The sequence below is a fragment of the Sphingobium subterraneum genome, from assembly GCF_014199435.1.
Lineage (GTDB): Bacteria > Pseudomonadota > Alphaproteobacteria > Sphingomonadales > Sphingomonadaceae > Sphingobium > Sphingobium subterraneum.
Genome location: NZ_JACIJP010000001.1, coordinates 227,122 through 1,149,867, shown reverse-complemented (window position 1 = coordinate 1,149,867; position 922,746 = coordinate 227,122). Strand labels below are relative to the sequence as shown.

The 922,746-nt window shown below is 62.2% G+C and carries 833 protein-coding genes, 14 tRNA genes, 1 other RNA gene, 2 pseudogenes and 3 riboswitches (2 of these 853 cut by a window edge); of the genes and pseudogenes, 517 read left to right on the top strand and 333 right to left on the bottom strand.

Going from position 1 to position 922,746, the window contains the following annotated elements; genetic code table 11:
* The 6 genes from FHS92_RS05555 to FHS92_RS05530 form a co-directional block, all read left to right on the top strand.
* A protein-coding gene (locus FHS92_RS05555; RefSeq protein ID WP_184078225.1) for an aldolase/citrate lyase family protein crosses the window boundary here: on the top strand, positions 1–326 show its 3' end. The gene continues 664 nt to the left of window position 1, outside the view; 326 of the gene's 990 nt are visible here — the last part of the coding sequence; its start codon lies off the left edge, out of view; its stop codon occupies positions 324–326.
* Positions 327–377: 51 nt separating this feature from the next.
* Positions 378–1,391 carry an aromatic ring-hydroxylating oxygenase subunit alpha gene (locus FHS92_RS05550; protein WP_184078223.1) on the top strand — a complete coding sequence of 338 codons (1,014 nt, stop codon included), beginning with the start codon at positions 378–380 and terminating at the stop codon, positions 1,389–1,391.
* Between the two features lie 114 nt (positions 1,392–1,505).
* Positions 1,506–3,194 (top strand): N-acyl-D-amino-acid deacylase family protein, encoded by a 1,689-nt coding sequence (locus tag FHS92_RS05545; protein ID WP_184078850.1) that lies wholly within the window; start codon positions 1,506–1,508, stop codon positions 3,192–3,194.
* Positions 3,195–3,238: 44 nt separating this feature from the next.
* Positions 3,239–4,030 carry an SDR family NAD(P)-dependent oxidoreductase gene (locus FHS92_RS05540; RefSeq protein ID WP_184078222.1) on the top strand — a complete coding sequence of 264 codons (792 nt, stop codon included), beginning with the start codon at positions 3,239–3,241 and terminating at the stop codon, positions 4,028–4,030.
* Positions 4,027–5,514, top strand: coding sequence for an aldehyde dehydrogenase family protein (locus tag FHS92_RS05535; RefSeq protein ID WP_184078220.1), 1,488 nt, complete (start codon positions 4,027–4,029; stop codon positions 5,512–5,514). Before FHS92_RS05540 ends, FHS92_RS05535 begins: the two co-directional genes overlap by 4 nt.
* 74 nt (positions 5,515–5,588) lie before the next feature.
* A complete protein-coding gene (locus tag FHS92_RS05530; protein ID WP_246351767.1) occupies positions 5,589–6,386 on the top strand; it encodes an enoyl-CoA hydratase-related protein in 798 nt (265 codons plus the stop codon).
* An 8-nt stretch (positions 6,387–6,394) separates the two neighbouring features.
* On the opposite strand, the gene FHS92_RS05525 is transcribed toward FHS92_RS05530, so the two are convergent.
* The 3 genes from FHS92_RS05525 to FHS92_RS05515 all read right to left on the bottom strand — a co-directional run bounded on the left by FHS92_RS05525 (position 6,395) and on the right by FHS92_RS05515 (position 9,334).
* Positions 6,395–7,294: a LysR family transcriptional regulator gene (locus FHS92_RS05525; protein WP_184078216.1), complete on the bottom strand. Its 900-nt coding sequence runs from the start codon at positions 7,292–7,294 to the stop codon at positions 6,395–6,397.
* A 202-nt stretch (positions 7,295–7,496) separates the two neighbouring features.
* Positions 7,497–8,183 (bottom strand): TetR/AcrR family transcriptional regulator, encoded by a 687-nt coding sequence (locus FHS92_RS05520; RefSeq protein WP_184078214.1) that lies wholly within the window; start codon positions 8,181–8,183, stop codon positions 7,497–7,499.
* A 221-nt stretch (positions 8,184–8,404) separates the two neighbouring features.
* Positions 8,405–9,334 (bottom strand): ketopantoate reductase family protein, encoded by a 930-nt coding sequence (locus tag FHS92_RS05515; protein ID WP_184078212.1) that lies wholly within the window; start codon positions 9,332–9,334, stop codon positions 8,405–8,407.
* 361 nt (positions 9,335–9,695) lie between these two features.
* Between FHS92_RS05515 and FHS92_RS05510 the strand changes: the two genes are divergently transcribed.
* The 3 genes from FHS92_RS05510 (at position 9,696) to FHS92_RS05500 (ending at position 13,251) form a co-directional block, all read left to right on the top strand.
* The gene (locus FHS92_RS05510) at positions 9,696–10,157 is read left to right on the top strand and encodes a (2Fe-2S)-binding protein (protein ID WP_184078210.1); all 462 of its coding nucleotides are present in this window, start codon (positions 9,696–9,698) and stop codon (positions 10,155–10,157) included.
* A 2-nt stretch (positions 10,158–10,159) separates the two neighbouring features.
* Complete coding sequence (locus FHS92_RS05505) at positions 10,160–12,442, top strand: xanthine dehydrogenase family protein molybdopterin-binding subunit (protein ID WP_184078208.1); 2,283 nt, start codon at positions 10,160–10,162, stop codon at positions 12,440–12,442.
* 137 nt (positions 12,443–12,579) lie between these two features.
* Entirely contained in the window at positions 12,580–13,251 is a 672-nt protein-coding gene (locus FHS92_RS05500; RefSeq protein ID WP_184078206.1) for an SDR family NAD(P)-dependent oxidoreductase, read from the top strand.
* A gap of 45 nt (positions 13,252–13,296) precedes the next feature.
* Here FHS92_RS05500 and FHS92_RS05495 read toward each other — a convergent pair whose 3' ends face one another.
* Together FHS92_RS05495 and FHS92_RS05490 are read right to left on the bottom strand one after the other, a co-directional pair.
* Positions 13,297–14,511 (bottom strand): acetyl-CoA C-acetyltransferase, encoded by a 1,215-nt coding sequence (locus FHS92_RS05495; RefSeq protein WP_184078204.1) that lies wholly within the window; start codon positions 14,509–14,511, stop codon positions 13,297–13,299.
* An 87-nt stretch (positions 14,512–14,598) separates the two neighbouring features.
* Complete coding sequence (locus FHS92_RS05490) at positions 14,599–15,753, bottom strand: acyl-CoA dehydrogenase family protein (protein WP_184078202.1); 1,155 nt, start codon at positions 15,751–15,753, stop codon at positions 14,599–14,601.
* 63 nt (positions 15,754–15,816) lie between these two features.
* On the opposite strand from FHS92_RS05490, the gene FHS92_RS05485 reads away from it, so the two are divergent.
* The 6 genes from FHS92_RS05485 (at position 15,817) to FHS92_RS05460 (ending at position 22,999) form a co-directional block, all read left to right on the top strand.
* Positions 15,817–16,800 (top strand): IclR family transcriptional regulator, encoded by a 984-nt coding sequence (locus FHS92_RS05485; protein ID WP_221230887.1) that lies wholly within the window; start codon positions 15,817–15,819, stop codon positions 16,798–16,800.
* Positions 16,801–16,937: 137 nt separating this feature from the next.
* A complete protein-coding gene (locus tag FHS92_RS05480) occupies positions 16,938–17,738 on the top strand; it encodes an enoyl-CoA hydratase-related protein (protein ID WP_184078200.1) in 801 nt (266 codons plus the stop codon).
* A complete protein-coding gene (locus FHS92_RS05475; RefSeq protein ID WP_184078198.1) occupies positions 17,735–19,219 on the top strand; it encodes a 3-hydroxyacyl-CoA dehydrogenase in 1,485 nt (494 codons plus the stop codon). The genes FHS92_RS05480 and FHS92_RS05475 overlap by 4 nt, the downstream gene beginning before the upstream one ends.
* Positions 19,220–19,234: 15 nt before the next feature.
* The gene (locus tag FHS92_RS05470) at positions 19,235–20,461 is read left to right on the top strand and encodes a CoA transferase (RefSeq protein WP_184078196.1); all 1,227 of its coding nucleotides are present in this window, start codon (positions 19,235–19,237) and stop codon (positions 20,459–20,461) included.
* On the top strand, positions 20,461–22,122 hold the full coding sequence (locus FHS92_RS05465; protein ID WP_246351766.1) for an acyl-CoA dehydrogenase family protein: 1,662 nt from the start codon (positions 20,461–20,463) through the stop codon (positions 22,120–22,122). Before FHS92_RS05470 ends, FHS92_RS05465 begins: the two co-directional genes overlap by 1 nt.
* A 7-nt stretch (positions 22,123–22,129) precedes the next feature.
* The gene (locus FHS92_RS05460; protein WP_184078192.1) at positions 22,130–22,999 is read left to right on the top strand and encodes an HTD2 family dehydratase; all 870 of its coding nucleotides are present in this window, start codon (positions 22,130–22,132) and stop codon (positions 22,997–22,999) included.
* 141 nt (positions 23,000–23,140) lie between these two features.
* On the opposite strand, the gene FHS92_RS05455 is transcribed toward FHS92_RS05460, so the two are convergent.
* The 5 genes from FHS92_RS05455 to FHS92_RS05435 all read right to left on the bottom strand — a co-directional run bounded on the left by FHS92_RS05455 (position 23,141) and on the right by FHS92_RS05435 (position 31,659).
* On the bottom strand, positions 23,141–24,022 hold the full coding sequence (locus FHS92_RS05455) for an OmpA family protein (protein ID WP_184078190.1): 882 nt from the start codon (positions 24,020–24,022) through the stop codon (positions 23,141–23,143).
* A 181-nt stretch (positions 24,023–24,203) separates the two neighbouring features.
* Positions 24,204–25,127 (bottom strand): NAD(P)/FAD-dependent oxidoreductase, encoded by a 924-nt coding sequence (locus FHS92_RS05450; protein ID WP_246351765.1) that lies wholly within the window; start codon positions 25,125–25,127, stop codon positions 24,204–24,206.
* Positions 25,128–25,173: 46 nt separating this feature from the next.
* Positions 25,174–25,617, bottom strand: coding sequence for a hypothetical protein (locus FHS92_RS05445; protein WP_184078186.1), 444 nt, complete (start codon positions 25,615–25,617; stop codon positions 25,174–25,176).
* Positions 25,618–25,684: 67 nt separating this feature from the next.
* On the bottom strand, positions 25,685–27,784 hold the full coding sequence (locus tag FHS92_RS05440; RefSeq protein WP_425506227.1) for a catalase: 2,100 nt from the start codon (positions 27,782–27,784) through the stop codon (positions 25,685–25,687).
* Between the two features lie 227 nt (positions 27,785–28,011).
* Positions 28,012–31,659, bottom strand: a complete 3,648-nt coding sequence (locus FHS92_RS05435) for a PAS domain S-box protein (RefSeq protein ID WP_184078184.1) — start codon at positions 31,657–31,659, stop codon at positions 28,012–28,014.
* 273 nt (positions 31,660–31,932) lie between these two features.
* On the opposite strand from FHS92_RS05435, the gene FHS92_RS05430 reads away from it, so the two are divergent.
* Positions 31,933–32,367 (top strand): hypothetical protein, encoded by a 435-nt coding sequence (locus tag FHS92_RS05430; RefSeq protein ID WP_184078182.1) that lies wholly within the window; start codon positions 31,933–31,935, stop codon positions 32,365–32,367.
* Positions 32,368–32,375: 8 nt separating this feature from the next.
* Here the strand turns inward: FHS92_RS05430 and FHS92_RS05425 are convergent, their stop codons facing one another.
* Both FHS92_RS05425 and FHS92_RS05420 read right to left on the bottom strand, forming a co-directional pair.
* Positions 32,376–33,266, bottom strand: a complete 891-nt coding sequence (locus FHS92_RS05425; protein WP_184078180.1) for an NAD(P)H-hydrate dehydratase — start codon at positions 33,264–33,266, stop codon at positions 32,376–32,378.
* Positions 33,267–33,269: 3 nt separating this feature from the next.
* Positions 33,270–34,085 carry a histidine phosphatase family protein gene (locus FHS92_RS05420; RefSeq protein ID WP_184078178.1) on the bottom strand — a complete coding sequence of 272 codons (816 nt, stop codon included), beginning with the start codon at positions 34,083–34,085 and terminating at the stop codon, positions 33,270–33,272.
* A 282-nt stretch (positions 34,086–34,367) separates the two neighbouring features.
* Between FHS92_RS05420 and paoA the strand changes: the two genes are divergently transcribed.
* From paoA to paoC, 3 genes are read left to right on the top strand one after another with little or no spacing between them, the layout of a single operon-like run.
* A complete protein-coding gene (gene paoA / locus FHS92_RS05415) occupies positions 34,368–35,009 on the top strand; it encodes an aldehyde dehydrogenase iron-sulfur subunit PaoA (protein ID WP_184078176.1) in 642 nt (213 codons plus the stop codon).
* Positions 35,006–35,962 (top strand): FAD binding domain-containing protein, encoded by a 957-nt coding sequence (locus FHS92_RS05410; protein ID WP_184078174.1) that lies wholly within the window; start codon positions 35,006–35,008, stop codon positions 35,960–35,962. Before paoA ends, FHS92_RS05410 begins: the two co-directional genes overlap by 4 nt.
* Complete coding sequence (paoC, locus tag FHS92_RS05405) at positions 35,959–38,178, top strand: aldehyde oxidoreductase molybdenum-binding subunit PaoC (RefSeq protein ID WP_184078172.1); 2,220 nt, start codon at positions 35,959–35,961, stop codon at positions 38,176–38,178. The genes FHS92_RS05410 and paoC overlap by 4 nt, the downstream gene beginning before the upstream one ends.
* Positions 38,179–38,189: 11 nt before the next feature.
* Here paoC and trhO read toward each other — a convergent pair whose 3' ends face one another.
* Positions 38,190–39,146: an oxygen-dependent tRNA uridine(34) hydroxylase TrhO gene (gene trhO, locus FHS92_RS05400; RefSeq protein WP_184078170.1), complete on the bottom strand. Its 957-nt coding sequence runs from the start codon at positions 39,144–39,146 to the stop codon at positions 38,190–38,192.
* A gap of 159 nt (positions 39,147–39,305) precedes the next feature.
* Here trhO and FHS92_RS05395 point away from each other — a divergent pair, with 159 nt between their 5' ends.
* Positions 39,306–39,506 (top strand): hypothetical protein, encoded by a 201-nt coding sequence (locus tag FHS92_RS05395; protein WP_184078168.1) that lies wholly within the window; start codon positions 39,306–39,308, stop codon positions 39,504–39,506.
* Positions 39,507–39,530: 24 nt separating this feature from the next.
* Here FHS92_RS05395 and FHS92_RS05390 read toward each other — a convergent pair whose 3' ends face one another.
* The 3 genes from FHS92_RS05390 to FHS92_RS05380 all read right to left on the bottom strand — a co-directional run bounded on the left by FHS92_RS05390 (position 39,531) and on the right by FHS92_RS05380 (position 43,341).
* Positions 39,531–41,741, bottom strand: coding sequence for a bifunctional diguanylate cyclase/phosphodiesterase (locus FHS92_RS05390; protein WP_221230885.1), 2,211 nt, complete (start codon positions 41,739–41,741; stop codon positions 39,531–39,533).
* A gap of 84 nt (positions 41,742–41,825) precedes the next feature.
* Positions 41,826–43,187: a putative O-glycosylation ligase, exosortase A system-associated gene (locus FHS92_RS05385; protein ID WP_184078164.1), complete on the bottom strand. Its 1,362-nt coding sequence runs from the start codon at positions 43,185–43,187 to the stop codon at positions 41,826–41,828.
* Positions 43,180–43,341 carry a hypothetical protein gene (locus FHS92_RS05380; protein ID WP_184078162.1) on the bottom strand — a complete coding sequence of 54 codons (162 nt, stop codon included), beginning with the start codon at positions 43,339–43,341 and terminating at the stop codon, positions 43,180–43,182. The genes FHS92_RS05385 and FHS92_RS05380 overlap by 8 nt, the downstream gene beginning before the upstream one ends.
* 123 nt (positions 43,342–43,464) lie before the next feature.
* On the opposite strand from FHS92_RS05380, the gene FHS92_RS05375 reads away from it, so the two are divergent.
* Both FHS92_RS05375 and FHS92_RS05370 read left to right on the top strand, forming a co-directional pair.
* Positions 43,465–44,688: a TIGR04063 family PEP-CTERM/XrtA system glycosyltransferase gene (locus FHS92_RS05375; RefSeq protein ID WP_184078160.1), complete on the top strand. Its 1,224-nt coding sequence runs from the start codon at positions 43,465–43,467 to the stop codon at positions 44,686–44,688.
* Positions 44,689–44,703: 15 nt separating this feature from the next.
* Positions 44,704–45,606 (top strand): hypothetical protein, encoded by a 903-nt coding sequence (locus tag FHS92_RS05370; protein WP_184078158.1) that lies wholly within the window; start codon positions 44,704–44,706, stop codon positions 45,604–45,606.
* Positions 45,607–45,609: 3 nt separating this feature from the next.
* Here FHS92_RS05370 and FHS92_RS05365 read toward each other — a convergent pair whose 3' ends face one another.
* Both FHS92_RS05365 and FHS92_RS05360 read right to left on the bottom strand, forming a co-directional pair.
* Positions 45,610–46,086, bottom strand: a complete 477-nt coding sequence (locus tag FHS92_RS05365) for a hypothetical protein (RefSeq protein WP_184078156.1) — start codon at positions 46,084–46,086, stop codon at positions 45,610–45,612.
* A complete protein-coding gene (locus FHS92_RS05360) occupies positions 46,083–46,268 on the bottom strand; it encodes a hypothetical protein (RefSeq protein ID WP_184078844.1) in 186 nt (61 codons plus the stop codon). The genes FHS92_RS05365 and FHS92_RS05360 overlap by 4 nt, the downstream gene beginning before the upstream one ends.
* 130 nt (positions 46,269–46,398) lie before the next feature.
* On the opposite strand from FHS92_RS05360, the gene FHS92_RS05355 reads away from it, so the two are divergent.
* From FHS92_RS05355 to FHS92_RS05325, 7 genes are all read left to right on the top strand, one after another.
* Positions 46,399–47,076 (top strand): S24 family peptidase, encoded by a 678-nt coding sequence (locus FHS92_RS05355; RefSeq protein WP_184078154.1) that lies wholly within the window; start codon positions 46,399–46,401, stop codon positions 47,074–47,076.
* A 45-nt stretch (positions 47,077–47,121) separates the two neighbouring features.
* The gene (locus FHS92_RS05350) at positions 47,122–47,811 is read left to right on the top strand and encodes an MBL fold metallo-hydrolase (RefSeq protein ID WP_184078153.1); all 690 of its coding nucleotides are present in this window, start codon (positions 47,122–47,124) and stop codon (positions 47,809–47,811) included.
* Positions 47,812–48,046: 235 nt separating this feature from the next.
* On the top strand, positions 48,047–48,226 hold the full coding sequence (gene rpmF, locus FHS92_RS05345; protein ID WP_184078151.1) for a 50S ribosomal protein L32: 180 nt from the start codon (positions 48,047–48,049) through the stop codon (positions 48,224–48,226).
* Between the two features lie 28 nt (positions 48,227–48,254).
* Positions 48,255–49,304 carry a phosphate acyltransferase PlsX gene (gene plsX / locus FHS92_RS05340; RefSeq protein WP_184078149.1) on the top strand — a complete coding sequence of 350 codons (1,050 nt, stop codon included), beginning with the start codon at positions 48,255–48,257 and terminating at the stop codon, positions 49,302–49,304.
* Positions 49,301–50,275 carry a beta-ketoacyl-ACP synthase III gene (locus tag FHS92_RS05335; protein WP_184078147.1) on the top strand — a complete coding sequence of 325 codons (975 nt, stop codon included), beginning with the start codon at positions 49,301–49,303 and terminating at the stop codon, positions 50,273–50,275. Before plsX ends, FHS92_RS05335 begins: the two co-directional genes overlap by 4 nt.
* 179 nt (positions 50,276–50,454) lie before the next feature.
* Positions 50,455–50,748 carry an integration host factor subunit alpha gene (locus tag FHS92_RS05330; RefSeq protein ID WP_184078145.1) on the top strand — a complete coding sequence of 98 codons (294 nt, stop codon included), beginning with the start codon at positions 50,455–50,457 and terminating at the stop codon, positions 50,746–50,748.
* Positions 50,749–50,798: 50 nt separating this feature from the next.
* Positions 50,799–51,170: a MerR family transcriptional regulator gene (locus FHS92_RS05325; RefSeq protein ID WP_184078143.1), complete on the top strand. Its 372-nt coding sequence runs from the start codon at positions 50,799–50,801 to the stop codon at positions 51,168–51,170.
* A gap of 23 nt (positions 51,171–51,193) precedes the next feature.
* Here the strand turns inward: FHS92_RS05325 and FHS92_RS05320 are convergent, their stop codons facing one another.
* From FHS92_RS05320 to FHS92_RS05310, 3 genes are all read right to left on the bottom strand, one after another.
* A complete protein-coding gene (locus tag FHS92_RS05320; RefSeq protein ID WP_184078141.1) occupies positions 51,194–51,739 on the bottom strand; it encodes a SixA phosphatase family protein in 546 nt (181 codons plus the stop codon).
* Positions 51,736–54,462 (bottom strand): ATP-dependent DNA helicase, encoded by a 2,727-nt coding sequence (locus tag FHS92_RS05315; protein ID WP_184078842.1) that lies wholly within the window; start codon positions 54,460–54,462, stop codon positions 51,736–51,738. The genes FHS92_RS05320 and FHS92_RS05315 overlap by 4 nt, the downstream gene beginning before the upstream one ends.
* Before the next feature lie 105 nt (positions 54,463–54,567).
* On the bottom strand, positions 54,568–54,954 hold the full coding sequence (locus FHS92_RS05310) for a PilZ domain-containing protein (RefSeq protein ID WP_184078139.1): 387 nt from the start codon (positions 54,952–54,954) through the stop codon (positions 54,568–54,570).
* 144 nt (positions 54,955–55,098) lie between these two features.
* Here FHS92_RS05310 and FHS92_RS05305 point away from each other — a divergent pair, with 144 nt between their 5' ends.
* The gene (locus FHS92_RS05305; protein WP_184078137.1) at positions 55,099–56,697 is read left to right on the top strand and encodes a lysine--tRNA ligase; all 1,599 of its coding nucleotides are present in this window, start codon (positions 55,099–55,101) and stop codon (positions 56,695–56,697) included.
* Between the two features lie 59 nt (positions 56,698–56,756).
* Here FHS92_RS05305 and FHS92_RS05300 read toward each other — a convergent pair whose 3' ends face one another.
* The 4 genes from FHS92_RS05300 to FHS92_RS05285 all read right to left on the bottom strand — a co-directional run bounded on the left by FHS92_RS05300 (position 56,757) and on the right by FHS92_RS05285 (position 59,819).
* On the bottom strand, positions 56,757–57,227 hold the full coding sequence (locus FHS92_RS05300; protein ID WP_184078134.1) for an RcnB family protein: 471 nt from the start codon (positions 57,225–57,227) through the stop codon (positions 56,757–56,759).
* 144 nt (positions 57,228–57,371) lie between these two features.
* Positions 57,372–58,058 (bottom strand): prolyl hydroxylase family protein, encoded by a 687-nt coding sequence (locus FHS92_RS05295; RefSeq protein WP_184078132.1) that lies wholly within the window; start codon positions 58,056–58,058, stop codon positions 57,372–57,374.
* A 100-nt stretch (positions 58,059–58,158) separates the two neighbouring features.
* Positions 58,159–59,109 carry an RcnB family protein gene (locus FHS92_RS05290; RefSeq protein ID WP_184078130.1) on the bottom strand — a complete coding sequence of 317 codons (951 nt, stop codon included), beginning with the start codon at positions 59,107–59,109 and terminating at the stop codon, positions 58,159–58,161.
* A gap of 113 nt (positions 59,110–59,222) precedes the next feature.
* Complete coding sequence (locus FHS92_RS05285) at positions 59,223–59,819, bottom strand: (2Fe-2S)-binding protein (RefSeq protein WP_184078128.1); 597 nt, start codon at positions 59,817–59,819, stop codon at positions 59,223–59,225.
* 253 nt (positions 59,820–60,072) lie between these two features.
* Here FHS92_RS05285 and rpsU point away from each other — a divergent pair, with 253 nt between their 5' ends.
* Both rpsU and FHS92_RS05275 read left to right on the top strand, forming a co-directional pair.
* Positions 60,073–60,279: a 30S ribosomal protein S21 gene (gene rpsU / locus FHS92_RS05280; protein WP_184078126.1), complete on the top strand. Its 207-nt coding sequence runs from the start codon at positions 60,073–60,075 to the stop codon at positions 60,277–60,279.
* Between the two features lie 105 nt (positions 60,280–60,384).
* The gene (locus tag FHS92_RS05275; protein WP_184078124.1) at positions 60,385–60,900 is read left to right on the top strand and encodes an FKBP-type peptidyl-prolyl cis-trans isomerase; all 516 of its coding nucleotides are present in this window, start codon (positions 60,385–60,387) and stop codon (positions 60,898–60,900) included.
* 125 nt (positions 60,901–61,025) lie between these two features.
* Here the strand turns inward: FHS92_RS05275 and FHS92_RS05270 are convergent, their stop codons facing one another.
* The 5 genes from FHS92_RS05270 to pyrE are packed head-to-tail and all read right to left on the bottom strand — an operon-like array spanning position 61,026 to position 64,758.
* Positions 61,026–62,096: an AI-2E family transporter gene (locus tag FHS92_RS05270; RefSeq protein WP_184078122.1), complete on the bottom strand. Its 1,071-nt coding sequence runs from the start codon at positions 62,094–62,096 to the stop codon at positions 61,026–61,028.
* Positions 62,093–63,007, bottom strand: a complete 915-nt coding sequence (lepB, locus tag FHS92_RS05265; protein WP_246351764.1) for a signal peptidase I — start codon at positions 63,005–63,007, stop codon at positions 62,093–62,095. The genes FHS92_RS05270 and lepB (FHS92_RS05265) overlap by 4 nt, the downstream gene beginning before the upstream one ends.
* Before the next feature lie 31 nt (positions 63,008–63,038).
* Positions 63,039–63,440 carry a holo-ACP synthase gene (gene acpS, locus FHS92_RS05260; protein WP_184078120.1) on the bottom strand — a complete coding sequence of 134 codons (402 nt, stop codon included), beginning with the start codon at positions 63,438–63,440 and terminating at the stop codon, positions 63,039–63,041.
* Complete coding sequence (locus FHS92_RS05255) at positions 63,437–64,180, bottom strand: pyridoxine 5'-phosphate synthase (RefSeq protein ID WP_184078839.1); 744 nt, start codon at positions 64,178–64,180, stop codon at positions 63,437–63,439. The genes acpS and FHS92_RS05255 overlap by 4 nt, the downstream gene beginning before the upstream one ends.
* The gene (gene pyrE / locus FHS92_RS05250) at positions 64,177–64,758 is read right to left on the bottom strand and encodes an orotate phosphoribosyltransferase (protein WP_184078118.1); all 582 of its coding nucleotides are present in this window, start codon (positions 64,756–64,758) and stop codon (positions 64,177–64,179) included. The genes FHS92_RS05255 and pyrE overlap by 4 nt, the downstream gene beginning before the upstream one ends.
* 228 nt (positions 64,759–64,986) lie before the next feature.
* Between pyrE and coxB the strand changes: the two genes are divergently transcribed.
* The 10 genes from coxB (at position 64,987) to FHS92_RS05200 (ending at position 73,752) form a co-directional block, all read left to right on the top strand.
* On the top strand, positions 64,987–65,982 hold the full coding sequence (coxB, locus tag FHS92_RS05245; protein WP_184078116.1) for a cytochrome c oxidase subunit II: 996 nt from the start codon (positions 64,987–64,989) through the stop codon (positions 65,980–65,982).
* Positions 65,983–66,013: 31 nt separating this feature from the next.
* Entirely contained in the window at positions 66,014–67,684 is a 1,671-nt protein-coding gene (gene ctaD / locus FHS92_RS05240; protein ID WP_184078114.1) for a cytochrome c oxidase subunit I, read from the top strand.
* A 94-nt stretch (positions 67,685–67,778) separates the two neighbouring features.
* Positions 67,779–68,696 carry a heme o synthase gene (locus FHS92_RS05235; RefSeq protein WP_343056680.1) on the top strand — a complete coding sequence of 306 codons (918 nt, stop codon included), beginning with the start codon at positions 67,779–67,781 and terminating at the stop codon, positions 68,694–68,696.
* Positions 68,693–68,833, top strand: coding sequence for a hypothetical protein (locus FHS92_RS05230; protein ID WP_184078112.1), 141 nt, complete (start codon positions 68,693–68,695; stop codon positions 68,831–68,833). Before FHS92_RS05235 ends, FHS92_RS05230 begins: the two co-directional genes overlap by 4 nt.
* Positions 68,830–69,405: a cytochrome c oxidase assembly protein gene (locus tag FHS92_RS05225; RefSeq protein WP_184078110.1), complete on the top strand. Its 576-nt coding sequence runs from the start codon at positions 68,830–68,832 to the stop codon at positions 69,403–69,405. Before FHS92_RS05230 ends, FHS92_RS05225 begins: the two co-directional genes overlap by 4 nt.
* Before the next feature lie 53 nt (positions 69,406–69,458).
* Complete coding sequence (locus FHS92_RS05220) at positions 69,459–70,280, top strand: cytochrome c oxidase subunit 3 (RefSeq protein ID WP_184078108.1); 822 nt, start codon at positions 69,459–69,461, stop codon at positions 70,278–70,280.
* 22 nt (positions 70,281–70,302) lie between these two features.
* Complete coding sequence (locus FHS92_RS05215) at positions 70,303–70,746, top strand: DUF983 domain-containing protein (RefSeq protein ID WP_184078106.1); 444 nt, start codon at positions 70,303–70,305, stop codon at positions 70,744–70,746.
* Positions 70,743–71,369 carry an SURF1 family protein gene (locus FHS92_RS05210; RefSeq protein WP_184078104.1) on the top strand — a complete coding sequence of 209 codons (627 nt, stop codon included), beginning with the start codon at positions 70,743–70,745 and terminating at the stop codon, positions 71,367–71,369. Before FHS92_RS05215 ends, FHS92_RS05210 begins: the two co-directional genes overlap by 4 nt.
* A 69-nt stretch (positions 71,370–71,438) precedes the next feature.
* Positions 71,439–72,863, top strand: coding sequence for a threonine synthase (gene thrC, locus FHS92_RS05205; RefSeq protein WP_184078102.1), 1,425 nt, complete (start codon positions 71,439–71,441; stop codon positions 72,861–72,863).
* Positions 72,856–73,752 (top strand): class I SAM-dependent methyltransferase, encoded by an 897-nt coding sequence (locus FHS92_RS05200; protein WP_184078099.1) that lies wholly within the window; start codon positions 72,856–72,858, stop codon positions 73,750–73,752. Before thrC ends, FHS92_RS05200 begins: the two co-directional genes overlap by 8 nt.
* Here the strand turns inward: FHS92_RS05200 and FHS92_RS05195 are convergent, their stop codons facing one another.
* Together FHS92_RS05195 and ccmA are read right to left on the bottom strand one after the other, a co-directional pair.
* Positions 73,753–74,403, bottom strand: coding sequence for a heme exporter protein CcmB (locus FHS92_RS05195; protein WP_184078097.1), 651 nt, complete (start codon positions 74,401–74,403; stop codon positions 73,753–73,755).
* A complete protein-coding gene (gene ccmA / locus FHS92_RS05190) occupies positions 74,400–75,071 on the bottom strand; it encodes a heme ABC exporter ATP-binding protein CcmA (protein WP_246351763.1) in 672 nt (223 codons plus the stop codon). Before ccmA ends, FHS92_RS05195 begins: the two co-directional genes overlap by 4 nt.
* A gap of 41 nt (positions 75,072–75,112) precedes the next feature.
* Between ccmA and FHS92_RS05185 the strand changes: the two genes are divergently transcribed.
* On the top strand, positions 75,113–75,403 hold the full coding sequence (locus FHS92_RS05185) for a 4a-hydroxytetrahydrobiopterin dehydratase (protein WP_184078095.1): 291 nt from the start codon (positions 75,113–75,115) through the stop codon (positions 75,401–75,403).
* 6 nt (positions 75,404–75,409) lie between these two features.
* On the opposite strand, the gene FHS92_RS05180 is transcribed toward FHS92_RS05185, so the two are convergent.
* Complete coding sequence (locus tag FHS92_RS05180) at positions 75,410–76,027, bottom strand: DNA-3-methyladenine glycosylase family protein (RefSeq protein ID WP_184078092.1); 618 nt, start codon at positions 76,025–76,027, stop codon at positions 75,410–75,412.
* Between the two features lie 107 nt (positions 76,028–76,134).
* Here FHS92_RS05180 and FHS92_RS05175 point away from each other — a divergent pair, with 107 nt between their 5' ends.
* Entirely contained in the window at positions 76,135–76,452 is a 318-nt protein-coding gene (locus FHS92_RS05175) for a 2Fe-2S iron-sulfur cluster-binding protein (RefSeq protein ID WP_184078090.1), read from the top strand.
* 28 nt (positions 76,453–76,480) lie between these two features.
* Here FHS92_RS05175 and FHS92_RS05170 read toward each other — a convergent pair whose 3' ends face one another.
* Together FHS92_RS05170 and FHS92_RS05165 are read right to left on the bottom strand one after the other, a co-directional pair.
* On the bottom strand, positions 76,481–77,311 hold the full coding sequence (locus tag FHS92_RS05170) for a hypothetical protein (protein WP_184078087.1): 831 nt from the start codon (positions 77,309–77,311) through the stop codon (positions 76,481–76,483).
* 23 nt (positions 77,312–77,334) lie between these two features.
* A complete protein-coding gene (locus FHS92_RS05165) occupies positions 77,335–78,075 on the bottom strand; it encodes a TrmH family RNA methyltransferase (RefSeq protein ID WP_184078085.1) in 741 nt (246 codons plus the stop codon).
* 99 nt (positions 78,076–78,174) lie between these two features.
* On the opposite strand from FHS92_RS05165, the gene FHS92_RS05160 reads away from it, so the two are divergent.
* A tRNA-Tyr gene (locus tag FHS92_RS05160) sits at positions 78,175–78,261 on the top strand.
* 447 nt (positions 78,262–78,708) lie between these two features.
* Here FHS92_RS05160 and FHS92_RS05155 read toward each other — a convergent pair.
* Both FHS92_RS05155 and FHS92_RS05150 read right to left on the bottom strand, forming a co-directional pair.
* Entirely contained in the window at positions 78,709–79,905 is a 1,197-nt protein-coding gene (locus FHS92_RS05155; protein WP_184078083.1) for an acyl-CoA dehydrogenase family protein, read from the bottom strand.
* A 73-nt stretch (positions 79,906–79,978) separates the two neighbouring features.
* Entirely contained in the window at positions 79,979–81,196 is a 1,218-nt protein-coding gene (locus FHS92_RS05150; RefSeq protein WP_221230884.1) for an amidohydrolase family protein, read from the bottom strand.
* A 186-nt stretch (positions 81,197–81,382) separates the two neighbouring features.
* Here FHS92_RS05150 and FHS92_RS05145 point away from each other — a divergent pair, with 186 nt between their 5' ends.
* A complete protein-coding gene (locus FHS92_RS05145; RefSeq protein WP_221230883.1) occupies positions 81,383–82,099 on the top strand; it encodes a TetR/AcrR family transcriptional regulator in 717 nt (238 codons plus the stop codon).
* 85 nt (positions 82,100–82,184) lie between these two features.
* Here the strand turns inward: FHS92_RS05145 and FHS92_RS05140 are convergent, their stop codons facing one another.
* Both FHS92_RS05140 and FHS92_RS05135 read right to left on the bottom strand, forming a co-directional pair.
* A complete protein-coding gene (locus FHS92_RS05140; RefSeq protein WP_184078079.1) occupies positions 82,185–84,380 on the bottom strand; it encodes a TonB-dependent receptor in 2,196 nt (731 codons plus the stop codon).
* A 676-nt stretch (positions 84,381–85,056) separates the two neighbouring features.
* Complete coding sequence (locus FHS92_RS05135) at positions 85,057–85,800, bottom strand: TetR/AcrR family transcriptional regulator (RefSeq protein WP_221230882.1); 744 nt, start codon at positions 85,798–85,800, stop codon at positions 85,057–85,059.
* Positions 85,801–86,051: 251 nt separating this feature from the next.
* Between FHS92_RS05135 and mhpA (FHS92_RS05130) the strand changes: the two genes are divergently transcribed.
* The 7 genes from mhpA (FHS92_RS05130) (at position 86,052) to FHS92_RS05100 (ending at position 94,685) form a co-directional block, all read left to right on the top strand.
* The gene (gene mhpA, locus FHS92_RS05130; RefSeq protein WP_184078075.1) at positions 86,052–87,707 is read left to right on the top strand and encodes a bifunctional 3-(3-hydroxy-phenyl)propionate/3-hydroxycinnamic acid hydroxylase MhpA; all 1,656 of its coding nucleotides are present in this window, start codon (positions 86,052–86,054) and stop codon (positions 87,705–87,707) included.
* 38 nt (positions 87,708–87,745) lie between these two features.
* Entirely contained in the window at positions 87,746–88,603 is an 858-nt protein-coding gene (locus FHS92_RS05125) for a fumarylacetoacetate hydrolase family protein (protein WP_184078073.1), read from the top strand.
* A 17-nt stretch (positions 88,604–88,620) separates the two neighbouring features.
* A complete protein-coding gene (locus FHS92_RS05120) occupies positions 88,621–89,589 on the top strand; it encodes a VOC family protein (RefSeq protein WP_184078071.1) in 969 nt (322 codons plus the stop codon).
* A gap of 122 nt (positions 89,590–89,711) precedes the next feature.
* Positions 89,712–90,356, top strand: coding sequence for a glycerol-3-phosphate 1-O-acyltransferase PlsY (gene plsY / locus FHS92_RS05115; RefSeq protein WP_184078069.1), 645 nt, complete (start codon positions 89,712–89,714; stop codon positions 90,354–90,356).
* A 17-nt stretch (positions 90,357–90,373) separates the two neighbouring features.
* Entirely contained in the window at positions 90,374–91,456 is a 1,083-nt protein-coding gene (dprA, locus tag FHS92_RS05110) for a DNA-processing protein DprA (RefSeq protein WP_343056678.1), read from the top strand.
* A gap of 100 nt (positions 91,457–91,556) precedes the next feature.
* Complete coding sequence (topA, locus tag FHS92_RS05105; RefSeq protein WP_184078067.1) at positions 91,557–94,106, top strand: type I DNA topoisomerase; 2,550 nt, start codon at positions 91,557–91,559, stop codon at positions 94,104–94,106.
* Positions 94,107–94,160: 54 nt separating this feature from the next.
* Complete coding sequence (locus FHS92_RS05100) at positions 94,161–94,685, top strand: hypothetical protein (RefSeq protein WP_184078065.1); 525 nt, start codon at positions 94,161–94,163, stop codon at positions 94,683–94,685.
* Positions 94,686–94,696: 11 nt separating this feature from the next.
* On the opposite strand, the gene era is transcribed toward FHS92_RS05100, so the two are convergent.
* Genes era through lepB (FHS92_RS05085) form a run of 3 tightly spaced genes read right to left on the bottom strand, consistent with a single transcriptional unit; the run spans position 94,697 to position 97,114 of the window.
* Positions 94,697–95,614, bottom strand: coding sequence for a GTPase Era (era, locus tag FHS92_RS05095; RefSeq protein ID WP_184078063.1), 918 nt, complete (start codon positions 95,612–95,614; stop codon positions 94,697–94,699).
* Entirely contained in the window at positions 95,611–96,279 is a 669-nt protein-coding gene (gene rnc, locus FHS92_RS05090) for a ribonuclease III (protein WP_184078061.1), read from the bottom strand. Before rnc ends, era begins: the two co-directional genes overlap by 4 nt.
* A gap of 13 nt (positions 96,280–96,292) precedes the next feature.
* Entirely contained in the window at positions 96,293–97,114 is an 822-nt protein-coding gene (gene lepB, locus FHS92_RS05085; RefSeq protein WP_184078059.1) for a signal peptidase I, read from the bottom strand.
* A 132-nt stretch (positions 97,115–97,246) separates the two neighbouring features.
* On the opposite strand from lepB (FHS92_RS05085), the gene pgi reads away from it, so the two are divergent.
* The 3 genes from pgi to FHS92_RS05070 are packed head-to-tail and all read left to right on the top strand — an operon-like array spanning position 97,247 to position 100,957.
* On the top strand, positions 97,247–98,758 hold the full coding sequence (gene pgi / locus FHS92_RS05080) for a glucose-6-phosphate isomerase (RefSeq protein ID WP_184078057.1): 1,512 nt from the start codon (positions 97,247–97,249) through the stop codon (positions 98,756–98,758).
* Positions 98,755–100,101, top strand: a complete 1,347-nt coding sequence (gene gorA / locus FHS92_RS05075; RefSeq protein WP_184078055.1) for a glutathione-disulfide reductase — start codon at positions 98,755–98,757, stop codon at positions 100,099–100,101. Before pgi ends, gorA begins: the two co-directional genes overlap by 4 nt.
* 10 nt (positions 100,102–100,111) lie before the next feature.
* Complete coding sequence (locus FHS92_RS05070; protein ID WP_221230881.1) at positions 100,112–100,957, top strand: sulfite exporter TauE/SafE family protein; 846 nt, start codon at positions 100,112–100,114, stop codon at positions 100,955–100,957.
* 1 nt (position 100,958) lies between these two features.
* Here the strand turns inward: FHS92_RS05070 and FHS92_RS05065 are convergent, their stop codons facing one another.
* On the bottom strand, positions 100,959–102,374 hold the full coding sequence (locus tag FHS92_RS05065; protein WP_184078053.1) for a helix-turn-helix domain-containing protein: 1,416 nt from the start codon (positions 102,372–102,374) through the stop codon (positions 100,959–100,961).
* A gap of 122 nt (positions 102,375–102,496) precedes the next feature.
* Between FHS92_RS05065 and FHS92_RS05060 the strand changes: the two genes are divergently transcribed.
* The 13 genes from FHS92_RS05060 to FHS92_RS18635 all read left to right on the top strand — a co-directional run bounded on the left by FHS92_RS05060 (position 102,497) and on the right by FHS92_RS18635 (position 117,574).
* Complete coding sequence (locus FHS92_RS05060) at positions 102,497–104,029, top strand: acyl-CoA carboxylase subunit beta (protein WP_184078051.1); 1,533 nt, start codon at positions 102,497–102,499, stop codon at positions 104,027–104,029.
* 26 nt (positions 104,030–104,055) lie between these two features.
* A complete protein-coding gene (locus tag FHS92_RS05055) occupies positions 104,056–105,240 on the top strand; it encodes an acetyl-CoA C-acyltransferase family protein (RefSeq protein ID WP_184078049.1) in 1,185 nt (394 codons plus the stop codon).
* The gene (gene mce, locus FHS92_RS05050) at positions 105,240–105,683 is read left to right on the top strand and encodes a methylmalonyl-CoA epimerase (protein ID WP_184078047.1); all 444 of its coding nucleotides are present in this window, start codon (positions 105,240–105,242) and stop codon (positions 105,681–105,683) included. The genes FHS92_RS05055 and mce overlap by 1 nt, the downstream gene beginning before the upstream one ends.
* Entirely contained in the window at positions 105,680–106,459 is a 780-nt protein-coding gene (locus tag FHS92_RS05045; RefSeq protein WP_246351762.1) for an enoyl-CoA hydratase-related protein, read from the top strand. The genes mce and FHS92_RS05045 overlap by 4 nt, the downstream gene beginning before the upstream one ends.
* Positions 106,460–108,586 carry a methylmalonyl-CoA mutase gene (gene scpA / locus FHS92_RS05040; RefSeq protein ID WP_184078045.1) on the top strand — a complete coding sequence of 709 codons (2,127 nt, stop codon included), beginning with the start codon at positions 106,460–106,462 and terminating at the stop codon, positions 108,584–108,586.
* Positions 108,587–108,591: 5 nt separating this feature from the next.
* Positions 108,592–109,587, top strand: a complete 996-nt coding sequence (gene bioB, locus FHS92_RS05035) for a biotin synthase BioB (RefSeq protein WP_184078825.1) — start codon at positions 108,592–108,594, stop codon at positions 109,585–109,587.
* Positions 109,584–109,976 carry a lysozyme inhibitor LprI family protein gene (locus tag FHS92_RS05030; RefSeq protein ID WP_184078043.1) on the top strand — a complete coding sequence of 131 codons (393 nt, stop codon included), beginning with the start codon at positions 109,584–109,586 and terminating at the stop codon, positions 109,974–109,976. The genes bioB and FHS92_RS05030 overlap by 4 nt, the downstream gene beginning before the upstream one ends.
* Complete coding sequence (locus FHS92_RS05025; RefSeq protein WP_184078023.1) at positions 109,976–111,961, top strand: acetyl-CoA carboxylase biotin carboxylase subunit; 1,986 nt, start codon at positions 109,976–109,978, stop codon at positions 111,959–111,961. The genes FHS92_RS05030 and FHS92_RS05025 overlap by 1 nt, the downstream gene beginning before the upstream one ends.
* A 137-nt stretch (positions 111,962–112,098) precedes the next feature.
* On the top strand, positions 112,099–113,682 hold the full coding sequence (locus FHS92_RS05020) for an MFS transporter (RefSeq protein WP_184078021.1): 1,584 nt from the start codon (positions 112,099–112,101) through the stop codon (positions 113,680–113,682).
* A 9-nt stretch (positions 113,683–113,691) separates the two neighbouring features.
* Complete coding sequence (gene alr, locus FHS92_RS05015) at positions 113,692–114,747, top strand: alanine racemase (protein ID WP_184078019.1); 1,056 nt, start codon at positions 113,692–113,694, stop codon at positions 114,745–114,747.
* 141 nt (positions 114,748–114,888) lie between these two features.
* A complete protein-coding gene (locus FHS92_RS05010) occupies positions 114,889–115,653 on the top strand; it encodes a metallophosphoesterase family protein (protein ID WP_184078017.1) in 765 nt (254 codons plus the stop codon).
* A gap of 97 nt (positions 115,654–115,750) precedes the next feature.
* Positions 115,751–116,884 carry a glycosyltransferase gene (locus FHS92_RS05005; protein ID WP_184078015.1) on the top strand — a complete coding sequence of 378 codons (1,134 nt, stop codon included), beginning with the start codon at positions 115,751–115,753 and terminating at the stop codon, positions 116,882–116,884.
* Positions 116,885–117,574, top strand: coding sequence for a PEP-CTERM sorting domain-containing protein (locus FHS92_RS18635; protein WP_184078013.1), 690 nt, complete (start codon positions 116,885–116,887; stop codon positions 117,572–117,574).
* A gap of 35 nt (positions 117,575–117,609) precedes the next feature.
* On the opposite strand, the gene FHS92_RS04995 is transcribed toward FHS92_RS18635, so the two are convergent.
* Together FHS92_RS04995 and FHS92_RS04990 are read right to left on the bottom strand one after the other, a co-directional pair.
* A complete protein-coding gene (locus FHS92_RS04995; protein ID WP_184078011.1) occupies positions 117,610–118,140 on the bottom strand; it encodes a retropepsin-like aspartic protease family protein in 531 nt (176 codons plus the stop codon).
* Between the two features lie 47 nt (positions 118,141–118,187).
* Positions 118,188–119,228: a hypothetical protein gene (locus FHS92_RS04990; RefSeq protein WP_184078009.1), complete on the bottom strand. Its 1,041-nt coding sequence runs from the start codon at positions 119,226–119,228 to the stop codon at positions 118,188–118,190.
* Between the two features lie 205 nt (positions 119,229–119,433).
* Between FHS92_RS04990 and FHS92_RS04985 the strand changes: the two genes are divergently transcribed.
* From FHS92_RS04985 to xrtV, 3 genes are all read left to right on the top strand, one after another.
* Positions 119,434–119,703 (top strand): spike base protein, RCAP_Rcc01079 family, encoded by a 270-nt coding sequence (locus FHS92_RS04985; protein WP_184078007.1) that lies wholly within the window; start codon positions 119,434–119,436, stop codon positions 119,701–119,703.
* Entirely contained in the window at positions 119,703–121,808 is a 2,106-nt protein-coding gene (locus FHS92_RS04980; RefSeq protein ID WP_184078005.1) for a LamG-like jellyroll fold domain-containing protein, read from the top strand. Before FHS92_RS04985 ends, FHS92_RS04980 begins: the two co-directional genes overlap by 1 nt.
* Before the next feature lie 188 nt (positions 121,809–121,996).
* A complete protein-coding gene (gene xrtV / locus FHS92_RS04975) occupies positions 121,997–122,980 on the top strand; it encodes an exosortase V (protein ID WP_246351761.1) in 984 nt (327 codons plus the stop codon).
* A gap of 75 nt (positions 122,981–123,055) precedes the next feature.
* Here xrtV and FHS92_RS04970 read toward each other — a convergent pair whose 3' ends face one another.
* Entirely contained in the window at positions 123,056–123,298 is a 243-nt protein-coding gene (locus tag FHS92_RS04970; RefSeq protein WP_184078003.1) for an XrtV sorting system accessory protein, read from the bottom strand.
* 120 nt (positions 123,299–123,418) lie between these two features.
* On the opposite strand from FHS92_RS04970, the gene FHS92_RS04965 reads away from it, so the two are divergent.
* The 9 genes from FHS92_RS04965 (at position 123,419) to FHS92_RS04930 (ending at position 131,827) form a co-directional block, all read left to right on the top strand.
* Positions 123,419–124,252 (top strand): EpsD family peptidyl-prolyl cis-trans isomerase, encoded by an 834-nt coding sequence (locus FHS92_RS04965; protein ID WP_184078002.1) that lies wholly within the window; start codon positions 123,419–123,421, stop codon positions 124,250–124,252.
* Between the two features lie 115 nt (positions 124,253–124,367).
* Entirely contained in the window at positions 124,368–125,420 is a 1,053-nt protein-coding gene (locus tag FHS92_RS04960; RefSeq protein ID WP_184078000.1) for a glycosyltransferase, read from the top strand.
* A gap of 562 nt (positions 125,421–125,982) precedes the next feature.
* Positions 125,983–127,155, top strand: a complete 1,173-nt coding sequence (locus tag FHS92_RS18630) for a tyrosine-type recombinase/integrase (RefSeq protein WP_221230880.1) — start codon at positions 125,983–125,985, stop codon at positions 127,153–127,155.
* 194 nt (positions 127,156–127,349) lie between these two features.
* Positions 127,350–127,847, top strand: a complete 498-nt coding sequence (locus FHS92_RS04950; protein ID WP_184077996.1) for an antA/AntB antirepressor family protein — start codon at positions 127,350–127,352, stop codon at positions 127,845–127,847.
* A 370-nt stretch (positions 127,848–128,217) separates the two neighbouring features.
* Positions 128,218–128,910: a hypothetical protein gene (locus tag FHS92_RS04945; RefSeq protein WP_184077994.1), complete on the top strand. Its 693-nt coding sequence runs from the start codon at positions 128,218–128,220 to the stop codon at positions 128,908–128,910.
* A 9-nt stretch (positions 128,911–128,919) separates the two neighbouring features.
* Complete coding sequence (locus FHS92_RS18525; protein WP_281377747.1) at positions 128,920–129,045, top strand: hypothetical protein; 126 nt, start codon at positions 128,920–128,922, stop codon at positions 129,043–129,045.
* A complete protein-coding gene (locus tag FHS92_RS04940) occupies positions 129,042–129,359 on the top strand; it encodes a hypothetical protein (protein WP_184077992.1) in 318 nt (105 codons plus the stop codon). The genes FHS92_RS18525 and FHS92_RS04940 overlap by 4 nt, the downstream gene beginning before the upstream one ends.
* 81 nt (positions 129,360–129,440) lie before the next feature.
* Positions 129,441–129,872 carry a hypothetical protein gene (locus FHS92_RS04935; RefSeq protein WP_184077990.1) on the top strand — a complete coding sequence of 144 codons (432 nt, stop codon included), beginning with the start codon at positions 129,441–129,443 and terminating at the stop codon, positions 129,870–129,872.
* A 1,373-nt stretch (positions 129,873–131,245) separates the two neighbouring features.
* Entirely contained in the window at positions 131,246–131,827 is a 582-nt protein-coding gene (locus FHS92_RS04930) for a recombinase family protein (protein ID WP_184077988.1), read from the top strand.
* Between the two features lie 48 nt (positions 131,828–131,875).
* Here the strand turns inward: FHS92_RS04930 and FHS92_RS04925 are convergent, their stop codons facing one another.
* From FHS92_RS04925 to FHS92_RS04905, 5 genes are all read right to left on the bottom strand, one after another.
* Positions 131,876–132,823 carry a hypothetical protein gene (locus FHS92_RS04925; RefSeq protein WP_184077986.1) on the bottom strand — a complete coding sequence of 316 codons (948 nt, stop codon included), beginning with the start codon at positions 132,821–132,823 and terminating at the stop codon, positions 131,876–131,878.
* A 190-nt stretch (positions 132,824–133,013) separates the two neighbouring features.
* Positions 133,014–133,090: transfer RNA gene (locus FHS92_RS04920), tRNA-Pro, on the bottom strand.
* Positions 133,091–133,124: 34 nt separating this feature from the next.
* Positions 133,125–133,201, bottom strand: a tRNA-Ile gene (locus FHS92_RS04915).
* Between the two features lie 65 nt (positions 133,202–133,266).
* Complete coding sequence (locus FHS92_RS04910; protein WP_184077984.1) at positions 133,267–134,301, bottom strand: polysaccharide deacetylase family protein; 1,035 nt, start codon at positions 134,299–134,301, stop codon at positions 133,267–133,269.
* A 52-nt stretch (positions 134,302–134,353) separates the two neighbouring features.
* Complete coding sequence (locus FHS92_RS04905) at positions 134,354–136,081, bottom strand: histidine kinase dimerization/phospho-acceptor domain-containing protein (RefSeq protein ID WP_184077982.1); 1,728 nt, start codon at positions 136,079–136,081, stop codon at positions 134,354–134,356.
* 168 nt (positions 136,082–136,249) lie between these two features.
* Between FHS92_RS04905 and FHS92_RS04900 the strand changes: the two genes are divergently transcribed.
* Positions 136,250–136,741 (top strand): Lrp/AsnC family transcriptional regulator, encoded by a 492-nt coding sequence (locus FHS92_RS04900; protein WP_184077980.1) that lies wholly within the window; start codon positions 136,250–136,252, stop codon positions 136,739–136,741.
* Positions 136,742–136,748: 7 nt separating this feature from the next.
* Here the strand turns inward: FHS92_RS04900 and FHS92_RS04895 are convergent, their stop codons facing one another.
* Positions 136,749–138,008 (bottom strand): tetratricopeptide repeat protein, encoded by a 1,260-nt coding sequence (locus tag FHS92_RS04895; RefSeq protein ID WP_184077978.1) that lies wholly within the window; start codon positions 138,006–138,008, stop codon positions 136,749–136,751.
* 42 nt (positions 138,009–138,050) lie between these two features.
* On the bottom strand, positions 138,051–139,331 hold the full coding sequence (locus tag FHS92_RS04890; protein WP_184077976.1) for a hypothetical protein: 1,281 nt from the start codon (positions 139,329–139,331) through the stop codon (positions 138,051–138,053).
* 258 nt (positions 139,332–139,589) lie between these two features.
* Between FHS92_RS04890 and FHS92_RS04885 the strand changes: the two genes are divergently transcribed.
* The 4 genes from FHS92_RS04885 to FHS92_RS04870 all read left to right on the top strand — a co-directional run bounded on the left by FHS92_RS04885 (position 139,590) and on the right by FHS92_RS04870 (position 143,945).
* Positions 139,590–140,285 (top strand): SDR family NAD(P)-dependent oxidoreductase, encoded by a 696-nt coding sequence (locus FHS92_RS04885; protein WP_343056656.1) that lies wholly within the window; start codon positions 139,590–139,592, stop codon positions 140,283–140,285.
* On the top strand, positions 140,282–140,776 hold the full coding sequence (locus FHS92_RS04880; RefSeq protein ID WP_343056655.1) for a DUF2306 domain-containing protein: 495 nt from the start codon (positions 140,282–140,284) through the stop codon (positions 140,774–140,776). Before FHS92_RS04885 ends, FHS92_RS04880 begins: the two co-directional genes overlap by 4 nt.
* Before the next feature lie 107 nt (positions 140,777–140,883).
* A complete protein-coding gene (gene gyrA / locus FHS92_RS04875; protein WP_184077972.1) occupies positions 140,884–143,601 on the top strand; it encodes a DNA gyrase subunit A in 2,718 nt (905 codons plus the stop codon).
* Positions 143,598–143,945 carry a DUF952 domain-containing protein gene (locus FHS92_RS04870; protein ID WP_184077970.1) on the top strand — a complete coding sequence of 116 codons (348 nt, stop codon included), beginning with the start codon at positions 143,598–143,600 and terminating at the stop codon, positions 143,943–143,945. The genes gyrA and FHS92_RS04870 overlap by 4 nt, the downstream gene beginning before the upstream one ends.
* Before the next feature lie 3 nt (positions 143,946–143,948).
* Here the strand turns inward: FHS92_RS04870 and rsmA are convergent, their stop codons facing one another.
* The 4 genes from rsmA to FHS92_RS04850 all read right to left on the bottom strand — a co-directional run bounded on the left by rsmA (position 143,949) and on the right by FHS92_RS04850 (position 149,550).
* Positions 143,949–144,776, bottom strand: a complete 828-nt coding sequence (gene rsmA / locus FHS92_RS04865; protein WP_184077968.1) for a 16S rRNA (adenine(1518)-N(6)/adenine(1519)-N(6))-dimethyltransferase RsmA — start codon at positions 144,774–144,776, stop codon at positions 143,949–143,951.
* A gap of 5 nt (positions 144,777–144,781) precedes the next feature.
* Complete coding sequence (gene pdxA / locus FHS92_RS04860; protein WP_184077966.1) at positions 144,782–145,795, bottom strand: 4-hydroxythreonine-4-phosphate dehydrogenase PdxA; 1,014 nt, start codon at positions 145,793–145,795, stop codon at positions 144,782–144,784.
* A 10-nt stretch (positions 145,796–145,805) separates the two neighbouring features.
* Positions 145,806–147,212, bottom strand: coding sequence for a peptidylprolyl isomerase (locus FHS92_RS04855; protein ID WP_184078816.1), 1,407 nt, complete (start codon positions 147,210–147,212; stop codon positions 145,806–145,808).
* 139 nt (positions 147,213–147,351) lie between these two features.
* Positions 147,352–149,550 carry an LPS-assembly protein LptD gene (locus tag FHS92_RS04850; RefSeq protein ID WP_184078814.1) on the bottom strand — a complete coding sequence of 733 codons (2,199 nt, stop codon included), beginning with the start codon at positions 149,548–149,550 and terminating at the stop codon, positions 147,352–147,354.
* Between the two features lie 282 nt (positions 149,551–149,832).
* On the opposite strand from FHS92_RS04850, the gene FHS92_RS04845 reads away from it, so the two are divergent.
* The 4 genes from FHS92_RS04845 (at position 149,833) to FHS92_RS04830 (ending at position 153,170) form a co-directional block, all read left to right on the top strand.
* The gene (locus FHS92_RS04845; protein WP_184077964.1) at positions 149,833–151,293 is read left to right on the top strand and encodes a leucyl aminopeptidase; all 1,461 of its coding nucleotides are present in this window, start codon (positions 149,833–149,835) and stop codon (positions 151,291–151,293) included.
* Between the two features lie 11 nt (positions 151,294–151,304).
* On the top strand, positions 151,305–151,742 hold the full coding sequence (locus FHS92_RS04840; protein WP_184077962.1) for a DNA polymerase III subunit chi: 438 nt from the start codon (positions 151,305–151,307) through the stop codon (positions 151,740–151,742).
* A 101-nt stretch (positions 151,743–151,843) separates the two neighbouring features.
* Positions 151,844–152,266 carry a nucleoside-diphosphate kinase gene (ndk, locus tag FHS92_RS04835; protein WP_184077960.1) on the top strand — a complete coding sequence of 141 codons (423 nt, stop codon included), beginning with the start codon at positions 151,844–151,846 and terminating at the stop codon, positions 152,264–152,266.
* 112 nt (positions 152,267–152,378) lie between these two features.
* On the top strand, positions 152,379–153,170 hold the full coding sequence (locus FHS92_RS04830) for a transglutaminase-like domain-containing protein (protein ID WP_184077958.1): 792 nt from the start codon (positions 152,379–152,381) through the stop codon (positions 153,168–153,170).
* 3 nt (positions 153,171–153,173) lie between these two features.
* Here the strand turns inward: FHS92_RS04830 and FHS92_RS04825 are convergent, their stop codons facing one another.
* Positions 153,174–153,461: an HNH endonuclease gene (locus FHS92_RS04825; protein WP_184077956.1), complete on the bottom strand. Its 288-nt coding sequence runs from the start codon at positions 153,459–153,461 to the stop codon at positions 153,174–153,176.
* A 135-nt stretch (positions 153,462–153,596) separates the two neighbouring features.
* Between FHS92_RS04825 and FHS92_RS04820 the strand changes: the two genes are divergently transcribed.
* Genes FHS92_RS04820 through FHS92_RS04800 form a run of 5 tightly spaced genes read left to right on the top strand, consistent with a single transcriptional unit; the run spans position 153,597 to position 158,522 of the window.
* Positions 153,597–154,775: a glycosyltransferase family 4 protein gene (locus tag FHS92_RS04820; RefSeq protein ID WP_184077953.1), complete on the top strand. Its 1,179-nt coding sequence runs from the start codon at positions 153,597–153,599 to the stop codon at positions 154,773–154,775.
* A 6-nt stretch (positions 154,776–154,781) separates the two neighbouring features.
* Positions 154,782–156,107 carry a replication-associated recombination protein A gene (locus tag FHS92_RS04815; RefSeq protein ID WP_184077951.1) on the top strand — a complete coding sequence of 442 codons (1,326 nt, stop codon included), beginning with the start codon at positions 154,782–154,784 and terminating at the stop codon, positions 156,105–156,107.
* A 45-nt stretch (positions 156,108–156,152) separates the two neighbouring features.
* Positions 156,153–156,731 (top strand): DUF1285 domain-containing protein, encoded by a 579-nt coding sequence (locus FHS92_RS04810; RefSeq protein ID WP_184077949.1) that lies wholly within the window; start codon positions 156,153–156,155, stop codon positions 156,729–156,731.
* A gap of 2 nt (positions 156,732–156,733) precedes the next feature.
* Positions 156,734–157,330, top strand: a complete 597-nt coding sequence (locus tag FHS92_RS04805) for a CoA pyrophosphatase (RefSeq protein WP_184077947.1) — start codon at positions 156,734–156,736, stop codon at positions 157,328–157,330.
* The gene (locus FHS92_RS04800; RefSeq protein ID WP_184077945.1) at positions 157,311–158,522 is read left to right on the top strand and encodes a CCA tRNA nucleotidyltransferase; all 1,212 of its coding nucleotides are present in this window, start codon (positions 157,311–157,313) and stop codon (positions 158,520–158,522) included. The genes FHS92_RS04805 and FHS92_RS04800 overlap by 20 nt, the downstream gene beginning before the upstream one ends.
* On the opposite strand, the gene FHS92_RS04795 is transcribed toward FHS92_RS04800, so the two are convergent.
* The 12 genes from FHS92_RS04795 to FHS92_RS04740 form a co-directional block, all read right to left on the bottom strand.
* Entirely contained in the window at positions 158,486–160,228 is a 1,743-nt protein-coding gene (locus FHS92_RS04795) for a putative bifunctional diguanylate cyclase/phosphodiesterase (RefSeq protein WP_246351760.1), read from the bottom strand. The genes FHS92_RS04800 and FHS92_RS04795 overlap by 37 nt on opposite strands.
* A gap of 120 nt (positions 160,229–160,348) precedes the next feature.
* Entirely contained in the window at positions 160,349–162,640 is a 2,292-nt protein-coding gene (parC, locus tag FHS92_RS04790; protein ID WP_184077941.1) for a DNA topoisomerase IV subunit A, read from the bottom strand.
* A 186-nt stretch (positions 162,641–162,826) separates the two neighbouring features.
* Complete coding sequence (locus FHS92_RS04785) at positions 162,827–163,756, bottom strand: hemolysin family protein (protein ID WP_184077939.1); 930 nt, start codon at positions 163,754–163,756, stop codon at positions 162,827–162,829.
* Positions 163,757–163,764: 8 nt separating this feature from the next.
* Positions 163,765–164,277, bottom strand: a complete 513-nt coding sequence (ybeY, locus tag FHS92_RS04780; protein WP_184077937.1) for an rRNA maturation RNase YbeY — start codon at positions 164,275–164,277, stop codon at positions 163,765–163,767.
* Positions 164,270–165,265, bottom strand: a complete 996-nt coding sequence (locus FHS92_RS04775; RefSeq protein ID WP_184077935.1) for a PhoH family protein — start codon at positions 165,263–165,265, stop codon at positions 164,270–164,272. The genes ybeY and FHS92_RS04775 overlap by 8 nt, the downstream gene beginning before the upstream one ends.
* 88 nt (positions 165,266–165,353) lie before the next feature.
* Positions 165,354–166,700, bottom strand: a complete 1,347-nt coding sequence (miaB, locus tag FHS92_RS04770) for a tRNA (N6-isopentenyl adenosine(37)-C2)-methylthiotransferase MiaB (RefSeq protein ID WP_184077933.1) — start codon at positions 166,698–166,700, stop codon at positions 165,354–165,356.
* An 8-nt stretch (positions 166,701–166,708) separates the two neighbouring features.
* Complete coding sequence (locus tag FHS92_RS04765; protein ID WP_425506226.1) at positions 166,709–167,302, bottom strand: lysophospholipid acyltransferase family protein; 594 nt, start codon at positions 167,300–167,302, stop codon at positions 166,709–166,711.
* 159 nt (positions 167,303–167,461) lie between these two features.
* Positions 167,462–167,884 carry a Fur family transcriptional regulator gene (locus FHS92_RS04760; protein ID WP_184077931.1) on the bottom strand — a complete coding sequence of 141 codons (423 nt, stop codon included), beginning with the start codon at positions 167,882–167,884 and terminating at the stop codon, positions 167,462–167,464.
* A gap of 113 nt (positions 167,885–167,997) precedes the next feature.
* Positions 167,998–168,414 (bottom strand): Ros/MucR family transcriptional regulator, encoded by a 417-nt coding sequence (locus FHS92_RS04755; RefSeq protein WP_184077929.1) that lies wholly within the window; start codon positions 168,412–168,414, stop codon positions 167,998–168,000.
* A gap of 102 nt (positions 168,415–168,516) precedes the next feature.
* A complete protein-coding gene (locus FHS92_RS04750) occupies positions 168,517–168,927 on the bottom strand; it encodes a GNAT family N-acetyltransferase (protein WP_343056654.1) in 411 nt (136 codons plus the stop codon).
* A gap of 55 nt (positions 168,928–168,982) precedes the next feature.
* Positions 168,983–169,639 carry a tRNA (adenosine(37)-N6)-threonylcarbamoyltransferase complex dimerization subunit type 1 TsaB gene (gene tsaB, locus FHS92_RS04745; RefSeq protein WP_184077925.1) on the bottom strand — a complete coding sequence of 219 codons (657 nt, stop codon included), beginning with the start codon at positions 169,637–169,639 and terminating at the stop codon, positions 168,983–168,985.
* 79 nt (positions 169,640–169,718) lie between these two features.
* Positions 169,719–170,294: a NifU family protein gene (locus FHS92_RS04740; RefSeq protein ID WP_184078810.1), complete on the bottom strand. Its 576-nt coding sequence runs from the start codon at positions 170,292–170,294 to the stop codon at positions 169,719–169,721.
* Positions 170,295–170,588: 294 nt separating this feature from the next.
* Between FHS92_RS04740 and FHS92_RS04735 the strand changes: the two genes are divergently transcribed.
* Together FHS92_RS04735 and FHS92_RS04730 are read left to right on the top strand one after the other, a co-directional pair.
* Positions 170,589–172,055 (top strand): DEAD/DEAH box helicase, encoded by a 1,467-nt coding sequence (locus FHS92_RS04735; RefSeq protein WP_184077923.1) that lies wholly within the window; start codon positions 170,589–170,591, stop codon positions 172,053–172,055.
* Between the two features lie 118 nt (positions 172,056–172,173).
* Positions 172,174–175,131, top strand: coding sequence for a M16 family metallopeptidase (locus tag FHS92_RS04730; protein ID WP_184077921.1), 2,958 nt, complete (start codon positions 172,174–172,176; stop codon positions 175,129–175,131).
* A 171-nt stretch (positions 175,132–175,302) separates the two neighbouring features.
* Here FHS92_RS04730 and acnA read toward each other — a convergent pair whose 3' ends face one another.
* Positions 175,303–177,975, bottom strand: a complete 2,673-nt coding sequence (gene acnA / locus FHS92_RS04725; protein WP_184077919.1) for an aconitate hydratase AcnA — start codon at positions 177,973–177,975, stop codon at positions 175,303–175,305.
* Between the two features lie 556 nt (positions 177,976–178,531).
* Between acnA and FHS92_RS04720 the strand changes: the two genes are divergently transcribed.
* Both FHS92_RS04720 and FHS92_RS04715 read left to right on the top strand, forming a co-directional pair.
* The gene (locus tag FHS92_RS04720; protein ID WP_184077917.1) at positions 178,532–179,599 is read left to right on the top strand and encodes a helix-turn-helix domain-containing protein; all 1,068 of its coding nucleotides are present in this window, start codon (positions 178,532–178,534) and stop codon (positions 179,597–179,599) included.
* Between the two features lie 117 nt (positions 179,600–179,716).
* Positions 179,717–179,792, top strand: a tRNA-Val gene (locus tag FHS92_RS04715).
* A gap of 1,465 nt (positions 179,793–181,257) precedes the next feature.
* Here the strand turns inward: FHS92_RS04715 and FHS92_RS04710 are convergent.
* A complete protein-coding gene (locus tag FHS92_RS04710; RefSeq protein WP_425506225.1) occupies positions 181,258–182,898 on the bottom strand; it encodes a GNAT family N-acetyltransferase in 1,641 nt (546 codons plus the stop codon).
* A gap of 15 nt (positions 182,899–182,913) precedes the next feature.
* Here FHS92_RS04710 and FHS92_RS04705 point away from each other — a divergent pair, with 15 nt between their 5' ends.
* Entirely contained in the window at positions 182,914–183,108 is a 195-nt protein-coding gene (locus FHS92_RS04705; protein ID WP_184077915.1) for a hypothetical protein, read from the top strand.
* 102 nt (positions 183,109–183,210) lie between these two features.
* Positions 183,211–183,393 (top strand): annotated as a pseudogene (locus FHS92_RS18720) (hypothetical protein); the annotation flags it as partial.
* Between the two features lie 5 nt (positions 183,394–183,398).
* Here the strand turns inward: FHS92_RS18720 and FHS92_RS04695 are convergent.
* The 3 genes from FHS92_RS04695 to FHS92_RS04685 all read right to left on the bottom strand — a co-directional run bounded on the left by FHS92_RS04695 (position 183,399) and on the right by FHS92_RS04685 (position 188,092).
* A complete protein-coding gene (locus tag FHS92_RS04695) occupies positions 183,399–184,619 on the bottom strand; it encodes a dipeptidase (RefSeq protein WP_184078806.1) in 1,221 nt (406 codons plus the stop codon).
* A 14-nt stretch (positions 184,620–184,633) separates the two neighbouring features.
* Positions 184,634–187,027 (bottom strand): TonB-dependent receptor, encoded by a 2,394-nt coding sequence (locus FHS92_RS04690; protein ID WP_184078804.1) that lies wholly within the window; start codon positions 187,025–187,027, stop codon positions 184,634–184,636.
* Between the two features lie 612 nt (positions 187,028–187,639).
* A complete protein-coding gene (locus FHS92_RS04685; protein ID WP_184077911.1) occupies positions 187,640–188,092 on the bottom strand; it encodes a pyridoxamine 5'-phosphate oxidase family protein in 453 nt (150 codons plus the stop codon).
* A 587-nt stretch (positions 188,093–188,679) separates the two neighbouring features.
* Here FHS92_RS04685 and FHS92_RS04680 point away from each other — a divergent pair.
* Entirely contained in the window at positions 188,680–189,510 is an 831-nt protein-coding gene (locus tag FHS92_RS04680; protein WP_184077909.1) for a 23S rRNA (adenine(2030)-N(6))-methyltransferase RlmJ, read from the top strand.
* A 45-nt stretch (positions 189,511–189,555) separates the two neighbouring features.
* Here the strand turns inward: FHS92_RS04680 and FHS92_RS04675 are convergent, their stop codons facing one another.
* Positions 189,556–189,876 carry a hypothetical protein gene (locus tag FHS92_RS04675; protein WP_184077907.1) on the bottom strand — a complete coding sequence of 107 codons (321 nt, stop codon included), beginning with the start codon at positions 189,874–189,876 and terminating at the stop codon, positions 189,556–189,558.
* A 198-nt stretch (positions 189,877–190,074) separates the two neighbouring features.
* On the opposite strand from FHS92_RS04675, the gene FHS92_RS04670 reads away from it, so the two are divergent.
* Positions 190,075–190,812: an esterase-like activity of phytase family protein gene (locus tag FHS92_RS04670; protein WP_343056675.1), complete on the top strand. Its 738-nt coding sequence runs from the start codon at positions 190,075–190,077 to the stop codon at positions 190,810–190,812.
* A gap of 86 nt (positions 190,813–190,898) precedes the next feature.
* Here FHS92_RS04670 and FHS92_RS04665 read toward each other — a convergent pair whose 3' ends face one another.
* Entirely contained in the window at positions 190,899–192,905 is a 2,007-nt protein-coding gene (locus tag FHS92_RS04665; protein WP_184077903.1) for a methyl-accepting chemotaxis protein, read from the bottom strand.
* Between the two features lie 154 nt (positions 192,906–193,059).
* On the bottom strand, positions 193,060–193,674 hold the full coding sequence (gene rpsD, locus FHS92_RS04660; protein ID WP_184077901.1) for a 30S ribosomal protein S4: 615 nt from the start codon (positions 193,672–193,674) through the stop codon (positions 193,060–193,062).
* A gap of 250 nt (positions 193,675–193,924) precedes the next feature.
* Between rpsD and FHS92_RS04655 the strand changes: the two genes are divergently transcribed.
* Positions 193,925–194,251: a chorismate mutase gene (locus FHS92_RS04655; protein ID WP_184077899.1), complete on the top strand. Its 327-nt coding sequence runs from the start codon at positions 193,925–193,927 to the stop codon at positions 194,249–194,251.
* On the opposite strand, the gene FHS92_RS04650 is transcribed toward FHS92_RS04655, so the two are convergent.
* Positions 194,227–194,826 carry a TMEM175 family protein gene (locus FHS92_RS04650; RefSeq protein ID WP_184077897.1) on the bottom strand — a complete coding sequence of 200 codons (600 nt, stop codon included), beginning with the start codon at positions 194,824–194,826 and terminating at the stop codon, positions 194,227–194,229. The genes FHS92_RS04655 and FHS92_RS04650 overlap by 25 nt on opposite strands.
* A gap of 17 nt (positions 194,827–194,843) precedes the next feature.
* Entirely contained in the window at positions 194,844–195,299 is a 456-nt protein-coding gene (locus FHS92_RS04645; RefSeq protein WP_184077895.1) for a universal stress protein, read from the bottom strand.
* A 143-nt stretch (positions 195,300–195,442) separates the two neighbouring features.
* Here FHS92_RS04645 and FHS92_RS04640 point away from each other — a divergent pair, with 143 nt between their 5' ends.
* The 7 genes from FHS92_RS04640 (at position 195,443) to FHS92_RS04610 (ending at position 201,254) form a co-directional block, all read left to right on the top strand.
* Positions 195,443–196,735: a pyruvate dehydrogenase complex dihydrolipoamide acetyltransferase gene (locus FHS92_RS04640; RefSeq protein WP_184077893.1), complete on the top strand. Its 1,293-nt coding sequence runs from the start codon at positions 195,443–195,445 to the stop codon at positions 196,733–196,735.
* A gap of 51 nt (positions 196,736–196,786) precedes the next feature.
* On the top strand, positions 196,787–198,181 hold the full coding sequence (lpdA, locus tag FHS92_RS04635) for a dihydrolipoyl dehydrogenase (RefSeq protein ID WP_184077891.1): 1,395 nt from the start codon (positions 196,787–196,789) through the stop codon (positions 198,179–198,181).
* Positions 198,182–198,214: 33 nt separating this feature from the next.
* A complete protein-coding gene (locus FHS92_RS04630; protein ID WP_184077889.1) occupies positions 198,215–198,640 on the top strand; it encodes an MAPEG family protein in 426 nt (141 codons plus the stop codon).
* A gap of 93 nt (positions 198,641–198,733) precedes the next feature.
* Entirely contained in the window at positions 198,734–199,759 is a 1,026-nt protein-coding gene (locus tag FHS92_RS04625) for an aspartate-semialdehyde dehydrogenase (RefSeq protein WP_184077887.1), read from the top strand.
* Between the two features lie 60 nt (positions 199,760–199,819).
* Entirely contained in the window at positions 199,820–200,059 is a 240-nt protein-coding gene (locus tag FHS92_RS04620) for a FitA-like ribbon-helix-helix domain-containing protein (protein WP_221230956.1), read from the top strand.
* Entirely contained in the window at positions 200,059–200,493 is a 435-nt protein-coding gene (locus tag FHS92_RS04615) for a type II toxin-antitoxin system VapC family toxin (RefSeq protein ID WP_184077885.1), read from the top strand. The genes FHS92_RS04620 and FHS92_RS04615 overlap by 1 nt, the downstream gene beginning before the upstream one ends.
* On the top strand, positions 200,490–201,254 hold the full coding sequence (locus tag FHS92_RS04610; RefSeq protein ID WP_246351758.1) for an alpha/beta fold hydrolase: 765 nt from the start codon (positions 200,490–200,492) through the stop codon (positions 201,252–201,254). The genes FHS92_RS04615 and FHS92_RS04610 overlap by 4 nt, the downstream gene beginning before the upstream one ends.
* Here the strand turns inward: FHS92_RS04610 and FHS92_RS04605 are convergent.
* On the bottom strand, positions 201,251–201,733 hold the full coding sequence (locus tag FHS92_RS04605; protein WP_184077883.1) for a peroxiredoxin: 483 nt from the start codon (positions 201,731–201,733) through the stop codon (positions 201,251–201,253). The genes FHS92_RS04610 and FHS92_RS04605 overlap by 4 nt on opposite strands.
* Positions 201,734–201,926: 193 nt before the next feature.
* On the opposite strand from FHS92_RS04605, the gene FHS92_RS04600 reads away from it, so the two are divergent.
* The 10 genes from FHS92_RS04600 to trxA (FHS92_RS04555) all read left to right on the top strand — a co-directional run bounded on the left by FHS92_RS04600 (position 201,927) and on the right by trxA (FHS92_RS04555) (position 216,320).
* Positions 201,927–202,505 carry a YqgE/AlgH family protein gene (locus FHS92_RS04600; RefSeq protein ID WP_184077881.1) on the top strand — a complete coding sequence of 193 codons (579 nt, stop codon included), beginning with the start codon at positions 201,927–201,929 and terminating at the stop codon, positions 202,503–202,505.
* Positions 202,506–202,648: 143 nt separating this feature from the next.
* Positions 202,649–203,152, top strand: a complete 504-nt coding sequence (locus FHS92_RS04595) for a hypothetical protein (protein WP_184077879.1) — start codon at positions 202,649–202,651, stop codon at positions 203,150–203,152.
* A 149-nt stretch (positions 203,153–203,301) separates the two neighbouring features.
* Positions 203,302–204,717, top strand: coding sequence for an adenosylhomocysteinase (gene ahcY / locus FHS92_RS04590; protein WP_184077877.1), 1,416 nt, complete (start codon positions 203,302–203,304; stop codon positions 204,715–204,717).
* 252 nt (positions 204,718–204,969) lie between these two features.
* Positions 204,970–207,363: a PAS-domain containing protein gene (locus FHS92_RS04585; RefSeq protein ID WP_184078800.1), complete on the top strand. Its 2,394-nt coding sequence runs from the start codon at positions 204,970–204,972 to the stop codon at positions 207,361–207,363.
* Positions 207,356–207,808 carry a tRNA (adenosine(37)-N6)-threonylcarbamoyltransferase complex ATPase subunit type 1 TsaE gene (gene tsaE / locus FHS92_RS04580; protein ID WP_343056651.1) on the top strand — a complete coding sequence of 151 codons (453 nt, stop codon included), beginning with the start codon at positions 207,356–207,358 and terminating at the stop codon, positions 207,806–207,808. The genes FHS92_RS04585 and tsaE overlap by 8 nt, the downstream gene beginning before the upstream one ends.
* Complete coding sequence (locus tag FHS92_RS04575) at positions 207,805–208,794, top strand: aminoglycoside phosphotransferase family protein (RefSeq protein ID WP_184078798.1); 990 nt, start codon at positions 207,805–207,807, stop codon at positions 208,792–208,794. The genes tsaE and FHS92_RS04575 overlap by 4 nt, the downstream gene beginning before the upstream one ends.
* Positions 208,791–209,510: a nucleotidyltransferase family protein gene (locus FHS92_RS04570; RefSeq protein ID WP_246351757.1), complete on the top strand. Its 720-nt coding sequence runs from the start codon at positions 208,791–208,793 to the stop codon at positions 209,508–209,510. Before FHS92_RS04575 ends, FHS92_RS04570 begins: the two co-directional genes overlap by 4 nt.
* Positions 209,503–212,499, top strand: a complete 2,997-nt coding sequence (gene addB, locus FHS92_RS04565) for a double-strand break repair protein AddB (protein WP_184077875.1) — start codon at positions 209,503–209,505, stop codon at positions 212,497–212,499. Before FHS92_RS04570 ends, addB begins: the two co-directional genes overlap by 8 nt.
* Positions 212,492–215,917 carry a double-strand break repair helicase AddA gene (addA, locus tag FHS92_RS04560; protein WP_184077873.1) on the top strand — a complete coding sequence of 1,142 codons (3,426 nt, stop codon included), beginning with the start codon at positions 212,492–212,494 and terminating at the stop codon, positions 215,915–215,917. The genes addB and addA overlap by 8 nt, the downstream gene beginning before the upstream one ends.
* A gap of 82 nt (positions 215,918–215,999) precedes the next feature.
* Positions 216,000–216,320 carry a thioredoxin gene (gene trxA / locus FHS92_RS04555; RefSeq protein WP_184077871.1) on the top strand — a complete coding sequence of 107 codons (321 nt, stop codon included), beginning with the start codon at positions 216,000–216,002 and terminating at the stop codon, positions 216,318–216,320.
* A gap of 9 nt (positions 216,321–216,329) precedes the next feature.
* Here trxA (FHS92_RS04555) and FHS92_RS04550 read toward each other — a convergent pair whose 3' ends face one another.
* From FHS92_RS04550 to argJ, 3 genes are read right to left on the bottom strand one after another with little or no spacing between them, the layout of a single operon-like run.
* Positions 216,330–217,136, bottom strand: a complete 807-nt coding sequence (locus FHS92_RS04550) for an inositol monophosphatase family protein (protein WP_184077869.1) — start codon at positions 217,134–217,136, stop codon at positions 216,330–216,332.
* Entirely contained in the window at positions 217,133–217,759 is a 627-nt protein-coding gene (locus FHS92_RS04545) for a LysE family translocator (RefSeq protein ID WP_184077867.1), read from the bottom strand. Before FHS92_RS04545 ends, FHS92_RS04550 begins: the two co-directional genes overlap by 4 nt.
* A 6-nt stretch (positions 217,760–217,765) precedes the next feature.
* On the bottom strand, positions 217,766–218,989 hold the full coding sequence (gene argJ / locus FHS92_RS04540) for a bifunctional glutamate N-acetyltransferase/amino-acid acetyltransferase ArgJ (RefSeq protein WP_184077864.1): 1,224 nt from the start codon (positions 218,987–218,989) through the stop codon (positions 217,766–217,768).
* Between the two features lie 466 nt (positions 218,990–219,455).
* On the opposite strand from argJ, the gene FHS92_RS04535 reads away from it, so the two are divergent.
* Together FHS92_RS04535 and secA are read left to right on the top strand one after the other, a co-directional pair.
* Positions 219,456–219,866, top strand: coding sequence for a helix-turn-helix domain-containing protein (locus tag FHS92_RS04535; protein ID WP_184077862.1), 411 nt, complete (start codon positions 219,456–219,458; stop codon positions 219,864–219,866).
* 185 nt (positions 219,867–220,051) lie between these two features.
* The gene (secA, locus tag FHS92_RS04530; RefSeq protein WP_184077860.1) at positions 220,052–222,775 is read left to right on the top strand and encodes a preprotein translocase subunit SecA; all 2,724 of its coding nucleotides are present in this window, start codon (positions 220,052–220,054) and stop codon (positions 222,773–222,775) included.
* Between the two features lie 2 nt (positions 222,776–222,777).
* On the opposite strand, the gene FHS92_RS04525 is transcribed toward secA, so the two are convergent.
* A complete protein-coding gene (locus FHS92_RS04525; RefSeq protein WP_184077858.1) occupies positions 222,778–223,302 on the bottom strand; it encodes a GNAT family N-acetyltransferase in 525 nt (174 codons plus the stop codon).
* A gap of 113 nt (positions 223,303–223,415) precedes the next feature.
* Here FHS92_RS04525 and FHS92_RS04520 point away from each other — a divergent pair, with 113 nt between their 5' ends.
* The gene (locus tag FHS92_RS04520; protein ID WP_184077856.1) at positions 223,416–223,799 is read left to right on the top strand and encodes a dihydroneopterin aldolase; all 384 of its coding nucleotides are present in this window, start codon (positions 223,416–223,418) and stop codon (positions 223,797–223,799) included.
* Positions 223,800–223,844: 45 nt separating this feature from the next.
* Here FHS92_RS04520 and FHS92_RS04515 read toward each other — a convergent pair whose 3' ends face one another.
* Both FHS92_RS04515 and FHS92_RS04510 read right to left on the bottom strand, forming a co-directional pair.
* Entirely contained in the window at positions 223,845–224,036 is a 192-nt protein-coding gene (locus tag FHS92_RS04515) for a hypothetical protein (RefSeq protein WP_184077854.1), read from the bottom strand.
* Between the two features lie 87 nt (positions 224,037–224,123).
* Positions 224,124–224,336 (bottom strand): circumsporozoite protein, encoded by a 213-nt coding sequence (locus FHS92_RS04510; RefSeq protein WP_184077852.1) that lies wholly within the window; start codon positions 224,334–224,336, stop codon positions 224,124–224,126.
* Between the two features lie 248 nt (positions 224,337–224,584).
* On the opposite strand from FHS92_RS04510, the gene FHS92_RS04505 reads away from it, so the two are divergent.
* From FHS92_RS04505 to FHS92_RS04455, 11 genes are all read left to right on the top strand, one after another.
* Entirely contained in the window at positions 224,585–225,550 is a 966-nt protein-coding gene (locus FHS92_RS04505; RefSeq protein WP_184077850.1) for an ArsR/SmtB family transcription factor, read from the top strand.
* The gene (metF, locus tag FHS92_RS04500; RefSeq protein WP_343056650.1) at positions 225,547–226,482 is read left to right on the top strand and encodes a methylenetetrahydrofolate reductase; all 936 of its coding nucleotides are present in this window, start codon (positions 225,547–225,549) and stop codon (positions 226,480–226,482) included. Before FHS92_RS04505 ends, metF begins: the two co-directional genes overlap by 4 nt.
* Complete coding sequence (locus FHS92_RS04495) at positions 226,479–227,525, top strand: homocysteine S-methyltransferase family protein (RefSeq protein ID WP_184077846.1); 1,047 nt, start codon at positions 226,479–226,481, stop codon at positions 227,523–227,525. Before metF ends, FHS92_RS04495 begins: the two co-directional genes overlap by 4 nt.
* A 114-nt stretch (positions 227,526–227,639) precedes the next feature.
* Positions 227,640–230,255, top strand: a complete 2,616-nt coding sequence (gene metH, locus FHS92_RS04490) for a methionine synthase (protein WP_184077844.1) — start codon at positions 227,640–227,642, stop codon at positions 230,253–230,255.
* Positions 230,256–230,329: 74 nt separating this feature from the next.
* Entirely contained in the window at positions 230,330–231,268 is a 939-nt protein-coding gene (locus FHS92_RS04485) for a right-handed parallel beta-helix repeat-containing protein (RefSeq protein WP_184077842.1), read from the top strand.
* Positions 231,269–231,318: 50 nt separating this feature from the next.
* Positions 231,319–233,364 (top strand): protein-disulfide reductase DsbD family protein, encoded by a 2,046-nt coding sequence (locus FHS92_RS04480; protein ID WP_184077840.1) that lies wholly within the window; start codon positions 231,319–231,321, stop codon positions 233,362–233,364.
* Entirely contained in the window at positions 233,364–234,098 is a 735-nt protein-coding gene (locus FHS92_RS04475) for a TlyA family RNA methyltransferase (protein ID WP_184077838.1), read from the top strand. Before FHS92_RS04480 ends, FHS92_RS04475 begins: the two co-directional genes overlap by 1 nt.
* Positions 234,099–234,260: 162 nt before the next feature.
* Positions 234,261–234,821 (top strand): TspO/MBR family protein, encoded by a 561-nt coding sequence (locus FHS92_RS04470; RefSeq protein ID WP_184077836.1) that lies wholly within the window; start codon positions 234,261–234,263, stop codon positions 234,819–234,821.
* A gap of 19 nt (positions 234,822–234,840) precedes the next feature.
* Positions 234,841–235,143 carry an accessory factor UbiK family protein gene (locus tag FHS92_RS04465; protein ID WP_184077834.1) on the top strand — a complete coding sequence of 101 codons (303 nt, stop codon included), beginning with the start codon at positions 234,841–234,843 and terminating at the stop codon, positions 235,141–235,143.
* Positions 235,144–235,266: 123 nt separating this feature from the next.
* Positions 235,267–235,773: a type III secretion system chaperone family protein gene (locus FHS92_RS04460; protein ID WP_184077832.1), complete on the top strand. Its 507-nt coding sequence runs from the start codon at positions 235,267–235,269 to the stop codon at positions 235,771–235,773.
* Positions 235,774–235,889: 116 nt separating this feature from the next.
* A complete protein-coding gene (locus tag FHS92_RS04455) occupies positions 235,890–236,717 on the top strand; it encodes a pyrroline-5-carboxylate reductase family protein (RefSeq protein WP_425506224.1) in 828 nt (275 codons plus the stop codon).
* Here FHS92_RS04455 and FHS92_RS04450 read toward each other — a convergent pair.
* Positions 236,714–237,202 (bottom strand): MarR family winged helix-turn-helix transcriptional regulator, encoded by a 489-nt coding sequence (locus FHS92_RS04450; RefSeq protein WP_184077830.1) that lies wholly within the window; start codon positions 237,200–237,202, stop codon positions 236,714–236,716. The two genes, FHS92_RS04455 and FHS92_RS04450, sit on opposite strands and share 4 nt — an antisense overlap.
* A gap of 210 nt (positions 237,203–237,412) precedes the next feature.
* Between FHS92_RS04450 and FHS92_RS04445 the strand changes: the two genes are divergently transcribed.
* The 15 genes from FHS92_RS04445 (at position 237,413) to ligA (ending at position 254,698) form a co-directional block, all read left to right on the top strand.
* A tRNA-Gln gene (locus FHS92_RS04445) sits at positions 237,413–237,487 on the top strand.
* A 94-nt stretch (positions 237,488–237,581) separates the two neighbouring features.
* The gene (locus FHS92_RS04440; protein ID WP_184077828.1) at positions 237,582–238,352 is read left to right on the top strand and encodes an NUDIX hydrolase; all 771 of its coding nucleotides are present in this window, start codon (positions 237,582–237,584) and stop codon (positions 238,350–238,352) included.
* 155 nt (positions 238,353–238,507) lie between these two features.
* On the top strand, positions 238,508–239,032 hold the full coding sequence (gene rimP / locus FHS92_RS04435; protein WP_184077826.1) for a ribosome maturation protein RimP: 525 nt from the start codon (positions 238,508–238,510) through the stop codon (positions 239,030–239,032).
* Positions 239,033–239,041: 9 nt separating this feature from the next.
* A complete protein-coding gene (gene nusA, locus FHS92_RS04430; protein ID WP_184077825.1) occupies positions 239,042–240,655 on the top strand; it encodes a transcription termination factor NusA in 1,614 nt (537 codons plus the stop codon).
* Between the two features lie 63 nt (positions 240,656–240,718).
* Positions 240,719–241,384, top strand: coding sequence for a DUF448 domain-containing protein (locus FHS92_RS04425; RefSeq protein ID WP_184077823.1), 666 nt, complete (start codon positions 240,719–240,721; stop codon positions 241,382–241,384).
* 65 nt (positions 241,385–241,449) lie between these two features.
* Positions 241,450–243,981, top strand: a complete 2,532-nt coding sequence (gene infB / locus FHS92_RS04420) for a translation initiation factor IF-2 (RefSeq protein WP_184077821.1) — start codon at positions 241,450–241,452, stop codon at positions 243,979–243,981.
* 26 nt (positions 243,982–244,007) lie between these two features.
* On the top strand, positions 244,008–244,409 hold the full coding sequence (gene rbfA, locus FHS92_RS04415; protein WP_184077819.1) for a 30S ribosome-binding factor RbfA: 402 nt from the start codon (positions 244,008–244,010) through the stop codon (positions 244,407–244,409).
* Positions 244,402–245,340 (top strand): tRNA pseudouridine(55) synthase TruB, encoded by a 939-nt coding sequence (gene truB, locus FHS92_RS04410; RefSeq protein WP_184077817.1) that lies wholly within the window; start codon positions 244,402–244,404, stop codon positions 245,338–245,340. Before rbfA ends, truB begins: the two co-directional genes overlap by 8 nt.
* A gap of 16 nt (positions 245,341–245,356) precedes the next feature.
* The gene (rpsO, locus tag FHS92_RS04405) at positions 245,357–245,626 is read left to right on the top strand and encodes a 30S ribosomal protein S15 (RefSeq protein WP_184077815.1); all 270 of its coding nucleotides are present in this window, start codon (positions 245,357–245,359) and stop codon (positions 245,624–245,626) included.
* Between the two features lie 196 nt (positions 245,627–245,822).
* Positions 245,823–248,126 (top strand): polyribonucleotide nucleotidyltransferase, encoded by a 2,304-nt coding sequence (gene pnp / locus FHS92_RS04400; protein ID WP_184077813.1) that lies wholly within the window; start codon positions 245,823–245,825, stop codon positions 248,124–248,126.
* 342 nt (positions 248,127–248,468) lie between these two features.
* Positions 248,469–248,861, top strand: coding sequence for a hypothetical protein (locus tag FHS92_RS04395; RefSeq protein WP_184077811.1), 393 nt, complete (start codon positions 248,469–248,471; stop codon positions 248,859–248,861).
* Between the two features lie 90 nt (positions 248,862–248,951).
* On the top strand, positions 248,952–249,965 hold the full coding sequence (locus FHS92_RS04390; RefSeq protein WP_184077809.1) for a histidine kinase dimerization/phosphoacceptor domain -containing protein: 1,014 nt from the start codon (positions 248,952–248,954) through the stop codon (positions 249,963–249,965).
* Between the two features lie 109 nt (positions 249,966–250,074).
* Positions 250,075–250,860, top strand: coding sequence for an outer membrane protein assembly factor BamD (locus tag FHS92_RS04385; protein WP_425506223.1), 786 nt, complete (start codon positions 250,075–250,077; stop codon positions 250,858–250,860).
* 12 nt (positions 250,861–250,872) lie between these two features.
* Positions 250,873–252,537: a DNA repair protein RecN gene (gene recN, locus FHS92_RS04380; RefSeq protein WP_184077805.1), complete on the top strand. Its 1,665-nt coding sequence runs from the start codon at positions 250,873–250,875 to the stop codon at positions 252,535–252,537.
* 61 nt (positions 252,538–252,598) lie between these two features.
* Positions 252,599–254,698 (top strand): NAD-dependent DNA ligase LigA, encoded by a 2,100-nt coding sequence (gene ligA, locus FHS92_RS04375; RefSeq protein WP_184077803.1) that lies wholly within the window; start codon positions 252,599–252,601, stop codon positions 254,696–254,698.
* A gap of 6 nt (positions 254,699–254,704) precedes the next feature.
* Here ligA and FHS92_RS04370 read toward each other — a convergent pair whose 3' ends face one another.
* Together FHS92_RS04370 and FHS92_RS04365 are read right to left on the bottom strand one after the other, a co-directional pair.
* Entirely contained in the window at positions 254,705–256,030 is a 1,326-nt protein-coding gene (locus FHS92_RS04370; protein ID WP_184077801.1) for a PQQ-dependent sugar dehydrogenase, read from the bottom strand.
* Between the two features lie 37 nt (positions 256,031–256,067).
* On the bottom strand, positions 256,068–256,268 hold the full coding sequence (locus FHS92_RS04365) for a hypothetical protein (RefSeq protein WP_246351756.1): 201 nt from the start codon (positions 256,266–256,268) through the stop codon (positions 256,068–256,070).
* 184 nt (positions 256,269–256,452) lie between these two features.
* On the opposite strand from FHS92_RS04365, the gene FHS92_RS04360 reads away from it, so the two are divergent.
* Complete coding sequence (locus FHS92_RS04360) at positions 256,453–256,662, top strand: hypothetical protein (protein WP_184077799.1); 210 nt, start codon at positions 256,453–256,455, stop codon at positions 256,660–256,662.
* 148 nt (positions 256,663–256,810) lie between these two features.
* On the opposite strand, the gene argC is transcribed toward FHS92_RS04360, so the two are convergent.
* From argC to FHS92_RS04345, 3 genes are all read right to left on the bottom strand, one after another.
* Entirely contained in the window at positions 256,811–257,737 is a 927-nt protein-coding gene (gene argC / locus FHS92_RS04355) for an N-acetyl-gamma-glutamyl-phosphate reductase (protein WP_184077797.1), read from the bottom strand.
* Positions 257,734–258,645 carry a C40 family peptidase gene (locus tag FHS92_RS04350; protein ID WP_184077795.1) on the bottom strand — a complete coding sequence of 304 codons (912 nt, stop codon included), beginning with the start codon at positions 258,643–258,645 and terminating at the stop codon, positions 257,734–257,736. The genes argC and FHS92_RS04350 overlap by 4 nt, the downstream gene beginning before the upstream one ends.
* Before the next feature lie 61 nt (positions 258,646–258,706).
* Positions 258,707–260,104: a leucyl aminopeptidase family protein gene (locus tag FHS92_RS04345; protein ID WP_184077793.1), complete on the bottom strand. Its 1,398-nt coding sequence runs from the start codon at positions 260,102–260,104 to the stop codon at positions 258,707–258,709.
* 23 nt (positions 260,105–260,127) lie between these two features.
* Here FHS92_RS04345 and FHS92_RS04340 point away from each other — a divergent pair, with 23 nt between their 5' ends.
* Positions 260,128–260,994, top strand: coding sequence for a DUF4163 domain-containing protein (locus FHS92_RS04340; protein WP_184077791.1), 867 nt, complete (start codon positions 260,128–260,130; stop codon positions 260,992–260,994).
* A 3-nt stretch (positions 260,995–260,997) separates the two neighbouring features.
* Here the strand turns inward: FHS92_RS04340 and rimO are convergent, their stop codons facing one another.
* The 4 genes from rimO to serS are packed head-to-tail and all read right to left on the bottom strand — an operon-like array spanning position 260,998 to position 265,521.
* Positions 260,998–262,377, bottom strand: coding sequence for a 30S ribosomal protein S12 methylthiotransferase RimO (rimO, locus tag FHS92_RS04335; RefSeq protein ID WP_184077789.1), 1,380 nt, complete (start codon positions 262,375–262,377; stop codon positions 260,998–261,000).
* A gap of 40 nt (positions 262,378–262,417) precedes the next feature.
* Entirely contained in the window at positions 262,418–263,443 is a 1,026-nt protein-coding gene (locus FHS92_RS04330) for a M23 family metallopeptidase (protein ID WP_184077787.1), read from the bottom strand.
* 33 nt (positions 263,444–263,476) lie between these two features.
* Positions 263,477–264,238 carry a 5'/3'-nucleotidase SurE gene (surE, locus tag FHS92_RS04325; protein ID WP_184077785.1) on the bottom strand — a complete coding sequence of 254 codons (762 nt, stop codon included), beginning with the start codon at positions 264,236–264,238 and terminating at the stop codon, positions 263,477–263,479.
* On the bottom strand, positions 264,238–265,521 hold the full coding sequence (serS, locus tag FHS92_RS04320) for a serine--tRNA ligase (RefSeq protein WP_184077783.1): 1,284 nt from the start codon (positions 265,519–265,521) through the stop codon (positions 264,238–264,240). The genes surE and serS overlap by 1 nt, the downstream gene beginning before the upstream one ends.
* A gap of 216 nt (positions 265,522–265,737) precedes the next feature.
* Between serS and FHS92_RS04315 the strand changes: the two genes are divergently transcribed.
* The 3 genes from FHS92_RS04315 to FHS92_RS04305 all read left to right on the top strand — a co-directional run bounded on the left by FHS92_RS04315 (position 265,738) and on the right by FHS92_RS04305 (position 267,910).
* Positions 265,738–266,376 carry a hypothetical protein gene (locus FHS92_RS04315; RefSeq protein WP_343056649.1) on the top strand — a complete coding sequence of 213 codons (639 nt, stop codon included), beginning with the start codon at positions 265,738–265,740 and terminating at the stop codon, positions 266,374–266,376.
* A 603-nt stretch (positions 266,377–266,979) separates the two neighbouring features.
* The gene (dksA, locus tag FHS92_RS04310; protein WP_246351830.1) at positions 266,980–267,426 is read left to right on the top strand and encodes an RNA polymerase-binding protein DksA; all 447 of its coding nucleotides are present in this window, start codon (positions 266,980–266,982) and stop codon (positions 267,424–267,426) included.
* Between the two features lie 109 nt (positions 267,427–267,535).
* Positions 267,536–267,910 (top strand): PilZ domain-containing protein, encoded by a 375-nt coding sequence (locus FHS92_RS04305; protein ID WP_246351755.1) that lies wholly within the window; start codon positions 267,536–267,538, stop codon positions 267,908–267,910.
* A 52-nt stretch (positions 267,911–267,962) separates the two neighbouring features.
* Here the strand turns inward: FHS92_RS04305 and FHS92_RS04300 are convergent, their stop codons facing one another.
* Complete coding sequence (locus FHS92_RS04300) at positions 267,963–268,121, bottom strand: DUF465 domain-containing protein (RefSeq protein ID WP_184078775.1); 159 nt, start codon at positions 268,119–268,121, stop codon at positions 267,963–267,965.
* Between the two features lie 243 nt (positions 268,122–268,364).
* Between FHS92_RS04300 and FHS92_RS04295 the strand changes: the two genes are divergently transcribed.
* The 5 genes from FHS92_RS04295 to FHS92_RS04275 all read left to right on the top strand — a co-directional run bounded on the left by FHS92_RS04295 (position 268,365) and on the right by FHS92_RS04275 (position 277,510).
* Positions 268,365–268,562 carry a YdcH family protein gene (locus FHS92_RS04295; RefSeq protein ID WP_184077781.1) on the top strand — a complete coding sequence of 66 codons (198 nt, stop codon included), beginning with the start codon at positions 268,365–268,367 and terminating at the stop codon, positions 268,560–268,562.
* A 103-nt stretch (positions 268,563–268,665) separates the two neighbouring features.
* The gene (locus FHS92_RS04290) at positions 268,666–269,145 is read left to right on the top strand and encodes a DUF1465 family protein (protein WP_184077779.1); all 480 of its coding nucleotides are present in this window, start codon (positions 268,666–268,668) and stop codon (positions 269,143–269,145) included.
* A gap of 176 nt (positions 269,146–269,321) precedes the next feature.
* Positions 269,322–271,442 carry an autotransporter assembly complex protein TamA gene (locus FHS92_RS04285; protein ID WP_246351754.1) on the top strand — a complete coding sequence of 707 codons (2,121 nt, stop codon included), beginning with the start codon at positions 269,322–269,324 and terminating at the stop codon, positions 271,440–271,442.
* Positions 271,442–275,635, top strand: a complete 4,194-nt coding sequence (locus FHS92_RS04280) for a translocation/assembly module TamB domain-containing protein (protein WP_184077775.1) — start codon at positions 271,442–271,444, stop codon at positions 275,633–275,635. Before FHS92_RS04285 ends, FHS92_RS04280 begins: the two co-directional genes overlap by 1 nt.
* A gap of 117 nt (positions 275,636–275,752) precedes the next feature.
* Complete coding sequence (locus FHS92_RS04275) at positions 275,753–277,510, top strand: methyl-accepting chemotaxis protein (RefSeq protein ID WP_184077773.1); 1,758 nt, start codon at positions 275,753–275,755, stop codon at positions 277,508–277,510.
* 83 nt (positions 277,511–277,593) lie between these two features.
* Here FHS92_RS04275 and glnA read toward each other — a convergent pair whose 3' ends face one another.
* The 5 genes from glnA to FHS92_RS04250 all read right to left on the bottom strand — a co-directional run bounded on the left by glnA (position 277,594) and on the right by FHS92_RS04250 (position 284,169).
* Positions 277,594–279,006 (bottom strand): type I glutamate--ammonia ligase, encoded by a 1,413-nt coding sequence (gene glnA, locus FHS92_RS04270; RefSeq protein ID WP_184077771.1) that lies wholly within the window; start codon positions 279,004–279,006, stop codon positions 277,594–277,596.
* 99 nt (positions 279,007–279,105) lie between these two features.
* Positions 279,106–279,444 (bottom strand): P-II family nitrogen regulator, encoded by a 339-nt coding sequence (locus FHS92_RS04265; RefSeq protein WP_184077769.1) that lies wholly within the window; start codon positions 279,442–279,444, stop codon positions 279,106–279,108.
* A 220-nt stretch (positions 279,445–279,664) separates the two neighbouring features.
* The gene (gene galE / locus FHS92_RS04260; RefSeq protein WP_184077767.1) at positions 279,665–280,669 is read right to left on the bottom strand and encodes a UDP-glucose 4-epimerase GalE; all 1,005 of its coding nucleotides are present in this window, start codon (positions 280,667–280,669) and stop codon (positions 279,665–279,667) included.
* A gap of 87 nt (positions 280,670–280,756) precedes the next feature.
* Positions 280,757–282,940, bottom strand: a complete 2,184-nt coding sequence (locus FHS92_RS04255; protein ID WP_184077765.1) for a 3-hydroxyacyl-CoA dehydrogenase NAD-binding domain-containing protein — start codon at positions 282,938–282,940, stop codon at positions 280,757–280,759.
* Between the two features lie 20 nt (positions 282,941–282,960).
* Entirely contained in the window at positions 282,961–284,169 is a 1,209-nt protein-coding gene (locus FHS92_RS04250) for an acetyl-CoA C-acetyltransferase (protein ID WP_184077763.1), read from the bottom strand.
* Positions 284,170–284,470: 301 nt separating this feature from the next.
* Between FHS92_RS04250 and folE the strand changes: the two genes are divergently transcribed.
* Together folE and FHS92_RS04240 are read left to right on the top strand one after the other, a co-directional pair.
* Positions 284,471–285,073 (top strand): GTP cyclohydrolase I FolE, encoded by a 603-nt coding sequence (gene folE / locus FHS92_RS04245; RefSeq protein ID WP_184077761.1) that lies wholly within the window; start codon positions 284,471–284,473, stop codon positions 285,071–285,073.
* Between the two features lie 2 nt (positions 285,074–285,075).
* Positions 285,076–285,831: an SDR family oxidoreductase gene (locus FHS92_RS04240; protein ID WP_184077759.1), complete on the top strand. Its 756-nt coding sequence runs from the start codon at positions 285,076–285,078 to the stop codon at positions 285,829–285,831.
* A gap of 85 nt (positions 285,832–285,916) precedes the next feature.
* Here the strand turns inward: FHS92_RS04240 and rplI are convergent, their stop codons facing one another.
* From rplI to rpsF, 3 genes are read right to left on the bottom strand one after another with little or no spacing between them, the layout of a single operon-like run.
* Positions 285,917–286,525 (bottom strand): 50S ribosomal protein L9, encoded by a 609-nt coding sequence (rplI, locus tag FHS92_RS04235; protein WP_184077757.1) that lies wholly within the window; start codon positions 286,523–286,525, stop codon positions 285,917–285,919.
* An 11-nt stretch (positions 286,526–286,536) separates the two neighbouring features.
* The gene (gene rpsR / locus FHS92_RS04230) at positions 286,537–286,761 is read right to left on the bottom strand and encodes a 30S ribosomal protein S18 (protein ID WP_004212076.1); all 225 of its coding nucleotides are present in this window, start codon (positions 286,759–286,761) and stop codon (positions 286,537–286,539) included.
* A 13-nt stretch (positions 286,762–286,774) separates the two neighbouring features.
* Positions 286,775–287,224 carry a 30S ribosomal protein S6 gene (rpsF, locus tag FHS92_RS04225; RefSeq protein ID WP_184077755.1) on the bottom strand — a complete coding sequence of 150 codons (450 nt, stop codon included), beginning with the start codon at positions 287,222–287,224 and terminating at the stop codon, positions 286,775–286,777.
* A gap of 221 nt (positions 287,225–287,445) precedes the next feature.
* Here rpsF and fabD point away from each other — a divergent pair, with 221 nt between their 5' ends.
* From fabD to mltG, 6 genes are all read left to right on the top strand, one after another.
* Positions 287,446–288,381, top strand: a complete 936-nt coding sequence (fabD, locus tag FHS92_RS04220; RefSeq protein WP_184077753.1) for an ACP S-malonyltransferase — start codon at positions 287,446–287,448, stop codon at positions 288,379–288,381.
* Positions 288,378–289,190: a crotonase/enoyl-CoA hydratase family protein gene (locus FHS92_RS04215; RefSeq protein WP_184077751.1), complete on the top strand. Its 813-nt coding sequence runs from the start codon at positions 288,378–288,380 to the stop codon at positions 289,188–289,190. The genes fabD and FHS92_RS04215 overlap by 4 nt, the downstream gene beginning before the upstream one ends.
* 37 nt (positions 289,191–289,227) lie before the next feature.
* Positions 289,228–289,968, top strand: coding sequence for a 3-oxoacyl-[acyl-carrier-protein] reductase (fabG, locus tag FHS92_RS04210; RefSeq protein WP_184077749.1), 741 nt, complete (start codon positions 289,228–289,230; stop codon positions 289,966–289,968).
* A 138-nt stretch (positions 289,969–290,106) separates the two neighbouring features.
* A complete protein-coding gene (locus tag FHS92_RS04205) occupies positions 290,107–290,340 on the top strand; it encodes an acyl carrier protein (protein WP_184077747.1) in 234 nt (77 codons plus the stop codon).
* Positions 290,341–290,545: 205 nt separating this feature from the next.
* Positions 290,546–291,805: a beta-ketoacyl-ACP synthase II gene (gene fabF, locus FHS92_RS04200; protein ID WP_184077746.1), complete on the top strand. Its 1,260-nt coding sequence runs from the start codon at positions 290,546–290,548 to the stop codon at positions 291,803–291,805.
* Positions 291,806–291,812: 7 nt separating this feature from the next.
* Positions 291,813–292,784, top strand: coding sequence for an endolytic transglycosylase MltG (mltG, locus tag FHS92_RS04195; protein ID WP_184077743.1), 972 nt, complete (start codon positions 291,813–291,815; stop codon positions 292,782–292,784).
* A gap of 9 nt (positions 292,785–292,793) precedes the next feature.
* Here the strand turns inward: mltG and FHS92_RS04190 are convergent, their stop codons facing one another.
* Together FHS92_RS04190 and FHS92_RS04185 are read right to left on the bottom strand one after the other, a co-directional pair.
* Complete coding sequence (locus FHS92_RS04190; protein WP_184077741.1) at positions 292,794–293,213, bottom strand: sugar transporter; 420 nt, start codon at positions 293,211–293,213, stop codon at positions 292,794–292,796.
* Positions 293,214–293,274: 61 nt separating this feature from the next.
* Positions 293,275–294,504, bottom strand: a complete 1,230-nt coding sequence (locus FHS92_RS04185; protein ID WP_184077739.1) for an NAD(P)/FAD-dependent oxidoreductase — start codon at positions 294,502–294,504, stop codon at positions 293,275–293,277.
* Positions 294,505–294,699: 195 nt separating this feature from the next.
* Between FHS92_RS04185 and FHS92_RS04180 the strand changes: the two genes are divergently transcribed.
* Positions 294,700–294,776, top strand: a tRNA-Met gene (locus FHS92_RS04180).
* A gap of 126 nt (positions 294,777–294,902) precedes the next feature.
* Here FHS92_RS04180 and FHS92_RS04175 read toward each other — a convergent pair.
* From FHS92_RS04175 to FHS92_RS04155, 5 genes are all read right to left on the bottom strand, one after another.
* A complete protein-coding gene (locus FHS92_RS04175; protein ID WP_184077737.1) occupies positions 294,903–295,481 on the bottom strand; it encodes a cupin domain-containing protein in 579 nt (192 codons plus the stop codon).
* The gene (locus FHS92_RS04170; protein ID WP_221230878.1) at positions 295,478–296,134 is read right to left on the bottom strand and encodes a cupin domain-containing protein; all 657 of its coding nucleotides are present in this window, start codon (positions 296,132–296,134) and stop codon (positions 295,478–295,480) included. Before FHS92_RS04170 ends, FHS92_RS04175 begins: the two co-directional genes overlap by 4 nt.
* A 306-nt stretch (positions 296,135–296,440) precedes the next feature.
* Entirely contained in the window at positions 296,441–298,843 is a 2,403-nt protein-coding gene (locus tag FHS92_RS04165; RefSeq protein ID WP_184077733.1) for a TonB-dependent receptor, read from the bottom strand.
* Positions 298,844–299,180: 337 nt separating this feature from the next.
* Entirely contained in the window at positions 299,181–300,155 is a 975-nt protein-coding gene (locus FHS92_RS04160) for a TAXI family TRAP transporter solute-binding subunit (RefSeq protein ID WP_184077731.1), read from the bottom strand.
* Between the two features lie 292 nt (positions 300,156–300,447).
* Positions 300,448–300,909: a MarR family winged helix-turn-helix transcriptional regulator gene (locus tag FHS92_RS04155; protein WP_184077729.1), complete on the bottom strand. Its 462-nt coding sequence runs from the start codon at positions 300,907–300,909 to the stop codon at positions 300,448–300,450.
* Between FHS92_RS04155 and FHS92_RS18515 the strand changes: the two genes are divergently transcribed.
* The 5 genes from FHS92_RS18515 to FHS92_RS04130 all read left to right on the top strand — a co-directional run bounded on the left by FHS92_RS18515 (position 300,869) and on the right by FHS92_RS04130 (position 305,693).
* Positions 300,869–302,392: an NAD(P)/FAD-dependent oxidoreductase gene (locus FHS92_RS18515; RefSeq protein WP_343056647.1), complete on the top strand. Its 1,524-nt coding sequence runs from the start codon at positions 300,869–300,871 to the stop codon at positions 302,390–302,392. The genes FHS92_RS04155 and FHS92_RS18515 overlap by 41 nt on opposite strands.
* 3 nt (positions 302,393–302,395) lie before the next feature.
* Positions 302,396–302,857: a flavodoxin domain-containing protein gene (locus tag FHS92_RS04145; RefSeq protein WP_184077725.1), complete on the top strand. Its 462-nt coding sequence runs from the start codon at positions 302,396–302,398 to the stop codon at positions 302,855–302,857.
* A 26-nt stretch (positions 302,858–302,883) separates the two neighbouring features.
* Positions 302,884–303,597: a dienelactone hydrolase family protein gene (locus FHS92_RS04140; RefSeq protein WP_184077723.1), complete on the top strand. Its 714-nt coding sequence runs from the start codon at positions 302,884–302,886 to the stop codon at positions 303,595–303,597.
* 125 nt (positions 303,598–303,722) lie between these two features.
* Complete coding sequence (locus FHS92_RS04135; RefSeq protein ID WP_184077721.1) at positions 303,723–304,799, top strand: maleylacetate reductase; 1,077 nt, start codon at positions 303,723–303,725, stop codon at positions 304,797–304,799.
* A complete protein-coding gene (locus FHS92_RS04130; protein ID WP_184077719.1) occupies positions 304,800–305,693 on the top strand; it encodes an intradiol ring-cleavage dioxygenase in 894 nt (297 codons plus the stop codon).
* Positions 305,694–305,716: 23 nt separating this feature from the next.
* On the opposite strand, the gene FHS92_RS04125 is transcribed toward FHS92_RS04130, so the two are convergent.
* A complete protein-coding gene (locus tag FHS92_RS04125) occupies positions 305,717–306,355 on the bottom strand; it encodes a TetR/AcrR family transcriptional regulator (RefSeq protein ID WP_221230877.1) in 639 nt (212 codons plus the stop codon).
* Between the two features lie 119 nt (positions 306,356–306,474).
* Between FHS92_RS04125 and FHS92_RS04120 the strand changes: the two genes are divergently transcribed.
* The gene (locus FHS92_RS04120; protein ID WP_184077717.1) at positions 306,475–307,686 is read left to right on the top strand and encodes an acyl-CoA dehydrogenase family protein; all 1,212 of its coding nucleotides are present in this window, start codon (positions 306,475–306,477) and stop codon (positions 307,684–307,686) included.
* A gap of 149 nt (positions 307,687–307,835) precedes the next feature.
* On the opposite strand, the gene FHS92_RS04115 is transcribed toward FHS92_RS04120, so the two are convergent.
* Positions 307,836–308,750 carry a LysR substrate-binding domain-containing protein gene (locus tag FHS92_RS04115; protein WP_184077715.1) on the bottom strand — a complete coding sequence of 305 codons (915 nt, stop codon included), beginning with the start codon at positions 308,748–308,750 and terminating at the stop codon, positions 307,836–307,838.
* Positions 308,751–308,842: 92 nt separating this feature from the next.
* Here FHS92_RS04115 and FHS92_RS04110 point away from each other — a divergent pair, with 92 nt between their 5' ends.
* The 6 genes from FHS92_RS04110 to FHS92_RS04085 are packed head-to-tail and all read left to right on the top strand — an operon-like array spanning position 308,843 to position 314,597.
* Positions 308,843–309,400, top strand: a complete 558-nt coding sequence (locus FHS92_RS04110) for a carboxymuconolactone decarboxylase family protein (protein ID WP_184077713.1) — start codon at positions 308,843–308,845, stop codon at positions 309,398–309,400.
* Positions 309,397–310,389, top strand: a complete 993-nt coding sequence (locus FHS92_RS04105) for an ornithine cyclodeaminase family protein (protein ID WP_184077711.1) — start codon at positions 309,397–309,399, stop codon at positions 310,387–310,389. The genes FHS92_RS04110 and FHS92_RS04105 overlap by 4 nt, the downstream gene beginning before the upstream one ends.
* Before the next feature lie 28 nt (positions 310,390–310,417).
* Positions 310,418–311,530, top strand: coding sequence for a cupin domain-containing protein (locus FHS92_RS04100; RefSeq protein WP_184077709.1), 1,113 nt, complete (start codon positions 310,418–310,420; stop codon positions 311,528–311,530).
* Positions 311,530–312,375: an FAA hydrolase family protein gene (locus FHS92_RS04095; RefSeq protein WP_184077707.1), complete on the top strand. Its 846-nt coding sequence runs from the start codon at positions 311,530–311,532 to the stop codon at positions 312,373–312,375. Before FHS92_RS04100 ends, FHS92_RS04095 begins: the two co-directional genes overlap by 1 nt.
* Before the next feature lie 19 nt (positions 312,376–312,394).
* Positions 312,395–313,192, top strand: coding sequence for a 4-hydroxy-2-oxoheptanedioate aldolase (gene hpaI, locus FHS92_RS04090; RefSeq protein WP_184077705.1), 798 nt, complete (start codon positions 312,395–312,397; stop codon positions 313,190–313,192).
* Positions 313,182–314,597, top strand: coding sequence for an aldehyde dehydrogenase family protein (locus FHS92_RS04085; RefSeq protein WP_221230876.1), 1,416 nt, complete (start codon positions 313,182–313,184; stop codon positions 314,595–314,597). Before hpaI ends, FHS92_RS04085 begins: the two co-directional genes overlap by 11 nt.
* A 75-nt stretch (positions 314,598–314,672) precedes the next feature.
* On the opposite strand, the gene dmpG is transcribed toward FHS92_RS04085, so the two are convergent.
* The 5 genes from dmpG to FHS92_RS04060 are packed head-to-tail and all read right to left on the bottom strand — an operon-like array spanning position 314,673 to position 318,442.
* The gene (gene dmpG / locus FHS92_RS04080) at positions 314,673–315,695 is read right to left on the bottom strand and encodes a 4-hydroxy-2-oxovalerate aldolase (RefSeq protein WP_184077703.1); all 1,023 of its coding nucleotides are present in this window, start codon (positions 315,693–315,695) and stop codon (positions 314,673–314,675) included.
* A complete protein-coding gene (locus FHS92_RS04075) occupies positions 315,692–316,633 on the bottom strand; it encodes an acetaldehyde dehydrogenase (acetylating) (RefSeq protein ID WP_184077701.1) in 942 nt (313 codons plus the stop codon). Before FHS92_RS04075 ends, dmpG begins: the two co-directional genes overlap by 4 nt.
* 3 nt (positions 316,634–316,636) lie before the next feature.
* Positions 316,637–317,419, bottom strand: coding sequence for a 2-keto-4-pentenoate hydratase (locus tag FHS92_RS04070; RefSeq protein ID WP_184077699.1), 783 nt, complete (start codon positions 317,417–317,419; stop codon positions 316,637–316,639).
* A 47-nt stretch (positions 317,420–317,466) separates the two neighbouring features.
* Complete coding sequence (locus FHS92_RS04065; protein WP_184077697.1) at positions 317,467–318,249, bottom strand: fumarylacetoacetate hydrolase family protein; 783 nt, start codon at positions 318,247–318,249, stop codon at positions 317,467–317,469.
* A 13-nt stretch (positions 318,250–318,262) separates the two neighbouring features.
* A complete protein-coding gene (locus FHS92_RS04060) occupies positions 318,263–318,442 on the bottom strand; it encodes a 2-hydroxymuconate tautomerase (RefSeq protein WP_184077695.1) in 180 nt (59 codons plus the stop codon).
* Between the two features lie 241 nt (positions 318,443–318,683).
* On the opposite strand from FHS92_RS04060, the gene FHS92_RS04055 reads away from it, so the two are divergent.
* The 8 genes from FHS92_RS04055 (at position 318,684) to FHS92_RS04020 (ending at position 325,878) form a co-directional block, all read left to right on the top strand.
* A complete protein-coding gene (locus FHS92_RS04055; protein WP_184077693.1) occupies positions 318,684–319,643 on the top strand; it encodes a LysR family transcriptional regulator in 960 nt (319 codons plus the stop codon).
* A gap of 238 nt (positions 319,644–319,881) precedes the next feature.
* Entirely contained in the window at positions 319,882–320,244 is a 363-nt protein-coding gene (locus FHS92_RS04050; protein ID WP_184077691.1) for a 2Fe-2S iron-sulfur cluster binding domain-containing protein, read from the top strand.
* Between the two features lie 15 nt (positions 320,245–320,259).
* Positions 320,260–321,183 (top strand): catechol 2,3-dioxygenase, encoded by a 924-nt coding sequence (locus FHS92_RS04045; protein ID WP_184077689.1) that lies wholly within the window; start codon positions 320,260–320,262, stop codon positions 321,181–321,183.
* A 110-nt stretch (positions 321,184–321,293) separates the two neighbouring features.
* Positions 321,294–322,415, top strand: a complete 1,122-nt coding sequence (locus tag FHS92_RS04040) for a Rieske 2Fe-2S domain-containing protein (RefSeq protein WP_184077687.1) — start codon at positions 321,294–321,296, stop codon at positions 322,413–322,415.
* A gap of 233 nt (positions 322,416–322,648) precedes the next feature.
* Complete coding sequence (locus FHS92_RS04035; protein WP_343056645.1) at positions 322,649–323,494, top strand: MFS transporter; 846 nt, start codon at positions 322,649–322,651, stop codon at positions 323,492–323,494.
* A 262-nt stretch (positions 323,495–323,756) separates the two neighbouring features.
* Positions 323,757–324,212: a VOC family protein gene (locus FHS92_RS04030; RefSeq protein ID WP_184077683.1), complete on the top strand. Its 456-nt coding sequence runs from the start codon at positions 323,757–323,759 to the stop codon at positions 324,210–324,212.
* 2 nt (positions 324,213–324,214) lie between these two features.
* Entirely contained in the window at positions 324,215–325,411 is a 1,197-nt protein-coding gene (locus FHS92_RS04025) for an FAD binding domain-containing protein (RefSeq protein ID WP_184077681.1), read from the top strand.
* Between the two features lie 44 nt (positions 325,412–325,455).
* Positions 325,456–325,878, top strand: coding sequence for a VOC family protein (locus FHS92_RS04020; RefSeq protein ID WP_184077679.1), 423 nt, complete (start codon positions 325,456–325,458; stop codon positions 325,876–325,878).
* A 118-nt stretch (positions 325,879–325,996) separates the two neighbouring features.
* On the opposite strand, the gene FHS92_RS04015 is transcribed toward FHS92_RS04020, so the two are convergent.
* A complete protein-coding gene (locus FHS92_RS04015) occupies positions 325,997–326,794 on the bottom strand; it encodes an alpha/beta fold hydrolase (protein WP_184077677.1) in 798 nt (265 codons plus the stop codon).
* Between the two features lie 126 nt (positions 326,795–326,920).
* Between FHS92_RS04015 and FHS92_RS04010 the strand changes: the two genes are divergently transcribed.
* From FHS92_RS04010 to FHS92_RS03995, 4 genes are all read left to right on the top strand, one after another.
* Positions 326,921–327,238: a winged helix-turn-helix transcriptional regulator gene (locus FHS92_RS04010; protein WP_184077675.1), complete on the top strand. Its 318-nt coding sequence runs from the start codon at positions 326,921–326,923 to the stop codon at positions 327,236–327,238.
* A 325-nt stretch (positions 327,239–327,563) separates the two neighbouring features.
* Entirely contained in the window at positions 327,564–328,385 is an 822-nt protein-coding gene (locus FHS92_RS04005; RefSeq protein WP_184077673.1) for an SDR family NAD(P)-dependent oxidoreductase, read from the top strand.
* A 52-nt stretch (positions 328,386–328,437) separates the two neighbouring features.
* The gene (locus FHS92_RS04000) at positions 328,438–330,579 is read left to right on the top strand and encodes a hydantoinase/oxoprolinase family protein (RefSeq protein ID WP_184077671.1); all 2,142 of its coding nucleotides are present in this window, start codon (positions 328,438–328,440) and stop codon (positions 330,577–330,579) included.
* 12 nt (positions 330,580–330,591) lie between these two features.
* Positions 330,592–332,847: a hydantoinase B/oxoprolinase family protein gene (locus FHS92_RS03995; RefSeq protein ID WP_184077669.1), complete on the top strand. Its 2,256-nt coding sequence runs from the start codon at positions 330,592–330,594 to the stop codon at positions 332,845–332,847.
* A 236-nt stretch (positions 332,848–333,083) separates the two neighbouring features.
* Here FHS92_RS03995 and pcaF read toward each other — a convergent pair whose 3' ends face one another.
* From pcaF to FHS92_RS03965, 6 genes are all read right to left on the bottom strand, one after another.
* Entirely contained in the window at positions 333,084–334,286 is a 1,203-nt protein-coding gene (pcaF, locus tag FHS92_RS03990) for a 3-oxoadipyl-CoA thiolase (protein WP_184077667.1), read from the bottom strand.
* Positions 334,287–334,290: 4 nt separating this feature from the next.
* Positions 334,291–334,932: a 3-oxoacid CoA-transferase subunit B gene (locus FHS92_RS03985; protein ID WP_184077665.1), complete on the bottom strand. Its 642-nt coding sequence runs from the start codon at positions 334,930–334,932 to the stop codon at positions 334,291–334,293.
* On the bottom strand, positions 334,932–335,642 hold the full coding sequence (locus FHS92_RS03980; RefSeq protein WP_184077663.1) for a CoA transferase subunit A: 711 nt from the start codon (positions 335,640–335,642) through the stop codon (positions 334,932–334,934). The genes FHS92_RS03985 and FHS92_RS03980 overlap by 1 nt, the downstream gene beginning before the upstream one ends.
* 57 nt (positions 335,643–335,699) lie before the next feature.
* Positions 335,700–337,262 carry a bifunctional 3-(3-hydroxy-phenyl)propionate/3-hydroxycinnamic acid hydroxylase gene (mhpA, locus tag FHS92_RS03975; RefSeq protein ID WP_184077661.1) on the bottom strand — a complete coding sequence of 521 codons (1,563 nt, stop codon included), beginning with the start codon at positions 337,260–337,262 and terminating at the stop codon, positions 335,700–335,702.
* Positions 337,263–337,438: 176 nt separating this feature from the next.
* Positions 337,439–338,356 carry an intradiol ring-cleavage dioxygenase gene (locus tag FHS92_RS03970; RefSeq protein ID WP_184077659.1) on the bottom strand — a complete coding sequence of 306 codons (918 nt, stop codon included), beginning with the start codon at positions 338,354–338,356 and terminating at the stop codon, positions 337,439–337,441.
* Between the two features lies 1 nt (position 338,357).
* Positions 338,358–339,425, bottom strand: coding sequence for an iron-containing alcohol dehydrogenase (locus FHS92_RS03965; protein ID WP_184077657.1), 1,068 nt, complete (start codon positions 339,423–339,425; stop codon positions 338,358–338,360).
* A 113-nt stretch (positions 339,426–339,538) separates the two neighbouring features.
* On the opposite strand from FHS92_RS03965, the gene FHS92_RS03960 reads away from it, so the two are divergent.
* Positions 339,539–339,994: a MarR family transcriptional regulator gene (locus FHS92_RS03960; protein ID WP_184077655.1), complete on the top strand. Its 456-nt coding sequence runs from the start codon at positions 339,539–339,541 to the stop codon at positions 339,992–339,994.
* On the opposite strand, the gene FHS92_RS03955 is transcribed toward FHS92_RS03960, so the two are convergent.
* Positions 339,988–340,983: an amidohydrolase family protein gene (locus tag FHS92_RS03955; protein WP_184077653.1), complete on the bottom strand. Its 996-nt coding sequence runs from the start codon at positions 340,981–340,983 to the stop codon at positions 339,988–339,990. The two genes, FHS92_RS03960 and FHS92_RS03955, sit on opposite strands and share 7 nt — an antisense overlap.
* A gap of 306 nt (positions 340,984–341,289) precedes the next feature.
* Here FHS92_RS03955 and FHS92_RS03950 point away from each other — a divergent pair, with 306 nt between their 5' ends.
* The 3 genes from FHS92_RS03950 to FHS92_RS03940 all read left to right on the top strand — a co-directional run bounded on the left by FHS92_RS03950 (position 341,290) and on the right by FHS92_RS03940 (position 346,679).
* A complete protein-coding gene (locus tag FHS92_RS03950) occupies positions 341,290–343,404 on the top strand; it encodes a TonB-dependent receptor (protein ID WP_184077651.1) in 2,115 nt (704 codons plus the stop codon).
* Positions 343,405–343,619: 215 nt separating this feature from the next.
* On the top strand, positions 343,620–344,792 hold the full coding sequence (locus FHS92_RS03945; protein WP_184077649.1) for a M24 family metallopeptidase: 1,173 nt from the start codon (positions 343,620–343,622) through the stop codon (positions 344,790–344,792).
* Positions 344,793–344,915: 123 nt separating this feature from the next.
* Positions 344,916–346,679: a virginiamycin B lyase family protein gene (locus FHS92_RS03940; protein ID WP_184077647.1), complete on the top strand. Its 1,764-nt coding sequence runs from the start codon at positions 344,916–344,918 to the stop codon at positions 346,677–346,679.
* 350 nt (positions 346,680–347,029) lie between these two features.
* Here FHS92_RS03940 and FHS92_RS03935 read toward each other — a convergent pair.
* Positions 347,030–347,104 (bottom strand) — tRNA-Gly (locus FHS92_RS03935).
* Positions 347,105–347,323: 219 nt separating this feature from the next.
* Here FHS92_RS03935 and trxA (FHS92_RS03930) point away from each other — a divergent pair.
* Positions 347,324–348,235, top strand: coding sequence for a thioredoxin (gene trxA / locus FHS92_RS03930; protein ID WP_184077645.1), 912 nt, complete (start codon positions 347,324–347,326; stop codon positions 348,233–348,235).
* Positions 348,232–348,858 (top strand): LON peptidase substrate-binding domain-containing protein, encoded by a 627-nt coding sequence (locus FHS92_RS03925; RefSeq protein ID WP_425506222.1) that lies wholly within the window; start codon positions 348,232–348,234, stop codon positions 348,856–348,858. The genes trxA (FHS92_RS03930) and FHS92_RS03925 overlap by 4 nt, the downstream gene beginning before the upstream one ends.
* Before the next feature lie 6 nt (positions 348,859–348,864).
* Here the strand turns inward: FHS92_RS03925 and FHS92_RS03920 are convergent, their stop codons facing one another.
* From FHS92_RS03920 to FHS92_RS03895, 6 genes are all read right to left on the bottom strand, one after another.
* Entirely contained in the window at positions 348,865–349,311 is a 447-nt protein-coding gene (locus FHS92_RS03920; protein ID WP_184077643.1) for an MAPEG family protein, read from the bottom strand.
* A gap of 160 nt (positions 349,312–349,471) precedes the next feature.
* Positions 349,472–350,680: a type III PLP-dependent enzyme gene (locus FHS92_RS03915; protein ID WP_184077641.1), complete on the bottom strand. Its 1,209-nt coding sequence runs from the start codon at positions 350,678–350,680 to the stop codon at positions 349,472–349,474.
* Positions 350,681–350,817: 137 nt separating this feature from the next.
* On the bottom strand, positions 350,818–351,990 hold the full coding sequence (locus tag FHS92_RS03910) for a carboxynorspermidine decarboxylase (protein WP_184077639.1): 1,173 nt from the start codon (positions 351,988–351,990) through the stop codon (positions 350,818–350,820).
* Between the two features lie 12 nt (positions 351,991–352,002).
* Positions 352,003–352,386 (bottom strand): hypothetical protein, encoded by a 384-nt coding sequence (locus FHS92_RS03905; RefSeq protein WP_184077637.1) that lies wholly within the window; start codon positions 352,384–352,386, stop codon positions 352,003–352,005.
* The gene (locus FHS92_RS03900; protein WP_184077635.1) at positions 352,386–353,594 is read right to left on the bottom strand and encodes a saccharopine dehydrogenase family protein; all 1,209 of its coding nucleotides are present in this window, start codon (positions 353,592–353,594) and stop codon (positions 352,386–352,388) included. The genes FHS92_RS03905 and FHS92_RS03900 overlap by 1 nt, the downstream gene beginning before the upstream one ends.
* Positions 353,595–353,736: 142 nt before the next feature.
* Positions 353,737–354,390, bottom strand: coding sequence for a hypothetical protein (locus FHS92_RS03895; protein ID WP_246351752.1), 654 nt, complete (start codon positions 354,388–354,390; stop codon positions 353,737–353,739).
* Between the two features lie 319 nt (positions 354,391–354,709).
* Between FHS92_RS03895 and FHS92_RS03890 the strand changes: the two genes are divergently transcribed.
* Positions 354,710–355,153 (top strand): thermonuclease family protein, encoded by a 444-nt coding sequence (locus FHS92_RS03890; RefSeq protein ID WP_343056644.1) that lies wholly within the window; start codon positions 354,710–354,712, stop codon positions 355,151–355,153.
* Positions 355,154–355,158: 5 nt separating this feature from the next.
* On the opposite strand, the gene hemA is transcribed toward FHS92_RS03890, so the two are convergent.
* The 3 genes from hemA to FHS92_RS03875 form a co-directional block, all read right to left on the bottom strand.
* On the bottom strand, positions 355,159–356,382 hold the full coding sequence (hemA, locus tag FHS92_RS03885) for a 5-aminolevulinate synthase (protein ID WP_184077631.1): 1,224 nt from the start codon (positions 356,380–356,382) through the stop codon (positions 355,159–355,161).
* A gap of 207 nt (positions 356,383–356,589) precedes the next feature.
* Positions 356,590–357,393, bottom strand: coding sequence for a glutamate racemase (gene murI, locus FHS92_RS03880; protein ID WP_184077629.1), 804 nt, complete (start codon positions 357,391–357,393; stop codon positions 356,590–356,592).
* Between the two features lie 47 nt (positions 357,394–357,440).
* Positions 357,441–358,847, bottom strand: coding sequence for an HlyD family type I secretion periplasmic adaptor subunit (locus FHS92_RS03875; protein WP_184077627.1), 1,407 nt, complete (start codon positions 358,845–358,847; stop codon positions 357,441–357,443).
* A gap of 115 nt (positions 358,848–358,962) precedes the next feature.
* On the opposite strand from FHS92_RS03875, the gene FHS92_RS03870 reads away from it, so the two are divergent.
* The 7 genes from FHS92_RS03870 to FHS92_RS18510 all read left to right on the top strand — a co-directional run bounded on the left by FHS92_RS03870 (position 358,963) and on the right by FHS92_RS18510 (position 387,661).
* Entirely contained in the window at positions 358,963–361,188 is a 2,226-nt protein-coding gene (locus tag FHS92_RS03870) for an ATP-binding cassette domain-containing protein (protein ID WP_184077625.1), read from the top strand.
* Positions 361,189–361,309: 121 nt separating this feature from the next.
* Positions 361,310–362,044, top strand: a complete 735-nt coding sequence (locus FHS92_RS03865) for a hypothetical protein (protein WP_184077623.1) — start codon at positions 361,310–361,312, stop codon at positions 362,042–362,044.
* 31 nt (positions 362,045–362,075) lie between these two features.
* Positions 362,076–363,758, top strand: coding sequence for a hypothetical protein (locus FHS92_RS03860; RefSeq protein ID WP_184077621.1), 1,683 nt, complete (start codon positions 362,076–362,078; stop codon positions 363,756–363,758).
* 15 nt (positions 363,759–363,773) lie between these two features.
* A complete protein-coding gene (locus FHS92_RS03855; RefSeq protein ID WP_184077619.1) occupies positions 363,774–364,172 on the top strand; it encodes a PilZ domain-containing protein in 399 nt (132 codons plus the stop codon).
* On the top strand, positions 364,172–364,873 hold the full coding sequence (locus FHS92_RS03850; RefSeq protein WP_221230874.1) for a PilZ domain-containing protein: 702 nt from the start codon (positions 364,172–364,174) through the stop codon (positions 364,871–364,873). Before FHS92_RS03855 ends, FHS92_RS03850 begins: the two co-directional genes overlap by 1 nt.
* 101 nt (positions 364,874–364,974) lie before the next feature.
* A complete protein-coding gene (locus FHS92_RS03845) occupies positions 364,975–366,624 on the top strand; it encodes a TolC family outer membrane protein (protein ID WP_184077615.1) in 1,650 nt (549 codons plus the stop codon).
* 130 nt (positions 366,625–366,754) lie between these two features.
* Positions 366,755–387,661, top strand: a complete 20,907-nt coding sequence (locus FHS92_RS18510) for a hypothetical protein (protein ID WP_343056643.1) — start codon at positions 366,755–366,757, stop codon at positions 387,659–387,661.
* Between the two features lie 31 nt (positions 387,662–387,692).
* On the opposite strand, the gene FHS92_RS03635 is transcribed toward FHS92_RS18510, so the two are convergent.
* Positions 387,693–388,562: a LysR family transcriptional regulator gene (locus FHS92_RS03635; RefSeq protein WP_184077613.1), complete on the bottom strand. Its 870-nt coding sequence runs from the start codon at positions 388,560–388,562 to the stop codon at positions 387,693–387,695.
* Positions 388,563–388,653: 91 nt separating this feature from the next.
* On the opposite strand from FHS92_RS03635, the gene FHS92_RS03630 reads away from it, so the two are divergent.
* Positions 388,654–389,364: a CoA transferase subunit A gene (locus FHS92_RS03630; RefSeq protein ID WP_184077611.1), complete on the top strand. Its 711-nt coding sequence runs from the start codon at positions 388,654–388,656 to the stop codon at positions 389,362–389,364.
* Positions 389,364–390,023, top strand: coding sequence for a CoA transferase subunit B (locus FHS92_RS03625; protein WP_246351751.1), 660 nt, complete (start codon positions 389,364–389,366; stop codon positions 390,021–390,023). The genes FHS92_RS03630 and FHS92_RS03625 overlap by 1 nt, the downstream gene beginning before the upstream one ends.
* Positions 390,024–390,098: 75 nt before the next feature.
* Here FHS92_RS03625 and FHS92_RS03620 read toward each other — a convergent pair whose 3' ends face one another.
* The 4 genes from FHS92_RS03620 to FHS92_RS03605 all read right to left on the bottom strand — a co-directional run bounded on the left by FHS92_RS03620 (position 390,099) and on the right by FHS92_RS03605 (position 393,814).
* Positions 390,099–390,584 carry a GAF domain-containing protein gene (locus FHS92_RS03620; protein WP_184077609.1) on the bottom strand — a complete coding sequence of 162 codons (486 nt, stop codon included), beginning with the start codon at positions 390,582–390,584 and terminating at the stop codon, positions 390,099–390,101.
* 80 nt (positions 390,585–390,664) lie between these two features.
* Positions 390,665–391,429, bottom strand: coding sequence for an SDR family NAD(P)-dependent oxidoreductase (locus FHS92_RS03615; protein WP_184077607.1), 765 nt, complete (start codon positions 391,427–391,429; stop codon positions 390,665–390,667).
* 1 nt (position 391,430) lies between these two features.
* Positions 391,431–392,759: a histidinol dehydrogenase gene (gene hisD / locus FHS92_RS03610; RefSeq protein WP_184077605.1), complete on the bottom strand. Its 1,329-nt coding sequence runs from the start codon at positions 392,757–392,759 to the stop codon at positions 391,431–391,433.
* Positions 392,760–392,812: 53 nt separating this feature from the next.
* Positions 392,813–393,814: a LacI family DNA-binding transcriptional regulator gene (locus FHS92_RS03605; RefSeq protein ID WP_184077603.1), complete on the bottom strand. Its 1,002-nt coding sequence runs from the start codon at positions 393,812–393,814 to the stop codon at positions 392,813–392,815.
* Positions 393,815–394,143: 329 nt separating this feature from the next.
* Between FHS92_RS03605 and FHS92_RS03600 the strand changes: the two genes are divergently transcribed.
* The 4 genes from FHS92_RS03600 to FHS92_RS03585 all read left to right on the top strand — a co-directional run bounded on the left by FHS92_RS03600 (position 394,144) and on the right by FHS92_RS03585 (position 399,996).
* On the top strand, positions 394,144–396,438 hold the full coding sequence (locus FHS92_RS03600) for a TonB-dependent receptor (protein WP_184077601.1): 2,295 nt from the start codon (positions 394,144–394,146) through the stop codon (positions 396,436–396,438).
* Between the two features lie 92 nt (positions 396,439–396,530).
* Positions 396,531–397,895 carry an LLM class flavin-dependent oxidoreductase gene (locus FHS92_RS03595; RefSeq protein ID WP_184077599.1) on the top strand — a complete coding sequence of 455 codons (1,365 nt, stop codon included), beginning with the start codon at positions 396,531–396,533 and terminating at the stop codon, positions 397,893–397,895.
* A 26-nt stretch (positions 397,896–397,921) separates the two neighbouring features.
* Positions 397,922–398,806, top strand: coding sequence for an MBL fold metallo-hydrolase (locus FHS92_RS03590; protein WP_184077597.1), 885 nt, complete (start codon positions 397,922–397,924; stop codon positions 398,804–398,806).
* A 68-nt stretch (positions 398,807–398,874) separates the two neighbouring features.
* Positions 398,875–399,996: an LLM class flavin-dependent oxidoreductase gene (locus FHS92_RS03585; protein WP_184077595.1), complete on the top strand. Its 1,122-nt coding sequence runs from the start codon at positions 398,875–398,877 to the stop codon at positions 399,994–399,996.
* Between the two features lie 15 nt (positions 399,997–400,011).
* Here the strand turns inward: FHS92_RS03585 and FHS92_RS03580 are convergent, their stop codons facing one another.
* A complete protein-coding gene (locus tag FHS92_RS03580) occupies positions 400,012–400,989 on the bottom strand; it encodes a LysR substrate-binding domain-containing protein (protein ID WP_184077593.1) in 978 nt (325 codons plus the stop codon).
* Between the two features lie 237 nt (positions 400,990–401,226).
* On the opposite strand from FHS92_RS03580, the gene FHS92_RS03575 reads away from it, so the two are divergent.
* From FHS92_RS03575 to FHS92_RS03520, 12 genes are all read left to right on the top strand, one after another.
* Positions 401,227–402,033 (top strand): SDR family NAD(P)-dependent oxidoreductase, encoded by an 807-nt coding sequence (locus FHS92_RS03575; protein ID WP_184077591.1) that lies wholly within the window; start codon positions 401,227–401,229, stop codon positions 402,031–402,033.
* 26 nt (positions 402,034–402,059) lie between these two features.
* Complete coding sequence (locus FHS92_RS03570) at positions 402,060–402,821, top strand: alpha/beta hydrolase family protein (RefSeq protein WP_184077589.1); 762 nt, start codon at positions 402,060–402,062, stop codon at positions 402,819–402,821.
* Positions 402,822–402,881: 60 nt separating this feature from the next.
* A complete protein-coding gene (locus tag FHS92_RS03565) occupies positions 402,882–404,564 on the top strand; it encodes a dihydroxy-acid dehydratase domain-containing protein (RefSeq protein ID WP_221230873.1) in 1,683 nt (560 codons plus the stop codon).
* Between the two features lie 70 nt (positions 404,565–404,634).
* Positions 404,635–405,477: an acetoacetate decarboxylase family protein gene (locus FHS92_RS03560; RefSeq protein ID WP_184077587.1), complete on the top strand. Its 843-nt coding sequence runs from the start codon at positions 404,635–404,637 to the stop codon at positions 405,475–405,477.
* A gap of 26 nt (positions 405,478–405,503) precedes the next feature.
* Positions 405,504–405,836, top strand: coding sequence for a hypothetical protein (locus tag FHS92_RS03555; RefSeq protein ID WP_184077585.1), 333 nt, complete (start codon positions 405,504–405,506; stop codon positions 405,834–405,836).
* A gap of 48 nt (positions 405,837–405,884) precedes the next feature.
* Positions 405,885–407,303 (top strand): aldehyde dehydrogenase family protein, encoded by a 1,419-nt coding sequence (locus tag FHS92_RS03550; protein ID WP_184077583.1) that lies wholly within the window; start codon positions 405,885–405,887, stop codon positions 407,301–407,303.
* Between the two features lie 172 nt (positions 407,304–407,475).
* Positions 407,476–409,098: a long-chain fatty acid--CoA ligase gene (locus FHS92_RS03545; RefSeq protein ID WP_184077580.1), complete on the top strand. Its 1,623-nt coding sequence runs from the start codon at positions 407,476–407,478 to the stop codon at positions 409,096–409,098.
* Positions 409,099–409,518: 420 nt separating this feature from the next.
* Positions 409,519–410,538, top strand: a complete 1,020-nt coding sequence (locus FHS92_RS03540) for an NADP-dependent oxidoreductase (protein ID WP_184077578.1) — start codon at positions 409,519–409,521, stop codon at positions 410,536–410,538.
* Positions 410,539–410,669: 131 nt separating this feature from the next.
* Complete coding sequence (locus FHS92_RS03535; protein WP_184077576.1) at positions 410,670–411,449, top strand: SDR family NAD(P)-dependent oxidoreductase; 780 nt, start codon at positions 410,670–410,672, stop codon at positions 411,447–411,449.
* Between the two features lie 48 nt (positions 411,450–411,497).
* Positions 411,498–412,703: an acyl-CoA dehydrogenase family protein gene (locus FHS92_RS03530; RefSeq protein ID WP_184077574.1), complete on the top strand. Its 1,206-nt coding sequence runs from the start codon at positions 411,498–411,500 to the stop codon at positions 412,701–412,703.
* A gap of 81 nt (positions 412,704–412,784) precedes the next feature.
* The gene (locus tag FHS92_RS03525) at positions 412,785–413,810 is read left to right on the top strand and encodes a dihydrodipicolinate synthase family protein (RefSeq protein ID WP_184077572.1); all 1,026 of its coding nucleotides are present in this window, start codon (positions 412,785–412,787) and stop codon (positions 413,808–413,810) included.
* A gap of 79 nt (positions 413,811–413,889) precedes the next feature.
* The gene (locus FHS92_RS03520; protein WP_343056642.1) at positions 413,890–415,374 is read left to right on the top strand and encodes an aldehyde dehydrogenase family protein; all 1,485 of its coding nucleotides are present in this window, start codon (positions 413,890–413,892) and stop codon (positions 415,372–415,374) included.
* Positions 415,375–415,440: 66 nt separating this feature from the next.
* On the opposite strand, the gene FHS92_RS03515 is transcribed toward FHS92_RS03520, so the two are convergent.
* Complete coding sequence (locus FHS92_RS03515; RefSeq protein WP_184077570.1) at positions 415,441–416,706, bottom strand: MFS transporter; 1,266 nt, start codon at positions 416,704–416,706, stop codon at positions 415,441–415,443.
* Positions 416,707–416,924: 218 nt separating this feature from the next.
* Between FHS92_RS03515 and FHS92_RS03510 the strand changes: the two genes are divergently transcribed.
* The 6 genes from FHS92_RS03510 to FHS92_RS03485 all read left to right on the top strand — a co-directional run bounded on the left by FHS92_RS03510 (position 416,925) and on the right by FHS92_RS03485 (position 424,707).
* Positions 416,925–417,833, top strand: a complete 909-nt coding sequence (locus FHS92_RS03510) for a LysR family transcriptional regulator (RefSeq protein WP_246351819.1) — start codon at positions 416,925–416,927, stop codon at positions 417,831–417,833.
* Between the two features lie 314 nt (positions 417,834–418,147).
* Positions 418,148–420,520: a TonB-dependent receptor gene (locus FHS92_RS03505; RefSeq protein ID WP_184077566.1), complete on the top strand. Its 2,373-nt coding sequence runs from the start codon at positions 418,148–418,150 to the stop codon at positions 420,518–420,520.
* 380 nt (positions 420,521–420,900) lie between these two features.
* The gene (locus tag FHS92_RS03500) at positions 420,901–422,724 is read left to right on the top strand and encodes a flavin-containing monooxygenase (protein ID WP_184077564.1); all 1,824 of its coding nucleotides are present in this window, start codon (positions 420,901–420,903) and stop codon (positions 422,722–422,724) included.
* Between the two features lie 104 nt (positions 422,725–422,828).
* Positions 422,829–423,251 carry a hypothetical protein gene (locus FHS92_RS03495; protein WP_184077562.1) on the top strand — a complete coding sequence of 141 codons (423 nt, stop codon included), beginning with the start codon at positions 422,829–422,831 and terminating at the stop codon, positions 423,249–423,251.
* 139 nt (positions 423,252–423,390) lie between these two features.
* Positions 423,391–424,230, top strand: coding sequence for an alpha/beta hydrolase (locus FHS92_RS03490; protein WP_184077560.1), 840 nt, complete (start codon positions 423,391–423,393; stop codon positions 424,228–424,230).
* A gap of 48 nt (positions 424,231–424,278) precedes the next feature.
* Positions 424,279–424,707, top strand: coding sequence for a GlcG/HbpS family heme-binding protein (locus tag FHS92_RS03485; protein WP_184077558.1), 429 nt, complete (start codon positions 424,279–424,281; stop codon positions 424,705–424,707).
* 19 nt (positions 424,708–424,726) lie between these two features.
* Here the strand turns inward: FHS92_RS03485 and dld are convergent, their stop codons facing one another.
* Positions 424,727–426,451, bottom strand: a complete 1,725-nt coding sequence (gene dld, locus FHS92_RS03480) for a D-lactate dehydrogenase (RefSeq protein WP_184077556.1) — start codon at positions 426,449–426,451, stop codon at positions 424,727–424,729.
* A 254-nt stretch (positions 426,452–426,705) separates the two neighbouring features.
* Between dld and FHS92_RS03475 the strand changes: the two genes are divergently transcribed.
* On the top strand, positions 426,706–427,287 hold the full coding sequence (locus FHS92_RS03475) for a TetR/AcrR family transcriptional regulator (protein WP_221230872.1): 582 nt from the start codon (positions 426,706–426,708) through the stop codon (positions 427,285–427,287).
* Positions 427,288–427,636: 349 nt separating this feature from the next.
* Entirely contained in the window at positions 427,637–427,843 is a 207-nt protein-coding gene (locus tag FHS92_RS03470; protein WP_221230871.1) for a hypothetical protein, read from the top strand.
* Between the two features lie 197 nt (positions 427,844–428,040).
* On the opposite strand, the gene FHS92_RS03465 is transcribed toward FHS92_RS03470, so the two are convergent.
* The gene (locus FHS92_RS03465) at positions 428,041–428,238 is read right to left on the bottom strand and encodes a hypothetical protein (protein ID WP_184077552.1); all 198 of its coding nucleotides are present in this window, start codon (positions 428,236–428,238) and stop codon (positions 428,041–428,043) included.
* On the opposite strand from FHS92_RS03465, the gene FHS92_RS03460 reads away from it, so the two are divergent.
* The 3 genes from FHS92_RS03460 to FHS92_RS03450 all read left to right on the top strand — a co-directional run bounded on the left by FHS92_RS03460 (position 428,237) and on the right by FHS92_RS03450 (position 431,452).
* Positions 428,237–429,238, top strand: a complete 1,002-nt coding sequence (locus FHS92_RS03460; RefSeq protein WP_221230870.1) for a cyclase family protein — start codon at positions 428,237–428,239, stop codon at positions 429,236–429,238. The two genes, FHS92_RS03465 and FHS92_RS03460, sit on opposite strands and share 2 nt — an antisense overlap.
* 13 nt (positions 429,239–429,251) lie before the next feature.
* The gene (gene kce / locus FHS92_RS03455; protein WP_184077550.1) at positions 429,252–430,190 is read left to right on the top strand and encodes a 3,5-dioxohexanoate:acetyl-CoA acetone transferase; all 939 of its coding nucleotides are present in this window, start codon (positions 429,252–429,254) and stop codon (positions 430,188–430,190) included.
* A gap of 110 nt (positions 430,191–430,300) precedes the next feature.
* Positions 430,301–431,452, top strand: a complete 1,152-nt coding sequence (locus tag FHS92_RS03450) for an L-lactate dehydrogenase (protein ID WP_246351750.1) — start codon at positions 430,301–430,303, stop codon at positions 431,450–431,452.
* A 33-nt stretch (positions 431,453–431,485) separates the two neighbouring features.
* Here the strand turns inward: FHS92_RS03450 and FHS92_RS03445 are convergent, their stop codons facing one another.
* Positions 431,486–432,367 carry a LysR family transcriptional regulator gene (locus tag FHS92_RS03445; RefSeq protein ID WP_184077548.1) on the bottom strand — a complete coding sequence of 294 codons (882 nt, stop codon included), beginning with the start codon at positions 432,365–432,367 and terminating at the stop codon, positions 431,486–431,488.
* Positions 432,368–432,468: 101 nt separating this feature from the next.
* Here FHS92_RS03445 and FHS92_RS03440 point away from each other — a divergent pair, with 101 nt between their 5' ends.
* Positions 432,469–433,581, top strand: coding sequence for an S-(hydroxymethyl)glutathione dehydrogenase/class III alcohol dehydrogenase (locus FHS92_RS03440; protein WP_184078751.1), 1,113 nt, complete (start codon positions 432,469–432,471; stop codon positions 433,579–433,581).
* Positions 433,582–433,835: 254 nt separating this feature from the next.
* On the opposite strand, the gene FHS92_RS03435 is transcribed toward FHS92_RS03440, so the two are convergent.
* The 5 genes from FHS92_RS03435 to FHS92_RS03415 form a co-directional block, all read right to left on the bottom strand.
* Entirely contained in the window at positions 433,836–434,627 is a 792-nt protein-coding gene (locus tag FHS92_RS03435) for an HpcH/HpaI aldolase/citrate lyase family protein (protein WP_184077546.1), read from the bottom strand.
* Positions 434,624–435,472, bottom strand: coding sequence for an HTD2 family dehydratase (locus FHS92_RS03430; protein ID WP_184077544.1), 849 nt, complete (start codon positions 435,470–435,472; stop codon positions 434,624–434,626). Before FHS92_RS03430 ends, FHS92_RS03435 begins: the two co-directional genes overlap by 4 nt.
* Positions 435,469–436,572: a CaiB/BaiF CoA transferase family protein gene (locus FHS92_RS03425; protein WP_184077542.1), complete on the bottom strand. Its 1,104-nt coding sequence runs from the start codon at positions 436,570–436,572 to the stop codon at positions 435,469–435,471. The genes FHS92_RS03430 and FHS92_RS03425 overlap by 4 nt, the downstream gene beginning before the upstream one ends.
* Positions 436,572–437,744 carry an acyl-CoA dehydrogenase family protein gene (locus FHS92_RS03420; RefSeq protein WP_184077540.1) on the bottom strand — a complete coding sequence of 391 codons (1,173 nt, stop codon included), beginning with the start codon at positions 437,742–437,744 and terminating at the stop codon, positions 436,572–436,574. The genes FHS92_RS03425 and FHS92_RS03420 overlap by 1 nt, the downstream gene beginning before the upstream one ends.
* A gap of 144 nt (positions 437,745–437,888) precedes the next feature.
* Positions 437,889–438,836: a LysR family transcriptional regulator gene (locus FHS92_RS03415; protein ID WP_184077538.1), complete on the bottom strand. Its 948-nt coding sequence runs from the start codon at positions 438,834–438,836 to the stop codon at positions 437,889–437,891.
* A 402-nt stretch (positions 438,837–439,238) separates the two neighbouring features.
* Here FHS92_RS03415 and FHS92_RS03410 point away from each other — a divergent pair, with 402 nt between their 5' ends.
* Positions 439,239–441,548: a TonB-dependent receptor gene (locus FHS92_RS03410; RefSeq protein WP_184077536.1), complete on the top strand. Its 2,310-nt coding sequence runs from the start codon at positions 439,239–439,241 to the stop codon at positions 441,546–441,548.
* An 82-nt stretch (positions 441,549–441,630) separates the two neighbouring features.
* Here FHS92_RS03410 and FHS92_RS03405 read toward each other — a convergent pair whose 3' ends face one another.
* Positions 441,631–443,679 (bottom strand): PQQ-dependent dehydrogenase, methanol/ethanol family, encoded by a 2,049-nt coding sequence (locus FHS92_RS03405; RefSeq protein ID WP_184077534.1) that lies wholly within the window; start codon positions 443,677–443,679, stop codon positions 441,631–441,633.
* Positions 443,680–443,930: 251 nt separating this feature from the next.
* Between FHS92_RS03405 and FHS92_RS03400 the strand changes: the two genes are divergently transcribed.
* Positions 443,931–444,962, top strand: a complete 1,032-nt coding sequence (locus FHS92_RS03400) for a nuclear transport factor 2 family protein (protein ID WP_184077532.1) — start codon at positions 443,931–443,933, stop codon at positions 444,960–444,962.
* Between the two features lie 116 nt (positions 444,963–445,078).
* Here FHS92_RS03400 and FHS92_RS03395 read toward each other — a convergent pair whose 3' ends face one another.
* Genes FHS92_RS03395 through FHS92_RS03380 form a run of 4 tightly spaced genes read right to left on the bottom strand, consistent with a single transcriptional unit; the run spans position 445,079 to position 449,877 of the window.
* Complete coding sequence (locus FHS92_RS03395; RefSeq protein WP_184077530.1) at positions 445,079–445,888, bottom strand: enoyl-CoA hydratase/isomerase family protein; 810 nt, start codon at positions 445,886–445,888, stop codon at positions 445,079–445,081.
* Positions 445,889–445,898: 10 nt separating this feature from the next.
* Positions 445,899–446,681 carry an SDR family oxidoreductase gene (locus FHS92_RS03390; protein ID WP_184077528.1) on the bottom strand — a complete coding sequence of 261 codons (783 nt, stop codon included), beginning with the start codon at positions 446,679–446,681 and terminating at the stop codon, positions 445,899–445,901.
* A 28-nt stretch (positions 446,682–446,709) separates the two neighbouring features.
* Positions 446,710–448,653, bottom strand: a complete 1,944-nt coding sequence (locus FHS92_RS03385; RefSeq protein ID WP_184077525.1) for an AMP-binding protein — start codon at positions 448,651–448,653, stop codon at positions 446,710–446,712.
* A 12-nt stretch (positions 448,654–448,665) separates the two neighbouring features.
* Positions 448,666–449,877: a CaiB/BaiF CoA transferase family protein gene (locus FHS92_RS03380; protein WP_184077523.1), complete on the bottom strand. Its 1,212-nt coding sequence runs from the start codon at positions 449,875–449,877 to the stop codon at positions 448,666–448,668.
* A gap of 271 nt (positions 449,878–450,148) precedes the next feature.
* Here FHS92_RS03380 and FHS92_RS03375 point away from each other — a divergent pair, with 271 nt between their 5' ends.
* Positions 450,149–451,126, top strand: a complete 978-nt coding sequence (locus tag FHS92_RS03375) for a LysR family transcriptional regulator (protein WP_184077521.1) — start codon at positions 450,149–450,151, stop codon at positions 451,124–451,126.
* Between the two features lie 232 nt (positions 451,127–451,358).
* Positions 451,359–451,709: a nuclear transport factor 2 family protein gene (locus FHS92_RS03370; protein ID WP_184077519.1), complete on the top strand. Its 351-nt coding sequence runs from the start codon at positions 451,359–451,361 to the stop codon at positions 451,707–451,709.
* 62 nt (positions 451,710–451,771) lie between these two features.
* Here the strand turns inward: FHS92_RS03370 and FHS92_RS03365 are convergent, their stop codons facing one another.
* The 7 genes from FHS92_RS03365 to FHS92_RS03335 all read right to left on the bottom strand — a co-directional run bounded on the left by FHS92_RS03365 (position 451,772) and on the right by FHS92_RS03335 (position 459,793).
* Positions 451,772–453,055: an acetyl-CoA hydrolase/transferase family protein gene (locus FHS92_RS03365; protein ID WP_184077517.1), complete on the bottom strand. Its 1,284-nt coding sequence runs from the start codon at positions 453,053–453,055 to the stop codon at positions 451,772–451,774.
* Complete coding sequence (locus FHS92_RS03360; protein ID WP_184077515.1) at positions 453,055–454,251, bottom strand: acetyl-CoA C-acetyltransferase; 1,197 nt, start codon at positions 454,249–454,251, stop codon at positions 453,055–453,057. The genes FHS92_RS03365 and FHS92_RS03360 overlap by 1 nt, the downstream gene beginning before the upstream one ends.
* A gap of 87 nt (positions 454,252–454,338) precedes the next feature.
* The gene (locus FHS92_RS03355) at positions 454,339–455,247 is read right to left on the bottom strand and encodes an SDR family NAD(P)-dependent oxidoreductase (protein ID WP_184077513.1); all 909 of its coding nucleotides are present in this window, start codon (positions 455,245–455,247) and stop codon (positions 454,339–454,341) included.
* A 31-nt stretch (positions 455,248–455,278) separates the two neighbouring features.
* Positions 455,279–456,442 (bottom strand): acyl-CoA dehydrogenase family protein, encoded by a 1,164-nt coding sequence (locus FHS92_RS03350; protein ID WP_184077511.1) that lies wholly within the window; start codon positions 456,440–456,442, stop codon positions 455,279–455,281.
* On the bottom strand, positions 456,439–457,503 hold the full coding sequence (locus FHS92_RS03345; protein WP_184077509.1) for an acyl-CoA dehydrogenase family protein: 1,065 nt from the start codon (positions 457,501–457,503) through the stop codon (positions 456,439–456,441). Before FHS92_RS03345 ends, FHS92_RS03350 begins: the two co-directional genes overlap by 4 nt.
* A gap of 243 nt (positions 457,504–457,746) precedes the next feature.
* The gene (locus FHS92_RS03340; RefSeq protein WP_184077507.1) at positions 457,747–458,604 is read right to left on the bottom strand and encodes a MaoC/PaaZ C-terminal domain-containing protein; all 858 of its coding nucleotides are present in this window, start codon (positions 458,602–458,604) and stop codon (positions 457,747–457,749) included.
* A gap of 49 nt (positions 458,605–458,653) precedes the next feature.
* Positions 458,654–459,793 carry a CoA transferase gene (locus tag FHS92_RS03335; RefSeq protein ID WP_184077505.1) on the bottom strand — a complete coding sequence of 380 codons (1,140 nt, stop codon included), beginning with the start codon at positions 459,791–459,793 and terminating at the stop codon, positions 458,654–458,656.
* Between the two features lie 602 nt (positions 459,794–460,395).
* Here FHS92_RS03335 and FHS92_RS03330 point away from each other — a divergent pair.
* The 6 genes from FHS92_RS03330 (at position 460,396) to FHS92_RS03305 (ending at position 467,058) form a co-directional block, all read left to right on the top strand.
* Entirely contained in the window at positions 460,396–461,802 is a 1,407-nt protein-coding gene (locus tag FHS92_RS03330; protein ID WP_184077503.1) for an aldehyde dehydrogenase family protein, read from the top strand.
* 380 nt (positions 461,803–462,182) lie between these two features.
* Positions 462,183–463,142: an amidohydrolase family protein gene (locus tag FHS92_RS03325; RefSeq protein WP_184077501.1), complete on the top strand. Its 960-nt coding sequence runs from the start codon at positions 462,183–462,185 to the stop codon at positions 463,140–463,142.
* A gap of 1 nt (position 463,143) precedes the next feature.
* Positions 463,144–464,052, top strand: a complete 909-nt coding sequence (locus FHS92_RS03320) for a CoA transferase subunit A (RefSeq protein ID WP_184077499.1) — start codon at positions 463,144–463,146, stop codon at positions 464,050–464,052.
* Positions 464,053–464,102: 50 nt separating this feature from the next.
* Positions 464,103–464,837 (top strand): CoA-transferase, encoded by a 735-nt coding sequence (locus FHS92_RS03315; protein WP_184077497.1) that lies wholly within the window; start codon positions 464,103–464,105, stop codon positions 464,835–464,837.
* Positions 464,838–464,839: 2 nt separating this feature from the next.
* Positions 464,840–466,087, top strand: a complete 1,248-nt coding sequence (locus FHS92_RS03310; RefSeq protein WP_184077496.1) for a CaiB/BaiF CoA transferase family protein — start codon at positions 464,840–464,842, stop codon at positions 466,085–466,087.
* Between the two features lie 8 nt (positions 466,088–466,095).
* Entirely contained in the window at positions 466,096–467,058 is a 963-nt protein-coding gene (locus tag FHS92_RS03305; RefSeq protein WP_184077494.1) for a GTP-binding protein, read from the top strand.
* 386 nt (positions 467,059–467,444) lie between these two features.
* On the opposite strand, the gene FHS92_RS03295 is transcribed toward FHS92_RS03305, so the two are convergent.
* The gene (locus FHS92_RS03295; RefSeq protein ID WP_221230869.1) at positions 467,445–468,851 is read right to left on the bottom strand and encodes an amidohydrolase family protein; all 1,407 of its coding nucleotides are present in this window, start codon (positions 468,849–468,851) and stop codon (positions 467,445–467,447) included.
* Positions 468,852–468,886: 35 nt separating this feature from the next.
* Positions 468,887–469,927 (bottom strand): MmgE/PrpD family protein, encoded by a 1,041-nt coding sequence (locus FHS92_RS03290; protein WP_184077488.1) that lies wholly within the window; start codon positions 469,925–469,927, stop codon positions 468,887–468,889.
* Positions 469,928–470,141: 214 nt separating this feature from the next.
* Between FHS92_RS03290 and FHS92_RS03285 the strand changes: the two genes are divergently transcribed.
* Together FHS92_RS03285 and FHS92_RS03280 are read left to right on the top strand one after the other, a co-directional pair.
* On the top strand, positions 470,142–470,951 hold the full coding sequence (locus FHS92_RS03285; RefSeq protein ID WP_184077487.1) for an SDR family NAD(P)-dependent oxidoreductase: 810 nt from the start codon (positions 470,142–470,144) through the stop codon (positions 470,949–470,951).
* 107 nt (positions 470,952–471,058) lie between these two features.
* Positions 471,059–471,982: a LysR substrate-binding domain-containing protein gene (locus FHS92_RS03280; RefSeq protein WP_184077485.1), complete on the top strand. Its 924-nt coding sequence runs from the start codon at positions 471,059–471,061 to the stop codon at positions 471,980–471,982.
* Between the two features lie 28 nt (positions 471,983–472,010).
* Here the strand turns inward: FHS92_RS03280 and FHS92_RS03275 are convergent, their stop codons facing one another.
* The 6 genes from FHS92_RS03275 to FHS92_RS03250 all read right to left on the bottom strand — a co-directional run bounded on the left by FHS92_RS03275 (position 472,011) and on the right by FHS92_RS03250 (position 479,719).
* Complete coding sequence (locus FHS92_RS03275) at positions 472,011–473,348, bottom strand: MFS transporter (RefSeq protein WP_184077483.1); 1,338 nt, start codon at positions 473,346–473,348, stop codon at positions 472,011–472,013.
* Positions 473,349–473,489: 141 nt separating this feature from the next.
* The gene (locus tag FHS92_RS03270) at positions 473,490–475,763 is read right to left on the bottom strand and encodes a TonB-dependent receptor (RefSeq protein ID WP_184077481.1); all 2,274 of its coding nucleotides are present in this window, start codon (positions 475,761–475,763) and stop codon (positions 473,490–473,492) included.
* A gap of 530 nt (positions 475,764–476,293) precedes the next feature.
* Complete coding sequence (locus FHS92_RS03265; RefSeq protein ID WP_184077479.1) at positions 476,294–476,959, bottom strand: 5'-methylthioadenosine/S-adenosylhomocysteine nucleosidase family protein; 666 nt, start codon at positions 476,957–476,959, stop codon at positions 476,294–476,296.
* Positions 476,960–476,963: 4 nt separating this feature from the next.
* Positions 476,964–477,521, bottom strand: coding sequence for an adenine phosphoribosyltransferase (locus FHS92_RS03260; RefSeq protein ID WP_184078749.1), 558 nt, complete (start codon positions 477,519–477,521; stop codon positions 476,964–476,966).
* A gap of 1,014 nt (positions 477,522–478,535) precedes the next feature.
* Complete coding sequence (locus FHS92_RS03255; RefSeq protein WP_184077477.1) at positions 478,536–479,237, bottom strand: hypothetical protein; 702 nt, start codon at positions 479,235–479,237, stop codon at positions 478,536–478,538.
* Positions 479,238–479,239: 2 nt separating this feature from the next.
* On the bottom strand, positions 479,240–479,719 hold the full coding sequence (locus FHS92_RS03250) for a hypothetical protein (protein ID WP_184077475.1): 480 nt from the start codon (positions 479,717–479,719) through the stop codon (positions 479,240–479,242).
* A 248-nt stretch (positions 479,720–479,967) separates the two neighbouring features.
* On the opposite strand from FHS92_RS03250, the gene FHS92_RS03245 reads away from it, so the two are divergent.
* The 4 genes from FHS92_RS03245 to FHS92_RS03230 all read left to right on the top strand — a co-directional run bounded on the left by FHS92_RS03245 (position 479,968) and on the right by FHS92_RS03230 (position 483,040).
* On the top strand, positions 479,968–480,300 hold the full coding sequence (locus tag FHS92_RS03245; RefSeq protein ID WP_184077473.1) for a system killer suppression protein: 333 nt from the start codon (positions 479,968–479,970) through the stop codon (positions 480,298–480,300).
* 11 nt (positions 480,301–480,311) lie between these two features.
* Positions 480,312–481,406, top strand: a complete 1,095-nt coding sequence (locus FHS92_RS03240; RefSeq protein ID WP_343056639.1) for a HigA family addiction module antitoxin — start codon at positions 480,312–480,314, stop codon at positions 481,404–481,406.
* A gap of 105 nt (positions 481,407–481,511) precedes the next feature.
* Entirely contained in the window at positions 481,512–481,811 is a 300-nt protein-coding gene (locus tag FHS92_RS03235; protein ID WP_184077469.1) for a hypothetical protein, read from the top strand.
* Positions 481,812–481,813: 2 nt separating this feature from the next.
* The gene (locus FHS92_RS03230) at positions 481,814–483,040 is read left to right on the top strand and encodes a hypothetical protein (protein ID WP_184077467.1); all 1,227 of its coding nucleotides are present in this window, start codon (positions 481,814–481,816) and stop codon (positions 483,038–483,040) included.
* Positions 483,041–483,645: 605 nt separating this feature from the next.
* Here FHS92_RS03230 and FHS92_RS03225 read toward each other — a convergent pair.
* From FHS92_RS03225 to FHS92_RS03195, 7 genes are all read right to left on the bottom strand, one after another.
* Entirely contained in the window at positions 483,646–485,331 is a 1,686-nt protein-coding gene (locus FHS92_RS03225; RefSeq protein WP_221230868.1) for a hypothetical protein, read from the bottom strand.
* Positions 485,328–485,801 carry a hypothetical protein gene (locus FHS92_RS03220; protein WP_184077463.1) on the bottom strand — a complete coding sequence of 158 codons (474 nt, stop codon included), beginning with the start codon at positions 485,799–485,801 and terminating at the stop codon, positions 485,328–485,330. The genes FHS92_RS03225 and FHS92_RS03220 overlap by 4 nt, the downstream gene beginning before the upstream one ends.
* A gap of 11 nt (positions 485,802–485,812) precedes the next feature.
* Positions 485,813–486,307 (bottom strand): hypothetical protein, encoded by a 495-nt coding sequence (locus tag FHS92_RS03215; RefSeq protein WP_184077461.1) that lies wholly within the window; start codon positions 486,305–486,307, stop codon positions 485,813–485,815.
* Positions 486,308–486,315: 8 nt separating this feature from the next.
* Positions 486,316–487,878 carry a hypothetical protein gene (locus tag FHS92_RS03210; protein ID WP_221230867.1) on the bottom strand — a complete coding sequence of 521 codons (1,563 nt, stop codon included), beginning with the start codon at positions 487,876–487,878 and terminating at the stop codon, positions 486,316–486,318.
* A 325-nt stretch (positions 487,879–488,203) separates the two neighbouring features.
* Positions 488,204–488,488, bottom strand: coding sequence for a hypothetical protein (locus FHS92_RS03205; protein ID WP_184077457.1), 285 nt, complete (start codon positions 488,486–488,488; stop codon positions 488,204–488,206).
* A 12-nt stretch (positions 488,489–488,500) separates the two neighbouring features.
* Positions 488,501–489,802, bottom strand: coding sequence for a S8 family peptidase (locus FHS92_RS03200; RefSeq protein WP_184077455.1), 1,302 nt, complete (start codon positions 489,800–489,802; stop codon positions 488,501–488,503).
* Positions 489,803–490,551: 749 nt separating this feature from the next.
* Positions 490,552–491,148, bottom strand: a complete 597-nt coding sequence (locus FHS92_RS03195) for a hypothetical protein (RefSeq protein ID WP_184077453.1) — start codon at positions 491,146–491,148, stop codon at positions 490,552–490,554.
* Positions 491,149–491,968: 820 nt separating this feature from the next.
* Between FHS92_RS03195 and FHS92_RS18505 the strand changes: the two genes are divergently transcribed.
* Positions 491,969–492,379, top strand: coding sequence for a hypothetical protein (locus tag FHS92_RS18505; RefSeq protein ID WP_184078916.1), 411 nt, complete (start codon positions 491,969–491,971; stop codon positions 492,377–492,379).
* A gap of 294 nt (positions 492,380–492,673) precedes the next feature.
* Here the strand turns inward: FHS92_RS18505 and FHS92_RS03185 are convergent, their stop codons facing one another.
* On the bottom strand, positions 492,674–493,255 hold the full coding sequence (locus tag FHS92_RS03185; protein WP_184077451.1) for a 3'-5' exonuclease: 582 nt from the start codon (positions 493,253–493,255) through the stop codon (positions 492,674–492,676).
* Positions 493,256–493,397: 142 nt separating this feature from the next.
* Here FHS92_RS03185 and FHS92_RS03180 point away from each other — a divergent pair.
* Positions 493,398–494,524 (top strand): IS3 family transposase gene (locus FHS92_RS03180; RefSeq protein ID WP_184077449.1). Its coding sequence is split into 2 segments (ribosomal slippage): positions 493,398–493,629 and positions 493,629–494,524, totalling 1,128 coding nucleotides; the frame shifts between segments, so codons are not numbered across the junction.
* A gap of 79 nt (positions 494,525–494,603) precedes the next feature.
* Here FHS92_RS03180 and FHS92_RS03175 read toward each other — a convergent pair.
* The 5 genes from FHS92_RS03175 to FHS92_RS03155 all read right to left on the bottom strand — a co-directional run bounded on the left by FHS92_RS03175 (position 494,604) and on the right by FHS92_RS03155 (position 503,681).
* Positions 494,604–497,768 carry a UvrD-helicase domain-containing protein gene (locus tag FHS92_RS03175; RefSeq protein WP_184077447.1) on the bottom strand — a complete coding sequence of 1,055 codons (3,165 nt, stop codon included), beginning with the start codon at positions 497,766–497,768 and terminating at the stop codon, positions 494,604–494,606.
* A 2-nt stretch (positions 497,769–497,770) separates the two neighbouring features.
* Positions 497,771–500,467 carry a PD-(D/E)XK nuclease family protein gene (locus FHS92_RS03170; protein ID WP_184077445.1) on the bottom strand — a complete coding sequence of 899 codons (2,697 nt, stop codon included), beginning with the start codon at positions 500,465–500,467 and terminating at the stop codon, positions 497,771–497,773.
* Positions 500,468–500,596: 129 nt separating this feature from the next.
* Positions 500,597–501,787 (bottom strand): SAVED domain-containing protein, encoded by a 1,191-nt coding sequence (locus tag FHS92_RS03165; RefSeq protein ID WP_184077443.1) that lies wholly within the window; start codon positions 501,785–501,787, stop codon positions 500,597–500,599.
* Complete coding sequence (locus FHS92_RS03160) at positions 501,784–502,461, bottom strand: type II CBASS E2 protein (RefSeq protein ID WP_184077441.1); 678 nt, start codon at positions 502,459–502,461, stop codon at positions 501,784–501,786. Before FHS92_RS03160 ends, FHS92_RS03165 begins: the two co-directional genes overlap by 4 nt.
* On the bottom strand, positions 502,458–503,681 hold the full coding sequence (locus tag FHS92_RS03155) for a nucleotidyltransferase domain-containing protein (protein WP_184077439.1): 1,224 nt from the start codon (positions 503,679–503,681) through the stop codon (positions 502,458–502,460). Before FHS92_RS03155 ends, FHS92_RS03160 begins: the two co-directional genes overlap by 4 nt.
* A gap of 121 nt (positions 503,682–503,802) precedes the next feature.
* On the opposite strand from FHS92_RS03155, the gene FHS92_RS03150 reads away from it, so the two are divergent.
* The 6 genes from FHS92_RS03150 (at position 503,803) to FHS92_RS03125 (ending at position 511,876) form a co-directional block, all read left to right on the top strand.
* Entirely contained in the window at positions 503,803–504,894 is a 1,092-nt protein-coding gene (locus tag FHS92_RS03150) for an XRE family transcriptional regulator (RefSeq protein WP_246351749.1), read from the top strand.
* On the top strand, positions 504,891–505,385 hold the full coding sequence (locus FHS92_RS03145; RefSeq protein WP_184077437.1) for a PIN domain-containing protein: 495 nt from the start codon (positions 504,891–504,893) through the stop codon (positions 505,383–505,385). The genes FHS92_RS03150 and FHS92_RS03145 overlap by 4 nt, the downstream gene beginning before the upstream one ends.
* A gap of 78 nt (positions 505,386–505,463) precedes the next feature.
* A complete protein-coding gene (locus tag FHS92_RS03140) occupies positions 505,464–506,645 on the top strand; it encodes a DUF2235 domain-containing protein (protein ID WP_184077435.1) in 1,182 nt (393 codons plus the stop codon).
* A 120-nt stretch (positions 506,646–506,765) separates the two neighbouring features.
* Entirely contained in the window at positions 506,766–508,502 is a 1,737-nt protein-coding gene (locus FHS92_RS03135) for a gluzincin family metallopeptidase (protein WP_184077433.1), read from the top strand.
* A gap of 2 nt (positions 508,503–508,504) precedes the next feature.
* The gene (locus FHS92_RS03130) at positions 508,505–509,803 is read left to right on the top strand and encodes an MBL fold metallo-hydrolase (RefSeq protein ID WP_184077431.1); all 1,299 of its coding nucleotides are present in this window, start codon (positions 508,505–508,507) and stop codon (positions 509,801–509,803) included.
* A gap of 681 nt (positions 509,804–510,484) precedes the next feature.
* Positions 510,485–511,876, top strand: coding sequence for a tyrosine-type recombinase/integrase (locus FHS92_RS03125; RefSeq protein WP_221230866.1), 1,392 nt, complete (start codon positions 510,485–510,487; stop codon positions 511,874–511,876).
* Here the strand turns inward: FHS92_RS03125 and FHS92_RS03120 are convergent.
* A complete protein-coding gene (locus tag FHS92_RS03120; RefSeq protein ID WP_184077427.1) occupies positions 511,836–512,057 on the bottom strand; it encodes a helix-turn-helix transcriptional regulator in 222 nt (73 codons plus the stop codon). The genes FHS92_RS03125 and FHS92_RS03120 overlap by 41 nt on opposite strands.
* 175 nt (positions 512,058–512,232) lie before the next feature.
* On the opposite strand from FHS92_RS03120, the gene FHS92_RS03115 reads away from it, so the two are divergent.
* The 6 genes from FHS92_RS03115 to FHS92_RS03090 all read left to right on the top strand — a co-directional run bounded on the left by FHS92_RS03115 (position 512,233) and on the right by FHS92_RS03090 (position 520,906).
* Positions 512,233–512,457: a hypothetical protein gene (locus tag FHS92_RS03115; protein ID WP_246351748.1), complete on the top strand. Its 225-nt coding sequence runs from the start codon at positions 512,233–512,235 to the stop codon at positions 512,455–512,457.
* A 210-nt stretch (positions 512,458–512,667) separates the two neighbouring features.
* Positions 512,668–513,591, top strand: a complete 924-nt coding sequence (locus tag FHS92_RS03110) for a DUF7146 domain-containing protein (RefSeq protein WP_184077425.1) — start codon at positions 512,668–512,670, stop codon at positions 513,589–513,591.
* Positions 513,592–513,623: 32 nt separating this feature from the next.
* Positions 513,624–515,699, top strand: coding sequence for a ParB/RepB/Spo0J family partition protein (locus tag FHS92_RS03105; RefSeq protein ID WP_184077423.1), 2,076 nt, complete (start codon positions 513,624–513,626; stop codon positions 515,697–515,699).
* 138 nt (positions 515,700–515,837) lie between these two features.
* A complete protein-coding gene (locus FHS92_RS03100) occupies positions 515,838–520,148 on the top strand; it encodes a strawberry notch family protein (protein WP_184077421.1) in 4,311 nt (1,436 codons plus the stop codon).
* A 96-nt stretch (positions 520,149–520,244) separates the two neighbouring features.
* Positions 520,245–520,499: a type II toxin-antitoxin system Phd/YefM family antitoxin gene (locus FHS92_RS03095; protein WP_184077419.1), complete on the top strand. Its 255-nt coding sequence runs from the start codon at positions 520,245–520,247 to the stop codon at positions 520,497–520,499.
* The gene (locus tag FHS92_RS03090) at positions 520,499–520,906 is read left to right on the top strand and encodes a type II toxin-antitoxin system VapC family toxin (RefSeq protein ID WP_184077417.1); all 408 of its coding nucleotides are present in this window, start codon (positions 520,499–520,501) and stop codon (positions 520,904–520,906) included. Before FHS92_RS03095 ends, FHS92_RS03090 begins: the two co-directional genes overlap by 1 nt.
* Before the next feature lie 14 nt (positions 520,907–520,920).
* On the opposite strand, the gene FHS92_RS03085 is transcribed toward FHS92_RS03090, so the two are convergent.
* Positions 520,921–521,196 carry an HU family DNA-binding protein gene (locus FHS92_RS03085; RefSeq protein WP_184077415.1) on the bottom strand — a complete coding sequence of 92 codons (276 nt, stop codon included), beginning with the start codon at positions 521,194–521,196 and terminating at the stop codon, positions 520,921–520,923.
* A 173-nt stretch (positions 521,197–521,369) separates the two neighbouring features.
* Between FHS92_RS03085 and FHS92_RS03080 the strand changes: the two genes are divergently transcribed.
* The 19 genes from FHS92_RS03080 (at position 521,370) to FHS92_RS02990 (ending at position 535,475) form a co-directional block, all read left to right on the top strand.
* Positions 521,370–521,672, top strand: a complete 303-nt coding sequence (locus tag FHS92_RS03080; protein ID WP_184077413.1) for a hypothetical protein — start codon at positions 521,370–521,372, stop codon at positions 521,670–521,672.
* Positions 521,673–521,710: 38 nt separating this feature from the next.
* Positions 521,711–522,196 (top strand): hypothetical protein, encoded by a 486-nt coding sequence (locus tag FHS92_RS03075; RefSeq protein ID WP_184077411.1) that lies wholly within the window; start codon positions 521,711–521,713, stop codon positions 522,194–522,196.
* The gene (locus FHS92_RS03070; protein ID WP_184077409.1) at positions 522,189–522,821 is read left to right on the top strand and encodes a hypothetical protein; all 633 of its coding nucleotides are present in this window, start codon (positions 522,189–522,191) and stop codon (positions 522,819–522,821) included. Before FHS92_RS03075 ends, FHS92_RS03070 begins: the two co-directional genes overlap by 8 nt.
* A gap of 25 nt (positions 522,822–522,846) precedes the next feature.
* Positions 522,847–523,551 carry a hypothetical protein gene (locus tag FHS92_RS03065; RefSeq protein ID WP_184077407.1) on the top strand — a complete coding sequence of 235 codons (705 nt, stop codon included), beginning with the start codon at positions 522,847–522,849 and terminating at the stop codon, positions 523,549–523,551.
* Between the two features lie 90 nt (positions 523,552–523,641).
* Positions 523,642–524,880 carry a DUF932 domain-containing protein gene (locus tag FHS92_RS03060; protein WP_343056637.1) on the top strand — a complete coding sequence of 413 codons (1,239 nt, stop codon included), beginning with the start codon at positions 523,642–523,644 and terminating at the stop codon, positions 524,878–524,880.
* A 47-nt stretch (positions 524,881–524,927) separates the two neighbouring features.
* A complete protein-coding gene (locus FHS92_RS03055; RefSeq protein WP_221230865.1) occupies positions 524,928–525,248 on the top strand; it encodes a DUF5983 family protein in 321 nt (106 codons plus the stop codon).
* Positions 525,249–525,501: 253 nt separating this feature from the next.
* Positions 525,502–526,002 carry a hypothetical protein gene (locus FHS92_RS03050; RefSeq protein ID WP_184077405.1) on the top strand — a complete coding sequence of 167 codons (501 nt, stop codon included), beginning with the start codon at positions 525,502–525,504 and terminating at the stop codon, positions 526,000–526,002.
* Positions 525,999–527,789 (top strand): PcfJ domain-containing protein, encoded by a 1,791-nt coding sequence (locus tag FHS92_RS03045; protein ID WP_184077403.1) that lies wholly within the window; start codon positions 525,999–526,001, stop codon positions 527,787–527,789. The genes FHS92_RS03050 and FHS92_RS03045 overlap by 4 nt, the downstream gene beginning before the upstream one ends.
* Positions 527,786–528,445, top strand: coding sequence for a DUF6915 family protein (locus FHS92_RS03040; protein ID WP_184077401.1), 660 nt, complete (start codon positions 527,786–527,788; stop codon positions 528,443–528,445). The genes FHS92_RS03045 and FHS92_RS03040 overlap by 4 nt, the downstream gene beginning before the upstream one ends.
* Before the next feature lie 60 nt (positions 528,446–528,505).
* Positions 528,506–528,820, top strand: a complete 315-nt coding sequence (locus FHS92_RS03035) for a DUF5983 family protein (RefSeq protein ID WP_184077399.1) — start codon at positions 528,506–528,508, stop codon at positions 528,818–528,820.
* Positions 528,821–529,278: 458 nt separating this feature from the next.
* Positions 529,279–529,524, top strand: a complete 246-nt coding sequence (locus FHS92_RS03030) for an AbrB/MazE/SpoVT family DNA-binding domain-containing protein (protein WP_184077397.1) — start codon at positions 529,279–529,281, stop codon at positions 529,522–529,524.
* Positions 529,521–529,910, top strand: a complete 390-nt coding sequence (locus FHS92_RS03025) for a PIN domain-containing protein (protein WP_184077395.1) — start codon at positions 529,521–529,523, stop codon at positions 529,908–529,910. The genes FHS92_RS03030 and FHS92_RS03025 overlap by 4 nt, the downstream gene beginning before the upstream one ends.
* Positions 529,911–530,005: 95 nt before the next feature.
* A complete protein-coding gene (locus FHS92_RS03020; RefSeq protein ID WP_184077393.1) occupies positions 530,006–530,614 on the top strand; it encodes a DNA-3-methyladenine glycosylase I in 609 nt (202 codons plus the stop codon).
* Complete coding sequence (locus FHS92_RS03015) at positions 530,611–530,985, top strand: MmcQ/YjbR family DNA-binding protein (RefSeq protein ID WP_184077391.1); 375 nt, start codon at positions 530,611–530,613, stop codon at positions 530,983–530,985. Before FHS92_RS03020 ends, FHS92_RS03015 begins: the two co-directional genes overlap by 4 nt.
* Before the next feature lie 754 nt (positions 530,986–531,739).
* Complete coding sequence (locus tag FHS92_RS03010) at positions 531,740–532,201, top strand: DUF736 domain-containing protein (RefSeq protein ID WP_184077389.1); 462 nt, start codon at positions 531,740–531,742, stop codon at positions 532,199–532,201.
* A gap of 97 nt (positions 532,202–532,298) precedes the next feature.
* Positions 532,299–533,297 carry a DUF2493 domain-containing protein gene (locus FHS92_RS03005; RefSeq protein ID WP_184077387.1) on the top strand — a complete coding sequence of 333 codons (999 nt, stop codon included), beginning with the start codon at positions 532,299–532,301 and terminating at the stop codon, positions 533,295–533,297.
* A gap of 131 nt (positions 533,298–533,428) precedes the next feature.
* Positions 533,429–533,686 carry a type II toxin-antitoxin system Phd/YefM family antitoxin gene (locus FHS92_RS03000; protein WP_184077385.1) on the top strand — a complete coding sequence of 86 codons (258 nt, stop codon included), beginning with the start codon at positions 533,429–533,431 and terminating at the stop codon, positions 533,684–533,686.
* Positions 533,683–534,066 (top strand): type II toxin-antitoxin system VapC family toxin, encoded by a 384-nt coding sequence (locus tag FHS92_RS02995; RefSeq protein WP_184077383.1) that lies wholly within the window; start codon positions 533,683–533,685, stop codon positions 534,064–534,066. The genes FHS92_RS03000 and FHS92_RS02995 overlap by 4 nt, the downstream gene beginning before the upstream one ends.
* A gap of 425 nt (positions 534,067–534,491) precedes the next feature.
* Entirely contained in the window at positions 534,492–535,475 is a 984-nt protein-coding gene (locus tag FHS92_RS02990) for a DUF2493 domain-containing protein (RefSeq protein WP_184077381.1), read from the top strand.
* A gap of 153 nt (positions 535,476–535,628) precedes the next feature.
* On the opposite strand, the gene FHS92_RS02985 is transcribed toward FHS92_RS02990, so the two are convergent.
* Positions 535,629–535,937 carry a hypothetical protein gene (locus tag FHS92_RS02985; protein WP_184077379.1) on the bottom strand — a complete coding sequence of 103 codons (309 nt, stop codon included), beginning with the start codon at positions 535,935–535,937 and terminating at the stop codon, positions 535,629–535,631.
* Positions 535,938–536,449: 512 nt separating this feature from the next.
* On the opposite strand from FHS92_RS02985, the gene FHS92_RS02980 reads away from it, so the two are divergent.
* From FHS92_RS02980 to FHS92_RS02960, 5 genes are all read left to right on the top strand, one after another.
* A complete protein-coding gene (locus tag FHS92_RS02980; RefSeq protein ID WP_246351747.1) occupies positions 536,450–536,749 on the top strand; it encodes a CopG family transcriptional regulator in 300 nt (99 codons plus the stop codon).
* 85 nt (positions 536,750–536,834) lie between these two features.
* Positions 536,835–538,913 (top strand): type IV secretion system DNA-binding domain-containing protein, encoded by a 2,079-nt coding sequence (locus FHS92_RS02975; protein ID WP_184077375.1) that lies wholly within the window; start codon positions 536,835–536,837, stop codon positions 538,911–538,913.
* On the top strand, positions 538,910–541,897 hold the full coding sequence (gene mobF / locus FHS92_RS02970; protein WP_184077371.1) for a MobF family relaxase: 2,988 nt from the start codon (positions 538,910–538,912) through the stop codon (positions 541,895–541,897). The genes FHS92_RS02975 and mobF overlap by 4 nt, the downstream gene beginning before the upstream one ends.
* Positions 541,898–541,926: 29 nt before the next feature.
* Positions 541,927–542,493 (top strand): lytic transglycosylase domain-containing protein, encoded by a 567-nt coding sequence (locus FHS92_RS02965; protein ID WP_246351746.1) that lies wholly within the window; start codon positions 541,927–541,929, stop codon positions 542,491–542,493.
* 429 nt (positions 542,494–542,922) lie between these two features.
* Positions 542,923–543,683, top strand: a protein-coding gene (locus FHS92_RS02960; RefSeq protein WP_221230864.1) for an IS5 family transposase whose coding sequence is annotated in 2 segments (ribosomal slippage) — positions 542,923–543,259 and positions 543,259–543,683 — 762 coding nt in all. Because the reading frame shifts where the segments join, the coding sequence is not laid out codon by codon here.
* Between the two features lie 169 nt (positions 543,684–543,852).
* Here FHS92_RS02960 and FHS92_RS02955 read toward each other — a convergent pair.
* Positions 543,853–544,584, bottom strand: a complete 732-nt coding sequence (locus FHS92_RS02955) for a sterol desaturase family protein (RefSeq protein ID WP_184077369.1) — start codon at positions 544,582–544,584, stop codon at positions 543,853–543,855.
* Positions 544,585–545,000: 416 nt separating this feature from the next.
* Here FHS92_RS02955 and FHS92_RS02950 point away from each other — a divergent pair, with 416 nt between their 5' ends.
* The 17 genes from FHS92_RS02950 (at position 545,001) to FHS92_RS02870 (ending at position 568,859) form a co-directional block, all read left to right on the top strand.
* Positions 545,001–545,891 (top strand): metal-dependent hydrolase, encoded by an 891-nt coding sequence (locus tag FHS92_RS02950; RefSeq protein WP_184077367.1) that lies wholly within the window; start codon positions 545,001–545,003, stop codon positions 545,889–545,891.
* Positions 545,892–546,056: 165 nt separating this feature from the next.
* Positions 546,057–546,890 carry an SDR family oxidoreductase gene (locus tag FHS92_RS02945; RefSeq protein WP_184077365.1) on the top strand — a complete coding sequence of 278 codons (834 nt, stop codon included), beginning with the start codon at positions 546,057–546,059 and terminating at the stop codon, positions 546,888–546,890.
* A gap of 102 nt (positions 546,891–546,992) precedes the next feature.
* Positions 546,993–550,073 (top strand): AMP-binding protein, encoded by a 3,081-nt coding sequence (locus tag FHS92_RS02940; RefSeq protein ID WP_184077363.1) that lies wholly within the window; start codon positions 546,993–546,995, stop codon positions 550,071–550,073.
* Positions 550,066–552,069, top strand: coding sequence for a 3-oxoacyl-[acyl-carrier-protein] synthase III C-terminal domain-containing protein (locus FHS92_RS02935; RefSeq protein WP_184077361.1), 2,004 nt, complete (start codon positions 550,066–550,068; stop codon positions 552,067–552,069). Before FHS92_RS02940 ends, FHS92_RS02935 begins: the two co-directional genes overlap by 8 nt.
* Before the next feature lie 17 nt (positions 552,070–552,086).
* On the top strand, positions 552,087–553,718 hold the full coding sequence (locus tag FHS92_RS02930; RefSeq protein ID WP_184077359.1) for an AMP-binding protein: 1,632 nt from the start codon (positions 552,087–552,089) through the stop codon (positions 553,716–553,718).
* Entirely contained in the window at positions 553,718–554,605 is an 888-nt protein-coding gene (locus FHS92_RS02925) for an SDR family NAD(P)-dependent oxidoreductase (protein ID WP_281377742.1), read from the top strand. Before FHS92_RS02930 ends, FHS92_RS02925 begins: the two co-directional genes overlap by 1 nt.
* A 130-nt stretch (positions 554,606–554,735) precedes the next feature.
* A complete protein-coding gene (locus tag FHS92_RS02920) occupies positions 554,736–555,476 on the top strand; it encodes a 4'-phosphopantetheinyl transferase family protein (protein ID WP_184077355.1) in 741 nt (246 codons plus the stop codon).
* Positions 555,477–555,544: 68 nt separating this feature from the next.
* The gene (locus FHS92_RS02915) at positions 555,545–556,396 is read left to right on the top strand and encodes an SAM-dependent methyltransferase (RefSeq protein ID WP_184077353.1); all 852 of its coding nucleotides are present in this window, start codon (positions 555,545–555,547) and stop codon (positions 556,394–556,396) included.
* 266 nt (positions 556,397–556,662) lie between these two features.
* Positions 556,663–556,911 carry a phosphopantetheine-binding protein gene (locus tag FHS92_RS02910; protein ID WP_184077351.1) on the top strand — a complete coding sequence of 83 codons (249 nt, stop codon included), beginning with the start codon at positions 556,663–556,665 and terminating at the stop codon, positions 556,909–556,911.
* Between the two features lie 7 nt (positions 556,912–556,918).
* Positions 556,919–557,716 carry an acyl-ACP desaturase gene (locus tag FHS92_RS02905; RefSeq protein WP_184077349.1) on the top strand — a complete coding sequence of 266 codons (798 nt, stop codon included), beginning with the start codon at positions 556,919–556,921 and terminating at the stop codon, positions 557,714–557,716.
* 1 nt (position 557,717) lies between these two features.
* Positions 557,718–561,563, top strand: coding sequence for a beta-ketoacyl synthase N-terminal-like domain-containing protein (locus FHS92_RS02900; RefSeq protein WP_184077347.1), 3,846 nt, complete (start codon positions 557,718–557,720; stop codon positions 561,561–561,563).
* A gap of 124 nt (positions 561,564–561,687) precedes the next feature.
* Positions 561,688–563,532: an acyl-CoA dehydrogenase family protein gene (locus tag FHS92_RS02895; protein WP_184077345.1), complete on the top strand. Its 1,845-nt coding sequence runs from the start codon at positions 561,688–561,690 to the stop codon at positions 563,530–563,532.
* Positions 563,533–563,658: 126 nt separating this feature from the next.
* A complete protein-coding gene (locus FHS92_RS02890; RefSeq protein WP_184077343.1) occupies positions 563,659–564,576 on the top strand; it encodes an HlyD family secretion protein in 918 nt (305 codons plus the stop codon).
* Positions 564,573–565,505, top strand: coding sequence for an ATP-binding cassette domain-containing protein (locus tag FHS92_RS02885; RefSeq protein WP_184077341.1), 933 nt, complete (start codon positions 564,573–564,575; stop codon positions 565,503–565,505). Before FHS92_RS02890 ends, FHS92_RS02885 begins: the two co-directional genes overlap by 4 nt.
* A complete protein-coding gene (locus tag FHS92_RS02880) occupies positions 565,502–566,638 on the top strand; it encodes an ABC transporter permease (RefSeq protein ID WP_184077339.1) in 1,137 nt (378 codons plus the stop codon). Before FHS92_RS02885 ends, FHS92_RS02880 begins: the two co-directional genes overlap by 4 nt.
* A 204-nt stretch (positions 566,639–566,842) precedes the next feature.
* A complete protein-coding gene (locus tag FHS92_RS02875) occupies positions 566,843–568,249 on the top strand; it encodes an IS4 family transposase (protein WP_184077337.1) in 1,407 nt (468 codons plus the stop codon).
* Between the two features lie 190 nt (positions 568,250–568,439).
* Complete coding sequence (locus FHS92_RS02870) at positions 568,440–568,859, top strand: hypothetical protein (protein ID WP_184077335.1); 420 nt, start codon at positions 568,440–568,442, stop codon at positions 568,857–568,859.
* Between the two features lie 5 nt (positions 568,860–568,864).
* Here the strand turns inward: FHS92_RS02870 and FHS92_RS02865 are convergent, their stop codons facing one another.
* From FHS92_RS02865 to FHS92_RS02855, 3 genes are all read right to left on the bottom strand, one after another.
* A complete protein-coding gene (locus FHS92_RS02865) occupies positions 568,865–572,608 on the bottom strand; it encodes a conjugal transfer protein TraG N-terminal domain-containing protein (RefSeq protein ID WP_184077333.1) in 3,744 nt (1,247 codons plus the stop codon).
* Between the two features lie 15 nt (positions 572,609–572,623).
* Positions 572,624–574,045 carry a conjugal transfer protein TraH gene (locus FHS92_RS02860; protein ID WP_184077330.1) on the bottom strand — a complete coding sequence of 474 codons (1,422 nt, stop codon included), beginning with the start codon at positions 574,043–574,045 and terminating at the stop codon, positions 572,624–572,626.
* Positions 574,046–574,106: 61 nt separating this feature from the next.
* A complete protein-coding gene (locus tag FHS92_RS02855; protein ID WP_184077328.1) occupies positions 574,107–574,688 on the bottom strand; it encodes a hypothetical protein in 582 nt (193 codons plus the stop codon).
* Positions 574,689–574,757: 69 nt separating this feature from the next.
* Here FHS92_RS02855 and FHS92_RS02850 point away from each other — a divergent pair, with 69 nt between their 5' ends.
* Positions 574,758–575,030 carry an AbrB/MazE/SpoVT family DNA-binding domain-containing protein gene (locus FHS92_RS02850; RefSeq protein ID WP_221230863.1) on the top strand — a complete coding sequence of 91 codons (273 nt, stop codon included), beginning with the start codon at positions 574,758–574,760 and terminating at the stop codon, positions 575,028–575,030.
* A complete protein-coding gene (locus FHS92_RS02845; protein ID WP_184077326.1) occupies positions 575,027–575,425 on the top strand; it encodes a PIN domain-containing protein in 399 nt (132 codons plus the stop codon). Before FHS92_RS02850 ends, FHS92_RS02845 begins: the two co-directional genes overlap by 4 nt.
* Positions 575,426–575,466: 41 nt before the next feature.
* Here the strand turns inward: FHS92_RS02845 and FHS92_RS02840 are convergent, their stop codons facing one another.
* The 18 genes from FHS92_RS02840 to FHS92_RS02755 form a co-directional block, all read right to left on the bottom strand.
* Entirely contained in the window at positions 575,467–576,333 is an 867-nt protein-coding gene (locus tag FHS92_RS02840) for a conjugal transfer protein TraF (RefSeq protein WP_184078733.1), read from the bottom strand.
* 29 nt (positions 576,334–576,362) lie between these two features.
* A complete protein-coding gene (locus tag FHS92_RS02835; protein ID WP_184077324.1) occupies positions 576,363–576,971 on the bottom strand; it encodes a S26 family signal peptidase in 609 nt (202 codons plus the stop codon).
* Entirely contained in the window at positions 576,943–577,674 is a 732-nt protein-coding gene (locus FHS92_RS02830; RefSeq protein ID WP_184077322.1) for a type-F conjugative transfer system pilin assembly protein TrbC, read from the bottom strand. The genes FHS92_RS02835 and FHS92_RS02830 overlap by 29 nt, the downstream gene beginning before the upstream one ends.
* Before the next feature lie 283 nt (positions 577,675–577,957).
* Positions 577,958–579,043 (bottom strand): conjugal transfer protein TraN, encoded by a 1,086-nt coding sequence (traN, locus tag FHS92_RS02825; protein WP_184077320.1) that lies wholly within the window; start codon positions 579,041–579,043, stop codon positions 577,958–577,960.
* A complete protein-coding gene (locus tag FHS92_RS02820) occupies positions 579,040–580,935 on the bottom strand; it encodes a hypothetical protein (protein WP_184077318.1) in 1,896 nt (631 codons plus the stop codon). Before FHS92_RS02820 ends, traN begins: the two co-directional genes overlap by 4 nt.
* Positions 580,936–581,314: 379 nt before the next feature.
* Positions 581,315–582,331, bottom strand: a complete 1,017-nt coding sequence (locus tag FHS92_RS02815) for a TraU family protein (protein ID WP_184077316.1) — start codon at positions 582,329–582,331, stop codon at positions 581,315–581,317.
* Positions 582,328–583,044, bottom strand: coding sequence for a conjugal transfer protein TraW (locus FHS92_RS02810; RefSeq protein WP_184077314.1), 717 nt, complete (start codon positions 583,042–583,044; stop codon positions 582,328–582,330). The genes FHS92_RS02815 and FHS92_RS02810 overlap by 4 nt, the downstream gene beginning before the upstream one ends.
* On the bottom strand, positions 583,034–583,438 hold the full coding sequence (locus tag FHS92_RS02805) for a hypothetical protein (RefSeq protein WP_184077312.1): 405 nt from the start codon (positions 583,436–583,438) through the stop codon (positions 583,034–583,036). Before FHS92_RS02805 ends, FHS92_RS02810 begins: the two co-directional genes overlap by 11 nt.
* Positions 583,435–583,761, bottom strand: coding sequence for a hypothetical protein (locus FHS92_RS02800; protein WP_184077310.1), 327 nt, complete (start codon positions 583,759–583,761; stop codon positions 583,435–583,437). The genes FHS92_RS02805 and FHS92_RS02800 overlap by 4 nt, the downstream gene beginning before the upstream one ends.
* Complete coding sequence (locus FHS92_RS02795) at positions 583,761–586,301, bottom strand: TraC family protein (RefSeq protein WP_184077308.1); 2,541 nt, start codon at positions 586,299–586,301, stop codon at positions 583,761–583,763. Before FHS92_RS02795 ends, FHS92_RS02800 begins: the two co-directional genes overlap by 1 nt.
* Positions 586,298–586,951 (bottom strand): TraV family lipoprotein, encoded by a 654-nt coding sequence (locus FHS92_RS02790; RefSeq protein ID WP_184077306.1) that lies wholly within the window; start codon positions 586,949–586,951, stop codon positions 586,298–586,300. Before FHS92_RS02790 ends, FHS92_RS02795 begins: the two co-directional genes overlap by 4 nt.
* A gap of 35 nt (positions 586,952–586,986) precedes the next feature.
* Entirely contained in the window at positions 586,987–588,342 is a 1,356-nt protein-coding gene (locus FHS92_RS02785) for a TraB/VirB10 family protein (protein WP_184077304.1), read from the bottom strand.
* On the bottom strand, positions 588,339–589,124 hold the full coding sequence (locus FHS92_RS02780; protein WP_184077302.1) for a type-F conjugative transfer system secretin TraK: 786 nt from the start codon (positions 589,122–589,124) through the stop codon (positions 588,339–588,341). Before FHS92_RS02780 ends, FHS92_RS02785 begins: the two co-directional genes overlap by 4 nt.
* Positions 589,108–589,746, bottom strand: coding sequence for a TraE/TraK family type IV conjugative transfer system protein (locus FHS92_RS02775; protein ID WP_184077300.1), 639 nt, complete (start codon positions 589,744–589,746; stop codon positions 589,108–589,110). The genes FHS92_RS02780 and FHS92_RS02775 overlap by 17 nt, the downstream gene beginning before the upstream one ends.
* An 8-nt stretch (positions 589,747–589,754) precedes the next feature.
* A complete protein-coding gene (locus FHS92_RS02770; RefSeq protein WP_184077298.1) occupies positions 589,755–590,021 on the bottom strand; it encodes a type IV conjugative transfer system protein TraL in 267 nt (88 codons plus the stop codon).
* Positions 590,022–590,153: 132 nt separating this feature from the next.
* A complete protein-coding gene (locus FHS92_RS02765; protein ID WP_184077296.1) occupies positions 590,154–590,468 on the bottom strand; it encodes a hypothetical protein in 315 nt (104 codons plus the stop codon).
* Between the two features lie 207 nt (positions 590,469–590,675).
* Complete coding sequence (locus tag FHS92_RS02760; RefSeq protein ID WP_184077294.1) at positions 590,676–591,494, bottom strand: DsbC family protein; 819 nt, start codon at positions 591,492–591,494, stop codon at positions 590,676–590,678.
* Entirely contained in the window at positions 591,478–591,768 is a 291-nt protein-coding gene (locus tag FHS92_RS02755) for a hypothetical protein (protein ID WP_221230862.1), read from the bottom strand. The genes FHS92_RS02760 and FHS92_RS02755 overlap by 17 nt, the downstream gene beginning before the upstream one ends.
* Positions 591,769–592,066: 298 nt before the next feature.
* Between FHS92_RS02755 and FHS92_RS02750 the strand changes: the two genes are divergently transcribed.
* From FHS92_RS02750 to FHS92_RS02740, 3 genes are all read left to right on the top strand, one after another.
* Positions 592,067–592,498: a hypothetical protein gene (locus FHS92_RS02750; protein WP_184077290.1), complete on the top strand. Its 432-nt coding sequence runs from the start codon at positions 592,067–592,069 to the stop codon at positions 592,496–592,498.
* A gap of 142 nt (positions 592,499–592,640) precedes the next feature.
* Complete coding sequence (locus FHS92_RS02745; RefSeq protein ID WP_184077288.1) at positions 592,641–593,024, top strand: helix-turn-helix domain-containing protein; 384 nt, start codon at positions 592,641–592,643, stop codon at positions 593,022–593,024.
* A gap of 225 nt (positions 593,025–593,249) precedes the next feature.
* On the top strand, positions 593,250–593,591 hold the full coding sequence (locus tag FHS92_RS02740) for a hypothetical protein (RefSeq protein WP_184077286.1): 342 nt from the start codon (positions 593,250–593,252) through the stop codon (positions 593,589–593,591).
* A gap of 62 nt (positions 593,592–593,653) precedes the next feature.
* Here FHS92_RS02740 and FHS92_RS02735 read toward each other — a convergent pair whose 3' ends face one another.
* From FHS92_RS02735 to FHS92_RS02725, 3 genes are all read right to left on the bottom strand, one after another.
* Complete coding sequence (locus tag FHS92_RS02735; RefSeq protein WP_184077284.1) at positions 593,654–594,946, bottom strand: cobyrinic acid a,c-diamide synthase CobB; 1,293 nt, start codon at positions 594,944–594,946, stop codon at positions 593,654–593,656.
* The gene (gene cobO, locus FHS92_RS02730; protein WP_184077282.1) at positions 594,943–595,545 is read right to left on the bottom strand and encodes a cob(I)yrinic acid a,c-diamide adenosyltransferase; all 603 of its coding nucleotides are present in this window, start codon (positions 595,543–595,545) and stop codon (positions 594,943–594,945) included. Before cobO ends, FHS92_RS02735 begins: the two co-directional genes overlap by 4 nt.
* Entirely contained in the window at positions 595,542–596,312 is a 771-nt protein-coding gene (locus FHS92_RS02725; RefSeq protein ID WP_184077280.1) for a hypothetical protein, read from the bottom strand. Before FHS92_RS02725 ends, cobO begins: the two co-directional genes overlap by 4 nt.
* A riboswitch (cobalamin riboswitch) is annotated at positions 596,298–596,494 on the bottom strand. (Overlaps the previous gene by 15 nt.)
* Before the next feature lie 58 nt (positions 596,495–596,552).
* A riboswitch (cobalamin riboswitch) is annotated at positions 596,553–596,742 on the top strand.
* A gap of 171 nt (positions 596,743–596,913) precedes the next feature.
* On the opposite strand from FHS92_RS02725, the gene FHS92_RS02720 reads away from it, so the two are divergent.
* The 9 genes from FHS92_RS02720 to cobU are packed head-to-tail and all read left to right on the top strand — an operon-like array spanning position 596,914 to position 605,403.
* Positions 596,914–598,845 (top strand): TonB-dependent receptor plug domain-containing protein, encoded by a 1,932-nt coding sequence (locus FHS92_RS02720; RefSeq protein WP_184077278.1) that lies wholly within the window; start codon positions 596,914–596,916, stop codon positions 598,843–598,845.
* The gene (locus FHS92_RS02715; RefSeq protein WP_184077276.1) at positions 598,845–599,252 is read left to right on the top strand and encodes a DUF1636 domain-containing protein; all 408 of its coding nucleotides are present in this window, start codon (positions 598,845–598,847) and stop codon (positions 599,250–599,252) included. Before FHS92_RS02720 ends, FHS92_RS02715 begins: the two co-directional genes overlap by 1 nt.
* Entirely contained in the window at positions 599,249–600,265 is a 1,017-nt protein-coding gene (gene cobT / locus FHS92_RS02710) for a nicotinate-nucleotide--dimethylbenzimidazole phosphoribosyltransferase (RefSeq protein WP_184077274.1), read from the top strand. The genes FHS92_RS02715 and cobT overlap by 4 nt, the downstream gene beginning before the upstream one ends.
* Positions 600,262–600,828 carry a histidine phosphatase family protein gene (locus tag FHS92_RS02705; protein WP_184077272.1) on the top strand — a complete coding sequence of 189 codons (567 nt, stop codon included), beginning with the start codon at positions 600,262–600,264 and terminating at the stop codon, positions 600,826–600,828. The genes cobT and FHS92_RS02705 overlap by 4 nt, the downstream gene beginning before the upstream one ends.
* On the top strand, positions 600,825–601,535 hold the full coding sequence (cobS, locus tag FHS92_RS02700; protein ID WP_184077270.1) for an adenosylcobinamide-GDP ribazoletransferase: 711 nt from the start codon (positions 600,825–600,827) through the stop codon (positions 601,533–601,535). The genes FHS92_RS02705 and cobS overlap by 4 nt, the downstream gene beginning before the upstream one ends.
* Positions 601,532–602,518 (top strand): threonine-phosphate decarboxylase CobD, encoded by a 987-nt coding sequence (cobD, locus tag FHS92_RS02695; protein ID WP_184077268.1) that lies wholly within the window; start codon positions 601,532–601,534, stop codon positions 602,516–602,518. The genes cobS and cobD overlap by 4 nt, the downstream gene beginning before the upstream one ends.
* Complete coding sequence (gene cbiB, locus FHS92_RS02690; RefSeq protein WP_184077266.1) at positions 602,511–603,446, top strand: adenosylcobinamide-phosphate synthase CbiB; 936 nt, start codon at positions 602,511–602,513, stop codon at positions 603,444–603,446. Before cobD ends, cbiB begins: the two co-directional genes overlap by 8 nt.
* On the top strand, positions 603,434–604,894 hold the full coding sequence (locus FHS92_RS02685) for a cobyric acid synthase (protein WP_184077264.1): 1,461 nt from the start codon (positions 603,434–603,436) through the stop codon (positions 604,892–604,894). The genes cbiB and FHS92_RS02685 overlap by 13 nt, the downstream gene beginning before the upstream one ends.
* On the top strand, positions 604,891–605,403 hold the full coding sequence (cobU, locus tag FHS92_RS02680) for a bifunctional adenosylcobinamide kinase/adenosylcobinamide-phosphate guanylyltransferase (protein WP_184077262.1): 513 nt from the start codon (positions 604,891–604,893) through the stop codon (positions 605,401–605,403). The genes FHS92_RS02685 and cobU overlap by 4 nt, the downstream gene beginning before the upstream one ends.
* 300 nt (positions 605,404–605,703) lie before the next feature.
* On the opposite strand, the gene FHS92_RS02675 is transcribed toward cobU, so the two are convergent.
* The 4 genes from FHS92_RS02675 to FHS92_RS02660 form a co-directional block, all read right to left on the bottom strand.
* On the bottom strand, positions 605,704–606,084 hold the full coding sequence (locus FHS92_RS02675; RefSeq protein ID WP_184077260.1) for a MarR family winged helix-turn-helix transcriptional regulator: 381 nt from the start codon (positions 606,082–606,084) through the stop codon (positions 605,704–605,706).
* Between the two features lie 6 nt (positions 606,085–606,090).
* Positions 606,091–607,056: a phytanoyl-CoA dioxygenase family protein gene (locus FHS92_RS02670; protein WP_184077258.1), complete on the bottom strand. Its 966-nt coding sequence runs from the start codon at positions 607,054–607,056 to the stop codon at positions 606,091–606,093.
* Complete coding sequence (locus FHS92_RS02665) at positions 607,053–607,685, bottom strand: acyl-homoserine-lactone synthase (protein ID WP_184077256.1); 633 nt, start codon at positions 607,683–607,685, stop codon at positions 607,053–607,055. Before FHS92_RS02665 ends, FHS92_RS02670 begins: the two co-directional genes overlap by 4 nt.
* A 77-nt stretch (positions 607,686–607,762) precedes the next feature.
* Positions 607,763–608,512, bottom strand: a complete 750-nt coding sequence (locus tag FHS92_RS02660; protein WP_221230861.1) for an autoinducer binding domain-containing protein — start codon at positions 608,510–608,512, stop codon at positions 607,763–607,765.
* Between the two features lie 264 nt (positions 608,513–608,776).
* Between FHS92_RS02660 and FHS92_RS02655 the strand changes: the two genes are divergently transcribed.
* Together FHS92_RS02655 and FHS92_RS02650 are read left to right on the top strand one after the other, a co-directional pair.
* Entirely contained in the window at positions 608,777–609,073 is a 297-nt protein-coding gene (locus tag FHS92_RS02655) for a type II toxin-antitoxin system TacA family antitoxin (RefSeq protein ID WP_184077252.1), read from the top strand.
* An 8-nt stretch (positions 609,074–609,081) separates the two neighbouring features.
* Positions 609,082–609,612, top strand: coding sequence for a GNAT family N-acetyltransferase (locus tag FHS92_RS02650; protein WP_184077250.1), 531 nt, complete (start codon positions 609,082–609,084; stop codon positions 609,610–609,612).
* A 25-nt stretch (positions 609,613–609,637) separates the two neighbouring features.
* Here FHS92_RS02650 and FHS92_RS02645 read toward each other — a convergent pair whose 3' ends face one another.
* Genes FHS92_RS02645 through FHS92_RS02625 form a run of 5 tightly spaced genes read right to left on the bottom strand, consistent with a single transcriptional unit; the run spans position 609,638 to position 616,684 of the window.
* Positions 609,638–609,982, bottom strand: a complete 345-nt coding sequence (locus FHS92_RS02645; protein ID WP_184077248.1) for an autoinducer binding domain-containing protein — start codon at positions 609,980–609,982, stop codon at positions 609,638–609,640.
* Between the two features lie 24 nt (positions 609,983–610,006).
* Entirely contained in the window at positions 610,007–612,598 is a 2,592-nt protein-coding gene (locus FHS92_RS02640; protein ID WP_184077246.1) for a molybdopterin-dependent oxidoreductase, read from the bottom strand.
* A 26-nt stretch (positions 612,599–612,624) separates the two neighbouring features.
* Entirely contained in the window at positions 612,625–612,966 is a 342-nt protein-coding gene (nirD, locus tag FHS92_RS02635; protein WP_184077244.1) for a nitrite reductase small subunit NirD, read from the bottom strand.
* The gene (gene nirB / locus FHS92_RS02630; RefSeq protein ID WP_184077242.1) at positions 612,966–615,461 is read right to left on the bottom strand and encodes a nitrite reductase large subunit NirB; all 2,496 of its coding nucleotides are present in this window, start codon (positions 615,459–615,461) and stop codon (positions 612,966–612,968) included. Before nirB ends, nirD begins: the two co-directional genes overlap by 1 nt.
* Positions 615,461–616,684, bottom strand: a complete 1,224-nt coding sequence (locus FHS92_RS02625) for a nitrate/nitrite transporter (protein ID WP_184077240.1) — start codon at positions 616,682–616,684, stop codon at positions 615,461–615,463. Before FHS92_RS02625 ends, nirB begins: the two co-directional genes overlap by 1 nt.
* A gap of 121 nt (positions 616,685–616,805) precedes the next feature.
* On the opposite strand from FHS92_RS02625, the gene FHS92_RS02620 reads away from it, so the two are divergent.
* Positions 616,806–618,509: a bifunctional protein-serine/threonine kinase/phosphatase gene (locus FHS92_RS02620; RefSeq protein ID WP_343056634.1), complete on the top strand. Its 1,704-nt coding sequence runs from the start codon at positions 616,806–616,808 to the stop codon at positions 618,507–618,509.
* 967 nt (positions 618,510–619,476) lie between these two features.
* Here the strand turns inward: FHS92_RS02620 and FHS92_RS02615 are convergent.
* Complete coding sequence (locus tag FHS92_RS02615) at positions 619,477–619,719, bottom strand: hypothetical protein (protein ID WP_184077238.1); 243 nt, start codon at positions 619,717–619,719, stop codon at positions 619,477–619,479.
* 111 nt (positions 619,720–619,830) lie between these two features.
* Between FHS92_RS02615 and FHS92_RS02610 the strand changes: the two genes are divergently transcribed.
* Positions 619,831–620,697 carry a helix-turn-helix domain-containing protein gene (locus FHS92_RS02610; RefSeq protein WP_184077236.1) on the top strand — a complete coding sequence of 289 codons (867 nt, stop codon included), beginning with the start codon at positions 619,831–619,833 and terminating at the stop codon, positions 620,695–620,697.
* A gap of 221 nt (positions 620,698–620,918) precedes the next feature.
* Here FHS92_RS02610 and FHS92_RS02605 read toward each other — a convergent pair.
* Positions 620,919–620,994: transfer RNA gene (locus FHS92_RS02605), tRNA-Thr, on the bottom strand.
* 71 nt (positions 620,995–621,065) lie between these two features.
* Complete coding sequence (locus tag FHS92_RS02600) at positions 621,066–621,383, bottom strand: glycine zipper 2TM domain-containing protein (RefSeq protein WP_184077234.1); 318 nt, start codon at positions 621,381–621,383, stop codon at positions 621,066–621,068.
* 200 nt (positions 621,384–621,583) lie between these two features.
* Here FHS92_RS02600 and ahpC point away from each other — a divergent pair, with 200 nt between their 5' ends.
* The gene (ahpC, locus tag FHS92_RS02595) at positions 621,584–622,147 is read left to right on the top strand and encodes an alkyl hydroperoxide reductase subunit C (protein ID WP_184077232.1); all 564 of its coding nucleotides are present in this window, start codon (positions 621,584–621,586) and stop codon (positions 622,145–622,147) included.
* A 150-nt stretch (positions 622,148–622,297) separates the two neighbouring features.
* On the top strand, positions 622,298–623,905 hold the full coding sequence (gene ahpF / locus FHS92_RS02590) for an alkyl hydroperoxide reductase subunit F (RefSeq protein ID WP_184077230.1): 1,608 nt from the start codon (positions 622,298–622,300) through the stop codon (positions 623,903–623,905).
* Here the strand turns inward: ahpF and FHS92_RS02585 are convergent.
* The 6 genes from FHS92_RS02585 to FHS92_RS02560 form a co-directional block, all read right to left on the bottom strand.
* Positions 623,845–625,158 carry a capsule biosynthesis protein gene (locus FHS92_RS02585; RefSeq protein WP_184077228.1) on the bottom strand — a complete coding sequence of 438 codons (1,314 nt, stop codon included), beginning with the start codon at positions 625,156–625,158 and terminating at the stop codon, positions 623,845–623,847. The genes ahpF and FHS92_RS02585 overlap by 61 nt on opposite strands.
* Positions 625,155–626,834 (bottom strand): capsular polysaccharide export protein, LipB/KpsS family, encoded by a 1,680-nt coding sequence (locus FHS92_RS02580; RefSeq protein ID WP_246351744.1) that lies wholly within the window; start codon positions 626,832–626,834, stop codon positions 625,155–625,157. Before FHS92_RS02580 ends, FHS92_RS02585 begins: the two co-directional genes overlap by 4 nt.
* Positions 626,831–627,664, bottom strand: coding sequence for a 3-deoxy-8-phosphooctulonate synthase (gene kdsA, locus FHS92_RS02575; protein WP_184077226.1), 834 nt, complete (start codon positions 627,662–627,664; stop codon positions 626,831–626,833). The genes FHS92_RS02580 and kdsA overlap by 4 nt, the downstream gene beginning before the upstream one ends.
* Positions 627,665–627,667: 3 nt before the next feature.
* On the bottom strand, positions 627,668–628,468 hold the full coding sequence (locus tag FHS92_RS02570; protein ID WP_184077224.1) for a 3-deoxy-manno-octulosonate cytidylyltransferase: 801 nt from the start codon (positions 628,466–628,468) through the stop codon (positions 627,668–627,670).
* A gap of 24 nt (positions 628,469–628,492) precedes the next feature.
* Entirely contained in the window at positions 628,493–629,500 is a 1,008-nt protein-coding gene (locus tag FHS92_RS02565) for a KpsF/GutQ family sugar-phosphate isomerase (RefSeq protein WP_184077222.1), read from the bottom strand.
* A 121-nt stretch (positions 629,501–629,621) separates the two neighbouring features.
* Positions 629,622–630,662, bottom strand: a complete 1,041-nt coding sequence (locus FHS92_RS02560) for a phytanoyl-CoA dioxygenase family protein (protein ID WP_184077220.1) — start codon at positions 630,660–630,662, stop codon at positions 629,622–629,624.
* 145 nt (positions 630,663–630,807) lie between these two features.
* Between FHS92_RS02560 and FHS92_RS02555 the strand changes: the two genes are divergently transcribed.
* Genes FHS92_RS02555 through FHS92_RS02530 form a run of 6 tightly spaced genes read left to right on the top strand, consistent with a single transcriptional unit; the run spans position 630,808 to position 637,923 of the window.
* Positions 630,808–632,202 carry an exopolysaccharide biosynthesis polyprenyl glycosylphosphotransferase gene (locus FHS92_RS02555; protein WP_184077218.1) on the top strand — a complete coding sequence of 465 codons (1,395 nt, stop codon included), beginning with the start codon at positions 630,808–630,810 and terminating at the stop codon, positions 632,200–632,202.
* A 45-nt stretch (positions 632,203–632,247) separates the two neighbouring features.
* Positions 632,248–632,997, top strand: a complete 750-nt coding sequence (locus FHS92_RS02550; RefSeq protein WP_184077209.1) for a class I SAM-dependent methyltransferase — start codon at positions 632,248–632,250, stop codon at positions 632,995–632,997.
* Positions 632,998–633,027: 30 nt separating this feature from the next.
* Entirely contained in the window at positions 633,028–634,323 is a 1,296-nt protein-coding gene (locus tag FHS92_RS02545) for a hypothetical protein (RefSeq protein ID WP_246351808.1), read from the top strand.
* Positions 634,320–635,483: a glycosyltransferase family 4 protein gene (locus FHS92_RS02540; RefSeq protein WP_184077205.1), complete on the top strand. Its 1,164-nt coding sequence runs from the start codon at positions 634,320–634,322 to the stop codon at positions 635,481–635,483. Before FHS92_RS02545 ends, FHS92_RS02540 begins: the two co-directional genes overlap by 4 nt.
* Entirely contained in the window at positions 635,480–636,238 is a 759-nt protein-coding gene (locus tag FHS92_RS02535; protein ID WP_184077203.1) for an FkbM family methyltransferase, read from the top strand. The genes FHS92_RS02540 and FHS92_RS02535 overlap by 4 nt, the downstream gene beginning before the upstream one ends.
* A complete protein-coding gene (locus FHS92_RS02530; RefSeq protein WP_184077201.1) occupies positions 636,238–637,923 on the top strand; it encodes an MFS transporter in 1,686 nt (561 codons plus the stop codon). Before FHS92_RS02535 ends, FHS92_RS02530 begins: the two co-directional genes overlap by 1 nt.
* Here the strand turns inward: FHS92_RS02530 and FHS92_RS02525 are convergent.
* Complete coding sequence (locus FHS92_RS02525) at positions 637,913–639,376, bottom strand: amidohydrolase family protein (protein WP_343056633.1); 1,464 nt, start codon at positions 639,374–639,376, stop codon at positions 637,913–637,915. The two genes, FHS92_RS02530 and FHS92_RS02525, sit on opposite strands and share 11 nt — an antisense overlap.
* Positions 639,373–640,242 (bottom strand): NAD(P)-dependent oxidoreductase, encoded by an 870-nt coding sequence (locus FHS92_RS02520; RefSeq protein ID WP_184077199.1) that lies wholly within the window; start codon positions 640,240–640,242, stop codon positions 639,373–639,375. Before FHS92_RS02520 ends, FHS92_RS02525 begins: the two co-directional genes overlap by 4 nt.
* A gap of 78 nt (positions 640,243–640,320) precedes the next feature.
* On the opposite strand from FHS92_RS02520, the gene FHS92_RS02515 reads away from it, so the two are divergent.
* The gene (locus FHS92_RS02515; RefSeq protein ID WP_184077197.1) at positions 640,321–641,568 is read left to right on the top strand and encodes a threonine ammonia-lyase; all 1,248 of its coding nucleotides are present in this window, start codon (positions 640,321–640,323) and stop codon (positions 641,566–641,568) included.
* A 117-nt stretch (positions 641,569–641,685) separates the two neighbouring features.
* A complete protein-coding gene (locus FHS92_RS02510; protein WP_184077195.1) occupies positions 641,686–642,504 on the top strand; it encodes an arginyltransferase in 819 nt (272 codons plus the stop codon).
* 14 nt (positions 642,505–642,518) lie between these two features.
* Here the strand turns inward: FHS92_RS02510 and FHS92_RS02505 are convergent, their stop codons facing one another.
* The 3 genes from FHS92_RS02505 to ychF all read right to left on the bottom strand — a co-directional run bounded on the left by FHS92_RS02505 (position 642,519) and on the right by ychF (position 646,130).
* The gene (locus FHS92_RS02505; RefSeq protein WP_184077193.1) at positions 642,519–644,411 is read right to left on the bottom strand and encodes a methyl-accepting chemotaxis protein; all 1,893 of its coding nucleotides are present in this window, start codon (positions 644,409–644,411) and stop codon (positions 642,519–642,521) included.
* Between the two features lie 98 nt (positions 644,412–644,509).
* A complete protein-coding gene (locus FHS92_RS02500) occupies positions 644,510–644,974 on the bottom strand; it encodes a MaoC family dehydratase (RefSeq protein WP_184077191.1) in 465 nt (154 codons plus the stop codon).
* A gap of 58 nt (positions 644,975–645,032) precedes the next feature.
* A complete protein-coding gene (gene ychF / locus FHS92_RS02495) occupies positions 645,033–646,130 on the bottom strand; it encodes a redox-regulated ATPase YchF (protein ID WP_184077189.1) in 1,098 nt (365 codons plus the stop codon).
* 69 nt (positions 646,131–646,199) lie between these two features.
* Here ychF and FHS92_RS02490 point away from each other — a divergent pair, with 69 nt between their 5' ends.
* Positions 646,200–646,571 (top strand): Rap1a/Tai family immunity protein, encoded by a 372-nt coding sequence (locus FHS92_RS02490; RefSeq protein ID WP_184077187.1) that lies wholly within the window; start codon positions 646,200–646,202, stop codon positions 646,569–646,571.
* A gap of 6 nt (positions 646,572–646,577) precedes the next feature.
* Here the strand turns inward: FHS92_RS02490 and pth are convergent, their stop codons facing one another.
* From pth to FHS92_RS02475, 3 genes are all read right to left on the bottom strand, one after another.
* The gene (gene pth / locus FHS92_RS02485; protein ID WP_184077185.1) at positions 646,578–647,147 is read right to left on the bottom strand and encodes an aminoacyl-tRNA hydrolase; all 570 of its coding nucleotides are present in this window, start codon (positions 647,145–647,147) and stop codon (positions 646,578–646,580) included.
* 74 nt (positions 647,148–647,221) lie between these two features.
* A complete protein-coding gene (locus FHS92_RS02480) occupies positions 647,222–647,836 on the bottom strand; it encodes a 50S ribosomal protein L25/general stress protein Ctc (protein WP_184077183.1) in 615 nt (204 codons plus the stop codon).
* 185 nt (positions 647,837–648,021) lie between these two features.
* A complete protein-coding gene (locus FHS92_RS02475) occupies positions 648,022–648,933 on the bottom strand; it encodes a TraB/GumN family protein (RefSeq protein ID WP_184077181.1) in 912 nt (303 codons plus the stop codon).
* 147 nt (positions 648,934–649,080) lie between these two features.
* Between FHS92_RS02475 and FHS92_RS02470 the strand changes: the two genes are divergently transcribed.
* The 4 genes from FHS92_RS02470 to FHS92_RS02455 all read left to right on the top strand — a co-directional run bounded on the left by FHS92_RS02470 (position 649,081) and on the right by FHS92_RS02455 (position 654,931).
* The gene (locus tag FHS92_RS02470) at positions 649,081–649,998 is read left to right on the top strand and encodes a glycine--tRNA ligase subunit alpha (protein WP_184077179.1); all 918 of its coding nucleotides are present in this window, start codon (positions 649,081–649,083) and stop codon (positions 649,996–649,998) included.
* A complete protein-coding gene (gene glyS, locus FHS92_RS02465; RefSeq protein WP_184077176.1) occupies positions 649,998–652,022 on the top strand; it encodes a glycine--tRNA ligase subunit beta in 2,025 nt (674 codons plus the stop codon). The genes FHS92_RS02470 and glyS overlap by 1 nt, the downstream gene beginning before the upstream one ends.
* Before the next feature lie 65 nt (positions 652,023–652,087).
* A complete protein-coding gene (ppdK, locus tag FHS92_RS02460; protein ID WP_184077174.1) occupies positions 652,088–654,754 on the top strand; it encodes a pyruvate, phosphate dikinase in 2,667 nt (888 codons plus the stop codon).
* Positions 654,755–654,854: 100 nt separating this feature from the next.
* Positions 654,855–654,931 (top strand) — tRNA-Arg (locus tag FHS92_RS02455).
* Between the two features lie 88 nt (positions 654,932–655,019).
* On the opposite strand, the gene FHS92_RS02450 is transcribed toward FHS92_RS02455, so the two are convergent.
* The gene (locus FHS92_RS02450) at positions 655,020–655,886 is read right to left on the bottom strand and encodes an N-acyl homoserine lactonase family protein (RefSeq protein ID WP_184077172.1); all 867 of its coding nucleotides are present in this window, start codon (positions 655,884–655,886) and stop codon (positions 655,020–655,022) included.
* A gap of 71 nt (positions 655,887–655,957) precedes the next feature.
* Positions 655,958–656,461, bottom strand: coding sequence for a hypothetical protein (locus tag FHS92_RS02445; protein WP_221230860.1), 504 nt, complete (start codon positions 656,459–656,461; stop codon positions 655,958–655,960).
* Positions 656,462–656,721: 260 nt separating this feature from the next.
* Here FHS92_RS02445 and FHS92_RS02440 point away from each other — a divergent pair, with 260 nt between their 5' ends.
* The 5 genes from FHS92_RS02440 (at position 656,722) to trxB (ending at position 661,831) form a co-directional block, all read left to right on the top strand.
* Positions 656,722–658,131: a circularly permuted type 2 ATP-grasp protein gene (locus FHS92_RS02440; RefSeq protein WP_221230859.1), complete on the top strand. Its 1,410-nt coding sequence runs from the start codon at positions 656,722–656,724 to the stop codon at positions 658,129–658,131.
* A gap of 10 nt (positions 658,132–658,141) precedes the next feature.
* On the top strand, positions 658,142–659,074 hold the full coding sequence (locus tag FHS92_RS02435) for an alpha-E domain-containing protein (RefSeq protein ID WP_184077168.1): 933 nt from the start codon (positions 658,142–658,144) through the stop codon (positions 659,072–659,074).
* 19 nt (positions 659,075–659,093) lie between these two features.
* Positions 659,094–659,951: a transglutaminase domain-containing protein gene (locus FHS92_RS02430; RefSeq protein WP_184077166.1), complete on the top strand. Its 858-nt coding sequence runs from the start codon at positions 659,094–659,096 to the stop codon at positions 659,949–659,951.
* Between the two features lie 63 nt (positions 659,952–660,014).
* Positions 660,015–660,752: a proteasome-type protease gene (locus tag FHS92_RS02425; RefSeq protein WP_184078723.1), complete on the top strand. Its 738-nt coding sequence runs from the start codon at positions 660,015–660,017 to the stop codon at positions 660,750–660,752.
* Between the two features lie 113 nt (positions 660,753–660,865).
* A complete protein-coding gene (gene trxB, locus FHS92_RS02420) occupies positions 660,866–661,831 on the top strand; it encodes a thioredoxin-disulfide reductase (RefSeq protein ID WP_425506220.1) in 966 nt (321 codons plus the stop codon).
* A 3-nt stretch (positions 661,832–661,834) separates the two neighbouring features.
* On the opposite strand, the gene FHS92_RS02415 is transcribed toward trxB, so the two are convergent.
* Both FHS92_RS02415 and FHS92_RS02410 read right to left on the bottom strand, forming a co-directional pair.
* Complete coding sequence (locus tag FHS92_RS02415) at positions 661,835–663,625, bottom strand: hypothetical protein (RefSeq protein WP_221230858.1); 1,791 nt, start codon at positions 663,623–663,625, stop codon at positions 661,835–661,837.
* Between the two features lie 10 nt (positions 663,626–663,635).
* Positions 663,636–663,866, bottom strand: a complete 231-nt coding sequence (locus FHS92_RS02410; RefSeq protein ID WP_184077162.1) for a hypothetical protein — start codon at positions 663,864–663,866, stop codon at positions 663,636–663,638.
* A 41-nt stretch (positions 663,867–663,907) separates the two neighbouring features.
* Here FHS92_RS02410 and FHS92_RS02405 point away from each other — a divergent pair, with 41 nt between their 5' ends.
* Positions 663,908–664,366, top strand: coding sequence for a hypothetical protein (locus FHS92_RS02405; protein WP_184077161.1), 459 nt, complete (start codon positions 663,908–663,910; stop codon positions 664,364–664,366).
* Here the strand turns inward: FHS92_RS02405 and FHS92_RS02400 are convergent.
* The 4 genes from FHS92_RS02400 to FHS92_RS02385 are packed head-to-tail and all read right to left on the bottom strand — an operon-like array spanning position 664,341 to position 666,940.
* A complete protein-coding gene (locus FHS92_RS02400) occupies positions 664,341–664,919 on the bottom strand; it encodes a MotE family protein (protein WP_184077160.1) in 579 nt (192 codons plus the stop codon). The genes FHS92_RS02405 and FHS92_RS02400 overlap by 26 nt on opposite strands.
* Positions 664,916–665,335 carry a DUF6468 domain-containing protein gene (locus FHS92_RS02395; RefSeq protein ID WP_184077159.1) on the bottom strand — a complete coding sequence of 140 codons (420 nt, stop codon included), beginning with the start codon at positions 665,333–665,335 and terminating at the stop codon, positions 664,916–664,918. The genes FHS92_RS02400 and FHS92_RS02395 overlap by 4 nt, the downstream gene beginning before the upstream one ends.
* Entirely contained in the window at positions 665,335–666,348 is a 1,014-nt protein-coding gene (gene fliM / locus FHS92_RS02390; RefSeq protein ID WP_184077157.1) for a flagellar motor switch protein FliM, read from the bottom strand. The genes FHS92_RS02395 and fliM overlap by 1 nt, the downstream gene beginning before the upstream one ends.
* A 10-nt stretch (positions 666,349–666,358) precedes the next feature.
* Positions 666,359–666,940 carry a flagellar basal body-associated FliL family protein gene (locus tag FHS92_RS02385; protein ID WP_184077155.1) on the bottom strand — a complete coding sequence of 194 codons (582 nt, stop codon included), beginning with the start codon at positions 666,938–666,940 and terminating at the stop codon, positions 666,359–666,361.
* A 132-nt stretch (positions 666,941–667,072) separates the two neighbouring features.
* Between FHS92_RS02385 and FHS92_RS02380 the strand changes: the two genes are divergently transcribed.
* From FHS92_RS02380 to flgH, 4 genes are read left to right on the top strand one after another with little or no spacing between them, the layout of a single operon-like run.
* A complete protein-coding gene (locus FHS92_RS02380; protein WP_184078721.1) occupies positions 667,073–667,816 on the top strand; it encodes a flagellar hook basal-body protein in 744 nt (247 codons plus the stop codon).
* A 38-nt stretch (positions 667,817–667,854) separates the two neighbouring features.
* Positions 667,855–668,640, top strand: coding sequence for a flagellar basal-body rod protein FlgG (gene flgG, locus FHS92_RS02375; protein ID WP_184077153.1), 786 nt, complete (start codon positions 667,855–667,857; stop codon positions 668,638–668,640).
* Positions 668,637–669,095, top strand: a complete 459-nt coding sequence (flgA, locus tag FHS92_RS02370; protein ID WP_246351743.1) for a flagellar basal body P-ring formation chaperone FlgA — start codon at positions 668,637–668,639, stop codon at positions 669,093–669,095. The genes flgG and flgA overlap by 4 nt, the downstream gene beginning before the upstream one ends.
* A complete protein-coding gene (flgH, locus tag FHS92_RS02365) occupies positions 669,092–669,853 on the top strand; it encodes a flagellar basal body L-ring protein FlgH (RefSeq protein ID WP_184077149.1) in 762 nt (253 codons plus the stop codon). The genes flgA and flgH overlap by 4 nt, the downstream gene beginning before the upstream one ends.
* 67 nt (positions 669,854–669,920) lie before the next feature.
* Here flgH and FHS92_RS02360 read toward each other — a convergent pair whose 3' ends face one another.
* The gene (locus tag FHS92_RS02360; protein ID WP_221230857.1) at positions 669,921–670,793 is read right to left on the bottom strand and encodes an alpha/beta hydrolase; all 873 of its coding nucleotides are present in this window, start codon (positions 670,791–670,793) and stop codon (positions 669,921–669,923) included.
* 245 nt (positions 670,794–671,038) lie between these two features.
* Between FHS92_RS02360 and FHS92_RS02355 the strand changes: the two genes are divergently transcribed.
* The 5 genes from FHS92_RS02355 (at position 671,039) to FHS92_RS02335 (ending at position 675,347) form a co-directional block, all read left to right on the top strand.
* On the top strand, positions 671,039–671,893 hold the full coding sequence (locus FHS92_RS02355) for a flagellin (RefSeq protein WP_184077146.1): 855 nt from the start codon (positions 671,039–671,041) through the stop codon (positions 671,891–671,893).
* A 185-nt stretch (positions 671,894–672,078) separates the two neighbouring features.
* Positions 672,079–672,429, top strand: a complete 351-nt coding sequence (locus FHS92_RS02350; RefSeq protein ID WP_343056631.1) for a hypothetical protein — start codon at positions 672,079–672,081, stop codon at positions 672,427–672,429.
* Positions 672,430–672,565: 136 nt separating this feature from the next.
* Complete coding sequence (locus FHS92_RS18500) at positions 672,566–673,576, top strand: flagellar hook-length control protein FliK (protein ID WP_184077144.1); 1,011 nt, start codon at positions 672,566–672,568, stop codon at positions 673,574–673,576.
* A 20-nt stretch (positions 673,577–673,596) separates the two neighbouring features.
* Positions 673,597–674,928, top strand: a complete 1,332-nt coding sequence (locus tag FHS92_RS02340; RefSeq protein ID WP_184077143.1) for a flagellar hook assembly protein FlgD — start codon at positions 673,597–673,599, stop codon at positions 674,926–674,928.
* A gap of 2 nt (positions 674,929–674,930) precedes the next feature.
* On the top strand, positions 674,931–675,347 hold the full coding sequence (locus FHS92_RS02335; protein WP_184077142.1) for a flagellar basal body protein: 417 nt from the start codon (positions 674,931–674,933) through the stop codon (positions 675,345–675,347).
* On the opposite strand, the gene FHS92_RS02330 is transcribed toward FHS92_RS02335, so the two are convergent.
* Together FHS92_RS02330 and FHS92_RS02325 are read right to left on the bottom strand one after the other, a co-directional pair.
* Positions 675,344–675,640, bottom strand: coding sequence for an acyl carrier protein (locus tag FHS92_RS02330; protein WP_184077141.1), 297 nt, complete (start codon positions 675,638–675,640; stop codon positions 675,344–675,346). The two genes, FHS92_RS02335 and FHS92_RS02330, sit on opposite strands and share 4 nt — an antisense overlap.
* A 12-nt stretch (positions 675,641–675,652) precedes the next feature.
* Positions 675,653–676,744 carry a GNAT family N-acetyltransferase gene (locus FHS92_RS02325; RefSeq protein WP_221230856.1) on the bottom strand — a complete coding sequence of 364 codons (1,092 nt, stop codon included), beginning with the start codon at positions 676,742–676,744 and terminating at the stop codon, positions 675,653–675,655.
* On the opposite strand from FHS92_RS02325, the gene FHS92_RS02320 reads away from it, so the two are divergent.
* The 13 genes and pseudogenes from FHS92_RS02320 to FHS92_RS18210 all read left to right on the top strand — a co-directional run.
* A complete protein-coding gene (locus FHS92_RS02320) occupies positions 676,728–678,275 on the top strand; it encodes an acyl-CoA ligase (AMP-forming), exosortase A system-associated (RefSeq protein ID WP_184077139.1) in 1,548 nt (515 codons plus the stop codon). The genes FHS92_RS02325 and FHS92_RS02320 overlap by 17 nt on opposite strands.
* Positions 678,272–679,504: a pyridoxal-dependent decarboxylase, exosortase A system-associated gene (locus tag FHS92_RS02315; RefSeq protein WP_184077137.1), complete on the top strand. Its 1,233-nt coding sequence runs from the start codon at positions 678,272–678,274 to the stop codon at positions 679,502–679,504. The genes FHS92_RS02320 and FHS92_RS02315 overlap by 4 nt, the downstream gene beginning before the upstream one ends.
* Positions 679,505–679,689: 185 nt before the next feature.
* Positions 679,690–680,334: an XrtA/PEP-CTERM system exopolysaccharide export protein gene (locus FHS92_RS02310; protein WP_184077135.1), complete on the top strand. Its 645-nt coding sequence runs from the start codon at positions 679,690–679,692 to the stop codon at positions 680,332–680,334.
* Between the two features lie 28 nt (positions 680,335–680,362).
* Positions 680,363–681,868, top strand: coding sequence for an XrtA system polysaccharide chain length determinant (locus FHS92_RS02305; RefSeq protein ID WP_184077133.1), 1,506 nt, complete (start codon positions 680,363–680,365; stop codon positions 681,866–681,868).
* Between the two features lie 10 nt (positions 681,869–681,878).
* Positions 681,879–682,814 (top strand): P-loop NTPase, encoded by a 936-nt coding sequence (locus FHS92_RS02300; RefSeq protein ID WP_184077131.1) that lies wholly within the window; start codon positions 681,879–681,881, stop codon positions 682,812–682,814.
* 2 nt (positions 682,815–682,816) lie between these two features.
* Positions 682,817–684,412: a hypothetical protein gene (locus tag FHS92_RS02295; RefSeq protein WP_184077129.1), complete on the top strand. Its 1,596-nt coding sequence runs from the start codon at positions 682,817–682,819 to the stop codon at positions 684,410–684,412.
* Positions 684,413–684,423: 11 nt separating this feature from the next.
* Entirely contained in the window at positions 684,424–685,623 is a 1,200-nt protein-coding gene (locus tag FHS92_RS02290; protein ID WP_184077127.1) for an XrtA/PEP-CTERM system-associated ATPase, read from the top strand.
* Between the two features lie 24 nt (positions 685,624–685,647).
* Positions 685,648–686,493 carry an XrtA system polysaccharide deacetylase gene (locus FHS92_RS02285; protein WP_184077125.1) on the top strand — a complete coding sequence of 282 codons (846 nt, stop codon included), beginning with the start codon at positions 685,648–685,650 and terminating at the stop codon, positions 686,491–686,493.
* A complete protein-coding gene (locus FHS92_RS02280; RefSeq protein ID WP_184077123.1) occupies positions 686,490–687,545 on the top strand; it encodes a FemAB family XrtA/PEP-CTERM system-associated protein in 1,056 nt (351 codons plus the stop codon). Before FHS92_RS02285 ends, FHS92_RS02280 begins: the two co-directional genes overlap by 4 nt.
* 11 nt (positions 687,546–687,556) lie before the next feature.
* Positions 687,557–688,783 (top strand): TIGR03087 family PEP-CTERM/XrtA system glycosyltransferase, encoded by a 1,227-nt coding sequence (locus FHS92_RS02275; protein ID WP_184077121.1) that lies wholly within the window; start codon positions 687,557–687,559, stop codon positions 688,781–688,783.
* 20 nt (positions 688,784–688,803) lie between these two features.
* Positions 688,804–690,318 (top strand): exosortase A, encoded by a 1,515-nt coding sequence (gene xrtA, locus FHS92_RS02270; protein ID WP_184078717.1) that lies wholly within the window; start codon positions 688,804–688,806, stop codon positions 690,316–690,318.
* A gap of 10 nt (positions 690,319–690,328) precedes the next feature.
* On the top strand, positions 690,329–692,221 hold the full coding sequence (locus FHS92_RS02265; RefSeq protein WP_184077119.1) for an XrtA/PEP-CTERM system amidotransferase: 1,893 nt from the start codon (positions 690,329–690,331) through the stop codon (positions 692,219–692,221).
* Between the two features lie 65 nt (positions 692,222–692,286).
* Positions 692,287–693,105: pseudogene (locus FHS92_RS18210) on the top strand (acyltransferase family protein); the annotation flags it as partial.
* 83 nt (positions 693,106–693,188) lie between these two features.
* On the opposite strand, the gene truA reads toward FHS92_RS18210, so the two are convergent.
* Positions 693,189–693,929, bottom strand: coding sequence for a tRNA pseudouridine(38-40) synthase TruA (gene truA, locus FHS92_RS02260; RefSeq protein WP_184077117.1), 741 nt, complete (start codon positions 693,927–693,929; stop codon positions 693,189–693,191).
* Positions 693,926–694,831, bottom strand: a complete 906-nt coding sequence (gene fmt, locus FHS92_RS02255; RefSeq protein ID WP_184077115.1) for a methionyl-tRNA formyltransferase — start codon at positions 694,829–694,831, stop codon at positions 693,926–693,928. Before fmt ends, truA begins: the two co-directional genes overlap by 4 nt.
* A 53-nt stretch (positions 694,832–694,884) precedes the next feature.
* Between fmt and recR the strand changes: the two genes are divergently transcribed.
* The 3 genes from recR (at position 694,885) to FHS92_RS02240 (ending at position 697,636) form a co-directional block, all read left to right on the top strand.
* Entirely contained in the window at positions 694,885–695,481 is a 597-nt protein-coding gene (gene recR, locus FHS92_RS02250) for a recombination mediator RecR (RefSeq protein WP_184077112.1), read from the top strand.
* Between the two features lie 60 nt (positions 695,482–695,541).
* The gene (gene def, locus FHS92_RS02245; RefSeq protein ID WP_184077110.1) at positions 695,542–696,072 is read left to right on the top strand and encodes a peptide deformylase; all 531 of its coding nucleotides are present in this window, start codon (positions 695,542–695,544) and stop codon (positions 696,070–696,072) included.
* Positions 696,073–696,166: 94 nt separating this feature from the next.
* Positions 696,167–697,636 carry a DNA recombination protein RmuC gene (locus FHS92_RS02240; RefSeq protein WP_184077108.1) on the top strand — a complete coding sequence of 490 codons (1,470 nt, stop codon included), beginning with the start codon at positions 696,167–696,169 and terminating at the stop codon, positions 697,634–697,636.
* An 80-nt stretch (positions 697,637–697,716) separates the two neighbouring features.
* Here FHS92_RS02240 and FHS92_RS02235 read toward each other — a convergent pair whose 3' ends face one another.
* Positions 697,717–698,130 (bottom strand): holin family protein, encoded by a 414-nt coding sequence (locus FHS92_RS02235; RefSeq protein ID WP_184077106.1) that lies wholly within the window; start codon positions 698,128–698,130, stop codon positions 697,717–697,719.
* Between the two features lie 29 nt (positions 698,131–698,159).
* Positions 698,160–698,720 carry a glycoside hydrolase family 108 protein gene (locus FHS92_RS02230; protein WP_184077104.1) on the bottom strand — a complete coding sequence of 187 codons (561 nt, stop codon included), beginning with the start codon at positions 698,718–698,720 and terminating at the stop codon, positions 698,160–698,162.
* 287 nt (positions 698,721–699,007) lie between these two features.
* Here FHS92_RS02230 and FHS92_RS02225 point away from each other — a divergent pair, with 287 nt between their 5' ends.
* The 4 genes from FHS92_RS02225 to FHS92_RS02210 all read left to right on the top strand — a co-directional run bounded on the left by FHS92_RS02225 (position 699,008) and on the right by FHS92_RS02210 (position 702,702).
* Positions 699,008–699,613 (top strand): TetR/AcrR family transcriptional regulator, encoded by a 606-nt coding sequence (locus FHS92_RS02225; RefSeq protein ID WP_184077102.1) that lies wholly within the window; start codon positions 699,008–699,010, stop codon positions 699,611–699,613.
* A 436-nt stretch (positions 699,614–700,049) separates the two neighbouring features.
* Positions 700,050–700,916, top strand: coding sequence for an NmrA family NAD(P)-binding protein (locus tag FHS92_RS02220; RefSeq protein ID WP_184077100.1), 867 nt, complete (start codon positions 700,050–700,052; stop codon positions 700,914–700,916).
* A gap of 39 nt (positions 700,917–700,955) precedes the next feature.
* Entirely contained in the window at positions 700,956–701,249 is a 294-nt protein-coding gene (locus FHS92_RS02215; RefSeq protein WP_184077098.1) for an antibiotic biosynthesis monooxygenase family protein, read from the top strand.
* 214 nt (positions 701,250–701,463) lie between these two features.
* Complete coding sequence (locus FHS92_RS02210; protein ID WP_184077096.1) at positions 701,464–702,702, top strand: MFS transporter; 1,239 nt, start codon at positions 701,464–701,466, stop codon at positions 702,700–702,702.
* Positions 702,703–702,777: 75 nt separating this feature from the next.
* Here FHS92_RS02210 and FHS92_RS02205 read toward each other — a convergent pair whose 3' ends face one another.
* Genes FHS92_RS02205 through FHS92_RS02195 form a run of 3 tightly spaced genes read right to left on the bottom strand, consistent with a single transcriptional unit; the run spans position 702,778 to position 705,652 of the window.
* Positions 702,778–704,004 carry an amidohydrolase family protein gene (locus FHS92_RS02205; RefSeq protein ID WP_184077094.1) on the bottom strand — a complete coding sequence of 409 codons (1,227 nt, stop codon included), beginning with the start codon at positions 704,002–704,004 and terminating at the stop codon, positions 702,778–702,780.
* Between the two features lie 37 nt (positions 704,005–704,041).
* Positions 704,042–704,686, bottom strand: coding sequence for an NAD(P)H-binding protein (locus FHS92_RS02200; protein WP_184077092.1), 645 nt, complete (start codon positions 704,684–704,686; stop codon positions 704,042–704,044).
* A gap of 24 nt (positions 704,687–704,710) precedes the next feature.
* Complete coding sequence (locus FHS92_RS02195; RefSeq protein WP_184077090.1) at positions 704,711–705,652, bottom strand: ketopantoate reductase family protein; 942 nt, start codon at positions 705,650–705,652, stop codon at positions 704,711–704,713.
* A 219-nt stretch (positions 705,653–705,871) separates the two neighbouring features.
* Here FHS92_RS02195 and FHS92_RS02190 point away from each other — a divergent pair, with 219 nt between their 5' ends.
* The 5 genes from FHS92_RS02190 (at position 705,872) to FHS92_RS02170 (ending at position 713,828) form a co-directional block, all read left to right on the top strand.
* Positions 705,872–707,983, top strand: a complete 2,112-nt coding sequence (locus FHS92_RS02190; RefSeq protein ID WP_246351742.1) for a PQQ-dependent dehydrogenase, methanol/ethanol family — start codon at positions 705,872–705,874, stop codon at positions 707,981–707,983.
* Between the two features lie 190 nt (positions 707,984–708,173).
* Positions 708,174–710,519, top strand: coding sequence for a TonB-dependent receptor (locus FHS92_RS02185; protein ID WP_184077088.1), 2,346 nt, complete (start codon positions 708,174–708,176; stop codon positions 710,517–710,519).
* Positions 710,520–710,666: 147 nt separating this feature from the next.
* Positions 710,667–711,128, top strand: coding sequence for a (2Fe-2S)-binding protein (locus FHS92_RS02180; RefSeq protein ID WP_184077086.1), 462 nt, complete (start codon positions 710,667–710,669; stop codon positions 711,126–711,128).
* Position 711,129: 1 nt separating this feature from the next.
* Positions 711,130–713,409 (top strand): xanthine dehydrogenase family protein molybdopterin-binding subunit, encoded by a 2,280-nt coding sequence (locus tag FHS92_RS02175; RefSeq protein WP_184077084.1) that lies wholly within the window; start codon positions 711,130–711,132, stop codon positions 713,407–713,409.
* A 170-nt stretch (positions 713,410–713,579) separates the two neighbouring features.
* Positions 713,580–713,828: a hypothetical protein gene (locus tag FHS92_RS02170; RefSeq protein ID WP_184077082.1), complete on the top strand. Its 249-nt coding sequence runs from the start codon at positions 713,580–713,582 to the stop codon at positions 713,826–713,828.
* A gap of 94 nt (positions 713,829–713,922) precedes the next feature.
* Here FHS92_RS02170 and FHS92_RS02165 read toward each other — a convergent pair.
* A tRNA-Pro gene (locus FHS92_RS02165) sits at positions 713,923–713,999 on the bottom strand.
* Positions 714,000–714,232: 233 nt separating this feature from the next.
* On the opposite strand from FHS92_RS02165, the gene yajC reads away from it, so the two are divergent.
* Genes yajC through FHS92_RS02145 form a run of 4 tightly spaced genes read left to right on the top strand, consistent with a single transcriptional unit; the run spans position 714,233 to position 717,625 of the window.
* Positions 714,233–714,571 (top strand): preprotein translocase subunit YajC, encoded by a 339-nt coding sequence (gene yajC, locus FHS92_RS02160; RefSeq protein WP_184077080.1) that lies wholly within the window; start codon positions 714,233–714,235, stop codon positions 714,569–714,571.
* A gap of 4 nt (positions 714,572–714,575) precedes the next feature.
* Complete coding sequence (gene secD, locus FHS92_RS02155; protein ID WP_184077078.1) at positions 714,576–716,180, top strand: protein translocase subunit SecD; 1,605 nt, start codon at positions 714,576–714,578, stop codon at positions 716,178–716,180.
* Positions 716,181–716,197: 17 nt separating this feature from the next.
* Positions 716,198–717,184: a protein translocase subunit SecF gene (secF, locus tag FHS92_RS02150; RefSeq protein WP_184077076.1), complete on the top strand. Its 987-nt coding sequence runs from the start codon at positions 716,198–716,200 to the stop codon at positions 717,182–717,184.
* 33 nt (positions 717,185–717,217) lie between these two features.
* On the top strand, positions 717,218–717,625 hold the full coding sequence (locus FHS92_RS02145) for an MTH938/NDUFAF3 family protein (protein ID WP_184077074.1): 408 nt from the start codon (positions 717,218–717,220) through the stop codon (positions 717,623–717,625).
* Position 717,626: 1 nt separating this feature from the next.
* On the opposite strand, the gene FHS92_RS02140 is transcribed toward FHS92_RS02145, so the two are convergent.
* Together FHS92_RS02140 and FHS92_RS02135 are read right to left on the bottom strand one after the other, a co-directional pair.
* Positions 717,627–718,802 carry a glycosyltransferase gene (locus tag FHS92_RS02140; protein WP_184077072.1) on the bottom strand — a complete coding sequence of 392 codons (1,176 nt, stop codon included), beginning with the start codon at positions 718,800–718,802 and terminating at the stop codon, positions 717,627–717,629.
* A gap of 49 nt (positions 718,803–718,851) precedes the next feature.
* Positions 718,852–719,415 carry a helix-turn-helix domain-containing protein gene (locus FHS92_RS02135; protein WP_184077070.1) on the bottom strand — a complete coding sequence of 188 codons (564 nt, stop codon included), beginning with the start codon at positions 719,413–719,415 and terminating at the stop codon, positions 718,852–718,854.
* Between the two features lie 91 nt (positions 719,416–719,506).
* Between FHS92_RS02135 and FHS92_RS02130 the strand changes: the two genes are divergently transcribed.
* A complete protein-coding gene (locus FHS92_RS02130) occupies positions 719,507–720,025 on the top strand; it encodes a DUF6456 domain-containing protein (protein ID WP_221230854.1) in 519 nt (172 codons plus the stop codon).
* Positions 720,026–720,088: 63 nt separating this feature from the next.
* On the opposite strand, the gene FHS92_RS02125 is transcribed toward FHS92_RS02130, so the two are convergent.
* Positions 720,089–721,885, bottom strand: coding sequence for an ABC-F family ATP-binding cassette domain-containing protein (locus FHS92_RS02125; RefSeq protein ID WP_184077068.1), 1,797 nt, complete (start codon positions 721,883–721,885; stop codon positions 720,089–720,091).
* A 79-nt stretch (positions 721,886–721,964) separates the two neighbouring features.
* On the opposite strand from FHS92_RS02125, the gene FHS92_RS02120 reads away from it, so the two are divergent.
* The 3 genes from FHS92_RS02120 to FHS92_RS02110 all read left to right on the top strand — a co-directional run bounded on the left by FHS92_RS02120 (position 721,965) and on the right by FHS92_RS02110 (position 724,383).
* A complete protein-coding gene (locus FHS92_RS02120; RefSeq protein ID WP_184078711.1) occupies positions 721,965–722,306 on the top strand; it encodes a hypothetical protein in 342 nt (113 codons plus the stop codon).
* Between the two features lie 17 nt (positions 722,307–722,323).
* Positions 722,324–722,989, top strand: coding sequence for a response regulator (locus tag FHS92_RS02115; protein ID WP_184077066.1), 666 nt, complete (start codon positions 722,324–722,326; stop codon positions 722,987–722,989).
* 86 nt (positions 722,990–723,075) lie between these two features.
* A complete protein-coding gene (locus tag FHS92_RS02110; RefSeq protein WP_184078709.1) occupies positions 723,076–724,383 on the top strand; it encodes an ATP-binding protein in 1,308 nt (435 codons plus the stop codon).
* A 78-nt stretch (positions 724,384–724,461) separates the two neighbouring features.
* On the opposite strand, the gene FHS92_RS18715 is transcribed toward FHS92_RS02110, so the two are convergent.
* A complete protein-coding gene (locus tag FHS92_RS18715) occupies positions 724,462–725,010 on the bottom strand; it encodes an RES domain-containing protein (RefSeq protein WP_184077064.1) in 549 nt (182 codons plus the stop codon).
* A 38-nt stretch (positions 725,011–725,048) separates the two neighbouring features.
* Complete coding sequence (locus tag FHS92_RS02100; RefSeq protein ID WP_184077062.1) at positions 725,049–725,327, bottom strand: chorismate mutase; 279 nt, start codon at positions 725,325–725,327, stop codon at positions 725,049–725,051.
* 104 nt (positions 725,328–725,431) lie between these two features.
* Between FHS92_RS02100 and FHS92_RS02095 the strand changes: the two genes are divergently transcribed.
* The 3 genes from FHS92_RS02095 (at position 725,432) to FHS92_RS02085 (ending at position 729,281) form a co-directional block, all read left to right on the top strand.
* Positions 725,432–726,445, top strand: coding sequence for a polyprenyl synthetase family protein (locus FHS92_RS02095; RefSeq protein ID WP_184077060.1), 1,014 nt, complete (start codon positions 725,432–725,434; stop codon positions 726,443–726,445).
* A 30-nt stretch (positions 726,446–726,475) separates the two neighbouring features.
* The gene (gene hrpB / locus FHS92_RS02090) at positions 726,476–728,920 is read left to right on the top strand and encodes an ATP-dependent helicase HrpB (protein WP_184077058.1); all 2,445 of its coding nucleotides are present in this window, start codon (positions 726,476–726,478) and stop codon (positions 728,918–728,920) included.
* Between the two features lie 82 nt (positions 728,921–729,002).
* Positions 729,003–729,281: an ETC complex I subunit gene (locus FHS92_RS02085; protein ID WP_184077056.1), complete on the top strand. Its 279-nt coding sequence runs from the start codon at positions 729,003–729,005 to the stop codon at positions 729,279–729,281.
* Positions 729,282–729,303: 22 nt separating this feature from the next.
* Here the strand turns inward: FHS92_RS02085 and FHS92_RS02080 are convergent, their stop codons facing one another.
* The 4 genes from FHS92_RS02080 to FHS92_RS02065 are packed head-to-tail and all read right to left on the bottom strand — an operon-like array spanning position 729,304 to position 731,961.
* A complete protein-coding gene (locus FHS92_RS02080) occupies positions 729,304–729,846 on the bottom strand; it encodes an NUDIX hydrolase (protein ID WP_184077054.1) in 543 nt (180 codons plus the stop codon).
* 10 nt (positions 729,847–729,856) lie between these two features.
* A complete protein-coding gene (locus tag FHS92_RS02075; protein ID WP_184077052.1) occupies positions 729,857–730,546 on the bottom strand; it encodes a TPM domain-containing protein in 690 nt (229 codons plus the stop codon).
* A 1-nt stretch (position 730,547) separates the two neighbouring features.
* The gene (locus FHS92_RS02070; protein WP_184077050.1) at positions 730,548–731,345 is read right to left on the bottom strand and encodes a TPM domain-containing protein; all 798 of its coding nucleotides are present in this window, start codon (positions 731,343–731,345) and stop codon (positions 730,548–730,550) included.
* 7 nt (positions 731,346–731,352) lie between these two features.
* Entirely contained in the window at positions 731,353–731,961 is a 609-nt protein-coding gene (locus FHS92_RS02065) for a LemA family protein (protein ID WP_184077048.1), read from the bottom strand.
* A 126-nt stretch (positions 731,962–732,087) separates the two neighbouring features.
* Here FHS92_RS02065 and mscL point away from each other — a divergent pair, with 126 nt between their 5' ends.
* The 17 genes from mscL (at position 732,088) to FHS92_RS01980 (ending at position 747,287) form a co-directional block, all read left to right on the top strand.
* On the top strand, positions 732,088–732,516 hold the full coding sequence (gene mscL / locus FHS92_RS02060) for a large conductance mechanosensitive channel protein MscL (protein WP_221230852.1): 429 nt from the start codon (positions 732,088–732,090) through the stop codon (positions 732,514–732,516).
* Positions 732,517–732,678: 162 nt separating this feature from the next.
* A complete protein-coding gene (locus FHS92_RS02055) occupies positions 732,679–732,939 on the top strand; it encodes a hypothetical protein (protein ID WP_184077046.1) in 261 nt (86 codons plus the stop codon).
* A gap of 66 nt (positions 732,940–733,005) precedes the next feature.
* Positions 733,006–733,357, top strand: a transfer-messenger RNA (tmRNA) gene (gene ssrA, locus FHS92_RS02050).
* Between the two features lie 263 nt (positions 733,358–733,620).
* Positions 733,621–734,103: a type II secretion system major pseudopilin GspG gene (gspG, locus tag FHS92_RS02045; protein WP_281377763.1), complete on the top strand. Its 483-nt coding sequence runs from the start codon at positions 733,621–733,623 to the stop codon at positions 734,101–734,103.
* Positions 734,069–734,713: a GspH/FimT family pseudopilin gene (locus tag FHS92_RS02040; RefSeq protein WP_281377736.1), complete on the top strand. Its 645-nt coding sequence runs from the start codon at positions 734,069–734,071 to the stop codon at positions 734,711–734,713. The genes gspG and FHS92_RS02040 overlap by 35 nt, the downstream gene beginning before the upstream one ends.
* Positions 734,706–735,086 carry a type II secretion system minor pseudopilin GspI gene (gspI, locus tag FHS92_RS02035; RefSeq protein ID WP_343056628.1) on the top strand — a complete coding sequence of 127 codons (381 nt, stop codon included), beginning with the start codon at positions 734,706–734,708 and terminating at the stop codon, positions 735,084–735,086. The genes FHS92_RS02040 and gspI overlap by 8 nt, the downstream gene beginning before the upstream one ends.
* Positions 735,083–735,841 (top strand): type II secretion system minor pseudopilin GspJ, encoded by a 759-nt coding sequence (gene gspJ, locus FHS92_RS02030; RefSeq protein ID WP_184077044.1) that lies wholly within the window; start codon positions 735,083–735,085, stop codon positions 735,839–735,841. The genes gspI and gspJ overlap by 4 nt, the downstream gene beginning before the upstream one ends.
* A complete protein-coding gene (gspK, locus tag FHS92_RS02025) occupies positions 735,834–736,829 on the top strand; it encodes a type II secretion system minor pseudopilin GspK (RefSeq protein ID WP_343056627.1) in 996 nt (331 codons plus the stop codon). The genes gspJ and gspK overlap by 8 nt, the downstream gene beginning before the upstream one ends.
* Positions 736,830–736,831: 2 nt before the next feature.
* Complete coding sequence (gspL, locus tag FHS92_RS02020) at positions 736,832–737,944, top strand: type II secretion system protein GspL (RefSeq protein WP_184077040.1); 1,113 nt, start codon at positions 736,832–736,834, stop codon at positions 737,942–737,944.
* Positions 737,941–738,441: a type II secretion system protein GspM gene (gene gspM, locus FHS92_RS02015; RefSeq protein ID WP_184077038.1), complete on the top strand. Its 501-nt coding sequence runs from the start codon at positions 737,941–737,943 to the stop codon at positions 738,439–738,441. The genes gspL and gspM overlap by 4 nt, the downstream gene beginning before the upstream one ends.
* Positions 738,438–739,172 (top strand): type II secretion system protein N, encoded by a 735-nt coding sequence (gene gspN / locus FHS92_RS02010; RefSeq protein ID WP_246351740.1) that lies wholly within the window; start codon positions 738,438–738,440, stop codon positions 739,170–739,172. Before gspM ends, gspN begins: the two co-directional genes overlap by 4 nt.
* The gene (locus FHS92_RS02005; protein WP_425506219.1) at positions 739,169–739,930 is read left to right on the top strand and encodes a prepilin peptidase; all 762 of its coding nucleotides are present in this window, start codon (positions 739,169–739,171) and stop codon (positions 739,928–739,930) included. The genes gspN and FHS92_RS02005 overlap by 4 nt, the downstream gene beginning before the upstream one ends.
* Before the next feature lie 222 nt (positions 739,931–740,152).
* The gene (locus tag FHS92_RS02000; RefSeq protein ID WP_246351738.1) at positions 740,153–741,073 is read left to right on the top strand and encodes a type II secretion system protein N; all 921 of its coding nucleotides are present in this window, start codon (positions 740,153–740,155) and stop codon (positions 741,071–741,073) included.
* A gap of 8 nt (positions 741,074–741,081) precedes the next feature.
* Positions 741,082–743,265: a type II secretion system secretin GspD gene (gspD, locus tag FHS92_RS01995; RefSeq protein ID WP_425506217.1), complete on the top strand. Its 2,184-nt coding sequence runs from the start codon at positions 741,082–741,084 to the stop codon at positions 743,263–743,265.
* Positions 743,262–745,034 (top strand): type II secretion system ATPase GspE, encoded by a 1,773-nt coding sequence (gene gspE / locus FHS92_RS01990; RefSeq protein WP_246351736.1) that lies wholly within the window; start codon positions 743,262–743,264, stop codon positions 745,032–745,034. Before gspD ends, gspE begins: the two co-directional genes overlap by 4 nt.
* Positions 745,027–746,259: a type II secretion system inner membrane protein GspF gene (gene gspF, locus FHS92_RS01985; protein ID WP_184077034.1), complete on the top strand. Its 1,233-nt coding sequence runs from the start codon at positions 745,027–745,029 to the stop codon at positions 746,257–746,259. The genes gspE and gspF overlap by 8 nt, the downstream gene beginning before the upstream one ends.
* A gap of 134 nt (positions 746,260–746,393) precedes the next feature.
* Positions 746,394–747,287 carry a hypothetical protein gene (locus FHS92_RS01980; RefSeq protein WP_184077032.1) on the top strand — a complete coding sequence of 298 codons (894 nt, stop codon included), beginning with the start codon at positions 746,394–746,396 and terminating at the stop codon, positions 747,285–747,287.
* Between the two features lie 23 nt (positions 747,288–747,310).
* On the opposite strand, the gene rfbB is transcribed toward FHS92_RS01980, so the two are convergent.
* From rfbB to rfbA, 4 genes are read right to left on the bottom strand one after another with little or no spacing between them, the layout of a single operon-like run.
* A complete protein-coding gene (rfbB, locus tag FHS92_RS01975; RefSeq protein WP_184077030.1) occupies positions 747,311–748,381 on the bottom strand; it encodes a dTDP-glucose 4,6-dehydratase in 1,071 nt (356 codons plus the stop codon).
* Entirely contained in the window at positions 748,374–749,231 is an 858-nt protein-coding gene (gene rfbD, locus FHS92_RS01970) for a dTDP-4-dehydrorhamnose reductase (RefSeq protein WP_184077028.1), read from the bottom strand. The genes rfbB and rfbD overlap by 8 nt, the downstream gene beginning before the upstream one ends.
* Positions 749,228–749,773, bottom strand: coding sequence for a dTDP-4-dehydrorhamnose 3,5-epimerase (gene rfbC, locus FHS92_RS01965; RefSeq protein WP_184077026.1), 546 nt, complete (start codon positions 749,771–749,773; stop codon positions 749,228–749,230). Before rfbC ends, rfbD begins: the two co-directional genes overlap by 4 nt.
* Positions 749,770–750,648, bottom strand: coding sequence for a glucose-1-phosphate thymidylyltransferase RfbA (gene rfbA / locus FHS92_RS01960; protein WP_184077024.1), 879 nt, complete (start codon positions 750,646–750,648; stop codon positions 749,770–749,772). Before rfbA ends, rfbC begins: the two co-directional genes overlap by 4 nt.
* A 248-nt stretch (positions 750,649–750,896) precedes the next feature.
* Here rfbA and FHS92_RS01955 point away from each other — a divergent pair, with 248 nt between their 5' ends.
* Complete coding sequence (locus tag FHS92_RS01955) at positions 750,897–751,982, top strand: mannose-1-phosphate guanylyltransferase/mannose-6-phosphate isomerase (protein ID WP_184077022.1); 1,086 nt, start codon at positions 750,897–750,899, stop codon at positions 751,980–751,982.
* Between the two features lie 4 nt (positions 751,983–751,986).
* Here FHS92_RS01955 and FHS92_RS01950 read toward each other — a convergent pair whose 3' ends face one another.
* Positions 751,987–752,940, bottom strand: coding sequence for an L-threonylcarbamoyladenylate synthase (locus tag FHS92_RS01950; RefSeq protein ID WP_184077020.1), 954 nt, complete (start codon positions 752,938–752,940; stop codon positions 751,987–751,989).
* A gap of 75 nt (positions 752,941–753,015) precedes the next feature.
* Between FHS92_RS01950 and FHS92_RS01945 the strand changes: the two genes are divergently transcribed.
* Positions 753,016–754,758: an acyl-CoA dehydrogenase gene (locus tag FHS92_RS01945; protein ID WP_184077018.1), complete on the top strand. Its 1,743-nt coding sequence runs from the start codon at positions 753,016–753,018 to the stop codon at positions 754,756–754,758.
* Positions 754,759–754,799: 41 nt separating this feature from the next.
* Positions 754,800–755,615 (top strand): ATP-binding protein, encoded by an 816-nt coding sequence (locus FHS92_RS01940; protein ID WP_184077016.1) that lies wholly within the window; start codon positions 754,800–754,802, stop codon positions 755,613–755,615.
* 24 nt (positions 755,616–755,639) lie between these two features.
* On the opposite strand, the gene FHS92_RS01935 is transcribed toward FHS92_RS01940, so the two are convergent.
* A complete protein-coding gene (locus tag FHS92_RS01935) occupies positions 755,640–756,098 on the bottom strand; it encodes a hypothetical protein (protein ID WP_184077013.1) in 459 nt (152 codons plus the stop codon).
* A gap of 162 nt (positions 756,099–756,260) precedes the next feature.
* Between FHS92_RS01935 and FHS92_RS01930 the strand changes: the two genes are divergently transcribed.
* Together FHS92_RS01930 and FHS92_RS01925 are read left to right on the top strand one after the other, a co-directional pair.
* Positions 756,261–757,427, top strand: a complete 1,167-nt coding sequence (locus tag FHS92_RS01930; RefSeq protein ID WP_184077011.1) for an AI-2E family transporter — start codon at positions 756,261–756,263, stop codon at positions 757,425–757,427.
* A gap of 43 nt (positions 757,428–757,470) precedes the next feature.
* Positions 757,471–757,547: transfer RNA gene (locus FHS92_RS01925), tRNA-Asp, on the top strand.
* 72 nt (positions 757,548–757,619) lie between these two features.
* Here the strand turns inward: FHS92_RS01925 and FHS92_RS01920 are convergent.
* The 4 genes from FHS92_RS01920 to FHS92_RS01905 all read right to left on the bottom strand — a co-directional run bounded on the left by FHS92_RS01920 (position 757,620) and on the right by FHS92_RS01905 (position 759,220).
* The gene (locus FHS92_RS01920; protein ID WP_184077009.1) at positions 757,620–757,838 is read right to left on the bottom strand and encodes a DUF2842 domain-containing protein; all 219 of its coding nucleotides are present in this window, start codon (positions 757,836–757,838) and stop codon (positions 757,620–757,622) included.
* Positions 757,835–758,413, bottom strand: coding sequence for a 5-formyltetrahydrofolate cyclo-ligase (locus FHS92_RS01915; protein WP_184078694.1), 579 nt, complete (start codon positions 758,411–758,413; stop codon positions 757,835–757,837). The genes FHS92_RS01920 and FHS92_RS01915 overlap by 4 nt, the downstream gene beginning before the upstream one ends.
* 281 nt (positions 758,414–758,694) lie before the next feature.
* A complete protein-coding gene (locus FHS92_RS01910; protein ID WP_184077007.1) occupies positions 758,695–759,027 on the bottom strand; it encodes a cell division protein ZapA in 333 nt (110 codons plus the stop codon).
* Positions 759,020–759,220: a hypothetical protein gene (locus FHS92_RS01905; RefSeq protein WP_221230851.1), complete on the bottom strand. Its 201-nt coding sequence runs from the start codon at positions 759,218–759,220 to the stop codon at positions 759,020–759,022. Before FHS92_RS01905 ends, FHS92_RS01910 begins: the two co-directional genes overlap by 8 nt.
* A 208-nt stretch (positions 759,221–759,428) precedes the next feature.
* Here FHS92_RS01905 and tkt point away from each other — a divergent pair, with 208 nt between their 5' ends.
* The 5 genes from tkt (at position 759,429) to thiE (ending at position 765,577) form a co-directional block, all read left to right on the top strand.
* Complete coding sequence (gene tkt / locus FHS92_RS01900; RefSeq protein WP_184077003.1) at positions 759,429–761,396, top strand: transketolase; 1,968 nt, start codon at positions 759,429–759,431, stop codon at positions 761,394–761,396.
* Between the two features lie 37 nt (positions 761,397–761,433).
* Positions 761,434–762,444: a type I glyceraldehyde-3-phosphate dehydrogenase gene (gap, locus tag FHS92_RS01895; protein ID WP_184077001.1), complete on the top strand. Its 1,011-nt coding sequence runs from the start codon at positions 761,434–761,436 to the stop codon at positions 762,442–762,444.
* Between the two features lie 129 nt (positions 762,445–762,573).
* Positions 762,574–763,770, top strand: a complete 1,197-nt coding sequence (locus tag FHS92_RS01890; RefSeq protein WP_184076999.1) for a phosphoglycerate kinase — start codon at positions 762,574–762,576, stop codon at positions 763,768–763,770.
* Positions 763,771–763,877: 107 nt separating this feature from the next.
* Positions 763,878–764,771 carry a fructose bisphosphate aldolase gene (locus tag FHS92_RS01885; RefSeq protein ID WP_184076997.1) on the top strand — a complete coding sequence of 298 codons (894 nt, stop codon included), beginning with the start codon at positions 763,878–763,880 and terminating at the stop codon, positions 764,769–764,771.
* Between the two features lie 89 nt (positions 764,772–764,860).
* Entirely contained in the window at positions 764,861–765,577 is a 717-nt protein-coding gene (gene thiE, locus FHS92_RS01880; RefSeq protein WP_184076995.1) for a thiamine phosphate synthase, read from the top strand.
* 42 nt (positions 765,578–765,619) lie between these two features.
* On the opposite strand, the gene FHS92_RS01875 is transcribed toward thiE, so the two are convergent.
* Positions 765,620–765,943, bottom strand: coding sequence for a hypothetical protein (locus tag FHS92_RS01875; protein ID WP_184076993.1), 324 nt, complete (start codon positions 765,941–765,943; stop codon positions 765,620–765,622).
* 160 nt (positions 765,944–766,103) lie between these two features.
* Between FHS92_RS01875 and efp the strand changes: the two genes are divergently transcribed.
* From efp to FHS92_RS01770, 21 genes are all read left to right on the top strand, one after another.
* Positions 766,104–766,670, top strand: coding sequence for an elongation factor P (gene efp, locus FHS92_RS01870; RefSeq protein WP_184076991.1), 567 nt, complete (start codon positions 766,104–766,106; stop codon positions 766,668–766,670).
* A 108-nt stretch (positions 766,671–766,778) separates the two neighbouring features.
* A complete protein-coding gene (locus FHS92_RS01865) occupies positions 766,779–767,591 on the top strand; it encodes an inositol monophosphatase family protein (protein ID WP_184076989.1) in 813 nt (270 codons plus the stop codon).
* Positions 767,592–767,725: 134 nt separating this feature from the next.
* On the top strand, positions 767,726–768,100 hold the full coding sequence (locus FHS92_RS01860; protein ID WP_184076987.1) for an NADH-quinone oxidoreductase subunit A: 375 nt from the start codon (positions 767,726–767,728) through the stop codon (positions 768,098–768,100).
* Positions 768,101–768,117: 17 nt separating this feature from the next.
* A complete protein-coding gene (locus FHS92_RS01855; RefSeq protein WP_184078692.1) occupies positions 768,118–768,633 on the top strand; it encodes a NuoB/complex I 20 kDa subunit family protein in 516 nt (171 codons plus the stop codon).
* Positions 768,634–768,643: 10 nt separating this feature from the next.
* Positions 768,644–769,534: an NADH-quinone oxidoreductase subunit C gene (locus tag FHS92_RS01850; RefSeq protein ID WP_184076985.1), complete on the top strand. Its 891-nt coding sequence runs from the start codon at positions 768,644–768,646 to the stop codon at positions 769,532–769,534.
* Complete coding sequence (locus tag FHS92_RS01845) at positions 769,531–770,748, top strand: NADH-quinone oxidoreductase subunit D (protein WP_184076983.1); 1,218 nt, start codon at positions 769,531–769,533, stop codon at positions 770,746–770,748. The genes FHS92_RS01850 and FHS92_RS01845 overlap by 4 nt, the downstream gene beginning before the upstream one ends.
* 170 nt (positions 770,749–770,918) lie before the next feature.
* Complete coding sequence (gene nuoE / locus FHS92_RS01840; RefSeq protein WP_184076981.1) at positions 770,919–771,584, top strand: NADH-quinone oxidoreductase subunit NuoE; 666 nt, start codon at positions 770,919–770,921, stop codon at positions 771,582–771,584.
* Positions 771,585–771,740: 156 nt separating this feature from the next.
* Positions 771,741–773,087, top strand: coding sequence for an NADH-quinone oxidoreductase subunit NuoF (gene nuoF / locus FHS92_RS01835; RefSeq protein WP_184076979.1), 1,347 nt, complete (start codon positions 771,741–771,743; stop codon positions 773,085–773,087).
* A 154-nt stretch (positions 773,088–773,241) separates the two neighbouring features.
* The gene (locus FHS92_RS01830; RefSeq protein WP_184076978.1) at positions 773,242–773,784 is read left to right on the top strand and encodes a hypothetical protein; all 543 of its coding nucleotides are present in this window, start codon (positions 773,242–773,244) and stop codon (positions 773,782–773,784) included.
* The gene (gene nuoG / locus FHS92_RS01825) at positions 773,784–775,796 is read left to right on the top strand and encodes an NADH-quinone oxidoreductase subunit NuoG (protein ID WP_184076977.1); all 2,013 of its coding nucleotides are present in this window, start codon (positions 773,784–773,786) and stop codon (positions 775,794–775,796) included. Before FHS92_RS01830 ends, nuoG begins: the two co-directional genes overlap by 1 nt.
* A complete protein-coding gene (gene nuoH / locus FHS92_RS01820) occupies positions 775,793–776,845 on the top strand; it encodes an NADH-quinone oxidoreductase subunit NuoH (RefSeq protein WP_184076976.1) in 1,053 nt (350 codons plus the stop codon). Before nuoG ends, nuoH begins: the two co-directional genes overlap by 4 nt.
* A complete protein-coding gene (gene nuoI, locus FHS92_RS01815; RefSeq protein WP_184076975.1) occupies positions 776,842–777,327 on the top strand; it encodes an NADH-quinone oxidoreductase subunit NuoI in 486 nt (161 codons plus the stop codon). The genes nuoH and nuoI overlap by 4 nt, the downstream gene beginning before the upstream one ends.
* 178 nt (positions 777,328–777,505) lie before the next feature.
* Complete coding sequence (locus FHS92_RS01810) at positions 777,506–778,117, top strand: NADH-quinone oxidoreductase subunit J (RefSeq protein WP_184076974.1); 612 nt, start codon at positions 777,506–777,508, stop codon at positions 778,115–778,117.
* Entirely contained in the window at positions 778,114–778,419 is a 306-nt protein-coding gene (gene nuoK, locus FHS92_RS01805) for an NADH-quinone oxidoreductase subunit NuoK (protein WP_184076973.1), read from the top strand. The genes FHS92_RS01810 and nuoK overlap by 4 nt, the downstream gene beginning before the upstream one ends.
* A gap of 8 nt (positions 778,420–778,427) precedes the next feature.
* Positions 778,428–780,497 (top strand): NADH-quinone oxidoreductase subunit L, encoded by a 2,070-nt coding sequence (gene nuoL, locus FHS92_RS01800; protein ID WP_184076971.1) that lies wholly within the window; start codon positions 778,428–778,430, stop codon positions 780,495–780,497.
* On the top strand, positions 780,497–782,053 hold the full coding sequence (locus FHS92_RS01795) for an NADH-quinone oxidoreductase subunit M (RefSeq protein WP_184076969.1): 1,557 nt from the start codon (positions 780,497–780,499) through the stop codon (positions 782,051–782,053). The genes nuoL and FHS92_RS01795 overlap by 1 nt, the downstream gene beginning before the upstream one ends.
* Positions 782,053–783,489, top strand: a complete 1,437-nt coding sequence (nuoN, locus tag FHS92_RS01790; RefSeq protein ID WP_184078690.1) for an NADH-quinone oxidoreductase subunit NuoN — start codon at positions 782,053–782,055, stop codon at positions 783,487–783,489. Before FHS92_RS01795 ends, nuoN begins: the two co-directional genes overlap by 1 nt.
* Positions 783,490–783,514: 25 nt before the next feature.
* Positions 783,515–784,222 carry a biotin--[acetyl-CoA-carboxylase] ligase gene (locus FHS92_RS01785; protein ID WP_184078688.1) on the top strand — a complete coding sequence of 236 codons (708 nt, stop codon included), beginning with the start codon at positions 783,515–783,517 and terminating at the stop codon, positions 784,220–784,222.
* 39 nt (positions 784,223–784,261) lie between these two features.
* On the top strand, positions 784,262–785,035 hold the full coding sequence (locus tag FHS92_RS01780) for a type III pantothenate kinase (RefSeq protein WP_184076966.1): 774 nt from the start codon (positions 784,262–784,264) through the stop codon (positions 785,033–785,035).
* A complete protein-coding gene (locus tag FHS92_RS01775) occupies positions 785,035–786,672 on the top strand; it encodes a ribonuclease J (RefSeq protein WP_184076964.1) in 1,638 nt (545 codons plus the stop codon). Before FHS92_RS01780 ends, FHS92_RS01775 begins: the two co-directional genes overlap by 1 nt.
* Positions 786,673–786,678: 6 nt before the next feature.
* Positions 786,679–786,966: a DUF1467 family protein gene (locus FHS92_RS01770; protein WP_184076962.1), complete on the top strand. Its 288-nt coding sequence runs from the start codon at positions 786,679–786,681 to the stop codon at positions 786,964–786,966.
* On the opposite strand, the gene FHS92_RS01765 is transcribed toward FHS92_RS01770, so the two are convergent.
* Complete coding sequence (locus FHS92_RS01765) at positions 786,963–788,477, bottom strand: replicative DNA helicase (RefSeq protein ID WP_184076960.1); 1,515 nt, start codon at positions 788,475–788,477, stop codon at positions 786,963–786,965. The genes FHS92_RS01770 and FHS92_RS01765 overlap by 4 nt on opposite strands.
* A 137-nt stretch (positions 788,478–788,614) precedes the next feature.
* Between FHS92_RS01765 and FHS92_RS01760 the strand changes: the two genes are divergently transcribed.
* The 4 genes from FHS92_RS01760 to dcd are packed head-to-tail and all read left to right on the top strand — an operon-like array spanning position 788,615 to position 790,816.
* Positions 788,615–789,097, top strand: coding sequence for a UPF0262 family protein (locus tag FHS92_RS01760; protein WP_184078686.1), 483 nt, complete (start codon positions 788,615–788,617; stop codon positions 789,095–789,097).
* Positions 789,098–789,106: 9 nt separating this feature from the next.
* The gene (locus tag FHS92_RS01755) at positions 789,107–789,799 is read left to right on the top strand and encodes a GH25 family lysozyme (RefSeq protein ID WP_184076959.1); all 693 of its coding nucleotides are present in this window, start codon (positions 789,107–789,109) and stop codon (positions 789,797–789,799) included.
* Positions 789,796–790,257 (top strand): cytidine deaminase, encoded by a 462-nt coding sequence (locus FHS92_RS01750; protein WP_184076957.1) that lies wholly within the window; start codon positions 789,796–789,798, stop codon positions 790,255–790,257. Before FHS92_RS01755 ends, FHS92_RS01750 begins: the two co-directional genes overlap by 4 nt.
* Positions 790,258–790,261: 4 nt before the next feature.
* Positions 790,262–790,816 (top strand): dCTP deaminase, encoded by a 555-nt coding sequence (gene dcd, locus FHS92_RS01745; protein WP_184076955.1) that lies wholly within the window; start codon positions 790,262–790,264, stop codon positions 790,814–790,816.
* A 67-nt stretch (positions 790,817–790,883) separates the two neighbouring features.
* Here dcd and FHS92_RS01740 read toward each other — a convergent pair whose 3' ends face one another.
* The gene (locus tag FHS92_RS01740) at positions 790,884–793,184 is read right to left on the bottom strand and encodes a coiled-coil domain-containing protein (RefSeq protein WP_246351733.1); all 2,301 of its coding nucleotides are present in this window, start codon (positions 793,182–793,184) and stop codon (positions 790,884–790,886) included.
* A 112-nt stretch (positions 793,185–793,296) separates the two neighbouring features.
* Between FHS92_RS01740 and FHS92_RS01735 the strand changes: the two genes are divergently transcribed.
* The 4 genes from FHS92_RS01735 (at position 793,297) to FHS92_RS01720 (ending at position 797,408) form a co-directional block, all read left to right on the top strand.
* Positions 793,297–793,596, top strand: a complete 300-nt coding sequence (locus FHS92_RS01735) for an Hpt domain-containing protein (protein ID WP_184078684.1) — start codon at positions 793,297–793,299, stop codon at positions 793,594–793,596.
* A 211-nt stretch (positions 793,597–793,807) separates the two neighbouring features.
* Positions 793,808–794,899 (top strand): hypothetical protein, encoded by a 1,092-nt coding sequence (locus FHS92_RS01730; RefSeq protein ID WP_184076951.1) that lies wholly within the window; start codon positions 793,808–793,810, stop codon positions 794,897–794,899.
* Positions 794,900–794,961: 62 nt separating this feature from the next.
* Positions 794,962–796,035: a DUF2336 domain-containing protein gene (locus tag FHS92_RS01725; RefSeq protein WP_184076949.1), complete on the top strand. Its 1,074-nt coding sequence runs from the start codon at positions 794,962–794,964 to the stop codon at positions 796,033–796,035.
* Positions 796,032–797,408, top strand: coding sequence for a sensor histidine kinase (locus FHS92_RS01720; RefSeq protein ID WP_184076947.1), 1,377 nt, complete (start codon positions 796,032–796,034; stop codon positions 797,406–797,408). Before FHS92_RS01725 ends, FHS92_RS01720 begins: the two co-directional genes overlap by 4 nt.
* A gap of 3 nt (positions 797,409–797,411) precedes the next feature.
* On the opposite strand, the gene FHS92_RS01715 is transcribed toward FHS92_RS01720, so the two are convergent.
* From FHS92_RS01715 to gltX, 3 genes are all read right to left on the bottom strand, one after another.
* Positions 797,412–797,807, bottom strand: coding sequence for an MAPEG family protein (locus FHS92_RS01715; protein ID WP_184076945.1), 396 nt, complete (start codon positions 797,805–797,807; stop codon positions 797,412–797,414).
* Positions 797,808–797,933: 126 nt separating this feature from the next.
* Positions 797,934–799,220 (bottom strand): citrate synthase, encoded by a 1,287-nt coding sequence (locus FHS92_RS01710; protein WP_184076943.1) that lies wholly within the window; start codon positions 799,218–799,220, stop codon positions 797,934–797,936.
* Between the two features lie 2 nt (positions 799,221–799,222).
* Positions 799,223–800,680, bottom strand: coding sequence for a glutamate--tRNA ligase (gene gltX, locus FHS92_RS01705; protein ID WP_184076941.1), 1,458 nt, complete (start codon positions 800,678–800,680; stop codon positions 799,223–799,225).
* Between the two features lie 122 nt (positions 800,681–800,802).
* Between gltX and FHS92_RS01700 the strand changes: the two genes are divergently transcribed.
* Entirely contained in the window at positions 800,803–802,944 is a 2,142-nt protein-coding gene (locus FHS92_RS01700) for a ComEC/Rec2 family competence protein (RefSeq protein WP_343056624.1), read from the top strand.
* 92 nt (positions 802,945–803,036) lie between these two features.
* On the opposite strand, the gene lexA is transcribed toward FHS92_RS01700, so the two are convergent.
* From lexA to FHS92_RS01660, 8 genes are all read right to left on the bottom strand, one after another.
* Positions 803,037–803,717 carry a transcriptional repressor LexA gene (lexA, locus tag FHS92_RS01695; RefSeq protein ID WP_184076937.1) on the bottom strand — a complete coding sequence of 227 codons (681 nt, stop codon included), beginning with the start codon at positions 803,715–803,717 and terminating at the stop codon, positions 803,037–803,039.
* 70 nt (positions 803,718–803,787) lie between these two features.
* The gene (locus tag FHS92_RS01690; protein ID WP_184076935.1) at positions 803,788–804,969 is read right to left on the bottom strand and encodes a molybdopterin molybdotransferase MoeA; all 1,182 of its coding nucleotides are present in this window, start codon (positions 804,967–804,969) and stop codon (positions 803,788–803,790) included.
* Complete coding sequence (gene moaC / locus FHS92_RS01685; RefSeq protein WP_184076933.1) at positions 804,966–805,454, bottom strand: cyclic pyranopterin monophosphate synthase MoaC; 489 nt, start codon at positions 805,452–805,454, stop codon at positions 804,966–804,968. Before moaC ends, FHS92_RS01690 begins: the two co-directional genes overlap by 4 nt.
* Positions 805,451–806,242, bottom strand: coding sequence for an indole-3-glycerol phosphate synthase TrpC (trpC, locus tag FHS92_RS01680; RefSeq protein ID WP_184076931.1), 792 nt, complete (start codon positions 806,240–806,242; stop codon positions 805,451–805,453). The genes moaC and trpC overlap by 4 nt, the downstream gene beginning before the upstream one ends.
* Complete coding sequence (gene trpD, locus FHS92_RS01675; protein ID WP_184076929.1) at positions 806,239–807,231, bottom strand: anthranilate phosphoribosyltransferase; 993 nt, start codon at positions 807,229–807,231, stop codon at positions 806,239–806,241. The genes trpC and trpD overlap by 4 nt, the downstream gene beginning before the upstream one ends.
* A gap of 61 nt (positions 807,232–807,292) precedes the next feature.
* Positions 807,293–807,877, bottom strand: a complete 585-nt coding sequence (locus FHS92_RS01670; protein ID WP_184076927.1) for an anthranilate synthase component II — start codon at positions 807,875–807,877, stop codon at positions 807,293–807,295.
* A 6-nt stretch (positions 807,878–807,883) separates the two neighbouring features.
* Entirely contained in the window at positions 807,884–809,401 is a 1,518-nt protein-coding gene (gene trpE, locus FHS92_RS01665; protein WP_184076926.1) for an anthranilate synthase component I, read from the bottom strand.
* Positions 809,402–809,403: 2 nt separating this feature from the next.
* Entirely contained in the window at positions 809,404–811,359 is a 1,956-nt protein-coding gene (locus tag FHS92_RS01660) for a peptidyl-prolyl cis-trans isomerase (RefSeq protein ID WP_184076923.1), read from the bottom strand.
* Positions 811,360–811,505: 146 nt separating this feature from the next.
* Between FHS92_RS01660 and tpiA the strand changes: the two genes are divergently transcribed.
* The 3 genes from tpiA (at position 811,506) to pyrG (ending at position 814,486) form a co-directional block, all read left to right on the top strand.
* The gene (gene tpiA / locus FHS92_RS01655; RefSeq protein WP_184076921.1) at positions 811,506–812,258 is read left to right on the top strand and encodes a triose-phosphate isomerase; all 753 of its coding nucleotides are present in this window, start codon (positions 811,506–811,508) and stop codon (positions 812,256–812,258) included.
* 83 nt (positions 812,259–812,341) lie between these two features.
* Positions 812,342–812,746: a preprotein translocase subunit SecG gene (gene secG / locus FHS92_RS01650; protein ID WP_184076919.1), complete on the top strand. Its 405-nt coding sequence runs from the start codon at positions 812,342–812,344 to the stop codon at positions 812,744–812,746.
* Between the two features lie 105 nt (positions 812,747–812,851).
* On the top strand, positions 812,852–814,486 hold the full coding sequence (gene pyrG / locus FHS92_RS01645; RefSeq protein ID WP_184076917.1) for a CTP synthase: 1,635 nt from the start codon (positions 812,852–812,854) through the stop codon (positions 814,484–814,486).
* Between the two features lie 724 nt (positions 814,487–815,210).
* Here the strand turns inward: pyrG and FHS92_RS01640 are convergent.
* Positions 815,211–815,861 carry a PEPxxWA-CTERM sorting domain-containing protein gene (locus FHS92_RS01640; protein WP_184076915.1) on the bottom strand — a complete coding sequence of 217 codons (651 nt, stop codon included), beginning with the start codon at positions 815,859–815,861 and terminating at the stop codon, positions 815,211–815,213.
* 403 nt (positions 815,862–816,264) lie between these two features.
* Between FHS92_RS01640 and FHS92_RS01635 the strand changes: the two genes are divergently transcribed.
* Positions 816,265–816,948: a Crp/Fnr family transcriptional regulator gene (locus tag FHS92_RS01635; protein WP_184076913.1), complete on the top strand. Its 684-nt coding sequence runs from the start codon at positions 816,265–816,267 to the stop codon at positions 816,946–816,948.
* 132 nt (positions 816,949–817,080) lie between these two features.
* On the opposite strand, the gene FHS92_RS01630 is transcribed toward FHS92_RS01635, so the two are convergent.
* The 9 genes from FHS92_RS01630 to FHS92_RS01590 form a co-directional block, all read right to left on the bottom strand.
* Positions 817,081–817,157, bottom strand: a tRNA-Arg gene (locus FHS92_RS01630).
* Between the two features lie 34 nt (positions 817,158–817,191).
* Positions 817,192–818,484, bottom strand: a complete 1,293-nt coding sequence (locus tag FHS92_RS01625; protein ID WP_221230849.1) for an MFS transporter — start codon at positions 818,482–818,484, stop codon at positions 817,192–817,194.
* Positions 818,481–819,287 (bottom strand): TrmH family RNA methyltransferase, encoded by an 807-nt coding sequence (locus tag FHS92_RS01620; RefSeq protein ID WP_184076910.1) that lies wholly within the window; start codon positions 819,285–819,287, stop codon positions 818,481–818,483. The genes FHS92_RS01625 and FHS92_RS01620 overlap by 4 nt, the downstream gene beginning before the upstream one ends.
* A gap of 66 nt (positions 819,288–819,353) precedes the next feature.
* Positions 819,354–819,626: an HPr family phosphocarrier protein gene (locus tag FHS92_RS01615; RefSeq protein WP_184076908.1), complete on the bottom strand. Its 273-nt coding sequence runs from the start codon at positions 819,624–819,626 to the stop codon at positions 819,354–819,356.
* Positions 819,623–820,027, bottom strand: coding sequence for a PTS sugar transporter subunit IIA (locus tag FHS92_RS01610; protein ID WP_184076906.1), 405 nt, complete (start codon positions 820,025–820,027; stop codon positions 819,623–819,625). The genes FHS92_RS01615 and FHS92_RS01610 overlap by 4 nt, the downstream gene beginning before the upstream one ends.
* Positions 820,028–820,048: 21 nt before the next feature.
* Entirely contained in the window at positions 820,049–820,987 is a 939-nt protein-coding gene (gene rapZ / locus FHS92_RS01605) for an RNase adapter RapZ (protein ID WP_343056623.1), read from the bottom strand.
* Entirely contained in the window at positions 820,980–821,435 is a 456-nt protein-coding gene (locus FHS92_RS01600; protein WP_184076904.1) for an HPr kinase/phosphorylase, read from the bottom strand. The genes rapZ and FHS92_RS01600 overlap by 8 nt, the downstream gene beginning before the upstream one ends.
* Positions 821,432–823,021, bottom strand: coding sequence for a sensor histidine kinase (locus FHS92_RS01595; RefSeq protein ID WP_184076902.1), 1,590 nt, complete (start codon positions 823,019–823,021; stop codon positions 821,432–821,434). Before FHS92_RS01595 ends, FHS92_RS01600 begins: the two co-directional genes overlap by 4 nt.
* A complete protein-coding gene (locus FHS92_RS01590; protein ID WP_184076900.1) occupies positions 822,990–823,694 on the bottom strand; it encodes a response regulator transcription factor in 705 nt (234 codons plus the stop codon). Before FHS92_RS01590 ends, FHS92_RS01595 begins: the two co-directional genes overlap by 32 nt.
* Positions 823,695–824,013: 319 nt before the next feature.
* On the opposite strand from FHS92_RS01590, the gene FHS92_RS01585 reads away from it, so the two are divergent.
* Both FHS92_RS01585 and FHS92_RS01580 read left to right on the top strand, forming a co-directional pair.
* Positions 824,014–825,609 carry a phosphoenolpyruvate carboxykinase gene (locus FHS92_RS01585; RefSeq protein ID WP_184076898.1) on the top strand — a complete coding sequence of 532 codons (1,596 nt, stop codon included), beginning with the start codon at positions 824,014–824,016 and terminating at the stop codon, positions 825,607–825,609.
* 118 nt (positions 825,610–825,727) lie between these two features.
* Positions 825,728–826,030 (top strand): hypothetical protein, encoded by a 303-nt coding sequence (locus tag FHS92_RS01580; protein WP_184076896.1) that lies wholly within the window; start codon positions 825,728–825,730, stop codon positions 826,028–826,030.
* 52 nt (positions 826,031–826,082) lie between these two features.
* Here the strand turns inward: FHS92_RS01580 and FHS92_RS01575 are convergent, their stop codons facing one another.
* The 3 genes from FHS92_RS01575 to FHS92_RS01565 form a co-directional block, all read right to left on the bottom strand.
* Positions 826,083–827,516, bottom strand: coding sequence for a succinylglutamate-semialdehyde dehydrogenase (locus FHS92_RS01575; protein ID WP_184076894.1), 1,434 nt, complete (start codon positions 827,514–827,516; stop codon positions 826,083–826,085).
* Positions 827,517–827,560: 44 nt separating this feature from the next.
* A complete protein-coding gene (locus FHS92_RS01570) occupies positions 827,561–827,908 on the bottom strand; it encodes a GFA family protein (protein WP_221230847.1) in 348 nt (115 codons plus the stop codon).
* A gap of 67 nt (positions 827,909–827,975) precedes the next feature.
* Positions 827,976–829,382, bottom strand: coding sequence for a protein adenylyltransferase SelO family protein (locus tag FHS92_RS01565; protein WP_184076892.1), 1,407 nt, complete (start codon positions 829,380–829,382; stop codon positions 827,976–827,978).
* A 37-nt stretch (positions 829,383–829,419) separates the two neighbouring features.
* Between FHS92_RS01565 and FHS92_RS01560 the strand changes: the two genes are divergently transcribed.
* The 3 genes from FHS92_RS01560 to FHS92_RS01550 all read left to right on the top strand — a co-directional run bounded on the left by FHS92_RS01560 (position 829,420) and on the right by FHS92_RS01550 (position 832,970).
* Positions 829,420–830,298 (top strand): alpha/beta fold hydrolase, encoded by an 879-nt coding sequence (locus FHS92_RS01560; RefSeq protein ID WP_184076890.1) that lies wholly within the window; start codon positions 829,420–829,422, stop codon positions 830,296–830,298.
* A complete protein-coding gene (locus tag FHS92_RS01555; RefSeq protein WP_184076888.1) occupies positions 830,291–831,451 on the top strand; it encodes a glycosyltransferase family 4 protein in 1,161 nt (386 codons plus the stop codon). The genes FHS92_RS01560 and FHS92_RS01555 overlap by 8 nt, the downstream gene beginning before the upstream one ends.
* Before the next feature lie 115 nt (positions 831,452–831,566).
* On the top strand, positions 831,567–832,970 hold the full coding sequence (locus tag FHS92_RS01550) for a nitronate monooxygenase (RefSeq protein WP_184076886.1): 1,404 nt from the start codon (positions 831,567–831,569) through the stop codon (positions 832,968–832,970).
* A gap of 3 nt (positions 832,971–832,973) precedes the next feature.
* Here FHS92_RS01550 and FHS92_RS01545 read toward each other — a convergent pair whose 3' ends face one another.
* The gene (locus FHS92_RS01545) at positions 832,974–833,678 is read right to left on the bottom strand and encodes an endonuclease/exonuclease/phosphatase family protein (protein WP_184076884.1); all 705 of its coding nucleotides are present in this window, start codon (positions 833,676–833,678) and stop codon (positions 832,974–832,976) included.
* A gap of 113 nt (positions 833,679–833,791) precedes the next feature.
* On the opposite strand from FHS92_RS01545, the gene radA reads away from it, so the two are divergent.
* Genes radA through FHS92_RS01520 form a run of 5 tightly spaced genes read left to right on the top strand, consistent with a single transcriptional unit; the run spans position 833,792 to position 838,317 of the window.
* Positions 833,792–835,165, top strand: coding sequence for a DNA repair protein RadA (gene radA / locus FHS92_RS01540; RefSeq protein ID WP_184076882.1), 1,374 nt, complete (start codon positions 833,792–833,794; stop codon positions 835,163–835,165).
* Between the two features lie 11 nt (positions 835,166–835,176).
* Positions 835,177–835,704, top strand: a complete 528-nt coding sequence (locus FHS92_RS01535) for a CvpA family protein (RefSeq protein ID WP_184076880.1) — start codon at positions 835,177–835,179, stop codon at positions 835,702–835,704.
* Positions 835,705–835,757: 53 nt separating this feature from the next.
* On the top strand, positions 835,758–836,198 hold the full coding sequence (locus FHS92_RS01530; protein ID WP_184076878.1) for an iron-sulfur cluster assembly scaffold protein: 441 nt from the start codon (positions 835,758–835,760) through the stop codon (positions 836,196–836,198).
* Entirely contained in the window at positions 836,198–837,991 is a 1,794-nt protein-coding gene (locus tag FHS92_RS01525; protein ID WP_184076876.1) for a cation:proton antiporter domain-containing protein, read from the top strand. Before FHS92_RS01530 ends, FHS92_RS01525 begins: the two co-directional genes overlap by 1 nt.
* A complete protein-coding gene (locus FHS92_RS01520) occupies positions 837,991–838,317 on the top strand; it encodes a DUF423 domain-containing protein (protein WP_184076874.1) in 327 nt (108 codons plus the stop codon). The genes FHS92_RS01525 and FHS92_RS01520 overlap by 1 nt, the downstream gene beginning before the upstream one ends.
* A gap of 4 nt (positions 838,318–838,321) precedes the next feature.
* Here the strand turns inward: FHS92_RS01520 and aroB are convergent, their stop codons facing one another.
* Both aroB and FHS92_RS01510 read right to left on the bottom strand, forming a co-directional pair.
* Complete coding sequence (aroB, locus tag FHS92_RS01515) at positions 838,322–839,434, bottom strand: 3-dehydroquinate synthase (RefSeq protein WP_184076872.1); 1,113 nt, start codon at positions 839,432–839,434, stop codon at positions 838,322–838,324.
* A complete protein-coding gene (locus FHS92_RS01510; protein ID WP_184078676.1) occupies positions 839,431–840,000 on the bottom strand; it encodes a shikimate kinase in 570 nt (189 codons plus the stop codon). Before FHS92_RS01510 ends, aroB begins: the two co-directional genes overlap by 4 nt.
* A 106-nt stretch (positions 840,001–840,106) precedes the next feature.
* Here FHS92_RS01510 and FHS92_RS01505 point away from each other — a divergent pair, with 106 nt between their 5' ends.
* The 5 genes from FHS92_RS01505 (at position 840,107) to FHS92_RS01485 (ending at position 845,562) form a co-directional block, all read left to right on the top strand.
* Positions 840,107–840,295 (top strand): hypothetical protein, encoded by a 189-nt coding sequence (locus tag FHS92_RS01505; RefSeq protein WP_184076870.1) that lies wholly within the window; start codon positions 840,107–840,109, stop codon positions 840,293–840,295.
* Between the two features lie 9 nt (positions 840,296–840,304).
* A complete protein-coding gene (locus tag FHS92_RS01500; RefSeq protein WP_184076868.1) occupies positions 840,305–842,134 on the top strand; it encodes a hypothetical protein in 1,830 nt (609 codons plus the stop codon).
* 3 nt (positions 842,135–842,137) lie between these two features.
* Positions 842,138–843,061: a tyrosine recombinase gene (locus FHS92_RS01495; RefSeq protein ID WP_184076866.1), complete on the top strand. Its 924-nt coding sequence runs from the start codon at positions 842,138–842,140 to the stop codon at positions 843,059–843,061.
* Positions 843,062–843,070: 9 nt separating this feature from the next.
* Positions 843,071–844,015, top strand: a complete 945-nt coding sequence (locus tag FHS92_RS01490; RefSeq protein ID WP_184076864.1) for an acetyl-CoA carboxylase carboxyltransferase subunit alpha — start codon at positions 843,071–843,073, stop codon at positions 844,013–844,015.
* 74 nt (positions 844,016–844,089) lie between these two features.
* Positions 844,090–845,562 carry a M48 family metalloprotease gene (locus tag FHS92_RS01485; protein ID WP_425506216.1) on the top strand — a complete coding sequence of 491 codons (1,473 nt, stop codon included), beginning with the start codon at positions 844,090–844,092 and terminating at the stop codon, positions 845,560–845,562.
* Positions 845,563–845,625: 63 nt separating this feature from the next.
* Here FHS92_RS01485 and FHS92_RS01480 read toward each other — a convergent pair whose 3' ends face one another.
* Positions 845,626–845,784: a Flp family type IVb pilin gene (locus FHS92_RS01480; RefSeq protein WP_184076862.1), complete on the bottom strand. Its 159-nt coding sequence runs from the start codon at positions 845,782–845,784 to the stop codon at positions 845,626–845,628.
* Positions 845,785–845,906: 122 nt separating this feature from the next.
* A complete protein-coding gene (locus FHS92_RS01475) occupies positions 845,907–846,098 on the bottom strand; it encodes a Flp family type IVb pilin (protein ID WP_425506215.1) in 192 nt (63 codons plus the stop codon).
* Between the two features lie 60 nt (positions 846,099–846,158).
* Here FHS92_RS01475 and FHS92_RS01470 point away from each other — a divergent pair, with 60 nt between their 5' ends.
* Positions 846,159–846,575, top strand: a complete 417-nt coding sequence (locus FHS92_RS01470) for a (deoxy)nucleoside triphosphate pyrophosphohydrolase (protein WP_184076858.1) — start codon at positions 846,159–846,161, stop codon at positions 846,573–846,575.
* Here the strand turns inward: FHS92_RS01470 and FHS92_RS01465 are convergent.
* On the bottom strand, positions 846,572–847,435 hold the full coding sequence (locus tag FHS92_RS01465) for a class I SAM-dependent methyltransferase (protein ID WP_184076856.1): 864 nt from the start codon (positions 847,433–847,435) through the stop codon (positions 846,572–846,574). The two genes, FHS92_RS01470 and FHS92_RS01465, sit on opposite strands and share 4 nt — an antisense overlap.
* A 43-nt stretch (positions 847,436–847,478) precedes the next feature.
* On the opposite strand from FHS92_RS01465, the gene FHS92_RS01460 reads away from it, so the two are divergent.
* From FHS92_RS01460 to FHS92_RS01425, 9 genes are all read left to right on the top strand, one after another.
* Positions 847,479–848,249 (top strand): ComF family protein, encoded by a 771-nt coding sequence (locus FHS92_RS01460; RefSeq protein ID WP_184078672.1) that lies wholly within the window; start codon positions 847,479–847,481, stop codon positions 848,247–848,249.
* A gap of 50 nt (positions 848,250–848,299) precedes the next feature.
* On the top strand, positions 848,300–848,557 hold the full coding sequence (grxC, locus tag FHS92_RS01455; protein ID WP_184076854.1) for a glutaredoxin 3: 258 nt from the start codon (positions 848,300–848,302) through the stop codon (positions 848,555–848,557).
* Positions 848,558–848,567: 10 nt separating this feature from the next.
* Positions 848,568–849,398 carry a carbon-nitrogen hydrolase family protein gene (locus FHS92_RS01450; RefSeq protein ID WP_184076852.1) on the top strand — a complete coding sequence of 277 codons (831 nt, stop codon included), beginning with the start codon at positions 848,568–848,570 and terminating at the stop codon, positions 849,396–849,398.
* Positions 849,395–849,886: a DUF1178 family protein gene (locus tag FHS92_RS01445; RefSeq protein ID WP_184076850.1), complete on the top strand. Its 492-nt coding sequence runs from the start codon at positions 849,395–849,397 to the stop codon at positions 849,884–849,886. Before FHS92_RS01450 ends, FHS92_RS01445 begins: the two co-directional genes overlap by 4 nt.
* A 90-nt stretch (positions 849,887–849,976) precedes the next feature.
* Positions 849,977–850,053 (top strand) — tRNA-Arg (locus FHS92_RS01440).
* A 230-nt stretch (positions 850,054–850,283) separates the two neighbouring features.
* The gene (locus FHS92_RS18625; RefSeq protein ID WP_343056620.1) at positions 850,284–850,919 is read left to right on the top strand and encodes an ImuA family protein; all 636 of its coding nucleotides are present in this window, start codon (positions 850,284–850,286) and stop codon (positions 850,917–850,919) included.
* A complete protein-coding gene (locus FHS92_RS01435) occupies positions 850,819–852,378 on the top strand; it encodes a Y-family DNA polymerase (protein WP_343056619.1) in 1,560 nt (519 codons plus the stop codon). Before FHS92_RS18625 ends, FHS92_RS01435 begins: the two co-directional genes overlap by 101 nt.
* Positions 852,375–855,608, top strand: a complete 3,234-nt coding sequence (locus tag FHS92_RS01430) for an error-prone DNA polymerase (protein WP_184076846.1) — start codon at positions 852,375–852,377, stop codon at positions 855,606–855,608. The genes FHS92_RS01435 and FHS92_RS01430 overlap by 4 nt, the downstream gene beginning before the upstream one ends.
* A 153-nt stretch (positions 855,609–855,761) precedes the next feature.
* Entirely contained in the window at positions 855,762–857,414 is a 1,653-nt protein-coding gene (locus FHS92_RS01425) for a cation:proton antiporter domain-containing protein (protein WP_184076844.1), read from the top strand.
* A gap of 5 nt (positions 857,415–857,419) precedes the next feature.
* Here the strand turns inward: FHS92_RS01425 and FHS92_RS01420 are convergent.
* Positions 857,420–857,509 (bottom strand) — tRNA-Ser (locus tag FHS92_RS01420).
* A 195-nt stretch (positions 857,510–857,704) separates the two neighbouring features.
* Between FHS92_RS01420 and FHS92_RS01415 the strand changes: the two genes are divergently transcribed.
* The 17 genes from FHS92_RS01415 (at position 857,705) to mazG (ending at position 874,655) form a co-directional block, all read left to right on the top strand.
* Entirely contained in the window at positions 857,705–858,748 is a 1,044-nt protein-coding gene (locus tag FHS92_RS01415) for a lytic murein transglycosylase (RefSeq protein ID WP_184078670.1), read from the top strand.
* On the top strand, positions 858,732–859,655 hold the full coding sequence (locus tag FHS92_RS01410) for a septal ring lytic transglycosylase RlpA family protein (RefSeq protein WP_184076842.1): 924 nt from the start codon (positions 858,732–858,734) through the stop codon (positions 859,653–859,655). The genes FHS92_RS01415 and FHS92_RS01410 overlap by 17 nt, the downstream gene beginning before the upstream one ends.
* A gap of 71 nt (positions 859,656–859,726) precedes the next feature.
* Positions 859,727–860,890 (top strand): D-alanyl-D-alanine carboxypeptidase family protein, encoded by a 1,164-nt coding sequence (locus FHS92_RS01405; RefSeq protein WP_184076840.1) that lies wholly within the window; start codon positions 859,727–859,729, stop codon positions 860,888–860,890.
* Complete coding sequence (gene tmk / locus FHS92_RS01400; protein WP_184076838.1) at positions 860,887–861,516, top strand: dTMP kinase; 630 nt, start codon at positions 860,887–860,889, stop codon at positions 861,514–861,516. The genes FHS92_RS01405 and tmk overlap by 4 nt, the downstream gene beginning before the upstream one ends.
* Positions 861,513–862,478 carry an AAA family ATPase gene (locus FHS92_RS01395; protein ID WP_184076836.1) on the top strand — a complete coding sequence of 322 codons (966 nt, stop codon included), beginning with the start codon at positions 861,513–861,515 and terminating at the stop codon, positions 862,476–862,478. Before tmk ends, FHS92_RS01395 begins: the two co-directional genes overlap by 4 nt.
* 86 nt (positions 862,479–862,564) lie before the next feature.
* Positions 862,565–864,145 (top strand): methionine--tRNA ligase, encoded by a 1,581-nt coding sequence (gene metG, locus FHS92_RS01390; RefSeq protein WP_184076834.1) that lies wholly within the window; start codon positions 862,565–862,567, stop codon positions 864,143–864,145.
* Entirely contained in the window at positions 864,142–864,912 is a 771-nt protein-coding gene (locus FHS92_RS01385) for a TatD family hydrolase (RefSeq protein ID WP_184076832.1), read from the top strand. The genes metG and FHS92_RS01385 overlap by 4 nt, the downstream gene beginning before the upstream one ends.
* Positions 864,909–865,679 carry an MBL fold metallo-hydrolase gene (locus FHS92_RS01380; RefSeq protein WP_184076830.1) on the top strand — a complete coding sequence of 257 codons (771 nt, stop codon included), beginning with the start codon at positions 864,909–864,911 and terminating at the stop codon, positions 865,677–865,679. The genes FHS92_RS01385 and FHS92_RS01380 overlap by 4 nt, the downstream gene beginning before the upstream one ends.
* Positions 865,676–866,275 (top strand): retropepsin-like aspartic protease family protein, encoded by a 600-nt coding sequence (locus tag FHS92_RS01375; RefSeq protein ID WP_184076828.1) that lies wholly within the window; start codon positions 865,676–865,678, stop codon positions 866,273–866,275. The genes FHS92_RS01380 and FHS92_RS01375 overlap by 4 nt, the downstream gene beginning before the upstream one ends.
* A gap of 148 nt (positions 866,276–866,423) precedes the next feature.
* Complete coding sequence (locus FHS92_RS01370; protein WP_184078668.1) at positions 866,424–867,464, top strand: substrate-binding domain-containing protein; 1,041 nt, start codon at positions 866,424–866,426, stop codon at positions 867,462–867,464.
* 133 nt (positions 867,465–867,597) lie between these two features.
* Positions 867,598–869,175, top strand: coding sequence for an OprO/OprP family phosphate-selective porin (locus FHS92_RS01365; protein WP_184076826.1), 1,578 nt, complete (start codon positions 867,598–867,600; stop codon positions 869,173–869,175).
* A gap of 115 nt (positions 869,176–869,290) precedes the next feature.
* Positions 869,291–870,670 (top strand): phosphate ABC transporter permease subunit PstC, encoded by a 1,380-nt coding sequence (gene pstC / locus FHS92_RS01360; RefSeq protein ID WP_184076824.1) that lies wholly within the window; start codon positions 869,291–869,293, stop codon positions 870,668–870,670.
* Positions 870,670–871,605: a phosphate ABC transporter permease PstA gene (gene pstA / locus FHS92_RS01355; RefSeq protein WP_246351729.1), complete on the top strand. Its 936-nt coding sequence runs from the start codon at positions 870,670–870,672 to the stop codon at positions 871,603–871,605. The genes pstC and pstA overlap by 1 nt, the downstream gene beginning before the upstream one ends.
* Positions 871,606–871,613: 8 nt before the next feature.
* Positions 871,614–872,408, top strand: coding sequence for a phosphate ABC transporter ATP-binding protein PstB (pstB, locus tag FHS92_RS01350; protein ID WP_184076822.1), 795 nt, complete (start codon positions 871,614–871,616; stop codon positions 872,406–872,408).
* A gap of 23 nt (positions 872,409–872,431) precedes the next feature.
* Positions 872,432–873,121 carry a phosphate signaling complex protein PhoU gene (phoU, locus tag FHS92_RS01345; RefSeq protein ID WP_184076821.1) on the top strand — a complete coding sequence of 230 codons (690 nt, stop codon included), beginning with the start codon at positions 872,432–872,434 and terminating at the stop codon, positions 873,119–873,121.
* A gap of 65 nt (positions 873,122–873,186) precedes the next feature.
* On the top strand, positions 873,187–873,852 hold the full coding sequence (locus FHS92_RS01340; RefSeq protein WP_184076819.1) for a YoaK family protein: 666 nt from the start codon (positions 873,187–873,189) through the stop codon (positions 873,850–873,852).
* Between the two features lie 32 nt (positions 873,853–873,884).
* Positions 873,885–874,655, top strand: coding sequence for a nucleoside triphosphate pyrophosphohydrolase (gene mazG / locus FHS92_RS01335; protein ID WP_425506214.1), 771 nt, complete (start codon positions 873,885–873,887; stop codon positions 874,653–874,655).
* A gap of 6 nt (positions 874,656–874,661) precedes the next feature.
* Here the strand turns inward: mazG and hflX are convergent, their stop codons facing one another.
* The 7 genes from hflX to dusB all read right to left on the bottom strand — a co-directional run bounded on the left by hflX (position 874,662) and on the right by dusB (position 883,917).
* Positions 874,662–875,972 (bottom strand): GTPase HflX, encoded by a 1,311-nt coding sequence (hflX, locus tag FHS92_RS01330; RefSeq protein WP_184076815.1) that lies wholly within the window; start codon positions 875,970–875,972, stop codon positions 874,662–874,664.
* 50 nt (positions 875,973–876,022) lie between these two features.
* A complete protein-coding gene (hfq, locus tag FHS92_RS01325; protein ID WP_281377761.1) occupies positions 876,023–876,520 on the bottom strand; it encodes an RNA chaperone Hfq in 498 nt (165 codons plus the stop codon).
* A 162-nt stretch (positions 876,521–876,682) separates the two neighbouring features.
* Positions 876,683–878,053: a nitrogen assimilation response regulator NtrX gene (ntrX, locus tag FHS92_RS01320; RefSeq protein ID WP_184076811.1), complete on the bottom strand. Its 1,371-nt coding sequence runs from the start codon at positions 878,051–878,053 to the stop codon at positions 876,683–876,685.
* A complete protein-coding gene (locus FHS92_RS01315) occupies positions 878,043–880,241 on the bottom strand; it encodes a sensor histidine kinase (RefSeq protein ID WP_425506230.1) in 2,199 nt (732 codons plus the stop codon). The genes ntrX and FHS92_RS01315 overlap by 11 nt, the downstream gene beginning before the upstream one ends.
* A gap of 99 nt (positions 880,242–880,340) precedes the next feature.
* Positions 880,341–881,813 carry a nitrogen regulation protein NR(I) gene (ntrC, locus tag FHS92_RS01310; protein ID WP_184076807.1) on the bottom strand — a complete coding sequence of 491 codons (1,473 nt, stop codon included), beginning with the start codon at positions 881,811–881,813 and terminating at the stop codon, positions 880,341–880,343.
* Positions 881,810–882,922 carry a two-component system sensor histidine kinase NtrB gene (locus FHS92_RS01305; protein ID WP_184076805.1) on the bottom strand — a complete coding sequence of 371 codons (1,113 nt, stop codon included), beginning with the start codon at positions 882,920–882,922 and terminating at the stop codon, positions 881,810–881,812. The genes ntrC and FHS92_RS01305 overlap by 4 nt, the downstream gene beginning before the upstream one ends.
* Entirely contained in the window at positions 882,919–883,917 is a 999-nt protein-coding gene (dusB, locus tag FHS92_RS01300) for a tRNA dihydrouridine synthase DusB (RefSeq protein WP_184076804.1), read from the bottom strand. Before dusB ends, FHS92_RS01305 begins: the two co-directional genes overlap by 4 nt.
* 128 nt (positions 883,918–884,045) lie before the next feature.
* Here dusB and FHS92_RS01295 point away from each other — a divergent pair, with 128 nt between their 5' ends.
* Both FHS92_RS01295 and FHS92_RS01290 read left to right on the top strand, forming a co-directional pair.
* Positions 884,046–885,209 (top strand): bifunctional 2-C-methyl-D-erythritol 4-phosphate cytidylyltransferase/2-C-methyl-D-erythritol 2,4-cyclodiphosphate synthase, encoded by a 1,164-nt coding sequence (locus FHS92_RS01295; RefSeq protein WP_184076802.1) that lies wholly within the window; start codon positions 884,046–884,048, stop codon positions 885,207–885,209.
* A 10-nt stretch (positions 885,210–885,219) separates the two neighbouring features.
* Positions 885,220–885,738: a CinA family protein gene (locus FHS92_RS01290; RefSeq protein WP_184076800.1), complete on the top strand. Its 519-nt coding sequence runs from the start codon at positions 885,220–885,222 to the stop codon at positions 885,736–885,738.
* Here FHS92_RS01290 and FHS92_RS01285 read toward each other — a convergent pair.
* Together FHS92_RS01285 and lipA are read right to left on the bottom strand one after the other, a co-directional pair.
* On the bottom strand, positions 885,684–886,160 hold the full coding sequence (locus FHS92_RS01285) for a type II toxin-antitoxin system RatA family toxin (protein WP_184076797.1): 477 nt from the start codon (positions 886,158–886,160) through the stop codon (positions 885,684–885,686). The genes FHS92_RS01290 and FHS92_RS01285 overlap by 55 nt on opposite strands.
* A complete protein-coding gene (lipA, locus tag FHS92_RS01280) occupies positions 886,147–887,154 on the bottom strand; it encodes a lipoyl synthase (protein WP_184076795.1) in 1,008 nt (335 codons plus the stop codon). Before lipA ends, FHS92_RS01285 begins: the two co-directional genes overlap by 14 nt.
* A gap of 14 nt (positions 887,155–887,168) precedes the next feature.
* Here lipA and FHS92_RS01275 point away from each other — a divergent pair, with 14 nt between their 5' ends.
* Both FHS92_RS01275 and FHS92_RS01270 read left to right on the top strand, forming a co-directional pair.
* Positions 887,169–887,807 (top strand): carbonic anhydrase, encoded by a 639-nt coding sequence (locus FHS92_RS01275; RefSeq protein WP_184076793.1) that lies wholly within the window; start codon positions 887,169–887,171, stop codon positions 887,805–887,807.
* 66 nt (positions 887,808–887,873) lie between these two features.
* Positions 887,874–888,629, top strand: a complete 756-nt coding sequence (locus FHS92_RS01270; RefSeq protein ID WP_184076791.1) for an SDR family oxidoreductase — start codon at positions 887,874–887,876, stop codon at positions 888,627–888,629.
* Between the two features lie 19 nt (positions 888,630–888,648).
* On the opposite strand, the gene ettA is transcribed toward FHS92_RS01270, so the two are convergent.
* Positions 888,649–890,328: an energy-dependent translational throttle protein EttA gene (ettA, locus tag FHS92_RS01265; protein WP_184076789.1), complete on the bottom strand. Its 1,680-nt coding sequence runs from the start codon at positions 890,326–890,328 to the stop codon at positions 888,649–888,651.
* A 98-nt stretch (positions 890,329–890,426) separates the two neighbouring features.
* On the opposite strand from ettA, the gene FHS92_RS01260 reads away from it, so the two are divergent.
* Both FHS92_RS01260 and FHS92_RS01255 read left to right on the top strand, forming a co-directional pair.
* Positions 890,427–891,806: a M20/M25/M40 family metallo-hydrolase gene (locus FHS92_RS01260; RefSeq protein ID WP_184076787.1), complete on the top strand. Its 1,380-nt coding sequence runs from the start codon at positions 890,427–890,429 to the stop codon at positions 891,804–891,806.
* A gap of 160 nt (positions 891,807–891,966) precedes the next feature.
* A complete protein-coding gene (locus FHS92_RS01255; RefSeq protein WP_184076785.1) occupies positions 891,967–892,167 on the top strand; it encodes a hypothetical protein in 201 nt (66 codons plus the stop codon).
* Between the two features lie 87 nt (positions 892,168–892,254).
* Here FHS92_RS01255 and FHS92_RS01250 read toward each other — a convergent pair whose 3' ends face one another.
* Positions 892,255–894,423 carry a S9 family peptidase gene (locus tag FHS92_RS01250; RefSeq protein ID WP_184078664.1) on the bottom strand — a complete coding sequence of 723 codons (2,169 nt, stop codon included), beginning with the start codon at positions 894,421–894,423 and terminating at the stop codon, positions 892,255–892,257.
* Between the two features lie 230 nt (positions 894,424–894,653).
* On the opposite strand from FHS92_RS01250, the gene FHS92_RS01245 reads away from it, so the two are divergent.
* Positions 894,654–895,592: a DUF808 domain-containing protein gene (locus FHS92_RS01245; RefSeq protein ID WP_184076783.1), complete on the top strand. Its 939-nt coding sequence runs from the start codon at positions 894,654–894,656 to the stop codon at positions 895,590–895,592.
* An 11-nt stretch (positions 895,593–895,603) separates the two neighbouring features.
* On the opposite strand, the gene FHS92_RS01240 is transcribed toward FHS92_RS01245, so the two are convergent.
* The 4 genes from FHS92_RS01240 to phaR form a co-directional block, all read right to left on the bottom strand.
* Positions 895,604–897,940 carry a ribonuclease R family protein gene (locus FHS92_RS01240; protein ID WP_184076781.1) on the bottom strand — a complete coding sequence of 779 codons (2,337 nt, stop codon included), beginning with the start codon at positions 897,938–897,940 and terminating at the stop codon, positions 895,604–895,606.
* A 69-nt stretch (positions 897,941–898,009) separates the two neighbouring features.
* The gene (locus FHS92_RS01235) at positions 898,010–899,023 is read right to left on the bottom strand and encodes a methyl-accepting chemotaxis protein (protein ID WP_184076779.1); all 1,014 of its coding nucleotides are present in this window, start codon (positions 899,021–899,023) and stop codon (positions 898,010–898,012) included.
* A 175-nt stretch (positions 899,024–899,198) separates the two neighbouring features.
* The gene (locus tag FHS92_RS01230; RefSeq protein WP_425506213.1) at positions 899,199–900,725 is read right to left on the bottom strand and encodes an aminoacyl--tRNA ligase-related protein; all 1,527 of its coding nucleotides are present in this window, start codon (positions 900,723–900,725) and stop codon (positions 899,199–899,201) included.
* Positions 900,726–900,929: 204 nt separating this feature from the next.
* The gene (gene phaR / locus FHS92_RS01225) at positions 900,930–901,493 is read right to left on the bottom strand and encodes a polyhydroxyalkanoate synthesis repressor PhaR (RefSeq protein WP_184076775.1); all 564 of its coding nucleotides are present in this window, start codon (positions 901,491–901,493) and stop codon (positions 900,930–900,932) included.
* On the opposite strand from phaR, the gene FHS92_RS01220 reads away from it, so the two are divergent.
* The 3 genes from FHS92_RS01220 to FHS92_RS01210 all read left to right on the top strand — a co-directional run bounded on the left by FHS92_RS01220 (position 901,492) and on the right by FHS92_RS01210 (position 905,017).
* A complete protein-coding gene (locus tag FHS92_RS01220) occupies positions 901,492–902,595 on the top strand; it encodes an alpha/beta fold hydrolase (protein ID WP_425506212.1) in 1,104 nt (367 codons plus the stop codon). The two genes, phaR and FHS92_RS01220, sit on opposite strands and share 2 nt — an antisense overlap.
* Positions 902,596–902,643: 48 nt before the next feature.
* Entirely contained in the window at positions 902,644–903,816 is a 1,173-nt protein-coding gene (locus FHS92_RS01215; RefSeq protein WP_184076771.1) for an acetyl-CoA C-acetyltransferase, read from the top strand.
* Between the two features lie 223 nt (positions 903,817–904,039).
* On the top strand, positions 904,040–905,017 hold the full coding sequence (locus FHS92_RS01210) for a phosphatase PAP2 family protein (RefSeq protein ID WP_184076769.1): 978 nt from the start codon (positions 904,040–904,042) through the stop codon (positions 905,015–905,017).
* On the opposite strand, the gene FHS92_RS01205 is transcribed toward FHS92_RS01210, so the two are convergent.
* The 4 genes from FHS92_RS01205 to FHS92_RS01190 form a co-directional block, all read right to left on the bottom strand.
* Positions 904,977–905,498, bottom strand: a complete 522-nt coding sequence (locus FHS92_RS01205) for a tetratricopeptide repeat protein (RefSeq protein WP_184076767.1) — start codon at positions 905,496–905,498, stop codon at positions 904,977–904,979. The two genes, FHS92_RS01210 and FHS92_RS01205, sit on opposite strands and share 41 nt — an antisense overlap.
* A 56-nt stretch (positions 905,499–905,554) precedes the next feature.
* Entirely contained in the window at positions 905,555–906,736 is a 1,182-nt protein-coding gene (locus FHS92_RS01200; RefSeq protein ID WP_184076765.1) for an RsmB/NOP family class I SAM-dependent RNA methyltransferase, read from the bottom strand.
* 9 nt (positions 906,737–906,745) lie between these two features.
* Positions 906,746–908,203 (bottom strand): IMP dehydrogenase, encoded by a 1,458-nt coding sequence (guaB, locus tag FHS92_RS01195; protein ID WP_184076762.1) that lies wholly within the window; start codon positions 908,201–908,203, stop codon positions 906,746–906,748.
* Positions 908,204–908,306: 103 nt separating this feature from the next.
* Positions 908,307–909,128, bottom strand: a complete 822-nt coding sequence (locus FHS92_RS01190) for an HpcH/HpaI aldolase/citrate lyase family protein (protein ID WP_184076760.1) — start codon at positions 909,126–909,128, stop codon at positions 908,307–908,309.
* 92 nt (positions 909,129–909,220) lie between these two features.
* Here FHS92_RS01190 and FHS92_RS01185 point away from each other — a divergent pair, with 92 nt between their 5' ends.
* The 11 genes from FHS92_RS01185 (at position 909,221) to FHS92_RS01135 (ending at position 919,746) form a co-directional block, all read left to right on the top strand.
* The gene (locus FHS92_RS01185; protein ID WP_184076758.1) at positions 909,221–910,207 is read left to right on the top strand and encodes an SPFH domain-containing protein; all 987 of its coding nucleotides are present in this window, start codon (positions 909,221–909,223) and stop codon (positions 910,205–910,207) included.
* 2 nt (positions 910,208–910,209) lie between these two features.
* Positions 910,210–910,659 carry an NfeD family protein gene (locus FHS92_RS01180; protein ID WP_184076756.1) on the top strand — a complete coding sequence of 150 codons (450 nt, stop codon included), beginning with the start codon at positions 910,210–910,212 and terminating at the stop codon, positions 910,657–910,659.
* 87 nt (positions 910,660–910,746) lie between these two features.
* Entirely contained in the window at positions 910,747–911,532 is a 786-nt protein-coding gene (gene cobA, locus FHS92_RS01175) for a uroporphyrinogen-III C-methyltransferase (protein WP_184076754.1), read from the top strand.
* Positions 911,529–911,816: a DUF2849 domain-containing protein gene (locus FHS92_RS01170; RefSeq protein ID WP_184076752.1), complete on the top strand. Its 288-nt coding sequence runs from the start codon at positions 911,529–911,531 to the stop codon at positions 911,814–911,816. The genes cobA and FHS92_RS01170 overlap by 4 nt, the downstream gene beginning before the upstream one ends.
* A 2-nt stretch (positions 911,817–911,818) precedes the next feature.
* Positions 911,819–913,450, top strand: coding sequence for a nitrite/sulfite reductase (locus FHS92_RS01165; RefSeq protein WP_184076750.1), 1,632 nt, complete (start codon positions 911,819–911,821; stop codon positions 913,448–913,450).
* Positions 913,443–913,883: a DUF934 domain-containing protein gene (locus tag FHS92_RS01160; RefSeq protein ID WP_184076748.1), complete on the top strand. Its 441-nt coding sequence runs from the start codon at positions 913,443–913,445 to the stop codon at positions 913,881–913,883. Before FHS92_RS01165 ends, FHS92_RS01160 begins: the two co-directional genes overlap by 8 nt.
* Positions 913,876–914,655 (top strand): phosphoadenylyl-sulfate reductase, encoded by a 780-nt coding sequence (locus FHS92_RS01155; protein ID WP_184076746.1) that lies wholly within the window; start codon positions 913,876–913,878, stop codon positions 914,653–914,655. The genes FHS92_RS01160 and FHS92_RS01155 overlap by 8 nt, the downstream gene beginning before the upstream one ends.
* Before the next feature lie 153 nt (positions 914,656–914,808).
* Positions 914,809–915,006: riboswitch (cobalamin riboswitch) on the top strand.
* 135 nt (positions 915,007–915,141) lie between these two features.
* On the top strand, positions 915,142–917,073 hold the full coding sequence (locus tag FHS92_RS01150; RefSeq protein ID WP_184076744.1) for a TonB-dependent receptor plug domain-containing protein: 1,932 nt from the start codon (positions 915,142–915,144) through the stop codon (positions 917,071–917,073).
* Positions 917,074–917,138: 65 nt separating this feature from the next.
* On the top strand, positions 917,139–918,005 hold the full coding sequence (locus FHS92_RS01145; RefSeq protein ID WP_184076742.1) for an ABC transporter substrate-binding protein: 867 nt from the start codon (positions 917,139–917,141) through the stop codon (positions 918,003–918,005).
* Positions 918,002–918,973, top strand: coding sequence for a FecCD family ABC transporter permease (locus tag FHS92_RS01140; RefSeq protein WP_184076740.1), 972 nt, complete (start codon positions 918,002–918,004; stop codon positions 918,971–918,973). The genes FHS92_RS01145 and FHS92_RS01140 overlap by 4 nt, the downstream gene beginning before the upstream one ends.
* Positions 918,973–919,746, top strand: coding sequence for an ABC transporter ATP-binding protein (locus tag FHS92_RS01135; RefSeq protein WP_184076738.1), 774 nt, complete (start codon positions 918,973–918,975; stop codon positions 919,744–919,746). The genes FHS92_RS01140 and FHS92_RS01135 overlap by 1 nt, the downstream gene beginning before the upstream one ends.
* 6 nt (positions 919,747–919,752) lie before the next feature.
* Here the strand turns inward: FHS92_RS01135 and FHS92_RS01130 are convergent, their stop codons facing one another.
* On the bottom strand, positions 919,753–920,676 hold the full coding sequence (locus FHS92_RS01130; RefSeq protein ID WP_184076736.1) for a class I SAM-dependent methyltransferase: 924 nt from the start codon (positions 920,674–920,676) through the stop codon (positions 919,753–919,755).
* Positions 920,677–920,799: 123 nt separating this feature from the next.
* Here FHS92_RS01130 and chrA point away from each other — a divergent pair, with 123 nt between their 5' ends.
* Positions 920,800–922,119 (top strand): chromate efflux transporter, encoded by a 1,320-nt coding sequence (gene chrA, locus FHS92_RS01125; protein ID WP_184076734.1) that lies wholly within the window; start codon positions 920,800–920,802, stop codon positions 922,117–922,119.
* 12 nt (positions 922,120–922,131) lie between these two features.
* Here the strand turns inward: chrA and FHS92_RS01120 are convergent, their stop codons facing one another.
* A protein-coding gene (locus tag FHS92_RS01120; protein WP_184076732.1) for a valine--tRNA ligase crosses the window boundary here: on the bottom strand, positions 922,132–922,746 show its 3' portion. The gene runs 2,145 nt beyond the window's last position; only the last 615 of its 2,760 coding nucleotides appear in the window; its start codon lies off the right edge, out of view; its stop codon occupies positions 922,132–922,134.

Genomic DNA, 922,746 nt, shown 5'->3' with positions numbered 1-922,746 from the left:
AGATCGGCTATTTCGGCAGTATTTGCAGCCCCGAGCCGAGCTACATTGATACCGTCAACCGGATCTTCACGCCGCCCCAGGATGAAATCGATTCCTGGGGAGAAATCGTCGCGCTGCAGGAGCAATATGACGACGATGTCAAGATCGACGGCAAGTGGTATGCCCGCAACAGGTCAAAATGGGGGCGTCTTCGTCTGGATCTTGCTGCGGCTTACGGTGTCTACCCCCGTCCGGATCGCCCGAAGATGAAGGTCGAACAGGTGGGAGGCATCATGAAGGCGGCCGAGGCAGAGGCGATCGGCAATGCGGGAATGACTGGCGATTAATGGCAAAACCGTCAAATCAGGAAGTGTGTCTGAGAATAAGGCTGTAACGATATGGATAGTGTGCAAACTCTGACCCCCGAAGCGCGCAAACGCGAGCAAATCTCTGATCTTGGTCCGGGCGCTCATCAATGTTGGTATCCTGTCGCCCTTTCGGCAAACCTTGCCAAAGGGCAGGTGATCGGCACGGACCTGGCGGACGGGCGGATCGTGATCTACCGGGGCGAGGATGGCGCCGCGCGTGCCATGTCGGCTTTTTGCAAACATATGGGCGCTGACCTGAGCGCGGGTGGTGATGTGGTCGGGAACGACATCCGGTGTCCATATCACCATTGGGCCTATACCGATGGAGGGCGTTGCAGCAACATTCCGTCGGGTGATGCAATTCCGCGCGGGTCAAACCTGGTAGACCTTCCGTTGCGGGAAGAACTGGGGCTGATCTGGGTATTCTTCGGCGAGACGCCTCTTTACGATTTGCCCGGGTTCGACGAATTCGATGACGAAAAGCACGTATACCGCGCTTTCGAAATCGAGCTGAAGAGCAAGCTCCTCGTCGATCCCTGGATCTTTACCACCAATGTTTTCGACGTTGTCCATAACCGCGTGGTTCATGGGTTGAACATTGCCGACCCAACGATTGAGGATGTCAATCCTTTCCTCCGGCGGATGACATGGGACGCGGCTCACACGGGCGAAAAGGCAACCGGAGACTGGCGTCCGGACATTGAGGTGTTTGGTACCAACAGCATCCGGACCAGGAGCGTCATGGATGGCCGACTGAAATGGTACATCGCCGCCATGACGCCCTGTGGCCGTCAGGGCACGCGGGAGTTCTTTACGATTATCACGACCAAGGACGAGGAAAGCGAAGAACGTCTCGACAAGTGGCAGGCCATGCACAACCGCTTCGTGAACGAAGATCTTCCGATCCTCAACAACATGCGAACCGGCGATCTCCGTCTGGTTGCGGCGGACCGGGCAATGGGCCGCTTCATTCAGGCGGCGCGCGAATATCCGCGCACGTCACTGGACGCGATGGAGACCGCCGCGAACCGCAAGCGATCCTGATCTCCTATCTGCCTCGATTGAGCTTAGCCCGACCCGGCAAAGATGCCGACGGGCGGATCGAAATCGAGACAGGCAGCCGTCCACAGTTTTCCTTATGTTTATGGGTTGCCCGAAATGTATGATCTTATAATACGCAACGGTGTGGTGATCGACGGCTCCGGAGCGAGCGGATACCGCGCCGACGTGGCGATACAGGATGGTCGTATCGCGGCCATTGGACAGATTTCGGGTACGGCCAGCCGCTATCTCGACGCGGATGGGCAGGTCGTGACGCCGGGCTTTATCGACGGTCATACCCATCTCGATGCACAGATGTTCTGGGATCCGCTCGGTTCGTCCTCCTGCTGGCAAGGCATCACGACGGCGGTCATGGGCAATTGCGGCTTCACGCTCGCGCCAAGCTCGAAGTCGCGGCGCGGGCTTGTGGTGCGAAACCTCGAGCGCGCCGAAGACATCTCCGGTGCCGCAATGGAAGCGGGCATCGACTGGCGCTGGACAACATTTCGGGAATATCTGGACGTCGTGGATTCACTTCCCAAAGGCATCAACTACGCGTCAAATATCGGCCATTCGGCGCTGCGTACCTTTGTCATGGGCGAGGCAGCCTTCGAGCGTGAGTCGAACGAGGATGAGTTCACGCTGATGCGGCGGGAACTCGACGATGCGCTCTCGGCTGGCGCGATCGGTTTCACGACGTCACGCGGAGAGGGGCACAATACGTCCGACGATCGTCCGGTCGCGTCGCGGCTGGCGAACTGGGACGAAGTGCGCGGTCTTGTTATGGCGGCGGGGCAGCATAAGGAGCGCATTTTCGAGTTCGCACCACCGAGCGTCTCGCGCTTTGGCGATCTGGAGACGCGCCGCCGGTTTCACAACGAGATTTTGAACCTGTCCGCCGCGAGCGGCGTGACGATCACCTGGGGCCTCATTCCCCTTCCGGAAGTGACGGCCGAGGAACTTCCGCTTCTCGACCGCGCGGCGGCGTCGGGAGCGAAGCTGATCGGCCAGTCGCACAGCCGTGGGATCTATCTGCTCTATTCCTTCCTGACCGACACGCCCTATGACTGGTTGCCGGAATGGAAAGAAATCCGGTCCTTGCCGCTCGCGCAGCAGCGCGAGATGTTGCAGAAACCCGATGTCCGGAGCCGGTTGGTGGCCGCAGCAAAAAATGCGGTGTTCCCCAAGGCAATCTCGTCCGATAGCCCGCGTCCACCGGATTTCTCGAAGCTCGTGATATGGCAGAGCCCGTTGCCGCCCAATCCGGTGGTCCAGGACGTTGCGGCGGAGCGCGGTGTACACCCCATCGAGTTGATGATCGACCTTGCCGTCGAAACGAACATGCAGCAATTCTTCTATCAGCCGGGAATGGACTGGTCGATGGACTCCATCGTGGAGGCCATGCGCCACGAGCACTGCGTGATGACCTTCTCCGACGCCGGGGCGCACGTGACGCAGCAGGAATGCTCGCTGCAGACCTATCTGCTCGCCCATTGGGTGCGGCAGCGGCAGGAATTCACGTTGGAGGAAGCCGTCCGCATGATCACGCTGGCGCCTGCAAAGGCCTGGGGTTTTCACGATCGCGGTTTGCTCCGCGAAGGTATGGCGGCCGATATCAACGTGTTCGATCCGGCGTTGATTACGCCCACCCTTCCCAACCTGCTGCACGATCTGCCCACGGGCGCGCCGCGGCTCGAATCCAGGGCGACGGGGATCCTTGCCACGATCGTCGGAGGCGAAATCACGATTCAGAACGGTGAACACACCGGCGCGTTGCCGGGACGTCTGCTGCGCCGCCTGAACTAGCCGGTATACGCCTTGAAAAGAACAACTGCCCGGGAGAAGCATCGGTGAAAGAGTTGGCGGGAAAAATTGCCGTAATCACGGGTGCCGGAAGCGGCATCGGGCTGGGGATGGCGCGGGCGTTCGCTGGCGCAGGCATGCATGTCGTCATCGCCGACATCGAGCTGGAGGCTGCCGAAAAGGCGGCACGAGAACTGAACGGCACCGCGCTCAGGGTGGATGTCACCAAGCCTGAGGACGTCGCCGCGCTGGCCGATGAGGTTTATCGGCGGTTCGGCGCCGTGCACCTGCTGTGCAACAACGCAGGCGTGGCCGTCGGCGGGTTGATGTCGGACATGACCTATGATGACTGGCGCTGGGTGGTGTCGGTCAATGTTCTCGGCGTCTCCAACTGCCTCACCGCTTTTCTGCCCCGGATGAAAGCCCAGGATGGCGAAGCGCATATCGTTAATACCGGATCGGTCGCCGGGCTGGTTTCGGTCCCGAAAATGGGGATCTATGCAGCCACGAAATACGCCGTGGTGGCGATGTCCGAAGCGCTCCGTGTCGAGCTGGAACCGGACAATATCGGTGTAACGGTCGTCTGCCCGGGGTCGGTCCGCACCCGCATTCTCGAGGCGCACCGAAATCGGCCGGCAGACCTCAAGGACACCAACGTTGCGCCCCCGGCCACGTTTTCCGATCCGGTGGGGACGATCGATCCGGACCAGATGGGGCTGCAGATCCGCGATGCGGTCATCGCCAATCAAATGTATCTCGTGCCGCTGACGGAGGACAACAAGGTCTTCATTCCCATGATCAAGAACCGTTTCGATGCGATCCTGGAGGCGTTGCCGTGAGCCGCTATCGCGGCTTCGAGCGCTTCCTGATCGGCTCGCAGTGGGTCGAGCCAAGCGGAACCGATGTGCATGTCGTGGTCAGCCCCGGCAGCGGACAGGAAATCGGCACCGTCCGGCTGGCCGGCCAGACCGACATCGACAAGGCCGTGGATGCAGCCTATCGCGCCCATGAGAGCCGGATCTGGGTCGATCTGCCGATCGAACAGAAGGCCGAAAAAATCCGCGCCGCCCGGGCATATTGCGAAGGCCAGATCGATCGGCTGGTGGAACTGAGCGCGAACGAGCTGGGTATGCCGGTGCGGCAGAGCAGGGGGCGGCATCAGGCCGCGTTGACGTTCTTCGATCAGGCGATCGAACATGCGCGCGCATTCGCACAACCCGAGCTCAGGCTCGATCCCCTCACGCAGCGGTCCGGCCTGATCAGCCGCGAGCCGGTGGGCGTGGTAGCGGCGATTACCCCGTTCAATGGTCCTTTCTCGATGGGCATCAACAAGGCTGCAAATGCGTTGATGGCGGGTTGTCCGGTGATTCTGAAGCCTTCGCCGGAAGGCGCGCTCCACACCGAAGTGCTTGCGGAGGCGTTTGCTGCGGCGGATTTCCCTGCTGGCGTCATCAGTGTTTTGCCCGGCGGTCGCGATGCCGGTAGTCGGCTGGTGGCGCATCCCCATGTCGGCATGGTCACCTTCACCGGTTCGACGGTGGGCGGCCGCGCGATTGCGAAAAGTTGCGCGGAAAACTTCACGCGGTCGAGCCTTGAGCTGGGCGGCAAATCGGCTGCGATCATTTGCGCCGACGCCGATCTCGACACGGTGATGACCTATCTGCCGATCGGCAGCTTCGGTAATGCCGGCCAGGTCTGTGTCACCCTTTCGCGCATCTACGTGCACCGGTCCTTGTTCGACACGCTTGTCGAGCGTCTCCGGCTGGCGGTCGAGCAGCTTGTCGCTGGCGACCCCGCCGATCAGGACACCACCCATGGGCCGATCATCTCGCGTTCTCAACTCGACCGGATCAACGGCATGGTGCAGGCGGCCATCAAGGATGGGGCAAAGGTCGTGACGGGCGGGTCGATCCTCGATCGACCGGGCTTCTATTTCGCGCCGACCATCCTGACAAACGTGACCAATTCCATGCCGATCGTTCAGGAAGAGGTTTTCGGGCCGGTTGCCGTGATGTTGCCGTTTGACGATGATGACGAGGCGGTTCGGCTCGCCAACGACAGCCATTTCGGATTGCATGGCGCCATTTTCACGCGCGACATCGAGCGCGGAATCGATCTCGCCAAGCGCGTCAAGACCGGTACGCTCGCGCTCAATGGCTATGGCATGACCAGTAATGGACCGTTCGGCGGCACGAAATGGTCCGGATGGGGCCGGGAATTCGGTCCGGAGGGCATGGATGATTTCTTCGAACTGAAAAACACCTCTCTCGATGCAGCGGCCGCGGCGTGGTGGGAGTCTCGACGGTCGGTGACCGCCGCATAGGGGGGTACGCCTGCGCCGTCGATCCGCGACCTCTCGGTATGCAGTGGCCGAACAGTTTCGCCAAGGAGTGTGCGTTGACCAAACTGGTACTCGAAAGCCGCGTCGCCGATATCGCCACGATAACGTTCAATCGCCCTGAGGCGCGCAATGCGTTGAATGAGGAAATGCTGTGCGCGCTGCCTGACATCGCACGACGCCTCGCGGCGGATCGCGACATTCGGGCGGTCATCGTGACGGGCGCCGGGGGCGCTTTTTGCGCAGGCGGCGACGTGAAAGACATGGTGGAAGACGAGCGCGCGCATGCGGGCGAAGACTTCGAGAAGCGCGTCGACGCGATACGCGAGCAGATGGAGTTCAGCCGGTTGCTCCATGAGATGCCAAAACCTACCCTGGCGGTCATCTCGGGTTCGGCTGCCGGTGCCGGTCTTTCGATCGCTCTTGCCTGCGACTATCGAATCGCGGCGAGCGACGCCAAACTGACCACCGCTTTTTCCAAGGTTGCGTTAAGTGGCGATTTTGGCGGAAGCTTTTTTCTGCCCCGCATCGTCGGATCGGCCAAGGCCCGGGAGCTGTATTTCACCGCCGATGTGCTCAGCGGTGACGAGGCGGCGGAGCTCGGTATCGTCAACCGGTCAGTGCCCGCCGAGAAGCTCGCGGAGGAGGCTGACCGACTTGCGCGAAGCCTGGCGGATCTTCCCACGGTGGCTGTGGGGCATATGAAGAGAAACCTCAATCTCGGGGAGCATGGGACGCTTGCCCAGGTGATGGATAGCGAAGCCCTGTACCTGATCCGGAGCATGATGACGGACGACCACAAGGTCGCCTCGCGCGCCTTCGTGGAGAAACGAACGGGAAAATTCAGCGGAACGTGACGTCGCCGTCAGGACGCATCACGCCGAGCGAAGAATCGTTTTACATGCTCAATAAGGCCAAGCGCCGTCTCGTCCATATAGCCGCCTTTCCGGCTCAGGATCGTGACCGGTTCCTCGACGGAAATGTCGCCGACCGGCAGAATGGCAAGGCGTCCGGCGCGAATTTCCTTCTCCACATTGTCTCTGGGGTTGAGGCCGATACCGAAACCGCCCTCGATCAGATTCTTTTGCGCCGTAATGTCGCTGACCGGCATGACGGACATGGACCGCAGCCCGAGTCTGGACACCGTCTTTCGCAGACCGCCGTCGGCCTCGTTAAGGGCCGTGGGAGAACCAATCCAGGTTTCTTCCTCAAGATCCTCCGGTGTGATACGCGAAACGCCGAGCAGGCGGTGGGTTGGCGAACAGATCACAACCATCGTTTGAACGCCGATGGGTGTCGAGATCAGGTGAGGATAGGACACGTCCCCGTAACGCAGTCCCAGCGTTGCTTCGCGCCGTTGGACCAGTTCGCTGATCACGCTACTGCTTCCGGCGCGTAACGAGAGCCGGAAGTTGCGATCCCGGCCATATTGATACAAGGCGCCCAGCAGCCGCGGCTGGCACATGGCACCGGATATGGCGAGCGTGAGGGCGAGAGTGCTGCCTTGTTTGATGGCGTGGACCGCCGCCAGGATATCCTGCAAATTAGAGAGTGCGGCCTCGCTGAGCGGAAGAATTGCCCGCCCCGCTTCGGTCAGGACCGCACGACCCCGGCGGCGCTCGACAACCGGCGTTCCAATCTCTTCCTCGAATGCGGAAATGCGTCGGCTGAACCCTGGTTGTGACAGGTTCAGCAGGCGTGCAGCCTGCGTGAAGCTGCCGGTTCGTTCGAGGGCGATAAACGCCTCGAGCGCGGCCTGATCCATGATGCGCATCCTGCATGAAGAAACTACGCATCATATATAAAGCGTATGTACGCAAAGCAATGATTTACCGACATTCCTCTGCCGCGTGCGGCAGAGGCGAGGCTTCTGATCCGATGATCTCAGTGGAGCGATGAGGTTCACCATCACACGCGAGGCTCGACGGGCAGTCGGCGGAGAGGAGTTCGCTGACCGGCGTAGACCGTCAGGCCGGGACTATCGCGAGAGCAACCTTCGCGTTGTATTTGCCTTTGCTCCCGGCGGCCGACCGGGGGGCTTTCACAGCCTCATCCGCTGGGCGCGCCCGCGTCATGGCGCGGTCGATCCAATCGCCGAACTTCCCGTTCGCACCCGCCGCGAGCCAGGATTGTTGCGCGGCCACCAGGCATCCGAATGCGGCAGCGATGAGCGCCCGGAGGACCGGATCGTCACCGGAGCGCGGCAACCGCGATGCGCCTGCCTGTTCGATCGCAGCCATGACGATCGCCTGCTGGATCTGCTGAAGCTTCTGCAGATAGCTGGCGAAAAGGGCCGGAGTGGAAAATATGATGCCGAGAATCGCCTTGGCGACGTCATGCTCCTGGGGGTTGTCCTCGAGGGGGACGAGTAGATCGAACATGCGCCTCAGAGAATCCCACACCGGTTCATGAGCCGGGCGGGTACGGAAGATTTCCAGCATCTCCTCGGCAACAAACTCGAACTTCCCGATGATGAGTTCTTCCTTGCTGGGGAAGTACCGGAATACGCTGCGCTGCGACAAGCCAACAGCCGACGCGATGTCCTCAATCGTCGTCTGCTCATATCCGCGCGCCAGAAACAGCGCGTTGGCCGCCTCAGTTATCTCTTTTTGTACCGCGCGACGGGTGCGCTCCCTCAGGCCGACTTGGCTCATTTTCACAGCAGATCCCTAACACTAATTGTTCTTTTTGGCAGTAAGCACAAAGCTGCCAAACAATGTCACAATCAGCATAGCGTGTCGTGTTATAAAAAGAAACAATATATGACGCAGTGCGGCGTACAGGCGCTCTCACGATGCATCGTCCGCATAATGTCCGCTGCCGAATGGCATCCGCGCGCCGGACGCGCAGACAGGTTCAGGGTCGTGTCAGATGGCTATGTCCGCGCCCTCGCGGCTTCCAGCCTTGGCAACGACACGCCAAAGGTGTTCGCCATGAAGTCATCGTAAAACTGCACGATTTCCTGCGGCTTTGTATGCCCTGCCGCCATAGCCTGGAGACTGGGATTGGACCGGAAGGCAAGGGGTAGCAACGATGAGAGCAGCCAGGCGGGCATAATTCGAAAGGGTGTAAGCTCGGCCTGCTTGCGAATGTCGACACCGCGTGCGGTCAGAACCTTCGAGGCCTCACGCACATTGTAGATCGCCTGCTTGGCATGATGCGAATTGGTCATGACCTCTGTCATCGACCCGGCTCGCAGAACTTGTGCCGACAGGCCCGCGTGGTTTGCGAAATGCGTCCACAGGAATCCACGGAAATCCCGATTTTCCTGCACAACGAACCCAGCGTCGCTGAAGAGTTTTCGAACGTCGCGCTCGCGCGGGCTAGGCTCTGTGCCGAATGTGCCGAACGTCATGTTCTTCAGGAAGCCGCCGCGAAGGACACCCTGATCGCTGACGCCGCCGCCAGCCGAGGGGAAACCCCAGGCAAGCTGGTCCTGCGGCAGGCTCGCGGCGGCCTTCTGCGGATCGCCCCAGAAGTTCGTGCAGATGAGGATGGTGGCTTGGCTGGCGCGTGTCGCAAGGAAAGTCGCCACCGATTCGAACTGCTGCTCATGCACGCTCACGAAGATGAGGCCGTAATCGTGGTCAGCGGGCAAATCTTCCCGCAGGCTCGGCCGCCACGATCCCGTAACATGGCGATCAGCCTTCTTTTGGCGGGGATCGTAAATGTCCAGAGTCAGCTCTGCCGGAAGCTGCGCAATCCGACCGGGCCGGACATAGAAATCGACGGTGTGACCTGCCTTTTCCAGCGCCCAGCCATAAAGCGATGAGACCGCGCCGCGTCCAAACATCAAAATTTTCATGGGCCAACCTCGCTGATGCGTCACATCCGTGGTCGGCAATTCGATCCCACGTGACATTCTATGACAAAGAAGTCAGCCTCTAACTGATGGGCGTAAGGGGGTCAAGATCAGGAGCGCGCGCACGGGGTCGCGAGCGCGCCAATCGCCTTTTCCCGTTGCCCCAAATCGGGGTGCCCCGCGACTAACCACGATGGTTGCTCCGAGCGCAACGGGTCGGCGAATTACACGTCTGGCCGCATCGTCTCTAATTGACCAGAGTGACATTGAATGCCATGTATGGCACATAAAGTCGGCTCGACGGCATATGTCGCCCCTGGGTGGGGAGCCTGCGGACCTTCCACTCGGTAAACGGAGACCGGATATGGAACTCAATGTAGACGGCACAATCCACGTGGTGGATGTGGAGGCAGACATGCCTCTGCTCTGGGTGCTGCGCGACGAGCTGAAACTCAAGGGCACCAAGTACGGATGTGGCGCGGGCCTGTGTGGCGCATGCACCGTCCATATCAAGGGCGAGGCGGTTCGTTCCTGTTCGATCAGCGCCGGTGACGCGCAAAATGCGCCGATCACGACGATCAATGGCCTTGGAACCCCGGCCGCGCGCCACGCGGTGCAAGCGGCGTGGATCGAGCATCAGGTCGCTCAATGCGGCTATTGCCAGTCGGGACAAATCATGACGGCGGCGGCGTTCCTTGCGAAAACACCCAATCCTACGGATGCGGAAATCGACGACGCGATGTCGGGTAATCTCTGCCGGTGCGGAACGTACCCGCGGATCCGCGCGGCCGTTAAGGCTGCGGCGACAACCCTCTCAGGGAACTGAAGATGGACACGGCAACCACACCGGAACCGTCGAGCCCAAAGACGCGCAGCAAGGCCAGAACGATTGGGCGCCGCGCGTTCCTGGTAAGTTCGGTTGTCATCGCGGGCGGCGTGGCGTTTGGCTATTACACGGTCAAGAAACCGCACCTCAATCCATTGCGGGATCAGCTTGGCCCTGATGAAGCGACGTTCAATCCCTGGGTCAAAATATCGCCCAAGGGAATCACACTTATCACGCCACATGCCGATATCGGCCAGGGGGTTGCGTCCATGCAGGCCGCGCTGATCGCGGAAGAGATGGACCTGGATTTCGGCCAGTTTGAAATTTCGCAGGGCACGCCCAGCGCCGCCTATTACAACACTGCACTTGCTGGCGAAACGGTCCCATTCCTCAGAAATGATCATGGTATCGTGGCGGAATCGGTGCGCACCATTGCTGATGCGATGGTGAAGGTCATGGGGATGCAATCGACCGGCGGATCCAGCTCCACGATTGACAGTTTCGTGAAGCTTCGCACCGCAGGCGCGGTGGCACGCGAAACGTTGAAGGAGGCGGCGTTTAAGCGCACCGGTATTCCCGTCAGGGATTTGCGGACCGCGAGCGGGGCAGTCATTCTCCCTGACGCGACCAAAATACCCTATACGCAGCTCGCGGGGGATGCCGCCAAGCTGTCTCCCGTCACCGATGTTGTTCTGCGCGATCCCTCGCAATGGCGGCTGATCGGCAAGAAGATGGAGCGCCTCGACATCGTTCCCAAATCGACGGGTACCCTGACGTACGGGATCGATCTCGATTTCAAGGGAATGCTCTACGCGGCAGTCAAGGTAAGCCCGCGTATCGGCGCGGCCCGGCTCGGCTATGATGCCAGCAAGGCAAAGGCGATGCGTGGCGTGAAAGCGATCCTCGAAATCCCGAACGGCGTGGCGGTCATTGCGGACAATACCTGGCGCGCATTTCAAGCCGCCGACGCGATTACGTTCACATGGGGCAAGGCCCCCTATCCGCCGGATCAGGACGCGCATTGGGCCGAAGTCGGGCGGTCCTTCACGAAAGAACGACTCGACAAGGAATGGCGTCACGAGGGTGATGTCGATCGCGCGCTCAGCGGAGCCAAGGTGATCGAGGCCGAATATCGCGCGCCTTATGTCGCGCATCAGCCGCTCGAACCCCTGTCCGCGGTTATCAAGGTGACGGATGGCCGCGCTGATCTCTGGACAGCCAGCCAGGCACCTGGCATCGCGCAGCAAAAGGCGGCTGAGGTTACAGGTCTGCCGCTTGAGAACGTCCATGTGTACAATCAGTACGCCGGCGGCAGCTTCGGCCACCGCCTTGAATTCGATCACGTCAAGCTCGCAGCAGAAATCGGTCGTCAGATGAAGGGGCAGGTCATAAAAATGACCTTCTCCCGCGAAGAGGACTTCACCCACGATTATCCGCGCCAGATTGCAATGGCCCGTCCGCGCGGCACGGTAAAGAACGGGCGTGTGGAGACGTGTGACCTGCACATCGCCGCTGTTTCGGCCGCGCGCTCCTATATGTCACGCCTGGGAACGAGCATCCCGGGCGCCGATCTGATGTTGGCAGCGGGCGCCTGGGATCTGCCTTACAAGATCCCCAATTTCCGTGTCACCACCTACGCTGTGCCGGAACTTGCGCCGGTCAGTTCCTGGCGGTCGGTTGGTCCGTCGACATCAGCGTTTTTCGCGGATTGTTTTCTGGACGAACTGATCCATGCCGCGGGTGCCGACCCGATGGAAGAACGGCTGCGGCTTACCGACGATCCCGAAGCGCGCAGGGTGTTGGAAACGGTCGCGCGCATGTCGAACTGGGGTTCCTCTCTGGGGCCAAATCGGGGCCGAGGTGTTGCCTTCGCGACGACGCTCGGGACGCCCGTGGCCGAAGTGGTGGAAGTATGGAACACGCCCGACGGGATACAGATCGAGAAGGTTTACGTTGCGGCGGAAGTCGGCCGCATCGTCGATCCCGTCAATTTCGAGAATCATGTGCAGGGTGGTGTCGTGTGGGGCCTGGGACATGCCATGAACTGTGAGATCACGTACGCGGATGGGATGATCCAGCAGCCCAATTATCATGTCCATGAGGCTATGCGGCTCCGGCAGTGTCCCGAAATCATCGTGAAGGGGATCGAAACCAGTGCGGAAATCCGCGGCATCGGGGAACCCCCGGTTCCGCCTGCGGCCCCCGCGCTGGCCAATGCGATCTTTGCCGCGACCGGCAAGCGCATTCGCGAGATGCCATTCAATAAACACATAAATTTTGTCTGATTTCTAGAGGTGGAAAGAGTGGGGTGCCGATCGGTCGCTTCCGCCTGTTGTCCACGAATGATGGGAACTGACCGTTGGCGCGGCAGCGTGCGAGCATTTCGCAGCGGGTATTGCGGACGGCATAAGGGAGGGACGTTATGACGAAGCATGTGGCGGTAACAGGGGCCGCCGGGGTGTTGGGTAAGGCCGTGGTGGAAGCGCTGGCGAACGAAGGCTGGACCGTCGCAGCGATCGATCTCGCGCCGCTTTCGGGGGGAGCGGCGACGCTCAATCTGGGCGGTGTGGACCTGACGCATGAGGCTGCGATGCGGGATGCCTGCGCGGCAGTGGAGGCCGCGTTCGGGTCGCTGGAGGGACTTGTTAATGTGGCAGGCGGTTTTCGCTGGGAACCCGTTGGCGGGGGAGACTTGGCGACGTGGGACAAGCTGTACGCCATGAACCTGCGCACCGCGCTTATCGCATCCAGCGCGGCGCTGCCGCTCCTTCAGAAAGCGGGTGGAGCGATCGTCAACATCGGTGCGGCCGCTTCCCAGAAGGCGGCTATGGGTATGGGCGCTTACGCCGCTTCCAAGGCGGGCGTTTCGCGGTTGACCGAGGCTCTGGCCGACGAGATGAAGGACAAGGGCGTTCGCGTGAACGCTGTCTTGCCCAGTATCATCGATACGCCCGCCAACCGTGCTGACATGCCGGATGCCGATTTCGATCGCTGGGTGACGCCAGCGGCGCTGGCGAATGTCATCGCCTTTCTGCTTTCCGACGCCGCCGCTGCGGTAACCGGTGCGCTGGTGCCGGTGACGGGCAGGGTCTGATCCTGTCCCGTTCCGGCTCAACGATGGGGCAGGTGCCGTTCGTTGTCAGGCACCGACGCGTTCGAATATGGCGGTGATGCCCTGACCACCGCCAATGCACATTGTCTCGATCCCGTAGCGCGCTTCGCGCCGGTTCATCTCGCGCAACAATGTCGCCAGAATCCGTCCACCGGTCGCGCCGACGGGATGCCCCAGCGAGATGCCCGACCCGTTGACGTTCATGCGCTCGAAATCCGATGTGTCGAAGCGCCATTCCCGCGTGCACGCGAGCACCTGCGCGGCGAAGGCTTCGTTCAGTTCGATCAGGTCGATGTCACGCATGCTCAATTGCGCCCTGGCGAGGGCCTTCTCGGTCGAGGGGACCGGTCCAATGCCCATCCGGCTGGGCTCGACACCGGCGACGGCCCAGGAAACAAGCCGGGCGAACGGTTGAAGCCCGTGACGTTCCGCCATTGCGCGGCTGCAGACAATCGATGCGGAGGCGCCATCGTTTTGCCCGCTGGCATTGCCCGCGGTCACGGTCGCGTCGGGATCTACGCCGCCGCGGATAGGCTTCAGCGCAGCGAGCGTCTCGAGTGTCGTGTCGGCGCGGGGATGCTCATCCGTGTCGATCCTTGTCGAGCCGCGCCGGGTGCGCACGTCGATAGGGATGATTTCGTCGGCAAAGCGACCGGCCTGCTGTGCCCGCGTCGCTCGCATCTGCGATTCCAGTGCGAAGGCGTCCTGCTCCTCGCGCGTGATCGAGTATTCACGACGGAGATTTTCGGCCGTTTCCAGCATGCCGCCTGGCACCGGGTAGCGCTCGCCGCCTGCCGTTACGCGGCCGCGCGCCAGCGCATCGACGAAAGTGATCCCGTCGCCCTTAACGCCCCAGCGCGAACCGGTGTTGTAGAAGGGCGCGTTACTCATCGATTCCGCGCCACCGGCGATCACCAGATCCGAGGCGCCGGTCGCAACCTGCATCACCGCATAAATGACCGCCTGAAGGCCGGAGCCGCAGCGCCTGTCGATTTGCAGACCGCCCACGCCGATCGGCAGGCCTGCATTCAACGCAACGACGCGACCCACCGCAGGAGCATCCATGGTGGGATAGCATTGGGCGAAAAGAACGTCGTCGACCGTCGCGCCGGGCAGCCCTGTTCGCTCCAGCAGGCCGGATAGGACGGCGCTACCAAGATCTGCGGCCGAGAGATCCTTGAATACGCCGCCGAAGCGTCCGACAGCTGTTCTTACCGGTTCACAAATCCAGACTTCTGTCACGTATCGTCTCCTCATGCGTGTTCGGTCGAGGTCCATTCGTCCGCTACCGTGTCGAGGGGGCGTACGAATGCGATCACACGTTGCCGTTTACATCCCGGCGGTGAAGGCGCGCACCATTTTGCGCGCGATCAGCAGTTGCTGGATTTGCGACGTCCCCTCGTAGATGCGCAGCAGCCGGACATCCCGGTAGAAGCGCTCCACCTTGAAATCCGCCATATAGCCGGCGCCACCGTGGATCTGCACCGCACGATCGGCAATTCGGCCGACCGCTTCGCTGGCAAAATATTTGCAGCAGGCCGCTTCCAGCGACACGTCCTCCCGTAGATCATAACGCGCCGCAGTCTGGGTCGTCATGGCCCAGCCGACGGAAGCATCCACGCGGCTGTCCGCGAGCATTGCCTGCACCAGCTGGAAGTCGGAAATCGGCTGACCGAATTGCTTGCGCTGCGTCGCGTAGCCGAGTGCTTCCGAGATCAGCCGCTCGCTCATGCCGCAGGCCAACGCCGCCAGGTGGATACGCCCGCGGTCGAGCACCTTCATCGCCGTCCTAAACCCCATTCCGGCGACACCGCCGATAATGTTGCTGGCCGGTACCCGGCAGTCATCGAAGATCACATCACAGGTTTTTGTGCCGCGCTGCCCCATCTTCCGGTCCGGTTGACCAAGCGTAATTCCCGGCAGGTTCGCGGGTACGATGAACGCCGAGATGCCGTTGGCGCCCGGCGTGTCGGGATCGGTTCGCGCCATCACGGTAAAGACCCCGGCGCGCGGAGCATTGGTGATGAAGCGCTTCGTACCGGTCAGCAGATAATCGGAGCCGTCCTTTTTGGCGACGGTGCGCAGGGACGCGGCGTCGGAACCGGCTTCCGGTTCGGTCAGAGCGAAGGACGCAACCACTTCGCCGCTGGCGAGGCGGGGCAGCCACTCTGCCTTTTGCTCGGGCGTCCCGTCGATAACGATGCCTTGCGAGCCTATGCCCACCGTGGTCCCGATCACCGATCGGAACGCCAGGGCGGTGTGGCCCAGTTCGTAAATGACCTGCGCCTCTTCGGACATGGACAGGCCAATCCCGCCAAATTCCTCGGGAACTGTCAGGCCGAAAAGTCCGAGGTCCCGCATTTCCTGAATAATGGCTTCCGGAACTTCGTCGGTCGATTCGACGATGTCCTCGGACGGAATGAGTCGCTCGATGACAAACCGCCTGACAGCGTCGCGCAGGGCAGCAAATGTGTCGTTATCCATCGGTCTGTGCCTTGTCATGGGCGATGCGGCATCGCCGGTCGGTTATCGGTGCGTCGAAACGCGATGCCGGAAATCCAGCTGCCGTTTCCTACCAAGGAGCCCCTGTTGCGTCAATGGAATGAAATTCTGCAATGCAGAATTGTGTATAGGATGGGTGGAATGACATTACGCTGCAGATGTTCTAGGCTGCGGCGTGATCGGATCGGGAGGAGGGGACGTTTGAGCAAAGTCTTCGAAAAGTTAATCGAGTTGCCGACGGATCGGGAGGCGCATGGCGACCGCCAATTCGTTACGGCGCTCGCTCGCGGCCTTGAGGTTTTGCGCGCTTTTGAACCCGGAGATGGTCTGCTGGGCAATCAGGAACTGGCGGAACGGACGAGGCTGCCAAAGCCGACAATATCGCGTCTGACGCACACGCTGACGATGCTCGGCTATCTCGAATACAGCAGTCGGCATGAGAAATACGCGCTGGGTACGCCGGTTCTCGCGCTTGGATATGCGTTCCTGAACAATATCGGAATCCGCAAAACGGCAAAACCCCATATGCAGGAACTGGCCGACATCGCCGGTGCTTCCGTTGCCCTTGGGAACCGCGACCGTTTGCAAATGACGTATCTCGAACTTGCCCATGGCAGCGCGACCGTCTCCCTGCGTCTGGATGTCGGCGCCCGTATCCCGATCCAGAAGTCGGCGCTCGGGATGGCGTTCCTGTTTGGATTGCCGGAAAAAGAGCGCGACTTCCTGCTGTCGGGGATCCAGCGGGCGGAGGGAGCGAACTGGCAGAACGTCAAGAAGCAGATCAACATCGCGTTCAAAGAGCTGGAAAAGAACGGATTTTGTGTTTCGCTCGGTACCTTTGAGCGCACCATCAATGGGGTTGGTGCCCCGCTTGTCTCCGGCAACGGCGCGACGGTTTATGCCCTCAACTGCTCGGGGCCAGCGTTCCAGCTGACCGAGGAACGGATCCGTGAGGAGATCGGGCCGCGTTTGGTCCATACGGTCGCAAACATCACCGCCGAACTACTGCATCACCCGGCCAGCTATTGAGAGAAGTACCAACACGAATTACTGCGAACGGAAATTCTGCATTGCGGAATATCATTTTTTGAATTAGGGTCTGGTCGAAATCGGGCAGATTGCGGACCTGTCGTTCGTCTCTGCAAAGGACAATCCAGGATAACGCCGTGTCCCAGCAAGATGTGCACTCCGAGGTTTCCGACGTCGTCTTGCGCAGCACGCCGTGCGAGGGGGTCGCCCTGTTGCGCCTCAATCGGCCCGAAAAGCTCAATGCACTCAGTCTGGAACTTCGGCGCACGCTTGCCCACCATCTTGATGCGGCTGAGGCCGATCCTCGTATCGCCGCGATCGTAATTGCCGGGGATGAGCGCGCCTTTGCCGCGGGAGCCGATCTTGCCGAACTGGTCGATCTGGAACCCGGCGACCGGCGGTTCGACGATTTGCGTGTCGCGTGGGATGCGATGGCGCTCTGCACCAAACCGATTATCGCTGCGGTCCGTGGCTTCGCGCTGGGCGGTGGATTTGAACTCGCGTTGCAATGCGATCTGATCGTGGCGGGGGAGGGCGCCCGTTTCGGACTTCCCGAGCCGAAAGTCGGTATCGTCCCCGGAGCTGGGGGTATGCAGCGTCTTGCGCGCATTGTCGGTCGGCAGCAGGCCATGCTCTGGTTGCTGACCGGAGACATGATCGATGCCGCTACGGCAGCCGCACGGGGTATCGTTTCGCACGTCGTCGCGGATGATGGTGTCGAGGCCCGTGCGCTCGAACTCGCCACGCGCGCAGTCACGATGGCTCCTGGTGTCATGACCATCGTCAAGAAGGCGTTACGCTTGAGCGAGAACAGTTTTGTGGGAGATGCTGTCGCGGCGGAGCGGCCCTGGTTCGAGGATCTGTTCGGGAAGCCGCACCAGCGCGATGCGATGATGAAAATCCTATCGCGCAGCGGCAACCCGAAGGCGGCACGATGAAAGCGGCGGCCGTGATCGGCGTGGTCGGGGCCGGGGCAATGGGGTCCGGCATTGCGCAAACGGCGCTCGCCGCTGGGTTGGACGTCGCCCTGTTCGATCAGCAACCGGGGGCAGTCGAGGCGGCCGCTGAACGGATTTTTGCGCGGCTCACATCGGAAGGGGAGAAGGGGCGGCTGGCGCCCGATGTCGTCGACCGTGCACCCGAAAAGCTGACCAAGGCGTCCTCGCTGGCCGATCTACACGCGGCCGATCTGGTCGTGGAGGCGATCATCGAAAGGCTGGATGCAAAGCAGGCGCTTTTTGTCGCTCTGGAAGCCATCGTGTCATCCGCCTGCGTGCTCGCGACGAACACGTCCTCCCTGTCGATCGCCGCGATCGCGCGCGGTTGTGCGCGACCGGAGCGTGTGTGTGGCATGCATTTTTTCAATCCGGTGCCGGTCATGCGATTGGTCGAGATCGTCCGTGGGCCGGCAACGAACCCTGAAACCCTGCAGATCGCCCATGCGGCGGCGAAGCGTTTCGGCAAGGTCGCCATCGATGTCGCCGATGCGCCTGGTTTCCTCGTCAATCTCGGCGGCCGCGCATATTATACCGAGGCGCTGCATCTGTTGCAGGAAAGTGCGGCGGATGCACCGACCATCGACGCGATCATGCGGAATGCCTGCGGGTTTCGGATGGGACCGTTCGAGCTGATGGATCTTACCGGCATCGACGTGAACTTCCCGGTCACGAAACTGATCTTCGAAGGGTATCAGGGCGAACCACGCCTCAAGACCACCTATCTGCATCAACTGATGGTCGAGGCGGGCCGATATGGTCGAAAGACCGGACGCGGATTTTATGCTTATGGCGACGGCGACCAGCGGTCGGTATCCGCACCGCAGGCCGACGATCTTCGATCCGTTTCGTTTACGGCCGACGACAGGCTTGGGGCGGGGCTGGGTTCGATATTGCAGGGTTACGGTCTCACGCCGACGCGCGATCCGGACCGGCCGATCCTCATTGAAGTGTTCGGGGAGGACGCAGCGACAGTCGCCATACGCGACGGCCTGGACCCTGACCGCGTTGTCGCGATGGATGCAACCGGGGTGGATCGCGGCACGCTGACCATCATGGCGCCTCTTGGTGCGGCCGACGTTTTGGAGGAGACACGCGCGTGGCTGGCCACGATCGGCTATACGGTGCATGTCATCGCGGATACGCCCGGCTTCGTGGCGCCACGGATGCTCGCCATGATCGCCAATCTGGGGTGCGAGATCGCGCAAATGAGTCTCGCATCGCCGGATGACATCGACCGGGCGATGGAACTGGGCCTCAATTACCCGGCTGGGCCGCTGGCCATCGCCGACCGGATGGGGCTTCCCACCGTGCACCGGATATTGACCAACCTGCAGGACATAACCGGCGCCGATCGCTACCGCCCGAGCCTTTGGCTCAGGCAGCGCGCGATGCTCGGCATGTCGGCAAAAGTCGCACGCTAGGAGCCGGGAGCCGCCATGTATCGCATCCTTGAAGGCCTCAGGATCATCGAAGGCGCCTCGTTCATTGCCGCGCCATCGTGCGGGTTGCATCTGCTCCAGATGGGGGCGCAAGTGATCCGCTTCGACGACATTGGCGGCGGCCCCGACTTCGATCGCTGGCCGATCGCGCCCAATGGTCGCAGCCTTTATTGGGAGGGGCTGAACAAGGGCAAAAAGTCGATTGCGATCGATCTGCGCAGGCCCGAAGGTCGGGAGCTTGCGGTTCGTCTCGTGACCGCTCCGGGCAAGCAATCCGGCATATTTCTGACCAATTTTCCGGAGGGCGGGTTCCTCGCTCACGAAAAGCTGGCGGCGCAGCGGCAGGATCTCATCACAGTGCGCGTGATGGGATGGGCCGATGGGACACCGGCAGTGGACTACACCGTCAACAGCGCGGTCGGTGTCCCCGCCATGACCGGCCCGGTTGGGTCGAGCGTCCCCGTCAATCATGTCTTGCCAGCCTGGGATCTGATGGCAGGGGCATATGCGGCCTTCGCGTTACTGGCCATGGAGCGGCAACGCGCGGCGACCGGGCAGGGGGGAGAGCTGAAGGTCCCGCTGTCCGACCTGGCGATCGCCAGCCTCGGGCATCTTGGGCAGATCGCGGAAGTAACGATTTCCGGGCAGGACCGGCCGCGGATGGGAAATGACCTGAACGGTGCCTTCGGTCGGGATTTCGAAACAGCCGATGGCGCACGCGTAATGATTGTCGCACTCACACCGCGCCAGTGGACCGGCCTTGTTGCAGCGCTGGGCATCGGCGCTGCTGTGGCGGCGATCGAGCAGGAACTGGGCGTGTCCTTCGATCATGACGCCGGTATGCGGTTCGTGCACCGTGACAGGCTGTTCCCGCTGGTCGAGGCGGCGGTCCGATTGCGAAAGCTGCCGGATCTCCCTGCGCTGTTCAATCCGGCCGGGGTTTGCTGGGGTCCCTATCAGACGCTTGGCGAAGCGCTTGCGGGGGACCCGCGGTTCGGTCCGGGCAATCCTGTGCTGCATCCCGTCGATCACGCTTCGGGATATCGTTACCTCACGCCGGGTGCCGCCGGGTCGTTGACCGGACGTGCGCGCGGTGTGCCGACCCGCGCACCCATGCTCGGCGAACACACGGATGAGGTGCTCGCCGACATTCTCGGCCTTTCGGCTTCGGAGATCGGAGCCCTGCACGACCATGGTGTCGTTGCCAACCGAATGGAACCATGATGACACGTTCACCCGTCCGATCCGACCAATCCTGCACCTTGCGAGGGACAATCGCCGCTGCGGTAGTCAGCCTGGATGAAATACTCGGGGCCGCGCGACGGTTTGCGCGCAACTCGGTTTCGCCGCGAGAGGAGACCGACACGCAGCAACACGCCCTGCACGGTCTCGCGTGGCTCGCGACGTACATCGAAACGGTAAAGGCGATGGCCGACTATATCGATGCGCTCGATCGCGAGGACCGGTTCGGCGCTTTGGAGCGACTGCTCGTTCAAGTTGGCGTTGGCGAGACTCTCGACCAGATCTTCGGTGGTATCGCGATGAGCCAGGGCGAAACGATCCGGCTGCGCGAGCTTGGCATTGATGCGGCAGACGCCGCCCGGCTTCGGGCGGGTGCCGTGAACGATCTCATCGAAGGCGGAAACACTGCGTCGAACCGTGCGCAACTGGCGGAATGGCTTGTGAAGGGCGGCGCGACGAGCACGTTCGGCGATGACGGGCTGGATGAGACGCTTGCGGCGATCCGCGACCAGATGCAGTCCTTCGTCGCCGCGAAGGTCACGCCCCACGCCCAAAGCTGGCATTTGCGGAACGACTATATCCCGTTGAGCCTGATCGCAGAAATGTCCGAGATGGGGGTCTTCGGGCTGACTATTCCCGAAGCGTTTGGCGGCCTCGGCCTGTCAAAGGTTTCGATGTGCGTCGTGTCGGAAGAACTGTCGCGCGGCTATATCGGCGTCGGTTCGCTCGGCACGCGATCGGAAATCGCCGCTGAACTCATTATAAGCGGGGGGACGGACGCGCAAAAGGCGCATTTCCTGCCCCGGATTAGCGCAGGTGAGATTATTCCCACCGCCGTCTTTACCGAGCCGGACAACGGATCGGACCTCGCCGCGCTGCGTACACGCGCGGTACGGGAGGGCGAGGCGTACGTTGTTACGGGCAACAAGACGTGGATAACACACGGCGCCCGTGCCAATGTGATGACGATCCTTGCGAGGACCGGTTCGCCGGACTCCGGGCATCGCGGCCTGTCCATCCTTCTCGCTGAGAAGCCGCCCGCGACCGAGCAGAACGACTTTCCGGTCGAAGGCCTGACCGGCGGCGAAATCGAAGTGCTGGGCTACCGCGGCATGAAGGAATATGAACTGGCTTTCGATGGCTTCCAGGTGCCCGCCGAAGGGTTGCTCGGGGGCGTCGAAGGGCAGGGCTTCCGCCAGTTGATGCAGACGTTCGAGTCAGCGCGTATCCAGACCGCTGCCCGCGCCATCGGTGTGGCCCAGTCCGCCCTCGATCTCGGGTTGAGTTATGCGCTTGACCGCAAGCAGTTCGGCAAGCCGCTGATCGCTTTTCCCCGAGTGGCCGATAAACTGGTCGCCATGGCGGTTGAAATCCATCTTGTCAGGCAGCTCACCTATCGAGCGGCGCGAGCCAAGGATGAGGGCCGCCGTTGCGATCTGGAGGCCGGCATGGCGAAGCTGCTCGCCGCGCGGACGGCTTGGGCAGCGGCCGACAATGCCGTGCAAATTCATGGCGGCAATGGTTTCGCGCTGGAATTTCCGATTTCCCGGGTCTTGTGCGATGCGCGCATTCTGTCGATCTTCGAGGGTGCAGCGGAAATTCAGGCGCAGGTCATTTCTCGCCGATTGCTCGAAAGCGAGTAGGCGCAGCATGACATCCAAGGTAGCCATCGATCTCGATTTCCTCCGATCATGGATCGGCAGGGAACAGACCCTGGAAGACGTGGTGACACTCGACCTTGCGCGCAAATTTCACGCCACGCTAGAGCTTCCCGGCCCACCACCGGAGCGCGGGCAGCCCGCGGCTCCGCTCATCCATTTCTGCCTCGCGCAGCCAGCGGTGCCCACGGCCGAACTGGCGGAAGACGGACACCCGGCGAAGGGCGGCTTCCTGCCCCCGGTGCCACTGCCGCGCCGGATGTGGGCGGGCGGCGATGTCACATTCCACGGCCCTATCGTCATCGGGGAGGCCGTCCGCAGGGTGTCACGCGTTGTGGATCTGCGCTCCAAGTCGGGACGGAGCGGCCACTTGGTGTTCGTTACGGTAGAGCACCGCCTGGAAAGCGGTTCCCGGCTGCTGGTGCAAGAGCGGCAGGATATCGTTTATCGGGATGCGGTCACCGGGGAGACGGCGCCGCAACCTGTGGCCGATCCTGCGGGCGTCGGTCAGGAGCATCAGGACGTCGCAATCTCGCCGCCGCTGCTCTTTCGCTATTCCGCACTGACCTTCAACAGCCACCGGATCCATTACGACCGGGATTACGCAGTCGGGGTCGAAGGGTACCGCGATCTTGTGGTGCACGGACCGTTGCAGGCAACCTTGCTCTGCAACCTTGCGGCGCGGATAAAAGGAAAGCCTGCGACACATTTTTCCTTTCGCGCGCAATCGCCGGTTTTCGCTGACGACATCCTGACCCTTAACGCGAGCGCTGACGGTGCCGAGTGGAGGCTGTGGACCTGCCGGCCGGATGGACCCGTTGCCATGTCGGCAACCGCACGCTGGGCCGACGACGCAGAATAAGATTTTGCTGGTCGGGCGTGGCGCTCGATGAGTTAGATCATCCAGCGCCATGTCTCATAAATCGTTGCCAATACATCGCCAAGCACCAGCGGGAACCGGCCGTCATCGCCGATCGGCCCCCGCCGGTGCAGGCCGGGAGCGTCACAAGCCGTCGAGACCCTTACTGACCAGGACGTTTACCGCCACGCGGCGGTTCTGCGCGCGGCCCTCGGGGGTGTCATTATCCGTGAAAGGCTGCGCCTCTGACATGCCGGTCGGGGTCAGCATGCGATAGGGCTTCCAGCCGCAGTTCTGCTGCAGATAATTGACGACGCGGGCGGCGCGCTTTTCGCTCAGCCGCTGGTTGAACTCACTGTCGCCGGTGGAATCGGTGTAGCCAACGACCAGAAGGAGGGCGTTCTTCATCCCCTCGGCCGCCGATGCGGTCGCGCACAGGTCGTTTTCGGCCTGCGGAGACAACGCGGCTTTGCCGGTATCGAAGTTGACGTTGGTCGTGGTCTTTACATTATACTGGCCGATGTCGGCCACCCGACTGCGCAGCGCTCCGGTCGCCGCTGTCTGCTCGGCAAAGCCCTGCGACGTGCCGTTGCGGATCATTGATGCCGTCTTGAGATCCTGATTCTTGAGGTCGATCTGGCTTGCCAGCAGGCCGTTGGCTGACTGCAAGGTTCGCACCGTGACGGGCAGGCCGTTCATCAGCGAGTCCGCCGCCAGCTTGCTGCGGTTGAGGCCCAGAAAACCGCCCTTTGCGCGGATCTGCGTAGCGCTGTTGACCGTGACAATCGTGCTCGTTCCGTCAGCGGCCGTGACGCGCACCCTTTCCTCGTCGCGCCCGGAGATGATGCCCTCAAGCTGCGGACCACGGGTCGACGGCGTTGCTTCGGGCGGGGACGTGTCGGTAACATTCACAGACAACGGAGCGTCGGTCGACTCCTGCGCCTGTGCGGCGGCGCTGACGGACGCCGTGCTGGCAAGCATGGCGAGCATTAAAAGGGTTTTGGGGGTACGGGAAACGACATTCATCAGGCTACTCCTTCAATTATACCACCCTACTTGCCTGTTCAGGCCAGCCTTTCGCTCAGATGAATGGATCAGTTAATGGCCCGGTCATCTCGATGCTTCGGGCCTGCTGTGCGACGAACCGAAAGCTCCGCAGCTTGGCAGAAGGAGGATGAGCGGGGGCAGTGGGTGTTTGGCGCTGCCGTCAGCGCCAGAGCGTCAGTCGTTCGTCGAGATCATTGCGGATCGTGGTCGCCGCAACGCCTCCGTCACCCATAGCGTGGCTGATCTGATCCAGTCCCAGTACGACGTCGCCAGCGGCATAAAGACCAGCTATATCCGTCCTTTGATGCGCATCGACAATCATGCAGCCCTCTTCGGACATATGCGGTTTGAGAGCCCGAATGACATCCGAGCGCACCTTCGATCCCAGCGCAGGGTAGAGCGCATCGAAGGATAGCGTCCGTCCGCCCACATCGAGCTGGATGCTGTCATCACGGATCGAAATTCCCGTGCATGGCCCGTCGACCATGACAATTCCCGCCTGTGTGACGCGGGCATCGCTGTCCGAGCAGGCGTGAGGTCCATCGGGGCAGATGAGGGTCACATCCTTGGTGTAGGACCGCAAAAACAAGGCCTCCTTGGCACCATGCTCGCCGCTGCCGAGAACAGCAACGCGGCGATCCTTCACCTCGTAACCGTCGCAGATCGGGCAATAGCGCAACAAGCCGCGTCGCAAGGCGTCATCGTGGACGTCATCTGCCATATCCGGGCGATGATTGTGTACCCCGGCCGCGAGCAGTACGGAATGCGCCACCAGTTCGGATTGCTGGTATCGGACCCGAAAATCCGCACCGTCTTTTGCCACGCCCTCCACCCTGGCCTGAACGATCTGGACGCCATATTTGATGGCCTGGTCGCGCATGCGTTGAAGCAGCGCCTCGCCGGAAATGCCTTCCGGAAATCCCGCATGGTTTCGGGTCAGCGGAATGAGCGCCGCGCGGCTGTCACCGGCGTCGATGACCATCGTGCGCAGATTGAACCGGGCAAGATAGATGGCGGCCGTCAGCCCCGCCGGGCCCCCGCCGATGATCGCGCAATGCCAAGGGTCTCCCGCCGAAGCGTTCAAGCCGTTGATCCGTCTGGGGGGTGGGGCATCATCGGGCGATCCAACGTCATTTCTGCCCCAGCCGCTTGGCATTGGCGCTGACCTTCGTGCTGATCGGTTTCAGCACGGCCGTGGGCAAAGCGGCCAGCGCCGTCATGGCGGCGAGATTGCGTTGGTACATCTCCAGCATATCGCCAAAAGTGACCGTCCCGCCACCGCGCGCCTTCGCCATGACGCCCTGCTGCTTCTCGGCGGCGTGCTCAACGCTGCGTCCGGCGCTTTCCATCGCGCTGGATGACTGGTCGAACGCCTTTGTCTTTTCGGACCACATGAGGCCGATTTCGGTATAATCGGCCTCGAAGGGGAAGAAGAACGCCTTCCACAGGGTCGGCATCCGTGCGGTGACCACCTCCTGAGCCTCGCGCATCATTGTCAGCCAGTCCCCATTGTTCTTCGTCTGGGTCCACGGCCACATCATCAGCGTTTGGACATTGGAAAGATCGCTTGGCATTCTTGGTTCCTCGTTCGAGGCCTGTAAGGGACAGAAGCGCGCCGGGCCCGGCGCGCTTCCCGGTGCGTCAGGCGAGCATGCGGACCTTGGGTTCGCGCGCCCAGTATCGCTTGGTAGCTGCATCCGCAAAGTCGGCTGGTGCCACGACGCCTTCGTCGGGTTTGACACCGGCTTTTTCCAGCAGAGGCTTGGCAGCGTCGCTATGCGCGATCGCCTTGAGATGACCGAATGCGTCCATCACGAACTGCACAGCGGCGGATTCGGTCATCAAAGTTTGACAGCCTTCGTCCGACACCAGCACCGCCACCGCGTCGAACAGCACCGAAGGCGATCCCGCGAGCTGTCCGTCCGCCTTGAGGGGACTACCGTCCGACAGGGTGACGCCGCCAATCTTGGGCGCGATGACGAGGGCGGAACCGCCCGCATCTTCGATGGCGGAAAGCAGGGCATTGACCTCATCCGCATCGGAACCATCGGCGACCAGTACGCCGAACTTGCCGCCCTCGATCGTGGCCCGTTCGCGTGGCCCGCTGATGATGCGCAGCGCGGGAGAGGGATCCATATCCTGGATGGGCGCAGCCGTCGCTGAGGCTTCCGGCACCTCCATCGCCAGCCCGTTGGCAACGCGCGCCGCGAGATCTGCGTCAACGTTGACGATGTTGGACAATACGCGCTTGCGGATATGCTCCAGCGCCACCTTCGACAGCTCGAACACCAACGCGGACGCGAGATGCGCCTGCTCCGCGTCATCGAGGGAACGGAAAAACATCCGGGCCTGGCTGTAATGGTCGGCAAAGCTTTCTGGGCGGATGCGCAGCTTGTCCCCCTGTTCGTCCTCCTCAGCACGGCCGGGGGAGGTGGAGAAGCCGGTCATCGGACATTCGCGCGGTCCGCCGTCTTCGCCAGCCTCGCTCAGGCTGTTCGGCTCGTAATTGGCGCGCCCCTTGGGTACTTGCATCTGCATATGCCCGTCGCGCTGGAAGTTCATCACCGGGCATTTGGGCGCATTGATCGGGATCTGGTGGAAATTGGTAGAGCCAAGGCGCTTGAGCTGCGTGTCGAGATAGGAGAACAGGCGGCCCTGCAGCAGGGGATCGTTGCTGAAATCGATGCCAGGCACAATATTCGCCGGGCAGTAGGCAACCTGTTCCGTCTCCGCGAAGAAATTGTCCGGGTTCCTGTCGAGCACCATGCGCCCGATCATCCGCACGGGAAGCATTTCTTCCGGAATGATCTTCGTGGAATCGAGCACGTCGAACGGGAGGCTGTCGGCAAATTCCTGGTCGAACGCCTGAATGCCCAGCTCCCACTCGGGGAAATCGCCCCGCTCGATCGCCTCGAACAGATCGCGGCGCTGGAAGTCTGGGTCGGCACCCGCAATCTTGACGGTTTCGTCCCAGATCGTCGACGCCAGCCCCTGCTTGGGCTTCCAGTGGAACTTGACGAAGGTCGTTTTGCCTTCGGCGTTGACCAGCAGGAAGGTGTGGATGCCAAAGCCTTCCATTGTGCGCAGCGTGCGCGGCAAGGTCCGGTCCGACATCGCCCACATGATCATATGGGTCGATTCCGGCATCAGCGAGATGAAATCCCAGAAGGTGTCATGCGCACTGGCGGCCTGTGGGTAGCCGCGATCGGCCTCCATCTTCACCGAGTGGATAAGATCCGGGAACTTGATGGCATCCTGGATGAAGAAGACCGGGATATTGTTGCCCACAAGATCCCAGTTACCTTCCTTGGTGTAGAACTTGACCGCGAAACCGCGCACGTCGCGCGGCGTATCAACCGAGCCGGACCCACCCGCAACTGTCGAGAAGCGCGTGAACAGGGGAGTTTTTTCACCCGCACGCTGGAAAATGTCGGCCTTGCTGATGTCGGACAGGCTTTCATACAGCTCAAAATAGCCATGCGCCGCTGAACCGCGGGCGTGAACGATCCGCTCCGGGATCCGCTCGTGGTCAAAGTGAAAGATCTTCTCGCGCAACACGAAATCTTCGAGCAGCACCGGGCCGCGCGCCCCGGCCTTCAGCTGGTTCTGATTGTCGGAAACACGGATCCCCTGATTGGTGGTGAGGTGCGCTTCACCGTCAGAATGATCACTTTTCACGCCTACCTGCTGGTGCGTCTCGCCACCCGTTCCCGTCGTCGTATCGATTGCACGTGTACTCACCGGCCGTCTCCTGAATGTGATATCAAGATAACTCGGCGGGGCGTAAGGAAGTTCAGGGCCTTACGAAATAAACGCACGCAGCTCTCCCATCGCAGGTGATCCAACCATCCGCGTGCGCGAGGTGAGAAAATTATGGTATCCCGGCGCCGGACGGTGAGGGAAATCGGTTCCGGACATTCATAAAACGGTGTGTCTCTTGCCGACCACGAGCCGCTGGAGCGAAGCGTTCACCGGGTTTCGATGATCTCCCTTACCCGGCTGGCGAGGGCGTCCATCGGGAATGGCTTGGTGATCATCGCCATGCCGGGTTCCAGAAAGCCGGACGCGACGGCCGCGTTTTGGGCATAGCCTGTCATGAACAGCACTTTGAGGTTGGGGCGCTTCACCCGCGCGGCGTCCGCGACTTGCCGCCCGTTAAGGCCGGGCAGGCCGATATCCGTGATCAGCAGGTCGATGCGGCGGCGCGACTGGAGGATGTCGAGGCCCTTCGGGCCATCATCGGCTTCAAGTGCGCGATAGCCCAGTTCGCCAAGCACTTCGAGGATGAGGCCGCGCACGACTGGTTCGTCCTCCACCACCAGTACGACTTCTCCGGCGTCGGACCCCGGGGCGTCGGCGAGTGTGGTGCTGGCTTCGGGCTGCTCCTCCTCACCAAAATCGCGGGGGAGATAGATCTTGATCGACGTGCCTTGCCCCACTTCGGAGTAGATGCGGGCATAGCCTTCCGACTGGCGGGCGAAGCCATAGACCATCGAGAGGCCCAGGCCGGTACCCTGGCCGATGGGCTTGGTGGTAAAGAATGGCTCAAACGCGCGCTCAATAATGTCGCGGCTCATGCCTTCGCCGGTATCTGTTACGGAGATGCAAATATACTGGCCGGGTTTCACGTCGCGCTGTTGGGCGACGTACAGGCGGTCGAGATGGGCATTGCACGTTTCAATGGTCAGCTTGCCGCCGTCGGGCATGGCGTCGCGGGCATTGATCGCGAGATTGAGGATGGCACTTTCGAGCTGGTTGGGATCGCAGCGTGTCGGCCATAATCCGCCCGCGAGGACCAGTTCCAGCTGTACCTGCTCGCCCAGCGTCCGGCGCAGCAGATCTTCGATCGAGGTCACGAGAGGGTTGGCGCGCACCGGCTTGGGATCGAGCGGCTGGCGGCGTGAGAAGGCGAGCAATCGATGGGTGAGCGCGGCAGCGCGTTCGGCCGAAGTGCGCGCGCCTTTGAGCCAGCGGTCGAGGTCGTCCGTGCGGCCCTGCAGCAGGCGGCTCTGCATGATGTCGAGTCCGCCGGTGATCCCCTGCAGCAAATTATTGAAATCATGCGCGATGCCGCCGGTAAGCTGGCCCACGGCTTCCATTTTCTGGCTTTGCCGGAGTGCGTCTTCGACAGCGCGTTGTTCGGTGATGTCCCGTCCAACGCCATGAATGCGCATTCCGTCCGGAACCGCAGTCCAGGCGAACAGGCGGTAGCGGTCGTCTTTGGTGCGGTATCGGTTTTCATAGGCCAGGGTCGAGACCCCGGCCGCCAGTCGCGACAGCTCGTTGGCAGTCGTGTCCCGGTCCTCGGGATGGACAAAATCGGTAATGCGCTGACCGACCAGTTCCTGCGGACTCCAGCCCAGCAGCCGCTCGGCAGAGGGATTGATCGCCGTTATGCGGCCATCATAGTCGCAAACGAGGAGCAGGTCCTGGCTGATCGTCCAGAGCCGTTCCCGTTCCTGCGCATAAGCTTCTTCGGCGCGCTTCTGCGCATCGATCTCCGTGTTGGTGCCAACCCAAGCCGTCACGCCACCCCAGGCATCGTTCAGAGGCACCGCGCGTGAGAGATGCCAGCGATATTCACCGGCGGCATTGCGAAGTCGGAACTCGGTTTCATAGGTTTTGCCGGTGGCAATGGCCGTGGCCCATCTGTCCTCGGCCTGGGGCAAATCTTCGGGATGGACAATCCGCGTCCAGTTGCCGCCGTCCAGCGTTCCGCGCTCCACGCCACTATAGGCAAAAACTTGATCGTTGAACCAATCGACCAGCCCGTCCGCGCGTGCGGTCCAGACCTGATTGGGCATTTTCTGGGCGAGTGCGCTGAACTGCGCCTCGCTCTTCTCCAGGGCGGCCAGGATGCGCCGGCGTTCGGTCACGTCCTGGACCGCACCGACGAGGCGCAGGGGTTCGCCCGCATCGTCGCGCTCGAACTCGGCGCGGCGCGCTATGGTGCGTTCTTCGCCGGTATCGGGGCGACGAATGCGGTATTCGACATCCAGCGGGGCGCTTCCTGTGCGGCGGCGGGCTTCGTCCGAGACGATCTCACGATCCTGGGCGATGACCATATTCTCGATCACAGCGGTGGGGATCTGTGCACAGGGTTCCAGACCAAAGATGCGGTAGAACTCCTCGGTGCCGCTTACCGTATTGGCGCGCACGTCGATCGCAAACAGTCCCACGCCCCCCGCTGCCTGGGCAAGCCGGAGACTCTCTTCGCTGCGCCTCAATGCCTCCTGTGCCTCATGTTCCTGCGTGCGATCGCGCATCAGCTTGACGAAGCCGATGGGTGCGCCGCGCTCGTCGCGCAGCGGACTCATTTCGCTCAGGCCCCAGAAGCGGTCGCCCGATTTGCGCAGATGCCAGCGCGCATCGTGCGCACGCCCGAAGTCCAGCGCTTCCTGGCGCTTGGCGAGGGGGCGGTCGAGCGCGCGATCCTCGGGCGTAAAGAAGGTCGCCATCGTGCGGCCGAGCATTTCGGCTTCGGTCCAGCCGAGCATGTACTGCGCGCCCCGGTTCCAGAGCGTGACCCGCCCGTCCATGTCGGTGGCGACGATACCATAGTCGATCGCGCTTTCGAGGATCTGGCGATTATAGGTTTCCCGTTCGTGGAGGGTTCCTTCCGCGCTGACGCGCTGGATATGGGCCCATGAGCGTTCCGTTACCTCACGGATCAGGGCGAGGTCATAATCCGACCAGCACCGCGGCGCCTTGTCATGGATCGCCATCAGCGCCGTTAATCGACCTGCCTTGATGAGCGGCATGCAGATGGTTGCGGCTATCCCGATGTCCTGGAACGTCTTCGCCTCGGCCGGTTCGAGCTCTTCTGCATTGTCATTGATGATGAGCGGGCGACCGGCGGACAGTTCCCGCACCGCACGTGTGCCGAAATCGGCCAGGCTGTAATGGCCGACAATGGACGGAGAACCCGGCGCCGACCAGTCGCCCCGAATGGTAAAGCCGTTTTCGTCCTCATCCATGTCGGCATAGGCGCAACAGGAAATATCAAGGTGTTGTGCTGTTTTCCGGGTGGTAATGGAGAGGACCTCATCGGCGTCGCGGCAGTCGGTTATGTCCCGGCCCAACGCATCGAGGAAACGGAGCCGGTTCTCGCTCTCTTCGAGGGCGGTGCGGGTGCGGACGGCTTCGGTCGTTTCGACCACGACCGCAAGAACTCCGCCCGGCTGCCCGTCATCGCCCATGACCGGCGAATAATCGAGGTTCATCGTGACGCGTTCGGCGCGCCCATTTCGGTGGAGGGTCAGTTCATGGTCACGATAGCTCAGAATGCCGCCACCGAGGCCCACACGCATGACATTGTCGTTAAAGTCGGCCACCTCGTCCCAGCCTTCGCGGACGCAGGATCCCAGCAATCGGCTGTCGCGCCCGCCCGCGAACACGGAATAGGCGTCGTTGTAGATCATCACCCCTTGCTCGCCCCACAGCAGAACGAGGGGGACAGGGCTTGGCAACATAAGCCCGACCGTGTGACAGAGGCTTTGTGGCCAGCCTTCTATCGCGCCGATTGGAGTAGCACTCCAGTCGTGGGCCGCGATGCGGCGGGCCATTTCTCCGCCGTTGGACAAAAAGGAAAATCTGTCGGTCGCGATCGTCACCATGACTCCATGAGTAGTATCGAGAGTCGGATCCGAACCTGCCGCAATGTCCATCTCGCAGGAGCCCCCCAAACCAGCACCAGGAGCTGAACACGGCGGGGGTGGAGAAGTTCCCGACGTGTGGCAGCGGCTAAGACGCTCGCTTGGCGGGAAGCTCTGCCCGCCATCCAACGGAGGTTAAATCCGTGCGACAGGATGGTTGCGACGGACAGACCGGTCGATCGCAGCGCGTTGAACCGGCGTGTACGCCGGGCGTTAGGCAGACGGAGGTGCCCGATGCCCAGACAGGACCGTGAATGGACCGACCGCGATATGGATCGCCTTCGGCAAATGGATGAACGAGGGGTGCCTGCCACCCAGATCGCCGAAGCGCTGATCCGTACTCCGGATGACATTGAAGAGCGGCTCCGTATCGTGCGTGTCCGCGCGCCCGGGCCGGGCGGCGCGGAAACGGGGGCGACGACCGCAACCCCGCTCGATATCGGGACACCGCTGGAGGAGGGGCAACCGGAAATTGCCACCCGGGAACTGCGTCCGTCGGACGCGTCCGTCCAGCAGGCGAGCCGCCCCCCAGGCCTAGGGCCGAAGGATGTCGATCCGACCGAGGGCCAGCAGGACTATATGCGACAGGCCGAGCGCAACGCCGCGCGGACGAGCGACGCCATGCGTCAGGCGGGCTTCGGTGATGACAAGGGAACCGAGGGCACCTGACATTCCGCTCATTCAGGCAGACGGGCTCCATGCTGCATCAGGCGCGGAAACTCACCCGGCAGTTCGCGGGCAAGAAAGCCAAGCGCGCCGATGCGCTCTGCAAGGATGCGACCGGCCTCGCCGTGCATCCAGACGCCCCAGGCTGCGGCCGTTAGCGGGTCCGCCCCCCGGGACAGCAAGCCGCCGATCGCCCCCGCCAGCACGTCGCCCGAGCCTCCGGTGGCGAGGCCGATACAGTCGCTGCCATAATGGATCATCTCACCAGCAGGCGTGGCGATCACGGTCTCGTGAGACTTCAGCACCACCAGCGCATTGAACTCGGCCGCGACCCGCAACGCCGTTTCTTCTGGTGCATCGGCCACGGCGGTTTCACTCATGCCGGTCAGGCGCGCCATTTCGCCATGATGGGGGGTAAGGATCGTGCGCCCTCCATGGCCAGCGATCACTCGCGCCAGTCGGCCCGCGCCGCTCACTCCGGCGGCGTCCAGCACCAGCGACAGGTCGGGGCGGGGCGTTTTCAACACGCCCTGAATAAGGGTTCCGGTGCCGTCCTGCGTACTCATGCCAGGGCCGAAGACGAGTGTATCGCACTGGCTTATCGGACCGCGCAGGTTATTCGCGGCGTCGTTCGCAATCTCGCCATTTTGATCCTGGGGAAGCGCGGTAACCGCAATTTCGGGCATCGTCACGCCGAGCGAAATGGCGGCGGCAGCAATGGTCGCTGCCCGCACTTTGCCTGCCCCGGTGCGCAGGGCGGCTTCGGCGGTCAGGCGCAGCGCCCCGGGCACCAGGGCCGAACCGCCGACGATAACCACCCGACCGCGGCCGTTTTTGTCGGTGCCCGGTTCGTGGACGGGAAGGGGATGGGCTGCCAGCCAGGCGGAATCAATCACGACCATGGGTCATCCCCGCGCCGCGACGACGGGATCGGGTGCCCGCGTCACGGGCGCGCGCTCTTGCTCGATCGGCGCGGTGACGTTGTAGCGCACAAGAACCAGATTCCCCGACCGACCAGCCTGCGGATCAAAGCGATATTCGGTGATCGAGCAGTTCGCGACGTCGGCTTGCCGGTCGATCTCAAGGATCTCCTTTTCATTCAGTTTTTCGATGATGTAGCGCAGGCACAGCACCACGACCTGGTGCCCAAAGATCATGACGCGTCGCCCGGCATAATGAAGCGAGACTGTGTCCATCAGCGAGCGCAGTCGCAGAATCACATCGCACCAGCTCTCCCCGCCGGGTGAACGATGATAGAATTTGCCGAGAATATCGCGAAACGCTGCCTGTTCGGGAAAATGGGTGCGGATGCCCGTCGTTGTCAGTCCATCGAGAATCCCGAATTCCTTCTCCCGCAGCCGCTCGTCGCTGCAGATTGGCTCGTCGGGCTCCGCGCCGCCGCTTGCCCGGAACAGATGGGCGGTCTCGATCGCACGAGCATAGGGTGAGGAGATGAGGACGTCGGGACGGGCATCGGGCTGCTCCTTGGCAAACCAGTGGCCTAGCGCGCGGGCCTGTTGCTCGCCGAGCGGGCTCAGGGGTACATCGACATCCCGGCCGTGAAGGTCGATCCGGTCGAGTGCGGCTGCGTCTGCGGCATCACGCGCCACGTTGCCCGCGCTCTGTCCATGGCGGACGATCCAGAGCGTCGTTGGCCATTGTTGGGCGCGGGAAGGTTGCAGAGTTTCGTCACGGGCGGAAAAAGGATGGGCGTCAGTCATTATGGGCTCCAGTTGCCCATCACAACGTACCAATACGCCGGAGGTTCTCCGCAAATGCGACCGGCGGATTGCGCAACGGCCTCAGCGGCGCTATTCCTAGGGAAAGCCCTCCGTACGATTGGGCAGGGGGCAGACGGAAAAAGTGCCGGTGTGCTGCAACCAACCGGTTCGTTGAGCGTAACTCGTTGAGGTGCCCCAACCGGTGTTCCGGCCAAAGCATCGGGTTCCTCCCTAAGAAATGAAGTTGATGGTCCTTTCCACCCGGTTCGTTATGGAAGTTTTATGGCAACGTTCCCTGAACTTGAATTGTCCCGGCGCGGAATATTGGCCAGCGGTGCGGCCACGGTGGCGGTGAGCGGATTGCCTCAGGATGATGCTCAGGCGGCGCCATCCCAGACGGTGAAGCCGGTATCGACCGCACGGGTGTCGTTCACCGTCAATGGCACCCCGCAGAAGCTGGAACTCGATACACGCACGACCCTCCTCGATGCGTTGCGTGAGCATCTGCAGTTGACCGGAACGAAGAAAGGCTGTGACCAAGGCCAGTGCGGAGCATGCACGGTGATCGTCGACGGACGGCGGATCAACAGTTGCCTGTCGCTCGCCGTAATGCACGAGGGCGATTCGATCACGACCGTAGAGGGCTTGGGAACGCCTGATAAGCTTCACCCGATGCAGGCCGCGTTCATTCGGCATGACGGTTATCAATGCGGTTATTGTACGCCGGGGCAGATCTGCTCGGCAGTCGCGGTACTGGACGAGATTAAGGCAAACATCCCCAGTCATGTGAGCGCAGACCTTAACACGCCCGCCCGGCTGAGCGGGGACGAACTGCGTGAACGGATGAGCGGCAATATCTGCCGCTGTGGGGCCTATTCGAACATCATTGAGGCGATTTCCGACGTGGCGGGGGGCGCGGCATGAAGCCTTTCAGCTACGAACGGGTGACATCGCCCGCCGAGGCCGCAGCTGCGGTCGCGCGGACCCCCGGCGCGCGCTTTATCGCTGGCGGCACCAATCTTCTCGACCTGATGAAGCTGGAGATCGAAACTCCCGCGCATCTGGTTGATGTGAACGGCATCGGCCTTGACCGGATTGAGCCGACGCCGGAGGGCGGCCTGCGCATTGGTGCGCTGGTCCGCAACACCGATCTGGCCGCCGATGCGACCGTGCGCCGGGACTATGGCGTTTTGTCGCGAGCGTTACTTGCGGGCGCGAGCGGGCAGTTGCGTAACAAGGCGACGACAGCTGGGAATCTGCTGCAGCGCACGCGCTGCCCCTATTTCTACGACACGAACCAGCCCTGCAACAAGCGCAAGCCAGGGTCCGGATGCAGCGCCATCGGAGGGTACAGTCGTCCGCTCGCGATCATCGGATCCAGCGACGCGTGCATCGCCACCAACCCAAGCGATATGGCGGTCGCCCTGCGGGCGCTGGATGCCACGGTGGAGACCGTGCAGGCTGACGGTACGACCCGCACCATTGCCATTGCCGACTTTCATGTGCTGCCGGGGAAGACGCCCCATATCGAAACGGCGCTGAAAGCCGGTGAGCTGATCACCGCAGTAACATTGCCCAAGCCGCTGGGCGGAACGCATATCTATCATAAGGTGCGCGACCGTGCGTCCTATGCCTTTGCGATCGTGTCCGTTGCAGGGGTGATCCAGCCTGCCGGCCAAGGCCGTATCGCGTTGGGCGGCGTCGCGCCCCGGCCCTGGCGCGTAGAGGCGGCCGAGGGAGACTTGCCCAAAGGAGCCAAGGCGGTCAGCGCACGGTTGCTCGCGGGAGCCAAGCCAACAGCGGACAACGCATTCAAGGTCTCGCTCGTCGAACGCACGATCGGTGCGGTCCTGGCCGAGGTGAAGGGCAAAGCATGAAATTCGACACGCCCGCGGGCACCAACCCCATCGACCAGATGAAAGTCGTCGGCAAGCCCGTCGACCGCATCGATGGAAAGCTTAAGACCACCGGCACCGCGCCTTACGCTTATGAACGGCACGACGTGGTCAAGAATGCCGCATATGGCTATATCGTGGGCTCGGCGATCGCGAAGGGACGGATCAACAGCATGAACGTAGTAGACGCCAAGTCTGCTCCGGGTGTGCTGGCGGTCATCACGGCGCTTGATGGGCCGAAGCTCGGCAAAGGCAACAGCAATACCGCCAATCTGTTTGGCGGACCGGATGTCGAGCATTATCATCAGGCGATTGCACTGGTTGTTGCCGAAACGTTCGAGCAGGCGCGTGCTGCCGCCCATTTGATCCGGGTGGATTATACGCGGACAGACGGCAAGTACGATCTGGCGGTCCAGGCGAAGTCGGCTCCCCTTAAGGGCGACGGTTCGGACGAGGGCAGCGGTGCACCGCCGGTGCATCGCGTGGGTGATTTCGAAGCGGCGTTCGCGGCCGCGCCGGTACAGATCGACCAGACCTACACCACACCCGACGAAACGCATGCGATGATGGAGCCCCATGCCACCATCGCCCGGTGGGATGGCGACAAGCTGACTCTATGGACATCGAACCAGATGATCGACTGGAGCCGTCGGGACGTGGCCAAGATCCTGGGGATCCCGAAGGATAATGTTCGCCTCGTTTCACCCTATATCGGCGGCGGTTTCGGGGGAAAACTGTTTGTTCGCGCGGATGCGGCTTTGGCAGCGGTCGGCGCAAAGGCGGTCGGGCGGCCTGTCAAGGTGACTTTGCAGCGCGCGCTGATCATGAACAACACGACCCATCGGCCCGCGACGATCCAGCGCGTCCGTATCGGTACGGACCGGTCCGGAAAGATTACCGCCATCGCGCATGAGAGCACATCGGGTAACCTGCCAAACGGTGATCTGGAGACGGCGGTTTCGCAAACGCGGCTGCTCTATGCCGGGGCCAATCGCCTTGTCTCGATGCGGCTGGCGCTGCTGGACTTGCCGGAGGGCAACGCCATGCGCGCGCCTGGCGAAGCGCCGGGTATGATGGCGCTGGAAGTCGCAATGGACGAGGCGGCCGAAAAGCTGGGAATGGACCCTATCGAGTTTCGCGTCCGTAACGATACGCAGGAAGACCCGGAAAAGCCGGGGCGGCGGTTTTCCCACCGTAATCTCACGGAATGCTTGCGCCGTGGGGCCGACATGTTCGGCTGGGACAAGCGCATGGCCAAGCCGGGACAGCGTCGCGACGGGCGCTGGCTGGTCGGAATGGGCATGGCGGCAGGGTTCCGCAATAACATTGTGACAAAGTCCGCAGCGCGCGTGAGCATCGATGCCAAAGGCGTGGTGACCGTGCGGACGGACATGACGGATATCGGAACGGGCAGCTACACCATTATCGCGCAGACCGCGGCAGAGGTCATGGGCGTCCCGCTGGAGCAGGTCGTTGTGCTGCTGGGCGATTCGGACTTTCCTGTAGCGGCGGGATCGGGTGGGCAGTGGGGCGCCAACAACTCCACCGCCGGGGTTTATGCAGCCTGCATGAAGCTGCGTGCGGCGATCGTCCAGAAGCTCGGCTATGATCAGGCGCGCGCCGAGTTCACCAACGGCACCGTCCGCGCGGGCAATCGCAGCGTATCGCTGGGCGAAGCCGTCGGTCAAGCGGGGCTGACGGTCGAGGACGGCATTGAATATGGCGATCTCGACAAACAGTATCAGCAATCGACCTTTGCCGGGCATTTCGTCGAGGCCGGGGTCGATGCCGCCACGGGCGAGGTGCGCTTGCGCCGGATGCTGGCGGTGTGCTCAGCCGGGCGTATCCTCAACCCGAAATCCGCACGTAGCCAAGTGATCGGCGCGATGACCATGGGCGCGGGTGCCGCGCTGATGGAGGAGGCGGTGGTCGACAAGCGTTTCGGATTCTTCGTGAACCACGACCTCGCGTCCTATGAAGTGCCGGTTCATGCGGATATCCCGCATCAGGATGTCATTTTCCTGGATGAAACGGATGACAAATCCTCACCCATGAAGGCAAAGGGTGTGGGCGAGCTCGGCATCTGTGGAGTCGGGGCGGCGATCGCCAACGCAATCTACAACGCGACTGGTGTACGGGTGCGCGAATATCCGATCACCTTGGACAAATATCTGGACCGGTTGCCGCAGGTCGTCTGAACGGATCGGCGTCAAACGTCGACGGGATCGCCGGCTATGGCGCCGATATGACTCTGGCCACGCTGTGCGGCGAGCTGTTCCTGGCGGTGTCGTTCCCGATAGCGCGCACGTTGTTCCTCGGTGCGTTCATCGTGACACGCGGGGCAACTCACACCCTCTTCGTAGAGGGCTGACTGCATATCCGCCTGTGTCATCGGACGACGGCAGGCGTGGCAAAGCGCGTGCGTGCCCGGCGCGAGGCCGTGCCCAACAGCCACCCGCTGGTCGAACACGAAGCATTCGCCGTCCCATAGGCTCTGTTCCGGCGGCACGGTCTCCAGATACTTTAGGATGCCGCCCTGAAGATGGTACACTTCATCCAGACCCTCCGACTTCAGGAAAGCAGTGGATTTCTCGCAACGGATACCGCCCGTGCAGAACATCGCGACCTTGGGTGGCGGTCCGTCGCCCAGCAGACGGTCGCGCTCGCCCCGAAACCAGGCGGGGAAATCGCGGAAGCTCTTCGTGCGCGGGTTGATCGCGCCCGCGAAGGTGCCGACATCCACTTCATAATCATTGCGGGTGTCGATCACGATTGTACCGGGATCGGATATGAGCGCGTTCCAGTCCCGCGGCGCGATATAATGGCCGACATCGACCAACGGATCGATATCCGGCTCGCCCATCGTCACGATCTCCTTCTTGATCCGCACTTTCATGCGGTGGAAGGGTAGGGTGGCGGCGCGCGAGCATTTTACATCAAGGTCGGCGCATCCGGGCAATTGCCGAATGGCGTCCAGCACCGCATCAATGGCCTCGTCCGTGCCCGCGATGGTGCCGTTGATACCTTCGCGCGCCACGAGCAGGGAACCCCTGGTGCCCTGGCTACGGCAAAGGGGGCTGAGAAAAGCCCGGACAGCTTCACAATCGGTGAAGCGTGTGAATTTGTAGAGCGCGGCAACGCAGATAGGCAGATCGGGACTGGTCATGCCCGCCTCATATCCGCTAGCCGGGCTCCGACACAATAACGAGGTTGGCGCAGGGGAACGAATGACTGTCGCGGGGCGTCCAGTTCACCCGGTCGTGCGGCGCCTTGCCACGAAGTGTGCTGCGCCGTATTGGCCAAATATTATTGAACAGGACGAACTATGCCCAAGACCTTTGACCTCACCTTCACAGACGATGAAGTGGAAATCCTCGTGGACGCACTGGAAGCGGACCATGAAGGCTATGTCGAATCCGCGAAGGAAGCGCGCGGCAATAACAACCGTGCGGACGTGGCCACGTTTACCGAAGCCGCTCAGCGGATCGAGGGCCTGCTAAAGAGGCTGCGTCCGCTGGTAGAGTGACCCGGCGGGTTTTGCGCCAGCGCCTCAGGCGCTGACCGTCTGATGCACCATGGCGTGATGGCGATCGCGGTACAGGTCGTCGATCTCGTTTGCGATCACGGGCTTGCTGAACAGATAGCCCTGCACGTCGGAGCAGCCCAGAGCGCTGAGGTGCGTCAGCTGGTCGTCGGTTTCCACGCCCTCGGCAATGACGGACAGCTTCATGGCGCGCGCGAGCTTGACGATGGCGCTGACCAACGCACCGGCTTCATCCTCGACCCCCAGGTTGGATATGAAGGAGCGGTCAATCTTGATCTTGTCGATCGGATAGCGCTGGAGGTAGCTCAGCGAGGAATAGCCCGTCCCGAAATCATCCAGTGCGAGCGAGAATCCCATCGTGCGTAACGCCGCCAGCCGGTTCTGCGTGTCGATGTCGTCTCCGAGCAGGATACCTTCGGTGATTTCCAACTCGAACTGGTGCGGATTTACGCCGAGTTCCTTGACCAGCGCCGTCACTTCCTCGACGAAGGTCTTGAGGCGGATCTGGGTGGCTGACACGTTGATCGCAACCTTGAGATCCTTCCAGCGCTTGCTGTCCTCGAACGCGCGGCGGAGCGCGAACAGGCCAATCTGCATGATGAGGCCACTTTGTTCGGCGATCGGGATGAAGAAATTCGGCGCGATAAGGCCGCGTGTGGGATGCTGCCACCGGATGAGCGCCTCGACGCCCGTCATGGCGCCGGAGCGACCGACCTGCGGCTGATACGCAAGGAACAACTCGTTGCGCGTCAAGGCTTCGCGCAGATCGTCCTCCAGTTCGCGGCGGACGCGGACAGCGTTGTCCATCTCCGTTTCGAAGAAGCAGAACTGGCCCTTTCCGGCATCTTTCGCGCGGTAGAGGGCAAGGTCCGCCTGACGAAGAGCTTCGCCCGGTTCGATCTGTCCGTCGCCGACAAGCGTTACGCCGATCGAGCAGCCCGCATAGACCCTGCCGGACCCGAGATCAAAGGGCTGGGACATGGCATCACACAGGCGCTGTGCCAGACGGGCGGCCCCCGCGACGTCGGCGTTCGTCTGCACGATAGCGAACTCGTCGCCCGACAGGCGGGCGAAGGTTTCGGTTACGCGGCAGGTTCCCGCCAGACGCTTGGCCGCCTGAAAGATGAGCTCATCGCCGACATGGTGACCGAAGGTGTCGTTGATCTCCTTGAACCGGTCGAGGTCGATCGCGTGGACGGCCACCATGTTTTCGTTGCGACGGATCTGGTTGAGCGCCTGACCTAGGCGATCGAAGAACAGCACGCGGTTGGGGTGTCCCGTGAGCGCGTCATAATAGGCAAGATGCGCTGCACGCGCCTCGCTGGCGATCAATCCCTCCGCCATATTGCGCCCGCGCCGGAGCAGAGTGAGCGCCGCCGCGGCCAGCAGGACCAGCATCGTCATGGTGGGCGGGCCGAGCTGTTGCAGCATGTCCATGCCGGGCGTTTGCGGCTGCCATGCGATAACGGCGAGCGGTTCGTTGCGTTCATCGCCGATAACGACGTAGGCGTGACCGCTTTCCAGATTATCCTCGGGCCCGCCGAGCTTCACGCCGGTGAGAAGGTAGCGCGCGGCAAAGGACTTCAGGAACGTGAGGTCGATCGGCATCGTCGTAACCACGATGGGAGCGCGAGAATGCCGAAGGACCGAAGTTCCAAAATCCGGTTGCACCAACGTCGCCGTCACGATGAACAGGTTGCCGTCAAGCCGGGCGATGGCGCTGTGCTGGATCGGATCGGATAGGGTCTTTCCGCTTTTCCGGGTCTCCCGCGCGCGGGCAGTCTCCAACTTGCGCACTTCGCTGACCACATGGGATGCAGGCTTGGACAGCCTGTCATAGTCGCTCGTCGTAATTGGTTGCGCTTTCTTGGCTGCAAATACGGTGTGGTTGTTGGCGTCCAGGACAAACGTGGACTCGAAGCCCGACGTCTGGTGCAGGAAAACACCGATATTCTGTTTTGCCCATTCAGGATCGAAGCGGTTGTCGAGATTTTTGACGGCATCGTCCCATATGGCTTGCGGGACTACCATTTGTGCGACTTCGGTGACCCGGCTACGCAGTCCATTCTGGACCACATTTTCTTCGCGCGTGGCGGAGAGCGTGTCAAAATGCTTCACCAGAGTAATGCCGGCTATGATGCTCAAGATCAGCGCACCAATGACCAGTGAGGTCAAAAGCCAGAAGTAATTGGCCTTCAGTTTACCCGATTTTGCCATTGCACCCATCCCACATTGCACCCTTCTCCATAGGGCATGGATGGATAAGAAACGGTTAAATGGCCATGAAATCGTTTGTATTTTTTAGGTGCGGGGCAATGTGGCTGTATGGGGCGCGAAGATCGGGAGCGTGGCGGCTTCCCGTTTCTTGCGCCGCATATAGGTCGAAAGACCGATCTCGAGCGCCAGCATCATGAAGATGAACGGTTGATAGGCAATGCCGACGAACATCGATCCCAGAAGGCAAATCAGATGTCCCTGGAGCAAAGCGAGGGCAAGCGGCGCCACCCAGCGTTCGCGTTCGTTCGTCGTGGTCCGCATGGAGCGATAGAGCCGGAATATGCTGCCAAGCGACAAAATATGGACCGTGATCCAGAGCGCAAAACCCAGATAGCCCTGTTCCCCCAGAACTTCGAAATAGCTGTTGTGATAGGCACGGGATTTTTCCGTGATGCGGACGCGGGTCAGCCGCTCGCTGCCCGGTGCACCATCCTTCTGCACGGTGTCGTATGTGAAGCTGTTCGAGCGATAGGCGTCGAAGCCCCCACCACCGGGATGGACCTTGGCGTAGTCCCAGGTCCATTTCCAGACCTGCAGTCGGGTCGATGCGCTCTGGTCGCCCTGATAGTTCTGGATGGTGTTCATCCGGTTCGTGAAATTGCTGGGAAGCAGGGGAATGGCCGCAAGCGCGGCGAGCGCCACCAGACTCCCGTAGAGCATCCGTCGTTTGGCATGGAGCCACAGCAGCCCCCCGAGCATACCGATGCACAACAGACCGGTCCGCGCCTCTGTCCCCACCGGAATGAGCAGACAGGCAAAGATCAGTGCGCCCGCATATAAGGTCACCAACCGGGACGGACGAATGATTGTCCCATGGCGGGCGAGCCAGACAATCAACGGAATGATGGCGATCGCAACCGTCGAGATGATCGAGCCTTCGTATAGCCCGCTGTTATTGTCGACCATCAGGTTGAGCGAGCCATAGCCGCCGCCGGACAAGGCTGTCTTGATCCCGCCGGTGACGATGATCGAACTGGCGCTGAGGATCATCGTCAGGGCAAGCGCTTCGATCCGCAGCCGGGTGCGCAAGGTAAGGGGCAGGAAAACCGCGAAGACGAGCGACTTCCACACCCAACTCCATTTCGATGCCGCCTCGACCGGGAAATCGGCGTGGCTGGTCGTGTATCCGCACCAGACCAGCAGCGCGAGGATCAGGATCTGGCGGACCGAAATACGCGAATCCCGCTTGTCGTCGATGAACGCCCAGCCGAGGAATGCCAACCCGAAGGCGATGGCGGAGATCGGTACGCTGTTGAGGAGGAAATAGCTCAGCCGCTGGGGCGAGACGATGTCGATATAGGTGTAGACCAGAAAGAACAGGAACGGCCGCTTGAACGCCAGCGCGAAATAGGCGGCGAGGAACGCGACCAGAAAAAGGTCACGCATAGTCGAACGGCCTCGTCGCGCTGGGCTGATCTGTCGGTTCCGTCGCCTCAGGCGGCACAGCCGCGTCATCATCCAGATCGTCGCGCTTTGTCAGACGCCACAACACGAGCAGCAGCAGGCCATGGCTGAGTAGCAGGGAGAAAATGTCGATCATCGGCCTGTGGGACGCCTGCTGTTGACTTCGCGCGGAAGGACGCCCTTCGCCCCTCATCTAAGCATGCCCTAAACAGTTGTGGTTGACGCTCCGTTAACACTTTTGCGGCACAGAAGTGGTGTCATGACCCGCATCCTGCATGTTCTCGACCACAGTCTGCCGCTGCACAGCGGATATACGTTCCGCACGCGTGCGATCCTGCGGGCCCAGATGGCGCGGGGCTGGGACGTGCGGGGGATTACCGGGTTCCGCCACAGCGCCGCAGGGCCGAAAGCCGAAACGGTCGACGGCCTGATGTTCTATCGCACTACGGGTAAGCGCCCCACGGGCAACGCTTTGATCCGCGAGTGGCGGGAAATCGGCGCGCATGCCGATGCGATCGAGGCTCTGGTGCAGCAGTGGCGGCCAGACGTCATCCATGGCCATTCGCCGGTGCTCAACGCTCTGGCGGCTCAACGCGTGGCGCGGCGGCACGGCATCCCGACGATTTACGAAATTCGGGCGTTCTGGGAGGATGCGGCGGTCGGCAACGGCACCGGCGCCGAAGGAAGCGCGCGCTACTGGTTGACGCGCCAGCTCGAAACGCACGCCGTGCGCACCGCCGACGCGGTCGCGGTGATTTGTGAAGGGCTTCGTAACGAACTGATCGGACGGGGTATCGACCCGGCGAAGATCATCGTTTCGCCCAACGGCGTAGACATGGACATGTTCGGTGCGCCGGTGCCGCCCGACGCCGCACTGCGCGCGCAGCTCGGGCTCGATGGCGCGGAGGTGCTGGGATTTATCGGCAGCTTTTACGATTATGAGGGGCTGGACGATCTGATCGCGGCGATGCCGATGATCGTCGCGCGTCGTCCGCTTGCCAAACTGCTGCTGGTGGGCGGCGGACCAAAGGAAGCCGCACTGCGTGCACAGGCGGACGCCTCGTCCGTGGCCGGCGCGATCCGCTTCGTCGGGCGTGTGCCGCATGACGAGGTCGAGCGCTATTACAGTCTGATCGATATTCTGGCCTATCCCCGCAAGGCGATGCGCCTCACCGAGCTGGTGACGCCGCTCAAGCCGCTGGAAGCCATGGCGCAGGGCCGTCTTGTTGCAGCGTCCAGCGTGGGCGGCCACCGTGAACTGATCACCGACGGCGTGACGGGCACATTGTTCGCACCGGATGATCCGCAGGCGATGGCGGATGCGCTGGTCGGCCTGCTTACCGACCGTGCGATCTGGGACGAGCGGCGGGCTGCAGCACGCGCCTTCGTCGAGGCCGAACGTAACTGGTCGGCAAATATTTTACGCTATCAGCCGGTGTACGAACAGCTCTTGAACGGAGCGCAGCGGTCAAAGGCCGCGTGAAACGGGATGCAGGACGTGAACGGAAAACCAACAGGAATTTTGGTGGCTCTGGCCGGGGCGGGGGCGGGGGTCGCGGCTTTCACGGTGCCCGTGCCCATGCTCGAAATGCTTTTGGCGAGCAGCGGCGTTTCGGAATGGATTCCGGCTGCCGCGCCACCGCTCGGAATGACCGCGCGGCTGTTGGTCGCAGGCAGCGCAGCGGTGTTCGCTGCCGGTGTGGTGGCAACGCTGGGTGCGCGGTCGTCGCGCGTTGATGAAGCAAAGAGTGAGAAGAGGGGACTATCCATGGCATCGGCATTTTCCAGACTGACCGCGTTCGCGCGCAGGGGTGACTCCGGGGCGGAGAGCCGGGAGAGTGACCGCAACGCGCCCGTGGCACGCCGGGCCGATGCGCATCCGGATGCGCCGGCGCGCTCGCCTATCTTTGCCAGCCGCGATCTGGCGCAGGCCCCCTCCGTCGATGTGGAGCCCTCGACTTCCATCATGCATGGCGAAGATGATGTCATGCCGGACGGCGTCGTTGTCGACGCCGAGGGACTCGACATGCCGCGTACGCCCGAACCAATGCCCTGGGAGGCCATCAAGGCGGAAATGGAGCGCATCGGGGCGACGATGGGTGCTGGCACGCCCCGGGCTGAACCGCGGGACGGTACGGAAGTGGGCGACCGTCTGCCGACCATCAGCGAACTGGCCGAGCGGCTGGAGCGCGGCATTGCGCGGCAACGCGCGGCGGCTCAGCAGAACGCCGTTCCCTTCGATAGCGCGACGCTGCGGACGATCGCCGATCAGGTGTCGGGTTCAATATCTGCTCCTGCTCCGGTCATTCCGGACTTGGAGGCCGCCGCCCCGGTGGTACAGGACAACGACCTCCAGGCAGCCCTTGCCACCCTGCGGGGCATCACCGCAAAAGCGGGCTAAGCCTTACCAGTCCTCGATCGTCAGGGCGGTAATCCGGAACTGGACCGACGCCGGAGAGCGCTCGTCCATCCGGCGCCGTTCGTCGATGACAATGTCCGCAACGATATGACCGGGGATCCGGAAGTCCGCTTCCGGTAGAGCATGGGCGAAGCGGTCCGCCACTTGTTCAAGCGTATGTTCGTGCGAATTTTCGGCTGAACCGATGCACAGTGTCAGGACATGCTGCGCGCCCACGAAGGTGGCGCTGGCCCATGGGCGACTAGTACTTTCGGCCATATATGCATCCGGTCCAGCCAGCTGGACAAGCTGCGAGATAAGGCGGCCCAGCGGATCTCGGCGTGTGACGCCGGACTGCGGCGGGGAGACTTCCCGCGTCGCAGCGGTTTCCGGTACGACATGGGGGCGGGGCTTTACGCGGGGGACCGTTATGCTGCCGGAATACCCTGGGGCTGCCCGCCGTGACTGAGGAAATGCGGTCATCGCGCGGCCTCCTCACGCCAAATGTTCATGAAATGTTCTACTCTTTTCGTCATCCGTGCGGACGGTTCGCGGCCATTGCGCAAATCGAATACCAGGCGCGGATCGCGCACCGCATCCCGGCCGAAGCGCGTCGGCGCCATCCCCGATTCGCGTAAAAAGGTCTCAATTTTCCTGATCAGCATCGCCGCATTCTCCTTCGCTGGTGGTCGATCTTCCGCCATTGCCTTCTGACGGGCAGGCGGATAGGATGATTCCTATATTTCCTGCAAAATCCTACTTGTCTAGGAAATTTCCTTCGAGTATGAAGCCATTATGGATGATCGTACCCCCCGGCAGGTCCTTGAAAGGCTGATTTCCGCCAAGGGCGACAGCTATGGCGCCATATCCAAAATGATCGGGCGCAATCCCGCGTATATTCAACAGTTTATCAAGCGTGGGACTCCTCGAAAGCTGGACGAGGCGGACCGCCATATTCTGGCGCGCTATTTCGGTGTAGACGAGGCGTCGCTGATGGAGGGTTTTAAGGAAAAATCCTATAACAATCCTGTAAAACGGCCACCACCAACTGCGCTCGCGGTCGTCCAGCGCTTGTCGATTGGCGCGTCGGCGGGTGGAGGCGCGCTCAATGTCGATGAACACTCGTCCGGCGCGATCGCATTTGATCCAAAATGGTTGAGATCCTTCGGCGTCAGCGCCGACAATCTTTCGATCATTCAGGTTTCGGGCGAATCCATGGCGCCCACGCTCACCGATGGCGACGACATCATGGTCAATCGCGCAGATGGAACGGATCGGTTGCGCGACGGCATTTATGTGCTGCGTCTTGATGGCGCGTTGATGGTAAAGCGCGTCGCTGTGATGCCGCGGCAAAAGGGGCGGGCACTATCGATTTCGAGCGACAATCCGCATTATCCCAATTGGCCGGATATCGATCCGGCGCTGATCGATATCGTCGGGCGCGTGGTGTGGGCCGGACGGCGGATGAACTGACGACGGGCGGTTGCAACGATCGCGCCTTTTGCCCACATGTGGGCAATGGACACGACCAACACCTTGCCGCCGCTTCGCGCTGCCATTGTTCCGGTGACACCGCTCGAGCAGAACTGCACCCTGTTATGGTGCACGAAGACCATGCGCGGGGCCTTCGTCGATCCGGGCGGCGATCTGGACCGCTTGAAGGCCGCCGCCGCGCAGCACGGTGTGACGATCGAGAAGATCCTCGTTACCCATGGCCATATCGACCATTGCGGGCAGGCGGGAACATTGGCGCAGGAACTGGGCGTGCCGATTGAGGGGCCGCATGAGGCGGACCGTTTCTGGATTGCGCGCTTGGAAGATGATGGCCGTTCCTATGGCATCGACGGGAAAGTGTTCGAACCCGACCGGTGGCTGGTGCAGGGGGACACGGTGCAGGTGGGCGAGCTCACGCTTGATGTCCTCCATTGCCCCGGCCACACCCCCGGACATGTCGTGTTCTACCATGCGCCCTCGCACCTCGCGATTGTAGGAGACGTATTGTTTCAGGGATCGATCGGCCGGACGGATTTCCCGATGGGCAATCATCAGGATCTGATCGATGCGATCACCGGGCGGTTATGGCCGCTGGGTAATGATACGGCGTTCGTGCCTGGGCATGGCCCGATGAGCACCTTTGGCCATGAGCGGGCAACCAATGGATTTGTGGCGGACCGTGTCCTGGGCCGCAGGGATGGAGCGGTTCTCTGACCCGCTTCTCCATGAGCGGATAGGCGTCCGGCGAGAAACCGCCGAGCGCAACCGATGGCTGGCCGTGGTGCAAGGAATGGCTTGCGCCTCCGCGAAAAACAGCTATAGGCGCAGGACTTCGCGATAATCCGGTCCAAACGGGTTGCAGCTTTTGCTGTAATCCCGCTGTCATCGACAGGTCATTTGGCTCAGAGATTCGTCTGGATATTGACACTTACGGAAAACAGGTGCCGACATGGCTGTCCCAAAGCGGAAAACTTCTCCTTCCAAGCGCGGCATGCGCCGTAGCCACGATTCGCTGACGGTCGAGTCGTTTCAGGAATGCTCGAACTGCGGCGAACTGAAGCGTCCGCATCACATGTGCAACAGCTGTGGCCATTATAATGGTCGTGAAGTAATTGCCGTCGGAGCATAACGGTAACTTACTCCGCGGGGGGGAATAAGTGACAGGCAGGCCGCATATCGCCATAGACGCGATGGGCGGCGACGAGGGCGTGCGCATCATGATGGCGGGCGTCGCACAGGCTCGTCGTCGGCATGATGGTCTGCGCTTCAGCCTGTTTGGCGACGAAGCCCGTATCCGGGCGGCGCTGGAAAATCATCCCAATCTGAAAGCGGCGTCGACGATCATCCATTGCGATGGGATCGTCGATGGCAGCGACAAGCCAAGCGCCGCGTTGCGCAAAGCGAACAGCACGTCCATGGGACTGGCCATCCGGGCCGTTAAGTCGGGCGAGGCGGGCGCTGCGGTGTCCGCCGGCAATACCGGCGCGCTAATGGCAATGGCGAAGGTTGCGCTGCGCACCATGCCGGGGATCGACCGGCCCGCATTGGCAGCCTTATTACCGACATTGGGCGCGAACGATGTCGTGATGCTCGATCTGGGCGCGAACACCGAATGCGACAGCCGCAATCTGGTGCAGTTCGCGGTGATGGGTGCGGCCTATGCGCGCGCGCTCATGGATCTGGATCGACCCCGTGTGCGCCTGCTCAACATCGGCACGGAAGAGCTTAAGGGCACGGATGAGATTCGCGACGCCGCCGCCATCCTCCGCGCGGCAACCACGCTCAAGATGCAGTTTGATGGCTTCACCGAGGGCGACAAGATCGGATCGGGTGAAACCGATGTGATCGTCAGCGACGGGTTTTCCGGAAATGTGGCGCTCAAGACAGCCGAGGGCACCGCGCGGTTTGTCACCGACCTGTTACGGCGCGCGTTCACCAGCTCGGTGCGTTCGAAGATCGGCTTTCTGATCTCAAAACCGGCGATGCATCTGCTCAAGCATCATCTCGACCCCAATGTGCATAATGGTGCCGTGTTCCTTGGTCTCAACGGCGTGGTGGTAAAAAGCCATGGCAGCGCGGACGCAACGGGCGTCGCCAACGCGGTTCATGTGGCGGCGCGGTTGCTGGAGGCGGACATCACGCGCAGGATTACGGACGATATGGCCAATGTTTCTGCCGGGGTCCAAGCGGAGTCGCTCACCCAATGACACGTCGCTCGATATTGCTGGGCACTGGATCGGCCCTACCCGCCGACGCCGTAAGCAACGCGCAATTGGCCGAACGCGTCGACACGAGCGACGAATGGATCGTGGAACGCACCGGCATTCGGACGCGCCACATTGCGGCGCCGGGCGAGACAACCGCTACGCTGGCGGCCGACGCCGCGCGCCGGGCGATTGCGGCGGCGGGAATCGACGCGAGTGAAATCGGTCTGATCGTGCTGGCGACGGCGACTCCAGACCAGACATTTCCCGCCAGTGCGACGCTGGTTCAGGCCGCACTCGGTATCGACGACTGCATCGCGTTCGACGTGGCGGCGGTGTGTTCGGGCTTCCTGTATGCGCTGACCGTTGCGGACAGCATGATCCGCTCAGGCGCGGCGCAAAAGGCGCTGGTGATCGGGTCGGAAACGTTCAGTCGGATCCTGGACTGGGAAGACCGGACGACCTGCGTGCTGTTTGGCGACGGCGCGGGTGCGGTTGTGCTCGGCTCGGAGGATGGTGAGGGTTCCAGCGAAGACCGGGGTATCCTGGCATCGCGGCTCCACGCGGACGGGCGGCACAACCAGTTGCTGTTTGTCGATGGTGGTCCTTCCACGACAGGCACCGTCGGCAAGCTGCGCATGCGCGGTCAGGAAGTATTTCGGCATGCGGTAACGAACCTGGCCTCTGTCATGCGGGAAGTTCTGGAGGATGCCGGACTGACCGTCGATCAGATCGATTGGGTGGTTCCACATCAGGCGAACGCCCGCATTCTGGATGCCACGGCACGCAAGCTGGGGCTGGCCCCTGAGCGGGTGATCGTCACCGTCGATCAGCACGCCAACACGTCGGCTGCGTCGGTCCCGCTGGCGCTCGATGTCGCGGTGCGCGACGGGCGAATCAAGAGCGGCGATTTGGTCGTGCTCGAAGCGATGGGCGGGGGCTTTACTTGGGGCGCGTGCGTACTGCGTGTCTAGTTTATACAAAATCGATGAAATCGTTTCGACTTACATCTGAATCGCCCCAAAACGGACCGACATCCGACCTTAGTCCGGCTTGTCTAGCCTTGCAAATTAGCGGCATATCGTGGAATGAACGCGTTGGCCTGTCGCTTGGGCGGCTGGCAAGTGGGGAAATCGGGGTTTGTGGGGACAGCATGACAGATATCAGCACATTGACAAGAGCGGATTTAGCCGAGCGGTTAAATGTCCAAATCGGACTATCCCGGGCGGAATCTGCCACGATCGTTGAAGCGATTCTCGACCTGATATGCAACGCGCTTGTGGATGGCAATAACGTGAAAATTTCCGGTTTCGGGACATTCGTCTTGCGCGACAAGACGGAACGCGTGGGGCGTAATCCGAAAACCGGTGTCGTTGTTCCGATTGCGCCGCGTCGCGTTCTGACGTTTCGCGCTAGCCAGACCTTGCGCGACCGGATCGCCCGCTGAATGATGCGCCAGGCTTGACCGACAACGGCGTGCCGGTGCAACATCGAACCATGGCAAAGCAGGCGGGCGCATTTTTGACAATCGGTGAATTGTCGGCGGAACTGGGGGTGCCGCAACATGTGCTGCGCTATTGGGAAGGGCGCTTTCCCCAGCTCCGTCCGCTCCAGCGCGCGGGCAATCGCCGTTATTATCGCCCGGAAGATGTCGAGCTTGTCCGGGAAATCCATCGGCTGCTGCAGATCGAGGGGCGTACCGTGAAAGGCGCCCAGCTCGCGCTGGCGGCAAGGGACCAGGCGGAAGTGGCACCTGTCCTCCTCGCGAAAACGGTCCAGGGCAGCGCACAGCAGACATCCGTTGATCTGCTCCAACGCCTTCAGGCGGTCCGCGCCGTGCTGGCCGAAGCGCTGTCCGACACCGATTAACGGCTGCGCATCCAGCCTCTGCTTTAATCGCTGGCGTCTGGACCCAAGGTGGGGTCGAGGTCACGCGGCCGCTTGAAAAGGGTCAGCCGTGCCGGGCTCTTTCCCAGACTGTTCCAGTCGTCGCCGTCCCATTCCATCACGGCTATACTCGCGGTTGGGAACTTGGCCTCCACCGCGTCGCGCAGGGAGGACGATCCGTCATCGGGCACCAGGTCGAGGATCAGATCTTCAAGCCCGGGATTATGGCCGACCATGATGACGCGGTCGATATCGGCTGGCGTATCGTGCAGCACATCGAGCAGCGTGGAGGAGGAGGCCAGATAGATGCGCCGGTCCCAGTGCGGATCGATAGCGTCGCCATATCCCAGGAAAAACGCGTCCAGCGTATCGCCGCAGCGCACGGCGGGGGAAGAGAGCATAAGGTCGAACTGCATGCCCTGCTCGCGGGCATAGCGGCCCATCATTTCCGCTGCTTTCTTGCCTTTTTCGTTCACTGGGCGGTCGAAATCCCGCGCAACGGGATCATCCCACCCGGATTTGGCGTGGCGTAGCAGCGTCAGGCTTTTCATAATTGGCTCATCCCCGATTCCTCCGCCTGATGCACCAAAGGCATTTCAAATCCAAGTCGTTCGCTTACCGATAGGATTGCTTCGTCCAGTGTAAGACGGTGGATGGGGACCGTAGGCGGGAAGGCGGATAGCAATCGGCTGGGCATGGCCGCAGACAGGATGACGAAGGTCCCTATGTCGTCTGCGCGGCGGATGAGGCGACCGAAGGCCTGGGCGAGGCGCGCGCGGATGATTTCGTCGTCATAACGGCTTCCGCCATGCGCGAGACGGCGCGCGGCATGCAGGACGGTCGGCTTGGGCCAGGGTACCCCCTCCATCACCAGCAGGCGCAGCGAGTGGCCGGGCACGTCCACCCCATCCCGCAAAGCATCAGTGCCGAGCAGGGACGCGCGTGGATCGTCGCGAAAGATGTCGACAAGCGTGCCGGTGTCCATCGGGTCGACATGCTGGGCGTAGAGGGGCAACCCCGCGCGTGCCAGACGGTCGGCAATGCGGGCATGCACGGCGCGCAGCCTTCGGATCGCGGTAAACAGACCGAGAGTCCCGCCCTGCGCGGCTTCGATCAGTCGCGCATAGGCGCCCGCCATTGCGCCGACGTCTCCGCGCTTGATGTCGGTAACGATCAGCACCTGCGCCTGCCGCCCATAATCGAACGGGCTGGGCGCTTCGAACCGGGCAGGCTCCTGTTCCATATGGAGCGCGCCGCTGCGGGCTTGTGCGCTGTTCCAGTCGCCGCCGCCGCGTAGCGTGGCCGAGGTCACAATGACGCCTGACGCGGGTTTGAGGACGGTCTCCGCGAAGGGACGGGTCGGATCGAGCCAGTGGCGGTGGATGCCGATGTCGTACTCGCGCCCCTCGAACCGGTCGACAGCCAACCAGTCGACAAAATCCGGGTCGGCCGGACCGCCGATGCGCGCGAGCAGGGCCAGCCAGCCCGACACAAGATCCGCTCGCCACACCAGCGAGGCGATCGCCCCCTCGATACGCGCCCTTGCGGGGGCATCCATCCAGTCGGGCGCGTCCTCGATGACCGCCTCCAGCCGCTTGCCCAGCGTGTTGAGAGGACGCAGCAGGGCGTCGAGGCTGGCGGCGGCCGCCATCGCGGCATCGACCAGCGCGCCATCGGGATCGGCCAGTTCGGTTTCCAGTCCATAGCCCGCGTCGGCGTCCCGGCCGTCTTCGCTGCGAGCGTAGACTTCGCCCCGGACGGCGGCGAGAAGGGCTTCCACGGGACCATAAGGTTCCCCTGCGACCACGCGCTTCAGCCAGTCGTCCGAGGGCAGCGCCATCGCGGCGGCGCGCGCCTGCTCGATCGCGATCGCACCTTCCGCGTCGTAGCTGGCGAGGTCGGACAATCGCGCGGCCAGGCCCCGCCTGCGCCCGCGCGCTGTGCCTTCCGGTCCAATGATCCAGCGGCGCAGTTCGATGCTTTCCTGCCCGGACAGCGCCAGCGCGAAGGTCGAGTCGGCCGCGTCGAAGATATGATGGCCTTCATCGAAAATCATGCGCGTGGGCCGAGCGGCAGCGTCGCGTCCGCGCGCGGCGTTGACCATCATCAATGCGTGATTGGCGACAACGATATCGGCCTGAGCCGACGCACGTACCCCATGCTCGATGAAACATTTCCGGTAATGTGGGCACCCGGCATAGATGCACTCGCCGCGCCGGTCGCTAAGGGCGGTGGTGCCGTTGCGGCGAAATAGCGTGGGCAGCCAGCCGGGCAGGTCGCCGCCCACCATGTCGCCGTCCTTGCTGTAGCCCGCCCAGCGCGCCACGAGCTGCGCGAGGATCGCCGCGCGGCCGGAAAACCCACCCTGCAGCGCATCTTCGAGATTGAGGAGGCAGAGATAATTCTCGCGTCCCTTGCGCACCACGACCCTGCCGCGCCGGTGGGTTTCGTCGCCGGGGGCGAGGCGCAGCGTTTCCTTGTCCAGCTGCCGTTGCAGGGCCTTGGTGAAGGTCGATATCCACACCGTTCCGCCCGCCTGCTCCGCCCAGAGGGATGCCGGCGCGAGATAGCCGAGGGTCTTGCCGATGCCCGTACCCGCTTCGGCGAGCAACAGGTTGGGCCGGTCGCGCGCCATGCGGGGAGAGAATGTGCGGGCCGCTGCTTCGGCGTAGTCGCGCTGGCCGGGTCGGGGTTCGGCCTGCTTTCCGGCAAGTTGGGCGAGCCGCTCCTGCACGGCATCCGGATCGAGGCTAAGCGGCCGGGGCGAGGGGCGGGGGGCCTGCTCTTCCCATTCGGGAAGGCGTGAAAACAGCCAGCGTTCCGCCTGTTGCGGGCGGGCAATGTGCGGTCCGACCAGCGGGGCCCATGGCCAGCGCAGCCTGTGAAGCGCCTGCGCGGCGGTCCATGCGCCTTCCCGTTCCGTCCAGTCGGCGCGGGCCGTGGCGGCGATCATCGCCTGCGCAGCGCTGTGGAGAAAAGCCGGTACGTCCATTTCGCGCGCCGGGACAGGCACATCGAGCGCTTCCGCCAGACCCTTGGGTGTGGGCACAACGAAGCGGGCGGGGAACAGGAAAGCCCAGAGTTCCAGAAGGTCGAGACCGGACAGGTCGGAATAGCCCAAACGCTGCCCGATCAGCGGCGCGTTGAGAAGGATGACGGGTGTTTCGGCGGCGCGGCCGACGGCTTCCCCGCGCGAGATAGCCACGGGCGCGGCGCCCGGCTCGCACAGCCAGATGCCCGCATGGCTGGCATGCAGCGCGGGAACAGGCAGCAGGAGCGGAGAAGCGGGGACCGACACCCCTTTGCTTTACCGGAGCAGCAGACGGCGGCAACCGCTAATCGATGGAAAGCCGCGCAGGCCAGAGCCCGCGTCGATGGTTCAGTGGGTACGGCGACCAAAGCCCGGAATGCGCGGCATCATCGCCGGAGACCAGGAGCCGGTTGCGAGCCCGTCGGTCGCCTTGTGCCCGATGCGGGCCTGTTCCAGTCGCCGATAGAGCGGACCGTCGTGCAGGTTGAACGGGAAGCGCGCGCCGAAGCGATCGATTTCCGCCCAGATCACGAAGCCGAACAGCGTCTGACCTTCATAGTCGATCTGGAATTGCGTTCCCTTGCGCGGGGCAGGACCGGCGATCAGCGCGCCATATTCGGTAAGGTCGATGATATTCGCCGGAAACGAGTCGAGCACGGTCGTGATCGTGACCGGAATATCGACCGCGATGCGCGCCTTCTTGCGCGTTTCGGGATGGGAAGCGGAATACGTCATGCTGCCATTGTACCGGAATCATGGTTAACGGAATGCTAAAAGCCAATAGGGTGGGACCAGAAAAAGCCGCCATCGCGAAAAAGGCTTAAACTGCCGCCGCCGCGGGGCTAAGGGGCGTCAACCACAACAGAAGTTGACCCGAACATGACAGCAGCTCCCTCCGTTCCGTCCGCCGCCCTGCGCGAGGCCGCCTTGGTCTCCAAGGCCTGGCCCTTCGAGGAAGCTCGCCGGGTGCTCAAACGGCTGCGCGACCGTGCGCCCGAAAAGGGCTATGCGCTGTTCGAGACCGGCTATGGTCCGTCCGGCCTGCCGCACATCGGCACGTTCAACGAAGTGCTGCGCACGACAATGGTGCGCAACGCCTTTCACGCGCTGTCAGACATTCCAACCAAGCTGATCGCTTTTTCCGACGACATGGACGGGTTGCGCAAGGTGCCGGACAATGTCCCGAATGCCGCGATGCTGACCGAATATCTCGGCAAGCCGCTGACGGCGATCCCCGACCCGTTTGGAAAGTTCGAGAGCTTCGCGGCGCACAACAACGCGATGCTGCGCGAGTTTCTCGACCGGTTCGGGTTCGATTATGATTTCCGCTCATCCACCGAACAGTACCGGTCGGGGGCATTCGACGATGCACTGCGCAACGTTCTGCGCAACTACGGCGCGATCATGGATATCATGCTGCCGACATTGCGGGCGGAGCGGGCGGCGACCTATTCCCCCGTGCTGCCGATCAGCCCGAAGTCGGGCATCGTGTTGCAGGTGCCGGTCGAGGTTGTCGATGCCGATGCCGGAACGATCCGCTTTACCGACGCGGATGGTGAGACCATCGAGCATTGCATATTGGGCGGCGGCGCGAAGCTGCAGTGGAAAGTCGACTGGGCGATGCGCTGGGTCGCGCTCGATGTCGATTACGAGATGTACGGCAAGGATCTGACCGACAGCGGGGTGCAGTCAGGACGGATTGCCAAGGTGCTGGGGGGCAGCAAGCCCGAGGGTCTGATCTACGAGATGTTCCTTGATGAAAAAGGCGAAAAGATCAGTAAATCAAAGGGTAATGGGCTTTCCCTCGAAGAATGGCTAGCCTATGGTTCCGAGGAGAGCCTTGCTTTTTACGCCTATCGTGAGCCCAAGAGCGCCAAGCAATTGCACATCGGCGTAATCCCCCGCGCGGTGGACGAGTATGAGCAGTTCCGGGGCAATTATGCCGAACAGCCGCTCGACAAGCAGCTCGGCAACCCGGTCCATCATATTCATGACGGCGATGTGCCGACGCAGGCCATGCCGGTCAGCTTTGGGCTGCTTCTCAACCTCGTCAGCCTGCCGGGGCTGGATGACCGCAAGATCGTCTGGGATTACCTATCCCGCTATGCGCCCGACGCGACGCCCGAGCAATTCCCGCGCCTCGACGCGCTGATCGGCAATGCGGTGAATTATGCGCGGGATTTCGTGGCGCCGACCCTCCATCGCCGCGCGCCGGACGCCAACGAGGCTCTGGCTTTGCGGGAGCTCGATGCGCAGCTCGCCGCGTTGCCCGATGATGCCACGGCGGAGGATATTCAGAACATCGTCTATGCGATCGGCAAGGATCCGCATTATGGGTTCGAGCAACTGCGCGACTGGTTCAAGACGCTGTACCAGACCTTGCTGGGTGCCGACCAGGGGCCACGCATGGGGAGCTTCATCGCACTCTACGGCATTGCCAACAGCCGCCGGTTGATTGCGCAAGCGCTGACGGAGTAAGTCGCATAAAGGAAAAGGGCGCCCCGGTTTCCCGAAGCGCCCTTTTTTAAATAAGAGTGTTACCAGAAGAAGTTCCGGTGAACCTCGACCACTCGGCCGGTCCGAACGTTGACAAGCAGCACGTCGTCATAGTTGCGAACCCAGCGCAGGTTGCGGCCCGGTGCGGCAAGGCGGTAGCGGTTCCAGTCGTTCACATAGTAGCGTGACGAATAGTAATTCGGCCTCAGCTGCGCACCGGCATTCCACTGGCGATACTGCCACGGCGCGCGCCAGTTGCCACGGGCATAGACATTGCGATTCCGCTCGCGGTAATCGCGCCAGTCCTCACGGACTTCGCGGCGTGCGTCGCGCACGTCACGGCGTTCCTCGCGAACATCACGGCGGTCGCCGTAGCGCTGCGCATCACGCAATTCGCGCTGCTCTTCGCGCAGATCCTGTCGGCTTTCGCGCACTTCCTGGCGGGACTGTGCAGAGGCAACGCTCGGAACGGCGGTTGCGGCCATGAGGGCAAGAATGATAGTCTTTCGCATGTTGTTTCTCCCATGCTTGTTGGACAGTGAGCCATCAACGGGGGAGCCGCTGATGAGTTCCTTATGCATGAGTCGTTCTGAACCTTGCGGGAATGAAGAATTCATCCAAATGAAAGACTTGAGAAGTTCTGTTAAAATTCTTTGTTAACTTCCGGGCGTCCATGGCCGTTCGCGAAACCATTTGGTGAGGACATATTTCGTTCCTTTCACGACCGGCAGGGCCGCATGCAGGCTGTCCGGATTGGGCGACCCGTCGGGACGCAGATTATTCCAGATCAGGATCATCCCCTCGCGCGGCGGGATCATGAAACCGCACTGCGCGAACTGGGTCTCGCCGCCCTCCTCAACATCCGACAGGTACATCATCGCCGTCCAGCAGCGCTGACCACCCTGCGCGCGCATGCGCGGCCAGTAGGATGCAGTGATCCCGAAATAGTCGCAATGCAGGCGATATTCCTGTCCTTGCGTATAGCGCTGCCCCTGAATGGTTTCGCCGGTGGTAGGGTCGAGGCCTGTCAGGGCGACAATGCGATTGGTGAGGCCGATGACGAGCGGGTCGTGGGCGTCGAGGTGGCAGCTATAGCTGGACCGGTATTCCGAACCGCTGCTGCCGGAAAACAATGCCGACGGCTCGGCGCCCGCATCGATCATCGCGCGCATGGCCGCGCACTCCTGGGGGGTGGCGAAATGGGCGCGGCCGAATATTTCGAGCTTCGGATTGGCGATTCGCGTGACCATGGGATTGCGGGAAAGCTTTGCCCGCACTTTCGCGCCGAGTTTCGCCCGGGCGGGTGAGGCGGACGCGCCGTCATCGTAAATCGTGTTGGTCATCATCCAGAGATGCCATCAGGGTGCGGGGGTTGCAAGACGACTTGAACGCGAAAACGCCCGGAACATCGCGGTTCCGGGCGTCCTTCAGGCTATGGGAGCCTTACCAGAAAAAATCGCGGATCACGTCTACGATATAGCCGTCGCGTATATCGACCAACAGGGCGTCGTCATAATAGCGGACCCAGCGGAGCGACCCGTATGCGGGCGGCAGGCGATAGCGATAGGGATCGTCGATCCAGTAGCTGTCGTTGAACAGCCCGCTATAGAGCGTCACGCCTATGCTGAAGGGACGGTATCCATAGTTCCAACCGCGCGGAGCATAATAGGCTGGCGCCCGATACACGCTGCGATACTGGTTGCGATAACCGCGCCAGTCATAGCGGCGGTCATTGCGCCACTGGCGGTCCCACCGGTCACGATCATGGCCGTTGCGGTCCCAATTGCCGCGGTCCCAGTTGCCGTAGGCCGGATTGCGACGATCGTTGCCACGCCAGTCCCGCCGGTCATCACGACGGTCGTCGCGCCAGCCCTGACGATCGTCTCGGCGATCGTTCCGCCAGTCCTGCCGGTTGTCGCGGCGATCGCTGCGGCCTTCCTGCCGATCATCGCGACGATCATCCCGACGATCGTTGCGGAAGTCCGGGCGGTTGTCACGGCGGGGGTCGTTCTGGGCCTGCTGCTGGCGTTCGCGAACCGCTTGCCAACCGTCGGCCCGGTTGGGCGTGCGGTCAGGGCGCTGCGCATCCGCACCACGCTGGTCGTTGCCGCGCCATGCGCCGCGATCACCGCCTTGCCACCGTTGCCCGCGGTCCGCCTGTGGGGCAGGAGCTGCCTGTCGGGCGGGTGCAGGAGCGGGCGCGGCCTGAGGAGCAGGATTGTCACCACCACGGCGCCAGCCGCGGTTGCCGGCGTCGCCGCCTTGCGGTCCATTACCAGGTCCACCGCGCGCTTCGCCACCACGGCGGCCTTCCCATTGCTGCGCCGAGGCAGGTGCAACGCCCGTGAGCGCCGTCGCTGCCAACATCCCCGCGATCAAAATCTTTCTCATCATGATCAGTTCCTCTCGAGAGGGCCGGATCGGTCCTCCATGATCAAGGGGATTATCAGCCTGTCCATGAGCCGGTTCTGAACCGCCTTGTCAGCGAATTGAAAGATTTCGGTAACCTATTGTTCCGCTGGAGGGCGGGTAGCCAGCGGCGCGACTCCATCTGCTGCCGGTTTTGTCGCGACGGCGCGCAGGGCGGGCACGGCGCGCGCCGCGTCTTCGGGCGTGATACCCGGCGGCGGGGCGGCGGCGACCTTTTCCTCCCCGGCCTGGATCTTCTCGGCGCGGCGGATGGCAGCACGCCAGCGCGGCTGGGTGCCGCAACGGCAAAGGTTCGTGAGAGCACCGTCGATCTGCTCGTCGGTTGGATGCGGATTGCGCTTCAGAAGGACGGCGGCGGCCATGATAAGCCCCGACTGGCAATAACCGCACTGGGGGAGGTTCTCCGCAACCCAGGCCTGCTGTACCGGGTGGCTGCGATCGGTCGAAAGCGCCTCGATCGTGGTGACAAAGCGGCCTTCGCAGGCAGCGATGCTGATTCGGCAGCTGCGCACCGACTGCCCGTCGATGTCCACGATGCACGCCCCGCAATCCCCCGTGCCGCATCCGTACTTCGTCCCTGTAAGGTTGGACGCATCGCGTAGTGCCCATAGCAAGGGCGTTTCCGGGTCCATGCGGTATTGGATCGGGCGATCATTGACAGTGAACTTGGTCATGGCGGGCGGGATATCACGGGCGTGGGATATTGGCCAAGGGGCTATGGACAACAGCTTGGAGGGACGCAAATCATGGAGGGAGAGCTGCGGCAACTTGCCTGCCTTTTGCCTTGAATTTTGGCGATCATGTTGGTAGGGGCGTGCCATCACGGCGCGGAAACGGGTTCCGCGACGAAGTTTTTCTGTTGCTTATTGGCCGGTTGCGGAGGTTTTCCGCGAGTCTGGCTGCACTGGATTGGAGAACGACGGCCTTATGCAAATCATCGTCCGCGACAATAATGTCGACCAAGCGCTGCGCGCGCTCAAGAAGAAGCTGCAGCGCGAGGGCGTGTATCGGGAGATGAAGCTGCGCCGTCATTACGAGAAGCCGTCCGAAAAGCGCGCCCGTGAAAAGGCTGCCGCGGTGCGCCGCGCGCGCAAGATGGACCGCAAGCGCATGGAACGCGACGGCGTTCGGTAAGAACGGTGCTGTGCCACCGGCGCAGCGCGTCGGTGGTTTGTTTCTACCGCATCGTTGATCCGGGGCATCGGCCCCTCTGCTGATTTTCAGGGTAAAGGCACCTTCATGTCCGTAACCGCCGTTCCGCTTCGCCCGATCGCCAAGGGATCGTTGACGAAACTCTGGGTCGGCGTTGCCGCGCTGGTGCTGGCCGCCGGTGGCCTGGCCTATGCCGGGAGCGCAAGCGTCGGCGCGCTGGAGTTTGAGGTGGTGCAGGAAGGCACGGGCCCGAGCCCGACGGCGTCCGACGTGGTGCTGGTGTCCTATGTCGGCAAGCTCGACGACGGCAAGGTTTTCGACGAGAACCCGCAGGCAGCGTTCCCCGTGGACGGCGTCGTCCCCGGCTTCTCGCAGGCACTCCAGAAAATGAAGAAGGGCGGCCGCTACAAGGTCGTTATTCCGCCGAGCCTGGGCTATGGCGCGAAGGCGGCGGGGCCGATCCCCGCCAACTCCACATTGCATTTCGATGTGCACCTGCTCGATTTTAAATCACAGGAAGAGATCCAGCGGATGCAGCAGCAAATGCAGATGATGCAGGGCGGCGCGCATCCCGGCGGAATTCCCGGCCAGCCGGGTCAGTAACCGGAAAGGGCTGGCAACAGCTTCTTGAGCAAAAAATCAGGCCGTGGTCCTTCGGGATGGCGGCCTTTTTGCTGTTTGAGGTATAGGCGCCGCAAGAGCGTGCGTCTGATGGACCGAGCGACTCTCTAGTTGGCCGGGTCATCCGCCAGTGCCGCGCCATTCTCCCGCGAACGCTCTTCCAGATAGACCTTGATCATCGCGAGGATCGGGTCGGCGAGAGCAAGACCCAATATACCGAATAGCGCGCCAAACAGGATTTGCGCACCCAGGACGAGGGCGGGTGCCAGATCCACGGCGCGCCGCGCGACCATCGGCACGATCAGATAGCCGTCAATCATCTGCACAGCGAGATAGACGCCCACCGCATAAAGTCCCGTGTCCACACCGGACGAAAAGCCGACGATAATGATGAGCACGCCGGAAATGATCGATCCGATGTTGGGGAGGAACGCCAATATGCCGGTCAGGACGCCCAGCAGCGCCGCCATCGGTACGCCCCCGAGCATCAGCAGGATCCACGTGCCGAAGCCCTCGACCGCCATCCCGACCAGCCGCCCGGCCATCAACCGGCGCAAGGTCCAGCCAATTTTCGTGGACACACGGTAAAAGGTCTCGCGCTTGTTCATCGGCAGCATCCACGCCATGCCGCGTTCGTAATTGGCCGGTTCCGCCGCAATGAAGATGGCGAGGATCAGCATCATGACGGCGCTGGTAACGACGCCCACCGCCGTCGAGACCGCAGCAGTGACGCGGCCGAGCGACGAAAAAATCTGCTGTCCGACCGATTTGAGATCTTCGGGCGTGGCGGTGATCCCGAATTGCGACGCAAGGCCACCCACTCGGGCAATCTGCGCCTCGACCAGCGCGCGCAATGCCTGCGCCTGCCCGGCTAGTTCTGAACCGGTGAGATAAACCGTCCATCCCATAAAGCCGAGCACGCAGAGAATGACGATCGCAAGCCGCCAGCCGCGCGGAATGGGCAGGACACGGCCCAGCAGGCGCGCGCCGCCGTCGATCATCGTCATCAGGACGATGGCACCGATGATCAGGAGAATGGGCTGGATGAGCAGGACGAACAACCCGGCGGCGGTGACTACGCCAAGCCAGACCATCGCGCGCTGAAATTCCTTATGGACCAGTTCGCTGCGCGGTTCGGAGGGACCGGGTTGTTCCAGAGCGGGATTGCGCTTGGTCATCGCCCTTGTTCCCGTGGCGTGCGCAGGGTTGTGCCGGCCCGGCCGCTGCGCAGTGATCCGATCCACGTCATCGGGTTCCACGTCGTGTTGCCGTTCAGCGAGAAAGTGATGAATTCGGCCCGGCCACCGATCGATTCGAATGGCACCGGCCCCCCCAGCCCACGTTCGGCGAGCGGCGCGCGGCTGTCGGCGCTGTTGTCGCGGTTGTCGCCCATCAGGAAGAGATGTCCCGACGGCACGCGCACCGGGCCGTACCAGTCAAGCGCGCTCGGCCCGACATCGATGATCTGATAGGTTTTTCCGTTGGGCAGAACTTCCCGTCGGACGGGCAGCTCACACACATCCTTGCCATCCTGGCCATGGACCAGCGCTCCGGGAAACTGGAAGGCCGGGCAGGGGGCATCCGCATCCACCGGGATGCGCAGCGGCGGCAGCGTATATTGGGGTACGGGTATATTGTTGATCATCACCTGTCCCGCGCGCACCTCGATAACGTCGCCGGGCAGGCCGATGACGCGCTTGATGTAATCTTCGGTGGTGTTGCGGGGAGTGACGATCACGATGTCGCCGCGTTCCGGCAACGTGCCGAACAGACGCCCTTTGAGAAACGGTAGCGGGTGAAAGCTGGGCGAGACATAGGACCAGCCATAGGGATATTTGCTGACGACCAGCCGATCTCCTTTCAGCAGCACGGGCATCATCGATTCGGAAGGGATATAAAACGGCTTGGCGACAAAGCTGTGGAACGCGAGAACGGCAAGCAGCAACAGGGCAATGCTGCGGATTTCCCCGACCCAGTCGACATGATGGTGCGCGGCTGCAGGAGAAACGCTCGCTGTGGCATGCTCGTCGGGCGCCGAAGCTTGGCCTTGCGGGAATTGCTCGTTTTCCATCACGCTGTCGGCCGCCATGTCCATTCCGTCCTGTTGTGCATTGCGCGGGCTATTCGGGCAAGGCTTCTAATATGACAAACGCTTGAGCCCATGGATGATCATCTGTGAGCGAGATGTGAATGGCGAGCCGATGCCCGGGGGGGACGAGGGCCTGCGCCCGTTCCAGTGCACCACCGGACAGAGCGAGCGTCGGTGCCCCCGACCGGGCATTGACAACGCCAATGTCTTTCATGAACACTCCCGCGCGAAATCCGGTTCCAACTGCCTTGGAAAACGCCTCCTTGGCGGCGAAACGCTTGGCCAGCGTTCCCGCCTTGGTGAACGGGCGGCGGTTCGCCTTGGCGCGTTCGACCTCGGTGAAAACCCGCTGCTCGAATCGTTCGCCGAAGCGGTCGAGCGATTGCTGGATCCGCTCGATATTGCAGAGGTCGGAGCCCAGCCCGATGATCATCCGCGCGCCGCGTCCATCAGCTCGCGCATCTTGCGTACCGCTGGATCAAGGCCAGAAAAGATCGCCTCGCCGATCAGATAATGGCCAATATTGAGCTCGGCGAGCTGTGGGATCGCGGCGATAGGCTGCACATTGTCATACGTCAGGCCATGGCCTGCATGGGGCTCCACGCCGTTTTTCGCGGCGAGCGCCGCCATGTCAGCGATGCGCTTCAGTTCGGTGGCGCGTGCTTCGCCCTCGGCATGAGCATATTCGCCGGTGTGGAGTTCGATCACCGGCGCGCGCAGGCGCAGCGCGGCCTCAACCTGGCGTTCATCGGGCGCGATGAACAGGCTGACGCGGATGCCTGCATCGCTCAGGCGGGCGACGATCGGCGCCAGACGGTTATGCTGCCCGGCGGCGTCCAGCCCGCCCTCCGTCGTCCGCTCCTCGCGCCGCTCGGGTACGATGCACGCGGCATGGGGCCGGTGGCGCAAGGCGATCTCCAGCATCTCCTCCGTTGCCGCCATCTCCAGGTTCAAGGGCAGGTCGGTGGAGGCCTGGATGCGCGCCAGGTCGTCGTCGCGAATGTGACGACGGTCCTCGCGCAGATGAGCTGTGATGCCGTCTCCCCCGCAGGCTGCGACGATTTGCGCCGCCCGCACCGGATCGGGATGATCGCCGCCGCGCGCGTTGCGGATCGTGGCAACGTGATCGATGTTGACACCGAGGCGGAGACGGGTGCTGGCCACCGCCGTCAGATCTTCCGGCTGCCGGGCTTGACGGCGGGGATCGCGGCCAGCTCGGGCGGCACGTCGGCAGGGTCGTACACCGGGAAGTTCAGCGACACGAGGGGATAGAAGGGCACGCCCAGATCAGCCTCACCGGCCGACCGGTCGACCAGTGCGGCTTCTGCCAGCACGACGCCACCCGCGTCGCGCACCGCATCCATCGCCTGACGCGAGGACAGCCCGGTCGTCACGACATCCTCGACCAGCAGAACCTTTTGTCCTTCCGCGATGTCAAATCCGCGGCGCAGTTCGAACGTGCCTTCGGGGCGCTCCAGAAAGATTGCATCGACGTCGAGAGCGCGGCCCATTTCATGGCCGATGATGATGCCACCCATGGCGGGCGATACCACCAGATCGATTTCAGCGCGCAGTTCCCGAGGAAGCTTCTGAGCAAGAGCGCGGGCCAGCTTTCCGGCGCGCTCAGCGTTCATCAGCACGCGGGCGCATTGCAGATAGTTTGCGCTCCTGCGTCCGGAGGAGAGGATGAAATGACCCTCCAGAAGAGCCTCTGCCGCCCGGAATTCCGCCAGTACTTCCTCATCTGTCATCGCGACTGCTATTCCCCGTTGTGTTCCCGCGCGCGCGGGTCGCACGCGCACCGGCAGATAGGGGTGTTGGCGCGCCGTTGCAACCGCGAAGGAAATCCGTGTTTTGGCGCTTGAGGCGGCGCGAAACCATGCCTATAAGCCCGCCTGTTCGACCGTTCGCAGTCCTGCCTTCTCCGGGTTGCAGGCAAAGGGATCGGCGCCAAGGGGTTACGGGGTATCGAGACGCTTATGAAAATGGTGAAATCTCTTATTCTTGCGGGTTTGCTGGCGTTTGCGCCAGCGGTTGCGATGTCGCAGGACGCGTTCGCGCAGGATAATGCGGCGGCCGCTGCCAATGCGACGGCGCCTGTTGCCGACTCGGCTGCCGCACCGGCCGCTGCCGCGCCCGCAGAGAAGGTTGCTGCTCCCGCCCGTATGCGTCCGACCGAAGGCATCGGCATGCCGCGCCCCGGCGAAATCACGCTGCAGGAACAGTTTTCGCCCACCGGTCGCCAGGGTCGCTGGATCCATGACAGCCTGCTGCTGCCGATTATTACGGTCATCTCGCTGTTTGTTCTGGGCCTGATGCTCTATGCGATGGTCCGTTTCCGCCGCGCCGCTAATCCGGTGCCGTCTAAAACCTCGCACAATACGGTGATCGAAATTATCTGGACGGTGGTGCCGGTGATCATCCTGCTGGTGATTGCGGTTCCCTCGATCAGCCTGATTGCGGAGCAGTACAAGCCCGCGCCCAAGAACGCACTGACCGTCAAGGTCACGGGTTACCAGTGGTACTGGGGTTATGAGTATCCCGACCAGGGCATCCCTGAGTTCGTGTCCAACATGCAGACCCCCGAAAAGGCGTTGGCCAATGGCGAACCCTATCTGCTTTCTCCGGACAATCGTCTGGTTCTGCCGGTCGGACGTCCGGTGAAGCTGATCATTACCGGTGCTGACGTGATCCACAGTTTCGCTGTGCCCTCGCTCTGGGTGAAGATGGATGCCGTTCCCGGCCGCCTGAACGAGAAGAGCTTCACGATCGAGAAGCCGGGCGTCTATTACGGCCAGTGTTCGGAATTGTGCGGCGCGCGTCACGGCTTCATGCCGATCGCAATCGAGGCACTGCCGCCTGCACAGTTCGACCAGTGGGTGCGTTCGCAGGGCGGCGATCCGGCTGGTAAGGGTGGCGCTGCGGCGACCGCCGCCGCCGCGGCCGACAGCGCAGCCGCGCCCGCCAAGATTTGACGCCAAGTTTCGACGTAAGGGCCAGATAGCCATGACAACCATAGTAGCCGATGCACACGGAGCGCATGACGCTCACGATCATCATGACGCCGATCACAAGCCTGCGTTCTTCCAGCGCTGGTTCATGTCGACCAACCACAAGGACATCGGGACGCTCTACCTGATCTTCGCGATCATCGCGGGGATCATCGGTGGTGCGATTTCGGGCCTGATGCGTGCGGAATTGGCCCAGCCGGGTATCCAGTACCTGCATACCTGGGCCATGATGTCGGACGGCCCCGACGCGACGATGGATCAGGCGTACCATCTCTGGAACGTGCTCATTACCGCGCACGGCCTGATCATGGTGTTCTTCATGGTGATGCCCGCGATGATCGGCGGCTTCGGCAACTGGTTCGTGCCGATCATGATCGGCGCGCCGGACATGGCGTTCCCGCGCATGAACAATATCAGCTTCTGGCTGCTTATCCCCGCATTTGCGCTGCTGCTCGGATCGACCTTCGTTCCCGGTGGCACGGGAAATGGTGCGGGTACGGGCTGGACCGTCTACGCGCCGCTGTCGACCAGCGGATCGGCAGGCCCGGCGGTCGACCTTGCGATCCTGTCGCTGCACATTGCGGGCGCCAGCTCGATCCTGGGTGCGGTCAACTTCATCACGACGATCTTCAACATGCGCGCACCGGGCATGACCCTGCACAAGATGCCGCTGTTCGTCTGGTCGGTGCTGGTGACGGCCTTCCTGCTGCTGCTCGCGCTGCCGGTCCTGGCCGCCGCGATCACGATGCTGCTGACCGACCGTAACTTCGGCACCACCTTCTACGATGCGGCTGGCGGCGGTGACCCCGAGCTGTACCAGCACCTGTTCTGGTTCTTCGGTCACCCCGAAGTGTACATCATGATCCTGCCGGGCTTCGGCATCGTCAGCCAGATCATCTCGACCTTCAGCCGCAAGCCGATCTTCGGTTATCTCGGCATGGCTTACGCCATGGTCGCGATCGGTGTCGTCGGTTTCGTCGTGTGGGCGCACCACATGTTCACCACCGGCATGAGCGTCAACGTGAAGATGTACTTCACCGCCGCTACCATGGTGATCGCGGTGCCGACCGGCATCAAGATCTTCAGCTGGATCGCCACCATGTGGGGCGGTTCGATGACGTACAAGACGCCGATGGTCTGGGCGCTGGGCTTCATCTTCATGTTCACCGTCGGTGGCGTGACCGGTGTGGTGCTGGCCAACGGCGGCGTCGACGACGTGATGCACGACACCTATTATGTGGTGGCGCATTTCCACTATGTGCTTTCGCTGGGTGCGGTGTTCGGCCTCTTCGCCGGTTTCTATTACTGGTTCCCGAAGATGTCCGGCAAAATGTACAACGAGTTCCTTGGCCAGCTGCATTTCTGGGTGTTCTTCATCGGCGTGAACGTGCTGTTCTTCCCGATGCACTTCCTGGGCCTTTCGGGCATGCCGCGTCGCTATCCGGACTATCCGGAAGCGTTCGCCTACTGGAACGCGGTTGCGAGCCATGGCTATGAAATCATGGCGGCGGGCATGGGTGTGTTCTTCATCAACCTGATCTGGTCGCTGATCGCCGGCAAGAAGGCGGACGCCAACCCGTGGGGCGAAGGTGCCACGACGCTGGAATGGACGCTGTCCAGCCCGCCGCCGTTCCACCAGTTCGAGACCTTGCCGCAGATCGACTGAACTCCTGGTGACCGGACACAGCGTCAGCCGCGCCCGGTCGCCGATACAAGGCGGTATCCCACGGATAGCCCCGAGGACCATTGAAGTGACCGGTGTGATAGTGAACCAGACAAGCCAGACCGCCTCCGGGGCGGTCTGTGCGCATTGGCGGGATTTCCTTGCGCTGACCAAGCCGCGGGTGATGACGCTGGTTGTGTTCACGGGGCTGTGCGGTCTGCTCGCAGCGCCGGGGCACATCCATCCCGTGCTGGCGTTTACCGCGATCCTGTGCATCGCGCTGGGTGCCGGTGCCGCCGGAGCGCTCAACCAGTGGCATGAGGCGGAAATCGACGCGCTGATGAAGCGCACCGCGAACCGACCGCTTCCCGCGGGCCGTATGGACCGGCAGGCCGCGCTGCATTTCGGCGTGGGGCTCGGCGTGTTCTCCGTGCTCTTGCTCGGCCTTGCGGCAAACTGGCTGGCTGCGGCGATTCTGGCGGTTTCCATTCTTTTCTACGTGCTGGTCTACACGGTCTGGTTGAAGCCTCGTACGGCCCAGAACATCGTCATTGGCGGTGCCGCCGGAGCGTTTCCGCCATTGATCGGTTGGGCGGCCGTGACAGGCGATGTCTCCGCTCTGCCCATTGCGCTCTTCTGCCTCATCTTTTTCTGGACGCCGCCGCATTTCTGGTCGCTCGCACTGTTTGTGAAGACGGATTATGCGAATGCCGGCATTCCCATGCTTCCCGTGGTTGCCGGGGAGGTAACAACGCGACGGCAGATTTGGGGCTACACGGCGATCATGGCGGCGGCGGCGATGGCGCCGGTGCTGCTGCGGCTGACCGGACCGATTTATGGCACGACGGCGCTGTTGCTGACGGCGCTGTTCGCGGTCCTTGCCTTTCGGGTGAGCGTGAACCGCGAGCGCGATCCGGAGCGAATGCTTGCGGAACGGCGGCTGTTCAAATTTTCGATCCTTTACCTGTTTATCATTTTTGGGGCGGTCGTCGTCGACCGTTGGGTGTATGCATGAACGCACTGCCGCCTCGTGACCAGGATCAGATCCGCGCTCGACAACGGGGGCGGGCGATCGTCACCGGCCTGATCCTCGGCGCGCTGGTCATCCTGTTTTACGCCATCACCATTGTGAAGCTGAGGAACGGCGGATGACCCTTGCCATCGACCCGCGCGCTGAGCTGTCGCGTAAGCACCGCAAGGTTGCGCGCTTTGCCACCGTGGCCGCGCTCGCCAGCCTCGGCATGGGCTTCGCAGCGGTTCCGCTCTATCGCATGTTCTGTCAGGCGACAGGCTATGGTGGCACGACGATGCGCGTATCCGCTGATACCAAGACGGTGCCGGTTGCGGGCAAGCTGATGTCGATCCGGTTCGATTCCAATGTCACTCCGGGAATGCCCTGGGATTTCTATCCGGAGCATAAGACCGATACGGTGACTGTGGGTGCGCGCGACATGGCGATCTTCATCGCGCGCAACATGTCCGACAAGCCGATTACCGGTACCGCGACCTTTAACGTCACGCCGGAGGAGGCAGGTGCCTATTTCTCCAAGATCCAGTGTTTCTGCTTCACGCAGCAGACGCTGAAGCCGGGTGAGGAAATCCGCATGCCGGTACTCTATTTCGTCGATCCCAAGATCCTCAATGATCCGGATGCGAAGAAAATACAGGAAATAACCCTGAGCTACACTTTCTATCCGGTTGAGCAGGATGCAAAGCAGCGCTAAGGGTTAGCGGTCCCACGTGTGTGAACAATTTCGTGAACAGGGAAGACAAGACAATGGCAGGCGCCAAGAACCACGATTACCATATTCTCCCGCCCAGCATCTGGCCCTTGATGGGCTCCATGTCGGCACTCGCACTTGCTGTAGGCGCGGTGATGTGGATGCATGAATATGCGGGCGGCGGCGGCCTGTTTTTCCTGGGCGTCGCGGGCGTTCTCGCCACGATGTTCTTCTGGTGGTCGGATGTTATCCGTGAAGCGCATGCGGGCGATCACACGCCGGTCGTGCAGCTGCACCTGCGCTACGGCATGATCCTGTTCATCGCCTCGGAAGTGATGTTCTTCGTCGGCTGGTTCTGGGCGTTCTTCGATTTCTCGCTGTTCCCTAGCGCTCTAGCTCCGATCAAGGGTCTGTTCCCGTCCGAAGGCATTGAGGTGATGAACGCGTTCGAGCTGCCTTTGCTCAACACGCTGATCCTGCTGTGCTCGGGCACGACCGTGACCTGGGCGCATCATGCGCTGATCCACGGCGACCGGGATGGTTTGAAGAAAGGTCTGCTCGCGACGATCATCCTCGGGGCGCTGTTCAGCGCCATCCAGGCCTATGAATATGCCCATGCACCCTTTGAGTTTGGTGGCACGCCCTATAGCTCGGGCTTCTACATGGCGACCGGCTTTCACGGGTTCCACGTGCTTGTCGGCACGATCTTCCTGATCGTCTGCTACATCCGCGCCGTGCGGGGCGATTTCACGCCGCGCCAGCATTTCGGCTTCGAGGCGGCGGCCTGGTACTGGCATTTCGTCGACGTGGTGTGGCTGTTCCTCTTCGTTGCCGTCTATGTATGGGGCGGCTGGGGCGCGCCGGTCCACGGCGGCTGATGCCGCGCGGGGCCACAGGCATATGACCGAAGAGGCCCCGCAGGATACCCCGCTCGCGCCGGTGAAAATCGGCCCGCTGATCACAGCATCCGCACAAGGTCTGTGTCCCCGTTGCGGGGCGCGGACCTTGTTTGCGTCGGTGGTCGCGTTCTCGGATCGTTGCCGCCAATGCGGACTGGATTTCACGCAGTTCAACGTGGGTGATGGACCGGCGGCGTTTCTGACAATGATTATCGGCGCCGTCATGCTGGGGCTGGCGCTTGCGCTCGAATTTTCGGTCCATCCGCCGCTTTGGCTGCATGTCATCCTGTGGGCGCCGCTCACGATTGCGAGTGTGATCGGTTCGCTCCGGATCGCCAAGGGCGCATTGCTGGCGCTGGAATATCGCAACCGCGCCCGCGAGGGCGTGCTGGTGGTGGCTCTGCCGGAAAGCGCGGAACCACCCGCCGGGAATCTGCCGCAATGATCCGTCGCCTGCCGGTGTTGCCCACCATCATTGTGCTGCTGGCCGTGGCCGCGATGATCGGTCTGGGTCTATGGCAATTGCAGCGGCGCGATCAGAAGGACGCGGCGATTGCGACGCTCTCCGCCAATCTGACGCGTCCGCCGACGAGTTTTCCGCGGATGGGACCTGTGAGCGGAGATGTGCTTTTCCGACGCTCGTCGTTCCACTGTTTGCGGGTGACGGGTTGGCAGACCCAGGCAGGGCGTACGGCCGACGGACAGAGCGGCTTTGCCTATATCGCGCAATGTGCCACCGGAGCGGAAGGGCCGGGGGCGTTCGTGCTGCTGGGTATCGGCAATCGTCCCGACATGAAACTCCGCTGGACGGGCGGGACCGTCTCGGGGTGGATCACGCAGGAGCCCGACCATCGATCGCTGATTGCGCGCCTGGTCGGCCCGCATGTGGTGCTGCGCCCGATGCTGATCGCCGCGCAGGGGCAGGGCGGGTTAACCGCTTCCGCGCCGCCCAAGGTCGATGACGTGCCGAATAACCACCTCGCCTATGCGGTGCAGTGGTTCCTGTTCGCGGCAGTGGCGCTGGGCGTATACGGCATCGCGGTGTGGCGGCGCTTGCAGCCCAAGTGAACCCGCCGCAGGGTTCCGCCATGCGCTTATTGCTTGCCCGTATCAGCGACCCGCGCTACCGCCCCACGCATGAAATATGTCAGCACCAGAGGCAGCGCGCCCGCGCTCGGTTTTGAGGATGTGACGCTTGCCGGGCTGGCGTCGGACGGCGGATTGTACCTGCCGGAAACTTGGCCTTCCTTCACGCCCGATCAGATCTGCGCGATGGCGGGCATGAGCTACGTGGACACAGCGGTTGCCGTCATGGCGCCGTTCGTCGCCGGTTCACTGAGTGAGGATGAACTGCGTGAACTGTGCACGGCGGCTTATGGACGGTTCAGCCACAAGGCGGTGACGCCGCTGGTGCAGCTCGACCATCAGCATTGGCTGCTGGAGCTGTTCCACGGTCCGACGTTGGCATTCAAGGATGTGGCGTTGCAGCTGCTCGGCCTGCTGTTCGAGAAGTTTCTGTCGCGGCGGGACGATCATCTCACCATCGTCGGTGCGACGTCGGGGGACACGGGATCGGCGGCGATCGATGCGGTGGCGGGACGGGAGAAAATCGACATCTTCATGCTGCATCCAGCGGGTCGTGTCTCCGATGTGCAGCGGCGGCAGATGACGACGGTGCTTGCGCCCAATGTCTACAACATCGCCATCGACGGCAGCTTCGACGATGCGCAGGCGCTGGTGAAGGCGATGTTTAACGACCCGGGCTTCTCCGGGCGGTTTAACCTGTCGGCGGTCAACAGCATCAATTGGGCGCGGTTGATGGCGCAGGTCGTCTATTATTTCTACGCCGCCGTACGGCTCGGCGCTCCCGACCGCGCGATTGCCTTCTCGGTTCCGACCGGCAATTTCGGGGATGTGTTTGCGGGCTATGTCGCGGCAAAAATGGGCCTGCCGGTGGCGAAGCTGGTGGTGGCGACCAACGTCAACGACATCCTGCACCGGGCGCTGTCGAGCGGGGACTATAGCCAGGGCACGGTCGTCGCAACCGCCACGCCGAGCATGGACATTCAGGTCAGCAGCAATTTCGAGCGGTTGCTCTTCGACGTGGGTGGCCGCGATGGACTCGCGCTCGCCGCGCAGATGAAGGGCTTCGAAGCCGACCGGGCCATGCGCCTCACCAATGCGCAGCAACAAGGGGCAGCGCAGATGCTTTCGTCCGTCCGGATCGATGCCAACGCGATGAACCTAGCAATGCGCTGGGCGCATGATGGGGCGGGCCAAGTGATTGATCCGCATACGGCGGTCGGTCTGGCTGCGGCGCTCGAAACGCAGGTCGACAAGGATGTGCCGATCGTGACGCTGGCGACGGCCCATGCCGCCAAGTTCCGCGATGCGGTCGAACGTGCGATTGGTGTGCGACCAGCGATGCCGACGCGGATTGGCTCGCTGTTTGACCGGGAAGAAGCCTGTGCGCATCTGCCTGCCTCGTTCGATGCGATTACCGCCTATGTTGCCGAGCGGTCGACCGAGAGCGCATCGCGCAAAGTCGGGATAAATGGCTGACACGCCCGGTGGCCTACCGCCGCTCGGGACACTCGTCGGTGAACCCTGGGCGGACTATGGCCTGATCGACAGTGGCAACGGCCGCAAGCTCGAACGCTACGGACCGCTGTGCTTCATCCGCCCCGAACCGCAGGCGATGTGGGCCCCTGCACTCGACGATTGGCAGGCGGACGGCGAATTCATTCCTGGGTCGGACGAGGATGGAGGCGGCCGCTGGTTCCTGGAAAAGGACCGGGTGCCGCTGAGCTGGCCACTGGGCTGGGACGATGTCCGCTTTCACGCATCCTGCACCCCGTTCCGGCATCTGGGCTTCTTCCCGGACATGGCGCCGGTGTGGACGTGGATGCGGGGATGTGTGGCGGGGATGGATGCGCCGACTTGCCTGAATTTATTCGGCTACACGGGCGTCGGCACTCTGGCAATGGCGGGGCGGGGCGTACAGATGGTGCATGTCGATGCCTCAAAAAAATCCGTCGCGGCCGCACGAGCGAATGCGGAACTGTCCGGCATGCAGGATCGACCCGTGCGCTGGATTGTGGACGACGCCGCCAAGTTCGTCGCGCGCGAAGTGCGCCGGGGCAAGCGCTATGACGGGATCCTGCTCGACCCCCCCAAATATGGGCGCGGGCCGGATGGCGAAGTGTGGCGGCTGGAAGAGGATCTGCCCGGACTGATCTCCCATTGCCGGGCGCTGCTGGATACAGATAGCCGCTTTCTGTTTTTGACGGTCTATGCCGTGCGCATGTCGGCGCTGGCGATTGGCGAGTTATTGCGGCAAGCGTTTTCCGATCTGCCGGGCACCGTAGAGGCCGGAGAGCTTGTCGTGCGCGAAGAAAGCCGGGGATTACTGCTCCCTACCGCCATTTGGGCGCGCTGGTCACGCGACTGATTACTCGCGCCCCGCGCGCAGCGCTGCCCCGGCGGCTATCGGCGTCAATGCAGTCAGGAGCAAGGCGATGGCAGCAAGGAACTTGATGGCCGCGCCGCTCCCTTCGCTCAGCGACCCCGCGCCGAAGATCAACAGCGGGATGGCAAGCGGCAGGGCCAGCAGACCTGCCAGTGCGCCGGAACTGCGCAACCCGGCGGTGAGCGACGCGACCAGCACTCCCAGCGCCGCAAGCGCGGGTGTGCCGACCGCCAAACCGATTTCGAGCCTCAGGATCGTGTCGGCGCTGAGCTTCAGAAGAGCTGCGGCGGGCAGGGCGGTGATCATCAGCGGCGGTCCGAAACCGATCCAATGCGCGATCAGCTTCGCGAGCGCGATCATCTCGTCCGGGATGCCACGCACTGCCAGTTGATCGAGCACGCCGGCATCGCGATCGGGCGTGACAAGCCGGTCGACAGGCAGAAGAGCGGCGAGCAAAGCGGCGATCCACAGCATGCCACCACCCGTAGCGCCGAGCAGATTTGCATCCGGTCCGACGGCAAAGGGAAAGAGGCTCGCGACGAGCAGCAGAAACGCGACCGGCATGCCAATTCCCCCACCGCGCCACGCCTGAACCACATCCCGCCAGACCAGCGGCCAGAACCAGCGGGTCATGCGTTTGCCCCGTCGAGCGACAGAGTCGAGGTGAATGCCAGCGGAAGGGGAAAGTGCGACGCGGCAATAATGGCGCCGCCCTGTGCGAGATGTTGAGTCATGGCCCCGCCCAGCCGATCCAGCGAAGCGCCGTCCAGTCCGTTCCCGGGCTCGTCGAGCAACCACAGCGGAGCACCGCTTGCCAGAACGCGCACCAGCATCGCGCGCTTGCGTTGACCGGTCGAGAGCATCCGGACGGGAATGTCGGCAAGGGGCATCAAGTCGAGCGCCTCGAGCGCCGCGCGAAGCCGCAGGTCGCTTGCGCCATCGATCCGGGTCCAGAAGCCAAGGGCATCGCGCAGGGGGAGCCCGGTATCGAGCGCGAGGTTCTCGTCACTGAGCGCCACGGGCACGTTGACATTCAGCGTACCGGAAGCGACCGGCAACAGTCCCGCAATCAGCCGGATGAGCGACGATTTGCCGACGCCGTTGGGTCCGCTGAACAGCAGGCTCTCACCGGGGTGGAGAGCGAAGGCGACACCCCGCACCACCAACCGTCCGGCGCGCTCACACCCAAGCGCGTGTGCCTCCACCAGTGGGGTGCTCGCCCCGCGCAACGCTCCGGCCGCCGCTCCTGCGTCCGCAGAAGCATTGTCAGAGGGGCGGGGCGGGGTCATATCTGTGGCCATAGGGCAAGCCTTGCGCCAACTCCACCCTTGAGAGACACGACATGACCGAGAAACTGATGGACGAGGCACGGGCGATGATCCTGCGCGACCTGCACGAATGGACGGTATTGCATGACCCCGATGCGATCACGCGCAGCTTTTCCTTCGCCAATTTCGCCGAAGCGTTCAGTTTCATGACGCGGGTCGCGTTTCACGCCGAGGCCCTCGACCACCATCCGGACTGGAGCAACAGCTACAACCGCGTCGTGATCACGCTCACCACGCACGATGCCGGTGGGCTGACAGAGAAGGACATCGAGCTGGCAAAGTTGATCGACATGCTGGCGGTTTAGCCGCTGTTAGAGCACGCCGCTGTTATAATGATGCCACGCAAGGATTGCAGCGGCTCCGCGATGGGGGCGCCATTTTTCGGCGAGGGCGCGGGTGGTGCGCTCGTCGGGGCGCTCGGGAAGGCCGAGCAGGCGGCCGACCTCGATCTGCACGGCAAGATCGCCCGCTGGCCAGATGTCACAGCGGCCCTCCGCAAACAGCAGGTAGATTTCCGCAGACCAGCGGCCGATACCCTTGATGCGGACCAGCTCGGCGATGGCCTCCTCGTCGTCGCTAGGCAGCGCGTGCAGGTCGATTTCGCCCGAGAGAACCAGCTCGGCGAGGCTGCGCGCATAGCTCTGCTTCTGGCGCGAAAGGCCGCACGCGCGCAGTGCATCGGCATCCTGCGCCAGTAGGGCATCGGGCGGGCAGCCGGCGCCGATCAGCGCTTCGAGCTTGTTCCAGACGGACGCAGCGGCTGCGACGCTCACCTGTTGTCCGACAATGGTGCGCAGCATTGTGTCATAGCCGGTGGCGCGCACGCGCGGTTCAGGATAGCCCACCCGTTCGAGCGCGCGAGCAAAGCCGGGTTCGAGAGCAGCAAGGGCATCGAGCGAGGCATTCAGGCGGTTGGCGTCGTGAACCATGCGATTGTGTAGCGCGCGACATTGCCCATCGCTACCGCAAACACACCTTTGCTTGAAATCCCGCAACAAATGAGTAAGGCCGGGTCGACTGAGACAGGAGTGAATTGATGCCGAAACTGGTAGTCGTGAATCGTGCGGGCGAAGAAAAGACGGTGGATGCCGACAACGGCCTTTCGGTCATGGAAGCGATCCGCGACAATGGGTTTGACGAGCTGCTGGCGCTGTGCGGCGGCTGCTGCTCGTGCGCGACCTGCCATGTGTATGTCGATCCGGCCTTTGCCGACAAGACGCCCGCGATCAGCGAGGACGAGAATGACCTGCTCGACAGCTCGGATCATCGCAACGAAACCAGCCGTCTGTCCTGCCAGCTGACGATGAGCGATGCGCTCGACGGCCTGCGGGTGACGATCGCTCCGGAAGATTGAGGGGTGGGGGCGGTGTCTGTACCGCCCCTTACTTCAGCTGGATCAGGGCCTCGGGGGGCGTCTTGCTGTCCGGCCCGATCTGCCAGACCAGTTTGTGGCCGCCGACGATATCCGCGGGACCATCCTCCGTATTGTTCGTGCGGATCACGCCATCTGTGGTCAGCGTGAAGCTGCCCTTTGTGCGTGACGATGCCATCGTGGGACCGCCAGTGGCTCCGCCCAGACCCTGCATCTTTTCCGCGAAGAGATTGCCGAAGCTCGCGACCAGCGCAGGGGCGGAGACGCGCGCGCTGTCCGGCGCTTGCTTGCGGGTCATGACAAACGGGAGGATCATGTTGCTCTGGGGCATGATCGGGAACACGAAGTCGTGGTCCAGCTTGCCCGCCATGCGATAATCGACGTCGAACACGCCATTGCCCTTATACACGACCGATTTCCAGCCGTCGTAGCGCATCATGCTGGCGGCAAGCTTTCGGTTCGCGTCGTCATTGCCGGGGGTGTAGCCGAACATGGCACCGAACTGTTCGGCTTCCTTGCGATTCTTTTCGGCGGCGGTGGCGCGTTCGGCCTGCCACGCCTTGCGTTGCTCGGCGACTTCGGCGCGAGAGCAGGGGCGGGGTTCGCTGCTGTCGTCCGCCTTGGTGCAGGACGCCATGTCGTCCTTCCAGATCTCGTTCGCGGGCTTCAATCCGCCCATCGTGTCCGGGTTGAGGAAAATGATTTCGCCCTTGTAGGCGAATGCAAAGCTGCCGTCCTTGCGCAGATCGAGTGTGGAGGTAAACGCGCCGGGGCCATAGAAGCACGCTGCGAGCGCGAGCGTCGCCACCAGCGCCGCGATGATCCGCCCGATCCTTTCCATGCCCTGTCCCCTTTGTAGCCCGCCTAGCGGCTGGCGGCGGCGTAGAGCGCAATCGCTGCCGCGTTGGAGACGTTGAGGCTCTCCATGCGCGGGCTGATCGGCAGTTTCGCCAGGATGTCGCAATGTGCCATGCTGTTGTGGCGCAGTCCATCGCCTTCCGCGCCCAGGACGAGGGCGACACGCGATTCGCCGATGGCGTCGCCAAGCACCATGTCGGCTTCCCCGGCGAGTCCGATGCGCCAGTATCCCGCATCCGCGATTTCATCCAGCGCCCGGGCGAGGTTGACCACCCGCACCCACGGCACGACTTCCAGCGCGCCGCTCGCCGCACGGGCGAGCACGCCCGACTCGGGTGGCGCATGCCGGTCCTGTGTGACGATGCATAACGCATCGAACGCGGCGGCCGAGCGGAAGATCGCCCCGACATTGTGCGGATCGGTGACCTGATCGAGCACCAATATGGGGCGCTTGTCGTCCTGGCCCTCTTCCAACGCGTCGCCCAGCCAGACATCGTCCAGGGCCTCGACCTCCGCGACAATGCCCTGATGCGGCGCGTCGGACGGAACCATGCGGCCCAGGTCCGCCACGTCCGCGTACACGATCGGCAGAACCGGTGGCAGTTCGAGCGCCGCCAGCGCCTCACGCGTGCCCCAGATCTTGCGCACTACGCGATCCGGATTGGCAAGCGCGGCGATGACCGCGTGGCGGCCGTAAAAACGGGGGAAGCCTGCTTTGGGCTTTCCGGTGCGATGTCCTCTTTTCATACGCTGTCCAATTCCACGGGAAGCATTGACAGGCAAGCCTCCATTCGCCATGGAGCGCCCTCCAAGCACGAAATCGCCCGACGATGGCGACTTTCCGATGGACAGGTGGCCGAGTGGTTAAAGGCAGCAGACTGTAAATCTGCCCGGGTTTCCCGTACGCTGGTTCGAATCCAGCCCTGTCCACCACGACCCTTTTTGGGATGATCGTGGAATGCGTTAGAAAACCTCTTAACTCGGATCGAAATTCCTGCGCAGATCGCCTGCGTCCGCGGCGTGTCGTCTGCAACCAGCATGGAATGCGGGGAAGGGGACAGATAGGGAATTGTACATCGATTCTCACCGCGCCAAGCTGCCGGCGCTGCAGGAGGCTGCAGAAGGCACGACGCTCATCGCAGCGGGACGCAATACCCCGGGCGCAGGTGATCTCTCCGGCACGGAGGTGTGTCGACTACGTGAATAGACCTGCTCATTGCGCGTGGCCCCAGCCATGTCTGTTGGGACATGGCTGGGGCATCGTCGTGCAGACGATCTGTGTTGTGCCGGGACCACAGGGAAGCCACGCAATGAAGCTTCAGCGTTGACGCACCCCAGGACGAATCTTGTACTGCATCGCTGAGGCAAGGCGCTAATGCATCAAATCAGCATGAGTGGCGGTTCGACACCCGCCATCATCCGTCCGTACATCTCGTAGTTGCTCGGCGCCGACACCAGCGGGTGGAGACTGCCTACCTTTACGTCCTGCCACAGCCGGTTGCCGATGTTGCTCAGCCACGAGAAGGAGCCGCCGCTGACCGTGCCGAGCTGGTCCACGCCCTCCCACATCAGGCGTTCGGCAAACGCTGTGTCGCGACGGATCTTCGCACGGAGCTCGATCGGCATATAATCCGGTCTGGCTGCCCAGTCGTCCATCTCTCGCACCCCATCTTCGATCAGCAGGCGCGCGGCTTCGATTTTGGCGGTGGCTTCGCCGATCTGGAGGTGGGTCACGGGAGCTTCCGCAGCGTTGGTGTAGGGCGTGAGCTTGATGTCGCGTCTGGGCAGCGTTTCCATGAAATATTCCACCATATGCTGGCTCGCGCCGATCAGCGGGTATGTCAGGATGCTGGCCATCAAAGGCATGAACGCAACGCGGGAAGCAGCGCCCGAGTGTGTCCGCGGATAGGTTCCTTCCGCGATGGGTACGAGGGGCACGATCCGCTCGTTGGGAATGAAGACGTCCTCCATCGCGACGTTGGTGCTGCCGCTTCCCCTGATTCCGCTGGTGTTCCAATCGTTAAGCAGCTTCACGTCGCTCATCGGGACCAGAGCGATTCCGGGACCGATCTCATTTCCCTTGTCATCAAACATCGGCACGCCGAGCATGTCCCACGTCGCCTCGTAGACCCCGGAATTGAAGAACCATGTACCCTTTTCGACGTGAATGCCGCCCTCGACCGGCTTGATTTTGACGGCCCGTCCGGTGAAGATCCCCGCCAGCGTTGCATTGGGGTCCGCAAACACTTCATCGACGATGTGCTCAGGGAAATAGCTCGAGAAAGCCCAGTTGCACGATGTAACCAAAGTGACCGCCCAGGCAACGCCGGCGTCGCCGCGACCAATTTCGACGACGGTATCCATCCATGTTTTCATGTTCGCTTCGAGGCCGCCATAACGTGCGGGCACGGTCAGTTTATAGGCGCCTGCCTCGCGCAGCTTTTCGACGATATGGGCTGGCGGTCTGGCGAGCCGGTCGGATTCCGATTGCGCGGCGCGCAGATCGGGAACGAGTGCGCGCACTTTGTCGACGACGCTCAGAGCGGGCGTATGGGTAAGAGGGGTGACCGTTGCCATTCGCTTGATCCTCAAAATAGATGATTTGTCTATTTTGTTTATCAGCCGATCATAGGGACGTCAAGCGGTGCGCTTAGGAACCTGCCGTGTTCACCTTCACGCCGAGCAGCTTGCTCGCGTTACGCCATGCGAATGCTTCCTTTTCGTGATCGGCTATCGGCAGCTTTTCCAGCCACGCGCGTGCCCCGCTCATCGTCAGGTAGGGGTAATCAATGGAGAAGACGACCCGATCGATCCCCATGATCTCGCGTATGAACAGAAAGTGCGGGAGATCGAGCATTCCGCTCGGTCCGACCCATACCTGATCGCGGTAGGTCTGGCTGATGGTCCGCGAAAGTCCGGTCACTTCGCGCGGCATGGTATCGTCCAGGCGCTGCAAGTAAAACGGCACCATTTCGCCCCAGTGCCCACTGATGATCTTGAGATTGCGATGACGGTCGAGAGCGCCGGACAGGATCAGGCGGATGACCTGAATCCCCGCCTCATGATGCCAGCCCCACCCGAAAAGCGGAAAACGCGCGTCCACTTCCGTATTGAAACCACCGTAATAGGGCTTTCGCACCGCTTCCAGTGGGGGACCGGGATGAATGTAGATCGGTGCATCGAGCCGCGCGAGCTGCGCGAGAACGGCGTCGAAGCGTTCGTCGTCGATGAATTTTTCGTCATGGGGACGCCCGCTCAGCAAAGTCGCGGGCAGCCTCAGTTCCTTCACGCATCGCTCTGCCTCGCGCGCGGCGGCGTCCGGATCCTGCCAGGGCAGGGTAAAAAATGCGGAAAGGCGCCCAGGGTGGTCCTTTGCAGCCGAGGCCAGACGGTCGTTCGCTGCTTTGATCAGGTCGACCCCGTGCTCTGCCGGTGCGAGCTGAGGAGTATTGCTGAGCGACATAACCTGCATGTCGATCCCGGCCGCATCCATCGCCGCAAGACGGACCGAAAGGGGTGCCGCAGCGATCTTGATCGAATCCGGAACAAACGTCAGGCTTGGTCGATCAGTAGGAAAACGCGCCGGATCCTCGCGAAAGCGGCTACCCAACCCGCTGAAATAGGGAATCTGTGCGGCAAAGGCCGTCATCGTTGCCTGAGCGACAGCGACGTCGTTGACATGTTCTTCAAGGCAGATGATCGGCATCTTTGCTGATCCGTCCTGTTCCTTAGTCTCGACCTCGGCCTTGGCCGTTGGGTTTGCGGCAGTTGAAGTACTGCCAGCCGAGGCTGAGCCAATCGACAGTCCCATGCCGATGGCCGCCGTGCCGACCAGTGCCTCGCGGCGTGTGGTGGTGAGTCCCGTCATCATCCCTCCTCGCAGGCCACCTGTCTGGCCTTCACGCCGCACCATTTACAAAAAACACATAATGATCAATATGAAATCGTATCAGCCCAGCGATTGGGAGGTGGCGTCGGCGATTCCGGATGTTTCTGTCCGCGCGGGGAGGGGCATGCGGTATCATTTGCGGAACAGAGAATTAATGCTAGCCGGGTGGCTATGAAACCGATCGAGACACTGGATAATCAGGACCACCGCGTCCGCGTGGCGAAGATACGTCGAGAGCGCATGACCGAGCGGTTGTTGCGAGCCACGATGGAATGCTACGCCGAGCATATACTAACCGGCCCCCCCTCGGTTGATGAGGTCATTGCGCGCGCGGATGTCTCCCGCGCGACGTTCTACAAATATTTTGTCTCGGTGGATGAAGCGATAGAGCGGCGGGCTGGCGACCTTGTCGATGAGATGATCGAAAGTCTCAAGCATCTCGTGGTTGACCAGAAACGACCCATCATGCTGTTCACCATTTCGCTGCAGCTGTTTTTGATGCGTAGCGTGCTCGACAGGACGTGGGCCGCCTTCGTCGCTCACAGCGATATGTTGCGCACCGACGGCGCTCTGTTTGACGGCATCACCCAGCATCTTGCGGAGGCCTCCGCGCAGGGCGAGGTCCATTTCATGGACGCCGTCGCGGCCCGCACGCTGGCCATCGGAGCGATGCGGGAAACCATCCGATCCAACGCGCGATCCACAGAGGTCCGGCGCGAATTCGTGGACAACATCATGTCGATCATTCTTATCAGCCTTGGCGTGCAGAGAGAGGAAGCTCGCGCTCTGGTCGGGGAGGCAACCATCTTCATCCGCGGCGCCGCGCCCGATCGGCTCAGCTGGTGGCGCGATCCCTGGCTGCAATGGCGCGAACACGCCTGACTCAAGGGCGGGGCGGCCAATGCAGGACGTCCCTATGCTATTAATTCCCCGGCGAGGTTAAACTCGCCGGGGGGAGTTCAATCCATCAGAACGTGGTCTTGGCCCGAATGCCGAAGGTCAGCGGATTGCCCGGCCGCCCCCAATGACCGGCGGGTGTCACGCCGGAGAAACTGAACACAGGTTCGTCTTCCAGGTTGTTCGCATAAAGCTGAACCTCAATCCCGGAATCCGGCGATTGATAGGTCACCCAGATGTCCGTCGACATGGTGCCGTCCACCCGGCTACCGATCACACCTGTCGTGTTCAATGTCTGGGCACTGCGGATGCGCGTGCGAATGCCCGGGGTTATGACGCCGCCGTTCGAGGTTTTCAGCGCGTGCGTGTAAGACAGGTTGGCTGCCCATCGCGGCGCAAAGGGGGTGTCCGCGCCACTCAGGTTGCTCGCCGGTATGTTGAAAGGGCCGAACACAAATCCAGGTAAAGCAAAGTCTTTCCAGGTGGAATGCGTGTATGTCAGGTTTCCGCTGAACGTGCCACCATCGCCGATCCGGACGGAGCCATCGATTTCCGCGCCATAGCTCTCCTGCTTGGCTGCATTGTAGGTTACCAGAGCAAAGGCGGGACGCGGATTCACAAAGCCGAACTGCACCTGCTGGACATCGCGATAATCCCAGTACCAAGCCTCCAGGTTGAGCCGCACGCGATTATTCGCAAAGACGTTCTTCGACCCGATCGTATAAGCTGTCATGCTTTCGGGGTCGAAGCTGTTGGGCAGATCTCCCGGATTTACAGGCGGCAGCCCGACGTTGAACCCGCCCGCCTTGTATCCGGTGGCGACGGAAGCATAGAGCAGGCTATCGGGTGATACGTCATATTCCAGACCCACGCGGTAGCTGATGTCTTCGAAATTGCGATGGGCAATGGACGGCAGCACCGGCTGGCCGGGGAGGGGGTTCTGGTTCAGGTCGAGATTTCGAACAAACCCATCCAGATCCTTGGTCTCATTGGAATAGCGCGCTCCGCCCGTGATCCGGAACTGATCCGTGAGATTGACGGTGACCTGACCAAAGGCGGCAAAGGATTTGAGGCCCAGGTCGTTGGTCTGTTCGCGCTGAAGAACGCCCGGGCGCGACCCGAGATCGGTGTAGCCGTCCTGCGTGTCATCCAGATAAAGTCCACCAATGATCCAGCTTATCGTCTGCTTCCCCGGAGAGGCCAAACGCACCTCGACACTTTTCTGTTTGTCGCTGTTGTCGATGCGCTGTTCGAACCCACCCGTGTACGTGAGCGCGCGATAGCTCGTGTCCAGATAGGCGGGAATGACTGTGAGGGTCGCAAAGTTCAGATTGGCTTGAAATTCCGCGCTCAGGATCAGGCTTTTGAGGTTCTGATGGCCGTTGGTCGGGACCCGATCGAAAAAGTTGGGCGGCCCCTCCTTCACGAACCATGCATCATTTGTGAAGGTGGAGCCGGTCGGCGAATTCAGCGACACGTCCCCTGAACCCTTGCCATGATCGCGATAATAGCTGGCGGTCAGAAGAAGGGATATATCGCTCGACGGTTGATAGAGCGCACGCAACCGACCGGAGTAATTGTCCGCATCATTATATCCGTTCGACAGATAGCCGTCGCGCTTAGTTGCCTGCACCGCGCCGCGCAGGGCAAAGGTGTCGGACAGCGGCACATTCACCATCGCCTCGCCACGGAAGAGGTCGTAGTTGCCCGCTTCGACCTCTACGCTCCCTTCGAGATTGAAACTCGGCCGGTTGGTAATGATGTTGATGGCGCCCACCGTTGAATTGCGGCCGTAGAGCGTGCCCTGCGGCCCCTTGACGACTTCAACCCGCGCGAGGTCATAATACGCGCCGTTCACCGACACCGGCCGGGCGATGGCAATGCCATCGATCGAATACGCCGCCGCCGGATCGGCCCTGACGTTCGCCACGGGCGCACCAGCACCCCGTACGAAGAGCGCCAGTTGCTGGCCAACGGTCGAGAGTTGTACGCCCGTGGTGACATTGGTCAGCTTCGTGGGATCGTTAATCTGAGCCGACGCCATCTGACTGCCAGACAGAACGGCGATGGCCAACGGCGTATCCTGCACCGTGCCTTCGCGGCGCTGGGCGGTGATGATGATCTCGTCTTCATACGCCGCCGCCTGCTCGGTTGTCGGTGCCGGGCTTGCAGCTGCCCCGGCGGTGTTCGCGTCCTGCGCAAAAGCTGTGGCCGAAAGCAGCAGGCACGGCAGAAGCGAGACCGATGCGTAAAGTTTACCTGTCATATTCATTTCTCTCTCCCCGAATTATGTGTCTGTCGAAAAACTGTGGATACGTCCGGTGCGGCCTTTGGATCACGAACCAGTCAGCCCTTCTTCCGCGCATGACTGGCGACTTCTCGCCGAATGCGTGCCAATCGCGCCAAGCGGCGGTGACCTGTCCATCGATAGGGTGACGTGTTCACGCAGGAAACCCGCAGGTATCTCGCTTGGCCGGATGCATGCATGCGCAAAGTGATCGACCGCAGGCGTAGCCCGGCGCGCAGGCAACTGCGAACGCAGCGCTGCCCTATCGATCCCGATTGCGCCTCTTCGGTCAACGCCCAAAGCCATCTCTCCCGTCTCGAAACTCTTCCGCGGTTGACGTGCTCAGGCAACCTTGAGTTTCATTAATGTCATAATGACATTAATGCTTTTATGATGTCAATCGAAAAGATTTCTTGCCGCAGCCTATGTCTTTAAACGTCCCTGCGGGCCCGGCATTCCTCGGTTTCATGAGCGCAGGATGTCACTGTGCAGGGCGGGTGGGCGATCGGAAAGGAGGTTTCAGAGCGATTTTTGCTCCGGTTGAGTGCTGTCAACGGCTTATTCTTATGATTACGCAGCGATTCTTGATCGTCACATGTCCTTGGCCTGCCTGGAACTCTCTTCCAGCAAGTGTTCTGTGCGCCCCGCGCAATGGCTAGGGAGCGGATCGAAACTGTGCAGCCGGGCCATCGGTTTTCCACCAGCTCAATTTGGCGGGAGCAAGCTTGCACAGTCGTTCGAAGCTGTGGACGACGGATTTTTCCGCCTTGTGATGGGATACTCCGAAGCTCTTGAGCACCATCGCCGCCATATCCTGTATATAGCTTACATCATGCTCTCCGGCGATAATCCGCCGAATCGCTTCATGCTTTGCTCCCATCAACAGATCGGCGGCCGTATCGACGGACTTAACAAAATAATCGCCGGTCTGGATGCCCAACCGAATATCGCCTTTGACCTTGCTGGCGATCTGGTTCTGCTCTCCGTTCAACAAATCCAGGTGTATGATGAACGCACCCCAATTTGGATCAATCAAAGAGCGCGAAAGAAACGTCTGAAAGCCGGTGGCCGTGCGCAGAATGGGGTCATCGAGAACGTCGTATACCGACGATATGCCAACCGTCATCTCCTCGGCCAGCTCGGAAGCGATTTCGATTACGGCTTCATCAAGTGTTTCAAAATACTTGTAAAATGTTCCTCGCGACACCTCGGCGTGGCGCACGACATCTTCGATCACGGTGGAGCCGGTCAGCTTGCGCCCCGAGCATACCGCAATGATCGATTGCATCAGGTGCGCACGCATTCGCTTGCGCTTCTCTCGCGCTACACGAACCCGATGATCCTCTTGCGGTTTCGTATCGGCTGTCCCGGGAAGCGATGCATTCCGCAGCGGCGCCATGATTTCTCGCCCTGTCTCAATCGTCATTTCCACAGTGACGTAGCAGCATTTTCCCACCGGTCAACGCCCGCTTCAGTGCAGCGGGGAGGTCATCCGCAGGTCCCTTGGCCGATGTCGACGGATGCTCTTCCGCAAGAATGACCCGAGTGGCGTCGTAAAATCCCGCCGAAACGGCCTTGACTTGGTAATATCAAAACTGTCATTATGACACATAGGACATTATAAGTTTGGGCTAGGGGAGTAGGACTGACATGAGCATCGACGTTTATGACGTTATCCAGGTGGGCTACGGCCCCGTCAGTGAATCGTTGGCGTTGATGTTGGGCCGCCAGGGCCGCCAGGTTGCCGTGGTCGAGCGCTGGACCACGCGCTATCCTCTCCCCCGTGCCGTTTGCGTCGATCACGAACTCTATCGGGTGCTGGCGGCCAACGGTATGGGAGAAATCCTGCCCTCGGTCACACAACCCGGACCGTTATACCAGTGGTTCAACGCCGACTGGAAAGAGCTTCTGGTGATCGACTGGTCTTCGCCATCGATCTCGGGTGGACCAGAGGTGAATTTCGTCCATCAGCCGACGCTGGAGCAGGCTCTTGAAGACGCCGTGCTTCAGCAGCCGACGGTCGATCTGCATCTCGGCTGGGAAATGACTGGGGCGACGCAGGATCGGGACCTCGTCCATGTTCGCCTCCGCCATTGCGAAACCGGCGAGGAGAAGACCCTTTCTGCGCGATACCTGGTGGGTTGCGACGGGGCCAATTCGCTGGTGCGCGAAACAGTCGGTGGCGAACGCGAGGATCGCGGATTTGAAGCGGACTGGCTGGTGATCGACGTCATGCTCAAGGACGGGGCGACGATCGAAAAGCTGGGGCTTCCCGCAGCAGGCCAATATTGCAACCCCACCCGTCCGACTACCATCGTACCGGCCGGCATCCGCGGCGACCGGGTGTTTCGGCGCTGGGAATTCATGCGGCTTCCCGGAGAGCGCATCGAGGATCTGGAGAGCGAGGAGAAGGTATGGAGCCTGCTCGAACGCTGGGCCGGGCCAGAGGACATCGAAATCGTGCGCCACAAGGTGTACAACTTCCGCTCATTGATGGCCAGCAAGTGGCGAGCGGGGCGGATCATGGTCGCGGGCGACGCTGCGCATGTGATGCCGCCCTTTATGGGGCAAGGCATGTGTGCGGGCATGCGCGACGCCTGGAATCTGCAATGGAAACTGGGCTTCATTCTTGACGGCAAGGCGGACGACCGCCTGCTTGATACCTATGAGATGGAACGGCGGCCCCACGTTAGCCAGGTTACCGACATTTCGATCTATCTCGGGAAGATAATCTGCATCCCTGACAGTCAGGCCGCGGCGGAGCGCGACAAGGCGTTTCTCGATGGTTCGGCGGAACCTCCTCCGCCATTTCCCTCCCTTACCTCGGGGATAGTGCAACGGGCAGCAGACGGTTCCCTGGCCAAAGGTGCCGGATTGCTTTCGCCCCATGTGACGATCGAACGGGGCGAAGACCGCATGCGCCTGGACGCGTTCGTCGGGGCCAATTTCGCGCTCTACTGTGGCGGGGTCGATCCCTACGCATTCCTGAACCCCGACGTCATCCAGACGCTGGCGGCGCTCGATGTGCGCATCGTGTCCTTCGATCGGGACGCTCCGGACGGCTTCGTCGATCTCGACGGCAGGATGAACGTCTTCTTCGCAGCGAATGGCTGGAGCGCCATGTTAGTTCGCCCCGACTTTTATGTTTATGGCGGGGCCGTCACGCCCGACGACCTCCCATCGCTGGTCGATGACTTTCTGTCGGATCTAAAATCAGCCGGCTTTATAATACCGGTGCCGCCGTCGACATCCGCGACCGCGGCCCAAACATCCAGCACCGCGATGTTGGCAAGCCAGCCAGACTGAGACGGAACCGCACTCCACTCTTGCAGGAAACCCATAATATGAAGCTTATTCGTTACAGCCATGACGGTGAAACCCGCATCGGCGCACTCAAGGAAAATGGTGTCGTTGATCTGGCTGCGGCTGGCGCGCCCTGGCGGTCGATCCGTGAAATCGCGGAAGGTGGCGAGAAAGCGCTTGCCGATCTGAAGGACATCGTCGCGAACGCGGAGCCTGTGTTGACCCTCGACGCGGTCAAACTGCTTCCGCCGATAGAGCGTCCCGGCAAATATCTCGCGATTGGCATGAACTATGCCAAGCACTTGGAAGAGGCGGACAAACTCGGCGTTGCGCGCAGCAAGAACCAGGTTTGGTTCAACAAGCAGACGACATGTATTTCCGGGCCCTATGACGAAATCGACCCCGGAGTGACCGAAAAGCTCGACTATGAGGTCGAGCTGGTCGCAGTCATCGGCAAACCGGCCAAGGGTGTCACGGAAGACGAAGCACCCGCCCATGTGTTCGGCTATTGCGTCGGCAACGACGTGTCGGCGCGTGACTGGCAATTTCACTCGGCCACGTTCACCATGGGCAAGTCGTTCGATACGCATGGGCCGATCGGGCCCTGGATCGTGACCGCCGATGAAGTCCCCGATCCCCACGCGTTGAGATTGCGTTGCTGGGTCAATGGTGAACTGCGGCAGGACAATAATACCGCCAACATGATCCACAATCTGTGGGCGCAGATTGCCTACCTGTCGACGGCCTTCACATTGGAAAGCGGAGATCTGATCGCCACAGGCACGCCGGAAGGTGTGGGCGTCGGCAGGGAGCCGCAAGTCTTTCTGCAGCCGGGAGATCTGATCCGGTGCGAGGTCGAATCCATCGGCGCCATCGAAAACAGGGTCGCAACGATCTGACCAGAGGAGAGGATGTCATGGCAGTATTGGGACTCTTATCGCTGACGCTCGAAATTCCGGACTTGGAAGTGGGGGTGCGCTTCTATTCCGATGCGGGCCTCGTCGCTATGGTGGAGGGAAACCGCGCCCATATGCGCTGCAAGGAGCAGGATCGCGCGTCGATCACCCTTATCGGCGGAGCGGCTCGGAAGCGGCTCCACCACATTCAGCTCTGCGCAGAACGCCTCGATGAAATTGCCCTGGACGTCCAGCGGCTCGGAGGGCGGGTTACCGAAGCACCTGCAGGCTTCGATCCGGAAGGGTTATGGGTGCTCGATCCCCACGGCATGCTGTTTCACCTTTGCGAACATCCGGCCGATAACGAGTTAGCCGTTCCATCCACCCCCTTCGAGATCAACGGACCGGGCCGCATTGTGCGCAAGCGCCGTTCCGCGATCCTGCCGCAGCGGAACTACGCCCCCGTCAGGCCATTACGGTTGGGCCATGTCCTTGTCTTCACGCCGGACGTCATGGCGAGCGTGGAGTTTGTGACGCAAGCTTTCGGAATGGGGTTGGCTGACCGGGCACAGGATATCATTGCCTTCACCTGCGTGCGCAGGGACAGCGACCACCATGTCATAGCGTTCGCCAAATCAGGCGGTGTTGGATTCCATCACGCCAGCTTTCAGGTTGCCGATCCGGATGAAGTCGGTCGGGGTGGACGCGCATTGCTGGCAAAGTCGCGTCGCGGCGACTGGGGCTTCGGGCGACACACGATCGGATCGAACTTCTTTCATTATATACAGGATCCATGGGGGTCCTGGTTCGAATATTATTCCGATATGGACCACATAGACGATTATGTCGCATGGACACCGACAAACTACGGCATGGAGGACTCTCTCGCAAGTTGGGGACCCGAGGTGCCACATGATTTCGTTCATAACTACGAACTGGATGGCGAACCCTTTTCGCGCGAGGTGGTGATCCCCACGGAAGCCGTTTGAACCTGCGCGCTTGGGCGGCGCTTCTCCCTCATCAAGGTCCGAAATGGCGACAGATGCCACGGCCGCGCTTGCGCTTGGACGCGTGGGGCCTATGATCGCGTGGGACAGAAGAGGAACGCGATATGGTGCTGTGGCAGACGCCGGCCCTTGTGATGATAATCGGCTATCTGCTGGGTTCGATCCCATTCGGCATCATCCTGACGCGGATCGCCGGGGTTGGGGATTTGCGGCAGATCGGATCAGGGAATATCGGTGCGACCAACGTGCTGCGGACAGGTCGCAAGGGGCTGGCGGCGGCGACATTGTTGCTCGATGGGGCGAAGGGTGCCGTGGCGGTCTTCCTCGGCTGGCGGTTGATGGGCGGCGATGCGCTCGCCAATGGCGGAGCGATGGCCGGCTTGATGGCGTTTCTGGGTCATTGCTATCCGGTGTGGCTCCGCTTTGCCGGGGGCAAGGGCGTGGCGACAATGCTCGGCGTGGTGGCCGCGCTCCACTGGCCGGTCGGGCTGGTGTTCGCGGGAACATGGGTCGGGATGCTAGCCCTTACGCGGATCTCTTCGGTTGGCGGCATGGCGGCGGCCGCGAGCGCGCCGGTGGCGGCGGTGGCGCTGGGACGGCTGGATCTGTTCGCCCCAATGCTGGCGATGGCCCTGGTGGTCCTATGGCGACACCGGGCGAATATGGGGCGGCTGGTCAAAGGCATCGAGCCCAGGGTTGGAGCGAAAACATCGCGTGAGCCAGAATCTTCCGGCGCTGAAACTGCCTGACCTTGGCGGGCGGGGGGCTGGATCAGAACGGGTTTGACCGGCTACGGCTGGCCCGTTCGCCGCGCATCGGCCCTGTCACCTGGGCTTCGCTGATCGCGCGATTCGGCTCCGCGTCAGAGGCCTTGCGCATGTTGCCAGACCTCGCGAAGCGCGGGGGCGCCAACGGCGCGCAGGTGGCGGATGAAGGAACGGTCGCGCGGGAGGCCGAGCGGGTATCGGCGCTAGGTGCCTCCTATCTGTTTCTCGATGATCGTGACTATCCGCCGCTCCTCGGGCAGATTGACACCGCGCCGCCGGTGCTGATCGTGCGGGGAGACATGGCCCTGCTCGAACGGCGTTGCGTCGGCATGGTGGGTGCGCGCAATGCTTCCGCCGCCGCGTGCCGCTTTGCCCGGATGCTGGCGCAGGACCTGACGCGCGAAGAGGTGGTGGTCGTGTCCGGCCTGGCGCGGGGAATCGATACGGCGGCGCATGTCGGATCGCTGATGAAGGGCACGATCGGCGTCATCGCGAGCGGGATTGACATCGCATTTCCACCCGAAAATGCGCAGCTGCAGGAGGATGTGGCGACGCACGGCCTGCTGATCGCCGAGCAGCCGCCTGGCGCGGAACCCCGCGCGCGCAACTTCCCTTATCGCAACCGGATCATTGCGGGCTTGTCGCTGGGAACGGTGGTGGTGGAGGCCGCGCCGAAGTCCGGCTCCCTCATCACAGCGCGGCTGGCGGCGGAGGCGGGGCGGGAGGTAATGGCTGTGCCCGGTTCTCCCCTTGATCCGCGTGCGCAGGGGTGCAACCTGCTGATCCGCGAAGGCGCAACGCTGGTACAGAGCGCCGCCGACGTGATCGAGGCGATAAGCCATCTGGACGATCGCATGGTGCGATCGCCGACGCCCCACTGGTCCGCTGGACCGATCGACAGTGACGTGGCGGATGGCGACCGCAAGCGACTGCACGCGCTTCTCGGCCCGGTGCCTGTGCAGGTCGACGAACTGGTGCGGCAGGCGGGACTTGCCCCCGCGATCGTGCAGACGGTGCTGCTCGAACTGGAGCTGGCCGGAAGGCTGGAGCGCCATGCGGGGGGGCGGGTGAGCCTTGCGTAATGCGGACAGCCCCCTAGATGGACGAGATCAATGATGCTTGACGCCGGGTCGGATTCCCCTCCACCCTCGCGCGTACACGTGAAGAGGTTCCTTTTACTCCATGCAGCTTGTCATTGTTGAATCGCCGGCCAAGGCGAAAACCATCGAGAAATATCTGGGTTCGGATTATCATGTGCTCGCATCCTACGGGCACATCCGCGACCTGCCGGCAAAGGACGGATCGGTTGATCCCGATGACGGGTTTGCGATGTCGTGGGAGAATTACGGGGACAAGGGCCGCCAGTTAAAGGCTATCGCCGACGAGGCCAAGAAGGCCGACCGTCTGATCCTCGCGACCGACCCTGACCGTGAGGGCGAGGCGATCAGCTGGCATGTGCTGGAGGTCCTGAAGGCCAAGAAGGTCGTGCCGCAGGCGGTGGAGCGCGTGACGTTCAACGCCATCACCAAGCAGGCGGTGACCGAAGCGATGGCGCGGCCGCGCGAGCTCGACCATGACCTGATCGATGCCTATCGCGCACGCCGTGCGCTCGATTATCTGGTGGGCTTCACATTGTCCCCTGTGCTGTGGCGCAAGCTGCCCGGCGCCAAGTCGGCAGGGCGCGTGCAGTCGGTCGCGCTGCGGCTGGTGGTGGAGCGCGAGCGTGAGATCGAAACCTTCGTAGCGCAGGAATATTGGTCGGTCGCCGCCGAGATGGAGCAGGACGGACGCGCGTTCACGGCGCGGCTGGTCCGCTGGAAGGGTGAGAAGATCGACCGGCTGACCATCGGCAAGGAGGGCGATGCGCTCGCCGCCAAGGCCGATGTGGAGGCAGGGCGCTTTACGGTCGAGACGGTCGAGACCAAGCCCGTCACGCGCAACCCCCCGCCGCCGTTCACCACCTCGACTTTGCAGCAGGAAGCGGCGCGCAAACTCGGCTTCTCGGCCAGCCACACGATGCGGATCGCGCAGCAGCTCTACGAGGATGGTGCAATCACCTATATGCGGACCGACGGCGTACAGATGGACCACAGCGCCATTTCCGCCGCGCGCAAGGCGATTACCGATCGCTATGACGGGGGCTATCTCCCCGAAAAGCCGCGCCAGTATCAGACCAAGGCGAAGAACGCACAGGAAGCGCACGAAGCGATCCGGCCGACGGATTTCGCTCGCGACAAGGTGGGTAGCGGCGACCACGCGCGGCTTTACGATCTGGTGTTCAAGCGCGCGCTGGCGAGCCAGATGGCGTCTGCCCGCATGGAACGCACGACCGTTGAGCTGGTCGACGGCACGGGCAGCCATGCCCTGCGCGCGACGGGGCAGGTGGTGATTTTCCCCGGCTTCCTGTCGCTGTACGAGGAGGGCACCGACGACAGCGATGATGACGAGGGCAAGCTGTTGCCCCGTCTCACCGCAGGGGATTGCCCCGCCAAGAAAGCTGTCAACGCCGAGCAGCATTTCACCCAGCCGCCGCCGCGCTATTCCGAGGCGTCGCTGGTTAAGCGGCTGGAGGAGCTGGGTATCGGGCGCCCGTCGACCTATGCCTCGACGCTCCAGACCCTCAAGGACCGCGACTATGTGCGGATCGAGAAGAACCGCTTTTACGCCGAGGAGAGCGGGCGGCTGGTGACGGCGTTTCTGGAGCGCTTCTTCGAGCGCTATGTCTCCTACGATTTCACCGCCGGGCTGGAAGACGAGCTGGACGAGATTTCCGGTGGCCGTGCGCAGTGGCAGGCGGTGCTCGACGCGTTCTGGAAGGATTTCAAGCCCAAGACCGCCGAGGTGATGGAGCAGAAGCCGTCCGAAGTGACGGCGGCGCTCGATACCTTCCTCGCGCCGATGCTGTTCCCCGACAAGGGCGATGGCACCGACCCGCGCGCCTGCCCGCTGTGCGCGGACGGCAAGCTGGCGCTGCGCGGTGGGCGCTTTGGCGCGTTCATCGCCTGCTCCAATTATCCCGAGTGCAAGTTCACGCGCAAATTCGGCCAGCCCGGCGGATCGGGCGAGGCGGACGCGGGGCCGCAGATCGTCGGCCAGCATCCCGAAACGGGCGCGGATATCGTCCGCAAGGCGGGGCGCTTTGGTCCCTATATCGAGATGGGCAGCGGCGCAGAGGCGAAGCGCGCGTCGATCCCCAAGGATCTGGGCGATGGGCTGGATATCGACTGGGCGGTGAAGCTGCTGAGCCTGCCGCGCGAAGTGGGCAACCACCCGGAGACGGGGAAGCCCATCGTCGCCAACCTGGGGCGCTATGGACCCTATTTGCAGCATGAGGGCAAATATGCGCGGCTGGCGTCAACGGCCGAGATTTTCGAGACGGGCATGAACGCCGCCGTCGCGAAGCTCGCCGATGCCGCCAACAAAGGCCCACGCGCGGGTGCGGCATCCCGCGAGCCGCTGAAGGTGCTGGGGGCGCACCCGCGCACCGAGGCGGAGATCAAGCTGATGGAGGGCCGCTATGGCCCCTATGTCACCGACGGCACCACCAACGCGACCCTGCCCAAGACGATCGACAAGGACGCCCTGACGCTGGAAGAAGCCGCGCAGCTGATTGATGCCCGCGCGGCGGCCGCTCCGGCGAAGAAGGGGAAAAAGAAGGCCGCGCCGAAGAAGGCTGCGGGTGGCGCGAAGAAGGCGGCGGGGAAGAAGGCCGCGTCCAAAGCGAAGTCGTAAGGAATTGTTAATACCCCTGAAGGATAAAATTGCCTTATCTTTCGGAGTGTTATCATGGATTACGGTAAAAATTTGGGCGTTTCACTCGCGGGAGCGATATTGTCACTCGCGAGTGTAAGCCACGCATGGGCGCAAATGTCACCTGCTCCCACACCTCCTGCGATCTCTATTCCGCCGTCTTTCCCTCGATCTGTCAGAGAAGAGCCTCGGCCCGTTGAAACATTAAGGCTCATCATAATCCAGCGAGGTCAGACAATGGTGAACCAAGTTTTACGTATTGGCGGCTGGGGGAACGCCAACCTGTCGATTTCTCAACCGTTGAGTGGTGCCGTTATCCAATGTCCTCCAGGCCGAAGCCGGTCCAGCCAGGAGCAAATCTCCATTTCCATTACGGCCGTTCGCTATGATGCCGGAAAAAACCTCTACGACATCAACATTCGGTATTCGAAAGCGGAAGAAAACAGCGATTGTCCGAACAAAGCGGAGAGGTCAATCACGTTGCGACAGACGTTCGAGTGGCTTGGCAAACCAATCGACTTCAGGATGGATGACGACTTTCAGGTGAAGCTGGTGCCGTAAGGCTGACGAAACTATTCCACCCAATCCAGGCCGATATCGCGATAGACGCCTCGGTCGTCTTCCCAGTCGGCCTTCACCTTGACGTGGAGATAGAGGTGCACCCGGCATCCCAACAAAACGGCCAGTTCTGCCCGCGCTTTTGAACCGATTTCCTTCAGCCGCGCGCCGCCCTTGCCCAGGATGATGGCGCGCTGGGTGGGGCGGGCGGTGAGGATCTGCTGGTGGATCTCGACGCTGCCATCGTCGCGCTCGGTATATTTCTCTGTCTCCACCGCGCAGGCATAGGGCAGTTCGGCGTGGAGCTGGTGGTAGAGCTGCTCGCGCGTGATTTCGGCGGCGAGCATGCGGTCGGTCGCGCTCGATACCTGATCGGCGGGGAAGTGCCATGGTCCCTCCGGCACGGACGCGGCGAGGGCGGTCTTGAGTTCGGGAAGGCCGTCGCCGGTCGCGGCGCTGACGAAGTAGATGTCGCGGAAGGTCAGCAGTTCGTTCATCCGCTGCGCGTGGATGAGGAGCTTGCCCTTGTCGGCAATGTCCACCTTGTTGAGGATGAGGATCTTCGGCTCGCTGCGGTGCTTCAGCCCCTCGACGATTGCTTCCAGCTTGCCGCCCAGCCCGCCCTTGGCATCGACGACCAGCGCGATGAGGTCGGCGTCCTGCGTGCCGCCCCACGCCGCCTGCACCATTGCCCGGTCGAGGCGGCGCTTGGGCGCGAAGATACCGGGGGTGTCGACGAGGACGAGCTGCGTGTTCCCCTCCAGCGCGACGCCGAGTACGCGGGTGCGGGTGGTTTGCGCCTTGGGGCTGGTGATCGCCACTTTCTGACCGACCAGCGCGTTAACGAGGGTGGACTTGCCCGCGTTGGGCGCCCCGACGACGGCGATGACGCCGCAGCGTTCAGCGCCGGAATCGAGCGAAGGGGAATTCATGCAATTTGCTCCAATAGGGTACGCGCGGCGGCAGTTTCTGCCTCCTGCTTCGATGCGCCAGTCGCGCTGGCCTCACCCACGTTCGGGATCGAGACGGTGACGGTAAAGCGCAGATTATGGTGGGGCCCGCTGCGGTCCGTCAGGACGTAGACGGGCGACTTGCGACGATTGGCGGCGGCCCATTCCTGCAGTTCGGATTTGGGATGCTTGGGGGCGTGCGCCGCACCCTCGACCTTGGTGGCCCACAGACGGCGGATGAGCGTGCGGGCATCCTCCAGCCCGCCGTCGAGGAAGAGCGCGCCGATGAGCGCCTCCATCATATCGCCGAGCACATTGGTGCTGTCGTTCGCGCCATCGTCGCGCGCCTGCTTGCCGAGGATCATTTGCGCGCCGATGCCGAGGTCGCGGGCAATGTCGGCGCAGCTCTCGCCCGAAACGAGCATGTTGAGGCGGCTCGACAATTTGCCTTCGGGTTCGTGCGGATAGAGATCGAACAGCCATTCGCCGATGACAAGGCCGAGAACCCGGTCGCCGAGAAATTCCAACCGCTCATAATGGTCGGCCGATGCGCTGCCGTGGGTCAGGGCCTGTTCGAACAGGGCGGGCAGGCGGAGCGGGCGCCCGATCAGCGCCCGGATCCAGTCGCTGCGCGCTTCTGCGGTCAAAGGCCAGCCCTCATCAGAAGGCTTCCCCGACACGATCCCAGCGGGCGGCGGTGAACCATGTCCACGGCAGGAGCCAGCTGGCGCTGCCGTCGGTCGAGAACACGGACACGAGCGCCTTACCGACGAGATTCTCTTCGGGCACAAGGCCGATCCCGCCGCCCTGTTCCGCAGGAAAGCGGCTGTCGGCGCTTCGGTCGCGATTGTCGCCCATCAGGAACAGTTTTCCTTCGGGCACGACAATACTCGTCCGGTTATCGGCCGCCCCGTCCTGAACGAGGTCGAGCACGTTGTAGCTTTTGCCGTTGGGCAAGGTTTCGCGGTATTGCGGGTAATGGCAAGTGGATTTGCCCGCGACGGTCTTTTCAAATTCCGCGCGGAAGCAGGGGCTGTCCCCGCCCTCGCGCGCAGTCGCCTCGATCATGTTTTGCGTCACGGGAATGACGAGATCGTCGATCCGGCGTTTGGGGATGGCGACGCCGTTGAGGATGACCGTCCCGTTCTGCACCTGGATGATATCCCCGGGCAGGCCGATGACCCGCTTGATGTAGTCGTCGCGCTGGGTCGGTGGTGCCTTGAAGACCACCACGTCGCCGCGCTCGGGTGCCTTCGCAAAAATGCGCCCGGGGATAAGCGGGATGCTGAACGGCAGCGAGTATCGCGAGTAGCCATAAGGCCATTTCGCCACCAGCAGATAATCGCCGATCAGCAAGCGAGGCTGCATCGATTCAGACGGAATATTGAACGGTGCCACGATGAAGCTGCGCAACACAAACACGAACAGGCCGAGCTTTACGAGAAAGGTCAGAAAGTCGCGGGTCTCCGATTTTTGGCTCATATGGTCCTTGCCTGCGTGCGAACTATCTTGCGGGCTTTGCGTCGCGCCTGTGTTCAGGTCAAGCATATGCGTGTAATTGCACCCCGATTCGGTCCTTATCGGACCAGTCGCGCCCCGTACAGGAGTTCTCCTATGACCAGTGCCGCATGGGCCGAGATTGCCGCTTTTCCGACACCTGACCTGCGCACGGTTTTCGATGACGACGCCGGACGGCTTGACCGGATGACCATGGCGGTGGGGCCGATCCGCTTCGACTGGTCGAAGACCCATTTGACCCCGGAGGTGACCGGCGCGTTTCTGAAGCTCGCGGAGGAGAAGGACTTCACCATCCGTCGCGACGCGCTGTTTGCCGGGGCGCTGGTCAACAATACCGAAGGCCGCGCCGCCGAGCACACGGCGGAACGCGGCGAGGGCGCGGCTGACAGCGTGGCGCGGGCGCGGACATTTCACAACCGGATGCGCGCGCTGATCGACGCGATCGAGGCCGACGCGCTGGGACCGATCCGGCACATATTGCATGTCGGCATCGGAGGGTCGGCGCTCGGGCCGGACCTGATCGTCGACGCACTGGGCCGCGACAGTGACCGCTACGACGTGGCGATCGTGTCCAACGTCGATGGATGCGCGCTGGAAGAGGCGATCAAGGATTTCGATCCCGCTGCAACGATCCTCGCAGTGGCGTCCAAGACGTTCACCACCACCGAAACCATGCTGAACGCCACGAGCGCAATCAACTGGATGACCGAAAGTGGCGTCGAAGACCCTTATGGCCGCGTGATCGCCCTGACGGCGGCGCCGGACAAGGCGATCGAATGGGGCGTCGACGAGACGCGCATCCTGCCGTTCAGCGAAAGCGTCGGCGGGCGCTATTCTCTGTGGTCTTCAATCGGTTTTCCGGCGGCGCTGGGGCTGGGATGGGACGCGTTCGAGAGCCTGCTCGAAGGGGCGGCGGCGATGGACCGGCATTTCCGGCTAAGCGCGCCGGAAGCCAATGCACCGTTGATCGCGGCGTTCGTGGACCAATATTACGCGCGTGTTATGAAGTGCCAGACGCGCGCCGTTTTTGCCTATGACGAGCGGCTGCGGCTGCTGCCCTCCTACCTCCAGCAGCTGGAGATGGAGAGCAACGGAAAGAGCGTAACGGCGCAGGGCGAACCGGTCGATGGTCCCACCGCTGCGATCACCTGGGGCGGGGTTGGCACCGATGCGCAGCATGCGGTATTCCAGCTTTTGCATCAGGGCACCCACATCGTGCCGGTCGAGTTCATTGCGGCACGGGAGCCAGGGCATACGCTCGATCTGGCGCATCATCAGGTGTTGCTGACCAACTGTTTCGCGCAGGGCGCGGCGCTCATGCAAGGGCGTCCCAATCCGGACGATCCGGCACGCGCCTATCCCGGCGGGCGGCCATCGACCACCATCCTGCTCGACGACGTAACGCCGGAAGTGCTCGGCGCGCTGATCGCGTTCTACGAGCATCGCACCTTTGCCAATGCGGTGTTGATGGGGATCAATCCGTTCGACCAATTCGGTGTCGAATTGGGCAAGGAAATCGCCAAGAGCATCGACCAGAAGGGGCCGTCGGGTTTCGACCCGTCGACCATGGCACTGATAGAACTGGCCCTGGGGGTAAGCGCGGCATGAGTGCATTTGATTTCGACCTCTTCGTCATTGGCGCCGGTTCAGGCGGCGTGCGTGCGTCGCGGGTCGCGGCGGGGCATGGCGCGCGGGTCGCGGTGGCCGAGGAGTATCGGGTTGGCGGCACCTGCGTCATCCGGGGTTGTGTGCCCAAGAAGATGCTCGTCTATGGTGCGCATTTTGCGGAGGATCTCCACGATGCCCGCCGCTTCGGCTGGGATGTGCCGCATTGCGCGTTAGACTGGGCGGCGCTGCGCGACACGGTGCTGGCCGAGGTCGATCGGCTCAATGGACTCTATCAGCAGACGTTGGACAACAACAAGGTCACGACCTTTCATGAACGTGCCACGGTGACCGGACCGCAGGAAGTGACGCTGGCAAGCGGGCGGAAGGTCAGCGCGGAACGCATTCTGGTCGCGACCGGCGCTTGGCCCATGGTGCCGGAGTTCGAAGGAGCCGAGCACGGGATCACGTCGAACGAGGTGTTTCATCTCGATGCGCTTCCCAAGCGCGTGGTGATTGCCGGCGGGGGCTACATCGCCAATGAATTTGCCGGGATCTTTAACGAGTTCGGATCGACGGTCACGATCGTCAACCGGTCCGACCAGATCCTGCGTGGCTATGACGAACAGATCCGGGACCGTTTGCTCCAGATCAGCATGACAAAGGGTATCCAGTTCCGTTTCAACGCCCCCTTCCAGCGCATCGACAAGACGGAAAGCGGAGCGCTGACCGTGCATCTGGGCAGCGGCGACCCGATCGAATGCGATCTGGTGCTTTACGCAATCGGCCGGAAGCCCAAGAGTTTCGACATCGGACTGGAGACTGTCGGGGTCGAAGTCGACGCGATCGGTGCGATCAAGGTGGACGAACAGAACCGCACCAATGTGGCGAGCGTCTATGCAGTTGGCGATGTCACCAACCGGGTGCAGCTGACGCCGGTCGCGATCCGCGAGGGGCAGGCGTTTGCCGACACAGTGTTTGGCAACACGCCGCGCACGGTCGATTACAGTTGCATTCCCTCGGCCGTGTTCAGCCATCCGCCGATGGCCGGTGTCGGCCTGACGGAAAGTCAGGCGCGCAATGCACTGGGGACAATCAAGGTCTACACGTCTGATTTCCGGCCGATGAAGAACGTGCTCGCCGGGCGGAATGAGCGGGGCCTTTACAAGATGATCTGCGATGCGACCACCGACAAGGTCGTCGGGCTGCACATGATCGGCCCGGACGCGCCGGAAATCCTGCAGGCGGCGGCGATCGCGGTGAAGGCTGGTCTGACCAAGCAGGATTTCGACGACACGGTCGCGCTGCATCCGAGTATGGCGGAAGAACTGGTGCTCATGAAATGAGCGGCAGGGCTTGACTGCCTTGGCGGTTGCGGGTGTTCCGATAAGCGAGCTGTTATTGCTGCTCGTCTCGCTCGTTGCGGCGGGGGCCGTGAGCGGGTTGCTGGCAGGGGTTTTCGGCGTGGGGGGCGGTACGGTCATCGTGCCGGTACTTTATGAGGTATTCCGTCTTATGGGCGTACCAGAAGAGGTGCGGATGCAGCTGTGCGTCGGCACCTCGCTCGCGATCATCATACCCACATCGATCCGTTCGTTTCGTGCGCATCATGCCCGAAACGCGGTAGATATAGCGGTGCTGAGGACCTGGGCGATACCGGTGATCATCGGCGTGGCGCTGGGCGGGGCGATCGCGGCGGACGCCCCCGCATGGCTTTTTAAGGGTGTGTTCGTGGTCGTCGCGACAATCCTGGCGGTCAAGCTGCTGTTCGGGCGGGCTGACTGGCGATTGTCGAACGACATGCCGGGCCGGGCGGTGATGTGGCTGTACGGGCTGGTGATCGGGAGCGCGTCGGCGTTGATTGGCATTGGCGGCGGATCGATTTCCAACCTGTTGATGAGCGTGCACGGGCGGCCCATTCGCCAGTCGGTCGCCACGTCATCCGGCCTCGGGGTCATCATATCGATCCCCGGCGTAATTGCGTACATTATTGGTGGTTGGCCAAAGATGGCGATGCTGCCGCCGCTGTCGATCGGTTACGTATCGCTGACAGGGGTGCTTTTGATGGTGCCGACGTCGATGCTCGCCGCACCCTATGGCGTACGGATCGCGCACGCGCTGTCGCAGCGACGGCTGGAACTGATACTGGGTCTGTATCTGCTGTTCGTGGCGGGGCGGTTTTTGTTCGCGATGCTGAACTAAGCTACTCGATCGAATAGGGCACGACGTCGCGCATATTGGGATCGACCCGGATCGGCCGGTCGGTTGGCGGGAAAGCGCGCTGGTCGCATCCCTGACGCGGGCACAGACGGCATGTAATGCCGATCGGTGCGGCGGCCGCCTCGTCGTGAAGCTGCATGCCGTCCGCATAAATGAAGTTGGCGGCATGCTCGACCTCGCACCCCAAAGCGACCGCATAGCGGCGGGGCGGGCGGGAATAGGTGCCCGAGGGCTTCACGAGGCCCTTGGCCATCGAGACATAGCGCACGCCATCCGGGGTTTCTCCCAATTGGGTGAGGATACGGTCGGGGACGCCGACGGCTTCATGGACAATCCAGAGCGGGCAGGCGCCACCGAAGCGGGCAAATTGCAGGCGCGTGGCGCTGTGACGCTTGGTGATATTGCCAGCCATGTCGACGCGGCAGAAGAACAACGGAATGCCGCGCATGCCGGGGCGTTGTAGCGTCGAAAGGCGGTGGCAGGCCTGCTCGAAGCTGACCCCGAAAGCGCGGGCGAGCCGGTCGATGTCGTGTCGCAGTGTGCGGGCGCTGGTGCGGAACTGACGATAGGGCATCATCAGCGCGCCTGCCGCGTAATTGGCGAGCCCCACGGCGAGCAGCCGGTCCGCTCCGGGCGCGGGGATCGCGGCCGCGCTTACCAGTGCTGCGATCAGGTCTGCGGCCTCGCCCTGCATCAGGCGATGCGCCATCAGGAATTTGCGGCTTTCCTCTGGTGCTGCGGCGTTGACGAACAGGCGTCGTTCGGCCGGATCAAATGCACGCAAGAGTGACCCATGGGCCTCCCCGACGTGGACGGTGGTGTCCTGCATGCTGGCAAGCGCATCAACCAGCGCTGTCTCGCTCACGCGATCGGGCGAACCCAGGCGGCCGTGGACATCCTCTGCCATGCAGTCGAGCTCATGTACATAATTGCCCGCGTCGTGAAACCAGTCGCGGACCGCTTCCCAGGGCAGGCGGGCATGCGCGGTCATGTCGTTGGCGATGGCTTCCTCGACCATGTTAAGGCGCTCGTGCGTCTGGCGGAAAGCACGATGCAGGTCGACATAACGGGCGGCGAATTCGGGATATTGCAGATGGAGCTTCTCGATCCGCTCCGGTTCCAGAGTGGGTCCGGCGACATCGGGCTGCGCGAGGGCATGAACGAACGCGCCCAGGAGCTGCTCGCCTTCCCGATCGTCGAAGGCGGCCCAGTCGACGGGATAGGCCTGCGCGAGCGCAGCCTTGACCTTGGCGGTCAGCGGGCGGTCATCGGTTTCAAGCTGGCTGAGATAGGAGACCGAGATGCCGAGGATCGCTGCCATCGCTGCCTGATCCATGCGCTGGTCCAGCCGGAGCTGGCGGAGTTGCGCCCCTGCGAAAAGTCTGTTGCCCCGTGCCATCCCCGCGTCATAATTTGCAAAATGGCTTTTTGCAATTTGGCAAATTCACATTTGCGCTTGGCCGCAAACACTGAAAGAGCGCATGGTCTGGCTAGCGCGAAGGGGCGCAGGGAGAGGATTGCATGTCGAAGATCGCCATCGTCGAACGTCTGGAGCAGAAGCGCGAGGCCGCGCGCATGGGCGGAGGCGAGAAGCGCATCGCTGCGCAACACGCCAAGGGCCGCCTGACCGCGCGCGAGCGGCTCGACGTGTTGCTGGACGAAGGCAGCTTTGAGGAACTCGACATGTATGTTGAGCATAACTGCACCGATTTCGGTATGGATCAGCAGCATATTCCCGGCGATGGCGTCGTCACCGGATCGGGCACGGTCAACGGGCGGCTGGTGTTCGTGTTCAGTCAGGATTTTACCGTGTTCGGTGGATCGCTGTCGGAACGGCACGCGCAGAAGATCTGCAAGATCATGGACATGGCGATGAAGGTTGGGGCACCGGTCATTGGCCTCAACGACAGCGGCGGCGCGCGCATTCAGGAAGGCGTGGCGTCACTGGGCGGCTATGCCGAAGTGTTCCAGCGCAACGTGCTGGCGTCCGGCGTGGTGCCGCAGATTTCGCTCATCATGGGGCCGTGCGCGGGCGGGGCGGTCTATTCCCCCGCAATGACCGACTTCATCCTGATGGTGAAGGATTCGTCCTACATGTTCGTGACCGGCCCGGATGTGGTGAAGACGGTGACGAACGAAATCGTCACACAGGAAGAACTAGGGGGCGCGGTGACGCACTCGACGAAATCAGGCGTTGCCGACGTGGCGTTCGAGAATGATATCGAGGCGCTGCTCGCCGCGCGCGATCTGGTCGACATGCTGCCCGCGAACAACCGCGAAGGTGTACCCGAGCGGCCGACCGCCGACGACTGGGAGCGCAAGGAAGACAGCCTCGACACGCTGATCCCCGCGAGTGCCAACCAGCCCTATGACATGCACGAGCTCATCCGCAAGGTTGTGGACGAGGGCGAATTCTTCGAGATGCAGCCGACCCATGCGGGCAACATCATCACCGGTTTCGGGCGGATCGAGGGGCGCACGGTGGGCATCGTTGCGAACCAGCCGATGGTGCTGGCCGGGTGTCTCGACATCAACTCATCGAAGAAGGGCGCGCGGTTCGTGCGCTTCTGCGACGCGTTCGAGATCCCGATCGTGACATTCGTCGACGTTCCCGGTTTCTTGCCCGGTGTGGCGCAGGAGCATAACGGCATCATCAAGCATGGCGCGAAGCTGCTCTTTGCCTACGCCGAGGCGACCGTGCCGAAGATCACCGTCATTACCCGCAAGGCCTATGGCGGCGCGTATGACGTGATGGCGTCGAAGCATCTGCGCGGTGATCTGAACTACGCTTGGCCGACGGCGGAAATCGCAGTGATGGGCGCGAAGGGCGCGGTGGAGATCATCTTCCGTGGCAAGACGCTGGAGGAAATCGCCGAGCGCACCGCCGAATATGAAGCGCGCTTCGCAAACCCCTTTGTGGCGGCAAGCAAGGGCTTCATCGACGAAGTAATCATGCCCCATTCGACCCGCCGCCGCGTGGCGCTGGGCCTGCGCAAGCTGCGCAACAAGACGCTCGAAAATCCGTGGAAGAAACACGATAATATTCCACTTTGACGCCTTCATTTAACTGAGGACATTTGATGACTGCTGCACCTGTCTACATTGTTTCCGGTACTCGTACGGCCATCGGCGATTTCGGTGGATCGCTGAAAGACGTTCCTGTGACGACCCTTGGGCGCACGGTCATCGCCGAGGCGATCCGTCGCGCTGGCATCACGCCGGACAAGGTTCAGCATGTGGTGATGGGCAACGTCATCCCCAACGAACCGCGCGACGCCTATCTGGCACGCGTGTGTGCGGTCGAAGCGGGCGTGCCGGTGGCGGCTCCCGCAATGACACTCAATCGTCTGTGCGGATCGGGTGCGCAGGCGATCATTTCGGTCGCTCAGATGCTGCAACTGGGGGAATGCGATATCGGCGTCGCAGCAGGCGCAGAGAGCATGAGCCGCACACCCTATTGGATGACCGGCGTGCGCTGGGGCACCAAGATGGGCAATACCGGCATGATCGACGCGATGCTGACCGCGCTGCATGACCCGTTCGAGAACATCCACATGGGCATCACGGCGGAAAACGTCGCAAAGAAATATCAGATCACGCGTGAGGACCAAGACGCGCTGGCGGTGGAAAGCCACAAGCGGGCGGGCCGAGCGATAAGCGAAGGCCGGTTCAAGGAGCAGATCGTCCCGGTAGAGGTCAAGACCCGCAAGGGCGTTGTCGCGTTCGATACCGACGAGCACGTCCGGGCTGATGCCAATCTCGAGGATCTCGGCAAGCTTCGGCCCGCGTTCGACAAGCAGGGGTCGGTTACGGCTGGTAACGCGTCCGGCCTCAACGATGGCGCCGCGGCTGTCGTGCTTGCGTCGCAGAAGGCGGTGGATGAGCAGGGGTTGAAGCCGCTCGCGAAAGTCCTCGCCTGGGGCCATGCCGGGGTCGAACCAAGCCTGATGGGCATTGGTCCGGTCAAGGCGGTGCCGATCGCTCTGGAGCGGGCGGGCCTGACGCTGGATCAGATCGATGTGATCGAAAGCAACGAGGCCTTTGCCGCGCAGGCCTGCGGCGTGGCGCAGGAGCTGGGTTTCGATCCCGCCAAGGTCAATCCCAACGGCAGCGGCATTTCTCTGGGCCATCCCGTGGGCGCAACCGGCGTGATCATCACCGTAAAGTGCCTGTACGAGCTGGAGCGTATCGGAGGCCGTTATGGTCTGATCACGATGTGCATCGGCGGCGGGCAGGGTATCGCCATTGTGATCGAGAAGCTGTGATGAAACTTGGGCGCCTCAACCATATCGGCATCGCCACCCCCTCCATTCAGGACAGCATCGCCTATTATCGCGATGTCATGGGTGCGACCGAGATCCATGAGCCTTTCGACATGCCCTCCAACGGCGTGAAGGTGTGCTTTGTCGACACACCGGGTGAAAACGGAACGACCGGCACCCAGATCGAGCTGATCGAGCCATTGGGCGCCGATAGTCCGATCCACGGTTTTCTCGCCAAGAACCCATCGGGCGGACAGCATCATATGTGCTATGAAGTGCCGGATATTCATGTGGCGCGTGCCGAATTCGAGGCAATGGGCAAACGCGTGCTGGGCGACACGCGCATCGGCGCGCACGGCACGCTGGTCTTCTTCCTGCTTCCCAGGGACATGAATGGCATCCTGACGGAAATCATGGAGACGCCCAAGGCAGGAGCAGGTCATTGACATACCGGAACATCCGTTACGAGCACAACGACATGATCGCGACGATCACGCTCAACCGCCCCGAGCGGATGAACGCACTGACGCCCAAGCTGTTTGTCGAATTTGCCGACGCACTGAAAACAGTGCGATCCGATGGCGCGCGGGTGCTGATCCTGACCGGTGAGGGCAACGCTTTCTGTTCCGGCGCCGACCTGATCGGCGATGACGAGGGGATGCCTGACGATCTGGGCAAGATGCTGGACGACTATTACCATCCGGTGGTGGAAGCGATTGCGTCGCTCGATATTCCCGTGGTGAGCGCTCTTAATGGTCCGGCCGTGGGCGCGGGGCTATCGCTCGGACTGGCCGGCGATATCGTGGTGATGGCTCGTTCGGCCTATCTGTTGCTGGCCTTCGCGAATGTGGGGCTGGTCCCCGACGCTGGCGCGACCTGGCTGGTCGCGAAGTCGGCCGGGCGTGCGAAAGCGCTCGAAATGGCGCTTTTGTGCGAGAAGGTCTTTGCGGATCAGGCATTGGACTTGGGGCTGGTTACGCGGGTCGTGGACGACGAAGCGGTGCGGGACGAAGCGCGCGCCATTGCGCGCAAGCTCGCCAACGGTCCTTCGGTCGCGCTAGGCATGATCCGCAAGCAGGTGGCGACCGCACTCAACAGCACGTTCAGCGAGACGCTGTCCATCGAAAAGGCGAACCAGACGCGCGCCGGGCATACTGCCGATTTCCGCGAGGCGTTGGCGGCGTTCGCGGAAAAGCGCAAACCCGTGTTCAAGGGCGAATAAATGACCGATCTCGAAAAATGGCAGGCCGCTTCCGCAAAAGAGGTGAAGGGGAAGGATCTCGACTGGCACACGCCGGAAGGGATTGTCGTCAAGTCGCTGTATACTGCCGAGGATGCGAACGTTGACCCCGGCCTGCCCGGTTTCGCGCCGTTCACCCGCGGCGTGCGTGCCTCAATGTACGCGGGGCGCCCTTGGACGATCCGTCAATATGCCGGCTTTTCCACCGCCGAAGAATCCAACGCTTTTTATCGCCGCAATTTGGCGGCCGGGCAGAAAGGCCTGTCGGTCGCTTTCGACCTCGCGACGCATCGCGGTTATGACAGCGATCATTCGCGCGTGGTCGGCGATGTCGGCAAGGCGGGTGTCGCGATCGACAGCGTAGAGGACATGAAAATTCTGTTCGACGGGATCCCGCTCGACAAGATGTCGGTGTCGATGACGATGAACGGAGCGGTCATTCCGATCCTCGCCTTCTTCATAGTCGCGGGCGAGGAGCAGGGCGTCGATCGCAAATTGCTCGACGGGACGATCCAGAACGACATCCTCAAAGAGTTCATGGTGCGGAACACCTATATCTATCCGCCTGAACCCTCGATGCGGATCATTTCCGACATTTTCGGCTACACCAGCCGCGAGATGCCGAAGTTCAATTCCATCTCCATTTCCGGCTATCACATGCAGGAAGCCGGGGCGACGCAGGTTCAGGAGCTGGCCTTCACCATCGCAGACGGTATGGAATATGTGAAATATGGCGTGGCGTCGGGCCTCGACATCGACAAGTTTGCCGGGCGGCTCAGCTTCTTTTTCGCGATCGGCATGAACTTCTTCATGGAAGTGGCGAAGCTGCGCGCGGCCCGTGTCCTCTGGCATCGGGTGATGACCAATCTGGGCGCGCAGGACGAACGGTCGAAGATGCTGCGCACCCATTGCCAGACGTCGGGCGTATCGCTGACCGAGCAGGATCCCTATAACAACGTTATTCGCACCACGATCGAGGCGATGGCGGCAATGCTGGGCGGCACCCAGTCGCTCCACACCAACGCGCTCGATGAGGCGATCGCGCTGCCCACCGATTTTTCGGCGCGCATTGCCCGCAATACCCAGATCGTCATCCAGGAAGAGACTGGCATGTGCAATGTCGTCGATCCGCTGGGGGGCAGCTATTATATCGAGAGCCTGACGCAGGAGCTGGTCGACAAGGCTTGGGAAATCATCGAGCGGGTCGAGGCCGAGGGCGGCATGGCGAAGGCCGTGGCGGCGGGCTGGCCCAAGGCAATGATCGAGGAAGCCGCGGCCGCGCGGCAGGCGCGCGTCGACCGGGCCGAGGACGTGATCGTCGGCGTCAACAAATATCGCCTCGCCGAAGAAGACCGGATCGAGACGCTGGAAGTCGACAACGCAAAAGTGCGCGAAGGGCAGGTTGCCCGTATCGCTGCGGTAAAGGCCAGCCGTGACGAATCCGCGTGCCGGGCCGCGCTGGATGCGCTGCGCGAAGGAGCGAAGGGCCAGGGCAACCTGCTCGCGCTTGCTGTCGATGCGGCGCGCGCGCGGGCGACGCTGGGCGAGATCTCGCAGGCGATGGAGGATGTGTTTGGTCGGCATGCAACCGTGCCGACCCCGGTCAAGGGCGTCTACGCTGCCCCCTACAAGGAGGACAAGCGCTGGCGTCAGGTGCTCGACGGTGTGCAGGCCGTCGAGCACCGCCTTGGCCGCAAGCCCAAGCTGCTGGTCGCCAAGATGGGGCAGGACGGCCATGATCGCGGGGCGAACATCATTTCCTCGGCCTTCGGAGACATGGGTTTCGACGTCGTGGCGGGGCCGCTGTTTCAGACGCCGGAGGAAACCGTGGTTCTTGCGCTCGATAGCGGGGTCGACGTGGTGGGCGCATCCAGCCTCGCGGCGGGCCACAAGACGTTGATCCCCGAATTGATCCGCCTGCTCAAGGATAAGGGACGTGGGGATATCAAGGTGATAGCGGGCGGCGTCATTCCTCCGCAGGATTATGATTTCCTCCGTGACGCGGGCGTGCAGGGTATTTATGGTCCCGGCTCGAATGTGGTCGAGTGCGCGGCGGACGTGCTGCGTCTCCTCGGCCACAACATGCCCCCGCTGGAGGATGCCGCTTGACCGATATGACGCCCCGCACCGACTGGACCCGGGAAGAGATTTCCGCGCTGTTCGATCTGCCCTTCGCCGACCTGATGTTTGAGGCGCAGACCGTGCATCGCGCGAACCACCCGCGCAACGAGGTGCAGCTTTCGACGCTGCTTTCCATCAAAACGGGCGGATGTCCGGAAGATTGCGGCTATTGCTCGCAGTCGGCGTCCGCGGACAGCGGCTTGAAGGCCGAAAAGCTGATGGATGTGCGTACGGTGCTGCAAGCGGCAGCGCAGGCGAAGGACAATGGCTCTGGCCGGTTCTGCATGGGTGCGGCGTGGCGCAGCCCCAAGGATCGCGACATGCCCGCCATCATCGAAATGGTGAAGGGCGTGCGGCAGATGGGCATGGAAACCTGCATGACGCTGGGGATGCTGAGCGAGGGGCAGGCCAAGCAGCTCGCCGAGGCAGGGCTGGATTATTACAACCACAATATCGATACCTCGCCGGAAAATTACGCCAACGTCATCACGACCCGCACGTTCGAGGACCGGATCGAGACGCTGGAACATGTCCGCTCGGCGGGCATCAACGTGTGCTGCGGCGGAATCGTAGGCATGGGGGAGACGCGCGAGGACCGCATCGGCTTCCTCCATGCGCTGGGCACCATGCCGCACCCGGAAAGCGTGCCAATCAACGCGCTGGTGCCGGTGAAGGGCACGGTGCTGGGCGATATGCTGGCGGATACGCCGCTCGCGAAGATCGACGAGATCGAGTTCGTCCGCACGGTCGCGGTGGCGCGGATCGTGATGCCGCAGAGCATGGTGCGGCTGTCGGCGGGGCGGGAGTCGATGTCGGAGGCGTGTCAGGCTCTGTGCTTCATGGCGGGCGCGAACAGCATCTTCACCGGCGACCGCTTGCTCACCGCGCCGAATGCAGGGGATGACAAAGACAGCGCGCTGTTCGCGAAGTTGGGTGTGGTGGCGATGCAGGCCGCGCCGCATGGGCATCTGGAAGAGGCGGCGGAGTGATCGCACTCATGTTCACTGCGGCGGCTCTTGGTCAGCCGGCGTGTTACGATCGTGGTGGCGATCTTGAAATAGCGCTGTGTTGGAAAGACGAAGATGAGGCGGTTGATAAACAACTGTCCGCGTTTTGGCCTGACGTTCTTGATGCGGCTCGGGATTCCGATCGACGATTTTCGGCCACTCAGCACAAGGGTAAAGCATCGGCGGAATCTGATTTACAGACTGCCCAAAAAAATTGGCTGAAATGGCGAGAAAGTGAATGTTTCGCTCGCGCTGATTGGGCGCAGGGTGGATCTCAAGAAAATATTGAGTTTGGGCAGTGCTACTTCGATCTTACACAGCAAAGGCTGATCGACCTCAAAAATCTACTTGGCTTCTTTAGGGACCACTAATGACTATAAAAAAAATCCTCATCGCCAATCGTGGCGAGATTGCGTGTCGCGTTATTCGCACGGCGAAAAAAATGGGCATCGCGACGGTCGCGGTCTATTCCGATGCGGATGCGCGCGCGCCGCATGTCTTGATGGCGGATGAAGCCGTGCATATCGGCCCGTCGCCCGCCGCGCAGTCCTATCTGATTGCGGAGAAGATCATTCAGGCGTGCAAGGATACCGGCGCGGACGCGGTGCATCCCGGCTATGGTTTCCTTTCGGAGCGCGAGAGCTTCCGCAAGGCGCTGGACGCGGAAGGCATTGTCTTCATCGGCCCCCCCGCGAACGCGATTGCCGCGATGGGTGACAAGATCGAGTCCAAGAAGCTTGCGCTGGAAGCGGGCGTCAACGTCGTGCCCGGTTTTGTGGGCGAGATTGCCGATACCGAACATGCGGTGCGGATCGCCAACGACATCGGCTATCCGGTGATGATGAAGGCGTCCGCGGGCGGCGGCGGCAAGGGCATGCGCCTTGCCTATTCGGAGCAGGACGTGCGCGAGGGCTTTGAGGCGACCAAGCGTGAAGGGCTGGCGTCGTTCGGCGATGACCGGGTGTTTATCGAAAAGTTCATTGAAAGCCCGCGCCATATCGAGATCCAGGTGCTGGGCGATCAGCACGGCAATATCGTTTACCTCAACGAGCGTGAATGTTCGATCCAGCGTCGCCATCAGAAGGTCGTAGAGGAAGCGCCGTCGCCGTTCGTCACGCCCAAGATGCGCAAGGCGATGGGCGAGCAGTGCGTCGCACTGGCGCGTGCAGTTGGCTATTTCAGCGCGGGCACGGTGGAGCTGATCGTCTCCGGGGCGGACACCACCGGCGAGGGTTTCTACTTCCTCGAAATGAACACCCGGCTTCAGGTCGAACATCCGGTAACGGAGCAGATCACCGGCCTCGATCTCGTCGAGCAGATGATCCGCGTGGCCAATGGCGAGAGGCTCGCCTTCACGCAGGATGATGTGAAGATCAACGGCTGGTCGGTCGAAAACCGCGTCTATGCCGAAGACCCTTATCGCGGGTTCCTGCCCTCGACCGGACGGCTGGTGCGCTACAATCCACCGGTTGCGGAGGATGGCGTGCGCGTCGATGACGGCGTGTTCGAGGGCGGCGAGGTCAGCATGTTCTATGACCCGATGATCGCCAAGCTCATCACCTACGCCCCCACGCGGCTGGAGGCGATCGACCTGCAGATCGATGCCCTCGACCGCTTCGAGATCGAAGGGCTGGGACACAACATCGATTTCCTGTCGGCGATTATGCAGCATGATCGGTTCCGGTCGGGCAACATCACGACGGGTTTCATCGCGGAGGAATATCCAGAAGGCTTCGTGGGCGCGCCCGCCAATGACGGGTTGCGGCGGCGGCTTGCAGCCGTGGCGGCGTTTGCCGGTATGGCCCATGCCGACCGTGCGCGGCGCGTAGACGGGCAGCTGGGCAAGCGCCTGAAGCCGCCAACGGACTGGGCGGTGAAAATCGACGGTGTCGATCATCAGGTGGCGATCCGGATGGACGATGTGACGGTCGATGGCGATCCGATCGAAATCGCGCTGGAATATACGCCGGGGGACCGCATTATCGAGGCGGAGTTTGGCGATGAGCGGCTGTCGGTCCGGATTGCACCGACACGGACCGGGTTCAAGCTGACCTGCCGGGGGGCGGCTCATGTCGCTCGCGTTCTCCCCGCCCACGTCGCGCCGATGGCGCAGCACATGATCGAGAAGGTGCCGCCGGATCTGTCGCGCTTCCTGATCTGCCCGATGCCGGGCTTGCTGGTCTCGCTGCATGTGGGCGAGGGCGACCAGGTGGAAGCGGGGCAGCCGCTGGCGGTGATTGAGGCAATGAAGATGGAAAACATCCTGCGCGCGCAGAAAGCGGGCATGGTGAAGAGCGTGTCCGCCAAGGCCGGGGAGAGCCTTGCGGTGGACACGGTTATCCTTGAGATGGCCTGATATTGTTCTGATCCGTTCGCGCCAATCAGGCGCTCGATCGCTCGCGCCGCGAACGGATATGGTCACACAATCGTTAACTCCGCTTGCCCGATTCTTCGAAACATCCCAAAGAATGGTCATAAGAATCGGAGAGCTGAATGGTGGGGGATAAAGCCGTAGCCGCGAAGGACATGCGCCTGATTATTGGCGCGTCGACCGCAGGCACGATTTTCGAGTGGTATGATTTCTTCATCTACGCGACGCTCGCCACGATTATCGGCAAGACCTTTTTCCCGAGTGGTAGTGAGACCTTGCAGATGCTGCTCGTTTGGGCAGGGTTCGCGGTAGGCTTCGGGTTTCGACCGCTTGGTGCCATCCTTTTCGGCTATCTGGGTGACAAGCTCGGGCGGAAATATACGTTTCTCGCAACCGTGATGTTGATGGGCATTGCGACAGCAGGCGTCGGCCTGGTGCCGTCTGCCGCGTCCATTGGCTTTGTTGCGCCGGTCCTCATATTACTCTTGCGCGTGTCACAGGGGCTGGCGCTCGGCGGCGAATATGGCGGCGCGGCGATTTATGTGTGCGAGCATGCGGCGGACTCGAAGCGAGGATTTTTCACCAGTTTCATTCAGGCGGGCGTGGTCGGAGGGTTTGTCCTCAGCCTGGCGGTTGTGCTGGCTTGTAAATGGATCATTCCCGTGGATATATGGGAAGACTGGGGCTGGCGGGTGCCGTTCCTGCTGTCTCTGCTGCTTCTTGCATTTTCCCTGTGGATGCGGCTCAAATTGTCGGAAAGTCCGGTCTTTCAGGAGATGAAGGAACAGGGGGAACTCGCGGGTAACCCCTTTGTCGAGAGTTTCACTTACCCTGGTAACAAGAAGCGGATTTTCGTTGCACTGTTCGGTGTGGCGGCCGGGCTGACAGTGGTGTGGTACACCGCGACGTTTTCAGCGCTCAACTTTCTTGTCGGGCCGATGCGGATGGATGAAACGCTCGCGCAGGTCATCGTGGGCCTTTCCTGCCTTGTCGGCATGGGTTTCTACATCCTGTTCGGGTATCTGTCTGACAGGATCGGCCGCCGCAAGCCGATCGTGATCGGTTATGTGCTGGTCTTGCTCGTCTTGTTTCCCAGTTTCTGGATCATGGGGCATTACGCCAATCCCGGGCTGGCGCAGGCGGCCGAGCGCGCGCCTGTTGTCGTGTTTGGCCCAAATTGTGCGATCAATCCGCTAGCTACCGTTCAGGAAAGCGCGTGCGGCAAGTTGCTGGCGAAGATGACCGCCAATGGTGCGCCCTATACGGTGGAACCCGGGCCAGTGGTGCAGGTAAGTGTTGGTGGGCAGGTTCTGGCTGACGTATCCCCTGAAACGATTATCCCTGCGCTGGAATCGCGCGGATATGATTTTGCGCGGGTTAAACCTTCCGTCGGTGGGATAGCCATGGTCGTTATCATATTGCTGGTGCTGCTTGCGCTGTCTGGCGCGACCTATGGCCCGGTGGCCGTGCTGCTGACCGAGCTGTTCCCGGCGCGCATCCGTTACAGTTCGATGTCGATTCCCTATCATATCGGTACCGGCTATTTTGGCGGCGTCCTGCCGTTGGTCAGTCAGTATATCATTGCGCGGACGGGCGATGCCTATTCCGGCCTCTGGTACACGATGGCGGTGGTGGCGATGTCGCTGCTGGTCTGTCTGTGGGGACTGCCCGAAACGCGCGGTGACCATCCATTGAATAAAGAGTAAGGGGCCAGAATGACGGGGGATTATCGCGCGCCTTTACGCTTGCGGCTGGATACCGCTGCGCTGGTGCATAACTGGAACTGGTTGCGGGACACCGGAGGTGCGGCGGCCTGCGGGGCAGCCGTGAAGGCGGATGGCTATGGCCTGGGCGCTGCAGGGGTCGTCAAGGCGCTGAGCGGCGCGGGGTGCCGCGATTTCTTCGTCGCTACCTGGGGGGAGGCACTGGAAATCCTGCCCTTGCTGGACGACGGCGTTTCGCTGAGCGTATTGCACGGCGTACGGGACGAGGATATGGCGATGGTCCGGCAATGCGCGGGCCGTGTTCGTCCGGTGCTGAACAGCGCAGGGCAGATTCGCCGCTGGAAGGATGCGGGAGGCGGCACCTGCGACGTGATGATCGACACCGGCATGAACCGGCTCGGCCTGTCGCTCGACGGGCTGGACAAGAGCCTGCTGGAAGGGCTCGAAATCGACACGTTGATGAGCCACCTCGCCTGCGCGGACGAGGATCATCACCTGAACGGTATTCAGCTCATGCTGTTCGGCGAGGCACGCAAAATGTTTCCGGCGCGACGGGCGAGTATTGCCAACAGCGCGGGGATCTGCCTCGGGCCCGATTATGGGCTCGACCTGACGCGGCCAGGGTTGGCGCTCTATGGTGGCATTGCCCGGGGCGAGTGCGAGGGAAATATCCAGCCGGTCGTCACGCCGCAGGCCCAGATCCTGCAGCGCCGCCGGATCGCCGGGGGTGACTCCATCGGCTACGGGGCGACCTATGTGGCAGACCGCACGATGGAGTCGGCAACTCTCCATTTGGGTTATGCCGACGGATACGGGCGGGTTTTTTCGGACATGGGCAATGCCAGGGTGGGAGACGTTCAGCTCCCGGTGCTAGGACGGGTGTCCATGGACCTGATCTCCGTCGACGTGTCGGCCATGCCTGAGTTGGAGGAGGGCGACTGGGTCGATATCGACTTCGACCTGTCGTTCGCATCGATGCTTACCGGCATGTCGCAATATGAACTTCTGACGGGGCTGGGGAAGCGGCTCGAGCGGTCTTGGTTGTGAGCGTTATCGCCTGCTAAGTGCTTCATTAATGGAAGGGATACATGTTCCGTTCATCGCGTTAAGCTATAATGCTGCACGTGCGAGATGCGGCATACGGGGTTGCGTTTGTCAGCCCAAAGACGCGATGGAGTGCAGCTTTTCATGCCTTTCGGCGGATTGTTCAAACGGCGGAAGCACCATACCACCGACGGCAAGCGCGTATACGCGATCGGCGATGTGCATGGATGCTACGATCTTTTGGTCGATCTGCTTCAGAGGGTGGAGGAGGATCATGCAGAGCGTCCGCCCTGTGACACCCATTTGGTGATGTTGGGCGATTATGTGGATCGCGCTTGGCAATCGCGCGAGGTTTGCGAATTGCTCTACAGCATGCGCGACCTTGACAAGGTTCATTGTCTCAAGGGGAACCATGAGGCGATGATGCTCGATGCGCTGGATGGCGATGTGCGGGCGTTGCGTTTCTGGATGGATTATGGTGGCGAAGCGACCTTGCGCAGCTGGGGGATGACGTCCGGGATGATTGACGCCGCTCACGTAGATGCCGGGGCAGCCGTGGAGCTCATCGAGGCGGCCCGTGAGGCTATTCCGCAAGAGATCCTGAACTGGATGCGGGCGTTGCCGGTGTCCGTCAGCTTTGGGTCGTACCTGTTCGTGCACGCCGGGATCCGTCCCGGCATGCCCATTGATGCGCAACGCGAGCGGGACATGATGTGGATCCGCACGACATTCCTCAAGCATCGTGGCGACCATCCCATGATGATCGTGCACGGCCACGCCGAGGGGAAGGAACCCGCGCTGCTGTCCAACCGCATTGGTATCGATACGGCCGCGCACAGCAGCGGAATACTGACTGCCGTAGGGGTTGAGGAAGACCGGCAATGGATCATCCAGTCCGGGCAGCAATAGTCGCCGCACGGCGCGCGCTTTTTGAATAGGCGACGCGGTTATATGGCAGTATGGCCCCTGGGCTTGGAAGTGAACCAGCGAGGGGCGCCGTTCGATAATGACCACGATGTTCTGGGTGCTGTTTGTGGTGGCGGTACTGCTGTTTCTGCACCCCTACGTCACTTATCCGCTCAGCCTGCGGTTGATGCCGGAACGGACGATCCGTATGGATCCCGCGCTGCCCCGACCGAGCGCCACGCTGCTGTTCAGCGCCTATAACGAGGAAAAAGCTCTTCCCGCCAAGCTGCGCAACATCGAAGAGATCAAAGCTTTGTATCCGGATCTGGACGTGATCGCCTATTGCGACAAAAGCCGCGATCGCACGCTGGAAATTCTGCAGAGCCGGCCCGATCTGCTGCGCGTCATGACCAGCCCTGAGCGGACCGGTAAAGCAACCGGCATGCGCATGATGGTGGCTGCCGCCGATACGGACATCTGCATTTTTACCGATGCGAATGTGCGGCTCGATCCCGCTTCGGTGGCCCCGCTGCTCGACTGCTTTCGGGACCCGGCAGTCGGAGGTGTTTCGGGCAAGCTGCGCTATACCAACGAGGATGACGGCACGACCGCGAGCGTCGGCGCGCTTTATTGGCGGCTGGAGGAGCATATCAAGGCCCTGGAATCGCGCTGCGGTTCGATGATGGGGGCGGACGGATCGATCTTTGCGACGCGACGGTCGACCTATCCGGACGTGCCTGCGCATCTGCTGGACGACATGATCGCATCGATGAGCGTCGTATTCGCCGGATACCGGCTGATCAGCGGCGCGAACGTCATCGCCTATGAAAAGAGCGCGACGGATGGGCGTGAGGAATTCCGGCGCAAGCGGCGGATCGCATGCCGCGCCTATAACAGCCATCGTCATATTCGGGGCCAGGTGAAAGCGCGTTTTGGATTTGTCGACCGGTACAAATATGTTTCCCACAAGCTGTTGCGCTGGTTTGGTGCACCGCTGCTGGCGATCGCGGCAGGGAGCCTGACAGGCGCATTGCTGATGGGTGGTCATGCCGCTGTGGTGCTCGCGCTCTGGCTTGTTGGCGCTGGAATGGCGCTGCTGGGCTGGGCCGGAATGCGTCCTTTCGCCAGCCTGTGGGGGATTTTCCTGTCGATCGTCGCGACGTTCACGGGTATTGTCGATGCGTTGCACGGCAACACCTACCAGACTTGGGAACCCGCACAGTCCAGGAATTAGGTGAAGTTACCTGTCACAATTATGCATCAATCGGGCTTTCTGCGCCCAGTCGTGATCTGTTTACCCTTTTCCCTATGGTTCTGCCGTGGTTTAGACGGTAAATGGCGACACATGGCAGAGGGATTAGCAGATATTGTCGGTGGCGACCTGCGGCGCAGGAGGACGATCATCGGCCTCTTTTCGCTGACGCTGGCGCTTGCGGCTTTTCTTCCACAAAATCAGCGTGCGCTGTTCGGTGATCGGGATATGATGGCCGTTGCGCTGGGAGTGACCCCGGGCGACGCGTTAAGGGCGCTATTGGGCACGCGCGTGGTTTTGCGTTTGCCGCTGAATATCCGGCCCGCAGGTTTCGTCCCTGGCAATCTCGGTTCGGAAAATCCGGGATTGGAAGAGCCGTCCGCTTTTGGTGTGTTGACCGACCCTGTCGTTGACCCTGAACCGTTTGTCGACGCACCTCGGTTCGATGGAGTGCCGACCGGCGATCCTGCGCTGTTCAATGAGGTGCCGAACTTTGCTCCTCCGCGGTTCAGTGATTTTGCGCGTTTGCCATCCGCTTCGGATGCGCAAAGTCCGACGGTCGCTGTGCCTGAACCGACAAGCTGGTTGCTGATGCTGACAGGGTTCTTGGGGATCGGCTGGGTCATGCGCCGGTTCGGCCGCAAGACGCGGACCTCACTCGCAGAAGTATAAGCGGCAGGGCGGCGAGCGCTTCTCCTGCCCCGGATTTAACTGATGGTGAGGACGTTTCCGCGCAGGGTCACAGTGCCGAACTGTGACAGGGCGTTCTGGCCCAGCAGCGAGACACCGATGCCGGTTTCCACGACGGCGGCCTTGACGCCCGCCAGTTCCTTACCCGCCATCGTCAACGTATCGATCTGTGCCCAGCGCATCGCCGACGGGCCGCCGACGGTCTTGATGCGGGCCGCGGTGTTGTTGTCCGAAAAGCGTACGTTCAGTCGCTCCGCATCGTCGCGGTTGAGAACGACGACGCTGGCGCCCGTGTCCACGACGAAGCGCGTGAGATGCCCGTTTACATGTGCGTTGACGTAGAACAGTCCATCGGGAGCGCGCACATATTCGGTTCGCTCGGAAGAGAGGGTGGCGTGATCGCTGCTTGGCGCGGTGGGCACGCCCTGCACCGCCGCCAGCGAGGACGGCATGGACGCGACATCCGCAGGAGCGGACGTGCTCAGTCCCATGGCCGCGAAACAGGTAGCGGCACCAGCCGGAAGAACAGAGAGAGCGAGCTTGAGCATGCTGGCGTTGTGCCAGCTCCGTCTCAAAGGGCTGTTGATGGGGCTGGTTAAGGGGCGGCTAACCGCGTTTCCTCTCCCGCCAGCTGTTGTGCGAAAACGCGCGCCCTGCGACGCAGGATCAACGTGACGATCCCGAGCAATACACCGCCGATGCCAAATTCCGCCGCCAGTACGTAATAGCGCCAGCGCAACTGGTAGCCGGACCGATAGAGCAGATAGTTGTCGTCGGCCACAGGGAAGCGTGCGCCGCGATAGAGCGATGCGATTTCTCCCGGCAGGCCGCGATGACGCAGTACCCCGGTCATGATGGGGTAGAAGCGTTGAGGCCCATCCGGGCTGTAATGCACCTCGACAAAATAGCGCGCGATGCTGCGGTCGTCCGACGACGCGCGGACCGGCGCGAAATAGAGCGTGCGCCCAGTGATCAGCAGGTCTTCATCATAACGGGCTACAGACCTGAGGTCGACATAACCCAACAGCGTGCGCGGACCTTCGCCCGGATCGATCGATCCTGCGCCCCCCACAGCGACCGGCAGCGGACGGCCCTCGGTCGGGGGCAGCGTCAGCAGCAGGATGATGCACAGGATTGCGGCCGCGGTAGAAATGAGGGTGAGCGTCGCGAACGCCTGCTTCAGGTGGCGGGCGGTGTTCAGCACGATCTGCGCGTGGGTTGCCAGCTCTTCCCCCTTGCGGCGGCGGTGCACCAGCAATGTGATGATGATTATCGGCAGGCTGAAGAACGCCGCAAGCCCCAGAACGGTCAGCGATGGCCAGTAATTGTCGAACCGGCCAAACTGCCATTCGGCGAGCCGGGCGACGAGGCCGCGGTAATTGATCGCCTGCCACAAGAAGAACAGGAAGGCGAGCGTGACCCAGACGCACAGAACCCAGATGACACCGCGCCGTTCGATCGCGATCCTACGGGTGGGATCAGGGCGCCGTGAACGTCGGCGGCGGGACCGCTGGTCCGCAAGAAAAGCCGCAGCGGCGCCATTTGCGGGAGGGTTGTCACCGTCGACGGCAAAAGGCGCGCCCGATGCGGTGACCTCTTCCGCACCATCGCGATCCATATGATATTCTCTGTTCACGACGGAGCCTCCCACATGGCACCATGCCTTCATGGTCTACCGGCTATAGACGCTGGCGTCATTATGAAAAGCATAACCTACTCGAATCACAATGAATTTATAGTTAACAGCTGAAGATTTATCCAAATAGGATAAAAATTGCTGTCCTACATCGCATTTCGATGTCTTCTCCTGAGGTTCATCTTCGCATCTAGGGAGAACAGCCATGACCACGGATTATTTTGACGGACAATCGGATGCCGCCTTTCAGCCTGCGCGGCGCGCCTTCGCTGTCGTCCCTCATCCTACAAATGAAGTCGATCCGCTGCCCAAGGCGCTCTATATCGGCACAGGGGGCAATGTAACACTACGTTCCATCGACGGTTCGGCCGACGTTGTGTTCAAGAACCTCGCCTCCGGGCAGATCCTCGATGTCCGCGCGCAATTTGTGCGGGTGTCAGGCACCACAGCGACCGACATCATCGGGCTTGCTTAATGGCTCGCGGGGCATTGGGAGTAAGCCGGGCGGCACGCAGGCGGCGCGGGGGGGGCTTCGTACCGCCGCCGGTCGGTGCGACCTTCGCCATGACGCAGTTGGCCGCCGCCAACCGGATCTATCAGCGCACGACATCGACCGGCGGCGGGCAGGGCAAGGGGCAGGGGGCAATCCCGGTCACGCTCAATGTAACCGCTGCCGGGACAATCTTTGCGCGGTGCCGGTCGGCGGCGGACGGCACGACCATCGTGCAGGCGCCCTGGCTGGCGGTCGCGAGCGCGCCGGTGGCGAATGGATCTGTCACCATCCCCGGCGTCGATGCGCGGCTGGGTTGGTTCTATCTCGACCTGTCGGGCGATGGGGTGACATGGACCAACGGCACGGTCGCGGTCGGCATGGGCCGCCTGATCGCCATGAGCGGGCAATCGCTGATGGTGCGTATGTTCGCGAAAGTCAGCGACGGTGCCACGTCACTGGCGGGACTTGGTATCTCGGTTCCCGCAAACGGTCGAATACTGGCGTCATGGACAGAGGCAGCCCCCAGCACGAACATTGCGTCCACCTGGCTTCCTGTCACGGATGCGGGGATCAGTGCGGGCGTCGTGAACTCGGCGGGCGCGGCAGAACTGCTCAACCTTCAGATTGCGGCGTCCGGCGTCAATTGCGGTTTGATCGGGCACTCTGTTGGTGCCTCGGCCATCGCGTCCTGGCAGTCGGGACAGGCAAACGGCAATGAACTGCTGCGCGTTCTCGGCTTGGCGGGAGGCGCATTCGAGAGCTTTTTCTGGTTTCAGGGGCATTCCGATACGGGGTCGAGTTATACGACATATCGCTCGCAACTCGACACGCTGTTCACCACGCTGACGGCTGCCTCGTCGCGTTCGTTCACAAAATATCTGACCGCCATCCCCAATGTCAATTCGGTCGCATGGGGCAACACCGCCACCCGCTCGATGGTACGCAAGGCGCAGCAGGACTGGTGCGCTGAAAACGGAGGGACCTATCTGGGGTTCTCCGATATCGAACTCTACACTGATATCGTTCACCAGATCCAGACGGGCGCGCGGCGGGTCGCGCGTCATCTCCACCGGGCCATGCGGTCGGAGTTCGGCTTGCCGGGCAATGATCGTGGGCCGCTGGTCACCGGAGTGACGCGGTCGGGCCTCGACCTGACGCTGGCGGTCAACATGCCCGCCAACGCATCGTCGCTAGCGAGCGTGGGAAGCCCCGGTACGCGTTTCCTTGTCACAAAGGCAGGAGATCCGGCGACCGCGCCGCTCGCGCTTGATGGTGCCACGCCTATCACTGTCGGCGCGACCAGCATAGCGCTGAAGCTCGCCGCCGATCCGGGTAACATTCCCTTGGAAGTGTGGCCCATGGGCAATCATCCGGGAGTCGCGGACGGTTCACTGGATGGCGTGTACGACAACGCCAACGCGGACGGCGACGGCATCAGTGTTGGACGGCAGATGTTCGCCAGCCCGGCACCCGTGCGACTGAAGGTCAACACTCCGCTGACGTCGGTGAGCGCCGTTTATGGCGCGGCGAAGTTCGGCAACGGGCGGACAGGCGGACGGCTCGACAGCCCCTATTCGGGCATATTGGGGGCGGCCTTTAACGGGATGACGGTTGATTTCTGGGTACGGATCAACAGCCTGCCGGGGGGCAATCAGGTTTTTCTCGGCCAGAACGATGCCTATTTTATCGGGATCAATAGCGGCGGCGGCTTGATCCACCAGATCGGTACCGCTGCCATGCGCACCCTTGCGGGCGTATTCGCTGGGGGCAACACCTACCACATCCGGGTCATCCTGCTTCCGGGCGGACAGGCGGACATGGTGTTCGTGAACGGCGTGCTGGTCGATACCTATACCGGCGGCGGGGGCACGTCGAATACGAGCGTCTTTGCAATCGGTGACCGGGGCGGCGGTACAGGTTTTTCATTCACGGCTGGGTGGGTCGATGAGGTCGCGATCTTCAATACCATTTTGGGCACGTCCACATTCACCCCGCCCGTTGCGGAGTGGACCGGCAGCGAGAGCAATCTGCTGCACCTTTGGCATCTTAATGAGAGCAGCGGTAACGCAACCGACAGCACGGTGTGATAGGGCCCGGACTGCGCGTACTGGCAGGGGCGGAGCGCACCACAGGCGACGCTCCGCCCTTTGAGGGGCACGGTCCGGATCTGGCACAATCTCTATGATATCGGACCATTAGACGACTTGTCGGACCCCTCACGATCCGGTAACAGCGCGATAATGAATATTAAACGGCCTTACCTTCCCGCCCAGTCATGCCCAGTGCAAACCGCGCGGCCATCGGGAGCCGTGCTGGCGGCGACAATGTCTGGTCGCGTGTTTTGAGCCGCATGGTTATCCCGGTGTCGGTCGTCGACTGGCTGAAGCATAATCTTGTGTTGGTCGCCGGGATGCTCGTGATTTGCGTGCCGACCATGATTTTTGTCGCGCAAACCAGCTGGTCGAGTGAACAGGGTGGGCATGGCCCGATCGTGCTGGCAACCGGCATCTGGTTATTGCTGCGCCATTTTTCCGACATCCGGCCCTTTGTTTGTCCGCCTCGGCCCCTGTATGTGGCATTGTGGTTCGTGCCGTTGCTCGTTGCCTATTTCGTCGCGCGGGTGGCGCAGATTGTCGAGCTGGAGGCGTATTTCATGTACGCGCTGCTCATCATTGTGCTGTACAGCTTCGTGGGGTGGAAAGCGCTGAAAACCATCTGGTTTCCGCTGTTCTACATACTGTTCGTGTTTTCGCTGCCGCAATCCGTGATCGATGCGCTGACGAACCCCATGAAGATTCTGCTGTCCAAAGTCGCAGTGAGCCTGCTCTACCATGTGGGCTATCCGGTTGCCGGAGCCGGCGTCACGATCCAGGTCGGGCAATATGAGTTGCTGGTTGCGGCGGCCTGCGCGGGCCTGAACTCGATCATCTCGCTTTCGGCGCTGTCGCTTTTTTACGTTTATGTGCGGCATCAGGCCAACTGGCGCTATGCACTACTCCTTTTCTTCCTCATCGTGCCGGTCGCGATGTTCGCCAATCTGGTGCGCATCATCATCCTCATCCTTTTGACCTACCATTTCGGAGAAGCGGCCGCGCAGGGCTTCCTGCACAATTTCGCAGGACTGGTGATGTTCTCGACCGCGCTGCTGACGATCTTCGCGCTGGATTCCGTGATTGAGCCGATCTGGAATCGGGTTGGCCGGACAAAAGAGGACTCGGACAGAGACGGGATGTCCGGGGCTACCGCGTCCTCCGGATGATAGCGAGAGAACGTACGCCGAAGGTGGGAGCGGTCAGCGGAAGATTTTACCTAATATTTACCGAATAAGGTAAGGTCATTTCTGAGCGGCGAATGGCCGCAGGACGATCAGGACAAATGCCACGATCGCGCCGATGATGGCGACAGCAAGAAATTCATGGCCTTCGTTGCCGACATAATTGGCCAGGCCGCACCCCGAAGCGGGAAGCAGATATTGCCACAGACTGTCGCGTGGCTGCTCTTCACTTGATCGTTGCAGAAACAGCACAATCAATCCCGCAAAAAGAGCGAGGGTGACCCAATCAAAGACAGTTTCCATCGTTCCGCTCCCATTGCATTGCGCGCATATCACCTGTATATCCGCGTCCTGTTATTGAAATGACGTTCCTGTGCCGGATCGGCAAGTATAATAACCATTTATTTTTGGAGTATGGTGTCGATGGGGCATTTTTGGAGCAAAGGCGTTGTCGCATTGCTGTTGGCGTCGGCATGCGTGTCGGGCTGCTCGAAGCAGGCTACAGGCCAGGTGGTGGCCGTGGTCAATGGTGAGGAAATCACTCTTCAGGAACTCAACGCCGAGCTGTCCCAGCTGAACCTGCCCGCGAATGTCGACAAGAAAGCGGTTCAGAGCCGCGTTCTGCAGCAGATGGTGGATCGTCGGCTGCTGGCCCAAGCCGCCAAGGAAGCCGGTCTGGATCGCGATGCGGAATATCTGATCCAGCAGCGCCGCATGAACGAGCAACTGCTGGTGAGCATGTACGGCAAAAAGGCGTTTGACACTGTCCGTGTGCCGGACACAGCAACCGTCGACAAATATATTGCCGAGAATCCGATGTTCTTCTCTGGCCGCACGAAATATATGCTGGATCAGCTGGTGTTCCCGATGCCGTCTGACCTGAGCGTCCTCAAGGGACTGCAGGGCACCAAGACGCTGGGCCAGGTTCAGGATCAGTTGAAAAGCCGCAACATCGCCTTCGATATGAAGAAGGCCGAGATGGATTCCGCGCAGGTTCCGTCAGCGGCGATGAAGCAGATTCTGGCCCTGCCTCCCGGCGAGCCGTTCATTGTGCCAGCCGGTAACGTCGTGACCGTCAGCGTCATCACGGGGAGTACCCCGATTGCCGTGCCAACCGAGGAAGCCCGCGCGGCGGCGGCCCGCATGATCCGCAGCAACAGCCTCGACAAGATCGGAATGGACCGGCTGAAGGAAGCCAAGGCGAAGGCGAAAATCGAGTATCAGCCCGGCTATAGCGCCGCGCCCGAGAAGAAATAATTGTATCAGAATGCAACAACCGCACACGCCGCGATTCCGGTTGTTGCGGGGTCCGGCCAGTAGGCGTCTTGCTGGTCTTTGATGCTGATACAATGCGGATGCGGGCGGTGTTGACATGAAAATGACGGTCATGAGCAAGGGCCGTGCCGATCCGCACCAGGGATGGGCTGCGATCGAGGAATTCGCCGAACTTTTGGTCCAGATATTTGACGCCCAATGGGTGTCTCCCACGAACCAGCCACGCGGATGGATGGGCAGGTCGCCCTTCGTGTCCCGTCGACCCCGGTTTTCTCCGCTGCCCAACGCGGCGGAGATCGGAGGAGATGTGCTGTTTGTCGTGGCGGGTTCGCCCGCCGATCTGGCCATGGTCGGCTCGATTCCCGACGCCCGGAAACGCTTTGCGCGCATCCATGCGTTCGTCACCGACTCCTATTTCGAACACGGATTTGTTCGGGAAACGGCGTTATTTGATTCGATTACCGTCACGGCGAAAGAGGATGTGGCCTATCCCCGTGACCGTTTCGGCATAGCCGTTCATCATCTGCATCAGGGGGCAGACGTGCTTCGCTGGGCACCGCGCTCTCTCGATACGCCGCGCGCGATCGACCTAATTGCCTATGGCCGGACTCCGGCGAGCTACCACGAAGTCCTGTGCGACCGTTATCATCGGATGGATAGCGACGCATTGTACCTCCATTCCCCGCTGGGAAACCTGACAGGACCAACGGTCGCGCGCGAACGGTCCATGCTGTTCAAGCTGCTGCACCGGACGCATATCTCGCTGGCGTTTCATCTTTTGGTGGAAGTGCTTCCCCATCGTCCGGTATCGATGATGGTGACAAGCCGCTGGCTGGAGTCGCTGGCGTCGGGGTGCATCGTGGCAGGGCGCAGGCCGGTATCGACGATGGCGGACGACATGCTGTGTTGGGACGGCGCGACCATCGAGCTGTCCGAAGATCCCCGCATTGCCGCGGATGAGATCGACGACCTTATCGCGCGTAAATCGGAATTCACCGATCAGCGGCGCTGCAACATCGCCAATATGTTCCGGCATCACGACTGGCGCTGGCGGATCTCGGAGCTGTGCGCCCTCCACGGCTGGGCAAGGCCAGAGCGGCTGGAATCAGAACTGGCCGCGGTCGTGAAACTGTCACAGGACTGGGCGTGATCGCGAACGCGACGGTTCGTTTACATGCGATCGCAGAGAGGCCAGCGCTTCAAATCGCTTTGCGCAGTGGCCCGACCGCTCTTTTTTCGGGCCTAGCCGCGTCGGCGGTGGCAGACGGCCCTCTTGGTCGGGGAGACAGGAGACGGAGACTGGCACACGTCTAACCCGCAGAAAACCTAGAAACCTTGACTTTTCCGTACCTTATGGCCCACAAAGCTGGCACACAAAACGGGCACACAGAGAGTTTCAATCGTTGGTTTTCCTTCGCAAAAAGCACCACCGTTACCAAGCGAAAGTGCGAGTCCCATTGATGATTCGCGCAGCGAATGGTGGAAAAGAGTTTTTATACCTCACGCTCGCCACCTCAGACGGCAGAGCCGCAAAGGCACAGGCAGAGGCGTGGGAGGCAGGATTGCGGCTGCAGTGGCTGGAGCTGCCTCCAGTGTCCCCACAGTCACCCTCAGATGACCTCGATCCGACACAGCTGCGGACCCTGTACCATGACCTCCGACAAAGGGCTGAGGCGGGCGAGTTCATAGTTCAGACGCCCGGAGAGGACCCTGTGGAAGCCGGGATTGAGTGGGAAATCGGCAAGATTGCCGAGGAGTACGAAGGCCAAGATGACCTGCCGGATGTCGAAGAATATCGCCTAGCTGCCCTTCACGATGCCCGCAGCACGGTTCAGGGGCTCCCTGTGCCCATCCGCAAATCCATGCAAGCGCCATTTCGCGAGCTTGCGGACGACTACATGGTGACGTGGCGAACCAAGCACGGCCTCAAAGCGACCAACACAGAGCAGCAGATGCTCGCCACCTTTGACCTATTCGCCGGTTTCTTCGGCAAAAAGCCGATACGTGATGTCCGCGACCCCGATGCCGCTCATTTTGTCGACGCACTTCGCCAGTTGCACCCGAATTGGGCGCGCAAGCCGAAGGCTCGCGAGATGCCATGGCGGGAGTTGATGAAGGCCTACGGAGGGCAGCCGAAGGGTCTTGCGGACGCTACGGTCAACCGGCACATGGCGACCCTGAAAACGTTCTGGAAATGGGCAAAGCGGCGTGGCCATTGCGATGGTGAGAACCCGTTTGAGGGTCATCATCGGACATTGAAAGAGGGCATAAACGCTCAGGGCTATGTGGCTTGGACCGAGGACGAGTTGACGAAACTGTTTTCGCCGCCGCCTAAGCGTGCCGACCTGACAGAGCTGATGCTGGTCGCCCTTTACTCGGGAATGCGGCTTGATGAAATCGCCTCCCTTACCGTTGCGGACATTCAGCGAAAGCCTGTGCCCTTTATCCGCGTAACCGATGCAAAGACGCGCGCTGGAAATCGGGACGTTCCTATTCATCCGGCGCTCTGGTGGCTCGTGGATAAGGCGACGGGCGAGGGGGGCAATCGCTTGTGGCCGAGCTTTCGCGATGAAGGACCGGGAGGAAAGCCGGGCGGGGATGCCGGGAAAGAATTCTCCCGGCACAAGGCAGGGAAGGGCTACCGGGATAGGGTGAAGGCCTTCCACTCTTTCCGCAAGAATTTCGTTGGACAGTTGGAGCGGCGGCGAGTGCCAGAACAGGAAGTGGCGCAGATCGTCGGCCACGAGAAAGCAGGCTTCACGTTCGGCACCTATGGCGGCGAAGCGGAATTGCGACGCAAGGCTAAGGTGGTCTCTCTCATTGCGTATCCAAATCTCCCAATCCCTGATGAGTATCGGATCAAGGAACCTTGCAAACCTACTTAGTGCCCAATGCGTTTGGCGGCCGAGCCCGGTTACTCAAAAACGCGCCTCCCTTGCGCGGGGTGGCGTCGCCACAGGGGCAATTTTCGTGTTTGGAACAGTCATTTATTCGGCGGATGAAACGTCGAGAGGGGTATCGGGGCATTGAAATCTCCTATCCAATGCCATGACTTAGCGAGGCGAAAGAAGCGGCTTTAGTGCCATCAGTGGTCTTCGAAGCCGTCGTGATCCCGCAATACCGTGAGGGCACCCTGATGATTAACGCCCGGCAGCTGCACCCATGGTTGGTAGTGCATGATAGCTTTCCGCAATATATGCGCCGCTGCACAGCTGAGCACAGGTTCGACAATGCGAAGGGCTTTTTCACGGCCACGGTAAAAACTCGGGGCCGTCCCCGCATCGATCACCTCCTCACCTTCGAAGCCGCAGTGATCCCGCAGGACCGTGAGGGGGAGACCATGATCGACGCCCGCCAGCTCTACGATTGGCTCCGTATCAAGGACCGTTTCCACCAGTGGATGCGACGTCGCGTTGCAGAGTATGGGTTCGAGGAAGGCCCCGACTTTTGCACGAGCGTGTGCAAAACTCGCGGTCGCCCCCGTACGGACTATCTCCTCACCCTCGACACCGCGAAGGAACTCGCGATGGTCGAACGCACAGAGCCGGGGGAGGGCGACCCGCCGGTACTTCATTGAGATGGAGAAGGCCGCGCGGGAGATGGCGGGGACGTTGATGGCCCAAGGGCAGTCCGCAGAAATCTGCGCCTTTCACATTAGTACTCACCCTCGGAGGAGGGAACATACTTAGGTGTACCTAAGGCACCCTCGCCACACCCGCTATCGGCCTTCCATCTCATTGCAGCTCGGTCGACCTCCCCGCCGGGGTTGAGGTCCCGTACCGGTGCGTCCCGCTTGCGCTCAGCGGGTCAGGCGGGACGTACCACCCTTTTTAGTTTCCTGCCTCGGCAGCGAAAGACCCCGCAGTGCGCCCGCTGGCCCTGCGGTTCCCTTCTGGCACCCGCCAGCATCTCAACGGAGCCCGCTGCTCCCTCATCGAAAGCATCTTATGACCGACACCCCCCACACCGACCCCGCCGCCGAACCAACAGCTGAGGAGCTGGCTGCCGCATCATATATTCGTCCTTTGGAGGAGTTGCCGTCCAACTGGACCGTGAAAGGCGACCCCAAGATTCTGACCCCTTCAATCTCAGCCCTTTCACCCGACGATCAAAAGGTCGTGATGGAGCGTGCGGGTAGCGCCGATCCGGAGGCTGTCCATGCGGCTCTCATCACAGTGCTGCGGGAAAAGAGCGTTGATGCCCGTCTCCTGTGCGGTGCAGGTGAAGGCACGACCGCACTAGAGCGCACCGCTTTGGAGCAGATGTCCAACCTGCGTCAGCTCGCCAAGGAAGCCGACCGGATCGACGCCGAGCTTGCCGACGTGGTCGAGCATCGCACCGAGTATGTTGATGGCAGGCCCGTTGCTGTTCCGGTCTATCGCTATAACCGCGACGCCCGCACGGCTCGCGAAGCCCGCCTTGATGAAATCCGCCACAACATGGTGCTGATCGCGGGCATCGAAGGCCAGAAAGACTTGGACGACGCGGCCCGCGCCGACGTGCGTCATGCCCGTAACGTCCGACAGCAGCTGGCCGAACGTGAAGAAGCAAAGGCCCTTGGCGAGAAGATACTGCGCGATGAGCGCATCAAGGCACAAGCCGAGACCTACGCCAAGCACCATCGCCAGACGATCAATTAAGGACGCGCTATGACCACTCCTGCAGATACCCCTGCTGAAACCGTCGTCGACCTTGGCGGTGGCTTTCTCCAGATCACGCGCATGGACGTCGAAGAGCGAGACGACCTGAGCGAGGCTGAGCCTGACGACCAATGATGCGAGGCACACGCTACAGCTCCCGCGAGGGCCGTTGGTATGGCGAGCGCCGCAACAACACCCCGCTGCCCGAGACCGTCCGTGACGAACGTGAGTTCCTGACAGACTTTGGCAATGGTGTTGTGCGTATCGACATTGGTGCACCCATCCATCGGCTCCCCGATGAACCCCAGCCGGTCGCGGTAAGCATGCCGCTTCCGCTCCGTCGCGCTGCTCCCGAGCTGCCCGCAGTTACCTCCGACATCCCTCCGGCGCATCATCGCAAGGTCCCCAAGGACCACCGCGAGTTCAAGCCGGGGATTGGCCGGGGCTGACCCTCTACCTCCTCCCCCTGTCTGCTTCTCCGGGGGGAGGAGGACCCTTTTCCTGAGAAGCACCCCAGAGAAGCAAAACTCATGTCTATTTCTGCCGCGCAAGCGGTGACCGCTCCCTCTCGCCCCATGGGCAGGCAGAGCGTCTGTGCGCCCTGTGGCGCAACCTATCACGCCCGTCGTTCCACCTCCCGCTATTGCTCGGCAGGCTGCCGCAAGCGGGCGAGCCGTGGCAATGATTGCTACGCCTTCAACCTTGGAGCACTACGCAACGCCCTGCACCTGTTGGGCTTCGCGGGTCCGATCCGGCAGGGCTCCAGCCAATGGGGTCTGACCGTGCCGCGTTCGCACGCGCTGGCCGAAGTCAATCGCCGCTGGCCACCGGCCCTGAGCGATGAGGATTTTGTCGCCTGTCTGAAAGCACTCGATATCGTTGGCTATGACGAGAGTGGCAGTGCCTGCATGGCCCGCAATACGACCGTCAAACAGGCTCGATCCAAACGCCGCTTAGCGTGACATGGGAGGACTTGGCTAGGCTGATACCCTACCCCCCGATTTTGTCACGCTAAGCACCCTTCAAACCCCCAGAAACCCGTGCGCCCTTCGGTCCCCTTTCGCTGACCTCAGGTTTGCGGAAAGTGTCCTGCGGGGCATCCTATGGAGCAACCCGCAATGACCGACTTCCAAACCTGCAAAGCCTGCAAGGAGACCAAGCCCGTCTCTGCCTTTGAGAGACTGGCCAGCGGCAGTCATCGTGGCTCCTGTATGGTCTGCCGCGCCGCTGCTGCGACAACGAGGGTGACCGCTGCTGCTCAAAAGCGTGATGCTCACGCCACCGTGGTAAGTGACGCACGGTACAGGCTTCGGCAGGAAATCAAGGATGACCTGTGGACCGCGCTGCACACCGGGCGATCCCGCAGGGCACCTTTGGTTATCCGCGAGAAGTCTGAGGGCAGCCATCGTATAAGATTGAGAGATGGAACCGGCTATATCTCCGTTGCCGAGCTGTCCTGCCGATGCCTGGAACGGGAAGCTCTGTTCCGGGCGACCAAGGCCTGCAAGTCACACGCGGATACACCTCGGTTTACTCGCGTACTGGAACAGGGAAACGCAGGCCTCGAACGCACGCGCACGATGCACGCTCTGGGACGACAGGCCGAGTCCACTCTGACATGTATCACAGAGGTAGAGCCAATCGAGCTTGACCCCTTTGCAGATGCCTTTGCGGACTGGTCCCCGGGATACACGACCGATCCAGCGTCGTCCCTTGCATACGCATGAGAGGGCCATGCTGCGCCGTTAGTTTTACTGCAAAAATCCGAGGTGGGATAACGCACAGCGCAACGTGGCCCTACCCCCCCATGGGGCATGTCGATCCTTCCGTTAGCCCGATAGTTGGGCTAATGGATGTTTAATATCAATGACTTAGTTCTAGTTACAGGCTAAGGGGGTGCTCCAAAAGAAAGGGGCACTCATGAACATCACCTATCGCACGACCGCTGATCTCGTCGCGGCTCACCCGACGCTGCACACGACTGCTATCCGTTTTAGGATCACACGGCTGCTCGAGGGCAACGCCGCCGCTATGAGAGAGGCCGGACCCTTGGCCAAACTCATCCCGCTATGGACGCGACTCCAAAATGAGGAGCTAAGAGCACTGCACGCGATCCGCAGGGCAGAGGACCGCCGTGTCTCTGTTCACCGCAGGGTGCTACGTTCGGCTCGACGTCGGGCGGCTGCCGCCTGTCCATTGCCTTTGGATTTGCACGCCTATGCCATGGCTCTAAAGGTCTAACCTGCGAGCTAGGCTCACAAGATATATTGACACGCTCATTGAGCCGGGTATATGAGCCGGGCAATCAGCACTCCTAACTTGTGAGCCTAGCACCATGTCCCATCGCATCGCCTATTACCGCGTATCGACCACCGACCAATCCATAGAGGCTCAACGGGCTGCCATGGGCGGGGGATTCGATCAGGAGTTCTCTGACGAGGGCGTGAGCGGGGGCGTGCTGGCTGCTCAGCGTCCCGGCTTCGCTGCCATGCTGGCAACCCTGCGCAGCGGAGACACGCTGCATGTCTATGCCGTCGACCGGCTGGGCCGCGATGCCATCGACGTGCAATCAACCGTTCGCGACATGCTCATCAAGGGCATCACCCTGCACGTCCACGGCATCGGGCCTATCGGGGAAGGCGTTGGGGAAATCATCATAGCCGTGCTGGCACAGATGGCCACCATGGAACGCCGCAGGATCGCCGAGCGTACCGCAGCGGGCCGTATAGCCGCCCGCAAGGCTCTTGCGGAAACCGGCAGGACACATCGGGGCAAGGAGAGCCTTGGGCGTCCCTATGCAGCTGATAAGGACACTGTGAGGGACTGGAGGAAAACTGAGGGCGCGAGCATCACCGTTACGGCCCGCCACTTCGGCCTGAGCCTTGCTACCGTGAAGCGGTATTGTGCGGTGGGGTAGCGAGTAGCCGGTTCGTGCTTAGTCCCGTGCTGCCCTGCTTTTTTGATTTTAATTTTCTTCCTGAAGTCCATCAGGTCGCTTGGGCAACGTCGGATGAGTAAGACCCGGGCAAATAGATGATGCGGGATGCACCTCGGTTGCCAAAGCCAAACAGACGCATTCCTGCGCGCTCTCCGAGGCATATCTCCGCAAATCTATATTGTATGTCACCGCTGCCGTATTGAACGTGCTGACCTCGCCATAGATGCGGGAATGCTCGTCCTCCGCTTTTCCCCATTCGTCCTGCTCAGTTCGTGTCATCATTCGGACACCTGGTTGGCCCGCAACTTTCCTGCCAGGCGGTTCGGGACTTTTAGGGTACGGTTTCTGCTTAAGCAGATCAGGAGCAAACGATTTCAACGGTCCGCAAGTGAATGTGGCCGAATGTCTTAACTGATCGAAATACGGGATCAGGTCATTTTCGTCGCGGCCTGCCGCGCTAGTGGTTATCAATGTATACGCCGCTTGACCCAATAGAGATTGGGACTCGTCAGACATCAGATGAAAAATTAGCCTCAAGCTTACATCCTGGAGTACGCGGCGGCGGCTGAGCAGATCAAGTTGCCCTGCCTGTAAAGACGACCGTTTATCTAAGTCGGAAAGTCTTTGCTGGGATGCACCTAGCTGTGCCTGAACATCTCCTAACCTGTCCTTGGCTTGCTCGAGACGAGCTTGGGTAGCTGCAAAAGAACCTGCTAGTTCATCTGCCGAGAATTGGAGGCGGCTAAGGGATTCCGCACGCCTTTCGGCAAGAAGTTGCGCCCTTTCGCTCCGGGACGACAATGCGTTAAGTTCGGTATTTCGTCGACCAATTTCAGAGCGCAGATAATCTTCCAGCCCAGAAATTCTTGCGGTGGTCCAAAACGACACAACGCCTACCAACAACGCTCCTACTGCCGCGATTACGTTCAACCACTCGCGAACAGCCTGACCATTGACTCTTTTCTTCTTCCGCAAACAGGCCTCCGACGAGAATATGCGATATCATACTAGTGGGACTTTACGAGTCTCAGCGCGGCTGCAGCGTATCACGCTGATTTAACGGTGCCAGCCATTCTATTAGGCACCCAAAACGGGCACACAAAGCTGGCACACACGAGAGTGTGAAATCTCTCTAACACACTGAAAACTAACGAAAATTAGGAAATGGTCGGGGAGACAGGATTCGAACCTGCGACATCCTGCTCCCAAAGCAGGCGCGCTACCAGACTGCGCTACTCCCCGACGTAGAAGACCATTCCGCTGGTGCCGGAATGGCTGGTGGGCCCGGCAGGACTCGAACCCGCGACCTAGCCGTTATGAGCGGCCAGCTCTAACCAACTGAGCTACAGGCCCCACCGGACTGCGCGGATAGCGCACGGACGCCATGCTTGGCAAGCAACTTGCGTCGGGGAGCGCATCTATCCGCGCGAAGCCGCCGAAAGAACATCGTGCAGACCGGCGGGCGTGACGCCGCGCACAGCGAGGTGATCGAGAACGCCATCCCACCAGCGATAAAAATCAATAAGTTGCGATTCATTTTTTACATAAAGTCCACAACCCGGCTCCAGCGTCGGCGAATGGAAACTGAACATCAGCAACCGGGCGTCCTCGGCGATCAGCGCGTCGATGGCGCGAAGGGCGGCGCTCAGGGGGACGTCTTCCGGGGTAAGAGGGATACGTTCCAGCAGCCGGAGACGGGACAGGGCGCCAGCCGCCAGTCCCTTCCGCTCGAGCAGGGGGGTCAGCCGATCGCCGATGGGCGCGAGCGGGCCGCAATGGGCGGTGGATAATGGCAGTTCGAGAAGGGCACGTTCCGGCCCGGCCCGCCAGGGTCGGATCGGCATGGCGGAAAAATCCGGCCCGTGCTGGGCCCTGTAATCGAAACGGCTGCGCACCGATGTGTCGACGCGGAAGCCCAGATCGTGGAGAATGCGTCCGCTGTTGGGGCCTATGCCATAACGACCCGCGCGATAGGCGATCGGCGCGACGCCGGTTACTTCCGCGATCCTGTCGCGCAGCAGGGTCAGCTTCTGCCGCTCCCATTCTTCCGGCAGCGACCCTGCGAAGCTGTTCGCAGCGTTGACGGCTTCGAGATCGGGCGGATTGACCCACGGATGAAGATGCGCACCCACATCCGCCACGCCGTCGGCGACCCACTGCGCCATCATCGCGCCAGCCTGAGGATGATCGGCCACCGGCCAGTCCGTCACCCACAGCGGTCGTACGCCCGCCTGCGTGAAATAGGCCTGCCCACGGGCCATCCCGCCCAGCGCGGTGACGCTGCGGTTGGCGCGCGAGAAAGGGGCGAGCCAGTCAAACTCCTCTTCGGTATCCACCACTAGCAGGAAGCGCCTGCCAAAATCGGGAGCGAGCTGCGCGAAATCATCCCGGTCAGGGCGAGCCAGCAAGCTGTCCCTGTCGGGCGATCGGGCAAGATCCGGCGGGCGTGTCATGCCCCGGCCTTAACGCCCAAAGGTTGCGATTGCGTTTTCCGTCAGCGTGAATTCAATGACTTCCCGCTTCATCCTCGGCGTGCGCGAACGCGACCGGCAAGGCGAGCAGGATACGGTTTCCCTCCACATGGAGCGACCCGCCATGGGCATGGGCGAGCGAGCGCACCAGCCGGAGTGAAAAGCCCAGGCCGAGCAAGGGCGCATCCGGCCAACTGCCGTCGGCGCCATAGCCGGGGTCCATAATCTGTGCTTCGTCCGCATCGGCCAGGCGGGACGGGCGATCAAAGGCGAGCAGCACCTGGCCGCCATCGCCATCGGGCTGGAACCAAGTGGACCCCTGCAGCATCTCTCCGTGCCGCAACACGGAAATCAGGGTGCGGAGAAGATGCTGGATCATCCGCTCTCCCTGCACCGGATCGACCAGCACATGCGGCAGACCCACGGCCGCCGTGACCTTTACGGATGGATGCCGATCCGTCCCGCTCCACTGATCGAACAGGCCACAGGCGCTGTCGATCAACGCTTCCAGATCCACCGCGCGGGCAGCCTTGGCGGCTTGACGCTCATGACCGGGTGACACGCTGCGGGCAGCGAGATCCAGATCGTCGAACGCCGTCAGCAGCCGCCGGGCGTCGCCCAGAATATTGCCGGCCATTTCCCGGTAATGGACGTCGGCGGGTCCGAACAATTGCTGTTCGATAATCTCGGCAAAGCCCAGGATCGCGTTAAGGGGCGTCCGCAGCTCATGGATAAGCTGCCGCATCGAATCGAGCGAGATCGCCTCGCGTCGCTCCTGCTCCGCGCGCGGAGCATGGGGCACTTCGTGCAGATGAGGGCGGCGAGCCTGCCCACGATAGCCCTGGAAGCGTCCCGACGCCGGATCGAAAAACGGGATGGCCGACAACCGCCATTCGCCTTCATAAGGACCGTCGCTGATCCATAAGCGACCGTGCTGGAAGCTGCTGCGACGGATAAATGCGCCGACAATGTGCCCGTCCGCTCCGGTCATTCCGGGCAGCGCGGTTTCGCCAAGCATCAGGCCGATGAGGGCGGCGCGCGACCCGCCATCCACCCATACGATCGCGCCGGCGGAGTCGGTTTCGAACGCGAAGTGTCGTGCCGTGGCGAGGTCCGCATCCTCGTGCGGGACGGGCGTGGGTGGCGTGGGGCTCGGACGCGCACGACCGAGGCTGGTGAAGCGCTCGATCCGGTCGACGAGCTGGCGGATCTGACTTGCGGATTCGGCTTCATCGGCAGCGGTCGGGGCTTCCGCCGGGGCCACCGCCATCGCAGGCGTCAGGTCCATCACGGAGGCAGCTTCGCCCGCCGTGCCAGCCAGAACGAGATCGGTCGCGCCAAACGCTTCAAGCGCGCGGCGGGTCAGGTCGCCGACGTCCCGCCGCCCGCGAAGAACCCCGCGTGCCGTCGGCCCGAGCCGGGGCAGGAGGGCTGGCCAAAGCGGATCGGGCAGGTTCGCGCGGGACATTGCAGCCGCGCACACAGCGGGGCGATCATGCGCGAACAGTTCTATCAGTGCGGGAGAGCGCAGCCGGCTGCCCAGCTCTACGACGCTTGAAATACGCTGCGTCTCGGTGATTTGCGTGCGCAGGCCGGTGAGCCGCTGGATCAGCACCGCACGATCCGACTGCGCGAGCTGCGGGTTATCGGCGCTGTCATATTGCGCAAGCATATCAACGCATTGACGCCACTGCGTCACTGCGCCAAGGCCGGTGCGTTCCGGCGCCGCAAGCACGGTCTGTAACAGGTCGTTAAAACGCACAATGGTCCCCTAGCGGCACAACAGCCTCGTCCGGTTCGTGTACGGGTTTCGGCACGAAAGCGAAAGGGGTTGAACATCCCTAACGAACGAGCGTTGCATTGTGGGACGGTTGAACAGTGTGAAATTTTATTATAGATTTGCTTCGAAGTTCGTAAGGATATTATTTGAATGGCACGTCTCACAGTGGACGAAATTGACTGGGCGATTTTGGCCGAACTTCAGGCCAATGGACGCATCACCAATATCGAATTGGCGGGCAAGGTCGGCCTGACGGCGCCCCCGTGCCTACGGCGGGTTCGGGCTTTGGAAGAGGCAGGTCTGATCGAGGCCTATCATGCATCGATCAATGGCCCTGCGCTCGGTTTCACCATTACCGTATTTGCGATGGTCAGCCTGAAGAGCCAGGCAGAGGCCGATCTCTCGGCGTTTGAGTCTTATGTCGCCACGCTTCCCGAAGTGCGGGAGTGCCATATGCTGAATGGAGAAATTGACTTTATTCTCAAAGTGATGGCGCGTGATCTTCAGAGTTTTCAGCAATTTCTTACCACGAAGCTGACGCCGACGCCGAACGTCGCCAGCGTCAAAACGTCCCTGATCATCCGCACGGCGAAAAACGAACCGGGCATCCCGATGGAGGCGCGCCTGCCCGAGCGGGCATGACCAGGACTCAGCGTTTGGCGGGAACCTGGTTGACGACCCAGGCATTCCAATAGGCAGCAACATCGGCCCACGGCCCTTTGGCCTGCGCGAACGCCGCTTGGGCTCCCTGCAGGTCGCCCGAGCGGGCCAATGCGATCCCGAGGCGCGTGTTCACCCGGCTGGCGTCAACGCCGCCCTTGGTCAAAGCCGCGCGATAAAAGGGTACGGCTTCCGCATATTGGGCGTTGGCGAGGAGCGCGTCCCCGCTGTCTGCCGCCGCCTGACCGCCTGTCGCGAGGGCGGATCGCCCCGGGAGCGTCTTGAGCGCCGCCAGGTTTTTCACCGCCTTGGGGGCAAGACTGGCGAGCAGCGGTTTGGTCACAGGATCAACGGCGGATAGTTCGCCATTGCTGCGTCCCGCCTCGATAACCGTCTTGGCTTCGGCGGAATAGCCTTGCCCGGCGGCAAGGGTCGCATAATTCTGCACATCGCGCTCGCTGGCAAGCGCTCCCGTAGCCGCCTGCAGACGGATGAGGTCAAGCTGCGCTTCCTTGTCCGGTGCCGCCCCGAAAATATAGCTGGACGTCGCCGTCCGCCAGTCGCCGGGCGTCGGCTTCTCGGTCAGCCTGCCGGCATAAAATCGCGCGAGCTGGGGCCAGTTCTTGCGGTTGAAAGCAAGCGATGCCCCGCGATCATACCAGGTAACCGGGACGGCTTGTCCGGCGGCGCGCTGTTTGTCGATCGTTTCCTGCAGGAGGCTAATGGCATCGTCCGGCCGCTTGCGGCGCAGATAAGCGTCAACGAGCAGCAGGGACACATGCGGATCGGTCTGGCCCAAAGCGCGCGCACGCTGCAACTGGTCGATCCCCTCGTCACTCGCTCCGGCCTGCAATGCGGCGTAGCCTGCCAGATACCGCAGATAGCCTTCCTGCCCTGCGGGCATGGCGCCGCTGCCCAGCATGTCGGCTAACGCCTTTCGCTGGCTCGCGGTGTCGTTGCTACGGACGGCCAGGTCCATCCGGAGCGAGGCTGCCAGATAGGTTTCCAGCGCGGACGCAGGCGCCAGACCGGATATCGCCGTGCGCGCACCGGCAAGATCGTTGGCGGCCAGGCTCGTATGCGCTGCCGCAGCTGCCGTCCGGAACGCTGCCGAGGCGGACGCCGCAGACGACGCGGCCTCCTTGGGCTTGGCGTGCGCTCCCTGGGAGGACAGCGTGGCAAGCCCGAGGGCGGCGGTTACAATGAAGGCAGAAGGAAGCCTGCGGTTGATACCCCGGTTACGCTTCATCCTGCCCTCATCCTTGTCATTGTAAGAAAACCGCGGTTTCGATCAGGCCGCAGGCTTCTGGTCCAGCCACATCACCCAGTAACGGGCGATGTCGCCACGCGTTCCACCGGTGACCTTGGCAAAATTTTCCTTGGCGCCAGCGGTGTCACCCGAAAGAGCAAGTGCGATGGCGAGGCGGGTGGTGACCTCGGGAACATCGACCGACCCCTTCTGCAGACCAACGCGATACAGCGCAGCCGCCTTCGCATAGTCCCCATAGCCCAGATAGGCATCGGCAGTGTTGACCGCGACTTTGCCGGTGGCGGCCTTGCTGGCGTCAGCCTCGCTGGCGGGGAGAGAAGCCTTGTCCTTGGCGATGCCCGTATCGGCCATCTGATAGAGTTCGGTCAGGCGATTGGGCGCAACCTTGCCCGAAGCGCGTCCGGCATCAATCGTCGATTTCACTTCGCCCAGCAGACCCGCTTTCTGCGCGAGATCGGCATATTCGCCATAGTCATATTCGGCGAGCAACCCCTTGGTCTGTTTCAGCAGGCGCAGGACATCCAGGTTTTCGCCGCGTGTCATCTGACGGTTGGCGTCCTGGTAGGAGCGCAGCATCGAACGCCAGTTGTTGGGCGAAGGATCGGCTGCAGTGTTCCACTCGCCCCACTGACGGGAGTCGGGCGAACCGCTGGCATAGGCCATGGAGAAACCCCGGTTGTACCAGCTCGCGGGAATGGCGGTCCCAGCGGCCTTCTCGATCTCGATCGCGCGCTTCAGCAATGGCAGGCCAGCTGCGGCAAAGGGCTTGCCCGCCGGGCTGATCTGGTTGTTGGACGAGAGCGAGACGGCCTTCTGGAAATTGGCTTCCGCGCCCAGCAGCCACGGCGCGCTGCCCGGATAACCGCCATCGGCCGCGGTTTTGAAATGCGCGATAGCCGCATCATAATCCTTCGCCTTCATCGCGAAATCGCCAGCGAAAAATTCGTACTTCGGCAGTTCCGCGGCCGGTGCGCCGCCGCTGGCGATCATGCCCTCAATCGACGTGCGCTGCACGGCGGCGTCACTGGTCGCAAGACCAAGGTTCAGCCGGATGCTGTGAACGAAATATTTGTCGGCTGGTGTCTTGGCAACCGCATCGGCCTGGTCCAGCGCGGTCTTGGCGGCCTCGAAATTCTTCGCTTTCAAGGCTTCCTGCGCCGCTACGAGCGGCTTCGTGACTTCCGCGCTCAGCTTGGGCGCGGGAGGAGCCTTTTCCTTCGCAACGGCAACCGTAGGCGCGCTCATGGAAACGCTGGCGAGTCCCAGCATCAAACCTAACGCAACAGGCGAAACAAAACGCATATGCAGTCTCCTAAGCGACCAAAGCGGCCGGGGGAATGTGAATGTCACGACGCTTCACTTGGAACGATGAACTAAGGTTCCTCGCGTGAACGAGCGTTGAACGCGCGGTATAGGGGGAGATGTTCCGCTTGTCATGGCTGTATCTGCAGCAAAAGCATGACAGGGGGCAAGGAACAAGGCACGACGCCATACGGTATGTTTGACACGCGCCGGCTGGAGCACGATTTGCGGCCGGGCGTGAGAGCAGGGAGCGTCAGCGTGAAGGATATAGCCGTCGTTATCGGAGCAACCGGCGGGATCGGGGCGGCCCTTGCGGATGCGCTTGAGGAAGAGGGCGCTTTTGCCAACGTCCACCGCTTCGGGCGCCACGGCGACCTCCACAGTCTCGATTTGACCGAGGAAGCGACGATTGCCGCGGCTGCCGCGTCGCTGCCGGATGACCAAAAATTGTCGCTGGTCATCGTCGCCACCGGCATGCTTCATGATAGGGATCGTCGGCCAGAAAAGACCATGGCGGCGCTGGATGCGCAGTGGATGGTGGACAATTACCGCCTCAACTGCGTCGGTCCCGCGCTGGTCGCCAAACATTTCCTGCCGCGTATGCCGAGAGACAGCCGGGCCGTCTTCGCGGTGCTGGGCGCGCGGGTCGGGAGCATCGCCGACAATCGTGCAGGCGGATGGTACAGCTATCGGGCGAGCAAGGCCGCGCTTGTCATGACGGTCCGCAACCTTGCGATCGAACATGCGCGGACGCACAAGCGGGGGATTGTTGTCGCGCTTCATCCGGGGACGGTGGATACGCGCCTGTCTGAGCCATTTCAGGGCAATGTCGCGCCGGGGAGCCTGTTCACGCCAGACCGCGCTGCGATGCAATTGCTGGACGTGATTGACGGCCTTAATGTGGGGCAAAGCGGCAAGCATATCGCCTGGGATGGCACGGAGATATCGGGGTGACGGCAACCGGTTTGCCCGATGCGGCGATCGATCGATTCGAGCGGGCGCTGGCTTGGCTGAGCGCACTTCTGCTGGTGGTGGTTTTAGTGGCGCTTGGCCGGGGATGGGCGCATTGGGGCGAGGTGTCGCCGATGATCTGGCTTCATCTGGGCGCGGTCCTGCTGGCCCTGGGGCTGACGCCGGTGTTGATGCTCAACCCGCGCGGCACGCGACGGCACCGGCAATTGGGCTGGGTGTGGTGTATCGCGATGTTTTTGACCGCGGCCGCGAGCCTCTTCGTTCAGGCGATACGCCCCGGCCACTGGAGCCCGATCCATCTTCTGTCGCTGTATACGATCGCGGCAGTCCCGATGATCATCCTGCTCGCGCGTCGCCACAGCGTCGCACAACACCGCCGGAAGGTGCGGGGTATGATCGTGGGGGCGCTGTTGATCGCGGGCTTTTTCACCTTTCCCTTTGGCCGCATGCTCGGCCGCTGGCTGCTCGGCTAGCCCCTCGCGCGTGCGCGTGCGTACGCGCGAGGGGTGACATTGCCCCGTTAAGGGGCTAGGACAGATCAGACATCTTCCATCAACGATAATTCGAAAAGAGAATCGCATTGACCGACGAGACCGCGCTCGCCGACCCTTCGGACATCAGCCCCATCAATATCGTCGACGAGATGAAGTCGAGCTATCTCGACTATGCCATGTCCGTCATCGTAAGCCGCGCTCTTCCCGATGTCCGCGACGGTCTCAAGCCGGTCCACCGCCGTATCCTTTTCGGCGCGCATGAGCAGGGTTTCGTTTACAACAAGCAGTATCGCAAGTCGGCGCGCATCGTCGGCGACGTCATGGGTAAATATCACCCGCATGGCGACAGCTCGATCTACGACGCGCTCGCCCGCATGACGCAGGACTGGTCGATGAGCGTGCCGCTGATCGACGGGCAGGGCAACTTCGGATCGATGGACCCGGACAGCCCGGCGGCCATGCGTTATACCGAGGCGCGGCTGGCCAAGGTCGCCAATGCGTTGCTCGATGACCTCGACAAGGACACCGTCGATTTCACCCCGAATTATGACGCGTCGGAAAGCGAGCCGCAGGTTTTGCCCGCGCGTTTTCCGAATCTGCTTGTCAATGGCGCGGGGGGCATCGCGGTCGGCATGGCGACCAACATTCCGCCGCACAATCTGGGCGAGGTGCTGCGTGCCTGCATCGCCTATATCGAAAATCCGCTTATCACTGTGGATGAACTGATCGAGATCGTTCCCGGCCCGGACTTCCCGACTGCGCCGCTGATCCTCGGGCAGTCGGGCGCGCGCAGCGCCTATCACACGGGGCGTGGGTCGATCATCATGCGGTCCCGGCACGAGGTGGAGGAAGGCCGCGGGGATCGCCGTTCGATCGTCCTCACCGCCATTCCCTATCAGACCGGCAAGAACGGGCTGGTCGAAAAAATCGCCGAGGCAGCCAAGGACAAGCGTATCGAGGGCGTCAGCGATATTCGCGACGAATCGAGCCGCGAAGGCGTGCGCATCGTCATTGACCTGAAGCGCGACGCAACGCCGGAGGTGGTGCTCAATCAATTGTGGCGGCACACGCCTGCGCAGTCGAGCTTCCCGGCCAATATGCTCGCCATTCGCGGCGGGCGGCCCGAGCTGCTCGGCCTCAAGGATATCATCGAGGCCTTCGTCAGGTTTCGTGAGGAGGTCATCACCCGCCGTACCAAGTTCGAGCTGAACAAGGCGCGCGAGCGGGCGCACCTGTTGCTGGGCCTGGTCATTGCGGTTACCAATCTGGATGAAGTCGTGAAGATCATCCGCGGATCATCCAGCCCCGCGGATGCGCGCGAGAAGCTGCTGGCGCGGGACTGGCCGGTGGCGGAAATCGCGCCCTACATCCGTCTGGTCGAGGCGATCGAGACGGAGATCGAGGGCGAAACCTACCGCATGTCGGAGCTTCAGGTCCGGGCCATCCTCGATTTGCGTCTGCACCGCCTCACGGCCCTGGGCCGCGACGAGATCGGCAACGAGCTGGAAGGGCTGGCCTCCGCCATTGCCGGGTATCTCGACATATTGGCCGACCGGGTAAAGCTCTACGCCGTGATGCGCGAGGAGTTCGAAGCGATCGAGGCGGAGTTCGCCAAGCCGCGCCGCTGCACCATCGCGCCTGCTGCCGACGGCATCGACGACGAAGACCTGATCGAGCGCGAGGACATGGTCGTCACCGTGACGATGCAGGGCTATATCAAGCGCACGCCGCTCGACAGCTTCCGCGCGCAGGGGCGCGGCGGCAAGGGCCGCGCAGGCATGGCGACGAAGGATGAAGACGCCATCACCGAAATGTTCGTGACGAGCACGCACACGCCGGTGCTGTTCTTCTCGACCCACGGCAAGGTCTATCGCCTGAAAGTCTGGCGCCTGCCCGAAGGTGGCCCGGCGACGCGCGGGCGTCCGATGGTCAACCTGCTGCCGCTCGCCGTGGGCGAGACGATCCAGACAGTCCTGCCGTTGCCCGAGGACGAGGAGAGCTGGAAGGACCTGCATGTCATGTTCGCGACAGCCAACGGAACGGTCCGCCGCAACTCGATGGATGCGTTCGCCAACATCCCCGGCAATGGCAAAATCGCCATGCGCTTCGATGAGGGCAGCGACGATTGCCTGATCGGCGTGCGCCTGCTGACCGAGGACGACGACGTGCTGCTCGCCACGCGACAGGGCAAGGCGATCCGCTTCGCTGCGACCGATGTGCGCGAATTTCAGAGCCGCACGTCGACCGGCGTGCGCGGCATGACCCTGCGCGAAGATGACGAGGTGATCTCGCTCTCGATCCTGCACCGCGTCGGCACGAACCAGGAAGAGCGCGAAGACTATCTGCGTTACGCCCCGTGGAAGCCGGAGAAGGAGGGCGTTCCCGCTACTTCCGCTGAGCGCCTCGCCGAACTCTCCGAGCGAGAGCAGTTCATCCTCACGGTCTGCGCCAACGGCTATGGCAAGCTGTCCTCGGCCTATGAATATCGCCGCACGAACCGGGGTGGGCAGGGGATCAGCAATATCGACAATATCGCCCGCAACGGCCCGGTAGTTGCGAGCTTTGCCGCCGCGAAGGACGACCATTTGATGCTCGTGACGGATCAGGCCAAGCTGATCCGCATGGGCCTCTCCGACATGCGCGTCATCGGGCGCAACTCGGCAGGTGTGCGCCTGTTCAACGTGGCTGATGAAGAGCATGTTGTCTCCGCCGCGCGGATCGAGGATGCCAGCGACGATGAGCAGGCGGACGACAGCGGCTCTCCGGTGGAAGACGCGCCTGCCGCCGATCCGTCCGGCGAATGAGCGAACTGTTCGCGTTCAAGATCCTGACCCGCGTGCAGTGGGAGCAGTTTCGCGCGGACGGCGCCTTCGCGGGCGCTCCGGTGGATGTGGCGGACGGTTATATCCACCTTTCCGCGCGGGATCAGGTGGCAGGCACGCTGGCGAAGCATTTCGCGGGGCAGGATGACCTCATCCTCGCCATGGTCGACCTGTCGGCACTGGGGGCCAGCGTGAAGTGGGAAGAGTCGCGCGGCGGCGCATTGTTTCCGCATGTGTATGGTGATCTGCCGATGGCGGCCGTGACGACAAAGGCGAAAATTCGCCTGGGCGAGGACGGTGCGCATATCCTTCCCGCCGGGTTTTAGCGGTTAGCGCCGCGACAAGGCCCGCGCCACCGCGACGAATTCCGCGACGCTGAGCGTTTCCGCGCGGCGCTGCGGGTCAATGCCCAAATCGGCCATCGCATCGAGCGCGCCGCTGATGCCCTTGACACTCTGACGCAGCATCTTGCGGCGCTGTCCGAAAGCAGCGGCGGTCAGCCTTTCGAGCACACGGAAATCGACGCCCTGCGGTTCGTCTTCGGGGACGATATGGACCACAGCGGACATGACCTTTGGCGGCGGGGTGAAGGCGCTGCGATGCACTTTCTGCGCAATCCGTGCGGATGATCGCCACTGTGCGAGAACCGCCAGCCGTCCGTAATGATCGCTGTTGACGGGGGCAACGATGCGCTCTGCCACTTCCTGCTGAAACATCAGGGTGAGCGACGCCCACCAGGGCCGCCACGAACAGGACAGCCAGTTCACGAGCAGGGCAGTGCCGACATTATAGGGCAGATTGGCGACGATATGCGCGCCGTCCCCGGCCAATATCCGGGCGTCGACGGCCATCGCATCGCCCTCCGTGACATGCAGGTGACCGGGGAACGCATGTCCCAGTTCCGCAAGCGCTGGGATGCAGCGGGCGTCCCGCTCCACCGCGACGACGTCCGCGCCAGCCCGGAGCAGCGCACGGGTCAACCCGCCCGGCCCGGGGCCGACCTCGAACACCCGCTGCCCCTCCAAAGGGCCGGGTATCGCGGCGATCCGGTCGAGCAACTGCTCGTCGAGCAGGAAATTCTGGCCGAGCGCCTTGCTGGCGTTCAGGCCGTGGGCGGCGATGACATCGCGCAGCGGAGGGAGGGGCGGAGACGCCAAGGCGGCTAGGCCGCGTGCGCCAGGCGATTGCGCGCCGATTGCTCCGCCATACGGATTGCTGCGATCATTGCGCCGGGGCTCGCGATATTCTTACCGGCTATACCAAACGCGGTGCCGTGATCGGGCGACGTCCGCACAATGGGCAGGCCCAGTGTCATGTTGACGCCCTCGTCGAAATAAAGAGTCTTGAGTGGAATCAACGCCTGGTCATGATACATGCAGAGGATGGCGTCGTAACTCTCCCGCGCCGCCGGATGGAACATGCCATCGGGCGAAAAGGGGCCATGTGCATTGATGCCATCGGCCCGCAGCAATTCGACCGCAGGCGCGATGATCTCGATTTCCTCTCGACCCAGATTGCCGTTTTCCCCCGCATGAGGGTTAAGCCCGGCGACAACGAGGCGTGGATTGTCGATACCGAACTGGCGCTGCAATCCGCGGGCCGTGATCTGGCCACGCACGCGGATCAGCTCCGTGGAAAGCGCCGAGGGAACCTGCGCCAGCGGGATGTGGATGGTCACCGGCACAACCCGCAGCGACGGCCCGGCCAGCATCATGACCGCATGATCAGGCGATATGCCGCAGCGCTCGGCGATGAACTCGGTCTGGCCGGGATGGGTGAAACCGACCTCGTAGAGCTGCGCCTTACCGACCGGACCGGTCACGATAGCAGAAGCCGATCCCGTCTTCGTAAGGCCGATGCCGACTTCCAGCGCATGCAATGCGCCGCGTGCACCGTCCGCATTTGGCAGTCCGGGCACCGGCTCCGCTCCCCCGTCGAGATGCAGGCAGGGAAGGGCATTGTCGAAAAACTGGACGGCCTCGTCCGGCGTGTCGATGGCGGCGATGGGGCCGCTCCACACCTGCCGGATCGCGCGGACGTCGCCGATCGCGAAGAACGGCGATAGCCCTTGTGCTTCCCGGACGGCCCAGCTCTTCGCGACGACTTCCGGCCCAATGCCCGCCGGGTCGCCCAGCGTCACGGCAAACGGGGCGAGCGGGCTGTTGCGATCGGACATGGTTTACTCGTCAGTTATAATCGATCACCGCATCACGGCGAAGATCGCGCAGATAGATCCGGGCGCGTTTGTTGACACGCTCGTCCTCGATCTGGCTCATGATCTGGTCAAACGATGGAGCGCCCGCATCGGGTGCATCGTCCCGTCCGCAAAGCACCAGCGCGCGCACACCGTTCTCGACGGACCCGAAAGGAGGCGTCGCCTGACCGATCTGCAGCTTGATCAGCATCTCCTGCAATTGCGGCGGGAGATCGCGGATGCGCACATTGTCGTTGTCCACGACGTCCGCACCCAGCGCCTTGCCGGTGTCGGCCGCAGCGCCGCAGCCCTGGTTCTTGGCAAGTGCATTCGCAAAGGCGGTAACGCGCCCGGTTGCCTGCTCCTTGGTGGTGCCCGCCGGGAACGCAATCGAAAGCTGCTTCAGGCTGAGCACCGCGTCACGCGGGTCGGCGGTCAGTACCTTGCGCTTGTCCATCAGCGCGAGAATCGAAAAACCACCCGCGACAGGGATCGGGCCGCCGATCTGGCCTACCGACATTTCCGTGGCGGCCTTAGCCAGCTCGTCCGGCAACTGCGCGGGACGGACCCAGCCAAGATCGCCGCCGACTGCCGCCGTGGATGCTTCGGAAAACTGTCGTGCATAGGCCGCAAAGGATCCGCCCTGCCTAATCTGATCAATAATGTTCTGCGCGTTGGCGGCGATCTGCTCCCGGTTTTCAGGCGTAGCAGACAGATAGATTTCGCCGACACGCACTTCGTCGGCGCCCTTGGATGCGTTCAGGCGCTCGATGACTGCCTTAACCTCGTCCTCGCTCACATTCACGAACGGCTGGACTTTGCGGCGGAGCAGGCGGCTCCACGCCAGTTCGCCCTCGATCTGGCGGTGAATGCTCGCCGGTGAGCTACCCTTGGTACGGAGGAAAGCGGTGAATTGCTCTGGCGTCTGGCGGAAATTGGAGGCCACCCGCGCAAAGCTCTCGGCGATTTCCGCCTTGTCGATGATAATGTCGTTCGCGGCAGCTTCTTGAATCTGCAATGTTTCGTCGATCAGGTTGCGGAGCACCTGGACGCGCAGCCGCTCTTGCTCCGCCTCGGGGATTTCCCCGCCATTGGCGACCTTGATAAGGGCGAAGCGCTGTTCCACGTCGGTCTGGGTGATGATCTGCCCATTGATGATCGCGGTCGCCTTGTGCAAATTCGGATCGCCCTTGCCGAAGAACGTGACGTTCTTGGGAAGGTCAAGGCCGCTTTGCGGGGCCGACATGTCCTCCTCGGCCACGCTCTGCGCCATCGCGCCATCAAGCGTCGTGGGGACCAGCGCGGTGGCGGCAAGGATCGCGATGAGCGAGGGTGCGGTCACACGGGACGTGCGCGAAAACGAAGACAATCGCCGCGCGGTGGCGAACACTATCTGCATGGGCATCAAGTCAAATACTCTCCGTCAAAGGGGACTGTTGTCCCGATCGCATGGCCGTGGTCGCCGTTTTGTGCACGAGAGCGGATGAACCCTCGCTGAGCAAAGTGATTAAGCCCCCGCCACCCTTATCCGGTCATCCTTATATGCCCAGATTGCGAAAAGCCAGTCGAAGCTGAAACGTGTTCGTGGGTCGCGCGTCGCCCACGAACTGGAAGTCGCGCCGCCACGTTAGGCTCAGGTCCAGACAGTCGTTCTGATAGGCGATCCCGGCGCGGTGCCGCACAGGATCGAACCCGTCAGCCGTGGTAAGCGGATCTTCCCGCTTACCGGTAAGGTCGATGATGGTCGAGCCGAACACCGACCAGTAACGCGCGATCTTCACCCGCGCGCCAAGCCGTACTTCTTCCCGGTCCGAAAGATCTTCGAGGCGCCCCGTCACGTTGCGGTTGAACCGGAGATAGCCGATCGTCGCATAGGTCTGGTGGCTGCCGACGGCCGCGTCGATTTCGTTCCGGCGGATGGCCAGGCTGTCCTTGTCGAGACGGTAACGATGGGTCACCTTCACGAAATCGCGGTAGCGCACCGTGGTACGCCCGACGATATCGGAGACCCGGTCCGAAAGCCCGGTGCCGTCGGGAAGGATCGTGGCGCGGCGGTTGATGCGGTAGCTTTGCCCGACCACGCTTTCCAATGTAAAGTCGTTCAGATCGAGCGCATATTCCACCCCGAAGGTGATGCGGCTCGAATCCTCGAACCGGTCATATCCCGCGAAACGGTTGAGCGCGAAGAGGTTGCTGTCTTCCAGATCGACGGAACGCGAATCCTCGTTCGGTACGCTGAGATTGGCGAGGCGGGGCGCCGCCACGATCTGCACGCGCGGCGTAATCCGCTGCACGCCACCCAGGAACGACCCGATGAACGGCCAGCGCGCGTCCGCAGCCGCCGCGACGATCCCGCGGCTCTGCCAGCCCGACTGGCCGCGATAATCGGCGACCGCGGTCAGCAAATTGTCCGAACTGTGATACACATCCCCGCGGGCAAAGCCGGTAAAGGTAATTTCCTGGCCAAGGCCGGTCAGCCTACGCAGGTTCCACTCCGCCGACACAAAAGCGCGCTGTGTGTCCTGCCCGGAGGCGCGCGTGATCGCGAGCGTGTTGAGCTGGAGCTGGACGTTGCCCCCAAGCAGCGGGTCAACCAGACGTCGGCGGTAGTCGATGACCGGAAGGGCGATCGGCATCTGCCCCGGCCGGTCGCCCGCGCGCAGCGACTGGATCGACCATCCCGCGATCGAGAGATAGCTGTCGGTGTCGATCCGTTCCGCATTGATCGTGGAGCGCAGACGGTCATCATTGGTGATGCTGTAACGGCGCAGGAACGTGGTGTCCGTCGAGCGGCGGAGCGCGCCGGTAATGCTCCATTGCGGGTTCAGCTGAAACTTGCCGCTCGCCTCGATATAGCCGCGCACGTCGCGCTGGGGCTGCGCCGTCGCGCCGGATCCGATGCGCGATCCGTATGTCAGATAACCCGTGACCCGATAGGCGCCCTTGCTCGTCAGGCTGCGATAGCTGGCCTCCATCATCGGTAGCACGCGGGTGTAGACATGTGGCGTGATCGTGAGGTCGCGATTGGGCGCGAGCTTGATGTAATAGGGCGCGGTCGCTTCCAGGCCGTTGACCCCGTTGATCCGCAGGTCCGGCATCAGGAAACCGGTGCCGCCGCCTCCACCCACCGGATGGGAAAATACGGGGAGGACAGCGATCGGGATGCCGAAGAGCTCCAGCCGCGCGCCCTGATAATAGACCCGCTGCCGGTCGGGGCGGTAGATGACCTTGACCGCCTTGATCTGCCAGCTCGGTTCCTTCGGGCAACCGTCCTCGTCCACCACGGGGCAGGGGCTATAGGCCGCATGCGTCAGGGTATAGACATTGTTGACCCGCTGACCCCTGGTCGCCGCGAGCCGTCCTCCTTTGTCGAGGACGAGCAACATGTTGGTGACCACGCCGTCTTTCAGGCTGTCGGTTACGTCGATCTGGTCGCCATAGCCGATGTTGCCGTCCGGGTCGGTGACCGACACATTGCCCCGTGCGACGACCGATCCGGTGGAGCGGTTCCACACGACCGTGTCGGCGCGCAGCCGGTTGCCCTGACGCAGGAGCTGGACATTGCCCGAAGCGGTAACCGTCTGCGTGTCAGTGTCATAGTTGAGCGCGTCGGCCGAAAAGGCGATTTCCTCATCACTCTGCGGCAAGGGCGTATCGGGTGCGGAGACGGCAGGCTTGGTGAGATCCTGCAAGACCGGCTCCTGCGCCGCCGCCATGGAGGCATGGGCGAACAGCATGAACGCAACCGAACCCGCCAGACCGGAGAGCCGCAATCTGGTCCCTGTGGGACGGAAATGTTCGCTCGGCGGGGAGGGAAGAAGCATGCTGTCGATCATCAACTATCGTCTCGGGTCCGGCGTGCCCGGGCCTGTCCTATGCGCTGCCTATTGCATTGCCAAGCGTTGCTCGCAATCCTAATGCGTAACTCTGACATGCTTTCTGCCTCATCCAGGTGCAGACTCTGGCTTCATGATCGGTGGGCGGGTGCTGCTTCGCCGGTTCAAAGATAAGGACATTTGATGGATATTCGTTTCCTTGACGCCCGCTCTCCCGAGACCGACACGCTTATTTTTGTCGTCGGGAAGGATCAGGTCGCAGGGCTACCGCTCGCCGGTGCCGATCTGCTGGCCGCGGGTGCGCAGGCTGCGCGGTTCAAGGGCGAGACCGGCAGCAGCTTCGAGAGTTTCGTGCAGGAGGGGGATGCTGTCCTGCGGGTCGTTCTGGCCGGCGCGGGGGGCGGAGACGAGGCGGAGTTGGAAAAGGCGGGCGCGGCTGTCGTGGCGCGGCTGGCGACGTCCGGAGCGCGGAAGGCTGCGGTGTCCTTCGCGGCGCTCAACAATGCCTCTGCAAGCACGGCCGCCCGTTTCGCTTATGGCGCATCGCTCCGCGCATGGCGTTTGGACCGCTATCGCACGCGGATGCCGGAGAAAAGCCGCCCGACGCTGGAACGCATCGACCTGGTCGGCGCGCCGGAGGGCAGCGCGGATCAGTGGCAACGACTCTCGGCCGTGGCGCAGGGCGTGTTCTTCACGCGCGAATTGGTCGCGGAACCGGCGAACGTCATTTACCCCGAAAGCTTCGTGGAGCGGTGCCGGTCGCTCGAGGAACTGGGCGTCAAGCTCACCGTGCTCAACGAAGTGCAGATGGCGGATCTCGGCATGGGTGCGCTGCTCGGCGTGGCGCAGGGTTCGCCCCGCAAGCCGCGCATTCTCGCGATGGAATGGGATGGCACCGGCGGCACGCAGGACAAGCCGCTCGTCCTGATCGGCAAGGGCGTGACCTTCGACACCGGCGGCATATCGATCAAGCCTGCAGCGGGCATGGAAGACATGAAGTGGGATATGGGCGGCGCAGGTGCGGTCGCGGGGACGATCAAGGCTCTGGCCGGACGCAAGGCAAAGGCGCGGGTGGTCGGCATCTGCGGGCTGGTCGAAAATATGCCCGATGGCAACGCGCAACGTCCTGGGGACGTGGTGACGTCGATGTCGGGCCAGACGATCGAGGTCATCAACACCGATGCGGAAGGACGCCTTGTCCTGTGCGATGTGCTGACCTGGGCACAGCATATTTACCACCCTGAAGTCGTCGTCGATCTTGCTACCCTCACGGGCGCGATGATCGTGGCGCTGGGGGACCAGCATGGCGGCCTGTTCAGCAACGACGACGGGCTTGCTGATGATCTGCTCGCTGCGGGCAAGGCGGCGGGCGACCCGCTGTGGCGCTTCCCGCTGGGCGATGCCTATGACAAGATGATCGACAGCCCGATCGCTGACATGAAGAATATTGGCGGGCGGTTTGCCGGTTCGATCACCGCCGCGCAATTCATCAAGCGTTTCGTCGAGGATGGCGTCAAATGGGCGCATCTCGACATTGCAGGGATGGTCTGGGCGGACAAGCCCGGCGCGGTGTGGGACAAGGGCGCTACCGGCTACGGCGTGCGCCTGCTCGACCGCTTCGTTGCCGATCAGTTCGAATCCTGAAGGCCGCCCGGGTGCAGGTCGACTTTTACCAGTTGAGCCGTGACCCGGTGGAGCAGGTGGTTCCGGCGATCGCCCGGCGTGTCCTCGACCAGGGCGGACGATTGCTGCTGGTCGATGGCCGCGAGGGCGGTCTCGACCGGCTGTCGCGTGCGCTGTGGGAAGTCGAACCGGCGAGTTTCCTCGCCCATGGGCGTGAAGATGATCCGCGCAAGGCCATCCAGCCGATCCTGTTGTCCACGCGGTGCAATGCCGACAATGGCGCGCGCTTTATCGCTTTGGCCGATGGGGTCTGGCGGGACGAGGCGACGGGGTTCGAGCGGGCCTTCTATTTCTTCGACGATGCGGCCATTGAGGGCGCACGCGCCAGTTGGCGGGCGCTCACGGGGCGGGAGGACGTGACGCCGCGCTTCTGGCGGCAGGAGGGGCGACGCTGGGTTCAGGGCCCCTGAAGCGCCCCGCGCCCACCCGATAATCCGCTTGCCGCGACGCACCAACACGGCTACAGGCGCCGCCAACCTGAACATCCACGTATTTCCGGAGTATCGCCATCATGGCCGCAACGCGTACATTTTCCATCATCAAGCCCGACGCCACGCGCCGCAACCTGACCGGCGCGATCACCGCCAAGCTGGAAGAGGGCGGCCTTCGCGTCGTCGCATCGAAGCGTATCCGCATGTCGCGCGAACAGGCCGAAGGCTTTTACGGCGTCCACAAGGAGCGCCCCTTCTTCGCCGATCTCGTCGCTTTCATGATCTCCGGTCCCGTTGTCGTGCAGGTTCTGGAAGGCGAGAATGCCGTGAAGCGCAACCGCGACATCATGGGCGCCACCAACCCTGAAAACGCCGATGCCGGAACGATCCGCAAGGAGTTCGCCGAATCGATCGAGGCAAACTCGGTCCACGGTTCGGACAGCGAGGAGAATGCGGCGGTCGAGATCGCGTTCTTCTTCAAGCCGGAAGAGATCGTAGGCTGATCCTACCGGACATCATCGCAATCGGGAAAGCCGTCGGAGCGTTCCGGCGGCTTTTTTCTTGCACTGCCGCCGCCCCAGGGCACGGACAGCCAGGCCGGGAGTTATCGGTTCCATGACAATCGAAATTACCGTGGCGCTGGAATACAGCTTCGAGCAATCGACGGATATCATGCTGCAGATCGAAGCGGCGGCCATCCCCGAGCAATATCTCGAGCGCGCGCATATCGACGTCGGCAATGTCGAACATTTCGCACGCACGGCCGGGCATGACATGATCGGCGACCGGCTGTGGCTGCGCACCAGTGGGTTGCTGCGTGTCGATTATACCGCCCGGGTGCGGGTCGAGCGCATCCTCACCGATATTGGCACGCTGCCGATGCTCCGCCCCGCCAATCTGCCCGGGGAGGCGGTCCAGTATCTGCTCGATTCCACCTATTGCCCGGCGACCGAGTTTCAATATTTCGTGCAGGCGGAATTTGGTCATCTGGAAGGCGGTGCGCGTGTTGCGGCGATGCGCGACTGGATCGCGGAGAAATTCACCTATGTCGCCGGGTCGAGCGGTCCGCAGACTACCGCGCTGGACAGCTTCGTGATGCGGCGGGGCGTGTGCCGCGACTATACCCACGTCCTCGTCAGCCTGTGCCGCGCGTCGACCATCCCTGCGCGCTTCGTCAGCGTGTACGCACCGGGGGTCGAGCCACAGGATTTCCATGCCGTCGCCGAAGTATTCCTGGGGGGCGAATGGCATCTGGTCGATGCCACCGGCATGGCCAAGGAAGGGGAAATGGCGAAGGTCGGCGTGGGGCGTGACGCTGCAGACGTCAGCTTTCTAACAGCTTATGGTCCCTGCGCGATGCTGTCGCAGTCGGTTGACGTCCGAACGATCGGCTCCGACGCGCGCTGATGTTCAGCGCCGCCTGGCTGCGCTTCGCGTGGGCGCATAGAAGTCCGCTGGCTTGTTGGCCACCCAAATCAAAAACGTCGCGATCTCGGCATGTTGACGCAGAGCGAGGGGTTCCGGTCCCAACCGTGCGAGTTCGGCATTGGTGAAATGCCGGTGGATGGCGCGGTGGCAGATCGGGTGGACTGCTACGGTGTCCCGGCCGCCCCGGCTTTTGGGCACGGGATGATGCCATTCGACGACCGCCCCCAAAGGGCGTTCGCACAGCCAGCAAAGCGAGGGCACGTCACGCATCACCCCTCCTAGCATATACGGAGCCTTGTTCGGATAACGGCGTTTCCGCCGCATGGCCGTTTCCGCCCCCGACCTTACCGACGCGCGCGAAGCACCGCACTTGGCCTTTACGCCCGGCTCGTCTACAGCGCCCGAATGGATGCTCCATCACTTCGGGTCGCCCTTTTCAGCGGCAATTATAATTATGTGCGGGATGGCGCCAATCAGGCGCTCAACCGGCTGGTGGGCTATGTCCTCGCGCAAGGCGGAGCGGTACGGGTCTACTCTCCGACCGTCCCCGAACCCGCATTTCCGCCGACCGGTGATCTGGTGAGCGCGCCGTCCTGGCCGTTTCCCGGCCGCGCTGAATACCGCATTCCGCTGCGTCTGTCGGGCCGCTTGCGCAAGGATCTCAAGGCGTTCGCGCCCAACATCGTGCATGTCGCGAGTCCCGACCCGGTGGGGCATGGCGCGGTGACATGGGCGCGCAGGCAGGGGTTGCCCGCTGTCGCTTCGGTGCATACGCGCTTCGAAACCTATCCGCGCTATTACGGCCTCGCGTTTCTTGAACCGGTGCTGGAGGCCATGCTGCGACGGTTCTACCGGCGGTGCGACGCGATCGTCGCTCCATCGGAATCGATGGCGCAACTGCTGCGTGAGCAGCGCATGAACTATGATGTGGGCATCTGGACCCGTGGCATCGACCGGAGCATCTTCGATCCCGCCAAGCGCGATCTGGAATGGCGCCGTTCGCTGGGGATTGCCGACGACGTGCCGGTTATCGGTTTCGTCGGGAGGCTTGTGATGGAAAAGGGGCTCGACGTCTTCTCCGATACCATCGCCATGCTGGAACGGCAGCAGGTCCGCCATCGCGTGCTGGTCGTGGGCGACGGGCCGGCGCGGGAATGGTTCGCCCATCGTTTGCCCAATGCGGTATTCGCAGGCTTTCAGACAGGCTCCGACCTCGGCCGGGCCGTGGCCAGCATGGACATGCTGTTCAATCCGTCGATCACGGAAACGTTCGGCAATGTGACGCTGGAAGCGATGGCGTGCGCGCTTCCCACCGTCGCCGCCCGCGCAACGGGCAGCGAAAGTCTGGTGCGCGACGGCGAGACCGGGCGGCTGGTACGCCCCGGCGCGATCGCCGAGTTTGCCGAAGCGCTGACCCGCTATTGCACGGACGCTGAATTGCGGGAGCGGTCCGGCCAGAATGCTCGCGTCATTGCCGAATCCTTCGGCTGGGATCAAGTCAATCAGGCACTGGTCGACACCTGGACCCGCATCATTGAGCAGCGCCGGACGGGCGCAACCCCGCAACGCAGCCCGGTGCCCTGACCGGCGATGGGAGACCTGTTCGGCCCGGATGATGCGTCCCCGTCGCCCGCGCCACCGGGCGAGAACGCACCGCTTGCCGACCGGCTTCGCCCCACGCGTCTGGACGATGTGGTGGGGCAGGATCACCTGACCGGCCCGGACGGTGCGATCGGTCGTATGGTTGCGGCGGGGCGGCTGTCGTCGATCATCTTCTGGGGTCCGCCGGGCACGGGGAAGACTACCATTTCCCGCCTGTTGGCCGATGCGGTTGGCATGCGGTTTGAGCCGGTATCGGCGGTATTCACGGGCGTTGCCGATCTGAAGAAGCTCTTCGCCGCCGCGCGCGAGCATGCGAAGCTCGGCCGCAAGACCCTGTTGTTCGTGGACGAGATCCACCGCTTCAATCGCGCGCAGCAGGATGGGTTTCTGCCCTATGTCGAGGATGGCACGATCACCCTGGTCGGCGCGACGACCGAGAACCCGAGCTTCGAACTGAACGCCGCTTTGTTGTCCCGCGCGCAGGTGCTGATCCTGCGCCGTCTCGATGCCGCCGCGCTGGAAAAGCTGCTTGCACGGGCGGAAGAGGTGATGGGCCGCGCTCTACCGCTCGATGCCGCCGCGCGCGAGGCGCTGATCGCCAGCGCCGATGGGGACGGGCGCTTTCTGCTCAACCAGGCGGAAACGCTGTTTTCGGTGCAAATCGATGCGCCGTTGGACCCGGCGGGCCTGTCGGCGCTGCTCCACCGACGAGTCGCGGTCTATGACAAGGATCGCGAGGGGCATTACAACCTGATTTCCGCCCTGCACAAGGCCTTGCGCGGGTCCGATGCGCAGGCTGCTCTCTATTATCTGGCACGAATGCTGGTTGCGGGCGAGGAGCCACTCTACGTGCTGCGGCGGCTGGTGCGGTTCGCCAGCGAGGATATCGGCCTCGCCGATCCGCAGGCGCTGGTGCAGTGCCTCGCCGCAAAGGACGCCTATGATTTCCTTGGCAGTCCGGAGGGGGAGTTGGCGATTGTCCAGTGCTGCCTCTATTGCGCGACCGCGCCCAAATCCAATGCCGCCTACAAGGCGCAGAAGGCGGCATGGAAATCGGCTCGGGACACCGGGTCGCTGATGCCGCCCGCCAACATCCTCAACGCGCCGACCAAGCTGATGAAGGACATCGGCTATGGGGCAGGGTACGCCTATGATCATGATCGGCCGGATGGCTTTTCGGGCGACAATTACTGGCCGGATGAGATGAGCCCCGCGCACTTCTACACGCCGACCGACCGCGGCTTCGAAAAGCGGATTGCGGAGCGGCTCGCTTATTGGGACGATCTGCGCACGCGCGCCCGTGCCGGGGAATGACGGTCGGCATTTGCCATTTGGTGCAACGCTGCCTATCTGCAACTCATGCCCATGGACCCACTGCCTGATCTTGCTTCCCTGAGCCTTGCGGAGATCGCAAAGCTTGTGGAGGAACGTAAACTTCCACCCGTAAAGAACTGGAATCCCACACATTGTGGGCACAGCGACATGCGGATCGCTGCGGACGGGACATGGTTCCACCAAGGATCGCCCATTGGCCGGGCAGAGATGGTACGGCTTTTCTCGACAATATTGCGGCGGGAGCCGGACGGCAGTTTCGTGCTGGTCACGCCGGTGGAGAAACTGACCATCGATGTCGAGGATGCCCCCTTCGTCGCGGCGGAAGTGCGCAGCGAAGGAGTGGAGCGGGGCAGGGCGCTGGTGTTCCGCCTCAATACCGGAGAGCTGGTCCCAGCCGACGGTGAACATGGTATCACTGTGCGGGAAGGGGACGATGGCCCGCGTCCCTATCTTCATGTGCGTGACGGTCTGGAGGCGCTCATCGCCCGCCCGGTCTATTATGAACTCGCCAACATCGCGCTCGATGACGCGGTGGGTCCGGACGGACGGCCTGGCGTGTGGAGCAACGGCATCTTCTTTCCGCTGGGCAGCACGAGCGAGTGAGCATGACGCTCGCCGACCAACTGCGGGAACAATTGACCCATGGCCATAGCATCGACCATGCGGTGCTGGCGGACGAGCGCTGGACCGACGAACCGCTGCATCCCGCCGCCGTCCTGATTGCGGTAACCGACCGGGAAAATCCCGGCGTGATCCTGACACGGCGCGCGTCGCATCTGCGCAAGCATGCGGGGCAGGTTGCCTTCCCCGGCGGGCGTGTCGACCCCGACGACGCTGATGTCGTCGCCGCGGCGCTGCGGGAAGCGCAGGAGGAAATCGCGCTCGACCCCCGGCAGGTCCGGATTGTCGGCACGTCTGACCGGTATAAAACGTTTACCGGCTTCGACATCATTCCGGTGTTGGCCGTCATTCCCCCAGACCTGCCGCTCACGCCCCATGAGCATGAGGTCGAAGCACTGTTCGAGGTACCGCTCGATTTCCTGCTCTCGCCCGCCAACCGGGAACGCAAGGCGATCGACTTTGCGGGCGGGATCCGGCATTATTACGAGATCATATGGGGGGACCATCGGATATGGGGCGTGACGGCCGCGATCATCGCGAACCTGTCGAAGCGGCTGGGTTATGACGACCTTCCTGCCTGACGCCCCGTGGCGGCATCGGCCGGGGCTGGACGAATTGTTCGCGGTGCTGGAAGCGGAGACGGATACCGTCCGCTATGTCGGCGGAGCCGTGCGGGACGGGTTGTTGGGCGATCCGGTGTCTGACATCGATCTGGCGACGACCTACCCTCCCGACGAAACGATGGCGCGTCTGCACGGCGCCGGAATAAAGGTCGTGCCCACCGGCATCGCCCACGGCACCGTGACCGCCATCATCGACCACCGGCCGGTGGAAATCACCACCCTGCGTCATGATGTGGAGACGGACGGACGCAGGGCGACCGTCGCGTACACCGACGATTGGCAGGCGGATGCCGCGCGGCGCGATTTCACGATCAACGCGCTCTACGCCAGCCCGATCGACGGACGGATCAGCGATTATTTCAGCGGACTGGACGATCTGGCGGCAGGTCGGGTGCGCTTCATTGGCGATCCTGGCGCGCGCATATCCGAGGACCATCTACGAATTCTGCGCTTTTTCCGCTTCTTCGCCCGCTTCGGACAGGGCGCGCCGGATGCGGCGGCGTATGAGGCCTGCCGTGCGCACGCCAACAGCCTGATGGCGCTGTCGCGCGAGCGTATCGCGGATGAATTGCTGAAACTGCTCGCTCTGCCACACCCCGTTCCGGCAGTCCGGCTGATGGTGGAAGGCGACATATTGGCGCCGGTGCTCCCCGAGATTACGTCTGAAGGGCTGGCGCATCTTGCAACCCTGGTCGATCGGGAAGCCGCCGCCGGGGTGCAGCCCTGCGCTGTGCTTCGGCTCGCCGCTCTGTTGCCGCGCGACGGCCGGATCGGCGAACAGGCTGCGGCCCGGCTGAAACTTTCCAATAAGGCACGTAAGCGGATCGCAACGGCGCTTTCCGGACCCCCGGCGCATGGGTCGGCGCGGGAACTGGCGTTTCGTGTCGGGCAGGAAAGCGCGATCGACATGATCCTGCTGGATCCCGCAAAAGACCCTAGGGATGTAAGCGTGCTGCGCGCGTGGCACGTGCCGGCCCTGCCGGTGGGCGGCGCGGACTTGCTGGCGTTGGGGATGGCGCCCGGACCGGATATCGCGCGAACGCTGACGCAAATACGGGAGCAGTGGATTGCAGAAGGTTTTCCTTCCGCCGAACGCGCCCGCGCGATCGCGGCTCAGATCGCCTCGAACTCCCATCGCGAAAGCCAGTAGGCGAAGGCGTCGTCTGCCGTCATCGGCCGGGCATAGTAGAAGCCTTGCCCCACGGTGCATCCCATGTCGCGCAGGGCTTCGGCGACGGCATGGCTCTCGATGCCCTCCGCCGTGGTCTTGAGCTTGAGCGCCTGAGCAAGCGAGAGGATGGCACGGATGATTGCGTGCTTGTCGCTGTCGACCAGCATGTCCGACACGAAGCTGCGGTCGATTTTGAGGGCATCCAGCGGCAGGCTCTGCAGGCTGGCCATGTTGGAATAGCCCGTCCCGAAATCGTCCATGGCGATCGAAACGTTAAAGCCTTTGAGTGCATTAAGCAGCGTACGGCAAGCATCGGGATCACCGACCAAAGCGCTTTCCGTCATTTCGATGGTGAGGCGGCGGCCATCCACACCGTTCATCCGCAATGCGTCGCTGATCGCGGAGATCACGTCATCGCGCACCATCTGGATCGGCGACAGGTTGACGTTCATCCGCAGCGGAACAATGCTTCCCTGCGCCTTGTCCCAGCGGCTCAATTGCCGCATCGATTCGTTGAGCGCCCAGCGACCCAGTTGTACAATGAGCCCGGATTCCTCGGCGACCGGAATGAAGTCGTTGGGCGAGACCGGACCCAGCTCGTCATCATGCCAGCGGGCCAGCGCCTCGAAACCCGTGATCTCGTTGCTGGCCAGGTCGACCAGCGGTTGGAACATCAGGTGCAGGCCGCCCGTCGACAAGGCGTTGCGAAGGCGACTCTCGATGAGAAAGCGGCGCCGCGCCGCGCTCAGCACGCCCGGACGATAGACTTCGAGCCGGTCGGTTCGCTTGGCAGTGCGTACCGCGGTTTGCGCTTGGCGAATCAACTCGTCGGCTTCAGCCTCATCGACCCGGGCGATGGCGCAGCCCACGGCGCAATCAATCGAAAGCTGGAAGTTTGCCAGACGGACCGGCGCGACGACCGCGGCCTTGATTTGCGCCGCCAGCGACATGGCGTCGGTCAATCCGTTGGGGAGGAGGCGGCAGATGGCGAATTCATCGCCCCCCAGCCGGGCCAGAATGAGGTCGGGCGTGATCAACGCCTTCAACCGCTTCGCAACGGACAAAATCAGTTCGTCGCCCGCCAGTGAACCCAGCGATTCATTGATACGACTGAAGCGGACGAGATCGACCATAATGACAGAGATCTCGCTGCTCGGCGTATCCTTGGCACTGCTGATCATATGCTCGAGCGCTTCGCCGAAGCCGATGCGGTTGGGCAGTGACGTCAGCGTGTCGGACACCAGTTCGCGGCGAAGGCTTTCCTCGATCCGGCGGTCGGATGTGCGGTCAAGCGCGCTCAGTAGGATGTGATCGCCCGAGCCGCCCAGGTCGCGTATCCAGCCGAGCGTGCAGGCGAAGGTTTCCGCCCCTATCGGCGTCTCGCGCAAAATCTCGAAATGGCAGATCGCCTGCTTGCCTATAACGAATCCCGTAACGGCGCGGCGAATTTCGCCCGCCATCGGATCGTCAGCAGAAGCGAAGCCGTTCCTCAAATTGGGAAACGTGCGCAGAAAATTCTCGGTACAATGATCGATCTGCGGATCTGAGCCGGCCAAGCGAATGAGGGCCGCAGGATAGGGGATGGCGGCCAGCCAGTTGGGTGCGCCGACCGCGGTTTTTGCGGGCAGCGGAACGACGGTATCGTCCGAGCAATCATTGTCGGCGATCCATGGGCGTGGCGACATTCCGTCCATGGATAGGATAAACGTCCATTCACAAAGAATATTAAGCGCTTAAACCCATTTTAGACGCGAATTTCCGTTTCCGGTCTGAGACCCGGATCATTTTGCGCGGGCGAGCGCCGTTCACCCAAACCGGTTGTTCCGGGGAAAGCCCGTTGGTGGCATCCGCCCAGCTGCCCCTCGCGCCGCGCGCCAAGGGGAAAGGTCGGCCTCCGTGCGGGTGCGACCGCTCTCGCCACCCATGGTCCAACTCAGCCCGTCGGCGAGCGCGAAGGCGGTGATGTCCGACAATCCCCCGTCGCGATAGCGCTGGAGTTGAACCCCTTGGCCGCGCGCCATTTCGGGCAGCTCGGCGAGTGGAAAGACGAGCAGCTTGCGGTTCTCACCAATAACGGCGACGCTGTCTGTTCCCGCCGCGATCGGTCGGACCGCGACAAGCCGCGCGCCCGGCCGGACGTTGACGACCTGCTTGCCCTTGCGCGTTTCCGCGACCACGTCAGCCATGGCGGCGACAAATCCGCGCCCGTCACTCGCGGCGAGCAGCATCTTGCCTTCGCTCCGGGCTGGAAGCAGGGCAATAATCTCCGTTTCGTTATCGAGATCGACCATCAGGCGCACCGGTTCGCCAAAACCGCGTCCGCCGGGCAGTTTGTCCGACGCCAGCGTATAGAAGCGGCCATTGGCGCAAGCGAGCAGCAGCTTGTCGGTGGTCTGCGCGTGGAAGGCAAAGGCGGGGCCGTCGCCTTCCTTGAACTTGAGTGCATCGGCCGCTGCCGTGTCGACATGGCCCTTCATCGCGCGAATCCAGCCACGTTGGGACAGGATGACGGTAATCGGTTCCCGCTCGATCATCGCTTCCAGGGGGATTTCACGGGCTGGTGCAGCCTCTTCGACCGCGGTGCGACGGCGGCCAAGGTCACTCTCCGGGCTGTAGCGCTTGCGCAGGTCGGCGAGATTGCGCTTGAGCTTCGTCCGCTGTCGTGCAGGGCTCTCGACCAGCTTCTGCAGCTCGTCGCGCTCTTTCAGCAATTCCGCATGTTCGCGGCGCAGCTCCATCTCCTCCAGCTTGCGCAGGGAGCGCAACCGCATGTTGAGGATGGCTTCGGCCTGCCGGTCGTTGAGTTGAAATTCTTCCATCATGACGGCCTTGGGCTCGTCCTCGGTGCGGATGATCTCGATCACCCGGTCGAGATTGAGATAGGCGATGATGTATCCGTCGAGCAGTTCGACACGCGCGGCGATCTTGTCCAGCCGATGCTGCGCGCGCCGGACCAGCACGTCGATCTGATGAGTAAGCCATTGAACAAGAACGTCTTTAAGACAGAGAACGCGCGGCGTATGAGTGGCGTCGAGTACATTCATGTTGAGGCTAAAGCGCACCTCCAGATCGGTCAGGCGGAAGAGGCTGTCCATCAGCACGCCCGGGTCAACCGTGCGGCTGCGCGGTTCGAGAATGATACGGATTTCGGCATCGGACTCGTCGCGAATGTCGGCGAGGATCGGCAGCTTTTTTTCGGTGATCAGAGCGGCGATCTGCTCGATCAACTTGGATTTGCCGACCTGGTAGGGGATTTCCGTGATGATGATGTTCCAGACGCCGCGCGCTTCGTCTTCCTTGTGCCAGCGGGCGCGGATGCGCATCGCGCCACGCCCGACGGCATAGGCATCGGAAATGACGGACGGCGCGTCGACCAGAACGCCGCCCGTTGGCATGTCTGGCCCGCGCACGATCTGCATCAGCGCGGGGTGATCGGTCTCCGGTTGGTCGATGAGCAGCGTGGCGGCGTCGATGATCTCCGCGACATTGTGCGGCGGGATGCTGGTCGCCATGCCCACCGCGATGCCGCTGGCGCCGTTGGCGAGCAAGTTCGGGAACAGGCCGGGAAACACCTCCGGCTCCTCTTCCTCGCCGTTGTACGTGGGCCGGAATTCAACCGTGCCTTCATCCAGCCCATCCATCAGATCTGCGGCCGCCTGCGTCAGGCGCGCTTCTGTGTAGCGCATTGCCGCCGCGTTATCGCCGTCGATATTGCCGAAGTTCCCCTGGCCATCGACCAGCGGCGTGCGCAGCGAGAAGTCCTGCGCCAGGCGGACCATGGCGTCATAGACGCTGGCGTCGCCGTGCGGATGGTATTTGCCGATGACGTCGCCCACGACGCGCGCGCACTTTTTGTAGCTTGTGGCGTTGCGCGCTGGATTGGCCATCAGCGTATCGGGCGTCGCGCCCGAGGGTTCAAGCCGCAGAAGCCGCATCGCCCAGAGCAGGCGGCGATGCACCGGCTTCAGTCCGTCGCGCAGGTCCGGGAGCGAGCGCGCGGTAATGGTCGACAGGGCATAGACAAGATAGCGTTCGGACAGCGCGGTATCGAAAGGGTGGTCCTTGATGCTGTCGAACGGGTCGCGGAAATCGGTCATACCCCTGCGATAGCAAGCGCCGCCCGGGTTGGCGAGGGGGTGTAAAGATCAGACCATCAAGCTGACGTGCTCCGTTCGTGCTGAGGTGCCATTGAGCCTGACGAAATGGCATATCGAAGCACCCTTCGATGCGGGGACTTCGACAAGCTCAGTCCCTACTCAGGGTGAACGGGCGAGGAAGTTGTCTTACTCGCCCTTTTCCTCATCCCCACCCGGCGGGTGCAGCCGAAGCCTTTTGACGCGGCGCGGGTCGGCGGCAACAATTTCCAGCCGCCAGCCGCTGTTGACGTGGAGCAGGATCTCGCCCGCTTGCGGCACATGGCCCGCGATGACGAAGGCGAGGCCGCCCAGCGTGTCGACGTCTTCCTCGACATCGGCAAGTTTGGGATCGATGGTGTCGGCCACATCGTCCAGTTCGGCGCGGGCGTCCGCTTCCCAAAGGCCATCGTCCAGTGCGACGAGCATGTCCTCTGGCGCGTCGTCATGCTCGTCCTCGACGTCGCCGACAATTTCCTCGACCAGGTCCTCGAACGTCACGAGACCTTCGGTGCCCGAATATTCGTCGAGCACGATCGCGAGGTGGGTCCGTTTGGCGCGCATTTCAGCGAGCAGATCGAGCACGCCCATGCTTTCGGGGACGTAAAGTGGCTGGCGAATCAGGGCGGCGAGCGCCTTGGGCGGCGGTTCCTTGCCGACCAGCACAGCGAATGCATCGCGGATGTGGATCATGCCGACAATGGTGTCGAGCGTGTCGCGATAGACAGGAATGCGGCTGTGCCCGGCTTCAGCGAACAGGGCGGTCAGTTCGGCAAAGCTCGCCTTTTCCTCGATGGCGATAATGTCCGCGCGGGGAACGGCGATGTCGTCGACCGTATGTTCGCTGAAATGCAGGAGGTTGCGCAGCATCTGCCGTTCGAGCGGGCCAAGGTCGCCCTTTGCCGCATCGGTCGACGGGGCAGTGTCCTCCTCGTCATATTCGTCGATCGCTTCTTCGATCTCGCGGCGCAGCGTCTGGTCGCTGTCATTGCCGAACAGCAGGGACTTGATGCCCTGCCATAAATTACCGCCTTCGCTACTGTCTGCTTCTTTCGCGGGCGTCGGGCTGTCGTCAGCCATGATAGTGGTTATTCCCCTGTTGCAGCGGCGTAAGGATCGGCGATGTTGAGGGACGCGAGCGCGGCCACCTCCATCGCTTCCATCGCTTCGGCTTCGTGATCCATCATATGGTCATAGCCGAGCAGATGCAAAGTCCCATGTACGATAAGATGAGATGCATGATCGGCCATGGTGACGTTTTTGTCTGCTGCCTCCCGGGTGCAGACGCCGGACGCGAGCACGATATCACCCAAGAGGGCCTCGCCATCGTCGGTGTTGGCGAGTGCCTCGATCAGATCGGGCTGCACTTGCGGGAAGGACAGGACGTTGGTCGGCGCGTCCTTATGGCGATAGTCGCGGTTGAGCGTGCGCACTTCCTCGTCATCGGTCAGCTTGACCGAAATCTCCACCAGCGCGGTGATCGTCGCCAGCTCGCCATAGGGCGAGATCGCGATGGCGGCGCGCACCGCATCGGCGGCCAGGGCAGGCCAGTCCGTCCCGGCGGGCCAGCCCTCCTCGCCCTGAACTGCGATATCAAGCATCCGGCCCCTCATAGGCCTGCACGATACGCCCTACGACGGGGTGACGCACCACATCGGCAATGCCGAAGGATACGACGCCGATGCCCTCTACGCCTTCCAGGCGCCCCACCGCGTCGGCAAGGCCGGACACGCCCGGCTGCGGTAGGTCGACCTGCTTGGGATCACCGCAGATCACCATCCGACTGCCTTCGCCAAAGCGGGTGAGGAACATCTTCATCTGTGCAATGGTGGTGTTCTGCGCCTCGTCAAGGATGATGAAGGCATTGGCGAGCGTGCGTCCGCGCATGAAGGCCAAAGGCGCAATCTCGATCTCGCCGCTCGCGATGCGGCGCTCCACCTGCTCGGCGGGCAGGGTGTCGTAGAGCGCATCATAAAGCGGCCGCAGATAGGGGTCGACCTTCTCCTTCATGTCGCCGGGCAGGAAACCGAGCCGCTCACCCGCTTCCACGGCGGGGCGGGAGAGGATGAGGCGGTCGACGCTACCGGTGATCAGCTGGCTGACCGCCTGTGCGACGGCGAGGTAAGTCTTGCCGGTACCTGCCGGACCCAGCGCGAAGATCACGTCCTGCCGGATCAGTTCTTCCATATAGGTGACCTGCGTCGCGGAGCGCGGGACGATCGTTTTCTTGCGGGTGCGAATCATGATCTTGGGCGGTTCTGACACGTCATGCCGGATGATACCGTCAAGCGTCGGTTCGGATGACATCGCGATTACGGCGTCGACCGCGCCCGCGTCGATATCCTGCCCCATGTTTACGCGATTATAGAGCCCCGTAATGACATCGCGCGCCCGTGCGGCGGCTTCGGCCTGGCCTTCGATCTGCAGCTTGTTGCCGCGCGCCGCGATATAGACGCCCAGCCGGTTCTCGATCGCCACGAGATTTTGGTCGAACTGGCCAAAGACGGTACCGAGCAGGTGCGGCTTATCGAAACTGACTTCGATCCGGGCACGGTCGCCGGGTTCGGCGCGGGTCTGCTTTTTCGCCATCAGGAAGTCCGCCTTTCCATCGCGCTCGTCGTTCCATCGGGTTCCTCTGCCGAGTGCGGCAGATGCAAGTGAACGGCGGTGCTGTGGATCAAGCGGCTTTCCTCCTTACCAGTTCCCCGGCGAGGCTGTTCGGCCCCGCGCTGACAATATCGACATCGATCATATCGCCGATCTGTGCATCGGTGATGACATGGACCGACTGCAGCCACGGCGACTTGCCGATGACCTGACCCGGCTTGCGCCCTGGCTTTTCCACAAGGATGCGCGTGCGCTTGCCGACGGTCGCGGTGTTGAACGCCTGTTGGTGCGCAATGATCCGTGCCTGAAGTTGCTGCAGGCGCTCGTCCATCACTTCGGTCGCGATCTGGTGGTCCATGTCGGCTGCCGGTGTACCGGGACGAGAGCTGTATTTGAACGAGAAGGCGTAGGCGTAGCGCACTTCCTCGACGATTCTGAGGGTTGCGGCAAAGTCCGCATCGCTCTCCCCCGGAAAGCCGACGATGAAGTCACCGGACAACGCGATGTCCGGGCGCGCCTGGCGGACCCGCTCGATCAGACGGAGATAGCTTTCGGTGGTGTGGCTGCGGTTCATCGCCTTGAGGATGGGGTCGGATCCCGCCTGCACGGGCAGATGGAGGAACGGCATCAGCTTTTCGACATCGCCGTGCGCGGCGATCAGGCCCTCGGTCATGTCGTTGGGGTGGCTGGTGGTGTAGCGGATGCGTTCCAGCCCCGGCATCCGGTCCAGCACGCGGATCAGCCCGTCGAGGCCTTGCACCACGCCCTTGTCGTCTTCCCCGGTCCAGGCGTTGACGTTCTGGCCGAGCAGGGTGATCTCCCGTGTGCCGCCATCGACCAGCGCCTTGGCCTCGTCGACAATCGCAGACCAGGGTCGGCTGATTTCCGCGCCGCGCGTATAGGGAACGACGCAATAGGTGCAGAACTTGTCGCAGCCTTCCTGCACGGTGAGGAAGGCCGTGGGGCGGGACTGGCGGGTACGGGCGGGCAGGGCGCCGAATTTCGATTCGACCGGCATATCGGTGTCGAGCGCCTCTTCGCCCTGGGCTGCGCGCACGATCAGGTCGGGCAGGCGGTGATAGGCCTGCGGGCCGACGACGATATCGACCATCGACGTCCGACGGCTGATCTCCGCGCCTTCGGCCTGTGCGACGCAGCCAGCCACCGCGATCATCGGGCGGCTGCCGTCTTCCCGGCGCATCCGGCCGATGTCGGAATAGACCTTTGCCACCGCTTTCTCGCGGATATGGCAGGTGTTGAGCACCACCATATCGGCGTCTGCGCCGTCTTCCGCCGCAACCATGCCCTGCGCGCCGAGCATCTCGCTCATGCGTTCTCCGTCATAGACGTTCATCTGACAGCCGAAGGATTTGACCTGAAATGTCTTGGGGAGGGCTTGCGGGGTTTTGCGAGTCATTGACACCGCTATACAGGGCGGGGGGCGCGCACGGAAGCCGCGAGCGCGGCTTCGATACGATTTCGCACTTCGGCGGCTATCGCCTTGCGATCGGGATGATCGCCGGGGTCGAAAGGTTCGAGAAAATGGAGCGTTACCGGTGCCGTTCCAGGCCGTTCGAGAATGCGCTTCGCATTGCTGCCTGCGCCTTCTTGTCCATGCCAGGCGATGTCGTCGGTTGCCTCACCATAATCGATAAACACGGGCTGGATGCGGATGGCGCGCGGCGGGGGGAACAGCACGGCCAGTAAGGTCGGCTTGAACGGCAGCAGCTCATGGCCGTTGCCTGTTGTCCCTTCCGGGAAGAGTGCGATGGGCTGATGCGCCGCGATGGCGGCCCGCACGGTCTCGATTTGCTGGCCTACCGACGCACGATTGCTTCGATCAATGAGGATCGTGTTGTTCTGCGCGGCGAGCCATCCCACGATCGGCCACCGCCCGACATCATCTTTGGATACGAAGGCGCATCCCGTCGCACCGCCCATCGCCAATATGTCGATCCAGCTCACATGATTGGAGATGTAGAACACGTCGTGAAGAACGGGTCGGCCGGAGCGGGTCACGCGGGCACCAACGCTCCGCGCCGCCAGCCCCAGGAATCGTTGCGGCCATGGCGAGTGAAGGTGCAACATTTTGCAGAACAGATGTGGGAAAAGACAGATCAGCAGGCTTCCGATGAGGGCCGCGATCCTGCGCCACCGCCGCATCATCACGCCCAAGGATCAGCCCTTGCGATCGAGAGATACGCCATAGAGTTCCATGCGATGATCCACGAGCCGGAAGCCGAGTTTCTCCGCGATTTGCTTTTGCAGTTGTTCCAGCTCCGGGTCGACAAACTCGATTACCTTGCCGGTTTCCACGTCGATAAGATGGTCGTGATGCGCTTCCGGGGCCGCCTCATAGCGGGAACGGCCATCGCCGAAATCATGGCGCTCCAGGATGCCCGCCTCTTCGAACAGGCGTACAGTACGGTATACAGTGGCGATCGAGATGCCCGGATCGATGGCTGAAACGCGCTGGTGCAGCATTTCGACGTCCGGATGATCTTCCGCTTCAGATAGCACCTGGGCAATGATTCGGCGCTGATCGGTGATTCGCAGACCTTTTTCAGCGCACAAGGCTTCAACATCAATTTTCCGGGGCATGCGCTACTCGATTCCTCGACTATTTTGATTAATCTAAACGCATCGCCGGAAATGGGAAAGGGAAGGCGGCCGATTTCTCTGCGCGCCCTCCCTTTTATGCGAATCCCAAAGCTTTATTTGCGGCGACCGCGTTGCGTGCCGAGGCCAATCTTCTTGGCCAGCGACCGGCGCTGCTCGGCGTAATTGGGCGCGACCATGGGGTAATCGGCGGGCAGGCCCCATTTCGTCCGGTAATCGTCCGGTGTCATCTGGTAATGCGTCATCAGGTGGCGCTTGAGCATTTTGAGCTTTTTGCCATCCTCCAGGCAGACGATATAGTCGGGCTTGATAGAAGATCGCACCGATACAGCTGGTTCCTGCCGAACCTCGGCAGCTGCTTGCGGCGTATTCAGCCCCGAAAGAGCATTGTGCACATTCTGGATGAGGACAGGCAGGTCCGAAACCGCGACGCTGTTGTTGGAAACATGAGCGGCGACGATGTCCGCCGTCAGTGTAATCAGCATTTCAGTTTGTGCGGTATCGTCGGTCATCACAATGCTCCTGTTTTAATGTTTAGCGGCCCAAGTAATTCGCTTTCTTGTCCTCGACAATATAGCTCCATTTTGGAGCGAGATACAATGGTTAAATTAAAGTTACAGTTTCAATCTGAAACTGAGAGCATCATAGGATGTTCCATCTCGACCGCGATAATAACGTGGCCGAAAATGAACCTGCTCGAAGCCAATGCTTCTGTAAAAATGAACGGCAGGATTATTTTCCCTTACTTCCAGATGCAAGGTTTCAATACCCGACAGTCGTGTCATTGCAAGACAGTCGTTTAGCAAAGCTTTACCAACGCCCCGCCCGCGCCACTGTCGGCCTACAGCCAGCAGTAAAAGTTCCGCTTCGTCGGCAATCATGCGTACAAGACTAAAACCGAGCCATGCTCCGTTTATTTGTGCAATAGTAAGAGTAACACCGGGAAGAGTGACAAAACTGCTGAGTTGCGCGGCATTCCATGCTTCGCCATAAGCCGGATCGAATGCTTCGGACATGATCGCCATGGCGGCGGCCTCCGCACGGACACTTGGCCGGTCGTGGCGGACTAGGCGCAAGCCCTCACTCATCGCGCTGTCCGACCACCGCGAGGGTCTGGCGCTGTGCAACGGTCATGGCGTCGGCGCCCCGACCATATACGGCGCCCGCCTCTTCCTGAAAAAGGGCAGGGGGAAGGGCAACGGCATCGGCCGCCTCGGGATGCAGGGGGACAGCGCGTCCTTTGTACCCTGCCGCGACGAGCGCCGTGGCGCCCGACCCATAAACCAACGGACTATCGAGTTGTCCGGCCAGGACCGAGATCGGCGTCGATACCGGGGGAGCCAGCGGGGCGAGATCCTGCACCGCAAATTGCTGCCAGAACAGCTCTCCGTGCCCCCCTGTCATCACGACGGTGATGGGTTCGGCGCTGTTATGCGTTCGCCGGGCGGCCAAGGCGACGAGCGCGAGCGCGCTGTAACCCACGACCGGAACATTCCACGCATACCCAAGCGCCCGCGCGGCCGCGAGGCCAACCCGCACGCCGGTGAAGCTTCCCGGCCCGGTGTCGACAAGGATGCGCTCGGCCCGCCCCCCTTCCGGCAGCGCGGCGACACGGGGCATCAACTGCTCGGCGTGACCACGTCCGACGATTTCGTGAAAGGCGGCAATGCAGCGGTCGTCGTCACATAACGCGACCGACAGGGCTTCTGTCGCTGTGTCAATAACAAGCGTTCGCAATGATCCGACCCGCCTCCGCGCAATACTGACGTCGCGCTTAGGGGATTATTCGATAATTGCAAATGCGCATAAAGCCCGCTTAAACGGAAAGGACTTCGGTCACTTCCGGCACATAATGTTTCAACAGGGACTCAATGCCGTTCTTGAGCGTGGCAGTCGATGACGGACATCCCGCGCACGCGCCCTGCATCCGCAGATAGACCTTGCCCTTGTCGAACCCGCGGTAGATAATGTCGCCGCCGTCATTCGCCACTGCGGGGCGCACGCGCGTATCGATTAATTCGCGGATCTGTGCGACGATTTCCGCGTCGGCGGGATCATCCGTCGCTTCGACATCATCGGTGGGCACGTGAATGTCGCTGGCGGTACCCACACGGAAAAGCGGCATTCCGGCGGAGAAATGATCGAGCAAGGTGCCGATGACGTCGGCCTTCACCTGCACCCAATCGTCCGGAGAGGCCACGGTCACCGAGATAAAGTCCCGGCCGAAGAACACGCCGGTGACGTCGCCCAGCCCGAAAAGCGCATCGGCGAGCGGAGAGGCTTCGGCTTCTTCCGGGGTTGCAAAGTCGCGCGTGCCTGCATCCATCACGGTTTGGCCGGGGATGAACTTGAGTGTTGCCGGATTCGGCGTCTTTTCGGTCTCTATCAGCATGGCCGCGATGTGGGCCTTTTCGATCCAATGTTCAAGCACGACGGAGGTCACTCGAAGTTTCGCTTGCATTTTCGCGCCTTTTCGTTCAGAGGCTCCCGCAGCGCAGCAACCGGGCATCGTGCCCGTATCGCGATTGGTAGCGTGATCGTCTCCACCCCGAAGGGCGAGGAGACCGGCCAATGACTTGCGCTGTAGCTTAGAGGCTTCCCTTTTCACGCGGGTCGTTTCGGAACCCGCCTCGTGTCCGGGCCGCATTGCGGTGGCTGGACGCGACGCTCATTGATGTGAGAATTTATGCAATTTCAAGATCTCGGCCTTGCCGAACCCATTATCCGGGCGCTGGCCGCCAAGAATTACGACACCCCTACGCCGATTCAGGCGCAGGCCATTCCGCCGCTTCTCGAAGGGCGCGATCTGTGTGGCGTCGCTCAGACCGGCACCGGCAAGACCGCGGCCTTCGCGCTGCCCTCGCTCGATTATTTCCACCGCAACCCCAAGCATACGCCGCTGCACAGCACGCGCATGCTGATCCTTTCGCCCACCCGTGAGCTCGCCGCGCAGATCGCCGACAGCTTCCGCGATTATGCGCGCTTCATGCGCCTCACCATCGCGACCGTGTTCGGCGGCGTGCCGATCAACAAGCAGATCCGTGGCCTGCAAGCGGGCGTCGATATCCTTGTCGCCACGCCGGGCCGTCTGATCGACCTGATCGAGCAGCGCGCCTTCCATTTGGGCGGCGTCGAAATCTTCGTCCTCGATGAAGCCGATCAGATGATGGACATGGGCTTCATCCAACCCCTCAAGCGGCTCGTGAAGATGCTGCCCAAGGAACGGCAGAACCTGTTCTTCTCGGCAACCATGCCGAAGGAAATCGCGGAGCTGGGCAGCCAGTTCCTCAACGATCCTGTCCGTGTCTCGGTCGCGCCGCAGAGCACGACCGCCGAGCGGGTCCAGCAATATGCGACCTTCGTCAACCAGGCGGAGAAGCAGGCGCTGCTGACCCATACGGTGAAGACCGAGGAAATCGACCGCGCGTTGATCTTCACGCGCACCAAGCATGGCGCGGACCGCGTCGTGCGCTATCTGGAGGGGGCGGGCATTGCCGCCGTCGCCATTCACGGGAACAAGAGCCAGGCGCAGCGCACTGCGGCCCTGCAGGCGTTTCGTCACGGCCATGTCAAATTGCTGGTCGCGACCGATATCGCGGCGCGGGGCATCGACGTATCGGGCGTCAGCCACGTCATCAACTTCGAGCTGCCCAATGTGGCCGAGCAATATGTTCACCGCATTGGCCGCACGGCGCGCGCAGGTGCGGACGGCATCGCGGTCAGTTTCGTGGCGGACGACGAGCGTCCCTTCCTGCGTGCGATCGAGCGGATTACGCGCGTGAAGTGCGAAGTCGTGCCGCTGCCGGAGAATTTCGCTGAGATCCAGCGCAACCTGCCCAAGCCAGCGCCCGATCGTCGTGGAGCCCGTCCGGGTCCGCGCGGCGACGGACGGCGTGCCGATCAGGGCCGGGGCGCACGCCCCGAGCGCGGATCGCCCGACCGCGCCCATCGGCCCGACCGGCCGCAGGGTGAACGTCCGCAGGGGGACCGCGTTCACGCAGAGCGTCCGCGTGGGGAACGTCCCGCTCGCGCTGCGGGTCAGGGCGCACCTGGCGCCGGAGCCGGGGAGGGCGCACGTCGTCCGTTCCGTCCGCGCGGCAAGGGTGGCGTCGGCCAGCATCAAGGTGCGGTCCGGAAATTCGAGGGGCGGTAGGGATATATCCTTTCGGGCTCAGCCCGAACGGTACGGATAATAGCTGGGCGGCCCTAAATCCCACCACCCGCCGATTGTCAGTGGTCATTCAGAAAAAGGGCGTTAGGGTCGGCGCCCTATGACCCATCGTTCCGCGCGTGCGCTGCTTTCCCTGAGTTTTGTTGCCTTGATCTGGAGCGGTGTTGCGGCGCCGCTTCAGGCGAAATCGGTGGTCCGGCCCGCCGCGCCGGTGGTCCGCAAGGTGCCGCCGCTACCGGTGCGCAAGCCTGCGGTTGCGGCGCCCGTTGTCGCGAAGGCGCTTGCTCCGGTAGCTGCGCCGCGTCCATGGCTTTACGAAAACAGCGATGTTCCGATCGACACGCAGTGGCTGTTCGGCACGCTCCCCAACGGGCTGCGCTACGCGATCCGCAACAACGGCGTGCCGCCAGGGCAGGTGTCGGTCCGTCTGCGGATCGACGCCGGATCGCTGATGGAGCGAGACAACGAGCTGGGTTTCGCGCATTTCATGGAGCATCTGACCTTTCGTGGGTCGAAATATGTGCCTGATGGCGAGTCCAAACGCATCTGGCAGCGTCTGGGCGTCAGTTTTGGCAGCGACAGCAACGCGCAGACAACGCCGACCGGCACGACCTATGCGCTCGACCTTCCGCAGGCGGTTCCCGACAGTCTGAACGAAAGCCTCAAGATTCTCGCGGGTATGATGACCGACCCCAATATCGTACCGGCGGCGGTCGATGCGGAGCGCGCCGTCGTGCTTGCGGAAATGCGCGAGGGCATGGGGCCAGGAACCAAGGTCGCTGACGCCACGCGGGAGCTATACTTCGCGGGGCAACTGCTCGCCAAACGGTCACCAATCGGCACGCCCGAGACTCTCACCGCAGCTCGGGCAGATGCTTTGCAGGCTTTTCATGACCGCTGGTATCGTCCCGAGAATGCGGTAATTTCCATTTCCGGGGATATTGATCGCAAGCAGGCCGAAGCCCTCATTATCCAGAACTTTGGCGCATGGAAGCGCAGTGGGACGGCGGCACCGCAGCCCGATTTCGGCGCACCAGATCCCAAGGCTCCGACATCGGCCGTAGTGGTGCAGCCAGGAGTGCCGATCACCCTGTCCTTGGCGTGGTTACGGCCATGGCGGCCCAAGGCCGACACCATCGTCTACAATCAGGGCAAGCTCTCCGACATGGTGGCGCTGCAACTCATCAACCGGCGGCTGGAACAGGCCGCCCGGGGCACGGCAAGCTTCCTGTCCGCAAGTGTCGACGTGCAGGATGTCAGCCGCTCGGTCGACGGAACGTTTGTGTCGATCGTGCCGATCGGCAAGGACTGGCAGAAGGCGCTGAACGACGTGCGCGCCGTCATCGAGGACGCCAAGGCGACGCCCCCGACGGAGCAGGACATCGCCCGCGAATACGCGCAGTTTGATACGTCTCTCGCGGTACTGGTGGAAAATCAGGATACAGAGGCCAGCGCCAAGCAGGCCAGCGATATCGCGAGCGCCGTGGACATCCGCGAGACGACCGTTTCGCCGGAGACTGCCCTCGGCATCTTGCGCAGCGCCCGTCCGCAGATGACGCCTGCCGCGATGCTCGCCGCGACGCGGCGCATGTTCACCAGCGACGCCATGCGCGCTATGCTGGTGCTGCCGACAGCGGAGCAGGGGGCGGAGCAGAAGCTTGCCACCACGCTGGCGACACCCGTCGCGGCGGCGAGCAATATCCGCCTGTCCTCCGATGCGGTGACGATGGACGACCTTCCCAAGCTGGGTCCGCCGGGCAAGGTCGTGGCGACCGAGACGCAGCCGCTGGGTATGCAGATCATCACCTTCGCCAACGGGGTCAAGCTGACGCTGTTCGCCAACACGGCTGAATCGGGCAAGGTTCGCATCAATGTCCGCTTTGGCCATGGGCAGCAGGACCTGTCGCCCCGGCAGACCGTACCGAGCGGCCCGGCGGGCTATATCCTTGCGGCCAATGGCATCGGCAAGCTGGGGCAGCGTGACCTCGACGAGTTGACTAATGGCCGACGGCTGGGTTTCGATTTCGGGATCGACGATGACGCGTTCGAGATGGCGGCGCTCACGCGGCCGGCCGACTATCGCGATCAATTGAAGCTCTTTGCGACCAAGCTCGCCGCTCCAGCGTGGGATCCCGCACCCATTGAGCGGACCAAAGCCGCGCTGACCGCCGCACAGGACAGCATGTCCGGTTCGCCAGACGCTGTGCTGGGTCGCGACCTGATGTGGCTGTTGCGTGACCGCGACGCGCGGTTCTTGACACCCGGCGCCAAGGAAGTGGCCGCGCTGACCCCGGCTGCGTTTCGCGCGCAGTGGGAGCCAATCCTTGCTGCTGGTCCCATTGAGGTGCAGGTGTTCGGCGACGTGAAGGCGGATGAAGCGGTGGCCGCTGTCGCCGCGACATTCGGCGCTCTTCCCCCGCGAGCGGAAACGAAGCCGTCGCGCGAGGGGCGGACGCTTAAATTCCCGAAGCATAACAAGACGCCGCTCGTGCTCTTTCACGATGGCGACCCGGATCAGGCCGCGGCGACCATCGCCTGGCCCACGGGATCGGGCTTTGCACAGACCAAGGACGCGCGGCGGCTGGATATTCTCGCGCAGATCATCAGCGACCGGTTGTTTGAGAAGCTGCGTTCGATTGACGGCGCGAGCTACAGCCCGCAGGCGCAATCGAACTGGCCGTTCGCCTATGAAAAGAGCAAGGGCTATCTCGTCGTGAGCAGCCAGTTGAAGCCCGAGCGGATCGACTATTTCTACGCGCTGATCGGCGATATCGTGACCGACCTTGCCAGCAAGCCGGTGAGCGCGGACGAGCTTCAGCGGACCACCGCGCCGATGCGGCAATTGCTCTCACGTGCCAGCACGGGCAATGCGTTCTGGATGAACCAGATGGAGGGCGCGACGCGCGATCCCCGATACATCGCGGTCATGAAATCGCTGGGCAGTGATTTGCTGGAGGTGACTGCGGCGGATCTTCAGGTGCTGGCCCGCAAATATCTGGTGCCGAAGAAGAGCTATTCGGTGGTTGTCCTGCCAAGGCAGGCGGCCGCCAAGCGGTGATCGTAATCGGTATGATCGGGATTATTCGATAAACAACCCATCCCGTTCACCCTGAGCCTGTCGAAGGGCCGCCCTTAATGTTGCAACAGGGTGGGGTTCGACAGGCTCAGTCCGGACGGGACTATGGCGGCAGGCTTGGCAGACACTGTCCGCCAAGCCCAGCGTGTCTACCTACGCCGCCAGCTTGCGCAGCACGTAGGGCAGGATGCCGCCGTTGAGGAAATATTCCAGCTCATTGATCGTGTCGATGCGGCACAGCGCCTCGAACGAGAAGGCCGATCCGTCCGCGCGCTTGGCGTTGACCGTCACGGTCTGGCGCGGCTTCAGGCCCGCAACATTGCTGATCGAGAAGGTTTCGTCGCCGGTCAGGCCCAGGCTTTCGCGCCCTTCGCCATCCTTGAACTGGAGCGGCAGCACGCCCATGCCGACGAGGTTGGAGCGGTGGATACGCTCGAAGCTCTCGGCAATGACGAGGCGGACGCCCAGCAGGTTCGTGCCCTTTGCCGCCCAGTCGCGCGAACTGCCGGTGCCATATTCCTTACCTGCGATGACGACGAGCGCGGTGCCGTCTGCCTTGTGGCGCATGGCTGCGTCATAGATCGCCATAACTTCGCCGTTGTAGCGGGTCATGCCTCCCTCGACGCCATCGAGCATCAGGTTCTTGATGCGGATGTTGGCGAAGGTGCCGCGCATCATCACTTCATGATGGCCACGGCGCGCGCCATAGCTGTTGAAGTCGGCCTGAGCGACCTGATGCTCTTGCAGATAGATGCCGGCGGGCGAGGATGCCTTGATCGAACCGGCGGGCGAGATGTGGTCGGTCGTGATCGAGTCGCCGAAGATCGCCAGCGGCTTGGCATCGGTGATGTCGGCCACAGCCTTGGGGGTCATGCCCATGCCCTCGAAATATGGCGGGTTGGCGACATAGGTCGATCCCGCGCGCCATGTGTAGGTATCCGACCCCGCAACATCGATCGCCTGCCACTTCTCGTCGCCCTTGAACACGGCGGCGTAGCGGCTCTGGAACATGTCGCGGCTGATCGCGCCGTCCATGACGGTGCGGACTTCCTCGTTCGAGGGCCAGATGTCCTTCAGATAGACGTCCGCGCCGTCGCTGCCCTGACCGATCGGCGTTTCGACAAAATCGGTCGTGACCGTGCCCTTCAGCGCATAAGCGACAACCAGCGGCGGGCTGGCGAGGAAGTTGGCGCGCACGTCGGGGGACACGCGGCCTTCGAAGTTGCGGTTGCCCGACAGCACTGACGCGGCGACGATGTTGTTGCTGTTGATCGAAGCGCTGATCGCCGGGGCGAGCGGGCCGGAGTTGCCGATACAGGTGGTGCAGCCATAGCCGACGAGGTTGAAGCCCACCGCGTCGAGATAGGGCGTGAGGCCCGCCTTGTTCAGATAATCAGTCACAACCTGCGATCCCGGTGCAAGCGAGGTCTTCACCCATGGCTTGGGCTTCAGGCCTTTCTCGAACGCCTTTTTCGCGACCAGACCGGCGGCGACCAGCACGCTGGGGTTGGAGGTGTTGGTGCAGCTCGTGATTGCGGCGATCACTACGTCGCCGTCGCCAATATCATGGTCTGCGCCTTCGACTGCCGCGCGGGCAGGGGCGGTCTTGCCATAAACCTTGGCAAGGTCGGCGTTGAACACGTCGTCGACATGGCTGAGGACGACCTTGTCCTGCGGGCGCTTGGGACCGGCGAGCGAGGGAACGACCGTGCCCATGTCCAGTTCCAGCGTGTCGGTGAACACGGGGTCGGCGGCAGCGGTGTCGAGCCAGAAGCCCTGCTCCTTGGCATAGGCTTCGACCAATGCGATCTGGCTTTCTTCGCGGCCTGTGAGGCGCAGATAGTCGAGCGTCTTGCCGTCAACCGGGAAGAAGCCGCAGGTCGCGCCGTATTCCGGGGCCATGTTGGCGATGGTCGCGCGGTCGGCCAGCGAGAGTTCCGACACGCCGGGGCCGTAGAACTCGACGAAACGGCCAACAACGCCCTTGGCGCGCAGCATCTGCGTCACAGTGAGCACCAGGTCGGTGGCGGTGATGCCTTCGCGGAGCGAGCCGTTGAGCTTGAAGCCGACCACTTCGGGGATGAGCATCGAAACCGGCTGGCCGAGCATCGCGGCTTCCGCCTCGATCCCGCCGACGCCCCAGCCAAGCACGCCCAGGCCGTTGATCATCGTCGTGTGGCTGTCCGTGCCGACGCAGGTGTCAGGGTAGGCGATGGTCGCGCCGTCGGGCGCGGTGCTGGTCCACACGGTCTGCGCGATATGCTCCAGGTTCACCTGATGGCAGATGCCAGTGCCGGGGGGGACGACCTTGAAATTGTCGAGCGCCTTGCTGCCCCACTTCAGGAACTCGTAACGCTCTGAGTTGCGCTGATATTCCAGTTCCACGTTGTCCGCGAACGCCTTGGGCGTGCCGAACTCGTCGACCATGACGGAGTGGTCGATGACGAGATGGACGGGGACCAGCGGGTTGATCTTCGTGGCGTCGGCGCCCAGCGCGTTCATCGCGTCACGCATCGCGGCCAGGTCGACCACGCAGGGAACGCCGGTGAAATCCTGCATGAGGACACGGGCGGGGCGGTACTGGATTTCCCGGTCAGACTTGCGCGTTTCCTGCCAGTCGACGATTGCCTTGATATCGTCGGTCGTGACAGTCACGCCATCTTCGAAGCGGAGCAGGTTTTCGAGCAGCACCTTCATCGAGAACGGCAGGCGGGAAACGTCACCCAGCTTTTCGGACGCCTTCTTGAGCGAGAAGATCGCCACGTCCTTGCCTTCGACCGTCAAGGTCTGGCGCGTGCCCAAAGTGTCCTGTCCGATGGCTGTCATATCTGTGCGTCTCCGTCGCAAAAGCGCCTGACGAAGCCGGATGGGGAAGGATGGAGGGCGGTAAGCGCTGTGAGCCCGGAGTTCCGGTCGGTGCCCCCAACCCCTATATGCCGCGCCGCCCATCAACCGGCGGTCAAAGCGGGTTAATCCCGATGCCGCTGCGCAATAGCGGATGAGAGGCAGGAGTCAACGCCTTTGGGCCGCGCGGGGCGCAAGAAAGCGTGCGGGTGCGAATACGTGCAAGTTGAGAACGGAACAGGAACTTTCTGCTCGACATCCTCTATTATGGAACATAATAAGAACAGGGCGGTGACACGTCATCGGGTAAGGGGGGTTAAAAATGCTGGGCACGAGAACGATTAATTGTCTCCATTTTGGAGAATGTTGTCTGCTGATTTTGGCCGTGTTCGGTTTGCAAGCCTTTGCTTTGGTTATGGCGGCCCCGACCCTGCATCTGTGAACCGCCATTTCCCCGCCGTTTTGGAGGATTGTGCCCGGGTTTTTCCGTGGTTTTTGTTCATAGTGGATTGGTTAACAGCCGAAATGGAGCAGCATAATGCAGGATAGACCGGTGGCGTTCGGGGCGGAAAGCACGGCGCCTTTTCCCTTTTCCCGCCTGACCGATACCGTTCCCGGTGGCATATGGAGCGGGCATTTTCAGCGCTCTGTGCTCGTCATCGGCGCCGAAAACACGCCGTGGGACGGGCTGATCCCGGCGACCGGGTGCCGCTTGCTCGACGTGGTTCCGGTGAACCAGGGGGCGGCCCGCCTCGCGATGACAGTGGATGTCGATGTCATCATCTTGTCCTGCCGGGGCGATGAGCCGGGATTGGAATCGCTGGTCGCGCGCATGGATGCCATGGCGCTGAACGGCGGTACGGACGTCATCATTCTCGTGGGTCTCGCGGGACTGGATATGGTCTACGCGTCCGTACGCACGCCCGGCGCCATCATTCTCTGCGATGCGGACGCGCAGGATATTGCCGCCGCGTTTTGTGCCGTGCTGCGACGTCGCGGCAATGGTCAATGGCTGCATGATATCAGCCGGGAGAACGAAGGCGAACGGTTGGAGCGGTTGACCGACGAACTGGCTCGGCTGGCGCGAACGATCGAGGATCTGGTACAGGACCGCACGCCGGTCGAGGGGATGGTAGGGAAGGGCAACTCTGGACGGGCGAGGGGAGACACCGCTCTCTTCCGGTCTCCCGCCAATGATTTTTCGGCTTTTCCACTCCCTGATTTCAATGAGAATGCGCCCGAACCCATCGATGCGCAACAGGTCCGGGCGCTTCTGCGGGCCCGGCGGTTGCGCGACCATATCTTTTCGTCCGAACTCTTTGCCGATCCCGCATGGGACATCATGCTTGATCTGATGGCCGCGCAACTGGAAGGCACTCAGGTCTCGGTGTCGAGCCTGTGCATCGCCGCCGCCGTTCCGCCGACCACGGCGCTGCGCTGGATTCGGCAACTGACCGACCGTGGTCTGCTGGTGCGCCAAGCCGATCCCGGCGATGGACGCAGGGTGTTCATCACTCTGTCCGAGGAAGGGACGAAGGCGGTGCATCACTGGTTCGCGGCCAGCCGGACCCACCTGCTCAGCGCATCAGGAGAAGGCACCGCATGAGGTCGGGCCACCGGCACGCTCCCATGCGATGAATCCCCATTGCGGCCGAAAACGGCTTGACCCGGCCGCCAGATGGCATAGATAGCGCGCCACACAGCGCCGTTATCAGCAGCGCGTGGGCGATTAGCTCAGTTGGTAGAGCGTCTCGTTTACACCGAGAATGTCGGCGGTTCGAGCCCGTCATCGCCCACCACTCTTTAATTTTCTTTTCAAAATCAATGATTTATAGCGATATCGGCATGCGATTTTGTGCCGACATTTCGGGGCCATACGCTCAAGATCAGCAACTTAGTCGACCACACAGAGACACTTTTAGTGCGCATATGAGGAAGCTTGAATAGCGCAGATTCTCAGGTGTCGGATTTGGCGGTCGCAGGATGCGATGGCGTTCTGATGGTCCGTTGGCCTTTGGATCAGGCAAATCCCAGAGCCTCACGTTGATGCGCCCAATTAACCGGCAGATTGGTGACACGCGCCCAATACTGGCGATTGAGATGTGCCGACTGCCGCCCTCAGGATTGCTTTAGTAATATCAGGGGCGAGGTAGTTTAAGCGCAGAAGGCCACAGAAGTATTGCTTGGAAACGCCCAGACTGCGGGCCGCCGAATCCAGAGAGCCGGTAGATGGATTGGATAATGTCTTTGATGGGCCCGGACGATCAGCTTGATCAGCGCTGGATCTTGTTTGGGATCCGGGCTGTTATCGGCGCCGGTCGCGATGCGTGATTCGCCGCTCCGCCGTATCAAGGACACTTCGATGACAACTGGTTCTTCTTTCTTAAGAAATCGAAGTTCCAAGGAACGAGTATAGAGCGTGACCCTCTCTATGTGCTTTAGTATGATCTCGCGAGAAGGAAGAGCGGATTGCCATCGAGCGCCAGTGTGACGGCGTAGCTGGTGCGCGACGAGCGTCTCTAGCTCGCCTGCCGGAACGCGATAGATGGGGAACGGCGAGACTTCCGACCGTTCGAAGGCCTTGTAGCAGCGCAACCCTTCCGTGCGCTCTGTGCGCTACGCTTCGCGCTACGAGATGGAGAGATTCCTACAGGATTTTGGAAAGCTTTGCTTTCCAACTGGCCCGATGGAACCTCACTGAAATTGCGCTGGCTTTTAGCGGATACGGTCGCACGGCTCTCGGCGGATGCCCTCGAAGCGCTGCAGCATTATGTCAAGGTGGTTTCAGAAGCATCTAGGCGCATTGGCAGCAGCGGATCGGCAATGCGCGCTGGCTGGCTTTGATAGGGTGATAGCGGTTTACGTTGCGGCAGCTCCCGACGTGACCAAGAGCGGCATTGGTCATGCGACCGTCGGGGGCGTGGCGCAGGATAACCTATCGTCTTTCTAAAGAGCCGGAAGAAGGTACCAACGACTTTGCTCACAGGTTCGCGGCAGATACACTGCAACTGCTTGATGCGTTGGTCGCGGACGACAGGTCACAAATGCCGTATGAATTGGGCAAGGCCATGGATGTCATAGCAGAAGCTGACCCTGCGTTGCGACGCACAAGGGAATGGCGACGCGTTTATGATCTGACTGTTTAAACGCAGCCCTGAGACGGAGAAGTTAATGTATTGGTAGAGAACCTAAACAAACGGCAGCCATTAAGGAAACGGTTTTCCTATAGACGGCCGCTGAGTCAGCGATCCAAGCCAGAGCAACTCACCCATAGGTTGATCCGCCTCCGCCGCCAGTGCCACCTCCCGCGGCAGCAGGGCGCGATCCGGGAGCGCGCTCTGTCCATTCGACGCGGTAGAGATCAAAACGGCGATCGCGAAGATTCTGCACTGCCCCGGATTGGCGGCTGGTAAGCAGATCATCGATGGATAGGTCGGCAATGGCTATTGTTTCTGTGTTTGCTGCCGTATCGGCAGCAACACCATCGCGTGCGAATGGAAAATCGGACGGCGTGAGGATCGCGCTTTCGGCATAGTGCACGTCCATATTTTCCACGTTCGGAAGATTCCCGACAACGCCCGACATCACGACATAGCACTGATTCTCGACGGCGCGTGCCTGACAGCAGTAGCGCACCCGCAGATAGCCGCGCCGTTCGTCGGTGCAGAACGGCACGAAAAGCAGCAGCGCGCCCTGGTTGACGAGATGGCGGGCCAGTTCCGGAAATTCGCTGTCATAGCAGATCATCACTCCAATTGGGCCGCAATCGGTGGGTATCACACTGGCGCCATAGCCGCCCCGGATATTCCACCAGCGCCGCTCGGATGGCGTAGGATGAAGCTTCTCCTGCATGTGCGTAGAACCGTCACGCAGGAAGATATAGCTGACATTACGAATCTCGCCCTTGGCGAAGCGGGTGGGGTGTGATCCCCCGACGATGTTGATATTGTAGCTGACGGCCATCCTTTCCATGAACCGGCAGAAACGATCGGTGTAGCTGGCAACCTTGTTGATAGCCTCGACCGGGCCTAGCTTTCTTTCCTCGATTGACAGCAGTTCAAGGGTGAAGAGCTCCGGAAAGAGCACGAAGTCGGCGTTGTAATCGGCGGCCACATCGATCCAATATTCAACTTGTTCTTCAAACTCGTCGATGTTGGAGATGCGGCGCATCTGGAATTGCACCGTCGCGACGCGCACTGAGGAAGGCAGGCGTTCCTTGAAGCCTGGCAGCTTCTTTCCGGTATCTTGCGGGGCGAGCGGGTTGGTCCAGTACATCAGCACGGCATTGCCGCCGCTTTCCTTGTCTGCGGGAAGGTAGTCGGAAAGTATGCAACGAGGCTCGTACCCTTCGCTCAACTGGAAGGTGATTACAGCATCGCGCAGCTTGTGCTCCAACACGGCCTGCAAATAGGCTTCAGGAGTTGGGAAGCTGCGCTGGCGCCGGACATATCCCGGCATACGCCCCGCAAAAGCGATGCCCTTCAGTTCCAGATCTTGGCACAGCTCCTTGCGTTTGCGATATAAACGCTGGCCGATACGCAGGCGGCGATAATCGGGATCTACGCAGACTTCAAAGCCGTAAAGCACCTCGCCATCTTCGGCTGGCGGTCGGCCATAGCCGCCGGCGCTGATCTCTTCCCAGTCATGCGGTGCAAATGCCTGTTCGGCGCTCAGCACCATTGTCGCGCAGTGACCGACGACTGTGCCCTCATATTCGGCGATGAACTGCCCTTCGGGAAAGTTGTTGATCTGGCCCCGGACTTCGGCACGGGTAAAAGCGTCGCGCCTCCCATAGACCTTGACAGAAAGCCGGGCGATGGCCGGAACGTCGCTGGCCCTTGCCTGCCGAATCAACAGCTTTGCTTTGGTAGCCGGCGTCTTGCTTGGAAGGGATTGGGTCATCATATCGGTTTAGATTAAGTGGTCGCGAAGTCCAACGCTCAACGTCAAGAGCTGCCAAACCCGGCGATTTTGCGTGCTGACCTGTCGGAACAGCGAAACGCCATGCCAAAGGCCGATTATCAGCTCAACCCCGGTCATTTTGCCGGTGAACGAACGGCAGTTTCTGATGAGGTCCCAATGGGCAAGGAACGAACCTATCGTCAGCGGATTTGACCGCATGACCCGTCCCCTGCTGATTGGCGGGTCCTATGCAGATCTTGATTGTGCTGGCAGGTGAATTTCCAAAGCTCTGGATAGTTTGCTCGTTTCCACGTTGCCAACCGCAGCGGAAGCGTGATCCGCGTATTACGCGCAGCGAGTGAGGTGAGAATAGGAACGGTTGCGATTTATGCGGAGTGGCAAAAGCTTTCGTTGCATCGGTCCGAAGCGAGACGCAACCAATCGACCAGAGCATCTGGAGGCCGCTTTGGTCGGTTATCCAGGGCAATCGGGCAGTAGCACGTCTACTTTCCAGAGGCGGCGGCCGCCTCGGCTGCGGCTAGCACGCGCAGCACATTGCCCGACCATATTTTCTGGAGGTCCGCCTCCGAATATCCTGCGGCAACGAGCGCAGCAGTGATTCGGGGGACGGCAGTGACATCTTCCATGCCGGAAACGCCGCCGCCGCCATCCCAGTCGAGCCCGATACCCACATGATCGGGGCCCGCCACTTTCAGCGCATGAAGCATATGTGCCATGAAGTCGTCAAAGCTGGGGCGATCAGTATCGGGATAGAGCCGGTCGATTTCCTGTCGCCGGGCCAGTAACCGTTCGCGTGCCGCCTCGCTTAGCTTGGCATCTTCGCGCATTTCCGCAAACAGCGCGGCCAGGGCCTTCTGCCTTTCAGGGTTGGGGCGACTGGCGCGCAGGTAGGTGCCATAGGCGTTCATCTGGATCACTCCACCCTTGGCAGCGAGTGCGCGCAGATGGTCGTCATCAATGTTGCGCGGATGCTCATAAACAGCCTTACAACCCGAATGAGTCAGCAGCACCGGAGTGGAGGACAAGGCGAGCAGGTCGTCGAGTACCTGGTCCGAACTGTGTGAGGCATCCGGCACGATGCCCAGACGGTTCATCTCGCCCAGCAATGCGCGCCCCAGTGGACTTAGCCCCCCGTAGCGGGGCTTTTTTGACGGATCGGTCGAACTGTCGGCGAACTGATTGTGTGCGAAATGGGCAAAGCCGACCACCCGCACGCCCATGTTGTAGAACGTCTTGAGCAGCGAAACGTCTTCGCCCAACGGATAGGCGTTTTCGATCGACATGTAGACGATACGCCGACCCGAAGCCGCAATCGGAGCCGCATCCTCGGCCTTCAGCGCCAGAGCGAAGTTTACGGGGTCTGCGGCGACCATCTGCCGGATCGAAAGGCCGCGCATGATCGCGAAGTCGCGCGCATTTCGAAACCCCTCGACCGTCAGCGGCCCCTGAGCGGTGTAGATCGCGAAAAATCCGCCATCAAGCCCGCCCTGTTTCATACGCGGCAAATCAACCTGCGTGTAGTCGGTTTTGACGTTGTGCCCCTCCTCGATCGACCAGCCGGGTAGGTCGAGGGATGCCGGAGTGTCGAGATGCGTATCGAGCGTCAGCAGCCGCTCATGCAGCGCGCGATCCTTGCGCGACACAACCGGGTCCTTAGCCTGGGCGTAGCTGGGCTGCGACGCAACCAACGCCGCCGCGACCATCAAAGCGCGCACGATCAGAATTCGCCGGAGATCGTGAACTGGAAGGTCCGTGGCGAAAGCGGTCGAAAGGCGCCGTCACCGGTAACCGCCGTCGAGATGAACGACAGCGTGTCCTTGTCGAACAGGTTATCCACGTTCAGCCGCGCCTTGATCGCCTTGATGGGCCCCAGGCTGAAGCCATCGCCGATGTCAACATAGGCACTGAACACTGTATAGCCGGGGACACTGGATCCGGGCGTGTTGGTAAAGGTGGACCAGCGCTTGCTCGTATATTTTCCCGAAATATTGGCCACCAGCCATGATGCCGGCTCGACTGTCACTCCGCCGCTCACGATCCACTTGGCGCTGTCCGGTACATATTTGTCCGCGATCAGGATTGGCGTGGACGCAGGAATATTGTCTCGAAATTTGGCGATGTTGTAGGTAGCGTTCAGCGAGCCATAGACAAGGCCGTGGAGATAAGCGGGCTTGTATGTCCCGCTGAACTCGAGGCCGTAGGACTTTACCCGGCCGACATTCTGGAAGAATGTTTCGGTCGAGGCACCGCCGCCGGGCACGAACGTGGTTATGGACTGGATGCGGTTTTTGAACCGGGTCAGGTAGGCGGCGAGCGATCCATAGACTTGCCCCTGGTTGGTGCGGACGCCTACCTCCATATTTTGCGCGCGCTCGGGTGCCGGTTGGGGGACCAGGGCAGAGGTACCCGGACGCGTCACTGCATAGATGTCGTCCATGCCCTTGGGCAGTGCCATCGTCTCGGCATAGGAAGCGAACAATTGGGTGCGGCCATCCAGCTTGAACAACACGCCAGCCATCGGCAGGAACAGATCGCGGTATTTGGCGCGATTGGTCTGCGGCCCCCAGCCAGGAATGCCCGTGGTGACGCCCGCGACGGTTCGCGTGCGGTAATAGTCGTCAAAGTCGCGGTAACCGCGCTGGACATAGGACAGATCCAGCCCCTTGAAGCCAACATCAAGCACCAACCGGTCGTCGGCCAGGCTCAGCCGGTCCTTGACGAACACCTGCAGCGTGTCCCGTTTCGAACGGTAATCGCGGCGCAGATAGACGAGTTCGGCAAGATTGGGCGCGGAATCGGGCGCCCCGTCGATGGTATTGTATCGCGCCTGCGTGCGGTGATATTTGTCGACCTCGGCCCAGACGCCGGTTTCCAGGCTATTGTTCCCCATCTCCCAATGGAGCTTGGTGGTGATGCCGTAGCGGTCACCGCCAACGCCTGAGCGCCCAAACTGGATGCCTTTGGGCGCCGTTACCGGCAACCCGGCCTGCACCTGGCGCTGATAACGGCCCAGCGAGTTGGCATAGCCATCCGGCGAGACGCCATAGCCGCCCTTGTCCTCCCAATAGAGTGTCGATTCAGCAAAGACACCATCTGCGATGCCGACATGGACGGTCCCGCCGTAAAGCATGTCCTTCCGCACGTTGATCGCGAGGTTGTAAACGCTCGTGTAATTGGCATTCGAATAAGGGACGCCCGGTGTGGTCGGCGCGAAGCCCGGCGTCGTGTTGGGTACGTTGCGGATATAGGCGAAATCGCGGCCGCAGCGCCCGGCCAGATCCCGGCTCACGCAGTTGTACTGCCCCCGCGTGATCGTCGGCGAGTCATAATCGAAGAAATCGTTCGACACGAACTTGAACCGTGCCCAGCTGTCACCGCCCAGATCGACGCGGATTTGCGCCTCCCAATGCTCGCGGTCGATCGAGCCGGGGCCGCGCCACAGGTCGCTGTCAAGCTTGGTGCGGCTCACATAGGCGCGGAACGGTCCGACCTGGCCCGTGCTGACGCGAATGAAGGTGCGCTTCAGATTGTCGTCGCCAAAGCTCTGGGCGACGAACAGGCCCAAATCCTCCTGCGGCGTAACCGAATTATAGCGGATCACCGGTCCGAGTGAGGAATAGGATGGGATCGATACGTCGCCTGCGCCGACCGAAGCTTCCACCACGCCCAGGTTCTCGTTATCGACATAACGGAACACCGGGCTTCCGCCGAAAGCGTCGCTGCGGCCAGTCGGAATATCATCGACCACGAAGCCGATCTGGTCGAGGTTAAAGGCGCGGGTCTGTACGCTGTTGCCGAATTCATAAAGGCCGAGCGCCCCGTCGGTCTGCACGTTGAAGCCGGGCAGTTGTTCGAGCATCTTGAGTCCGGAAATGCCCGATGGCGCAGACAGCAGAGCTTCGCGCGTAATGGCGACAACATTGCTGACTTTTTCCTCGCCGATGGCTTCGGCTGATTGCGATATCCGACGGCCGGTGACGGTGATCGCGTCGCTGTGTTCTGGATCCGCGTCGGCCGTCTGCGCATAAGCGGGAAGGGATAATGCGCTTAGACTGCAACCAAGAAAGCACACGGCTTGAAACGTGCGAACGAAAGAACTCGAAGAACACATGTTCTGCATCGAAAGGCCCCTTATAAATCGCCGCTACCGCGACATGCGAGCCCTTCAGGCAGTACGCCATCATCGATGCACTGCTTTTTCTCCGACGATGGTCAGCCCTATCCCCGGCCGTAGCCCCTGTTTAAAAACAGGTGTTGGTCCTGACCTAACTTTTACCAGCACCGGGCAGGTATACGTAGTCTGACGTATAGCCGCACGATAATGCCGCCTAATGCCTCGACACAGCTCTCGACGTGCGCGGGGTGCTTGTTGGCGGGGCAGATCTTGGCGATGGCATTTGCATGCTTACCGAGCATCCGACACAAGTCGCTGTGATCGTCGAGAAGATCAGCCGTACGATCACGTACGGCGTCATAAGACGAGCTAGTCCGGCTGAGATGTGCCGGCAAAATAGTATTGCGTGGTGTAATATCGGTGATGTCGGTCGGGCTGGGGGATATGACTGGGCGTCATAGCATACCCCTTACCATCATAGACCGAGGTGAACGAATGGCTGAAACTGAAGTGAGACTTCAGCTTAAGAACGTCTGAATGTTGGCGGTTACGTTCAACTCACTCGTGGTCAGGACAATCTTGAGCCCGTCCATTGAATACAAATGCTATTCAGCATTCCACCAAGTCGGTGTGTGCGAAGCCCTTGGAGTAATCGAGCACGGATATCACAATGGGAGTAACCCGAAACAAGCGCACCGCGTCCGGTGGTGGCATGACCATGCCGACGTTGACCTTCGCATCATATTTCTTGGCGAGAAGCTGGATAATGCGCTCACCTTCCCTATGATCAGTGACCGGCTCTGCATAGGCTGCCATGGACAGACCGCTGATCTGCATGACATTTTCTGTACCGTGATCGACAGTGAAGGAAAGACGGTTATCGAGAGCCAGGTTTTTCGCCTTCTGGCTATTCAGCCCGCAGAGGAAATAAAGGGTCAACCCCTCGCTGGCATAACCGACCGTCGTCGCCTGAGGCCAACCGTCGGGCCGCACAGTTGCCACCGTCATAATACGGTGCTGCTCCAGCAGCGTGAGAATCTTGGCTTTGAGAGCTTGATCCATAGCAACTGCTTACAATCCCCCCACATGCTTGGCCTTGATGGAGATCAATGCGAAGAGACGGAAAAACCGGCCCGCCTTCCGTGATTGGGGTGCACGGGACCGAGGGCCAAAAGTTGCGCGCCGCGCTGTTCGAGACCGACCACAACGTACCTGAGCAGCGAGAATGGTCGTATATCTGAACATTCCCGCTACTCGAGCTGCCTTCAAGAGGAAAGGTGAACGGACGGCAGGTATCGACGGGTCGTTCTGAGGCTGTTAACGACCGCAATTGAGCGAAGCTCACCGCAGTGATCGGGCATTTGGAGCACGCCCTTCCCAACCAATCCAAGTCATCCTGCATTGAGCAGGTGCAAGTGTGTTACTGACCAAGAAGACACGGACGTGAACATTTCCATGCTCACTGAACCTTGTTTCTCCGCCTCTGGTGACGATCGCTAACGGGGGCTTGAGGCCTCGTGTAAAAGTACTTTAAAGGTTGCCGCCCAGCTCTATATGCGCACCGGATTAGTACCTTCAATCGCGTCGCGCTTGGCTTCCGCGCCTAGCAGCTCGTATACAGAGAGATCGTTCAGGATTTTTGAATCACGATGAACTATCGTCATTCCTTCCATGCTGGCAATAGCGCCGATGTCGTGAAACACAGCCTGCTAATCGCCCTTGTGCGGGCCTTGCAGCACAAAGAGAGCGCGCTGACCCTGATCGACACTCATGCCGGCCGCGGGCTGTACGACCTTAACGGCGAGGAGGCCCAACGCACCGGCGAGTGCACGCAGGGCGTGCTGCGGGCCTTTGCCGACCCGAACCCCTTGCTGAACGACTACCGCGCCGTGGTAGAGGCGGAGAATGTCGGGGCCGAGCTGCACCTCTATCCCGGCTCGCCGCGGATTCTGGCGCAGCTTCTGCGCCCGCAGGATTTCCTGATCCTGAACGAAAAACATGTCCAAGACGTTTATGCCCTGCGCGGGGTGATGCGCGGCACATCCGCTGCCGTGCATGAGCGTGACGCCTACGAGCTTTGGCTGGCGATGCTGCCGCCTCGCACTGGGCGCGGCGTGGTCGTGGTCGATCCACCTTATGAGCAGCCGGACGAACGCGCACGTATCAACGCCACCCTCGCCGCCGCTCACCGCAAATGGGCGCATGGCGTGACGGTGATCTGGTATCCGCTGAAAGACCGTGCCACGCATTGGCGGTGGAAGGAGCAGTTGCGCAAGCTCGGCATCCCGAAATTTCTGTGCGTGGAGCATTGGCTGTACGATAGCGATCAGCCTGGCATCTATAACGGCGCGGGCCTTTATATCGTCAACCCGCCCTACGCCTTCACGCAGGCGCTGCCGCCTCTGCTGGAAGCCCTGCGCGCTGCGCTGGCGCCCGAGGGGCACAAGGGCGAGATCACAACCGATTGGTTAGGCCACTAAAAAAATACTCGTTTTGCATTCGGGCCGCCCTACAGCGGCCTGTGGCTAGTTGCCATCAACATCGACCACGAAAACCATCGGCTTCCCCCGAGACCCAGGCTCCCAGCCTGCGAATAAAGCTGCCTGAATGCCCCTGATTACAAGCGCGTCGCTGATCTGGAGGCGGCCTCGCTGCATACCTTTCAGCAAGCGTTTCGGCGGGGGGAACTCCAGCAAAGCTCCGCGCTGGGTGTGCTTGCGCAGTAACGCGACAGTCATGCCTTTCCAGCCTTCAGATTCGCTCCACTGCGGCTCGCTCCGCAGCTCCCACTCATATTGAAACCCGCCGACCTCGACGATACCGGAAAGCTTGTGGATGTTGGTCATGCAGCGATGCCTAGCAGGTCTACGACCACAAACCACTGGCCAGTTGCGGATTGGCAAGTACCTGAACGACCGTCCGCTTCCGGGCTCGTCAAATTAGCTCTCAACGACTGGCTTTGAAGGATCCCTGCGCATCTTTGATGCGGTGCATACGACACGACCCCTGAGTTAAGGCATGCAACCCCGGTCGGCGCGACCGAAATCAGCGGCAACACGTCCGGTCGTGTCGCCAACAAGGGTATGGAGGGTCTTGCCATTACCCCGGACGGCAAAACGCTCGTCGGCATCATGCAGGCTCCGCTGATCCAGGATGCGGCCGTGAAATCGACGGCGAACATGGTGCGGATCGTCACCATCGACATCGCGACCGGAGCGACTCATGAATATGGGTACAAGCTCACCACCGGGTCGGGAGTGAGCGAGATCGTTGCGATCAACGACCACCAGTTTCTGGTGGATGAGCGCGACGGCAAGGGACTGGGCGACGGTTCCAATGCCAAGGTGAAGCAGATCTTCCAGATCGATATTGCCGGTGCGGCCGACATCACGAACCTCAACGGCGACGCGGCGGCGGCGGCCATGGTCGGCAAATCCGCCACGCCCTTCCTCGATCTGGTTGCAGCGCTGAAGGCGCACGGCATCGATGCCGCGCAGATCCCCGCGAAGATCGAGGGGCTGGCGTTCGGACAGGACGTCCTCACCAACGGGCAACTCTATCACACCCTGTATGTCGCAAACGACAACGACTTCGACGCCAAGACGGCCGGGTCGAACCAGTTCTATGTGTTCGGATTTCAGGACGGCGATTTGCCGGGCTTCGTCTCGCAGTTCTCCGCTGTGCCGGAACCGTCCACCTGGGCGATGATGCTAAGCGGCTTCGGCCTGATCGGGTCTTTGCTGCGACGGAGCAAGCGGTCTGTGACGGTCCGGTTCGCCTGACCGGTCCGCGGAAACGCCAAATTCAGAGGCGCGAAGGCGATGGTTCAGGCAATGCCCAACGACCGCCTTCGCGTCCTTGGTAAGGCTCACGCGGCGATACTGTCGACGCTCTGGGCTTCCTTCATCCCACGGGTGAACGTCGCGAAGGTCTGGTCAAGCGTCGCGAGCTGATCGACGACGCCGCCGACATCCGCTGCGATCTGGCGTGAGGCGCGCGATGCGTCGGCCGCCGAATGATCTGCCTGGGCGATACTGTCGCACAGGCCCGACACGGTTCCGCTGGCGGCGTGGATCGCCTGTTCGACCACAGTGATACGGTCGGTCTGTTCATCAATCCCGTGCGAGATGGAGCGCGAGGCAAGCGAAAGATGCCGGATCGCGTCGAAGATGCTCTGGAACGCGGCCACCACGGCAGCGTGGGCGTGCCGCATGCCGGCCATCTGGTCGGCAATGTCCTGGGTCGCCTTGCGGGTGGATTGGGCGAGGGACTTTACTTCGTCGGCGACCACCATGAAGCCTTTGCCGGCCTCACCGACGCGCGCGGCCTCGATGGAGGCGTTGAGGGCGAGCAGATTGGTCTGGTTCGCTACATTGGCAATCAGCATCTGCATGGCTTCGACCCGGTCGGCCGCCTCCTCGAAATCGGCGATGCGCGCGGTGGCGCGGTCGACGCTTTCGATCGTGGAATCGGCCATGGTTCGGCCTTCCTCCGACTGTTCACGCAACGCTTTAAGCTGCGTTGATATCGCGACGATGCTCACCGCCACGCCATCGACCGTGTCGCGGATCTGGCGCGCGGCCAAGGCTGCGGCTTCGGCCTGGTGTTGGGTCGTGGCGGTCTCGTCCGTCATCGCGTTGACGCTCTGGTCGAGCCGCGTGGCTGCATCGCGTGCGGCGCTGACCAGAACAGAGACATGCGCCTCGAGATCGGCAGCGAGCGAGGTAAGGGCCCGGCGCTCGTTGGCGCGGCTTTCCTTCTGCTGCTCGACGACCTTGTCGAGCAGGGTCCGGTTCTCCGCGTTGACGCGGGTGATCGTCGCTTCAAGCTCGACGCGGCTTTGCTCACGCTCGCGCAGCAAGGTGGCCTCCAGCGTCTGGCGTTCGTTGGTAAGGGAGACGAAATCTTCGAGAGCGCGGGCAATGATGCCCACGTCATTATGGAGGTCCGTTCCTGGGACAGGCGAGGCATAATCGCCTTCCGACAACCGGGCGACACGATGTGAGATGCGGTTGAGACTGCCCGACAGCGCACGGATGACGAGAAACGCCAGAACCAGCACCACCAGCAGAACCGTCCCTGAAACCCCCAGATTAAAGCGAAGGCGGTCCTGTAATTTCGTGATGCGGACATCGAGCAGGCGGTTCATTTCGTGGGCCGTTACCGACCAGAGTTGATCGTTCTCCTTGGCGAAGGCCTCTGCCGTGGTTCGGCTTGGATGATTGAGATAGGTGCGGGCTGCGGTCGCCAGTTGCTGAGACTGCGCTTTTAATGGACTGCGGCCGACGGATCCGTCAAGATTCCCCTCGGTCGCGCGCTTCACGGATTCCTTCAGGCTCAGGACGGCGCGCAGGATGTCCCGTCGCGCTGTATTATCCGGCACATCGTCGGTTCCGCGTTCGGCAAGAGCATCCATTACTCCTCGTGATCGCAGGAGAACGATGTCCATCAGATAATAGGTGTCGAGATCGGGGTCGAGCACCAGATGCGAATGATCGCCGATCTCCTCCATCAGCGTCTCGGTCGCCTCAATGGATGCTGACGCGTCATTTTCGGGGTTTTCCTCGAGCAGTTCGACCAGTCTGCGCGATTCGTCGGATGTGTCGAACTGGCGGTCGTACTGGAGACCCGCCTTCTTCAGTGCGGCGATATCCGCCGCGGTAACCGTTCCGGCCTGCTGATGCATGTAGATGCGCCATACCGGGCGAAGATAATCGAGGCCGCTCTTTTCCTGTTGTGCGAATTTGACGTCCGTCAAGCTCTGCTGGATGAACAGGTTGCCGAGCAGGACAGCGGGGATGAGGCCCAGAATAAGGACGAGCGAAAGCATCGCGGCAAACGGCAGCCGCCCGAAAATATTTCCTCTCCTCACCATTATTCTTTTTTCCATCTCTCCCAGCATAGCTGTTGATGGATAATGTTTGATTAATCTGCATGCAAATGCGGTGAGCTGAGCGTTGACCCTTGATCGCACCCAACAAAAAAGGCGGCCCGATCAGGCCGCCCTTGATGCTGGTTAAACCGCTGGATCAGCGCGAATAGAATTCGACGACCAGATTGGGTTCCATCTTCACCGGATAGGGCACTTCGTCCAGCGTCGGGACGCGGATATAAGTAACCTTGGCGTTGCCGTCGGGGGCGACATATTCGGGAATGTCGCGCTCGGCGAGGCTCTGCGCTTCCATGACCAGTGCCATCTCGCGGGCCTTCTTGCCCAGCGTGATTTCGTCGCCGGGCTTCACCAGACGCGACGCGATGTTGCACTTTACGCCGTTCACATAGATGTGCCCGTGCGAAACGATCTGGCGCGCGGACCAGATGGTCGGGGCGAACTTGGCGCGGTAAACGACTGCGTCGAGACGGCGCTCCAGCAGGCCGATCAGGTTCTGGCCGGTATCGCCCTTCATCCGGGCGGCTTCGGTATAGGCCTTCTTGAACTGCTTCTCGGTCACGTCGCCGTAATAGCCCTTGAGCTTCTGCTTGGCGCGCAGCTGGATGCCGTAATCCGACACCTTGCCCTTGCGGCGCTGGCCGTGCTGACCGGGGCCATATTCGCGCTTGTTGACCGGAGACTTGGGACGACCCCAGATGTTTTCACCCATCCGGCGATCAAGTTTGTACTTTGCGCTGGTACGCTTCGTCATGAATAGTCCTTACAATTGCTACAACGTCGTCCGCCCTCCCGGATGCCAAAGGGCGGGGAGGGTGGATGTTTTCCCGGTCCTCGCTCTGGCCGGGCACTGTTGCCAGCACCGGACAGGGCCACCGCTTCACCGGGGTGCGGGGCCAATTGCGAAGCGGGGCCTATGGCGGGGCGGGGGTGTAAAGTCAAGCCCATGCCTGTGTGGACTTCCGCTCTCGACAGCGGTTCCCGCTTTGCTTTAGGGGGAGCGCATGAGCGATACCCTGCCTCCCGAGGAATGCCAGACGATGGTGGACGTACGCGCGGGCGTCGACACGCTGGACCGTGCGCTTGTGACCCTGCTGGCCCGACGCTTCGCCTATATGCGCGCTGCGGCGCGGATCAAGCCCGACCGCGACACGGTGCGCGACGAGCCCCGCAAGCACGAGGTCATCGACAATGTCCGGCGCGAGGCCGAGCGGCTGGGCGCTCCGGCGGATGTGATTGCCGCGCTGTGGGACAGCCTGGTTGAAGCCTCCATCGCGTATGAACTGGCGGAATACGACCATATCCGTCAGGGCGAGGGCAGTTCGTCCTGATCATTGAGTTCGCGTTCGATGCGGGGATCCGGGATCATCCACATCAGGGCGGCGCCCACGAAAAAAATCATTCCCGCCCAGGGTGCGACCCACCACGCGCTGGCAATGCCGCCGAGGTAGATGACCGGTGATAGCCTGCCTTTCAGGTCGCTGCCCAATGCGCGCGCCAGCACGCCATCATTCCCCTCCACAGAGATAATCACGCGTTCCAGAATGAAATAGGCAACCGCGCACAGCAGCAGATCGACACCATAAAGGATGGTCGGCCAGCGCTCGAAATGATTCTCGCCCATCCAGCCGGTCGTGAAGGGGAGGAGCGACAACCAGAAGAGCAGCAGGAGGTTCGCCCATAATATCTTGCCCGTAATGGAGCGGGTGGCCTGAAACAGGTGATGGTGGTTGTTCCAGTAGATACCGACATAGGCAAAGCTGAGCACATAGCTCACGAACACGGGCCACAGCGCGGAGAGCGCGCCCAGTCCGGAGGTGTGTGGGATCTTCAGTTCCAGAACCATGATGGTCAGGATGATGGCGAGAACGCCGTCGCTAAACGCTTCTACGCGGTTCGTTTCCATCTGTTGCCGTCCGACGTCTAGCTCAACCGGTCGATGGCTTCGCGCGTGAGCGATCCCGGAATGATCATGATGGGGCAGGGCATCTTCCCCGCTTCGGGTCCGGTGAAATACGCCACCAACGGCCCAGGCGGGCCATGCGCAGCCGCGCCCAGGACGAGTGCGGCGACATCGTCGTTGGTATCCAGTATCTCCCGCACCACCGTCACCGGCTCGCCGGATTTGACAGTGATGCTGGGACGAATCCCCGATTCCTCCACCAAAGTGCCTGCCGATCCTGCGACGAGGGCTTCGGCGCGCAGCCGCGCTTCATCCTCCATTGTGGCCTGCACGCCGCCCCACTGGACGAACTCCGCTGGCGGGACAAGCGCGACGATGCGCACATCGCCTCCGGTCTTGGCGGCGCGACGGGCAGCGAACCGGATAGCGATCTCCGCCTCCGGATTCTCATCTACAATAACCAAATAGGTTCTCATTGCGCGTTTGCCCCGTTCCTTGATAGCGTGGAAGCAACTTTGTGCGTTCTATAGCACTTCGCGGCCTTGACCCAACACTCTAAACCGTCAAGGTGGAGATCTCCTCCCTAGGTAACAAGACAGCTAAAGAGGGATATCCCCGAATGTCGATAGAAATACGTATGCCAGCCCTGTCGCCGACAATGGAAGAAGGCACGCTGGCCAAGTGGCTGGTGAAGCCGGGCGATGCCGTGTCCTCCGGCGACCTGCTCGCAGAAATCGAAACCGACAAGGCGACCATGGAATTCGAGGCCATTGACGACGGTGTCGTCGCGCAGATCCTGGTGTCCGAAGGAACCGAAGGGGTGAAGGTCGGCACGCCGATCTGCATCCTGGCGGAAGAAGGCGAAGACGCGAATGCCGCGCCGCCTGCCGCCGAGCCCGCGAAGCCTGCGGCTCCGGCCGCGAAGGCAGCAGCACCCAAGCCAGATCCCGTTCCGGCCAAGGCGGCGCCTGCACCGGCTGGTGCGGTACCGGCTGCGGCCGCGCCCGCCGGTGACAACCGGGTCAAGGCCAGTCCCCTCGCGCGCCGTCTGGCCGCTGCGCAGGGCGTCGATCTCGCCACCGTAAAGGGAAGCGGGCCGAATGGCCGCGTCATCAAGGCGGATCTCGGCAGCGCACAGCCGTCGGCAGGCACCCCCGCTGCCGCCCCTGAACAAGCCGCACCGCCGAAAGCGCCCGCGCCCGTTGCTGCACAGGATGTCGGCATTCCGCACGAAGCGGTCAAGCTCTCCAACATGCGCAAAGTCATTGCGCGTCGCCTGACCGAATCGAAGCAAACGGTGCCGCATATCTATCTGACGGTGGATGTGCGCCTCGACGCGCTGCTCAAGCTGCGTGGGGAACTCAATGCCTCGCTCGAAGCGCGCGGCGTGAAGCTGTCGGTCAACGATCTGCTCATCAAGGCGCTGGCTGTCTCGCTGATGCAGGTGCCCGAATGCAATGTGCAGTTTGCGGGCGACACGTTGCTCAAGTTCAGCCGGGCCGATATCTCGGTGGCGGTCTCGCTGCCTGCCGGCCTTATCACGCCGATTGTCGTCGATGCATCGGCCAAGGGTGTCGCCGCGATCTCGACCGAGATGAAGGATCTGGCCGAGCGCGCCAAGGCGGGCAAGCTTGCGCCGGAGGAATATCAGGGCGGAACCGCGTCCCTTTCCAACATGGGCATGATGGGCATCAAGCAGTTCGAAGCGGTCATCAATCCGCCCCAGGCGATGATCATGGCGATCGGCGCGGGGGAGAAGCGGCCGTTCGTCATCGACGACAGCCTGCAGATCGCCACGGTGATGAGCGCCACGGGCAGCTTCGATCACCGCGCCATCGACGGGGCGGATGGTGCGCGCCTGATGAGCGCATTCCGCGACCTTGTTGAAAAGCCGCTGGGAATGCTGGCGTAACCTCATCTTTTTTACAGGCAGCGTACGCTATCGTGCGTTGTAGGAGTTGTCATGGCTGACCAATTTGACCTTATCGTTCTGGGCTCCGGCCCTGGCGGCTACGTCGCCGCGATCCGCGCTTCGCAACTTGGCCTCAAGACGGCCATCGTGGAACGCGAAAATCTGGGCGGCATCTGCCTCAACTGGGGCTGCATCCCGACCAAGGCGCTGCTGCGGACGAGCGAAATCTACCATTATATGAAGCAGGCTGACAAATATGGCCTGTCCGTGGAAAAGCCCGCTTTCGATCTTGAAAAGGTCATCGCGCGTTCGCGCGGCGTCGCGAAGCAGCTTAACCAGGGCGTCACGGGCCTGATGAAGAAGAACAAGGTCACGGTGTATTTCGGCGATGGCAAGATCACGGGGAAGGGTGCTCTGAGCGTCGCCAAGGATGGCAAGACGACGGAACTCGCCGCGAAAAACATCATCATCGCCACCGGCGCGCGGGCGCGCGACCTGCCCTTCGCCAAGGCGGACGGCAAGCGCATCTGGACGTACCGCACGGCCATGACACCGCCCGAGATGCCCACCAACTTGCTCGTCATCGGATCGGGCGCGATCGGCATCGAGTTTGCGAGTTTCTACAACGATATGGGCGCGAAGGTGACCGTGGTCGAAATGCTCGACCGCATCCTCCCGGTCGAGGATGTCGAGGTGAGCGATTTCATGCTCAAGGCGCTCACCAAGCAGGGCATGGACATCCGCCCCTCGACCGGCGTGCAGAAGATCACCGACACCGGCAAGGGCATCAGCGCCGAAATCAAGGGCGCGGACGGCAAGGTCGCCACCGAGGAATTCTCCCACGTTATCGTCGCGGTCGGGATCGTACCCAATACCGAGGATATCGGGCTGGAGGCTCTGGGCGTAAAGACGGAGCGCGGGCATATCGTTACCGATCCGACCTGCAAGACCAATGTCGAGGGCATTTATGCTATTGGCGACGTCACCGGCGCGCCCTGGCTGGCGCACAAGGCGTCGCATGAGGGCATCATCGCGGTCGAGGCGATCGCGGGCCAGCATCCCCATGCGATGAACAAACTCAACATCCCCGGCTGCACCTATTGCCATCCGCAGGTCGCCAGCGTCGGCCTGACCGAGGCAAAGGCGAAGGAAGCGGGGCACAGCGTCAAGGTTGGCAAGTTCCCGTTCATCGGCAACGGCAAGGCAATCGCGCTGGGTGAGGCGGAAGGCTTCATCAAGACCGTGTTCGACGAGAAGACGGGCGAGCTGCTCGGAGCGCATATGGTCGGCGCGGAAGTGACCGAGCTGATCCAGGGCTATACCATCGGGAAAACGCTGGAAACGACCGAAGCGGAACTGATCGAAACCGTCTTCCCGCATCCTACGCTGAGCGAAATGATGCATGAAAGCGTGTTGAGCGCCTATGGACGGACCATTCATTTCTGATGGCATGACGGTTTGAACAGGGGGGTGGGCAGGATGCAGACGGCAATTTTTTGGCCAGCGTTTGCGCTGGTCTCGCTCACCTACGGCGTGTGGCTGGTCATGTATGTGGGGCGCATCGCCCTGATAAAACGCCAGCCGCCGACGGACACCACGTTCGCCACGCAGGAATCCTCCTTACGCTATTTTCAGCCGGTGGAGATGCCCGCAAACAATCTCGCCAACCTTTTTGAAATGCCGGTGCTGTTTTTTGCCGTCGTGATCCTGCTGATGGTCACCGGGCAGGCCAATGGCCTACAGGTCGCGTTGGCGTGGACCTATGTCGCGTTGCGTGCGGTGCACAGTGCCATCCACATTCGCAAAGGACCGATTCCGGCCCGGTTTTTGGTGTATGTCGCATCGTGCGCGGTGTTGCTCGCCATGTGGGTCGGACTGGCAGTGGATATCGCGCGGGCGGGCTGACCGCAAAGCGCGTCAAACTCTCCTCTTTCCGTAGCGGCGACAATCCGCTATCGGCGCGGACCTGTTACCTCTGCGCCAAATGGGAGCAATACATTGGGTTATCGTGTCGTCGTCGTCGGAGCCACCGGAAATGTGGGCCGCGAAATGTTGAATATCCTCGCCGAACGGGAATTCCCGGCGGACGAGATCGCCGCTGTCGCATCTTCGCGTTCGACGGGCATGGATATTGAATATGGCGAGACGGGCAAGATCCTGAAATGCAAGAATCTGGAGCATTTCGACTTCGTCGGATGGGATATTGCGCTGTTCGCGGTGGGTTCTGCCGCGACGGAAATCTATGCGCCCAAGGCGGCCGCGGCCGGTTGCGTCGTGATCGACAACAGCTCGCTCTATCGCATGGATCCCGATGTGCCGTTGATCGTGCCGGAAGTGAACCCGGACGCAATCGACGGCTATGTGAAGAAGAACATCATCGCCAACCCCAATTGCTCGACCGCGCAGATGGTTGTGGCCCTGAAGCCGCTGCACGACGCCGCGACGATCAAGCGCGTGGTCGTCTCGACCTACCAGTCGGTGTCAGGCGCCGGCAAGGCGGGCATGGACGAACTGTTCGAGCAGTCGCGTAATATCTTCGTCGGTGATCCGGCCGTGGCGAACAAGTTCACCAAGCAGATCGCGTTCAACGTGATCCCGCACATCGACAGCTTCCTGGATGACGGCTTCACCAAGGAAGAGTGGAAGATGGTCGTCGAGACCAAGAAGATCCTTGACCCCAAGATCAAGGTGGTCGCGACCTGCGTGCGCGTGCCTGTGTTCGTCGGCCACTCCGAAGCAATCAATATCGAGTTCGAGGATGAGATCAGCGCGAAGAAGGCGCAGTCCATCCTGCGTGAAGCGCCGGGCGTGATGCTGATCGACAAGCGTGAGGACGGTGGATACGTCACCCCGGTGGAGTGCGTCGGCGATTATGCGACGTTCGTCAGCCGCGTGCGTGAAGACCCGACCGTCGACAGCGGCCTTGTGATCTGGTGTGTCAGCGACAACCTGCGCAAGGGCGCCGCGCTCAACGCCGTACAGATCGCGGAACTTTTGGGCCGACGGCACCTCAAGAAGGGGTGATGCTCTCGACCGATGACAGATATGATAGCATTATGCTATCATATCTGCATGGGACAAGCATTGATTCGTAATCTTGATGAACAACTGCTCGCGGATTATCGTGAGGCGGCGAAGCGTAATGCCCGCTCGCTGGAAGCGGAATTGCGGGAGGCGTTAAAGCTGGCGCGCCCAATGAGCGAGACCCGGCGGCAGGAAGTGTTGGATCAGTTCGCGCGTATTCGAGCTATGACGCCCGCTGGTGTCGCTCAGACGCCTGCCGAGATCCTGGTGCGCGAGGACCGGGACGGCCATCGCGAGTGATGCTGGTCATTGATACCAGCGTGGCCATCAAATGGGTTGTTCCTGAAAATGGAATCGGAATGGAACACGACACCGCAGCAGCACTGACGTTGCTGTCTCGGGGGTTACTTGCTCCCGATTTGTTGCTCGCCGAATTCGGTAACGTTTTGTGGAAAAAAGCGCGCAAGGGAGAGATAACGGACATGCAGGCGCGAGAGGCTATGCGCACATTGCCTGAAGTTGTTACTGTGTTCCCAACCCGCCCTTATGTCGTTAGGGCACTGGAAATAAGTCTCACGCTCGATCATCCGATGTATGATTGTGTGTTTGTTGCGCTTGCGGAAAGCCGGGACACGAAACTGGTAACGGCCGATCGTCGCTTGATAACGCGGTGCGAAAAGACGGAATTTGCGTCTTTGATAACCGGCTTGGAAACAGAGGCATCGCAGCATTGACGGACACCCGCATCACTATGGTTCCCGGCTTCGACGGAGCCGCCTTGGCCGTGCACGAAGTTGGGGATGCCGACGCACGACCGGTGCTGCTGCTTCACGGGCTGTTTTCGAGCGCCGAGGTCAACTGGATCAAATATGGCCATGCCGCGACGCTGGCCCACGCCGGATTCCGGGTCATCATGCCCGATCTGCGCGCACACGGTCTGAGCGCCGCGCCGCATGATCCCGCCGCCTATCCGCCGCAGGTGCTGATCCGCGATGCGCGCGCTGTCATCGCAGCGCTGGAGCTTGATGATTTCGATCTTGGGGGGTTTTCCTTGGGCGCACGCACGACCGCCGCGCTGTTGGCGGAAGGCGTTCGGCCCCGTCGGGCAATTCTTGCCGGGATGGGGCTGGAGGGCCTTGCCGGGTGGGCGAGGCGCAGACAATTCTTTCTGGATGCCATCGCAAAGCGCGACACCGTAAAACGCGACGATCCGCATTTCATGGCGGTGATGTTCATGAAAACGATGAAAATCGATCCGGTCGCGGCACAGCTCTTGCTCGAAAGTCCGGGGGACGTGGATCTGGACGCTCTAAGGCAGGTCGATCTGCCCATTCAGGTGGTGTGTGGAACGGAGGATGAGGACAATGGCTCCGCGCCCGCGCTCGCCCGCGCATTGCACAACGCGGTCTACGCACCCATTCCCGGCACGCATATGAGCTGCATCACCCGCCCCGAGCTGGGGCGGGTGATGTCAGAGTTTTTGCAGGGCGATTAAAGCTGTTCGAGCAGATATTCTGCCGAAGATACCTTGAACTCGCCGGGGGCTTCGACGTTCAGTTCCTCAACCACGCCGTCGTTGACGATCATCGAGAAGCGCTGGCCGCGCGTTCCCATGCCGAACTTGCTGCCGTCCATCTCAAGACCCACCGCCTTGGCGAAATCGCCATTGCCATCCGCAAGCAGCGTGATCTTGCCATCGGCTCCGGCCGCCTTGCCCCAGGCTCCCATCACGAATGCGTCATTGACGGCGGTCCCCGCAATCACATCGACGCCCTTGGCCTTCAGTTCGTCAGCCTTGTCGATGAAGCCGGGAAGATGCTTGGCGGAGCACGTCGGGGTGAACGCGCCAGGAACCGAGAAAAGTGCCACTTTCTTGCCCTTGAAGAACTCGTCACTCGACACCTGATCGGGACCGTTTTCGGTCATTGTGACGAAGGTGGTGCTGGGGATCTTGTCGCCCTTGGCAATGGTCATGGTCTGTCTCCTCGAAGAGTGAAAAATCGGAACTGTCCGCCGGTGCATGCCTGTGGATCAGTGGACGGGAAGTCGGGTTTTCCTATCGCCAATTCAACCGGTCGCACAAGTTTTATGTCGTGATGATGCATCCGTGGGGTAGGGCGTCGTTCCCTTGGTTGCCGGGCGCGCTGCGGGGGCGTATCGTGGTCGCATGGGCCAATTCGCCGAAAACCTTTCGCCTCGCTTTTTCGCCGGACGGATGCTGCTCGCGATGCCGGGCATCGGCTCGCCGGAATTCGACCAGGCGGCGATCGCGCTGTGCGTGCATGACGAGCATGGCGCGCTAGGCATCGATATCGGCAAGGTCATCGCCGGACTGAGCCTGCGCGACCTGCTGGCCAATCTCGATATCGACGGGGAAGGTCTGGAGTCGGTGCCGGTGCTGCGCGGCGGACCCGTCGATCCGCAGCGGGGCTTTGTCCTCCACAGCCTTGATTGGGGCGGGCAGGACGCCATGCAGGTTAACGCGCATTGGGGTCTCTCCGGATCGCTGGATGTGCTGCGCGCCATCGCCGAGCGGCGCGGACCGGAACGCTATCTCGTGTCGCTGGGCTATGCCGGGTGGGATGCCGGGCAATTGGAATCGGAGATGAAGCGCCACGGCTGGTTCCTGGGTGATGCCTTCACACCCGATGTGCTGGCGATACCCGCGCAGTCCCGCTGGGCGGAGGCATTCGCGGCGAGCGGCGTCGACGCAAGATTGCTGGCGGGAACGAGCGGCATGGCCTGACTTTGGGATCCTCACGCACGGAAAACTGCGACAAAATGCGTCGTGAACAGTCCACCCTAAATTTCGCTTTACGATATTCAATCACCCCGGTTTAATTCCACTCGGGCACTTCTGCTTTCAGTGGAATTGCTGAGGGGTTTACCATGAAATGGATTGCGAAGAGCGCCGCCACCGTTGCGGCGTTGGTGGGGATGATGTCGGCGGCTCCGGCCATGGCGGCGAGTTGCTGGACGGACGCGGCGTACCGGGCAGCACAGATCCGTGATTTCGAAACGATGATGATGGTGTCGACCCTGCGGTGCCGGATCACCGGCGTCGATTTCAGCGAGCCGTATAACCAGTTCATCCGCGGCAAGCGCCAATTGCTGATCGCTGCCAACGAAACCCTGCGCGGCCAGTTCGCGCAGACGGTGGGCGCGGCGCGGGCGCTGGGGGCCTATGACGACTATATGACGAAAATCGCCAACAGCTATGGCGGCGGTATGGCGGGCATGAATTGCCGTGACTTCGCCTCTGTGGTCGACGCGGCAGTGGCGTCCCCCGCGACGACCGAGGCGGTGGCGCAGCTTGCCGCGATGGCAGGGTCCGCCCCGCGCGTTCCGGGTGACCGTTGTGGCGTGACCGTGGCAATGCAGGCGGGGAAGTGATGACCTGCGGCAGGGTGCAGCCGAATCTATTTAAAGAAAACTTTATATTGCCTTGATCGACAGACCATCGATTGCTATGGGCGAGCCATCATGCCGCCCGTGTTCCCGGAGACGGGGCGCGGTCGGCCCGGTTCATCCAAAGCAGGAGAATGCGCGTGGCCACTGCCCCCGCTGTCGATACCAAAGATTATGTCATCGCCGACATCGGCCTTGCCGATTATGGCCGCGCCGAGATCGCGATTGCCGAAACCGAAATGCCGGGCCTCATGGCGCTGCGTCAGGAATTCGGGGCTTCGCAGCCGCTAAAGGGCGCGCGCATTACCGGATCGCTGCACATGACGATCCAGACCGCCGTGTTGATCGAGACGCTGGTCGCGCTGGGTGCCGATGTGCGCTGGGCGACCTGCAACATCTTCTCGACGCAGGACCACGCCGCCGCCGCCATTGCCGCGTCGGGCGTGCCGGTGTTCGCGATCAAGGGTGAGAGCCTGGCGGATTATTGGGACTATGTCGGCCGCATCTTCGATTGGGGCGACGAAACCTGCAACATCATCCTCGACGATGGCGGCGACGCGACCATGTTCGCACTGTGGGGCGCGAAGATCGAGGCGGGCGCCACCCTGCCCGAACCGGGCAATGAGGAAGAGCATGAGTTCCAGCGCGCGCTGAAGGCGTTCGTTGCCACGCGTCCCGGTTATCTCACCAAGAGCGTGCAAAACATCAAGGGCGTTTCGGAAGAGACGACCACGGGCGTGCACCGCCTCTATGAAATTGCCAAGAAGGGCGAACTGCCGTTCCCGGCGATCAACGTCAACGACAGTGTGACGAAGAGCAAGTTCGACAATCTCTATGGCTGCAAGGAATCGCTGGTCGACGCGATCCGCCGCGCGACCGACGTGATGCTGGCCGGCAAGGTAGCGTGCGTTGCGGGCTTCGGCGACGTCGGCAAGGGTTCGGCGGCTTCGCTGCGCCAGGGCGGCGCACGCGTCATGGTAACAGAGGTTGACCCCATCTGTGCGCTGCAGGCGGCAATGGAAGGCTATGAAGTCGTAACGATGGAAGAAGCCGTCACCCGCTGCGACATCTTCGTGACAGCGACGGGCAATGAGGACGTCATTACCGCCGAGCATATGAAGGCGATGAAGCCGATGGCGATCGTCAGCAACATCGGGCACTTCGACAGCGAGATCCAGATCTCGGCGCTCAGCAACTACAAGTGGACGGAAGTAAAGCCGGGCACCGATCTGGTTGAATTTCCGGATGGAAAGCAGATTATCGTGCTCGCCAAGGGCCGCCTCGTGAATCTGGGCTGCGCGACTGGCCACCCGAGCTTCGTCATGTCATCGAGCTTCACCAATCAGGTGCTGGCGCAGATCGAATTGTGGACCAAGTCCAGCGATTATGAGAACCGCGTCTATGTGCTGCCCAAGCACCTGGACGAAAAAGTCGCGGCGCTGCATCTCGAAAAGCTGGGCGTGAAGCTCTCGAAGCTGAGCCCGAAGCAAGCGGCCTATATCGGCGTCAGCGAGAGTGGCCCGTTCAAGCCCGATCATTATCGGTATTAAGATCACGCAAAGTCTCAATTCCGTTCGCCCTGAGCTTGTCGAAGGGCCATTCTTCTGGAAGGGCAGAACAGGGCTTCGACAGGCTCAGCCCGAACGGACTGATGTGAGGGCCATCGAAAAGGGGCGGGTGCTGGTCATCTGCCCCTTTTTCACGTCGGTTCAGACGCAGATGCTTTGCGCCGGTCCGACTTTGGTTTAGTCGGCAGTCATGAACGATCAAATTCTGGGCATGACGGGGTGGATGCGGCGGTGATTGCTCTGTCTCCCATAGCCATGGTTCTGCTGGGGGCGCTTGCCGCGATCTGGCTGGGTGCGGGTGTCTGGGCAGTACAGAGCGGCCTTGCCATGCGCCGGGCCGCGCAGCATGCAAAGGGGCAGGGGGACCGGCTGGCGAATCTGCTCCAGTCGGCGCCTGCCATCCCCGTGCTGATTCGTCCCGACGGCCGGATCGAGGCGCCCGCCCGACTGGCGAGCTGGCTGGGGCGCGAAACCTCGCCGCAATATATTTCGGAACTGACGGCCATTGATGGTGGACTGCGCCCGTCGGATGGCGAGGCGCTGGCCGCAGATATCGCCGCTGCGCAGCGCGCGTCGCGCGGGTTCGTGCGCGCCGTGCAGGCGGTAGGGTCGAGCCGATCGTTGCTGGTACGAGGAGCACCCGCCGGTCCTGAACTCGCCAACGCAGGGGGTGTCATTGTCTGGATTTTCGATGCGACGGAAACCCAGGCCCGCATCGAGCAGCTCGAACAGCAATGCGCCAATTACCACGATGCGCTGGAGGCGCTGTCGGGTCTGATCGAGGTGGCCCCGTTGCCGATGTGGCACCGTACGCGCGACGCACGCCTCTCGCTCGTCAATAGTGCCTATGTGCGGGCCGTAGAAGCGGAGGACGCCGCACAGGTGATCAACGACGCGATTGAGCTGGTCGAACCGATTGACGGCATCACTCCGCAGCAGGCTGCGCTGTCGATCATGGCGGAGGGCCGTCCCCGTACCCGTGTCGGTCCCGCCACGCTGCACGGCGAGCGGCGCATGCTGGAAGTGTTCGAGGTGCCCTTGCCCGGAGAAAGTGGCGTCGCGGGATTCGCCATCGACCGGCAGGAACTGGAGAGTGCCCGCGCCGAGCAGACGCGGATCATGGCGACGCAGCGTGACATGCTGGACCGCCTGTCCGCCGGTGTCGCGCAGTTCGGCCGCGACCGCTCGCTGACCTTTTGGAATCAACCATTCATCAGCCTGTTCGCGCTTGATCCCGATCATCTGGTGGGCGAGCCGCCGTTCGAGCGGGTGCTCGACCGGATGCGGGAAGCCGGACGCATCCCCGAGCATCGGGATTTCCCGGCCTGGCGCGCGGAGCGGCGGGACTGGTTCCTTTCGTCCGATCCCCGCGAGGAAAACTGGCTGCTGGCCGACGGGACGCATCTGCGTGTCTTTGCGCAGCCTTTGCCCGATGGCGGACTGCTGATGATCTTCGAGGATCGCACCGAGCAGGTCCAGCTGTCCAGTGCGCGCGACACGCTGCTGCGCGTGCGCACCGCAACCTTTGATAGCTTGTTCGAGGGGATTGGTGTGTTCGCGGCGGACGGGCGTCTGCATTTGTGGAACAACCGTTTTCGCAAGATATGGGATCTGGACGAAGCGGCGCTTGCCGCGCATCCGCGCATCGACGAGTTCATGAATAGCAACGCCGCCCGCCTCGCCAAGCCGCCGCAGGCGAGCGTGGTGCGCGAACTTGTCCGCTCCGCTACGGTCGAACGCAAGCAGCGCAACGGCCGCGTGATTTTCGCGGACGGGCGTACGTTCGATTTCGCCGCCATCCCGCTGCCTGATGGCAATGCCCTCTTCACGATGCTCGACGTCACCGACAGCCGCCGTATCGAGAGCGTCCTGCGTGAGCAGAATGAGGCGCTGGAGCAGGCCGACAAGGTCAAGACCGCGTTCCTTGCCAATATGAGCTATGATCTGCGCACGCCGCTAACCTCGATTGCCGGTTTCGCAGAGATGATGAAGGCCGGCTATGCGGGCAAGCTGCCGACAACAGCGCGCGAATATGTCGACGCGATCATGACGAGCACTGAGAAGCTTTCGCAGATGATCGATACGGTGCTCGACCTGACCCAGGGCGAGGCGGGAACATTGCCGCTCGAGCGCGCGCCGGTCGATCTCGCGGCGGTGGCGCGGGACTGCGCCGGGCGTTGCGTGGCGGCGGCCGCTGAGAAGAAGATCGAGGTCGTGGTCGACATCAAGCAGTCGATCGGCCGGGTGATGGGCGACGCGCGCCGCATCGGGCAGGCGATCGACCGCCTGCTCGACAATGCGGTCGAATATCTGCCCGCAGGGGGGCGCATCCTTATCCATGGTGACGGGCAGGTGCAGTCGGCCCGCCTCATCGTTTCGGATAACGGCCCCGGCATGGATGCGCGGGCGCAGGCACGGGCATTCGACCGGTTCAGCCATATCGCGGAGAGGAAGCGGAGCGAGACGATCGGTCTCGGCCTGCCGCTCGCAAAGCAACTTGTTGAAGCGCATGGCGGCAAGCTCACTCTCGTGTCGGAAGTGGGGCAGGGGACGATGCTGACCATGGAGCTTCCCCGTGGTGATTTGCCCCGCGCGGAGTTGCCCACGGGAGGCGCTGCGCGTGGATGAACGCTCCGGGGTGGGGGAGGCGGAGTTGATCGGCATCGGCGCATCGCTTGCCGCCGTTCTCGCGGCTGGCGACATCATAGCCCTGCGCGGCGGATTGGGGGCGGGCAAGACGACGCTCACGCGCGGACTGCTGAGCGCTTTGGGGTTGGAGGAAGAAGCCCCCAGCCCGACATTTGCCATTGTCCAGCCCTATGCGCCGCCTGAGGTCCGTCTTTCACTCACCCATGTCGATCTGTATCGGCTCGACGGGCCGGATCAGGCGGAGGAACTGGGCCTCGACGATTATTTGTCGGACGGCGCGCTGGTCATCGAATGGCCGGACCGTCTGGGGGAGCGGCTGTGGCCCGATGCCCTGCTGATCGACATTGCGGTGGACGAGGATGGATCGCGACGCTTGACAGCCCATGTTCCGCCAGCTTGGAAGGGCAGATGGTCACTGACATGATTCCGCCCGCAGCGGCACAGCCTTTCCTCGCGCGACTGGGCTGGGGAGACGCCATGGTCGTACCGCTGGCGGGCGATGCGTCCTTCCGGCGCTATTTCCGGGTCATCGACGGCGCGCGCCGCGCGGTTTTGATGGACGCCCCCCCGCCGCACGAAGATCCGCGCCCGTTCCTTTCCATCGCCGAGCATCTGGGCGCGCAGGGTTTTGCCGCCCCCGCGATCATCGGTCGGGATCTGGAGCATGGGCTGGTGCTGCTGGAGGACTTCGGCGATGCCCGCGTGCGTGAGCACTGTGAGGCTGCCCCCGAGGAGGAACATGCCGTCTACACCCGCGCGGTGAGCCTGCTTGCCCGTTTGCACAAACTGCCGCCGGTTGACGCGCCGCCCTATGACCGGGCTGTATATCAGCGGGAAGCGGGGTTGCTGACCGAATGGTACTGTCCGGCGATCGGTCTGCCGGTGGATGAGCTGGGCTATGGCGCGGCATGGGACGCCGTGCTGCCGGTGGTCGAGCGGGATGATGCCCCGCGTGTAACCGTGCTGCGCGATTATCATGCCGAGAACATCATGCTGATCGACGGGCGCGATGATGCGCTCAACCTTGGTCTGCTCGATTTTCAGGACGCGCTGGTCGGGCATCCGGCCTATGATCTCGTTTCGCTGTTGCAGGACGCGCGCCGCGATGTTTCGCCCGAGCTGGAGGCGGAGATGCTCGCGCTTTACAAGCAGCTCGCTGCGCCCCGCGGGCAGTTCGACGCCGCCTACGCGGTGCTCGGCGCCCAGCGCAACGCCAAGATCATCGGTATCTTTACTCGGCTGTGGAAGCGGGACGGCAAGCCGCGCTACCTCTCCTTTCTGCCGCGCATGTGGGATCTGCTGGAACGCGATCTGGCGCACCCCGCGCTTGGCCCTGTCGCAGACTGGTTTGACGCCAATATCAACGCGGAACATCGTCACCAGGCGCTCGCCGCCTTCGTCCCTGCATGAGCACCACACTCGACACAGCCATGCTGATGGCGGCGGGGCTGGGAAAGCGTATGCGCCCGCTCACCGCCACTCGCCCCAAGCCGCTCGTCAGGGTGGCGGGTCAGCCGTTGATGGATCATGCGCTGGACCGCTTGGAAGCGGCCGGCATCCGGCGGACGATCGTCAACGTCCATTATCTGGCGGACACGGTGATCGCGCACGTCAAAGCTCGGCGGTCGGCAATGGAGATCATCATTTCGGACGAGCGGGACGCGTTGCTCGAAACCGGTGGAGGATTGATGAAAGCTGCGCCGCTGCTGGGCGACGCACCCTTCCTGTGCGCCAACAGCGACAATCTCTGGATCGATGGCCCGCGCGACACGATCGCGATGTTGGCGGAGCTGTGGGATGACCAAAGGATGGACGCGCTGCTGCTGGTGGTACCCAATGCCCGCGCGACCTGCCACAGCGGTCCGGGCGATTTCCACATGGATCCGCAGGGACGACTGAGCCGACGCAAGCCCTCGCATATTGCGCCTTTCGTGTTCACCGGCGTCCAAATCATGTCGCCGCGCCTGTTGCGCGATCCGCCGGGGGACGTGTTCTCAACCAACGTCTTCTGGAACCGCGCGATCGAGGCGGGGCGGCTGTTCGGCGCATCGCATCAGGGGCTGTGGTTCGATGTGGGGACGCCGCAAGCCATTCCGGTCGTGGAATCGATGATCGCCCATGGCTGACCGGGGCGGTCCGGCGGTCTACACGATCCCGGCCCACCGGGCTTTTGCAGACGCGCTGGCCATCGGCCTGATCGCCCAACACGGCAAGGATCCGCTCGCCTTGGCGCGTGGCATCATCCTGTTGCCTAACAACCGCGCCGTCCGGGCGATCAGCGACGCGTTCGTGCGCCATTCCGGCGGCGGGCTGCTCATGCCCCGCCTCGTCCCGGTCGGCGATGTCGAGCTGGACGAGCGACTGGGCAATGCGCTCGACCGAATAGGCGACGGGACGGACATTCCGCCTGCCATTGCGCCGATCGAGCGCCAGATGATCCTTGCCCGGCTCGTCCAGCAGGCGCGTCAGAAGGTCGGGCGACCTGTCGATGCGGGGGAAGCGATGCGGCTGGCGCAGGCGCTGGGCAGCACGCTCGACGAAATGCTGGTGGAGCAGGTCGACCCCGGCGCGCTGCGCAAAATTGATCTGTCCGGCGAACTGTCGATCCACTGGCAGGCGTCGCTGGAATTGCTCGACATCGTGCTCGACCAGTGGCCGCAGGAGTTGGCGGCGCGCGGACGGATCGACCTTGCCGATCGTCGAAACCGGTTGTTGGGCCATGTTGCCCGCCGCTGGAGCGATGCTCCGCCGTCCGGTTTTGTCGTGGCGGCGGGTATGTCCACAACCGCGCCCGCCGTTTGCGCTATCATGGCGACGGTCGCGCGCATGCCGAAGGGGCAGGTTGTGCTGGCGGAACTGGACCAGCACATGACATCCGAAGAGTGGGACGCCATCGGACCATTCGATCCCCATCCCGACACCGGACGCGCGCCGCGCAGCCACGAAAGCCATCCACAATTCACGCTCAAGATCCTGCTCGATCGGATCGGCGTGGCGCGCGATGAAGTGGCTCTCTGGCGGTGGGGCGGGGGGCATGATGCGCGGGCGGAACGCAGCCGCAACATCTCGAACGCCATGCTGGTGCCCAGCCAGACGGGCAAATGGCGTACCCTTGCAGCGGCCGAGCGGACCCTGCGGGGCGTCCGGGCACTGGAAGCGGCCACCCCCGCCGAGGAAGCGCAGGCCATCGCGATCATCCTGCGTGAGGCGATCGAGACGCCCGGTCGTACCGCCGCGCTTGTCACGCCGGATCGCGCGCTTGCCACCCGGGTATCGGCCCATCTGCGGCGCTGGGGAATTGATGCGGATGACAGCGCTGGCCAGCCACTGTCCCTGCTGCCGCCCGGCACGTTGCTGCTGGCGCTGGCGCGGGTCATGGCGGAACGGTTCGCGCCGGTCGCCTTGCTCAACCTCCTCAAGCATCCGCTTGTCATGGCGGGCGAGCCGAGGGTCGCGTGGCTGGAACAAGTGCGCGGTCTCGACCTGCTGCTGCGCGGGCCGCGCCCTGCACCCGATCTGGCGGGGATCGATGCGCTGCTTGCGCCACAGATCGATGGGGATTTTGACCGGCGGAAGGATCTACGCGCCCGAGTGGCGACCTGGTGGCCGGAGGCGCGCGCTCTGCTCGCCCCACTCGAAGCGCTGGGGCATGATGGGCAGCAGCCAGAAGCGGTGTTCGCGGTCCTGCGCGAGGTAAGTGGTGCGCTCACCAACCAGCGTATCTGGGCAGGGCATCAGGGCCACGCCGCCGCAGACCTGTTTGCGGACATCGAGGCGGCGGTACATCTTGGTCCGCGGATCTTTACGATCGATGCGCTGCCGGATCTGCTCGACCGGCTGCTCTGTCATGTGGCGGTGCGCCCTCCGCAGGGCGGCCACCCGCGCGTTGCCATCTACGGCCTGATCGAGGCACGGTTGCAACAGGCAGACGTAATGATCCTCGCCGGATTGAACGAGGGCACATGGCCCGGGCTGCCCGCCCCCGACCCGTGGCTCGCGCCGCGTATCCGGCAGGAAATCGGTCTGCCGGGGCTGGAACGGCGCATCGGCCTTGCCGCGCATGATTTTGCCAGCGGGCTGGGCGCGCCGCGCGTTACCATCACCCGCTCGCGCCGCAGCGGAAATGCGCCTGCGGTGGCGTCGCGCTTCTGGTTGCGGTTGCAGGCGATTGCCGGGGACCAGTTCCGCATGGCGACCGAAAGTCTTTCTCTCGCCAGCGAGATCGACCGTAGGGGAGAGCCACGACCTGCTGAGCGACCGGCGCCCCGGCCCCCTGTCGCGCTGCGACCGCGTGTGGTCGCGGTGACGGATGTCGATCGCCTCGCGGCGGACCCCTATTCCTTCTATGCGCGCAAGGTGTTGGGGCTTTCGCCGCTCGATGCGGTGGACGCCGATCCCAGCGCGGCGTGGCGCGGTACGGCGGTCCATCGCATTCTCGAACTGTGGTTTCGGGAGGACGGTTGCGATCCCGAACGGCTGAAGGCGCGGGCGCTCGCCCTTCTGGCGCAGGGTACAGCGCATCCGCTGTTGCGCGCCTTGTGGCAACCCCGCCTGCTCGCCGCGATCGAGTGGATTGCTGGGGAGGTGGCGAAGGACCAAGCGGAGGGCCGTCGCATCGCATTGGTGGAAGCGGATGGCAGGATAGACATCGCGGGGGTTACGCTGAAGGGCAAGGCGGACCGGATCGATGTCTTTCCGGACGGCAGTGTCGGGATCGTCGATTACAAGACCGGCAAGCCGCCTGCGGCGCGGCAGGTGAAGGCGGGCTATGCTCTGCAACTCGGTCTTCTTGGGCTGATCGCGGAACAGGGCGGCTTCCCCGATCTCCATGGCGCGCGCCGTGCCGGCGGGTTCGAATATTGGTCGATGGGCAAGAAAGGCGACAGCTTCGGTTATCGGGAACTGCCGACAGCCGAAGCGGGCACGGACCGCAAGGTCGCTACCGCCGATCTCACCCGTCATGCCGCTGCGCATTTCGCTGCGGCGGCGGAAAGCTGGCTGACCGGCGACGCACCCTTTACGGCGGTATTGAACCCGGAACTTCCCAGCTATGGCGAATATGACCAGTTGATGCGGCTGGAAGAATGGTACGGCCGGGGACAGGGCAATGGCTAGGGCGGTATCCGCCCTTCAGGCGCTGCGCGGGGCGCAGGCCCGGGCCGCTGGGCCGGACGCGCATGTCTGGCTGTCGGCCTCCGCAGGCACTGGCAAGACGCATGTGCTGACCGCGCGTGTCTATCGGCTGTTGCTCGGCGGCGTAAGTCCGGAAAACATCCTGTGCCTGACCTTCACCAAGGCGGGCGCATCCGAAATGGCGGAGCGGATCCACAGCCGCCTCGCCGCGTGGGTGCAGATGGATGGTCCGGAACTGGCCAGCGACCTGATGGCGCTGGGTGAGGATCATGGCCCCGACGCCCAGGCGCAGGCGCGGCTGCTGTTTGCGCGCGTGCTGGAAGCGACCGGCGGCGGGCTGCGCATCCAGACGATCCACGGCTTCTGCCAGCAACTGCTCGCGTCGTTCCCGATGGAGGCCGGGCTCATTCCCGGTTTCCGGGCGCTGGAGGAGCGGGAGCAGCGCGACCTCGCGCGCCGCACGCTGACCAATGTGGTGCTCCAGGCGGAAAGCGCGAAGGACGAAGTGCTGATCACCGCCTTGCAGGCGATGGCGCTGCGCATGGGCGAGGAGAAAGCGGAACGCTATCTGTTGCGCTGTGGGGCGGCGCACGACGCGTTGCAGGCGCTCGATCCCGACATCCGCCATGCGCTGTTCGCCGCGTTCGAATTGCCGGAAGGCGATGTGAACGACGTCATCGCGCTGGCTTGCAGCGACGATCTGTTTGACATGGCCGCCATCTCTCGCCTGGTGGCCGCCAATGAAGCCTGGGGTACCAAGACCGGTCTGGAAACGGCGGCAAAGCTGCGGGCATGGCGTGGCTTTCCCGAGGAGCAGCGGGCCGAGGGGCTGGCGGTGCTCAAATCCTGCGTGTTCACGACCAAGGACGAGCCGAAGGCTGTCCAGAAGAAGCTGGTGGAAGCCGAACCGGATTATGAGGCGCTGGCGCTGCGTGTCGGGGAGCGGTGCAAGCAACTTGTCGAGCTCCGCGACTGGGTGGCCTATGCCGATCTGCTGGCGCAGGCGCTCCATGCCGGGCGTGCCTTTGCCCGCGCTTATGAGGCGGCGAAGCGCTCGGCTGCGGCGGTGGATTATGATGATCTGATCGCTCGGGCTGCCACATTGCTCCACCAGCCCGGCATCTCGGAGTGGATCCGTTTCAAGCTCGACCAGCGCACCGATCATATTCTGGTGGATGAGGCGCAGGACACCAACGATCGCCAATGGCGGATCATCGGCGCGTTGGCAGATGAGTTTTTCGCTGGGCTGGGCGCGCAGGGCGAACGGATGCGCACGCTCTTTACGGTAGGCGATTTCAAACAGGCGATCTTTGGCTTTCAGGGCACCAGCCCGCGCGCCTTTTCCGACGCGCGGGACCGTTTCCGAAGTCTCGCGCTGGCCGCAGACCATGATTTCCACGATCTTTCGCTGGACGAGAGCTTTCGCTCTGTTCCCGCCGTGCTGGAGATCGTCGATGCGACGGTGGCCGAAGTGGGGCCAGAAAATCTGGGTCTGGCGAGTGATGCCGTGCGCCACAGCAGCGCGCGGCCGTTCCCCGGCGAGGTTACCCTGTGGAGGCCCATAGCCGCGGGCATGGCCGAGGACGCAGGGGCCGACGACACGCCGGAGGGTGAGGAAGACTGGCTGGCCGATCATCAGCGGCTGCTCGCGCAGAAGATCGCCGAGCAGATCCGGGAATGGCTGTCGGACGGGTTGATGCTGCAAAGCCGGGGCAGACCCCTCCGGCCCGGTGACGTCATGATCCTGCTGCGCAAGCGGGGGGATCTTGCGCGTCTGATCGTCGCGCGCCTGTACGAGGCGGGCGTGCCGGTGGCGGGGATCGACCGGTTGCGGTTGCAGGCGCCGCTGGCCGTGCGCGACCTGATGGCGGCGCTGCGCTTCGCCGCGCAGCCCGAGGATGACCTCAACCTCGCCAACCTGCTCGTGTCGCCGCTTATCGGCTGGAGTCAGGAGGATCTTCTCTCTGCAGCCATTCCCCGCCGGGATGGGCTGTGGCGCCACCTGCGTGCGCAGGCGGCGGCGGGTGGCCCGGATATCGCCGCTCTGTCCGATATTCTTGCGCAAGCCGATTTCGTGACGCCGTACCGTTTGCTGGAGCGCATCCTGTCCGGCCCGATGCTGGGCCGCCGTCGCCTTGTCGAACGGCTGGGCGAAGAGGCGCGCGACGCCATCGACGAGCTGCTGCAGGCGGCGCTGGATTTCGAGCAGGACGACACGCCGGGTCTTCAGCCGTTTATCGATTGGTTCGACCGCGCGGAGGGCGACATCAAGCGCGAGGATGACGGACAAAGCGACGCCGTCCGCCTGCTGACGGTCCATGGCGCGAAGGGGTTGCAGGCCCCGGTGGTCATCCTTGCCGATGCGGCTGCCGATCCCGAGCGGGTCGGCGGGCGCGATGGGCTCGACTGGACGGCGGGTGAGGGCATCGTCCTGCCCCTCATCCCGCCGCGCAAGGGGGAACAGATCCCCATGATCGCCACCGCCCGGCAGGCCGCCGAGCAGGCGGAGCGTGAGGAGCATTGGCGGTTGATGTACGTCGCCATGACGCGTGCGGAGGAACGACTGGTGTTGACCGGAACGCTGGGAAAACGCGCGAAGGGAGAAATCCCGGCGCAAAGCTGGTTCGGCGCGGCCTCTCGCGCGCTGGCGGCGCTGGGTGGCGTGTGGAAGGAGGATCCCCGCTGGGGCGCTGCGGGCCGTTGGACGGGGCTTGAACGCCTGAAGCCCGCGCGTGCCGAACCGGCCGCGGCGCGGGATGCGGGATCGGCACATACGGTGCCCGACTGGCTCACGCGCAATGCTCCAGACGAGGCACGACCACCGCGTCCCTTGGCGCCGACCGGCGCGATCGAGGATGACACGCCCGACCCTCCGCCTGGTCCCGCCCTGCGCGCTGCGGCTGAGCGAGGAAAGCTGCTGCATGCCCTGTTCGAGCGCCTGCCGGATGTTGAGCCGAGCGAGCGGCGGGACTGCGCCGACCGCTGGCTGGAACGATCGGCCGGAATAGCGGACGCGGGCGCACGGCAGGTGCTAATCGATCACGCGCTGGCGATCATCGACCAACCCCGCTTTGCCGAGATTTTCGGCCCCGACGCCCTTGCCGAGGCGCCGATCGCCGCCATTGTGGGGGAGGCTGTCGTCGCCGGGACGGTTGACCGCCTTCTGGTCACGGACGAGCGCGTGCATATCGTCGATTTCAAGACCGGGCGCTTCATCCCCAATAGCATTGCGGACATACCCGCAGCCCATGTCCGGCAAATGGCCGCCTATGTGGCGGCGCTGGAAGTGGTCTTCCCCACGCGCAGCGTGGAGGCGTCGCTGCTTTACACCAGCGGGCCGACAATGATCGGGCTGCCGTCTGTGCTTCTCGATCCCCACAAGCCGGGCTTTGAACTCTGACAGCAAAGATTGACCATTCCGACATTGAGCACAGCCCGGTCAGCGCCTACATGGACATGAACACGAATAAGGAGACATCATCATGGCGACCAAATCCGTTTCCGACAGCAGTTTTCAGGCCGACGTCATTGACGCCGGAGTGCCCGTACTGGTGGACTTCTGGGCGGAATGGTGCGGACCGTGTAAGATGATCGGCCCTGCGCTGGAAGAAATCGCTGACGAACTGGCGGGCAAAGTCGTGATCGCGAAGCACAATATCGACGATTATCCCGACATGCCCGGCAAGCTCGGCGTTCGGGGCATCCCGACGATGATCCTGTTCAAGGATGGCCAGGCTGTCGCCACCAAGGTCGGTGCCGCGCCCAAGAGCCAGCTCAAGAGCTGGATTGAACAGCAGCTTTAATTCGCGGCGTCAGTCGAACAATATTTCCGCCGCTGCGTCCCACAAACGGGGCGTGGCGGCGGCAAGCATTCCGGCGCGGTTGTCGCCCACCCTATAGGGGCTGCCGTCGTTGCGGCAGACCCGTCCTCCTGCTTCGTTGAGGAACAGCACGCCCGCCGCATGATCCCACGGCAAAGTGCGCTCAAACACCGAGATATCGTTTATTCCCAAGACCAGCCGAGGATATTGTTCCGCGGCACAGCGGGGAATGTCGACCAGCGTGAGCGCATCTTTCGCCCGCGTGAGCAGCGTGTCGCGGCGGCCTCCTTCCAGGAACAGCGTCGAGATTCCCGCAATCGGTCGTTCGGCGCCCGTGGGGCGGGCAGCAACCGGCTCCTCGTTGATGAATGCTCCCTTGTTGCGGATTGCATGGCAGAGCCGCCCCGAAAGTGGATCGTAAATCCACCCGGCCTCCGTCACGCCGTCGTTTGCCAGGGCCACCATTATGCCGAAGGGCGCCCGACCGGCTGCGAAATTTCCAGTGCCGTCGATAGGGTCGATGATCCAGCATAGACCGGTTCCAGCACTTGCGAGGATGGACGGGTCGGCGGCGCAGGCCTCTTCTCCGACCAGCCCCGCTTCGGGTAGCAGGCGGACAAGGCCTTCGTTTAGCGCAATCTCGCTTTCCTTGTCCGCGATCGTCACCAGATCGTCGGCTGCCTTCTCCTGAATTTCGTGCTGGGCCAGGTTCTGGAAGCGCGGCAGGACAATATCGACCGCTACCCGCTGCATCAGATCGCTAACGCCCCGGTGCAGCGTGGGGGAAATATCGGTCATCGCGTTCCTTTCAAGGCAATCGCGGCGGCGGCCCCGATCAACATGCCGCCGCTCGCCCGACCAATCCAGTGCGCGCGGTCCGCGCCGATCGTAAGACGGCCGAGGCGATAAGCGATGGCGGCGTATCCGGCGAGCACCGTGACCTCGGTGATGACGCCGATCAGCGCCAGCACGGCGATCTGGCGCATCATCGGCGCATGGGGATCAAGAAAGGGCGGGAGGAGCACCGTGAAAAACAGCAGCGCCTTCGGATTGGAAAGCTGGATGGCGATCGCGGAAAACAATCCCTGCAACGCTCCCGACCGCCGGGTATCCCGGCGGAAGGTGATCGCATGGGTGCCCCGCCACATGCTGATACCCAAATACAGCAGATAGGAAATCCCCACCCACCGCAGAACGAGAAACACAATCGGCGCAATCGTGGTGATCGTCGCAAGGCCCAAACCGGCAAGGGTGAACCACAGGACATTGCCGAGGTTAATCCCGGCAATCGCTCCCGCCGCCCCGCGCAACGATCCGCCCAGCGCATGGCTCGTCACCGCCAGCACAGCCGGGCCGGGCGTCAGGCATGCCATCAGGTCGGTCAGGAAATAAAGCAGCAGCAAATGGTGGTTGGCCGCCATGCCGCGTCAGCTGCGGTAATCGGCGTTGATCGAAATATAGCCGTGGGTCAGGTCGCAGGTCCACACCGTCGCGCGGCCGTTTCCCAGTCCCAGATCGACACCGATGTCGATCTCCTTGCCCTTCAGATGCTCCGCGACCGGTGCCTCGTCATAGCCTTCCAGTGCATAGCCACCCGCCGCGACCTGGGTTGCGCCAAACCGGATCGAGAGGAGATCGCGTTCGGCAGGTTCTCCCGCCTTGCCAACGGCCATGACGATGCGCCCCCAGTTTGCGTCTTCCCCGGCGATCGCGGTCTTGACCAGCGGCGAATTGGCGATGGAGAGCGCGACCCTGTGTGCGCTGGCATCATCCTCGGCCCCGGTGACTGCGATGGTGATGAACTTGCTTGCCCCTTCGCCATCACGCACCACCAGATGCGCAAGTTCGCGGCAGACATCTTCCAGAGCGGCGGCGAATGCGTCCGCCCCCGGGTCGTCCATCTGCGAAAGGACCGGATTGCCCGCTCGCCCCGTTGCAAAGGCGAGCACGGTGTCGGATGTCGAGGTGTCGCTGTCGACCGTAATGCAGGAAAAGGTACGGCGATTGGCGGCCGACATCAACTGTTGCAGCAGGGCGGGATCGATCGCGGCGTCCGTAAAAACATAGCCCAGCATGGTGGCCATATCCGGCGCGATCATGCCGGACCCCTTGATGATCCCGACGATGTTCACGGCGGTGCCGCCGACGATCGCTTGCGCACTCGCCCCCTTCGCGAATGTGTCGGTGGTCATGATCGTCTCGGCGGCCTGCTCCCAGGTGCACGGTTCGGCACCAAAGGCGGCATCAAGCCCGGCTTCCGCCTTGTCGATGGGCAAGGGAACGCCGATCACGCCGGTGGAAGAGACGAACACGTCTGAGGGCTGGCAATCGAGATGCCGTGCGACCCGCGCGGCGATCGCTTCCACGGCGGCGCGACCGCGGCTACCGGTAAACGCGTTGCTGTTGCCCGCGTTCACGACCAGCGCCCGTGCCCGGCCGAGTGGGAGCGCGTCGCGGCACCACTCCACTTCGGGCGAGGGGCATTTGCTTTGCGTGGTGACGCCCGCCACGATGGTCCCCTCGTCCATCTCGACATAGGTGAGATCGCACCGATCCCACGCCTTGTACCGGGCCTTGGCGACGCGCGGCGTTACGCCCTGGATGGCAGCGAGCGCCGGAAAGGCGGGGGGAGCAAGAGGTGAACGAGTCATGATTGGGCCATAGCGCAATCCCGCGCCCGGTCAATTGGACCGAGAAACCGATGTTATTGCACCGATAACTCCACAATCGAGAGAACTATATTCATTTTGGATGTTTCTCTTCGATTATGTTGGAAATCTGTCTCTCGATGCGTAATAAAACCCGGCACGGGACAGCAGTGGGCAACAGTGTATTTTCACCATTGGTATACGGGATTATGGAGTTTATTTAGATTGAGCTTTGTGAAGTAGAATATCGAAAAAATTTTAAATCGTTTTCGGTTCATAAGAAGATGTTGTACTTGGCAGTGAATATTTGCGGATCCCAGAAAACTTGGACAGACATTTTGCTTAAAAAAACCATAATGAGACATTGCTGGCGTCCCCTGGCTTCGTTTTCGGAGCATGAAGTTTTTTTCATAACGGAAATTTTGCCGTGATATCTGATCTACCGGAAGGCAATCAACTTGCCGATGGTATGGATAGCCTCGACGAGGACGAAGTGCGCGACGACTGGACCGTCGCCGGGAACCGGTCAAGTCGTGATATTAGCATGATGCAGGTTGCGCGCGAAATGTTGACGGCGCGTCGACGACGGTCTGATTATTTGCCGGCGGATTTTTTTGGCGAACCTGCCTGGGACATGCTGCTTGATCTCTACATTGCGCATCATGAAGGCAAACTCATTTCCGTATCCAGCGCATGCATCGCTTCTGGAGGATCGGCAACCACGGCATTGCGCTGGCTGGCGCGTCTCGAGACCTTGCAGTGGGTCACGCGGATTAGCGACGATAATGATCGCCGCAGGATTTATGTCCGCATTACCGACCTGGCGGAGCAGGCGATTTCCAGCTGGATTGCACATCTCATAGGCCTGCGAGGCGATTGAGCGTCCGGCAAGGCCGTTTCACAGCTTATCCTCATGTGACTGCCTGAGCGAGAAAGTGGGACGGGCGCTTGCGTTTGCCGTCGACCGGTCAATTGACTTCGCGTCCCCTCAACCTTACATCGCGGCGCATATGCGCGGAGGATATGCCATCATGCCGCGCACTCTGAAACAGTCAGGATTCTTGCATGCTCGGCGGTTTAGCCAAATCCATTTTCGGGTCGTCCAACGACCGCTACGTGAAATCGCTGGGCAAGATCGTCGACAGCATCAATGCGTTTGAACCCACCATATCGGCCTTGACCGACGCGGAGCTCGCCGCCCAGACCGTCAAATTTCGCGCGCGTCTGGTCCAGGGTGCGACATTGGATGACCTGCTGCCTGAAGCGTTCGCGACGGTGCGGGAAGCGGCGAAGCGTACGCTGGGGCAGCGCCATTACGACGTGCAGCTGATCGGCGGGATCGTGCTCCACCGTGGCGAAATCGCGGAAATGCGCACGGGTGAGGGCAAGACGCTGGTAGCGACCGCCGCGACCTACCTCAACGCGCTTGAAGGCAAGGGTGTGCATGTCGTCACCGTCAACGACTATCTGGCACGGCGCGACTGCGACTGGATGGGTCAGGTCTATCGGTTCCTGGGTCTTACGACCGGCGTCATCGTGCCCCAACTGCGCGAGGATGAACGGCGCGAGGCGTATGAGGCCGACGTTACCTATGCGACGAACAACGAGCTGGGCTTCGATTATTTGCGCGACAATATGAAGTACGACCGCAGCCAGATGGTGCAGCGACCGTTCAACTTTGCGATCGTCGATGAAGTCGATTCCATCCTGATCGACGAAGCGCGCACGCCGCTGATCATTTCCGGGCCGACCGACGACAAGTCCGAGCTGTATTTGCAGGTCGACACGATCGTCAAGCAGCTGGTCGAGAGCGATTACGAGAAGGACGAGAAGCAGCGCAGCATTACGCTGACTGAAGAGGGAACGGAGAATATCGAGCGGCTGCTGGAAACAGCCGGGCTGTTGGAAGGATCCAATCTGTACGACTTCGAGAACACGCAGGTTGTCCATCACGTCAACCAGGCGTTGCGTGCCAACAAGATGTTCCGTCGGGACATCGATTATATCGTGAAGGACGACAAGGTCGTCATCATCGACGAGTTCACCGGCCGCATGATGGATGGACGTCGCTGGTCCGATGGCTTGCACCAAGCGGTCGAGGCAAAGGAACGGGTCCAGATCGAGCCAGAGAACCAGACGCTCGCCTCGATCACGTTCCAGAATTATTTCCGCATGTATCCCAAGCTGTCGGGCATGACGGGCACGGCCGCGACCGAAGCGACCGAGTTTTACGAAATCTACAAGATGAACGTCGTCACCATCCCCACCAACGTGCCGGTGCAGCGGATCGACGAGGAAGATGAGTTTTACAAGAACACGCAGGACAAGTTCCGGGCGATTGCGAAGGCGATCGCGGAGAAGGCGCTGACCGGGCAGCCGGTGCTGGTCGGCACGGTGTCGATCGAAAAGTCGGAGATGCTGTCGGAGTTCCTGAACGAGGAAGGCGTAAAGCATGCCGTGCTGAACGCGCGCTTCCACGAGCAGGAAGCGCATATCGTGGCGCAGGCGGGCCGGATGGGTGCGGTGACCATCGCGACCAATATGGCTGGACGCGGGACCGACATTCAGCTCGGCGGCAACCTGGAGTTCCGGATCGAGGACGAGTTGAAGGACGTGCCGGAAGGCGCCGACCGCGACGCTGCAATCGAGCGCATGCGGCAGGAAATCGCTGAGGAAAAGGCCCGTGTTCTGGCCGCTGGCGGGCTGTTCGTGCTGGGGACGGAGCGGCACGAAAGCCGCCGCATCGACAACCAGTTGCGCGGACGCTCGGGGCGTCAGGGCGACCCCGGCCTATCGCGCTTCTATCTCAGCCTCGACGACGATCTGCTGCGCATCTTTGGCCCGGATACGCTGTTCTCACGCATGATGAACGCCAATATGGCCGATGGCGAGGCGATCGGGTCCAAATGGCTGTCCAAGGCGATCGAGACCGCGCAGAAGAAGGTCGAGGCGCGTAACTACGACATCCGCAAGCAGGTCGTCGAATATGATGACGTGATGAACGACCAGCGCAAGGTCATCTACGAACAGCGCGGTGACATCATGGACGCCGACACGGTCGATGACGTGGTCGTCGACATGCGGCACGAGACGGTGAACGACATCGTCGGTGCGTCGTGCCCGCCGGGCACCTATCCCGAGCAATGGGATGTCGAGACGCTCAAGCGGCGGACCGCCGAGGTGCTCAACCTCGATGCGGATATCGATGCCTGGTTGCAGGAAGACGCTGTCGACCCCGAAATGATCGAGGAACGACTGAGCGCCGCTGCTGACGATGCCGTGGCGAAGAAGATCGAAGCGATCGATACGGCCGACTGGCACTCTATCGAAAAAAGCATCCTGCTCCAGAACCTCGATCATCACTGGAAAGAGCATCTCTCTACGCTGGATGCGCTGCGCCAGGTCGTGCATCTGCGCGCCTACGCCCAGAAGACGCCGATCAATGAGTATAAGGCGGAAGCCTTTGCATTGTTCGAGCGGATGCTGGGGAATATCCGCGAAGACGTGACGCAAACGATCGCGCGGGTCGAATTCCGCATGGACGCGCCGCCGCCGCTGCCCGATCTGCCGACCTTGCCGGATTTCATTACCAGCTATGGCGCGGGTGAAAGCGGAGGCGGAGTCATCGGCACGGATGGCCTGATCACCACCAAATTACCGCCGCTGGCCATGCGTGAGCCTGACGATATGTCCGGTGATCCCTATGCGGAGCTCGGCATCAGTCGTAACGCCGAATGCCCTTGCGGGTCTGGCAAGCGGTACAAGCATTGCCACGGGGCGCTGGCCTGACCCTAGGGGTTTGAGGCTAACGCCAAGCGCGGTGCCAGCATTCCCGCTTGGGGAAGGGGCAGGTTCGCCTTGTTGCGGACCAGTAGGCGCCGTTGCTCGACGGGGCCGGGAACGCGCCAGCCGGATGTTCCATCCGCAGCGAAGCCCCAGAAGCGGCCATAATATTCCGGATCGCCGATCATTACGAGCGGAGGGGTCGGAGAGGCGTCGACCTGCTCGATCAGGTGGTCCATCATGGCGCGGCCCGCGCCTGCGCGTTGCAGTTCGGGCAGCACCGCGACCGGGCCGACCATGATGAGCGGAGCGGTTGCGCCGTCATCCGCCACAATCTGCACCGGCCAGCTTTGCAGTAGGCCAATAAGGATGCCTGCATCGTCCAGGGCGGCCAGACTCAGCTCCGGCAGCCAGTGCGTGCCGCGCCGGATCGCATAAGCGGTGCGGCCGTGCCGGTCGGTGCCAAAAGCAGCATCGAGCAGCGCCTCAATGGCGTCGGCTTTCTGGGTGTCGAGAGGTTTGAGTGTCGTCACGTCTTGCTGTTCTGCGTTCCAGCGGGCATGAGCGCCCGGAGCGGGGGCATTTAACGGCCCTGTCGCAAATGAAAAGCCAAAACAGTGCGCGATGCGCCAAAGCGGACGATGCGATGACCCACCCCAGACAGGATGACTATCTCGCGCTCGAAGTCGAGGACCTGCAGGTCGACGTGCTGACGGGGATCTATTCCGAGGAGACGCACCTGCCGCAACCGTTGCGGATTTCCGTGCGCGCGCTGCTCGATATCGAGGATCATTACGCGCCCGACACACCGCTCGGTCGGTCAAAGAATTATATGGATCTGAAACATGCGGCGACCGGCGCGCTGGGCGAGCAGCATTTCACGCTGATCGAGGCGGTGGCCGATCATATCATCGGCACGGTTTTCCTGCAGGACGACAAGGTCCGCCATGTCGAGGTCAAGATCGTGAAGCTGGCTCTGTCCGAGCAAGGCGAGAAAATCGGCATCACGATGGCGCGCTGGCGGAAATAGTCGGCCGCTCGGCACATTCCGTCGGCTTCGGCCGTTTACCGGGTGTCAGCGGCTCTCGTTCGTGGCACTGGCCTGATTGGTCGTGTCGACGCGGCTGTCGAGCATTTCCGCCGCTTCGTTGAGGGCGCGGGCCTCGCCCTGCGTCACGCCGCCGACGCCATCATCCTCGCCCGATGAGCCGCAGCCGGTCAGCGCCGCGGAGGCCAGAGCGATGAGCACAAGATGACGCCGTTTCATGCGCTGGATAATCCTGATCTGCGTTTCGTGGACAAACAAAAAGGGGGCATTCCCGCAGGAATACCCCCTTCGTCCCCATCGGGGTGATTACATCGCGTTGGTCGCGTTTTCCGTGGTGTTGGCAACGGCGTTGGCAGCGTTGTCCGAAGCGTTCATCGCGGTGTTCATCGCGTTTTCCGCGACGTTCATGGCGTTGTCCGCGGTGTTGGTGGCGTTGGCAGCATTTTCTTCGCTCTTGGAGCAAGCGGCGAGGCCAAGCGAAGCGGCAAGAACGAGCGAAAGAGCAATAGTCTTAGTCATGGGTAAACCCCTCTCAGAGAAAAAACCGAAGCAGGCGTCTCTCGGAGAAAAGCTCACCCCCTTTTGAGCCTGCGAGTACGATTCCTAATGCTTTGCAAAGGGCAACGCAAGACACTCGTTACGATTCCGTTACGTCGATCCGCGCAGGAACCCGTTTTCGATCGATATCCGGGACCTCTACAACCATCGGCAACAGCGCTTAGTCCCGGCGCTTGACGCATATAAAGATTTCTTTATATAGCATCGCCATGACCCCGCTTGTCGACATTTTTCGGGCACTTGCTGATCCGACGCGTGTACGGATCGTCCACCTGCTGCGCGCTATGGAACTGTCGGTGGGAGAGATTGCACAGGTCGTGGCGCAAAGCCAGCCGCGCGTGTCCCGTCATGTGCGCATATTGGTCGAAGCCGGGCTCGTGGAGCGGCGTAAGGAAGGAAACTGGGTGTTTCTGCGCATCGGTCAGGCGCCGATCTGCGCATCGCTGATGGCGCTGTTCGACGAGGTTCCGGGCGAGGACAGCGAAGCCTTGTGGCTCGCGGCCGATCTGGCGCGACTGGCGGCGGTGCGCGCCGACCGTGTCCGCGCGGCCGATGCCTATTTCGCGCATCATGCCGAGGAATGGGACGCGATCCGATCGCTCTATGTGCCGGAAGGGCAGGTGGAGGCCGCGATGCAGGCGATGGTGCGGGGCGAGCCGCTGGGGCGCCTGCTCGACGTCGGCACCGGCACGGGCCGCATGATCGAGCTGTTCGGCGCGCAGGCCGACCATGTCACGGCGCTTGACCGAAGCCCGGAAATGTTGCGGCTGGCGCGCGCGAAGCTGCCAGAAGAGGGCGTGGACCGCTATGACCTGCTGCTCGGGGATTTTTCCGACCTGCCGCTGGCCGACGCAAGCATCGACACGGTGACGGTGCATCAGGTGCTTCATTACGCACAGAGCCCCGAAACCGTGATCGCGCAGGCGGCGCGCGTCCTTTCGGTCGGCGGGCGGCTGCTGATCGCCGACTTCGCGCCGCACGACCGGGAAGAGCTGCGCACGCAGGATCAGCACGCGCGCCTGGGCTTTTCGGACGAGCAGATCGGGGCATGGTTCGGCGCAGTCGGACTGACGCTCGATGCTATCGACACGCTGCCCGGCAGTGAGTTGACGGTAAAGATATGGCTGGGCAGGCGTGTCGGCGCGCGGCCCGCTCTCAAGGAACAGAAACAGTGAATACGGATCCGATTTCCTCTCTCCCGCCGGTGACCCATGCTCTGGGCCAAACCCCGCTCTATGCGGATCTGGGCGGTGACGCGCAGGTGAGTTTCGAATTTTTCCCGCCCAAGACGGAGAAGATGGAGCAGCAGCTCTGGGCCAGCATTTCCGCGCTGGCTCCGATGGGGCCGCGTTTCGTGTCGGTCACCTATGGTGCGGGCGGGTCGACGCGCGAACGCACCCACGCGACGGTGGAGCGGATCGCGCGGGAGACCGATATTCCCGCCGCGGCGCATTTGACCTGCGTGGGCGCGAGCAAGGCGGAGATTGCCGAAGTCGCCGATGCCTATTGGCAGGCGGGCGTGCGGCATATCGTCGCGTTGAGGGGCGATCCGCCGGTGCAGGGCAAAGCGTTCATGCCGCATCCGGAGGGCTATGCGAGCGCTGCCGATTTGGTGACAGGGCTGCGCGCGCTGCACCCGTTCGAGATTTCGGTTGCGGCCTATCCCGAGAGCCACCCCGAGGCGGTGAGCGCGCAGAGCGATATCGAAAACCTGAAGCGCAAGATCGATGCCGGGGCGACCCGCGCGATCACGCAGTTCTTCTTCTCCGCCGACACCTTCTTCCGCTTCCGCGATGCGGCCGCTGCTGCGGGGATCGACGCAGAGATCGTGCCGGGCATCCTGCCTGTGTCGAACGTCGCGCAGACCCGCCAGTTCGCGGCGATGTGCGGTGCGGAAATCCCGGCGTGGATGGACCGGCTGTTCGACGGGTTGGACGATCACCCCGGCGCGCGGCAACTGGTGGCAGCGACGATCGCGGCGGAAATGTGTCGTAACCTCTACACCGGAGGCGTACGGAACTTTCACTTCTACACCTTGAACCGCGCAGAGTTGAGCTTCGCCATCTGTCATCTGCTGGGCCTGCGGGCCAAGGGAGTATCGTCATGACCGCCGAACAGCTTTTCCGTGAGCGCGCCGCGCGCCAGATCCTGGTGTTCGACGGCGGCTATGGCACGTCGATCCAGAAATACGGCTTGCAGGAAGCAGACTATCGCGGCGACCTTCCGCTCGAGAAGGACCAGAAGGGGAATAACGACCTTCTGTGCCTCACCCGCCCGGACATCGTGGAGGCGATCCACACCGCCTATCTCGACAATGGCGCGGACATGATCGAGACGAATACCTTTTCGAGCACGGGGATTGCCATGGCCGATTATGGCTGTGAGCATCTGGTGCGCGAACTGAACCTTGCCGCCGCCCGGATTGCGCGGGAGGCCTGCAACAAGGCCGAAGCGAAGAACGGCGTGAAGCGCTTTGTCGCCGGGTCTATTGGTCCTACGAACAAGACGCTGTCGATCAGCCCGCAGGTCAATGACCCGGCGTTCCGTGAGGTCGATTTCGATACGCTGAAAGGCCAGTACCGCGAGCAATGCGACGCGCTGATCGAGGGCGGGGTGGATTTCCTGCTGGTCGAGACCTGCTTCGATACGCTGAACGCCAAAGCGGCGGGCATGGCCGCGCGGGAAGCCGAAGCGGCGGCGGGGCGCTCCGTACCGCTGATGATGAGCTTTACGATTACCGACATGTCCGGTCGCAATCTGTCGGGGCACACGATCGCCGCGTTCTGGTATTCGCTGCGGCATCTGAAGCCGATCACCATTGGCGTCAATTGCGCGTTCGGGGCGGATCTGCTGCGGCCCTATCTTAGCGAGCTTTCCAAGATATCCGACACGCTGATCCTGGCCTATCCGAATGCGGGCCTGCCCAATGAACTGGGGCAATATGACGAGCTGCCTGCGCGCACGGCGGAGCTGATCGCCGAATGGACGCGCGAGGGGCTGGTCAACATGGTGGGCGGATGCTGCGGCACGACGCCCGACCATATCGGCGCGATCGCCAGGGCCATTGCGTCGGCACCGCCGCGCGTGGTGCCGGAGCTGCCGGTATTTACGCGCCTTGCGGGGCTGGAACCGATGCATATTGCGGCGTGAGTTTCGCAGTAGCGGTTCCCTGCTCCGTTCGCCCTGATCTTGTCGAAGGGCCGTATTTACTTTTGAAAAGAAAGGCTGGGCTTCGACAGGCTCAGCCCGAACGGGTTTAGAAAAATGAACACACAAGCCTCCACCAACTTCGTCAACGTCGGCGAGCGCACCAATGTCACCGGCTCGGCCGCATTCAAGAAGCTGATCATGGCGGGCGATTATGCGCGCGCGGTGGAAGTCGCGCGGCAGCAGGTGGAGAACGGCGCGCAGATCATCGACGTCAACATGGACGAAGGGCTGCTCGACAGTCAGGCGGCGATGGAGACCTTCCTGAAGCTCATCACCGCCGAGCCGGACATCAGCCGGGTGCCGGTGATGATCGACAGTTCCAAATGGAGCGTGATCGAGGCGGGGCTGAAATGCGTTTCGGGCAAGCCCATCGTCAATTCCATCAGCATGAAGGAAGGCGAAGCGCAGTTTCTGGAGCATGCGCGCAAATGCATGGCCTATGGCGCGGCGGTCGTGGTGATGGCGTTCGATGAAGTGGGGCAGGCGGACACCAAGGAGCGCAAAGTCGAGATCTGTTCGCGCGCCTATGAACTGCTGATGGGCATCGGCTTCCCGCCCGAGGACATTATCTTCGATCCCAATATCTTCGCTGTGGCGACGGGAATCGAGGAGCACAACAACTACGCCGTTGATTTCATCGAGGCATGCCGGGAGATCAAGCAGCGCTGCCCGCATGTGCACATCTCCGGCGGCCTGTCGAACCTGTCGTTCAGTTTCCGCGGCAACGAGACCGTGCGCCGCGCGATGCACAGCGTGTTCCTGTACCACGCGATTCCGGCGGGCCTCGACATGGCGATCGTCAATGCCGGGCAGCTCGACGTCTACGACACCATCGACCCGGAACTGCGCACGGCGTGCGAGGATGTCGTGCTCAACCGCGATGCGGACGCGGGCGAGCGGCTCGTCGATCTGGCCGAGAAGTATAAGGGCACCGATGCGGTAGCCGAAAAGGCGGCGGAGGAGTGGCGCGGCTGGCCTGTCAATAAGCGGCTCGAACATGCGCTGGTCAAGGGCATCGACCTCTATGTCGTGGACGATACCGAGGAAGCGCGGCTGGAAGCGCTCCACAGTGGCGGTCGCCCGATCCATGTGATCGAAGGGCCGCTGATGGATGGCATGAACGTCGTTGGCGACCTGTTCGGGTCGGGCAAGATGTTCTTGCCGCAGGTCGTGAAATCGGCCCGCGTGATGAAGAAGGCCGTCGCGCATCTCCTCCCCTATATCGAGGCCGAGAAGGATGAAGGCGCGAAGGGCAAGGGCAAGATCATCATGGCGACCGTGAAGGGCGACGTGCATGACATCGGCAAGAACATCGTCGGCGTGGTGATGCAGTGCAACGGGTTCGACGTCGTCGACCTGGGCGTCATGGTGCCGTGGACGACGATTTTGCAGGCGGCGAAGGACAATGACGCCGATATGATCGGCCTGTCCGGCCTCATCACACCGTCGCTCGACGAGATGGTAACAGTGGCCCACGAGATGCAGCGGGCGGGTATGACGATGCCGCTGCTGATCGGCGGGGCGACGACATCGAAGGTGCATACCGCGCTCAAGATTGAGCCGGGCTATGACGGACCGGTGGTCCATGTGCTCGACGCGAGCCGCGCGGTTGGTGTGGCGACGGCGCTGGTTTCGGAAACGCAGAAGGACGGCTTCGTCGCGCAGACGGCGGCGGAATATGCGCATATCCGCGACGCACGGGCGGGCAAGGGGCAGAGCGCGCTCGTGCCGATCGAGGACGCGCGGGCGAATGGGTTTGTCATCGACGAGGCGCTGAAGCCCGGCGCGCCGTTGCAGCCGGGTCTGCATGCTTTCCCCGACTGGGATCTCGCCGACCTGCGCGAGACGATCGACTGGACGCCGTTCTTCCGGGCGTGGGAACTTGCCGGCAACTATCCCGCCATCCTGACGGACCCGGTGGTGGGCGAAAGCGCGTCGAGCCTGTTTGCCGATGCACAGGCGATGCTGGACAGGATCGTTGCGGAAAAGTGGATCCTCGCCAAGGGTGTGGTCGGTCTATGGCCGTGCCGCCGCGAGGGCGATGACATCATCGTCCATGTGGAGGACGAGAAGCATGTCCGCGTGCCGATGCTGCGCCAGCAGATCGCCAAGCGGGAAGGGCGGGCAAATATGTGTCTTGCCGATTTCATCAGCCACGACGGTGACTGGATCGGCGGCTTTGCGGTAACGGCGGGCCATGGCATCGAGAGCCACCTTGCCCAGTTCAAGGCGCGGCATGACGACTACAACGACATCCTGCTGAAAGCGCTGGCGGACCGGCTCGCCGAATCCTTCGCCGAGCGGTTGCATCAATATGTCCGTACGACCTTATGGGGCTACGCCCCCGACGAGCAATTGACCAACGAAGCGCTGATCAAGGAGCAGTATCGCGGTATTCGCCCCGCGCCGGGATATCCGGCCTGCCCGGAACATAGCCTGAAGCCGATCCTGTTCGAGATGCTCGATGCGCCGCATCACACCGGCATTACGCTTACCGAGAGTTTCGCGATGTGGCCGACGGCGGCGGTGAGCGGTTTTTACTTCGGGCACCCCCAGAGCGAATATTTCGGCGTGGCGCGGGTCGGGCGTGACCAGCTCGAAGACTATGCGGAGCGGCGAGGCATCGATCTGGAGACAGCCGAGCGCTATTTGCGTCCCAATCTCGACTGAGGAATCAAGGTTAATCGGTTCGCAGCGGTTGACCAGACGCGGTATGGCGGCAGTCCGTTCCAAGGATACCCGTTATGCGTTTCGTTTCGATTTTTTTGCTTTCGGCGGGTGCGCTGGGAGCTGCAGCACTTGCCCAGACGGGGCCTGAGCCGTTTGTGGTCGTCGAACAGGGCCGTAGCTTTGTGCAGTTGGCCGATGCCGTGGCGGCGATCGGAGCAGGGCAGGGCACGATCAGCATCGCGCCCGGTAGCTACCGGCAGTGTGCCGTGCAGGCGGCGGGCGCGATTGCCTATCGCGCGGCGCAGTCCGGTACAGTGATCTTTGACGGTGCGATCTGCGAAGGCAAGGCCACACTTGTGCTGCGCGGCCGGGCAGCGCAAGTAGAAGGCATCGTGTTCCAGAACCTGCGCGTACCCGACGGAAATGGGGCGGGAATTCGCCTGGAGAAAGGCGATCTGACGGTCTCCAATGCGCTGTTCCGCAACAGCGAGGAAGGGATATTGACGGCGGATGACCCGTCGGGGCGCATCGTCATCGATCGCTCCACCTTCCAGCATCTGGGCCGCTGCGACCGCGACCTGTCCTGCGCGCACAGCATCTATATCGGCCATTATGGATCACTGACCGTCACGCGCTCCCGCTTCGAGAAGGGCAATGGTGGCCATTACGTCAAGGCACGTACGCCGCGCGTGGAGATCAGCGACAACAGCTTTGACGACAGCGCCGGGCATCTCACCAACTATATGATCGACCTGCCCAACGGCGCATCCGGTTCGATAGTGGGCAATGAAATGGTGCAGGGGCGGGACAAGGACAATTACAGCGTGTTCATCACCGTCGCGGCGGAAGGACGGGAGCATGACTCGTCCGGCCTGGTCGTCCGGGGCAACAGCGCGCGGTTCGTGCCCGGGCTGGAGCGCGCAAGCACCTTCGTCGCCAACTGGACCGATGATGTCGTGGTACAAGCCGACAACCGCCTTGCGCCCGGCATTCGACCGGCCGACCGGCGATAACGCCGCGCGCCGCTTGACGCCCCGGCCGCTTTGGTCCTAGCGCCGGAGCCATGCGGTATTTCTTCCTTTTTCTGGCGCTGATCCTGCTGCCGTCCTCGGTTCGCGCGCAGACGGGCGCGTTCGGCGGAGACGGTCCGCACATCTCTGCCCGCCTTGTGGCCGAGACAGCCCATCCAGCGGCCGGGCGAACCGTGACGCTGGCGATCGCGATGACGCCGGAAAAGGGCTGGCACGGCTATTGGGCAAATCCGGGCGATGCTGGGTTGGGAATGACCGTCGATTGGGCGCTGCCGACGGGTGCACGGGTAGGGGCACTGCGCTACCCTGTGCCCGATACCCTGGTGCTCGCCGGGCTTATGAACCATGTGTTCGAGGGTCCCTACGCGGTGCTGGTGGATGTGACGCTGCCTGCGGGTCTGGCCGCAGGGCAGGCTGTTCCGGTGCGGGCAAAGGCGAACTGGCTGGCTTGCACGGACAAGATTTGCGTGCCGGAAAGCGGCGATCTATCCATTGATCTGACGGTGGGTGCGGGCGGGGCCGAGCCGGAGAACCGCGCGCAGTTCGACCAGTGGCGCGCACGCCTTCCCCGGCCGCTGGGCGGGCAGGCGCATTTCGCGCTGGGCGACGGCATGTTGCGCATCGGAGTGCCGTTTCCGGCGGAGGCAAAGATCAATGATCCGTGGTTCTTCCGCCTGACCGAAGGCGCGGCGCGCTACGCCGAGCCCCAGAGCATCACGCGCAACGGCGACCTGCTGGTTATCGCGATCCCGAGCCGCGAGCAGGGTCTGAAGTCTCTCTCGGGCGTTCTGCGCATTGGCCCGCATCAGGGCCTGTCGATCGATGCCGTACCCGGCACCGTCCCCGACACGAAGGGCAGCGAGAGCGGCCTGCGGGCCACGGATTGGGCGACCATCCTGCTGGCCCTCGGGGGGGCGTTGCTGGGTGGGCTGATCCTCAATGTCATGCCCTGCGTGTTCCCGATCCTGAGCCTGAAGGCGATGAGCCTTGCGCGGGCCGGGGGCGATGCGGCGGAGGCGCGGCGAGAGGCTGTGGCCTACACGCTGGGCGTGGTCCTCACCTGTCTGGCGCTGGGCGGAACGTTGCTCGCGTTGCGCGCGGGGGGCATGGCGGTCGGCTGGGCGTTCCAGTTGCAGAACCCGATTGTCATACTGGTGCTGTTCGCGCTGGTGTGCGGCATTACGCTCAATCTTGCCGGAGTGTTCAGTCTCAACGCTATCGGTGCGGGGGGCGGTCTGGCGCAGCGGGGCGGGGCCGTGGGTGCGTTCTGGACCGGCGCGCTGGTGGCGTTTGTCGCGACCCCCTGCACCGGTCCCTTTATGGCAGCGGCGCTCGGCGCGGCGCTCGTGCTCCCGGTCGCGGCGGCGCTGGCTGTGTTCGCGGGGCTGGGGCTAGGTCTTGCGCTGCCGTTCCTGTTGATTGGTTACAGTTCGCGGTTGCGCGCCCGGCTCCCCCGGCCCGGCGCGTGGATGGAGCGGTTCCAGCGCTGGCTGGCGGTACCAATGGCGCTGACCGGGGTTGCACTGCTTTGGTTGCTTGAGCGGCAGACGGGCACGCGCGGGCTAGCGCTCGCGTTAGGCCTCTCCGTCGTTCTGGGGGCGATATTGTGGGGCATCGGGCAGCGACAACGCGCGGGCAAAGCGGTTCTTGTGCCGGTAGTGGCTCTTGCGCTCGCCGTGATCGTGGGCGCCACGATGCTGCCGCCTGCGACGGACAAGGGCCCGGCGAAAGCAGGAAGCGACATTGCCTTTACGGAAGGCGCGCTTGCCAGCGCGCGGGCGAGCGGCAAGCCTGTGTTCGTCTATTTCACCGCCGACTGGTGCCTGTCCTGCAAGGTCAACGAAGCCTCGACCATCGACCGGGCCGAGGTGCGCGAGGCGCTCGAACGGTCAGGGACAAAAGTGCTGATCGGCGATTGGACGAATGGCGACGCCGTGATCGGGCGGTTCCTGGAAACCCAGGGGCGATCGGGCGTGCCCCTGTACCTCTGGTACGGTCCGGGCGCGCCGACGCCGGAAGTGCTGCCCCAGGTTCTGACGCCGGACATGCTGATGGCTCGCGCGCGGGTACCGAAATAATGCCGAAAATGCGCGTCGACCAGATGCTGGTGGACCGCGGGCTCGTGGAAAGCCGGGCACGTGCGCAGGCGCTTATCATGGCCGGGCTGGTGTTCAGCGGCGATCGCAAGATCGACAAGCCCGGTCAGCAGTTGCCGGACGACACGCAACTCGATGTGCGGGGACGGGACCATCCGTGGGTGTCGCGTGGAGGGATCAAGCTGGCGCACGGCCTCGATCATTTCGGATGGGATGTGACAGGCGCTGTGGCCATGGACGTGGGGAGTTCGACCGGCGGGTTTACCGACGTGCTTCTTCACCATGGGGCAGCGCGGGTCTATGCCGTGGACAGCGGGACCAACCAGCTCGCGTGGAAGCTGCGCAACGATGCGCGTGTGGTCGTGCACGAACAGACCAGCGCCCGCATCCTGACCGCCGCCCACATTCCCGAGCCCATTGATGTCATCGTCTGCGATGCCAGCTTCATCGGACTGGCGAAGGTGCTGGATCGGCCCTTGTCCTTTGCCGCGCCGGACGCCCGTCTGCTCGCGCTGATCAAACCGCAGTTCGAGGCGGGGCGGGACGAAGTCGGCAAGGGCGGAGTGGTGCGCGATCCGGCGGTGCACGACCGCGTCTGCGCCGATGTCAGTCACTGGCTGATGCAGGCCGGATGGCGGGTCGAGGGGATTGTGCCCAGTCCCATTACGGGACCAGAAGGCAATATCGAGTTCCTGGTAGGCGCCCTAAAGCTCTGATCTGTGGCCTGCGCCCCGGCCAATTGCCCTTTTAGGCCGACAAGCAGCTTGCAGCGCAGCAAGAATCTCCGCAAACCTGTCGTCAAGAGTGATTCCGGCGGTTCGGATTCGAGCCATCGGAATGCGCAATCTGTCGATGGTCACCGTGGGAAGTCAATTTCGATGAATGAAATCGCCTCCAGAGGGCAATTGCGGATGTCTTATCTGCGGTGGGCGTTGTTCACCGTACCGACGATCGTATTTCTCGGGTTCCTGTCGGGACGGGTCGCCAACAGCGGATACGAAAACCGCTGGTTTGCCGCGCTGGATAAGCCGTCGTTCATGCCGCCCGGCTGGGCTTTCCCGGTGGCCTGGACGATCCTGTACATTCTGTTGGGTCTGGCCATTGCGATCATCCTGCATGCGCGTGGCGCGCGCCTGCGCGGTCTCGCCATCACGCTGTTCGTCGTGCAGATGGTGATGAACCTGATCTGGTCGCCGCTGTTTTTCCGGGCGCATATGGTCGAGGAAGCCTTTCTCCTGATCGTGGCGATGATCCTCGTTACGCTCGGGGTTATCTGGCTGTTTTCCCGCATTCGCATGACTGCAGCGTTGTTGATGATACCCTATGTGGCATGGCTGGTTTTTGCCGCGACGCTCAATCATTCGATCGACACGCTCAATCCCAATGCGTCGACCCTTGTTGTGCCCGCCGCGAAGTCCCAGATAAGGACGACGTTCTAATCCCAATCACAGGTGTGGCATGCAAAGCGAGAACCGTATTTTTGAAGACTTCAGCAAGATCGTCAACGGCGCGGCCGGGACGATCGCCGGGATCGGTCGCGAGGTCGAATCGAACATGCGGGAGAAAGCCCGTGAATGGATGGGGGGACTCGATTTCGTCAGCCGCGAGGAATTCGATGCCGTGAAGGCCATGGCCGCCGCTGCGCGCGAGGAGGTTGAAGTGCTCAAGGCGCGGCTCGATGCGCTGGACGGCGCGGGCGGGGCGGCGACCAAGGCGAAACCTCGCAAGGCGGCCACTCCAATCGCCGATGCCGCGGATTGAAACGATCCCCAGACTTATCCACAGCCTGTCCACAGGTTGATCCCCAGAACGGCCCTGTTAATCGCGCGCCACCGGTGTTAATGCCTTGTGGTGACGGCTTTGCGGCGCAAATGAAATAAAGCGATGATGGGCAACGACGAATACGAGCAGGACAACCAGGACGCCGAGCCGCTGGACATGCTGGCCAGCTATTTCGAGGCGAACGGCTGGGCGTTTCAGCAGAGTGGCGACGACGAGATTGCCGCGACCACGCAGGGAAGCTGGACCCAGTACGAGCTTCGCGCGATCTGGCGCGAGGATGATCAGGTGCTGCAACTGCTCGCCATGCCGGACATCCGGGTGCCGGACGAGCAGCGCGCGGCGATCTATGAGACGATTGGGTTGATCAACGAGCAGCTCTGGCTCGGCCATTTCGAATTATGGTCAAGCAGCGGCATCGTGCTTTTTCGCCACGGCGCGCTTCTGGGGGACGGTGAGACGCTGTCCCTCGATCAGGCGCAATTGCTGGTCGAGGCCGCGCTTGACGAGTGCGAGCGCTTCTACCCGGTGTTCCAGTTCGTCCTCTGGGGCGGCAAGAGCCCGGCCGAGGCCATCGCCGCGAGCATGATCGAAACCCGCGGCGAAGCCTAGGGCGGTCCGACTTGCCTTACGGTCGTCTTCGACTCCAGCCCTGATGGCCTGCAAATGTTGACACGCTCTTGTTCAAGCTCGGAGATAGGGTCGTAATGCAAGGTGATGGGGGTTCCATGCTGCCGGGCGATTTTCCTCGACACCTCTTCATGGTCGGCTGCGGCAATATGGGCGGGGCGATGCTCTCGCGCTGGCTCTCGCAAGGGCTGGACGCGGACCGGGTCACCGTATTGCGGCCGAGTGGTGCGTCAGTCGGCCCCGGCGTGATGGTGGTCACCGAAGCGCCCACGGAGCTGCCCGCCGGTTCGATTGTGATACTCGCGATGAAGCCGCAGCAATGGAGCACGGTCGCTCCCGCAGTAGGGCCGCTTGTCCGGCAATCGGTCGCGACCCTGTCCTTGCTGGCCGGCGTCCCGCTTGCGGTCTTGCAGGATGGCGTTCCGGGCTTTGGCGGGTTCGTGCGGGCCATGCCGAATACGCCTGTGGCCATCGGGCAGGGCGTGACCGCACTCTACGCGGATTCGGACTTCCCTGCCGATCAGCGCAGCGGGATCGACGCGTTGATCGCGCCGCTCGGTTCGGCCGAGTGGCTGGCCGATGAGGACCAGTTCAATCTGTTCACCGCGCTGGGCGGGTGTGGGCCGGCTTATGTGTTCCGCTTTATCGATGCCCTGGCCCGCGCCGCCGAATCGCTGGGGATGGACGAGACGCAGGCGCGTCGCGTCGCCCTGGCAACGGTGCGGGGTGCCTCTTCGCTCGCGGCGGCGTCCGATGAAACGCCGGGAGCTTTGGCCGATCGGGTGGCGAGTCCTGGTGGCATGACGCGGGAAGGCCTAGATGTTCTCGACGCGGATAGCGCGTTGGCCGGTCTGCTCACCGATACGCTGCGCGCGGCGCGCGACCGGGGAGAAGAACTGGCGCGCCTTGCGGCGAACGCGGGTTAGGCCTCGCGCAGGCTCGCGACCATCAAGCGGTCGCGTTCCGGGATCAGGCCTTCGAGGACGTGCCAGAAGCCCGTGACGGACGCCTGTCCGGCCTGCACGTAAGCGGCGGCCATGCAGGACCGCAACCCATCAAACAGACGGCCTTCAAGAGCCGCCCCTTCCTCGGTCAGCCTCAGCAGCTTTTGCCGACGGTCCACCGATCCGGCCCGGCTTTCGACGAAGCCGCGCTCGATCAGGTCGTTGAGGACGCGGCCCAGCGACTGCTTTGTAATGGCGAGGATGGCGAGCAGTTCGCCGACGGTCAGGTTCGGCTGACGGGAAATGAAGTAAAGGGCGCGATGGTGGGCGCGACCCAGATTCTGTCGCGACAGTTCCTCATCAATCGACCGGGCAAGATTGGCGTAGCCGAAATAGAGCAGTTCGATACCGCGACGTATTTCGTCTTCGCGCAAAAACAGCGGAGATGCGGAGGCGCTGGAAATCATCGGGGAGACTGGTGGCGTGAATTGGCGGAATTGGCAAGTGCCTCAGGGCACGCCGCCATGGCTTTTTGCGTTTCGGGCGAGGGGCGCGAGCCTATGGGCTGCCCGGGACCATCGGAACAAAATCACGGTTCCCTTTCCCGTTTCACCCGTTATATGCCTGCCCAGCCGACGGCTCTCCGCGCAAGGGGAGGCACAACAGATCGGCCATGCTGGGGCGTCGCCAAGCGGTAAGGCAGCGGCTTTTGATGCCGCCATGCGCAGGTTCGAATCCTGCCGCCCCAGCCAGTTCTCTGTTCACCCGTTGTTTGTTATGCGGCGTAGGTCCGATCGTCAGCGTCGTTTGTTGACCGCATGAAGCAATGGGATCACAGGAATGTCCATGTCCGATACTGCCGTTTCGCCACCTGTCCGGTCGGCCGCGACTCTGATCATCCTGCGCGACGTTGGACGCGGGCCTGAAGTGCTGATGGTCGAGCGGCATGAGCAGCTCGCTTTTGCGGGCGGAGCTCTGGTCTTCCCGGGCGGGGCGGTGGACCCGGCGGATTTCGCGCATGTGCAGGTCATTGGGCCCGCGCTGGAACGGGAAGATGGCGCGGGGCGGATCGCCGCTATTCGTGAGACATTGGAAGAAAGCGGACTGGCGGTCGGTTTTGATCAGGCGGGAGATGTCGATGCTGTTCGCGCGCTGCGCGCTGCGCTGGAGGCATCGACCCCGTTTGCCGATGCTCTCGCTGCGGCCGGGCTGGCGCTTGATCTCGATGCGCTGTTGCCGTTTGCGCGGTGGCGGCCTCCACCCCATATCCACCGCGTGTTCGACACGCGCTTTTATCTGGCCATGGTGGATGCCGATCATCATGAAGCGGTGGCGGATGGGCGAGAAACGGCCCGGACACTTTGGGCGCGCCCGGCGGAGTTATTGGACGCTGCCGCGCGGCAAGAAGCGAAAGTGATCTTTCCAACCCGGTGCAATCTGGAACGGCTGGCGCAATTCGATTCGATCACCGCCATTTTCGCCCATGCCCGGGCGCAGCCGGTAGAGCTGGTCGTCCCCCGGACCGAGGTGCGCGACGGCGAAAAATATCTCACTATTCCCGAGGGAATAGGCTATCCGCGCACGGCCGAGCTGCTCATTAATGCGATGCGGGGGTAGGCGTTCAGGGCGCGAGCAAAGATGTTGCGTTCGCGCAGGTGAGCTTCTATAGGGCTCTTGCTTTCCTGACATCGTCACACAATGTCGGGCCGGAACCGAAAGGGTCCGGCGGCACTTTCGCGTAACCGGCTTCGGCCGAAACTTCTGGAACCGGATTGAGCGACCACGCTGCTCTTGTTGAACTGATTGAGCCGGAGGTAAAAGCCCTCGGCTTCGATCTTGTGCGCGTGAAACTGTTCGGTTCCGGGGAAGATCGCACGTTGCAGGTGATGGCCGAGCGCCCTGACACGCGGCAGCTGGTGATCGAGGATTGCGCCGCGATTTCACGTCGCCTGTCGGATGTTCTGGACGAGGCCGACCCGATCGAGGAGGCCTATCGGCTGGAGGTCAGCTCGCCGGGGATCGACCGCCCGCTGACGCGGCTCCACGACTTTGCCGACTGGGCGGGGCACGAAGTGCGTATCACCGTCGATGAAGCGGTCGAGGGGCGCAAGACATTGAAGGGCATTTTGGGCGGCCTAGATGGCGAGGCAATCCTGCTGTCCGACGCAAAGACAGGCGATGTGCGTATCGCCTTCGAAAATATCAACGGCGCCAAGCTGGTGCTGACGGATGCACTGATACGTGCTACCATGCCGCTCTCGACGACGGGTGCGGACGAGATCGAAACGGAAGAGTAAGGGACTGCCATGGCCACCGCCATTTCCGCAAACAGGGCTGAACTGATCGCTATCGCCAACTCGGTCGCAACCGAGAAGATGATCGATCGCGCGATTGTGATCGAGGCGATGGAGGACGCAATCCAGCGTGCCGCCCGCGCCCGTTACGGCGCCGAGAACGACATCCGTGCCAAGCTCGATCCCGATACCGGCGATCTGCGCTTGTGGCGCGTGGTCGAAGTCGTGGAAGTGGTCGAGGATTATTTTCGCCAGGTGGATCTGAAATCCGCGCAAAAGCTCCAGCCTGACGCGGCGATTGGCGATTTCATCGTCGATCCGCTGCCTCCGATCGATCTGGGCCGCATTGACGCGCAGTCGGCCAAGCAGGTGATCTTCCAGAAGGTCCGCGATGCCGAGCGCGAGCGTCAGCACGAAGAGTTCAAGGATCGCGTGGGTGAAATCATCACCGGCGTCGTCAAGTCGGTTGAGTTCGGTCATGTCGTCGTCAATCTGGGCCGGGCCGAGGGCGTCATCCGCCGCGATCAGCAGATCCCGCGCGAAGTAGTCCGCGTCGGCGACCGTGTCCGTTCGGTGATCCTCAATGTCCGTCGCGAAAATCGCGGACCGCAAATCTTCCTGAGCCGTGCCCACCCCGAATTCATGAAGAAGCTGTTCGCGCAGGAAGTGCCCGAGATTTACGATGGCATCATCGAGATCAAGGCCGCCGCGCGCGATCCGGGCAGCCGCGCAAAGATTGGCGTCATCAGCCGCGACGGGTCGATCGATCCCGTTGGCGCGTGCGTCGGCATGAAGGGCAGCCGCGTTCAGGCGGTCGTGCAGGAAATGCAGGGCGAGAAGATCGACATCATCCCCTGGAGCGAGGACACGGCGACCTTCGTCGTCAACGCGCTGCAGCCTGCAACCGTCAGCCGCGTCGTCATCGACGAGGACGAGGGCAGGATCGAGGTCGTTGTGCCTGACGATCAGCTGTCGCTCGCCATCGGCCGTCGCGGCCAGAATGTCCGCCTCGCCAGCCAATTGACCGGCAAGGCTATCGACATCATGACCGAAGCCGACGCCAGCGAGAAGCGTCAGAAGGAATTCGTCGAGCGCTCCGAGTTGTTCCAGAACGAGCTGGATGTCGACGAGACGCTGTCGCAGCTGCTGGTTGCTGAGGGCTTCGGCGAACTGGAAGAAGTCGCCTATGTTTCTATCGACGAGCTGGCCTCGATCGAAGGGTTCGACGACGAACTGGCGCAGGAACTGCAGAGCCGCGCGCAGGAAGCGCTCGACCGCCGCGAAGCAAGCGCACGCGAAGAGCGGCGCGGCATGGGCGTCGAGGATGCACTGGCTGAACTGCCGCATCTTACCGAAGCGATGCTGGTCACGCTGGGCAAGGCGGGCATCAAGACGCTCGACGATCTGGCCGATCTGGCGACGGACGAACTGATCGCCAAGAAGCGGGTCGACCAGCGCCGCCAGCGCAAGGAACAGTCCGAAGACAAGGGCGGTGTTCTGGCAGAATATGGTCTGTCCGAAGAACAGGGCAACGAGATCATCATGGCCGCCCGCGCGCACTGGTTCGCTGACGAAGAGACCGGAGACAATGGGGAGGACGCACATGCTGCGGAAACTTCCCAATGACACTCTAGGGTTTAGCTGCTCTGCCAGGCTTCGCGTGCGGCCCTCCTGCCAAGGAGGTATCGCATGACCGAGCGTCGCTGCATCCTTTCGTCCGTCACGACCGATCCGGACACGCTGATCCGCCTTGCGCTCTCGCAAGATGGTGACGTGGCGCCCGACGTGCGCGCCAAGGCGCCGGGGCGCGGCGCATGGATCGGCGTGTCGCGCGCGGAGCTGGAAAAGGCGCTAGCCAAGGGCAAACTCAAGGCTGCCCTCGCACGGGCGTTCAAGACCGGAGAGATCCGCATTCCCGACGATCTGGCCGACCGGATCGAGGCGGCGCTGAAAGCGCAGGCGATGGAGCGGCTGGGGCTGGAGGCGCGGGCATCCAATCTTCTCACCGGATCGGAAAAGATCGATGTCGCAGCGCGTCGGGGTCAGGTCCGTCTGATGCTGCACACCGCCGATGCCGCACCGGATGGTCGGCGCAAGCTCGACCAGGCATGGCGCGTCGGCGAAGAAGAAGAGGGCAGCGAAATGTCCGGTCTGGTCTTGCCGGTCGATCGCGAGTCCCTATCTATGGCGGTAGGGCGGCAGAATGTCGTGCACATCGCCGTCACTAATGCGGGAGCCGCCGGGCGGCTCCGCGCCATTCTTACCCGCTGGCAAAGCTTCACCGGATGCGCTAACGAGGCGCATTCCTGCGGCTCGCCGGTGGTCGATGCGGGTGACATGTCCATCGGGCAGTGAATTCAGGCGGTTTTCCGACGCGGAAGGCCTGCCACAGTTTGAAACGAGAAGGTACGATTTAGTCGATGAGTGATAGCACCGAAGACAAGCCGACACTGGGCCGCAAGCCGCTTGGCATCAAGCGGACCGTGGAGTCGGGTCAGGTCCAGCAGAGCTTCAGCCACGGGCGGAAGAACACCGTCGTGGTCGAGGTGAAGCGGCGGCGTATCATCGGCAAGCCGGGGGACGCGCCTGCCGCTCCCGAACCCGTGGCGGTGGCCGAAGTGGCCGCGCCCCCTCCGCCGCCGGTTGCGCCACGCCCCGCGCCTGCGCCGACGCAGGCTCCCCGGAGCGATCTGATGTCGCGCCAGGAACTGCAGTCGAAGCTGCTGCGGGAGGCCGAGGAAGCGCGCATGACGGCGCTCGAGGATGCACGTCGCCGCGAAGAAGCGCAGCGTCTTGCCGCGAGCGAGGAAGAAAAGCGCCGCGCGGAAGACAATCGCAAGGCGGATGCCGAAGCGCCCGCGCCTGTCGTGGAAGAAGCTCCGCAGCCTGCTATCCAGGAAGAGGCTCCTGCCACCTCGCCGGATGCTACCGAAGAGGAAGCACCCCGCAGCGATCGTGCCGCCCCGCCGCCGCCGCGTCGCTTCACCCCTGTTGCGCCGGTCAAGCGTCCCGAGCCGGTCAAGCCGGATCGTACCAAGCGCGGCGGGGATGACCGTCGCCAGTCGGGCAAGCTTACGGTCACGCGTGCCTTGTCGGATGATGACAGCGCACGCGCTCGCAGCCTGGCCGCGCTGAAGCGCGCGCGGGAGAAGGAACATCGCCGGACCCATTTGGGCGGATCGCAGCAGAATCGCGACAAGCAAGTACGCGACGTGGTCGTACCGGAAGCGATTACCGTGCAGGAGCTCGCCAACCGCATGGCCGAAAAGGGCGCGGATCTGGTGAAGGCCCTGTTCAAGATGGGTAACCCCGTCACGGTCAACCAGACGATCGACCAGGACACCGCGGAACTTCTCGTCACCGAATTCGGGCACAATATTCTGCGTGTGTCGGATTCCGACGTCGAAATCGATACGGCCTCGGATGTGGACGCGCCCGAGACACTGCAGGCGCGTGCTCCTGTCGTCACGATCATGGGCCATGTCGACCACGGCAAGACCTCGCTGCTCGACGCGTTGCGCGGTACGGACGTGGTGTCCGGGGAGTCGGGGGGTATTACGCAGCATATCGGCGCGTATCAGGTGAAAACCAAGGGCGGTGAGATCATCACCTTCCTCGATACGCCGGGTCACGAAGCGTTTTCGGAGATGCGCGCGCGTGGCGCCAATATTACCGACATCGTCATCCTCGTGGTGGCGGCCGACGATGGCCTGATGCCGCAGACGATCGAGGCGATCAACCACACCAAGGCGGCCGGCGTGCCGATGATCGTGGCGATCAACAAGGTCGACAAGGATAGCGCCAATCCGCAGCGGGTACGGGAACGCTTGCTTGAGCACGAAGTCGTTGTCGAGGGCATGGGCGGCGACGTTCAAGACGTCGAAGTGTCGGCCCTCAAGAAGATCGGTCTCGATGACCTGATCGAAAAGATCCTGCTTCAGGCCGAACTGCTCGAACTGACGGCCAACCCGGATCGCGCCGCCGAGGGCACCGTGATCGAGGCGAAGCTCGACAAGGGCCGGGGGCCGGTTGCAACCGTGCTCGTCGGGCGCGGTACGCTGCGCGTCGGCGATACGTTCGTTGTGGGCGCGGAAAGCGGCAAGGTCCGGGCGATGGTCAACGACAAGGGCCAGAACATCAAGGAGGCCGGGCCTTCCAGTCCGGTCGAAGTGCTGGGTCTGTCCGGTGTTCCAGGCGCTGGTGACCAGATGTCGGTCGTCGAGAACGAAGCGCGCGCACGCGAAGTCGCCGCCTATCGCGCCGAACAGGCCACGAAGAAGCGGACCACTGCGGCTCCCACCAACTTCGAGAGCATGTTCTCGGCTTTGTCCGACAAGATCATCGAATATGCCGTCGTCGTGAAGGGCGATGTGCAGGGGTCGGTCGAAGCGATCGTCACGGCGCTCAACCGTATTTCGACGGATGAGATTAAGGTGCGGGTGCTGCACAGCGGCGTGGGTGCGATCACCGAAAGCGACGTTACGCTAGCGGCGGCCAGCCGCGCGCCGTTGATCGGGTTCAACGTACGCCCCAACGCCAAGGCCCGTGCGCTTGCCGAGCGGGACAAGGTGTCGCTGCGCTATTACGACGTGATCTACGACCTGCTCGAAGAAGTGAAGGCGGAGATGGCAGGTCAGCTCGCTCCCGAACGGATCGAAACGATCATCGGCCGGGCCGAGGTTCGCGAAGTCTTCCCGGCGGGCAAGAAGGACAAGGCGGCCGGTCTGCTCGTGGTCGATGGACTTATCCGGAAGGGCGTCAATGCGCGCCTTACCCGCGACGATGTCATCGTTTCGCGCACGGTCATCGCGTCGCTGCGGCGCTTCAAGGACGATGTCGCCGAAGTGCGCGCGGGTCTGGAGTGCGGTACGGTGCTGGCCGACACGAACGACATCAAGCCGGGCGATATCCTCGAACTCTTCGATGTCGAGGAACGCGCACGGACGCTGTGAGGCTGGTCCTTGGGAAGGTCTGACTGATGGCTGCACCTGTCAAAGCCGGGGGCGAAGGCCCCTCCGTCCGCGTATTGCGCGTCGGGGAACAGGTGCGTCATGTTTTGTCTGATATATTGATGCGCGGCGATGTGCACGATGACACGCTGGCGAAGCATCTCGTCAGTGTGACGGAAGTGCGGATGTCGCCGGACCTGCGCCACGCCACGGCGTTCATCAAGCCGCTGCTGGGCAAGGACGAAGAGGCCGTGTTGAAGGCGCTGCGCACCAACACGGCGTTCTTCCAGCGCGAGGTCGCCAAGCGCATCAAGCTTAAATACGCCGCGAAAATCAAGTTCATCGCCGACGAAAGCTTTGACGAGGGCAGCCACATCGACAAGCTGCTGCGTGATCCGAAGGTGGCGCAGGACATCATCAAGGATGAATGACGGGGGCGAGCAGGGGGCTCCGCTCCATGGCTGGCTGATCCTCGACAAACCCCATGGGCTGGGATCGACCCAGGGGGTGAGTGCGGTCAAGCGCGCTATCCGCGAGGCGGGGTTGCCCAAGACGAAAGTGGGGCATGGCGGCACGCTCGATCCGCTGGCGACCGGCGTGCTCCCGATCGCGCTCGGCGAAGCAACGAAACTGGCCGGGCGGATGCTCGACAGCGACAAGATCTATGACTTCACCATCGCCTTTGGAGCGCAGACCGACACGCTCGATCTGGAAGGCGCGGTTATCGCGACGAGTGATGTCCGCCCGACACAGGGCGCGGTGGAGGCGGTTCTGTCGCGCTTCACAGGGCCGATCGAACAGGCTCCACCCGCCTATAGCGCGATCCTGATCGACGGGCAGCGTGCCTATGATCTGGCGCGCGCAGGGCAGCAGCCCGAGATGAAGACGCGCGCGGTGACGGTGCATGCGCTCGCCATCTGCGATCCTGCTAGGGGAGATCCAGGGGAGGACAATGGGGTGGATGCCATCACCCTGACTGCCCACGTCTCCAAAGGCACCTATATCCGTAGCTTGGCACGGGACGTCGCCCTGGCGTTGGGGACAGTGGGGCATGTCACGCTATTGCGGCGGGTCAAGGCGGGGCCATTTAGGCTGGATCAGGCGATTTCGCTGGACAAATTGGCGCAAGCGGCTAAGGAGCGCTCCATCGCGCAGCTGTTGCTGCCGTTGACGGCTGGGCTGGACGACATACCGGCTCTCCCCGTCACCCCGGATCAGGCGGTGGCCCTCAAACAGGGCCGCATACTCCCCGGGGACCCCTGCAAAGAGGGACTGATGCTGGCCATGCTGGGCGACACGCCCATTGCGCTGGTTTCAGGAGATCAGGCCGAGATATCGGTCGTGCGGGGCTTCAATCTCTAGTGTCGAAAGGAAGTCTATGTCGATCACTGTTGAGCGCAAGGAAGCGCTAATTAAAGAACATGCCCGCGCCGAGGGCGACACCGGTTCGCCGGAAGTACAGGTGGCGATCCTCTCTGAGCGGATCTCGAACCTGACCGAACATTTCAAGGGACATCACAAGGATAATCATAGCCGCCGTGGCCTGCTGATGATGGTCAACAAGCGCCGCAGCCTGCTGGATTACCTTAAAAAGAAAGATCAGGGACGCTATACCGACCTGATCGCGAAGCTGGGTCTTCGCAAGTAACGCACTGGCTCGGCCCGCTTCGGCGGGCCGTTTGCTTTTGTGCTCCATCTCGCTCCGGCGGGATGACGATGGGGAAGGGCAATTCGGTTCTTCCTCGCCTTGGGGCCAGAACGCGCCCCTGAACCGCCGCGGGCCGGTTAGCCCGCTTTTGCAAGCCCCGCCGTGCAATAGGGCGCAGCGGGTGGAAGGAAATCTCATGTTTGACGTAAAGAAAGTAGAAATCGAGTGGGGCGGAAAGACCCTGACACTCGAAACGGGTCGTATTGCCCGTCAGGCCGATGGCGCCGTGTTGGCGACCTATGGCGAAACCGTGGTGCTGTGCGCTGTCACCGCCGCCAAATCCGTGAAGGAAGGGCAGGATTTCTTCCCGCTCACCGTTCACTATCAGGAAAAATTCTCCGCAGCAGGCCGCATCCCCGGTGGCTTCTTCAAGCGTGAACGCGGCGCGACCGAAAAGGAAACGCTGACCAGCCGCCTGATCGACCGTCCGGTCCGTCCGCTGTTCCCCGAAGGTTTCTACAACGAAATCAACGTCATCTGCCAGGTTCTGTCGTTCGACGGCGAAACTGAGGCAGACATCGTGGCCATGGTCGCCGCTTCGGCAGCGCTCACCATTTCGGGCGTGCCCTTCATGGGCCCGATCGGCGCAGCGCGCGTCGGCTACAAGGATGGCGAGTATCAGCTCAACCCGTCGATGGACGAAGTGAAGGCCGGTGAACTCGATCTGGTCGTTGCGGCGACGCAGGACGCGGTGATGATGGTCGAATCCGAAGCCAAGGAGTTGTCGGAAGACGTCATGCTCGGCGCGGTGCTGTTCGCGCACAAGGCGTGCCGCGAAGTTGTCGGCGCGATCATCAAGCTGGCCGAGAAAGCCGCCAAGGACCCTTGGGAAATGGCGGAACAGGCCGATCTGTCGGCCGCGAAGCAGAAGCTGCGCGACCTGATCGGTGCGGACATTGCCGCCGCATACAAGGTGACGGACAAGTCTGCCCGCTCCAACCTGCTGAACGAAGCCCGTGCGAAGGCGAAGGCGGCATTCGCCGACGCCGCTCCGCAGGACCAGATGGCTGCGGGCAAGCTGATGAAGAAGCTGGAAGCGGAAATCGTTCGTGGCGCGATCCTGAAGGACGGCAGCCGCATCGACGGCCGCACGACCACGCAGATCCGTCCGATCGAGGCGATCGTCGGCTTCCTGCCGCGCACGCATGGTTCGGCGCTGTTCACGCGCGGCGAAACGCAGTCGATCTGCACCACCACGCTGGGCACCAAGGACAGCGAGCAGATGATCGACGGCCTCACTGGCCTGTCGTACGAAAGCTTCATGCTGCACTATAACTTCCCGCCCTATTCGGTCGGTGAAGTGGGCCGCTTTGGCGCTCCGGGTCGTCGTGAAGTCGGCCATGGCAAGCTGGCATGGCGTGCGCTGCACCCCGTGCTGCCGAGCAAGGACGAGTTCCCCTACACGATCCGCGTTCTGTCCGACATCACCGAATCCAACGGCTCTTCGTCGATGGCAACGGTGTGCGGCGGTTCGCTCTCGATGATGGACGCGGGCGTTCCGCTCAAGCGTCCGGTATCGGGCATCGCCATGGGCCTGATTCTCGAAGGGTCGGAATTCGCTGTGTTGAGCGATATTTTGGGCGACGAAGATCATCTCGGCGATATGGATTTCAAGGTGGCGGGCACATCCGAAGGCATCACCACGATGCAGATGGACATCAAGATCGCAGGTATCACCGAGGAAATCTTCAAGGCTGCGCTCAATCAGGCCAAGGAAGGCCGTGCGCATATCCTGGGCGAGATGAGCAAGGCGCTGGGCGAAGTGCGGACCGAGCTGTCGGCCCATGCTCCGCGCATCGAGACGCTGCAGATCGACAAGTCGAAGATCCGCGAAGTCATCGGCACCGGCGGCAAGGTCATCCGTGAAATCGTTGCGGAAACCGGCGCGAAGGTCGACATCGACGACGAGGGCCTGATCAAGATCAGCTCGTCCGACATCAAGCAGATCGAAGCGGCGAAGAACTGGATCCTCGGCATTGTCGAGGAAGCGGAAGTCGGCAAGGTCTACAACGGCAAGGTCGTCAACCTCGTCGATTTCGGCGCGTTCGTGAACTTCATGGGCGGCAAGGACGGTCTCGTCCATGTGTCCGAAATCCGCAACGAGCGGGTTGAGAAGGTCGCGGATGTTCTGTCCGAAGGGCAGGAAGTCAAGGTCAAGGTGCTGGAGATCGATCCGCGCGGCAAGGTTCGCCTGTCGATGCGCGTCGTCGACCAGGAAACCGGGGAGGAACTGGAAGACACCCGTCCGGCTCGCGAACCGCGCGAGGACCGTGGTCCCCGTGGTGACCGTGGTCCGCGTCGGGATGGCGGCGGAGATCGCGGCGGTGACCGTCGTCGTGGCCGTGGTGGCGACCGTGATCGCGGCCCGCGCGAACCGCGCAGCGAAGGTGGAAATGACGATGCGCCGGGCGGTCTGCCTGATTTCCTGACGCAGGATTGATCGACACTCACGCGAATTTCGGCTGACGAACGATTGTCTGCCGGTTCGACTAGGGAGAGGGCCGCCGGGAAACCGCGCGGCCCTTTTCGTTATTCTAGCGCGTTTCGTGCGGAGCAGCCGGGAGGCTTTCCGCTACGGAAGCGGTTGGCATGAGCACTTAAGACCCTTCACTGTCCCGCAGGTACGGGACAGGACAAACGATTGAATCGCTCCTATCTGCCCATCATCCCGTAAGCATCCTCCCCCCACGAGGTAACGCAGCGTGGGTCATTGGTAGGCGCTGCGTTTTCGGCTGTCGGGTCGCTGCCAATGGCCACTTTCACCGTTGGTTGGAGAACCGGCATGACGCACGACACGCGCGCCGGCGACGGTGCCTTCACCCCTTTGGAAGAATGGCCGATCGCCGTCACGCGATCCTCCGCCGTGGAGGAGAAGGCGGCACGCCTGCACCAGCTCAATCGCCGCCGGGCGCTGCATTTCAACACGCTGGTCATGACGGACAGCGCCATGGACGTGATGCTGACCCTGCTGGTGGGACATGAGCAGGGACGGGCGATTAGCCGGAACGCGCTCGCAATGGCGAACCTGATGACGTCGGGCGATGCGGACGCCGTGCTCGCGGCGCTGGACGAGGCGGATTATATTATCGCGAGCGACGGCGGGATCCGGTTGAGCGAACGCGGCGTCTCATTGATGCGCGGCTATGTGGTGATCGCGCCGGACCGGGCGGCCTGAACCGCGACGCACCACCCTGATGGGGCACCGAACGATAAACATTGGATTTCTTCCCCGACGCCGATAGACCACGGGAAAGAGGGGAATGTCGTGAATCGGGAAAGTTATCGTTTCATCGAACGGCTGCCTTTGTTCTCCGATCATCGCTGGATGGGATATCTTGTCGCGATCGTGGTGAGCTTCCTCGCGTTGCTGACCCGGATTGCGGTGGACCATATTCTGCCGATCGGCTTCCCGTTCGTTACCTTCTTTCCGGGCATCATCCTGACGTCATTTCTGTTCGGGGTGCGGCCGGGTATCGTGGCTGCGACGGTGAGCGGCGGCCTGTCCTATTTCTTCTTCGTCGATCCTGCGCACACGGCTGCCTTCTCCCGCTCGACCGCAGTGGCGATGAGTTTTTACCTGTTTGTCGTCGCCACCGATATTCTCCTCATCCATCTGATGCAGAGGGCGAATGCGTTCCTGGCGCAAGAGCGGGAGCGCAACCGGGAACTGGCGGAAACACGCCAGATCCTGTTCGGCGAGTTGCAGCATCGCGTGTCCAACAATCTTCAGGTCGTGAGCGCTTTGCTGACGTTGCAGCGGGCGCGGATCTCGGATGAGGAGGCGGGCCGGTCGCTCGATGACGCATCGGTGCGGATCGCGCTCATCGGCAAGATCAGCCGGGGGCTCTACAGCGCTGAACAGACGGTACAGCCGATCGATGATTTCGTCAGCAGGCTGGTGCCGGACATTCTGCTGGCGGCCGGGCGCAGCGACGTCCGCTTTACGATGGACGCGCAGCCGGGGTTGATGCTGCGCGCTGACGCCGTGGTGCCGTTCGCGCTGGTCGTGGCGGAAGCGGTCAACAATGCGGTGGAGCATGCGTTTGCGGACCGGCACGCTCCGCAGCTCAATGTGCATATCGGGAGCGATGCCGAGGCTATGGTCAGCGTGTCGATCGCCGACGACGGACCAGGGCTTTCGGCCGACTTTGCGATGGATCAGGAGCGCAACCTCGGTCTCCGGATCGCCAAGACGCTCGCGCGGCAGCTGAAGGGCGTGTTCCGCATCGAAACCCGCGCAGAAGGCGGCGCGGAAGCACGGTTGACCTTCCCTCTATAATCGCACGTTCGAGGATGACTTTTCGGGTGCGCGCCGTTCGTTCGGGCAATGCCTCTGCCCGCCAAAGTCCCGCTTGGCGAAGGGGCAATGCTTCGCTATGAACCATGCCATGCGAACAACCATCACCAAGCCGCTGGGCCTTCTCGCCGTTGCCCTGATCGCCACGACGGCCCTGTCGGGCTGTGCGAAGAACCGCAGCAAGAGCGACACGCAATATGTCGCGCGCGATGTCAGCACGCTGTATAACAGCGCGAAATACCGGCTGGACCGTGGGCAGTTCAAGATGGCGGCGGCGCTGTTCGATGAGGTCGAGCGGCAGCATCCTTATTCGCCCTGGGCGCGCCGCGCTCAATTGATGAGCGCGTTCAGCTATTACATGAACCGCGATTATACCGAAGCCGTGCAGGGCGCGCAGCGCTTCCTGTCGATCCATCCGGGCAACAAGGATGCGCCCTACGCCTTCTACCTCATCTCGCTGTGCTATTATGAGCAGATCGCGGACGTGACGCGCGACCAGAAGGTGACGCAGCAGGCGCTGGACTCGCTTGGGGAACTCATCCGCCGCTATCCGCAGACAAAATATGCGGCCGATGCGCGCCTGAAACTTGACCTCGTCAACGACCATCTCGCGGGCAAGGAAATGGAGATCGGGCGTTTCCACGAGCGCAGGGGGCAGTGGCTGGCGGCAACGCTGCGGTTCCGCAACGTGGTCGACAAATATCAGACGACCACGCATGCGCCCGAAGCGCTGGAGCGGCTGGTCGAGGGCTATCTTGCGCTCGGCATTCCCGAGGAGGCGAAGAAGGCGGCGGCCGTGCTTGGTGCCAACTATCCGGGTTCCAAATGGTACAACGAGGCTTACAAGCTCATCCAGGAACATGCGAAGGGCGCATAAGGCGGCGGGGAGATGCTGACTGCACTCTCCATCCGCAACATCGTTCTGATCGAGGAACTTGATCTGGAATTTGACGCCGGGCTGGGCGTGCTCACCGGCGAGACCGGAGCGGGCAAGTCGATCCTGCTGGATTCGCTGGGGCTGACGCTGGGCGCGCGGGCGGACAGCGGGCTGGTACGCCATGGCGAGGCGCAGGCGAGCGTCGCCGCAACATTCGACACCGCCGCCTGTCGCGACCGGATCGACGCGCTGATCGGCGAACAGGGGATCGAGGCCGAGCCGGGCGAACCGCTGCTGATCCGGCGCACCCTCAAGAGCGATGGCGGAAGCCGTGCCTTCATTAACGGTCAGCCGGTCTCCGCCGCTACGCTCCGCGATGTCGGTGCGCTGCTGGTCGAGATCCATGGGCAGCATGACGACCGGGGCTTGCTGAACCCGGCGGGGCACCGCACCCTGTTGGACAGTTTCGGGCAGTGCGATGTTGCGGCGGTGAGCGCAGCTTATGGCGCATGGAAGCGCGCGCGTGAGGCACTGGATGCCGCGCGAACGGATGTGACGAATGCCGAGCGGGACCGCGATTATCTCGCTCATGCCATCGGCGAACTCACGACCTTCGCACCAGAGCCGGGGGAAGAGGAGACGCTCGCTGATGCGCGTGCGGCGATGCAGAAGGGCGCGCGCCTGACCGACGATTTGACCAGCGTGACGGACCTGCTCGACGGGTCGGACGGGGGCATTGCGCAATTGCGGCAGGCGGCACGGCGGCTGGACCGGATCGCGCCGGACCATGAATTGTTGGCCGAGGCCCTGTCTGCGCTGGACCGGGCGGTCATAGAGGCGAGCGAGGCGCAGGACCATCTGGCACGTGCCACCGAGGCACTGGTCTATGATCCCGACCGGCTGGAGAGCATCGAGACGCGGTTGTTCGAGCTGCGCGCGCTCGCCCGCAAGCATCAGGTGCAGCCCGATGCGTTGGCTGATCTGTTGGCCGAGATGCAGGAGAAGCTGGGGCGGATCGAAGCCGGGGCCGAAGGTCTGGTGGAGCTGGAACGCGCAGCGCAGGCGGCGCAGGCGGCTTATGGTGCGGCGGCGCAGGCGCTGAGTGAGCAGCGGAGCGCAGCGGCCGCACGGCTGGATGCGGCGGTGGCGGCCGAACTGGCGCCGTTGAAGCTTGACGCCGCGCGGTTCCGTACCTTGGTCGAGCCGCTTACCGAGGGGCAATGGAGCGAGCGCGGCATGGACCGGGTGGAGTTCCTGATTTCCACCAACCCGGGCGCGCCGTTTGCGCCGCTGACCAAAATTGCGAGCGGCGGCGAACTGTCGCGCTTCATCCTCGCGCTGAAAGTGGCACTGGCGGAAGAGGGTGGGGCGCAGACAATCATCTTCGACGAAATCGACCGGGGCGTGGGCGGCGCGGTGGCGTCGGCTATTGGGGAGCGGCTCGCGCGTCTGGCGCAGAGCACGCAGTTGCTGGTGGTGACGCACTCACCCCAAGTCGCGGCGCGGGGCGGGCAACATCTTCTTATCGCGAAATCCTCGGTCGGCACCGTGACGCGTACCGATGTGCGGCCGCTGGACGAGAGCGGACGGCGCGAAGAGATCGCGCGGATGCTCTCCGGCGCGGACATCACCGCCGAGGCGCGTGCGCAGGCGGACCGGCTGCTGGAGCGGGTGTGATGGAGATAGTTGTGTGTGTTTCCGCCACCCCCAATCCCTCCTCTGAAGAGGAGGGGCTCATATGACCGATCTCTCCGAAGCCGAGGCTGCCAACCGCCTGATGCGGCTCGCCAAGCTCATCGCACATCATAACCGGCGCTATCATGCGGAGGATGCGCCGGAGATCAGCGACGCGGACTATGACGCGCTGGTGAGGGAGAATAATGCGCTGGAGGCGGCGTTCCCGCATCTGGTGCGTGCGGATAGCCCCAACGCGCAGGTGGGCGCTTCGGTCGAGGCGTCGCCGCTTGCCAAGGTGCCGCACGAGAAGCGCATGATGTCGCTCGACAACGCGTTCGCGGATGAGGATGTCGCGGAGTTTGTCGCCCGGGTGCGACGCTACCTTAACATCGCCGAGGATGCGCCAGTCGTGATGACGGCGGAGGACAAGATCGACGGGCTGTCGCTCTCGATCCGCTATGAAGACCGGCAGCTTGTCCGTGCGGCCACCCGCGGCGACGGGCAGGTGGGGGAGGATGTGACCCCCAATGTGCGTCACATATCCGACATTCCCCAGACCCTGCCCGCCGATGCGCCCGATGTGTTCGAGGTACGCGGCGAGGTCTATATGGCCAAGGCCGACTTTGTCGCGCTCAATGCCCGGTTGATGCAGGAGGGAGAAGCGAACGCGGCCGCGAAAGGTGAAACGTTCGACCCCGAAAGCGTGCGGCAGTTTGCCAATCCGCGTAACGCAGCGGCGGGATCACTGCGGCAGAAGGACGCGAACGTCACCGCCAGCCGCCCGCTGCGCTTTCTGGCCCATGGCTGGGGCGTGGCAAGCGCGCTGCCGGGTGAGAGCCAGATGGATGTGATGCAGGCCATCGGCCGCTGGGGTTTTCCGCTGTCGGAGCATCTGCTGCGGCTCGACACAGTCGCGGAGCTGCTGGCGCATTATCGCGCGATCGAGCGGCTGCGCGCGGACATGCCCTATGACATCGACGGGGTCGTGTACAAGGTTGACCGGCTCGACTGGCAGGAGCGGCTGGGCTTCGTCGCCAAGGCGCCGCGCTGGGCGATCGCGCACAAATTCCCGGCGGAGCAGGCGCAGACCGACCTGATCGCCATCGATATACAGGTCGGGCGGACGGGCAAGCTCACCCCTGTGGGGCGTTTGACCCCGGTGACGGTGGGTGGCGTCGTCGTGTCCAATGTGACGCTGCACAATCGCGACGAGATCGGGCGGCTGGGCGTGCGGCCGGGCGACCGGGTGCTGGTGCAGCGCGCGGGCGATGTCATCCCGCAGATCGTCGATAATCTGACGCGTGAAGTGGAGCGCGCTTCCTACGTCTTTCCCGATCACTGCCCGGCGTGCGGATCGGAAGCGGTGGCGGAAGAAGGCGAGGTCGATGTGCGTTGTACCGCGGGCCTTATTTGCCCGGCGCAGCGGATCGAGCGGCTGCGGCATTTCGTGTCGCGCGGGGCGCTCGATATCGACGGGCTGGGCGAGAAGTCGATTCAGGAATTCTTCGAACTGGGCTGGCTGCACAGCCCCGCCGATATCTTCCGCCTGAAGGAGCATCGGCAGGAACTGCTGGGCCGCGAGGGGTGGAAGGAGAAGTCCGTCGACAATCTGCTCGCCGCTATCGAGGACCGGCGCTCGCCCGATGCCGCTCGGCTGCTGTTCGCGCTCGGTATCCGCCATGTCGGCGCGGTGACGGCGCGCGACTTGATGAAAGCCTTCGTGACGCTGCCCGCCCTGCGGGAGGTGGCGGAGAGTGCGCCGGAAGACCCGGCGGCACGAGAACGGCTCGTGGCGATTGACGGCATCGGTCCGGCAGTGGTCGAGGCGCTGGGTGACTTCTTCCATGAAACGCACAACCGGGAAGTATGGGATGACCTGCTGGGGCAGGTGTCACCGCCACCCTATGTGGTCGAAGTGCGGGCGAGCGCGGTGTCGGGCAAAACCATCGTCTTTACAGGCAAGCTCGAAACGATGAGCCGCGAGGAAGCGAAGGCGCAGGCCGAAGCGCTGGGTGCGCGTGCTGCGGGATCGGTGTCGGCCGCGACCGGTTTGGTCGTCGCCGGGCCGGGGGCGGGGTCCAAGCTCAAGAAAGCGGCGGAACTCGGCATCGAGGTCATCGACGAGGCCGCCTGGGCGGAGATCGTGAAGAGTGCGGGGTAGGGCGGGTTACCGCGCCCGCACGCGCCAGATCACGCCACCGACGTCATCGCTCACCAACAGTGATCCATCCCCGTTCACCACGACGTCGACCGGGCGCCCACGGGCCTGCTGCTGAGCGTCGACAAAGCCGGTGAGAACATCGAGTGGCTTGCCGGTCGGACGACCGGTCGCGTCGAACGGCACGAACACGACCTTGTATCCCGACAGGGGCGAGCGGTTCCAGCTGCCGTGCAACCCGACGAATGCGCCGTTGGCAAAGGTGTTGCCGAGCTTGGCACCGGTCGAAAAGGTGAGACCCAGGGGCGCCACGTGGTTGCCGAGCGAGAAATCGGGCCGCTTGGTATATTCGCGCACTTCCGGGCGGGCGGGCTGGACCCGCTTGTCTTCATAGCCGCCCCAGTAATTCCATGGCCAGCCGTAGAACGCCCCGAATTCGACGCGGGTCAGATAATCAGGGACCAGGTCGGATCCGAGCATGTCGCGCTCGTTTACCACGGCCCAGAGCGTTCCGTTCTTCGGCTCCCACGCCATACCAACGGGATTGCGAAGGCCGGACGCAAAGACGCGGTTATCGCCATTGGCGGGGTTGATTTCTATGATGGCGGCGCGATTAATCTCGGCATCCAGACCATTTTCCGCCACGTTGCTGTTGGCGCCCACCGCAACATAGAGCAGCTTGCCGTCCGGGCTGGCGATGAGGTTACGCGTCCAGTGCATATTCGGCGCATCGGCGGGAAGGCGCACAATCTTGCGCCCCTTTCCGTCGATCTTCGTGGCGCCCTCTGTATAAGGGAATGCCATCAGCGCATCGGTGTTGGCGACGTAGAGCGTCTTGCCTACCAACGCCATTCCATAGGGCGAGTTGAGGCCCGAAAGGAATGTCGTCTTCACATCAGCCTTGCCATCACCATTGGTGTCGCGCAGCAGGATGATGCGGTTGGGGGAGGGGTCGCCCGCTCCGACGCGCTTCATCAGGGCGTTCTGAATACGATCGGTGATGCCATTGGTGGGGCGCGGGGGGCTGTTCGTTTCCGCCACCAACAGGTCGCCATTGGGCAGACGAAGCATTGATCGGGGATGGCTGAGAGCGTCGGCGAAGCGCTCAACAGTCAGTCCGGCGGCAGGGCGGGGCGCCTCTCCCCCCTTCCAGCCGACCGCCTTGGCCGTCTCGACGGTGGGAAAGGTCTCCTGCCGCTGAGGCGTGAACACCGGCTCGCGGCCGACGGACTGGGCATCGGTCAACTGGGCGATATCGTCGCGGGTCGCAAAGAACCAACCGACGCCCGCAAGGACGAGCAACATGACGAGCAGGATCAGGAGGTTCTTTTTCATGGCTCTTTACATAGGTGCAGGAGCCCGATGCGGCAAGTCAGCGAGCGCGTTCACGCCACCACAGGACAAGGGCGATCAGAACGCCCCCTCCGAGACCAACCAGGAGGCCGATGCTGGGCTGATTGAGCAAGCCGCCACCAATCACCCCAGCGAGCGCCAGCAGAGCAATGATCGCACCCCCGCCCGTCGGGTTGCGGGGGGGAGTGTCGTGCGGTCGGGGCATGGGATCGTCGGACATGGCTTACCTCTGGATTGCGCCATATCGGGACTGGGACCGTCCCGCCAGTGCACAATTGTCCCGATATGGCATTTGCCTAACCAATCGTTGACCACTGAGTTGCGCGGGCAGCGGTGATCACCCGGAAATGGCACAGCTATTGTACCTGTGAAGCGAGACTGGCCAATTTCCAATGTGGGGAAACATGCACCTGCCATATTTAGCGGACCGCACGAGCTACGAAGATGCGGCCGAACTGATTGCGCGCTTTGGGGACAATGCGGGCTATGAAGCGGCGACCCGCGCGGACAAGAGCCGCGATCTGGGAAACCACATCCATTTCTGTCGCTGGCGCCAGATCGAGCGGTTCATCGTGCTGATGTCCGTGAACGCGCCGGTGGGGACGGTGCATTAGTCGTCCTAGGGCCAATCGACATTCAGATGATGACGTGACGAAAATGGTGGTTTTGCGTGACCCGGAGCGCAGCGTACTCAAGTACGTGAGCACCGGAAGCACGGAAAATCGCGATTTGCAGGCCGTCAGAGCTGAATGTCGATCGGCCCTAGAGGTTGAGCCCGGCCGCTTCGTCCAGTCCGGCGAGGATGTTGAGGTTCTGCACCGCCGCGCCCGACGCGCCCTTGCCAAGGTTGTCGAACGCGGCCACGAGCCGTGCCTGCGATCCGTCCGACCTGGCAAAGACGTAAAGCTCGATCCGGTCCGTGCCGGATACCTGCTCTATCGTGAGCAGTGTCTCGTCGCCGTTCGGTATCACCTTGACGATCCGCGAACCCGCATAGGCTTGCGCCAGCGCATCATGGATCGCCTGTGGCGACGGTTTGCCGGGGATCACCGCCAGCGGCAGCGGGACATCGACAATCATGCCCCGGTTGAGATTGGCAACGGACGGTGCGAAAATAGGCGCGTGGACGAGGCCGCAATGCACCTGCATCTCCGGCACATGCTTGTGCGCGAGGGTGAGCGCGTAGGTCCGCCACGCGGTCGGGGCGGGGCCATCCTCAAACTCGGCGATCATCGCTTTGCCACCGCCGGAATACCCCGAGACGGCATTGGCTGACAGCGGCCAGTCCGCCGGGATCAGGCCTGCCCTCACAAGCGGCGCGACGAGCGCGATGAAGCCGGTCGAATAGCACCCCGGGTTGCTGACGCGCGAGGATGCAGCGACCGCATCACGGCCGACGACTTCGGGAAAACCATAGGTCCAGCCCGGCGCCGTGCGGTGCGCGGTGGACGCGTCGATCACCTTCGTACGGTCGTTGTCGATCAGCGCCACGGCCTCCCGAGCGGCATCGTCGGGCAGGCAGAGGATGACAACATCGGCGGCGTTGAGCGCATCGCGCCGTGCGGAGGGATCCTTGCGGTGCGCTTCGTCGAGGGTGATGAGCGCGAACTCGCTCCGTCCGTCGAGCCGATCGCGAATTTCGAGGCCGGTGGTGCCGACAGCTCCGTCGATAAAAACCTGTGTGGTCATAGGGTAATCCGTCGCCGGGCGAGGACCGGCTGTTCGTGGTCGGGCGCGAGGCGTGCGATGACGTCCGCTAGGGGTTCGATCATCGTGCGCATCCAGAACGCATTGGCGTGCAGCAGGTTCTCTCCATCGGTCATAATGCCGACATGCCCGGGAAAGAAAACGAAATCGCCGCGCTGCAGCGGGGAGTCATCCGCGAGCGGCGCGCCGATGCTCTCGCGCTGGAGATCGCTGTCGCGCGGCGCTGCGATGCCGCATCGGCCAAGCGCAACCTGAACCAGACCCGAGCAGTCGATGCCGCCATGGCCGCGTCCACCCCAGACATAAGGCTGGCCGATATAATCCTGCGCGACGGCGACCCAGTCGTTCGCGGTTTCGGTGGTTGGCGCCAGATGGCGCAGGTGCGCCGCGCCTTCGTCGGTCATCAGGAAGGCGCCTTCTACCGATCCGGCGAGGAGCGAACCGGCGGGCAGTATATCCCGGACTGGCGTCTTGATGTCGGGGTCCGTGAAGAGCGGCGCGGACGGTGCGATAACGCGGTGCGTCGCCGCAAGCGCGCCTGTGTCGAGCGCGTCGCGTTCGACATAACCGACATAACCGTCATGTCCGCAAAAGCCCCAGGCCCATGCGCCTGTCACGTCGAGGAGGTGAAAGGCCTCGCCCGACAGCAGTTGTGTAACCGCTACAGCGTCCGGATGGCCCGAACTGCGCAGAAATGCGCCTGCCACGCAGCAGTGCATGGTCTGCGCCTTGGCGTAATGCGGTGCGAAAAGCACGCCTGCGAGGCTGAAATCCGCAAGGTCGCCGCGCACGGCATGGATGCGCCCGTCAAGCTTGACCGAGCGTCCCGAGAGGTGAAACTGGACCCGCGCGGGCGACGCTCCGGCGGCGAGATTTTTTTCGTTCTTCATCGCGAGGCTCCTGCGATGAAAGGAGTATGCCGGTCAAGAAATGATTGCCTTTCGCCCCGTATCATGCCGGGGCATAGCGCTCGCGTAACAGGCCATAGGCCGCGCGCAAGCCGAGCGCGTCTCCGCCCTTGGGACGGCCGGGCTTGGCGGCGGGTCGCCAGGCGAAGGTGTCGAAATGCGCCCAGGGCGTACCCTCGTCGACGAACCTCTGAAGAAACAAGGCAGCGGTGATCGCTCCGGCAAAGCCGCCTTCTCCCGAGTTGGAAAGGTCGGCGATGTCGGATTTCAGCATGTCGCCATAGCCAGACCAGAGCGGCAGCCGCCATGCCGGGTCGTCCTGCTCGGTTCCCGCGCGCAGCAGCGCATCAGCCAACGCATCGTCATTGGCGAACAGGGCGGGCAGCTCGGGCCCCAGAGCCACGCGCGCAGCGCCGGTGAGGGTCGCGAAATCGATGACAAGTTCCGGCTTGTCTTCCATCGCTTTGGTAAGCGCATCGGCAAGGACGAGCCGACCTTCGGCGTCGGTGTTACCGATTTCCACGAACAGGCCCTTGCGGCTGGTAAGGACATCGCCGGGGCGAAAGGCGTTGCCGCTGATCGCGTTTTCGACGGCGGGTATTAGAAGATGGAGGCGCACTGGCAGGCGGCTTTCCATGACGAGCCGGGCGAGAGCCAGCGCGTGGGCCGCGCCGCCCATGTCCTTCTTCATCAGGCGCATGGCGGAGGACGGCTTGATGTCCAGCCCGCCGCTGTCGAAGCAGACTCCCTTGCCGATAATGGCGACGCGGGGGTGGGCGGGGTTACCCCATATGATCTCGATCAAACGGGGCGCGAAGGCGCGGTCCGCTGCGCGACCCACGGCGTGGATCATCGGGTAGCCGCGTTCCAGATCGTCTCCGCGCGTGACAGTAAGCGCGGCGTCCTGCGCCTTGGCGATGGTTGTGGCCATCGCCTCGATATCCGGCGGTCCCATGTTGGCCGTCGGTGTATTCACCATGTCGCGGACGAGCGCGACCGCCTGGGCAACGCGCACCGCTTCGTCGATCCGTGCGACATTGCGGGTCAGGAGCACGCGCGGACCCATGGGCTCGTCCTTGGGTGCGCGGTAGCGGTCGAAGCGATATTGCCCGGTCATCCAGCCATGGGCGGCCGCGCCAATGTCCCGGTCCGCGACGCGATAGATTCCAGCTGGGAGCACCTGAGCAAGCTTGGCAAGGCACCAGCTCGACAGGTTCCCGACATCCGCGACGGATGTGACGACCGACCAGTCATCGGCCGCCTCGCCCGGCAGGATCGCATGTTCATGACCTTTCGCCTTGAAATTGCGGGCGGCCAGCGCGGTCCGGTGGCGCTCCGGTTGCACTTTCAGCCAGTCTTCATAGGTCTTGGGATCGACCAGGTGAATATCGCGGGCGGGCTGGCCGGTGTCGGCCTTGAGCAAAAGGGAATAATCGGTCATTCCGCCTGTGTAGGGCGGGCGGCATGAAGGAACAAGCGGGCAAGGACGAAGGACAGGCAATGCAGAGTTGGATGAAATGGGCGGTGCTGCTGCTGGCCTTGCCAGGATGCCGAAAGCAAGACGGGGCCGAGAACCGGCAAGCGCCGGCCGTTGTTGCGGTCGATGCCGCTACGCCGGTAAACGGCAGCGCGCCTTCAACGCCCGCGGCTGCAACCGTCAGTCCGGTCGCGCTGGCGTCCGATGATGGCACGCTCGACTTCACATATGCCTGGCCGGGGGAAGCGGCGGCCATTCCGAAGCTCGACAGCTGGCTGCGCGGCAATGCCGACACGCTCAAGGCGGATGCTCTGCGCGCGGCAAAGGACGATCGCAAGAGTGCGGAGAAAGACGGCTTTCCCTATCGCCAGCACAGTTACGAGGAAAAATGGGCGGTCGTTGCGGACACGCCGCGCCTGCTCATAATGCAGAGCGAAGACTATGTTTACACCGGCGGCGCGCATGGCATGCCGATTTCCACGGCCATCTTGTGGGATCGCCAGACGGAAAAGCGGCTGGCGATCGGCGCGCTGATGGATGTGAAAAAGATGGCGGCGATCACCCGCAATGCATTCTGCAAGGCGCTGGACGGGGAGCGGGCCAAGAAGCGCGGCGGCGATCCGCAAAGCGGCGCTACGCCCGACGATCCCTTCAACGGATGCCCGGATATGGCCGCACAGCTGGTGCTGCCAATTTCCTCCGAAGCGGGCGCACCACTTGACCGGCTGCGGGTGTATATCGGCCCTTATGAGGCCGGACCCTATGCGGAGGGGATCTACCAGATGGACCTGCCGTTCAGCCGGGCGATGCTCGTGGCTGTACGACCGAAGTGGCGGGACGCGTTCCGGGTCTAGGCGCTAGGCGCTCGTGGACGGGACGCCATAAAGGTCGTGTTCGTCGGCATCCTCGATCGCGACAGGGATGATGTCTCCGGCCTTGAGTGCAGGATGCGCGACCTGCACATCGCGCAGGAAGACATTGCCATCGATTTCCGGCGCGTCGGCCTGACTGCGGGCGGTGGCGCCAACGCTGCCGTCTTCGTCCGGTTCGCCGACTTCATCGATGATGACGGGCAGCACGCGTCCGATCTTCGCCTGGAGCTTGGCGGCGGAGATCGCGGCGGTCTTTTCCATGATCCGGGCGTAGCGCTCTTCCTTGACCGCTTCCGGCACCGGATCGGGCAGGGCATTGGCCGCGGCGCCCTCCACCGGCTCAAACCGGAACGCTCCGACGCGGTCGAGCTGCGCTTCATCGAGCCAGTCGAGCAGATACTGGAAATCCGCTTCGGTCTCGCCGGGGAAGCCGACGACGAAGGACGAGCGGATCGCGATGTCCGGACAGATGGAGCGCCAGTTGCGGATGCGCTCGAGAACCTTGGCTTCGTTCGCCGGGCGCTTCATCGCTTTCAGAACATTGGGAGAAGCGTGCTGAAATGGGATGTCGAGATAGGGCGTCAACTTGCCCTGCGCCATCAAGGGGATGACCTGATCGACATGAGGATAAGGATAGACATAGTGCAGGCGCACCCAGACCGGATCGGCAGCGCTGCCCAGATCTCCCAGTGCGGCGGCAAGGTCCGTCATATGCGTGCGAACGGGGTGGCCTTTCCACATCCGCTCCTCATGCCGGACATCGACGCCATAGGCCGAGGTATCCTGGCTGATCACCAACAGTTCGCGCGTGCCCGCCGAGACGAGCTTTTCCGCCTCGCGCAGCACAGCATCGATCCGGCGTGAGGCAAGGTCGCCGCGCAGCGAAGGGATGATGCAGAAGGCGCAACGGTGGTTGCAGCCCTCGGAAATCTTCAGATAGCTGTAGTGACGGGGTGTGAGCTTCAGCCCGCCTTCCGGCACCAGATCGACAAAGGCGTTGGGGACGGGCGGCGCGGCATCATGCACCGCGTTGACGACATCCTCATATTGGTGGGCGCCGGTAACAGCCAGCACATCGGGGAAGCGGGCGCGGATGACGTCCGCTTCATTCCCCATGCAGCCGGTAACGATCACACGGCCGTTTTCCGCCATGGCTTCGCCGATTGCTTCGAGACTCTCTTCCTTCGCGCTGTCGAGAAAGCCGCAGGTGTTGACGAGCACGACATCCGCACCCGCATAGTCCGCCGACATCTGATAGCCGTCCGAGCGCAGCTTCGTGAGGATGCGCTCGCTGTCGACCAGAGCCTTGGGACAGCCGAGCGACACCATGCCGACTTTGGGCGCGGGAGGAAAAGACGTTGCCATGCGCGCGCAGATAGGGACTTATGCGCGCAATGTCACGCGATCAGCGCTTGGACATGCGCGCGACGGGATTGATCGGCTTCCGGTCCTTGCGGATCTCGAAATGGAGACGCGGCTGGCTGCCGGTGCCGCTGTCCCCGGTGAGGGCGATGGATGTCCCGCGCGCGACCTTGTCCCCGACGCCGACATTGAGATCGCGCACATAGCCATAGGCGCTGATCCAGCCCGCCCCATGATCGATGAGCACAAGGCCACCGAACACGCTGACCGAGGTGCTCGCGAAGGTCACGGTGCCCGTGGCCGCCGCACGAACCGGCGTGCCCGATGGGGCGGCAATGTCGATGCCGTTGTTCCGCACACCGTTCTTAGCCGGACCGAAGGGCAGGATGATGCGCCCGTTGAGCGGCCAGCCGAAGCTGCCCGAAAAGGCCGGGGAGGCGGGCTTCGAGCGGGGCGGCGGTGGAGCGGGACGGTCGGCGGGGTCGGCCGCCGCCTCGCTCGACCCGCTGAGCGCGTCATCAATGTCGAGCCGGAAGGCGGCGGCGCGCTGTTCGAGTGTGAGTGACGGCGATGCAGTCGAAAGGGACGGAAGGAGCAGGCGCTGGCCCTTGCGCAGGACGAACGGCTCCGACATGGCGTTGAGCGCCGTGATCGTTTTCCACGGCACACCATAAGCCTGCGCAATGGCAAGGCCAGTCTGCCCATCCTCGACCAGATGATAGCGCCCGCCGGGAATGACGAGCTTTTGCCCCGGTTTGATGACGAACGGCGGTGCCAGATGATTGGCCTTGGCGATGATTTCCGATCCCGCTCCAGTGCGGTTGCCCACACCACGCAGCGTATCGCCGGGTTGGACGACATAGACCTGTGCGCGGACGGTGACCGCGTTGGGAATCACGCCCCCGGGCACCGGTGCCGCAGCCTTGGGCTGCGCAGGCGGCATAGCCGGTTCAGGCGGATCGCGAAGGGCTTCGGGATCGGCGGGGATCTGCGCAACGGGCCGGTGCTGCTGGCCGCCTGGAATGCAGGCAGTGAGCAGGACGGTGGTGACTAGAACAGTGGCCCGCATCCTTTTCGCTTCCCCCTGCCGCGATGCGTAGCGCTAAACGAAGGCGTCCGCCAGACCGGCGAGCGACGCATCATGCGTCAGGTCGTAATGCAAAGGCGTGACGGTGATATATCCGTCGCGGATCGCCTCCAGATCGGTTCCCTCGGGAGCGGCACCGCTGGAGCCGAGACCGAACCAGTAATAGCGGTAGCCGCGCGGGTCGGTGCTCTCGATGATCTGGGTGCGGTCGACGTCATGAAAGCCCTGTCGCACCACGCGAATGCCCTTGACGGCGGCGGGGTCGATCGCCGGGAAATTGACGTTGATCAGCATCCGCGCGTTGGCGGGCTGGGCGATGAGCGGGCGCAGCACCTTCTCGCCCCAGGCCTCGGCGCAGGCGAAGGGCACGGTGTCGCCCATGCCTTCCTTCGAATAGACCTGGCTCAATGCGATCGAGCGGATGCCCGAGATCGCCCCTTCCATGGCGGCGGATACCGTGCCGGAGTAGGTAACGTCCTCGGCCAGATTGGCGCCACGATTGACGCCGGAGAGGACGAGATCGGGCTTGCAGTCCTTCATTAGATGGCCGACCGCCATCATCACCGCGTCGGTCGGCGTGCCGGTCACGCTGTAATGCTTTTCGCCATGTTTGCGGATGCGCAAGGGGCGGGTAAGGGTGAGGCTGTGGCCCGCGCCCGATTGTTCCTCCGATGGCGCGACGATCCAGATGTCGTCGGACAGGGTGCGGGCGATCGCCTCCAGTACCTTGAGGCCGGGTGCGTGGACGCCATCGTCGTTGGTCAGCAGGATGCGCATTATTTGGGGTCCAACCGGGTGAGGCCGCCGGTGTAGCGGTGCAGAATTTCGGGGATGATGACGCTTCCGTCCGCCTGCTGGTAATTTTCCAGCACAGCGACCAGCGTGCGGCCGACTGCGAGGCCGGAGCCGTTCAGCGTATGGACGAACTGGTTGCCGCCGCCCTTGGCGATGGGGCGATAACGGGTGTTCATCCGCCGCGCCTGAAAATCCCCGCAGTTGGAAATGGAGCTGATCTCGCGATAGGTGTTCTGGCTGGGCAGCCAGACTTCGAGGTCATAGGTTTTGCGCGCACCAAAGCCCATGTCGCCCGTGCACAGCAGCATCGTACGATAGGGCAGGCCCAATGCTTCCAATATGCCCTGCGCCGCGCGGACCATGTTCTGGTGCTCGGCCTCGGAATCCTCCGGACGGCAGATCGCGACCAGCTCGACCTTTTCGAACTGGTGCTGCCGGATGAACCCGCGCGTGTCGCGCCCCGCCGACCCGGCCTCGGAGCGGAAGCAGGGGGTGAGCGCGGTGAAGCGCAGGGGCTGCAGGATGTCGGTCTCGGCCAGGATCTGTTCGCGCACGAGGTTGGTGAGGGACACCTCGGCGGTGGGGATGAGCCAGCGGCCATCTGTCGTGTGGAACAAGTCCTCGGCAAATTTGGGGAGCTGCCCCGTGCCGTAGAGGGTGGCATCGCGCACGAGGAGCGGCGGGTTTACTTCCTCATAGCCGTTCTGGCTCGTCTGCGTGTCGAGCATGAACTGGGCCAGCGCGCGGTGGAGGCGGGCCATGCCCCCGCGCAGGGCGGTAAAGCGCGCGCCGGACATCGCGGCCGCCGCCTCGAAATCCATACCCAGGACGGGGCCGAAATCGGCATGATCCTGTGGTGCGAAAGCGAACGTTGCGGGTGTTCCCCAACGCGAAACTTCAACATTGGCGCTTTCATCCGGGCCTTCTGGCACATCGTCGGCAGGGAGATTGGGGATGGCGGCGAGGAGGGCGTCGAGCGCCTGCCCGGCCTGCTGCTCGTCGGCTTCACCCTGGGGGAGTTGGGCCTTGAGCGCTTCGAGCTCGGCAACAACCTCGGCCGCCGGGTCCAGCCCCTTGGCTTTGGCCTGCCCGAAGGCGGCCGACAGTTCCTTGCGGCGCGCCTGTCCGGCTTGCACCGCAGTCATCGCGGCGCGGCGCTGTTCGTCGAACGCAAGGATGTACGGGCTCTGCGGCTCCAGCCCCCGGCGGGCAAGGGCGGCGTCGAAGGCGGCGGGGTTTTCCCGGATGGCTTTGATGTCGTGCATAGCGTTTCGCCTATGCAGCGCCCGCCTTTTCCGCGCAAGCAAAAGGGCGCGGATCGCAAGACCCGCGCCCTGCGCATCCTGCTATGGAATTAGGCCTCGGCCTGTGCCTTCTTCGCGAAGCGGTGACGGGCGACGAGCGCCGCGGCCGCCGCGCCGAACAGCAGTACCATCGGGGGAGCGGGAACGTCCGTACCGCCGCTGCTGCCACCGCTCGATGTGGATGAGCTGGTCGAGGAACTGGTGCTCGACGAGGTCGAGGAGGATGTCGAAGAACTGGTTGACGACGAAGTGCTGGTCGATCCGCCGAAGCTCGACGAGCTGACGTTGCCGGACGACGTCGAGACATTGCCCGAGGAGGTGGAGACGTTGCCGGATGAGGTGCTGACTCCGCCGGTGGAGGTGGAGACACCGCCGGTCGATGTGCTGACACCTCCGGTCGACGTCGATACGCCACCCGTGGACGTCGATACGCCGCCGCTGGTCGAGCTGGTCGATGATCCGCCTGTTGAAGACGTGGACGAAACGCCGCCCGTGGAGCTGGTCGAGCTGACACCGCCGGTCGATGTCGAGACGCCGCCCGTCGATGTGGACGAGGACGACCCGCCCGAGCCGCCCGAAGACGTGCTGCTCGATCCGCCGCTGGTGGACGTGGAGCCGCCGCTGGACGTAGAGGACACGACAATGCTGCCGCCGCCCGATCCGCCGCTGCCGCCGAAGAAGCCACCGAAGAATCCGCCGCCGCCCACAAAGCCGCCGCCACCGCCGCCAATGACAACCGGCATGCCGCCACCGCCGCCGCCCGACATCTCCGCCATTTGCGGCATCGGCATCGGAATGGGTGCGGGCTGGGTATAGGTGGTGATCTTGGTCGGTGCGCAGCTTGTCGTGGTCGTCACGACGCGGCGCTTGACCTTGTGAACGGTCTTTGCGTGCCGGGGAGCGGCAGCGACCGAGCCCTTCTTCACGTTCTTGACGACGGCCGCGCGCGGCTGGGACGCCATATGAACGGCACCACCTCCCACGACTGCCCCACCGCACGCGCAAGCGCATAATTTCGCCACAGCCATCCGAACCGACATATGCTTCACTCTTCGCAGTTGTGAGCGCCGGCACGAAAAGACCGGCAATTTGCTATCGCCAAAAACGCAAAATAAACTCTTAACCGCAATGTAATTAACCCTGATCCGATGTCCCCGAGCGGGAAATTCTTCAAAAAATTATTGCCGGGCATGGTTAATGTCCCGCTCTGAAACAGGCCGCGTCAGCTTGGTTTACGCGCAATGCTATGCCCGGTGATGCCGAGCCCCGATACCGACAGAAAAAGGCCGCGTCATTTTCACGTCGGATGAACCGCGACGGCGCTTGTGTGCGATCCCGGCCGTGGCTATAGGCGCTTTCAGTTTTGCGGTTGGCCGGCCGCACCGGTACAGCCCTCGATTGGAGAGCGGAATGGCGAATATGTCAGGCGAAAATGCCGATCGAAATGTCGGTATCGCGAATTTGCCGGAAGGGTACCGGCCCTCGGCCGACGAAGAATTCATGAACCCCATGCAACTGGAATATTTCCGTCGGCGCTTGGTCGACTGGAAAAAGGAAATTCTGGCTGAAGCGGAAGGCACGCTGGCGGTGTTGCAGGCCGAGCCGTTACGCGAGCCGGATATGAACGATCGTGCGTCGAGCGAGACCGACTGGTCGATCGAGCTGCGTACCCGGGATCGGCAGCGCAAGCTGATCGCGAAGATCGACGCCGCGCTGCGCCGCATCGACGAAGGCGAATATGGCTATTGCGAAGTGACGGGCGAGCCGATTTCACTGGGCCGTCTCGACGCCCGGCCGATCGCGACGATGACGCTGGAAGCGCAGGAGCGCCACGAGCGGCAGGAAAAAATCTCACGCGACGACTGATATGTCACGTGTAGGCATAATAAGTTGAAAAATAACAATTTTGCCGGAAATGATTTTTAACTGAATATCTACCAAATCGGACTAATCGGTCTCCCACAACAACCGAATTATGGGTCGCGCCATGGCTGATTTATACGATGATAAAGGCAACCCGCTGAGTTCCAGAAAGGCACCGCGGGACAGCTTGTTGCTAATGACGACGCTGCACTCGTCGGACGGGCGCGACCATGGCCCTGCGCGCGTGCGCAACCTGTCCGCGACAGGCCTGATGATGGAATGTCGATCAAAACTGCCCATCGGCGCACCGGTCTCGCTGAACTTGCGCGGTATCGGTCAAGTGACCGGGACCGTTAGACGCTGCGACGGTGCGAGGATCGGCGTGGCATTTGATGAAAAGATCAATCCGCAACTTGCCCGCAAGACAGTTGGCGTGGCCGAAAAGCCGATTACGAAACAATATTTGCGGTCGCCCTACCGGAACTGACGCGGATCATTATCCTCGTCACGTCCCGGTTCGGGCTCTCACCGTACGGTGATTAGACAAGGCCGTGCATTTCCTCTTTCAGCCGTAATTTCTGCTTCTTGAGCAGTGCGAGAAGGTTCATGTCAGGCAGGGGCCGACTCAGTTCCGATCTGATGGTGGCCTTCAACGCATCATGTTTCGCACGCAGGGCAGAAATGTGGCTGTTTTCCATGACATTCTCCGGTGTTGGGTGTGTCGGGACGAAGGAGTAAAACATGATTCGCGTGGCTTGTCTCGCCCTCATTTCGGGATCTGCGGCGGCTGATGGGCAGGCTGCGGCGATCCGTGAAAGATGATGCTCTGTTGCGGTAAACAGAGTGTTGCAATGTCCCATTTTTTTACGCACTTTTTACCGGCGTGATGACACATTGGAACAGTGGTGGACCCGGAAAGCCCGCTCGGTTAGAGACATGCCATGAACCCCGAAGATGTGATGCGCCGTCTGGAACTTCTGCGACAGGAACATCGCGACCTGGACAGCGCTATTTCGGCCTTTGCGGAGAGCAGGCCGCTGGACCAGTTGCAGCTTGCACGGCTGAAGAAGCGGAAGCTGTTGCTCCGTGACGAGATGGCGATGCTCGAAGATTCCCTGATCCCTGACATAATCGCTTGATTCAGGCTGGACTTCGGCCCGATTTGGGACAGGTCAGATATACGTGCTTAATGCACAACCGACTCGGGCTGACAACGCCGCGCCATTATGGCAATCGGGACATATGCATTCCGCCGAGTCCCTTCCCGTTACCCTGCATCACCGGCTGGTCGACAGCCTGTATGTCGAAGCGATGGTCATGGCGGATGAAGCGCGCGCCTACTTCGATCGGAAGAGCGATACCCTGCAGCAGGGTGGGGATGTCATGGCGCGCCTGTCCTTCACATGCGAGTCGCTGAAGGTCACGACACGGCTGATGCACATCATCGCCTGGCTGCTGACACAGCGGGCCTGGCAACGCGGCGAAATCACCCGGGAAGCGCTGGCGGATCCCAAATACCGGTTGGGGGAGGCGGCGGCGACCGATCCGGCTGTGTTGGCCGACTTGCCCGCCCATGCGCGCGCGCTCGTTACGGGCAGCCAGGACCTGTACGCGCGGGTGCTTCGCCTCCAGACCAGCGGTTCGGGGTCAGGCCAGGACGACGATAACGCGCCCGCTGGAGCGGCGCGCGGATTGCTGGATCGCCTTCACCAGGCATTTTGAGACTCGCGCCACTCCCTTTAGCCCTCTACCGTGGAACAGCCTTCCTTGCCATGGGTTAACCGGAGCGTGACGAAGCCTTGCCGTTTTCCCCAATGATATTATCGCCGGTCAACGGACGATCGATAGGTCCGGCCAGGGTTAGGGGCTTTTTCATCCGTTGCATGGCCGCAGCGCTGATGAGCGGGAGTGCGGTGGTCTGCGCACAGCAACCGGCACAGTTGCCCCCTGATGTCGGCACAACAGCGGGCGGGAGCGGCGTCGCAACGTCCGATCCTGTCCCGGTGGCGCAGGAGCCTGTGCCTGAAACCGCGATGGACCCGATGCCCGATATCGGCATTGCGTGGCCTGACGCGGACGGAGGCGTTGATACAAATCTCTTTGCGTCGCCCGCGCCCGTTCTGGAGGATGCCCAGTCGGTGGGGGCCGAAGCGTCCGGCGCCGAAGCTGTCGCGGGCGGCAACGCCGCGCCGGGACCGACACCCCCGGCGCCAGATGGCGTCATTCTCGTCGATCCCTCCCAGTCTGAAGAGCGCGTAACCGAATATGCCGACGACGGGTCCGCCCGCCGTTACGAAGTCATTATCAACGGCGTCGACGACATTGCTGATGATCAGTTCCGGACACGGTTTGCCGACCTGTCGGTGCTGAACGAGTTTCGCGGCAAGGCCGCCAATCTGGCGCAAATCAACCGCCGGATGAAGCAGGACGCCGAAGTGCTCGACCGGCTGTTGCGGGCAAAAGGTTATTATGATGCGCGAATCCGCCCCGCCGTGATGCCGCCCGATGACGGCAGCAAGGGACGGTTGCGCGTGACGTTCGATGCCGTTCCAGGCGGGCTCTATACGCTCTCGCACGTCAATGTGAACGGGCTGGACGCGGCGGGCATCCGCGCGCCGGTTCTGCGCACGGCCTTTCCGGTGAATGTCGGAGATCCGATCGACGCCGACCGGATCCTCGACGCGCAGCGCGAGCTCGCCCTGGCGCTGAGCGAGACCGGCTTCCCCTTTTCGAAGGTGGACGAGCCGGTCGTGCAAATCGACCACGAAACCCAGAAGGGCGATCTCGACATCGTCGTCAGTCCCGGCGCGTTCCGGACGTTCGGGGCGATCATCGTGGAGCCGGGGCCAAAGCGGATCTTCTCTGCCCGCCACGCGCAGGACATCGCCCGGTTTAACACCGGTGACAGCTATGCGGCATCGAGCGTTGAGGATCTGCGCGCCGCGATCGTCGCAACCGGGCTGGTATCGTCGGTCACGCTGACACCGCGCGATGCGGGCGACAACGAGCATGTCGATATCGTCATCAACATGACGCGTGCCCCGATGCGCACGATCGCCGGAGAAATCGGCTATGGCACAGGCGAAGGCTATCGTGCCGAAGTAAGCTGGCAACACCGCAACTTCTTCCCGCCGGAAGGAGCCATCACCCTGCGTGGCCTCATCGGTACCAAGGAACAGCTGGCGGGCGTTGCCTATCGCCGCAACAATTTCAAGGCGCGCGATCGGGTTCTGACGGCTGCGTTCACGGCGCGGCACCAGAGGCTGGATGCCTATTCGGCGCGCACCATTTCCCTGACGGCGGGGTTGGAGCGGCAGACCAACATCCTGTTCCAGAAGAAGTGGACCTGGAGCGTTGGCACCGAATTGCTGGGGTCGAAAGAACGTAACGTTGTCGGCCGACAAACGAGCCGGACGGAACGGACCTATTTCATTGCCGCGCTTCCTACAGGACTGACTTATGACGGCAGTAACGATCTGCTCGATCCGACCGAGGGTTTCCGTCTGGGCGGCAAGTTGAGCCCCGAGCTGTCGTTGCAGGGCGGCGCGTTCGGCTATGTTCGCGCGCAGGTCGATGCGAGTGGCTATATGCCGGTGGCGGACAAGGTCGTCGTTGCAGGGCGCGTGCGGCTGGGGACAATATTGGGGTCGGACGCCGAACGGATCGCGCCGTCGCGGCGCTTTTACGCGGGCGGTGGCGCCTCGGTGCGCGGCTATGCCTATCAGTCGATTGGCCCGCGCGATGCGAACAACGACCCGCGTGGGGGCAAGAGCCTCGCGGAGTTCTCGCTGGAGGCGCGTGTGCGGCTGGGCGTGTTCGGACTGGTGCCGTTCATCGATGCGGGCAATATTTCCACCGACCCGCTGCCGAGCCTGTCCGACATGCGTTACGGGGCGGGCATCGGCTTGCGCTATTACAGCAATTTCGGGCCGATCCGCATCGATGTGGGGACGCCACTCAACCGGCAAAAGGGCGACGGCCGCATCGCTGTCTATGTGTCCCTCGGGCAGGCGTTCTGATGACCACAGAGAACGACATTCCCGAAGTCAAACCGCGCCGCCGGGGTCAGCGCTGGCAGGCGGTGGTGCTGGCCGCATTGCTGCTGGTTCTGGCGCTTGTGGCAGGCGCGGGCGTGTGGCTGGACAGCCAATCCGGCCATCGTTTTATCGTCGGCCGGATTGCGGGGATGGCTCCCCAGTCCGGACTGCGCATTGGCATCGGGTCGATCGAAGGCAGCATCTATCGCCGGGCGGAACTCCGCGATGTGCGGCTGTCCGATCCCGGGGGGGTGTTCTTGTCGGCGCCGCGCGTCCGTCTGGAATGGTGGCCGCTGTCGTGGCTGTCCAACCGGCTCGATATCGATGAACTGACGATTCCCGACGCACGGCTGCACAAGATGCCGCGCTTTAATCCGTCCAAGGTTCGAGGGCCGTTGCTGCCCGATTTCGACATTCGCCTGATGGCTCTGCGCGTCGACCGTCTGCGGATAGACCCGGGTATCGCCGGGCCGGGCGAAGTGCTGGCCATTTCCGGCGATGCGGATGTGCGGTCCGGACGGGCCGTGCTGGACCTGAACGCACGGGCGCTGAAGGGAGATGACCGGCTGGTTCTGGCGCTCGACAGCCGCCCGGACGATAACCGCTTCGATATTGATCTGACCATTAATGCGCCAGCGGGAGGTGTGCTGGCGGCGATGGCCGGATTGAAGCAGGACGCGAACCTCCGCGTACGCGGCGATGGCGACTGGCGCAACTGGAACGGATCGCTGGTCGCGACTCTCGACCGGCAACCCGCGGCCGGGTTCGCCCTGGGCGCACGATCGGGTGTGTATATGGTGCGCGGTACGGTTGAGGGCAGCGCTATTGCAGGGACGGGAATGCTCGCGCGCATGACCGCGCCGCAGATGGCAATCGACGCACAGGGTACTTTCGCCGATCGCCTGCTCTTCGGACGGCTGGAGGCGCGGTCCCGCGCCGTATCCCTGCATCTCGACGGCGGAATTGATTTGCGCCGCAGCCGTTATGACAATCTGACCGCAGATGTCCGGCTGGCCCAGCCGTCTGCGCTTTTCCGCAACATGGCCGCACGCAATCTGCTGGGTCGCGCCCGTCTGGACGGGGCATTTTCGGATGCGAGTTTCGAATATCTGTTTCGCGCGGACCAGCTCGCCTTCGGACGGACTGTGTTGCATGGCGTCAAGGCGAAAGGCGCGGGCCGTCTGGCGGGGGCAGATGCGCAGGACCGGCCACGTGCAACGATCATCCCGGTCGATCTGGTCGCTGCACGGGTCGATGGGCAGGGCGAGCTGGTAGGGTCGATCCTGCGTAACTTTCATTTGACCGGCACGCTTCAGAAGCTCGGTAACGTCATCACCAGCGGGCCGCTGAAGCTGCGGTCGGATAAGCTCAACGGCCAGCTTGTCGCCCTCTTCGACTTGAAGAGCGGGCGTTATGATCTTGCGCTCGGCGGCGATATTCGTGGCCTCACTATTCCCGGCCTGGGGGTGGTGGACGTGACGTCGCGGATCAAGGCAGTGCCGGGCGCGCGGGGTGCCTTTGGGCTGACCGGCGCGGTCGAGGCCAAGATGCGGCGGTTGGATAACGGCTTTCTGCGCACGCTGGGCGGCGGATTGCCGGTCGCCCGGTCCAGTATCGCGCTCGGCCCGAACGGGCAACTGGTCATGCGAGGCCTGTCGGTTCGTGCGCCTCTGCTGGTGCTGAACGGCGAAGGTGTGCGGTTTCCTGACGGCACGGTACGGTTGAGCGGCAGCGGGCGGCATGCGCGCTATGGCGCTCTGCGGCTGCTTCTTACCGGAAAGCTGGACCGGCCCAAGGTCGATTTGCTGCTCGCGCGCCCGATGGACGCGGCCGGACTGCGGGACGTGCATGTCCTGCTCGACCCTGACGCGCAAGGCTATCGCTACACGGCGCAAGGGGGGTCGACGCTCGGACCGTTTACGTCGCAGGGCCGTATCCTGCTGCCTACGGGCGGGCAGACCGTCATCGCCGTTGATCAACTGGCGGTGGGGGGCGTAACCGGACAGGGCCGCATCGTTCCGGTCGCCGACGGACTTCAGGGGCAGATCGATGTAGCGGGCCAGGTGGCGGGTTCGATCCAGCTCCAGCCGATCGACCATATCCAGGTAATCACCGCTAATTTGACGGCGCGTGACGCGCAGTTTGCAGGACCTGCGGTCATTGCTGTGCGGCGCGGCACGCTGCAGGCAACGCTGAAGCTCGATCCTGCAGGCACGTATGTCGACGCCACAGTGCGGGCCAATGGTGTTCAGGTCGGCGGGTTTCGGGTCAACCGTCTCGCCGCGAACGCGCGTCTGGTCGACGGTGCTGGGCAGGTGCGCGCGAGCGTTTCGGGTCAGCGCGGTCGGCTGTTTGATCTGCAGATCCTGGCGGACGTGACGCCGGACAGGGTCAATCTGCAAGCCAGCGGAACGCTCGACCGGCAGGCGATCCGGCTGACGCGCGCCGCGCGGTTTCACAAGGAAGCCGACGGCGGCTGGCGTCTCGATCCGGCCACCATTCTCTATCGTGGCGGCAGCATGGTGGTCGGCGGTCGCCTGGGCGGAGGTGCCACGACAATCGATCTGGTCGTCGACAAGATGCCGCTTTCGGTGCTCGATCTCTCCAACAGCGATCTGGGTCTGGGGGGACTCGCGACCGGCCGACTCGCCTTTACGTGGGAAACGGGAGCCGCGCCGACTGGCGCCGTCAGCGTGCGGATCCGGGGGCTGACGCGATCCGGCACGGCCGTCACGTCGACGCCGGTCGACATCGGCCTCAATGCGCAACTAACGCACCAACGGATGGCGCTGCGGGCCGTGGCGGAGACCGGCGGCAAGACGATTGGCCGTGCGCAGGCGTTGCTGAGCCCGCTGGGCGATGGTGGCCTTCTGGAACGGCTGCGGAACGCACCCCTGCGTGCACAGCTTCGCTATAACGGACCGGCTGACATGCTGTGGCGGTTATCGGGTGTGGAGATCATCGATCTGGGCGGTCCGGTGACCATTGTTGCCAATGTGCAGGGCACCGGCGCCAATCCGCTGATCCAGGGCGCGGTGGCGACGAATGCGGCGACCCTCGACAGTCCCGTTACCGGGATGCGCCTTACCGGCATCCGCACGCAGGGAAGGTTCGATGGGTCGAAGCTGGTGCTGTCGTCCTTCACTGGAACCACACGCGGGGGTGGCAGCGTCAGCGGGCAGGGGACGCTGGATTTCTCGCTCGGGCAGGGCGTCGGCATCGATCTTGCCTTGCAGGCGAACGGGGCGGAACTCCTCAACCGCGATGATATCGGCGCGACAGTGACGGGGCCGATCACCATCCGCTCCGATGGCAACGGAGGAACGATCGGCGGCACGCTTGATGTGGTGCGCAGCCGGTTCACGCTGGGACGCGCTGCCGCGGTCGCGCAGATCCCCGAATTGCGCATCATCGAACGGAACGGGCGGCGTGACGACTTCGATCCGGTGCGGCGCGCGGAGCCGTGGCGGCTCGATATCAAGGCGCGCGCACGCAATCGCCTGATGGTCGACGGCATGGGCCTGTCGAGCGAATGGCGCATGAACCTCGACATTGGAGGGGACGTTGCCAATCCCCGCCTCATCGGCAGTGCGGAGATGGTGCGCGGCAGTTATGACTTTGCCGGGCGACGGTTCGACCTGACGGCAGGCACGATCCGCTTCGACGGGAGCGTGCCGACCAACCCGACGCTCGACATCACCGCCGAAGCCACGGTGTCGGACCTGTCCGCCACCATCCGGGTCACCGGTACCAGCGCACAACCGGTCATCGCTTTCTCCAGCGTCCCTTCGCTGCCGGAAGACGAGGTGCTTTCCCGCATCCTGTTTGGGTCTTCGATCACGCAATTGTCTGCGCCCGAAGCGCTACAACTCGCGGCGGCTGTGGGATCGTTGCGCGGGTCGGGCGGTGGGCTGGACCCGATCAACACCGTGCGCAAGGCGGCGGGACTCGACCGGCTGCGCATTCTGCCCGCTGACGCGACCACGGGACAAGGCACGTCGGTGGCCGTCGGCAAATATATTACCCGCAAGACCTATGTCGAACTGATTACCGATGCGCAGGGTTATTCGGCCACGCGGATCGAATATCAGGTCACCCGCTGGCTGTCGCTGCTGGGAAGTATTTCCACTTTGGGCCGACAGAGTGCGACGGTGCGCGTATCGAAAGATTACTAGGGCGCACAACCACCTGAATCTTATCCTATAATAGCTAGGAAGAAATTAACTAATCCCACATAGCCTGTGCCATCTGCAAAGTCGGCGTATGATCGGCAGGCGGAGAGGAGAGACGATATGTCGATCAGAACCCTCGTTGCATATGGCGCGTCTGTGATGATGGCGTTGCTCGTGCTTATTGCCTTGCTCGGCTACAGCCGGATTGACGAAATCCGCATGGGCGGGCCGCTCCAGACCAAGTCGCAGCAGGCATCCGACCTAGTGGCCGATATTCTGCCCCCGCCCGAATATGTGATCGAACCCTATCTGGAAGCCGCAATGCTGGCGCGCAATCCTTCGGAGCTCGCCAGCCGTGGTGATCGCCTGCGGAAATTGCGAAGCGATTACGACCTTCGTCACGATTATTGGCTGAAATCCGATCTGGACCCTGCCTTGCGGAAGAAGGTGACGCACGGCACCCATGAGCCTGCGACGCAGTTCTGGGCGATATTGAACGATGCGTTTCTGCCTGCCGTCGCCGCGAACGACCGCGCTGCCATCGATGACGCGTTCCTGCGGCTGAGTGCTGCCTATGATGCCCATCGTGCCCAGGTGGACGAGACTGTGGCAGCGGCCACCGCTTACCAGTCCGAGCTAAACCGGCACGCAAGCGCCAGCCTTCATGCATCCATGATCATGCTTGGTGTGCTCGCGGCGGGGCTACTGGCGCTCGTCGGCGGATTTTGCATGCTGATATTATGGCGCGTGGTTCGCCCGATCCGCAAAGTTGCGGCGCACATGCGCGAGATGGCGGCAGGATCAGAGGTGATTGACGCGAGCGATGCCGAACGGAGCGATGAAATCGGCGAAGTGGCGCGCGCGTTGCAAGGTATCGTGGTCTACGTCGCGGAACGATCCCGTGCGGAGGGTGAAAGGCAGCTTGCCATCCAGAAGCAGGTCGTTTCTGCACTCGGCGTCGGGCTTTCCCGTCTGAAGAAGGGTGTGCTCCACCACCGGATCGCCGAGGATTTCCCGGCTGACTATGCCGTGCTGCGGGATGATTTCAATGAAGCGACCGCGGCGATGGAACAGGCCATCCAGCAGGTACGCAAATCGGTCGACAGCCTCAATTGCAGTGCGAACGAGATCAGTGACGCAACCGACGACCTGTCAATGCGCACCGAAAACCAGGCGACCAGTCTCGCGCAGACCGCGACCGCCATGCACCAGATTACCGAAAAGGTGAACGAGACCGCCGATGCGTCCAATGCGGCGTCTGTGACGATGCGTGACGCTGAGCAATCCGCGATCGACAATGCCGATGTGGTGCATAACGCCGTGGCTGCCATGGGCGACATCGAGCGCAGCGCGCAAGGTATCGCCCAGATCATCAAGGTGATCGAGGATCTGGCGTTCCAGACCAATCTGCTTGCCCTTAATGCCAGCGTTGAGGCAGCACGGGCCGGGGAGGCGGGCAAGTCTTTCGCGGTCGTCGCCGAAGAGGTGCGCGCGCTCGCCCAGAGATCGGCGTCGGCGGCGTGCGACATCAAGGCGTTGATTACATCAAGCGTTGCGCAGGTCGAAAGCGGCGCGGTGCTGGTGGGCAAGACCGGCGCGGCGCTGGAAGAAATCATGGGCAGGGTCAAGGATGTGTCGCACCTGATCGTGCGCATCGCCGAGGCGGCGGGGGAGCAGGCTCAGGGCCTCAACCAGATCAACACCGCCGTCGGCAATATGGATCATATGACGCAGCAGAACGCGGCGATGGGCGAGGAATGCAACGCCGCAGCCAGGCTGCTAAGCGAGGAAGCGGACCGGCTGTCCGATCTGGTGGGTAACTTCGAGTTGGGCGACGCGTCGGTCCGCATGCGCGGTGGGATGCGGCACGCAGCCTGAAGCTGTTGTCAAAGTCACACAGGTAAAAAAAAGCGGCCCGGGTTGATCCTGGGCCGCCCTTTTCTGAGTCGCTGATCGGTTGATCAGGCGCTGTAGTACATGTCGTATTCGACCGGCGAGGGGGTCATTTCCCAACGCGCCACTTCCGGCCACTTCAGTTCGATATAGGCTTCGATCTGATCCTTCGTGAATACGTCGCCCTTGAGCAGATAGTCGTGGTCCGCCGAAAGCGCATCGAGCGCTTCGCGCAAGGAGGCGCACACGGTCGGCACCTGGCTCAGTTCTTCGGGCGGCAGGTCGTAGAGGTTCTTGTCCATCGGGTCGCCCGGATGGATCTTGTTCGTGATGCCGTCCAGACCCGCCATCAGCAGCGCCGAATAGCAGAGGTAGGGGTTGGCCATCGCGTCCGGGAAACGGAACTCGACGCGCTTCGCCTTGCTGCCTGAACCATAAGGAATACGGCAGGAAGCGGAACGGTTGCGCGAGGAGTAAGCGAGCAGCACCGGCGCCTCGTAGCCTGGCACCAGGCGCTTGTAGCTGTTGGTGGTCGGGTTGGTGAACGCGTTCAGCGACTTGGCGTGCTTAATGACGCCGCCGATGAAGTACAGGCACATTTCCGAGAGACCGGCATAGCCATCGCCCGCGAACAGGGGGTTGCCCTTGTCCCAGATCGAAATGTGGGTGTGCATGCCCGAGCCGTTGTCTTCCTTGATCGGCTTCGGCATGAACGTCGCGGTCTTGCCATAAGCCTGCGCGACCATCCACACGACGTACTTGTAGATCTGCATGCGGTCGGCGGTCTGAACCAGCGTACCGAAGGTCAGGCCCAGTTCGTGCTGCGCGGCGGCAACTTCGTGGTGGTGCTTGTCGCAGGGCAGACCCATTTCGAGCATGGTCGAAACCATCTCGGCGCGGATGTCGGTGCAGGGATCGACCGGCGCGACCGGGAAGTAACCACCCTTGGCGCGCGGACGGTGGCCCAGGTTGCCGCCTTCGTACTCGCGGCCGGTGTTGGTCGGCAGCTCGATGTCGTCGATCTTGAAGAAGCTGCCGTCATAGCCGCCGCCAAAGCGCACGTCGTCGAACATGAAGAATTCGGCTTCCGGGCCGACATAGACCGTATCACCGAAGCCGGCAGCCTTTACATAGGCTTCCGCACGCTTGGCGGTCGAGCGCGGATCGCGGCTGTACAGCTCGCCGGTGCCCGGCTCCACGATGTCGCAGAACAGGATCAGCATCGGCGTGGCGCTGAACGGATCGATATAGGCGGCGTCGAGATCAGGACGCAGGATCATGTCCGACTCGTTGATCGCCTTCCAGCCCTCGATCGAGCTGCCGTCGAACATCAGGCCGTCGGTCAGCTCATCTTCGCCAATGACACCGGCGCACATGGTGAGGTGCTGCCACTTGCCCTTGGGATCGGTGAAGCGGACGTCGACCCACTCGATTTCCTTTTCTTCGATCAGCTTCAGAATGTCTTTGGGCGTGTTCGCCATCGCTTACCCTTTCTTCGTGTATCCGCCACCGGGCAAGGCCCGGAAACGATTGTTTGAATTGTTGAAAAATAAACGGCGTTGCCGCCGATTGCCCCGTAATCAGATTGCGTCGTTGTCTCGCTCGCCGGTGCGGATGCGCAGCGCGGATTCGATGGCGGTGACGAAGATCTTGCCATCGCCGATGCGTCCGGTCTGCGCGGCCCCGGCAATCGCCTCGACCACGCGCTCGGCCAACGCGTCCTCCACGACCACTTCCAGCTTCACCTTGGGCAGGAAGTCGACGACATATTCCGCACCGCGGTAAAGCTCGGTATGGCCCTTCTGTCGGCCAAAGCCCTTCGCTTCGGTCACGGTGATACCGGAAACACCCACTTCATGCAGGGCTTCCTTGACCTCATCCAGCTTGAACGGCTTGATGATCGCTTCAATCTTTTTCATGCGTACTGCCACCCAATCCTTGTTCGCGACACACGCTGTCGGCCCGATTGCTCATGTGCCTGCGTGCCTGCATAGCGCCCCCATCTCGTTTGAGTGAGGGACACGCACAAACCCGCTTGGTCGCGACTCGCTTATCTTGTTTCGGCCATGGCGGGGCGTTTGTCCATAATGCCCGGATTTTGGGCGGTCTGGACCCAGTTTGCACAAATTTTGGGCAGATTCAGGCGGGGCGCAATTCGGTCAATTTGCGTTCCCATGCAAGGGCATGATCCACGATGACATCAAGGTCCGCATAAGCGGGCTTCCAAGGAAAGCGCGCCAGGATTTCGCGGTTGTCGGAGATGAGGGACGGGGGGTCGCCCGCGCGTCGACCTTCTACCCGGCGGTCGATTTTCTCGTTGGTGACGCGGTCCACCGCATCGAGCACCTCGGCCACCGAAAAACCCCGGCCATAGCCGCAATTGAGGATATGGTTTCGGTCCGGGTCGGCCATCAGCGCTTCGAGCGCCAGCACATGTGCGGCGGCCAGATCGGACACATGGATATAGTCGCGCACGCCGGTGCCGTCCGGGGTGTCAAAATCAGTGCCGAAAATACTGACGTGGCTGCGTTTGCCCAGCGCCGCTTCGACCGCAACCTTGATCAGGTGGGTGGCCCCTGCAGTGGACTGGCCCGTGCGTGTCTGCGGGTCTGCGCCCGCAACGTTGAAATAGCGCAAAGCGCAAAAGTTGATCGGGTGAGCGGCGGCGACATCGGTCAGCATGATCTCGGTCATCAGCTTGGACATGCCATAGGGGTTGATAGGCAGTTTCGGACTGTCTTCCCGCACCGGGCTGACTTCAGGCACGCCGTAAGTGGCTGCGGTGGACGAGAAGATGAAATGCTTCACCCCACACCGCACCGCGCTCTCGATCAGGCTGCGGCTCTTGGCGGTATTGTTATGGTAGTATTTGAGGGGGTTTTCGACCGATTCCGGCACGATGATCGAACCGGCGAAATGGAGGATGCCCGCGACCTTGTGTTCGCGCAGGGCCGCCTCGATCACAGGCTGGTCGGCGATGTCCGCCTCGACAAGGGTGACGTCATCGGGAACGGCGAAGCGGAAACCCGTGGTCAGATTGTCGACGACAACGACCGGCCAACCCGCATCCCGCAGCGCGAGCACCGCGTGGCTACCGATATAGCCCGCGCCGCCCGTCACCAGAATCGTCGGCTTGTCGGTCATCCTTCACACTCCCATTGGCGCTCTCGCCGATTCTCTCTGGCGGGGAGAGTGCGGGAGCGCAAGCGGGTGCGCGACCTGAACCGAGATTTACGCGGCCGCCTTCGCCTTGGCCGGGTAGAAGGTCGCGCCGCTGGTCGCCATGTCGCGCAGCTGCCGGGTGGGGGAGAAGCGTTCGCCCTGCTCCTGAGCCAGGCGGTCGAGCGTCTCGACGATCTTCGCCGCGCCCAGCGTATCCATGTGGCTGAACGGACCCCCGGTCCACGGCGCGAAGCCCCAGCCGAAGATCGCGCCGATGTCGCCATCTTCGGGCGCTGCGAGCACGCCCTCGGCATAGCAGCGGGCGCATTCGATCAGCTGGCGGAAGAGCAGGCGTTCGCGCACCTGTTCGGGCGTAGGCTGGTGGGCGGCGCGGGGGAAATGTTCGGTAAGGCCGGGCCAGAGCGCCTTCTTGCCACCTTCGGGATAGTCATAGAATCCCTTGCCGTTTTTGCGACCAAGCCGGCCCAGCTCGACCACCATCTGCTCGATCACGTCGTCGGCGCGGGTACCCTTATAGGCACTGCCCAGCTCCCTCTTCGTGGCGGCGAGGATCTTGTGGCCCAGCTCGATCGACACCTCGTCCGACACGGCAAGCGGGCCGACCGGCATGCCAAGCTGGCGCCCGACATTTTCGATGAGGGCAGGGTTGACCCCTTCGGCCACCATCTGGGTCCCCTCCTGCACATAGGTGCTGAAGCAGCGCGAGGTGTAGAAGCCGCGGCTGTCACTGACGACAATGGGCGTCTTCTTGATTTGCGCTACGAAATCCAGAGCTTTTGCAATGGCTTCCGGACCGGTCTTTTCCCCGGTTATAATCTCAACCAAAGGCATTTTCTCAACCGGCGAGAAAAAGTGGATGCCGATGAAGTTTTCCGGCTTGCTCCACGCCTTGGCAAGGCCGGTGATCGGCAGGGTCGAGGTATTCGATCCGAAGATCGTGTCCGCCCCCAGTACTGCCTCCACCCGCTTGGTGATGTCGGCCTTGATTGCCGGGTCTTCAAACACCGCCTCGATCACGAAGTCGCAGCCAGTGAGATCCGCGACATCCGTGACAGGCGTGATGCGGGCGAGGATGTCCGCCATCTTTTCCGGTGTCATGCCCTTGCCGAGGCGCTTGGAGAGCACCTCCTGTGCGTGCGCCTTGCCCTTTTCCGCCGCCGCCATGTCGCGGTCGAGCAGAACCACCTCGATCCCGGCTTGCGCCGCGACGGTCGCGATGCCCGCACCCATCATCCCCGCTCCGAGCATGGCGAGCTTCTTCGTGGGACTGGGCGCGATATCCTTCGGACGGCGCGCGCCGCGTTCGGCCGCCTGCTTGTTGACGAAGAGCGAGCGGACCATGTTGCGCGCCTGCGGCTGGGCGAGCACCTTGGCGAAATATTTGCTCTCGATGCGGATCGCACGGTCCATCGGCAGTTGCGCGCCTTCATAGACGGCCGAAAGCAGCGCGATGGGCGCGTTCATATTGCGCTGGGCTTCCTTCGCCATCATCGGGACTGCGCCCATGAAGGTCTGCGCAAAGGCGGGATTCATGCTGCCGACGCCGCCGGGGAACTTGAAGCCCTTCTGATCCCAGGGCTGCACGCTCGCCGCAGGATTGGCGAGGAGCCATGCCTTGGCGGCTTCAATCGTGGTGCCCGCTGGTACGACGGCGTCGACCACTTTGATCGCGGCGGCTTCGGCGGGGCGGAACAGCTTCCCCTGCAGCATGTACATCAGGGCGACCTGCGTTCCGGCTATGCGCGGAAAGCGCTGGCTGCCGCCGCCGCCCGGGAACAGGCCGACAAGGATTTCGGGCAGGCCAAGCTGCACCTTGCTGCTGTCGCTGACGACCCGATAATGGCAGGCGAGTGCGAGTTCGAACCCGCCGCCCACGCAGATGCCCTCGATTGCGCATGCCACCGGTTTGCCGCAAGTCTCGAGACGGCGCAGGATGGCGTTCAGCGTGAAGACCCGGTCGAACAGCGTCGCCATGGCGAGTTTGCCGCCGCCTTCCTGCGGCAACAGCATCTCTTCCATGCCTTTCAAATCCATACCCGCCATGAAGCCGCTGGCCTTGCCGGACGCGATGACCGCGCCCTTGACCGCCGCGTCGGAAGACAGCCGGTCGATAGCAGCGGAAAAATCGGTGAGGAACTCGGCGCCAATAACATTCATCGACTGGCCGGGGACGTCAATCGTCAGGGTGGCGATGCCGTCGGCGTCGACGTCAAAACGGATGGTGTTGCTCATGGTCTTGTCCTCTCCGTCGATCACAGGCGTTCGATGATGGTGCCGGTGCCCATCCCTGCGCCCACGCACAGGTTGATGAGTGCGGTGCCCTTGCCGGTGCGTTCCAGCTCGTCGAGCGCGGTGCCGAGCACCATCGCACCGGTCGCGCCTAGCGGATGGCCCATGGCGATGGCGCCGCCGTTGACGTTGATCCGATCATGGTCGAGATCCAGTGCCTGCATGTAGCGCAGCACGACGCTGGCGAAGGCCTCGTTAAGCTCCCACAGGTCGATATCGTTCTTGCCCATACCCGCACGCTTCAGGAGCTTGTGCGCGATGCTCTCGGGGCCGGTGAGCATGATCATAGGTTCCGACCCGATTGACCCCATGGCGCGGATACGGGCCCGCGGTTTTAACCCGTATTTCTCGCCCATCGCCTTGGATCCGACCAGCACGCCCGCCGCTCCGTCGACGATGCCGGAACTGTTGCCCGCGTGGTGGACATGGTCGATGCGTTCGACCTCGGGATAGCGTTGCAGGGCGATCGCGTCGAAACCGGGCATGTCCTCGCCCATCGCCTTGAAGCTGGGTTTGAGCGCGCCGAGCGACTGCATGTCGGCATCCGGGCGCATATGCTCGTCATGGTCGAGCACGACTTCGCCGATCACGTCGCGGATCGGCAAGACGGATCGGACGAAGCGGCCTTCGTCCCACGCCCTCTTGGCGCGTTTTTGGCTCTCGATGGCATAGGCATCGACATCGGTGCGGGAGAAGCCGAACTTGGTGGCGATGAGGTCCGCGCCAATGCCTTGGGGCGCGAAATAGGTCTTGTAGGCGACGGCCGGATCGGTCGCCCATGCGCCGCCGTCCGAAGCCATCGGGATACGGCTCATGGATTCGACACCGCCGCCGATGGCGAAGTCCGCTTCCCCGGACATGACCTTCGCGGCCGCCATATTGACCGCCTCGAGCCCGGAGGCACAGAAGCGGTTGATCTGCACGCCTGCAGTGGTCTCGGCGTAATCGGCGTTGAGAACCGCGACGCGCGCAATGTCCGCGCCCTGTTCGCCGACCGGGGTGACGCAGCCGAGGATGACATCGTCCACATCGGCGGTATCGATGCCAGTGCGGTCGCGCAATGCGGCGAGCACCTGGCTGACGAGCGCGATCGGCGTGATCTCATGCAACGCACCGTCATTTTTCCCGCGCCCGCGCGGGCTGCGAACGGCGTCGTAAATATAGGCTTCCATGATGGACCGCTCCTGCAAGACGAGATTGCGCCCCTGTTTATTGCAGGCGACCCGTCGTTTCTCTGCGCGCAATGTGCGCCACTTTGCGGGAAGTGCAAGATGGTAAAAGTGCGACCGGAAGGTCCGACACGTTATGGTGACAGCATTTTCATCGCACGCCGTAACGGCAGAAGTCGTCGAATTTTTTTTATTCTTCTTCGATCCTATTCGGGAATGAAATGGCTCCGGACTGGCATTTGCGCGTGCGGCTTGCCATATGCGGGCGAACCGCTGCGGCGAAGGTGACATAAGAGGACCCCGAATGAGTGAGATTCAGCAGGCGACGGCGCGTCCCGAAAAGCTCGTCGTACCCGATGAAGTGCAGGACGCCATCCGGACCCTGCTGCGCTGGGCGGGCGAAGATCCCGAACGCGAGGGCCTGCGCGAGACGCCCGCACGGGTCGGCCGTGCGTGGCGGGAATATTGCGAGGGTTATAACGAGGATCCCGCCTATCATCTCTCCCGCATCTTCCATGAAGTGGGCGGCTATGATGAGATCGTGCTGCTGAAAGACATCCCGTTTCAGTCGCATTGCGAGCATCATATGGCGCCCATCGTGGGCAAGGCGCATATCGCCTATCTGCCCGGCAATTATGTGGTCGGTATATCGAAATTGGCGCGCGTGCTGGAAGCCTTTGCACGCCGGTTGCAGGTGCAGGAGCGGCTGACCGCGCAGGTGGCCGATTGCATCTGGGAACATCTGCATCCGCGCGGCGTGGCCGTGGTAATCGAGGCGGCGCACGGCTGCATGTCCGGCCGGGGTGTGCGTACCCATGGCGTCATCACCAAGACCAGCCGGATGATGGGTGTGTTTCGCGACGACGAGAAGAGCCGCAAGGAAGTGCTCGGCATGATGGGCCTGTGAGGGTGAAGCTCGCGCTCGTCACCGGCGGGCATCGGCGGCTGGGCGCAGCGATCGCGGCGGCGCTGGCGCGGGCGGGGTACAGCCTTGCGATCCATGGCAGCCACGATGTGGAACTCGACCCGGTATTGGAGGAGGCGCTACGGGAGACGGGCACGCGCTGGCACGGCTTTGTGGCGGATTTCGCCGATCCCGCGATCTCCCCCAGCCTGATGGCGGAGGTCCGCGCGCATTTCGGGGCGCTGCCCACCCTGCTGGTCAACAGTGCGGCGATGTTCGGCCAAGACCTGATCGAAACCGTCTCGGCCGACGACCTGCTGCGGCATTATACGGTAAACTGTGTTGCGCCGGTCCTCCTCACCCGCGCATTTGCCGACATGAGCGGGGGCGGTGGCGATGGGCGGTCCATTGTCAATATTCTCGACCAGCGACTGGCCCAGCCGCATGGCGACCAGCTCGCCTATACGCTGAGCAAGCAGGCGCTGGCGGGTTTTACACAGATCGCCGCCCGGGAATTGGCGCCGCGCGGCATTCGCGTGAACGCTGTCGCGCCCGGGCTGACGATTGCGACGCCAGACTATGATGCGGCGAAGATGCAGCGACTGGCGGGCATGATGCCGCTTCAGGCGCTGCCACAACCAGAAGAGATCGCACAGGCGGTGCTCTATCTGGCGGATGCGGCGAGCGTTACGGGTCAGGTGATCGCGGTGGACCGGGGCGCGCATCTCGAAAGCTACTCCCGCGATTTCATGCATTTATAGGGCGGATCGAAGCCGGTTCGATACGCGCACAAAAAACCGCCCGGAGTTGCCCCCGGACGGTTTGATATCTGCGATCGGGAAACGATCAGGCTTCGGCGGTGTCTTCGCCAGCCGGCTCGTCCAGCATCTCCGGAGCGATTTCGCCCGGTTCCGCATTGGGATCGTAATCCTCGGTAAAGCCAGCCTCGTCCTTTTCGAACATCGAAGCCATGACGTCCACGCCATCCTTCTGAAGCTCGGCTTCTTCGGGCGAGCGGGCAACGTTGACCTTGATGTTGACCGTGACTTCGGGGTGCAGCGCGACCTTGACGTCGAACAGCCCCAGCGTCTTGATCGGACGTTCGAGCACGATCATCGCCTTGGTCACGGCGGTGACGCCATCGGCGTGCAGCGCTTCGGCGATATCACGCACCGAAACCGAGCCGTAGAGCGCGCCCGCGTTGGACGACTGGCGAATCAGAACGATCTGATGACCATCAACCGACGAGGCCGAACCCTGCGCCGTTGCGCGACGTTCGGCGTTCTCCGCCTCGATCCGCGCACGGTTGGCTTCGAAGACCTTGCGGTTGGCGTTGTTGGAACGCAGCGCCTTCTTGTTGGGCAACAGGAAGTTGCGGGCGTAGCCATCCTTCACGGTGACGACATCACCAATGGCTCCGAGTTTCTCGATCCGTTCGAGCAGAATGATTTCCATGTCTTAGCTCCTCACTTCACGATGTAGGGCAGCAGGCCGAGATGCCGGGCGCGCTTGATCGCCTGGGCCAGCTCACGCTGCTTCTTTGCGGATACCGCGGTAATGCGGCTGGGGACGATCTTGCCGCGTTCGGACACAAAGCCCTGAAGCAGACGGACGTCCTTGTAATCGATCTTCGGCGCATCCTTGGCGGCGAAGGGGCAGCTCTTGCGGCGGCGGAAAAATGGGCGTGCCATGATCTAAATCTCCTTATTCGCCATCGGTGCCAGCGAAGTCGCGACGGGGAGCGCGATCGCCCCGGTCACCACGATCTCCGCGGTCGCCACGATCACCCCGGTCGGGACGATCGCCGCGCTCGCCACGACGGTCGCTGCGTTCGCTCTTGCGCATCATCACGGACGGGCCACCTTCCAGCTCGTCGACCTTCACGGTCATGTAGCGGATGATGTCTTCGTTGATCTGGGTCTGGCGCTCCAGCTCGGCAACGACGCCAGCGGGGGCGTCGATGTTCAGCATCACATAATGCGCCTTGCGGTTCTTCGCGATGCGATAAGCAATTGTGCGCAGGCCCCAGTTTTCGACCTTGGTGACCTTGCCCTGATTGGTTTCGATAATCTGTGTGGCGTTTTCCGCCAGCGCGTCCACCTGGGCCTGGGCCAGGTCCTGACGCGCAAGAAATACATGCTCGTAAAGCGGCATGGTCTTGCTCTTTCTCTTTGGCCGATCGCTGACGCCGCCCCATGCGGACGCCCCTCCGGCTTTCTTCTCAAGGTTCGCGGCGGAAAAGCGTGAGCCGTGCCGGAGCGAAGGCGGGCCTATGACGGAAAAGCGCGCGGAATGCAAGGCCGCTCTGTACCCTCTTCCAACTGTCGCGCAATCGGCTATGGAGCCTTGCATTAACGACCATTGAGGGAGCCGAGATGCGCGCATTACTCTTTCCGGGGCAGGGCAGCCAGTCCGTAGGCATGGGCAAGGCGCTGGCCGACGCCAGTCCGGTGGCGCGGGAGCTGTTTCAGGAGGTGGACGACGCGCTGTCGCAGCATCTCTACCGGATCATGTGCGAAGGGCCGGAAAGCGATCTGACGCTGACCGAGAACGCGCAGCCCGCGATCATGGCGAATGCGATTGCCACGCTGCGCGTCATGGAGCGGGAAGGCGGCTTTCGTGTGGGTGACAAGGCCGATTATGTCGCGGGGCACTCGCTGGGCGAATACAGCGCTCTTTGTGCGGCGCAGGCGTTCGATGTGCCGACGACTGCGCGGCTGCTGAAGCTGCGCGGGCAGGCGATGCAGGCGGCGGTGCCGGTGGGCGAGGGGGCCATGGCGGCGCTGCTGGGCGCAGATATCGAGAAAGCGCAGGCGCTCGCCGATGCCGCCGCAGAGGGGGAAGTCTGCACCGTCGCCAACGACAATGATCCGACCCAGGTCGTCATTTCCGGCCATCGCGGCGCGGTCGAACGGGCAGTTGGTCTGGTCAAGGATTTCGGCATCAAGCGCGGCGTGCTGCTGCCCGTGTCGGCGCCGTTCCATTGCCCGCTGATGCAACCCGCCGCTGACGCCATGGCCGACGCGCTGGGCAAGGTAAGCATCAACGCGCCGCTGCTGCCCGTCTATGCCAATGTGCTCGCCGCGCCGATCGCCGCGCCGGATGATATTCGCGCGCGGCTGGTCGAGCAGGTCACGGGCCGCGTCCGCTGGCGCGAGAGCATCGCCGCCATGTGGGAAGCGGGCGTTACGGACTTCGTAGAACTGGGTGGCAAGGTGCTTGGCCCGATGGTCAAGCGCATCGCGCCCGACGCAAAGGTCATAAGCGTCGTCACGATGGACGACATCGAAGCGGCGCTGGGCGCGCTGTGACCGACGCATCCCCCCTGTTGCAGGAGCGGGACGGTGCGGTCCTTACGGTCACGCTGAACTGGCCGGAGAAACGCAACCCGGTGTCCGATCCGGCGATGGTCGATGCCCTTTGCGCGGCCATGGAGGCGGCGGACCGCGATCTGGGCGTGCACGTCGTCATTCTGACGGGGGCGGGCAAGGCGTTTTCGTCGGGCGGCGATCTGAAGGCGATGCAGGTGCCCGATACGGGTGGGCTGCGTTCGGCCCGACCGGCCGAGACGCGGCGTAATTACCGTTATGGCATCCAGCGCCTGCCGATGATGTTCCAGTCGCTCGAAGTGCCCGTGATCGCGGCGGTCAATGGCCCCGCGATCGGCGCTGGATGCGATCTGGCCTGCATGTGCGACATCCGCATCGCGAGCGAGAGTGCGCGCTTCGCGTCGAGCTTCGTCAAGCTGGGTATCGTGCCTGGCGACGGCGGGGCGTGGCTGCTTCAGCGCGTCGTCGGCTTTGCCAAGGCGAGCGAGCTGGCCCTCACCGGCCGGATGATAGAGCCAGAGGAAGCGCTGGCTATCGGGCTGGTCAGCCAGGTCGTGCCGGACGGCGATCTGATGAGCGCGGCGCGCGCGGTGGCGGACATGGTCGCCGCCAACCCCGCCTACGCCACACGCATGACCAAACGCCTGCTGCGTGAGGCTCAGGACGCGAGCCTCGCCAACATCCTGGAGATTTCCGCCGGGATGCAGGCGCTTGCCCATGCGACCGCGGACAATCAGGAAGCCATCGACGCCTTCGTCGAACGCCGGGAGCCGGTGTTCAGGGGGGAATGAGGTCGCGCCTCCGCGTAAATCAACTTGGAGAATGACGATGTTTGATCTGACAGGCATGACAGCGCTGGTGACCGGCGCATCCGGAGGCATTGGGTCCGCCATCGCGCGCGGGCTGGCGGCGCAGGGCGCGCGGTTGGCGCTTTCGGGGAGCAATGTCGACAAGCTCAATTCCTTTGCGACGGAACTGGGCGGCGATCACGTTGCGTTGCCCTGCAACCTGTCGGACGGCGCGGCGGTCGATGCGCTGGTGCCGCAGGCGGTCGAGGCGCTGGGCGGAAAGCTCGATATCCTTGTCAATAATGCCGGCGTGACGCGCGACAACCTCGCCATGCGGATGAAGGACGAGGAATGGTCGGACGTCATCAGCGTCAACCTGGAAGCCGCGTTCCGTCTCGCCCGCGCAGCCGCCAAACCCATGATGAAGGCGCGTTTCGGGCGGATCATCTCGATCACTTCGATCGTCGGTGTGACCGGTAATCCGGGGCAGGCGAATTATGCCGCATCGAAGGCGGGGCTGATCGGCATGTCAAAGGCGTTGGCACAGGAACTCGCCAGCCGGGGCATCACCGTAAACTGCGTCGCACCGGGCTTCATCCGCTCGGCGATGACTGACGCGCTGAATGACGCACAGAAAGACGCGATCAACGTCAAGATCCCGGCGGGCAAGCTGGGTGAGGGCGAGGATATCGGTGCGGCGGTTGTCTATCTCGCCAGCCGGGAGGCAGGCTATGTGACGGGACAAACACTTCACGTCAACGGCGGCATGGCGATGATCTGAGGCAGGCCGAAGGACAAAGCTGTTTTGCCCCACATGGTCGAGTATGCCTCTTGCCTCTTGGTCGCCTTGGCACTAGGGCAGGGGGTGAAACAGGACGATTAACGCTTGTTCATATAGGCTAAAGAAGAAGGACCACTCATGAGTGAGACTGCGGATCGCGTAAAGAAAATCGTTGTGGAGCATCTGGGCGTGGAAGCCGAAAAGGTGACCGAAGATGCCAGCTTCATCGACGATCTGGGCGCAGACAGCCTCGACATCGTTGAGCTCGTCATGGCGTTCGAAGAAGAATTCGGTGTCGAGATTCCCGACGACGCGGCTGAGAAGATCGGCACCGTCAAGGATGCGATCGACTATATCGAAAGCAAGCAATAAGGGCTGTCCAGCCGGCGACGTGCGGGTTTCGAACGGAACCCGTCGCGCTGCGGTGCCTGATGATGGCGGCTCTCCGGCCGGGATGCTCCCGTGCATGAGGGTCGCCATTCCAGTTTATAGAGTCCCGCGGGGCGGACCAGCGCAGCGGGCGGTATTGGAACAAGGCCGGGGAGCGAGGCCAGTTTCCGGTTGAGGGAGCAACGTTATGCGTCGAGTGGTCGTAACCGGTCTTGGCATGGTCAGCCCGCTAGGGGGCGATGTCGAAACGACCTGGAAGAATATTCTCGCGTCGCGCAGCGGCGCAGGGCCGATCACGCATTTCGACGCGACGGACTATGTGTGCCGCATCGCGTGCGAGGTAAAGCCCGCAGACCATGAGTACGGCTTCGATCCCAATTTGCGCGTGGACCACAAGGTGCAGCGGCAGGTCGATCCGTTCATCATTTTCGGTATCGATGCCGCCGGACAGGCGCTCGAAGATGCAGGCCTCACCGATATGTCGGAGCAGGAGCGCTTTCGTGCAGGCTGCTCCATCGGCTCGGGCATCGGCGGTCTGCCGGGCATCGAGAGCGAATCGCTGGTGCTGCATGAAAAGGGACCCCGCCGGGTTTCCCCGCACTTCGTGCATGGCCGCCTCATCAACCTGATCTCCGGGCAGGTCAGCATCAAATACGGTCTGATGGGCCCTAATCATGCGGTCGTGACGGCCTGCTCGACCGGTGCGCACAGCATTGGGGACGCCGCGCGGATGATCGCGATGGACGACGCCGATGTGATGCTGGCAGGCGGTGCGGAAAGCACCATCTGCCCCATTGGCATCGCCGGGTTCAGCCAGGCGCGTGCGCTCTCCACCAGCTTTAACGACACGCCGGAAAAGGCGTCGCGGCCCTATGACGTCGCGCGCGATGGTTTCGTCATGGGCGAGGGCGCGGGCGTGGTCGTGCTCGAGGAATATGAGCATGCCAAGGCGCGTGGAGCCAAGATCTACGCCGAGGTTGTCGGCTACGGCCTGTCAGGCGACGCCTATCATGTGACGGCTCCGCATCCGGAAGGGTCGGGTGCATACCGCTCGATGGAAATGGCGATGCGCAAGTCGGGCCTGAGCCTCGCGGACATCGATTATGTCAACGCGCATGGTACATCGACCCCGCTGGGCGACGAGCTGGAGCTAGGCGCGGTGCGCCGCTTGTTCGGCGACGCGATCGGCACGATGTCGATGTCGTCCACCAAATCGGCGATCGGTCATCTTCTGGGCGGCGCAGGCGCGGTGGAGAGCATTTTCTGCATCCTTGCCATGCGCGATCAGATCGTGCCGCCGACGCTCAACCTCGATAATCCGTCGGAAGGTTGTGCAGGCGTCGATCTCGTCCCGCATGTGGCGAAGGAGCGCAAGGTCAAGGCGGTGCTCAACAACAGCTTCGGCTTCGGCGGCACCAACGCCAGCCTCGTCATGAAGGCGATCTGACACCATCATGCGTCGCGCCGGCTGCATCATCCTGTTGATCGGCCTGCTGCTGTTCGGCGTGGTGGCCGTGAACTTCGTGTCCGGCTGGACCGAGCGTGGACCCGCGCCACAGGACAGCAGCTTCGTCGTGCCCGATGGGGCGTCCCTCACGCGCACAGCCGTCGAGCTTCGCAAGGCGGGGCTGATCCGCTCCGCCGATGCTTTCGTGCTGCGCGCCAAAATCTTTGCGCGGGGCAGCACGGTCAAGGCGGGCGAATATCTGATTCCAAAGGGCGCGAGCAACCGCGAAATTCTGGCGATCATCCAGGGTGGAATTGGCGTCAACCGCTTCGTCACGGTGCCCGAAGGCATGCCATCGATCATGGTCTACGACCGGCTGATGGCGGCCGAGGAGTTGACCGGCCCGGTGTCCATACCGGCAGAGGGCAGCGTGCTTCCCGACACCTATGCCTATGACAAGGGTGAGACGCGCAAGGCCGTGCTCGCCCGCATGCAGGGTGCGATGCGCAAGGCGCTGGATGAGGCGTGGGCGAAGCGCGCACCGACCACCGTCGCGAAGACGAAGGACCAGGCGGTGACTTTGGCCAGCATCGTCGAGAAGGAAACCGCCATAGCGGCCGAACGACCCCTGGTGGCGGGTGTCTATTCCAACCGGCTGCGCACCGGGATGATGCTGCAGGCGGACCCCACGATCATCTACCCGATCACCAAAGGCAAACCGCTGGGGCGCCGCATCCGCCGGTCGGAGATCGAGGACGTCAACGACTATAACACCTACGCGATGACGGGTCTGCCCAAGGGACCGATCGCCAATCCGAGCAAGGCGTCGATCGAGGCGGTGCTGAACCCGGCCAAGACCAAAGCGCTGTACTTCGTCGCAGACGGCAGGGGCGGCCATATCTTCGCCGACACCCTGCAGCAGCATAATGAGAATGTGCGCAAGTGGTTCGAGATCCGCCGCGCACGCGGAGAGATGTAGGCCGCGGCTCTACCGGAACAATCCCTTCGCTCCCGCCGCGTGGGCGAACAGCCATTGGGCCAGCCCGATGACGATGATCACCACTGGGAAAACCGCCGCGCCCAGACCCTTGACCGCGATCAGGTCCGTCAGGACGAACGCGTAGCTAAACTGGATGAGCACCGCGACCAGCGAGATCAGGTACAGCGGCGTCGCCCATGCGCGCCGGGCCAACAGAGCGAACGACCCGGCGAGTTCGCTCCACACGGCGATAGCGTACGCCGCCCAGGCCCAGTGGGGCATCTGTTCGAACATATGGGCCTGATACGGGTCCGACCGCGCCAGTTCCGCCGTATCCATCGTCACCTGCGTGAGATAGGCGGCAATGCCCATCAGGCTCCAGATCAGAAAAGCGATCGCGACCGGCCGGAATGTTTTTTCGATTGTCATGGCATGCATCCTCCCCTCGTCCGGAACGATCGGAAGGCTGCCGCCGCCGTGCCCATTGTGGTCAGGCGGGCTGCGCTTCCTTCAGCGGCACCGCAGGATCGGCCAGCTGCGCCTGGTTCAGGACGGCCCCGGATAGCACATGCGCGCGCGCCTGCACATAATCCTTCACCGCGTTGACCGCGTCGATGGCGATAAACTTGCCCGCCTTCAGGTAAATGACCGAAAAGCTGCGGTTGGCGGGGTCGCCGCGCACGATCGTCTTGTCATGGCCGCCTGACAGCCCGACGGTCTGGAGCTTCAGGTCATACTGGTTGGACCAGAACCATGGAACCGCATTATATTCGGTAGGCTCGCCGACGATGTGCTGGACCGCGACCTTCGCCTGGTCATTGGCGTTCTGGACCGATTCCAGCCGCATCTGCGCGCCGCCCGCAAAGCGGTTGGCATGGGCTGCGCAATCGCCGATTGCATAGATGTCCGGCAGGCTGGTGCGGCAATAGGCGTCGACATCGATGCCGTTGCCGCCGCTTGCGCCGGCCGCGATCAGCGGGGCGGTTTCCGGGATGATCCCGATGCCGACAATGATCATGTCCGCATCGATCCGCGTGCCGTCGCTCAGGATGACGCCCTTGGCCGCTCCATGCTCCACGGCGATTTCGCTCACCATCGTGCCGGTGCGCAGGTCTACGCCATGCGCGCGGTGTTCCGCCTCATAAAAGCGGGAGAGTTCCTCACCCGCAACGCGCGCCAGCACCCGATCCAATGCTTCGAGCAGCGTGACCTTCTTGCCCAGCTTCGTGAGGACGGCAGCCGCTTCCAGCCCGATATAGCCGCCGCCGATGACGACGACATGCTCGACACTCGGCAGATCCGCCATGATCGCGTCGACATCGCTGCGGCGGCGTACCCCATGAATGCCGCGCGCGTCGCCGCCCGGGCAGGAAAGGGGGCGGGGGCTGCCGCCGGTTGCCCAGATGAGCGTGCCATAGCCGATTTCGCTGTCGTCGCCGACTGTCACCATCTTCGCCGCCGGATCGACGCGCTTTACCCGCTGCCCCAGCAGCATGTCGACAGTGCGTTCTTCCCAGAAGGCGGCGGGGCGGATCAGGATACGCTCGAACGTCTTTTCGCCCGCCATATACTCCTTGGACAGCGGAGGACGCTCATAGGGCAGCTCGGGCTCGTCTCCCAGCATCGCGACCGATCCTTCAAAGCCGAGCTGGCGCAGCATCAGCGCCGCCTGCGCCCCACCATGGCCAGCTCCGACGATCAGGACATCATAATGGGCCATCGATACCATTCCCCTGTTTGATTCATTGGGCGCTCGTGTGCGGCGCGTTGTGGACACGGCGTATACAAGACGCAATTCCCGTGTCAAAGTGATGTTGACCCGGGCCGGAAGGCTTCGTATAGCGCGCCGACCGCGGCGGCACTATGCTGTGGTGCTTCAGTCTCGAACGGGCGTTTATGCCGGTTTTGGCAACGTGGCGGAGTAGCTCAGCTGGTTAGAGCAGCGGAATCATAATCCGCGTGTCGGGGGTTCAAGTCCCTCCTCCGCTACCATTCGCGAATTTTGGGGTTAGTCCCCCATTGTATCCGGTTTGGAGGCGAGCGCGCTGCGCGCGGCAGGACGCAATCGGGCATGGAGCGTGTTTTGAGCGCGATAAGGTCAGCTCGACAGAAGGGAATTCAATCCCCTTCCACGATCTTCTCTGAAATCGCCTGCCAACGGAATGGCGACAGATCAATCGGATCGTGATCGCGCCCGCAGGAAGGGCAACGCCGTTTGCTGGCATCGCTGTTGAACCGTTCACAGCCGGTTTGATATTGTTCTTGCGGGGTTTCGGCGGCGTTGTCCCACTCGTGCCGAGCCAGCTGCTCGCCGCAGCCTTCGCACAACCAGATCGCAGCCTCCCCGCCAGAATCCTTCGCCTTATAACGCAACACCAGCCCTGGTTCGACTGTCCGTATGCGATGAACGGCGCGTCCGGGTACATAAACCAAATCGCCAGGTACCGCATCGAAGAAGCGGGTCGGGCCATCCTTGAACTCAATTCGCGATCGTCCGCTCATCTGCGCGACAACGGTGTCCTTCTCGCATTCGAGATGGAAAGGCTGATCCACCGAATTCATGCTGGCATGGAGCTGCGGATCAACTTCCGGGCGCAACATGGGGAACTCGTCGAATGACGCGAGGCGTTGCCCTTCGCGCAGGATGTTGAACGTATTTTTGCGGCGGATGCGTACGGGTGGAAGCGGTGCGTTCACGATGCGATGGCCCCTTCGAATTCTTCAACGGCCTTACGCGCCACATTGGTGCGGAACGCATAGTCGTACCAACCCCAAATATGCAAAGGGAACGGGCGGCTGACATGGCCGCAGGATTTGCACGTGCGCAGATCCTCGTTCGCATTGACATTAAGGGCGAAGCTGTTCGATCCGAATATGGTCGGAAGCGCGGAAAGCCCCGCGATTTCGCCAACATTGCCCTCGGTCTCGTCGTAGCGGTAGCGGTAGACCTCGGTCCCACAGTTCTCACAATTGAACGCCATGGCTTCAGATTGCTCGCCTTCTTCGAGCTGACGCTGCGTAATAACCTGCACCGCGAAGTAGGCTTCGTCGGAGTCTCCGCCCACGCCGTGCTCCTTCGGCCCGACATATACGTCGCCCGTACGCATCCGGCCGGTATTGGCGTAGTTAATCACGATCTCGTCAACGACATTTTCATGTACGAAATAGCCGATGTGAGTGCCCTTTCCGTCGCTCTCAAATGCCGCAGCGCATGGAACAATCGCACCCGGATCGGTATAAGGAAACATGGGGGCAAGCTGGGCATTGGCGGTCTGGACGAACTGGAACACATTTATCTTGAGCGGCACCTTGCCCGTACTGGTATCGCTGACGGTCGCCTTCATCATCATGCTTTCCCTCGGAACTCGGCAGCCGGGTTCCTTTGCCAATAGAAAAGACAATTTTTGTCATAACGACAGAAATATGTCAATATTGTCGCGCGTCTGGATCGAAATTACTTGGCATCAAACCTACACGGACCGCGACGGGGCATCGAACGCGGGGTCTACGTCGGGTATGCTGAAGAGCACACACGATCCGGAGCCGGACGCAGCCGAGCCAGTTGTTCCCTTCGATAGTGGGATGGTGCCTTTGGCGCGGCAGTCAAAAGATCTGCCGCGCCTTCGCTGAGAGCAAAAACCACCCCGGCCTGATGCCTAAAAATTGACCCGTGCCCGAATTCCGTAGGTCCGTGGTGGGCGTAGTGTTGCCGAAACGAACGGGATGATAGGGTGCGAGCTGTTCAGGAATACATTGGACGGAACGTCATCATTCTCGATGTTGTTGACGTACGCTGCAATGCTCCAATGATCGCCTGGCGCGTTGTAGGTTAGCGACGCGTCCGTGCGGGTATTGCTGCCAACATGCGTTTCGGGAAGGAACGAATCCGATAGCCAGCGCGCACTTTCGTAGCGTGACTGCACGGCAGGCACCAGTGATCCCCCAGAACCAAGATCGATGGTATAGGATGCACGACCGCTGATAACCCACTCCGGTGACTGGAACATCTGCCGTCCGCTGCAATTGATTGTGTAGGTCGCTCCTGACAGGCTGAATGCGCAGCCCGTGCTCGGCAGCAATGTGCCGGAAGGCAGGCCCAGCGCGGGCAGGAGTGAAATGTCCGGCACGGTGTATTTGAACTCGTCGTAGCGCGAATGCGTGTAATTGACGTCGACGCCCAGCAGCAACTTACGGACGGGTTTGAACTCTACAGACGCCTCGAAGCCGTAGATTGTCGAGCTGCCCACATTCTCTGTCGGGAAACCGGTGACCGGACGCGTGGGGTCGAGCCCCTGTACGAATGCGAGGTGCGCCAACTGTTGATTGCGATATTTGAGGTAATAGGCTTCCAGGTTGAACTGCAGCCGGTTGTTGAGGAAGCGGTTCTTTGTGCCGAGCACATAGGACGTCACTTTCTCGGGATCGTAGGAATTGTTGGACTGGGCGAAGAAGAAACCCCCAGCCTTGAAACCCGTACCCACGTTGGCATAGACCAGCGACTGAGGACCGGCGTCCCATTCCACGCCGGCTTTCCAGGTTGCCGATTTAAAGGTCCGGGTGGTGTCGATGATGATTTCTGGCGCCGCAGGCACCACAATCAGCGGATTGAGGTTGGGACCACTGGTGAAGGAAGCGGGGATCCCGATGCCGTGCGTTCCATCAATGCCTTTCTTTTCCCAGGTGTAACGCAGCCCACCCGTCAGGCGCAGCGTGTCGTTAAGCGCGTAGGTAAGTTGGCCGAAGGCCGCTGCGGTCTTGGTTGAGACATTGCCTTGTTCCTGCACAACGCCGACGAACTGGTTGTCGGGTTCGATCAGGAAGTCTGCGCTTTCGTTGAAGTAATAGGCCCCCAGGACGTAGCGGAGCGGCTGCGCGTCGTCGGATGCCAGGCGCAGCTCGAGAGAAGTCTGCTTTTGGTCGGTCCGATCGACAAGCCAATGACTGATCATCGTCATGAAATTGTCGGTGTGGAGTTCGCGATAGGCAGGAATGAACGTCACGGTGCCCAAAGAGGTCTTCAGATTGAATTCCGCCATCACTCCACCCGCCTGGGTATCCATCTTCGAGAGATATTGGGGAAGCGGAGCCACCAGACCCGGTGTAATGAAGTTGAGAAAGTGTCCATTGTACAACGCGGTGTAAGCCGGATTGCCCAGGCCGACGCGCGTCGGTGGGATCACCGCACCGTTGAGGTTGCCAAAGGCGATGCGGTTACCGCCGCCCACATTGAGGAAGTTATCAAACACCTTGCCATTGATGCCCAGGAACGAGCCGCCGCCGCCCTTGCCACCGATGTCCGCATAGTCGCCCACAACGTTGACGGTCAGGTCCGGTGTCAGTTGCGCTCCCAGCGACACGCGGAATGCGCGATCCTTCGCATCGTCGGTCCCGTCTTTGAAGTAGCCGTCATGATCCTCGGTCTGGAACGCCACGCGCAAGGCGCCGTTTTCGCCCACAGGCACATTGAGCGCGCCATTGAGCAGCACTTCATCATAATTCCCGTAGGTCGCGCCAAATGTTCCATTGAACTGCCCATAGTCCGGCTTGCGGAAAATGAGATTGACCGCGCCGCCGGTCGCATTTCGTCCGTAGAGCGTGCCCTGCGGTCCCTTGAGCACTTCAACGCGCTGAACGTCGAAGAACTGGCCATTCACTGCGGTTGGGCGGGAGATGTAAACGCCGTTCATATTGAAGGCGACGGCAGGTTCGGTATACGGATTATAGGCGGCGGCGCCGATCCCGCGAATATAGAATGTCGTGGCACCCGCCTGGTTTGAGGCCTGAAGCGCAGGTACGGCTACCGTCAGGGCCGCAGCAGACGTTATTGCCTGCCGTTCGAGCGACTCCGCGTTGAGTGCGGTCACTGCAACCGCCGCACGCTGCAAGCTCTCGCTGCGCCGCTGGGCGGTGACGACAATTTCCTCCAGTCCGTCTGACGAACCGGCCTGCGGGGTGGCAGCGGAGCCAGTTGCTTCGTTCTGCGCGGCTGCCGGATTTGTATGGAACGAAAGTGCCAGGACAAAGGCACTTGCCGAAATCAACATTGTCTTGCGAGACATGCTATAACCTCCCCATTTACGAGAAGAGTGCATCCATGAGCCGAAGGATGGCGATCCTTTGCAGGCTCCGAAGCCAATTCTCTTTTTTACCCTTCGGTCTCTGCCGAAGGCGATCTCCTCTCACGACAGTTTACGTCTGCTCTTGAGCAGCTGCTATCGCGATGACAGAGCATCGTCAATTTGACAGTGTTCTGTCAATAGTTATCTTCAATTATGAGTGTCGTTCATTTTTCCGTTGGTCGCACAGGCGTCCCGATAACCGGCAACAGGCGTCTCCGAAGCGCCGGCACACCAGCGCAACTTAGACAATAAGGGTCACGCGCCTTGCCGGTGGAGATCAGATTACGCCTGTCTCGCGATAATATTGCTCGGCTCCGGCGTGCAGCGGGATGGGCGCCTTGCACATGTTGGCAGGGACAAGCGGATAGGTAATCGGGCTGCGTTCGGGTGGAATGTGCCGGTATTGCGCCTCGATCACCGAGCGCGTCTCTACAAGACACCAGGTCAAAAGATGTGCGATGTCTGCGGGCATGTCGTTGCGGACGACGATGACGAAATCCGAGAAGTCCACAGCAGGCAGATCGCGATCAAAATTGGACCAGAATCCTGCTGGGAGTGCATTCCGTCGGTAGCCGAATGTTTCCACCAGTCGATCGATTGCGGCGGGCTCGGCTGGTAGCGGGATTGCCTTGCCGGCTTCTACCACATCGCGCCACCATGGGGTCATGATGGCTTCTTGCAGCACGGCGTCGACCTCTCCGTCCTGCATCCGGAACAGCGATTGCTCAGGCCGGTGAGCTACCACGTAGCTTCCGCCCCACGAGCGTAGAACCGCTTCGTCGATGCCGTGCGCTGCCATGAAATGACGGGCGACCCGGCCTATGAAGTTGCTGCCGTCATCGGTGGAGGTGGCAATGCGCAGCGCGGGTTTCCGCGCGCGCAATTCCTCAAACGAGGAGATTTCGAAGCGGGGATCGATCGCCAGGACCATACGGTCATTCTGGGGGATGACTCCCAGAGCACGCAGGTCGGGCATGGCCTGGCCTTCGAACAGGCCGTTCCCCGAGATTGCATCGCCGATCATCATGGCCGGTGTTGCTATGCAAAGATCCAGTTCACCGTCCTGCACCGCCTGAAGCGGCTCCATCCCACCGCCCCGGATGTTCCAGATACCGACCCGCGTGCGTGGCCCAGCCCGATCGCAGAATTCCTGCGTGAGCCACGAACAGATCCGATGAAAATTTGCCTGCCCCCAATCACCGTTGAACTGCAACGTGACTGAGCGCGCAATCGAGGGTTCGCTAATCGCCAAGATGGTTCCTCCCATTACCGACCGCCCGAATGCGTGCGTTTGCCCAGCGAGAGGCCTACAGCACGAGCTGATCATTATGACAAAATACTGTCATATGGACTATAACTTGTCAATTGGCGTGGCTGCGCGACGATTGGCTGGAGCCGAGGCGGCCTTCGACGGTATGTGGTGGAGGTATAGGTGCGTAGACGCTCACTCGAGTGCCGGTGATCGATTTCCAGGACTGCATTCCAAGATCTGACGCTCGTCGGCGCGCGAAAAAGCGGCAGGTCAGGCCGCACGGAAAATGGGTTCAGTCCTCCGGCATCGCGAGTTCGCCGAGACGTTCGACGAGCTGGAGGGCCTTCTCGATGTCGCCGGGTTCAAACCCTTCGGCAAGCCGATTGGCCCACTGGCGCTGGCGCTGCGACACCAAGTCGAACAGTTCCCGGCCCTTCTCAGTGAAATCAACGAGCTTTGCCCTTTGATGATCGGGATTGTTGAGGAGCTGGACCAGTCCCTCCTTCAGCATCGCCTGAACGACCCACAAAACCCCCTGGCGTGTCAGTTCGTAGTTCCGCGCGATTTGGGCAACCGTCTTGGGATTATGTTCGATCGCACCAAATATTTGCCAGCGTGCCGATGTCAGATTGACATCTTTGGTGAGCCTATCACCGGCGCGAAGCAGACGGCCGTTGGTGCGAAAAACCGCCAGAATAAGCTCGGTAATCACAATGCCCCGCTGTGAGTGCGCAATGTTGTCGGCGTCCGCCATCCGATCTCCGTTATCCCCGTTTCTAGACCATGTTCCGGAAGTCCGGACCGGCGCAAGCGCCTCCTGCGCAAACCTTGCCATCGCAGGTCCGATACTCGTCGGCAAGCACTCTGCTCGTCAAGACCTGATCTGCCTCGACCTGATACGCTGCTGCGCGCGATTGCACCAAAGGCAGGATATATTGACTAGTTCTTGTCGTTATGACAGATATATGTCAATAATCAAAACTGGCCATTTGGTGCGCGGGAGGGAAGGGATGGGAAACGTGCGCGCGGGAGCGCTCGTGATTGGTGCAGGGCAGGCAGGCGCCCGCGCCGCTAGGGCGATGCGCATGGCCGACTTTGATGGTCCTATCCGCATTATCGGTGCGGAACCCCATTTTCCTTATGAGCGGCCGCTTCTTTCCAAGGCGCTTCTCCAAGATCCGGATGGCCCGCTTCCCTGGGTGCTCGCCGAAGACCAATATCGTGAGCTCGCCATCGAGCTGATAGTCGGCGTACCGGTCACCGAAATCGATAGGAGCCAACGCACGTTGCGTCTCGCGAATGAGACCCTGCTTCCCTACGATACTCTCCTCATCGCCACGGGTAGTGTGCTGCGCCCTATCGAGCTGGGCCATTTCCCCACCGAACGCATATTTTCTTTGCGGACGTTGGAAGACAGCCGAGCCATCGCTGCCCGGCTTGGGAATGGCATACGGGTCGCGGTTGTCGGCGGCGGGTTCGTTGGACTGGAAACCGCCGCTACGATGCGCAAACGGGGCTGCGAGGTTGTCGTCGTAGAGCTGGCTGACCGGCTTCTTCCCCGTCTTGCCTGCACCGAGGCGAGCGAGCTGGTGCTGCGACATCATCGTACCAGCGGGATCGATGTCCGTCTTGGCACTCGGGTCGTCGGGGGAGGGGAGGGTTTCCTCGAGCTAGACAATGGCGACCGCATAGCCGCTGACATGGTGGTCGCAGGAGTGGGGGTCAGGCCGAACACAGATCTTGCCGAGGCGGCAGGCCTTGTCGTTGACGACGGAATCGTCGTTGATGCTCATTGCCGCACGTCCGATCCAGCGATCTACGCGGCCGGCGACGTTACGCGCCAATACAACCCGTTGCTTGGCCGCGCGGTCCGCCTGGAATCGTGGCACAATGCGAACGTTCAGGCAGAAATTGCCGGTCGGGCGATGGCGGGACTGTTCGATACTCCGGCGGAAGTGCCGTGGGTGTGGTCCGACCAGGGATCGCTTAACCTCCAAATGGCCGGGTTCCCTGATCAGGTTGACCAGGTGGTGATCCGGGGCGATCCGCTGGGTGAGGATGGAATATCGGTGTTCCAGCTTAACCGCGGTCAGCTGGTCGGAGGCCTGACCGCAAACAGGGGCAAGGACATGGCGATCATTCGCCGCCTGCTTGCTGCGGGCGGCGCGCTTGATCAGGACGCACGGATGCTCGCCGACGAGTCCGTTCCCCTACGCAAGTTCCAGCAGGGCAGGTGAAAGTTGACGTTAGAAATCACAATCCTTGTGGCGACCATGGGCGGCACCGCCGAACTCGCCGCAGAAGAAATTGCCAATTACATCGAGGACAGCGGCGGATCGGCAAAGATCGTCCGGATGGAGAACGCCACTCCTGCGACGCTTGCGCAGGGGGGGCTGTTCGTCATCTGCTCCTCCACCTACGGGACCGGGGAGGTGCCAGACAACGGCAAGCCGTTCTACGCTGCCCTCACCCATGAGCGGCCCGATCTTTCTGAGGTCCGCTACGGGGTGATGGCCTTGGGCGACAGTATCTATCCCAACACCTTCGCGTTTGGCGGCAAGAAATTCGACGCGCTGTTCAGCGAGCTTGGTGCGACCCGCATTGGCGACATCTGCATCCATGATGCGCGGGGCAAAATATATCCCGAGGATGCGGCGATCGAATGGGCTGAAGCATGGCTCGAAGCCGTCGGGGCGCACTGACCGCCCCATCATAAAGGAGCCAAGATATGAACAGTTCCACAGTGACTCTCACGGCCCGGGACGGCGGCACGTTCACCGCCTTTCTTGCTATGCCCGCCCGGCCAAATGGTGGTTCGGTTGTCGTTTTGCAGGAAATTTTTGGGATCAATGCCAATATTCGCAGCATCGCCGAGCGCTTCGCCGAGGTGGGCTATTACGCAATTGCGCCGGACCTGTTCTGGAGGCAGGAGCCCGGTGTAGAGCTCGATCCCGGTAATCCCGCCCACTATGAAACAGCAATGCAACTCATGAAGGGAATGGATCAGCAGCGGGCGGTTCAGGACTCTCTGGTGGCGGCCGAGCACGTGCGCGCGCTGCCTGGCAGCAACGGCAGGATAGCGGCGGTAGGATATTGCCTTGGCGGCAAGCTGGCCTACCTGTTGGCGATGCAGAGTGGGATCGCTGCGGCGGTATCCTATTACGGGGTGATGATCCAGAATGCTCTCGAAGCCGCGCCGGCGATCCGCGCCCGTCTGCTGCTCCATATCGCACAGGACGATCATCTCTGCCCACCCGAAGCGCAGGACGCGATCAGGACTGCAATGGCGCCTCTGGCTGACCGTGTCGAAGTCATCACCTATCCAGGGGTCGGTCATGCTTTCGCCCGGCGGGGCGGTCAGACCTTCCGTGGCGACGCCGCCGAACACGCCGACAGCCTCACATTGGCGCTGCTGACGAAGGTTGTTGCCAATCCGGAGTGACGATGCTCGCGGCGCCATCGGCTCGTGAGGCTTGGCTTGTGCTACCCGATATCCTGCCCATGGTCCAGAAGATGACGTGTAATCAAACTTGAATAATATTCATATTTTTCCTAGTCGGTGCCAAGATGGAATCGTTTTGCATCACCATGAATCCGGGCCGCGTTTTGTTCGGGTCCGGTGCCCGTCTGCATCTTGCGGAAGAAGCGGGCCGCCTGAACATGCAGCGTGTGGTAGTTATCGCCGCGGGTCGGCGTGCCGACCAGCCCGGCGAAATCGAGCGACTTCTCGGTCCGATATGGGTGGGAACGTTCGACGAGGCGCAGATGCATACGCCTGTCGCAGTCACCGATAAAGCCTTGCATTTCCTGCGCGCGCGCGGCGCTGACGGACTGGTGACGATCGGCGGCGGTTCGGCGATCGGCCTATCAAAGGCGCTCGCGCTGCGTACGGATCTTCCGCAAATTGTGCTCCCGACGACCTATGCGGGTTCGGAGGTCACGCCTGTTGTCGGGGAGACGCGCGATGGGCAAAAGCAGATATTCTCGGATCCGCGCATCCTTCCCGAGAGCGTGATCTACGATGTGGATTTGACGCTTGCTGTCCGCCCTGGCGCTGCGGTGCTGAGTGGATTGAACGCCATCGCCCATGCGGTGGAGGCGCTGTACGCAAGGGACCGAAATCCGCTGGTCTCCTCGATTGCAATAGCGGGGATTGAACTGCTGGCGAGCGCGCTGCCGGTGATCGCCCGCGACGGCTCAGATATCCCGGCCCGGGCGCGCGCGCTTCAAGGCGCTTGGCTGTGCGGTACGTGTCTCGCGCTGGTCGGCATGTCCTTGCACCACAAGCTGTGCCACACCTTGGGGGGTATGTTCGACTTGCCGCATGCGGCCCTGCACGCAGCGGTCCTGCCTCATGCAGCCGCGTTCAACGAAAGCGCGGTGCGCGAGCATCTCAAGCCGGTCGCCCGGATTTTTGGTGCGGCCGATGCCGCGACGGGGCTTTACCGCTTCGCCTGCGAGCTGGGCGTGGAGATGGCGCTGGGAGCGATCGGGATGCCCGAAAGCGGCGTCGCAACGGCTGTCGAAGCCACGCTGGAGAACCCTTATTGGAACCCGCGCGCACTCACTGCCGAAGGTCTGCGCGCGCTGCTCGAAGACGCCTTCGCGGGCCGCCCGCCTTATATCCAAACGAGGAGAGAATGAATGAACGACACGTTGGAAGCTGAGCCTGCCGTCTATTTCACAGAGGAAAACTCGGAAGAGGCGGTCATCGCCCGCATGAGGTCCGACTGCGATCCCCGGCTTCGCACCGTGATGAGTGCCGCAATCCGGCACTTGCATGCCTTCGTCAAGGAAATCGAGCCGACCGACGCCGAGTGGGGCGCCACGATCGAATTCCTCACCCGCACTGGACAGATTTCCACCGACTGGCGGCAGGAGTATATCCTTTTGTCCGACATCCTTGGCGTTTCGATGCTGGTCGACGCCATTAACAACCGCAAGCCTTCAGGAGCGACCGAAACGACGGTGCTCGGACCGTTTCACGTCGCCGACGTCCCACGTCTAGAGCTGGGCGCCAACCTCTGCCTGGATGGCAAGGGAGAGCCGATCTTTATCGAGGGGCGCATCACATCGGCGAACGGCACACCGATTGCCGGAGCGCTCATCGACGTCTGGCAATGCAATGACGAAGGCTTCTACGATGTGCAGCAAGCCGACGTCCAGCCACCGATGAACCTTCGCGGCATGTTCGAGACTGACGAGGATGGCAACTTCTGGTTCCGCTCGGTCAAGCCGCGCTATTATCCCATCCCCACCGACGGGCCGGTTGGCAAGTTGCTTCAGGCCATGGGTCGGCATCCCTACCGCCCGGCGCATGTTCACTTCATCGTCAGCGCACCGGGGTACCGGTCCGTTACGACCCATCTGTTCGTGCCGGATTGCCCCTATCTCGGCAGCGACGCCGTGTTCGGGGTCAAGGAGAGTCTGATCGCGCAGATCAACATGACGGAGCCGAGCGCACGTTCGCTGGCGGCTGGGTTGGATTCCGCTCACTGGCACCTGAAATATGATTTCGTGCTGGTCCCGCAGGAGTAATACCGCCTTGGGGAGGCGGGGGATCATTCGGGCGGCAAGCGCGGCCAGTCCCGCTGCACGATCTCCCGCGCTGCCTCTGGCGAGACACCCACCATTCCCAGCAGCGCGGCGACGCTGTCGTCCAGCGCGGCCAGGCCCAGTGCGCCGTGGCTGACCTCAAGCCCGAAGCCCATGATCGCGTGGGTCGTCATCCGCCAGACGAGCTCGGCGTTGCTGACAGCGTAGCGACCGGCGGCGCGGGCGGCTTCAATGTCACGAATCGCATAAGGCCCCATCACGCGAAACATGGCATCGGCCATGACTTCGGAACGGTTCAGCAGCTTGCGCCAGCGCGTGTCCTCAACCGTCGCCAACATCACGTTGCGAATACCATAAGCGTAAATCAGACCCGGGTCATCGAACGTGTCCGTGACCGCTTCGATTCGTTCCGCAAGGCGATGCATGACCCGTTCCATCACGGCCACGGCCAGTTCGTCCTTGGACGAGAAGTAATTGTAGACCGTCCCCGAGCCGACATCCGCAATTTCAGCGATCTCGCTCATCGTCGCGGCGTCGATGCCCTTTTCCGACATGACCTGATAACCGGCGGTGATCATCGCCTCCCGGTTGCGCACGCGGCGCCGTTCCATCCGGCTGATTTTTAGGGTCGTATCTGCGCTCAAAACACCTTCCTCTCAAACATGCGCCTTACGGCCGATAAAAGAAAGAAACAAGATTGACTATCACTCATATATGAGCAATCCTCATTATAAATCATAAATAATCTTGAGAGGTTTATCTAATGGTCACTCTTACGGAATCTCGCCCTCGCGAAGCAGGTGTCGATGCGGCTGTGGTCGCCCAACGTGCGCGGGGGCTTATCGATCAACTCCGGGTCCATGCTGCGAAAGCGGAGGATCTGCGTCGAGTGCCGGACGAGAATATGCAGCTTGTCCGAGATGCGCAGCTGCTCCGCGTCGTGCAGGCAGAATCGCTCGGTGGATTTGGGCTCGGTTACCGTTCGCATCTGGATGTCGTATCGGCGATTGCGGAAGGCTGCACGGCAACCGGGTGGGTCGTCGGCGTTGGACATGTGCATAGCTGGATGGTGTGCCACATGGATGAAAGGGCGCGGCAGGAGGTCTATGGCGAAAACCCCGACGCGCTCGTCGCTGCGGTTATCGCACCGCGCGGGAAAGCGGTGGAACAGTCTGATGGATCCTGGCTGCTCAACGGCGTATGGCCGTTCGCCTCTGGCTGCCAGCACGCGCAGTGGCTGATGCTGGGCGCCGAACTGACTAACAAGGATGGGGTTGCTGCCGGGGACGGCGATATTCTGGTCCGCACGTCGGACGTCGAGATCAAGGACGACTGGTTTGTCGCAGGCTTGCAGGGCACCGGCAGCAATTCGGTTGCCGTCAAGGATTTGCGCGTGCCGGCACACCGCAAGCTTCAGCTCGATGCATGGCTTGATCGGCGCTCGGCCGCCTATGATTCACCCGAGGCACCAGCCATGCTAAAGGGGCAGTCCGGTCCGGTCCTGGCAATCGGCATCTGCGGCGCTGCCCTCGGAGCGGCCCGCGCCGCGCTTGCGGAATTTCGCCGGACCGCGGTTGGCAAGAAGGTGGTTTACACGCCGCACATCTCCGACGAATGGGTGGTGAACCAGGTCGCTCTGGGCCTTGCCGCAGGCCGGATCCATGCCGCAGAGTTGATGCTCTACAGCGTGGCTGACGAGATCGACGCCTACGCCGACCGCGACGAAGATATGCCGATCGAGTTGCGGGGGCGCATTCGCGTCGACTGTTCGCTCGCCGTGCGCTTCCTGCTCGAAGCGGTCGACAGCCTGTTCATGAATGGCGGTGCATCAGGACTGTCGACCCGTAGCCCAATCCAACGGGCCGCGCGCGACATTCGGGCCATGAACATGCATGGTCTCATGCTTCTCGAAACCAGCGCAGAAACCTATGGCCGCATCCTGCTGGGCCATGCTCCGCTTACCCCGATTTATTGACGGACCGGTGGGCGGAGGCGATGGCATCGCCTCCGCCCACCGGGGATGCTCCGGGGTACGTTCCGGTCCATCTCAGCTTCCGAAAAAATGTACCAGGATGAAAGCAGGGACAAGCGGATCGCCTAGAGCTGACCCTGGGCCAACGGCGGTCAATCGCCTCCGGATGCCGTCTTTGCGACATGTTCCAGAAACCGTAGGGTCACCGCGGATTCCTGACCCTTGCGCCAGGCAACGCCAAACCGCACCTGGCTCAGGTGTACCGGCACGTTTTTCACGTTCAGTGGTCGAAACGAACAGCCGCGCATGCGCAGCCGTTCGGCTGAGGCCGGAAGTATGGCGACACCTTCGCCGCATGCAACGATGCCCACGACGGCCTCGGTCGTTGGCGCAAGATGCACGATGTCGGGGGCAAAGCTCGCCAGGCTGCAGAGCGCCAGCAAATCAGAATGGAAATTGAAGCCGCGGGTCGGTTCGTAAGCCACGAACGGGGAGGGCGCGAGCTGGTCGACGGCGACCGCCCCGCTGTCCGCCAGCAGCGGATGCCCGCCAGGCAACGCCACGACCAACGGTTCGGCGTAGACAAATCGCGTCGCTATCAATTCGTCGAAGACGGGTAGGCGAAGGATGCCGATGTCGATGGTCCCGTCGCGCAAAGCCTCAATCTGGTTGAGCACCGGCATTGCCTGGAAGGCGACCAATACGTCTGGCGCAACCGTACGAAAGCTGCTCACGAGGGACGGGAGCAGGGAATAGACGTTGGATCCCCCAAAGCCGAACGTCAGGGTCCCACTGAACCCTGCGGCGGTGCGCTGGGCGCGGCGGGTTCCCTCATGGAGAATGGCGAGCGACTTGCGCGCGTCCTCCACCATGCTGGCGCCCGCCGATGTCAGCGTAACATGGTGCTTGTCCCGCTCGAACAGCCGTACCCCGAGTTCCGTTTCAAGATCGCGGATCGCCCGGCTGAAGGGCGGCTGAGAAACATGACATCGTGCCGCCGCCCGCGTGAAATTCAGTTCTTCTGACAAAGCAATAAGATAACGAAGCTGGCGCAGGTCCATGGTCATACCTCAGGAGTATCACAAATGGACTTATAATGTATTTCCGATCTTGCCAACAACAGACAATAAGCTTCCGTGACAGGCTGCGGAGGCAGGATATGAGTGAAAAAATGGTGCGCCTGGAGTTCGATCAGTTGGCTCCGCGCTTACAGGATCTGCTTCAGGCGCGGGTTGCGCGGCTGGGCTATCTAGGCGAGTTCTTCAAATGCACAGGGGTGCAGCCGGACATCTTGGCGCCGTTCATGGAAATGACCGAGGCGCTGAAAAAGGCTTTGCCTGATCGCCTGACTGAAACCGGCGCGCTTACTGTGGCGATGCTCATGGGCAATAGCTACGAACTGCACCAACATGAGCGACTTTCCCGCAAGCTGGGCTTCGGTGAAGCCTGGGTTGCGGCTGTCGAGGAACTGTCTCCGGACACGGCTCCCGATCTTTCCGACGCCGAACGGGCCGTCCAGCGCCTCGTTATGGCCATGATCGATCGACGGGGAAAGACGGTTCAGGCCGAAATCAATGCCAGCATCGATCAGATTGGCGCGGATGCCACGATCGCGGTGATGTTCCTGGTGGGCCGATACATCACGCACGCTCTGATCGTGAACGGCCTTGAGCTCGCTCCGCCGGTCCCGTCCATCTTTGCCGAGCAGCAGGCATGAGCCAGCCGATCTGGATCTCCGAGGCGGAAGTCGTATCGCTGATGTCGCTGCCCGAGGCGATCACCGCTTTGCGGGACGGGCTTCGCGAGGAAGCCGCTGGGCGCGCGTCCAACATGGTCAAGACGCACGCGACCTGGGACAATGGTTCGACGCTTCATGCCATCGGAGCGGTGTTCGAAGGCTGGGGGGTCGTCGGCACCAAAACCTGGGCGCACACGGCCGGGGGGGCCATGCCGTTGCTGGTCCTGATCGATGCCGCCAATGGGGCGGTGCTCGCGATCATCGAAGCCTTCGCCCTGGGCCAGATGCGAACCGGAGGGATCAGCGGCGTCGCGACGGATCTGATGGCGCGTGGCGACGCGACACGTATGGCGATCATCGGTGCCGGGAAACAGAGTCTGGCCCAGGTTGCCGCCGTCGCTGCTGTTCGTCCGCTCGACCGCGTCACGGTCTGGAGCCCCACGCCAGCCAATCGTGAAGCCCTTGCGGCCAAGATCGAAGCAAGCCTGCACATCGAGGCCATTGCCACTGCGACGCTCGACGAAGCGCTGGACAGCGCCGACATCGTCACGCTGGCCACGCGTGCCCGGGTGCCATTTCTCGCCAGCAATTCCTTGCCTGCCGGGGTCCATATAAATGCGGTGGGGGCAATCACCCCGGAGCGCGCAGAGTTCGCGCCGGATCTGCTCGCGCGCTCCGACCTCCTTGCCGCGGACAGCGTTCCGCAGGTCCGCAAGCTCAGCCGTGAGTTCGTGGAGGCGTTTGGCGAGGATGAGGCTGCTTGGTCGCGCTTGAAACCGCTGAGCGCGTTGGTCGCGGCCAGCGCATCGCGGTCCGACCGGACTGACCTTTCCGTTTTCAAGGCCATGGGAATGGGCATTTCTGACCTCTCTCTCGGGATAGCACTGCTGAATCGGGCGCGCGCCGCTGGCCTTGGGCGTCCGCTCCCCGACATCATCCGAAAGGCCCCGCGCCTGACGGCCGATTGAATATCACCCTCGATCAAGGAGGAACATCATGAACGATTTCCGTACCGACTTTGCCGACACAATCGGACGTTTCGTCGATATCAGCGGCGCAAACTATCCAATCAACGATCCCTGGGCTCCCGCGATCGTCACGAAGGAACAGATTGATGAGGAAATCGAGCGCCTTGCCTCAATTCCTCTTCCATCCAACGGTCGCCGCAGCTCGCTGATTGTGCATCCGCGCGCCGATTCCGCCACGCCGGGCCTTGCTACGTCCGTACAGGTGACGCTCAATGTCCTGAAACCGGGCGAACGTACGGCGCCGTTCCGGCATAATGCCACCGAGGTGAATTTCTGCATCTGTGGCGAGGGCGTCGCCACCATCGGCGACCGGCGCATTCCCTTTCGCAAGTACGACGTCTACAACACGCCTTCCTTCGTGCCCTATTGGCGCGAGAATAACGGCAGTGATTTGCAGGTATTTCTCACCTACACCAATGTTCCGCTGCTGCAGTTCATGCAGGTCCATCACTGGGAGGAAAATCCGCCGTTGTTGGCAGCCGTTCCGCACGAGGAGGACGCCATCAATCCGCGCCGCAACAGCCCCTATGGCACGTTCCAGATCAGCGACGACGGCGCCATGCTGATGCCCTATGAAAAGCTCATCAACCCGCCCACGGTTGAATCCAACGCGCTGCACTGGCCCTGGGAAAAGGTCGAGGCCGAGCTCAAGAAGCTGCAGGATCTGGGGCAGGACTATATCGGGCGCCGACTGTACCTGTTGTATAATCCGGTCACGGGTCGCACCAACGGCACCACGCCCAACTTTTTCGCTACGATTACCATTCGTCCGCCGAAGATTGTCGATCGTCCGCACCGCCATGTGTCGGAATCGATCAACTATTATTTTGCGGGCAGCGGTCGGAGCACGGTGGCCGGCAACGTCTATGAATGGAAGGCGGGCGATCTGATGCTGTCCGCGCCAGGCTGGGCGGTGCATAACCATGCGTCCTATGACGAGCCCGTCTACGAACTCACGATCCAGAACCAACCGCTCACAATCGCCATGGAATCGCTGCTGTGGCAAGAAAACCTGAAGGAGCCGCCCGCGCTGCTCGGCGCCCAGATGGGCTTCGACACCAACCGCAAGTCGGCCGCTTGATGGCGACCCCGGCGATTTCGGTTCTGGGAGGGTCGGTCGGCACCACGCTTTCGCGTGACGCCGTGCAGGCGGCCGCTGACGCGCTCGACAGCGCCGAGCGGTCGCGGACACAGATCAGGCTGCTGACCGACACCCATCCGGACATGACCATGGACGACGCCTACGCCGTGCAGGAGGCGTGGGTGCAAAAGAAGGTGGCTGGCGGCGACCCCGTGGTCGGATGGAAGATCGGCCTGACATCAAAAGCCATGCAGGCCGCCCTTTCGATCGACATACCCGATTCCGGAGTTTTGTTGGACAGTATGAAGTTTGCGAACGGGGCCGATATCGCCCGCGAGCGTTTCATCCAGCCACGCATAGAGGCGGAAATTGCCTTCGTCATGCGCGATGCGGTCCCGGCCGACGCGTCCCCCGCCCAGATTCTCGCTGCGACCGACTATGTAGCGCCCGCCCTGGAAATTCTCGATACGCGGATCTTCCGCAAGGATCCGGTGTCGGGCCGTCTGCGCACGGTTCTTGATACGATTTCCGACAATGCCGCCAACGGTGGTATCGTGATGGGAGACGCTATTCGCGATTTTGCCAATAGGGATTTGGGGTGGGTCGGGGCCATCGTTTCGCGGAATGACGAGGTCGAGGAAACCGGTCTTGGCGCTGGCGTGCTTGGTGATCCGCTGGTTTCGGTGGCTTGGCTGGCGCAACGGCTCGGTGCATATGGTCAGCACATCGAGGCGGGCCAGATTGTCTTATCCGGTTCCTTCATCCGCCCGGTCGAGGCTCCGCCGGGTAGCCGAATTGTCGGAGACTTCGGACCGTGGGGCAAGGTCACCTGTTCGTTTCTCTGATGATCCGGAGCCAACTTCCATGAATTCCTTCAAGCAGGCCATCGGGCAGGGCAGAACCCAGATCGGCCTTTGGCAGGCGCTCGCCTCGCCTTACACTTGCGAAATCTGCGCAGGGGCCGGTTTTGACTGGCTGCTCATTGACGCCGAACATGCGCCGAACACCATTCCGCTCGTGTTGGCGCAGTTGCAGGCGTCGTCGTCCTATCCGGTTGAGCCAGTCGTACGCTTGCCGACGGGCGATTCCGTTCTGGTCAAGCAGTATCTGGATATAGGCGCGCGGACGTTGCTGATACCGATGGTCGATAGTGCCGAACAGGCTGCCAGCCTGGTGCGGGCTACCCGCTATCCGCCAGACGGATTTCGCGGCGTAGGCTCTGCTATCGGCCGTGCCAGTCGCTGGAACCGTACCCCGCAATATCTCGCCCGGGCCGCCGAGGAAATCTGCCTTCTGGTGCAGGTGGAAACCTGCCAGGGCATGGACGCGATAGGCGAGATTGCTCAGGTGCCGGGCGTGGATGGCGTATTTATCGGACCATCGGATCTTGCGGCCGCCATGGGACATCTCGGCGATGCAACCCACCCCGAGGTCCAGGCTGCCATCGAACATGGCATTGCCGAAGTGCGGGGTAAGGGAAAGCCTGTCGGCATGCTGATCGCGGATGAGACACTGGCCCGACGTTACCTTGAACTGGGCGCCAGTTTCGTGGCAGTGGGCACCGACGTGACCATTCTGGCGCGTGGCGCGGAGGCTCTGGCGCAGCGATTTGCGGGGGCCTCGGCACAGCTCCCAGCAGGAGCAAAGAAAGATGTCTACTGACATGCTGCGATCCACCGTGGGCGGCGAAGAGGCCGGTGAATCCCATTCGATCAATCCCGTTACCGGCGAGGTGGTGGCGCGCTATCCTTGGCTCAGCGCCCCACAAGTCACTGCGAAAGTGGAGGAAGCCGCCAAGGCCTATGCCGCGTGGAGCGCATCCGGTCTTGATCGTCGCTGTCACGCGCTCCGGCAGTTGGGCGAGGTTCTCGGGGATCGTCAGGATACCCTTTCGGAGCTGATCGCGCTGGAAATGGGCAAGCCGGTCGCGCGCGCCCGGGCAGAAGTGTTAAAGTGCGCCAACCTCTGCTTTTGGTATGCCGACCATTCAGAGCGGCTGCTGGCGGACGAACTGGTCGATCTTGGCGGTGATGGCGCCGCGCGGATCAGTTACCGGCCACTTGGCATCGTACTCGGCGTCATGCCCTGGAACTTCCCCTTGTGGCAGGTGCTGAGGGCCGCCGTTCCTGTCATCGCGTCAGGAAATGGGTTCCTTTTGAAGCACGCGGACAATGTCCAGGGAGCCGCCTTTGCGCTTGAAGCGGCGTTCGCCCAGACCGACATGCCCAAGGGGCTGTTCGCGAACCTGAATGTGCATCGGTCGGTGTTGCCGAGGCTGTTGTCGGATCCACGGATAGCCGGTGTTTCCGTCACGGCCGGGGTCGCCGCGGGCTCGGCGATTGCGGCCGAGGCGGGGAGGAACCTCAAGAAGTCGGTCCTGGAACTCGGGGGTTCTGATCCCTTCATCGTTCTGGCCGACGCGGATCTCGATCGAGCGGTTCCAGCCGCCATAGAGGCACGGTTTCAGAATTCCGGCCAGGTCTGTATTGCGGGCAAGCGGATCATCGTGGAGAAGCCGATCGCCGCAGCGTTTACAGCACGGTTTATGGATGCCGTCGGACAACTGCGGATGGGTGATCCCTTCGATGCGGATGTTGACCTTGGTCCATTGGCGCGGGTCCGGCTGCGAAATGAACTGGCCGATCAGGTCGAGCGCAGTGTCGCAATGGGTGCGAAGCTCCTTGCGGGGGGCATTGTGCCCAGCGGCCCCGGGGCCTTCTACCCACCGACCGTGCTGACGGACGTCACCCCGGACATGCCCGTGTTTGCCGAAGAAACCTTTGGTCCGGTCGCAGCGCTGATGACGGTTGACGATGCAAAGGCGGCGGTCGAGCTTGCCAACAACTCGGATTTCGGGCTGTGCGGTTCGATCTGGACCGGGAACATCGCGCTGGGGCAACAGCTGGCCGACTGCATCGAGAGCGGTGGCATGTTCATCAACAAGGTCGCCATTTCCGATCCCCGCGTGCCAATAGGTGGCATCAAGCAGAGTGGTTATGGCCGGGAGCTGTCGCATTTCGGCATCCGCGAGTTCTGCAATGCGAAGATGGTCTGGAACGGTGCATGACCTTCGCCGCACGCGCCGCACGCGAAAGGGGGCCGCTGCGCACGGCCCCCCCAAAGTATAGACCTGCTGAATTGTTCAACCTTTAGCGAGGTCCAGCGCGATATCGACGATCATGTCCTCTTGCCCGCCGACCATCTTGCGGCGGCCCACTTCGGCGAGGATCGAGCGGGTATCCACGCCGTAGTCCTCGCTCGCTTTTTCGGCATGGCGCAGGAAGCTGGAATACACCCCGGCATAGCCTAGCGTCAGCGTTTCGCGGTCAACCCGCACGGGACGGTCCTGCAGGGGACGGACCAGATCCTCGGCCGCGTCCATCAGCGCATAGAGATCGCAGCCGTGGTTCCAACCCATTCGGTCGGCAGCGGCGATGAACACCTCCAAGGGCGCATTGCCTGCCCCCGCGCCCATGCCCGCAAGTGAAGCATCGACCCGGACCGCACCGTTCTGCACGGCGACGATCGAATTGGCGACGCCCAGCGAGAGATTGTGATGGGCATGGACGCCGCGCTGGGTTTCCGGCTTGAGCACGCGGTCATAGGCGGCGACGCGCGCGGCGTAGTCATCCATGCTCATCGCCCCGCCACTGTCCGTCACATAGACGCAGTGCGCACCATAGCTTTCCATCAGCAGAGCCTGCCCGGCGAGCGATTCCGGAGTGGTCATGTGGCTCATCATCAGAAATCCGGAGACGTCCATCCCGAGCGCCCGCGCGGCCTCGATATGCTGTTTGGAAACGTCCGCCTCGGTGCAGTGGGTCGCGATGCGGACCGAGCGGACGCCCATCTCGTAGGCGTGCTTCAGGTCATGCACCGTGCCGATGCCGGGAAGAAGCAGGGTGGTCAGCACCGAGTGCTCCAGCACCTCCGCCACCGCGCCGATCCAGTCCCAGTCCGTATGAGCGCCAAAGCCATAGTTGAAACTGGAGCCCTGGAGTCCGTCACCATGGGCCACCTCGATCGCATCCACCTTCGCCCGGTCCAGCGCACGAGCGATGGCCCTGACGTGGTCGAGGCCGTACTGGTGGCGGATCGCGTGCATCCCGTCACGCAGGGTGACGTCCTGAATGTAGAGCTTTTGCGTGTGCGGATCGAATGTCATGCGTCCGCTCCCTCGTGTATACGGGCGGCCATTTTCTCGGCGGTTTTCAGTGCGGCGGATGTCATGATGTCCAGATTTCCGGCATAGGCTGGCAGGTAATGCGCGGCCCCTTCGACCTCGAGAAAAACCGTCACCTTTAACCCGGTGAATTTTCCGTCCATCTCGGGAATGTGCAGGGGGCGGTTCGATCCGATATGCTCGAACTGCACCGCCTGTTTGAGGCGATAGCCCGGAACATAGGTCTGTACCTCGGCCACCATGTCCGCGACGCTTGCGCGAATGGCGTCCTGATCGGCATCCTCGCACAGGCAATAGACTGTATCGCGCATGATGAGGGGAGGGTCCGCGGGGTTGAGGATGATGATCGCCTTGCCCCGGCTGGCCCCGCCCACATCCATGATTGCCTGACTGGTCGTCTCGGTAAATTCGTCGATGTTGGCGCGCGTGCCCGGCCCGGCGCTGAGCGAGGCGATAGAGGCCACGATCTCTCCATAATGCACCTTGGCGACCCGGTTCACGGCCGCGACGATGGGGATCGTTGCCTGCCCCCCGCAGGTCACCATGTTGACATTGCGGGCGTCGAGGAACGCCTCGCCATTGACAGGCGGGACGACATAGGGGCCGATAGCGGCTGGGGTCAGGTCGACGATCCGTTTTCCCGCCGCCAAAACCAGATCACTGTTGCGCCTGTGCGCACCCGCGCTGGTCGCGTCGAACACGATTTCCACGTCGGCGAATTCCGGCATCGCCATTAACCCGTCGATCCCTTCGTGTGTGGTAGCAACGCCCAGCCGGGTGGCACGCGCGAGACCGTCGGATTGCGCATCGATACCGACCATTACGGCCATTTCCAGTACGCTCGACAGGCGCATCACCTTGATCATCAGGTCCGTGCCAATATTGCCCGAACCGATGATCGCGACCCTGGTTTTCTTCATGTCTCAGCCCTCATAGCGGAAGGAACACGCACCGATACCGGCCACTTCGGCCCGAACCGCGTCACCCGGTGTCAGGGCGACCATGGGACCGAGCGCTCCGGCCAGCAGTATATTGCCCGCACGCAGGGGCTCGCCGCGCGCGGCAAGGGTATTGGCCAGCCATGCGGCTGCGTTCAACGGATTGCCAAGCGCTGCCGCACCCACTCCGGTCGATGCAACGGTGCCGTTGACGATCATTTCCATTGCAGCGCCGACAAGGTCCAGTCCGGGCAGCGGCTTGCCTTCGTCGGCCAGTACGAAAAAGGCGGACGAGCCATTGTCGGCCACAGTGTCGGCGAACGTGATTTTCCAGTCGGCAATGCGGCTGTCGACAATTTCAATGGCGGCGTGGACCGATGCTACGGCGTCGGCCACTTGCGCTGCGGTCGTGTCCAGCAAGGGCAGGTCGGCCGCCAAAACAAAAGCGATTTCCGCTTCTGCCTTGGGCTGGATGCAAAGCGCGGGATCGAGCTGGCCGCCGTCGGCCACACGCATGTCTGCGAACAGCGCGCCGAAATCAGGCTGGTCTACGCCAAGCTGCGTCTGCACGGCCTTGGCCGTCAGCCCGGCCTTTCGCCCTACGATGCGGCGGCCCTGCGCTTGCCAATAGCGGGTGTTGATTTCCTGCACGGCATAGGCACCGGCTGCATCGAGCGGATCAAGGCCGTCGCGGAGCGGGGGCACCGGCCCTGCCGTATAGGCATCGCGAATACGTACAGCAATTTCGTCGTGAGTGACCTGGGGCATCTGTTTCCAACCCTTGAAATATATGCGTGCAATATAATCCGGAAGGCTTAGCTGGACGTCGACGCTGTCTCACCGTCCACGCTAAATTCCGCTTTGCCGAGCCGATCCACCCTGACGCACACGTGCATCCCGGGGCTCAGCGCTTCCGCCCCGGTGGCGCCGCCCGCCATCACGATGTCGCCTGCTTGCAGAGGTTCATCGGCGGCGGCCGCAAGGCGCGCGGCAGCGACCAGCGAACGGACCGGGTGCCCCAGAATGGCCGCGCTTGAACCCACCTGTCGGATCTGCCCGTTGATCTCCAGAACGATCCCCAGATTTGACAGATCCTGGCGGGGGCTATTCCAGTTGCCTATCACCAGCCCCGAAGACGAGCTGTTGTCAGCAATGACGTCGGTTAAGGAAAAGCGGAAATCCTTATACCGGCTGTCGATAATTTCCAGGGCGGGCGCAACGGCTTCCACCGCAGCCATCGCTTCCATCGGGCTAACCTTGGCAGGCAAGGGTGCCTTGAGAAGAAACGCAATTTCCGGTTCTACCCGGGGGTGCACATAACGGGTGAATTTCACCACGCCGCCCTCTTCCTGAAGCATTCCGTCGGTAAGGCGGCCCCAAATCATTTCGTCTATGCCCATCTGCGCCATCTTGGCGCGGCTGGTGAATCCCATCTTGATTCCGATCCGCCGCTCGCCACGTTCATAGCGCAGGCGCATCAGGGCGGCCTGAATCGCGTACGCCTCATCCAGGCTCAGCGGCTCGGCCAATTGCGGGGTGGGTGTGGCGTTGCGGGCTGCGGCATCGAGCCTGCCTGCAATGTCTTCGATCCGGTTCACGCGGTTTCTCCGTTCAGGCTTTCGGTATTCCGCCGACCGACCAGTTCGTCGGTGGGACCTCCTGGAGAATGACACGGATGGTGTCGATCGGCACGCCTATGGTGCGATGGATGGCTTCGGCGACTTCCTTTTGCATGGCGCGCCTGCTCTCGTCCGGGCGGCCTTCCACCATCATGACAGTTACGATTGGCATACGGAACTATCTCTCCTTATGTGCAAACAATGTAGGCGGCGGCCGGGTGTCGACGCTTCGAAAGTCATCGGAACCTAGCCCTGTCGCGGAGAAGGGGCCAATACCATTTGCCTTTCATATTATGCATAGAAGTTATACTGTCTGAGGGTGCAATCCCCATGGGCATTGATTGACCGTTCAAAAATGTCTGTGTGTTGCGGCGTGCGGGCAGGGTTGGATCATGATCATCAAGGACGTTTGAATGGATTTGCGCCAGCTGAGATATTTCGCCGCCGTCGGGCAGGTCCTAAACGTCAGCCGGGCGGCGGTAATCTTGAATGTGTCGCAACCGGCTTTGTCGCGCCAGGTGCAAGCCCTGGAAGAAGAGCTGGGCGTTGTCCTCGTGGATCGTTCGGAACGGCCGCTGAAACTCACCAGCGCGGGAGCCTATCTCCTCGATCAAGCGCTGCTGCTGCTGGAAAAAGCTGATCAGGTCGCGGCTGCAACCCGACGCCTCGGTCAAGGCCAGCGGCATTGGATGGGCATCGGTTTTGTGCCTTCGCTGCTTTACAGCTTCCTTCCGGAGATGTTGCGCCGCTTCGGCAGCGCGCGAAGCGACATCGAGCTTTCGTTGTCGGAGATGACTTCGCTCCAACAGACAGCGGCTCTTAAAGCCGGCCGGATTGATGTTGGCTTCGGGCGCGTAGAGATTAATGATCCGCAAATCGCTACCGCAAATGTGGCGCGTGAGAGGCTCATGGTGGCGATGCCTGCGGGTCTCCACGCTCAACCAGATGATGCCATAGCCCTCGCCGACATAGTGAAGGAGACGGTCATTCTTTATCCCGCGGAGCCGCGACCGAGCTTCGCCGACCATGTCATTGGCCAACTTGTGGCGGAGGGGCACCCCATCCGGCAATATATCGAGACCAACAATATGCACACCGCGCTGGGTCTGGTTGCTGCGGGCAGCGGTTGTACCCTGCTCCCCGCCTCGACGGCATTGCTGCATCGGCCGGATGTCGTTTACCGACCAATAGCGGGCGCGTCGCTCTCGACCGTGATCTATATGGCTGTGCGTGCCAATGATCATCGCGAGCAGCTTGTAGCGTTCACAGAAATGGCGCGTGAATGCCTGGCGGATTTCGACCCTGAAAGCGCGAGCGATCCTTTACCGATCGCTTCCGTCGCGCAGGGGTCGCACCCCTTGCCGCGGCCCTGACTTCAGGCGGTATGTCGCGCCCTTTGGGCCCCTTTCTAAAACCGCTTGAGCTGTCCGTGACATACCCGTTCCCACGGGGGCAATCTGCCGCTTGATTAGTCATGATTATGGCAACGCTCCAGAACCGATTTCCGTGCTCGCTTCCGGACTGATAATATCTCGGGGTTCCGACGCTTCCTCATCGCGCCAAATCGGCGGTGGGACGCGGAACGGAAGTCAATGGCCGGATGCGTATTCGATGCAAGCAGTTCAGGGGAGCGATCAGGATAGCGTGATGGCGGAAGTCGCCGCCACGCCGATTGTAGCAACCGACGCTGAGCGTGGCTCAGAGATAATCGTAACCGCCGACCAAAGCCTGCTGAACGCGATCGAGCGCTTCGAACCAAGTTCGGTCGCGGTTGGATGCCGCAACGGGGGATGCGGGCTATGCCGGGTTCAGTTGCTCGCCGGAAGCGTCCGGTTGGGTAAAATGAGCCGCCGGTTTGTCTCGATCGAAATGGAGCGTGAGCGGTTTGCGCTCGCCTGCCGTGTCTACCCTCAGACGAATATCACCTACCGGCTTTCGCCGATTGAACCGCGCATTCCCGGAAACGCTTACTAGACAAGGATAAAAACGATGCGGAGAGGAGTTTTACGACCTGGCCATGTGCAGATCAGGGTTCTGGACCTTGAACCTGCCGTTCAACATTATACCGAGTTGGTTGGCTTGATCGAAACCCACAGGGACGGCGAGGGGCGCGTATATCTTAAAGGGTGGACCGAACCCGAACTGTTCTCCGTTGTCCTGCGGGAAGCGGATGAGGCCGGCATGGATTTCCAGGGCTTCAAAGTACGCGACGAGGATACCCTAACCCAGCTCAGCCGTGATCTTCGGGCATGGGGTGTCGACGTCCAGGAGATCCCTGCCGGGGATCTCGACCACTGCGGTCGCCGGATGCAGTTTTCCACGCCGACGGGGCACCGTTTTGAACTCTACGCGACAAAGACCTACACGGGCCCCTGGGGAATCTCCGAAGTGGAGCCGGAGGCCTGGCCCCGCGGCCTGCGCGGAATCCGGGTTCAGCGGTTCGACCACTGTCAGATTCACGGCCGCGACATCGAGGCGATGCGCGACCTGCTGAGTGAAGTCCTCGGCTTTTACGTGACCGAGCATGTCATTGACGATACGGGCAAGAACCTCGCAATTTTCATGTCTTTGGCAATGAAGGCGCATGACGTTGCGCTGATACTCGACGACCGTCATGGCACGTTTCACCACGCCGCTTTCTATGTCGAAACATGGGAGAACCTGCTGCGCGCGGGCGACCTGATATCCATGACCGGAACGTCGCTGGACACCGCGCCGACGCGGCACGGCATCACTCGCGGCCAGACAACCTATTTCTTCGATCCATCGGGCAATCGTAACGAAGTCTTTGCCGGCGGAAGCACGCATTACCCGGATCAGCGGCCCTATGTATGGCACGATCGCAATATCGGCAAAGCGATCTTCTATCACCACCAGAAATTGTCCGAAAAATTTATGACGGCGCTTACCTGAGTTGGTCGGCGTGAGATAATTACAGATTATCCACCGCAATTTTTTTAGATTTTTCGAAATTTGTCAGGTGTCTTACTTGGCGGTTTTTAGATGAAAATGGATTGAATTCTATGACACAAAATTCACTTCCCGATTTTGCTCGCGTCGAAGGCGGCGCCATCGCGGGGCGGTATATGGCGCAGTTCTGGCAGCCGATAGCGATGGGTTCCGATTATCCGGTCGGAAAGGCGCGCCGCATAAAGATGCTCGGCAATTTCTATACCCTCTATCGGGGGGAGGACGAACGTCTTCGGTTGACCCAGGATCGCTGCCCGCATCGGGGGACGAGCCTCGCTTATGGATGGGTTGAAGGAAACAGCATCCGTTGCCGCTACCATGGTTGGAAGTTCGACGGAGAAGGAAAGGGGCAGCACTTCCCCGCGGAAACCGCAACCTATGCCAGCAAAATCTGTTTGAAGACCTATCCGGTCCGGGAATATCTCGGCCTTGTATTTGCGTTCCTCGGGCAAGGCGAAGCACCGGAGTTTCAGACCTTTCCAGAAGCGGACGATGAATCCTTCGGCGAATTGATCGTGCGGGCGGTCGAACTGCCGTATAATTTCTTCCAGCGTATCGAGAACGATCACGACGAGGTTCATGCTCATTACACCCATCCGCAGATGGAGTCCTACGGGTTTAAGGAACTGCCCTGGATCACCGCTCGTGAGACGGACTATGGCTTGTTGAGTGTGGCCAAGCGGAAGGAAGGTCCGACCTTCGAGACGCATTGTTTCATGCCGAACGTTCAGCTCCGCGAGGTGCCGCTGCAGCAGGACAAGACGCAGGTATCGTTGCACCTCGCGTGGCGGGTGCCGATCGACGACAGCACCACCTACAGCGTTATGGTCAACCGCGTCGCCACCTATGACGAAAGCATGCGTGGCCGTGAAGCCAACATGGAAGATCCCGGCGAGATCGCGGCTCGGGTGATGTCGTGTGAAATCAGTCTCGATGAAGTCGATCCGGATTATCCGCTGTTGCCGATTGTCCAGGATACGGTGTCAATCGGCGGACAGGGCGTCATTGCGGACCGCAGTTCTGAAAACCTTGGGCAGTCGGACCGCGCCATCGCGCTGTTGCGGCAGCTCTGGGCGCGGGAAATGGCCCTTCTCGAGCGTGGCGAGCCGTTGAAGCGCTGGCACCGGCCCAAGGATTTCGTCTTCAAATCCGAGGATGCGTTGTCCACCGTTTGATCGTCGTCTTAAACGATGCGATCCCGTTTCGAGGAACGGTCGGCTGACGTGTGGCGGGGTGGTCCGTACCAATTCCACAACTTGGTCTGTTCGGCCTCCCCGGACGTGCATCAAAGCGGATCGAGGCTGGGACTAAACTGTCAGCACGACCTCCGATCGGATCGAGACACCCGACCACAGAGAAATCGCGGCGGAATATCGAGAATGAGCTGCGAGTGAACAAGGAACATGCGATGGCCTCTTCGACTGTAACCCTGCATGCGGATGGGGCGAAATTTGGTGCGTATTTGGCGCAGCCAACAGCGCCGAACGGGGCGGGTGTCACACCGCACTTCGGTTGGCGGTCGATGTTTGTCATTGGAGGTCTGGCGCCGATCGCAATCATACCGCTGTTGCTTGCTATTATTCCTGCTGATCGACGGCCGGGCCACGTGCGTTCACATCAACCTGCGGTTGGCCTTGCGCGGGGAAGGGCATTGTTTGGCGGAGGGGCGTGGCGTTTGACCATGTTGCTGTGGACAGGCATGTTTTTAAGTGCCGCTCCCGTCTTTGTCGCTGTGGGATGGCTGCCTACCTTGATCGAGACTGCAGGCGCCTCCGTTGCGACAGCCGCGCTGACCGCGTCGCTGTTTTCCGTTGGTGGCGCGGTGGGAGGTGTCGCTGCCGGAAGCCTCGCCGACCGCTTCGGAATAAAGGTCATGTTACCGTTTGCGATGGCGGGTGTGGTCGCCGTCATCAGCTTGGGCTTGACGATTGGCAGCATCGCTATTGTGCCCGTTGCCGGTGTGGCGGGCTTTTTCGCGATTGGCTTGTTGACGCTGATGAGCGCCGTCGTGGGACAATTTTATCCGGAAGAGATCCGCGCATTGAGCGTAGGCGCGAGCTTGGCTGTGATGCGGATCGGTGCGGCTGCGGCGCCGTGGGCTGCGGGACATCTGCTTGACCTGGGCCTGTCGCCGGGCGGGCTGTTCGCGGGCTGCGCCGCTATCGGTATGGCGAGTGGACTCGCATTTTCAGGCGCGGCTCGCCAGCGTGGCGCAGCGGTCGAAAAGGGCGCGCACAGCGGGATCGCCCATTAGTAACCGTCGCGCGGTTTCACACTCCCAAAATGCCATCCTAACAACACTTGCAAATGCGACAGTTGCTTTTACAATAACGAATCAGGCGCACAAGCGGCCGGGGAGGATGCTGTGACGAGAATTGTTTCGCTATGGTCGCTCATCTGCGTTCGGCATTCCGGGCGTCGTATAGGGCCAGAGGACCGCTTGGGCGCATGCCATTGGGAAGATGGTTCTCGGCTCGACCAGCAATGTTCGCGGTAAGATAAAGAGGGAGGCAAGAGTGGCCATTCAGCGGCTGGGACATTATTCAATCCGAACGGCGGATCTGGCTTCATCGCTGTCCTTCTACACGGAGGTTCTGGGCTTCCGGCAGGGATATAGACCGGATTTTCCCTTTGGCGGTGCCTGGCTTTATCTGGCGCATTCCGATGCCGATTACGGCGTGGTTCACCTTATCGAGGCCGATCCGAATTCGGCTGGGCTGAGCCACTATCTGGGGCAGCGTGAGGGTGAGCAGACCATGGGATCGGCTGCCGTTGATCATATCGCGTTTCTCGCCGCCGATGTCGATGGCGTCCGCGAGCGGCTGAACAGCCGGGGCATTGATTTCCGGGAGCGGGTCGTGCCCAATCTCGGCCTCATCCAGATCTTCATCACGGACCCCTCCGGCCTGACCCTCGAACTCAATTTCGAAACCTCCGACGCGGTCGGCGGCTCCGATAAGGCGGGTGCTTGAACATGCGCGCGATTATCGTAGGCGGTTCGATCGCCGGGCTGTTCACAGCCAACATGCTGGAACGCGCTGGATGGGATGTAGTGGTCGTCGAGCGTACGGGGGAGGCGCTTTCTTCGCGCGGGGCCGGGGTTGTGACACATCCGGAACTCTTTGCCGGGCTCGAAGCTGCGGGCCTCACACCGGACGACATCGAAACAGTGGCAGTCGACGGCCGCATCCTGTTTGGCGCCGACGGTAGCAGGGAACAGACACTGCACCTGCCCCAACGCCTGGTCGCTTGGGGTGAGCTTCATGGACGTCTGGAGAGCGTGTGGGGAACTTCTCGCGTCATGCGCGGCGCTTCTGTCGTCGGGTATGAGGAGAGCGAAAATTCCGTTTCGGTTCAGTTGACCGATGGTCGGTCGCTGACGGCCGATGTGCTGATTGGAGCCGATGGTCTCCGCTCGACGGTGAGAAGGCTGATGCTTCCGGATGAGGCTCCCATTTACGCGGGTTACGTCGCGTGGCGAGGGCTGGTGGCAGAAGAAGATCTTTCGCCGGACGTGGCAGCGGACCTTATGAATTGCTTCTCGTTCGGGTTCCCAGCAGGGGAACAGATCCTCGGTTACCCGGTGGGTCGGCCGGGCGGAGCGTCGGCCGATCTCGGGCGACAGCTCAATTATGTCTGGTATCGACCGGTGGAGGATCCTGATCAGCTCCAGGCGATGTTTACGGACGCCAATGGTAAAGTGCATCGCGATGGCATACCCCCGGCGCTCTTGCTGCCGACGATCCTGGCCGACATGCGCCGTGAGGCAGTTCGCGTTTTGCCCCCGCAGCTTGCTGCCGCCGTACAGGCAACCCGCCAGCCGCTCCTGCAACCGATCTACGATTATGCGGCGTCGCGAATGGCGTCCGGGCGTGTTGCGCTGGTTGGCGACGCCGCTGCCGTCGCCCGCCCGCATTGTGGCATGGGCGTTACGAAGGCCGGCAGCGATGCCGTCGCTCTATCCCGTGCCTTAGCGGCATCGCCAGACGATGTCCCGGCGGCGCTTCAGCACTATGATGCGCAGAGAAGGCCAACCGATCTCGCACTGATGCACCATGCCCAGGAGCTTGGCGCGTCGATCGGATCGGGCAAGCCCGCGGTGTCGGCCATGGAGGGACAACGATTGATGCGCGCGGTTGCGGTGGCACCGGAACTGGGCCTTACAGGCTGAACACAGGGGCAATAGGGCACTGATTTTTACATTGGAGATCGCTCATGGCTCTTCGCCCGTTCCATCTCGCGTTTCCGGTCCACGATCTTGCTGCAGCCCGCGCTTTTTGGGGTGGCACGATGGGATGTCCGGAAGGCCGCAGCGCCGACGACTGGGTGGACTTCGATTTCTTCGGCCACCAGATTGTCGCGCATCTTTTTGCAGACAGGCAAGCGCCAGATGCAGGCGGCAATCCGGTCGACGGTTTCGATGTTCCCATTCCCCATTTCGGCATTGTGCTCGATATGGCCGACTGGCAGCAATTGGCCGACCGCCTCATCGCAGCCGGAACGCATTTTGAGATCGAGCCCTATGTCCGCTTCAAGGGGCAGGCCGGCGAACAGGCAACCATGTTCTTCCGTGATCCAAGCGGTAATGCGATCGAAATGAAGGCTTTCGCCGACCTCGGTCAGCTTTTCGCCAAGTAAGGCACCGGCGCGCTTTCGGTCCATCAGGGGCTTGGAATTGTAACGGCTTTGCGCCCGTCTCCTGCTGGGAGTTCTTTCCTCTCAACGGACCTGCGCAAAACCGTTACTCATGGGGTCTTTACGGCAGGCGACGGATGAATGTTTCGATCATGTCGTTGAACTTTGTCGGGTTGTCGACAAAGAGAGCGTGACCTTCGTTAGCGAACCGCTCAAGCTGGATCTTGTCGCCAAGCTGCGACTTCAGATATTCCGCACCGCCCTGAAGGAGGTCCTGATAGGCAAATATGACCGGTCGGGTGAGCCTCGCGAACGCGCCAGTCAGGTCGTTGTTTGAAACCATGTTGTGCATCAGGGCGACCGCCGAATTGGTGGGGACCTTTTCCGTGGTGCCCTTCACGAAATCCAGATAGGATTCTGACTGCTCGGTTTTATACCAGAACGGTATGAATTCATCGATCGCCTGCTGCCGGTTCTTCTGCAACAGGTTCGTAAAGTACGCGAGTATGGGAATGACATCGGGGTTCTTGTCAGGCGGAAGCAGGCCATCGACCAGTACGATCCCGCCGAGCTCATCGTCTCCGAATTGCTCCACGTAGCTCATGAGTTCGCCGCAAGCCATAGACCAACCGACCATGACGGGCTGTTTGAGGCCAAGCGCATCGACGACGTCCTTATAATCGCGGGCGCGGTCCTCCGGGAGGTGGCCGGTCGAAGGCTTGTCGCTTTCGCCTTGTGAACGTGGATCGATCGCGATTACGCGGTATCTTTTGGAGAGCTCGGTGATCTGGTGCTCCCAGATGGTCGCTTCACTCAACCAGCCGGGGATCAGAACGATCGCTCTCCCTTCTCCGGTATCCGTGTAGTGGATCGAGATCCCGTCAGAGGTTTTGACGTTGCCGTGCTGTGTTGTCGTCATGGGAGAATTCTCTCTCGCTCGTGATTTTGCAGGAAGTGGGTCGATATCTTCGGCGCTGGCAAATTGGAATTACGCACCTTAAAGTGGTATGCGCACCAAAAGGTAAGTATGATTAGATCGCACCCCATGCCCAGCGACGCCGACGAACGGGACCTCTGCGCGGAACGCCTGCGCGAGGCGCTCAGTCGCATCGATGGACGCTGGAAGCTGGCAATCCTTGCTCATTTGTTTGAGAGTGGCAGCCAGCGGTTTTCCAAGCTGGAGCGCGCCATACCGCAAGCCTCGCAAAAAATGCTGACGCAGCATCTGCGTGAACTGGAACGCGATGGTCTTGTGAGTCGAACGGTCTACCCGCAAGTACCGCCCAGAGTGGAATACAGGTTGACGGAGCGCGGCAATGCCCTGAAGTCTGTCTTCGCCGCATTGGACCAATGGAACGCGTGAATTTGGACTGAGAGGGCGGGCGACATCGCAAGGCGGCGTTTGGCGTCTTCCGCTCCGTTTGGCGCTTGACGTCAAAACATGTGAAGGCCGAGCAGAACGGCGATGATATCTGTGTCGAACGCCCGTCTTGTGGCGCGCGTTAGGCGATAATTTCCCCGGTCTGATGTCAGCGCCGTTATATCGGGCAGAGCGTCTCCCGATAGCCATAAATTTCTGTGTCAAATGCAACGGTTGTGAATGCAAGACTTGTTGACACAACAAAATAAACCTCATAACACCACCGAAAGCCAAAATAGAAAATGCCATCGAGAGCACGGAGAGCAGCTTGCAAACGGTTCGTAACACCGGTGACGCGAACGATAGAGGAGACGCGTCCGAGTTCTGGCCCGGGCGGTACGCGGGGCAATCGGCCCTTATCGTAGGGGGTACAGGCGGGATCGGTGCAGCGGCCGCTCGGCGACTGGCGGCAGAGGGCGCGAGCGTCGGTATCCTTGATCTGAACGGCGACGCGGCGCAGACGCTTGCACAAGAACTGAGTGATCGCGGCTACACAGCCCTTGGCTATGCGCTCGACGCCACCGATCCGGCTCAGGTCGCGAGAGTCTTCGATGATTTCGAAACCCGCATGGGTAAGATCGACGTCCTCGTCAACATGGCCGGATTGTACTCGCACATCGAGTTCAGCGCGATGACGCTGGATGTGTGGCGCAAATATATTGCCATCAACCTCGACATCACCTTCGTCACGACGCACGATGTCCTGCCCCGCATGATTGCGCGAGGCTACGGCCGCATCAGCACGGTGTCGTCGGCTAGTATTGCGCTCGGGCTCACGGAATATGCGGGTTACATTGCGGGCAAGTCGGGAGTCATTGGTTTGACGCGCGTGCTCGCACGGCTCGGCGGCGGTCACAACGTCACCGCGAACACCATCATGCCGGGCTTGATCGAAACATCGGTCAGCAAGGCCAGCTATGGCAGTCATTGGGCGTCGGTCGCCGAGCAGACCGCCGCCATGCAGAGCGTCCCGCGGATCGGCGGTCCGGAGGACATTGCCGATGGCATCGCCTGGATCTGCAGCAGGCAGGCGCGCCATATTACTGGACAGGTACTCAATATCGACGGCGGTCTCCACTTTACCGACTAGAGCTGCCAGCAAGCTGCCGATTAACGTGCAATATGGAAGAGGAATGACTGCGATGACGACTGGCCCCTACACGATCGGCGTGGATACGGGAGGCACCTTCACGGATACGGTGGTCGTCGATGCGGAGGGCGTCGTGACCATCGGCAAACAGCTTTCAACGCCGCCAGAGTTTGTTGGTGGGGTCGAGGCAAGCGTGGCGGCAGCGGCAGACGCGTTGGGATTGTCTCTGGACTCTCTCCTGGAAGACACCAAGCAGTTCCTGCACGGCACCACGATTGTCGTCAACGCGCTCGTGACGGGACGCGGCGCGAAGATCGGACTGATCGCGACGCGAGGCTTCGGCGACACGGTATTCATCGCCCGGACCACGAGCCGGTCTGCCGGACTGCGTAGCGACCAACTTCACCGCTATGCCCATCTTTCGCGACCCAAGCCCACGATCCCGGTCAGCAAATCGCTGGTGCGTGAGGTGATTGAGCGGGTCGATCGCGACGGTCGCGTCCTCATGCCACTCGACGAGGCAAGCGTCCGGGACGCGATCAAGGAGATGCTCGATGAGGGCGCCGAAGCGATCGCTGTATGCCTGCTATGGTCATTCCGCCATCCCGCGCATGAAGAGCGTGTCGCGGCGATCGCGCGGGAAATTGCGCCCGATGTGCCGGTCACGATCTCGTCCGAGCTCGTGCGGCAGATCGGCGAATATGAGCGGACAACCACGACAGGCTACAATGCCGCCATGTCCGGGATTGCTGCTGACTATGTCGATCGACTGTCGAGCCGGTTGGCCGGCAACGGGCTGAAGCAGCCGCCGCTCATCATGCAGGGTAACGGGGGCGTCGCATCTGTCGCCAAGATCCGGCAGGCACCGGTCAACCTCGTCGGCTCCGGTCCGGCAGGTGGGGTTCTGGCGTCACGCGCGCTTGCCGCCAAGCTGGGCATCGAGAACGTGATCTGCACCGACGTAGGCGGCACCACTTTCGATGTGGGCCTGATCGTTGACGGCGACCTCGAACTGACTCCGACGACCACCTTGCACCAGCACAGGCTGTTTCTACCCCTGGTGGATGTCGTCTCCATCGGTGCGGGAGGTGGCAGCCTTGCGCGAGCCGAGATCGTTGGTGGTACCGGACGTCTGCGCGTCGGGCCGGAGAGCGCCTACTCGGTACCGGGCCCGGTCTGCTATGGACGAGGCGGAACAATCCCGACGGTTACGGACGCCGATCTTATCCTGGGTATGCTCGATCCCGAATTCTTTCTGGGTGGTCAGATCAAGCTCGATGTCGAAGCGGCCCGCGAGGCGATCCGCATTCATGTCGCCGATCCCCTCGGGATGTCGATTGACGAGGCGGCGTCCGGGATTGTCGAGATCGCGGACAGCCACATGGCCGATCTGATGCGCCAGGTGACCGTGCAGCGCGGGCACGATCCCCGCAAGTTTACGGCCTTTCTGTTCGGCGGCGGCGGTCCGCTGCATGGCTCCGCTTACGCTGCGAAGCTGGGTGTCAGAAATATGGTGGTGCCGGGCGGGGCGCTTGCGTCCGTTTTTTCCGCCTGGGGGATCGCATCGGCGGATATCAACCATTCTTTCCAGCAATCGGTCGCGATGACGGTGCCGGGTGACCCCGCCATCCTCAACGAAACGTTTGAGGCGCTCGAGCGGGCAGCCCAGGAGCAGCTCAGCTCAGACGGTGTTAGCAAAAGTGAGCAGGTGCTCCAGCGCCGCGTTGACATGCGTTACACGATGCAGACCAATGAGGTCACGGTGTCGTTGAATTCCGACGTGGTGAACGATGCTACCCTGGCCGACCTGGCCGAACGGTTCAGCGTCGAATATCAGCGGCTCTATGGTAAGGGCACCGGCTTCAAGGACGCGGGCATAGAGATCACAGCCTGTCGCGTGCAGGCGCTCGGCATGCTGTCCCGCCCTGAACTCAAGAGCAGCATTTCCGGACGAGGTTCGTCGTCGGCGGCATCGCAGCCGCCGGTTTATCGTGAGCGGTCCGTGTACTGGCCGGAGCTGCACGCGCGGGTCTCCACGCCGGTTTATCGCCAGGAAAGCCTCGAGGTCGGTTCGACCATCACCGGTCCCGCAATTATCGAGTTGCCGACAACCACCGCGACCGTCCGTCATGGGCAGACGCTCGTTGTCGACGAGATGTCCAACTATTTCATCACCCAGAATTCCGCGGCGTAGGAGGCACGAGCTATGGCAAGTCAGTTGAAGGTTCCCGCGCACGACGTTCATAATGCGAGCGACGCGACGTCCGCAGCACTGATGTTCGAGCCCAGCGCAGGCGGCACGCTCGACCCCGTTACGTTCGAGGTCATCTCGCACAAGCTCGCCCAGTTGACAGGTGAGCAGGCGACCACGTTGCAGCGCACATCGGGATCAGTCGTGGTCAACGAGGGGCAGGACTTTTGCGTGACGATCGCCGATGCACGCGGAAATGTATTCGGGCTCGGAGACTTCGCGATCGTCCATGCGACCGCGCTGCAGCACGCATTCCGCTGGACCATTGAGAACCGGGCTGAGGACGGCGGAATTCAAGAAGGCGACATGTTTCTCCTGTCCGATCCCTGGATCGGAATCGCTCATCAGGCTGACGTCGGCCTGTTGGCGCCGGTGTTCGTGGAAGGCCGACTGTTCGCGTGGGTGGGCAACACCATGCACATGCTCGACACGGGCGGTCCGGTCGCGGGCGGGCTGAACACTGCAGCCAAAGATGTTTTCTCCGAGCCCGCGCCGATGCCGCCCATCAGGCTTGTGCGGGGCGGCGTTCTCCAGCGCGAAGTCGAGGAGATGATGACGCGCAGATCGCGTCTGCCGCATCTGCTCTCCCTTGATCTGCGCGCGATGATCGCAGCAAACCTCGTCGGCGTGAAGCGCATTCAGGAAATTGCCGCGGCGTACTCTGCCACGACGTTGCATCTGGCGATCAACCGGATCCAGGACAATGCCGAGATGGAATTTCGCGATCGGCTCCGCGAACTGCCCGACGGGCGCTGGTCTGACGTCCAGCTTTGCGAGGTGTCGGGCGACGGCGATCGCGGCATGTACGGGATCCGCGGCACGATGACCAAGAGAGGGGATCAACTCGAGTTCGACGTATCCGAAACCGATGATCAGCGGGGCTTTTTCAACAGCACATGGCCGACCGCCGAGGGCGGTCTCGTGGCAGCCGTCCTGCCCCTGCTGTGCCCGGATCTTACCTGGGCACCTAGTGGGGTCCAGCGCGCGATTACGTTTAAATATCGGCCGGGGACGATCATCGCGGCGACTTTCCCGGCGGCGGTTTCGGCCGGGCCGATCGCGGGGGGTTTGCTCGTGACGTCGCTTGGCACCGCCCTGGTCTCGAAGATGCTGTCGTGCGCCAGCGATGCCTTGAAGGAAAATCTCTTCGCGGTCACCTCGGCTTGCATCCCCGCGAATTTCTTCCGCGGCGTTGCGCCTGATGGCAGACCGATCATGACATTGAACGTGGATACCATTCCCGGAGGCACCGGCGCGCGCAGCTGGCGCGATGGTGACGAATATGCCGGCATCAGCTTCGCACCGTCCAGCCGTATCCCGAACATCGAACATCAGGAGCACGCCTCGCCATTCTTGTATCTCTATCGACGCGAACTCCCCGACAGCGGCGGCGCCGGACGATTTCGCGGCGGCGTGAGCGGCGAGTGCGCCTTCATCCCCTATGGGCTGGATCAGCCGATGGAGATGATGCTCGGTGTCCACGGCGCGGCGATGCCGTCCAGTACCGGTCTCAATGGCGGACTACCCGCTAAGGCGGTGAGTTACAGGATTTATCGCGACGTCGATGTCCTTGGCGAATATGCCAAGGGGCAGATGCCCGCGCACGCGAGCGAGTTCGGTGTGGACATCGAATGGGCACATCCCAAGATTTCTTCGGTCCCCTTCGGTCTCAAGGACGTGTTCGTGTCGGCGGGATCTGGTGGCGGTGGCTATGGCGATCCCCTCGAGCGCGATCCGTCGCGTGTGGCCAATGATGTCAAGGAGGGATATGTGTCCGTGGAGCGCGCGCGGGACATCTATGGCGTCGCGATCCTCGGGGACACTGTCGATCACGATCGCACCGAAAGCTTGCGAGCGGACATTCGTCACGCGCGGATCGGCCATAGGCCGGATTCTTCACCACACGCTCCCCCGCCCGCAGGGCACAGGATGCTGTCGGAACATGTCGGGGTGACGGATGCCGGTAGCGCGGTTTGCACCAAATGCGGGACCGATCTGTCGCGCGGGACGCAGGACTTCAAGGCAGGCGCGACCATGCATACGGTCGATATGCTTGATGCGGGCCTTGTGTGGGTACACCCGAGCCACTTCATCGACGAAGAGCTCGCCCTCCGGCAATATAGCTGTCCGGGATGCGGCACGTTGCTGGAGACCGAACTGGCGATCGCACGGGAACCGATCAAGAGCGACCGGGAGCTCTTCACCGCATAGAGAGACTTCTTGTCCGAAATCGCAAAAGACCAATAAGCTAGAGCGGTTGAACTGATTTAGTCAGAGCACAAACCGCTCTAGCCGGGCGACCGCAACAGGAGTGGTTGCCCGATAGCATAGCGCTTATATCGCTTACGATGTGGATCAGGTTTTTCGTGCGTCTGACCCGCTGCGACAAACGGGCTTCACAGAGTTGGTTGCGTAAAAAGCGTCGTCCTGCTTCTGCAAATGGCGAGCTACACGCGCTCCAGCGCGAGGGCCAAACCTTGGCCCACTCCGACACACAGCGTCGCAAGTCCTGTCTTGCCGCCGGTGGTTTCCAATTGATGCACGAGCGTCTGAACCAGCCGTGCTCCCGACATTCCCAGCGGATGACCGAGCGCAATCGCGCCGCCATTGGCATTAACGCGCGGATCTTCATCCGCGATACCAAGGCCGCGTAACACTGCCAGAGCTTGTGAGGCAAAGGCCTCGTTGAGTTCGATCGCGTCGATTTGGTCGACGCGCCATCCCAACCGGTCGAGCAGGCGTTGCGTCGCTGGAACTGGTCCGATACCCATGACGCGAGGCGGAACCCCGGCGCTCGCCATGCCCAAAATGCGCGCACGCGGCCGCAGGCCGTGCCGGGCCGCCGCCGCTTCGCTGGCAATGAACATTGCTGCGGCGCCGTCATTGACGCCCGAGGCATTTCCGGCAGTCACGGTCCCGTCACTGCGCACGACCGGTTTCAGCGCCGAGAGCGCTTCCAGCGACGTTTCGGGACGGGGGTGTTCGTCGGTATCGACGCGAATCTCGCGCCCTTTACCTGTGGTCTGGACGACGGCGGTGATCTCGTCATCGAACCAGCCTTTGGCTTGGGCAGCCGCCGCACGTTGCTGACTGCGATATGCGAACGCGTCCTGATCGTGCCGGGAAATGCCATAGTCGCCCGCCACGTTCTCACCCGTTTCCGGCATGGAGTCGACACCGTAAAGCGCGCGCATCCGCGGGTTGACGAACCGCCAGCCGATCGTGGTATCGGCAATGGCGGCGTTGCGCGAAAAGGCTGTCTCGGATTTCGGCAGGACGAACGGCGCGCGGCTCATACTCTCGACCCCGCCAGCGATCATCAAGTCCGCGTCACCGGCGCGGATAGCGCGCGCGGCGCTGCCCACCGCATCGAGGCCAGACGCGCAGAGTCTGTTGATCGTTGAACCTCCCACGCTCTCGGGTAGGCCAGCAAGCAGCGCGGCCATGCGCGCGACGTTGCGGTTGTCCTCGCCCGCCTGATTGGCGCAACCCAGCACGACGTCATCGATCGCAGCCGGATCAATTCCCGAGCGAGCGACGAGAGCCATCAGTGGAATGGCAGCGAGGTCGTCGGCGCGAACCGACGCGAGGGCTCCGCCATAGCGGCCGATGGGCGTGCGGATCGCATCGCAAATGAAGGCGTCGCTCATGCTTCTACTTTCGAACATAGGACTGGAGCGGCGCTCCCGTCTTGAACAGGACTTCGTCAACGCTAACGCCCGGGGCCGTTTCCAGCAGCCTCAGACCCGGTCGATCACACGCGATAACCGCCAGATCGGTGATAGCCAAGCTGACAACGGCCTTGCCGGTCAGGGGCATGGAGCAATGAGGCAGGATTTTCGGGCTACCGTCCTTGGAGACATGCTTCATCAGAACGATAACGCGTTCGACGCCCGCGACAAGGTCCATCGCGCCGCCCATCCCCTTCACGGATTTGCCCGGAATAGTCCAGTTGGCAAGGTCGCCCTCAGCGGAAATCTCCATAGCGCCCAGCACCGCCATGTCGATGTGCCCACCGCGGATCATGGCAAAGCTATCCGCCGACGAGAAGAAGCTTGACGTCGGGAGGGTCGTTATCGTTTGCTTGCCTGCATTGATCAGATCGGGATCGACCTCATCGGGGAAGGGGAAGGGCCCCATCCCCAGTATCCCGTTTTCCGACTGCAGTGTCACGTCCAGTCCATCGGGAATGTAGTTGGCGACCAGGGTAGGAATGCCAATACCCAGATTGACGTAATAGCCGTCCTTGAGTTCCTTGGCAGCGCGCTGGGCCATTTCCTCCAGCGTCCACGCCATCAGCCCTCGTCCCGTGTGCGCGTGGTCAACTTTTCGATACGTTTCTCATTGATCGTGCTGAGCACAATGCGATCGACATAAATACCGGGTGTGTGGATGCAGTCGGGATCGAAGCTGCCAGCCGGTACGATCTCTTCAACTTCGACCACCGTGACTTTGCCTGCGGTCGCCATGTTGGGATTAAAATTGCGCGCTGTCTTGCGGAACATCAGGTTGCCGGCCGGGTCGGCGCGCCACGCCTTGACGAGGGAGACGTCGGAACGGAGCCAGGTCTCCCGAACATAAAGCTGGCCTTCGAACATCTCGGTCGGCTTTCCCTCAGCCACCATGGTGCCGACCCCGGTCTTTGTGTAGAACGCCGGGATGCCCGCGCCGCCGGCGCGTATTCTCTCGGCAAGCGTACCCTGGGGATTGAGCTCCAGATCGAGTTCGCCGGAGAGATATTGTTGTTCGAACAGCTTATTCTCTCCGACGTAGGACGAGATCATCTTGCGGACCTGTCGACTCTCCAGGAGCATCCACAGGCCAAAGCCATCCGCACCGGCATTGTTCGAGATGATCGTGAGGTTTTTCACTCCACTGGCGCGGACTTCCGGGATCAAGCTTTCTGGATTGCCGCTCAGTCCGAACCCGCCGGACATGATCGTCATGCCATCGAACAGCAGTCCCTCGAGAGCGTCACGCGGGCTGGTAAAAATCTTAGTCGTCATCAGGATTGCCTTGCGGTGGTCAATGATGCGTGCCGAACGGCCGATCCGCAATCTGCGTCAGGCGCTTTGCTCGCCTGCTGCAAGGACAGTGGGGCGTTCGGTACTGTTAAGCCGTCGTGCGAGCTCCAGCAAATGATGGGAGATCTCACTGCCCGACGAGCCGGTGGCCAACACATACCAGTCCGGTCGGACGATTGCAGCCGTGCAATCATTTTCTTCGAACCACTGTGTGTATACGCCGTCCGTGTCGGCGAGCATATCCGGCGAGCGTGATCCGCCGATCGTGAGGGAGCGTCCGCCGAGGTCTTTCCAGATTGCCAGTGCGTCACTGTCAACCGTTGCCAGCAGATCCGCGTCGCGGGTTACGAGTATCCAGCCCGACCCGACGATGTCATCGAAGAGAGACGTCGTCGAAGCGTCCGCCACCCGCGCTTGCGGGAACAGCTTGCCACAGTTGATGATGAGGCCGCCAGACAGCGCCGGGAATGCCAGCTTCGCCGGAGCCTTGTGCGCCCGACGCTCATTCAGCAGACGTTCGTCCCGCTCTTTTGCCTGTTGAGGATCGCGGATCGTCTGTACGCGGCCGAGTTCGATAGCCTTCTCGGTGATGAAGCGAACATGGGGCTCTCGTTCGACCTGATAGCTGTCCAGGACGCTGTCCTCCGCCCGGCCTTTAAGAAGAAGGTCCAGCTTCCAGGCCAGGTTATGCGCGTCCCGCATTCCGGAACACATGCCCTGACCAAGAAATGGCGGCATCTCGTGCGCGGCATCTCCGGCAAGCATAACGCGACCGTGACGCCATGTGTCGCCGATCCGAGACCGAAAGACGTAATTCACGGCGCGGATCAACGTCGCATCATCCGGGGTGATATATCCTGAGACGCGTTGCCACACGCGCTCGGGTTGTGTGGCTTCTTCCGGGCTCTCGTCGCGGTTGAGCATGAAGGAGAACCGGTGGTGCCGCGGGCCGATCGTGACGATCGAAATGGGCTGTGCCGGATCGCAGACCTGTTGAAAGGTGGGAAGGCCGGGGACGGGGCGAAGCATCTCGAAATCGCAGACGAGCCAGTTCTCTTCAAACCCGTAGTCGGCAACCCGCCGCCGGAATGCGCGTTGCGTAAATCCGTTGCCTCCATCTGCGCCCACCACATACCGCGCCCGAACGCTGCCTTTTTGACCCTGCTGGTCCGTCTCGATGGTGACGCCATCAGCGTCTTGCTCGAGTCCGTTGACGGCCACGCCCTGTCTGACTTCCACGGTCGGCAGCGTTTTGTCCAGGCTATCAAGAACGTCTTCGATATGCGGCTGAAACATCATGTAAAGCGCCGCCCATCCGTTGAGCGCGGGATTCGGGTAGTCGATCTGGACCAGCACCTCCCCATCGGCATTGATCCAGTCATATCCGCGCTGGACCACGGCGCCTTCAGCAACATCGCCGGCCACGCCGAGCTTCTGGAACATGCGCATGATCTCGTCGTCGAAACATGCTGCGCGCGGGAAATTGTATAACCCTGCATAGCGCTCGAGCACGACCACGCGATGGCCCAGTCGACCCATCAGGGCAGCCAGCATCATTCCGGTCGGCCCGTAGCCGATAATTGCTAGATCATATGCGTTCACAGTTTCTCCCCCGGCACGCTGCGGCGCGCCTCTCGTTTTTCGCGGCTCTGATCGGCCGTCGATGATTGACTAACAGAATATTTGCGTACGGTAGTATTGTCAACGCAACACTTTAATCTGGTAGTGTGTTTTCCGCGAAGTCGGCGGGGCGCGGGATACCCCGGGCGCACGGTCCACTAACATTCGCTAGGGTTGCCTGACGCTACGAGGACGAAGTCGCACTCGACTTTCCAGAAAGGCCCGGTGAATCCGTAACGTTCCTGTTCGGCGGCGTCCTCAATGTGTTGAAAGTCCGCGATAAGGCTTCGCTTAACTCCGAACACGGCATCCTCGCGGAGATAGGGGCAATCCGGAGTGAAGATATGAGTGACAACGGTCTCATAGCCCGGAGCGTCGACTATAAAGTGGAGGTGCGCCGGACGATTGGGGTGACGACCCAGCTTGGCCAGCATTTTCCCGACCGGACCGTCATCGGGGATCGGATAATATCGCGGCTTGACCGACTTGAACCAGTACTGCCCATCATTATCGGTCTCGAAAATGCCACGTAGATTCCATTTCGGCTGAACGTCAGGCTGCTGCACATCGTAGAAGCCGTCGTCATTGGCCTGCCAAACGTCGAGACTGGCGCCTACAACCGGACGTCCCGCAGTATCGGTGACTTTGCCGAGGACCAAAGTCGGCTCGCCCTTCGCATCAAGGCTGATGGTGTCCCCGTGCTGGAGACGGGGGGCGTCTGCTATATGGAACGGTCCCAGCACGGTATTCTCGGAAGCGCCAATGGGCCGCTGATGGTTCAGACCGTCTACCAGCATGGAAATGCCTAGGACATCCGAGAGCAGGATGAACTCCTGACGCCACGCTGTCGACATGTGACCGGTTTCGGTAAGGAACTGAATTGCCGTCATCCACTCGTCGGATGTCAGGGCAGCCTCTTTCACCGCCGCATGAGCGTGGCGCGTGACAATTCGCATCACTTCGGCAAGACGGGGTGACACCCGATCGTCGATGCGTGCATTCACGACATCGGCTGAATGCTCGACGTCGAACAGGCCATCATCGCTTCCCGCGTAAGGGCTAAGGCTATCTTGCATATCATTCCTCCGTTAAAGGCGGCTCTCCCGCCCAGGCGCGTCCGATCAGTGCGCGGATCGCTCCTTCTTCCAAGGGTCGTGGATTGGGGTAGGGCTTTGCCAGCGCGAGCTTCGCTGCCTGGTCGATGCCCGACTGCGGCATGCCGAGCTCGCGGAGCGTGGTTGGGGCGCCCAGACTTTTCGAGAATGTGTGCAGACCGAGCGCGACGTCCGGTCCGAACGCGCCCTTCAGGCCGTCAAGCGTGTCACCCAACCGTGACTGATTATAGGCGAGCGCATGGGGAAGCAGAACAGCGTGCGTCTCCGCATGGGGCAGATTGAACGTGCCGCCCAGGGTATGGCAAAGCTTATGGTGCAGGCCCATCGCGACGCTCCCCAGACACATCCCGCACAGCCATGCGCCGTAGAGCGCGGAGGAACGCGACTCTTCGTCTCTCTGATCACGAACCACGCCGGGGAGACCGTGCGCCAGGGCCCGAATGCCTTCGACCGCCATGAGGGAGATGATGGGATTACCGTCGTGGGCATAAAGCGCCTCCACGGCATGAGCGATGGCGTTGAGGCCGCTCGAGATCGACATCGCAACGGGCAGGTCAAGGGTCAGATCAACGTCATAGATGACAACTTCGGGCCGGATGCGCTGATCCGACCGCGTGGTTTTGAGGCCCTCGTTGGTCTCTCCCAGGATCGGAGTCATTTCCGAGCCGGCGTATGTCGTGGGCAGGACGATCTGATCCAGATCGGTGCGGATCGCGATAGCCTTGCCCAGCCCGATCGTTGAGCCTCCGCCGACCGACAGAATTCCGTCGACGGTCAGCGCATTCACCAAGGACATGGCCTTCTCGGTTACATCGACCGGCGTGTGCATGGCCGCTTCCGGGAAATGACCCACAACGCGGCTGCCCAGGACGGACGCGATCTCTTGTGCCTGCGCGCTCTGTTCTGCGGTCGACAACAGAAGCAGGCGGTGCTTGCCCAAGCTCTCCACTTCTTTCGCCAGATCGTGACGAGTGCCGCTTCCGAACACGACTCGGGCGGGAGCGGGGCTGTAGGAGAAGTGCCGCATCATCGACGGTCTCCCACGCCCTTCTGCAATCCTTCTCGACACTGGGCGAAAACTATTGCAATTGGGATAGTTGTGTCCAATGACGCGCCGCGCATATAACCAAGGGGCTCTCCATCGTGTACGAACTCACCAAATCCATTCCGTACCTGCTCAACCGCGCCGGCGTCAGAATGGGAGCGCTCTTCTCGCGACGCATCGAACAGTTCAACCTGACACTGCCGATGTACCGCGTTCTGGCTTCGCTTCGGGAACAGCCGGGGCAGAAGCTCAGCGACCTGGCCGAGACGACCGTGGTTGAGCTGTCCACCATGTCGCGCATGATCGGGACTTTGGTCACCAACGGGTTGGTGACGCGCGAACGGCTTCCCAACAATGAGCGGACCGTCTCGATCAACCTCACGAAGGAGGGGATAAGAATCGCCGATCTTTTGATCAAAGAAGCGATGCATTATGAAGAGGTCGCCGTCCGGAATCTTGCGACAGCGGACATCGAGAAGTTGAGATTTCTGCTGAACGAAATTCATGATCTGCTTGATGTCCTTGAGTCGGAACAAGAATCACTGCTTCAGTGAAGTTCAGTCGTCGACAGGTTCAGCTTGAACAGCCGGTCGGCATTCGATCGGCCGATCTTGTGGCGATCGCTCTCGCTGATGCTGGCGTCGTCGAACCAGCGAGCGGCATGATCAACATTCTCGAACGGCCAATCGGCACTGAACAGGATCCGGTCTGATCCGATTTCGAGCATGGCGTCGATCAAGGACTGCGTTCGGAAGTTGCCGGACGTGGTGATATAGAAATTTTCGTGAAAATAATCGCCGATGGGGCGTTTCGCGGCGTGTAGCTTGGGCGTTGTTACCCATGCATTGCGGTTGTCGACCCGCCACATGGAGATCGGCAAGCCTTCGCCCATATGACCGAGCACGATCGTCAGACCCGGGTGTTCGTCGAACAAGCCAGAACCCATGAGCCGGAGAGCATGGACTGCGGTCTCCTGTCCGAACGCCCAGGTCGGCCCGAGTAGCCAGGGATGACCCGCATAAATCTGCGCGTGCTGCGGCAACGGATTGCGCGGATGCAGATAAAAAGGAACGTCGAGCTGTTCCACCGTAGCCCAGAAGGGCCGGTACATAGGAAGATCATAATAGAGCATCTCGGCCTCGTCCGATTCGGAAAAGCCGTTTACGAGCGCGCCGCGGAATCCGAGCTCGCGCACGCACCGTTCGAGTTCGCGCGCAGCCGCTTCGGGATCCTGCATGGGGAGGGCGGCAAAGCCCTGGAATCGATCGGGACGCTTTGCGACCTCCTCCGCAAGATAATCATTGGCGCGGATCGCCAGCTCGACGGCTTTCCCGGTATGGCGGACGGCCTGTACGGCCGGAGCATTCAAGGAGAGAAGCATCATTTCGATGCCATTCTCGTCCATTTCACGCAGCCTGCGCTCTTGAATGTCGAGCAATCGGGCGGAAAGCTCGGTCCAATAGTCCCCGGGAACGAAGCCTGCCGAATCCTGCAAGGTCTCCGGAATTGCGAAATGCTCTTCCAACGCAATTTTGCCATCCATTTATCGCTCTCCTCAACTGTTCTCGGCAGGGCGCATCACTTATATTGCATATGCAAGAATTGCAATGGTAACTTTCTGACTGACAGATCGGTGGCTGGAGCTCCTATGTGTTGAACGCGGCCGCATCGGCGCCCCGGGCTGTTTGTCTGAGAAACCTGATGTTACGGTCGCCCACGTACGGCCGCTCACGAGAACGCCAGACAGCCATCGAAAAATATATTATCAACAACACTTGCAAATGTGATTATTGCGAATACAATCGCGACAACCCGGCAATCGAATGACCGGTGGAGGGGAGACGACACTATGAAAAGTTATCTTAGCGCCACGGCTTGCATCTTTGCTTTGGCGATCTCAGGCACAGCCTCGGCGCAGACAGAACCCAATGCAGCTTCGTCGGGCGCCGATAGTGCGTCCACGGGCGACGCGAATCGCGGTGTCGGTCTTGAAGAAATCATCGTGACTGCGCGCAAGCGGGAGGAAAACCTTCAGAAGGCTCCCGCCACAATTCTTGCGATTAGCGGCGACGCGCTGCAAAGCCGTGGGATTACCGGGCCGCTGGAATTGACGAAGGTGCTGCCGAATGCTTCGCTCAAGGAGCAGGGCGCCGTATCGCAGCTGTTTATTCGTGGCGTCGGAAGTCGGGTGGATTTCCCGAGCGTTTCTCCGGCGGCCGCGTTCACCTATAACGGGATCATCATCCCTCGATACGGCACGTCTGGTGTCCTGTTCGATCTAAGCAGCGTCCAGTCAATTGCAGGACCCCAGGGCACGCTCTACGGCGGGTCTGCGGCGGGTGGCGCGGTCAACGTGCTCACGGCCAAGCCCTCGGATGACAATTCCGGAAAGGCGCTGGTGGGTTTTGGCGATTACAGCACGATCCAGTTCAATGCCGACCAAAATTTCAAGGCATCCGACAAGATCGCGTTGCGACTGGCGGGCAGCTACAATGAACATGGCGCTTATCAGGATCGTGGTCTTGACGATCTGAAGAGAATTCAGGGACGTGTCTCTCTTCTCGCGCGTCCGACTGAAGACCTGACGGCCTTGTTTTTCGCGAGCGGATCTCGGACCACCGGAGATCCGGGATCGGTTGCTACGGTCTATCTCCGTCCCATTCAGTCGGATCCCTGGGCTGTTCCGGCAGTGGGACCGACCGGGCTCACGATTACCGACAGGGATACCTATCAGGATTACCGGACATATGTGGTGGGCGCAAACATCGATTTGCGCGTGGGCGATGGCACGATCACCTATATTCCGGGCTATGTTCGGGTGAACAGCAAGTATAATTTCTATATTGCCGGTTACAACTTGCTCCTGGTGCATGATCGGGAAAAGCAACTCTCGCAGGAGCTTCGTTACAACCAGGATATTGGCAATCTGAAACTCAGCGCCGGTCTGTTCTGGCTGCGCAACAAAACAAATTACCTGGTTGATTTTGAAGCTGCCACGCCTGGGGGCTACCTAACTTTCCCGGCAAACAGAACGTCTCAGGTGAATGTGAGCTACAGTGCATTCGCACAGGGGATCTATTCTCTGACTGACCAGCTGCGATTTACAGCGGGCGGCCGGATTTCCGTGGACAAGATATCGGCAACGGGCCTGGGCGGTAAGGGTGCGTTCGCCTTTCACGAGAAGCAGACCCGGCCTGACTGGAAGGTTGGACTGGATTATGATCTGACCTCGAGGATTATGCTCTACGCTGCTGTTCAGACGGGCTACATTCCTTTTGGCTATGACTCGAACAGTGGAACCCCGACGGTCAAGATCAGGCAATCGAAACTCATGTCCTATACCGGCGGGTTTAAATCCCGATTGTTCGACAACCGGTTGGAAATCAACAACGAGTTCTTTTATTACGACTACACTGCGTTTCAGGCGTTCAGCTTCAATTCGTCGACTGGCACATCCACGGTGTTCAACGCCCGGAAGTCCCGGATTTACGGCACCGATCTCACCGTCCGTCTGCATCTGAATGAGCATACCTCGATCAATGCCGGGGTCGTCGCGGAGAGCGCGATCCACAAGGAGTTCCGCGGGCCGGGCTATAATTATTCTGGCAACAGGATGGCGAATGCGCCGAAGATCAATATCCAGGGCGGCATCCAGCAGGGCTTCGATATTGGCGACAGTGGCGTCCTTCTCGCAGAGGTTTCAGGCAATTATAACAGTGGCTATTGGGGTGATTACACCAACACCTTCGGCACATTTCAGCGTCCCTTTTTCAAAGGAGATGCGTCTTTAACCTATACCCCGGCGAGCAAGGCCTGGAGCATTCAGGCGTATGTCAACAATGTGGCGAATACCGGTGTTTTCGGGACGCTTACGCCCAACCCCAATCCCGCGTTGAGAGGGACGGGCAAGTCTGAGTTGCCTCGGACGTTCGGCGTGCGTTTCACGGCTTCGTGGGGGGAATAACCACGTAAGGCCTCCCTGGGCGATGGGCGGGGCGGCGTGAAAGCTGCTCCGCCTCATCAACTGGACTCGGATGCTATATCGGGATCGTGATACGTACCACTGTCGCGCCATGATGCCGTCGAGCAGGAATTGATATGACACGAGCGCAAACGCCATCTTTCCCCCGCCTGTCTTCTGTGGAGCGAGACAGGAGGTGGGCGGCAACGCGCGCTTTCATGCTTCAGCAGAATATCGATGGGTTGATTGCTTTTGGAGAGCGGGATGCGAGCGGCACTCCGCAGTTTTCTCCTGACGTCTATCTGACCGGCGAGCGCGCTGGTGCGACCGTGATTTTTCCTCTTGATGGCAATCCGATCTCCCATGTTTGGGGGCCAAACTCTGTCACGGACCATATGGAAGCGGTGCGGCGCGGAGAGGAAAGCTGGCTAAACCCCGACCAGTTCAGATTGGGTCTACATTCGGCCCGGCTGGCTGAAACAATAAGGGAACTTGGTCTGGCGGGCGCGAAGATCGGGGTTTTTGGACTGGAGCCATCGGGTCCATTCTACCCGGTGGGCTGGGTGCCCTACGGCATATATGCCGGTTTGCAAGCTGAGTTGCCGGATACGACATTCGTTCCCGTCTGGGAGCCGTTCCTCAAAATCATGCTCTCTATGAGCGATGAGGAGCTTCAATTCGTTGAGCATTCCGCGCGTGCTGGCGAGGATATGTGTGCTGCCGCGATCGACGTGGTACGCCCCGGAGCTACCGAGGCCGATATTTATGCGGCAGTTGTGGCCGCATGTATGGCGCACGGGGCTCACAACTGGTGGAACATCATCGTATCCGGCAAGGATTCGATCGGATGGGGGCCTCCACGCCATCAATATCGGCCGGGACCACCCCGCACGATTGAGAGCGGCGACATGGTCATGCTCGAATTGTTTCCGTCTTATGGTCACTACGAAACACAGCAGCAGCTGACCATAGCGGTGGGCGATGTTCGGCCCGACACGCTGAAAGCGGCGGCCGTTGCAATCCAGTCGTACGAGGCCGGGCTTACGCTGCTCCGGCCCGGTGTGAAGTTCGGTGACGTTGTGGAAGCGATCAATCGTCCGCAGCAGGATGCGGGGGGCTGGAACCTGACCCCAAATGTGCACACGCTGCCTAACGTCGCGATCGGCGAATATGGACCGGCGGTCAGAATTGATGACCTGGCTGAATATCCGGGAATCGCGCGAAACCCGAGTGTCCGGCCTCAATTGGAGGTCGGCGAGGGAATGGTGTTTGCTCTTCAGCCCAATTGCGTGATCGGTCGGCAGAGGGTGAATGTGGGCGGCACTGTCGTCGTGACGAAGGCAGGCTGCCGGGAACTGAATTTTCTCGCAAAGGAGCTGCACCATGTCTGATGCAGGGCCAGCTCAAGGCGTTTCCGGGGCATTCGGATCTTACGATTTTTGAGACTTTTCCACGCAGTGCGCCGAGTGGTTCGGTCAGGCGCCATCTACGCGAAATAAACGGTGGAGATAGATATGTTTCAGCGCGCAGTGCTTCTTCGTTCCGTAGGCTTAGCCTCACTCATTCTGCTAAACGCATGCGGGCAGCCAGGCGGCCCCGATACGGCGGCAGCGCTCGAAGGCACCGTTCGGTCGGCGGATGAAGGCGTTATGGAAGGCGTGGTGGTCAGCGCCAAGAAGGACGGATCCACAATAGCCGTATCCGTTGTTAGTAACGACAAGGGCGTATATTCTTTCCCGGCTGATCGACTTTCCCCCGGACACTATACGTTGACGATCCGCGCGGGCGGTTATGATCTGCCCTCCGCTTCCGGGACGGAGATCGTCAGTGGCAAGTCCGTCAAGGTCGATCTCAACCCGACACGAATGGCGGACCCTTCTGCCCGCATGTCCGCCGCCGACTGGCTGATCAGCGTGCCGGGGACGCAGGAACAGAAATCCCTGCTGTTGAATTGCTCGGTTTGCCACTCACTCGATTTGCCGCTCATGTCGATGCATTCCCAGGCGGAGTTCGAGCCGCTCATTACACGCATGCTGGGTAGCTACACCCATCAGAGCCAGCCGGGAGACCCACAGCCGCTGGTAAAACCTCGCCCTGTCGATCCCGCGCGCGTTGCGGAAATCGCCAAATATGTAAGCAGCATCAACCTGAGCAGCAGCAAAGACGGCAAATGGTCATTTCCGCTCAAGACCTTACCGCGCATCAAGGGAGCCGGCACCCGCGTCATCATCACCCAATATGATCTGCCCCGGCCCATGTCTCAGCCCCATGATGTGGTCACCGATCCCGACGGTATTGCGTGGTACGCCGACTTTGGAAGGCAGTTCCTCGGCAGGCTGGATCCCAAGACCGGCGCTGTGAAAGAATATCCTATTCCGGTTGTTCATCCGGAACAGCCCAAGGGCAATTTGGGAGTAGAGGCGGACTCGGAGGGGACGATCTGGGTCGCTATGCATCATCAGGCCGCAATCGGGATGTTCAATCCCAAGACGGAGAAGTTCAAGATCTTTGCCTTGCCCAAGAATCTGCATACGCCATCCACACAATTGTCCCAATTTTCCACGCTGAACCATGCTGTTGATGGCAAGATTTGGACGATGACGGGCGGTAATACGGTGGCGCGTCTCGACCTTAAAACGGAACGATGGGAAACTTTCTACCCGTTCAAAAATACCCAGGCGCGACCAGATGAACTCGCGGCGTTCAAATTCATGCCAGGAGCGGGAGAAAGCTCCGGGCCCCCGGTGGCGGGCACAGGCGTTCCCTCGGTTAAGTCAAATGGCGCATCGCATCTTGTGTATGGCCTGATATCGGACTCGAAAAACAACTGTTACATCCTTGATTTCTTTGGGCGCAGTGTGTTTCGGATCGATGCCAAAACCGGCAATATTACGGAATACCCCACCAAGCTTCCGTTTTCGATGCCGCGTCGCGGCTCGATGGACAGTCAGGACCGGCTGTGGTTTGCGCAATTCAACGCCGATCGCATCGCTATGCTCGACACCAGGACCGGCAAGATGTCGGAATGGAAAATGCCCCGGCCCTTCACCAATCCCTATGATGTTGCGCTCGATAAAAACGGATATGCCTGGACGGCCGGGTATCAGGCGGATCGCGTGATTAGACTGGATCCCAAGACAGGTTCGTTCACCGAATATCAGTTACCGCTCACAACAAACGTCCGGCGTGTATTTGTGGACAACCATGGCCCCCGCCCGGTGTTTTGGGTGGGCAGTAATCACGGTGCATCGGTTATAAAGGTGGAGCCGCTGGATTGAAGTGACACTCATCCATCGTCAAAGATAGAGCCTGTATTTCCTTTGGGTGGATATGACCCGCAGGGGAGTTCATCGAACCTGAAGAAGGATCGATGGTTGCGTCGATGCCTATAGGCGCATGTTAGGGGATGGGTTCAGCAGTGCCTGGCTCGGCCGCGGCGACCCGGTTGGAGCGCCCATAGATCTCGTAATTTTTTCACCAGGCCAGGACAGCATTGGCAGTAAATCGGTCCATTATGGCCGTCGATCCGGCTGTACGGCGGAGAAACCAAATAAGACCCTATGAAGTGAAGATGTAGTAGAGGCGTCTTCCATAGGGTTCGCCAGAAGACCTAAACCCTTGAAAAACTTGGAGCGGGCGAAGGGATTCGAACCCTCGACCCCAACCTTGGCAAGGTTGTGCTCTACCCCTGAGCTACGCCCGCTCTGGCGGCCGGTTACGGGGCTTTTTGCTCCCTTATCGGCGGGTGAGGCGCGCAACTAGCATCGGTTGGCGAGATCGACAAGCCCTTTCGTGAGCCTTCGCAAACTTAATCGCGCCCGTCTTGCTTCCGCACGCTTTCGCCCCACATTGCGTAAGGACAGTCTATGCCTCGCCGCGCCTATCGACTATTCTGCGCGGCATCAGAATTGGGAGAAAGACCTTGGCAACCCTGGGCCTGAGTGAAGCCGATCGCAAGGCGGTGGAGGATTTTCGGCAGGATGTAGTGGACCCGTCCCGCAATGCGCTGGTGATCGTCGATTTTTGGGCCGAATGGTGCGGCCCGTGCAAGCAGCTTGCTCCCGTGCTGGAGCAGGTTGCGGCCGAATATGAGCCGAAGGGCGTCAAGCTCGTCAAGGTGAACGTCGACGAAAACCGGTTTATTGCGTCGCAGTTTCGCGTGCAGTCTATCCCGACCGTATATGCCGTGTTTCAGGGCCAGCCGGTTGCCGATCTCAGCCAGGCACGCACGGCGAGCCAGTTGAAGCAGATGCTTGACCAGATCCTCGCGCAATTGCCCATCGAATCGGAAGAGAAGATGCAGGCTGCGGAGATCGCGCCGCTGATTGCCATGGCCGAAGAGATACTGGAGGGTGGCGACGCGGAGCGGGCTCTGTCCGTCTATGCGCAGATTGCCGAGATGGCACCGGACAACGTTGAGGTGCGGGCAGGGCAGGCGCGCGCATTCGTGGCGCTGGGGCAGCTCGATGAGGCACAGGCGGTGCTGGATGCCGTGCCGGAGGGGGCGGGCCATGACGCGCTGCTGGAGCGCGCTCGGGCGGCGCTGTCGCTGGCGCGCGATGCGAAGCCCGTTGCGGACTTGTCGGCGGTCCAGGCGCGCGTGGCGGCCAATCCCGACGATCACGCCGCCCGGTTCGAACTGGCCAATGGATTTATGGCCAATGGCGACCGTCAGGCGGCTGCGGACGCATTGCTGGAAATCATCGCGCGTGAGCGGGACTGGAACGACAATGCGGCGCGTACGCAGCTGCTGAAGCTGTTTGAGGCGGTGGGACTGGAAGATCCGTGGGTGTCGGCCCAGCGCCGTCGCCTCTCGGCGATCCTGTTCGGGTGACCGCGACGACCGTGACAGGGCAGCGCATCTCGATTTTTCCGCTCGGTGGGGCGCTGCTGTTCCCTGACATGCAGTTGCCGCTGCATATTTTCGAGCCGCGTTACCGTGCGCTGGTGAGCGATGCGCTGGCGCGGGATCGGCTGATCGGCATGGTGCAGCCGCGTGACGACAAGGGTCAGCTCTATTCGGTCGGCTGTCTGGGCAGGATCAGCGAGTTCGAGGCTCTGCCCGACGGACGTTACAATATCATCCTGAGCGGCGTGGCGCGGTTCCGCGTTTTGCGCGAGCTTGATGTCACCACGCCGTTCCGGCAGATTGAGGGCGACCTGGAGGGCGCTGATGCGGCGGCGGGGGATCCGCTGGCGTCGGTCGTGCGCGCCTCGCTGGAGCGAGAGGCGCGGCGCTTTGCCGAGCGGCTAGGCTATGTGGTCGACTGGACGGCGGTGTCGCGGCTCGACGACGCATCGCTGGTCAACGGCATTGCGCAGGTCGCTCCCTTCGACATTGCATCCAAGCAGGCGCTGCTGGAGGCGCTGACGCTCGCGGACAGGGCCGAACAGACCATCCAGCTGATGCAGTTTTACGGTCTGACCGACAATGACGGCGAAGCGACGCTTCAGTAGGAAGAACTACGCCGCCGCGATGGCAGCCCGCAGGGCGTTGACCGCGAGGACGACCAGCACCAGTGACGAGACTAGGAACAGCCGTGCGCGGACGGGTACAGCGTTGACTTTCACCTGCCAGACACTGTGCACGATGCGGATCGCGACGTAGGCCCAGGCCAGCACCAGGTTGAGCGTGCTGCCTTGTCCCAACACCGCGAGGACGAGAATGGTGGGGTAGAAGATTGTCGGCTGTTCCATCAGGTGCGCGTAGTTGTGCGCGGGCCAGTTGGCGGCGGGCGGTAACAGCTTTTCGAGGTCTTGTCCGCGACCGCCGATCGCCTTGGCGAGATTGATGTTCGCGGCCTTCATGGCGGGAAAGCGGACGACCACCATCCAGATGAGCATCGTCAGCGACCACAGCACCAAAGCAATGGCTGGTACGAGCAGATTAGCGGATAGATTGAGCGACATGTTGTCCCCCTCCTTATGATTGGGAGGGGAGGATGCGGCGGTGCCGGTTGGTTGTCAATCAAACGGGAAGGCGGACGGGATAGGTGCAGCATCACGAAAAAATCCCCGCCGGGCGAGGGCGGGGATCTGATGATAGGATGATGGGTGTGGATCGAAGGGGTTACTGACCCAGCTTCACTACGTTGCCGCGCTTTTCGGCGACGCGGCGGGGTTCTTCGACCCCGTCATCATACATGCTGGCCATGGGTTCGTTGTCCACCGCCACCAGCGTTTCCGACGAGAAGCCGTTAAAACCGGTCCGCATGGCGCAGCCATAGGCGCCGAGCATGCCGATCTCGATATAATCGCCCGCCTTCACATCCGCCGGGAGCATGAAGGGGCCAACCATATGGTCCATGTCGTCGCAGGTCGGGCCATAAAAGCTGAACGCATGATTTTCGGCCGTGCTGACTTCCGCGCGGAGCAACTCGACCGGGAAGCGCCAGCCGACATGCGCGGCATCGAACAGAGCGCCATAGGCACCGTCGTTGATGTACAGCTCGTCGCCCCGCCGGCGTTCGACGCGGACGATCAGCGAGCTGTATTCGGCGCACAGCGCGCGGCCCGGCTCGCACCATAGTTCCGACGAATAGCTGACCGGCAGGCTTTCGAACCCGCGATGGATCGCGTCGAAATAGAGCTCCAGCGCGGGCGGCTCCATGTCGGGATAAATCGACGGAAAGCCACCGCCGACATCGATGATGTCGACCGTCACCGCCGCCTCGACGATCGCGGCGCGGACGCGCTCGATCGCCTGCGTATAGGCGTGCGGGCTCATTGCCTGGCTGCCGACGTGGAAACAGATGCCGAGCGCATCGGCCGCCTGGCGGGTTGCCATCAGCAGTTCGCGCACTTCGTCCGGTTCCGCACCGAATTTCGCGGCGAGGCTGAGCTTGGCCAGGTCCGACGAGACGCGGATGCGCACGCACAGTTCCAGATCGGTCGCATCGCCCGTGGCGCGCATGATCTTCTCCAGCTCGTCCATCGTATCGAGCGAGAAGGTGCGTACCCCATGCACGTGATAGGCCTCTGCGATCGCTTCCTCGGCCTTCACCGGGTGCATGAAGCAGAGCTTCGCATAGGGAAGCGTTTCCGCGACGAGTCGTACCTCAACGATCGACGCAACGTCATAATGCGTCACGCCTTCCTGCCACAAAATGCGGAGCAGGTCGGGAGAGGGGTTCGCCTTTACGGCATACAGCGAGCGCCCCGGAAACTTCTCAACGAAGAACCGGGCGGCGCGGGCTGCGGCCTGCGGACGAATAAGCGTTACCGGTGCTGCCGGTTTGAGGGCGGTTGCTACCCCCAGCGCGCTATGATGCTCGTACAACTCAAGGGACCTCCAGTGTCGTTCAGCCAAAGAAAGCTGCCTTGCGGTGGAAGTCCCATGGGGCAGCGGAACGTGGATATATGGCGTGGAGGGGGGTCTGTAAAGCGTTGGACTTAATAAATTGTATGAAGCGGTACTCAGGAGAGACGGGACTTGAAATCGGCGTAATCAAACCCACGGATCTGCCGTAAGTCGTTGGTTTTGCTATTCCAGAGCCAGATGGAGGGGAGGGGCACGCCGTTAAAGGTGTTGGTCTTCACCATGGAATAATGTCCCTGATCGAGAAAGGCGAAGCGCTGGCCGATGCCGGGAAGGCCGCCGAATCGATAATCGCCAATGACATCCCCGGCGAGGCAGGAGGGGCCGCCCAGCCGCGTGGCGGGGCCATTGTCGGCCTCGTGGAGCATTGCAGGACGATAGGGCGCCTCAATCACGTCGGGCATATGGCAGGTCGCGCTGATATCGGTGATCGCGACGGGCATGCCGTTGTCAATAAGGTCAAGAATCTCTCCCACCAATATGCCCGCATCAAGCGCGACGGCCTCGCCCGGTTCGAGGTAGACGGTGAGGCCGGTCTCTGCGCGGATCGCCTGAAGGAAGGCGACGAGATCGTCGCGCTGATAGTCGGCACGGGTGATGTGGTGCCCGCCGCCAAAATTGAGCCATTTCAGGCGCGTGAAGTGCGGCGCAAGGTAAGGCTGAAGGGCCGTCCAGGTGCGCTGGAGCGGCAGGAAGTCCTGCTCGCACAGGCTGTGGAAATGCAGGCCATCCACGCCCTCGAGATGCTCGGCACGGAGCTGGTCGACCGGAAAGCCAAGGCGACTGTGCGGCTGGCAGGGGTCGTACTTCGCGACTTCGCCTTCCGCATGCATCGGGTTGATCCGCAGGCCCACGTCGAATGTCGCACCGTTCTGGCGCGCTTCCTCAAGGATGGGAAGGAAACGCGCATGCTGTCCGGGAGAGTTGAAAATGATGTGATCGGACAGGGCGCAGATTTCGGGCAGGTCTTCGGCCTTGTACCCGGCGCAATAGGTTGCGACTTCACCCCGATATTCCTCTCTGCCCAGCCGCGCTTCGTACAGGCCGGAAGCGCACACGCCATCGAGATATTCGCCGACGACCCCGCCGAGTGACCACATCGAAAAGGCCTTCAGCGCGGAGAGCAGTTTGATTCCTGCCCGATCCCGCACATCAGCGAGAATAGCAAGATTGCGCCGCACCGCCGCCTCGTCCACCACGAAAGCAGGCGAGGGAACGCGGCTTAGGTCAAAAGTCGCGAATGCACCGGGATCGCCTGCTCTTGTTTCCATAATGAGGTTCCGTCAGTCTTTGCAGATGCCGTATTTGACAACACCGGCTTCGACCTCGGCATAGCAACCGAACAGGGCGTCGTCAGCCTGGCACTGGCCCTTTGCGGGTTGACCGGTTTCCGGCAGCCCACCCGTTTCGCCGGGTGTGGCGATACACTTGCCCTGGCAATCAGCGTCACCGGAGCAACTCTTGCCTGCGTCCGCAAAGGGATGGACACACAGCTGCGACTGTAGGCGGCCGCGCCGGTCGAGAAATCCGCCCTCCGCAGTGCAAGAAGCTGCGGTCGTGGTCTGCAACGGCGGTGTTTCGGTAGCGGGCTGGGGCGCAGGAGCACATCCGCTCATGAGCAGCGCAAGAGCGGCGGGTGCGAGCCAGAGCAGCCGGTTGCGGGCCATCAGAACGCCAACGGCCCGGGCAACTCTTTCACCTGCCACGGCAGACCATGCTTGTTGAGCATGTCCATGTAGGGATCGGGATCCATCTGCTCCATGTTGAACACGCCCGCGCCCGACCACTGGCCGGTCAGGATCATCGCCGCGCCGATCATCGCGGGGACGCCGGTGGTGTAGCTGACCGCCTGATTGCCCGTTTCGGCAAAGGCGTCCTCATGATCGCAGATGTTGTAGATGTAGAATGTCTTTTCGGAGCCGTCCTTGGCAATACCGGTCGCGATGTCGCCGATGTTGGTCTTGCCCTTGGTCGTCGCGCCGAGTGTTGACGGCTCAGGCAGCACGGCCTTCAGGAACTGCAGCGGGATGATCTCCTGCCCATTGTAGATCACCGGATCGATGCGCGTCATGCCGACATTCTGGAGCACCTCCAGATGCTTCAGATAGGCGTCTCCGAAGGTCATCCAGAAGCGGATGCGCTTGATTTCCGGCAGATGCCTGGCGAGGCTCTCCAGCTCCTCATGATACATGAGGTACATGTTCTTCGGCCCAACCTGTTCGAAATCGAACGCCTGCTTGGTGGAGAGGGCGGGAGTTGTTACCCATTCCCCATTCTCGAAGTGACGCGCGGGCGCGGTCACTTCGCGGATGTTGATTTCCGGGTTGAAGTTGGTCGCGAAATGCTGACCGTGGTCACCGCCATTGCAATCGAGGATGTCGAGCGTATCGATCCGATCAAGATAATGTTTCTTGAGATAGGTAGCGAACACGCTCGTGACGCCGGGGTCGAAGCCGGACCCGAGCAGGGCCATGAGGCCCGCCTTCTCGAACCGTTCCTGATAGGCCCATTGCCAGCTATATTCGAAATGGGCCTCGTCGCGCGGTTCGTAGTTGGCAGTGTCCATATAATGCACGCCCGCGGCCAGGCAGGCATCCATGATGGCGAGATCCTGATAAGGCAGCGCGAGGTTGACGACGAGCGTGGGCGCGACCTGTTTGATAAGCGCTGTCGTCGCGGCGACATCGTCCGCGTCGATCTGGGCCGTAGAGATGGTGACGCCCGTACGCTCCCTGACCGAGGCCGCTATGGCATCGCACTTGGCGAGCGTGCGGCTGGCGAGCGTGATGTCGGAAAAGATGTCGGTGTTCATCGCCATCTTGTGAACCGCCACAGACCCGACGCCGCCCGCGCCGATAACCAGAACCTTGCTCAAATCATGCTCCTGCCAGGAAAACTGCCGAAGCGTCCATATAGGCCCGCCGGGCGGCTGTGCAATAACGAGCGTATGTGACGGTTGTGGGAAAGCGGCCGGGGGCAGCGCAAAAAGAGCGAGCTGCCCCCGGCCTATGCCATGATTATTGGGCCGGTGTCGTGGTGACCGTGGTGGTGGTCCGTTCCGCCACGGCGGCACGCGGCGCGGCGCGGGCGGTCGACCGCTTCACGACCTTGCGGACCGTGCGCGGCTTGGCCGTCGTGGCGGAAGCGTTCTTGACGGTTTCCGTCGTGACGGTGGTCGTTGTCGGCGCGGGCGCTGCCATCAGAGCGACCGGCGGAGCAGCCCGCGCGGCGGCGGCATCGGCAGCCGCAGAGGCGGCGGCCTGCTGCGCGGAATCGGCACGGGCGTTGGCGGCGGCGGCTTCAGCTTGCGCGTTTGCGGCAGCGGCCTGCGCTTCCTCGCGGCGAACGCGTTCGGCCTCGGCGGTCATCTTCTGACCTTCGCCGATGGCGACGTCGGCGAGTTCAGAGGCGCGGTGCGCTTGCGCGATGGCATCTTCCTTGTGGCCGCGGGCGAGATCTTCCTGCGCGGTACGAAGCGCTGCGGCGGCCTCCGCCTGCAGGCGGGGCAGGTTGCCGCTGGTGCCGAGTTTGTTCGCGGCGTCGATCTTGCCACGCGCCTCGGCGATTGCCTGGCGGGCCCGGTCGGCCTTGCCCGCGATCGCGGGCGTCGCGGTGGTCAGCATCAGGCCCGATATGATGATGGCGTTTATAGCTTTTCCGAAATGACGCATGTCCTGTTCCTCTTCATCACCCCAACCGCAGCGTCGAACGATCCGCCGCTGGAAACTGTTCCTGACGCGGTGAGTGGAGGGGACGGGTGGGAAGGGTTTGCCCGATGAGCTTGGTGGCCACACGGCTCCAATTCGATATGCAAATCAGAGGGTTGATATCGAGGTAAGGTTCTTGCGACGGAACTTTTTTATTCCCCGTTTCCTATAAGGGATAGGACAACACGACATTGGCGGGCGGAACATGCGCAAGCGGCAACGGCGATTTTCCCGACGTGGGAGGCGGCAGAAGTCATACTCCTCGAGAAGCTGGTCTGCGCTGGTGCCGATTGTGGTGGGCGCATTGTTTCTGGGGGTAGCCAGCAACTTTCCATCGTCCACCGGAGCGCGCCCGTGGGAGCAGGGCGCCGATCAGACGCTATCGGGTTGCCGGGCGATTGACGGCGACACCCTCAACTGCGCGGGCGAACGGATCCGCCTGCTGGGCATCGATGCCCCGGAAATGCCCGGTCACTGCGCCACTGGCCGACAGTGCGCGCCGGGCGATCCCTACGCTTCCACCGATAATCTGGAGAATATGATCGAAGGTTCGATGCGGATCGAACGTGCCGGAACCGACCATTATGGTCGTACCCTTGGCTCTGTAAGATCGGACAAGGGTAATCTGTCGTGCGGGCAGCTTGAAGGCGGCTTTGCCATTTACAAGCCGCGCTGGGACGATGGGCTGGTGATTGCGCGGACATGTCCTGCCGCACTCGCCGGTTGATACGGTCAGGCTGCCTTCGCCAGTTCCAGTTCCATCCGGCTCCAGATCTCCACCAGCGCCGCCACAAGATCCACCATCATCTCTTCGGTGTGGGCCGGGCCAGGGGTGAAGCGCAACCGTTCCGTGCCGCGCGGGACGGTCGGGTAATTGATGGGCTGCACATAGACGCCATATTCGGCGAGCAGGATGTCGCTGATTTTCTTCGCACGAACGGGATCGCCGACCATCAGCGGCACGATATGCGTGGTCGACGGCATGACGGGGAGGCCCGCCTCAGCCATCAGGCGCTTGAGGTTGGCCGCTGCGGCCTGCTGTCCCTCGCGCTCTGCGCTCGATGCCTTCAGGTGGCGTACGCTGGCGAGGGCCCCCGCGACCAGAACCGGCGAAAGCGAGGTCGTGAAGATGAAGCCGGGGGCGTAGCTCCGGATCACGTCGACGATCATCTGATCGGCGGTGATATAGCCACCCATCACGCCGAACGCCTTGCCAAGTGTGCCCTCAATGATGGTGAGGCGGTTGGCGACGGCATCGCGATCGGAAATGCCACCGCCGCGTGGGCCGTACATCCCCACGGCGTGGACCTCATCCAAATAGGTGAGTGCATTGAACTCATCCGCCAGATCGCAAAATTCGGCGATTGGTGCGACATCCCCGTCCATGGAATAGACGCTTTCAAACGCGATCAGCTTGGGCGCTTCGGGGTCGGCCGCCTCGAGCAGCTCGCGCAGATGTTCCACGTCATTATGGCGGAACACCACCTTTTCGCAGCCGGAATTGCGGATGCCGGCGATCATGCTGGCGTGATTGAGCTCATCGGAAAAGATGATGCAGCCCGGCAGCAACTTCGCGAGCGTCGCCAGCGTAGCCTCGTTGGAGACATAGCCGGACGTAAACAACAATGCGGCTTCCTTGCCATGCAGATCGGCCAGTTCCGCTTCCAGATTAATATGATAATGGGTGTTTCCACCAATGTTACGCGTGCCGCCCGAACCCGCGCCGACATCGTGCAGCGCTTCTTCCATTGCGGCGATGACATCGGGATGCTGGCCCATGGCCAGATAGTCGTTCGAGCACCAGACGGTGATCGGCTTTGGCCCATTATGCCCGTGAAAGCAGCGCGCATTGGGATATGCACCCTTGTTGCGCAAGATATCGATGAAAACCCGATAGCGGCCTTCGCTGTGCAGACGCTCAATGGCCTGACTGAAGATATGCTTGTAATTCGTCATGTTACGCCGCCGACCCCGATTGCTCTGCCGCTATCGCTCCAATGTGCCGCCTGTAATGCCGATCCGTCCACATTTCCAGCGATAACGGTTCGCATTTAGGACTTTATATTACATCGGGTCGTTGATCTGGGACAAAAATTGCCGTGGTGCTCGACGATCTTGGGAGCGCTGCGCCAACATAGTTGTCTGGAACCCATCAGCGATCTGTCAGAGCGATCGCGATTGCACCAGTCCAAACTGCCTGAGCGCGGGCTTCAGCGCAGCGACATCCGGGTCCATGCGGGTGAACACGGCAATGCCGGGTTGCGGCTCTTCCGGCCAGGGCGCGTCTGCATTGAGATAGGCGATGCGACGGGCGATGCCTTCGCCGCCATGAAGGAAGTTCAGCGGACGCGGAGAGGCGGCGCGCAGCTCCTGTTCCACCAGCGGGAAATGCGTGCAGGCGAGAACGACCGTGTCCATTCGATCGCCGCCAGGCTGGTCGAGCAGCCCGGCAAGCGCATCCCGGGCAATGGCGGGATCCACCGGCTGGCCGCGCAGCTTGGCCTCCGCGAGTGCGACGAGATCGGCCGAACCGTGGCGCAGGACGATGCAATCCGCGCCATGCTCTGCCGCAAGCCGGTCGACATAAGGCTGGCGTACCGTCGCTTCCGTGCCCAGCACGCCGATGACGCGGGTCTTGGAGGAAAGCGCTGCGGGCTTGATGGCGGGGACGGTGCCAACGACCGGTATGTCGAGCGCGGCGCGCACGGCTGACAGGGCGATGGTCGATGCCGTATTGCACGCAATGACCGCGATACGGGGACGGAACCGCTCCACCAGGCGTCCGAGCAGCGCAGGCACGCGCGCAGCGATCTCCGCCTCGGTCTTCGTGCCATAGGGATAGCCTGCGCGGTCGGCGGCATAGACAACTGGCATGTGAGGCAGCAACGCGCGCGCCGGGGCGAGGATCGAGAGGCCCCCCACGCCGGAATCGAAAAACAGCACAGGGGCGGCAACAGGCAAGCTCATGCTGTGCTGTGTCGGTATTTGTGGAGCCGGTGTCAACTCGGGCGCGCTTACTCCCGCAGAGCGCCGTCGCGGATGCGGATGAGGGGCCCGAGAATATAATCCATGATCGACTGTTTGCCCGAGCGGATGTTGACCTCCGCTGTCATGCCAGGGATCACCGGCTTGCCCTTACCGAAATTGCTGGCATCGGCGCGCAAACGGACGCGGTAATAGATTTCTCCCTTTGGATCCTGAATCACATCCGGTGAAACATCGAGCACCTTGGCCTCCAGCCCGCCATAAACGGCAGAGTCATAGGCAGAGATCTTGATCGTGGCTGGCAAGCCTGCCCAGATATTGCCGCGATCCTTGGGCGATATGCGCGCCTCGACCATCACCGTCTTGTCGACGGGCACGATTTCCACCAGCGGATCGCCGCCGCGGATAACGCCGCCGACGGTCTGGACGTAAAGTTTATTGACGATACCATCCATCGGCGCGCGAATTTCCTCGCGCGATTGCTTGTCTGTGTAGGCGCCGAGGGATTCGCCCGCCTTCGAGAGTTCCAGGCGAAGCTGATTGGCCTTTTCCTTGGTTTCCTCGACCGAGCGCGTCCAGATCTCGCCACGCCGGGCGGAGACTTCGCCCAGCTGTGCCTGGGTTGAGGGGATCTGGTTCTGTACGTCGGCGATGCGAGTGCGCAGCGAAAGCAGGGAGGCGCGCTTGTCGAGCACTTCGCGCTCCGAAATGGCTTCGGCCTCATAGGCCCGCTCGAGCTTATCGAGCTGCACCATCATCAGCTTTTCTTCGGAGCGCAGATTGCCGAGGCGCGCATTGAGCGAGGAAAGCTCGGCGCGGCGGGCGCTGGCCTGTTCGTTCATGATGCCCGATTCCTGGCCGCGCTGATTGACGCGCGAATAGAACAGCGCTTCCTCCGACGCCGCGATGTCCGGGGCAGCCTTGGCGAGATCGGCCGGAACAGTGAAGGAGCGCGCGCCGGCGACCTCTGCATCCATCCGCGCCAGCGCGATCCGCTTCGCGACCACATCGGTGCGGGCGTTTTCGTAATCGGCGCTGGTGAACTGGTTCGTGACGTTCATCAGGATCTGGCCCTTGCGCACGCGCTCGCCCTCCGTGACGAGCAGGCGCTGGACGATGCCGCCTTCGAGATGCTGGACCACCTGGTTCTGCACGGACGGCAGAACGCGGCCGGGGCCGCGTGTGACCTTGTCGATCTGGAAAAAGATCGCCCAGGCAAGGAAGGTGACGACCAACAGTCCCAGGACTTTGAGCATCTTCGTCGGCCTGTCGGTGCGCAACCGCGCGCTCCAGGGCACAATGCCCTCGATAGGGGCACTGTCGATCTTGACTTGTCCGGCGAAGGCCGCCGCCATTTCGCGGCTGCTGACGCCTTCAAACAAGCTGGCGCCGCCAAAGGCGCGGATGATCCGGTCGCGCAATTGCGGGAAACGCATAGGGTCTGGTCCTTCAATGTCCGGGCGATGCCGGCAAAAATCTGACCCGCGTTTACCAATCATTATCCTTAAAAATGTTTAATGCCTGCGATCGATCGACAGGATTTTGGACGATATGACAGATTTCGACATGGCGACACGCACGAGCCTACTGGGGCGGCTGGTGGGCGGGTTACGCGGAAAACGCGCGCCCGCAGACCCGCAATGGCATGGCGTGATCGACCCGCTGAGCGTTGTTGGCGCGCTGGAATTGCTGGCCACACGCTGCGGTCGCCCGACTCCGCGTGATCGGCTGACGGCCGCACTGCCGGTGGCGGACGGCGATCTCGACCCACGCCTTACCCCGATCGCCATGGCGCGCGCGGGTTTTGAGGCGCGTTGGGACAAGGTTCGTCTTTCCGAGCTTTCCATGCAAGACGTGCCGCTGCTCGCCCCGATGCTCGATGGTGGCGCGGTCCTGATCGTCCGGATCGAGAGCCAGGACATATTTGTCGTCGTGGATGCGACCGGTGAAAAGCAGATTCCGCGTGACGCGCTCGCACCCATGTTGGGTGAAGAAATGCTGATGTGCGGCCATGTCGACCCGGAAAACGGGCTCGGCTATGAAGAAGAGCGCAGCTTCGTGCGGCGCAATCCCCGGCTGTGGCTCATCGGCACGTTCCTGAGCGAACGGCGGCGGCTGACGCAACTGCTGGTGGCGGCTGCGTTCCTCAACCTCTGCGCACTCGCTATCCCGCTCTATATGCGCGCGATCTACGATCGTGTGGTCCCCAATCTTGCTACCGAGTCGCTCTGGGCGCTGTCGGTTGGCGTCATGATCGTCCTTTCGTTTGAGTTCATGTTCAAGCATGTGCGCGGCAGCTACATTGATGCCGTCGGCGTACGTGTCGGCCAGGCGGTGCAGCACCGCGCGATGACGTCATTCCTTCACGCCCGCACCGGCAAGCGCGACAATAATGTCGGCACACTGATGACGGCGCTTCGCGATGTCGAGGGGCTGGCGCTGCTTGTGCCGCAGATGATTGTGACGTTCATTGTCGATGTGCCGTTTTTCTTCGCCTATCTCGCGCTCATCATGATGATTGGCGGGTGGACTGTTATGGGCCCGGTGTTGGGCGCGTGCGGCATGATGTTCGTCGGCGCTGTCGCGAGCTATGCGACCAAGCTGTCGTCGAAGCGCGCTGCCAAGCTGATGCAGGCACGCAATAATCTGGTCGTCGACGTCGCCGAGGGGCTGACGACGATCAAGGCAAACCAGGCCGAGGGGCGTTTCATGCGCCAGTGGGACATCGTGTCCGATCATATCGGCATGAGCACGAAAACCGCCCGCAAGTGGAACGAACTGCCTGGATCGATGTCCGGCCTGCTGGTGCAGATGGTGACGGTGATGGTGATCATCATCGGCGTGTACCAGATCAAGGCGGGCATCATGACGACCGGCGCGATGATCGCCGTGACGATGCTGACGGGCCGCGCGATGGTGCCGGTGTCGACGGCCATTTCGATGGTATCGAAGGGCTATCAGAGCCTTAGCCAGTTTGCTGGCCTCGCCAACCTGCTGTCGATGGAGGCGGAGCGCGATGTGTCCGACCCGTCGATCCAGCGCAGTGCCATAAAGGGGGAGATGAAGCTCGCTCATATCGACTTCACCTATGAACAGGCGAGCGAGGCGAGCCTGCGCGACGTCGGTATCACGATTACGCCGGGTGAGAAGATCGCGCTGATTGGCCGGTCGGGATCGGGCAAATCCACGCTGCTCCAGATCCTCGCCGGGATACTGGAACCGAGCGCGGGGACGATTAGCCTCGACGGGCATGCGCTCGAGCAATATGCGTCGGCGCATCTGCGCAAGGATATCGTATATTGCGGGCAGGATGCGGCGCTGTTCGACACGTCGATCTGGGACAATATCCTGTTGGGCATGAACGAACCGGACCCGGCATTGGTGGAGCGCGCGATCGCGGCATCCGGCCTCGACCGCTTCGTCAGCCGCAGCGCCGAGGGTTATGGTCGAAAAATCGGTCAGCATGGCCGCAAGCTCTCCGGTGGGCAGCGGCAGTCGCTGGTGCTGGCGCGGGCGCTGATCCGTGACCCGAAGATCCTGCTGCTCGACGAGCCGACGGCCTCGATGGACATCAACAGCGAACAGGCGGTGATCACCGGCCTGCGCGAGGCGACCAAGGGTTGCACGCTCATTGTGGCTACGCACCGCATGGCGCTGCTCGATCTGGTCGACCGCATAATTTGGCTGGATGACGGCAAGGTGGTCGCCGATCGCCCGCGCACGGAAATCCTGACGATGCTGCGCAATCAGCAGAATGGGGCCGCAAAGGCTGCGTGAGGCGGCAGCACGAACAAAAACAACGCTCCGCCGGGCCGTTAGGGGTTGGTTAGGAGAATTGGTTTAAGCCCTATTTACCAGAGTATTGAGGCGGAGCATCCTCCGCGACAGGGAGAACAAAGTGGCTGGCGCTTCATCGGATGGCGAAGTCAATCACTGGCCGGCGTTTGTCGACGTGCTCACCACCGTCATCATGGTGGTGACGTTCCTGCTCGTCATCATGAGCGCGGCGGTGATGGTGCTGTCGCAAAAAGCCATGGAGCGCTTCAAGGTCCAGTATGAAGCAAAGCACGCCGCAGCTTCTCCGGCCGATGGTGGCCGTGTGGGGCAGGGCGGAGCCGAAGGCCAGCAGACCAACCCGATCCGGTCCCCTGCCGACGCCGAAACCGGGACGTCCATCGCGGAACTCGGATCGATCCTCAAGTCCGAAACGATCGTCAACGGCACCGACCGGCTGACCATCCGCACACGCGAAACCGCCGACACCCTGAAGCTCAAGGTCAAGGCGATGGAAGAAGCGGATGACAGCAAGGGCGTCGAGGTGAAGACCGCCGACGTGCTAATGCGCGTCGATTTCGACGCCACTGCGGTGCGCTACAACGAAGAAAACTCGCAGCAGGTCACCAATTTCCTGAAGTCGCGGCGTCAACCGGGCATGAAGTACGAGATCTGGTCCTTCGCCCCGCAGGAAAGCTCGGTTTCCGAGGCTCAGCGGCTCGCTTTCTATCGCGCGGCAATGACGCGCAACATCCTTATTCGGGCCGGTATCAGCCCTGCGGACATCCTGACGCAGGTGCGCGTAACCGACCCCACATCGAAAGACGGGCACAATGTGCGCGTCGTCCTGAAACCCTGATGGCAAGACGCCAGCGAGAGTAGCCCGCGCGATGGAAAAGAAGATCCGTACCGAGCTGATGAAGATGTCGGCGATGATGCTCGTCCTGATGGGACTGGGCATTTACGCGCATGACTTCGTGATCGCCGGTATCCAGGCCAAGGCCGCCCTCAACCTCACCATCTTCGCGACCTTCGGGTTGGCGGCTTGGCTGGCGTTCCGCCATGTGCTGAACCTCAAGAACGAGGTGCTGGCGCTCAAGGCGCTGCAGGTCGATTACGGCACCAAGACGCGGCGGCCGCTCGACCCGTACAAACATCCGGCCATCGTATTCCAGGAACCCGAGCTGTTGGGCCAGGGATACCGCATGATTGCGGAGGAACTGAGCAAACAGAACTCGTTCCAGATTTCCAATGCCACGGTCCAGACATTGCTGCACGACGTCGACCAGCGCATCAACGACCGCAAATCGACGATCATGTACTTCTCGGGCCTCATGGTGTTCCTCGGTCTGCTCGGCGCCTTCATGGGCCTGATGAAGACCGTCCACTCGGTGGGTGATCTCATCGGCGGCATGGACATTTCGGGCGCTGGCGGCACGGACAGCTTCGGCAAGCTGATCGAGGGCATGAAGGGGCCGCTCAACGGTATGTCCGTGGGCTTCAGCTCTTCGCTGTTCGGCCTCATGACATCCATGGTACTGGGTGCGCTCGAACGCTGCATGACCAGCGCGATGAAGACACTGCGCAACGAGTTCGAGCATTGGCTGTCGAACGTCGCGGCGCTGGAGAACCCGCATAGCGACGCTCACCAGCAGGCCGAAGTCGACCTGTCCGGCGTCATCCGCGCGCTGGAACTGGGTGGCAAGCATCTGCGCGACCTGCGCGAAACGGTGCTCGATCAGGCTCTCGCGCAGCAGGAGAGCCAACAGGCCATCACAAAGGTCACGAACGCATTGTCGGATCTCAGTCGATCGGTTGAGCGGGTCGCGGACCCTGGCCCGATGCTGCAGCCGATCGCCGATTGCGTCGCCGAACTGGCGCGCAACCAGGCCGTGATGGTGAGCCAGTTCCACGGACTGTTTACGCTCGCCGAGCGCGACCGCGCGACGATCCGCGAAATGCTCGATAGCATGCAGGCGAGTGCCGGGCAGCGCGTGGCGCTTGACGGGCCGCAGCTCCATGCGCAGCTTGACCGGCTGGTGTCGCTCCAGACATCGCTGGTCGATCAGGGGCCGCCGGTGGTTAACGTCACCAGCATCGCCAATCGCCCGCGCGGATGGTTTGGCGGGCTGTTTAGCCGAACGGAACATAGCGACGCTGCCGCTCTGCCGCCACGCAAGGAGCGCAGGCAACTGCGCACCGAAATGCGCCGCATGTTGGTCGGGCAGCGCAGGATGATGCGCGATATCAAGCATGTGCTTGGCGAGACAGTCGGTTCGGTGCAAGCCGGACGTAAGCGGGATCAGGATCTGCTTTCCCGCATGTTGAGCCAGAACGACGTCAACCAGGCGCGGCTGTCCGTGCTGATGGAACGTCTGCGGATGCTCGATGAGGGGGACGCGGACGAGGACGAGGGCAAGAATGCGCAATTGCTGTCGGGCTTGCACGGTGCACGCCTCGAAATGGATGTGCTGCGCCGCCGGATGAACCTGATGCAGGAGCAAGGTGATGAAGGCACGTCGGTCGCTCCGCGTGACATGCGCGCCAATCAAGCCGATGGCACCAACGGGTAACGGGGAAGCACAGGCATGAAACTCGGAAAAATCTTCAAGCGCCGCCCGGCTTTCAGCCGCGCTGCTACGCGCTATACCTGCCAGCTTGACGGGGCGTTGATGATGATCGACCGCATGGCGACGTTCGATGGCCGCATGATCGACTTTTCGGCGGGTGGGGCGATGTTCCGGCCTCGTCTCGCCTATCTGATGGACCGGCGGGACGTGCCAGTCTGCCTCGACGTTGCGGGTGTCGAGGTGTTCGGGCGCATTATGAGCACTAGCCCGGGTGGTTTTGGCATACGCTTTGACGAACCGCTTGAAGAGGCAGAAGTGCTCCAGATTCTGGAGGCGGACCGTCGCGCGAGCCAGGTGCGCGAAGGGAAACCTGCAAACGCCAAAGTTACTGAAGCCGCCGACGCCGAGATCTGGTGATGGCAGAGTTTCGTGTTCCCTCCGCAGCGAAAGCGGCCATGTCCGAGGATCGGCGGGCCGACGACCGTCAGCCGATTTCGGTCCTCATCAACGCTGGGTTGTTCACGCGTGGGGTGGGAGGGCTTTGCCGGATCCGAAATATGTCGGAAAACGGGCTCATGCTCGAATGCCGCATGGCGCTGGACGAAGGGCAGGAGGTTGAGATCGTGCTGCGATCCGGCATGCGCCTCGCCGGTATCGTCCGTTGGGCGCTCAACGGGCGCGCAGGGATCGCCCTGCACGAGCCGGTGGGCCTCGCGACGCTCAACCAGCCGATGCTGCCTCAGGAAATCGCGAAAAAAGGCCTCAGCCCGAGTTTCCCCTGTGTGGCGCGCGCACTGATCGCGATCGATCACCGACGGCTGCGCTGTGAGATCAACGAAATTTCTCTGGGCCATGTGCGCCTGGCCACTGTCGAATCGATCCGCGACGATCAGCTGGCGACGGTGACGGTCGATGGTTTGGGACCGCAGCTTTCGAAGATCCGTATCATTGGGGGCCATCCCGTGACCGGCGAGGGCGCCGAAAGCGTGATTGCGCTGTTTACGCAGCCGCTCCATTTTCGGCTGCTCGATGAATGGCTGAGCGGACGCGGCGATCTCCCTACCACTTTGCCGCACCCGGCGACTACGGCTCCGTCGACCTCCCGCCCCTCGCTTTAACGCAAAACTGTAAAGCGAACCGACAGGCTTTACGGGATTTTAACCATAAAAGCGCACTCCGGCTGCATAGCACCATGTCGCAACGACAAGGGGAGAACGAAGTGCGGACCAGCAAATACACCACCACGGGCGGAATGACCCTGCGGACGGCTGTGCGGGGTGCGGCGGCAATCATTGCCATCACGCTTCCGGTGGCGCCGGGGCTGGGTGCTCGATCTGCCCATGTGGCAGGACCGTCGCTCGATGGCACGCCCGTCGCCGCCGCGGGCAGCGGTTCGCCAGCGCGGGTCACGTTCCGCGACCCTTATGCTGACGACATGCCGACAGCCTATGCCGCTCCGATCATTCTGATGACCGATGCGGCGCAGAATGAAGTGGCAGCGCCAGCACCGACTCCTGTTCCCCCGTCGATTGAGTCTGCGCCGACGGCCGACGTGGTCGCGCCGACCCGTGACGCGGCCGAGCCGCCCGCCGGGGCGACCGAGAGCCTGCGTAACGCCATTGTTGCCTCGCTCAAGGGAAACCCTGATATTCAGATTGCGCTCGCGCGGCAGGACGACGCCCGCTATGGCGTGCACGAGGCTTGGGCCGGTTATTTGCCCAATGTCAGCGCGACGATCGCGACCGGTCGCGAATATAATGACCCCTACAACAGGTCGGGCACACCCAGCAATCACACCACCTTGCAGCGGAGCGAGGGCGTTGTGACGCTCAACCAGAATATCTGGGATTTCGGTACGACCATCAACGACATCAAGCGCGCCCGCGCCGCCTATCGCAGCGCGCAGTGGAGCACGCGCGAGCGGATTGAGTCGATTTCGTTCGATATCACTGCCGCTTATTTGAGCGTGCTCGAACGGCAGAAACTGCTCGATCTCACCCGCGCGGAAATCGCCGCGCATGAAAAGATCCTCAAGGTCGTTACGATCCAGAACGATCTGGGCCTCATCACCCCGGCCGATATCAGCCGCGCCAAGGCACGTCTGGAAAATGTGAAAGCCGAAGTGCTCGACCGGCAGAGCTCGTTGCAGCAGGCGCGCGAGGACTACCGTCGCCTGACCGAGCATCTTCCCGCCACGGCGATTGATCTGCCGTCGCCCGCTGCTGCGCTGCCTCCCAGCGCGGAAGCAGCGGTGGCTATGATCGACGATCACAGCCCGCGCATGGCGCAGGCCGTGGAAGATCGCCGTTCGCTCGAACGGCAGCGCGCCAGCCAAACCGGCACCTTCTTCCCCCGCGTCGCCTTGCAGGCACAGGGCAACTGGAAGAACGACGTGCAGGGACCGACCAATCGCAACAGCGACGCCCGCGCGATGGTGACCGTCACCTACAACTTCTTCAACGGCGGTGCGGACATTGCTATCCGCAATCGGATTTCGGCGCGCCTGCGTGAGGCGGACTACGAACTCGAACGCCGCCGCCGCGAGGTAGAGCAGGATATCCGCATCGACTTCAATGCGCTGGAAGCTGCGCGGAACAAGATCGCTACGATCGACTCCGAAATTCAGTCGGCCGAGCGCGTGGTGGACCTGTATCGCCAGCAATTCCGCGAAGGGAAACGGTCGGTCTTCGATCTCCTCGACAGCCAGCAGTTGCTATTCCAGGCGCGGCAGAGCCAGCTGACGAACGGCACCGCCAAGATGTTGAGCGAATTCCGCGTTCTCCAGAAGCTGGGCGGCCTGTTCGACCTCGTGAGCAACGGCGAACCGCTGCCTCCGCTTGTGATGCCCGCGCCGGGTAGCAAGAACTGAGCATCCTGGGGTCATGGACGCGCGTGAACCCCACAAAATCCGTGCAATTCGCCGCAGGGTAAAGGCCGTGTTTACCATAAGGTAAGACTGTTCAGCGATACTTGATGGGCTAGCACAGAAGGAATTCCGGGTGGCCAAATTCAAGGGCATCTTTTCAGGGAAGAATAAAGCTCCGGTCATCAAGGATCAGCATGCCAATGCTGCGCCGGATGGCGCGAGCGCGGTCTTAGGCGGAGACGTCGCATTGGTGGCGCAGGGCGCTGCCAATTATGGCGCAGCCAAGGTCATCAACCTTGATCCGGAAGACAAGGCAAAGCTCGGCATCAAATTCGCGCCGTTCAAGGTCGAAATCGTCGATATTGACGTTGTCCTGATCTTTCAGGACGGCAGCAAGATCATCATCCCCGGTATGGCTCTCGCCGCCTTTTCCGGCCGCAAGCCGCTGCTGGTCTTCGACGACAAGGAAATTTCCGCGGATCAGGCCGTCAGCACGGTGGGCGAGATCAAGGAACAGAATGTTCCGGTGAAACTGGCCTTGTCGTCGATGCCGTCGGATCAGGCGACGGACAGCAAGGATGTTGGTGAGAAGACGAACGGTCATGGAGCGATCCAGCCGACCGATGCCGCCGCCGCCCAAGCCCAGAACGCAGCGCAGCAGGAACAGCAGCACAAATCTGACAGCGAGGCCAAGGCGCTGATCGAGAAGATCAGCAATACGCCTCCCGCATCCTCCGCCCCGGCAGGCGTCATATCCGCCCGCGCGGTGGAGCCAAGTCCGGACGACGCCATCGGGCCGGCCGGTATCGGCAAGCTGGTGCCCAAGCTGGTCTTTACGCTCTACAACAAGGAGGGCGTCACTACCGGCACCGAAAACGGCCTGACCGTGGTCAAGGGCTCGACCGGCGGGCCGACGTCGTCGACGGACGCGAAATATGCCGCGCAGTCCGCCAAGGAAACCATCACAGGTACAGCGGCAGACGACATTATCTATGCGGACAATCCCGTGCAGGCACCGTCCGGTGCGACGCTGCGCACGCTGCATGTCGAGGCGATGGTGCCCGCCAAGGGGCTGACCTTGACATCGTTCCTGATCCCGTCGCTGCCCGACGGCTATGCGGTGCAGAATGGCACGCTGACCGACAAGGGCTGGCTGATCAATGTCGATCAGGGCAACATCGCCAAGGTTACGACAACGGTCGACCCGGCAACGGGCAAGACCATTACCTATCCGGCGAACCAGTCGCATTTCGTTTTCGACGTCCAGCTCATCTACACGCTGCCCGCCGAGGGCAAGGCGGCGGCGTCGAGCGGATTTCAGGACGAATTCTTCCTGCCGGTGCAACTGTCGCTGTCGTCTAACAACGGCGTCACCAGCACGAACAGCGTCGAGGTGTCGACCCATTTCGGCATCAAGATCGTCAACAGCGCCAGCGACATGGTCGTGACCGATCCGGTCAGCGGCGATCCGGTGTATGTGCTTTACTCTAACCCGCCGGGAAACATCGTCAACGCGGGCGACGGGAATGACCGGATTATCGCAGGCGCCGGCGAGGACCAGATCGACGGCGCGGCAGGGTTCGACACCGTCAGCTATGCGGCATCGAACGTGGCGGTCAACGCCAATCTGGGCACCGGTACAGGCACCGGCGGCTACGCGCGTGGCGACACCTATACCCGTGTCGAAGGCCTGATCGGATCGGCTTACAACGATACGCTGACGGGTGACGCGGGCGACAACCGCTTCGACGGCGGCGCGGGCGCGGACCGGATTGACGGCGGCGCGGGTACGGACACGGTCGATTACAGCAATGCCATTGCGGCCAACGCCCAAGGAACCACGGGTGTAGAGATTTTTCTCGACGGATCGGTCTCGCATGGTGGCCAGGCGGAGGGTGATCGGCTTACCAGCATCGAGCGTGTGATAGGATCGGGCCGGGACGACATATTGCACGGCGGCGGGGCCGACGAAACGCTGGAAGGCGGGGCGGGGAACGACCGGCTGACCGGGAGTGCGGGCGCCGATGTGCTGGACGGCGGGACCGGCACTGACACAGCCGACTATTCCACGTCAGTGCAAGGGGTTACAGCCTATCTTGACGGACGTGTGGGAACAGGCGGCGACGCCGACGGAGACGTTATCCGCAACGTCGAGAACCTGATCGGTTCCGCACACGATGATACGCTGGTCGGCGACGCAAAAGACAACATCATTCGCGGTGGCGCGGGCGCGGACCATATCGATGGCGGCGCGGGCAATGATACGATCGATTTCAGCGACAGCGGCGTCGGGGTCGAGGTGTTCCTCGACGGCCGGGTCAGCCATGGCGGCGACGCCGAAAGCGACACTTACGCCAATATCGAAACCGTGGTCGGATCGACCGGTGCCGATCATATCGTCGGTGACGCCGGGGCCAACACGTTACGCGGTGGGATCGGCGACGACATTCTGGAGGGCGGCGCGGGCGCCGACGTTCTGGACGGCGGCGACGGGATCGACATCGCGAGCTATGCGGGCGCGGCGAATGGCGTACGCGTGGCGATCGACGGATCGACGCTCGACGGCGGAGACCCGGTCGGCGACGTGTTCGTCAGCATCGAGGGCCTCGAAGGCTCGAAATTCGACGATACGCTAATCGGCGGATCGAAGGGCGACATCCTGCTCGGCAATGACGGCGACGATACGCTGATCGGCCTGGGCGGCGCGGACACGCTGGATGGCGGCGCGGGGTACGACACGGCGGACTACACCGCGTCCGTTGCTGGTGTGAACGTGCGGCTTGATGGCGGCATTTCGCAAGGCGGCGACGCGGAAAACGACACGCTGCGCAATATCGAGCGCGTGATCGGATCGGCCTATGACGACCGGCTGACCGGCGGCGCGGGCGACGACCGGCTCGAAGGTCGGGCGGGGGACGATATCCTCGCCGGTGGCGCGGGCGCGGACATCCTGCAGGGCGGCGAAGGCGCGGACACGGCGGATTACAGCGCGTCATCGGCGGGCGTGACCGTTGCGCTGGACGGCAGTGTCGGCGTGGGCGGCGACGCGCAGGGCGACCAGCTTTCCGGGATCGAGCGGCTCCTGGGTTCGGCGTTCAACGATCGCCTCACCGGCGACGCGGGTGACAATATTCTGGCGGGCGGCGCGGGCGACGATACCCTCGTCGGCGGCATCGGCGCGGACCAGTTGCAGGGGGGCGACGGCTTCGACACGGCGGACTATTCGGCGGCGCAGGGCGCGGTCACGGTCCGCATGGACGGCAATGCGTCGAGCGGCGATACGGCCGAAGGCGATCGCCTGTCCGGCATCGAAAAGGTGATCGGCAGCGCCTATGCGGATACGCTGATCGGTGACAGCGGCGACAATATGCTCGACGGCGGCGCGGGCGACGACACGTTGCGCGGCGGGCTGGGCGCGGATCAGCTGGTCGGCGGCGCGGGCAGCGATACGGCGGATTACAGCGATTCCACGATTGGCGTCACGGTCGATCTGGGCGCTGGCACGGGCAGCGGCGGAACGGCGCAGGGCGATACGTTCGCTGGCATCGAGAACCTGTCCGGATCGAACTATGACGACGTGCTGCGCGGAGACGCTGGGGGCAATCGCCTGTCTGGCGGGGCAGGTAACGACACGCTAGCGGGTGGCGCGGGCGCGGACATATTGGAAGGCGGCACGGGCTTCGACGTGGCCGACTATTCGGGATCGAGCACTGCTGTTCAGGTGGCGCTCGACGGCAGCGCAGGCAGTGGCGGTGACGCGCAGGGCGATACGCTGATCGACATCGAAGGCATGACCGGATCGGCGTTCGACGACATTTTGACCGGCAATGATAGCGCCAATCGTCTCTCCGGCGGTGCGGGCGACGATACGCTGCGCGGCGGGCAGGGGTCGGACGAGCTGATCGGCGGCGCGGGCTTCGACACGGCGGATTATTCGCTCTCGGCATCGGGCGTGATCGTCGCGAATGACGGATCGCTGGGTCTGGGCGGCGACGCGCAGGGCGACCGGCTGGCCGGGATCGAGCGCATCGTGGGATCGGGCTTCGACGACCGGCTTTCCGGGAGCGCAGGCGCGGATACGCTGGTCGGTGGTCTGGGCAATGACGTGTTGCAGGGCAAGGGCGGCGCGGATGCGCTGGACGGCGGCGCGGGTACCGATATTGCCGATTACAGCAATTCGACGGCGGGAATCGTCGCGGGTCTGGACGGTCGCGCCAATACGGGCGGCGACGCGGCGGGTGATACTTACACCGACATCGAAGGAATTGCGGGTTCGGCCTTTGCCGATACGCTTTACGGATCGGATCACGACGACATCCTGCGCGGGCAGGGCGGCAACGACACCATAGTTGGCTCGCTGGGCGCGGACGATATCGAGGGCGGCGCAGGATCGGATACGATTGATTACAGCGGATCGAACGCTGCGGTTGCGGTCAATCTGACGACCGGCGGGGCATCGGGCGGCTTTGCCGAGGGTGATACGCTGACCGGGATCGAGCAGGTCATCGGCACGGATTTTGACGACCAGCTGATCGGCGGCGAGAACGCCGACACGCTGATCGGCGGCGCGGGCAACGATACGCTCGCGGGCCGGGCGGGTGCAGACAATCTCGACGGTGGCGCGGGCACCGACACGGCGGATTATTCGGCGAGCGCCAACGGCATCACGCTGACGCTTGACGGCAGCGTCGGCATCGGCGGCGACGCGGCGGGCGACCATGTGCTCAATATCGAGCATATCCTGGGTTCGGAATATGGCGACGTCATCACCGGCGTGGGCGCGGACGAATTTCTCGAAGGCGGCGGCGGCGACGATTTGCTTACCGGCAATGGCGGCGATGACCGGCTGGTCGGCGGATCGGGGCAGGACCATCTGCTCGGCGGGGACGGAGCGGATCTGCTTCAGGGCGGCGAAGGCGATGACCTGATCGAGGGCGGCGCAGGCGCGGATGACATACAGGGCGGATCGGGCTTCGATACGGCGGATTACACCGGGTCGTCGGCGGCGATCACCATTGGCCTCGACGGGTCGGCGGGCATCGGCGGTGATGCGCAGGGCGATACGCTGAGCGGCATCGAGGCGATCGTCGGTTCGGCGTTCAACGACACGTTGCTGGGCGGCAATGCGGCCGACACGCTGTCGGGCGGCGCGGGCGACGACACCATCGCGGGCGGCGCGGGCGCGGACACTCTGAGCGGCGGCAGCGGCAACGACATGATCGACGGCGGTGCCGGTGGCGACCTGATCGACGGCGGCGATGGGCGCGATACGGTCGACTATAGCGCATCGGCTTCGGGCGTGACGGTTTCGCTCGACGGATCGGTGGGGCTGGGCGGCTATGCGACCGGCGACACGCTGATTTCCATCGAGCGCGTGATCGGTACCGGCGCAGCGGATATCATCATCGGCGCGGCGGCGGACGAGGATCTGATCGGCGGCGGTGGCGACGATGTGTTGCAGGGCCGGGGCGGCGCGGATCTTTTGGATGGCGGCGCGGGCACCGATACGGCGGATTATTCCGCCTCGGCGCAGGGCGTCACGGTCGACTTGCTGACCGGCACCGGCACGGGCGGCGATGCGCAGGGCGACACGTTGGTGTCGATCGAGCGGCTGGTCGGTTCGTCGGGGGCGGACGTGCTGCGTGGCGCAGCGACTGATGACGAGATTGACGGCGGTGCGGGCGACGATTTGCTCGTCGGGCGTGACGGTCAGGATCATCTGGTAGGCGGCGCGGGCAACGATACGCTCGACGGCGGCGCGGGCGCGGACCTTCTGGAAGGCGGCGCGGGTTTCGACACGGTCGATTATTCCAGCTCGACCGTGGCGATCTCGGCGGGCCTTGATGGCAGCACCGGCACCGGCGGCGATGCGCAGGGCGACGTGCTGACCGGCATCGAACGGCTGGTCGGTTCCGACTTCAACGACGTGCTGACCGGCGGTGTGCAGAGCGACGTGCTGGAAGGCGGCGCGGGCGATGACAATATCTCCGGCGGCGCGGGCAACGACACGCTGCGCGGTGGGGTGGGCAATGATTTCCTCGCTGGCGGTGCCGGTGCGGACGTGCTCGACGGCGGCGCGGGAATCGATACGGTCGATTATTCCGGATCGATTGCGGCGGTGACGATCAACCTCGACGGCACGGCGAGCTTCGGCGGTGACGCGACGGGCGACCAGCTCGTTAACATCGAGAACCTGACCGGATCGAGCTTTGACGACGTATTGACCGGCAGCACGGCCGACGAAAACATCAAGGGCGGCGCGGGCGACGACATCATCCGCGGCGGCGCGGGCGTGGACATCCTCGAAGGCGGCAGCGGCGACGACCTGTTGATGGGCGGCGCGGGCGCGGACCAGCTGATCGGCGGCAGCGGGAGCGATACGGCAAGCTATGCCGACGCGACCGCGGGCGTAGCGGTCTCGCTCGACGGCAGCACCGGCACGGTCGGCGATGCGCTGGGTGATACGCTGATCGGCATCGAGAAGCTCGAAGGCTCCGCCTATGCGGACGTGCTGGGCGGCGGTGTCGGCACGGAGACGATTACCGGTGGCGCGGGCGACGATCGTCTGCTCGGCAGCCAGGGTGCGGATGTGCTCGACGGCGGCACCGGTTTCGACATGGTGGATTACACCGCGTCGGCGGGCGCGGTCACGGTCCATCTCGACGGGTCGACGGGAACCGGCGGGGACGCAGCGGGTGACCAGTATATCAGCATCGAAGGCGTGATCGGTTCGACCCTCGACGATACGCTCGGTGGCGGCACGGCGGCTGATCGGCTCGACGGCGGCGCGGGCAACGACACGATTACCGGCGGGGGCGGCGACGACACGCTGCTCGGTGGCGCGGGCAACGACCTGCTCGACGGCGGGGCAGGCGCGGACCTGCTCGACGGCGGCACAGGCGTCGATACGGTCGACTATTCCAGCTCGACATCGGGCGTGCATGTGTCGGTCGATGGATCGAGTTCGACCGGCGGCGCGGCGGAGGGCGACCAGCTCCTCAATGTCGAGAATCTGATCGGTTCGAGCTATGACGACGTGCTGCTCGGCACGGGCGCGGCCGATACGCTGACGGGTGGCGCGGGCAATGACGTGCTCGGCGGGCGCGGCGGGGCCGATACCCTGTTGGGTGGGACGGGCTTCGACACAGCGGATTATTCCGACGCGGGATCGGCCATCGCCGTTTCGCTGGCGACCGGCACCGGCAGCCTGGGCGATGCGACGGGCGACACGCTCGATTCGATCGAGCGGATCGTCGGTTCGGCCTATGACGACACGATCACGGGGTCTTCGGCGGTCGATGTGCTTGAGGGCGGCGCGGGCAACGATACGCTGCGCGGCGGTGGCGGGGACGATTCGATCCTCGGCGGCGCGGGCGATGACACGATCGACGGCGGCACCGGCGCGGACAGTATCGACGGCGGGGCAGGCAGCGACACGATTGATTATTCCGCATCCGGCGTGAGCGTGCAGGTCAACCTCAACGGCACGGCGAGCTTCGGCGGCTTGGCGGAAGGCGACCTGCTGACCAGCATCGAACAGGTGCAGGGCTCGGCCTTCGACGACATCATTAACGGCAGCGGCGCGAACGAGCAGCTGCGCGGTGGCGCGGGGGATGATATCCTGCGCGGCGCGGGTGGCGCCGACGTGCTCGACGGCGGCGCGGGTACGGACATCGCGGATTATTCGCAGGCGTCGGCGGGCGTCACGCTCAACATGACCACGGGCGGCACGGGCGGCGACGCGGCGGGCGACAGCTTCGTCAGCATCGAAATCGTGCAGGGTTCGGATTTTGCGGACTCGATCACCGGCACAGCGGGCGCGGATGAACTGCGCGGCCGGGCGGGCGATGATTTCCTCGACGGTGGCGCGGGTGTCGATACGCTCGACGGCGGCAGCGGCGATGATGTGCTGCGCGGCGGCGCGGGCGCGGATGTCCTTTTGGGCGGCGCGGGCTTCGACACGGCCGACTATGCGACATCGGCCAGCGCGATATCGATCAACCTCGACGGTTCGCTGTCGGCGGGCGGCGACGCGCAGGGCGACACGCTGACCTCGATCGAGAGCGTCGTGGGTTCGGCCTTCGACGACAGCATCATCGGCACGGCGCAGAACGAAACGCTCGACGGCGGCGCGGGCAACGACACGCTGCGCGGCAATGGCGGGTCCGACACGCTGATCGGCGGCACGGGCGACGACCTGCTGCTGGGCGGCGCGGGTGCCGACGTATTACAGGGTGGCACCGGCTTCGACACCGCGAGCTATGCGGAATCGGTGGCGGGCGTCAACGTGCGCCTCGACGGCGGCCCGAGCACCGGCGGCGATGCGGAAGGCGATACGCTGACCGGTATCGAAGGCATCATCGGGTCGGGTCAGGCCGATACCATCACTGGCGGTACGGCCAACGATGTCCTCGACGGCGGGGCGGGCGACGACCTTATCTCCGGCGGCGCGGGCAATGATCAACTGATCGGCGGCAGCGGTGACGATGTGCTGGTCGGCGGCGCGGGCGCGGATGCTCTCGACGGCGGCACAGGCAACGATAGCGCGAGCTATGCGGGCGCGAGTGCCGGTGTGTCGGTCGACCTGTCGGGCGCGGCCGGGACGGGCGGCGAGGCGCTGGGCGATACGCTGACCAGCATCGAAAACCTGATCGGCTCGGGCTATGCCGATACGCTGGGCGGCGGCGCGGGCGCGGAAACGATCCTCGGCGGCACGGGTGACGACACGCTGCTCGGAAGTGCGGGCGCGGACACGCTCGACGGCGAGAGCGGGACCGATACGGTAAGCTACGCGGCATCCGGGACAGGCGTTACCGCCTATCTCGATGGGACGGCGGGCAGCGGCGGTGATGCGGCGGGCGACCAACTGCTGAATATCGAGCGGCTGATCGGTTCGACTCACGGCGATACTCTCAACGGCAGCGGCGCGGCCGACAGCATCGACGGCGGTGCGGGCAATGACCTGATCTCGGGTTTCGGCGGCAACGACACGCTGGCGGGCGGCGCGGGTGACGACACCATATTGGGCGGCGACGGCGCGGACGCGATCGACGGCGGCACGGGCATCGACACCGCAAGCTATGCGGACAGCAGCAGCGCCGTCACCATTGGTCTCGATGGCAGCACCGGATCGGGCGGCACGGCGCAGGGCGACGTGCTGACGAACGTAGAGCGCATCCTCGGGTCGTCCTATGACGACACGCTGATCGGCGGCACGGGCGCGGACACGCTGTCGGGCGGCGACGGCAACGACACGCTGCGCGGCGGCGCGGGCGCGGACGTGCTGGTCGGCGGCAATGATTTCGATACCGCGGACTACTCCACATCGGCGAGCGCGGTGACCGTGGGCCTTGATGGCTCGGCGGGCGTCGGCGGTGATGCTGCGGGCGACACGCTTTCGCAGATCGAGCGGATCGTTGGATCGGGCTTCGGCGATACGCTGTCGGGCGGCACCGGCAACGAGACGCTGGACGGCGGCGCGGGCGACGATGTGCTCAAGGGCAGCGTTGGCAGTGACACGCTGATCGGCGGCACCGGCATCGATACGGCGGACTATTCGGCTTCGTCGGCGGGCGTCGCCGTTGCGCTCGACGGCAGCTTTGGATCGAGCGGTGACGCATCGGGCGACACGCTTTCGCAGATCGAGCGGATCGTGGGATCGGCCTTTGCCGACACGCTCGGCGGATCGACCGGCAATGATACGCTGGATGGCGGTGCGGGGAACGACACGCTGACCGGCGGCGCGGGCAATGACACGCTGATCGGCGGCAGCGGCGATGACCTGCTGATCGGCGGTTCGGGTGCCGATGCGATCGACGGCGGCACAGGCATCGACACGGTGACCTACGCTGCGGCGGGCGCTGCAGTCACCATCAACCTCACGACCGGCACCGGTACGGGCAGCGATGCACAGGGTGACACGTTCACGGGCGTCGAGCATGTCATCGGATCGGACTTCAACGATAGCCTGACCGGCAGCGCTGCCGACGAAATCCTCGAAGGCGGGCTGGGCGACGATACGCTCAGCGGCGGCGCGGGCGCGGATAGCCTGATCGGCGGCGCGGGCGACGATACGTTGACCGGTGGCGCAGGCGCGGACGATCTCGACGGCGGGGCAGGTTTCGATACGGCGGACTATTCCGCATCGGGCGCGGCCATTCAGGTCACACTCGACGGGTCGAGCGCATCGGGCGGCGATGCGCAGGGTGACACGCTGACGCGGATCGAGCGGGTGATCGGATCGGGTTTTGACGATTTCATCACGGGCGGATCGGCGGGCGAAACGCTGGAAGGCGGCGCGGGCGCCGACACGCTTTCGGGCGGCGGTGGCGGCGACACATTGCTCGGCGGTACGGGCAACGACACGCTGCGCGGCGGCGCGGGCGCGGATGTGCTCGACGGCGGATCGGGCACCGACACGGCCGACTACAGCGCGTCCGATGCGGGCGTCACCGTCACGCTGGACGGGTCGACCGGCATCGGCGGCGATGCGCAGGGCGACAGCTATATCAGCATCGAGCGCGTGGTGGGTTCAGGCGACGCGGACGTCCTGACCGGCGGTACGGGCAACGACATTCTGGTTGGCGGCGGCGGTGGCGACACCCTGTCGGGCGGCGCGGGCGCTGACAATCTTTCGGGCGGATCGGGCGACGATTTCCTGACCGGTGGTGCGGGCGCTGACGTGCTCGACGGCGGTACGGGTATCGACACGATCAGCTATGCGACATCCTCGGCGGGCGTCACGGCTTCGCTGGGTGGAACGGCCGGTGTCGGCGGGGACGCGCAGGGCGACGTCATCAGCAACGCCGAAATCCTCGAAGGGTCGGCTTTTGCCGATACGCTGTCGGGGCGGGTCGGCGCGGATACGCTGCTCGGCGGTGGCGGCAACGACACCTTGATGGGCAGCAGCGGCGCGGACGATCTGGACGGTGGCGCGGGGACCGATACGGCCGATTATTCGGCATCGGTCGCGGGCGTCACGGTCAATCTCGATGGGTCGATCTCGCTGGGCGGAGACGCGGCGGGTGACACGCTGACCAATATTGAGCGGGTGGTCGGATCGCTGACCAGCGACACGCTCAACGGTTCGGACAGCGCCGATACGCTGGAGGGCAATGCGGGCGACGATACGCTTTCGGGTGGGCTGGGCGACGATACGCTTCTGGGTGGAACCGGCAATGATACGCTGATCGGTGGCGGCGGGGCGGATAGCCTCGACGGCGGCAGCGGCACCGACACGGTGAGCTATGCGACGTCGGCGAGCGCCGTCAACGCGGGGCTGGACGGCGGGGCGCAGACCGGCGGTGACGCCGCGGGCGATACCATTACCAATGTCGAGCGGCTGGTGGGTTCGGCCTTTGCCGATACGCTGCGCGGCGGAGCGGCGGCCGAAACGATCGTTGGTGGTGACGGCGATGACACGATCCTGGGATCGGCGGGCGCGGACGTGCTCGACGGTGGGCTTGGCACGGACACAGTCGATTATTCGGCATCGGGTGCGGGCGTGACCATCGGTCTGGGTGGCGCGGCGGGCGTCGGTGGCGATGCGGCGGGCGATCAGCTGACGGGCATCGAGCGCATCGTCGGATCGGGCTTTGCCGATACGCTGACGGGCGGCACGGGCAACGATATTCTGGTCGGCGGCGCGGGCGACGACAGCATTGATGGCGGTTTCGGCAGCGATACGCTGCAGGGCGGCAGCGGCAATGATACGCTCGTCGGCGGCGCGGGGTCCGACATCATCGACGGTGGCAGCGGTACCGATACGGCGGATTACAGCACATCGGTCGCGGCGGTGATCGTCAACCTCAACGGTTTGGCGAGCAGCGGCGGCGATGCCGACGGCGACATGCTGTCCAACGTCGAGCGCGTGCTGGGTTCGGCGCAGGCGGACATCCTGACCGGCGGCGCGGCGGACGAGCAGCTCTACGGCAATGCGGGCGACGATACGCTGATCGGCGGCGGCGGCGCGGATATGCTGGTCGGCGGCGCGGGCACGGATACGGCGGACTATTCCGGCGCGACCGGGGCGGTCACGATTTCGCTCGACGGGACAGCGGGTTCCGGTGCGGAAGCGGCGGGCGACACGCTCAGCACCATCGAGCGGCTGATCGGTTCGACCTTCGACGATACGCTCTCCGGATCGACCGGCGACGACACGATCATCGGCGGCGCGGGGGCGGACACGATCTCCGGCGCGGCGGGCGATGATACGCTGCAGGGCGGCGCCGGTGACGACACACTGATCGGCGGCGCGGGCGCGGACCTGTTCGACGGCGGTACCGGATTCGACACGGCAAGCTATGCGGGCGCGCTTCAGGCGGTCACCGTCTATATGGACGGCACGACCGGCAGCCGAGGCGATGCGGCGGGCGACATCCTGACCAATATCGAGCAACTGGTCGGTTCAGCTTATGACGACAGGCTGTTCGGCGGCAATGGCGCGGAAACCATCCATGGTGGTCTCGGCATCGACCTGATCCAGGGCGGTGGCGGCGACGATGCGCTTTATGGCGACGATGGCGACGATACGCTGATCGGCGGCGGTGGATCGGACATCCTCGACGGCGGCGCGGGCACCGATATTGCGAGCTATGCGACATCGCTGAGCGGCGTGACGATCCACATGGACGGCACAGCATCGGTCGGTGGTGACGCCGATGGCGACATTCTGACGTCCATCGAAACCGTGGTCGGATCGAGCCTTGCCGACGTCATCTACGGATCGTCGAGCGGCGATACCATGGATGGCAGCGCGGGCGACGATATCCTCTACTCCAGTGGTGGTGCGGATGTCCTGATCGGCGGGGCCGGGTTTGATATCGCGGATTATTCGAACAACAACGTGTCCGTCACCGTCTATATGGACGGCACGGTATCGAGCGGCGGCTATGCGGCGGGCGACACCCTCTCCGGCATCGAAGAGGTGATCGGCACCGCTCAGGGCGACGTGATCAGCGGTTCGGCCAACGCCGACACGATTCTGGGCGGCGCGGGCGACGACATGATCTCCGGCGCGGCGGGCAATGACACCTTGTCGGGCGGGTCGGGCGACGACACGCTGGTCGGCGGGCTGGGCAGCGATGCGCTGGACGGCGGCACCGGCTTTGACACGGCGGATTATTCGGCGGCGGCAACCGGCATCGACGTGCGGATGGATGGCGTCGGCAGCTCCGGCGGCGAAGCCTTGGGCGATGTGCTGACGTCGATCGAGCGGGTGGTCGGATCGGCTTTCGCCGACACCATCTCCGGCTCACTTGCCGCAGACACGATCGAGGGCGGCGCGGGCAACGACAGCATCAGCGGCGGTGCGGGTGACGATGCGCTCTACGGCGATGCGGGCGACGACACGATCGCGAGTGGCCTGGGTGCCGATACGATCGACGGCGGCACGGGCACTGACACGGCGGACTATTCGGCTTCGAGCGTCGGCGTCACCGCCTATCTCGATGGAACGTCGGGCGTCGGCGGCGACGCGGCGGGCGATGTCCTCTCCAACATCGAAACGCTCAAGGGTTCGGCCTTTGCGGATACGCTGATCGGCAGCGGCGGGAACGACACGCTGCTCGGCCAGTCGGGCGATGACATCCTGATTGGCGGCGCGGGTGCAGACACGCTGACGGGCGGCGAAGGCTTCGACACGGCGGACTATTCCGGCTCGGGGAGCGCAGTCGCCGTCAACCTCGCCACCGGCCTCGGCAGCGCAGGCGACGCGGCGGGCGATGTCCTTGCGACCATCGAGCAGGTCATCGGGTCGAGCTTTGCCGATACTCTGATCGGTTCGGCCAACAGCGACACGCTCTCGGGCGGCGCGGGGGACGACAGCCTCGACGGCGGGGCAGGGTCCGACACGCTGCTGGGCGGCGATGGCAACGACACGCTGGTCGGTGGTGCAGGCTCTGATATCCTCGACGGTGGCACGGGTTTCGACACCGCCGACTATTCGGCTTCGACGGCCGCCGTGACCGTCTATACCAATGGCATCGACACCGGCGCGGGCGGCACGGCGACGGGCGACACGCTGACCAATATCGAGCGCGTGCTCGGCTCGGCCTTCGGCGATACGCTGGTCGGCAGCGCGGCGGATGAAACGCTGGTCGGTAACGACGGCAACGACGTGATCGAGGGCGGCGCGGGCGCCGACATCATCAGCGGCGGCGTCGGTTTCGACACGGCGTCCTATGAGCATGCGACGGCGGCGGTCAGCGTCAGCCTCGCGACCAACACCGGTACGGCGGGCGACGCCAATGGCGACACGCTGACCAGCATCGAGCGGCTGCTCGGATCGGATTATAACGACACGCTGGCGGGCGGATCCGGCGCGGAAACGCTGGATGGCGGCGCGGGCGACGACATGCTGATCGCGAGCGCGGGTGCGGATACGCTGACCGGCGGAGCGGGCTTCGACACGGCCGATTATTCGGCGGCGGCGAGCGGCGTCACGGTCAACCTCGATGGATCGTCGAGCAGTGGCGACATTGCGGCGGGCGACCGGCTGACCGGCGTGGAATCCGTTATCGGTTCGGATTTCGCAGACACGATCACCGGCACTTTCTCCGACGATACGCTGTCGGGCGGCGCAGGGGACGATAATCTTTCGGGCGGCACGGGCAGCGATATCCTGCTGGGTGGGACCGGCGACGATACGCTCAACGGCGGCGGCGGCGCGGACCAGATGGACGGCGGCGCGGGCACCGACACGGTGAGCTACACCACGTCGAGCGCGGGCGTGACCATCGACCTTGGGCTCGGCACGGCGAGCGGCGGCGACGCGACCGGCGATACCTTCGTCAACGTCGAGCACTTCGTCGGATCGCGCCTCACCGACACGCTGATCGGCGGATCGGGCAACGACTATCTGGACGGTTTCGACGGGGACGACACCGTGCGCGGCGGCGCGGGCGACGACACGCTGTTCGGCGGCATCGGCGATGACCTTCTCGTTGGCGGGGCGGGTGCGGATGCGCTCGACGGCGGCGCGGGCAGCGACACGGCGGACTATTCCGCATCGGCGAGCGCGGTCACGATCCGCACCGGCGGCACGTCGAGCGGCGGCGACGCGGCGGGCGATACGATGACCGGGATCGAGAAGATCATCGGCTCCGCCTTTGCCGACCGGTTCGAGGGCAATGCCAGCGACGAGGACTTCACCGGCGGTGCGGGCGACGACACCTTCGTGTCCAGTGGCGGCGCGGACGTTTTCCGCGGCGACGCGGGCGTGGACGTGGCCGATTATTCGGCTTCCGCGTCGAGCAACATGAAGATCTACATGGACGGCAGCTTCGGCACCGGCGGCGATGCCGCGGGCGACCGGATGTTCAACATCGAAACCGTCATCGGATCGGCTCAGGGTGATGACATCACGGCATCGTCGACGGGATCGACGATCCAGGCGGGCGCGGGGAACGACACGCTGCGCGGCGGGATCGGCAACGACATCCTTGACGGCGGCACCGGCGACGACGTGATTTCCAGCGATCTGGGCGCGGACCAGATCATCGGCGGCAGCGGCATCGACACCGCAGATTACAAGAACAGCGACGCGGCGGTGACCATCGCCAACGACGGCACGGCCGGATCGGGTGGATGGGCGCTGGGCGACACACTCTCGGGCATCGAGAAGATCGAAGGCTCGCTCAATTATGGCGACACGCTGCGCGGCAGCACCGCGATCGCGACGATCCTGTGGGGCTGGGGCGGCAACGATACGTTCGTCAGCTACACTCAGGCCGACAGCATCGACGGTGGCACTGGCACCGACACGATCGACTATAGCGGATCGAGCGCGGGCGTGACTGTGCGCCTCGACGGCACGGCGTCCTCGGGCGGCGATGCGGCGGGCGACACGATCATCAACGTAGAGCATGTGATCGGATCGGGCTTTGCCGACACGATCATCGGCACCGGCGTCAACGAAACGCTGGAAGGCGGCATCGGCGACGATGTGCTGGTCGGCGGATCGGGCGCGGACACGCTGGACGGCGGCGCGGGCTTCGACACCGCGGACTATTCGTCCTCCGGCGGTATCTCGGTGCGCATGGATGGCCTTGCGGGAACGGCAGGCGATGCCAATGGCGATATCCTGATCAGCATCGAAAAGGTCATCGGTTCCTCGCTCGCCGATATCATCATCGGCTCGGCCAATGCCGATACCATCATGGGCGGCAGCGGCGACGATGTGATCAGCCCCGGCCTGGGTGCGGACACGATCGACGGTGGCGCGGGTACGGACACGGTTGACTACAGCAGCTCGGCGAGCGGGATCACGCTCAACCTCACCAATGCGGCGCTCTCGACCGGGCAGGCGCAGGGCGACACCTTCACCAATGTCGAGGTCTACACGCTCACCGGGCTGGCGGACAATTTCGTCGGATCGGCGGGTGCGGAAACGGTCGTCGGCGGGGCGGGGGACGATACCCTCAATGCCGGTGCGGGCGACGACAATCTTCAGGGCGGCACCGGTAACGACACGCTGATCGGCGGCGCGGGCATGGATGTGATCGACGGCGGCGCCGGTACCGACGTGGTCGACTACAGCGCGAGCGCGGCGGGGATCTCGATCAACCTTGGCACCGGCACGGGCAACACCGGCGGCGATGCGGACGGCGACGTGTTCGTCGTCAACAGCATCGAGAACGCGATCGGTTCGGCCTTCGCCGACGTCATGGTCGGTTCGACCGCGGCGAACGTGCTCACCGGCGGCGCGGGCGACGACGAGCTGCAGGGCGGCGCGGGTGCGGACAGGCTGGATGGCGGCACGGGCAGCGATACCGCGAGCTATTCGGCATCGCTTCTGGGCGTCACGGTTTCGCTGGCGACCGGCACCGGCACGACCGGCGATGCCACGGGCGACACGCTCATCAGCATCGAGAACCTGACCGGGTCGATCAACGCGGACAGCCTGACGGGCGATGCCAACGCCAACGTCATTCACGGCGGCGCGGGTGGCGACACGATCCTGGGTGGTGGCGGCATCGACACCCTCTACGGTGAGGACGGCGACGATACGATCGAAGGCGGCGCCGGCGCGGACGTCATGGATGGCGGGCAGGGCCTCAACACCCTGAGCTATAACGCGGCGGGGGCGGCGGTCACTGTCTCCCTGGCGACCGGCACCGGCACGGTCGGCGATGCCAATGGCGACAGCTTCGTCAACTTCATCAACCTGACCGGTTCGGGCTTCAATGACACGCTGACCGGCGACGCAAACGCCAACGTCATCATCGGCGGCGCGGGCGACGACATCATCGACGGTGGCGCGGGCGTGGACACCCTGTGGGGTGGCCTGGGCAACGACACGCTGCTCGGCGGCGCGGGTGCGGACGTGTATCAGGGCGACGGCGGCACGGACACGGTCGATTATTCGCTGTCGGCGTCCGGCGTGCAGGCGAACTTCAACAGCAATACGGGCGTGGGCGGCGATGCGCAGGGCGACACCTATTTCAACATGGAGAACATCACCGGATCGGCATCCGGCGATACGCTGACCGGCAACGCGAGCGCAAACGTCCTCAATGGCGGCGACGGAAACGATAACCTGTCCGGCCTCGGCGGCAATGATACGATCAACGGCGGCAACGGCGACGATATCATCGCGGGCGGCGCGGGTGCGGATGCGATCGACGGTGGTACGGGCACCAACACGCTGTTCTTCGGCACGAACTTCGGTAACCTTGGCAGCGTGTCGGCCACGGCGGGCGTCACCATCAACCTGGACGGCACGACGCTGGGCATCGGCTGGGATGCGGCGGGCGACACGTACAAGAACATCCAGAACGTGTACCTCACCAATCTGGCCGACACCGCGACAGGTACGAACGCCGATGAGTGGTTCCGGGGTCTGGGCGGCGCGGATACGATCAACGGCGGCGGCGGCACCGACACCGCATCCTATTATGGCAGCGGTCAGGTCTCGATCGGTCTCGACGGCACGGCGGGTACGCTCAACGAAGCGGCGGGCGACCGGTTGACCAACATCGAAATCCTGCAGGGGTCGCAGTTTGACGACGTGCTCTGGGGCAATACCGGCGCGAATACGATCTACGGCATGGACGGCGCGGACACGATCCGGGGCGATCTGGGGGCGGACGTGATCGACGGCGGCATCGGCATCGACACTGTCGATTATACCAATTCGAGTGCGGCCGTGACCGTCAATCTGGCGACGGGTGCCGGGTCCGGCGGCGATGCGGCGGGCGACACCTACACCAGCATCGAAAATGTCACGGGCAGCGCGAACGCCGATTTCATCTACGGCGACGCGGGCAACAACGTGCTGAACGGCGGTGCGGGCAATGATTTCATCCGGGGTGGCGCGGGATCGGATACGATCAACGGCGGCGCGGGTACGGATACGGCGGATTATTCGGACTCGACCGCAGGCGTGACGCTCTATCTCGACGGAACGCTCTCCACTGGCGGTTACGCGCAGGGCGACATCCTGCTGTCGATCGAAACGGCGCAGGGTTCGGCCTTTGCCGACACCATCGTGGGTTCGAACGCGGATGAAACGCTGAACGGCAATGACGGCGATGACATCATCACCGGCGGCGCGGGCAACGACGCCATCAACGGCGGGCTGGGTGACGACACGATCAACGGCGGATCGGGCGCAGACACGATCGACGGCGGCGCGGGCACGGACTCGGTGAGCTATGCGACCTCAAGCGCGGGCATCACCATATATATGGACGGCGTGACGGTTGGTGTGGGTGGCGAAGCGACCGGCGACCGGATTTCCAATGTCGAGACGCTGACGGGATCGGGCTTTGATGACGTCATCTATGGCACGGCCGGAACGCAGACGCTGTTCGGCGGCGCGGGCAATGATATCCTCATCGGCGGCGCGGGCGCGGACAATCTCGACGGTGGAACGGGGACGGACAGCGTATCCTATGTGACCGCCGGTTCGGGCATTACGGCAAGCTTCGCGAGCGGATCGCTGGTCGTGACGGGCAGCGATGCCACGGGCGATGTGTTCACGTCGATCGAAGGTGTGATCGGTACGAACTTCGCGGACTCGCTAACCGGTGGCACGAGCGCGGAAACGCTCGACGGCGGGGCGGGCAACGACACGATTTACGGCAGCCTGGGTTCCGATACCCTGACGGGCGGTTCGGGAACGGACACAATCGACTATTCGGCTTCAGCCTCGGGTGTGACGATCAACCTCAGCGGCGCGGCCGGTGTCGGGGGCGATGCGGCAGGCGATATTCTCAACGGCTTTGAAATTGCCGTCGGAAGTGCCTTTGCCGATACACTCAACGGCACGGCGGCGGACGAAACGCTGAACGGCGGCGGCGGCAATGATCTGTTGACGGGCGGCGGCGGCGCGGACGCGCTCGACGGTGGCGCGGGCGTCGATACGGCGAACTATGCCGCGTCGACCTCGGCGGTTACAGTGTCACTTGCAAGCGGAACGGGTGCAGGCGGCGACGCGCAGGGCGATGCGCTCGCCAACATCGAAAATCTCATCGGTTCGGCGCTCGGCGATACGCTGACGGGCGATGGCAACGCCAACTCGCTCGATGGCGGATCGGGCAACGATATCCTGATCGGCGGGGCGGGTGGTGACACGCTGATCGGCGGCCTTGGCACCGATACGGCGAGCTATGCCAATGCGCTGGCGGCTGTGGTGGCGAACCTCGCGAACACGGCGGTCAACACCGGCGATGCATCGGGCGACAGCTATAGCGGCATCGAAAACCTGACCGGATCGGGCTTCGACGACACTCTGACCGGCGACGGCAGCGCAAACGCCATCGATGGCGGTTCGGGCGATGACATAATCGTGGGCGGCGCGGGTGCGGACGCGATCTCGGGTGGAGCGGGCAACGACACCGCCGACTATTCGAGTGCGGGCGGCGCAGTGACGGTCTATATGAACGGCACGGCGGGATCGGGCAGCGATGCGCAGGGCGACACGCTGTCGAGCATTGAAGTGCTGATCGGTTCGGCGTTCGGCGACAGCCTGTTCGGAGACAGCGGTGCGAACACGCTGAACGGCGGCGATGGCAACGACATCCTGACCGGCGGGCTGGGTGCGGACCAGCTCATCGGCGGCAATGGATCCGACACGGCGAGCTATGCGGCGGCGGTGTCTGCGGTGACGGCGAACCTGTCCAACAGCCTGCTCAACACCGGCGAGGCATCGGGCGACAGCTACAACAGCATCGAGAATCTGACCGGGTCAAATGGCAATGACACGCTGAACGGCGACGGCAACGCCAACATCCTCGATGGCGGATCGGGCAACGACACGCTCATCGGCGGGGCGGGCGGTGACACGCTGATCGGCGGCATCGGCACCGATACGGCGAGCTATTCCACCGCCGGATCGGGTGTGGTGGCAAGCCTGGCCAATGCCGGTTCCAATACCGGCGACGCGGCAGGCGACAGCTACAGCGGCATCGAGAACCTGACCGGATCGGGGTCAGCCGATACGCTGACGGGCGACGGCAACGCGAACGTGCTGGACGGCGGCGCCGGTAACGACACGCTCATCGGCGGGGCAGGGAGCGATACCTTGACCGGCGGCAGCGGCACGGACACAGCGGATTATTCCGGCTCGGCGCTCGGCGTGACGTTGAACCTCACCAGCACGACGGGCACCGGCTCGACCGGCGACGCGGCGGGAGATACCCTGTCCGGCATCGAACAAATCCTCGGCAGCACGCACAATGACAGCTTTACGCTCGACCTAGCGGGTGGCTGGCATATCGATGGCGGGGCCGGGACGGACACGGTCACAATGGCGAACGGCAGTGGGACGGTGACCGCAGGCAGCCTCTTGGGCGTGTTGACGAACAACGAGCAGATCAACTTTAACGGCACCGGTGTGGCAGCCGATCTGACCGTCGATTCCAGCTTCATCCAGTCGATCGTCGGCGCGGGCAACGCGTCGCATCTGACCGTGGACTTCGATGGCAATGACAGCCTGACGGTCGCTGCGGGATCGCATGTCACGCAGGTCGGGGGTGAGTACACCTTCTATTCGGACAGCTCGATGACGACCGAGGTGGCGAAGCTTAGCGTGATCTGATGCGTTCACAGGCCAAGAGGCCAGCGGACGATCAGCCGATCCAGAGGCTTCCTGCCCGGCGGAACATTTCCTGGATCAGCGGGTCGTTTTCGCTCGCCCTTATCGCCACCTCGAACTCGATCTGGCGCGCCGGGCGGGGCAGGATCTCCACCAGTGCCCCGCTGGCAAGTTCCGCCCGCACCATGGTTTCCGGCAGCACGGCGGCGCCTCCTCCATGGGCGATGATCTGGATCATGGTCCGGACGTTGTTGCATGTGCTGAGCGCGCGATGGGGAAGATGCCCGTCCGCAAGCGCGTCCCGCGTCACGCGGTAAAGGGGCGAGTGGCTGGCCAGCGACCAGACGGGCAGGGGGCGTGCAAACCCGCCTTTCGCCGCCGTTTCCGGGCTGGCGGCCCAGATCAGGGCGACAGAACCGATCGGCGCGGTGCGAATGCCCGGGCTTGCCACCGGACCGGCCAGGAACACGATGTCGTCGATGCCGGTCAGCACCCGTTCCAGCAGACGCGCGGTCAGATCGAGTTCGACTTCAAGCGTGACGGCAGGCAATTCGCGCTCAATCGCCTGAACGAAGCCGGGCAGGCAACTTGCGGCGGCAATCTCGCCCGCGCCGATCCGCACCAACCCGGCGGCACCTGCAAAATCGCTTGCCCCGAGCAGCGCCCGTTCCAGCCCCGCCCAGTGGGCCTCGCAATCCTGCACGAGGCGACGGCCCCGCGCGGTCAGGATCATGGTGCGCCCGTGGCGGCGGAACAGTTCGACGCCCAGCTGCTGCTCAATTTCACGCACGCGGGCCGATATGGCGGGCTGTGAGGTATTAAGCCGCGTTGCCGCGGCGCCGAATGTTCCGAGCTTTGCAATCCACAGCAACGTTTCGAGATGGTATAAAGCGATTCGTTTCATTCGGCTTATTTATCAATTTTCATAAAGATGAATTGCTATTTTTTATGAATGAAACTCGCTACGGCGAACGCGAGTAGGGAGTGAGAGGTTTATGGCGAACAAGATATATCCTGATGTGGAGTCGGCGCTGTCCGGCCTGTTGTTCGACGGCATGTTGATCGCCAGCGGTGGCTTCGGCCTGTGCGGCGTTCCCGAGCGCCTGATCGATGCGATCGAGGCATCCGGGGTCAAGGGCCTGACGATTGCCAGCAATAATGCGGGCGTCGACGGGCAGGGCCTCGGCAAGCTGCTGCGGGCACGGCAGGTCAAGAAGATGATCTCGTCCTATGTCGGGGAAAACAAGGAGTTCGAGCGTCAGTATCTCGCGGGCGAACTGGAAGTGGAATTCACGCCGCAGGGCACGCTGGCCGAGCGGATGCGCGCGGGCGGCGCTGGCATTCCCGGCTTCTACACCAAAACCGGCGTCGGGACGCTGGTCGCCGAGGGCAAGCCGACGATGGAATTCGACGGGCAGGAGTACATCCTTGAGCGGGGCATCGTCGCCGATCTGGCCGTGGTCAAGGGCTGGAAGGCCGACACATCCGGCAATGTCGTGTTCCGCAAGACCGCGCGCAATTTCAATGTGCCGGTTGCCCAGTGTGGCCGGGTAACGGTGGTCGAGGTGGAAGAGATTGTGCAGCCGGGCACGCTCGACCCCGATGCGATCCACCTTCCCGGCGTGTATGTGCAGCGCCTTATCCTGGGTGCGCCCTATGACAAGAAGATCGAATTCCGCACTGTGCGCGAAAGGGAGGCGGCATAATGACAACGCATGATGGTATCGCCAAGGGCTGGACCCGCGACCAGATGGCCGCTCGCGCCGCGCAGGAATTGCAGGACGGCTATTACGTCAATCTGGGCATCGGCATCCCGACGCTCGTGGCGAACCATGTTCCCGCAGGAATGGAAGTGACGCTCCAGAGCGAGAACGGCATGCTCGGTATCGGTCCCTTCCCCTATGCGGGCGAGGAAGATGCCGACCTGATCAACGCGGGCAAGCAGACGATCAGCGAACTGCCGACGTCCAGCTATTTCAGCTCGGCCGACAGCTTCGCGATGATCCGGGGCGGGCATATCGACCTTACCGTGCTGGGCGCGATGGAAGTGTCGGAAACCGGCGACATCGCCAACTGGATGATCCCGGGCAAGATGATCAAGGGCATGGGCGGCGCGATGGATCTCGTCGCGGGTGTCAAGAAGATCATCGTGGTGATGGAGCATACATCGAAGAACGGCGATCCGAAGTTCATTCCGGCCTGCACGTTGCCGCTGACCGGCAAGAATGTGGTCGATATGATCATCACCGACCTCGCCGTGTTCCGTCGCCCGGACCATGATAGCCCGTTCAAGCTGCTGGAAACGGCGCCCAGCGTCACGCCGGAGGAAGTGGCCGCCAAGACGACCGCGCATTATATCGTCTGATCCCTCGGGCGGAGGGCAGAAGTGGCGGCGCGCACCAGAAGGTGGGCGCCGCTGTTTTTGCGGGTGGGTCGCAGGTTAACCGATGCGGGCGGCAATGGCCTGCGCGAGGGCTTCCAGTCCTTCCGCATCGTCTGGCGTAAAGCGCGCCGGTTCCGGGCTGTCGAGGTCGATCACGGCAATCACCTGCCCGTCATGCAGCACCGGGACGACCAGTTCCGAACGGCTGTCGGCGTCGCAGGCGATATGGCCGGGAAACGCATGGACGTCCGCCACGAGCTGGGTTTCGCCACTGGCCGCCGCCGTCCCGCACACGCCCCGCCCCAAGGGAATGCGAATGCAGGCGGGCTTGCCGATGAACGGGCCGAGCACCAGTTCCCCGTCCACCATGCGATAGAAACCCGCCCAATTGAGACCGGGCAGGTACTGCCAGATCAGCGCGGCGACATTCGCCATGTTGGCGATGCTGTCCGCTTCGCCGTCTGTGATCGCCAGTGCTGCCACGCGCAACTCCGCGTGGCGCTCGCGCGGGGACAGGTCGGCGTCGGGAGAGAAGGCGTACATGGACCACCATGGGCAAGGGGAGGGCGAACGCACGGACTGCGTCCGCTGTCCCTATCAGCTGCGGGCGGCGCCGTCCAACGTCAGTCGGCTGTCCAGCCGCCATCGACGACGATACTGGTACCCGTCACCAGTGCGCTTGCCTCCGAGGCGAGGAACAGGGCGGCGCCCATCAGATCCTCGACATTACCCAGCCGCCCGAGCTTGATCTTGGCAAGCACGCTCGCCTTGAACTCGGCGTTCTCGAAGAAGGGCTTTGTCATCGGCGTTTCGATGAACGTCGGCGCGATGGTATTGGACCGGATGCCATGGCTGGCAAGGTCAAGCGCGAAGGCCTTGTTCATGCCCTCCAGCGCCCATTTCGACGTACAGTAAAGCGAGCGGTTCGGCCCGCCGACATGCCCCATCTGCGAGCCGATGTGGATGAGGCTGCCCGAGACCTTCTCCTCCACCATGCGCTTGACGCAGCTCTGTGCGACGAAGAAGGCGGACTTGACATTGAGGTTGACGACCGCGTCATAATCTTCTTCGCTGACGTCCCACATCGGCTTGGGCCGGTTGGTTCCTGCGTTGTTGACGAGGATATGATAGGCGGGGCGCGCGCCGAAGAAGGCGCGAATGGCCGCGATGTCGGACACGTCGAGGATCGCGGCTTCGGCGGTGCCGCCAGCGGCGCGGATCGCGTCTGCGGCTTCCTCGATCTCGCTGCCCGTACGGGCGACGAGCGTGACCGCTGCCCCCGCTTCGGCGAGCGCGGCGGCAAGCGCCAGCCCGATGCCACGCCCCGCCCCGGTCACGAGCGCGCGGCGACCGTCAAGCCGGAAGCTGGGGGTTCTGGGCAGCTCCATCCTACTCGGCCGCGACCAGGGGTTCGGCGCGCCCAGCATAGGGGACATCGCGATGGCCAAAGCGGCGTACCCGGATGTTGGCCTGCTCGCCATGTCCGGCGAAGCCCTCCAAAGCGCACAGGCGGCTGCAATATTCGCCGATCATCGCGGACGCCTCATCGGTCAGCACCCGCTGATAGGTGCAGGTCTTGAGAAACTTGCCGACCCACAGGCCGCCGGTGTAGCGCGCGGCCTTTTTCGTGGGGAGCGTGTGGTTTGTGCCGATCACCTTGTCACCATAGCTGACGTTGGTGCGGTTGCCCAGAAACAGTGCGCCATAGTTCGTCATGTTGTTCAGGAAATAATCGGGGTCGCGGGTCATCACCTGCACATGCTCGGATGCGATCTCGTCGGCGATGCGCACCATTTCCTCGTCATTTTCCGCAACGATCACTTCGCCATAGGCGTCCCACGCCTTGCGCGCGATTTCGGCGGTGGGGAGGATCTGAAGCAGCCGATCGATCTCGGCCATCGTCTCGCGGGCGAGCTTTTCCGAGGTAGTGAGAAGGATGGCGGGGCTGTCGGGGCCATGCTCTGCCTGACCCAGAAGGTCAGTGGCGGCGAGTTCGCCGTCGCAGCCGATCTCGTCCGCAATGACGAGCGTTTCGGTGGGGCCGGCGAACAGGTCGATGCCGACGCGGCCGAAAAGCTGGCGCTTGGCTTCCGCGACGAAGGCGTTGCCCGGACCGACGAGAATGTCGACGGGTGCGATCGACTGCGTGCCGATGCCCATGGCCGCGACCGCTTGGATCCCGCCAAGGCAATAGATTTCGTCCGCGCCGGCCATGGCCTGCGCCGCGACGATCGCCGGGGCGGGCTTGCCGTTGAACGGCGGCGCGCAGGTCACGACGCGCGGGACGCCCGCAACCTTGGCGGTGATCACGCTCATATGCGCGGAGGCGAGCAGCGGATATTTGCCGCCCGGCACGTAGCATCCCGCTGCGTTGAGTGGCAGGTTCTTGTGACCGAGCACGACGCCGGGGAGAGTTTCGACCTCCACATCCTTCATCGAATCGCGCTGGATCTGCGCGAAGTTGCGCACCTGGGTCTGGGCGAATTCGATGTCCTTGAGATCCTGACCGGACAGCTGGTCTATGCAGTCCTGGATCTCTGTCGGGGTCAGGCGGTAGCTGTCGCGATCCCACTTGTCGAACTTGATGGACAGGTCGCGCACCGCGTCGTCGCCGCGTGTTTCGATATCGGCGAGGATGCCCTCGACCGTGTCGCGCACGGAGCGGTCCCGATCCGCCTTCGCCTGCGCCGTTGCTCCTCGTTTCAGGTAGATCGCCATCGCTATTCCTTTTGCATACGTATGCAAATAAAATAGCGCGATGCGGTTCGAGGTCAAGCGGAATTGCGGACGATCAATTTTCCCGGGACCACGACCGCCTGCTCTTCGCCGGTTTCCCCCGCGATAAATGCGACGGCCCGCGCCACCATGTCGGCGACCGGTTGCGAGTAGGTTGTCAGGGAAAAGCTGGGCCAGGACGCCATCGGGATGTCGTCGAAACCGGCTACCGCGCATTGCGCACCCGGTTCGATCCCGAACTCGGCGCGCAGCGTTTCGATCGCGGCGATCGCCATCAGGTCGTTGGCGCAGAACAGGGCGTCGGGCTGATCCGAAGCGGAGGCAAAGAGCGCGCGAGTCGCTTCGATCGCGCCGTGGCGGCTGTAATGGCCGATGGCGCGACGCGGTGGTGGCAGTCCGCTGTCCGCGAGCGCCGCGAAGAAGGCCGCCTCGCGCTGGCGGCTGGTCGAGCTGTCATCATAGCCCGCCATGTACGCGATCCGTTTTCGGCCGGTCGCCAGAAAATGGCGGGCGATCGCAGTTGCTCCTGCCGCGTTGTCGCCGGTAACGGTGAACGCGGCGTGGTCTTCCTCGGTCGTGCGGTTGAACATGACAACGGGGATGTTGGACCGTGCGCATTCGGCGGCGAGTTTGGAGGACAGGTTCACGGCCATCAGGATGACGGCGCTCACCTTGTAACTCAGCAGTTCGGCGACCTGTTCATCGACGGTGGCGTTGGTCTTGGCCGTGAACAGCAGGATGCGCAGCCCGCGCGCGGCAAATTCCTCGGCGAAGCGGTCGAGGGCGTGGGCGAAGAAAGGATTTTCAAACTGGCCGAATACGACGCCCACCACCTTGGATGTGCCTTGAATGAGCGAGCGGGCAAGGATGTTGGGTCGATAGCCAAGCTGGTCCGCGGCCGCGATGATCTTCTCGCGCTTGTCGGGGGATATGCTGGCCCCGGCCGTGAAGGCCCGCGACACGGCGGACTGGGATACGCCAGCCAGACGCGCCACATCGTGCGCTGTGGGATTGCGAAAGGAGGGGGCGTCGGACATGAACAGGCTTCTATCTGTTTCGAGCATAACAACAACCCGAAGTTGCATATTTGTCTCAGTTATCGCTCCGGCCCCCACAGATCGAGTTTGGAAATCTCCGGTCTTTCCAGTTGGTTATAAATCCGTGCGCCAATTCCATAGGATATTACCTATGGTTCGTATAAATTTTATCGCGCTAGACCACGGGTTTGGGCGGGCGTAGTTCCCATAACTGGAAATGAGGTTGAGTGCCCGGAACGCCCGGGCAGTTGCCGATGATTTCACGTGCGGCTGACACAGCTGCGATCGACGCAGATGCCAGCTGACTTCAGAAACGGAAAGGGGAGGTTATGAATAACCACAACGAAACACTACGGCATTTGACGGGCGGGGCCTTTGCCCGCAAGCTGTCCTGCGCGCTGCTGGTCTGCACTGGCATGACGCCGCTGACGGCGATTGCCCAGGACGCCACCACACCCGCCGCAGCCGCGGCTCCGGCCGACGAAGCGTCGGGGGAAACGCAGCTTCAGGATATCGTCGTCACCGCGCAGCGCCGCGAGCAGAAGCTTCAGGACGTTCCGGTCGCGGTCACCGCTTTTGGCGCTGCCGCGCTTCAGGCCAGCGGCGTTTCGAGCGTCAAGGATCTGGCGCACGTCGATCCTTCGCTGAACATCCCGCAGGTCGTCGGCGTGTATTTGCCGTTCCTGCGCGGTATCGGCAACCCGGCCGCGGGCAATCTGGGCAACGAGTCCAGCGTCCCGGTCTATATTGACGACATGTATTACACCCGCCTCTCGACGGCGTTTCTCGCGATCAACAGCATCGAGCGCGTCGAAGTGCTTAAGGGACCGCAGGGTACCCTGTTCGGCCGCAACTCGTCGGGTGGCGCAATCCAGATGTTCACCAAGGATCCGGGCAGCAAGACGGAAGTCAGCGGAACGCTGGGCTATGCCAATTATCAGCGGCTGAGCGGGCAGCTCTATGTCTCCGCACCACTGACCGATACGCTGGGCTGGAACCTGTCGGTCGCCGGGACGGATCAGAGCAAGGGCTGGGGCAAGAGCCTCGCCGACGGGCATGAGATCTTCAAGGAGAAGGTGGCGTCGGTGCGGTCCAAATTGCTCTGGGAACCGAGCGATGCGACCCGCGTGAAGCTGACCGGCTTCTACGCCTATTCCAAGGGCGATATCGGCATGGTGAACGACCGCCACAGCGGCACCTATGCGTCGAGTGCGATGTTCCCTTCGGCGGTTCCGGGCTATCCCTTCCCGGCGGTCAAGCTGCCGTCGCTGGCCGACGTGCCGGGCGCGAACTTCTATGACACGCGCTCCAACACGCCGCAGTTCGCGCGGGCGGAAGGCTATGGCGCGACGCTGCGCATCGACCAGGATCTGGGCTTTGCCGATGGCGTGTCCATCACCGGATTCCGCAATACCAAGGAACTGATCCGGCTCGACGCGGACATCACTGCGCAGAACCTCATCAACGGCGATCTCAACAGCAAGGACCGTCAGTTCACGCAGGAATTCCAGCTCAAGTCGAAGCGTGGCAGCGACATCAGCTGGATTTTGGGCGCCTATTATCTCAACAGCAATGTGAAATACAATCCGATCATCCTTTATGGCGATGCGTTCGGTGGCGGCACGGCGGAGATCCGTTCGCAGCAGATCGTCAACAGCTACTCGCTGTTCGGACAGGCGACGGTGCCGATCGGCGCGCAGACCAATTTCACCGGCGGCTTGCGCTACAACATCGATGACCTCAAGGGACGCGAGCCGGGCCGCGAGGACTCCGAGGCGTTCAAGAAGCTGACGTGGAAAGCGGTGCTCGATCACCACTTTACCGACGATATCATGGCCTATGCGTCGGTCAGCCGGGGATACAAGTCAGCGGCGTACAAGACCTTCCCGCTGGGCAAGTCGCCGGTTCTGCCGGAAATCATCGATGCCTATGAGCTCGGCCTCAAGACCGAATTGTTCGACCGTCATGTCCGCCTGAACGGCTCGCTGTTCTGGAACGACATCAAGAACCCGCAGGTTCTGTCGGTCATCTCGGTCGGCGGCATTCCGCAGATCGACCTGTCCAACGCCCAGAAGGCGCGGGTCAAGGGCGGTGAAATCAGCATCGATGTGGCGGCGGCGCGTGGCCTCACCCTGCGCGGTGCGCTCACCTACCTCGACGGCAAATATCTCAGCTTCACCAATGCGCCCTTCTACTGCCTGAACGGCACGACGGCGGTGGGCCTGCCGGAAGGTGTGACCTGCCCCGCGCAGACTGCCCGAGGTGCGAGCGGCAATCGCCTGCCGAACGTCGCCAAGGTCAGCTTCGACCTGGGCGCGAACTACACGGTCGATACGGGCGTGGGCAAATGGGTGGCGGACGCCAGCCTGTCGCACACCGGCCGGTTCGCGTGGAACCCGGACAATTATGTGTTCGAGAAGGCTGTGACGCTGATCAACGCCTCGCTCAGCCTGACGCCGGACACGCTGGACTGGTTGACCATCGGCATCTGGGGCAAGAACCTGGGCGGCGTGGAATATTACTCGATCAGCCAGGAATCGACCGGGCTTCTGGGCACGGCCGGGTTCCAGGCCGGTGCGGCCGCACCGCGCACCTATGGCGGTACGGTATCGTTCAAGTTCTGATAACGACGGGCGCCGGGGGCAACCTTGGCGCCCGCCCGTTTACGGCATTGGGGGGCATCGTTTCGGGGCATCCGCTCCACCAAGGGTGATCAATGGGCAAGCAGATCCTCATCAATGCTTTCTATATGGCGTCGCCCGCGCAGGCATGGACCGGGCTGTGGGCGCACCCGCGAGCGCAGGGCGAGCGTTATAACGACCTTGCCACCTGGATCGAACTGGCTCGCACCGCCGAACAGGGTCTGATCGACGGCATTTTCCTGGCCGATACCCTAGGCGTGACCGATGTGTATCAGGGCAAGCCCGACGCGATCATGCGGTCGGGCGGGATGTTTCCCTCGAACGATCCGATGATGCTGATCCCCGCGATGGCAACGGTTACCGAGCATCTCTGCTTTGGGGTGACGGCGAACACCACCTACGAGCCGCCTTATCTGCTGGCGCGTCGCCTTTCCACGCTCGATCACCTGACAAAGGGTCGTTTGAGCTGGAATGTGGTGACGGGGATCCTCGCGTCGACCGCGCGGGCGATGGGGGTCGAGCCGGTGCCGCACGACCAGCGCTACGACCGTGCCGACGATTATATGGATCTCGTCTACAAGCTGTGGGAGCAGAGCTGGGCCGATGACGCCGCCGTGCGTGACAAGGCCGCCCGGGTGTTTACAGACCCCGCGCGGGTGCGCAAGATCAGGCATGACGGCCATTATCGCAGCGAGGGCTATCATCTGTGCGAACCCTCGCCGCAGCGCACGCCCTTGATCTATGCCGCCGGTTCGTCGGGGCGGGGTTCGGTTTTCGCGGGCAAGCATGCCGAGGCGGCCTTCACCGCCGCCAATGACAAGGCGGCCGCCAAGCGGATCGTTGCGGCGTATCGCAAGGCCGCCGAGCAGGCGGGGCGTGGCCCTGATGACGTCAAGGTGTTCAACGCCACCACGGTGATCGTCGCGCCCACGGAAGCGGAAGCGCGCGACCGCAAGCGGGTGTATGCGGAATACAGCAGCGAGGAAGGCAATCTCGCGATGATGTCGTCCTTCCTTGGCATCGATCTTTCCCGCTACGATCCCGACGATCCGATCGAATATGTCGAAAGCAACGCAATGCAGACGGCGGTCGAGGCGATGACCAAATATAATGGCGGCCGGAAGGTGCGGGTGCGCGATATTGCCGCGTTCGAGGACTTGCCAGGCCGCGAGCCGTTCATCGTCGGCTCGCCCGCGCAGGTGGCCGAGACGATGATCGATTGGGTGGACGAAACCGGTCTGGATGGCTTCAACCTCGTCCGTACGGTAGAGCCGGAGGGAATGAAGTCGTTCATTGATCTCGTTGTTCCGGAATTGCAGACGCGCGGACGTTACAAGACCGAATATGCGCCGGGGACCATGCGGGAAAAGATGTTCCCTGAGGGGAATGGACGCCTGCCCGCCAATCATTATGGCGCAGGCTTTCGGCGGCCCTTTTAGAGAATTCAGAAAACAGGACGTGTGACATGCAGGAACTCCCGATGGATCTGGAGACGTTCAAGCGCTGGAATATCGGCGACATCCGCGTAACGCGGGTGCTCGAACTGCCGCCGACGGCGTTTGACCCGGCGATCTTCATTCAGGCGACGCGGGACGATGTGCTGGCGCATAATGACTGGCTGTGCCCGTCCTTCACGACGGAAGAGGGGGACATAATCCTCCATTTTCAGTCGTTTATCATCGAAGCGGGCGGCAAGCGGATCATGGTCGACCCATGCATTGGCAACGACAAGCCGCGTGGCCATCCGCTGCTCGACCGGCTCGACAATCCGTTTCTCGAACGCATCGAGCGCGCCGGTTTTCCTCGCGAGAGTATCGACTATGTGCTGTGCACGCATCTGCATGTCGACCATTGCGGGTGGAACACGATGCTGGTGGACGGCGAGTGGGTGCCGACTTTCCCCAACGCCCGCTATCTGTTTGCGCGCGGCGAGGTCGATTTCGCACAGGCCGAGACGGACGGGGACGCTCCCGCCATTTTTGCGGACTCGGTCAAGCCGATCCTCGATGCGGGGCTCGCCGACACGGTGGACCCCGGTGATGCGATTGTCGAGGGCGTGACGCTCAAGGCGACGCCTGGCCATACGCCGCACCATTGCTCGATCGTGCTGACCTCGCGGGGCGAGGAAGCGATCATCACCGGCGACGTGATCCATCATCCGCTGCAGGCCGCGTTGCCGCACATATCAAGCAATTTCTGCTGGGACGATGCGACATCGATCGCCACGCGGCGCGGCATTCTGGAGCATGCGGCCAGTCACGACATCCTGTTGCTGGTCGCCCATTTCGCAGGATCGTCCGGCGTGACGGTTAAGGCCGATGGCGATGTGTGGACGGTCGAGGAAACCTGAGGACGGGTCCGGCGGACGAACAATAAGATGCGGACGGCCATCGTACCGCCCGACAGGAGAAGCATGGCATGAGCAATAATCCCGTTTTCAGCGACAACAGGCTCAAGCTCGGCACGTTCTGCACCAACGGACGCGGCACGACGCACTCGCTGGCGCCCGAGGCGAACCAGTTGACCTGGGCGCAGGCGGTCGAGGTCGCGCAGGAGGTCGACCGGGCGGGGTTCGAGGCGATCGTCCCCTTTGCGCGCTGGAAAGGCTATATCAAGGACAAGCCCGGCCATGTGTCCGGTGAGGTGCTCGATCCGTTCACCTGGGCCGCCGCGATTGCGCAGGCGACCAAGCACGCGGGTGTATTCGTGACATCGCACGCCCCGACCATCCACCCCATCGTCGCCGCCAAGCAGACCGCGACAATCGACATCATCTCCAACGGTCGGCTGGCCCTCAACGTCGTGGGCGGATGGAACCGGCCGGAGCTGGAGATGTTCGGCGCGCCGCTGCGCGAGCATGACGCGCGCTACGACTATCTCGCCGAATGGCTGGGCGTGCTGCAGCGCCTGTGGACGTCCGGCGAGGAGTTCGACCATCATGGCGAATTCTTCGACATCATCGCGGGCTATTCCAACCCCAAGCCGGTGCAGCGGCCGCATCCGCCGATCATGAACGCGGGGCATTCGGATCGTGGGATGCGCTTTGCGTGCGAGCATGCCGATCTGTGCTTCATCGGCATCCGATCGGAAGATCCCGAAAGCGTGCGGGCCGAGGTCGATAAATACAAGCGGACCGCCCGCGAGCAATTTGGCCGCGAGGTGCAGGTGTGGGCCCATACCTATGTCGTTCAGCGCGACACGCAGAAGGAATCGGACGACTACGTCCATTATTATGCTGTCGAGCATCAGGACCGGGAAAGCATCGACGGGCTGATCAGCCTGTCCGTGCCGGAGGTGAAGGACATGCCGCGTGAGGCATGGGAAGCAGTGCGGACGCGCTATGCGGCGGGCTATGGCGGGTTTCCGCTGGTCGGCACGCCGGAACGGATCGTCGAAAAGCTCAGCATGCTTTCCGGTGCAGGGCTCGACGGTGTGCTGCTGACATGGATCGACTTTGTCGAAGGCACAAAAACGTTCGTCCGGGATGTGCTGCCCCTGATGGAGCAGGCGGGCCTGCGCAAACCATTCGCGCATGCCTGACGTCTCCGGTTCCGTCTACAGCCGCAGTTTGGCGATGCCGTTCGCCTCGTCTTCGTCTGCTATGCCGCCCGTCACGGTGCGCATCTTGGCGGTTCGCCAGCGGCCGGACGAGACGACATCCATCACCTGTTCCGTCAGATAGCGCTCGAACATCGATACGGCGGCTGTTTTGGGCCGACTCTTCGGTGTCGCGATCGCCCAGGTCATCGAGGCGTCGGTCAGCGGAATGGCCTCGAACGCCGTGTCGAACCCGGTGGCGGGCAGTGCGCACGCGGACAGGATCGTATAGCCCAGCCCGCGCGCGACAAGCGGAAGGATGTTGGTCGAGGGCGTTTCCATGATCGCGTTCAGCGTGCCGCCCGACGCGACCATCGCGCGGTCGATCCGCCGCATCACCATGGTCAGGTTGAGCGGGAGGATCATCGGATAATGGGCAATGTCCTTCAGGCTGACCGCACCCAGCTTGTTGAGATCCGACCCGGCGGGGCCGAGCAGAAACACGTCGTCTTCGACAAGGTCCTTGGACCAGAAGCTGTCCTGTTCGTCGGTTTCGACCAGGACCGCGAGCTGGAGCTCGTTGGCGCTCATCGCCTCCGCCAGGGCTTCGCTCGCGTTGACCGTAAGCTTGATATAGACATCCGGAAAATCCCGGCGGAACCGCTCTATAACGGGGTAGGTGACGAGTTCCGACCAGGAGATCGGCATGCCGATGGAAAGGGTGCCATGCGGCCGGGTCTGGCTGGTTTCGAGCTGGCTTTGCAGGCCGTCGATCTGGTCGATGAGGATTTCCGCTTTCAGGCGCAGAGTCTTGCCCGCCTCGGTCAGGATAACGCCCCGGCCGTGGCGCATGAACAGCGGTAGTCCGAAATGCTCCTCCAGATGCCGGAGATGCTGCGTGAGCGAGGGCTGCGTAATATGGAGGCCCAGCGCCGCGCGGGTAATGCTGCCATATTCGGCGACCTTCAGGAAATAGCGTAGGCTGCGCAGGTTCACGGGCAACTCCCATCGCGAAAAGGATGGCGCCTATGCGCTCCTTCTCCTTGTCGTTATCGCGCAGTCTCTGCCCCGTCCATAGGTTATTACCTATAGCTTGCATAATTTTTATCGCGCTAGTCCCGCAAGTCGCTCCGGCATATCCTCCATCCATACTGCCGCTTTGCGCGGATCACGGATCGGGACGACAATCAGGCGCCGGGTGGAATCAACGGCGGCCGATTGAGAGGAGAACACATGGCAGGGTTTGAGGGAAAAGCGGCGTTCGTCACGGGAGCCGGCAGCGGCATCGGCCGGGCCACCAGCCTCGCGCTGGCGTCACGCGGCGCGTTCGTGTGGGTGACCGACTTCGACAAGGCGGGAGCCGACGGCACGGTCGACCTGATCCGCAAGGCGGGTGGCAGCGCATCGGCCATCGCGCTCGACGTCCGGCACGAGGCCGAATGGGAAGCCGCGCTCGCAGAGGTCGACGCGCATGGCGTGCCGCTCGGTGTGCTCGTCAACTGCGCGGGCAAGAACATCATCACCGATACCTTCACGATGCCGCTTGAGGATTTCCGGTTCCTGCTCTCCGTCAATGTGGAAAGCGCGTTTCTCGGCATGAAACTGGGCATCCCCCGGATCGCCAAGTCCGGCGGCGGGGCCGTGGTCAACATCTCGTCAATCATGGGGCTGAAGGGCCAGGCGCGCATGGCGGGCTATTGCGGCGCAAAGGGCGCGGTGCGGATGATGACCAAGGCGATCGCGCTGGAATGTGCGGAACTGCGCAACAATGTGCGCGTCAATTCGCTTCATCCCGGTATCGTCGACACCCCGGCCTGGCACAAGCACAGCAGTGACGAGGCGGGCATGCTCGGTGGGGCAACCGGAGCCGGCGCCGCGCCGAAGCTCGACGCGCATGAAGTCGCCAAGACGATGGTGCCGATCGGCGTTGCCGCTTCTGCCGAGGAAATAGCGGAAACCGTGTGCTTCCTCGCATCCGACGCTGCGCGCCACATTACCGGCGCGGAAATCGTCATCGATGGCGGCATGACGGCGGACTGAATGAGCGAAGGCAAGCGAGAGCAACGATGACCAGAGAAATTACGCTCGAAGGCAAGTCTTCCGACCCGTGCTTCGATTTTACGATCCATCAGGACGGGCGCGTGGTTCCGGCGACGTTCTGGAACGCGTGGGGCGGGGCAGATGGTCCTGCGCCGGTCGTCCTTCTTCAGCATGGCGGCCCGTTCCACAAGCGTCACGAACGCTCGGACGCGCTTGCGCAGACGGTGGTGGAGAGCACGGGCGCCGCTGTCCTCCTGATCGATGGGCCGATCCACGGCCACCGCCGGTCGGACGAGCTCGGCATCATGGAGATGCTCGCGGAATTCGAAAATCACTGGCGGACGAACCCCGGCATCGATGGGATGGTCACCGACTGGCAGATCGCGCTCGACGCCGTGATCGGCGAGGGCTGGGCCGATCCGGATCGGGTGGCGTGGTTCGGCACGTCGATGGGCACGGCCTACGGCATTCCGCTTTGCGCCGTCGAGCCGCGTATCAGGGCGGCGGCGATCGGTATGTGGGGCACCGACTGGGGTCAGGAAGACAGCTTGCTGGGCAGCGCCCGCGCGATGCAGACCCCCGCACTGTTCCAGATCAAGGCTGAGGACGAGATCTTCTCGACCGCCGGGCAACGCGCGCTGTTCGAGGCGCTAGGATCCCCGAACAAGTGCCTTCATACCTTCCCGGGCGGCCATTCGCTGACCGCGCCGGGCCAGATGGACGAACTGATGGCCTTCCTTGTCGATGCCCTCACCGAAAAACCGAAGGTGGCCGTCGATGCGGATTGACCGGACCGAGCCACGCTCCCCCTTTTCTTCACGTCTCATGCGTGCGCTCAGGAGAACACAATGACGAACCCTGCCGAGCGCTCCCGATCCGCGCTGCAAGGTCCGATGCGCGTCGCGAACCGGATGCATCTGCGCGCGACCGGTCTTGACGATGAGGCGATCGACAAGCCGTTCGTCGGGGTGGTGCATACCCATTCGGAAGTGAGCCCCTGCGTCATGTCGCTCGCGCCACAGGCCGCGGCGGCCAAGGTCGGCGTGGAGGTCGCAGGGGCAACGGCGCGCGAATGCTCGACGGTGTCGATCTCCGACGTGTGGACGATGGTGCATGAGACAGGGCCGCAATTCAGCCTGATCTCCCGCGAGGTCATCGCCGACTCCGTCGAACTGGTTCTCCAGGGACAGCGTTATGATGCGGCGGTAACTCTGGGTGCGTGCGACAAGACTGTGCCCGGCATGCTGATGGCGCTGACCCGCGTGAACATTCCCGGCGTCTACGTCCATGGCGGCGCGGCCCTGCGCGGCTGGAGCAAGGGCGAGCCGATCAACTTCTACCGCGTGTTTGGTGACATGGACCGGACGCTTGCGGGCGACATGAGCGAAGACGAGCTGGAGGCGCTCAACCGGGATGCGATGGTGTCCGTCGGCACCTGCCCCGGCCTCAACACCGCGAGCACCGGGGCGGCGTGTGCCGAAGTCATGGGCTTTTCCGCCCTCGGCACGGCGTCGATCCCGGCGGTCTATTCGCAGCGTATCGCGCTGGCGCGGAAGGCGGGCGAGCATGCGGTGCGTCTGCTGATGGAAGGCGGACCGCGCCCACGCGACTGGGTCACGCGCGAAAGTCTGGAAAATGCGGTGACCGTCGTCGCCGCGATGCGCGGATCATCGAACATGCTGCTGCACCTTCCGGCGATCGCCAATGAAGCGGGCGTGCGGTTCGAGCTGAAGGACATGATCGACATTCTGCGGCGGACCCCGCGCATCACCAGCCTGATCCCGAACGGTCCGCATGCGTTGATCGATCTGGACCGGATCGGTGGGTTGCCGGTGGTGTTCAAGGCGCTGCTCGACGGTGGCCTGCTCCATCCGCACACGCCCACCAATGACGGACGGACGCTCGCCGAAGCGCTGGCCGATGCTCCGGCACCGGACGGAAAGATCGTTCGCTCCTGCGATGATCCGTTTCAGCCGGACAGTGGCCTCGTCGTTCTTCAGGGCAATCTCGCGCCCGATGGTTGCATCGTGAAGACTGCCGATATTCCGGTGCTGGTCTTCGAAGGCCCCGCGCGGGTGTTTGATGGCGACGCGGCGGCCCGCAAGGGTATTGCGGCGGGCGAATTCAGCGCGGGCGAGGTCATCATCGTGCGGGGTGAAGGGCCGCGTGGCAGCCCGGGCATGCGCGAGATGCTCGATGCGCCGATCCCGATCCGCCAGCGTGGTATGGGCCGGGATGTGGCGCTCGTCACCGACGGACGCTGGCCGGCGGGGACCGGAGGGCTGTGCGTCGCTCACGTCTCGCCCGAGGCGCATGCGGGCGGACCGCTGGCGCTGGTCGAGAATGGCGACATCGTGCGGATCGACGCGCAGCAGGGCACCATCGATTTCAAGGTGTTGGACGAGGAAATCGCGCGTCGCCGTGCCAATCTCCCACCCCCGCAGTTCTGGAGCGGCGGCGGTGTGGGCGAGAAATACGCGCGCGTTGTCGGCCCGACCCATTTGGGTGCGCCGACCCACTCGTACCGATGACGGTCTGAATTTTTTGCGAATTGCGGACCGGCGCGACGACAGCCGGTCCATCAACCTGATGGGACATGATATGACTTCACCTTCCAGCACGACCATCGGTATCATGCCGACGACCTTCGGGGTTGCGGGCGGGCCACGCCAGGCGCCGGAGCATCCCGATTTCCGTTCCGGTCCCATCCGGTTCAGCCGTCATATCGTGCGGTTCCTGACCCGCGCCGACCAGCTGGGCGCTCTGCTGCCCAAGGATGTCACCCTGCGCGGGGAACCTATGGCGCAGTTCCACTTCTTCTGCCTGCGCGACATCCCCTGGCTGGCGGGGCGCGGGTATAATATTCTTTCTCTGATGATCCCGGTTACGCACGCCGGTTCGGGCGCAGAGACCGATGGCGTGTTCTGCGCGGTGATGTGGGAGAATATGGGCGACCCGATCATCACCGGGCGCGAGCAATTGGGCCATCCCAAGCTCGCCGCGCAACTGCCCGACCCGCGCCGCTGGAAAGACGAGACGCATATCCGCGCAAGCTGGGAACATTTCACCTTCGCGGAGATGGATCTGGCCTGCAACGAGACCGCCGCGGCGGACGTGGTCGCCGATTTCTCTTCGAGCGTGGCGGCGGGGATCATCGCCCACAAATATATTCCGCGCAGCGGGCAGTGGGACGTCGCAGACGCCGATTATCTGACGCTGTCGCCCGTCCCCGGCCTGTCGAACACCCGTGACCCGCAGCCCGCCCCGACGGTCAAGCAGGGCACCGGCAGCATCCGGTTCAATATCCCGCAGTGGCAGGACATGCCCACCCAGTATCACATCGTCCAGAAGCTCGCCGCGCTGGAACAGCTTTCCACGCTCGACGCCCTGGCGATGGAAGGGACAACCTATCTCGACTTCACCGAACAGAAAATACTGACCTGAAACCAGACATACTAGGAGATCATGCCGTGCCTGCACTCACACTTCCGACCCTTGCGTCGTTCGCGTTCGTCATCGTTGGTCAGGCACTGGGCCTGTCGCTGCTGCCCGCCACGCGCGGGTTTACGGCGCTGTGGCCGACGGTGATCTGCATTGTGAGCTTTGTGTTGAGCTTCGCGGTATTCGCCCGGCTGATCAACAATGGCGTTGAGCTAAGCATGCTCACGCCCATCGTTACGATCACGCTCCAGCTGGTCGTGCTCGTCATTGGCATCACCGTGTACCACGAGACAGCCTCGATGACGAAAATCGGCCTGCTCGTGGGTGCGGCGGCGATGATTGGCGCGGCGACCCAGCTTTGATATCCCTACGCATATGCGCTGTGACGGCGCCCTGAAAGGAGAGCACAGATGTTTGAGGATCTGAAACTTTTAATCGGCGGCGAACTCGTCGACGGCGATGCCACCATGGACGTGATCGATCCGGCGGCGGGTGCGCCGTTCATGACCGTTCCGCGCGGGTCCGTGCGGCAGGCGAACGATGCAGTCGCGGCGGCAAAGGCAGCGCAACGGGGCTGGGCGGCGCTGTCGCTGAACGAGCGCCGTGCGTATATGACGGCCTTCGCCGACGCGATCCACGCCAATGCCGATGCGCTTACCCGGATGCTGGTGCGCGAACAGGGCAAGCCGCTGACCGAGGCAGCGGCCGAAATCGCCTTTACCGAGGTGTTCATCCGCCATTTCAACACGATCGACGTGCCCGTCGAAATCCTGCAGGATGACGAGACAAAGCGGGTGGAGCTGCATCGCAAGGCGGTCGGCGTCGTCGTTGCGATCATGCCGTGGAACTTCCCGGTCTTGCTCGCCGCGTTCAAATTTCCCGCCGCGCTGTTGATGGGCAACACGTTCGTTCTGAAACCCGCGCCGACGACGCCGGTGACGTCCCTGATGCTGGGCCATCTGGCAAAGGATATCTTCCCGGCGGGCGTGTTCAACGTGGTGACGGACCTCAACGATCTGGGCCCCACGCTGACTGACCATGCCGATGTCGCCAAGGTCTCGTTCACGGGATCCGGCGCAACCGGCAAGAAGGTGATGGCGGCGGCCGCCTCGACGCTCAAGCGCATCTCTCTGGAGCTGGGCGGCAACGATGCCAGCATCGTGCTGGACGATGTTGATGTATCGGTCGCGGCTCCGCGCATCTTTTCGGGCGCGTTTCTCAACGCCGGTCAGGTGTGCATCGCGATCAAGCGCGTCTATGCTCACAGCTCAATCTACGACGCGCTGTGCGAGGAGCTGGCGAAGCTGGCCAATGCCGCCATCGTCGGCGACGGCTTGCAGCAGGGCACGCAGATCGGCCCGGTCCAGAACGCCGCCCAATATGAAAAGGCCAAGAGCTTCCTTGCCGCCGCCCATCGCGAGGGCCGTGTCATCGCCGGGGGCGAGCCAGTGGAGGGCGATGGCTATTTCATCCGGCCGACGATCGTCCGCGATATCGATGATGGGGCGATGCTGGTCGATCAGGAACAGTTCGCGCCGATCCTGCCGATCATCAAGTTCGACGATGTGAACGAGGCGCTCGCGCGCACCAACAGCTCGGAATATGGCCTGGGCGGATCGGTCTGGTCGAGCGATGTCGATCGTGCCTATGATGTTGCGCGCCAGATCGACAGCGGCATGGTGTGGATCAACCAGCACCTCGATTTCGGGCCGCATATTCCCTTTGGCGGGGCCAAGCAGTCGGGCATCGGGATGGAACTCGGGCATGACGGCATGCTTGAATTTTCGCAGACGGCCGTCATTAATATCTCGAAGGAACCTGTCGCCTGACAGGCTTCGGGTCGCAGAAGGGTTTCGGCGGCACGGTGTCCGCCGAAACCCTCGACGGCCAGTCAGCTCCATGCGGCGGCCGGGATGCAGCAGCGCCCTGCATCTGTTAGAAGCATAGGGCGTGGCGCCCCGCCGGGTCGTGCGCGGGCGCGGTTCGAAAGGGAGGATTACGATGCTCGGTTTGATGCAGAAGGGGCAGCTCACCGTTGACGGGCTGTTGTGCCACGCGGCGCGCTGGTACGCGCATACGGACGTTGTCTGGAACGACAGCGATGCAGTCCGCCATCGCACCACATATGCGGAAAGTCTGGCACGCGCCAAGCAGGTCTCCAATGCGCTGCTCAGCGTCGGCGTCGGGTTGGGCGACCGGATCGGCACGCTGGGCTGGAACAGCGCGCAGCATTTCGAGGCATGGTACGGCATCGTCGGCATTGGGGCCGTGTGCCACACGCTCAATCCGCGCCTTCTGGCCGATCAGCTTGCCTATCTCGTCGGCCATGCCGGCAACCGGGTGATCTTTGCCGATCGTGCGTGCCTGCCGATTTTGGAGGCGATCCTGCCCCGATGCCCGTCGGTCGAGCATGTGGTGATTTTCGACGCCGAGGATGTCGTCGCGATCCCCGGTTCATCCGTCCCGGTACACGGGTTCGCGTCGTGGATCGCGCCGTTCGATACCGAATGCCTCTGGGGCGATTTCGATGAACAGACGGCGGCGGGCCTCTGCTATACCTCCGGCACCACGGGCGATCCCAAGGGGGTGCTCTATTCGCACCGGTCGAACTATCTGCACTCGCTGATCACCTGTCAGGCTGATGGGCTCGACCTGTCGGCGCGCGACACGGTGCTGCTGCTGGTGCCGATGTATCACGCCAACGCCTGGGGTCTGGTCTATTCCGCGCCGATGGTCGGGGCAAAGCTCGTATTGCCGGGCCAGCGCGTCGATGGCGCGACGCTTTATGACCTGATCGAAAGTGAAGGGGTCACCTTTGCGGCGGGCGTGCCGACTGTGTGGCAGGGGCTGCTCAATTACTGCCGCGAGACCGGCAAAAAGATCACGACGCTCAAACGCGCGATGGTCGCGGGTTCGGTGTGCCCTGAAATCATCATCCGCCAGTTCCTGGAGCATGGGGTCGAGGTGCTGCATGCATGGGGCATGACGGAGGCTTCGCCGCTCGCGACGATTTCCGCGCCCGATACGGTTGTCGCCGCGCTGCCGCTCGACGAGCGCATTCGCTACACGCTGAAGCAGGGGCGGACCCTGCCGGGCATCGACATCAAGCTGACCGACGAAGACGGTGGCCGCGTCCCCCATGACGGAACGTCGCCGGGTCGCCTGCACATCAAGGGCGAGACGATCGTCGGCCGCTATTTCGGGCGGGAGGACATCAATATCCTCGACGACGAGGGCTATTTTGACACGGGCGACATCGCGACCATCGATGAGCGTGGCTATATGCAGGTCACCGACCGCGCGAAGGACGTGATCAAGTCCGGCGGCGAGTGGATCAGTTCCGCCGAACTGGAGAATATCGCGCTGGGACATCCCAAGGCCGCACTGTGCGCGGTTATCGGTATTCCCCATCCCAAATGGGATGAGCGACCGCTGCTGCTCATCAAGCTGCGCGAGGGGCATGACGCCACGCCCGACGAGATCCTTGCCTATCTCGACGGGAAAATCGCCAAGTGGTGGACTCCCGATGAAGTCCGCTTCATCGACGATATTCCGCTGGGCGCGACCGGGAAGATCGACAAGAAAGTGTTGCGGGAGCGGTATTCCTCGCTCCGGTTCGCCTAGGGCGGGTCGTTTTGGCCGAGCCGGCGCGTTCCGTTCTTACGGCGGCCGGAATGCACTCGACCGATCTCACCTTGGCATAGGTCCCATCTTGGCTCTGCAATTGACCATATTGGAGATTGGCCGATAACTATCCGGGTCTGAGAAATATTTCTGCGCGCTGGCCAGGGTCGCGGTTTGTGGCGACCGGCCTAAGTGTCTGGTTCGAAACAGATGTTGGCACGGCGGTCCGGGCGCGGTGCTAAACAGCGGCGCGTGGATGCAAAAGAGACGGTTCGGTCACGGGAACCAGTATGTGGGCATGCGAGATTATAGGGGCAGGCGCCCTATCGGCCTGCTCTGGTTTGACAAACGGAGCAGTGCTCCATATATCGCGCCTACGTTCTGATCGAGAGCAGTCTCACGAGTTATGGAGAAATGATTATGCCCGCAAAATTGATGAAGGCAGCGTTGCAGAACGCGTTTGGTGGCCCTGAAGTCATTGGCTATGGCGACGTTCCGGTGCCCGAGCTGGGCGCGGGTGAGGTGCTTGTGCGCGTCCACGCTGTGGGTATCAATCCGCCCGATTGGTATCTGCGCGACGGGTTCAAGTCGCTTCCCCCCGAATGGCGTCCGGAAGGCAATTTTCCGCTCATTCTTGGCACGGACGTGTCCGGCGTGATCGAAGCGGTTGCGGATGACGTCACGGATTTCGCGGTGGGTGACGAAGTCTATTCGATGGTCCGCTTTCCCGAGGGCGTATTCGGCGACAGCCGCGCTTCCGCCCAATATGTGAACGTGCCCGTCGCGCATCTCGCCCGCAAGCCGTCCGGCATCGACCATGTGCATGCCGCCGGCGCGCCGATGTCGCTGCTCACTGCATGGCAGTTCCTGGTGGCGCTGGGCCATAATGAGCCCAACCCGCTGCAGCCGCACACGCACGAGCCGGTTCCGCTCGCGGGCAAGACGGTGCTTGTCAATGGCGCAGCCGGTGGTGTGGGCCATTTCGTGGTCCAGGTCGCCAAGCTGAAGGGCGCGCGCGTCCTCGCTGCCGCGTCCGGCAAAAACGAGACGCTGCTGCGGGAATTGGGTGTGGACGAGTTCTACGACTACACGAAGACGCCGCCGGAAGATGTCGTGCGCGATGTGGATCTGGTTGTCGATTGTGTCGGCGGCGAGAAGACCGGTCGCTTCCTCAAGACGATCAAGGATGGCGGGGCGTTGTTCCCGGTCTACCCGATGGGCTTTGCCGACGCCGAGGAGGCAGAGAAGCGCAATATTGCGGTGTCGGCGGCTCAGGTCCGTTCGAGCGGCGCGCAGCTTGCCGAACTCGCTCCGCTGCTGAGCGAAGGCAAGATCCGTGTTGTCATCGACAGCACCTATCCACTCTCGGAAGCGGCCAAGGCGCACGAACGCGCCGCTGGCGGGCATATCCAAGGCAAGATCGTGCTGACGGTCGACTGATACTGGCGGGCCTGGAGCCCTGTCCCCGCGGTTTTCGAGGCGGGGGCAGGGCCAGCCAGCCTGCACATCCAAGAACACGACCAGACCGGCGGTCAGCCGGCAATGAACAAGAACATGGAGAGGACACGACGATGGGCACTGCAGGCTTTGACAAGGTTGGAATGACGGATCGGGTGATCATCGTCACCGGTGGTACGGGCGGCATGGGCAAGGCGACGGCGTTGCTGTGCGCGCAGCGCGGCGCGAAGGTCGTGATCGCCGATCTCAACGAAAAGGCCGGTGCGGAGATCGCGGCAGAGATCCAGGCATCCGGCGGCAAGGCGGCCTTCATCCGCACGGATGTGACCAGCGAGGACGAGGTTGTCGCGATGGTCGACTTCGCGATTTCCACCTTCGGTGGCCTGCATGGTGCGTTCAACAACGCTGGTCTGGAAACGGGCATAGCGCCCCTGCACGAGTACCCCTTGGATAAGTGGGAAAAGGGGGTTGCGGTCAACCTGACCGGCGTGTTCCTGTGCGTTAAGCACCAGCTTCGCCATATGCTGAACAATGGCGGCGGATCGATCGTCAATACGTCGTCGGTGTCCGGGGTCACCGGCTTTCCCGATATGGTCGAATATGTCGCGTCCAAGCATGGTGTGGTCGGCATCACGCGCGCCGCAGCCGCCGAGGTGAGCGGCAAGGGTATCCGCGTCAACGTGCTGGTGCCCGGTGCCACGGAAACGCCGATGTTCCTCAAGCTGATCGACGGCAATGATGATGTGCGCAATTTTGTCGCGGCCAAGCACCCCATCGGCCGGGTCGCCAAGCCGTCCGAAATGGCGGAGGCGGCGGCTTGGCTGCTGTCCGACGCGTCCTCGTTCGTCACGGGTGCGTCGATCAATGTTGATGGCGGCTACAGCGCCCTCTGAGCGCTGCGGGCCTGACGGCTTTTTTAGAGATTGTGTTGGAGTTTTTGCATGCTCGATTTTCGACTGACGGATGAACAAAAGGCGTTCCAGCAGATGGCACGCGATTTCGCCCAGAACGAGATCGCCCCTGCGGCGCTGATCCTCGATCAGAAGGCAACCTGGGAAGAGCGCGTTCCGACCGACCTCCTGCGTCAGGGTTCGCAGCTGGGTTTCCGCACCTTTGTGCTGTCGGAGGAGAATGGCGGCGCGGGTATTTCCGATCACCTGACGTCCTGCCTGATCGCGGAGGAGCTGGGTGCGGGTGACATCGGCACGGCCTATTATTTCATGCTGACGGCGCGGCGTGCGCGCGACTGGATCGACCTGCGCATGACGCAGGAACAGAAGGATTATTTCCTTCCCAAGTTTCTGGAAGACGATCTCTATCATATGACGGTTGCCGCGCATGAGCCGGACACGGACCTGTCGTACGACTATCTGGTGGATACCCCGTCCAATGCCAAGTTTCGCACTACGGCGGTCGAGCAGCCCGACGGCACATGGATCATCAACGGGGCAAAGAACTATCAGACGATCGGCTACACGGCCAAGCTGCTGATGGTGCTCGCGCATACCGAAACCGGCCCGCAGGCGTTTCTGGTCGAAGGAGATTCCGAGGGGCTGGTGCGCCATCCGATGTCGAAAATGGGGCGGCGCGTCGGCGACAATGCGGAGATCTTTTTCGACAATGTGCGTGTGCCCAAGGGGCGCATCCTGCCGCCCGGTCAGCCGGGGCGCCATGACGTCGGGACGGTCGGCACGATTGCGGCTATGTCGCTGGGGCTGGCGCGTGCGGCCTATGACGAAACGCTCAAGTTCGTGCAGGAGCGGTCAACCGGCGGCAAGCTGCTCGTCAAGCATCAGGCAACCGGCATGGCGCTTGCGGATATGTCGACCGCCATCGAGGCGGCGCGCCTGCTGATCTGGAAGGCGGCGTGGGCGAAGGACCATCCGGAGGCTGAGGAAAACGGCATTGATCCCCGCCTGATCGAGCTTCAGGCGGCCATGAATGTCGGCGAGGCGGTGCAGAAGGTGATCGTGCGGGGCATGGAATTGTTCGGCGGGGCGGGCGTGATCTCCGGCATGCCGATCGAGAAATATGCGCGCGATTCCTTCGTGCAGTTCCACGTCTCGTTCCCAACGACGAACCGCCTGCGGATCGCGGAAAGCGCGCTTGGCTTCAAGCGGTCGGTCTCGCCGCTCATGCCGCTCTGACCGGCAGCACGAAGCGATCTTTTTGACCCCAAAGGGGAGGGCGCGGCAGAAAATCCGGTGCCCGAGGCGAAGGAGGAATATATGAAACGCTCGAAGCATGATGCAAAAGCTTGGGGACAGGAACGCCTGCGCGGCATTTTCGGCGCGGCGCCGGTGCCCTACACGGCGGATGGCCAGGTCGATAAGGCGGGTTTCGTGTCCAACCTGCGCTACTGGCGCGACGTGCTGGGCATCAAGGGCCAGTGGGTCGCCGGGTTCCAGAGCGAACAGCTCGGCATTTCGACCGCGCAGCGCAAGCAGCTTTATGAAATCACGCAGGCGGAAAGCACCGCCAGCCATATCGCGATCTGCGCGATCATGGATGATGTGATCGAGGACGCGCTGGAGCTGGCGGTGTTCGCCGATGAGATGGGCGCGGACTGCATCGGCCTGTCGGCACCCCGGCTGTTCACGGGTATGCTGGGCTCGGCCCCGTCCGAGGACACGGTCGTGCGGTTCTTCGAATATATTTGCGAGCGGGTCGACATCCCCGTCATCGTCCTCAACCAGATGGCGATGCAGGGCTATTCGATGACCCCGGCGACGCTCTCGCGCATCGCCGATCTGCCCAATGTGGTGGGGCTCAAGAATGTCGTCGACGGCATGTATGGCAGCAACGACAAGGGCCATTATGGCGAGACCGTGAAGCTGTGCGCGGACCGGATCGTGGTGTCGGACCCCAACGAGGACGTGTTTTTCCGCAACTATACGCAATTCGGCCAGCGCGCGTTTATCTCTTCGGGTGTGCCGATGCTGATGCAGACGCGTGCGTGGCAGCCGATGAACGATTATGTGCGCCTGGTCGATGAAGGGCGGCTGGAGGAAGCGAAGCGGGTCAATGACTCGATGGCTCCCGTCCGCGCGGCGTTTCACGACTGTGTGCATCACCTGACCGGCTACAAGTTCGCGTCGATCTCCAAATACTGGTTCGAGTTGCAGGGGCTAGTCGGCGGCCACGTCGTCTATCCGCAGGGCGAGCTAACCGACGAGGACAAGGCCTATGTGAAGGCGCGGTTCGACGAATGCGGCATCGCGACGATGACGGGCGGGCAGGACATCGCGGCCTGACTTAAGGGCTATGGCGTGAGCCGTGGGCGGGGTGGGACTGGCCAGTCCCGGTAGCTGACAAACAACAGGAATTTCGATCGTGAGCACGAGCTTGGTAGTGTCCCTTCCTTTTCTTGCTGACAGCCGCAAGACGCATTTCATCGATGGCGCGTGGGTGGCATCGGTCGCCGGGGACGGGATCGAAACGCTCAACCCTGCGACGGGCGAGGTCATCGCGACGCTCGACCGGGGCGGTCAGGCGGAGATCAATCTCGCCGTTGCGGCCGCCCGGCGCGCGTTCGAGGGGCCGTGGAGCCGCTTCACGCCGAGCGAGCGGCACAGGCTCATCATGCGGATCTATGAGGTGATGGAGCGCCATGGTGACGAGCTGACCCTGCTCGAAACATATGACATGGGCGCGCCCGTGTCCCGTTCGACCGGCGTCAAGAATTTCGTACTCAAGATGATCGAATATTTCGCGTCCCAGGCGATGAGCTGGAGCGGCCAGACGATCCCCAATTCCCTGCCCGGCAGCTTCACGACGATGACGCTCAAGGCACCATTGGGCGTCATCGGCGGCATCATCCCGTGGAATAGCCCGATGGTCGGCGCGTTCTGGACGATCGGCGGCGCGCTCGCGACCGGATGCACGGTCGTGCTCAAACCCGCCGAGGAAGCGTCCCTGTCCGTGCTGCGGGTCGCCGAATTGCTGATGGAGGCGGGCCTGCCCAAGGGCGTCGTCAATGTCGTTACGGGACGCGGCGCGGAAGCGGGGGCGGCGCTGGCGGCGCATCTCGATGTCGATCGCATCGCCTTTACCGGATCGACGATCACGGGCCGGGAAATCATCAAGGCGTCAACTGGGAACATCAAGCGGCTGAGCCTGGAGCTGGGCGGCAAGTCGCCCGACATCATTTTCGCGGACGCGGATCTTGATAAAGCGGTGCCTGGCGCATCGATGGGCGTGTTCAACAACAGCGGCCAGATCTGCTACGCGGGCACGCGCATTTTCGTGCAGCGGTCGATCCACGAAGAATTCGTGGCGCGCATGGCGGCGTTTGCAAAGGGGCTGAAGGTTGGCGATCCGCTCAATGCGGAAACCAAGCTTGGCCCGTTGATTTCCGAGCGGCAGATGTGCCGCGTTCTCGAATATGTCGACATCGGTTCGTTCGAGGGGGCCACCATTGCGACGGGCGGCAAGCGCCTGTCGGGAGAACTCAGCAACGGCTTTTTCGTCGAGCCGACCGTGTTCGACAATGTCTCAAACGACATGCGGGTCGCGCAGGAGGAAATTTTCGGCCCGGTCGTGTCAGTCATCCCGTTCGATGACGGGGAAGAAGCGCTGCGGCTTGCCAACACCATCGATTATGGTCTGGGCGGCGCGGTCTGGACACGCGACGTCGGCACCGCGACGCGGATGATGCACGGCATCCGGGCGGGCCAGCTGTGGGTAAACTGCTATGGCATGGTCGATCCCGCTGTTGGGTTCGGCGGCTGCAAGCTGAGCGGCTATGGGTGGAAGGGCGGCGCCGACCATGTCGAGGGCTTCCTTTACGAGAAGGCCGTCACCATCAACAACGACTGATCCACCGCGCGGTCGGAACAAAAAAGAGGGAGTGCGGTAACGCCTCCCTCTTTTTTTGCCCGCCGGTCAGCTGGTCGCGGGGACGCCGGTTGGCTGGACGTGCCCATCTTCCGTCGCCATGTTCGGCATCAGCGTCATCAGAAGTCCGGCGAGCAGGAAGAACACGCCGCACAGGGCGATACTGACCGACAGGCTGAACGATGTCGCGATTTCGCCCAGGGCATAGGGCGCAAAGGCCGAAACGCCCCTGCCGATATTGAAGCAGAACCCCGCCCCGGTGGAACGGATATGCGCGGGAAACAGCGCCGAAAAATAGGTCCCGAAGATCCCGAAATAGGCGAAGAACAGCGCGACGACTGGGCCGAACCACAGCAGCAGCGTTAAATCGCGGATCATGGCGTAGATTGGCAGAAGCACCGTCGTCGCGGCGAAGCAGAGCAGGATGGTCGCCTTCGCACCGATCCGATCGGCGACAAACCCGAAGATCTGGTAACCCACGAACATGCCGATATTCATGACGATGAGGAATGTCGTCATCGCGGACGGATCCAGCCCGCGCTCCTTGACGAGGTAGGTCGGCAGCCAGGTGTTCGTTCCCCAATAGCCGGTCAACGCGCACGCCGCGATCGCTGTGGCGAGCAGGGTGCGCCGCCAGCGGCCGTCCGTGAAGATCTCCTGCAGGGGCACCGGACGATTGCCCAGCGCACTCTGGCGTCTGGCCTTTTCCTCCCGCCAGACCGCCGATTCCGGCACGAAAACCAGGACGAAAATGGCCGCGACCAGTGCGAGCCCACCCGACAGGAACAGCCCTCGCCAGCCATGGGCGGGAAGCAGCAGATGGGCGAGGAGCGCCGCGAGAATGAAACCGACAGGCCATGCGCTGAGCACAAACGCGCTGGCGCGCCCGCGGGACTGGCGGGGCCAGGTCTCGTTGATAAACGCGGAGACGACGCCCCACACGCCGCCCAGGCCGAGGCCCGCCAGCAGGCGCAGGATCATCATGTCCCACCAGCCACGCGCGAACGCGATCGCCACGGTGAACAGCGCAAAGATGAGCACACTGGCGATCAGTGCGGGGCGACGGCCATGATTGTCCGCATACCAGCCCAACAGCATGCTGCTCAGCCCAACGCCGATCATGCCCGCCGTGCCAATCAACCCCGCCTCGCCAAGGGTCAGGCCGAAGTCGCTGACGATGGCGGGAAGGGCGAGCGCGAGTACCATGAAATCCACGGCGTCGAACCCGTAGCACAGGAAGCAGCCCGCCAGTGTAACCCAGCGCGGATCCTTCCCGAACGCCGGATATGCGGAACTGCTGCTCTGAGCCGTCATGTTCATCCCCTCTGTTTGTTTTATGTCCGATCAGTCGTTCGCGCCGATCCGGAAACGCACGCTGTCGCTCCGGCAACTGTGCCAGCATCACGCGGTGATACAATGGAAAAAGCAGGATTGAAGCGATCGTGATGCGGCATGACAAGCCGGTTCGACCATGCTAGATCTGGATCAGTTTCCGAAAATGAGTAGGATTTGAGATGAGAGTCGGCTTGAGCATGCGACATCTGGAGATCTTCCAGCAAGTCACGCATCACGGCGGCTTCAACCGTGCCGCAGCACATCTCCACATTGCCCAGTCGGCGCTTAGCCGCCATGTTCAGCAACTGGAGTCCGACCTTGGCGTGACCCTGTTCGAACGGAGCGGCCGTGGCGTTCAGCTGACACCCGCTGGGGAAATCCTCTCGCAGCGCGTGGACTCGTTGCTGCGCCAATTTCGCCAGACGCGCGACGAACTTGTCGCCAAGGCCGATATTCCCCGCGGCGAACTTGCCATCGGCCTTCCGCCGTCGATGCAGGTGATAGGGACGCGCCTGTTGGCCGAATATCGTAAAGCCCATCCGGATGTCGAACTGACCATCCGGGTGAGTACCAGCATCGAACTGCGCGAATGGTTGTTGAGCGGCCATGTCGATGTGGCCGTATTCGGCATTCTGGAGCCCGAAACGGTTCTGGAATCCTACCCGTTTCAGCGGGATCAGGTCTATGCCATGGGGGCGGCGGGATCGCAGCTGACCGGGCAGCAGATCGATATGAAGACATTGTCTACCCTGCCGCTCATTTTGACCAGCCCGCCCAACAGCATGCGGCTGCTTGTCGATCATGCGGCACAGCGGCTCAACCTTTCGCTCGACGTGATCATGAACGTCAATTCGATCCCGCTGCTCGTCGATCTTGTCGGGGACGGCCTTGGCTATACGGCGTTGCCGTCAAGCGCGATCGGGGGACTGGCGAAGAGCGGGCGGTTCGTCTGCTCGCCCATCAAGCATATGTCCTACAGCTGGACCGTCAGCAACTCACGCGAGCGGCCGCTGTCAGCCGCAGGGCGCCGGTTCCGCGCGATGGTGCTGGACATGGCCGACAAGCGGGAACGCGTACACGCGCTGGACGACCCACTTACCGATTAAAGACGGCAGAGCGAGGGCCTGCGACGCGGTGTGCGTAGCGGGCTCGATCAGGGAGCGGCTCGTCTCCAGGCGGGAAGGGCGCTTCTGGTCTGCGCGGACGCGCGTGTTGCGGCGTCGGCCGTTCATGACCCGACCGTTGTGGGGCGGGTATTTCCCACGCATCGTTCGCTTTCCGGTGGACGCGACCGTTCTTCCCACCGCTCTCCCAAGATGGGGGTCATGCTAACGTGAGATTAGAGTCCGAAAGCCATCCAGCATAAGCGTAGTCGGCGACAAACCCATCAGAGCTTTGGGAAACATAGGGGAGGAATAATATGACGAATGTTCTGGAACGCTTGCCATCGTCCCGTCGGGCCGCGAAAAACGCGGCCGCGTGGATGTGCGGCATTGCCATGGGCGCTGTGCTGGTGCCGCAGGCCTATGCGCAGGCGGCCGCGGCCGGTCAACCCGCCGCCGAAAACGATCAGGCGATTGGCGACATCATCGTGACTGCGCAGAAGCGGTCCGAGTCGGTGCAAAAGACGCCGCTCGCCATTACCGCAATCGGTGGTGAGGCTCTGCGCACCTCGGGTACGTCGACGATTTCAGCCGTAGTTCAGAGCGTGCCGAGCCTTCAGCTGGGTCAGTTCTACGGCGTTGCGAACGTGACCTTGCGTGGCGTCACGTTGAGCGCCATCAATGCGGGTACGGAAAGCCCGGTCGCGTTCCATGTCGATGGCGTCTATTATGGTCGTCCTGCTGCGGTCCTGAGCAGTTTCTTTGACGTCCAGCGCGTCGAAGTCCTGCGCGGCGCGCAAGGTACGCTCTATGGGCGGAATGCGAGTGGCGGCTCGATCAACATCATCACCGCCGATCCGACGCCGGATCTCTCCGGTTTCGCACAGGTTACCTACGGCAATTACAACCATATGAATGTCGAAGCGGCCGTGAGTGGTCCGCTGTCCGACAAGGTGCAGGTCCGCGTGGCCGGGCGCTGGGACCACCGGGATGGCTATGGCATCAACGAGGCGACGGGCCGGGACATCGACGATAACAACGAACGCGCGATCCGTGGCAAGATCAAGATCCTGCCCACCGACACCCTGACCATCCTGCTGGAAGGCGATTATTCGAAGGCGCATTCCAACGCGGCGATCCATCTTCAAGGTGCCGTCGCGGGTGGCCCGATCTTCGGTACGCAGTCGTCCATCTTCGGAACGCCGTTCGTGCCCGGCAAGGCCTCGAGCAAGTTGCGCAACGTGTCGCAGGACGAAGATCCCACCCTTCGGACGAAGTTTTGGGGCTTCGGTTCCACGATCAGTCTGGAACTCGGATCGATCACGCTCCGGTCGATCACCAGCTATCGCAAGTCGCAGTCGCTGTCGGTCGGTGATATCGACCTTACCAGTGCTCCGCTGGTGTCGCCGTTCGGTATTTCCGATGACGCCAACCAGTTCAGCCAGGAACTGCAGGTGGTTGGGCAGGATGACCATTCCAACTGGATTTTGGGCGGCTATTATTTCCATGAGAAGGACGAAGGCCGCGAGGTCAGCGCTTTCAGCACGGTGTTCGCGGGGGCCAATCCGGCGACCAACGCGCGGGGCCTTTATTCCGGTTCGCGCGTCACGACCGATGCCTATGCTATTTTCGGCCAGTACACGCGCAAGTTTACCGATCAGCTCAGCGTGACTGTTGGCGGTCGTTACAGCATCGAGACCAAAGGCCTCATTAACCAGAATAATTTTGATCTGGGTACGCCGTTCGATCGGTCGAAGTTGTTCGACAAGCCTGCGACCTTCGCCATCCAGTGCGGCAAGGGCTTGCCGACCCTGGGTTATGCAGGCACGGGCGTGACCTGCCGGCCGAAGAAGACGTTCAAGGCATTCACGCCGAAGGTCGGTATCGACTATCAGGTGACCCCGCAGACGCTGCTTTATGCGTCGTACACCCGTGGTTTCAAGAGCGGTACGTTCAATCTGGGTGTCGTCCAGGACGCGGTGCGTCCCGAGAAGCTGGATGACTTCGAACTGGGTATCAAGAGCACGCTGATGGATGGCCGTCTGCGCGCAAACGTTGCTGGCTTCTATTACAACTACAAGGATGTTCAGGCCTATAACGGCTTGCCCACCCAGACCTATCTGGAGAACGCGGCCACCGCGAAGATCTATGGTATCGAGACTGAACTGGTGGCCCGGCCGGTCACCCAGTTCCAGATCGACCTGAGCGGATCATGGCTCCATGCGACCTATGACAATTACAAGGCGTATGATCAGCTGCGTCCGGGCGGCGACGGCGTTACGCTGGTCCCCAATCTGGGTAGCACGGGCTTCCTGAACGGTTTCGATCTCAAGGGCAATCGCCTGCCTCAGGCGCCGCGGATCTCGGGTCGTCTTGGAGCTGCGTATACGTTCGCTTCGGATCTGGGGGATTTCACCCTGCGGGGCGAGGCGGCCTACAAGAGCAAGATGTATATCACCCAGTTCAACACCGATCCCGTCGGTGCGGTCAAGGCGCACACGCGCTTCAACGCATCGCTCAATTACGAGCATAAGGACGGGCATCTGACGGCGAGCATCAATGCCAAGAACCTGGGCAACAAGGTACTGTTGACCAACGGCTTTGCGGGAACTCCGTTCGTGGGCGGGCTCATCTCCGGATATCTGGAAGCGCCCCGCACGATCGACTTCACCGTGGGGTACAAGTTCTAGGGCAAGATCAGGAATGAGCGGTGCCCGGCAGATCCCCACCTGCCGCGGCATCGCTCTTCCCGGAAGAGACGAGAAACCGATGGCGCGAAGCTGGCACGAAGACCAGCGCCGAAGCGGATAAAAAGATATGCTGCGGGGGAAAGTTTAAGCCCCGCTCATGGAGTGACGGGTTGACAATCGGAGCACTGCTCCGTATCGTCATTTCAGATTCAGACGAGGCGCTTCGCCTTGCCTTGGAACGGAAAAAAAGCGTCCGAGAGCAGGGGGCGAGGCAGTTCAGTCGGGGGGCAGGGACGGTCTTTTTGCGGCGATGACGCGCCGATCGTTTATGTGCAGACGGAGCGGTTGGGTCGCCCAGGTTTAGTGATGGAGATTAGGATATGTCTGACAATCAGGTGAAGACCCTGGACGTGAAGGCCCTTCGCGAAAAATACAATCAGGAGCGCGACAAGCGCATCCGCCCCGATGGCGAAGCCCAGTATATGGCGCCGGTCGGCAGCCATGATCGCTATATCACGCATGATCCGTTCGCCGACTCCATCAAGGAGCGTGCGCCGCTGAACGACGAGGTCGAAGTTCTGGTGCTCGGCGGCGGCTGGACTGGCCTGCTCGCCTCCGTGCGGCTTGCAGGGCAGGGCATAGACGACATTCGCATTATCGACGACGGGTCGGATTTCGGCGGCACCTGGTACTGGAACCGCTATCCCGGCGCGCAGTGCGATATCGAGAGCTATGTCTACATCCCCCTGCTGGAGGAAACGGGCTATGTTCCGAAGGAAAAATATTCCTACGCCCCCGAAATGCAGGAGCATGCCCGGCGTATCGCAACCCAATATGGCCTGTACGAAAAGACGGTGTTCCAGACGCGGGTCGAGCGGATCGACTGGGATGCGGAAGCCAAGCGCTGGATTGTCAGCACCAACCGGGGTGACAAAATCAAGGCGCGGTTCTTTATTTGCTGCATTGGCCCGTTCTCCCGCCTTCGTCTGCCCGATATTCCGGGGTTCGACGATTTTCAGGGGCACAGTTTCCACACAGGCCGCTGGGATTATGGCTATACCGGTGGCGATCATGGCGGCAACCTGACCAAGTTGGCGGACAAGAAGGTCGCGATTATCGGTACCGGTGCGACGGCGGTTCAGGCGATCCCGCATGTCGGCAACTGGGCGAAGCATCTCTACGTTTTCCAGCGCACGCCGTCGTCGATCGACGTTCGTGGCAACAAGCCGACCGATCCGGAATGGGTGAAGTCGCTGAAGCCCGGCTGGAAGAAGGAACGTAGCGACAATTTCGATACGGTGGTCCGCGGCGAGCCCTTTGACGTCGATCTGGTCAGCGACGGCTGGACCGAGATCTTCCGCAAGGTTCCGATCGTGCACGTCATTGGCGCAGTGGAGCAGGCGGACAAGGATGCCGTTGCGGAGCGCAAGGCGCGGCTGGAATATGCCGACTTCGAAAAGATGAGCCAGATCCGCGCGCGGGTCGACCAGTTCGTCAAGGACCCCGAAACAGCCGAGGCGCTGAAGCCGTGGTACGCGCAGTTCTGCAAGCGCCCCTGCTTCAACGATGATTATCTGCCGACTTTCGCCAAGCCGAACGTCACCCTCGTCGATGTCAGCGCGTCGCGCGGCGTCGAGCGGATGACGAAGAATGGCATCGTGGCCAACGGCAAGGAATATGAAGTCGACTGTATCATCTACGCCACCGGCTTCGAAGTGAGCGGCACGTTCCGCCGCAAATACGGGTTCGAGATTTACGGCAAGGATGGCCTCGATCTGTTCGATTATTGGGGAACGGGGATGCGGACGTTCCACGGCCATTCGATCCACAATTTCCCGAACTTCTTCATCGCGGGCTGGACGCAGGTCGGTGCGTCGTGGAATTTCTGCAATGTGGCGGCCGCCATCACCGAGCATGTCGCGCAGATCGTCGCCGAGACCCGCAAGGCCGGGCCAGAGGCCGTGATCGAGGCGACCGGTGAAGGCGAACAGGAGTGGGTCGATATCATCCGGTCCTCCGCCGGATTTAATGACGAGTTCCTCGAAAGCTGCACGCCGGGCTACTACAACAACGAGGGCAAGTTCCGCGAGACGGTCGCGACCTTCCCCTACGACCAATATGCGCCCGGCCTGAAGGCATTCCAGGTCGTGCTGGGCGACTGGTGGTCGACCGGCAAGATGGAAGGCATGTCCATCACCAAATAGACGCGCCGGTGCTTTCCTGAATGGGCGTGCAAGGCCGGATTTCCGGTCGGGTCTCGCACGCCAAGGGGGGATGCTGTTGTCATCCGTGTAAGAAAGGAATGAACATGAATACGCTTACCAAATTGCCGCAGGGCAGTGCCGAGTGGTTCGACATGCTGGGCGAGCTGATTTGCGACGCGGCGCGCAAGGCCGACCTTCCGCCCAACCACACGGTCTCGTTCGTTGAGCGCTATGTGGACAGCGAGGAACTGTCGCCCGGCCTGATCAAGGGTTTCCGCTTTGAGCTGAACGACGGCGTTCCCTCCTACCGCGCTGGCGCGGGCCGTGATGAGATGGGAGACGTGACGATCGACCTGACGGTCAAGGCCGCGCGCGAACTCAACTTGCTGTACACTACGAATCCCCAGTTTCGCGAACTGTTCGACCATTATATCAGCACCGGCGAAGCCACGTTCCATGGCGATATCGCGGATGTCGGCGAATGGATCCACGGCATCCACGATCCCATCGTCGACCGCACCTGCTGATCGGCACGGTCATGATCTATCCGGCTGGAGCAGTTTGATGTCCCTGGTGGCGCACTCCTTCAGCCGGAGATATGTGTGCGGCGCTCTTGCCGTCATGCTGTGTACCGGGTCCAGACTGGCCGGAAAGGAACCCAAAGCTATGCGAATAGACGCCTATCCGCCGCAGGAGCCGTTGCCAGAGGTGGCGCGGATCTTTCACGAGACGCTGATGGCCCGTGCCGAAGGGATCGAGGGTCATGAATATTCCTATGGCGCCGATCCCAGCCAGTCGTTGATGGTCTTCCCCTGCGAGAAGCCGGGGAGCCCCGTTCTGATGTTCATGCACGGCGGCGCGTGGACCAACGGGTATAAGGAGCAGATGGCGTTTCTGGCTCCGCCGCTCAACGCAGCGGGCTTTACCCTGGTCAGCGCGAGTTATCGCCTCGCCCCCAAATATGTGTTCCCGGCGAATTTCGATGACGTGGCCGACGCCTTTGCGAAGACGTGGGGCCTGGCGGAAACGCATGGATATCGTCGGGATGCGATCTTCACCGGGGGGCACTCGGCTGGCGGCCATCTGGCGGCGCTTCTCGCGACGCGAACCGACTGGCAGGGGCAACGCGGCCTCCCCGCCAACGCGGTGAAGGGGTGCCTGCCGATTTCCGCGACGTTCGATTTCACGCCCGGATCGGGATCGTCGGTCCGCCCGCGTTTCCTGGGTCCCGAGGGGGTGTTCAGCGAAGTGAAGGCCAGCCCGCTTTTCCAGATCGGCGAACGGGTGCCCCCCTTCCTCGTCGCTTATGGATCGGATGACTTTGCCCATCTGAAAGTGCAGGGCGAGAAGTTCGCCATGGTGGCGCGGGCAAAGGGGGCTTCGGTCGATACGCTGGAGATCGACGGCGCCGATCATGTCAACGCCCTACTGATGGCCACCCAGACGGACAAGCCGTGGATGGCGGCGGCCACCCGCTTCATGAGCGCCGTAGCCAAGCGCATCTGACGCCGTACTCCGGCCCAATCAGACCATGACCTAATTTCAGGAGTTCTCATGTCGACGATATCGCTCGCGCAGGGCACCACGGTGATCGAAGCCGCGTTTGGCCGCGCTCGGGAATTGCAGCTCAAGCCGCTGACCATCGCAGTGCTGGACGCCGGTGGGCATATCGTTGCGCTTGCACGGCAGGACGGAAGTTCGAACCTGCGTCCCGGGATCGCGATCGCCAAGGCGTCGGGTGCGCTCGATCTGGGCGTGTCCAGCCGCAAGATCGGGGAAATGGCGCTCGAGCGCCCGACGTTCGTCAACGCGCTTTCGGCCATCGCTTCGGCCGGTGTGGTGCCAGCGGCGGGCGGCGTGATCGTGGCGGCGGAGAATGGCGACATCCTCGGTGCAATCGGCGTGACAGGCGACCTGTCCGACAATGACGAATTGTGCGCGCTTGCGGGCGCGCAGGCGGCGGGGCTTCGAGCGCTCGCGTAACTCTGCCGCGTCGGCTGTTTCAGCGCCAGTGCGCCCCGCGCGGCGTGTTGCCGATGCCGGGGTTGAAGCTGTTGCACGGGTCGAGCGCGCGGTAATGCTGCACCAGCGGCTCCTTCGCGGTGTAGAGGTGCCCGACATTATGCTCTGCGGGATATTCCGCGCCCCGCTCGTCCAGAATGCCGAGCATCGCGTGCTCCAGCGCGACCGGGTCGACACCCTTCGCCACGATATAATCCTGATGGAACACGTGGCAGAAGAAATGGCCGTAATAGAGCTTGCGGATGATGTGCCGGTCGATCTCCTCGGGCAGGGTCTCGAACCAGTCGCGGTCATTGCGTCGTAACGCGACGTCGATCGCGACGATGTCCTCCACCTCGCGGTTGTGAACCGCGCGATAGCGGACCGCCGCCCCGGCAACGGCGAAACGGTGAAGAAACGCCTTGGTTGCTTCTGTTCCGGTGCATTCGAAGACGTCGCCGTCGGAATTGGGGTAGCGGGCCTGCAGATAGGCGCGTGCTTCCGCAATGCCGTCGCCGCTCATCTTGAGGATGAGGTGATGCTCGTAGCGATCGCGATAGGTCCACATGCGTTCCGGCAAATGATCGCCGAACAGGCGGCTGCCCGCCTGCATCAGATGGTCGCTGAACGCATCAGGCAGGAACGGGAGTTTGCGCGCCCATGCATCCACCTTCGCCTTCAGGGCAAACAGCGACGGCAGGCGATCGGTGCCGAGCCGCTCGATCGCGATGACGGTGTCCTTGCCATACTGTGCGGCGAGATCGAACGCGTCGCGGTGGATATATTCGCCCGCCACGGGCAGGGCCGTGAAATTCCGCAGGATATCCTGGCGGATCTGCGCGAGGTCCGCCACGCTGTTCGTGCCGATGTAGAAGGTCGCCGTGTCGTTCTCGCGGGGGAAAGTGTCGAGCCGGGCGGCCAGCAACGCGACCTTGCCCGCGCTTCCCGATGCCTCGTAAAGGCGGGTCGGGTCGGCGTTGAAGCGGGCAGGGGTGGGGTCGTCGACCTTGCGCACATGGTCGCAATAATGGTGGTCGGATGCCTGCCGGGCGCAGTCATGCGTGATCGTCTCTGGATCAAATGCGCCGCTCTCGACCCGGCGGAGGATGTCTTCCAAATCGTCCCCCAGCGCCACGCCGAGATGATTGACCAAGTGGAGCTTCCCCTGTTCGTCCATCCGTGCGTAGAGAGCCAGCTCGGTATAGGCGGGGCCGCGCTGAACCAGCGATCCGCCCGAGTTGTTGCAGATCCCGCCAAACACCGACGCGCCGATGCAGGACGAACCGATGACCGAGTGCGGTTCGCGCCCATAGGGCTTGAGCACCGCCTCCAGTTCATAAAGCGTCGCGCCGGGCAGACAGATCACCTGTCGTCCCTCGTCGATCGGATGGATGCCCTTGATGCGTAGCGTATTGATCAACACCACGTCCCGGTCATAATCGCCGTGGGGGGTCGATCCGCCGGTCAGCCCGGTGTTCGCCGCCTGCATGATGATGATGACACTCGCTTCGACACAGGTCTGCAGCGTCCGCCATAATTCCACCAGCGTTGCGGGACGGACAACGGCCCGGACCGCCCCGCTCCCGAAGCGATAGCCGGTCGCGAACCGCCGTGTGTCCGCATCGGCGACAAGGACGTGACGGGACCCGACGATCGCGCGGAGCGCGTCGATCACCGCGGAGCTGCTGGCGCGCGCGGAAGGGGCGGGCACGGCATCTGCGGTCATGAATTCTCCTCCTTCGATCGTCGGCGTATATGCGAGGCTCCTTCATTCGTACGTGAGCCGGTCCGCTCGTTTCGGCCCGTTTCTGCTCTCTGAACAGCCCAGAATTTCGCGCTTTTTCTTTTCGGACTTGTCGAGTTGTTTTCGGGTCGCCACATTCGTATACGCGCTGTACTGTTTGCCGCCGACTTATATCGAGCGGCGCTCCGTTTCGACGGGGCATCCTGTTCAGTCACCGCGAAGGAGAAGAGGCGGGTATGGCATCGAGAGCTCTTGCGCAGCAGCCCGCGATCCGGGCGGACGCCCGACGGAACCGCGAGACGATCCTCCATGTCGCGCGTGCGACGATCGCGAGGGATGGAACCGAGGCCTCGCTGCGCAGCATCGCGCGTGACGCTGGCGTGGGACTGGGCACGCTGTATCGCCATTTCCCGACGCGCGACGCGCTGCTTCAGGAAATCCTGCAAAGCAGCTTCGATGAGCTGACGCAGCGCTCGGAAGCGCTGGCCTCCACCAACGGACCACTTGAGGCACTGGAAAGTTGGGTGGACGAACTCGTGGCGAGTACGTCCACCCACCAGGGTCTCGCCGCGTCGATGGTCGAGAAGCTGCGCGATCCCACCTCGTCCCTTCATGATGCCTGTGCCTCGCTGCGGCAATCGGGCGACAAGCTTCTGCGCAGGGCGCAGGAAGCCAAGCTGGTCCGTCCGGATATGGAAGGCGCTGATCTCATGTCGCTCGTGTCCGCCATCGCCTGGCTTTCTGATCGGGAAGAACTTACACCGGAACGGCGCAAGCATTTGCTGAACCTGGTGATGGAAGGCCTGAAGAAAGACTGATCGGTTCTTCCCGCCAGTCCTGACCGGAACATCGCGCCGACCCATGGCACCGAAGGGCGGAAGCCGTCTGGTCTCATCTGGTGATTTTTGTAATCCGCAATCGAGATAGCCGCTCGTAAACCGTCGGAAATCCGGGGGTTTTGGCACATTGCCTGCCCTAATAGGGATGGCCGCTGCGGGCCGACCCTCTTGAATCCCTGCCCAAATATTTCAAGATTTCCGGCGCGCGGGCGATCCTCGTCCGCGTGTCAGGGACGGATGCGGCAGTCACGATGTTGCACCGCGACCGGCGTTCTGGCTGCCGGAATTCGTGCGCGTTCCTGACCCAGGCAACGAACCGGATAAAGGGATGACGATGACGTTTCAGATTGTTGAACAGAATGGGAATGCGGTGGTGGAAATCCCCTGCGAGGAAAAGATCGCGGCACAGGTGTGGGCGATGGACTGGGCCAAGAGCAAGGCTTCGGCGGACGAATATCTCATCAAGCAAGATGGGAACGACTGCGCGAAGCTTTTCCACACAGCGGGTGGACAATGGTATCTGATGAACGCGTAAGCACGGTCCGTTCGCGATAAACAGCTCTTCGTTCCGGGCGTGGTCGGGTCACGGTGTATCGTGGCGGGGCCGCGCCCGCGCCGCGTCAGGACGGCTTCCATCCGGCCTTGGGTTCCTCCCGTAACGGGTTCCGATCTCGCGATTTTCCCGATCTCGGATTGAGATTGGCGGTCCGCTCAGGGGCACGCGATAAGCCTTCAGAAGATATTGGGATGCAGGTCGGGGCGCACGAAGCGGAATTTGGGGATCAAATTTGTCAGCGTTCGTGCCGTTAACTTCCGGATTTTGCTGAAAATAGGCTTTGGCCGCCGCGAAAGCGGGCCGCCGGTGGCGGGCACGGTTTTGCGCTCTGGCGGCATCGTGAGTGAATTGAGAAGAGGAAATGTGATGGACATGGCGACCACGCCCCCCAAGATGCCGATTATCCCCGCGCCCGCGCTGGACCGCAATCTGACCCGCGCCGATCTGGACGCGATGGCGGAAAAGGTCAGCAACTGGGGCCGCTGGGGTCCCGATGATGAAGTCGGCACCCTGAACTTCGTCGGCGATGACGAGATCCGCAACGCGGCCACGCTGGTTCGCAAGGGTCGGGTGATTTCCATGGGCATGGATTTCAATTTTCAGGGCCCGCAGAAGGGCTGGGGCAACCGCTTCAATCCCATCCACACCATGTTGCAGACCGGCACCGATGCTGTAGCGGGCAATCAGGACTGGAACGGCATCCGTTACGCCGATGATATGGTGACGATGCCGCTCCAATGTGGAACTCAGTGGGACGCGCTGGGTCATGTCTTCTTCGATGAGAAGATGTGGAACGGCTATGACGCCCGCCTGGTCGATTCCACCGGCGCGAAGAAGAACAGCATCGACAAGACCAAAGACCGGATGATCGGTCGTGGTGTGCTGCTGGACGTTGCGCGCCTGCGCGGCGGGTATCTGGATGACGGCTATGGCATCACCTCCGCGGAACTGGACGAATGCGCGGCAGCGCAGGGCGTGGAAATCCGCCGGGGCGACTATGTCATCGTCCGCACCGGCCATATGGAACGCTGCATCGATCAGAACGACTGGGGTGGTTACGCCGGTGGCACCGCGCCGGGCCTGCGCTTCGAAACCGCCGAGTGGGTCCATGGCAAGGAGATCGCGGCGATCTGTCTCGACACCTGGGGCTGTGAAGTGCGGCCGAACGAGAGCGCCAATCCGCAGGAAATCAACCAGCCGTGGCACTGGATCGTCATTCCGATGATCGGCATCAGCATGGGCGAGATCTTCAACCTGCGCGAGCTGTCGGCCGATTGCGCGGAGGATGGCGTCTACGAGTTCATGTTCTGCGCGCCCGCACTGCCGATCACCGGCGCGGTCGGATCGCCGATCAACCCCCTCGCCATCAAGTAACGGGAACAGAAAAATGGCTGCCAAGCAAAAGAACGTCATTGTCACCTGTGCGATCACGGGTTCGATCCACACTCCCTCGATGTCGCCGTATCTGCCGGTGACGCCGGACGAGATCGCCAATGAAGCGCTGGCCGCTGCGGCCGCGGGCGCTTCCGTGGTGCACCTTCATGCGCGTGATCCGGAAACCGGACGGCCGACGCAGGATGTCGACCTGTTCCGGAAATTTCTGCCGCGTATCCATGCCGAATCCGATGTGGTGGTGAACATCACGACCGGTGGTGCGCCGACGATGCTGGCGGAAGAGCGCCTGCAGCCAGCGTTGCAATTGAAGCCCGAAATCGCCTCGCTCAACATGGGATCGATGAATTTCGGTCTCTATCCGATGCTGGCCCGGTTCAAGGAGTTCAAGTACGACTGGGAAGAACCCTATCTCGCCGGATCGGACGACCGGGTGTTCCGCAACACCTTGAAGGATATCCAGTACATCCTGGAATCGTGCAGCGACAACAACACCAAGTTCGAAATCGAATGCTATGACATCGGCCATCTCTACACCGCCGCGCACTTCATGGATCGTGGTATCCTGAAGGGGCCGCTGCTCATCCAGTCGGTGTTCGGACTGCTCGGCGGTATTGGCCCGCATCCCGAGGACGTGCATCACATGAAGCGTACGGCCGACCGGCTGTTCGGCGACAATTATTACTGGTCGGTGCTGGGTGCCGGGCGCAGCCAGATGCCGATTGCGACGATGGCGGCAACGATGGGCGGCAACGTCCGGGTGGGGCTTGAGGATTCGCTCTGGATCGGTGCGGGCAAGCTCGCTGAAAGCAATGCCGATCAGGTGCGCAAGATTGTCACCATTCTGGACGAACTGGGCCTGAAGCCCGCAACGCCCGACGAGACCCGCGCCATGCTCGGCCTCAAGGGACGCGACGCGGTGTCCTTCGGGTAGGGACGTCTAGGCACCGTTGTTTCCAATGCAAAAGGGCGCCCGGTACGCTACACGGCCGGGGCGTCCTTTTGCCGTTGTGATGGAGCCCGGGAAAAGAGAAAGGAAGGTTCTTGGCTGCATTGCCGACCTATAAGGAGCAGCGCGCCGCCGCGCGTCGTCGGCTGCCGCATATGCTGTTCGAATATATCGACAGCGGGGCGGTCGACGAACGGTCGCTCCGGGCCAACCACGCCGATTTCGACCGGTTCCAGCTCAAGCAACGTGTCATGCGCGACATGTCGGATCTGGACATGTCAGGCGATTTTCTGGGCCAGCCGTCGTGCATCCCTGTTGCTCTTGGCCCGGTGGGCTTTGCGGGCATGTATGCGCGCCGGGGAGAGGTGCAGGCGGCGCGTGCGGCCGCTGCGGAAGGGGTGCCGTTCTGCCTCTCGGCCGTCTCCGTTTGCGATTATGAGGAGGTGTGCCGTGACAGCGGCATGACGCCGTGGTTCCAGCTCTACATGATCCGCGATCGCGCCTATATGCGCGACCTGATCGCGCGCGTCGTGGCGGCGGGTGCGCAAACGCTGGTGTTTACCGTCGACATGCCATTGCCGGGCGTGCGTTACCGCGATGCGCGGTCGGGCCTGTACGATATCGGCCTGCGCGGCTTGGCGCGACAGATGTGGCAGGGGATCGGTCGCCCCGCATGGCTGTGGGATGTTTATCTGCGTGGCCGTCCGCACGGCTTCGGCAACTTCACGGCCGCCATACCCGGCGAAAAGGGGCTGGGCGACTACTGGGCGTGGATCCGCGAAAATTTCGACTGCAGCACCAACTGGGCCGATCTGGCGTGGGTGCGTTCGCTCTGGCCGGGCAAGATCATCATAAAGGGCGTGCTGTGCCCCGAAGACGCCATTGCCGCGTTCGATGCTGGAGCGGACGGCATCATCGTGTCGAACCATGGCGGGCGGCAGCTTGACGGCGTGTCGTCGGGTATCGCCGCGCTACCCGGCGTGGTCGATGCGGTCGGCGGGCGCGGGCCGATCTGGGTCGATGGCGGTATTCGATCGGGCCTTGATATTCTAAAGGCGCTTGCGCTTGGTGCGGATGGATGCCTGCTGGGCCGCGCCTGGGCCTTCGCGCTGGCGGCCGGGGGCGAGCAAAACGTCGCCGCCATGCTGCGCGCCCTGAAAGCCGAACTGCGGGTCGCGATGACGCTCACCGGATGCCGGGCATTGCGTGACGCCGACCCATCCTTACTCGACCGGTCCAGCGGTTGAACGATGATATTGTGAAGCCGGGTATCGTGCCGATCATTCCCGCATGGCGGCGGCAAGTTCATGCTGCAAACATTCGACCACCCTTTGGATTTTCGGGAGCAGGTGGCGGCGTTGAGGATAGACGGCCCATATCGGTTCGTCGGCAGAGCGAACATCTTCCAGCACATTTACGACCATCCCGCGTTTGAGATAGGGCAGGATGTAGAAGTCCGGCAGCTGGCATATGCCGAGCCCGGCTATACAGGCTTCGATGACCGCTTGCCCACTGTTGCTGCGGAACCGGCCCTTCGGGCGGTGCAGCTGATGATCGGAGCCGTTGGAAAAGCGCCATGTGGTGCTCGTGCCGGCGATGCATTCATGGTGGGCGAGGTCTGCAACCGCTCCGGGTGTCCCGGCGCGCTCCAGATAGCTGGGAGCAGCGCAGGTGTAGAGTGTGCGAGAGGCAACGCGCGCGGCAATCAACCGTGCATCCCCGACGGCGCCCGTCCGAATGCCGAGGTCATATCCTTCGCCCACCAGGTCCACGACCCGGTTGGACAGGTCGATGGTCACGTTCAGCTTGGGATAGGGCATGGCAAACCGCCGGATGATCGGGGCGATGAACCGCTCGCCCATCGCCGTCGGGCAGGTGACACGCAGTTCGCCCTGAGGTTCTCCCTGTTCTCCGATCAGGGCAATGGCCTCGTCCCGTTCCTGTGCGATGCGGGCGCATCGTTCGAAAAACACCCGGCCCGTGTCGGTGAGCCGGACGGTTCGGGTCGTGCGATGAAACAGCTGGGCCTGTACGCGCTGTTCCAGAGCGATGATCGACCGGCTGACATGGGTCGGAGACATGCCAATGGCCTTGGCGGCGCGCGTGAACGAACTCGCCGTGGCAACGGCGATAAATTCGTCGATCCCATCCCAGCCCGACATATTATCCCTCTACTGACATTGTCTATTTACAAAATACGCTATTAACGCCCCTTGGGGGCAATGATAGCGTAAAACTCACGAATAGAATGTCGGAGACCATGATGAAAACACGTGCCGCCGTAGCGTTTGAGGCCAAAAAGCCGCTGGAGATTGTCGAACTGGATCTGGAAGGCCCGAAGGCGGGCGAGGTTCTGGTCGAGATCATGGCGACCGGGATCTGCCATACCGACGCCTACACGCTGGACGGGTTCGACAGCGAGGGCATTTTCCCGAGCGTGCTGGGGCATGAGGGCGCGGGCGTGGTGCGGGAAATCGGCGCAGGGGTGACGTCCGTGAAGCCGGGTGACCATGTGATCCCGCTCTACACGCCGGAATGCCGCCAGTGCAAAAGCTGCCTGTCGGGCAAGACCAATTTGTGCACCGCGATCCGCGCCACGCAGGGCCAGGGGCTGATGCCCGACGGCACCAGCCGGTTCAGCTATAAGGGGCAGACTATCTATCACTATATGGGCTGCTCGACATTCAGCAACTTCACCGTGTTGCCCGAGATTGCCGTGGCGAAGATCCGAGAGGACGCGCCGTTCCAGTCGAGCTGCTATATCGGGTGCGGCGTGACGACCGGTGTGGGCGCGGTCATCAACACAGCCAAGGTGCAGGTCGGTGACAATGTCGTGGTGTTCGGGCTGGGCGGCATTGGCCTCAACGTCATTCAGGGCGCGCGGCTGGCCGGTGCGGGCAAGATTATCGGCGTCGACATCAACCCTGATCGCGAGGAATGGGGCCGCAGGTTCGGCATGACGGAGTTTCTCAACTCCAAGGGCCTGAGCCGCGAAGAGGTCGTCGCAAAGGTGGTGGCGATGACCGACGGCGGGGCGGACTATACGTTTGACGCGACCGGCAATACCGAAGTGATGCGCACTGCACTCGAAGCCTGCCATCGCGGCTGGGGCACCAGCATTATCATCGGCGTGGCCGAAGCGGGCAAGGAGATCAGCACTCGCCCGTTCCAGCTCGTAACGGGACGCAACTGGCGCGGCACGGCATTTGGTGGGGCAAAAGGCCGCACCGACGTGCCCAAGATCGTCGACATGTATATGACCGGCAAGATCGAGATCGACCCGATGATCACACACGTCATGGGGCTGGAAGAGATCAACACCGCGTTCGACCTGATGCATGCAGGCAAAAGCATCCGTTCGGTCGTGGTGTTTTAGCGCGGGTCAAAAGGAGCGAAGGCGGGCAAGGAGGCTGGAGAAGGGCGAGGGTGTCTGTTTGCTTGCGGCGGGTCGTACTTGAGCCACGCGGCGCTCCACCCGCTTCCCATCGGTGGAACTGCCCGAAACTTGACGTTGCCCGAGCGGAAGGAACGGTAAAACACCCTTTGCGGGGCTACCCTTCCGGGTCCACCGCCAGCTACTTTCGTTCATCCCGAATAGCGGTGTGATCATAGGTCGCTCAGTTCCTAGACTTATGGTCTTGCTATGCCCCGTGCGAGGATGGCACGCGCACGGATGCGAACAGGCTCGTCCACCATCGCACCGTTGACGTTCACGGCCCCGTCGCCGCTGCTCAGCACGGTTCGCGCCCATTCCATTTCTTGGGCGCTTGGAAGGAATGCATCGAAGACGGGTTGCACCTGCACCGGGTGGATCAGGAGCTTGCCGCCAAAGCCAAGCGAACGCGCCGCCCGTGCGTCGCGAGCAGCGCTGTCGGGCGCGGTCACGTCCGTCGTCACACCATCCAGAGGCGCGGGCAGATTCCCCAACCGCGAGGCGAGCACCAGTTCGGCGCGCGCTGCGTACAATGTTTCCCACTCATGGTCGCAGCCAAGATCAGCGGCATAATCGACCGACCCAAAGGCCAGTCGTGCGGCATAGCCCGACTGCGCCAAAGCCCGCGCCTGGGCCAATCCGCGCGCGGTTTCCACAAGAGCCAGCACCGGCGCTACGACGCTTATCCGTGCGAGATCGTCCACGCGTTCAGCCTTTGGCAGTATGACGGCCGCGAGGGTCATCCCTTCCAGCGCGGCGCAATCTTCTGCATGCCATGGCGTATCGACACCGTTGATGCGTACGATCACCGGCACATCGAGGGCGAGAGCGCGCAGATTGTCCCGCGCCACATCCTTCGCATCGGCTGCAACGGCGTCTTCCAGATCAAGGATGACCGCATCGGCGCCACTGGCGGCCGCCTTGCCGAAGCGCTCAGGCCGATTGGCAGGAACAAACAGCGGTGCGATTAGCGAACCAAGCGCGTTCATTGCCAAGACGCTTCTGCCTGCATTGCGACCGGTCCACCCGCTCGCGCCGTCCACAAGGGTAAAGTTCCGTTCTGCAAAGTACCTGCATTGAGGAACATCTCTTCGTGATCATACAAGGTCGAGAGACTGCGAAACCGGAATGCATCAGGCGGCCGCCTGCCGACCCGCGCGGCCAGATGGAGCAACAACGTTGCCTGCAACGGCCCGTGAACCACAAGGCCCGGATAGCCCTCCACACCGGTTGCATAGGGCGCGTCATAATGAATGCGGTGCCCATTGAACGTCAGCGCCGAATAGCGGAACAGCAACGTGGGAGACGGATCCACGCCGGAAACAGTCTCACCGACGGGTGCAGCCGTCGGTGAGACTGCCGCAGGAGCGCTCTGCAGCGCCCTGTAGACAATGCTTTGACGATCTTCGATGCGAAGTTGACCGTTGACGGTGAAGGAATGATCCACCGTGACAAAGCACAACGTGCCGGACTTTCCTTCCTTCACGATCACATCGGCAATGCGGGACAGGCGCTGTACGGCGTCCCCCACCCGCAAATCGCCGTGGAAAGTGATATCGCTGCCTGCCCACATGCGGCGGGGTAGTGGCACGGGCGGGAGGAAACCACCACGCGCCGGATGACCGTCTTCCCCCAGAGCGTTCATGGGAGCGGCAGGCTGACACAAACAGAAATGGATGAGTCGGGGAACCACATCCCCCAGTTTTGCGACTTCGCCATCAAGCGAAAGTGTAGCGTGAAAGCGTTCGGCAAGGGCCGCGGTCAGGACGTCCTGCGCCGTTTCCTCTGCACCGATCCAGCCCTGCAACTCAGCCAGGTTCAGAAGTTCACTCATGCTCTGCTTCCTCCTATCGCGGGCACTGCGCCGTAGCGACGCGCCTCACCCTTGACGATGGGGGCGGGCGCGGGAATGGCGACCGGGCCGACGGGCGTGTCCACCGTGATACGCCGCAGATGCGGATGCTGCGCCAGCGCCGCCATGTCGTTCACCCCGGCAAAGGCAGCATCCGCGGCGCGCAGGCGCTCCTCGGCTTGCGCCTTTGTCATATCCGCAAAAGCAGTGGCGACGATTCCGTCGGTCTCCCTGCGGTTACGAACACGATCGACATTGGTCGCAAAGCGTCTGTCTGCTCCATATGTCGCGTCACCAAGGAAGATGTCGGCGAATGTCCGCCATTCGCGGTCGCTCTGGATCGAAATGAGCATCTGTCTGCCGTCCTTCGTCTCGAATACGCCGTAAGGCGAGATGGACGGATGCGACAAACCGATCCGCCTGGGAGAGTTCCCCCCTTTGTGGTGGAGCAGCGGGACGGCCAGCCAATCCGCCATAACATCGAACATCGAAATGCGGATATCCGCGCCCTGCCCGGTGGCACCGCGGCCGATCACTGCCTCAAGGATGGCGGCATGAGCGGTCGAGCCGGTGGCGATGTCGACAATGGAGATGCCAACGCGGGCAGGCGCCTCAGGCCCCCCGGTTACAGACGAAAGCCCCGATTCCGCCTGGACGAGGAGATCATAGGCCTTCCGATCCGCCATCGGGCCGGTGTCGCCATAGCCACTGATCGAACAGATGATGAGTGCGGGATATTGCTTGCGCAGATCTTCAGGCGCGAAACCCAAGCGGTCAAAGGCCCCCGGCTTCAGGTTTTGCACGACAATATCGGCGCTTGCGATCAACCGGGACAGTTCCGCCCTTCCGTCGGGCGAGGCAATGTCGACGACAACGGATTCCTTGCCGCGATTGAGCCAGACAAAATAACTGCTCAGCCCATTCACTACCTCGTCATAACCGCGCGCGAGATCGCCTTCCGCGCGTTCGACCTTGATGACATGGGCTCCCGCATCCGCCAGCCGCGATGTGCAAAACGGTGCCGCGACGGCCTGCTCGACCGCAACGACCGTCAGACCTTCGAGGGGAAGCCGGGCGGCCATCAATATGATCTCGGCATGCCAAGCACATGTTCGGAAATATAGCTCAGGATCATGTTGGTGGAGATGGGCGCCACCTGATACAGGCGGGTTTCGCGGAATTTGCGTTCCACATCATATTCCTCGGCGAAGCCAAAGCCGCCATGCGTCTGCACGGCCGCTTCCGCCGCCGCCCAGGATGAATCCGCCGCCAGCATCTTGGCGATGTTCGCCTGTTCCCCGATTGCTTCGCCCGCCTCGAACATTTCCGCGGCCTTGTGAACCATCAGCTCCGCGGCGCGCATCTGCGCATAGGCCTTGGCGATAGGGAACTGCACGCCCTGGTTCTGGCCGATCGCGCGACCGAAAAGCTGACGCTCATTGGCGTAGTTGCGCGAGCGCTCGATGAACCATTTCGCATCGCCAATGCACTCGGCGGCGATGAGTATCCGTTCCGCGTTCATGCCGGAGAGGACATAGCGGAAACCCTTGCCTTCCTCGCCGATCAGATTTTCCGCCGGTACCTCGACATTGTCGAAGAAAACTTCGGTCGTCGAATGGTTCATCATCGTGCGGATCGGCCGGATGGTCAGGCCCCCGGCGGCCTGCGCCGCGTTCATGTCGAGGATGAAGATCGACAGCCCGTCGATCCCGCGCTGCACCTGATCGCGCGGGGTAGTGCGTGCGAGAAGCAGCATCAGGTCCGAATATTCGGCTCGGCTGGTCCAGATTTTTTGCCCGTTGACGATATATTTGTCGCCCTGCCGCACGGCAGTGGTCTTGAGCGCCCCGGTGTCGGTGCCGCTGGTCGGCTCGGTGACGCCGAACGCCTGCAGGCGCAGTTCGCCACTGGCGATCTTGGGGAGATATTTGGCCTTTTGGTCGTGGTTTCCGTGGCGCAGCAGCGCCCCCATGATGTACATCTGCGCGTGGCAGGCGGAGCCATTGCAACCGGCGCGCTGCACTTCCTCCAGAATTGCGGCGGCCGCCGAGAGCGGCAGCCCGGACCCTCCGAATTCCTCGGGGATGAGCGCGGCCAGATAGCCCGCCTCGCTCAGCGCCTTCACGAATTCCGCCGGATACGCCATTTCGCGGTCGAGCTTGCGCCAATATTCATCCGGAAACTGCTCGCAGAGTTTGACGATCTCCTCGCGGATTTCGGGATAGTCGGTGCCTTGGAGGGAACTGAGTGCCATGTGTTTTCCCGTAAACGATGAGACGATATGTCCGTCAAAGACGGCGTTGATCGGAAATGACACGCCCCTGTCAGTCGTGCCAGAGGAGCTGGAGAGTATCAGCTATGCCGAAATGTTTTAGCTCAGTCCTGTCGGCTATTTAAATTACCGCCCGCGCAGCTTGCTGCCAGGGATTAGATGACCGGCCCAGACCCCCTGTTCGATCAGTTCGGCCGCGATCGTTGCGAATGTCTCGCCAACATAACGCGTCGCTGGCGAAACCGGGCGGTCAGCGGGATAGGTCATGACGACACGTCGGGTCGGCTCCGGGTCGCTCAACGGCGCAGCCGACAGTTCTCCGGACGCAACGCGGCTATAGATCGGCGCGAGCGGCAAGATAGCGTAGCCAAAACCTTCCCGAACCAGATCGATCATGCTGCTGAGCGAATCCGCTTCCAGCTGAGGGGAGAGTTCGATGCCCGCTCGCGCTGCGCAAGCATCGACAATCTGCCGCAGCCCATGCAGGGGGCTCGGCAGCACCAAAGGTTCGTGCGTCAGCGTCGAAAAGGCGACTGGCCGCTTCATGGACAATCCATGCTGACCGTTGCCAACGAGCAGCAAATTTTCGGTCAGGATCGGGTGAGTGCGCACCGCACCTCTCCCATCGGCGTCGTAGGACACGCAGCAATCCAGCAGGTCACGTTTGAGCCAGTCGAGGATGTGCCCGGAAAAGGCGGAACTGATGCACAGCGAGATATGCGGATGCTCCTGCTTGACCCGTCGGGCCAGCGGCACGGTCATGATTTCAGCCACAGTGGGAGTCATGCCCAGACGCACCCGTCCGGAAAAGGAGGTGCTCCCTTCTTCCGCAAGCCGTCGAATCGCGTCCACTTCTTCCAATATGGCGTTGGCCGAAGCTAAAATCTTTCGACCCAGATCGGTGAGCGTCATTCCGCGCCCGTGCCGTATAAACAGGGGCGCCTTGAGTTCCGCCTCAATCATGCGGATCTGTCGGCTAAGGGCGGGCTGCGCGATCCCAAGACGGTCAGCGGCCTTGCTGGCGCTGCCCAGTTCGGCCACATGGATAAGCGTTCTGAGTTGGGCAATGTCCATGTCTATCTCCTAACAGAGGCCGGAACGTCAGGATACGGAAAGGCTGGGGAGATGCGAGGCCTGCATTTCAACATTTCCGGACAAATGACTTTCGCAGCAGGACGCATTCATCGCCAAGGTAGCCGACGAGCTGAATCCATGGTGATACGCTCATGACTTCGATCACCCCAGGGCTGCGCTGTTAGCGGGAATTCAGACAGAAATTGGGCCTGCCCGCTGTCATAGGGCTCCGTCGCGTCCGCGGCATAGGGCGATCCTATGCCCAGATTAGGAGGCCAAGAGCTGCATTTGCAAATGGCGCGAGGATGGTGATTTACGGAACGGGTGGGCCGCAACCGACAGACCCATCACGGTCGGATCGGCAACCATCCATCGATTTATCAGGATAATAAGGGGAGGTTTATGCGTAATCAACTTAAGCTGGTTCTGCTTGCGACGTCGGCGATGACGTGGTCAGCAAGTGCCGCGCATGCTCAAGAGGGGGCAGCGGGAGCTGGCTCTGCGGCGGCCCCCGAGGCCACAACGGAAATCGCCGACATCGTCGTCACCGCACAGAAGCGGAGCGAACGGATCAACGACGTCGGGCTTACCATAACGGCGGCCTCGGGCGAGCAACTCAAGTCCCTGGGTATCAGCACGCCCGATGATCTGATCAAGGCAGTTCCAGGCTTCACCTATGCAAAAAGCGCGTATGGCGTGCCGGTTTATACCATGCGCGGTATCGGCTTTTACGATTACGGCTTGGCTGCATCGCCAGCAGTGACCGTCTATGTTGACGAGGTGCCGCTTCCCTACGGATCGCTGACGTCCTTTTCCATGCTCGATCCGCAGCGGGTTGAGACGATCAAGGGGCCTCAAGGGATTTTATACGGAATCAACTCGACGGCGGGCGCGATCAACATCATTCCCAACGCCCCGACCGATCAGCTCTCGGCGGGCATAGATTTGGGGTATGCCCGCTTCAATCAAGTCACCACGAGGGCGTTTGTCTCAGGCCCGTTGAGCGACACCTTGTCCGCGCGACTTTCGGTGCAGACGGATCATGGTGGAGCGTGGCAGCGCAGCTACAGCCGGGGCGACAAATTGGGCGACAAGGACATCGTGTCCGGTCGGCTGCTGATCGACTGGAAACCCGCCGAAACGGTTTCGCTGCGGCTCAATGTCAACGCGGGCATCGATCGGTCCGATACGCAGGCCGTCCAATATCTGGGCGCGACACCGGCAGCGGGCGGAAACAACGCGCTGAGAACCCTGAATCCCGCGCTCTATAATTACCCCCAGGCCGCTCGCCACAATCGTTCGGCCGATTGGGACGCCAACTACCCGTTCAAGAAAGACAACCACAATTTCCAGGCGGCCCTTACCGTAAATGTCGATCTGACGCCGGACGTCCAGCTGAAGAGCATTACGTCCTACAACCGATATACAACCAAATCGGCCGTTGATACCGACGGTACGCCCTTCACTGCTAATACCATCCTTATTGACGGATATCTGCGCTCCTTTTTCCAGGAACTGCGGCTGTCAGGACAGATGGACGCGCTCCGCTGGATCGTGGGGGCCAACCTCACCGACGACAAGATCAACGAGCGCCAGGACGGAATTTTTACTGACGGTATCCTGGGCAAAACAGGATATACGCACGCAGCGGGCCGCAATTTCCAGACCGGAAGCTCGGAGTCCGTTTACGGGAATCTCGAATATAAGATCGGTGATGGCCTGACGCTGCAGGGTGGAGCCCGCTATACCAATTACCGGCGTGAATTGCGCGGGTGCACCACGGCTGAAGATCAGAGCACGGCAAATTATTTTACGGCCCGTCTTCCTGCACCGGTTGCGGTCGGTGGATGCGTTACCGTTCTTCCTGATAATGTGACGCTTGGCTATTATAATCCCGTACTCAAGGAGGATAACCTGTCATGGCGGGCGGCTGCCAACTGGAAGGTCGATCGCAATACCCTTCTCTATGCCAGCGTCAGCCACGGCTACAAGAGCGGCGCGTTCGGCGCTGTCCTTTCAACGACTTTTGCGTCGCTCGTTCCGGCCGTTCAGGAAGACGTGCTGGCTTACGAGCTGGGCGGCAAGTTCACACTCTTGGGTGGCAAGGTCCAGTTCAACACAGCGGCATTTTATAACGATTATACCAACAAGCAGGTGCGTGGTCGCACATTCGATCCGCGCTTGGCCAACGTTGCCGCCAGCGCCCTCGTCAATGTCCCCAAATCGCGCATTTACGGTGCGGAGGCCCAATTGACAGTCCGGCCGGTGGAGGGCCTTACGCTCAGCGTAGATGGTACTTATATCGACACGAAGATTACGGACAGCTTTGTGAACTTCAATTTCGTTGGCGCCAGGGTCCAGATGAAGGGGCAGGTACTGCCATTTTCGCCAAAGCTCACAGGAACCGCGCAAGTTGACTATGACTTCGCCGTATCGGACAACTGGCGCATGAAGATCGGCGCGTCGCTGCGCCACCAGTCCTTCTCCTACGGTGCTTTGGGCGAGCTGCCGGCTGCCGCGATCGACTCTTACCAGACACTTGATCTGCGTGCGTCGATCCACGACGAAGAGGACAAATGGAACTTCGGCGTCTTTGGCCGCAATGTGACGAACTCCTATTACTGGTCGGCACCAACGTTGGTGATCGAGACCGTCGGGCGCTACGCGGGTGAGCCTGTCAGTTACGGCGTCACTGTCGGTTACCGGTTCTAAACCGACAGTCGTACCAAAAAACGATGGGGCGGAGCATTCCATGCTCCGCCCCATTTTGCGTCCGGATTACAAATTCATCCTATCAAGAGCCGTTGCTCTGCTTTACCTCACCGGTGCTCCCGGGATGCCGCGCCTCGCTGCGAATATACATGAAAATAGATCGCATTTCGTCGTCGGAAAGATCATCGAAGCGGGGCATCTGTCGTTCCACAAGTGCACCATTCAGGACATCCCGGAATACAGCATAGTCCAGCGTTGCTCCCGAGGCACGGAGGTCCGGAGCCGTCGGGCCGGTGGCGGCCGCTCCCGCACCATGACAAATGCGGCAGGTTTGGCTGTAGATTTTTGCCCCGCGTTTGGCCGCAGCCTGATCGATGACGATCTTAGGATCGTCGGCGATGGTCACGGCAACGGACGGCGGTTGGGTTTGCGGCAGTTTCTCTTTTCCATCCAGCGAAAACACGAGCAGCCGACTGGGATGAATACCGTAGCGCCACCCGGTATCGAACAATTTGCTGCCCGCCGCCGAAGCCCCGCCATATCCCGCCAGCACCGCGATATACTGCTTCCCCCGGGCTGCAAAACTGATGGGCGGCGCAATTATTCCGTTCCCGGCTTTGAATGACCAGAGCAGCTTACCCTGATCGGCCGAGAACGCCTCAAAATTGCCGTCCGCCGTGCCCTGGAACACGAGGTTACCCCCCGTGGTCAGAATTCCGCCGTTCCACAAATATTTGCGCGGCACGCGCCACGCGGCCTTTTGTCCGATTGGGTCCCAGGCCAGCAACGCGCCTTTGCCATCTTCCTTGTCGATCACGGCGGACCGGAAGGTTGCCCCTATACCAAACCGCATTTTCGTCTTGTCGAGTGTAAGATCGGCAAGGGCTTGTGCGTCCTCCGGGGTGGATGTGAATGTCGTAGGCAGCTGCATATAGGGAATATAAACTAGCTTGGTCTGGGGGCTGTATGCCATCGCCTGCCAGTTATGGGCGCCGATGGTGCCTGGCCAGATGGTCACGGGGCCGGATTCATAGCGTATCCCCGGGCGCTCCACAGGCCGCCCCGTCTTCAAATCGATTTTGTCCGCCCATGTGACTTTTCCGAGTTTCTCTGCAGAAATGACACGGCCGGTCTCGCGATCAAGAACATAAAAGAAGCCGTTGGTGGGCGCCTGCATCAAAATCTTGCGCCGCTTGCCGCCGATCTCAGCCTCGGCAAGCGTCATGTCAGTCGTAGCCTTATAGTCCCATGCTTCACGGGGATTGACCTGGTAATGCCAGATGTACCGGCCGGTATCCACATCGACCGCAACGATGGAGGCGAGAAATAGATTGTCGCCGCCCGCCGGGCTGCGCAGTCGCGGATCATAGACCGACGCGTTGCCGGTACCAATATACAGTCGGTTCAGTTCCGGATCATAAGTAATTGCGTTCCATGGCGTGCCGCCCCCGCCCCAGCGCCACCATTCGCCCGACCAACTCTTGGCGGCCATCTTCATGGCCGGGTCGTTTTCATCAGACCCCGGGCGGCCAGGCACGGTAAAGAAACGCCACAACTTTTTCCCGCTGTTCGCGTCATAAGCCGTGAGATAGCCCCGCGTGCCCCAGTCGGCCCCGCCCTGACCGATGACCACCTTGCCGTTAAAGGCTCGCGGCGCTCCGGTGATCGTCTTGCGGGAATGTGGGCCATCGCCATCCAGCGTGGAAGTTTGCCAGATTTCGCGGCCATTGCGCGCGTCGATTGCGATCAAGCGGCCATCGAACGCACCGAGAAACAGCTTTCCCTGCCAATAGGCCAAGCCGCGATTGACCGGCTCAAAACCGCGTATCATACGCGGAGAAACCTTCCACGACTGAGGATCGTACTTCCAGAGGATTTTCCTACTCAGGACATCGGCGGCGTACACGGTACCATTTGCCGCCGTAAAATAGAGGATGCCGTCGATGGCCAGGGGTGTCGCTTCCAGACCGCCCGGCTCGTCCAAGGTAAAGGCCCATGACAGACCCAAGCGATCGACATTGTCGCTCGTGATCTGATTGCCGGGGCTAAAGCGACTTTCGTCCGCCGATCGGCCATAGCTTGTCCAGTCGCCTCCGTCCGAACGGGGACCGCCACAAGCCGCCAAGGCCAATAATGGCAGTACATTCGCTATCGCAAGACGAACGCCACACGGCTCTGGTCTTAGACCTCGATTCATTGTCAGCATATCCTCTCCTGGCTGCCCGTTTCCTCGCGAGCCTAATGCGTCCCGCCAAGCTGACTACATGCGATCGAAGCAGCATAGGACATCCAATGCCTTGCCATAGTTTCGTCCTATGGCCGCCGGGCCCTTTTCCCTTTTCTGCCAATGGCTCGGGTGGCATGACGAAGGCATAATCTTGAATGAGGAGAGAATTCATGAGGCTCAAAACAACGCGGACATGCGCACGCTCCATAGCTTTCGCCGTCGCTTTTGCCGTTTCGGTGCCTCTGGCTCCCGTATCCGCCACCGCTGCAGTTACCAAGGCTGAAACCATGTCGAACCGGAAAATCATCGCTGATGCCTTCGACAAGTGGACAAAGGGCCATGGTGAAGTTTTCAACCTGCTCGCGCCCAATGCTGTGCTGGTCATTCCGGGAACGGGCCCGTCGGCGGGAACGTGGAACGGCCGTGAGCAATTTCTCACGCAGGTAGCCAAGCCGTTCCTTTCGCGGTTTTCTGAGCCGCCATTGCCCATCGTTCGGGGTATATTCGCTGAAGGCGATACCGTCGTGGTGCATTTTGACGCCAACGCTGTCCGGCGTGACAAGCAGCCCTATTCGAATAGCTATGCCTGGATTTTCCAGATGAGCGGTGGTTTGGTCACGCGTCTTACCATGTATTATGATTTGCCCGCTTTTGACGCAGTGAAGGCGCAAGTGCCAGCCAGTGCCGAAACTGCGGGTGGCGAATATCGGGGCGCTCCAGGTGCTGTGCCTGGCGCTAGCGATGAAGCCGACAAGCAGGAAATCCGGCGCCTTGCAACCGAATGGCTGGAATATGGCTGGCGCCATCTTCCCACCGATCCGGCGTTTAATTTCCGTGAGCGTCTGGGCAAATTCTACGATTGGGATGCCAGCGGTGTGTATCTTTTCGATGATTTCGATCAGAAGAAGCGTGTGGCCCGATCACCGGCCGAATATGGCGCCATCTGGGATGAAGCCCTGAAGGGCATAGTGTTCAGCAACCGAATCGAACCTGTGGAAGACATCGTTATTTCTGGGAATCTCGCGTCGGCACCCGTCTACTACAATATTACGCTCGATATGGGTGACCGGATGATGAATGGCCGAATTCTCAGCATGGTTGTTTGGCACCGAACCCCTGCTGGCTGGAAGATCATTCGCGAGCAAGGGTCTGGCCTCTCGATGACCTCCACACCCAAGAAGAAGTGATGGGACTGCGATGCTCGGCGCGTAAATAATGCTCAGGCATGACGCGCCGGGCTCGTGGGACGAAGTGCCGGATCGGGATAAGCTCTGGAAGCCCGTATGATTTCGTTCACCGACCCTCAAAAAGCCGAATGAGGGGGAAATTCCGCCGGGCGCTTTTCCTGATAGGCGGCGAGACCTTCCTTGGCCTCTGCACCACTAAAGCCCAACATTTCGAGCGCAAGCGACGCGTCGAACGAGGGCCCCGCCATACGCAACCAGTTGTTGAGCGCATATTTGGTGAACCGGATCGCGCTTTGTGCTCCGCCCGCCAGCTTGTCAGCGATTTCCAACGTCTTCGTTTCGAGTTCATCGTCTTCGACCGCCAACGCGACCAAGCCCATTTGCTCGGCCATTTCCCCAGTCATCGGTTCGCACAGCATGAGATGATATTTGGCCTTCGCCATCCCGCACAATAGTGGCCAGATGATCGCTGCATGATCGCCTGCCGCTACGCCGAGTTTCGTGTGACCATCGACGATTTTCGCGCCCTTGGTCGCAACCGGTATGTCCGCAAGCAGCGCGGCCACAAGGCCCGCACCCACGGCCGCGCCATGGATGGCGGAAACGATCGGCTTGGAACAGTTGATGATATTATAGACGAGATCGCGCGCTTCCTTGAACATGCGCACGCGGGCCTCATGGTCCGCAATAAGATCCTCAACCACGGAAAAATCACCGCCTGCGGAAAAGGCTCTGCCAGCGCCGCGCAGGATCACGGCGCGAACCGCGTCGTCCTGGTGGACAACGTTCCAGATATAGGCCAGCTCGCGATGACCGTCATGATCAAGCGCGTTGAGCCGCTCCGGCCGGTCGAGCGTGATGCGCAACACGCCGTCGCCGGGGCGATCGAACTTCAGCCATTTGTAACCGTCATAACCGTGTGACATGGGATGTCCTTCAACCAATTGCGCGGCGCGACGTTATGCCGCCATCGATCGTTATAATGGTGCCGGACGTATAGGCCGACCGAGGCGAGGCGAGAAACGCGAACATATCGGCCGTTTCCCGTACGCTGGCGATTCTACCCGCCGGATAGCCTGCGGTCAGCTCGTCTGCGGCATCCTCTGTGCCGAACCGTTCGATCGCACGCGTACGCAGGACCTTGAAGATGCGGTCGGTCGCCACCGGTCCGGGGTTGACGCCCAGAACCCGAATGCCGTGATCCATGCTGCGTCCGCCGATGGCGCGGGTGAATGCCATCAGCGCGGCGTTGCCGGTGGTGCCGCACACATAATCAAAATCGAAATTCTCACCGCCGTTGCCGATGTTGTTGAGGATAACGCCGGATCCCCGTTCCTGCATCAGAGGATAGAAAGCGCGGGTCATGTTGATATAGCCGAAGACCTTCAGCTCCCAGCCTGCGCGCCATTGCGCTTCGTCGACATGCCAGAGATTTCCACCCGGAATCGCGCCTGCATTGTTGACGAGGATGTCCGGCGTTCCTGCGAACGCGACGACCCGGCCCACGGCGTCCGGAGCGGTCAGGTCGATCGCCAGCGTTTCCACCTGCGCGCCGAGGGCCGATCGCAGTTCTGATGCGACCGCGTCCAGCTTATCCGCCGAGCGGGCGACCAGATAGACGGCACAGCCTTCCTCCGCGAAAACCTGCGCCAGACCGGCTCCGATGCCCTGTGAAGCGCCGGTAATGAGGACTTTCTGGCCGGCAATTCCCAGATCCATTTCTAATCCCTTCGGTCGTCTCGATGGCTCAGGCCGGAATCATGCGGCGGATTTCGTCCAGCGCGGACGGATTATCCAGGGCCGAAAGATCCCCCAGGGGCTGGTCGCAATAGATGCTGCGTATCAGGCGGCGCATCACTTTGGAACTGCGCGTCTTGGGCAGCTGCCTCACGACATGCACGGCGCTGGGGCGGAACGGCTTGCCCAGATTGTCGTCCACCTGCTTGCGGATCGCTGTGGCGAGAGCCGCCGCGTCGCCATCATAAGCGGATGCTGTAATCACGAAAACCACCAGCTTCTGACCCTTGACGGCGTCTTCCACCCCGATGGCGGCGGCTTCACTCACACTGGGGAGCTCCAGGATAACCTCCTCGACTTCGGCCGGGCCGAGCCGTTTACCGGCAACCTTGATCGTGTCGTCGGAGCGGCCCAGCATGAAGAATTCGCCGCGGCTCGTGCGCATGGCAAGGTCGCCGTGGATCCACAGGCCAGGAATCGTGCGCCAATAGCTGTCGAGATAGCGCTCGTCGTCCTGCCAGAAGGAATGGGTCATTCCGACGAACGGTGCACGGATGGCAAGTTCACCGATCTGGTCGAGGACGGGTTGCCCGTTTGCATCCACCACATCGACTTCCACGCCCGGTGACGTCGTGTTGAAGGATGCCGGGGGAATGGGGCGCACGACGACGCTGGACAGCAACGCCCCGGACACCTCGGTGCCGCCGGTATAATTGATGACCGGCGCGCGGCCGTGCCCGAAATGGCGATGGAACCAGAGGAAGTGATCAGGATCAATGCCTTCCCCGGCTGTGATGAGCAATTCGATGGTCGATGTGTCGCCGCTCACGGACAATGGCATGTTGGCCGCAAGTCCACGGATCAGCGTCGGCGCCGACCCCAGATGGGTAATCTTGTGTCGCTCCACGATCCTGGAAAGGCGCGACCAATCGGGGAAATCCGGCGCCCCGTCATAGCAGACGAGCGTCGCTCCGCGCAGCAGCGCGACGGAAAGCACGAGCGTCCCGGCGATCCATCCCATATCGGCAGGCCAGCAGAAAACGTCGCCTGCGCCGACATCGAAATGGACGGCGGCGTCGTGCGCGATTTTCAGCGGGAAACCGCCGTGGGTGTGGACGGCTCCCTTTGGCTTGCCGGTGGTGCCGGACGTATAGATCACCATGAACGGATCGTCGGGCGTCATGCGGGCGGAGGGGAGGGCGGGGGCGTCGTTATCGAGGACCGCCTGCCATGCAATGCCCGGCTTTGGGATTGCCTCGCCCGCACCGCCCTTCAGGATGAGCAAGTCAATCAAGGGGAGCTGTCGTAGGGCATCCGTAATCGCAGCCATCGCGTTGACGCGCTGCCCCCGCCGGTCGAACCCGGTCGACCCGACAAGTCCGCGGGCGCCGCAGGAGCCAAGGCGGGAAACAATCGCGTCGGTTCCAAATCCGCTAAAGAGAGGGACCACGATCGCGCCCAGATACGCGATCGCCAGCAATGTGACGGTGGCTTCAATGCCGTTTTCGGTGAACAGGCCAATGCGGTCGCCGCGTTTTACGCCCTGTTCGGCCAGCCCGGCGGCGAAGCAACGAACCTGACGAGACAATTCGGCAAAACTGATTTTCGTGACCGTCCCGTCCTCACGCTCGGCAATGATAGCAGTGCGATCGGACGACGCCGGATCGTCACCGAACTTCACGATACTGTCGACCCAGTTCAATTCTCCGCCCGGGAACCATGACGGAAATTCGCGGCCACGGGCGAACTCGCCGTAAGAATCCGGCTTCTTCGACCATTCAAGATCCAGAAATGCGAGTGTCTTTTGCCAATAGCCCGCAGGATTCTCGACCGAATATTGGAGCAGAGCGTCGTAGTCTGGCAGTTGCAGGGTGCGTGCAAGCGCCGTCACGTGCGCATGGGCGACGTCATCGGCGGTAGGAGTCCATAGATCGGTCTTTTCGGATGCGGTCATGCGCTAACGGCCTTAATCACTCGTCATGAAAGTTTCGGAAATCGTACCCGTCGCGGCCAGGCGATCAATGGTTCCGGCGTCGAATCCCGCCTCCTTCAAGATCGCCGCCGTATGCGCCCCAAGCGTCGGGGCAGGCGCGGGGGTATCATGTCCATTCACCGCGAAATCGCACAGGGTCGTGACGATGGGGATCTGTTGATTGTCTCGGGTCGAGACATACTCCAGCATCTCCCCCTGCGCTATGGCAGGCGCTGTAAAGGCTTGCCCGGGCGACAGCATCGGCGTGACGGGCAGACGGTGGGCCTGCGCTCGCGCCATACAGGCTTCGAGGGTTTTGTCCGCCGCCCAGGCTGCCGTGATCGCACTCAGCGCTTTACCATTGTCGCCGCGAGATTGGTCATCCGAAAAACGCGGGTCGTCAACCAGCTCCGGCTGATCGACCATCTGCGCCCAACGACGGAACATCATGTTTCCGATAACCTGGATCATGATCCAGCCATCGCGGGTTCGGAAGAGGTCCGATGGCCCAGAAATGGGGCTGCGATTACCGGTCGCGACCCGGCTCCTTGCGCCCGAAGCTTCCTCGATCAGCATCGAATTTGTAATCGTCAGCGCTGTCTTGAGAAGGGAGCAATGGACATGCTCGCCCTGGCCCGTGCGTTCGCGCTTCAGCAAGGCGGACACCGTACCGAGCGCGGCAGAGATAGCGGTAGAGTAATCGACATAGGAGACCGCCGCCCTGTAAGGCTGTTCCGGTGTTCCCGTCAGCGCCATCGCTCCGCTCAATGCCTGCCCGGTGCAGTCAAAGCCGATCTCGTCCCGATACGGGCCGTTCAGGCCATAGGCGTTCACGGTCGTCAGGATGATGTCGGGGCGAATTGCGCAAAGCGTGGCGTAATCGAGACCGAGCTTGGTCAGCGCCTTGGGAGGTAAGTTGGCGACCACGACATCGGCGCTGGCAATCAGGCGTTCCACGACCTGTCGGCCTTCGGAGGTCGACGTGTCGATGGCGATTGAGCGTTTGCCGCGATTGACATGATAATGAACCGCGCCGCCGCCACTTTCGTCCTCTCCGATCGGCATGACGTAGCGATCGTCGCTCCCCTCGACGGGCTCCACGCGGATCACATTGGCCCCCATATCGGCTAAAAGCGCCGCGCAAAATGGGCCGGAGATGTAACGTCCAAAGTCGAGGACCTTGTATCCGCTCAGAACGCCCTTCATTGCCGCCTGTCTTTCCGTCGTTCGAACCAAAGGCGCTCTTCCGAAGGGCGCCTGCGTACTGAGCGATGCCGGAACGCTGACGGACGCGCAAATGGGGATGTCCATGTCCTAACGCATATATAGGTAAAACCTATACCTTGATCTGAAAGGGCGGGTTTTTCGTCAAAATGGCTGACGATCAAAGGATCAGAGGGCATATCATCCCTTCATCCGACGTTTTGTCGAGAAAAAAGTGGGTGCAACATTTACGCTAAGGATATAGGCTTATCCGATGGATGAGGGTCGTGTTCCGCCTGTCGATCTAAGGCAGCTCCACTATTTTGTGGCGATAGCAGAGCAGGGCTCGATTTCGTCCGCCGCCGCCGTGCTGGGACTGGCCCAACCGTCCCTGTCAGAACATATCTCGCGCCTGGAAAGGAAGCTGGATACCCAGCTCATTATACGCGGGGCGCGCGGTGTCCACCTTACCGAGGCCGGCGTCGCTTTGGCCCAACACGCGCGTGAGATCCTGCATGGTGTCGAAGTCGCGGTCGAAGATGTCCGCCACCTCGGGGGCGAGGCGAGGGGGCCGGTCTCGATTGGCTTCCCGCCGTCGATGGGTTTGTTGCTCAGCGTTCCGTTGGCGGAAACCATCCAGGCCGAATTTCCGCGGGTTCGCCTGCACATAGCCGAGGCGATGTCCGGTTATATCATGGAATGGATCATTAACGAGCGGATCGAGCTGGGTTGCGTTTATGAAGTGCCGGATGCTTCGCAGGTCTCTGTCCAGCCGATTTTGAGCGAAGATCTTTTTCTGGTGACAGCGCCCGACAATTGGGATGGTGCAATCTTGCCGAATGGCAGGGCCGAAAAGCCCATCACTCTGGCGGACGTGCAGTCACTGCCGCTCGTACTGCCCAGCCGCCCGCATGGTGCCCGCGAAGTGATTGAACGATTTGCTAAAAGCAACGGCGTCCGTCTGGATGTCGTCACAGAGATTGATTCTCTTCCCCAGATTATCGCGATGGCGGACCGCGCAAGCGCTTATACGATTTTGCCGCACGCGGCCGTGATCAACGAGGTTGCTAACGGAACCCTTGCGCTGGTCGAAATCGTCAAGCCGACGATCCGTCGAACCGCTTATCTGATCAGGAAACGATCGCGATCCGTGACGCGCGCAAGCCAGGTCGTGGAGCAGGAGCTTACCACCATCATCGGGGAAATGATCGATCGCCACCATCTCGAAGCGCGCCTTCCCAAGGCGGAGTAAACATCTGCGTCGTCCTGCGATAGGTGGGGCCTATGACAAGTGTAGGCAGGCGACCGGAGACGCTTTTCGGACGCTGCGGAGGGTTTTAACAGTTCACCTTGGGCCTATGAAAATGCGCCGATTGGCGCTTGGGATATGAGCGAGACATGTCCTGTTCAACCGAGAAGTACGGTCGCTGGATTCAGAGCCGCATTCGGGATTATCCGGAGCGGGGCACAGATATGGAGAGAGTATGAACAAGGAAAAAGTCACCCGATTCTACGCCGATCTTGACTCCAGTGCCGCCCTTGCTGCGCAATATTTTGCGCCGGATGCGTCGTTCCGTTTCTGCAATTTGTCGCCGATTGTCGGCCGCGAGAATATAGCCAGCTTCCTGCAAGGCTTTTTCGACACAATCTCCGGTACGGTACACTCCGTCGAAAATCATGATGTGACCGAAGGCGGAAGTACCCTGGTCGAACTGAGGGTGACGTTCGTCCGCAAGGACGACACGACTCTCGAGGGGCCTGGGGCCGTAATTTTCGAGGAAAACGAGGACGGGATCCGCGACTATCGCGTGTATGGCGACTATTCCACATTATAGACTGCGGGCGATGACTGACGACACCTGATCCCGGAAGGATCTTATCGCGGGCGAGCAGTCCGTTATATCTGGCCCGACCCGCGATATTGTGCCGAGCGGCCAGACTCTTGCTCGAGCGCGGCAACACAAGCGGGTTCGGCAATGGCGAGCATGGCCTCTCGCCGCCGACGCAACGAAAGGCCGCGCAGATCCGCCACGCCGTGCTCCGTCACGACGATGCCTGCGTCGGCTCGCGCGGTGCTGACCGGCCCCGACAGGTTGGCGACAATTCGGGATCGTCCTTTGGCGGTGGAGGGGAGGGCAATAATGGGCAGTCCACCGCGCGACTCATGTGCGCCGCGCAGAAACGCCCCGGCGCCGCCCACGGCCCCCACATAATGGCCGCCGGCCACCTCCGCGTTGACCTGTCCGGTCAGGTCGACTTCAATGGCGGAATTGATCGCGACGAACTTGTCGATTGAAGCAAGTATCGAGGCATCATGGGTATAGCGCGTCGGCCGTAGCGCGAGACCGGCATTGCCGTCTGCCCACTTCATCAATGTGGGACCACCGGCGAGCAATCCTGTTACGGTCAGATTGCGATCGATGGTCTTCAGCGCGTTGGTGATCACGCCCATCGCGGCAAGTTCGGCGATCTCATCGCCGATCAGGCCCGAGTGGACGCCGAGATTTCGATGCCCCTTGAGAGCGTTCAGAACAGCAGCGGGTATACCGCCCAGGCCGATCTGAAGCGTCGATCCATCCTCGATTAGGGCGGCGATACGGGCGGCGATTTTCCCGTCGGTATCACCCTGCGGCCCTGGCGGGAGCGATATCGGCACGCCCTGCGTGCGCACGATGATGTCGATACAATCGCGGGGAATTTCGCCATCGCTGCCCGCGCTGCGCGGAAAACCCTCACTGACTTCCGCTATGACCAGGCTGGCGCCGTCGATCAACTCGGCCAGATATTCCCGCGCCGCACCGAAACTGAAACTATCGGCGCTGCTGCCCAGGCCGAGACCCAGCAGGAGAACAGGGCGCTCCTCGGCCAGCGTGGAAGCAAGTTGCGTATAAGGAAGGGGCAGTATGTCGAGGGCCGCGCCAAGTCGGCGATTTGCCCCGGCGCCGCAATAGGATGTGTAAGCGACCTGATCGGTGAAATCGGGTGAGACACTGGACCCCCAACTCATACCCACGAAAGCGCGGAATTGCCCTATCGCTGCGCGTTGCGCCATCAGGGAAGCGGTGAGCGATGCGGGTTCGGCCGAGGCCTGCCCCCACACCACCATGGCGCCTCGAGGAACGAGCTCGGTCCAGCGGAGACTGCCAAGAGTCAGTTCCCGCCCGGCGCGTCCTCCGCGCATCAGGCGCGCTCGAAGATGGCCGCCATGCCCTGGCCGCCGCCGATGCACATGGTCTCAAGTCCGTAGCGGGCGCCTCGCCTACGCATTTCGTGGGTGAGAGTGGTCATCATCCGCACACCGGTGGCGCCGATCGGGTGACCGAGCGAGATGCCCGATCCATTCACGTTGAGCTTCGAACGGTCGTCCCAGTTCCACCCCTTGAGCACGGAAAGCACTTGCGCGGCGAAGGCTTCATTGATCTCAACCAGATCCATGTCGTCAAGGCTCAGGCCCGTTCTCGCTAACAGCTTTTGGGTGGCCGGGACCGGACCGATACCCATCCGTGCCGGATCGCAGCCGACCGCGGCCCAGCCGCGCAGAAAGGCGATGGGTTCGAGACCGAGCTCGGCGAGCTTGTCCTCGGCAACGATCAGGCAGGCGGCTGCGGCATCGTTCTGCTGCGCCGCATTGCCCGCCGTGACAGTTCCGTCCTTCTGGAGAACGCGGAGCTTGGCCAGCGTGTCTGTCGTCGTTTCCGCACGGATGCCCTCATCACGCGCAAACAGGACCGGATCGCCTTTACGCTGGGGGACCGGCACCGGCACCACCTCGTCGGCAAAACGCCCCTCGTTCCATGCGGCGGCTGCGCGGCGGTGGCTTTCGGCCGCGAACGCATCGGCGTCCTCACGGCTGATCCCATATTCGCGCGCCAGCGTCTCCGCTGTTTCGATCATCCCGGAAATATAACCGAAGCGCTCGACGGGCTGCGAACGCTCGCGTCCCCGGTCGAGCCGGTCATAGAATTGCGTGGTACCGGACCTTTTGCCCCAGCGCATGTCGGTCGTGTAATATTCGATGCGGCTCATGCTCTCGACGCCGCCTGCAAGAACCATGTTACAGGCGCCGCTTTCGATCATCATCGCGGCCGTTACGATGGCCTGCAGCCCGCCCCCGCAGCGGCGATCGATCTGGATGCCCGGAACCTCCTGCGGCAGACCGGCCTGTAACGCGATCCAGCGACCGACGCAGGGCGTTTCGCTGTTGGCGTAGGACTGGGCGAACACCACGTCCTCAATCCGCGCCGGATCAACACCCGATTGTTCGAGGACGGCGTTGACGACGACGCTCCCGAGCATTTCGACCGGGACGTCCTTCAGCGCGCCGCCAAAGGCCCCGACAGGCGTACGCAGTGGGCTGACAATGGCGGCGCGGCGCATCAGTGGTTCACCGGCAGGCAGAGGATATTCGCGGATTGGTCGTCATGGTAGATGGGCATGTTTATGTGTCCCTTGAAGCACGAGAGATCAGGCTGGATCCCAGGTGAAAACATCCTGGCTCCGGTCGAGCGGCAGCATCGATGGCAGGAGCGTGGGCAGGGCGTGCTGCTGCACGAGCTCCGGCGTCCAGCCATCGTCGCGTTGTACCGAACGGATCGGGCGGCTCTGGCTCATTAGAAAAATTTCATTGCGACGCACAGCGAAAACTTGGCCGTTGATTGCGCTTGCCGCGTCGGACGCAAGCGCGACGACGAGAGGGGCGTTCTTTTCAGGCGTCATTTGCTTGAGTGTTTCGACCCGCTTGATCTGATCGGGCGTTTCCGCCTTGATGTTTGCGGTCATACGGCCCCACGCAAAGGGTGCGACGCAGTTGGAACGGACATTGTAACGCTGCATGTCGAGTGCGATGGTCTTGGACAGGCCCAGAATGCCCATCTTCGCCGCGGAATAATTCGCCTGCGCGTTGTTACCGATCAGGCCGGACGTGCTGGTCATGTGGACAAAGGCGCCGCTTTCCTGCTGGCGGAAGATTTCGGCCGCTGCGCGGCTGACGTAAAAGCTGCCATTAAGGTGCACGTCGATGACCGACGCCCAATCCTGCGGCGTCATCTTGTGGAAAAAGGCGTCGCGCAAGATGCCGGCATTGTTGACCACCACATCAAGGCGCCCGAAAGCGTCGACCGCGGATTGTACGATCCGCTGCGCCGAGTCCCAGTCCGCAACGCTGTCGATATTGATGACTGCGCGGCCACCGGACGCCTCGATCGTCGCCTTGGTTTCTTCGGCGGGTGTGGCAGAGCCGCCTTCGCCGGTCAGCGATACGCCGACATCGTTGATGACGACCGCCGCGCCTGCCTGAGCCATAGCGATGGCGATCGCGCGCCCAATCCCGCCGCCTGCGCCGGTCACGATTGCGACCTTGCCATCCAATGTCATGCCGAAAGCTCCTCGATTCAAAATGATGTTGTCACGGCAGTTCGAGCACGGCCTTGGCGATGATGTTGCGCTGGACCTCCGAGGCGCCGCCGTAGATCGTCGCCGCGCGTGCGGTCAGAAAAAGACCCATGGGATTAAGGTCGCGGTTGCCTTCGATGGGCTCGAGCAGGCCGCCATCCTCGCCGGCGATCTCCAACATCAACTCCGTGATGCGCTGGAACAGCGATGTCTGGTTGAGCTTGAGGAAAGAAACGTCTGCGCCCAGTGTCTCGCCGCGCCGCAGTCGGTCGGCGCTTTCCTCGAAAAGCGCTTCGTGATCCGCAAGATCCAGCCGAAGCTGAGTATATCGGTCGAAGAAGCAAGGATCGTCGAGCATTCCGACATGCCCCGCCAGCAAGCGCAATCGCGAGAGCGCGTGCGCGGCCTGACGGGGCGAACCCAGGAAAATACGCTCAAAGCCGAGCAGGGCCTTGGCCATTGTCCAGCCCTTGTTGACTTCTCCGACCAGATTGTCCTTTGGCACTCGTACATCGTCGAAGAAGACTTCGGAAAACTCGTCCTGCAGATCGAGATTGTCAATCGGGCGGACAGTGACACCCGGCGCATCCATGGGCACCAGAAGGAAGCTGATCCCTTCTTGCTTTTTGCCGCTCTTGTCGGTGCGAACGAGCATGAAGATCCAGTCGGCGTCACCGGCAAGCGTCGTCCATATCTTCTGTCCGTTGACCACCCATTCGTCACCGTCCAGTACCGCTTCGGTTCGCAAGGACGCCAGGTCCGAACCCGCGTTCGGCTCGCTGTAGCCCTGGCACCAGATATGCTCGCCTGACAGGATGCGGGGGAGGAAATGCGCGCGCTGCGCCTCGGAACCATAGCGGATAAGCAGCGGCCCGAGCAGCATGATCCCATGGTCGGGCGTTCGTGCGGCGCCAAAGCGTTCAAACTCATCCATATAGATGAGCTGCTTGGCGGCGGACAGGCCCATTCCTCCATGTTCACGCGGCCACGCGGGAGCGAGCCAGCCCGCCTCCGCCAGAGTCATGTACCATGGCTCGGCTTCGTCCCAGTGCAGACGTTTTGGCGGATTGATGATGTCAACCGGATGATGTTCACGCAGAAAATAGCGGACGAGAAGCCGGAATTCCGGATCGCCCAGCGCGTTGAAATCATCAAGCTGATAGCGTTCGATGCTCATGCCGCCGCCTCCGCATGATCCGGCATATATTGGGCAAAGCGCTTCCGGTGTAGGGCAGCATCGCCATAGGCCGGGGCCATCACCATTGCCTTGCGGAGATAAAGTCCGATGTCATGTTCGTCGGTGTAGCCGATACCGCCGTGCATCTGGATGGCCTGTCGCGTAACCAGCATGGCGGTAGTCGAAGCGCGAGCCTTTGCGCGGGAAACGGCAGCGTAGGCTTTTGATGAACCGGGGCTGCCGTCCCAGATGCGCGCCGCGTCGGCAACGCTCGCCCGGGTGAGAGCCGCCTCGAGACTGAGGTCGACCATCCGATGCTGCAACGACTGGAAACTTCCGATCGGCTTACCGAACTGGACCCGCGTGCGCAGATAATCGAGCGTCCGCTCAATCGCTTCGTCGATAACGCCCAGCAGATAGGCCGCGGTCGCCAATGTGGCCTGTGCGACGGGTCCGGCGAGCGCGGTATCCGAAACGATGGAGACCGGGGTGCCGGAAAAGGTGAGGGTGCCATAATGGCCGCCATCCTGCGTTTGCGCGACATCGAGCGCCAGGGTTGGGCTGTGCGCGTCGACTAAGCCCCACCCATTGGCGGTTGCGACGACAAACGCATCTGCTCCAGCCGCCATCGGCACATAGCGCATGACGCCGTTGACCGTGCCGTTCTCGACCGGGATGGGGTCGCTGGTCGACATGCCGGACCGCGTCGTTTGCCACGCCGGAAGGATCATCTTTTCACCGGATAGGACGTCGGGTAGCTGATCGTCGCCCAACGTCTGGATCGCCAGCGTCGCGCCGATCACCGGTTCCGGGACAAGTGCCCGGCCTAGCTCTTCCATCAATGCGCAACTGGCGGTCATGCCGAGCCCGACACCGCCCTTTTCCTCAGGCAGGCTCAGGGCGAGCCAGCCCATTTCGCACATATTCCGCCATGTCGTCCGGTCGAACCCTGGCACGGAGTAACGCAGTTTGCGGATGCGGCCGAGATCATGACGGACCGCAATCCCCGCAGCGCTTTCCCGGATCATGCTGATTGCTTCGGAAATGTCGTGCGCGCTCATGTGTCGGCGTTCCAGACCGCTGCGCCACGCGTGGCGGGGAATATCACTGGCTTCAAACCACCCTCATTTCTCTGATTAACATTTGGACGCACAACCCAGCGGCACTGGAACGCATTTGCGTCTGGGGCACTGATGGCGGTTTCGGGCGGGATGAGCTATCGGGCAAAGGCTTCACGAATATATAGGTAAAGCCTATGTCTGGTGGAGAAGGATGGAAGATCCGCGCAGCTTCGCGGCAAGCGATCAGGCTGAAACAAACTCAGCACGCCCGTCGTCGACCACAAGGGTGTCGCGCTCTTGCACACGTGCGCGAAACCGGCCGTTGTTCCAGAATTCGGTGACGAGGGTCTCTCCGGGAAGCACATATCCTGCAAAGCGCAATGACAGCGCAGAGAAGCGCGCCCCTTCATAATTCGCTCCCGCTTTCAACACAGCGTGACAGACCACTCCCGCAGTACACAGCCCATGAAGAATAGGGCGCTCGAACCCTGCTTTTGCGGCGATTTCCGGGTCGCTGTGCAGCGGGTTGTCGTCGCCGTTCATCCGATAATAGAGCGCCTGTTCCGGGCGTGTCGGCAGCGAAATGCTGCGGTCCGGCGGACCTTCAGGAAGAGCCTCGGGCGCCGGGGACGGAGGATTCTCGCCTCCGAAGCCGCCCCCCCCACGCAGGAAGGTTGTCCGATCGAGCTGGGCAAGGGGATTGCCACGTTCATCCTCGATCACCGTTTGCGTGTCGAGCAAAGCCGCCTTGCCCGCGCCCTTGTCCACCAACCGGGTCACGCGCGAACGGCTGACGACCGTTTGGCCGATTGGGAGCGGGGCAATAATGCGCAGGGCCTGGTTCGCGTGCAGAACGCCGCGCGGGTCAACGCCGCTGTCCGGATGGCCGAGCCAAAAACCGGGATGGGCAACGACCAGCGCATAGCTGGGGAAAATCTGGAAGCCCGGCACATCGGGGCACACATATTGAAGCTGCCGCTTGTCGAGCGGATCATATCCTACGCCAATCGACAAGGCATAGAACGCTGCGTCACGAGCGCTCAGCCTCTGCCTTATTTCGGGGATCTGGAAGGACAGTAATTTGTCAGGGTCGATCGGCATGTTTTGCCTCTATCTGGGGAGTGGATCGCAATGATTTGGGGTACGGCGGCTATGCTGGACCAGGATGCGCAAATTCTCTGCGCAACATCCCATCGTGCGCGCCAAGGTCGGGAACGGTTCCTGGATCCGGCCTCCGTCCGTCTACAATGGACGGCGGAGCCACCAATTCGACGAACTGGCCAGCCACCGCGACCATCATTTTCGCCAATGCCGGGTGGGAAACCATGTCGTCCATTTGCGAGATTTGCGCATAGGCGATCCGTCCTTCCTCCAGCCGTGTAATCGCCTCGGTGTAAGGAATATATTGAAATATATAGATTATTTCGCTCTCCATCGCGGGCCTGTTCTCTATCCGCAGCCTGTTGGACCCAAATCGTGCGTCCGCTGCCATGTCCGGTCGGCGCAAAACCGTATTGCAGAACTTTATCCATTCCTGTTCGCTCTGAACCGCGATCAGTAGCGGTCGGTCGCGCGTCTCGTAAACACCGTAGGGTGCGATCAGTGGGTGCAAGAGGCCGCTCGGCTTTGGGGCCGCGTTCCCGTGACGGTGTGTGATATAGGGTATGTTCATTATCTCGGTCGCAACGTCAAAAAGCGAGACGGCAATCGAACGGCCCTGACCGGTGGTGCCGCGTGCAATCAGCGCTTCCAGTAACTGTGCATGAGCAGCCATTCCGGTCGCGATGTCGCAGATTGACACGCCGACACGGCTGGGTCCGCTGTCCGCTGTTCCGGTGATGGAGGCGAGGCCGCTTTCCCCCTGGATCATCAGGTCATAGGCTTTACGATCCGCAAAGGGCGTGTTGGCCGCATAGCCGCTGATGTCGCACGTGATGAGGCGGGGATAGGCGGCGCGCAACGCCTTGCTTCCGAGCCCCAGCCTGCCGGTTGCACCTGGTGCAAGATTCTGGATGAAAACGTCTGCCTTGGCGATCATCGCGCGAACCAGTTCGATATCCTCGTCGTTACGCAGGTCGACGCGGCATGACTGCTTGTTGCGATTGAGCCAGACGAAATAGCTGCTGCTGCCCTTGGCATGTGCGTCAAAGTGACGGGCGGAGTCGCCATCGGGGCGCTCCAGTTTGATCACGCGAGCCCCTGCGTCCGCGAGGCGGCTGGTGGCGAGCGGCGCGGCAACGGCTTGCTCCAGTGCCACAACGGTGATGCCTTGCAGGGCGCCTACAGCCACTTCTTGGTTCTCCGACCTTAATATGTTGCCGTCATGCAGGCTTGGCCTGATTTCGGCTACGGGAGCCAACACGCACGTCCGATAAGAGCACGCGCTTCGTGTAGGGACGCCGCAACCCAAGGACGAAAATCGCCGTTAAACAGGCTTTGCATTTCCGTCAGACGTAGCCCGACATAGAGTGACCATGGCGGCCTCACTGCAGGCTATCCCGGCACTCTAAAGGGTCAGCGGGACGGAGCGAGGGGGCAATCCATAGGGTATGCCTATGGCGTGGAAAGGATTTGCTCCCCTGCGCATTGCATCCCGCTCCCCGGTTGACGCAAATGCGATAGGCATGACAACCGGGACCCTGTTCAGGGATGGCCCGCGGACGATTGCTACGGTAAATCTTCGAGAGAGGAAGTGTGTAGTGAGGTCCAGCGCGCGCATCGCGGCCATGCCGCGTCTTCTGACCCAGGTTGCCCCTGTCGCATTTTATCGGCTGACACGGTGAACAATGTGCTGCTTTTTGATCGGCGTGGCACGGGAGATCGGCAAGCCCGGCAACGAGACTGCGTATTGCCATCGGCTGACGTCATTATTGGATATTTTTCGGAGATTTTATGACTTACGCATCCAAACTTCTCATTAATGGCGAACTGGTGGATGGTGATCGCAGCCTAGACGTCGTCGATCCGGCGACCAATGGGGTGCTCGCGACGGTCGCTTGCGCGTCTGAGGGCCAGGCAGAGGCGGCAATTCAGGCCGCGAAGGCCGCGCAACCGGCTTGGGAAGCGCTTGGCTGGGGAAAGCGCAAGGAACTGCTGCTGGCTTTTGCGGACGCCTATGCGGCGCGTCTGCCGGAATTCGCCGAAGCAATGACCCGCGAGCAGGGCAAGCCGCTGCATGAAGCGCAGGGGGAAGCCTCCTATACCGAGTTCTTCATTCGCCATTTTGCCGGGATGACCCTTCCGGTCGAAACCATTCAGGATGACGAGAAAGGCAGCATCAGGGTGCACCGTAAAGCCCTGGGTGTTGTCGTGGGGATCAGCCCGTGGAATTTTCCGCTGTTGGTCCCGGCTGCAAAGATGGCGCCCGCCATTCTGGCGGGGAACACCATCGTCCTCAAGCCCGCGCCCACGACGCCCATCTGCACCCTGATGCTGGGCGAAATTGCCAAGGACATTTTTCCGGCCGGCGTCGTCAATGTCATTACCGACCAAAACGATCTGGGGTCATTTTTCACCAGCCATCCCGACATCGCCAAGGTGACGTTTACCGGCTCGACAGCAACGGGGCGCAAGATCATGTCAAGCAGTGCCGCGACACTTAAGAGGCTGACGCTGGAACTGGGTGGGAACGATGCGGCGATCATCCTCAAGGATGTCGATGTCGCCGAGACGGCCGAGAAAGTCTACAACGCGGCTTTTTACAATGCTGGTCAGGCCTGCCTCGCCATCAAACGCGTTTATGTCGAAGAGCAAATCTATGACGATCTGTGCGATGCGGTCGCTGCGCGCGCCAGACAGGCGGTTATTGGTAACGGCATGGACGAGGGCACGCAGGTAGGCCCGATTCAGAACAAGATGCAGTTCGAAAAGGCCCAGCATTTTCTGGAAGTTGCCCAACGCGATGGCAAGGTGATTGCGGGTGGCACGATCGGCAATGGTCCGGGGAATTTCGTCCATCCCACCGTTGTGCGAGACATCGAAGACGGCAGCGAACTGGTGGATCAGGAACAGTTTTCGCCAATATTACCGATCGTGCGGATCAAGGACGGCGAGGAGGCTCTTACGCGGGCTAACCGTTCTCCTTACGGACTGGGCGGTTCGGTATGGTCGAAGGATCTGGACCGCGCGCGTGATCTGGCATCCCGCATGCAGTCTGGGACTGTCTGGATCAACCAGCACCTCAACTTTGGCCCGCATATTCCGTTTGCGGGTGCCAAGCAGTCTGGCATTGGTGTTGAATGGACGGAGCACGGTCTTGCGGAATTCACCCAGCTGAGCGTTGTGAACGAAGTCTACTGACGCGTCCCCAAGTGCAAATATGCCCGTCTCTGCCTTTCAGGAGGCAGAGACTCGTCTGACAACATGGCAGGATGCGAGGCATTGCAGCTGCATGGGAAAGCACCGTGCGGGCCTTGGAATTGCGCGCCGTGTCCGTCGGGGTGGCAGCGTCGGTCATGCTATCCGAAGCGCCCACAAACGCTTGTGAAAACCAGCCATATTTCTGTGGCATAGGTCCTAGCGCCACTAGGTCTTAGACGCGTTTGCCAAAGCCGCTCTAGACAGTTCTCAACGGGAAGAGACCAATATTCGGTGGGAGTCGGCGTGAAAGCCAACTCCATCGAGCGAACATCTCTGACCGCGTGAGATCTGTTGCTCGAGAGGTTATCAAGATGTTGAGAATGCAAGGTGTCATCGATATTCACACGCACCCGTTTACCGAAGAAACGGTGAAGGGGCAGGGGCTTTCGTACACCGAGGCGCACGCCTTTTTTGGCCAAAGTCCGAAGTCTCCTTCGCACCACTGGTATAAAGATCGGACGACGACTCCCATCGAGAAAAGCGTCGCCGAGTTGAAGGCCGACGACGTCGATTTGGCCGTCGTCGTGAACATGAACGCCTGCGTTACGTGGAACTCATGCCTTCCTAACGAATATATCGGCAAATATGCTGCGCAAAATCCCGATCTTTACCTCGGCTTTGCAGGCATTGATCCCAACTCGGACCGAAAAGGGGCGCTTGCCGAGGTTGACCGGTGTGTAAAGGATTATGGAATTGTCGGGCTGAAGTTTCATCCCGCCTATCAGAACTTCTTTCCCAACGATCGCGAACGCGCCTATCCGCTTTACGAGAAGTGCGTAGAATACGGCATCCCGGTGCTCTTCCACACGGGCGCCACCCGCATGACCCGCTGCACGATCAAGACCTGTCGTCCCGAATTTCTGGACGACGTGGCGACCGACTTTCCCGATCTTCGTATCATCATGAGCCACTATGGATGGCCATGGACCCAGGAAGCCCTGGCGGTGATCTGGCGCCATCAGCATGTTTACATGGACCTTTCCGGCTGGATGCCGACGTATATCTTCGCGCACGAACCGGGCGTCTTTCAATATATGAATTCCGTGTTTCCCGAGAAGTTCGTGTTTGGATCCGATTATCCAGCGATCAGTCCGAAGGTCTGGATCGAAGACTTTTCCAAGTTCTGGGAAAACGGTCTGGAATGGGGCGGAAAGGTCCGGAAGTTCAAAGAAGAAAATCTTGAAAAGTTCTTCCGCACCAACGCCATCGAGGCGCTGAACCTGAAGAAGTTGCGGCCAGAGCTCGCATCAAGAACCGAGTTCAAGATTCTCGAGTACTGACATGGTCGACAAGCCCGTTCTTTCGATGCGCGAACTTGTGGAACGTTTCGTTCCGGACGGGCAGGAACTGATGATCGGTGGGTTCGCATTTAGCGATCCCACCGCTCTGGCCCACGAATTGATACGGCAAAACCGTCGCGAGCTGTATGTCATGAAGACGTCCGGCGGAGTTCTCGTCGACATGCTCGTCGGTGCTGGCCTTATCCGACGTTTGCTCTCCTGCCACGTCTGGAATTCGGTGGGCCCTGTTCCCGCCCATTGTTTCCGCCGAAGCCTGGAAGGAAAGGGCGGGGCGCCGTTCGAGATCGAGGAGTTGAGCTACGGTGCCTTCACCATGGGCCTGTTGGCGGGTGCGTGTGACCTGCCCTTTGCGCCTACCACGCCACTGCTCGGCACTGGGCATTTCGAAACGCGAACATTTCTGCCGGACAAGCTTGGTCAGGTGATGAACCCGTTCGGGTCCGAGCCTGTGTCGGTTGTGGCGCCCATCAAGCCTGAGCTTGGCGTCTTTCATGTCCATCGTGTCGACGCCCTGGGCAATGCGCAGATGTTCGGCCCCACCGGAGAAATGCGATACGCGATGGCAGCCTGCAAGCGTTTGATCGTCATCGCAGAGGAGCTGGTGGACACAGAAGTGATCCGTGCCCGGCCCGAAGCTACCGTAGTCCCGAGTTTTATGGTCGAGGCGATCGTCGTTGAGCCTTGGGCTGCGCATCCGACCGATTCCTATGGCTACTACCTGCGCGATCTCCCCCATAACGAGCTTTATGGTAGCCTCAGCCGCACGCCGGAAGGCTTCGCGCAATATGTGGACGAATGGATCACCCAGACGGGCAACCACAGCGGATTTCTTGCAAAGCTCGGAGAAGCGGAACTCGACAGACTTCGGCTCAGGAGAGAGCAATGGTGACCTCTGGTGCATCACCCTTTGAACGCATGCTCCTGACAGGAGCGGCCTGCATGGATCCTGATGTTGTGACTTTCGTGGGATTCCACTGGCCGATGGTGATGGCGCGTGTGGCGCGCCGCCTGCATGCGCCCGCCATGACGATCGTCTATGAAAACGGCATTGTTGAGGATCGTATTACGCCCGTCTTTCCAACCTCGCCCTGTGATCTGGTGGCGGCGGACGGCGCCACGATGTGCGCGGGCAGCGTCGATGCGCTTTACATGTGGCTGGGCGCGGGCCGGGTCGGCATGACAATGCTGGAGGCCGCGATCGTCGATCGTCATGGCAATATCAACACGACGGCGGTTGGACCTTATAAAAAGCCACTCGTGCGTCTGCCTGGTTCCGGCGGCGGGACCGAGCTCGGCAGTATGGGTAGAGGGCTGCTCCTCGTAAGTGCGAGTACCAATTCGCGCAGCTATCCCGATTGCGTCGATTATATCACCAGTCCCGGCTATCTCGGGGGCCGTTCGCAGCGCTCTTCGCTCGGATACAAGCCGGGCACCGGGCCGCAGCGCCTTGTCAACCCGCTTGGGCTGTTTGGCTTCAACGAAGCCGGAGAACTGTTTCCGACAGCCGTTCACCCAGGCGTAACCGTCGACGATGTGCGCGCCTGTTTCGGTTGGCCCATTGCCGTCCCTGACACATTGAACGTTTTGCCCGAGCCGAACGCGGACGAGCTTGCGATCGTGCGCGAAGAGCTGGAGCACGCCCGGGAGCGCGCTTACCTCCTACCACAGGACTGACAATGACCCGTGCTCTCGATGGTATCCGCGTTCTCGATCTATCACGGGTTCTTGCCGGCCCGTTCTGCAGTATGGTCCTTTCGGACCTGGGGGCTGAGGTCATCAAGGTCGAGCGCGATGGTCTGGGCGACGATCTTCGGGGTTGGGGGCCGCCGTTCATGCCGGATGGCGAGAGCACCTATTTTTTATCGGTCAACCGGAACAAGCGCAGCATCGTCCTGGATCTGAAGAGCGAGGCGGGACGTGCGCTGGTCTTGGATCTGGTCCGGAAGAGCGATGTCGTACTGGAGAATTTTCGACCGGGCGTGATGGAGTCGCTTGGCCTAGGTTATGATGAACTGCGCGCGGCAAATCCCCAGATCATATTCTGCTCCATCTCGGGCTTTGGAACGAAAGGGCCGATGGCCGGTCGACCCGGCTACGATGTGATCACTCAAGGCATGGGTGGACTCATGAGCGTGACGGGCGAGGCCGATGGAACACCCATGCGGGTTGGTGTCGCGATCGTTGATCTGGTGACCGGGCTGTACTCGGTGATTGGGATCCTCGGTGCCTTGCAGTCGAGAACGACGCACGGGCACGGCCAGAGGGTCGATCTTTCGCTGCTCGAAAGTTGCCTGTCCATCATGCCCAACATGACGGCGGGATACCTTATGGGCGGCGCCCTGCCCCCCCGAATGGGCAATGGCCATCCGAATACGGTCCCTTACAAGACCTTTCCCACCAAGGACAGCTTTCTGACGTTGGCGATCGGCAATGATGAGCAGTGGCGGCGGCTCTGCAAGGTCACAGGCCATGCCGAGATGGCCGATGACGCCCGGTTCGCGATCAACCAGGACCGCGTTGCCCTGCGTGAGGAGGTCGAGACCCTTGTGGTGGAATGGCTGAGTGAGCGCACCACCGACGAATGGGTCGAGGTGATGGAAACCGCAGGGGTGCCGTGCGGCCCGGTTTACACGGTCGACCGCATTCTCGGGGATGCGCAGGTTGACGCGCTCGGTTTGGTGAAGACCATGGTCCACCCGACATCCGGGGAAATCCGAGTGGTTGGCGCCCCGTTTCACCTGTCTTTGGATGATACCGAACCCTATCGGCCCCCGCCAACGCTTGGCGCCCACACGGCAGAGATACTGAGCGAAGTACTGGGTCTAGACGATGACGCCATCAGGAAGCTTGCCGACCAACAGGTGTTCGGCAGCCATGGCATCCCGAAATTCGAAAACGCTGATGTGCAAGGAGATGAGGCATGAGGCACCCCGTGACGATCCTGAGCGGCTTTCTGGGTAGCGGCAAGACGACGCTGCTGAACCATGTGCTAAAATCGGCAAACGGTTTGCGGATTGCCGTTATGATCAACGATTTTGGCGATGTGAACATCGACAAGGATTTGATCGTCCAGGAAGCGGAAGACGTGGTCGAACTGTCCGGGGGATGCGTTTGCTGCACGATCAGCGAGAGCCTGCTCGTATCGGCCCGCAAACTGGTGGAGAGCGGGCGCGAGTTTGACTATCTTGTGGTGGAGACCTCAGGACTGGCTGAGCCGACCGGCGTAGCCCAGACGTTTCTCACGCCCGAGCTGGAACGCCACTTCAGACTTGATGCGATCGTTACCGTCGCGGACGGCGCGAATGTCGAGACGTGGATATCCCAGAACGAGACGGCGGTAGAACAGATCCGCGCAGCCAACCTTCTCGTTGTCAACAAGCTCGATCTGTTGAATGAAGAAGACATTTATCGCGTCAAAGCTACCTTGCACGAGATCAACAGCCACGCCCACGCGCTGCCGTCGATCAACGGCATCGTGCCGCTTAACCTTCTGCTCGATATCGAAGCCTATGACGGTGAGTTGGTACGCCCGATGCACGAGCATGATCACGGGCACCGTCATGAACATGGTCACGCCGACAACATAGTGTCGGTGTCGTTATCGGACTCGATCGAACTCGATTTTGACAGGTTCCACGATTTCCTCAAATCTCTGCCGGATGCAATTTACCGGGCGAAGGGTACTGTCGCGATCGCTGGCATGCCGCGACGTGTTACCTTCCATCGCGTCGGTCAGCGTAACGTGCTCGACCAGGGCGACCTCTGGGGCTCCGAGCCCCGCGTGACGAAGGCCCTTTTTCTTGGTGAAGATTATGACGGAGAGGAGATCCTCCGGCAGTTGCGCGATTGTGTGCTGCCGGAATGCTCGGCGGCTTCGCGTGCTCAAGCCGCATAGATGCATGTCCATCGTCGATCCAGGCGGTGAAAACGGACATCATCCTATGCGCCCCGTCTTAGGATGATGGAGCGCGTCGATAACCCAGCAGCGCAACCGGACGGTCCAGGTGCGTCGTCGAATGTTTCCGTGGAAGAGATTGTCTTTCTCTTGACGAGCAGCCGCCATGGCGGCAGCGAAGTTCCCGCTGTGCTAGCTCTGCTGAATTCGGCGCGGTTGGCACGACTGCGACGGATCAACGATGCAGATCAGCCGGAACCGGACGCGTGAGATGGGCGACCTTTCCGTCTCGATGAAGCCAAGGTGTCCTACGGCACCGGTTACCTCGAATCCCTGCCCGCGCATGTGCGCATCGGTGCCCACTCGTGCAGGAAACGACAAGCGCGCTAGCGGACGAGCACGCCGTCGTCGATAATCGCCTGCGTGCCGCCGACGTGCGGGGTAGGGAGCCAGGAACCGTCTGAGGGGGCATTTGCGCGCCGAAACAGATCGTCCCGCGCTTGGGAGACACGGGAGCGTAAGGTGGGAAGATCAACCCCGATCAGGCGACCATCGCGTTTTACGACGTTTCCAGCGACCATCACCATGTCGACGAGCGAAGGGTTTCCAGCCTCGATCAGCGCGCCGATGGGGTAGTTAAGCGGCATCATGCCCACTGTATCCGTGCGGAGAATGATCAGGTCAGCGGATTTTCCCACGGTGACGGACCCCACTCGATCTCCAAGACCACAGGCGCGTGCACCCGCCAAAGTTGCAAAGCCTGCCACGGCACGACTGGTGACCGCCGGCTTGTCAAGCACCCGATCCTCGGCAAGCGCAACCGCGTTCATTTGCGCGCGCGCCGCGCCCATCATTGCGCGCATGGCACTGAACATGTCGCCGCCGATGCTGGTTGTCACGTCGATGGAAATCGTCGGCTCCAGCCCGACCGCCAAAGCGCGCAGGGTCGCGGGCCAGCCTTGCCCCATGTTCAGCTCGACTTCCGGCGCACAGGAAACATGCCCTCCGGTATCGGCGATCATGCTCATCTCGTCATCGGCAAGCGTGCAGCAATGAACATAGATAGTATCGGCGTAAAGCAAGCCCCGACTGCGCAGCCGGTCGACCGGACGCGTCTTGCCCCAGTGCCCACTGCCCGCGTGAACGGTAATGGGCAGACCGAGTTCGTGCGCCGTGCGGAAGTCGGTTTCCGATACATCGAGTGTAGAATATTGCGGGCCGCGAGCGGCGAACCCCATCGTCAGTAATCCGTCGGATGACGAGAAATACCGTGTTTTGATGCGCCGGACATCCTCGAAATTAGTCGGTTCTGCGCTAACGGGAATCCATTCGCGATTGGCATTGCCATAACCGAACACCGCACGGATGCCTGAATCGATCAGCCCTCGGACGGCGGCATCGGAATGGTCCGGCGTATTGTTGTTGTGGGACCAGTCGTAAAGGGTGGTGATGCCGCTATCCAGACATTCCAATGCGCCAAGATAGTTGGCCAGGTACATGTCGTCGGCGGAGTAGAAATACCCCATCTTGCCCCGTACGCCTGCCAGATACTGACCGAGGCTCCAGTCGACCGCAGCGTTTCGGAGGAGACATTGCCAGGTGTGGCGATGGGTGTCGACGAAGCCGGGCAGGAGAATCCCGCCGCGGGCATCGATCGTTTCGGCATCATCGGCTTCCATTTCGGGGCCTATTGCCGCAATCACGCCGTCCTCGATCAGGACGTTGCAATTGGCGATATCGCCGATTGCCGGATCCATGCTGAGCAGATGAGCATTCCTTATCGCTGTTCTCATCGATGTCCTCATGTGCGCCCTTCAAGGTGCAATATTTAACTGGTTCCAAACCAAGAGGGCGCGTTTTTGTCTTCTGCGCCTTTCTGCGTCGGCGGCACCGTCTTAACCGAAATGGTTCGAATCTGGGACGCCTTTTCGAGGGATACCAACTGTTTCACAAGGCGTCGCGCCTCCGCTTGCGGCAAGGCGCGGCCAATCAGCCGCTCTGCTCTCGCTGCCAGCTCCTCTGTATTGGTATCGTCAACCGGTGGAGGAGGTTGATCGCCAGCGGTGGCGACGTCCGGCTCTACCAGCATCTGCCACGTATCGACACGTTCCAACGGCCGTGGATCGACCTCCATCGCTGCGGACTGATTGGTGGATCTTATCTCCGTGCCTCCTCTGGCGATGAAGGCCAGGAGGATGCCGTTCCTCGCGCATTGGCCCGTCGCGATCGCCTTCAGCACAGGCTCTTGCTGCGCGGCGGGGTGGTTGCTGAGCGCCGCAGCCATGAGCAACGCGCTGCGCATCTGTTCCTCGCTCAGGCCGAGGAGCACTCCTGCTGCGGTACATGCTCCGACCGTCGCAGCGTAGCCCCGCCCCTGAGACCGAGCAACCGCTTCGAGTGCGACAGCGATGGCCGAGAGAAGTTCCGCGCCGGTGGCGTTTCTGTCCTCTGCGACCGCAAGTGCGGCAGCGACGACCGCGAAATTCCGACAATCGCTGGAAAGCGAATCCTGACTTTGGCAGAGACTGGCTCCAGCGGCGTTCATGAATGCCGCTCCCAAAATGTCCATGGCATGTTCGACACCGAGGACGGTTACGCGGGGAGGGTCCGCCAGCGGTGATATGCCTGCGAGAATGCTGCGGAACGCCGTGTGCATGGTACCGGCAATCATGGCGGATGTAGCATCCAAAAACGCATGGCGCGCTGCATGGCGCACTGGGTCCGGCAGGCGCGTCCAGTCGGCCGAAAGCGCGAAGGCGGCGAGTTCGGCTGCTTCGTGAACGCCAAGGATATCCACGTCGTTCTCCCGAGTGAACAGGCCTACCATATAACTCTCCGCATTCTCGCAGATCGGTGCCTCACCGCTCATGGCGACACTCTCCTGCGTAAGCACAAAAACGGGGGTGAGAAATGCTTTTCCGCTCTAGCGTCCATCACATTTCTCTTTGACTGATCTACTATACTTCGCATGGCCGCCACCTTAATCTCGCAGACCGGGCGGCGACCTGCCGGATTGACGTGGGCGGGTTGCCCGGATCGATTTCCGGCTCGATCAAACGCCTTGCGAGAGGAGATTTTGCGGAATGGGTGAGGAAGCCGAACTGGCCGGGCGGATCGCGTTGGTGACGGGGGCCGCGCGCGGCATCGGTCGCGAGATCGCCACGGTCCTCGCGTTAAACGGCGCTCACGTGGTTGTGGCGGATATCCTGGAAGACGATGGTGTTCAGGCCATAGCGGAGATGAAACAGGCTGGTCTAGATGCCCAATTCGTCAGACTCGATGTAACGGAACCGGGCGATTGGGCGACCCTTCGCGACATGATCCAGGAAAGATTTGGTCGGCTCGACATTTTGGTAAACAACGCGGCGTTCAACATGCGCGAAAGCATTGCGGCCACCAGCGTGGAGCATTGGAAGCGCACTCTGGACGTCAATCTGTTCGGCGCTTTCTGCGGTATGCAGACGCTGCTGCCCCTTATGCAAACCGGCGACGCGGCAATCGTCAATATTTCCTCCACGTCCGGAATATTCGGCCAGCCCGACGCAGCCTATTCTGCGAGCAAATGGGCGCTGCGCGGTCTCACCAAGACGGCTGCCATCGAGTTTGCATCGATGGGAATCCGGTGCAATTCGGTACACCCCGGAACCGTTCCCAGCCCGATGCACGTCAATGCGCCGCCGGGCCACGGAGAGGTTTGGAAGCGCATCATCCCCATGAAGCGACCGGGGAAGATGCGGGAAATAGCGGAAGCGGCACTGTTTCTTGCCTCGCCCCGGTCCTCCTATATCACCGGAACAGAAATCATCGTGGACGGAGGACTGTCACAGGGCGGGATCGCTACCGCGCGAGCAACCATGCTGGAGGATTGGCGCCAAGCGCACCCCTCGGCGTGATCGCGGGTACGGGCTTGCGGTGCCGGTCAGAACATACTGGCGGCACGCGCTGCTCGGTGGCACATAGGGGAACGCTCAGTTATAGGGCATCTGTAGGGTGAGGGCACGTGGAACTGAGACAGCTTCGCTATTTTGTTTCGGTTGCTCGTGAAGGCAATTTTAGCCGGGCCGCCGAAAAGGTCCACATTGCACAGCCAGCGCTCAGCAGGCAGATCATCTTGTTGGAAGAAGAATTCGGCGTCACATTGTTCAATCGAACAGCTCGTGGTACCGAAATGACGGATGCCGGACGCCGTTTTAAGGTGATGGCCGAATACGTTCTGCAGTATATTTCCGAGATCAAGCCTGCGATCAGCCAGGCCGCGCAAGAGCCCTCCGGCGTTGTCGTCCTTGGCCTTCCGCCGTCCCTTGCGTCATTATTGGCTCCGCGCCTTGTTGAGGAGGTGAAACATCGGTTCCCCAAAGTAAAGCTGCGTATCGTCGAGGGGCTGAGCGTCTTTCTGTCCGGCTGGTTGGAGAACTCCCGTCTCGATATCGCCGTTTTGACGGATTACGGCCCCATTGTCGGGATCGACATGCAGGAAGTTGTTCGCGATGAGATGGTCTTCGTCGGCGTGCCTGAAATTCTGAGCGGTTACACAGGCACCATGCCCATCAGGGATATTCTCAACTTTCCCGTCATCATCAGTCACGGTTTTCGCAGCGTCATGAGCGCGCGTCTGCTGGATGAAGGAATTACGCCGGATTTCGAGATGGAGCTGGATTCCATCCCGATCGTCATGGACATGCTGAAACGCGGCACTCACTGCTCGATCGTCTCCTACAGTCTCGTGCATGAAGAGATCGCATCGGGAACGTTGACCGCCCTATCGTTCCAGGGGCCACCCATCTTCCGAAAGATTATGAGCGCAGTTTCCGCAAGACGGAACCCTTCACTGGGGATCAGGGCGGTCGAAGATATCGTTCAGGAACAGCTTGCCAGCCTTCCTCTTCGCGTTGGTAAGGAAAACGGCGCTCCGGAAGACAGGTGAGCGCCGACCTCGCCGATGGGCTGCGCGTTTACTCTGCCGGCGTGTCGAGGTCGACCTTGTATGTCTCCTTGATCAGGCACGCCGTGATCAATGTCACCGCCGCTGCCGGCACGATGTAGTAGACAATCGCGATTGGTTCTCCAGTGCGGGCAACAAGAGCCGTTATGATGAAACCGGCCGTGCCGCCGAAGATCGCCGTGACGAGTCCCTGTGGCACTGCCACTCCGGAGTAACGGATCTTGGCGGGAAACATCTCTACGATCGTGACGACGCCGCTTCCCGAAAAGGCACCTTGAAGGGCTGCGCCGACGAACTGAACGGCCATGAGCGCCACGATCGTTCGCGACGCATCGAGATAGGCGAAAAGAGGCAGAGCTAAAAGGCAGATACCCGCAGCATGAAGGATCAGCATAGACCGCCTCCCGAAGCGGTCCGACAAGGCTCCGGCCACCACGCACCCGACGACAAATATGCACAGTCCGGCGGTGTTGATCGCGAAGGCTTGCTGTTCGGGCATACCCAGAACCGACGAGGCGTAAATGGGCAGGTAGGCGAGGAACACATAGAAATTGACCGTCGCGCTCAAAAATATACCGGCCACGGCCAACATCGCCCCGCGATGCGTGCGCCAGGCTTCCACGATGGGGATTTGTACCGGCGAGTCCCCGCTTGGAGTCGCAGCAACGGGGGCCTCATGACCGGCGCCGCGCAGCAACAGTCCGACCAGCCCGAGCAGTCCTCCCACCACGAACGGAATACGCCATCCGTAGCTATCCATTGCCGCCGGATCAAAATACGACGTTGCCAGTGTCGCCGACAGAGATCCGAAGAGCAGGCCGAGGCCTACCCCCGCCTGATGGAAGCTGCTGAAAAAGCCACGATGTCGGGCAGGTGCGGCTTCTACGATAAGGAGCCCTGCGCCCGCCCACGCGCCCCCACCGGACAATCCCTGACACAGACGGGCAAGGACGAGGACGACCGTTCCCGCGGCCCCGATCGTGGCGTAGCCGGGCAGCAGGCCAATCAGCAAAGTGGCTCCCGCCATCATCAGGATGGAAACGAGCAGAGCTTTTCTACGGCCAAACCGATCACCAAAATGGGCAAATACGAGACTGCCAAAAGGACGCGCGACAAACCCGACACCGAAGACACCGAGTGCTGACAACAGCGACAGAAGGGGTGTCTCAGAAGGAAAAAAAGTTCGACCAATGTAAACGGCGAAGAAGGCGTAGACAGAATAGTCAAACCATTCGACGAGATTTCCGATCATTGCCACGAAAATGGAACGCTTCGACAGGCTGTGACCTTGGGACTGAGCCGTCGCTGGAGAATACAACGGCGCGGTCTCGTTCTCAATTATCGACATCCCTGTCTCCTTATCCTACCGGCGTTATCAAGCGCGATTGCTGCAATTCTTCAGGAACGTGACCTACGGCGTCGGGGAGGGGGGGAACTCTCCTGAATGACCGAGCTCCCCCTGCTCCCCGACGACTGGATGCTTGTCGGGCTAGTATCTGAAGCTGACCGTCACCCCGTAGGTTGCCGGCGCGCCAGCATAGCGGCCTAATGTGTCGATGATCAGCGCTGGCGCTGTCCAGTAATATGTGTTGGTCACGTTGCGCCCGAACACGCTGATGTTCCAGCGATCGTCCGCCGACTTGACCCCCGCGCGCAGATCGAGCGTCGTGAACGCCTTGTTGCGTGCGACGGCAAGCTCGCCAAGTCCGCCGAAGGACGAGGACTGATGCTTGACCGCAACGCCGAAGACGGCATTCCAGTCCGAATTGATCGGCGGCTGATAGTCCGCCCGGACGTTGAACGTCAGTTTGGGCGAGAAAGGCAGAACCTGTCCTTTCATCTGCACCCGCTGGGCTATGAAATCGAAGTTCAGGAAGCTGCTCGTAATCTTGGTCTTAATGTAAGTCGCATCGGCGTTCAGCGTCAGTTGCTGCACCGGGCGAAGGGTCAGTTGCAATTCGCCACCGTAAATCTTCGATTTCGGAACATTGACCAGCGCGCTGGCCTGCGCGTTCGTCGCGGGATCGATTACGCGGCCACGAACCTGCTTGTTGGTATAGTCGTTGTAGAAGGCGGCCGTGTTGAATTGCACGGCTCCGTCCAGAAGCGTGAGCTTTGCTCCCGTTTCATATGCCAATACATCCTCCTGCACCGCGGGTTGCAGCGACAGGTAAGACGACGCACCGACAATCGGAAATCCGCCCTGTTTGTAGCCATGGCTCACATTGGCATAGAGCATGACGTCCCGATTGACCTTCCAATCGAGGCCCGCCCGCCAGGACACATTGTCCTGGTTAAGACTGGTCGTGTAGAAGCCAACTGTGCCGTCCGGCCGCCTCGTGTAGCAGCCGCCAACGGGTATCACTGCGCCGACACGCGGGCCGAAGAAGTTTGCCGTGTTCTGGTCCTGCGCCGTCGAGCATCCCTTCAGGTCGCGATCGCTTTTGGTATAGCGTACGCCGCCCTGCGCCGTCAGTCCGTCGACAACGCTGAACTCGACATTGGCGTAAACAGCTTTCGATTGCGCGTTCTGGAAACTGAATGACGCATTGTGCGTAGCGCCGGGGACAGGAAGACCCTGCGTCGATCGGGTCAGGAAACCATCCTGGCGCTGGTCGACCTTATCGTCCTGGAAGTTCGCACCGATGATCCAGCGCAGACCATTGTCGTAGGTACCCGAAAGGCGCAGCTCCTGGAAAAAGACCCTGATTTTGCCGTCGACAAGGATGGTCGCATCCTGCTGGTTAGTGCCATCGCCATCGACGCTGGACGTTGTCGTGAAGCGATTGAAAGAGGTGATCGACTTCAACGTCAAGTCGGCATTTATGTCATAGTTCGCAGTCAACGCCGCTTGGAAATTATGATTGTCGCTCCGGAACGGATAGTTCACGTCCCAGTCGGCCGCGCGATTATTCTCCGGTGCACGGGGGTAATTATACAGAGACGGGTTGAGACGCAGCAATGTCGCGTTGGTGGACGGCAGCGTCGTCGGACCTTCATATTGAAGGGCCTGCGTATCGGAGCGATCGATCCCGGCATTGACGTTGAGGCGGGCGGAAAAGGCGCTTGTCGGTGCCCAATCCAGCAGTAGTCGGCCGGAGGTTATGCGCTTGTCGCCCAGTCGGTCCTTCCGGGTATAACTGCGCTGCCACGCGCCACCATTTTCAGTGTGGAAGGCGAACCGACCTTGAAGTGTGCTGGTGAGAGGCCCGGATATAAAACCATCTACAGTAACCTGGTTGAAGCGGGCATAGGTCAAATCCAGTCCTGCGGCCAACGAAGGCGTTGGACTTGCCGCGATGATATTGATGGCTCCTGCGGTCGATCCGACCCCGTAGAGCGTCCCCTGCGGTCCCTTTAGCGTTTCGACACGCTGAACGTCGAGCAGGGAGAAAGCGGTAAGCTGTCCGTACGGGAGCGGCACTTCATCGACATATACCGTTACCGCAGGAAGTGCGGCCAGACCGTAATCATAAAATCCGATACCGCGCAGGGTGTAGACGGGCACACCATAAGCGCTTTTGGCATAGACGAAGCCTGGAACGAGTTTGCCAAGATCGTCCGGCGAGGATACACCGGCAGCCTTAAGCTCCGGGGCGCTGTTGGCCGTGATGGAAAGTGGCACATCGTTGATACGCTCTGCGCGTTTCTGGGCCGTAACGACGATATCGGCAATTGCTGATGCAGAGACGGGTTGTTGCCGTGCCGAAGCCGTATCGGCGGAGCTTCCGTCTGGTGACGCCACCTGCTGACCTGCCGACATGGACGCTGCTGACTGTGCATGAGCCCCCGTTGGCAGTACGCCTACCAAGACAGATACTGAAGCGCCTAACATAAATCGCATTTTCTCTTTCATCCATCCCTCTCCTATGATTGGTTTGGTGCCTGATCGTTCTTAGACGTCAGCGCCGCGCAGGCGGATCAGAACACTCCCAGCTTCGTAACGAGCTGTCACGATCTAGTTAGAATCAGGAAAGGAAAGTGTCGAAGAGCCTTTGATGCTAGCGCCTATGCCGCGGCAGCATGGCGAAATGGCGCAAAGGAGATTGTGGGATTACGACGCGAATTCTGGTGCTCGACGGCACCAGGACAGTCTGGGATGATTGTCAACGGAGCATGCCTCGCGGTTTGCGTGACAATAGCTTATGCACGTGCCCAGTAAGAATACGCACCTTCGGCGCTGCCGCCAACGGGGCGTGGACGAATCCCATGATCCTTAAGTCACTGAAGCGGGAGGCTGTGGCGGGAAGCCCCGATAGTCATTCAAATCGTCACGGGGTCTCGCAATCCGCATTACATCCTGTGTATCGCTTGTTCTGCGGCGCGGGCAGCGCGGCGCGAAGCGGCAAGAAGATTTGCATCAAAATCGCTGACGCTCTCGCCATTCGCATCGTCGGTTGTGGCCTTGATTGCAGACCATGGCAATCCGAGGCGGGTTGCGACCTGCGCCACGGCGCCCGTTTCCATGTCGACCAGATCACCCGCCAAGCCGTCCCGTAGGCGCAGGCTATGATCCGGACATTCAATGAACGCGTCTCCTGTCACAATGCGCGCCTGTGGAAGGCCGATATCCGGCAACGGTCGCGCGAAAAACGCTGTGACCTCGGCTGGGCCGATCGGCCAAGCGCCTGCCGTGTAATGGACAAAGCCGTCAGATCGCTGTGCTCCATAGTCGCCCTGCACTGCCTCATGGATGATGAAACAGTCTCCTGCCAAAGAGCCCAGCTTTCCTGCCGTACCTATGATCATCAGCAATTCCGTCTGATGGACGGCCGCAAGGAGAGTGGCAGCCATGGCGGCATTGACCTTGCCGACACCGCAGCAGCTGATAGCGACATCGTGCGTTGCACATGACACAAAACGGATAGAGAGGCCTCCGTGCTGTTCAAGCCGGTCATAAGTGCCGGGCATGAAGGCATCGGCTTCGGTTTGGACGCCCGTGATTATTGCAATACGCATGTGCTCAATGCCCGGGAAAGGAACACAGGGCGTCAGTCTCTATGCCCTGCGCTCGCAGTCGGTCGCCCCCGCCAAGATCCGGAAGATCGACAAGAAAACGCGCTTGCAGGACAAGTGCACCCTGGCCGCGCAGCAAGGCAACTCCGGCCTGCGCTGTACCGCCGGTGGCAATCAGATCATCCACGATCAGCACTTTTTGCCCCGGCGACACGGCGCCCACATGCATCTCTAGCCTGTCGGTGCCATATTCGAGCGCATAGTCCATTCCAACCACATTGCCGGGCAGCTTGCCTGGCTTGCGCAACATGATTTTACCTTTGGCAAGAGCATAGGACATGGCCGAAGCCACAATGAAGCCGCGCGCCTCTATCCCCGCGATCAGGTCGATGTCGACTGGATCGATCGTCGCGATCATGCGATCGATCGCTGCACGAAAGCCCCGTCCGTCAAGGAGCAAAGTGGAAACATCCCGAAACAGGATCCCGGCTGTAGGGTAATCCGGGATAGTACGGATCAGCGTCGCCAGATCCTCATTCCGTGCAAGTTCGTTCAATTCGTTCATGGCGTCAACGTTGACGACCAATACCTTCCTGTCAACGGGCAGCGCCTTCATTCAAAGCCGACAGCGTGGCGGTCTTCCGCTTAGGGGATGTGCGGGAAAATCCCATTATTCCCCTGATTTTCCGCAAGTCCCGGCTTGGGGGGAAGAAAATTCTATGTAACCCTTTGAAAATGCTGGTGCCGGCTACAGGATTCGAACCCGTGGCCCCCTGATTACAAATTTTCCAAGAGGCGTCTTTCTACGTCTCATTTAATCTCAAAAACTGTCCGCAATATGCTGAATATAGACATAAAAATAAAAACACCTTCTCGCCCCATCTCACCCGAAATCAGCCTAGCGCAGAAAAACTGTTGCCCAGTTGTTGCCCAGATGGCCCACTGATTATGTCACAGTGGGCGGCTGTTGTGCGGTGATGACGTATAGGCTTGGGGACTTGGACTCATGTGTCTCATATTGGTCTACGGAATGGTGGAATGTGATACCTACTACAAACGGACAGAAGCCGCCAACATGCACGAACCCTTCGACAAAGCGGTCATTCACGGGTCATAACGCGACTCATAAAACTTGTCGTCTGTTCATCTGCTGAGATTTGGTCGCTTCGCACTTATATGGCGTATGAGTTCGACGGAGTGGCCCTCTTTCGAACGCCAGTAGCACATGGCTGAAATCCGTCCGTGTAGTTCCAAGCCTGTCGCTGCGTACCCCGACGCTTTCAAGACGCCCATCGGCATCTTCCGACCAGAATGCGTCGTTAGCCGATCGCGCTTTGAACGGCAGATTCCGCCAGAACCAGCCATTCGCTGCCTAGTATCGTCTGGCGGGAATGCGCTCCAATGTCGGTCATTCCCCGTCGGACATCGCGATTCCCAAAGCGGACGTTCGAATGATCGTCCAGTCGGGCGCGGTGCCCCGCTGATGGTGCTTATCGGTGGCCATTCTTCCCCCCTGACCGTTGATGCAGGTCCTTTTGGGATTAGATGCATAGACGCCAGAAATCAGCAGTGGGATGCCTCAAAAGGGCAGATGCTCCATATGGATGCCCCAATAGTCGGCAGGATCGGAGTATTTGTCGATCATGTCGCTCGAGCAGAATGCGACAAGCCCCGATGGGGGGCGGGCCGGCAGCCTTGCCGTCCACCACACAAACCACCACGGCGGCCGGTGCGCGTTTAGCGGACCCCGCATCGTCATCTCACGGCGGACGCCGAGCAACTCCTTGAGCAGTGCCTTATTGAACGGGCGATGCTTGGCTTCGACGCCGAGCAGGGTTTCGCTCGGCAAGGGGCGGCCATCGGTATTCGGGACGACCAGCACAATGTCGAGCTCATGGCATTTGCCGTAGAGCGGCCCCGGCTGGAGCTTGGCGGCCGGATCGGCGCTAATCGCGACGCACTCGATATCGACCCACAACTCGCCGACGGTGCGACCGCGATCGTCGATGCGGATGTACGGCCAGCTAGTGCGGTCGATAGGACCGCCTTTCGCTCGGAACACCAAGGACGTGCCGCGCACCAGAGTAAAGGTCAGCGTCGGCCGCATCGCCTTGAGCTTTTCCATCACGGCGATCAGCGCACTGAGCTCGTACGCCTTGTCCTGGAGCGTCGCACTCGCGAGCAACTGCCCGGCAGTCAACCGATCGACGCCGAGATGCGCGCGGAACGCGTCACGCAGCTTCTTTTTCATGCCCGAGGTAGTTGGTTTACGTGTCGCCATTGTCAGCGTCCCTCCGGGGCGTCAGGCTCGTCATCCCAGAAACCGGTGTCTTCGCCATAGATCTCGCTGAGGAAGCGGGAAACCTCATCGACCATTGCGGTGATGTCGCCCGCGCGCGCATCGATCGGAGCGCGCTGATCATCGAATGAGACGAAAACGCCCTCAACCGGCGTGTCGTTTTCGGTCCGCAACAGACGGCTAAGGCGTTCGCGGTTCTCGTCGAGTGACCAGCGTGCACCGCTTTTCAGGAAGGTCATGAACTGCCGGGCGTAGATGCGCAGCCGCTCGACGGGTAGGCCATCGAAAACGACAGCCTCACCGCCGATGCCAACGGCGACACGCCGGCCGTCCATACCCTCGAAATCATCGAGCGCCAGCGCCATTGCGGCATCCCAACCAGAAAAGCCCGCGCGTACTACAAGCAGTCGGAACTCATCGAGCATGTCCCGCCATTCGTCGTCAGTGAAATCCTGCGTATCCATGGGCCCTTTTAGCCGGCTCGGCGCGCATAAACTATCGCCTATCACCGATTGTGTTTCGGCTTCGAACGAGAATGAGTGTCGCGCGCGGAGCCGTGCCCGTGACGCCAGGTGTCGCGCCGATCCACTTCAAAATGGGTAGAGTCGCACGAGCAGAATAGCTTCGCCCACGCATCTACTCGCTGATGTGCATTACCTATTGCGTAATGAATGCTTAAGGATTACCTGATAGGTAACGATGGAAAGGGTGGATGGAACTTGAATTCGCCTCAGACGCACTGCGCAAGCGGCTCGAAGACGATAAGGCGATGCTCAAGGCCTATGGCGAGCGAGCAAAGCCGTTGCGTCTGCGTCTCACGCTCCTGCGGCAGGCAGTGTGCCTGGCGGACGTGCCCCACACGCCGCCGCCACGCCGCCACAAGCTGTCGGGTACCCGCGAAGGCCAGTTCGCGGTCGACCTGAAACACCCCTGGCGCCTCATCTTCGAGCCGGCAAACGATCCGTTGCCGCGCCTTGACGACGGGAGCCTCGACCTGGCCGCGGTCACGAAGGCGAAAATCCTCGACGTGACCGACTATCATTGAGGATATTCGAAGTGGCGCAGGACTCACATTTTCAGCCCGATTGGGCGGTACATCCCGGCGAGATGCTGGAGGAATATCTGGAGACGCTCGGCTTGTCTCAGGCCGAATTTGCGCGCCGAGCCGACCTCACTCCCAAGCTTGTCAATACTATCATCAAGGGCCACAATCCAGTTGAGGCCGATACGGCGGTCGCGCTCGAACGCGTGACCGGCACCAAAGCCTATATCTGGACCGGTGTGCAAAAAGAGTGGGAGCTGTTCCGTTCGCGCGTCGCCGAGCGCAGCCAGCGCGATACGGCGGCGGTGCGGGCCTGGCTGGCGAACTTTCCGGTGAAAGAACTGCAGCAGCGCGGCGTGCTGCCATCGTCGGGTGACCTGCACGCCGTGCGCGAAGGGCTATTATCTTTCTTCGGCGTTGCCAATGAACATGCGTTTGCCGGGCTCAATCAACGATGTGCGGTTCGCTACCGGGCTTCCAAAACCTATCCAAGCTCGCCGGAATGCGTCCACGTCTGGCTACAGCTGGCGACGAGGTCCGCCGAAAAGATGGAGGTAGCCGAGTTCAGCAATGCGCGTCTGTTGGAAGCGCTTGCCGAGATCAAGCCGTTGACCAAGCTGCCACCTGAGGAATTTCAGCCAAGGGTAACGGCGCTATGCGCAGCGGCAGGGGTCGCGATCGTGCCTGTTCCACCGCTCAAGAAGACCAAACTCAATGGCGCTGCCTTCTGGTATGCCAGGAACAAGGCGGCGGTCGTTCTGTCTCTTCGACACAAAACCAATGACCATTTCTGGTTCACGCTTTTTCACGAGCTTGGACATCTATGCCTTCACGGCCGCGATACCGCTTATGTCGATGACGAACGGCCGGAAAGCGATGCTGAAGAAGCTGAGGCAGATGCCTGGGCGGAGGAGAAACTGGTCGGTCAGGCGAGATTGCGCGTCTTCATGGCCGGGCAACCTAGGGCGAAATCCGACGTGCGTGATTTTGCCGCCTCGGTCGGAATCCATCCCGGCATCATCGTTGGTATGCTCCAGCATCACCGGGTACTCCCTTGGACGCACATGAATGATCTCAAGGATCATTTCGTCTTTGCAGGCGATGCGTAAGGAGGGGAAGAAGGCGATGCTTTTCACCGTTAGAGTGATCGGCTGCTACCGCTTCGTGGCGCGCCTGCCGTATAACGTCGTGCACGAACTTTAGGGGAGGTGACTGTGGGCCGGATTTCCATCGCGATTGAAAAAGCGCAAGCTGACGAGGTTCAGGCGAATGCCGCTAGCGAAGGCGTCGATGCGGAGATCATCGAAATAAAGCGGTTCGATGGTGGGGTCGCTATCGTAGCGGTCGTGTTACCGCTTTTGACAGCGACCCTACCGTTCATCACGAAGATGGTGCTCGAGCAAATCCGGTCCAAACGCCACGTTGTGGTGAAGGTCGACGGCATCGAACTGCGCGGGCTTGACGCCGACAGTGCATCGAAGATCTTGGCGCAGGCGCTCGAGGCGAAGGATTAGCGATGGGACCAGCGGCTGCCTATCTCGCCGCGACGCGGCGAGAGATGCCGGCTTTTCTTGCTCGTGATCACTACCGCTCGATCTTCGATGGGCTGCAGACGAGCCTGAGTAGCTACGGAGCAACGCCGGAGTTTGACCTGACCTATAGTGCCGAGCGTACTTGCGAGACGATCCGCACTGGGGAACGCCAGATCGTCATCTACGACCAGTATCTCGGCCAGACGTTCAATCAGCTCAATCGACTGCATTTCAACACCACCGATCCGCGTGAAGCGCGGGTCTATGCCTATAAGGTCGCCGCCGAATTCGCACAGATCGACGGGCAGCCCCGATTGGGGGCAGTGCTTGCGATGGCGCATGTCGCCAGTCGCGACGACACCATCGGTCATCGCAAGGATACCGATGTCGCGCATCGGATGCGAATCACAGCGCTCCAGGAAGCCTATGTGATGGCGCATGAAGCCTTCCATACCATTGTCGAGCGCCAAGTGGCATGGCGCGAGCAGATGCTTCGCGATGCGCGAGCGGACTTCCTCAAGAATTTCTATCTGAGCGCGATCATCCGGCTCGAGGAAGCCAACCATCCAGACCTCGACACGATCGCACCGATGTATCTGAAGCAAATGGAGTTGTTTGGTTCAGACGATGCGCTCGTCGAAGAATGCCTGTGCGACACTTTGTCAATGTCGGTGATCTGCCCTCATCCCGACCGCAACCCAAGCATCGGCCAAGTGGAAGAGGCGCGCGACGCAATCTTCTTTGCGCTGCGCCATCTCCGTCTGCTCGCATTCGTCCGTCACGCTGTCCACGAGCGACGCCCCGGGTTCGTCGCGAACGATGATTGGCTCGATCCGTATCTTGTGCGCACCCAGTTCCTGCGGTGGGCGCTCGGTCAATTCCCGCCGCTTCTTGCCCTGCGTACCCCTGAAATGCTGACGCGATTCGAACTGGCCCAAGAACGCTATTCGAAGTTCGTCGAAGATCCGATCTTGTTCGAATTGCCGACTGCGATCGCTGGATATGCGAACAAGGTCTATCCCGAAGCTCATGAGCGCGAGCTCGGCGACGCGCTAACGGACGCACTTCTGCAACACCCTGAGCAGGCGCAGCGAATGTCGCAACTTGGGGAAAAGTTTTTCATTACCGACCCGGAGTTAATGAGCCAGGAATTCTACGATACGCGCTTGCGCGCGCTGAAGGCGCGGATGGACGAAGGAAAGGACGTTTAATGTACCGCCGATCAAGCTTCTCGTCCGCCATAGTGACGGCAGCAGGCGCAGGCGGGTGTACCCCGAGCTGCCCACCAGTAGCGCCTTCGAATGCGATCGGTGCCGAACCGGCGTCCCTGCGCACAACGGCCTCTTCCTCCTCGGGCCATAGGACTATGCAGATTACGTCGCGAGGGTGAGTCTGATGCAGCTCCGCGACAAGTCCAGCAGTGCCGGCGTCGATCCGAACGCTCCAGTTATGAACCTCGGTGACGCAATCTGATCTGCTGCGCCCGAGACTTGCCCGACAGCTTACGGCCTAATCTCCGCCTTTCTGCAGTGCCGGTCGGACGAACGCCGGACGTCGGCTTCTGGACAGACCTGTCGATCAACACATCGCCACGGAACAGCCGAAAAGTCCCAATACTAGCCGTTTCAGCCTCATCCATCGGTGCTTACGATGCCAGCCAGTTCGATGGTCATGCCCTCCGCCTCAATCCGTTAATAAGTGACAGATAAAAATCCACAACTTCTTGATGCCAATCATACGTACCTCGGGTTAGCCCATTCCCCGCTAACTTCTGACTCGGCAACACATAACAGGCCCGGCGCGGTAGGCTTTTGTGTCAGCCTACCAGCTTGACGCCGAGACTGCTCGCAATCGAGCCCTGACCAAGCGATGTGACTTGTGTCCCCGCCGTGGGAACGCCGAAGCCCCAGAGCAGACAGATCACATAATCCTGCAGTGATCCGAAGGCCGGATTCAGGATCAGGAGAACCAACGATCCCAGGAGAATCGAGCCAATCGAGAAGAACAGCCAGCCGATTACATTCAGTGCAGCAACCTGAAAATCGAGCTCGCGGACAGTTGGCTCGCGCATTGGGTCGAGCGTCGGCGCATCGACAACTGCCAGACCCGCATTATTCTTGGCCTCCTCTGCGAGGTCAGACCTGAGTTTGGCCAACCGGTCGGCGATCGCTTTGTCGAGTGCGTCGCCAGGCGCGACGTCGGGCTTCTTCAGTATTTCATCGAGCCCACCGGGGCCATCGATCGCGTCGGCGACAAGGTCAGGGAAGGTCGCCGCATTCTCGATGACGAGCGCAGGCCGAATCCCTGTCTCGACGACGACCGCAAGGCTGCCGAGCTGGTTCGCCGCCGTGGTGAGCAGTGCCTGGTAAGTGGCCGCAGCGGCGGGCGACGGGGTCGGGCTGTAGAAGGCTGCGAAGGCGCGCGGCACGAGGCGATTTCGTTTGAGTTCGGTAGCCGACAGCTTGGTCTTCAGATCCTTCAGGAGATCGGTCGCACATTTCAGCTTCGGGTCTCCCGCCTCCTTCCTGACCTCAGCAAGCCGCGTCTCCCAGTCGATCACGCGTTCGCGCAGGACGAAGGCGGGGCGTAGCGCGTCGTCGCGGGCGACCAGCGCACGCGCGAAGGGATTGATCGCGATCGCAAGCGCCACACCGATGCAGATCAGGATGAAGCCGAACCATCGGGCGCACGTGCTGCTCACGACAACATGGATTGGCATCGGCTCGCCGAGCGGCTTCTCGTCGGCTACGAGGAGGATTGTGCCCGAATATTGGCCGGCGGAAGCATTCGTTTTGTCCTTCGCTCGCAGCAGCAAGGCGTACGACGTACCGGCAGCGAGTGTGGTCAAGCTACAATCGTCGGGATGCTCGGCGCGACACAAATCGAAAGTCGTCGGAAGCGGGGTGAGATTGTCCGTGCCGATGAGGTCGGTCTGGACTAGGCGGACGTTATGCGCGGGCACATTTCCGATCTGCACGACGAACTTCAGGTCGTCGTCGATGTTCGAAAGCCGCTTGTCTGAGAGCCCGGAAACGGTCCAGGTGAAGTCACCCGGCGCCGTGTTCTTGATCGTATAGGCCAAGCTGGACAGGGGCTTGCCATCCAGCGTCAGGGTCAGATGGCGGGCCTGTGCTTCGCTCGCTGCAAAGCCAGTGACTTTTCCGGATATTTTCCAGAGCGCGTTAGCTCCCGACGCAGAGATGCGGCTCGGAATGATTATCACAGTCGGCCCGGTGGGGCCGAAGTCGGACACGACGAGTTCGTTCTTCGCCGCAGGATCGAGACCGGTCGCGGAAAGCCCGAAGGTGAACTCCCCGGCGTCGCCGTTGACCGGCAGATTGGCCGTCGTCTGGTCGAGCGAGAAGCTGGGATCGGCGATGGCGGGACTTGCAAGCACGATGCTGAGGATGAGCAGGAGAACGCGGAGCAAGCGCGAAATGCTTGCGGACTGGCTGCTTTCCCAGCCGGTAACTTCGATGACTTGGCGGGCTGCCCCCGTCACGGCTTCCACACGGCGATCGCCGCCGACACCTTGGCGAGAAGCTGGTCAAGCGCGGTCGCCTTCCCGATTGCCGCCTCAAGGTCGCCGGCAGCAGTGCGCAGAGCAGTGATGGTCGCGTCTCCCGGGAATTGAATTGCGGCGGCGTTGGTCTGGGCAAGGCTAAGCCTTGCCTGGAGCTTGGCAAGATCGAGGTTGAGTTGCGCGACCTGGCCGGCGAGGTTGAGTTGCTGCGCGCCGGGCTCGCCCTCGCGGATGGTAAGTTCAAGGATTCCCCGGCTGACCTGGTCCTGCTGCTTCTGTAGCAGGTCGATCAGATCCTTGTCGGCACTGCCATCGTCGAGCGCTGCCCGGTCGGCGCTGGTCGCCGGCTTCCTCACGCTCCGCGCGGCGCCGAAGCCGATAAGCGCACCGGCGGCGAACCCCATGAGCACCGGGAGGAGGTTGTCGGCAGCCGTATCAGCGTGTTTCATGGCTCGATTCCTTACGGGGTGGTCGCGGTCTTGGGGGTGGCCGCGTCGACGTCGGCCTTCATCTTGGTTGCGACATCGATCGCGAAGCCCAACAGCAGCTCGGCATTCTGCCCAACGGTCGGCTTAGCTGCGGTCTTGTTGAGCGCGTCGAGCAAGGCTTGTTGCCCGGCTAGATCGTAGCTGGGAGCCTTTACCGCAGGAAGCGCTACGGTTTCGGCGAATGGCGGCGGCGTGGCCGCATCGAAGATGCGTAGAGCGTCGGCGTCGTCAGCGGCTTTCAAGGCCAGGACGCGCGCGTTGACCGCCGCATCGGTCGCATTGGCGAGCGCAAGCAGCCGCGCCGCGCGGGTGTCGGTGTCGGCAATCGCAGTCCGGTGGGCCTTGTCGAAGCGGCTGATGCCGGTATCGAAGTCCTGCACCTCAACTGCCGAGACGCTCGCGGCATGACGGAGCGGCGGCCTGACGCAGCCGGCGAGCGAGAAGAGAGCGATAAAGATGGCGCACATGCGCATAGTCATTTCCCCAGCACTGCAGCACCGACGCCCAGCTGGCCCAGCAGCGTTGCGACGAGCTCAGGCTTGATGCCGGTCTTGCCCGCGGCCTGGATTTGCTGGACGAGCGGTGCAATCAGTGCGCGGCGGTTGGCGGCAGTACGCTCGGCTAGGTCTACTTGATATTTGCGTTCCAGCTGGAGCCGGCGCCAATCGAGCCGTTCGGCGACCATACCGCCTCGCGACTGGGCGATACCATGGGCGACTGCCGCTTGCGCGAACCACGCTCGGTCGGGCTTGGCAAGGCCGGTAGCGCCGTCGGTGCTGTGATGTTTGATGGCGCGCAGGGCGAGATCTGCCGAAGCGAGGTAAGATAGCTCGGTAAGTCCCGCGTCGAGTTGCTGGCGATCGAGGGCGGCAAGGTCCGACGCATGACGCGCAGCCAGATTGGCTTCATCGAGCTGTTGCTGTTGTGCTGTTTTGGCGACCAGCAATGCCGAGGCGCGATCGGTCGCCGGCATGTCCTTATAGGCGTCGACCAGCTGCTCCGCGGCGCCCAGTAGGTCCAGCACTGCTTGGGCGCGCTTGGTGGTGACACTCGGATCGGTGGCCGGTGCGGCAGCCGCAGTGGTGGCGCTGGTCTTTGGAGCTGCTGCTGCGGCACTGGTCTGCAGTTCGACCTTGAGGAGATCATCGATGATGGTGCCCAGCTTTTCGGCGCCGGCAGCCTTGGCGATCGCGGGCAGGTCGGCCTTGGCGAGGTCATCGCGCAGCTTCGCGACATCGCTCAGGAAACTCGGCGAATTGGGTGTCTTGGCTTCTTTCTCCAGCGCGGCGATTGCGGCCTTGACGTCGCGGGCAGCTTGCTCGCCCTTCGCCTGTTCGGCACGGTTCTCGCCGATCTTTCGAAGCAGGCCGCCAAGCGTGCCCGATGTACCGGCAAAGGCGGTCATCGGCGCATCGCGGCACGCATCGATGAGGCCTGCGGTCTGGCGCACGTTCATCAAGGCGATCTGGCGCGGGGTCATGCCGGGGGTCGCTGCAGGCAGGGGCGGCAGCGGCTCGCCGGGCCGGGGGCAGGCAGCGGGGATCGGCTTGGCCTCGTCGGCCGAAACCGGTCCGTCCTCGGCGGCGAGGTCGGCGGCCAGCCGCAGGCGGTCGTCGGCATCGGCGGCGGCTTTAACGAGGCTTGGATACTGCACCGCAAACGCGCGCCATGCGACGAGCGTGGCCGGAGCGATTCGCCCGCAGTCCGCAGGGCCGCAGCCCGTCAGCAGCGCGAAGCGGGCCTCGACCAATTGCGGGAGTGCCGCGGTTCCGATCGCGCCCTGCTGTCCGGCAATCAGCTTGCGTTCGTCAGGCGACAGCGACGCCGGGGCGATCGCGTCGAGCAATTGCGCGTCGCGACCAGCTTCGGAGAGATGCAGGGCGGCGTCTTCTTCCCGCGTGCCGACGGTCGCATAAGCGGCTCGGAGGTCGTCGAAATAAGTACCAGGCGCGGCCTTGTCGAAGGCTGTTGCGACAGCGGTCGCGTTGGCATCTCGTCGCGCGTCATACAAGACAGCGCAGCCGGAAAGGCCCGCCATCAGCGGAATCATGAGAAGAAAAAGACCGAATCTGCGCACGATTGCCCCCCACCCAGGCAAGCATTGAACCGTTTTGACTGATTTAATAGGCGACTTTGACTAAATATGACAGAAGTCGCCTAGACGCGCAATCGGAGATAATATTCAATATGGTTTAATCGAGGGCGCGCTTCATTCTACATTGACATTCAGCCGTCACAATTTCTCGACGCGACCTAACGGGCTTCGACTGCAATCGCCCTGGCAACGGAATTGATCGAAACACATGTCGTATTGGGCTGGCTGGCAGCGTTCGCGCCCAGTCAAGGCAGTAATGGTAACTCTGTCAGACGTTTAGGGATGCCGAATGGACACTGTCCTCCGACAGGACTTCTTTCATGAAGCTGGGATCGGCATCGATCGAAAACGACTGGAGATTGGGGAAGACCACGAGGTCGCGAGGCTTTATTTTGGTCTTCTTGGTCGCCCGTTCGACTATCGACTGGACCGACGCCTCGGTCTCTTCTGGAGCAAGCGGCTTGGCCGACTTGGAATCGAGCGTCACAACCGCTCTTACGCTCTCGACAGCACTGTCGAGCGCGCGCTTCAGTTTCGGGTCGAGCTGGATCATGATAGCGTCACCTTACCCTAATTGCGTCAGCGCCTCAACAGCATTCGGTACACCACGATTGCCTCGTGCTGAACTGATCGCCGTCGGACGAACACAGGATGCGAATATAGCACGCTCAAGTTGATCAACCGTTGCCTCCGGGCGGTGTTCCAGGAGAAGCGCCGCTAATCCTGATATATGGGGCGTCGCCATCGAAGTTCCAGACAGCGATCTCAATTGACCACCCGGGACCGAGGACCAGATGCCGGCGCCGGGACCTACGATCGCAGGCACCTTGCGCTTGGGGGGATCGACCACGACGTCGCTGGATGACTGGAGCCAGATCTGGTCGGTTTGGTCGAGCGCTCCGACCGACAAGGCTTCCTTGAGATTGCCGGGCGAACGGCTCGTATTGATGCCCTCATTGCCGATTGCGACCACCGGCAGGATGTTGCGCGCGCGCAGCAGCGCGAGAATGGCGGAGAATTGCGGGACGAAAGCGCGGAGACCGAGCGACAGATTGACGACGCGAACACCTTGGGCGACGCACCAGTCGAGCGCGCCGAGCACGCGTGCAGGGACATCGCCGCCTTCGATCACGCCCGCCGATACGAGTCGCGCACCGGGTGCGGTCCCGAAGCTCAGCCCATTGACGGGTGCGCCGACGAGGATGCCGGCGGTGTGGGTGCCGTGATAACCGCTGTCTGCAACGGGCGCGTTGACAACCTGCCGCCCGGACAAGTCGAATAGCGCGAAAGCGTCGACCTTGTCCTGGAGCGCGGGATGAGCCGGATCAACGCCGGAATCGAGGTGCCCGATTAACACCCCCGAACCGGACAGTCCCTTATCCCAGAGCGCATCGATCCTGAGGCGCTTGATCGCCCAGGACAAGCCCTCGCCGGGTCCGTCGAGCGCGGAGTCTTCTTCCGGCTGGATGAGGCTGAGCGGAGGCGGATCCAGTACATCCGCGACATCCTCATCCGCACACAGTGCGGCAAGGGCTGCGCGGTCGATCGTGCCGATGAGCACGCCGAGATTGGGCAGGTAACGAACCGAGGCTTCGGCGCCAAGACGTTTGGCACGTTTGTCGACCGCATATTGGGGCGCTTCGCCGTTGGGTATCGTCGGTGGCACGACCGAGGACAATTGTGCGAAGGTTGAGCTTGGGAAATAGCGAAAATGCTTGCGGACTTTGCGGGCGACCTCTTCCTGGAGATCTTTTGTCTCCTCAAGCGCGACGATCGTCTGCCGGCCATCGCGCCGGGTGACGGTTGGCTTCAGGATGACGATGACCTGTGCATGTCCCAACGAATCGAGCTGGTTCGCTACGCTCATCAATGCCCCCCTCAGCTGCGCCTTCAATTAAACCACAATCTGCCAAGGCTTGCGAGGTTTGAATAGTATTCGATTCGGCACGAACAATCGTCCATGCTTAGAATGTTTATGAGCCGAAACGGCAATCGGTCGGCCACTCGCAAAAACTTGATTGAGACAGTTCGAAACCTTGCGTTGTATCGTGGGTTCGAATACCGTGCACTCCGTCGAACTGAGCTGACAAGTAGCAGTTTTCAGGCGGAAATGTTTTTGGGCCTTTCCGGGGTATATTCCGAGGTATCGGAAAAAGGCGGATCGATTGGAACCACGGCAAATCAGCCGCTTATGGAACTGGTTCGAATCTCTCCCGCTCCAGCGATAAACAGCCCTTTGTGCTTGATCCGCTAACATAGCTGCCGTTGAGAGGTCAAAACCAGCTCCGTCAAAGCGGCCGTACGTTCACATCAAGGCAATGGCCGGCATCGCCGCTTGACAAGAGCCGGGCCTATCGCGGACTGGCAGTTCTCGTCTTAAATCCCGCCCGTCCGATTGCCGGCCCCCTCCTCATTCGGCATCCATGATCGTTTCCCAATCCTGCCCACCATAGAACAGGTCGAGGATCATCACCCTCTCCTTCTCCGCGGCATAGGCAATAGTCACGCGCCGCCGGAACGAGAGCGTGCGCAATCCTGGGCGGATAGGTGGAGAAGGACGGTGTGCATGCGAGCGCCTTGATCGGCTATCAAGCTATAGCGATGACTTAGGAGACGCTAATTCTTCGGGACAGGTATCGTTGCTTCGCAGCCGGCAAACGCCTCCTTTTCGGGCACGTTTGCAAACAGCCGCGTCAGCGGATCGATGATTTCGCGGCGAACTTCATCACGATTTTCGAGGCCCGCGAGCCGCACACAGAAAAACCATGCTCGCCTCATCGTTTCGCTGCCTGTGCCGTGCCACAGAAAATCCGAACCGGGCTTGGCCTTGATCGAATTGCCGTCGCCATCGATGCACAGAGTCTCCATCGTCCAACCGTCGACGCGGGCCGAGGGTTGAAATCCAACATAGAGCTTGGCCTGTCTTGCTGCCGACCAAGAAACGCCTTGCTCATCTTCGGGGCGCCACAAGCTGATAAGGAACGTGACATGTCCACCTGAGGCCGGCAATCCGGGTGTTTTCCTGACGAGGTGAGCCAACAGATAAGCCGTCGTCGTCCACTCGTCGGGCTCGTAGCCTTCTTCATAAAATGTTTCGGGCTCGATCGCGGGCCTGACTTCGGCAAGGCAATCTTGGAGGGCTTCCGCAAGCGCGTCGGCTTCATCAAAAATGCGCTTGCTGTTCGCGATACTGAGCCAGATTTGGTCATCCATTCGCCCATTTCCTCTCGACTCTGCTGACAATGTGCAAGTTGGACCACCAAGCCTGTCGGAAGCGAGGCACATAAGCTTCCACTGCGTTCAACTCGAGCCGGGTCCACCCCCTCATAGCGAACCCGTCCTCGGTCCGCAGAAAGTGCGCCACGGTACGAGCCCAGCTCCGTAAATGTGCCGCCGCATCGGATCGCCCGAGCGCTTCCAGAGAATGTGCGATGTCGCTCCAACAATGCATTTTAAAAGGCCAAGGATAGAGATTGTAGCGCCGAAGCAGCCGCTCATCTGATCGGATCTGACCGTGATATGGCCTTTTGTCGCGCACGATCAGAAGATGCCGGGCCCGGGCCCGTTCGCGTTCGTCAAGACATGCCCATTGGCCAGCAAGTTCACCGTCATCCAGAGGTGCGCCCCACTTGATTTCGGTGAGCAAGACTATCCCGCGTTCATCGCTGATGATAAGGTCGGGTTCGATAGAGCGAGGGCGAATGCGAGGATCTGTCGGGCGTTTGATCCAGAAGGACAAGGTTAATAATCCTGACCACCGTTTGTCCGTGAACCCAAGACCAACAAGCAGCGCGCGAAGCACCCGGTCGCGATCAGTTTCGGCCAAGAATAGTAGTGGCCCGAAGACTGTCGATGTTACGACATCTTCGAGAGGCACGCGAGTGCCGGCATTTCGAAAATGATGCAGCCGCGCCTTGCGCGCACTAACAGCATGTAGCATTATTCCTCCAATAAGGGCACCGGCTGTGTAAACCTATCCTGCGAACTTTGGTTTGACGACAGCAATTTTGATCACCTGAATAAGGAGCGGCAGGTGGCCGAACTGCTTGAGTTGATCTTTGTAAAAAATGCTATCGATATAGTCTTGGACAAACCACCTCACCCGCAGGGGGGGGACCATATGAGCGAACCCGATATCAAACCCGCCGTTCCTGAACTCAACGTGTCGGCGACACCAAGTTTCGAATGCGACCTCGTCATGAAGGGCGGAGTTACAAGCGGCATTATCTACCCCGCCGCCGTCGCCGCCATTGCAGCGCACTATCGGTTGAGATCATTGGCGGAACCTCGGCCGGCGCTATCGGCGCGGCCGCAGCGGCGGCTATGGAATTTGGTCGCCGCTCAGGACGCACACCAGATGCGCGCGAAAAGGTTCACGCGCCGAATTTTGGCGCCTCCTCGGCCGTCTGCGGACAGTCTGCTTTCTGAATGGGGGGCAAAGTAGACGCTAGTCTGAGACCAATGGTGTGGGAGCGGCACGCTGCTTCGGCATGCATTATCAATAGCTCAAGATAAGTGTCTCTTAGCCGTCTCGATAAGTGTGGCGACTATTTGCTGCCGGCTCGATCAGCGCTCGATGAAGTTTCCATCGCTCGCCTCCAGCGTTCGCTCATCATCTTCCGGCCCATGCTTCATATACCCAAAAGGTTACTACCACATGAAACCTCTGCTGTTGACGAGAGCACAACCAGCCTGCAACTATTGCGTATCGCAAAGCACCGGGATGGGCCGGGCCAACTCATGCTCGACGGGCGATTTCCTGCTTAGCATGCCAGACCGCGTCAGCGTCCATCGTCGCTTGCTGCGCCATCCATTGCAAATAGTCGAGTGGCAGCGCTGACCATGCCGAGCCCTTGTGCATGCCGAAGGTGATCACCGGCATGTGACGTGGCGCGTTCGTCCAGGCGATCATCTGCTCGACGCTGGTCTCCTTGAGCAGTTCACCGAGTAGGTGCGCCGTGACCCACGCATCGGGCCCGGCCCGGTGCGGCGGCATAGCCAGCGCGGGATCGAGCACGAGGCCGCGCCAGTAGCGCAGGACCTGATTGCCGTGGCGCGGCGCATCAGGCCAGACGTGAAGTGCGACCTTCCAAGTGCAAATCCAGGGGATCGTGCCCGTTGTGGCCTTGGTGATGAACTTGCGCTCGAACTCGCAGTTGTGGGCTACCAGAATGTCGGCCGGCGCGCCTTGTGCGAGCGCGGCATGCAGGTGTCCGGGCGTGCAGACCGGTGTCTCCGGGCCGAAGTCCGCCTCGGTGAGATGATGGATGGCCATTGTCTCGGGCGGAATCCCGTGCAGCGGGCGATAGAGCCAAGCCATTGGCCGCTCGATTGCTGTTCCGCTGGCGTCCCGGACGAGATCGCTGCGACCGATCTCGATGATCTCGGCCGGCGGCTTGGACTTGTAACGGTTTTGCGCCGGTCACTTGAGAGTTAAACACTCGCACAAGGAGACCGACGAGATGATCAAGCATAGTGAAGAGTTCAAGCAGGAAGCGGTGCGGATCGCACTGACCAGTGGGTTGCCCCGCGCGCGTGTTGCGGCGGATTTGGGGGTTGGCAAGTCGACGCTGGGGAAGTGGTTGGCAGACTATCGACCAACGGATCTGGTTTCCGGGCCGCAAGCCGATCTCGCATTGGAGAATGAACGTTTGCGCCTTGAGAACCGGATTTTGAAGGAGGAGAGGGACATCCTAAAAAAGGCCACGCAGTTCTTCGCCAAGGAACGGCCATGAGGTTCGCGTTTATCGATGCCTGGCGGCACCAATGGCGCTTAGCAAGCCTTTGCCGGGTCATGCGTGTCAGCGAACGGGGCTATCGATCCTGGCGGGCACGACCGATTTGCCAGCGTCGCCGCACTGACATGGCTGTGCTGGCGCACATCCGCGAGCAATATTCGCTGAGCCTTGGCAGCTATGGTCGGCCTCGCATGACCATGGAGCTCAAAGAGGCAGGGCTCGATGTTGGCGAGCGCCGTGTTGGTCGGCTGATGCGGAGGAACGGGATCAGGCCAGTCCGTACGCGTCGGCACAAAGTGACGACGGACAGCAACCATCGTCTCGGTGTGGCGGCGAACTGGCTGGATGGCGATTTTGTAGCTGCTGCACCCAACCAGAAGTGGGCCGGCGATATCACCTATGTCTGGACTGCGGAGGGTTGGCTTTACCTTGCGGTCATACTCGACCTGCACAGCCGCCGTGTTGTGGGCTGGGCGGTCAGTGACAGGATGAAGAAAGATCTGGCAATCAGGGCGCTGGATATGGCCGTGCGCCTGCGCAATCCACCAGATGGTTGCCTGTTCCACTCGGACCGTGGCAGCCAATATTGCGCCTATGACTATCAAAAGAAGCTGCAGGCCTATGGCCTGCATCCATCGATGAGTGGCAAAGGCAACTGTTACGACAATGCGTCTGTCGAGACGTTCTTCAAGTCATTGAAGGCGGAGCTGATCTGGCGACAGAAATGGCCTACGCGGCGACAAGCAGAAGCGGCGATCTTTCAGTACATCAACGGGTTCTACAACACCCGAAGACGCCATTCATACTTGGGCGGCATTAGCCCGCTCGCATTCGAGGCCAAGATGGCATAATGAGATAGGTGACCGGCGCAAAACCGTTACAAGTCCAGCTCGAACCCTGTGGTTTCCAGATCGACTATCCGAAAGCGCATCAGGCGTTTGTCGCAGCACGCGTGACGCGGAGCAAGGCGCCGACGATCGGCATGTGGATATAGAGCTCGCACGGGCTGCCCGGCCGGGCCTTGTCGAGTGCTTCGGCATAGAGCGCAAGCTGGGGCCCGTATCCCGCCGCACGGGCCTCCCAGCTGTCGCGCGAGCCTGGAAACGCCTTGTGATCGATCACCGCGAGGCCAGTGCCATGCTCGACAAGCAGATCGATGCGGCCATTGACGAGCTGGTCGCCAAGCCGCGCGGATACCGGAGTCTCGCGGTGAAGCCGGCCATCAGGCCAGCGGCTGCCGAGATGCGCCGAGAGCCGGTCGCTGGCACCCAGCACGTCCTGCGCCGCGACCTGATGAACCTGCCAGCGCTCGAGGATCGCCTGGGCCCGCGCGAGCCGGTCGGGATGCGGCATCGCTGTCCGATCGGCGGCGATGATCGCGTGCACCGCCTCGCCGAGGCGTGTCATGTCCGGAGTGCCGGTCAGGGCAAGCCTCGGGCCAAGCTGGATCTTTTCGACAACAGCATAGGCCTCGCCCTCGTCCGCGGCGCTGGGCCGCCGGTTAAGCGGGGGCCGCGTCGATGGCGGCCGCGATACGCGTACAAAGGGCCCCGCGATGGGCCGGACGACCGGCGTATCGTCGCTCGTTAGCGTTGCGGTTCGCGCCGGAAAGACGTCCTGCCCGGCCTGCACGGGATTCGCTTCGGCGCGCGGCAGCGTCACATGGCCCGGTTGCGCTCCATCCAGAACCTCCAGCCATTTGAGGTCGCCCTTGGCAGGGGGCGCGAAGACGAGATGGTCCCTTGCCCGCGTGACCCCGACATAGAGCAGGCGAGCCTCTTCATCTCGCGCGCGGTCTGCCGCTTCCTGCCCAAGCGGCGAGGCAAGCGCTGCCTCGTCCAGCCGGACATCCTTGCTCTGGCTTGCATAGGGCCATGGCCAGTAACGGATCCAGCGGTTCGCCAGAGGGTCGCGCCAGTCGATGGCACCATCGGCTTCGGCGACGGGCTCGAACAACCGCGGTTTAGGCACCTTGTTCAGTCCGGTCAGGATCACGCAGGGCCATTCAAGCCCCTTGGCGCCGTGATAGGTCATGACTTTGACCGCATCGTCGCGCAGGCTGCGCGGACGCTGCGGTTCTTCCGCACCGAGCGCGAGGACAAGACCGGAGGGCGTTGCCGGAGCGCCCGCGCTGGCGCAGCTCTCTTCATAGCCGCGGGCGAACCCACGCAGTGCCTCGAGGTCATCGAACCGCGTCGCGACATCGCCCCATGTCTCGATCCGCCGAGTGATCTCGGGAAGGACCATGACAGCATCGACAAGGTCGGCGGGGGTCAGCGACAGAATGGTCTCGCGCAGCGCCTCGAGCTGAGGAACGATTGGTACTGCGGCCCTGAGGGCCGCGGTCTGGTCGTCCGCCGCGGCGGCAGCCAGCCATGCGTCGGACTCGGGATCGTCGGCCAGGAACCGCGCCAGTTCGGCCAGCGCGAGCCGGTCGGTCGGATCAGCCACCCAGCGGAATGCTGCCATGACCAGCTCGACATGCGGGGTGCGGGCAAGGCCTTCGCGCTCGACCGCGACGTGGACACCCAGCTCCCCGAGCGCGGCGGCCGCCTTGGCAATATCAGCCCGGCTCCGGCACAGGATCGCGACATCTGCTGCTCCGAGCGGACGCAGGCCACCCCGTCTGTCATCGACCTGCCAGCCCGAGTCCGGCGCGATCGCATCCCGGATCGCGGCCGCCAGCGCAGCATATTGCAGATCGAGCTTGCCCTCGAGCCACCAGACCGAGAGCGGCGAGTGATCAAATCCCTGATCGCTGCGCGCCGTCTCTGCGAAGGCGTGCTCGGCCGGATCCAGCCCCATCGCCGCGAGCGCCGGGGCGAAGGCTGCGTTGGCGAAGCGGATTATGCCCTCGCGACTGCGGTACGATGTCGCCAGCACGTCCTGGGAACCGCTCGACAGCGAGGCAACCCCGGCAAATGCCGCCTGGGTCAGCATGCTGTCCGCGTTGCGAAAGCCGTAGATGGCCTGTTTGGGATCGCCGACCCAAGTGCTCGCATCGACCAGGTCGGCGATCGCCGTGAAGATCGCGATCTGCAGCGGGCTCGAGTCCTGGAACTCGTCGACGAAAACCCGACCGATGCGCTCACCGAGCCGGGCTGCCATCACTGGATCGCGCAGCACGTCGAGCGCCAGTGCTTCCTGATCGATGAAGTCGAGCAGACCGCGCTCGGACTTCCAGGCCTGAAATGCGCTGAGCGCCTCCGCCGCGCAGGTGAAGATCGTCCGGATGAACTGCGTGCAGTGCTCGCGAAGCCGCGGATGCTCGGTGTGACGGCTGGCCGCCCGGCAGACCGCCGCCATCGCATCGATCAGTGTTGGCCCGTCCTTCTTGGCGCAGCTGACCTTGGAGAGCCGTGCCCAGTCAGGCCAGGACAGCCGCTCGCCGCGCCGGTTGCCGGCATTCACTTGCCGGAGCAGAGCAACGGACGATTTCGCAGTTGCGCTGAACTCGGCCGGGACGACTGCCAGCGCGGCCATTACCGCGGCGTCGAGATCGGCGTCGAGATGGTCGCCGCCGTCGGCAGATGGCGCAGGTAGGAGCGCGAGGAAGCTCTCGACCGAGCGATCGGCAGACCGTTCCAGTGCCTCGGCATCGAGCCCGTTCGAACGCGCGAGCTCAATCAGACGACGCACCGTGGTACGCCAGTCGGAGCGCTCGACATCGGGTGCGCGCTTGGGCTCGAAGAAGCCCATCGCGTCGCCAAGGTCATTGAGGACCGGCGCGTGCCGCTCGATCGCCGCATCGGCGGAGACCGCGAACACGCGTCCTACACCGGCTTCGGGGATCACCTCGGCGCGCGGCGACCGGCCCAGCCCGATGGCATTTTCCGCGACGATCTGCCCGCAGATCGCGTTGATGGTGCCGAACCGTGCGCCAAGCAGGCGCGCTGCCTTGTCCGGCAGCCCTGCCTGGAACAGTCGGGCGCGCGATCGCTCGATCAGCTCGTCTGCGGCCTTCACCGTGAAAGTTGTGGCGACGATCGATTCGGGATCGCGCACGGTCACTTCCGCGGCAATGTCGTTGACGATGCGGGTGGTCTTGCCCGCGCCAGCCGAGGCGACGACGGAATTGATGGCGGGGATGCTCATGATTAAACGGCCTCCACCGCGACGCGGCACAGGCCAGTCAGTTCGCAATATCTGCAGGGCTCGGCCCCCGGTTCGATCGGCAGGTCGGCAGGCATGTGGGTGTCGGCCTCGGCGGCGCCGGTCGCGAGCACGGTGCCTCTCAGCGCCAGATCGCGCCACGTCCGCCACGTCGTAATCAGGGCAGTCCAAGTCTCGGCAAGCGTGCGCTCGGCCTCGATCCCCTCGTCAGCGAGGAATGTTCCGTCAGGCCCGATGAGACGGCGCTGGCTGAGCAGATAATAGGCCCCGGGCACAGGCGGGCCACCCGCCGGATCGGCGATCGCGCCATAGGTGGCGAGCTGCAGCGCCCGCCCCTCCGCAAGCTCGGTCCTTCTGCGTTTCGCGCTTCTGGTCCATTTGAGATCGATCACACCAAGGCCCTGGACAGGATGTTCGACGATCATGTCTAGGCGCCCATTGACCGCCAGTACGTCCGCAAAGGCGCCTTCCCGGTCGAGTTCCGTGCCGACCACCGACACGCCCTTTTGACGCAGCAGTCGCGCGAGCTGTGCCAGCGCCGCCGGCACACGGGCGCGTGCGGCAGCGAGCTCACCGGCATATTCCGGCTGCTGCAGCGGCGTAGCGATTGCATCAAGAAGCTCGTCGAATACCGCTTCGGCCCGGGCGAGGACCGCATCCGCATCATCGACCGGACCGGGCTGGAAAACATGGTTTGCGATTTCATGCGCGAGGTTGCCGAGCAGCTGGTCCGGTCCGGGGATTTCGGCAATCCGCCCGCGCGACAGACGCAGCACGTCGAGGAGCATCCAGCGCATCTGGCAATCGGCCAGTCGCTCGAAGCTTGTCGCGCTTTCCGTGCGGCTGGCGAGCTTCGCTTGCGCCGACGCCGGAAGCGTCCACCGCGCGCGTTGCCCCGGCGGCGTCACCACCGCGACACGCTCACGTACAAGATGGCGACCCGCGACATGATGCTCCGCTTCGTCAAGCAGGCGCTCCGCACTCCAGCGCACCGTTCTACCAGCGGGCGCGCTCAACGGGTTGAGCTGATGCGCGAGCGGGTGACTGACGGTCTCCTCGCTTCCCGACAGTGCGGGCGACACCAGGATCAGGCGCTCGCCGGCCCGATGGACAGCATTGGCATAGCTCCAGCCGATCCGCGCTGCGCAGGCTGCCTGCGACTCGAAACGGCATCCCGCGGCGGCAAGTACTTCCTGCTCTGCGGCACCCCAGGGTGAGGCCGGCACCCGGTCGCCCGGCCCCTTGAAATCCCACCAGATGATGCGCGGCGTCGCACCCCAGACCGCGGCCGGATGGCGGACGCATCTGAGCCCGCCTGCGGTTGCGACATGATCGGGATTCTGTGCGCCGTCCGCCAACACCTGATCGATCATGCGTTCGACGAGCAGGGCGGGAAGCGTTTCGAGACCGAGAATGTTGATGGCTTCGCCAAGCGCGCTTGCAGCCCCCGCGACCGTCATCAGCAGCGGGTCGTGGCGCCCGCTGTCGGTTTCGGCTGCCCATTGCGCGACCCGCGTGGCGATCCTTCGCGCCGCTTCGGCAGGCATGCCAATCACTCGGCTGTAGAGGGCGCCGATCGTCCATTCGCGCCATGAGGCAAGCCGGTCAGCAACGTCTTGTTCGGCATTCGTCCGATCAGCCATATGCTCGGCGAGATCCGCTTCGATCTCGGCCCAGGCTGTGCTCCAGGCCGCTCCGCCCGTACCGGGTTCCCGGCTCAACGCGCGTGCCAGTCTGCGCGCCGCTCCGCGGCCGATCGGGGGACGCGGAAGCATGAGCAGGTCGAGTATTGCCCGTGCGTCGAACGGCGCCCAGGCAGCCGCGAATGCGAGCGGCAGGACCTGCAAAGCCCCGCGCCACTGCGATGCGGCGGATTGTCCCACGGCGGGCAGGCCGCGCGCCTGAAGTGCGAGGTCGAGCAGCGCTGTGTCGCCATCGGTTGCCACAATCACAGTTCCGGCGAGTTCTTCCTCGGAACCGTGGGCAAGCCATTCGCCCAAGGCTTCGGCCGCCACCAGAGCCGTTTCCGCCTTGACCAACATGAAGCTGCCATCACCTTCCAGCGGCGTGGCCGCGCCGGTCGCAAGGAAGGTCTGGACGCGGCTCAGATCGCCAGCTGCGGATGGATGAGGTGCCGCTGCTTCAATGATCGCGATCCCGCATGCTTCGAGCGCATCGATGAGGCATGCCCAAACCGGTGGGATCAGGTCACGCGGCTCGATCAGCGAGATTGTCTCGATGGTCAGCTCCAGGCCTTCTCCAAGCGCCGCGCAGATCGCACGCACGCGATCCGCGATTCCCGGCGGCAGATCGGGGCCCGCGGCCTCGGCAGTCGCTAGCGCATCTGGCCGGGTTGAACCCACCGCGTCTCCGGTCCAGCAAGCCGCCACGAGCTCGTCCCGCCATGCCAGCAGCGCTGTCGCGGTGTCCCAGGGGTCGAGGGCGAAGGAAGCAGCGAAGAACAGCGCCGGCTCGACAGCAAGGGCCGCCCGCAGCTTTGAGGCATAGGCAGCGACCCTGACCGCGTGTGCGGCCCGCGGTCCGGTCAGGCCGAGCTGGATCTCGAGCACATCGACCAGGCCGACCGGCCCGAGAACGGCCGCGTCGAAGACGCCTTCTTCGATCCCCGGGAAGTCGGGATAACGCCGGCCGTCGCACGCCATGCCGAATGTCAGCTTCATCTCAGACTTCCCCGTCGCGCGGTCGTTGCTGCCGAACTGCCCTCCCGCATAGCGCAGTTTCGCGCCAGACTAGCCCGATATTGCCACTGATCTGACTTCAATTCGTGATGCTCCGTCATTGCCAGGGACTCAGGCGGCATGCTTTGTCGCGGTAGCCCGGGGCGGGCCGATCTCGAGCCGGGCAACAAAGCCTCCCAGTCCGCGATGCTCGTCATAGACGACCAGTGAGGGATCGGCCTTGGGCATCCAGACCCGGCCGATCTCGACTGCCATCGCCACGGGCACGACAGGGAAGGCATGGATAATAGCGTCTCCACCATGTGCAAGGCGAATCTCGCGATAGACGGCACGCATCTCGTCGCGGAACTGCACGAGGCAGGCGCGGCGGCGCAGGATGTCGTTCCCCGGGCTGGCAGCGCTGATACTCCAGATCGGGACTTCGGGGCCAAGCACGTCCGTGATCCGTCCGGGATCAATGCGGGCGCTGATGCCGAGCGACAATGCCACTACCTTGCCCGCTGGATTGCCCGGACGTTCGACTATGAAGTCGATCGGGTCACCGTCCTCGCGCCACGCCCATCCGGCCGGTTCGCGAGACCGCTGATAGACATCGACGTCGGCGAGGTCCGACAGCAGCCTTCCGAGTTCGATCAGCAGGGGCTGCGGTCCGATCGCGAACGCCGACAGATGGGCAATGTCGCCTCTACGCAGGCGTTCGGCGACGAGCCGGTCGAACTGACGGCGCAACGTATCGATCTGAAGCGACCAGTAGGCCGGTTCGTCATCGCGATAATCGCTGCCGACAATCTCGAGCTGGATCGGGCTCCGGTCGAGCGGATAGCGTTCCGGCAGCAGAGCGGCGTCGCTGTGACTGCGCGTCACGAGGCAGTCATGGGCTCCGATCCGGCCTGCGAAATGAAGGACATGGCTGCCGCGCGTCGGCGCGACGCCGGTAAGCATCTCGATCCGCGCCTCGTGCGCCGTCTTCATGTCTAGAAGCCGCGCTTCGGGGTGGCCGGTCTCATCCTCTTCGTCGACCAGATGATGATGGGCGTGGCAGAGCAGCATGAGGTTCTCAAGCGAATCCGCGAGTTCGTGCGACCGTACGGGATCGCCGCGCGGGCCTCCGGGGTCGGCCGCGACGATATGGGCGACAAAGGCCTTGTTGAGGCGTTCTGCGCCCGACACGAGATCGCCCAGCAGCGGCTGATTGCATCCGGCATACTGGCAGCGCCCGCCAGCGCGCACCCAGAGAATCAGCCGGTTTTTCTGCGAGACATTGGTGCGCGAACGCCCGGTGCGAGCGGGAGCCGTCTTCATGTCGTGATCCCGAAATCATGGGCACGAGGCGAGACCGGGAGGATCGGACGGCGCGTCCAGCTGGCGTCGGGGACATCGGCCCAGTGGTAGCGGTGCAGCGGATCCACGGCGTCCACACCGGCGGTCGCCCTTGCGAGCAATGCGCGGCTTGCCGAGCTGCCGATCAGGCGCGCCACTCGGATTCTGGCGGCGTTGGTCGGCATACCGACAGGGTCAAGGTCGTCAGGGCCGGGAACGAAATGGTCGCGCCCGCCGCCGGTCCAGACCCCAGTCGCCTGCCAGGCCTCGTAGAATCGCAGCCAGTCGGCAGCCCAGGGGATCGTCGTAGTCGCGATCGCGCGGCTGCTGTCCCAGCCGCGTTCCGCGGGGTCGAACAGGCACAGCGACGGATAGTCGGTCAGCCCCTCGTCATAGACGTGCGGGATAGGGTCGTCAGGCGCCTCGGCGCGCCGCGTGATCAGTGGCGCATGGACCCGCACCTGCGGGAAGAAGGGATAGGCATATTCGAAGCCGGGTTGAAAATGGCGCTGCACGTAAATGATGCTGATCTCGTAGGGCGCCGAAAGACCGATGACCGTCCCGCGCCAGAGGCCGAAATGATCGCCCAGCAGGATCGTGCGAAATGGCCACTGACGGCGGATCAGGCGATCCTGCTGGACGAGGCTGAGACTCATTTCAGCCGTCCCCCGAAATAGCTGGTCTGCGGCATCGCCTGCGCACGCGTGCCGCTCAGAAGCGCGGCGCCTGGCAGGATCAGGCGCCCGGTGTTCCCCACATAGCGGGTCTGTCCGAGATCCTTCATCCGGCCCATGCGCTCGGCAAAGGCAAAGACCGCATCGCCCGCGGCCTGCTCGCCGAACAGATCGGCGAGAATCGCCTTGCGCTGGGTGAGCGTGATCTCGCCGTTCACAAACACGTCGAGCTGCGCGACCAGGTGGCGGAGATCGGAAATCCACAGCGCCTGATCGCTCAGCGCGCTCGGCCAACGGTCGGTGAGCACATCGGCGCTGCAGGCCGGATTGACTTCATGGATCAGGGTGGAGCGGCTCTGGTGGCCGGTGAAGATATCGAACAAGTTGCGCATGTGCTCGAGCACCGCGGCAGCGAAGCGGAACTCGCGGGCCTTGTACTGGGCGACGAGCTTGGCGAGCAGCACGCTGGGCGGGCAGCGGCAGTCGCGGCGATCATAACGCAGGTTGCGGAAACGCTTGACGAACTGGAGGCTGGCGAGCGCGCGTGACATCCCGTGCATGCCGACCTGCTCGGGCAGTGGTTCGGTCGCGGCATAGGTGCGGTTCTCGTCGAACGCCGCCTTGAGCATCAGCTCGGGCGGCGTGTTCAGCTTGAACCATTCGTTGAAGCCGTAGGGGTTGCCGGTGAAACGCATCCCCGGATTGTTCCCGTCCTCTGGGCGGTGATGGAAAATCGTGCTCTGGCGAAGCGGCGTGCCGACCTGGAGCACCGCCGGGGTCAGATCGACATGCATGTTGTCGGCATAGCCAACCTGCACGCAGCGGGTACAGCGGGTGGTCATCGAATAGTAGCGCGAGCCCGGCTCGCCGCGGACGGTGTGATAGAGCAGGTCCAGCACATGGGCGGGCCCGCGATCGATGTGCGGCAGCAGCTCGACCATCGCGTCGACATCGAACTCGTCATTGGTGGCGCGGCTCGCGATAGACGAGCCCTGTGCGACACCACCCTGCGGATAGACGACGCTGACATTCCCCTTCAGCGGACTGCCATCGCGCTCGATCCAGCCGGCGAGCGTCACATAGCGTTCCTCGGCGATCGCATATTTGCCGGGCGGCTGCTGGAAGCGCGCCAGCACCTCCACCATCAGGATGTCGGCCTCGTTGGAAACCGGGTTCGGCGAGGGGAAAAGCGGACGGTTCATGGTGCGAGAATCCCTTTGATTATTCCTGTTGCACCGCCCAGACTTCGGAACTATAGCAAGCGGTATCGGTTTACAAAAACAGAATATAGACGATGTTTTGTAAACTGCAAGGGCAGGGAATATGAAAATGATTGGAACGCGGCTAAAGCTCGCCCGCACGGCATCCGGCATGTCGTTGCGCGACCTTTCTGCAGCCATGAACGAGCTTGTGACGGCACAGGCGATCGGAAAGTACGAGCGTGACGAGTCGATGCCGGGGTCGGCCGTGCTGCTCGCGCTCTCCGCTGCGTTGGATGTCTCGATCGACTATCTGCTGAGCCAGGACAGGGTCGCGCTCGAGGCCGTGGACTTCCGCAAGAAGCCGAGCGCGGGCAAGCGCGAGGAAGCGCAGGTCCAGGCCAAGGTGCTGCACCGGCTTGAACATTATCTGGCGGTGGAAGAGGCGCTCGGGCTTGACAGTGCGACCTGGGACCGCCCCGACAGCGCGCCCTATCCGATCAACGAGATCGTAGAGGCGGACGCAGCGGCGTCGCAGGTCCGGGAAGCCTGGCATCTCGGCAGGGATCCCATCACCAACCTCGTCGAGCTGCTCGAAGCGCGCGGCATGAAGGTGATCTGCGAGCCGCTGGCGGATTCGATCGACGGCATGACCGCGCATGTCCGCCGCGCCGATGGCAGTACCTTGCCGGTGATTGTCGTGAATGCGTCGCATCATGGCGAACGTCAGCGCTTCACCCTTGCCCATGAGCTTGCCCATGCCGTCTTCGAACCCCACAAGCGCCTGAGCGAGGCCGAGGTCGAGAAGGCGGCGCATCGGTTCGCGGGCGCTCTGCTGATGCCCGCGGAAATTATCTGGCGCGAGATAGGCCGCCATCGAACCAGGGTCAGCCTCGGAGAGCTGTTCGCGCTCAAACCGGTGGTCGGCGCGTCGGTTCAGGCGCTTGCCTATCGCTGTAAGGATCTGGGCATCTTCGGTCAGCCGGTGATGCGCCGGTTGTACGACGAATTCGAGCGGCAAGGGTGGCGGTCGCCGCCTTACGAGGAGCCTCTTCCCGTCGCCCGAGAGAGCGCGACACGCCTGCGTAGACTCTGCTTTCGCGCGGTCGAGGAGGGGGCGATGTCGGAATCGCGCGCTGCCGAAGCGCTGGGGATGAGCGTTCGCGAGCTCGATCGCGCGATGGCCGGGCCATGGGAGGATCAGCCCTCGCCATGAACCTCCTGGTCACGGATTCCTCTGTCCTGATAGATCTGGAGCGCGCGGATCTCGTCAGCGCAGCCTTTGCACTGCCTTGCTCCCTTGCCGTGCCCGACATTCTTTATGCGAACGAGCTTGCGTCCGCGGGCGGACCCGCGCTGCTCGACCTCGGGCTTCGCGTCGAGCCACTGGAGAGCAGTGAAATGTCGACCGGGCTCGCGCTGCGGCGCGCGAGGCCCGGTCTCTCCGTACCGGCTGCCTTTGGTCTGGTGCTTGCCGAGGCGCGGCGTTGGGCCGTTTTGTCGGTGGATGATCTTGTCCATCATGAGGCTGCTGCCCGCGGTATCGAATGCTGCGGACTTCTCTGGATGTTTGACGAACTTGAAAAGTCGGGCAGCTGCCCGCTCGCCTTGCTGGCGGCGGGATTGACCACGCTCAATGCCGCCAAGCGATGCCGGTTGTCGGCGCGCGACGTCGCGGCACGCCTCGGGCGGTATCGGGCGGAGTGACCTTTCGCGCCCTGTTGCAAGGAGGAATGGAAACATGAACAGCAAGATGATCCAGATCCGTATCGTCGGGAGTGACCGATGAGCACCTCGCCGCGCAACCTCGTACTACTGTGTGACGGCACCAGCAACGAAGTGAAGCAGGACCTGACCAATGTCCTCAAGCTCTACCGCATCGCGATCAGGAGCGGGGGTCAGCTCGTCTTCTATGATCCCGGGATCGGCACAATCGGTTTGAACAGGGACTGGAGTCATGTGGGACAGGGGATGTCGGCGCTGTTCGGGCTGGCGACCGGCTGGGGGCTCGATGACAACATCCTCGATGCCTATGCCTTTCTCTGCCGCGAATGGCGAGAGGGTGACCGCATCTACCTGTTCGGGTTCAGCCGGGGTGCCTACACCGCCCGTGCGGTCGCCGGTCTCGTGCATTTGCTGGGCATCCTGCGCCCAGAGCAGCTCAATCTCATTTCCTATGCACTCACCGCTTACAAGCGGAGCGCCAGCGAGAATTCGCTTGAGATCGCGTGGCAGTTCCAGCGCGTGATCGGCGGACGGCGGGCTGAGATCCATTTCCTTGGTGTTTGGGACACGGTCGCCTCGGTGATCGTGCCGCGTCGCGACCGCTTCTATTTTCCGGGCCTTTCCTTCCTCCCCTACACACGCCGGAACCCAGGCGTGCGGACCTTCCGTCAGGCGGCTGCGATCGACGAGCGGCGCAGCATGTTCCGCCTCTACAAATGGGACGAGGGGCAGCCGTTCAAGCCGGACCCATTCGGCGACGATGCGGCGACACAAGATGCCAAGACAGTCTGGTTCACGGGCGATCATTCCGATGTCGGCGGCGGCTATCCCGAGGCGGAGAGCCAAGTCGCAAAGTTTCCGCTGGCTTGGATGGTACGCGAGGCGCGTGCGCAGGGGCTGCTGATCGACAAGGCGATGTTCGAGCATTTGGCGCTGGGCGCGCCGTTGGCCGGCGGACGGGTGCAATATGTAGCGCCCGACGCACAGGGTCCGGTTCACAACTCGATGAGCAGCTTCTGGCCCCTGTTCGAGGTTGTGCCCAAGCGCGTCAAATGGCGGCGCTGGCCCGAGACGGGCAAGGGATGGGGGGTCTATTTTCCGCTGTCCGAACCTCGCCGGATCGAGTCCAGAGCGCGGCTGCATCGCTCCGTCGTGCAGCGCATGGAAGGTGGATACCGGCCAGTGAATCTGCCTGCTGATTATGCGGTCGCCGACGATTTCGATGATGCCGAAGGGAACTAACATGGGATTGGAACGGGTTCGCAACAATCGTGTCCGTTTCGGCCTGAATCTCTGTTCTTCGCTTGCTTCCGCGCTACCGACGGAAGACATCTTGCTGATGTCCGTCCGGAGAATGACCGCATGACCGAGGCACCCCCGACCCGCAAGCTGACGATCGTCGCCAAGGACCCTGGGCTGCGTCTTGGTGGGCCCGACGGACCGATGGCCTTCACTCAGGTGTCGCTGCCTGCCGAGATCCTGGCCAAGGGGCCGACCGGCTATCGGGTAAAGGTGGTCGATTACAATGCGACCGATCGCATGGCCTATCTCGACCAGCAGGACTATCAGGACGCCGAGGGCAATCTGCTCGATCCGTTCGCGCCGGGTGAAGGCGAGGATCTGCTCGATCCGGCCTATCAGACACGGCTACTGGCCGATCCCAATTTCCATGCCCAGAACGCCTATGCGATCACGATGCGTACCTTGGGCGCCTTCGAGCGGGCGCTCGGCCGTCGCGTCGGATGGAGCTCGGGCGGGCATCAACTCCACGTCGCGCCGCATGCCTTTGCTCAGCCCAACGCCTTCTATTCCGAGCCCGATCGCGCGCTGATGTTCGGCTATTTCCGGCGCGACGACGGCAGCCCGGTCTTCACCAGCCTTTCGCATGACATTGTCGCGCACGAGACCACGCACGCGCTGCTCGACGGGCTGCGCACGCGCTACACCGAGCCGTCCGGTCCCGACCAGGCGGCCTTCCATGAGGGTTTTGCCGACATCATAGCACTACTCTCCATCTTCTCGCTCAAGCCTGTCGTCGCAGCGGCAATTGGCGAAGATGGTGCGGTCGAGGCGGGCGAGGAGCAGATCACGCTGGTCTCGGCCGAAAAGCTGACCGTTCAGGCGATCAAGGAATCGATATTCTTCGGCATGGCGCGCGAGGTCGGCGATGCGATGGGCAGTGGCGAGCGAAAGGCCCTGCGCCGTTCGGTCGAGATCACGCCCGAGCTGGGGCGCGAGATGCGCACTTCCGAGGACGAGCATGACCGCGGCGAGGTGATCGTCGCGGCGATGATGACTGCCTTTCTGAAACTGTGGATGCGGCGCATCGAGCAGCTCGGGCGGTTCGTGAAAGATACATACAATCTGGCATCGGTGGTCGATGAGGGTGCCCGGCTGGCGGGGCAGCTGCTCAACCTATCGATCCGTGCTCTCGACTATTGCCCGCCGACCGACATGGATTTCAGCCAGTATCTGGCTGCCCTGCTGACCGCCGATCGCGAGCTGGTGCCCGAGGACGAGCTCTTCTATCGCTCGACCATCCGCGCGGCCTTCTCCGCCTACGGGATCGAGACCCCGGTCCAGGGTTGCGACGCCGATGGCTGCTGGACCCGCTTTCCGGATGCCGGGAGGCTGACCTATGCCCGCTCCAACTATGCGGCGCTGACCCGCGATCGCAACGAGCTGTTTCGCTTCCTGTGGGAGAACCGTGAAGCGCTGGGGATCAGCGAGCGCGCCTATAGCGAGGTGCTGTCGATCGACCCGGCGAGTCGCGTCGGACCCGACGGCATCGCGCTCCACGAGACGGTCTGCCAATATGTCCAGCGTCACGACCTGTTCGGGTCGGAGTTCAAGGTGCTGCTCGGTGCCGAGCGCCCCGAAGGCATGGAGACGACAGACCGTTACACCGCCTATGGCGGCGGTGTGGTGATACTCGACCAATATGGTCAGGTCAAATACCATATCGCCAATCGAATCTTTGACGGGTCCCGCCAGTTGGCGCGCGCGCAATATCTCTTCGAGACCGGACAGCTCGATGGCGGTGGCGGCGAGGACCGGTTGCGCTTTGCGCTCTGCCACCTCGAACGGATGGGAGGCTGACGATGGCGGATCCTGCACCCGTCAAGGCGACGATCTTCGCCTATCAGGTCGGCTTCGGAGACTGCTTCCTGCTGCGCTTCGACTATGACGATGCGAGCCGGCGCCACATCCTGATCGACTTCGGCACCACCGGCCTTCCCGAGAATGTCGCGGCCGATTTCATGCTGGGGGTCGCGAAGGACATTGCGGCCAAATGCACCGAACGTGACGGCGACCGGCTCGACATTGTCGTCGCCACCCATCGCCACGCCGACCATATCAGCGGCTTCGCAACGAAGAATGGCGCGGGCTCGGGGGATGTCATTGCCGGGCTCAAGCCGACTGTCGTGCTTCAGCCCTGGACCGAGGCACCCGAGGCACCGGTGGACTGGGAGGGCCCTGCCGGCGGCGATCCGGTCAAGGCGTTTGCGGCACGCAAGGCATCGCTCGAGGGCATGCATGCGATGGCCAAGCAGGCCGAGGATTATGTCGCGGCAGCGAAGAATCTGCCCCATGGGCTGGCTAGCGAGCTGGCCTTCATCGGTGGCGACAACATCGCCAACAGATCAGCGATCGACAATCTCCAGTCCATGTCGAAGGAACGGCTGTTCCTGTTTCACGGCTGCGCGCTCGATCTGTCGGCGACCCTGCCCGGCGTGAAGATCGACGTGCTGGGCCCGCCGACGCTCGCCCAGACCGACAGCATCAAAAAGCAGAAGTCGAGCGACAAGGACGAGTTCTGGCAGTTCGCACTCAGGCGATTCAGCGACGCCGCGGGCTCGGGTAACGGGTCTCTGCTCTTCCCCGATGCGCCGCGGGTGTTGCGTTCAAGGCTCCTTACCGAGCAGCGCTGGCTGGCGCACCGGATCGACGATGCCAATGCGGAGATGATGCTGGGGCTGGTGCGAAGTCTCGATTCGCAGATGAACAATACAAGCCTGATCCTGCTGATGCGTGCCGGCAGCAAGACATTGTTGTTCCCGGGCGATGCCCAGCTCGAGAACTGGCAATATGCCCTTCAGTCGGAGCTGGCGCCGCTGCTTGATGATGTCGACCTCTACAAGGTGGGGCATCATGGCAGCCGAAACGCCACACCGCGCAGCATGTGGAAGCGCTTTCGCAAGAAGAACAGGAAGAAAACCGCCGACCGGCTGACCTCGGTCATGTCGACCAAGCACGGCAAGCATGGCAGCGACGACAAACATACCGAGGTGCCGCGCCGCACGCTGGTTGCCGAGCTGGACGAGAATTCGAACCTTCACTCGACCGAACAACTCGCGGCAGACCTACCCTATGACAAGATCGAGATCGCGCTAGACTAGGAAAAGCCCATTGCAACGGGCAAATGCGGGGCACAGATCCACCGATCCCACGAGCGAGGGCGTCTAAGACTCGCAGATTTTTTGTCTTGTTGGTCGCAGCTAAACCGGGTCGTAAATATCTCAACTCGCAATAGACGAGGTAACCGAACGACGGCTTTCAGGATTCCGGGCAGCCTTGCCCAATGGCCCAAAGTAGGGCGCGAAGTTGACGTGTCGGCTGGCTGCTCAGAACGTCGGCTATCGCAATTCTGCTCCCTGAAAGGAGACGTTCGGGACTGTCCGACCTAGCCGTCACAAACTGCCGGACAGAAATCAATGGGCAGGAACAGGCGGTCTCGCAAATGGGATGCATCCATTTGCATCCTTAAGAAACTGGGCTTGATGTCACTCGCCTATCTCACCAGCAGTTCACAGGAACTCGGTGTCCAAATCCCGACAGTCCAGACTAACCGCGCTTCCGGTCTGATCAACCGTTTGCCGAATACGGCAATGGTAAGCCCCTTCGCTTGCATGCTTTCGTTGTGCTGCGTCAATATCCTTTTTTGCATTGAGACATGCAACTGATCGGTAACGGCTTAACCCTGCATGCAGGTGAATATTTTGGCAGGGGAGAAGGAGGGAGTGGTCGGGGGCCATAAGTAGCATGGCGATATTACCCCTCCAGACCCGAAGGCGCACAGGATGCGTAAAATGCTCACTCCCAAAACGATCTCTGCGTTGAAAGCCGCAGAAAAAGGATCGCGATACGAGGTCATGGACACAGTTGTTCCTCACCTTGGTGTGCGCGTCAGCAGCAAGGGCAGCAGAACATTCATCGTGTTTGCCCGATTTCCCGGAAATCCCAATCCGGTCCGCCGCACCCTGGCTGACGCGGATATCATGGATCTGGCGACCGCTCGCGAAACCGCGCGCGACTGGCTAATGGCGATAGCGAAAGGGCAAGATCCAAGGCAGGAACAGGTGCGGGAAGTCACTCTACCGCTAATGCCGGAACCTACCATTGCGCTTCCACCGTTGATTGGCGAGGCCCCTTGCGACAATGAGCCTACAGTTCAGTCCGTCGTCAGCCTTTTTCTGAAACGCCATGTCAGGAAGGAAAGCGACACCGCCGAAGGCGCAGGACCAAAGCGCAAAAAGGAGGCGCCGCTGCGGTCGGCCATCGAGATTGAGCGAATATTCGACCGCTATATTCTTGCTGATTTTGAGGGCAAACCGCGTTGGCGAGATCGGGCGTTTATTTCCATCAGAAGGGCCGATGTCACCAGGCTGATGGATGTGCTCGAAGACGATCATGGCCCGGGGCAGGCGGACCATGTGCTGGCAATGCTGTCCAAGCTCTTCAACTGGTACGCGGCTCGTTCAGATGATTATGTGTCGCCGATTGTGCGGGGGATGCGACGTTCGAGTGTTCGGCTGCGGGTGCGCAAACGCATCCTCAATGATGAAGAAATCCGGGTGCTCTGGGTGGCCGCGCAATCGACGGGAACATTCGGCGCGTTTGCGCGCGTCGCGTTGCTGACCGGGCAGCGCCGCAGCAAGCTGCTCACCATGAAGTGGACGGATATTTCCGAGACCGGCGTCTGGGCTATCCGGACCGAAGCGCGCGAAAAAGGCAATGCGGCCTCCCTGCAACTGCCCAAAACGGTCATCGATGTCATCAAAACCCAGCCACGCCGGAATGACAACGTCTATGTGTTCGCCAGCCGTTATGATGGTCCGTTTAACAGCCTGAGCAAAGGCAAGGCAGCACTCGAAGAAAAAATGGCGGCCTCGCTTGGTCATCCAACCCCGCACTGGGTCGTTCATGACCTGCGCCGCACAGCGAAGTCCCTGATGGCCCGCGCCCGTGTGCCGCGCGACATATCGGAGCGAGTGCTCGGGCATGTCATCCCCGGGGTGGAAGGGGTTTATGACCATTATTCCTATTTCGACGAGAAAGCGCAGGCATTGAAGAAACTCAGCGCACTTGTCCTGCAGATTGTCGCGGATGACAAACCCCAATGTGCAAGCAAAGCGCAAGCCAGACCTAAGGCTACTGCTGATAAGCGCCGGGATCAGTCATCCAGCGACTGATGTCGGTCTCACGCCAGCCCACGCTGTTGGCACTGATCGCGACCTGTCGTGGAAAGCTGCCATCGCGGATTTTCCGGTACAGGGTAGCGCGGCTCAGCCCGACCCGGTTGAGCACAGCGGGCAGTCGCAGGAAACAGTCAGTTTTGTTGATGGGAACAGAGGGGCCAGTGTCAGCGGTCATGATGTTTTACCTATAACAAAGGTCTGACCGCCAACGTCCGATACTGAGCGAGACAGGCCGATCCTGCCAGCATGGGGGCACTTCGGTTCCGGTTTTTCCGTTCGAATAGCTGGGTGGTTATGTGAGGGAGTTCAAAATAATCGCGTCAGTGCAAGGTTGTTGCTATGCACGCATTATGGACAAGGCAGATATGAATGTTCTGGAGCGGGTGAAGGCTCTCATCACCCGGCTGACGCCTGAACCGATTTGCGACGATTGTGTCACGGAAAAGCTGGGCCTGAGTATCCGTCAGCATGCCAATCACAAGACGCGCGAACTGGCGGGAAGTCATGGATTTGAACGGCGTCTAGATATGTGTTCGATCTGCGGCGCAACCAAGAAGGTGATCAGGCACCGATAACGATGACGGACCTGTTCACCGGATCATGAAATCGTGCGCCTGAAGTCCTTTGGCCCTGTTGGGCACCATACCGGAGCCTTTCTAGGCCGCTGTAGCCCCGTTTCAGTCGTTGCCGCCATGATGGTATCGCGCCTGCCCGCAAGACCCCTCGCATCAAGGCATTGACGACCCTCAACGGGCGTCGTTTTTCCAATTTTACGGGAGCAACTTATGCCAAGCCGATCTTGCGGTTCGGCGCTCGAACGGGCGGCTGCGGATATTGTTGTGCGGTTGGGCGGCGCTTGGTCACCGAGCGGCGCGATGTGCCATTGCCCGGCCCATGATGACCGCACGCCCAGCCTGTCGGTGCGTGTTGGCGAGAAGGCGTTACTGTTCAAATGCTTTGCCGGCTGCGACACGCATGACGTTATCCGGGCAATCCGGCGGCTCGACCGCAATATCCCGCTGAGTGGACCGGCTGCGTCTCCATCGCCAGCATCGCAGAACGCCCTTAGTCCCGCCTGGCTGCGGCAACGGGCGCTCGATCTTTGGGATAGTGCGAGTCCTCTCGCGGGAACACCAGCCGAGCACTATCTGCGCCGCCGCTCGATCATCCTGTCGCCATCTGCCCTGCGCTTTCACCGATGGACGCCGCTCGGCCGACGAAAACGTGCGGTGTTCAGACCCGCGATGCTAGCAGCACTGCACGAGCGGGAACGTCTGGTCGCGCTCCAGCGGACATTTTTTGATCCCGATGAACCGCGCCGCGCCCGCGACCTGGGTAATCCTCGGCGCATGCTCGGCCGACCGGGGCAAGGCGCTGTCGTGCTCGCACCGGCGACCGATACACTCGGGCTTGCCGAAGGTATCGAAACCGCGCTCTCGGCCATCCTGCTGCTCGACATCCCGGTCTGGGCGACGCTCGGGAACGAGCGCCTGGCCCATATCGCCATTCCCGACACCGTCACCCGCTTGATTCTGCTTCCCGACAATGATCGCGGCGGGCGGATGGGCGCGGCCAAGGCTGCCGAAGCCTATGCAATGCCCGGTCGTACGATCGAGACGCTGTGGCCACCGCAAGGCTTCAACGACTGGAATAACGTGATGCGTTCAGGAGGGAAGGGGGTGGGAGGCTGGTTGCGGCAAGCGGCCTGAATGGTTGGGCCTCGCCGCTCAGGAGAAGTTCCATGTCCCAGCCTATCATTCTTGTGCCCGCAGCCAAGCTCGCCAAATCGCCCAGCAATGTGCGCAAGAGCAGTGACCCTCAAGCCGACGCCCAACTCGAAGCCAGCATTGTCGCCCACGGTATCCTCCAGAATCTGATCGGCCTGCCGGTCGCGCGCAAGAAGGGGCAATATCGCATCACCGCTGGTGGCCGCCGTCTCGATGCCGTCCATCGCGCGATCGAAAAGGGTGATCTGCCCGCTGAATACGAACTGCCGGTGAAAGTTCTCGCCGATGCCAACGATGCGGTCGAGATCAGCCTGTCGGAGAATTTTTTCAAACTGGCGATGAACCCCGCCGATGCCTGCCGCGCTTTCCAGGACATCATCGAAACCGAGAAGAAAACGCCCGCCGACATCGCCAAGCGCTTCGGCCTGACCGAACGTTTCGTGCTCGGCCGCCTGCGCCTTGCGGGTCTCGCCGAACCGGTGTTTGAGGCTTTGCGCGACGGATCGATCACGCTCGACATCGCCATGGCCTATGCCAGCACCTCGGATGCCGCGCGCCAGGCTTCCGTGTTCGAGCAGCTCGGTCAGGGCTATTACCGCGCCAATGTCGGTGAGATTCGGCGCCAGCTCGCTTCCGGCGGCTATCGCGGCAGCGACCCCAAGGCGCTCTTGGTCGGACGGGATGACTATGTCGGTGCCGGTGGTCGGATCGAGAGCGATCTCTTCACCGATGACGCCACCGAGATGTGGATCGATGGGGACATTCTCGATCACCTCGCCGAGGAAAAACTCGCTGCTGCGGCCGAAGCAATCCGTCAGCACGAAGGCTTCGCGGAAATCCGCGCCGTTGCCGCATCCTATATTCCCTATACAGAAACCTACGGTCTTCGGCAGGTTCAGGGCGAATTGCCGCCGCTTAGTCCGCAAGAAGAAGCGCGCTGCGAGGAGATACAGGATGAGCTGGAAGCGATTGAAGCAAACGCCGCCGACGAAAACGGCGAGGGCTACACCGCTGACGACGAAGCACGGACGCAGGCACTCGAGGAGGAATATGAGGCGATCCAGTCGCGAACGCCGGTCCTGACTGAGGAACAGAAGGCTTCGGCGCTCGCCTATGTCGTGATCGGCCGCGATGGCCAGCCGCGTATTCATGAACAGCTCTACGTCGCGCCGGTCGATGCGCCTGTCGATGAAGGTGATGACGCCGATGGTGATGGCGAAGGCGATGGTGGGCAAGACGATACCGACGAGACCGAAGGTTCGGCCAAGCCGGTCATGAGCCAGCGCCTCGCCGACGAGCTGGCGATGATGAAGACCGAACTGCTGAGCGTCCATGTCGCAAGCGATCCGCGCTTCGCGCTCGAGGTTGGCACCTTCATCATGGCCGATGCCGCAACTCGGCATTACGGGAGCAGCGATCTTGCCAGCGAACTGCGCGCTCGTGCGCCTTCTCCGCGTGTCGCCAGTTTCGAAAGCGGCACGCTGGCGGCGGAGGAATGGGCGAAACTCGATAGCGCCCTCGATCGCAGCTGGATCGACCATGAAGATGTCCGCGACCGCTACGATGGCTTCTGCGCTCTGTCCGACGAAACCCGCGCAGCCTGGCTCGGTTGGGCGGTGGCCCGAACGTTCGACGCGGTGCCTGCAGGCAAAACCGGCAGCGCGTTCATCGATCATCTCGGCAACAAGCTTATGATCGATGTCGCGGCCTGGTGGCGGCCGACCGCGAAAAACTACTTCGACCGGATCACCAAACCGATGATCCTTTCCCTGTTCGAAACCGTCGGCAGTGCCGAACTGCGCCACCGTTACGGGGCATCGAAAAAGCATGACCTTGCCGCCTCTGCCGAGAAGCTCTTCGCTGGTGACATCCTCGTCGAGGCCGAGATCAAGGAACGGGCGATCAGCTGGCTGCCCGATGCCATGCGCTTCGAGCCTGTTGATGCCGGAACGGATGCGATGATCGAGGCCGAAGGTGAGGTGTTCGACGAGTCCGGCGAAGCGGCAAGCCCCGACGAGAATCTCGAACCCGGCGATCTCGCAGAAGATGGCGCAGACGACGGCATGGATTCGCTCGCCGCCGCTGCCTGACCTCACGAACATGCCCTCCTGACGGGGCCGCGGTGTCATGCTGCGGCCCCGTTTCTTTGCGTCCCCGCCGTGGGGTGAAGGGGGAGGGCGATTGGCGACGGGGCGGATGGCCGCCCGATTTCCCAAGGATAACGCTCCATGAACTTGCCCCTGCTCAAGCTCGCCGAACCCGAACTCCCGTCCGAATGCGCCAAGGCGGATAGGCTCTTGCCCGTAGCCCGCGTCATTGCGGATGCGCTTGCTCGATCCAATAGCATCACCCGCCAGTTCCTTACGCGGCAGATGGCAGAGGCGTTTGGCGCGTCAGATGCCGATGGTGCCTGGTCGATGCGCGATGCCTATGATGCGCTCGAGACCGGGCAGGTGATGCTGATTGGGCGAGAGGATTGGCTGGGAATGCATAGCGCTGAACCTGAGGCGGTGTTCGCCGCGCTGCTTGCCTTTCAGAACGGCCTGCCGACCCAGACTTACCGGTCGGAACACCAGGTCGATCTCCAGCAATTCAGCACACCGCTGGCGCTGGCATGGCTCGCCGCCCGTGCGGCGCAGCTCAAATCCAATGACCTGGTGCTCGAGCCATCGGCGGGCACCGGGATGCTTGCGGCCCATGCTGCCAGGGCTGGTGCCCAATTGCTGCTCAACGAACGAGATCAGCAACGGGCGGCGCTGCTGGGCCTGGCGCTTCGCCATGACGTCACCACCCATGACGCGGAATTTATCCACGACAAGCTGCCATCCGGCCTTGCTCCCAGCGTCGTCCTGATCAACCCGCCCTTCAGCCGCAGTGAGGGCCGTGGCCGTGATCGGCACGCCGGTGCGCGCCATCTCCGCTCCGCGCTGCTGCGCCTCGCGCACGGCGGGCGCTGCGTTGCGATCATGCCACCCAGCTTCGCCCCCGATGGCGGCGGCGCAGCCGGTTACGCGGCAGTGGCCGAAGTCGTTCCGCCGCGCGTGGAAATCACGATCCTCGGCAATCCCTACGCCAAGCACGGCACCAGCATCGCGGTCCGGTTGCTGATCTACGACAAGGGCTGGATGGGGCAGACGGTTCGCCACACCGTGCCCGATATCGAAGCCGCTCTGCCGATCGTGCTCGGTCTGCCACCCCGGCTCGACCCGTCGCAATCGCCGCCTCCTGCGCCTGCGATGGCGCAGCCGAGACTACGCCGGGGTACCAAACCTTCGCCGTCATCGCTTTTCACGAACCTCACGGGATCGAAACTCGCCACGCCAAAACGCGAACCACGGATCGACGATGTTCCCCGCCCGCTCGATTATGCGGTTCGGGACACGCCGCTTGCCGCAGGCGATCCGGTCGGCATCTATGTCCCCTGGCGGCTCGCGCGCATCGAAATCCCGAGTGCGAAGCCGCACCCCGATCAGTTGGTCGAATCCGTTGCCATGGCCTCGGTTCTGCCCCCGGCTCCCAGTTACCGGCCTATGTTGCAGGACCGCGCCGTTGCCGCATTATCGAATGCCCAGCTCGAAACCTTGATCCATGCCGGTGAGGCATTCGCGCGCGACTTGCCCGGCAGCTTCCTGCCCAACGATGCAGGCGACCAACTCACCGAGACGCCCGAGGGTCATGTCTACCGCACCGGCTATTTCATCGGCGACGGCACCGGAGTCGGTAAGGGACGCGAGGTTGCGGCCTGCATTCTCGACCAGTGGAATCAGGGACGCCGCAAGGCGGTGTGGATATCGGCAAGCGCCGGGCTGGTCGAGGATGCGCGCCGTGACTGGGCCGCGCTCGGCGGGCTCCCCATCGATATCCAGCCGCTCGATGCGTTCCCGCTGGGCCAGCCGATCGGCATGGCGAGCGGCATTCTCTTCCTGACCTATGCGACGCTGCGTTCCTCGCGCCATGACGAGGCCTCACGCCTGCAGCAGATCCGCGCCTGGCTTGGCGAGGATTTTGACGGCATGATTGTTTTCGACGAGGCGCATGCGCTCGCCAATGCCGCAGGGACCGATACCGAGTTCGGCACGGCCAAGGGCTCCGAGCAGGGATTGGCGGGTGTCCGACTCCAGCATGCGCTACCCCGCGCCCGCGTCCTCTATGTTTCGGCGACCGGCGCCACCGATCCCGCCAATCTCTGCTATGCTGCCCGGCTTGGCCTGTGGGGACCGGGCACCGCGTTTCGCGACCGCGCCGCCTTCATGGCAGCGATGGACAGCGGCGGTATCGCTGCCATGGAAATCGTTGCGCGGGATCTGAAAGCCATGGGGCTTTATACGGCCCGTGCGCTCAGCTTCACCGGAGTCGAATATGAGGCGCTGGAACACCGCCTGACGCCCGAGCAGATCCTGATTTACGATACCTACTGCGATGCGTGGCAAATTATTCATGCCAACCTGGCTGACGCCCTGAAGGCGACGAACATCGTTGACCGTATGTCGGGCGATACCCTGAATGCACAGGCAAAAGGGGCAGCGCTGTCCCGGTTCGAATCTGCCAAGCAGCGGTTTTATTCGGGCGTCCTTCTGGCTATGAAGGTGCCGAGCCTGATCCGTGCGATTGAGGGGGAACTTGCCGCAGGGCACGCCGCTGTCGTGCAGCTTGTTACCACCGGCGAGGCAATCCTCGACCGGCGCCTTGCTGACCTGTCGGCACAGGAACGTGCGCAGCTTTTCGTGGATGTTTCGCCGCTCGATGGACTCATCGACTATTTGAAGAATGCCTTTCCCACGCGGATGCTGCGGGCCTTCAAGGCCAGCGACGGCATGATGCGCTCCGAACTGATGGTCGATGACGACGGCAGACCGGTTCATTGTCAGGAAGCGCTGGCCGCGCGTGACGCATTGGTTGAGCAGCTTTGCGGTATGCCGCCGATCCCGGCAGCGCTCGATGCACTGATCGCGCATTTTGGCAGTGATCAGGTGGCTGAGGTAACGGGACGCTCCAGACGCCTCGTCCTGGATGCATCGGGCAGGCGGAAGCTCGAACCGCGCAGCCCCGGTGCGCGGCGCTATGATAGCGATGCCTTCATGGCGGGCAAAAAACCGATCCTCGCCTTTTCCGACGCGGGCGGCACCGGGCGGTCCTATCATGCCGATCTTGGCTGCGGCAGTGCGGCCAAGCGCCGTATCCACTTCCTGCTGGAACCCGGCTGGAAGGCCGCGACCGCGATCCAGGGGCTTGGGCGCACCCACCGCACCAATCAGGCGAGTGCGCCGGTGTTCCGTCCCGTCATCACCGATTGCAAGGGCGAACGGCGTTTCATCAGCACGATCGCGCGCCGCCTCGACAGTCTGGGAGCGCTGACCCGCGGCCAGCGCCAGACCGGCGGGCAGAACCTGTTCGATCCGGCCGACAATCTCGAAAGCGACTATGCCAAGGAGGCGCTGACCCAGTGGTATCATCTGCTGTATGCCGGCAAGCTCGCCAGCACCAGCCTCTTGGATTTTCAGACGATGACCGGCCTCAAGCTCACCGAGCAGGACGGCGGCGGCCTGCTCGAAAAACTGCCGCCGATCCAGCGCTGGCTCAATCGTATCCTGGCGCTGCGTATCGCCACCCAGAACGCGATCTTCGAGGAATATATCGGCCTGATCCAGGCCCGCGTCGATGCCGCGCGTGAGGCGGGCACGCTCGATCTGGGCGTCGAGACGATCCGCGCCGAGCGGATTGTCCCGCTGTCCGATCAGGTATTGCGCACCGATCCGCTGACCGGCGCGGAGACCCGGCTGCTCCGGCTTGAACTGCATATGCGGCCTTGGACGACGTCCTGGAACCGCCTGATGCACATTTGGGACGGCACGAACGACATCGCTTTCCTGCGCAACGGGCGATCCGGCCGGGTGGCGCTGCGCGTGCCGTCCTGGTCGGTTACCGATGATGAGGGCAGGCCGGTACCGATGTGCCAGCTGGTTCGCCCGACAGGTCATGATCGCATGTCGCTGGGCGCGCTCTATATCAGCCATTGGAAGCCAATCGACCGCGAGGATTTTCGCAAGCTATGGGATGCTGAGGTCGCAACTGCTTCTTCTACCCTTGATGTCGAGACGATCAGCCTGGCGACGGGTCTGTTGCTACCGGTGTGGCACAAGCTGCCCGCCGACGATGTCCGGGTCTGGCGCATCGCCGACGGAAACGGCGAGACGCTGCTCGGCCGCATTGTCATGCCCGCAGCGGTCGAAAAGCTTGAGGGCGAGTTTGGGCTGGCGGCTTCGGTCCGCCTGACACCCGCAGAACTGATCGCGGCAGCGCGTACCGGGAATGGCGTATTGGTGCCGGGTCTGGATGGAACGCGGCTGGTCTCGGTCTTCGTCAACAACAGCCGCAGGCTGGAATTGCGTAGTGCCCAGCCGCAGGACCGTGAATGGCTGAAGGCGCACGGATGCTTCACCGAGGTCATTAGCTATGTGACACGGACATTTGTGCCGGTAGATCGGGCTGAAACGGTTCTTGCAGACATTATGGGTGCGCTGGCGGATGGAAGTCCATGACGGAGGAAAATGCGTCGAGGAGCTCAGGAGTGGGCCGAGAAGGCACTTGAATGTTTTCTTTGAAATGACTATTATTCTGACTAGTTGGAGGCTCTTATGCGACATTGGCCAGTGCAGGATGCAAAAGCGCGGTTCAGCGAGATGCTGGAAGCTTGCGCGAGCGAGGGCGCTCAGATCGTGACAAAACGGGGCGTCGAAACTGCGGTATTGGTCCCCTTACGGGAATGGAAGCGCCTTACGGCCCACTCGGGGCCATCGCTCAAGGCGCTGTTGCTGTCGGATGAAGGGCGCGGGGATATGGCCATCCCTCCCCGCGGCCATGCGCGCCGCCGCTCTGTGCCGACAATATAATGTATCTGCTCGATACCAATATCATATCTGAAATGCGGCGACCGCGACCGCATGGCGCGGTCAAGGCCTGGATTGAAGCCGTCGATGATGCTCAATTGCATCTGTCCGCGGTGACCATTGGAGAAATTCAGGCGGGCATTGAAATTACCCGGGAAAATGACAGCGCGCGCGCCGCCGTCTTGCAGCAGTGGGCCGATGCAGTCGCATCCACATTCAGCATAGTGCCGATGGATGCGAACTGCTTTCGTTTGTGGGCGCAGATGATGCACGGCAAACCCGATAGCCTCTATGAAGATGCCATGATTGCCGCGACCGCGCGCATTCATGGCCTTACGGTCGTTACCCGCAACGGGAAAGACTTTGCCGGGCTGGGTGTGCCGCTTCTGGATCCTTTCGTCGCGCGCTAACGGCCTGGTTCCTGTCAGCCGTTCAAACGGTCCTTGACCGCCTTGGCGGCAGCGAAGGTCAGTTTCTTCGAGGCGGCGATGGTCATCGCAGCGCCAGTGGCCGGATTGCGGCCTTCCCGTGCCGGGCTTGCCTTGACCTTGAGTTTACCGAACTGCGGGATCGATACTTCTTCGCCCTTTGCTGCCGCGTCGACGATGGTCGCAAACACCGCATCGACGATTTTCTTGGCGTCGGTCTTGCTGAGGTCATGGCTGGCCGCGATTGTATCGGCAATGTCGCTGGTGTTCATTTTTGGTCCTTCTGGCTGAAAACGGGACCGCATGCATAGGTCGGCAACGCAAAAGCGACAAGTCTCGGCAGGCACTTTACTCCGAAAAACAGCGAAGACGAGAAATCATAAAAGGAAAGTGGGGAAGGGAGAGCGCTGCCGGATGGTCCGGTGGCATTTTTCGGAGATATCCCATGGCCCAGAACGATCCCATCCTCGACCCTCTGTTTGTCGAGAGCTTCAATTCGGAGCTTGAAAAGCTCGATAGCTCGGCGCGTATCGCGATCACCGCGCTCTCTTCCAGCACCGATGTCTTCGAACTGCTCGATGATGAGGGCCAGTTCATCACGCTGCTGCCGATGAGCGCTACGCCTGAAGTGACAGCTGCTGCCTACCGGCTTTACGGGCAGGGTCTCAACCGGGGATTGCGTGCGGGCGAAGAACTCGCTTTCTCGAAGCTGCGTCACCTGATCGGAGCGGCTGCCGACGAGCGCTGAAGTGCTTCCGCGCCACTTGATTTACAAGGAGATTGAATATGGCTGACCGTGCATCCGCGTCCATACTGATTGGCGGGACAATCGCGCGATCCTGCATTTCCGGCCTTATTGCCGCCATCGATCTGGATGGCGGGCGCGCCGACTGGGAAGGGGAAGCTCTCGACGAACTGTCCGTCCGGAATGGCGAGACCCTCGAGGCCGTTGCCTATGAACTGCCTGGCGGCATATTCCAGGAAACCGAGAGTTTCTGCGAACAGCATGCAATTGCCTTCGTGCGTTCCTCAGGCAGCTGCGCAGGGGCATTCGGACCAGAGCGGGTTGTGTTTACGGGCGAGCGCCCAGCCGCTCATTTCGACCTTACCGAAAATGATGAGGTCGTCCTGACACAATATGGGCTACGCGCACTCGGCTCGCTGGAGGCAATCGAAAGCTGGTTCGTCACTGCCGGGTTCACCCCGCCGCCAATAATGATTGTCGAGGATGAGGCATCTTTGCCGCAGCCATACGAGCTGTGCCATGGCTGACTCCTATATCCAGGGCAGTTTTGCCTTTACCTGCACCCATGCGGAAATGGCGCTGATCGAGGAGGCGTTTCAGGCGAGCTTTGACCTTGAGAGCGGACATACACCGGCCGATCCAACGCCGGAATTCCTCGCGGCGTTCCCGCCCAAGTCGCCCGACGATCCCTGGAGCGGTTTTCTGGCGATCTTCCCCGATTCCGACTTCCCGACCTTCGGCGTCGATTTCGAGGGTGGGAATTCGCGGGAACGGCCCGAGATCAGCACCGTCATTTTCTACAGCACGACGGATTTCCAACCCGACCCGCTGGCGGCGCTCATTCAGCATTGCTGTCAGACCACGTTGCGTGACGCCCCCATCGGGTTCGAATGGGCTTGCAGTTGTTCAAAGCCGCGGATTGGTGAGTTCGGCGGCGGCGCCTGCGCGATCTTTCCCGATCGTATCGTGTTCAACAACACCGCGCAGATGCTCGAACGGGCGCTGAATGACGATCCGAACGGTGCCCCGCCGCCTGGGCAGGGGCATTGGGATGAGCTTCCCAACCATCCGCTCGCCGATTGGCAAGCCGAGGTTACCAATGGCGATACTCGCCTCGGTTATCACGCCTGGGCTACAGCGCGCTCCGCCTGACCCTTCAAACACGAGGACAAAACCCATGACCTTATCCGCAGCTGCGGAGGCTTCGCCGCGCCTGTATAGCCAGATCGATCATGACGATCGCGGCAATTTCCACTATCAGGGTGACCTCTATCGCCCGGCCGACGATTTGCCGACCTTGTGCCGCAGGATCGAAGCGCATCTTGCCAGCCATTTCCCCGAAATCCGTTTTGCCATTCGCAGCGAGCGCTTTTCCGGTGGCCGCAAGATTACGGCCGAAGTCCTCGATGCACCCGAAGATTTGTCGACGCGGGAAGCTCAAGAGGTGTTCATCACCGGAGTACGCGACCAGATCGAGCGGTTCGGCTTTTGTCGCACCAATCCTCTGCAGGACTACTGGAATTGCTCGTTCTACTCGGAGGTCGCCATTCGGCAGGCCTATTGGGGTGCGCTCGCGGCCCGGCGCGGCAAGGCCAATCCGGTCGATAATCTGGTGTCCCTGGCGAGCTTCAAAAAGCGCCTGAAGGTCGGCGACAGCCTGACCCTGCTGCACGCGCCGTACCAGCATCGTGCGCTGGGAGCGACCCGCAAGGTCATCCAGATCCGCTCGAAGGATTTCGTGTTCGAGGGACGCAGCTATTGTGATTTTCCGCGCGCCAGCAATTTTGCCTGCGACGGGCGTCTGGTGCGGATCGCCGTCGGCAACGAGCACGAACCAGATGCGCACCTTCTTTATCAATGGCACCCACAGCGGCCTGAGTGATCTGGCCGCCGAAAGGAAGGGGGTAGGAGAGGATGAGCGCGGATGCGGTGATGCACCGGCTCTTTCACCCCAGTTTCAAGGAGCAGCTTCATGGCCAGTCTTGCCCGCGTTCTCGACGCAGACGTCCTCGATCGTCCCATCCCTGCAGACGCTTCGCATGAGCGCCCGGTCAGTGGCGGTTACCGTGTCGATATCTCCCGTGATAGTAATGTCAGCCGGGTCTCGTCCGAATGGTTCTCCCGGCCCGACGACGAACGCTTCCTGTCTCTCACCGATCTGCACGACAGCGTTCGCAGGCGTGCCGACCGCGCGACCACCCGCATCGTCGAAAGCAAGGCGGTGCGGGTCGAAGCGCGCAGCGATAATCCCGAGCGGCTCTCGCTGGTCGTGCCCGGCGACGAGCGGCCGATCGCGCCCACCAACTGGTCGTTCGGCCAGCTCGCCAGCCTGGTCGGTGCGCCCGCGTCCTATCTGCGCACCCTGCCTGCCGCGCTTGCTGGCATCAATATGCAGCACGGGCTGCTCTCGCATCGCGGCGAGCAGGTCAAGTTGCTCCAGACCGACGATGGCCGCACCGAACTGCGCGCCGTCACGGGACCCGATTATGGGCGTATCTGGGATCACGAACTGGTGAGCGCCGTCATGCGGATTGCCGGGAACGGCGTTGGCGACACGCGCTGGAAAGTGCCGGGAGTGCTCGACTGGGGCAGCATGATCTATAATCCGTATGTCGATGTCAGCATGGAGACCACCACACTCTATGCGTCCGATCGCGATGTATTTCTGTTCCTGGTCGATGACACCCATCCGATCGAGGCAGGCAAGCTCCCCAATGGCGAGCCTGATCTCTACTTCCGCGGCTTCTATTGCTGGAACTCAGAAGTTGGCTCCAAGTCCCTCGGAATTGCGACATTTTACTTGCGTGCCGTGTGCATGAATCGCAACTTATGGGGCGTGGAAAATTTCGAGGAGATCAACATCCGCCACTCGAAATTCGCGGCCAACCGCTTCGCGCACGAGGCGGCGCCCGCGCTCGAACATTTTGCCGACTCTTCGCCGCGCAGTTTTATTGAGGGCATCAAGCAGGCGCGCGAGCGCATCGTCGCCCGCAAAGACGATGACCGCGAGGATTTCCTGAGAAAGCGCGGCTTCTCCAAGGCCGAAACCTCGAAGATCATCACGGCGGTGCTGGTCGAGGAGGGGCATCCGCCAGAAAGTCTCTATGATTTTGTGCAGGGTATCACCGCCCATGCCCGCACGAAGACCAATCAGGACAGCAGGCTCGAACTCGAGGGCAAGGCCCGCAAGCTCCTCGAAAGGGTGAACTGACCTCGGCGATCCATCGTCGGCCTGGCGCCGTAAGGCGAGGAACGGCGATGGATGTCTGCATATTCTGGAAGGAGACCACCGTGGAAATCGGGCGCTATCTGGTGCTCGGCACAATGCATGTGTCGATGAAGACTGCCGAATTGCTTGATGCCTGGGCACTCCTTGAACCATCGGGTCGACCGCTCGGTGTCGCCTCCACCCATTATGGCTGGTTCATCAGAACAAGCGACGTCGAGGGGCCGGATCGGGAACAGATACCCGGAGAATTGCTCGTCGCTATGCGGGTAGGGCGCGAACTGGCTTGTGACTATCTGTTGTTCGACTGCGATGCCCTGGCGATCGAGGGGCTGGAGGTTTTTCCTTGGTAAACCCGGCTTGATTTTGGCGATCAGCCTGTCTCTCGCGTCACGCAGCAACACATGTCAGCACCGGTTCTCGTCTGATCCGGGTTATATCGACGAAGGGACGCGGGTGAGTGCGAAGGGCGGTTGTCCGATCGTCACCAGCCGCATCCATCGCCTGATCAATGGAGATACGTCGCGGGAATGAGGCTTTTGCGCATCCGCCTGATCGGGCCTGTCGGACACACATCAGTTGGAATTTTAGCCTTGGGAGGATAGCATGCCTGACACAGCCGCATTCCGGATCGGACACTCGTCGGGGGTGTCGTGTCTATCCGATGACATCTTCGATCTCCTCCGGGCTCTCAATCTTGCCGAGATCAGCTTCGATCTCAATGGCAGCGGCGATTCCGGCGAGACATCGCTCGGGACAGTGCTTGACCGGAATGGTCGGCTGCTCTGCAAATTGCCCAATGTACCGATCGCTATCTCCCCGTCGGGGCATGTCGTCAGCCTCGCCGCCCATCTGGAAGATTTCGCCGCCGAGTTTCCTGAAGGGGACTGGGTCAACAACGAGGGCGGCTATGGTAGCGTCACGATAGCGCCGTTTGCCGATGATTCCGACGAAACTGTCTTCTGCGACATGACCTATCGCGACGGTTATGAAGACGACGACGGCGACGAAGACTGGGACAATGACCCCGACCCGCTCGATACCGCCGGGCAAGAGGATGACGCGCTTCCCCGACAGATCATCATTCGCGCGGAGATGTCGTCATGACCAGTCCTTCTTTTGCCGCCATGTCCGCATCTGCCCGGCAGGAAATCGAGGCAATAGTGCCTGAAGCCGTTAGACCCCAACTTTCTGGTTCGGTTGCGCCGTTTGCCTCGCTCATTGCCTTGTCACGCTGTCGATGGTCGATGTGCCTCAGTGATAATGACATCGTGCCATTGATAAAGATCGTCCCGGCACCGCGTGGTAACGTCGATGTGCGCGCTCTTGTCGACCGCACGATTGAGGCTGTCCGGTCTGCCTTTTTCGCACCGAACAGCAATCTTCCATTCGGGCTCGATGCATGGATCGGCGATCAAGGCTTCCTCCGGGTTGTCACTGCCCTGGTCAAGGCGGGGGCGGATGTCGATGCCATTCATAAACTCGCCGAGCATCTCGGTCGGCACATGACTGCTCTCAATGAACTGCTTCAGACCAGGGCGATCGCGCATTGCCGGGAAGTGGTGAGGCGGGATATTGGTCCTGAGCCGGCGGGCTCCGCACATTGTCTTGCGAAGGTCGTGCAATGGGCGTCCGCCCCTGAATATGCGAAGAGCCACCACAGGCCAGAGGTGCTTTTGCGCCGGCGTCAGGCGCTTGAGGCGTATGGAAGCCTCTCAGGCATATTGATGGAATCGTCGGTCACGGACGCGATCGACAAGGCGTTGCCGCTCAAAGACCGGCTCAAGGAGCGTCTTGGCATCGACGAAGCGCAGTTGCGGCGACTGACCGGTATCCTGACGATCGAGGAGGGTCTTGCCGCTCCCGTCGACCTCAGCGGGCCTCTGCGCGTTCTTCTCCTTCACGAAGTGCCACTGCACCAATGGCCAACCGGCAACGAATGGAGAGACAAGCTTTGGCGTCCCAATGGAACCGATGGATTATTAAGGCCTGACTATATCGCAGGCGAGACGCAGCGCACCGACGCCGTCAACGCGCTGCGCATGGATCTGCTAACGCCGCTCGCAGCCGAGCGGGTCCGCATACTGGGAATTTCCGGCAACTACCGGGTCGATAGCTTCGTAACACATTTGTCCCGGTTCGACCGGCTCGCCAATGGCCCGCTTCACCGGCTCTGGCTCAGGACAATCCGGGAAGCGGTGCTCGGATCACGAGGGGTAAAATCCTTCGGTGAGGCGGTAGAGCTTTGGCATCGCCGTGCGGCCACCTTGTCGGCGGTCCGGCACGAAGCGCAGGCCGATCAGCCGGGCTGGCCGGGTCTGTGCGACAGGTGGAATGCGGCCGATGGCATTCATTTGGTCTCGGCGTTGACCGGCGCGGACGATCTCGTGGCGGAGGGCAACGCGCTCGATCATTGCGTGGGCGGCTATTATCAACAATGCCGCAGAGGAGCAACGCAGATCCTGTCGTTGCAGGCGGAAGGCAAGCGGGTGGCGACGCTTGAACTCCTCATCGAGGAGGATGCCAACAGGGCGCTTTCTATTACGATGGGACAGTTCAAGGCGCGCCGGAATGCCCGCCCGGAGCCTCATCTCTGGCAGATACTAAAAGAATTTCTCGAGGATCTGAAGACCGGACGGCATGCGATACATGCGGCACCCATTCGTGCTTATCGGAAGCAGATGGCGCGCGGTGGCGATTATGCAAGGGGCAGTGGAGCGTTGCCGATTGACCATGCCAGACGCGCATGGCCGTTCTATCGCAGCCTTCTTCCCAAAAGTTCGCCCCCATCATTCGATGACTGGTGTGAAATGACCGGTCTCACCCGCATGCTCGACATGATCCTGTGCGAAATTGCGGACGTTGACCCACCCAAAGCTGGAGAGGTTCCATGAATCCATTCGATCATGCACGCTCCTCGGCCCGTATCCATGGCGGCTGCTGGTCCGACTATCATGCACTTCACGCCTGGTTCGACGCCAGCAAGGCGACGCATTGCCATTTTACGCACAGGGCGCTGCGTCACCATCGCGAGGGAGTGATCGAAGCCGTGGAACTGTTCGGCGAGACCATCCGGAATGCCGACGGCGTGGAGGTTCCCGTCGCTATGCTGGGGCGCCAGCATATCGAGGAGGACTGCGGTCGCCTTCCGAATGCCGCCGAGTGGCTGATCGGGTTCGACAGGCCGGATTGGATGACGGGTCGGTCGAACGACGCTGAGGAACTCGCGCGCATCAGTGCCCTTCATTTCGGTGGTACAGTGGATGCGTTCCTTCCAATCCACAGATGGTTCCTCGCGACAAGCAACTGGGCGGCGGGATCTGAACATGTTTTCTTCCGACACCATGCCTTTGGCATATATGAAACCGAGCATCGTTTTGGGCCCGCGCTCCCGGTGGGAGAGCGCCAGGTGCCGACGCGGGTCGTCGCCGAGCGGCATGTGCGTCTTGTCCTTAACCGCATGCCTGCGGCTGCCGATCTTTTTCGCCGGTTAAAGGCCGAGCGTTGGATGTTGCAGGCGACATCTCCTGCCAGGATCGGGCTCGACTGAAGCGCGATGGCCAGAATATGTTTTTATCTGCTCCCGTTCACCCATGGAAGGAACCGCATTATGCGCCGGACATCGCTGCTTGTCTGTTCGACACTGCATATTCCCCAGGAAGAACGCATGGCGATCGACAGGCTGATCCTCGCTGCGACGCGCGACGCCGATGGGCGCCTCGCCGTGTGCCATCCCGATCTGCTGATCGAGTCCTTCCAGTTCGGATTTTTTGTTCACACCGGAGTATGTGCGGACGCTGCCGGGCGACCGGACAGCGTCTCACCCGAATTTTGGGCGATAATGCGGGCGGCCACTTCGACTGGAGCTTCCTGGGTCCTGTTCGACCGGGACGAGCCGCTGGCGTCACACCTCCCGGTGTTTTGAACGGGCCAAGACTGCGAACTCCACCTATTTCCCCTATCGACAGGGAGATCATCATGACTGACCGCCACTTGTCATTCGCGCTGTCGCCCCGACTCAGGCATCTCTCGACTTTTGAAAATGCTTACAGGGTTGGCGTCCAACGGCGGCGGACCAGTGGTCGCAATCAGTTTGTCGTCTGCACAGGGGATCCGGCTCAGCCGTTTCGGATTACAAGCCGCCAGCCGCAACCGGATGAACGCATCCTCGCTCTGATCGCTTGAGTATCCGGTATTGGATCGAGAAGCTGTTCGGCTCGGTCAATCTCTGATGGAAATCCTGTCGGTAATCCTGTTTCGAGAGGGTATGCACCATTCTTCTATTTGTGTCATATGATGAAGTTTATGACATAAGTTTGAAAATGTGCCATTATTGCAAAATTATGCCTCATGCGCTATGATGCTTGCTCAGGAGATTTCTGCATGACGATCCAGGTGACCATAACCCCCAATGGCAGGCTGAGCTTGCCGGCAGACCTTCGTAAGCGTCTTGGCCTTGCGGGCGGAGGCGCACTGTTGGTGGAAGAAACGCCCGACGGCGTGATCCTGCGCACGCTGGCGCAATCGGTGGCGCATGCCCGTGCGCTTGCCCGGAAATATACCGGGGACCAGCCTGAAGCCTCGGTCGATGCCTTTCTGGAACAGCGGCGCGCGGACAGCGGGGAGTGAGCGCGTTCATTCTCGATGCCTCCGCGCTGCTGGCAATGCTCCGCGAGGAGCCGGGTGGAGACGCCGTCGCCGAGGCGGTTGGCGAGGCGCGGATGAGCGTGGTCAATTTGGCGGAAGTGGTGAGCCATTTCATCCACAATGGCATGCCGATGGACGCAGTCGACGCCATGTTGCGGCCGCTGCCGATCGCACTTGTCCCGGCCGATGCCGATCTGTCCCGTATCGCGGGTCATCTGCGCGCGCTGACAGCCGAAGCAGGGCTTTCGCTGGGAGATCGGTTCTGCCTCGCGCTGGCCTTGAGGGACAAGCTTCCTGCATGGACATCGGACCGGCAATGGAGTTCTATCGCCCAAAAGACGGGGGTTGAGGTCGTCACCATCCGGTAGCGATATGATCGCTGCTGCGGATTGTCGGCGCTGTTGATATTCGCACGGGCTGGCGGCATTTGACGAGCGGTCCGAATTTCTGAAAGGCTGAAGCGATGAACGCCACTCTGCCCGGTCCCGATGGTCGTCCCCGCTGCAAATGGTGTGCGGCGACGCCGGACTACCTCGCCTATCACGACAGGGAGTGGGGTTTCCCCGTCGCCGATGACCGGCGCCTGTTCGAGAAGATCTGCCTTGAAGGCTTCCAATCCGGCCTTAGCTGGCGCACCATTCTTGCCAAGCGGGAGAATTTCCGTGCCGCCTTTTCAGGTTTCGATTTCCATTCTGTCGCAGGGTTCGGCGAGGCGGATGTCGCGCGCCTGCTTGCTGATGCCGGCATCGTGCGCCATCGTGGCAAAATCGAGGCGACGATCAACAATGCGTCCCGCGCGGTCGAGATGGTGACAAGCGAAGGATCGCTCGCTGCCTTTTTCTGGCGCTTCGAGCGAGCGCTGCCTGATGGTGTCGCGCCGCAGAGCGTCTCGACCACCGCCAGTTCGGAGGCGTTGTCGAAGGAACTGAAGAAGCGCGGCTGGCGCTTTGTCGGCCCTACCACCGTCTATGCCTTCATGCAGGCGATGGGACTGGTGAATGATCATGCCGAGAGTTGCGTAATCCGCCCGGAAGTTGCCGCTGCCCGCGCCGCCTTCACACCGCCCTCATGACCCGTGAGGCGTTCAACGCTTTCTGCTCCAGCCTTCTGGCCACAACCCATGTTATGCAATGGGGCGGCGCCGATGTCTGGAAGGTAGGCGGCAAGGTCTTCGCCATATGCGGCTGGAGCAAGGACAAGGTGCCGGGGATCACCTTCAAAACGTCGGAGATCGCCTTTGAAATGCTGCGTGATATGCCGGGGCTGCGGCCTGCCCCCTATCTCGCCTCGCGCGGGATGAAATGGATCCAGCGTCATGGTCTTCCAGGGCTGAATGACGAGCAACTGCGCGATTATCTCGCTACCTCCCACCAACTGGTGGCCGGAGGACTATCCCGCAAACTGCGGCGCGAACTTGGCCTCGACGTGCTCGCGGGTCGATGACCTCCGGCTTGTTACTGCGTTCCCGGGCGAGCCATCCATAGCCAATATTATAGGGGTTCAGGCATCGGGCTGGCGGGCCGCGTCTCGATCCCCGCTGGGCGGGGTTTTCCCCTGACGGAACTTGAGTCCTTAATTATATTCTCTGGCAAGATCGTCTTATTAAACGGGGCGTTTCGCGCGGAAAATATATCCAAAACTGCGCCATGCTTTCCGCCCTGCAAGAGTCTCGCGCCATGCGCTGCACGCCAGGGAATCGTCTGCAGCATTGCTGCGTTCCTCTGGCCATTTCCTTCGGTCATACTCCATTGAACCGGTCGCAGCTGGCTCCACCCTTGAGGGTCGAGATTCTGCCTGACCCCGTGTGTGTAGTCGCAGACCTGTGATTGATCCGTGGATTGAGAGCGAGGGCGGCTGCCCGCTTCGCGGGCACCGGACTGACGAGCTGCGCCTCAAGCCCCGCTGCGCGGGTTTCGATCCCTTGCGGGACTTATATCCCTGTCGTGGCACGGGGCGATGCGTTCCATTTTCCTTGAGAAATTGGTGGAGGACCCGGCCGTGTTGCGCGGGGCGGGGAAAGGGTTGCGCGCCATTGGGGCGAGTGCTCGAGCATGGGGATTGCGCGCGCGGCGAGGGGGCGCTGCGATCCCGGACATCGGCTCGGCGGCGAGGTCGGGTTCCCAGAGAAGAGGAGGGTTTGAAGAGGGTGTCGCGAAGAAAATGGTTTCGAGAGCGACATCTTAAAGGAGTTAAGATCATGAACATTGGTGAAATCCGGAATGTGAATGGCCGTCTGACCGGTTCCATTGCAACGCGCACCATCGATCTGCCACGGATCGGTCTGCGCAAGGTCGACAGCACGAGCGATCGCGCGCCGGTCTATGAAATCCTCGCGCTCAATGTCGCCCGGCGCTGGGTGCAGATCGGGGCGCTGTGGGAGGCTTTCTCGAAGAAGACCGGCGAGGCGTTCCTTGCAGGATCGGTTGACGATCCGGGCCTGCCCGAGCCGCTGCCCGTCGCGCTGTTCCCGACCGAGGATGGCGGCTTCACCATCGCCTGGCGGCGTGAAACGGTGCGCGCCGAGTTCGGTGGCGGCTTCGGCACGTCGCAGCGCTCCTACGACCAGCGGTCCGAGGGTGGCTTCGGTGAAAGCACCGCGGGCAACGATGGTGCGCTGATGGGTGCAGGCGCTGACGATGGCGAGGACCTGCCGTTCTGACCTGAGCGGCACCTGACGAAGGGCCGGGGGTGCATCAGTGCCTCCGGCCCTTTTCGTTTTCCTCTGTCTTCACCTATCGATCAAGGAGCCCGTTATCATGACCACTTCTCCCGCACCGCGCAGCGTCAGCAGCTTTCCCGACCTCAAGGAACTTTATGCCGAAATGACCGCCACCCCGGAATTTCAGGCGGCGTTCGGTGATCCACTGGGCCTTTCGATTATCGAACCGGGCGAGCAACCTGGCGAGCATGAAATGCCCGAACCCTTCGCGGCTCAGGCCGAATGTGGGGGTATTGTCGCCACCATTTTCGACCTGTTCTCCGGCACAAGGCTGGAACCACTGGCGGCCGAGATTGCTTGGGGGTTCGTCAACAGCTTCCATTTCGTCGCGGGCAAGCTTGAACGGCGAGAAGACTCGCTCGCTGCCGAAGTCGGCGATCTCGCGCGCAATCCTGACATGAGTGAGATCTACAACAATGAACTGGAGGAGAAGCAGCTCCTTTGCCAGTCCTTCGCCGAACAGCGCGAAGCGATCGAATGCATGCGCGATTATGCCGCAGAAATGTACCGGGCGCAGTCGGGATGGCCATGGTCACCGGCGCGCGGCAGCAAGGCCTCCTCGGCCTCCACGGCCAGCCAGATTGCCGCGCTCGATTTCCTGCGGGCACGAGAACTGGCGACCCGCGAGAAGCATATGCCGCGCGGACCGATCGTGGTGTTTTCGGGACCTGCCGGGTGGCATGACTGGGAGGCGTTGTGGGCGAAGCTCGACGAGATCAAGCAGCGCATCCCCCATATGACGCTGGTGACGACCGGGCAGCGCAAGGGGGCCGACGCAATCGCTGCCGCCTGGGCGGCGCGGAGCGAAAACAGTGTGCCGCTGGTTGCTTATGGTTTATACGGCAACGGCCGCAAGACCGCCTTCACCCGCAACCGCAAGCTCGCCGAACTGAAACCGGTGGAAGCACTGCTGTGTGAAGGCTCGGGGCTTCAGGCCAATCTCTACCAGACGCTGCGGCAGGCAGGTATTCCGATTCATGCCTTTCGCAAGGTGGATCAGGTGGCCGACAGCGCGGTGCGCCGGATGCGGGCATGAGCATCGCTTGATCGGGACAGGGCGGGCATTGCCCGCTCTGTCATTTCCTCGGCCATGGGAGAGGTTGATTTGGACTATTAAATAGTCTATATATTATCTGTGGTAGTTTTCATCCATCTGAGGAGGTCCGCATGCATATTTCCGTTTCCGAAGCAAAGGGGCAGCTCACCGAGCTGGTTCGCCGGGCCGAGGCGGGCGATGAGGTGGTCCTGACCCGGCATGGTCATGCGGCCGTGCGTCTGGTCCCGGTGAAACCCGTACAGGACCGGGCGTCCCGCAGGGCGCTGATGGAGGGGGTTCGCAGGGCCGCTGTCGCCAAGGCGCGTGCGGGAGCCGATGCCGCCCATAGTCAGGACTTCCTCTATGGTGACGAAGGCCTGCCGGGATGATCGCCATCGATACTTCGGCGATCATGGCGATCCTTCTGGGTGAACCCTCCGCGGAAGCCTGCATCGCGGCGATGGAGGGGGAGGAAGAGATCATCATCTCGGCGGGAACACTTGCGGAAACGCTCATCGTTGCCGGACGCCGCAATGTAGCCGAGGAAGCGTCCAGACTGATCGAGGGTCTGGGGCTGGAAATCATATCCGTGACACCGGCTTCAGCGCGGCGGGTGGCAGATGCCTATGCCCGCTGGGGCAAGGGTGTGCATGCCGCCGGCCTCAATTATGGTGATTGTTTCGCCTATGAGGTGGCAAAGGAACATGGCTGTTCGTTGCTGTTCGTCGGCGACGATTTTCCCCAGACCGACATTGATGCCGCCCTCTGAGCGGTCGCGGACGACAGCAGAAATTCTCTTCACAGATGCAAAATAACGAGCGGTCCCGCCAATGCGAGGCCGCTTTTTTATGCCTGACCATCCTCGGTTCGCCCTGCAGACAGGGCCAACACGGGCATAGAGCCCGCGCTGTCCCCTAGGTTTTTTGGCGAGGCGCGTGGGGCGAGGGTGGTGTATAATATACTCTACAACAAGTCCAAGTGTGGCACGGGGACAGCACCGGCCTCAAGGACGACGGGGCCCCACCATTTTCCTTGGCGCAGCCGCGGCAGTGCTCCTCTTTCAGCCTTGTGCAGCGCCAAAGAAAATCGTGACCCCCATCGCCGCTAACGCGGTCGCTTCGCGATCCTTGACCCCGATGCTCACAGCCCGTGCCTTTGAAATTGCCTCTTTTCAATCCATTCAAGGAGGCAAACATGACCAAGGTAACCCGCACGATCCGTGACTTCGCCGAAATCGCCGACCTCATCGCCGCAGAGACGATGACGACCAGCGACAGCTTCCATACCGCCTTCGAAACAGGGCAGGACATCAGCCGCATCGGGTTCGGTGAGGAGGAACTCACCGCCGATATGCCAGACGCCACAGAAGCCCAGCTTGCGACCGAGATGCTGGTGCGCACGATGTTCGACGTGCTGCGCGATACCCGTATGGAGTGCGTGGCGGCGCGGCTTGCCTGGGGGATCGTTCACAGCTTCCACAAGGTCGCGGGCCAGCTCGATGGGGAAGCCGACCGGGCCGCGGTCAAGATCAAGGAACTGGTCCATGGTGCCGACGGCAGCGAGATCATGATGGCCGAACTGGAGGAAGCCCAGCTCCTCTGCCGGTCGCTCGACGAAGCGCGCGAAGCGGTCGCCTGCATGCGCGACTATGCCGCAAGCACCTACCTTGCCGAGACGGGGCGGCCATGGTCGAGCCCGAAGGGGTCGCTGGTCTCTTCCAGGCGCACTGCCTCGGTGATTGCCGCAACCGACTTCCTCGCGGCACGCAAGATGCGCCGGGCCGAAGCGCACAGCCCGCAGGGACCTGTGGTGATCTTCTCCGGTGGGCAGGTCTGGGAGGATCATGCCCTGCTGACGGACACGCTCGATGCGGTGAAGGCGCGCATTCCGGGGATGGTGCTGGCGACGACCGCGCAGGACAAGGGGTGCGACGCGATTGCGGCAGCCTGGGCGGCCAGTAGTGGGACCATGCTCATCGCCTTCACCCTCGACCGGAGATTGGGCAAGCGGGCAGGGTTCGCGCGGAACGAACAGTTGCTGAACCTGCGCCCGGTCGAAGCGATCGTGTGCGAGGGGTCGGGGCTCCAGTCGCACCTTGCCCGCGAGGTGAGGGCGAAGGGTGTGCCTGCACATTTCTTCGCCCTGAAAAACCAGCGGACAGCGCAAGTGGCGGCGTGAGGAAGCGCTAAGGGATCGGTCGGGCATTCGTCCGGCCGGTCCCTTTTTTGCTGGCGTTGATGTCGCCTCCGCTCGGGAGCCCGGACCTTTGGCCCGGGTCCGTCGCGGCAGCGATGCGAAGCCGCAAGAGCGGCTCCGGCCTCCTGTGCGCGGCTACGCCGTGCTCGTCGCAGGGATCCGCTTCGCGGGTGGTTTTGGATTGGTCGTAGGAATGGATCGAGGTGTGGCGCTCGCGTCAGGCAGGGGTTTGAGAGCGGCGATGGCGGCTGCGCCGCCTACCCGGATCGCGGCGGTAAGCAGATCACGAAATTCGCGTTCGGTCAGTTGCTCGACGGGAAGTTCGGGAACGATATTGGCATATTTACCGCGCAATGCGCGGCGGGTTTTTTCGACCTCCTCGACCATCTTGCGCTGGCGCGCTTCGAGGTCGGCGAGACGTTCTCTGTCGGTCATCTTGGGCATGTCGATCATCCTTCGAGATGGTCTGCCCGCCGTCCCCAATATTGGACACCAGACCGGCGTCTGCAATCCCCCGGATCGAGGAAAGCACATGATAGTATCGGTTCCCCCTTTTGCTTGGCAGGATTGCCTGCCGGCGTGCCGCCGGCGGGAGGACAAGACCCCTTTGGGGGAGCCGCGCCCCTTCCGGGACGAGGCGACGCAGCGAGCAAGTCGCTGCGAGACAAGGACGCACGGCCGTGGCCGTATTGTAATGCACCGTACGCACGGGTGCTGCGGCGATAAACCGCTGTAAAACATGGGGTTGTGCCGGGTGCCATGTCACCCGCCGGACACGGGCTCTGGCACCCATGGCTTCCCATGATCAATTTAGCCGTCGTGGAGGGCCAGATTTCCGCCATTTCGGCATGGGTGCCATGGAAGACGGCCAATTTCCTTGAGTTTCTTTGACGTTTGCTATATAAGAGCGTTGCTTCATGACACTCTGTCGTCGGGCTCCAACTTGGAGCTGCGACATGCGCAGAGTGAGTGTCCGGGTGGACGACACCCTATACCAACGCCTTCAGCGCCGCGCGCTGGGCAGCAATCTCTCCCTTTCCGATTTCGTGCGCTCGGTCCTGGTTCAGGCCGCCGATAGCCGCGGCCGCTACATCTATTCGTCCCAGGATGAGATGCTCGGGATCGCCATTCAGATCCTGACCCTGCTCGCGACATCGATCGGCGAGCAGTCTCCCAAACTGCTCGAACGCGCCATGCTGGATGCCAAAGCTGTCTTGCGCGAACGCGGCCTGCTCGATCCGGAGCAGGACCGGTGAACACATTGTCCGGCCCCAACGCCAGCGTGCCGCACATATCGGACAGGCCGCCATTCCACCCCCGCAACTGTCAGGAGTCACGCTCATGAGTATCTTCCGCAACGACACGATCGGGAGCTGGACCCGCGGCGGCCAGTCGATCGTCCACAATGTCCGCATGACCACCCAGGTCTTCTTCCAGACCGTCACTGCGGGGCTGGCGCTCTGGGTGATGGGCACCCTTTGGTATGCCCTCGAAAAATCAAGTGTTTATGAACGCTTCGTCCTCACCAAACTGGTCGAAGCTAGCTTCAAGGCGGATGCCGCGCCGGGCACCAACGATCCGGTGCTGTTCAGAACCCCGGCCGGGCAGCAATACTGGACCTCGGCCGACTGGCTGCTCGCATCGCAGCTCGCCAAAAAGACCCTGCACAGTTTCGAACTGTACCTGATCCATGGCGCGCTGCTCTCGGGCGTATTCGCGCTGGCGGCACTTGGCATCGCCTGGTTCAGCTTCACCAGGACAGGCAAGGGACTTGGCTCCAACGAATATATTCGCGGCGCGCATTTTGGCACTGTGCGTCAGGTCAAGCGTGCGCTGCGGGGAGAGAAAAAGGGGAGCTTCGCCATCGGCGGCGTCCCTGTCCCTGACGCCTTCGAGCCCGAACATATTCTCCTGTGCGGTGCACCCGGCACCGGCAAGACCAACCTTCTGGTCAAGATGCTCGAAGGCATCCGCAAGGAGCACAAGCGGGCGATCGTCTATGACACTGCCGGCACCTTCGTCGAGAAGTTCTACCGACCGGGCAAGGATATCATCCTCAACCCGCTCGACATGCGCACCGCCAAATGGTCGCCCTGGGGCGATGTTCCGCGCGACTATCATTACGACCAGATCGCGGAATCGACGATCCCCGAAAAGCATGGCGACCCCTTCTGGGCCAAGGCGTCGCGTGGCACATTGGTCGCCGTGCTGAGGAAGCTTGCGCGCGAGGGTGAGATGCTGGTCTCGGTTCTGCTCGACCGGTTGCTCCGTTCGAAGCTCAAGGACCTTGCCGCCTTTGTCGCCGGAACCGATGCCGCCGCCTTCATCAGTCTCGAGGGAGAGCGGACTTCTGCCGGCATCCAGGCTGAACTCGCCTCGGTGATGCGCAGCTTCTCTTATCTGGACGACGCGCGCAAAGGTCTTTCGATCCGCGAATGGGTGCAGAACGAGGAAGGCGACAACTGGTTGTTCATCACCGTCAAAGCTGACCAGCTTCCCTCGCTGCGCCCCCTGATTACGGTCTGGCTCGACATTGCCATCTCGGCGATCATGAGTCTGACGCCTGATCGCAAACGCCGCCTCTATTGCGTTATCGACGAGCTGCCGACGCTTCAAAAACTGCCGTCACTCTCCGACTTCCTCGCCCGCGCCCGCAAATATGGCGGCTGCGGGATATTGGGGTTTCAGTCCTACCCGCAACTGGAAGCGACCTACGGCATTCAGGATGCCGCGGCGATTACCGGCTATTGCTCGACCTGGGTGGCCCTACGCGCCAACGACACCCCCACCGCCAAGCACGTTTCGGAGAATTTGGGCCAGGTCGAGCAGGTCGAGGCCAATGAGGGTATGTCCTACGGCGTCAACGACATGCGCGATGGGGTCAACCTGTCGCGCATGCAGGTGACGCGGCCACTGGTGATGCACACAGAGGTCAACAACCTTCCCAATTTCTGCGGCTATCTCAGGTTCGGGCGTAATCTGCCCGTTGTGCGGTTCGAGGACAAGTTCAACACCGTGCGGACCGTTGCCGAAGGGTTTATCGAGCGCGATACCCCGCCGCTGCGCGACGCCCAAGGCCAGGCGATCATTGCCGCCATCCATGGGGAGACGGATACGGAACCGGCCCAGAAAGCAAAAGTAACGCGGCCGAAGAGGGGAGCAAAACCACCCCAGAATATAGCGAGGCACCTACCTCAGACCGAATTGTTTGCATCATCACCGGAAGATGCAGGCGATGGTGACCGGAAGCCTGCCTCCGACCCGGAAGCCCCGCCTGTCACATCGTCGCCTACTGCACCCGCCGATCCGCCGAAACCCGTTCAGGACTTCACGTTGGCGCCGCGCCGCGGGGACCAGCGCATCGAGATCGACGTCTACGACCGCGAGAATGGTCCGGCCCGTAAGGCAAAACCGGCATGATCCATCCTCGCCGCCTGAAGGGCACGTCGGGTAATATCGCCCGCTATTATACGGTGGGCGATTATTACACCAAGGGCGGCGAGGAGCCCAGCGAATGGGGCGGGAAACTTGCTCCTGAGCTGGGGCTGATCGGCAGGGTCGAGCCCCATGTGTTCGAGGAATTGCTCGCCGGTCGTGTTGCGGGTCAGCAGCTTGGCCGTCACCGCATTGGCGGCGAGTTCCAACATCATCCCGGTTGGGATTTTGCGGTCAACGCGCCAAAGTCTGTGTCGATCATGGCGCTGGTGGCAGGCAATGAGCGGATCATTGCCGCGCATGAACAGGCCGTCACCACGGCACTATCCTACCTCGAGGAACATGCCGCGCTGCGCCGCCGCGAGGATGGCGACGTCGTCCATGAGACTACCGGGCGATTGCTGTTCGCGCGCTTTACCGAGCATGCCAGTCGCGAGCTCGATCCGCATCTCCACACCCATGTCGTCGTCCTCAACATGACCAACCGGGAGGAGGGCGCACCGATAGCCAGCCTTGAGACCCGCGCCATGTATGCCGAGCAGATGGTCGCAGGGCAGATCTACCGCAACGAACTTGCCCTTGGGCTTCGGGAACAAGGCTTCGAGATCGAGTTCGACCCCAGGAGGGGGCTGTTCGAGATCGCGGGCGTGCCCAAGGATTTCATCCGCGCAACATCGCAGCGCGCCGAGCAGATCAACGCGCATGCCAGCGAGCATGGGCTGAGCGGGCAGGCCGCCCGGCGCGCCTCCTTCTACCAGACCCGCGGACCCAAAGCCAAGACCGGCCTTGATGAGCTTCGTTGGCAATGGACCGAGCGGGCCAGACCTTATGCCGACGAGATCGCGAAGGTACAGGCCGGGGCGGCCGAGCGGGATGGGCAGGGCGTGGAGCCGGATCCCCTGACCGCCAGCCGTGCCGCGCTGTTTGGCATCCGTCAGGCCGAAACCCGCGAGGCGGTAACGAACCTCGGCACCCTCTATCGTCATGCACTGGCAAGCCATGTCGGGGAAGTGCGGTTCTCCGACATTCGTCCGCTGATCGGTGCCCAAGAAGAACGGCGCAAGCTGCTCGCGACGCGTGAGGCAACCGGCGATCAGATATTGACGCGGGGGCGCGTGACACGGCGTAGCGCCCGGCTCGAACAGGCGCTGGTCCGCGAGCTCGCTTTGGCGCTCGACGATGCGCGGCCGATCGTATCCTCCGACCGGCTGCTCGCCGTGCTGGACAATGCCGGGCTCACCCCCGCGCAGGAGCGGGCGGTGGTGACACTCGGGGTTTCGCATGACCGGGTGATCGGACTGCATGGCGTTGCAGGAGCGGGCAAGTCGATGCTGGTGCAGACGCTCAAGGCATCGGCCGAACCGGGTACGCAGCTCATCGCGCTCGCCCCCACATCATCCGCCGCCGCCAATCTTGGGGCAAGTGCGGGCGTGGAATCGCGCACGGTCGCCAGCCTGCTGGCGGGCGGCGGGCATGGCCTCAGCGATGCCCATATTCTGGTGCTCGACGAGGCTGGGCAATTGGGCAACCGGCAGGCTCTACGCATGCTTGAGATTAGCCGCGTGACGGGCGCGCGCCTGATCCTGCTCGGCGACAACAGGCAGACTGGTGCGATCGAGCAGGGCAAACCCTTCTGGCTGCTTCAGCGCCTGGGATTCCCAACCGCCGAGCTCACCGAATCCATGCGTCAGGAAACCCGCGCGATGAAGGCGGCGGTTACCGCGGCACGCTCGGGTGACTATGCGGGCTCGCTCGCCAAGCTCGACAAGGTGGTGAGCGGCGCCGACGCGGAAACTCTGGCCAAGGGACTGGTTGGGGAGTGGACCCGGCTTAAGCCCGAGACCCGCGCTACCACCAACATCCTCGTCCTGGAAAACGCCACGCGGCTGATCGTCAACACGAAGATCCGCGAGACGCTCAAATCGGAAAGCGCGATCGCCGCCGAGGACACGAGGCTTGCCATCCTCACGCCGGCGGGACTCTCCGATCAGGAGAAGCATTTTGCCCGCTTTTATTCTGGCGGTCAGGTCGTGACCTTCGCGCGTGATGTGGCCGGTGCCGGTCTCGCCCGTGATACCGAGTATCGCGTCGTCGGCGTCGGGCGCGAGGCCAATGGCCGCCAGGTCGTTCGCCTTGTCGACGAGCATGGCCACACGGTTCGCTGGGATCCAAGATTGGGGCAGGCGCGACAGATCAACGTGTTCAATCGCGAGGAGCGCGATCTGGCAGAGGGCGACCGCATCCAGTGGCGACTGGCTAATAAAGAGCTGGATCTCAAGAATGCCGAACGGGGGACGGTAGAAAGACTGGAGGGCACGCAGGCAACGATCCGCTGGGATCGGGGTGAGCGGGTCCAGACCGTCGACCTGTCCGAGCACAAGACCTGGGATCATGGTTATGCCGAAACCGTCTATTCGGCGCAGTCGAAGACCTATGCCCGCGTTTATGTGCTGGCCCCGGTCAGTTCCCCCCTCGTCAATGGCCAGAATTTCTACACCGCGATCACCCGCGCCCGGCTTGGGGTGAAGCTCTGGACCGAGGACGAGAAGCGCCTCGTCGAAAAGCTGGAACAGCGATCGGGCGAGAAAACCTCAGCGCTCGAAGGGCTGGGGCGGCTCCAGAAGGATTCTGCGCGCAGCTATGCTGATCGTCACGCGACAAGCCTAGCGCAGGCTCGGGGCGAGCAGCTGCGTATGCGCCGGGAGCGACGAGACGGAGCCCTTGAGCGCCAATTTGATCGTGGCCGCTCACCTGAGGGTCTGGGAGAGCGGCTGGCCGATAGTGCGCGCGGGATTGGCGACATATTGGACCGCATCCTGCAATCCGCGTTTGATCGTAGCGCAAGACCCGATCCGGATTCTGTCCGCACGTCACGAGCAGGTGCGCGGCATGAACCTGTGCAACGCCCGCCGGATCATCAGCCCCAGCCGCAATCTCAACCCCAGCCCAATCATGGCATCGATCGATGATCGGAAGACCTTGGCCAAGGATGATCATTATGACCCGCTTCAACAGCTTTGCCTGTTCTTACTCCAGTGTCGCCCATCTGGCATTGCCAGTCTGTGCGGGCCTCGCTTTGCTTACCACGGTTCCGGCCCAGGCCCGCAGTACGCGAGAGGGGGAAGGGCGGATCGCCCAATGTATTCGGCAGGCGGCGGGGGGTAAGCCCTGGCTCGAAAAGACGCTGTGGGGTTTGCGCGACCAGGAAGGGGGGTGGATTGGTGCGGAGGTACGCAATACCAACGGCTCGCACGATCTCGGGCCGCTGCAGATCAACAGCTGGTGGGTGCCGAAGATCGCAACGCTGGTAGGCCGCTCGCAATCCGAAGTTCGTAACTGGCTGATGCATGACGCCTGTTTCAACGCCGGAGCCGCGCGGTGGATATTCCTGTCGGCGCTCAGGACCACGGGCGATTTCTGGACAGCGGTCGGAGTCTATCATAGTCCGACTGCCTGGAGACAAAGGCGTTACGCGCTGAGCGTTGCTGGTCACATGGTGCGCCGGTTTGGACGGGACATCTTTTCCTCACCAATGATGTCAACTCAACGGATGCTGGAATGGTGAGCCTATCGAGCACATAGCTGGTAAGTTCTACCGGGTGTGGTAATACATTCGGCAATTCCGAAACAGCAAGCCTAACCCTATCAGCGTCTGAGATGGTTGATTTATCGAGAGGCTGTGCAGGCCGGAAATAAAGCACTCGCTCGAAATTGCCCAATCGATGGGCTGCCTCTCTGACGATGAGCGCTCCCGGATGCGAAATGCGATGATCATCAGTACCGATGATCCAGCTGGGCTCTCCTGTCGCGATGACGGCTCCGATTCTTAAGGCGCCATAAGCAAGTACCGTATTTAGAACTTTGGACCAGATGGCCACTGCAATCGCGTCGCATATAGGAAGCGAGCCGTGTGAATACTAGCGCGTAAACCCATAAAATTTCTTGAGGATTGGCAGTTTGCATGATTCAGAGCCTTCAAACTTTGGAGGGCTGGATGGCACGGCGACGGTATGAACTGACAGATCGGGAATGGGCGATCATTGAGCCCTTGCTGCCCAACAAGCCGCGCGGGGTTCCCCGGGTGGATGATCGGCGGGTTCTCAACGGGATTCTGTGGCGCTTCCGTTCGGGTGCGACATGGGCAGAAGTCCCGGAACGCTACGGGCCACCGACGACCTGCTACAACCGGTTCGTCCGCTGGCGCAAGGCTGGGGTGTGGGACCGGCTTCTGGCAGCGGTTTCCGCTGGTTTCAATGGCGAATTGGTGATGATTGATTCCACCTTCATACGCGTCCACCAGAACGGTGCGACGGGTAAAAAGGGGGAGGTTGCGATCGTGGCATGGGACGTTCCCGGGGCGGCCTCACCAGCAAACTCCACGCTCTTGTCGACGCTGACGGACGCCCTGTCAGCCTGAGACTGACCGGCGGGCAGGTCCACGATGCCTGCGAGGCCGAGGCGCTGATCGAGGCCATTCCCGAAGGCGCAACCCTGCTGGGGGACAAGGGGTATGACAGCAACGCCATCCGCGAAGCGGCCGCAGCCAGGAATGTCTGGGCCAACATCCCCAATCGATCCAACCGCAAGCAGTGCTTCGCCTTCTCGGCGTGGCTCTATAAACAGCGGAACCTCGTCGAACGCTTCTTCAACCGGATCAAGCAGTTCCGTGGCATCGCGACACGCTATGACAAAGACCCGGCCAACTTCCTCGCCGCCATCAAACTCATCTGCGTCCGACACTGGTGCGCCGCGTAATGAGTCTACGCGCTAGAAATCACTGTCTTCGCCTAACAGAGGAGTACGCCTAATTCCTTTGACCTGCCACTCGTTTCGACGCCGCACCGGGCACCTCCACCATGGGTACCGAGACCTGTACCGCCATATCGCTCGGCGAAAAAAATCAAGGTCAAGCCTTGCGAGCCGCCTAACGACTTTGTTCTGAAAGTCTGCGAACATGCGGGTAGCTTCGAGAGACATCCTCGGTGTAGCCTAGATTGGCGACAGTCGTTGATCTGGCACGCGCGCCAGAAGTCTCGTACAGGGAACCACACATGCGATCCCAAAACGCATTACCATTACCAAAATTACCATTTTCATTATGATAATGATGTAATAGATGTCGACGCTTAAGTCTCTGAATGTACTTACTCTTCGGAGTAAATGGCAGATGTTGGATACAGTGCAAGAACGAATTGTAGGAACTCACCAACAATCCTGTAGCGAAGCACAGCGCGCCACCGCCAATATCTCCAATAAGATAACCGATCGGAATCGTGCCGATTACCAAAGACGGCAGCGTGTGCCTGAGCCTCCCAAATAGTCGCTCAAGGCGATTGGGATCAGTATGATGATCGTAATGTATGCGCTTCCAAACGGCCGCGGAGAAACGAAATTTGAACATCCAACTACTGTGCATGACAAAGCGATGCAGAAGATACCAACTCGTATGAAAGGCCATCCAGGCTATCGCTATGCATTCAATCGATCGAACGAGTGGCGCGGGGCGTATCGCATAGATCGCGAGGGATACGGTAAATAGTGCTAAATTCACAATAATCGTATAGTGACCAAGATAGCAGACCGTCAAATCACGCAGTGTCATTCGATCAAGGTTATGCGACCGCTTCTGTGTTCCGCTCTCTGCAAGGTCACTCATCTATATTACCTCCGATTCGATAAGCATTTTATTTCAATGCAGAAGATATGAAGGTCTGATGACAAATTATCCGCACTATCAAGTTGCGCTACCCACATTTCACTGCCACTCTTTAGGGCTTAGTCTATAAAGGTTGTCAGGGCAAGCTGCTATGCCGGTGCAGCTCTTTGCGTGGGAGCATTTTGCAGTATTGGGGTGTGCGCCGCGAGCGCGAGTTGAATTTTGCTGCAGCTAAGGCGGAGACGTCAAACGAATACCGTGCCTGTGCTCTTGATGTTTCCGTCAACGCATACCGTGGCACCGAACTTTTTCTGACGACTGCTCACCTCGTTTAACTTCAATGGGTGATAGTTTTGCTTGTTATCGCTGTGGCTATAGTGTAGTCGTTCAGCACGGAAATTGGAAGTGGTCTCGTGATGTTTGCAGTGTCTAAGGCGCCGGATGATCTTGTGATTACTCCGCGAGATCGCCGATTTTTTAGGGGTGGTACGCAAAAGCGCTTTTGGTTGGCGAACAATCCGGTGGCAACCGCTTTCTACAACGCCCTTTCGGTAACCCTTCCCTATGGTGAAGCGTTTTTCATTGAATCTGTCGGGGCGTTTCGAAGCTCCCTTCCCGAGAAATTGGCGCGAGAGGTCAAGGCTTTCGTCCGTCAGGAAGCCATTCATAGTCGCGAGCATGCAGCTCTTAATCGGAACATTGCGTCCTTCAACTACGACGTTTCCCGTTTGGAGGAGCAAGTGATCGGTGCGCTAAGTTCTCTGCGCGGTATGTCGGCGATGATTCGGCTGACCGTTACGACGGTGTTGGAGCATTATACCGCTGTACTTGCTGCTCAGTTTTTAACCGACGATCGCCTTGTCAAAGAACGATTCGAAATCGACCAGGTTGCCCTTTGGTGTTGGCACGCCATGGAAGAGATCGAGCACAAAGGCGTCGCTTATGACGTCTGGTTGCACGCTACGCGAAATTGGTCTGGTGTCAGGCGGTGGAGTTATCGAGCGATTTCCATGATTTTTGTGTCGCTCAGTTTCTGGAAAAATCGATACCGGGCGATCACTTGGCTTCTTGCGCAAGATGGAATTACGGGGGTTAGGGCGCACGCTAAGCTCCTTTGGTATCTTTTCGTCAACCCTGGCGTACAGCGCAAGGCTATCGTTCCCCTTCTCGCCTTCTGCCTGCCAGGCTTCCATCCGTGGAACAAGGACGACCGCGATTTGATCCTCGAGTTTGACGGCAACGACAGGACGCCGGGCCGGGATCCGGACTCCAAGTGCTTGGCCTCGGTGTCAGACATTGCGGGTTAACGAAAAGTTGCTCGGCCGGGATGTCCAGCATTTGCAGGGTGCTCACAGGGGAGGGCGCCTAAACTGCTTTATGAAGGCGAGATATCTCCTGACATGTACCAAGACCGGGGTCGCGCTCAAGAACAGGCGCAGTTTTCGAAGATCGCTTGCCAGAAAGGGGTGTAAATGACCACCCATGGGCCGGCAATGGGAACGGCGGATTTGGAGGTCGCGAGACAAACAGGTAGGGCGATCAAAATGCGAGAAACGATTTTCATAACCGGCGCTGGGTCGGGAATTGGTCGTGCAACGGCTGAACTATTCGCCGCGCGGGGATGGCGTGTTGGCCTGGCTGATGTCGATGAGTCGGGGCTTCGCGAAACTCTCAGTCTTCTCGCCTCGCCGGAAAGACACGCTGTTTATCTCTTCGACGTCCGTGATCGGGATAGCTGGATTGCGGCGCTGGCTGATTTTACAATCGAAAGCCAAGCGAAGCTCAACATTGTGCTGAATAATGCAGGTATCGGCCATCGGCAATATCTGCATGAGACATCTGCGGAAATGGTCGAACGGGTAATCGACGTCAATTTGAAAGGCTTTTTCTGGGGCGCACAAGCGGCCTTCCCTTACCTGCGAGCCACGTCAAAAGCCGCACTGATCAATACTTGTTCGGTTGCCGGGATATTCGCGCCGGCGCAGATGGCACCTTATAGTGCTTCTAAATTTGCTATCCGTGCACTGACTGAATCGCTTGAAAGAGAATGGCGCGAATTTGACATAAAGGTAAGGTCGATCATTCCCGGGTTTGTCGATACGGAAATGCTTTCGAACGTAAATGCCGGTACCAATCGCACAACCCGCGAGAGTGTAGTGAAGGCAGGTCTTGAAATCTCATCGGCAGTCGAGGTAGCATCGGCGGTTTGGAAGGCCTACGGTGGCAAGAGAGTTCATGTATACGTAGGGAGAACATCAAGGGTATTGCGCATAGTAACGCGATGGGGGCCATGGTTTTTGCCGTGAATGTCCTGTATATCTATTTAATGTCGTCAGTTATATTTGTCATATAACTAGACACGCACCTTTTTTTCGGCATAAGCTATTTTTCATTTTAGGAGCGCAGTGGTGGACAATATTCGATTGCCGATCAGTAGCGGCCAAAAGGCTATCGTACTTAAAGCGATTCAGGATCCGGCGGATGTTTCCCATAACCTTCTAGCGGTTTTCGAGTTAAAGGGTTTCGCCAACTGTCACCAGCTCATGCCGCGATTGGTGCAGGCCATCGCATCACGGCCCGCCCTGCTCATGAGAATTGAACAGGAAAATGGTGCTTTTTTCCAAATTGGTGGTTCAATAGAGGATATTAAAATTCAGACAGTGGAAGTTTCTTCTCCGTCGGTAGAGTATATTGTCAAAGATGCGCAAGATCTAGCCGACAGGCCATTTGAGATATTGGGTGAGGCGCTAATACGCATCAGAGTTTATGATCGGGAAGGCCTTCCGCCGGTATTGGCAATCATCGCAAACCACACGGTAGCAGATCTTGCTTCACTCCATATTGTGTTCGAAGATATTGTCGCGGATAGTAAAGGTGGCCTGCGCAATAGCGACCTGAGCAGCCTTCAGGAATTCTTGGCCCATGATATTCTTGCTCGGCGGGGACAGAATGGGGAGCGTAGCGCGGATTTTTGGCGTGTATCGCTTCAAGGCGCGCCGGAGGAGACGGGCCTACCGCTCGATCGCCCTCGTCCGGTCCGCCGCGCACGCCGCGGTATCTCGGTCCGGCGCGATATCGCGCCGGAAACAGCGGCGCAGGTTGGTCGCCTCGCGCGCGAAATCGGCGCGACGGAGTTTACGATCTATCTGGCAGCGTTCTTCCTTCTCCTTTCCATCCACGATGACAGCGGCTCGATCGTCGTGGGCACGCCCGTATCGTTGAGAACCAAATCGTCGCTGAGAAAGGTGGTGGGATACCTCGCCAATGTCGTCCCAATTCGAATTGAGTTCCCGGAATTCTCAACGGCTGCGGACGTCATCAGGGCAGTTCGAGCGCGTACGGCGGAAGCGATGGACCACGCCGACCATCCTCTCGATGCCATTCTTCGGGCTGCACACGTCAAAACGCAGGCCAATGTCGCGCCGCTGTTCCAGACCCTGTTCATGTGGAACGACATTCGATCACCAGCCCGAGGGCGATCGACGAGCGATCTGCAGATACTGCATCTGTCACAACGCGGCTGTGCCTTTGACCTTATGCCGACAGTTTTTATGACCGAGGAAGCGAGCTGGTTCAGCCTTCAAGGTGACGCGGGCATTTTCGACAGAACGACTCTAGATCGATTGGCAGATTATTTTTTCCGGATTGTCGACCTTGTTTGCAAGGATCCAGCCTTGCCGCTGGAAAGCCTACGATCCTGCCTTGGCCCGCCGGCTTTCTTGGCCGGCCATTCGGCAAGCGCGAATGAAGGTGCAATAGGCCACATATTCAGATATCTCGCGTCGGGTTCTGATGCCATCGCTGTTCAGACGGGTTCGCGGTCGATCAGCTACGCTCAACTTTCGAGGCATGCAGGGACGGCTCAGGATCACCTCCGTAAGTTGTCGTTGGGGGCAGGCGATACAGTTGCCTTGTCGTTCGATCGCTCCGTTGGCTACATTGCTTATCTACTGGCCTGTCTCGCCAGTGGTATCGCTTTCGTACCTGTGTCAGCGAGTGAACCATGCGATCGCCTCTTAGGGATGCTGCAGCGTGCCGGAGCGTCTTGCCTGGTGACAGATCGTGAATTTCGCCCTGACATTTCCGTCGCGCAACATGCTTCGGTTTCGTTCGCCGGCCAGCCGATCGCAGATGTGGAATTGTACGACGGTGAAGGATCGGCTGCTGCCTACGTGCTCTTCACCTCCGGCTCGACCGGCTTGCCGAAGGGTGTGGTGATCTCTCGCGATGCGCTATCGAAAACGGTCGCAAAGCTTTCCGACTTGGTCGGATTCAGTCAAAATGATTCCATCGCGGCGATATCCGCATTCACGTTCGACATCTCTCTTCTCGAGCTGCTGATGCCGTTTTTCCGGCACGGCCGCCTGCACTTGCTCGACGACGAGGCATCGGGCGATCCCGTGCGGATCGCTGGCTATGTCGCAAAGCATCCTGTCACCTTCCTACAGGCTACTCCGTCCATGTGGCGGCTGCTTGTAATGGCGCGTCTCGATTCCGCGCTTCCCCTGACAGCCTTGTGCGGCGGAGAAGCCCTGGGCCCGGACCTGGCCCAGGACATTTTGCCTAAGGTCAAGGTGTTATGGAACCTCTATGGTCCGACCGAAGCAACGATTTGGGCTACCGCTCATCAGGTCATCACTCATAACGACGAGATACCGATCGGCTTGCCAGTTTCAGGAATGAATATCGGTATCTTCGGCCGTGATGGAGCACTTCTTCAACAAGGAGTTGTGGGCGAGGTAGGCCTTGCGGGCGAAGGTCTAGCGCTCGAATACGCTTCGGATCCCATTTCCACGGCCGAGCGCTTTAGGGCACTCGCTGGAGGGGGAGAAGTTGGGCGTTGGTATTTGACAGGTGACCTCGGGATGATCCGGGATGGTCGACTTCTATTCAGGGGCAGGCGGGATGGCCAAGTCAAGATCAATGGTCACCGCATCGAGCTTGGCGAGGTTGCAGGCATTGCCGAGCGTGTAGATGGCGTTACCGAAGCCGCTGCGGTGGCCTGGCGGGAAGGGCCGCAGACCCACATTTCGTTATTCTTTTCTCCATCGGAGAAGGCCGCAAGCGATATCGTAGAAACAAGAATTCTGCATGCTATTCACGACAGTCTGCCGCGTCAAATGCATCCACGAGACATCCGGGCGATCGAAAGAATACCGAAGACTTCAAGCGGAAAAACGGACCACCGCGAATTGAAGCATCTGGCGGCGCAGCAACGCATCGAACGTCGGGCGGACAATGCATATCGCGGTCCGACCACGTCTGTTGAAGCAGCCCTGGTGGACATTTGGGAGTCCGTCCTTCGTATCGACCCAATAGGCGTCGATGACGATTTCTTCGATTTGGGTGGAACCTCAATTCAAGGCGTGGAGATCGCCGTGCGGGCGCAGAACCTGGACCTCCAGATTTCTCCTGAAACGATACTGGCCTACTCGACTATCGCTGAAATTTCCGCCGAGCTGATTAGAGTGAGTTCGATCGATGCCTGAACTGAAGATCCCGCTGCGCTTTTCGGGAATTGGAATATCGATACCCGAACAGAAAGTGTCATCGGAGGAGCTTATCGAGAGATGTCCTCCCCTCTCGAGCTTTCCATTTCGGCGGCTGACTGGAATCGAGAATCGTCGGTCTGCTCGTGGCGTTTACTCGTGGGGCTTGGCGCGGGAGGCCGCAGAACGATGCATCGCTTCGTTCGCCGAGGGCCCCGCAGCGATCGGGGCAGTGATCGGCACGTCATGCTCACGCATGGATGGCGATGGCCTTCAAGTCTCGATGGAGCCCAGCCTCGCGTCGCAACTTTGCGACGAGCTGGGAATCGATGCTGATATCAAATTTGACGTCTGCAATGCCTGCGCTGGGATATGGACCGGAATTTTTGTAGCCGGGACTTTGATTGCAGCAAAGCGGGCCACTCATGTCCTAGTCGTCAGCGGCGAGTATGTGACCCATCTTGGGGAAACAGCGACGAAGGAGATAACTGGCCCCGCAGATCATCGTCTCGCCTGTCTTACGCTTGGCGATGCCGGGGCCGCGGTCATTGTCTCACAGTCGGCGCCGTCTGGAGAGGGTATGCCCTCGCTGAGTGTCCGGACATTTCCGGGATATTCCCGCTACTGCGTCTCGAAGCCAACTAAAGAAGCCCACGGCGGCGCGGTCACCACGACTGATCTGATGAAGCTGGGATCGGTCGGCGTCCAGGCGGTTGTTAGCGAGGCTCACCGAGTGCTTCGTAATTCCGACAGTCGCATTGGGGATCTGGCCGCGATCATTCCCCACCAGACGTCAAGGCTGAACATGCTTTCGGCGATAAACGAGTTTGGCCAGATAGAGCCGGGTAGCGCCCGGCAGCTGGAACCAAAGATCGTCGATATACTTGCCGACTATGGCAACACCATCTCGACAAGCACCTTGCTGGCCTTCTGGCTGGCGATGAAGGCTGGTCGCGTCGTCGATGGCGACAAGGTGTTATTCGCGATGGCTGGCGCAGGCATCACGATTGGCGTCGCGCTCTATGATGTAGGTTCGCTTCCCTCTCGCCTGCACGCCCCGCAAGATCGTTGCGTGCCCTCAATCCCAGATCGAGCCAACCCGATTTTTGAAGGTATCGAGATTGTCGGACGCGCCTGCCTCCCACGGATCGCCGCAGCATCGGCTATGGATATGAGCGTCGCGGCCGCGATACGGGCGTTGGCCACGGCCAACATCGGGATAACGGGTGTCGATCTGGTGCTGTTCGCCGGCGTCTACCGTCAAGACAACGCCGTGGAGCCAGCAATGGCCGTCGCAATAGCCGGCGAGCTCGGCATTACCGGGAAGGCGGATGCGCCAGGCTCAGTCGAGTCCGTGCTGGCGTTCGATGTGGGCGGGGGAGCGGTCGGCATCCAAACCGCACTCAGCATTGCGTCTGCCCTTGTCGATGTTTTTCCAGCCGCCACCATACTCGTCGTGGCTTCGGAATATGACACGAATCCGGATCTGGGCGCAGCACCGATTGGTATCGACGAAGGGGCTTGCGCCTTCGTGATCCGCAAGACGGACGACCGATATCGCTCGCTACGCGGGCAGATTACTTTTGCGCGGGGCACGGCGACTCTGCTCGGATCACGATCCCGACAGGGCAACGGCGGCGCAATCGTAGACCGGCATGCCGATCCGCTAGCAAGTGCGGCATGTACCGAGCTTATATGCACTGCCCTTCTGGATCTGAAGGACTGCGGGAAATCGCACGTCGTCGTTCTGGCCGAGCATCTGTCTGAGGCGGACTCACGCAAAGTTTGGGCAGCGCTTACCGATGTCAAGGCGCAAGAGAGTGTTCTCCATTGCAGAATCGGATCGCACACCCTGGACTGTGGTCTCCTACTTGCGGGACATTTCGAACGGTTCTTCGCCACTTCTCCCTCGGAAGAGGTCGTCGTCATCCAGGTCGGCTCCGGCGTGAGTTGCAGCGTTCTTCGTCTGCCTGTGATCGATCGCGAAAAGCATTGAGAGGCTCGGATTCACAAATGTCGATGGTGGACATACTCGCCGCGAATGCGCGCGCTGCGCCCCACGAGGACGCTTACGTGTTCCGATCGCACGACAATGCGGAGCAGAGGCTGAGTTGGGGGGAGTTGTGGGCACGAGCGCAGCATCTGGCGCGCGGCATCGCTGCTGTTGTCCCTCCAGGCGAACGGATCATGCTGATATTCGATCCGGGGTTGGCTTTCATAGAAGTTTTTTTCGCAGCCCAGATCGCTGGGGCAGTGCCGGTCCCGATGAGCGGGAGGTTTGGCACGAGAAGTGGCGAACGGATTCAAGCTGCAATCGCGAGCGGTATCGTGACCAACGTCGTCTCGGATATCGCCTGCCAGGAATTTGTTTGTCAGACCCTTGCCGACTATCAAGCAGTCCGCATCTTCAAATATGATGATCTTACCGAGAGCGGCCAACCGGACCGGCATTTGCCGGTGACAGCACAGGATGCGTTTGTTCAGTTCTCTTCCGGTTCGACCGGCAGGCCGCACGGCATCTTCATCGAACATCGAAACCTGACGCGCAATCTCGGGCTCATGGCCCAGCTTTGTAAGGCGCAGCCCGGCCACGCAAGCGTGTCATGGTTGCCCGCGCACCACGATTTTGGATTGATCGGCGGCATTCTATTTCCTGCCTTCATTCGGGGTGCCGGCATTTTAATGGCGCCTTCATCGTTTGTACGGCGACCCCGCACTTGGCTGGAACTGATTACGCGATACCGGGCAGCGTTCACCGGCGCGCCGAACTTCGGATACGACTTGGTCGCAAAGCGGGTTTCAAACGTCGAAGGGCTCGACTTGCGTTCTCTCCGAATCGCTATCAATGGCGCCGAGCGGGTCCAGGCCGATACGCTGCGGCGCTTTGAGGACAGGTTCGCGCAGGCAGGATTACGGACTGAAGCATTGCGCCCCTGCTATGGTTTGGCCGAGGCGACGTTACTGGTTTCGGGCGCGACCGATGGAAGGTGGAAAAGCCGCCGGTTTGATCGGGAGCAACTGAAGCGGAACCGACTTGTGGCGGCGAGTGATTGCGACCGCGAAGTCGTCGAACTGGTGAGCAACGGCTGTCCCATTGTCGATCAACTCAAGATCATGTCTGATGATCGTATCGTTGAACCGGGGCAAATTGGTGAGATATTGGTTGCTGACCTTAGCGTGTCGAGAAGCGCCGACGCGCGCGTGCTCCGGTCAGGGAGCCAACCAGAGAGTTGGGCCTGCACAGGGGATCTCGGCGCACTTGTGGACGGCGAACTCTACGTCGTAGGTCGTCTGAAAGACCTGGTCATTCGGGACGGAGTGAACATCCATCTCGAGGAGATCGATAACGTAATCGACGAACTGGTGCTTCCCGGACGTCTACAGGCAATCTGCTCGTTCAGGCTATCAGGCACGGAAGACATAGGGGTGCTGGTCGAGGATTCGCGCACGGCGCCATTGCGCCCAACAATCGGCGACGAAATTCGAGCCGCGATAATGCGCCACTTCGGCATCAAGCTTTTGGAGGTGACCATCGTGCCAGCCGGCGGCATACCCAGAACCACGAGCGGTAAGAAGCAACGGTTCGCTTGCCCGGCCATCTTTGGCTCCGGTGAGGGCGCAGGCCAAAATCTTGGCACAAGGTGATGGGTAGAACTCCAGCCTTCGCCGGTTCCTGGGTCGTCGTTACCGGTGCATCGTCCGGGCTTGGCCGAGCAATGGCCGAGCGCCTGGCCGAATTCCATGGCGCGAACCTTGTCCTTGTCGGTCGGCGAAGAGACCTGCTGGACAGTCTTGCCGCGAAGGTACGTGGTCATGGCAGGGAAGCGCGCGTCATGGCGCTCGACTTGTCGGCCGCAGCGGACACGGCAAGCTTGATAGCGGAAGTGGACGGTATGGCAGACATTGCAGCTGTCGTGCTCTGCGCCGGCATAACCTACTTCGGCGACGCTATGGCGATGTCACCTGCGGAGATTGAGCGAGTGAATTCCCTCAACGTCAGTTCGACCGCGACCCTTTTGTTGGGGTTTGCGAGAATATTTGGTGAGCAGCGCGTACCCGGCCGTATCCTCGTAGTATCGAGTATGTCGGCTCTAATTCCGTTACCGTTTCAAGCTGCCTACAGCGCGTCGAAATCTTATATTCGTTCGCTCGTCATTGCCCTTCGCGCGGAATGGACCCGGTCGGATATCTCCATGACGATTGCATATCCACTCGGCATGGACACTGAAATGACGCGTGGCTCCGGTCTGCAGAAGCTGGTGGAAGGCAAGAAATTCGGATCGATCCCGGTAACGAGATGCGCCGATCGAGCAATCGACGACCTCATTCGACGAAGGCCCGTCTCGCTCGTCGGATTGACCTCCAGGATATTGTACGTGCTCGCGATGATGGTACCGGACACTTGGCTGACGCAGATCGCGGGCCGCGTCTATAAAAATGCTTGGGTCAAGCAGGGGGCAGTATCCCTGTCCTCGAACGACGGGTCCCTGGATGACTCCGGCGTATGCCGCCACGAAGGCCCAAAGTTTTGAGCGGGCGCGTTGAACATGATTTGGCCGCAGGTCCTTTCAGGTCTCGTGTGCTTGCGCATATCTGGGCTTTCTGGTCCAGATGACGCAGGATGTCCCTCATCTATGGTTTTGGCCGTCAACGGATTCGGAAATGCTTTCGGTCGCGGTCCGCGCCGCCGCGTTTCTATCCGCCGCGGAGCGTCAGCGCGCCACGCGTTTTATGAGGCAGTCGGACTCCTGGCGCTTTCAAGCTTCGCGGATATTCTTGCGCACGGTTCTGGCTCATTACACTCAAACCTGTCCTTCCCAACTGAACCTCACAATAGAAGAGGGCGGAAAGCCGGTTCTATGCTCAAGCGCTGTAGACGATCTGTCGTTCAGTCTTTCGCATTGCGGGTCGAGTGTGGCTGTTGCTGTCGGCTGCGGCGTGATGCTCGGTGTCGATATAGAAGGTCCGCCGAGAGTTGGTCTTGTTGAGACCTTGGCGCGCCGATACTTCGCTCCTCGCGAATTTTGCGACATCGCTTCGTTGCAGGGTGAAGATCAAATCAGGCAGTTCCTAGCCTATTGGACGCTGAAGGAGGCCTATGGAAAAGCCATTGGGACGGGTCTCAGCGCCGGTCTGCGCGCTCAGTTCGACCTGAGCGACCCGAAGGGACGAATTTACAAGATCAATCCCCATGGCGCGCCTGATCCTGCCTGGGGCTTCGCGCAGTACGAAGTAGGGCACCAGCTTTGCATGTCAGCAGCCTGGAAGGGCGGCATCACCCTAGCCAAACTTTCGCTTTTTCATGTCAGTGTGAAAATTTCGGGGCAAGCTCGGCGGTGCCTCTCGGCGGGTGATGTGACGTTTGCGACTATTCCTGTCAACGTACCGCGATTTACGGATTGAGGAGCCTGCACCATCACGCCTTCAACACGAATTCAGTTCTGATCCTTCCTTTTTTTTTGGGGTTTATCATGTCGGATATTAATGAGGTCGAGGTTTCTTACGGTATTGACAATCAATTTTACGATATGTTCCTCGATTCACGGAAGATCTATTCCTGCGCCCTGTTTGACGGCACAACCGATCTGGATAGCGCGCAGGGGAAGAAGCTGCATTTCATAGCGGACGCGGCGCACGTCACGGCGGGACAGGCGGTCCTGGACATTGGTTGCGGATGGGGCGGAAACTTGGCTTTTCTCGCAAATGAACGGCAAGCGTCCCGCGCGATAGGAATAACGCTCTCTGAGCAGCAATTTCAGGAAGCTCAGCAGTTCCGCTCGTCGAAGATAGAAGTTCAGCTTACCGACTTTCGTGATTATGTGCCCGATCGCTTATTTGACGCTGTGGTCAGCATAGGCATGTTTGAGCACATTGCCACGCCGACGCAGGCCCGGACTGGTGAAAGTATAGACCTGTACCGCGAGTTTTTCAGCAAGGCTTGGAAGTGGACGAAGCCAGGGGCCTATCTAGGATTGCAGTCCGTAATTCAGACCAGATTGCCGCGAGATCTGAATTTCATTCGTGATATTGGATCGGTGATACATGGGATATTCCCTGGAGCTACAGCGCCACGTTTTGAGGAAGTTTACATCGCGGCATCCCCTTTTTGGGAGATCGTCGAGATGCACACTCGAAGGGAGCATTATGCTCTCACCTGCGCGGCTTGGCATGACCGCTTGGTAAGCAATGAGCAAGCTGTTGTAGAGCGATGGGGTCGGCAGCGGTTCGCCGAATACGAACGTTATTTTCGACGAATTTCTGAAGCATTCAGCGAAGGCTACGGATCGCTGGGGCAATTCTCGCTTAGGCGGATCGATCGCTGAAGACAGTGCGGCGGCAGGGCGTCATCTGCCTATTATGGGCTAATGAGGCGACCAAGGTCAGTTTCTTGACGGTGCAAAGCTATTCACAAGATATTTCTTTGCTGATTTGCTTGCGACCAAGCAGACATGGTTTAGAAAGGATGGGAGAATCGACACTTGATTTATTCGGCCTGAAGTCAAGGTGCGGTACAGTGCCGATTTAACGAGATATGGGAATTTCTGAAGGATGACAGAGGGGGGTATTTGTGCAAGCGGAGACTAATTTAGTGGCTGCTGCCTTGCGTCAGGCAGCACCGGAATGCAGCGATTCAATTGATCGAATGACGCCAGCGACGGAAATTTCTGATTTGGGTCTGAATTCGATCAAACTGTTGGAAGCCGCCGCCTATCTTGAAGAAGCAGCGAAGGCGTCGTTTCCGGATGATCGATTGGCGAAGGTTGTCAAGGTACAGGACTTGATTCAGTTGGTTCGCGAGCATGGCACGATCGACCCTCAGGCTTTTAACGAGAAGTGATCCTCACATGGCCGTCAGCTATCAGCGCAAAGAAGCCATGTACCGCGCTTACATGGAGTTCTTCGAACTCGCGGAAAAGAAGCGACGGTGGAACATTTGGGATGATATCCCGTGGGATGATCTCGATCCTCGTTTAAACAACGAAGGCGACGCCATGCGTCTTGAGACTTATTGCGGCGTCGAATTGTATCTTCCCGATTATATTGCAGAAGGGGTCAATATTTCGCGAGAGATATTTGGTCAGGCATGGTTCGCAGCTAACTGGGCCTACGAAGAATCGAAGCACGCTTTGGTGTTTCGGGAGTATCTCGTCCGGTCCGGTCTACGGACCACTGAAGAATATATGAAGTTTGAAGAAAGTGTTCTTGAGCAGCGTTGGCAATCTCGTACGATCACTTTAAGGCAGACAACAATTTATGGCGCTTTTCAGGAGCTGCTAACCTATCATATATACAGGAAACAATATGATCGTGCAAAGTTAGCCGAAAATACAGTCCTCATGCGAGTAATGGAATTGATTGCTCGCGATGAGGCAGCGCATTGTGGATTTTATCGTAAAATTGTTCAATACGAGCTCGACGATGATCGAGATGGTGCAACTGAGGATATTGTGTCCGTGCTCGGATCATTCAGCATGCCTGGCTCTGACATAATGCCGAACTATCAAGATCGTCTTGCCACGCCGGACGCCGGCCTCACGCGAGAGCAGTTCATGCGACATATCATCTTCCCAACACTCAAGACTTTCGGCGTTACCAGAGGGGATATAGCCCGAATTCAAAGCGCGAAGGCTGAAAGGGCTTAAGATGGTGAACGAGGATTCTCCAGAATCATCAATGCCTGCGGAAAGTCGTGTCGGTCTGATAAGCAGCCCCGTGTCTGCGCTCGCCCGGTCAGACCCACAGGCTATTGCTGATTTCCTGAAGGCCGAGGTTGCGATTATTCTCGATCTCTCGCCAAGCGAAATCAATATCGACGTCCCCTTCTCCGACCTCGGGCTCTCTTCGACGGACGGGCTCGATCTGCTTGGGAAGGTGGAAGACGAAATCGGAAGCGCCATAGATGTTGCCGACTTCTACCAATATCCGACAATTCGCGCATTGAGTCTTGGCCTTGCACGGGGGGAGGATGCATGTGCCCATCACGTCGAGCCGACCCATGAGCGAGATGGCGGCGGCATCGCCATAATCGGCATGGGCTGTCGTTATCCGGGGGCTGAGACGCCCCGACAATTGTGGGGATTATTCGCCGACGGTATCGATGTCATCGGTCATTTCCCGAGAGAGCGTCTCGGTCTATCGGGCGTGTCGTCGCCGCGAAGGCAAGGCGGATATCTCGATGACATAGCCGGATTCGATGCTGCCTATTTCGGTCTCGCGCCGGACGAGGTGCGACACATGGATCCGATGCAGCGCCTCCTGCTCGAGGTCGCGGTCGATGCTTTGGATGATGCCGGCATCGACCCAAGGGCACTCGACGGGCAGCGCTGCGGCGTGGTGATCGGTGTTTCAGGCAGTGAGTTCGCACTCGCCAGCCTTTCAGGCGGATCGGCTTCGGTCCGGTCTCGGCTTACCGGTTCCGCACCCTCGTTTTGTGCAAACCGGTTGTCCTATTTTTTCGATTGGAGTGGCCCGAGCCTGGTCGTCGACACGGCTTGTTCATCGTCTGCCACAGCCGTCCACCAAGCGTGCGATCTGTTGGCGCTCGGGACGGTGGACTTGATCATCGCGGGTGGAGCCAACCTGATACTGTCCGATCAGATCGGTGAAATGCTGGACTCGATGGGCGCCTTATCTACGACCGAACGGTGCATGACCATGGATGCACGCGCAAGCGGTTATGTCCGGGGCGAGGGTATCGGCCTGGTTGTCCTGAAGCGCCTAGCTGATGCCCGGCGAGATCGTGACCGCTCCTATGCGCTGATCGAGGGCTGGGCGATGAATAACGACGGGAGGAGCAATGGCATAACTGCGCCTAACGGACGAGCGCAAAAAGAGGTTGTGTCGCGCGCATGCTCCATGGCCGGCGTCGCCCCATCGCGGATCGACTTCTTCGAATTGCACGGAACCGGTACGGCCTTGGGCGACCCCATCGAGGTGAACGCGCTCTCGGATTTGACCGGTCCGCAAGATGGCGATGATCGTACCGTTCTCATGGGATCGGCAAAGACGAACCTGGGCCACTTGGAAGCGGCCTCGGGTATTCTGGGCATCCACAAGGCGGCCTTGGCCCTCTATCACGAAATCGTACCGTCGACGCTTCATTTCATCAGCCTTAACGAAAAGATTGCCATCGGCGGCACGGCGCTGCGGCCAGCTCTGCAACCTCACGCGCTCAAGCCGGGAAAGCGGTATGGCGGCGTCAGTTCCTTCGGGATTGGCGGTAGCAACGCGCATTTCGTGCTCGGCAACACGTCTCACCAGCACGAAGGGCAAAATCGGCCGGATATGCCGTTGCTATTGTCCGCGGAGACTCCAGACGGCTTGGCGCGTTTCGCTCGCGGGTGCGCAGAGTTGCTCGCGAGCGGTACGTGCCCTGAAGCACTTGCTTTCAGCTTGGCATGTCGACGACGTCATTATACCCGGCGAGCGGTCGTGCCCATGCACCGCGATTTGAACAGCCTCGTCGCGCACCTCTTGACGGTTGCGGATGCGAAGGATGCCCCTGCGAATCTGTTGGACATTGACGGTGGGGCAGTCGTAGGTGCTGCGGTTACGGCCTGGGCGAACGGACAGGATCCGGATTTTTCGATCCTTTTTCCCGCAGGCGGCAATTTCACACCTTATCCGGGCTATCCGTTCGCGCGAAGCGCCTTCTGGCCATCAGAGCGACACGATGACGTTGGTGTCCGCGCGACCGATCCTGATGAAACGAATGGGATCGTTACAAGGTATCGCCACGAGGCGCGGCCGATTGAAACCATAGTTTTCGATCGGGAAGCAATCCGCCCTGGTCTCAGAGGCCAGAGACAGGGCAAGCATTATCTTCTGCTTCACGATTCCAGATCGCATGGTTTTGCGGAAATTGTCCGAGATCGCCTGAATGAAGCGTTTCCAGACGTCATTTTCCGTTGTGCAGACTTGAAGGAAGCCAACTTTCAGCAATTCGTGGAGGAGGGCAAAGGGGATTCCGGCTTGTTGTTCGTGTCGGACGAGCGGATGTCTCCCTCGATAGATCAGAATGTTATCAGCACGTATCAACCCTATCACGACATCGTGGTTCGCGCCGTAATTTCAAATCTGGACGCTCCCTGCAGTCTTTTGATCCTTACCGACCCCAATCAGCTAGAGCCGCAGTCAGCGTCTGCCTCCCCCCTGGCTGCGCTCTTCCGAACGCTACGCGTTGAAATCCCGAGGTTGGCTGGGGCCGTGATTTTCGCGACCTCGGAGGAGGCGGTAGATGCGAATCTAATTATGGATGTTCTCGAAGTCCCGGCAAATCGGAACACCGATGTGGAGCTAGACATCGATGGGGCCTTCAACCTCGTGCCGCGCGTCGATACCAATCGAGAGCGCGTGAAGCGTTTCGACTTAGGTTTCGATTTCGACCATGCGGTCGCCTTGTCCGGCGGCACTGGCGGCCTTGGCCTTGTTTTTGCGCAGTGGGCCCTCGAGGGTGGGGCCGGGGAGGTGTTGCTAATCGCCAGAAACCCGGCTTCGATGCAGGATGAGCCGGAGTTTCACGCGCTTTGCGCACTGGCGAAGCAAAAAAATGCGTCCGTCAAGTTGATCGCCTGCGATGTCGCAGATGCGCATGCCTTACGGGCCGCGATGGATTCCACACCGCACTTGCCTGTGAGTACTATCATCCATCTCGCCGGCATTCCGTGTGGCGGGGCAATACGAACGGTGCAGATCGAAGCCATTGAGGCTGCCGTTCGTGTAAAACGCGACGGAGCCATTGCGCTTGAAAATGCGTTCGGAAGCGATGCTCTCAAATGCTTTATCGCCGTATCTTCTCCGGCGGCACGGTTGGGGCTGTATTCGCAAGGTGGGGTCGGTTATGCCGTCGCGAACGCTGCGCTTGAATCCTACATGGCGAGACGGGACCAAGGCCGCGGGGCGTCGCTCGTCATGGAATGGGGGCCGTGGCGAAGGATAGGGATGGCGGCACGTTCGCGGCATTCTTCGGAGCTAGAGAAGGCCGGAATCGCGTTCATCGATCCCGAGGACGCGCTGGTCGTTTTACGGGACTGCCGCTTCTCCCCCAATCGCGCCAACATAATTGTCGGTGCCGATGGAGCACTCTCCCCGTCGGATGGAGCCATCGGCGTTCAGGCGGATACGACGATGCGCCGGGAACTGGAGCGGCTGACTTTTGCAGAAAGAAGCACGATCTTAACGCTATATCTTCGCGACACTGTCGCAAGATTTCTGGAACGTAGCGCGGAAGAAATTGATCCGTCTGCAGAACTCGCCAGCCTCGGCCTCGACTCAATAAACGCGATCGACTTCAAGATCGAGATTGAGGAACGATTGGCTGTCGAGATTTCGTTTCACGCATTGCTCGATGGATCGACCATCCACTCTGTCGCGAGCATGATAGCGAAACAGATCGAAGGTGACGGTTGTGCACTCGATTGCAGCCCCGTCACGGGCGCGCGCCATATCGACGTGACATCAGTGCTCTCTTCTAAATTGGGATTTGAGTAGCCATCTGATCTCATCAAGGTGGGTACGGTGGCGGCGCCCCACGGGTGGTGATCGGCCTTAGGGGGGGACATTTTATGATCTTGTGTGCTGGGGATGGTGGTGGAAGTATGATGAGTTACCCTGCATGAGGTCACTTGCTGATGCCCGTGCGCGTGAAGTAAGCCGCCTGATGATGCATCCCGATCAGGCAGCCTGGTTCCGTTATTCGCCTTGGCCGTTGTCCGCACATCCGATCGAACGGATGAGTGATGCGCTGGACACGCCGGAGGTTTCTGCTTCCTTGCTTCGCGACGAACGGGAGGGGCGATATCCTGACACAGCGCTGCGCGCCTTGCACACAGCCGGGTTGGGAAAGTTCTTGGTGGACGGATCGGGCGGACCGGCGGGGGCGAGCTATCCGGAGGTCACCGCGCTGATTTGCATGCTTGCGCAACGCTCCGGCAGTCTTGGCATTACGGTCGGCGTGAATGTTCTCGCACTCCTACCGATCTATCTTGCAGCCGATCCAGCGCTATCAGCCGACGTATTCGCAGGCGTCCGGGCGGGCCAATTCCTATCGCTCTTGCTTACTGAGCTTACGTCCGGTTCCGATCTTCTCGGCGGCCAGCTCACAGCCGTGCCGGTTCGTGACGGGAATCAAGAGATCTCGCGTTACTGCCTGACCGGCGCAAAGGACCTCATTAATGGCGGGACGCATCACGACCTACTGGTAACGTTGGCGAGAACGCGGTGTGACAGGCTCAGTGATCGGCGAAGCCCAATGGAAGAAATGGGTGACTTCACCCTATTCGTTGTGCCGCGCGGCGATGCTACGGTCACTGCTGACCGCTGGCGAACTCTGCCGGCGCCTGCCGCTGACATCGCCGGGGTGAGCTTCGTCGATGCAATCGTTGGGGTGGATCGTGTGATTGGCCGCGAAGGGGAGGGCTTTCCCATCATTCGCAGGACCCTGACCTGCTCTCGCGGAGGCATCGCTGCGCTGTCATCGGGAACAATATCACGTGCCCGGCAGCTTGCGAGCGTTTATGCGCGAGAGAAGTTCCTATACGGTCGCCCAATTGCGGCCCTTTTACCAATCGCCGAACATCTACTCGCGCTCGAAGCGCTTGATCGCCTCGTTGCGGCTATCTCGATCCACGCGGTAGCAGCCGTCAACATGCTCGGGCCGGGAGCCGCTGCTGCAACAGCGGCAGCGAAATCAGCGGGTTGCGCTCTGGCGGAGGAAGGGGTTCGTGAAGGCGCTCGTATTCTCGGAGCGCGAGCCTTGCTTGCTGATTTGCCTTATGCGCAGCTTTCCCGCGACATTCTACTCTACAGCGTTTTTGACGGCACGTCCCACGTTGTTGAAGAAGAGCTTGCGACCCATGTGGAACGCGAAGCGCGCCGCCGCGACCAGAAGCGACAACCCGGACATTCGCTTTCATCGCTCCAAAACTTGTATCGCCATCCCTTAAATCCGATGGCGAAGCATATGCGAAGCACTCGGGATAACTGGACGCTAGCATTGCCGGAAACGTTCTTGGAGCTATCCGAACTCGCTGGAGTTCCCTTGGACATCATCGCCGCGTGCGCCGTCAGCCTGCTAGAAGTCGTCACTTCGTTTCAAGCGCAAGGCCTTTGGCGTGCCGGAGCGTTCCGGCATGACATTGCCAAGGCCTACGCCTTGTTGGAATGCTTAGCGGCTGGGGCAATTCTGATTGATCCGGTGCGACGGGGCCTGCTCGGCCTTCCTGCGTCAAAAGAGCCCACCGATCAGGATGAAATGGTTTGGTCGTATGCGGTTGGCATGCTGGGCGCAAGAGTCCTGAACGTCCTGATGGCCGTTGCGACAATAACGGGCTCTGAATTACCGGTCGGTTCGCCGATCCATGCCCTAGGAGGATTTGAAACATGCCTGCGTGCCTGCCTGGATATGCAGACTGAGGCCAAGCGAGCATGGCATACCAAACTAACGTGCAATTCAAATTAGGAACAGGGCGCGGATCGCAAGCTGAGTTGTCGTCTTGTTCATCGCCCCTTCCTCTCTGGAGTCATGATGAGAATTGTGGAAAATCGGAAGCGAACGCCCGTTTTTAGACTCTCGACTGCGGCCCTGATGTTTCTCGTCCTCGCCGGTTGCGAACAGCGTATGCCTGCCAATTCGCATATCGGCTATGTTGAGGTCGAATGGGTTTATGTTGCGGCACCATTGGCGGGCTGGATAGTGTCGAGGCCAGTTGCGGCAGGCAGCAAAGTCTTAAAGGGAGACGTCCTCTTCACGCTCGACGATTCGTCACAACTCGCGGCATCGAATGCGGCTCGGAGCAAGGTTGTACAGGCCGAGGCGCAGGAGCGCGACATCTCGACCGGTGCCAGGGTGCCGGAGATTAGGGCCATCGAAGCGCAGATCGATCAAGCGCGTGCGCAGCTGCGGCTGACCCGTCTTCAGAATGAACGCATTGGGAAACTGGCCAATGACGGCTTTGCCTCGAAACAGCAAAGGGACCAGGCCGAGGCCGCATTTCGGTCGGCCGAGGCGCAAGTGCGCCAGTTCGAGGAACAGATTGTGGTCGCCAGACAAGCTGGTAGGCCGGCTGCGCGTGAGGTCGCTCAAGCAGGGGTCGATGCCGCCCGCGCTGCCAGCAGTTCAGCAACTTACAACCTCGATCAACGGGTTATCCGGGCAGGCGTCGGGGGCGAGGTCAGCATGACTTTCCTCAATCCCGGCGAATATGCAGCTTCGGCTAATCCGGTTCTCGCGCTGTTGCCTGCGAACTCTCTGAAAGTGCATATGTTCGTCACGGAAGCAGAACTGCCCGTCTACAGGGTGGGAACAAGGGTGCTCGTCCGATCCGACAGTATGGAAAAGGCAGTAGAGGGTAGGATTAGCTTCGTGGCACCGAACGCGGAATTCACCCCGCCTGTCATTTACTCCCAGGATGTCCGCGCAAGACTAGTCTTTCTAGTCAAGGTAGACGTACCGGATACGCGTGGACTGCTTCCGGGGCTGCCTGTCGATGTCACAAGGCCGTGAGCGAATTTGCAATCGACGTGCATGGGCTTCGCAAGGAGTTCGGGGGCAAGATCGCGGTCGAGAATGTCGATTTGCAATTGCCCAAGGGGGAAGTCTGGGGCTTTCTCGGTCCGAACGGTTCGGGCAAGACGACCACCATCCGGATGCTGAGTGGTCTGCTGAGCCCGACTGCGGGAACGGGGACTGCGCTAGGTTATGATATCCTGACTGAGTCGGAAGAGATCAAGGCGCGTATGGGATATATGACGCAGAAATTCTCTTTCTGGACCGATCTGACTGTGCGCGAAAATCTCGAATTCGTTGCCCGACTGCACCTGATTGACGATGTGGCATCCGTAGTCAGCGCGACCATCCGGACTCTTGATCTGCAAGATCGGCAGGATCAGCTGGCCGGAACGCTTTCGGGTGGTTGGCAGCAGAGGCTGGCGCTGGCCGCAGTCACCATGCACGGGCCCGACCTGCTCCTGCTCGACGAACCCACGTCGGGGGTTGACCCTCTCGCCCGCCGCGACTTCTGGGACCAGATTCATCGCATGACCGAGGAAAGGAACATGACTGCGCTGGTTTCGACACACTATATGGATGAAGCCGAGCGTTGCGATCAGGTCGTGTATATGTCGCGTGGGCGTCTCGTGGCGAAGGGCACGGTGGCCGAGATGATCGCAAACTCGGGACTTGTCACATTTCGCGCCGATGGTCCCGGCGTGCGCAAACTGATGGCGGCTCTCAAAAGAGCATCTGGTGTTGAACATGTCGCTTATTTCGGGGCCGCGCTTCACGTGAGCGGAACCGATCGATCTCTTATCGAGCGAACGATTGGCGAATTGCGTTCGCAAAATATTGAATGGCGCGAGGTCGTCCCCAATTTGGAAGATGCCTTCATTGCACTGACCCAGAAGGCTGGCGTTGCGGGGGAAAGGTCGGCATGACGATTCCAGGCTGGATCCGGCGGTCAGGCGCGATCTTCTTGAAGGAACTGACCCAGATGCGCCGCGACCGGCTCACCTTTGCCGCCATGCTGGCCATTCCGGTGATCCAGCTTGTCTTTTTCGGATATGCCATTAATTCAGACCCACGGCATCTGCCGACTGCGGTGCATGCAGAGGATAGCTCCCCGATTGTTCGGAGCCTGCTCCACGGATTTCAGAACAGCGGCTATTTCGATTTGTCGCGGACATGCGATGCCCTGCCGGATTGCGATCATCTGCTTTCCAGCGGCGAGGTAACATTCGTGATCCACATCCCGGTCGGCTTTACTGCTGCACTGGTTGCAGGGCGGCGACCGGAATTGCTGATCGAGGCCGATGCCTCGGACCCGGTCGCGGCGTCGAGCGCGCTTGGATATGCCGAATCTATCGTTTCCTCCGCATTGCGCAATGATCTTACAGGCTCCCTAGCGGGGCTGCAGGTGGGCAGGGAACCTTATGGTCTGGTCATCCATCCAAGATACAATCCCGAGAAGAAGACCCAGTATAATATCATTCCGGGCTTGCTGGGCGTGATCCTGACGATGACATTGGTGATGATTACCGCGATTGGTATGACCCGTGAAGTGGAGAGAGGCACCATGGAAAATCTACTCGTCCTGCCAGCCAGGCCGGGCGAGGTCATGATTGGAAAAATTGCGCCCTATCTGGGCATTGGCGCAGTCCAGACCGTTTTGATCCTGATTGCAGCTAATTTTCTGTTTGGGGTACCTTTTTCGGGGAGTGTTGAGATACTCGCTCTAGGACTCATCAACTTCGCGCTTGCCAATCTGGCGCTTGGCTTCAGCTTTTCGACCATTGCCAGAACTCAGCTTCAGGCGATACAGATGACCTTCCTTTTCTTCCTGCCATCCATTCTCCTGTCGGGTTTCATGTTCCCTTTCCGAGGAATGCCGGGGTGGGCGCGGGGGATTGGTGAGCTATTACCACTCACTCATTTTCTCCGCGTCGTTCGCGGTGTAATGCTGAAAGATGCCTCGATCCGCGATCTTCAGACAGATTTTCTGGCGCTGCTGGCTTTCACCATATTTGTGACGGGTATTGCCATGTTCAGATATCGTCGCACGATGGACTGACCCTGCTCACTGGTACGCATTCGGCCAATAAGTAGGTGATACTATGCTATCCACTGCGCGGGAGGTTCATAGTAAGCGTGGTCTGGAGCTTCCAATTACCCACAAATCGTCGCGGACGTGATTCCGTTTGACGCAAGGGGCTTGGCGGCGGGGAATCGGGTGTGATTCATATTCGAGCACTGAATCGCGATGGCGAGGTGCACGATGACGGATGGGGACATCACCGCAGGGAGCTGGATTGACGGCGAGCTTTCGGGGGCGCGATTTCGCGATGCCCGGCTTGGGGCTCGTTTGCGAACCCTGATCGCGCAGATGTCGGGCGCGGTCGGTGCACCGATTCCGCTGGCCTGTCAGGATTGGGCGAACACCAAGGCGGCATACCGATTTCTATCGAACGCTGATGTCAGCGAGCGGGAGATTCTCGACGGTCATTTTCAGGCGACCACCGCGCGTTTCGCGGCGACAGATGGGCCGGTTCTCGTGTTGCAGGACACAACCGAGTTCAGCTTTCAGCGTACCCAACACGAAGCGATCGGGGCGATCGGCTATTCACCGAGCCGACGCGGCGATGATGGTCGGTTCAAGCTGCACACCGTTTGCGGTCTGCTGATGCACAGCAGCTTGGTGGTCACGACCGAGGGGCTGCCGCTGGGTTTGGCGGCGATCAAATTTTGGTCACGAGCCAAGTTCAAGGGAACGTCCGCGCTGAAGCGTCACATCAACCCGACGCGCGTGCCGATCGAAGCCAAGGAGAGCATCCGATGGCTGGACAATATGCGTGGCGCGACGGCGCTGCTCGGCGATCCGGACCGGCTGGTTCATATCGGCGATCGCGAAAACGACATCTACGAGTTCTTTTGCGCCGCGCAGGATGCAGGCACCCACTTTCTTGTGCGGACCTGCGTCGATCGGCTCGCGGGCGATGGCGGACACACCATCGCCGCCGAAATGGCCGAGGTCGCGGTCACTGGGCATCATAGGGTCGAGATCGGCGACGGCACACTCGCCCGTGTGACCCTCAGATACAAGCGCATCCATGTCCTGCCGCCAATCGGCAAACAGAAGCGATACCCGGCGCTCGATCTGACCGTGGTCTACGCCCGCGAGGAAGAGGCGCCCGACGGGCGACCCGCGATCGACTGGAAACTGATCACCGACCTGCCGGTGGCATCGCCAGACGACGCAATCCGCATGCTCGTCTGGTACGCGATGCGCTGGAAAATCGAGGTTTTCCACAAGATTCTCAAATCCGGCTGCCGCGCCGAAGATGCCCGACTGCGCACCGCCGAGCGCCTGGTCAACCTCATTGCCATCTTCTGCATCCTAGCCTGGCGGTTGTTCTGGATGACGATGATCAACCGCGCCGCACCGGACGCGTCGCCCAGAATCGTCCTTACCGACGACGAGGTCGAAATTATCGATCGGATCACTGCGATCCGGGGATCGCCGCCTCAGACCAACCGCTCTCTTGGGCATTACCTCACCCAGATCGCCAAGCTCGGCGGCTATCTCGCCCGCACCCACGATCCGCCACCCGGCAATCTCGTCATGTGGCGCGGATGGTCCCGACTCGTCGACATCAAAATAGGCGCCAGCCTGACTTGTGGGTAATTGGAAGCTCCAGCCCACGCTTACGGTTCATATCTGACTTCCCACGCAAATGGAAAGGGAGGGCAAGGCAGAGATTTGACGAATAGGATGGAGATCGGACGTGGAACATCAAATCCAAGCTAGGGGGAGCGATCCCCGATTCCCTGTGTATGAGCGATATGCTACGTTACGGATCGGAAAGGATCCATTCGTGGACTCTGCAATCGAACCGCAGGATGAACTGCGGGAGAGGGAGGCGCATGAGCGCCACCGTCCGCATGCGTACGATTGGTTGTGGCGGCCCTGGTACGCAAAGCTCTGGTGGGTAGCAATCGCTATCTATTGGGCTGGAAAACTCGGTTCGCTCTATTTGTCTATTTTGGATCAATTCTACACCGGCGTGCTGGCGGGTTTCCTCAACATCGCCTTCTTCCCACCCTTGGCGCTAATGGTGCTTGGAATGGGGTATGCGCGGGCCTGGTTCGCGTGGAGCGACTGGGAATTCGTCGAGCCGACGCATGAGCAGATGTTCCCGAAGCGCTCGGTGGGCGGTTTGCGCGATCCTCACTCAGATCCGCTCGATCCGCGCTCCGGCATGCTGCATTGGCGACATTTTCATCCGGATCGCTGAGTGAATTACTTGTCACGGCGCTCCTTGAAGCTGGGATCACCATCAAGCGGCCCTTTCTCTAGATCATCGGAGAAGCGACCTGATCTGAGCACGGAGGATTGTTCAATTGACGTAAGTGGACCAGTAACGTCTGCGGTTCCACGTCCGGAATCTGACTGTTCGAGATAACGATTGCGCAAGCCACTCGGTCCGAGGACCTGATGACTCAATTCGCGGGAGAAAGTATCGGTTGGGTTGTGCGAGCGCGAGGCAGCACGCTCTGCTGCGGCAATGGCTTCGCGTACGTCATAGTTTACGATGTCAATTCTGGCGTTCGCAGTCTCGGATGTGACTCCGATATCGGAGCTTTCGAAGCCCAAATTACCACCGGCGCCGCCTGCTGTAGATGAGCCGGATGACCTGCCTTTACCTCCTCTTGTCGCCTTGCTAATTCCAGTACGACTGACGGAAGCGGAGATTGAGGCGCCAACATCAGTCCCCATCGATACCTGGTCCTGCGCTGACCTTTCGATGCCCCGTGTCCAGCCGGTCTGTACCATAATCGCCTGAACATCGCGCTGCAGCGTGTCCGCGACCTGAGGCTTTAACCGCCAGTTGCCGCGCCGGTCCATCTCGAATCCTCCTCGCAGCCAGTTGGCCATGGCGGCATGGCCTTCCTTGCCGCCGCCGAGGAAATGCTCGACCGTATCGGGGCCAGCCTGCTTGCCGGCCTCGAACCGGGTGCTGGTGTCATTGCGCGCTGAACGTTGCGAATTCGTGCTGCTTGAAACCAGCAGATCATTGTGCGCGAAACTCAAACGTGCTGAGCCGCCATTGGCGATGGCGCCGAGCTGGCTCTCGTTGATCAGTCCGCCGCGCCACATCTGGGCTGCGGTCCTGGGATTGAGGTTGAGGGTGAAGTCGCCATTCTGGTCCATCGCGATCTGACGCTTGGTCAGATTAATGCCATGCTCGTTGAACAGCTTCTGCGCACGAGTGAGACGCTCCTTGTCGACGATGCCGGTCAGGCGTTCGTTGCGTGCGCGATCCGCAATGCCACTGGCACCACCCTGCACCATATCGGTCTGGTTCCCCGCGGTGCGGCTCAGCGCATGGATGAAGCTATCGAGCCGGGCGGCTCCGCGCGTCGATGTTTCGGCAGCGGCAGCACCTTGGGCAAAACCGAAATTATCGGATTGCCTGCGTTCCTCGCCGATGCGCGCTGCCGAGCGTGTGCCACCATGTCCCACTTGGCGCTGGGCGTCGAGTTTTCCAGCCCGTTCGGCGACATCATAGCCTGCTGCCTCGCGGGTCCGGCCATAGACGCTGCTGCCTTCGCGCACCGTTTCCGCCGTCGCGCCATCAGCGGTGCCAAGCTGGGTTGCCGCATTGTAGGTTTCGAGGGCTCGGCTGACTTGCGCCTCGTTGCGCCCCGTTGCACGAGAAAGCTGGGTAATGGCCGACGCGCGTGCTTCGCCTGACAGCGCATTGATGAACGCTATGCGCCGACTGGTTTCATCAACCGACAAGCCGAGCATCGCGGCGGCACCCCGCTGGCCCTCGTTGCTGCCGGTGCGGTGGGCCTGCTCGGTCGCGACATTGCGGCGCTCGGTTTCGGCGACTTGGGTGCCGGCATAGTCGCGGCGACCCTCCATCGCCCCGACCTGAACCTGCGCTCCTGTCAGGTCGTTTTTGAGTATCTGTTCCTGATCATAGCTATTGGCGATAAGCTTGGCGAACGTAGGATCAGCGCCCGCCTCGCCGATCACGCCCGAGGCCTTCAATTCCGCATCCACCTTCGAGTAGCCGGTGCGCTCGAAGTGCCGGGAGGCACCCTGGAACATCATTGCATAGGCGCGCTCGTCGCCGAATGCTTTCCACTGCACCATATTCTGCGCGAAAGCGGCGAAAGCCTTTTCTCCCGCTTGCCCTGCACCAAAATAGCCGGTGCCGAGCGCGCGCAACGCATCCTTCTCGGCAAAATTATGGATTGCGGCGGTGGCGGCATTGGTTCTGACCGCGCGCGCCACGGCCGGGTCGCTCAGATCCTTGCCATTGAGGGCAGGAGAAAGGCCACCCAATTCGCGCGCGGCATCAATCCCACCCATGCCGAAGGCGGGAATGCCGGGTACGCCGCCGCCTTGTTCGCCGACGAGTCCCGAGGCTGCCCCAAATGCGCGATTGGCGCCGAAGCTGGAACGTTCGCCAAAATCGCCGAAGCTTGAGGAAGCCCCCCGCCTGGCAAAAGTGCCTGCGGCTGATGCTTGGGATTCCAGCGCGGAGGCATAGCCTTCGCGGGTGGCAAGCGGTGCAGCGGCAGCCGTGCCAAGCCCCTGCGCCTGCAGCGCGCCGCCGGTAAAGCTCGAGAACACATTGCCGGAGAAGCGGAACACGGTGAACACGAACGCACCGGCGAGTCCGGCAGCAGCCGTGCGGAAGGTGCCGAAAATTGCGAGCGCCTTCATTGCCGAAGAGGGCGCCAGCATCCAGGCGTTTGCCGCTACCGCATTGGAACGCATCTCGGCAAGCACATCCATTGCACGGCCAAGGGTCAGCTGGTAGATGCCGGCATCGATCACGCCCCAGAGTGCTACAAACACGAAGAGTCCCAAGGCAAAGCTCGCGACCCGCAGGTTGATGGGCGTGAGGATAAAAAGCAACGCGATCGGCACCAAGAACAGCATGATGCCGAACATGGTCGCGCGGATCGTCGGCATCCACTCATTGGCGACCGACATGGTCGACAGGCCGTTGGAGACGATGGCGCGGTTGGCCATCACGCGCGCCGCCGAGGCCGGACTGTCCTCGAACAGCACGTCGCCGACCGTGTTGCCGAGCAATATGTCGGTCATGAACGCCTGCAGGGACAATGGCGTTCCCATCATCATCTGGCCCATTTCGCCCAAGTGCGAGCGGCAGCGCGCAAGCTGCGAGGCATCCGTGACGTCATAACCGGTGCGCTGACAGACCTGCGTCGTGTAACCATCGAACAGCGCTGGATTGCTGAGCTGCGTCTGGATATAGGTCCAGGCTTGTTCGCAACTCATCGTCGTGCCGCCCTTGTCGGCGGCACTATAGACGGTGCTGAACGTCGCAGGTCCCGCCATGGCCGCGAAGGAGGCAGGGAGATCGGTCGAGGTGCGGAAGAGTTGGTCGTCATCGACCCCATAAGCGGGCGAGACCCTTGCGACCGGATAGCATTGCCGGGCATAGTCCTTGATCGTCGCGTCGAGAAAACTGTCGGTCATGGGCCCACGCGGGCTAACGGCGTTTAAAAACAGATCGAAGCTGTGCCCGCCCGCCCCGAAATCGAGCTTGGCATTGGGATCAAGGGTATTGTCGTCGATAACTTCCGCAAGCGAGCGCTCCATCAGATTGGTGACGCCGGCGACCAGCACAAGGAGATTGGGGACATTGCCCACGGGCTGATAGGCGTTCCGCACCTTGTCATAGACATGGACCGTGCCGGTGGTCGCGACCAGGCCGGTGAACAGGCCGATCCCGATAAGGATCTGGAACCCGAAGGCGACAAGGCCCATCCCCTGTCCGCGCACGCTGGCGATCACCGCCCCAAGCGCGATGCCGGCTACCGCGATGATCATCACCAGCGTTTCGTAGCGTGGATCGGCAAAGATCAGCGAGACAAGGCGGAATGCGTCCACCGTCTCGGCAAAGCCGTCATAGGTATAGAAGCTGGTATCGACCGCCAGCGCAGGCGTTGCCATGAAGGCGAGCAGCAGGGCGGCAAGGGTGCGGAGAGCAAAACGCATGATCCTGGTCCCGTATCAGCGGTTGGGAGCGGCAACGGTGCCACTGGCGTCGCGTGCGTCACGGTCGCGCTGGCGCAGCAAGCCGGCATAGTTCGCGGAAAGATTGGCAGCATTGAGGGCTGCCATATAGCTTTGGCGCATCTGCGCGCGCTGACGCAGCACCTCTTCGCGCAGGTCCCGTAGCTGTTCGATGCCCTTGGTCAGTATGCGCGTCTGGCAGACATTGGTGTTGGTGGCATCGGCCGCACCGGCAGCATTCGTCCCGCGTTCGGCATTCAGGACTGCGAAATCGATCGATCGTGTAAGGTCGTTGAGCATCTGGTAGGCGAGCGTGAACGCGACGAGTTCATCGGTGTCGGCGATCACTGAGCCTGTGACGCCCTGGCGCACGCCCCATTCGAGCATGCGATAGACGGGGAGCGTCTTCACATTGGCAACGAATTGCTGTTCCGCAGGGCTGAGTGTTCCCCGCGTCGCGATCTTGGTGGCGATCGACTGCATGAGGTTCTGTGTCAGCGCGAGCGCGCCCTTGCCGCTGTCGTTCGAGCAGTCGGCACTTGTCGCCGGAATAGTGAGTGTGCGGCTTTGGGCCGTGCCTGCCAGAAAATCCTGTGGGCTGTCGGTATCCTGATGCGGGCAGGCGGGAATGGCCGAGAAGAGGGGCACCTTGTCGGTCGGATCCCAGCGCATATAAACGTCGCCGATGCGCGCGCGCATCACATTCGCCCAGGCGCCGGCGCCAACCCGGGTTGCGGCATGGGCGAGAAGCGATCCGGTCCGGAAAATCTCGGTGACTTCCGCCGGGCAATTGACGAGCGCGTTCTTGAGATCCTCGGTCGGATTGTTGTTATTGGCTTCGATCCGCTCGCGGCTTTGCTGGAAGCTTTTGGAGAAGCCCTGCTTTACCGAGCGATAGCCGGTCATCTCCTCGATGATCCCGGACATATTATCATCGCCCTTGGCGATCTGGACCATGCGGTTCGCCAGGCGGCAGTCGTTGACCTGGATCGAGTTCAGAAAATTGGTCGCCGCCTCCATCTTCGAGATGATGTTGCCCATCTTCTCGTCCAGGGTTTCCAGTAGATACTGGAAGGCAACGGCGGGAGCGGCCTGAAGGATGCTTTCCAGTTTCTGGACAAGATATTCGGGGTCGAGGAAGGACATTCCGCCCAAGAACATGTCGATGCCGCCGCAGCCGGCCTTCACCTTGGGGAGCGAGAGCGACATCACATAATCATTGTGCACATCGATCCGGCCCGACATACCGCCCGCCGTCACATAGCCGCGGGTCTGGTCGTTGAAGCTGCCGGGCGAGGTATAGGTGACAGTGTTGAACCAGCTTTCCGCCCAGCCCTGGGCATGAGCGGGCGCGGCTGCGCCGCAGGCAGCGAGAAAGGCAAAAGCGGAGAGGCTCAGACGGGAACGGGGCTTGACCATGGCGGGCTTCCTTCCGGGTAGTGGGATGAGGGAAGGGACCGGCCCGCCATGAACGGCCCCTTCAACGAACGGTTCTGGAGTGCCGGGCCGCCCCGACAATTCCGGTGAACTTGGACAATGCGCGCACGCCGACATCGACCCGCACCCCGGTCAGCATCTTTGCGGCGAGATAGAGATTGCGCGCGAGGTTCGCTGTGTGATCCGTGCCGATCGCTATCGGAATGGTCCGGTCGGGATCATTGATGGGGCGCACCCAGGCGACGGGATGACCGACCCAGGGGAGGCCCAGCCTTCCTGAGCGCAGCATCGCCTCCTCGCTGGAGATCGTGCGAACCTGCCAGCCATATTGGCCGCGCAACCGGGTTAGTTTGCTCCAGAGGTCCGCGCATGGCACACAGCCCGGCGCGGTGCTCATCTCGATCATGAAGGCTGGCGCTTCTCCGCGCAGAGCAATTGCAAAATCGGACGGAAAATCGCGGGTTACCGGTACGCGGGCGAGCCAGGCCTGCATGTCGGGCACGTTTGCGACTGGATGGATCGCGGCGCGCATGGCCTCTGCGCGCGTGATTGTCTGAGCGGCGACGCGCGTCCCGGTCGCCGTGAAGAGGCCGAGAATGCCGATGAGGCGCACAAGCGTGTTCACGACTGCACTGCTTTTTGGTTGAAAGTAATGTGAAAAATCATTACCTTTCGAATCAAAAGGAGCGTCGTCATGAATGCGCCCATGTCCAATAGCAATGCACTGACCGTTACCGCCAAAGGGCAGATCACGTTGAAGAAGGAATTGCTCCAGCATCTCGGCGTCACGCCCGGCCAAAAGGTCGAGATCCACAAAACACCCGGTGGCTCCATCACTGTTCGAGCCGCCCAGCGAACTGGGAAAATCTCCGACGTTTTTGGCATGCTGAAACGAGAAGGGCAGCGGTCGATTTCGATTGAAGAGATGAACGAGGTGATTGCAAGGGGCTGGGCCGGGCAACTGTGAAGATCGCCGTCGACACCAATGTTCTCGTGCGCGCGATCACTGCAGACGATCCGCAACAGACCCAGATTGCCGAACGGTTGCTGGCGGACGCGGAACTCGTCGCAATCCCGGCCATGGCATTGTGCGAATTGTGCTGGGTGCTTGGACGCATCTACAATTTTGGTGCCGCAGAGATTGGCAAGGTCATTCGCACTCTGGTTGCTGCGGACAATGTCGTCATGGACCATCCTATGACCGAGGCCGGCCTGGCTCTGCTCGATGCAGGCGGCGACTTCACTGATGGTGTGATTGCCCATAATGGCCAATGGCTTGGCGGAGATACTTTTGCCTCGTTCGACCGCAAGGCAATCGCGTTGCTGGAACAGCAAGGCGCGAACGTAATGCTGCCGCAATAAAGGCACGGTGCAATCTATTGCATAGATCACGGACGTTCGGTTCACGGCTTCGGCTCCAGTCCGGTTGTCACCAGATCGCCGCCGATCACCCGTGGATCGCTCGCCGACACCGGGCCGTTCGCGAGCGCATCGAAGAACCCGTCTTCCTCGCCGGCGCCGGTCATGAACTGTTCGGGGCGGATGTCGCCGGTCAGGAGCTTCACCGCCTGATAGGCCATCTGCGCGAGATTGGGATAGGTCTCGACCCCGGCGGCGATCACCATATGCTGGCGGCTGTTGCGCCGGATGATCATGGTGGTGGGCGTCACCTCGACCCCGAAGCGTTGCCCGACATCGGGATGCCGGTCGATGTCCATCAGCGTCACCTGCCAGCCCATTTCGTCCTGAAAGCGCTGAACGATTGGCCATTCGACCCGGCAATAGCCGCAGGAGTTCCTTGAGAACATGACCAGCGCAAACTCGTTTCCATGGGCGCGCAGGTACGAGCGGCGAACATCGTCCTTGTAGGCGGTCAATTCCGCGCGGGCGTCGCCGACCATCGGATTGGCGGATTTGGAATTGAGTTCGGGATTCTGCAACATGGCGATCTGCGTCAACCCCGCGAAGGCGCGGGCCTTCCTGCGCGCAAAATCCTCAAGCCGCCAGAAGTCGGCGACCGCATCGATCGTGAGCACCGTCGCGGCATAGTCGCGCTGCTGCTCGATCAGCTTGCGGATTTTGGGCGGCGTCCATGTCGCGAGCTCGACCATCGGCGGGATCATGGGTTTGACGAGCGCATCGGGGTCAGGGGCATCAGATTTTTTTGGTCTGGGTAACGGCGCATACCACCAATAGCCTTGCTTCGAAGGCTCGCGGCCAGATTGCGCGTGAGCAGGGACAGTACAGGCAAGCAGAGCCAGCAGCGGCATGACCGCGGTCCGCGTGAAGGGAGGGATGCTCACAGAATCTTCTCCATGCGGGTCAGGCGACCGATCGCGACCGGTCCATAATACCGGCTGTCGAACCCATCGGGATGACCCGATCCGACGAAGACGAACCCCTGCGGGATCGTAGCCTGGACTGGATGCCAATGTTGGAGCTTCTGGCCATTGCGGCCATTAGCCTTGCTGACATTGAGGAGGTGCCCGTTGCAGTAATAATATCCGTCACGCTCGCCTTGTGGAGCCACCGGCATCATTGAGGGCTTCTCGATCATCACGATATGCTCACCCGGCAGGCACAAGGCCCGCTTGGTGACATTGACCGGCTTTGGGCCGGCGAGCGGATGCGAGAGCAGAAACATCACGAAATCGCCCTTGCGGATCGGCCCCGCAGCAGGGCGCACCGCGACCGCATCGATCGAGGGGCTCATCACCCAGATGAGTTGCGGGATCGCCCAGGTAGCGGCGAAGCCGACCGGCAGCACGATGGCGTAAGCCTTCCAAAGCTGGGCAGGGCGAACCGGCTGTCCCAGTCCCGAACTCCCGAGCGCGACAGCGGCGCGAAGCGGCAGCAGCTTCACCTCGGGCCAGAGACCCCTAGCGGCGTTCCAGGCGAGCTTGAGCATCGCGTCCCTCCGCTTTTCCGCCCAAACGGGCATATTCATCGAGCATTCCCGAAAGCGCGGCATCGCCGTAGACGATATGGCTTGCGGTCGCGCTTGTATCGTCACGCTCGCAATAAGGCCGGGTCGGATCCCCCGGGATCAGGCCAAGCGCCGGAACCATATCGACGCCGTGTTGGCGAAACAGCAACGGATCGACGATCAGCTGGACATTGCGCATCGTGCAGGCGGGGCCATCGCAGCCGGCATCAAGCCGCAATATCTCGGCGGAAAGCTTCGCCATCGGCGCGACTTTCGTGAGTCCGCCCGGCATCCCCCGAAACGCCATCACGCCGCCAGCTTTCTCGAGTTGCCCCGCATAGGTCCGCAGTGTCATTATCGGCATCGAGGAGGAGACGAACAGCACCGGCACCCAGCCATGCGATGCATCGGGCGCGGCAGTCTTGGTTACGGTCGGGATATCCGGAGCGTCGAGCCCAAGAGCCTGGCGTAACCGCTTCGCCATCGCCTCGCGCTGGGCGGCAAAGCCATCCTTGCCCTTGTTATATGCGGCGCGCGCGCGCGCTTCCATGGCAGGTGAGGGGACGTGTCGATGCAGCCCGTCGAACGCACGGCGCTGCGCTTCGTCGGGGAGTGCGGGAAGGGCAGTCGGGCCAGAGGCGGTGGCCGCCTTCTGCCGCGCAATCGCGTCTTTCACTCGCTCCATCGCAGCATCGCCTTGCTGCTGCGCCCTTGCGCGGGCATTTGTTGGCGGTGTCGATGCGCGCTCCTGCGCTATAGCTGGCCCCTCTGCGAACAGAAGGGCCGTCAAAATCATCGTCGCTGACAGCTCACGGATCTGGCTCAGGCCGGTTCGAGGATGGCTATCGTCGAGAACCTTGAAACGGCGTGCCCGCCTCGTTTCAACGGAGCGACCCTTCCGTACGTGAGCAACGGAAACGCAGACGGCGCCAGCCCGCAGCCCGGCATCAACCAAATCTGCGACGGCCTCAGGGCTGGACGGTTTGCATATAGGCATTGATCCTGCCCTCCATGTCGATCTGGATTTGTCCCTGGGTGCGCGCCTCGATGTCGGCATAATATTCGGAAAGGTCCATCTTCGAGAAATCGAGCGCCTGGAACTCGTCTGGTGTAAAACCCCGGCAATAGGGCGCTTTGGGCGTACCCCAGCCAATACCGTTGAAACTGATGAGTTGAGGTCGGCCCTGTTCCTGAATGATACGCCCCAGTTCGGTGTTGAAGCAGCAATGACCTTTGGCCTTCTGGATGCAGATGCCGAGGATCTTCGCCGTGCAATAGCTGCCGATTTCGTGGCACATGCCGGAGCCGCGGAGCATGCCGGTTTCCATATCCTCCTGGTCGCAGCCCTGCAGCAACACCTCGATCATGAAATTGATCGCAAGGCTGATCGCAATCGAGGTCGGATCGATCCCGGCGATGATCGCGTTGGCGCCGGCGCTCGCTGCCTGGCCTGCGGTCGCGCCGGCCTGGAACGCGGCATAGGCCGCCTTCATACCGATGAGCACGCCTTTCGCGACCGCGATCTTGGTGCCGAGCGAGGAGATGGAGGAACCCATCCCATCCTTCACGATCTTGCCCTTGTCCTTGCAGCAATTCTGGAAGGTGTTGCGCAGGCCGGGCGGACGGCAGCGCATCGCGCGTCCGGCGAAGATCTCGATATTGGCAAGGCAGTTGCCATTGGCATCGACCGCGCCGTCGGCAGGGACGCCGGGATCGCTCATCGGCGGCGTGTCGACGATCGGCGTAGCGCCGGTATCCTGACAGGCGTTGGGCGAACAGGTCGGCGTACCGCCCGAGGCTGGCGCTTCGCACGGATATTGGGCACCCACGGGGCAGACATCGCTGCCCGGTGCAGTGACGGTGCAGGCAATCTGCTGGAGTGGACACTGGAAACTCCCGTTTTGCGTCGGCAGGCAACTGGCCGTTTCGCCGGGATCGGTGGCGTCGCCATTGCCGTTCAAATCGGCGGCGCATATCTGTTGGGCATAGGTGGGCACGGCGCCAGCAAGGGCCGTGGCTAAAATCAGGGCAAGGATCATGCACAGGCGCTTCATGGCACCGCACTCGTGCAGATCATGTCGGCGCCGGCGAGACGGACGGTCTGCATCATGACGACGGCTTCGGGGAAATCGTCGAGACAGCCACAGGCCGAGATGATCGTCTCGCCCGGGCCTGCCGGACATTGGTTGGCGTCATCGCAGGCATGATAGAAAGTGTCGAACCCATTGGGGTTATTCTGCTGGCTGGCAATGAGGCCCGCAGGCGCTGCCGCCGTGTTGACCTTGGGCGCGCGCGTTTTGCAGATCGCTTCGCAGGCTGGCACCGGGCTTTGGGCGGGCAGCGCGAAGGGACGGGTCGTGGTGGTGATGCTGCCGTCCTTTGCCTGCGTACGGTCTGCAAGCAGGGTTGCGGTTGAATGGTCGATGATCCAGGCGCCGCGGCTGAGATCGGGCGTGGGCAAAGCCGCACTCTCGGTTACGCAGGCATAGATGCGGTCGCGCTGGAAGAACGGGCGAGCGAGCGAGAGCGTGCAGGTCGCATTGCCGAACAGCCGGGTCTGCGGGAGTGGCTTGAGACCCGTCACTACACCATTGCGGACGGTCTCGACGCCATCGACCTGCTCTTGCGAAAGCAGGCATTTGGGATCGCTGGCATAGCCCGCGCACAGGTCGACGATCTGTTCGGTGGTGGTGCAACTGGTATCGACATCGGCGTGGACCTGCGCGAAGGCTTCACCGCCGCCGCCGACTGCAGCGCGCAGCCAGATTTCATGGTCGCCCTGGGTAAGCCAGGGTTTGAGATCGATGTTGGGCCAGAAATAATTGGTGCGCCGCGTCTCGCAGGCTCCGGGGGGATAGCCAGGACCTGTCCATGCACCCGGGCCATAAGCGATGAGCGTGCCGTCGATCCGCACCTGTGCCCAGTCATCGGCATAAAACATGGGCAAGGTGACCGATATCAGGCGGGCGGGATCCGTGACATGGAGTGTCATCCTGAAATCGAACAGCCCGCAGCTGCCACCGTTCAAACTATTGTCATTGGGAGATCCCATCAGGAAATCGACCGCACCGCCACCGCCAGGCACGGTGGCATATCCACCGGCTGTGCGCGCTATGACATCGTCGGTCGTTGGCTGCTTCAGCGTCACTTCGCGGGTGATCGTACAGGCGCGTAACTGTTGCGCCTTGCCAGCGCCTGCGGGCGATGCCGCCAACGCCTGAAACACCGGGTTGGTCGACGACAGCGCAAACGCATCGCCCTGGATTGCCGCCGGATTAGCGCGATAGACGGTCTGGCCGATCGTGGGACTGGACGTACAGGCGGTGGTCTGCGCGCCGACATAGTCGATCACCGGGCCGTTGATCCGCGCTTGCGCCACACCGATCCGTGGATCGGCAGTGGTAAGCGCGCCGACCATACCGCCGCCCAGATCTTTGAGGATGGTGGCGAGATTAGCAAAGACGAGGTTGCTGCCGCAACTGTTGTTGATGCAGGCGCAGCCCGACAGTGCGGGCATGGCAACCGGGGTCAATGAAAGGTTCTGCGCGCTGTCGAGATCCCAGTGGAAATATTGGCACTGGTTCCATGTGCCAGGGCTGCAGGAGATGATGCCATTGGCGCAGATGCCCGAAACGGGCACCGGCAGCGTCGAACTGCTGTCGAAACTGCCGTTCAGATCCTTGTCTCGGCTGATCCGGACGAGCCCGATGTCGCCGGTCGCCGAAGGCTGGATCAGCACTTCCAGAAGATTGGCGGTTTTCTGGCAGGCAAGCTTCGGCGTGAAATTTTTGGTGCCATCGACCGTGGTAACGGGCTGCCCACTCATGCCCGGTGTAACATAATTCTGGAGCAGCGCATCGCTGTCGCTGCTCTTGGCTTGCGCAGCCTGCGCCGCAGCACGGGCGCGGCTGTCCATCGTCTGCGCCGCGAGCGCTGTGGGCAGCATCAGGACCAAACCTGCGAGAAGGCGCGTCGCCGATCTCATGAGCGCAGCCTCTCATTACCGAGGATCCGGTACCCTTTGCGCAGGCGAAAGAGTTCGCCGGCATGCATCCGAGAGCTGGCGTTCCCAAGGAAGCGGAACGCAGCTTGTCCCTCGAAGGTGGCCAGCACGGCCCTCATCCTTGCCGGAGCGTCTGGGAGGGGGGACGCATCCGGTAGAATGGTGGCCGTGCTGACCGGTGTTGGAGCGACGTCGCGGGGGGCTTGCGGCGCCGCTCCCGTCCCGTGCGCACCCAGGCAGCCGTGCTGGCTGTGGCGGGCAGACCGTAGCTTGGCCAGGGTTTGCGCGAGACGTTTGCAAATGGAGGTGAAGGTGACACTGTTCATGGCACCGGAATCCCGGCACAGCAGATCACCTTCTCGAAGAGCATGAACTGGGCGTTGTCCTGGCCCGGTGCATGTTTGGCGCTCGACCAGAGTGCACCGGGGCGGCCGATATTGACGCACTTGCCGCCCTTCACAGGCTCCATGATCTGCAGCTTGTAGCGCGACTTGGTCCAGATCGGCTGGGGCAAGAACGAACAACCATCGGACGATGAAATGGTGAGTGCACCCAGGCGTCCCATCATAAACGTACCGCGCGCGGCAAGCCCTGCCCAGGCTTCGACACTATCGTCAAAATGAATGTCGCCCGCGACCGGATAGGTTGCGCCCCAACTGCCCATGCACCAGAACAGCGGATCGATGACCTTGCCTGCCGCCGCCGCAGCGCTATCCGCCATGCAGGCGAGCCCCGCGGCGGGATTGCCGAACAATATGCCCTCCGGCTGAATGATCGCGCCCAAAGTTCCCGACTGCCAGGTCGGCAGGATTTCGGTGATCATGGCAACGTCGAAACCATTGTCTTCCAGGCAAGGGAGGTCAGTAAACATGTCGAGCATCGCCCAGACCGGCGAGATATAATAATGCATCTGCGCGAACATCTTGCGGGTATTGGTGCCGTCAGAGATGGAACTCTGCGAACCCTGGAGCTTGCCATGGGTTGGCATCAGATCGGCGCCCAGCGCCATCATGCAGCCTGGTTCGGTGACGACGTCGATCATGCGGTTGGGCGACCAGAAGCTGACCTTCACCCCGAACCAGAAGGTTGCGCCCTTGCGGCAGGCGCATAAGGGTTTGGACGAGGACTGGGCATCCAGCTCTTTCGAGAGTTTGTCGAAGGTGCCGACCCGCACCCCGCCGATGGTAATCGGGAAGATGCAGGTCCAGCGCACCTTGGTGATCGGATTGAACACGGTGCCCGCCGGGCAGGAGGACGCATGCGCCGGTGCGATGGGCGCAAGGCCAGCGAGCAGCAGTGCGGCGGAGGCATTGCGCCATTTCCTGAGACATGATGTCATGGCGCCTCTCTCCGCTGTGTGCCGGACGTCGGCGGAACGACCGGGCCGCGCGACATCCGGTCGAGCCGGACTTCGGTGAGTTCGAGCTTTGCTCCGACCTGCGCGATGATCACGGGGGCGACGGTGAGGTTCAGCCGGTCCTTGACCCTTTCCTCAAGGATGAACATCGCGCGGCCCGTCCGCTCCGAGAGCGTGATCGCGTCATCGTCCCGCGCGCTGCCCGCCGCCAGCAGGATGAAATCGGTAAGACGTGCAGTCTTCAGCGCCCAGCCAAGATCGCGCGGATGGACGACTACCAACCGCTGCGGCAGCGTGACATAGCTCAGTGGATTGAACGTATAGCCTTTGGGATAAAGCAGTTCGCCCGTCGGCAGGCGGATTTCAGTGTCGAGCGTGTAGAATGGCACGACGTACCGGGTCTGGCTCTTTGTCGCGAGTGCAAGGCTTGCTGATTTCATTGCCGACCAGGATGAGCGCGGTCCATATTTCGCCCGCAGATCGGGCGGGAGTTTTGCCGTCTGCGCCTCGATTTCCGCGAGGGCATCGGGTTCGACGATCGGCCAGGTGCGCCCGATCGTCGAGGTCGCGGCGTGGGCGGTGGCCGCAACCACAATCGACGCCAGCAAGAGCAATGCTACCGTCGCCGACTGGAATTTGACTATAGTCCAACCGGGCTGACCGGTACTGGAGGGCGAGGGGCGATTACCGGGCATGACGCTCCCTCCATCTGCGGATGCAGCCAAATGCTTGCCGAAATGCGGATGGCAAGCGAACGAGGGAGATGCCGCCGATCATGCTGGCAAGCGAGACGGCGAGCATCAGGCCCAGCCAATCGCCGGGGAAAAACATCCCGAACAGCCCGGCCACGAAGGCGGCGATCCACGCCTGGCCGACAAGGAGCGAGCACTCATGTGCGATCCGCGCCTCTCGCTCGCCCCAGAGCATCGCAGCTTGCCGCTCGGTCATCGCTTCGAACGCGGCGATCTCGTCACCCATTTCCTGATGGCGGCGCAGCAGGAAGGCGTGGAGTGTTTCATCAGCACGGCGACCCGCGAATGAACAGGCCCGCAGCCGATGCGAACCGTTCAGCGATGAGGGGCCGGTCATTGCCCCCTCCAGCGGCGATAGCGCGCGATGAGCTGTCCGGTGAATGCGGCCAGCGCGATGAGCAACAGCCCGCTCACCAGACAGGCTGCGCCGACCATCGCCGCGCCCCGCAGGACCATGCCCGTCGGCTGATGGAGGACGAGGCCGGCGGCAAGAACGAGGCTGGCCATGAGCACGGTCTCGATCAGGATCAGCCGGACCCGCCAGCGCAGCGCCGCGGCCTCGGCGCGGATCGCGACGCGCGCCTCGATGATACGCTCGATCTGGGTGTCTTTGCTCCACTCAAACGGAAGCTGATCGGGGTGGGAGCGCCCAAACCGCATCACACCGCCTCCCTGTTGCTATGTTCCAGCAGCAATGGCGGGCGTGCCCCCAGAATCTCCTCCGGATCGACCCCGGCGAGCTCGCACACCGCTTCGAGCGGCGAGCGGCCATTTCGCAGTAACGCCTCGAAGGCGGCGACTTCATTGGGCGCCGAGGTGTTGATCCAGTAGCTGAACGGATCGACGACGAGGCGCGCGATGCCGAGGCCCAGCGGCGAGTCGATGAACACCTCGGAGTAATTGGGCTTGTTGTTGCGGACCGACTTCAGCAGCTCGAGGACGAAGCCGGAATAATCGAGAATCTTGTTCTCGACCGCCTTATCGTAAGTGCTGCCCTGCAGCAGGAAGCGCGTCGCGGCGTTTTCGAGGATGACCTGGCCAGTGCCGCCGAACAACAGCAGATCGTTCATCGACTGCATGACGATGCCGAAGCTGCCCTGATATTTGCGTGCGCGGCGGTAGCCCTGACCGAAGGCCTCGGCGAGGCGCGAGAGGTCCTGGCCGTCGGTGCGGGTCATGAACTGCGCTGCTTCGTCGCAGAGCACGAAGCGCGGCCGGTCGCGGCCCGACAGGTAAAGTTCCTGGGTGACGGCATTCACCACCACCATCACGACCACGTTGAACAGGTCGGGCATGTTCTTCAGGCGCTCAAGTTCGAGCACCACGAATTCGTCGCTGGAAATGTCGAGGGTCGACGGCCCGTTGAAATAATGGCCATAGGCTCCGTCTGACCCAAAATCGCGCAGATTGAAGGCCAGTTCTCGCGCGACTGGTACCAGATGGTCGACCCGGTCGAGATCACTCGTGGTCTGGGCAGGGTAAGCGCCGAGCCAGTCGCGCACGGCGTCAATGCCGTCCTGCGCCCGGCCGCTGTCGATTGCCCATTGCACGGCGGATTTCAAGAGGTTCCATTGGGACGTGGAGACACCCTTGCGGGTCGCGGCATTCGCCATTTCGGCGACGATGGCGACCGCCATAGCGATTGCAGATTGCTTGTCTTCGCCGTCGAGCGCGAAGCCCATATCGAAAGGATTGAGGACGAGACGTTCCTCGCCGATGTCGATATAGCGGCCCGAGCACAATGTGCAGAGCTTGCGGTAGGAGCCGCCGATATCGATGATGCGGATGAGCGCGCCACTGGCGTAATATTGCTGGCACAGGTTGTTCAAGAGGAAGCTCTTGCCCGCACCAGACTCGGCCGAGACGATGAAATTGTAATTGTTGATGCGCGGATCGAACAGATCGAGCGTGATCAGCTGACCCTTGCGGCCGGTGTAGAGCAGCGCCGGACGCCCGCCGCCGCGAAAATCAGTCTGGATCGGCGCCATCAGCACCGCGGCCTTGACCGGCATGCGGAAATCGCGTTCGAGCATCCGCAGCGTCTTGCCGTCGGGATAGAGCCCGAAGGGCAGGCTCATCGGCAGCAGGATCGGATTGAGGTAGCTCTCCTCCTGCATCATGAAGGGGAGGGGCTCCGATTCCCACAACCGCTTGGCGCGCGCCGCCATCTCGCGAGCCTGGGCGCGGCTCTTCCCGAACACCCACACAGTCGGGATCACCCGCACGAAGCGGCTGTTGCCCGCCTCGTCCAATACCCAGCCGATCTCCTCGATCTGCTTGCCGACCTCGACCGCGAAGCTGCCTGCCGCTTTCTGCGCCGACAAGATCTGCGCGCGCTTGTGGATCTCGAAGGCCGAATGGTCGAACAGGACATTGAGCGTATAGAGGAACGGTCCACCGATCTGGTCGCTGTCCTCGGCGCTCCCACGCATCCCGCCCGTCAGCCGGTTGGCGCGCTCGGCGCTGATCCGCCGCGCCGGCGCCTTCGGGGTCAAACAGCGCGCGACCTGGTTGCCGAGGAAGACCTCCGGGCCTTCGAACAGAAGGTCGGGTCCGGCGTCGATAATCTGCTTGCGCAAGGGTCTGGGCGCGCCGCCATCGGCGGACCCGTTGACGAAGCTCCCGGGTGCCGCCTTGAACACGCCGTTGAAGATGCGCCGGTAAAAGGCCATAATCTCTTCGGGCGGCAAGGGCACGATCCCGAGCTTGGCGAGCTGTTCCTCGATCTGACGGCGGGTATCGGATCCCAGGGGCAGCCTCGTCTTCACGGCCAGGATCGTGCGGAAATTGCGGATCGGGATGCCGTGGAGCGCCTTGAGGCCATGGCGCCCCTCACGCAGATAGTCGTAGGCCCGCCGGGCCGATGCCTGGATTAGCGGATCGTCACGGGTTTTGAGGTCCAGAAAGGCGTCGAGCGCATCATCGATCAGCGGATCGGCAAAGCTGTGAATCTGCAGTACCGTGCCCGGCTCAAAATGAATGTTTAGAAGGCCGAGCAAGGCGCTGTGAACATGGGCGAACATATAGGCCGATGGCACCAGTTCCCAGGCATAGCCCCAGCCATCGTCGATGGTGAGGAAAGCCTCCTCCTCCTCGACCCAGGCGACCAGCGGCAGATGGTCCGAATAGCTGTCGCGCGCGACATGGCGGCGCAGCGCCGCAAAGCTCAAGCCACCGGTATCACGGCCCGGAGCACTCATCGCCGGTGTTCCTTGCCATCAGCGGAAACAGGAACGCGATCGATGCTATCAACCGCCTTCTCGCGCACCTGACCCAGCACCGGGAGCTGACTTGCCGACGAGACCGGCTCGACCAGATAACCGCCCACCACCCAGGACGGCCGATCGAGGATCGAATAGACATAGCGCGGCATATAGAGCCGATCAGGGCGCTGCCGGTCGGCATAAGGCAGGATCAGCGTGCGCACCGCCCGGGCGGGTTTCAGCATCGGGGTGACGGGCTGGTCGATCAGGCCCTGTAGCTCGCGATAGACGCTGTCGCGGTAACCGGCATAGGCACCCAGGATAGCCTTGCCTTGGGATTGGGTTGTGTCCCCCGTGTCTGTCGCTGCACCATCGGCGTTCGGCATCTCCGTCCCGCGCAGCAGCTTCTTGTCGCGGGTGACGGCTGGGTCCGAGCGCGGGCTTCGGCCCGCGACCGCATCCTCATAGGCCTTCTCGGGATGGATACACTGGCCGTGATCGGGGTTCTTGCAGGAGAATTTCTCAGAATAGGGCGACATCACCGAACCGATGGTGGCGCAGCCCGATAGTGGAAGGGTGGCGAAGATGAAGATTAGCGCGGCTTTGCGACGTTGAGCCTGCCATGCGGAGGAGCAGAGCACATTCATGACGGAATCTCCGGATCGGGGGTAGGAATAGCACATCAGAATTTGCTCCCGGTGCTGGGCTTGATCTCGAGGGTGACGCCCTCCTGGATGACCACGACCACTTCCTTGGCGGCGCCGACCTCGACGATCGGGCCGGCCTGGCGGGCAAGGTCGAGGTAGAAGTCGGTCAGCTTGTCGGAGGATTTGGACAGGCCGCCCGCGATCCCGGTCTTCGCCGCATCGCCCGCATTGAGCGTGCGCACGGTGCCCAATGCCGAGGTCGAGGTCTCGCCGAAGGTGTTTTCGACCGACTGGCTGATGCCGCTGATCGTGCCGGCAATGAAGCTGCGGGCAAGCGCCGCGCCGGCGCGCGTCACCACCTTGCCTGACAGGCCCTTCTTGCCATCGGCATCGACGAAGAAGCCCTTGATACTTTGGTCCACCACTGAATGTTCGTCGAAATCGACGCAGGACAGGCTCACCAACTGGATCTCGACCCGCTCCTTGGCGAGGCTGCCGGTCGCGTTGCCGATAACGAAGCACCCTGAAAGGTTCGCCTTGACGTCATTGGGAAGCACGGCGGGCGCCTGAACGCGCGCGATCACCGGTTCCGGGTTCGATGTCGCGTCCCGGCTCGCCAGCGCGTCGACGCCCGTCAGCAGCCGCGCCTTCATGAAACCAGGCGGCAAATAGATCGTCCGCAACTTTTTTTTCGAGTCTGAGCCAGCGGTGTCCGCATCCTTCGGAATGACTGGACTGGTCGCGGCGCCGATCGAGCCCACTACTTTTTCTACGGGCGGGGCAGGAGGCGTAGCGGGAGCAGCCGGTGGCACTGGCGGCGCGGGCAGCGCCGCGTCCCCACCATCCACGCCGCCTGGGGCAGGCGGATAGGCGGGCGCAGAGCCGGGGAGCGCGGGCGGTAGCGCCCCACCGTCGCCGCCCATGTCCTCACCCGCAGCGGGCGCGCCATGTGGGACAACTTTGCCCTCTTCAATAGCGGTCACCCGTTCGCCGAGCAGTTGCTGGCCATCGAGAATCTTCTGGAAGTCGCCGCGCAGCTTTACTTCAAGGCTGTCGCCGCGCAGGCCAGCCCCCATGTCGAGCTTGGAAGCGGCAGGAGCGGCCGTATCGGGGGCGTCGCTGCTGGAGCTGGCGCTATAGAGGCCATAACCGAGAACCCCAACGGCTCCGGCCAGCGCCGCCTGCTTGACCCGCAATTTGGCGGTAGAACCCAGCGCATCCCAGCGGGTTTTCCAGTCGAGAAGAGCGGGGCCGCGCTCTCGGCCGTTTTCATGTTCGCCCTCGGCTGTGGCCTGCGCGGCCAGATGCGCCTGATAGGGAGTCCCGGTGCCGGTCGTATCGACACTGGCAAGTGGACGGCCCTCGGGTATGGACTTGTCGTCGGCGCTCATCGCCCCTCTCCCCGACGAATGACGATGAGGCGGGCGGTTTCTCCGGCCTTCAATGAGAGGCGATCAAGCGAGACGGCGAACACATTTGCTCCGAGCCTGCGATCAAGGAACACCCGCTCATCGAAGCTGATGTTGGTGCTGGCATTCACGAGATACTCCGATGCGGAGAGCCCGGCGCCCTCGATCTCGACGCGGCGGCGTTCCCTCAATGTTGCGGTGGGAAGTGCGGCGAGCATGACAGTGCCGCTGCGCGGGGCGACTTCGGAAAAGCTCGCCGGCACCCGGTCCTGCAACAGTGCGAGGGTAATCGAGACCGCGCGGTCCTCCTCGACCAGCGGCCCCATGAGATCAGCGTTGGCCTTCGCCCGCTGGCTGGCGCCGGGCGCCAATGTCACTGTCTGCGCCGGAATATCCGAAGGTTCGGCATAGAGCGGGTAGATCGCGCCATTGCACGCAATGAAAAATTCCGAAGGGGTGGTGACGAAGCTGCGCGTCACTTGCCCGGTGTCCTCGGTCTCCTTGACCAAAAACTTGATCCAGGCGTCTGAGCCGCCTTTCTCGACTGCGATCGCCTTCTCGGCCGAGAACTTGACGTCCTCAATCTCGCCGCCCTCGCAGATCACATGGTTGATGTCGCGGTTGGAGAGGCGAATATTGCTCGTCTGGTCGGGCAGGGCGATGACCGCCTGCGCCATGGCAGGGGCGGCCTGCAACATAATGGCCGAGATCATCAGCACTGCCGATTTTGCGCGCAAGGCGGACCGTTTACCGGAGTTCGGCATCGAAATTTTCCTCGGAAAGTTGGGTGAGCCAAAAACGGCCATTGTCGATCGCGTAGCCGATATGGAGATTGCCACGGAACTTGCGGATCACTCCGCCGATGACGCGGACCTTCTCGACCGGCACGATGATGTCGCTCTTGTCCCAGGTGACGGGTTGATCGGGCCGGATATAGGTTGCGATCGACAGGGTCGGATTTTCGCTGAGTTCATCGAGAATGCCGTTCAGGCAGTCGCGCAGCGCGTTGTAGGCGCTGGGATGGGCCAGGCTCAGAAGTTCCTGGAACTGCTTGTCGGCGGAATAGGCCGAATAAGTGCCCGCAAGGCTGACGATGTTGCGCGTCATCGTGCGCAAATAGCCGGCAGAGGGCGCGTTGCCGGTGACGTAGAGATCGCCCGACGCTCCGAACGGCACGATCACCGTGCGCTGGTTCTGGTTCGAAGTGTAGATCAGCGTGCCCAGCACCGCGCTCACGCCGAACAGTCCGGCAATCGCGAATTTCAGGAGTCGGTTCTCCTCGAACAGGTTCGCCGAGCCCTGCAGATAGCGGTGCAGGCCATAGCTCGCCGGTTTGCCTATCAGCGGATCAGTGGCCGGTTTCTTGCGGAAGGGGAGGAAGGGCATGGGTATCCTCACTCGTAAAAGCGGGTCTGGGTCGGACCCGGATAATGACGGAAGCGGACCAGTCCCCACCGCCAGCTGAGGTGCGAGAGGAACCCCCGCGGCTTGGCGCGCTTCCAGGGAATGAAAAGGAGAAGGGCAAGGATCAGCATCCAGCCGACCAGTCCGCCGACGATGACCGCGACGAAGATGGTCGACATCACCAGGATGAACTCGTCCGAACCAAACCAGAGGATCTGGACCGGGCCGTGCAGATACTGGGGCAGGCGTTCGTCCATTGCCCTTCTCCTCCTGCTTCATGACACCCGTCGTCGGGGTCATTTTCCGAAGGCCGACCATCGGCCTCCAGCTCGTGTCGGGGCGCTATTGACTGTCGGTTCACGCCGGAACCGCCAAGCGCCCCGCGTAATTCAGATCACCATGCCGAAAGTCTGCAGGATCGAATCCGACTTGATCAGCGCGACAGCGGCAACGATGGTCGGGATGCCGACCATGATGTTGGAAAACAGGCGGCTGACGCCAAACAGGAAGGCCGCGACGCCGCCGACAAAACCGAGCGGGCCCTTGACGCCCTTGTTCACGACGATGTCGTATATGTCGTAGCCAAGATCGCCGGCGGCGGGCGCGGTGAAGGCATGGGCGCCGCCGCTCATCAGAGCGAACAGCGCTAAAGGGACACCGATATTGGCGATGCCCACGGCTCGACTGCCGATTTTCCGGATCATATGCTTAACTCCTTGAATTGGGAGCCACCCGAGGTGCTGCCTGCCGGCATCGATTGGGATCGCTGTCGGCCGACGCTCGCGGTGGGCGGCTCCAGGGAAGCGCCGCGAGAGCCGGCATTCCGGTCCACCTGCGTCTGGTCAATGGAGCCGAGAAACAGGTGTCCGCCATGTGGGGTGGGAAGGGGACCGGCAGGCCAGCACCCGGAGTCAGTCCGACGCATTGGAAGCCTCCTTCCGGATTTCCTTGCCAGTCTTGCTCTCGAGGAAAGCCTCGAGTTCGGCCTGCTGGAATCCGGAGATAAGCTTGCCGTCGGCGATTAGCGTCGGGGTGCCAGTGATACCGAGCTCGCGCACGGTCTTGGCATGCGCCTTCACCTTGGCCGCACCCACCGCGCATTTTGCGAGATCCTTCGGTGCTTCGCCCGTATAGATTGCGCGGAATGCGGCGGCTTGATCCTGCGAGCACAGGATATGCTCGGCTTTGGCGGCAGCGTCAGGGTGGATGCCGCTCACGAAATATACAAGCCGTCGCACCAGCTTGCCCTCGGCAGCCTTGGCGACCCAGAATTTTTCGAGCGCCCGGCAATAGGGGCAGTCAGGATCGGTGAACTCGATGATGCTCGGCGCATCAGAAGGGCCGATTACCAGCGCCTGGGCCGGATCGATGGCCTGCAGCCGTTTGCGAGTACTCGCCTCCTGGGTGAGTGCCGTCACATTGACCCCGTTCTTGTCATAAACGGTCGCGAACAAAATGTGTTCGCTCGTCGGCGCATAATAGAGGATGCGCCCGCCTGCGATCGCCTGGTAGATCGGTCCTTTCACTGGTGCCGGTCCAAACTCCTCGAATTGTAGGTTCGTGAAGCTCTGATGGAGCTGGCGCTGGGCAATTTCGGCCGCTTCACCAAGCAGCTTCGCATCCGCCGTGCCATCGTTCGTCGGATCGGCAAGCGCGGCGCTGCCGCTCATGAGCAGCGCAAGCGCGCAGGCTGCGGTACGCAGCGTTGTAAACCTAGCGGGTCTCGCCATCGGGGATTTCCTTCGTGCTGGAGGAGAGAAGAAGGCGCGGGTCGAGCCGAACGCTGTCCCCTAACGGGATGTTGGGGAGCGATATCTGCATGCTCTGTGATGCGCGCACGATCGCGCCGTGGATAACAAAGCCGCCATCGCCTTCGGCAACGACGAGATGCGGCTGCGGCGCTGGTGTCTGCGAGACGGGCAGCCGGTGCCGGGCCGGATGGGCCTGGGCATAGCCGACGCCGAGCGCGACGAGCATGAACGGAAAGATCGGGAGGCTGAGCATGAAAACGGCAAGGCTCCATTGTTCCGTGCAGCCGCCCTCGCGCCTGCCGGTTGTTGACATGTCAGTGTTGGCAGGGAGCTTCGATGGGTCGGATCGCGCCTGCCGTCACCAGGTGGTGAAATGTGCCATCCTGATGGAACAGCGCTTGGTTCCGCGCAATCGCCCGGGCGCTAGCTACCCTCTTTCGGACGCAAATAGTGGGTTCCGGCACAGCAATGCCGATTTTTAAGTCTTCCGTGCTAAGTTACAGGGAGGAAAGCGGGGGAGTGTCAGCAAGCGGACATTCATGAGGCCGGATATGACCCACAGATCATCGCGAACATATAAGCTGCTCCTGTCAGAAAAGGGCGTCGATTTCTTTCTCTCAAGCCATTGTCGGCTCGCCCATCTTGTCCAGGACTTCATCCCTTATGGAATGACGCTTCATGTTGCCATGCTCCTGCTCCGGCAGGCCGAACTCTCCGACCTCATTGCAGATCTCACCGAGCGCGAGTGCGGGAGCTTTGCAGGCGGAATTACCCATTATGTCGGCACTTCCCATGCGGTGAGCGAGCTGACGAACGTCATTCTCGATCGACTGGAATGTTCGGGCGAACTTTCCACCGCCCCTCCGGTACGGATGCTTTATATACTGGCACTGCTTGCCCTGCGCGATGCCAGCGATCAGGACATACTTGCGGCGGTAAGGCAGGTCGCACATTCGGATATGCCGGTAACGCAGGCGACTTAGCCCAAAGACAGGGCAGGGCAGGAGCATGCGATCTTCCCAAAATGGGAACGATAGGTAATTGCCCTGCGGTGTATATGACACCAAAGAGATCAGGTCGGATTGTGCGCGGAAGCTTTGGCCAACTCTCAGGAGGGGTTCACGCATGTCGCATCAAAGCACCGATCCCGCATTTGACGCCATTCTTGCGGAAATCAAATATATCTCTGGCCGGCGCATCGAAGAGCATCGCAAGCGTCTGCATCTGACCCAGGAGCGTCTTGCCGCCCGCGTCGGTATTGGCGCCCGCTGGCTGCGCGAAATCGAGGGCGGTAATCCCAGGTCCCGGCTCGACGATCATATCCGCTGCGCCCATGGTCTCGGGCTTACCTGCGGGTTCATCCTTATTCCGATGATGTTCCAGGAGCATGGGGTGACATTCCCCCGGCCGTTGTTGTTCGGCGATCTGGCCGATCTTGAGCGGCGCTGCATCGCGTTTATTGCCGATCACAGCCTTGATGCGCTCGCGCGCCAGATGCGGGCGACGTGATGGCGGGGCAGTGCAGTGGGTCTGACGTCATATGGATTATGTGTTCTTGAAAATAGAAGCAATATTCCGTAGCTCGTCGACGCTTGGGTGCCGTATCCCGACATGCGCTATTGTTAAGCGATCGTGGTAAACACGCATGCATACGACAACGGGTGCAATTTCTATTTCTGACCAAGGCGCAATAGCAGGTGCGGGCGTTAGACAGTAGTAAGAAAGGTCAGCGGAATGATCCAGTCCATTGTCTCACTCATGGCAATAATTACGCTTGCGGAAATGTCGCGGCGTGCAAATTGGCGGTATCGCCACGAAGTCAGATTGCCAATGCAGTGGCTTCTTGATGGCACGGTGACCAGAACGGCCTCGCGCCGCTTTGCACTGGCTTTTATACCCATATTGTTATCTGGCATCCTCACCGCAACGGTTGTCATGTCGATGGTTCTCACCCCAAGATCCGGCCAAGAAGGTTTTGTTATCCCCGTGATCGCCTTGATGGCGCTCCTGTTTGTCGGGATACATGCCTTCTACTTGCGACTGATCGCCAAATCGCTTGGAGGTTGGGGAAAGTGATCTGTAAGTCTACAAGATTACACAAAAAGCACTCACAGCCGTTTGCCCGTATCCCCAAGAGATCATGGCTTCAGTATCGCAGCCACTGCAGCAGGGTTCGACGGAAAGTAGAAATGGACATAGCTTGCCGTAAGGCTGCCCGAACGGTAGATCGCCTCGCCATGACCTCCATTGGGATTGGTCGCGACGGCGTGGGGCGATGCTGTTGTCTCCAGTAGCGAATAATGGAATGTGTGTCCGCGCAGCGTCCCTTGTGGAAACGCCACTTCCTGCAAACCCAGTGCCGTGAGGCGGGGCTGCATGGTGGCGCGGCCCTCCATTATGCCGGCCATGGGCATTGCTTTGTCGCGCCCGTCATCCAGTTTTTCGAGGCAGTAGAGCATCCCCCCACATTCCGCGAGGATGGGTTTGCCTGCGTTATGATGTCGACGGATAGCACTGATCATTCCGGTATTGGACGACAAGGTTTCCAAATGCAGTTCGGGGTATCCGCCGGGCAACCACAGGGCATCACATTCCGGCAGCTCCACATACGTGAGCGGTGAAAAGAAGGAAATGTGCGCGCCCATGGCCTGCAGCAGGTCAAGATTGGCGGGGTAGATGAATGCGAATGCCGCATCACGGGCGATGGAGATGCGATGGCCATCGAGCAAACGGGGGACAGGTGCATCATTCGGCGCGGGAAAAGTCACCGGGGCGGGTAGCCACAGGGCACTGTCTGGCAGCAGGCTCGCGGCTCGTTCGATGCGCTGTTCGAGATCGCTGATTTCGCCCGCCTGCACGATGCCGAGATGCCGCTCGGGAAGAGCGATGCCCGCATCGCGTGGCAGGGCACCCAGCCATTGGATGCTGCTCCTAAGGCTATCCTTCAACATAGCGGCATGGCGATCACCCGCCACGCGATTGGCCAGCACGGCCTTCACCGCGATATCGTCGCGGTAGGTTTCCAGCCCCAATGTCAGCGCGCCGAAGCTCCCTGCCATCGCCGATGCGTCGATCACGGCCATCACCGGCAGACCGAAGCGCGCGGCCAAGTCGGCAGCGGAAGGATCGCCATCGAAAAGCCCCATGACGCCTTCGACAAGGATCAGGTCAGCCTCCTGCGCTGCTTGATGCAGCAACGCGCGGCAGTTTTCCTCACCACACATGAACAGATCGAGCTGATAGACCGCCGCGCCGTTCGCCTGCTCCAATATCATCGGATCGAGGAAATCCGGCCCGCATTTGAATACACGCACCCGCCGCCCGGCATTGCGATGGCGGCGGGCGAGCGCGGCTGTGATCAGTGTTTTGCCTTGCCCGGAGGCGGGAGCGGAAACCAGCAGCGCCGGACAATGGACGCTGTCAACGTTCACCGATCAATTCCCTCCTGCGCGCGCACCCCGGCGCGGAAGGCATGCTTCACGTCGCGAATGGCGCTCACCGTATCGGCGGCCTCGATCAGGTCATCATGCGCCGCGCGGCCAGTGATGACGACATGCTGCATCGCCGGGCGGGCGAGGATCGCGGGCATAATCTCGCCTAGTTCAAGGTAGCGATAGGTAACGAGATAGGTCAGCTCATCAAGCACGATCAGGCTGATTGAAGGATCGGCCAGCGCCACCTTCGCCTGCTCCCAGCCTGCACGGGCGGCAGCGATGTCGCGTTCCCGATCCTGCGTTTCCCAGGTGAACCCCTCGCCGCATTTTTCCCAGATCACATCGGGATGGCGGGAGAAGAAGGCGCGCTCACCCACGTTCTCCGCGCCCTTGATGAACTGGAATACGGCCGCCTTGCGGCCATAGCCCAATGTCCGCGCCACCATGCCAAAGGCGCTGGAGGACTTGCCCTTGCCATTGCCCGTCAGCACCAGCAGCAGACCCTTGTCCTCCTGCGCGGCGGCGATCTTTGCATCGACTACTGCCTTGTGCCTTTGCGCGCGCTCCTTGTGGCGAGCGTTTTCAACATCGCTCATTTGCGATGCGTTGCGTTCTGGCCTGAAGTCATTAGTACGGTTACCGCATGACAGGCTGCGGCAACACCAGCCCAGATCAGGGTCGAGATCAGAGTGCCGGGGAAATATCGCCCGATACGCGGCAGGAACTCCGCCAACGTGGGTTCGGCAAAGCGCCCACCCAGCCAGTAGAACCCACCGCTTGAAAGCAATTCTGAAGCGAACGTTGCGCCGCACAGGACGGCTCCGATAACCGGCAACGCGCCCAGCGACGCACCAAAGCGACGTGACGCAAAACGGCCGGCAATCCACATGACGCCATAAGCAGGAGCAAGCATCCAGTAGGCGGGCGTAAAGCAGAAATCCGACCCGCCCATCACGTTGATGACCACCAGATCAATCCCCAGCCCAAGCGCGAATAGCGCGGGCATGGCAAGGCGCGAGCGGATATAAAATCCGGCGACGAAGAAGCTCGCCAGACTGGTGTCGGGCAGGTGGATAATCTGGCTCAGTGAATGGGAGCGGGTGATGAGCATCACCAGCGCGAGGGCAGTAAAAACGGCAATATCAAACGACTTGAAACGGGCCATGACGGACTCTCCAGCAAAAGGGGACAGAGGAAGCAGCCGGGCGTAAACCCCGGACAGGATGATCAGTTTCTGGTGGTCATCACGGCTTCCCTTCAAACGTACACACAAGTGTCGCTCGCCAAAGGGATCGTCCCCCCGCAAGGGAGGCTGGCCCTCATTCACCCGGTACATCCCGCCCGCGCGAAGGAACGACGGCATCGGGCCGGTTTCCTGACTTCCGGTTCAATGCGCTTTCTGCCGCCTTCTCAGGGGAAACCCCAATGGCATAGTGGCAGAACGCTCACCGGATACAGTTGCGGGAGCAGTGCCAATGGCAGCCTTGCGGCTGCTGCGGACTTCCCGATTAAGCCCTAGCGGGCACCCGTTGCCCCCTCTCGATATGCCAGCGCGAAGAACAACGCAAGCGCTCAGGGCTTGCATAATGCTGCAACGCACACTATCCAGCGCGCTGCGACAGGTTCCCCGAAAGGGGATTCAAAGGGAACGGAGTTCGAGACTTCGGCTGCCCCTGCAACTGTAAGCGGAGAGCCATCGGCCATATGCCATTGGGACGCATAAAGTCCTGAGAAGGCGGCCGAAATGGTGCTGACCCGTGAGCCAGGAGACCTGCCTGACGCAGTCGTTCTTCGTCCGGACAGGGTGTGCCGGGTGAACGAGGATGTTCCTCGCGCAACGACAGCATTGCCCCGCCGGCCTGGCCGCGCGGCATGTGTCTCGTCGTGCGCTGTTGGCATGCGTCGGGCGTGTGTTCGTGTTGTCCGGCTGACGGGGTGGACCGTCAGACCAAAGGGGACACACTATGCCCAATATCTATAGCTCGATTTCCACGATTTCTCTGTTTCTCGCTTTCTCTCCCGCCATCGCCCATGCCGACGAGGCGGGCAGCGACAGCAAGACCATCATTGTTACCGCACTGCGCACACCGGTGGAGCAGGACCGGGTGTCCTCCAGCGTCACCGTGCTGGATCAGGCGGCGATTGAGCGCGAGCAGCCGATCGCCGTGTCGGACATCTTGCTGCGCACCCCCGGCATCAGCCTCACCCGCAACGGCGGCTATGGCACCGCCACCAGCCTGCGCATTCGCGGCGCGGATTCGGGGCAGAGCGTGTTGGTGATCGATGGGATGCGCCTTGCCGATCCCTCGACCACCGACGGCGGCTATAATTTCGCCAACTTGCTGGCGGACGATATCGCGCGGATCGAGATATTGCGCGGGCCGCAGTCGATCCTGTGGGGCAGCAATGCGATTGGCGGGGTCATCAACGTCCAGACGGTGCGCCCGGAAAAGCCGCTGGAGGGGCGCTTCGCATTCGAAGCAGGATCGCGGCGGACGGTGAACGCGCGCGCCGGTATCGGCGGCAAGAGCGAGGTGCTGGACTGGAGCATCGCTGGATCAAACTTCATCACCGACGGCATTTCGGCGCGTTCCAACGGCACCGAGCGGGATGGATATCGCCGTACATCCGCCAGCGGCAATGCCACGCTGCGCCTGTCTCCCACCGTTTCGGTCGACGTGCGCGGTTATTGGTCGGATGCGCGCAATGACTTTGATGGCTTCTCCGGCGATGCTCCGGTCTATGGCCTGACACGCGAATGGACGCTCTATGCGGGGCTGAACGCTGCGCTGCTTGATGGCCGCTTCAAAAATCGGTTGGCGATATTGGAAGGCCGCACCGATCGCGAGAATTACGATCCCACACGCACTGTCCGGCCACTGAACTTCGACGCCAATGGCCGCTCGCACCGTTATGAATATCAGGGCATTTTCACGCTCTCGCCTGCCGCCGAGTTGGTATTCGGCGCGGAGCGCGAGGAGCAGCGGATGACGAATGGTTCGCCCGCGAACAATTCGCTCCCCTATGTGCTCACGCCCTCGCGTGCAGACATCGACAGTATCTATGGCGAAGCGCGTATTACGCCGATTACCGGGGTGACGCTCAATGGCGGTGTGCGGCATGACCATCACTCACGCTTTGGCGGCAATACCGTATTCAGCGCGGGCGCAGCATGGGCGTTGAACGATGGTGCGACCGTGCTGCGTGCCAGCTATGACGAAGGCTTCAAGGCGCCCTCGCTCTATCAGCTCTTCAGCCAATATGGGGACGCCAGCCTGCGGCCGGAAAAGGCGCGAGGCTGGGAAGCGGGGGCGGAGCAGGCATTATTTGGCAAACATGTGCAGATTTCGGCGGTCTGGTTCGAGCGCGATACCGACAATCTCATCGATTTTGCTTTCTGCCCGACCAGCGGCACCCTCCCGGCGCAATGCTATATTCCTGGTACGACGACGACCCGCTTCGGCTATTACGCCAATGTGAAGCAGGCCCATGCCCGTGGGCTGGAACTGGCTGGAAGCGCGCATCTGGGCGGCGCCTATCTGGAAGGCAATTACAGCATCGTCATGGCCGAAGACCGCACAACAGGCAGCAACTTCGGCAAGCAACTGGCCCGCGTCCCGCGCCACCTCGCCAATGCTGAATTGGGTTATGAATTTCCCTTCGGCCTGACCGCCAGCGTCGCGGCACGCTATTCGGGGCACACTCTGGACCGGATAGGTGGCTCGACAGTTCTGGATGATTACTGGCTGACCGATCTGCGCGCGCAATGGCAAGTTATGAAGGGCTTGACCATAACTGGGCGCGTCGAGAATCTGTTCGATCAAAGCCATGAAACCGCCAGCGGCTATGGCAGCCTTGGTCGCAGCGTCTATCTCGGCCTGCGGAGCCACTTCTGATGTTGCGCGCCGTCGATGCGGGTCCGTCAGTCGTCGTGTGCAACACCTGCCGTTTATCGGCGGATCGCCGTGAGAATCCTGATGGTCAGCGCGGCGGCGCGCTCCTCGCCGAAGCAATGCGGGCAGTGCAGGCGGGATCTCCCGATCTTGCGGGCATATCGATACAGGAAATGCCCTGCCTGTTCGCATGTCAGCGGCATTGCACTGTGCATATCCGCGCGCCGGGTCGCATGGGTTATGTGCTTGGAGATTTTGTACCCGATGCCGCGTCTGCCGAGGCGATCCTCGACTATGCCCGGCTTTACGCGGAGAGCGAAGAGGGCGTGGTGCGCTATGCCGACTGGCCGGAAGGGGTGAAGGGACGTTTCATCGCGCGCACTCCGCCGGAAGGATATGTCGCGTCATGAGCCTGCTTGCCACACGCGCGGCTTTTGATACTGCGCTCTCCAACCTGCCGCCCCCTGATCTTGCTTCCATCGAGCGCGCTTCGGTCAGGCAGGCCGAACTGACCAAGCCCGCCGGATCATTGGGGCGGCTGGAAGAGATCGCCCTGTTCATGGCGGGCTGGCAAGGCCGTGAACGGCCCCGTGCAGACCGCATCCACGCAGCAGTCTTCGCGGGTAATCACGGTGTCGCCGCGCAAGGCGTGAGCGCCTTCCCTTCGGAAGTCACGGCACAGATGGTCGCCAACTTCCGGCAGGGCGGAGCGGCGATCAATGCGCTCGCCCTCGCCTGTGGGGCTGATCTGGAGGTTGTGGCGCTTAATCTTGACCGTCCCACGGCGGACATAACTCAAGCACCCGCGATGACCGAGGCCGAGTGTCTGGCGGCGCTCAATGCCGGGGCGGAAGTGGTTCGCGATGGGATCGACCTGTTGTTCGTGGGCGAAATGGGCATTGCCAACACCACGCCTGCTGCGGCGCTTTGCGCGCAGGCTTTTGGCGGAGAGGCCGCAGCGTGGGTCGGGCGCGGCAGTGGGATCGACGATGCGGCCATCATTCGCAAGATCGGTGCCGTTGACCGAGCACTGGAGCTGCATGGCCCGCATTGCGGTAGTCCGTTCGAAACGCTGCGGCGGCTCGGCGGGCGCGAAATCGCGGCGATGGCTGGCGCGATTCTTGCCGCGCGGATGCGGCGTGTTCCGGTGCTGCTCGATGGGTTTATATGCTGCGCTTCCATTGCCCCGCTGGCTGCGGTCGCTCCGACGATAACCCAGCATTGCATCGCGGCGCATTGTTCAGCCGAAGCAGCGCATGGGCAGGTGCTGGAGCGTCTTGGGCTGGAGCCGCTGCTGCGCCTTGGTATGCGGCTGGGCGAAGGAAGCGGCGCGGCGGTAGCGGCGCAGATCGTCCGTTCTGCCCTCGCTGCGCATAATGAAATGGCGACCTTTGCCGAAGCAGCCGTGGCCGGGGCGTTGTGAACGGCTTCACGCTCCATTTGATGCGCCATGGCGCACCAGTCCAAACAGGATTGATGCTCGGTCATAAAGATATGCCGTCCAGCGATGCGGGCTGCACCGTTTGTTTCGAGCGCGGCTGCAGCCTTGCGGTGGAAACTATCCTCTGCTCCGATCTTCAGCGCGCCCGCCGCCCTGCCGAGATGATCGCCGCGTGGCAAGATCTGCCGGTGCGTAGTGATCCACGTTGGCGCGAGCTGGACTTCGGCGATTGGGACGGCGCTGATCCGGCGGACTTGGACGCTGCCCAACTTGCTGCCTTCTGGGAAGATCCGCAAGACCATCCGCCACCGGGGGGCGAGTGCTGGTCTTCTCTGGTAGAGCGCGTCGAAGCGGCCCTGGCGGAGGTTTCGGTCTCCGCGCTGATAGTCACGCATGGCGGCGCGATCCGCGCGGCGCTGTGCTGCTTGCTTGGCCTGGATTATCGTCAGAGCTGGGCGTTTGACGTGCCTTACACAGCGTTGGTCAGCGTGCGTGTCTGGCCAGGGGAACCGCGCCGCGCGCAACTGACTGGGCTGATCATATGAAGCGGCTGGCGCTTGCCCTGCAATTCATGACGCGGCTGCCACTGCCAGTCGTGGATGCCAGCGATGAGGATTTTGCCGGGATCATGCGCTGGCTTCCGGCGGCGGGCCTCGTGGTGGGCGTGGTCGTGGCTGGGGCCGCATGGGTAGGCGGGCATAGTGATATCTGGGTAGGCGCCTTGTGCGCCCTTGTTGCCTGGGTCGCGATCACGGGCGCGCTCCACCTCGATGGGCTGGGTGACATTGCCGATGCGTCAGGCGCGGCCCATAAAGACCGCGACACGCTTTCCGCAGTGCTCGCCGATCCGCATATCGGTAGTTTCGGGGTTGTAGCGATTACGGTTCAATTGCTCGCCAAGCTGGTGCTCCTGCATGCGGTGCTGGACCGTACTTCGTTGTGGGTCCTGGTGCTGGTTCCGGCCGTGGCGCGGATCGGCCCGCTGGTCTGGACGCTCACCTTGCCGCCGCTGCATGAAGGGCTGGGTAGCCGCTTTCGCCATGGCACAAAATGGTGGCAGATCGCACTTTGGGCTGGATTGCTGGCCCCGATAGTGTCCTTTGCGCCCGCTCTTAGCGCAGGAATAGGGGCAATTCTGCTGTGGGGCTGGTGGCTGCGCACCCGCCTTGGCGGCATTTCCGGTGATGGCCACGGGGCGGGGATCGAACTGATCGAAACCGCGTTGCTGTGCGCATTGGCGATTTCTGTATGACCTCTATCTTCACCCGGCATGGCGGCGGTCTGGCGCAGGCTCGCGCGATGTTCGGGGAAGGTGGCCGGCCTTGGCTGGACCTGTCCACCGGGATCAATCCCGTTGCATGGCCGGGTGTGGATGGCCTCTCGCCCGACTGGCAATCCTTACCAGACCCGGCGCACCTCGCGGAACTGGAAGCCACCGCTGCCGCTCATTTCGGTGTTGTGCCAGAACTGTGCTGCGCTGTACCGGGGAGCGAGCTTGCACTGCGTCTTTTGGGAAAACTGCTAGATATTCCAGGCGCGTATCTCTCGCCCTGCTATCGCACCCACAGTTCTGCGTTTGCCGGCGGCAGAGCGCTTGCGACATTTGACGTGCCCCCAGATGAACCTTTGGCCCTGCTGCTCGCCAATCCCAACAATCCTGATGGCCGGATCATCGCGCCGGAACAATTGATGGAGTGGCATGCGATGCTCGTCGGCAAACAAGGCTGGCTTGTGGTAGACGAAGCCTTTGCCGATGCGACGCCCGCGAACAGCATCGCACAGCATGTGAACGCAGCAAGACACCTTATCGTGCTGCGTTCGTTCGGCAAATTCTTCGGCCTCGCGGGGGTCCGTCTGGGTTTTGTCCTTGCGCCCCCTGCCATCATTGAAGCCTTGCGTGGCCTTCTGGGAGAGTGGCCCCTATCGGCCGCAGCGCTGGCCATCGGGATAGCGGCTTATAATGACAAAGGCTGGATCGTCGAAACGCGCGAGGCGTTGCCGCGACGTGCCGGGCGTCTCGATGCGCTGTTACGAGAATCCGGCCTTCAGCCTATGGGGGGCTGTCCGCATTTTCGCCTGATTGAATGCGAGAATGCCGACGCCATGTTCGTGAATCTTGCGCAGAAGGGCATTTTGACGCGCCCGTTCGATTATAACCCGCGCTGGTTGCGGCTGGGCGTTCCAGCACGCGAGGCTGATGTCGTCCGCCTGATTGGAGCGCTTTGCGATGGGTGAGCCGGTCGCGCTTGCCGCTCTTGCCCTGGATGCGGCGGTTGGGTGGCCGACATGGCTATATGTGCGGATCGGTCACCCTGTCAGTCTATTCGCCTGGATCATTAAAGCATGCGAGCGGCGCTGGAATGATCAGCATTACAGCGATGCGAGGCAGCGGTTCATGGGTGTGCTGACCCTCGTGCTTCTGCTGGGTGTCGGTGGTGGCGCAGGCTGGTTGATCCAGCATGCTATTGTCGCGATCATGGGCACATGGAGCTGGCCGCTGCTTGCGCTTGCGGCGTGGCCCGCACTTGCCCAGCGCAGTCTGTATGAGCATGTCGTCCGCGTGTTTCATGCCCTGCGTGCGGATGACATCGTTGCTGCACGAAAGGCTGCCGCGATGATTGTCGGGCGCGATACCGATACGCTGGACCTGGACGGTGTGGCGCGTGCTGCGGTGGAAAGCCTTGCCGAAAGCTTCTGCGACGGTGTCGCCGCGCCGCTGTTCTGGTTACTCCTGCTGGGGTTGCCGGGTGTCTGGGTCTACAAGGCGATCAACACAGCGGACAGCATGATCGGCCATATCGAGTCGCCCTATCGCCATTTTGGTTGGGCGGCGGCTCGCACGGACGATCTCGCCAATCTGCTCCCGGCGCGCCTTTCGGCAATCCTGCTGTGCATCGCGGGTAGACGGGGCTGGCATATTCTCTGGCGCGATCATGACAGGCACGCCTCGCCCAATGCAGGCTGGCCTGAAGCGGCCATGGCGGGGGCGCTGGGCGTGCGCCTCGGCGGGCCGGTCAGCTATGACGGCACTCTGGCTGACAAGCCTTGGATCGGTGACGGTCCTTCGGCAGACAGTGCTGCGTTGGAGCGGGCACTGAAGATATATATTCGTGCCTGCGCGTTGCTGTGGATCGTTGTATCGGGGGTAACATGGCTGCGTTGATGCTACAGGGAACGGGGTCGGACGTGGGCAAATCGGTGCTGGTTGCCGGGTTGTGCCGCGCGCTTGCCAATCGCGGAATCACGGTCCTGCCGTTCAAGCCGCAGAACATGTCGAACAACGCCGCCGTCACGACCGATGGCGGCGAGATCGGCCGGGCGCAGGCGCTGCAGGCACTCGCCGCGCGAGCCGAACTGCATACGGATATGAACCCGGTGCTGTTGAAGCCGCAGGCCGACCATACGTCGCAACTCATCGTGCAGGGCAAGGTGCGCGGCACGCTGGGATCAGGCAATTTCCGCGAGGGGCGTCGTAGCCTGCTGCCTGAAGTGTTGGAGAGCTATCAGCGCCTCCGGGCACGGTGCGACATCGTGGTGGTGGAGGGGGCAGGATCGCCTGCCGAGATTAATCTGCGCGGTGGCGACATCGCCAATATGGGCTTTGCGCGCGCCGCGGATGTGCCGGTAGTACTGGTCGGCGATATCGACCGGGGCGGCGTGATCGCGGCGGTGGTGGGGACACGCGCTGTCCTCGATCCTGAGGACGCCGACATGATACGCGGCTTTATCATCAACAAGTTTCGCGGCGATCCGGCGTTGTTCAAGGATGGCTATGCCGCGATTGAAGAGCGGTCGCTCTGGCGCGGCTATGGCCTCGTGCCATGGCTTTCGGCGGCGGCACGCCTTCCCAGCGAGGATGCGGTGGTGCTGGAAAAGGGACGTCATATCCCGGCAGGCCGCACGCTGATTGCCTGCCCGATCCTGCCGCGCATCGCCAATTTTGATGATCTCGACCCGCTCAAACTCGAACCCGATGTCGAGTTGGTCATGATCCCGCCCGGTACACCCATTCCGGCCGAAGCGGCGCTGATCATTCTGCCCGGTTCCAAGGCGACGCTGGCCGATATGGCCGCGATCCGCGCGCAAGGCTGGGACATCGACATCCTCGCGCATCATCGGCGCGGTGGAGCAATATTGGGCATTTGCGGCGGCTATCAGATGCTGGGCAAGCGGATCGCCGATCCGTTGGGCATCGAAGGCCCGCCCGGTGAGAGTGCAGGCCTCGGCCTGCTGGACATTGAAACCGAACTCAGCGGCGATAAGGCCTTGCGGCAGGTGGAGGGACAAGCCTTGGACGAGCAGTTCGGGGGCTATGAGATGCACATGGGCCGCACATATGGCCCGGCAACGCAGAATCCGTTTGCGCATTTTGCGGATGGGCGCTGCGACGGTGCGGTTAGTGCGGATGGCTCAATTATGGGCACTTATTGCCACGGCCTGTTTGCATCTACGGACCTGCGGCGCGCCCTACTGGAGAAAATGGGCGCACAGAGCCAGGGGCATGATCACGTAGCTTCGGTTGACGCGGCACTCGATGACATCGCCGAGGCGCTTGAACGGCATCTCGATATCGACGGGCTGATCGCACTTGCGCGTGGAGGAAGGCCATGAAATCGCTTCTCGTTCTTGGTGGGGCCCGGTCGGGCAAAAGCCGGTACGCACAGGCTAGATCAGAGGAAATCCCTGGCAAACTCGCCTATGTCGCCACCGCCCAGGCGCTCGATGAAGAAATGGCCGACCGTATCGCGCGCCATCGCGCCGATCGTAACGCCCTCTGGCACACGATTGAAGCGCCCTTCGATCTGGCTGATGCCATCTCCTCTGCCGCGCAAGAAGCGGATGCTATATTGGTCGATTGCCTCACATTGTGGTTGTCTAATCTGATCCTCGCCGGGGCTGATATCGAAGTGGCAGGCGACATTCTGTGCCAGACGGTTGCCACTTGCGGTGTTCCCATCGCGCTCGTCTCCAACGAGGTTGGGCTAGGAATCGTGCCCGACAACGCGCTCGCACGGACGTTTCGCGATGCGGCAGGCCGACTGAACCAGAAACTTGCCGGTGAGATTGCTGAGGTGGTGCTGGTCACTGCCGGACTGCCGCTTCGGATCAAGCCGGGATGATTTTATCCTGACAATTATGTTGCAGGCGAACCTCTATCCTCATCCAACACCGCAATCACGGTATCTACCACGTCCAGATAACTTTGCCACATGGGCCTGCCCTCGAAGGGTATATTCTCCGGATGGCCATCCTTGCGGCATAGTGCTCGTGCGGCACGCTCTCTGGCTGACCTTGGTTTTGACATGGCGAAAGCAAGTTTATCATATTGCCCTGCCAGCTGCCAGCCAGTCGCAATCTTTGATGCGCCGGGCATGACAAGATCATCAATCCGCGATCAAGTGATGTAAATTCTCAGGTCTCTATAGTATGGATGGGGGCACTTTCGAGCATCGCTGCCACATCTGATCCATTAATCTGTCCATCTGGTTCATGGAGAAGCTGGTCAGCTCGATTCGATTCTGCCTACGATCCTTTTGCGGCGGTAATGACGTGACGAGGTCGCGGCGTTCCATCATTTCGAGCTTTCTGTACGCGGTAGAGGTAGGAACCTGTGCGGCTACTGTCACGGGCCAGCAGTAGAGCGGCTTGTCCTGCTGACGAGCCCGATAGAGATCGAGCAGCATGTCCCAGACCGGGCACGCGCAAATGTCTAAACCGAACAGAGATCCGACAAGTGTGCGTTCGAATATCAGCGTGTCGCAGATACTGGCCCTGTGTTCTCTGTCGCTGGGATCGCTCATTGAACGTCATCCGTCGTTGCGATAGAGCGAGTGGTCGGCGATGCCCGGTACTGACGGAATCGATCCTTGCGGCCCTGGCGCAATATCGCCGTTGCGATAGGCGGCGATCAGTGCCTCCTGTTCAGGGCGCAGCGTATCGATAGCTCCGGACTGGAGATTTGGCTCATCACCGAGCAAGGAAGAGGGGCATCTCCCTTCGAACGTGCCGAGATTGGGGCGATGCGCGCGGTATCCGGCCAGCGCCGCAAGTTCGGGCGGGAAGGTCCGTGCGAGCGCAGGCGGGTAAGCGAGCCACGGCAGTTCATAGGGCTTCAGCCATCCCAGAGCATAGCTGATAATCATGCCGCGCCGCGATGCGCTGGAAATATTGGCCCCGCCGCAATGCAGCGTCGACCCCAGAAAAAGCAGGGCGGCGCCGGGTTCCATCTCTGCGATGATCGCTTCGGCGGGGTCGATCAATATTTCGTCCTGCCGCCGATGGCTGCCGGGCCAGAGGATGGTGGCGCCGTTATCGCCGGTATAGGGGGCGAAGGGCCACATCACATTGACGAGATATTCGACATCTGGCGCCTTGATCGTCCACATATCCTGATCGCGGTGCGGTGGCTGGGCTTCGCTGCCGGGAAGGATTTCGATGGCCTGCGTCAGATTGAGTTGAATGCTGTCGCAATTGGGTCCGAGCACTACATCAAGGATATCAAGAACCAGCGGATGCAAAACAAACTCCGCCATCCGCGGACTCCGCGCCAGCAGGCGGTGAAAGCGCTTGGTGCCGCTGCCATAGAAGGGACCGATCGAGCGCGCTGTGGTTTCGAAATGCGGAGCGAAATCTGCCGCTAGCTCGGCAACATTCTCTGGCGGCATGATGTCCTTGATGATGCAGTAGCCGTCGCGCAGCAATGCCTCGGTTGCCTGAGCTCCGGGCGTTTTGATAGGCGCATTATCCTCTGAACGCAAAAAGGCCGACCTCATGCAGCATTCCTTTGCCCTTGCTGTTCCCGGACGAGGCGTGTTCGCTGATATGTTCCGGCATCACGCAGAAGGTTGGGCGTGCCGCCATGGATGTCGATCCTAAGGGCGCCGGTAAGCGTCCGACCGATAGTTTGCGGAAGTCCCAGAGGCATGCAGCCCCAACCCAAGGCGAGTATCTGGCTGAGCCAGCCCATATCGGCGATGCAGGTGTAACTGGTGATCCCGTGCAGCAGTGCAAAATCGACGGCGGCTGATGTCAGGGCATTGCGGATATGCAGACGTTCGCTGGCGCGCAGGCGCGGGGACAGGCAGCCGCGGCTGATTTCCCAGATGCCGGTGCCTGCAGGTGCCGCGCCATCACATAGCTGCGGAAATATGTCACCGAGGATATGCGGACCGCATGTCGGCAGGAGACGGATGGAACCAAGGTGTCCCTCGTCATCGTCAGTGGCAACGAGATAGATGGCCTGGGGGCCATCGAACTGATCGATCTCAAACTGGCCGCCTATGACCGGCACATCCCATTTGAGCAGATCGACGAAAATAGTCTTGCGATCACGATGCATGGCGTCGAACATCACATTGCTGCCCGGTGTACAGCACCCTTCGAATATATGAATGTCGATCATCCTGCCGCTCCCTGAAATTACGGCAGGGACATCTGCTGAAGTATCGTTGTGCCATACCCTTTAGTCAGAGGGTTGCATCAGCGGCGGAGCAGATCGGTGAAGGTGACGACGCCATCGAACAACGCACGAACGATCAGGTGGACGCGCTGGGCATTGCCATAAGCGCGCCGCACATGCTCGACATGCTCATGCGCGGTTGATGTCGCTATGCCCATCAGGGTACCGATCTCGCTGTCCGCCTTTCCTCGCCCCATCCAGATGAGCGCCTCATGTTGGCGCGATGTGAAGGTGGGAGTGGGCTCAGTGCCATATCTGCTCTTCCGCCGCACGATGCGCCGCGCTGCTTCGAAAGCAAATCCGCCGACGATATAGGCGGCAGGCAGTGAATCGTCGCGCAGTTGATCGAGTGAAGGTGCGCCAAAGGAACAGGTTCCAAGAAATTCTCCGGGAATATGGGCTGGAATCGTGCATCCCGTGGCAAGGCCGAATTTTGCGGCCGTTTCGAGAATCTGTTTCTGGCGATCCGACAGCTCAATCAACGATCCGACGTCATGCCAGAGAAATCCGACCAGCGATTTGGTACTGGCGGCGTGGATCGGGTCATCGGCAAAGAAGCCCTCTTCGACAATCTGCCCGATCCAGCTTTCATGATAATTGGTGAGCCGGACAATGCCCTCAGGTGGGATGGCCAGATCGACATGATGTCCCATGGCAAAATAGCGGAACCCAAGGTCATGCGTTGCCTGCTCCAGCGTCGCATGCAGCGACTCCATGTTGGTTGCTTTTGCGAACTCAGCGACGAAGTAATTGAAATCGAATTTGCGCACTATTCCTGCCCTCCACAATGCAACCCTGAAGTCTCCAGCAGCGGATCCTTCGTGCCCGGAAACAGTGGAATGGCTTTGCGTGTGAAAGGGAAGCGATGATTTTAGGATGTTGCCGAGGGCAAAAAGCACATAGCCCGCAAGGACGTGGCTGTTTAAATACCAGCCATGTCCTGGCTGCAATTGCATCTCGCGTCGAGGCCGATAAATCGTGTATTGTAAAATGCGCTACCATGTGGTATGAACTGCGTTCTGAGGAGAGTTACTATGGTACGCGCCACGTTACGAAAAGATCATCCGCTTTCGATGCGACTTCCCGACGCTGACATCGCGATCATTGACCGTGCGGCCAGCCTGCGTGGTCGTTCGCGGACGGAATTCATGCGTGATGCGGCGGTGCGAACAGCCGAAGAGGTGATTATGGAAAACACGATCATCCGCATGTCACCGGAAGGTTTTGAGGCATTTGTCGATCTTTTGAATCGTCCGGCCAGTCCCGTGCCCGAAATGGTTGCGCTACTTCGCCGGCCTGCGCCGTGGGAGAGCAAAGGCACGACAAAATAGTTTTCGATTTGACGCTGTCCGCCCCCGAACCGCTCTGCGAAGCGCATGATCTTTCGCAATTTTCGTGTGGCAAGCCGTCACTCGACAATTGGCTGCGAACCCGCGCGTTGTCGAACCAGCAGAAGGGCTTCACGGTCGTCATGGTTGTCCATGAGGCGGGCCGTGTGATCGGCTACTACGGTCTTGCGCTAACCGCTGTTGTCCCTGCCAGCCTTACTCGGGCAGTCCGCACGGGGCAGCCACCAGACCCGGTGCCTTGTTTGTTGCTTGGTCAGTTGGCGACGGATTTGAACTGGTTGGGCCAGGGCATCGGTACGGGATTGCTCAAGCACGCCTTGGTGCGCTGCGTCCAGGGCGCGACGCTCATCGGTGGGCGAGCGCTGATCGTCAATGCGGTTGACGATGAAGCGATGGCGTTCTGGCGCAGGCGCGGCTTTCTGCCATCGAAGGATGACCCGATGGTGCTGTCACGCTCCATTCTCGATATTGCGGCCTCGCTGGAACAGGTCGCTATGGGCGACAGTGCGCCACGACGGTGAGAATATCACATGGTCCATCCCGCAATTATGGATATTTATAGATAAGGATATAGGCAGAAGACAGCGAATTATCGCAGGGTCGGTCGTATGAGGGCTCACCAAAGCAACTGGTCCCAGGAAATTCTCCGGGGACATGGGCGGCAATCGCACACTCCGTCGCAAGGCCGAATTTGGAAGCCGTTTCGAGAATTTGTTTCTGACTGTTCGATAGATCGATCAGTGATCCGACAGCATGCCTGAGAAATCCGGCCGGTGATTTGGTGCTGGCGGCATAGATCGGGTCATCGCCAAAGAAGCCCTCTTCGACATTCTGCCCGATCCAGCTTTCATGATGATGGGTAATCTGAACGATGCCTTCGGGCGCTTGCAACTGGAGGAAATCACCGGTAGCCGGTCAAACAGCGACTGCAGCCGCCTTCCTTCGAATTTCCAATATCTTTGCGATGGCCGGTCGGCAGGAGCCGCAATTGGTGCCTGCGTTGAGGCATGCACCCACTTCCTCAACCGAGCCGAGCCCTTGGGCCTTGATGGCATCGCGGATAGTATATCCACCGACGTTAAAACATACGCAAATGACAGGTCCGCGGTCAGGCTGGGGTGTGGCAGAGCGACCTGCGAGTAAAGCGCTTGCACTTTCTGTGCTACGTCCTTGCAATTGTTCGATGATCCAGTCTCTGGGAGGAAGCGAGCCGGATCGGGTAAAATAAAATGCGGCGTTCAACTGCCCCTCGGTGCCTCGGACAACGATACGTCGCGTGCCGCGCGCACTGTCATGCGCTTCGATGCGGTCGCCCGAGGGGAGCAGAGCATCGACATCTATGCTGCCTGATCCTTCGAGTTCTATCAGCCAACCGCCATCTTGTTGGACAGCGGTCCAGTAGATATCCGAGGGCAGTGCGGGGCGCTGCGTACAGACAAGAAAGCCGCGCCAGTCGGAGGCGAATGGCTCCACCTGCGCCTTGCCGTTCTTGAATCCGGGCTGACCGCTGATCGGATCATTGTGTGGGCCAGGTAACAGGTTGGTGCGTCCATCGCTTGATGTCTGGTCGGTCCAGTGCATGGGCACGAAGATCTCGCCCCGCCGCTGGCCGTCAGAAACGCGCACCCGAAACAGCGATGTGCCATAGGGCGTTTGAACGCGCGCCAGAGCGGCGTCCTTGATCCCCTTAGCGGCGGCATCATCGGGGTGGATCTCTAGCAAGGGTTCGCGCCGGTGCTGCGAGAGTTTTGGAGAAAACCCCGTGCGGGTCATCGTGTGCCACTGGTCACGGTATCTGCCGGTGTTGAGCGCGAACGGATAGGCCGGATCAGCTTTTCGGGTTTGCGGCGGTGTGACGGCGATCAGCCTCGCCTTATGGTCGGGAGTGGTGAATTTCCAATCGGCGAAGGGCGAACTGCCGCCCCAGTATTTGGGTTCCAGTGCGTCATAGCCTGCCTTGTTCAGACCAACCCAGTCTGAAAGATCAAGCTTACGGGTGCCGTCGTTCTCAGATGCGGTCTGGCGGCAATATTCGTCGAACACTTCGGCGCTGTCAGCCCATGTGAAGGCGTGTTCATGACCCATGCGCCGGGCGACCTCTGCAATGATATCCCAGTCTGCGCGCGCTTCGCCAGCGGGAGGAAAAAGCGCACGCTGCCGGCTGATCATGCGCTCGCTGTTGGTAACGGTACCGTCCTTTTCGCTCCAGCCCAATGCCGGAAGCTTCACATGGGCAAAGGCAGTGGTATCCGTCTCGGCGATGCAGTCGGACACCACGACCATCGGGCAGCGCGCCATTGCCTCGCGCACAAAACCCGCATCGGGCATCGACACTGCCGGGTTGGTTGCCATCACCCAGAGGAACTTGATCTTGCCCTCATGGATCGCCCTGAACATGTCGACTGCCTTGAGGCCGGGGCCAGAGCACATGTTCGGCGCGTTCCAGAAATGCTGCGCGCGATCGCGTTCTTCTTCGGAAAACCCCATATGGCAGGCGAGCGTCGAAGCAAGGCCACCCACTTCGCGGCCGCCCATCGCATTGGGCTGGCCTGTAATACTGAACGGTCCCATGCCCGGCCTGCCGATGCGGCCAAGCCCAAGGTGCAGATTGATGATGGCATTGCCCTTGTCGGTACCGACCACGGACTGGTTCGCGCCTTGGGAGAAGAGGGTGATCATTCTGGGGTGCGCAGCGACCAGATCCGCAAGCGCGCCGAACATGGCCTCATCAATGCCCGCCAAGGCGGGGCTGATCGATAGGCTGCTCCAGAAACCGTCGGGCAGAGTAGCATGGGCATCCAGAAAATCCGCGTCGACGGCTTTACGCACCTGCATTTCGGCGAGCAGGCTGTTGAACAGGGCGACATCGCTATCGGGCGCGATTTGTATGAAAAGATCGGCTTGTTCTGCGGTTTCCGTGCGTCTGGGATCTATAACGACGATCTTTGCGCCGTGCGCTGCCCGTGCTGCTTCAATCCGCTGCCAGACCACCGGATGACACCATGCTGTATTTGAACCGACGAGGATGATGAGTTCGGCCTCGTCAAGATCGCTGTAGGAGCATGGCACGACATCCTCACCAAAGGCGCGGATATATGCGGCCACCGCGCTCGACATGCACAGGCGGCTATTGGTGTCGATATTGCCCGAGCCGATGAAGCCCTTCATCAGCTTGTTGGCGACATAATAGTCCTCGGTCAGCAACTGGCCGGAGACATAGAAGGCCACGCTGTCCGGACCATATTCGGCGACAGTGTCGGTGATGGATCGCGCGACAAGATTGAGCGCCGTGTCCCAGTCGGAGCGCTGATCGCCGATCTGGGGATGGAGAAGTCGCCCTTCAAGACCAATTGTCTCGCCAAGATGGGAACCTTTGGAACACAGGCGGCCCCGATTGGCGGGATGATCGGGGTCGCCCCTTATAGTGACGCCACGGTTTCCGGTAACGGTAGCGTCTATCCCGCAACCGACCCCGCAATAGGCGCATGTTGTCTTGATTATATTCACGCCGGTTCCCGTCACCTTCGCTTCCGTCACCGCTGGCCCTGCAAAGCTTCCTTGCGGGAGATGAAGATGCGGCCGCCCTCGACCTTGACCGGGATAACGGGCACGCAGCCCTTGTCCTCACCCAATGCCTCACCCGTGACGAGGCTGATGCTCCAGTTGTGCAGGGGGCAGGTGACGCTGGTGTCGTGCACGATCCCCTGACTGAGCGGGCCTTGGCGATGCGGGCATTTGTTGATCAGCGCATAGACATCGCCATTGGCGGTGTGAAAAATGGCGATTTCCTCGCCGCCCTGCACCGGCAGGGTGCGGGCTCCCATCACGGGAAGCTGATCGACCGGGCCGATGTCGAGCCATTCTGCGGTGACCATCAAGCTGCTCCTACGGTTACGAGATTGGGGGCGAAGGGACGAATTTCGGCGATATGCTGGTGCAATTCTTTCTCTTCCCCTGCAGCCCGCGCAGCCCAGGGGTCTTTCTGGAGGAAGCTCTGGGCATGATGGAAACGCGCCGTCAGGACGGCCCGCCCTTGCGCATCGTCCACGATGCGCTGCTTGACATAATCCAGGCCGACCCGCTCGATCCACGGCGCGGTGCGATCGAGATAGCGCGCTTCCTCGCGGTAAAGCTGGATGAAGGCGGCGCAATAGTCCAGCACCTGTTGTTCGGTCTCCACCGTGCAGAGCAGATCGGTGCCGCGCAGATGGATGCCGCCGTTGCCGCCGACCAGCAACTGATAACCGCTGTCGACGCAGATGATGCCGAAATCCTTGATTGTCGCCTCGGCGCAGTTGCGCGGGCAACCGGACACCGCAATCTTGAACTTGTGCGGCATCCAGGATCCCCAGGTCATCTGCTCGGTCTTGATGCCAAGGCCGGTTGAGTCCTGCGTGCCAAAGCGGCACCATTCGGAGCCGACGCAGGTTTTGACCGTGCGCAGCGCTTTGCCATAGGCATGGCCGGACACCATGCCTGCAGCATTGAGATCGGCCCAGATCGAAGGTAAATCCTCTTTCTTGATACCGAACAGGTCCAGCCGCTGTCCGCCCGTCACCTTGACGAGCCGCGCCTGATATTTGTCCGCCGCATCGGCAATGGCGCGCAGTTCGTTCGGCGTCGTCACGCCGCCCCACATGCGTGGCACGACGGAATAAGTGCCATCCTTCTGGATATTGGCGTGCATCCGTTCGTTGACGAACCGGCTCTGCGGATCTTCGATATGCTCGCCCGGCCATGCGCATAGCAAATAGTAATTAAGCGCGGGGCGGCAGGATGAGCAGCCATCGGGCGTATGCCAGCTGAGCGCTTGCATCACCGCCGGGATTTCCTTCAGCTCCTTTTCAAGGATCGCGGCGCGAACATCCTCATGGGTGAAGCTGGTGCATTTGCACATCGGCTTGCTGTCACGTTCGCCCGCGAATTCATCACCCAGAGCGAACGCCAGCAGGTTTTCGACCAACCCCGTGCACGAACCGCAGCTTGCTGACGCCTTACAGCCCGAACGGACGGCATCCAGCGTGTGCGCGCCGCCATCGATGCAGGCCATGACCGTGCCTTTGGAAACGCCGTTGCAACCGCAAATCTCCGCATCATCGGAAAGCGCTGCAACGGCGTCAATAGGGTTTGCGGAGGCGCCCCCGCCGGATGCGAACGCCTGGCCGAAGATCAGCGCATCACGGATATCTGCGATGTCGTCTTGCCTTTTCAGCAGGTCGAAATACCAGTTGCCGTCAGCTGTGTCGCCATAGAGCACCGCGCCGACTATCCTGTCCTGCTTCACGATCACGCGCTTGTAGATGCCGCGTGTGGCGTCACGCAGGACGATGTCTTCTGCACCCTCGCCACCCGAAAAATCACCTGCAGAAAACACATCGATACCGCTGACCTTGAGCTTGGTGGATGTCACCGAACCCCGATAGGGGTTGATCGTATCCACCAGCCCATCGGCAAGCGAACGGCACATGTCCCACAATGGCGCGACAAGGCCATAGACGTTGCCGTCATGCTCCACGCATTCACCCACGGCGAGCACGTTCGCGTCAGACGTCACCATATGATCATCGACCTGAATGCCGCGCCCAACTGCAAGGCCCGCTTCCTTGGCGAGAGTGGTGCTGGGTCGGATGCCCACGGCCATAACGACGATGGAGGCGGGGATCTCGCGCCCGTCCTTCAGGCGCACACCTTCGACCTTGCCATTGCCAACAATTTCGGCGGTGTCCGCCCCGGTCAGGATAACCTGACCCCTGCTTTCCAACTCATGCTTGAGCAGCCAGCCCGCCGCTTCATCAAGCTGCCGCTCCATCAACGTCGGCATCAGGTGAATGACCGTGACCTTCATGCCCTGCAAGCTCAACCCATGCGCCGCCTCCAGCCCCAGCAGGCCGCCGCCGATAACCACCGCGCTGCCCTGTTCACCATTCGGGCCGCCTGATTTGGCCGCAGCCAGCATCTTATCCACATCATCAAGATCGCGGAAAGTGACAACACCGGGCAAGTCTTTGCCGGGCACCGGGATGATGAACGGATCAGACCCAGTCGCTAACATCAGCTTGTCATAGCCAACGGTCGCACCGGATTTCGCGCTCACTGTCCTGCTCGCGCGATCGATCGCGACCACCGGATCGCCAGACACCAGCGTGATGCCGTTATCGGCATACCAGGCCGCATCGTTGATGATGATGTCCTCGAAAGACTTCTCACCCGCCAGAACGGGGGAAAGCATGATGCGGTTGTAGTTCACCCGCGGCTCCGCCCCAAAAATGGTGATGCGAAATTTGCCGGGATCGCGGGCAAGGATTTCCTCCACCGCGCGGCACCCGGCCATGCCGTTGCCGATGACGACAAGATGAGGTTTCCGGTTCATCAGATGCGCACTCCCTGAATGGCGGCGCCCCATGTGGTCCGCCAGCGTTTTTTGACTGAAGTAAGACCGGCGAGCGCGATGAGCGCCAGTCCGGCAAAGATGAGGAACCCGGCGGACGCACTGCCCGTCCACTGCTTGGCGAGGCCGAGCGAGGAGGCGAGGTAGAACCCGCCAACACCGCCGCCAAAGCCGACAAGGCCAGTCATCACGCCAATTTCATGACGGAAGCGCTGCGGCACCAGCTGAAACACCGCACCATTGCCAACGCCAAGTGTTCCCATAACCAGGAAGAACAGCGGGAATTTGATAGCAAAGCTGATCGGCGTGAAGCTGATGGCGACGAGCAGTGCGGCGGCAGCGATATAGACATAGGACAGCGTCCTGATGCCGCCGATCCTGTCGGCAAGGGCGCCACCAAACGGACGGACCATCGATCCTGCAAACACACAGGCCGCCGTCGAATAGCCCGCATGGATCGGGGTCATATCCAGCTCGCTGGTGAACCAGATAGGGAGCGAACCGGACAATCCGACAAAACCGCCAAAGGTAACGCCGTAGAACAGGATGAACCACCACGCGTCCCCTTCGCCGAGCATGCGAAGATAGCCCTTCACATATTCGGATGTCGTTTTGGCGGGCGGCTGATGCGGGCTGTCCTTTACGAAGATCATGTAGAGAACAAAGACGATAACGAGCGGAATGAGCGCGAGGCCGAGCACATTATTCCAGCCAAAAGCTTTGGCGAGCAGCGGCGCGAAAAGCGCGGCGAACACGGTGCCCGAATTGCCCATTCCGGCAATGCCCATCGCCTTGCCCTGATGCTGCGGCGGATACCAGCGCGACGCGAGCGGGAGTGCCACCGCAAAAGCCGCGCCCGCAAAGCCGAGTATTACGCCTACCGCTATCACGCCCTGAAGGCTGTGAATGCCGAAGAACCATGCGGCGAAGAGACCCGCGATAACAACGAGCTGGCCGAACGCGCCCGTGATTTTTTGCCCGATCCTGTCGACAAGGAAACCGTTGACGAGACGGAGGATCGCACCAGCCAGCGTCGGCACGGCAACTATAAACCCTTTTTCGGCAGGGCTCAGGCCCATATCCTTGGCGATGATCGGCGCCAATGGTCCCAGCATGTTCCAGACCATGAAGGCGATGTCGAAATAAAGAAAGGCCATGATCAGGGTGGGTCTATGCCCCGATTGCCAGAAGGGTTTGTCGGTCATGCTGCGAGGCTCCTTATCAGGGTTTGGCTGCCAGGTTTTTGGGCGATCGATCGAAATATGCTTGACGAACATGCTCGCCGTCCGGTCCTCTCGTGCGTGTGCACATGAGAGGGGGTCGGGCGTGAAACCGGACGGGCGTTTGTTGGTGGCGGGAGGCTATGCCTCTGAACAAGGCGTAAGGCCCGATAATCAGGACTTTGTCGGCATCTACGCCGCCACCGAAAGCGAGCGTATCCGGCATGGCATGATTGCTGCGCTGGCCGATGGTGTCAGCGGCGGCATTGGTGGCGATCACCGGGGCGGCCGCATCGCTTCGGAACTGGCGGTGCGCGCTCTGGTGGATGGGCTGTATACCCAGCCCGACACGATCGGAACGCCTGCTGCTGTGCAACGTGTGATGGCGCCGTTCAACCGTTGGCTTGCCGCCATGGGGCGAACCGATACGATGGCGCATGCTGCCAGCACTTTTACCAGTTTGGTTCTGAAAGGGCGCAAGGGCCATGTGCTGCATGTCGGTGACAGCCGCGCCTGGCATTTTCGCGATGGCCATCTGACATTGCTGACCGATGACCACACCCGCTCTCACCCCGATCAGAATCACATCCTTTACCGCGCGCTTGGCATCGAGGAGCGGTTGCGGCTCGATCATCACGAAGTCTCCCTCGCCGAGCATGACCGGCTGTTGCTCACCAGCGATGGCGTGCACGGCAGCCTGTCGGCCAAACGTCTGGAAAAGCTGCTTGGCGCGCGCAATTCCGCCGACGCGGATGCCGCTTCGATTGTCGAGGCGGCGCTGGGCGCGGGCAGTCAGGACAATGCGAGCGCCATCATACTCGACATCATCGGCCTGCCTGCTGCTGACCATGACAGTGTAGCGGGCGACATCGCCAGCCTGCCGATCCTCGATCCGCCGGGGGAAGGCGACAGCATCGATGGTTTCCACCTCAAGACGATGCTCTCCGACGGGCGTTATACCCGGCTTTTTCGCGGCATTGATCCTGCGAGCGGTCAGGATGTCGTCATCAAGTTTCCCAAGCCTGCATTGCTCTCCGAAAGTGGCGCTCGCCTTGCCTTTGCGCGCGAAATTCTGGTGGGCAGCCGCGTATCCAGCCCGTTTGTCGGCGGTGTTGTCGCGGTCCCGCGTGAGCGACAGACCCGGCTCTATGGCGTCCAGCCCTTTTATGAAGGCGAAACGCTCGAAGCGCGCCTCTCCCGCCCGCTTGGCCTTGCCGAGGGACTGGCCATGGCGATCAAGCTGACCCGCGCAGTGGCGGCGCTCCACCGTCTCGACATCATTCACCGCGATATCAAGCCGGACAATGTCATCCTGCTCCCTGATGGCGGGTTGAAGCTCATTGATCTGGGGGTTGCCCGCCTTCCGCGCGTGGATGAGTTCGCGACCAGCGAAATCCCCGGCACGCCCAGCTATCTTGCACCCGAAATGTTCGCTGGAAATCTGGGGGATGAAGGCACGGACCAGTTCGCGCTGGGGGTAACCTTGTGGCGCATGTTCGCCAAAGCCTATCCTTATGGCGAGATCGAAGCCTTCAGTCGTCCGCGCTTTCGGACACTCGAAGCACCGAGCAAGACGCGGACCGAACTGCCTGCATGGCTCGATTCGGCGCTGATGCGCGCTGTGGCGATCGACCCGGCAGAGCGTTTCGGCGATGCGATCGAACTTCTGCGCGCGCTGGAAGGCGGCGCAGCGGTTGCCCGTGTGGAGCAGCGTTTCGTGCCGCTGATCGAGCGCAACCCCGCACGCTTCTGGCAACTGGTATCGCTTATGCTCGCTATCGCGTTGGTGGCGTCGCTCATTCACAAATAGCCGCATACCGCCAGGTTTTGCCTGCCGAGATGCTGGACTGAATGTAGAGAGTGCCGCCATTTTCCTCGTTCAAATCTCGATCACAGAATACAAAAAACCGCCAGGCCTGGAGTCACTCCAGACCGGCGGCGCCGTTGCCCCCGAATTATCAATGTATTTCTTATACCAATCCTGACAGCACGCCCTTGTGCCGCCCGAATATATGCCCAAGGACGCCATTGCCCTTCACCAGTGCTCAATGTCGGGAAGATTTGACTTATGCAACCTTATTTTTGCGATGCACAAAGCAAGGGCAGAGTAGGAAGGGGTGCCTGAAAATCAGGCATGCTGATTGATACCTCAGCGGTGCGCTGAGTATTGCACTTGACCCTGAGAAGCCGTCAGGCTGAAAAAAAAGTCCGGCAGGATTGCCCTGCCGGGCCTAAGGAGAAGGTTTCCTAAACCATATGGCCGAAGATTCCTTCGGGTCGCGTGGCGCGTATTAGGTACCGCGATGCACAATCACTTGTATGGAATGGACATTATGGAATTTGGTTTTGCATTCCGCGTTACTAAACGGCGGTGTTCGATACGGTTTGGATGACGCCGGTTTGTTGCGCTCAAAGCGCGGGGGGGACTGCCCTTGGGAAGGTGAAACCACTCGTAAAACAGTCCGCGAACCGACATCATCGAACTCTGGATTTGGGAAAGGCGGCAGGGATTTTCAAACCACCCGAAATATCAACCGCCGGTTAGCCCAACTGGTCGAACAATGGCGGGTTATTCGTGGAAAGCGGCGATGCAGGGACAAGACTCACCTCGCCATGCGGATTTGAGGGCAACTTTCCCGCCGGTGTGCGGCATGGAACATGGCTGTGGGGCGTCAGGCCCATGCCGCACAATCGAAACGCTATGAGATCATGGTTAACGAATGCTTGTGGGCGGACCATGCCCAGCCAGATTATCTGCCGTCCTGCAGCGGGACATGCTACTTCACGTCCTCGATTTTGCCTTTGATACAGCGGGGCAGGCGCTCCGAGTGTTCTGCTTGTGCGATGTCCCTGAGGCGCAGCGCGTGTTGGATTTCATCGACCACGCGCTGCATCGCTTGTCGTCCAAACATGGCGATCATCTCGCCAGCCCGGACTTCGAGCGAATGTTCGTCGATACCTGACGGCTCCCCACAGCCATCGTGTTCCATCCCACCCACGTTTTGGTAACGTTCGTCCATTACCTCAGCTCCCCACGATCTTAAGCTTGGAACGTCACCGCAACGCTTGCGCTGGCCGCATACAGCAATATATGAAACATAACAGCAATTATTTGCTCTTTGGAAACACGTTTGAACGCAACGCCCCATTTCACCCTCGATCAGGAAAACAAGCCTGTTGCATCGGTCAACCGGCCATCGCGCAGTTGGCGCGGGTTCACCGTCGAGCATGTCGTGGTGGAGGGCACGAAGCCCGTGGATTATACTTGGTCGGGCGAGACGCATTATCTCGCGCTGCATGATGTCGTGCTCGACGAGGGTGTAACCATAATGGACGGGCAGAAGGCGGATACGACCCGCGATCTGCGCGATACCATCTCTTTCCTGCCCAGCGGCTGTGGGATCGAGGGTTGGTCAAAGCCCGCTGATCGCGCAAATTCCTATACGGCGCTGTATTTCGATCCGGCTGTTCTGCATGACGATCTGGAACTGCGCTATCGCGGCGCTTCCCTGCAACCGATCCCCTATGCAAGGGACGGGTCACTCCAGCAGAGCATGTGCAAATTGCGCGGGATGATTACCGATCCCTATGCCGAGAATATCTATGCGGAGAGCGCGTGCATCATGGTGGCCATCGAAGCGCTGGGGCTAAAGGCTGTGCAAGCGCCCGGTGTGCTGAGCAATCGCCAGATCAACGCCGTGCGCGATTATATCGCTGCCCATCTGACCAGCGACATCAGCCTGTCAGATATGGCGTCGGCAGCACAACTCAGCCGCTATCATTTTGGGCGCGCATTCAAGGCGACGACCGGCCAGTCACCCTACGCCTATGTGATGGCGCGCCGGGTCGAGCGCGCCGCAGAGTTGCTCGCATCCAGTGATTTGTCGATCGAGGCTGTGGCATCGCTCGCGGGCTTCGCAAATGCAGCGAAGTTGAGGCGCTATTTCTGTCATGCCAAGGGTGTAACGCCCGTCGCGTTTCGTCGAGGGCTGGGTTAGCTCGTCTTAGCTGATGAACACCGCATTGTCAGGGTCGCAATGTCCCGACGATCCTCAAGGGAAAAATTTATTCGTCTGGTTCCTTAAGCTGGGCAACAAACTGGGCAACATCCATTTTGAGGCACTCACCGAGTGAGTCAAATTGTTGCCCAGTTTGTTGCCCAGTTGGGATTTTCACCCCTCGGCCAACACCCTGAAGTCAACTAAGTCATTGAAAACACTGGTGCCGGCTACAGGATTCGAACCCGTGGCCCCCTGATTACAAATCAGGTGCTCTACCAACTGAGCTAAGCCGGCGTGTCACGCCTCCATGGATGAGTGAAGGCGTGACGTCCAGACTGTTTGTGCGGTTTTAGACTAGAAGCGCATCAGCGGCAGCGCCTATTGCTGCCGCCCCGGTCGATTTCCCGGCCAAGCAGGCCGCCAGCGGCAGCGCCTAGCAGCGTGCCAGCGGCGCGGTCACCGCTCGTGTCGATGGTGCGGCCGAGGAGAGCGCCACCCACCGCACCCACAACGAGTCCGGTCGTGCCATCCGATTTGCGGCAATAGGTTCGGCCATCCCGGCCACGCCATTCGCGGTAGCGATATTCCCGGTCACGGCGCGCTTCGGCGCCCGGCGCTGATACGAGCAGGGCGGGCGGCGTTAACAAGCTCATGGCAATCATGGCGGTCATAAGGGGGCGCATAAAAACTCCTGTGGTCGTGAAGAATGTCCGGGAAACGCACGATAAATATCGTGGGTTGCATGAACGCAGCACAACAACAGCGGGCCCAACATCGATTGATCGATTTAATTGATCAATGTGGACCATAAAAGCAATTTTACCAATGGCGCTGGGGGCGGTATGAGGCTCGGGTCACATGGACAAACAAATGGAGAATTTTCATGGCCGTCTTCGATACCGAGATTAAACCGTTCAAAGCCACGGCTTTCAAGGAAGGCAAGTTCGTCGACGTCACCGAGGCGGACGTGAAGGGCAAATACGGCATCTTCTTTTTCTACCCGGCCGATTTCACCTTCGTGTGTCCCACCGAACTGGAAGACCTTGCCGATTTATATGGCGAGTTCCAGAAGCTGGGCGTCGAGATTTATGCCGTTTCGACCGATACGCACTTCAGCCACAAGGCCTGGCACGACACTTCGCCGGCGATCAGCAAGATCAGCTACTACATGCTGGGCGACCAGAACCATGTGCTGGCGAACAACTTCGACGTGCTGCGCCCCGGTGTAGGCCTCGCCGATCGCGCGACCTTCGTGACCGATCCGCAGGGCGTGATCCAGCTCGTGGAAATCACGCCGGAGGGTGTGGGTCGCAACGCGGCTGAGCTTCTGCGCAAGGTGAAGGCCCTGCAATATTGGCAGACGCATCCGGGCGAAGTTTGCCCGGCCAAGTGGGAAGAAGGCGCAAAGACGCTGGCTCCCTCGCTGGATCTCGTCGGCAAGATCTAAACGAATTTTATCGTCGGCGCGCTCTTCGGCGCGCGCCGCCCGTAACAGAACGCTGCCTGCCGTTTCCGGCGCTGCGTACCCCCTTCGTAGCCGGGGGACGGCAGGCGGCACTTTGCGCCCTGTCGGGTCGCACCCACAAGGAGAAGCATCATGTTGGAACCGGCACTCAAGGAACAACTCCGCGCCTATCTGACCAACATCACCCAGCCGATCGAATTGATCGCGTCGCTCGATGAGTCCCCCGCATCGGCTGAGCTCGCCGGGCTGCTGGAAGATATCGTGTCGCTGACGGACAAGGTGAGCCTGCTGCGCACCGGCGACGATGCGCGCAAGCCGTCTTTCGAGATTCGCCGCACGGGTGCGCCCATCGCCGTGCGCTTTGCGGGCATTCCGCTGGGGCATGAATTCACCTCGCTCGTGCTGGCGCTGCTCCAAGTAGGCGGGCATCCGTCCAAGGCGTCGCAGGATGTGATCGCGCAGATCAAGAATCTCGACGGCGATTATGCGTTCGAGACCTACTTCTCGCTCTCCTGCCAGAACTGCCCGGACGTGGTGCAGGCGCTTAACTTGATGAGCGTGCTCAACCCGCGCATCACGCATGTCGCCATCGATGGCGCGCTGTTTCAGGATGAGTTGAACGAGCGCAAGGTCATGGCGGTGCCATCCGTGTTCCTCAACGGCGAGCCTTTCGCGCAAGGTCGCATGGAGCTCGAACAGATTGTCGCGAAGATCGACACCGGGGCAGAGGCGCGCGTCGCCGAACAGATCAAGGGCAAGGCGCCGTTCGACGTGCTTGTCATCGGTGGCGGCCCGGCAGGCGCGGCAGCGGCAATCTATGCCGCGCGCAAGGGCATCCGGACCGGCATCGCCGCGGAGCGTTTCGGCGGGCAGGTGCTCGACACCATGGGGATCGAGAACTTCATCTCGGTCAGCCATACCGAAGGTCCGAAGCTCGCCTCCGCGCTCGAAGCGCATGTGAAGGAATATGACGTGGACGTCATGAACCTGCAGCGCGCGAAGCGGCTGGTGCCAGCCTCAACTCCCGGCGGGTTGATCGGGGTCGAACTGGAAAACGGCGCGACGCTCTCCGCGCGCTCCGTGATCCTGTCGACCGGTGCGCGCTGGCGGCAGATGAATGTGCCGGGCGAGGACGAATACCGCAATCACGGTGTCGCCTATTGCCCCCATTGCGATGGCCCGTTGTATAAGGGCAAGCGTGTGGCGGTGATCGGCGGCGGCAACAGCGGAGTCGAAGCGGCGATCGACCTTGCCGGTATCGTGGCGCATGTCACGCTGATCGAGTTCGATACCCAGCTGCGTGCGGACGCCGTGTTGCAGCGCAAGCTCAATAGCCTGCCGAACGTTGCTGTGGTGACGTCCGCGCTCACGACGCGGGTCGATGGGGATGGCGAGAAGGTGACCGGCCTGCGCTACCGCGATCGTACCACCGAGGAAGAGCATGAAGTCATCCTCGACGGTATCTTCGTGCAGATCGGGCTGGTGCCCAACACGGAATGGTTGTCCGACAGCGTCGCGCTTTCCGCACGCGGTGAAATCGAGGTCGACGCGCGTGGAGCGACATTGGTTCCTGGCGTGTTTGCCGCCGGTGACGCGACGACGGTGCCGTACAAGCAGATCGTCATCGCGATGGGCGAAGGGTCCAAAGCCGCGCTGTCGGCCTTCGACTACCTGATCCGTCAGGAACCGGTGACGACCGAGGTAACCGGCGAAGCGCCGACCACGGCCGCGGCGGCCTGAGCGTCGAGGGTCCGTTCCAGCTGCTCCTGCGGGGGCAGATGGGCCGGATCCTCAAACAGGCGGGAAAGCGTGGAGTCGATCAGGGTTCGCGTCGCCGACTCGCTGGCGATGCCGCCGACGACAAGGCACCGGTTTTCCAGCACCTTGCGGAAGGCTTCGTAGATGGCCGGTACGGGCTTCTGGGGCGCGCGCCAGTATTCGTCCAGCACCCCCTGATGCGTGATGCCGGGCACATCGTAGATCGCCGTGCCCATCACGAACACCGGCACTCCCGCTGCGAGGCCCAGCGTCCCCGACGTGCTGTTGACTGTGACCATTCCGCGGCTGTTTTCCGACAGCTCGGTCAGATCGCCCCCAGCAATATGGATGACCCGATCGCCAATGCCAAGCTGCGCGGCCTGATGGTGTAGGAAACTCCGCCAGCTGCGAATTTCGCAATCGAGGGGATGTTCCTTGATAACGAGCGAGGTATCCGCCGGAGCATAGGCGGCGAAGCTTTCCATGACGTAGATGGCCGCATCGCGCATTGTGTTGAACGGCGAATGCGTGCGGATCTGGTAATCGGAACCCAATTGGAGCGGGAACAGGAAATAGGGCTCGCGCGCAATCCGTTCGAGTTTTGCTTCGGCTTCCTTGCGGCGCCACCGTTCGCGCGCGAATTTTACGATCCAGCCGATGCCTTCCAGTGCCAGCGATCCCGGCCGGTGCGGCCGGTTGAACGGGAACTGCCAGCGGTTGAACCATACCGCGAGATAGTAACGCAGCGAATCCCGAACACGGCGATTGAAGCTCGCCGTGATCGGCTCCGGTTCGTTGGGCGGCGGGAGGGCCTCGGCCTCGCGCAGAAACCACTCGGGATCGCGCGACAGGGTCGAATGGCCGTTCACGCCGTCCGGCTCCATCGTCATCCAGTGCGGGCGGATATAGCCTTCCTCAAACACGTGAATGTTGATGTTGCGCAGCTTGGCCATGCCGTGCGCGGTCAGGTGCATCGGGCGGCAGTCGCCGAACAGCAGGATGTCAGTAATACCGTGCTTGCGCACATAGGCATCGAAATAGCGCGGCCAGCGCGACGGGCGGCCGCGGTAGTTGGCAGCCTTGCCCGGCCAGTCCAGCCGGTCCCCGCCATTGAGGTTGATGCGATGAACAGGGTGCCCGCGCTTCTCCAGTTCCTGCCCCAACAGCCAGAAGAATGGCCCCGGCGGCCCCTGGAGAAACAGGAACTTCCGCTTGACGGGTGCGTAGGCTTTCATGCGGCCGACCCCACCCGGAACAGCGCGCGGCGCAAATTTCCCTGCACCTTGCGGAATGTCACCACAGCCTTGTTCTCCCTGCGTACCCCAGCCACCAGCCGCGCGATCAGGATTTCGGGCGGGCAGGGCAGGCCCGTTACCGGATCCAGATAGCTCGGATACAACAACAATGTCACCGCGACCAGCGTGTCGAGATCAATGGAGCGCCCGCGACGGTCCGGGATGGAGCCAAGATCGCGCGTCAGGCCCCATCCTGCATAGAAGGGCGTGCCGTGGGTCGTGACTTCCTTGCCGCGCAACAACGCCTCGAACCCGGCGAGCGAGGTCAGCACGTGAACGCCGTCAACCATGTCGAGCAGCGCGCCGATCGGCTGGTCGGTCACGACGGCATCGGCATGGGCAAGCGCGTCGGCTTCCACCACATGACCGACGCGGTGGCCGGACAGCACGTCGGGATGCGGCTTGTAGAGGATGTAGGCATCCGGTTCGTGCGCGCGTGCGCGGCGGATGAGATCGAGGTTGCCGCGCACATCGCCGCCGCCCAGCAGCACAGACCGGTCGTCCTCGACCTGGCCGGGGACGAGAATATGGCGCCGATCGCCGCCCGGCCGGGGCAGGGGCTCTGCGTCGCCTACCTCATATTTGCTGATCCCGCTTTCGATAATCAGCGCACGCAGTTCGCGGGCGCGGGCGCGCAGCTCAGCGTCGATCTCGACCGTTGCCAGCATCTGTTCGAGCCGGTTCGGGCGGCTGGGGTCGAAATGCGCGCCCAGAGGATCGACGACGATGGACAGCGGCGGGACGCAATCCGCGCCCAGTCCGACGGAACGGATGAAGCCATCCTCCACCTCGTAAAGCGGATGACCCGACTTTTCGCACATGTCGAGGAAGGGGGCGGGGACGCGTGCCTTCCACAGCGCGATGGCATCGGTGGCGCCCAGTTTGCCAAGGGCACTATCCTGTGCCGGAAGAAAGGGGACAGCGCCGTCCCCACCATCCCAAAGCAATGCTTCGACCGTATCCTGCTTCCACGCGCCGAAGCCAAAGGCTCCCCGGATGGGGCGGTTCGCGTCGATCAATTTGCGCCAGTGCCGCAGCGTGGCGATGCTGTCGAGCAACGAGCAGGGCGCTCCGGTAAACGGATCGCGCCAGTCCCAATGGGTCAGGAGCACATCCTCGATCACCCGGAGCAGTGCATCGTCGCTGCTGTTGAGACTCGCAAAGGGCCCGTCGCCGACAATCCGGACCCGCTTGCCCGCAAGCGCTGCGATCAGCGCCAGATCGTCGTTCGCGTCGACCAGAACGTCTTGCGCATGTTCGACCATATGCCACGGATCGCAAGGCCCGGTCAGGATCTCGACATCCTGGGGGGCGTCCGCAGTGGCCGTGTCGAGCCACAGCAGAATTGGCCTGACGTCCCGGTCTGCAGTCGCCAGAAGTGCTTCTGCCCGCAGGAGATCGGGAGCGCGGACCAGACGATAGTCCTGACGCGCACAAGGGGGCTGCGCCCCCCAGAAGGTTCCGCCGACGCGACTGTCTCGCAGCGCGGCGACGAACTGCGCCGCCTCGCCCGGTGCAGGCTTGCCTGATCCGGACACCGCCAGCGGAGGCAACGCCCGCGCTCCGGGAAAGGGCGGAACATGCAGCAGGGGGGGTATGGATGCCACGGCCATCATCGCGTCGCCAGCGGCAGGGCGTGCAGCGTCGCGAGGTCGGAGAGCAGCATCTCCATCCGGTCGAGCGGCCAGCTGTTGGGACCATCCGATAGTGCTGCATCGGGATCGGGGTGCGTTTCGATGAACACGCCCGCGACTCCCGCCGCGACCGCCGCGCGGGCGAGCAGGGGCACCTGCGTCCGGTCGCCGCCGGAGCGGTCGCCGAGCGCGCCGGGTTGCTGCACGCTGTGGGTCGCATCGAAGATTACCGGGCAACCGGTCTGCGCCATGATGCCGAGCGAGCGCATATCCACCACCAGCGTGTTGTACCCGAAACTGCTGCCCCGCTCGGTAAGCAGGATGGCAGGGTCGGCATGACCGGCCTGCACAGCGGCGCGCTGCGCCTTGGCAACGACCTGCGCCATGTCCTGCGGGGCCATAAACTGCGCTTTCTTGATGTTGACGGGCTTGCCCGTGGCCGCCGCCGCTTCGATCAGGTCCGTCTGGCGCGCCAGAAAAGCCGGGGTCTGGAGCACATCGACCACATCACCCGCGGCGCGCGCCTGCTCGGGCGTGTGGATGTCGGTCAGCACCGGCAGCCCGGTTTCGGCGCGCACTTTTTCGAGGATGCGGAGGCCTTCGTCGATCCCAGGGCCCCGGAACGATGTGGACGAACTGCGGTTCGCCTTGTCGAAGCTGCTCTTGAAGATGATGCTGACGGGCAGACGTTTGCCAATGTCCTTCAACCGCTCGGCAACCGCGAGGCTCATCGCTTCGCTTTCGATCACGCAGGGACCGGCGATGACCAGCAATGGCGCTTCGGGAGTGAGGGCATATCCGGCGACGATCATCGGCTATTCCAACCCGCGTTGCTGCAGGATCGCTTCGATCGGCGCGACGTCACTGGGGTTGTTAAGTTCGATCGTATCCCAGTCCGGCGCGTCGGCCTGCACCACATGTACCTTAATGCCCGCGCCAAGGAAACGCAGTTGTTCCAGACCTTCGACCTGCTCCAGAAAGCTGGGCGGGAGGGCGGCGTAGGTGGCGAGTGCGGAGCGCCGATAGGCATAGAGGCCAAGGTGCATAAGCACCTTACCGCAATCCCGCTCTGCCCGGTCTTCGGGGAGGAATGGCAACACCCGCTTGGAGAAATAGAGCGCGTTGCCCGTTTCGTCGCACACCGCTGTGGTGCCGCCGCTGCGCCCGGCCGCCTGATCCGCAACAAGGTGACGGTAGGCGCTGGGCGAGCAGCGCACCGCAACGGTTGCGCACACGCACTGCGGGTCAGCCTGCATATGGGCGATCAGCGCTTCGACGAGCGGCGCGGGTGTGAGCAGCGCATCGCCCTGGAAATTGACGATTATGTCGGCGTCCTGAGGAAGCTGTGGCGCTGCGGCGGCGATCCTTTCCGTCCCGTTGGCGCAGCTATCCGGGGTCATGATCACCTGCGCGCCGAAATCCCGTGCAGCCTGTGCGATGCGATCATCGTCCGTGGCGATGTACACGTGATCGGCGCCTCGAACGGTCGAGGCCGCCTCATGGCTCCGCTGGATCAGCGACTTGGCGTTTCCACCGGCTCCGCGCAGCATGACAAGCGGTTTTGCCGGATAGCGGGTCGATGCATAACGGGCGGGAATGACGATCGCGACACTCATCGGGCGAACCACGCAAACGAAATGTCAGCCACCCGTTGCCATGTCGTGAATATGGATCAGGCCAACGGGTTTGCGCGGATCGGAACCATCCATCACGAACATGACGGTGATCTTGGCTGCGTTGAGGAGACCAAGGGCGTCCTCGATGGACGTTCCGCTCGGGATGGTGATCGGGTCCCGGTTCATCACGTCCCGCGCGGTCGCGATCATCACATGATCGAAGGACCGCCGCACATCTCCATCGGTGATGATCCCGACGAGATGCCCCGCATCGTTGACGACGCCCGCGACACCCTTGCCCGCCGATGTCATTTCCAGCACGACGTCGCGCATCCGCGTGTCTTCGCGGACCAGCGGCAGAGGGAAATCGGCACGGATCAGGTGATCGACCGGCAGCATACGCCAGCCGATGTCTCCACCAGGGTGCCACTGCATCACATCCGTGCGGGACACGCCGCGCAGTTCCATCGCCGCGACCGCCAGCGCATCGCCCAGCGCCAGCATCATGGTTGTCGATGTCGTCGGCGCGATCTTGACGAGGCACGCCTCCGCCACCGGCGGCAGCAACAGGTTGACCGTCGATCCGCGGGTCAGCGGCGTGTCCGCCTGCGAGGCCACGGTGATGATCGGGATGGATAGCGCTGCGGCGTGCGCAAAGATCGGCGTCAGCTCCCGAGTCTTGCCGGAATTGGAAAAAACGAGCAGGCTGTCGCTGGCCTTGAGCATGCCAAGATCACCATGCGACGCCTCAGCGGGATGAACGAAAAAGGACGGCGTACCCGTGGCCGACAAAGTCGCCGCCACCTTGCGGGCGATATGCCCGGATTTGCCGATGCCGGAGATGATGACGCGGCCGCGCGTGGCGATGAGGATGCGGACCGCTTCCTCGAAACTGTCGTCCAGCGCATGAAGCAGCTGGCGCAGACCTTCCATTTCCTGCTGAATAACCGAACGGGCGGTGGCGATGCCCGAGTACCCGGCTTGCTCGTTTTCGCTGGCGAAAATCGAGGGACCTTCCGGAAATGCATTCATTATATTCTCCGACGATGCGCCCTGTTGGACTGTCTATCGCGCCCCTTTAGGGGGCCTGTTTTGCGCAGAAGCGGCACTTTTGCAAGCCAAGTTTGCCATCCAAAATGGATGGATTTGCCTTTCATGGGTCGGCGGGCCTCTTCTCACCGGAATATTGCCACGGCTGGCCGACCCAGCGCTTTAGCCGATCCCGCGCGGTCCACAGCCACGGGACTCGACGCGCCGCAAGAGAGGGAGTGCTGAGGATGTCCCCGCCGGTCCACGGCAGGAACGGGGTTCGGCGGCTATACGCCCAAATCTCTACCCGAACCGATGGCCGCACTGAGGGGCCGCGCGCGTGAAAGCCGCAAGTATCGGCAACAACCAGCGTATTGGCGGGCACGGCAAAGCGGACCGGCAGAGGCAGACCGAGGTCCCTCAGTTCTTCATCCCCAATCCGCAGCGATCCTCGCGCGGCAAGCGGTTCCAGATCGGCCGCCGGGGTCAGGCTCTTGGCGCGTTCCCATTCCCGGCGTTGCGCGGTCAGATGGTGCGATCCCGGGACATAGCTGAAAGGCCCTTCATCCTCGGCCACGTCGGTGAGGAAGAAAAAGGCTTTCATCGTCGGGTGGAACGTGTCGGCGTGGACACGGGTCTGCGGATCGGCGGGTGCATCGGCACGGTGGGTGAGAATGGTCTGAATATAATAAAGCGGCTCGCTGTCGTAGCTCGCCACATAGCGCATCAGACCCCGCCAACGGGGGCTTTGCAGCAGGGTTTTGAGTGCAGGCACATCGCGCAGCATCGCCGCGTCGATGGCGATGCGACGGGTGACCGTGTCGCCCTGCGTCATCTCCCGCACGGCACAGGTCCGGGCGAGCAGCGTATCGCGCAGCGCCCTGAACTCCTTCTCCGGCAGCAGGTCGGGCACCAGCACATAGCCTTGCCGCGCGAACTGGTCCCGGTCCGGCGCGCTCACCTGATTAGCCAGCCGTGCGCGTCGCCACCATGCCATCGCGTGCGCCACGCGGATGCGAGCGACGTGCAGGCCAAGTCGGTTGAGGCGTTGCGAGCCGATCAGCGGATTATCGCGAAACGATTTGGCGCCGGTGCCGAGCTGTACAATCCACCAGGGCAGCGCGATCCAGCGCGCAGCCTTTCGCCAGCCGACCGCGGTGTTCATGCGCGGCCTTTCGGTGGGGTCCGGCGAGATGCGGTGTCCATGCGCCGCTATTGAGCCGAAGAGCGATTCGTGTAAAGAGCCGCGGCCGGTGGACCGCTCGTCTTTTTGAAGGCTGAGGGAGCGCCGACGCCCGAGGAACCCTGTTATGGCGACCAAGCCAGCCCGCGCCCACTCTGTTGTTTCCGTTCCGCCGGTTAGCAAGCAGAATGCGCGTGTGCGCCTGTATCTCCTCGGTCTCGCGCTCGATATGTGGACGATGCTGGGCAGCTTCGTGCTCGCCAATCTGCTGGTGCTGGGCGCTTGGCTGGGCGAACCGAACAAGCCGCACGGGCTGGTGCTGTTCGCGATGATCGCGCCGGTCTACGCGCTGCTGGCGATCAACGGCGGGGCTTATGGCATCCGGATGCTGAGCAATGCGCGGGGTAGTGCGGCGCATGCGCTGCTCGCCTTCGGGCAGGCGGTGCTGGTGACGCTGCTTCTGATCTTTCTCGCCAAGATTTCGGAGCAGATTTCGCGCCTCACCTTCCTGGTCGGCTGCGTCCTGTCAGTGGGCGGGCTGGTGGCCTGCCGCCTGTTCGTGCGGGCACAGGCGCGTCGAATGCTGGGTGAGGTGCCGCGCATGGAAGTGTTCATCCACGATGGGGCAGAGACCGTCGACCTGCCCCGCCATATGTCGGTCGTTGATGCGCGCGCGATTGGCCTTGATCCCGCGCAGCATGACGCGACCATGGCAGAGCGTCTTGCGCAGGCGGTGGGCAGCGCCGAGCACGTCGTCGTGTCCTGCGCCAGCGACAAGGTCGGCGAGTGGAGCATGGCGCTCAAATCGCTGTCCGCGCGGGGCGAGATCATCGTCCCCGAAATGGCGCGCTATGCGCCGGCGCGCGGCGGCACGTTTCAGCATCTGCCTACGCTGGTTGTAGCGGGCGGTCCGCTCGATTTTCGCGACCGGGTGGTGAAGCGGATGTTCGACATCGTGGTGTCGGCGGGTGCGATCCTGATCCTGTCCCCTGTGCTGATCGCCACGGCGTTCGCGGTCCGCCTGTCCAGCCCCGGTCCCATCCTGTTCCGGCAGCAGCGTATCGGCCTCGATGCCCGCCCGTTCAGCATTTTCAAATTCCGCTCGATGCGGGTCGAAAACAGCGATCATCGCGCCGACCGGCTGACCGAAAAGGACGATCCCCGCGTGACGCGCGTGGGCGCCTTCATCCGCCGCACCAGTCTGGATGAACTGCCGCAGCTGTTCAACGTGCTGCGCGGGGACATGAGCATTGTCGGTCCGCGCCCCCATGCGCCCGGGGCGAAGGCGGCCGATGCGCTGTACTGGGAAGTCGATCCGCGTTACTGGGCGCGCCACTGCATCAAGCCCGGCATCACGGGCCTCGCACAGGTGCGTGGGCATCGTGGAAACACGGTGGAACATGAAGATCTGATCCTCCGCCTGCAATCGGACCTTGAATATGTGACCGGATGGTCCGTATGGCGAGATCTGCGCATTCTGGCCGCCACGATCGGCGTGCTGGTGCATCACAACGCTTATTGAGGCGGGGGACGGCTTGGGCGGTAGGGCTTCACAGGAACAGGACGCATGATCACGGCGCAGCGCGCGGGCAAGGCGGCGGGGAAGCATGTGTCGCGCGCGTTGCTGGGCCTGCGCTCCCTGCTGGGCGCGCGACAGGATCATCATTGCCCTGCGTGCGGCGGCGATGTCGTCGGTTTCTTCCGCTATGGGGATTGCGCCGACTGGGGATGCCCGGCCTGTGGCGCATCGCCCCGCGAGCGGCTGGTCAACGCGCTGCTCGACGCCGGGGTGTTGGCCTTGCCGCAGAGCGGCGCGATCCTCCACATGGCGCCGAGCGAACAGAGCCTCGTCAACCGTTTTGGCGGCGCGGCAGGGGACTATGTGCCCGCCGATATCGATCCGTCCCGCTACGCCATCTTGGGTGTGCAACCGGTCGATCTGATGGCCCTGGATCAGCCCAGTCGCTTCGACCTGTTTTACGCCAGCCATGTCATGGAGCATGTGCCAGATGACGCCGCGGTGCTGCGCAATATTTACGCCAGCCTGAGGCCGGGCGGCGAGGCATGGCTTATCGTTCCATTATGGGACAAGCGGACGGAAGACGGCCAGCCCGGGATGAGCGCTGCGGAACGGGAACGGCGCTTTGGCCAGTGGGACCATGTTCGCCAATATGGCCCGGATTTCGCGGATCGCATCGCCGCCGCCGGTTTCGTCGTGACGCCCATCGGCGCGGACGCGGTCCCCCAAAATGAGCGGGCGCGCATGGGTCTTGGTGAAATCCTGTTCCGCGCGGTCAAACCCGCCGCCGCTCGGTAACCGATCGCGGTGGACGGCTTGCTGCACCGGCTGGAGCGGTCCGCCCATATTCTGACGCTGGTCAAGCTCGCCAATGTCGGCCTGTCGATGCTGTGGGGCTTTGCCGTCACCTATGTGTTCGTGCGCGTGCTGCCACCGGGTGATTTCCGGGCATTCCTGCTGCTCGTGGCGTTCAACAACTTTACCATTTCCGCTGAATTCGGCCTCACCAACATCATTTACGCTCGGCTGCGACGCTTTTGGTTGGGGCGATCGGCTGATGGCGATCCGGGCGATTTCCGGCCCGAGGAGATGGGGGTGCTGTTCCTATTCCTGCTCGGCCTGATCGGGCTGGGGACGCTGGTGGTCGCCGGAGCGATCGCCGGGGGATGGATCGCGACCAGCGTGCCGCTGCTGTTCGTGCTGTTTTTCATCGTGTCGGCGTTGAATGTTCTGTCCCTCCTCGCCAAACGGGGGCTCGCCGCGGTCGACGGCAATATTCTGTGGGAAGGCATCGACCTGTCCCGCCGCGCGGTCAGCCTTGTGGCTCTCATTGCTGTCCTCTTCGGCTTCGATTTGATGGCATCGGTGCTCGTGCAGCTTGTAGTCAGCCTGCTCGGCATCGGTGCGGGGATTGTGCTGCTCCAGCGGCGGACGGGCATGCGCACGCGGCAATGGGTGGCCTGGCGGGTCGGCGGCGGGCATATCCGCCGCCTTTATCTGCGGGACATCGGCGCGTCGGTGCTGCTCACGCTGAGCGAGATTACGGCCTATAACGCGCCCTATTTCACGATTGCGGCGCTGAGCCACGATCCGCGCTTGTTGCTGCTGTTCGATTTTGTGTTCAAGATGAGCCGCGCCGTCTCCACCGCTATCCGCGCGACGGTGGAGGCGGTGCTGCCGGGCCTCACCAGCGCATGGTTTCGTCATGACGCCCGCGCGTTCGGTAAGCGATTGCTCACCGCCAGCGGGGTGGCGCTGGGTATAGCGGGATGTGCGGCGCTGCTGCTCCTCGCCATCGGGCAGCGTTTGTTCGACGAACTGTTTGGGGGCCGGGCGCATATCACGCTGAGTGAGCAGGGGTGGTTGTGCGTCATCCTGATGGCGCTCGCGCTCATCTGCGTGTCGGTCTATGTGCAGGGCGCGTTGTCCCGCTTTGCGCCACTGCTGCGCCAGTCGCTGCCATTCCTCGCCGGATCGCTGCTGACGATGCCGCTCGCGCTGGGTGCGGGGCAGCGCGGCGACCATGCAAGCGCGTTTATGGCGATCTACGGCGCGGTGTTCGTGGCGACGGCGTTGCTGCACATCGTCGCGCTGCGACGCTTGCTGCGCGAGGCGGCGGCATGAAAGTCGCGATGGTCGATCCTTCGCTTTTTACCGGGCGTTACGACGACAGCCTGTGCGCGGCGCTGGCTAGGACGGGCGCGGATGTCTCGCTGCTCGCCCGCCCGATGCGCGACACTGACGCGATCCAGCCCGAGGGTTATTCTTACCAGACCCGGTTCTTCGGCCTGAGCGAACGGGCGCGCGGCGTGCTGGGTGAGGGGGCGGTGGCACGGGCAGCGAAGGCGGCGGAATATCTATTGGATGCCCGTTTCGGGCCATTGACGGACCATGCGGCTGCCGATGTCGTCCATGTCCAGTGGCTGCCTTTCGCCAGCGCCGATGCGGTGTGGATCGAGCGATTGCTGGCCCGCCCCGGACGCCCCGCGCTGGTCCACACGGTTCACAATGTCGCAGCCTATCATGGCGATGCCGGGGTGCAGGGCAGGGGCTATGCCGCGTTGCTCGGCCGGTTCGACCGGCTGATCGTCCATGGCGAGGAAAGCCGCACCGCGCTCATCGCGCAAGGGCTGGCGCGTGACAGGATCGCGGTCATCCCCCATCCGCCGATGACGCTGGCGCAGGCGCGCGAGCAGGATCTGGCCGCCGTTCCCGACCCCGTTTTGCCCCGGCTGCTCTTCTTCGGCACGATCCGCCCGTACAAGGGATTTGATCTTCTGATCGACGCCTGCATCGCGCAATGGCGGTCGGGGGCCCGGTTCGAACTCGCGGTCGCGGGAAAACCGTTCATGGACATCGCCCCGCTTCTCGATGCGGTGCGTAGCGCGGGGTTCGGCGACCGGCTGATCCTCGACCTCGGATTCCTGCACGAGGAGCGGCTCGACGCGCATCTGCGCAAGGCCGACATCGTCGTCTTTCCCTATCGCCACATCGACAGCAGCGGCGCGTTTCTCTCGGCCCTGCATTACGGCAAGGCGATGCTGTGCAGTCGGGTCGGCCTGTTCGCGCACTTGCCCGAGGTGCGGGATGGCCCCGCTGTCGTTTCCTGCGCGCCGGACGACCGCGAATCGCTGGCCGCCGCCATCGGTTCGCTTGTGGGAGATGCGGCGCTGCGCGCGTCCTTCGGACAAAGAGCACTGGCGCTGCGCGACGCAATGGGCGATTGGGATGCGGCGGCGCGCGCGACGCTCGCGCTCTACGCACAGGCAATGGGGACGGCATGAACGAAGGCAGGGTGAAGCGGGAATTGCGCAATCGTTGGCTGGCGCTGCGGCTGGCGGTTGGGGGGCGCGTGTTCCAGTATCCCGAAATTCTCGCATTGCGTCGTTTTCTTTCTGCCTTTGCCGTGGATGCGCTGTTCGACGTGGGCGCGAATGCGGGGCAATATGCGACGATGCTGCGCCGGGACGTGGGTTTCTCCGGGCTGATCTTCTCGTTCGAGCCGAACCCGGATGTCTTTGCCCGGCTGCACGCGCGTGCGGTATCAGACCCGCGCTGGCATGTGTTCAATATGGCGCTGTCCGACCACGACGGCGTGGTGCCCTTCCACATCATGGCGGCCGACCAGTTCAGTTCGATCGAAAAGCCTGCTGAAGCGATGGAGGCGGTGTTCGTCGAGCGCAACAAGGTGGAGCGCGTGGTCGACATGCAATGCCGACGGCTGGACACGCTGCTTCCCGAACTGCGCGAACAGCATGGCTTCGCTCGGCCGTTCCTCAAGATGGATACGCAGGGCCATGACAAGGCCGTGTGCGACGGCGCGGGCGATCGGCTCGCGGATATGCTGGGCGTCCAGACCGAACTCGCCGTCCGGCGCCTGTATGCTGGGGGCACGGACTATCGCGCAATGATCGCCATGCTGGAGGAGCGCGGATTCGCCCCCAATGCGTTCTTTGCCAACAACAAGGGGCATTTCCCCCTGCTGGTCGAAATGGACGGAATTTTTGTGCGCGCCGATCTGACGGACGAGACGGCCTGATGCCGTCTGCGGCAGCGCGGTTGCTGCTGGCGAGCGCGGCTGTGCTGGCGCTGTGGCTGGGCGCGGCGTGGCTGATCGAGATGCTGTGGATCAAGGGGCAGACGCTTCCCTACGCGCTGTTTGCAAGACAGGACATGCCCGCGCTGTTGCTCGGCATTACCGGATTGGGCGTGGTGGCTGCCGTGCTTTGGCGCGAGCGGGGCGTGTCAGTAGGCCCAACCAATTGGGTATTGCAGGGGCGCATCGTTGGGGCGCTTATCGCGCTGTTCGCGCTCGCGGCGTGGGTGGGGCGCTATGCGCTGTTTGGCGATTATGCCCTGTCCCGCGATGAGCAGGTGGCGGAGTTTGGAAGCACGACGCTGCGCGATGGTTTGATCGGGCGCCCCATTCCGGCGGAGTGGATCGACTATCGTCGCGCGATCATGCCGGAATTTTTCTCGCCTTTCGGCGCGGATCATGTCTGGGCGTCCGCTTACCTGCCGGTGAACAGCGGCTTCCGGGCGCTGTGCGCGTGGATGGGCGACGCCAATCTCGCCGGGCCGCTGCTTCTCGTTATCGGGCTTGTCGCCCTGTGGAAGGTCGCGTTGCAGCTGTTCCCCGGCCGCAACGATGCGGTTGCGGTCACGATGATCCTGACGCTCACCTCCGCGCAGCTGCTTGTGACGGGGATGACGCCCTACGCCATGACCGGGCATTTCTCGCTCAACATGCTGTGGCTGGCGCTGGTGCTGCGTGACGACAGGCGAGGGCATATCGGCGCGGCGCTGGTGGCACTGCTGCTCGGGGGGATGCACCAGTGGCATTTTCCGCTGCTGTTCCTCGCGCCGTTCCTCCTGTGGTTCGCTTTGCAACGGCGCTGGGGTGTGCTGGCGTTCCATACGCTGGTGTTGGTGGTGATCGTGGGCGTGTGGGCGAAGCTGTGGCCCGCTTTCCTGCTCCACCATCTCGGGCAGCCCGCCGATGTGATGCCCGCAGCGGGCGTCGCTGACAAGCTGGGCAGCCTGATGGCGCGCCTCGAAAAATGGCGGCCGCTGCTGCATGTCGCGCGGTTCATGGCGTGGAACCATGTGCTGCTTGTACCGCTCGCGATTGTCGGCATGGCGATGATCCGCTGGCGGGAGGCATTGCGCGGGCAGACCGTCATGCTGCCACTCGCGCTGGGCGGGCTGGCCGTCACGGTGCTGGCGATCGATCAGGGCTATGGCTGGGGCTATCGCTATCTTCACGGGTATATCGGCAGTTTCGCGCTGCTCGCAGGCTATGGCTGGACGCGGTTGCGGCAAGTCTCATTGCGGCCGGTTTACGCCGCGACTCTGGTGACGCTGATGATGGCGAGCTTCCTTGCCCTGCGCGCGCACGATTATGTGCGTCCCTATCAGCAGAGCCACGCGATGATCATGGCGTCCAAGGCTGACGTCGTGCTGGTCGATCCACGCGGCGGGCGGTTTGTGACGGACGTGGTGCGGGGACGGGACGGCGATCCGCTGGGCCGCCCGATCGTGATGAACATCGGGATGCTGAAGCGTGCGAGCCTGGATCGGCTGTGCGACCGCTACAGCATAGCGGTGTTCGACCGGCGGAATTTCCTGCCGCTTGGTGTCGGTGTGGTGAACTGGGGTAGCCCCCACATCGCCGCCCTGCGCGCCCATATGGCGGAGCGCGACTGCGGCCGTCCTATTTCGTAAGGATCTGTCGCCCGCCGACCCAGATTTCCAGCACCTGTGTCCCGGCAATTTCGGCAGGCGCGGCGGTCGTGATATCCCGGTCGATCAGCAGGAAGTCGGCGCGCTGCCCGGTTTCGAGCGCGCCAAACTCCTTGTCCGCATATGCGGCGTAAGCGGGCTGGCGGGTGAGGGCGGTAAGCGCGGCGCCCCGGCTGGCCGCATCCTCGGGCTTCACCATCATCGCGAGCAGCGCGAACGGGCCGGGGCGTGATGCCGGACTGCCGGACCCCATCGAGCCGCGCGTGAGGACTGCGGGAGCGGAATACAGGAAGGTGATCGATTTGACCGGCTGTGACGGTGCGTCCGGGGGTAGCAGATCCAGCCGCCAGCGTCGGTCGCCCTTATAGGTCGCGTCCATTTCGGTAAACATGTCGAGCGCGGCATCGCGGAGCGCGGGGGCGTCGGTTGGCCCCATGTCCAGCCCGACCTGAAACCCGTCCATCGCCGCGCGGCTCATCTGGTTGAGGAGCGCGGTTGCTTGCGGCGAAGTGGGTGCGGGTGCGGGCGCGCGCAGCCGGAAACTGGCCCCGACCAGCCGCAGCCGTCCATCGTACAGCCAGGGCGTCGGCTCTGGCCCGGCAATCGTGACGAGATCGGCGAGCGAACGCGCATAACCCGCTACACGCAGGCGCAGCGCACCCCGGTCACCGGCGCGGCGCAGGCTCTGCCAGTCCTCGATGGAGAGCGCTGTGTCGACCACCGCGCCATAGCCCGCCGCCAGGAACAGCCGCTGCGCCTTGTCGAGCGCGAGGTCACGGTCCTTGGGCGCCGGTTGCGGTGCTGCCGAGCGCAGACGGCGTTGCATTTCGTCCACCGCCATGGCCTTGGTTACGCCAGCGGCCCGCAATGCGGCGCTGTTGGCCCACAGGCTCTCCCCATCGGCGCTCGTCAGCAATGCAGGCGTGCCGCCGGTCACTCCGTCGAGATCGGCGGCGGAAGGCGGTGCAGCAAGGCCCCAGCGTTTCGCGTCCCAGCCGCGCCCCAGGATCCATTTGCGGTCGGGAGTGGCGCGCAGATCTTCGGTGATTTTTGTCTGCGCTTCGGCAAGCGAGCGTGCGCCCGAAAGGTCGACGGTCATCAGTGTCAGCCCGGTCTCGACGAGATGCGCCTGCGCGTCGACAAAGGCGGGGATGAGTGTCCGCCCCTTGCCGTCCAGCTTGAAACGGGGATAGGCCGGGCGCTGATCCCCTGCCGCCAATCGCGACACGACGCGCCCATCGTCGTCGATCATCAGCCCGGTAAAGCGCTCCAGACGGCCCATCGCGTCGGTGGTGATGCCGTTGACATTGTCGATCAACCCGCCCGAAGGCGTGGGGGCGGGAGGGGGCGCCTTCTTGCGGGCGAGCGCAGGCGTCGCCGTGATCAGCAGGGCGGTGCAGAGAGCGGCTATGCCCCCTCGTCGGGAGATGATCACCGTTTCGGTATCCGCCGGATGATCGCGCTGGTGTCCTGCCGTCCGCCGCCCATCGCCTGCACGTCGGCGTAGAACTGATCGATCATGGCCGTGGTGGGTAACGTCGCGCCGTTCGCCCGTGCTTCCTCGATCGCGAGGCTCAAATCCTTGCGCATCCAGTCGACCGCGAACCCGAAATCGAAACTGTCCTCCGCCATCGTCTTCCAGCGGTTGTCCATCTGCCAGCTCTGCGCGGCGCCGCCCGAAATCGCCTCGAACACCTTGTCGAGATCGAGTTTCGCCGCCTGTGCGAAGCGCATTCCCTCGGCCAGCGACTGGATGATGCCCGCGAAGGTGATCTGGTTGACCATTTTGGTGGTTTGCCCGGCGCCCGCGCCACCGACATGGACGATCCGGCTGGTGTACGGCTTCATGACGATCCGCGCCGTCTCCACCGCAGGCTGAGTCCCGCCGCACATGATGGCGAGCGTGCCGTTCTCCGCGCCCGCCTGCCCTCCGGTCACGGGTGCGTCGACACAGTGGATGCCGCGGCTCTCGCCTTCGACGAAGAGCTGCCGGGCGATACGCGCCGACACCGTCGTATGGTCGATGAACAGCGTGCCCTTTGTCATCGTACGGAACGCGCCCTCACGGCCCAGAGTGACCGAGGCAAGGTCATCGTCGGTGCCCACGCAGGCGATGACGACATCCGCGCCTTCAGCCGCCTTTGCGGCGTTGACGGCCACTTCACCGCCATGCGCTTCGCCCCAGGCCTTCGCCTTGCCCATGCTCCGGTTGTACACGGTGAGGTTGTGCCCCGCCTTCGCCAGGTGCCCGGCGATAGCACCGCCCATCACGCCCAGTCCGATAAACGCTATGTTTGCCATGCGTCCTGCATAGACATTGGCGCGCTTCCCGCATAGGGCGAGTTTTCACCAAAATTGAATGAGGCCGGATAAAGGACGATGACCCAGTTAAGCGCGCAGACCAGTGTCGAACCGTTGCCGGTGACACTGTCGGATATTCGGGCCGCTCATGCCCGGATAGCGCCGTCCATTGTCCGCACGCCGACGTTGCACAGCCGGACGCTGTCCAACATGCTGGGCGCCAAGGTCTATCTGAAGTTTGAAAATCTCCAGTTTACCGCCGCCTACAAGGAACGGGGCGCGCTCAACCGGCTGCTTTTGCTGAGCGACGAAGCGCGCAGCAAGGGTGTCATTGCCGCGTCGGCGGGCAATCATGCGCAGGGGCTTGCTTATCACGGCGCGCGTCTGGGCGTCCCCGTCACGATCGTGATGCCGCGCACCACGCCGATGGTGAAGGTCATGCAGACCGAAGGGCATGGCGCGACAGTCGTGCTCCACGGCGAGAAGTTCGAAGAAGCCTATGAACATGCGCGCAAGCTCGAAGGCGAGCGCGGCCTGACCTTCGTGCATCCTTTCGATGAGCCGGATATCATCGCCGGACAGGGCACCATTGCGCTCGAAATGCTTGAGGACGTGCCCGACATTGATACTCTGGTCGTGCCGATCGGCGGCGGCGGGCTGTTTTCCGGCGTGGGCATCGCCGCCCGCGCGCTCAAGCCCGAGATGCAGCTGTTCGGTGTTCAGGCGGAGCTGTATCCGTCGATGTACGCCTATGTGAAGGGCGCGGACCTTGCCTGCGATGGCGATACGCTGGCCGAAGGCATTGCGGTCAAGCAACCGGGCTTCATGACCCGCAAGGTGGTCGAAGCACTCGCCGACGATGTGCTGCTGGTGAGCGAACGCGCGCTGGAGGAGGCGGTCAGCCTGCTTCTCCAGATCGAAAAGACGGTGGTCGAGGGGGCCGGGGCGGCTGGCCTTGCGGCCATGCTGACGCATAAGGAACTGTTCGCGGGGCGCACCGTGGGGCTGGTGCTGTGCGGTGGCAATATCGACACGCGCCTGCTGGCCAACGTGCTGCTGCGCGATCTCGCCCGGTCGGGCCGTCTGGCGCGTCTGCGTATCCGGCTGCAGGATCGGCCCGGTTCGCTCTTCCATGTCGCTCGCATCTTCGATGAAGAGCAGGTCAACATCATCGAGGTTTATCACCAGCGCGTGTTCACCAGCCTGCCCGCCAAGGGACTGATTGCCGACATCGAATGCGAGACGCGCGACAGTGCTCATCTGGAGCGGCTGATGGACGCGCTGAACGCGGGTGGATATGAGGTGTCCCAAGTCGAGGCGGCCTGAGAACAGGATTCTTTCGGTCCGTTGACGAAATCGAGGTAAATGCCCTTTTAAACAGGGCAGGGTCCAGCCATAATGGGTGCCAGGCGGGTCACAGCAGCGGTTGAGAGGGCATAAGCATTGAGCGCACCGTTTCGTTTTCCTCGCTTTTTTGTGACAAGCCCCAGCCCGTGCCCCTATCTTCCGGGCCGCAGCGAGCGCAAGGTTTTCACAGAATTGTCGGGAACACATGCGGCGGAACTGAACGACGCTCTCGGGCGCATCGGTTTCCGGCGCAGCCAGAACGTTGCCTATCGCCCGAGCTGCGCCGATTGCTCCGCGTGCGTGTCCGTTCGCGTCGTGGCCGACGGGTTCAAGCCCAACGCCACGCAGCGCAAACTCATCAAGCGCAACAGCGATCTCGTCATTACGGCATGCAAGCCGTGGTCGACCGAAGAACAATATGCGCTGCTGCAAAGCTATCTCCACGCCCGCCATCCGGGCGGCGGAATGACGGAGATGGACGAGATCGATTATGCCGACATGGTCGAGCATACGCCGGTCGACAGCTATGTGATTGAATATCGCGAACCGTCCGTGAATGGACTGCCGGGCAAGCTGATCGGCGCGTGCCTCAGCGACCGGCAGGATGACGGGCTGTCGATGATCTACAGCTTCTTCGATCCGGAGAATGAACAGCGGCCCGGCATGGGCAACTTCATCATCGTCGATCACATCCTGCGCGCGCAAAAGGCGGGTCTGCCCTATGTCTATCTAGGCTATTGGGTCGAAGGATCGCAGCGCATGCAGTACAAGATCCGCTACCGCCCGCTCGAACGGCTAGGGCCGGGCGGATGGACCGCTTTCGAGAACGGTCAGAGCGATAGCGCGCCTGCGCCGTCGCCGGTGCGCAACACGGCAATCGAGCCGAAGGAACTCTCGGGCCTGTTTCGCAAATAGCCGTCCCGAGCGCTCTAGAACTCTTCCCAACCCTCTTCTTGGGAAGCGGCCATCGCCAGATTGCCCTGAATGCGCGGAGCGGGTCGACGCGATCCTCCAGCAGCCGCGCGCTTGGCGGGGGGTGTCGCTGGCGCAGCAGGGGAGGTCTGGTTCGGGCGTTTCGGGCTGCTTACATTTCTGTCCTGTTCGACACGAAACCGTTCTACCATCGTGGAGAGCGTGGAAGCATGACTGACGAGGCCGCGCGATGCAGCGGTCGACTCTTCCACAAGGGCGGCATTTTGCTGGGTGATCTTGTCGAGATCGGTCACCGCTACCGTTATTTGCTGAAGCGATGCGGCCTGTTCGACGGCGGACTCAGCAATTTCGTTGATCATGCTCGCCAGACCGGTTGCGTTCTCGCGGATCAACTGGAGAGTTTCGCCAGCGCGATTGACGGAATTGACGCCCGTAGTGACATATTCGCTGCTGGCGTCGATGAGAGTCTTGATCTCCTGCGCCGCGCTGGCCGAGCGCTGCGAGAGCGAGCGCACCTCATTTGCGACGACCGCAAAACCGTTGCCCGCATTGCCGGCCCGCGCAGCTTCGATGCTGGCATTGAGCGCAAGCAGATTGGTCTGGAACGCGATGCTGTCGATCATCTGGACAATTGTTTCCATCTCGCCGCTCGACTTGGCAACCGATCCCATCGCCTGAACAGCCTGATCGACGATCTTGCTGCTTTCCTCGGCGTGATGCTGGGCATCCAGAGCGGATTGCGATGCCGCTTCGGCGGCGCGGGCTGAGTTGGTTACGGTCCCCGAAAGCTGGCTGACCGCTGCCGATGTTTCTTCCAGCGAAGCGGCCTGACGTTCGGTACGTTGCGAGAGGTCGTCCGCTGCCGAGGAAATTTCTTCCGCGCCGTTGCTGACTGTTCCGGTGGTGGAGATCACGGTGCAAATCACGGTGTTCAGCTCGACGATCGTGTCGTTGAAATCGGTCCGCAGCACCTCGTATTCGGTCGGGAACGCGTCCGTTATCCGGTGGGTGAGGTTGCCGGCTTTCAGCGCAGCCAGGCCCTGGCCGAGCGCGCTCACAATCTTGCCCTGGATTTCCGCTTGGCGTTGGGCTTCCGCCTGTGCCCGATGGGTGATGCCGACACGGATCGCATCGAGCGCCCGGGCGATGTCCCCCAGCTCGTCCTTCTTGCCGCTTCCCGGTATCGCGATGTCGTATTGGCCTTCCGCCATCGTGCCCATGGTTTCGGTAAGCTGAGCCAAGGGCGAAGTGACACGGCGAATCAGCAGCGTGACGATCGCGCCCACGATGGTGCAGATGACGACAGCAAGGCCGATGTTGGTTCGGAACGATGTTGCGATCGTCTCGTCGCCCAATTTCCCAATCTGATTGTTGAGATCGTGGTTATAACGGACTTGCACCCGCAGTGCTTCCTCGATGGCCAGGGCATCTTGCCGCTGGGTCCCAACGAAGATCGCGGTGGCATCGGCGGTGCGCAGATCCAGGGATAATCGGCGGACTTTATCGGTATCTTCGATCCACTGTGCCCATTTTTGTTTTACGGTTTCGAACAGGCGCCGTTCCTTGTCGTCTGACAGAAGGGGCGTATATTTGTCCAGTTGGGCGTTCATCTCCGCTATTTTGGTGGTCAGTTGCTGGTCGATCGCGGCGGTTTCTTCGCGCGTAGGGGCCAGGATATGTTGACCGACCAAGCCCTGCAATGATGCGGCATCCGTGGCAATTTCGCCAAGCGCCTCCATGCTGGGTATTCCGTTGTCCGTCACTTCGTTGAGCTGGTTACCGAGCTTATTGCCCGTCCAAATCGACGATGCCGTCTGGACTGTGATGCACAGGGCCATGAACAGCATGCAGCTGATGACCAGGGGTTTGATGCGGATATTGGCCAACACGGACGGTACCCTCTCACAGAAACGATGTTTTATCTGTCCCTGCATTATAGGAGTATGGTTGCCGAAAGATGATGATTCCAAAAAAAATTAAATCGATATCATTGACCTGGGGGCCGCTTCTTCCACAGGCCGAGCGGGGTGAATTCCAGCACCTTCTGATCCTTCTGGTTGAAGACGCTGACCCGTGTCTTGACGATGCCGATGGTGGGCATGGAGCGAGGTTCGCTCTTCTCGGTCACCATGGTTTCGCACCGCAGGACATCGCCCGGATAGACGGGCAGGAGCCAGCGCAGTCCCTCCAGGCCCATGCCGCCGACGCTCGCTTCCTGCTGGCCGGGGATGGACTGCCAGTGCCGCACCATCATCCCCATGGTGATTGCGGTAGTGTGCCACCCGCTCGCCGCCAGCTGGCCAAAGATCGTGTCCGCCGCGCCCTCATCGGACAAATGGAACGGCTGGGGATCATAGCGTGAGGCAAAGGCAATGACCTCTTCGCGCGTGACTTCGTGGCTTCCGAAACGCTCGGTCGATCCGACCTCGAAATCCTCAAAATAGAAGGGCATGGCTCAGACTTTCAGAAAGGAAGGGAATGACGTTCCGGATTTTGCCATGCCCGATGCATCAGCTGTGCAGGAAATGCATCACGTCGCCGTCCTGCACGACATAGGCTTTGCCCTCGGCGCGCAGCTTGCCCGCCTCGCGCGCCTTTGACTCGCCGCCAAGGGAGATGAAGTCGTCATACGCGATGGTTTCCGCCCGGATGAAGCCTTTCTCGAAGTCCGAATGGATTTCCCCGGCCGCGTTGGGGGCGGTCGCACCCTGATGGACGGTCCACGCGCGCGCTTCCTTCGGCCCTACGGTAAAGAAGGTCAGCAGGTGGAGCAGTTCATAGCCTGCGCGGATGACCCGGGCCAGGCCGGTTTCGTGCAGGCCCATTTCCTCCAGGAATTCCATCCGCTCCGTTGCGTCCATGCCCACCAGATCGGCTTCGATCGCGGCGGAGACCACGACCGCCTGTGCGCCTTCTGCCGCAGCCTTCGCGAAGACCTGCGCGGAGAATGCGTTGCCGTCCGCCGCGCTGTCTTCATCGACGTTGCAGACATAGAGGACCGGTTTCGACGTCAGCAGCTGGGCTTGGCGGAAGACACGGCGTTCCTCGTCATCCGCAGGCACGGTCAGGCGGGCCGGTTTGCCCTCCCTGAGAAGGTCGAGCGCCTGACCCAGCACGGATGCGGTGATCTTCGACTCCTTGTCGCCCTGCGCGGCTTTCTTCTGCGCAGCGGGCACCCGCTTTTCGAGCGATTCGAGGTCAGAGAGCATCAGTTCCGTCTCGACCGTCTCGGCATCCGCGATCGGATCGACCTTGTTCTCGACGTGCTGGATGTCGTCATTTTCGAAGCAACGCAGCACATGGACGATCGCGTCGACCTCGCGGATATTGCCCAGGAACTGGTTGCCCAGCCCTTCGCCTTTCGATGCGCCACGCACCAGACCGGCGATGTCCACAAACGCCAGCTGCGTCGGGATGATTTTCTGGCTGCCCGCAATGGCGGCGAGCTTGTCCAGCCGGGGGTCGGGGACGGCGACGTTGCCGACGTTCGGCTCGATCGTGCAGAACGGATAGTTCGCCGCCTGCGCCGCCTGCGTTTCCGTCAGCGCGTTGAACAGAGTCGATTTGCCGACGTTGGGAAGGCCGACGATACCGCATTTGAAACCCATATGATGCCCCAATGGTGATGAGATGCAGCGCGCATAGCGCCAACGCGCGCAACATGCTATGGGATTGCCATGCGTGTGGGACCGTTCGTGCTTCTTGTCGTGCTTGCGGCGCCGCTATCGCCGGTGAACGCCGACTTCTATCGACGGCAGGACGTCAAGGACCAGTGCTCCGGCGTTTATGGCGGTAATGTGGAACCGGGGGACAAGGCGCTCGTCACCAACATCGTGCAGCAGCGCTGCGATATGTATCTGCTCGGGATTGTGGACGGCATCGAGATGCAGCGGTCGGAGGATGGCAAAAAATCCTGTATCCCCGCCGGTCTCGACGGACGCGCGGTGCTCAATCCGATCAAGGCGGAACTGATGAAACCCAGCAAGGACGCCTATGGCACGTCGAAGCTGGTCCGTCGCGTCTTGAAGACCCGCTTCGGGTGTGAGTAAGCGGGCTCAGTCCGCCAGGCGCATCGCGACGTCGTTCATGAATCGCACGTCGTCATCCTTCGCGAGCCATTCGGCTTCCGCGCCGATCGCGCCCAGCATGTCGGTCAGCGGGTCGATTTCTGCCTTGGCGTAGTTGCTGAGGACATAGCCGTGCACCTTGTCCTTGTGGCCGGGATGGCCGATACCGATCCGTACCCGGCGGAAATCTGCGCCGATATGCGCGATCATCGAGCGGATGCCGTTGTGCCCGGCCGCACCCCCGCCGCGCTTGACCTTCACCTTCATGGGGACGAGGTCCAACTCATCGTGAAAGGCGGTAACCGCTTCCGGCTCCCCCTTGTAGAAATCCAGTGCGGCGCGGACGCTGCGTCCGCTTTCGTTCATGAACGTGGCGGGCTTGAGAAGGAGGATCCTGACGGTCCCGATCCGTCCTTCGGCAGTCCAGCCCTGGAACTGCTTCTTCCACGGCGCGAAGCCATGGATATCCGCGATCGTGTCGAGCGCCATGAACCCGACATTGTGGCGGTGGAGCGCATATTGCGGTCCGGGATTGCCGAGGCCGACCCAGATTTGCATATACGCTCCCCCAGAGTTGACCACAAACTGTCAGAGCGCACCGCGTCCGGGTGAACGCAGTGCGCTCTGGAGGATTACTCCCCTTCGCCTTCCGTAGTGGCTTCGCCGTCGCTGCTCTTCAGCGCGGACGGAGCAACAATGGTCGCCAGTGTGAAATCGCGATCGTCGATCGCGGTCTTGGCGCCCGCAGGCAGGGTCACGACGCTGATGTGCACCGAATCGCCGACATCGAAGCCGGTCAGGTCGACCACCACATCGTCGGGAATTTCCGCCGCGTCGCAGATCAGCTCGACTTCATGGCGTACAACGTTGAGAACGCCGCCGCGCTTCAGACCGGGCGACTTCTCTTCGTTGATGAAGCGGACGGGGACTTCCACGTGCACAGTCGCATGTTCCGACACGCGCAGGAAGTCGGCGTGCAGCGGGCGATCCGTAACCGGGTGGAAAGCAACATCCTTGGGCAGGGTGCGGATCGGCTTGCCGTCCACTTCGACCATGACCACGGAGTTGAAGAAATGGCCGGTGCCGAGCAGCTTGTTCAGCAGCTTTTCCTCGACGTGAACCATGGTGGGTTCTTCGTTATTCCCATAAATGACGGCGGGTACGCGGCCCTCACGGCGGAGAGCGCGGGAGGCTCCCTTGCCAGCCCGATCGCGTGCCACGGCCGACAGCGTAAGCGTATCGCTCATTGCGTGTCTCCAGAAGCGTTCAGTTTCAAAACTCCGTCACGCCTCCAGGGATGACCATGACGGAAGCGGGGCGCATAGCAGGATTGGCGCGGAAAGCAAGGGTTGGCAATTCCAGCCGTTCGTGCTGAGGTGCCATTGAGCGTGTCGAAGTGGCGTATCGAAGCACCCTTCGATACGGGCCTGCTTTATTTTATCCCGAAGTCCTTCTTGCCGATCCGCCGGGCGTCGAGGCCCAGCGCCTGCAATTTCTCCTGCACGCTGCCCTTGCCGGCCAGATGCCCCGCGCCGACCGCAATGAACACAGTGCCCGGCTTGGCCATCCGCGCCCTGATCCACTGCGCCCAGCGGGCGTTGCGGTCATAGAGCAGGATTTTGGCGAGTTCCGGCGTCTCCTCGAGCGAGCTGTTCATCTCGCGTGCCAGACCCTTCACATTGCCGCGTGACCAGTCGGTGATCAGGCGGGAGAACTGCTTGTCGACGCCCGCCATATCCTTGACCGTCGCGTTCAGAAACGCGAGTTGCAGGGGGCGTGGCATCGTATCGAAATAGCCGAGTTGCTGTTCGACCGTCTCCAGCCCCGACATGCGCTTCCCCGCCGCCTTCGCGGCATTTTCCAACACTGTTTCGGACCCGTCCTGCTGTGTGTAACCCAGCTTCATCAAGGGAAGGATCGAGAGGGTGATCGCGGCTTTCCACGGGTCGGACCGCTCGAGCGTTTCGGGCGGGATATCGATGCTCGCGAGCGCTTTCAGATAACGCGCGCGCTCTTTTTCGCTCAGCATTTGCGACAGGGCGGGGCCGGTGGGATTGGCGCCGAGCTTCTGCACCTGGCTTGCCATCGCGGCGGGGTTGGGCTGGGCGATTTCGGTCACCAGTTCGTCCGCCTGATCGAACGCGGCCCTGATCTCGTCGTCGAACCAGACCGCACCCGGCTTCATCATATGCACGGTGCCGAACAGGTAGATGGTAGTGTCCGCGTCCTTTACGACCCACAACGCGGGATCGGCGGAGGCGGGATGCGCCGTATTCTCCGCCCGCGCGCACCCGGCAAGAGCGAGCAAGCCCAGTGAAATCAGGGAGGAAAGGCGTCGTATCATGCGGAAATCCTGGCTGAGCATTCCGCTTCATGGTCGCTGTACCAGCGCGGTGCAAGTACCAACATGGTGCCGTTATCCCTTGACCGCAACCGGGTCCTGCGCCAAGGCACTGCGCCACGGAACTTGGCGGCATAGGCGAAGGGTGCGATGGCCGAAACGGTGGGAATTCTCAGCTTTCAGGACCTGATCCTGACCCTGCACGATTATTGGAGCAAGCAGGGCTGCGTCATCCTCCAGCCCTATGACATGGAAGTCGGCGCGGGCACGTTCCATCCCGCAACGACGCTGCGCTCACTGGGGCCGCAGCCCTGGAACGCGGCCTATGTGCAGCCGAGCCGCCGCCCGACCGACGGGCGCTATGGCGAGAACCCGAACCGGCTCCAGCATTATTACCAGTATCAGGTGATCATGAAGCCGTCCCCGCCGGACCTTCAGGAACTCTATCTGGGCAGCCTCGCCGCGATCGGCATCGATCCGCTGGTGCACGACATCCGCTTTGTCGAGGACGACTGGGAAAGCCCGACGCTGGGCGCCTGGGGGCTGGGCTGGGAAGTCTGGTGCGACGGCATGGAGGTGACGCAGTTTACCTATTTCCAGCAGATGGGCGGGTTTGATTGCAAGCCGGTGGCGGGCGAGCTGACCTACGGCCTCGAACGGCTCGCCATGTATATTCAGGGCGTCGACAGCGTCTATGACCTGGCGTTCAATACGCCGGTCAACGGGAAACCGGCTGTGACCTATGGGGACGTGTTCCTCGCCAACGAGCAGCAGATGTCGAAATGGAATTTCGAGGTCGCCGACACCGAAAAGCTGTTCCGCTGGTTCCGCGATGCCGAGGCCGAGTGTCAGGCGAGCATCGCCGCGGGCGTGCCTCTCGCTGCCTATGACCAGGCGATCAAGGCGAGCCATGTGTTCAACCTGCTTCAGGCGCGTGGCGTCATCTCGGTTCAAGAGCGCGCGAGCTACATCGGCCGCGTGCGCGATCTCGCCAAGGGAAGCTGCGAGGCGTGGATCGCGCATAACAAGGCGGGCTGGGAAGCGCAGTTTCCGGGGTGGAGCATATGATGGCCGCCGCTGAATTCCTCCTCGAACTGCGCTGCGAGGAAATCCCCGCACGCATGCAGGCCAAGGCGTCGGAGGATCTGGCGCGCCTGTTTACCGAAAGGCTGGCGGACGCGGGTCTCACGCCTGACCGCATCACGTCCTATGTGACGCCGCGCCGCCTCGCGCTGATCGCCCATGGCCTGCCGCTCCAGACGGAGGCGGTGAGCGAGGAGTTCAAGGGGCCGCGTACGTCCGCGCCCGATCAGGCGCTCGACGGCTTCCTGCGCAAGACCGGGCTGACCAAGGACCAGCTGCAGGACCGTGACGGCGTGTGGTTCGCGGTGGTGGAGCGGCCTGGCCGGGCGACGGCGGATGTCCTCGCCGAGGCCGTTCCGGCAGTGATCCGCGCGTTCCCGTGGCCCAAGTCGATGCGCTGGGGCGACGCCAGCACCTCCACCGAGAGTCTGCGCTGGGTCCGCCCGTTGCAGGGGATCGTGGCGATTTTCGGAGACGATCTCGTCCCGTGCAGCGTCGACGGGGTGGAAAGTGGCTTTGCAACGCTGGGCCATCGGTTTCATCACTTGGGCGTTATAACGATCGGCAACGCGCATGATTATGCGGAAAAGCTGCGCGCCTGCCATGTAATTGTCGATGCGCAGGAACGCGCGCAGATTATTGAGGAACGGGCGAAAGCGCTGGCCGCTGCTGCGGGCTTGAGCCTGATCGAGGATGCGGGGCTGGTCGCTGAGAATGCGGGGCTAACCGAATGGCCGGTGCCGCTGCTGGGATGGTTTGATCCGGCGTTCCTCGACGTGCCGCCCGAGGTGATCCAGCTCACGCTGCGTACCAACCAGAAATATTTCGTGCTGCGCGACGCGGCGGGCAAGCTTGCCCCGGCGTTCATCTGCACCGCGAATATCGAGGCGAAGGACGGCGGCGCGGCGATCGTCGCGGGCAACGGCAAGGTGCTCGCCGCGCGCCTCTCCGACGCGCGCTTCTTCTGGGAACAGGACAAGAAGACGCCGCTGGCCGTGCACGCGGAGAAGCTGGGGCGGATTACGTTTCACGAGAAACTGGGGACGGTCGCCGACAAGGTCGAGCGCGTCGCCAAACTAGCCCGCTGGCTGGCATCGCCGGATTCTGAAACGGGCAAGGCGGTTGTTCCTGGATGCGATCCCGATCTTGCCGAGCAGGCTGCCCGTCTGTGCAAGGCCGACCTCGTTACCGAGATGGTCGGAGAATTCCCCGAACTGCAAGGTTTGATGGGCGGCTACTACGCCCGCGCCGAAGGTCTGCCCGATGCCGTCGCCGACGCGATCCGCGACCATTACAAGCCGGTGGGGCAGGGCGATGACGTGCCCACCGCGCCGGTGACGGTGGCAGTGAGTTTGGCGGATAAGCTGGATAGCTTCCATGAATTTTTCGGCTCTGACATGCAGCCGACCGGTTCTAAAGATCCTTTTGCTCTGCGTCGAACAGGTTTGGGTATCATTGCTCTGATGACTGTAAACGGGGTTCGGTATCCGGTCGGCGACGCCCACGGGCAATGGGATTTTATTGTTGACCGTCTGAAAGTCCAGCAACGTGAGGCAGGTGTTCGGCATGACGTGATCGACGCAGTTGTCTCCCTTGGCGGAGAAAATCTGATCGTCCGCCTGCTCGCCCGCGTCCATGCGCTGCAATCCTTTATCGCCACCGAAGACGGTGCGAACCTGCTCGCCGGGTACAAGCGGGCGGCGAATATCCTGAAGAAGGAAGAGCGCGACCCGACAATCACGCCGGCCGCACCATCCGAACCCGCCGAAGCGGCTCTCGCAAGCGCACTCGAATCGGCCGAGCCCCGCGCCGATGCGGCCATTGCGGCCGAGGATTTCGAAGGTGCGATGGCCGCTCTTGCCACGCTGCGCGCGCCCATCGACGGGTTTTTTGAGACGGTGACCGTCAACGCCCCGGAACAAGAAAAGCGCTCCGCGCGTCTGGCCCTGCTGGAGAGGGTGCGTGTTGCGGTGCACAAAGTTGCTGATTTTTCCAAAATCGAAGGCTAAAGGGACCGAACGCCAGCGGTGCAGCGCATGGGCATGTTGAAACCGATAAGAAACAGGGCTGACTGATGACCAAATATGTCTATCGCTTTGGCGGCGGAGCGGATGATGGGGGCAATGGCGACAAGAACCTCCTTGGCGGCAAGGGCGCGAACCTCGACGGCATGGCCGCGATCGGTTTGCCGGTTCCTCCTGGTTTCACCATCACGACCGAGATGTGCACCCGCTATTATGTGGATGGCGAGGTCTTCCCGGACAGCCTGCGCGAGGAAGTCGCGACCGGCATTGCTCATATCGAGGGCGTGACGGGCAAGAGCTTCGGCGACGCGGCGGACCCGCTGCTGGTCTCGGTGCGCTCCGGCGCGCGGGTTTCCATGCCGGGGATGATGGACACGGTGCTGAACCTTGGCCTCAACGACCAGACGGTCGAGGGGTTGGCGGCAACGAGCGGTGACGAGCGCTTTGCGTGGGACAGCTATCGCCGGTTCATCCAGATGTATTCCGACGTGGTGCTGGAACTTGACCATGGCGCGTTCGAGGAAGCGCTGGAAATCGCCAAGGAAGACCAGGGCTATCATCTCGACACGGAACTGAGCGCTGCCGACTGGAAAGCGCTGGTCGGTGAGTACAAGAAGCTCGTCGAGCAGCAGTGGGGCAAGCCGTTCCCGCAGGACGTGCACGACCAGCTCTGGGGCGCAATCGCGGCGGTGTTCGGATCGTGGCAGGCGGACCGCGCGAAGGTCTATCGCCGCCTGAACGACATTCCCGGCGACTGGGGTACAGCCGTCAACGTGCAGGCGATGGTGTTCGGCAATATGGGCGACACGTCGGCGACCGGCGTGGCGTTCACGCGTGATCCCTCGACCGGCGAAAACACCTATTATGGCGAATATCTCATCAACGCGCAGGGCGAGGACGTCGTCGCGGGCATCCGCACGCCGCAATATCTGACGCTGGCCGCGCGGGAGCGGGCCGGGGCCAAGGCGCTGTCGATGGAAGAGGCGATGCCGGAAACCTATGCCGAGCTGGCGAAGGTGTTCCAGATCCTCGAAACCCATTACCGCGACATGCAGGACATCGAGTTCACGGTGCAGCAGGGCAAGCTGTGGATGCTCCAGACGCGCTCGGGCAAGCGGACGGCCAAGGCTGCGCTCAAGATCGCGGTCGACATGGCGGCGGAAGGGCTGATCACCGAGGAAGAGGCCGTCGCGCGGGTGGATCCGTCTGCGCTCGACCAACTGCTTCACCCAACACTCGACCCGAAGGCGCCGCGCGACGTGCTGACGAAGGGCTTGCCCGCTTCGCCAGGCGCGGCGAGCGGCATTCTGGTGTTCGACGCGGACACGGCAGAAAAGCGCAGCGAGCTGGGCGACGCGGTGATCCTGGTGCGGATCGAGACGTCTCCCGAAGACATTCACGGCATGCATGCGGCCAAGGGCATTCTGACGGCGCGCGGCGGCATGACGTCACACGCCGCCGTGGTTGCGCGCGGCATGGGCCGTCCGTGCGTGTCGGGCGCGGGCAGCCTCGCTATCGATGCGAAGGCGAAGACACTGCGCGTGGCGGGCCGCGAACTGGTTGAGGGCGACATCATCACCATCGACGGCGCGACCGGCGAAGTGATGGCGGGCGAAGTGCCGACTGTGCAGCCGGAACTGGCGGGCGATTTCGGCACGCTGATGGTCTGGGCCGACAAGGTCCGCCGCCTGAAGGTGCGCGCCAACGCCGAAACGCCGCTCGATTGCCGCACCGCGCGGGAATTCGGCGCCGAGGGCGTCGGCCTGTGCCGCACCGAACATATGTTCTTTGACGCCGGGCGGATCACGTCCGTGCGCCAGATGATCCTGGCCGACAGCGAGAAGGGGCGGCGCGAGGCGCTGGCCAAGCTGCTGCCCGAGCAGCGCAGCGACTTCACCGAGATTTTCGAGGTGATGGCGGGCCTGCCGGTGACGATCCGCCTGCTCGATCCGCCGCTGCACGAATTCCTGCCGCATGAAGAGGTGGATTTCGAGGAAGTTGCCAAGGCCGCCGGTGTGGGCATCGAGACGCTGAAGCAGCGGGCGAGTGAGCTGCACGAGTTCAACCCGATGCTGGGCCATCGCGGATGCCGCCTCGGCGTGACCTATCCCGAGATCTACGAGATGCAGGCGCGGGCGATCTTCGAGGCGGCGATCGACGTTGCCGACAAGACCGGCGAGGCGCCGATCCCCGAAGTCATGATCCCGCTGGTCGCCACACGGCGCGAGCTGGAACTGATGAAGGCGATCGTCGATGCGCAGGCTCAGGCGGTGTTTGCCGAGCGTGGCAAGACCATCGAATATCTCGTCGGCACCATGATCGAACTGCCGCGCGCTGCGCTCAAAGCGGGCGAGATTGCCGAAGTGGGTGAGTTCTTCTCGTTCGGCACCAACGACCTGACGCAGACGACCATCGGCATTTCGCGCGACGACGCGGGGCGGTTCCTGGGCAGCTATGTGGACAAGGGGATCTTCCCGCGCGATCCGTTCGTCAGCCTCGACATAGAGGGCGTGGGCGAGCTGATCCAGATCGCTGCGGAACGGGGAAGAGCGACCCGTCCCGGCATCAAGCTGGGCATCTGCGGCGAGCATGGCGGTGACCCGTCGTCCATCGCGTTCTGCGAGCAGACTGGCCTCGATTATGTGTCGGCATCGCCCTATCGCGTGCCGATCGCGCGGCTGGCGGCGGCGCAGGCGGCGCTCAAGAACCGGGGCTGAACCGGCAGCGCAATAATTGCAGAAAGGGGGTTGCCAGACCCGGCTCCCCCCTCTATCTGCGGCACTCCCGGCGGGCCTTGCGCCCGCCCCGAAATGGCAAGCACCCGTAGCTCAGCTGGATAGAGCATCAGACTACGAATCTGAGGGCCGGGCGTTCGAATCGCTCCGGGTGCACCATTTTGGATCGGCTTCGCCGGTCTCAATCCCACATCGGTATAGTTGGGCTCGGCAGGATGCGCGGGTTGGCGCACCCTGCCAGCGCACGCTAGTCGAGGAACTTAGGAAACGCGGGCATGGCTGCGAAATCTTCCGGGGCATGCTGGATCACCACGCGGGCCCGCAGATTGGTCGCAAGGCGGTTGAAGCGCTGTTCAGACGCTACTGTGTCCGCCCGGCTCAGGTTCACGGCGGGCACCAGCTGTTTTTCGTAATTCTGGCGGGTGTGGAAGAGATCGCCCGATATCAGAACATTGCCGGTTTTGGGCAGCTTGACGAGCAGCATCCGTGAGCCGGGCGTATGGCCGGGCGCTTTGAGAATGCGCACGGTGCCGTCTTTGAACACGTCGCGGTCATCATCCGACGCGTCGACTTTCGCGCGGGCCAGGGGAGCAATCGCGGGGGCATCGACGCCGAATGGCGTGGGCTTGGTGCGTGCCCATGACAATTCGGCCGAAGAAATCAGGAAGGTGGCTTTCGGGAACAGCCCGATATTGCCGGTATGATCCTGATGCAGATGGGAAATGGCGACGTAACGGATGTCGTCAGGCTTCAGGCCCAGCATGGCGAGCTGCCCCGCCAATGTCTGTTTGACGGTAAAGCGCCCGCCGAATTTCGTTTTGCCGCCGGGCTGCGAGGCGAGGCTGTCGCCATTACCGGTGTCCCACAACAGCCAGTCAGAGCCGTGCCGGATGAGATAGCAGGGCGTGGGAAGGGCGAGGGCCTTGCCGTCATATTCGCCCGTGTCGGAAAAATAGGAAGCGTCTGCAAACTCCGTCAGCCCGCAATCAAGAGTGTAGAGTTCGACTGTGCCGGGGGATGGCGCCGTGCTTTTCGTCTGCTGCGCCGACGACGGGGCGGCTCCTACCGAGAGGACCGCTGCCAGGGTCGAGATCAGGCCTATAAATGGTTTCATGGTTTATGCTCCTGTTTAAGATTGTCGGGTGACGTCAGGGTCGTGGGAATGCCCCCTGCGCTTTGGGTAGATCAGGTGGTCCGATCGACGATCGGATCATGTGCTGCGTCCAGCCAGCTGCCGATTTTCGCGACATCGCCTGTGACGCGCATCTCGCCCGTGTTCAGAAAGGCGGTGCGTACGGCCTCATAATCGGGAGATGAGTTGTGGAGTGCGTTGAGCTTGCGCGCCGCCGCTGCCGTGACTTCCACTGTAACGTCCGCGCTCTCATTTTCTTGAGCACCAACCCGGAAGGAGGGGCGGCCATCGATGATTTCGATGCGGATGCCCTGGACAAGGCCATTCGACATCACCGTCCCATCGGTATAGCGCTCGACCAGCGAGAAATTTTCGGAGGGCGATACTCCAGCATCTTCAATGGCCTGAACGATGACAGAGCCGGCCATGTAAAACCACTCCTCTGTCCCCTGCCGGATTTTTGCGTGAACGTCGTTTGCGGTCGTCATGACGTGCTCCTCTTCGGTGATGCGTTGGGCGGTGGAACCGGGCGAATTGCCTGATGCGTGCATCATCATTCCCTTTCTCCCGGGTTGCTCTTAAACGGAGCAGTGATCCGGATATTGGTCTCGGGCATCGGGCGTTCAAGCTGCGGCAAAGCGCCTGAACCCGGAAAATGCTCCAACCATCTGGGATCGCGGTGGTTGCATGGGCCAAAATGCGCCAACGGGAACCGAGAGAGGCCCTTCCGCATTTTTCGCTTGCAAAGCCCGCTGGCTGCGGCAGTATGTTGCAGCGCACAATAAGTGTGGCCCGGCCTGGGGGGAGATCACGCGCCTTGTCTTTTAATGAGATGCTAGAGTCGGACGGGTCAGTCCGCGAATGCTACTCTCAGGTCCAGCAATGGGTGGAAAGCACTGGCATCGCCGGGCTGAACCGAAGGCTGGAGGAAGCCGAGGCGATTTTCCGACGGATTGGCATCACCTTCGCGGTCTACGGCGAGGGGGGCGATCCGGAACGGCTCATCCCGTTCGATCTCTTGCCCCGGATCTTTACGGCGCGCGAATGGCGCACGCTCGACCGGGGGATCCGGCAACGGGCAAGGGCGCTCAATGCGTTTCTACATGACGTCTATCATCGTGGCGAGATCATCCGCGCGGGCATCATCCCCGGCGATATCGTCTACCGCAATGACGCCTACAAGCTGGAGATGGTGGGTTTCACGCCGCCCGGCCGGGTGTACAGCCATATCGTCGGGATCGACATCGTGCGTACCGGCCCCGCAAGCTTCGAGGTGCTGGAGGACAACTGCCGGACGCCGTCGGGCGTGTCCTATATGCTCGAAAACCGCGAGATCATGACGCGCATGTTCCCGGACCTGTTCGCGCAGGGTCTGGTCGCGCCGGTCGACGACTATCCCGACCAGTTGCTCGCTACGCTGCGCGATGTCGCGCCGCCCGCATGCAAGGGGGAACCGGTGGTGGTCGTCCTGACGCCCGGATCGCTCAACAGCGCCTATTACGAACACAGCTTCCTTGCCGACCTGATGGGTGTGGAGCTGGTGGAACCGGCCGACCTGTTCGTCGACGAAGGACGTGTGTGGATGAAGACGACCTATGGGCCGAAGATCGTGGATGTCATCTACCGCCGCATCGATGACGATTACCTCGATCCGCTAACCTTCCGGCCGGATTCGATGCTGGGGATACCGGGGATCTTCAATGTCTATCGGAACGGCGGGGTCACGCTCTGTTCCGCGCCGGGTGCCGGGATCGCCGATGACAAGGCGGTTTATATCTACGTGCCGGACATGATCCGCTTTTACCTCAACGAAAAGCCGATCCTCGCCAATATCCCGACGTGGCAATGCGGCAAGGCGGATGAGCGCGCTTATGTGCTCGACAATCTCCATGAACTGGTGGCGAAGGAAGTGCATGGATCCGGCGGCTATGGCATGCTGATCGGCCCGCAGTCGACCAAAAGCGAGGTGGAAGCCTATGCCAACCGCATCCGCGCCAATCCCGACCAGTTCATTGCCCAGCCGACATTGGACCTGTCGACCGTCCCGACCCTGGGGCCGGCGAGCGTTGTCGAGCGGCACGCCGATTTCCGTCCCTTCTGTCTGGTCGGCAAGCAGATCCGGCTGGTGCCGGGCGGGTTGACCCGGGTAGCGTTGACCGAAGGGTCGCTGGTCGTGAACTCCAGCCAGGGCGGCGGAGTGAAGGACAGCTGGGTGTTGCAGGATTGATGAGGAAGCCATGCTGAGCCGCGCCGCCGCGAACCTCTACTGGATGGCCCGTTACATGGAACGGGCGGAAGCGACCGCGCGCCTCATCACCATGGGACAGCGCATGGCGATCCTGCCCGGTGCGCACCATCGCGACGAATGGCGATCGGTGGTGAAGGTCACGGGCTGCGAGGATCATTTTCCTCCAGAGGCGATCGTCAAAGAGTCCGACATCGTCGCGTATCTGCTGCTCGATCTCGACAATCCCTCGTCCGTGCGGTCGTGCCTGTCCCGCGCGCGGGCGAACGGCAAGTCGATCCGGACCGCTCTGACGCAGGATATGTGGGAAGCGCTGAACGAGGGTTGGCGGAAACTCGACAGCTATGATGTCGCCGATGCACGGCAGCAGCTTCCGGCGCTCATCGACTGGATCAAGACGCGAGCGATGACCTTCCGGGGTGCGGCGGACGCCGGACAGCTCCGTAACGAGGGCCATGATTTTCTGCGTATCGGCGGATCGATCGAGCGGGCGCAAATGACGCTCCGCCTGCTCGACGTCAAATATTATGTGCTGCTGCCCGAGACCGAAGTCGTGGGCGGGACACGCGACCATTATCAATGGACGTCGGTGCTGCACGCGCTGTCGGGCAGCCGGGCCTATCATCATGTTTACGGCGGGGCCTATACGCCGTGGCAGATCACCGATTTCCTGATGCTCAACACGCTGTTCCCCCGTTCAGTCGCCTATTGCTACCGGCAGATTGCCTACCGGCTGGCGCGGCTCGCCGAATCGCATAACGGGTTGAAACCCTGTCATGAGACCATTGCGCAGATGGTCGGCAGCCTGGATGGTATCAACAGCGGCGAAATTTTCCGCATCGGTCTGCATAAGAGCGTAGTGGTGGGCCTGGGGATGACGAACCGGCTGGCGGCGGAGATCGCCGAGGCCTATCACTTCGATTGAGTTGCAGGAGCAGCAGGCCGTGAGACTCGTCGTCAGACATCAGACCATCTATCGTTACGGATCGGGGAGCAGCCGGGTCGCGATGCTGCTGAAGCTGTGGCCAAGCGAGCATGAGGGGCAGCGGGTCGAGAGCTGGTCCGTCACCGTCAACGATGAGCCGGTGGCGCAATTTGTCCCCAATGGCCATGGTGACAAAGATGTGCTGTGGATCCGCCATGACCGCATGGACGAAGCGAACATCGTGGCGAGCGGGGTCGTCGACACGCGCGATACGGCAGGCGTCATGACCGGACTGCCGCAGGGTGCCGATCCACTCTGCTATCTCCGTGCGACACCGCTCACGCCTGTCTCAGCACCAATGCGAGAGGCCCTGGCAGCGCTTGAGCACGCGGACGATCTCGCCCGGCTGCACGCGCTGTCGCAATTGGTGCGTGACCGGGTTGCATACCGCGCGGGGGTGACGGTGGCGGGGACGAGCGCGGCCGAGGCGTTCGATCTGGGCGCAGGCGTATGCCAGGACCACGCGCAAATCTTCATCGCCATGGCGCGTTCGATGGGCATTCCCGCGCGCTATGTCAGTGGGTATCTGCTGGCGGACGACGATGCCGGGGCGCTGCACGAAACCCATGCCTGGGCTGAAGCACGAGTGCCCGCGCTCGGCTGGGTGGGGTTCGATGTGTCGAACGGCCTGTGCGTGACGGAGCGCTATATTCGGCTGGCAGCCGGGCTGGATGCGCATGATGCCGCTCCCGTCCGTGGGAACGCGGTCGCGGCCGGGGCCATCACTGTCGACGCCGACGTGCGGATCGACGACAGCGAACTTTCCGGGGGTGATGCCCGCATCCAGCAGTTGCAGGAGCAGCAACAACAACAGTAAGAGCATGGCTTGGGGAAGAGGGGCCATGGCGTGGGTGGATTCGTTGCGGGGGAGGAGTGCGTCTTGACCTATTGTGTGGCTATTCGTGTTAACGAAGGGCTGGTCCTGCTATCTGACACGCGCACCAATGCGGGCATGGATAATATCGCGCGTTTCCGGAAAACCTTCACCTATGAAGTGCCCGGAGAACGTGCGATCGCGCTGATGTGCTCGGGCAATCTGTCGATCACGCAGGAGGTGAAGGCGACTCTGTCCCACGCGATCAAGCGGGAGAAGTCCGATCCCGAAGTGGAGACGATTCTCAACTGCGATACCATGCACCGGGTCGCGCAGATCGTGGGGGACGCGATGGCGTCGGTGCAGAAGCGCTATCGTTCGACCATCGAAATGCAGGGTGCGGGTGCGGACGCGAATATCCTGATCGCCGGGCAGCGCAAGGGTGGTAAAGCGCGTCTCTACATGATCTATTCCGCCGGAAATTTTATCGAAGCGACCGCCGACACGCCCTTTTTCCAGATCGGCGAGCACAAATATGGCAAGCCGATCCTCGATCGCATCGTCAAGCCGGAAACGACGCTGGAAGAAGCCGCCAAGGCCGCGTGCGTTTCCATGGATTCGACATTGCGGTCCAATCTTTCTGTGGGAATGCCCCTCGATTTGACGGTCATCGAGCGAGACAGTTATACGTTTCGCGTGCGGCGCAGGATTGAGGCGGACGACGTGGAGTTCGGCCGGATCTCGCAAAGCTGGGGCGCGGCCCTGCGGCGGGGGTTTGAGGATCTGCCGTCCGTGCTGGATTGATCGCTATCGCGACCCCAAGATAATCTTGCCGGGCGGCGAAGGCGCCATGCTCTTGCGTCTTATCAGCAACAGCCTATTTCGTAGGGACGCGAATCCTCTGTGAAAGCCGCTCTATGACCACGCCCGTTCATACTCGTATGCTCATCCTTGGTTCCGGCCCTGCGGGATTGTCCGCTGCGATCTACGGCGCGAGGGCGGGTCTGAAGCCCATCGTCGTGCAGGGCATGCAGCCGGGTGGGCAGCTGACGATCACCACGGATGTCGAGAATTATCCCGGCTTTCGCGACGTGATCCAGGGGCCATGGCTGATGGAAGAGATGCAGGCGCAGGCCGAGCATGTCGGCACCACGATGATCTGGGACCAGATCGTCGATATCGACCTATCCCATCGTCCGTTCCGCCTCACGGGTGACGGCGGCGCGACCTATATCGCCGATACTCTGGTCATCTGCACCGGCGCACAGGCCAAGTGGCTGGGCGTCGAGGGCGAGGAGCGGCTGGGCGGCAAGGGCGTTTCCGCCTGCGCGACCTGCGACGGGTTCTTCTATCGCGGCAAGAAGGTCGTGGTGATCGGCGGCGGCAACACGGCCGTGGAGGAGGCCCTGTACCTCACCAACCATTCGCCCGACGTAACGCTGATCCACCGGCGCGACAGCCTGCGGTCCGAACGGATCCTGCAGGATCGGTTGTTCTCGCACCCCAATGTCTCGGTGCTCTGGAACAAGGCGGTTGAACGCTTCGTCGGCGGAGGTGATCCCGAGGGTCTGGTCGGCGTCGACCTGATCGACACGCTCACTGGCCAGAAATCGCATGTGCCGACTGATGGTGCGTTCGTGGCGATCGGCCACCACCCGTCGACCGAGCTGTTCCGCGACAAGCTGCTGCTCGATGATGGCTATATCGTGGTGGAGAAGGGCACCGCCAAAACCGGGATACCCGGCGTTTTCGCGGCTGGGGACGTCACCGACAAGGTGTATCGTCAGGCGGTGACGGCGGCAGGCATGGGCTGCATGGCGGCGCTCGATGTCGAGCGTTTTCTGGCCGAGGCTGACTACGAAGCGGCGCAGGCGGCCGAGTAAGGGTCAGCCTTTCTTCGCCGGCTGTTCGGCTGGGGCCGACCGTACATCCAGTAAGGGTTCGAAGTCGCCCGCAACGGACGCCGTGGGTATGGCTGCCATCGCGCGTGCGATGCTCTCGGACGTCATCGCGTCAACCGGGCCGGTGAGAAGGGCAAAGGCGGGTCCGGACGGAAGCCGAGTGAATGCCGCACCGTAGCGGGCGCGCAACGCAGCGAGTTCGGGCTCGCGCCCGAGCATCGCAAGCGCCACCGCTTGCCGCAGAATAACCGCCTGATCGACGGCGCCCAACTGGCGGGAAGGGGATGCGGTTCCGAGCCGCGCCACCAGCCCCTGCCAGTCCCGCCGCCGCCAGAGCATTTCGCTGCGCAACCGCTCTGTACCGGGCACATCGTCGAGCAACGCCATCGCCTGGTCCGCGCGACCAAGCTGATAGAGGGCGACCGCTTCGATCCGGTGGCGCGCGTCGAGCATCGCGGCGGGATAAGCAGGCTGGTCGCTTTCCCGCAGCGCGAGGATCGCCTTATCGGGTTTGGCGGCAAGGATATAGAGCCGGGCCACACGTTCCGACACCGGCCCCTTTTCGATGTCGCGTGCGCGTTCGCGCATCTGGTAGCCCAGAAGATCGGCAGCGCGTTCGTAGAGGCTCGCTTCGACAAGCCGGTCGACGAGCATGAGCAGCAGTGCATCGCCCTGTTGCCCCGGTGGCGCCAGATCGCGATTGTCCCAGAACAACCCGGCGGCGCCGGTCAGCGTCATACGGCTGTCGCGCGAAAGCGCGGAGACAATTTGCTGCTGGCAGGTGGCGAGCATCGTGGTCGCGTCCGCGCCCATGTCGAAATAGCGGATCAAGATGCCCCCGGTTGCCAATATGTGGCGGCTGTCCTGTGCTTTCAGCGCCAGCGCGTAACCCAGACGAAGCGCCCGTTCCTCTATGGCGTCACCCCGCCAGGTAAAGCCGATCCGGTCGAGCGTGGCGAGCGCGTCGTTTATGGGCATCAGGTGACGCGGCACCAGTGCGGCGATGAGTTCAAGATCAGCCTCGGCCTGTTCGCGTGGCGAGGCGTTGACCTTGACCCGCTCGAGGCGCAAGCGGCCTTGGGCGATGTCGCCCTGTCCGATGAGCGCTCTCCCGCGCAGCAGGTTGGCGGTGCTCTCACGGTCGGGGAATTGCCGGAGCCATCGCATGGCGCGGGCGTATTGGCGTTGCGCGATCGCCGACCGGGCAGCGGCCAGGATGAACGGCCGCGACCGATTGAGCGGGCGCTGGTTGATGGCATGGACGGCGCAGCCGATTTCCGCGAGGGCGGCGTCGGCTTGGCCCGCCTGTTCCCGTGCCATCATCCGCCACAGGCATGCTTCGGGATTAGCGGCGAGCATCGGGTCGGTCAGCATGGCCAGCGCTTCGACGGGGCGGTTCGCACCCGCCAGAGCCGTCCCGCGCGCAAGGCGAAAAGCGGAAACGAGGAGCAGATCGGGGTCGTCCTGCGCCATGACGTCCAGCACACCGAGCGCCGCGCTGGAGTCGCCCTGTCCGATCAGACTGAGGGCGTAGGACCAGCGAGCGGGCTGACGCGCGAAGGGTTGGGCAATGGCCAGCGCCTCCCACGCTTCGTCGCGGGGAATGACATGCCAGCCGGATGGGTCGGTGATCTCCGGCATCTGGGCGAGCTGGGCGGCAAAACCGGGGAGAAGCGTCGCGGGGGGAGGGGAAGCATTGGCCTCTTCTGTCGGAGCTGCACCGATCAACAAGGGCGCCACGCACAGGAGGAGCATGCAGGATAGGACTCGGGGCATGGTCATCCTCTCAGAACCGCCCCGGAAGGATGTGCGGCAATGCAGCGAGTCCAGCCCCACCCAGCGCGCAGCCGAGCAGGAAAACGAACTTTCCGGCAACGGCCCGGCGTGCCGGAGCGGCCGCTGCGGCAAGCGCGGCGGTGCTTTCTTCCACGTCTCCGGCATTCTCCGGCCCTGATCCGGGGAGACCATCCCTGCTGGAAACGGCACGGACGCGGGCGGGTTTCTGGTCCTGGCTCATGATCGACCCCATGGTTACGGCTTTGTCCTATTATAGGGAGAGTGCGGCCCTCGGCGGGCACCAACGGCAGGGCAGGTGGCATGGTGGGCAAGGGGCGGAGTTGGACGCGATCGATCGCTGCACTCGCTTTGCTGTCTGGATGGGCGCTTGCGCCCTGCGCGGATGCCGAGGAAGGGGGTGGAGCGCTCGACCCGAGTTTCATGCCGATGGCGGAAATTGCTGTTCCGATTATCGACGGCAGCCGAATCGAGGGCGTATTGCGCTTCACTCTTGTCCTGCGTGCCAGGGATGCCGCCGGCGCGGCAGAGATGGTGCGCGATGCCGCGCGGCTGCGGGCGGTGGCGGTGGGTGCCGGGCTGGATTTCGCACGGTTGCGCTCGTCGCCCTATCGCGCCGTCGATTGTGCCCGATTGGCAGACAGCCTTGATGTAGCGTTCCGCGCCGCGATTCCGGGCTTTGATCGGGCGCTGATCGTCAAGGTGAGCGCGTCGCCCCAATAGCCGATGTGCGTGACGCGTCCGGCTCCTTGCGCAGAGGCTTGCGGCCCGCGAGCGCCATGGTTAGCCGCGCCGCGCCGCTCGGTGACATCGCCGCGAGCAGCATGGCCGTCGACCGCTCCCGCATCTTCTTCGCGACTAGATACTGCACTTCCAGATCGAGCGCCTCGAACACCGGGGCGGCCTTGGCGGGTTTCATCGCCTGATAGATTTTGGCGAGCGCGTCATATTGGTCGGGCGCGGAAGGGTCCGCCGCCGGGCCACTGTCCTGCTGCTGTTTCGCCGCGAGGGTCGCGCTGAGCCGTGCCTGCGCCGCCTTGGCCGCCTGTTCGCGCAGGTCGAGCGCACGCATGTTTGCCGTGGCCATGCGGTCGCGGCTGGCGATGGCGTCGTCGATCGTGGCCGCCATCCGGTTCTGCGGCGCAGGGGCGGCGGCGGGAGGGGGCGCCGTTGCCCCCACCACGCCCGCCACGGCGGACAGCGCGGCGGCACCGGTCAGCATGATCAACAGCAAGGGCCTCTGGCGGGCCGGGGAGCGGGCGAGCACCGACGTCATGCCGCGTCCTCAACGATGTCGGCCAGCCTGTCGAGCACGGCGCTGTCGAGCGCTTCGGGTTCGGAAAATGGGCGGGCGGAGCGGCTGCGTCGCGCTGTTCTTTTGGGCGCCTGGCCTGCCTCCACAAGGCGATCCGCCATGGAATTGGCGATGCCGATGAGGACCGTGAGTTCCTCGCGCAGTTCACGGGCGGCGGCTACGTCCTGCGCCACGGCGGCACCGTCTATGCTGAGCGTCGAGCGCAGACCGGCGAGGACGGTGGAGGCCTGAGAGGTCGCGCGGTCGAGGGCGTTGACCATCGTGCCGAGCTGTCCGTCCGACACGAGACGCAGGCGGCGCATCATGCGTATCGACTGCACGATAACGCCAACGCACAGCATCGCCGTGACGACATTGCTCATGAGCGTGAGGGACATCAGCGGACTCCTTTTCCGATCGGGCTGGCGAGGCTGACGGCGACATTGCCCCGGCGCTGGCCCGGGAGGGCGTGGGCCAGGGCTATACTGCCGCACTGGATCGCCATCGGCTGGTCGGGCTGGGCGTAGAAGGGCAGGCTTTGGCCGACTTCCAGCGATTTGACCTGTGCGAGTGAGAGCGTCGCGCACCCCAGGATTACCTCGATTTCGATCTGGGTGTGCCGTATCTGCTGCTCCATATGCGCCTGCCAGATATTCTCCCGCCCCAGCTTTTCGCCCATGAAGCGCTGGATCAGCTTGTCGCGGATGGGTTCCAGCGTGGCGTAGGGCAGCACCATCGAAAACCGCCCACCACGTCCGTCGATGTCGACGCGGAAGGTACAGATCGCGGCGATGTTGCTGGGCCGCGCGATAGCCGCGAAGCGAGGGTTGGTCTCGATCCGCTCCAGGACCATCGTAACTGGCGCGATCGGGGCGAGCGCGGCGCTGAACTCATCAATCGCAAGCTCCAGCATCCGCGAGACCAACGCTGTTTCGATCGTCGTATATTCCCGTCCGTCGATCAGTACCTCGCCCGATCGACGACCGCCGAGCAGCGCATCAACGACGGCGTAGATCAGTCCGGAATCGATCGTGATCAGCCCGTAATTCTGCCATTCCTCCACGCGGGTCACGGCGATCATGGCTGGAAGGGTGACGCGGTCCATAAAGTCACCGAAACGGGCGGTCGTTACATCGTCGAGGCTAACTTCGATGCTGTCGGATGTCAGATTGCGCATGGAGGAGGAAAAGGCGCGAACCATGCGTTCGCACACCACCTCCAGCATGGGCAGGCGTTCGTGCCGGATGCTTTCGGATTCGATGACGGCGCGCAGGCCGCTGCGGTTGGAATGCACCGGGCCGACATCCCCGAACAGCGCGTCTATGCCCGCCTGGTCGAACTTCTCCAGTCCCATGGCGCTGGCGACGGGCGGCTCGGGAAGGTCGAACTCCTCGAACGGATCGCTACTCATCGGCCTCGCCTCATTGCTGGACAAGATCCTGAATCAGAATGTCCTTCACCATGCCGGATCCGACGGCGGCAGTGGCGCGAGAGAGCAGTTCCTCCTTGATACGGAACACCGCAGCTGATCCAGACAGGTCTTCCGGGCGCAATTCCCGCAGGAAGGGCTGATAGCTGTCGATGATGGCGGGGAGTTTGGCCTTGAGCGGTTCGACCTTCGCACTGGAGCGGGCTTCGATCATGAAACGGATCTTGAGGTAGCGGGGCTGCCCGCCGGCGGTGCGCATATTCACGATCATGGCGGGGACATCGACCAGCGGGAGTTCGCCGCCTTCTGCCTCACCTTCCCCTTCGGCTTCCTCTTCCGCGGAGGCCTTTTCTTCGTGCTTATCGGCGCCGGGCTTTTCTCCACCGCTCATGAGGAGTGCGACACCGCCTCCGCCTCCCAGCAGGAGGAGGGCACCCGCCGCCGCGATGATCTTCTGCTTCGAGCCGAAGCGCGGGGGTTTTGCCCCTGCGAGCTCCTCTGGCGTGAGATCCTCGATACCGATATCCTCCGCAGCATCCTTCACCGGTGCGGGGGGAGCCTTCTTGCCTGCCATATGTCGTGTCCTGCCTCTTGCAAAAAGGAGCGGCCGCAATCCGACCAGCCGATTTCCTCCTATTATAGGACCGGGAGGCGGCAAAAATTGCCTGCCCTCCAACCGGACTGCGAAAATTTTGCCGGGGTGGTGATGGATATTTCGAGCTACATCTTGTTGAGCCACGAGCAGGCGCTGCGGCGCAGGCTCGACATTGCGGCGAACAACATGGCGAACGCCAGCACGGTCGGTTTTCACCGCGAGCGGCCGGTGTTCCACGAATATGTCGAACGGGCGAAAGACGCGATGGTCCCCGATGCGAAGGCCGCGTCGTTCGTCCTCGATTACCGGGCGGCCCAGGACACGCGTCCTGGAGCGTTCGAGGCGACGGGCAATCCGCTGGACGTGATGATCGACGGGCCGGGATATTTCGCGGTGGAGGCCCCGGGCGGCGGGACGGCCTATACACGCGCCGGGTTTATCAAGGTCAATGACAGTGGCGATCTTGTGACATCCGGTGGCCAGAAGATTCTCGACGATGGCGGTCGTCCGCTGTCTGTCCCGCCCGACGCGCTAGCCAGTCTGTCCATCGGCGCCGACGGCACGGTGCTCTCGAAGGACGGGCCGCTGGGTCGCATCGGCGTGACCGTGTTTGGGGACGATGGCGCCCTGACGCCGCGCGGCGACGGCATGATGAACGGCGCGGGTGGCCGGGTGTTGGGCGCCAGCGAGACACGCCTGCGTTCCGGCGGGGTGGAGGGATCGAACGTCCAGCCGATCGTCGAGACCACCGAGCTGGTCGACATCCTGCGCAGCTATCAGTCGAGCATGAAAATCGCCGATGCGATCAACGATATGCGCAGCCGTGCAATCCAGCGGCTGGGACGGATCGGCTGACCCCGTCCGCAGAGACCATTTCAGAAGGAGCCTGACCCATGCGTTCCCTTTCCATCGCGGCGACCGGCATGCTGGCGCAGCAAACCAATGTCGACGTGATTTCGAACAACATCGCCAACATGAACACCACAGGGTTCAAACGGCAACGGGCCGAGTTTCAGGATCTGCTGTATCAGCAGGAAGCCCGACCGGGTGCGGCGTCCGGCGGGAATGAAGCAAAGGTTCCGTCGGGCATCCAGATCGGTGCGGGCGTGAAGACCGGTGCGATCTACCGCATCGCGCAACAGGGCGCGCTGGCGCAGACCGGCAATCGTTATGACATCGCCATACAGGGGCGGGGATACTTCCCGGTGACGCTGCCGTCCGGGCAGACCGGGTATACACGTGACGGATCATTCCAGCTTTCCGATCAGGGCGAACTGGTGACGGCGCAGGGTTTGGCGGTCCAGCCGGGCATTACCATTCCGCAAAACGCAGTGGATGTGTCGATCTCGGCGACCGGCGAAGTGCAGGTGAAGACGGCCGACAGTCCGGATTTGCAGACTGTGGGGCAGCTTCAGCTGGCGACGTTTATCAACGATGCGGGTCTGGAGGCGCAAGGCGACAACCTGTTTGTGGAAACCAGCGCGTCGGGTCAGGCCAATCTGGCTTCGCCGGGTGAGCCGGGCTTCGGCACGGTCACGCAGGGCTTCGTCGAGGCGTCCAACGTCAATCCGGTCGAGGAGATCACCGCGCTCATTTCCGCGCAACGCGCCTATGAGATGAACAGCCGGGTCGTGAAGACGGTCGACGAAATGCTCGGCACGTCGAGCCAGTTGCGATGAGAATGCTGCTGGTACTGGGCGCGGGGGCGCTGGCGTTCTTCGCGCAAGGGCGGGCGCAGGACGTGCCTGTGGGGCAGGCGCAGGCCGACGTGCTGGTGCGCCCGGTTGCACGGGGCGCGGTGTTGCAGGTCGAGGACTTCGAGCGGCGGACACTGCCGCCGATGGCGGCGCGGGTGGCGTTGCGCGCGGTTGACATCGCCGGACAGGAGGCGCGGCGCGCCTTGCCGGCGGGCACAACGGTCCGGTCCGGCGACGTCGGGGCCCCCTTGCTGGTACGGCGGGGCGATCTCGTGACGCTGGAGGTCCGCTCCGGGGCTTTGCGCATCTCTGCACCGGGACGCGCGTTGGGCGACGGCGCCAGCGGGGCAGCGGTGCGGGCGGTCAACCTTTCGACCAGTCGAACACTGGACGGCCGGGTGTCGGGCAGCGGCATGATCGCGGTGACGGCTCCATGAGCGCCAGGACAGGGAGCGCGCTGCGCATCGCGTCACTCGGTGCGCTGGGGCTGCTGGCCGGATGTGGGACAGCGGGGCGGCTGGGGTCAATCGGACGCGCGCCTAAGATGAGCCCCGTCGAGCAGGTCGGTACGCCCCAGAGCATAGACTCGCTGGCGACCGTTCGAGGGGATCCGGCTTCGCCCGCGCCGGAGAGCGTTATCCCCTCGGCATCCCTGTTCCGTACCGGAGCCGGAGCGCTGTTTCAGGACCAGCGCGCTGGACGGGTGGGCGATATTCTGACCATCCGGGTCAACGTTTCGGACAAGGCGGTGGTGGACACCTCCACCGCGCGCAGCCGGGACGGTTCCGAAAGCGGGGGCGCGAGCGCGTTGTTCGGTCTGGAGAAAATCGTGAAGAAGCTTGCCGGGGTCGACACATCGAAGCTGGTCGAGAGCGCCAGCACCTCAAAGTCGAGCGGGTCGGGCAACACCAGCCGCAGCGAAACCGTCACCATGACGATTGCCGCTGTGGTGACGGCGGTGCTGCCCAATGGCAATCTGCTGATCCGGGGTCGGCAGGAAACGCGCGTCAATTTCGAGCTGCGCGAGCTGCTCGTCAGCGGCATCGTGCGCCCGCAGGACATCGCGCGCGACAACTCCATCCGCCACACCCAGATCGCCGAGGCGCGGATCAGCTATGGCGGGCGCGGCCAGCTCACCGACGCGCAGCAGGCCCGCTGGGGGCAGCAGTTGATGGACGTGTTGTCGCCGTTTTGAGGGGGGTGGGGGCGATATACCGCCATATAAAAGAATGAGGTCTTGTCCGAAACGGAGTGACCGCGGTTCAATTATTGCCTTTCTCGGGACCGGCATCAAAGATGACCTTCATGGCAGCGCGATATGCATTGCCGAGGTCTGCAGCATGAGTGCCTCCTTCTACGTCGATGAACCTTGCTTTCCACGGAAGGTCGGCCCGGGACGCGAATCGATCTCTCCATTCTAGCGCGGTGCCACGGAGGTAATCGCGATCATGAGACCCTGACGCTACGATCAAATATCCGCCTTGTGTGCTTGCTGGCACATCTCGATCCATACCGTACAAAAGCTTCGTGTCGGGCTCGCGTCCGGGATTGCTGGCGATATGCGCCCAAGATAGCCGCGGCTTAAGCCATGCAGCCTGCAGAACGGCGCTTCCTCCCCGGCTCTGGCCAACTAGGACACGCCGCGCCGGATCGGTGCGGAACCGCCGATCAATACGGGGGATCAGTTCCTTTTCGAGCATCGACAGGAATTGCAACGCACCACCACGGCTACCGTCATCCATCACCGTTCGAAAATCGAAATGACGCATGTTAACGTCGGGTTCAAAACTACCGTAGGCAATGCCTACTATAATCGTCTCAGGGATTTGATCATCGTAATGCATGAAAAGATGCAATGGCGCGAGCATCGGAAACGTCGAGTCGCCATCGAGAAGATAGACCGTAGGAAATCGTTGATTCTTGGTCTTTTCATACCCTTCAGGAAGACGAACGTAGATATGATATTTTCTTCCGACTTCCGCCGAATGCAATGAAAAATAGTCACCACGAAGCGAAGGCAAATACGCGACTGATCCGTCAACTTTCTTCTCTTCCTGCGAACAGGCGGTATTAGCGAAAGTCAGCAAGCTGGCGGTGAAAATCGTCAGTACCGAATACGAGAAGCGACAGAACATACTTCAACAATACGGTAATAAGACCCTGATGCAAGGTCATCGGTTTCTTCCCAAAAAATCCCACCCTCTAAACCCGCCCCATAGTTACCCCCCATTAACCACCAATTTTTCTCCACCCATTTTGGCCCGCCCAACTTCCTTCCCAGAATGAGCAGGCAGGGCGCATTTTGCGCTTTGCCGGTGGGCCAGCGCTTCTGGTCCGGGGCCGCAGAAGGCGGCCTCCTGCCCGAGAAAGGGAATATGTCATGGGTTTTTCAGTAAACACCAACCTCGGCGCGATGGCCGCGCTGCAGAGCCTGAGCGACACCAACCGCAATCTTGCCCAGGTCCAGACCCGCATCAACACGGGTCTGTCCGTCTCGTCGACCAAGGATGACTCCGCGTCCTTCGCCATCGCCCAGACATTGCGCAGCGATGTGGGCGGCCTCAAGGCGGTGAGCTCATCCCTGAACCGTGCCAAGAGCGTGACGGACGTCGCGGTCGCGGGTGCGGAACAGATTTCCGACGTCATCAACCAGATGAAGGCAAAGGCCTATCAGTCTGCCGACGCCGGGATCGACGCGAACAGCCGCGCCGCGATCAACCAGGATTTCGTTGCCCTGCGCGACCAGATCACCACGATCGTCAATTCGTCCGAATTCAACGGCACCAATCTGTTGAAGTCGGGCGGCGGTACGGTAACCGCGTTGCAGTCTTTGAAAGACGGCGACAGCGTGGCGGCCAACTATCAGCCGGACTCGCTGTCGGTGGCGAACCAGGCACTCGACCTGGGCGGTTCCGTCGTGACCGTTGGCGCCACGGGCCAGGTTGACACGCAGGCGAACGCGCAGGCGATGATCGACACGCTCACCACCACTCAGAGCAATCTGGCGACTTCGCTCAGCACGCTGGGCGCGGCATCGCGCAAGATCGAGGCGCAGCAGACCTTCACCAGCAAGCTCAGCGATGTCGTGGAGGCCGGTATCGGCAACCTCGTCGATGCAGATCTAGCCAAGGAGTCAGCCAAGTTGCAGGCGCTGCAGGTCAAGCAGCAGCTCGGCGTGCAGGCCCTGTCGATCGCCAACCAGGCGCCGTCGACGATCATCTCGCTGTTCCGTTAAACGCCTCATGCAGGGCTGTGATGCCCCGCATGGTGCCGGAACCGAAAGGGGGCTGGGGTCTCGCCCCGGCCCCCTTTATCCATCGAAGCGCCAGCCGGTGACAAGGGCTGCGCGACTGCGAGGTCGAGATGTTTTCACGGATCAGAGATATTGAGGATGCTTCAGGCACATGCCTGCGCATCAGTGTGGCTCCCCATCCCTGCGGCGCGGTTGTCGCACTGGAGCGGCGGGATGACGAGCACAAGGGCGAGCGGATCATGCTCAGCCTTTATGGTGCGGAGATCCTGTCCGGTTTCATCATGTCGGCGCGGCTGACCGTGCCGGGGTCGATGCCGGACGAGCAGACTGAGGGCGTTTTTCCCGCCCGATTCCATCTTTCCTATGGACACGAGCCGACGATCGCTCTGGCGCAGGATGGCGGCCATCGAACGATCGGCATTTCGTTTCGCCTCTGGGACCGGCTCTACGCGGAGCTGTGTCTGGTCACCGCCCATGCGCGTGAACTCGCCCGGCGTGGAGAGGTCGTCATGCACTGACCCTCCGTACGAACCCTTAGCGGGCTTGCACATATTGTTAACCACGCCACGCGGGAGCACCCTGTTGTCTGAGGATAGCCAGAAAAAAGGGCACTTCGGGCAGCGAAAAGAGCGACACGTCATCGGGAGAGACGATGTGGAGTTACAGGAACGATCGCCGACGTACACATCTGGACAGGGATCGAGCACCGATGCCGACCGGTTCGATATCCGGATCAAGCTTAGTGTCAGGGATGCCGCATTGCTGTGGCGCATGGCCGCCGCCCACGCCCTCGCGCAGCCGGGGCTGGAACAGGAGGATGTCGAGGACATCATCGGACCGATGGACGATCCTTCAGTGGCGGATTGCCTGGGCCTGCTGCTTGCGCCTCGGGCCATTGCAGGATGCTGCTGTACCGACCCCGAAGCCACCCACCGATCGCAAGATGGAGAGGTGCCCTCGCCGCCCAAGTCGACCGACGCAGCGCTGCCCACCGTAATGGCCACCGTCACACCGTCGCCTACACAGAGCGCTGAACCCCCGGTGCCTCAGCCCTCCGGTCCGCCCCCGCAGAAGTCCACCCGGCCAGCGGGCGTATCTGCTGGAAAAGCTGTGGGGCCGCAAGTGCCCCCTCCCGCCACCGATGCGTCACCGGCTCCGCCCGGAAACGCGGAACCTTCCGTTTCCTTTCCCTTGGCGAACCGCCCCGTGGAAAGGCTCGCCGCCGAGACGCCCACCCCCGTCATTTCCGCCCGCCCCTCGCACATCGGCCGGGAACTGGGGGTCGAAATCGCGCGCCACATCGGGCAGGACGAGCACGACACGCTGACCGTTCGGCTCGATCCCGCGCACCACGGGCGGATCGAGGTCAGGATGCAGTTTGACGACACAGGCCAGCTCCGCGCTACGCTGACAGCCACCAACCCCGCCACGCTCGACATGCTGCGCCGTGACAGCGCAGAGCTTACCCGCGCGTTGGGCGACGCAGGAATCAACGCCGATGCCGGATCATTCCGGTTCGACAGCGCGCCTGGGCGCGGCGAGAACCCGCATGCGTCCGACCGACGCGATCGCCCACCCCGCTTTTCCGATCCCGAGCCACCCCCGCCATCGGGTCCGATCTCCCGCTCCATCATGGACGGGGGCCGCGTCAATCTCGTCGCCTGACCCGTCAAGGAGTTTTCCCCATGACACCGACCACGCCCATCACGTCCGTTTCGACTGCACCGTCGGCCAGCAACGCACTTGCGAAGCTCAGTGGCGACTACACGCTGTTTCTCAAGCTGCTGACGAGCCAGATGACCAACCAGGATCCGCTCGATCCGATGGATACATCGCAATACACGCAGCAACTCGTGCAATATTCGCAGGTCGAACAGTCGATCCAGCAGTCGGGCACGCTGAAAGATATCCTCGCCCGCCTTTCCAGCCAGGACATGATTCAGGCATCGTCCCTCATCGGCCGTGCAGTCAGCTTTGACGGTTCGACCGCGGGGCTGACCTCCGCCGCTCCGGCGCGCTGGACCTGGACCACCGCGCAACGCCCGACCACATTGTCGGCGACGATCACCGATGCTTCGGGCGCGGTCGTCGACAGTCGTATTCTCGATCCCGCCAGCACATCGCTGGACTGGGACGGGATGCTCCCCCATGGCATGCGCGCACCGGACGGGGCGTATATCCTGGCGCTTCAGGCGCTCGACGCGGGCGGGACAAGCCTTCCTGTCACCATGTCGAGCAGAGGCACGGTCAGCGCGGTGTTCGTGGTCGCGCTCGATCCCCTGAGCGGCGCACAGCTCTCCGTCCGCCAGTTCGGGCAGGTGGCGCAGCGGACGGAGGCGGTGCGGGTGTCCGCCGCACCAGGCGTGGCAAGCGCTCTGGGCGCGATGGGTCTGGCGCGGGGGACGCTGACCCCGCTCAATTCGCCGACATTGGTAGCGCAAACCTCCCTGAGAGCCGGGGACAGCTTCTCCGTGCGCCTGACCGGTGGCGCGATCCGCAAGATTGCCATAACGGCCGACGATACGTTGACGAGCCTCGCCGATAAGGTGCGCAAGGCGCTGGGGCGCACGGCAAGTGTGACGACGCCGACCGTCGACGGAATGAAGCGGTTGCGGGTCGAAGCAAAGGCGGGCGCCGACGTCGAACTGATCGCCGGGCCGGAAGGGACGGATGCGCTCGGGAAGCTTGGCCTTGCCCCAACGCGACTCAGCGTGCCGGAGATCGCGGGGAAGAAAGACCCGAAAGTGAAGCCCGGCGGGACATTCGGTCTGGCGCTGAGTGACGCGCTGTCGATCGCCACCCCCAAGGATGCCGCGGTTGCCGTCAAGCAGATCAAGGAGGCGATCTCGACCAGCCAGACCGCCTATCGCTCGCTCTATTGGGACGACGGCAAGGCGGCGCTGGTCAACAGCTATGGCGGCGGCGGACGGGTATCTGCCTATCAGGCGAAACAGGTCGCACGCTATCAGGATGCGCTGACCCGTATCAGCGCGATCACTGGATCTCTGGGAGGCTGAGCATGGCGGATACTCTTCCGATCATCGACGCCATCGGCGCCGCGATGAAGCATCTGGGCGCGCGTCAGCAGGTGATTGCGCAGAACATCGCCAATAGCGACACGCCCGGTTTCAAGGCAAAGGACATTGCCGCGCCCGATTTCGCGGCGTTTCTGGGTGGCGACGGGGGCGGGCATGTCACCCGGCCCGTGGTGCATGTCAGCGAGGGGATGCAGCGGCTCGGCGCGCGGGGCGGTAGCGTGGCCATGATCGCCGATACGGATATTTCCGAAACGAAACCCGATGGCAACACGGTGACGCTGGAAGATCAGGTGATGAAGATGGGTCAGATCCAGGCCGATTTCGCGGCGCTCACCAGCCTGTACCGCAAGCAGATCGGCATGCTGAAAGCCGCGCTGGGCAAGGGCGGAGTGGTCTAGCCCCCTTGGGCGGCCATCTTCGCCTGAACAAAGGCAATGAGCGAACCCAGCGTCTCGAATGTTTCGCCATCGACATCGTCGTCGTCGATCACGACATCGCAACGATCCTCAATACCGGTGAGCAATTCGGCCACCGCCATCGAATCGAGTTCCGGCAGGGCACCGAACAAGGCGGTTGCGTGATCGAACGCCGCGACACGGTCCGCCTCCAGTCCCAGCACATCGCGTAGCAGGGAGCGGACGAGTGCATCGGCAGGCTGGCCGTGCGAAGTTTCCTCAGGATGGGCACGCATAGTGCGCGCTCCCTATAGCCTCGCGGAGCCTCCGACAAGCGCCGAAATCGATGCGCGGGCGGCGGGCAGCCAAGCGGCGGGCACGCGCGGGTCGTAGCAGTCGAGCCGGATCATCGGGCGTTGCGATTCCATCCAGTCGCGCTTGTAGCCGTTGCTGCCCGTGCCATAGTCGATACGGGCTACGCGATCCTGATCGATCACATGCTGGAACATATGGTGGCTGAGCAGCGTGCCGGGTGACAGGGAGTCAAGGCTTCGGTCATGGGCAATTTTGTGGATATAGGCGGTGTCGCCCTCCACCGTCCAGAACTGTACGGCCGCCGGGCGGCCCTGATCCCGCGCGAAACCCAGGCGGAGCGTGCCGCGCAGCCCCGCATCGCGCGCCATGTCGCGAATCATGGCGGGGTACGGTTCGGGTTCCTTCCAGCTCGCGCCGTAAATGGCCGAATAATCCTCCCACAGGGCATCGGTAACGCCGTGATGGATTTCGAAGCGGTAGGGGCTCTTGCCGCCCTTGCGTTTCACCTGTTTCCGCAGGGCGCCGGGCCGACCGGACCAATATTGCGCGAAGCTGCGATCCCCGACATCAAGCGAGTAATTGAGACCCTGCGGACGGGCGACGGTCAACCACCCCGCCTTTCGGAACGCACGCACGACCATCCCAGGCGTAGGGCTGCCGTCACCGATCACCGGGTAGAGGCTTAGTCGGTGGTGGACGCCATGCAGCGCCCGGGCGAGGCGGGTGAGCAGATCGGCTTGCTTGGCGCTGTCCTGCGTCCCCAGAAACAGCGGAGCGAACGAAAAGCTGTACCAGTTGGCCAACGCATTCAGGCCCGTATTGTCCAGCAGCAACGGCATCCAGGCGCTCGCCCCCTCCTCCTCCGCGTGCGCGACGTGAACACGGGCATCGGGAAAGCAATGCCTGGCGAGAAGGTCGAACCATTCGGGCCGCTGGAAAGGCGATAGTGCATCCGCCGACGGGCTTTCCTGCACGCGGGTGCGAAGATCGTCCAGCGACAATCCTTCCCTTTGCGAACGGAGTTCCGTATTCGGCGTCATAACAGCGCGATAATAGGGATTGGTGCAGATGAGGTTAAGCGACATCCCGGTTCGGCCCATCGACCATCTGCCCCAGATGGGCGCACCTGCGCACGGGGCGTTGGCCGGACGCGCCGGGCGGCTGACTTTCGCAGAGCTGGAGAGCGAGACAGCAAGGCTGGCCGCGTGGCTGGCGGGGTTCGGATTCGCGGCGGGATCGCGGGTGGCAAGCTGGGTCGCCAAGGGACAGGTCGCGGCCATCATGCCATTGGCCGCCGCGCGTGCGGGGCTGGTGCACGTACCGGTCAACCCGCTGCTCAAACGCGCGCAGGTGGCGCATATTCTGGCCGACAGTGGTGCATCCCTGTTGGTCGCGACGGCGAGCCGGATCGCGACGCTGGATCCGGCCGATCTGCCCGCCGGGTGCGAGGCGCATGGCGAGGCGGATGTCGCCTGCGCGCTGACCGGTGGGGAGGGGCTTCCCCCCAGCGACGCTGCGCCCGATGCCCTCGCGGCCATTCTTTACACAAGCGGTTCGACGGGGCGGCCCAAGGGCGTGATGCTGAGCCACGCCAATTTGTGGCTCGGCGCGGTGGCGGTGGCGGATTATCTGCGCCTGACGTCAGAAGACCGTGTGCTCGCGGTGCTGCCGTTCAGCTTCGATTATGGGCAGAACCAGCTCTTGTCGACCTGGGCGGCGGGGGGAACCGTCGTACCGCTCGACTATCTGACCGCGCGGGATGTCATCAAGGCGGTGGCGGCGGAGCGGATCACGACGCTCGCGGGCGTGCCGCCGCTCTGGGTGCAGCTGGTCGAAGCCGAGTGGCCGACAGAAACGGCCGCGATGCTGCAACGCCTGACCAACAGCGGCGGGGCACTGGGGCGGGCGCTGGTCCGAAAGCTGCGAACGCTGTTCCCGCAAGCGGATCTCTATCCGATGTACGGACTGACCGAGGCCTTCCGCTCGACCTATCTGCCCCCAGCGCTCGTCGATGCGCACCCGGAAAGCATGGGACGGGCAATCCCGCATGCGGAGATCCTGGTGTGCCGCCCGGACGGCAGCGTGACCGACGACGACGAGCCGGGCGAACTGGTGCATTGCGGGCCGCTGGTGGCGCAGGGCTACTGGAACGATCCGGAGCGAACGGCGGAGCGGTTCCGCCCCGCGCCTGCCGCCTCGCAATATGGCGGCATGGCCGTGTGGTCCGGTGATACCGTGCGGCGGGACGCGGAGGGGTTGCTCACCTTTGTGGGGCGCGATGACGCCATGATCAAATCCGCGGGCAACCGGATCAGCCCCACGGAAGTGGAAGAGGCGGCGCAGGCGATACCCGGCGTGGCCGAGGCAGTGGCGCTGGGTGTACGGGATGAGCGGCTCGGGCAGGCGGTGCACATGCTGGTGCGCTTTGTCGGCGGTATTGATACGGACGCGGCGGAGGACGAACTGCGCGCCGGTCTGCGTATCGCCCTGCCCAATTTCATGATGCCCAAAGAGATTATCGTGATCGACAGCTTTCCCCGGACCCCCAACGGCAAGATCGACCGGGTCCTCCTCGCGCACAATTATGGTGCGGCCATGATGGAGGCGAGCGCATGAAGCCGACCGGCCCGATACCCGACTGGTTCGCTGAGGAAGATGGCATGTTGCTGATCGGGGGATGCGGTGCGCTCTCGCTGATCGACGAGGCGGGGGACACGCCGCTGTTCGTCTACGACATGGGCATCGTCCGCGCCACGGTGGACCGGCTGCGCGCCGCGATGCCCGAGGGGCTCGATATCCATTACGCAATCAAGGCCAACCCATACGCGCCACTGCTGGGGCGGATGGTGGGGCTTGTGGACGGTTTCGATGTGGCGTCTGCGGGCGAGCTGGACGCAGCGCTCAAGGCGGGCATGCGGGCGGACGCGATCAGCTTTGCCGGACCGGGCAAGCGCGACGCGGAGCTGCGTGCGGCGATTCAGGCTGGCGTCACCATCAATCTCGAGTCGGAAGGCGAGGCGGAACGCGCGCTCCGGATCGGCGCAGAGATTGCGGCGCGACCGCGGCTGGCGGTGCGCGTCAACCCGGATTTCGATCTTAAAGGGTCGGGCATGAAGATGGGCGGCGGCGCGAAGCCTTTCGGCGTGGATGCTGACCGCGCGGCAGCGCTGGCGCGTCGGGTGATCGCATCGGGCGCAGAGTGGCGGGGCTGGCATATTTTCGCGGGCAGTCAGGCGCTGAATCCGGGAAGCCTCATCGAGGCGCAGGCACAGACACTGGCGCTGGCCGCTCGCCTGTCGGAAGACGTGGGAGCATCGCCGCCGATCATCAATCTGGGCGGTGGCTTTGGCGTCGCCTATTTCCCCGGCGACATGCCGCTTGATCCGCGCCCGGTCGGTGTGGCGCTGGAAGAGGCACTGGAAAATCGGCCATCCATTCTCAAGAATACGCACTTTGCGATTGAATTAGGGCGATTTTTAGTAGCCGAATCGGGGGTTTACCTGACCCGCGTCATTGACGTTAAAGACAGCCATGGGGAGCGATTCGCGGTGGTCGATGGCGGGCTGCATCATCAACTCGCGGCGAGCGGCAATTTCGGGACCGTGGTCCGGCGCAACTATCCCATAGCCGTGGCGAACCGCTTCGGCCGCCCTGTTTCAGCAGAACCGGTGAGCGTTGTCGGCTGCCTGTGCACACCGCTCGATCGGCTGGGCGACAAGGTGGTCCTCCCCCCCATCGAGGTCGGTGATGTGATCGCCCTGTTCCTTGCCGGTGCCTATGGCGCTTCCGCGTCACCGGCGGCGTTCCTTGGGCACGACCCTGCGCGCGAATTGCTGCTGGACTGATATCGTTCCACGCTGACGAATGGCGGTAATCCCAAATAATGGACGCGGTCCGCCGCGTTTTCCGGTCAATCCTAACGCTATTTTCACCCTTTCCGATCACAAGGGCACGATGCGAAGAGGCATGACGTGGGTGGCCCGCTGGGTCCGCGCGCCGGTGCCGCATCGCGGTGCAGAAGGTGACGGACATGAATTTCGGGCGAGTTTCCAGAAGTGTTGCGGCCGTGTCGCTGCTTGCGGTGATGGTGTCGGGCTGCGCGAGCAATGGCGGTGGAAAACAGCTTCCGCCCGCATCGTTCGTATCAACCCAGCAGGGCCCGAGTGAGGAATATGTCATCGGTCCGCTCGACGAGCTGACGGTATTCGTGTGGCGCAATCCGGAACTAGGCGCGAAGGTCCAGGTGCGGCCCGACGGGCGTATTACGACGCCGCTGATCACGGACATGCCCGCCGTCGGCAAGACCCCGGCGATGCTCGCCGACGACATCAAGCTGGCGCTCACCCAATATATCGAAAAGCCGCTGGTGTCGGTGATCGTCAACAATTTCTCCGGCACGTTCAGCCAGCAGGTGCGGATCGTGGGAGCGACGGACAAGCCCGCGTCGATCCCGTACCGCGCGAACATGACGCTGCTCGACGCGATGATCGCGGTCGGCGGCCTTAACGAATATGCGGCCGGAAACCGCGCGCGGCTGGTCCGTTTTGACAAGCAGACGGCAAAGCAGACGGAATTCGCGCTGCGCCTCAACGACCTCATCAAGAAAGGCGACACGCGCGCCAATGTCCTCCTTGCTCCTGGCGATGTCATCATCATCCCCGAGAGCATGTTCTGACGCGCAGTCGTGAAGTGAGCCAAGCCTGATGCCATCGAGCCTGTATGACGAATTGTTGATTGCGCTGCACGGCGTGTGGAACCGGCGCTGGGTGGCGCTGGCGGTGGCCTGGGGCGTGTGTGTGCTCGGCTGGCTGGCCGTCGCAATGGTCCCCAACAGCTACGAGTCAAAAGCTCGAGTTTTTGTCCAAACACAATCCTATCTACAGGATAAGGTTGGAATTTCTCCGTTGGAGCAGCAGAAAAATCTTGATTCCATCCGCCAAACGCTGACGAGCGCCGCCAATCTCGAGAAAGTCGTGCGTGGCACCGACCTTGCCGGAACGGTGGCGAGCGACCGCGACATGGCCGGGCGTGTCGGGATGCTGCGCGACAAGATCAAGGTTGTCGCTGATCAGGACAATCTCATCTCGGTCAGCGCGGCGATGTCCGACAGTTCGATGTCCGACCGTGCGAATGCCAAGGTCGCGACGCAGGTGGTGCAGAAGCTGATCGATATTTTCCAGGAAGCCAATATCGACGGCGACCGGGACGAGGCGAAGCAGAGCGTGGCCTTCCTCGACCAGCAGATCGCGGGTCTGGGGCGCCAGTTGCAGGCTGCCGAACAGAAACGCGTGGAGTTTGCCCAGAAATATGTCGGGCTGCTGCCCGGTGCGGGATCGATCAGCCAGCGGATGGACGCGGCGCGAACGGAACTCAACCAGATCGAATCGCAACTCATGGGCGCGCAGAGCGCCCTTGCCGCGATGAACGGCCAGCTTGCCGGTACGCCGCCCAGCCTTTCGGGCCCGGGCGGGGGCGGTGCTCTGGCATCGGCTCAGGCGGAACTGGCCGGAATGCGCGCACGGGGATGGACCGAAAAGCACCCCGATGTCGTGGCGCTGCAACGGCAGATCGCGGCGCTGCGGGCGCAGGGCGGCAGCGTGGCGGGCGGCGGTACGCCCAACCCGGCCTATCTATCGCTGAAGTCCATGCAGGCGGAACGTGCGGCAACGGCCCAGGCGTTGCAGGCGCGCAAGGCGCAGATTCAGGCCGATCTCAACGCCATGGCGTCGCGCCAGACGGAAGAGCCGGGTATCGCCGCCGAGCAGGAACGCTTGGACCGCGACTATGACGTCATCAAGGATCAGTACGACAAGCTGCTCGCATCGCGTGAGGATGTGCGGCTGCGCGGCGATGTGAAATCCGAAACGCGCAACATTTCCTTCCGCGTGATCGACCCGCCAAGCGTGTCGGGTACTCCGGCCTCGCCCAACCGGCCGTTGTTGCTGGTTGGTGTGCTGATTGTCGGGATCGGCGCGGGCGTCGGTACGGCGTTTGGGCTGGGGCAAGTTCGCGCCACCTTCCCTACGGCGGCCCGCTTGCAGAAGGCGGCCGGTCTGGCGGTGATCGGTTCGGTGACGGAAACACTCAATCCCGCGCAACTCGTTGAACGCAAGCGCAGGCTCAAGCTGTTCGCAGGCGGCAGCGGGGCGCTGGTCGGCGCGTGCGCGCTCCTGATCGTCGTCGAATTTGTTCAGCGCAGTCTGGCGTGAGGGGAGCGATATGACCAAGCATAGCCCTATCCCCGGCAAGGGTCTGCTCGAACGCGCGGCGGACCTTTATGATTTTGGCGCGGCGCTGCGGGGCAAGGGATTGCCGCCGGTGACGATCCCCGCCGACGCCATGCCGCCCGTCACGCCCGAGCCTGCCGTTGTGCAGGATACGACGGTTTCCTTCGCCAAGCCTCGTGCGCGCGACTGGACTCGCCCGGTTCAGCCGCTTGACCGCGGTAAAATGGCCGAGGCGGGCTATCTCGTCCCCGGTGGCCCCGTCAGCGGGGTCAGCGAAGAGTTCCGCATCATCAAGCGCGCGCTGCTCGCGACGATTCGCGGCACCAAGCATCAGGACGCGCTGCCCAATGGCAACCTGATCCTCGTTGCTTCGGCGCATCCGGGGGACGGCAAGACATTCTGCGCGATCAACCTCGCTGTCTCGCTGGCGGCGGAGAGCGATCTGGAAGTGCTGCTGGTCGACGCGGATTTCGGCAAGCCTTCTATCCCGGCGGCGCTGGGCCTTTCCGGTGAAACCGGGATGATGGACGCTCTGGTCGACCCGCGCGTGGCGATCGAGGATTGCGTGCTGCGCACCGATGTGCCGTCATTTAGTGTGCTGCCCGCCGGGACCGCTACCCACAACGACAGTGAGCATCTCGCGTCCACGCGGACCGACGCGATCCTTGATGCGCTGGTCGCGGGACGGCCCGAGCGGGTGGTGATCTTCGATTCGCCGCCGCTGCTGTCCGCCTCTCCCGCCTCGGTGCTGGCCAGCCATGTCGGGCAGACGCTGCTGGTGGTGCGGGCCGACCGGACGACCGAGACGACCTTGCGTGATGCCGCCGACCTGCTGCGCGGCTGCGGGCATATCGAGCTGCTGCTCAACGGGGTGAAATTCTCTGCCAGCGGACGCCGCTTCGGCAGCTATTACGGGAAGGGGGGCTGACCATGTTCGGCCGAGCAATGTTGCGCGCCATCGCGCCGGGGCTGGTGCTATGCGCCGCTGGAGCAGAGGCGCAGGCGCGCACGCGCACCACGATCTCGCCCTATATCGAGGTTGACCAGACGGTCGTCACGGACCTGAAAGGTGGCAATGGCGACGTCCTCACCTATACCTCGGTCGTTGCCGGGGTCAGTGCGAACATCGCCACGCGGCGCGCGGAAGCACAGATCGACGTGCAATATGAGCATCAGTTCGGATGGAACCGCGCCACGCCCGATCAGGACGTGCTGTCCGGCATTGCCAGCGCGCGCTATAGCCTGATTCCCGATAAACTCAGCATTGAGGGCGGGGCACTTGCCACGCGGGCGCGGACGGACGGGTTCAACTTGGGCAACGGCGCGAGCGCCGGTTCGTCCACCACACAGGTGTATTCTGCCTATGTCGGCCCGACGTTCACCAGCCGGATTGGCGAGTTTTCGGTCAACGCCGCTTATCGCCTGGGCTATGCGCGGGTGGAGGACGACGTCAACTTCGCGGGCCCCAGCGGCCTGGGGGCGTTCAGCGACAGCGTGTTCCAGTCGGCAACGGCGTCAATCGGGATGCAGCCGGGCGTGCTGCCGTTTGGCTGGGCACTGGGCGCGGGCTGGGACCATGAGGACACGAGCGAACTCGACCAGCGTTATGACGACAAATGGATACGCGGCGACGTGACCGTGCCGGTCGCGCCGACGCTCGCGCTTGTTGGTGGCGTCGGATATGAGAGGATAAGGATCAGCCAGCGCGGCGCCTTGCTCGACAATAATGGCTTTCCGGTTCTGGGAAGCGGCGGGCGACTGGTGACAGACCCGACCTCGCCGCGCCTGCTCGCTTATGACAGCGATGGCCTCATTTGGGACGCAGGCGTGTTGTGGCGGCCAAGCCGTCGTACCTCGCTCGAACTGCGGGTCGGGCGGCGTTATGATTCGATGCATTATGTGGGGAGCTTCAGCTGGCAACCGAGCCCGAACAGCGCGGTCAATATCGCTTTGTTCGATACGGTCGACAGCTTCGGCCGCGCGCTGGGGCGCAATCTCGACGACCTGCCGACCAGCTTTGACGCGCGCCGCAATCCTTTCAGCGGCGACCTGACGGGCTGCGTCAACGGCGATCAGGGTGGCGGCGCGTGCTTCAACGACGCACTTACCGGCATCACGTCGGCCAACTATCATCATCGCGGCATTGCCGGGCAATATAGCCGTACGGCAGGCCGGTGGAGCATGGGCGCGGGCGCGGGCTATGCGCAGCGCAAATTCATCGCGCCGAACAGCAGCGTCTTTGCCGCGATCAACGGCGCGAAGGACGAAAATTATTACGCCGACCTGTTCGCCGGTTACCGGTTCGACAATGACGCCTCGCTGGATGCGACGGTTTACGGCAATTTCTACAATGCGGGGCGGGGGGGCATCGATGTCACCAACCTCGGCAGCTATGTCACCTACAGCCGCAGCTTTGGCCGCCGTCTGAGCGCGCAGGCGTCCCTGGGCGTGGATTCCGTCGATCCCGCCGGGCTCGACGCGATCATCTCCGCGCTCGGCCAGGTCGGCATGCGGTATCAGTTCTAGGAGTTCACGCGATGTACGATCAATTCTATGAACTGAAGGGGCGGCCGTTCCAGCTCACCCCAGACCCGCATTTCTATTTCGAGAGCGCGACGCATCGGAAGGCCTTGTCCTACCTCGGCTATGGCCTTGCGCAGGGCGAAGGGTTCATCGTCATCACCGGTGACATCGGCGCGGGCAAGACCACGCTGGTCGGGCATCTGATGGCGACCATCGATCCGCAGCGGCTGACGGCGGTCAAGATCGTGTCGACGCAGGTGGAGGGCGACGACATGCTGCGCCTTGCCGCGCAGAATTTCGGGATCGCCACGGACGGCGTCGCAAAAGGGCAGCTGTTGCAGAAGATCGAGGCGTTCCTGCACAGCCAGGCGCGCAAGGGGCTGCGCACGCTGCTGATCGTCGACGAAGGGCAGAACCTGCCAGTGTCCGCACTGGAAGAGCTGCGCATGCTGAGCAATTTTCAGCTGGGCGGACAGGCTCTGCTGCAGATTTTCCTGCTGGGGCAGCCGGAGTTCCGCGATCTGCTGAAATCCCCCGAACTGGAGCAGCTGCGCCAGCGTGTCATTGCCACCCATCATCTCGATCCGATGCTGGCGAGCGAGGTGGAACCCTATATCGCGCATCGCCTTTCGCTTGTCGGGTGGCAGGGCAATCCCCGCTTCACCGCCGACGCTTTTGCGTCAGTATATGCGGCGACCGACGGCATTCCGCGCCGGATCAACGCGCTGATGAGCCGCGTGCTGCTGCTCGGCGCGATCGACCGGCTGCATGAGATTGACGGGCCGGTGGTACAGGCCGTCGCGGCCGACATGGGTCTGGATGCCGACGCCATGCCGGAAGCGGTGCGGAGTTCTGTGCTCGATGACGCGGCAGAGCCCGATATGGCCGAAGGGGAAATCGAGACCCAGATGGCATTCGTCGAGCTGGAACCGGAAGGCGAGCGGGTCGCTCCCGTGCGGCCAACGCTCGATACGGATATTCAGCTGGAACTGCACCGCATGCGCGATGAGCTGGACGAGCTGCGCCGTGCTATCACCCTGACTGCGCAGCTTGGCGCAGGCAGCGATCATGTGTTGAGCCGGGTCGAACAGATGGAGCAGCGGGTAAACGCGGCCGAAGCCCGGGGCGAGGAGCAGGAGCTTGCGCTGCGTCGCGTCTTGACCTTGCTGGTCGACTGGGTCGAAAGCGATGGGACGAACAATCTGGCCGCGTAATCGCTATGCGCAGAACAGGGAGGCATGATGTCATCTGTTATCAATGCCTTGTCTGTTGATATTGAGGATTGGTTTCAGGTCGGTGCGTTCGAATCGACGCTGGACCGGGCGGACTGGCCGTCGTTCGAGCACAGGGTCGAACGCAATACAGACGCTGTACTGGCGATGTTCGACGATGCCGGAGCGAAGGGCACCTTCTTTACGCTGGCATGGGTGGCGGAGCGCTATCCGGCGCTGATCCGCCGAATTGTTGCGGCGGGGCACGAATTGGCGAGCCACGGCTACGACCATCAGCGGGTGTTCACCTTGTCGGCGGAAGCTTTCCGGGCCGATCTGCGGAAATCACGGCGACTGCTTGAAGATGCCGGGGGAGTCGCGGTCACCGGCTATCGCGCGCCGAGTTTTTCGATCGACCAGCAGACGCCATGGGCGCACGCTGTGCTGGCCGAGGAAGGCTACGCCTATTCGAGCAGCGTCGCGCCCGTTCGACACGATCATTATGGCTGGGCGGGCTCGCCGCGCTTTGGCTGGCGTCCGGTGGATGGAAGCGGCCTGTTGGAGCTTCCGGTCACCACAGCGCGACTGGCCGGTCGGACGCTGGCGGCGGGCGGCGGAGGGTTTTTTCGCATGCTGCCCTATGAATTTTCGCGCTGGGCGGTCCGCCAGGTCAACGCCGAGGGCCACCCGGCCGTGCTCTATTTTCATCCATGGGAAATCGACCCCGGCCAGCCCCGCGTTCCGAACGCGCCGCTGCGGTCGAAAGTCCGTCATTACGCCAACCTCTCCGCGATGGAAGGCAAGCTGCGCCGACTGCTGCGCGATTTCCGCTGGGGGCGGGTCGATGCGCTGGTGGAGGGAATGACGGCATGACCGCGGGCCTTCGCATCGCGCCTCTGCGGCTGGACGACGCCGATGAAGTCGCGGCGATCGATGCGTGGGTTTGCGCGCGCGCGGATTCGGCGCCGTTTCATCGCCCCATCTGGTCTATGGCGGTGGAGAAAGGCACGGGGCAGGAGGCACTCTCGCTGGTCGCGTGGCGGTCGGGTGCCATCGCGGGAGTCCTGCCGCTGACGTTGGTCCATTCGCCGCTGTTCGGTCGCGCGCTGGTGTCGAGCGGCTTTGCGGTGGACGGCGGCATTCTGGCGGATGATCGGGCCGTTGCGAATGCTCTGGCCGATGCGTGCTGGGCGCTGGCCGAGAGCCATAGTTGCCCGACGGCGGAACTGCGCGGCGGACTGCTGCCCGATACGGGTTGGGCACGCAAGGCGGACAGTTATCTCGGGTTTGCCAAGGCGCTGGAGGCGGACGACGAGGCGCAATTGCTCGCCGTGCCGCGCAAGCACCGTGCAGAGCTGCGCAAGGGACTGGAGAACGGCCTCGACATCCGCATCGGCAATGACGTGGATCTGCTCGACATCCACTATCGGCTTTATGCGGAGAACGTGCACCGTCTGGGCACGCCCGTTTTCCCGAAGGCGCTGTTTGCGGCCGTTCTGCATGGCTTTGGCGATGATGCGGACATTATCATGGTTTCCAAGGACGGGGAGCCGGTCACCACGATCCTAAGCCTGTATCACAATGGCGCGTGCATGCCGTACTGGCACGGCGCACGGGCGGTGGCGCGGGGGCTGCGATCCAATGAAGTCGCTTATTACGCCCTGATGAATCACGCGCGTGCGCGTGGCTGCACAACGTTCGATTTCGGGCGTTCGAAGGTCGGTACCGGTCCGGCGGCGTGGAAGAAGACATGGGGCTTTGACGGCGTTCCCCTGACCTATGCCATGCGCGCGGCTGCGGGGCAGGAAGTCCGTGATATCAATCCTTTGTCGCCGCAATATCAGAAAAAGGTGGAACTTTGGAAGAAGCTTCCCCTGCCGCTTGCGAGCTGGATCGGTCCGCATATCGCGCGCGGGCTGGGCTGAGGGGCGGCGTCATGACCTCGCCGGGCGAAATCTTGTTTCTGTGCCACCGGATTCCCTTCCCGCCGGATCGCGGCGACAAGATCCGATCCTATCATCTGCTCCAGGCGCTGAGTGCCATCGCGCCCGTGCATGTCGGCTGCTTTGCCGATGATACGCGCGATCTGGGCTTTGCCGACGCCATGGCGGAAATCACGGCCAGCCAGTGCGTCACGATGCGCGACCGATCGCGCGTAGCCGCAGGTGTTGCGGGGATTGCAAAGGGTCAACCCCTTCTCGTTTCCCTCTATGACAAGCCGGACCTGCACCGCTGGGTGGCGCGAACGATGGCCGAGCGGCCGATCCGCTGGGTTGTCGGCTATTCCGTGCAGATGGCGCATTATGTGCCCGCCTTGCCCGAAGGTGTGCGGTTCGTGATGGATTTCGTCGACTTCGACAGTGCCAAATACAGCGCTTATGGATTGAGCCAGCGCGGGCCGATGGGCTGGATCAACCGGCGGGAAGGACGCAAGCTGTTTGCGTTCGAACGCGCGGTCGCGCAGCGCGCCGACCTTTCCCTGTTTGTGAGCGAGGCGGAAGCGGCGCTGTTCCGCGCCGAGGCCGGATTCGACCCCATCACCGTGCGCGCACTGGAAAACGGGGTCGACCTTGGTTTCTTCAATCCGTCGGCGGATTTTCCGGCTCTTTCGAAGGAGGAGCGGGGAGAGGGTCCGCTGATCGTCTTTACCGGCCAGATGGATTATCGCCCGAACATCGAGGCTGTGACCCATTTCGTGCGCGAGGCCTTGCCGTCGATCCGGGCCGCCTATCCCGACGCCCGCTTTGCCATCGTCGGACGCAATCCCGCCCCGTCGGTGCTGGCCTTGGGACCTACGCCCGGCGTTTTTGTGACGGGAGCAGTGGCCGACGTACGCGGCTGGCTGGCCGCAGCCGATGTTGTCGTCGCGCCCCTGCGCATCGCGCGCGGCATCCAGAACAAGGTGCTTGAGGCGATGGCGATGGGACGCCCTGTCGTGGCGTCTCCGGATGCCGCAGCCGGGATCGATGCGCACGATGGAGAGCATCTGCTGGTCGCACCGGACAGCGCGACCGAGGCGGCAAACGTGATCGCTCTGATTGCGCAGCGTGATCTGGCCGGAGCGCTTGGGCGGGCGGCGCGGGCGCGAATGGAAGAGCGCTACGCCTGGTCCGCGAAGCTCGCAGCTTTGCCGGCAATGCTGTCTGGAAACACAGGGTCGTGAGAGCGCTTGCCGGTCACCTCATGGATGCGGGCCGCATCGACCTGCGCGATACCTGGACGCGCCATCTTGCCGGGCTGTTGGCGGTGGCGGCAGCGATCTTGATCCTGTTCGCGCATGACGTCTTCGATCTCGTGACGATCTGGTGGACGTCCTCGACCTTCAGCCATTGCCTGTTCGTGCCGCTGCTGATCGGCTGGTTGGTGCAGCAACGCCGTGCGGCGCTGCGGATGATCGATCCGACAGTCTGGATGCCGGGGCTGGCATGGGTGGCGGCGGGCAATTTTGCCTGGCTGGTGGGTGACGCGGCGGGCGTGGGCATGATCCGCCATTTCGGGCTAGTCATGATGATACAGGGCGCGGTGCTGGGGATGCTGGGGCCAGCGGTCGGTCGCGGGCTGGTGTTTCCGCTCTGCTATGCGTTCTTCATGGTGCCGTTCGGGGCCGAGATCGTGCCGCCCCTGCAATTGCTGACCGCGAAGATCGCCATGGCTCTGCTGGGCATGGTGGGGGTGCCCGCGCATATCGAGGGCATCTTTATCACCATCCCCAGCGGATATTTCGAGGTGGCCGAGGCCTGTTCCGGCGCGAAATTCGTGATCGCGATGGCGGCCTATGGCGTGCTCGTGTGCCATGTCTGCTTCCGATCGTGGACGAGGCGGGCGCTGTTTCTGGCGAGTGCGTTGGGCCTGTCGGTGCTGGCGAATGGCGTGCGGGCGTTCGCGACGATCTACGTAGCCCACAAGACGAGCGTCGATGCGGCCGTGGGGTTCGATCATGTCGTCTATGGCTGGCTGTTCTTCGGTCTGGTCATGGCGGCGGTGATGGCGACGGCATGGCCGTTCTTCGATCGCAAGCCCGGCGAGGTGCCGTTCGATCCGCGCAACATCCCACTCGCGGGGGTGGTGGCACGACCGGTATCCAGCACGGTTGGTATGGCCCTCGCGCTGCTGCTCGCCGGTCCCGCGTGGAGCATGGTGTCGGCGGTGCGCAGCCAGCCTCTGCCCGTTGCTTTCGGTCTGCCCACTATTACGGGTTGGCAGCGGAGCGCCATGCCGCAAGCCTATCCCTGGAAACCGCGCTTCGATGGCGCCGACGGGTTCGTGCAGGGGCGCTTTGCCGATGCCCGCGGCCATGTCGTGGATGTGGTCATTGCCCGTTACGCGCGGCAGGGGGAGGGGCGCGAACTGGTGGGCTTCGGGCAGGGCGCGGCCGACCCGGACAGCGAATGGGTCTGGTCGTCGCCCGCATCCGCGCCCGGGCAAGCACGGGGGGAACAGATCACCGCCCCCGGCCCCGTCGTGCGGCATGTAGTCAGTTTCTATCGCGTCGGCCGGGGACCGCTCACGGGCAGCGCTGCGCAGGTCAAGCTCGCAACGTTGCGCGCGCGGCTGCTTGCCGATGACCAGCGTGCCGTGGCGATCCTTGTTTCCGCGGAGGACAGCGAACGGCACAATGCGGATGCAGCGATCGGTGCGTTTCTGCACGATGCGGGCAGGGTCGAGGATTTGGCTGACGCGGCGATAGCGATCCGCTAAGGCCGTCTCCATGTGTGGGATCGCGGGTATATTTCATCTCGAGACGGCCAAGCCTGTCGATCCGGCGCGCGTGCGCTCCATGATCGACGCGTCGGCCTATCGCGGGCCGGATGGAGCGGGGGTGTGGACCGCACCGGGTGTGGGGCTGGGGCACCGTAGGCTGTCGATCATCGACCTTGCAGGCGGCGCGCAGCCAATGGCCAATGCCGACGAAAGCCTGATCGTCACGTATAATGGCGAGATTTACAACTTCGCCGAGATCCGCCGCGAGCTGGAAGGCAAGGGCCACCGTTTCGACAGCCACAGCGATACGGAGGTCATCCTCCACGCCTATCGCCAATGGGGCGAAGACTGCGTCCATCGCTTCAACGGCATGTTTGCCTTTGCACTGTTTGACCGGTCGACCCAGTCGCTGTGGCTGGTGCGCGACCGGCTGGGAGTGAAGCCGCTCCATTATGCGCAGGTGTCGGACGGCAGCGTGATCTTCGGGTCCGAACTCAAGAACCTGCTTGCGCATCCCCTGCTCCGGCGGGAACCGGATGTCCGGGCGGTCGAGGATTTCCTCGCCCTCGGCTATGTGCCGGACGACGCCTGCATCGTGGCGGGCGTAAAGAAGCTGGGCGCGGGGCAGACCCTGCGGCTCGTGCGCGGTCGCCCCTTGCCCGAACCGAGCCGCTACTGGGATATCAGCTTTGCCGACCGCGCGACCGCAAAGCCCGCCGCGCTGCAGGAAGAACTGACGGCGCTGATGCGCGACGCGGTACGGATGCGGATGGTGGCCGACGTGCCGCTGGGCGCATTCCTCTCCGGGGGCGTGGACAGTTCGAGCGTCGTTGCGCTGATGGCGGAGACGTCGAAGCAGGCGGTCAAGACCTGTACCATTGGGTTCGATGTCGCGGGCCTCGACGAAACGGCCTATGCCGATCAGGTTGCGCGCCGCTTTGCGACTGATCATCGCACGCGCATCGTGTCGCCCGATGATTATGGGCTGATCGATACGCTCGCCGCACATTTTGACGAGCCCTTTGCGGACGCGTCGGCGCTGCCCACCTATCGCGTGTGTGAGCTGGCGCGCGAGACTGTGACGGTCGCGCTATCAGGGGACGGGGCGGATGAGGCGTTCGCGGGCTATCGCCGACACCGGTTTCAGATGCGGGGGGAAAAGGTCCGTGCGCTGATGCCCGCAGGTCTGCGGCACGGCCTGTTCGGCACGCTGGGTCGGGTCTATCCGAAGGCCGACTGGGCGCCGCGCATGTTTCGGGCGAAAAGCACGTTCCTCGAACTGGCGCAGAGTGGGGCGGAGGCCTATGCGCGTTCTGTCGGCATCGTGCCGCCCGAGCTGCGGCAACGGCTCTATACCGATGGCTTCCGTAGGGCGCTTGGGCAGCACCGGGCCGAGGACCGTATCGTGCAGACGATGGAGAACGCGCCGGCGCGCGATCCGCTGGACCGCGCGCAATATGCCGACATGAAAATCTGGCTACCCGGCGATATCCTCACCAAGACAGACCGGATGAGCATGGCGGTCAGCCTAGAAGCGCGTGAACCCTTGCTGGACTATCGACTGATGGAATTCGCCGCGCGGCTGCCGGTCAGCCAGCGCATACATGGCAATAGCGGCAAATATCTGATGAAGCGGGCGATGGAAGCCTATCTTCCCAACGAGATCCTCTATCGCGACAAGATGGGGTTCGTAACGCCTATAGCGCACTGGTTCCGGGGGCCGCTTGCCGGAGAAGCGGCAGCGGTCGCGGGAGGTTCGACACTGGCGCGAACGGGCTGGATCGACCCCAAGGCGATGGCGAAGGCGGCCAGCGACCACAAGAGCGGGATTGCCGATCATGGCCGGTTGTTGTGGCAACTGCTGATGCTGGACAAGAGCCTCACGCGGCTGTTCGGCTGAGTCGAATTAAAATATTGGTAAGGATGCAGCGTTAAAGAGAGCGGACCCACGCGGAACCTGTAACGATGATCAAATTTCCCGCCGTAGATGCGCTCAAAGGCGCGCTCATCGTACTGGTGATCGTCGGTCATGTTGCCGAAGTGGTGCATTACGATAACATTTTGTTCTGGATCGGTGCCGGTTTTCGCATGCCGCTCATGTTCGGCATTTCCGGCTTTCTGCTCAATCTTGAGCGAATTCGGCAGTCCCCCCTCGTCGACATAGCCAAGCAATATTGGAAGCGGATGATCCTGGCATGGCTGGTGGCGTCGTGCGCCTATGCGATGGCGGTCGCTGCATCGCTGAGCTGGGCCACGCCGCTGGATATGATCCTGCGTCCCGACTTTCACCTCTGGTACGTCCCGGTCCTCGCCGCGATGATTTTGATGGCGCGCACAGCTCCGCCGTGGCCCTTGGGTGTTGCTGTGTTGTCGGCACCGATTGGGATCGGTCTGTTCTACGCCAATCCGTTCGGCCATGGTCTCGTCGGGGAAGGGGTTTTCGCGTGGGATGGCCGCTTTCTGGCCTATCCGCTTTTCTTCTTTTTCGGTGGCGCCGTGGCGCGGGCAAGGCCCACTGCCACCCTGCACAGCATATCGGGCCTGGTCGCGGGGTGCGGTCTGCTCGGTTGGTGCTTCCTCTACCAGAGCGACAACGAACTGTTGAAGCTGTTGACCTATCTGGCCATGGATCTGGGGCTGATTGCGCTGCTCCCGCTGCTCGCGCGCTTGCCCATCCGGATCTCGCCGCTGAACGCGATTGGCCAGGCCAGCCTCTTCTACTACCTCTGGCACCCGATGGTCATCGCCCTCGCGATCGCTCACGGCGCCTCTCCGTTGCTTACGTTGGTGTTGACCCTGACGGCTCTTTGCGTGATGCACCGCCTTCTGACTAACGCGCCGTTGCCCGCCCAGGTTTTCGGCGTACCTCAGCGGTATTCCGCTGCGACGAAATACAGCCCGTCCGGCGGCGCGTTGAGCCCCAGCCTGGACCGGTCCGCTGCCTCCAGCGCGTCGCCCATATCCGCCACGCTCCACCGTTTCATGCCGACCAGCGCCAGACAGCCGACCATCGAACGCACCTGATGATGAAGAAAGCTGCGCGCGCGGGCGTGAATGGCGACTTGCTCGCTGTCACGCACGACGTCCAGCGCCGAGAGCGTCTTGACCGCAGACGCCGACTGGCAATGGGCCGACCGGAAGGTGGTGAAGTCATGCTTTCCCACCAATAATTGCGCCGCTTCGTGCATGGCGTCCGTGTCGAGATGCTGGGAAACCTGCCAGACTAGCCCCTTTTCGAAGGTCAGCGGCGCGCGCCGGTTGGTGATGCGGTAGACGTAGGAACGGCCGGTGCAGGAAAAGCGGGCATGCCAGTCATCCGGCATGACGGTGCAATGGAGGATCGCAACCGGAGCCGGGCGCAAATGGGCATTCAATGCTTCCATCAGGCGGAAGGGCGTCATGTCCTTTGCGATGTCCCCGTGGGCCCGCATGGCGAGGCCGTGCACGCCCGCATCGGTCCGGCCCGCTGCGTGGAGCGTGACGGTTTCGCCGGTGACTGCATGGATCGCATCCTCGATCGCCTGTTGCACTGTCGGGCCGTGCGCCTGCCGCTGCCAGCCCATGAACGGGCGGCCGTCGAATTCGACCGTGAAAGCGAAGCGCGTCACGACAGCTGCGTGCCCGGCGGGATGGGCAGGCCGCGCAGCAGATCCGCCACGGGCATTGCCCCTTTGCCTGCGCGCTGGATAAGGACCGGGCGCAGGCTGTTCGCGCCGCATCCGATACACAGCGCATCATCGAGTACGATGCCGGGTTCGCCGCTTTGATCCGCAATTTGCGCGGCAAGAATCCGGAACCGTTCGTCCCGGAAGAGGAAGAAGGCGCCTGGCGCAGGATGAAACGCGCGCACCTGCCGCTCGACCTGAATCGCGCCCACCGTGAAATCGATACGGGCCTCGGCCTTGTCAATCTTGGCGGCGTAGGTGACGCCCTCCTCGGGTTGGGGCACGGGCGGATAGGCGGGCAGGTCCGCCAGCACCTCGACCATCAACCGAGCGCCTGCGCGGGCCAGCTCCTCCGTCAATGCCCCCGCCGTCTTGGCGTCTACCGGCGTACGAAAGCTCGCGCGCACCGGGCCGGTATCCAGCCCTGCCTCCATCTGCATGATCATCACGCCGGTCTCATCGTCCCCCGCCAGGATCGCACGCTGGACCGGCGCGGCCCCCCGCCAGCGCGGCAGCAGCGATCCATGGATGTTGAGGCAGCCGTGCCGGGGCGCGTCCAACACAGCGCGTGGAAGGATCAGACCATAGGCCGCGACGACCGCCACATCGGCGTCGAGCGCGGCGAATTCCGCCTGCACGGCTGCGTCCTTAAGCGACACCGGCGTGCGCACCTTCAGCCCCAGCGCATCCGCCCGCGCGTGAACGGGGGAGGGGCGCAGCGCCTTTCCCCGTCCGGCGGGGCGGGGCGGCTGGCTGTACACCGCCACGATCTCGTGCCCCGCATCGACCAGCGCATCGAGCGCGGGGACGGCAAAATCGGGGGTGCCCATCAGGATGATCTTCATGGTCTCCTCTCAACCCCTTGTGCAGGACAAGTGCAAGCCCCTATGTGAACGTCATGGCTTCACCGGAAATCGATGCGCTGACGCAGGCCCTGTCCCGTTTGCCGGGGCTGGGTCCGCGATCGGCGAGGCGCGCAGTGCTGCATCTGCTGAAGCGGCGTGAGACGGCGCTGGAACCCCTGCTGCGCGCACTTGGCGGCGTCAATGATCGGCTGGCCACCTGCGGGACGTGCGGCAATGTCGATACGACCAACCCCTGTGGCATCTGCGCCGACCCGCGCCGCGACGACCGCTCGTTGTGCGTCGTGGAGGACGTGCCGGATCTATGGGCGCTGGAAAAATCCCGCCTCTTTCCGGGCCGATTCCACGTTCTGGGTGGGCGCCTGTCCGCGCTGGAAGGGGTGCGGCCGGACGATCTCTCGATCGACAGCCTGATCGCCCGCGTGTCGGCGGGCGGCATCGACGAGGTAGTGCTTGCGATGAACGCCACGCTGGAGGGGCAGACAACCGCCCATTACATTGCCGAGCGGCTGGAGAATCTGCCGGTGCGCCTTACGCAGCTCGCCCATGGCCTGCCGGTGGGGGGCGAACTTGACTATCTGGATGAGGGAACCCTGGCGCAGGCGCTGCGGGCACGGCGTCCGGTGGGATAGATCTCCCTCCTTTGTTCCCTTCCGCTTGATATTCCCGTCTGCCTCCCATATTTTGAAGCCATGGCCATTCTTCCGATCCTTGAGACGCCCGATCCACTGCTGCGCACGATTTCCACTCCCGTGGACGCGATCGATGCGGAACTGCAAACGCTGATCGATGACATGTTCGACACCATGTACGACGCGCCGGGCATCGGTCTCGCGGCGATTCAGGTGGGCGTGCCCAAGCGCGTGCTGGTGATCGACCTGCAGGAACCGGAATCCGACGAGGAGAACGCTCCTGCGGTGAAGAACCCGCGTGTGTTCATCAACCCGCAGATCCTGGAAGGGTCGCCGGAAGTCTCGATCTACAGCGAGGGCTGCCTGTCCGTGCCGGAGCAATATGCGGAAGTGGAACGCCCCAAGATCGTCCGCGCCAGCTGGATGGACCGCGAGGGTCGCATCCATGAGGAAACGATCACCGGGCTGCTCGCCACCTGCCTTCAGCACGAGATGGACCATCTCGACGGTATCCTTTTCATCGATCATCTCTCGCGTCTGAAACGGGAGATGCTGCTTAAGAAGCTTACGAAGTCGCGCCGCGCGGCGTGACGCTCGGGGCCCCAAGTCGGGCCCTTGCCAGCGAAAGCGTTAGCGGGTATGTTCTCATTTTGTTCTGATTGGAAATGGGGGTCTTGTCCTGCTCATGGATGGCTTTGCCGTACTGCTGATAATCCTCGCGCTCGCCGTCGGCCTTGGTCTGGGCTGGGTGCTGGCGAACCTATCCACCGCAGAATTGCGGCGGCAGGTGACGGACGCGGCCCAACGGGCTGATGCCCTCGGCGAGCAGCGCAACGCTGCGTTGCGCGACCTGGCGGTGGAAAAAGAGCGCGCGGATCAAGCGGCGGCGCTGCGTGACCGGTTGGATCAGGCGACAGCGGAGCGCGAGGGCGCATTGCGTGAGCTGGCGGCGCTGCGGTCCGATATTCAGGCGCGGACGGAGAGTTTCGAGGCACAATTGCGCACGCTGACGGACGCCAAGGAGCAGTTATCCGCTCAGTTCAGCGAAATTGGCGGGAAGCTGTTGGGCCAGGCGCAGCAGGCTTTCCTTGAACGGGCCGACCAACGGTTCAGTCAGGCGCATGAAAAGAGCGAAGCGCAGTTGCGCACCTTGCTCCAGCCGGTCAACGAAACCATCCGTCAATATGACCAGAAGATCAGCCAGATCGAGCAGCAGCGGACGGAGGCCTATGGCAACCTCACCGGCCTGATCGATTCGATGCGGATCGGGCAGGAAGCCGTGCGGAGTGAGGCCCAGCGCATCGTCACCACCTTGCGTGGAGCGTCCAAGGTGCGCGGCAACTGGGGCGAACAGCAGCTGCGTACAGTGCTCGAAAATTGCGGTCTGTCCGAACACGCGGATTTTCGCACCGAAGTCAGTGTGGAGGGGGAGGAGGGACGCCTTCGTCCCGATGTCATCATCAAGGTGCCCGGTGGGCGGGCGCTCGTCATCGACGCCAAGGTGTCGCTGAACGCCTATCAGGACGCGTTCAGCGCGGAAACGGACGAGCTGAAGCAGGCGCATTTGCGCCGCCACGCTTTGTCGATGAAAACCCATGTCGAGCAGCTGGGTCGCAAGGAATATCACCGGCAGTTCGAGGATGCGCCGGAATATGTCATCATGTTCGTGCCGGGCGAACATTTTCTGTCCGCCGCGCTCGACGAGGATCCCAATCTCTGGGAATATGCCTTTGCCAAGCGGGTGTTGCTGGCCACGCCGACCAACTTGATCGCGATTGCCCGCACCGTCGAGGCCGTCTGGCGGCAGGAAAAGATGGCCGAGGAAGCCAAGCGCATCGGCCATCTGGGGAAAGAACTGTATGAGCGACTGGCGGTCGCGGCGGGCGCGCTCAAGAAGCTTGGCAATCGTCTGAATGGCGCGGTCAGCGACTACAACGCCTTCACTTCGAGCTTTGAAAGCCGGGTGCTGGTGACGGGCCGCAAGTTCCGCGATCTCAATATCGAGACGGGCGGCCGGGAGATCGAGACGAGCGAGCCGATCGATGTGCTAGCGCGGGAACCCGCGTCACCCGAAGCGGTGCGTGCCTTGTCCGGCGCGCCGGATTCCGTTGATGGCCCGGACAGGAACCGTACGCTGGAGCAGGCTGCCGAATAAGCCGTGTACGTCGTCCCTGGACAATAGACGGCCAAAGTGTGGGCACAGCCTTGCAGTACCTAAAATGGTGCCGCCGCTCGCTAACGGTCGACGCCCTTCACCTTGCCCCATGTGCGCGCCGCCGTGTAGCCGAGATATCCGGTCCCGAACAGCGTATAGAGCGGCTCCGGGATCCCCGAGAGATAGGCGTTCATACCATGTGCGATCGCCTCTGCCATGGCGGGCTGGGTGCCGGCAATCAACCCCATCGGGATTGCCCATAAGAGCAGCGCATACATGACATAGAGGAACGCAGGGCGCGCGCGGCTGGTCCAGGGATCCGGGGATTGCGCCTCGGTCAGGATGGCGGACAATTGCGTGCGCAAGGCCTCCATTTCCTGCCCGCCCTGTAGCTTGAGCAATTCGAGTTTTGCGGTTTCGCGCGCCTTGGGATCGGGGATGATCTTGTCCAGCAACCCGGCGACGGGGCCGATCAGGCCTGCGAGGATCGACATGCTTTCTTCTCCTGATGAGGGGATGTCGTTCAACCGATGCGGTTGGCAATCCAGCCATAGACAAAGGCTTCGCTGGCGGGACGGCTCTCGGCGAGAGCGATATATCGCTCACCCTGCAATGCTTCGACCGCCTTGATAAGCACGGCTTCGCCTTTCTCGCCGCGCGTTCCGAGAAAGGCATTGAGCGCGGCGAGAGTTGCCGGGCCGATCCGACGATCCAGCGCGAGATCGGCGTAGTCGCGCCCGCTGCGGTTGAGCGCGTTGAGCGCACGCTGCAGAAATCCGACCGCGGTCTCCGGACCCATGTTGACCGCGGTGTCGAACAGTTCTGCCGCCAAGCCCGGTGCGGGGACTGCCACCGCGTCAAGCTGCGGAGTTTCCCAATAGAGGCGGCGGTAGATCGCTACGGCGTCGGCGCGCGGAAGCGCCTGCATGTCGCCCTTGTACCCATGCATACGGGCCACGGCCTGGGTGATCCCCCAGCGCGTAGGACCGCCCCTGTCATGAGGGTGGTCGACATAGCCGCCCTCCCTCGCAATGACCGCGTCAATCAGCATCGCGACCGAATCCGTTTTGTCCGTAATAGGCATATGTTCCTCCCCGCGCGATGAGCGTGTTAACCTATATGGTTATATGTAGGACAGAGGAAAGTCGGCACGGCGTCTTACGTGCCGTGGGGATGAAGCAGCTGCGCAATGCCTATTGCAGGAGTACCGCAGCCTGACGGAGAACAACGAGAATTATAAGGAGTACGACGGCGTTACTGGGCACACACCATAAGCCATGTTCGTGCCAGAGCGGAGATCGTCCCGCGCGGAGACTCCAGCCTCCGCGACTGTCGTTGTCACACCCTGCATCTTCAGATACTATATCGCGCATGAACGAAGCACCGGTCAATCTGAAAGCCCGTACCCGCAGGATTATTCAGAACGAAATTGCCGATACGGCAAAGGCGTTGTTTGCCAAAAAGGGTTACGGGAACACCACGGTAGAAGATATTGCGGCCGTTGTCGGCATGTCCCAGCGGACCATCTTCCGGTATTTCACCTCGAAAGAGGACATACTTCTCGGCAAATTCGATTATGTTGCGGGCGAGATGCTCGATTGTCTGCGTTCGCGGCCCACCGACGAGCCGGCATGGGATTCTCTTCGCGAGATGCTGGGGTCTGCTGTCTATGAGGCCGACGGACCCGATCATCGATCCGTCGCCGAATCGATCCATATCGTCTTCGACAACCCGGCGCTTTTTGCGAGCTATCTGCAAAAGCTGCAGCCGTTGCAGGGCAAGGTTATCGAGATATTGATCGAGCGGGCGAAAGCCAACGGCAAACCCTATGCCGTTGATGATCCTGCTCCCTATGCTCTGGCTGCGGCGGCGTTTGGGTGTTTCGTCGCCGCACAGTGCTCGTGGGACGCGAGCGGCGCCAAACGTTCCTTTGCGGAAGCCCTGGGCCGCGCCATGGCGACCCTCATCCCGGCCTGAACCAAACCCGGCTTCGTCTCTAGAAGCAGTGACGCAGCGCGTTGATGCTGTGTGATCCAAGCCACGCGTCCTGGTGATCAGAGGCGACTTTCGACCCACACGTGCGACGCCGTGAATGCCTTCTTTCCCATCATAGCGGGGTTCTGGGGGCGCTGGCTCGGGTCATAAAATTTCGGCCAGAATGGTCAACGGCAGCTGTCTCACAAACAGATTGATATGTCAGTTGTTGACACAAGCGGCATATACGGACAATCAGACGGGCGACGATGCAAAAGGACGGGCCGACGATGCCCGGAAATGTGGAGCTGCGAACCGTGGATGGACATCAAGTGCCCCAATATCACGCTGCCGGGAAAGGCACAAAGCACGGCCATGCCTGCCCCGAGGGCCTTTCGATGTGCGCCCTTTCACGGCTTGATCAGAGCGGGATAATCACATGATCGTCATTACGTCCGCTTCGGGCCGGTACGGGCGGCTGGTCGTCGAATCGCTCCTGCGTCGGGGCGTGGCTGGTCCGCAGATCGTGGCGGCGGTGCGTCGGCCCGACGCCGTCGCCGATCTCGCGGCGCAGGGTGTGGAGGTGCGTCACGCGGACTATGACCAAGCCGAGACATTGGGGGCTGCCTTTGCTGGTGCGGACAAGCTTTTGCTTATCCCATCGGCCTCGATCGGTCGGCGGTTCGAGCAGATCGAGCGGGCCGTGACAGCCGCCAGCGAGGCGAGGGTTGGCGTCGTCGCCTATGCGGGCTTCGTCAACGGCGATACCAGCACGCTGCGTCTGGGTGACGAGCACAAGCAAGCCGAGGCACTGATCCGCCGATCGAAGCTGCGGTACATTTTCATGCGCAATGCCACCTATATCGAAACCTATGCGGGTGACATGAGGAACATCCCGGCCGCGCTTGCGGCGGGCAAGATCATCAATGCGGTCGGCCCTGGCAAGATGTCCGGCGCAAGCCGTGGCGATCTTGCCGAAGCCGCTGCGGCGGCTCTGACCACCGATACGCCGGGCGACAAGGTGTACGAGCTTGGCGGCGCTCCCTTCACGATGGCGGACGTTGCCGCCGCGATTTCGCGCCTGACAGGCAAACCGCTCGTCTATGAGGATGTGCCGCCAGCGCAATACGCCGCGAGCCTCGTCGAGATGGGCTTGCCGCCCGCCATGGCCGAGATGGCTGCCGATGCTGTGCAGGCGGAACATTGGTACACGGAAAGCACCGATCTTGCGCGTTTGCTGGGCCGGCCGTCCACTCCGCTCGAGGATGTCGTTGCTGCCACGCTTACGCGCCACGGAATACTCTGAGCTCTTCCCATTCCATAACCGTCAGGACAGGATGCTACCATGATCACCGAAATCGCCACCGTTGAAATCAAGCCGGGCACCGAACAGGAATTCGAAGCGGCTGTCGAGAAAGCCTCCGCCATCTCGGGTGTGCCGGGCAATTACGGCGTGCAGCTGCACCGGTCGATTCAGAATCCCACGCGCTATCGGGTGATGTCGCGCTGGGAGAGCGTCGCCCATCACCACGCGTTTCGCGATTCCCCGCAGGCGCAGGAATATTTCGCGCTGGTCGGTCCCTTTCTGATGGGAACGCCCGAGGTTGAGCACACCGAAACGGTCCTTGCCACTTTCTAGCGTCGTTCGCATTGCTGGAACCGGCCTTTCCAAGCGAGGGATAGTCGGACGCGGTCGTGATGACCCCAGCCCCTGGGGGCTGCCGTCATAGCGCGGTTCCATCAGAGATTTGCCCCGTGCCGAAGCAGGCTCGGGCACCAGTACGCCTTCTACGCTCGTTCGGCATCGCGTGAACCCGGCGGCCGACTATCCCTGTTGCCGACGGAGTGACGATATGGTGACCCAGACGAGCGCAATGAGAGAATGGCGCGAGCACTGGCCGGTTGTTGCCGCGGCGGCGATCGGCTGCGCCATCGCGCAGATCTATCTGCAGTCGATGGGCGTGATGATCGCGCCGTTGGAGGCGGAGTTCGGCTGGTCGCGTACGCAAATCACCTCGGGCCTGCTGATCGTCGCACTGCTGACCTTGCCGTTGTCGCCCGTGGTGGGCATTGCGATCGATCGGTTCGGTCCCCGACGCATCGCCCTGACAGGCATCGTCGTCTACAGTGTCTCCTTCGCCTGCCTCGGATTGGCTCAGTCATCGATATGGAGCTGGTGGCTTCTCTGGTTACCCCTTGCGCTGGGCGTGCTGTGCCTCAATCCCACCGTCTGGGTCACGGCGATCTCAACATTGTTCGTTGCGAGCCGGGGGCTGGCGATCGCGGTGTCGATGGGTGCGATTGGCGTGATCGCGATCATCGCTCCCGTCGTCACGAATGCATTTGTCGATACTTTCGGGTGGCGGGCGGCTTACATCATCTGGGGGTCCTTGGCCGGCCTGATTGCCTTTCCCGTCACCTTTCTCGTCTTCCGCAGCGTTAAGGACATAAGGCCCAGCGGTTCGATGTCGGGTTCTCGCACGGCAAAGACACGGGCGCTGACGGGTTTTTCGCTGAGGGACGGTCTGCGTTCGCGCGCCTTTGTCCGGTTGGCGACGGTCGCGATCTGCATGTCGATCGCGAGCCTCGCGTTGATGATCAATTTCGTCCCCATCCTCGCGTCACTCGGCATGACCAAGGCCGCTGCGGCGGCGACCGCAGGCCTCGTGGGCATCACCCAGTTGATCGGGCGCTTCGGCGGCGGCTTTTTGCTCGATCGCTTCAACGCCCGTGTCGTCGGCGCCATGATGGCCTGCTTGCCCATCGCCACCTGCCTGCTGTTCCTCGGCCTAGGGCCTTCGCCGCTGTTTGCGAGCCTTGCCGTACTGATTTTCGGCCTAGCGATGGGGGCCGAGGTCGACGTGATCGCCTATCTTTCAGCACGTTATTTCGGGGTAAAAAACTTCGGGGCGCTGTTCGGGATCATCGTCGGACTGCTGACGATCGGTATCGGCGTTGGTCCAGCTTTCGCCAGCCTGGTCTATGACATAACCAAGTCCTATGTGCTTGTGCTGTGGATGATCATTCCGCTGTTCTTGGCGAGCGGCCTGTTGCTGCTCACCATGGGTCCCTATCCCTCGTTCGACGACTGATCCTTCTTCTCCCCTGAACGCACGACGGCGATCGCTCGGTTCCCATGCAGGATGGATGGCGACCTCCCGCTTTTCTTAGTCGGGTGTCAGAAGCATGCCATTGTCACGGAAGAAGCCGCGCTGGATATTCTCGTCGAAAGCGCTGAGCATCGCGGCATAGGTCTTGTGCGATTCCTGACCGCCTTCGACATGAGGGAAGTCGGTGGCAAAGCAATAGACACTCGCCATATCTGGATAAACCCGCAAGTAGCGATCGATCGGCTCGAACGGGAAGGGCGTTACCCGCACGTTCCGCGCCAGATATTTGGATGGCTCCATGCGCAGCGTGCCCGCTAGCCGCTCCTGGAATTGACTGGCAACGATATCGAGGCGCTCGGCCAAAGGTCCTACCCAATGCGCCGTTGCCTCCACGACACCGACGACCAGACCGGGATGCCGTTCGAAAACGCCGCCGAGCACCATGGTCGTAAGATAATTCTCATAGCAGAAATTGAGCGTCGCCGTCCGATAGGGTTCGACCTGGAACTCCAGGCTGGATTTCGGCGACGGATTGAATTCCGGTGCGTTCGACCAGGCCATCGAGGCGAGTAGCGCAGATTCGCTGCCGAGATGGAAGGTGAGGGGGATGTTGTGGCTGGCCAGCAGGGCCCAGAAGGGATCGAGCGCACGATCGGCGGGTGATGTGTTGGCGGGGGGCAGCCCGGCGGACAGGAGCATCGCGCGGACGCCATAGTCGATCTGCTCCTCCGCTTGTCGGATCATGCCATCGATGTCGTCAGGGAGGATAATGCTGACCGGGCGCACTCTGCCTTCGCTGCTCTCCGTGATCGCGGCCGCCCAGCGATTGTGAGCATCACAGCCTTCACTGCCCAGTTGCCGAAGATCCAGGCCGCTCGGGTCAAACCCCAGTAGACGGTGTGCTTCCGGGTTGGAGGCCAGCAACAGCGCGACCAGCGCAAAGCTCGGAAAGACCAGTTGCCGCTCGATGCCCATTGCGTCCATAACCTCGACACGCCGGTTCAGGTCGATGCCGCTCGGAGCACTTGGGCCTTTCTTGACCCAGACATTCTCGTAAGAAATAGGCTCCATATCGCCTGTCAGGTCAGGGCGCTTCAGCGAATTGCCGGGGGCCATCAGGGCCAGCATCTGCAGATCCGCATAGCGTTGCCCGGCGTCGCCGAAATAGGTGCTCCACATTTCCATCGGGATCATCTCATGGCTGTCGAGATCGATCATGCGGCCTGTCCAGTCGGGCGCGTTCGCTATCGGGGTTTCCCATTCTGCGACGATACTATCGGTCATTTCCACTCTCCTCTTTTGTCTGCAAGGGCACGCAGGCCTAGAGACCAGACCGTGCAATCTGGGCAGACCCGATGAGGTGCTGACCCGCGGCACCCGACAGGGCTGCATCGATAAGAAACGCCGCAACCGCGGATGCCGGGTTGATCCGGATGCTCGGCGGGAGGATCGGTCCCGCACGGCTCAGAAAACCGCCCATGAGCCGTTCGATAAAGCGGCTTTCGTCCCGCTCGCCACCGAGCGGGCCAGCGCGGATGATCGTGTAGGAGGAAAAGCCCAGCTGCGCGATGGCCTCCTCGATCTCACCCTTGACGCGCAGGTAGAAACTGCGCGAACGCGCATTGGCCCCCATCGATGACGTAAGCGCGAAACGCTTTACCCCCGCTTCGCGCAGCTGGCGCGCGATCGCCAGTGTATAATCGAAGTCGATTGCGCGAAACGCGGCGGCGGATCCCGCCTTTGCCCGGGTCGTGCCGAGTGCGGACAGGGCGCCGTCGACCGCCCACCATGGCGCATCGAGCGGCAAATGATTGCTGTCGATCAGCGGGTTCAGGAGTTTGGGATGCGCGGCAAGCGGTCGCCGCGTGGGTGCGACCAACTGCGTCACGCGGTCGTCGGCCAGCGCCTGGAGCAGGGCGTGCCGGCCGACCAGTCCTGTCGCACCCGCAATCAGCAGCTTGGCCATGCCGGATACTCCTCTATCAGCGCATCAGTTCGCCGGACTCGAGGGCGACTGTAAAGCTTCCATGCGCGGCAGCCTTACGCCCAGTCTGTTCGCCATGAAGTCATAATAAAACTGCAGGATTTCATCCGGCCTCGTGTGCCCCGCCGCCATCGCTCCGAGGCTGGGATTCGAACGAAAAGCAAGCGGCAACAATCGGGCAAGCAGCCAGGCCGGCAGGATACGAAATGGCGTATACTCGCCCTGCTTGGTCACATCCACGCCTCGCGCGGTCAATACCTTCGCTGCCTCACGGATGTTGAGGATCGCTTCCTTGGCCTGGTGCGGATCGGTCATCAGCTTGATCATGGAGCCAGCGCGGAGAATCTGGCCTGAAAAGCCCGCATGATTGGCGAAATGGGTCCACAGCCAGGCGCGGAAATCGCGGTTCTCCTTTATGGTGAACCCGGCATCTTGGAACAGCGCGCGCACCGCGCGTTCGCGCTCGTTCGGTTCGGTCCCGAACGTGCCGAAGGTCATCGCCTTGAGGAAACCGCCGCGCAAGACACCCGCGTCGTTGATACCGCCGCCAGCAGACGGAAAACCCCAAGCAAGCTGCTGTTGCGGCAGTGGGGCTGCGGCCTTTTGGGGGTCGCCCCAGAAGTTTGTTGCAACAAAAATTGTGGCGTGCGCCGCGCGGGTCGAAAGAAACGACGCGGCCTCCGCAAACTGATGTTCGTGAATGGAGATAAAGATGAGGTCATAATCGTGATCGACAGGCAGATCCTCCCTCAGGCGCGAGCGCCATGGACCGGTAACGAGCCGATCCGGCTTCTTCTGTCGAGGATCGTAAATGTCGAGCGTCAGTGTTGACGGGAGCGTAGCGATGCGGCCGGGACGAACGTAGAAGTCGACTTCGTGGCCCGCCGTCTCCAGTGCCCAGCCATAGAGCGAGGCGACGGCGCCCCGTCCGAACATGAGTATTTTCATCTTCACCTCGTCCTCATTCGCGAGCTGTTTCTGCGTAACGCAAAAGGCTCTTTGCGCCGGAATTCCGCCAAGAGCGGGAACTCGTTTCCGCTTCCGCCCGCCATTTTTGTCGGTTGACAGCCTATGACATATCAGGCACCTTAAGCGCTAAGGGACATTAAATGTCAACAAAATGGGGAGGGGAATATCAAAAGAGTGATGTATGGCGTCGTGGCGCCAATGGCGCTCGCTGCAGGTGCCTTTTCCCTGATCTCCGCCACGAACCCGCGTCGCCCTGCTGCGGTGGATCAAGCGCGGCTCGAGCAGGCGGATGCCGATCCCGCCAACTGGATGACGCACGGCCGAACTTTCAACGAGGATCGCTATTCTCCGCTGGGTGCCATCAATAGGCAGAATGTTTCGAAGCTCGGCGTTGCGTGGAGCTACGAAATGCGGGAATCGCGCGGCGTGGAAGCGACGCCGATCGTCGTGGACGGGGTCATGTACATCACGTCGGCGTGGAGCATCGTTCACGCCATCGACGCAACCAACGGAAAGGAATTGTGGGTTTATGACCCCGAAGTCCCCCGTATCACGGGCACGAAGGCCTGCTGCGACGCGATTAGCCGTGGCGTCACCGTCTGGAACGGCAAGGTTTATGTAGCAACGCTTGATGGTCGGCTTGTGGCGATCGATGCGCGCAATGGGCGCAAGGTCTGGGAACAGGTCACTCTCGACCGATCGAAGCCCTATACGATTACCGGTGCGCCGCGCGCCGCGCGCGGTTTGATCTATATCGGCAACAGTGGTTCCGAATATGGCGTGCGCGGATTCGTAAGCGCTTATGACGCCGAAACCGGGAAGTTGCGCTGGCGCTTCTATATTACCCCCAATCCGAAGGGGCCAGACGGGGCGGCCTCGGACTCAGTCCGCGATCGCGCTCTGGAGACCTGGAACACGGCCGCTGGCGAATGGCTGCGGTCGGGCGGTGGCGGCGCATCCTGGGATGCGCTGGTCTTCGACAAGGAAACCAACACGCTGTGGATCGGTACCGGCAATGGCGGGCCATGGAACAGGGAACTTCGTTCGCCGTCGATACCCGGCCGGAACAACGATAATCTGTATCTTTCGTCTGTGTTGGGCGTGGATCCCGATACCGGCGCCTATAAATGCCATTATCAGGAAACGCCCGGCGAGACGTGGGATTTTACCGCGACACAGCCCATGATCCTGACCACGCTCAAGATCGGCGGCAGTGACCGTCGCGTGCTGCTCCACGCACCCAAGAATGGCTTCTTTTATGTCATCGATCGCACGAATTGCGGGCTGATCTCGGCTAAGCCCTTTGTGCCGGTGAGCTGGGCGACGGGCGTCGATCCGAAGAGCGGCCGCCCTATCGAAAATCCCGAAGCGCGCTTCCAATCTGCGCCCTTCCTGGTCTCGCCGTCCGGTTGGGGTGGCCATAACTGGCATCCGATGTCCATGTCTCGCCAGACCGGGCTCGTTTATATCCCGGTTCGTGACGCTCCGGTGCATTATGCCGCTGACCCGGCCTTCGTGCATCGGGAAGGCAGCTACAACACCGGTACGGCCTACACCGCCTTCCCGGAGGGTCCCGCTGCTCGCGAAATGATACGCAAGCTGCTGAAGGGGTATCTGCTTGCCTGGGATCCGGTGCAGCAGAAGGAGGCATGGCGTGTGCCGCTGCCTGGCATCGACAATGGCGGCACGCTCGCGACAGCTGGCGGCCTTGTCTTCCAGGGCACCGTCGATGGAAGGCTGCGGGCTTATAACGCCCGCACCGGCGCCATCTTGTGGGATATTGACAATGGTGCGCCTGCCTTTGGAGGACCGATCTCCTATTCGGTCAAAGGCAGGCAATATCTGGCGGTGACCGCGAGTTTCGGAACCCCGGCCTACCTGACCGGTGCGATCCTGTCGACGAAGGTGGGCGACATGCGCAAGTCGCGCGTCAACGTCTACCGGCTTGGCGGTGCGCCCATTCCGAAACGGCCGGTGGTGGAAAACCCCACTCCGGAACCGCCGGTGATCGCGGCAAGCGAAGAAATGCTGCAGGCCGGTTCGCTCAACTATTCGCATTACTGCCTGGGTTGCCACGGCATGTCTGCGGTATCCGGTGGCGCAACGCCCGATCTTCGTCGCACGCCCTATCTGCAGGACGGGGAATCGTTCCGCGCGGTCGTCCACGGTGCGCTGGCGACATCGGGTATGCCGAATTTCTCGGCCTGGCTGAAGGACGCCGATGTGGAGGCGATCCGCGCATACATCGCGGGGCGGGCCAGGGATGCCTTTCAGGAAGAGCAAAAACGGAAACACGCACCCGTGAAATAGGAGCTGCGGATAACGGAGTTACCTGTCGTTTGCCCATGCCACGCTGCGCGGGAAGACCAGCAAAATGGGCGAATGACATCGATTATAACACGTCAAATGGGGAGGACAGGAAATGAAGGTAGAAAACGCATTGTGCTTATATGGTCCGAAGGCGCTCGTTCTTGCGAACGCATCGGTAGGAGCCTTGGCCATGGCCATGTTCGCCGTCGCATCACCGGCGCACGCACAGGCACCGACGCAGGCGCAGGACATCCAGGAAATCGTCGTCACCGCGCAGAAGCGTGAACAGTCGCTTATCGACGTACCGCTGGCTGTGACGGCCATTGGTGGCTCCAAGCTTCAGGAGGCCAATGTCGGCAGTATCCCTGCGATTGTACAGCAAGTGCCCAGTTTCACGGTTTCCTATGCGTTCGGCGAGAATTCCACGCCGAACTTCAGTATCCGTGGCGTCACCGGCGATGGCCTGGGGTCGCGCCTGAACGAGAGTTCCGTGGCGATCTACAAGGACGATGTGTATCTGGGCGATGAGAGCATGCTCAGCGGTCAGGTCTTCGACGTCCACCGGGCGGAGGTCCTGCGCGGGCCGCAGGGTACCCTGTTCGGTCGCAACACGACCGCTGGCCTTGTTCATTTCATCTCGGCATCGCCGACGAACGAGTTTGCCGGTTATGGCAGCGCGCTCTACGGCTCGGACAACAACGTCATCCTCGAAGGCGCGGTCAGTGGGCCGATCGCGGACAGCGTTCGGGTACGCGTTGCCGGTAAGTGGGATCGCCATGACGGCCATTTCAACAATTATTATCTGGGTGCTGGCACCGGCGGGATACCGAAGAAGCTCGGAGCGCGCGACGTATGGGGCGGGCGCGCAACCATCGACGTGGACCTGAGCGAAAAGACACTCTTCCGTCTTATCGGCGAGTATTCGGAAACCCACTCGGAGATCGATCCTGGTAACCTTCTTGGCAGTCTCAAGCCTGGCACCGGTCCGAAGGCGGGTTATTCCCGTGCCGATCAATGTGCGCCCAAGCAGGTTATGGACGGAGCATGCTGGGAAATCGCGCAGGTTCTGGGCGGTGCTCCGCATCCACGCCGGGTTGCCAGCCAAGGTGCAGTGGGCTTGCCGTCGAGCTTGCTTGCGGCCACCGGTAAGTCGGGGCTTATTACCGGAAAGCTGACCCACGATTTCGACTGGGCGACCTTCACCTCGATCACAAACTATGGGTTTAGCCGCTTCAGTCAGGGGATCGAGGCAGGGCGTGCCTCACCGACGATCGGTGTTGATCCGGTCATTCGGGTGCCCCGGTTTAATCTGTCGCACCAGGTCAGCCAGGAAATTCGGCTCAATGGGACGACCGAGTCGTTCGATTGGGTCGTCGGTGCGTTCTACTACACGGATCACAAATTTCACCGCCAGCGGACCGAGGTCAGTTTCCCTGGGCAGCCGTTCGTCCAACAGCTGGCCACCGCAACCGTTGACTCCCGCTCCTATGCTTTGTTCGGCCAGCTGGATAACCGGATCGCGGAGCAGTTCACACTTAGCATCGGCGCGCGGTACACCGGCGACAAGCGCGATCTCAAAAATGCAATAACGTCTGACAATTTCGGCGATTTCCAGGATGTTCGCAGCTACATGATCGCCAATGGATTTCCGGTGACATCCAACTCGCGGGACATGACGGGTAAAATCAGTCTGACCTGGAAGCCGTCCGATGACCTGAGCTCCTATTTTAGCTTCTCACGCGGCATCAAGGGTGCCGGTTTTAACGCGGGCTTCAATCCCACAGGCGTTACAATCTTTCCGACCCCTGAATTACGCGCCGCCGCCCAGCGCGCAAATGCGCTGCTGACGGGGCCGGTCGGCCAGGAAGTTCTCGACTCCTGGGAGCTTGGCCTGAAGACGCGGATGTTCGACCGTAAATTGTCGATCAACACGGCAGCATTCTTCTATCAGTACAAAGGCAAGCAGATCAGCGTGCCGGTCTTAAACCCGGCGTCCAACACCGCTGTATTCAACTTCGTTAACGTGGGTGATGCAGAGGTGTGGGGCCTCGAGACGGAAGTGGCATTCCGTCCCAGCGATCGCTTTGATATCAATTTGGCCGCCGGTTGGCTGCACAACAAGATCGTAAAGTCGAACGTGACGGTCGTCGATGGGTTCGGCGCCGCGATCCCGCTTAAGGGCAAGCATCTTCTCGGCACGCCGAAGTGGACGTTTAACGGAACAGCGGCGTACCATATCCCGGCCGGGGATATGGGGCGTTTCACCCTGCAAGCCGAAGCGAACGCCCTTTCCCGGCGCAACTATTCGGTCACGGGAGACCCTCTGGCCGATGACCCAGCCTACATCCTCACGAATTTGCGGGTGCTGTGGGCCTCGGCGGATGGGAAATATAACTTCCAAGCGTTCGTGACCAACGTGTTTAACCAGCGCTGGGCGTCGTTTGTCGAGCCCACCTCGGCGGCGGCCCTCGGTGCGGTGAACGTTACCGAAGGCGTCGGTCGTCTCTGGGGCGTCAAGGCTGGCGTAAATTTCTAAGAACGGCTTGGCCCGGACCTTCCCGGCATCGCGTTGACGATGTTGGGAAGGTTCCGACCAAGGTGCGCGAACAGGATTGAATTCGGTTACCCGGTGAACGGCCAGTCTGGTCCTGTAAATTCCTGAATTCAGCAAAGGATTCCATCGTTGAAAATTACCGTCAACGGCACGGCCCATCTCGTAGATGTCGAAGACGACATGCCTTTGCTCTGGGTCCTGCGCGACGAGTTGAAAATCAAAGGGCCGAAATATGGCTGCGGCATGGCGCTCTGCCGCGCGTGCACCGTCCACATCGACGGCGAGGCGGTGCCCTCCTGTTCCATTCCGGTCAAACAGGCTGAAAACCGGAACATAACCACAATTGAAGGGCTGGGTACGCCCGTCGCCCATCACATCGTGCAGCAGGCCTGGATCGAGCAGCAGGTCGCCCAGTGCGGCTACTGCCAATCCGGGCAAATCATGACGGCCGCCGCTTTCCTGGAGAAAAATCCCCGGCCCACCGATGCGGAGATAGATGAAGCGATGTCGCCCAATCTTTGCCGATGCGGGACCTATTCACGGATTCGCGCCGCAGTGAAATCGGCTGCGGCGAAAATGGCGGAGCGCTGAGATGAATTCATCGACCGAAACCGAGGCGCAGAAACCGGCGTCCAAAAGCAAACTTCGGACCTTTGGCCGCCGCGCCTTTCTTGTGGGATCGATTGCCGTGGCGGGGGGCGTCGCGTTTGGCTATTACGTCGTGCGCAAGCCCCACGACAATCCGTTGCTGGACGATCTGGGCGCCGATGAAGCGACCTTCAACCCGTGGGTCAAGATTTCGCCGACGACCATTACGCTGATCACGCCCCATGTTGATTTGGGGCAGGGCGTGGCCTCGATGCAGGCGGCGCTGATTGCCGAGGAACTCGATCTGGAACTCGGCCAGTTCACCACCGCGTCCGGCAAGCCCAGTCCGGCCTATTACAACACGGCGATGGCGAACGACACCGTTCCCTTTCGATCGACCGATCACGGTTTCGAGGCGGAGGCCATGCGCGGCGTCATGGGTGCCGCGGTGAAAGTCATGGGAATGCAGTCCACCGGGGGCTCAAGCTCCACTGCGGACAGCTTCGACAAGCTCCGCGCGGCGGGGGCAGTCGCCCGGGAAACGCTGAAACAGGCGGCGTCGAACCGGACCCAGATACCGGTCGCGCGTTTGCGGACGGCTGCGGGGGCGGTCATCCTGCCGAACGGATCGAAAATCCCGTATACGGACCTTGCAAAGGAGGCGGCGAAGATCCCGGCCGTCACACAGGTGACGCTGCGTCCTCCCTCGCAATGGCGGCTGATCGGCAAGCCGATGGAGCGGCTCGATATCGTTGCGAAGTCGACCGGCACACAAATCTACGGCATCGACGTGGACTTCGAGGATATGCTGTACGCGGCGGTGAAGGTCAGCCCCCGCATCGGCGCTGGCCTCGTTCGCTACGACGCTTCCGCTGCAAAACAGATGCGTGGCGTGAAACGTATTTTGGACATTCCCAACGGTGTGGCTGTGATTGCGGACAATACTTGGCGGGCTTTCCAGGCGGCGAACGCGATCATCTTCGAATGGGCGGCATCCAAGGCGCCTGAGCAAGCGGAGCATTGGAAGGAGGTCGGCCGATCGTTTACTGAAGAGCGGTTGGACAAGGAATGGCGCAACGACGGTGATGTCGCCCAGGCGATGAAGCAGGAGAAGATCGTCTCGGCTGAATATCGTGCGCCCTATGTCGCCCACCAGCCGCTGGAGCCGCTCAATGCCGTCATCAGGGTGACAGGCGATAGGGTCGATATCTGGACATCCCATCAGGCGCCCGGCGTGGCTCAGCAGAAGATTGCCGAAGTAACCGGGCTCCCCGTCGAGGGAGTTCGTCTGCATAATCAATATGCCGGTGGCAGCTTCGGCCATCGGCTCGAATTCGATTATATCATCCTTGCCGCCGAAATCGGTCGGCAGATGAAAAACAAGACGATCAAACTGACCTTCTCGCGCGAGGAGGATTTTGTGCACGACTATCCACGCCAGATATCGATGGCCCGCCCACGCGGATCCGTGAAAAACGGACGAGTGGAGAGCTACGATCTTCCTATCGCCGCCGTGTCGGCTGCGCGATCCTATACCAAGCGGCTGGGTATGCCGGTGCCCGGCCCCGATCTGATGTTGGCCGCCGGCGCGTGGGACATGCCGTATAATATCCCCAATTTCCGGGTCACCGCCTATGCCGTGCCCGAAATCGTACCGACGAGTTCCTGGCGCTCGGTCGGCGCGTCCACATCCGGTTTCTTTGCCGACGCGTTTCTCGACGAGCTGATCCACGCTGCTGGCGCCGATCCGATGGCGGAAAGGCTACGGCTGGTGAACGACATTTCGGCCCGCCGGGTGCTGGAGGCGGTCGCTAAAATGTCGAAATGGGGATCGGCACTGGGGCCGAACCGTGGTCGCGGTGTCGCCATGGTCACCGCGTTTGGTGTGCCCGTCGCCGAAGTGATCGAAGTGCTGGCCACTCCGGAAGGAGTCAAGATCGAAAAGGTCTATGTCGCTGCGGAGGTGGGTCGGATCGTCGATCCAGTCAATTTCGAGAACCATGTGCAGGGCGCCGTCGTGTGGGGCCTTGGCCACGCGATGAACTGCGAGATCACCTATTCCAACGGACAGATCCAGCAGGAGAATTATCACGCGCATGAGGCAATGCGGTTGCACCAATGTCCGGAGATCATCGTCCAGGGCCTCGAAAATGGCGGAGAGATCAAGGGCATCGGTGAGCCTCCCGTTCCACCGGCCGCACCCGCCCTTGCCAATGCCATCTTCGCTGCGACCGGCAAGCGGATTCGGGAAATGCCGTTCAACAAGCATATCGCCTTCGTCTAGGCGTTGTGGTTATTGGGTCGGGCAACCCTTCGGCTTCACTGCAGCGAGGGGGGCACTCCTACCTGCCTGACGCTGTGCAGCGCCTCGCGCCTTTGGGTGCGGGGCGTTGCTGTGTCCTTTATTTGACGGGCTCCAGTGTATAGAAAATCGTTATCTTAACGGAGGCGCGAATGGATTGGGGTGAACGTGAAGATCGTTATGTCGAACCAGGCACTAAGGTGCGACTAGACAACCACTGGGATGGAGCCGACGTGCCCACGCCGGAATACGGAATTGTTGTTCATTGCTGGAAAGACGGCGAGTTGGGCATGTACGATTGCTACATCGCTTTCTTCGGAGATGACTTTCCCGAGGGCAAGCCCGACGAGAAGCCTTACATCCTTCGATATGCCGCAGCCTCTTTAAGGCCAGCCGCATAGGGGCGCATTCTTACACCTCTCTTACACAGCGCGCACTCACGGACATGGGCAGCTTTCGCTGCCCATGTAACCCATTGAAAATTCTTGGTATTTTTGGTCGGGACGAGAGGATTCGAACCTCCGACCCCCACACCCCCAGTGTGATGCGCTACCAGGCTGCGCTACGTCCCGACCGAGGGGCGGCGTTTAGGCTGATCGGGTGGAAGTTGCAAGCCCCATCGGTCCTAGAAGAACACGGCGTGGGGCGGCGCAATCGGGTGCGCATATTTCGCGGGATTTTCGGTCCCGCCGCGCGGCAATCGCCTGTTGCCCGTTGCGTATCCGGCATGATGTGTGTTAGCCGCGCGCCTTCTGACCTCCGTGCTGCCTCATCGCAGTACGACGCATGATGAAAGAGTGTTTTCATGTTTGTAACACCGGCCTTTGCGCAGACTGCTGCGGCCGCACCGGGCGGCACATCGGGTCTGCTGGTGCAGATCCTGCCGCTGGCGCTGATCTTCGTGGTGTTCTGGTTCCTGATCATCCGCCCGCAAAGCAAGCGGATGAAGGAGCACAAGGCAAAGATCGACGCTGTGAAGCGCAATGATCAGGTGGTCACCGGCGGTGGTCTGGTCGGCAAGGTAACGAAGGTGGAGGATGCCTTTGTCGAGGTGGAACTGGCGCCCAACGTCAAGGTGCGCGCGGTGAAGTCTACGCTGAGCGAGGTAATCGATCCCGCATCCGCCAAGCCCGCGAACGATTGATCCGATGCTCGACTTTCCCCGCTGGAAGATCTGGCTCATCTCGCTTACGATCCTGCTGGGTCTGGCCTTCGCGATCCCGACATTCCTGCCAGAACGCGTTTTCAACCAGTTGCCCCGCGCTATGCAGACGCGGGTCAATCTGGGCCTCGACCTTTCGGGGGGAAGCCATCTGCTGCTCGAAGCAAGCACGGCGGACATTGCCAAGATGCGTCTCGTCAACATGGAAGAGCAGGTCCGCACCGAGCTTCGCCGGGGCGACAGCAAAATCCCGATCGGCGATATTTCCAGCCAGAATGGCAAGCTGAGCTTCATGGTGCGCAATGCGGCGCAGGTTGACGCCGCCGTGGAGCGTATCCGCCCGCTGACACAGGGCGCGGGCATGACCGGCCAGCGCGATTTCAATGTCGAGGTTGTGGACAGCAGCACCATCGTGCTGACGCCGACCGAAGCAGGTATCGACAATGCGGTAAATCAGGCGATGGACGTCGCCAAGGAAGTGATCGACCGGCGCATCAACGAGCTGGGCACGCGCGAACCCACGATCATCCGCCAGGGTACGAACCGCATCGTGGTGCAGGTACCCGGCCTTCAGGATCCGGGCGCGCTCAAGAACCTGTTGGGGCAGACCGCAAAGCTCGAGTTCAAGCTGGTGGATACGACGGCGGATCCGACCGAGGTCGCACAGGGGCGTGCGCCGGTGGGTAGCGAGATCCTGCCCTATCCCGGCAATCCGTCCGGTATACCGGTGATTGCCGTCAAGCGGCAGGTGATGGTGTCGGGCGACGAGCTGACCGACGCGACGCAAGGGTTCGATACGCAGAACGGCAACCAGGCGGTGGTCAACATCCGCTTCAACGGTGCCGGAGGGCGCAAGTTCGGCCGGGTGACGACGGAGAACGTCAACCGCCCGTTTGCGATCATCCTCGATGGCAAGGTGCTGTCGGCGCCGAATATCAATGAGCCCATCCTGGGTGGGTCGGCGCAGATTTCCGGTAACTTCACGGTGGAAAGCGCCAATCAGCTGGGTATCGCGCTGCGATCAGGTAAGCTGCCGGTTGCGCTCAAGGTGATCGAGGAACGCACCGTCGGGCCGCAGCTTGGTGCGGACTCGATCCGGGCGGGCATCATCGCCTCGTGCATTGCGGCGCTCGGCGTTATCCTCTTCATGCTGGTCAGCTATGGCCGGTTCGGCATGTATGCGAACATCGCCGTGGTCATCAATATCTTCGTGATCCTGGGGGTCATGGGCCTGCTGAACGCAACGCTCACGCTGCCGGGAATTGCCGGTTTCGTGCTGACCATCGGTACGGCGGTAGACGCGAACGTGCTAATCTATGAACGCATCCGTGAAGAGCGTCGACGCGGCCGGAGCGTCATGCAATCGGTCGAATTCGGGTACAAGGAAGCCAGCCGAACGATCTTCGAGGCGAACGTCACCCACGCCATCGCCGGCGGCATCATGCTGGTGCTGGGATCCGGACCCGTCAAGGGATTCGCCATCGTGCTGTTGATCGGTATCGCGACATCGGTGTTCACGGCCGTGACCTTCACCCGGATGATCGTCGTGAATTGGTTGCGGCGCACGCGTCCGACCGAAATTACCATTTGATGAGGAACTGAAAGTCCATGCGTCTCCTCAAGCTCGTCCCCGACAATACCAACATCGGTTTTGTGGCGGTCCGCAAGATCGCGTTCGCGCTGACGGTGCTGCTGACGATTCTTGCCGTCGCGGCGGTGGGCGCGCGCGGCCTCAACCTCGGCGTGGATTTCGTGGGCGGCTTGATGATGGAGGCGAAGTTTGACAGCCCGCCTCCGCTGGACCGGGTGCGCAAGGACATCGACCGGCTGAATGTCGGGGACGTTTCCTTGCAGCAGTTCGGCGACCCGCGCACCGTCTCGATCCGGTTGCCCTTGCCGGAGAGCAGCGACGAGGGCGCGACGAACGCGCTGGTCGCCAAGGTGCAGGGCGCGATCAAGGCCGAATATCCCGGTGTGAGCTTCAGTCGCTATGACGCGGTGTCCGGCAAGGTTTCGGACGAGCTGATCTGGAATGGCATATTGGCCGTGATGCTGGCGGTGGTCGGCATCGCGATTTTCAGCTGGTTTCGATACGAGTGGCAGTTCGGTGTGTCGACCTTCGTCGCGATCATGCATGACGTGCTGATGACGCTGGGCTTTTTCGCGATTACGCAGCTCGAATTCGATCTCAATATCGTCGCGGCGGTGCTGACGATCATCGGCTATTCGATCAACGACAAGATGGTGATCGACGACCGTATCCGGGAAAATATGCGCAAGTACCGCAAGATGGACATGAAAGCGCTGATCGATCTGTCGGTCAACGAAACCCTGCCGCGCACGGTCATGACGTCGCTGACGGTCACGCTGGCGCTGGGCGCGCTGCTGATTTTTGGCGGGCATGTGCTGCGTGGCTTCTCGGCGGCGATGCTGCTCGGGATCGTTGTGGGAACCTATTCGTCGGTCTATGTGTCCTCGTCACTGCTGATCTCGCTTGGCCTCAAGCCGCAAATTCTGGACCGCAAGGCGACCGGCCTTGCGGCGGAGGGCGAGCGGGTGACGGCACGGGCGCCGGTGGATGGTGCCCGTCCCTGATAGAGGCTCCGGATCGGGTTGGCGGAACGGTTGATGGAATTTCGACGCAAGGATGCGGTCAGTGGGCCGGTCGTGGCCGGGTTTTCCTCGGGCGGTGGATTTCGCCTGCGCGATGAGGCCGGGATGGCCGAAGAGCGCCTGTGCGGCGGCGGCGTGCTGTTGACGCCGGTCTCCGCACTGGACTGGAGTTTTGCCGGGGCGATCGACGCGTTGGACGAGGCGGACTTCCGGCCGTTGTTCGATCTGGAACCAGCGCCGGAGTTTTTGTTGCTCGGCACGGGAACGGTGGTCTGTCCGCCGCCTCCACGGCTTGCGCGCGCGCTGGACAGGCGGGGCATCGGGATCGAGGCGATGGACAGCCGCGCGGCGGCGCGGGCCTGGGGCGTGCTGCGCGCGGAAGAGCGCTGGATCGTGGCGGCCTTGCTGCCGTTGGCAGGCTAACTCAGAGGGGTTTGCCCGCGAGTTTCGTAAGGTGCGCGAACAAAGCATCGCCATTTGCCTGCCACGTGAAGCGCAGCGCGGCCGACCGGGTGGCCTCACGATCGGGGGGGGAGAGCAGAAGCGCGCGGATAGCCTCGGCGATGGCGTCCGGCGTCCGTTCGACAATGCGTCCTGCCGTGTCGTTCGTTACCAGCTCCCGAGCGCCGCCCACATCGCTGATGACGATCGGCGTTCCACAGGCGAGCGCTTCCACCCAGGCATTGGCCAGCCCCTCCGACGCGGAGGGCAGTGCCATGATATCCGCAGCGTTAAAGAGGGCAGGCAGTTCCGCATGGGCCACGGCACCCAGCATTCCCACACGCGTGCTGACACCGAGATCCTCCGCAAGGCGGGTGTAGTGCGTGGCTTCCGGACCGGCACCTGCGAGCAGAAGTGTCACATCCGGCAGCTGCGGCAGGGCGCGGATCAGCAATTCCTGGCCCTTGCGCTCAATGAGCGCTCCGACGCACAGGACAACCGGACCGGATAGATGCCGCGCCGCCTTGGCAGCCGGACGGTCAGTCGGAATAAAGCGATCGAGGTCCACGCCGGTGTAATGCACGTCGATCTTGTCCGCATCCATGCCGAGCGCGACCATCGAACGCTTCATGGCTTCCGATACGGCTAGAAGGCCGGTCGCCTCGCGCCCTGCGCGCAGGACGGCGGAGCGGGTCGCGGGCGTGCGACCCCAATAATGGATGTCCGCGCCGCGCGCCTTCACCGAAAACGGTATGGCAAGCGCTCGGGCAATGTTGGCTGCGACCGGGCCATCGGGGTAAAAGAAGCTGGCGTCGATGACGTCGAAGGGCTGTTGTTCGTGGAGACGACGGACCAGCGGTAGGATCGCCCGCGTCATCATCCGCACATGAAAGCGGCCGCCGATCTTCGGGATCAGCGGAAAGCGTGGACGGTATACGGTCATACGCTGCCACTGTTCCTTATCGGGCAGCGCGCGCAGGGTACGGTAAGGCGCTAATGCGGAAAGCGGCCAGGGCGCTATGCCAATCGGCGCGATGACAGTGACATCCGTCCCCTCACGTCCTGCGAGTTCGCGGGTTTGCCGCTCCACAAACACGCCGAAATTCGGCCGTGTCTGGTCGGGAAACAAGGTCGAGAGAGTGAGGACGCGTAGAACCATAGCCGCCATTATAGCGCAAGATGGTTAACATGTCCGTGTCGTATCGGCCTTATAGCGCGCGGATGAGGCGTGTCGCCACGGCGGCCCACGGAGGATCGGTCAGCACCTGCTGGCGCGCTCCGGCGGTCAAGGGAAGGATGTGCACCCGGTCTCCTTCTCGCCCGATCAGCCGACCGAAGAGGAAGCGTCCACCGGGGCGGGGGAACAGAACATCGCGGTTCAACGCCGTGGCGTATGCGACGGGCAGGATGCGGGTGCACCAGATTTCATCGCCCGCCCGATAGTCACCGATACTCGCGGCCACCCGCAGGCCGATCATGTCGCCTGTGATGGCGGGAGTGACGAATTTGTGGGGCTGCCCCGCCGCATGAGCGCCATTCGCACCCAGAACTGCCGCGACGGCAATGCTTTCCTGCCCCGGAAGATCGACAAGGTCGGCGGCCGTCACGCCCAGAGCATCGGCGATACGGTTGAGCCAGTTGACTGACACCGTACGCGTTCCGGTTTCCAGCCGCCCGATCGTCTGAGCGGTCGTGGGTGGATTGCATCGTCGACCGACGTCTTCGAGCGTCAGGCCCTTGGCCCGACGCACTTCGCGAATGCGGGTGATCATAAAGGTTGCCCCTAACCTATATGGTTTATCTTTCCTACACATTAACGATCGTGGCAAGGGAAATTTGGTCCAGTTGTGAAGGAAATAATCGATGTTGCTCACGCGTGATGTCACAAAGCGACAAAATGATCGGGTGTCGGAGAGAAGCGCTACCTCGCTACGCACCGGGCTGACCGAGCGCATTCTGGAAGGACCGGACGGGTCACCGAAAAAGGTCGTGGTGAACACAGCAGAATCGCCGCTGACATGGCTGCACGCCCGTGGGCATATCAGTAACCGCCTGTTTCTGGCGAGCGAGTACCTGCGGCGGGATTGGGAGGCCGCGGGACTGGGCGCCCGCGTAACCATGCGCTGGGATGCGGCACCCCGCACGCAGCGCACCCATCCTGCTGCGGACCCGACGATGCGGCAATTATCCGCCCGTGAACGCTTCGATGGCGCGCTTACGCTGGCCGGATCGGGACTTGCCGACATTTTGTGGCGGGTCGTCTGCGCCGGCGAAGGTCTGACGGCAGCGGAAAAGGCGCTCGGCTGGCCCACGCGCGCGGGCAAGTTGGTGCTGACGCTCGCGCTGGAGCGGGTAGCGGATTATTACCGGGTGCCGGGGTGACCGAGTGGAGGCGCCGTCACAGCGAGCCACCCTTTTCCTTGGGCGGATAGCGTTTTTGCAAGGTCAGCGCGCCAGCGTCTCCAGCTGTTCGGCGAGGTCGAGCCAGCGCTCCTCCGCCGCGTCCTTTTCGGCGCGGGCCTTTTCGATGGCGGCGCTCAGCGCGGCAAAACGGGCGGGATTGCTTGTGTAAAGGTCGGGATCGGACAGCAGCTGCTCATCGCGGGCGATGGCCGCCTCGATCTCCTCGATCCGGCGGGGCAGAAGTTCGTAATCCCGCTGATCCTTGTAACTGAGCTTGGTTTGCGCTTTGGGAGCGGCAGGCGAAGCCGCTTGGATCGCCTTGGATGCGGCCTTGGGCGCCGTCCGCTGAATGCGCTGCGCCTGCCAGTCCGCATAGCCGCCCGCGACAATATCGACCGTGCCGGAGCCGTCGAGGCCGAGCGTGATTGTTACCGTCTTGTCGAGGAAATCGCGGTCGTGGCTGACGATCAGCACGGTCCCGGCGTAGTCGGCAATCACTTCCTGAAGCAGGTCGAGCGTTTCGAGATCGAGGTCGTTGGTCGGCTCGTCCAGCACCAACAGGTTCGATTCGCGCGCAAATTCACGCGCGAGCAACAGGCGGGAGCGCTCGCCGCCCGACAAGGTGCCGACCTTCGCCTCGGCAAGAGCCGGGTCGAACAGAAATTCCTTGAGATAACCGTGCACATGCTTGCGTACGCCGCGCACGTCGATCCAGTCGCCGCCCTCCGCAAGGACGTCGCGCACGCGCTTGTCGGGCGCCATCAACTTGCGCTGCTGGTCGATGACGATGCCGTCGAGCGTCGCGGCACGTTTGATGATACCGCTGTCCGGTTCGATCTCACCCGTCAGCAGGCGAAGCAGGGTCGTCTTGCCCGCACCATTGCCGCCCACGACGCCGATGCGGTCGCCCCGCTGGATACGTAGCGAAAAGTCGCGAATGATCGTCCGCTGCGTGTCGCCTTCGTCAAAGCTTTTCGTGACATGTTCGGCGGTGATGACGCTCTTGGTCTTGCTGTCGTCGTTGACCATTGCAAGTTTGGCGGTCCCTTGTGGGCCGATCATCGCGGCGCGCTGGGCGCGCATTTCGTGCAGCTTGGCCAGACGGCCCTGATTGCGCTTGCGCCGGGCGGTGACGCCGCGTTCGAGCCAGTGGGCCTCGATCTTCAGCTTCGCGTCGAGCTTGTTCGCGGCGCGCGCTTCTTCGGCGTACACCGCCTCCATCCACGCATCGAAGCCGCCGAATCCGATCTCGTTACGGCGCAGGCTGCCCCGGTCCAGCCACAATGTCTGGCGCGTGAGGCGGGTGAGGAAGGTGCGATCGTGGCTGATTGCGACGAACGCGCCGTTGTAACGCGCGAGCCAGCTTTCCAGCCAGTCGATCGCCGCGATGTCGAGATGGTTGGTCGGCTCGTCCAGCAGCAGGATGTCAGGTTCCGACGCCAGCGCGCGGCATATGGCGGCGCGTCGGCGCTCGCCCCCGCTTGCGGTGGCCGCATCGCGCGACAGGTCAATGCCGATCTGATCGGCAATGGCTTCGACGTCATGCAGCGCCGGAGGATTGGGACCCTTGACGGCGAAATCGCGCAAGGTCGTGAAACCGGCGACGTCCGGGTCCTGTTCCAATATCACGACGTTCGTTCCCGGTACGATCGACCGCTTGCCCCGGTCGGCCTCGATCTGCCCCGCGATCAGCCGGAGCAGGGTCGTTTTGCCCGCGCCGTTACGTCCGATGAGGGCGAGCCGGTCTTTGGGGCCGATATGGATGTTCAGCCCCTGAAACAGCCAGCCGCCGCCCTGAATAAGGCCGAGATCTTCGAAGGAGAGAATGGGTGCCGCCATGATGCAAGGGCAGCTAGGCGCTTGGCGCGCGCACGGCAAGCCTTACAGCGGGCTGACAGGATCATTCACCACCTGTTCAATGCGGAAAAGCTATGCCATGGACATGAAAATGAGCTTTCGCCTCCTGTTTGCTGCTGTTCTCGCGCCGCTGGGCGTGCTCGGGATGGGCATGCCCGATGCGTCCGCGCTCGGTCCCAAGGACGAACAGGATGCAGCGCGCAGGGCGATGCTCGACGGCCGGGTCATGCCCTTCGCGATTATCAAGCGGCGCGTTGAACGCGAGATGGGCGATGCGACCTATCTCGGATCGGAATTTCACGAGCATTCCAACCGGTATCGCCTGAAATATGTGCGGGACGGCCGGGTGGTGTGGGTCGATGTCGATGGCCGGACGGGTGAAATAGCAGGCTGGGCGCGCTAAGAGGAGAGGGCTGCAACATGCGGTTATTGATTGTCGAGGACGAACCGAATCTGGGTCAGCAGCTCAAGTCCACGCTGGAAGGCGCGGGCTATGCCGTGGATCTTGCCGCCGATGGCGAGGACGGCCATTTTCTGGGCAGCACCGAGAGCTATGACGCGATCGTGCTGGATCTCGGCTTGCCGGAAATCGACGGGTTGACGGTGCTCGACCGCTGGCGGCGGGAAGGAAAGACCTTTCCTGTCCTGGTGCTGACCGCGCGCGACAGCTGGTCCGACAAGGTCGCTGGGCTCGATGCCGGCGCGGACGATTACCTCGCCAAGCCGTTCCAGAGCGAGGAACTTATCGCCCGCCTGCGTGCGCTTATCCGCCGCGCCTCTGGCAACGCGTCGAGCGAGCTGATCGCGGGCGACGTGCGGCTCGACACGCGTTCGGGCAAAGTGACGCTCAAGGGCGAACCGGTAAAGCTCACCGCGCAGGAATATAAGCTCCTGTCCTATCTTATCCACCACAAGGGCAAGGTGGTCAGCCGCACCGAATTGATCGAGCATATCTACGATCAGGATTTCGACCGGGACTCCAACACCATCGAGGTGTTCGTCACGCGTATCCGTAAAAAATTGGGGCCGGACGTCATCACGACGATCCGGGGGCTGGGATATAGTCTGGAAGAACCGGTCGCCTAAGCGGACTACGCGCGCTAATGTCGCGCACGATGGATAGTGGTACGTCTCCGGCGCGGGTGCGCTCAACCGGCTCGCTGAGCCGCCGGATGATCGGCATCGCGGCGCTGTGGATCGCGGTGCTGCTGCTGGGGGGCGGCGTGGCGCTCGACCGGGTGCTGCGTGATGCAGTGACACGCAATTTCGACGACGGCATGTCCTACGTCCTGACCGCCATGATCGCGTCGGCGGAGATTGGGCCGGAAGGCGAGGTGTTTTTCAACCGGGCGCTCGCCGACCAGCGGTTCCTCGAACCCAATAGCGGCCTCTATTACCAGATCAGCGCGCCGGGGCATGAGGACTGGCGGTCCCGCTCGCTGTGGGACCGGGCGTTGAAACTGGACACCGTGCACCCGGCGAAAGACTTGCGGGTCTATGACAGCAGCCAGTTCCCGGACGAGAGCCTGCGCGTCATGGAACGGACGATCATGCTGCCGGGGTCGAAGGTCCGCTGGACCTTCGCTGTTGCTCAGGCGCGGGCGAGCCTGGACGGGCAGATCCGTACATTGCGTTCCACGCTGGTCGAGAGTTTTGCGTTGCTGGGCCTGGGGTTGTTCATCCTGGCCACGCTGCAGACATTCTACGGTCTGCGGCCCTTGCGCGCAGTCCGGCGGGAAATCGTGCGGATGCGCACCGGTGCCAAGACCCGCGTGACCGAACCGATGCCGTCCGAAGTTTTGCCGATGGTTGAGGAACTGAACGCCCTGCTCGCCCATAATGAGAGCCAGGCGGAAGAGGCGCGCGCGCATGCGGGCAACCTTGCCCACGCGCTCAAGACGCCGCTCACTGTCATCATGAACGCAGCCAGCGCACACGCACCGGATCTCGATGAGACGGTGATGCGTGAGGCGATGACGATGCGGCGACAGGTCGACCATCATCTTGCCCGCGCCCGAGCGGTGGGTCGGCGCGGCACGGCGCAGGCGCGCGCGGATGTGTGGCCAAGTCTGACTGCCGTCGAGCGCGCCATTGCCCGCCTCTTCCCGGACGCGCGGATCGACATGGACGGCGACCAGAGCGCCGTCGTGCGCATCGAACGGCAGGACCTCGACGAACTGCTCGGCAACCTGATTGAGAACGCCGCGAAATATGGCGGCGGCAGCGTGTTCGCCACCGTACGGCGGACGGGCGAATGGGTGGAAATCGACGTGGAGGACGACGGTCCGGGCATTCCTGTCGCGGACCGGGAGCGGATCTTCGACCGGGGCGTGCGGCTCGATACGAGTAAGCCAGGCACGGGGCTTGGCCTCGCCATCGTGCGCGACGTGGCGGAAATTTACGGCGGGACAGTGGAACTCGACGAGAGCGAGGACCTAGGCGGGCTGCTGGTGCGTCTCAGGCTACCGCCAGCGGGGTAGGCGTTTCAACATTCAGTACCATTAAGACGCGATTGGTATATCGCCGGATCACAACCCTATTTCTGCGGTAAAATGCCGCTATAATCCCCACTTTGGACCGCCAGCCGTCAGTTGAATGGGAATAGGATCACCGCATACCGTCACAGACGGTCCTCCAAGCTCGTTCCAACGGAACAAATTTAGGTGCCAACCATCCGGGATCATTCGCGAACGATCAATGATGCCGTCTGCGTCAATGGCCCGCGCTGCATCCGCGTTCAGCCAAGAGGGCGGCTGCTCTCCGGCCGCCAAAGATTGTCGCCATGGACGGTTTGACAATTCTCGATCTATCCCAAGGCTCCGGCAGGCTTCTTCATCATGCTGGTCAAACACATGGGCCTCGCTCACCCTAAGAGGGATCACTACGCGGGGTCGACCATCTTCACGAATATATCCAGACACCGCGATAATTGCCCATTCAAGCTCCGGACTCATATACAGGATCGGCTGCCCCGGGCGGTGGTAACGGCCTGCGCTTGTTGGCGTTGGCAAGGCCAACACATCTGACACTCGATCAGTCGTGACCGACCGAAAAAATGTTCCGCTCACTGTTCTCAACTGGGGTCGGGGAGGGTTGGTATAATCCATAGCGTTGTTACCCTTACCGGGCGGCAGTCGATTAAGATTCACGCCCCCCGCATGCTCTCATGATGCCGGATCACCTCATCGATGATGAAGCGCAGGAACTTCTCGGTGAAATCCGGGTCCAGTTTTGCGTCCACCGCAAGCTGGCGCAGGCGGGCGATCTGGCGTTCCTCGCGGCCGGGGTCGGCGGGGGGGAGGGCGTTCTTGGCCTTGTACGCGCCGACCGCTTGGGTGACCTTGAATCGCTCGGCCAGCATGAAGACCAGCGCCGCGTCGATATTGTCGATGCTTTGCCGATAGCGTTCCAGCGATTCGTCCACCTGATCCTCCACCCGTTCCGTGCAGCGCTTTTTGCCGGATGTGGAGGGCAAGGCAAGCTATTCCGCTTGCGTTTGTCGCGCGGCATCGCCAAATCGGCCCCGTCATGACCGCCACCATCCACCGCATCGGGCGCGATACGCCGCCCTCCCTCGACCCGCTGATGACCCTCGTCGCGCAGGACATGAACAGTGTGAACGCCGTCATCCTCGACAGGATGCAATCGCGCATTCCGCTGATCCCGGAACTGGCGGGACATCTGATCGCTGGCGGTGGCAAACGGATGCGGCCGATGCTGACGCTGGCGTGTGGGCGCTTGCTGGAATATTCGGGCGTGCGGCACCATAAGCTGGCGGCGGCGGTCGAGTTTATTCACACCGCGACGTTGCTGCACGACGATGTCGTCGATGGGTCGGGGATGCGGCGCGGACGCAAGACGGCGAACATCATCTGGGGTAACAGCGCGAGCGTGCTCGTCGGCGATTTCCTGTTCAGCCGCAGTTTCGAACTGATGGTCGAGGATGGATCGCTCAAGGTACTCAAGATCCTGTCGCACGCGTCGGCGGTAATCGCGGAAGGCGAGGTTAACCAGCTGACCGCGCAGCGCCGCATCGACACGGACGAAGAACAGTATCTCGACATCATCGGCGCAAAAACGGCAGCCCTGTTCGCCGCCGCGTGCCGGATCGCGGCGGTTGTCGCGGAACGGAGCGAGGCGCAGGAACTGGCGCTGGACGCTTATGGACGGAACCTCGGTATCGCGTTCCAGCTTGTCGATGACGCCATCGATTATGCTTCGGACGGCGCGACGATGGGCAAGGACGTCGGCGACGATTTCCGCGACGGCAAGGTTACGCTGCCCGTCATCCTCGCCTATGCGCGCGGCAATGATGAGGAACGCAGGTTCTGGAAAGACGCGATCGCCGGGCACCGCACATCCGACGAAGACCTTGCTCACGCCAACACGCTGATCGCGCAGCGCGGCGCGATTGCCGATACGCTCGACCGCGCCCGCCATTATGGCCAGCGGGCGATCGATGCTCTTGGCCCGTTCGCCAACGGTGCCGCCAAGGACGCGCTGGTCGAGGCGGTCGAGTTCGCCATTGCGCGGGCTTATTGATCCCGGTTCTGTGAACGGGCAGGCGGCCTGATGTCGCTGCCCATCCATGCTGTCCTACCCGATTTGCTCGCCGTTTTGCGCGTGGGGAGTAACGCCGTGCTGGTCGCGCCACCGGGTGCGGGCAAAACTACGGCGGTCGCGCCTGCTCTGCTCAGCGAGCCGTGGTGCGATGGGCAGATCCTGCTGCTCTCTCCCCGCAGGTTGGCGGCGCGCGCCGCGGCGGAGCGCATGGCGGAACTGGCCGGCGAGGCGGTGGGGGGCACGATCGGCTATGCCACGCGGATGGATAGCCGACGGTCGGCGCACACACGCATTCTTGTCATTACGGAAGGCATTTTCCGCAACCGGATCCAGGACGACCCGGAATTGTCGGGGATTTCAGCTGTCCTGTTCGACGAGGTGCATGAGCGCAGCCTCGACAGCGACTTCGGGTTGGCGCTCGCTCTGGACGCGCAGGCGGCATTGCGACCCGATCTGCGTCTGGTGGCAATGTCGGCGACGCTCGACGGCGGGCGCTTTTCGGCCCTGATGCATGATGCGCCGGTGGTGGAAAGTGAGGGGCGCTCCTATCCGCTCGACCTGCGCCACATCGGACGGCGGGCCGAATCGCGGATTGAAGACGAGATGGCGGCCGCGATCCGCCGGGCAATGACCGACGAGGAGGAAGGCGACATCCTCGCCTTCCTGCCGGGAGTGGCGGAGATCGAACGGACCGCCGAACGGATCGAGGGCCTGCCCGGCGCGTTGGTGCACCGGCTGCACGGGTCGCTCGAGCCGGCAGCGCAGCGGGCCGCGATCCGTGCGGACACAGGCGGAAAACGCAAGGTCATCCTCGCCACAAGTATTGCGGAAACGAGCCTGACGATCGACGGCGTTCGCATCGTGATCGATAGCGGGCTCGCGCGGCGGCCGCGTTATGACCGGTCGGCCGGGCTGACGCGGCTGGTGACCGAGAAAGCGAGCCAGGCGGCTGCGACGCAGCGGGCGGGACGTGCTGCGCGGCAGGGGCCGGGCATCGCCTATCGGCTGTGGGAGGCGGCCGCAACGAGCGGCATGCCCCCGTTCGATCCGCCGGAGATCGTAGAAAGCGACCTCTCGTCGCTGCTGCTCGAGTGCGGGGAATGGGGTGTGAACGACCCGGCCACCCTGCGCTGGATCGATCCTCCGCCCTCTGCGGCGCTGGAGGAAGCGCGCGGGCGCTTGGGTGGTCTGGGTGCGCTGGACGGTGAGGGACGCATTACTGCCCATGGACGCGCAATTGCCCGCCTGCCGCTGGAACCCCGGATCGCGCATATGCTGGTGCGCGCGCACGAATGGGAACTTGGGGGGCTGGCGGCAGAAATCGCTGTCCTGCATGGCGAGCGGGGGCTGGGCGGACCGGACGTCGACCTGACCACGCGTTTGCGGCGCTGGCGGACGGAGCGCGGCGCGAGGGCGGAAGGTGCACGGCAACTGGCGCGGCGCTGGGCCGGACTGGTGGAGGCGAAGCCCACAGGCTCGTATGACGATGTAGATGTCGGGCGGTGCCTTGCGCTGGCCTTTCCGGACCGCGTGGCGAAGCGCCGCTCGACGGACGGCGCGGACTGGACCAGCGTTGGCGGACGTGGCTTCCGGCTCGATGCGGCAGGCGCACTGGCGCGAGAGGACTGGCTGGCTGTAGGTGAGGTGCAGGGTCGCGCCGCCGGCGCGCGCATCCTGTCCGCCGCGCCACTGACCGAAGCGGACGTGGTGGCGCTGTTCGCGGACCGCATTAAGGTGGAGCGGACGGTGCGCTATCGCGGCGACACCGGAGGGGTTGAGGCGCTGCGCCAGACGCGGCTGGGCGCGGTAGCGCTGAGTTCGGGCGGAGACGATGCCCCCGATCCGGCGATGATCGTCGCGGCGTTGGTGCAGGGGGTGCAGGAGAGTGGACTGAATCTCCTCCCGTGGTCTGCGCGCGCATCTGCGTTGCGGCAGCGGGCGGCCTTTGCGGGGCTGGATGCGCTCGGTGACACAGCCCTGCTTGCCGATCTTGACGAATGGCTGCCGCCGTTGCTGGCGGGGAAGCGGCGGCTGTCTGACATCGACGCGTCGGCGCTGTCCAACCTGCTCGACCTGCGGCTGGGTTGGGACGAGCGCAAACGGATCGACGCGCTTGCGCCGGAAAGCTTCACTTCACCCGCAGGGAGCCACCACGCGATCGATTATGCCGCTCCGGGTGGCCCGGAGGTTGATGTGCGGGTGCAGGCCCTGTTCGGTCTGGCGGAGCATCCGTGCATCGGGCAAGGGCGGATACCGTTGCGACTCAACCTCACTTCACCAGCCGGACGGCCGATCCAGACGACGAGCGACCTGCCCGGTTTCTGGCGCGGAAGCTGGGGCGAGGTGGCCAAGGAAATGCGCGGGCGCTATCCCCGCCATCCGTGGCCCGACGATCCGGCGGCGGCCAGCGCGACGCTCCGCACAAAGCGCGCCGATGCACGCCGCCCGGGCTGACGGCGTTCTTGACAGTTTAACGCTTTTTGGCGCAATGCCGACCCCGTCATTCCGTCCGGGTTCGGACATGCAGGAAACGGTCATGAGCGCCCATATCTATCAAATGCCCAAGAACGCGATGCAGTCCGGCAAGGCACGGGTGCAGACATGGGTGCTGGAATTCGAGCCGACCGAGGCGAAGCGCGCAGATCCGCTGATGGGCTGGGCTGGATCGGGCGACACGATGCAGCAGCTTCGGCTTACTTTCCCGTCGATCGACGCTGCGAAGGCCTATGCGGAGCGGGTAGGGATCGCCTATCATGTAACGCTGCCCGCGCCCAAAACGCTGAAAATTCAGGCGTATGCCGACAATTTCCGCTAAGATCGTCACGTAGCCCGGCCGTTCAGGCCGCGACCATCCCGGATCCCAGAGTGACCAGCAGCTTGACGTCGATAGCCAGTCCCTCCTCCCGGCGTTCCGCCACGAAAGCGGGGAGGGTGGCGAGCGGAACGCGGCGCACCGTGATGTTTTCCCCGGCAATGCCACCGCCGTCATGCACGCGGACCAGGCCTTCGGCGCGGAACAGGGTGAAGCTTTCCGAGACCATGCCCGGCGAGCTATGATAGTCGCCAAGGTCCGTCATGCGGGCCGCGCGATAGCCGGTTTCCTCCTCCAGCTCCCGCAGCGCGGCAGTGCTGGCGTCCTCTCCGGCGCTGTCGTCGCCGACCAGGCCTGCCGGCAGTTCCAGACATATGCGGTCCAGCGGCACCCGGAATTGTTCGACTAAGATGATGTGACGGCCGTCGTCGGCGTCCTCGATGGCCAGAATGACGGCCGCGCGAATGCCCCGGCTGCGCGAGACATATTCCCAAGGACCCTTGCGCTTGGCGGTGATATATTTTCCCGCCCACATGATTTCCTCTGTGGGAGTGGTGCTGTCGGTCATGGAGGTCCTGTTACAGTTCGATGAGGCCGTCGGGCAACTCATTGGGGTTGTCGGTGCCCGGCGGCAGATGCTCGGTGAGAATCGCGCCAATCGCTTCGACGGCCTGAATGATCCCCGTCGCAGGATCTCCTGCGCGCAAATGCCGGATCAACGCCGCCATGGCATCGCCCCAGCGTTCCGGCGCGACCTGCGCGGTGATCGCTTCATCCGCTACGATTTCGGCGCGGTGTTCGGCCAGCGAGAGATAGAGCAGAATGCCCGTGCGGCGCCGTGTGCGACCCTGCGCAGCAGCGCGGAAAATGGCGATCGCCTGCCGCCGGACCCGACGCTCTTTCGTGGCCGAGGGTGTGAGCGCCATACGCAGCGGCATCCACGCAAGAGCGTACCGCACAACCAGGAAAAGCGCGATGATAACGCCTAGCAGAACTGTGAGATGCGCGCGCAACGAAAGATGATGGTCCCACCCACCGAGCAGGGAATCGGCGGTAGCCGCAAATGCCAGCGGCCACGCGGCGACTGCCGCGAGGAAAAGGGCCATGGCCGCGACCGCATAATGCAGCCCGACGTCGTGATAGGCATCCGACCGGGGGGCAATGACGGTGACGATCTCGCCGTCGCTGCGACGTTCGGCTAGTCCCACCGCCGCCGCGATACGCGCGTGATCATCGGGTGAAAGGTCAAGCGTGTGCCGTTGCGCCATCTTACCAGCTCCCCGATGATCCGCCGCCGCCGAAGCTGCCACCACCACCACCACCAAAGCCGCCTCCTCCTCCGCCCCAGCCCCCGCCGCCGCTGCCCCAGCCGGACGAACGATCGCCGCCGCCGAGCATGGATCCCCACAGGACGACCGGCAGCGCGCTGTCGCCATAGCGGCGGCGTCCACGCCCCCGTCGGAAGAACATGGGCAGTACGAAGAACAGCAGGAACAGGATGAACACGAAAGGCACCCCGCCGGAGCCGGATTGGGCATTTTGCTGTTCGGCTGCTGCTGCTGCAGCCTGCCTGCGCGCTTCTTCGGGCGGCAGGGCAAGCAGGGTGGCGATTGACTGGGTTCCCGCGATAATGCCGCCGGGATAGTCGTTAGCCTTGAAATGCGGCACGATATCGTTGCGGATGATGCGGGAAGACAGGGCATCCGTCAGAATGCCTTCCAGACCGTAGCCCACCTCGATCCGGACCTCGCGTTCCTTGGGCGCGACAATCAGCAGCGCGCCGTCGTTCTTGTCCTTCGACCCAATGCCCCACGCCCGCCCCAGGCGATAGCCATAGTCCGAAATGTCATGATCCCCGAGGTCCGGGATCGTCGCCACGACCAGTTGTCGCCCGCTCTGCTGCTCCAGCGTCGCCAGCCGGGTCGTCAGTTGCGCTTCCTGCGCAGGATCGAGCAGGTTGGCAGCGTCAACTACCCGACCGGTGAGCTTAGGGAAACTCTGGGCGTGCAGCGGCCCAGCCAGCACGAAAGCGAGCCAACACAGCAGAACGAGGCCGAGGCGCTTCATGCGCGGATCACGTACCGAAATTGACCTTCGGTGCCACTTCCGCGCCCGGCGTCGCCGCCTGATAGGGGGCCATCACTTCCGCGCCGCGGATTTTCGCGCCAATCATGGTCGGGAAGGTGCGGACCTGCGTGTTATAGGCGCGAACCGCCTCGTTATAGTCGCGGATCGACACCGCAATCCGGTTTTCCGTTCCTTCCAGCTGAGACTGGAGGGTGAGGAAATTCTCGTTCGCCTTGAGGTTGGGATAAGCCTCAACCGTCGCGAGCAGGCGACCAAGCGACTGTGATAAGGCGCCCTGAGCCTGGGCAAATTGCGCGATCTTGGCCGGATCGCCCAGATCCGCAGCGTTTACCTGAACCGAGGTTGCCTTCGCCCGGGCTTCGGTCACGCCGCGCAGCGTGCTTTCTTCATGCGCCGCAGCGGCTTTTACCGTGGCGACAAGGTTGTCGACCAGATTGGCGCGCCGCTGAAAATTGGCCTGCACGTCACCCCATTTCGCCTTCACTTCCTCCTGCGCGGTCGGCACGCTGTTGATACCACAACTGGCAAGGGAAAGCGTCGCAAGGGCAAGGAGAAACGGACGCAGCCAGCGGTGCAACAAGGTCGGACGGTTCATGACGGCTCTCCCCGAAAGGCAATGCAAACGCGGACAAGGTAGGGGGTCGCGGGATCGTGCGCAACTGGACAAGGGTGGATCGCGCTGTATTTAATGGCGCGACTATCAATGTGGGGGGAGTATGAAATGGCCATTTTCAATGAATTTCGGGATTTCGTCGCGCGCGGAAATGTGATCGACCTGGCGGTCGGCGTCATCATCGGCGGTGCTTTCGGAACGATCACGACGTCGCTGACGCAGGATATCATCATGCCTTTCGTCGGGTGGCTGTTCGGCGGTGTCGATTTTTCCAGCCACTTTGTGCGACTGGGCGCGGTGCCAGATGGTTTCAAGGGATCGGTTACGAGCTATACGGACCTGAAAGCTGCTGGCGTGCCGATGCTGGGCTGGGGACAGTTTATCACTGTTGCGATCAATTTCCTGATCCTGGCCTTCGTTATTTTCCTGATCGTGCGGGCGGTGAACCGCATGCTGCCGAAGGAAGCACCAGCACCGGCTGCCACGCCTGAAGATATCACGCTGCTGCGGGAAATTCGCGACTCGCTGCGCAAATAATGCGATCGATCCATCGCATAATGGCTCCAGGGCAGGAACAAATCCCGCCTCTTGCTGTTTGACGTTCATCCTGCCCCTCGTCGCGCACCTTCCCGCTTTGGTGCGCAGACGAGGGGTTTCAGGTGTAACACTGCCCCAGGGGCAATACAGGAGGCTGTTAGCGTGAAGAAATTTGCCATGATTATGGGCATCGCCGCCCTCATGAGTGTCGCCGCGTGCGATTCCAAGAAGGAAGATGCGATCGAGAATGCTGCCGACAACCAGGCGGACATGCTCGACAACCAGGCCAGCAATCTGGAAGACCAGGCCGATAACATGGTGGGCGCAGCCGCTGATCGTGTGGATAACGCCGCCGACGTCATCAAGAACAAGGCTGACGCCGTGCGCGACGCGGGCGATAATGCGGCCGACAAGGTCGATTAAACGACAGATTTGCTCCCAGGCAAAGGGCGTCGGGGTTACTCCCCGGCGCTTTTTTTATGCGTCACGGCCCTTCCTTTTGGGCAGTCGTGCGCCTATATCGGGAGTGTCGGCGCAAGCCGACTATGGTGATAAACGGTGGCGTGAAATAGACGCAGCGGACCCGGGGGCGGTACCCGGCGGCTCCACCACAGGCAGCGATACAGAAATGTGCCGATGTCCGTGACGGGGCCGAACTAGGATCGACGTGTGTTCAAAGACGACATTTTTGCCCGGGCTGAGTAACCCGTTCAAGGCTCAAAACCCAATAAGTGCCAACGATAACGAAGCACTTGCTCTTGCAGCGTAATTGAGGGGCGCAAGCCCTGACATTATCCTAATAGAACGCGGCTGAACCCGCCGGGCAACAGAAGGGAATTCAGCGGCCGCCGGGGGGCCGGGCAACAGAACCCCCGGCACTCCTCCTTGTTCGAAATCGGACCAGACCCTTGCGCGCGTTAACGCGGAAGCAACGGATGCGGGTTAGCTCGTTCCGATGGTCGGGCGGGCTTGCGCTGCCGCGCAGGAACGTCCACAAATGAGACAGTTCGCCGGTTGCGGCGGTTTGACGTTCGGGAGAAGAAAGTGGGCGACCTCAGTGCGGTGTTGCGGCGGGCGAAGCGCCAACTTGGCTCAGGCCGCCGTTTGGCCGTAAGGGTATCCCCTGCTCGCAAGCGCTCTGAGGACGGCTTCACCTCCTTCAGGCGTTCCGCCGAAGACGGCTTCACTCTGGTCGAACTGATGGTGGTCATCGTCATCATCGGGCTGCTGGCAACGATTGTGGCGATCAACGTCTTGCCCGCTTCCGACAAGGCGCGGGTTGAGAAGGCCAAGGCCGATATCGCAACAATCGAACAGGCGCTGGAACAGTATCGGCTCGACAACATAACCTACCCCGACGCGGTACAGGGTCTGCATGCGCTGATCGCGCCGCCGCCCGGGCTCGCCCAGCCGGAACGCTATCGCCGGGGCGGCTATATCCGCAAACTGCCGGACGATCCGTGGGGCCACGCCTATCTCTACGCGGTGCCGGGAAAATCCGGTCCGTTCGATATCATCTCGCTGGGGTCGGATGGCAAGCCGGGTGGTAAAGATGATGCGCAAGACATTGAATCGTCTGCGCTCTAGTCTTTTCGTGATTGGTGCGATGCGGCTCCCGGAGAGCAAGCGCATCGCCGCTGTTCCTCTCTGTTACACCGGCCGTGGCGCCCCGCGAGTGAGGCGTTCGCCGGACCACGGCTTCGCCCTCTTTAGGCGTTCTCCTGAAAGCGGCTTCACGCTGGTCGAACTGATGGTGGTAATCGCGGTCATTGGGCTGCTGTCGACGGCGGTGATGTTTGCGCTGCCCGATCCGCGCGGACGACTTGTGGAAGACGCCGACCGTTTCGCGGCCCGGGTGGCAGCCCTGCGCGACGCAGCGGTCGTTACGTCCCAGCCGATGGGGCTTTGGGTGTCGCCCAGCGGCTATGGTTTTGAGCGCAGGCTTGCCGGTCGGTGGGAAACGATCGATGAAAAGCCATTTCGCACAACCGATTGGAAGGAGCGCACCGTAGCACGGGCGGCGGTGCAATCGACAAGTGACGCGCGCGAGGACGGGCCCCAAGCTTCGGATCGGATCGTGCTGCATTTTGACAGTACCGGCCTGCCCAGTGACGCCGCGCGCGTGGTACTGCATCGGGAGGCCGAGCAGCTCGCGGTGCGCATCGACGCGGACGGCAGGGTGAAGGTCGGTGACTGAACGGCGCGGGGCGTCGCCCCAACACGGCTTTACCTTGATCGAAATGCTGGTGGCGCTGGCGGTGTTCGCGCTCGCGGCGCTGGCGCTGCTGCGTTTGCAGGCGGTGTCGCTACGCACCGCGAGCGAACTCGATGAACGCCAGATGGCGCAGATCGTCGCGCACAATCTGATGGTCGAGCGGCTGACCGATCCGGCACTCCCTCCGCTTGGGCAGCGGCAGGGCGACAGCCAGAATGGCGGACGGCGCTGGCACTGGACGGAATCGGTGAGCGCAGGTGGCGCGCCGGATGTGGTACGCGTCGACGTGGTGGTCGAGGCGCAGGGCAGTGGCAGCAGCCGCGCCACGCTCTCATTCCTGCGAGGGCAGCCATGACGCGTCGGTCTGTCGGATACGGATTTACTCCCCCGCGACGTTCCGTCGTAAATGGCTTTACGCTGATCGAACTGATGGTCGCGTTGGTGATCTTCGCCATGCTGTCGTCGGCGGGCGTGTATCTGTTGCACGGCGCGGTATCGGCGCAGGGAGCAGTGCGGGAGCATCTGGACACGCAGGCTTCGCTTATCCGCACGCACAAGTTGATGGAGCAGGATCTCGCGCAGGCGGTCAGCCGGATCAGCCGAACGGAGACAGGGACGCTCGCTCCTGCATTCTACGGGCGCGGAGTGCAGGGGGATCTGCCCCTCATCGAGTTCGTGCGCGGGGGCTGGTCCAACCTCGACAACGCGCCGCGTCCGAATCTGCAGAAGATTGCCTACTGGTTTCGCGAAGAAGGCCCCGGCGGCCCACGGCTGGAACGACAGACGACAGGACAGGTCGATGGCGCGGTGCCGGGTGCGCCTGTCAATCTGATCGATCGTGTCAGCAAGCTGGATATCGCCTATCGCGACGAGACTGGCGCGTGGCTGCCCGACTGGCAGAATAAGGGCGCGAAGGACATGCCGACCGCCGTCCGCCTGATCGTAACACGCGACAAGGAACCGTCGCTGACGCTGTTGTTCGTTGTCGGGAATGGTGCGCAGCCCAAGCAAACCGAACCGATCATCCAGGTCCCAACCGGGCCGGTAACGGATGGTCCGACGCGCCAGACGCCGGTCGCGCCGCCGATGCCGGGGGTTCCCGGTGCCTGACCGCCGGACGACCCGTGCGCGCGAGCGGGGTGCCGCGCTGCTCACCGTGCTGTTGCTCGTTGCCATCATGGCGGTCATTGCGGCGGCGGCGATGGAGCGGCTGACCATCGCAACGCGTCTTTCGGCCAATGTGGTGGCGGGCGATCAAGCGCAGGCTACTGCCGACAGCGCCTCTGTCCTCGTTGCGCACCGCCTCGATGCTCTGATTGCTGACAATCCCACCCGGCTGACGTTGCAGAGCGGATGGATGGGCCGGGCCATGCCTATCGACATTGGCGCGGGCCAGGGCACAATCACACTGGTCGATGGAGGGAATTGCTTCAACCTCAACAGTCTGGTGGCTGGTTCGGATGAGAGTGACCTTTCCGTGCGGCCGGTGGGTGTCACGCAATTCCGGACGCTGATGCAGCTTCTGGGGGTCGACGCCCGGGCGGCGACGCGGATCGCCGCGGCCACAGCCGATTGGATCGACACAGACGACAAGCCGCAGGATGGCGGGGCGGAGGACGAGACCTATCAACGTGCCCCAAGCCCCTATCGCACCGCCAACCGCTTCATGGCGGACGAAAGCGAGCTGCGCGCGGTCGCGGGCGTGACACCCGCCGTTTTTGCGCTGCTGCGGCCTTGGATTTGCGCGCTGCCGACCAACGGATTGTCACCGATCAACATCAACACTTTGCTTCCCGAACAGGCGCCCCTGCTGGCGATGATGGTGCCGGGTCAGCTGTCTGTCGACGCCGCACGGCAGATGTTGGCGCAGCGGCCCATAGCGGGCTATGAGAGCCCTGCTGCATTCTGGCGGGTACCGGCGCTGGCGGGCTTGACTCCGCCCGCCGAGGTAGCCGAGCAGGTGCGGGTGGTGACGATGTGGTTCCGGGCGGAGGTTCAAGTGAACATGGGAGGGACTACCGCCGCGACAGACGCGCTTTATTATGCAAGGGTGACGCCGGTACGGCTGATCCGCCGAACGCGCGGTACAGGGGAATGAGCATGAGCGAGGGGGAAGCCTGCATTGCGGTATTGCCCAGCCGGGCGGACGATACGCCGGTGTGGCTGAAGGTCGCAGACGGGCGCATTTCTGCGCGGTCGACCGGCGCGACCCTTGCGTGGTACGACCGGGATGAGGACGCGCCCGTGACCCTGCTCGTCCTGCCACCCGGCGCGAGCTCGCTGCATCGCTTCAGCCTGCCCGATCTGCCGCACAAGCAGGGGAGCGCCGTCGCCCGTCGCATGGCGATGGAGGCAAGCATCGGTGGTCCGACATCTGTCCACGCTGTCGCCCTGTCCGGAGCCACGCCGGATGGCGAGCACGAAATCGCTGTCGTTTCGCGCGAGGATATGGCGCATTTTATCGCCTGGGGCCGCCAGCATGGGGTGGATGCCGATATCATCGTTCCCGCCGCCGCATTGCTGCCGGAGCCGGAGAAAGGCTTTGCCAGCGCCACGGTGGGCGGGCAGCAGGTGTTGCGCGGCGAAGGCCTGTGCCTGTCGGCGGACGAGAGTTTCGCAGCAGCGGTAGTTGGCGATGCCCAGGTCGAACGGACCAAGCCCGGCGCGATCGACTCAGCGATTGTCGCGGCATTGAGCGATCCATCGTGCAACCTGCGGTCGGGCGAATTCGCGAAGGTCGAAAGCTCCGCCCTGGATCCTCAGCAACTGGTCCGGATAGCGGTGTGGATCGGCTTCATCGCGCTGGGCGCTCTGCTTGTCAGCCTCGTCATGATCGCCAAACTCCACTGGGACAGTGCAAGTCTTGACGCGCGGAGCGTGGAAATAGCACGTTCCGTTCTGCCTGCTGCGTACGATTCGGCGCTGGTAGAAAACGAACTCGATGCCCGACTGGCCGCCACGGGCACAGGTAACGGTAGCTTCACCGGTCCGCTGTCGGCCCTTATGCAGGCCATGCAGCCGACCCCTTCGGTCAGCCTGACGCTGCTGGAGCGGCGCTCGGACGGGACGCTCCGCGCCAATCTCGCTTCCGCCAAGCCGGAAGACATCAATACGGTGCTGCTCGCCATCCAGACGGCGGGCTTTGTCATAACCGCGACATCCTCGGTCGATCCGACCGGCCGGGTGATTGCCGACATCACGGTGGCATCATGATCGACAGCCTGACCCTCTGGTGGAACCAGCGCGCGCCGCGCGAGCGGTGGTTGCTTTCCATCATGGGCGTGCTTCTCGCGGGGTTGATCTTGTGGCTGGGCGTTTATCGCCCGGTCAGTGCTGCGCTCGCCAGCGCCTATACGCAACATGACGAGGCGGTTGTCCGCTTCGGTGCGGTCGGGGCAAAAGTAAAGGCATTGCAGGCCGTGCGCGGAGGCGGTCCCGCACCAAGCCGCGCGCCGATCGCGCAGATCGTCGGCCAGAGTGCGGGCGAGGCCGGGTTTACGTTGGAACAGATCGCGCCCCAGGGTCCGGGCCGCCTGTCGCTCACCATCGCGACGGCGCGCCCTCCCGCCCTGTTCAGCTGGATTGCCCAGCTGGAACGCAAGGGCGTGGTGGTCGATACCATCCGCATCACACCATCGGGCGTGACCGGAACCGTCAGCGTGCAGGCCGTCTTCATGACGCCGGGTGCCGGGTCGGGAGCAGGAACATGAAGAGCCTGACGGGAAGCATGCGCATGTCGCGGCGTGGGCGGATCGGCCTTATCGTCGTTTTCGTACTCGCGCTGGTATTGCTGTTTCCGCTTCGGCTTGCCGTGATGCTGTCGGGCCTGGACGACCGCGGGGTGAGCGCGTCGCAGGTCAATGGCAGCGTGTGGGGCGGCATGTTCGGGGACCTGATGCTCGGCAATGTACGCATCGGTAACGTCTACGCGGCGTTGTCGCCGGTACAGTTGGTGGTGGCGCGCATCCGCATGGACATATGGCGCGAGAATGAAACGGCCGGATCGCTGAAAGGCGCGATGACCGTGGGGTTCAACGCGCGCGGGATCGACGATGTGACGGGCCGTGTTCCGGTCGGGCTGGCCTTCGCGCCCCTGCCGGTGAGCAATTTGGAAATGGAAAAGGTGACCGTCCACTTCGCCGCGGAAAGCTGCGCGAAGGCGGGGGGGCGGGTGCGCGCTCGCCTAGCGAGTTCGATCGCCGGGTTGAACCTGACGCAGGGGATGAGCGGGATCGCCCAGTGCGATGGGCAGGCTGTGCTGTTTCCGCTGGTGAGCCAGACCGGTCTTGAGCGTCTGTCGCTCCGTATCTGGCGTGACGGACGGACGAGCGCGCAGATGCTCGTTCGGTCCGGTGACGGCGTCAACGCTGCGGCTTTGGAAGCCATGGGCTTCCGGCGCTCGGGCGGCAATCATGTCCTGACCGTTTCCGGCGCATTGTGAACCCCATCCTGCTGGCCATGGCGGGTGCCGGGGCGGGAGCGATCCTCGGCAGTTTTTTTGCAACCTTGATCCTGCGCTGGCCGGAGGGACGGGCACTGGACGGCCGGTCCCGATGCGATGGATGCGGACGGGCGCTGGTGGCGTGGGAGCTGGTGCCGCTGGCGAGTACGCTTATGCAGGGGATGCGATGCCGGACGTGTCGTGCGCGGATCGATCCGCTGCATTTTCGGGTGGAACTTGCCTGCGCATGCATCGGGGGATTGGCGCTGGTGCTGTCGCCGTTACCCGCCGCGCTGGGCTGGGCGGTGCTGGGATGGATGCTGCTGACACTCGCCATTCTGGACGCGCGGCACTTCTGGCTGCCGGACAAGCTCACTCTGCCGCTTGCCGCGACGGGTCTTTGTGTCGCACCCTGGGTGACGGGGGTTCCATGGGAAGACGCAGGGATCGGCGCGGTCGCGGGCTATGGCAGCCTGATGCTGATTTCCCTCGGCTATCGCGCGCTGCGGGGACGCGAGGGGCTGGGCATGGGCGATGCCAAGCTGTTGGGCGCCATCGGCGCGTGGATGGGGTGGCAAGCGCTGCCTGTTGTCGTAACACTGGCGGCCTGTGCGGGGCTCGTCTGGGCGGGATGGTTCGCGCTTCGCCGAGGGGGCGTAACAGCGCACACGATGGTCCCGCTCGGGACTTTTCTTGCTGTCGCCGCGATTCCCGGCTGGCTGGCGAGCCAATGGCTGTTTGCGTTCCCGTCGCATTAAAGCCGCGTTAACGACGCATGGTAACGCCGCAACTGCTTTTGGGCGGCCATATCCACGGAGGGCACTAAACAGACGGTTGCACCCACTAAATGCGGTGGCGGGACCAGATGCGGAGAAGTGAACTCCGATCTGGTGAAAAGGGTTGTTGAAATTTCATGGTAAACGCGACAGGAAGGGTCATCCGCACGCAATATCTGTGCCATGGTGAGGGACCGTCTTAAAATGGGAATGGCTTCGGACGGACGGGAGCGCTTCAGTCTGTGGCGCAGGGCAGCGGGTTCCGCTGCCGCGCGGAAAAGAGGGGGTGATCTTGCCACTCTGGAATGGCTGCTGCTCGCTGTGGTCGCGGTACAGGCTGCACGTCTTCTGTGGGTGGTGGTGACGCCGGTGTCGCCGCTGCCGCAATGGCGCGCGGCGCAGGCGACACTAATGCCGACCGAGGCACGGATGGCGCTGTTCCGGGGATTTGATCCGTTCAATGCCCAGTCGGCCGCTGCAGGACCGGCGAACCAGACGGTGACCTCGCTCGCGCTGGTGCTGTATGGGGTTCGGGTGAACGAGGGGTCGGGGCAGGGCTCCGCCATCCTGGCCGGACCGGACGGCCAGCAACAAAGTTTCGCGATTGGTGACGAAGTGCTGCCGGGCGTCACGCTCAAGGCGGTGGCGTTTGATCATGTGACGATCGATCGGGGCGGTCGCGAGGAGACGGTCTTCCTCGACCAGTCGCGCCCGATCGACCCGGTGCAGGCTGGTCCTGTCGACCCCGGTGCTGCCGGAGCAACAGCGCCGGTGCCCGCAGGCACTGTCGCGCCATCTCCTGTGCGGCCGCCGCCGGTTGCGGGCGGCAATAGTCAGCCCACGATGTCGCGGGATGCGGAGATATTCCGCTCCTCCATCGGGTTCGGGATGCAGCAGAGTACCGGGCGGACGCGGGGAATAACCGTCAACGCCCAGGGGCCGGCTTTTGCCTCGTCCGGCCTGCGTGCCGGTGATGTCATCACCCGGATTAATGGGCGGGAAGTCGTCGCTGCGGATGATCTGGGCGCGCTTCAGCAGGCGATGGTGCCGGGCGCGCGGATTAACGTGACGGTCGACCGGGGCGGCAAGAGCGTGCCCGTGACGCTGGCGGTGCCCGGATCATGAGACTGCACATGATGAAATGGGGCAGTGCGCTCTGCCTGTGTCTTTCCACGGCCCTTCCGACCCTAGCGGTCGCGCAGCAGACCCTGAATGTGCGTGATGCGGATATCCGCGCGTTCATTCAGGACGCCGCGCGCGTGACCGGGCGGACGTTCATCATCGACAACCGGGTGCAGGGAAAGGTCTCGGTCGTGACCGACCGGCCGCTCAGCCGCTCGGAATATTTCGAGATCGTGCTGTCGACGCTGCGCGCCAACGGGCTGGTCGCGGTTCCGTCCTCCGGGGGTGCCTATCGCATTCAGCCAGCGGAAGGAGCCGCAGGACAACCCAGTTCCGTGGGTCGCTCGGCGAGCCGCAACCAGTTCGTGACCGAGGTGTTCCGCCTGCGGTCGATCGATGCGACGAGCGCCCTTGAAACCCTGCGGCCCCTTGTCAGCCGCGATGGATCGGTCACCGCCAACCGGGCGGGCAATAGTATCGTGGTCGCTGATTATGCCGACAACATCAGCCGTATCCGGCAGGTGTTGGCGCAGATCGACCGCGACACAGCGGCGACACAGGTGGTGCCGCTGCGCAATGCGGGTGCGCGGGAAGTCGCGACGTCTCTTCAGGCGCTCGTGGGTGGCGGGGGCGGGGCGGCCGATTCGGGCTCGTCCGCGACCGTCGTGGCGATCGACGCCAGTAACAGCATTGCCATTCGCGGGCAGCCGGGCACGGTGTCGCGCCTGGCCGCTATGGCGCGTGATCTCGACCGGCAGGCCGCATCCGGGACCGAAATCCGCGTCTACTGGCTCGAACATGCCGATGCGGAAAAACTGCTGCCCGTGCTGGAGCGGCTGGTCGGGCAGGCGGGCGCTTCGGTATCGTCGAGCGCCTCCCCGGCGGGCGGTGGTGCGGCAGCAGCGGCACCCAGCATTCCCGTCTCATCGGGCGGGGGCAGCGGGAGCATTTCGAACCGTGGACCGGCCATCGTCACCCGCTACGAGGGCGCAAACGCGATCATCGTTGCCGCCAATAGCGACGTGCAGCGCATGCTCGGCGAAACGATCCGCCAGATCGACACGCGGCGCGAACAGGTGCTGGTCGAGGCGATCATTGTCGAGATCAGCGACGCGGCCGCGCGCAAGCTGGGCGTGCAGTTCCTGTTGGGCAGCACCAACACGGGCTTTGCGGCAACCAATTACAGCAACGCCAATCCGAATATCCTGACGCTGGCGGGCGCCATCGCGGCGACCAAGCTCAACCAGACGACGACGACCGTCAACGGCACGACCACGGTCACGCAGGACTCCAGCCAGCTTGGCACCACCTTGCAGGACGCAGCGGTCAGCTCGCTGCTGACGGCGACGGGTGGGTTCGCGGGAGCGTCGACCGGCATCGGACGGAATGGAATCTTCGCAGCGATCATCAACGCCGTGCGCAGCGACACGGACAGCAACATCCTGTCCACGCCTTCCGTCATGACGCTCGACAACCAGAAAGCGAGCATCCTGGTCGGGCAGGAAGTGCCGGTCACGACCGGTGAGGCGCTGAGCCAGAATTTCGATAACAAGTTCCGCACCGTGCAGCGCCAGAATGTGGGTATCCAGCTGGAGGTGAAGCCCCAGATCAACACCGGCGGTGCGATCAAGCTATTCCTGCGTCAGGAAGTCAGCAGCATCGCCGGGCCGGTGTCCAACAATTCGAGCGACCTCATCATCAACAAGCGCGAGATCGAGACCACAGTCACGGTGGACGATGGCGAGATCCTGGCGCTCGGCGGCCTGCTCGATGACAATGAGCGCAAGACGATCGAGCGGATCCCGCTGCTGTCCGACATTCCGGGGCTGGGAGAATTGTTCAAGTCGCGCAGCCGCAGCCACACCAAGACCAACCTGATGGTCTTTATCCGCCCGACAATCCTGCGCAGCAAGGAAGACGCGCAGCGCCTCACCGCGCAGCGGTACGGCTATATTCGCGGACAGCAGTTGCTGAAGGATCCCGATTCCGAACCGGCGCTGGATCAGCTGGTTCGCGAATATATGGGCACCGTGCCACCCGGTTCCGAGCAGGTTCGTCCGGATGATCAGGTCGTGGGGGCGGTGGGTACGCCGGCAGCACCGGCAGCCGCGCCGCAGGTGCATGTGCCCAATGTCCGCAAGTCGACCACGGTCGTCCGCCCCGTCGAGGTGCCGCCGGGGAACAGCGCGCCATGACCGGCGGGTGCAGGGACGAGGATTTCGGCTTTGACGAGACGAAGCCGGAAGGTCTGATCGGCCAGAGTGGAGTTTCCGCCGCCGCTGCGCTGGCGCGGGCTGCGCGCCCGCAGGATTTTGATGATGTTTCCGCTCTTGCCCGCCCGGCCCCCCTGCCGCCCTCGTCGGAGCTGCTGGCAGCGCTTGCCCCCATCCAGGAAACGCCCACCAGCCCATCCGAACCAGTGTTGCCCTTGGCCCCGCTCCCTGGGCCGCGCCCTGCCGACATTCCCTACGCTTTCGCGCGCAAGCACGGCATTGTGGTGCTGGGGGAGGAGGGCGACGCACGGTTGCAGATCGCCATGCGCCAGACCGGCGACCGGCACGCGCTGGTCGAGGTCCGGCGGCACCTTGCCCGCGATTTCGATGTGCATATCGTCGAGGACGTGCAGTTCGACCGGCATCTGTCCGATCATTATGCGATGGACGGGAGCGCGGCGGCAATGGCGGGTGCGATGGAGGTGGGTGCGGATGAGCTTGACCTGATCGCAGGGGACTTGCCCAGCGCGGACGACCTGCTCGACAGCGCTGACGACGCCCCCGCCATCCGCCTTATCAACGGTATCATCGCCGAAGCCGCGCGGCAGGGGGTTTCGGACATCCACGTCGAACCGTATGAGACCGGGCTGGTCGTGCGCATGCGGATCGACGGCGTATTGCGTGAGACGCTGCGGATGCCGCCGCATGTCGCGCAGGTGCTGGTCAGCCGTATCAAGGTCATGGCGCGGCTCGATATTGCCGAGCGGCGCGTGCCGCAGGATGGGCGTATCGGCCTGACGCTCGGTGGCAAGCTGCTGGACGTGCGCGTCTCCACGCTGCCAAGCCGGGCAGGCGAGCGGGTGGTGCTGCGTATCCTCGACAAGGAGAATGCGGGCATCTCGTTGAACGGATTGGGGATGAGTGCGCTGGCCGATAAAGCCTTCCGCGACGCGCTCGGCGAGCCCAATGGCATCATCCTTGTTACCGGCCCGACCGGATCGGGCAAGACGACGACGCTTTACGCAGGGCTTCGTGAACTCAATGACGGCAGCCGCAATATTCTGACGGTCGAGGATCCTGTCGAATATGCGGTCGACGGCGTCGGCCAGACACAGGTCAATCCCAAGGTCGGGTTGACCTTCGCGGCCGGGCTGCGCGCCATTCTCCGCCAGGACCCCGATGTCGTGATGGTCGGCGAAATTCGGGACCACGAAACGGCAGAGATCGCTGTGCAGGCGTCCCTGACCGGCCATCTGGTGCTCTCGACGGTGCACACCAACGACGCGGTTGGCGCGATCACGCGGTTGCGCGACATGAAGGTCGAGCCGTTCCTGCTCGCATCGACCCTGCGCGCGGTGATCGCCCAGCGGCTTGTCCGGCGGTTGTGCCGGTCGTGCCGCACCGCGCATCCTGCTGACGACGCGACCAGTGCCTTGCTGGGATTGCCCGTGGGAACGCCCATCTACCGTGCGGTGGGATGTGCCGATTGCTCGCAGTCGGGATACAAGGGACGCATTGGGGTGTTCGAATGCGTACGCGTCGACGAGACCATCCGCCAGCTCATCCATGATGGTGGGGACGAAACGCTGATTGCGCGCCATGCTTTCGCCCACGCGCCCGATCTTGGCGAGGCGGTGCGCGAACTCGTGCGGTCGGGTGACACCACTGCGGAAGAGGCAATCCGCATTACCCGGCGCGAAAGCGAGCCCATGCTCGATGAGTTGATGGCTACGCAGGTCGACCATGCCTGAATTCGCTTATATCGCGATCGACGCCGAGGGCCGCGAACGCGAGGGGCAACTGCGGGGCAACAGCCTGGATGACGTCAAGGCTGCACTTGACGCCAAGCGGCTGTTCGTCGTGCGCATCGAGCAGCAGCAGGGAAGCCCCGAGCGTACTGCAGGTGTGCGGGCGCGGGCGCTGTTCTCGCTTTCCCGGACGCGGCTGTCGCCCAAGGAACTGACGTTGTTCACGCGGCAGCTCTCGACCCTCGCCGAAGTCAGCCCCCTCGAAGAAGCACTGCGCACGATCGCGCGGCAGAGCGAGCATGAACATGCCCGCGCGATCATCGGCACGGTCCACAGCGGCGTGATGGAAGGCCGCCGTCTGGCCGACGCGATGGCGTTCGACCCGCGCAGCTTCCCGCCGCTCTACCGCGCGATGGTCTCGGCGGGGGAAAACTCCGGGAGCCTGCCAACGATTCTCGCGCGGCTGTCCCTCCTCCTGGAACGGCAGGCGAAGATCCGGGCGAAGGTCATTACGGCCGTTGCCTATCCGTCGGTGCTGGCGGTTTTTGCCGTGCTGGTGGTGACGGCTCTGATGCTGTTCGTGGTGCCGAAGGTCGTCGAACAGTTCGATACCGTTGGCCAGACATTGCCGTTCCTGACGCGCTTCGTCATTGGGCTGTCGGACATACTCGTGCATGGCTGGTGGATCATCGCGGGCGTGCTGGTTGCCGCCGGGTTTGTTGCTCGTACCCTGCTGCGGCAGGACGGCCCGCGCACGCGCTTCGATGGATGGCTGCTGCGCCTGCCGATCCTGGGACGGCTGATCCGCGATCTTCACGCCGCGCGCATGGCTCGGACGCTCGCGACCATGGTGGCAAGCAAGCTGCCGCTGCTCGACGGGCTAACCCTGACGACGCAGACGGTCCACAACCGCGTGCTGCGCCGCGCGTCGCAGGACATCGTCGAGGCGATCCGGGGCGGCGGCAGTCTGTCGGCAGCATTGCGCCGTTCGGGCGTGTTTCCGCCATTGCTGGTCTATCTGTCGGCAAGTGGCGAATCGGCTGGGCGTCTCGATGAGATGCTGGAACGGGCGGCCGACACGCTGGAACAGGAATTTGATACCTTCACCACCACGGCATTGTCACTGCTTGAGCCGGTGATCATCATCGCCATGGGCGCGATCGTCGCCGTGGTAATCCTCGCGATTCTGCTGCCGATCCTGCAACTTCAAAGCCTGACGGGATTATGACCGTGTCGAAAATGGACCATCCGAATGCGGCGCCGACGGGACTTGAGATGTTCCAATATGGGGCAGGTGCTGATAGGCATCAGCATCAGGTGGGACGAATCGCAACCAACGCGCGAGCGCAGGGAGACCGGGACATGGCCTATCGCACTATGCTGCCGCCACCATATAACCCCTTTGCGCACCGCCATAATCCCGCCGACGGGCACGCCATGGACCGCCTGCGCAGCCACGTTTCTGGCAGCGACAACGCGCTGGTGGTGCGACCGATGGATATGCTGGCGGTGAGCGAGTTCGGCCGGGCCGAAATCTATCCGCGCGAGGTGCACCGTACCGCCGATGCGGACGCATTTGACCTCTCCATGCGGCGTACGCATTTTCGGCTGGGGGCGCTTGAGTTTTCGTTTGAGAGTGCCCGGCGGTTTTCTCGTGGCCGCACGTTGCAACCCTATGTGGAACGGCAGACGACGCGGCCGTCGCTGCTTGATCGCATGTTCGGGTTGGTTGGACTGGTGGCGACTCTCGTGTGTGTCGCGGTCGGATCGATTACGCTCTGGTCTATGAAGTCCAACGCCGATGTAAAGGCAAAGCCGGAGAACTGGTCGATTGTCGAAAATGCGTCGCAGGTACGCCAGCGTCCTGTTGCTGCTCCCGGCGTGGCCCCCATAGGCGTTGCGGCAGCGCCTGCCGAAAAGCCGAAACTTGCCTTTGCGCCGGTTCCGCTGGCCATGCCGTCCGAAAAGCGGAGCGTGGAGGACGCTCCGTCGCAGGCGCTTTCCCCCTCCGCCAGCCTGGAGATGGTCGACACCCCGCTCGACGGGCGGCCGCTCGATCAGATTCCTGCGGTGCGCGATGCGATCAAGCGCGCTCTCGCGACGGGCGATATGCAGCAATGGGATTACGGCACGCTGACCGGCTTTGTGGTGGTGGGACCGGCGCAAGTCGGCGCGGGCAATTGCCGGAGGGGATCGATCCTCGCGCGAAACGGCGGTTTCGTGGGTCGTACGCAAGCGTTCGAGCGCTGCGGATAAACTTCCGCGACGTTGCGCGGGGGTCAGGCCGCCTTGGCGTTGCGGTCGAGGATGGCGCGCCACCAGCCCTCATGGCCCAGATACCAGGCGAGTGTTTCGGCGAAACCTTCCGCGAAGGTGCGGCGGGGGGCATAGCCCAGCTCGCCACGTATCTTGGTCTCGTCGATGGCGTAACGGCGGTCGTGCCCCTGCCGATCGGTCACAAAGGTCTTGAGCGTGTCGGATGTCTTGCCCTGCGCGGCGGGCGCGTCGGGGAAGCGCGCCGCCAGCGACGGATCCGATACAAAGGCTGCGTCGACGGTCGCGCAGATCTGCTCAATGACAGTGAGGTTGGGCAGTTCCTGCCCGCCCCCGACATTGTAGGTCTCGCCGATCCGGCCGTTGAGGATGATCTTCTCAATCCCGAAGCAATGGTCCTCGACATGCAGCCAGTCGCGCACGTTCATGCCGTCACCGTAAATGGGCAAGGCGCGGCCATGGAGGCAGTTGAGAAGGAAGAGCGGTATCAACTTCTCGGGGAACTGGAACGGGCCATAGTTATTCGAGCAGTTGCTGGTCGTCGTTTCCAGCCCGTAAGTGTGGTGATAGGCGCGCACCAGATGATCCGACCCGGCCTTTGACGCCGAATAGGGCGAGTTGGGTGCGTAGGGCGTAGTTTCCGAAAAGGCGGGGTCATGCGGCCCGAGCGAGCCATAGACTTCGTCGGTCGAGACGTGGTGGAAGCGGTGCGGCTGACCGCTGCCGCTGTCGAGCCACACTTTCTTGGCCGCCTTCAGCAGACTGTGCGTGCCGATGATATTGGTGGTGACAAAGGCGTCCGGTCCGGTGATCGAGCGGTCGACATGGCTTTCCGCCGCGAAATGGACGACCGTGCTGATCGTCCGCTCGGTCAGCAGCCGCGTTACCAGCTCGGTGTCGCAAATATCTCCGACGACCAGATCGACCTGATCCAGACCATCTAGATTGGCTGGATTGCCCGCATAGGTCAGGCTGTCGAGCACGGTTACGCTGTCCTGCGGATGATGCTTGCGCCAATAATGCACGAAGTTTGCGCCGATGAAACCGGCGCCGCCGGTGACGAGCAGTTCAGCCATGGTGTTTGATCTCTTCCAGAACGAGACGAAGATTGGCCCGCCAATGCGGGGCGGGCAACCCGAGCACGCCGATGGTACGGGATTTGTCGAGCACAGAATAAGCCGGGCGGCGCGCGGGTGTGGGATAGTCGCTTGTGGCGATCGGGATGACCGGAACCGTGCGTTTGAGTAGCCCGAGCGCAAACGCCTCTTCCTGAATGGCGACGGCAAAGTCGTACCAGCTTGCCGCTCCGCTGTCGGTATAATGGAACAGGCCGCTCGCGCCCGCCGTGTGCAGTTGCCAGAGCGCGCCTGCGAGCGAGACGGCCGAGGTGGGTGTGCCGATCTGATCAGCGACAACGCGCACTTCGTCGCGCTCGGCCATCAAACGAAGCATGGTGCGCACGAAATTGGCGCCGGTGTTGCCATAGACCCAGGCGGTGCGGACGACGAGGGCATCGGTGCCCGCCGCCTGTTCTCCCGCCAGTTTGGACTGCCCGTAGATGCCAAGCGGGTTGACTGGCGCATCGACGGGGTAGGGGCTGCTGCTGCTCCCGTCGAACACGAAGTCGGTCGAGATGTGGACCAGCTTCGCGCCGACCGAACGGGCGGAATCGGCCAGATAACCCGGTGCGGCGCCGTTGATCCGCATTGCGCCATCAGCCTCGGTTTCGGCCTTGTCGACGGCGGTATAGGCGGCCGCGTTGAGGATGACGTCCGGGCGGAGCTCCGCGACCTGTTCCGCGACAGCCTCTGCATCACCGATATCGAGTTCCCCCGAACCCAGCGCGACAATGTCCGCGCCCGCCGGAGCAGTGGCTTGCAGCGCACGGCCGACCTGACCGTTTGCTCCGGTGATCAGCGCCTTCACGGAAAGGTCACCGCGTCGGCCAACGGCTTGCCGGCAATATCCTTGGCGGAGAGCTGCGGTGTAATGCCATCGAGGGGCCACTCAATACCGAGCGCCGGGTCGTTCCAGAGCAGGCTGTGTTCCTGCTGCGGGCGGTAAAAAGACGTACATTTGTAGAGGAAATCCGTGCCGTCTTCCAAGCACAGGAAGCCGTGCGCGAGGCCGGGCGGAACCCAGAACATGCGCTTGTTGGCCGCACTCAGTTCGACGCCCACCCACTGCCCGAAGGTCGGCGAAGACCGGCGGATGTCGACGGCAACATCGAACACCGCGCCATTTGCGACACGCACGAGCTTTCCCTGCGGATCGGGCTGCTGATAATGCAGCCCGCGCAGCACGCCCTTTGACGAGCGGCTGTGGTTGTCCTGCACAAAGCGGAGGTCCAGCCCCAGCGACGCAAAGGTTTCCGCGTTCCAGCTCTCGAGGAAGAAACCGCGGTCGTCGCCGAACACCTTGGGTTCGATGATGAAGACGTCGGCAATTTTCGTCGGAACGAGTTTCACTTGATCGTCCGTTTCAGAAGGTCGAGCAGATATTGGCCGTAGCCCGATTTTACCAGCGGGGCGGCAATCCGCTCCAGCTGTGCGTCGTCAATGAATCCCATGCGCCAGGCCAGTTCTTCCGGACAGCAGATTTTGAGGCCCTGCCGCTCTTCCGTGATGCGCACATAATTGGCTGCATCGAGCAGCGACGCGTGTGTTCCGGTATCGAGCCAGGCATAGCCGCGCCCCATGATCTCCACCGAAAGCTTTCCGGCTTCGAGATACATGCGATTGAGATCGGTGATTTCCAGTTCACCACGCGGAGATGGCTTGATCTGGTGGGCATAATCCACAGCATTGCCATCATAATAATAGAGGCCGGTGACCGCATAATGCGATTTGGGCTGAGCGGGCTTTTCCTCGATCGTTTCCGCGTTGCCGTTGGCGTCGAACGACACCACGCCATAAGCGGTGGCATCTTTTACATAATAACCAAAAACGGTCGCGCCATCGGTCCGGGCCGAAGCGCTGGTGAGCAAGTCAGTCAGGCCGTGGCCGTAGAATATATTGTCGCCCAGCACGAGCACGGATGGATCGGTGCCCACGAAATCCGCCCCGATGTGATAGGCCTGCGCCAGGCCGCCGGGATCGGGCTGAACGGCATAACTGATCGAAATACCCCAATCGTTTCCGTTGCCAAGGAGACGCTGGAACTGCTCCTGATCAGCCGGCGTAGTGATGATCAGGATATCGCGCACGCCGCTCATGATAAGGACCGACAGCGGATAATAGATCATCGGCTTGTCGAACACTGGCACCAGCTGCTTCGATACCGAACGGGTCAGGGGATAGAGCCGGGTACCGGAACCGCCCGCCAATATGATGCCTTTACGCATGAACCTGTCGAACCTTCCGTACGAATAATCAGCGCGCCTTGATACCGAGCATGATCCAGCGCGCAAGCACGATAACCACTTTTTTGCGACGCAGCATAGACCTCGCGTCCGATTTGCTCTGGTATCGCGGCCGCATGACGCTTTTTATGCGATTGGGCGTTCCTATATGGACCCAGACCGGTCATAATCGGTTTGTACATCATCCTGACGCATCGCCCGATGCATAAATAGGTAATAGACGAGAGTTCATGAGCTTTACCCGCACCGTTACCCCTGTGATCCTTTCTGGAGGATCCGGCACCCGTCTTTGGCCCCTCTCGCGCTCCGGCCGACCCAAGCAGTTTCTGCAATTTACTGAGGGCGGCACCATGCTGGAGCTGACCTTGCAACGGACCGGGGAACCGACCCGCTTCACCTCTGCGATCGTGGTGGGCAATGCCGGACATGCGGAGTTGTTGGCAAGTCAGTGTGGCGATGGCGCACGCTGCTTCATCCTGGAGCCGCTTGCCCGGAATACCGCGCCAGCCATTGCGCTGGCGGCGCTGGAGGCGGCACCGGATGATCTGTTGCTGATCAGCCCGAGTGATCATCTCATCGCGGATGTCGAAGCCTTTCACACGGCGGTGGCGAAGGCGCTCCCGCTGGCCGAGGACGGGTGGCTGGTGACATTCGGCATCATGCCGACCGGACCGGAAACCGGCTATGGCTATATCCGCCGTGGTGAAGAACTGGCGGACGGGGCGTTCCGTGTTGAGCGCTTCGTCGAAAAGCCTAATGTGGACGTCGCTCAGGGCTATCTGGATGAGGGCGGCTATAGCTGGAATGCGGGCATATTCCTGTTCCGGGCGGACGTGTATCTTGCGGCCATGCGCGAACATGCCCCGGCTATGCTGGAAGCAGCGCAAGCTGCGCTGGAACAGGCTCATCGTGCCGGACTGATGATTTCGCCCAATGCCGAGGCGTTTGCACGTTCGCCGTCGGATTCGATCGACTATGCGGTGATGGAGCGGGCGGAAAAGGTTGCGGTCGTCCCGGTCGACATGGGCTGGTCCGACATTGGCAGCTGGGACGCGCTTTACGACATCCTCGACAAGGATTCCGACGGGAATGCGCATGTTGGCGATGTTGCCAGCATCGGATCAAGCGGTTGCCTCATCCGTTCGGAGGGACCGGTCGTCACCGTTGCCGGGGTGCAGGATCTGATCGTGATCGCGACGGGCGACGCGGTGATGATCCTGCCGCGCGGGTCGAGCCAGGAGACGAAAACCATCGTCGAGCATTTGAAGCAGCGTGAGCATGTGACGCTCAGCCGCGCAGTGCCCGATCCGAGTTAATAAGTTAGGCGGCGGCGCGACCCAGGCGGTCGTTGATCGCCGCGCCGAGATCTGTTGACGGGATTGGGGCCACGGCAATGCGGCTGTGCGCGCTCGCGTCGGCGCGGTGGAGCGCGGCGAAAAGATGGGCCGCCGCCTCGACAAGGTCGCCCGTCTTACTGAGATTTTCGTCGCCATCATGCTCTCCGAAGCCGATGCGATATTCGTCATCCCGCCACTCCGTCGCGTTGAGACGGAGAGGTTTGCTGGGCGCATAATGGCTGGCGAGCTGGCCGGGAGCCTCAATTGAACTACTCTCGTTACGCGATACGGGGAGGCCGGAGGCGTCTTCCAGCATCGGGATCGTGATCGGGCCGGGACGCAGCACGCGCACAGCCTGTGGGGACGTCGCAACAATCGTCGATTCTACGCCCTTTTCCGTCGGCCCCGCATCGACAATCAGCGAAATGCGGCCGCCCAGACTGCGTAGGACATGTTCGGCAGAGGTCGGGCTGATAGTCCCGCTCCGGTTGGCGGATGGCGCAGCAAGCGGAACGCCGCACGCGCGGATGAGCTCAGCTATGGCGGGATGAGCAGGCATGCGCAGCGCCACGGTGGGCAGCCCGGCGGTCACCAGCGCCGAAAGACCCGAATCCGTGCGCACAGGCAGCACAAGCGTCAGAGGCCCCGGCCAAAAACGGTCCGCAAGCGCGCGAGCCACAGGATCGAAAACCGCCAGCTGATCGGCCATCGCAAAGTCCGCGACATGTACGATCAGCGGGTTGAAACGGGGGCGCCCTTTGGCCGCGTAGATGCGCGCAACCGCCTCCGATTCGCAGGCGTTGGCGGCGAGCCCATAGACGGTTTCGGTCGGCACCGCGACACATTCGCCTGCCCGAATGACGTCCGCCGCCTGCCGGATCCCCTCTGTGCCGTAGCGGCAAGTTCTTGTATGAAAGGGCGAGGCAGGGCTGGACATTGACAGCGCTATAGGCGCGCAACAATAGACGCAAAAGCATAAAGCGACTGGGCCGGTGCCCGGGGAAGGAAAAGCATGACGTATATCGCACCCACCCGTGAACAGCTTTTCGTGCTCGACCATGTTGTGGGCATGGCGGAGCTGCGCGCGTCAGAGCGTTTTTCGAGTGCCGAAGCCGACATGGTCGAAGCCATTGTCGACGGAGCCGGCCGCTTCGCCGAGGGCGAGTTCGCGCCGCTCAACACTGTGGGCGACCGGGAAGGGGTAAAGCTGTTCGAGGGGCAGGTGCGCATGCCCGCCGGTTTTGGGGAGGCCTATCGCGCCTATGTCGACAATGGCTGGGGCAGTATCGCCGCACCCGCCGATTTCGGGGGACAGGGGATGCCCGTGTCGCTGGCGACCGTCGCGCAGGAATGCCTTGGCAGCGCGAACATGGCGTTTGCGCTTTGCCCGATGCTGACCGTTGGCGCGATCGAGGCGTTGACCCACCACGGTTCGGCGGATCAGCAGGCGCAGTATCTGCCTCATCTCTCCTCCGGTAACTGGACGGGGACGATGAACCTGACCGAGCCGCAGGCCGGATCGGACGTGGGAGCGTTGCGGACGATGGCGACGCCCGTCGGCGACGGCAGTTTCAAGATCAAGGGCACGAAGATCTTTATTACGTTCGGCGACCACGACATGACCGAGAATATCGTGCATCTGGTGCTCGCCCGCACGCCGGGCGCCCCGGCAGGAACGAAGGGCATCTCGTTGTTCCTGGTGCCCAAATACAGGCTGGATGCGGACGGCAAGCCGGGCGCGTTCAACGATGTGCGGCCCGCATCGGTCGAGCACAAGCTCGGTATCCACGCGTCACCCACCTGTGTGCTGTCGTTCGGCGATGATGACGACTGCATCGGCCATTTGATCGGAGCAGAGGGCGCGGGGATGCGCGCCATGTTCACGATGATGAACAACGCCCGGCTGAACGTGGGTCTCCAGGGCGTGCAGGTTGCCGAACGGGCAAGCCAGCAGGCGCTTGCCTATGCGCGTGACCGGGTGCAGTCCGCCCGGGCGGGCAGCGGATCGCACACATCGGTCGCCATTATCGAGCACCCCGACGTGCGCCGCATGCTGCTGCGGTCCCGCGCGCTGACGCAGGCCATCCGTGCGCTGGTCTACTACGCCTTCGGCCAACTCGACCGGGCTGCGCTGGGCGACACGGAGGCTGCGCGACGGCTGGAACTGCTGACCCCGTTGGCGAAGGCCTATGGCACGGATATCGGCACCGAGGTCGCTTCGCTCAATGTGCAGGTGCACGGCGGCATGGGCTTCATTGAGGAGACCGGCGCTGCCCAGCATTATCGCGATATCCGCATCGCGGCGATCTACGAAGGGACCAACGGCATCCAGGCGGCCGATCTTGTCGGACGCAAGCTGGGGCTGGAGGGCGGCGCGACCGTCGCGCGGCTGTTGCACGACATCCGGGCGGATGCAGGGCACGAGGTGCACCTGCTGCGATTGGCCGAATTGGTCAGCGAGGTCGTTGCGTGGATGCATTCGCATGATTCGGTCGATGACCGGTTGGCGGGAAGCTATCCGCTGCTGACGATGCTGTCGGTTGCCACTGCCGGGTGGCTGATGGCGCGGCAGGAACATGTCGCTACGGCCATGCTCAATGCGGGCGAGGGCGATCCGACATTCCTGAAAAACAAGATCGCCGCTGCGCGCTATTATTGCGACGTTATTGTGCCGGAAGCATGCGGGCTGGCGGTGGCGGCACGGGCGGGCGCCGGGGCGCTCTATGCGCTGTCCGACGAGGAACTGGCTGCCTGACACGACTTGCTGCTTTGCTCGCCCGCCGATAGGAGGGCGACATGAACGACGAGACACTCGCACGCCTGATCACCGCTATCGAACGGCTGGCGCCTGCGCTGCCCGTGCAGGCCGATCTCCACGCTGCGCCTGCTTATGTCTGGGACGGGGCGAGCGCGCAGGCGGTCGAGGCTTTCGCGCCGGTCGCTTATGCGCTCCTCGCCGGAATCGACGCACAAAAGGCGACCCTGCTCGAAAACACCCGCCGCCATGCCGACGGGCTGCCCGCTCATGACGCGCTCCTGTGGGGCGCGCGGGGCACAGGCAAGTCGGCGAGCGTCGGCGCTGTCGTGGGCGCGTTGCAGAGCGAAGGGAAAGACATCGCCCTCATGCAGTGCGATGGCGACAGCCTTGCCAGCCTGCCCCGCCTGTTCTCGCTCCTGCGGGCGGCCAAGCGGCGGTTTGTGCTGTTCATCGACGATCTGGGATTTGACGATGCGGGTGGTGACGCGCGGGTGCTGCGGTCCCTGCTGGATGGAGGAGCAAGTTCGCGTCCAGCCAATGTGCGGCTCTATGTCACGTCCAATCGGCGGCATATCGTCCCGCGCCACCTGTCGGAGCAGGATGATCCGATCAACCAGCGCGATGTGGTCGACGACAAGCTGGCGCTATCCGATCGTTTCGGGCTGAGTCTCGGTTTCCATGTGCTCGATCAGGATGCCTATGCAGGGATCGTCGCGGGCTATGCGGCGCGGTTTGGCCTGGCCTTCGATCCGCTCGATGCGATCCAGTGGGCGACGCAGCGTGGCAGCCGATCGGGCCGCGTGGCATGGCAATATGTGGTGGAACTCGCCGGGCGACAGGGGAAAGCGCTCTAACGCCTTTCCTGACTGGAGCTTGGCTTAGCGCACGGTCGCGCGGTAGCTGATCTGGCCCATATCGCCGGGACGCAGCGGCGCACGGACGAGCCAGCGGACATGAGTGACGTCCTCCGCCATCGCAGGACGTGTCCCGCCAAGGCCGCTCGGCACGTTTAGTCGGTCGATGGTGCCCCAGCTGCGTCCGCCGTCGACGGACACTTCCATGCCCGGAACGGTTGGATCGATGCTGACATGGCGGGATACGGCGTTGGTGAGGGCGAAGTGGTTGACCGGCTGGCTGCCGGAGTTGCGGTAGCGGACAATGAAGATCAGGCGGTCGCCGGGTTCCAGCCGATCCGCTGCTTTGATGATGCGGCGCTGGTTGCCGTTCACGTCGGTCACGGTGCGTTCGACATAGCTTTGCGCCTGCCACTGGACGGGCTGAGCCTGGGCCGTCGCCGGGAGCAGGGCAGTGAAAATGGCAAGAGCCGGAATACGCATCGAAATTTCCTGAGACACTGATGCGATTCTTCTGCACCCGGACGGCAAATATATGGTTAACGGACGTTATAGCGGAGGCGGTTGACCGGCGCGGGTACCAGCGGCAATGCTGCTCCACGGCTTACCGTCCATCGGCGAGGATGAGGCCGTGTGGCGACAGGGATGGACATGAGCAAAGAGCGGGAAACGCGAAAAGACATCGACCAACGGCGCGATCGCCTCCTGGCTTCGCTGGCGTTGACGTCAGGCGTGGGGTTGGCGCTGGCGCTGCCGTTCGCGCTGAAGGCCGGTGCGGAATTCTTTCTGCCGCTGACCGCCGCGATTGTCATTGCCATCGCTTTGGTGCCTTTTCTCGAATGGATGGAGCGGCGTCGAATTCCGTCCGCGCTGGCCGCCTTGGTGTGCCTGATTGCCTTTCTGGTAGTTGCCAATACCGCGCTGGTGCTGATCATCGTTCCTGCAACGGACTGGTTTCGCGTCCTGCCCGAGCGGATCGGCCATATTCAGGCGAATCTTTCGCCGCTGATCGACTTCTATTCGCAGCTGCAGAAGTTCATCGACGAAACGCTCCAGATGCTGGCCAGTGGCCCCGTCGCCGCTGCGCAGACTGTGGCGGTGGAGGCACCCCGGTCCCTGCTGCAGCTGGCTGCGACATCGGCCCCGGCGGCGATCGTCCAGATGATGTTCGCCATGCTGGTCATCTATTTCTTCCTTGCCGGTTGGTCACGCCTGCGCCGCAATGCGATCCAGAGCCGCGACAGTTTTAACGGCGCCATGGCGATGGCGCAGGTGATCCAGAAACTGGTCGAGGCGACATCGGCCTATGTCTTAACGATTTCGGTCATCAACCTGTGCCTTGGCCTGTCCGTCGCCATCGCGCTGGCGCTGATCGGCATGCCTTCGCCGCTGATGTGGGGCGGTATCGTCGCGCTGCTGAACTTCATTCCCTATTTCGGGCCGGTTCTGGCTGCAGTGCTGCTCGGGCTGGGCGGATTGATGGTGTTCGACAATATCTGGATGGCGCTTGCTCCGGCTGCGGTGCAGATCGCCTGTCATCTGGTCGAGGCGAACATGATCACGCCTTTGGTGCTCGGGCGAAAGCTGACGATGAACCCCATCCTGATCCTCATCTCGCTCAGCTTCTGGGGATGGGTATGGGGAACACCGGGCGCACTGCTCGCTGTGCCGCTGCTGATCATCGTCCAGACAGTCATATCGGCGGCCGGAAAGCCGGATATCGCCGGTTTCCTCTTCGAGCAGGGGACGTTGACGGCGGTTCCGCGACGGGAAAATCTCGATAATGAAGATAGTGGGGCTGAGGAGAGTTGACAGCGCGTTTCGCTTCTTATAGCTGCGCGGCTCCACACCGAACGCGGGTGTAGCTCAGTTGGTTAGAGCGCCGGCCTGTCACGCCGGAGGTCGCGGGTTCAAGTCCCGTCACTCGCGCCATTCTCCTTAAGAGGAGTTGGTGTTTCCCGCAGAATTGATGTGTTTCAGGCCCTGTGCGGACGGGTCGGTCTGCTATCGCCAGCGCCCGGTTTCCATCCAGCGCAACAGCGGCTTCAACGGCGCAATCCATACGATCCCGGTGAAAATATACACCGCCGCCTGCACCAAACCCGGCAAGCGGGCGAGATGCTCCGACAGGCTGCCGATCAAAAACGCCCAGAATGCAATCAGCCCAAGGATGATGAACATTCCCGCCGGTTTACGCCAGCTGGGTTCTTCGGGGCGGATCATGCGGCGGGCTCCCTGTCTGATTCTATGAAGCTGCGCTCTGTCAGCACGGCGTGGAGCGGCAGATCCCACGGATCCACCGGAAGGTCGTCCATTTGCTGCACACTCCAGGCAAGGCCGATGCGTAGCGCCTGCTCGTAGCGCGCGAATGCCCGGTCATAATAGCCCCCACCTTGCCCGAGCCGCGTCATGGCGGCATCGAATGCAATGAGCGGCGCGATAATGGCATCAGGGTGGAGCGCTTCGGCGCCTTCTGCCGGGTGGCGGGTGCCGAAGCGCCCTTCGTCCAGGGGATCGCCCGGCATCCATGCCCGAAAATCCATCGTTCCTATCCGGTCGATGACACGCGGGAGGCACAGCCGTTTGCCGGACGCCACCAGTGCCTCGGCAAGACGCAGGGCGGGGGCCTCGTCGTCCTTCGGCACATACAGCGCTACGGTGTTGGCATCGTCGAGCATGACACGCAGCGGCGTGGGCAATGCGCGGAAGGCGAGGCGGTGGGCCATCGGATCGAGATCGGCGACGAATGCGCTGCGAAGTCCACGGGCTTGCAGGCGCAGGGCGGCTTTGTCGGTCAGGGAAACGTCTCCGTCAGAATTCGGGCGGAAGAAGCGGAAGGGCGGGGTGGCGGGACCGCCTTGGTCGTTTGCTGGAAAATCCTCTGACGCCTTTAACGTCAGGTGGGGACCATGTATCACGGGCCAGGGCCCGAACAGGGACAGTCCCCTTGGATGATGATATCGCCTCAGGGATGTTCGCTAAAGCTCGTGCCAGGCAGTACCCGCCACCTGTCAATTTAGGGGTCCGCGCGCGCAATAGCAAGGACTGGGGCAAGGTCAGGGATACAGACAGACCACGTTTATCCGGCAAGTTGTCCGGCGAGCGCCTCGATCCGTTCCGCCATGTGGTTGAGCCGCGCGGCGAGAGCATCTTCGCCGTCGCTGTCGACTGGGCGCAGGTCGAGGCTGCTCTGTTCGCCACGAGCACGGGATTTCTCGTCATGCAACTCGTCCGCCAGCAGAATCGCGGCGAACAGGAGCTGTCGCACTTCCGTCAGGCCGGGCGAAGCCTGTCGTGCGCTGGCGACCTTCGTGTCCACCAGCTCGGCGAGTCGGGACAGATGGATTTCGTCACCATCGCGGCAATGCATGGCATATTGGCGCCCGCCCACCGAGATCTGTACTTCAGCCATTTTCAGCGGCCTTCAGGTCGGAAATCAGGCTGTCAAGCTGTGCAAGGGCGCGGCGCACGCTGGCGTCGCGCGTCGAGCTGTCCGGTGCAGGCGGCGTGGCACGTGCATCCAATGCATCGGCACAAGCGCTCTCGGCATGGGCGATGGCCTGATCCAGTCGGCTGATGGCCTGAAGAAGTGCGGCGCCCGGCATTGCCATTTCATAGCAAGAAGCAGCGCCAATGCAAAAACTTCTGTTGGAGAAGGAGTATGCAGAGCAACGCGCCTGGAACCGGAGGAATCCCGAAGCTTTCCCGCCATCCGTCCCTCCGCCGGTTGACGATTCGGCGATTGGTCGACAAAGGGGTGCGGCAAACGACTCGCGGCCCCGGCGGCCCTTGCCACGAAAGAACCGGAATTTCATGACGCAACCGGAAAAGATGCTCGCCAACGCGATCCGCGTATTGTCGATGGACGCGGTGCAGGCGGCAAACAGTGGGCATCCTGGGATGCCGATGGGCATGGCTGATGTCGCGACGGTGCTCTTCAGCGACTATCTGAAATATGATCCGGCCCATCCGCACTGGGCCGACCGGGACCGCTTCGTGCTGTCCGCCGGTCATGGCTCGATGCTGATCTATGCGCTGCTCCACCTCACCGGCTATGCGCGTCCGACGATCGAGGATATCCGCAATTTCCGCCAGCTGCACAGCCCGTGCGCCGGTCACCCTGAAAATTTCGAACTGGCGGGCGTGGAAACGACCACCGGGCCGCTGGGGCAGGGCTTCGCCACCGCCGTGGGCATGGCGATCGCCGAGCGGCACCTGAATGCGACCTTCGGGGACGATCTCGTTGACCACCGCACATGGGTGATTGCGGGCGATGGGTGCCTGATGGAAGGCATCAACCATGAAGCGGTCGGGCTGGCCGGGCATCTGGGCATGGGGCGCCTGAACGTGTTGTGGGACGATAACCGCATTACCATCGACGGCGCCGTCTCCATGTCGTCGAGCGAGGATATTCCGGCGCGTTATCGCGCCTCGGGCTGGCATGTCGCGGAGTGCGACGGGCATGATTTTGCCGATATCCGCCGCGCGATGGACGAAGCGCTCGCCGATCCGCGCCCGTCGCTGATCGCGTGCCGCACGATCATCGGCTATGGCGCGCCCAACAAGCAAGGCAGCCATGCGGTGCACGGCGCGCCGCTGGGAGGTGACGAGATCACCGCCGCGCGGCAGGAGCTGGGCTGGAGTGCGGCTCCGTTCGAAATTCCCAGTGAGATCAAGGATCAATGGCTTGCCCTTGGCAGGCGCTCTCAGGATACGCGCGCGCAATGGGAACAGCGCCTTGCCGCCCATGCCCAGCGTGGCGAGTTCGAGCGGCGCATGGCAGGTACGCTCGACGCCGCGACCCCGACGAAGGCGTTCATCGCCGACCTGCTCGCGTCCCCCCAGAAGGTAGCGACCCGCAAGGCGTCGGAAATGGCGCTCGGTCCGTTGACGGCTGCTCTCCCAGAAATGCTGGGCGGATCGGCCGACCTCACTGGTTCCAACAACACCAAGACGGCCGCCACCAAGCCGTTGAGCAAGGATGATTATTCCGGCCGCTACGTCTATTACGGCATTCGTGAATTCGGCATGGCTGCGGCGATGAATGGCATGGCGCTGCATGGCGGCGTGGTGCCGTATGGCGGCACTTTCCTCGTCTTCAGCGACTATTGCCGCAACGCGATCCGCATGTCCGCGCTTCAGCGTGCGCGGGTCGTCTATGTCCTGACCCATGACAGCATCGGCCTGGGCGAAGATGGTCCGACGCATCAGCCTATCGAGCACATCATGTCGATGCGCATGATCCCCAATCTCGACGTGCTCCGGCCGTGCGATGTGGTGGAAACCGCCGAATGCTGGCAGCTGGCCCTGGAAAATGCCGAGGGCCCGTCGGTGCTCGCGCTGACCCGCCAAAACCTCCCGCAGCTGCGCGACAGCGCGGACGAGAACCGCTCGGCAAAAGGCGCATATCGCCTCCATGCCGCAGAGGCGAACCGCCGTGTCGTCATTGTCGCTACCGGATCGGAAGTCGAAATCGCGATCGCCGTCGCGAAGCAGCTCGACGCGCAGGGCATCGGCACGGACGTCGTTTCCATGCCGAGCTGGTCGCGCTTCGCCGCCCAACCGGCATCCTATCGCGACGACATCCTGCCGCACGACGTGCTGCGCGTGTCGATCGAGGCGGGGACGACCTTCGGCTGGGAGGCCATCACCGGTATCTCCGGCCTGCGCTTCGGCATCGACAGCTTTGGCGCATCGGCCCCGATCGAGGCGCTGTACGATCATTTCGGCCTGACGGCGGAGAAGATCGCGCCGCAGATCGTTGCGGCATTGAACGGATAAACAGACAACATCTCGAACTATCACAGGAGCACGAACAGTGGCTGTCAAAGTAGCAATCAACGGTTTTGGACGCATCGGACGGCTGGTCGCCCGCGCCATTCTCCAGCGCACCGACCATGACCTCGAACTGGTCAGCATCAACGACCTGGGCGACGCCAAGTCCAACGCGCTCCTGTTCAAGCGTGACAGCGTGCACGGCAATTTCCCCGGCACCGTGGAAGTCGACGGCAATGACCTGATTATCAACGGCAAGCGCATCCATGTGTCGGCCGAGCGTGACCCCGCCAACCTGCCGCACGCCGCGAACGGCGTCGATATCGCGCTGGAATGCACCGGCATCTTCGCGGACAAGGCCAAGGCCAGCGCGCATTTGACCGCTGGCGCGAAGCGCGTCGTCATCTCCGCGCCCGCAACCGGTGTCGACAAGACGGTGGTGTTCGGCGTCAATCATGACACGCTGAGCGCAGCAGATGTCGTTATCTCCAACGCGAGCTGCACGACCAACTGCCTCGCGCCGCTCGCCAAGGTGCTGCACGATGCCATCGGCATCGAAAAGGGCTTCATGACGACGATCCACAGCTACACCAACGACCAGAACACACTGGACCAGTTGCACAAGGACATGCGCCGCGCCCGTGCCGCCGCTGTCTCGATGATCCCGACCACCACCGGCGCTGCCCGCGCAGTGGGCGAAGTGCTGCCCGAACTGAAGGGCAAGCTTGACGGTTCGTCCGTGCGCGTGCCGACGCCCAACGTGTCGGTCGTCGACCTCAAGTTCATCGCCAACCGAGCGACGACGGTCGAGGAAGTCAACAGCCTGCTGAAGGCGGCATCGGAATCCGGCCCGCTCAAGGGCGTGCTCGGCTATTCGGACGAGCCGCTGGTGTCGATCGACTACAACACCGATCCGCGTAGCTCGACGGTCGACAGCCTCGAAACGGCCGTCGTCGACGGCAACCTCGTGCGCGTACTGAGCTGGTACGACAATGAATGGGGCTTCTCCAACCGGATGATCGACACCACCGGCGTGGTGGCAAAGTTCCTGTAAACCAATACCGTTCGTGCTGAGTAGAGGCCGAGCCTGTCGAAGCCTCGTATCGAAGTACCGCGACCCTTCGATACGCCACTTCGACAGGCTCAGTGGCTACTCAGGGCGAACGGAAAAAAGGACTGGTCCGTGGCAAAACCCTTCAAGACCCTCGACGATATGGGCGATATCACTGGCAAGCGCGTTCTGGTGCGCGAGGATCTCAACGTGCCGATGCAGGACGGCGCGGTGAGTGACGACACGCGGCTGCGCGCGGCGATGCCGACGATCAACGAGTTGTCCGATCGCGGCGCGAAGGTGCTGGTTCTCGCGCATTTTGGGCGGCCCAAGGGCCAGCCCAGCGCGGAATTCTCGCTAGAGAAGATCGCGGGTCCGCTCAGCCATGTGCTGGGTCGTCCGGTCCGCTATATCGACTGGGAGGGGGATGCCGCAGCGATCGAGAGCCTGCAGCCCGGCGACATCGCGGTGCTCGAGAACACGCGGTTCTTCGGCGGCGAGGAGAAGAACGATCCTGCTGTTGTTGCACGGTTCGCGAAGCTGGGTAATCTTTATGTGAACGACGCCTTCTCCGCGGCGCACCGTGCCCATGCTTCGACCGAGGGGCTGGCCCATGTTCTGCCCGCCTTCGCCGGGCGCGCGATGGAAAAGGAACTTGATGCGCTGACCGCTGCGCTGGGCAGCCCGGTCAAGCCGGTCGCCGCGGTTGTGGGGGGCGCAAAGGTCTCCACCAAGCTCGACGTGCTGACCAACCTGATGAGCAAGGTCGACCACCTGATCATCGGCGGGGGCATGGCCAACACCTTCCTTGCGGCGCGCGGCGTCGATGTCGGGAAGTCGCTGTGCGAGCATGATCTTGCCGAAACCGCGGAAAAAATCATGAATGCGGCGGATGCCGCCGGATGCACCATCCATCTGCCCTATGACGTGGTGGTAGCCAAGGAATTTGCCGCCAATCCGCCGTCGGTGCGGACTTGCAATGTCCATGAAGTTGCGGCGGACGAGATGATCCTCGATGTCGGCCCCTCGGCGGTCGAGGCGCTGGGCGATGTGCTTAAGACCTGCAAGACGCTGGTGTGGAACGGCCCGCTCGGCGCGTTCGAAATCGCCCCGTTCGATACCGCGACGGTCGCGCTTGCCCGCACGGCCGCGGCGTTGACGCGGGAAGGCTCGCTGGTCTCCGTCGCGGGCGGCGGGGACACCGTGGCAGCGTTGAACCATGCTGGTGCCGCGGCGGACTTCACGTTCGTTTCGACGGCCGGAGGTGCCTTCCTTGAATGGATGGAAGGCAAGGATCTGCCGGGCGTCACAGCGTTAATGGCGGCCTAACCCGTTAACTCTCTTTGTTGCGATGCAGCATTGAGCAGCGGGGAAGTTTGCGCTACGCGCAGGGCACTTAATCGAACATTCCTTTGGTGCAGGACAAGGACCGACACATGAACTTTACGGAAATGCACGACAAGATTGGCGCGGGCAAAGGCTTTATCGCTGCGCTCGACCAGAGCGGCGGTTCGACGCCTAAGGCACTGAAGGGGTACGGCGTCGAGGAAGGCGCCTGGTCGACCGACGAGGAAATGTTCGGCCTGATTCACGACATGCGCGCGCGCATCATCACGTCACCCTGCTTTACGGGAGAGAAAGTGATCGGCGCGATCCTGTTCGAGCGCACGATGGACGGCCAGGTCGACGGCAAGCCGACCCCGCAGGCGTTGGTCGAGCGCGGCGTTGTCCCCTTCATCAAGATCGACAAGGGCCTCGAGGACGAAGCCAATGGCGTTCAGATGATGAAGCCAATGCCGGAACTCGATGTACTCCTGAAGCGCGCCAAGGCGCTGGGCGTGTTCGGCACCAAGGAACGGTCCGTTATCAATCTGGCCAATCGCGAAGGCATTGCCGCGATCGTCGCGCAGCAGTTCGAAGTCGGGCAACAGGTGCTGGCCGCCGGACTGATGCCGATGCTGGAGCCGGAAATCAACATTCAGAGCCCCGAGCGGGCGCAGGCGGACCAGATCCTTCTGGAAGAGACGCTCAAGGCGCTCGACGCGATGCCGGGCACCGATAAGGTGATGCTCAAGCTCTCCATCCCTGCGACATCGGGTCTGTATGATCCGCTGGTCGATCACCCGCGCGTGCTGCGCGTCGTGGCGCTCTCCGGCGGGTACAGCCGGCCGGATGCGTGCGCAGAACTGGCGAAGAACCGTGGAATGATCGCGAGCTTCAGTCGCGCGCTTCTCGAGGATCTTCGCCACCCGATGAGCGCGGACGAGTTCGACGGCTCGCTCGGCGGCGCGATCGACGAGATCTATACGGCGTCGACCGTCAAGGCCTGAACTGGCGGTCCTTGGGAATAGACGAGGGCGGGGCCATTGCTCCGCCCTTTTCGTTTCCATCGCCGCAGGCTTGGTCTAAAAGGCGGCCGATGAACGACTTTACGCCCGAAGAACTCGCGCTCGACCCTGGCTTTGCGGACCGGTTTGAAAAAGAGCGCCGTCCCCCCTGCCAGCTCTACCTGATCTCGCCTCCGACGATCGACACAGGCTTCGTGAATACGCTGGCGCGCGCGCTCGATGGCGGGCCGGTGGCTGCCTTTCAATTACGGCTTAAGGGGATGGACGAGGACGCAATTGCAGCGCTTGCACTCCCGTTGCAGCGCCTGTGCGCGCAGCGGGAAGTGGCGTTTATCATCAACGACAGCGCTGCACTCGCGCATCGGCTCGGCGCGGACGGTGTGCATTTGGGGCAGGGCGATGGCAAGGTTGCTGAAGCCCGCAAGCTGCTCGGTCGCGAAGCGCAGATCGGCGTGACGTGCCACGATAGCCGACACCTTGCGATGGAGGCGGGTGAAGCGGGCGCGGATTATGTCGCGTTTGGCGCCTTCTATCCGACGACGACGAAAGAGACCGAATATCGCCCCGATCCGTCACTTCTGTCATGGTGGACAACCGTGTTCGGACTACCGTGCGTCGCCATCGGCGGGATTACGCCAGACAATGCCCAGCCCTTGATCAACGCCGGGACGGACTTCATTGCAGTGAGCAGCGCTGTGTGGAAGTACCCGGAAGGGCCGGAATCCGGCGTCGCGGCGTTTAGCGCGCTATTGGGTGCGGACAAAAGAAAAGGGGCGCGGCCACTGTAAACCGCACCCCTCATAAACGCGTTCAGATGGGCTGAACCGCGATTATTTCTCATTGTCCTTCACGCCCACAACGGGAACGTCGATTTCGGTCTTTTCCGTCTCGATCTTAGGAACGTCTACGCTGGTCGACTTGGTGCCGACGACGACTTCCTTAGACTGCATGTCGACATCGGGCAAAGCTCCACCCTTGGCGCTCACGTCGACGTCGGGAAGCGCGCCGCCCTGAACATCGGCTTTCCAGAAACCGGTGGCGAACAAGATGCCGACCACGATCAACGCAAGAACAACGATGATGGCAAGTGTGCGGCCGAAGCCACTCCGGCGTTCGACCACGGTCACGTTAGGATCATTTCTGTAGTCGGCCATAAATTCCTCCTCTGCAAGATGAGACAGAAAACCAGAACGAAGGCGAAATGTTCCATGAACGCGACCACCAGCGGATCGTTCAGCCTATTGCCACCGGAACGACCAGCCGCTAAAGGCGCACCCGGCTCTTTCCACCCTTTCAACCACAGGCAGTAACGCGATGGCTAAGATCAGCGGCGTCGAAATCCGTCCCGGCAACAATATCGAATATGAAGGCGGCCTGTGGCGCGCGGTGAAGATTCAGCACACCCAGCCTGGTAAGGGCGGCGCCTATATGCAGGTGGAGCTGAAGAATCTGATCGACGGGCGCAAGAACAACGTCCGTTTCCGCTCCGCCGAAAGCGTCGAGCGGATCCGGCTCGATACCAAGGATTTCCAGTATCTCTACGCCGAAGGCGACATGCTGGTGTTCATGGATCAGGAAACCTACGAGCAGATCAATCTGCCCGCCGAATTGTTGGGCGATGCGGCCGATTTCCTGCAGGACGGCATGGAAGTGACCCTCGAAATGTATGATGAGCGCCCGATTTCGGTGCAGCTGCCAGATACGATCGAGGCGACCGTCGTGGAAGCCGACGCCGTGGTGAAGGGGCAGACGGCCTCGGCATCGTACAAGCCGGCGATCCTCGATAACGGCGTACGCGTCATGGTGCCGCCGCATATCGTATCGGGCACGCGCATCGTTGTGGATGTCTATGCCCGCGAATATGTGAAACGCGCGGATTAATCCTTGTCAGCCCCTCATTGTGAGGGGAGGGGTGGGGCCGTCTGACGGCTCGGCTTCATATCGTAATCACCCCCGACCCCTCCCTTGAAAGGGACGGCGGAGAACAATATGGTATCGCATTCAGGCCTGCTCACCGTCATGGAACGCGCCGCGCGTAAGGCAGCGCCGCGATTGCGCCGTGACTTTGGCGAGGTCGAGCATCTGCAAGTCAGCCGCAAGGGGCCAGCCGACTTTGTCAGCCTCGCCGACAAGCGCTGCGAGGATGCCCTCGTTGCGGAGTTGAAGAATGCGCGCCCCGACTGGGGTTTCCTGCTGGAGGAAGGCGGCGAGATCAAGGGTGATCCCACCAAACCTCGCTGGATCATCGATCCGCTCGACGGCACGACGAATTTTCTCCACGGCATCCCGCATTTCGCGATCTCGATCGCGGTGGAGGAGCCGATGCCCAATGGCAAGCGCGAGATCACCACGGGCCTTATCTATCAGCCGATCACCGACGAAAGCTATTGGGCGGAACGTTCGCGCGGGGCCTGGCTGCATGACCGGCGGCTGCGTGTGTCGGCACGGCGCGACCTGGCCGACTGCCTGATCGCGACGGGCATCCCCTTTTTGGGTCATGGCGACATGGCCGAGTGGAGTCGCATTTTCGGTGCTGTCGCACCCTCGGTCGCGGGCATCCGCCGCTTTGGATCGGCGGCGCTCGATCTCGCCCACGTCGCCTCAGGTCGCTATGACGGCTTCTGGGAAAGCGGTCTGCAGCCCTGGGATGTCGCGGCCGGGCTGCTCCTTGTGCGGGAAGCGGGCGGTTTCGCCACCGATTTCCGGGGCGGCGATCAGCCGATCGAGCGGCGTCAGGTGATCGCGGGCAACGACGCTGTTCACAGCAAATTGCACAAGATCGTTGCGGGCGCCTTGCGCTAGGCACGCCGCGGCTGTCTTACCCGCTTGAAAAGTTCAATTGCGATTCATTCTCAGTGCTTCCTCCCCTTGCTTCGCAGGTGCAGCGGTCCTAAAGCCGCATCGTTAACCCAACGTCCTTTGTCTGGGGAAATTCCTTGGTCGACCTCGCGCAATATCTGCCGATTCTGATTTTTCTGGGTATCGCCCTCGCGCTGTCGAGCGCATTCGTGTTCCTGCCCATGGCGGTCGGCCGCCTGACGGGGGCGCACAAGCCAGATCCCGAGAAACTGAGCGAATATGAATGCGGCTTTCCCGCGTTCGAGGATCCGCGCAGCCAGTTCGACGTGCGCTTCTATCTGGTGGCGATCCTGTTCATTATTTTCGATCTGGAAGCCGCATTTCTGTTCCCCTGGGCGGTCAGCCTGGACCAGATCGGCTGGGCGGGCTGGGCGACGATGATGGTGTTTATCGGTGAGCTGGTGCTCGGCCTGATCTATGCGTGGAAGAAGGGAGCACTCGATTGGGAGTAGAGCTTGAGCGTCCGGCCATGGTCCCGGCGACCGCGCCCGACCAGGATTTCTTCAACGCGCTGACCGGCGAAGTCAACGACAAGGGGTTTCTCGTCACATCGACAGAGGAGCTGTTCCAGTGGGCGCGTACCGGCTCGCTCTGGTGGATGACCTTTGGTCTGGCCTGCTGCGCGGTCGAGATGATCCACGTCAACATGCCGCGTTATGACATGGAGCGTTTCGGTGCGGCTCCGCGCGCATCCCCGCGCCAGAGCGACGTCATGATCGTCGCGGGCACGCTCTGCAACAAGATGGCTCCGGCGCTGCGCAAGGTCTATGACCAGATGAGCGAGCCGAAATATGTGATTTCCATGGGCAGCTGTGCGAATGGCGGGGGCTATTACCACTACAGCTATTCCGTGGTGCGCGGGTGCGATCGCATCGTGCCGGTCGACATCTACGTTCCCGGATGCCCGCCGACCGCCGAAGCGTTGCTCTACGGCGTGATGCAGTTGCAGCGGAAGATCCGCCGCATTGGCACGATCGAGCGCTGAGGGGGCAGGCATGGCACATTCGGCACCCCGGATCGCAACGATCGATGGTATTGCAGAAGACCTTAGCGCATTGATCGGCGCGGACCTGATCGACTTGAAGGACGCCGCAGACGAGCTGACCTTTGTCGTTCGGCGCGACAGCATTGTTTCCGTCATGACGCGCCTGCGCGACGAGGCGCAGTATCAGCAGTTGATGGAAATCGCGGGGGTCGACTATCTCGACCGGCCGGAGCGGTTCGAGGTGGTGTATCACCTGCTGAGCGTCACCCGCAATCACCGCATCCGTATCAAGCTGTCGACCGACGAGGACATGCCCGTTCCGTCCGTCACCGGTATCTGGCCGGTTGCGGGCTGGCTGGAACGCGAAGTGTTCGACATGTACGGCGTGATCTTCTCGGGCAACACCGACCTGCGCCGGATCCTCACCGACTACGGTTTCCGTGGCCATCCGCAGCGCAAGGACTTCCCGCTCACCGGTCATGTCGAGCTGCGTTATTCCGAGGAGGAAAAGCGCGTAGTGTATGAGCCAGTCCAGCTGGCGCAGGACTTCCGCAGCTTCGATTTCCTCTCGCCCTGGGAAGGCGCGCAATATGTGCTGCCCGGTGACGAGAAGGCTCCGCAGGCGCCCGGTGCGCCGTCGCCCGTGCCCGCTGCGCCACCGCCGCCTCCACCGTCACCCACTGCGCCTGTGACGACGCCGAAGGTGACGGAAAAGCCGGAGCATACCGGGGCAGGGGAGGCCGCCAATACGGCCTCGAAGAAGCGTTCGCCCGCCGTCAGGAAGGGCAGCGCCAGCGCCGGTGGCGCGAAGTCCGCTGCCGGGACGTCTCGGGATGCGGTTCCCTCCGCGTCCGACAAGCCCAAGCGCACGCGCAAGCCCAAGACCGAGGATAAGGCATGAGCGAGGCCCTCGACATCATCGACGTCGCCCCCGGTGGCGAGGTGGATATTCAGAACTATACGATCAACTTCGGCCCGCAGCATCCGGCGGCGCACGGCGTGCTGCGCCTCGTGCTGGAACTGGACGGCGAGATCATCGAGCGCGTCGATCCGCATATCGGCCTGCTCCATCGCGGCACCGAAAAGCTGATCGAGTACAAGACATACCTGCAGGCGCTGCCCTATTTCGACCGGCTCGATTATTGCTCGCCGCTCGGCATGGAGCACAGCTATGTGCTGGCGATCGAGAAGCTGCTGAACCTCGAAGTGCCGCTGCGCGCGCAATATCTGCGCGTGTTCTTCGCGGAGCTGACGCGCATCTGCAACCATATGCTCAACCTCGGGTCGCACGTCATGGACGTCGGCGCGATGACGCCGAATCTGTGGCTGTTCGAAATCCGCGAGGATTGCCTCAACTTCTTCGAGCGCGCGTCCGGCGCGCGGATGCACAGCGCCTATTTTCGTCCCGGCGGTGTGCATCAGGATGTACCGCTCAAGCTGCTGGCCGACATCGCCGACTGGCTCGATACGCGTTTGCCACGATTGTTCGAGGACGCGATCAGCCTTGTGGCCGACAACCGCATCTTCAAGCAGCGCAACGTCGACATTGCCGTCGTCTCCAAGGAAGACGCGCTCAAATGGGGCTTCTCCGGCCCGATGATCCGGGGCTCGGGCATTCCGTGGGACATCCGCAAATCGCAGCCCTATGACGTGTACGACCGGATGGAATTCGATGTGCCCGTCGGCACCCGCTACGATTGTTACGATCGTTTCATGGTCCGGGTCGAGGAAGTGCGCCAGTCCGCGCGCATCATGAAGCAGTGCCTGAATGATATGCCCGAAGGCCCGATCGCCAGCTTCGACCGCAAGGTCGTGCCGCCCAAGCGCGGTGAAATGAAGCAGTCGATGGAAGCGCTCATCCACCACTTCAAACTCTATACCGAGGGCTTCCACGTGCCCGCGGGCGAAGTCTATGTCGCGACCGAAAGCCCCAAGGGCGAGTTCGGCGTTTATCTGGTGAGCGACGGGTCCAACAAACCCTATCGCTGCAAGATCCGCCCGACGGCGTTCAGCCACCTGCAGGCGATGGACTTCATGATGAAGGGCCACATGCTCGCCGACGTCACCGCTGTATTGGGCGCAATGGACATCGTGTTTGGGGAGTGTGACCGGTGAGGATAATCGGTTTTATTATCGCGACGTTAGCGATGGCATTATGCCTTTTTTCGGTGTTTATCGTGTTTTCCAAAGGGCTCGATTATGCAAAGGCGACGATGCCCCTGATAATAGCTGGCGCTATGGTTGGGATCGCGTGGGCTTTACGCCCGAGTACATGGGGAAGATAAATGGCTGACGCACCCCATATCCCCGATGAAACCGAAACCCGCGCCCGCTGGGGTGGCTTCGCGTGGACGGCCGAAAACGCCGAGCAGGCCAAGAAGGTCATCGCGCGCTATCCCGCCGGGCGGCAGCAGTCGGCGATCATGCCGTTGCTCGACCTCGCCCAGCGGCAGGTCGGCGCGGAAACGAACACGCAAGGCTGGCTCCCCGTGCCGGTGATCGAATATGTCGCTGCGCAACTCGATATGCCCTACATGCGCGCCTATGAGGTCGCGACCTTCTACACCATGTACAATCTCGCGCCTGTGGGCCGCTATCATGTGCAGGTGTGCGGCACGACGCCGTGCATGCTGCGCGGGTCGGACGATGTGCTCGCCGCGTGCAAGAACAAGGGTCTGGTCAAGGGCCACACCACGCCTGACGGCCTCTTCACCCTCACCGAAGTCGAGTGTCTGGGTGCCTGCGCCAATGCGCCGATGGTGCAGATCAACGACGACAATTACGAAGACCTGACCTATGACAGCATGAGCGCGGTGCTCGATACGCTCGCGAGCGGCGGCCAGCCCAAGATTGGCCCGCAGATCGACCGCCAGACCAGCGCGCCGGAGGGTGGCCCGACCACGCTCAAGGAAATGGTCAGCGAAAATCACGATTACCGGGGGGCTTGGTGATGAACCTTATCCATTACCGTTCGTCCAGAGTAGCCACTGAGCTTGTCGAAGTGGCGTATCGAAGGACTGATGCCGCGTGCGACCCTTCGATACGGGTCTTCGACTTGCTCAGACCCTACTCAGGGCGAACGGGTTCAGGCGCGAGGACGCGCGCGCATGACTGACGCACCGGCACCCGCAACCCCGCCCTCCTTCGTCGGCCCGCTCGCCGACAAGGACCGCATCTTCACCAACGTCCACGGCTTTCAGGACTGGGGCATCGACGCAGCGATGAAGCGCGGCGACTGGGACAACACCAAGGCACTCCTGGCGCTCGGCCAGGACGCGATCATCGACATCATCAAGGCGTCGAACCTGCGCGGACGCGGCGGTGCGGGCTTCCCCACCGGCATGAAATGGTCCTTCATGCCTAAGGAGAGCAAGGACGGCCGCCCCAGCTTCCTCGTCATCAACGCCGACGAGTCCGAACCGGGCAGCTGCAAGGACCGCGAGATCATCCGCCACGATCCGCACAAGCTGATCGAGGGCGCATTGGTCGCCGGTTTCGCGATGCGCGCGCGCGCCGCCTATATCTACATTCGCGGCGAGTTCATCTACGAGGCAAAGGTGCTGTTCGCCGCCGTGGAGCAGGCCTATGCCAAGGGATTCCTCGGCAAGAACGCCTGCGGTTCCGGCTATGATTTCGACGTGTTCGTCCATCGCGGCGCGGGCGCATACATCTGCGGCGAGGAAACCGCGCAGATCGAGAGCCTCGAAGGCAAGAAGGGCCAGCCACGCCTCAAGCCACCGTTCCCGGCGGGCGCGGGCCTTTATGGCTGCCCCACCACCGTCAACAATGTCGAGAGCATCGCGGTGTCGCCGACGATTCTGCGGCGCGGGGCGGCGTGGTTCAACGGCTTCGGGCGCGAGGGCAATCGTGGCACCAAGCTGTTCCAGATTTCCGGCCATGTGAACAAACCCTGCGTCGTCGAGGAATCGATGAGCATTCCGTTCAAGGAACTGATCGACCGGCATTGCGGCGGCATTCGCGGCGGCTGGGACAATCTGCTCGCGGTCATCCCCGGCGGATCGTCGGTGCCGCTGGTTCCCGCCGCGCAGATCATGGACGCGCCGATGGATTTCGACGGGCTGAAGGCGCTTGGGAGTGGCCTCGGCACTGCCGCCGTCATCGTGATGGACAAGTCCACCGACATCGTCCGCGCCATCTCCCGCCTCAGCTATTTCTACAAGCATGAAAGCTGCGGCCAGTGCACCCCCTGCCGCGAGGGAACGGGGTGGATGTGGCGTGTGATGGAACGCCTGCGCACCGGCGAGGCTGACATCAGCGAAATCGACATGCTGCAGGAAGTCACCAAGCAGGTCGAAGGCCACACCATCTGCGCGCTCGGCGACGCAGCCGCCTGGCCGATCCAGGGATTGATCCGCCATTTCCGCCCTGAGATCGAGCGACGTATTGTGGAAGCCAAGGGTGGCGCTGGCACGATGATGGAGGCGGCGGAGTGATGGTCGCCAACCTCTCCTCATCCACCGCCGTCACCCCGGCGAAAGCCGGAGTCCCGCTTTTGGTCGTCGATGTTGTGTCAGCATGTGGCGGAACCAAAGGCAGCGGGACCCCGGATCAAGTCCGGGGTGACGAGTTTGTGCGGGAGGCGGCGGAGTGAAACGCGCCCTGCCGATCCTTGCTGCCTTGTTTGTTGCAAACCCTGCGTTAGCGGCGAAAAAGGAAGATGCGTGGGCGCAATGTCTATGGAAAAACGTGCCGACGTCGTCAGCAAATTGGCTTGCCTTGAAGCCGCCAGTTGAAAAATCGCGTTTAGATGCGCCTGAAACTCCCGACGTTACTCTTCAATATCGTCTTCGCGCTTCGTGCGAGCGGGAGTTGACTCCTCTCGGAAAAAAATGGGCACCCACATTTAGTGCTGAAAAGGTTCGGGCGGCGTTGAGCGCAACACGTCCCGCCTCTATTGGCCCAGACCAAATGCAGCCAAAGGCTTTTCGTTGCGATTACTATTTTGAGGATGATCTACAGCTCAAAACTCGCGCGCGGTTTGAGTGGGGTTTCGAAGATGAAGCCGGTCGCCAGATTTGGTCATCGGTCGATTATGGCTTTGCGGGCACTAAAGGTGGAGCTGTATTTTTGACCAAAGGGGCAGGGATAAAAAAAATGCTTCGTCGTGCAGTCAAATGGGGTGCTAGTTGATGCCTAAACTCACCGTAGATGGCGTAGAGATCGAGGTTCCTGCTGGCGCGACCGTGCTGCAGGCGTGCGAGCTGGCGGGTAAGGAAATCCCGCGTTTCTGCTATCATGAGCGCCTGTCGATCGCGGGCAATTGCCGCATGTGTCTCGTCGAGGTCGCGCCCGGTCCGCCCAAGCCGCAAGCTTCCTGTGCGCTGCCCGCTGCCGAGGGGCAGACGATCCGCACCGACACGCCCATGGTCAAGAAGGCGCGTGAAGGGGTGATGGAGTTCCTCCTCATCAACCACCCGCTCGATTGCCCGATCTGCGATCAGGGCGGCGAGTGCGATTTGCAGGACCAGTCCGTCGCTTATGGCAAGGGCCGCAGCCGGTTCGATGAGAACAAGCGCGCCGTCACCGACAAATATATGGGGCCAATCGTCAAGACGACGATGACCCGCTGCATCCAGTGCACCCGCTGCGTGCGCTTTGCCGAGGAAGTCGCGGGCGTGCCGGAAATCGGCGCGATCTATCGCGGCGAGAATATGCAGATCACCACCTATCTGGAACATGCCGCCAAGAGCGAGCTGTCCGGCAATGTGGTCGACCTGTGCCCGGTCGGCGCGCTCACCTCCAAGCCCTATGCGTTCGAGGCGCGGCCCTGGGAGCTGAAAAAGACCTTCTCCATCGACGTGATGGACGCGCTCGGCACCAATATCCGCCTCGATAGTCGCGGGCGGCAGGTGCTGCGCGTTCTTCCGCGTGTCAACGATGATGTGAACGAGGAATGGGCGTCGGACAAAACGCGCCACCATGTCGACGGGCTCGTGCGTCGTCGGCTGGACAAGCCCTATGTGCGCCAGAACGGCAAGCTGGTCGAGGCAAGCTGGGACGAGGCGTTCGCCGCCATCGCCAAAGTCGCCAAGAGCGCGAAGGGCAGCGTTGCGGCCGTGGCGGGCGACATGCTCGATTGCGAGACGATGTACGCCGCGCGCGAACTGGTGACGTCGCTGGGCGGCACGATGCTCGAAGGGCGGCAGACCGGCCTTGCCTATGACGTTTCGAGCCTTGCGGCGGTCAATTTCAATTCGACCATCGCGGGGATCGAAACGGCGGACGTGATCCTGCTCGTCGGCACCAACCTGCGCTGGGAAGCGCCGCTCGTGAACACGCGGGTACGCAAGGCGGTGAAGAAGGGCGCGAAGGTTTTCGCCGTCGGCCCGACATTCGACCTGACCTATGCCGTGACGGCGCTGGGCAATGACGCGAGCCTGCTGGGCAAGCTGCCCCAGGACGTGCTCGATGCCTTTGCCGGGGCCAAGCGCCCCACAATGATCGTGGGCGGCGGCGTGCTGGCCAAGGAGGGCGCGCATGGCGCGACACTGGCGCTGGTCGAGACGCTGGGTCTCATCAAGGACGGCTGGAACGGCTATAACGTGCTGCACTTCGCGGCGGCACGGATGGGTGGCTTGATGCTGGGTTACGCCACCGATGGCGGGATCAAGGCGATCGCGGCGGCCAAACCGAAGCTGCTACTCTCGCTCGGCGCGGACGAAGTCGATTACACCGCCTTCGGTGACAGCTTCACGGTCTATATCGGTCACCATGGTGACACGGGCGCACACAACGCCGATGTCGTGCTGCCCGGTGCCAGCTATGCGGAGAAGCCCGGCACCTATGTGAACCTCGAAGGCCGCGTGCAGCGCGCCGAAAAGGCGGTGTTCCCGCCCGGCGATGCGCGCGAAGACTGGGCGATCCTGCGCGCACTGAGCCAGGTTCTCGGCAAGACGCTGCCGTTCGACAGCTTCGAGGCTCTGCAGGCCAAGATGTTCGCGGATGTCCCGGCATTGGCGAGCGAAGGACTGGTGCACTATCCGTGGTCTGCGCCGAAGCTCTCCGCCAAGCCGACGGGCGAACTGGGATCGCCGATCAAGGATTTCTACCTCACCAACAGCATTTGCCGGGCCAGCCCGACGATGCAGCGCTGCTCGGCGGAATTGCTCCACGGTGAAGAATTTGCGGAGGCTGCGGAATGACCGCCTTCTTCCAAGATTATCTCGGCCTGCCGTACGAAGGCGCGTGGCTGCTTTCAACGATTGTCGGCATTCTCGTGATTGCCCTGCCGCTGATGCTGGCGGTGGCGATGATCATCTATGCCGATCGCAAGATCTGGGCGGCGATGGCGTTGCGGCGTGGCCCCAATGTCGTTGGCCCCTTCGGTCTGCTCCAGAGCTTCGCGGACGGCCTCAAGGTCTTCCTGCAGGAAACCATTATCCCGAGCGCGGCGAACAAGGGCCTGTTCCTGATCGCGCCGATCATCACCTTCACCGTCGCGCTGATGGCGTGGGCGGTGGTTCCCTTCGGCGCGGGCGTGGTCCTCTCCGACATCAACGTTGGCCTGCTCTACATTCTCGCGATCAGTTCGCTGGGCGTTTACGGAGTCGTCATTGCTGGCTGGGCGTCGAACTCCAAATATCCGTTCTTTTCCGCGATGCGCGCGTCGGCGCAGATGATCAGCTACGAAGTCTCGATCGGCTTCATCCTGATCTGCGTCGTGCTGTGGGCGGGCAGCTTCAACCTTTCCACCATCGTGGAAAGCCAGAAGGGCTATTACGGCTTTTTGAACGGTAATGGCTTCAACCCGCTGCTCTTCCCGATGGCGGTGATGTTCCTGATCTCCTCCATGGCCGAAACCGCGCGCGCACCGTTCGACCTGACCGAGGCGGAAAGCGAACTGGTTGCCGGATACCAGACCGAATATTCGTCCATGGCGTTCGCGCTCTACTGGCTCGGCGAATATGCCAACGTCATCCTGATGTGCGCGCTGAACGCTATCCTGTTCTGGGGCGGCTATCTGCCCCCGGTCGACTGGGCGCCGCTCTATCTGGTGCCGGGCATCCTCTGGCTGTTCGCGAAGATCCTGTTCTTCTTCTTCGTATTCTCCTGGGTGAAGGCGACCGTGCCCCGTTACCGCTACGACCAGCTGATGCGGCTGGGCTGGAAAGTGTTTTTGCCGGTGTCGCTGTTTTTCGTTTTTCTCGTTTCCGGGTTCCTGATGCTGACCCGCTATGGAGTTGCGTCATGAGCGTCGCCCACGTCATCAAATCCTTCACCCTCTGGGAGTTCGTCAAAGCCCATTGGCTGACGTTGAAGTATTTCTTCAAGCCGAAGGCGACGATCAACTACCCCTATGAGAAGAACCCGATCTCGCCCCGTTTTCGCGGCGAACATGCGCTGCGTCGCTATCCCAATGGCGAAGAGCGCTGCATCGCGTGCAAGCTGTGCGAGGCGATCTGTCCCGCGCAGGCGATCACCATCGAGGCGCAGCCGCGTGACGATGGCTCCCGCCGAACGACGCGCTACGACATTGACATGACCAAGTGCATCTATTGTGGTTTCTGTCAGGAAGCCTGCCCGGTCGATGCGATCGTCGAGGGACCGAATTTCGAATTTGCGACGGAAACGCGCGAGGAACTGCTCTACGACAAGAACAAACTTCTCGAAAACGGGGACAAGTGGGAGCGCGCTATCGCCGCGAACCTTGCCGCCGACGCACCGTATCGTTAATGGGCGGTCAGTTTTCATATGATCCGTTCGGCCTAAGTAAGGACCGAGCTTGCCGAGGGCCTGTATCGAAGGCTATGGCGCGGCGATCCTTCGATATGCCGCTTCACCCTTCGACAGGCTCAGGGTATCAGCGGCTACTCGGGACGAACGGTTTTTGGGATCAGGGGGCACATTTCCAGTGATTCACGTCTTCGCCTTCTATCTCTTCGCCTGCATCATGATTGCGGCCGGAGCGTTGACGATCTTCGCGCGCAACCCGGTGCACAGCGTGCTGTGGCTGATCGTCGCGTTTTTCAACGCGGCGGGTCTGATGGTTCTGCTCGGCGCGGAGTTCATCGCGATGCTGCTCGTCATCGTTTATGTCGGCGCGGTCGCGGTGCTGTTCCTGTTTGTGGTCATGATGCTCGACATCGATTTCGCGGAATTGCGTGCGGGTTTCGTCGATTATCTCCCCTTCGGCGTGCTGATCGCGCTGGTGCTGCTGGCCGAAATCCTGTTGGGTGTCGGCATCTGGCAGGCCGGACCCATCGAACTCGCACAGCGCGCCGCGCCTGCGCCGACCGATGCGCATAATATCGAGGCAATCGGGGCACTGCTCTATACCCGGTATATCTTCCTGTTCGAAGCCGCGGGCATCATTCTGCTCGTCGCAATGATCGGCGCGATCGTGCTGACGCATCGGGCGCGCGCCGGGGTGCGCGGCCAGAATATCGACAGCCAGAACCGCCGCCGTCCGCAGGATGCCGTGGTGAACGTCAATCAGCCCGTTGGGCAGGGGGTGGAGCTGTGATCGGCCTGCAACATTATCTGGTGGTGAGCGCGATCCTGTTCGTGCTGGGGGTGCTCGGCATCTTCATCAACCGCAAGAACATCATCGTCATCCTGATGTCGATCGAACTGATCCTGCTGGCGGTCAACATCAACCTCGTCGCCTTCAGCGCGTTCCTGGGCGATCTTGTGGGACAGATTTTCAGCATGTTCGTGCTGACCGTCGCGGCGGGTGAAGCCGCCATCGGCCTCGCGATTCTCGTGATCTACTTCCGTTCGCGCGGCACCATTGCCGTCGATGACGTCAACCGGATGAAGGGCTGAAGTTCGGCATGATCGTATATATCGTCCTTCTTCCGCTCCTCGCCGCGATTATCGCGGGTCTGGGCAACAAGGTGCTGGGCAAGCTCCCCGCCAAGCTGGTGACGACCGGGGCGCTGTTCGCGTCGTGCGCGATGAGCTGGCCGATCTTCCTGTCCTATGTGGCAGGCGGGGCTGAGCCGACGACGGTGCCGCTGTTCACCTGGCTTCAGTCGGGCAGCTTCAATGCGATGTGGGAACTGCGCCTTGACGCCTTGACCGCCGTCATGCTGGTGGTGATCACCACCGTGTCCGCGCTCGTTCACCTCTACAGCTGGGGTTATATGGAGGAAGAGCCGGATCAGCCGCGCTTCTTCGCCTATCTCTCGCTTTTCACCTTCGCGATGCTGATGCTCGTGACGGCGAACAACCTGTTGCAGATGTTTTTTGGCTGGGAAGGCGTGGGGCTAGCCTCCTATCTCCTCATCGGGTTCTGGTTTCGCAAGCCGTCCGCGAGCGCTGCAGCGATCAAGGCATTCGTCGTCAACCGCGTCGGCGATCTGGGCTTTATGCTCGGGATTTTCGGGACCTATCTGGTGTTCGATACGATCTCCATCCCGGAGATTCTGGCCGCCGCCCCCTCGATGGCGGGATCGACCATCGGCTTTCTGGGCAGCCGGTTGGACACCATGACAGTGCTTTGTCTCCTGCTGTTCGTCGGCGCGTGCGGCAAGTCGGCGCAGCTGGGCCTGCACACGTGGTTGCCGGATGCGATGGAAGGCCCGACGCCTGTTTCCGCGCTCATTCACGCAGCGACGATGGTCACGGCGGGCGTGTTCATGGTGTGCCGCCTGTCGCCAATGTTCGAAACGAGCGAAACGGCGCTGCATGTCGTGACCTACGTGGGCGCGGCGACCTGTCTGTTCGCGGCGACGGTGGGCACGGTGCAGACCGACATCAAGCGCGTGATCGCCTATTCGACCTGTTCGCAGCTCGGCTACATGTTCTTCGCGGCGGGCGTCGGCGCCTATGGCGCGGCGATGTTCCACCTTTTCACGCACGCCTTCTTCAAGGCGCTGCTGTTCCTCGGCGCGGGCAGCGTGATCCACGCTATGCACCATGAGCAGGACATGCGCTATTACGGCGCGCTGCGGAAAGAGATCCCGATCACCTTTTGGGCGATGACGGCGGGTACGCTGGCGATTACCGGTGTTGGCATTCCCGGCACACTGTTCGGGTTCGCGGGTTTCTTTTCCAAGGATTCGATCATCGAGAGCGCCTATGCGGCAGGGGGACCGGGGACGACCGCGTTCATCATCGGCGTGTTCGCGGCGCTGCTGACCAGCTTCTACAGCTGGCGTCTGGTGTTCCTGACCTTCTTTGGAGCGCCGCGCTGGGCGGGTAGCGAGCATATCCAGCACGCCGTTCATGACGCGCATGGCCATGGTGATCATCATGACCATCCGGACGAAGAGGATGCGGGTCATCATGATAGCCCGTCGCACGCGCATAGCCAAGGGCCGGTCGTCGGCACGGCGGGCTATCATCCGCACGAAAGCCCTTGGGTCATGCTGCTGCCGCTCGTCGTGTTGTCGGCGGGCGCGGTGTTGGCCGGGTTCCTCTTCCACGGCGCGTTTATCGATCCGGAAGGCGGCGCGCAATTCTGGGACGCTTCGACGCTCGCGTTCAACGAACATCTCATGCACGCCAGCCACGAGGTGCCCAAATGGGTCAAGTGGTCACCGTTCGTGGTGATGTTGACAGGGCTCACTGTAGCCTGGCTCGCCTATATCCGCCATACGGACTGGCCAGCGCGCTTCACTGCGACTTTCCGTGAGCTGTACGCATTCCTGCTCAACAAATGGTATTTTGACGAGCTGTACGACGCCATCTTCGTCAAGCCCGCCTTCTCGATCGGCCGTTTCTTCTGGAAGCGGGGTGACATCGGCCTCATCGATCGCTTTGGGCCGAACGGTATGGCTGCGCTGGTTGTCGCCGGGGGGCGGGTCACACGCAGGCTGCAATCGGGCTATCTCTACACCTATGCGCTGGTGATGCTGATGGGGCTGGCAGCGGCAGTAACATGGGCGATCACACGATAATGAACGGCTTTCCACTCCTCTCGCTGATGCTTGGCGTACCGATGGCGGGTGCTGTCGCCTGTCTTTACAGCAATGCCGCGACGGCCCGCATGATCGCGCTGATCGCGACGGTTATCAACCTCGCGCTGGGCGTCGTTCTCTGGCTCAACTTCGACCAGTCGGCGAGCGCCGCGCAATGGCAGTTTCAGGAATACGCGCCGATCTTCGGGCGTTTTGCCTGGGCGCTGGGGATCGACGGCATCGCGCTCACATTGATCGCCCTTACGGTGTTCCTGATGCCGATCTGCATTCTGGCGAGCTGGGAAGCGATCGAGAAGCGCGTCGGCGAATATATGGCGGCGTTCCTGTTCATGGAAACGCTGATGATCGGCGTGTTCGGCGCGCAGGACATCTTCCTGTTCTACATCTTCTTCGAAGCCGGGCTGATCCCGATGTATCTGATCATCGGCATCTGGGGCGGGGTGGACCGCATTTACGCGAGCTACAAATTCTTCCTCTACACGCTGCTCGGATCGGTACTGATGCTGGTCGCGATGCTGTGGATGACGCGCGAGGCGGGCACGACGGACATCCCGACGCTGATGGCCTATGATTTCGATCCGCGGGTGCAGACATGGCTTTGGCTGGCGTTCTTCGCGAGCTTTGCCGTGAAGATGCCGATGTGGCCGGTGCACACCTGGTTGCCCGACGCGCACGTGCAGGCGCCCACGGCGGGTTCGGTCATTCTGGCGGGCGTGCTGCTCAAGATGGGCGGTTATGGCTTCATCCGTTTCTCGCTGCCGATGTTCCCGGACGCTTCGGCGCAGTTTGCATGGCTGGTGTTCGGCCTGTCGATGGTGGCGGTCATCTATACCTCGCTGGTCGCTCTGGTGCAGAGCGACATGAAGAAGCTGATCGCCTACTCGTCCGTGGCCCACATGGCGATCGTGACGGTGGGCCTGTTCGCGTTCAACCAGGCGGGGATCGAGGGCGCGATGATGGTGATGCTGGGCCATGGTCTGGTATCGGGCGCATTGTTCCTGTGCGTTGGCGTGATCTACGACCGGCTGCACACGCGTGAGATCGACCGTTACGGCGGCCTGTCGATCAACATGCCGAAATATGCGCTGTTGTTCCTGCTGTTCACCATGGCGTCGGTCGGCTTGCCGGGCACGAGCAATTTCGTGGGTGAGTTCCTGGCACTGATGGGCGTGTACGAAGCGAGCAGCCTCGTGGCGTTGGTCGCGACGACCGGCATCATTCTCGGCGCGGCTTATATGCTTTACCTCTATCGCCGCGTAGCCTTTGGCGATCTGACCAAGGACGACGTGCGGGCGATGCCGGACCTATCGGCCCGCGAGTTGGTAATGCTCGTGCCGATCGCACTCGCCGTGCTGTGGATGGGCGTCTATCCCGAGAGCTTTCTGCGTCCGATGCGGGCCGATGTGCAGGCGGTGGTCGCGCGGCTGGCGCACGCCAAGCCCGCCGGTGACGCGCATGTAACCGCAGGCAAGCCGCAGCACGCCGCCACCCATGGTGCACCCGAAACCCATGAAGCCGCCGGGGAGGCGCACTGATTATGGATACCGCTTCCCTGTTGATGACGGCGCCGGAGCTCATCCTGACCGGTGCGGGGCTGATCCTGATGCTGATCGCCGCTTATGCAGGCGACGGCAGCGCGCGCTTGGTCAGCGTGCTGGCGGTCGCGGCGCTTGCCGTGGCAGGGGTATCGCTGACGGGCATTGCGGGCCATGGCGGCGACGCGTTTGATGGCCTGTATGTGGCCGACGCGTTCGCGACCTTCGGCAAGGTGCTGATCTATGTTTCGGCGGCTGTCGCCATCATCATCGCGCCGCGTTTCTTTGCGGCGGGCCGGGCGATCCGTGCCGAATATCCGGTGCTGATCCTGTTTGCGACGGTGGGCATGGGCCTGATGGTCTCCGCGCGCGACATGCTGACGGTCTATATCGGGCTGGAACTGAACAGCCTTGCCGCCTATGTGCTGGCGAGCTTCATGCGGCAGGACAGCCGCTCGGCCGAGGCGGGCCTCAAATATTTCGTGCTCGGCGCGCTGGCGAGCGGCATCCTCCTCTACGGCATGTCGCTGCTGTACGGCTTCACCGGCAGCACATCCTTTGCCGGGATCGCGACCGCGATGGGCGATGGCCTTTCCAAGGGTGAGCTGTTCGGGCTTGTGTTCGTGCTCACTGGTCTTGCCTTCAAGATCAGCGCCGTGCCCTTCCACATGTGGACGCCGGACGTCTATGAAGGCGCGCCGACACCCGTCACCGCATTCTTCGCCAGCGCGCCCAAGGTCGCGGCGATGGGTGTAACCGTGCGTATTGCGATGGAGGCGATGGGCAGCGCGCTGCACAGCTGGCAGCAGATCGTGATCTTCGTGGCATTGGCCTCGATCATCTTCGGCGCCGTCGCCGCTATCGGCCAGACCAACATCAAGCGCCTGTTGGCCTATTCATCGATCAACAATGTCGGCTTCGCGCTGATCGGCCTCGCTGCCGGAACGGCCGAAGGCGTGGCTTCGGTGATGAGCTATCTCGCCATCTATGTCGTCATGACGATTGGGAGCTTCCTGTGCGTGCTCCAGATGCGTGACGTGAACGGCCAGCCGGTTGAGGAGATTGCGAGCCTGTCGGGCCTGTCGCAAAGCCGTAAGGGCCTTGCCGCCGCCATGGCGATCTTCATGTTCTCGCTCGCCGGTATTCCGCCGCTTATGGGCTTCTGGGCAAAGTTCCTGGTGTTTGATGCGGCCGTCGCCGCCGGGCTTACCGGGCTTGCGGCCTTCGGTATCGCGGCATCGGTGATCGGCGCATTCTACTATCTCAAGATCATCAAAACGATGTATTTCGATGCTCCGGCTGATGCCTACGCGCCAGCGGGCAGCCGGATCGAGAGCGCACTGATCGCCGTCTGCGCAGTGATCATCGTCATCGGCTATCTGCTCAATCCCCTGCTCGACACGGCGAGCGCGGCGGCGGCAGCGGCGCTGCAATGAGGCTCGACTGACCGCGCCTTCCATGATGGACATCCGCGTGATCCGGGAAACCGGTTCGACCAATGCCGACATGCTCGCCCTCGCGGGTGAGGGTGTACCGGAAGGCGTGTGGCTGCGGGCGGAACGGCAAACGTCCGGCAAGGGCCGCATGGGGCGGCAGTGGGAAGGCGACGAGGGCAATCTCTATGCCTCGACCCTCGTGCGGTTGCGCGACGGCGACCCGCCGGCCCCCTCGCTTGCGCTCGTTGCTGGCGTGGCGGTGCACGCCGCCCTGACACATTTTGCACCCGACAGTGGCCTCACGATCAAATGGCCCAACGACATCCTGGCCGACCAGGCAAAGATTGCAGGCATATTGCTGGAACGGGCGGGCGATGCGGTGGTGATCGGCATAGGCGTCAACGTCACGCATCACCCGCTGCTGACCGACCGTGCGACGACAAGCTTGCGCGCATTGGGTGTTTCCATGTGCGATGCCACCAGCCTGTGCGAGGAATTGGCTGGCCAATGTGTGCAGATGCTGGCGCTGTGGCGCAGCCACGGGCTGGACGCGATCCGGTCGCAGTGGTTGTCCCGTGCCCATCCACCGGGGTCGCCATTGCTCGCCCGGTTGCCCGATGGAACGCAGGTCGAGGGCCAGTTCGAGACGCTCGATCGTGACGGGGCGCTCATCCTGCGCTTGGCGAATGGGGCAAGAAGTGTCATTCATGCCGCCGACATCTTCCTGCTGTGATACGCAGCCGCACACGCATCTTCGGGACGGGAATAGACCATGCTTCTTGCCATTGACGCGGGAAATACCAACGTCGTCTTCGCTCTGATGGAAGGGCTGCAGATCCGTGCCCGCTGGCGGATCGCGACCGACGCGCGACGCACCGCGGATGAATATGCGGTCTGGCTCAACCAGTTGCTGCAGATCGAAGGTTTCGCCATGGCGGATGTCGACGCGGTCATTATTGCGACGGTTGTGCCGCGCGCCCTCCACAATCTGACCGTGCTGGCCACCAAATATTTCAAGGCCGATCCGCTGATCGCCGGTGCGGCCGGATGGGATATCGTGTTGGATGTCGAGGAACCGGCGTCCGTCGGCGCGGATCGTGTGGTCAACGCCATTGCCGCGCATGCGCTGGCGCAAGACGATCTGATCGTTATCGATTTCGGGACGGCGACCACATTCGATGTGGTCGATTATACCGGCGCATATAAGGGCGGCATCATCGCACCGGGCATCAATCTGTCGCTGGATGCGTTGGTTGCTGCGGCGGCCAAGCTGCCCCGCATCGCGATCGAAGCGCCTGCGAGCGCCTCGGTTATCGGGCGGACCACCGAAAGCCAGATGCACATCGGCGTCTTCTGGGGCTATGTCGCGATGATCGAGGGACTGGTTGCGCGCATGCGGAGCGAAATCGGCCGCCCCACCAAGGTGATCGCCACGGGCGGTCTCGCTGTGCTTTTCGACGAGCACACCAACATATTCGATATCATTGCGTCCGACCTTACCATACAGGGGCTGGCGATGATCCACCAACGGAGCGTGCAACACTGATGACACCTGGAGACGAGCTGATTTTCCTGGCCCTTGGCGGGTCGGGTGAAATTGGCATGAATGTGAACCTGTACGGGTGTCGCGGCAAATGGGTAATGGTGGACCTGGGGCTGACCTTCGCGGATCCGCAATATCCTGGTATCGAACTGGTGCTTCCGGACCTGACTTTCATCGAAGAGCGGCGCGATGACCTGCTCGGCATTGTGCTGACGCATGGACATGAAGACCATATCGGCGCCATCCCTTATCTCGCTGCCGACTTGGGTGTGCCGCTCTACGCGACGCCATTTACCGCGGGGCTGATCCGCGGCAAGCTGGAAGAAGAAGGGCTGAGCAACAAGGTCAAGCTGATCGTGGTGGAAAATGAGGGGAGCCTGACCCTTGGCGATTTTTCCTTCCGCTACGTACCGCTGGCGCATTCGATCGCGGAAGGCAACGCACTGCTGATCGACACGCCGTTCGGGCGGATTTTCCACACGGGCGACTGGAAGCTGGACGATCAGCCATTGCTGGGCGATCCGGCAACCGAGGCGCAGTTGCGCGCAATCGGGGACGAGGGTGTGCTCGCTTTGGTGTGCGACAGCACCAATGTATTCAATCCTGAAGCCAGCGGGTCCGAAGGCGATGTGCGCGACGGCCTGATGGACGTGGTGAAAGCCGCCACCGGGCGTGTCGTGGTAACGACCTTCGCGTCCAACGCCGCACGGGTGCAGACGCTGGGCGAGGTGGCAAAGGCGAGCGGTCGCGCGCTGTGCGTTGCCGGGCGCTCGCTCGATCGCATCATTACCGTTGCAAAGAGTTGCGGCTATCTGCGCAATTTCCCACCGATGGTCGACTGGGATACCGCAATGGATATGCCGGGGCGCAACGTGTTGATCGTCGCGACCGGCGGGCAGGGCGAAACACGCGCTGCGCTGGCGCGCATCGCAGGGGACAGTCACCCGATCAAGCTGGGCGAAGGCGACCTGGTCGTATTCTCGTCCAAGCAGATACCGGGCAATGAGATCGCTATCGGTAAAGTGCAGAACCAGCTCGCGGCCAAAAAAGTGACGATGATCACCGACCGGCAGGCGCATGTCCATGTATCGGGCCACCCCGGCCGTCCGGAACTGGCCGCCATGTACGCATGGATCCGGCCGGAGATCCTGCTGCCGGTGCATGGCGAAATGCGCCATATGGCCGAGCAGGGCCGCTTCGGTCTCGAACAGGGCATTCCCCATGCGGTGGTTCAGGGCAATGGCGACGTGGTTCGCCTCGCGCCCGGCCCGGCGAAGATCATCGGGCACGAAGCGACCGGACGGCTGGTGCTGGATGGCGACGTCATCCTTGCGGCGGACGGCGCTACGATGAACGAGCGGCGCAAGGTCGCGGCGCACGGGCAGATCAGCGTCGCTGTCGCACGCGATGGGCGCGGTCGGATAGCCGGGGAACCGGCGATCCGTCTTCAGGGCGTGCCCCTGGAAGAGGATCGCGAGGCATTCATCAGCGAAGCGACAGAGGAAGCCGCAACGGCGGCGGCTACAGGCAATGGCGACGAAGAGGCGCTGCGGGAACGCATCCGCCTTGCGGTGCGGCGCGTGGCAACGCGATGGACCGGCAAAAAGCCGATTGTCGACGTGCTGTTGCTGCGGGTATAAGCGGCCATGCGCTTCACCTCGATCCTCGCCATCTACCTGTTGTTCTGGGTGATGAGCGCGTTTCTGCTGCTGCCTTTCGGGGTGCGCACGCCGGATCAGACCGGTGATGCGCTGGTTCCGGGTCAGGCGCACAGCGCGCCGAGCAACTTCCGACCGGGGCGGCTGGCGATGCGGGCAACGATCCTCGCGCTCCTGCTGTTCGGACTGTTCTACGCCAATTATGTAAACGGTTGGATCGGCGTCTCGGATATAGATATCAGCAGCTATTTGCCGGGCCGACCCGAGGGATCCTAGTCCTCATATCCCGCACCGGGATATTCATCCTCGGCAAGATCGCTGAATTTGGTGATCTTCGCATCGAATTTCATGCGGACCTTGCCGGTGGAGCCATGGCGCTGCTTGGCGACGATCAGTTCGGCGAGGCCGTAGACGCGCTCCATTTCCATCGCCCATTTGGCGTGGTCCTCGTGCATCTTGGAATCGTCGCCTTCGAGCGGACGCTTGGGTTCTTTCGCCTGGATATAATAATCCTCGCGAAACACGAACCACACCATATCCGCGTCCTGCTCAATCGACCCTGATTCGCGCAGATCCGAGAGTTGCGGACGCTTATCCTCGCGCTGTTCGACGGCACGGCTGAGCTGGGACAGGGCGAGCACGGGAAGGTTCAGTTCCTTCGCCAGCGTCTTGAGGCCGCGCGAAATTTCGGAAATTTCCTGCACGCGATTGCCATCGCCCGATTTGCCGGTGCCCTGCAAAAGCTGAAGATAGTCGACGACAATGAATCCGATATCGTGCCGCCGCTTCAGACGCCGAGCGCGCGTGCGCAGTGCCGCGATGGTGAGGCCGGGTGTGTCATCGATAAACAGGGGAAGTTCCTGCAACTCGCGCGCGGCTCGAGACAGATTCTGAAAATCGGCGCGGCTGATCTTGCCCATGCGCAGCGCTTCGCCGCTGATCCCCGACTGTTCGGCCAATATGCGCGTAGCGAGCTGGTCAGCAGACATTTCGAGCGAGAAAAAAGCCGTTTTCGCGCCCATGTTCTTCGACGGGTCGATCCCATCGGCGTCGTCGCGCATCCAGCGCGAGGCCGCGTTATACGCGATATTCGTGGCGAGCGACGTCTTGCCCATGCCGGGGCGACCGGCCAGGATCATCAGATCGCTGTTGTGCAGGCCGCCGATTTTCTCGTTAAGGCTGGTGATGCCGGTGGTGATACCGGAGAGGTGGCCGCCGCTGTTGAGCGCCCGTTCGGCGACCTGCACCGCCATGGTGCTCGCCTGGAGGAAGTTCTTGACCGAACCCGTCTCGCCTTCGCCTTCGGAGACCTTGTAAAGCGCAACTTCGGCCGCCTCGATCTGCGCGCGTGGGTCGACATCCTCGCTGGTGTCGAGCGCCTGCTCCACCAGTTCCCGTCCCACGCCGACGAGCTGGCGCAACAGGGCGAGATCATAAATCTGGGTGGCAAAATCGCGCGCACCAATGAGGCTCGCGCCGCTGCCTGTCAGCTGAACAAGATAGGCCGATCCGCCGAGCTCCTTGAGCGCTGGGTCCTGATCCAGCATGGGTTTCAGCGTCACGGGACTGGCGACCATGTTGCGATCGAGCAGTTTCAGCACCGATTCGTAGATCCGCCCATGCACCGGCTCGAAGAAATGTTCGGGCCGCAGCTTCATCTGCACGTCTTCGGCGACTCGGTTGTCGATCAGCAAGGCACCGAGCAACGCCGCTTCCGCCTCGATATTGCGCGGGAGTTCGCGGGTTGTCCCTTCGGGAGAATCTACCAGTTTCAATGCTTCGGCCATGGCGCCATTGTCCTCTTCTGCGCATCGGAACGCAAGCGAGCTGTTGCGATAAAACTGGGGATAAGACCCGCGGCAAGGACGGGATGCACGGGGGGCCTTGATCTTTGCGCGTCATGGCCGCACTGCTGGGACGGACCATGGCAGACCCGCGCATCATCGATATCCAGCTCGACCAGCGGACCATCATCTGGCGCAACGCCGATGTGGAGCAGGAACGGCGCATCGCGATCTTTGACCTGCTTGAGGACAATTATTTCGCTCCGCAGCGGGACCACGAGGATGGCTATGCCGGGCCGTACAAGGTTCGGCTGAGTGTCGAGGAGGGCCGTCTGGTCATTGCTGTGGATCGGGAAGACGGCACCCCGCTAGAGCAGGTCATCCTGGGCCTTGGCCGCTTTCGTCGGCCCATCCGCGAATATTTTGCAATCTGCGACAGCTATTTTCAGGCGATCCGGCAGGCGACGGCACAGCAGATCGAGACTGTCGACATGGCGCGGCGGGCGATCCATAACGAGGCGGCGGAGACTTTGAAGGAGCGACTCGACGGCAAGATCGACGTGGATTTCGACACCGCCCGCCGCCTCTTCACGCTGATCTGCGTGCTGCATATCAAAGGGTGAACAAGAGATATGCGCCGTTCCCGTCGCCCCTCACGGACGCGCCTGCTCATTGCAGGCCTGGCGGTCCTTGCCACTCTCGCGGGCATATTGTGGTTCATTTGGACGCGGTGGACGCCTTCGCAAGACCGGTATCCCGTGCAGGGCATCTCCGTGTCGGAACGGCAGGGCGAAATCGAATGGCGCACTGTGCGGACCCAAGGGGCGGATTTTGCGTATATCCGCGCCACCACAGGTGTCGCGCATCGCGACCCCCGCTTCGCGGCGAACTGGGCAGGCGCGCGAGAAGCGGGGCTACGCTATGGCGCAGAACTGGCCTTCGACCTGTGCAAGCAAGCAAGCGATCAGGCGACGTCGTTCATCACCACCGTCCCGCGCGACAATGCGGCGCTGCCTCCGGCAATCCGGCTGGATTTCATGGAAGGCTGCGGTGCCCGGCCGAGTCGCGACACGGTGCTTTCTGAGCTTAACACGCTGCTCAATCTGGTGGAGGCCTATAGCGGGAAGCCTGCACTGCTGCGGGTAAGCGAACGCTTTGACGCGGCCTATGATCTCGGTTCCGGTATCAACCGGACTTTGTGGCTGGAAGGAAATCTGTTTCCTCCCGATTACGCGACACGGCCCTGGGTCATGTGGACGGCGTCCGATGCGCACCGGATGACCGGGGTATCGGGGCCTGTCGACTGGAACGTGGTCGCACCATGACAGGCCGCAACGCCCTGATCGATGCGGCGCGGGGCGCGATGCGTCACGCTTATGCGCCCTACAGCCAATTCGCCGTCGGCGCGGCGGTGGAGCTGATCGACGGCACCGTCTTCCTGGGCAGCAATATGGAAAATGCCAGCTATGGCCTCTCGCTCTGCGCAGAAGCGGTGGCGATCGCAAGCGCCAGTACAGCGGGCAAAATGGCCGATATCTGCACGATAGCAGTCGTGGGCGGCGGCGGTGATCCCATAGTGCCCTGTGGACGGTGCCGACAGCTGATCGCCGAGGTCCAGGCGGTGGCGGGACGGCCGGTTGCCGTGCATTGCAGTGCGTCCAGCGGCCAGGACGTGCGAAGTTTTATGCTGGATGCGTTGCTCCCTCATGCGTTTGGTCCGGCGGCCCTTGCCCCGGCGCACGAGCCGCGCCATACATCCGACCCGTCAACAGGAAACCTATAAGAGCATGTCCATCCTTTCCGACCGCTGGATCCGGCAACAGGCGCTGGAAACCAACATGATCGAGCCGTTCGTCGACGGGCAGAAGCGGGATGGATGCATCAGCTACGGCCTGTCGTCCTACGGATATGACGCGCGGGTGGCGGACGAGTTCAAGATTTTCACCAATGTCGACAGCGCGATCGTCGATCCGAAGGACTTCGCGGCGAACAGCTTCGTGGATCGCAAGACCGATATCTGCGTCATTCCGCCCAACAGCTTTGCGCTGGCGCGGACGGTGGAATATTTCCGCGTGCCGCGCGATGTGTTGGTGATCTGCCTGGGCAAATCGACCTATGCGCGTTGCGGCATCATCGTGAACGTAACGCCGTTGGAACCCGGCTGGGAAGGCCATGTGACGCTGGAATTTTCCAACACCACGCCTCTGCCCGCGCGGATCTACGCGAACGAGGGCGCGTGCCAGTTTCTGTTCCTGAAGGGCAATGAGCCGTGTGAGACCAGCTACGCGGACCGTGCGGGCAAATATATGGGCCAACAGGGCGTTACGCTGCCGAAGCTTTAAAGCGCGGGGCAGGGGCCTCTTCGTTGTTTCTCACGCCCCATTCCCGAACGAAATGAAAGACGCCGGTTTATCCGCGCAAACGGTCGATGGCCTGGGCCAGCGCGACATAGAGCTTGCCCATATCGGACGATAGCAGCGTAACGCCAAGGGCGCTTCCGTCGCGAGCCGACAGGATCGTCCGCAGCATGGCCTCAAAATCATGGATGTAGCGGTTCACATGATCGCGGAAGGCATCGTTGTCATCATAGAGCTGCGCCACCGAACGAGCCTCGGTCGCGTCGAGCAGGCGCACAGCGCGGCGGGTGAACACTCCGCGATCGCCCTTGAGATAGGCGGCCCAGCTTGAGTCGCTGACATCGCCGGAAAGAATCTTGGCGACATCGATCGACGCACTGTTGAGCGATTCGATCAGGACAGCCGAGCGTCGGGCGAAACTGTCACGATCGCGCGCCTCGGCGGCGTGTTCCGCTTCGGCAACACGCTTTTCAATGGCCGCGCTGGTGTCGGCGATCGTCAGGAGTTGGCGCATCAGCCGGTCCGATGCGACATGCGCCGCCTTGACTGCACGTTCAGCAACCTGCGCCACATTTTCAAGCTGGTCGTTGACGCGATCGCCCATGGCTTCACGCAACGCCTGTTCACTCGCTTCGCCCAGCTTTTCGGCGGCTTCGCTGATAGCGCGGCCCAGCGCCTGACGGGCGCGCTCTGCTGCCTGATCGGCGGTGTCCTTGACCCGCAGAAGTGCGGCAACGAGTTGCGGTCCTGCGCTGTCGGTCAGGCGGCGCGCGCTTTCATCCGCCGACTCCAGCGCCTGTTGCAGCGATGCGACCTGCTCCACATTTCCAGCAAGCGCGGCTTCGCTGCTGTCGAGCAGGCCGGAAAGGCTGCGCGCCTGTCCGCGTAGCAGTTCTTCGGCTTCCTGCGTCCGTCCCAGAATGGCGGAGGAAATGGCTTCGAGCTGCTCAATCTCCGGCGTGGCGGCGGCGATGAGCGCGCGGCTGTTGGCGATCCGTTCGTCGAGGCGGGTGAGCGCTCCGGGGTGGGTCTCGTCGAGTTCGCGCACGCTGGCGTCGAGCGCGAGCAATAGCGTCTCGGAGCGGGCGATCAGCTGTTCCGCCGTGCCGTTCCCTGTCCGCAGCGCCTGGTCGAGCCGCTCGGCGTGCAGTCCCATTGCGTCGATTGCGGCGCCCAGTCGCTCGTTGCGCTCCAGCCCGTCATCCTCGAACTGGTGGAAGCGTTCATCGACGCGGTCGATACGCGCGATCAGCGCTTGGTCAATCTCGGCGACCACCTGCTGCTGCCGATCGATAATGGCCGAAAGGGCGTGGAGGCGGGCCTCCAGATCGGATACCGTTTCGGCAAAGCCGTGGACGGATTGTTGGCCGATCGTTCCCACGGCGTTGCGTGACTGATCAATCAGCAGGTTGAGGTCCGTCATGCGCTGATCGAGATTGAGCCCGGTTTCTTCCACCGCCTGCCGCGCACGATCGATCGCCACGCCAATGCGGCTGGACGCAAGCTCGGCTAAGCCGGAAACCTCTTCCGATGCGGAACGCGTGGCATCCTGTACTTGAAGCAATTGGGCGGTCAGGCTTTGCGTCGCGGCCAGGGTACGCGCACGCGCATCCTCGGTGAGCTTCACGAGTGACGCGAGGCGCGTGTCGAGACCGTCGACCTTCTCCGAAAGAACATGGCTGCCATCGGCAAGCGTCACAGCCATGCGGGCGGCGCGATCTTCCAGCGCCGGCATAACGTCGATGAGCTGACCGAACTGGTGCGCCAGCGCGAGACCGGACCGCTCGATACTGCCCGACTGTTGCGCGGCACGCGCCGAATGCTCCGCCATATTCCGGGCTGCAACCTCCAGATTGGCGGTGGCGGATGCGCCGTAATGCTCCAGCGCCCGCGCCTGATCCTGCATGGCCTGCCTTGCGGTATCGAGCTGCTGGTTGACGATGGCCAGCCGCATGTCGAGGCTTTCCGCCTCCCGCCGCATGGCCGCGCTGACCCGCCCGAACCGGGTCGCTTCACCCAGGCTGGAGCGCATCAAGACAAGATAAAGGATGGCGATGCCGATCAAAGGGATCGAGAAATTGGCCAGCGCGGAAGGCGCGGCCTCCAATGCGGGGAGCACGAAATTACGCCGGGCGAGCAGGACCACGCCGAGTGCGATCCACGCTGCCGCCGTCAGACCAAGGGCGATCTGAGCCGCGGGCAACCACCAGGAGCGGACACCGGGTTCCAGATCTTCCGGAAAATCGAGCACATGCGAAAAGGGTGGCTTTTCGGGCTGCTCCGCCTCGATATTCAGGATCAGTTCGTCGTCGGGATCCATGTCCGGCCCCGGCGCGGATGATGCGCTGCGCATGAATTCGACTGCGTTGCTGCCCCTGTTCATGGCGGGACTGTAGCATGTTTTCCGGTTGCGCAAATCGCAAATTGCAACGCTTTGTTAACCCGCAAGGCGCTATTTGCCGATGATGTCTTTTGACTCCGGCAGTTTACATGCAGCGTTGGCTGCGGCAGTGGGCGACGACGCGGGCCTGATCGATGATTTGCGTCTGGCATTTCTCGAAAGCGCCGAGCGGCAGATCGACCTTCTCTCCCGCGCCCGGTGCGACGCGAACTGGGCCTTGGCGGCATGGCGGCTCAAGGGCCTGTGCGCCAGTTTCGGGGTCAACAGCATGATCGTGCTCGCCGAAGAAGCCGAGCAGGGCGCCCCTGGCGACCCTCGGATCCTGCGCCAGCTGCGCGCATCGCTGGATTCCCTTTCCCTCTGATACAGGGCGTATCCGTCGACCTGTAAGACCCGGCTTGCATATCCCTCGCGAGGTTGCGAAAGAGGGCTGCACAGCAATTAACGAACAGAACCATTAGAGTTCAGGCGGGTCCATTCCAATGCCCTTGGCAGCTATCATATGCGCGACCGCCGCTTCGGCCGACACGGGCGGAACTCCGCGCGGACAATTGCATTTCGCAGGACAAAGCCTGATGGAATATCAGGCACGGCAGGCTCGCGACATTGGCGTGGGGCATGTGCTTCTGCTGGTGGACGTGGTGACGCCCGCGCTGTCCCGGACCGTTGATGCGCTGAGCGCGGATGGCATGAAAGTGCAGCTGATTCGCGACATGGCGACCCTGGTGCGTGACGTACCACGCGACAGCGATGTGGTGCTGTTCGCCGATGGGGCGATCGCTGACCAGCGGTATATCGACATGCTCGCGCAGGGGAGCGGAAATATCGTGCTGGTCGCCGAAGATTCCGGATCGACCGGGCACTTCGAGCGGATCGACGGCATACATCGCTGGGTAGGTGTGGCGCGCATCGCGCCGGATGTGCTGTTCGGTACGCTGGACCTGATCGGCGACTGGGATTTCTCGCTCACGCTGCTGCGCGCGGCGGTGCAGGCGGGGGCGAAGCGGGTGACCGTCAACGCTGCCGATGTGCTGGACGGGCGCGTCGCACTGGTGGATCGGCAGGATACGGCGAATCTTGTCGCGCAGGCCCTGCTTGCACCAGCCTCGGTGGCGCAGGGGCGAAATGCGGGTGCCGAGCATTACCTTCTTGCTCCGGTCGCCGGGATGCTGACCGCCCGGCTGGTCCGTATGCAGATCCCGGCGGGGCGCGCGCGCGTCGGGGCAGGCGGGCTCGCCCTGTTTGGCCTGCTGATGGTCTATCCCGGATGGCTGTTTGTCGCTGGTCTGGTGTTTTTGGCTGCGCTGACCGCCAACCTGGTGGCCGACCAGCTGTCCGAGATGGGGCGGCGCAAGGATGGGGATGGGTGGCTCGCGCTGGTCCCTGTTTTGATTGTGCTGCCGGGGCTGGTCGCGATCGGCGCCTATGGCGGGCGATGGGATGCTGCGCTGTATCTTGCCCTGATGTCCCTTGTGATCCTGCTCGCCGTACGGCGGGGGCTGGGAGGCGCGATGCCGCGCTGGGCTGCGCTTACCCCGGGCAGTGCCCTGGTGCTGCTTCTCATCGGACTCATGCTGGCGAGCGAGCCCACCCTGGTGTTGCTCGCGACGTTGTGCGCCATCTTTTCGATTGGCCGGCTCCTGCTCCAAGCGGGAAAATCAGGCTGAAATGACAGCAGATTTCGCCAAGGTTTAGGCAATATTTACCGCGTCGCATTATATCGGGCCCGATGAGCGATCCTTCGCCACGTAACGACCGAGCGATCGCGCTCGACCTCAACTCGCTGGCGTTGCCGCTGGATGGGTCGTTTCAGCGTGCATCCGCACATGCGGTGTCGCTGAGTCGCTTCTTTCCTTCGCCGCTGCCCCCGTGGAGCGACGCGATGGTTATGCGTACGCGGCGACAGGTGGGCGGATGCGTGGCGGCGGTGGATGCCGCGCTGCGACAGGATATGAGCCGTCGGCTGCCACAGATTGAACCCGCGCTCGAGACCCTGGCCTCTGGGCATGTATGGAGCGTGATTTCCCAACATCCCGAGCTGATTAGCCCGGCGCTGTTTGCGCAATTCCGTCTGCGCGCGGCCATGGGCCTGCTGAGTGGGAGCGAAGATGGAGAGGCAGCCCGGCTGCTTCATGGTCTTGCTCAGGACGATCCGACGATTGCCGGGCAGTTGGCGACGTTGGTCACCACGCAGGCGCGGTGGAACGATCGGGGTGTGGAAGACGCTCCCATTGTCACCGACCTGCCCGCCGTTGCGATGGAGGAACTGGTCTCGCTCTGCTGTGCGGTGCTGGTGCAGGCGCTCATGTCGAGCGACATTGCACCGGTCGATCGTCTGCTCGATTGCGCGAACCACAGTTGCGATGCGATCCTCGCCCGGCATGATGAGGAGGCGGGTGCGCTTGGTGCGGCCGCCTGGCTGGCGCGGGCGATGGATGGACGCATGCTGGACGACGCCCTGCTGTGCGCGCTGGCGCAGGAGGGGCAGTTGCTGTTGTGCGCCATCCTGGCGCAGCGCTGTGCCGCGCCGCTTGATCAGGTCGGGCTAGCGTTGGTTGACGGGCGCGATGACGTCATGCTCGCATTGTGCAAAGTCGCGGACCTGCCGGACGAAGCCGCCATTCTGCTGCAGATGTATGTCGACCCGGTGCGTCCAACGCCTCGCGATGCTGCCCTGGCGGCGATGATCGACCGTTATGAAGCGATGACGGTCGAGGAGGCGCGCGCGCTGGTCGCGCCGCTGGCACTTCCCGCGAACCTCACCGACAAGATGGTCCTGATCGGCATGAAGGCGTCGGGATGACGCGGCCGTCTGCCCCGGGAACCCTGCACGCGCAGATCGGTGTCGATGGCAGGATCCTGTCGGCTGACGAAGGCGTGTTGCGCCTTCAGGCCGCGGCGGGAGGTTCTCCGGACGGGCGTTTGCTGGTGCCGCAGCTCGCCGCGATCGTGCGTCTGGCCGTACGCTTGCGCATTCTGATCGCGCGTCCCGTGGTGGCAGGCGGCGATGGGTATGACGTGAGCATGTGGGTGCGGGCGCGGCCGAGTGACGACGGCGTGCGCATGACACTGCACGACTGGCGTGAAGTACCGATGCGCGTGACGCCACCCGAAGTGGCAAGGGCACGGGCGGCGGACATCGCGCTCGCGGCGGATGGCTGGCGCTGGACGACCGACAGCGCGATGGTCTTTACGTTGGTGGAACAGTCGGCAGAACCGGGAAGCCCAAGTGCGGGCATGCCGTTCGCGGCGGCGTTCGATCTGGGCGACAAGGAAGATGGCGCAATCGTCCTGAGCCGGATCGCGGAGCGCCGCGCATTTTTTGGACAGATCGTCCGCGACGTGTTGCGTGCCGATTGTCACTATCACATTTCCGGCCACCCGGTGTTCGATCATCAGGGTGCGTTCGGTGGCTACGCAGGCAAGGCATTGTCAGTTCCGGCGCCTGCAGCCGCGGATCTCGTGGAGCCTCTGGATGCGGCGTCGGATCAGCCCGTGCTTGGCGCCATTCCCGATTTCGGCAAGCGACTGGATCTCGCGCTGCGTCAACCGCTCGGGCGCATTATCGCGAACGCCGAGACGATCAGCGGACAGCTCGAAGGGCCGCTCCGCCAGGATTATGCCGCCTATGCCGCCGATATCGCGCATGCGGGCAAGCATTTGATGGAACTGGTCGACGACCTCGCCGACCTGCAAGCCATCGACCGTCCCAACTTTCAGGTGGCGCGCGAAGAGATCGACCTCGCCGATATCGCACGGCGTACGGCCGGGCTGCTCAGCGTTAAAGGGCTGGACCGGGGTATTTCCATCGAAGCGCCGCGCAATGACGAGTCCGTTCCCGCAGTGGGCGAGTTCCGCCGGGTGTTGCAGATCTTGGTCAATCTGGTGGGCAACGCGATCCGTTACTCTCCGGAACATTCGCACATCTGGATCCGCACCGACGTCGCCGACGACATGGCCCACGTGGTGGTCGCCGATCAGGGACGCGGCATCCCGATCGAGGATCAGGAGCGCGTGTTCGAAAAGTTCGAACGGCTCGGACGGGACGATGTCGCCGGAAGCGGTCTCGGCCTCTACATCTCGCGCAGGCTCGCCCGCGCGATGGGCGGCGATATCCGCATCGACAGCGCGCCAGGTCAGGGCGCGCGCTTTATCTTGTCCGTTCCGCGCGTCTGACCGTCAACCGCCGAGCAAGGGCCAGAGCACCAGTACCAGGCCCACAAGACTCAGCATGAATGCGAACGAACGGATCAGCGGAACACCGAACCCGTAGAGCGGCAGATACACGACCCGCGCGCCCAGCCAGATCCACCCGCCAAGGATGGTCATGTCCGTCGATCGCCCGGCGAGCACGACGCCCAGCAGCGCGACGATGGCGATCGGGAAAGTTTCCTGATAATTGGCCTGCGCGCGCACCATGCGGCCCGCGACAGGCTCCAGCGGCGGAAGGGATTCGTCCCGCGCCCCCATGTTCCACTTGCTTCCATATTGCCGGGTCTTAAAATGAGCCGCGGCAAAAATGTGCACGAGAAGCAAAACCGCGCCCCACGCGGCAATGGTCAGTTCCGTCGACATCCTCTATCCCTCCACAATGCGGCGTATCTCGCCGCTGGGGATATCAAACGCCGAATGAAGAGGTGATGCAAAGAAAAAAGGCCAGCCCCGCAGGGCCGGCCTTCTTTGTCTGCTCAGACGAGAGGCTCAGCGCTTATCGACCGAGACATAATCGCGCTGCGTCGGACCCGTATAGAGCTGGCGCGGACGGCCGATGCGCTGCGCTGGATCGGAAATCATCTCGTTCCACTGCGCGACCCAGCCGACGGTGCGCGCGAGCGCAAACAGCACGGTGAACATTTCCGTTGGGAAGCCGATCGCCGAGAGGATCACGCCGCTGTAGAAATCGACGTTCGGATAGAGCTTCTTCTCGATGAAATAGGGATCGTTGAGCGCGATATGCTCCAGTTCCTTGGCAACATCGAGGACGGGATCGTTGAGGCCCAGCTTGTTGAGCACGTCGTTCGCCGTCTTCTGCATCACGGTCGCGCGCGGGTCATAGTTCTTGTACACGCGGTGGCCGAAGCCCATCAGGCGGAACGGATCGTCCTTGTTTTTGGCGCGGGCGATATATTCCGGAATGCGATCGACAGTGCCGATTTCACGCAGCATGTTGAGCGCGGCTTCGTTCGCGCCGCCATGCGCCGGACCCCACAAGCAGGCGATGCCCGCGGCGATGCATGCGAACGGATTGGCACCCGACGAGCCGGCAAGGCGCACGGTCGATGTCGACGCGTTCTGCTCATGATCCGCATGGAGGATGAAGATCTTGTCCATCGCGTCCTCGATCACCGGATCGATGACATATTCCTCCGCCGGGACCGAAAAGGTCATCCGCAGGAAATTGCCCGTGTAGCTGAGGTCGTTGCGCGGATAGACGAACGGCTGGCCGGTCGAATATTTATACGCCATCGCCGCGAGCGTCGGCATCTTCGCGATTAGCCGGTGGCTGGCGATCATCCGCTGCTTGGGATCATTGATGTCGGTCGAGTCATGATAGAACGAGGACAGCGCACCGACAACGCCGCACATGATCGCCATCGGGTGCGCATCACGACGGAAGCCACGGTAAAAGGTCGAGATCTGCTCATGCACCATTGTGTGACGTGTGATGGTCGTTTCGAAGTTTTCCAGCTCGGTCTTGTTGGGCAGTTCGCCGCGCAACAGCAGATAGGCGACTTCCATGAAGCTCGATTTCTCGGCAAGCTGATCGATGGGATAGCCACGATGCAGCAGGATACCCTTGTCGCCGTCGATATAGGTCAGACCGGATTCGCAGCTCGCGGTCGACGTGAACCCGGGATCATAGGTGAACATGTCCGTATCGGCATAAAGCTTGCGGATATCGATGACCTGCGGCCCGACCGAACCGTCGATCAGCTTATAGTCATATGTCGATCCGCCGACATTGAGTTTGGCAACACCATCCGCCATGCTTAGTCTCCCTGTATTCCTCCACCGGATATCGCCATTATAGCGTCCGACAGCCTGCCTAAAGTTTCGTCTTTCCCCAGGAGAAAGAGAACATCGAAGATGCCGGGGGAGGTCGTCCGCCCGGTCAATGCTGCCCGAAGCGGTTGGGCGACCTTGCCCAGCCCCAGGTCGGCGTTCTCTGCCACGCTGCGAATAGCCTGTTCTGTCGCCTCTAGCGTCCATTCGTTAAGAACGGACAAGGCATCGACGGACTTTGTCAAAAGCGCCAGCGCTGCCGCGTCTAGCAGAGATTGCGCCTTCTCGTCAAAATGCAAAGGGCGGTGTTCGAAAAGGAAGCGCGCGCCATCGGCGATCTCTTCCAGCGTCTTGGCGCGAGGCTTGAGCGAGGGCATCGCGCGGGACAGCAGGTCCACATCTTCGCTGCCCAATGGCGCACGCTGCATCAGCGCAGCAACGCGCGGCGCGACCAGCGTCGCGAGGCGCGCGTCATCCGCTTCCCGCAGGTAATGACCGTTGAGATTTTCCAGCTTCTTGATGTCGAAACGCGAAGGGGATCGGCCGACGCCCGTCAGATCGAACAGTTCGACCGCCCGGTCGCGCGAGATAATTTCCTCGTCGCCATGGCCCCAGCCAAGCCGCAACAGGTAATTGATCACGGCTTCCGGGAGCATGCCCATGTCGTCGCGATACGCATCGACGCCCAGCGCTCCATGCCGCTTGGACAGCTTGGCGCCGTCCGATCCGTGAATTAGCGGGATATGCGCATAGGTCGGCATGTCCCATCCCATTGCGCGGATGATTCCAAGCTGGCGGAATGCGTTGTTGAGATGGTCGTCGCCGCGAATCACATGGGTGACGCCCATGTCATGATCGTCGACCACCACCGCGAGCATATAGGTTGGCGTGCCGTCGGAGCGCAGCAGGATCATGTCGTCCAGCTCCGCATTCTGCACGACCACCCGGCCCTGCACGACGTCCTCGATGACGCTTTCGCCTTCCCGTGGCGCTTTCAGCCGGATCACGAACGGCGCGTCGGCGGGCGCATCGGACGGATCGCGGTCGCGCCAGCGCCCGTCATACCGCATCGGCTGCTTGGCCGCGCGCTGGGTCTCGCGCAGTTCGGCCAGTTCCTCTGCCGTGGCGTAACAGCGATACGCATGGCCGCTTTCCAGCATCGCATGCGCGACTTCTGCGTGTCGTTCGGCGCGGGCGAACTGATAAACGGGCGGTTCGTCCGGCATCAGGCCCAGCCAGTCGAGCCCATCCAGAATCGCGGCAATAGCCGGCTCCGTCGAGCGGGCACGATCGGTATCCTCGATCCTCAGCAGATAGGTGCCGCCATGGTGCCGCGCGAACAACCAGTTGAACAGTGCTGTGCGCGCGCCACCAATGTGCAGGAATCCGGTGGGCGAAGGCGCGAAGCGGGTAACGACAGGACGTGCTTCACCGGTTGCACTCACGCCAAAATTCTCCGACAAACGCAGCAACGGGGCGGAACACAGGGGGTGTCGCGCTTTCCGTGGCCGGGGAAAGGATTTGCCCCCCTAGCATGGGTTTTTCTTTGCCACAAATTGATGTTGCAGTGCACCGTGCGGTTGATCCCGATCTATGGGCAAGCGGGCTGGAAAGCTGGCTTGAGGAAGAGCGGGAGCAAATCGGTCTGTGGCTTCCCGTTGCACTGGGTGTGGGCGTGGTGGCGTGGTTTGCGCTGCCGAATCAATGGGGCTGGATCGGCTGGATCGCGGTGTGTTGCGGCGCGATGCTGTTGGCGCTGATCCTGCCCGCCGGAGGGCGAATACAGCGCGGACTGCTCGCAGGGGCTGTGCTGGGTGCGGCGGGATGCCTGCTCATATGGGGAAAGGCCCAGTGGGCGGGGGAGCGACCGATCGCGCGCGCCGCTTATGTCGAAATGACGGGGCGGGTGCTATCCCGGCAACTTGTTCCTGCGCAAGGCATGGAGCGGCTCATCATTGCACCAGAGCCGCTTCGTGCCGATCTCCCGCGTCGAATGCGTATCAACGTCATGGACAAGGATCATGTATCCGGACTTGATCGGGGTGCGCTGATCCACTTTCGCAGCCGGTTGATGCCGCCTGCGCCACCCGCCGTTCCGGGTGCCTATGACTTCGCCCGGAAAGCCTATTTCGATGGCATCGGCGCCACGGGTCGTGCGCTGCCGCCGGTCGCGGTGATCGAATCCGCGCCGGAGGGGGCATCTTCGTTTCGGCACCGGCTCTCTGCGCATATTCGCGCGCAACTGGCAGGGGGAAGCGGTGCCATCGCGGCGACGCTGGCGACAGGCGACACCGGCGCGATTCCGGAAGCCGATGCGGAGGCGATGCGGCGCAGCGGGCTGGCGCATCTCCTCTCGATCAGCGGGCTGCATGTCTCGGCGATGATCGGCGCAGTGATCCTGCTTGTTTACAGGACGCTGGCACTGAGCCGCAGGCTGGCCCTTAATTTGCCGCTGATGGCGATTGCGGCCGGAGCGGGTGCGTTGGCAGGTGTGGGATATACTATCCTCACCGGCGCGGAGGTGCCGACGATCCGTTCCTGCGTCGCCGCTCTGCTGGTGCTGGGCGGTCTGGCGATCGGTCGTGATTCCATTGGCTTGCGGCTCGTGGCAACAGGCGCGCTCGTTGTGTTGCTGTTCTGGCCCGAGGCACTGGTCGGACCGAGCTTCCAGATGAGCTTTCTGGCAGTGACGGTGCTGGTCGCACTGAGTGAGGCGCGATGGTACCGTGCGCTGACCGGTGCTCGTGACGAGGGTTGGGCGCGGAAATTTCTTCGATCGGTCGGCGCTTTGTTCATCACAGGACTGGCGATCGAGTGCGCGCTGATGCCGGTGGCGTTGTATCATTTTCACCAGGCGGGGCTGCTTGGGGCGTTCGCCAATCTGATCGCCATTCCGCTGACGACGGCGATCATCATGCCCGCAGAGGCCGGGGGACTGCTGCTCGATACGATCGGACTGGGCGCGCCGCTGTGGTGGATCGTCGGTCATGCACTCGACGCGATGCTGGCGCTGGCGCACTGGACCGCGGCGCAGCCGGGCGCGGTGCTGGCGCTGCCGTCATCCGCGCGCTGGGCTTTCGGCGCGGTGATGCTCGGCCTTCTCTGGATCCTGCTGTGGCGATCCCGCGCGCGGCGGTGGGGGATGGTGCCCGTCGTGCTCGGTTCGCTGGCGATTCTATGGGCTCCGGCGCCGGACCTGCTGGTGACGGGGGACGGGCGCCATATGGCCGTGCACCAACCCGACGGCAGCATGGCTCTGCTGCGCGGCAAGGCCGGGGACTATGTCCGCGACACGCTGGGCGGCGCGGCGGGGGAGGGCGCGGGAGACGGGCAGGACATGGCAGCGCTGGACAGCATTCCCGGAGGGAGATGCGGCCGCGATCTCTGTTCCCTGACCGTCGAACGCAGTGGCCGTAGCTGGCATATCCTCGCGACACGCAGCCGGGATCGATTGCCCTGGGCGCAGTTTGTCGCCGCCTGCGCGCAAGCCGACATCGTGGTCAGTGATCGGCGTCTGCCGCGGGGATGTACGCCGCGGTGGCTGAAGCTCGACCGTGCAAGCCTTAGCGAGAGCGGCGGTGTCGCTATCTATCTCGCGCGGGGCGAATGGACCAGCGTACGGCAGACGGGTGACGCGCACCCTTGGGTCATGCCGGTGCGTGGTTATAGCGGCGGCCGGCCCAGGATGGTGGCCCGCGCGGTGCCATGAAATATCAGGGAAGGAATGGCGCAATTCCGGCAGCGTATGTCTGGCGAAATGCCGGGCCCGGGTGTGCTCCGGTCCCGGCGGATACGTCCCTGTCAGTTGTACCGGCGCAGCAGCCCGGCGAGCTTGCCCTGAATGCGTACCTGACGCGGATCATAGATCTGTGGCTCATACGCGGCGTTAGCCGGGTCCAAGCGGACCTGCGCACCATTGCGGCGATAATATTTGAGTGTTGCCTCGCTGTCGTCGATCAGAGCGACCACGATCTGCCCCTCGCGCGCCACGTCCGTGCGCTGAATGAGCGCATAATCGCCATCCAGAATGCCCGCCTCGATCATCGAATCGCCCGACACTTCTAGCGCGTAATGATCGCCAGCGCCCAGCAGCGCAGCGGGAACAGACAGCATGGCCTGTCCCTCCAGCGCCTCGATCGGCACACCGGCAGCGATCCGGCCATGCAGCGGAATCTCGATCACATCGTTCGCTGCAATGGGCAGGGTTGCGGGCGGAGCGACAGGAGCGCTTTTGGGCAATGCGACCACCTTGCGCTGACGCTCTAAGCCATCCGGCAATTTCAACACCTCCAGCGCACGGGCGCGGTTGGGCAGACGTCGAATAAACCCACGTTCTTCCAGCGCGCTGATGAGCCGATGAATGCCAGACTTTGACTTGAGGTCGAGCGCGTCCTTCATCTCGTCGAACGAGGGGGACACACCACCTTCATCGAGCCTGCGCTGAATGAAAAGCAGCAGCTCCTGTTGTTTCGCGGTCAGCATGGGGCACCTCATATCGGGAACGAACGTAGAACGTATAGGAAACAGGTCTGTTCCTGTCAACTCGTTCGTTTCAGAGCCGCAGCACCTCTACGGGCTCGCCCGCTGCCGCGGGGTGTGACCCGGCAGGGCGGTGAATAAGCGCATCCGCGCGCGCCAGGGAGAGAACAGCGGCGCTGTCCTGCTGCGCGAGCGGGGCGACCGCTCCATCCACAACGCGGGCGCGCAGGAAATCGTCGCGTCCGCCGACTGCGGGCAGGGCAGCGGCCAGCGGCATCGGCGTAAAACGCGGCAACGGTTCGGGACAGCCACACAGGTGGCGGACCAGTGGCACGAGAAAGAGCCGCGCCGTTACGAACGCGGACACAGGGTTGCCCGGCAGCCCGAGGAAGAGCCCGTCGCCCAGCGTTCCGCTGATCAGCGGTTTGCCGGGTCGCATCCGGATCTTCCAGAAGTCAATCCTGCCTCCAGCCGCCTCCAACGCGGGGCGGACGAGATCATGGTCCCCGACAGACGCGCCGCCGGTGGTGACGATGATGTCGAACCCGCAGGCCGCTTCCATGGCGTCGCGCGTCGCGGCGAGATCATCGGGGATGATGCCGAGATTGGTGACGAAACAGGGAAGCTGGCGAAGAAGCGCGGCAAGCATCGGCGCGTTCGACGCGGGGAGCATTCCTTTCCGTGGCGGCTCACCGACCGGAGCCAGTTCCGAACCGGTAGAGAGGAGCGCGATGCGGGGCCGAACCGGCACGGGAACGGCGGCGTGCCCGGCAAGCGCCGCGAGCGCGATTTGACCGGCGTTAATGCGGGTTCCGGCGGTCAATATCGTTGCGCCTGCGTGAAAATCCGATCCGCGCGACCGGATATGGCGCGCGCGGGCGGCTGGTCCATCGCCGGTCAGGCGGATGGTCGCGCCATCCGCTGCGACATCTTCCTGCACGATCACCGTATCGGCACCCGCTGGCACCGGAGCACCTGTGAAGATGCGCACAGCGCTGCCCCCTGCGACCGCTGGCGGCGTCAGCGCTCCGGCGGCGCTTTCTCCGGTGAGGGTCCAGGGGCCGGGCATATCGTCGAACCGGATCGCATAGCCATCCATGGCGGAGAGATCGGCCCAAGGCTGGTCACGCAACGCGACGAGATCGGCCGCCAGCCAGCGTCCGGCAGCTTCTGTCAAAGAAGCCTGCTCGACAGGCAGGGCCTTGGCCATATCCAGCAGCCGCGCCTGCGCATCGGCAACCGGTAACAGGCTCATGCCGGCCCGCTTTCCCCGTCGCGCCGCCAGTCGCCCGATTTGCCGCCCGTTTTTTCAAGAAGGCGGATGGACCCGATGGTCATCGCCTTGTCGACCGCCTTGCCCATATCGTAAATGGTGAGAAGGGCGACGGAAACGGCCGTCAGCGCTTCCATTTCCACTCCGGTCTGGCCACGGGTGCGGACGGTTGCGGTGGCCGTCACGCCGGTCGCGTCGGGAACCAGATCAATACTGACCTTGGTGATCGGCAGCGGGTGGCACAAGGGTATGAGATCGGATGTTTTCTTCGCCGCCATGATCCCGGCGACGCGTGCAACGGCCAGAACATCACCCTTCTTCATCGTGCCAGCGGCGATGGCGGCGGCAGCGTCCCCGCTCATGGCGATTCGTCCCGATGCGATGGCCTGCCGGTCGGTATCTGTCTTGGCCGAGACATCGACCATATGTGCCGCGCCCGTTGCGTCGAGATGGGTCAGGTCGGTCATGCCGCCGCCAACAGGCGCCGGGTGGCCGCCTCGACATCGGCTTCACGCATCAGGGCCTCGCCCACCAGGAAGCAGCGCACGCCATGTTCCGCCATCGCATCGAGATCCGCGCGCGAGGAAAGCCCGCTTTCCGCGACAAAGGTTGAGCCTTCAGGCGCGTGGGCGATAAGATCATAGGTCCGTGCGAAATCGACCGTGAAATCGCGCAGATCGCGATTGTTGACGCCGATCAGGCGAGACCGCAGACGCGCGGCGCGCTCCATCTCTTCCGCGTCATGGACCTCAACCAGTACATCCATCCCGAGGTCCAGTGCGGTGGCCTCGATCTCAGCCATCTGACCGTCGTCCAGCGCGGCGACGATGATGAGAATGGCGTCCGCGCCGATCGAGCGGGCTTCCAGCACTTGCCAGGGATCGACCATGAAATCCTTGCGCAACACGGGCAGAGTGCAGGCTGCGCGCGCGGCTATGAGATAATCCTCGCTGCCCTGAAAGTACGGCGCGTCGGTGAGGACAGAGAGGCAGGCCGCGCCGCCCGCCTGATAGCTCGCCGCGTGAGCCGGGGGATTGAAGTCAGCACGGATCAGGCCCTTGGATGGGCTGGCCTTCTTGATTTCCGCAATCAGACCATAACCCGTAGCCGCAGCGGCATCGAGCGCGGCGCGGAATCCCCGCGGCGGGGTTTGCCGGGCGGCGCGATCCTGCAACTCGGCAATCGTCGTGCGCCCCTTGCGGTCGGCGACTTCGGTCCGCTTCGTCGCGCAGATTTCGATCAGCTTGTTGGTCATTGATAGGCAATCCAGCAGTTGAGCAGGGCGTTGGCAAGCCCCTTGTCGATGGCTTCGGCCGCTTCCTCCGCGCCATCGCGCCAGTCGGTGACCTTGCCCGCGACGATCAATGCCGCTGCCGTGTTGAACAGCACGGCGTCCCGATAAGCTCCGGTTTCCCCCTGAAGCAGGCGGCGCAGCGCAGCGGCATTGTAGGCCGCATCGCCACCCCTGATGGCATCGAGCGGCGCCGAGGGAAGGCCGGCGTCGGTGGCGGACACCCGCCGCATACCGATAATTCCCGTGCTTTCGATTTCGGCTACGTCATTGCCGCCCGCGAGCGAAAGCTCGTCCAGCCCCTCGTCCCCGGACACGATCATCGCATGGTCGACACCCAGGTCGCGCAGGGCTTCGGAATAGATCGGCACATAGGCGGGGCGTGCGATACCGATGAGTTGGCGCCGTACCCGCGCTGGATTGGCGAGCGGCCCCATCAGGTTAAAGATCGTCCGCCGGCCGATTGCCTTGCGGATCGGCCCGAGCCGTTTGAGCGCGGGGTGATGGTTTTGCGCGAACAGGAAGCAGATACCCAGGTCACTCAGCGTCGCTTCGGCATGGGCTGTCGCACTGTCGAGATCCAGCCCCAACGCCTCCAGCGTGTCCGCTCCGCCAGCCTTGGACGACGCCGCGCGGTTGCCATGCTTGGCGACCGGCACGTCACACGCCGCCGTTACGATCGCTACGGCCGTGGATACGTTGAGGCTATGCTGACCATCGCCCCCCGTGCCGCACACATCGATCGCCCCGGCAGGCGCTGCGATGGGGATCATCCGCTCGCGCATCGCGCGGGCTGCTGCGGCGATTTCGACGGCAGTTTCGCCCCTGTCCGAAAGAGCTATGAGGAAAGCGGAAATCTCGTCCTCTGTCCCCGCGCCATCGAGCATCGCACAAAAGGCTTCGGATGCCTCCGCTGCGCTCAAGGGACGGGTAGGATCGGGAAACGGCGTCATGGCCGCGCCATAGAGCGAGCGGCCCCGCCGAGTCGAGAGATTTGCAGCACCGAATCGGCGCTCAGGCCCGTTCTACGACCGGCAGGCCCGCAATCGTCAGGAAATTGGCCAGCATTTCATGCCCATATTCGGTGGCGATGCTTTCCGGATGGAACTGGACCGAATGGATGGGCAGGCTCGCATGCCGAAACGCCATCACAGAGCCATCGTCGCTGGTCGCGTTGACGATCAGGCAGTCGGGAATATCCTCGACGATCAGCGAATGATAGCGGGTCGCTATGAAAGGCGACGGCAACCCGGCGAACAGCCCTGTGCCGTCATGGGCTACCGGCGATGTCTTTCCGTGCATCAACCCGCCGCGCACGACCTTGCCACCGAAATGCTGCCCGATCGACTGATGGCCGAGGCATACCCCGAGGAGCGGCTTAGCCGCGTCCGCACAGGCCGCGACGAGATCAAGGCTGATGCCCGCTTCATTGGGGGTGCAGGGGCCGGGAGAGAGCAGGAAAGCGTCCGCGCCGCTGGCCATCGCGTCGGCCGCGGTCAGCGCGTCATTGCGGACGACCTCAACCTGCGCGCCCAGTTCCATGAGATAATGGACGAGGTTCCAGGTGAAGCTGTCGTAATTGTCGATGACGAGGATCATGCCGCTTTACTGCCCGAATTTCGCCTGGCGCGCCAGCGCAACGGCTTCGCGCGCGGCAGCGATGAGGGCACCGGCCTTCGCTTGGCACTCTTTCTGCTCATAATCCGGCACGCTGTCCGCGACGATTCCCGCGCCTGCCTGCACATGCATCAATCCGTCCTTGAGGACCGCCGTGCGCAGCACGATGCAGCTGTCCATATTGCCGTTGGGTGCGAAATAGCCGACGCCGCCTGCATAGGCCCCGCGCGTTTCCGGTTCCAGCTCGGCAATGATCTCGCACGCGCGGACCTTGGGGGCACCGGAGACCGTTCCCGCCGGAAATCCGGCGAACAGCGCGTCTATGGCATCCTTGCCCGGCGCGAGGCGCCCGACGACGTTCGACACGATGTGCATGACATGGCTGTAGAATTCGACGGTGTAGCTGTCCGTCACGGTCACGCTGCCCGCGCTGGCGACGCGGCCCACATCGTTTCGGCCCAAATCCAGCAGCATCAGATGCTCGGCGCGTTCCTTGGGATCGGCGAGCAGGCTGTCGCGATTGGCGGCATCCTCGACGGCGTTTTTGCCCCTCGGACGGGTGCCCGCAATGGGCCGAATAGTCACTTCGCCGTCGCGCGAGCGGACAAGGATTTCCGGGCTGGAGCCCACGATCGCGAAACCGGGCAGGTCGAGATAATAGAGGAACGGCGAGGGATTGATCCGCCGCAGCGCACGGTAGAGCGACAGCGGAGGCAGCCTGAAAGGCGCGGTGAATCGCTGGGCCAGCACGACCTGAAAGATGTCACCCGCGCGGATATAATCCTGCGCGCGCAGCACCATGTCGTGGTAACGTTCTTCCGGCACGACCGGGCTGATCGTGATATCAGCCAGTTCCGGAATTGGCGGGGAAGCGGGCAGGGGCGCCGCGAGCTGAGCGGCTACGCTGTCGATGCGGTCCTGCGCCTGGGCGATCGCATCATCAGCATCGGTGAAACTGCCCTTCCAGATCGGTGCGACGAGATACAGCGCGTCGTCCAGTCGGTCGAACACCAGGATGACGGTAGGCCGAGCAAATAGCATGTCGGGCAGCTGGACCGGGCTTTCGGGCGGACGAGGCAGTTTCTCGACCAGACCGATCGTCTCATAGCCGAAATAGCCCACGAGGCAGGCGAGCGCAGAGGGAAGCGCCGGATCAATCGGAGCCTGACATTCGGCCACCAGCGCACGGAGCGCCGCAAGCGCTCCGCCCTCGATCGGAACGAACGCCCCGGTGTCTGTCTGCCAGTGGCGGTTGATCTGCGCCTCGTTGCCCTGCGCACGGAACATGAGATCCGGCGCGAGGCCGAGGAGACTGTAACGGCCGCGCACCGCCCCACCCTCGACCGACTCCAACAGAAAATCGCCCCGGCCCGGCTCGATCAGTTTGAGCGCGGCTGAGATGGGCGTGTCCGTATCGGCGATCTGCTTCCGCCAGAGCAGGGCGGATTGGCCCCGTGTCAGGTTTTCGCGGACTAATCCTTCATTGCCGGGGGAAACGGAGTGCATGGTCAGGGTGCGACCCCGCCGTTCGCCCGCCGCAATTCCTGCGTCACGCGCGCCACGGCCTGAGGGTTACGCTTCACATTGAGGTCACGCTCGATACCCCGCTCGAACTGCTGGGCATATTCGCCGGCAACAACGTTGGCGATGTCGGAACGGATGCGGTCAACAAGGCCGGGGACCGTGGCGGCATCACCCTGCTGGATGCGGTCGAGCTGCACGATGAAATAGCCCTGATCATTGCTGATGGGTACGACCTTGGCGGTGCCCACGGCCATCGCGAACAGCGTCGCAATGTGGGCGGGCGGACGCTGATCGCCGCGCATCAGGTCCGCACGACGGCCGCCGCCCTTCTGCACGGGAGGAAGGCTGATTCCGGCGCGCGCGGCAGCATCGGCCACCGCCTTTTCGAGCGGCGTGCCCTTGGCGACCTGTGCGCCGATGCTGTCGGCGAGCGTACGGGCGCGGGCTGCGCTTTCGCGAAGCTGGTACATCTGCGTGATGGCGGGCCGGACGGCATCGAGCGGCGGGGCTGCGGCGGGTATGATGTCGGTCACATCGAGCAGCGCATAACGCTTTTGCGCGATGATCTGGACCATTTGCGGATCGTCATCGGCATCCATGCTGAAGCCGGGCTTGAGCAGGGGGGCAACGTCGTCTCCAACCTTGTAGTTGCGGTCTGCAACATTCTGCCCGTTTGAGAGAAGGGCGGGGGCGGTGGCGACCTGCAGGCCATTGTCCTTTGCGACCTCGTCAAAGGTCGCGCCATCGGCTACCTGATCTTCGATCTTGGCCGAAAAATCGCTGAGCAGCTGGCCTTGCTTCTGCACGCGCAGCGCTTCCACGATCTCGCCGCGCACCTGATCGAGCGTGCGCTCGGGTGTCTTCTGGATAGCCGTTACCCGCAGCACGGCCCAGCCGAACGCTGTGCGAACCGGCCCGGTAATCTGACCCTGCGGACTAGCAAAGGCGATCCGGGCGGCATCCACCGATGTCTCGGCGGCCAGGTCCGTCTGCGATTTGGCGGCGATGCTATTGACGGAAAGTCCCGCCTTCTGCGCTGCTGCGGCAAGCGACGTGCCGCCTCCCACGACAGCGCGCGCCGCGCTTTCGTTCGGCAGAATCAGTTGTTCGATACTGCGCGTCTCACGGGCTGCATAGGCCGCCTTGTTGGTGGCATAAAAGCGCGCGACTTCTGCGTCGCTTGGTACCGATGCCCCGGCGAAACGGTCGGCATCGACAATCGCGTAACGCAGCTTGCGCTGTTCCGGCACGATAAATCGCTCGGCGTTGCGCGTGTAGAAATCCTTGAGCTGTGCATCGCTTGGCACACCGGTCGGCTTGAACGCGGTGGCCGGGATTGCGGCCACTCGGCCCTCCCGCGCTTCGAGAATCAGCGAGGCATAGGGAAGCACAAGACTGTCCGGCAGGGCGACACCGAGGCCAGCAGGCAAGATCAATTGTTTTCCGGTAAGGTCACGCGCGATGTCGGTGCGCAGCAACTGCTCGTTGATGCCCTGGCTCGACAGGAGCTGACGGAACAAGTCGGGGCTGAACTTGCCCGATGCGTCGTGGAAAGCCGGGATTGCGGCGATCTGCGCGTCGATCATCCGCTTGCTCAGGTACATGCCCTGATCTTGTGAAAATTCCGTGATCGCCAGGCCGGCAACCAACTGATTATAAATTTGGGAAACGGCGCCCATTTGCAGGAACGTGCCGATCTGCATGCCGGGATTCTCACGCCGCTGCTGCTCGAACACGCGCTGGACGCGGCTTTGCAGCTCGCTTTCCGACAGGCTGGACCCACCCACGCTTGCCGCCGCACCGCCCGTGCCCGGCAGGCTGAACCCGCCCTTGCGGTTGATGTCGCCCGCAGCGAAGGCGAACGCCACCAGCCCCAGAAACAGCAGGGCGAACACGGCGCCGAATTTGGAGCCTATGAACCGGCGGAAGAAACTGATCATGTCGCGTCCCGACAACAGAGTAAGGGCAAGTGTGCGAGCCGCTTTAGGGCGAGTAGCCCCAGGCATCAAGCGGGGACTGGACATTGGAGCGACAGGCGCTATCGCCTGCCCCACAACGATCCATTTGTGCAGGAGATACGCGCCCTATGACACGCAAGATGCTGGTGGCCGGCAACTGGAAGATGAACGGGCTGCGCGCCCATCTGGCCGATATAGCGGCGATCGGTGATGCGGCAAAGGCGCATCCGGGCGTTGAGGTGGGCCTCTATGTTCCCGCGACGCTGATCACGGCTGCGGCAGAGCGGGCGGACGGCATCTTCGTAGGCGCGCAGGATTGCCATGCGAAATCGACGGGCGCGCATACCGGGTGTCTGGGCGCGGCCATGCTCGGAGAAGCCGGTGCAACATCCGTGATCGTCGGCCATAGCGAGCGCCGGACCGACCAGCATGAGAGCGACGCCGATATCGCGGCGAAGGCGCTTGCGGCGCGGGCCGAGGATCTGTCCGTCGTCCTGTGCGTCGGCGAAAGTCTGGAAACGCGGGACAGCGGAAGCGCGGTGTCGTTCGTGCTGGATCAGTTGCTCGCGTCTCTGCCGGAAGGCGCAGCGGCGGACTGGCTCTCGATCGCATATGAACCTATCTGGGCAATCGGCACTGGTCGCATCCCTACCATGGAGCAGATCGCCGAAATGCACGGCGCGATTCGGGGGGCGCTCGCTGCGCGACTGGGTGCGGAAACGGCCGCAGCGATGCGGATCCTCTATGGTGGCTCGGTCAATGCGGGCAACGCCGCCGACATCTTCACCCTGGAGGATGTCGACGGCGGCCTGGTCGGCGGAGCGAGTCTCAAGGCCGAGACTTTTGGCCCGATCATCACGGCGGCCGACGCAGCGTCTTGACGCCTGGCCACTGCGCAGTTGAACCCAAAGGCCGTTCCGGCTAAGGGCGGGCACAGTTCTTATTAAGCGGATAACGCACAGCCATGTTCACTTTCATTCTCGTCGTTCAGGCCATCATCGCCGCGGCACTCGTGACGGTCATCCTGATGCAGCGGTCGGAAGGCGGCGGGCTGGGCGTCGGCGGCAGCCCATCGGGCCTGATGTCGGCACGGGGTGCGGCGGATTTCCTGACGCGGATGACGTCGATCCTTGCGACCATCTTTGTTGGGTTGTCCATTGTGCTGGCGGTCATGGCTTCGGTACGCGCAGGGCCGACAGCGATCGACACATCGCTGACGAAGTCGGCAGTGCCGGTTGGGGGCGCGCCTGCGCCCGTCACCGCGCCGACAAATGCCGATCCGCTCGCCGGGGCCGCGCAAAGCGTTGGAAATGCGGCCGCGCCGGCACCCGCACCTGCCCAGCAACCGGGCGTACCGATCGCGCAATAATCCGCCGTTTTCCAAGGCCCAAAGCTTTTCACCCACAGTTTTTTGCGGGCGTATGGATTCGTGCGCTTGCCCAACCCCCATTCATAAGGTTAAGCCTTCACTCCCATGGCGCGGTACATATTCATAACCGGCGGCGTGGTCTCCTCGCTTGGCAAAGGCCTGATGGCCGCAAGCCTTGCAGCTTTGCTGCAAGCACGGGGATTTCGCGTGCGGATTCGCAAGTTCGATCCCTATCTGAACGTCGATCCGGGCACGATGTCGCCCTATCAGCATGGCGAGGTCTATGTGACCGACGACGGGGCGGAAACGGACCTCGATCTGGGCCATTATGAACGCTTTACGGGGGTTTCCGCGCGCCAGTCCGACAATGTGACGCAGGGCCGCATCTACCAGACGATCATCGCCAAGGAGCGCCGGGGCGACTATCTGGGCGCGACTGTGCAGGTCATCCCGCACGTCACCGACGAGATCAAGGCATTCGCGATGCAGGATACCGACGATGTCGATTTCGTGCTGTGCGAGATCGGCGGCACCGTCGGCGATATTGAAAGCCTGCCGTTCATGGAGGCGATTCGCCAGCTCCACAATGATCTGGGCCGTGGCCAGTCGATCTTCATCCACGTTACGCTGGTGCCCTATATCGCGGCGGCGGGCGAACTGAAGACCAAGCCTACCCAGCACAGTGTGCGGGAACTGACCTCGCTCGGCATTCAGCCGGACATCCTGCTATGCCGGTGCGAGCAGCCCCTTCCCGAGAGCGAACGCGCCAAAATCGCGTTGTTCTGCAACGTACGGGCTCAGGCGGTGATCCCCGCACTCGACGCACCCAACATCTATTCCGTACCCGCGCAATATCATGCCGAAGGACTGGACGACGAAGTGCTGCGGGCATTCGGGATCGAAGGATCGCCCGCGCCGCGTCTCGATCGCTGGATCGACATCATGGATCGCTACGCCAATCCGGAAGGCGAAGTCACGATCGGCGTGGTGGGCAAATATGTCGGCCTGCCCGATGCGTACAAGTCATTACATGAGGCGCTTGTCCATGGCGGACTCGCCAACCGCGTTAAGGTCCATATCAAATGGATCGATGCCGAGCTGTTCGAGCAGGACGAGAGCATCGTCACCGCCCAACTGGAACCGATGCACGGCATCTTGGTGCCCGGCGGCTTCGGCGTGCGCGGCAGCGAGGGCAAGATCGCCAGCGTCCGCTTCGCGCGGGAACGCAATGTGCCGTTCTTCGGCATCTGCCTCGGGATGCAGATGGCCTGTATTGAGGGCGCGCGGCACACGGCGGGGATCGAGCGCGCATCGACCACCGAATTCGGCGAAACCAGTGAGCCGGTCGTGGGCCTCATCACCGAATGGATGAGCGCGGAAGGATTGCAGCAGCGCAGCGCTGAGGGCGATCTGGGCGGCACGATGCGCCTCGGGGCTTACCCTGCGACGCTCGCGGGCAACAGCGTCGTGGCGGGCATCTATGGTACGAATGCAATTCACGAGCGGCACCGCCATCGCTACGAGGTCAATGCAGGCTATCGCGAGCCGCTGGAGAAGGGCGGGCTGATCTTCTCCGGCTTGTCTCCGGACGGCACCCTGCCCGAAATCGTCGAGCGGCCTGACCACCCGTGGTTTGTCGGCGTGCAGTTTCACCCGGAGCTAAAGTCCAAGCCCTTCGATCCCCATCCGTTGTTCGCCAGCTTCATCGAAGCGGCGCTGAAGCAGAGCCGACTGGTTTAAGTCGGCCGTTTGGGCCCCGATCATCTTGGTGGAGAGGCCTACACTGTAGCGCTGTGACCTTGTGGGAATGGCGTCGCTGGCCGCGATCCCGGGCAGGTGGCGTGTGCGTTGGACGAAGCCGTCGTCTGGGGCGGTAAATCCCGACCATAGGGACAGCTTGGCGCGGCGGGCTCGCTCTGACCACAGGCTACAGTGAAGGCACACCAGGTTCTGGTAACAGAGGGGGTGCGGCACGGCACGACCGGCTGCCGATACTTAGAGATCCGACGATTATTCGCATGTCGATTCATAACGTTCGACAGCCGACAACACCGACAAATTCCGAGCGACAGGGCAGTACGAAAGGCGGTTGCGCGGACGGTGCAGATCCATGAGTGCGACCAGCGGGTCGTTCAGGGTGTCGCGTTGGGACCCATCGTTCTCTCTGATCCTCCGCGAGCATTTTGGCGCCGCCCTGAATATGTGAAGCGCTTAACAACGATGCAAGGCGAGGTGTACGACATACATCCCCATTGTCCCGATCGCTGTCGTTCGCACTCTATCGCGCGTATTCGCCATGGCATGCATGTCTCCGGTCCTTAGGCCGCAGACGGACCATCCCAGAGATACCTACCAAACCACAAACGAAAATCCCCGCCGAATGGCTTCGGCGGGGATAAACATGCTATGACGCTGAAATCAGATCGTCGAACGTTCAGGCCCGGACGATGCCGAGCCTAAGCAATCAGGCGAAGCTGACCTTCGTGCGCTGACGGCTGCGCATGGCGTAGCCAACCATGCCAAGGCCGACGATCATCATCGCCCAGGTCGAGGGCTCAGGAATCGCACCCTTGACGAGCAGGTTGTCGATTTCAAACGAATTCGTGCTGGAGGTCAGAACGATCCGCGAGAAACGCTCACCAGCCGTACCAAGCAGAGCGAACGCGCCGCTTGTCTGGCCGTCTGCCGGTGCCAAATCGCCCGGATTGGAGAACAACGCCAAGGGAGTAAACGAGGTGGAAAACGCACCACCACCATCATAGCCGAACACAGTGAGCGTGTTGTAGGTATCCAGCGTACCCCAATCGAAAGCAAGAGCTTCAACATTGGGGAGATCGATAATGGCTTCACCACCGCCAAGGACGGACAGATACGGGGTAGTATCGGTGCCCGACGTCGGAATCGCCGAGCCGCTGGTGCTCGAACCGGTCAAAAACTGAAAACCGCTGCCTCCAACACCGGCGGAACCGTCGAAATCGTTTTGCACCACAAACCCCGCACCCAGCAACGTGGATGCAGCTACGCCAGCATTGAATGTGAAGACAACCGCCGCATGTGCGGTAGAAGCGGTGAGAGCCGCAACAAGGCCCCCAATTCCCAGAATGGCTTTTTTCATACAGAATTCCCTGTTCGAGCGGAAAGAAGGTTGTGTCCTTGCGACCTTTATTGACGTCTTGTTAACACAAAATTTAGGATCGTCCAACAGCGGAAACGGCCGAAAAATCTCATTTTGGAACAGAAATTGGGCGCGATTTCGATCTTACAACCGATTTCGCAGGCTGCGTGGACGCACAGACAACACCCACCAAGGCCGTCAACATGCTGCATCGCGGCAATTTTCACGCTGCACACGCGTAAGTCGCGTTCCGTCCATGGCCGGAACGCATCAAGCGCATGTCGGGTAACATGCTGAAAAAATTTTTCTCCGATCGTTAACGTGGATACAAAATTCGTTCGATTGCTCCGAGCCGACTATAGATGGACCGAAACGCGACTCGAGTCGCGACTCGGGGGATGGGATGGACAGCAAGCAACTTCATGGCCGTTTGCCGGAGCAAAGCCTGCTTCATGCGCTGAGCGAAAGCGAACTGGCGCATTTGCTGCGTGATGCCCGGGAATGTCGCGCGCGCAAAGGCGACGTCCTGCTCGAACAGGGCGCGGACGGCGATTTCCTTGTCATTCTGCTGGAAGGCCAGGCGCGCGTTACAGTCTACACGGCCAACGGCCGCGAAATCGTGCTCGATTATGTGGGCGCGGGGAGCGTACTCGGCGAGATCGCGCTGCTCGACGGGGGTACGCGAACGGCCAGCGTCATCGCGATGGAGGCGTTGCGTTACCTGACGCTAGCGCGCCCCTTGTTTGAACGGGTGATGGCGGAAAACCATCAGATCGCTCTCCGCCTGATGCGGGAACTGGCGCAGCGGCTGCGCCGCGCCAATCAGACTATCGAAAGCGACCGGGCATATGGGGCAGCTCCGCGCCTGGCCCGCTTCCTGCTGAGGCTGTTGCAGGGCGAAGGACGTGAGGATGGCACCATTGGCCTCAGCCAGACCGAATTGGCCATGTTCGCCGGGATCAGTCGAGAGAACATCAACCGCCAGCTCGGGCTATGGGCACAGGCGGGGCTGGTCGTGCTCGATCACGGCAAGATCCGGGTTGTGGATGTCGACTGGCTGGAAGATGTTGCGGATGCGTCGGATTGAGCAATATGGTGCACCCGAAGGGAGCGCATTCGAACCCGGCAGGGTTCGCAAGGCCGAACGGCCGCCCGAGCTTATGCGAGGAAAGCCAAGGTCGCGGATGCGACCGCCCGGCGTCTGAGGGTAAACAAGAAATGGTGCACCCGACGGGATTCGAACCCATGGCCCTCAGATTAGGAATCTGATGCTCTATCCTGCTGAGCTACGGGTGCACGCGGACCGCTCTATTATGCGCACGTCTGGCGGTCAATGTGGCGATGGCGTGCGGCGGGTGAGGCCGAGCGCGATGAGGCTGATCGCGGCGGCGAGCGACATATAAAGGCCAACGGTGGCCACCCCGTACAGGCCGACGAGTTGCTGCGCGACGATGGGAGCGAGCGCGCCCCCCAATATTCCGCCCAGATTGAAACCGAAGGATGCACCTGTGTAGCGCAACCGGGTCGGGAAGAGCGAAGGCAGCCACGCACCGAGCGGGCCGTAGACAAAGCCCATGACAAACAGGGCGATACTCAGCGCCGCAAAAATGGCCGAATAATCGCCGCTTCCTAACAGGGTGCCGAAGACCGCTCCCATCGGCAGGGAGAACAGGCATCCCGCGATGAGGACGGTGCGGGGGCTGCTTCGATCGGCCCACCAGCCCGCGGTGATGATGCCCAGCGCCATGAACAGGATGGCCCCCAGTTGGAGACCCAGGAAATGTTCGCGGGGGATGGCGAGGGCCGTTGTCCCGTAACCCAAAGCAAAGGCTGTCGCGATGTAGAAGATCGCGAAACAGGCGACGACGGCAAATGTGCCGGAAAATGCCGCAGCGGTGTGCCCGCGAAACAGCGCCACCAGTGGGACATGCGTATCCGGACCTGACTCACCTGCCGCGAGAAATTCAGGCGTTTCCGTCAGTTTCAAGCGGATCCACAGCCCTAGGATGACGAGAACCGCGCTCGCGAGAAACGGGAGACGCCACCCCCAACTGTTGAATGCGGCGTCATCCATCATCGCGCCGAGCATCAGGAAAAGCCCGTTGGCCGCGAGAAAGCCGACCGGTGCGCCGAGCTGCGGAAACATGCCGAAGCGCGCGCGCCAGCCGGGCGGAGCGTTTTCCACTGCCAACAAGGCCGCGCCGCCCCATTCGCCGCCGAGACCGAAGCCCTGCCCAAAGCGCATCAGGCACAGGAGGAGCGGCGCCCACCAGCCGATCGCGGCGTAGGTCGGCAGGAAAGCGATCGCCAGCGTGGACCCGCCCATCAGCATGAGCGAGACGACCAGCGTGGACTTGCGTCCCACCCGATCGCCATAATGACCGAACACCGCCGCTCCCAGCGGCCGGGCGAAGAAGGCAACGGCAAAGCTGGCATAGGCCGCCAACAGCTGCGCGGAGGCTGAGCTGCTCGGAAAGAACAGAGGCCCGAAGACGAGCGACGCGGCCGTGGCGTAGATATAGAAATCGTAAAATTCCACCGCCGTGCCGATCAGGCTGGCGGCGAGCACCCGCTTGTGCTGCCACATGACGGCCAGTCCATTGGTCTGCGCCTGCTCGTTCATGCCCGCACCCTCCGCTGGTTGATGATCTCATACGCCATGACGGCAGTGGCGACGGCGGCGTTGAGGCTGTCGGCCTTCCCCAGCATCGGGATTTTGACGAGCAGATCGCATTCCGCCTCATATGCCGAAGGTAGCCCTTGCGCCTCGTTGCCGACGAGCAGGAAGGTTGGCGCGGCGTAACGCGGCGCCTGATAATCCTGGTCGGTACGCAGGCTGGTACCGACAAGCTGACCGGGGCCACTGCGCAGCCAGGTGAGGAACGCGTCCCAGCGGCATTGCACGATCGCCTGCGTGAACAGCGCCCCCATGCTGGCGCGGACGGCTTCAACCGAGAAGGGATCGACGCAGTCGTCGACCAAAATCAGCCCGCCCGCGCCGACCGCATCTCCGGTCCGCAAAATGGTGCCGAGATTGCCTGGGTCGCGCAGCGATTGCGCGACGATCCAGAGGCCCGAACCCGTGCGGTCAATCGCATCGAGCGGCACATCCTGGTCGCGATAGACCCCGACCAGAGCCTGTGGATTGTCCTTGCCACTGATCTTGGAAAGGATGTCGGCGCTGGTGACAATGACGTCGCGGCCCTCCGCTTCCATCTGCGCGATGAGCGCGATGGCCAGCGGATGGGACGCGCCTTCGTGGGCGTGGAACAGCATTTCCGGAAGGCGCCCCGCCTCGCGCGCCTCAGTCAGGATACGCAACCCCTCGGCCAGGAACAGCCCTTCCTGCTTGCGGTACTTTTTTTCGCGGAGTGAACGGACACGCTTGACCAGCGGGTTGGAAAATCCGGTTATTTCCCGTGTCACGCTGGTGCCCCCGTCTTGTGCCGAACGAACCGATTAGGGGCGGACGCTGACAGGATCAAGCAGTGCTTATTCTTCGCCGAACTTGTCCTCGACGAGGGCAACGAGCTGGCTCAGCGCTTCCTCCCGACCTTCGCCCGCGGCGGCGATCGTGATACTGTCGCCCATCGCCGCACCCAGCATCATCAGCCCCATGATCGAGGTACCGGTAACGGCGCTGCCGTCCTTCGACACCGTGACCTGCGCGGGCAGGCTGCTTGCGAGGGTGACGAACTTGGCGCTGGCGCGGGCGTGCAAACCGCGCCGGTTGGTGATGAACACTTCGCGGCTGATCTCGCTCATGGCGCATTCCCCAGCAATTCCGATGCGACGCTGATGTATTTCTGCCCGGCCTCGCGCGCGGCGGCAACCGCGTCGCGCACATTCATGACCTTTCGGGCGCTTTCCAGTCGGATCAGCATCGGCAGATTGACACCAGCGATCACCTCGATCTCGCCCGCCTTGAGCAGCGAGATCGCGAGGTTGGAGGGTGTCCCGCCGAACAGGTCGGTCAACAGGATCACGCCGGATCCGTCGTTCACCACATCGACAGCCGCAGCGATGTCAGCACGCCGCCCCTCCATATCGTCATCGGGTCCGATGCAGATGGTTTCGATGGCGGTCTGTGGGCCGACGACATGTTCCATGGCGACGCGAAATTCGCTGGCGAGTCGTCCGTGGGTAACCAGAACCAGTCCAATCATGAGGTTGCGATGCCCTGCATATTATCCATTATGGCGGCTCTTGTCCTCGTCGACCGCATTCTGGGGAGCCGATTCCATGTTGCGGTGCAAGACCGTGGGCGAAAATCCCGCCTGACGCAAGCGTCCGGCGACACGTTCGGCAACATGGACAGACCGATGTCTCCCTCCGGTACAACCGAATGCAATGGTAACATAGGCTTTTCCCTGCTCCTGATAGCGGGGCAGGAGGGTCAGCAGCAATTCCTCGATCTGTTCGAGCGAGCGATCGTAGACGGGATCTTGCGCGATATAGGCACCCACCGCGTCGGAGAGACCGGTCTGCGGACGCAGGGCATCATCCCAATGTGGGTTGCGCAGATAGCGCATGTCGAACACGAGATCGGCATTACGCGGCATCCCGCGCGAAAAACCAAACGAGAGGATTGTCAGCACAGACTGCACGGCCGAACCGCGATCGAAGCGGGATCGGATTTCCTGTTGCAGGGCGTTGGCCGACATCGCGGTCGTGTCGATCACCTGGCCAGACCAGCGGCGTAGAGGTTCGGTCAGCTCCCGCTCGCGCGCGATCCCATCGGCGGCAGGGCGGTCTTGCGCCAGCGGATGAAGACGACGGGTTTCGGCAAAGCGCCGCTCCAGTTCTGCCCCGGCACAGTCGAGGTAGAGGGTGTCGATGTCGAGCGCGCCGCTCTCGCGCAGGGCCTTGATGCGCTGGACGATGGCGGCGGCGTCGTAACCACGTGTGCGCGCGTCAATCCCGATGGCGAGCGGGCGGTCCTTGTCGCGCTGGTCCTGGGCCAAAGGTGCGGCAAGAAGCCGATCAAGCAACGTCAGCGGGAGATTGTCGACCACTTCCCAGCCCATGTCCTCCAGCGTCTTGAGCGCCGTTGTCTTGCCGGCGCCGGACATGCCGGAAACGAGCAGGATCGTCTTGGGTCCGTCGGCTGATTGCAGATCAGCCACAGGTTTCCTCCCCGGCGCGCAGCATCATTTCGGCCTTGATAGGGGCTGAAGCTTCGAAGGGCGAGAGTCGCATCAGGGGTAGGTCTACTCCGCCCAAGGCCAGCGTCAACGCAGTCATGGGATAACGCTCGACGCTGCCGGACAGTTCGATCGCGAGCGCAACCGGAACATCCGTGACAAAGGGTAGGGAGAGAATGCCGATGCCTCGCGCCTCGATTTGCCCTGCGATGGTCGGCGGCGGGCTGGCAATCAGCTGGCTACCGTCGCGGGCGAGCGTTGTCTGGTCGTCACTCACAAGCTGCGCACCCCGATCGATCAGGCGCAGGGCGAGGTCGGATTTTCCCGCCCCGCTCGGTCCCAGCAGCAGCAGCGCTCGGCCCGCGATCGCAACGCAACTCGCGTGGATGGTTTCCACCGGCACGATGCTGGCGGGGGGAGGGCGGCTCATTCCGACCCGATGCCCGGATCGCCCAGATGGGCGAGCGGCAGGTGCACATGGAAACAGGCGCCAGAGCGTGCATCGTCCCGATCCTCGATCGAAATACGGCCCTGATGCCCCTCCACGATGCTGCGCGCAATGGCGAGGCCGAGGCCGCTATGCTTGCCGAAGCTCTCCCCCTCCGGCCGGACGCTGTGGAAGCGGCGGAATACCGTCTCACGCTCTTCAGGCGGCACGCCGGGGCCTTCGTCCTCCACGCTGAGCAGCACCTCGTTATCCGCGACGGTGGCGGTCACCTGCACCAGTCCGCCGGGCGGAGAGAAGGACACCGCGTTGTCGAGAAGATTGTCGATGACGAGTGCAAGCCGCTGCTCCTCGCCCATGACCACCGCCACGTCGCGCCGGGGGCGGGCAAAGGCAAGGCGAACGGTGTTACCGACGCCGCGCTGCTCACGCGCAACGATCATCCGCTCGATCATCTGCCCCAGATCGACCGGCTCGAACCGTGTGCGCGACAATTGCGCGTCGATCCGCGAGGCTTCGGCGATGTCCGTCACGAGCCGGTCGAGGCGCCGCACATCGTCCTGCGCGATGGCAAGAAGGCGGGTCCGCAGCTCGGGCTGCTCGACCCGCTCCAGACTATCGAGCGCCGATCGCAGCGACGCGATGGGATTTTTGAGTTCATGGCTTACATCGGCGGCAAAGCTGTCGGTTGCGTCGATGCGGTGGCGCAGCGCTTGCGTCATATCCGATATCGCACGGGCCAGCGTGCCAATCTCATCGCGCCGGTCGGGCAGGCGCGGGACCGTCACCTGCCGCGCACGGCCCAAACGGACGCGCACAGCAGCATTGGCCAGCCGTTGCAGCGGCAGGACGATCGTGCGCGCAAGAAACAAGGAAAGCAGCACCGAGACGATGATCGTCACAGCAAGGACAATGCCCAGACTCAGGCGCTCCGCCCGAACGATGCGCGTAACGTCGCGCGCATTTTCGACGGCAAGCAGGGCGCTGCCATCCCGCAGAACCGTGGCGGCGGAAATCATCGGCGAGCGGTCGGGAGCGAAACGCGCCATGGCGACGGTGTCCCCACTCTTGCTGGCGCTTGCGATCTCGGACCAGCCTTGTGCATGATCCGGCTGTGGCTCAATATAATCGGGCAGCCGGTCCGCGCCGACCACCTTGTCGACGATCTTGTCCAGGAACCGTGCAACGTGCCGCTTATAGGGTTCGTCCTCCGGGCGAACGAGAGTGAACCGCGGGGCGCCAATGACAAAGGTATCGGTGACAAGCCCGCCCTTTGCATCATAGAAACGGATCCGGTCTCCCATCTTGCGCGCGAACGCGACGATGAGGGCATCGCGGCGGTCGGCGGGGGCAACATCGAGTGCGCTCGCGAGCAGGCTGAGTTCCCGCTTGGATTCCTCCAGCCGCGCATCGATGACGCGCGTGCGATAGCTGTCGATATAGAAGAACCCGCCTGCCAGCAGCGCGAGCGCGATGATGTTGACCGCCAGAATGCGCCAGCTCAGGCGTACGCCCCCGGTCCAGTGCAGCACGTGGCCGCTATTCTTCGGAGAAACGGTATCCGGCGCCATACAGGGTATCTATCGCATTGAATTGGGGATCGACCTCGCGGAACTTCCGGCGCAGGCGCTTTATATGGCTGTCGATAGTGCGGTCGTCGACATAGATGTCATCCTGATAAGCGACATCCATCAACTGGTTGCGGCTCTTGACGACGCCGGGCCTGTTGGCAAGGGTTTCGAGGATCAGAAGTTCCGTCACTGTCAGCGTAACGTCCTGCCCCGCCCATTTGACGCGGTGTCGCGCCGGGTCCATTTCCAAGCGGCCCCGCACGATAGGGTCGGACTTTTCCTCATCAACCTGCCCGTCCTTCTGCACCATCTCCGCGCGGCGCAGGATCGCCTTGATCCGCGCGATCAGCAGGCGCTGGGAAAAGGGTTTGGCGATATAATCGTCAGCGCCCATTGCCAGACCGAGAGCCTCGTCCAGTTCGTCGATCTTCGACGTCAGAAAGATGAACGGCATCCGGCTTTTCTCGCGCAGGCGGCGGAGCAGTTCGATACCGTCCATGCGCGGCATCTTGATATCGCACACGACGAGATCAGCCGGATTTTCGGACAGCGCCTTGAAGGCCGCCTCCGGGTCCGAATAAATGCGCGTCGCAAAGCCCTCAGCCTGGAGCGCAATCGATACCGAGGCGAGAATATTTTTGTCGTCGTCGACAAGGGCGATCGTGGACATCATCGGGTGTTCGTCTGGTCCGAAGGGGCTGCGGGAAAGGGAAGCAAGATGATAAGCCGTTGCCTTTTGAAGGTGAGCGGGATGTGCGCATCGACCTATCGCAATGCGCAACCAACCGCAACATTGTCCCGATGAGCCCATTTCCTCGCAGTTGCGAAGGAAATTCAGCCATTGTGTTAACCGCACTGATTTGACGGAAACGCTTTGAAGCCTTATGCGCAGCCGAGTCCATGACCTGTCGGCGAGAACAGGCGATCGGAGACAGGTGCGCCCGATTTCCCGCTCGGAAGTCGGCTTATTTAATCTTTCTACGGAGAAGCGCGTGCAGGCGAAATCCAATCACTCCCTGGCAGACCAGGGCATTATCACCAAAGCGGCCCAGCATTGGAACCTCGGCACGGCGCCGCTGGTCGAGGCGGCGGTCAGCAATGGCGAAGGCCGTTTGGCCAAGGACGGGCCATTGGTGGTCGAAACCGGGAAGCATACCGGCCGGTCGGCATCCGACAAGTTCATCGTCCGCGATGCTGAGACGGAAAGCACCGTCTGGTGGGGCAAGACCAACGTGCCGATGTCGCCGGAGCATTTCGCGGCGCTGAAGGCGGATTTCTTTGCCGCGCTGGGTGAGAAGGACAAGCTCTACGTCGCGGACCTGTTCGGTGGCTCGCAGCCGGAGCACCGCGTTAACGTGCGCGTGATCAACGAGCTCGCCTGGCACAATCTGTTCATTCGCACGCTGCTGGTCCGCCCGACCGCAGACCAACTCTCGGACTTCACACCCGAATACACTATCATCGATCTGCCGACCTTCCGCGCCGACCCGGTCCGCCATGGCAGCCGATCCGAGACGGTGATCGCCGTCAACTTTTCGGAAAAGCTCATCCTCATCGGCGGCACGCGTTATGCGGGCGAGATGAAGAAGTCGGTGTTCGGTATTTTGAACTATCTGCTGCCCGTCAAGGGTGTGATGCCGATGCATTGCTCGGCCAATATCGGTCCCAATGGCGACACAGCGGTGTTCTTCGGCCTGTCCGGCACCGGCAAGACCACGCTCTCTGCCGATGCGAGCCGCACGCTGATCGGTGATGACGAGCATGGCTGGTCCGATACGGCGGTCTTCAACTTCGAAGGCGGCTGCTACGCCAAGATGATCAATCTGTCGGAAGAAGCCGAGCCGGAAATCTTCGCCACCTCGAGGCGGTTCGGCACCGTTCTCGAAAACGTGGTCATGAACCCCGAAACGCGCGAACTCGACTTCAACGACAACAGCCTCGCGGAAAACAGCCGCGGTTCCTATCCGATCGACTTCATCCCGAATGCGTCGAAGGACAATCTGGGTCCGGTGCCGAAGAATATCATCTTCCTCACCGCCGACGCCTATGGCGTGCTGCCACCGATTTCGCGTCTGACGCCGGAACAGGCGATGTACCACTTCCTGTCCGGTTACACCGCGCGCGTTGCGGGAACCGAGATCGGCGTGACGGAGCCGAGTGCGACGTTCTCGACCTGCTTTGGCGCGCCGTTCATGCCCCGCCACCCGAGCGTCTACGGCAACCTGCTCAAGGAGCGGATCGCCAAGGGCGGCGTCACCTGCTGGTTGGTCAACACGGGCTGGACCGGTGGCAAATATGGCGTCGGTAGCCGCATGCCCATCAAGGTGACACGCGCGCTGCTGAACGCCGCGCTCGACGGCAGCCTCAATGATGCGACGTTCCGGACCGATCCGAACTTCGGGTTCGAGGTTCCGGTCGCGGTCGCAGGCGTCGAATCGCGCATTCTGGATCCCCGCGCGACGTGGGCGAATGGCGCAGCCTATGATGACACCGCCGCAAAGCTGGTCAAGCAGTTCGTCGAGAACTTCGCCCAGTTTGAGGATCATGTCGACCAGTCGGTGCGGGAAGCGGCGCTGACCGCCGCCTGATCCTTACGGTATCTATGCAAGAAGGGGCGTTCTCGGCGAGAGCGCCCCTTTTGCGTGAAAGGTCGGGTCATGCTACGTTGCGGGATCAGGCATGCCGCCTGCGCGGGGAGACTGGCAAATGTTGGAAAATCTTCTGGGAAGTCTGGGTGATATCGCGGGCAAGCTCGGTCTGCCCGCCGATCAGGTCGAATCGCTTGCCGCTTCACTCAAGGACAGGCTTGCACAAGGCGGTGATCCCGTGGCGACGGCGATGGAGCTTGCGCGGGAGCACGGCCTGCCCGTCGACAAGCTTCAGGAGATGCTGGGCGGTTCGGTCGGCACTGACGGGCTGCTCGGCAAGGTGGGCGACATGCTGGGTGGTGAAGGTAACGAAAATCCTCTGGGCAACCTCGGCGACCTCGCCAAGGGCTTGTTCAAGTAAGCACGGATCGCGAACCGGCCGAATGGCTGGCGCTTGACTGCTGCGCGATGATTCAATCGCCCATCGGACGGGTATCCACGGGCATCAGGCCGATGCCGATGGATGCGCGCAGCTGTTCACTTTCGGACGATGCGACCGGATAGGCCATGCGGTCGGCGGAATAGCTGCCGCCGGGACGACGATTGCCCGACACGCCGACTCCGCCCACCGGTGCGCCGGGGGAAACGGCGTGGGTCGTGCGGTTCCAGTTGATGATCCCGGCCGACAGGGACGACCAGAAGCGATCGAATTGCTCCGGAGATCCCCCGACCAGCGCGGCCGACAGCCCGAAATGGGTCGCCGCAGCCTCTGCAATGGCTGCGTCGAAGTCGGCGACCTGAATGACCTGCAACAAAGGCCCAAAGAGTTCGATATCCGGGCGTTCGTCAACATTGGTCACGTCGATGATGGCGGGCGAAAGATACGGCAGGTCGTCCTTGGGTCGCCCCATGTGGCGGAGTGGCCGACCGCCCCGGCTCATCAGGTACAGGAAACTTTCCGTGAGGCCGTCCGCAACCTGCGTGTCTATTACCGGTCCCATGAACGGCGCCGGGTCGGCGTGAGGATGATCGATGGCGAGCCGGTCCACCAGCTTCAGAATCTCGGCCAACAACTGTGCGGCGAGGCTGTCGCGCACGATCAGCCGGCGCGCGGCGGTGCACAGTTGCCCCGCACAGGCAAAGGCGGACTGCACAACCAGTATCGCGGCGGTCGCAAGGTCGGGCGTGTCCCATACGACGATGGCATTATTGCCGCCCATTTCCAGCGCAACCAATGTGCCCGGCTGCCCGGCGAGCGTGCGGTTGATCTCGATGCCGTTGCGCGCCGACCCGGTAAAGATCACTCCGTGGACGCCCGGATGCGTAGCGAGGGATTGACCGACATTCGGCCCACCGGCCAGCATCCGCAGCAAATCCTTCGGCACGCCCGCGCCGTGCATCAGGTCGACCAGCATCGCGGCGGTGGCCGGTGCCTTCTCCGAGGGCTTTAATACGACCCCGTTTCCGGCGATGAGTGCCGGAACGATGTGGCCGTTGGGTATACTCAGCGGATTGCTGAATGGGCTGATGACGGCAAGGACGCCATGGGGCTTGTGCCGCAATGCGTTGCGCCCACCCAGCGCGCCTTCCAGACGGCGCATGCCGGTACGCTCGGAATAGGCTGCGATCGCGCGTTCCACCTGCATGGCGGCAAGCTCAACTTCGGCGCGCGCCTCCCACAGGGGCTTGCCGACTTCGCGCGCGATCAGGTCCGCCAGGGCTTCTTCGCTCGCCAGCAAACCGTTGGCGTAGCGGCGTAACGTTTCCATGCGGAAGGTGATCGGCCGGGCGGCCCAATGGCCCCATGCTGACGCCGCGCGTTCCACTTCCGCATCGACGTCACCCACTTCGCCTTGCCACAGCAGCGCACCGGTTGCGGGTTCATGGGACAGGAGCGGTGGCGACATAGGGTCCGATATGGCGGATTCTTCGTGGGATGCCAACTGTTACACTATCGGCTGGCACCATCGTAATGCATGATCTCCAGCGTATCGAGGTCGATCCCATCCGCGCAGCGCAGGTTGATTTCTACCATGTCCGTCCCACCGGGAGTCTTGCCCTCGGCAAACGGCGCACAGCCACATGTCCGGCAAAAATGATGGGCAATGACGTGATGGTTGAATTTATACGTGCGGAGATCATCACGAGATCCCTGAAAGGCGAACTTCGCGGGCGTGGTAAAATGATGCAAAGGGGCCTGCCGACGGCAAATCGAGCAGTTGCAGCTCATCGCCTTGGTCGGCATGTCCTCGTCCACCGTATAACGGATCGTGCCACAGTGACAGCTCCCGGAAAACATGATGCCTCTCCCTTATCGTTTTCGAGCCTTTTGCTAAATACCGAAGCGGATATGATGTTCCGGATGGTTAGACGGGCGCAGGCGGATCGCCAAGTGCCTCTCCCATCGCCCGGATCGCAGCGACCTTGGCGTTGAGCGGTTCCCAGTCATCACGCTCCGCAATCGCCGACCAGATCGCCTCGACTTCGCCGATATACATGGAGCACGGGTCGGATTGCGCCCAATAGGCGTGAGCGACGTCGGCGTCCGGCCGACATGTGCCGAGTTGTTCCCGGAAGTCCGACCATGCCTCCCCGTCGTAGCAGGCCGCAGCTGCAGCTTCACGTAAAGCCCCACCCCTCCAGTCGAAGAAAAAACGATCGATGGGGATGTCGTCGGCAATCATGCCACGCACGGCGGCTTCAATCAGCGGAGATGCCAATTCCCGCTCCGGCGGTACGATCCCGAGACGCCAGCAAAAGCGCCGGATCATCGCCTGCGCATAAAGGTCCGGAAAACGTTCCAACTGGTCAACAAGCCCCTGCGTCTCCGTCAGCGAGCGGAGTGATATGGCAAGCTGCGCGACATCCCAGTGGATCGCTTCCGCCTGCCGTCCGAAGGCATAAAGGCCCTGATGATCGAAATATGCAGCCGTGAATTCCGGTGCCCACAAAGGCGTGAACCGCCAGGGCCCGTAATCGAAACTCTCGCCCGTAACGTTGATATTATCGCTGTTGAGCACGCCATGGACAAACCCGGCGATCATATAGCCGGCCGCCAAGTCGGCGGTCCGCTCAACGACCCGACCCAGCAACTGGACGGAGGGATCATCATCCGGCCTTTCGCCATAGAGCCTCCTCAGCGCATAGTCGCGCAGCGCAATCAGCAATTCGGTGTCGCCCAACGCTGCCGCACGCTGAAAGCTGCCAATGCGGATGTGCGAATGACTGAGGCGTACCAGCACCGCGGAGCGGGTGGGGGAGGGTTCGTCACCGCGCTCCAGTTGCTCGCCCGTCTCGATCAGCGAGAAGGTTTTGGAGGTGTGCACACCAAGCGCTTCGAGCATCTCGGTGGCGAGGATTTCCCGCACTCCGCCCTTGAGGGTCAACCGGCCATCGCCAAAGCGGCTATAGGGCGTCTGGCCCGAGCCTTTGGTGCCCAGATCCATCAGTCGGCCTGCCGCATCGCGCATCTGTGCGAACAGAAAGCCGCGTCCGTCGCCGATATCGGGATTGTACACCCGGAACTGATGCCCGTGATAGCGCAGCGCCAATGGCCGGGGCAACGTGTCGGGCAGGGGGATGAAACGCCCGAAATGCTCGATCCACTGTGCGTCGGACAGGGCACCCAGTCCCACGCTCGGCGCCCAGCGGTCGTTGCGGAACCGCAGGACGGTTTGCGGGAAATCGGCCGCCTCAACAGGATCGCCGATGTCAGGCAAGAACTCGATATCGCGGGCGGGGGTGTAATTCACGGGTTGCGGGCGCAGGATCATGCGGCAATATGGGGTGTGAACCGGGGAAGGATCAAGCGTGTCACGCTATACCGACGGATATTGGTGGTCCAAGGACGGGCTGCGGCTTCATTATCGTGATTATCCCGCCGATCCGGAGCACGCCAGTCGGCCCGCATTGCTCTGCCTGCCCGGTCTCACGCGTAACGCGCGGGACTTTTCGGCCTTGGCCGAGCGGTTATCTGGCCAATGGCGAGTAATTTGCGTGGAATTCCGCGGGCGGGCGGAAAGCGCTTACTCCAAGGACCCGATGACCTATGTCCCGCTGGTCTATGTGCAGGATCTCGAATGCCTGTTCGAAACGATCGGCCTCCACAAGTTCGTGGCGTTTGGCACTTCGCTGGGCGGCATTGTCACCATGCTGCTCGCCGCCAGCCGTCCGGAACGGCTTGCTGGTGCGCTGTTGAACGACATTGGCCCGGTGCTGGAACCCGCCGGACTGGACCGCATCCGCCAGCACACCGGAAGCGGTAGCGCGCATAGCACCTGGGTGCACGCCGCCCGCGCGCTCGCCGACAATAATCGAATGATCTTCCCCGACTATACGCTGGAAGACTGGCTTGCGATGGCCAAGCGCCTCTATCGCCTCAACAGCAGCGGGCGCGTCGTGCTCGATTACGACATGCGCATCGCAGAACCGTTCCGCGTCCCGGGCAACGAGGCGGGCTTCGATCTGTGGCCGACCATGGGGGCTTTCTGGGCCTTTCCCACTCTGATCGTACGCGGCGAACTGTCGGACCTGTTCAGCGATGCGACCGCACAGCGCATGGTGCGCGACATCGGGACCACTGCGGATCTGGTGACCGTCCCCCGCGTCGGCCATGCCCCCACGCTCGACGAGCCGGAGGCGGTGGCGGGCATCGACCGGCTCCTTGCACGTGTTCTCGCCCATGGCTGAACCGGCCGGGCGTACCCCGCGCATACTCCATTGCCACAGTGGCTTTGACTTGGGCGGCAAGGAGGCGCGCGCTGTCCGGCTGATGAATCACTGGGGCGGAAGGCTGCGTCACACGATCCTGAGCGCCATGCCGGACGCCATGGGTGCGCGGGCGATGATTGATCCGTCGGTCCCCTGCACTTTTCCGCAGGATGATCCCGCGAGCGATGCCCCCTCCCTTCAGGGGCTGCCTGCACCCGGCCGCTACTGGCAGTGGGCGCGGTATATGCAGCAGTTCGATCTGGTGCTGAGCTACAACTGGGGATCGATGGACGCGGTGATGGCGCACCGGATGTTTTCTCCCTGGATGCGCTTGCCCCCGCTTATCCATCACGAAGACGGCTTCAACGAGGACGAGGCGCAGGCGCGCAAGCCCAAACGCAACCATTTCCGCCACCTCGCCCTGGCCCGTGCGCACGCTCTGGTTGTCCCGTCGCAGATTTTACGGGGCATCGCGCACGGCGAATGGGGCCAGCCGGAGGCGCGCATTCGCGCTATTCCCAATGGCATTGATGTCGATTCTTATGCCTATCCCGCCGCCCCTGACGCAATCCCTGGCTTTGTACGGCAGCCCGGAAAAATCGTCGTCGGGACCTTGGCGGGGCTGCGTCGGGTCAAGAATTTGGCGCGGCTGGTGCGGGTCGTCGCGCCGCTCGCGGACAGGGTTCAGCTTGTCATCGTCGGGGAGGGGCCCGACCGCGAGGCTATTGCTGCGCAGGCGCGGGCAAGCGGCGTAACCGATGTCCACATGCCCGGCTTTCTGGCCCATCCGGCGCACTTCATGGGACTGTTCGACATTTTTGCGCTGTCCTCCGACAGCGAGCAGTTCCCCATTTCGCTGGTCGAGGCAATGGCCGCGGGCCTTCCCGCTCTGTCCACCGACGTGGGTGACGTCATGGCCATGGTGGCGGAGGAAAACCACGCCTTTGTCATCCCGCGTGACGAAGAATCGCGGATGACGGGGGCACTTGCGCAACTGGTCGATGACGCGCATCTCCGGCGCCGCGTGGGGGCTGCCAACCAAGCCAGGGCGCAGCGCGATTTTGCCGAAACGGTGATGATCGCGCGCTATGCCGCGCTCTACGGAACCGCGCTGAAACAAGGACTTGACTGAGGAAAGTTCGCTTTCCGCGAGTGCGGTTAAAATTTTCATCCGCCCACGGGAAAACTTGCTATAGGCGGAGATCACGGCACCCTGCGGGGTGTAGAAGTTTTAGGAGCAGCAGCGCGTGTTCAAGGGGTTGAAGCCCATCGTCTATGGCGGCCGGGAAGTGTGGCCACTGGTAGAAGGTGGCAAAGGGGTCGCGGTCTCCAATCACAGCAGCTCGGGGGCATGGGCTGCGGCGGGTGGGATCGGCACCGTATCGGCCGTGAATGCCGACAGCTACGATGCGTATGGCCACCCCATCCCGCAAACCTATGCGGGCCGCACACGCCGGGACCGGCACGAGGAGCTGGTTGCCTACGCTATCGAGGGTGCGGTCGAGCAAGTGAAGCGCGCGTTTGAAATTTCCAACGGCAAGGGCGCGATCAACATCAACGTGCTGTGGGAAATGGGCGGCGCGCAGCGGATCCTGCACGGCGTTCTGGAGCGGACGCGCGGTATGGTCGCGGGTGTTACCTGCGGCGCGGGCATGCCTTACAAGCTGTCGGAAATCGCTGCCCAATATGGCGTCAGCTATCTGCCCATCGTCAGTTCCGGCCGCGCCTTCCGCGCGCTGTGGAAGCGCGCCTATTCCAAGGCGGCTGAATGGCTGGCGGCCGTCGTCTACGAAGATCCGTGGCTTGCGGGCGGTCATAATGGTCTGTCTAACGCCGAAGACCCGCTGAAGCCCGAAGATCCCTATCCCCGCGTCAAGGCGTTGCGGGAAACGATGCGCGAAGGCGGCATTTCCGATGATGTGCCGATCGTGATGGCGGGCGGCGTCTGGTATCTGCGCGACTGGAACGACTGGATCGACAATCCGGAACTCGGCACGATTGCCTTCCAGTTTGGCACCCGTCCCCTGCTGACGCAGGAAAGCCCGATCCCGCAGGCGTGGAAGGACAAGCTGACTACGCTGGAGCCGGGCGATATCCTGCTCCACCGTTTTTCGCCGACCGGCTTCTACAGCTCGGCGGTGCGCACGCCGTTTCTGCGCAATCTGGAATCGCGTTCCGAACGGCAGATCGCGTTCAGCCTCGAACAGGCGGGCGACCATACCCACCAGCTCGACGCCGGGGTGAAGGGCAAGAATTTCTGGGTAACGCGCGGCGACCTGATGCGCGCGCGTGAGTGGGTTGGCAGGGGCTATGTCAGCGCGCTCAAGACGCCCGACAACACGCTTGTGTTCGTGACCGACGACGAAAAGGCAATTATCCGCAAGGACCAGACGGACTGCATGGGCTGCCTTTCGCAGTGCGCCTTTTCGAGCTGGATGGACAGCGACACCAACTCGACCGGCCGTCTGGCCGATCCGCGCAGTTTCTGCATCCAGAAGACCCTTCAGGACATTGCCCATGGGGGCGATCCGGAACAGAATCTGATGTTCGCCGGACATGGCGCCTATCGATTCAAGCAGGACCCGTTCTATTCCAACGGCTTCGTCCCTAGCGTCAAACAGCTGGTCGACCGCATCCTGACCGGCGACTGAGGCTCATTTCAGCGTGAAGTCGGCCCAGACCGGCAGGTGATCGGACGCATGGCGCGCTGTCGGGCTGGCATGGACGCCGCAGTCGACCAGGGTTAGCTCGCTGCTGTGCATGATCCGGTCGAGTTGCGCGATCGGGCGACTGGCGTGGTAACTGCGTCCGCACGCCGCGAACGCGTAATGTCGCGCGAAATCGGCAAGGCATCCCCGTGCCGCGCTCCATTCGTTGAGGTCGCCCATCAGCAGCGTCGGCATCGGCGGCAATTGGCTCGCCGAATGGATAATCGCACTCGCCTGCCGCCTCCGCCACAGGCCAGACAGATCGAGATGCATGCCGAAAAGGCGCACGGCCACGCCGTCATGCTCGACTTCCGCCATCACCGCGCCGCGCGGTTCCAGGCAGGGGATGTGCAGCGCCTCGCATCCCGTCACCTGCGCGGTTTTGCGCACCAGCACCGCGTTGCCATGCCAGCCCATGCTGTCGTTCATTCGGTTCAGGGGCACCGCGCGATAGGCGCTGTGATGCTCCAGCAAGGCGGGGGGAATCGCAGCGGCGCGCAATCCGAAGCGACGGTCCGCTTCCTGAAGGGCAACGACATCGGCATCGATCTCCGCCAGCACGGCAAGAATGCGTTCCGGGTTACGGCGGCGGTCGGTACCGATGGCCTTGCGAATATTATAACTGGCGACACGGAGAGTGGAACGGTTCATCGTCCGTAGCAATGCCGCAGTTAAGCCCCTGTTTCCACAGCGCTGCAAAAATAATGTTCCAAACCGCTTCAATAGCGCTGGTGTTCCGTTTATGTTCCCGGTAAATGGAGGATATGGCCAAGCTCAAGAAGAAGTTCGTGTGTCAGCAGTGCGGGTCCGACGCGCCCCGTTGGCAGGGCCAATGCGAGGATTGCGGCGGTTGGAACACGCTGGCCGAGGAATCGGGGGGCACGGTCTTCGCCGCACGCCACGATCTGCACAGCGGGGGCCGTGCGCTTGCACTGAGCAGTCTCGACAGCGCCATAGCCCTGCCGCCGCGTGAAACCACCGGTATTGCCGAACTGGACCGCGCACTGGGCGGCGGGCTGGTGGCCGGATCAGCGACACTCATCGGCGGTGATCCGGGCATCGGCAAGTCGACGCTGCTGCTTCAGGCCGCGGCGCGGATGGCGCTACGCGGGCTGGATGTCGCCTATATCAGCGGCGAGGAAGCGGCCGATCAGGTCCGGTTGCGGGCGCAGCGGCTGGGGCTGGGCAGTGCGCCGGTCCAGCTCGCCAGCGCGACATCGGTGCGCGATATTCTCACAACCTTGAGCAGGGGAGATCCGCCCGCGCTGCTCATCATCGATTCGATCCAGACGATGCACAGCGACCTGATCGAAGGTGCGCCTGGCACGGTCAGTCAGGTGCGCGCATCGGCGCAGGAACTGATCCGTTTTGCGAAGGAACGCGGGACCGCCGTCGTTCTCGTCGGCCATGTAACGAAGGACGGCAGCATCGCCGGACCGCGTGTGCTGGAGCATATGGTCGACACGGTACTGAGCTTCGAAGGGGAACGCAGTCATCAGTATCGCATCTTGCGTGCGATCAAGAACCGCTTCGGGGGAACCGATGAAATCGGCGTGTTCGCGATGGCGGAGCAGGGACTGGAGGAGGTCGAGAATCCCTCGGCGCTGTTCCTCACCCATCGCGACGAGAATGTGACCGGCGCGACGGTGTTCCCTGCGCTGGAAGGCACACGCCCGGTGTTGGTGGAGATTCAGGCGCTGACGGTGCGGCTGGCGAGTGGCGCAACGCCCCGGCGCGCTGTGGTCGGCTGGGATAGCGGTCGCCTTGCGATGATCCTGGCGGTATTGGAGGCGCGCTGCGGGCTCAGCTTTGCAACGTGCGAGGTCTATCTCAACATTGCCGGGGGCTACCGCATTTCCGACCCAGCGGCCGATCTCGCGGTGGCAGCGGCGCTGGTTTCGGCGTTGTCGGAACGACCGGTGCCGGCGAACGCCGTATACTTCGGCGAACTGGCGTTGTCGGGCGAAATCCGGCCCGTCGCCCATTCGGCGCTGCGCTTGCGCGAATCGGCCAAGCTTGGATTCGAGCGGGCGATGACACCCGCGAATGTGGCGCAGGAAAAGGACAGCGGCGGCATGCGCGTAGAGGGCTATCGCACTCTCGCTCTCTATGTTGACCAGATGCTGGGGCGCGGGTAGCGGTCAACCTCATGAGTGCGCTCGACATGGTCATGCTTCTAGTGCTGGGCGGCTGCGCGCTGTTCGGCTTCTCGCGTGGTTTTGTGCAGGAGGTGCTTTCGCTGTTGGCCTGGGTACTGGCGGTGTTCGCCGTACGCCTGTTCCTTGCGCCGGTCAGCGATCTTGTCGGCACGGTGATGGGGCAGGGCAACGCCGCCGCCATCGCTTCGTTCGCGCTGCTGTTCGGCGTTGCTTATGTCGGCGGACGCCTGCTGGCCCGCCGCGCGGGCAATCGGATGCGGACTTCGGTGCTGGGTCCGGTCGACCGGGTGCTCGGCGCGGGTTTCGGCGCGCTCAAGGGGCTGATCGGGATGACGCTCGTGTTCCTTGCCTTCACTCTTGCCTACGGAACATTGTTCGGCAATCGCGACGCGGATCTTCCCGTCTGGATGACATCGGCGCGCAGCTATCCGCTGCTCCGCGCGAGTGGCGACGCGATGAGCCAGTTTGTGCGCGAGCGTAATACGCCCGATCCCTTAGCGGCCAGTAGCGTCGATTAGGACGGAGCGCCTTTGCCCTTTCCATTGCGGGCCTTAGCCCCTAACTGACAGACATGTCCGCGCCGCTTTACAATTCCGAGATCCTGCGTCTCGCGGCGAACATCCCGCACCATCATCGGCTTGCCCAGCCGGACGCCACCGTCGAGCGCCGCTCGCCAACCTGCGGCAGCCGGGTGACGGTCGACGTGCGCCTTCGCGAAGATGGCGCGCTCGGTGATCTGGGGATGGAAGTGCGCGCCTGCGCGCTCGGACAGGCTTCCGCCGCGTTGATGGCGGGGCACGCGCCGGGCCTCGATGGCGCCGCGCTCGACAAGGCCGCCGGTTGCCTGCGCGCCCTGCTGCTCGGTGAGAGCGACGATACTGACTTCTGGCCCGGCGTTGCTGTTCTTGCCCGTGCCCGCGATTATCCGGCACGCCATCCGTCCATTCTGCTGGCGTTCGATGCAGTTGCCGAAGCGGTTCGTCTGGCCCGGTCGCAGGGTGCGGCTGCCTGATGCAGGACGCTGCTCCCACCGCCACCAGTCTGATCCTGAGCGAGGGCGTTATCCTTCTGGGTTTCGCGACCGTTTTCGTGCTGCTTTTCCGCCGCCTCGGGCTGGGTGCGGTGCTCGGCTACCTGATCGCGGGAGCGCTGGTCGGCCCGCATGGGCTGGCGCTGGTGGGCGGCGGCGAATCGAAACTCGACATCGCGGAGATCGGCATCGTCCTGCTGATGTTTATCGTCGGTCTGGAACTGCATCCGGCACGCCTCTGGCGGCTGAAGCGCGACATCTTTGGTCTGGGCCTCTCGCAGGTCGTGGTGGCAGGGCTCGTTTTGTCGACGCTCCTTTATTTCGGCACCGCGTTTACCGGCGGGGCTGCGCTGGCGCTTGGTCTGCCGCTCGCTTTGTCGTCCACGGCGCAGGTGCTGCCGGGATTGAAGAACAGCGGGCGCATCAACTCGCCTTTCGGGGAAAAGGCGTTTTCGATCCTGCTGTTCCAGGATCTCTCGATCGTCCCGCTCATCACCATCATCGCGGCACTGTCGCGCAATCCGGCCGACGTCGGCGGGCCGCCCGGCTGGATGCTGGCACTTTACACCGTCGCCGCGATTGCCGCGCTGGTGCTCGCCGGACGCTTCGTGCTCCGCCCGGTGTTGCACATCGTCGGCAAGCTGGGCGAACGGGAATTGTTCGTCGTCGTCGGCTTGTTCACGGTCATCGCCAGCGCCGCGCTGATGCACAGTCTGCACCTGTCGACCGCACTGGGCGCGTTTGTCGCGGGCGTGATCCTCGCTGATTCGCCCTATCGGCACGAGATCGAGGCGGACGTCGAGCCATTCCGGTCCATCCTGCTCGGACTGTTCTTCCTCGCGGTAGGCATGGTGCTGGATGTCGACGCCGTGCTCGCCAATCCCCTGTTCGTCCTAACCATGGCGGCGACGCTGGTGGCGGTAAAAGTGGCTGTGGTCTGGGTCCTTGCTCGGCTATTCGGATTTGGCGGTAAACCGGCTCTCGCACTGGGTCTGTTGCTGAGCCAGGGCGGCGAGTTCGGTTTCGTCCTGTTCGGTCAGGCGCGCGACGCGCTGCTCATCCGCCCGGAAGCCGCCAGCCTGTTCAGCGCCGTCGTCACTCTCTCGATGGCGACGACGCCGTTCCTGATGCTGTTCGCCCGAAGGCTCGAATTTGCCAAACCGCGTGCCGGACAGCTCGACGGACCGGAAGACAGCGAGCAGGGCGACGCCATCATCATCGGCTATGGCCGCTTCGGCCAGACGGTCGCGCAAATGCTGATGGGCAAAGGCTTCCGGTTGACTCTTGTCGACCGCAAACCCGCGCAAATCGAGCTTTCCAGCAAATTCGAGGCGAAAGTCTATTATGGCGATGGAACGCGCATCGATCTGCTCCGCCGGGCCGGTGCAGAGGAGGCGCGACTGATTGTCTTTTGCATCGACGACCCCTCGCTGGACGCCGCGCAGTTGCAGCCGGTGATGGAGGCGTTCCCCCAAGCCGCAATCCTTGTCCGGGTGTTTGACCGGCGTCATTTGCTGCGTCTTCGTCCCCTCGAACTGGCCGGGGTCATGCGCGAAGTCCACGAATCGGCCATTGCCATGGGGATCCTTGCGCTCAAGGAACTGGGCGTGGACGATGAAGATATTGGCGAGGTCGAACAGCAATATCGCGAGAACGACAAGGCCAGGCTTGACGTGCAGCAGGAACATGGCCTGATGGCGGGCAAGCATATGATGTACCGGCCAGGCCGCGAAATGGTCCTGCGCTCGCGGGAAAATACGGGGGAGGACGCATAATGATCGGTGTGTTAGCGGCCCTGAGCGCGGCGCTTGCCATTGCCGCTGGAGCATTCGGCGCCCATGGCGCGAGCGGCCCGCAGGCGGCGGAGTGGTTGCGCACGGGCGGGATGTATCAGCTTGTTCACGCGGTTGCGGCGCTGGTGGTTTTGCCCTTGGCGCGCGGTCCCGCCATGCTGATGCTCATCGGCGCGCTGATCTTCGCAGGGACGCTGTATCTGATGGCACTGGGTGGTCCGCGCTGGCTGGGCGCGATTACGCCGATCGGCGGTTCGGCGCTGATCGCCGCGTGGCTTTGGGCAGGATGGCTTTACTGGCGGGCGTGATGCCTTATCGCCCCGCCGTCCGCTCCTCATCCAGAAACGCAGCCACGTCGCCCAGGTCGACATCCTTTGCCAAGAACGTCTGCCCGATCCCGCGCGCCAAGAGGAAGGGGAGCTTGCCCGCAGCCATCTTCTTGTCGTGGAGCATATGCGTGACGAGGGCCGCACCTGACGCGTCTATCCCTGCACTCGCCAGCCCATGAGGGAGCCCGGCGTCGCGCAGATGCGCGGCGACCCTCTCGCTATCCTGCGCGGAACACAAACCGATTCGTGTTGAATAGCGGAATGCCAGCGCCATGCCTGCCGCCACACCCTCCCCGTGCAGAAGGCGGTCGGAAAAGCCCATCTCCGCCTCCAGCGCATGGCCGAAGGTATGCCCCAGGTTGAGCAGCGCGCGCCGTCCGCTCGTCTCGCGCTCATCGTCACCCACGATCGCGGCTTTGGCACGTACGCTGGTGACAATCGCGTGCGCGCGCGCCGCACTGTCTCCCGCGAGCAGTTCGGCCCCATGCGCCTCGCAATATTCGAAGAACGCGAAGTCGTCGATCAGGCCATATTTCACCACCTCCGCGTAGCCAGCGCGAACATCACGCGGCGGCAGCGTATCGAGGCTCGTCGGGTCGATCAGCACGAAAGCGGGCTGATAGAACGCACCAACGAGATTCTTGCCCGCTGGCGTGTTGATCGCGGTCTTGCCGCCCACCGAGCTGTCGACCTGCGCCAACAACGTCGTGGGCACCTGCACGAACGAACAGCCGCGCTTCAGGATCGATGCCGCAAAACCCACAAGATCGCCGATTACCCCGCCGCCCAGCGCGATGATATGGTCCGCGCGCTCCACTTCCAGCGCCAGCAGCCGGTCGGTCAATGCGGCCAGATGTTCCCAGCTTTTCGTACTCTCCCCGGCCGGAAGGACGATCGCTTCCACCCGCACGCCGGCACTCGCAAGGCTGCTTTCGAGCCTTGGCAGATGGGCCACAGCGACGTTCTGGTCGGTCACGACGACCAGTCGGCCCGTGCGCGCAAACCGGGCGAGGTGCTGGCCCGCCCGGTCAAGCGCGCCTTCCTCCACAAGAATGTCATAGCTGCGGTCCGCCAGCGCGACGGGAATGAGTGTCATGAGGAAGCGGCTTTCACGGTAAATTCGGGCGAGGCAAGAGCCTGGATAATGGCATCTACGGTCACTTCATGGGGTGTGGCGCTGCTAGTGATGTGCACCGGCGCGAGCGCGTAGACGGGGTTGCGTTGTTCAGCGAGGGCGGTGAGTACGGTGCGTGCGTCCTTGCCCTGAAGCATCGGACGCGTGTCGCGACGTCCGACCCGCTCGACCAGAACGTTGATATCGGCATCCAGCCAGATCGCGATACCGCGTTCCAGGATCAGCGCGCGGGTTTCTGCGTTCATGAAAGCGCCGCCGCCCGTCGCTATCACCTGCCGCTCCTGTTCGAGCAAGCGGGCGATGACGCGCCGCTCGCCATCGCGAAAATTCTCCTCGCCGAAACGGGCGAAGATATCGCTGATGGTCATGCCCGCCGCCTTTTCGATCTCCTCGTCGGCATCGACGAAGGGAAGGTGGAGGCGCAGGGCGAGTCGACGACCAATGGTAGACTTGCCCACGCCCATCATACCGATGAGCACGATCGGGCGATTGTCGGTCGCGTCGGAGGATTTGCTGTTTGCCTGCATGCTGCGCGCGGCTATACAGCCAGCCGTGTCAGGGTCAAAATGAGTTCTTACCCTGGAAGAGCAACTCCCCATCGCCGCGCCGGGTGCGCGCAGGAAACCGTTGGACATGAAGATCAAGAGAAGCAGCAGCGTTTTCGATTCTCCCCGCCGTCGCAGTTCGGTGCGCCTGCCGATCATCCCCATTGCCGTGATCGTCGTCGTGATCGCGCTTCTGATGCTGCTGTGGTCGCGAGGCGGGGAAAAGCCGCAGACCCGCGTTGAGAAAGCCATTCCCGCCGAGAAACTGGGCAAATAAGGGGCGGTCATGCGAGTGAGTGCGCGAATTCGCTGGACGTTGGGCGTCGCCGCATTGGGGCTCGCATTGCCGGTCGTCGCGCAGAAGTCGCCTACTTCGTTGCTGCCCCCCGGCTTTGGCGAGCCTGATAGCAGCCCTGCTCCACAGACCGAACCGACCCCTTCCTCCCCACGTCCAGCTTCCACCACACCCGGCGCGACACCCAATCTCAGGCTCGACATGAGCGCGATCACCGGCGCGCCTGCTCCGGCGACCAACGCGGCGGGAGAGTCGGAGGACGACGAGGAGCTGACTCCCGAAGAACTGGCCGAACAACAGGCGAAATACGATCTACCGGAGACCGCGCGGCGTTCGCTCGATCGAATCGGTCCGTTGACCCCTGCAACCGGCGGCATCCCGGCCAATGGTTTCGGCCGCCAGTCCGGACAGTTCCTTGCGACACTGATGCGGGTGAGCCGCGCACCGTTCGTCTCGCGCTGGGGATCGATCCTGCTGCGCCGCGTGCTGCTATCACAGACCGACACGCCCGGAGATATCGGCGGCGCGGAATGGGCCGCCGAGCGCGCTTGGCTGCTGGTGCGCATGGGCGAGGCGGATGCCGCGCGCCTCGTTGTGCAGAGCGTCGACAACGACCAATTCACGCCCCGCCTCTACGCGGTGGCGATGCAGACCTATCTGGCCAGCGCCGACCCCACCGGCCTGTGCCCGCTTTACGAACGCGCCGCCGCCGACAGCACATCGCCGAGCTGGCAGATGGCCCACGCGATGTGCGCGTCCTTCTCCGCTGACCAGGGTACCGCGAGCGCCCTCCTGAACGAGGCCCAACGGCGCGGTCGCGTGACCGGCATCGACTATCGCCTGACGGAAAAGGTCGTAGGCGCGGGCGCCAACTCCCGGCGCTCGGTCAAGATCGAGTGGGACGGCGTCGATCAACTGACCGCGTGGCGTTACGGCCTTGCGACGGCGATGAATGTCGATATTCCGCCCGCGCTCATGAACAGCGCCGGATCGCATGTCCGCGCGTGGCAGGCAAGCGCACCGATGCTCTCGCTGCCCACGCGTTTGCCCGCAGTCGAGGCGGCGGCGCGTCTCGGCGTGTTCTCCAGCAGTGCGCTGGTCGATTTCTACAGCCAGCTCGCCGCCGACGAAAGCGCACCTGACGAGTTCCGTGATCGGTCCGATGCGTTGCGCGCGGCCTATGCAGGCGGCACCATTGGTGACCGCGTCGAAGCCATGCGCAAGCTCTGGGGCGGCTCGGGCGAGGCTGCACACTTCGTGGGTCTGTTGGCGACCGCGCGGGCCGCTGCCGCGCTGCCGGTTGCCGATGCCGACCCGGCCGATGTCAACGCGCTTGTCGCCGCGATGCTGAGCGCGGGCTATGACAATAACGCCGCCAACTGGTCGCGCGCTGTAGCCGCAGGCCAGGATGATGCGACGGCCGATGGCTGGGCGATGCTGGCAGTCGGCGCACCACGGCTGGTGGTGGACATCACGCCGGGGCGGGCAGGCAACTATGCCGAGGGACGTGGGGTCAAGGGGCAGTTTCTGATTGCGGGGCTGGCCGGTCTTGCGCGCATCGGCGGCGCGGAAGCCGCCCAGCTTGCCGCCGACAACGGGTTCAGCCTCCAGCCGCGCTCGTTGTGGGAACGGGCGATCGACGCTGCCGCGCAGCGCGGAGAACCGGGAACCGTTGCCCTGCTGGCGGCCATCGGGATGCAGGTGACCGACTGGCGCCGCATGCCCGCCGAGCATCTCTACCATATCGTCAGCGCGTTGCATCGCGTCGGCCTCGATCCCGAAGCGCGCATGATCGCCGCCGAAGCGATCATGCGGACCTGAACGATGGCGGACGGGGCGCAGGCTATGCCGACCGGCTCCGACCGTGACCTGATCGATCGCTTCGCCGAAATGCTGACCGCCGAGCAGGGCGTCGCGCGCAATACGCTGATCGCCTATCGCACCGACCTTGAATCCGCATCGGCCATTGTTGGAGGCCTGGCGGATGCCGACACGGCCGCACTCGCGAAATTGCAGGACGCCTGGGCACCGCTTGCCCCCTCCAGCGTGGCCCGCAAATTGTCGGCCATCCGCCGCTTCTACACCTTTCTCGAGGAAGAGGGGCACCGCGCCGACAATCCGGCAACGGCTCTGGTACGTCCGGGTACACGCCGACCTCTGCCCAAGATCCTGACTCTCACGGAAGTGGACGCGCTGTTCGTGGTGCTGGAAGAGCGCGCCACCAAGGAGCCGCCCGCACTGCTCGACCTGCGTCTGCTTGCGCTGGTGGAACTGCTTTATGGGTCGGGCCTGCGCGCGACCGAACTGGTCTCGCTACCGCGCCATGCCGTCCATCCAGACAGACCGTTCCTGATCCTGAAGGGCAAGGGCGGGCGGGAACGCCTCGTCCCCATCTCGGACCGTGCGCGCCAGGCCGTCGCCCGCTGGGGAGCTCATGTCCCCAAGGACAGCCCCTGGCTTTTCCCTTCGGGCAAGAGCCATGTGAGCCGCGTTCGCCTGTTCCAGATGGTGCGCGCGCTCGCCGCATCGGCCGGCATTCAACCCGAACGGGTCAGTCCGCATGTGCTGCGCCATGCCTTTGCCACTCATCTGCTGAGCGGCGGGGCGGATCTGCGTGCCTTACAGACAATGCTGGGTCATGCCGACATCGGAACGACGCAGATCTATACCCATGTCGACAGCGCTCGCCTCGTCGAACTGGTCAACAGCCGTCATCCGCTCGTTGACCTGAAGCGCGGGGCGTCCTAACGCCAGGGCATGGTTACGTTCCTCGATTTTGAAAAGCCGGTCGCCGCTCTGGAAGCGCGCATTTCCGAACTGCGCGAAACCGCGCAATCGGGCGAAATGGATATCGACGCGGAGATTGCCAAGCTGCAGCAGCGCTCGGACAAGATGCTGCGCGATACCTATGCGAAGCTGACCCCTTGGCAGAAGACGCAGGTGGCCCGGCATCCGGATCGTCCGCATTTCAAGCATTATGTGTCGGGCCTGTTTTCGGAATTCATCCCCCTTGCGGGTGATCGCGCCTTTGGAGACGATCAGGCGATTCTCGGCGGATTCGCGCGGCTGGGCAAGCGTCGCGTCATGGTCATCGGTCATGAAAAAGGCGATGACACGGCATCGCGCCTGCGCCACAATTTCGGGATGGGCAAACCAGAGGGCTACCGCAAGGCCATCCGCCTGATGGAACTGGCGGATCGCTTTGGCCTGCCAGTCGTGACACTGGTGGATACATCGGGCGCCTTTCCCGGCGTGCAGGCCGAAGAGCGGGGGCAGGCGGAAGCCATTGCCCGCTCGACCGAGCAATGTCTGGCGCTGGGCGTGCCGATGGTCGCGGCAATTGTCGGGGAAGGCGGATCGGGCGGCGCGATTGCGCTGGCGGCGGCAAACCGCGTGCTGATGTTCGAGCACGCGGTCTACTCCGTCATTTCACCGGAAGGTTGCGCCTCGATCCTCTGGCGCACAGCCGAAAAGGCGAGCGAAGCCGCCGCCGCGATGCAAGTGACGGCGCAGGACCTCAATGCCCTCAACGTCATCGATCGCATTGTGCCCGAGCCCGCTGGCGGTGCGCACCGCGACCCGGCGGGGGCCATTGCTGCGTTGGGTCAGGCAATTTCCGAGGAGCTGGACAGTCTCACGCGGCTCGATGCCAAGGCCCTCCGCAATGGTCGTGCGGAAAAGTTCCTTGCCATGGGCGGCTGATCCGCGAAAGATGGCACGGCCCTGGAACCCCAGGGCGTTGATACGGTTCTGCTGACAATGTGGGAGGAAGCGGAATGATGAACAAACGCGTCAGCGTATGCGCAGTGTTGGTTCTGGCGGCGGCATGCGGATCGGTCGTGTCGGGCAAGCCCAAAGAGCTGCAACTCGCAACATCCATCAGCGCGAAGGACAAAGCGGAAGGCGCGAAAGCCCATCCCGAACTGCTCAATGAATTCGGCGGTGCGTACAAAGGCCCGCAAGCGGCCTATGTTACGGCGGTCGGTCGCAAGATCGCCAGCCAGTCGAGCCTGTCGAATGTGCAAAGCGATTTCACCGTCACCCTGCTGAACTCGTCGGTTAACAACGCCTTCGCGATCCCTGGCGGCTATGTGTACATTACGCGGCAGTTGATGGCGCTCTGCAATGACGAAGCGGAGATGGCCGGTGTTCTGGGCCATGAAGTTGGCCATGTCGCAGCGATGCACAGTCAGCGACGCCAGAAGGCGGCAACGCGCACGGCGATCGGGGGCGTCCTGCTTCAGGTCCTGACCGGCGCGGTACTTGGCGATTCGACAATCGGCGGCCTGCTGCAGAAAGGGATCGGCAGCGGCGCCCAGCTTCTCACTCTTAAATTTTCACGCTCACAGGAATATGAGGCGGATGATCTGGGCGTTCGATACCTGACCAAGGCGGGCTATGATCCCAAGGCCTTGTCGAGCATGCTCGCCTCGCTAGCGGCGCAAAGCGCCCTCGATTCGCGGGCGTCAGGGCAGTCCGGCACCGTGCCCGAATGGGCGAGCACGCACCCCGATCCTGCGTCGCGTGTTGCTCGCGCGTTGCAGAACGCGAAGGCCACCGGGTCCGCCAACACGCTGCGTAACCGGGATCCCTTCCTCAATGCGCTGAACGGTGTGCTGTATGGCGATGATCCGCAGCAGGGGATCGTCGATCGTGCCCGATTCGTGCATCCGGAGCTGAAGATCGGCTTTACGGCTCCTACGGGGTACGGCATGTCGAACGGCACCAGCGCCGTCAGCATCGCTGGATCGGGCGGTCAGGCACAATTTACGGGCGCCGCTTATGCGGGCGATCTCGACGCCTATGTCCGCTCGGCCTTTGCCGCGCTGGCCAAGGATGGAAGCGTCAGCGGTGGCACGGTCAACCGAACGACTGTAAATGGCATACCCGCCGCGTTTTCTACCGCCCGCGCGAACACCCAGTCAGGACAGGTCGACGTAACAATCTTCGCTTATGAAATGGGGCCGCAGACCGCCTATCACTTCGTCTTGCTAGCGCCAGCGGGGCAGGGGGTCGGGCCGTTCAACGCGATGGTGCAATCCTTCCGCCGCCTTTCCACCCAGGAGGCCGCCGCAATCCAGCCGCGCAAAATATCCGTAGTGACGGTCAAATCCGGTGACACGGTGGCGACGCTCGCTGCGCGCATGGCCTATAATGATCTCAAGACCGAACGCTTTCTGACTTTGAACGGCCTTACCGCGTCCTCGAAGCTGTCCAATGGGCAGCGGGTCAAGCTCGTGACCTATTGAACAGATACAAAAAAGGCGGCGAGTTTCCTCGCCGCCTCTTGAGACAAAGCAGATCGAAAAAGCTTAGAGCTTGTTCGAAACGTTGTTGAAGGTGTTGTTCAGCTTGTTGCCGACGGTGCCCATCGCGCCGATAGCGGCGACGGCGATCAGAGCGGCGATCAGGCCGTATTCAATGGCGGTCGCGCCCTTGCTGTCCTTCAGCATGTTACGAAAATACTTCATGATAATCTCCTTATCGCGTTCAACTTCCCGGCCTGTTGGCAAGGCCAACTCAGCGCATCCGTTTTTAAGGGCTTCTGGTTTCCAACTTCTTAAAAGAGAGGCAGAAAATTAAGAATTGAAGGTTAATGCGCGATAACCGCGTTTGTGACGTTGCCCCACATGGACGTTGTCTTGTCGGCAACAGTGCCGAGTGCGGTCATCATGGCGATGACAATCAGGCTGACGATCAGGCCATATTCCACGGCCGTGGCAGCGCGCTGGCACACACGCACACGCTTGAGCTGATGAACAACCCTTCCTAATGACATGTGCATAATGCGGTCCCGTTCCATCATGGTTGCAAGGATACCGGGTCGACAGTTAAAGAAATATTTATGCCTCACCTTGCCCCATCGCAGCCCTTGCTAGTCGTCGCTGCGGCCCTTGTCGATCCGGACGGCCGCGTGCTGTTGCAGCAGCGCCCGCCGGGCAAGTCGCTTCCGGGCCTGTGGGAGTTTCCCGGCGGCAAGATCGAGCCGGGCGAAACACCCGAAGCCGCGCTGGTCCGCGAGCTGGAGGAGGAACTGGGTATCACCACATATGGAAATTGCCTTGCCCCGGCCGCCTTCGCCAGCGAAGCGCTCGGGGACAAGCATCTCCTTCTTTTGCTCTATGTGTGCCGCAAGTGGAGCGGTGTGGCCGAGCCGCGTCATGCCTCCGCGCTGAAATGGGTTCGTCCGGTGGAGATGTACACGCTGCCGATGCCGCCCGCGGACCTGCCGTTGATTGGTTTGCTGGACGCGCTGATCTAGCGCTTCGGTTCCAGCGCCGCGGCCAGCGACACCGTCGCGCTGCCCCTTCGCGCGGGCTGCGCCTGCGAAGGATCCGGTTTCCATCCGCTCAGATACAGGGTGGCGAAGCGCTCGCGCGTACGCCCATCCGACTCTGCTCTCCCGGCAAAGATCGTCGCCGCGCGTCCGAGTGTGGCGCGCAGGACCGGTCCACCCCGCCGCGTCAGGATGTTGCCCGCACCCATACCCCGCAGGTCGCGCAATAACCTGGCGAGCGACGAATAGCGCACGTCGAGTGTCTCACTGTCCGCCACCGGCATGGCATAGCCCGTCCGCGCAAGCAGATCACCAGCGGCGCGCACATCGATCTGTGGGTGGATGCGGGCGCTGGCGTGGTCGCCTTCCGCCTCCAGCAAGGTGGCGCGCAGGACGGGCAGCGAGCCTGCCCCGCAAAAGGCCGCGAGTAACAGGCCGTCGGGCCGCAGGCATCGGCGCATGACGACCAGTGCGCCGGGAAGGTCGTTCACGGTATCGAGGGTGCCGCAGGCAAGAATGAGATCGAAGCTGTTTTCCGCAAAGGGCAGGGCGTCTTCCTGTGCGTGCACGCCATCGTTCGCTGCAGCGTTACGGGCCGAAGGGTCGCAGCAGGTGACGCGCTTGCCCATCGCGACAAGGGCGTCACGGGCGCTGCTGTCCGGGCAACCGACGACCAGTACATCCTGAAAATCCCGCTTTACGTCGCCCAGCCGGTCGAGCAGCCCTTCCAGCATGTGGCGATACAGAAAATCGCTGTCGGGAAAGGACGCGGCGGCTCGATCGCGACGCTGCTGACGCAGGACAGGGTCAAATATGACGGGCGGGATGGCGGGAGTGTCCGGCATTTTGGGGCTTGTGCCCGCGCTGCGACCGCCCGACAAGCGGTTTATGACGCTTGCCACCACCCTCGTCCGCATCGCGCGTCCGTTGGTCGATTACGCTTTGCCGCCGCGCTGCCCGGGTTGCGGCGCGATCGTGCAGGAAGACCATAGTTTCTGCCTTTCCTGCTGGCAGGGCATGCGGCTGCTGGGCGCACCCTGCTGTGCGTGCTGTGGAGCGCCGTTCGAATGGGACGAGGGGGAGGGCGCCTTGTGCGGCCCATGCATCGAGAGCCCGCCTGCCTTTGACAGTGCCCGCGCGGTCATGGCCTATGGAGACGTTGCACGTACCGTGGCCATGCGGCTCAAATATGGACGGCGCACCGGGCTGGCGCGCCTGATGGGAAAGCATATGGCCCGCCTGCTGCCCGAGGGCGAGGACGCCCCGCGCGTGATCATTCCGGTTCCCTTGCACCGCTGGCGCCTGTGGTCGCGGGGGTTCAACCAGTCGGCTCTGATTGCCGACGATCTCGCCCGCCGCACCGGCCTCCCGGTCGACAAGCTTGTGCTCGTACGCAGCCGCCCAACCCGGCCGCTGCGCCAGATGAGCCCCGTCCAGCGCGCAAAAACGGTGCGGGGCGCCTTTTCCGTCGACCCGCGCCGCTCTGCGTCCATCCGGGGTAGGTCGGTGGTCCTGATCGACGACATCCATACGACCGGATCGACTGCACAGGAGTGCGTACGCACCTTGCAAAAGGCGGGAGCGCGGAGCGTGCATCTCATTTGCTGGGCGCGCGTTCTTGCCGAGCATACTCACGAATGGGAGGGGCCGGGGCGTTGACAAACCGCGCGTGGCTCCCGATGTCACTGTCAACAAGGAGTTAAGCCACCATGGCGCATGTCGAGATCTATACGAAGGCCTTTTGCGGTTACTGCGCGCGCGCGAAGGCGCTGCTCGATGAAAAGGGCATTGCCTATGATGAGTATGACATCACCATGGGTGGGCCAAAGCGCACTGAAATGCTGGAACGGGCCAACGGCGGATCCACCGTCCCGCAAATCTTCATTGATGGAAAGCATATTGGTGGCAGCGATCGGCTGATCGAGCTGGAACGCGCGGGCCAACTCGACGCTCTGGTAGGTGATTGAGAGCAGGATATTGCGCGCAGCCCTGTTACAGATGACGAGCGGCATCGATCCGACCGCGAATGCGGACCGGATCGCTAGGGCTGTTGCGGACGCAGCGTTGGGCGGCGCGGATATACTGTTCACTCCGGAGATGGTGGGTTATCTCGACCGCGACCGTCAACGCGCCGCTGCAACGCTGCGGAGCGAGGCGGACGATATCGTGCTCGCCCGTATTCGGGAAGAAGCCGCCCGACATGGCCTGTGGGTGCATCTCGGCTCGCTTGGCCTGCGGGACGAGCGCAGCGACGGGCGCTGGGTCAACCGCAGCTTCGTGATCGATTCCAGCGGCGCCATCCGCGCCCGCTACGACAAGGTCCATCTGTTCGATGTCGATCTGCCGAGCGGGGAAAGCTGGCGGGAGTCAGCCGTTTACGGTCCGGGTGAGGCGGTGGTCGCGGTGGACACGCCTTGGGCGCGGTTCGGCCTCACCATCTGCTACGACCTGCGCTTTCCTGACCTGTATCGGGCGTTGAGCGACGCGGGAGCAACCGTTCTGCTTGTCCCCGCAGCCTTCACCATTCCGACAGGGAAAGCGCATTGGCATACGCTGTTGCGCGCGCGCGCGATCGAGGCCGGGGCGTTTGTGATTGCGCCCGCACAGGTCGGGCGGCATGAGGACGGGCGGGAGACCTATGGGCACAGCCTTGTCATCGATCCGTGGGGGGATGTTTTGCTGGATATGGACTCCGCTCCCGACCTTGCCTTTGCGGAGATCGACCTCGCGCGTGTAGACGATGTACGTGCCCGCATTCCCGTGCTGGCTCACCGCCGCGCATTGCCCGATCCGGTGATCCTGTCATGATCGTGTTCGATCTTAAATGCGCACAAGGCGGGCATGTGTTCGAAGCCTGGTTCGGATCGAGCGCCGATTATGAAGGACAAAGGGAGCGGGGATTGCTCGTCTGCCCCCTGTGTGGTGATGCGGACATTGGCAAGGCCGTAATGGCGCCCGCCGTTCCCGTAAAAGGCAATCAGCGCTCCGAACGGCTTCCCGTGATCTCAGAGACGGAGCCGACACCCGCCACGCAGGTCGCCAATGCCGAGATCCCGCCTGAAAAGATGCGTGAGATGCTAACCAAGCTGGCGAAAGCGCAGACTGCAATGCTGGAAAACAGCCAGTGGGTCGGCCGCGACTTCGCGGAACAGGCGCGCGCCATGCATTATGGCGAGCGTGATGCGGCGCTCATTCATGGTGAAGTGGACGCGCAGGAAGCCCGTGCCCTGATGGACGAAGGGGTCGAAGTGGCACCGCTTTTGCTTCCCGTCGTGCCGCCGCGCGCTGCCAACTGACAGCCGCACGAACGGAAAGCCATCTTCACATCATTGCCGCAAAAACGTCTGGCATGGCCGCTCGCCCCATGCTAGTCGCTCGCAGCGCAGGCACCCGTAGCTCAGCTGGATAGAGCGTTGCCCTCCGAAGGCAAAGGCCACTGGTTCGAATCCAGTCGGGTGCACCATTCCCCAACAATCGGAAAATTGCAGGCACAGTCCTGGCCGTCCGCCTGTGCCTCAGGAAGGAATGTGAGATCACATCTTGATCCCACACCCAATAAGAACATAGAGTGAACAAATGCGATTCGCTCTTGCTCCTATCCGTCATACGGCGCTCCCTCAGCGCTTGAGGGCATGCGCCCGTCGCGTTCTGCCGCTGGAGACGGTCCTTACCGGAGGGCTGGCACCGGGGTGCGTGCACGAATTTTACGCGCGCGAAACCGATGACGCATCGGCGGTCGCGGGCTTTGTCATAGGGCTGGCTCTTCCCATGGCGGCGGGTCGGACAATCCTGTGGCTGCGGCCACGCCACGCGGCAAGGCGGGGCGGTATACTTCAGGCCAGTGGATGGGCGGAATTGGGGGGATCGCCGGGCGCCTGTCTGTTTGCCCTGCTCGCCGATGACAAGGCGCTGCTTCACGCCGCATTGGAAGGCGTGCGCTGCCCCGCCTTGGGCGCGGTGGTGGTGGAAAGCTGGGGCAGAATACGCGAGCTGGACCTGACCGCCAGCCGCCGCCTCGCCCTTGCCGCCGAAAAATCGGGTGTGCCCCTGTTTCTGCTGCGCGTCGATGCGCAGCCGGTGCCGAGCGCCGCGCAGACCCGCTGGCAGGTTGCTGCCGCGCCTTCCTGTGCCTTGCCCGGCAATGCGCCCGGCCTGCCAGCCTTCGATATCGAATTGTTACGCCAGCGCGGCGGCTCGGCGGGCGGGCGCTGGCGACTGGAGTGGGACCGTGAACGAAGTATTTTCCGCGAAGCGACGCATTCTGGCGCTGTGGTTTCCGTTCCTGCCCGCAGACCGGCTGCGGAAGGAGGAGCCAGACACGCGGCCTGATGCCCCGCTCGCGCTGGTGGAAAAGGTGCGGGGGGCGCTGCGGCTGGGCGCGGTCGACGCACGGGCGCTGGCTCTCGGCGTGACGGCGGGGCTGACGCTGGCGGATGCCCGGGTGCGCCTGCCCGAGCTGATCGTGGCGGACATGGATCCTGCGGCGGACCGGCACTGGCTCGATCGTCTGGGGCGGCACTGTGTCCGATGGTCCCCGCTGACCGCAGTCGCGCCGCCTGACGGCATCGTCATCGACATCTCTGGCTGCGCGCATCTTTTTGGCGGGGAAGAGGGGCTGATGGCGGCGGTCGAGGATGAAATGACCGCGCGTGGCATGACGATCCGCTGTGCCGCTTCTGCCACGGCCGAGGCGGCGCAGGCGCTGGCTCGCTATGCGCCTTTGCCGGTTGCAGACGAGGCCTCCGCACTGCGCGCCCTGCCGGTTGCGGCGCTGGGACTGGAGGCGGACGCGACGCAGGCGCTCCTGCGGGCGGGGCTGAAAACCGTGGGCGATGTTGCTCGGCGACCGGCGGCGACCATTGCCGGGCGCTTCGGCATGGGGGCCGTCACCGCGCTGCGCTGCCTGCTGGAAGAGGAGCAGTCCCCTCTCAATCCCCTGCCGCCACCAGTATCCTACCGGTTCGAGCGGCGCTTTGCCGAACCGATAGGCCATAGCGACGCCGTGGCCGCCTGCTTCCTCGAACTCCTGAACGAGGCAAGGCTCATTCTGGAAGAAAAGGATCTGGGCGGACGGCATTTCCGGTTGACCTTGTGCCGCAGCGATGGCGTCCGGAGGCATCTCGCCATCGAAACGGGCCTCCCCACCCGCGATCCGGCGCTCGTCCTCCGTCTGTTCGATGAACGGATCGAAACGCTGACCGATCCACTCGATCCGGGGTTCGGCTATGACAGCATACTTCTTGCCATCCTGTCCACAGAACCGCTGACGGCCGCCCAGCCCGCGCTGGTTGGCGATGCCGGGGAAGACGAACATGCACTCGCCGCGCTGATCGACCGGCTCAGCACCCGGCTGGGGGCGGAAAGTCTGGTTCGCCTCGCACCGCAGGACAATCATATCCCCGAGCAGGCGCAGCTTGCCCTTCCCGCCATACGCACCCCGGCCCCGATCCCCTGGCCCGCGGCCCCCGCAGACGAACCGCCCATGCGTCCGCTGTTCCTGTTCGACCCGCCCCAGCCCGTGGAGGTGATCGCGCAGGTTCCCGACGGTCCGCCCCATCGTTTCCGTTGGCGACGTACATTGCATGAGGTGCGCCTGTATGAAGGACCGGAGCGGATCGCCGGGGAATGGTGGCGGCGCAAGGGGGGCGAGTATCCGGGCGGGGCCGGCCTTACCCGCGACTATTACCGGGTAGAGGATGTGCGCGGACGGCGCTTCTGGATTTTTCGTCACGGCCTCTATGACGAAAAGCCGGATCCGCGCTGGTATCTCCATGGCCTGTTCGCATGAACGCGCCACCTCCTTTTGCGGAATGGGTCGCGGCGACGAACTATAGCTTCCTGCGTGGAGCATCGCATCCGGCGGATATGGTGGAGCATGCCCATGCGCTGGGCATGGCGGGCATCGGTATCGCGGATCGCAACACGGTGGCGGGCGTGGTGCGGGCGCATGTCGCGTGGCGGGAGCTGGGCGGGATGGCGAGCGGATTTCGCCTGATCGTGGGGGCGCGGCTGGTCTTTGCCGATGCGACGCCGGACATTATCGCCTATCCCGTGTCGCGCCATGGCTGGGGGCGGCTGACGCGCTTGCTGACGCTGGGCAACCGCCGGGCCGAAAAGGGCGACTGCATCCTGCATTTGCCCGACCTGCTCACCTATGCCGACGATCTGTTGCTGATCGTGACAGGACAGGACCGGGATGTGCTCCACAACCTCGCGGAGGCCTGCCCCGGCGCGGTCTGGCTCGCCGTTGCCATGAATCGCACCGGTGCGGATGCGCGGCGACTGGCACAGGCACAGGCACTCTCGGTGGAGACCGGCGTACCGCTGATCGCCACCAACGATGCGCTCTACACCACGCCGGAGTCTCGTCCGCTACACGACGTGATGACCTGCATCCGTGAAGGGGTCACCATTCAGGCCGCCGGTCGCCGCCTGCTGGCCAACGCGGAACGCTACCTCAAGCCTCCTGCCGAAATGGCGCGCCTGTTCGCCGCTTGCCCTGAAGCGATCACCGCGACGACCGAATTGCTGTCCCGGATCACATTCACGCTCGACGATCTGCATTATGAATATCCGCATGAACCGGTGCCGGAAGGGTGGGAGCCGCAGGCGTGGCTGGAGCATCTTGTGCGCGAAGGGGCTCGCGCCTTCTTCCCGAAGGGATTGCCCGCACCATATGAAGCGGTCCTGGAGGAGGAATTCACCCTGATCGGCATGCGGAATTATGCTTATTATTTCCTCACCGTTCACGACATTGTCTACCATGCTCGCAGCCTCGATCCCCCGATACTGTGTCAGGGGCGGGGCAGCGCGGCCAATTCGCTGGTCTGCTACTTCCTCGGCATCACACCGATCGATCCGGTACGCGAAAAGCTGCTCTTCTCCCGTTTTTTGTCCGAACAGCGCAACGAGCCGCCCGATATCGATGTGGATTTCGAGCATGAACGACGCGAGGAGATCATGCAGTATATCTATGCGCGTTATGGCCGCGAGCGGGCAGGCATCGCCGCAACCGTCATCCACTATCGGCCGCGCAGCACAATCCGCGAAGTCGGCAAGGCGCTGGGGTTGACCGAGGATGTGACGGCGCGGCTCGCCTCCACCATCTGGGGCAATTGGGGCGATGACGTACCGGAAAGCCGGGTGGAAGAGGCGGGCTTCACCATCGACAATCCGGAAATTGCACGGCTGAAGGCGCTGGTGGATCAATTGCTGTGCTTTCCCCGTCATTTGTCTCAGCATGTCGGCGGGTTCGTGCTGACCGAAGGGCGGCTGGACGAACTGGTGCCGATCCACAACGCCGCCATGCCCGACCGGACTTTTATCGAATGGGACAAGAACGATATCGATGCGCTGGGGTTGATGAAGGTCGATATTCTGGCGCTCGGCATGCTGACGTGCATCCGCAAGAGTTTCGACCTGCTGCGCACGCAGGGGATCGGCGATTTCACGCTCCAGAATGTGCCACTGGAAGATCCGGCTGTGTACCGGATGCTCCAACGCGGCGACAGCATCGGCACCTTCCAGGTCGAAAGCCGGGCACAGATCGCCATGCTGCCACGCATGAAACCCGATCGCCTTTACGATCTCGTCATTCAGGTCGCGATCGTCCGCCCTGGCCCCATTCAGGGCGGCATGGTTCACCCCTATTTGCGACGGCGCAACAAGGAAGAGGCGGTGGAATATCCGGCGCCCGCTCCCCCCCATGATCCCAACGAGCTGCGCAACGTGCTGGAAAAGACGCTGGGTGTGCCGCTGTTCCAGGAACAGGCGATGAAGCTCGCGATCACCGCCGCCGGTTTCACGCCCGCGCAGGCCGATGGTTTGCGCCGGGCGATGGCGACGTTTCGCAACCATGGCACCATTCACCGCTATCAGCAGCAGATGATCGAGGGCATGGTCGTGCGGGGCTACGATCCCGAGTTCGCCGAGCGCTGCTTCACGCAGATCAAGGGTTTTGGCGAATATGGCTTTCCCGAAAGCCATGCGCAGGCGTTTGGCTGGCTGGCCTATGTGTCTTCGTGGCTGAAATGCCGCCACCCGGCGGTGTTTACCTGCGCCTTGCTCAACAGTCAGCCCATGGGGTTCTACGCTCCCGCGCAACTGGTGCAGGACGTGCGTGCCCACGGGGTGGACGTGCGCGCGGTGGATGTGAACGCGAGCCTGTGGGACAGTGGGCTGGAGAGAACGGAAACCGGCGCTCTCGCCATCCGCCTCGGTTTTTCGCGGCTCGACGGATTTCGCGAAGAATGGGCGGAAGCGCTGGTCGCGGTCCGGGGCAGGAGCCTTTTCGCGAGCATCGAAGAAGTCGCCCACAGAGCCGCGCTGCCGCCCCGCGCGCTGCGCCTGCTCGCTGATGCGGATGCGTTCGGTTCGCTCGGGCAGAGCCGCCGCAAGGCCGGGTGGAACGTGCGGCGCATGCCGCCGGGGCAGCTTCCGTTGTTCGCGGCGCTGGATGCCCCGGAAATGGCGCAGGAGCCCGACGCCAACCTGCCAGTCATGCCGCTGCCGGAAGAGGTGGTGACGGATTATCAGACCGCGCGCCTGTCGCTCAAGGGGCATCCCATGCAGTTCCTGCGCGGGGTTCTCGACAGGGAAGGGGCGTTGTCCTGCGCCGCTGCCAACGTCGCCCCGGATGGGCGCAAGGTAAAGGTGGCGGGCGTCGTGCTGACCCGCCAGCGCCCGGGCAAGGGCAATGCCGTGTTCATCACCATCGAGGACGAGAGCGGCATCGTCAACGCCCTGCTGTGGGCGCGCGACATGGAGCGACAGCGCCGTGCGGTCATGTCTGCCCGCCTCATGATGATCGAAGGGACTATCCAGAAAAGCAAGGAAGGGGTTGTGCACCTGATGGCGGATAGGGTCATCGATCGCACGGCACTGCTCGATCATCTAACCCATGGCGGCATGCCGTCCCCGGCCGGTCGGGGCGACGAAGTGCTGCATCCCCAGCGACCACGCACCCACGGTCATCCTCGCGATGTACGCATCATCCCGCCGTCGCGGGATTTCCATTAATTCCATCAAACGACGGCGGCTCCGTCGACAAACCACTCCCGCCATATTGCTGATTTTGCCCAGTTTCCTATAGTCGGGTATTGGAACAGTTCAGGTCCGTCCGGCTTTCCCTCCTAGAGGCTCGATCCTCATCCCGCCAACCGACAGGAAATCATGCCTCATCATACCCCGCTCATAGGAACCATCGTCGCGGGGCTTGTCGTCGCATTTGCCATGGGTGCGCTCGCGCACCGGCTGCGAATTTCGCCGCTTGTGGGGTATCTCTTTGCAGGGGTCCTCATCGGACCGTTCACGCCGGGGTTCGTCGCCGATAGCGGCCTCGCCAACGAACTGGCCGAGCTGGGCGTCATCCTGCTGATGTTCGGCGTCGGGCTGCATTTCTCGCTGCGCGATCTCCTGTCCGTCAAGAACATCGCCGTTCCCGGAGCGATCGTGCAGATCGCGGCGGCGATCGCCATGGGCGCGCTCTTGGCGCTGGCAATGGGTTGGACACTCGCAACCGGCTTGGTGTTCGGCCTCGCGCTCTCGGTCGCGAGCACGGTTGTCTTGCTGCGGGCGTTGCAGGGGCGCAAGCTGGTCGACACACAGCAGGGGCGCATCGCCATCGGCTGGCTGATCGTCGAAGATCTCGTCATGGTCATTGCCATCGTGCTGTTGCCGGTGCTCGCCAGCATCATGAAGGGCGGCGCTGTTTCGACCGGCGACATCGCCTACACGCTGGGTGAGGCGCTGCTCAAGGTCGTCGGCTTCGTGGTCGTGATGCTGCTGATCGGGAAGCGGCTCATCCCCGCATTGCTCCACTGGGCGGCGCATTCCGGTTCGCGGGAGCTGTTCCGCCTCGCCGTGCTGGCCGTTGCGCTGGGCGTGGCTTTCGGGGCCTCGTTCATCTTCGATGTGTCCTTCGCGCTCGGCGCGTTCTTCGCGGGCATGATCCTGGGCGAAACGCCGCTAAGCCGCCGCGCCGCCGAAGAAACACTCCCGCTGCGCGACGCCTTTGCCGTGCTGTTCTTCGTCTCGGTCGGCATGCTCTTCAACCCGCACGTCGTGATCGAACAGCCCTGGCCGTTGCTAGGGACCGTCGCGATAATCCTGTTCGGCAAGTCCATCGTTGCGTTCATCATCGTTCGCGTTTTCGGCCACCCCAACCGCACGGCGCTGATCGTCTCGGCCAGCCTGGCGCAGATCGGCGAGTTCTCGTTCATCCTTGCCAGCCTCGGCACGGGCCTTGGCCTTATTCCTCCAGAAGCGCGCGACCTGATCCTGGGCGGCGCGATTATCTCGATCCTCGCCAACCCGGTGATCTTCGCCGTCGCGGCCGGATCGCTCGACAAGGCCCGTCATGTCGATGCGGCACGCGCCGCCGCCGTGGAGGTCGAGCGCGAGGCCGAACGCCGCGAGCATCTGGTCGTGATCGGCTATGGCGCGGTCGGGCGGCTCGTCGCCGCCGGAACGCGCGAGGCCGGGCGCGCCATCGTCATCGTGGAGGATCAGGACGACATCGCGCGGCAGGCGAAAGCGGACGGGTATGTCGTTGTCGTCGGCAACGCAGCTGACCCCGTCATCCTCGAAAAAGCAGGCATCCGCGCCGCCCGCAAGCTGATCATCGCTATCCCGGAAGGGTTCGAGGCGGGCGGCATCGCCGAACATGCGCGTCGCCTCAATCCCGACCTCGCCGTGATCGCGCGGGCACATTCCGACGCAGAAGTCCGCCACCTGAAAGCCCATGGCGCCCACAATGTGGTGCTGGGCGAACGCGAAATCGCCGACCGTATGCTGGCGCTCGCGGCGCAGCTGAGGGTGGGGTGAGGGTATGGCGGACAGGGTGGGATTCGAACCCACGGTGAGCTTCCACCCACGGCGGTTTTCAAGACCGCTGCCTTAAACCACTCGGCCACCTGTCCGCTGCCCGCGCGTGCGGAGCGCGGTCTTCATATCGGCGAGTGCGGGGAAACCCAAGCATTTCTTTGCAGGCCGACAGAGCGCGCCAAAGACGGGGCGAAAGAGGGATTCACCTTTGGCGGAGACTGTGCCACACTGCGCGTATGATCCGCTTTCGTCCCTCGCTTTCCGCCCTTTCGATCGCCTTGCTTTCGCTGATGCCGGGATCGGCTTCGATCGGCGTTAGCGCGGCTCTCGCGCAGGCCGATTCGGCGACTACGGCCGCGCCTCCTGTTGCCGCATTCGTTCCCGACGCAGCGTTCCAGTCCTATCTTGCCGGTTTGCGCCCGCGCGCGCAGGCGATGGGGATCAGCGGCGCGACGATTGACCGGGTCTTCCCCACGCTCACCCCCAATCCCCGCGTGGTCCAGCTCGATCAGGCGCAGCCCGGTGGACCGATCGATTCGCCGATCCCGGATTTCGAGCCGTATCGCCGCCAGCACATCAACACCGCGATCATTGCGGGGGGACGGCGGGTTTATGGCGCCAGCCGCGCGCAACTGATGCAGATCGAGCAGCAGACAGGCGTTCCGGAAAGCATCATGGTCGCAATCTTCGGCCATGAAACGAGCTACGGCAGCTATACCGGCACTTTCGACCTGCTGCGCTCGCTCGCGACTTTGGCCTACGAAGGGCGGAGGCGCGATCTGTTCGAGCCGGAGTTTCTCGCTGCATTGAAAATGCTCGATAATGGCGTGCCCCGTGAGCGGCTGGTGGGGAGCTGGGCCGGGGCGACCGGCTATCCGCAGTTCCTGCCCTCCGTCTATTTGCGCGTGGCGCGGGATGGGGATGGCGATGGGAAGATCGACATATGGACCAGCCAGGCCGATGCGCTTGCGTCCATCGCCAATTATTTCGTCGACGCCGGGTGGCGCAAGGGCCAGCCCTGGGGCGTTGCGGCGAGTGTTCCGGCTTCCTTCGATCGCACGAGCGTCGCCAATCATACGGTGCCCGCCCGCTGTCCCCGCGTGTTCGAGCGGCATAGCCGCTGGCTGACCATCGCCGAATGGCGTGCGCGGGGCGTGATGCCGATGGGGCCGTCCGCCATCGCGGATACGGCCTTCGCCACGCTGCTCGAACCGGACGGGCCGGGAAAAACCGCCTATCTGTTAACCAGTAATTATCGGGCGATCCTCGATTATAATTGTTCGAACTTCTACGGGCTATCGGTGGGGCTATTGGCGGATGCTGTCGACGATTAGGACTATAGCACTGCTCGGGGGAGCGGCGCTGGCGCTGGGGTCCTGTAGCGGGATCGTGGGAAAGCGGGAAGCCGGGCCGCCGCCCGCCGCACGTCCATCTCCACCCCGTGCCGTGGTGCAGGACTTACCCGTCAAGATCGGCAATCCCTATCAGGTTGGGAGCGTTACCTACACGCCCGCCGATCCGCCCAGCTACGACGAGGTCGGTTATGCGAGCTGGTATGGCGAGGAAGTCGGCGGCAACGCGACGGCCAATGGTGAGCGCTTCAACCCCGGCGGCATCAGCGGCGCGCACAAGACCCTGCCGCTGCCAAGCTATGTGGAGGTGACGGCGCTCGACAACGGGCGGACAATCCTGGTGCGATTGAACGATCGCGGTCCCTTTTCCAACGATCGGCTGATCGACCTGTCGCGCGGGGCGGCGGAGCAACTGGGGATTGCGGGTGGCGGGGCCGCCGCCGTGCGCGTGCGCCGCGTCAATCCACCGGATCAGGAACGGGCGACATTGCGCGCCGGAGGCAGGGCGGCTGAAAGACTCGAAACGCCCGCGCCTTTGCTTGTTGCCCTGCGCAGCAAGCTGCAGGCAGCACCGGGCAGCCTGCCTCCCGCGCCCGTGGTCGCGCTCGTTCCGCCCAAAGCTCAGGCGTCCGTTGCGCCGAAACCTGTTGCATTGCCCAAACCAGCCGTCCCGCAGGCCGGGATCTCCTATGTCGTACAGGCCGCCGCTTTCTCCTCGCGCGAACGGGCCGCAGCGGCGGCAAAACGTATCGGCGCTACCGCATCGCCATCCGGCGCGCTCTGGCGGGTCCGCTACGGCCCTTATCCCAGCGAAGCCGCAGCGGCCGAAGGCGTAAAGCGCGCCGCCGCGTCCGGCTTTCCCGGCGCGCGTATCATGGTAAACGAATAGCTGCACTTCGCGCTGCTCTGGCGTATAGCCCGGATTCGCAAACCGGAATTGCACCGCACCAGAGAGGCCCGATGAAGAAGCTCGCACTCGGCATATTGTTCCTGACCGTTTCGCTCGACCCGCTGGTCGCCAATGCGCCGCCCTATGAGAGCGCCGCGCCCATTGCCTATATGCAGGATCTCTCGTCCGGCGCGGTGCTCTACGACAAGGGGGCGGAGACCCGCATTCCGCCCGCGTCGATGGCGAAAATGATGACGGTGCATGTTGCCTTCAAGCTGATCAAGGAAGGCAAGCTTCGCCTCAACCAGATGATCACCGTGCGCCCGGAAACCTGGCAGCAATGGCATGGCCCGGCGGCGGGATCGACCATGTTCCTTTCGCCCAACGAACAGGTGTCGGTCGAAAATCTGCTGCACGGTATCGTTACCCTGTCGGGCAATGACGCGTGCGTTGTTCTGGCCGAAGGAATCGCCGGGACAGAGCAGGCCTTCACCGACCTCATGAACAAGGAAGCCGCACGGCTCGGTCTCGCCAACAGCCATTTCGGCACCAGCAACGGCTGGCCGGACGAAGGCCGCACCTATGTGACCGCGCGGGACCTGGCTCATCTGGCCGCCGCAACCGTTCAGGAAACACCGGATCTCTACCGCAAATTCTACGCCACGCGCTCCTTTACATGGGGCAAGACCATGGGCGGGAACGAGATCAAGCAGGATAACCGCAACCCGATCCTCGGAAAGATCGCGGGCGCGGACGGGCTGAAAACCGGCCACACGGAAGAAGCGGGCTATGGCTTCACTGGCTCTGCCGAGCAGAACGGCCGTCGCCTCGTTATGGTCGTCGCTGGCCTCACCAGTTTCAACGGTCGCATCGAGGAGTCCGTGCGCTTCATGGACTGGGGCTTCAAATCGTGGCGCGCGCAGCCCCTGTTCCGCCAAGGTGCGACGGTCGAGACCGCCGAGGTGCAGCAGGGCAGCGCCACCTCTGTACCGCTTGTCGCTCCGCGCAATCTTGCTGTCACCCTGCCGCTTTCGGCGTCCGGCAACATCAGCGTGAAGGTCGTCTACACCGGCCCGATCAAGGCGCCCATCGCCAAGGGACAGCAGATCGCCCAGCTGATCGTTTCGACCCCCGACACCGATCCGCAGGTCATGCCGCTCGTTGCGGGTGAAGATGTCGCCGAGGCCGGGTTCTTCGGCCGCCTGTGGAACGGCCTCAAGTCGCTGTTCGGGTGAGCCGCGGCCGCTTCATCACGCTGGAAGGCGGGGAGGGGGCCGGCAAGTCGACCCAGCTCCGCGCCCTTGCCACCTATCTGCGCGGGCAGGGCAAGGAAGTCGTGGAAACCCGCGAACCAGGCGGTAGCGAAGGCGCAGAGGCGATCCGCACGCTGCTGCTCACCGGCGATGCCGGGCGCTGGGGGCCGCGCGCCGAAGCGCTGCTGTTCGCCGCAGCGCGCGCCGACCATCTCGAAAAACGCATCGTCCCCGCTCTGGATGCCGGGCAATGGGTACTGTCCGACCGCTTCATCGACAGCAGCCGGGCGTACCAGAGCGGAGCCAGCGGCCTTGCCGATGACGACATCATGACGCTGCATCGCATCGGATCGCAGGGGCTGCTGCCCGACCGCACCTACATCCTCGCGCTCCCGCAGGACGAGGCGCTGGACCGCGCGCGGTGGCGCGATCAGGGTGCTAGCGACCGGTTCGGCGCGCGGGATGCCGCCTATCACCGCCGGGTGGCGGACGCCTTCGCCGCCTACGCCGCTGAGGATACCGTCCGCGTACGCATGATCGACGCCAGCGGCGCGCCCGATGCCGTCACCGCGCGGCTCATCGCGGATCTGGCGGATCTGCTGTCATGACGTCATTCTCACGCATTCTCGGCCATGATCTCCAGCGCGCGGAACTGCTCGACGCTGCGGCTTCGGGTCGCATGCATCACGGCTGGATTCTCGCGGGTTCGGAAGGCATCGGCAAGGCGAGCGTTGCCCGGTCGATCGCGCTCAGCCTGCTTGCCGGGGAGGCAGGCGAGGTTCCCGATCATCACCCCGCCGCCCATTTGTTCACCGCCGGGACCCACCCCGATTATGCCGAACTTTCACGCGTCGAAAAGGACAATGGCGATCTCGCCCGCAATATCAGCGTCGATCAGGTGCGCGGCCTGCATCGCCTGCTCGAAAGCGCGCCGTCGATTGCCAGCCGCCGCGTCATCCTCATTGATAGTGCGGACGACCTGGAACGCGGCGCCGCCAACGCTTTGCTCAAGAGCCTGGAAGAGCCGCCCCAGGGTGTCGTCTTTCTGCTGGTCAGCCACGCGCCCTCGCGCCTGCTCCCCACGATCCGCTCGCGCTGCCGCATGCTGCGTTTTTCCGCGCTGGACGAGAGCACGATGCGACGCGCTCTGGCCGATGCAAGGCCGGATCTACCCGATCACGAGCTTGCGGGTCTCATCGAAATTGGCAACGGATCGCCGGGCCGTGCGCTGGGCTTTGCCGGGCTCGGGATAGCGGAAATGAACGCCGCGCTGGCCCGCATCGCCGCCACCGGCGACCCCGACAATGCCGAACGTCTGACGCTCGCCCAATCCCTCGCCCTCAAAAGCGCGCGGCTCCGTTTCGTCGCCTTTCTGGAGCACGCCCCGGCCTTTATCGCGGCGCAGGCCCGTGCACGGCACGGCGATGCGCTCGCGACGTCGCTTGCCGCATGGGACGAAGCGCGCAGGCTCGCGGGCGGAGCGATCCTCCTGTCGCTCGATCCTGCAACGGTGGTGTTCGAGTTGTGTAGCCAGGTCGCCAGTCTTGCGCGGCAGACCGCAGAGGTCTGACCCTCTCGATAAACGCCTTGGACCGAGGTGAGACTGGCGCTAGAGGGACAAGAGATCCCTTCCTGCCAGCGAGCATATAGTCCCACATGGCCAAACCGTTCACGATCACTACCGCCATCAGCTACCCCAACGGGCGGCCGCATATCGGCCATGCCTATGAGGCGATCGCGACCGACGCCTTCGCGCGGTTCCAGCGGATGATGGGGCGCGATGTGTTCTTTCAGACGGGCACGGATGAGCATGGGCTGAAAATGGCGCAGGCCGCCCGCGCACGCGGGATCGAGCCGCTGGCGCTGGCGGACGAAATGTCCGCCTATTTCCGTCAGATGGATGATGCTCTTAACATTTCTTATGACCGCTTTATCCGCACGAGCGAGCCGGATCATCACCGCGCCAGCCAGGCCTTGTGGGCCGCGATGGAGGCGAATGGCGACCTCTATCTTGATCGCTACGAAGGCTGGTACTCGATCCGCGACGAAGCCTTTTACGACGAAAAGGAACTGGTCGAGGGGGAGGGCGGCGCCAAGCTCTCGCCGCAGGGGACGCCCGTCGAATGGAACGTGGAGGAAAGCTGGTTCTTCCGCCTGTCGAAATATCAGCAGCCTTTGCTCGATCTCTACGCCAGCCAGCCGGATTTCATCCAGCCGGATAGCCGCCGCAATGAAATCATGCGCTTCGTCGAGGGCGGCCTGTCCGACCTGAGCGTCTCCCGCACCAGCTTCGACTGGGGCGTCAAGGTACCCAATGGCGACAATCACGTCATGTATGTGTGGGTCGACGCGCTCACCAACTACCTCACCGGCAGCGGCTATCCCGACGACGCCGAACGCATGGCGAAATACTGGGCAGAAGGCGGCGATATTCTGCACATTATCGGCAAGGACATTGTACGCTTCCACGCGGTCTACTGGCCGGCATTCCTGATGAGCGCCAAGCTGCCGCTGCCCAGCCAAGTGTTCGGCCACGGTTTCCTCCTCAACCGGGGTGAGAAGATGTCAAAATCGGTGGGCAACGTTGCCGATCCACTGGAGCTGGCCGAGCGTTTCGGGGTGGACCAACTGCGCTATTTCCTGCTGTCCGAAGTCACTTTCGGAAATGATGGCAGCTATAGTGCAGAAGCAATTGTTCAGAGGGCAAATTCAGATCTCGCCAATAGCTTTGGTAATCTGGCGCAACGTACCTTGAGCTTTATTGCGAAGAATCTGGAGGGGCGGTTGCCCTGGGCGGTTGAAGGCAGTTCCCACACTGCGGATCATCAGCTTCAAGGCGTTGTCCAAGATGCATGTCATACTCTCGTCCCAAGGGAACTGGCAGGACTTGCCCCGTCAACGGCAATCGAAGAGTGGATGCGTGCTGTCTTCGCCTGCAATGCCTACATCGACGCGCAGGCGCCGTGGGCACTACGCAAGACCGACCCGGAACGAATGGAGGCGGTGCTTGCGGTGCTTTATAATGCAATCGGCCAACTTGCCATCGCGATCCAACCCATCATCCCGGCGAGCGCAGCCAATCTTCTTGACCAGATGGGCGTTCCTGCTGAGGCGCGGACCTATGAAGGACTGGCGTCCGACTGGTACGCCGACCTGCGTGCATCCGGGTTCACCCTGTCCCCACCCAAGCCGCTGTTCCCGCGCCTCGAACTCACCGAGGACGAAGCCGGAGCATGATCGATAGCCATTGCCATCTCAATTACAAAGGCTTGGTCGAGGATCCCAACGGCGTCCTGACGCGCGCGCGCGCCGCGGGCGTAACCGGTATGCTCAACATCTCGACCCGCGCGAGCGAGTGGGATGCGGTTATCGGTGCGGCGGAGCGGGAAGAGGATGTCTGGGCGAGCGTCGGTATTCACCCGCATGAGGCGGACGAACATCCCGATGTCGATAGGGCACAGCTCGTTACGCGAGCGGCGCACCCGCGGGTCGTCGGCATCGGGGAAACCGGCCTTGATTATTATTACGACAAGAGCGATCGCGCGCGCCAGCAGGCGAGTTTTCGCGCGCACATCGGCGCGGCGCGCGACACCGCACTTCCGATCATCATCCATACCCGTGATGCGGAGGAGGACACGATCGCTATCCTGCGCGACGAAATGGGGCAGGGTGCCTTCACGGGCGTGATCCACTGTTTCACCGCGTCCGGAGACTTTGCGGACGCCGCTATGGAACTGGGTCTGTTCATCAGTATTTCCGGGATTGTGACGTTCAAGAACGCCAAGGATCTTCAGGAGACCGCTGCGCGCCTGCCGCTCGACCGGCTGCTCATCGAGACGGACTCGCCGTTCCTCGCACCGGTACCACATCGGGGAAGGCCGTGCGAACCGGCGTTCGTAGCCGACACGGCGCGTTTTCTGGCGACCTTGCGTGGTGAAACGCTGGACGATCTGGTGGCGGCAACCACCACCAATTTCTTCGCGCTGTTTGCCAAGGCCGCATGACTCTGCGCGCGCGGATCTTGGGATGCGGCACCTCGTCCGGCGTGCCCCGTATCGGCAATGACTGGGGCGCATGCAACCCCGCCAACCCGAAGAACCGCCGCACGCGCGCGTCGATCCTTGTCGAAACCGACACCACGCGCATTCTTGTCGATACCTCACCCGATATGCGCGCGCAGCTTCTCGACGCCGATGTCGATGCGGTCGACGCGATCCTGTGGACGCACGATCATGCCGACCATTGCCATGGCATCGACGACGTTCGCCAACTTTTCCATAGCCGTCGCCAGCGGATCCCCGCCTTCGCCCGGCGCGAGCCGCTCGAGCTGCTTCAGCGCCGCTTCGCATACGCGTTTGACGGGCGGGATGGCTATCCACCGATCATCGACGCCGCCGTTCTGCCCGACGCATTGACGGTCGGCGACGTCGCGATCCGTTGCGTGGACCAGCCCCATGGTTCGATTTTCTCCACCGGTTTTCACTTTTCACACAATGGGAAGAGCGTGGCGTATTCTACAGATTTTCATGAAGTAACGAGCGCTATGGTGGCGTTATTTGCAGGGGTGGATGTCTGGATTGTCGATGCCTTGCGCGTCGCGCCGCACCCCACGCACGCGCATCTTGCGCTCACGCTCGATGCGATCGCCAAGCTGCAACCGGGCCGCGCGTTCCTGACGCATATGGACCAGAGCATGGATTATGATAGCCTGTGCGCGATGCTGCCCGACACCGTCCGCCCGGCCCATGACGGCCTGATCCTCGAGCCATGAACGCCGCCCAGAGCGCGGATGTCATTTGGTATGTTCTGGCCCTGGTGCTGGTCGGGTCCGCCCTGTTGTCGCGCCGTTTTTCGCTGCGAAGTGCGCTCGGAATGGTGCTCTCATGGATCGTTATTTTTGGCATCGCGCTGGTGATATTCAGCTATCGCAACGAACTGATGGGTGTTGCCAGCCGCGTCCGCAGCGAAGTGACCGGCCAGTCGATGCAGAAGGTCGTCGGCCAGACACTGCGCATCGCGCAGGCGCCTGACGGGCATTACTGGGCCGACGCGCAGATCAACGGCACCTCCACCCGTTTCCTGATCGACAGCGGCGCGACCATCACGGCCGTGGGGGTGGAAGACGCCAAGCGCGCGGGGCTCAACATCGATGCCTTTGCCCCACCGATGATGATGCAGACCGCCAATGGGGTGGTCGAAGCGCGGCGTTCGTCAATCGCGAGCCTTCATGTGGGGCCCATCCAAGCCAGCGATTTGGGCATTGTGGTTTCTGAAAGCCTGGGTGACGTCAACGTGCTCGGGATGAACTTCCTTTCGCGCCTGAAAAGTTGGCGGGTGGAAAATGGCGAGATGGTACTGGAACCCTAGCAATCTGCAGGGTCGGACAGGGACAGCGGCCCACCAGATGGGCCTGTCACATAACTGTAATAGATGTGTCACGATTCGGTCTCCGAATCTCCCTAGTGGCCGGTGAGACACTTCCGCAGGGGGAGTGACCATGGACCAAGAGGGCGAAATGAAGCTCAGCACCAAGATTTTTCTGGCCACCACGCTTGCCGCGGTCGTTGCCGTTCCCGCTTCCGCGCAGATGCGCCGCAACATCCGCGTCGTCGGCTCTTCGACGGTGTATCCGTTCACCAAAGCCGTGTCGGAACGCTTCGCCGCCGCCAACCGCAATGTCCCCGCGCCGATCGTCGAATCGACCGGTACTGGCGCTGGCGCCAAGCTGTTCTGTGCGGGTGTGGGCGCCCAGCACCCGGACATTCTGGATGCCTCGCGCCGCATGAAAGCGTCGGAATTCAAGACCTGCGCCGCGAATGGCGTATCGCAAATCACCGAAATCCAGGTTGGCCTCGACGGCCTGACGCTCGCCCAGACCAAGAACGGTCAGCTGCGCAACGTCAGCGTCAAGGACGTCTACATGGCGATCGCGGCCGCTCCGTTTGGCAAGCCGAACCGCGCGAAGACCTGGAAGGACGTGAATCCCAGCCTGCCTGCGTTGCCCATCCGCGTCTATGGTCCGCCAACGACCAGCGGCACGCGTTCCTCGATCGAGGATCTGCTGATGAACCCGGTGTGCGACACGAACCCGTCGGTCGTTGCATTAAAGAAAACCAACGAAGCCCAGTATAACAAGATCTGCAAGGGCATCCGCGAAGACGGCGCCTATATCAACGCAGGCGAGAACGACAACCTGATTGTGCAGAAGCTCGAAGGTGATCCGACGGCTGTAGGTTTCTTCGGCTACAGCTATCTGGAAGAGAACGCATCACGCCTGCGCGGCGTCTCTCTGAACGGGGTCGAGCCGACCTATGCGACGATCTCGACCTTCAAATATCCCGGCGCCCGCGCGCTCTACATCTACGTGAAGAATGCGCATGCGCAGGCCATTCCCGGCATCCGTCAGTTCGTCGCGGAATATGTGAAGGAGGGTACTTTCGGTCCCAATGGCTATCTCAAGAATGCCGGGATTGTGGCATCGCCGGACGCCATCCGCAGCCGCGCTGCCAAGTTTGGTACGACGCTGACGCCGATGAACGGCGCCGTGCTCAAATAACCGGAATCTCTGTCCCGCCCGCCACGACAAGCCGGGCGGGACAGATTGCTTATTTTTACGGGGGTTTTCGGGTCGGCAGGGAAAGTCACCGGCTCCCAACCCGCTCTAGCATTCTGACCCAAAGGGGGAATTTATGAACCGCACTGCTTTGCGAGCCCTTCTGCTCGTCTCCACCGCGTTCGCTTTGCCGACCGTCGCTTTTGCGCAGCAAGCCCCGCAGGAAGCCGAACCGCCGGCCGACGCTCCGTCGCCCGATGATCCATCGCTCCAGAGCGTCTCTGACGCCGAAGCCAAGACAAGCGACGCCGACGCCAAGATGGCGTTGCTTCAGGCCCAGCTCGAAGCCCTGCAAACGCAGGTTGACGAGATGAAGAAAGCGCAGGCCAAGAACACCCCCGCATGGAAGGGTGCTCCGCTGTTTGCTGACAATGATGCGGGTTTCACGTTCAAGGTGCGTGGGCGCTTCATGATGGACACGTCCTACATGAGCACGCCGGATTTCCAGAACCCGCGTGATTACGGCTTCAACACCCGCGTTCGTCGCATTCGCCTCGGAGTCGAAGGCACGCTCCCTGGCGAGTTCGGGTACAAGGCAGAAGTGGATTTTGCGAACAGCGCGGTAGGATTTGGCGACGTCGTGATGAGCTGGAACCCGAAGAAAGGTCCGCTCACCCTGACGCTGGGTAACCAGGAATCGCTCGATGGTATGGAGCAGATCACCAGCTCGCGCTGGTCGTCGTTCATCGAGCGCGCGCAGATCAACGACGCGTTCGGCAACACCCGTCGCCTTGGCCTCGTCGTCGGCTACAAGAGCAAAGACAATCTGTTCCGCCTCGACGGCGGTCTGTTTGCCGCGCACTCGATCGACGCCTCGCTCGATAACAAGGGATGGATCGGTGCAGCTCGCGCTACTTATACACCCTATGTCGGTCCGGGTTTTGTCCACATTGGACTGAACTGGCAGCATCGCGAGTTCCAGGAGAATAACGGCTCGACCGCCCTGACTGCGGGTGCGGGTTCGCCTTCCACCGGCCAGCTCGTCCAGTACCGCGCCCGCCCGTTCCTGCAGACGACCGGTCAGCGCTTTGCGGACACAACCAGCTTCGCGGCCAAGGGTGACGATATCTTCGGTGTTGAACTTTACGGCGTGTTCAATTCGCTGCATGTCGGCGGTGAAGCACAGTTGGTCAAGGTCCGGTCCTACAGCGCAGGCGATCGCCTTGTCAGCCGTGATCAGTTCACGACCAACACGCAGCTTGTCGCGAGCGGCAACCCGACCTTCTGGGGCGGACATTTCGAAGTTGGCTACTTCCTGACTGGCGAAACCCGCGGGTACAAGAATGGCACATGGGATCGCACCAAGGTGCTCAACCCCGTCGATAAGGGCGGCATGGGCGCATTCCAGATCCTGGGTCGTGTCGACTATCTCGACCTTAATTCGGATAAGCTGCAGATTGGGTTCAGCAACAATTTCACCACCGGCGTTGCGACCGCGTCGAACAGTCTCGCCCGTGGCGGTACGCAGACCGGATATCTGGCTGGTCTGACATGGATCCCGAACGATTATGTCCGGTTCCTGTTGAACTACATCCACACGGAAGTGGAGGGGGGTCCGAAGGCCGCGTCGGTCAAGCCGACGTCGACCAAGACAGTCGACAAACGGAGCTACTCGAGCGATGCGATCGCCCTACGCGCGCAGTTCGACTTCTGATAAGATCGGTTGACACTTTCCGCCTGTCTGGGCCAATCGGCCCGGCAGGCGGAAAGTGCTTGGATGGGCAGGGCGCCCGCCTGGAATATGGGGATATAGAGTGTCGAGCTTTCACATGTTCCTGATTGCAATACTGGCGGCGGTTGTGGCTTCGTTCCTCGGACGCCGCAAGGCGCAGGCGATCGGTCGTGCCAGTGGAGGAGGGGGCGACCCGCGTTCGCGGATGCCCGCTCTGCCCGGCCATTATGGCGCATTTCTTGCCTTGTGCACCGGCGGACCGGCGTTCGTCATGGCCTGCATCTGGCCGACCATTTCCGACACATTCGTCATGCGCGCCGTGCTCGCCAGCCCGGTCGCAAAGACCCTTCCGGCGGCGGAAATCGACCGCGAGGCGATCATTGGTGAGGCGAGGGGCCTTGCCGATGGCACGATCGAGGCGGCGTTCAATCCGGCATCCTACGAATTGGTGAAGCCGATCACCGCGGCGATCCAGCATTTCAACCTCATTGGCTTTATCCTCACGCTGGTGCTGGTGCTTGCCGGGTTTGCCGCGGGCTATCTGTGCATCCGCCGCGATTTCCGCGCCCGTGACCGTGTCGAAACGATCGTGATGGTCTGCCTGATGGCCGCGTCGCTCGTTGCCCTCGTCACGACCTTCGGTATTGTTGCGTCACTGCTGTTTGAAACCAGCCTGTTCTTTCGGCAGGTTCCGGTCACCGAGTTCCTGTTCGGTACCCACTGGTCGCCGACGACCGATATCGTCCCGGGCCAGACCAATGGTTTCGGCGCGGTGCCGCTCTTCTGGGGCACGGTATTTATCGGCGCGATCATCGCCATGATCATCGCGATCCCGATTGGCGTGCTGACGGCAATTTATCTCACCCAATACGCCCGCCCGACTGTCCGCAAATGGCTCAAGCCCACGCTCGAAGTCCTCGCGGGTATTCCGACGGTCGTCTACGGTTATTTCGCTGCGCTTACACTCGGCCCGGCGGTGCGCGAATTCGCGCTGATGCTTGGCATGGAAAACCCTACGTCCGAGAGCGCTTTGTCCGCAGGGCTCGTCATGGGCGTGATGATCATCCCGTTGATCTCGTCCATGTCGGACGACAGCATCGCCGCTGTCCCGGCCTCCATGCGCGATGGGGCACTGGCGCTGGGCGCGACCAAATCCGAAACGGTGCGCAAGGTGCTCGTTCCCGCTGCGCTGCCCGGTATCGTCGGCGGCATATTGCTCGCGGTCAGCCGCGCCATCGGCGAAACGATGATCGTGGTGATGGCCGCCGGCATGGCCGCCAACCTTTCGGCCAATCCGTTTGCCAGCGTCACCACCGTCACCACACAGATCGTGCAGCTGCTGACCGGCGATCAGGAATTCGACAGCGCCAAGACGCTCTCCGCCTTCGCGCTTGGGCTGGTGCTGTTCATCGTCACGCTGATCCTCAATGTCATCGCGCTCAGCATCGTGAAGCGCTATCGGGAGGCCTACGAATAATGACCGAACCCGCCTCCGCCATCGCCATCGCGACGAATATGGAACGCAAGCCGACCGATTGGTCTGCCTCGTCCAAGATGCGTCAGCGTCTCGCGAGCCGCAACCGCACGGAGAAAATGTTCCAGTTCACGGGCCTCGCCGCCGTGGTGCTTGCCGTGTTCTTTCTGGCCTTCCTCCTCTGGTCAATGCTGGCAGACGGCGTCCATGGCCTGAGCTGGCAGTTCCTGACCGGTACCGACTCCAGTGATCCGGAGACGGTCGGCATCTGGGGCGCGCTCAAGGGGTCGTTGCTGACCATGGCGGTCACGCTCGGCCTCAGCTTCCCGATCGGTGTGCTGACGGCGCTGTACCTGGAAGAATTTGCTCCGCGCAACATGTGGACGGACATCGTCGAGGTGTCGATCAACAACCTCGCCGCCGTTCCCTCGATCATTTTCGGTCTGCTGGGTCTCGCCGTGTTCCTCAATTTCATGCATCTGCCGCGCAGCGCGCCGGTGGTGGGCGGCCTGACGCTCGCACTGATGACCATGCCCGTGATCGTGATCGCCGGGCGCAACGCTATCAAGTCGGTGCCGCCGTCTATCCGCGACGCAGCGAGGGGCATTGGCGCGTCGCCTGTGCAGGTTGTGTTTCACCATGTCCTGCCGCTCGCGCTGCCGGGTATCATGACCGGGACGATCATCGGCATGGCGCGGGCTCTGGGTGAAACCGCCCCGCTGCTGATGATCGGCATGCGCGCCTTCATTCCGACGCCGCCCAGCAGCTTTACCGAGCCGGCGACCGTGCTCCCGGTACAGATCTTCCTCTGGTCGGACGAAATCTCGCAGGGGTTTGTCGAAAAAACCTCCGCCGCCATCATCGTGCTGCTTGCCGTCCTCATGACGATGAACAGCATCGCCATTATCCTCCGCAACAGGTTCGAACAGAAATGGTAGCCCTCGACATGACGACAGACACCGTTCCGGGCGACGCGGCTGTCGCCCAGCACAAGATGACGACACGCAATGTGAACGTCTATTATGGCGCCAAACAGGCGATCAAAGATGTGTCGATCGATATCGACATGGACAATGTCACCGCCTTCATCGGCCCATCGGGCTGCGGCAAATCCACCTTCCTGCGGACCCTCAACCGCATGAACGACACGGTCGCCAGCGCCCGCGTCACCGGAGAAATCACACTCGATGGAGAGGACATCTATGCGTCCTCGATGGACGTTGTGCAGTTGCGTGCTCGGGTTGGGATGGTGTTCCAGAAACCGAACCCGTTCCCCAAGTCGATCTACGACAACATCGCTTATGGCCCGCGTATCCACGGCCTCGCCACAAGCAAGGCGGACCTTGACGTGATCGTCGAAAGTTCGCTGCGCCGTGCCGGCCTGTGGGATGAGGTGAAGGACCGCCTGCGTGACAGCGGCACCGCTCTTTCGGGCGGGCAGCAGCAGCGCTTGTGTATCGGCCGCGCCATCGCGGTCGAGCCGGAAGTGATCCTGATGGACGAACCTTGCTCGGCGCTCGACCCTATCGCGACTGCCAAGATCGAGGAGCTGATCCACGCGCTACGTGGTCGCTACGCCATCGTCATCGTGACTCACAATATGCAGCAGGCCGCCCGCGTTTCGCAGCGCACAGCCTTTTTCCACCTGGGCGATCTCGTCGAATATGGCGTCACCACCGACATCTTCACCAATCCGCGCGAAGAACGCACCAAGGATTACATCACCGGCCGCTACGGCTGAGCCGCGTCGAAGGAGCAGAACACATGGCTGAACAGCATACCGTCTCCGCGTTTGACGACGAAATCAATCGCCTGCGCGGCTTGGTTGCCGAAATGGGTGGCCGCGTTGAGCTCGCACTTGACGAAGCGATGCAGGCGCTCGTCAAACAGGAACCGGGCCTTGCCGAGCGCGTCATCGAAGGCGATCTGCGCGTCGATGCGCTCGAGGCCGAGGTCGAAAAGTTGGTCGTGCAGATCATTGCCCTGCGCGCGCCCATGGCGAACGATCTGCGAGAAGTGATCGCTGCGCTGAAGATCGTCGGCGTGATCGAGCGGATTGGTGATTATGCCAAGAACATCGCCAAGCGCTCGCGCCAGATCAGCGGTCACCGCACGATCGAACCGATTTCGCTGTTGCCGTCTATGGCGCAGATCGCCGGGGAAATGGTTCACGACGCGCTCGACGCCTTCGCAACACGCAACGCCGTGCTGGCGTCTGCCGTGATCGAACGGGATGTGCTGGTCGACAATTTCTATAACAGCATCTTCCGGACGCTCGTCACCTATATGGTCGAAAATCCCAAGACGATCAGTGAGTGCGCGCACCTGCTGTTTGTGGCCAAGAATATCGAGCGTATCGGTGATCACGCCACCAACGTCGCCGAAATGGTCTATTATGCCGCGACGGGCGAATATCTTCCCGAACGCGACCGCGCCGCGCTGGCGGAGGGGTAAAGGGAGAGGGGAGGCGTCGTCACGTGACCCTCGCATAAATCCTCAACACCGGTTAACAGGTCGTTATGACCCGTTATCCCGTCAAAGTGCGCCTGCTAGCGGCCTGCCTTTCGGCGCTGGCGGGGTATATTGATGCGATCGGGTTTCTGGGCACGGGTGGCTTCTTCGTTTCCTTCATGAGCGGAAACTCGACCCGGCTCGGCGTTGGCCTTGCGCTCAGTGGACATTTTGCGGTGATTGCGGGTGCGCTGGTGGCTGCATTCGTCGCCGGGGTGGTTGGAGCCTCGCTGCTCGGCCGCGCGGCAAGAACCCACCGACCGCGCGCGATCCTGACGCTGGTTGCCGGTGCTCTAACACTCGGTGCTGCACTGGCCGGGATAGCGCCTCCGCTGGTAACCTTCGCTCTGGTTGCCTTTGCCATGGGCGCCGAGAACATGATTTTCGAGAGCGACGGCGAAGTGCGGTTCGGACTGACATATATGACCGGCACGCTGGTAAAGGTCGGCCAGAAGATTGCAGCGGCGCTAGCGGGAGGCGATCGATGGGCCTGGGCGCCATTTCTGCTGCTCTGGTCGGGTCTGATCGGCGGCGGTGTACTCGGTGCTATCAGCTATGCGTATCTCGGCGTCGCTGGCCTATGGCCTGCGGCCTGTGCAGCATTTCTTCTGGCAGTTGTGATTGGCCGGGTGCCGTTTCACGGCGACCATACAACGCAAGCTGCGTCACACTGAATTTAACATAATATATATTATCGGACTTAATGATGTCATCCTCCACAGGCCCTTTCGATATCAGCCCGCTCGTTACGATCATGGAACGGCTCCGCGACCCTGATAGCGGCTGTCCATGGGATGTCGCCCAGTCCTTCGCGACGATCGTGCCCTATACAATTGAAGAAGCTTATGAGGTCGCCGACGCCATTGCGCAGAATGACATGGTGGCGCTCCGTGACGAACTTGGTGACCTGCTGCTTCAGGTCGTGTTTCACGCGCGTATGGCTCAAGAAGCTGGCCACTTCACCTTGGGCGATGTCATCGCCAGCATCTGCGCGAAAATGACCCGCCGCCATCCCCATGTATTCGGCGATGGAACCGCATCCCCCGGCTGGGAAGCCATCAAGGCCGCGGAGCGTCGGGAGAAGTCCGATACCGATTCGAGCGCGCTCGCGGGTGTTGCCGCGGCGCTGCCTGCGTTGCTGCGCGCCGAAAAACTCCAAAAGCGTGCCGCACGCACCGGTTTCGATTGGCCGGACAGCCAAGGCGTGGTCGCCAAGATCCATGAGGAACTCGCTGAAGTGGCCGGTGCAACAAGCGCAACCGAGCGGCATGAGGAAATTGGTGACCTGCTTTTTGCCGTGGTCAATCTCGCCCGCCATTCCGGCGTGGATCCGGAAGCTGCACTGCGCGACGCCAACGGGAAATTTGGCCGCCGTTTTCGTGCCATGGAGCGAGCGGCTGGCGATGCATTCGCGGCACTCGATCTGGATGCCAAAGAAGCGCTCTGGCAGAGCGTCAAGGCCGCCGAACGTACCTGATACGCCCTACCGACGTGACAAAAACCGCGCATAGGCCGGTTCAGACAGCCGGACGGCCAGATGCATCGTCTGTTCGCCCGCATGGCTCGACAACACCTCGCCATGCTCATGCAGCCATGCGACCGCCGCGCCGTCATTCACTGCCACATCGATCTGATGCACATCATTGCCAGCCGTCATCCGGTCGCTGATTACCCGCTGGAGCCGGTCTATTCCTTCGCCGCTTACAGCGGAGATCAGCACCGCATCCCCTTCCCTCTGCGCCGCATGTTCCAGTTCTGTTCTGATTTCTGCGTCGAGGAGGTCGATCTTGTTCCACGCTTCCAGATAGTCCGGCCCGCCCTCGCCCGCTTCATCACCGAGCACCCCCAGCTCGCCCAGCACATCCATGACATCCGCCCGTTGTGCTTCGGTATCCGGATGCGCGATGTCCCGTACATGCACGATCAGGTCGGCGAACATCACCTCTTCGAGCGTCGCCCGGAATGCGGCGACAAGCTGCGTCGGCAAATCGGACACAAACCCCACGGTATCGGACAGAATAGCCTTATCGAGACCTGGCAAAGCGATCTGACGCATGGTCGGGTCAAGCGTCGCGAAGAGCATGTCTTGCGCCATGACCGTCGCGCCCGTCATCCGATTGAAAAGACTGGATTTCCCAGCATTGGTGTAGCCCACGAGCGCAATCACCGGCCAGGGCGCCCGTTGCCGCCGGGCGCGGTGCAGGCCGCGGGTTCGCGTCACCTGATCCAGTTCACGCCGGATGCGCGCCATTCGGTCGCGGATCATGCGCCGGTCTGCCTCGATCTGCGTTTCGCCGGGACCACCCAGAAAGCCGAAACCGCCGCGCTGCCGCTCAAGATGGGTCCAGCTGCGCACCAGCCGCCCCGCCTGATAATCGAGATGCGCCAGCTCCACCTGCAGGCGCCCCTCATTCGTCGCTGCGCGTTCCCCGAAAATCTCCAGGATCAACCCGGTCCGGTCGATGACCTTCGCCTCGCACGCCTTTTCAAGGTTGCTCTGCTGCACGGGACTCAACGCATTGTCGACGACGACAAGCTCGGCTCCATGCTGGCGGACGAGATCGGTGATCTGCTCCACCTGCCCGCTGCCGAACAGGGTCGCGGGCTTGACCTGCCGCACGCGAAAAGCCTGCGACGCCTTGACGTCGATGCCAATGGCAACCGCAAGGCCCTGTGCCTCCGCCAGCCGTGCATCAACATCGCGCCGGTCAAAGCCAGGAACGTCGGCACGCACGATAATAGCCGGCGCGCCCCGGGCCACATCGTCGCTGCTGTCGCGTTCAAATACACTCATGGCTGATCACCGGACGTTGGCACCTGCCCCCCGGCAAAGCATGGAAAAGCTCAGTCCTGATCGTCCTCGCCTTCAGCCGAGAGATCGAGCGGGCGCGAGGGCTGCACGGTCGATATCGCATGCTTGTAAACAAGCTGAACCATGGAATCGCGTTCCAGCAGCATGCAGAACAGATCAAACGCCGCGATTTCGCCCTGAAGCATCACGCCATTGACCAGGAACATCGTCACGCTGTCGCCCGAGCGACGCACCGCCGTCAGGAAAATTTCCTGCAACAGCTTGGACTTGCGATCCGATGCCGCATAAGCCGCGCGCACTTCCGTCAGGTCGACGGACTGAGAGGGCATCACGGTGGAAATTGCGTGCTTATATACCAGCTGGGACTGGCCATCGCGTCGAAGGAGCACCGAGAAATTGTCGAACCAGGTGATGATGCCCTGCAGCTTCACACCTTTTACCAGGAACATGGTGACCGGCGTCTTCGACTTGCGCAAAGTGTTCAGGAAAATGTCCTGAAGGTTGTTGGATTTATCGGCCATGTGATCCAGCCTTTCCTTATTGGCGGGATGTTACCCGCTCTTGCACCCATGCCGGGCGTCGTGCTTTCCCGGCGCTACCCGCCGAGACTCGTCTTTCATATCGCAGGTGCGAACAGACGTCCATCACCTTTCCGGCCCACATCTCTCAATTAATTGGCCGTCGGATAGCCATCATTCCTTGTCGTCGGATATTCCCAGCAATTTCAGTTTACGATGCAGCGCCGAACGCTCCATTCCGATAAATGTTGCCGTGCGGGAGATATTGCCCGAAAAGCGCTTGATCTGAATACGCAGATATTCCCGCTCGAAGCTCTCGCGCGCTTCGCGCAGGGGAGCACCCATGATGGCGCTCTGGCCGACGCTTTCCCCTCCTCCGCCGGACGTCGTTTCGGACGGCAGCATGTCGAGCTCGATCCGGGAAATCCGCTCGGTCGGCGCAAGTATCATTGTGCGCTCGATCACATTGCGCAGCTGACGGACGTTGCCCGGCCATTCCACCGCCTGTAGCGCCGCCATGGCGTCGCTCGCGACCTCAGGCGTCGGCACGCGCCGTTCAGCGGCGAAGCGGGCGATGTAATGCTCTACCAGAGGAGGGATATCGTCGCGCCTCTCGCTCAGGGGCGGAATGACCAGCGGAACGACGTTGAGGCGATAGAATAGATCCTCGCGGAACCGCTTTTCCTCAATCTCCTTCAGCAGGTCGGTCGCGGTAGAGGAGATGACCCGCACGTCGACCTTTACCTGCCGCTGGCCGCTGACCCGCGTAAAACTCTGGTCGGTCAGCACGCGCAGGATTTTTGCCTGTGTCGTCAGCGGCATGTCCGAGATTTCATCGAGATACAGCGTGCCGGTGTGGGCCTGTTCCAGAAATCCCGGCCGAACAAGGCCGCTGGGATCTTCCACACCGAACAATTCTTCCTCGACCCGTTCCGGGTCCATGCGTGCCGCCGCAACAATGATAAAGGGCGCTGTCGACCGGCTGCTCCAGTTGTGGAGCATGCGCGCCGCCACTTCCTTGCCTACGCCGGCCGGTCCGGAAATCAGCACACGGCTGCCGGTGGCGGCCACCTTCTTGATGGTGGCGCGCACGGCGTTGATGGCGCTGCTGTTGCCGGTCAGCTCGTCATCCTGCCCCACCTTCGCGCGCAGGTCCTGGTTCTCACGCCGCAACCGCTCCGTTTCCGTCGCCCGCGCGACAAGATGGAGCAGCCGGTCGGCCTCAAACGGCTTTTCGATGAAGTCGATTGCACCCTTGCGTATGGCGGCGACGGCCGTGTCGATATTGCCGTGGCCCGAAATCATGAGGACCGGGATCGACGGGTCGCGCCGCTTGATCTCCTCGAGGATTTCCAGCCCGTCCATGCGCGAGCCCTGCAGCCACACGTCGAGCAGCACCAGCGAAGGCCGCCGCGCCGCCAGCGCATCGAGCGCGGCATCGGCATTCGCGGCGGTGCGCGTCCCATAGCCCTCATCTTCCAGGACACCGGCGACGAGGTCGCGGATATCCTCTTCATCGTCGACGATTAGAATATCAAGCGCCATTGGCTGTCATTGCTCCCATGGATGGTTCTTCCTGATCCTCGTCAAGCCGGGCGAGGAATTCCGGATTCAGACATATGCGCACCCGTGTTCCGCCATCGGGCGCGTCGTGAAACGTCATACTGCCGCCATGCTCCTCGATAATCTTGTGCACGATCGCGAGGCCAAGGCCGGTGCCCTTTGTCCGTGTGGTCATATAAGGCTCAATGATGCGTTCGCGTTCCGCAGGCAGGCCAATACCGTTGTCGGTCAGCTCCAGTATGAGCTCGTCCGGTGCATGCGCGGCCAACGTCATCCGGATCTCTCCGCGCGGCAGCGCCCCTGTAACCGTGCGCGCCTCAACGGCCTCCACCGCGTTCTTGACGATGTTGGTAAGCGCCTGCGTCATCTGCCGCCGGTCGCACACGACGTCCTCGACCGGCCCGAACGCCTCGAAAGAGAAGCGGACATCCGGATGGGCCACTTCATGGAGGAACATGGAATGGCGGGCGATATCCGCAAGGGATTCAGGGCGAAACACGGGCTTGGGCATACGCGCGAACGACGAAAATTCGTCGACGATGCGCCGCAAGTCCCCCACCTGCCGAACAATCGTGCCGGTAAGGCGCGTGAAGGTGGCGGGATCGCTCGCAATTTCTTCCACATAGCGGCGCTGCAGGCGCTCGGCGGCCAGTTGGATGGGCGTCAAGGGGTTCTTGATTTCATGCGCAATCCGGCGGGCAACGTCCGACCATGCCGCGCGCCGCTGATCGGAAAGCTGTTGGGTGATATCGTCGAAGGTCAGCACATGACCGGATGGATCCCGCGCGATTTTGACGGCGAGCGTCCGCAGTTCCCCATGCGCGTGCACCTGCACGATGTCCGCCGCTTTTTCCTCGTCGAGCATGTCGGCAAGCTCGACGGAGATCTCCCGCAGATGCCGATCCTGCATGACACCGCGGTCGGCAAGGATTGTCTGTGCCGAGCTGTTGTGCAGCCGGACATGCTGATCGTGATCGACCGCAACGACTCCCGCCGTTACACCCGAAAGGATCGCCTCGATAAAGGCGCGCCGGTTTTCAAGCTGGCTGTTCGCTGACACCAGCGCTCCGGTCTGCGCCTCAAGCCGCTGCGTCATGCGGTTGAACGCGCTCGCCAGCGTCCCGATTTCGTCGCGCGCATGCGGGCCGGACACACGCGTCGACAGATCGCCCTCCGTGATCCGCCGCGCCGCGTCGACCAGCTCATTCACCGGTCGCACCAGCCGATCCGCGACGCCCAGGGCAATCCAAACGGCGATACCGATGAGCATCAGCGACCCGATATACAGCGCGACGTTGAACTGAAGCTGCAACTGCCGGGACTGCTTGGAAAAGCTGTCGTAATCCGCCAGCACGGCCTGCGCACGCTCCACCTGACTGAACGCGGGCGCATCGGAATCACGCGTGGCGTAGAGGTATATCTGCCGATCCGGGTACAGCAAGGTCACTGCCTCGATCTGATCGGGCCGGGCACGCACAACGACGTCTTCGCCCTTCGCGAGGCGGCCGATCACGTCACGCGTCAGGATCTCGGTTGCGGGGCGGCGGTCCGGATCCACGGTCGCGGCCGTCCGCGCAACGCCGTCCTTGCCGATCTCGATGATGGCGGACCGATTGAGCTTCCGCGTAACGACTTGATAAATATAGCCTTCCGCAAAGGTCGGGCTGGTCACTTTCGACTGCCCAAGATAATCGCGCAGGTCGCTCGCCATCGTGAGGGTTTCGTCGCCGACCTCGCGCAAATTCTGCTCGTAATAGCCGCGTGCGAAGGTGCCCGCGTTTTGCAGCATTCCCCGCGCGCTGTCCGAAAACCAGAACTGCACGCCATATTGGAATAAAAGCGACGCGAATATCACCACGAGCAGCATCGGCACGCTCGCAATCAGCGAAAAGATCGCGACAAGGCGCACATGCAGCTGCCCATCGCTGCCGATGACCGAGCGCGCGGCTCTTCGGCGCGCGACTCTGCGCCCCAACAACACCAGCACCGCAATGGCAGGCACCAGGTTGGCGACGAGCAGCAGCGCGACGATCGGGGGGGTCAGCAAGGCCGATGACTGGTCCTGCCCTGCAACGAGCAGATATGTGCCGATTGCTACGGACACAAGCAGCACCAACGCACAGATTTCGGCCACCACAAAGAACCGCTGGGACTGCAGGAGATGCGACAGCACACGGCGGATGCGAATCATTGGCTGAGAGGTGCGCGACAATGCCTCGTTCATCGTTGCAACGATACAACAATGCCGTGCCAAATTAAACACATCAAATCAGATATTGCTGATCTCCATCTGCCGCAGCCGTGTCGGATCAAGGGCATAGTCGTTAAGCTTCTTGCGTAGCGTGTTGCGGTTGATACCCAGGAGGCTTGCGGCCCTGATCTGGTTTCCTTCCACCGCCAATAACGTCTCACGCAGCAGAACCGGTTCCACGATGGCAAGAAGGTCATCGTGCAAAACCCCCTCGCCCGCCGTCCCTGATATCGCGAGCCGACGCCGCGCCCATTCGCGCACAGCCACGTCGATGCCACCCAGTGTCGCACTGTCGCCCTCGACATTGGGCATCAGCAGGCCGAGATTCTGCCGCACCATGTCGGCGGAGATCACGTCCTCACGACTCAATACCGACATGCGTTGCATGACATTCTGGAGCTCGCGCACGTTGCCCGGCCAGTTGTAGAGCGTCAGCAACTGCGCCGCTTCACTATCGAGGGCCTTGCGAGGCAATCCGTCCTGCGCCGCCGTTTCCAGAAAATGGCGCGCGAGCAACGGGATATCATCGCGCCGTTCCCGAAGGCTGGGCAGGCTGATCGGCACCACATTGAGACGGTAGTAAAGATCCTCGCGGAAGCGGTTGTCAGCGATCAGGCGGGGCAGATCCTTGTTCGTCGCCGCGATGATGCGCACGTCGACCTTTACGGGACTTGACCCGCCGACCGTCGTCACCTCCCCGGACTGAAGCACGCGCAGCAACCGGGTCTGCGCTTCGAGCGGCATATCCCCGATCTCATCGAGAAAGAGCGTGCCTCCGTTGGCCTGCTCGAACTTGCCCGCCGTCCGGTTGAGCGCGCCGGTGAACGCCCCCTTCTCATACCCGAACAGGTCCGCCTCGATCAGCTCACGCGGGATGGCCGCCATGTTGACTGCGACGAACGGCCGGTCCCGCCGCTGTCCTAACCGGTGGATGGCTTGCGCTACCAGTTCCTTACCCGTGCCCGATTCGCCGAGTACCAGGATAGTAAGTTCGTTCGCCAGCACGCGCGCGATGGTGCGATACACTTCCTGCATCGCGGCGGACCGCCCCACGAGCGGAAGATCTTCTGTCGGGCCTTCCTCATCCTGGCTGTCACCCGTTGCGTGTTCAGTCTGCCGTCGCGAAACCAGCGCATCCCCCACGGCGCGGGTCAGCTCGTTGAGGTCGAAGGGCTTGGGCAGATATTCGAATGCGCCTTTCTCCGTCGCCCGCACCGCTGTGTTCAGGGTGTTCTGCGCGGACAGGATGATGATGCGGATCCGCGGATCGTCCTCCATGATGGTGACAATATCGTCGAGCCCATCCCCGTCGGGCAGCTTGATGTCGGTGACCAGAACCTCGGGATCGAAGCTGGAAAGCAGTTGTGTGCGTTCGGCGATCGTTCCGCCGATCTTCACGATATGCCCCGCGCGCCGCAGCGCTTCCCCCACGACAAGGCAGATCGCCTGATCATCGTCGATCACCAGGATACGGCCCGGAGCGATCGTCATACGGAAACTCCCATGGGTAAAAGCACGCGGAACGTCGTTTCTCCGCTGTTTCCGTCGCGCACATATTGGACAAAGCCGTTCATGTCCCGCGCCAGCTTGTCAACGAGCGCCAATCCGAGCCCCTGCCCGTCACGCTTACCGGAAATGAACGGATTGAACAGATGTTCCTGAATGGACTCGGGCACGCCCGGCCCGTTGTCGATCACCAATATTTCGATCGGCAAAATCGCGCTGCCCTTCGTTCCTCCCAGCATAACCGAGACGCCATGGCGGAACGCGGTCTCGATACGAATCGACGGCTTTTTTGATCCGTCAAGCGCTTCCGCGGCGTTCTTCAGCAGGTTGATCATGATCTGCACCAGGGCATCGCGATTGCACAGGGCGGGCGGCAGCGATGGATCGTAGCGGCGCACGATCTGCACCTTGTCCGCAAACCCGGCTGCTGCCAGTTCGGCGGCGCGATCGAGCAGCGGGTAGATGTTCTCCGGCTCGCACTCCAGCTCGCGCTCGGTGGTGAAGTCCTGCATCCGGTCGATCAACGCGGCAATCCGGTCCACCTCGTTGCAGATGAGCTGCGTCAGCGCCGCGCCACTTTCCCCCGCTCCGGCTTCCAGCAGTTGCGCCGCACCACGAATGCCCGACAGCGGGTTTTTGATCTCATGCGCCAGGATCGCGGCCGCGCCCATGGCCGACTGCGTGCCGCCCGTGGTGCGCCGCACGCCGATTTTATGCGCCTGGCTTTGGCCGTGGATCGACACCACGCGCCAGCCTTCCCGGTCGATGAGAGGGGCGATGATGAGGTCGGCCTTGATCGTCGCGGATCGCCCAGCATGGATTTCTATATCATAGGCCGCGACCGGGTTGGGCGACTGCCAGATGTCGAAGCGCGCGGCCATGTCGGCCAGACGGATCGTCCGCGCGACGTCGCTCCCGACAATCGCGGAGCGCGCCATGTTGAGAAGGGTTTCCGCGCTTACATTCGCATCGGTGATCTTGTTGCTGGCGTCGATTACCAGCACCGCAACACCCAGCGCCGCGATCAGCTCAGTCGCTTCCGGCCCGCCCTGGACCGTACGAGGAAGATGGCGCCGCCGGTCCGGCTCGCTCATGCCGCCGCGCGCGTCAACAACGGCTCGTAAAAGCGCGCCAACATGTCGAGTACCGTGCGGCTGTCCGGCACGCGGTTGACGTCATTCCGGAACTCAGCCGAACCGTTCAGCCCTTTGGTATACCAGCCGATATGCTTGCGCGCCATGTTGACGCCGGTGACTTCACCATAATGGTCGAGCATCGCGCGATAATGATCCACGATCAGTGCATATTGTTCGTCGATAGAGGGATCAGCGCGGCGCTGACCGGTGGCGAGCCAGTGCATCACCTGCCCGAGTAGCCACGGCCGGCCATAGGCGCCCCGCCCGATCATCAGCCCGTCCGCGCCGCTCTGTTCGAGCGCCTGATCGGCATCCTCGATCGAGCAGATGTCGCCATTGACGATCACAGGGATTTTCACCGCCTCTTTCACGCTGCGCACGAACGCCCAGTCCGCGCTGCCCTTGTACATCTGGTTGCGGGTACGGCCATGGACGGTGATCATCTTCGCGCCGAGATCCTGCGCGATCCGGGCGAGTTCCGGCGCATTGAGGCTGCTATGGTCCCAGCCCATCCGCATCTTGACCGTTACGGGCACGTCCACGGCTTCTACCGTGGCCTTGATGAGCGCGGCAGCGAGCGGCAGGTCGCGCATAAGGGCGCTCCCCGCATCGCCGTTGACGACCTTCTTGACCGGGCAGCCCATGTTGATGTCGATGATCGCCGCGCCTTTGTCGGCGTTGAGCTTTGCGGCCTCCGCCATTTCCGCGGGCACACAACCGGCGAGCTGGAGCGAGACCGGTTCCTCAACCGGATGCCAGGCGGCCTTCTGCATCGACTGGCGCGTCTGGCGGATCATCGCGGGCGACGCGATCATCTCCGTTACGTTGAGGCCCGACCCATAGCGGCGCACCAGCGTGCGGAAGGGCATGTCCGTCACACCGGTCATCGGTGCGAGGATCACGGGCGATTGCACCGTCACCGGGCCGATCTGAATGGGAGAAAGCGCGCGCATCGTCTGCCTGCCTAAAAAACAGGCACGCCATAGCGCCATCGCGCATCGGGAGCAAGGGCGGAACCGACGAACGCACATATCGTCAAAGTGCTGGCGTGGGGAAAGGGGTTGAGCTAAAGGCCCGCCGCATGCAGGGGAAGGCCGCCGCCATCATCGTTGCCGCCGGGCAAGGCTCGCGCGCAGGTGGCGCTTTGCCCAAGCAATTTGCAATATTGGGTGGCCTGCCTGTGCTTGCACACAGCGCCCGTGCGCTCACAGAGCATCCTGCCATTGGCCAGGTCTTCGTTGTCATCGGTGAAGGTCAAGAAAATTGGGCGCGTGCGGCCCTCTCCTCGTTGGCCGTCGCGCCAACACTGGTGACGGGCGGGGCAACCCGTCAGCTTTCCGTTCAAGCGGGGTTGTCAGCTGTCCGAGCGAATGGCCGCTGTTACCGGGTTCTCATCCATGATGCCGCTCGGCCGTTTCTCCATCCGGCGGTGATCGACCGACTGCTCAATGCTCTTGAGCACGACAAGGGCGCGATTCCCGTCCTGCCTGTCGTCGACACATTGGCGCGCGGTGCGAACGCGGTGCTGGGCGATGGAGTCGATCGGGATCGGCTCTATCGTGTTCAGACACCACAAGCATTTCATCTGGACGTCATATGGGCGGCGCACCATGCGGGAAGCACAATGGATGCGACGGACGACGCCGGTCTGGTACGCAGCCTCGGCCACGCAGTCGCCCTTGTCGAAGGAGACAGTGCACTGGAAAAGCTCACTCATCCCGCCGACTTCGCCCGCGCGCAGGCGCAATTGTCCGCGAGGTTGATGCCCCGCACGGGCATGGGGTATGATGTGCATCGGTTGGTCGAGGGCAAGCCGTTATGGCTCGGCGGCGTCGAAATCCCCCATGATCGAGGCCTGTCCGGGCATAGCGACGCCGATGTTGCGCTCCATGCGCTCGTTGATGCGCTGCTGGGCGCACTCGCAGAGGGCGATATCGGCACCCATTTTCCCCCATCCGATCCGCAATGGCGCGGTGCGGCCTCGCACCGCTTCCTCAGCTTCGCGCGCGAACGGGTCGAGGCGCGCGGCGGTCGCATCACCCATGTCGACCTTACCATCATCTGCGAAGCGCCGAAAATCGGGCCGCACCGCGATGCTATCCGCACCCGCATTGCGGAACTTCTTGCTCTTTCTCCCGATCGTGTGAGCGTGAAGGCAACCACGACCGAGCAACTGGGTTTTACCGGAAGGGCCGAGGGAATTGCAGCGCATGCAATCGCCACCATCCTGTTACCGGACTTATAAGGCACATCACATGACCCAAAGCATCCTCGCCCCCGAGCTGGTCGAACTCGCCGCGCGCGTTGTCGCGGCCAACCGGCGGATCGGGCGCACGATCTCGGTTGCGGAAAGCTGCACCGGGGGCCTTGTCTCCGCCGCGATTACGGAAATCCCGGGATCGTCGGAAGTGTTTGAAGCCGGATTCGTCACCTATTCCAATGAGATAAAAAGCGAACTTCTCAAAGTGTCGCAGGACGTTCTGGAAACCTTCGGCGCTGTGTCCATCGCCACCGCGTGGGCCATGGCGCAGGGCGCGCTCCACAAGAGCCATGCCCAGGTCGCCGTGGCCATCACCGGCATTGCGGGGCCCGCGGGCGGGAGCGAACAGAAACCGGTCGGCACCGTCGTTTTCGCCCGGGCCGAACGTGGCGAGAGCCCCGACAAGGTCGTCGCCGACATGCGCACGTTCGAAAATAACGGCCGTTCCGGTATCCGGCTTCAGGCGGCGCTGTGCGCGCTCGAACTGCTGTTGCCTGACTCCGACGGACCATAAAGCGCCGCAGCCCGATCCTCGAACGCGCCTATCATCTTGCGGAGCGCTACGTCGAACATCTGCCCGGCAATTGCCTCGAACAGGCGGTTCTTGAAGGCGAAGTCCACTTCGAAATCCACCAGCACGCCGCCCTGCCCGTCCGACCGGAACGTCCAGTCGTTGGTGAGATGCTTGAGGGGGCCATCGAGATAGTCGACATGCACCGATTCCGGTCGCACTTTCCGCACGCGCGACGTGAACGTTTCCCGCAGCCCCTTGAACCCGACAATCATGTCGGCGACCATTTCCGTCGTGCTGTTGGACCGCACCCGGATCGCACTGACCCACGGCAGGAATATTTCGTAGGACTGCACGTCCGCGACCAGATCGAACATCTGTTCCGGACTGTAAGGCAGGTGTCGCGTCTCGTTATGCCGGGGCATGACCGCCTGCCGCCGCGCCTGCTTTTGCCAGCTTCGCTTCCCGCGCCGCCCGCATCTGTGCGAAGTCCTCGCCCGCATGATAGCTCGACCGGGTAAGCGGGCTGGCCGCCACCTGCAGGAAGCCCTTCGCGCGCGCGATGGCAGCATAGCCTCCAAATGCGGCGGGCGTCACGAACTCGATGACCTTGGTGTGCTTGGGGGTGGGCTGAAGATACTGGCCCATCGTCAGGAAATCGATGTCGGCCGAGCGCATATCGTCCATCACCTGATGCACTTCCAGCCGCTCCTCGCCCAGCCCGAGCATGATGCCGGACTTGGTGAAGATCGAGGGATCGAGCCGCTTGACGGTTTCCAGCAGCCGCAGCGAGGCATAATAGCGCGCCCCGGGGCGGATCGTCGGATAGAGGCGCGGCACGGTTTCCAGATTATGGTTGTAGACATCCGGCCGAGCCGCGACGATCGCTTCCACCGCCGCCATATGCTTGTTACGGAAATCGGGCGTCAGGATCTCGATCGTCGTGTTCGGCGTCGTGCGACGCAGTGCCTCGATGACTTTCACGAACTGCCCCGCCCCGCCGTCCGGCAGGTCATCCCGGTCGACCGACGTGATGACAATATGCTCCAGCCCCATTTCCGCGGCGGCATCGGCCAGGTTCTGCGGCTCGGCAGGATCGACCCTGCGCGGCATGCCGGTCTTGACGTTGCAGAAGGCGCAGGCGCGCGTGCACACGTCGCCCAGGATCATCACCGTGGCGTGCTTTTTCGTCCAGCACTCTCCGATGTTTGGGCAGGCAGCCTCCTCGCATACCGTCGCGAGGCCTTTTTCCCGCATCAGGCGCTTGGTTTCGGCATAGCCCGCACTGGTGGGGGCCTTGACACGGATCCAGTCAGGCTTGCGGACGCGCGGCGCACTTTCCGCCACGACAGGGGTTGCATTATCGCTCATCGCGTTCAGATAGCGTTCGGCACCGGCACTTGCCAGTGCAGATTGCATCGCGAGGAGGGATAATGACCGATTTTGCCGACATGCTGAACGGATATCGTCGCTTTCGTCAGACCGGATGGCAGCAGCAGCGCGAGCGGTGGGATGAACTGCGCGACGGGCAGAGCCCCAAGGTGATGATCATCGCTTGTTCGGACAGCCGGGTCGATCCGACGCAGATTTTCGATACTAATCCCGGCGAAACCTTTGTCGTGCGCAATGTCGCCGCACTGGTTCCGCCGTACGAGCAGACCCCCGGCCACCATGGCGTCTCTGCCGCGCTGGAATTTGCGGTGCAGGTGCTCGGAGTGTCGGAAATCCTCGTCATGGGCCATGGGCTGTGCGGTGGCTGCAACGCGGCGCTGACGCAGGAGTTGAAGGACGCGCCGCGCGGCGCTGGCGGTTTCGTCGCCGACTGGATCCGCATGCTCGATGAACCACGCGCGCGGGTGCTGGCGCACTATGGCCATGATCACAGCCGCGATGCCCAGCGTGCCATGGAAAACGAAGCCGTGCGGCTCAGCCTCACCAATCTGCGTACCTTCCCGTGGATTGCCGAGAAAGAAGCCGCCGGCACGCTCCGTTTGATCGGCGCGCGCTTCGCGATAAGCGATGGCGTCCTGCATATTCTGGACGAGGCGTCAGGAGAATTCGCTCCCGCCTGATCCACGCATCTTGAACCTGTCGGGGCGAGCGCCAGATTAGGCGCTCCCTTCGGCAGGAGATCAGCGATGCGCATGACCGGCAATACAATTTTGATCACCGGCGGCGGATCCGGCATCGGACGGGGCCTCGCCGAAGCGTTTCATCGCCTAGGCAACCGGGTGATCATCACCGGCCGCCGGACCTCTGTCCTGGACGAAGTGGTCGCCGCCAACCCCGGCATGATCCGTTATGCACTCGACGTGACCGATCCCGCCGCGATCGCAGAATTCGGGAGGCAGGTGGTCGCGGACAACCCTGAACTCAACGTGCTCATCAACAATGCGGGGATGATGGAGCGTGATGAGCTGACGCCCGATGCGCTCGATCTCCCGGCGAGTGAGGCGACCATCATCACCAATCTGCTGGGGCCGGTTCGCATGACGGCCGCGCTTCTACCACATATGCGGGGGCAGCCAAACGCAGCGATTGTCAATGTGACGTCAGGTCTTGCTTTCGTTCCGCTTGCCAACACGGCGGCTTATTCCGCGACCAAGGCGGGATTGCATAGCTACACCCTTTCCTTGCGGCGACAACTGGAGGCCAGCGGGGTTGAGGTCATTGAGCTGGCCCCGCCTGGCGTGCAGACCGACCTGACCCCCGGACAGTCGAGCTTCGCTGCTTACATGCCGCTCGACGCATTTATCGATGAGGTCATGACCCTTTTCGCGCAGGAGCCGACGCCCGACGAGATTCTCGTCACCAACGTTAAGCGCCTGCGCCATGCCGAGGCGGACGGGACCTTCGACAAGATGTTCGCCCTCCTGAACCCGCCGCACGGCTGAGCGGCGCGGAGGGAAAGCCTTACCGCGTCAGTTTCTTGTAGGCGAGGCGGGTCGGCCGGTCGGCGGCATCGCCCAGGCGGCGGCGCTTGTCTTCCTCATAGCTCTCGAAATTGCCTTCGAACCATTCGACATGGCTATCCCCCTCAAACGCAAGGATGTGCGTCGCGAGGCGATCGAGGAAGAAGCGATCGTGGCTGATGACCACGGCGCAACCCGCAAATTCTTCCAGCGCTTCTTCGAGAGCGCGCAGCGTTTCGACGTCGAGGTCATTGGTCGGTTCGTCGAGCAGCAGCACGTTGCCGCCCTCTTTCAGCATCTTGGCGAGGTGGACGCGGTTGCGCTCACCGCCCGACAGCTGACCGACCTTCTTTTGCTGGTCCGGCCCCTTGAAGTTGAAGGCGCCAACATAGGCGCGGGTCTGAATCTCGTGCTTGCCGATCGTCATCAGGTCATGCCCGCCTGAGATTTCCTCCCAAACATTGTGATTGGCGTCGAGGGAATCGCGGCTCTGGTCAACATAACCCAGCTGTACCGTCTCGCCGACCTCGATCGTGCCGCTGTCGGGCTGTTCCTGCCCGGTGATGAGGCGAAACAAGGTCGATTTACCCGCACCATTCGGCCCGATCACCCCGACGATGCCGCCGGGGGGCAGCAGGAATTCAAGGTTCTCGAACAGCAGCTTGTCGCCGTAGGACTTGGTGAGCCCCTTGGCCTCAATGACTTTGCCGCCCAGGCGCTTGGGCGTCTGGATAACGATCTGCGCCTTGCCCGGTGCGCGATTTTCCTGCCGCTCGACCAGTTCGTCGAACGCGCGGATACGCGCCTTGCTTTTGGTCTGGCGCGCCTTGGGCGACTGACGGATCCACTCCAGCTCTTCCTTGATCGCCTTCTGGCGACCGGCGTCTTCGCGCTCTTCCAGCTCCATGCGCTTGGCCTTGGCGTCGAGCCAGTTGGAATAGTTGCCCTCATAGGGGATACCGCGCCCGCGATCGAGTTCGAGCACCCAGCCCACGACATTATCGAGGAAATAGCGGTCATGGGTGACGAGGATGACGTTGCCGGCATAGTTGATCAGATGCTGTTCCAGCCACTGCACGCTTTCCGCGTCGAGATGGTTGGTCGGTTCGTCGAGCAGCAGGATGTCGGGCTTTTCGAGCAGCAGGCGGCACAGCGCGATGCGGCGCTTTTCACCGCCGGACAGATTTTCCACCGCCCAGTCACCCGGCGGGCAGCGCAGCGCTTCCATCGCGATTTCGAGCTGGTTGTCGAGCGTCCACCCGTCGACCGCGTCGATCTTTTCCTGCAACTCGCCCATTTCGGTCATCAGCGCGTCGAAATCGCAATCCTCTGGCGGATCGCCCATGATCTCACTGATCTTGTTGAACCGCTCCATCATGTCCGCGACGGGGCGCACGCCGTCCATCACGTTTTCCTTGACCGTCTTGCTGTTGTCGAGCTGAGGCTCCTGCGCAAGATAGCCGACGCGCAACCCCTCCGCCGCCCAGGCCTCGCCCTGGAAATCGGTGTCCATGCCGGCCATGACCTTCATCAGGGTCGACTTACCCGCACCGTTGACGCCGATGATCGCGATCTTCGTGCCTGGCAGAAACTGAAGATGGATGTTGTTGAAAAGCGGCTTGTTCGCGCCGGGGAAGGTCTTGGTCAGACCTTTCATGACAAAACTGTACTGGACGGCCATCAGGCAGACTCCGAAACAAAGGCATATGGGATGTTGGCGCCCGGTTACTCCAGCGGGCATGCATTGGCAAATCCGGAAATGCTCCTTATGCTCCGCCCATGAAAATTAGCTCTTTTCGCGTCCTTGGTCTGCTGCTGTGTTCGGCAGTCCTTCCTTCCGCCCCTGTCTTCGCGCAAGCCCCGCCAGGCTCCTCTGATGTCGCGTCCCTACGCGCGCAGGCGCTGGGCGATACGGTGGCGTGGGACATCGTCGAGGGGATCACGACCGAAGTCGGTCCGCGCCCTGCGGCCAGTCCTAAAGAAGCGCTCGCCCGGGAATGGGCCGTTGCCGAACTGAAATCCTTGGGGTTCGCGAATGTCCGGAGCGAACCATATACCATGAAGGCGTGGGTACGGGGTGAGGAACGCGCGCAGGTCGTCGCGCCGTTCGAGCAGCCGCTCGTCATTGCCACGCTGGGCAACAGCGGCTCGACAGGACCCAAAGGGCTGGACGCGGAAGTCGTCCTGTTTTCCGATCTTGCTGCGCTGACTGCGGCGCCGGATGGCAGTCTTAAAGGCAAGATCGCCTATGTCACCCACACGATGAAGGCCAACCAGGATGGATCGGGCTATGGCCCTTACGGGCAGGTCCGCCGCGCTGGTCCCAATATTGCGGCCAAGAAGGGGGCAAGCGCGATTCTTATCCGCTCCATCGGCACGGACAGCCATCGCGTTGCGCATACGGGCGTCACCACTTTCGAACCGGGTGTCACACCCATTCCCGCCGCCGCGCTTTCCATACCCGATGCCGACAATATCGAACGGATGGCCAAGCGCGGCAAGCCGTTGCGCGTTCATCTGCTGCTGACGCCAAAGATCCTCGAAAACCAGCCGTCCGGCAATGTCATCGCTGAAGTACCCGGTTCCGACCCGGATGCGGGCATCATCGTCGTGGCCGGGCATCTCGACAGCTGGGATCAGGGAACCGGTGCGGTCGACGACGGCGCTGGCATCGCCATCGTCGCTGCGGCGGCCAAGCGCATCATGGACGCGGGTCAGCCCCGGCGGACAATCCGCATTTTGTGGGCTGGTGCAGAAGAAGTCGGCGGCGACGGCGCGCGTGCCTATTTCGCCCGGCACAGCAGCGAGAAACATGTACTGGCCATGGAATCCGATTTCGGTGCGGACCGGGTGTGGCGGGTCAACTTCGCCCTGCCCGAAAGCGCCAAGGCGGTGCAAGAACGCATCAGTGCCGCACTGGCACCATTAGGGATTGTGGTCGGGCATGACAAAGCTGGTGACGGCGCCGACATCGAGCCGCTTATCGCGTCTGGCGTGTCGGGAATCGATCTTGGACAAGAGGGGACACGTTATTTTGATCTGCACCACACGCCCGATGACACGTTGGACAAGATCGACCCGGCCCAGCTCGCGCAAAACGTTGCAGCATGGGTGACAGTCCTTGCCGTCGCCGCAAATGCGCAAGAGCCCTTGCGTTGATAGCATACTTCTATAGTAGACAACGGGTCGTCGCATGATTCATGCGGTTCGTCGGCGGCAAAAAAAAGTTGATTTGTGCATTGCACCCGTTATTGCGGGCACTCGCGTAGGACAAATTACGAGTTTGCATGCGCGGAACATGCTATGGGAGCCTACTAAGATGAAGAAAATCGCTGTTGTTTTCGCTTCGGCCGGCCTTCTGGCTCTTGCCGCTTGCGGTGAGAAGCCTGCTGAAGAAGCCAACAACGCCAACGCCGTTGTCGAGAACGTTGTTGTCGACAACGCCATGAACGCGGTTGCCAACGCTTCGAACGTTGCGGAAAACGCCACGAACGCTGCTAACGCAACGAACGCGATGTAATTTCGCTTCTGCGAAACATCAAAGGAGGGTGGCCGCTACCAGCGCGCCACCCTTTTTTGTGCCTGGCATGTTTGCTCGGATCTCGGCTTAACGCCCGTCCGTTTTTCCCGGCGCAACTCCGGTCCGCTCCAGAAACTGCTCGATCGTGCGCCAGCTATGGACATTGGTACCCTCCCCCGCAAAGCGGTGCGTCTGGCCGGGATAGAGCATCACCTCGAACGGTCGTGCCTTCGCCTGCATCGCGCTCATGAACGCCGTGGAATGCTCCAGCACCACATTGTCGTCAGCCATGCCGTGAATAAGCAGCAGTGGATCGGCGATCTTTTCGACATCGGCCAGAGCGTTCGCCGCGGGATAGGCGCTGTTCTTCGCCTTCGGATCACCCAGATACCGCTCCGTATAATGGGTGTCGTAAAGCTCCCACTTCGTCACCGGCGCACCTGACACGCCCGCTGCAAACAGCCCTGGCGCCTTCTCCAGCAGCTTGATCGTCAGATAGCCGCCATAGGACCAGCCATAGGTTGCAATCCGCGCCGGATCGACAAATTCCTGTGCCTTGAGCCAGTTCACTCCGGCGACCTGATCCTCGACCTCGACAGTGCCCATGGCGCGATAGAGCGCGTCCTCGAACGCCTTGCCGCGATCGGGCGTGCCACGATTGTCGATGGCGAACACCACCCAGCCTTGCTGCACAAGATATTGCTGGATGGCGCCGCCCCACTGGTTCGTGACCTGTCGTCCGGCGCCTGGCCCGCCGTAGTGGATCATGAACACGGGATGGCGCGTGCCCGCCGCGCCTTTGGGCATCAGCAGCTTGTAGTGAAGCGGTGTTCCGTCCACGGCCTTGATCGTGCCGAACTGCGTGCGAGCGTGCGCCTGTAGATAGGGCGCATAGGGATGCCGAGCATCAAGCGCATTCTCGGACAGCCAGCGCAACCGTTTGCCCTCCGTATCCGCAAGGTAGACCTGCATCGGCTGCTCGCTGTTCGACCGGCTGACGATCAGACGCGTCGCCCGCCCATCCATGACGGCCGCGTTCCAATATCCCGACCCGGTGAGCTGGCGCGGCGCGGCGTAGCGATCGATCGGTGCGCTGAAAACCTGCTGTTCCAGCGGGTTCTGCGCATTGCTGGTAAAATATACCAGCCCACGCGCCTCATCGAGACCGACGACATCGGCGACCTCCCCTTCCCCCTTGGTCAGCTCGGTCCACTTCCCGTTCTTCACGCGGTAGAGTTGCCCCTGCCCGCCCCGTTCCGACCACCACAGGAAGCTGCCATCGTTCAGAGGCCGAAAGTTGTTCGACAGGTTGATCCAGGTCTTCGCGGTCTCGGTCAGCACAATTCTCGACGCGCCCGTCGCGGGATCGACCGCCAGCAGATCAAGCCGTTTCTGATCCCGACTTTCGCGTTGCACGTAGAGCGTGCGCCCATCTTTCGCCCAGTTCACCCGCGCCAGATAGATGTCCCGCTCCGGTCCCAGATCAACCTTCACCCGGCCCGATCCGTCCGGGTTCATCACATAGAGATCAACCACCGCATTGGGCGTGCCTGCGGCCGGATAGCGCTGCGCGAAAATCTTTGTGCCCTCCGCGCCGATGGCTGCGCGATTGACGATCCCGACACCGCTTTCATCGACCCGCGCCACGGCAATCCGGCTGTCGTCCGGCGACCACCAGTGCCCGGTGAAACGATCCATCTCCTCCTGCGCGACAAATTCCGCGACGCCCCAGCTCAGCGTCTCGCTCGCGTCACTGGTCAATTGCTTCTCGGTCCGGTCCGCGATCCGCGTGACGAAGACATTGCCGTCCCGCACGGAGGAGAGGAAAGTGCCCTTGGGGCTGACCGTCGCATTCAACGCGCCCTGTGGACTGTTGGTCAGGCGGACGACGCCGCCCGACAAGTCCGCCAGAAACAGGTCGCCATCGATCGGCACCAGGATATGCTTGCCGTCTGCGGCCCAGTCATAGCTGACGATGCCGCGTGTTCCGCCAATGCGCGCGCGCTCACGCTGCATCTTTTCCGCCTCGGACAGTTCCGCCCCGCTCCCGAGCTTAAGCGAATCGACCAGCATGCGTTCCGCGCCCGTGGTCGTGTCGATCGCCCAGAGGTCATAACGCTCGCGGTCATCCGCGCGATTGCGCAGCAGGGTAACGAGCGTTCCGTCCGGCGACAACTTGACGCCGCGCGGCTGCGCTCCGGCGAGATCGGGGCTGGCGAAAATGCGCTCCAGCGTAAGAGGGCGAGGTGCGGGCATGGCATCCTTGGCGTTCACGGGCGAGCTCCCCCAGAACGCCAGCCCGGCCAGCAGGAGGACAAGAGCAGTACGGAGTGGGGGGTGGCGAACAGGATGCATCCCTTCTTCTATCATCGGTTGCACGGCAGAAAAGCCCTATGCGGCGGAACGCGGACGCGATGCAAGACATTGACCCGTTCGTTCTCTGCCGCCAAAGCAATCCCGTTCCCCCTGTATCTGGAAAATCCCCTATGTCCGTAGGCCTGATCGCCCTCCTCGATGATATCGCCGCGCTTGCAAAGCTCGCTGCAGCTTCCCTCGACGATGTGGGCGCCGCCGCGGGCAAGGCGAGCGCAAAAGCGGCGGGCGTGGTTATTGACGATGCCGCCGTGACGCCACGCTACGTGACCGGCCTCAGCCCTGAACGCGAGTTACCGATCATCGCGCGGATCGCCATTGGCTCCCTCCGAAACAAGCTGCTTATCTTGCTCCCCGCCGCATTGCTGCTCAGCGCCTTTGCGCCCTGGGCTCTCACCCCACTGCTGATGCTTGGCGGGTCGTATCTTTGCTTTGAGGGGGCGGAAAAGCTGATCGAGAAATGGCTGCCGCATGGCGACGGACATGACGATGATGCTCCGGTCAGCGACGATCCCACCCATATCGAACAGTCCACCATATCGGGCGCGGTGCGCACGGACCTCATCCTGTCCGCCGAAATCATGGCGATCGCGCTGGCGAGCGTCGCGCACTTGCCGCTCTGGGAACAGGCCGTCATTCTGGTCGTGGTCAGCCTGCTCATTACCGTGGGCGTTTATGGGGTCGTGGCGTTGATCGTGAAGCTCGACGATATCGGCCTGCATCTGTGCAAGGGGGAGACCGCCGCGTTGCAGCCCGTGGGGCGCGGACTGGTGCAGGCGATGCCCCATGTGCTGACGGCCCTGACGGTAGCGGGGACCGCAGCGATGCTTTGGGTCGGCGGCGGAATTGTGGTGCACGGGTTGGAAACGCTGGGGATTGGATTTCCCGGTCACCAGATCGCGGAACTGGCGCATCACCTGTCGGAAGGCACCGGTGCGTTTGCGCCCGTTGCCGAGTGGTTCGTCCATGCGTTCGGCTCGGCCCTTGCCGGACTGGTGCTGGGTGGCATGATCGCCTTGCTATGGATGGGCTTCAACAGGCTGCGGCGCTAGGGCAGACCCGCCTACCGCTTGACCTTACCACGCGGATTGTTGCTGTGCCGGATATTCTTCGGCCGCCCCTGCCGCTTGAAAGGACGAGTGCCGCCGGGCTTTCTGTCCCGCCCGCCCCGCATCGGCAAATGACTGGCTCCTTCGGGCAGCTCGAAACGCAGTGTCCCGCCGATCGGATCAGCCTCAACCAGCCGTAGCGCGATGTGCTGGCCAACCGTGTAGGTATCGCCACTGCTCTCCCCCTCCAGCGTGCGGGACGCTTCGTCATAGCGGAAGCGCTCTGCCCCCAGCGTGGACACCGGCACCAGACCGTCCCCGCCCAGGTCCTTGATCGTGGCAAAAAACCCGAAGCTCTGCACACCGGTGATCTTCGTATCCATCACCGTACCGACATGCTCCGAAAGATAGGCGGCAACGTAACGGTCCACCGTCTCCCGCTCGGCTTCCATCGCGCGCCGCTCATGCTGGCTGATGAGCTCGCCTATCCGCGCCATATGCGAGCGGTCTTCACCGCTCAGCCAGCTATGCTCCGGGATCGAGCGGTCCTGTGGCGCGGGCATTTCCAGATCATAGGCGCCGACGAGCGCGCGGTGCACCAGCAGATCCGCATAACGCCGGATGGGCGACGTGAAATGCGCATAGCTCCCCAGCGCAAGCCCGAAATGTCCGGCGTTCTGTGGGCTATAATAGGCCTGCGTTTGGCTGCGCAATATCTGCTCCATTGCGGGCAGGCGCTGTTCCGTTTCGGCGAGCTTGTGGATCAGCCGGTTGAACGTACCCGGCGTCACAACCTGGCCCAGTGCAAAGGGCACGTCGATGCTTGCGAGATATTCCTTCAACGCGACGAGCTTCTCGCGCGAGGGCGGTTCGTGCACGCGATACATCACCGGCGCGACCTTGGCCTCCAGCGCCTTGGCCGCGGCGACGTTCGCCGCGATCATATACTCCTCGATCAGCCGGTGCGCGTCCAGGCGCTCGCGCACCGCAACGCTCATGATCCGCCCCGCCTCGTCCAGCACCACGCGCCGTTCAGGCAGGTCAAGTTCCAACGGCCCACGCGCATCCCGCGTCTTGGCCAGCACGTGCCAGCAGGCCCATAAAGGGCGCAGAGCGACATCAGTGAGGTCATGCGGCTTTGTGCCGTCAATGGCGGCCTGTGCATCCTCATAGGGAATGTTCGCGGCAACACGGATGACAGCGCGCGAAAAGCGCCAGCTCTTCAGCTTCCCCTTTTCATCGATGGTGAGGTGGCACGCGAGCGCTGCCCGGTCCTCACCCGCGCGTAGCGAGCATTTGTCCGACGAGAGCGCATGCGGCAGCATCGGCACCACAAGATCGGGGAAATAGACGCTGTTGCCACGCTTGCGCGCCTCGCGGTCGATCAGGCTGCCAGGCCGCACATAATAGGACACATCGGCAATCGCGACGATCGCGCGAAACCCGCCGGGATTGCCCACATCCTCGTCCTCGGCGGCCCACACCGCGTCGTCGAAGTCGCGCGCGTCGACCGGATCGATCGCGACGATCGGCAGATGACGCAGATCCTCCCGCTTGTCGTTCGCGACGGGCAGCGCTGACACCCGCCGCGCTTCGTCTTCCACACCCTCGGCAAAAACGTTGGGAATATTGTACTTGTGGATTGCGATCATGCTGAAGGATCGTGGCGCGAACGGATCACCCAGGATCGTATCGACCCGCGCACTGAGGCGCGGCGGTCGTCCGCTGACCTCTGCCAGCACAAGGTCGCCGTGTTGCGCACCATTAAGATCGGCAATGTGCGGGCGGACGCGGATCTTCTTGTCCACCGCGCGCAGATAGGGACGCTGGTCCTCGCCGACCTCGACGACGCCGAGGAAAAGCTCCTCACTTTTGGCGAGCACCTTCATCGGGTGCGCGATCATGCCGTTGCCCGCTTCCTCAGTACGCGCGAGAATGCGGTCGCCCACGGCGAGCGCTCCGCTGCGGCGCCCCCGTTCGATGACCCGAAGGCGCGGCGGCGCCATGCCTTCGGCTTCCCACCGCTCCGGTACGGCAAGTGGCTGACTTCCGTCGATGTCGACGATGCGCAGCACCGTGACCTTGGGCACGCCGCCGAGCTTATGGAACGCACGCCCCGGGCCAATGTCGATCAGCCCCTCGTCCGCCATATCCTTGAGCAGCGCCTTGAGCAGGATCTTTTCCTGCCCGTGCAATCCGAACGCCTTGGCGATCTCACGCTTGCCGGCGGGGGTACTGCTGGACTGGATGAACTCCATCACGTCTTGCCGTGACGGCATTCCTGCGGGACGGATTTTGGAGGATTTTGGCCGGGCAGACTTGCCGACGCCAGACTTGGGAGGATTGGGCATGACCCGGTATAGGAAGGCGCGTGCCCCCTGACCAGCCCCTCACCCACTGTTGCCGGGGAAACAGGTGGCCTAGACTTCGCTCTCGATGCAGCCGTACCAGCCGAGCCCCGCATAGGTCTCGTACCCCGGCGTTAGGGCATAGGACACCAGTCGCTTGCCATTTTGGTAGAAACCCATCGGGCCTGTGGGCTTGAGCGGATAGGTTTCATTGAGCTGGCACTCGCCGATCGATGACGCGATGATCTGGTGCTTGGCGTTCAGGAGCATCACCCGGGTCTTCGTCCGCTCCTCGTCCGTGAGGGCGACGCCCTCCACGATATCGCGTGCCTGCGGTTCCCAGTCAAAGAAGATGCCAAGCACACCCAGCGGCCGCCCGTTGACCCGCCCACCCTCGCGGATGGCGGTCGAGTAGATCGCCGTCTGTGCATTTTGCAACGCGGTCGTGCGGGTGATATCGCACACTGCGAAATCATCGCCGTTGCTGGTTTGCATGCCCTTGCGAAACCACTCGTTGGCTGAAACATTCTGGCCGATCACCCCGCCGTAGCGGTCACCCCGCCCGTGCGCCACGATGCGCCCTTCTCGATCGGCGATCCAAAGGTCAAGATAGACGGTGTAGGATCGCAGGATGGTGGCCAGCCGTTCGCTTGCATAGGCGCGCGCATCGTCGGTCGGGTCCGCGACCGCGTTTACCACCGCGCTGTCGGTCGCCCACCAGCGCACGTCGCATGACCGTTCGTAGAGGTTGCGGTCGATGATCTCGACCACATTGCGGGACATGTCGGCAAACCGCTGCCCGCGAAAATCAATCATCATCTGCCGTCCGGCGGTCTCAATCTGCGCCGTGTTATTGGCGATCTCGCTTTGCAACTGCGAGGACAACAGGTTCACTTCGCCCGCAACGACACCCATTTCCCGCGCCACCACGGCAAAGCCCTGCCCTGCCGTTCCCGCACGCGCCGCTTCCAGCCGCGCGTTCATCGACAGCATTTGCGTGCGCGTCATGATCCGGTCGAGGACCGAGATCTTTTCCTGCGTGACCTTAGCGACTTCGAAAGCGAGTTTGAGAACGTCGTCTTGCATAATTTAAGATCCATCCCAGCGATGAATCCTCATCCTGATGTTCCCGCTCTTTGGCGGATGACATCAGGCTATCGTGTCATTGGTTAAAATCCAATAACCATGCAGACAAAAACGATCTTCAAGTCCCTGAAATCGCAATGCAATGGTTTGCATTGTCGCGTTGCGGTGACAAGTATCAGTAGCTGCGACCCACGAGCACCCGTTCAACGGCTACATTTCCGGTGAAGATGCATGTGCCGCTCGCCGGAAGCGCATCGACCGGCACGTTCCGCAAAGTCAATTTGCGTGCTTTCAGCCATTCGACCACCGCGTCCAATTCTGCTCCGGTCGGCTTGCTCCAATTCACCTCAGCCCAGCCCGGACGCGGGCTTGCTTCAAAGAAGGCCGAGAGCGCATCGGCGTCGAGGATGTCGCGCACAATGTTGGCGTCCAGCCGCTCCCGCGCCGTGCGGTACAGGCTCGACTGGATATCGGCCAGTTGCGCAGACAGACCGGCGACAAAGTCCCCGCGCGCCATCACTGCGCTATCCAGCTTGCCTGCCTCATTGTAGAGCCGGTCCCGCCGGATGACCGAAACATTGCCGCCCGCCATATCGCGTCCGCCGACCTCTACGATCACGGGAGCGCCTTTTTTGACCCAGCCCCAGCGCTTGTTGGTTGCCTTGGCTGCCTTGCGGTCGAGCAGCACACGCACCGGCTCGCGGAATGCGTCCTGCGCCTCGATCTCCCGCGCGATCTCCGCGCAATAGGCAAGCAGCGCGTCGTCTTCCGCCGTGTCGCGCAGCATCGGCACGATCACGACCTGCCATGGCGCGAGGCGCGGCGGCACGCACAGGCCGTCATCATCGCCATGCGTCATGATAAGGCCGCCAATCATGCGGGTCGACACACCCCAGCTTGTCGTCTGCGCCAGTTCCTGCGCGCCTTCGCTGTTCTGGAACCGGATGTTCTGAGCGGCGGAGAAGGTAGTGCCAAGGAAATGGGATGTCCCGGCCTGCAGCGCCTTGCCATCCTGCATCATCGCTTCGATGCTGTAGGTCGACACCGCACCGGGGAAACGCTCATTCTCCGGTTTCTCGCCCGCCACTACCGGCATGGCAACGATGTCCTCGGCAAAGCGGCGATAGACTTCCAGCATTCGGAGGGTTTCCTCGCGTGCTTCGGCTTCGGTAGCATGGGCAGTATGCCCCTCCTGCCAGAGGAATTCGGTGGTGCGCAGGAACATGCGGGTGCGCATTTCCCAGCGCACGACATTGGCCCACTGGTTGATGAGTACCGGCAGGTCGCGCCAGCTCTGCACCCAGCGCGAAAAGGCCGCGCCGATCACCGTCTCCGATGTCGGCCGTACAACCAGCGGCTCCTCCAGCTTCGCATCCGGATCCGGAACCAGCCGCCCATCCTTCTGGATCAACCGGTGGTGGGTGACGACAGCCATTTCCTTGGCAAAGCCATCGACATGCTCGGCTTCCTTCTCGAAGTAGGACAGCGGGATGAACAGTGGGAAATAGCAGTTCTCGTGCCCGGTCCGCTTGATTTCCGCGTCGAGCTGCCGCTGCATCTGTTCCCATATGCCATAGCCCCACGGGCGGATGACCATGCACCCACGCACACCGGATTCTTCCGCCATGTCGGCTTCGCTGACGACCGCCTGATACCAGGCGGCGAAATCCTGTTCACGAGTAACGGAAAGAGCGTGTTTCAAGACGAAAGACCTGTTGTCGGGAGTTGCGGACATGACGCCCATAAGCAACCGGACGCGCCAAGTCGAGGGGCCGGATTTCGCGCGCCCCTTCCCGGCAAACAGCGATCCCCATAGAGGTCGCTATTCAGGGTTCGAGGCAGCGTTTTGAACTCCCGCCCCCCGCTTGGACGGTGATAATGGAGAAGGACTGGAAGCGGGTTGCGTTCAGCCCAGCTTGTCGATCTTGGCGTTCAGCGCTTCGAGTTGCGACTTAAGCTGAGCGATCTCGTCGTCCTTGTCTTCCGCGCTGGTCTTGGGCGCGACGGGCATCGCTGGGACAACACCCTTGAAGGCGCTGGTCGCAGCTTCGAACATTTCCATATTCCGCTTGGTGATCTCGGCGAGCGGGCCGGTGGCGAATGCACCCTTCATCGCTTCCTGAAACTGGAGCTGGTTCTTGCGGAACGCTTCCATGGACGCTTCGAGATATTGCGGAACCATCGACTGCATCGAGTCGCCATACATAGAAATCAACTGGCGCAGAAAATTGACCGGCAGCATGTTCTTGCCGCGCTGCTCTTCTTCCATGATGATCTGCGTCAGGACGTTGTGGGTGATGTCCTCGTTCGTTTTCGCGTCTACGACGACAAATTCGCGTCCCTCGCGTGTCATCTGCGAAAGAAGTTCGAGAGTGATGTAGCTCGACGTCTCGGTATTATAAAGGCGACGGTTCGCGTATTTTTTAATAGTGACGGGAGTCGAATCTCCTGCGACCTTATTTTGTGCCATGTCTGAAACTCCTGAACGCCATGATCCTGCAATAGCATTAAATAATGTCGCGCCGCAACATGGCCCGCGACCCCTCCCGCTATTTCTCGCGATGCTTTGGGAGGAAACGCAAAACCATCCCGAAACGAGACAATCCGCCTTGATCGGACTGCGCAAATATCAGGAAGCGTTGCGGCACCGCGATACGACGGACCGTCCCATCCATGCTGCGCAAAAACGCGCAAAAATTCATCACCTTGGAACAGACGGGTCGAGAAAGGAGCGCACACCGATCGTGCTCGTTCCGTCGCTCGTCAACCCGCCATCCATTCTCGACCTCTCGTCGCGCAAGTCACTGGCCCGGTTTCTTGCCGCGCAGGGGCACGACCCGTGGCTGGTCGATTGGGGCACGCCGGGGCCGGAAGACGCCATGCTCGACCTGGCCGGGCATGTCGAACAACTGCTGCTGCCTCTCCTCGCGACGCTGGATCACCCCCCGATCCTCGTTGGCTATTGCCTGGGGGGCACACTTGCCCTGGCCGCGGCGGGGCCGTCCGCTGCGCGGGCCGTCGTCACCGTCGCCACACCTTGGGACTTCACCGGCTATCCCGATACGGAGCGTGAACGCCTCGCCCGATTGTGGAACAACGCTAAGGAACAGTGCGAACGCCTGGGCTATGTCCCGATGGAGGTACTGCAGTCCGGCTTCTGGGCGCTGGATCCGGCGCGGACCATTCGCAAATATGCCCATTTCGCCCAACTGGACGAGGCGAGCGAAGCCGCCCGCGCCTTCGTCACGGTCGAGGACTGGGCCAATGACGGACCCCCGCTCACCTGGGCTGCCGCACGGGACCTGTTCGTGCGGTTCTATTCCGAAAACGCGACCGGCACCGGGTCGTGGGACGTGATGGGATCGATCGTCGATCCTGCCGCACTTGCCTGTCCCACCCTCTCGATCCGTTCGACCACCGACCGCATTGTTCCCGCTGCCGCCGCCCCCATATTACAGGAACGGCTCGATCTCGGGCTCGGCCATGTCGGCATGATCGTGAGCGATCGCGCGCCTGCAACGCTGTGGGAACCCCTCTCCGCATGGCTATCCAAATGGGATCGATGTTGCTAAAGGGCGCCGCATCAGCGGTCGCTGCCCTTCATCTCAGGAGTTTGGTCTATGTCCGATATCGTCGTCACCGCCGCAAAGCGCACTGCCGTCGGCAGTTTCCTGGGCGCCTTTGCCGCAACGCCTGCGCATGAGCTCGGCCGCGTTGCGATCGAGGCCGCCATTGCTCAGGCAGGCATAGAGCCAGGCGATGTCGATGAAGTGATCCTGGGGCAGATCCTCACCGCGGGGCAAGGCCAGAACCCTGCGCGTCAGGCGGCGGTCAACGCCGGCATACCGGTCGAGCGCACTGCGATCGGCATCAACCAGATTTGCGGATCGGGCCTGCGCGCGGTAGCCCTCGCAGCGCAGTCGATCGCGGTCGGCGACACGAAGATCATGCTCGCCGGAGGACAGGAAAGCATGTCCATGGCGCAGCATGCGCAGAACCTGCGGAGCGGTATTAAAATGGGCAACGCCAGTCTGGTGGACACGATGGTTTTCGACGGCCTGACCGACGCGTTCAACAACTATCACATGGGCATGACGGCGGAAAATCTGGCCGAACAGTACCAGATTACGCGCGACGCGCAGGACGCGTTTGCGGTCGCAAGCCAGAACAAGGCAGAAGCCGCGCGCTCGGCGGGCCGCTTTGTGGACGAAATCACGCCGGTAACGATCAAGGGCCGCAAGGGCGACACTATCGTCGACCAGGACGAATATATCCGCTCGGGCGCCACGCTCGAAGCAATGCAGGCGCTGCGTCCCGCGTTCAAGAAGGATGGTACGGTGACTGCCGGGAACGCGAGCGGTATCAACGACGGCGCGGCGGCGCTCGTTCTGATGTCTGCGGACGAAGCGGCCCGCCGCGGCTCGACGGTTCTGGGCCGGATCGCGTCCTGGGCGACCTGCGGCGTCGATCCTTCGGTCATGGGCATCGGTCCCGCACCCGCCAGCCGCCGAGCGCTGGCAAAGGCAGGCTGGACCGTCGACGATCTGGACCTGATCGAAGCCAATGAAGCCTTTGCGGCGCAAGCACTTGCGGTCGGCAAGGAGCTGGGCTGGAACCCGGAAAAGGTGAACGTCAACGGCGGCGCGATCGCAATCGGCCATCCCATCGGCGCTTCGGGCGCGCGCGTCCTTACCACGCTGCTCTACGAAATGGGCCGTCGTGATGCGAAGAAGGGCCTAGCCACGCTCTGCATCGGTGGTGGCATGGGCATCGCCATGTGCATCGAGCGGTAACAGCCGCATGTATTTTTGAAGCGCTCCGTCCCGGGCAGGAACACAAGCGTACAACACCTACTCGGTGGAGGTGCGTCTTTGATGGGCAAATGTCTTCCGGGGCGCGCGTCTGTATCGTGTCTTTAAAATGGCGATGAGACATACGCATCTAGATTGACGTGATTTACGTCGTGTTTAGCATATTTGTGCATAGGCTCGCGGTAAATAGTCACGGGCTTACATCATGCGCTATGAGAATTTTCTCCATTGGTCGGTCTTCATCGCGGGCACCATTGTGTTGATCGGGATGCTGATGACCGGCTTGGGGGTAAGTATCGGCCAAGTTTCTTCTGTTGCAGTGAACTACGGTGCTTCGTCTCTTGCCGCTGCGAGATTCCGTCCTGTCAATCTGATCTGGTTCACACGGCTCATTCATAGCCTCGAAAGTTTGAGCGTTTTTTTCATAATCACGTTTTTTGGAATTGTTGCTTCCTACATGGCAGCACAAGTGAGCGAAGGCTGGCGGGATCACCAATTATTGTCAGTGGATCGAAATATGGGTTTTAACTGGCGCTCATATTGGAATTTCACAATGAGTCATGACATTTATCGATTGGCACTTGATTTAGGCTATACTTCCATAAACATATTACCTGTTTTTCTAATTATAGCTCTCAACATTTTTAACAAGAGATCGGTCGCTGCGCATTTCATTCTTACATATGCACTATCACTTGGTATCACAGTTATCATTTTTCTATTTTTTCCAGCAAAGTCAGCTGCCGTTGAAATACTCGGAATGTCGACGCCAAATCTTCCGAGAGCTGGCACCGAACACATACCGATCATCGAGGCGCTCAGGAATGGAGAGATGACGAACGTGGCACTTGAACGGAGTTCGGGACTGATAGACTTTCCGAGCTTCCACGCCTCCTGCGCTGTCATGTTCGCATGGTTCGCATGGCGGCTACCGGGAATAAGATGGGTATATCTCGTGCTTTGCGGGCTGATGTATCTTGCTACTCCCATACAAGGCGGTCACTATTTCATTGATGTGCTGGCAGGCACGGTGATAGCCTTCCTGTGCATCAAAGGCGTGCCCCTGATAATTTCCCGTATAAACGTCGCTGACGTTCACGCAGTCGAATCAACGATCCAATCCGGTCTGGTTTCTGGTGGGCTTACGGCTGCTGCGTCGGCACCACGGTCGGCGCGGGGGTGACATCCTTGGCGCTGAGCGCCGCCTGCGGCGCGGCGCGCTTGTCGATCATCGTTTCGAGCTGTGCCACCTGCGGGCAGGGGCCACGGCACAGCGTCTTGACCTTGGACAGCGCCTCGCGCGCCTTCGCTATTGCGCCCTTTTCGGCCAGAGCCTGCACGGTTCCACCCAGCGCGTCCATGTCGGCAGGATCGAGCGTCAGCGCGCCGTCGTAAAGCCGCAGCGCCTTCCCCTGCAAACCCTGCAGCCGCGCCACTTCGGCGAGTGCGATGAAGGCTTTGCGGTTGCGTGGGTCAACAGCAAGCGCGCTTTCATAGGCATCGTTGGCTTCTTGCAACGATCCCGCCGCGCGCGCTGCATTGCCCTTGGCCAGCCATTCGAGCGACAGCGGCGTAATCTGCGAATCCGGGCGCTGGCTGACGCCGACGCTCGATACCGTCGCGAGTAGCGCCGCCAGTGCCAAAGTCGCCGGGGTAAAGCGCATTATCGTCTCCCACATGTCCCGCTTGCCAGTTCCGCCTGCCGAGAACCGCTCGTTCGTCATCCCTGCACCAGCGCCGCAATGAAGAACCCATCCGTGCCATCATGCGCAGGGCTTAGCAAGCGCCCTTGGCCCCATTCGCGCCCGATTTGCGTCGAAATCGGCTCGGCTTGCCAATCGGGGTGCCGGGCGAGAAACGCGTCGACCTGCGCCCGCCCCTCTGCATCGGTGAGTGCGCAGACCGCGTAAACCAGTCGTCCGCCCCTCTTCACCAGCGGCACGGCAAGATCGAGGATACGCGCCTGTTCCGCAACCAGCCGGTCCAGCCGCTCAGGCGTTAGCCGCCAGCGGGCTTCGGGATTGCGCCGCCAGGTACCCGTCCCCGAGCAGGGCGCGTCGATCAACACGACATCCGCCTGTCCCGAGAAGGGAGACAGGCTCTCCGCTTCCCGTCGAATATCGAGCAACAGCGTCTCGATATTCCCGGCCCCTGCCCGCCGCGCCCGGTCGGGCAGGCGCGAGAGGCGTGCGCGGGATGTGTCCGCCGCAACGATCCGCCCCTCGCCTCCCATGGCAGCGGCAAGCGCGAGCGTCTTGCCGCCCGCCCCGGCGCACAGATCGATGACGGTCATGCCAGGCCGCGTTTGGCAGATCTGTGCGATCACCTGGCTGCCCGCATCCTGCACCTCGGCGAAGCCAGCGGCATAAGCAGCCGATTGCTCGACCTTTGTGCCGTCCGGCAAACGAAGCGCGTAGGGAACGCCATCCACGGCTACCGCCTCGGGAAACTCGGCTCGCACGGCGTCCGGATCCGCTTTCAACCTGTTGACGCGGATGTCGAGCGGCGCGCGCTGGAGCAGCGCCATCTGCTCCCCCTCATCGATCAGCGGCGCAAGATGCCCCCTGATCCAGCCCGGCAGCACAGTGAGCGGCGTTCCCTCCTCGCCTTCCCCTCGGGGCGCGGCGCCATAGGGCGATCCGTCGAACAGTTCATCGAGAGCGGAATCATCATCAGCCAGCCCCAGCATCGCAGCGCGCCCCGAAGCCGGGCGCTCGCCGCTGCGACGGATCGCGCGATAGACCAAATCGGTGACGAACCGGCGGTCCTTCGACCCCGCATAGCGCCGCGCCTTGAAATAGCGCACGATAAGGGTATCGGCCGCCGCCCCGCCATCGCGCGCAGCTGCGATGATCTCGTCAAGCAGCTCGATCGCGGCCTGAACCCGTGCGGCCGGTGTCATCGAACAGGCTCAGCGGGTCGGATAATTGGGCGCTTCCCGGGTGATGGTAACGTCGTGCACATGGCTTTCCGACAAGCCGGCATTGGTGATCTGCACAAAGCGCGCGCGCTCCTGCAAATCCTTGATCGTGCGGCTACCGGTATAGCCCATCGCGGCCTTCACGCCGCCAACGAGCTGATGAATGACATCGCGCGCCGGCCCCTTGAACGGCACCTGCCCCTCGATCCCCTCGGGAACCAGCTTCATCTGGTCCTTGATGTCCTGCTGGAAATAGCGGTCGGCGCTGCCGCGCGCCATCGCGCCGACACTGCCCATGCCGCGATAGCTCTTGTAGGCGCGACCCTGATAGAGGAACGTTTCGCCCGGCGCTTCTTCGGTCCCGGCCAGCAGCGACCCGATCATCACGCAACCCGCGCCCGCCGCCAGCGCTTTTGCCACGTCGCCGCTCGTCCTCAGACCGCCGTCGGCAATCACCGGGATACCTGATTTAGCCGCTTCTTCCGCCGCATCCATCACCGCCGTCAACTGGGGCACACCCACGCCCGCGACCACGCGCGTGGTGCAGATCGATCCGGGTCCGATGCCAACCTTCACGCAGTCCGCCCCGGCATCGATCAGCGCCCGGGCTGCTTCGGCGGTGGCAACATTCCCCGCGACCACCTGCACATGGTTCGACAGTTTTTTCACCGCGTCGACCGCCGCCGAAACCATCTTGCTGTGGCCATGAGCGGTATCGATAACGATGAGGTCGCATTCCGCGTCGATCAGCGCTTCGGTCCGTTCCAGCCCCTTGTCGCCCACGGTGGTCGCTGCGGCGACGCGCAGACGTCCGGAGGCATCCTTGGTCGCCTTCGGATAGGTGACGGCTTTTTCGATGTCCTTCACCGTGATGAGCCCGATGCAGCGATAGGCATCGTCAACTACCAGCAACTTTTCGATCCGGCGTTGATGCAGCAGGCGGCGCGCTTCTTCCTGTCCCACACCCGGTCCAACCGTTGCCAGGTTTTCGTGCGTCATCAGCTCACTGACCGGCTGCTGCGGGTTTTCTGCAAAGCGTGTGTCGCGATGGGTGAGAATACCGACAAGCTTGCCGCTGTCCTCAACGACAGGAATACCGGAAATGCGATGCCGCACCATCAGGGTCTGCGCATCGGCAAGTGTCGCGTTGGGGGTGATCGTGATCGGGTTGACGACCATCCCGCTTTCGAACCGCTTTACTGCGCGGACCGCCGCCGCCTGCTCCTCGACCGAAAGGTTACGGTGCAGCACCCCGATGCCACCCAGCTGCGCCATGACGATCGCCATATCGGCTTCGGTGACAGTATCCATCGCCGAGGAAAGAATCGGTATATTGAGCCGGATGCTCTTGGTTACCTGCGTGCTGGTATCCGCCTGGCTCGGAAGAACGTCGGATTCGCCCGGTTGCAGCAACACATCATCAAAGGTGAGGCCAAGGCGGATATCCATGGAAATGCCACTCTTTCATACCAGCAGGGTTAACGTGGCGGCCCATGTAACCATTTCGGCTGCGCGGGGCTAGTGGCTGCGCATACAAATTTCCCGAACAGGCCTACCCGTCGCCCCGGTTCGCCTCCGCGCGGGCGATCAGCGCGCGGGCTTGCTCGACATGCATGGCCTCGATCATCTGCCCTTCATGCCGTTCCGCGCCGCCGGTCGCCGCAGCGATCAGCCGCCGCGCGGTTTCCAGTTCTTCCTCCGACGCCCCGAAAACCGCGTTTGCCGGGCCGATCTGGTTCGGGTGAACGAGCGTCTTGCCGTCAAAACCGATCACCCGCCCTGCGCGACATTCCGCTTCGAAGCCCACCGCATCATCGATCCGGTTAAAGACGCCGTCGAACACCGCGACGCCCGCCAGCCGCGCGGCGAGGATGACCGACTGCATCGCATAGGTCAGGCCTTCGCGACCCGCATCCAGCGGAATGCGCAGATCGCGCCGAAGATCGTTGTTTCCCATAAATAGCCCCACGACCCCCGGCGCCTGCGCGATCTCCCGTGCGTTTGCCACGCCGAGAGGCGATTCGATCATCGCAATCACCGGCTTTTCAAGGGCGCCATGGACCGCCTGCACGTCACGGGGATGCTCAGCCTTCGGCAAGACGATGATATCGGCCTGAATCCCGCGCACTGCAGCAAGATCATCGGCATGAAACGGGCTGTCCACCGCGTTGATCCGCACGGCCCCGATCCGATCACCAAATCCCGCCGCAAACGCTTCCGCCAGAGCGGTGCGCGCTTCACCCTTCCGTTCGTCCGGCACCGCGTCCTCCAGATCGAGGATCACCATGTCGCACGGCAGGCCTCTGGCTTTATCGATGGCGCGCGCGTTGGAGGCAGGCAGGAACAGCAACGAACGGGCGTGCGACAACAGCATCGGGGGCATCCTCCGGCATGGACCGTAATATCGCTTCCCCCCTCTCCCAAATAGCGGCATAGTTAAAGCGAATTTTCAGGGGAGAGATCGTGATGGGCGCGACAGCCGCATTCATGCTGGTACTGCTGGTGATGATCTATCTCGCCGCCAGCATCAAGATCGTCCGGCAGGGCTATCAATACACGATCGAGCGATTCGGCCGCTTCACCGAAGTCGCGCGGCCCGGCCTCAATTTCTATCCCGCCTTTTTCTACAATGTCGGCCGCAAGATCAACATGATGGAGCAGGTCGTCGACATCCCGGGGCAGGAGATCATCACGAAGGACAACGCGATGGTCAGCGTGGACGGCGTGGTGTTCTTTCAGGTGCTCGACGCGGCCAAGGCAGCCTATGAAGTGTCCGAACTCTATGTTGCGATCATGCAGCTTGCGACCACCAATCTGCGCACCGTGATGGGTTCGATGGATCTGGACGAAACTCTGTCCAAGCGAGACGAGATCAACGCCCGCCTGCTTTCGGTGGTCGATCACGCCACTAACGCCTGGGGCATCAAGATTACCCGGGTGGAGCTGAAGGACATCCGTCCCCCTGCCGATATCGTCAACGCGATGGGACGACAGATGAAGGCGGAGCGGGAAAAGCGCGCGTCCATTCTTGAATCCGAAGGCATGCGTGCATCGGAAATCCTGCGCGCCGAGGGGCAGAAGGCGGCCCAGATCCTCGAAGCCGAGGGGCGCCGCGAGGCTGCCTTTCGCGATTCGGAAGCCCGCGAACGCGAAGCGGAGGCCGAAGCCAAGGCAACGCAAATGGTGTCCGACGCGATCGCGGCCGGCAATCCGCAGGCGCTTAATTACTTCATTGCGCAAAAATATGTCGATGCCATCAGCCAGTTCGCAACATCGCCCAACGCCAAGACGATCCTGTTCCCGGTCGAGGCGACCCAGCTCATCGGCACGCTCGGTGGCATCGGTGAGCTGGCGCGGGAAGTGATAGGAAGCGGCACGCCGCCAACGGGTGGATCATTGGGGGCAGACAAAGCAACTCCGCCCACGCGTCGCGGCCCGTTCGAGAAGGCATAACTATGCCCTTCCTTACCTCAGTCGATTTCCATGATCACTGGTGGTGGCTGATCCTCGCTGTCGTTCTGGCGATCGGCGAAGTGTTCATGCCCGGCATCTTCCTGATCTGGGTGGCCATCGCGGCGGCGCTCACGGGCCTGATCGCCATGGGCATCGACATCAGCCTGACGGTGCAGTTTCTGCTGTTCGCCGTGCTGTGCCTTTTGGCGACATGGGGCGGACGGCGCTGGTATGCTGACAACCCGGTTCCGTCGCAAGACCCCCTGCTCAACGATCGCACCGCCCGTATGATCGGTGAGGTGGTGATGGTCGTCGACGCGATTGACGGCGGCCATGGGCGCGTGCGGGTGGGCGACAGTGTTTGGAACTGCAAGGGTCCGGATGCGCCGGTTGGCACGCACGTGCGGGTTGCCGGAGGGGACGGCGCTACTCTGATTGTAGAACCGATCTGACGTTTCGCGCGGCACTGAAACATTTCCTATACCGTCCAACAGCCATAATCATTTGCGGTTTTTCGTCGACATCGCCATTTGGCCAGCATGGCTGAAGCTCCATCTTCTTCTGCAGGTACGGTCTATCTCGTCGGCGCGGGTCCGGGCGATCCCGATCTGCTGACGCTGCGCGCCGCGCGCTTGATCGGCGCGGCGAGGCTGGTGGTGCATGACGGGCTGGTCGATGCCGCAATTCTGGCGCTCGCACCCGCCGACGCGGAAAAGATCTCCGTCGCGAAGAGCCGGGACCGCCACACGCTGCCGCAGGACGCCATCAACGCGTTGATCGTGCGCGAGGCGCTGGCGGGCCGGGACGTTATCCGCCTGAAGGGCGGCGATCCGTTTGTATTCGGGCGTGGTGGCGAGGAAATGGAAGCCTGTCGCGCGGCTGGCGTTCCTGTCGAAGTGGTTCCCGGGATCAGCGCGGCAATCGGCTGCGCAGCGCAGGCGCAGCTGCCGCTGACGCATCGGGGCCGGGCCAGCGCGGTGACATTCGTCGCCGGGCAATGCAAGGGCCTGACCGACCAGAACTGGGCGGGCCTCACCGGGCCGGACCGCACCCTCGTCATCTATATGGGCATCGCGACAGCGGCCGATGTCGTCGCCAAGCTGATCGGCGATGGCCTGTCTCCGGATACGCCCGTCGCCGTCATCGAGAAGGGCACACGCAGTGACAGCCGCGTGCTGCGCACCAGCCTCGTCGATCTGGCTCCGGTTATTGCGCAGGAAAGGGTGCAGAGCCCCGCCCTGATCGTGGTAGGCGATGTCGTCCAGGACGCGATTGCACAGGACATTTGGGCGGACCTGCCCGCGAAAATGGAGAAATTTGCGTGAAGTTGCTAACGGGGAATGATCTGGCGAGCGGCGATGTGATCTGGTGGACCGGGTCCGGCTGGTCGCGCCATGTGGCTGATGCCGTCGATGTCGGTGCGGAGGGCGATGCCCTGCTGGCAAGCGAAAGTGCCGCACGGCGCGTTAACGCCGCCTATGTCATCGACGCCGAAGCGACTACCGCCGGCCCCCTGCCCCTCCACATCAAGGAGCGCATTCGCGCCAGCGGGCCGACGGTGCGCGCCGATCTTGCCATCAACACTGAAATTCCGATCGTAAAGGCCTGACTATGTATAGCTATGACAAATTCGATCAGGCGATCGTAAACGCCCGTGTCGAGGAATTCCGTGATCAGGCGCGCCGTCGCCTTGCTGGGGAACTGACCGAGGATCAGTTCAAGCCGCTCCGCCTGACGAACGGCCTCTATCTGCAGCTTCACGCCTATATGCTGCGCGTCGCGGTGCCCTATGGCACACTGTCCGGCCCGCAGATGCGGATGCTCGGGTCCATCGCGCGCAAATATGACAAGGGCTATGGGCATTTTACCACCCGGCAGAACATCCAGTATAACTGGATCAAGCTGGAGGACGCGGCCGACATCCTCGCCGATCTGGCGACGGTCGAGATGCACGCCATCCAGACCAGCGGTAATTGCATCCGCAACATCTCCGCCGACCAATATGCCGGTGTGGCCGCCGACGAAATAACCGATCCCCGTCCCTGGGCCGAGCTGCTGCGCCAATGGTCGAGCTTCCACCCGGAATTCAGCTATCTGCCGCGCAAGTTCAAGATCGCGGTGATCGCGTCCACGCAAGACCGTGCGGCGATGCGCCTGCACGACATCGGGCTGGAACTGGTCGAGCGCGACGGTGTGGTCGGCGCGCGGGTGTTCGTCGGTGGCGGCATGGGCCGCACGCCGATGGTCGCCCCGGAAATACGCGACTTCGTGACTGAGGACGAGATCATTTCCTATGTCGAGGCATGCCTGCGCGTCTACAACCGCTATGGCCGCCGCGACAACAAGTACAAGGCGCGGATCAAGATCCTTGTCCACGAACTGGGCGCCGACGAATATCGCCGTCAGGTCGAGGAAGAGTTTGCGCAGATGAAGGCGCTCAAGCTCGATCCTCCCGTCGAGGAACTGGCACGCATTCGCGCGCATTTTGCCGATCCGGCCTACGAAACCGGACTGTCGGATACCATCGACCGTTCGGACCCGGACTTCGCCCTGTGGGTCGACCAGAATGTCGCCGCCCATAAGCAACCCGGCTATTCGATCGTGAACATCAGCCTGAAACCCGTAGGCGGTATCCCCGGCGATGCGTCGGCCGATCAGATCGAGTTGATGGCCGACCTCGCCGAACGCTATTCGCTCAACGAACTGCGCGTGACCCATGCGCAAAACATTGTGCTGCCCTATGTAAAGACGGCGGATCTGAAGGCGCTGTGGACCGAGCTGGACGCGGCGGGGCTCGCTCCGGCGAACCTCGACCTCATTACCGATATCATTGCCTGCCCCGGCCTCGATTATTGCAGTCTTGCCAATGCGCGCTCGATCCCGGTCGCGCAGAAGATCGCCAAGCGCTTCACGGACAGCGGCAAGGAGAAGACGATCGGCGAGCTGAAGCTGAAGATTTCGGGCTGCATCAATGCCTGCGGCCACCATCATGCCGGGCACATCGGCATATTGGGCGTCGACCGGAAGGGCACGGAGAATTACCAGCTGCTGCTCGGCGGATCGGGCGCGGAGGATGCGTCGCTCGGTACGATCACCGGCCCCGGCTTTGATGAAAACGGTATCGTCGATGCGATCGAAAAGGTGACCGACCTTTATCTCGCGCAACGTGAGGGGGACGAACGGTTCCTCGATACCTACCGCCGTCTGGGCATGGCTCCGTTCAAGGAGGTGATTTATGGGTGAGATTGTGAACTTTCGCGAGGACGCGCCCGCGTCCGAAGTGCCGGTATCGCTCGAAGCGTTTCTGGGTGCGTCAAATGCGACGGCCGTGCGGATCGAGCCGGGCGAAGACGCGCGCGCACTCCTGCCGCAGCTGGACCGGATCGCCCTGATCGAGGTGAGCTTCCCCGCCTTTGGCGACGGGCGCGGCTATTCCTCCGCACGCATCCTGCGGGAAGCTGGCTACACCGGCGAACTGCGCGCATCCGGCGATGTGCTGGTCGATCAGGTTCCGGCAATGCGCCGCGTAGGATTCGATACGCTCGCGCCCAACGCGCCCATTGACCGCGCGGTGATGGACCGGATGCTGACCCTCTACGATGACGTCTATCAGAAGACCGTCGATGGCCGTGTGCCCGTCTGGGCGAAGCGGCACCCCGAGGCCGCTCATGGGTGAAGCCATTCGCACACGCGACATCATTGATGCCCGTCCCGTCTTCACGCAGGAGCAGGCCGATGCCCTGAATGCGCGGTTTGAAGGTGTCGACACGCCCACGATGCTGCGCGCCCTGTTCCGCGAAAGAACGCTGGGCCGGGTCGCGGTGGTCTCGTCGTTCGGTACGGAGAGCGCCGTGCTGCTGCATCTGGTCGCCCAGGCGGACCGGAACGTGCCGGTGATCTTCGTGGACACGCTCAAGATGTTTCCCGAAACGCTGGCCTATCGCGAAACGCTCATCAAGGCGTTCGGCATCACGCACAGCGAAGTGGTCACGCCGCTCGCCGACGTCATTGCGGCAAAGGATGCCAATGGCCTGCGCTGGTCGTTCGACCCGGACGGCTGCTGCGAGATCCGCAAGGTCGAGCCACTGGCCCGTGCCAAGCAGGGGCTGGATACCTGGATTTCAGGGCGCAAGGCGTTTCAGTCGCAGACACGCCAAAACCTGCCCCGGTTCGAGATCGAGGACGGCCGTTTGAAGCTCAACCCGCTGGGCGACTGGACCAAGGATGATCTGGAAGCCTATTTCGCGGAATATGATTTGCCGCGCCATCCGCTGGAAGCGCAGGGCTATCTGTCGATCGGTTGCGAACCGTGCACCTCCAAGGTGATGCCCGGTGAAGACCCGCGCGCGGGCCGCTGGCGCGGATGGGACAAGGTGGAGTGTGGTATCCACACGCCGCTGCCCGGACAGGCGGATCCCGATGATCCGGCCAATATGCCGGTATTCTGAAGGCGGGTTCTTACGCCCACACAATCACTGTTCGTGTCGAGCGCGGTCGAGACAGGTTACGCACCTGGTTCTCGACTGCGCTCGAACCGAACGGAGCCAGGAAGCGTAGCCCGCTCCGCTCTTCGCCCTTGCCAAACCTTGCCTGTCACGCCATAGCGCGCCGCAGCAACAGGTTCCCGGAAACGGGATTCAAAGGGAACCCGGAAGCGGCTTTGCCGTAATCCGGGGCTGCCCCCGCAACTGTAATCGGCGAGTTTGCGCTCGTTCATGCCACTGGGCCAACAGCCTGGGAAGGTGGAGCGCCGACGATAACCCGAGAGCCAGGAGACCTGCCTGTCGCTGTCGTTCTTTCGCGCGGGCGGGGTGTACCGGGTGAACGAGGGACTTTCCTCGCGTGACGACAGAACGGGTCGTTGGCGAAGGACAATGCACACAGCATCGGTCGGCGTCGCGATCCTTTTGATGGTTATCAAAGGGGGATTTCCCATGCGTACTTTATTCTGGATTTCATCTTTAGCACTTACGTCCTTGTCCACACCCGCCTTCGCCGAGCCTGATGCCGGAGCGGGCGATGCCATCGTGGTCACTGCCGGGCGCACCGAGCAGCCGCTTTCGCAGGTCGGGTCGTCCGTCACGGTCATCGACGCCGCACAGATCGAGCAGCGGCAGACCGCCGTCGTGCTCGATCTGTTGCGTACCGTGCCGGGAACAACCATCGCGCGCAACGGAGGGGTCGGTAACCTGTCCTCCGTGTTTCTGCGCGGTGCATCTGCGGACCATACGGTGGCGTTGATCGACGGGGTGAAAATCAACGATCCGTCCGCCACCGCTGCGGGCTATGATTTCGGACGCATGCTGATCGGCAATATCGACCGGATCGAGATCGTGCGCGGATCGCAATCCGTCCTGTGGGGCAGCCAGGCGATCGGCGGCGTGGTCAACATGATCACCCGAGAACCCACTGAGGACGTGCATGCCACCGGGCGGGCCGAATATGGCTACCGCAACACCGCCGATGTGGTCGGCAACGTGTCGGGCAAGTTCGGCCCCGTATCGGCCAGCGTGGGCGGCGGATATTACCGGACGGACGGCGTCTCTGCCTTCAACGAAGACCGCGGCGGCCGGGAGAAGGACGGCTATCGCCAGTTTGGCGCCAATGCCAAGGTCTCTGTCGCTTTGTCCGAGGCGATTTCGGTCGACCTGCGCGGATGGTACACGGACGACCGCGCGGAGATCGACGGGTTCGCCTCCACTCCGCCCTTCGCGTTTGGGGATACGGACGCATACACCAAGAACAAGCAGTTGGTCGGATATTCCGGACTCGACGTGGCGCTGTTCGACGGCAAATTCCGCAACCGTTTCGGCTATGCCTATACCCGTATCGACCGCGACAGTTATGACCCGGCAGGCACGCCGAAGCTTCAGGATGATGCACGCGGCCGCAATGAACGCTGGGAATATCAGGGTGTCGCGGATCTGACCCAGGGCGTGCTCGCCACGTTTGGCGCGGAAACCGAAGAGTCGGCATTCCGCGATGTGTCGGACTTTGGCTTCGGTGCTGACCGGGTGTCGGGCCGTTCGCGCCTGACGAGTGTTTATGGCCAGCTAAGCGTCACGCCAACGGCGGGGCTGACGCTCACCGGCGGCGCGCGTTATGACCACCACAACGACTTCGGCGGCAAGACGAGCTTCGCGGGAAATGTCGTGTATAGCCCGAACGGCGGATCGACGACCCTGCGCGCCAGCTATGGAGAAGGGTTCAAGGCACCGTCGCTCTATCAACTCTCCAGTATTTACGGCAACACGGCGCTGCGGCCGGAAACATCGAAAAGCTGGGACGTGGGCGTAACGCAGCAGGCGCTGGACGGCGCGATCGTGGCGAGTGCCACGTGGTTCGATCGCAAGACACGCAACCTCATCGACTTCACGTTCTGCAACGCACTTAACGATCCGTCTCCGCTGTGCGTCAACACCGGTTTTGGCGTGCTGTTCGGCTTTTACGACAATGTCCGCGCGGCCAAAGCGCACGGGCTGGAGCTGACGCTCACGCTGAAGCCGGTCGAGGCCCTGACCCTGCAATCGAACTACAGCTACGTTGCGTCGACAGACCGGACAACCGGCCTCGACCTGCAGCGCCGCCCGCGCCATTCGGTCAACAGCGCGATCGATTATCGCTGGCCGTTCGGACTTTCGACCGGGGCGACGATCACCCATGTCGGAGCGAGCTTTGACGATGTCGCGAACAACCGCAAGTTACAGGGCTATGTGCTCGTCGACCTGCGCGCTTCCTTCCCGTTGACGCAACAGCTGGACGTCTACGGTCGCGTCGAAAATCTGTTCGACAGTGAATATGAGACGGCGCGGCTTTATGGCTCGCTGGGGCGCGCCGCCTATGTGGGTGTGCGGCTGCGCTATTGACGCAAGCATCGGGCGGCGCGACCCTCGAGAGCCGCGCCGCCTCCTTTTCAGGGAACTGCCGACTGATGCGATTCGCCCTCCTCTTTCTCGCCTTTGTGCTTGCCGGTTGCGGCAGCCGAGGGACGAACCGGATCGTGCAGCAGGACCGTGCCGTGCCCCAGCGAATCGTATCGATGAACCCGTGCGTCGACGCGGTGCTGATGGAAATCGCCGATCCCGCGACGATTGCCGGAATCAGCCATTATTCGCAGGATCCCCGCGCCACATCGATCCCTCTCGATCAGGCGCGCCGCTTTTCGGCCGTGTCGGATGAGGCGGAGGATATTGTAGCGCTGCGTCCCGATCTGGTCATCGCGGGCAGCCATGTTTCCATTCAGACAATCGCCGCGCTGAAGCGTCTCGGTATCCCTCTGATGCAGCTCGGTGTGCCGGCCAGTGTGGCGGAAGACAAGGCCCAGATCAGCATGATTGCGGCGCGGATCGGTCGTAAGCCGCAGGGCGAACGCCTGAATGCAGCTATCGCGCGCGCTCTCGCCGCCGCGTCTCCGCCAGAAGGCAAACCCATATCGGCGATGATTTGGCAGAGCAGTGGACTGGTTCCGGGCACCGGAACACTGGCCGACGATCTGCTCACGCGGACGGGGTTCAGCAATGAGAGCGCCCGCATGGGCCTGCACCAATGGGACATATTGCCGCTGGAAGATCTGTTGACCCGTCCGCCCCCGGTCCTGCTCTCCGGCACGGCGTCCATGGACCTGGGCGATGCCGACGCGAACCGGATGCTGAACCACCCGGCGCTGCGCATGGCGGGCAAGCGTATTCGCACGGCGGACTATCCGGCAAACCTGCTTCATTGCGGGGGTCCGGTGATCATTCGAGCGGCGGCGCGCCTGGCAACGATCCGCCGAAATGTACAGGACACGACCGGATGAGTCGCGCGGTAAAGCTCAATCTGACGCTGGCCGTTGCGACCGGCCTTGCGATGCTGCTGTCGCTGATGGCAGGGCGGCACTGGATACCCTTCGACCATTGGTGGGGCGGCGATCTCTCTTCGCTTGTTATCATGCAATTGCGCCTGCCCCGCGCTTGTGTCGGCCTGCTGGTCGGGGCGAGCCTCGGCATGGCGGGGGCGGCGATGCAAGGCTATCTGCGAAATCCCCTCGCCGATCCGGGCCTGTTCGGTATCTCATCGAGCGCGGCGCTGGGCGCGGTGGCATCGCTCTATTTCGGTTATGTGGCCTCGCCGCTGATCCTTCCCTTCTTCGCGCTCATCGGCGCGGCGGGTGGCATGGGCGCGCTATCCCTGCTGGCGGGGCGATCGGGGAGCCTGACGCTGTTCACCCTTTCGGGCGTGATCCTCTCCAGCCTGACCGGCGCGCTCACCAGCCTGCTCATCAGCCTTGCTCCCACGCCCTTTGCGTCCTCCGAGATCGTGACATGGCTGATGGGTGCTTTGGTTGACCGGAGCTGGGACGATGTGCGCATCGCCATCCTACCGATGGCGCTGGGGATGGTGGCGCTGCTATGGGCCGGGCGCAGCCTCGACGCGCTCACGCTGGGTGAGACCACGGCGCGCTCGCTTGGTATCGACCTGCGTCACCTGCAGTGGCTAATGCTGGCTGGCGTCGGCCTGACGGTCGGGGCATCCGTGGCGATTACCGGCATTATTGGATTTGTGGGACTGGTCGTGCCGCATCTGGTGCGCCCGCTGGTCTGCAACCGGCCCTCGGCGCTGCTGGTCCCTTCGGCATTTGCCGGGGCACTGCTCGTCATTCTGGCCGATAGCGCGGTGCGGATCCTGCCGAGCGCGTCGGAAGTGCGGCTCGGCATCGCGATGTCAGCGCTGGGGACGCCCTTCTTCCTGGCGCTGCTCTACAAGATGCGGCGGGACATCGCGTGATGGACCTGCGGGCCGAGCATCTCACTTTCACGCGGCGCGGGCGAACAATCCTGCGCGATGTGTCACTGCGTATGGAACGCGGCACGGTGTCCGTCATCATCGGTCCCAATGGCGCGGGGAAATCGACCCTGCTGTCGTGTCTCGCGGGCCTCCACATCCCCTCAAGCGGTGATGTGCGGCTCGGCAACGCATCGCTGGGCAGCCTGACGCACCGTGACCGGGCGCGGCGGATCGGGCTTCTTGACCAGAAGGCGGATATCCACTGGAACATCGAGGCGCGCTCGCTGGTGGCGCTGGGCAGACTGCCACATCAGGGCCGCTGGGGACCGGACGCGACGGACGAGGCGGCCATCGATCAGGCAATGGCACGCACAGACTGTGTCCATCTCGCCCACCGTCCGGCGCAGCAGCTTTCCGGCGGAGAGCAGGGCCGCGTGTTGCTGGCGCGCGTTCTAGCGGGAGAACCGGAATGGCTGCTCGCCGACGAACCCCTCGCAAACCTCGATCCGGTCCACCAGATCGACGCCATGGCTTGCCTGCGCGATGTCGCGGCGAGCGGTGTCGGCGTGGTCATGGTCCTCCATGATCTCACGCAAGCCGCGCGGATCGCCGACCAAGTCATTGTCATCGATCAGGGACAAGTGGCCGCCGCCGGACCTCCCGATGCCGTCCTGACGCCGGACCTGTTCGGCGACGTTTTCCGGGTCCGGGTGCATGTCGATACGGGGCCGGACGGACGGCCGATCCTGACGCCCATCGGTCGCGCGGATTAGCCGCGCTCAGTTCTTCTGCAGCTCGACGATGACGTGGCTGGTAAGATATTCTCCCAGCCACGGGATCCGCGCCAGCACGCGCGTGAACCGGCCCAGAGAAGGGCGGCTGCTGAACAGGCCGTGCCGCTCGAACCGGATGAAGCGGAAGCCGACTTTTGCCGCCATTGCGCGAAACTGCGCCGTGGTCAGCTCGTTGACATAGCCCTGCTCTGAAAAGCTTCGCCATTGTCGCCATTTGTTGGGCAGCTTCTCGCCCCGCGCGTCGAGATCCCAATGGCGCGGCTGGAACGCCGGATCATCGTACAGCGCCTCGCACGCCTCAAACAACGCCCGTTCGCCGAAGAGCACATGCGCCCATGGCAGGGGGATCAGCGCATCCATATGCGGGCCGAACGGGCCGCGAAAGGGAAACCACTCGATCAGCACCTTGCCGCCGGGCCGCAGCACACGCGCCCATTCGCCAAGGATCGCCTGCGGCTCCATGACGTGCTCCAGACAGTCGAACGCAAGGATTGTATCATAGGCGGCTTCCGCGAGCGGCATGCCGTCCGCGCCGCCCACGATAAAACGGACGGGGACGGCGGGTTGTGGCTCCATGACGGCAAGCGCGGCGCGCGCCCGTTCGATCGCCTCCACATAAAGATCGACGCCGGTGATGCTTTCCGGGTCGCGCGTCGCCGCGAGGAACAGCGACAGAGGGCCGTTGCCGCAACCGAAATCGAGCACATCGCGCCGGTCGACATCGGCATCGGAAAAACGCGCCCAGCTTTGCGCGAGCGACGCGTTACGCCATACCTGATAATCGTTGATCGCCGCTGTCTCTGCCGCGACCGGACGCTTGAGCATCGGTCGGCACAATGACGCACACAGCCGCCCGCGCAGCGACGGGCGCGCCGGGTGCGTGGATCGGGAAGCGGCAGGGGCGTTCATTGCCGCCCCATAGCAGCCCGCCCTTTAAGATTTTGCAACAGCGGTGCGTGTCTCACAAATTCCTTGCAAAGCGCCGCGCAGCGTCCAATCCCGGTATGTCTGCCAAGCAAGCGAGGAATCACGATGGAGAGCAGCCCGCCGCCCACCTTCCGCGAATTGCTGGTGGTGTTCGCCCGCATTGGTTGCCTCAGCTTTGGCGGACCGGCAGGACAGATCGGCCTGATGCACCGCGAGATCGTCGAGGATCGCCGCTGGATCGAGGAAAGCGCCTATCTGCGCGCGCTCAATTTCTGCCATCTTCTTCCCGGGCCGGAAGCACAACAGCTCGCCACCTGGATCGGCTGGCGCCTGCATGGCGTCGCTGGCGGGCTGGCGGCAGGGTTGCTGTTCGTGATCCCCGGCGCACTGGTCATGCTGCTGCTCTCACTGTTCTACGCCATGGCAACGGGCCAGGCCTGGGTCGCGGCCCTGTTCCTCGGCATCAAGGTGGCGGTGCTCGCCGTCGTCGTGCAAGCCCTGCTACGCATTGCGCGGCGGGCGCTCGACACTGCTCTCAAGCGCGTGCTTGCCTGCGCTTCATTCGCTGCACTGTTTTTCTTTGCCCTGCCCTTCCCGGTGATCGTGCTGGGTGCTGGCGTAGTGGGCATATTTGCAGCGCGGCTCTGGCCGCACGCGCTGGGGAGGCACATGCCCGGACCCGACGCACCAGAGCGGCGACCACTAGCGGCCGGGATCAGTCTGACGCTGCGCACCCTGGCGACCGGGCTGGTGCTTTGGGGTGCGCCGATGCTCGTCATCCTGCTCGTGCTCGGCCCCGATCATGTGCTGTGGAACATCGGCGCGTTCTTCGCAAAGCTCGCCGTGGTGACGTTCGGCGGCGCCTATGCGGTCCTTAGCTACATGGCGCAACAAGCGGTGCAGGTGCATGGCTGGCTTGGCGCGCGCGAGATGGCCGACGGGCTTGGACTTGCGGAGACCACGCCCGGCCCGCTGATCATGGTGACGCAGTTCGTCGGCACGATCGCCGCCTGGCGCGCGCCGGAGCCCTTTTCGCCGCTACTCGCCGGAATCATCGGCGCCGCCCTTACGACCTGGATGACGTTTGTGCCATGCTTCCTGTGGATCTTCACCTTCGCGCCGTGGATGGAGCGTTTGGAGAATGTGCGCTGGCTGCAGAGCGGCCTCGCGGCGCTTACAGCGGCGGTCGTGGGTGTCATCGCAAACCTGAGCCTGTGGTTCGCGCTGCATGTGCTCTTCACGCGGGTTGCGGAGGTGCGCTCCGGTCCGCTGCATCTGTCGATACCGGAATGGGCCAGCCTGGACTGGCGCGCTGCCGGGCTGGCGCTGCTGGGCGCGGTGCTGCTGTTCCGGGCGCGCTGGCCGGTTTGGGCGGTTCTGGGCGTATGTGCAGCCTGCGGGCTGGTATTGCGCAGCGTCGCCTGATTCGTCCCAGGCTTATCCCAGCCGTTCCAGCGCCGCCGCAAGCCGCGTCGCTTCGGCAGATTTCTCCGCATGGTCGGCCCGCGCCTTTTCGACCGCCTCGGGCTTGGCTTTCTCGACAAAGGCGGGGTTGTTGAGGCGCCCTTCCAGCGATTTCGCTTCCTTGGTGGCAGCCTCCATCGCCTTGGTCAAACGCGCCTTTTCAGCGGCGATGTCGATGATGCCTTCGAGAGGGAGGACATATGTTGCTTCATCCACCACGACCTGCGCCGATCCTCCGGTGGGCGCAGGATCGAACGACCAACCTTCGATGCGCGCAAGGCGCGACACCGCGGGCTTAAGACGGTCGATGCGGTCGCGCGTCGCAGGTTTCGCGTCGCGCACGTGCACAGCAAGCTTTGCCCCCGGCGCGATGTTGAGTTCCGCCCGCGCGGCCCGGATCTGGCTGACGACGTCGATCAGCCATTCGATCTCCGCTTTCGCGGTCGTATCCACCGCCACATCGGCCTCGGGCCAGCGCGCGACGATCAGGTCATTGTCCCGCTTGCCGAGCGCATGCCACAATTCTTCCGTAATGAACGGCATGAACGGGTGGAGCATCACGAGGATCTGGTCGAGCACCCAGCCCGC

What these genes read in the sequence shown, in the direction of transcription:
- FHS92_RS05550 (WP_184078223.1), top strand. Translation starts at nt 378, where the DNA reads ATGGATAGTGTGCAAACTCTGACCCCCGAAGCGCGCAAACGCGAGCAA.
- FHS92_RS05545 (WP_184078850.1), top strand. Translation starts at nt 1,506, where the DNA reads ATGTATGATCTTATAATACGCAACGGTGTGGTGATCGACGGCTCCGGA.
- FHS92_RS05525 (WP_184078216.1), bottom strand. Translation starts at nt 7,294, where the DNA reads ATGGATCAGGCCGCGCTCGAGGCGTTTATCGCCCTCGAACGAACCGGC.
- FHS92_RS05520 (WP_184078214.1), bottom strand. Translation starts at nt 8,183, where the DNA reads ATGAGCCAAGTCGGCCTGAGGGAGCGCACCCGTCGCGCGGTACAAAAA.
- FHS92_RS05515 (WP_184078212.1), bottom strand. Translation starts at nt 9,334, where the DNA reads ATGAAAATTTTGATGTTTGGACGCGGCGCGGTCTCATCGCTTTATGGC.
- FHS92_RS05510 (WP_184078210.1), top strand. Translation starts at nt 9,696, where the DNA reads ATGGAACTCAATGTAGACGGCACAATCCACGTGGTGGATGTGGAGGCA.
- FHS92_RS05505 (WP_184078208.1), top strand. Translation starts at nt 10,160, where the DNA reads ATGGACACGGCAACCACACCGGAACCGTCGAGCCCAAAGACGCGCAGC.
- FHS92_RS05500 (WP_184078206.1), top strand. Translation starts at nt 12,580, where the DNA reads ATGACGAAGCATGTGGCGGTAACAGGGGCCGCCGGGGTGTTGGGTAAG.
- FHS92_RS05490 (WP_184078202.1), bottom strand. Translation starts at nt 15,753, where the DNA reads ATGGATAACGACACATTTGCTGCCCTGCGCGACGCTGTCAGGCGGTTT.
- FHS92_RS05485 (WP_221230887.1), top strand. Translation starts at nt 15,817, where the DNA reads ATGCCGGAAATCCAGCTGCCGTTTCCTACCAAGGAGCCCCTGTTGCGT.
- FHS92_RS05475 (WP_184078198.1), top strand. Translation starts at nt 17,735, where the DNA reads ATGAAAGCGGCGGCCGTGATCGGCGTGGTCGGGGCCGGGGCAATGGGG.
- FHS92_RS05470 (WP_184078196.1), top strand. Translation starts at nt 19,235, where the DNA reads ATGTATCGCATCCTTGAAGGCCTCAGGATCATCGAAGGCGCCTCGTTC.
- FHS92_RS05465 (WP_246351766.1), top strand. Translation starts at nt 20,461, where the DNA reads ATGACACGTTCACCCGTCCGATCCGACCAATCCTGCACCTTGCGAGGG.
- FHS92_RS05460 (WP_184078192.1), top strand. Translation starts at nt 22,130, where the DNA reads ATGACATCCAAGGTAGCCATCGATCTCGATTTCCTCCGATCATGGATC.
- FHS92_RS05455 (WP_184078190.1), bottom strand. Translation starts at nt 24,022, where the DNA reads ATGAATGTCGTTTCCCGTACCCCCAAAACCCTTTTAATGCTCGCCATG.
- FHS92_RS05445 (WP_184078186.1), bottom strand. Translation starts at nt 25,617, where the DNA reads ATGCCAAGCGATCTTTCCAATGTCCAAACGCTGATGATGTGGCCGTGG.
- FHS92_RS05435 (WP_184078184.1), bottom strand. Translation starts at nt 31,659, where the DNA reads ATGGTGACGATCGCGACCGACAGATTTTCCTTTTTGTCCAACGGCGGA.
- FHS92_RS05430 (WP_184078182.1), top strand. Translation starts at nt 31,933, where the DNA reads ATGCCCAGACAGGACCGTGAATGGACCGACCGCGATATGGATCGCCTT.
- FHS92_RS05425 (WP_184078180.1), bottom strand. Translation starts at nt 33,266, where the DNA reads ATGGTCGTGATTGATTCCGCCTGGCTGGCAGCCCATCCCCTTCCCGTC.
- FHS92_RS05420 (WP_184078178.1), bottom strand. Translation starts at nt 34,085, where the DNA reads ATGACTGACGCCCATCCTTTTTCCGCCCGTGACGAAACTCTGCAACCT.
- paoA (WP_184078176.1), top strand. Translation starts at nt 34,368, where the DNA reads ATGGCAACGTTCCCTGAACTTGAATTGTCCCGGCGCGGAATATTGGCC.
- FHS92_RS05410 (WP_184078174.1), top strand. Translation starts at nt 35,006, where the DNA reads ATGAAGCCTTTCAGCTACGAACGGGTGACATCGCCCGCCGAGGCCGCA.
- paoC (WP_184078172.1), top strand. Translation starts at nt 35,959, where the DNA reads ATGAAATTCGACACGCCCGCGGGCACCAACCCCATCGACCAGATGAAA.
- trhO (WP_184078170.1), bottom strand. Translation starts at nt 39,146, where the DNA reads ATGACCAGTCCCGATCTGCCTATCTGCGTTGCCGCGCTCTACAAATTC.
- FHS92_RS05395 (WP_184078168.1), top strand. Translation starts at nt 39,306, where the DNA reads ATGCCCAAGACCTTTGACCTCACCTTCACAGACGATGAAGTGGAAATC.
- FHS92_RS05390 (WP_221230885.1), bottom strand. Translation starts at nt 41,741, where the DNA reads ATGGCAAAATCGGGTAAACTGAAGGCCAATTACTTCTGGCTTTTGACC.
- FHS92_RS05385 (WP_184078164.1), bottom strand. Translation starts at nt 43,187, where the DNA reads ATGCGTGACCTTTTTCTGGTCGCGTTCCTCGCCGCCTATTTCGCGCTG.
- FHS92_RS05380 (WP_184078162.1), bottom strand. Translation starts at nt 43,341, where the DNA reads ATGATCGACATTTTCTCCCTGCTACTCAGCCATGGCCTGCTGCTGCTC.
- FHS92_RS05375 (WP_184078160.1), top strand. Translation starts at nt 43,465, where the DNA reads ATGACCCGCATCCTGCATGTTCTCGACCACAGTCTGCCGCTGCACAGC.
- FHS92_RS05365 (WP_184078156.1), bottom strand. Translation starts at nt 46,086, where the DNA reads ATGACCGCATTTCCTCAGTCACGGCGGGCAGCCCCAGGGTATTCCGGC.
- FHS92_RS05360 (WP_184078844.1), bottom strand. Translation starts at nt 46,268, where the DNA reads ATGCTGATCAGGAAAATTGAGACCTTTTTACGCGAATCGGGGATGGCG.
- FHS92_RS05355 (WP_184078154.1), top strand. Translation starts at nt 46,399, where the DNA reads ATGGATGATCGTACCCCCCGGCAGGTCCTTGAAAGGCTGATTTCCGCC.
- FHS92_RS05350 (WP_184078153.1), top strand. Translation starts at nt 47,122, where the DNA reads ATGGACACGACCAACACCTTGCCGCCGCTTCGCGCTGCCATTGTTCCG.
- rpmF (WP_184078151.1), top strand. Translation starts at nt 48,047, where the DNA reads ATGGCTGTCCCAAAGCGGAAAACTTCTCCTTCCAAGCGCGGCATGCGC.
- FHS92_RS05335 (WP_184078147.1), top strand. Translation starts at nt 49,301, where the DNA reads ATGACACGTCGCTCGATATTGCTGGGCACTGGATCGGCCCTACCCGCC.
- FHS92_RS05330 (WP_184078145.1), top strand. Translation starts at nt 50,455, where the DNA reads ATGACAGATATCAGCACATTGACAAGAGCGGATTTAGCCGAGCGGTTA.
- FHS92_RS05325 (WP_184078143.1), top strand. Translation starts at nt 50,799, where the DNA reads ATGGCAAAGCAGGCGGGCGCATTTTTGACAATCGGTGAATTGTCGGCG.
- FHS92_RS05320 (WP_184078141.1), bottom strand. Translation starts at nt 51,739, where the DNA reads ATGAAAAGCCTGACGCTGCTACGCCACGCCAAATCCGGGTGGGATGAT.
- FHS92_RS05310 (WP_184078139.1), bottom strand. Translation starts at nt 54,954, where the DNA reads ATGACGTATTCCGCTTCCCATCCCGAAACGCGCAAGAAGGCGCGCATC.
- FHS92_RS05305 (WP_184078137.1), top strand. Translation starts at nt 55,099, where the DNA reads ATGACAGCAGCTCCCTCCGTTCCGTCCGCCGCCCTGCGCGAGGCCGCC.
- FHS92_RS05300 (WP_184078134.1), bottom strand. Translation starts at nt 57,227, where the DNA reads ATGCGAAAGACTATCATTCTTGCCCTCATGGCCGCAACCGCCGTTCCG.
- FHS92_RS05295 (WP_184078132.1), bottom strand. Translation starts at nt 58,058, where the DNA reads ATGACCAACACGATTTACGATGACGGCGCGTCCGCCTCACCCGCCCGG.
- FHS92_RS05290 (WP_184078130.1), bottom strand. Translation starts at nt 59,109, where the DNA reads ATGATGAGAAAGATTTTGATCGCGGGGATGTTGGCAGCGACGGCGCTC.
- FHS92_RS05285 (WP_184078128.1), bottom strand. Translation starts at nt 59,819, where the DNA reads ATGACCAAGTTCACTGTCAATGATCGCCCGATCCAATACCGCATGGAC.
- rpsU (WP_184078126.1), top strand. Translation starts at nt 60,073, where the DNA reads ATGCAAATCATCGTCCGCGACAATAATGTCGACCAAGCGCTGCGCGCG.
- FHS92_RS05275 (WP_184078124.1), top strand. Translation starts at nt 60,385, where the DNA reads ATGTCCGTAACCGCCGTTCCGCTTCGCCCGATCGCCAAGGGATCGTTG.
- FHS92_RS05270 (WP_184078122.1), bottom strand. Translation starts at nt 62,096, where the DNA reads ATGACCAAGCGCAATCCCGCTCTGGAACAACCCGGTCCCTCCGAACCG.
- lepB (WP_246351764.1), bottom strand. Translation starts at nt 63,007, where the DNA reads ATGGCGGCCGACAGCGTGATGGAAAACGAGCAATTCCCGCAAGGCCAA.
- acpS (WP_184078120.1), bottom strand. Translation starts at nt 63,440, where the DNA reads ATGATCATCGGGCTGGGCTCCGACCTCTGCAATATCGAGCGGATCCAG.
- pyrE (WP_184078118.1), bottom strand. Translation starts at nt 64,758, where the DNA reads ATGACAGATGAGGAAGTACTGGCGGAATTCCGGGCGGCAGAGGCTCTT.
- coxB (WP_184078116.1), top strand. Translation starts at nt 64,987, where the DNA reads ATGAAAATGGTGAAATCTCTTATTCTTGCGGGTTTGCTGGCGTTTGCG.
- ctaD (WP_184078114.1), top strand. Translation starts at nt 66,014, where the DNA reads ATGACAACCATAGTAGCCGATGCACACGGAGCGCATGACGCTCACGAT.
- FHS92_RS05230 (WP_184078112.1), top strand. Translation starts at nt 68,693, where the DNA reads ATGAACGCACTGCCGCCTCGTGACCAGGATCAGATCCGCGCTCGACAA.
- FHS92_RS05225 (WP_184078110.1), top strand. Translation starts at nt 68,830, where the DNA reads ATGACCCTTGCCATCGACCCGCGCGCTGAGCTGTCGCGTAAGCACCGC.
- FHS92_RS05220 (WP_184078108.1), top strand. Translation starts at nt 69,459, where the DNA reads ATGGCAGGCGCCAAGAACCACGATTACCATATTCTCCCGCCCAGCATC.
- FHS92_RS05215 (WP_184078106.1), top strand. Translation starts at nt 70,303, where the DNA reads ATGACCGAAGAGGCCCCGCAGGATACCCCGCTCGCGCCGGTGAAAATC.
- FHS92_RS05210 (WP_184078104.1), top strand. Translation starts at nt 70,743, where the DNA reads ATGATCCGTCGCCTGCCGGTGTTGCCCACCATCATTGTGCTGCTGGCC.
- thrC (WP_184078102.1), top strand. Translation starts at nt 71,439, where the DNA reads ATGAAATATGTCAGCACCAGAGGCAGCGCGCCCGCGCTCGGTTTTGAG.
- FHS92_RS05200 (WP_184078099.1), top strand. Translation starts at nt 72,856, where the DNA reads ATGGCTGACACGCCCGGTGGCCTACCGCCGCTCGGGACACTCGTCGGT.
- FHS92_RS05195 (WP_184078097.1), bottom strand. Translation starts at nt 74,403, where the DNA reads ATGACCCGCTGGTTCTGGCCGCTGGTCTGGCGGGATGTGGTTCAGGCG.
- ccmA (WP_246351763.1), bottom strand. Translation starts at nt 75,071, where the DNA reads ATGGCCACAGATATGACCCCGCCCCGCCCCTCTGACAATGCTTCTGCG.
- FHS92_RS05185 (WP_184078095.1), top strand. Translation starts at nt 75,113, where the DNA reads ATGACCGAGAAACTGATGGACGAGGCACGGGCGATGATCCTGCGCGAC.
- FHS92_RS05180 (WP_184078092.1), bottom strand. Translation starts at nt 76,027, where the DNA reads ATGGTTCACGACGCCAACCGCCTGAATGCCTCGCTCGATGCCCTTGCT.
- FHS92_RS05175 (WP_184078090.1), top strand. Translation starts at nt 76,135, where the DNA reads ATGCCGAAACTGGTAGTCGTGAATCGTGCGGGCGAAGAAAAGACGGTG.
- FHS92_RS05170 (WP_184078087.1), bottom strand. Translation starts at nt 77,311, where the DNA reads ATGGAAAGGATCGGGCGGATCATCGCGGCGCTGGTGGCGACGCTCGCG.
- FHS92_RS05165 (WP_184078085.1), bottom strand. Translation starts at nt 78,075, where the DNA reads ATGAAAAGAGGACATCGCACCGGAAAGCCCAAAGCAGGCTTCCCCCGT.
- FHS92_RS05155 (WP_184078083.1), bottom strand. Translation starts at nt 79,905, where the DNA reads ATGGCAACGGTCACCCCTCTTACCCATACGCCCGCTCTGAGCGTCGTC.
- FHS92_RS05150 (WP_221230884.1), bottom strand. Translation starts at nt 81,196, where the DNA reads ATGACGGGACTCACCACCACACGCCGCGAGGCACTGGTCGGCACGGCG.
- FHS92_RS05140 (WP_184078079.1), bottom strand. Translation starts at nt 84,380, where the DNA reads ATGACAGGTAAACTTTACGCATCGGTCTCGCTTCTGCCGTGCCTGCTG.
- FHS92_RS05135 (WP_221230882.1), bottom strand. Translation starts at nt 85,800, where the DNA reads ATGGCGCCGCTGCGGAATGCATCGCTTCCCGGGACAGCCGATACGAAA.
- mhpA (WP_184078075.1), top strand. Translation starts at nt 86,052, where the DNA reads ATGAGCATCGACGTTTATGACGTTATCCAGGTGGGCTACGGCCCCGTC.
- FHS92_RS05125 (WP_184078073.1), top strand. Translation starts at nt 87,746, where the DNA reads ATGAAGCTTATTCGTTACAGCCATGACGGTGAAACCCGCATCGGCGCA.
- FHS92_RS05120 (WP_184078071.1), top strand. Translation starts at nt 88,621, where the DNA reads ATGGCAGTATTGGGACTCTTATCGCTGACGCTCGAAATTCCGGACTTG.
- plsY (WP_184078069.1), top strand. Translation starts at nt 89,712, where the DNA reads ATGGTGCTGTGGCAGACGCCGGCCCTTGTGATGATAATCGGCTATCTG.
- topA (WP_184078067.1), top strand. Translation starts at nt 91,557, where the DNA reads ATGCAGCTTGTCATTGTTGAATCGCCGGCCAAGGCGAAAACCATCGAG.
- FHS92_RS05100 (WP_184078065.1), top strand. Translation starts at nt 94,161, where the DNA reads ATGGATTACGGTAAAAATTTGGGCGTTTCACTCGCGGGAGCGATATTG.
- era (WP_184078063.1), bottom strand. Translation starts at nt 95,614, where the DNA reads ATGAATTCCCCTTCGCTCGATTCCGGCGCTGAACGCTGCGGCGTCATC.
- lepB (WP_184078059.1), bottom strand. Translation starts at nt 97,114, where the DNA reads ATGAGCCAAAAATCGGAGACCCGCGACTTTCTGACCTTTCTCGTAAAG.
- pgi (WP_184078057.1), top strand. Translation starts at nt 97,247, where the DNA reads ATGACCAGTGCCGCATGGGCCGAGATTGCCGCTTTTCCGACACCTGAC.
- gorA (WP_184078055.1), top strand. Translation starts at nt 98,755, where the DNA reads ATGAGTGCATTTGATTTCGACCTCTTCGTCATTGGCGCCGGTTCAGGC.
- FHS92_RS05065 (WP_184078053.1), bottom strand. Translation starts at nt 102,374, where the DNA reads ATGGCACGGGGCAACAGACTTTTCGCAGGGGCGCAACTCCGCCAGCTC.
- FHS92_RS05060 (WP_184078051.1), top strand. Translation starts at nt 102,497, where the DNA reads ATGTCGAAGATCGCCATCGTCGAACGTCTGGAGCAGAAGCGCGAGGCC.
- FHS92_RS05055 (WP_184078049.1), top strand. Translation starts at nt 104,056, where the DNA reads ATGACTGCTGCACCTGTCTACATTGTTTCCGGTACTCGTACGGCCATC.
- mce (WP_184078047.1), top strand. Translation starts at nt 105,240, where the DNA reads ATGAAACTTGGGCGCCTCAACCATATCGGCATCGCCACCCCCTCCATT.
- scpA (WP_184078045.1), top strand. Translation starts at nt 106,460, where the DNA reads ATGACCGATCTCGAAAAATGGCAGGCCGCTTCCGCAAAAGAGGTGAAG.
- bioB (WP_184078825.1), top strand. Translation starts at nt 108,592, where the DNA reads ATGACGCCCCGCACCGACTGGACCCGGGAAGAGATTTCCGCGCTGTTC.
- FHS92_RS05025 (WP_184078023.1), top strand. Translation starts at nt 109,976, where the DNA reads ATGACTATAAAAAAAATCCTCATCGCCAATCGTGGCGAGATTGCGTGT.
- FHS92_RS05020 (WP_184078021.1), top strand. Translation starts at nt 112,099, where the DNA reads ATGGTGGGGGATAAAGCCGTAGCCGCGAAGGACATGCGCCTGATTATT.
- alr (WP_184078019.1), top strand. Translation starts at nt 113,692, where the DNA reads ATGACGGGGGATTATCGCGCGCCTTTACGCTTGCGGCTGGATACCGCT.
- FHS92_RS05010 (WP_184078017.1), top strand. Translation starts at nt 114,889, where the DNA reads ATGCCTTTCGGCGGATTGTTCAAACGGCGGAAGCACCATACCACCGAC.
- FHS92_RS05005 (WP_184078015.1), top strand. Translation starts at nt 115,751, where the DNA reads ATGACCACGATGTTCTGGGTGCTGTTTGTGGTGGCGGTACTGCTGTTT.
- FHS92_RS04995 (WP_184078011.1), bottom strand. Translation starts at nt 118,140, where the DNA reads ATGCTCAAGCTCGCTCTCTCTGTTCTTCCGGCTGGTGCCGCTACCTGT.
- FHS92_RS04985 (WP_184078007.1), top strand. Translation starts at nt 119,434, where the DNA reads ATGACCACGGATTATTTTGACGGACAATCGGATGCCGCCTTTCAGCCT.
- FHS92_RS04980 (WP_184078005.1), top strand. Translation starts at nt 119,703, where the DNA reads ATGGCTCGCGGGGCATTGGGAGTAAGCCGGGCGGCACGCAGGCGGCGC.
- xrtV (WP_246351761.1), top strand. Translation starts at nt 121,997, where the DNA reads ATGCCCAGTGCAAACCGCGCGGCCATCGGGAGCCGTGCTGGCGGCGAC.
- FHS92_RS04970 (WP_184078003.1), bottom strand. Translation starts at nt 123,298, where the DNA reads ATGGAAACTGTCTTTGATTGGGTCACCCTCGCTCTTTTTGCGGGATTG.
- FHS92_RS04965 (WP_184078002.1), top strand. Translation starts at nt 123,419, where the DNA reads ATGGGGCATTTTTGGAGCAAAGGCGTTGTCGCATTGCTGTTGGCGTCG.
- FHS92_RS04960 (WP_184078000.1), top strand. Translation starts at nt 124,368, where the DNA reads ATGAAAATGACGGTCATGAGCAAGGGCCGTGCCGATCCGCACCAGGGA.
- FHS92_RS04945 (WP_184077994.1), top strand. Translation starts at nt 128,218, where the DNA reads ATGACCGACACCCCCCACACCGACCCCGCCGCCGAACCAACAGCTGAG.
- FHS92_RS18525 (WP_281377747.1), top strand. Translation starts at nt 128,920, where the DNA reads ATGACCACTCCTGCAGATACCCCTGCTGAAACCGTCGTCGACCTTGGC.
- FHS92_RS04940 (WP_184077992.1), top strand. Translation starts at nt 129,042, where the DNA reads ATGATGCGAGGCACACGCTACAGCTCCCGCGAGGGCCGTTGGTATGGC.
- FHS92_RS04935 (WP_184077990.1), top strand. Translation starts at nt 129,441, where the DNA reads ATGTCTATTTCTGCCGCGCAAGCGGTGACCGCTCCCTCTCGCCCCATG.
- FHS92_RS04930 (WP_184077988.1), top strand. Translation starts at nt 131,246, where the DNA reads ATGTCCCATCGCATCGCCTATTACCGCGTATCGACCACCGACCAATCC.
- FHS92_RS04910 (WP_184077984.1), bottom strand. Translation starts at nt 134,301, where the DNA reads ATGACACGCCCGCCGGATCTTGCCCGATCGCCCGACAGGGACAGCTTG.
- FHS92_RS04900 (WP_184077980.1), top strand. Translation starts at nt 136,250, where the DNA reads ATGGCACGTCTCACAGTGGACGAAATTGACTGGGCGATTTTGGCCGAA.
- FHS92_RS04895 (WP_184077978.1), bottom strand. Translation starts at nt 138,008, where the DNA reads ATGAAGCGTAACCGGGGTATCAACCGCAGGCTTCCTTCTGCCTTCATT.
- FHS92_RS04890 (WP_184077976.1), bottom strand. Translation starts at nt 139,331, where the DNA reads ATGCGTTTTGTTTCGCCTGTTGCGTTAGGTTTGATGCTGGGACTCGCC.
- FHS92_RS04870 (WP_184077970.1), top strand. Translation starts at nt 143,598, where the DNA reads ATGAGCGAACTGTTCGCGTTCAAGATCCTGACCCGCGTGCAGTGGGAG.
- pdxA (WP_184077966.1), bottom strand. Translation starts at nt 145,795, where the DNA reads ATGTCCGATCGCAACAGCCCGCTCGCCCCGTTTGCCGTGACGCTGGGC.
- FHS92_RS04855 (WP_184078816.1), bottom strand. Translation starts at nt 147,212, where the DNA reads ATGCAGATAGTGTTCGCCACCGCGCGGCGATTGTCTTCGTTTTCGCGC.
- FHS92_RS04850 (WP_184078814.1), bottom strand. Translation starts at nt 149,550, where the DNA reads ATGCTGTTCGCCCATGCCTCCATGGCGGCGGCGCAGGAGCCGGTCTTG.
- FHS92_RS04845 (WP_184077964.1), top strand. Translation starts at nt 149,833, where the DNA reads ATGGATATTCGTTTCCTTGACGCCCGCTCTCCCGAGACCGACACGCTT.
- ndk (WP_184077960.1), top strand. Translation starts at nt 151,844, where the DNA reads ATGGCCGCAACGCGTACATTTTCCATCATCAAGCCCGACGCCACGCGC.
- FHS92_RS04830 (WP_184077958.1), top strand. Translation starts at nt 152,379, where the DNA reads ATGACAATCGAAATTACCGTGGCGCTGGAATACAGCTTCGAGCAATCG.
- FHS92_RS04825 (WP_184077956.1), bottom strand. Translation starts at nt 153,461, where the DNA reads ATGCGTGACGTGCCCTCGCTTTGCTGGCTGTGCGAACGCCCTTTGGGG.
- FHS92_RS04820 (WP_184077953.1), top strand. Translation starts at nt 153,597, where the DNA reads ATGGATGCTCCATCACTTCGGGTCGCCCTTTTCAGCGGCAATTATAAT.
- FHS92_RS04815 (WP_184077951.1), top strand. Translation starts at nt 154,782, where the DNA reads ATGGGAGACCTGTTCGGCCCGGATGATGCGTCCCCGTCGCCCGCGCCA.
- FHS92_RS04810 (WP_184077949.1), top strand. Translation starts at nt 156,153, where the DNA reads ATGCCCATGGACCCACTGCCTGATCTTGCTTCCCTGAGCCTTGCGGAG.
- FHS92_RS04805 (WP_184077947.1), top strand. Translation starts at nt 156,734, where the DNA reads ATGACGCTCGCCGACCAACTGCGGGAACAATTGACCCATGGCCATAGC.
- FHS92_RS04800 (WP_184077945.1), top strand. Translation starts at nt 157,311, where the DNA reads ATGACGACCTTCCTGCCTGACGCCCCGTGGCGGCATCGGCCGGGGCTG.
- FHS92_RS04795 (WP_246351760.1), bottom strand. Translation starts at nt 160,228, where the DNA reads ATGTCGCCACGCCCATGGATCGCCGACAATGATTGCTCGGACGATACC.
- parC (WP_184077941.1), bottom strand. Translation starts at nt 162,640, where the DNA reads ATGACCGATTTCCGCGACCCGTTCGACAGCATCAAGGACCACCCTTTC.
- FHS92_RS04785 (WP_184077939.1), bottom strand. Translation starts at nt 163,756, where the DNA reads ATGGCTGACGACAGCCCGACGCCCGCGAAAGAAGCAGACAGTAGCGAA.
- ybeY (WP_184077937.1), bottom strand. Translation starts at nt 164,277, where the DNA reads ATGCTTGATATCGCAGTTCAGGGCGAGGAGGGCTGGCCCGCCGGGACG.
- FHS92_RS04775 (WP_184077935.1), bottom strand. Translation starts at nt 165,265, where the DNA reads ATGGCGAAAAAGCAGACCCGCGCCGAACCCGGCGACCGTGCCCGGATC.
- miaB (WP_184077933.1), bottom strand. Translation starts at nt 166,700, where the DNA reads ATGACTCGCAAAACCCCGCAAGCCCTCCCCAAGACATTTCAGGTCAAA.
- FHS92_RS04760 (WP_184077931.1), bottom strand. Translation starts at nt 167,884, where the DNA reads ATGCCCCGGAAAATTGATGTTGAAGCCTTGTGCGCTGAAAAAGGTCTG.
- FHS92_RS04755 (WP_184077929.1), bottom strand. Translation starts at nt 168,414, where the DNA reads ATGACCGACGATACCGCACAAACTGAAATGCTGATTACACTGACGGCG.
- FHS92_RS04750 (WP_343056654.1), bottom strand. Translation starts at nt 168,927, where the DNA reads ATGGCGATCATGTCCGAAGCATTCGATCCGGCTTATGGCGAAGCATGG.
- FHS92_RS04740 (WP_184078810.1), bottom strand. Translation starts at nt 170,294, where the DNA reads ATGCTGATAGAGACCGAAAAGACGCCGAATCCGGCAACACTCAAGTTC.
- FHS92_RS04735 (WP_184077923.1), top strand. Translation starts at nt 170,589, where the DNA reads ATGCAATTTCAAGATCTCGGCCTTGCCGAACCCATTATCCGGGCGCTG.
- FHS92_RS04730 (WP_184077921.1), top strand. Translation starts at nt 172,174, where the DNA reads ATGACCCATCGTTCCGCGCGTGCGCTGCTTTCCCTGAGTTTTGTTGCC.
- acnA (WP_184077919.1), bottom strand. Translation starts at nt 177,975, where the DNA reads ATGACAGCCATCGGACAGGACACTTTGGGCACGCGCCAGACCTTGACG.
- FHS92_RS04720 (WP_184077917.1), top strand. Translation starts at nt 178,532, where the DNA reads ATGCAGGATAGACCGGTGGCGTTCGGGGCGGAAAGCACGGCGCCTTTT.
- FHS92_RS04710 (WP_425506225.1), bottom strand. Translation starts at nt 182,898, where the DNA reads ATGATGACCCAATCCCTTCCAAGCAAGACGCCGGCTACCAAAGCAAAG.
- FHS92_RS04695 (WP_184078806.1), bottom strand. Translation starts at nt 184,619, where the DNA reads ATGGTCGCGGCGGCGTTGGTTGCGTCGCAGCCCAGCTACGCCCAGGCT.
- FHS92_RS04690 (WP_184078804.1), bottom strand. Translation starts at nt 187,027, where the DNA reads ATGTGTTCTTCGAGTTCTTTCGTTCGCACGTTTCAAGCCGTGTGCTTT.
- FHS92_RS04685 (WP_184077911.1), bottom strand. Translation starts at nt 188,092, where the DNA reads ATGGATCAAGCTCTCAAAGCCAAGATTCTCACGCTGCTGGAGCAGCAC.
- FHS92_RS04680 (WP_184077909.1), top strand. Translation starts at nt 188,680, where the DNA reads ATGAACTATCGTCATTCCTTCCATGCTGGCAATAGCGCCGATGTCGTG.
- FHS92_RS04675 (WP_184077907.1), bottom strand. Translation starts at nt 189,876, where the DNA reads ATGACCAACATCCACAAGCTTTCCGGTATCGTCGAGGTCGGCGGGTTT.
- FHS92_RS04665 (WP_184077903.1), bottom strand. Translation starts at nt 192,905, where the DNA reads ATGGTGAGGAGAGGAAATATTTTCGGGCGGCTGCCGTTTGCCGCGATG.
- rpsD (WP_184077901.1), bottom strand. Translation starts at nt 193,674, where the DNA reads ATGACGAAGCGTACCAGCGCAAAGTACAAACTTGATCGCCGGATGGGT.
- FHS92_RS04655 (WP_184077899.1), top strand. Translation starts at nt 193,925, where the DNA reads ATGAGCGATACCCTGCCTCCCGAGGAATGCCAGACGATGGTGGACGTA.
- FHS92_RS04650 (WP_184077897.1), bottom strand. Translation starts at nt 194,826, where the DNA reads ATGGAAACGAACCGCGTAGAAGCGTTTAGCGACGGCGTTCTCGCCATC.
- FHS92_RS04645 (WP_184077895.1), bottom strand. Translation starts at nt 195,299, where the DNA reads ATGAGAACCTATTTGGTTATTGTAGATGAGAATCCGGAGGCGGAGATC.
- FHS92_RS04640 (WP_184077893.1), top strand. Translation starts at nt 195,443, where the DNA reads ATGTCGATAGAAATACGTATGCCAGCCCTGTCGCCGACAATGGAAGAA.
- lpdA (WP_184077891.1), top strand. Translation starts at nt 196,787, where the DNA reads ATGGCTGACCAATTTGACCTTATCGTTCTGGGCTCCGGCCCTGGCGGC.
- FHS92_RS04630 (WP_184077889.1), top strand. Translation starts at nt 198,215, where the DNA reads ATGCAGACGGCAATTTTTTGGCCAGCGTTTGCGCTGGTCTCGCTCACC.
- FHS92_RS04615 (WP_184077885.1), top strand. Translation starts at nt 200,059, where the DNA reads ATGCTGGTCATTGATACCAGCGTGGCCATCAAATGGGTTGTTCCTGAA.
- FHS92_RS04605 (WP_184077883.1), bottom strand. Translation starts at nt 201,733, where the DNA reads ATGACCATTGCCAAGGGCGACAAGATCCCCAGCACCACCTTCGTCACA.
- FHS92_RS04600 (WP_184077881.1), top strand. Translation starts at nt 201,927, where the DNA reads ATGGGCCAATTCGCCGAAAACCTTTCGCCTCGCTTTTTCGCCGGACGG.
- FHS92_RS04595 (WP_184077879.1), top strand. Translation starts at nt 202,649, where the DNA reads ATGAAATGGATTGCGAAGAGCGCCGCCACCGTTGCGGCGTTGGTGGGG.
- ahcY (WP_184077877.1), top strand. Translation starts at nt 203,302, where the DNA reads ATGCGCGTGGCCACTGCCCCCGCTGTCGATACCAAAGATTATGTCATC.
- FHS92_RS04575 (WP_184078798.1), top strand. Translation starts at nt 207,805, where the DNA reads ATGATTCCGCCCGCAGCGGCACAGCCTTTCCTCGCGCGACTGGGCTGG.
- FHS92_RS04570 (WP_246351757.1), top strand. Translation starts at nt 208,791, where the DNA reads ATGAGCACCACACTCGACACAGCCATGCTGATGGCGGCGGGGCTGGGA.
- addB (WP_184077875.1), top strand. Translation starts at nt 209,503, where the DNA reads ATGGCTGACCGGGGCGGTCCGGCGGTCTACACGATCCCGGCCCACCGG.
- addA (WP_184077873.1), top strand. Translation starts at nt 212,492, where the DNA reads ATGGCTAGGGCGGTATCCGCCCTTCAGGCGCTGCGCGGGGCGCAGGCC.
- trxA (WP_184077871.1), top strand. Translation starts at nt 216,000, where the DNA reads ATGGCGACCAAATCCGTTTCCGACAGCAGTTTTCAGGCCGACGTCATT.
- FHS92_RS04550 (WP_184077869.1), bottom strand. Translation starts at nt 217,136, where the DNA reads ATGACCGATATTTCCCCCACGCTGCACCGGGGCGTTAGCGATCTGATG.
- FHS92_RS04545 (WP_184077867.1), bottom strand. Translation starts at nt 217,759, where the DNA reads ATGGCGGCCAACCACCATTTGCTGCTGCTTTATTTCCTGACCGACCTG.
- argJ (WP_184077864.1), bottom strand. Translation starts at nt 218,989, where the DNA reads ATGACTCGTTCACCTCTTGCTCCCCCCGCCTTTCCGGCGCTCGCTGCC.
- FHS92_RS04535 (WP_184077862.1), top strand. Translation starts at nt 219,456, where the DNA reads ATGGATAGCCTCGACGAGGACGAAGTGCGCGACGACTGGACCGTCGCC.
- secA (WP_184077860.1), top strand. Translation starts at nt 220,052, where the DNA reads ATGCTCGGCGGTTTAGCCAAATCCATTTTCGGGTCGTCCAACGACCGC.
- FHS92_RS04520 (WP_184077856.1), top strand. Translation starts at nt 223,416, where the DNA reads ATGACCCACCCCAGACAGGATGACTATCTCGCGCTCGAAGTCGAGGAC.
- FHS92_RS04515 (WP_184077854.1), bottom strand. Translation starts at nt 224,036, where the DNA reads ATGAAACGGCGTCATCTTGTGCTCATCGCTCTGGCCTCCGCGGCGCTG.
- FHS92_RS04510 (WP_184077852.1), bottom strand. Translation starts at nt 224,336, where the DNA reads ATGACTAAGACTATTGCTCTTTCGCTCGTTCTTGCCGCTTCGCTTGGC.
- FHS92_RS04505 (WP_184077850.1), top strand. Translation starts at nt 224,585, where the DNA reads ATGACCCCGCTTGTCGACATTTTTCGGGCACTTGCTGATCCGACGCGT.
- FHS92_RS04495 (WP_184077846.1), top strand. Translation starts at nt 226,479, where the DNA reads ATGACCGCCGAACAGCTTTTCCGTGAGCGCGCCGCGCGCCAGATCCTG.
- metH (WP_184077844.1), top strand. Translation starts at nt 227,640, where the DNA reads ATGAACACACAAGCCTCCACCAACTTCGTCAACGTCGGCGAGCGCACC.
- FHS92_RS04485 (WP_184077842.1), top strand. Translation starts at nt 230,330, where the DNA reads ATGCGTTTCGTTTCGATTTTTTTGCTTTCGGCGGGTGCGCTGGGAGCT.
- FHS92_RS04480 (WP_184077840.1), top strand. Translation starts at nt 231,319, where the DNA reads ATGCGGTATTTCTTCCTTTTTCTGGCGCTGATCCTGCTGCCGTCCTCG.
- FHS92_RS04475 (WP_184077838.1), top strand. Translation starts at nt 233,364, where the DNA reads ATGCCGAAAATGCGCGTCGACCAGATGCTGGTGGACCGCGGGCTCGTG.
- FHS92_RS04470 (WP_184077836.1), top strand. Translation starts at nt 234,261, where the DNA reads ATGAATGAAATCGCCTCCAGAGGGCAATTGCGGATGTCTTATCTGCGG.
- FHS92_RS04465 (WP_184077834.1), top strand. Translation starts at nt 234,841, where the DNA reads ATGCAAAGCGAGAACCGTATTTTTGAAGACTTCAGCAAGATCGTCAAC.
- FHS92_RS04460 (WP_184077832.1), top strand. Translation starts at nt 235,267, where the DNA reads ATGATGGGCAACGACGAATACGAGCAGGACAACCAGGACGCCGAGCCG.
- FHS92_RS04455 (WP_425506224.1), top strand. Translation starts at nt 235,890, where the DNA reads ATGCTGCCGGGCGATTTTCCTCGACACCTCTTCATGGTCGGCTGCGGC.
- FHS92_RS04450 (WP_184077830.1), bottom strand. Translation starts at nt 237,202, where the DNA reads ATGATTTCCAGCGCCTCCGCATCTCCGCTGTTTTTGCGCGAAGACGAA.
- FHS92_RS04440 (WP_184077828.1), top strand. Translation starts at nt 237,582, where the DNA reads ATGTCCGATACTGCCGTTTCGCCACCTGTCCGGTCGGCCGCGACTCTG.
- nusA (WP_184077825.1), top strand. Translation starts at nt 239,042, where the DNA reads ATGGCCACCGCCATTTCCGCAAACAGGGCTGAACTGATCGCTATCGCC.
- FHS92_RS04425 (WP_184077823.1), top strand. Translation starts at nt 240,719, where the DNA reads ATGACCGAGCGTCGCTGCATCCTTTCGTCCGTCACGACCGATCCGGAC.
- infB (WP_184077821.1), top strand. Translation starts at nt 241,450, where the DNA reads ATGAGTGATAGCACCGAAGACAAGCCGACACTGGGCCGCAAGCCGCTT.
- rbfA (WP_184077819.1), top strand. Translation starts at nt 244,008, where the DNA reads ATGGCTGCACCTGTCAAAGCCGGGGGCGAAGGCCCCTCCGTCCGCGTA.
- truB (WP_184077817.1), top strand. Translation starts at nt 244,402, where the DNA reads ATGAATGACGGGGGCGAGCAGGGGGCTCCGCTCCATGGCTGGCTGATC.
- rpsO (WP_184077815.1), top strand. Translation starts at nt 245,357, where the DNA reads ATGTCGATCACTGTTGAGCGCAAGGAAGCGCTAATTAAAGAACATGCC.
- pnp (WP_184077813.1), top strand. Translation starts at nt 245,823, where the DNA reads ATGTTTGACGTAAAGAAAGTAGAAATCGAGTGGGGCGGAAAGACCCTG.
- FHS92_RS04395 (WP_184077811.1), top strand. Translation starts at nt 248,469, where the DNA reads ATGACGCACGACACGCGCGCCGGCGACGGTGCCTTCACCCCTTTGGAA.
- FHS92_RS04385 (WP_425506223.1), top strand. Translation starts at nt 250,075, where the DNA reads ATGCGAACAACCATCACCAAGCCGCTGGGCCTTCTCGCCGTTGCCCTG.
- recN (WP_184077805.1), top strand. Translation starts at nt 250,873, where the DNA reads ATGCTGACTGCACTCTCCATCCGCAACATCGTTCTGATCGAGGAACTT.
- ligA (WP_184077803.1), top strand. Translation starts at nt 252,599, where the DNA reads ATGACCGATCTCTCCGAAGCCGAGGCTGCCAACCGCCTGATGCGGCTC.
- FHS92_RS04370 (WP_184077801.1), bottom strand. Translation starts at nt 256,030, where the DNA reads ATGAAAAAGAACCTCCTGATCCTGCTCGTCATGTTGCTCGTCCTTGCG.
- FHS92_RS04365 (WP_246351756.1), bottom strand. Translation starts at nt 256,268, where the DNA reads ATGTCCGACGATCCCATGCCCCGACCGCACGACACTCCCCCCCGCAAC.
- FHS92_RS04360 (WP_184077799.1), top strand. Translation starts at nt 256,453, where the DNA reads ATGCACCTGCCATATTTAGCGGACCGCACGAGCTACGAAGATGCGGCC.
- argC (WP_184077797.1), bottom strand. Translation starts at nt 257,737, where the DNA reads ATGACCACACAGGTTTTTATCGACGGAGCTGTCGGCACCACCGGCCTC.
- FHS92_RS04350 (WP_184077795.1), bottom strand. Translation starts at nt 258,645, where the DNA reads ATGAAGAACGAAAAAAATCTCGCCGCCGGAGCGTCGCCCGCGCGGGTC.
- FHS92_RS04345 (WP_184077793.1), bottom strand. Translation starts at nt 260,104, where the DNA reads ATGACCGATTATTCCCTTTTGCTCAAGGCCGACACCGGCCAGCCCGCC.
- FHS92_RS04340 (WP_184077791.1), top strand. Translation starts at nt 260,128, where the DNA reads ATGAAGGAACAAGCGGGCAAGGACGAAGGACAGGCAATGCAGAGTTGG.
- rimO (WP_184077789.1), bottom strand. Translation starts at nt 262,377, where the DNA reads ATGGCAACGTCTTTTCCTCCCGCGCCCAAAGTCGGCATGGTGTCGCTC.
- FHS92_RS04330 (WP_184077787.1), bottom strand. Translation starts at nt 263,443, where the DNA reads ATGCGGGCCACTGTTCTAGTCACCACCGTCCTGCTCACTGCCTGCATT.
- surE (WP_184077785.1), bottom strand. Translation starts at nt 264,238, where the DNA reads ATGCGCATCCTGCTGACCAACGACGATGGCGTCCACGCACCCGGCCTC.
- serS (WP_184077783.1), bottom strand. Translation starts at nt 265,521, where the DNA reads ATGCACGACATCAAAGCCATCCGGGAAAACCCCGCCGCCTTCGACGCC.
- dksA (WP_246351830.1), top strand. Translation starts at nt 266,980, where the DNA reads ATGTCAGGCGAAAATGCCGATCGAAATGTCGGTATCGCGAATTTGCCG.
- FHS92_RS04305 (WP_246351755.1), top strand. Translation starts at nt 267,536, where the DNA reads ATGGGTCGCGCCATGGCTGATTTATACGATGATAAAGGCAACCCGCTG.
- FHS92_RS04300 (WP_184078775.1), bottom strand. Translation starts at nt 268,121, where the DNA reads ATGGAAAACAGCCACATTTCTGCCCTGCGTGCGAAACATGATGCGTTG.
- FHS92_RS04295 (WP_184077781.1), top strand. Translation starts at nt 268,365, where the DNA reads ATGAACCCCGAAGATGTGATGCGCCGTCTGGAACTTCTGCGACAGGAA.
- FHS92_RS04290 (WP_184077779.1), top strand. Translation starts at nt 268,666, where the DNA reads ATGCATTCCGCCGAGTCCCTTCCCGTTACCCTGCATCACCGGCTGGTC.
- FHS92_RS04285 (WP_246351754.1), top strand. Translation starts at nt 269,322, where the DNA reads ATGAGCGGGAGTGCGGTGGTCTGCGCACAGCAACCGGCACAGTTGCCC.
- FHS92_RS04280 (WP_184077775.1), top strand. Translation starts at nt 271,442, where the DNA reads ATGACCACAGAGAACGACATTCCCGAAGTCAAACCGCGCCGCCGGGGT.
- FHS92_RS04275 (WP_184077773.1), top strand. Translation starts at nt 275,753, where the DNA reads ATGTCGATCAGAACCCTCGTTGCATATGGCGCGTCTGTGATGATGGCG.
- glnA (WP_184077771.1), bottom strand. Translation starts at nt 279,006, where the DNA reads ATGGCGAACACGCCCAAAGACATTCTGAAGCTGATCGAAGAAAAGGAA.
- FHS92_RS04265 (WP_184077769.1), bottom strand. Translation starts at nt 279,444, where the DNA reads ATGAAAAAGATTGAAGCGATCATCAAGCCGTTCAAGCTGGATGAGGTC.
- galE (WP_184077767.1), bottom strand. Translation starts at nt 280,669, where the DNA reads ATGACCGACAAGCCGACGATTCTGGTGACGGGCGGCGCGGGCTATATC.
- FHS92_RS04255 (WP_184077765.1), bottom strand. Translation starts at nt 282,940, where the DNA reads ATGAGCAACACCATCCGTTTTGACGTCGACGCCGACGGCATCGCCACC.
- FHS92_RS04250 (WP_184077763.1), bottom strand. Translation starts at nt 284,169, where the DNA reads ATGGAAGCCTATATTTACGACGCCGTTCGCAGCCCGCGCGGGCGCGGG.
- folE (WP_184077761.1), top strand. Translation starts at nt 284,471, where the DNA reads ATGAGTGAGATTCAGCAGGCGACGGCGCGTCCCGAAAAGCTCGTCGTA.
- rplI (WP_184077757.1), bottom strand. Translation starts at nt 286,525, where the DNA reads ATGGAAATCATTCTGCTCGAACGGATCGAGAAACTCGGAGCCATTGGT.
- rpsR (WP_004212076.1), bottom strand. Translation starts at nt 286,761, where the DNA reads ATGGCACGCCCATTTTTCCGCCGCCGCAAGAGCTGCCCCTTCGCCGCC.
- rpsF (WP_184077755.1), bottom strand. Translation starts at nt 287,224, where the DNA reads ATGCCGCTTTACGAGCATGTATTTCTTGCGCGTCAGGACCTGGCCCAG.
- fabD (WP_184077753.1), top strand. Translation starts at nt 287,446, where the DNA reads ATGCGCGCATTACTCTTTCCGGGGCAGGGCAGCCAGTCCGTAGGCATG.
- fabG (WP_184077749.1), top strand. Translation starts at nt 289,228, where the DNA reads ATGTTTGATCTGACAGGCATGACAGCGCTGGTGACCGGCGCATCCGGA.
- FHS92_RS04205 (WP_184077747.1), top strand. Translation starts at nt 290,107, where the DNA reads ATGAGTGAGACTGCGGATCGCGTAAAGAAAATCGTTGTGGAGCATCTG.
- fabF (WP_184077746.1), top strand. Translation starts at nt 290,546, where the DNA reads ATGCGTCGAGTGGTCGTAACCGGTCTTGGCATGGTCAGCCCGCTAGGG.
- mltG (WP_184077743.1), top strand. Translation starts at nt 291,813, where the DNA reads ATGCGTCGCGCCGGCTGCATCATCCTGTTGATCGGCCTGCTGCTGTTC.
- FHS92_RS04190 (WP_184077741.1), bottom strand. Translation starts at nt 293,213, where the DNA reads ATGACAATCGAAAAAACATTCCGGCCGGTCGCGATCGCTTTTCTGATC.
- FHS92_RS04185 (WP_184077739.1), bottom strand. Translation starts at nt 294,504, where the DNA reads ATGGCCCATTATGATGTCCTGATCGTCGGAGCTGGCCATGGTGGGGCG.
- FHS92_RS04170 (WP_221230878.1), bottom strand. Translation starts at nt 296,134, where the DNA reads ATGATGATGAAGGCGACCGTCAGCGATACCAGTACGGGCAAGGTGCCG.
- FHS92_RS04165 (WP_184077733.1), bottom strand. Translation starts at nt 298,843, where the DNA reads ATGTCTCGCAAGACAATGTTGATTTCGGCAAGTGCCTTTGTCCTGGCA.
- FHS92_RS18515 (WP_343056647.1), top strand. Translation starts at nt 300,869, where the DNA reads ATGCCCCGCTGTGAGTGCGCAATGTTGTCGGCGTCCGCCATCCGATCT.
- FHS92_RS04155 (WP_184077729.1), bottom strand. Translation starts at nt 300,909, where the DNA reads ATGGCGGACGCCGACAACATTGCGCACTCACAGCGGGGCATTGTGATT.
- FHS92_RS04140 (WP_184077723.1), top strand. Translation starts at nt 302,884, where the DNA reads ATGAACAGTTCCACAGTGACTCTCACGGCCCGGGACGGCGGCACGTTC.
- FHS92_RS04135 (WP_184077721.1), top strand. Translation starts at nt 303,723, where the DNA reads ATGGAATCGTTTTGCATCACCATGAATCCGGGCCGCGTTTTGTTCGGG.
- FHS92_RS04130 (WP_184077719.1), top strand. Translation starts at nt 304,800, where the DNA reads ATGAACGACACGTTGGAAGCTGAGCCTGCCGTCTATTTCACAGAGGAA.
- FHS92_RS04120 (WP_184077717.1), top strand. Translation starts at nt 306,475, where the DNA reads ATGGTCACTCTTACGGAATCTCGCCCTCGCGAAGCAGGTGTCGATGCG.
- FHS92_RS04115 (WP_184077715.1), bottom strand. Translation starts at nt 308,750, where the DNA reads ATGACCATGGACCTGCGCCAGCTTCGTTATCTTATTGCTTTGTCAGAA.
- FHS92_RS04110 (WP_184077713.1), top strand. Translation starts at nt 308,843, where the DNA reads ATGAGTGAAAAAATGGTGCGCCTGGAGTTCGATCAGTTGGCTCCGCGC.
- FHS92_RS04105 (WP_184077711.1), top strand. Translation starts at nt 309,397, where the DNA reads ATGAGCCAGCCGATCTGGATCTCCGAGGCGGAAGTCGTATCGCTGATG.
- FHS92_RS04100 (WP_184077709.1), top strand. Translation starts at nt 310,418, where the DNA reads ATGAACGATTTCCGTACCGACTTTGCCGACACAATCGGACGTTTCGTC.
- FHS92_RS04095 (WP_184077707.1), top strand. Translation starts at nt 311,530, where the DNA reads ATGGCGACCCCGGCGATTTCGGTTCTGGGAGGGTCGGTCGGCACCACG.
- hpaI (WP_184077705.1), top strand. Translation starts at nt 312,395, where the DNA reads ATGAATTCCTTCAAGCAGGCCATCGGGCAGGGCAGAACCCAGATCGGC.
- FHS92_RS04085 (WP_221230876.1), top strand. Translation starts at nt 313,182, where the DNA reads ATGTCTACTGACATGCTGCGATCCACCGTGGGCGGCGAAGAGGCCGGT.
- dmpG (WP_184077703.1), bottom strand. Translation starts at nt 315,695, where the DNA reads ATGACATTCGATCCGCACACGCAAAAGCTCTACATTCAGGACGTCACC.
- FHS92_RS04075 (WP_184077701.1), bottom strand. Translation starts at nt 316,633, where the DNA reads ATGAAGAAAACCAGGGTCGCGATCATCGGTTCGGGCAATATTGGCACG.
- FHS92_RS04070 (WP_184077699.1), bottom strand. Translation starts at nt 317,419, where the DNA reads ATGCCCCAGGTCACTCACGACGAAATTGCTGTACGTATTCGCGATGCC.
- FHS92_RS04060 (WP_184077695.1), bottom strand. Translation starts at nt 318,442, where the DNA reads ATGCCAATCGTAACTGTCATGATGGTGGAAGGCCGCCCGGACGAGAGC.
- FHS92_RS04055 (WP_184077693.1), top strand. Translation starts at nt 318,684, where the DNA reads ATGGATTTGCGCCAGCTGAGATATTTCGCCGCCGTCGGGCAGGTCCTA.
- FHS92_RS04050 (WP_184077691.1), top strand. Translation starts at nt 319,882, where the DNA reads ATGCAAGCAGTTCAGGGGAGCGATCAGGATAGCGTGATGGCGGAAGTC.
- FHS92_RS04045 (WP_184077689.1), top strand. Translation starts at nt 320,260, where the DNA reads ATGCGGAGAGGAGTTTTACGACCTGGCCATGTGCAGATCAGGGTTCTG.
- FHS92_RS04040 (WP_184077687.1), top strand. Translation starts at nt 321,294, where the DNA reads ATGACACAAAATTCACTTCCCGATTTTGCTCGCGTCGAAGGCGGCGCC.
- FHS92_RS04035 (WP_343056645.1), top strand. Translation starts at nt 322,649, where the DNA reads ATGGCCTCTTCGACTGTAACCCTGCATGCGGATGGGGCGAAATTTGGT.
- FHS92_RS04025 (WP_184077681.1), top strand. Translation starts at nt 324,215, where the DNA reads ATGCGCGCGATTATCGTAGGCGGTTCGATCGCCGGGCTGTTCACAGCC.
- FHS92_RS04020 (WP_184077679.1), top strand. Translation starts at nt 325,456, where the DNA reads ATGGCTCTTCGCCCGTTCCATCTCGCGTTTCCGGTCCACGATCTTGCT.
- FHS92_RS04015 (WP_184077677.1), bottom strand. Translation starts at nt 326,794, where the DNA reads ATGACGACAACACAGCACGGCAACGTCAAAACCTCTGACGGGATCTCG.
- FHS92_RS04010 (WP_184077675.1), top strand. Translation starts at nt 326,921, where the DNA reads ATGCCCAGCGACGCCGACGAACGGGACCTCTGCGCGGAACGCCTGCGC.
- FHS92_RS04000 (WP_184077671.1), top strand. Translation starts at nt 328,438, where the DNA reads ATGACGACTGGCCCCTACACGATCGGCGTGGATACGGGAGGCACCTTC.
- FHS92_RS03995 (WP_184077669.1), top strand. Translation starts at nt 330,592, where the DNA reads ATGGCAAGTCAGTTGAAGGTTCCCGCGCACGACGTTCATAATGCGAGC.
- pcaF (WP_184077667.1), bottom strand. Translation starts at nt 334,286, where the DNA reads ATGAGCGACGCCTTCATTTGCGATGCGATCCGCACGCCCATCGGCCGC.
- FHS92_RS03985 (WP_184077665.1), bottom strand. Translation starts at nt 334,932, where the DNA reads ATGGCGTGGACGCTGGAGGAAATGGCCCAGCGCGCTGCCAAGGAACTC.
- FHS92_RS03980 (WP_184077663.1), bottom strand. Translation starts at nt 335,642, where the DNA reads ATGACGACTAAGATTTTTACCAGCCCGCGTGACGCTCTCGAGGGACTG.
- FHS92_RS03970 (WP_184077659.1), bottom strand. Translation starts at nt 338,356, where the DNA reads ATGCAAGATAGCCTTAGCCCTTACGCGGGAAGCGATGATGGCCTGTTC.
- FHS92_RS03965 (WP_184077657.1), bottom strand. Translation starts at nt 339,425, where the DNA reads ATGATGCGGCACTTCTCCTACAGCCCCGCTCCCGCCCGAGTCGTGTTC.
- FHS92_RS03955 (WP_184077653.1), bottom strand. Translation starts at nt 340,983, where the DNA reads ATGGATGGCAAAATTGCGTTGGAAGAGCATTTCGCAATTCCGGAGACC.
- FHS92_RS03950 (WP_184077651.1), top strand. Translation starts at nt 341,290, where the DNA reads ATGAAAAGTTATCTTAGCGCCACGGCTTGCATCTTTGCTTTGGCGATC.
- FHS92_RS03945 (WP_184077649.1), top strand. Translation starts at nt 343,620, where the DNA reads ATGCTTCAGCAGAATATCGATGGGTTGATTGCTTTTGGAGAGCGGGAT.
- FHS92_RS03940 (WP_184077647.1), top strand. Translation starts at nt 344,916, where the DNA reads ATGTTTCAGCGCGCAGTGCTTCTTCGTTCCGTAGGCTTAGCCTCACTC.
- FHS92_RS03920 (WP_184077643.1), bottom strand. Translation starts at nt 349,311, where the DNA reads ATGTCGCTCAATCTATCCGCTAATCTGCTCGTACCAGCCATTGCTTTG.
- FHS92_RS03910 (WP_184077639.1), bottom strand. Translation starts at nt 351,990, where the DNA reads ATGGAAACAAGAGCAGGCGATCCCGGTGCATTCGCGACTTTTGACCTA.
- FHS92_RS03905 (WP_184077637.1), bottom strand. Translation starts at nt 352,386, where the DNA reads ATGGCCCGCAACCGGCTGCTCTGGCTCGCACCCGCCGCTCTTGCGCTG.
- FHS92_RS03895 (WP_246351752.1), bottom strand. Translation starts at nt 354,390, where the DNA reads ATGCGTCATTTCGGAAAAGCTATAAACGCCATCATCATATCGGGCCTG.
- hemA (WP_184077631.1), bottom strand. Translation starts at nt 356,382, where the DNA reads ATGACGAATTACAAGCATATCTTCAGTCAGGCCATTGAGCGTCTGCAC.
- murI (WP_184077629.1), bottom strand. Translation starts at nt 357,393, where the DNA reads ATGAGCTTGCCTGTTGCCGCCCCTGTGCTGTTTTTCGATTCCGGCGTG.
- FHS92_RS03875 (WP_184077627.1), bottom strand. Translation starts at nt 358,847, where the DNA reads ATGCGTTTCCCGCAATTGCGCGACCGGATCATCCGCGCCTTTGGCGGC.
- FHS92_RS03870 (WP_184077625.1), top strand. Translation starts at nt 358,963, where the DNA reads ATGACAGATTTCGACATGGCGACACGCACGAGCCTACTGGGGCGGCTG.
- FHS92_RS03860 (WP_184077621.1), top strand. Translation starts at nt 362,076, where the DNA reads ATGGAAAAGAAGATCCGTACCGAGCTGATGAAGATGTCGGCGATGATG.
- FHS92_RS03855 (WP_184077619.1), top strand. Translation starts at nt 363,774, where the DNA reads ATGAAACTCGGAAAAATCTTCAAGCGCCGCCCGGCTTTCAGCCGCGCT.
- FHS92_RS03850 (WP_221230874.1), top strand. Translation starts at nt 364,172, where the DNA reads ATGGCAGAGTTTCGTGTTCCCTCCGCAGCGAAAGCGGCCATGTCCGAG.
- FHS92_RS03635 (WP_184077613.1), bottom strand. Translation starts at nt 388,562, where the DNA reads ATGAAACGAATCGCTTTATACCATCTCGAAACGTTGCTGTGGATTGCA.
- FHS92_RS03630 (WP_184077611.1), top strand. Translation starts at nt 388,654, where the DNA reads ATGGCGAACAAGATATATCCTGATGTGGAGTCGGCGCTGTCCGGCCTG.
- FHS92_RS03625 (WP_246351751.1), top strand. Translation starts at nt 389,364, where the DNA reads ATGACAACGCATGATGGTATCGCCAAGGGCTGGACCCGCGACCAGATG.
- FHS92_RS03620 (WP_184077609.1), bottom strand. Translation starts at nt 390,584, where the DNA reads ATGTACGCCTTCTCTCCCGACGCCGACCTGTCCCCGCGCGAGCGCCAC.
- FHS92_RS03615 (WP_184077607.1), bottom strand. Translation starts at nt 391,429, where the DNA reads ATGGAGCTGCCCAGAACCCCCAGCTTCCGGCTTGACGGTCGCCGCGCG.
- hisD (WP_184077605.1), bottom strand. Translation starts at nt 392,759, where the DNA reads ATGGCGATCTACCTGAAACGAGGAGCAACGGCGCAGGCGAAGGCGGAT.
- FHS92_RS03605 (WP_184077603.1), bottom strand. Translation starts at nt 393,814, where the DNA reads ATGTCCGACGCCCCCTCCTTTCGCAATCCCACAGCGCACGATGTGGCG.
- FHS92_RS03600 (WP_184077601.1), top strand. Translation starts at nt 394,144, where the DNA reads ATGAATAACCACAACGAAACACTACGGCATTTGACGGGCGGGGCCTTT.
- FHS92_RS03595 (WP_184077599.1), top strand. Translation starts at nt 396,531, where the DNA reads ATGGGCAAGCAGATCCTCATCAATGCTTTCTATATGGCGTCGCCCGCG.
- FHS92_RS03590 (WP_184077597.1), top strand. Translation starts at nt 397,922, where the DNA reads ATGCAGGAACTCCCGATGGATCTGGAGACGTTCAAGCGCTGGAATATC.
- FHS92_RS03585 (WP_184077595.1), top strand. Translation starts at nt 398,875, where the DNA reads ATGAGCAATAATCCCGTTTTCAGCGACAACAGGCTCAAGCTCGGCACG.
- FHS92_RS03575 (WP_184077591.1), top strand. Translation starts at nt 401,227, where the DNA reads ATGGCAGGGTTTGAGGGAAAAGCGGCGTTCGTCACGGGAGCCGGCAGC.
- FHS92_RS03570 (WP_184077589.1), top strand. Translation starts at nt 402,060, where the DNA reads ATGACCAGAGAAATTACGCTCGAAGGCAAGTCTTCCGACCCGTGCTTC.
- FHS92_RS03565 (WP_221230873.1), top strand. Translation starts at nt 402,882, where the DNA reads ATGACGAACCCTGCCGAGCGCTCCCGATCCGCGCTGCAAGGTCCGATG.
- FHS92_RS03560 (WP_184077587.1), top strand. Translation starts at nt 404,635, where the DNA reads ATGACTTCACCTTCCAGCACGACCATCGGTATCATGCCGACGACCTTC.
- FHS92_RS03550 (WP_184077583.1), top strand. Translation starts at nt 405,885, where the DNA reads ATGTTTGAGGATCTGAAACTTTTAATCGGCGGCGAACTCGTCGACGGC.
- FHS92_RS03545 (WP_184077580.1), top strand. Translation starts at nt 407,476, where the DNA reads ATGCTCGGTTTGATGCAGAAGGGGCAGCTCACCGTTGACGGGCTGTTG.
- FHS92_RS03540 (WP_184077578.1), top strand. Translation starts at nt 409,519, where the DNA reads ATGCCCGCAAAATTGATGAAGGCAGCGTTGCAGAACGCGTTTGGTGGC.
- FHS92_RS03535 (WP_184077576.1), top strand. Translation starts at nt 410,670, where the DNA reads ATGGGCACTGCAGGCTTTGACAAGGTTGGAATGACGGATCGGGTGATC.
- FHS92_RS03530 (WP_184077574.1), top strand. Translation starts at nt 411,498, where the DNA reads ATGCTCGATTTTCGACTGACGGATGAACAAAAGGCGTTCCAGCAGATG.
- FHS92_RS03525 (WP_184077572.1), top strand. Translation starts at nt 412,785, where the DNA reads ATGAAACGCTCGAAGCATGATGCAAAAGCTTGGGGACAGGAACGCCTG.
- FHS92_RS03515 (WP_184077570.1), bottom strand. Translation starts at nt 416,706, where the DNA reads ATGACGGCTCAGAGCAGCAGTTCCGCATATCCGGCGTTCGGGAAGGAT.
- FHS92_RS03510 (WP_246351819.1), top strand. Translation starts at nt 416,925, where the DNA reads ATGCGACATCTGGAGATCTTCCAGCAAGTCACGCATCACGGCGGCTTC.
- FHS92_RS03505 (WP_184077566.1), top strand. Translation starts at nt 418,148, where the DNA reads ATGACGAATGTTCTGGAACGCTTGCCATCGTCCCGTCGGGCCGCGAAA.
- FHS92_RS03500 (WP_184077564.1), top strand. Translation starts at nt 420,901, where the DNA reads ATGTCTGACAATCAGGTGAAGACCCTGGACGTGAAGGCCCTTCGCGAA.
- FHS92_RS03495 (WP_184077562.1), top strand. Translation starts at nt 422,829, where the DNA reads ATGAATACGCTTACCAAATTGCCGCAGGGCAGTGCCGAGTGGTTCGAC.
- FHS92_RS03490 (WP_184077560.1), top strand. Translation starts at nt 423,391, where the DNA reads ATGCGAATAGACGCCTATCCGCCGCAGGAGCCGTTGCCAGAGGTGGCG.
- FHS92_RS03485 (WP_184077558.1), top strand. Translation starts at nt 424,279, where the DNA reads ATGTCGACGATATCGCTCGCGCAGGGCACCACGGTGATCGAAGCCGCG.
- dld (WP_184077556.1), bottom strand. Translation starts at nt 426,451, where the DNA reads ATGACCGCAGATGCCGTGCCCGCCCCTTCCGCGCGCGCCAGCAGCTCC.
- FHS92_RS03475 (WP_221230872.1), top strand. Translation starts at nt 426,706, where the DNA reads ATGGCATCGAGAGCTCTTGCGCAGCAGCCCGCGATCCGGGCGGACGCC.
- FHS92_RS03470 (WP_221230871.1), top strand. Translation starts at nt 427,637, where the DNA reads ATGACGATGACGTTTCAGATTGTTGAACAGAATGGGAATGCGGTGGTG.
- FHS92_RS03460 (WP_221230870.1), top strand. Translation starts at nt 428,237, where the DNA reads ATGGCGACCACGCCCCCCAAGATGCCGATTATCCCCGCGCCCGCGCTG.
- FHS92_RS03465 (WP_184077552.1), bottom strand. Translation starts at nt 428,238, where the DNA reads ATGTCCATCACATTTCCTCTTCTCAATTCACTCACGATGCCGCCAGAG.
- kce (WP_184077550.1), top strand. Translation starts at nt 429,252, where the DNA reads ATGGCTGCCAAGCAAAAGAACGTCATTGTCACCTGTGCGATCACGGGT.
- FHS92_RS03445 (WP_184077548.1), bottom strand. Translation starts at nt 432,367, where the DNA reads ATGTCGGGCTGGGATGGGATCGACGAATTTATCGCCGTTGCCACGGCG.
- FHS92_RS03440 (WP_184078751.1), top strand. Translation starts at nt 432,469, where the DNA reads ATGAAAACACGTGCCGCCGTAGCGTTTGAGGCCAAAAAGCCGCTGGAG.
- FHS92_RS03435 (WP_184077546.1), bottom strand. Translation starts at nt 434,627, where the DNA reads ATGAACGCGCTTGGTTCGCTAATCGCACCGCTGTTTGTTCCTGCCAAT.
- FHS92_RS03430 (WP_184077544.1), bottom strand. Translation starts at nt 435,472, where the DNA reads ATGAGTGAACTTCTGAACCTGGCTGAGTTGCAGGGCTGGATCGGTGCA.
- FHS92_RS03425 (WP_184077542.1), bottom strand. Translation starts at nt 436,572, where the DNA reads ATGGCCGCCCGGCTTCCCCTCGAAGGTCTGACGGTCGTTGCGGTCGAG.
- FHS92_RS03420 (WP_184077540.1), bottom strand. Translation starts at nt 437,744, where the DNA reads ATGGCACTCAGTTCCCTCCAAGGCACCGACTATCCCGAAATCCGCGAG.
- FHS92_RS03415 (WP_184077538.1), bottom strand. Translation starts at nt 438,836, where the DNA reads ATGGACATTGCCCAACTCAGAACGCTTATCCATGTGGCCGAACTGGGC.
- FHS92_RS03410 (WP_184077536.1), top strand. Translation starts at nt 439,239, where the DNA reads ATGCGTAATCAACTTAAGCTGGTTCTGCTTGCGACGTCGGCGATGACG.
- FHS92_RS03400 (WP_184077532.1), top strand. Translation starts at nt 443,931, where the DNA reads ATGAGGAGAGAATTCATGAGGCTCAAAACAACGCGGACATGCGCACGC.
- FHS92_RS03395 (WP_184077530.1), bottom strand. Translation starts at nt 445,888, where the DNA reads ATGTCACACGGTTATGACGGTTACAAATGGCTGAAGTTCGATCGCCCC.
- FHS92_RS03390 (WP_184077528.1), bottom strand. Translation starts at nt 446,681, where the DNA reads ATGGATCTGGGAATTGCCGGCCAGAAAGTCCTCATTACCGGCGCTTCA.
- FHS92_RS03385 (WP_184077525.1), bottom strand. Translation starts at nt 448,653, where the DNA reads ATGACCGCATCCGAAAAGACCGATCTATGGACTCCTACCGCCGATGAC.
- FHS92_RS03380 (WP_184077523.1), bottom strand. Translation starts at nt 449,877, where the DNA reads ATGAAGGGCGTTCTGAGCGGATACAAGGTCCTCGACTTTGGACGTTAC.
- FHS92_RS03375 (WP_184077521.1), top strand. Translation starts at nt 450,149, where the DNA reads ATGGATGAGGGTCGTGTTCCGCCTGTCGATCTAAGGCAGCTCCACTAT.
- FHS92_RS03370 (WP_184077519.1), top strand. Translation starts at nt 451,359, where the DNA reads ATGAACAAGGAAAAAGTCACCCGATTCTACGCCGATCTTGACTCCAGT.
- FHS92_RS03365 (WP_184077517.1), bottom strand. Translation starts at nt 453,055, where the DNA reads ATGCGCGGAGGACGCGCCGGGCGGGAACTGACTCTTGGCAGTCTCCGC.
- FHS92_RS03360 (WP_184077515.1), bottom strand. Translation starts at nt 454,251, where the DNA reads ATGCGCCGCGCCGCCATTGTCAGCCCACTGCGTACGCCTGTCGGGGCC.
- FHS92_RS03355 (WP_184077513.1), bottom strand. Translation starts at nt 455,247, where the DNA reads ATGACATTGGATGGCAAGGTCGCAATCGTGACCGGCGCAGGCGGCGGG.
- FHS92_RS03350 (WP_184077511.1), bottom strand. Translation starts at nt 456,442, where the DNA reads ATGAGCATCGAACGCTATCAGCTTGATGATTTCAACGCGCTGGGCGAT.
- FHS92_RS03345 (WP_184077509.1), bottom strand. Translation starts at nt 457,503, where the DNA reads ATGAGCGCGCACGACATTTCCGAAGCAATCAGCATGATCCGGGAAAGC.
- FHS92_RS03340 (WP_184077507.1), bottom strand. Translation starts at nt 458,604, where the DNA reads ATGCCGATCGACCCTGACAAATTACTGTCCTTCCAGATCCCCGAAATA.
- FHS92_RS03330 (WP_184077503.1), top strand. Translation starts at nt 460,396, where the DNA reads ATGACTTACGCATCCAAACTTCTCATTAATGGCGAACTGGTGGATGGT.
- FHS92_RS03325 (WP_184077501.1), top strand. Translation starts at nt 462,183, where the DNA reads ATGCAAGGTGTCATCGATATTCACACGCACCCGTTTACCGAAGAAACG.
- FHS92_RS03320 (WP_184077499.1), top strand. Translation starts at nt 463,144, where the DNA reads ATGGTCGACAAGCCCGTTCTTTCGATGCGCGAACTTGTGGAACGTTTC.
- FHS92_RS03315 (WP_184077497.1), top strand. Translation starts at nt 464,103, where the DNA reads ATGGATCCTGATGTTGTGACTTTCGTGGGATTCCACTGGCCGATGGTG.
- FHS92_RS03310 (WP_184077496.1), top strand. Translation starts at nt 464,840, where the DNA reads ATGACCCGTGCTCTCGATGGTATCCGCGTTCTCGATCTATCACGGGTT.
- FHS92_RS03295 (WP_221230869.1), bottom strand. Translation starts at nt 468,851, where the DNA reads ATGAGAACAGCGATAAGGAATGCTCATCTGCTCAGCATGGATCCGGCA.
- FHS92_RS03290 (WP_184077488.1), bottom strand. Translation starts at nt 469,927, where the DNA reads ATGAGCGGTGAGGCACCGATCTGCGAGAATGCGGAGAGTTATATGGTA.
- FHS92_RS03285 (WP_184077487.1), top strand. Translation starts at nt 470,142, where the DNA reads ATGGGTGAGGAAGCCGAACTGGCCGGGCGGATCGCGTTGGTGACGGGG.
- FHS92_RS03275 (WP_184077483.1), bottom strand. Translation starts at nt 473,348, where the DNA reads ATGTCGATAATTGAGAACGAGACCGCGCCGTTGTATTCTCCAGCGACG.
- FHS92_RS03270 (WP_184077481.1), bottom strand. Translation starts at nt 475,763, where the DNA reads ATGTCGGCAGGTCAGCAGGTGGCGTCACCAGACGGAAGCTCCGCCGAT.
- FHS92_RS03265 (WP_184077479.1), bottom strand. Translation starts at nt 476,959, where the DNA reads ATGCGTATTGCAATAATCACGGGCGTCCAAACCGAAGCCGATGCCTTC.
- FHS92_RS03260 (WP_184078749.1), bottom strand. Translation starts at nt 477,521, where the DNA reads ATGAACGAATTGAACGAACTTGCACGGAATGAGGATCTGGCGACGCTG.
- FHS92_RS03255 (WP_184077477.1), bottom strand. Translation starts at nt 479,237, where the DNA reads ATGGCGACACGTAAACCAACTACCTCGGGCATGAAAAAGAAGCTGCGT.
- FHS92_RS03250 (WP_184077475.1), bottom strand. Translation starts at nt 479,719, where the DNA reads ATGGATACGCAGGATTTCACTGACGACGAATGGCGGGACATGCTCGAT.
- FHS92_RS03245 (WP_184077473.1), top strand. Translation starts at nt 479,968, where the DNA reads ATGGAACTTGAATTCGCCTCAGACGCACTGCGCAAGCGGCTCGAAGAC.
- FHS92_RS03230 (WP_184077467.1), top strand. Translation starts at nt 481,814, where the DNA reads ATGGGACCAGCGGCTGCCTATCTCGCCGCGACGCGGCGAGAGATGCCG.
- FHS92_RS03220 (WP_184077463.1), bottom strand. Translation starts at nt 485,801, where the DNA reads ATGAAACACGCTGATACGGCTGCCGACAACCTCCTCCCGGTGCTCATG.
- FHS92_RS03215 (WP_184077461.1), bottom strand. Translation starts at nt 486,307, where the DNA reads ATGTGCGCCATCTTTATCGCTCTCTTCTCGCTCGCCGGCTGCGTCAGG.
- FHS92_RS03210 (WP_221230867.1), bottom strand. Translation starts at nt 487,878, where the DNA reads ATGGCGGGCCTTTCCGGCTGCGCTGTCTTGTATGACGCGCGACGAGAT.
- FHS92_RS03205 (WP_184077457.1), bottom strand. Translation starts at nt 488,488, where the DNA reads ATGATCCAGCTCGACCCGAAACTGAAGCGCGCGCTCGACAGTGCTGTC.
- FHS92_RS03200 (WP_184077455.1), bottom strand. Translation starts at nt 489,802, where the DNA reads ATGAGCGTAGCGAACCAGCTCGATTCGTTGGGACATGCACAGGTCATC.
- FHS92_RS03195 (WP_184077453.1), bottom strand. Translation starts at nt 491,148, where the DNA reads ATGGATGACCAAATCTGGCTCAGTATCGCGAACAGCAAGCGCATTTTT.
- FHS92_RS03185 (WP_184077451.1), bottom strand. Translation starts at nt 493,255, where the DNA reads ATGGCTTGGCTCTATCGCCCGCTGCACGGGATTCCGCCCGAGACAATG.
- FHS92_RS03175 (WP_184077447.1), bottom strand. Translation starts at nt 497,768, where the DNA reads ATGAGCATCCCCGCCATCAATTCCGTCGTCGCCTCGGCTGGCGCGGGC.
- FHS92_RS03170 (WP_184077445.1), bottom strand. Translation starts at nt 500,467, where the DNA reads ATGAAGCTGACATTCGGCATGGCGTGCGACGGCCGGCGTTATCCCGAC.
- FHS92_RS03165 (WP_184077443.1), bottom strand. Translation starts at nt 501,787, where the DNA reads ATGAAGACGGCTCCCGCTCGCACCGGGCGTTCGCGCACCAATGTCTCG.
- FHS92_RS03160 (WP_184077441.1), bottom strand. Translation starts at nt 502,461, where the DNA reads ATGAGTCTCAGCCTCGTCCAGCAGGATCGCCTGATCCGCCGTCAGTGG.
- FHS92_RS03155 (WP_184077439.1), bottom strand. Translation starts at nt 503,681, where the DNA reads ATGAACCGTCCGCTTTTCCCCTCGCCGAACCCGGTTTCCAACGAGGCC.
- FHS92_RS03150 (WP_246351749.1), top strand. Translation starts at nt 503,803, where the DNA reads ATGAAAATGATTGGAACGCGGCTAAAGCTCGCCCGCACGGCATCCGGC.
- FHS92_RS03145 (WP_184077437.1), top strand. Translation starts at nt 504,891, where the DNA reads ATGAACCTCCTGGTCACGGATTCCTCTGTCCTGATAGATCTGGAGCGC.
- FHS92_RS03140 (WP_184077435.1), top strand. Translation starts at nt 505,464, where the DNA reads ATGAGCACCTCGCCGCGCAACCTCGTACTACTGTGTGACGGCACCAGC.
- FHS92_RS03135 (WP_184077433.1), top strand. Translation starts at nt 506,766, where the DNA reads ATGACCGAGGCACCCCCGACCCGCAAGCTGACGATCGTCGCCAAGGAC.
- FHS92_RS03130 (WP_184077431.1), top strand. Translation starts at nt 508,505, where the DNA reads ATGGCGGATCCTGCACCCGTCAAGGCGACGATCTTCGCCTATCAGGTC.
- FHS92_RS03125 (WP_221230866.1), top strand. Translation starts at nt 510,485, where the DNA reads ATGCGTAAAATGCTCACTCCCAAAACGATCTCTGCGTTGAAAGCCGCA.
- FHS92_RS03120 (WP_184077427.1), bottom strand. Translation starts at nt 512,057, where the DNA reads ATGACCGCTGACACTGGCCCCTCTGTTCCCATCAACAAAACTGACTGT.
- FHS92_RS03115 (WP_246351748.1), top strand. Translation starts at nt 512,233, where the DNA reads ATGGACAAGGCAGATATGAATGTTCTGGAGCGGGTGAAGGCTCTCATC.
- FHS92_RS03110 (WP_184077425.1), top strand. Translation starts at nt 512,668, where the DNA reads ATGCCAAGCCGATCTTGCGGTTCGGCGCTCGAACGGGCGGCTGCGGAT.
- FHS92_RS03105 (WP_184077423.1), top strand. Translation starts at nt 513,624, where the DNA reads ATGTCCCAGCCTATCATTCTTGTGCCCGCAGCCAAGCTCGCCAAATCG.
- FHS92_RS03100 (WP_184077421.1), top strand. Translation starts at nt 515,838, where the DNA reads ATGAACTTGCCCCTGCTCAAGCTCGCCGAACCCGAACTCCCGTCCGAA.
- FHS92_RS03095 (WP_184077419.1), top strand. Translation starts at nt 520,245, where the DNA reads ATGCGACATTGGCCAGTGCAGGATGCAAAAGCGCGGTTCAGCGAGATG.
- FHS92_RS03090 (WP_184077417.1), top strand. Translation starts at nt 520,499, where the DNA reads ATGTATCTGCTCGATACCAATATCATATCTGAAATGCGGCGACCGCGA.
- FHS92_RS03085 (WP_184077415.1), bottom strand. Translation starts at nt 521,196, where the DNA reads ATGAACACCAGCGACATTGCCGATACAATCGCGGCCAGCCATGACCTC.
- FHS92_RS03080 (WP_184077413.1), top strand. Translation starts at nt 521,370, where the DNA reads ATGGCCCAGAACGATCCCATCCTCGACCCTCTGTTTGTCGAGAGCTTC.
- FHS92_RS03075 (WP_184077411.1), top strand. Translation starts at nt 521,711, where the DNA reads ATGGCTGACCGTGCATCCGCGTCCATACTGATTGGCGGGACAATCGCG.
- FHS92_RS03070 (WP_184077409.1), top strand. Translation starts at nt 522,189, where the DNA reads ATGGCTGACTCCTATATCCAGGGCAGTTTTGCCTTTACCTGCACCCAT.
- FHS92_RS03065 (WP_184077407.1), top strand. Translation starts at nt 522,847, where the DNA reads ATGACCTTATCCGCAGCTGCGGAGGCTTCGCCGCGCCTGTATAGCCAG.
- FHS92_RS03060 (WP_343056637.1), top strand. Translation starts at nt 523,642, where the DNA reads ATGGCCAGTCTTGCCCGCGTTCTCGACGCAGACGTCCTCGATCGTCCC.
- FHS92_RS03055 (WP_221230865.1), top strand. Translation starts at nt 524,928, where the DNA reads ATGGATGTCTGCATATTCTGGAAGGAGACCACCGTGGAAATCGGGCGC.
- FHS92_RS03050 (WP_184077405.1), top strand. Translation starts at nt 525,502, where the DNA reads ATGCCTGACACAGCCGCATTCCGGATCGGACACTCGTCGGGGGTGTCG.
- FHS92_RS03045 (WP_184077403.1), top strand. Translation starts at nt 525,999, where the DNA reads ATGACCAGTCCTTCTTTTGCCGCCATGTCCGCATCTGCCCGGCAGGAA.
- FHS92_RS03040 (WP_184077401.1), top strand. Translation starts at nt 527,786, where the DNA reads ATGAATCCATTCGATCATGCACGCTCCTCGGCCCGTATCCATGGCGGC.
- FHS92_RS03035 (WP_184077399.1), top strand. Translation starts at nt 528,506, where the DNA reads ATGCGCCGGACATCGCTGCTTGTCTGTTCGACACTGCATATTCCCCAG.
- FHS92_RS03030 (WP_184077397.1), top strand. Translation starts at nt 529,279, where the DNA reads ATGACGATCCAGGTGACCATAACCCCCAATGGCAGGCTGAGCTTGCCG.
- FHS92_RS03020 (WP_184077393.1), top strand. Translation starts at nt 530,006, where the DNA reads ATGAACGCCACTCTGCCCGGTCCCGATGGTCGTCCCCGCTGCAAATGG.
- FHS92_RS03015 (WP_184077391.1), top strand. Translation starts at nt 530,611, where the DNA reads ATGACCCGTGAGGCGTTCAACGCTTTCTGCTCCAGCCTTCTGGCCACA.
- FHS92_RS03010 (WP_184077389.1), top strand. Translation starts at nt 531,740, where the DNA reads ATGAACATTGGTGAAATCCGGAATGTGAATGGCCGTCTGACCGGTTCC.
- FHS92_RS03005 (WP_184077387.1), top strand. Translation starts at nt 532,299, where the DNA reads ATGACCACTTCTCCCGCACCGCGCAGCGTCAGCAGCTTTCCCGACCTC.
- FHS92_RS03000 (WP_184077385.1), top strand. Translation starts at nt 533,429, where the DNA reads ATGCATATTTCCGTTTCCGAAGCAAAGGGGCAGCTCACCGAGCTGGTT.
- FHS92_RS02995 (WP_184077383.1), top strand. Translation starts at nt 533,683, where the DNA reads ATGATCGCCATCGATACTTCGGCGATCATGGCGATCCTTCTGGGTGAA.
- FHS92_RS02990 (WP_184077381.1), top strand. Translation starts at nt 534,492, where the DNA reads ATGACCAAGGTAACCCGCACGATCCGTGACTTCGCCGAAATCGCCGAC.
- FHS92_RS02985 (WP_184077379.1), bottom strand. Translation starts at nt 535,937, where the DNA reads ATGCCCAAGATGACCGACAGAGAACGTCTCGCCGACCTCGAAGCGCGC.
- FHS92_RS02980 (WP_246351747.1), top strand. Translation starts at nt 536,450, where the DNA reads ATGCGCAGAGTGAGTGTCCGGGTGGACGACACCCTATACCAACGCCTT.
- FHS92_RS02975 (WP_184077375.1), top strand. Translation starts at nt 536,835, where the DNA reads ATGAGTATCTTCCGCAACGACACGATCGGGAGCTGGACCCGCGGCGGC.
- mobF (WP_184077371.1), top strand. Translation starts at nt 538,910, where the DNA reads ATGATCCATCCTCGCCGCCTGAAGGGCACGTCGGGTAATATCGCCCGC.
- FHS92_RS02965 (WP_246351746.1), top strand. Translation starts at nt 541,927, where the DNA reads ATGACCCGCTTCAACAGCTTTGCCTGTTCTTACTCCAGTGTCGCCCAT.
- FHS92_RS02955 (WP_184077369.1), bottom strand. Translation starts at nt 544,584, where the DNA reads ATGAGTGACCTTGCAGAGAGCGGAACACAGAAGCGGTCGCATAACCTT.
- FHS92_RS02950 (WP_184077367.1), top strand. Translation starts at nt 545,001, where the DNA reads ATGTTTGCAGTGTCTAAGGCGCCGGATGATCTTGTGATTACTCCGCGA.
- FHS92_RS02945 (WP_184077365.1), top strand. Translation starts at nt 546,057, where the DNA reads ATGACCACCCATGGGCCGGCAATGGGAACGGCGGATTTGGAGGTCGCG.
- FHS92_RS02935 (WP_184077361.1), top strand. Translation starts at nt 550,066, where the DNA reads ATGCCTGAACTGAAGATCCCGCTGCGCTTTTCGGGAATTGGAATATCG.
- FHS92_RS02930 (WP_184077359.1), top strand. Translation starts at nt 552,087, where the DNA reads ATGTCGATGGTGGACATACTCGCCGCGAATGCGCGCGCTGCGCCCCAC.
- FHS92_RS02925 (WP_281377742.1), top strand. Translation starts at nt 553,718, where the DNA reads ATGGGTAGAACTCCAGCCTTCGCCGGTTCCTGGGTCGTCGTTACCGGT.
- FHS92_RS02920 (WP_184077355.1), top strand. Translation starts at nt 554,736, where the DNA reads ATGCTTTCGGTCGCGGTCCGCGCCGCCGCGTTTCTATCCGCCGCGGAG.
- FHS92_RS02915 (WP_184077353.1), top strand. Translation starts at nt 555,545, where the DNA reads ATGTCGGATATTAATGAGGTCGAGGTTTCTTACGGTATTGACAATCAA.
- FHS92_RS02905 (WP_184077349.1), top strand. Translation starts at nt 556,919, where the DNA reads ATGGCCGTCAGCTATCAGCGCAAAGAAGCCATGTACCGCGCTTACATG.
- FHS92_RS02900 (WP_184077347.1), top strand. Translation starts at nt 557,718, where the DNA reads ATGGTGAACGAGGATTCTCCAGAATCATCAATGCCTGCGGAAAGTCGT.
- FHS92_RS02895 (WP_184077345.1), top strand. Translation starts at nt 561,688, where the DNA reads ATGAGGTCACTTGCTGATGCCCGTGCGCGTGAAGTAAGCCGCCTGATG.
- FHS92_RS02890 (WP_184077343.1), top strand. Translation starts at nt 563,659, where the DNA reads ATGTTTCTCGTCCTCGCCGGTTGCGAACAGCGTATGCCTGCCAATTCG.
- FHS92_RS02880 (WP_184077339.1), top strand. Translation starts at nt 565,502, where the DNA reads ATGACGATTCCAGGCTGGATCCGGCGGTCAGGCGCGATCTTCTTGAAG.
- FHS92_RS02875 (WP_184077337.1), top strand. Translation starts at nt 566,843, where the DNA reads ATGACGGATGGGGACATCACCGCAGGGAGCTGGATTGACGGCGAGCTT.
- FHS92_RS02865 (WP_184077333.1), bottom strand. Translation starts at nt 572,608, where the DNA reads ATGCGTTTTGCTCTCCGCACCCTTGCCGCCCTGCTGCTCGCCTTCATG.
- FHS92_RS02860 (WP_184077330.1), bottom strand. Translation starts at nt 574,045, where the DNA reads ATGGTCAAGCCCCGTTCCCGTCTGAGCCTCTCCGCTTTTGCCTTTCTC.
- FHS92_RS02850 (WP_221230863.1), top strand. Translation starts at nt 574,758, where the DNA reads ATGAATGCGCCCATGTCCAATAGCAATGCACTGACCGTTACCGCCAAA.
- FHS92_RS02840 (WP_184078733.1), bottom strand. Translation starts at nt 576,333, where the DNA reads ATGCCGCTGCTGGCTCTGCTTGCCTGTACTGTCCCTGCTCACGCGCAA.
- FHS92_RS02835 (WP_184077324.1), bottom strand. Translation starts at nt 576,971, where the DNA reads ATGCTCAAGCTCGCCTGGAACGCCGCTAGGGGTCTCTGGCCCGAGGTG.
- FHS92_RS02830 (WP_184077322.1), bottom strand. Translation starts at nt 577,674, where the DNA reads ATGGAGCGAGTGAAAGACGCGATTGCGCGGCAGAAGGCGGCCACCGCC.
- traN (WP_184077320.1), bottom strand. Translation starts at nt 579,043, where the DNA reads ATGAAGCGCCTGTGCATGATCCTTGCCCTGATTTTAGCCACGGCCCTT.
- FHS92_RS02820 (WP_184077318.1), bottom strand. Translation starts at nt 580,935, where the DNA reads ATGCTGCCCACAGCGCTCGCGGCGCAGACGATGGACAGCCGCGCCCGT.
- FHS92_RS02815 (WP_184077316.1), bottom strand. Translation starts at nt 582,331, where the DNA reads ATGACATCATGTCTCAGGAAATGGCGCAATGCCTCCGCCGCACTGCTG.
- FHS92_RS02810 (WP_184077314.1), bottom strand. Translation starts at nt 583,044, where the DNA reads ATGCCCGGTAATCGCCCCTCGCCCTCCAGTACCGGTCAGCCCGGTTGG.
- FHS92_RS02805 (WP_184077312.1), bottom strand. Translation starts at nt 583,438, where the DNA reads ATGACCGGCCCCTCATCGCTGAACGGTTCGCATCGGCTGCGGGCCTGT.
- FHS92_RS02800 (WP_184077310.1), bottom strand. Translation starts at nt 583,761, where the DNA reads ATGCGGTTTGGGCGCTCCCACCCCGATCAGCTTCCGTTTGAGTGGAGC.
- FHS92_RS02795 (WP_184077308.1), bottom strand. Translation starts at nt 586,301, where the DNA reads ATGAGTGCTCCGGGCCGTGATACCGGTGGCTTGAGCTTTGCGGCGCTG.
- FHS92_RS02790 (WP_184077306.1), bottom strand. Translation starts at nt 586,951, where the DNA reads ATGAATGTGCTCTGCTCCTCCGCATGGCAGGCTCAACGTCGCAAAGCC.
- FHS92_RS02785 (WP_184077304.1), bottom strand. Translation starts at nt 588,342, where the DNA reads ATGAGCGCCGACGACAAGTCCATACCCGAGGGCCGTCCACTTGCCAGT.
- FHS92_RS02780 (WP_184077302.1), bottom strand. Translation starts at nt 589,124, where the DNA reads ATGCCGAACTCCGGTAAACGGTCCGCCTTGCGCGCAAAATCGGCAGTG.
- FHS92_RS02775 (WP_184077300.1), bottom strand. Translation starts at nt 589,746, where the DNA reads ATGCCCTTCCTCCCCTTCCGCAAGAAACCGGCCACTGATCCGCTGATA.
- FHS92_RS02770 (WP_184077298.1), bottom strand. Translation starts at nt 590,021, where the DNA reads ATGGACGAACGCCTGCCCCAGTATCTGCACGGCCCGGTCCAGATCCTC.
- FHS92_RS02765 (WP_184077296.1), bottom strand. Translation starts at nt 590,468, where the DNA reads ATGATCCGGAAAATCGGCAGTCGAGCCGTGGGCATCGCCAATATCGGT.
- FHS92_RS02760 (WP_184077294.1), bottom strand. Translation starts at nt 591,494, where the DNA reads ATGGCGAGACCCGCTAGGTTTACAACGCTGCGTACCGCAGCCTGCGCG.
- FHS92_RS02755 (WP_221230862.1), bottom strand. Translation starts at nt 591,768, where the DNA reads ATGCTCAGCCTCCCGATCTTTCCGTTCATGCTCGTCGCGCTCGGCGTC.
- FHS92_RS02750 (WP_184077290.1), top strand. Translation starts at nt 592,067, where the DNA reads ATGACCCACAGATCATCGCGAACATATAAGCTGCTCCTGTCAGAAAAG.
- FHS92_RS02745 (WP_184077288.1), top strand. Translation starts at nt 592,641, where the DNA reads ATGTCGCATCAAAGCACCGATCCCGCATTTGACGCCATTCTTGCGGAA.
- FHS92_RS02740 (WP_184077286.1), top strand. Translation starts at nt 593,250, where the DNA reads ATGATCCAGTCCATTGTCTCACTCATGGCAATAATTACGCTTGCGGAA.
- cobO (WP_184077282.1), bottom strand. Translation starts at nt 595,545, where the DNA reads ATGAGCGATGTTGAAAACGCTCGCCACAAGGAGCGCGCGCAAAGGCAC.
- FHS92_RS02725 (WP_184077280.1), bottom strand. Translation starts at nt 596,312, where the DNA reads ATGCCGTCGTTCCTTCGCGCGGGCGGGATGTACCGGGTGAATGAGGGC.
- FHS92_RS02720 (WP_184077278.1), top strand. Translation starts at nt 596,914, where the DNA reads ATGCCCAATATCTATAGCTCGATTTCCACGATTTCTCTGTTTCTCGCT.
- FHS92_RS02715 (WP_184077276.1), top strand. Translation starts at nt 598,845, where the DNA reads ATGTTGCGCGCCGTCGATGCGGGTCCGTCAGTCGTCGTGTGCAACACC.
- cobT (WP_184077274.1), top strand. Translation starts at nt 599,249, where the DNA reads ATGAGCCTGCTTGCCACACGCGCGGCTTTTGATACTGCGCTCTCCAAC.
- cobS (WP_184077270.1), top strand. Translation starts at nt 600,825, where the DNA reads ATGAAGCGGCTGGCGCTTGCCCTGCAATTCATGACGCGGCTGCCACTG.
- cobD (WP_184077268.1), top strand. Translation starts at nt 601,532, where the DNA reads ATGACCTCTATCTTCACCCGGCATGGCGGCGGTCTGGCGCAGGCTCGC.
- cbiB (WP_184077266.1), top strand. Translation starts at nt 602,511, where the DNA reads ATGGGTGAGCCGGTCGCGCTTGCCGCTCTTGCCCTGGATGCGGCGGTT.
- FHS92_RS02685 (WP_184077264.1), top strand. Translation starts at nt 603,434, where the DNA reads ATGGCTGCGTTGATGCTACAGGGAACGGGGTCGGACGTGGGCAAATCG.
- cobU (WP_184077262.1), top strand. Translation starts at nt 604,891, where the DNA reads ATGAAATCGCTTCTCGTTCTTGGTGGGGCCCGGTCGGGCAAAAGCCGG.
- FHS92_RS02675 (WP_184077260.1), bottom strand. Translation starts at nt 606,084, where the DNA reads ATGAGCGATCCCAGCGACAGAGAACACAGGGCCAGTATCTGCGACACG.
- FHS92_RS02670 (WP_184077258.1), bottom strand. Translation starts at nt 607,056, where the DNA reads ATGAGGTCGGCCTTTTTGCGTTCAGAGGATAATGCGCCTATCAAAACG.
- FHS92_RS02665 (WP_184077256.1), bottom strand. Translation starts at nt 607,685, where the DNA reads ATGATCGACATTCATATATTCGAAGGGTGCTGTACACCGGGCAGCAAT.
- FHS92_RS02655 (WP_184077252.1), top strand. Translation starts at nt 608,777, where the DNA reads ATGGTACGCGCCACGTTACGAAAAGATCATCCGCTTTCGATGCGACTT.
- nirD (WP_184077244.1), bottom strand. Translation starts at nt 612,966, where the DNA reads ATGGTCACCGCAGAATGGCTCGACATCGGCCCGGTCGATCAGCTTCCC.
- nirB (WP_184077242.1), bottom strand. Translation starts at nt 615,461, where the DNA reads ATGAACCGGAAACCTCATCTTGTCGTCATCGGCAACGGCATGGCCGGG.
- FHS92_RS02625 (WP_184077240.1), bottom strand. Translation starts at nt 616,684, where the DNA reads ATGACCGACAAACCCTTCTGGCAATCGGGGCATAGACCCACCCTGATC.
- FHS92_RS02615 (WP_184077238.1), bottom strand. Translation starts at nt 619,719, where the DNA reads ATGGACGAACGTTACCAAAACGTGGGTGGGATGGAACACGATGGCTGT.
- FHS92_RS02600 (WP_184077234.1), bottom strand. Translation starts at nt 621,383, where the DNA reads ATGCGCCCCCTTATGACCGCCATGATTGCCATGAGCTTGTTAACGCCG.
- ahpC (WP_184077232.1), top strand. Translation starts at nt 621,584, where the DNA reads ATGGCCGTCTTCGATACCGAGATTAAACCGTTCAAAGCCACGGCTTTC.
- ahpF (WP_184077230.1), top strand. Translation starts at nt 622,298, where the DNA reads ATGTTGGAACCGGCACTCAAGGAACAACTCCGCGCCTATCTGACCAAC.
- FHS92_RS02585 (WP_184077228.1), bottom strand. Translation starts at nt 625,158, where the DNA reads ATGAAAGCCTACGCACCCGTCAAGCGGAAGTTCCTGTTTCTCCAGGGG.
- FHS92_RS02580 (WP_246351744.1), bottom strand. Translation starts at nt 626,834, where the DNA reads ATGATGGCCGTGGCATCCATACCCCCCCTGCTGCATGTTCCGCCCTTT.
- kdsA (WP_184077226.1), bottom strand. Translation starts at nt 627,664, where the DNA reads ATGATCGTCGCCGGATATGCCCTCACTCCCGAAGCGCCATTGCTGGTC.
- FHS92_RS02570 (WP_184077224.1), bottom strand. Translation starts at nt 628,468, where the DNA reads ATGAGTGTCGCGATCGTCATTCCCGCCCGTTATGCATCGACCCGCTAT.
- FHS92_RS02565 (WP_184077222.1), bottom strand. Translation starts at nt 629,500, where the DNA reads ATGAATGCATTTCCGGAAGGTCCCTCGATTTTCGCCAGCGAAAACGAG.
- FHS92_RS02560 (WP_184077220.1), bottom strand. Translation starts at nt 630,662, where the DNA reads ATGAACACCGCGGTCGGCTGGCGAAAGGCTGCGCGCTGGATCGCGCTG.
- FHS92_RS02555 (WP_184077218.1), top strand. Translation starts at nt 630,808, where the DNA reads ATGGCGACCAAGCCAGCCCGCGCCCACTCTGTTGTTTCCGTTCCGCCG.
- FHS92_RS02550 (WP_184077209.1), top strand. Translation starts at nt 632,248, where the DNA reads ATGATCACGGCGCAGCGCGCGGGCAAGGCGGCGGGGAAGCATGTGTCG.
- FHS92_RS02540 (WP_184077205.1), top strand. Translation starts at nt 634,320, where the DNA reads ATGAAAGTCGCGATGGTCGATCCTTCGCTTTTTACCGGGCGTTACGAC.
- FHS92_RS02535 (WP_184077203.1), top strand. Translation starts at nt 635,480, where the DNA reads ATGAACGAAGGCAGGGTGAAGCGGGAATTGCGCAATCGTTGGCTGGCG.
- FHS92_RS02530 (WP_184077201.1), top strand. Translation starts at nt 636,238, where the DNA reads ATGCCGTCTGCGGCAGCGCGGTTGCTGCTGGCGAGCGCGGCTGTGCTG.
- FHS92_RS02520 (WP_184077199.1), bottom strand. Translation starts at nt 640,242, where the DNA reads ATGGCAAACATAGCGTTTATCGGACTGGGCGTGATGGGCGGTGCTATC.
- FHS92_RS02515 (WP_184077197.1), top strand. Translation starts at nt 640,321, where the DNA reads ATGACCCAGTTAAGCGCGCAGACCAGTGTCGAACCGTTGCCGGTGACA.
- FHS92_RS02500 (WP_184077191.1), bottom strand. Translation starts at nt 644,974, where the DNA reads ATGCCCTTCTATTTTGAGGATTTCGAGGTCGGATCGACCGAGCGTTTC.
- ychF (WP_184077189.1), bottom strand. Translation starts at nt 646,130, where the DNA reads ATGGGTTTCAAATGCGGTATCGTCGGCCTTCCCAACGTCGGCAAATCG.
- FHS92_RS02490 (WP_184077187.1), top strand. Translation starts at nt 646,200, where the DNA reads ATGCGTGTGGGACCGTTCGTGCTTCTTGTCGTGCTTGCGGCGCCGCTA.
- pth (WP_184077185.1), bottom strand. Translation starts at nt 647,147, where the DNA reads ATGCAAATCTGGGTCGGCCTCGGCAATCCCGGACCGCAATATGCGCTC.
- FHS92_RS02480 (WP_184077183.1), bottom strand. Translation starts at nt 647,836, where the DNA reads ATGAGCGATACGCTTACGCTGTCGGCCGTGGCACGCGATCGGGCTGGC.
- FHS92_RS02475 (WP_184077181.1), bottom strand. Translation starts at nt 648,933, where the DNA reads ATGATACGACGCCTTTCCTCCCTGATTTCACTGGGCTTGCTCGCTCTT.
- FHS92_RS02470 (WP_184077179.1), top strand. Translation starts at nt 649,081, where the DNA reads ATGGCCGAAACGGTGGGAATTCTCAGCTTTCAGGACCTGATCCTGACC.
- glyS (WP_184077176.1), top strand. Translation starts at nt 649,998, where the DNA reads ATGGCCGCCGCTGAATTCCTCCTCGAACTGCGCTGCGAGGAAATCCCC.
- ppdK (WP_184077174.1), top strand. Translation starts at nt 652,088, where the DNA reads ATGACCAAATATGTCTATCGCTTTGGCGGCGGAGCGGATGATGGGGGC.
- FHS92_RS02450 (WP_184077172.1), bottom strand. Translation starts at nt 655,886, where the DNA reads ATGAAACCATTTATAGGCCTGATCTCGACCCTGGCAGCGGTCCTCTCG.
- FHS92_RS02445 (WP_221230860.1), bottom strand. Translation starts at nt 656,461, where the DNA reads ATGATGATGCACGCATCAGGCAATTCGCCCGGTTCCACCGCCCAACGC.
- FHS92_RS02435 (WP_184077168.1), top strand. Translation starts at nt 658,142, where the DNA reads ATGCTGAGCCGCGCCGCCGCGAACCTCTACTGGATGGCCCGTTACATG.
- trxB (WP_425506220.1), top strand. Translation starts at nt 660,866, where the DNA reads ATGACCACGCCCGTTCATACTCGTATGCTCATCCTTGGTTCCGGCCCT.
- FHS92_RS02415 (WP_221230858.1), bottom strand. Translation starts at nt 663,625, where the DNA reads ATGCCCCGAGTCCTATCCTGCATGCTCCTCCTGTGCGTGGCGCCCTTG.
- FHS92_RS02410 (WP_184077162.1), bottom strand. Translation starts at nt 663,866, where the DNA reads ATGAGCCAGGACCAGAAACCCGCCCGCGTCCGTGCCGTTTCCAGCAGG.
- FHS92_RS02400 (WP_184077160.1), bottom strand. Translation starts at nt 664,919, where the DNA reads ATGACGTCGGTGCTCGCCCGCTCCCCGGCCCGCCAGAGGCCCTTGCTG.
- FHS92_RS02395 (WP_184077159.1), bottom strand. Translation starts at nt 665,335, where the DNA reads ATGTCCCTCACGCTCATGAGCAATGTCGTCACGGCGATGCTGTGCGTT.
- fliM (WP_184077157.1), bottom strand. Translation starts at nt 666,348, where the DNA reads ATGAGTAGCGATCCGTTCGAGGAGTTCGACCTTCCCGAGCCGCCCGTC.
- FHS92_RS02385 (WP_184077155.1), bottom strand. Translation starts at nt 666,940, where the DNA reads ATGGCAGGCAAGAAGGCTCCCCCCGCACCGGTGAAGGATGCTGCGGAG.
- FHS92_RS02380 (WP_184078721.1), top strand. Translation starts at nt 667,073, where the DNA reads ATGGATATTTCGAGCTACATCTTGTTGAGCCACGAGCAGGCGCTGCGG.
- flgG (WP_184077153.1), top strand. Translation starts at nt 667,855, where the DNA reads ATGCGTTCCCTTTCCATCGCGGCGACCGGCATGCTGGCGCAGCAAACC.
- flgA (WP_246351743.1), top strand. Translation starts at nt 668,637, where the DNA reads ATGAGAATGCTGCTGGTACTGGGCGCGGGGGCGCTGGCGTTCTTCGCG.
- flgH (WP_184077149.1), top strand. Translation starts at nt 669,092, where the DNA reads ATGAGCGCCAGGACAGGGAGCGCGCTGCGCATCGCGTCACTCGGTGCG.
- FHS92_RS02360 (WP_221230857.1), bottom strand. Translation starts at nt 670,793, where the DNA reads ATGTTCTGTCGCTTCTCGTATTCGGTACTGACGATTTTCACCGCCAGC.
- FHS92_RS02355 (WP_184077146.1), top strand. Translation starts at nt 671,039, where the DNA reads ATGGGTTTTTCAGTAAACACCAACCTCGGCGCGATGGCCGCGCTGCAG.
- FHS92_RS02340 (WP_184077143.1), top strand. Translation starts at nt 673,597, where the DNA reads ATGACACCGACCACGCCCATCACGTCCGTTTCGACTGCACCGTCGGCC.
- FHS92_RS02335 (WP_184077142.1), top strand. Translation starts at nt 674,931, where the DNA reads ATGGCGGATACTCTTCCGATCATCGACGCCATCGGCGCCGCGATGAAG.
- FHS92_RS02330 (WP_184077141.1), bottom strand. Translation starts at nt 675,640, where the DNA reads ATGCGTGCCCATCCTGAGGAAACTTCGCACGGCCAGCCTGCCGATGCA.
- FHS92_RS02320 (WP_184077139.1), top strand. Translation starts at nt 676,728, where the DNA reads ATGAGGTTAAGCGACATCCCGGTTCGGCCCATCGACCATCTGCCCCAG.
- FHS92_RS02325 (WP_221230856.1), bottom strand. Translation starts at nt 676,744, where the DNA reads ATGTCGCTTAACCTCATCTGCACCAATCCCTATTATCGCGCTGTTATG.
- FHS92_RS02315 (WP_184077137.1), top strand. Translation starts at nt 678,272, where the DNA reads ATGAAGCCGACCGGCCCGATACCCGACTGGTTCGCTGAGGAAGATGGC.
- FHS92_RS02310 (WP_184077135.1), top strand. Translation starts at nt 679,690, where the DNA reads ATGAATTTCGGGCGAGTTTCCAGAAGTGTTGCGGCCGTGTCGCTGCTT.
- FHS92_RS02305 (WP_184077133.1), top strand. Translation starts at nt 680,363, where the DNA reads ATGCCATCGAGCCTGTATGACGAATTGTTGATTGCGCTGCACGGCGTG.
- FHS92_RS02300 (WP_184077131.1), top strand. Translation starts at nt 681,879, where the DNA reads ATGACCAAGCATAGCCCTATCCCCGGCAAGGGTCTGCTCGAACGCGCG.
- FHS92_RS02295 (WP_184077129.1), top strand. Translation starts at nt 682,817, where the DNA reads ATGTTCGGCCGAGCAATGTTGCGCGCCATCGCGCCGGGGCTGGTGCTA.
- FHS92_RS02290 (WP_184077127.1), top strand. Translation starts at nt 684,424, where the DNA reads ATGTACGATCAATTCTATGAACTGAAGGGGCGGCCGTTCCAGCTCACC.
- FHS92_RS02285 (WP_184077125.1), top strand. Translation starts at nt 685,648, where the DNA reads ATGATGTCATCTGTTATCAATGCCTTGTCTGTTGATATTGAGGATTGG.
- FHS92_RS02280 (WP_184077123.1), top strand. Translation starts at nt 686,490, where the DNA reads ATGACCGCGGGCCTTCGCATCGCGCCTCTGCGGCTGGACGACGCCGAT.
- FHS92_RS02275 (WP_184077121.1), top strand. Translation starts at nt 687,557, where the DNA reads ATGACCTCGCCGGGCGAAATCTTGTTTCTGTGCCACCGGATTCCCTTC.
- xrtA (WP_184078717.1), top strand. Translation starts at nt 688,804, where the DNA reads ATGGATGCGGGCCGCATCGACCTGCGCGATACCTGGACGCGCCATCTT.
- FHS92_RS02265 (WP_184077119.1), top strand. Translation starts at nt 690,329, where the DNA reads ATGTGTGGGATCGCGGGTATATTTCATCTCGAGACGGCCAAGCCTGTC.
- fmt (WP_184077115.1), bottom strand. Translation starts at nt 694,831, where the DNA reads ATGAAGATCATCCTGATGGGCACCCCCGATTTTGCCGTCCCCGCGCTC.
- recR (WP_184077112.1), top strand. Translation starts at nt 694,885, where the DNA reads ATGGCTTCACCGGAAATCGATGCGCTGACGCAGGCCCTGTCCCGTTTG.
- def (WP_184077110.1), top strand. Translation starts at nt 695,542, where the DNA reads ATGGCCATTCTTCCGATCCTTGAGACGCCCGATCCACTGCTGCGCACG.
- FHS92_RS02240 (WP_184077108.1), top strand. Translation starts at nt 696,167, where the DNA reads ATGGATGGCTTTGCCGTACTGCTGATAATCCTCGCGCTCGCCGTCGGC.
- FHS92_RS02235 (WP_184077106.1), bottom strand. Translation starts at nt 698,130, where the DNA reads ATGTCGATCCTCGCAGGCCTGATCGGCCCCGTCGCCGGGTTGCTGGAC.
- FHS92_RS02230 (WP_184077104.1), bottom strand. Translation starts at nt 698,720, where the DNA reads ATGCCTATTACGGACAAAACGGATTCGGTCGCGATGCTGATTGACGCG.
- FHS92_RS02225 (WP_184077102.1), top strand. Translation starts at nt 699,008, where the DNA reads ATGAACGAAGCACCGGTCAATCTGAAAGCCCGTACCCGCAGGATTATT.
- FHS92_RS02220 (WP_184077100.1), top strand. Translation starts at nt 700,050, where the DNA reads ATGATCGTCATTACGTCCGCTTCGGGCCGGTACGGGCGGCTGGTCGTC.
- FHS92_RS02215 (WP_184077098.1), top strand. Translation starts at nt 700,956, where the DNA reads ATGATCACCGAAATCGCCACCGTTGAAATCAAGCCGGGCACCGAACAG.
- FHS92_RS02210 (WP_184077096.1), top strand. Translation starts at nt 701,464, where the DNA reads ATGGTGACCCAGACGAGCGCAATGAGAGAATGGCGCGAGCACTGGCCG.
- FHS92_RS02205 (WP_184077094.1), bottom strand. Translation starts at nt 704,004, where the DNA reads ATGACCGATAGTATCGTCGCAGAATGGGAAACCCCGATAGCGAACGCG.
- FHS92_RS02200 (WP_184077092.1), bottom strand. Translation starts at nt 704,686, where the DNA reads ATGGCCAAGCTGCTGATTGCGGGTGCGACAGGACTGGTCGGCCGGCAC.
- FHS92_RS02195 (WP_184077090.1), bottom strand. Translation starts at nt 705,652, where the DNA reads ATGAAAATACTCATGTTCGGACGGGGCGCCGTCGCCTCGCTCTATGGC.
- FHS92_RS02190 (WP_246351742.1), top strand. Translation starts at nt 705,872, where the DNA reads ATGGCGCTCGCTGCAGGTGCCTTTTCCCTGATCTCCGCCACGAACCCG.
- FHS92_RS02185 (WP_184077088.1), top strand. Translation starts at nt 708,174, where the DNA reads ATGGCCATGTTCGCCGTCGCATCACCGGCGCACGCACAGGCACCGACG.
- FHS92_RS02175 (WP_184077084.1), top strand. Translation starts at nt 711,130, where the DNA reads ATGAATTCATCGACCGAAACCGAGGCGCAGAAACCGGCGTCCAAAAGC.
- FHS92_RS02170 (WP_184077082.1), top strand. Translation starts at nt 713,580, where the DNA reads ATGGATTGGGGTGAACGTGAAGATCGTTATGTCGAACCAGGCACTAAG.
- yajC (WP_184077080.1), top strand. Translation starts at nt 714,233, where the DNA reads ATGTTTGTAACACCGGCCTTTGCGCAGACTGCTGCGGCCGCACCGGGC.
- secD (WP_184077078.1), top strand. Translation starts at nt 714,576, where the DNA reads ATGCTCGACTTTCCCCGCTGGAAGATCTGGCTCATCTCGCTTACGATC.
- secF (WP_184077076.1), top strand. Translation starts at nt 716,198, where the DNA reads ATGCGTCTCCTCAAGCTCGTCCCCGACAATACCAACATCGGTTTTGTG.
- FHS92_RS02145 (WP_184077074.1), top strand. Translation starts at nt 717,218, where the DNA reads ATGGAATTTCGACGCAAGGATGCGGTCAGTGGGCCGGTCGTGGCCGGG.
- FHS92_RS02140 (WP_184077072.1), bottom strand. Translation starts at nt 718,802, where the DNA reads ATGGTTCTACGCGTCCTCACTCTCTCGACCTTGTTTCCCGACCAGACA.
- FHS92_RS02135 (WP_184077070.1), bottom strand. Translation starts at nt 719,415, where the DNA reads ATGATCACCCGCATTCGCGAAGTGCGTCGGGCCAAGGGCCTGACGCTC.
- FHS92_RS02130 (WP_221230854.1), top strand. Translation starts at nt 719,507, where the DNA reads ATGTTGCTCACGCGTGATGTCACAAAGCGACAAAATGATCGGGTGTCG.
- FHS92_RS02125 (WP_184077068.1), bottom strand. Translation starts at nt 721,885, where the DNA reads ATGGCGGCACCCATTCTCTCCTTCGAAGATCTCGGCCTTATTCAGGGC.
- FHS92_RS02120 (WP_184078711.1), top strand. Translation starts at nt 721,965, where the DNA reads ATGCGGAAAAGCTATGCCATGGACATGAAAATGAGCTTTCGCCTCCTG.
- FHS92_RS02115 (WP_184077066.1), top strand. Translation starts at nt 722,324, where the DNA reads ATGCGGTTATTGATTGTCGAGGACGAACCGAATCTGGGTCAGCAGCTC.
- FHS92_RS02110 (WP_184078709.1), top strand. Translation starts at nt 723,076, where the DNA reads ATGATCGGCATCGCGGCGCTGTGGATCGCGGTGCTGCTGCTGGGGGGC.
- FHS92_RS18715 (WP_184077064.1), bottom strand. Translation starts at nt 725,010, where the DNA reads ATGGATTATACCAACCCTCCCCGACCCCAGTTGAGAACAGTGAGCGGA.
- FHS92_RS02095 (WP_184077060.1), top strand. Translation starts at nt 725,432, where the DNA reads ATGACCGCCACCATCCACCGCATCGGGCGCGATACGCCGCCCTCCCTC.
- hrpB (WP_184077058.1), top strand. Translation starts at nt 726,476, where the DNA reads ATGTCGCTGCCCATCCATGCTGTCCTACCCGATTTGCTCGCCGTTTTG.
- FHS92_RS02085 (WP_184077056.1), top strand. Translation starts at nt 729,003, where the DNA reads ATGAGCGCCCATATCTATCAAATGCCCAAGAACGCGATGCAGTCCGGC.
- FHS92_RS02080 (WP_184077054.1), bottom strand. Translation starts at nt 729,846, where the DNA reads ATGACCGACAGCACCACTCCCACAGAGGAAATCATGTGGGCGGGAAAA.
- FHS92_RS02075 (WP_184077052.1), bottom strand. Translation starts at nt 730,546, where the DNA reads ATGGCGCAACGGCACACGCTTGACCTTTCACCCGATGATCACGCGCGT.
- FHS92_RS02070 (WP_184077050.1), bottom strand. Translation starts at nt 731,345, where the DNA reads ATGAAGCGCCTCGGCCTCGTTCTGCTGTGTTGGCTCGCTTTCGTGCTG.
- FHS92_RS02065 (WP_184077048.1), bottom strand. Translation starts at nt 731,961, where the DNA reads ATGAACCGTCCGACCTTGTTGCACCGCTGGCTGCGTCCGTTTCTCCTT.
- mscL (WP_221230852.1), top strand. Translation starts at nt 732,088, where the DNA reads ATGGCCATTTTCAATGAATTTCGGGATTTCGTCGCGCGCGGAAATGTG.
- FHS92_RS02040 (WP_281377736.1), top strand. Translation starts at nt 734,069, where the DNA reads ATGATGCGCAAGACATTGAATCGTCTGCGCTCTAGTCTTTTCGTGATT.
- gspJ (WP_184077044.1), top strand. Translation starts at nt 735,083, where the DNA reads ATGACGCGTCGGTCTGTCGGATACGGATTTACTCCCCCGCGACGTTCC.
- gspL (WP_184077040.1), top strand. Translation starts at nt 736,832, where the DNA reads ATGAGCGAGGGGGAAGCCTGCATTGCGGTATTGCCCAGCCGGGCGGAC.
- gspM (WP_184077038.1), top strand. Translation starts at nt 737,941, where the DNA reads ATGATCGACAGCCTGACCCTCTGGTGGAACCAGCGCGCGCCGCGCGAG.
- gspN (WP_246351740.1), top strand. Translation starts at nt 738,438, where the DNA reads ATGAAGAGCCTGACGGGAAGCATGCGCATGTCGCGGCGTGGGCGGATC.
- FHS92_RS02000 (WP_246351738.1), top strand. Translation starts at nt 740,153, where the DNA reads ATGGGAATGGCTTCGGACGGACGGGAGCGCTTCAGTCTGTGGCGCAGG.
- gspD (WP_425506217.1), top strand. Translation starts at nt 741,082, where the DNA reads ATGATGAAATGGGGCAGTGCGCTCTGCCTGTGTCTTTCCACGGCCCTT.
- gspE (WP_246351736.1), top strand. Translation starts at nt 743,262, where the DNA reads ATGACCGGCGGGTGCAGGGACGAGGATTTCGGCTTTGACGAGACGAAG.
- gspF (WP_184077034.1), top strand. Translation starts at nt 745,027, where the DNA reads ATGCCTGAATTCGCTTATATCGCGATCGACGCCGAGGGCCGCGAACGC.
- FHS92_RS01980 (WP_184077032.1), top strand. Translation starts at nt 746,394, where the DNA reads ATGGCCTATCGCACTATGCTGCCGCCACCATATAACCCCTTTGCGCAC.
- rfbB (WP_184077030.1), bottom strand. Translation starts at nt 748,381, where the DNA reads ATGGCTGAACTGCTCGTCACCGGCGGCGCCGGTTTCATCGGCGCAAAC.
- rfbA (WP_184077024.1), bottom strand. Translation starts at nt 750,648, where the DNA reads ATGCGTAAAGGCATCATATTGGCGGGCGGTTCCGGTACCCGGCTCTAT.
- FHS92_RS01955 (WP_184077022.1), top strand. Translation starts at nt 750,897, where the DNA reads ATGAGCTTTACCCGCACCGTTACCCCTGTGATCCTTTCTGGAGGATCC.
- FHS92_RS01950 (WP_184077020.1), bottom strand. Translation starts at nt 752,940, where the DNA reads ATGTCCAGCCCTGCCTCGCCCTTTCATACAAGAACTTGCCGCTACGGC.
- FHS92_RS01945 (WP_184077018.1), top strand. Translation starts at nt 753,016, where the DNA reads ATGACGTATATCGCACCCACCCGTGAACAGCTTTTCGTGCTCGACCAT.
- FHS92_RS01940 (WP_184077016.1), top strand. Translation starts at nt 754,800, where the DNA reads ATGAACGACGAGACACTCGCACGCCTGATCACCGCTATCGAACGGCTG.
- FHS92_RS01935 (WP_184077013.1), bottom strand. Translation starts at nt 756,098, where the DNA reads ATGCGTATTCCGGCTCTTGCCATTTTCACTGCCCTGCTCCCGGCGACG.
- FHS92_RS01930 (WP_184077011.1), top strand. Translation starts at nt 756,261, where the DNA reads ATGGACATGAGCAAAGAGCGGGAAACGCGAAAAGACATCGACCAACGG.
- FHS92_RS01920 (WP_184077009.1), bottom strand. Translation starts at nt 757,838, where the DNA reads ATGATCCGCCCCGAAGAACCCAGCTGGCGTAAACCGGCGGGAATGTTC.
- FHS92_RS01910 (WP_184077007.1), bottom strand. Translation starts at nt 759,027, where the DNA reads ATGGCTGAAGTACAGATCTCGGTGGGCGGGCGCCAATATGCCATGCAT.
- FHS92_RS01905 (WP_221230851.1), bottom strand. Translation starts at nt 759,220, where the DNA reads ATGCCGGGCGCCGCACTTCTTCAGGCCATCAGCCGACTGGATCAGGCC.
- tkt (WP_184077003.1), top strand. Translation starts at nt 759,429, where the DNA reads ATGACGCAACCGGAAAAGATGCTCGCCAACGCGATCCGCGTATTGTCG.
- FHS92_RS01885 (WP_184076997.1), top strand. Translation starts at nt 763,878, where the DNA reads ATGAACTTTACGGAAATGCACGACAAGATTGGCGCGGGCAAAGGCTTT.
- thiE (WP_184076995.1), top strand. Translation starts at nt 764,861, where the DNA reads ATGAACGACTTTACGCCCGAAGAACTCGCGCTCGACCCTGGCTTTGCG.
- FHS92_RS01875 (WP_184076993.1), bottom strand. Translation starts at nt 765,943, where the DNA reads ATGGCCGACTACAGAAATGATCCTAACGTGACCGTGGTCGAACGCCGG.
- efp (WP_184076991.1), top strand. Translation starts at nt 766,104, where the DNA reads ATGGCTAAGATCAGCGGCGTCGAAATCCGTCCCGGCAACAATATCGAA.
- FHS92_RS01865 (WP_184076989.1), top strand. Translation starts at nt 766,779, where the DNA reads ATGGTATCGCATTCAGGCCTGCTCACCGTCATGGAACGCGCCGCGCGT.
- FHS92_RS01855 (WP_184078692.1), top strand. Translation starts at nt 768,118, where the DNA reads ATGGTCCCGGCGACCGCGCCCGACCAGGATTTCTTCAACGCGCTGACC.
- FHS92_RS01850 (WP_184076985.1), top strand. Translation starts at nt 768,644, where the DNA reads ATGGCACATTCGGCACCCCGGATCGCAACGATCGATGGTATTGCAGAA.
- FHS92_RS01845 (WP_184076983.1), top strand. Translation starts at nt 769,531, where the DNA reads ATGAGCGAGGCCCTCGACATCATCGACGTCGCCCCCGGTGGCGAGGTG.
- nuoE (WP_184076981.1), top strand. Translation starts at nt 770,919, where the DNA reads ATGGCTGACGCACCCCATATCCCCGATGAAACCGAAACCCGCGCCCGC.
- nuoF (WP_184076979.1), top strand. Translation starts at nt 771,741, where the DNA reads ATGACTGACGCACCGGCACCCGCAACCCCGCCCTCCTTCGTCGGCCCG.
- nuoG (WP_184076977.1), top strand. Translation starts at nt 773,784, where the DNA reads ATGCCTAAACTCACCGTAGATGGCGTAGAGATCGAGGTTCCTGCTGGC.
- nuoH (WP_184076976.1), top strand. Translation starts at nt 775,793, where the DNA reads ATGACCGCCTTCTTCCAAGATTATCTCGGCCTGCCGTACGAAGGCGCG.
- nuoI (WP_184076975.1), top strand. Translation starts at nt 776,842, where the DNA reads ATGAGCGTCGCCCACGTCATCAAATCCTTCACCCTCTGGGAGTTCGTC.
- nuoL (WP_184076971.1), top strand. Translation starts at nt 778,428, where the DNA reads ATGATCGTATATATCGTCCTTCTTCCGCTCCTCGCCGCGATTATCGCG.
- FHS92_RS01795 (WP_184076969.1), top strand. Translation starts at nt 780,497, where the DNA reads ATGAACGGCTTTCCACTCCTCTCGCTGATGCTTGGCGTACCGATGGCG.
- FHS92_RS01785 (WP_184078688.1), top strand. Translation starts at nt 783,515, where the DNA reads ATGGACATCCGCGTGATCCGGGAAACCGGTTCGACCAATGCCGACATG.
- FHS92_RS01780 (WP_184076966.1), top strand. Translation starts at nt 784,262, where the DNA reads ATGCTTCTTGCCATTGACGCGGGAAATACCAACGTCGTCTTCGCTCTG.
- FHS92_RS01775 (WP_184076964.1), top strand. Translation starts at nt 785,035, where the DNA reads ATGACACCTGGAGACGAGCTGATTTTCCTGGCCCTTGGCGGGTCGGGT.
- FHS92_RS01770 (WP_184076962.1), top strand. Translation starts at nt 786,679, where the DNA reads ATGCGCTTCACCTCGATCCTCGCCATCTACCTGTTGTTCTGGGTGATG.
- FHS92_RS01765 (WP_184076960.1), bottom strand. Translation starts at nt 788,477, where the DNA reads ATGGCCGAAGCATTGAAACTGGTAGATTCTCCCGAAGGGACAACCCGC.
- FHS92_RS01760 (WP_184078686.1), top strand. Translation starts at nt 788,615, where the DNA reads ATGGCAGACCCGCGCATCATCGATATCCAGCTCGACCAGCGGACCATC.
- FHS92_RS01755 (WP_184076959.1), top strand. Translation starts at nt 789,107, where the DNA reads ATGCGCCGTTCCCGTCGCCCCTCACGGACGCGCCTGCTCATTGCAGGC.
- FHS92_RS01750 (WP_184076957.1), top strand. Translation starts at nt 789,796, where the DNA reads ATGACAGGCCGCAACGCCCTGATCGATGCGGCGCGGGGCGCGATGCGT.
- dcd (WP_184076955.1), top strand. Translation starts at nt 790,262, where the DNA reads ATGTCCATCCTTTCCGACCGCTGGATCCGGCAACAGGCGCTGGAAACC.
- FHS92_RS01740 (WP_246351733.1), bottom strand. Translation starts at nt 793,184, where the DNA reads ATGCGCAGCGCATCATCCGCGCCGGGGCCGGACATGGATCCCGACGAC.
- FHS92_RS01735 (WP_184078684.1), top strand. Translation starts at nt 793,297, where the DNA reads ATGTCTTTTGACTCCGGCAGTTTACATGCAGCGTTGGCTGCGGCAGTG.
- FHS92_RS01730 (WP_184076951.1), top strand. Translation starts at nt 793,808, where the DNA reads ATGGAATATCAGGCACGGCAGGCTCGCGACATTGGCGTGGGGCATGTG.
- FHS92_RS01725 (WP_184076949.1), top strand. Translation starts at nt 794,962, where the DNA reads ATGAGCGATCCTTCGCCACGTAACGACCGAGCGATCGCGCTCGACCTC.
- FHS92_RS01720 (WP_184076947.1), top strand. Translation starts at nt 796,032, where the DNA reads ATGACGCGGCCGTCTGCCCCGGGAACCCTGCACGCGCAGATCGGTGTC.
- FHS92_RS01715 (WP_184076945.1), bottom strand. Translation starts at nt 797,807, where the DNA reads ATGTCGACGGAACTGACCATTGCCGCGTGGGGCGCGGTTTTGCTTCTC.
- FHS92_RS01710 (WP_184076943.1), bottom strand. Translation starts at nt 799,220, where the DNA reads ATGGCGGATGGTGTTGCCAAACTCAATGTCGGCGGATCGACATATGAC.
- lexA (WP_184076937.1), bottom strand. Translation starts at nt 803,717, where the DNA reads ATGCTGACCGCGAAACAACAGGAGCTGCTGCTTTTCATTCAGCGCAGG.
- FHS92_RS01690 (WP_184076935.1), bottom strand. Translation starts at nt 804,969, where the DNA reads ATGAGCCTGTTACCGGTTGCCGATGCGCAGGCGCGGCTGCTGGATATG.
- moaC (WP_184076933.1), bottom strand. Translation starts at nt 805,454, where the DNA reads ATGACCGACCTGACCCATCTCGACGCAACGGGCGCGGCACATATGGTC.
- trpC (WP_184076931.1), bottom strand. Translation starts at nt 806,242, where the DNA reads ATGACCAACAAGCTGATCGAAATCTGCGCGACGAAGCGGACCGAAGTC.
- trpD (WP_184076929.1), bottom strand. Translation starts at nt 807,231, where the DNA reads ATGACGCCGTTTCCCGATCCTACCCGTCCCTTGAGCGCAGCGGAGGCA.
- FHS92_RS01670 (WP_184076927.1), bottom strand. Translation starts at nt 807,877, where the DNA reads ATGATCCTCGTCATCGACAATTACGACAGCTTCACCTGGAACCTCGTC.
- trpE (WP_184076926.1), bottom strand. Translation starts at nt 809,401, where the DNA reads ATGCACTCCGTTTCCCCCGGCAATGAAGGATTAGTCCGCGAAAACCTG.
- FHS92_RS01660 (WP_184076923.1), bottom strand. Translation starts at nt 811,359, where the DNA reads ATGATCAGTTTCTTCCGCCGGTTCATAGGCTCCAAATTCGGCGCCGTG.
- tpiA (WP_184076921.1), top strand. Translation starts at nt 811,506, where the DNA reads ATGACACGCAAGATGCTGGTGGCCGGCAACTGGAAGATGAACGGGCTG.
- secG (WP_184076919.1), top strand. Translation starts at nt 812,342, where the DNA reads ATGTTCACTTTCATTCTCGTCGTTCAGGCCATCATCGCCGCGGCACTC.
- pyrG (WP_184076917.1), top strand. Translation starts at nt 812,852, where the DNA reads ATGGCGCGGTACATATTCATAACCGGCGGCGTGGTCTCCTCGCTTGGC.
- FHS92_RS01640 (WP_184076915.1), bottom strand. Translation starts at nt 815,861, where the DNA reads ATGAAAAAAGCCATTCTGGGAATTGGGGGCCTTGTTGCGGCTCTCACC.
- FHS92_RS01635 (WP_184076913.1), top strand. Translation starts at nt 816,265, where the DNA reads ATGGACAGCAAGCAACTTCATGGCCGTTTGCCGGAGCAAAGCCTGCTT.
- FHS92_RS01625 (WP_221230849.1), bottom strand. Translation starts at nt 818,484, where the DNA reads ATGAACGAGCAGGCGCAGACCAATGGACTGGCCGTCATGTGGCAGCAC.
- FHS92_RS01615 (WP_184076908.1), bottom strand. Translation starts at nt 819,626, where the DNA reads ATGAGCGAGATCAGCCGCGAAGTGTTCATCACCAACCGGCGCGGTTTG.
- FHS92_RS01610 (WP_184076906.1), bottom strand. Translation starts at nt 820,027, where the DNA reads ATGATTGGACTGGTTCTGGTTACCCACGGACGACTCGCCAGCGAATTT.
- FHS92_RS01600 (WP_184076904.1), bottom strand. Translation starts at nt 821,435, where the DNA reads ATGAGCCGCCCTCCCCCCGCCAGCATCGTGCCGGTGGAAACCATCCAC.
- FHS92_RS01595 (WP_184076902.1), bottom strand. Translation starts at nt 823,021, where the DNA reads ATGGCGCCGGATACCGTTTCTCCGAAGAATAGCGGCCACGTGCTGCAC.
- FHS92_RS01590 (WP_184076900.1), bottom strand. Translation starts at nt 823,694, where the DNA reads ATGATGTCCACGATCGCCCTTGTCGACGACGACAAAAATATTCTCGCC.
- FHS92_RS01580 (WP_184076896.1), top strand. Translation starts at nt 825,728, where the DNA reads ATGTTGGAAAATCTTCTGGGAAGTCTGGGTGATATCGCGGGCAAGCTC.
- FHS92_RS01575 (WP_184076894.1), bottom strand. Translation starts at nt 827,516, where the DNA reads ATGTCGCCACCGCTCCTGTCCCATGAACCCGCAACCGGTGCGCTGCTG.
- FHS92_RS01570 (WP_221230847.1), bottom strand. Translation starts at nt 827,908, where the DNA reads ATGTTTTCCGGGAGCTGTCACTGTGGCACGATCCGTTATACGGTGGAC.
- FHS92_RS01565 (WP_184076892.1), bottom strand. Translation starts at nt 829,382, where the DNA reads ATGATCCTGCGCCCGCAACCCGTGAATTACACCCCCGCCCGCGATATC.
- FHS92_RS01555 (WP_184076888.1), top strand. Translation starts at nt 830,291, where the DNA reads ATGGCTGAACCGGCCGGGCGTACCCCGCGCATACTCCATTGCCACAGT.
- FHS92_RS01545 (WP_184076884.1), bottom strand. Translation starts at nt 833,678, where the DNA reads ATGAACCGTTCCACTCTCCGTGTCGCCAGTTATAATATTCGCAAGGCC.
- radA (WP_184076882.1), top strand. Translation starts at nt 833,792, where the DNA reads ATGGCCAAGCTCAAGAAGAAGTTCGTGTGTCAGCAGTGCGGGTCCGAC.
- FHS92_RS01535 (WP_184076880.1), top strand. Translation starts at nt 835,177, where the DNA reads ATGAGTGCGCTCGACATGGTCATGCTTCTAGTGCTGGGCGGCTGCGCG.
- FHS92_RS01530 (WP_184076878.1), top strand. Translation starts at nt 835,758, where the DNA reads ATGTCCGCGCCGCTTTACAATTCCGAGATCCTGCGTCTCGCGGCGAAC.
- FHS92_RS01525 (WP_184076876.1), top strand. Translation starts at nt 836,198, where the DNA reads ATGCAGGACGCTGCTCCCACCGCCACCAGTCTGATCCTGAGCGAGGGC.
- FHS92_RS01520 (WP_184076874.1), top strand. Translation starts at nt 837,991, where the DNA reads ATGATCGGTGTGTTAGCGGCCCTGAGCGCGGCGCTTGCCATTGCCGCT.
- aroB (WP_184076872.1), bottom strand. Translation starts at nt 839,434, where the DNA reads ATGACACTCATTCCCGTCGCGCTGGCGGACCGCAGCTATGACATTCTT.
- FHS92_RS01510 (WP_184078676.1), bottom strand. Translation starts at nt 840,000, where the DNA reads ATGCAGGCAAACAGCAAATCCTCCGACGCGACCGACAATCGCCCGATC.
- FHS92_RS01505 (WP_184076870.1), top strand. Translation starts at nt 840,107, where the DNA reads ATGAAGATCAAGAGAAGCAGCAGCGTTTTCGATTCTCCCCGCCGTCGC.
- FHS92_RS01500 (WP_184076868.1), top strand. Translation starts at nt 840,305, where the DNA reads ATGCGAGTGAGTGCGCGAATTCGCTGGACGTTGGGCGTCGCCGCATTG.
- FHS92_RS01495 (WP_184076866.1), top strand. Translation starts at nt 842,138, where the DNA reads ATGGCGGACGGGGCGCAGGCTATGCCGACCGGCTCCGACCGTGACCTG.
- FHS92_RS01490 (WP_184076864.1), top strand. Translation starts at nt 843,071, where the DNA reads ATGGTTACGTTCCTCGATTTTGAAAAGCCGGTCGCCGCTCTGGAAGCG.
- FHS92_RS01485 (WP_425506216.1), top strand. Translation starts at nt 844,090, where the DNA reads ATGATGAACAAACGCGTCAGCGTATGCGCAGTGTTGGTTCTGGCGGCG.
- FHS92_RS01480 (WP_184076862.1), bottom strand. Translation starts at nt 845,784, where the DNA reads ATGAAGTATTTTCGTAACATGCTGAAGGACAGCAAGGGCGCGACCGCC.
- FHS92_RS01475 (WP_425506215.1), bottom strand. Translation starts at nt 846,098, where the DNA reads ATGCACATGTCATTAGGAAGGGTTGTTCATCAGCTCAAGCGTGTGCGT.
- FHS92_RS01470 (WP_184076858.1), top strand. Translation starts at nt 846,159, where the DNA reads ATGCCTCACCTTGCCCCATCGCAGCCCTTGCTAGTCGTCGCTGCGGCC.
- FHS92_RS01465 (WP_184076856.1), bottom strand. Translation starts at nt 847,435, where the DNA reads ATGCCGGACACTCCCGCCATCCCGCCCGTCATATTTGACCCTGTCCTG.
- FHS92_RS01460 (WP_184078672.1), top strand. Translation starts at nt 847,479, where the DNA reads ATGACGCTTGCCACCACCCTCGTCCGCATCGCGCGTCCGTTGGTCGAT.
- grxC (WP_184076854.1), top strand. Translation starts at nt 848,300, where the DNA reads ATGGCGCATGTCGAGATCTATACGAAGGCCTTTTGCGGTTACTGCGCG.
- FHS92_RS01445 (WP_184076850.1), top strand. Translation starts at nt 849,395, where the DNA reads ATGATCGTGTTCGATCTTAAATGCGCACAAGGCGGGCATGTGTTCGAA.
- FHS92_RS01430 (WP_184076846.1), top strand. Translation starts at nt 852,375, where the DNA reads ATGAACGCGCCACCTCCTTTTGCGGAATGGGTCGCGGCGACGAACTAT.
- FHS92_RS01425 (WP_184076844.1), top strand. Translation starts at nt 855,762, where the DNA reads ATGCCTCATCATACCCCGCTCATAGGAACCATCGTCGCGGGGCTTGTC.
- FHS92_RS01415 (WP_184078670.1), top strand. Translation starts at nt 857,705, where the DNA reads ATGCCGGGATCGGCTTCGATCGGCGTTAGCGCGGCTCTCGCGCAGGCC.
- FHS92_RS01410 (WP_184076842.1), top strand. Translation starts at nt 858,732, where the DNA reads ATGCTGTCGACGATTAGGACTATAGCACTGCTCGGGGGAGCGGCGCTG.
- FHS92_RS01405 (WP_184076840.1), top strand. Translation starts at nt 859,727, where the DNA reads ATGAAGAAGCTCGCACTCGGCATATTGTTCCTGACCGTTTCGCTCGAC.
- FHS92_RS01395 (WP_184076836.1), top strand. Translation starts at nt 861,513, where the DNA reads ATGACGTCATTCTCACGCATTCTCGGCCATGATCTCCAGCGCGCGGAA.
- metG (WP_184076834.1), top strand. Translation starts at nt 862,565, where the DNA reads ATGGCCAAACCGTTCACGATCACTACCGCCATCAGCTACCCCAACGGG.
- FHS92_RS01385 (WP_184076832.1), top strand. Translation starts at nt 864,142, where the DNA reads ATGATCGATAGCCATTGCCATCTCAATTACAAAGGCTTGGTCGAGGAT.
- FHS92_RS01380 (WP_184076830.1), top strand. Translation starts at nt 864,909, where the DNA reads ATGACTCTGCGCGCGCGGATCTTGGGATGCGGCACCTCGTCCGGCGTG.
- FHS92_RS01375 (WP_184076828.1), top strand. Translation starts at nt 865,676, where the DNA reads ATGAACGCCGCCCAGAGCGCGGATGTCATTTGGTATGTTCTGGCCCTG.
- FHS92_RS01370 (WP_184078668.1), top strand. Translation starts at nt 866,424, where the DNA reads ATGAAGCTCAGCACCAAGATTTTTCTGGCCACCACGCTTGCCGCGGTC.
- FHS92_RS01365 (WP_184076826.1), top strand. Translation starts at nt 867,598, where the DNA reads ATGAACCGCACTGCTTTGCGAGCCCTTCTGCTCGTCTCCACCGCGTTC.
- pstC (WP_184076824.1), top strand. Translation starts at nt 869,291, where the DNA reads ATGTTCCTGATTGCAATACTGGCGGCGGTTGTGGCTTCGTTCCTCGGA.
- pstA (WP_246351729.1), top strand. Translation starts at nt 870,670, where the DNA reads ATGACCGAACCCGCCTCCGCCATCGCCATCGCGACGAATATGGAACGC.
- pstB (WP_184076822.1), top strand. Translation starts at nt 871,614, where the DNA reads ATGACGACAGACACCGTTCCGGGCGACGCGGCTGTCGCCCAGCACAAG.
- phoU (WP_184076821.1), top strand. Translation starts at nt 872,432, where the DNA reads ATGGCTGAACAGCATACCGTCTCCGCGTTTGACGACGAAATCAATCGC.
- FHS92_RS01340 (WP_184076819.1), top strand. Translation starts at nt 873,187, where the DNA reads ATGACCCGTTATCCCGTCAAAGTGCGCCTGCTAGCGGCCTGCCTTTCG.
- mazG (WP_425506214.1), top strand. Translation starts at nt 873,885, where the DNA reads ATGTCATCCTCCACAGGCCCTTTCGATATCAGCCCGCTCGTTACGATC.
- hflX (WP_184076815.1), bottom strand. Translation starts at nt 875,972, where the DNA reads ATGAGTGTATTTGAACGCGACAGCAGCGACGATGTGGCCCGGGGCGCG.
- ntrX (WP_184076811.1), bottom strand. Translation starts at nt 878,053, where the DNA reads ATGGCGCTTGATATTCTAATCGTCGACGATGAAGAGGATATCCGCGAC.
- ntrC (WP_184076807.1), bottom strand. Translation starts at nt 881,813, where the DNA reads ATGACGATCGCTCCGGGCCGTATCCTGGTGATCGACGATGATCAGGCG.
- FHS92_RS01305 (WP_184076805.1), bottom strand. Translation starts at nt 882,922, where the DNA reads ATGAGCGAGCCGGACCGGCGGCGCCATCTTCCTCGTACGGTCCAGGGC.
- dusB (WP_184076804.1), bottom strand. Translation starts at nt 883,917, where the DNA reads ATGCGCGCGCTTTCTCCCATTCAGATCGGCCCGGTGACGGTGCAATCG.
- FHS92_RS01295 (WP_184076802.1), top strand. Translation starts at nt 884,046, where the DNA reads ATGCAGGGGAAGGCCGCCGCCATCATCGTTGCCGCCGGGCAAGGCTCG.
- FHS92_RS01290 (WP_184076800.1), top strand. Translation starts at nt 885,220, where the DNA reads ATGACCCAAAGCATCCTCGCCCCCGAGCTGGTCGAACTCGCCGCGCGC.
- FHS92_RS01285 (WP_184076797.1), bottom strand. Translation starts at nt 886,160, where the DNA reads ATGCCCCGGCATAACGAGACGCGACACCTGCCTTACAGTCCGGAACAG.
- lipA (WP_184076795.1), bottom strand. Translation starts at nt 887,154, where the DNA reads ATGCAATCTGCACTGGCAAGTGCCGGTGCCGAACGCTATCTGAACGCG.
- FHS92_RS01275 (WP_184076793.1), top strand. Translation starts at nt 887,169, where the DNA reads ATGACCGATTTTGCCGACATGCTGAACGGATATCGTCGCTTTCGTCAG.
- FHS92_RS01270 (WP_184076791.1), top strand. Translation starts at nt 887,874, where the DNA reads ATGCGCATGACCGGCAATACAATTTTGATCACCGGCGGCGGATCCGGC.
- ettA (WP_184076789.1), bottom strand. Translation starts at nt 890,328, where the DNA reads ATGGCCGTCCAGTACAGTTTTGTCATGAAAGGTCTGACCAAGACCTTC.
- FHS92_RS01260 (WP_184076787.1), top strand. Translation starts at nt 890,427, where the DNA reads ATGAAAATTAGCTCTTTTCGCGTCCTTGGTCTGCTGCTGTGTTCGGCA.
- FHS92_RS01255 (WP_184076785.1), top strand. Translation starts at nt 891,967, where the DNA reads ATGAAGAAAATCGCTGTTGTTTTCGCTTCGGCCGGCCTTCTGGCTCTT.
- FHS92_RS01250 (WP_184078664.1), bottom strand. Translation starts at nt 894,423, where the DNA reads ATGCCCGCACCTCGCCCTCTTACGCTGGAGCGCATTTTCGCCAGCCCC.
- FHS92_RS01245 (WP_184076783.1), top strand. Translation starts at nt 894,654, where the DNA reads ATGTCCGTAGGCCTGATCGCCCTCCTCGATGATATCGCCGCGCTTGCA.
- FHS92_RS01240 (WP_184076781.1), bottom strand. Translation starts at nt 897,940, where the DNA reads ATGCCCAATCCTCCCAAGTCTGGCGTCGGCAAGTCTGCCCGGCCAAAA.
- FHS92_RS01235 (WP_184076779.1), bottom strand. Translation starts at nt 899,023, where the DNA reads ATGCAAGACGACGTTCTCAAACTCGCTTTCGAAGTCGCTAAGGTCACG.
- FHS92_RS01220 (WP_425506212.1), top strand. Translation starts at nt 901,492, where the DNA reads ATGTCTGAAACTCCTGAACGCCATGATCCTGCAATAGCATTAAATAAT.
- phaR (WP_184076775.1), bottom strand. Translation starts at nt 901,493, where the DNA reads ATGGCACAAAATAAGGTCGCAGGAGATTCGACTCCCGTCACTATTAAA.
- FHS92_RS01215 (WP_184076771.1), top strand. Translation starts at nt 902,644, where the DNA reads ATGTCCGATATCGTCGTCACCGCCGCAAAGCGCACTGCCGTCGGCAGT.
- FHS92_RS01210 (WP_184076769.1), top strand. Translation starts at nt 904,040, where the DNA reads ATGCGCTATGAGAATTTTCTCCATTGGTCGGTCTTCATCGCGGGCACC.
- FHS92_RS01205 (WP_184076767.1), bottom strand. Translation starts at nt 905,498, where the DNA reads ATGCGCTTTACCCCGGCGACTTTGGCACTGGCGGCGCTACTCGCGACG.
- FHS92_RS01200 (WP_184076765.1), bottom strand. Translation starts at nt 906,736, where the DNA reads ATGACACCGGCCGCACGGGTTCAGGCCGCGATCGAGCTGCTTGACGAG.
- guaB (WP_184076762.1), bottom strand. Translation starts at nt 908,203, where the DNA reads ATGGATATCCGCCTTGGCCTCACCTTTGATGATGTGTTGCTGCAACCG.
- FHS92_RS01190 (WP_184076760.1), bottom strand. Translation starts at nt 909,128, where the DNA reads ATGCTGTTGTCGCACGCCCGTTCGTTGCTGTTCCTGCCTGCCTCCAAC.
- FHS92_RS01185 (WP_184076758.1), top strand. Translation starts at nt 909,221, where the DNA reads ATGGGCGCGACAGCCGCATTCATGCTGGTACTGCTGGTGATGATCTAT.
- FHS92_RS01180 (WP_184076756.1), top strand. Translation starts at nt 910,210, where the DNA reads ATGCCCTTCCTTACCTCAGTCGATTTCCATGATCACTGGTGGTGGCTG.
- cobA (WP_184076754.1), top strand. Translation starts at nt 910,747, where the DNA reads ATGGCTGAAGCTCCATCTTCTTCTGCAGGTACGGTCTATCTCGTCGGC.
- FHS92_RS01165 (WP_184076750.1), top strand. Translation starts at nt 911,819, where the DNA reads ATGTATAGCTATGACAAATTCGATCAGGCGATCGTAAACGCCCGTGTC.
- FHS92_RS01160 (WP_184076748.1), top strand. Translation starts at nt 913,443, where the DNA reads ATGGGTGAGATTGTGAACTTTCGCGAGGACGCGCCCGCGTCCGAAGTG.
- FHS92_RS01155 (WP_184076746.1), top strand. Translation starts at nt 913,876, where the DNA reads ATGGGTGAAGCCATTCGCACACGCGACATCATTGATGCCCGTCCCGTC.
- FHS92_RS01150 (WP_184076744.1), top strand. Translation starts at nt 915,142, where the DNA reads ATGCGTACTTTATTCTGGATTTCATCTTTAGCACTTACGTCCTTGTCC.
- FHS92_RS01145 (WP_184076742.1), top strand. Translation starts at nt 917,139, where the DNA reads ATGCGATTCGCCCTCCTCTTTCTCGCCTTTGTGCTTGCCGGTTGCGGC.
- FHS92_RS01140 (WP_184076740.1), top strand. Translation starts at nt 918,002, where the DNA reads ATGAGTCGCGCGGTAAAGCTCAATCTGACGCTGGCCGTTGCGACCGGC.
- FHS92_RS01135 (WP_184076738.1), top strand. Translation starts at nt 918,973, where the DNA reads ATGGACCTGCGGGCCGAGCATCTCACTTTCACGCGGCGCGGGCGAACA.
- FHS92_RS01130 (WP_184076736.1), bottom strand. Translation starts at nt 920,676, where the DNA reads ATGAACGCCCCTGCCGCTTCCCGATCCACGCACCCGGCGCGCCCGTCG.
- chrA (WP_184076734.1), top strand. Translation starts at nt 920,800, where the DNA reads ATGGAGAGCAGCCCGCCGCCCACCTTCCGCGAATTGCTGGTGGTGTTC.